Below are 922,746 nucleotides of genomic sequence, written 5' to 3'. Positions count from 1 at the left end.
TGCAGTTGGTGTAGTAGAGAATACCACAATTCTGGCATCAAGGATTTTCTCTCCGGTCACAATAGTAGGAGAAACCTGTATGCTAATACCCAGATCAATGCTTGCCCCCGTTACCAAAATATACAATGTTGCAGTAGCCGTAGCCTGAGGACTTCCATTGTCTCTCACTGTGTAAACATATTTTGCAGTACCGGTGAATCCGGCAGCAGGGGTATACGTAAAGCTACCATCGGTGCCCAGGTTTAATGTTCCGTAAGTATTTGTTACATTCTGAGATACTACTGTCTGGGCGTCACCTTCGGCATCGGTATCATTAGCTTTAACATTACCTGTAACTGCGGTGCCTGCTTTTGTTGTGACATAGTCATCGGCAGCAGTCGTGGTATTAGCTGATCCCGGAGCCTGTACCGTAATAATTTCATAGGCAAGTGCACATTTTCCGCTTGGCGTTTCGCACACTTTGTATACCAAAGTATCTGTGCCTACAAAACCGTTAGCAGGCGTATACACAATATCTCCCGTGCCGCCTACAGTTGCAGTACCATGCTTAGGTTGCGTTTCTATAGTTGGCGTACCCAAAGTTCCCCCTTCATTACCGGCCTGATCATTAACCTTCACCGGATAAGTTATCGGCGTATTGGCCATGGTGGAGGTGATATCTGTGTTTGCCACAGGAGGATTAACAGTAGAACCCGGCGCACCGTTTTCAAGCACCGTAATAGTCAACAATACGGGCGTACAGGTGCCACCGTTACAAGCATTTACCAGGTAATTATAAACACCAGGTTGAGTAGCTGTAAATGTGTAAGTACCATCACTATTCACATTAATAGTAGCGCCTGTAGGATTAGCCACACCAGATGCACCTACTGTTGGTACAGGATTTTGATACTGAGTGCCGGCAGCCACATTTTTATCGTTGGATTTTACATTTCCTTCAATACTTGTGTTTACATATCCCATATTGATATCGGGATTATACACGGGTGCAAGCTGACAATTGAACGGAACCGTATTACCATCCACATCTGTGCCCGTATGACCATTCCTTATATCAGCAAAAGCCCCATAAACACGTACATTCTGATCAGCTACCGATGCAAGATTTCCAACCGAAAGCTGAATTTCATCAAATGGCCTGACCGCAACAAATCCAATTGAGTATGGTGCTGTAGGCGTACCAACCCATTGAAAAAGAAAAGAGAAATCAAAAAGAGCTGAATTAGTTACAGTTTGCTGAAGCTTACCATTTAAGTAAGTTCTTACAGTAAGGTAAGGTAGTAAAGCACCACCTAACACAAAAGGATTTTTATCGATGATAAAACCGGCATAACTACCAGCAGGATAAATATACGAAGGCGTAGCCACCGATACAGAGCTTTGAGTAGCGCCACTGGCTATATTATGCAACACTGCATAATCATTTAATGAAGGAGATACCACATTCCATGGATCTTCAACCTTACAAGCGGCACAGGCACCGCCTATCACTCCGGTACGAGCCGAGTTAATAATGGCTCCGGTTGAAGAGTTACCTGCTGTACCAGAATTTAAAGTACCATTAAAACCACAAGGTACCAGGCATGCCGAACCAGATGCACTTAAATCGGCTTGTACATAGAATCCATAAATATTAATAACACCGAGATTGCCACCCCCTAGCTGGTTTACACTAAATTTAACCTCATCAAAAGCAACAGGACTTACAATTCCCACAACACCTCTTGATGCACCACCGGTAACCACATCAGACGAAACCTGGCCTAACAAACTGGTTCCCGTTCCTGAATGTACCAGAGCTCCGTTGTTATAAAGATCGATAGTAATAGAACCCACCAGACTTCCGCTTAACAAAGAAGCACTTTGAATATCAAAACCAGCAAACGACCCCGCAGGATAGGTATCAGAGGCATTAGCTACAGAGATATGAGCACTTGACGCCGCACCGGCTAACAAGTTAATAGTTGCAGGATTAGAGCTACCCATGTTATTAATAATATTCTCCGAATTATTGATAGAACATCCGGCACATCCTCCCGCATTAATACCGGTATTGGCCATATTCACATATACCGCATGAGATGGATTTTGAACCCTTGTAAGTTCTTTACAATTGTATGTGGCAGCACAAAATGTTTTAAATACCGGGCTGTACACTCTAGTTTCTCCAAAATTAATTCCGCCACCTTGCGTAAATACTATTTTAAGACCATCGAAAGGCACAGTTGGCACAAAACCTATTGTTTGTCTTCCTGAACCATTAGTAATAAAAGAGTTCATTCCCACCAGCCCCGCGCTGCCGGTTTTTGTTTGTACTACTACACCATTTAATGTAGCAGATACCTGTATCTGGCTTAGTGCATTTGCTGAAAAGAGGCCCGGGCTGGAAACATCAAAGCCGGCAAAAGTAGAATTAGCGGCATATACGCGCCCTCCATCTGTTATACCATAACTGGTAGCAGTCCCTATGCCGCCCAGCAGGTTCAACACGGTATAATTGGAAGTGCTTGCATCGATTGCATTCTGAGGATCTATGATTTCATTATTAATGGCACCTATTGCATTGGTAGCTGTATTTTTACCGTCTACAAAAACAGGGTACGTTGGATAAACCATTCTTGTATTTGTATTACAAACCAAAGCAGGACCCGCACATAATTTCATCAACTTCGCCTGGTACACTCTGAACGGGGTAGGCAATGAGATACCTGCAATTGTTGTATTGGTGACAGATACTTCATCAAAATTTTTCGTTGGTCTGAAACCTGTAATCATTCTACCTGTTGAAGTAAAGAATGAACCAGTACCTAAACCTAAACCATCAGAGAAACTTTCCTGTTCTGTACCATTTAAATAAGTAGTTACTACGTGTTGGGTACCAAAAGAAACTGAAGCGGACTTTTCATCTTCCACATCCCAACCAACAAAATATTGATTTCCTTCATATATAGTTTTTGCATCGCGAACAGCCAAAGAAGTACTTCCTAATGATGTTCCAAGGAATTGTATTCTTGAATAGTTGTTAGGATCGCTGTCAATAACATTAGGAATGTCTGTCAGGACACTATTTAATGCAGCCAGATTAGACACCACCGTATGAGGCATGCTATTATATACCGGGAATGTAGGGTTCACCCAGTTAGTAAGTACGTTTGGCTGGAAGGTGGCAGTGGCATTGGCAGCAGCACTCACCGGGCAAACCGGCTTAGCCACGTTACAGGGATTCATGATCGTGGCATGATACACCCTGATATTGGAAACTACAGACAACAGGTTAGACACATCAATCTGCACCCGGTTGAACGGCTGAGTGGTAACAAAGCCGACTCTCCAACGACCCAAATCGGTTAAAACAGAAGCAGTAGAGCTACCTACCTGCGCAGTAATATTCTCTTGCCCAACTCCAGGGTTGAGGGCGTCAGTTTGATTGAACGTGGTAATTTTAATACTTTTCAATAATGATGCGGAAAGCGGCACATCGACCTGAATGTCGAAACCAACATAATACCCCCCCGGAACAGTATATCCGGTAGTTTGTACCGTAAGCCTTTGCCCTCCTAAAAGAGAAGCCAGTGATGACATGGAGGCATAATCATTAGTAGCATTACCTACCGCATTATCCTGATTTGTTACTGCACCTAAATCAATACCATAAGGCCCTGTCCAGGGAGTCAATGGTGTAAAGGGATCGTAAATGGTAGCGGGGTAAGCTGCTGTACCTAAAGCTACCGGCGTATTACAGGCAGGTGCTGTAAATTGCGCCTTTGTGACAATGTTAAAGAAAATAAGAAATAGTAGTAAAGCCGACAGGCTCCTTGTGTTTTGTTTTCTCATAAATGGTACCTTTTTGAATTTTTATATGATTGGGGTTATGTAAACACAAAATCTGAACAGAATTCATTTTACTCAATGAAGCTCAATAGCTAGTTACTTAGCAAGACAATACATAACAGCCAGCTTTAGTCTTTAATTATTTTACATTTTAAATACACCAGGTAAAATCAGCCCCTTATGAAAACATCCAATATCTATGTTTGTCACTGTTTGTTATTGTTAAAACATAGGATAAGTCACACCAAAGGTATTTTAACAATAGGCCCTTAACATTTTGTTGTCATATAAATGGCTAATTAGTATCACCAGTAAAACATAAATAGTAACTAACTACTATACTTTCCTCTCGGAAATAGTATTTTTATGGATATGATAATAATTCATCTTTTAAGACCCAGGCGCAATACAGTTTATGTGAGATTGATAAGTATAGTAGTATCGGGAGTAGCTTACTTTATGCGACAGAAGTAGCTTCAGACATCATAGATCCTATCGCAATATGAAATTGAAGCAATAAAAAAGAGTGGAAAACCTTGATCTGGAAAGACCCGGAGTTCACACTCTACCTTCTAAACAAAAATCATTGAATCAGTAGCACTTCATTATGTGTTATAGCTACTTTTATTCAAAAATCAATATATTTATGTGATCAGTTTTTTCTAAAAAAAACTGATATTTATGTTCATTCCTTTCAAGAAAGAATACTACGATAATTGTGGAAATCTCAGTCGCTTATTTTGGCTTACAAATTCTCAATACTAAAAAACGAAAATAAGAATTCACTAAGAAAAGACATGCCATTTGTTCTTAGGATACAATAAGCAACTTTGTTACTTACGGATACAAATTTCGGGGTATTATTATTTTGTAAATTCCTTAGCTTCAACTTTTAGTAAATTATATCTATGTATTAAAATAGTTTAGTATTAAGTTATTGTTCATTCTATTGTGGTGTATACGAAGTTATAAATCCTGGTCCCCAATATATATGCGCATAGGAGAAATGGTTAAGTGTACCAACATTGGGAGACCAGGATTTATAACGCTATTCAAAAAAGACTATTCTATTCTGTAATTACCTTAATAATTCTTGAGTAGTATTTAGCACCGTCTATATCTACCTGGGCGATTCTTATAAACGCCTGCCTATTGCTGCCGTTAAGATTAATAGCGTCACTATCAATCTTACTACAAGAAACCCACAGAGCACTAACTCCAAGTAACACAAGAGAAATTACCCGCAATTTCCGGCGGGATTGCTTTACGGAGAACACACCCAGCAATAATGCAAAAGCTGCAGCTAAGGAACCTCTGGCAAGATCTGAACCAAATGTATAATCGAGTGTGCCTGTTGAACTGCCATTAATACCTTTCGACTTCACCTCTCCTATTTTAGTAAATGTTTTACCATCGGCAGATGCTTCAATTTCAAAATGACTGTTATTGGTTTCGGTTAATGTAGCCCAGTTTATAGTTAGCTGCCCGTTTTTAACAAATGCGCTGATGTTACCAAATACCACAGGCAGTGCTACAGTACAACTGGCATCAAGTGCATCATTGAGAATTGCCCACCCTTTGGTAGTGGTCAAAGTATTCCTTGCTGCTACGGCCGCAGCACCATATTTAAGCGGAAAAGTATTGTCCAGATTAATACCTGAGGGAGTAAGAGGATTATTGGCCCAGCCAAATAAAGTGCGACTGTAATTTTCGCAGCTCAAACCCGAGTTATACAACATAAACCTGGCACGGTTGCCGGATGACAAACCACTTAAATCCCAGTCGCCGAGGTTTTGGTTAAAAGCACGGGCAGTTCTAAACATATCAAACATATTGGCAACATTGCTTACATCCCAACTGCTAATATCTGAATTAAAAACAGTGGCTCCACTAAACATCGTATTCATATCAGTAACACTACCTACATCCCAGGTGCTTATATCTTGATTAAATGACGTTGCGTTGCTAAACATAGTACTCATATTAGTAACATTGCTTACATCCCAGTTACCAATTGGCTGGTTAAATGCACTGGCATAAGGTAGGGTGAAATCACAAAACATCCACGACATATTGGTAACATGGCTTACATCCCAACTATTTAGTGGCTGGTTAAAAGAGGGTGCATTCATAAACATGCCTTCCATGTTGGTAACATTTCTCACATCCCAGTTACCTATCGGTTGGTTAAAAGATGCAGCTCCGAAAAACATCCGGTACATGTCGGTAACATTACCAACATTCCAGTTGCCTATCGGCTGGTTAAAAACGGAGTTGCCAAATGTAAATTGCATACTAGTAACATGACTTACATCCCAGTTTCCAATACTAGCCCCTACTATACTACTGGTACCGGAGAATGTGGAGTTCATATTCGTAACATTGGTTAGGTTGGGTGTATCCGTAGCAGTAAGGGTAAGGTTGGCACAACCTGCGTATGCACCATCCATGCTACTCCACGCCACATCACCCCACTGCACTACATCTAAAATCTTTTGACGATCGTTTCCTGTTGGACTTATAGACCACCATATACGATTAAATGGAGTAAGGCCAGAAGGTGTTATAGTTAACTGGTAGGTACCTGCTGATGGAAAAGTAATATTGGTATATGTTTGTCCTCCGCCGCCCGGTGCGGCACTGGCACCGGAGCCGGTATTGGCGGGGTTACCCACTTCCACCCAAGTATAAGTATAAGTACCATAAGATGGTATGAGTACCTGGTTAGATGCAGTGCTACCAGGGTTATCGGTTTTCAACACAGTAACATAAGGATTTTGCGCATTCGCTGCCAATGACAAAAGCAAAAAGAAAAAAAATAGGGATTTTCTAATATTCATAAAAGGTAAAGTTTACATACGATTAAGTAATTGGATAACAACCTACATAGCCAATAGCTAACATTATAAAATGTCCAAAAGCTTATTAATACAAGGCTAATTATTCATATACCCTACTCTTTGGCAATTGCAGATGTATCAATTGTTTTTGTTCAAAAGCAGTTCCTAGCAAGAACGTGAAAGTGAAGGTCAGCCAAAAAAACTTCCAAAAGGACGTGGGAGTACTTTTAGATATTTTATTTCTACTAATAAAAATATAAATAGCAATAAGTTACTATTTTTTAGTTGCTTTAGAGAACTAATTTATTATACAGCTACCTTTGCCTTCAATATCTGAATCTTTAACTCCTAAACAAACTGCCTTGTTATTTAACAGCACCATCGCCGTTGTTTTTGACGACCATCGCCTTTTTGCGCATTCCTTTTCCGGATTTTTAGAAAGGCTAAAGGTGTTTTCACAAGTATTTACAGTAGAACAGGAACTGGATATAATGCCTGTTTTACTCAAATCGATTGCACATGGTAACGTTTATTTTTTTTTAGATTACCAGATTGGAGACCACAATTCTATTCATATACTACATGATGTAAAACGAATCAGTAAAAAGATTAAAACAATTATTATTACAAGTGCCATACAGCCTGCTGTTCTCTATACGATTATAGGACAAAATCCTTCTGCACTTATCAGCAAGTCGTCCGGAACTGATGTGATAATGGAGTGTTTATATGCTATTGAAAACGGACGGCAGTATATATGCCCCGAAATAACTGAAATCATAAACAGCAGCACGAGCTCTAATTCGGGCAAACATCCTTTTACTGTGCGTGAATTGGAAGTATTACAATATTTTTCCAAAGGTCTTAGTATTGCAGAAACTGCGGAACAGGTGCATTTAAGTCGTTTTACTATTGTAAATCACAGGAGCAATATGATGCGAAAGTCAAAGACTAAATCTATTGTAGACTTACTAGCTTATGCGCGGCGACTCGAGTTAATTTAACTTTTACTACATAAATGCTATGCACTTCAGAATTCTCTTCCCAGTCATACTGTTGATAGCTGGTTTATCCGCAACAGTTTTCGGCCAGGTGAACAAGGACAGTACCCACTATTACTTGTCTGAACTGAAAACAGAATATGAGCAAAAAAAGATCAACGATACAGCTTACCTGGAAAAGGTGAATATGCTGCTGAGAACCCAGATGGCACAGGGCGTTTCTTTTTCAAATAAGGAAATGCTATACAATCTTTCTCTGTTCAGGGAAATCACTTGGAGTCACAAACAACTCAACCAATATAAGCGCACTTATTATGGGCTGCTGGCTAACCAGGCACAAATGGCCAACCGGGGAGGTGAGATGTTTTATTATGCCGAAAAACTTGACAGTTGGGAAAAAGAAACTTTCAGACGACCATCCTTAGCTGCTCTTAGCCTGAAAACAGAATATTATAAAACCCAGAAGTCCTATAACCATGTAAAAGACCTGTACACCAAAAGCTACAAATACTTCAGGCAAATACCCGGGTTAATACAATCGGGAACTTTGTCTTCGGTAGAAACGGTCCAGGCTTTTATGCTTTTGGAAAAAATGAGTGAAGCGCTTTGCGAAAATCATGATACCCTCCTGGTAAATGACATTTACCAGCTTGTAATGAAAATGTTTCAAAAAGTAGAGACCCAGCCGAGGTTTAATACCGATGAATTAGGGTTTATCAAATTCAGTGCACTGCGCACTACTTATAATAAAGGAGCTGTAAACAATAATACCATTATTCAGCGCGGGGCCATTGCCGACATGACACTGTTTGCCCGGCAGCCTGAAACGCCTGAAGCACTTACATATTATTCTGAAAAATCTGCCCTGGAATGGAAGATAGATTACTATACAACCCATCATCAGCCAGATAGTGCCCTATACAGCCTTCAGCAGTATCAACAGCGGGATGGTTTTCCCGAAAGTTCTGATGCAAGGTATTTCGCACTTTATCATAAGGCGCTGAATGAAATTAATAGTGGTGATTATCAAAAAGGTGCCGAAACCATGAAAGAGGCCACTCTGTTGCAGGAGACCGCCAATATTAACGTATTAAAAGATGTAGACCAGGTTTTGTATGCTCAAACCGAAGCAGAAGAGAAAAAAATTGAACTAGCCCAGGCAGGTAAAATGGTAAAAAACCGAACCAGGCTTGCCTTGATTGTGTTCCTTATATCAGTACTGATCATTTCAGGCATACTTGCCTATTTTTACTGGGATAGAAAACGAACACAAAAACGTATCAACATTTTAAATGATTCTGTTTACAAACAGGTGAACATTCTTGAAAAGCTCCGGATGATCACAATAAAAAAAGAAAGAGAACGGATTAGCAGGGATATCCACGATAATCTTTCACCCAGCCTTGCATCCATCATGCACCAGATAGAACTTTTAGCAAATGATGCAACAGACCACCATATGCAGGCCTCGCTTCAGTCTTTAAAAGTACAGACTAAGGAATCTTACCATTCGTTGCGCGACCTCAGCCATTCGTTGTTTGCCGAAACAGAAGAGATGAACGACTTGCAATTTGAAACCAGGATCAAAACCCTGATTAACAACGCACTGCCAGATAGGTACTTCAAAAAAAACATACACATATCCGAAGGTGTTATGCAAGACCTTGGCATAGATACCCGCATAGAAATATTACTTATCACGCAGGAGGCCATTACTAATATTATCAAGCATGCATCTGCTAAAGCCATATCAATACTCTTATATGAAGAGAAGAATGAGGCGGTATTACACATTAGCGACGACGGCAAAGGCTTTGACATAACTAATATTTTATCCTCTAACGAAAAAATGGGGCTTACTTCAATTAGAAGAAGAGCCAAGGCGATTAACGGTATGATTACTATTAATTCTAGCAATGGAGGAACAAGCATTGACGTTCGATTCCCACTTAAAAAAGTTAAGATCTGAAAAACTAAAGAATAGCTGTAAAAATAGATTCCAAGTTTCAGGACGAGAAAGTATTTAGTTGTATCCAATTGAGATAAGAATGGACTGCTATATAAACGACTCGCATTAAAATCACGTACGTCCTAAGTTAGCTTTCTCCGTTTCAGCAAAGGCTTCCAATATACATTTACTTTGCTTTTCAATTCAAAATCATGCAAATAACAAGCACTCCATTGTCCCAACCCAAGGTTTTTAAACTTATTATTAACAGCAACAATTATATTTTGTGTCGATTTATGATTTCTCCGGGCAAGCCATTTTGTTTTTATAAACTAGGACCCCACCGCAAAGGGACGATTATTATAAAACAATGTGCTGTTGTGTTTTTAAAGAGGATGACTCAGCTTTTAGACTAATAGATTTCGATAGTTCATTAGTACGTAATAAAAAAGAAGCTATTCCCGCTTCCGCTTTTACGGTGGCGGGGCTAACGAGCGAAGCTTCTCCCTTTATGTGTAAGGTAATCTCATGATCAGCATTAGTAACAAGACGCCCGGCGGCGTCTGCTACTTTTGCGTATACAAAAACAAGATCTTCTGTTCCTTTCTTTAAGGGTCTTCCGTTTTCCGCTATTTGCAATTGAATTTGTGCCGGGTCCCCCGCCGTGCTCACACTATCGAGCGCAACTTTTTTACCTTTAATATAGCCAACAGCCTTTATGGTTCCGGGAGCAAAAGTTATATGCTTAAATGTGAACGGGGGATATTGTAAATGATTAGCATTTCCTCCATCAAAAGGTTTTCCTCCCTTATCGAGCTCGGTACCATAGTCTGTTTCGCTCCCTTTATCCGGCTTTTGCTTTGCAATGAGGTTGTTGTTAAGATATAAGGAGACTTCTTCACAGTTACTATATACAGATACTGTTTTCCATTGATTATCTTGCTGCCAATAATGAGCAATAGCGACAACAGGCCCTGTAAACCTACTTGTATGCGGCAAAACACGACTATCCCTCTGGCTTTGAAAAAGATAGTAAGAAAACTTAGGTATTCTGAATATGTCTGCCACTCCCCATCCTTCTATGCCCACCATTAATCCAGCCAGTCCATCGTAAAAAGCCCAGGTAAGATCTCCTATTGCACGCGGATAATTTTTTTGATTTTTGTTATGCTCCCATTGCAAATTCCAGGCCTGCTGCAACAACGCGTTCTGCCCTGCTCCTCTTACCTGGCGGGAAGTACTGGATCCTCCTCCAAATTCATAATCTCCATATTCGCGAATAAGAAAGGGATTTTCAACGTATGTAGTATTGTTCCTGGCTCCGGGATCACCATTCCAATCATCATAGGGAACGTCCCAGCAAGCTTTTACAAAATAAGAATCGCCGCTGATAAAAAAGTTCTTATTTCCTAACCATTCAGACTTTGCCACTTCGGCCTGTTTACACCTGAATGCTGCGGGAGGGTATGCTTCATTGAGACTTGTTTCCCACAACAGTACACTCGGGTGATTACGGTCACGTCGTATCATTTCCCGTATATCATTCATAACATGATCTGTAAACCCGCTGGCGCGGTTATAAAATTGCCAGCCGGGTGTGCAGGTGACAATTAGTAAACCTAATTCATCAGCGGCCTTCATAAAGGACGGATCGGGAGGATAATGCCCCGTTCGCACGCAATTCATTCCTGCGTTTTTTATAAGCCAGGCATCGCGATAATTAGCATTATCCGGAAGTGCATTACCTACATACGGATAATTCTGATGACGATTTGTACCGGCAATCTTAAATGGCGTACCATTTATCAGCAGCCCCTTATCTTTTGTTATTTCAAAGCTGCGAATGCCTATCGGCGTGATAGTTTTATGAGTAACCTTTCCATTTTGCGTTACTAATGTATGTAATTGATACAGATGAGGATGATCTGGATGCCACAATGCCGGCTGCTTTACCATCAGCTGTTGCTGGTAATGTTCATCAGACAGACCTTCCAGTTTTTTCTTATCTGTTACCAAACGGGATACCACATTTCCCTTTGCATCTACAAGCCGTTGCTCCACCTGGAATACCTGTGCCTGATCATACCCGTTGGCTATATGAGTTTGAACCGCCACAATCGCAAGATCTTTTTTTACTTCAGGGTAAGTAACAAAAATTCCTCCTCCTGCTTTTTTATCGGCTGCCACCGCATCAGTAACATGCAGCGGTCTTTTTATATCCAGCCATACGCTACGATATATACCTGAATAGTATATAAAGTCTAATTTCTGAACAGGTTTACCCGGCGGCACTAATGAATGCGCCCTGTTATCCAATCTTACGTAGATGTTGTTTTCGCCAGTAAACCGTGCTTTTTTACCAATATCCACCACAAAAGGTAAATAGCCTCCTGTATGCCTAGTGATGTATTCCCCATTCAGCCATACATCAGCCACCTGCATAGCGCCTTCAAAGTACAATGTAACAGACTGTCCCTTCGCGGATTTATCAAGCCGGAATGTTTTTTTATACCATGCAATACCTTCCCGGGCTTTTACAATCACCAACGGCTCCGGAAAAGCAGTATGTGGTAAGGTAACTTGTTGCCACTTCCCTTTTTCAATTTGTGCTAACTGGGTTTGCAGTTCTTTTATTGATGGCTTGAAAGCCGTATCATTGGTGTTCACCTGCTCTGTTAAAAACTGGTCATCCCATCTGTCCCCCAATTTACGGGTTGAGTCAACCTTTTCTTTTGATACAAATTCCTGACCTATAAACTCCCATCCATTATTAAAATTACTACGTTGCGCCGCCACGTCTTGTGCTATAAAAAACAATCCTAACCATAGAGCGTGTCGGAAATAAGCTTTTCTAAAAAAAGTTGGCAAATGGATAAAGTCGGGCTTCATGTTCAAGAGTAAATATTTAAAATGTTTCTAAAAATGCCAGGCGGTGTTTAGACCAGAAAATGATAATTAAAAGTGTTTAAAAAATCCAGCGTTAGGTAAATGCTATTACAATACTCCCCATCCTAGTTTACACCTAAAAATTCTGTTTCATAATTCTGCAGCCAATAGCTACCTTCTAATCCCCAGGAGTTAGGAACCCCAATACGTAACCAATAAAAAAGGCTTTTGGCGATACCTGAATTACCAAGCTGTAGATTTATATTATTACCCGAAGGTTGCGAAGGTGTTATATTACAAGGCAGAACACTTACCTCATTCCATTCAAAGCTATTGCGCAGCTTAAAGTTGAGGCCAGCCGCATTGGTTGCCTGGTTTTTTAATGATGCACCTATTCCATCATCGCATTTCCAATAACCGATAAGATGGCTGTATTGGGGGTGTTTGCTGATATCGTTCAGGCATGCACTACTTTTTACTTCGTCATCCGAAAGTGCCGCATTAAATATCCTGATATCAGCAGCATTGAATTTAACGCTTACCGGTTCTGTATTCAGGTATCCCAATGTTAATGGAGCGGGTGAGCTAATATTTCCTTTTGAGGTAATATCCCCTTCCTTATTAAAGTTTCCATCCGTATAGGTTCGTACTTTTCGGCTGCTGCCATCGTCTTTAATTACAAAGGATAATGTATGCCATTTCCCATCTCTTATTGATGAACCTGCAACCTGGTAGTTATTTTGCTCTGCCTGGCCAAAATTAACCTGCCAGTAATCGCCTTCCAGGAACAAAGTCCAACCTACCACCCCGGTAGAAAAACGCTCTCTCTTTGATAATAACGACGGATAATTGGTGCCACTGCCCGGAAAATAAGCTTTCATTTCTACGGTGTAACCGCCATCACCGGTATTACCAAAATTGTAAAGCCCATTATCATTAACTACCGTACCATACGCATCTGCCTGACCTGTACCAAAAAGCGGATTAGAAAAATCGGGGCGTTTAAACTCGATTGGGGCAAATTTTTCGTTATAGTAAATAGTAGGTATCTGGGTTTCTTCATCCGTAACGCCACCAAAATAATTATCCTTACCACCATGCGTTCCCGTAATCACCACTAACCAGTCTTCGGTAGTATTATATCCTGATCTCGACTTTAACATGGTCAATATTTCGCCAATATACCCATCAACAGTTTGTATTGCGGCCTTATAAACTGCATCCGCAGCTGAAAATTGTCCCGCTTTGCCTGCGGCAGCCGGGCTTCCAAAATGTGCAACAACGATGTCGTCACTCTTGTTCTTGAGAGCATCTAGTACCGAGTCCTTCGTGGCTTTGTCGTTTTTTGTCGCGATTTTATTACTAGCTTCCGGCACCAATAGCGTGAGCAGATCCGGCCAACTGGTTATAAAGCGACTTTGCAGATCCGGGCGCGCAGAACGAATAATAAAATAAAAAAGGCTGGGATAATTTTTGCCGGTCACTCCCTCTTCCGGTTGAATGGATGACTCAAAAGTACTATCGCCAACCTGGTGTGTTGAATAAGATACCCCCGACATTAATGTTTTCCAACCCGCTGCTGCTGTGGTTTTTTCATTATCAGCAATACCAGACAGTGTAAATTTTCCGTTTTGCTGCAAAGCCATCATATTGGCTGGCTTTAACTCTCTATATATTTTACCTGGCAGGCCATCAATACCAATCAGCAGTACCTTTCTTTTGCCTACAGGTGCCGCTGTAGAATCTTCCTCAAAATAAGGCGGTGGATCGGTGTACTTTTTACAAGAACTGATTGTAACAACAATGTTAATTGTTACAAGGGCAATGAGTACGATAGGAAATGTATGTTTCATTCAGAATCTTATATAATTTAATTAATACGCTACTTTAAAACAGCAAACTCACTGAAAGCCCAATAAATAGCCCCGCCATTTAGATCACCGGTAGATAATACTTTAAGCCGGATATATCTGGCAGTAACCGCAGCCGGTAAATTGAAGGTCTGAAATCCAGAAACATTTGCCAGCGTAAATGGACTTCCTGATAGCGTAGTCCAGGTCGCATTATCATTACTCACTTCAACATGTACCCTACTGGCTCTTGTTTGCAGGTTGTTTCTGTGCGCATATTTGAAGCCAGAAAAGCTAAGCGATTTTCCCAATGCAGCGCCCAGATCTATAACTATATGATGAGGAGGCACCGGAGAAGCATTGTTCCATTCGGTATGCCAGAAAGTATTTAAATTACCATCAATAACAGAGGCGGCTAATCCGTTGGGGAGACTTTCGCCAACAGATTCCTGTGAACTGTAACTGGCAATTGCCCATGACGTATTTGAATACGGATCGGCGGGACTCCAGATCCCATCACCTCCGGTTCGTGTGTAAGGATTATACTTCCATATTTCCTGGTTCATTTCAGGATACCCTTTGGCTTCGACCCTTGCCATAGCTGTTGAACTTAAAGTAATGCCCCACTTCTGAAAAAACATTTTCCAGTCTTTACGCGTATAGTCCGAAACCGTTTCATAAACAAAATCATGCTTTGATAATGTGGTAGGCGACTCGCGAATGGCCCGGCGGCTTCTTCTATACAACTCCGTCATGATACCCCAGCCGTCTCCTTGACCTGGATAGCCCCAGTTGGGAGGTATTTTATCAAACATCTGCAGGAAGGGCATTAATCTGGCAAACGGCGCCTTATCTTCCAATTCTGGATCGGTGAAGTTATCGAAGTCTTTTTCCGGGTTCTCTGCCGCAGCAAATGCTAGCATTTTAGTAGCAATCAGCTCTGGATTTCCCGGCTCACCATCAGGATCATGATTAGCAGGCCATTGACCAAGACCGGACCGGTTCATACGTTTAGCCAGGTGGTATATGAATAAATTATTAGTAGTTTCGCCCAGCGCGGACCAGCTCCAGTGCTTTCCCTGCTGAAAATTATGCCCTATTTCGTGGTATAATCCCCATACCGCTGACTTCCTTAACGCATTCAGGTTGGTTATTGTTGTTTGCCAGTAAGTATCATTTATAGCCATTATAGGAAATCCTGAATGCCCATATCCTACAGAAATATTCACATCTAATACAATGCGATAGGGTAACTGTGGAGAACGGTCATACACCTCGGCAGCATTTTCTTCCAGTCCGGTCCAACCATAGAAGTCCTTCTTGATACCCTCATCCCATTCCGTCATTAACTGTACCGGATCCGCAATAGGGTAGCGAACGGCATAGTCTTTTCTTATCGTAAATATCACATACTTACTTCTTAATTCGAGATAAGGCACGCAGGAAGTAGCTAGCTTTTGCTTCCAGGCCACCGGGTCTGTTTTACCTAAAACAAAATCAGGAGATTCCACCACATTTTGAAAAGTAAGGCTTATCGGAGCAGTTCTTGGGCTACTGGGTAGTATGTATATATGCCCTCCGTATAAATTACGTGTATAGTTTCTACCTGGTACCAGCTTCACCTGCGAATAAATAACAGGATCCCGCTGTGCGTTGGCTATATGTTCTACATTATCCGTCCATGCACCTATTTGCAGGGAAAGATCATATACCCCTTCAGGAACAGTGACGATTACCAATTCGCCGGGAGCTGCATAAAACCCGGTACTAAACTGTGGCCTGGGCAATACGCTGATACGCAAGTCCTCTGATTTCACATAAAATAAATCCAGATCGATGGTCTTGGTTACTCTTGGCTCCTGCACACATATCAGACCAGGGAATATGGAAGCCTGCAAATATTTTGATTTGTCAATATTATTCAGGCTCGTGTCTACTTTCAAAGAAGACGAATCCAGCCCCTTATCATTTTTAGAAGGGTCATTCAAAAACCCAAAATCGCTCTTTTTACCGCAGGATGCCAATAGTATTAGCCCTATCATAAGGCCGCAAACTTTGCTGGAACTATACATTAAATGTGTAGGCAAAGTTTTAACCCACCTTAAACCTGCAAGAAAAAACCTTATCATTTCTATTTATTTTATTTACTGAAAGCAATCATTATTGCTTTCTAATTTTTTGATCCATACTATTACCACCTACTAAAACCGTAAAACACTGTTGCACGTTAGTTACTGTACATCCTGATACTTTGGTACCCATATCTGTCCATCCAGCTTCCACTCCGGCGATACGGGATATCTTAACCATGAATATACCTGCGATGCAACATCCATGGAACTGGGTACCAGCTTATAGGCTTCATCGTCTACCGTTGAGCAAACCAGGAGAGATATATCGCTAAAGGAGGTTATATTAGATTGTTTCAAATACAGGTTGTTCATTCCTGTATTATCTGCGAAATAGGTATTACCAGCTGAGCCGCTAATGCTTCGGCAAGACCAATAGGTCAATAAATCAGCATCGGCCAAATCGGGCGTAGTAGCACAATAATTACTGCCGATGTATGCATTGCTTTGTGCTTTTTTATATACGGAAATATCAGTCACTAACAAATATGCCGGCGACCAATCCGAACCGTAGTTATTGCCGGGCCGGTATCCGATTCTGAAGGGTTCTGCTGTGGTGATGTTTCTCGCCCCAAGTGTGCCCGTGCTATTTAATACTCCATCAGTAAAGACGGCTACAGATCTGCCAGATCCTGCTCCTTTTATAACCATGCTGCAGGTGTGCCATTCTCCGTCAGAAACTTTGCCTCCCTTGGCCTGCATCCGGCCTCCGGTTCCACTTGTACCGGCGGCAGAAAATACCCAGAAATCATCCTGAAGAAAACAAATCCATCCGCTACTGCTTTCGTTAAACTGCTGCATCTTTCCGAAAAAAGAAGGCCATGCGTAATCATTGCCCGGAGCCGCTTTGATTTTAAACTGTATTGTATAATCGCCGCTGGTACTTAAATCTAAAAAGTTATTGGCATTCAACGCTGCATAACTGTTCGGCTTGCTATCGTCTCCTATCTGATAGGACATAGTAGCACCATAATGAGGAAACACCAATGGCTTTTCATGTAAACTGTAGGAAAAGCGAGGATTGAAGCAAACAAAAAAATTGTTGTACCTCTCGTCCTCATAAGCTGTCCAGGGTTTCGACGCATCATAACTATCACTTCCCTTGCTCGATGTTAAAATAATCATCCAGTCCTCCTGATTAAAACCCGGACGCGTTTGTATAGCCTGGATCATTTTGGCAATATATCCATCTATAGTCAGTATTGCGTCTTTGTAAGCAGGAGATGCGGCAGTATACGAAGAAGCCACTCCTGCATCTTCAGCACCTTTAAAACCAACTACTAATAAATCCGGGTTTTGGCTACCCAATTCTTCCAGCGCTGCGCCATTTACTGCTTCATCTGCACTAAAAGATTTTTTCTCAGTCGCATCCTTCGCATACACAGAGGAGATTTCGGCTGATGTGCTTAACGCAACTGTTCTTAGCTGCGGATTCAACTGCTTTAGCTTCGTAAATAAAGTTGGGTAATCACTAAAATGGTTATCAGCCGCAGACGAGGCAACATGATGTTTATCCTGCATTACGCCAGTGAGCAATGTTGCCCAGCCCATTTGTTTGGTAACCGGATTTGCCTGTTTATGACTTACAATTGCGTCCCAGGAAAAGATCGCATGCTCAGTTGCATCCATTATATTAGGCGGAGCAATTTTTTTTATTTCGGCACCTACTCCACCGTCAAGTACAACAAGAAGTACCTTGCGGGCTTTAGCTTCCGGATGTGATATATTCTCCGGGCTTTCCAGAACATTTTTTTCAGACTTATTGCACGCCGTATGTAGGGTGGCAAAACCTGTCATTACCAATAGCAACCTCAAAATAGTATTCAGTTTCATTGTACCGTTTTTCATTTTCTTATCAATAAATCTTCTATTGGGTATTGGTCAAAATAACCTTAACTATATTTCCCATTTCCTTATTATCAAATCGATCAAAATTTCCTACAAGAAGCAGTGCGACCCCATTAAATGTATTGAGCTCCGCATGTCCATTAATAAATCCCCTGAATAAGCCGGTATTGTTATACCCTGTAGCCAAAGACCCGTTACTATTAAGAATGGCAAAACCCGACCGAACTATATTATCATATTTAGAAAAAGAACCACTAATCATGTAGCGCCCGTCATTCAATTGCGCTGCATAGGTAACCACACCGCCTTCAATAGCTTTCAGTGCAACACCCGTATTTATAGATCCGTCCTCTTTTACTACCACCATACCATTTACCGGTATTCCATTATAATGTTTAAAGTTGCCAAGTAGTATTAAGCTGCCTGTAGTTTTATTATGTGTTATTCTAAATACAGGGCCGTCAGTACTGCCTGAAAAAACATTACTCTGCATCCCGCTTACCGGATCGATACATACCAGCCTTTGAGCATTGCTTCCGTGAAAAGTAGTAAATGTCCCTCCCAGCAACAAATGACCGCTATTCAATTGCACCGCACTTAATACAAAACCGTTAGCGCCCTGGTAACTTTGCCGGGTTTCGTATTTATAGTTGAAAGAGGAATCAAAAACCCCATAACTATCCATTTTAGTAAGGCCCAAAGAGGTGATCATATCTAATTGTAAGCTTTCTACAGTACTGTTGGGGTAGTATACCGACGAAAATGCACGATAGTTTCCTACAGTAATATAATTCCCGGCGTTATCTAAAAATGTGGAAAGAATGCTACCCAAAGTACCTCCGTTTATGGAAGATCCAGGGCGTGTATTATTTTCCGGATGTGTTTCCGGGTCTGAATTGGCTACTTCATACTCCGTAAGGTCAAATGTGCCATCATTAAAAAAGCGGGCTACCCCATTCACGTTTTCAATCGTATCATACTTTGAAAAACTCCCAGAAAGCAGAATACCTCCATCGCTTAAAATTTTAGCATCATTTATGGTTCCATTCAGGCCGCGCTTTCCCATTGCCAATTGCTTGCTCGTTTCCAGGGCTTTTCCGGTGGCATCGATCATTTGTATGCCGCTTGTAATATTACTTAAATCAATAGCATTACCATATTGATCGAAATCGCCGTAAACCAGATAATTTCCGTTGGGCATTAGTGTAATACCGGTTATTACGGCAGTTGCAGCTCTACCGGCCTTCAGCGCCTTATTGGTTCCTATATTGCTGATAAAGTCAGTGGCTATTTGTGTATTACCACGCACTGTTATACCGGGACCATAACAAATCTGGCCATTATTAAACACCAGTGATGCGCTGCCCGAGCTGGCATTTAATGGAATTCTTACCGAAATATAGGTATCAGCCACTTCCTGTATAGTCGCTTCCATTTCATTGATATAAAATTTATAGGTTCCGGCTGCTTTACTTCGCAGGCCTTTAATCCCATATTTCACAATAGTTCCCTCTGATACCGTTACCGGCTGTGGTGCATCGGCAGTAAAACTCACATCGGTGGTTGCATTGTTTTCGTAAACGTCCTTCGTGTTAAAGTCCTTCTTTTGGCATGCCACAATGAGCAACGCCGAGCAAAAAACCAAAAACAAAGCAAAACCTTTTTTATTCGCTATATATTTTGTATAAAAAACCATATCCTGATACTATTGTTAGGTTTAGTTATTGTATATCAAATCTTCCAACACTTCTAACTGGTTAAAGCCGAAATAATGAGTTCCAAAACGCAAGGCATGTACATAACCATTCTTCGGGTTGATATTGGCTGAGGCCACTATTGCCGAAAACCACGTGGTATAATCCCTCGGGGTGGCGCTGCTTACGTGCGATACCACCAATTGCCTGTAGCCGGCATATTTAACACCGTTGGCATCATTAAAAATAACTCCAATATTCATGGGGATTCCTTCGAATGAAGTATACATCTGACCAGCGAAAGCAGACAGATTGCTGACGTCCAGCTGAGGATACTCTTTTAAACTACGAGCTTCTCTAAAAATATATTTTGACAAGTATTTTTTCCAGATAACCGGCTTTATGTCTTCAATTCTGGTAATGGCTGGTTTACCATAAGCAGGTAATGAAATATTCACAAATTCCATAGTTCTCCTGATAGAGGAATCTGCGGGAGCGAAAAAGGTAATCTGCTCTGAAGAAAACACCTGTTCCATACCAGCATACTTTATAACTTTTACCAAGGAATCAAACAGGTCAGGCCGCGACTGCAGGTATTGAAGTACCGTACCGTTGTATACACCGTCATTCACACCCCCATCCTGATAGTAATCTTTTTTACAACTTACAAGCAGGGTCAAAACCAGAGTTACAACAAGAAATATTTTTATATAAAAAGATTTCATAAGCTTTATTATAACCAATAGTTGTTTAATGTTATTTCAGGATTATTAATTCTGTTTGCCGGATCTATAGGCCAGGTCCAGGCACCCGCATTGAATTGGGATACCGTACAGTGATAACCGAAACGGTATTGGGGATCTGTAATGCGTCTGGTTCTAACCACGTCATACCAGTATTGCCCTTCGCCCATCAGCTCCCTGCAACGCTCATAAAAAATATCATCTTTAAGATCATCACCTGAAGATGTTAAGTTAGGTGCGCCTGCCCGGGCTCTTACCAGATTGGCTTTAAGCCTTGCCTTTTGATAATTGCCTGTTTCAGCACAAGCTTCCGCATGTAACAGGTATGCGTCAGACAACCGAAAGACCATTTGATTATCATCTGGATTAACGTTCTCGGCCTGATCATTGGCATAAACATTGGCAAATTTTAACATCATAAATTTATCGCCGCCGGAATACATCTGATTTTCTACATACCATGCAGACTTTCTATTGTCTGCCACTTCAGCCGGAAATATTGTTTCCATAAAATCAGCTTCATAAGATAAATAACTATTTAAAATGTTATACTGCTTATAAGGAGCATATAATACATTATCAGAGAATGCAGACCAGCCAAAAGTTTCACCATAATTGACATTTTGTGGTATTTCGAAAAGTCCTTCCCTGGTTCTGCCTTTAAAAATTTCTTTTGTTCTGCTCAATGGTAATAACTGGTAAGCACCGTTATTTTGGTCCAACTCATCACCCAATTTATCTACGTTCTGATAATATAAGTCCTTATTAGCTACATCAAAACAGGCCAGCCACATGTTTACATGCATCATTAGCACAATAGCAGAACCCCTGGATGCATGTACTGCAACATGTGAAGGATTGCTGTTTGTCCAGGGAAGATATTCTTTAGAACGCTCCATGTCCTGTAGTATATTCTTTAATACAATTACTTTATTTTCTCTTTTTAATGTTCCGGTAAAATAGGGTTTGGTGTAGTAGGGTACATCCCCCCAAAGACGTACCATAAAAAAGTAGCATAGGTTACGCAAAAAAATAGCTTCCCCTACATATTTATTTTTATCTCCGGTTGAAAGCGCAGGATCTGCAACATCAGGAATAACGCTTACGGCAATATTGGCAGAAGCTATTGTTTTAAAGAACCTATCCCACTGCGTAAACCGGTTTACATTGAACAGGTCGTTATAAAGTCCGTCATATCCTGCACCTCCGTTTACCAGGGTTTTGATGTCGTTCCGGGGCAATATATTTATGTATTCCCTACCTGAGAAAGCACTTGGATTTCTGTGTATAGGAGCCCCTCTCATATCTCCACTCCATGCAAAAAACGGGAACTCATCTTCTCCTGTTGCCGCCGTCATATCTGAACGAAAAACTGATGAGCGAAACAACATGTAAAGTCCATTAACAAAACCGTCAACGTCATCTTTATTACGCCAAAAATTGTTTCCCGACAAGCTGCTTGGCGGATCCAGGCTCAGGAACTTTTTGCATCCTGTAGTCATTATCATTGTTAGTAGCAGCCCTACATATATAATACGCTTCATCGAAAAAGATTTAGAATTGAACATTAATACCAAATGAGAATTGTTTCGAATTAGGATACCCGTTAGAAATATCCCGTCCTAATGCGGAAACCTGCTCAGGGTTAGCTCCCGAATATTTTGTAAGAATAAGCAGGTTATAGGCACTCAGGCTTAACCTGCACGAACTCATACCATATCTTGCAACAAGATCTTTTGGGATATTATAAAGCAGGGTAACATCGCCCAGCTTCCAGTAAGAACCGTTTTCCATGAAAAGTGTCTGGTTAGATCTGAAGGACCCCAGGGAGTTCGCTCTTCTAAAATCAAAAGGATTGGGATACTCCGCATTCGTTATTCCTGTTGACAAATCGCCTGGTTGAAGCGGTTTCCAATAATCATAATCAGCAATGGAAAGCATGGCATTCATAGAAGTAGGATTCGTATATGCCCGAAAACGCTCTGCACTAGCCAAATTGATTACATCCCTATTGATAAAATATTGAATATTTACATTTAAAGTAAAATCATGAAAAATCAGGTTGGAGCTAATACCCCCATAGTATTTAGGTTCGGGATTTCCCAATGGCACAAGATCTTTTTCATCAATAATATAATCTCCATTCACATCGGTCCAAATGGGATCACCGGCTTTAAAGTAAAGTCCACTACTGTTGCCAAACTGCTTAGGCAGGCCGGTAGCGGGATTAATAGGCACATCGGCATCGCTGGCATAAACACCTTCGGTGCGATATACCAGATTGGAGAATTGATTGCGCCCGAGACGCATTACAATAGGTACCGTCTGGTTGGCATCATTAAAATCAGACTTCACGTATTCCCGCATTTCACCAGGTAGCTTTGCCATAATGGTTTTATTAAGGGAACCATTAGCGCTCACAGTCCACCTGATGCCTGGCCTGTCTATAGGGCGAACGGTAAGTGTAAGCAGGTGATTTCGCTTAGCCAGGCTGGCATCAACTGTTTTAAGCCTCGTAAATCCATTTGCGTAGCTCAGATCAACCGCCAGCGTTAGGTTATCAATAGTAGTATACATAAAAATATACTCTGCTGTAATACGATTTTTGAAAAAGCTAAGCTCGGTGCTAAAGCTGGTCGTGGTATTCTCCTCCGGTAAGAAGTTGACGTTAGGTATCGTTTCAAAATCGATCAGATAAGTTGGATCATTATTAAATCTCTGACCAAATATATATTTACCGAACACATCGAATATACTTCCATTAGGTTTGATGGTTTGCCCCCAACTTCCCTTCACAGAGGCGGTAGACAACCAGTCACTCCAGTTTTTCGCAAAATCCTCATAGTGCGCATTCCAGCGGGCGGCCAAAGAGGGACTCTTTTGTGCTCCCTGGTTAGGACCATTGATTGAGGTTCTGTCGATACGGTAACTGGCATCAAAAACATACCTTTTATCAAAATTATACGACGCGTATCCTCCATAACCATGTATACGTTCCTGCTTCAGCGAGTTTAAAGTTCCACCTCTTGTAAGATTGGAATTATACCCGTACCCACCCTCTATCTGATCGCTGGGGGTTTGAACAATCTCTATAGCTTCCGCTTTGGTACTGTAAGCATTTATTTCGTTAAATCCGTTAAGACTAAAGTTGTGCTGACCAAGTATAGCGTTGTATCCCAACTGCGTACGGTTAGACAAATTATTGTCCCTGTCATTATACAGATAACCAAAAGTGGAGCCCTGGTTTAAAAAAGCGGGGGTAAAAAAATCTTTAACGCCTGTAGCAAAACTATAGCTAAAAAGGTTAGATACCCGGAGGCCTTTTAGAAATTCATAGCTTATATCCAAACTGGACAAAAGGCTTTTGGATGTATTTTCACTCCTAATGAACCCGTTGGCAATAGCTGCCGATTGATCGGAATATTTAGACGGCTGAGGCAATAACGAGGAAAGATTCGCCAGATCTGCCAAGCTACCTAAAGTAGCTCCTGTACTGCTCCCGGTTTGAGTGCTACCAAATTGTCCATTAAGAAACATTGATATTTTAAATTGCTCCACCGGCATATAAGTTCCATTCATAGATAAGCCGTAACGTTTAAAACCTGTATTTTTTACTATATTTCTGTCGTCATAGTAGTTGAGATTGGTTTTATAATTAAAACTGCGTGAACCACCATACACCGTAATATTATGATTATGGCTCACTGTGGGTGCAACCACATAGTCCTGCCAATTTGTAGAATTACTGTAATATGCATTTAAGCTATCAGAAAGAAAGGAATTGCCATTGATTAACTCTTTTGATATCTCTCCGTATGCAGTATCATAATTCAAAATGGTGTATAATCTTTGCCGGCGCTCTTCTGCTCCACCAACAGTTGTTCTCATTTGAGGTGGAGTCTGGTACATAATATTACCAGAGTATTGTACTATGGGCACTTTAGACTGTCCACGTTTAGTAGTTACTATTATTACGCCATAGGCAGCCCTGGACCCATACAATGAAGTGGCAGCGGCATCCCTCAATACTTCCATCTGATCGATATCTTCAGGCGGAATCAGCGACAATGGATTGATCCCTGCACCACCTGACTGAAAACCATATTCATATTTTGAGTTAACATCTATCGGAACACCATCCACTATAAATAAGGGTGAAGTAGGAGACAAGAATCCATCACTTCCAATGCTAATAGATGAGCTACCGTTCAATGTTATAGTAGGACCAGCCCCCGGACCAGACAAATTATTTTGAATATTCAACCCAGCCACTTTACCCTGAAGCAGTGATGCAACGTTGTTTACCGGAACATTTTGAAGGGCCTCTCCTTTTACTACCGTACTTGATCCTGTTTGTACATCCTTGGCGCGCGATCTGAATCCCTGCACAACCACATCCTGTTCTGCTTTCCCTTTACTTTCTGCCAGTGCAACCACTAACAGCGTATCGGCTGCCGCAATTGCTCGGGTAAGGCTTTCGTATTGGATATGGGTGAACTCTAATATGGTTCCAGGTGACAGATACAGCTCAAATGCACCCGATGCATTCGTTATAGCCAAATGTTTTTTTGATGTTTTATTGGTAACCGAAACACCCTGCACTATACCTCCGCTGCTATTTACAACGGTCCCCTTTACAAGGATATTATTTTGTGCATGTGTAACTATGGCCGTTGTTAAAAACAGAAAAAGCCCTAGCAAAAATTTTGACACACTCCTCATAACATGAAATTTATTTATGTGCATATCAATGCTCATTGTTCAATATTAATCGTTTGTAAACCTGGGATTATCTGTTACAAATTGGAATATCACCTCCCAATTGCCTGGTTCATATATGGCAAATGAAAATTCGATAGTAGCTCTTTCAATCGCCCCACCAAAACCTATACGTTCATAGCTAAATACAGTTCTGGCCATACTACCGTCTCCAGTGGTATAGCCGGTCTTTTTCTTTACCAAAGGAATGGGATAAAGCACATCATAGGTAACTCCTGCAGCGGTCATGTTAGGATTGAAACCATGCACCAGACCTGTCCATTTGGTTTTTGCAAACAAAGCTGGATTGATCAGGCGCCCGTTCTTATCTAAAAAACGAAAAGTAATTTTATTTTCTGCCCCACCTTCTATTTTTTTCATAGAGACCAATAAATCGCTTGCAGACAGGTAGCGGTTAGTGCTATCACCCTTTACATTAAATAATGTGGCGTTGTATACACCCGGGGTTAGTTCATGTCCGCTAACTATATCCCTGTTAGACGGTTCGGTAGGGCGTTCCCTGTAGGGCATTAATTTCAGGTCTCTGAAAAAACGTCTTCCACCTGTGTTGCTTATTTCCACATCAAATAAATAGCCCGAGTCAGGTATTGCTCTGACAAAATTTGAACGGGCCGTATTCCACATTATAACGTCACCGGAGTATTTACCGATATCCAATATCGCCCTGTTTTGCACTTCCTGCTTTGCCTGTAGCTGTTCTATAGAAGTCTCAGTTCCGGTATACACCTGCTTCCATACTGTTACCGGCAATACTGATTCCAGTTCCGGTGCAGGTTCGCCATTTCTCCTCCTGATATTTCGGATGTAAAACTCAGTAGGGTACGTAGTTGTACCTTTGAAAAAAGGAGTATAGTAATTATCTCTACCTAGTATAGGCTCAAATAATACCTGCGAATACCGCGAATCTTTACCAATATTCTCTCTTTCATCCGGGAAATATTTCCCGCAGCCAAAGCTACCTATCAAAAACAACGCTATAACGGAAAAAGTATTCTTATTCATATACTCCATCATTTTTTGTTTCCTATCTCCTGTTTACTGATCTTATAAAAGTGTTTCCAAAACCAAAGTCATGACCCACGTCCAAAAGGTTAACCACTGCATTACTGGTTACGATGTCACTGGTTGATGTTTTAGTAGTTACCCAATAACGTGTGAATATGGAATTATTCCTGTCACTGAAATTGATCAGTGTAGGTCCGCCTGCTACATATCCGCTGGCATTGGTAAACAGCATTTTCATGTTCATTACATAGCTATACTTAATCGTTGCGACATCTCTGCCGTCAGAAAGTGTATTGAACAAATCGCTGCTTACAATTTTATCCCTCACTATGTATTTGCACAAAGTGCTGTCGAGCAGTTTTACATCTATAGTGTTAATATCAAGCGGTGGCATCTGAGGCACTGAATCCAGGCGCGCCTGGTTCGCATTAAACAACGCTATTTCGAAACTGCGGTTGGCCGGCGCAAAAAAAGTTACCTGCGAACTTCTCAGGGAATCTATCAAGCCCGGCACCCGTGCCAACGCTTTAAGCAATGAGTCAAAAACTCCCTTTTGGGATTCGAGATAAGCATAAGCGTCTCCATTAAAGCTAACAGAGGGTACGCTTGCGTTTTTGTAAGTAGAATCTGTCTTTGTACAACCAGGCGCCATCATCAGTACAATCATTAATAAGAAAGCCATTGTGCTTAACTGTATTACTCCTATCCTATTAATAGATGATTGAGATACAGATTTCGTGTTTAAACTGCCTGTGGCATTACTGCCATTAGTATGAAAAGATAACCTGACCATACGTCCATTCATTTGAGTACATTTTTTATACATTGTAAGAGCGCTTCCGCATCCTGTCCAGTGCGTATAATTAAACCGAGATCGTTTTAAAATATGGCGCTTAATGCAGCCAGTAAGTATTTTGAACCAGTTTGGGATTCCTGTCTAAAACAGCCTGTGCTATGGGCCAATAAATACCTCCCTCATCCAGTAGTTTATTAAATGCGGTATCATTTCTTAGTAATCTGTTTTGTCTTATCTGGTCGTACCAACGCCAGCCTTCGCCGGCAAACTCACGACGCCTTTCCGCGAAAATTTCTTTGATGATATCATTTCTGTTAGTTGAAGTCCCTAACAAATTGTCCAGCCCTCTTGAGTTGCGGACATTATTAAGCAGCGTTACAGCTTCCGTGTATCTTCCCAGTACAGCCAGGGCTTCAGCTCTTAACAACATAATCTCCTCCAATCTCGTAAATACAAGCGATGAGGTAAACTGTGCAAACATTCCCGATCCGGCCCCATCATCCACTATCCTTATTTTTTTAAATACAGGTATTTCTGCATTATAATCTTCGATATAATTAGTTAGTAAGGTGCCGGCCTCAATAGCGGTTGGATCCAAACCAAACCGTTGGTCTTTCCCACCGGTATTGGCGAATATGTCAGCCACTATATTTTTCGGTATATAAATATCTGGCTGCAGTTTTGACATTTTAAAAACAGAAGTGTTTGCTAATGTTAATTGCTCAAAATGTCCATTGGTAGAAGCCTCTCCATCCTGCTTAAGAAAGGAAAAGGAAAAAATTGGATAAATATTAGTTCCATCAGTGCCCCTGTTAAACAAACCTGCATTGGATGAAGACACCATCATATTGGTTGACACTGTTGACAGAAGACTTTTGGAATAGTTATTCATTATAAATTCCGTATAAATCGCCGTGTTGATATAGTCTTCTTTCCAGGCTGAAATATGCGCCAGTATAGCATAAGCAGCGGTTCTGCTAAATGGTCTGCCCGCCCATTCGGCCTGTGAGTAATCATAGTAGTTATTGGGATACTTAAAATCCTCTCCCGCCACCGAATATAAATAAGGCAATGCCGGAGCTACTGCTACTAACTCATTTTCTGCAAAAGTGAGCACAGCGTCTTTGCCCGTACGTGCGTACTGTTCAAAACTTTGTCCTTCCCCTGAAGTTGTGATTAATGGTACATCTCCCCATATACGTACTATATAGAAGTACGCAAAAGCTCTTAAAGCCCTGGCTTGTGCTACATCCAGGTTGTGATAGGACTCAGTATAACGGGCATCGGTCATACAGCGTGCTGATTTCTCAATAAATACGTTGCAGGCATTTATCAGTGCATAAAAATGTCTCCAGTTACTTGCCTCATCAATCAAATCATATGAAGCATTTAGCTTTCCTTCGATAATTGCTTTTAAATCCGGCCTTGCCACAGCCCTGAAATCGCCATTCCTTATTTCTCCAAATAACCAATGAGCATTGTTAGCGGCCGCTGCAACACGAAACAACCCATATAAAGAAATAAGGCCGCTACGTGCATCATCGTAAGAATCCCAGCTTGCAGACTCAGTAGCTATACGGGTAGATTCAAAATCAATTTGTTTGTTGCATGAAAGAGTGCCTGCCAATAATGCCCCCAACATCATCAGGTACATTATGCGCTGAATCTGTTTTTTAAGAAAAATCATTTTCATCATTTTACTATTGCTTAGAAATCGAGTTTAAAACCCACTACCACAGACCTCGACAAAGACAACCCCTCTCCTCGGTAATAGCCGTTATAATTTACCAGCTCCGGATCATCACCTTTGAATTTTGCCAGCGTTAAAAGGTTCGTTCCGGTTATGTATAAAAGGCTTCTTTTAAATGAGGCTTTTTTACCTGCTATTCGAGAAAAGTCATAACCTAAAGAAATGGATCTTAACTTCAGAAATGACAGATTCTCGAGAAACAGATCCTGGTCAACCCGATAAGGAGATGTATTGCTCCATGGATTGTAAACGGGATACATATCCAGGTCTTGCTTCTTTTCCCAATAAGTAATCTCCTTTACTGAATTGATCGTTTGAACAGCCTCGGTATTAATAAAATCCAACCGGTTAGATGCATAAGAGTTCAATGCCTGATGGCCCAGTGCATAATAAAATTGAAAATCGAATGTGAATGACCGAAAAAACAGAGAGCTTCCCAAACCACCTGTAACCTTCGGCATATAATTTCCTTCCAGCACTTTGTCTTTATTGTCGATAGTGTTATCGTTATTTACGTCCAGCCACCTGGCATCTCCTGCTACCACAGGAACACCTTTTACGGTGAGGCCAGATGGTATCTCACTTGAGCTGTTATAGATACCGGTATTCTGCAACACCCAAAACTGGTCTACCGGTGCGCCTACTTTTAATTTATAATTGCCCATGATTATCTCATCAAAACCGTCAGGCAATGTTTTTAGAATATTTTTATTATAGTTGGTGTTTAGATTAATATCCCAACGCAAAGACCTGCTATTATCTGTGAGCAGATTTGCATCTACCGATACATCGATTCCTTTATTGTTTACATGTAAACCGGATTTATAGGCATTTGCAAAGCCCCACTCTGACGCGACGGGTATAGGAAATAAACCATTTTTATCGTCCTTATTATAAACATCTACTCCTACCTTCAGCCTGTTTGCTGCAAATCCCATACGTACTCCCAACTGGAACTTATCTACATAGGTCCAGGGAATATCATACCCCACCCAACCAGTTGTGTAGGGCCTTGAAACACCAGGGATGCCGGCGTAAGAACCCAGGGTAGGCTCATTGCCCCAACCGAGATCGACCCTGTACTGCGGGCCAGCCTGGAACCTGTCATCGGAAAATGTTTTGCCCAATCTCGACCACCCACCGTTGAACCCTAATGTTGAAAATAGTTCCGAATCGTTCATCAGATGCCGCTTTACATTCCACTCAGCACCGGCGCCAAAACCAGTAAACCACTTGTTATTAACCGGCATTGTGGAAGACCCGTCTCTTCTGATCAGAGCATTAACTGTCAAAATATCACTAAGCTCATAAGCCATGTTACCGCCAAAGGATAGCAATGACGTCTTCATTTTGCTGGGAAAGTAGTGTACTACAACACCATTAGTGCTTAAATAATCACCCGCCCCCCGGGTACCATTTACAATAACTGATTTAATAAAATCGTTGGGTGTATTATAAGCGTACGCATAATTATAACGCAACATGTCGTTATTAAAACCCTGCGTAATACCTAACCTGAGCCGTTCGTTTTGATTGAATTTGAAAGTGTAATCTAATGAGTGATTCGTAATAAGCCGTTGATTGTAGCCAAAGTAGGAAGATGCGAAATTGTTGGTTTCCAAAAGGCTGCTTGGCCAAAAAACATCTCTCATTCCCTCATTGTAGTCAAAACCCAGTCTTCCTGTATAATGAAATCCTTTAACATCGGCCTCTACTGCAAGGTATCCCTGAAGCGCATTATTAATATTATCATCAATAGTTATCGTTTTATCGAATTGAGAGAGATAAGTACTATAGAGTCTTTTATTAGGCGTTAGCGGATTGGTAAGATCGGGGATATACCGTTGCTCAGCTAAACGATCCCTCACACTTCGGTTTCGTTGCCTATCGAGCCTGTTATAAGATATCATGCTTGAAATCATCAACCACTTCACAGGTGCCACATTCAGCATAAAGCTGGCGCCATATTTCGAAAGAGAGGTATTATCTGCGCTATTCGTGTTTTTCACTACATTTCCAAAAAATCTGAAATTCGCTCTTTTCGTTCCTGCACTAAGACCAAAATCCGCATTATACAAGGCAGCTGTTTTGTAATATTCATCCGTCCAGTTGGCAGCTCCGTAATAATCATTATTAGTTGAATCTCTCAGGTATTGCGGATAATTAAGCATATCTGTAACTGTCCCATACTTTTCATAAAACTTCTTTCTAAACTCATTTTCATAGCTGGCATTTAAAGAGGTCACCTTGTGTGCCGGAACGATACCATAATAAGAATTAACAGACAGGTCGAAGCGAGATGCCTGGCGGGTTTTTATCCAAATAGCTCCGTTAGAAGCTATTGGTCCCAGAGATGCCAGGGCCAAAGGATCTTTCAGTACTTCGATGGACTCAATATTATCCGGATTAATGATGGACATGAGGTTTGTGGCCGGGCCTATACGATTGAAGTCATACTTCTGAATATCATAAGCAAAAGGATTATCGACTAACAAGGGAAGTCCGTTTACATAAACCGCCGGTTGCTGATCATATAAATACTTTTTATTTAACAAGGGAGCCGATAACCCATGTATAAACATATTTTGAATGGTACCCGGCTCTCCCGTTGGCTCCTGTATATAAACACCAGCTGCATTTCCTTTAAGCATTTGCTGAAGGGAAATATAAGGTTGCTTGTTCACCAGCTCCAACCGGATTTTATTAATTGAAAAAGTATCTCTGTCAGACACTGGTCCGGTGATGTTGACTCCATTGGCAGGCCTTACCAGCATGCTGCTATCAGATGTCTGCTCAGAAGTATCTGATACATTTTGTGCATATGTCAACAAGCTATATGCGAAAAAAACCAACAATAATAAAAGCTTTCGAAACCCATTCAAGCCAAAAACTATTCTCATCGAGTTAAAGATTTTGTTTACTTATCCTAATTGCCATGACCTTTCCAATAAAAACAGCCATCGGCCATTGACCACAACAATTTCAGCAGTAGTAATTTGTTCAATGCTGAACCACTCTATTCTGTTAAGCATACAGGAAAATATCCCAAGCAGTTTTGTGTTATAATTGCACGATTTAACCTTTAAATAACACCGGTATAAAGAAATGTCAAATTCATTACAACGGATATCTCTTTTGATTCAGATCTTTGTCATTTTCTGTCACGAGTACGATCATTCATGAAATCACAAAATATTTTTTGTTTTTCAGCACGGTAGCGTTAACGAACTTTAAAACTGTGGCAGCCTGTCAAAATAGATTCGCGATCAATAGTGTAATATTAAACATGAGGAGAATAAAAGGTTGGTAGAGGACTGCTGAGAGGGAGAAACGGACCTGCCACGTAAAATGGCCCAACCAAAGCAGGCTAAAAACCCTAAAACGCGAACATTAGTTTTTCCCTATATTTTTTAATAATCTCAGGATTTAACGACTCTGACAGTTTACTTGATAACCTTATCTCATCCAGCGAACCGAGTATTAACGCCAGGGCACTTCTTGTAAAGGGAGTATATTTACGGGCAAGCTTGACTAACAGTTTCTTTTCTTCACCAGAAAGATTCGCGATCACTTCGCGGTACTTAGCTAGAGCTTCCTTCAGATTTTTTTTAGAAATTTTTCTAAAAAGAAGGGTAAGATCCAGCAATTGCAGGTAAGGTATAATATCTTTTGATATCGGATTCCTTTGCACAATAAAGATTACTGATCTATCTTTTAATACTATTGTAGGAATATTTGCGGTTCCAAAAACATAAATCACATCATGACCAGTTATACCTAACATATTTACTATGTCAGCGTTCATGATATACCAGTTTGTTTTACCGTTTTCTTTAATCACTTGCATAACTGCCTCTATTGCAGTTGACATTGAGACTATTTCGGGCTGTTTGAGCCTTTTAAATAATTTTTCTCGAAAAGGCACATCATCATTTTTACCCATATAGCCCTATTTGCAGACAGACAATGCAACTATTAGCATTTAAGTTTTTATAGATTGAGTATGTCCTGGTAACCAAGCTATCAGGACCGCTATTGTATAAATATAAGTGCTACCGCTTCGAAAGCACTTCTGACCTATCCAACAGTAATTTATAGGTATAGATTTCCGGGAAACCAACCTGTGCTTTACTAATAAAATGATTATACAGCCCGAAGCTGATTTGCTACATTTAACAGAAAACATCATCCAAACAAAGATTACATATACATTACTTTATCAATTTTGAAAGCTGTCCATCTTATTCACATAATCATGAAATTATGTTATGATTATAACAAGCAATATCCCTTTTGATTCAACTTTTTGTCATTTTGCGTCATTACTTCTGTCTTAAATTGCCGGGTTAGTTATATGTATGTAATATCTTCGCAGCATACTCAAAATTAACCGGCAATCATTATGCGTTTTTCTGTTTTTATAATTTGGGTGTTTTTTCTATTAATTACGCGTTCGGCAAATGCACAACAGGCCTTCACACATATCAATACCGAAGGAGGCTTAAGCAGCTACTGCACTTTTGCAACATTACAGGATAAAAATGGGTTTATCTGGATAGCGACATCGGATGGACTCAATCGTTTTGACGGCTATAACTATAAAATTTTCAGAAACTTCGACAAGGAATCTAAAGAGGATGATAATTATATAGTTTTCAAATTACTAGAAAGCAAAATTGGAGAATTGTGGATAGCTACTAATAAAGGAATATTTATTTTCAACTCTCATACCGAGAGCTTTCAACAAGTAAAAAATATTCCCGATGGCATCATTATGGGTATGATAGAAGACTTAAATGGAACCATCTGGGTTTCTGTTAATAACCGCATCTATATCTGCCCCTTCAAAACAAAAAAGGGACAACAGTTGGACAATCGTCAGAATTTGTTGTTTACAACTCTTGCCCTTACAAAAGAAGGGCTAGTATGGGTGGGAACCGAATCTGGTGAAATAGGTTATTGGCAATCCAAAGACAGTGTCTTTTCGTTTTACAAAATATTCTCGGAAACACACCCAGAAACGAACCGACGGGTTGAAAAGATATACGACAATGGGAATGGGGACCTGCTGGTAGGTTCGCGCCAGGGTGCCAAACAATTTACCCCTGAAACCATGATGATAAAAGGTCTCCCCGTTTATAATAATGAGCGCAAGGGAGTGCTTGTTCTGGATTTTATAAAGATGAAGCAAAACGAAATTTGGGTGGCCACAGATAATGGCATTTACATTGTAGATAATAATGGGATACTTTTATATCACCTGCGCAAAGATAATACCAATCCCTATTCTCTTTCGGACAATACCGTGCAGGCTTTTTTTAAAGATAAAGAAGGAGGATTATGGATCAACACTTATTTCGGAGGAGTGAATTATTATGCTCCAAACAATCAAGTTTTTGAGAACTATTTCCCAGGATCCGGAGCGCATTCTATGAAAGGCAATATTATCAGAAATATAACTGGAGATTATAAAGGGCATATTTGGCTTGCGATGGAAGACGGAGGCCTAAATAAATTTATTCCCGAAACGCGGCAGTTCGTTAACTTTTCCCCTTCTGGTCATAAAAGAAAAATTGCCAGCCAAACCATACATGGACTTCTGGCGGATGATAATCATCTCTGGATTGGTACATCAAGACTGGGAATTGACATACTGGATATCGAAACCGAAAAAGTTATAAGACATATTTCGGCTGGTTCCGGAGCATTTGATCTGAAAAGCAATATACCCCTCGATTTTTTTCAGGCATCCGACAACACAGTGTGGATAGGTACTGCAAATGGAATCTATAAATTTAGCAAGGATAATAATCGATTCGAAAGACCCGTATACTTTCCTCAGAATATTATATGCTACAACTTCCTGGAAACTCCAGACCATACTATATGGGCAGCAACATCTAAAGGAGTATATTTTTACAATCCTTTAAAAAATTTAAACGGGCGCTTAAAAGTAATGGAGGGGAAAAAAGACCTGCTTAGTAGCAATCCTTCTATTCTAATTTTTCAAAGCATAGATCTTTCATTATGGGTAAGCACACGTAACGGCCTATTTCAAATTAACCTATCAACCAACAAGGTCAAAAAATATACCACAGCAAGAGGACTTCCAGCTAATATCATTAATTCAATAACCGAAGACGAGCTGGGAAATATATGGATTACAACTCCCAAAGGATTAGCCCGCTTGGATAAACAATCGAAAAGCATCACTGTCTACAATGAGGCGAACAGAATACAGGGCGGCCATTTTGTATTTGGGTCTTCTTATAAGGCCAAAGACGGATATATATATCTGGGGACATTAAACGGTATGATCCGGTTTAATCCTGCAACCATATATAAGGATATTTACGCGCCTCCGGTTTATATCACTAATTTTTCAGTATTTAATATTCCTTTGTCAATCGGTAAGCAAAATGACGCATTAAAAAAATCCATTTTATTTACTGATACAATAACGCTAAGTCACGAACAATCGTCTTTTAATATAGACTTTGCCGCATTAAATTACAGAGCTCCAAACAATATCGAATACGCATATTTTATGGAAGGCCTTGATGATAATTGGAACGTAATTAAAAATAACCGCACTATATATTTTACCGGTTTGCCGCCCGGCAACTACTTATTTAAAGTTCGTTCCACCAACAGCAGTGGTATCTGGCAAAATAATGAAAAGGTATTAAAGATCAACATTCTGCCTCCCTTCTGGAAAACCACATACGCATATATTGTTTATACGCTGTTACTAGCCGGTGTGTTGTTGCTGGTCGTTTGGCAGTATAATAAAAGATTGATAACCAAACATAAAAGGGCTATACAGGTATATGAAATGCAGAAGGAAAAAGAAGTATATGCTTCAAAAACAATATTTTTCAACAACGTAGTACACGAGCTTCGCGCGCCGGTTGCGCTTTTAAAAGTTCCATTGGATATGGCGGTGACAGATAGCAAACAACTTCCTCGCACGCAAAAGTACCTTAATATAATGGGAAAAAATGTAAACAGACTGCTTGAACTCATTAATCAATTACTCGAGCTCCAAAAGGCACGGGCGGCACAATTTGAAATTCTGCCATCCTACTTTCCAATGCGGCCATTTCTCGATGACTTCTATTTTGTTTTTGAACCTTCCATCAAAGATAAAAAAATTGCTTTCGATATTCAAATAGACGACAACGTAACCCATATTTATGGCGACAGGGAAGCACTCACCAAAATCATTACTAATTTATGGGACAATGCTATAAAATACGCCCAGCAGCAGGTAAAAATACAGATCTCATATACTGATCACACTCAAAAGGAGTTAAAAATAGCTATTAGCAACGACGGCAACCTTATTCCATCAGAGAGCAGGGAAACCATATTTGAACCTTTTGCCCGACTGCCTAAAGATAAAAAAATAACAGGGTCGGGAATTGGTTTGGCGATGGTAAAAACCCTTGCCACCCTACACGAAGGCAGTATTTGTTTAGAAGTAACAGAGAAATTTAATATATTTATCCTCAAACTACCAGTGCCTGATTATAAACAAAACAAATTATTCTAACTAATACCCGACATGCTACAACCGACAGTTCTTTTGGTTGATGATGAAGAAGACTTTATCGAACTATTATCTGATACGCTTGAAGATAAATATAAAATACTGACGGCCAATGATGCGGAAACTGCACTTTCCATACTGGAGCAAAGCAATGTTTCGTTGGTCATCAGCGATGTAATGATGTCCGGTATAAATGGTTTTGAACTGTGCGATACTATAAAGTCTGATATTGGTCACAGCCATATTCCTGTCATTTTGCTTACAGCAAGAAATGCTATACAAGATAAAATTGAAGGACTGAATAATGGCGCCGACGTTTACATAGAAAAACCCTTTAACCCTGAATATTTAGGAGCGCAGGTGGATAGCCTCCTGAACAATCGAAAAAAAATAAAAGAGCACTTTTCAAAGCAGCCGGTTACTAAACTTATCAGTGTCGCACAATCAACAACCGATGAAAATTTCCTTAATCAACTCAACACTGTAATTGAATACCACATCAACAATCCTGTACTGGATGTTGAATTCCTTTCCAGTAAAATGGCTATGAGCAAGTCTTCTCTATACCGTAAGATACAATCGACATTAGATTTAACGCCCCATGAATTAATCAGTCTAACCCGGTTAAAAAAAGCAGCAGAACTTATTGCTAAGCGTAGCTACATGATGAATGAAATTGCAATGATGGTAGGATACAGTTCCGGAGCCCGGTTTAGTAAAAGCTTTAAACAGCAGTTCGGCATCAGTCCTTCTGAATATGCTCAGTTAGATAAACATCATCTTTAAAAGAGTTGCTTCCTAATTTACTACCCTTCTTTCGGATTGCTTAATTTAGAATTGTTTATTTCGATTCACATCCCCTCCACTAAACGATTAAGTACAGGTATTTCTAAATAGCCGTCAACTATCTTAAGCTCCTTGTCAAGAAAAGTTTCTTACTTCAAAGCTAAACCTGACAGTAGTAAATTCCTTACCCGCATTTCCGCCTACCAATCCGATAAAATTCATTTTTCAAGGATAGGGCTCATTATCCCGATAGAAGTATTTCTTCAGAGTTTAAAAATGAAAAACATCAGTTATGGGTTGCACTAGTTTTGTACCTATACCACGATACCCGCAATTCGCTAACTGATATCAGGGCGAAGAACAATAAATTTCATTCAGAAATGAACGATATAATATTTAGAGCTCCGGTAGCGGGTTCAACTTTGACACAATAGCTAAAAAGAAAAAAGGTCCTTCCGTGGAAACGAGCTGACCCCTAACGATTGCTTGCCATATAAAATCTTCGAAAATCCATTTAAATAGCTCTTCAACTTCTTCATTCTCTAAAAAATACTCTTTGGATTTTTTGAAATATGAAATTATTTTCCGCATTTAAAAGAGCGAGAAACCCGACCTGGAAAGGTCAGGAGTTCGCATCTACCTTCTAAACAAAATCTTTGAACGATTTATAAATTAAAAATGTTGTCCAAGCTTGAATTCAAAATCTGTTCAAGATATCTTCCTTATCTAACTCTTAAAATAAAGATGATCAAAAGAACATCATTCAAAAATAATAATACCTTTTTTGATATTAAATTCCCATATCTTATCGGTAAAATAGCAATAAATCATTATTGAAAATAAACTTTAAGCAACTGATAATTGGTTATTTAACCTGTTACACATTTTGTTTATACAGAAAGAGATAAAACAGAGGATATTTCAAATTTCAATCTCTTTTTTTTAATTTATTGACTGCCTCATCCTAAAATAAGTTAACACAAAGTATTGTACGGGTTTTGCTTTACAGTCACTCATACCGAACTCGGCTGTCATAGGATTTACTGATATGGAACATTTTGTCAGCATTGATTTTATTCTATTCAAATTGAGAAATAGATACTCCCAATAGCATTTAGTAGCGTCAAATTGTTCCGGGGTGGATGAGTTGGTCCGTCTATTTTGTCCGTCTGTTGATGCCGCCACGGTTGTACTTTAGGGTTATCACTAACGGCGCGGGATTTTGCATTTGCGTGAGAAATCGAAGTACAAAAGCTGGTCTTACTACTAGTGTGCAATAAAAAACACTCCAAAAGGAACTGTTTCAGTTATCAAAAGGCTATTCGAAAATCTCCATCAATTCTATTAGCAAGATTGTCTATACGCCTCAATACATCAAATTATCTTCTCTTGATAGTGAGTAACAAAAGAAGCTAAGGATGTTAATCACATCGAATTTCCTGCTTTTAAAACACATGAAAATTTGTTTGCAGAGCTTTTAAAGGAATCACACATTCTGCTTTAAATAGTATCATAGTAAGCAAGAATGAAGCATAGTGCTTTATCGAGACATAGCCAGGATTTTGATACACTTTCATATTTTGTATCTCATGCTCTGTTTGTAGCGATTTCGTCGGCCGTTTTGCCAGTAGGAAATACTAAAAATTCTCTCAAACGACGTACATTATAAACGGCCATATTAAGGTAAAATAATTTCCAGAAACATAACATGTATCTTGTTAATCAATTAGGATTATTCTGAATAAAAATTCATGTCCCCTTCAATTAGATTGAGAGTGTATCATAATTCTATTATTTCGAGACAGTTTTCACAACTCTGGAATGGGCGTTTACACCATCTTTATCTACCTGTCAATTCTCACATAACTATCAGTACGATTTTTATAACTCAGAGACTCCCTATTTTTTTGCGAGAAATGATCACTACGACTAAACTCAACTACATAGCTGGAAGAATAATCGCTTTTTTCATTGTAATCACTTGTCACATTCTCGCCGACATTATCCTGATTAACAGCGGTACCCAAATAAAGGCGATATGGTTCTGGCCGAGGACCTGCCAGCCTATACTATAGAATCATATATAATGGCTGGACTGGATAATGTGCCTAAATCCAATGGTGTGTTGTAATACAACCTATAAATTGAACTCTAACCGTCGTACTTAAGAAAACAAAAAAATAGCAACAGAGTCGACAGACTCTTGGTTTTTGAATCATCACAAACAGTACCTTAAATTTTTTTATATGATTGGAGTCATTTAAATACAAAACCTAAACAAAACTCGCTATTACTTTTTTTAAGCTTCTTAGCTCATCAATTACAAATACTATTTATTAAGTCTGCACTCGCTTCTACGACCAATCCCTTACTATCAACAAACTAAAGCATGACCAATCCAGTCTTACACCTTAGTCTTCAATTCAATTAAACATCTGCTATTAAATTCCCAATAAACATAGAATTAAGATACTTTAAATTTAACCAACGAACTCGCTTGAAGATCCTCTCGCAACATGAAATGAATAATTATTCTTATCAAGAGTTACTAAATAGTAATTTATTACTACTATATAGTGCTTATGAATTATTCCCAGAATGCCGCTGCCTAAAACTAATAAAATAACTAAGACGTCCCAGAATTATACACATTTAAAAAGTCTTTTGACTATGCTGACAGGCCGGTTGGTCCGGATACTAACTCCTCCCCTGGAGGTAACAAAAAAATAATATTAAATTAATTGAATATTCATTCAATTAATTGATTTATCAATATGCCACTACGTATCTTTGGTATCCTGAACTGCGAATTAGACCCCTTTTAATTTAATATTATCGTTCGATTATCAGGAGTTTAATTGGTCTATTTAAAGAACTATTAATCATTTTTTCCGATCATTTCAAAGCATAAAAACATTATGAGGAATCATTTTAAGTCCACACTAGCTATTGAAGTAAACCCGAAGAAAGCGATGCAAACGTTTGCGCAAAAAACAGTCTTAATTTAAATTGAATAAACATTCAATTTAAATTTGTATTAGCAAATAGCAGAATATCATTTTATCTCATACTGTATTCTCCTGTTGTGTCAGTGCATGCCGGTATATGTTTTGTAATTTTTGTTTGTGCTTCAAATAATCAAGGCTTTAAAAACAAATTATATCTCTCGCTATATCATTTATTAGTTAAAAAACAATTGCAATGAGTAAATTCAAACTACCTATTCTGCTGTTTTTCTTATTTGCGGTTACATCGGTTATTGCGCAAACCAGGCAAATAACCGGCAACGTAAAAGATGAAACAGGGGCTTCAATACCAGGGGCCACAATTTCTGTGAAAGGAACCAGCATTACTGTACAGGCCGATGCTTCAGGAGCTTTTACCGTGTCTGTAAATTCAAAAGACCTGTTAACCGTTTCAGCAATTGGTTATACAACCCAGGATGTTGAAACCGACATCTCCGGACCTATAAACATCGTACTTAAAAAAAATGAGCAGGGATTGGACGAAGTGGTGGTTGTAGGTTATGGTACCCGTAAACGGACAAACGTAGCGGGGGCTGTAGATCAGATTGCAGGCAAGAAAATTTCCGACCGCCCTGTTGCCAATGTTTTGCAAGGACTACAGGGACTAAGTGCAGGACTCAATATTTCTTATGCCGGCGGTTCGCCGGGAGCCACTCCTAATATTAATATCAGAGGAATGGGATCCATTAATGGAGGCGGCGGATCGCCATTGATACTGATCGACGGAATAGCATCACAGATAGATGATATGTTGAGATTAAATCCAACCGATATAGAATCAATTACGACGTTAAGAGATGGCGGAACAGCTGCTATTTATGGAGCCCGTGCGGCATTCGGAGTTTTAATGATAGAAACTAAAAAAGGTAAACTGGGAGGACGTCAAACTATATCATACAATAACTACTTTGCTTTGTCCAAAAGAACGGTGATGCCCGACCCGATTACCGACCCTTACATTTATAAAAAGCTAAGGCGTATAGCCCTCGAAAATTCTCCATGGAATGACAACTCCTATGGCACCTTCTTTCCCTGGGAGCAGGAATGGGCAAAGCAGCGTTCCGACGACCCATCGGTAGAAGATGTCAGGCCCAATCCCGACGATCCGACACAGTGGGCCTATATGGGGAGTAACAACTTTAACGATTACTTCTTTAGCAAAAGTAATTTCTCTCATTATCAAAATCTTGCTTTTAGCGGGTCGTCTTCTGGGAAAATGCCCATCACCTACCTGTTATCTGCCGATTATACGAAAGAAAATGGTCTTATTAAAATAACAAAGAATGACTGGACCAGGAGCGGCTTTAGAGGCAATATAGGCATCAATCCATTGTCGTGGTTGAAAATCGAAGACAACATGACCATTTACCAGTTGAAAAAAGATTTACCGACCTATAATGTAACAGATGTTTACTACACCCAGCCTGTTAACGTACCTAAAAATCCGGATGGCACCTGGGGTAATAACAGCGCCGGTATTTTAGCGGGAGGATTGGTTGATGGTGGCAGAAATCTTGAAACCCGCTTTGGATTTAATAATATCCTCAGAGGTGTTCTTAGCTTCTTTGATAAAGACCTTGTTATTACTGGATCTATGAGTAACAAAAGGGAACTATGGAAAGGCAACTACTCGAGCCTGCCCTTTGAAGTGGGGTACGGCCCTAATGATGTACGACAGGTCAATACTCCTGGTTATATTTCTACCGTAAACGGAACTGTTGTTCAGGATATTTACGATCTGTTTGCGAACTATCATAAAAAATGGGGAGAACATAGCTTTGCCCTAACTGCCGGTTACAACCAGGAGAACTATCAATGGGACCCTACCTCAGCCAGCAGAAACCAGCTTATATCAAGAGACCTGCCTTACATTTCACTAACGGTTGATAATACATCGGCCTCCATCTCTCAGTCTGGTTTCGGCAGCTCCTATTATGAATATGCTATTCGCAGCTATTTTGGCCGTTTAAACTATTCGTTCAAAGATCGCTACATACTCGATTTCATTGCGCGCCGGGATGGATCATCCAGGTTCCCCTCCAACAACCGGTGGGCGTTCACACCGGGAGTGTCCGGAGCATGGGTAGTAAACAAGGAAAAATTCTGGGATAACTTAAATAACATAATTCCTAATTTTAAATTGCGGGCTTCATATGCCAATCAGGGTAATCAGTCAGTAGCCTACTATGGTTATTTGCAGAATCTGCCAATCGGAACCTCCGGCTACCTTATTGGTGGCAACCGAACGCCTGTTACCTCAGCTCCTAACCTGTCAGTCGATCCTAATAATTATACATGGGAAAGTGTTATATCAAACAATTTCGGAACGGACATAGGACTTTTTAAAAACCATCTGAATATTACATTTGACTACTACGTAAGGAAGACCACCGGGATGCTTGGCCCCGCTAAGGTACTACCGGCCGTTCTGGGAAGCAGTGCGCCCCAGCAAAACGCTGCCGATATGTCTACAAATGGATGGGAGCTTACAGCGAGCTATAATAACAATTTTACAGTAGCTAACAAACCGTTTTCTTACACAATAAAAGGCCAGTTATGGGACAGCAAGAGTAAGATTACGAAATACGATAATCCACTTGGACTATTTTCAGCAGCCTGGAGACAAGGACAGACAGTTGGAGAAATATGGGGTCTTGAAAGTGATGGCTTTTTTAAAGACAAGGCAGATATAGCCACTCTGGATCAGTCGGCAATTATTCCTTGGGGAGCCCTTGAAATTGTACCAGGCTGGCCGAAGTATATTGACCAGGACGGAGATAAAAAAATCATCCAGGGGCTTAGCGATAAAGATCCGAAAGACTTAAAAATAATTGGGAATAGCCAGGCCCGGTATAGGTATTCATTTAATGTAGATATGTCATGGAACAATATTGATTTATCCGTCTTTTTACAAGGGGTGGGTAAAATGGATTATTATCCTCAACATTATTTGTTTTGGGGGCTTTACCAGCAGCCATACGCCAACATGTACCCCTGGTTACTTGACTTCTACAGGCCTGAAGCTGCTTCTGCCGAAGAAAGAGCGGGCTATCCCCAAGCTTATATTAACGCGGGACTTGCTGACGCAAATCTCAACTCCTATTATCCGGTATTACAATCGTGGCTGGCAGACAATAACTATCACGAGGGAGGCAAAGATTATGGTTTAGATCTGGCACAATCGAAATACTTACTTAATGCATCCTATTTACGGGTTAAAAACATAACAGTTGGGTATACACTTCCAAACCAGTTAACAAAGAAAATAGGAATAGACCGGTTGAGATTATTTTTTACTGGCGACAACATTACCGAATTTTCTAAAATCAAAAAGTATCTCGACCCTGAATCTATTGTTGATGGATACGGCTGGGCCTACCCTTACCAGAGAAAATATTCTTTAGGCTTAAATGTTACATTTTAGTAATCGATCGTAAAAATTTTAAAGCAAAAGAAATGAAAAATTATATATACTTATGTTTGTTGATCATAGCAACGGCTTCCTGTAAAAAGGACTTTTTAGACCGATACCCGCAAACGGTTATTTCGCCACAACTTTATTTTAAAACAGAAAGTGATTTAAGCCTATATGTGAATGGCATGTTGAGTAAGAGAGGAACAAGCATTTATGTAAACAGTGACGAGCAATCAACAGATGATTATTCAACAACAGGAAATGTGCGCATGAAAAATATGCTCGCTGGTAATATATCTGCCGACAATACGCCCAGCTTTTGGGGCTGGTCTACTCTAAGAAATATTAATTACTTCTTAGATAACTATTCCGGCGCTAATACCACCGCAGAAGTAAAAAATCATTATGCAGGTCTGGCCAGATATTACAGGGCTTTATTCTATATGGATAAAGTGAAAGTATACTCAAATGTTCCATGGTACAGCCACGTAATTGAAGCATCAGACTCTGCAAGTTTGTATAAGGCCAGTGATCCCAGAAGCCTCATTATAGACAGCATTTTTAAAGATCTGGACTATGCCGTAAATAATGTAAGAGAAAGCGTGCCGGCAGGAACACCGGGTCTTTGGGCAGTTAAAACAATGTATGCCCGTTTAGCATTACATGAGGGCACTTACAGGAAATACCATCCCGAATTAAATTTGCAGAATACTGCCAACCGTTTTCTGGAGCTGGCAAAAACTCAGGCTAACGATATTATTACTTCCGGAAAATTTTTGTTGACACCTAATTATGGCGACCTGTTTGTTAGCCAGGACCTGAGCGCGAACAAGGAAGTGATTTTAAATACAGTTTATGATGTAGCAAAACAAGCGGGCTCTGACATCAACAGTGTTGTTTCGGCCAACTTTGAGCAATCTCCTTCAAGAGACCTAGTACAAGAGTACTTAATGATAGACGGTTCACGGTTTACCAGTACTGACGACTACCAGAAAAAACAATACGTAGAAGAATTTAAAAATCGAGACCCACGGATCTATGCAACATTTATGACTCCTGGATTTGTAAGGCTGCCGGCCACAACTCCGCTGGTACCACTTTTAAGTACGGGTTTTACAGGATATTACCAGAAAAAAGGCTATCAAAACAGCATTGATCCAAACGTAAGGGGCGGCGCAGACGTTCCGGAATTACGATACGCTGAAGTGCTGCTTACCTATGCTGAGGCCAGTGCCGAACTCGGCAGCCTCACTCAGGCAGATATAGATAAGTCCATTAATCTATTAAGAACAAGAGCCGGTATACCCGGGCTCAACCTTGCAAATGCAAATGCCAACCCAGATCCGGTTTTAGCGAATAAATTCTCTGATGTAACAGGCGCCAATAAAGGAGCTATTTTGGAAATCAGAAGAGAGAGAAGAGTGGAGTTTGCATTTGAAGGCAAACGGTACGATGACTTAATGCGTTGGAATGGAGGTAAGGTATTTGAAAAGTATCCACAGGGAATGTATTTCCCAGGACTGGGCCAATATGATTTAACAGGAGACAATGTTGCAGATATAATTTTAGTAAGCAGAACTGCTACAATTCCTCCCGTTGATCAAAGAATAAAAAACTCGCTTGGTGTGACACTTGTTTATTATAAAGTAGGCACTTTTGGCCAATCAGGTAGCATTCCATTAGAGAACGGAGAAACCGGAGGACCTATTGTAACCGGATTAGCACCCAGAACATTTGTAGCTCCAAAATATTATTATTTCCCGATACCGATATCACAAACAACGCAAAACCCAAAATTGCAACAACCCCATGGTTGGGAATAAGGAAATCGTAAAAAGCTATTCAAATATTTAAACTCTCAAATTTTATAATTCTCAAAAAAAAATTACAATGAAAAAGAATGTTTTATTACTCTTATTGTTTGTTCTGTCTCTATCTTTTATTTCATACATTCCCGCTGAGGTATCAGATATGAGCGCCCCTGGTGTTAGTAGAATTAAAGTTACCAACTTAAAAGAAAGCAATTTTGCCGGCATTACTGTGCATGCAGCTCCTGCGCCTCCATCGCCTTATACAAAATCAGTTTACTTTAAGTATAACAACCTGAATGTTGGTAATAAATTTAAAGTAGTAAGTGAAGATGGATGCGCTTTTTATACTGTTGTTAATGGCAATCCTATTACTTACACACCAGTTACATCAGCAGAAAACATATTTGGTGTATTCTTTAAAGCAGAAGCGGGTTGCGGCCAGGACAGAACAATTACGGTATATTATGATGATAATGGCACCTGGATATCACAGGCTACTTTTGTAATTAATATTTGACACCTTAACTATAAACAGAAATGTTCATTGCCTGATTTAAAAATTACATTGTTCATTTATCCTTCGATAAGTAAAGGTCGTTCCAGTGAACGGCCTTTACCTGCAAAACAGCTTTATATTTAATTGGAACCCGAAATAACGTTAAATCATCATCATATAAGTATGAGTATTTCAAAAAGAGTAAACCATATTGTTATATGTCTACTCCATTGTATCCCCCTTGGAATATTTGCCCAAAATGCTGACAACAACCTTGCTTTGCATCTGGATGGAGAAGATAATCAGATACGTACAGGTATAGGGATTATGAAAGCGCCCTGGACTCTGGAAGCATGGATCAAAGGAAATGACACCTCTTGGAAAGAAGAAGAGGTGATTTTTGGCGGTGGTGAATACAGCGCTTTAAATACGGCTGAAAATCTGCCACTTGTTATCAAAAAAGGAAAATTACATAGCGCCGGCGCACAATTATTATCTCCTACCATTTTAAATGATCAGTGGCACCATGTAGCTATTAGCTGTAACGGAGTTTTCACTCATCTCTATTTGGATGGCGTAAAAATATGCAGTAAGAGAATTGCATTTCCAATCATACCAGGTGCCATTGGAGTATGCGAAAATAGAAAAACTGCTTTTGGGGGTTGGGTGGATGAAGTTCGCATTTGGCAGACTGAGGTAGCTGCACAGACAATACAAAAATGGGCACACCAATCTATTAATCCGTCACATCCTAATTTTAAGAAAATTGTGGCTTACTATAATTTTAATGACGGTATAGATAAATCTGCTATTAATTGGGTAGGAAAAGGTTCCCAAGCTTATCATTTACGAAACGGAAGAAATAATTATAAAGGACAAAAGCCGTTGGCATATACCGAAATAAATGATAATCCAAAATTTGTAAAACCCGCAAAAGAACAGAAATTATTTAACGCAATAACAATTCATAGCGAATGGGACATTGACCAAGGAGCTTCCGACAACGCCATATTAAAATTAAGAATTGCGGTTACCGGTTCACTAACACCATTAGCACTTACAGGCATAACTCTGGACCTATCGTCAGTATCAGCTCTATCAGACATTTCGCGAATACATATTTATCACACAGGCAAGACAGCTCATTCAACTATAAAATCAGAAATATTCGGAAAAGGAACAATCCCATCTAAAAAAATTGTTCTTTCAGAAAGAAATACGCCTATTCGTTTATCTGCGGGTATAAATTATTTCTTGATTACAGCTGACTTTTCTGCCAAGGCTGCCATAGGAAATAAGATAAAAATAGACATTCCTGTTTTTGAGTTAAATAATAGGCATTATACACCGGAGACTACAAATTCATCTATTGCTCCAACAATAACACCTAACAATTACACCGATGCCAATATTATAAAAGTCTTACAATGGAATATATGGCATGGAGGTATACACGTAGGAAATAACGGAATCAACAACATTATAAATCTAATAAAAGCAACACATGCAGATATTATTACTATGCAAGAAGCATATGGCTCACAATTGCGTATTGCCGAATCATTAAATTACTTTCTAAGTACAGCATCTTCTAATGACAATCTTGCCATATATAGCCGTTTTCCTATAGCTAAACATTTACCTCCCTATAGCACTTTCAATTCAAATCCAGTGATACTCACTTTACCCAATAGCAAAAAAATTCTGGTGAATGCTTGTTGGCTCAGGTATGCAACTAATCCCGAATACACTTCACTCTACCCTAACAAGGGTTCAAATACTAACTTATGGATAGCAAAGGACTCTATGTCAAACCTGTTAGACATACACGAAATTATTTCAAAAGACACAGAACCATATCTGAAAGACTCAAATATACCAGTGATCATTGGAGGCGACTTCAACTCATGTAGCCACCTTGACTGGACAAAAGCTGCCATTCCTTTACATTTTGGATATGGACCTGTTGCTTTCCCGACTTCACGTTATTTATTGGCCAAAGGATATAAAGATAGTTTCAGGGAAATAAACCCCAATGAAGTAGCGCAATCAGAAGGTACATGGTCACCTATTTACGGACAATTGCCTGCCTGCAGAATAGATTTCATTTATTATAAGGGGTGTGGAATAAAAGCAATTACTTCAAAGATAATAAGGACAGCTCCTGACATCGATGATGTTTGGCCATCTGATCATGCAGGGGTACTCACTACTTTTCAACTTACAAACGATTAAAAATATCACAAATTGCACAATTCACATCGTTGCTATAAAAAAACATTAGCATTAATCACAATACAGCACCAAATAAGCCTTTGACCAATTCAGTCCTAAGATGTGATATTTCAAGACATGTGAGACAAAATGCCTATCGATTTCTGTAGTACATTTTGCTGTTTCGTGGTATTATTTCGACTTCCTGTTCCCAATACTTTGTTGTTACATCTGGTTGAATAGGTATCAGGTTTTCCAATTCAAGAAGTTTTTCGTTTGGGGTCTTCCCATTCAATGATGCATGAGGGCGTTTGTAGTTATAGAAATTTTGCCATTCAAGTAATTTCGTAGCAAGATCGAGAGTTCTTTCTTTACGATTAATGATTGAATAAAACTCTGATTTATCTGTGAGTTGGGATCTTTCGACCTTTCCATTCAGATGTGGACTTCTAGGCTTAATGGGCCTAAATTTTATAAAATGAACCATTAGCTCTTCCTGGAATAAATCATTGAAAAGTTCGGTTCCCTAATCAGTTTGTATCCTATGTACAGGGAATTGAAAAGTATCAAGCACATAACCCAGACAATCTACAGTGGATTCTGCTTTTTATTGGGTACAGTTTAATTGCTCTCATCCGGGTACAATCATCAATGGCCGTGAATTGATAGCATTTGGCGCCTATTTTAGTAACATCCATTTGAACCCGATCTCCTGGAATGGGCCTGCTGTAGCGGGTTGTCTGCCCATGCTTCCTATATTTTTTTATGTTAGGCATTCCGCTCTCTTTAATTACCCGCCAAACCGTAGGTGCAGAAATATCCATATTATGGACTCGAAGAAGATGAAGGCTTATTCTTTGTGGGCCAAAATTATACTCAACTCGTATGGCTTTTATAAGTGTGACTAATTCATCACTGACCTTTTGTTTAGCTAAAACTTTTGGACGTGTGGAATGAACTTTTAAGGCATCCTTACCATTATCTTTAAATCGCTTTATCCATCTGTACAAGGTAGATCGGGGAATACCACACTTTCGAGCAGCTTTATTTATTGAACCCAGCTGTTCATAACACCTTATCCAGGTTTCTCTAGCTTTGATTTACCTTTGCTTAGTATCCATTGAAAAATGAATTAATAAATAACCTCCAACGGCAATCGTCTGCCACGAGCTTGCCCGTTTTAAACAGTTGTCTTTGATAGTTTTGACATGATAATGCCCGAATGAAGACAGGCAACTATTTTAAACAAGCCTTAACCAAATCTACGTAAATAATTATAGAGAAAATGTAGCGAAAGTCTTGAAACTTCACATATTAAGTTATTCCTCGTAAATACAATACAAATTCCTACCACTAATAAACGATTAGGTTTATTAGTGGTGTTTAAAGCATGAATAAGACAATTGGTATTGTTCTTTAACTACAATATGCAGCAAGTCTAAGCCTTTAATTTTGGGCCACCAGGCGGCGAAAAGACGCTTCCTTCCTATCGGACGGAAACGCCTTTTCGCTTATTAAAGCGGTGCAGCCCCCTTGATAAAATCTCCTGCTTCCCCAAAACCTCCCGCTGTATTTTCTCAAACAGGCTGCAAGCTTTTTCTTTGAACAATAAAAGACTTGTTCTTCCTGTTGGATTTTTTTCTTGGATATTCTTAAAAAAAAGCCATTCATTTTCTGTTAACTTTTCCCTATCCAGTATTTCTGGCTGGTTGGGGTCTAACATAACAGTTCCTCTGGTCATATTCATACGCTTTATCCACGACCAGTCTTTCACTTCATCCAGATCTTTGTTCCTATTCCTGACAACAATATTTTGTTCACTAAAAAGCACTTCCGCATCAAATGGGTTAGCCCTTACGATATTTCTTGCACTGAAATGATATACCGGGAGCAGGATAACAATTATAAAGGTGAAAAAAGTATATTATTCCCGATAGTAAAGTATTCAATTGTGGTAATGGCAGTCCATACCCCAATAGCAGCATTCCAATTATATACGGCCAGATACATTTCTAAGGAAGAAATTAGAATTTTGATCTCATTACATCTCTATAGTTGGTTTGAATTGACTTAACTACTACCATATCAGCTTATTTAAACTTTTTATTATATAACAAAGAACTGGCCAGAAATGAACGCAAATCAGGATCAATCCTGCAGCGCATTCGTGCCGGTCAAATGAAAGATTATCTTCCTTCATGGATAGAAATCGATTCCGATCACATTTTGAATTGCCCCGAAGATCTAAAGAACAAGAATAATATTCTACTTGAATATTAATAATATAAAAGCCCGGTCTTCGACCGGGCTAACCTTGTATATGATAGTAACATATGCCTCTTTATTCAGAAACCACTTTAATTACCTTGGAAAAGGTCCTTGTGCCATCCTTATCTGTTTGTGCTATTCTTATATAAAAAATCTTTTGCTTGTTATCTATTGCTTCACTTACAGATTTGCTACAGGAAATGACTACAACCAATACCATCCCTATCAGGGATAACATTAGACGGGATTTTCTTTTGCCTAAGACACCGAGGAACATAAAAGCGGTTAGACCCAATGCTGCCAATCCACTGTAAGCAGTAATAAATTCATAATGCAGCTCCTGGCTCGAATTCCCATTAATGGCTTTGCTCTTTATAGTACCTATTTTTGTGAAATTTGTTCCATCCGCAGAAACCTCAATATCAAAATGGCTATTACTGGTTTCTGTTAAACTTCTCCAGTTTACAATCAGTTGCCCATTCCTGTACCGCGCCTTCACGTCATTAAAAACCACAGGCAACGTCACTACACAGGACCCCTGTCCATCACCATTGATCGTCCAATTCAACGTATTAGTAAGCATATCACGATCAACTGCCGCCGCAACTCCATAAGTACGACCAACAGCACCCAATGGCACTCCCGAAGGAGTAAGTGGATTATTCGCCCAACCGTGCAATATGTGGCTGTAGTTCTCACAGTTGATTCCGCTGTTATCTAGCATCCTTGTTGCATTGGCTAGAACAGAAAGATCCCATATCCCGATATCTTGGTTAAAACTTCGAGCGCCAGAAAACATCCAATCCATTACAGTCACCTTACTAACATCCCAATTGGCAATTGGACGGTTAAAATTTCGTGCGTCTATAAACATTAATCTCATTGTTGTAACATTACCTACATCCCACCCCTCTATCGCCTGATTAAAGTCAGTAGCATAGGCAAACATACCTTCCATACTGGTAACCTTGCTTACATTCCAGTTTCCGATAGGTTGATTAAACCTTGGTGTGTTCCAAAACATACTTGCCATTGATGTAACGTTACTTACGTCCCAGTTTCCTATAGGCTGGTTAAAGCTGGTAGCAGAAAAAAATAACGCATCCATAATAACTACGTTGCTTACATTCCAATTCCCTATAGGATAATTAAAACTACCAGCCTCCTGGAACATTGCTGCCATGTTTGTTACATTACTTAAATCAGGAACATCGACAGGCCCTAGACCACCCAAACTACTACACCTGTAATATGCCCGTTGCATACTACTCCAGACCACATCGCCCCATTGTTCGATAGACAGCAACTTCCTGTTATCAACCAGCGGAGAAACGGGAAAGGCAATACGATGAAAAGGTATTGTACCAGTTGGTGTCATTGAAAGGCGGTAAGTACCGATAGAAGGGAACGTAATGGTTAATTCGTCCGCACCACTTCCATTGCCATTATTGCCTGGGTTTCCCACCTCCTCCCATACATATGTATAAGACCCCCTCAGCAGGTACCCTGATTTGATTAGTAGCGCTGACTCCGCTATTGTTTGTTTTCCAGACTGTAATGTATGGGCGTTGCCCTATAGCTTCAATGGCCAAAAATAAAAGTAAAAAAAAAGACATTTTTTCATGATAAGAATTTATAGAAATAATTAGAAAATAAGGAACGGCGTTGTGTCTGTATTTTAGCCCTATAGAATCGTTCGATTTTGAATTGACTATATTCAACCCAGAGCGAATCGTTATTTTGTTTTGTTGCTTAAAGAAGCTCCATTTTATTGTTAGTACATTGAAGAGTAGCAGCCACACTAGACGTACCTCTGGATTTTATAAAACTTAAACACAGTTAAATTTGAATATCGGAGTAAGATGCTTATTCACTATCAACTAAGTATCTTCAAAAGATCAAGCGAAAATTAGCAACTATCGAAAATTCAAATTTGACTCAATGATCTATTGATAGTTTTCTTTCTATAGCTATTCAGATATTAGCAATAATTAACTATATAGAAATTTTATTATCATTATTATTTAATATTAAAAGAAAAGTTTGCCGTCTGTTCATTACCAAAATTGTCCGCTATCCATATATCAATTCATGACCCTCTTCTCCTGAGTGTGCCGTAGAATAGAGTACAAACTTTTCAGTGTTTTGAAGTTGCAGGTCTGAAGCCCTCTTACGATCATCCCAGCAGATACTTACATTTTCCCTGCATCAACAAAAGAAGCCGGTTACCTAAATATGTTTCAATAGAAAGCCTGGCGCTACCACCATAGATAAATTTATCTTGACTTAGTATGACAGCGCTATTGGCAAATCTCTCTTCACCTCTGTTTATTGTCCCATAGCCACCTGTCACACTAAGACCCCAATTAACAGAAAAGTTCCTGGCCCAGTCTCCTAAATCGCCGAAGGAAAAATAAAATGGGTTGTCTTATTATAAGTCACATACACATCATAGGGAACGACAGCCCTATAAGATGTCTCCCTAATCGTATCGGCCTTAGAATTGTTGTCTTCATTTTGTGGCGCTAACGGTCGAGAACATAACCGTAAACAGGAGAACAAATCCTGTTATTGTCTCACACCTATTTTTTCATAGGTACTGTAATTAAGATTATTATTTTTTTCGTGAAGTAAAAACACCTGGTGGTCTGCCTTAACGGTAACTTTGATATGCCCGATCCTTTTTAGAGATATAGCCCGTAGTTCTCTGTATTACTTCTTTAGTCAGATCAGAGATCATATGCTGCCTCGCAGAACTACTCAGTGTTATATTGGTGCCGGCAGAACTGCTCAATCCCGGAAGCGATCTCCTTAAAGGCATTTACCTCCGGAGAATAGGGCAGGTTTAGACCCAGCTGACCATCCAGATCATAGGCCGAAATATCTATAGGAACTATATTACCTCTATATTTCTACGGACGTGATCTGTAGCACTAATCTTCCTTCCTGTATCTTTGCTGTCGCGGTCAACAGGGTTTCGAACGAGATTGTCATTTTAACGATCCTGGCAGGCTCAAGTGAACCATGAACAATAAGCGGATGCTCTTTAGATTTTGAAACCTTGGATATGGCATTACCCTTTTGAGAAATACGTCTCGATATCTGACAGGAAAAATCTTCCTACGGTAGCTCAGCCCCTTTAGCAATGCTATAATAGAACCATCTGTTAGTTTACTGTAATATTTTGCGTGTGTTCAAAATAAATATCTGGTTTAATGAAATTATTATATCCCGTAATGCGTGCAATTACAAACCCTAAAGTAATAACAGCCGCAACGGTATAATCCCTAAATTTCCTTTTCCTCTTTTTTGCCGAAAGCATTTATATTGTTGTGAATATTTTCAATAGATCGCATTCGCTCTTCTTGTGTGCTAAGCTCTTCATGCCCGTCGCTTCCGTTGAGAATATTTTCCCAAAGACAGTTATTCTTATGAAATTTTAACACTCACTAACGGACTTTAACTCTCTTTAAGAATTTTAACTGCGCTTTTTAAGAAAAAGTATTGCCTCGGAAATATGATATTTCACAGTACTCTTGGGAATATTAAACGAATAGCAATCTGCCCCTAGAATTTCCGGGTCTCACAATCAAGATAAGAAGTTCCCCAGCAAGCCTCTCCGCTGAATAAAGATATTTTCGGGTTAGATTACAGAATGTAACTAAGATCAACCACTCCAATAAAAAAGGCCAGTCATGAGGAGATTTCTCAAAGATTGTTGAATTCACTAATGACCCCAATAGTTTTCTTAATCGGTTGAACTGGAGCGATTCTGTAAAAACCCGGCTTGAAAAGCTATTTACAATAGTGGACTCTGTAGGTGAGGCTGGCTGTACTTTTCAACAACTGAAGCGAACTATTACTGGTTTTGAACAGGAAGTATTGGAAAGCACGCTCCCACAAATCGACAAAGAAGTGATTTTAAAAGCCAGCTCAACCGCAAGATTCTCTGGCTATCGGTGGAACTGTAAACCGAAGCTGTCAAAACCCTATGAGCCGACCCAACTCCTCACCTACTTGCAAATGCAAAACACCCCACTAACAATGGCAATGGTAAATAAAGACCGACCTGGCTTGTTTAAACGCGTGGGCAGGTGGATTGCAGTTACCAGCATAGACATTATGGGAGCTGTGCATTATTTAAGTGCCGCAGAAGGCGCTGTAGTCAGTGGTTACGCCGGCCTTACCATGGACTTGATGGATAAATTTCATTGATGAGATAGTGATATTGTGGATAAATTCTTTGAAAAGCGGAGTAATGAGTATTGATATTTTTAAAGGAATCGAAAAAGCCGAAGTGGAACAGTTTAGCAAAAGACTGGCGCAGGAAAGGCAAAGAGAGCAGCGGTTTGCTGCTATTCAGATTAAAGGTGAGACACTAGCGGAAAAAGACATCACATTTCACAAAACAGCCTTTGAAGCTTGCAAGTATATGTTAATGGCTCCTACTGATAAAGGGTATTACACCTTTCGATCTTTAAGTCTTTTAGAAGATGACGCAAAACGCATACTGAAGGAGAATATCGCGGAAAAAGAACAAGATTTAAAAAACGTATTTGCAATGGCCATCTCAAAGCAAATGGCAAAAGCTGATTGGTATTACGATTACTCTGATTGGGGATACAAATGGAATAAGGGTAAAAACGAGATAAAAAAGATAATCGCAGAGCTAAAACTCCTATCCCGGCTAGACGGAGGAATAGACAAGGCAAAGGAGCTATGGAAACTGCATGTCCCCCTCACTCCATAAACGAACCGTTTTTTTCTCAAAACCCAAGTTGCTGGATAACGCTATGAGCGGGATCATTATGAGACAGGACATCGCATCATTCCAAAAGGCACTTCTAGCCTTACAAAAGGAGGGATACTCCTTTGTTACTCTAAAGTCAGATATCTTAGAACTTCCCCAAGACAGGGTTAAAGGATTCACAAGTATTACGGATGCCAGAAACTATGTAGATTACAACAGCAGTCCGTCCAAAAGTTATTTGATCTATTCCATTGCCACTCTTAAGATCGAGCTTCAGCAAGCTTTAGCACCTAATAAAGATAACCTTTTACAAAACATTACGGAGCGTTTGAACGCGTATCAAAAAGAAGAGAATCGCTCGAGAGAAAATGAACCTCCTAGATGAGCATTTATGAAAAACTAAAATTGTGAAATATGTATTTTAAGCAAATGATTGGCTTTTTAGTAAAAGCTAGTTGCGATCACCGTGTAGGCCCCCATCATATTGCGCTTTACATTGCGATATTCCAGCAATGGTGTATGAACAATGGAGAAAATCCCGTTTCGATTACACAAGTCCGGCTACGGGATGTATCAAAGTTGGAAAGACAGCATATTACCGATGTATGAGGGAATTGGAAGAGTACGGTTATATAAAATATATCAGATCATATAGTCCGGTTTTAGGTAGCCTGGTTTATGTAGAGGATTTTACTTGAAAGTGATAATATCTCCTGATTCTTTATTGAAGGGTCAGGAGATTATCTTAATAATGTATTAAATGAAAGGAAGCAAAAAATGATTAGGAAACAAGATATAGTTGTCATGAAAGCTGTTGGCACTTTGCTTCAAGCCTTTTTTGAAGCCAGAAGAAGCGCTAATTTATTGTAACCTGGCCAGAACACAGTTTGCCAAAAAATGTGAAGAATTTGGGGTTTATAAGAAAATGGCGGTTACTTTAAGAAAGAAGACCTGGACAGGATGTTGAGCGGTGAGTATATTAATACGGGGCCGGGAAAGAAGATACGGGATCTTTAAGCTTTTTATCATCAACTTAATTTTTGTGGTATTGCGAACACAGTAGATATCAAAGATAATCCTCATTGGTGCGGCACGAAGCAAGGCCCAGTAACCGGTAAAAGGGAGTTGATGGAGCAAGTAGGTTATTATATTTGCTAATAACGGTAAGCAGGATTTCAACCGACTATTTACTCCGGTTTCTGGCGCTAACCTATGAGAGATGTGCTGTAAGGGATCCGATAAGGACGGTAAATAAAGGCTAACACTATGTATTCAACTAACATTTTTCGGAGAGAGAAATACCAATAGTTCACTCAAGGTATAGTGCTTGTGTTTAAAATATGTTATGGCGATAAATCCTGTTCCCACAACTGTAACATTCTAATCCTTCCTGCAAAATGTATATAGGAAGCTCAAAAAAGGAGCATCATTCTTTGAAAAGCACAAATAGAAACTCGGCTGTAGGTATTCACCATAAGAAAACTGCTATTCACCGGTGATTTCGACGTAGTTCGCCATTATGGTATTGACTCCAGGCAGCCCTTGAGCTTATGTTTGTGAAACAATTGATAATAACTACTACAAACAAATAAAATGAAAAATCTAATTCTGTCTGCCGCAACCTTATTAACGATCACTTTTAGTGCCGCTGCTTCGCCTGTAGAACCAGTTATAAGTGAAAAAGCGCAGGCAACTTTTACAGCTATCTTTAAAAGCGCCGTTGATGTAACCTGGAGTGAAACAGCCAATAGTGTAGAGACATATTTCACCGCTAATGACGTAAAGACCAGAGCTACATTTGATACCAAGGGCAACCTGATCCAAACTGTTCGCTATTATAAAGAAGATGCACTTTCCCCGGTTGTATTGGCTGGAGTAAAATCTTCTTTCCCGGGCAAAGAAATCCATGGCGTTACCGAAGTAAGCAACAAAATGGTGTTAATTACGAATCGTTTTAAAAGATAACAAACACTACACTCATATCAATGCCAACAGCACCGGTGATACTGAGGTAGTTTCAAAATATAAAAGAGGCGACAAATAACCTCGAACTTTTTCTCATGTAAAACAACGGAGGGGATTTCTATCTTCTCCTTTTTTGTTTTTCACAACATCGCGGGCCTCCGGCACTAACCTGATTTTAAGGCTAATTATTCCCTTTGGACAACTCATGAGAGTGTGTCTTATAATTTCTATACATTATTGTGTGGACTTCGTGTTTACATGTACTCAAATCATTTCAGGTTATGCAATTCAGATATATTCTTTCCATACTATTTTTGCTGACAACACATGTTTTATCAGCAAACGATGAGAAAGCCGGCTTGTCAGGTGTTGTAACAGATGTTACATCTCAGGCACCTTTGGCTGGCGCGACTATTTCAATACCAGATCTCAGGTTGACAACCACCACCGATGCTGACGGACGATATGAATTCAATGCTCTTACGGGTGGAAGATTAACGATTCAGATATCGTACGTAGGTTATAAATCCAAAGTTGAGATTGTAACGGTACAGGGGCAAACCATTCAAAACTTTTCTCTTTCCCGTTCGGTGGTTGAAAACGAAAATGTTACCGTTACCGGTGTTTCTTCTGCAACGCGTTTAAAGTATACGCCGGTACAGGTATCTATTATATCGAAAAAAGATATTCAACAGTCTGTAGGTAATAATCTTTTGGATGTAGTTGCAAAAGAGGCAGGTGTTTCTGTTGTTACTACAGGACCTGCAATAGCGAAGCCTTTTATCAGGGGGCTGGGTTACAACCGCGTTGTGACGATTAATGATGGTATCAGGCAGGAAGGACAACAATGGGGTGATGAACACGGGCTTGAAGTAGATGAATACAGCGTGCAAAAGATAGAAATTTTGCGTGGACCAGCCTCGCTCATGTATGGTAGTGATGCCATTGGTGGGGTGATTAATATACTAACCAATACACCCGTTGCCAACAACACAATACAAGCTAATGTACAGTCAACCGTAAATGCCAATAATCGCATGTTTGGTCAATATGCAAATGTAGCAGGCAATATCAATGGTTTGAACTGGAATGCTTATGGTAGTATTAAAACAGCCGGAGATTATCATAATAAATATGATGGCGACGTGTTAAACAGCCGGTTTAATGAAAAGAATTTTGGCGGTTATATAGGCGTCAATAAGCGTTGGGGATTTTCACACCTTATCTTTTCTCATTTTGATCAACACATGGGTATGGTAGAGGGAGAACGCAATGAATCTGGTCAGTTTGTTTATGATGATGCAGTACCCGGGAACAACATCATTAAAGGTAGAACTCCTTTAGAGCCCAATCAACGGGTACAGCACTTTAAAATAGCTTTAGATAACAGCTTTTCACTGTCAAACGGTGGGCGAATTACCGCGTTGGCCGGTTTTCAGCGCAATCAGCGAAGGGAATTCGGGCATGATCATGGTGAGGAAGAACATCATGATGAGGAAGGACACGAAGAAGAGCACGATCATGAACATCATCATGAGGAGTCTGAAGCGCCTTCTGCTTATTTCGATTTAAGAACGGTTAATTACAATATCGCGTATCATGTTCCCGAATGGAACAGCTGGAAGAGCAGTTTGGGTATTAATGGAATGGGCCAGAAAAATCAAAATAAGGCAGCTGAAGCAATCATACCAGATTATGGTTTGTTTGATTTCGGTATATATGGCGTTGCTTCTAAAACCTGGAATCAAACCACTCTTAGCGGAGGGCTGCGTTACGATACCAGAAGTATTAATAGTAAAGCTATGAACGATGAAGATGGGGCGGAGAAGTTCCAGGCATTTTCTAAAACCTTTTCCAATATTTCGGCCAGCCTGGGTGCCACACATGCTATCAGTGACCATGTTTCTGTGAAAGCCAATATAGCCAGGGGATTCAGGGCGCCTAATTTATCAGAACTGGCAGCTAACGGTGCCCATGAGGGAACAAATCGCTATGAAATAGGAGAGCGGGATCTTAAAAGTGAAATATCGACTGCTGTAGATGCGGGTATCGAGATTACTACCAACCACATCGACATAAGTGTATCGCCTTATTTTAATCATATTAGTAATTATATTTTTTATAACCGGCTACTGGCCGCTACCGGAGCAGATTCATTGACAAATGGAATCCCTACTTTTCGTTTCAGCCAGCAAAGTGCAAGGCTGATGGGCATTGAAGCGCGTTTTGATGTGCATCCACATCCGCTGGATTGGCTCCATTTTGAAAATACCTTCAGCTTTGTAAGAGGAAAATTTGTTGAACCGGTTGATGGGTCTGATAATTTGCCGCTTATCGCACCTGCAAGCGTGTTAACCGAGCTGAGAGGAGAGTTTACTGATGTTTTAAAGCTGTTCTCCAATTTATATGTAAAGGTTGAAATGAATGCTGTCGCGGCGCAGAACGATTTCTTTGCTGGCTATGAAACCGAGACCGCTACAAAAGGTTATGTTTTATTCAATGCCGGCCTGGGTGCCGATGTGAAAATTGCGAACAAAAAAAGATTTACTTTTAATGTAGGACTGCAGAATATAGGTGATGTAGGATATCAAAGTCACCTGAGCCGCTTAAAATATGCAGATGCCAACCCTGTTACGGGCAGGGTGGGTGTGTTCAATATGGGCCGTAATTTCACAGCCCGTTTGATTATACCATTTGAATGGAAATTATAATGTTGTTTCATTGAAGTAATAAACGTCACCAGCTACTGGTGGCGTTTATTATGTTTTATGTATTAACTTTATAGGAATCGATAAAGCTATGGAAACTGCAAACGGGTTTATTCAATTGGCTAATTCTCCTAAATTTAAATTTTTCCTGTTAAGGAAACTACCCTCGGCATATTTTAGCGGCGTGCGTCTGAGAGATTTAACGGAAAACACCTGCGAAGTCACGGTTCCTTTTAAATGGTTCAGTCAAAATCCATTTCGCTCTACTTATTTTGCATGTCTTGCTATGGCCGCAGAACTGAGCACCGGGGCATTAGCAATGGCGCATGTTTATAAAAGAAAACCTGCTGTTTCAATGCTCGTTGTAAAAATGGAAGCTGAATACTTTAAGAAAGCTACCGACGTGACAAGGTTTATTTGCACTAATGGTAAGGAATTCAGGGAAGCGATCATGGCAGCTTTGGATACCGGCCAGCCGCAGGTTTTAACCGCCCGTTCTGAGGGGAAAAATCCTGCAGGTGAACTTATAGCCCGATTTGCGATCACCTGGTCATTCAAGGCTAAAGCTGTTTAGGTATTGTTTCACCGAAGTTAAAGCAGTGTCTTTACCTGGTCTTTAAATGAGCTCAATTCTTCGTTTTGTTGTATAATAAAAGTATTGCTTTCAAACGATCCTAATACACTTTCCATCTCTTCCTTTGTATCATAAACCATATTCTTAAAGGCGTTTTTATAGTCTTTCTCTTTAGAGCTATAAACGCTTTGAGTAATCCATTCTTTGGTTTCTAAAGTTTGTTGAAAAAGACTTTTAAGATAGCTGATGTCTATTTTGTCGTAATCCCAATCGCCGGTTTTTATTAACAACGATAGGGCATGTAACATTTTCTGGGAACGATACTGTTGCCCTTGTTCATTATAAAACTGGTGTATTTGATCCCATCCTGCTACAGCTCCGTTCCTGATACTATCCAGGAGGCCGTCTAATTGATCTTTAGCAATAAGCTGTCCTCCTACATTAATCCACTCCTGTAAATCGCCGCTAAGCCTGCTGTTGCGTATTTGTTCAAAAAAACTATCGTAGTTGTTTTCACTAATGTACTTGATAATTTCGCTTCCGGCATAAAATAACAGCATGCGTTTATAAACGTTATAGGCTTGCTGAACTTTAATAATTTGTACTTCTCTTTTGGAGTTTTCAATGCCAGAGGCAAGCACATTTAGTTGGGTCACTATCGGGGAATTGTGCTCCAGTAAAGACTTCCCTTTGATGATAAATTCAGCATCGCTACCTATTATTTCGTTTTCCTTGTAAAAAGCTTTTCCCGTAAATAATTCTAATAGTTGAAGTGATTTATAGATCTCGTTCGCCGTATCGGGCGCGAGGCAGTTGAATTCCAGTTGTTGCTCTTTATTTATTCTTTTATCTCTTTCCGCAAATTTTCTCTCGTTTCTTTGAATAGCATACATATTATAAAGGAACCAATATGCAGGCATAATAACCAGCTTATTACTGCTTTCTTCGTTGCTGATAAGCGCAAAAGGAAAAGGAATATTTAGCTCAGCAGGGTAGTTACCTTTTGCTATCATAGTAAACGATGCAAACCTGGAGTTGTGTTTCAGACTTACACAAAGGCCCGGCCAAAACCCGCGTCCAGCCTGCAGTTCACCATCGGCACCTCTCGAATTGTGATTGGAACCAATGGTAGCGCCGGCAGCCATATTACTTTGTCCCATTACCAGCGCCGCGCATAAAAATGAATTGTTATGATGTTGCTCGTGGGCAGGGAATATCAATGAATTTAAAACCTCGCAGCAGGAAACGGTAGCATTTTCACCCAGGTAAGAATTGATAAGCCTGGCTCCATATTTTAACTGGGAGAACGGAGATAAGATAAAGCGCACTGCTTTTACTCCATAAAATGCCCGGCTGCCCAATCCCATAATACCATTCACCATCTCGCATCCTTCACCAATTTGTGATTTGGCTTTTTCGTTGGAGTTGATCGTAAGGTTTTTCAGTTTGTTGGCTCCCTTAACATAGGCATCCGTACCAATTTTAACGTCTTTAATAATATGGGTATTCTTGATCACTGTTCTTTTTCCAACGGTACCATAATATCCATGTATCGCATCAAATTTTCTTTCGGTAAACTGTTGAAACGCATGCATTAGCTTTTGATCGCCCCTGTATTTCGTCCATAGCCAGGCATCACCTGCTAACATGCCATCAAAGGGTAATACTTTCCTGCCACCGTTTTCGTTACACAATTCCATCCATATCCGAACACTTTCAGGCTCACCCTCTTTCAATATTCCATTTCCGAATTTAGCATGTGAGGTGCAGCTCATCTCATTCACATTTGCAATGATTACATCCTCTTCAATGATATAATGCCCGAGAAACTTTACATTACTGATAGATACGTTATCTCCTATATCACAGCTCACAATCTGGCTGTGATAAAGCCCTACAGGAAATTTTACTTCACTGAATTCAAGGAAATACTGCTCCAGTTTCCCAATGCGCACCAGTCCGTAAAAAGTACATTCTTCAATCAGGTGTATATCTATACCATCCCGCACTAATACATCATCCCAGTTCCCGGCCCTGTTGCGGTTTGATTGGAGTATGGTAATTTCCTGTTTGGTTAGCGGCCTGTAATCATTGGCCGGATTTTGCTGAAATCTTAAATAATACTCATCTTTTCCTTCCGGTAAAAATGTTGCAGGTATAAAGTTGTATCCCAGTTGGTCTGCTTTGTGTTTCTTTATTTGATTCATTTATATACGGCAGAAGGTTGTATTAGAGAATGAAAAGTTGTGTTTGAGAAAGTTTGTAAAAAGACTATTCTACGGTAACGCTTTTAGCCAGGTTACGCGGCATGTCTACATTACAATCCTTTGCCACGCCTATATAGTAGGAGAGCAGCTGAAGGGGAATGACATTAATAAGTGGCGCAATAACTTCATCCGTTTCAGGAACAATCATGACATCGTCGCAGATGCTTTTTGATATTTCATCGCCTTCCGTAATTACCGCCAAAAGTTTTCCTTTTCTCGCTTTTATTTCCTGCATATTGCTAACCACTTTTTCATGGTAAACATCTTTGGTTGCCACAAACACTACCGGCAAATTTTCATCAACCAATGCAATAGGGCCGTGTTTCATTTCTGCTGCCGGGTATCCTTCTGCATGTATATAAGAAATCTCTTTGAGTTTCAACGCACCTTCCAGAGCAATGGCAAAATTATACCCTCGTCCGAGGTATAAAAAGTCGCGGGCATCTTTGTATTTTTCGGCTATTGCTTTTATATGCTCGTGATGGTTTAATACCCAGGCTGCTTTTTCAGGAACAGCATCCAGTTCATTTAATAATCTTCTATATCGTTCATTCGATAAAGAGCCTTTCATATAGCCCACTTTTAAGGCAATCATCATGAGCACGGTTAATTGAGCGGTAAAGGCTTTGGTTGATGCTACGCCTATTTCAGGGCCGGCATGGGTATAAGCGCCCGCATGAGAAGCGCGGGCTATAGAGGAGCCTACAACATTTACTACGCCGAGAATAATAGCACCTTTTTCTTTGGCACTTTCTATAGCAACCAGCGTATCGGCTGTTTCCCCGCTTTGGCTGATCGCAATAATAACATCGCCTTTATTAATTACAGGATTCCGGTACCTGAATTCTGAAGCATACTCTACTTCAACATTAATCCTGCACAAATCTTCAATAATATATTCAGCCACTAGACCGGCATGCCAGCTGGTACCACAGGCAATAATTACAATGCGGTTGGCATTGATGATCTGCTCTGCGTACTGTTGTATACCGGCCATGGTAATGGTTTCTGCTGTTGCATCTAATCTTCCACGCAGGCAATCATAAATAGTAGTAGGTTGCTCAAAAATCTCTTTCAGCATGAAATGATCATAACCGCCTTTTTCTATTGCTGCCAGCTCCAGGTCTAACTTTTGTACATATGGGGTGATCTTTTCGTTGCCCAGGTTCTTTAAAATAAGTTCATCAGGTTTTACTATGGCCAACTCATAGTCGTTTACATACACCACCTCCTTGGTATATTCCAACATCGGGGAGGCATCAGAACCTAAGAAATGTTCTCCTTTTCCAACACCAATAACCAATGGGCTGCCCTTACGCGCTGCAATAATGGTATCCGGATTTTCATTGTCAATTAATAAGATAACATAGGCGCCGGTAACGCGTTTTAAGGCGATCCTGATCGCTTCTTCCAGGGTACATTCGTTATTGGTTTTTATTTCTTCAATAAAATTCAAAAGCACTTCCGTGTCGGTATCACTTTTAAATGTATATCCCTTTTTAGAAAGTTCAGATTTTAACTGAGCATAGTTCTCAATAATACCATTATGTATCATGGCAATTTTGCCGCTTGCCGAATAATGAGGGTGGGCATTTTTGTCATTAGGTTCACCGTGGGTAGCCCAGCGGGTATGACCTATGCCGGTAGTTCCGGCCACATTGCTGGTTCCAATGCTCTCTTCCAGGTCTGCAACCTTTCCCTTTTTCTTATAAATAGTAACGTCATCTTTTTGTTGAAGCGCTACTCCCGCGCTGTCGTATCCTCTATATTCTAACCTTTTTAATCCTTTGATGATAACGGGATAGGCCTGCCTGGTACCCGTATAGCCCACAATGCCACACATAGTATAAAGTTTTTAGGATAGCGAAAATAAGGTTTTTAGAATTCTGCGCAACCGTTTGCGCAGAATGCCTCAGTTCCATTAAGTTATAGAGTTAAAAAGTGCTGTTGTCTGTTAAAGCAGTGTGCCCTTTAACAACATGAAGGCCATAGAGAAGTAAATGATCAGCCCCGTTACATCTACCAGGGTAGCAACAAAAGGTGCTGAGCTCACGGCCGGGTCAGCGCCCATTTTTTTAAGTAGTATAGGGAGCATACTGCCTGATAAGGTACCCCAAAGTACAACCCCCAGCAGTGTTAATCCTAATGTAAAAGCCAGAGGCAGCCAATGTTCACCGTATAAGGATGGGGTTACAATATGAAAAACAAAAATGCGTAAAAAGCCAATAATACCCAGGACGGTACCTAATAAAATCCCGGAAATGATCTCGCGGCGCATGACCCGCCACCAATCGCTGATATACACTTCGCCAACAGCCATTGCCTGAATAATCAGGGTAGAGGCCTGCGAACCACTGTTTCCACCACTGCTTATAATTAGTGGGATAAACAATGCCAAAACAACTGCCCGGGCAATTTCATCTTCAAAAAAAGCCATAGCTGTAGCCGTCAGCATTTCTCCCAAAAATAAAACCACCAGCCAGGGAATACGTTTTCTGAAAAGCCTTAATAATGGAATATCCAGGTAGGGCTCCTCAAATGCCTGTGTTCCCCCCATTTTCTGCATATCCTCACTATATTCTTCAGTGGCTACCCAAAGTATATCATCTATGGTAACAATGCCCAGAAGTTTGTTGCTTTCGCTTACAACCGGCAAAGCTACCCTGTTGTTCATTTTAAAGATCTCACTGGCCGATTCCTGGTCATCATAAGCCTTTAACGATATAACTCTTTCATCCATTAGTTCTGATACCCTGGTATCAGGAGAACTTAAAATAAATTCACCTATCCTGATATCATCCAGCAATTCGCCCGTCTGGTTAATTACATAAATAACGTTGATGGCCTCACTGTTTTTCCCGTATTTCCTGATGATGCCAAAAACCTCCTCAACAGTATTATGGGAATAAACATACACATAGTCAGGGTTCATCAAACGCCCGATGCTGTTTTCGGGATAGCCCAGCAAAGACAGGGTAACCCGTCTTTCCTCAGGATCCAGCAATTTAATGAGCTCCCTCACTGCATTAGATGGGAGTTCTTCCAAAAAGTCAGTCCGGTCATCTGCAGGCAATTCATTTAAGAGGGCTGCGGTATAACTGGGTGGTAGTTCCTGTATAATGCTTTTCTGTTCCAGAACTTCCAGTAGCTTGAAGACGTTCACGGCACGGTGAACGGACATGTTGGCGATAATGAGCGCCTCATGCTCGGGAAATTCGTATACCAGGTCTACCACATCGCTGATATTCTGATCGTCAAGAAATTCTTTTATTTCAGATCTCTTGCCTGACTCTAATATCTTTTCGAATTGTGCCGGTATGGATATTTCGTCTTCTTCCAATTGCATTCGCCAAATTTACGAACTTCAATTATGCAGGAAACTCCTTATACGTATTTTTTGATAAATTAATATTGAAGAACTGTAAGGGCTATTAGGTAAGTTGCGAGTGTTCTCAAAAGACATTACTTTGTTTGTGATAAAGCAATCGAACAATTATTTTTGTTCGAAAATCAATTGACTTGATAGCGCATTGTTTATATATAGCAGAAACAGAAGAAATGGGAAAGGGTGTTTTCACCACCGAAGATATTTCAAAGGGATCTGTTGTGGAAATAGCACCGGTTTTAGTTATGTCTGCCGAAGAAAGGATACTGCTGGATCAAACCCTCTTACATGACTATATTTTTGAATGGGGTGATGGCACTGATCAATGTTGTATGGCACTTGGCTGGGTTCCTGTTTATAACCATTCTTATGAGAGTAACTGCGATTATGAAATGGACTATGATCAAAATACCATTACCATCAAAACGGTAAGGAAAATAAAAGCCGGAGAAGAATTGTTTATTAATTATAGCGGCTCCTGGGATGCAACAAAAGCGGTTTGGTTTGATGTAAGATAGCTTTAAAATAACCGGTTATCCAATCCATAGCGTTTGCTACTGTCTATAATAATCTTTTTGAAATCCTTATGGCTGGGATTCAACAAGTAGTTGTTTTCTTCGGGTATAACAGCCGAAGGTATTTTTAGTACCAGGTCGGATTTTGATTGCAGGAACTCATCTCCGATATACCTTGTATAGTCCATGTCCTCGCTCCATTTTTTTTTCAGAGCCGAATGGTCTATTTCAATAATTTCATCATCGGGCACTGAAAGTTCTACAAGGTGATAAGAGGGCAGGAGTGAAGTTGCTGTTCTATCATAGTTCACAATAATTTCCAGAACGGCAAGTGAGATGTGTTCTGCTCCGTAAAGCGCGTATTGTCCTTTATTATTCCAGCGTCCCCCATACAAAAACGCACCGTAACCCGATAGGTCATCATGGTATTCCGAGCGAACAAGTCTGTAAATAATCATTATGCTGATATACCGTGTTGAATTCTTCCCAGGGTATCAATTACTTCCTGGATACCATTATGAGTATTTAATTTGTTTTTAACCACTTCTCCGTTTAATGAGAAGGGTTTACTTGGCAACCAGTTTTTAAAACCTTCCTGGCCAAATAGCTCATTGCCCGTGTCAATCAAAACCTCCAGCAATAGTATGCGTTCTATTTGCAACCCGTTAAAACCGCCATCATCTTTTGCATAACGGTGCAGGGTACGTTCGCTCATGAAAAGCATATCAGACCATTCTCCTAGAGTAAAAGGGCCTTTACTAAGTATCTTTTTAAAATCTTTATAGGTGAAATCTTTAACCAGTGTTTCCACGCGGCTGGATTTGGGTGTAATATGATAAATAGCCGCAGGTTCTTCTACCTGGCTGGAAGATATATTAGGAATATATTTTTTAATATTCTTTTTCATATCATGTCATTTGTCACAAATATACATGTTTTTTGTCGTATTTTAATTCATTCTTTTATTTTTCCATCCTGCCGGTTTGAGCTTCTCTGCTTTATATTTGCCTTATTGGAACAGGAAATTATTATTTATACAGATGGAGCATCGAGAGGTAATCCGGGACCAGGTGGTTATGGTGTTATTCTGATGTACAAAGGACATGGCAAAGAGCTGTCGGGAGGGTTTAAGCGTACAACCAATAACCGCATGGAGTTGATGGCTGTTATAGAAGGTTTAAAAGCACTTAAAACCAGTCATATACCTGTTGCTATTTATTCTGACAGTCAATATGTAGTTAATTCCATTTCGAAGGGATGGTTGCGTAACTGGATCCGCACAGACTTTAAGGGAGGAAAAAAAAATAAGGATTTATGGTTACAGTATCACCAGCTGGCGAAGAATTTGGATATAAGGATGCATTGGGTACGTGGGCATGCTGACAATCCTTTTAACAACCGGTGTGATGCATTGGCAACTGCAGCAGCAGATGGCAAGAATCTGAAGATCGATATTGGTTTTGAACAGGAAAATGGTTAATAATCCTAACAAAAAATGTAGTACTGATGAGGAAGTATTGTCTTACTGTTGATCTGAAAAATGATGCAGAGCTAATAGCAGCTTATGAGCAGCAGCATCGGGAAATATGGCCCGAAATAACCCGGAGTATCAGGGCCGCCGGAATAGAAAGCATGGAAATATACAGGGTGGAAAATCGTTTGTTTATGATTATGGAGGTTAATGATGATTTTTCCTTTGAGAAAAAGCAGGCTTCAGATGAAGCAAATAGTAAAGTGCAGGAATGGGAAGCCCTGATGTGGAAATACCAGCAGGCCCTGCCTTTTGCCAGGCCTGGCGAAAAATGGGTGTTAATGAAAAAGATCTTTCAGCTATAAATTGGTTAAGAATAACCTAATGATATTTCGAAGACTCACATATATATTAATAGCTTCATGTATTTTGTCTTCCTGTTATGTGGTAAAAGCCTATCGTTTCAGAAAATTTGAGTTAAAAGATCTGGGGAAATTCAAAGCTGCAGCTTTACAGAAGAGCGATCAGGTATTTCGGTTTTATCATTCAGACCCAACTCGTTTTCCTTTAAAGTCTTACCTCGATTCTAATTTGAAGAATAGTTTGACCTATGGATTCCTGGTTATAAGAAATGACAGCATTTTGTATGAAAGATATTTTGGGAATGTTGACTCATCGAACATCTTTCCTTCTTTTTCAGTAGCAAAATCTTTTGTAGGCACTCTGGCGCAAATAGCTCACCAGGAAGGGAAAATCCAGTCTTTAAATGATCCGGTAACGCAATACCTGCCCTGGTTATTGAAAAGCGATAAGGCCTGGAAAAATGTTACAGTACAAAACGTGCTGGATATGCGCACGGGTGTGAAGAGTGATGAAACCTATAATAGTCCTTTTAGTGATGTAATTCAATTAGGTTTTACGCGGAATTTGATGGCCCGGTTAAAGAAAACAAAAGTAGCCTCCCCGTCAAAGGATTTTGTATACAAAAGTGTAAATACACAATTGCTGGGCGCGATCGTAGAAGCTGCTACAGGGGAAAAGCTGGCTAATTATTTACAGCAAAAATTATGGCTGCCTATGGGTATGGAAAGTGATGCCGCCTGGCAAACGGACGCCAAAGGAACTGCCCGGGCTTTTTGTTGTTTAAATGCTACGTTAAAAGACTTCGCAAAGCTGGGACGCCTTTATTTAAATAATGGAAACTGGAACGGCAAACAAATTTTGGCCAAAGAATGGGTGCGTACCATTTTGAATACAGATACGATGCGGGTTTACCAGGGCTATAAAAACCATTGGTGGAGCAGTAGAAATATAAGAAGGTTTGGCGATTCACTGCAGGCTGCCCGGTTTATGGCCGCGCAAAAAGGAAATTGGTATTTAGGTCAGGGTACTCGAAATGGTAAAACCTATTTTAGCGCTTATAATAATCTACCGGCAATATTTGCCCAGGGAATGTTGGGACAGTTTGTTTATGTTAATCCCGGGAAAAACCTGATTATTGTCAGGATGGGGCACAATTGGAAACATAAGGACTTTTATGCGCAAAGATTTATTGAAAATCTGGCGGATATGATACCCAAATAAAAAGCCACTAAAATAGTGGCTTATAAATGCTATTGTAAGTTTTTAGTATTCGTCCTCATTAAATAGGAAATCTTCCTGCGTAGGATAATCGGGCCAGATGTCTTCGATTGTTTCATAAACATCTCCTTCATCTTCCAATTCCTGCAGGTTTTCCACAACCTCCAGCGGAGCACCGCTACGGATTGCATAGTCAATCAACTCGTCTTTGGTAGCCGGCCAGGGCGCATCCTCAAGGTAAGAAGCTAATTCAAGTGTCCAAAACATAGTATAATCGGTTTTCTATAATTAACGTTAATAAGCAACAAAGGGTTGCAAACTGATTTAAAAAAATTTGTGCAAAAGTAACTGTATTACTGAATTTACCAAATTGCTTTTTTAAACATTTTTGACGTTATTTCAAATGCAAAACTTTTACATTTGAAACTATTATTTTATCAGCACAACTCTTTTTAATGATATACGGAAAAGATATTCATAAGGCTTACGGAACTATACAGGTATTAAAAGGAGTAAATGTGGAGATAAAAAAGGGAGAAGTGGTATCAATTGTGGGGCCATCAGGTAGCGGAAAAAGTACCTTACTCCATATTTTAGGTACGCTCGACAAGCCCGACCGGGGCGAAGTGACGATGAATGGTACACGGATCGAAAGCCTGACATCGAAGAAGTTAGCAGCCTTTAGAAATAGTAATATAGGCTTTGTTTTTCAATTTCATCATTTATTGCCCGAGTTTTCAGCTCTTGAAAATGTGTCAATTCCTGCCTGGATTGCAGGGCGAAAGAAAAAGGAGGTAGAAGAACAGGCTAAAGAACTATTACAAATACTGGGTGTTGCTCACCGTTTAAATAACAAGCCCGGCGAATTAAGCGGGGGAGAGCAGCAGCGCGTTGCTGTTGCTAGAGCATTGATTAATCAACCCTCTATTGTTTTCGCTGATGAGCCCACCGGCAATTTGGATACAGCTAACGCCCGGGAGTTACATGAGCTTATTTTTGATCTGCGCACCAAATTTTCACAAACATTTCTGATCGTAACACACAACGACGACCTTGCCCGCCTTAGTGATAGGGTATTACAAATGAAAGATGGCCTTATAGTGTAAAACTAAACAAACTTGCCCTATATTTATAGGCTTAAAGCATTCAACGCCATTTGGTACGCCATAAGAACCCAATGGAAAAGAGTTGTATGTAATTTTAAGCCCATAAAACCACAATAACGATTGTATGAGCAACAAAGGCGAAGGAAATGTTATAACGCGGGTAATTGCAGCGTCCTCTCTCGGCACCATGATTGAATGGTATGACTTTTACATTTTTGGTATGCTTGCCAAAACAATTTCGACTGAGTTTTTCCCTGAAGGCAATGCTACAGCAGCTTTATTGAGCACATTGGCCATATTCGCCGCCGGCTTTATAGTGCGCCCTTTTGGTGCATTGGTATTCGGGCGGCTGGGTGATATATTCGGTAGAAAATCTACATTCCTGTTAACATTAGTGTTAATGGGTGGTTCAACCTTTTTAATAGGATTGGTGCCCGGGTATAAGTCTATTGGTATAGCCGCACCTTTACTTGTTTTGCTGTTGAGATTAATACAAGGGCTGGCTTTGGGTGGCGAGTATGGCGGTGCTGCAACTTATGTGGCGGAGCATGCACCTGCGAATCGACGCGGGTATTTTACCAGCTGGATTCAAACAACCGCCACTTTAGGCCTGTTTCTGGCCTTAGGTGTTATCATGCTGGTTAAGATGAATATGAGTGATGCTGCCTTCAATTCTGAGTGGGGTGGTTGGCGTTATCCTTTTTGGTTTTCTATTTTATTGGTGGGCGTATCGGTGTATATAAGAATGAAAATGGAGGAGTCTCCGCTATTTTCTAAGTTAAAGTCAGAAGGGAAAACAGCCAAAAATCCGCTGAAAGAAAGTTTTAGTAATAAAGCCAATTTTAAAATGGTTTTGCTGGCGCTTTTCGGGGCAGTAATGGGGCAGGGGGTAGTGTGGTATACCGGGCAATTTTACGCGCAGAGTTTTTTAGAGACCAAAGCTATGTTGGATTTTGAACAGAGCCGTACCATCATGCTTTGGGCCATTCTTTTTGCAACGCCTTTTTTTATTTTCTTTGGATGGCTCAGCGATAAAATTGGTCGCAAGTGGATCATGCTTTTGGGTATGCTGATTGCAATTTTGACCTATCGCCCTATTTTTAGTTATCTCCTCGAGAAATCAGATACAAAAGCCTGGCAGGGCGGGACTATCACCTCCGGAGCAGTTGAAGCAACCAAGAGAATACCTTTAGGTAATACAGGCGATACTTTAATTACTACTGTCCAAACCATGCATTATGAATCAGGAGCCGGATATAAGCAGGAGCGGGTAGATACACTTATTGCTGCTACACATCAGGTTCAGATGGGTAAGGCAGTTATAAAAGACAAGGTTTTGCCGTCTAATCTGTATTGGAAGTTCATAGGGCTGGTATTTCTGCTTATTTTATATGTAACCATGGTTTACGGACCAATAGCGGCTTTTTTGGTAGAACTTTTCCCAATAAGAATACGCTATACATCTATGTCTTTGCCCTACCACATTGGTAATGGTGTGTTTGGGGGCCTGGTGCCTTTCATCGGTGTGTTACTGCAAACCACATTTACCGCCGATCCATTGGTAGGTTTATGGTACCCGATAGCAGTAGCTACTTTATGTTTCGTAATTGGAGCCATATATCTTAATAATAAAATTGATGAAGAGGTAAATGATTGACCGGACTATTATACAGACAATCATACCATACTTAAAATAAACACTATGAATGTTATTAAAAGAATTTTAGGCGTAATTTGGTTTTTATTAGGTCCCTCGGTTACCTTTTTTTTAATTGCAGGCGCTGTAAAAAATATTGACAGTTCAGGCAACAAAGACATCAATAATCCTGTTATATGGGTAATTATTATTGCAATATTTGTACCTATAGCAATAGGCTTGATGATCTTTGGTTGGTATGCTATTAAAAATGAGTATGAACATTTGCCTGAGGACTCTGATCATCTGAACTTTGAATAGTAATTAAAAGGATTTTAATCTCAATCTAATTTAAAATGAGAATTTCTTATATCTTCGCCAGTATATATGGGTAAGGTGTTAGGTTACATATCGGCAGCGGTTTTAGCGGGATTATTGCTCCTGCTAACTATTGGTTTGCCGGTAACCTATAGCTCTACAAAGGCGATTAAAAATAATGCAGCTCATGGTAATGCCTGTGATAAAAATCCTTATTCTAATTCTACCGAAGAAAAAACACCATCAGGTACTGTAAGCGTCAGTGAAGAATATGTTCACGAAACGCGCCACGACCTGCATCTTCCCCCTCACCAGATAAGCATCGCTTATATACACGCGCATGAAGCAACCTATGTAGCGTATCATGGAGAACAACACTGTCCTCCCCCCAATGCAGTAGCTTAACTTTCCGTTATTCTTCTTGTGTCTATATCGCTATGTCCGTTTACCTGGTAAATAGGATAGGCTTACAATATTTAATTTTTTTTATGACAAATAAACCCAGATCGACAGGTTATATAAAGTCGTTGGCAAATGATTTGCCGGCATCTATTGTTGTTTTTTTAGTTGCATTACCGTTATGTTTAGGTGTAGCCCTGGCATCTAATGCGCCCTTATTTAGCGGTATTATTGCAGGTGTATGTGGTGGTATTGTAGTAGGTATTTTTAGTGGTTCGCAGTTGAGCGTCAGCGGCCCGGCAGCAGGCTTAACAGCCATAGTAGCCGCAGCCATTACTTCATTAGCTTCTTTTGAGGCTTTCTTATTAGTTGTGGTTTTAGCTGGCGCCATGCAATTGGTTCTGGGCTTTTTAAAAGCCGGCGTTATTGGGGATTACATACCAAGTAGTGTTATTAAAGGTATGTTAGCCGCTATCGGTCTTATTCTTATTCTGAATCAGTTTCCCCATTTACTGGGAGATAGTTCTTCCGCGGAAATTGATGAAAATACACCTAACCCGGATAAGGGCAATATTTTCATTAACTTTTTTAAGGCATTCGGCAGCATCAATTCCGGAGCATTAATTATAGGACTGGTGTGTTTGGCCTTTTATTTTATTTGGGAAGCGATGGTGTCCAACAAAAAAGGTTTGCTTAAATTGATTCCGACGCCTTTGTTAATTGTATTTATTGGTGTTGGTTTAAATGCAATATTTGGTTCGGTTAATTTTGTTCAACCTCTTTCAGGCGATCATTTGGTAAATATGCCTGTAGCCAAATCTGCTGGCGATTTCTTTTCGTTCTTTTCAACCCCCGATTGGAGTATGATCGGGAATGTGCAGGTATGGACACTTGCTGTAACCATCGCTCTGGTTGCCAGTTTGGAAACTTTATTAAGCATAGAGGCAGTTGATGACCTGGATCCTTACCAGAGAGTAACGCCTACCAACAGGGAGTTGAAGGCACAGGGAGCCGGTAATTTGCTGTCGGGTCTTATTGGCGGTATACCTGTCACAAGTGTTATTGTTAGATCTTCGGCCAATGTTAACTCTGGAGCAAAAACAAAGATGTCGACCATTTACCACGGTATTTTTCTCTTATTATCTGTGGCATTTATACCTGCCATCTTAAACCTGATACCTAAAGCCGCCCTGGCTGCAATTCTTATATTTACAGGTTATAAATTGGCAAAGCCCTCGCTGTTTAAAGCATTTTACAAAAAGGGGTGGGATGTATTTTTACCTTTTGTAATTACTATTGCAGCAATTTTGGCAACAGATTTGTTGAAAGGGGTGATATTGGGGATAATCGTAGGGCTGTTTTTTTCTTTCAGATCAAATTTCAGAAAAGCGGTTTTTGTAGTAAATGATGATACCCGCTATTTATTCAGACTGCGTAAAGACGTTTCCTTTCTTAACAAAGCAATTATAAAACGGAAGCTGGAGGAAGTTCCCGAAAATGCTCATGTGATCATTGATACTAAACGGGCGGACTACATTGACAGGGATGTGGTGGAAACAATAGAAGATTTTACACTACATGCCCCTTTGAAAAATATAAAAGTAGATTTATACACAAGCGGATTTGTAGATCATGGATTTTCTTATAAAGTATTGGCCAATAATAATGATGATGCATCTCTTCAGCGTAATTACGAAGAAGTTATTGAGTCAGTAATTCATGGAAACGGAAATAATAATAATGCTAAGAATAAAAATTAATTAACCTTAAAGATTGAAAGCAAAATGAAATCGTACACTGAATTGTTAGAAGCAAATAAAGAGTGGGCATCGCAGATGTTATCCGTTAATCCTACTTTTTTTGACGACCTGGCGCAAACGCAAACTCCCGAATTTTTATGGATCGGTTGTAGTGATAGCCGCGTACCAGCCAACCAGATTACGGGTACCAACCCAGGAGAAATTTTCGTACATCGCAATATTGCTAACCTGGTAGTACATACAGATGTTAATATGCTGAGTGTATTGGAATACGCAGTAATGCATCTTAAAGTGAAACATGTAATAGTTTGCGGTCATTACGGTTGTGGTGGTGTTAAGGCCGCAATGGGAAATAACGACTTCAACCAGATATTAAATATGTGGTTGCGCGTGATCAAAGATGTTTACAAGGACAATCGTGGAGAACTGGACGCTATAGAGGATATCGATGAGCGGGCAGACCGCCTCGTAGAACTGAATGTGAGAGAGCAGGCAGAGAAACTTTGCAAAACCTCCATTATTCAAAAAGCATGGAAAGATCGCCAGGGACCTGAAATACACGGTTGGGTATATGGTTTGAAAGATGGTAAGCTGAAAGAGATCATCAATATTAAACCAGGTGAAACAGTAATTGATCCTATTTATGTTTATGATAACATCTAGTTGAAGCAAATGATTTTCGTGATAAGCATAGCTTCCGGGCTATGCTTTTTTTTATGGGTCTGTCAGCCCCTATAGAGTCAATCGTTCCGCGATGTTAAATAGATGATCACAAATGCCTGCGAAACGGGTTATTAGCTGCTCGCAAATTTTGCTGGCCGGTTAGTTTAATTGCCAGGTCAGTAATTGGCGTTTTCTTTAGGGTTTTCCACAGTTGTGATTTACTTTTTCCAATATTTGTGTATTAGATACGCAAAGTATTAATTAAATTGCGCCACAAATTGAATAAAATACATCTTAAACAGATAATTCATGAGTTACATTTCAGAAGTCTTCGCAAGACAAATATTAGACAGTCGTGGTAATCCAACCATTGAGGTGGATGTAATTACAGACGAAGGCGCTTTAGGGCGTGCTGCTGTGCCAAGTGGAGCCAGCACCGGTATACACGAAGCTGTTGAGTTGCGTGATGGCGATAAAAAGAAATACCTGGGTAAAGGAACTTTAAAAGCCGTTAAAAACGTAAATACTGTAATTGCTCCTGCTTTATTAGGATACGATGTAGCTGATCAAACAGGTATTGATCAGTTGATGATTCAATTAGATGGTACGCCTAACAAAGCTAAACTGGGCGCCAACTCATTGTTAGCGGTAAGTATGGCGGCTGCAAAAGCTGCGGCTGAAGAAGCTGGTTTGCCTTTATACCGTTACATAGGCGGTACCAATGCAAAAACACTACCTATCCCGATGATGAACATCCTGAATGGTGGTGCGCATGCCGACAATAAAATCGATTTCCAGGAGTTTATGATCATGCCGGTGGGTGCAACTACTTTTAGCGAAGGTCTTCGTTGGGGTGTTGAAATATTCCATGCCTTAAAATCTGTATTAAAGAAAAAAGGCTATAGCACTAACGTAGGTGATGAAGGTGGCTTTGCTCCCAATATCCAAAGCAATGAGGAAGCGATTGAAACTGTATTGGATGCAATTGGTGCTGCAGGTTATAAAGCCGGTTCGCAAATTGTGATTGCAATGGATGCTGCTAACAGCGAGCTTTGGGATGCAAAAAAGAAAAAATACGTTTTCCATAAAAGTTCTGGTAAAGAAATGACCAGCGAAGAGTTGGTTAAATATTGGGAAAGCTGGGTGAAGAAATACCCGATCGCAAGTATCGAAGACGGAATGGCTGAAGACGACTGGAAAGGTTGGAAATTGCTTACTGAAACCATTGGCAGCAAATGCCAGCTGGTAGGTGATGATCTTTTCGTAACCAACGTAGAACGTTTACAGCAAGGTATTGATAAGAACACTGCTAACGGTTTGTTAGTAAAAGTAAACCAGATCGGTACCATCACTGAAACGATTAACGCGGTAACCCTTGCACAGCATAATGGTTATAACACTATTATGAGCCATCGTAGCGGGGAAACAGAAGATACCACTATTGCTGATTTAGCGGTGGCATTGAACTGCGGACAAATTAAAACAGGTTCTGCAAGCCGTACCGACAGGATTGCGAAGTACAACCAGTTGATCAGAATTGAGGAATTATTAGGCGACAGCGCTATTTATCCAAAAGGGAAAATCAAATTTGGTAAGTAATAATGAGTTTAAAGTCCCAGGTTCAAAGTTTAATCTAATAACTTTGAACCTGGATTTTGTAACATTAAACATCTTACATGGAAGAGTTTGTTGATTTTGTAACAGAAAAGGAACCGGTTTTACCGAAGGCGCCACGAAAACGTAGGGCTTTGAGCCGGCTGTCCCGTTTTCTTACCAATAAGTATTTTATTGCCTCCGTTGGTTTTTTGGGTGTCATGTTGTTTTTAGATAAAAATGATTTGATTACTACCATGGACCGTAGAGAAGAGTTACAAAACCTCAATCAAAGTAAGGAGCATTATTTACAGGAACTCTCCGAGTTGCGAAAAGTAAAAACGGATCTTGAAAATGATCCTGTTACTATCGAAAAACTCGCCCGGGAAAAGTACCTGATGAAAAGAGAAAACGAAGATATTTTTGTTACTGAAGATAAAAATAAGTCGGTCGCTACTTCTCAGGAATAATAAGTTGATAACTAAACTAAACGATAAAGCCAGGCATTGCCTGGCTTTTATAATGTGTAGAAGTGTAGCACACTACTCCTTCATCATTTCTATTAAAGTTGCAGCAACCTCTTCAGCGTTAGGTTTGCTGAAGTAATCGCCGTCACTGCCGTAAGCCGGGCGATGTTCTTTTGCAGTGATCGTTCTTGGCGCTACATCAAGGTACCTGTATCCGCCCTGCTCTTCCATTACTTTATTAAACATAAATCCTGCGGCTCCTCCTGGTACGTCTTCGTCAACGAATAAAATACGATTTGTTTTCTTTAATGATTCAAGGATCAGGTGGTTCAGATCGAAGGGGAGAAGTGTTTGCACATCTATCAGCTCGCAGCTTACACCAAGTGGTTCTACCAGTTTCATAGCCTGCTGCACAATACGGATGGTAGATCCATAGCTCACTATGGTGATATCTGTTCCTTCTTTAAGGATCTCCGGAATACCTAATGGAACATTGATGTCGCTGAGGTTTTCGGGTAGCTTTTCCTTTAAGCGATAACCGTTCAGGCTTTCAATAACAATAGCGGGGCTATTACTTTTTAATAAGGTGTTGTACATACCTGCGGCCTGTACAAAGTTTCGGGGAACACAAACATACATGCCCCGCACGGCGTTAATGATCATTCCCATAGGAGAGCCACTATGCCAGATGCCTTCAAGCCTGTGCCCCCTCGTTCTTACAATGATAGGACAACTTTGTTTACCACCACTCCTGTAAAACAGGGACGCCACGTCATCAGTGAGGGGTTGGAGCCCGTATACCAGGTAATCTAAATACTGTATCTCTGCAATAGGTCTTAAGCCCCTTAAGGCAAGGCCCACACCTTTGCCCATGATCGTTAATTCCCTGATCCCGGTATCGAAGATCCTTTCACTGCCATACTTCTTTTGCAAACCGGCAAAACCCTGGTTTACATCGCCTATCTGGCCAAGGTCCTCTCCAAAAGCTATCACTTTGGGATTGCTTTGGAAAACACTGTCAAAATACCGGTTAATGATCTGGTACCCGTTAAGGCTGGGTGACGATTCATTATAAACCGGTGCCACAGGCGCTACTTTTAATGCGCTTTTGGGGCCATCGTCATATAGCAGGCTGTTATAAATAGCTGCACTATCTTTTTGAAGTTCTTTATAATAATCTAAAGCCTCGTTGGTAGCTTTATCTCCGCAAAGCAATAATGCTTTATATACGCTTTGCAGGTTGCTCTTGCGAAGCGGTTCACGTAACGATCTCAGATCTTTTGATATTTTCCTGAGCTCTTCCTCATGTTCCAGGTTATCGGGAATAAGCGCCTCTACTATTTCGCTGCTTTTTTGTGTGAGCTCTTTCAAAGGGGTCTGGTATTCTTTCCAGGCCTTATCTTTGGCTTCTTTTACATTGTTCCTGGCGTCGTTTTCAATTCTTCTCAAAGTCGGTTCATCTGCCAGCGCATTTTCCACTATCCAGGCTTTCATTTTTACCAGGCAGTCTCGTTCTTTTTCCCACTCCAGGCGATCACGGGTTTTATAACGCTCGTGGCTGCCGGAGGTACTGTGTCCCTGGGGTTGTGTGAGTTCTTCTATATGAAAGATAACCGGAGTATGGGTTTCCCTGGCCAGGCTGATGCCTTCGTTAAACACCTCAACCATGCTCATATAATCCCAGCCTTTTAGTGCAGCAATATAAAAGCCATTCGTACCTTCTTCTTTTTCAAAACCTTTTAACGCTTTGGATATAGATCCTTTGGTGGTTTGATACTCCCTTGGCACCGAAATGCCATAACCGTCGTCCCAAACGAAAATTACCAGTGGTACCTGAAGAACACCTGCTGCATTCACTGCCTCCCAAAAGTGTCCTTCGCTGGTAGATGCATCTCCTATGGTGCAAAAACAAACTTCATTACCATTATCCGATAAGTGTTTGAATTGTTTTAGCTCATCAATATCCCTGAATAATTTAGAAGCCAGGGCAAGACCAACAGCACGGGGCATCTGAGATGCAGTTGACGACATATCTGTACCGGTATTCTTGATCTCTACAAGGTTGGCCCATTCGCCATCGGGTAGCGTGTTACGGCTGGTATAGTGGCAGTTCATCTGGCGTCCGTGACTAAACGGCTCACGTTGAGGATCCGGATCGGCATATAGCTGCGCAAAATATTGGTTAGGGTTCGATTCTCCAATAGCAAACATCATCGTTTGATCACGATAATAACCACTTCTCCAGTCACCCGGTTGAAAAAACTTAGCGGCAGCTACCTGTGCTACCTCCTTGCCATCTCCAAAAATGCCAAATTTGGCTTTCCCTGTAAGTACTTCTTTTCGGGACAGTAAACTGGTCTCTCTGCTTAAACATGCGATATAATAATCGTGCAAAACTCCGTCTTTAAATTTCTCAAAAGACAGCATTTCGTTTTGCTCTGCAAATCCGGAGTTAAGTATATCCATTCGACAAAAATAGGTGAGAAGCTTTAATATGTGAATATAACGAATTAATAAGCATTTTAGTGTGACGGTTATGTGTACAAAATATGTACAATCCTATGCTTTTTGCTTATATAAGGGCCCCGAAGAGCAGTAAAATGTTTTAATGCAACTTTAGCACAGCTAATTCCATCTTTTTAAATACTTTTGTAATCCAATTTAGTAACAACGAAATTTTTTGTATGAAGAAAATCAGTTTGATCCTTTCCTTACTATTTGTAATGTCTATTAATTGGGCGGGTGCACAGTCTGCCAGCGTAAAAACTGCGGCAACAGGCGCTGATGCAGCTATTACCATGGTAAAGGAGAAATACGATATCGGTAAAGTTACACAGGGGAGTCCTGTTACTTTTTATATGGAGTTTGTAAATCAAACTAAAAAGCCGTTAGTAGTAAAAAATGTAATGGCCGGTTGTGGTTGCACAGTGCCTGAAAAGCCAACAGAGCCGATCATGCCTGGCAAAACAGGGAAAATAAAAGTTTCTTATAGTGCGCCTAGCGCTGGACCTGTAAATAAAGACGTAGAGATTTACCTGGCCGGTTACAACGAGCCTAAAATCGTATACTTTACTGGCGAAGTGGTTGCAAAAAAATAAAAAGTTTTCATCAAAATCTTTTTAAACCCCTTCAGAATTGAAGGGGTTTAATTTTAAATATAAACTAACAAATAGTAGTATGCTTACAGTATCGAGACGTGGTGTTGAAATGCCTGCTTCGCCTATCAGGAAGTTGGTTCCTTATGCGGATGCAGCAAAGAAAAGGGGGATTAAAGTCTATCATCTGAATATCGGCCAACCCGATGTGGAAACTCCTCCGGCCATTATGGATGCGGTAAGGAACGTTAAGATGCCGATTTTAGAATATAGCCATAGTGCGGGTAACGAAAGCTATAGGAGAAAACTAACCGAATATTACGCGAAAGCAGGTATACAGGTTAGTAAAGACGAAATACTGGTTACAGCTGGTGGCAGCGAAGCGATAATGTTTGCATTTTTTGCATGCCTCGATGCAGGCGATGAGGTCATTATTCCCGAACCGCTTTATGCGAATTACCTGGGTTTTGCCTGCCAGACAAGCGTGAAGGTAGTGCCTATAAGGTCGGCTATCGAAACCGGGTTTGAATTGCCGCCGCTGAGCGAATTCGAAAAAGCAATTACCCCCCGCACAAAAGCTATTTTAATATGTAACCCTAATAATCCAACCGGTTACTTATATAGCAGAGATGAAATGCTTGCAATTGGTGACATCTGCAAAAAAAATAATCTTTACCTGTTTAGTGACGAGGCTTACCGTGAATTTTGTTATAGTGAAGAACCACATACCAGTGTAATGCACCTGCCAGGTTTGGAAGATAATGCCATTTTAATCGACACCATCAGTAAAAGGTACAGTGCATGTGGCGCCCGCATTGGTGCATTGGTAACAAAAAATAAGAAAGTGTACGACCTGGCCATCAAACTGGCGCAAACCAGGTTAAGCCCACCCGGCCTGGAGCAGATTTTAGGAGAAGCAGCGGTTGATTTGCCGGATAACTTTTTTGATGAACCAAGGGCTGAATATTTGAGGCGCAGGGATTTACTGGTAAGCCGGCTTAACCAGATAGAAGGAGTGTACTGCCCTAACCCGGGCGGGGCATTTTACGCAATGGCGCAACTGCCCATTGACGATTGTAATAAGTTTTGCCAGTGGTTGCTGGAAGAGTTTTCTTATAATGGCCAGTCGGTAATGCTGGCGCCTGCAACAGGGTTTTATGTAACACCAGGCCTTGGTATCAACGAGGTGAGATTGGCTTATGTTATTAACCTGGAAGCAATTCAAAATGCGATGGAATGCCTCGAGGTGGCATTAAAAGTTTACCCGGGCAGAACTATTAAGTAGAGTATTTTTTTAATATATTGTCTACAGCTGAATTGTCAAGCTGTGGAAATGGTATAGGCGCTGACGGAATAGAGTTATCGGGTTCCGTCAGCGTTAATTGCCACCAACCTACATCGCACCATTTGCCGGCTTTATAACCAACATTTTCATAGGTGGCAAACCATGTAAAGCCCATTCTCTCGTGAAAGCCAACACTTTGCGGATTGGGAGCCGTAATTACTGCATAAACTTTATAGAGTCCCTGTAACCGAAGCAGGTCAAATAGTGCTTCATATAGTTTAGCGGCTATCCCTTTTTTTTGATGGTCGCCATGCACATAAACCGAGCATTCTACCACCCATTGATAGGCAACCCGCTCCCTGTAAGCCGATGCATAAGCATAACCTAGTACCACTCCGTCTTCCTCCATCACCAGCCAGGGATATCTTTCCGTATAATGTGCAATTCGTTTTTCAAAGTCCTCTACCTCAGGTACTTGGGTTTCAAAGGTTACAAATCCGTCCTGTATAAAAGGAGCATAAATATCTCTGATTGCGCCCGCATGGATGGACTCGGCTATTTTAATAATCATATTATAAATAATTATATTTGAAAATAATTGTCAATAATGCAATTTATTTTGATGTTAAATATATAATTTTGGAATTGTAGCAACTAATATTAACTGTTTATTTATTTATTATTATTTTTTATCACATTAAATTTTTTCATTATGCACATGACCAAAAAACTAGCTATTGTTCCTTTTCTTCTGCTCGTGTTAGTTACTGTTCTAAGTCTTTTCCTGGGGCATAATCCTGTGGAAAGTCCAACTGATCCTGCAATAGATACCGGGGACACAGCTTGGCTTCTCACTTCCGCAGCATTGGTATTGATAATGACACCGGGTCTGGCCTTTTTCTACGGGGGCATGGTGAGAAAAAAGAATGTGATCTCGACAATGTTACAAAGTTTTATTTGCATGGCAATAGTGTCAGTGATATGGGTGGTTTTTGGCTTTAGCCTTGCATTTGGTGAAGACATTGGCGGCGTTATCGGTAACCCATCCACCTTTATGTTTATGAACGGTGTACTAGATGGTAAACCATGGTCATTGGCGCCAACTGTTCCTTTGGCAGTTTTTGCCTTTTTTCAGTTGAAATTTGCCATTATTACTCCGGCTCTTGTAACGGGTGCTTTTTCTGAAAGGGTACGTTTTACCTCTTATATCTTATTTATTTGTTTGTTTTTCATTTTCATCTATGCACCGTTGGCACACATGACCTGGCATCCTGATGGACTTTTGTTCAACCTGGGTGTACTGGATTTTGCAGGAGGAACGGTGGTTCACATGAGTGCTGGCGTGGCTGCTTTGGCTAGTGCAATCTATTTACGTAAGAGAAGCGACCAGGAAATGAAGCCCGCCCGTATTACTTATGTATTATTAGGTACAGGTTTACTTTGGTTTGGCTGGTTCGGCTTTAATGGTGGATCTGCAATGGGAGCGAATAATTTGGCGGCTATTGCTTTGGCTACAACAGCCGTAGCTTCAGGCGCTGCTGCTTTTGCATGGATCATTTTCGATGCATTAAGAGGTAAAAAGCCTTCAGCAATGGGTACCAGCATTGGTGCGGTTGTTGGATTGGTTGCCATTACTCCGGCAGCTGGCTTTGTAAGCCTGCCTCATGCTTTGGTGATTGGTGTTGTTGCGTCTTTGATTAGCAACTTAATGGTAGAATGGAGAACCAGAACAAGTATTGATGATACATTGGATGTATTTCCCTGCCACGGTGTTGGTGGCCTGGTAGGTATGATCCTTACCGGCGTATTCGCAAGCCCTGGCATTAATTCGGCAGTGGCAGACAAAGGTTTATTCTTTGGCGAAACAAAACTGTTCACTACCCACGTGTTGGTAGCCCTGGCAGTTTTAGTTGGCGTATTCATTATGTCTATGATCATTTTAAAAATAACAGACCTGGTTACTCCATTACGTGTAAGTGAAGAAGAAGAAGCTGAAGGTTTAGATGTTAGCCAGCTGGGAGAAACTTTGTAAGTATTTTTTGAGGTTACATATAAAGAGTGCAAACGGGTCAAACTGTTTGCGCTTTTTTTGTGTAGCAACTGAAGCAGTTGTCCGTTATTTCTTTTTCAGCGACGGGTCTTTTGGTTTTATTTTATTATTTTTCATAAAAATTAATGCTAATGAAGAAATGGCTTTTAGGGGCCGGCCTCCTATTGGGTTTAGCAGAGCTTAGCGCACAGGTTACTTATCCTATAAACGGTATTGCAGATGAACGCAGCCGATCCTATGCCTTCACTAATGCTACTATTATTAAGAACAGCAGCACTTCATTGTCTAATGGTACGTTGATCATAAAGGATGGTAAAATAGTATCCGTAGGTACAGCTTCCATCCCGGAAGGAGCCGTTGTTATTGATTGTAAAGGACAGTTTATCTATCCTTCATTCGTGGATATTTATAGTGACTATGGTATCGCCATTCCACAAAGAGCCGGTGGAGAAGGATCTTTTTTTGGTCCTCAGCAGTTATCTACCAATACCAAAGGTCCGTTCAACTGGAACCAGGCCATCAAAAGTGAAGTAAATGGTTACGATCTTTTTACTACAGATGCCAAGAAGGGAGAGACCTTGCGGGAACAGGGTTTTGGCGCAGTAGTATCTCATCAAAAAGACGGTATTGCCAGGGGCACCGGTGTGGCAGCTGTATTATCTGATCGCAGAGAAAACCTGAATATCTTAAAAGATAGAACTGCAGCATTTTACTCCTTTAGCAAAGGAACCTCTACGCAATCTTATCCAACTTCGATGATGGGGAGTGTGGCATTACTCAGGCAAACCTTTATAGATGCCGACTGGTATGCAAAAAATAAACCTGCCAGGGAGGGGGTTAATAAATCATTGGAAGCCTGGAATGCCAATAAAGTATTACCACAGGTATTTGAAGCAGGTGATAAATGGGGTGATCTGCGCGCCGATAGAATTGGAGATGAGTTTGGAATACAGTTTATTATTAAAGCAGGTGATAATGAATATCAGCGCATCAAAGAAATAGCGGCTACTAAAGCTGCTTATATCCTGTCGCTGAATTATCCTGAAACACAGAATGTGGAAGACCCCATGGATGCCCGGTTTGTTTCGGTGAGTGATATGGCACATTGGGAGCTGGCACCGGGCAACGCCGCTGCTTTTGAAAAAGCGGGTATTCCATTTGTGATTACCGCATCCGATCTGAAAGATATAAAAAGCTTCTGGCCTTCTCTTAGGAAAGCCATTGCTTATGGGTTAACGCCTAAAGCTGCATTGGCTGCTTTAACAACAGTGCCGGCTTCACTTATGAAAATAGATGATCAGGTAGGCAGTATTGAAGCCGGAAAAGTGGCTAATTTTTTAATTACAACAGGGGATATTTTTTCTGAAAAGACAAGCATTGTAGAGAATTGGGTGAGCGGGGAACGTTATGATGTAAAAGCCAAAGCGAGCAAAGAGCAGGCAGGACAGTATAAATTGTCTATAACAGGTGCAACAGGCGTTACTGATTATATACTGGATGTTAAAAACAATAGCCAGGCCAACCTGATCGGAAAAGACACGCTTACCACCAGGTTTAAATCGGATGGCACTCTGGTCTCTGTTAATTTCTCTCTGAAGCCCTCGGGCAAGCCGTCAACGGCGGAGAAAAAGGATTCTACTTTTTCTGCTGCGCAGGCAGGATTCTTATATAGATTAAGCGGGGTAGATTATGGTAAAACCTGGCAGGGAGTAGGCTCTGATAATAACGGGCAACCAGTTACCTGGATTGCTACATGGACAAAAGAAAACTCCTTAAAAAAAGATACCGCAAAAGCGAAAACTGACAAAGGTTTGGCTAAAGTGAGCTTTCCCTTTTCACCTTATGGTAATGAGCAGGTTCCGGTTGCCGAAAATATACTGATCAAAAATGCAACGGTATGGACGAATGAAAAAGAAGGCAGGCTGGAAAATGCGGACGTATTATTGAAGGATGGAAAAATAGCCGCCGTTGGAAAAAATATTGCGGCAGCCGGCGCTAAAACTATCGACGGAACCGGTAAATTTTTAACGCCGGGTATTATTGATGAGCATTCACATATTGCTGCTTTTTCTATAAATGAAGGAGCACAATCAGTAACTTCTGAGGTGAGGGTGGGAGATAATCTAAACCCTGATGATGTGAATATATACAGGCAATTAGGCGGCGGCGTTACTACTTCCCATATATTACACGGCTCGGCAAACACCATTGGCGGTCAAACGCAATTGATCAAACTAAGGTGGGGTGCAGATGATGAAGGGCTGAAGTTTAAAGGGGCTGATCCTTTTATAAAGTTTGCTCTGGGTGAAAACGTGAAAAGGACGGCGCAATCACAGGGCAATATCCGTTTTCCTGATACCCGTATGGGTGTACAGTCTGTATTGGCAGATGCTTTTCAGCGGGCAAAAGATTATGAGGCCAAAATAAAAGCCGGTGATAAAACCGTTCGCAGGGACCTCGAACTGGATGCATTGGTAGAGATATTAAATAATAAACGATTCATTACCTGCCACAGCTATGTGCAAAGCGAAATACTGGCTTTATTATCCACGGCAGACGAATATGGTTTCAGGGTAAATACACTGACTCATATTCTCGAAGGATACAAGGTGGCCGATGCTATTAAAAAGCACGGCTCCCATGTTTCTACTTTCTCCGACTGGTGGGCTTATAAAACTGAAGTGCAGGATGCTATTCCGTTCAACGCAGCCATTATGCATAAAATGGGTTTAAATGTTTGTATCAATAGTGATGATGCCGAAATGGCCCGTCGTTTAAACCAGGAAGCAGCCAAAGTAGTAAAATATGGAGGGGTAAGTGAAGATGATGCGTTTAAGATGGTGACATTGAATCCCGCCAAAGCACTTCATATTGATAATCGTGTTGGAAGTATCAAAGTGGGCAAAGATGCGGATGTGGTATTATGGGATCAAAACCCGCTAAGTGTATATGCAAAAGCGCTGTATACAATTGTTGATGGTACAATCTATTTCGATCGTGAAAAAGACCTGGAACAAAGAAAGTATATAGGAGCTGAAAGAAACAGGCTGGTGCAGAAAATGTTAGCCGATGCCAGAGGAGGCTCGGCTACTGTTCCGGTAAAACCTACGGCCCAGGTTATTTTGCATTGCGAGGATAATGAACAGCACACGGGCATCCTGGAAATTGATTCTTACGAAGAAAAACTGTAAACTATGTTAAAGAAATTTATAATACTTGCTCTAATCATTGCTGCGGGTAATGGCTTGCAGGCACAGGATAATGTTTATCCGGCAGGACCGCAAAAGGGGACGATCATCATTAAAAATGGCAACATTTATACAACAAATGGTAATGTAATTAATAATGGTGTTATTGTAATTAAAGATGGAAAGATAGCCGAAGTGGGTTCAGCTGTACAGGAGGAAGCCGGCGCAACCCTCATAGATGCTAAAGGTAAAAACGTTTATCCCGGCCTGATATTGCCGAATACGGATCTGGGAATCAGTGAGATTGGAAGTGGTGTTCGGGGGAGTAATGATTATTTTGAACTGGGAGAATACAACCCATCTGTACGATCTGTGGTAGCTTATAATACCGATTCCAAGATCATCAATACTTTGAGGGCGAATGGTATTTTACTGGCATGTGTGGTACCCCAGGGCCGATTGGTAACAGGTACTTCTTCTATAGTGCAACTGGATGCCTGGACCTGGCAGGATGCGATTTATAAAGCAGATAATGGCCTACATATAAATATACCTCTGTTAATGCGTTCGCCGCGCAGATCTTTAAGAGGTGCAGATGCATCGGATCCTGTAAAGACCGGGATACAGACTGTCGAAGAAATTGAATCATTTTTCCTGCAGGCGCAGGCCTATTTGAAGCAAGCTAAAAAAGAAGATCATAATCTGAAATTTGAGGCTTTAAGACCTTTGTTCGAAAAAAAGCAAAAACTTTTTGTGCATGCAGATATTGCCCGCCAGATATTGGTAGCAGTAGACTTTGCAAAGAAGTTTAATATTGATGTGGTGTTAGTAGGGGGGGCGGACAGTTACCTTTTTGCAGATCTTTTAAAGCAGAATAATATGGCTGTTATTTTAAACTCAATGCACAGCCTGCCTACCATGCAGGATGATGATATTGATCAGCCATATAAAACACCAGGCATTTTACAAAAAGCGGGCGTATTGTTCGCTATTAATGATAATTCGGATAATGCACGTTATCGTAACCTGGACTTCAATGCGGGTACCGCTGCCGGTTTTGGCCTTACCAGAGAACAAGCGCTTGCAGCCATCACCATTAATCCCGCCAGGATACTGGGTATCGATCAACAAACAGGGTCAATTGAAAAGGGTAAAGATGCCAATATTATCATTTGCGAAGGCGATGTGCTCGACATGCGTACCAGCATTGTCACCGATGCATTTATACAGGGGCGTAAGATTAACCTTGACAATAAGCAGCAACAATTATACGAGCGATACAAGCATCGATACAGCATCAATTAATCGGAGAAAGAAATGTTGATTTCTGTCAACATTTCTTTTTTAATGAAATAAAAATTAAACAAATGTTTGATTAGTTTAAACGTTTGTTTAATTTTGTATTCGTAATGACAAAAAAAGAACATATACTGGAGAAGGCGGAAGCTCTTTTTTCGGAGAAAGGATTTGACGCCACGTCGGTGAGAGATATTGCAAAAGCAGCGGGGATTAATATAGCGATGATCTCCTATTATTTTGGTTCGAAGGAGAAATTAATGGAAGAGCTGTTTAAGATGCGTATGAGTGCTGGTTTGGCTTCTGTAAAAGAGATTTCAGAAAATACAGCTCTTACAACTGTTGAAAAATTAGAGAAGGCGCTTTCAGGCTATATGGACCGGGTAAAGCATAACAAATCCTTTTACAAAGTGATTTTAGCTGAACAGGCAACCAATAAAAACAAAAGTGTGATCAGGTTCATGAGCAAGTTGAAGGAGACTTATGCCAAATTCTTCGAATCGGTATTGAATGAGGGATATGCTTCTGGTGCCTTTAAAAATAGAGTGGATCCTGTTTTATTTATCACCACCATTACCGGAACTATTATGCAGTCGCTGTTGAACAAGCATTTATATGCCAGTCACTACGGCGTAAAGGTTACCGAAGAATGGATCAGGGATGTTTATTTCGAAAAAGTAAAAGAACATTTAAAAACAATTACAAGAAATATTTTAGGGTATGAATCGAACAGCTAAAGCGCTATTGCTTTTTTCAACAGCGCTATTGTCTTATGCAGATATAAACGCACAGGACAAAAGGAGCTTAACGCTCCAGGAGGCCCTCGAACTGGGCATCGCCAACAGCAAAAATCTGAAGATCGATGACGCGAAAATTATAGAAGCTACAGCGGCAATCGACGAAGCAAAGAACCGTCAATTGCCCGATCTGAAAGTTAGTGGCAGCTATTTGAGGTTAACCAATGCTAATATTAACCTTAAAACGGGTCAGCAATCATCCGGCGGAGAAGGCGAAGCGGGAGCTTCTGCGGCTCCCAAGGTAAATCAGGCCATGTATAGTATGGCGAATTTTTCGCTGCCTTTATTTGCCGGTGGCCGTATTAAATATGGTATACAATCGGCCAAATACTTATTGGAAGCTGCCAAATTGAATGCAGGAAGCGATAAAAATGAAATTGCTTACAATATCAGCCAGGCCTATGTAAATCTTTTCAAGGCTTCGCAGGTAGTACGTGTGCTGAACGAAAACCTGGTAACTTCTCAAAAGAGAGACGCAGATTTCTTGAATAAGGAAAATAACGGCATCATCGCCCGCAATGACCGTTTGAAAGCGCAACTGCAAACTTCCGATATTGAGCTGCAATTACTGGAGGCGGAGAATAATTACAATATAGCTAACATGAATATGAACTTGCTCCTGGGTTTACCTGAGCAAACGATTATTGAAGTTGATTCTTCATTTATAAATCAGCAGGTGGATGTAAAAACCTTTAGCGATTACCAGCAGCAAGCACTGCAGAACAGGAAGGATGTACAGGCTTTAGGCTTTCAGCAAAGGGCTGCGGAGCTGGCTACCAAATCTGCCAAAGCAGAAAATTTACCCACGCTGGCTCTTACCGGAGGTTATGTAGCAGCTGATATCCCTAATTTCTTAACGGTTACAAATGCGGTTAATGCGGGTGTAGGTATCCAATACAACCTGGCAAATTTATGGAAGAGCAATGCAGTTTTGAAGCAGTCCCGGGCAAGAGAAACACAGCTTACGGCTTCAAAGGAATTGTTGATGGATGGAGTAAAGCTGGAGATCAACAGGGATTATCAAAATGCATTTGTAGCTAAAAAGAAAATTGAAGTTTACGAGAAGTCTGAGCGTCAGGCAGAAGAAAATTACAGGATTACCAAGAATAAGTTTGATAATAGCCTTGTAACTATTACTGAATTGCTGGATGCAAATGTGGCTTTACTGTCTACTAAAATCAATGTTTTAAATGCCAAGGCAGATGCGGCGTTGGCCTATAGAAAATTATTAGAAACAACCGGAGTACTTTATCAATAAAATATTAATTCACTAAAGATGGCAAATAATACAGTTACAGAAGCAAACGAACAGGCACCGGCGGCGCCGGCTACAAAAAAAAGAAGCCCGATATTTTTTATTATTCTTGGTATCATGGTGGTCCTGGGAGCGTATTTTGGTATATCAGGCTATATTCATGGTCAGAGTCATGAAGAAACTGATGATGCGCAGGTAGAAGCTAATTTAAGTCCTGTTATTTCAAAAATTTCAGGCTACATAAGTGAGGTTCGCGTTCGGGATAATCAATTTGTCAATAAAGGCGATACTTTACTGATATTGGATAAAAGAGATTTAACGATGGCGCTTCAACAGGCGGAAGCAGCCCTTGGCACAGCCCGGAGTAATCTGTCTTCTGCCGAAGCCAGCACTTCAGCCACCCACCAAAATATTACTACAGCCAACGCTGCGGTTGCTACAGCTAACGCACAGATAGAAGCTGCGAAAGTAAATGTTTGGCGTACCGGGGAAGACCTTAAGAGGTATGAAAATCTGATTAAAGATCATTCTATCACACAACAACAATACGAGCAGGCATTGGCGGCTAAACAATCTGCCGATAAGCAATTGGAAATATTAGTAGCACAAAGAAACCAGGCTGCTGCGCAAACCAGTGTGGTAAAAAGCCAGGTTTCGGCCAGTTCAGAACAATCTGCTATCGCCAGGTCAAGTATCAGGCAGAAAGAGGTGGAAATAGAAAATGCAAAGCTGGATCTGAGCTACACCGTAATTGTGGCTGCTGAAAGTGGGGTGGTTTCTAAGGTGCCGGTACAGGTAGGGCAGTTTATCCAGGCGGGAGCGCAACTATTCAATGTGGTTTTAAATAACGATAAATGGGTAGTGGCTAATTTTAAAGAAACCCAGATAGCTAAAATGGTAGAAGGGCAGAAAGTATCCGTAAAGGTAGATGCATTTCCCCGGCATGAGTTTGATGCGAAGCTGACTTCCTTTTCTCCGGCAACAGGTGCGCGTTTTGCATTGCTGCCTCCGGATAATGCAAGTGGAAACTTTGTAAAAGTAGTTCAACGCCTGCCGGTAAAAATTGAGTTCACCAATAAGAACGACTCTTTGATTCAAAAATTACGTCCGGGATTGAACGTAGTAGTAGATGTACACTTGAATTAGTGAGTAGTCTGTAATGAGTGATGAACAGTCAATGGCAGATACTCATGAATGATAGATATAATATTTTATCCAGGTGAAGTTTTAGCAAGATATTAGCCCCGTACAGCTGATGCAAGTGGTAATGCTGGTGAATTGTAGGTGCGAAGTGATATTGGAAATCAGGCGACCTCGCTTAACGGATGGGGTGCGTATCGGAACCAGGTGGCAGCTGCTCAAATAATAATAAAAATGGAAGATCAAAATTCACTGGTGGAGTATGGTTTCCGCCGGTTTATAGTAACCCTCACAGCTATCGTTTGTGCGTTGCTGGAAATTGTGGATACAACAATTGTCAACGTGGCGTTGAATGATATGAAGGGAAATATGGGCGCCACCTTATCTGAAGTGGGATGGGTAATTACAGCTTATGCGATCGGTAATGTGATTATTGTTCCTATGACCAGTTGGTTATCGCAACAGTTTGGGCGAAGGAATTATTTCGCTTTTTCAATAGCATTGTTTACGGTTTGTTCCTTTCTTTGTGGTAATGCCACCAATATATGGGAACTGGTAGCATTCAGGTTTTTGCAAGGGGTAGGTGGGGGTGCCTTGCTGGTTACCTCACAAACCATTATCACCGAATCTTATCCGGCTGAAAAACGGGGTATGGCGCAGGCCATTTATGGATTAGGTGTAATTGTAGGACCCACTTTAGGTCCGCCCCTGGGTGGTTATATCGTAGACAATTTTAGCTGGCCTTATATTTTCTATATCAATATTCCTTTGGGTATTATAGCGGTGTTATTGACATTGCAATTTATTAAAAGCCCTAAATATGCAGCTAAAACCTCCACAAGGGCAATAGATTGGCTGGGTATCTTTTTACTAACCGTAACCGTGGGATCCTTACAATTCATATTGGAACGGGGGCATGAAGAAGATTGGTTTGCCAGCCCGGTTATCTCAATTTTCACCGCACTGGCGGTATTCGGTTTGTTCTTCTTTATATGGCGGGAGCTTACCTATAAAAATCCCATCGTAGAGCTAAGGGTGTTAAAAAACGGCAATCTCCGTATAGGAACAGGGATGTCGTTTATACTAGGTTTCGGTTTGTACGGATCTACCTTCATAATACCCTTGTATACGCAGAGCTTATTAGGCTGGACAGCCTTACAATCTGGTTTACTGATGATACCAGCTACCCTCGCTACGGCTTTTATGATGCCTGTTGTTGGCCGTTTAATATCAAAAGGAGTATCACAGCAATATATGGTGGCGGTAGGGCTATTCCTTTTCTTTGTATATAGCTTCTGGGGCTATAAGATCATCACTCCCGACACTGCAAAGGATAACTTTTTCTGGATGTTGATCGTTCGGGGAATAGGACTGAGTTTACTTTTTATACCTATCACAACGATGGCTTTATCAACCCTGAAGGGACAGCAGATCGGACAGGGTGCAGCCTTTACCGGTATGATGCGGCAATTAGGGGGCTCTTTTGGAGTAGCGGCTATCACTACGTTTATGAGTAATAAGAATATGTCTTATAGAAACGATCTTATTTCCAAACTTGACGTTAATAACCTCGATGTGCAGCAAAGGGTGGCGGCCTTAAAACAGGGCTTTATGGCGAAGGGGATGTCTCCGGATGTGGCTTTGAATTCTGCATATAAAGCGCTGGACTTTACCGTTACCAAGCAGGCTGCAGTGCTTTCTTATATGGACGTGTTTTTATACCTCGGTGTACTTTTTTTGATCTGTATACCTTTTATATTGATGGTTAGAAAGCGAAAAGATAAGGAAGCGATAGATATGAGTGCCGCGATGCACTAGTTGTATTAGAACTTTTCTAATTCGAACGATACATAGAAATGTGCTATTTTACATTTGTATGTATCGTTTTATATTTCTGATATTTCTTGTCGGGTTCTCTTTCTGGAGTTGTAAAACTTATGTTTATCGCGGGCGCCCGGCCAAACTTTACCGGGAAGTAGCCGATAGTAATAAGAGTTTTGACGTTGCCATTGTTCCGGGTGTTCCGTTTTATGATCGATGGGACTCCGTGATGAAAGGGCGGGTGCTCTGGGCTGATTTCCTGTATAAGAAAGGCATTATCCGCAATGTGATTTTTTCGGGAAGCGCGGTGTATTCTCCGTATTACGAAGCCCGCATTATGGGCTTATATGCCAGGGAACTGGGAATTCCCGCAGCCAATATTTTTTTTGAAACACAGGCTGAGCACAGTACCGAAAATATTTACTATTCTTATGAAATGGCCCGGAAACTGGGCTTTAAAAGCATCGCCCTGGTCACCGATCCTTTTCAATCTTTGATGATGAGCGGGTTCACAAGGCGCCGCTTTGCTACTTCCATCTGGCATGTGCCATTTATTGTGGACACGCTCAGGAAACTTAATGAGGTAGAGTTTGAAATTAACCCCTCGTCTGCCTATGAAGCTAAATTCAAATCTATAGTTGAACGGGAAAGCAAAGTGAAAAGATTTCGGGGCACCCTGGGCGCATTCATTCCCTGGGAAAACAGGAAAAGCCGAAAGGCTGATCCTTTATAAGTTTTTAAAAAGTATAAGTTGCGCTCAATCTCCAGCCGCTGCTTTTCTTAAATGCACCGTTCATTTGCGTTTCAGGGTTTGTGCCGTTTTTCAGGAACAGGCGATCGATTCCTTTTTCTGTTCTCCAATCGGAATAGGTCCAGGTTCCTTGAATAGCAATATGACTATTAAACAGGTAACCGAGTTGAGCTCTGTAGTTCCAGCCTCTGCTATTGGCCTGGTGAATGAAGCTAACCGGATGTTGAAAATCTTCCTGTATATTCCAATTGGCTACCGCATCATAGGTTCCCGGCTGAAAAGATACTTCCGGAGCAACATACAAATGAGGTGTCAGCTTTAAAATTCCATTTAGGAAGATCCGGGCGGATTGCCATTTAGTCTCGTAGGTTGTGTTTAAGTCCGGCATTGCATCGTCGCGCAAATAGAATAATTCTTTTGAATAATTAAAACCAGCCCCGGCGCTTACTTCAAAGATATTATTTTCTAATATGGAGTAGCTTAAGGCAATATCATACTGCCGCATACTGCCTTTGTGGCTGTTAAAAAGAGTGTCTCCTCTATATGGTGGTATATAGTCTGTACGATCATTACCATTATAATCTATATCTGTAGCGCTCCCCTTGAAAGTTTGCAGGCGGCTGAAGCTGGTGGTTAATAAAAACCTGCGATAGGGTTTATAAGCTGCAGCAATATGAAAACCGGCAGCATGTATAGGGTTGTAAATAAGTTCAGAGTAAATATTAGGCTCTCCATCGCTATCCGCAATACTCCATCTGAAATCGGTTTTCTGATACTCAGCACCCGCCGTTATACTTAAGTTTCCCTGAACAGGATTAGGAAAAGATTGAGCCAGCACATCATTAATAGAGCTTGCGGACAGTACTATGGTTAGGATAGCCGTAATTGTTTTTCTTAGTTTCACTTGAATAATTTACAGTAACAATATTAGTGATTTATTAGAATCCCAGCTTTTTTTAAATTTAAACAAAAATAATAGTCAACAGCTCCAGACAATAGCAGGTAAGCAACTATAATATACTTCAGATAAGCAGCTACTGAATTTAGTCCGAACCAGTCACCGGTACAAAAAATAATCAAAGAGCCACAAAACAGTTTGAACAGCCCCCAAACCCAGGCATTTGAATGATTATCCATTAATTCGGCAAAGGCATATACGTACAGGAAGATAAATAATCCGTAAATGAAAATGCCAGGCGCTCCTATGGCAGCTATGTTGCCAAATAAATAAGAAAGAAAAAGTAAAAGCATTATTAGTTGAACCCATAGCCATATCCTCATCATAGGAAACATACGGGTTTCATATTTGTTGAACCGGTACACATCAGCTATTTTATAAACAGGATATTTTTCAGCTACATCTGCAGGTCGCCAACCCGTTGGCATCAGCCATATCCTGCCTTTATCTTTCCAGTCTTGCGTATACCACGCGTCTTTTATCAATAACCACAAATGCTGGAAATTGATTTTAATCGGGTTCCAGGTTTGTACCGGCCGGGTGATACCATATACCGGTGGCTTATCGGGTAGTTCTTCCTGGAAGGTTCCAAACCACTTGTCCCAGAAGATAAAGATCTGTGAATAGTTTTTATCAAGGTACTCGGGGTTGATAGCATGATGAACACGATGGTGAGAGGGTGTTACAATAATTTTCTCCAGCAGCCCCATTTTATTAATATGAATGGTATGATACCAGAACTGGGCGAAAAGATGTAACGGAGCTACAACGGCAATTACCTTTTCGGGAACGCCCAGTAGTGCGGCCGGAAGCAGGAATACGGCAAATATTTTGATGATGCCGGAAATACTTTGTCTCAGTGCGCAGGCAAGGTTGAACTCCTCACTACTATGATGAACCAGGTGCCCATTCCAGAAAAAATTGTAGGTATGCTGTATCCGGTGTACAACATATCCCGAAAAATCCAGCGCCAGGAATGCAATAAGATAAGTGAGCCAGGTGGCTTTGACATGATAGATAGCGAGGTGTTCAACCATCCAGCCATAACCGTAAATGGCAATACTTAAACCCAGCACATCTTTGGTTACGTTGGTAACACCACTGAGCAAACTGCTGATCATATCTGCAGTTCTTACATTGTCGTTTCCTTTCCGCCAGGCATACCACTTTTCAAATAATACAAGAGCAAGAAAAGCAGGCATTGCAATCAATAATATTTTACCATAAGTTTCCATAACAAGCATAGTAAAATTATCAATCTTTTCTCAAATAAATATCATTTCATAAGAGCAAATACGCCTTTTTGCCTCCGAAATACAGCAGAAAAATCCCTGGTATTACTAGGAAAATCTTCCATCACATTAGTTAAACAACCCATTTTTTAACCTCGGGCCTTGATCTATTTTCGATCAACGATAAAAGGCTTGCAATATGAGCGTTAAAATATATTATGAGGAATTTGTGTTAGGAGATTCCAGATCCACTACAGGCAGAACCATTACCGATGCAGATATAGTACTGCATGCAGGCCAATCAGGAGATTTTTACCCCCATCATATGGATGAAGAATGGTGTAAAACACAACCGTTTAAAAAGCGCATCGCCCATGGAACTTTGATTTTCAGTGTAGGGGTTGGTTTATCTGCTGGCTTAATTAATGAAGTGGCTATGACTTATGGTTATGAAAAGCTTCGGTTTATTCGCCCTGTTTTTATTAATGATACCATTAGAGCAAAAGTGACCATAAAAGATAAAAGAGATCATAAGAAGCCTGGATATGGCATCGTGTCCGAGGCATTGGAGGTATTCAATCAAAACGATGAGTTAGTGATGGTTTGTGAGCATTTATTGTTGGTTGAAAAAAAGGGATCGAATGGCTGATATTGTTTTAAAAGGAATTACCTGGAATCATAGCAGGGGAATAACACCTTTGCAGGCGGCTTCTCAACGGTTCGCCGAGTTACATCCAAATATAGAGGTGCAATGGCATAAACGCAGCCTTCAGCAGTTCGCTGATTTTCCGATAGAAAAACTCACAGAAGAATATGATCTGTTGATCATTGACCACCCCTGGGTGGGAACAGCAGCAGCTACCGGATGCGTATTGGCATTAGATGAGCATTTACCTGAAGCCTATTTACAGGATCAGGCAGAGAACAGTGTAGGCGCATCTCATCCGAGTTATTTTTATAGTGGTCATCAATGGGCATTGGCAATTGATGCGGCAACGCCAGCTGCCAGTTATCGTAAAGATCTTTTGGACGCTGCTGGTATAACTGTACCGCAAACCTGGGCGGAGGTGATTGCGTTAGCAAAGCAGGGAAAGGTAGCCGTTCCGGCAATACCGATAGACCTCCTGATGAATTTCTATACCTTTTGCATCGCGCAGGGAACAACTCCTTTTAAAACAACAGAAGAAGTAATAGATATAACCACCGGAACAGCCGCATTAAATGCCATGTACGAATTGTACTCGTTGGTTGACCGGAGTATGTTTGACAAGAACCCGATTAAAGTAGCTGAAGCGATGTCCGCAAACGATGATTATTGGTATTGTCCTTTTGCTTATGGATATTCCAACTACTCGCGTGAAGGTTACGCAAAAAGTTTATTGTCTTATACAGATGTAGTTAGCTGCAATGGCGAAAAGTTAAGAACTACTATCGGAGGTACAGGACTGTCGGTTTCTAACTTTTCGAAACACAAGCAGGAAGCTATAGCTTTTGCTGAGATGGTTTGTTCCCCACAATTTCAAACCAACGGTTATACCTTGAATGAAGGGCAGCCCGGTTACCTGGCCGCCTGGACAAATGAACGGAATAACCAACTGACCCATAACTTTTTTAGCAACGTATTACCGGTAATGGAGAACGGATATGTACGCCCCCGTTATCATGGATATCTTCATTTCCAGGATGAAGCGGGCCAGTATGTACAGGAATTTATGTGGGGAAAACAAGAAAATGCCGAAGCCGTTCTTAAAAAGCTTAACGAAATATATACTCAGTCTTTAGAGAAAAATTTATCAAAAGTATTTGCCTGATGTTTCTGCCCTTAAAAGGTTTAATTGTTTTAGAATTCAGCCAGTACCTGTCCGGGCCGTCGGCTGGTTTGCGTTTGGCCGATCTGGGTGCACGGGTTATTAAAATAGAAAGACCGGTAGGTGGTGACCCATGTCGAAAATTATCGATAAAAAATCTTTGGGTAGGAGAGGATGCTTTAAACTTCCATGCCATCAATCGCAATAAAGAAAGTTTTACTGCAGATCTGAAAAATCCGGATGATCTTGAGTTGGTAAAAAAGCTGCTCCTTAAGGCAGATGTGGTCACACATAATTTCAGGCCTGGGGTAATGGAAAAAATAGGGCTTGCTTATAGCGACGTGCAGAAAATAAACAGGCGGATCGTATATGCTGAAATAACGGGCTACGGCAGAAAGGGACCCTGGAAAAACAAGCCAGGACAGGATTTGCTGCTGCAATCTCTTTCAGGCCTGGCTTATACAACAGGCGATGATGGTGATGGACCGATGCCCTTTGGCCTGTCTATTGTTGATAGTATATGCGGTATTCATACAGTGCAGGGGGTATTAGCCGCTTTGATCAGGAGGCAGAAAACCGGTGTGGGGGCCTATGTGGAATTGAGCTTACTTGAATCCGCGATTAGTCTTCAGTTTGAGCTTTTCACTACGCATTATCATAGCAAGGCTGGGATTAAAAGAAGCGCTGTTAGTAACGGAAATCCATTGCTGGGTGCACCTTACGGTATTTATAAAACAGCGGACGGGCATATTGCATTGGCAATGATGAGTATTCCCCAGCTGAGAGAAGTATTATCCATAGATGAGTTGGCGCAGTACACACAGGAGGATGTTTTTGCAAAGCGGGATGAAATAAAGGCCATCATATCTGCCCAACTACTTACTCAAAGTAATGCTTATTGGCTGGAGCGCTTGAAAGCTGCGGGGTTATGGGCATCAGAAATAAATGACTGGAATAGGTTGCGAAAAACCGACCTGTATAAAAGTGTACAAATAGAGAATAGTGTGGCAGTAAATGGTGAAGAAAGGTATCTGACTACACGTTGTCCTATCAGGATCAACGGCAAGCGTTTGTTTTCTGACAAACCAGCACCATTACTAGGACAGCATACCCAAAAAATAAAGGAAGAACTTTTGTAAATCATGAAACTGCTACAGGATATATTAGTTATTGACTTCAGCCAGTTTTTATCTGGTCCTTCGGCGTCCCTGTGCCTTGCAGATTTCGGCGCTGAAGTAATAAAGATTGAGAAGCCCGGTACAGGGGATATTTGCCGGGAGCTTTATGTTTCTGACGTGATGATTGACGGAGAGTCTTCTATATTTCATGCCATCAATCGTAATAAAAAAAGTTATACGGCCGACTTGAAAAGTGCTGATGATGTGTCCAGGATTATTGCGCTCATAAAAAAGGCTGATGTGGTGATGCATAATTTTCGACCGGGTGTAATGGAACGTCTGGGTTTTGATTATGAAAGCGTAAAGGAGATAAATCCCTCTGTGATTTACGCCAGCATAACCGGGTATGGAGACGAAGGAGAGTGGAGGAAATTACCTGGGCAGGACCTGTTGCTACAATCTATTTCTGGTCTCGCGTGGCTGAATAATAGCAGCAGCGCTAATCCCACACCTATGGGTGTGTCCGTAGTAGATATGTTAGCGGGTGCGCACCTGGCCCAGGGCATATTATCTCTTTTATATCAGAAAACCATTATAGGTGAGGGCGGGAGTATAGAAGTGAGCATGTTGGAAAGTGCATTGGACTTCCAGTTTGAAGTATTGACCTGCTATTACAACGATGGCGGGCAATTGCCACAACGGAGCGCCGTAAATAGTGGTCATGCTTATGTAGCTGCACCTTATGGTATTTATAAAACCAAGGATGATTATATTGCTCTGGCTATGGCAGACATTATTCAGCTGGGCACATTAACAGGCTGCAGTGAATTAGCCATATATACCGATAAAAATGAGTGGTTCGATAAAAGAGATGAAATAAAATCGGCATTAGCGCGCCATCTTCTCAACAATACAACGTCTTATTGGTTAGATATTCTCGAACCGGCAGGTATCTGGTGTTCCAGGGTGTTTGATTATGAGCAGTTGACAAAAGAAGAGGGCTACCAGGTGTTAAATATGGAAGTGGTGGTAAAAACAAGCAACGGAATTTCTATAAAAACGACACGGTCACCCATCACAATAGATGGCCAGCACCTTTCGGGCAATATAGGTGCGCCGGGTTTGGGAGAGCATAATAACGAAATTGATCTTAAATTTGATATCGGGGTGAAGCCTGAAATTATTGATGCCAAATAGGCTATAATCGTTTGGTATCGGTATGATTGAAAGTCCATTATGATAATCGATACGCATGTACATATCTGGAATCTGGAACGATCTGCCTATGATTGGTTGAAAGCTGCCCCGGATTTACTCAATAAAAATTATAATCTCGAAGATCTCGAAGAGCCGCGTTTAGCTGCTTCCGTATCAGGAGGAATAGTGGTTCAGGCAGACAATACCTTGGACGATACGGCATTGATGATAGAGGCCGCGGTGAAGTACGATTGGATTAAAGGAATTGTAGGTTGGTTGCCACTTTTAAATCCGGCAAAGACAGACCAGTTGCTGCAATCTGTATTATCAGGAGAAAAATATTTTAAAGGGGTAAGGCACTTAATACATGATGAGCCCGACGATCAATGGTTATTGCAGGATGCGGTTATTGAAAGCTTACAATTATTGTCTGCACGCCAGTTACCTTATGATGTAGTAGGAGTGAAAACAACTCACATTCAAACAGCTTTGGAAGTTGCCGGGAAAGTTCCCGGGCTTAGAATGGTATTTGATCATCTCAATCAGCCGCCTATCCAGGCAGGAGAAAGATTTGGAGAATGGGGAAGGTTGATGAAGGAGGCGGCGTTGCACCCACAGTTTTATTGTAAGATATCAGGTCTGGGAACTACAGCCGGAAAAGAAAATTTTACAGCAGAGCACATTAAACCCTATGTTGATTTTGTGTTAATCGAATTCGGTCCTGAACGTTGTTTCCTGGGAGGAGACTGGCCGGTTTCATTACTGGGAGGCTCCTATGTTCATACCTGGGCGGTTTACAAACAGGTAGTTGAAGAGTTGGTATCAGACGAACATACTCAAAACAGGATATTCAGCGAAAATGCGATAGCATTTTATAATCTTAACCTTTAAACGGGAACTTCGGTTCTACAAATTAACCTCAGATATGCAATTATTCGGCGGTATATTTTTTCATGGAGTTGGAGCTGCTTCTGCATCATTATGCTATACTCCTGAAAAAAAGGTTAAGGGCTGGAGCTGGCAAACCTATTGGCTGGCACAGGCATCGGTTTGCTGGTTATTGTTGCCGATCCTGGTAGCCTGGCTTACCATCCCTTCATTAGGCAAGGTATTATCAGAAGCACCCGGTGAGGCGATGCGTAATTCCTTCCTTTTGGGCATGGCTTATGGAGTGGGCGGAACGGCTTTTGGCATGGCTATTAAACATATCGGTTTCTCTTTAACTTATGCCATATCTGTAGGTATCTCCTGTGTTTTAGGAACCCTGGTTCCTCCAATGATGGCCGGCACATTGGGTGATGCTTTGAGTGGCACCGGCGGGCAATGGATTTTAACAGGTGTGATCTTAGGTGCTGCCGGAATTGCATTTTGCGGAGTGGCCGGCCGGTTGAAAGAAAAAGATGTTTCACAAAGTCAGGCTGGTTTTTCTTTTAAAAAAGGATTGCCCTTATGTTTGCTGGCGGGTGTGTTGTCGGCTTTTTATGGCTTCGCAATCAGTGCGGGTAAACCCATATCGGATATTGCAGCGAACTATGGTGCCGGAGATTTCCAGGTGAACGTTGTATACCTGTTCTCCAACACAGGTGCATTTGTAACCACGTTGATATATACACTGTGGCTTCATTTAAAAAATAAAACCTTGTCTGAATATGCATCAACCGGGCAAAGCGGGCTTGGCGTTAATTACCTGATGGCTTTGATTACAGGCATGCTCTGGTACGGGCAATTTTTCTTTTACGGATTAGGACATGTGCGGCTGGGAAAATATGAGTTTTCCAGCTGGGCGATACATATGATCATGCTGGTATTTTTTAGTTCATTGGTAGGGGTTATTTTGAAAGAGTGGAAAGCTACCAGGGCTATAACACGCCGCGCATTGGGATTTGCACTATTTATTCTTTTATTAGCCGTAGTGGTGCTCACTTACGGTAATTACCTGGGAGGAACCTGATATGACAAATAATAATGAGGCCGCGCCTCTTTGTATTATTGGAGCCGGTGGTATCGTAGCCGATGCTCATTTGCCTGCTTACCAGATTGCCGGGTATAAGGTTACAGGCATCGCAAATCGCAATAAACAAAAAGCAATATCCCTTGCCGAAAAATTTGGTATCGAAAAAGTGTATGATACCCTGGAAGAGATGGTGGCAGTACATGGTACCAATGCGATCTATGATTTTGCATTGCCTGCGTCAGAGATCATACCGGTATTAGAGCAACTGCCTGATGGTGCAACGGTATTAATTCAGAAACCCTATGGTGAAAGCCTCGAAGAAGCTAAAGCTATTCATGCTATTGCTAAAAAGAAGCAATTACTGGCAGGTGTTAATTTCCAGATGCGTTTTGCACCCTATATGCTGGAAGCAAAAAAAATGATTGCTGACGGAAAGATAGGAACAATAACAGACCTGGAAGTATATGTAAATGTGCATACACCCTGGAACCTGTGGGAGTTCTTATTTTCTAAAAAAAGAATGGAGATCAATTATCATAGTATTCATTACATAGATCTGATCCGCTCTTTTTTAGGTACCCCTTCTAAGATATATGCGCGCACTTTTAAGCATCCGGAAGCAACGCAACTGGCTTCGGTAAAATCTAATATTATAATGGATTATGGTGATATGGTACGTGCTGCCATCCACACCAATCATAACCACAATTACAGTTACCATAAGCAGGAGTCGTATGTGAAGATTGAAGGAACAAGAGGTGCGGTTAAAATAACCTTTGGAGCCCTGATCAATTACCCCCACGGAGTGCCTGATAGTTTTGAATACATCATTGCTGAAGAAGGGGAGGAGGCACAGTGGCAAACAAAAACAATAGATGGAACCTGGTTTCCGCACGCTTTTATCGGAACCATGCAGCAGATGCAGCTGGCAAAAGCTGGTGTTATTGATAAACCCGAAAATAGTATTGATGATGCCCTGGAAACTATGATTTGCGTTGAAGCAGCTTATACCAGCAATGAGAAAGGCGGAGTAATAACAGGTGATTTTTTTTGAACCTAATAACGGATTAGTCGAATGAACAGAATAATAGGAGTATTAGTATTTTTTATTTGGGCGAATGTTGCTTTAGCAGCGGCGGGCGAAAAAGTGATAATAGTGAATCCACTTCCAAAACAACAAAGGGTTGTGTACGGGGTGGAGTTGTTGAAAAACAAATTGCAGAAAATCGGGTACATGGTATATGTTGTACCAACCACGGGTAAAAACAACCAGGCTAACCAAAAGCTGATTGTCATTGAGGAGGATTTCAACAGCAATCTTAAAAAAGAAGGTTATTCCATTCAATCCTCTAAAAGTATAATTCGTATTTCAGGAGCCGATGCATCAGGTTTATTATACGGCTGCTTAGAGCTGGCAGACCAATCGGCTGAATTGAAAAAACTGCCTTTATCTATTAACCTGCAGGACGCGCCGGAAATGGTATTGCGCGGCGAATGTATCGGGCTACAAAAACCCTATTACTTACCGGGTCGTACGGTTTACGAGTATCCTTATACGCCGCAAACATTTCCCTGGCTGTACGATAAAAAACTATGGATACAGGTATTAGACTCAATGGTCAATAACAGGATGAATTCTCTCTATCTCTGGAACGGCCATCCGTTTGCGTCATTGGTTAAATTAAAAGATTATCCTTATGCTGTCGAAGTAGATGATGCTACTTTTAAAAAGAATGAAGACATTTTTCGTTTTCTTACTACAGAGGCTGATAAAAGGGGTATCTGGGTAATCCAGATGTTTTATAATATTATCGTATCTAAACCTTTCGCAGAGAAGCACGGTATTAAAACACAGGAACGTGAAAGACCCATTATACCTGTTATTGCAGATTATACACAGAAGTCCATAGCTGCTTTTGTAGAAAAATATCCAAATGTAGGATTGATGGTATGTTTAGGTGAAGCCATGGAAGGTGTTGGTCAGGATGATATCGACTGGTTTACAAAGACGATCATTCCGGGTGTAAAAGATGGCTTAAAAGCATTAGGCAAAACAGAAGAACCTCCGATCGTTTTGCGGGCACACGATACTGACGCGCCTGCAGTAATGGATGCCGCATTACCATTGTATAAAAATTTATATACTGAAGCTAAGTTTAACGGAGAAGCGCTTACTTACGACCGACCACGTGGTGCCTGGGCCGAGTTGCATCAAAAGCTAAGCAAACTGGGCTCCGTGCAGATAGAGAACGTACATATCCTGGCCAACCTGGAACCTTTACGTTATGGTTCGGCTGATTTTATTCAGCGTTCGGTAATTGGCATGCACGAAGTGATGGGCGGTAATGGTCTTCATTTATATCCGCAGGCTTCGTATTGGGACTGGCCTTATACCGCCGACAGTGTAAAAGGTGGGAAAAGACTATTGCAGATTGAGCGGGACTGGCTCTGGTACAAGGCCTGGAGTCGGTATGCCTGGAAAGCGAAGAGAGACCGTTCTGCAGAGATTATTTATTGGAATCGAAACCTGGCCGATCAGTTTGGTGTATCGGAAACTGATGGAGGTAATATTTTGAAATCTTACGAGGAAATGGGAGAGATATCGCCCAAGCTCTTAAGACGTTTTGGCATAACAGATGGCAACCGGCAGACGCTTAACCTGGGTATGTTGATGACGCAGCTCATCAATCCTTATCGTTTCGGTCTCTTTACTTTGTTGTATGAAGCGGAAAGTCCTGAAGGTGAATCGTTGGCCGAGTATGCTGATAAAGAGTGGAACGGCAAACCGCATATAGGCGAAACTCCAATTAAGGTTATCAACGATGTTAAAGCGCATGGAGATAAAGCAGTAGCTACCATCGACGCAGTAAAACTGGTGAAGAAAGACAAAGCAGAATTTGAACGTATAAAAAATGATGCGTACAGTTACAGGGCAATGGCTTATCATTTTGCGTTTAAAGCCGAAGCGGCATTGCAGGTATTGCGTTATAAATATTCTAACGACATTAAGGATCTGGATAAAGCTTTACCTCTATTAAAAGAAAGCGTAAAATGGTACAAAGCGCTTACTGAATTAACCAAGGGAACTTACCTGTATGCCAATAGTATGCAGACGGGTGCCAGGAAAATTCCGCTGACAGGGCAGGGGGGGAAGTATAAGAACTGGTACGATGTGTTACCCGTTTTTGAAAAAGAGGTAACTGTATTTCAACATAAAATCGACTCATTGAAACAGGTGAAGCCGGGAGCAGCACAGTACATTGCTCCATTAAGCAATGCTAAGGTTCAACTAGCCACAGAGGGTCAGTATTATACAATCGATAGCCTGGCTCAACCTTTTACTGATACCAGCTTTGCCATAAGGTCATTTGCTCATGAGCTCAAGGGGGTGAAAGGGTTAAAAACTTCTTTTCAACAACAAATAGCAAAGGGTACTCAAATAACTTTTACCAATGATCGTCCGGTAAAGGTATTGGTAGGTTTCTTAAAACCCCAGAAAGCTGCTTTCACAGTAGATACTACCTACCTGAAGCAGCCTGAGCTGGAAACCAATGCCACTGCCAACGATTACGGACAGGCTGATACTAAAATTGCAAATGCCATGATCATACCTGGCCTACCTCAGTTGCATGTACACAGCTATGAATTTAAAACGGGTACTAATACATTGAAGCTGGCAAAAGGTGTAGCATTGATACTGGGTTTTGTTGATGGGGAGTCGCTTTTACGTATCTATGACGCTGGTTTATATGAAAGTGGTAACAGGAAACAGGTTGATTGGTTGTTTGAGTAAAAGATGCCAGCACACTGATTTACGGCAATATGTCGTCCTTGCAGGATTCGTTATCGGACTATTAAAAGCCGCGTTACCAATATCTGGTCCCTCCGGGACTGAATGCTGTTGGAAACAAGTTTCTTATAATTTATATATATATCCTGAAGACGTTATTATCGAATGTGTATGACAGTTATGTCATTGGGGACATAGTCTCGTACGAACGGCAGCATTGGTAGAAAAAGAGGCTTGTATGAGGCTCCGTAGACGCGACACATAATCAACAGATATAGCAAGGAGCACCGTTACTTTGCAGGCCCATAATTGCTTTTAATTGGCTTATATTATGTGCAATTTTAAGTCCGCCAGGACTTAAATATTGGTAGAAGAATGTATCAATTAGGATATAAAGCTCTGTAGGAGCGATATATAAACAATTGATGTAAAAGTTCGCCGACCTTCAACCCCAAATAGTAAAAAAGTACAAGCTGAAAATAAATATCGCCATTAGTTTTAAAATAATGGCTGCTATCTTTATTGCGTTTCGCACAACGTTTTGAACCTAACATTATTACACGTTGTTGGCGTAAATAAATTAAAGAAATTTAGTTAAAACGATTCTACAATATGAAGAGGTCTTGCCCCGGTGTAATCCATTTTTTTTTGTTTTTAATGGTTTGTTGTGTTGGCTTTAGCGCAGCAGCGCAACAATATTATGATGTAACTAAATTTGGAGCAAAAAGAGATAGCAGTGCCAAAGCTACCCAGGCTATTAAAAAAGCGATTGATGCAGCTGCAAAAGCCGGAGGAGGTACAGTGTATTTCCCTGCCGGAAAATATCTCACAGGCCCCATACATTTTAAAAGCAATATCACCCTTTTCATAGATGCGGGAGCTGAACTTCATTTTAGTAATGATTTTGATGATTACCTGCCCATGGTAGAAAGCCGCTACGAAGGGGTGGATGTAACCAGCTTCTCCCCGTTGTTTTATGCCAATAATGTAGAAAATATAGCCATTACCGGGAGAGGCATTATTGACGGTCATGGAAAAAAATGGTGGGATTTTGTAGAAGGATATAAAGCGGATCAACCTCGCAGCAAGTGGCAATATGAGTTCGATCGTTTAAACAAGGATATCTTATTGCCCGATGACCCTAAACAAATGAAAAGAGGTTTTTTGCGTCCTCCGTTGGTTCAGTTTATGCATAGCAAAAATATTCTGATACAAGGTGTTACTTTTCGTAATTCTCCGTTCTGGACTATTAATCCCGAGTTTTGTGATAACGTAACGATTCATGCGGTAACGGTATTGAATCCACAGCGTTTGGCGCCTAATACAGACGGCATTAATCCTGAAAGTTGCAGCAATGTACGTATCAGCGATTGTTTTATTAGTGTGGGAGACGATTGTATCACTATCAAATCAGGTAAGGATCAGCCGGGGCGTGCCAAAGCTAAACCTGCAGAAAATTATTCTATTACCAATTGTACGATGTTAAGTGGTCATGGCGGTGTGGTAATCGGTAGCGAAATGAGTGGAGACGTAAAAAAAATCACCATCAGCAATTGTGTGTTTGATGGTACGGACAGGGGGATCCGCTTAAAAACAGTGAGAGGTCGTGGTGGTGTAGTTGAAGATATTCGCGTAGATAATATCATCATGAAAAATATCAAAGATCAGGCTATTGTATTGGATATGGAGTATGCGAAGTCTGCTCCCGAGCCCGTTACCGAACGCACGCCAACGTTCCGTAACATACGCTTCAGCAATATCACTGCTTATACCAATGAAGCCATGTATATCAATGGCATTGAAGAAATGCCGGTGAATGAAATTAGCTTGCACGATGTAGTATTTGAGGCACAGCGCGGTATTACTATCAGAAATGCAAAAGATATTCAATTGCAGAATGTAAGAGTAAATACTACTGTAGGTAGCTCTTTGAAAGCTGACAATGTGGAGCGCCTATTAGTAAACGGGTTTGAAACGGCTAAACCGATTGAAGACAAATTTGTGATCACGCTGAACAATACCAGGGGAGTGTCACTCCAAAATAACTGGCCATTTAGTGATACCAAAAAGTATCTTGAAATAACCGGCGCGGACAGCCGGGATATCAATTTAAGAAATAACCTTTTTACCAATGAGCTGATACTGGTAGGAAAAGAAGTAGACACAAAAGAAATTAAACGTAATTAATAGAACAGTATGCCCGCTAAAATATCTCTTTTGAAATTATCAGTTGGTCTGGCTCTTTCGATGGGATTTACAACCATTAATGCCCAGGATCAAGACCTTACATTATGGTATGATAAACCCGCCACCAAATGGTTTGAAGCATTACCAATAGGTAATGGAAGAATTGGAGCCATGGTATTTGGAGGCGTTAAAAATGATCGGGTACAGTTCAATGAAGAAACGCTTTGGACCGGTTACCCTCGTAATTATAATAAACAAGGCGCTTATAAATACCTGGATACCATACGGGGGTTGCTGTTTGCAGGAAAGCAGAAGCAGGCTGAAGAACTGGCGGGTCGGGAGTTTTTAGGCCTGAAATCTAATGAAGGAAACAGGGAGGCCTGGTTAAAAAAAGTGCAGGCTATTCTTCAGTTAAAAAATAATCCTTCACAGCCGGGCTACAACGATACGTCCTGGAAAACGATGGCGGTACCCCACTATGAAGGCTGGGAAACACAGGGCTTTGAGGGAATGGACGGAGCGGTATGGTTTCGCTATCAATTTGATTTACCTGCTAAATGGAACGGCGAAGATCTGAAGCTTGATATTAACAAAATAACAGACCAGGATTTTACTTATATCAATGGTGTACTGGTGGGATCTCAGGCGAATGCAGACGCGCGTAATTATGTAATACCAGCTTCGGCTTTAAAAGCCGGAAAAAATACCATCGCTATACTAGTGATCAATTTCGCCGGCAAAGGGGGCATAATGGGTTACAAGGATGTGTCCAATCACATTGGCGTATACCCGGTGAATGAAGCCGCATCACAGAAGTTGTCAATCAATGGTCAATGGAAATATTTTATCCAGGATACGGATGTGCCTGCTGTAGGTCAGTATCAGGCCGCTTACCAGCCCTTTGGTGATTTAAATTTTTTATTTGATGTAGAGGAGTCTACGGTTACCGATTACAAACGCACATTAGATATAGCTAAGGCCAAAGCAACAATGACTTATAGCTATAAAGGTACAACTTTTTCCAGGGAGTACCTGGTAAGCGCACCCGACCAGGCGATGTGTGTTCGTTTCACCGCCAGTAGGAATAAGAGCGTCAGCTTCACGGCTGAATTGAGCAGTCCTCACAAATCAAACAGCGTAAAGAGGATTGATGGCAATACGGTAAGCCTAGAAGTTAATGTGAGGGATGGCGCATTAAAAGGCGTTGGCTATTTGAATATACGTGCAATAGGCGGATCGGTATTGGTTAAGGAGAACAAATTAGTAGTAACCGGCGCCGATGAAGTGACCACCTGGCTTACAGCCAATACTAATTACAGAAATTATAAAGATGTAACTGCTAATCCGTCGCAGCTGGCATGGGCCAGTCTTAACAAACTAAAAAATAAAAGCTGGCAACAGGTTAACGACGCGCATATTAAAGAGTATCAAAGTTATTTCAATACATTTTCGATCAGCCTGGGTCATAACAACGCCGGTCGTTCAGCTCTTACGACTGACCGGCGTCTAAACGAATTTGCATTAAACAATAATGATCCGGATTTCGTAGCCTTGTACCTGCAATATGGTCGCTATCTGGTCATCAGCAGTTCGCGTCCCGGTACGCGTCCGGCCAACCTGCAGGGTATCTGGAACGATCTGCTTTCTCCGCCGTGGGGCAGTAAATACACCACCAATATCAATGCTGAAATGAATTACTGGCCTTCTGATCTTTTGAATTTATCAGCGACCCAGCAACCATTGTTTGAAATGATACGCGAGCTTTCCGTTTCAGGAAGGGAAACCGCTAAACAATACTACAATGCACCGGGATGGGTACTGCATCATAATACAGATCTATGGAGAGGTACGGCGGCTATCAACGCCTCTAATCATGGGATATGGGTCACCGGCGGTGCCTGGCTTTGCGACCATTTATGGCAGCACTATCTCTATACACAAAGCAACAAATTTTTAAAAGACACCGCTTACCCGCTGATGAGGAGTGCTGCAGAATTCTTTAGCGCCTTCCTGGTTAAAGATCCTGGAACAGGTTATTTGATCAGCACGCCTTCCAACTCGCCTGAGCATGGTGGCTTAGTCGCAGGACCAACAATGGATCACCAGATCATCCGGAATTTATTTAAATCTGTGATAGATGCCGGTGCTGTTTTAAAGGTTGATGAAGCATTCAGGAAAAAGCTGGAAACACAATATCGCCAGATTGCTCCAAATACTATTGGTCGCTATGGCCAGTTGCAGGAGTGGATGCAGGATGTGGATGATACAACCGATAAGCATCGCCATGTGTCTCATTTATGGGCGGTATATCCGGGTAGTGAAATCAACTGGGAGCAAACTCCTGATATGGTAAAAGCGGCACGACAATCTTTATTGTACAGGGGAGATGCAGCAACCGGTTGGAGCCTGGGTTGGAAAATTAATTTATGGGCGAGGTTTTTAGATGGCGATCACACTTATAAACTAATACAAATGTTGTTGAGCCCTGTAAAAGGTGGTGCCGGAAGTTATCCCAATTTATTTGATGCACATCCGCCCTTCCAGATTGATGGGAACTTTGGAGGCGCTGCAGGTATTGGAGAAATGTTATTACAAAGCCATACCAAATATGTAGATATATTACCTGCCTTGCCTTCGGCATTGCCCGAGGGAGAAGTGAAAGGACTAAAAGCCCGTGGCGGCTTTGAGCTTTCTATTCAATGGAGTAAAGGGGTGTTACAGGCCGTTACTGTAAAATCATTAGCAGGCCAGCCATTACATCTTCGTTATAAAGATCATGTCGTAAGTCTTTCAACTGAACAAAACAGAACGTATCAATTTAATGGATCACTGCAGCAACAATAAAAACGTATTAAAAGGATTTACTATCATTGGTGTAAGCCGTATTTTGGCTTGCAAGAACAAATTATTAGCCACAGCTATAACTGCGTTGGCGACCATTGCGAGTTTTTTATTGAGTAGCCTTGCCATCGGGCAGCCTTTGGCTAAACGGATCGCAATCGATTTGAACAGCAACTGGCGTACTATCGCTGGAAATGACGAAACCCCCATTGCGCCTGCTTTTCAAACTAAATTTGATGACAGTAAATGGAAGCAGGTAACTGTTCCGCACAATTGGGATGACTATCATGGTTATCGCCGTTTGCTGCATGGCAATAAACATGGTGATGCATGGTACCGCAGAACCGTTAAACTGAAACAGTCGAAAGCCGGCAAACGTTTCTTCCTGTTTTTTGAAGGAGTAGGATCTTATGCAACGGTTTACCTGAATGAGCAGGAGGTGGGAGAGCACGCAGGTGGCCGTACTACTTTTACCATTGACGTAACCAATTATATCAAAACAGACGGGACCGATAACTTACTGGCTGTCCGAGCATGGCATCCACCGTTTATTAAAGATCTTCCCTGGGTATGTGGCGGATGCAGCGATGAACGTGGGTTCAGCGAAGGTTCACAACCCATGGGTATCTTCAGGCCGGTGCAACTCATTGTAACTAACGACTTGCGGATTGAACCTTTTGGCGTACATGCCTGGGCAACGCTTAATGGTAATACTGCGGTGCTGAATATTAATACCACTATTAAGAACTATGGCACACAGCAAAAGTTGTTTACCGTTATTCATAATCTTGTTGATAAGAATGGTACCACTATAAGCACTGTAAAGGAAAAAGGAGCTCTTAAAGCAACCGGTAATCTGGAGTTTTCAACGAAGAATATCAATGTTGCCAAAGTAAATCTTTGGTCCGTAGAAGATCCTTATTTGTATAAGATTGTATCCATCATAAAAGTAGGAAGCTCGGAGATAGACCGGTTGGAAACAGATTTCGGCTTCAGAACCGTTAATTGGAAAACGGCAACCAACCAGTTTTATCTCAATGGTAAACCTGTGTTCATTAATGGCGTGGCTGAGTATGAACATCTAATCGGACAAAGCCATGCTTTTTCGAAAGAGCAGGTTGCTGCAAGAGTAAAGTGGATGGAAGCTGCAGGGTTTAATGCTTTTCGCGACGGTCATCAACCGCATAACCTGTTATATGGAAAGCTGTTTAACCAGAAAGGTATTCTATGGTGGACACAGTTATCGGCACATGTTTGGTACGATACACCGGAATTCAAGGCTAACTTTAAGCAGCTACTTAAAGAGTGGGTTATCGAAAGGAGAAACGATCCTTCAGTAGTATTGTGGGGTTTGCAAAATGAAAGTAAGATACCTGAAGCGTTTGCCAAAGAGTGTACTCAATTGATTCGCGAGCTGGATCCTACATCAGCTTCACAAAGATTGGTAACCACCTGCAATGGGGGAGAAGGCACCGACTGGGATGTGCCGCAAAACTGGACAGGTACTTACGGAGGTAATCCGGATACTTACGGTGAAGATTTAAAGAAACAGGTATTAGTAGGAGAGTATGGCGCCTGGCGTACGCTCGATCTTCATACAGAAGGAGGTTATCAGCAAAACGGTCCGGTTAGCGAAGATCGTTTTACACAATTAATGGAAAAGAAAGTACGTTTGGCGGAATCAGTGAAAGATAGTGTGGCCGGGCATTTCTTCTGGTTACTGACTTCACATGATAACCCGGGCAGGGTACAGGGTGGAGAAGGATTGAGAGAATTGGATCGTATCGGCCCTGTAAATTACAAGGGAATGCTAACGCCCTGGGAAGAACCTACCGATATTTTTTATATGTTCCGTAGTAACTATGTCTCTGCTCAAAAAGAACCAATAGTATATATCGCTTCGCATACCTGGCCCAATCGTTGGATGAAGCCCGGCTTAAAAGATTCGATCATGGTTTATTCAAATTGTGAAGCGGTGGAACTTTTTAACGACCTGGGACAAGTTTCTTTGGGTAAACAAAAGCACAACGGATTTGGAACGCATTTTATTTTTAATAAAGCCAATATTCAATATAATATTTTATATGCGGTAGGGTACGTAAATGGCAAACCCGTAGCAAGGGATACAATTTTCCTGGATCATTTACCCGAAGCACCGGGAGTCGCAGCATTAAGACCTTCAAAAACATCCTTGCTAAAACCTAAACCCGGATTGAATTATGTATACAGGGTTAATTGCGGCGGTGCTGATTACGTTGATGAATGGGGCAGTAAATGGAGCGCCGACAAGGCCTTGCCTCCAAATGCTGGGAGTAAGTATTGGGGTTCATCTTCATGGACCAATGCTTTTGATAATATGCCGGCTTTTTTTGCCAGCCAGCGGCGAACCAATGCTGCTATAAAAGGCACAAAAGACTGGGAGTTGTTTCAGTCATTCAGGTATGGACTTCATCAACTCTACTACCAGTTCCCTCTACCTAACGGTAATTACGAAATTGAATTATATTTTGTTGAACCCTGGCTGGGTGTGGACGGATCTATGGAAGCGGGGGCGATGCGTTTATTTGATGTGGCCGTTAACGGTCAAACTGTAATAGAAGATTTGGATATCTGGAAGGAAGCAGGGTTGAATAAGGCATTAAAAAAGACGGTGACGGCAAAAGTATCAAATGGCTTATTGAGAATATCCTTCCCGAATACTAAAGCCGGGCAGGCAATTATTGCTGCTATTGCTATCGCTTCTGTTAATAAAAAGGTAAGGCCAATACCTGCTTTTGAAATGATCGGGGATCTGAAATGTAATGGATGCGCTTTCAATGCCTGGCTGGATGAGGGTGATAAATTATTTACCAATCAGGCCAACCGTATATATAAGCTGGCTCCTGCATTATTTGGGGCCGACTGGATCAGCTTGTCTCAAACGGATCATACAAAGCTCCGGTTTGTAGCTAATGATACCCTCGACGTATATATGGCTATTGCGAAAGAAAAAGCATCAGTATTAAAAGATTTTGAGCGCCTGAGCGATTCGATTATAAGTGATGAGGCGGGTGGTAAAAAGTATGATATATACCGTAAACGTATTGAAGCGGGCAGGGAAATAGTGATAGACCAGAAAAATATTGCACTGATTGGTATTTTACCGGCCACTAACATGCAACCTGCATACGACCTTAAACCGACTACATCTTATAAGGCAGATGTAGCTGTCGTGAATCATAATGTAGGTAAAGAACTAATAGCCGGCGGCGAGCGTACGGTGGTGAAGAATAATGATCACGCAGAAATAACCTGGCCTATAATCACCGGTGTAGCTGATGTGTATTCGATAACCTTTAAGTATAATAGTCCGCTTGAGCAGGATGTAATGGGAACGCTACAATTATTCGATATAGGCAATAACAAAATGGCAGATGAGCCCGTAGTATTTAAAACAACCAGGCCGGGAAAATGGAATTATATTACTATAAATACTGGCAGTATGATCAACGCCGGGAACTACAAGGTGAAATTGATTACACGGAATGCAAATGGATTGATTGTGTCTAATATTGATATACAATAAGCAGTTAATAAAGCGTACATGAAGCAATTTGGTTTAGTTCTGTTTTTTGTTTGGAGCATGGGTCAGTTGAATGCCCAGCTAGCTTTTTTACGTGTGTTGAATCCCCGCTGCGAGTACACCGTGAACCCGATCGGGATTGAAACAGCTCAACCTCTTTTGACCTGGGAAATACAGGCTTTTGAGAAAAATACCATACAGGCTGCATACCGCATCCTGGTTTCAGATGATAGTGCGCTATTGGTAAACGACAAGGCTAATATCTGGGATTCAAAAAAAGTAACCGGCAACGATAATCAACAGGTATTACCTAAAAGTCTTTTCATAAAACCTGCTACAAAGTATTATTGGAAAGTAATGGTTTGGGATCAGAAGGGACAGGAATCATCCTTTAGCAAGCCCGCTTCCTGGAGAACAGGCCTTTGGAGTGCGGGTGATTGGAAAGGCGCTCGCTGGATTGCCTATAGTGAGTTACCGGATAGTAACCGGTATGTTCCATTAATGCATGGAAGCGGTAAAAAGGAATGGGGCAAACGACCTGATGTGCTGCCGCTATTCAGGAAAGATATTACCGTAACGAAGGATATCAAAGCTGCCACGGTATTCATTTCGGGTCTTGGTCATTTCGAAATGAGCATTAATGGCAGTAAAGTTGGTGACCATTTTTTAGATCCCGGATGGACGCAGTATGCAAAACAGGCCCAATATGTAACATTTGATATTACTGATCAATTACGTAACGGAACGAATGCGTTAGGCGTTATGCTGGGAAATGGGTTTTATTATATCCCCGGAGAGCGGTATCGTAAGATGACCGGAGCTTATGGCTATCCTAAAATGATCGCACGCGTATTAGTAGAATATGCAGACGGTACCACAGATAATATTGTTTCCGACGCCTCCTGGAAAGCAGCGCCATCACCAGTTTATTTCTCAAGTATCTATGGCGGGGAAGATTATGATGCCAACCTGGAGAAAAAAGGATGGGATAAAATGGGTTTTAATGATGCCGCCTGGCAGAACGCGGTAACCACTACCGGTCCGGAGTTGGTTGCGCAGCTGGGCATGCCGGTAAAGCTAATGCAACGTTTTACACCGGTTAGTCAAAAGAAGCTGAAGCCAGGTGTATGGGTTTACGATCTGGGTCAGAACTTTTCGGGCATTCCATATATAGAAGTGCATGGGAAAAAAGGAGACACCATACGTATTATGCTTGCTGAGCTTTTAACAGATAGTGGTACTGCCAACCAGAAGCATACCGGTTCACCACATGTATATACCTATGTGTTGAAAGGGGATGGCATCGAAAAGTGGAATCCCCGTTTTTCCTATTACGGATTCAGGTATTTACAGGTTGTAGGTGCAGAGCCTAAAGGATCTGCTTATAAGGAGTATCCTGCTATCCAGAAAATAGAAGGATGGCATTTACGCAACAGCGCTGCCGTTAACGGGAGTTTCCGTAGCTCCAGCGACTTGTTTAATAAAACGCACGAACTGATTCAATGGGCCTTGAATAGCAATTTCACCAGTGTGTTTACTGATTGCCCGCACCGCGAAAAGCTCGGATGGCAGGAGCAGGTGCATTTGATGGGTAATGCCATACAACACAATTACGATATTGTTTCTTTTGCGCATAAAATAATGCGGGATATACGTACGCAACAACTAGCCGATGGACTAGTGCCTTCCACTATACCCGAGTTCACCGAGATGCACTTTGCCGACGGCTATTTTAGAGATTCGCCTGAGTGGGGAAGTACTGCTATTATTTTTCCCTGGTATATGTACCAGTGGACAGGAGACAAGCGCTTGCTGACGGAGAATTACAATACTATGCAGCGCTACTTTAAGTACCTGCAGTCGAAAGACAGCAGCTTTATCCTGATGCATGGATTAAGCGATTGGTACGACCTGGGACCCAACAGGCCAGGGTTCTCACAATTAACGCCAATGGGGTTAACAGCTACAGCTTATTACTATTACGATGCGCATTTGTTAGAACAAGTAGCCAGGGTATTGGGGAGAACAGAAGATGCTGGCATGTATCAGAAAATAGCATCTGACATCAAGGTCGCATTTAACAAAAAATATTTTAATCCGGTAACTAAACAATACGGATCGGGTAGTCAGACTTCCAACGCGATCCCATTGTTTATGAAGCTGGTGGAGCCGCAGGATTATGATGCTGTACTGGCTCATTTGGTTGATGACATCCGAAGTAAAGATAACCGGTTGACGGCAGGCGATATTGGTTATCGATATGTATTAAAAGCACTGGAAGCTGCCGGGAGATCAGATGTGATTTGTGATATGAATAGTCGCAGCGATGTGCCGGGTTATGGTTACCAGTTGGCAAAGGGTGCTACGGCATTAACAGAATCCTGGCAGGCTTTGCCTAATGTTTCCAACAATCATTTTATGTTAGGGCACTTAATGGAGTGGTTTTACACAGGCTTATGCGGTATTGGTCAGGCGCCGGGTTCAGTTGGTTTTAAGGATATTGAGATAAAACCGCAGCCGGTTGGAGATATTAAAGACGCCAAGGCTACTTATCATTCAGTAAATGGTTTGATATCGGTAAACTGGAAAATAGAAGGAGACAGTTTTAATTTGAGTGTAGCGATTCCACCTAATAGCAAGGCCACTATTTATTTTCCGGCCGAATATAAAAAGCAGCCTGTAAAGATTGGCTCAGGTGCCTATGAATTTTCCATAAAAAAATAGAAATGAAGTACTGCATATTGATTTTGATTTGTTTGACTACTGCTGGTTTGATACAGGCGCAACAGCCTGTTGTTGTACCACAGGTAGCAATGCAAAAAGTATATGAGGAAGTTAAAACGCCGTATAAATATGGCCTGGTGTTACTGCCACCTGATACCGGTAAGAAAATTGATTGTCCTACCGTTTACAAATCAGGCAATAACTGGTATATGAGTTATATAGCTTTCGACGGTAAGGGATACGAAACATGGCTGGCCAGTAGCAGGGACCTTTTGCACTGGAAAAACCTGGGTCGCCAGATGTCTTTTACAAAAGAAGGATGGGATAAAAACCAGAAAGCGGGTTACAATGCATTAGTGGATACCAAATGGGGCGGAGATTATCAATTAGGTAAATACGATGGTAAGTATTGGATGTCATATTTTGGAGGTTCTTCATCCGGGTATGAGCCGGAGCCGCTATCAATTGGGATGGCCTACACTTCTAAAAAGCCTACACAGGCGTTTGAGTGGCAACGACTCGATCATCCGGTACTTGCGTCATCTGACACTGACGTGAGTTGGTGGGAGAACCGGAATAAGTTATTCAAGAGTTACGTAATAGAAGATAAAGTGGGGAAAACCGGGCATAAGTTTATCATGTACTATAACGCTGTAGGAGATTCCTTGCCCAATAATAAACCAACCCGTTGGTATGAACGCATTGGTATGGCGGTGTCCAACGACATGGTGAGCTGGAAGAGATTCCAGCGGGAGCCCGTGGTACATCATTCACGGGGTATTACCGGTGATCCGCAAATACAGAAAATTGGTGATGTATGGGTGATGTTTTATTTCGGCGCCTTTTGGAAGGGAAGAGAAACCGCTACCTTTAACCGGTTTGCGTGTTCCTATGATCTTATCAATTGGACGGATTGGAACGGAGCTGACCTGGTTAATTCGACAATAGACATTGACAAAAAGTATGCACATAAATCCTTTGTATTAAAGCATAAAGGTGTGGTGTATCATTTTTATTGTGCCGTAGATACAAAAGACAACCGGGGAATAGCCGTTGCTACCTCGATAGATAAAGGCAGCAGCAGTCTCAGGTTCTGATAAGATCAAATTGGATCAGGTGCCCCGGAAACTGAATAGGATTTTTAAATTATTATATATCTGATAATGATATAACAGACGCATCAAAAATTTCATTGGTAACTATGATTAAAGGTATAATGACCGTTCGACATTTTTTAATGCTGATAAGCATGCTTCCATTGGTTAGCATGGCACAGGCGCCCAGGCAAATAACCGACTTTAACAAAGGTTGGTCTTTTATTTTGGGTGATGATAGTAATTATGCTAAATCAGGCCTTGATTCAAAAAAATGGAGAAAGCTGGATCTTCCTCATGACTGGAGTATTGAAGGACAATTCGACTCTACGCATCCTGCCAGAAATGCCGGAGGCGCTTTACCTGGAGGTATTGGTTGGTACACGAAAACTTTCACGATAAACAGTACCGGTAAAAAAGTATATATCGAATTTGACGGCGTTCATAGAAATAGCGAAGTATGGATCAATGGACAATACCTGGGTAAATGGCCTTATGGATACACGGCCTTTCGTTATGAATTGAGCCGCTGGTTAAAACCGGCCGGCCAGATCAATACCGTTGCCGTACGCGTTGATAACTCACAACAACCTAACTCACGGTGGTATACCGGATCGGGTATCTACAGGGACGTACGGTTGGTAATTACCAATAAAACCGCTATCAAACATTGGGGATCTTTTATTACAACGCCTGCTGTGAATAACCAGGCTGCTACCGTATCTATTGAACATGATGTGCAACAGGAAGGTAAAGGCGCTCTGAAATTCATTTCAACCATTTACGATGCGCAGGGAAAGAAGGTAAGTGAAGTAAATGCTGCTACAGCAAAGAATGATAAGTACTATCAGACCCTGACAGTGAGTCAGCCTCATTTATGGTCAGTTAATCGCCCATATTTGTATAAGATGGTTACCAAAGTGTTCCAGGATAATAAATGGGTGGATGAATATACATCAGCATTTGGTATCCGCTATTTCAATTTTGATGTTGATAACGGGTTTTCCTTAAACGGTCAGTATCTTAAAATACTGGGCGTTTGCCAGCACCACGATCTCGGCGCATTAGGCGCTGCGTATAATGAGTCTGCAGCAAGAAGACAATTGAGGATATTAAAAGAAATGGGTGTTAACGCTATTCGTATGGCTCATAACCCGCCGGCATCCAGGTTACTGGATCTTTGTGATGAAATGGGTTTCCTGGTAATGGACGAGAGCTTTGATATGTGGGCCAAAAAGAAGAACAAGTTTGATTATTTCAGCGATTTTCCTGAATGGCATCAAAAGGATCTGGAGCATATGGTGAAACGTGACCGTAATCATCCGTCTGTTATTATATGGAGTATAGGAAATGAAATTCGTGAACAATTCGATTCCACTGGTATTAGCTTAACACGGGAGTTGGTAAAAATTGTTAAAGATCTGGACACGACAAGACCGGTTACCTGTGCATTAAGCGAAAGCGATCCTGCTAAAAACTACATCTACCAATCCGGGGCATTAGATCTGGTTGGCTTGAATTATAAGATAGATTCTTATAAAGACTTTCAGAAAAATTACCCTGGCGTAAAAGTAATAGCTTCTGAAAACGTTTCAGGACTCGCGAGCCGTGGACATTATGACATGCCTTCAGACTCCCTGCGTTTATGGCCGTCCTCTTCACAGTTTAAATATGTAGAAAATGGAAACCCTGATTACACCGTGTCAGCTTATGACAACGTAGCGGCTTATTGGGGCGTAACGCATGAAAACAACTGGTGGCAGGTGAAACGGTACAAATACATGTCTGGCCTTTTTGTCTGGAGTGGGTTTGATTTCCTGGGAGAACCGGTCCCTTATCCTTATCCTGCGCGCAGCTCTTATTATGGTATTATCGATATGGCAGGCTTCCCTAAAGATGTCTATTATATGTACCAAAGCGAGTGGACTACGAAACCGGTATTGCACCTGTATCCGTATTGGAACTGGAAACAGGGCCAGTTAGTAGATGTAAAAGCGTATTACAACAATGCTGATGAAGTAGAACTTTTTTTAAATGGCAAATCACTGGGCAGAAAAACAAAAATAGATACAGCCTTTCATGTAATGTGGCGCATACCTTACGAAGCAGGAGAGTTAAAAGCGGTATCCTACAAAAATAAAAAGCAGGTATTATCAAGAACGATCAAAACATCCGGAGCTGCTTACAGATTGGAGCTCTCTGTAGAAAACAAAATCATTGATAGCAAAAAAAATGAGTTAGCATTTATCAGCGCCCGGGTAGTAGATAAAGACGGTAACCTTGTTCCGGAGGCTGATCACCTGGTTAAGGTTACGATCACCGGGGCAGGTGTAGTAGAAGGGATGGATAATGGTAATCCTGCCGATACGCATTCCCTCAAAGATGCACAACATCATATCTATAAAGGACTATTACTTGTGATGGTTAAAGGATTAAAGCCGGGCCAGCTAAAGGTTACGTTAAATGCTGAAGGGCTGCTACCCATAACAACTTTGATAACTGTAAAATAACTTTGACGATTAGGCAAAATGTCATCCATGAAAAAAATTATAATAGGATTGTTTACAGGTGCTTTACTAACGGCCGGGTATAACGGTGTGGCAAATAGCCGCTGTACTATTAAAGACCCCGAGCCTTCTAAACACCGTGCAGGCATTGTGTTAGAAGAGTTTATTTATAAGAAAGCCGACTTTCCGTCTTGCCACTCAGCTACTATACTGGAGCTGTCCAATGGCGATCTGCTTTGCACTTTTTTCGGGGGGACTTACGAACGGCATCCGGATGTAGAGATCAGGTTATCGCGTAAAAAGCCCGGTGGAACCTGGTCGGCACCGGTTAGTGTGGCAAACGGTATTCAACCGTTAGGTGACCGTATGCCTACCTGGAACCCTGTTCTTTTTCAGCCTGAAGGTGGAGATATAATGATCTTCTATAAAGTTGGGCCCAATCCGCGCGATTGGTGGGGCGAAATGAAGACCTCAAAGGATAACGGATACACCTGGAGCGCGGCAAAAAAGCTGGAAGGTAAAATTGTAGGGCCTATAAAAAATAAGCCGGTACACTTAAATGACGGAACTATTTTGTCCGGATCAAGCACGGAAAAAGATGGCTGGATCCCGCATGTGGAGCGCAGTACAGACGGAGGTAAAAACTGGTCCTATATCGGACCTTTAACCGATCCAAAGAAAATAGGAGCTATACAGCCCACTATTCTTACTTATCCTGACGGGCGTTTACAAATGTTGGCACGAACCAGGTATGAAGATAAAGGATATATAGCTGAAGGATGGTCTAAGGACGGTGGGCTGACCTGGTCAGAAATGAAACCATTGGGTTTGCCCAATAATAATTCCGGATTGGATGCAGTGACATTAAAGGATGGCCGCCAACTACTGGTTTATAATCATGCAACCCGCAACGAACCTAAGATGGGACATAAGGGGAGGGGCGTGATCAATCTGGCAGTAAGTAAGGATGGGAAAAACTGGGATGCCGCCCTGGTACTGGATTATATTGATGGGAAAGAAAAACAATATTCTTACCCTTCTATTATTCAAACTTCCGATGGCCTGGTGCATATCGTTTATACCTGGCATCGCGAACGGATCAAGCATGTGGTTGTAGACCCTGATAAACTGGTAGCTTATCCCATTATAAACGGCAGGTGGCCTGCTGATAAAATACCGCTTGTTACAAGCACTGAAAAATAATACGACTCGATAAGGCTAAAATTCTTCCTGATTCTGAAACGGTAAATGTATCCGAGGCAGCCTACAATAGTGACTTCAACAATCCTGAATATTTCAGTACCTGTTTCAAAGAGCGCTTTGTTATATCTCCAACCAACTATTTAAAGATAAAAAGTAGCTTCATTTCAAAAGATCCCAGACGTCTTTATAGTTAGTAATAGGAATGCAGATATCATTGTTGAAACATATTTCTGAGGTTTCCTTTTTGCTTATAAATTTAATTTCATTTATATTGGCGATATAGGATTTGTGAACTCTTACAAAATGAGATAAACCATCGAGCTGTTCCTCAAAATGTATTAAAGGTCGACTCGCTGTAACGCTTGTTCCATCTTTTTTAACTATTTTAGTATAGCTGCCGTCTCCTTTGCAATATAATATGTCTTCAGCCGGTATTACCGCAGATCCGTTATAGCCCTTCACAATTACATTTCGGCGCGTTTTATTTTGAGCAGGTATCTTTAGCAGCTCTTCTTTCAATACCTGAAGTTGTTGTATACTAAATAGAGCCGCTCTGTGTCTGACCTTTTCAATGCTGCTGATCAGCCTCTTCAGGAATGATAGGCTTAAGCAGGTAGTCTGCTGCCGCATACCTAAAAGCCTTTACGGCATGCTCGCTGTAGGAAGTAACAAAAATGATGGAAAAGTTCGAGGTTCTGTCGCCCAATGTGTCCAACACGTCAAAACCCGAATGTCCACCGAGATCTATGTCAAGGAAAAGAATATGGGGAGAAGTTTTCTGAAGCACTTCCAGGGCTGTCTCATAACTTCCTGCTTCAGCTATTACCTCTATTTCTGGGGTATGCTCCTTTATTAAAAGATGCAATACATTTCTCGCCGGAAATTCATCATCAATAATGATTGCTTTCATCTTGTATTTTTAACTTGTGTAAGGTAATGGCAGGTAAAGATATAACGCACCTTACACCTGGCTGACCTGTTTTGTTTTGAAGAATTAAATTGCCCGTTCCATATTTTTTCCTGATGGTCAGTAATTGTTCCTGTATAATAGAAAGCGCATGATTATCCGGTAACGTGAGGTTCTCATCCATCGGTGGGCCATCATTTACAATATGTATCTCTATTACATTTTCCTGTTCCTCAGATGAGCAAAGACGCATGCGGAGGTCGATTGACCCTTTATATCCAATATGAGTAACACCATGCTCTATCGCATTTTCAATAATAGGTTGTAAGAGTAAGGCAGGGATCAGGTATTCAAGAGTATCCAGGGCAAGGTCTATATCTTCGCGGTACTCAAAAGAAAAATCGAAACGATGCTGTTGTACCGTTATATAGTGTCTAAGAAAAACAAGCACATCGTTTACAGTGGCGAATTGTATCTGGCTTAAATTAATAAAGCCACGCATTAAAAGTGCAACCCGGTTGAGATAGGCTAACGCTTCCTTATTCTGATTTTTGAGTAAAAAAACTGTCAGTGGATTGAGTGCATTGAATACGAAGTGAGGATTGAGCTTAGCAAATAATGCAACCATTTCCTGTTGTACTAAATCGTTGTAAAGCTTATCTTCTTTTTCCTGTGCTTCGCGAACTGCTAGTTCTCTTTCTTTTTTTAACTGCCTGCGTTTTTGCTTTTGAAACCATAAAAGGCATATAGAAACCAGCGTACCTGTTCCAAGTAGTAAACTTAGAATGAGTACCCTGTTTCTTTGCAAGGCTATACTTTTTTCTTTTTCTATCAGTTGTTTTTCCGCTTTGAGTCTGGTGATCTCCTGCTCGTGTTTTAGTAGTTGGTCGCTTTTTTCCCGCTTATTGATCAGGCTATCGATATGACTACTGCTTTTTATTGCCGATACAGCCTGAGCCCATTGTTTATAGTGCTCATGTAGCCTGCTCATAATGGAATAATACCGGTACTGCGTTTGCAAAGATGCTTCGCTGTTATATCGGTTGGAGTCAATAGTTATAAAATGCAAAGCGCTGTCATACTGGCCCCGGCTCATGTAAATTTCTGCAACATTGTACAAATGGTCTTTTTGAAAAAGTATATTACCATCTTTTGATGAAGCTGCTATTGCTTTTCGGTAAAAAAACAATGCGCTATCTGGTTGACCCAACTGTTCGTAGCAAGAACCCGCCGAGCCGTAAATGACAGCATTCAGGTATGTGGGCGAAGTTTGATTAAACATCCGGAGAAAGCTGCGAATGTACCGTCCTTGGTGTAAAGAGTCGTTCTTATTCTCCATGGGAGAGTAAGAAATGAGATTGATCAGTGTATAAAGTATTTTAACTGTATCCTTCAGTTGCTCAACACTATGAAGGCTTTCTGCGAGATAGTGGGCAGCCAGTCGTTTGTTGCCCTGAGCCCCCATCATAAATCCTAAACTATTGGTGAGTGCCGCAATATCTGTAATGCGTGTACTTCCATCAATTTTTTTATACGCCTGCAGGAAGTAGAAGGTGGCAGAGTCTATAACATCCATTTGGGCATATATCCCGCCCATGGTATAAAGAACCGGTAAATATTGATCTTTATTTCCGGATTGCTCAGTAAGTTGGATAGCTCTTCTCACTTCAGTGATCGCTTTTTTGAATTTTCCGGAGTTGGCTAACGCATGAGCCTTTACATAAGAAGCAGAAATAATGCTGTTGGTGTCTTTAATAGAGCCGGCAAGACGCTGGGACGAATCTGCAAAGTACAAAACGCTATCCACATTCTTCTCCTGATAAGAGTACGCCTCTTTTAGCAGGCTCTTGATAGTAGTTTTTATTGAATCCAGGGAAGCATTATGTTGAAAGGCCTCTCTTTTAGGATTACAGGAAGCGATCCAGAATAAGCAAAGAAATAGAAGGCCACAAAAAAGTTGGCAAAAAAAAACGGATGAAGATTCTTTGTGTAACATTTGAGCTGTCTTCAGTTTTGTTTTTTAATCGTGTACCGCACCAATTCCATTGACTATTAAAGTAAGGTTGTTTGCTAAAGAGCATGCACCATAGACCGCACTTGCTTGCCTGTCGGTTAGGTGGATGCTGTAACGAATGTTTGGTTTTTAAATTTTAGAAAGTAATCGTAAGAAGATAATGTAAAAGTAGCGGATTTGAGTTGTATTCAAATTGCTGGTTATATAAAAAATTATACCGCTATTAAAAGAAATGATAGGTTCCTAAACATGTAAATGCTGGTTCCAAACCTGTTATAATAATAAACGGATGATGGGTTTTGGAAAATTATCACCATGTTTCGTAAAATAGCTGCTTAGCCAGTTATTTCATTAGTGTTACTTTGTATCAATTCTGATAAGCAAATCACGATGGCCTTCCAACTTTGCCAAAATTACAATAGAGGCAACGCTTGCTTATTAAACAGGGAAGCTCAAGTTTAAACCGTCAACCAGCAAGCAAAATGCTGTTGCATAAAACCAAAATATGATCCTGCAGATATTACTATATACAATAGTGGCCTTCTACCTATTGTTTGGTATTTTTTTAATACTCAAACTTTTAAGATAACATTATAAATCTATTCTGAAACCGTGTAAACGGCATCATTCAACTTCAAAAGTATAGCCTTGTATGCGGTACAAAGAATACTTCGTGGGTTTTACAAAACAATTTGCCTCTTTCATAAAATGGTGGTGGATAAATTGGATGAAGTATATTTTTTTTGTACTGAAATTTTAAAACAATAGCGTACAATATCTATGTAGCTAATTTTTAAAGTTTTAAACTCTTCTTTCAGAAACCATAGCGTTTTAGCAATGGCTGCCCGCGGTTACACGTAGGAGCTAGTGATGAATATGTTTTAAAGCCCCTGGAAAAGGATGAAGGCGTTAGAGCCCGGTATCAGGATCAAAGTTTTAAAAATATATCTTATCACAATTGAAAATTCTATGGGAATGAAGAAAATGAATTTAACGAGGGAAAACCAGAGGCACACAAAAAAGGCTCGCTGGAGGATGCATAAAATTTTATCCGTCCTTTTGGCTGCATGCTTTTGGCAGGCCTCCTTTGCACAAACCTGCGCTACCTCAGAAAGAGTCCAAAATATTAATTTTGCTCAGGGAACTACCGGCGCAGTTAACGTAACCGGCTCGAATATAAATGGCTGGCTGGGATCCGGTGCCGGAACCGTACTCAGTGGGGGTAGCACCTATTTCAGTGATAATGCTAACGCTCAAACTTTCTCACAATCAGTTACGAAGGTAAATTTAAAAGGCAATGGTGCCATTTTTACGTTGGTTTTCACTGCTTTTAATGGTAGTAATAATAACATCGAGGACGGGGATCGTGCTAATTTCTTCATTAGCTACGGAGGAACAGTATATGCGACCCTTGCTACAACGGACGGAAGCGGACTTATTGGTACGATCACTTTTTCCAACGGGGCAACCGGATCTTTAAATGGAGGCGCAACCGGCAGTACACCTTTGAATTTTGTAGTTTCTGATCCAACTGCTGTCGGGAAAACGCTGGTACTGCATTTGCCCGTAACGATTCCCAATTCCGGAAACCTCCAGATGCAGTTTCAGCCCCTTTCAGCCGGCCCATCGCTGGCTACGGATGATTATACGATTTTTACTGCCAGTTTAAAAGCCTGCCCGATAATTTATTCCGGTACTGTTTTAGACGATGGTAACGGGTTGAAAGATGGCGCCGTAAATGGCACGGGCACTAATGTTGGCGGCTTGCAGGTAGCTTTATACGATGGGTCGGGCAATATAATTCCGGGAACCACTACTAATGTAAATGCTGATGGTACTTACACTATTGCCTATGCCGGTTCCGGAACATTCAGCGTAGGTATTGTTAACTTACCCACCAGCTATGTGTATATTGGTGAAAAGCGCAATACGGATCTTATTAGCGATGGTATAGTGGATGGGAAAGCCGGTCAGATAACGATTACCAATAGCTCAACTAATACAGATCATCCGAATAACCTTTTAGGTATTAATGCACGGCCTGAAACCTACGCTGTAACAAGCACCGTGACAGGAGTACCAACCTCGGTGAACTTTGGCACTTTAAATCCTTTGCAGGGAAGCGATGTGGAGCAGCAATCAACCCAGGGTAATTGGTCGGGTACGGGAGAATCCATACAAATCACCACATTGCCTACTAATTCCTTTCAACTGGTATATAATAGTATAGTAGTAACAACAGGCCAGGTTATCAGTAATTATGATCCTTCATTAATGGTAATACGCCCAACGGCAGGCACGCCTACCGGTACCTCTACAACCAGCTTTGGCTATGCAACGGTAGATGCCAACGGTACGCCCGACCTGACGCCGGCAACCTATACGATCAATTTCTCGCAATCACTACCTGTATTATTCAAAGATCTTACCGCCACCATAAGCAACGGTCGGCTGAACGTGCAGTGGTCTACTTTGTCAGAAAAGAATAATAGCTTGTTTGTAATTGAAGCATCAGCAGATGGGGCACATTTTACCAAAATAGGGGAGATGGGCTCCAGGGCGGTAAATGGAAATTCTGACAGCAGGTTGGAGTATGAGTGGACCCTACCTGTTTCCGGCATTAGCCTGGGTATGGGGATTGGCCTGTTGTTATTGGGAGGATCAGTTGCAGGCTTCCGTCGCAGGCTTCAGATATGGATAGTAGTTGTGCTCGCGGGTTGTGCCCTTGTAGTTAGTGGATGCCAAAAAAGTAAAGACCTGATGGCTGATGTCAACGGAAAGCATCTTTTTATAAGAATAGCACAGGTTGACCATGATGGAACTTCAAAATATTCTGAATCGGTAAAGGTCATTCAGAAATAGTATATAAACGATTTGTTTAGAAGTGAGAGTGTGGGTCCTGGTTTTTCCAAACCGCGTCACCACCTCTCTTTTAATGCTGTAAGCGACTTCACTGCAAACATCTTGATGAACATTCTTGGGTTGAGAATGCTATCGGCAAATGGCTAATATATAAAGCGCCATCTATGGCAGATGGTAAAAATAAAGGAGATAGCCTTAGGTCTGATTAAAATTTTGATGCACCCGTGACGGGTCATACATTTCAAACAAGTGAAATGGTCTATCCAATGAATAATATATCACCTGTTTTATCATTTACTAAAAAATAAAATATGCGTTACTTATTTAATGCTGCATTTTTTGTATGCCTGTTATTTCAAAGTTTTGCGTCAAATGCAACAACGTTTACTGTTACAAATACCGGTGACAATACGGGTGTTGATCCTGTAGTTGGTGCCGGCACTGGCACGCTGCGTCAAGCTATTGTTGATGCCAATGCTAACCCGGGAACAGATAATATAGTATTTAATATTCCCGGCGGCGGGGTGAAAACTATTAGTTTGTCTGCGCTTTTGCCTGTTGTAACGGGAAGCACGGTTATTGATGGCTACACGCAACCGACAGCCGTGCAGGGTGCAATTGGCGCACGGATCATCACTATAGCTATTGACGCAGGTTCTTTCACCGGTAGAGATGGGTTAATACGATTTGCGTCGGGGGCAAACGCTTCTTCTTTGAGCGGCTTTTCTATTTATAATACAGGAACATCAACAGAAGCTGTTCAGATAGAGCCCGGTTGCTCTGATGTTCATATATGGGGAAACTATATAGGTATATTGGCTAATGGTTCAAGTCCTGCAGCTACTACAGATTATAATGGCGATGATGGTGTTTTAATAGGAAGTAATACCGCAAATAGCGGTACATTCAGTAATATAACAATAGGAGCCAATGGTGATGGCATCAACGATTCAAATGAAGGTAATGTAATTGCCAATTCGGCTGACGGCACCAGCGGCGGGGATGGTATACAATTAGGAACAACCTCTGGAAATTACACGTGGACGAATATCAGAGTTTCCGGTAACTATATCGGTATTGCGGCCGATGGTATTACGGCTGCTCCGAATGGATTGCCTGTGGCAGGCACGACCCAGCCTAATGGACAGGACGGTATTTTTGCTATCAGGGTCACCAATCTTTTAGTAGGAAGCGATGGAAACGGAACTTCGGATGTTTTTGAAAGAAATATTATTTCGGGAAATTCGGGCAATGGCGTCGATATAAACAATTCAGGTAATGTCTCTATTGCAGGAAATTACATTGGCACCGACAAAACAGGTAGGATAGCTATACCCAATGGTATTAAGAGTACTACGGCTAATCCCTTTTGTGGCATACTTGTAGTGGGAACCGGCGTTAGCACATCGGGCATCGTAATTGGTTTTGATGACGCCAGGCACAACGCTTTAAATGCAGGATCAACAAAGAATATTGTGTCGGGAAACCAGGGAGTCGGTATTCAGTTTTATATGGTTTCAGGCACTTCCAATAAAATTTCGGGAAATTATATTGGTGTGGATGTTACAGGTAATACAGCATTGGGAAATGGAAGGGTGAATATCTCGCATCCGTCTACGGTCGTTCATTCCGCCGGCATAGATATGAATGCAACGGGTAATTTGTTGGTTGGAACCAATGCAAACGGAGATGAAGACATATACGAGGGTAATGTCATTTCAGGGAATATCGATTCGAGAGGTGTGTACATTAGAAACACTTCTCCTTCAAATGTAATAGCCGGTAATTATATTGGTGTTGGTGCAGATGGCATCACAGCTGTCGGAAATGATTTTGCCGGTATTCATATCGATGCGTCACAATCGAATCGTATCGGCTCCAACGATGATGGTGTAAACGATGCCACAGAAGCCAATATAATAGCCAATAATGCTAAAACCGTCAATACTTTCAGTCCATCCAGCGATGGAATAAGAATCACCGGTAATTCCATACAAAATCGAATATCAAGAAATGTTTTTTACAGTAATAAATCTACACCGATCGATTTGGCTAACGATGGAGTTTCTCTTAATGATGGAATAATAAATGGTGCACAGCCTAATTCGCTGTTGGATTATCCTGTGATTACCGGGTATTCACTTTCGGGGACCACTATGAATGTTCAGGGATATGTAAGTACATGTGGTGGTTCGGAGACTATGCCGGGTGCAACAATTAACGGAGTCAAGATCATACAATTTTATAAGGTAGCAGATGATGGGGATCAAAATGCAGCAGTCACCAATGGTGCTTGCAACCGGGTTACCGGTCATGGAGAAGGTATGGAATATTTGGGTAGTATTACAGGGGTTGTAAACAGTTTTAGTGCTTCATTTATTTTGGTACCGGGAGCATCTTTTTCAGGATCGGATAAAATAACGGCTATTGCAATCGATGCTAATGGAAATACTTCAGAATTTGGCGTTACTACTGTCAATAATGCATTGTCGGCAACATTCGGTGACGTTACAGTGCTGATGATCAACGGGCAATTACGTGTTAACTGGACAACCATCGATGAAAACAATAACAGTCATTTTGATATAGAAATATCAACAGATGGTAAAAGCTTTACAAAAGCAGGCCAGGTAAAAAGTTTATCCTTAAATGGGCATTCATCAACACCTTTAGAATATGAATTTACAACTTATTTATCGAGGACATCCTTGGGCTGGGGTGGTGGTTTGGTGCTATTGGCGGGTGTGAGCCTCGGTTTTATCCGCAGGAGAAAATATTTATTCACTGCATTAGTGGTAGCTTGCCTGGCTTTATCGAATACAGGCTGCTCCAAAGATAAAAACGTTGGTTTGAACAACGAGAATAGTTTTTTTGTGCGCATTGTTCAGGTCGATCATGATGGTACCAAAACCTACTCAAAGGTTGTAAGGGCCATCCTCCCATAACAGGATCGTTTTTTTGTTTAAAATGAAACGCCAGGGTTTTCCAGTCTTTCTGGCAGGGACCCTGGTTTTTTTGTGGCCTATCAAAAAAGGAATAAATCTGTTACACCAGATATTTAAGTCGAAGCTCACGGGCAGCATTATGGCGGTGAACTTCCTGAAGATCCAATATCGTGCCTTTATGTAAAAATAGTTCGGGGCACCGCGCACACTTCTGCTTAACAAAGCTCCTGCAACCGCCTTCAACTTTTGGCAGCTGTGTCGTATCCGGTGTTAATTTTTCTAACAGCTGTTGCAAATATTGTCTGCTAAACCATTAAAATCCTTCAAGAAAAAGTCAGACTTTTCGTACAAAAGCTGCCTCTTACAGGTGTTAATGTAAACGGTTACTTTTGATCATCAGTTATTTATAGCTGGTATCAAAAATTGAACCTCATTTTTTACACCGGAAATTAAGTCGGTACATGTGAACGGTTGCAATAGAGCGTAGACAAATAAACAGAGCATTATTTTCAGTCGATCGTTTACAAAGCGTCCCTTGTTTTACAAGGGATTTTTATTGAATTGATAGTTAAGAATGGGATGTTTCTGGAATCGGCACATGTTTTAAATGTGTAGCCAATATCAACAGCTTAATCAAAAAGCGCGGACAAATCGGGTAGTATTTGAAATCGTTTACATAAATAGTAAAATCTTCCATTTTCTTAGTGAAAGCTTACATTGTTAATGGATTCTTAACGATCTATTTTTGAAATGTAAACGATTGACTTCTGCTTTTTACTAAACTGCTTTTGTCAAATTAAAACTTTTACCAGCATAATTTTTATCACTGATTGATGATCTGAGAGGTCATATGTTCAGGTGGTTATATAAGTGATATACTGCACACGATGCTGGACGGTATTGGTTCAGTGGGGCAGGTATATCTTGGTGGAAATGTATTGCCCGGTAGAAACGATTACGCCCAATAATTAACGTATTAACTGTTTTATTTTTTAAACTAAAAGCCATATGTATTTCAAACACATTTTGAAATTTACGTGTCTGCTTGTGTTATTAGCGCTCTTCAGTGGTAATGTACATGCACAAACCAGATCGATTACCGGCAGCGTTTTGGATGACGCTTCCGATGAGCCAATAGCGGGAGTCACAATCCGGGTGAAGGGCGGCCCTCAAAGTGCGGTTACTGATGCAAAGGGAAGCTTTACGCTCAATGTGCCTACATCGGGCGGAACCCTGGAATATTCTCATGTAGGGTACGAGATAGGTACCACAGGCATACCAGCTGAAGGCCCTTTAATTATAAGGGCGAAGAAGCTTGATATAAGTATGGATGATGTGGTGGTGATAGGGTATGGAACGCAAAAGCGTTCACAACTCACCGGTGCAGTTGCCAGTATCAAAGGTCAGGAAATACAGGATGTACCATCTCCAAATATTGCTGGTGCTTTAAGGGGGAGAATTGCAGGCCTTAGTGTAAGTCAGGCTTCGGGCAGACCAGGGGCGGGAATAACGCTGAATATTCGCAATGCAGCAAATTCAGATCAGGCACAGCTATTGGGAGTTACTAACGAACCTTTGTATGTAATTGACGGTATTACTGTAACGAAAGATGCTTTTGACAATATTGACCCTGCAATGGTAGAAGATGTAGTAGTATTAAAAGATGCCGGGTCGGCAGCTATCTATGGAGCGTCAGGTGCCAATGGTGTTGTTTTGCTAACTACCAAAAGAGGCAGACCGGGCAAACCTCGCTTTTCTTATAACGGTTATTTAGGCGTATCTGATGCCACAAGGCTTCCAGAGATGATGACGGCTTACGAACATGCACTTTTACTGAATGACGGCTATAAAATTGGTAATGCTAATTCCAGTCAATTTTTCTCTGACACAGACCTGGCTTATCTTAAAACACTTAACAATCCTACATGGCTTGATCAGCTTTGGATACCTTCGTCAATGCATCGCCACAATTTAAGCATGTCCGGCGGAAGCGATAAGGTAACCTATTTTGTAGGAGGAAACTACCAGAATGAAAATGGCAACTACGCAGGTATCAAACAAGATAAATATGGTTTTAGAGCCGGAGTAGTTGCTACAATTGCAAAGGGTCTGAAAGCTGATGTCAATTTTAACGTGGATCATCGGATACGATATAGCGGTAATCCCACAGCCAATGAAGATCAGGCTTTCATAGAGGCCATGGTACAAGTACCACGCTGGATACCTGTAGATTTTAACGGAAATTATGTAAACATTGGCGGCTCGAATCCTAACCCTTTGGCGGCGATTGGTTCTGGCTATTACAGAGAAGATAAGACTGCTGGATATCGAATCAATACAGCAATCTCTTATGATTTCTCCGGCACCCTGAGTGGGCTTACAGCAAGATTTCAGATTTCTCAAGCATCAGATAATGCAGGTACTACCACTTATCGTCCGCCGTATACTTTGTACAATTTTGCTGGTTTTGGACCAGGCAATATTATACCTCGGGACAGTGTAATTAGTACTACTATAGTGAATGCGGCCGGTAACTCGTTATACGAACCTGGTTTAAGTAGGTCTAATAGTTACCAGGGTTTCTTTACCCTGCAATATAAAAAAACGATCGCAACTGACCACAACGTTACTGTTTTACTGGGTGCCGAGCAATCGGAGAACAATAGCGAATCAGTGGGTGTAAGATGGATTAATCAAATATTGCCCGGCTTGGATGACTATTGGGCCTTTGATCAATCAACGATAACGCCTTCTCGAGGAATTACAGTAGGTGTGAGGAGATCTTTTTTTGGTCGCTTGAATTACGACTATATGGGTAAATATTCCCTCGAAGCTGTTACGCGTTTAGATGCATCTTCCAATTTCGCTTTGGGTAAGGTTTGGGGAGCGTTTCCCAGCGTAGGCGCCGGATGGATTGTTAGTAAAGAAAACTTTTTCAAGGATAATATTGAATTTATAAATTACTTCAAATTAAGAGCCAGTTATGGTATCGTTGGTAATAGTTCTATAGATGCATGGCTGTGGAAGGAACGCTATAGGGTAGATGTGGCTGGGTACTTATACAATAATACTTTGCAAGGTGGTTTAAACCCCGATCGCATTCCTAACCCGGATATATCATGGGAAAGTAAAAGGACCTTTAATGTAGGTGTTGAAATGTCGATGTGGCGCGATAAATTAACATTCAATGTTGATGTGTTTCAAAACCGCGGTTACGATATGTTCGATAAGGGAGCAGATGCATCCTTCCCCGCTTTTGCCGGATTTGCAGCGCCGGTAGTAAACTACATGGAGCGTTACAACTGGGGTTCAGAATTTACCATTGGCTACAGGGCGAATCTCGCTAAGGACTTAAGGTTAAATGTTAGTACTAACTTCGGCTTTGGTAATTCTGTCATAACAAGAATGTTGTATAATCCCTTCCAGCTATTTGAGACATCTCCTCCTGACTGGCAGGTTGGTTTTGGAACAAGTCCCAGAAGATACACCAGCGGAAACTGGGGTTATAGATCGCTTGGTATTTTTAGAACACAAGGGCAGCTAGACGATTTCATGGCTAAAAATCCGAATTACCTTATCAACAACGTATCCCCTCAGTTAGGATGGTTGTATTTCGAAGACGTGAACGGTGACGGCGTGATTACTGAAAGAGATAAAGTGCCGATGTTTGACAGGATCGACCCTAAGTTCGCAATGGGTTTACAGCTTGGCTTCACTTATAAAGCTATCCAATTGCGGGCAAATATCGCCGGTCGCTTTGGTGGAAAAGTGTTCTATGATTCCAAAGCAAGGGAAGCAGCTTCTACTACTTCTAACTTACCAGCGTTTATGAACGACAGATGGACCCCGGAAAATCCTAATGGTAAATTCCCGCGGTTCGACTCGCAGTTCTTCAACCAGGACTCTGATTTTTGGGCGGTAGACGGTACAATGGTTAGAGTGAATGATATGACGCTAAGCTACTCGCTGCCACAATCTATCATGTCTCGTATTGGACTTAGCTCGGCCCGTCTGTTAATGACAGGAAATAATTTATGGGTACTTAAAAATCCTTTACCGTATAAAGATCCCTATCAGTCCTATGCATTCGATTATCCTACCATCAGAACGATCTCGGTAGGTTTAAGTCTGGGCCTTTAATAGTACACGAATAAATATTCAAGCAATGAACAAGAAATTATATACGAGATTATCAGCGGTTTTATTTGTTGGCGCATTACTATCAGGTTGCGGTAAAAAGGGCGACCAATTTTTTCAACTAAGAGATAGAGGGGGCATTGATGGCGCTATATGGAGTAACGAGGGCGCTATACAGTATCATTTAAATGAGGCATATGATGTGATCATGCCCCAGTTTGCCTACGAACTTTTTCCTGCAGGAACCAATAGAGAAATCCATTTCGCCAGTGATGAAAATTACTGGTCGGCAACTAATGCAAATGCCCGCAAAGCAATAGGAGTAAATGGTACTTTGACGGCTAATGACATCAGGTATGTTGGCTTTAAGTACCAAGGTGCTAATTACGGTGACAACGTTTACTTTGATATCGCACGTTGTAATAATGGAATCAAATACATTCCGGAGGGCACTATTCCATATGAAAGCAAGAGAAGATTTCTCGGACAATACTACGCACTTCGTGCAATGGCCTATTTAGATCTTACAAAAATTTATGGAGGAATGCCCCTTGTATTGGAGCCCCAAAATCCAGACAATCTGAATTTGTCTGGCAGAGCCAGTGCCAGAGAGATGTTTGTTCAAATCGTTAAAGATTGTGATTCGGCCATGGCAAATTTACAGGGTGTTACCTGGACAGATGGAACAGAGAGGGGTAAACTCACCAGAACTGCAGCAGCTGCACTTAAAGGAAAAGCGTTGCTACTGTGGGCAAGTCCACAGTTTAATCCCCGAGACAATTCTTCCCATCCTTACGATCCAAGTCGTTGGCAAGTTGCTTTTGACGCATGCAAAGCCGCTTACGAAATAGCCTTAGGTGATGGAAAAAGTTTAATGGCAAATTACGCAAGTATCTTCACTACGGAAGGAAACGCTAATACAGAAGCGATTATAGTGCGTTCTTATTCAGCATCTGTTGCTAAGCGCGGCCATAATGTGGAATCACGTTGCAGGCCACTTTCTGCCGGCGGATCACCAGCGGATAACTATTATGCAAGCACTTATTTGATGAATGCCTACACGATGAAAGATGGTACGCCCATTACTGAATCAAATAGCGGGTATGATCCAGTCCTTTTCTGGAAGGACAGGGACCCGCGGTTTGAAGCCAGCATCGCCTATAATGGCGCTACCTGGAACCTGGGAGGCAGCACGAACAGAAAGCAATGGACTTATAACAACGCGATAGGTGAAACCGGAACGAGAGGTGTGTACTGCAAAAAATTTACGACACCCGATTTGGCCAACTCCGCCGTACCTTATTCCAACGATTTTGGTGGTAGTGGTATGGATTGGATAGAGTTGCGCTTACCAGAGGTAATGTTAAATTATGCTGAGGCTGCTTTGGAAGTAGGTAATATGGGTATAGCTAAGGAAATGGTTACAAAGATCAGGCAAAGAGCCGGCATTATGGCTGGTGCAAACGAATATGGTTTAGCTCTAGCAACAACTGTTGAACAGATGAGAGATTTAATTCTAAATGAAAGAATGGTAGAGTTTGCCTTTGAAGGTAAACGTACAGAGGATTTAAGAAGGACCCGCCGCTACCATTTGTTGTCGGGATTGATGACGAGTCCTATTGTTGTGTTGAACGGAACCAACGATGCTCAACGGAATGCATTGAAAGCACAATTGGAAAGAGTTGTAAATCCTGCTACTGGTGCCATGTATCGCGATCAGCTGAACCTCAATAACAAAGATACCTTACAGAAATATTTTTCTTACGGAGTAGGGCAACCTGCAAGTACTGGTGGGTTTAATGTGCTTCCTGAGTATTACTTCTATGGCTTGTCCAATTTCTTTTTGTACTCCAGTCCTTTATTAGAGCAGACGATTGGTTGGGATGGCGGGAACTTTGATCCACTCCGGTAACAGCAAATAATTATCAAAAGAATTAATTTAAAGAAATGAACAATCAAAATAAACTTTGTATTTCATTGGTGTTACTTTTAGCAGTATCAGGAGTTTTTACCTCCTGCAAAAAAACAGCGCCTAACATTTTTAATATGTTTGATGTTACGCTTGACTTGCATCAAAGTAGTCCTTTCAGCGTAAAAGAAAACCAAACATTGAATGAGGGGGATAGTATTTATTTCGATTTTACAATCAACTCACCAACCCAGGAGATGTACCAGGTGGCATTATTTCAGGTAGGTTCCGCACTTCCAAACCTCCGCATCAATTTAGGCGATCAAAACAGGCATACCTACACAGGAGTTATCAAAGGTGTAGTGGGCTCTAATGGATTTGGAACTTTAAAAGACGGAGCGAATACCTTTAGAATTTGGGCTTATGACAAACAAGGAATCTACCTAGGTGATGGATACAAAACAATTACGATCAACGTAAATAACAGAATTATGCATATAGTGAATCGTAAGATCTATTTTCCCGACGTAGATAGTGCTAACGGATCAGCAAATGGCTATATTTCTTTAACAACAGGCGAGACCTTTAATTATCAAACAGGGGCGGCAAACGCTGCAAAAATCGATATGGGAATCTATAGAGTGGGCGGCACAGGCACCAATGCACTGAGGTTTTACTCTCTTAATGCCTCCCCATTACCCTTTACGGCATTTAATATTTCTTCCTGGACCAAAAGAGATACTAAATTAGCAAATCCCCAAAATGGACAGAACACTAATTTTTTACGTAGTTACACCACAGGCGCTGCTTTAAATAGTTACGTGCGCGGTAGAAATCCCAATTTGACTGCTACTACTACTAACGCTACAGTTAACCAGGTCATCCCCTTCACTACAGTGGAAGGCAAATACGGACTTGTTTTAATTAATCAGATCAGTCCTACCGGAGACAGGCCTTTCATAGATGTTAGCATCAAATACGAATTGTAACCGATAACATTTTTGAACAAATTGTTAAAGCTGTCCCAATTGGGGGCAGCTTTTTTTATTTAGTAAAATTTTCCATTTTGTTAGTGAAACCTTGCATTGTTGACCACTGTCCGGCGTTCTAATTTTATCGCCGAATAAAACGATTGCAATGGCTAAAGTTTCAAAAGTATCCGTTCTGTCCCTGTTGACACTGGTTTTAGCGTCGAATGCCCAGTCTCAAACCGGCGGTAATGATGATTATCTCCAGGTGGTGAAAGAAAGGGCTTATAAGATTGCAGCTCCCCTTGAAATCAGCGATTCAGTAAAATTTTACAGGGTGCGCGATCGGATTGCACAGGAGTATGCTGATATAAAAAAAATCGACGAAGATAAAACAGTAGCTACAGCTGCGATCAAATCTAAAAACTTTGAAAAAGCAGTTGCAGAAAGGGAATTAAAAAAGCTAAGCGATGCAACTGAAGAACAGCGAGCAGCATTGAATAAAAAATTTGTTCAATCGCTTTCCAAAGATCTGAATGCGCAGCAAATTGAGAAAGTGAAAGACGGGCTAACCTACAACGTATTGCCCATAACCTATAAGGCCCATCTGGATATGATTCCCTCTTTAAAAGAAGAAGAAAAAAAATATATATACGATGCTTTGTTTGAAGCCCGCGAACATGCGATGGCTGCAGGATCGAGCGATGCCAAGCACGGCTGGTTTGGAAAGTATAAAGGACGTATCAATAACTACCTTGCGGCAAGAGGCTACGATCTGAAAAAGGAACGGGAAGCCTGGTATGAAAGAACGAAGGCTCAAAAAAAATAATCTCTGTTATTCTATACATTTCTTATTAAACGAAAAATTGATATGAACGTGAAGCATGTTTTACGATTTGCTTTCCTTTTTGTGTTGCCGTTGTTTGTAACAATGACTGCCGCAGCACAAACCAGGACTGTCACAGGAACGGTGGTGGACGACTCCACCAAGGCTCCGATTCCGGGTGTTACCATTAAGGTAAAAGATGGGCCGCAAACTGCCATTACTAACGACCAGGGGGCTTTCACATTGAATGTACCGGCTACCGGTGCTGTATTGCAGTACTCTCATATAAACTATGAATTGGGAGAGATACCGGTGAAGTTGGAAGGACCAATGAATATTTCTCTAAAAAAGATGGTGAATAATTTGGATGAGGTAGTTGTTGTAGGGTATGGCACACAAAGCAAAAGAGACATAACTGGGTCGGTAGCTACTGTAGACCTGAAAAAATTGACGGAAATGCCCGTTGCTTCTATTACCGAAGCATTAAGAGGTCAAGTGCCTGGCCTGAATGTGTCGGGCGGAAGCCAGCGACCTGGGGCCATGGCTTCATTGACGGTTCGTCAGCAATTTAACTTCGCCAAGGATGGAGGCACCGATTTACCAATGGTTGTAATCGATGACGTTATTCAATTGGATCCCCAGACTGGAAAATCATCATTAGATCGTTTTAATCAGCTCGATTTATCAGAGGTAGAAAGTATTACTGTGTTGAGAGATGCTAGCGCAGCTATTTACGGATCGCGTGGGTCGCAGGGAGCTATTATCGTTAAAACAAAAAGAGGTAAAGCAGGTCCTCCCAGAGTGACCTATAATGGAAAATTTCAAACGAATGACGCTGTTAGCCATGGAAAGGTGATGAGTGCCCGTCAATACGGAGAATTCGCCAATCGTTTCGGCAGGGCTTTAGGAAACTGGACTGCGGATCATTACTTCTCCAATGCTGAATTGGCGTCCATGGACAGCCTTAATTATGATTGGCTTGGAAATGATTGGAGGTCGGCGGGCGCTATGCAGCATTCCGTAGATGTGAGTGGCGGCTCCGATCGTGCAACTTATTTTACGGGCGCTTCGTATTATAAGCAAGGTGCTAACTTAGGGAATCAGGACTTTGGCAGGTGGACGTACAGAGCAGGAGGAGATATCAAAGTTTTAAGCGGTTTACGTTTAGGAGCTACGATCGCCGCTTCAAGTACTGATGTAGAAAGTTCTTTTACCAAGATAAACTTCAGTGACGGGTTTGCTATTGGTGGTGAGCAGAATGATTACAGCGTTTTGTTACATATGCCCAAATATATTCCCTGGTCTTATAATGTAAATGGTGTAGAGCGATATGTTTCTCCCGCACTAGGACCTAATAAACTGGGAAATATATCGGGTGCCAATGCATTAAGTATGTGGAATTACTATGCGTTCCTGAACAATGGTTCTAAAACAACCAGCGAACAGTTTAACTATAATGCGAACTTTAATTTGCAATATGATGTTCCGTTTATAAAAGGCTTGTCATTTAAACTGAATTATGGTATCACCCAGGCATCTAATAAAACTGAACAGAATCAGTTTCCGATAACCATGGTGAGAAATGAATCCGGTAACCGGGCCAACCAGCATTTATACAATAGTTCAACTAATTGGAGCGCTCCAACAATTAATAGATCAGGGTCGCGTGTGTCTTATTTAGGCACAACTTCAAAAAACGAACAGTCTAACTTTTTTATAACTTATGACAAAAAAATAGGAGATCATAGTATATCTGCAATGGCTTCAGTAGAACGGGCAACCAATGAATTAGAAGATCGCCGTCAGTTTTACGAAAACCCCGACGCCGATATTTATAATGGAACTTCTGGCTCTGCCGGAACATTAAATACGGGTAATACGATTACTCAACGTTATGAAGGTGGCACGCTATCCTACCTGGGAAGGCTTTCGTACAACTACAGAAGTAAGTATCTGCTTCAGTTGGTTTACAGAACAGATGCCTCTACCAATTTTGCCCCGGAAAATTATTGGGGACGTTTCCCTGCAGTATCAGCCGGCTGGATAGTATCGGATGAGAACTTTTTCAAGAATAATGTCAATTGGATGAATTATTTAAAGATCCGCGCTTCAATCGGCCGCACCGGTAATGCTAATGTTAATCCGTGGAAGTGGTTACAGCTCTATAGCTGGGCGGCCGATAAGGGTTTTGGGTTTGGCAACAATGGTGGCTTATACCTTTCGGGTCTTACCCCTGGAGTTACACCTAACAGAAATCTGACATGGGATCAAACATTACAGAGAAACTTCGGACTCGATCTATCTTTTTTACAAAATAGATTATCAATTACTTTTGATCAGTATTTCAATTCTACTACGAATTTACTTACCGATATGTCCGGGGCGCTTCTATCTCCCATTTCTGTAGGTGGGGCATTTGCAGAGCAGAATTTTGCGGCCTTGAATTCATGGGGTACTGAAATAGCGGCAACCTGGAAAGATAATGTCGGAGATTTTTCCTATTCAGTTGGAATGAACTTCGGTACCGGCAATAATAAAATTACTAAGTATTTCGATGTGCCATTTACTTATCCGTCGGCAGCTGCGGCCAGGAAAGCAGAAGGGGTCTATGCAATCAACCCTGTTTATGGTTTCACTACGTGGAAACAAACATCTTCAGGTGATGGGATGTTGAGGACTGATGCCGATATTGATGCCTACTGGAACTATCTGAGCCAAAATGCTGCAAACTCAGGTATTGCAGGTGCAGCACCTAACTTCATGGGTATTACTTCAAAAACAGGTCTTAAAAAAGGTATGCTCGTTTTTGAAGATGTAGCGGGCGACTTAAATACAACCGATAAAACTATTGCGGGGCCAAACGGGAGAATCATGACATCTGAAGATTACGTGCAATTGAGAAAGTCTAATCGTACTTATGGAATTGTAACCAATCTTAGTTTCGGATGGAAAGGAATTTCTTTGTTAACGCAGATTTCCACTTCTTGGGGCGGTGCTAACTATCTTGACTATGTAAAACAAGGCGCATCAAGTTCTAATGCGTTATGGAGCCAACCTTTGCATTTAATTGATATGTATGATTCTACTGACAATCCAAATGGGAGGTATCCTAATATGGCTTACTATGACCAATTTGGCGGAACCAATTCAGATTTTTTCCTGATGCCTACATTTCGCATGTTTGTACGTAGCTTGAGTGTCGGTTATACATTACCAGTTGATTGGGTTAAAAAGGCAAGAATGCAGAGCGCCAGGCTTTACTTGTCCGGGATGAATCTATGGGACTTTTACAACCCTTATCCTTATAAATACCGGAACCGGTATGACGACCCTAAAATTTCCTACCCGACTTTAAGGACCTGGGCGTTGGGTTTAACAGTAGGCTTTTAATAATCAAATCCCGGAATTGTTGATTTTTAATTTTTTTATTATGAAAAATAAATTTTTATACCTGACTGTTTTCATACTGCTGACTATAGCTACTGGATGTACTCAGAAGTTTTTAGAAGATATGAAATCGTACAATCAGTATGGCGAAGAAAAAGTTTTTTCTAACGAAACTTTGGCAAGTTGGTACATAGATCGAATCTTTAATTACTATTTTGTAGCCTATAACAGCCCGTTAAAGCAGGTTGTAGGCCAGTATAATGATAGCCGGTCGAGGATGACTGAAGAATTAGGTGGTACGATCTCGAATTATATCAATCCGAACAGCAACTTACGTTTGGCTACTGACGGAGACGCTTATTATGGTGTAACCGCTGGTAGTGTTCAAAATTACCCATATACACGTATCCGTTTTTGTAACGATGTTATTGCAAAAATGGAAACATCGGAAACTGAAAACTTATCCGCTTTGTATAGAACCCGGGCTAAAGGTCAGATGTATTATTTAAGAGCATGGCAGTATTATGATTTGGTAAGGGTATATGGCGGTGTACCTATTGTGCTAACCGTTCAAAATGCAAGTACCACTGACGAATCGATTCAGATACCACGCGCCACCAGTTCCGAATGTTTTGCTCAAATTGTTAAAGATCTTGACTCAGCGGCTGCGTTGTTGCCCATGCAGTGGGAAACACCAGCAACAAATTACGGAAGACCAACAGCAGCAGCAGCTTTGGCCATGAAAAGCCGAGTATTATTAACAGCGGCAAGTCCTTTGTTTAATACCGATTGGGATAACCCTGGTAATGCGAAGTGGCAGGCCGCGTTGCAGGCTGGTTTGGAAGCAGAAGCTAAGCTGACTGCTGGAGGTTATGGTCTATACGGTTCATCTGCGGCCGACTGGGCAAAAATGACTTACGCGCAAAATAATGCAACTTTTAATAAAGAAGCGATTATTGTTTTTTTATTTAATACGACCCAGACATCGTCTGCTGGTTTTGGCAATTCATGGGAGAATGCTATCAGGCCTCAGGGACTTGGCGGGACCGGCGGGATAGCAGCTACCAAGCAAATGCTCGATCTGTTTCCTCTAGCAGACGGATCAAGACCTGTTAATGGAGTGAATTACGTAGATACTTTTTTCTTTGAGAACCGGGATCCACGTTTTTACAGAACATTTGCTTTTTCAGGATCTAAATGGGCCAATAGCGCTAATGCCAACAACTCCACCTGGTTTTATCGTTGGAGAGAGAATGAAAGTAAATCGGCGGTTTACTATGGCAACAACCAGACAAACAGCCCTGCCTTGGTTTTCAAAGGTTCTAATCCTGCCGGGATATCTGGTAACTATCAGTTTTCGAATACCAGTATTTTTGAGTATAGATATGCAGAGCTATTGCTCAACATAGCGGAATGTTATGCAGCTACAAATAGTATCGGTAATGCAGTAACTTATCTTGGAAAAATTCGTCAGCGTGTAGGCATACCAGCTGCCAATAACTATGGTATTGGTACACCTGGCAATAAGTATGCGGCTATAGAAGCTTGTTTGTATGAACGTCGTGTGGAGCTTGCGTATGAAGGCAAAAGGTTTTGGGATTTGCAACGTTGGGGTCTTTATGAGAACAACAATGCCTTTGGTAATTCAGTACAAAAACTGGGTGTAACGCCTTTAAATGGCACGGTTCGTACAGGATACTACTGGCAGCACAAGACTTTTAGTGCTACAGATCCGCTTACCGCCGCAGAAAGAAATATCTTAGTAGATCCGGATGCATCCAATTTTACTACCCAAATTGCCGCGTTAAAAACTTTATACCGAAACAAATTTGTGATGACACCCCTTGATTTGGCATGGGATAGAGTTAACAATAACGACTTATCAAGTTTAGGAGGTATAACCTTCCGTCCTAATTATTATTTGTCAGGGCTTGCCGCCAGCGCTTTAAGCAGCAATCCGTGGTTAAAGCAAAATATAGGATGGTTAGATTATTCAGGAGGCCAGGGAACCTTCGATTATCAACAATAAAAATCATTTCAATACTGTCAGAAGGTCATCACTAATTAGGCGATGACCTTTTTTATTACGAAAATGTGCAGTAATCTCATTACAGTTAGATGTAGCATAACTTTTCCCAAATCTTTCCGGTATCAGTAAAATATTACAGTTGCTTAGTGAATCATTGCATTGCGGGCAACGGGCATACATTCTAATTTTATTCAGTAAACGTTTGCTATGCAACAACCCCCGATTATTGATGCTTCGCCGCAATTACAAGTAATATTAGGTAATGGCGCAGGAATTGAATCAGGGAATCGTCATAGTTTAGGCGATCATTGAATTATAAAGTGATTTACTATTATGAATAAAAAAGTACTGTTAGGTATTTTAATGGCCGGTGCTACTTCTGCCGTCCTGGCTCAATATCCCAAAATACCCAAAGAAGACCAGGAACGTTCTGCTGCTATTATGAAAGCAGCCGATGCGCATTCTGATTCTATGTGGGCAATTGCCTACCCGATTATTAAGAAAGAGGCTACTGAAGGAAGACCTTATATTCCCTGGGCTTCGCGCTTTGATGAACTGCCTTATGCGGAGATCCCCGCATTCCCCGGTGCCGAAGGAGGTGGTAAATTTGTAAGAGGCGGTCGCGGTGGTAAAGTGATCGTTGTAACGAATCTAAACGATGATGGTCCGGGTAGTTTTCGCTGGGCCTGCGAACAGGGTGGTGCCAGAACCGTAGTATTCAATGTGGCGGGTATTATTAAATTGAAATCACCCCTTATTATAAGAGCACCTTATATTACCATAGCGGGGCAATCAGCTCCGGGCGATGGTGTTTGTATTGCCGGCGAGACCGTTTGGATCAATACCCATGATGTTATTGTTCGCTATATGCGTTTCCGTCGCGGTGATACCTGGGTAGGCAGAAGAGATGATGCCATTGGTGGTAACCCCGTGGGTAATATCATGATCGATCACGTGTCTGCTACCTGGGGACTGGATGAGAACATGAGTATGTACCGCCACATGTACAATGATAGTACGGGTAAGATCGAAGATAAATTTGGCACCGTAAATATCACTATTCAGAATTCCATTTTTGCAGAAGCATTGGATACCTGGAACCATGCATTTGGTAGCACGCTGGGCGGCGAAAATTGCAGCTTCATGCGTAACCTTTGGGCTAATAATGCCGGGCGTAATCCATCTGTGGGTTGGAATGGAGTTTTTAATTTTGTAAACAATGTAGTATATAACTGGGTACATCGCTCTATTGATGGCGGTGATTACAGAGCACAGTTTAATATCATCAACAACTACTTTAAGCCAGGTCCCGCCACCCCTAAAAATACGAACGTAGGGCATCGCATCCTTAAGCCGGAAAGTGGTCGTAGCAAATTAAGTTATAAAGTTTATGGTCGTGCTTACGTGAACGGGAATGTAATGGAAGGTTATCCAAAAATAACACAGGACAACTGGGCCGGCGGTGTACAGGTAGAAGAAGAAGATGGAGTAGGAGAACACCTGGGATATATGAAGCAAAACAAACCTTTGATTATGCCCAAGCTAACGGTTCTGAGTGCAGATGCTGCCAAAGCTTATGTGTTCGCCAATGCCGGTGCTACATTACCCAAACGTGATCCGGTGGATACAAGAATCGTGGAGCAGGCGCGTACCGGTGTGGTAAAACCTATTACCGGAGTAAAATTGCCGGAAACACAGTTCGAGCACAGGCGTTTACCTATCGATTCTTATAAGCAGGGTATTATTACAGACATTAACCAGGTAGGCGGTTATCCCGAATATAAAGGAACTCCTTATAAAGACAGTGATAACGACGGTATGCCGGATGATTATGAGAAAAGGAAGGGCTTAAATCCAAATGACGCAACGGATGCTTCTAAATTGTCGAAATCAGGATCTGGCTATACCAATATAGAAGAGTACCTCAATAGCCTGGTAAACGTAGCCAACGTAGTACCGGCTGTGGCTAAAAAGTAATACGGACAGGCGCGAAATACCAGGGTTTCGCGCCTGTTTTTATAGTAGTTCCATGTTCTATTTATAATCTACAAAAATAATTTTTGTGAAATGAGCGATAAGCATCTTTCCTGCTGAATTATCATTCAGGATGTGATATCCCTGACAATTTACCGATAATACTAATCCTAAACCTACTATAGCGAATTACATCTGACCATTATAAATAATAAACAAGTAAACAGATGAAACGATCCTTTTGCTTGCCGGTATTGCTGGCTTCATTTACTATATTTTCTAAATCATCTTTTGCACAGTATCCTGTTATTCCAAAGTCAGTGGAAGATTCTGCTGAAGCAGCTTCCGCTATAGATAGGAGGGCATCCAACGAACGCTGGTCATCAGCGCTGAAAATAGTAGAAACCGAAGCGAAAGCAGGAAAACCTTATATTCCATGGGCAGCCAAACCTTCTGATTTGCCGCAAGCTACAATTCCTGCTTTTCCGGGTGCGGAAGGCGGCGGTAAATTTAGCTTTGGTGGCCGCGGCGGTAAAGTATTAGTGGTAACCAATCTGAATGACAGCGGCCCGGGCAGCTTTCGCTGGGCCTGCGAACAAGGCGGAGCGAGAATTATTGTGTTTAATGTTTCGGGTATTATACAGTTAAAAAGCCCCGTGAGTATCAGAGCGCCTTATGTAACGATCGCCGGACAAAGCGCACCGGGTGACGGTGTTTGTATAGCCGGAGAATCGGTATTAATAGACACACATGATGTAATCATCCGTTTTATGCGGTTTCGCAGGGGCGCTACTGAAGTAACCCGCAGAGATGATGGATTGGGAGGTAATGGGGTTGGAAATATTATCATCGATCACGTTTCGGCAAGCTGGGGCCTGGATGAGAACATGAGCATGTACCGTCATGTTTATGACAGGGAAGGTAAGGCGGATAAGCTTCCTACGGTGAATGTTACTATACAAAATTCTATTTTCTCTGAAGCATTGGATACCTACAATCACGCTTTTGGAAGTACAATAGGAGGATTGAATAGTATGTTCGCCCGTAATTTATGGGCCAACAATATCAGCCGTAACCCTTCTGTGGGTATGTATGGCGACTTCAACTTTGTCAACAATGTAGTATTCAACTGGTGGAATAGAACAGCGGATGGCGGCGATCATCGCTCGTTCTACAACTTTATTAACAATTACTATAAGCCAGGCCCCATTACGCCGGTAGAACAGCCTATTAGCTATCGAATCTTAAAACCGGAGTCGGGGCGTGATACTGCCAATAGAAATGCTTTTGGTAAAGCCTATGTGGCAGGTAATTATATAGATGGCAATGCAAAAGTAACTGCCGATAACTGGGATGGAGGTGTACAACCCGAGTCAAAAAACTTGAAAGAATTATTGGCATCTATTCGCACAGACAAGCCTATCCAGTTGGCACCGGTAACTGTTATCTCAACAAAGGATGCTTACGAGTACGTGTTAAAAAATGTAGGCGCAACTTTACCGGTTCGGGACGCCGTAGACAAACGTATTGTTGAAACCGTTAAAACAGGTAAGATATATGTAGCGCCGGATGCCCAACCTTATCGCGGCAGATTTATTAAAAGAAGACTACCTGAAGATTCCTATAAACAAGGTATCATTACGCATCCTTCCCAGGTAGGTGGATACCCTGAGTATAAAGGCTCTCCCTATGTGGACAGCGATAACGACGGTATTCCTGATGATTATGAAAAGAAGCATAAATTAAATCCTAAAGATGCCGGTGATGCTGTAAAGATTGCTAAAAACGGATATAGTAATATTGAAAATTATTTAAATAGTTTAGTAGATATTGCAACTGTAAAACCGTCGAATGGAATCAGTAAATATTAATCATTGTAAACCACGTCGCAGTGTCCCAGTCTATTCTTAATCATCTTATTGAAAGGAAAGCAGCAGCAAAGCCAGCTCTTTGTACTACTCATTTTTTGAAAAGTATAGTGGCAGCAACCACGCTGCTATTGAGCAGTGCGGCACATGCGCAAAAGCCCAAACCGCCTAAACCTATCCTGCCTGTTGTGGTAGAGCAGGGAAAGGTTGTTTATAATGCAGATACAGTTACGGGCGATCGTGTACCCGACTTCTCCTATTGCGGTTATAAAGCTTCAGGAGAAGATATACCGATGGTGCCTGTAAAAGTGATAGTACCACTGGTGAAAGGCGATGCTACAGCTACTATTCAGAGTGCGATTGATAAGGTGGCGGCCATGCAGCCCGAACCTAATGGTTTCAGGGGAACAGTATTGCTTTCCAAAGGCAATTATGAGGTAGCCGGACAATTAAAAATTACCGTGTCTGGTGTTGTATTGCGTGGCTTTGGCGCACATGGACAAACCGTAGTTACAGGCAAAGGCGTTGACCGGGATGGGTTGGTTCGGTTTTTCGGAAAAGACGATAGACAAACCGAAGGAGAAAAAGCAATTACTCAGAAATATGTACCCGTTGGGGCTTTATCTTTCGAGATCGCTGATCCCGAAGATTTTCGTGCGGGCGATCGGGTGCAGATCAAAAGACCGTCCACACAGGAATGGATCGCAGCACTGGGTACCGATGACTTTGGCGGAGGTGTCTCAGCACTGGGTTGGAAACCCGGAGATGTGGACCTTTATTTCGATCGAACTATAGTAGCAATAGAGGGTAATAAAATTACTATCGATGCGCCCTTAACTACATCGCTCGATAAGAATTATGGCGGAGCTACCATAGTAAAGTATAGCTGGCCCGGGCGCATTAATAATGTTGGAGTTGAAAACCTGACCTTAATATCAGACTTTAATCGTGCTAATGCTAAAGATGAACAACACCGCTGGATGGCGGTTACTTTTACTAATGTAGAAGATGCCTGGGTACGACAATTATCCTTTAAACATTTTGCGGGCTCTGCAGTTTTTATTAATGAAACAGCAAGCCGTGTTACGGTTGAAGACTGTATTTCTACTGAGCCGGTATCTGAAATAGGCGGACAAAGACGGTATACTTTTTTTACACGTGGTCAGCAAACCCTTTTCCAGCGCTGTTTTGCAGCGAACGGGTATCATGACTACAGTGTGGGGCATGCAGCTACGGGCCCCAATGCTTTTGTACAATGCGTTTCTGAAAGACCGTATAGTTTTAGTGGTGCGATTGGACGTTGGGCTTCAGGTATTTTATTTGATATAATAGACGTGGATGGTAATGCCATCAGACTAGGCAATCGTGGTCAGGATGGACGTGGTGCAGGCTGGTCCGGGGCCAATAGCTTTTTATGGAATTGCACAGCTTCTTTGATCGAATGCGATAAACCGCCCACGGCACAAAACTGGTCTTATGGAGCCTGGAGCGAATTTGCAGGAAAAGGTTTTTGGGCAGAGTCTAATAATCATGTTAATCCAAGGAGTTTTTATTACCTGCAGTTGGCGCAGCGATTGGGTAAAGATGTAAGCCAGAGAGCGGCGATATTGGACATAGGAAGGGAAGCATCCAGTAGTCCTTCGGTTGCGGTTGCACAGGAACTTACGGCAGAAGCCTCAAAACCCAAAGTAACCATGTACGAATGGATTGGCCAGGCTGCAAAAAGAAATCCTATTAATACAAATGCCGAAGGCGTAAAAGTGGAATCGGCTAAAACTCAGGGCAGTTGGTCGATTTACCCCCCGCTTTCCGCTACGGGGCTAAAAGTAAATAACGGCTGGTTAATGCTGAGCCAGGAAGTAGCTGTGGGCAGAAGGCAAAGTGTTCCATGGTGGACAGGAGGGATAGAGGCAAAGGCATTGGAGCAGGCTAAGGATAAGTTATCAGTTACAAGGTTTGTTCCAGGCAGGGTAGGCGCAGGCCTTACGGACGAATTGGACGAAGTGATACAAACCATGAAAAGTAAAAACATAGTTGCGCTGGAGCATAATTATGCTCTTTGGTACGATAGAAGAAGGGATGATCACGAGCGTATACGACGTATGACGGGTGAAGTATGGCCGCCATTTTACGAATTACCGTTCGCCCGCAGTGGTAAAGATTCTGCCTGGGATGGACTGAGTAAATATGATCTCACCAAATACAATGACTGGTATTGGAGCAGGCTTCAGGGCTTTGCCTCGCTGGCCTCGTTGAATAAGTTAGTACTGATTCACCAAAATTACTTTCAGCATAACATTATAGAAGCCGGTGCTCATTATGCCGATTTCCCATGGCGCTCAGCTAATAATATCAACAATACTGGGTTTAATGAGCCTGTTAACTATGCAGGAGATAAAAGAATCTTTTACGCTGAGCAATTCTATGATTTGTCCAACCCGGTAAGAAAAAAACTGCACCAGTTATACATCCAAAAATGTCTGGATAATTTTAAGAATACGCCCAATGTTATTCAGCTAACCAGCGAAGAGTTTACAGGGCCTTTACATTTCGTAGAGTTTTGGTTGCAAACCATTGCTGGCTGGGAAAAGAAAAACCAGGCAAAACAAATTATCGGGTTGAGTACTACTAAAGATGTGCAGGATGCAATTTTAAAAAATCCTAAATACGCGCCGGTAGTGGATCTGATAGATATACGTTATTGGTATTACCAGGCAGATGGTACACCTTATGCGCCCGAAGGTGGCAAGAACCTGGCACCTCGTCAGTGGGCCCGCCAGATAAAGTCTAAAGGAACTTCCTTTGAACAGGTATACAGGTCCGTAAAGGAGTATCGTTTAAAATATCCTGGTAAAGCCGTGATATATTCTTCAGAGGGAGCAGATCGCTTTGGCTGGGCCATTTTTATGGCCGGAGGTTCCATGCCGGTATTGCCTGAAGGTACCGATCAGGAATTTTTGAGAGCTGCTGCCGCAATGAAGCCTTCAGATAAAACAGGTGATTATGTATTGGCTGGCAAAGACGGTGTAATCGCTTTGGCTAAAGATAAGCTGTCTATATCTATAGATCTCTCCGCCTACTCTGGTAGTTATAATGCTTACTTTGTTGATGCATCTTCGGGTGCTCTGCTTCCTGGTTCAAGGCCTCTAACAGCGGGTAAAAAGATCAGCATAGAATTACCAAATCCTGGTGCTATTATATGGATAAAAAAATAACAATACTGCTCTATTGGGTTTGTGAATAACGCATAACCAGTGGATACCAAGATTGCTCCATACTTAGAGATTGAATACTATGTTGGTATTAAGATTATAATAACGGCCTTGAACAAGACAAATTCGTGTAATCGTTTTCATATCTGTGATACTATGGCTATATTTGATGACAGATGTATAGTCAACGATTGCCATACCTGATCCATGCTATAGCCCATAACAGCGACGAACAGGCTTTTGAAGAGCTGTTCAGGATTTATTATCCGGCATTGCTTTCGTATACGGCTTCTCTGTTGAAAGACAACCCGGTGGCAGAAGAAATATGCGGGGATGTATTATTCAATCTTTGGCAGAACCGTAAGACATTGCCTGCTATTAAAAACCTTTCACATTACCTGTATATTTCGGCTAAACATGCGGCGATCAGTTATACAAGAAGCAGGGGGTATAAAGAGTCGCAAAAGAACATATCCCTGGGAGATGTAGGAGAAACTTTAACCTATGAACTAAGTAATCATGAGCTCAGGCTCATTAATAAAGAAACACTAAAAGAAATCAACCTTGCAATAAATGAATTGCCCGACAGATGCCGGCTTATATTTAAGCTGATCAAAGAAGATGGACTTAAATATGCTGAGGTAGCCCGGTTATTGGAGATCTCTGTAAAAACAGTAGAAAACCAGATGACCATTGCAGTTAAAAAGCTATCGGGTATTATCGACCGTGTTATAAACGGCTATAAAAGAAGCGCTTCCTGATCTGCTGATATTTTTCCAAAAAATATTGTTTTCCCTTGGGGGTATTTCATATCCGTTTGCGTCTATATAAATAATTCAAGGTTCTATACGTGTACAACGACAGGCTTATATATTTAATAATAAAAAAGCAATCCGGTGAAATTACGCTGGAAGAACAGCTTGAATTATCAGATCTTATAAAAAGTAAGGAGGATAGTGGGTTATTTATTGACAGCATGAATGAAGTGTTGAGTAGCTCGCTTGTCTACACATCAGAGGCGAAGAATAGTTCCGTTAATAGTGCCCTGGATAAAGTCCGGGCACGAATCAAAACGGCGGGGCCGGAGCCGGTGGTGAAAAGGTATAGACCTGCTAGGACTTATTTTGCTATTGCTGCTTCAGTTGTTTTGGTGTTGGGCTGCGCTTTTTTCTATTGGATGCATTCCGATGAGCAAGCCCAACATGCTCACAATATCGTAGTGACCAAGAAGGGCTCAAAAACCAACCTTATATTGCCGGATGGAACCAAAGTTTGGGTTAATGCTGACTCCAGGCTGTCTTATGACAAGGATTTTGGCAGTACGATAAGGGAAGTATATCTGACGGGCGAGGCTTATTTTGATGTGGTTAAGGATAAGAAAAAGCCCTTTATTGTACATACTGATAATATAGATATAAAGGTATTGGGAACCGCCTTCAATGTGCGGGCGTATATAGATGAAAAAAATACACAAACCACCCTGTTAAGAGGTGCAATAGAAGTGTTGCTTAAAAAGAATAATAATAAAACGCTTCTTTTAGCTCCAAACGAAAAGATGATTGTTCGGAATACAGAGGCTTCAAGCCATCCCGAACAGTTGTCTAAAGGTGGATTGCCGGAAATAGAATTGCTGAAGTTAGCTCCCCGTAAAATTGATTCTTTGTCAGTTGAAACAGAATGGACCCAAAACCGGCTTGTATTTGAACAGGAAACATTAGCCGATATTATTCCGGTTTTGGAAAGATGGTATAATATAACAATAGAATTAAAAAATACGCGAAACGCAGATGTGCTATACCGCGGCAAATTTGAAAACGATTCGCTGGAGGATGTATTGGAATCCTTAAAAATGATTGGAAACTTTAGTTACCGAATCCAGAAAGATAAAATAATTATCTACTAACGTATTGCTCACTTTCATTAAACGATGCCATTATGATTAAATAAAATCCGATAAAATATTATAAAAAGAGCGAAAAATGTTGGAACCATCTTTCGCCCTGAAAAAGACAAAAAGCTGTTAGAACCAGCTATTGATTTATCTTAAACCATTTGCAATATATGAAAAAATATGCTTGCAGGGGAGGGTTATGTACATCCCGATCGCTCATAAAATACTTGTTATTAATGAAGCTTGTTGTTTTTATTATTTTACTTTCATCATTCCAGGCTATTGCCTTTGATGCTGCTTCGCAACAAAGGATCAACCTGGATGTGAAGAGCCTTTCCATACCACAGATCATAGAGAAGATAGAGAAGGAATATAACTACCGTTTTGTTTACAATACCGATCTAAAAAGCAGCGAAGTAAAGCTGGACCTGTATGCCAGGAATGCCACATTGGATTATGTGATGCAAAACATGCTGAAGGCCACGACGTTTTCTTATAAAAAAATAAACAAGGGCTTGGTGGTTATCATTGGCAAACCCGGAGAAACGATGAGTATATCGGTTGAAGGGAAAATAACAGATCAGGCCGGAAACCCACTTGCGGGGGTAAGTGTAGCGGAGAAAGGCACTACCAACGGTGTACTAAGCGGTGAAGATGGGAGTTATAAAATAACGGTAAAAGATGAGAATGCTGTACTGACTTTCTCTATAGTTGGCTATAGCACCATAGATGTATCAGTAAAAGACAACAACTATTCGCAGGTAACGCTTTATGCCGCCGAAAATAAAATGGATGAAGTGGTAGTGATAGGTTACGGTACTACCAAAAGAAAGGATCTTACCGGGGCTGTATCAAGCGTAAAAGCAGATGACATTGTTCGTTCGCCGGCACATAATGCGATGGAAGCATTGCAGGGCCAGGTGCCTGGGTTGGATATTGTACGTAATTCGGGAAAAGCAACTTCTGGCGTAACCATGAACATTCGAGGTAAAAGATCTTTATCTACCGCCAAAGATGAATACGGCAATTTAATTGCAAATAACCCGTTAATCATTATAGATGGTGTGCAAGGAGGCAATATTACTGATATTCCGCCGCAGGAAATAGAATCCATTGATGTAATGAAAGATGCTTCATCAACTGCTATATATGGTTCGCAGGGAGCTAACGGGGTAATTATTGTGACCACCAAAAGGGCCAAATCAGGAAGAGCCAAGATTGCCTACAATGGCTATGTGGGTTTGAATGGCTGGGCTCAGTATCCTAAAATGAGAATGGGCGACGACTACATCAAGCTTCGTAGGGAGGCCTATAAAACTACCGGGCAGTGGAAGTCACCGGCTGATGACCAGATACTGTTTACTCCCCAGGAATGGTCAGCTATTCAAAACAATCAATGGATCAATTGGGTAGATGAAGTCATACATACCGGTATTGTTCAAAACCACCAGGTGAGTGTTTCCGGAGGCACTGAAAAAACAACCGGTCTGTTGTCTGCAGGCTATTACCGCGAAAAAGGATCTCTTAAGGATGATTTGCTGGATAAATACAATATCCGGACTGTAATCGATCATAATTTCAGCAATATTTTTAAAGCCGGTGCCTCTGTCAATCTTACCCACTACAATGGATATGAGCGGGCGGAAAATGTGTTATGGCGTGCTGCTACAAATGAGCCTTTGGGACGGGCATATAATGACAGTGGCAGGGTAATCCTTTATCCACTGGGAACAGCGGGTAAGGTAAGCCCGCTGGCTGATGAGGCGACTGAGTTTACGGCGAAATATCAACGTTTAACTACTAATGTTTTTGCCAATGGCTATGCCGAACTTCGACCCTTTAAAGGATTCTCATTGCGCTCTAACCTCGGAACTAATTTTTCATTCCGGAGAAATAACGATTTCCAGGGTGCCCAATCTATTGATAGAGCCGAACTAAACACCGGGTCCATTGCATCGGTGTTAGCTACAGAAAAGGGTTTTATAACCTGGGATAATATCCTCAACTACACCAAAAAAGCAGGGGACCATTCCTTTACATTAACCGGGTTGACTTCCTGGACACAATCTAAATTCAGAAGCTCTTACAGCGAAGGTGCCGGGCAGTTAATACCCAGCCAGCTTTGGCATAATCTCGCTGCCAACGCAAAAGAATCTTATGTAATCCGTTCAGGTTATGTACAGAGCCAGACCTTCTCCTATGCGGCACGATTGAATTATAACTACCTGGGTAAATACCTGCTTACGGTATCCAATAGGTGGGATGGCGCATCCAGGTTAGCGGAGGGCAATAAATGGGCTGCGTTTCCATCTGCAGCGCTGGCCTGGCGTGTGATCGATGAAGGATGGTTTGGAAATACGAAAAATTTAAATGAATTAAAATTACGGGCAAGCTGGGGTATGACGGGTAATTCAGGGATCAGTGAGTACGGTACCCAATCATATTTAAATGCGTTGACTAACTCAGCTTTCCAGGATAGAGGGTATACCTATTATGTATATAACCCGTTCCTTGGCAATGTGGACCTTGGATGGGAAAAATCTGCTTCAACTAATATAGGGGTTGATTTCGGTTTCTTCGATAACAGAATAATGGGTAGTATAGACTACTACAATACTAAAACTACCGACATTCTTTTACCCCGAACATTACCCACTTCAATGGGAAGTGGTAATAATACGCCTTTCCAAATATATCAGAACATAGGATCTACCAGCAATAAGGGTATCGAACTAAATCTGACCACTGTCAATATCAGGAAACAGGATTTTAACTGGCAGACTAACATCACTTTCGCACGTAATACAGAAAAAATTCTTGACCTGATAGACGGTCGTGATATTATAGGCGCAGTAACCCGCGAAACTGAAAGCCTTTTGATTGGACGCCCGCTAAAATCGTTTTATACCTTTAAAAGACTCGGCATCTGGCAAACAGACGAAGCAGCTGAAGCGGCCAGGTATTTTAAAGACGCTGCCAAAACACAGCCCTTCAAACCAGGCGATATAAAGCTGGCAGATCTGAATGGAGACTTTGTGATAGACGAGATCAATGATGTACAGTATATCGGTACAACATCACCGCGCTGGACAGCCGGGCTGAATAATACATTCCGTTATAAAAATATAGATCTTACGGTATATATTATAAGCAGGTGGGGGCATATGATGACTTATGATTTTACCGGCGCTTATGACCCGTCTGGTAAAGGCAATGCGCCCGCTTACCTGGATTACTGGACACCGGAAAATCCATCGAATGATTTTCCAAGACCAGATAATACCAACTTCTATAATTACAGGGGATACCTGGCTTTGAACTACGTAGATGCTTCTTACGTAAAGCTAAAAACGGTATCAGTGGGTTATACATTTCCTTCTTCGGTAGTAAAAAGGTGGGGGATGTCAGACCTGAGAATTTATGCCTCTGGTAACAATCTGTTTACGCATGCGCGAAGCCACTTCGTAAGAAATTATGATCCGGAAAGAGGCGGGTCTGCCAAATCGCCCCTTCAGCGACAGTTTGTATTGGGCCTGAATGTAAGTTTATAGCATTAGACTTTGCTATTAGGCGTAACGATATAAAAAAGTCTGAGCCTGCCGTTCAGACTGCATTAATAAGCTTTCAAAAATATTATATGAAAAATTGGATTCAATATTTTCCTCATAAAAAACTGATCCCCCTGTACTGCTCAGTAATATTATGCTCCTGCAGTTTAAAAGAGTTTAACCCGGGAGGCACCACAGCCGACGTGGTATTTGCGGCCCAGGAAGGAATGAATGCCCTGGTGAACTCCGCCTATGTGAATTATGGTGGTCAATTTTACGGCCGCGAAGACCTGGTGATGCTAACAGAGGGTGGCACCGATCTTTGGATCAATATAGCGAACAGCGGTTATGGCCGGCAAATGACCAAGTATGAAGAGCTGACTCCAGGTACCGGTCAGCTCAGAAATACCTGGAACCGTTTGTATGAGATTATCAACTATTGCAATGCAGGCATTGAGCGGATCGACGCCGTGCCTTATAATTCAGCCGATGAGAAGAAGGCTAGGAAAGGTGAACTGCATTTCCTTCGGGCTTATTCTTACTGGCATATAGTTGAGTTTTACGGCGGAGTAGATTTGCGTACACAGGAAACCAAAACAGCTGTACTTACTGCACAACGAAGCCCTGTTTCTGCCTTCTACGATTTAATGTTACAGGACCTGGATTTAGCTATCGCTAATCTACCGGTTGATCCGGTACCGGCAACGGATATAGGCAGGGCCACTTTAAAAGCGGCTTACGGATTGAAAGCGAGAGTAGCCATAACAAGGGTAGCATATGAGACATCGCAAGCTGAAAAGGATCGCTATTACCAAATAGCGAAGGATGCTGCTACTTATGTAATTAATAACCAGGCAGCCCTAAAAGTATCGCTGTATGCTACTGCCGCTGAGGTGTTTGCACCTACCAACAATAAAACCAACAGGGAGGCCATGTTTGTGGTAACACACTCTACGGTGCAGTCTTTAAACCCACAGCCCAATAATCCCAACCGCCTGCACATGTGGTTTAAGGCTAAGTATTCTGCGAAAGCAGGTGTTGCTCAGAGCCTTACCTATGGTAATGACAATAATGCAAGGTCAGGGTCTATGTGTATGATGCCTACCCGCAGGTTGCTTGAATTGTATAATGAGCAGGTAGATGGCAGGTATCGAGCCTGGTTCAGAGAAACCTACAACCAAAACAATAATAACTATGCCTGGACAGCTGATGATCTTGCCGCATTTGAAAAACCAGCCAGTATGGTGGGAACGCGTATTAATGCCGGCGAAACTGCACTAATGTATACCAAGCAAAAGGTAGCCGATAAGAGAACACGGCCTTATGCGGTGGTAGATATTGATGATATTTATACGGGTGACAGAGTGTCTACCAACGCAAGGTTCAATATTTGCTTTCCTGCGTTGACAAAATTTGATGATCCGAGTTTGCCGGCACCTAATTCGAATTTTGGTAGTAAGGATGTTATAATGATGAGGCTGCCCGAAATGTACTTTATAGTGGCTGAATGTGAAATAATGATGTCGGGAGGATCAAAAGCAAAAGCTGCAGAAATGATTAATGTAATTCGCAAAAGAGCCGCGGTAGCGGGGAGGGAGAGTGATATGGTGGTTACAGATGCACAGATGACGATTGATTTTGTACTGGATGAAAAGGCCAGGGAGTTTTGCGGTGAGCACATACGGTGGTTTGATTTGAAAAGAACAGGGAAGCTATATGATTATGTAAAAGCCTATAATAAGGATATTCCGCTGATTCAACCATTTCATACATTAAGGCCTATTCCACAAATGTTTTTGGATGCCATTACCAATGCGTCGGAATTTGGACAGAATGCGGGATACTAAGCCTGGTTGCAATTAGAAAAGAGCAGCTCCTGTATAACTGCAGGAGCCATTCTTTCCTGGTTTTCAGTGATTAAAAAATGTTGAACGAAAACCATACTTATTTGGAAGAAGTGCCCATATGAGTTATATTTGGTAACGTTTACATTTCTCAACGATTGTTTCTTATGCCAAAAACTATTTCGTCCAGTTTAAAGGAAGTAGCGCGTTATGCTGCTGTATCTATTGCCACAGTATCCAGGGTGATCAATGCTGATCCTAAAGTAAAAGCTGAGACAGCCTTAGCCGTACAAAAAGCGATCAAAGAGCTAGGATACCGGCCGAATAGGGTAGCACAACGCCTGCGTGCCACAACGGCAAGACGCCGGCTGGTGGGTTTACTTATTCCCGATATCCGGAATCCTTATTATGTGGACATTATAAGAGGGGTGGAGGAATATGCATATAGTCAGAATACAACCGTTATTATCGGCAATTTTTCACAGGATCCCTCTAAAGAAGAATTGTATATAGATATCCTGAGAAGTGAATCAGTGGACGGCCTTATAGTGGCAACTACTCCGTCAACTGAACAGAAAGTAGAGCAATTAATAGAAGACGGCATTCCGGTGGTTTGTATTGACAGAGGACTTAAAAGTTTGAAAGCCGATGTAGTAAAGACAGACAACGAACTAGGCGCTATTATGGCTACCACACATTTGATCAACCTCGGTCATAAGCGTATTGCCCATATTGCAGGCGACCTGGAAATACCTACTACCCATGAGCGGATAGCAGGTTATAAAGCAGCGCTGAAAAAAAACAAAATAAAGATAGATCCTACATTAATCTATAGTAAAAAATCGGATTATGAAAGTGGGGTGGAGCTTACTAAGAAGATATTATCTCTTAAAAACAGGCCCACAGCGGTTTTTACAGCAAACAACCTGCTTACATTGGGCGCCTTAGAAGTGTTGCATGGGCACAAAATAAAAATTCCCAAAGAGATGGCCATCGTAGGGTTCGATGATGTGTATTGGGCTACTTCTTTGAATCCTGCATTAACAGCTGTAAAGCAATTCGGTTACGAAATGGGACAGCAGGCGGCCGAGTTGTTGTATAAAAGACTGGCTAATCCCCAGGCGCCTCCTACCAGCTTTATTATAAAGCCAGAGCTGATGGTAAGAAAGTCCTGCGGTACCCGTTGATTTTTTTTGATGGATAATGTAAACGTTTACAAATTATCCGGTATTTGTCATTAATAATTGTAAAGCATATGAAACCTCTACATTTTTTTAGAAAGGGATTACTGTTGTTGCTGTGTTTTGGCAGCATTGTGGCCAGCGGACAACAACGATCTGTTACTGGTCAGGTACTTGATGAAGCGAGCAGTCAGCCTTTGGCTGGAGCCAACATCCTAATACAGGGAACTACCCAGAATGTCCCCGTTTCCCCGGAAGGAAAATTTACATTCAACGTATCCAATACCCATACGGTTCTGATAGTGAGCTATGCAGGATACGTTACTAAAGAGATCAATATTGGTACTCAAACCAATCTTATTATTTCATTAAGCAGCAGCGCAGGCAACCTCAACGAGGTCGTCGTTATAGGTTACGGCACCCAGCGGAAGAAGTCAATTACAGGTTCCGTCGCATCTGTTAACTATGACCAGTTTAAGGACCGTTCATTTAGTAATGTAGTTCAGTCGCTGACGGGCACGGTTCCCAGTGTCAATATTTCGCAATCACAGGGTGCACCCGGTGTAGCTCCCGTGATACAGATCAGGGGTATCAGTTCTATTACAGCAGGTACTAATCCCTTATTCGTAGTGGATGGCGTGCCGTTAGAAGATTTTAATATGAACATGATCAATCCCCAGGATATACAGTCGGTGGAAATATTAAAAGACGCTTCTTCTGCATCTATTTATGGATCAAGAGGTGCGAATGGTGTGGTAATGGTTACTACCAAACTAGGCAAACCGGGTAAAGCCATTGTTACAGCAGGGTTTGAATATGGTATTCAAAAGGTGACGCGTAAGATCGATATGATGGATGCACAGCAATGGATCCGTTATTTTGTAGCTGCAAAAAATAATGCCTGGGTTGATCTGAATCCGGCTGTGAATAAAGCTACGGATCCTAACAGTGCCCGGGGCAGCTCTACCTTATACAAGATACCCGAAGAATTTATTAATAGCCCGGAACAATTTGGAAAAGGTACCGATTGGCAGGATGTGATGTTCAGGACAGCACCCATGGCTAATGCCCAACTATCGGTATCGGGTGGTACTGATAAAACCCAATACCTGTTTTCTGCAGGCTTGCTCAACCAGGATGCTGTGTTAGATCAGAACTATTATCGTCGATTAGCTTTAAGATCCAATATCAGTCAAAAGATTTCAGATAAAGTAGCTGTTGGGTTGAACCTGAGTTTAACCGGTATTCACGACCGAACGGACGGTATTGATGGGAAAAGCGACGTAATCAGCCTGGCTTTACAAAGCAACGCCATTTTCCCGTTATACAATGAAAATGGCAACCTGGGATTTGTAGATCCCAACTCTGTATGGAACCGTTACCTGCAATACAATCCGGTAAATCTCTGGCATCCTTATGCTACTACCCGATTCACTGATAAAAAGAATAAAGCGTACAATACTTTTGCCTTAGGGTATGTCGAGTACAATATTATAGAGGGCCTCAAATTCAAGTCAAGCCTGAGTGCTAATGTTTCTAATAATTCCTACAACTTCTACCGGTTTAAAAACCAGGGATATGGTTATAATCAGGACCTGGCCACTTCAACCGCTACTGCGAGCGCCGGTAATAAACTCAACTGGCTCTGGGAAAATACAGGGACTTATGATTTTTCTTTATCTGAACATAACTTCAATGTTTTAGCGGGTTATACCTCTCAGAAAGAGCGTACTGAATTTCAATCGCTGACAGCAGCTAATTTCCCTAACGACCTGGTACAAACGATCAATGCAGGTACGGTTACCGGTGGTACTTCTACCGCAACAGAATGGGCCATACAAAGTTACCTGGCCAGGTTGAATTATAATTTCGCTAATAAATATTTTCTCTCCGCCAGTATTCGTCGGGATGGAAGTTCAAGATTCAGCCGGGATAATCAATGGGGGTATTTCCCTTCCGTATCCGCCGGCTGGGCTATTTCCGACGAGAATTTTTTAAAGGATGTTGAGGGACTGAATCTTTTAAAATTGAAAGCCAGCTACGGTAGTGTGGGTAATAATCAAATTCCTAACTATGGTGCTATTGGCTTATTGGGAGGCGTGAACTATGTGTCAAATGGCAATATCATCGCGGGTTTGAAACCCATCACGTTGGATAACGCTGCCTTACGCTGGGAGAAAACCAACCAACTGAACCTGGGTATTGATATCGCTGTTCTAAAGAACAGGCTGTCTGCTACCATTGAGGTATACCGTTCTATCACCCAGGACATGTTGCTCAACGTACCGATACCTGATCTCACAGGTTTTTCAAGCCAGTTAACCAATATCGGTAAAATGCGTAACATGGGTTTGGAGATCCTGGTATCATCAAAAAATATACAACGTGAGTTTACCTGGGCTACCGATATTAATTTTGGTTTGAACAGGAACAAAGTATTGCAACTGGGTCCTGGCAATGCGCCCATTTATTACACGGATTGGGAAACCACCGTACGTACAGCAGTAGGATCGCCCATCTCTGATTTCTATGGCTATGTTTTTAACGGTGTTTATAATAATACAACGGAAATACAGAATAGTCCTCATGAAGCGTCTACCAGACCCGGCGATCCTATCATTGTTGATATAAATGGAGATGGGAAAATTACCACTGATGATAGAACAGTTATTGGTAATAACCAGGCTAAATTTATTGGCGGCATTACCAATCGCTTTGGTTACAAAGGAGTAGAATTGTCGGTTTTACTACAGGGGCGTTATGGTGGTGAAATTGTAAATCAAAACTATCGCTTTCTCGGGTTCTGGAATAGTGGAAGGGGTATGTACGCGGGAGCTGCTAATTTTTGGGAGTCAGAGCAGAATCCGGGTGATGGCGTTAATCCAAGACCTTCTGCAAACAGGCGTCCGTTCCAACAGGGTTTTTCTACTTTATGGGTAGAAGATGCTTCTTTTTTAAGGGTAAAGAACATCACGCTTTCTTACAATATTCCCGAACTTGTTTTGCGTAAAACACCTTTCAATAATTTAAGGGTATATGTAAATGCTGATAACGTAAAGCTATTTAGTAAATACACCGGGTATGATCCTGAAAATACCACTTACAAAGCTACCAATTATAGTGCAGGTACTTCGTCAGCCAATACAGGTGTTTCCAGCTCGTCTTTACCAACGGGGTCTATGCTGGGCGTAGATTATGGCTCGTATCCTTTACCGCTCGTGGTGACTTTCGGTTTGAAAACTTCATTCTAGAAAATTCTCAGCAATCTCTAAAAAATCTATCATGAAAAGAATATCTTATTTCAATAAAATTGCATTTACGCTGTTGGTTGTTCTTTTGGTCAGTTGTGGGAAATCATTTACTGATCTGGCTCCCATCTCCAATGCCAATACCAATAATTTTTATAAGACGGAAGCCGATTTTGAGTCGGGCATAACCGCCGCTATGAATACCTTGTACGGAGTATATGCGCCAGAAGGTCCGGTTTCTTATACCGGAGAGCTAATGGGTGATAATGCCACTTTGTATATCATTGCAGGAGCCCAGGCGGACAAGCATGCTTTCAGGGATTATGCCATTCAAACACCCAACACGATGGTATATGCTTTCTGGAGACAATTTTATAGTGCTTTATTCGCGGTGAATACAGTGCTGGATAAACTTCCTGCCGCTACCCAGCTGGATGTAGAATACAAAAGAGTAGCCGAAGCAGAAATGCGTTTTTTAAGGGGGCTTTACTATTTTAATATGACCCGTTTATGGGGAGGAGTTCCGTTGGTAACCAAAGCTGTTGCTGCCCAGGAGGCTTATAGTATTTTAAGGTCTTCTGAGGCAGAAGTATACAACCTGGTAAAAGCTGATCTGCAATATGCAGTTGATAATCTACCCGTTTCGGCTAATGTAAAATTAGTGGGTCGCCCAACCAAAGGCGCTGCGCAAACTGTATTGGGAGAAGTTTTGCTGACGTTGGGGGACAAGCAGGCTGCGGCAAGTAATTTAATGGAAGTATATAACAGCGGGCAATACGCATTACAGCCAACCTTTGCAGGGGTTTGGGGACCAACCGTTAAGAATACTAAGGAGGCTGTTTTTGAGATCCAGTATGCCGCCAATGCTGCCACGGGTACGCACAGTCCTTATCAGCAATTCTTTTTCCCGAATGTAAACGCTCTTGGGTTTTCGGGCGTAGGTATGAACCAGGTGACCGATGATCTGTACAATGAATATGAGTCGGGCGACCCAAGAAGAGAAATTACTATATCATTGGGATACCAGAGCGGCAATACGTTTCTGCAGCAGAAGTATTTTCAGAAATGGGCGCATCCCAATGCGGCTATTAACGGAACTACCTTATTGGCCAATAACGACTTTATGGTATATCGCTTCGCAGATGTATTATTAATGTTAACCGAAGCCACCGGCGATGCGCAGTATATGAACCAGCTGAGAAGCAGGGTAGGATTACCATTATGGGGTACAGCCGCTTATCCGGTGACTAAATATGGTAATGTAGCATTGGCCCTGGAGCATGAAGCCCGTATGGAGCTGGCAGGAGAATTTAAAAGATGGTTCCAGCTAAAAAGATGGGGTCGTGCGATACCGGTGCTTACAGCTAAAGGAAAGCAGGTTACCCAGGACAAACTGGTACTGCCGGTTCCGGATATTGTGCGTTTGCAAAATAGCCAGATCACCCAGAATGCGGGTTACTGATTCCGGAAAGAAATGGGAATAATTCGTTGAGCAGCAAGGCGAGATGGAATAAATTTCCAAGATGATGGAAATAATTATTAGATATATAATTTCTCTCTCCATCTGCTTTACCTTAGAAACGCCGAATACCGGAATCAGGTATGGGTATGACCTTTAATTTACGAATTCATATTTGCTTGTATTATGAAACGATTCTTTGTGTTGCTTTTTTTAGTTGTTTATTTATGTAATAACGGGGTGGGGCAGTCCATGCAGCGATTACAAATTTCGCAGAATCAACGTTTTTTCCAGACAGCCGATGGTAAGCCATTCTTTTGGTTGGGAGATACCGGTTGGTTGCTGTTTATAAAATGCAGCCGGGAAGACGTATTGCAATACCTAAATGCACGTCAGCAACAGGGATTCAATGTGGTGCAGGTGATGGTGTTGCATACACTGGCAGCAAAGAACGTATATGGGGCCAAAGCGCTGAAAGACGGAGACATTAGTCAGCCTCTTACAACACCTGGAACTGCCATTGGCGATACAACGGCTTATGATTTCTGGGATCATGTAGACTTTGTTATAAGGGAGGCAGAAAAGCGCGGTATCTACATAGCCCTGGTACCGGTTTGGGGATCAGCAGCCAAAGAAAAAACAGTGAATGCAAAGAACGCCGCTGTTTATGCTAAGTTCCTTGCGGAACGTTATAAAAGTTATACTAATATTATCTGGTTGAATGGTGGTGACATAGAGGGTAATGCTAAAATGGATGTATGGGAAGCCATTGGTACTACTATTAAAAAGTACGATACTAATAATTTGATGACCTATCACCCCAGGGGGCGTTATTCTTCTACAGACTGGTTTCACAATAGAAAATGGCTCGATTTTAATATGTTCCAGAGCGGGCACCGTTCTTACGCGCAGGACACCTCCATGAAAGAGAAACATCGTCATGGTGAAGACAACTGGAAATTTGTGGTTACAGATTATAATATGAAGCCTGCCAAACCTGTATTGGATGGCGAGCCCTCTTATGAAAACATTCCCTACGGCTTGCATGATAGTTTGCAACCACGCTGGACTGCTGCAGAAGTACGCCGCTATGGTTACTGGAGCGTATTTGCCGGAAGTGCCGGGTTTACTTATGGCGAAAATGCCATCATGCAGTTCAACAAAATGGGCGATGCCGACGCCAACTTTGGGGTATTCAATAACTGGAAAGAAACGATCAATGCGCCGGGTGCCTTACAAATGAAATACCTGAAGGACCTGATATTATCTTACAGTTACTTTGATCGTAAACCTGCTCAGGAAATTATTGCCGACAATACACAAAAGAGATATAATTATATACTGGCTACAAAGGGGTCTTCCTATGTGCTGGCTTACACTTATACGGGCAGAACGTTTAAAATAAATACCGCAAAGCTGGGTTTTAAATTGTCTTCAGCACAATGGTATAGTCCTGTGGATGGCTCCACACAATCCATTAGTTTAAAAGCAAAAACAGGTGTGGTGAGTTTTGATCCGCCGGGCCAGCCAAAGAATGGTAATGATTGGGTGTTGGTCTTAAAAAAATAGCTTCGTGACCGGTAACATACAATTACTTGTTTGATGATTTTATTGAAATTAAAAACGGATGTCGTGGTGAGCCTGACGAACCACATTGGGGACTGAACAGATACTCTGTTTTATTGGCAAACAAAAAACAAACGATTTGAAAAGAAATATAGCCATATTGATCGCGATTGCTTTGGCAGCAGTTTCCTGCTCCAACAAAGCTTATTTATTTACTTCATTTCATGAGCCTGCCGATGCGGGCCTGCGCATGTTATACAGCTTTGACGGGTATCACTGGAAAGACCTGGATACTACTTTATTAAAACCGGCCATCGGCAATCAAAAAGTAATGAGAGATCCCTCGATGGTGCAGGGGCCTGATGGTACTTTTCATTTAGTCTGGACTACCAGTTGGCGTGGAGACAAGGGTTTTGGGTATGCCAGCTCTAAAGACCTGATTCATTGGAGTGAGCAGCAAATGATCAATACGATGACGCATGAGCCTTCTACAGTTAACGTGTGGGCGCCGGAGTTATTCTATGATGCTGCAGTAGGTGATTACAAAATGATCTGGGCCAGTACCATTCCCGGACGTTTTGAAAGAGGTGCAGAAGAGGATAGCAATAATCACCGGATGTATGTTACAACAACAAAGGATTTTAAAGAATTTACTCCAACGAAACTTTTTTTAGATCCAAAGTTTAGTGTAATTGATGCAGTAATTCTTAATCGGGCACCCAATGATTATGTATTGATATTGAAAGATAATACAAGGCCTGAACGCAATATCAAAGTGGCTTTTGGCAAAACGGCACTGGGGCCCTGGGAGAACGTTTCCAAACCTTTCACAGAGAACTTCACAGAAGGCCCTTCTGTTGTAAAAGTCAAAGACAAGTGGCTGATCTATTTTGATGCCTACCGGAAAAAGTCATACGATGCCGTAGCGACCAAAGATTTTATCCATTTTGAAGATGTGAATAGTAAGATCAGTATACCGGAAGGACACAAACATGGAACGATTGTGCCGGTGAAGAAGAAAGTAGTGAAGCAATTGGTAAAAGCAGTTCATGGGAAATAGGCTTAGATTATGGTACGTGTAGCATAGTTTGGGGCGTTGTGATCGTTTATAAACCGTGAATAATAAACAAAAACAAATGAAAACTCTTTTTACATATTTATTAGGTATTAGCGCATTGACAGGTTTCGCTCAACAGGATACCGCGCGATATATAGGCCCGACTTTATCTAACGTGGATTACCATCATGGACAGTTGACTCCCGTGGTAGGGGTGCATAATATCCAGGTATTCAGGGCCAACAGGGAGCATCCGGAATGGGCGGGAGGAATGAACTGGACCTACAATCACCAGCCCATGCTGGCTTATTGGAACAATACCTTTTACATGCATTTTTTGAGCAACCCGGTTGGTGAGCATATCGCTCCCGGCGCTACTTATTTATTCAGCTCCAAAGATGGTTATAACTGGTCAAAACCTATTGATCTTTTCCCGGTGTATCGCCTGCCTAACGGGTTTAAAAAGAAAGAAGATACAGCTGTAGCCAAAGATATTGATGCTGTAATGCACCAGCGCATGGGATTCTATACAGCAAAAAATAATAAGCTGCTGGCCCTGGGCTATTATGGTATTGCATTATATGCCAAAGATGATCCTAATGACGGTAATGGTGTAGGACGTGTGGTACGGGAGATTAATAAAGATGGCAGTTTAGGTCCGATTTATTTTATAAGATACAACCACGATTTTAATGAGAAGAATACCAGTTATCCTTTCTATAAAAAATCAAAGGATAAGGCTTTTATAGCCGCCTGTGATGAATTGTTAGCGCAACCATTGCAGATGCAACAATGGGTAGAAGAAGCGGATAGAAATGATCCGTTGATCCCGCTGCAGAAAGAAGTGAAGGCATTTAGCTATTATCATTTGCCCAACGGCCGCGTAATCGGTTTCTGGAAAAATGCTTTAACCAGTATGTCTGCTGACAACGGGAAAACCTGGTTATATAATCCGTTGAGAGCACCGGGTTTTGTTAACTCCAATGCCAAGATCTGGGGACAGAAAACGATCGATGGAAAATATATGACAGTATATAATCCCAGCGAATTCAGATGGCCGCTGGCATTATCAGTAAGTGATGATGGGCTGAATTATAAAAACCTGTTATTGGTAAATGGTGAGATCACCTCCATGCGCTATGGTGGTAACTACAAATCCTATGGACCCCAGTACGTACGCGGTATCCAGGAAATGAATGGAACACCTCCCAGTAACAATAACTGGGTTACTTACAGCGTGAATAAGGAAGATATGTGGGTGGCCAAAATACCTATGCCTGTTAAAAGCCAGGTAGAGGGAAATATAAATGACCAGTTTGCTTCGTTAAAAGATGGAGAAGAGTTAAATAACTGGAACCTGTACAGCCCGCTTTGGGCGCCGGTTTCCATTGTGAAAGAAGCCGGTAAAAAGGTTTTGTCGTTAAAAGATTTTGATCCCTTTGACCTGGGTAAGGCCGAGCGCGTAGTACCTGAAGCCAGCCAGGTGAGGATTGAGTTTAGTGTAACACCGCAGCAAACTGACAATGGGCGCCTGGATATTGAAGTGCAGGATGCCCGCAATACACCCTGCCTTCGTTTATCCTTCGATTCTACCGGTAATATTATCACCAAAGCCGGCTATCGTGATAAAGCATTGACAACATACGAAGCAGGTAAAACCTACAATTTTGTTATTGAACTGAATACGGCCACCAGGCTATATACCGTTTCTATCAACGGAGGCAAGCCGAATAACAATATCATATTTGCGCCCATACATAAGGTGCATCATGTGAGCTTCAGAACCGGGGGCGTACGACGTTTCCCTAATGCGGATACACCGACCGATCAGATGTACGATTTACCCAATGCAGGGGAAAAAGATAAAGAAGCGGTTTATAATATCAGCTATTTCAAATACTCGAAACTATAAAAAACTATGTCATCACAAAAAAATGCCACACTGGGCGTCATTATCGGTAACAGGGATTTTTTCCCTGATAAGCTGGTAGCAGAGGCGCGTATCGAAGTGCTCGACTTTTTAAAGGAGCTCAATATCACTCCCATCTTGCTTAGCGACGCCGACTCGAAGCTGGGCGGCGTTGAAACATTTGCTGAGGCACAAAAATGTGCGGCTTTGTTTAAAGAACACCGGGATGCAATAGATGGCGTGCTGGTAGTATTGCCCAATTTTGGTGATGAGAAAGGTGTGGCAGAAACTTTAAAGTTAGCGGAACTCAATGTGCCAGTGTTGATACAGGCATATTCTGATGACTTAAACAAACTCGACGTAGTAAACCGTAGAGATGCCTGGTGCGGTAAAATTTCGGTTTGTAATAATTTATACCAGTACGGTATTAAATATACATTGACTACAAAACATGTAAGCAGGCTGCAGGATGAAACCTTTAAGAAAGACCTGATGGAATTTGTGGGTGTATGCCGTGTAGTAAAAGGTTTGCGCAAGGTACGTATCGGCGCCGTAGGCGCAAGGCCAACAGCATTCAACACGGTTCGTTACAGCGAGAAAATATTGCAGCGCAACGGCATTTCGGTTATCACAGTAGATCTTTCCGAAATATTAGGTAATGCGAATAAATTGACTGCTAACGATCAGTCAGTAAAAGATAAGCTGGAGAAAATTCATGCCTATACTTCTGTAGGAAAGACGCCTAGTGATAAGCTGGTACAGATAGCCAAGCTGGATGTAGTACTGGCGGATTTTATGGAAGCTAATTCGTTAGATTGCACGGCTATCCAATGCTGGACATCTATTCAACAGAACTATGGTTGTAATGTGTGCACGAGTATGAGTATGATGAGTGAAAATATGTTGCCCAGTGCCTGTGAAGTAGATGTAACGGGCACTTTAAGCATGTATGCCATGCAATTGGCCAGTGGTTCACCCAGTGCTTTGGTAGATTGGAATAACAACTATGCCGATGATGACACCAAATGTGTATTGTTCCATTGTGGTAACTGGGCTAAATCCTTCCTGCCTGATATCAGCATCAGTACAGCGCCTATCTTAGGTACAACGGTGGGTACTGAAAATACATATGGTGCTCTGGATGGTCGTACTCCTGCGATGCCGCTGACTTATGGCCGCATCAGTACAGATGACTGTAAAGGTGTGATCAAAGCGTATGTAGGTGAGGGAGAATTAACTAACGATGAACTGAAAACATTTGGTAACCGCGCAGTAGCGCAGATAGGTGATTTGCAGGGCCTGATGAAATACGTATGCCGTAATGGTTTTGAACATCATGTAGTGATGAACGCCAGCAAAACAGCAGGGATTTTGAAAGAGGCCATGGAGAATTACCTGGGCTGGGAAACCTATTTACATAGTTAAGGATTTTAAAATTTGAACATCAAACTTTCAACTTTAAACAATAGTTTGGTATGACAACGAAAGAACTCCGGCAAAAGTCCATAGAGTATAGAAAGAAGATACTCCAATATATTGTAAAGGCCAAAGCAGGGCACACCGGCGGCAGCCTGTCCTGTACGGACATATTGAATGTACTGTACAATGAGGTCATGAACGTTTCCCCCGAAAATTTTGCATCTCCCGACCGGGATCGTTATATCCAGAGCAAGGGACATACCGTGGAAGCATTGTTCGTTGTGTTGGCAGACCAAGGTTTTTTCGCTGAAGAAGAGCTCAATACACTTTGCCAGTACCAATCTCATTATATAGGCCATCCTACGCGGAAGGTTAATGGGGTGGAGCAAAATACCGGAGCCCTGGGGCATGGCTTGCCCATTGCCGTGGGAACTGCTTTAGCAGGCAAATTGGATAAGAAAAATTATAAGGTTTATACGTTGATGGGTGATGGCGAAATGCCCGAGGGGAGTAATTGGGAAGCAGCTCTGACAGGGGCGCATTATAAGCTCGACAATCTTTGTGCGATTGTTGATAAAAACTCTTTACAGATCACCGCCCCAACAGCAGATGTATGTAATACGGATCCATTGGATGAAAAGTGGAAAGCTTTTGGTTGGGCGGTGAGAGAAATAGACGGTAATGATGTGGAAGCATTGAAGACAACTTTACAGCAATTACCCTTTGAAGAAGGAAAACCCAGCGTTGTTATTGCACATACTACCAAAGGTAAAGGAGTGAGCTACATGGAAAATGTGTTGAAATGGCACCATGGTGTTCCTTCTGCAGACGAGTATGAGCAGGCCATTAAGGAACTGGATGAAGCATTATTAGCAATTTAAGTTTTGACTTTCAATTTATACAACTGAACCATGGCAGAACAAATTAATACTTTACCTTATAAAGCCAACCTGGAAGTGTATTCGGAAACACTGCAAAGGTTGGCAGAGACAGATGCCAATATTATAGCTGTTACCAGCGATAGCCGCGGATCTGGCAAATTAGTACCCTTTGGTAAAAAGTATCCGGACCAGATTGTGGAAGTAGGTATAGCAGAACAAAACCTGGTGGGCGTAGCCGCCGGATTGGCTTCATGTGGGAAGAAGGTATTTGCCACTTCACCGGCCTGCTTTCTAACAGCACGCGCATTAGAACAGATCAAGAACGATGTGGCTTATAGCAATAACCCGGTTAAAGTGATTGGTATCAGTGCCGGCGTAAGTTACGGTGCTTTGGGTAGCACGCATCATAGCCTGCATGATTATGCAGCGCTGCGGGCGATCAATAATATTACGGTTGTCGCTCCTGCTGATAATTGGGAGACAGAGCAAGCTATTGAACTGGCTGCCCGCACAGATGAACCCGTATACCTGCGCTTTGGCAAAAAGCCCATGCCACCATTAAAAGAATCAATCGATGAAATTTTTGCTTTTGGCAAAGGGCGAGTAATCACTGAAGGTGATGATGTATTAATTATAGGATGCGGGGAAACGGTATATCCTGCGTTGGAAGCCGCGAGACTTTTAAAAGAAGAAGGCATTTCAGCAACAGTAGTGAGTATGCATACGATCAAGCCGTTGGATACAGATCTGTTGGCAGAGAGAGCGCGTGCCTGTAAGGTCATTCTTACAGTGGAAGAACATAGTGTTTACGGTGGATTGGGTGAAGCCTGTGCCGGTTACCTGTTGCAACAGAGAATCAGCAAGCCTTTTAAAATAATGGGAATTCCTGATGAATATACTGTTACCGGTTCGCAGAGCGAAATTTTGAATCATTATGGTATCAGTAAAAATGGAATAGCCGCGGTTGTAAGAGAATTGCTGCGGTCGAAATAAGACTGGTATTATACCTGCGTTTTTCACTGTAGGATAGCTCTAACGATAAATCAGGAGGATTTTTAAAAATGCCACAATATGAAAAAGTTTTTTTACAACGGATTGCTCTTGCTGATGATTGGCTTACTATTGGTTCAATGCAAAAGCAAAGAGCCTGGAAGCAAGCAGCAAAAGAAAATGGCGATAGTGATATCCACATTAAATAATCCCTGGTTTGTTTTTCTGGGAGAACAGGCTGCTGCTAAAGCTAAAGAACTGGGATACGAAACCAAACTGTTCGATTCGCAAAATAACTCTTCGCTGGAGAGCGATCATTTCGATAATATTATAGTGGAAGGGTTCAATGCAATTCTTTTTAATCCTACTGATGCTGACGGATCAGTAGCGAATGTAAAAAAGGCTAAAGCGGCGGATATACCTGTGTTTTGTATGGACCGGGAAATCAATTCTCTGGATGCGGCTACTTCACAAATCCTTTCAGATAGTTACTCCGGTTCTGTGGCCATTGGTAAATATTTTGTACAAGAGCTAAATAAGAAAGGCAGCTATGTTGAACTGTTAGGTTTGGTAGGAGATAACAATACCTGGGCCAGATCCAAAGGCTTTCATAGTGTTGCAGATAACTATAAAGACCTGAAAATGGTAGCACAGCAAAGTGCAGATTTTGATCGTAACAAAGCTATGGAAGTGATGGAATCTATTCTGCAGGCGCATCCCAATATTGATGGTGTTTTTTGTGGAAACGATGCCATGGCCATGGGTGCCTACCAGGCGCTGCTTTCGGCAGGAAAAGCAGATAAAGTAAAAGTGTTTGGCTTTGATGGTGCCGATGATGTGATTGCTGCCATTAATGATAATAAAGTATATGCTACCGGCATGCAGTTCCCGTTGGTGATGGCGCAAACCGCTGCTGTATTTGCCAATGAATATATAAAAGGGAAGAGAGACTTTCCTCAGAAGATACCGGTAGCGGTAGAGATGGTTACTAAGAAGAATGTACAGGACTATGTGGCTTATGGAAAGAAATAACTAATGGATTGCTGAACGTTTAAAAGAAAATGCCGATGAACAAGTTTTTAAAATACGGGATTATACTGGTAGTCGTTGCGCTATTGGGTTATAACTCAATCTATATAAAAAAGCTGAGTGACGTTAAGGCAACAGCCGGTGAGAAATTTAACGCGGCAATCTATACAGCTAACCTGTGGAAGGAAAAATTGCCTGCCCGCATGCTGGCGGCCGTCGATATCAATACGCTAAGAACAGCTATAGAAACCGATGGGGCGAGGGCATTTGATGAATATACGAACGCGCTGGCAATAGGAAATTACCGGTATGCATTGGTGAAGGGCACTGCAAAGGTGGATAAAGTTGGAGTGGACGATGTAACAATAACCATTAATAGTGATACACCCTGGAAAGCCAGTTTGCTTACCGAGTTCGTGTATGGAAACGCTTTGAGAGACGCTTCAGGTTTGGTTGCATTGAAGGAATTTCTTAATACCAGTGACCTGAACAGTATTTCTGAAGAATTAAATAAAACAGTCCGACAGCAAATAATTCCAGCATTCAAATCCTCTTTAAAGGCTGGTGATCAAATTGAGTTTATCGGGGCTATAGAACTAAATAAAGAGCATATCCACTTCGATGATCTTGAACTGACTCCTTTAAGTGTAAAAATTGTTCCCTGATGCTGATAGCGAAAAATATAACCAAAAAGTTCGCCGGCGTCACGGCCCTGAACAATGTAAACCTGGAGCTGTATCCTGGTAAAGTGAATGCTATTGTTGGCGAGAACGGCGCAGGCAAGTCAACCCTGATGAAGATACTGTCTGGCGTGCACACCCAATACACAGGCGATATTATCTTCCGGGGAAAGAAGGTACAGTTTAATTCAACCAAAGATGCAGAAGATGCCGGAATTGCTATTATTCACCAGGAATTGAACCTGGTGCCGCATCTCAGCATTGCAGAGAATATTTTTTTAGGCAGGGAGCTAACGAATGCTTTGGGAATACTGGATAAAGCGGCTATGCGTAAACACACTGCACAGTTGCTGAATAAAGTAAATCTGGACATCAGTCCCGATACACTGATAGCGAAATTAAAAGTGGGACAGCAGCAGCTGGTAGAAATTGCCAAGGCTTTGCATACGAATGCTGAAGTAATTATTATGGACGAACCTACCTCTGCCATTACAGATAAAGAGGTGGATAATCTTTTTGAGATAATTGATGAGTTAAAGACAGAAGGAAAGATCATTGTTTATATTTCACACAAGCTCAAAGAACTGTTCCAGAAGGCTGATACTTATACTGTGTTAAGGGATGGCGCTACGATCACATCCGGCAATATGGATAGGATTACACAGGATGAACTGGTGGAGAAAATGGCGGGACGCCGGATTGTAATTGAGAAAAATATTTCAGACGCCATTTTTAATGATCCTTTACTGGAAGTAAAAAATATTAATCTGAAAAATGCAGAAGATGTTAGCGGGTTGCTGGTTAAAGATGCTTCATTCACTTTGTATAAAGGTGAAATACTAGGACTTTATGGATTAATGGGTGCCGGACGGACTGAATTGATCGAAACTATTTTTGGTTTGCATCCAAAGCTGGGTTCCGGTGAAATGCAGGTTGAAGGAGCATTGAAGAAGATCAATTCGCCGGCGAGGGCCATTGCTTCAGGCATTATGCTGGTTCCGGAAGACAGGAAGCTCCAGGGACTTTGCCTGGGAATAGGGGTGAAGAAAAATATCAGCGTAACGGTGTTGAAACAGTTGGAAGAAAATGGTATCTTCTTAAATGCGCGCAAAGAATCAGCACTGGCCAAAGATTATATCGACCAGTTGAATATAAAAACCGCTTCACAAAATACTTTATCCAAAAACCTGAGTGGCGGTAATCAGCAGAAAATAGTGATCGCGAAGTGGCTGGCCAAAAATCCCAAGGTATTATTGCTGGATGAACCAACAAGAGGTATAGATGTAGGGGCGAAATCCGAGATCTATAAACTGATTAAAGACCTTGCTGCAAGTGGGGTAGGTGTTGTTGTGGTGTCTTCTGAAATACCGGAGATACTGGCCCTGGCTAACCGGGTATTAGTGATGTGCGAAGGAGAGATTACGGCAGATATCCCTATTGCTGATGCCAATGAAGCCAGTTTACTAACCAAAGCGATCCAAAAAAATTAAGCCAATGTCAACCATTAATTACAAGCAAAGAATTAAGAGCCTTCAATCCCTGATTGCATTAGTCTTGTTATGTATTATTCTCTCCATACTTACCGATAAATTCTTTACTGCTGATAACGGCCTAAATGTGTTAAGGCAAACAGCAGTAAATATTTGCATTGCTACCGGCATGACGCTGGTAGTACTAACCGCTGGTATTGATCTGTCGGTAGGTTCTATACTGGCACTTTGTGGCGCGGTCGCTGCCGGTTTACTGAAAAACGGAATTCCCATTGCTGCTACTGATACTTATATTGGTTTTACGGTTTTGGGTGTGATACTGGCTGCTGTTATTATTGGCGGACTTCTGGGGTGGTTCAATGGCTTTGTGATAACCAAGTTTAATGTGCCTCCTTTTGTTGCCACGCTTGCTATGTTAACCATTGCCCGCGGTTTCACCATGCTGTATACCAAAGGTCAACCGATCAGCAACCTGGGAACTGAATTCACTTTTATAGGTTCCGGCTCCTTCATAGGTATACCTGTTCCGGTTTGGATTGCTTTAGTAGTAGTCTTGTTTGCGGTTTTTATTACCCGTCAAACCAGGCTGGGGCGTTATATCTATGCAATTGGCGGCAACGAGACAGCCGCGAAATTTTCGGGTATTAAGATTTCTAATATTAAGATGATTGTGTACGCTTTGGCCGGGGCGATGGCAGCTATCGGTGGTATTATTGTAACATCCCGTTTGGATTCTGCGCAGCCAAATGCAGGTAATAGCTATGAGCTGGATGCTATAGCAGCGGTGGTAATTGGAGGCACTTCTTTAAGCGGGGGGCGTGGAGCGATATGGGGAACGGTAATGGGTGCAATTATTATTGGTGTTTTAAATAACGGATTGGTTTTGTTAAATGTGTCTCCCTTCTGGCAACAAGTGGTGAAAGGCGGCGTTATCCTTTTAGCAGTGGTAATCGATAAAATTGATAAGAAGGATTGATCAGGTGAGTAATGAGTAGTCAGTAATTAGGATGTAGTTCTTTGGACTTAAATCTGATTGTTAAACTTAAAGAATACCAATATGTTTTTAGAACTTTCACATACAAAAATGAATATATTCAGCGAAACGCAGAATTTAGCTGTGGAATGCTATCAGGTTACCAAGAGTTTCCCGGCGGATGAAAAATTCGCGCTGGTTCAGCAGCTAAGACGGGCAGCGGTATCAGTACACTTAAATGTAGGAGAAGGATGTTCCCGGAAATCTGAAATAGAAAGGAAACGATTCTTTGAGATTTCAAGAGGTTCTCTTATCGAAGTTGATGCTGCAATCGGGATTGCGTTTAAATTGTCTTACTGCAATATGGAAGAGATTTAAAGATTGAGACAGCTCATTGTAACTTGTTTCAAGCAATTATCCGGAATGATTAAACATATTTGATTTATTACTCATTACTAATTACTCCTCACTCATGAGTTACATTCTCTCCATAGATCAGGGCACCAGCGGCACCAAAGCATTGGTATTTGATGCGGACGGTCAGGCAATTGCCAGAGGTACAGTGCCTTTACAAACCAACTATTTTGGAGACGGGTTTGTAGAGCAGGATCCCGGGGCTATTTACAATAATGTTATTACGGCCGTAGAAAATTGTCTGAACGATCTGGAGATTAAAGGCCATTCAAAAGAGCAAATTGCCGCAATCGGCATATCCAATCAGAGAGAAACTTTTGTGCTTTGGGATGAGTTGGGCAAACCTTTACATCCCGCCATTGTATGGCAGTGCAAGCGATCTGTAAAAATATGTGAGGCGTTGACGCAGCGTGGGTTGGGCAATATAATAGCAAATAAGACAGGGTTGGTGATCGATCCTTATTTTTCTGCTACCAAATTAATATGGCTGGTCGAAAATAATCCTTCAGTAAAAGAGGTGGTAGCAGGTGGGAAAGCTTTTTTTGGAACCATTGATACCTGGTTATTGTATAAATTAACCGATGGTAAAAGCTATGCAACCGATCATACCAATGCATCCCGCACTTTGTTTTTCAATATTCACGATTTGCAATGGGATGCTGAACTGCTGGAAGCCTATGGCATAAAAAATCTGCAATTGCCGGAAGTGAAATCTTCTTCCGCTCATTTTGGAGCAACCACCATCAATGACTTACTACCTGTTCCTGTTCCTGTTACCGGTTTAATCGGAGACTCCCATGCGGCAGCGTTTGGCGAGGGATGTTTTGATGCAGGTACTGCCAAAGCCACATTGGGAACGGGTTCCAGCATCATCATGAATATTGGGAATAAGCCGGTTAGTTCTCAAAATGGTATGGTGACCACCATCTGCTGGAGCATTCCGGGCAGGGTGGATTATGCCCTGGAAGGAGTGATCGTTACCTGCGGCGGTACTATCGAGTGGTTGAAGAATGAATTAGGGCTTTTTGATGATTTGAAAGCAACGACAGGGATGGCTCAGTCCGTCTCTGATAACGGCGGTGTTTACCTGGTGCCGGCTTTCAGCGGATTAGGTTCGCCCCACTGGGAAATGAGCAGAAAAGCGTCTATAACAGGGATGACATTCGGGACTAATAAAAATCATATTGTCCGTGCAGCCTTAGAGTCTGTTCCCTACCAGATCAAAGACGTGATCGCAGCAATGGAAAAGGATACCGGTATACCATTAAAACAGCTAATGACGAATGGAGGGTTAACAGCTAATGAATTTGTGATGCAGTTATTGACGGACGTATTGGCTAAGCCGGTATCGAGAAGCTCTATGCCGGACGTCTCCGCGTTGGGCGCCGCCTACATGGCTGGATTGCAACAGGGTATATTTAGGAATATAGCCACCTTAAGAAATCTGGAAAGCAATAAGGTAGTACTGGAGCAATCTGGAGAGCCAGACAATGCAGTGGGATGGTACCAGGGGTGGTTAAAGGCTATCAATCATAAAAATTAAAGAATGAAGTTGATTAAAGACAGGATATTACTACTGGCAGGTGTTTTTGCAGTAACTGCAGGCTTTTCTCAACCTGCAGTATTGAAATTTGAAAATTTCAAACATTATGCAGATCGGTTTAATACGATGGAAGATGAACCGATTGTACAGGCCATTCCGAATAGTGAGTCCTGGCAGTGGATGCAGCACAATATTCCTCTTTTGGAAACGCCAGACAAAAAGCTTGAAGAAATATTCTATTTCCGTTGGTGGACGCTGAGAAAGCATATTCGGAAGACGGAGCAAGGCTATGCATTAACGGAATTCCTGGTACAACGTTCTTATTCCGATAAATACAACCTGATCAGTAGCGGTTTGGGGCATCATATTTATGAATCACGCTGGTTACACGATCAGCAGTATTTGAATGATAATCTTCGTATATGGTATCGGGGTAACGATGGTAAACCGCTTAAAAAACTAAGGGCTTATAGCAGCTGGAATATGGATGCGATTTATAACCGCTACCTGGTAAATGGCGACGCTAATTTCATAAAAGACTATTATCCGGATCTGGCTGCCGATTACGCGGGATGGGAGGTAGAGAAGCGCAATCCAGGAGGGGTTTTCTGGCAGTTTGACGTACGCGATGCGATGGAAGAAACAATTAGCGGCGGACGTAAAGAGAAAAATCCAAGACCTTCAATCAATGGGTATATGTATGGCAATGCGAGGGCGTTATCGGCTATCGCAAAATTGGCGGGTGATCCAACCGGTGCTGGTTTGTATTCAAGAAAAGCAGATAGTATTAAAGTAGGTGCACAGCAGAAACTTTGGAATGCAAAAAGTAACTTTTTTGAGGTTAGAAAAGAGCAGGGAGATACGTTGGCGCAGGTGATGGAAGAGATCGGTTTTATTCCCTGGTACTTTAATTTGCCGGATGCTAAGTATAGTGTTGCCTGGAAAAAGCTGATGGATCCTAAACATTTCAATGCCCCGGTGGGAATTACAACAGCAGATAGAAGTCATCCTGGCTTTAGAACGCATGGTTGTTGCAAATGCGAGTGGGACGGAGCTGTATGGCCCTTTGCCAGCGCGCAAACATTAACCGCTATGGCTAATTTATTAAATAATTATAAGCAGTCTTATCTTTCTAAAAATGACTACTATACCCATTTGCAAAAATATGCGCAGTCGCAGCACAAAGATGGTAAGCCTTATATAGGTGAGTATATGGATGAAAAAACCGGGCAGTGGTTAACAGATGATAAAAGAGGCCGGTATTATAATCATTCCACTTTTAACGATCTCGTGATTAGCGGCCTTATAGGCTTGCGTCCGCGGGCTGATAATATCATTGAAGTGAATCCATTGCTACCTCCAAGTAAGTGGGATTGGTTTGCATTGGACAATATTTTGTATCATGGAAAAATCGTTACTATTATCTGGGACAAGACTGGTAAGAAATACAGTAAGGGTAAAGGTTTGTCTGTTTGGGCAGATGGTAAGTTAATAGCCCAATCAAAAAAGCTGGCCAGGTTAACAGGTACTTTATAAGCAAATCTTAAATTACGCGGTTGAATCCGTTGATGTCTAAAATCAGTATGAAACTTTTTTTCTCCATATTTTTATTCTTTTTCCTTGCACAAAGCGGTTATGCAAAACTGGTGCTCCCCAAAATATTAGGGCACAATATGGTACTTCAGCAAGGCGCTCCCGTAGCCATCTGGGGTTGGGCTGATGCGGGACAGGAAGTGCTTGTTGAAGTTAAAGGTCAGCATAAAAAAACTACTGCTGACCAGAAAGGGGCCTGGAAGCTTTATTTAGATGCTATGGCTGCTTCTTTTGACGAGGTATCTATTCACATTAAAGCAGGTGCTGAACAAATACAGTTAGATCATATCCTGGTAGGTGAGGTATGGCTATGTTCCGGACAATCTAATATGGAGTTTGCCATGCGTAAGCTTGCCAAGCTAAAGCCGCCTGCTGGTGCTAACTGGCCGGTTAATGAAGTAGCCGAAGCCAATAATAACGCAATGCGTATTTTCCTGGTGGAAAGAAAAAAAATGAGTCCGGATTCTTTGCATCGTGGATGGTCATCGGCAACGGCACCCGAACTGGGGAGTTTTTCTGCGGTTGGGTATTTTTTTGCCAAAGAGCTGAATCAAAAATTGAAAGTTCCGGTAGGCATCATATCTGCTGCTATTCCAGGCAGCGGCATAGAGCCATGGATGCCAGCTGATGCCATGTTGAAGGAAAGTTTTTTTAACAATAGTGACTCTACACATAGAATCAAAGATGCGTCTGGTAAGTTTTATACGACGATGATAGAGCCGTTGATACCTTTTTCTCTTAAAGGCTTTTTATGGTACCAGGGTGAGAATAATTGCTTTTTGCAGGAACGATTGGAGTATACCTATAAAATGAAATCGCTGATCAACTATTGGAGAACTAAATGGGAAAATAACAGGCTGCCATTTTATTATGTGCAAATTGCGCCGTACTATTATTCCAAATCTAAAGACAGGCCTTATACGGTATATAGCGAACCCGAGTTTTGGGAAGCGCAGGCAGCTGCACTAAAGATTTCTAATACGATAATGATCGCCACTACCGATCTAATTGAAGATCCGGCTGATCTTCACCCGGTAAATAAATGGGATGTGGGGCAACGACTGGCAGCCTCTGCATTGAGTAATACCTATCAGGTGAACAGCCAACCCGCAATGGGGCCATTGTTTAAGTCAGTGACAAAAAACCGTCAGTCTTTTGTTATAGATTTTGACTATAAGGGAAAGGGACTTAAAAGTATAGATGGTGCTCCATTGAGTTATTTTGAAGTGGAAGATGAAAAAGGCCATTATCACTCAGCGTCGGCAATCATAAAAAATAACATGGTCTGGGTAAATGCTGCGGGTGTAAAAAGTCCGCGTTCAGTTCGCTTTGGCTGGAGGGAAGATGCCAAACCTAATTTATTTAATGATGAAGGATTACCTGCTTTTCCCTTTAGAACTAATAGTAAATTAAAGGATCAATTTGATCCTCAATAGTGCTTGTTGGTGAACATGAATTAATGACAAAATTTTGGAAGTTGATTTAATAAAAATGATGCGTAGTATTTTATATATTTTTCTTTTGGTGATTACAGCACAGGTTCAGGCACAGCAAACCGAAGTGCAGTACCTGAGTGGGAGAGGTAATGACGACATGGTTCAATGGGATTTTTATTGTACGGCGGGGATGAATTCGGGTAAATGGACAAAGATCGGAGTGCCGTCCTGTTGGGAGTTACAGGGCTTTGGTAAGTACGACTATGGTTTTGCAAAGGATAGTATCAGGGGAAAAGAATCGGGGATTTATAAAAAGAAATTTTTAGTGCCGGCTGACTGGAAAGGTAAGGTAATTAATATAGTGTTCGAGGGCGTGATGACTGATGCAGAAATAAAGATCAACGGCCGGTTAGCGGGTGCGAAACACCAGGGCGCTTTCTATTCCTTTAAATATGATATTTCAGAATTGCTGAAATACGGGAAAGAAAATGTACTGGAAGTAAAGGTAGATAAACATTCTTCTAATAGGAGTGTAAATGCTGCCGAGCGTGAGGCAGACTACTGGATATTTGGCGGCATTTTCCGGCCTGTTTGGTTAGAGGTATTACCTCAAAATTATATTGACGATATCAGTATCGATGCAAAAGCTGATGGTAGTTTCCGTACTAGAGCTACTACTCATGGTAAGCAAACCACACTTAGAATCAAAATTTTTGATAAACAAGGGAAGCTGGTAGTAGAAAAGGAAACGGCTACTGACAATACACAGGAATATACACTCAATGTGAAAGAGCCAGCCTTGTGGAGCAGTGAATTTCCCAATTTGTATAAGGCTGTCTATACATTGTCTAGGGCCGGAAAGGCCGTTCATACAGTTGAAAAGAAATTTGGCTTTAGAACCGTAGAAGTAAAGCAGCGGGATGGGATTTATGTGAATGGTGTGAAAATGAAATTCAAAGGGGTGAACAGGCATTCCTTCCGACCAGAAAGCGGTCGAACCACCAGTTACAAAAACAGCGTAGAAGATATATTGCTGATCAAGGAAATGAATATGAATGCGGTGCGTATGAGCCATTATCCGCCCGATGGTCATTTCCTCGATGTGTGTGATTCACTCGGTCTTTACGTGATTGACGAATTAGCTGGCTGGCATGGCCATTATGATACACCGACTGGCTCTCTTCGTGTTAAAGAAATGGTGGAGCACGATCGCAATCATCCGTCTATTGTAATCTGGGCCAATGGTAATGAGGGTGGAAGTAATCCGGAATTAGATAAGCTATTTGGTGAATATGATCTACAGAACCGGGTTGTGATTCATCCCTGGCAGTTGAATAATGGTATTGAGACCCAGCATTATCGTCAGTACAACTATGGGGTTGGCAATTTTGAGAATGGCCGTGAAATAGTGATGCCTACTGAGTTTTTGCATGGTTGGTTTGATGGCGGACATGGCGCAGGGTTGGAAGATTACTGGAATAAAATGTGGAGTAACCCTTTGAGTGCGGGAGGTTTCCTTTGGGATTTTGCTGATCAGGGCGTGGTGCGAAAGGATAAGAAGGATTCGCTGGACACTGATAAACACCGGGGCGCTGATGGAATTGTAGGGCCACATCATGAAAAAGAAGGCAGCTTCTTTACGATAAAAGAAGTGTGGAGCCCGATATTTATTGAGCGCAGAGAAATTGCAGCTGGTTTCGACGGAAGGTTTAATATAGAAAACCGCTACCAGTTTGCTAATGCGAACAGCTGTATTTATACCTGGAAGCTAAAACGAATTGGTCTGAAAGAAGAAAAAGTACTGGATGGCAAGATTTCGGCGCCTGATATAGCGCCCGGTGGCAAAGGGCAGCTCCAGGTAACATTACCTGCAGACTGGAATTCTTATGATGTGTTATACATCACAGTAAAGGATCCCTATCAGCAAGAATTATTTACCTGGAGTTATACGATCAGCCGGCCTGGGCAAAAGACAAGGGAATTGGTATCGTTGAGTAAGGAATTACAGGAGGTTCAGGTTAATGAAAAGGGCGGTAACTATGAAGTGAAGGTAAAAGATGTTGAATTATTATTTGACAAAACCAATGGCTTATTAAAACAGGTGCGTAACAGTAAAGGTATTGTTCCTTTATCAAATGGCCCCGTAGTACAGGAAGGTGTGAATAATTTTGCGGGCATTTCTTACCAGTACGATAAGGATAAGAATTTAGTGATCAGTTCTACTTTTGATAAAAAGAAAAGCTTTAACACGCTGCAATGGATTATTCATCGCAATGGCTGGATACAATTAAAAGTTAATTACTTCCCTGATTCGTTACATACCAAAATGCTGGGTATTAATTTTGATTTGCCAGAGGAGCAAATGCGCTCAGTAACTTATATGGGTAAAGGACCCTATCGTGTCTGGAAAAATAGATTAAAGGGAGGCGAGTTTGGTGTATGGAACAAAAAGTGCAATAATACAGAAACCGGTGAACAGTGGGACTATCCCGAGTTTAAAGGCTATCATGCCAATTTCTATGGTGGTTTTATTAATACGGAAGGGCAACGTTTTACCGTAGCAACCGAGACAGAAGATCTATTCCTGCGCTTATATAGCGCCAACTGGAAAACGGATCAGTGGCATAATTACGAACCCTGGTTTCCCAAGGGAGATATTTCTTTTATGAATGCGATTCCTTCTATTGGCTCCCGTACACAGACCAGCGAAACCACCGGTCCGGCGGGCCTGGATAATATTTATTACGACTACGAGAAAGACCCGACACGCGCACTGAGAATCGTTTTATGGTTTAAATTTGGAGATAAATAAAAACCTATGTTATCCCACTACAAACAAACCATTAAGGAATTAAAGTCCATGATCCTCACCAGCAGGTATCGGGCTGCAGCATTAGCGAATAAAGAGTTATTACTTTTGTATTTTTCTGTAGGTAAGCTGATTGTGGAGAAATCTAAAAGTGAAAAATGGGGATCGGGTACCCTGGATAAAATTGCTACCGATCTTCAAAAAGAGCTTCCCGGGTTAAGAGGTTTTTCAATTACCAGTTTGAAGAAGATGCGTGTATTCTACACTGAATGGGAATTCTTTTTTTCAATTGGTCCGTTACTAACGGACGAATTGAAAAAGACTGCGAGATCTGCAACAAAAAAGAATCCGGCGAAGGCCAATGAATTTGGTCCGTTGTCAACGGACGAATTCAGAAAGGACTTTCTTTCTATCGGCTTCACACATCACTATGAGATACTGATAAAGACGAGAACACTTGATGAACGTATGTTTTATATTATAAAGACAGCTAAAGAATTTTTATCTGTAGATACGTTAATTCACGCTATTAAAAGCCAGGCGCATAAAAAGCGTGGTAAACTTAAAAGCAACTTTGATACAACTATTAATGACGAAGCCCAGAGAGAACAGGCCCTCCAGATTTTTAAGGATGAGTATTTGCTGGACTTTATAAACATTGAAGATCCCGATCTTGTAGATGAACGCGAATTGGAAGATGCCATTGTTCGTAATATCAGAAAATTCATCTTATCAATAGGGAACGACTTTGCATTTATAGGCAATCAGAATAGGCTTGTAGTTGATGAGGAAGAGTTTTTTATTGACCTGCTATTTTTTAATAGGAAATTGCAATGTTTGGTTGCTTTCGAATTGAAAAAGGGTAAGTTCAAGCCGGAGTATCTCGGCAAAATGAACTTCTATTTATCTGCTTTAGATGAGCTGGTAAAACAGCCGCACGAAAACCCGTCAATAGGTATTGTGCTTTGCAAAAGCAAAACGGATAAAGTAGTGGAATTTTCCTTTCGTGATTTTAACAAATCTATGGGTGTCGCCACTTATAAAACCAGCAAAGAACTTCCTGCAAAGTACAAAGGTATTTTGCCTGATCCCAAAGCATTAAAAGAACTATTATAAATGAAATACAGTATTAAATATACCATTCTGTTTTTTGTAGCGTTTGTATTAATGCTACAAAATAAAGGTCGCGCGCAAGATCTGCAAGTAATAAATATACAGATAGAACAACAGTCTCATCCAATTGGTATTGCCACTGCCACACCGCGCTTTAGCTGGCAGATCAGCTCTGGAAAAAGATCCGTTAAGCAGGTATCGTATGAAATACTGGTAGCTACTTCCAAAGCCAACCTGGAAAAAAATATAGGAGATGCATGGTCTTCAGGAAAGATCAATAGTGATGAGGCGCTATTGATACCGTATAAAGGAACTACACTGAAGTCTAATAGATATTATTATACTAAAATAAGAGTAGTTTCCAACAAAGGAGAGGAGGCCTGGAGTAAGCCGATGTTTTTTACCCTGGGTTTTGTTAATAAAGCAGATTGGAAAGCTAAGTGGATCGGTTACGACAAGGCTTTTCCATGGGATAGCGTTTCTCAATGGTCCCGTTTATCTGCCCGCTATTATCGCAAAGAATTTTCGTCAGTAAAGAAACTTAAAAAGGCTTTTGTCAATATAGTGGGGCTGGGTATGTACGAATTGCTCATCAACGGTAAGAAAATGGGCGACCAGGTACTGGCGCCCGCACCTACGGATTACAGGAAATCTGTGTTGAGCAACACCTTCGATGTAACCGAGCATATTCAATCGGGTAAGAATGCTATTGGCGTTGTGTTGGGTAATGGCCGTTTCTTTACTATGAGGCAGGACTACAAACCTCAAAAGATCAACAATTTCGGCTTTCCAAAATTATTGTTCCAGATGGATCTTATTTATGATGATGGGACCACTCAAACCATCATTTCTGATGCAAGCTGGAAGTTTACTGCAGATGGCCCGATACGTACCAATAACGAATACGATGGAGAAGAGTATGATGCTTCGAAAGAGTTAAGCCGTTGGGCAGAAGTAGGATATAATGATGGTAAATGGTTAAAAGCTTTGTTGGTTACTGCGCCAACAGGCAAAGTAATACCCCAGCCAAACAAACCTATGAAAGTGATGCAAAAGCTGGCTCCTGTGTCAATTAAGAAATTAAAGGATGATGCATATATCCTGGACATGGGCCAGAATTTTTCAGGGTGGCTCCAAATAAAAGTGAAAGGTACAAGAGGCCAACAGGTAAAGATGAAGTTTGCAGAGAGTTTGCAGCCTGATGGAGAACTGTATATCGCCAACCTACGCGATGCCCGTGTTACTGATATATATACATTGAAGGGAGAGGGCGAAGAAACCTGGCATCCCACTTTTGTCTACCACGGCTTTCGCTATGTAGAAATTAGCGGTTGGCCCGGAACGCCCACGGTTGGTGATTTTGAAGGACATTTGGTGTACGACCAGATGACCACTGCCGGTACTTTAAAAACTTCCAATGAAGTGATCAACAACATCGTTAAAAATGCCTGGTGGGGAATTGCTTCCAACTATAAAGGCATGCCGGTTGACTGTCCGCAAAGAAATGAACGTCAACCCTGGTTAGGTGATCGCGCGCAGGGTGCTTATGGGGAAAGTTTTTTATTCAATAATGCATCGCTTTATGCCAAATGGCTCGATGATATTGAGGAGTCGCAAACAGCAGAAGGGGCTATTCCTGATGTAGCGCCTGCATATTGGAATTACTACAGCGATAATGTTACCTGGCCCGGCACTTATATCCTGGTAGCAGATATGCTGCATCAGCAATTCGGAGATCAGCAAAGCATTAAAAAGCATTATCCATCCATGAAAAAATGGTTGGCTTACATGAAGGGTAAATACATGAAAAACTTTATTGTAACCAAGGATAAATATGGAGACTGGTGTGTGCCTCCTGAAGATCTTAAAATGATCAGGTCGCAGGATAGTACCCGCACTACCAACGGCCAATTATTGGCAACGGCTTACTATTACCGGTTGTTGGGAATCATGGAACGCTTTGCGAAAATATCAGGCAATGATCGTGATATTGCTGAGTTCACTGTGTTAAGAGCTAATATCAAAACAGCCTTCAATAAAAAGTTTTTCAAAGATAAGTCGGGGGTATACGATAATGGCACTGTGACGGCTAATTTGTTGCCATTATATTTCGGTATGACGCCCGATGGTAAAAGCCAGCAAGTCTTCAATAGTATCGTTACAAAACTGCAGTCGGATAAAATTCATATCAGTACTGGCGTTATTGGTACGCAGTGGCTGATGCGTGGATTAACGCAATATGGAAAAGCTGACGCTGCTTTCACGCTGGCATCTAATAAAACTTATCCGAGCTGGGGATATATGATCGAAAACGGCGCTACCACTATTTGGGAATTATGGAACGGCAATACAGCCAACCCGCAAATGAACTCCCAAAATCATATTATGCTTTTGGGCGATTTACTGATCTGGATGTTTGAAGACCTGGGTGGTATAAAAGCCGCAGCACCGGGATTTAAGGAACTTGAAATGAAACCGTCTTTTGTGCAACAGCTCAATAATGTGGAGGCTGGTTATCAATCAGCGGCAGGTGATATTAAGAGCCAATGGAAAAGAGATGGGAGTGAGTTAACATGGCAGATAGAAGTGCCGGCTAACAGCACCGCAATTATTCATATGCCCGCTACCAGCGCCGCATCGGTAAAAGAAGGAGGAAAGGCGATAACAAACGCAGAGGGTATTTCTTTGTTGAAATGGGAAAACGGAATAGCAACGCTACGGATAGGCAGCGGCAATTATCATTTTACTAATTAATTTAAAATAAACAATAGCCCATATGATCAATCTTAAAAAAAATATCAGCTTAATAGCATTTTCCATAGCAATGGCATCAGGGCAGGTTTGTGCACAGGCATCCGGGCATAACCAGGAATTACAAAAGAAAGCTACAGAATGGGTAAATGAATTGAAGCTATCTGACGAGAGTAAAAAGCAGAAAGTTCAAACTGCCATCACACAACACCTTACCGAAGTGAGAGATTGGCACAATGCGCATCCGGTGAAAGATAATCCGGTAGGTATCAACCCTGGTACAGGTAATACGCTAAGTAATTGGGATTGGGAAGTGATCTATTGTTCGCAGAAACCTAAGACGGTTCATGAAAGCCTGATGAACACGTTAAATACTGAGTTAACGCCTGAACAGGTAGAAATTGTGTTAGATCAGTATACCATAGGTAAAGTAGCTTTTACTTTAAAAGGGTATGAGGCAATTGTACCAGATCTGACTGATAAGGAGCGTACAGAAATTCTAAAGAATCTGAAGCAGGCACGTGAACAGGCAATAGACTATAAAAGCATGAAAGAGATCTCGGCCATTTTTGAGATTTATAAAACCAAATGCGAACAATACCTGAATAATAATGGTCGTAACTGGAAGCAATTATTCAAAGATTATGTGAATAAAAGAAATGCTGAGAAAGCGGCCCAGAATAAAAAATAATATTTCAATGAAAACCAGTTTTTTTTCTATTTGTCTTTTGTTACTGACTATATCGTCCAATGCACAAAAGGACCGTTGGAGGCAGGGCATCACTACAGATGAGTTTATTTTCGATACAGCCAGTTTCCCATCCAGCCATTCGGCAACCATAGCAGAAACTCCCGAAGGTTTGATTGCTGCATGGTTTGGCGGAACAAGAGAGGGATATAAAGATGTGTGTATTTATACCAGTCATTTGAAAGATGGCAAATGGTCCAAACCCGCTATGGCCGCAGATGGCGTATTGAATGATACTTTGCGTTATGCTTGCTATAACCCGGTTTTATACCAGGTGCCGGGCGGCGAATTGATCCTCTTCTATAAAATTGGACCGAACGTTGCCGGCTGGACGGGCTGGTTAAAACGTTCTACAGATAATGGTTATACCTGGAGCCAGCGTGAAGCTTTGCCAGCAGGCTATCTGGGGCCGGTAAAAAATAAGCCTGAATTAATTAACGGCATATTGGTTTGTCCTTCAAGCACTGAGAAAGACGGCTGGAAAGTTCATTTTGAGTATACAAAGGACTGGGGTAAAACCTGGACAAAATCTGATCCTATTAATGATGGTAAAAAGATAATGGCTATTCAGCCTTCTATTCTGAAGTATAAAAATGGCGACCTGCAAACCTTAGGACGCACCAGGAATACGGTGCTTTACCAGAGCTGGAGCAGGGACGGTGGTAAAACCTGGTCGGAAATGACGACGCTGAATATGCCCAATAATAATTCAGGTACCGACGCGGTAACTTTAAAAGACGGGAGACATTTACTGGTATATAACCATGTGTTGCCCGATTCATCCTGGGTGAAAGGCAAAGGACCACGTACGCCTTTAAACATTGCCGTATCTAAAGATGGTAAGAAATGGTATGCGGCTTTAGTGCTGGAAGATTCACCGATCAGTCAGTATTCTTACCCTTCTATCATTCAAAGTAAAGATGGGATGGTGCATGTAGTATATACCTGGAGACGGCAACGGATCAAATATGTGAAGATTGATCCATCTAAATTAAAGCTTACAGAAATTAAGAACCAGAAATGGCCGGGAAAGATAAAAGTGAGTAAAGGTGTGGTAACAGATGATTAACTAATGCCAGATTGTTTGCCCAAGCTCAGTGATTCTGGCTTAATCCCGCCTGCGTCGGGAAGTATCTCTTTCTCGAAAGTAGGATTGTATGCCTTAGCGTCGTAGCGCCTTTGCGGTAGATTATTGCACTGCATAATAGAATTCGATTCTTGTCATATAAAACATAGATGTGAAAAATATACCGCTTATCGATGTTTGCATAATTATATTGTACCTGATAGGTATGATATGGATCGGCTTCTATTTCTCGCGAAAAAATAAAAATGCCGATCAGTTCACCAAAGCCTCAGGCCGCATTCCGGGTTGGGCTATCGGCTTGTCTATTTACGCTACGTTCCTAAGTAGCAATACCTTTTTGGGCGTGCCGGGCAAGGCCTTTGGCAGCAATTGGAATTCTTTTGTGTTCAGCATTTCGATGCCCTTTGCCGCTTTTTTTGCTGCTAAATATTTTGTTTCTTTTTATCGGAGTACCGGTGAGGTTTCAGCTTATACCCACCTGGAGCATCGTTTCGGACCCTGGGCGCGTACTTACGCGGTCGTATGTTTTGTACTGACGCAGTTTGCCCGCATGGGCTCTGTGTTTTTTGGTATGGCATTAAGTCTGCAAGCTTTATTAGGGTTTTCTATGGCATCTATTATGATTGTAATGGGTATCTGTATTATTATTTATACGGTTATGGGGGGTATGGAAGCGGTAATCTGGACCGAAGTGGTACAAGGTATTTTAAAAACCCTTGGAGCTTTATTGATTTTGTACCTGGTAATCAGGGAGATTCCGGGTGGCATAGAAAAAGCTTATGAAATAGGTAGGGTACAGGATAAATTCAGCCTGGGTACTATGCAAATGGATTTTACAACATCTGGATTTTGGGTGGTATTCCTGTATGGGTTCTTTATTAATCTTAATAATTTTGGGATGGATCAAAATTATGTACAACGTTATCATACGGCAACAGATACTTCCCAGGCTAAAAAATCAATCTGGCTTTGCGTCGCAATGTATGTACCCGCATCGTTGCTGTTTTTTATTATCGGCTCCGCGTTGTTTGCTTATTATCAACTCAACCCCGATTTAATTGATGGGTTAAAGCATACAGTGGCAATGGAGAAATTAGGCACCGGTGCAACCGAAGCGCAGGTGCGTTCATTGGCGGCAACCTTACAACCGGCCGATTATGGCGATAAAGTAATGCCCCATTTTATGGTACACAAAATACCGAAAGTGTTTTTGGGACTGATAATAGCCGCTATCCTGTCTGCAGGCATGAGTACCATCAGCTCCGGCATGAACGCTTGCGCTACTGTATTTACGAAAGATATCTATCAGCGTTATTTTAAACCCGATCTGGCCGGCAAGGCTGAATTAAAGCTATTATATATCAGCACCGTTATTTTTGGCTTAATAGGATTAGGAACCGGGCTGGCGATGTTGGGCATTAAAAGTGTGTTGGATATATGGTGGCAATTATCCGGAATTTTTGCCGGGGGCATGCTGGGGCTATTCTTGTTGGGTATTATGAGTAAAAAAACGAAAAGCGGACAAGCTATTGTTGCTGTAATAGTGGGAATATTGGTTATCCTATGGTTAACATTTTCTCCGAAATTGCCTCCGGCTTATGATCCATTTAAATCGGTGCTCCATATCAACATGGTTATCGTAGTGGGTACACTCGCAATTTTCTTTACAGGCGTACTATTAACGGCTTTTAAAAAGAACAAAGCCACTTCGTAAAATGAACTCATACATGTTTATGACCTCTCCAATGCGTTCTTATAATAAACCAGAAATATTGTTGTGTTGTGAAATATTCGATAACAATATATTCCATTACAATAATAGTTTCCTACAGGAGTTTATAGATAAAAATTTTCAACTTTAACCCAAAAAGCGATGCAAACGATTGCCGGAAAATTTGTGCCAGTAATGATCACGCCTTTCGACCTGAAGGCCAATATAGATTTCGATGCAGTAAATACACTTTTAGATTTTTATCTACAGGCCGGTGTAAAAGGAATTTTTGCCAATTGCCTGAGCAGCGAAATGTTCAGCATCAGCGAGGCAGAGCGATTACAGCTGACACAGCATATCGTAAAATATGTAAACGGTCGGGTTCCTATTGTGGCAACAGGATCATTTGGGCTAACCATTGAGGATAAAGCGGACTTCACAAAACGTATTTATGATACAGGTGTCGACGCCGTAATATTGATCACAGGACATTATGCTAAAGTGGAAGATAGTAATGAAGTACTATTGCGGAACTTTGAGAAAATGTTTGCACTTACAGGTGATATTCCCCTCGGTATGTATGAATGCCCCGCTCCATATAAACGAATTATTGAAGCCGATGTATTCAGGAAATTATTACAGGCAGATCGTTTGATCTACCATAAAGACACTTCCATTACCCATGAGAATGTAAAAGCGAAGCTGGATATACTAAAGCAGGTACCTAATAAGCTGGAGTTTTATGATGCTCATACGCCCAATGCTATGTTCAGCATGCAGAATGGTGCTATAGGTATGTCTTCTATTTCGGGCAACTTTTATCCGGAAGTATTGGTGTGGATGGTAGAGAATGCTAACAATCCTGATAAGCAGGCTGAAGTGCAATGGCTGCAGCAGGAGTTGACTGCCGTAGATCCCATGATTCATATTGCTTACCCAATGAGTGCTAAATATTTTCTGCAAAAAAGAGGCCTACCGGTAAGAACGATCAGCCGTGCTTATGCCTTGCATTTAACCCCAGATCAGAAAAGTGAAGTGGATGCTTTACATGATAAATTCCTGGGCTGGTGCGATCGATTGAATATAGAGCCGGTATCAGCAAAAAGCCTTGCATAAATTAAAAGATTAACAGAAAGAACAACTATACGAGTGGAACTGACGAACAACTTAAAGATATTTTTTCCGGGAAAGCTGGTCTTTGCCAACGGAAGTTTGGAACAATTAGCTGCAGAAGTACAGGCGCTTCAGCCATCTAAAGTATTTATAGCAACGATTGTCCCCCTGCATAATGCAATTAAGGGATTTGTAAAGCAATTAGAGGACAATGGCATTTCAGTGCAAACGGATACCAGCATTGTACAGGAACCCACCTTCAGCGACTTTGAGCAACTAATGCAACCGGTACAGGCATTTAACCCTGATGTTGTGATTGGCATTGGTGGCGGTAGCGTATTGGATATTGCCAAGCTCGTGGCGGCGCAGCTGGATAATGAACAACAATTAAGAGACTATGTGGGTATCGGCTTGCTCAAGGGCCGGACAAAGAAACTGATCTGCGTGCCGGCTACATCAGGTACGGGTAGTGAAGCTTCACCTAACGCCATCCTGGTAGACGATTCGGACAATCAAAAGAAAGGTATTATTAGTCCTTACCTGGTACCGGACATTGTTTATGTAGATCCCTTGTTGACAATCTCTGTGCCGCCGGCCATTACAGCTGCTACGGGTATTGATGCGCTCACTCATTGTATGGAAGCGTATACGAATAAATTTGCGCAACCGTTTATTGACATGATGGCTTATGAGGGCATGCGCTTAATTGCAGCACATATCGAAACTGCTGTGAAGCAAGGTGATAATGTGGAAGCAAGAGAGAAAGTAGCAATGGGTAGCTTGTTGGGTGGCTTTTGCCTGGGGCCGGTGAACACGGCTGGGGTACATGCGCTTTCTTATCCGTTAGGAAGTATGTTTCATTTGGCGCATGGTTTATCTAATGCCTTACTCTTACCTTATGTGATGGAGTATAATATACCCTCGGCTACCCAAAAATATGCGGAAGTATCTATAGCGCTGGGCTGTGAAAGACAGTCAGATGATGCAGCTACTGCAGCAGCCGGAGTCGATCGTATAAAGTCGATCATTAAAGCATGCGGTATTCCGCTTACATTAAAAGAAGTAAATGTGCCAGAGGATGCAATTCCTCAAATGGCGGCAGATGCAATGAAAGTACAGCGATTGCTGAAGAATAATCCAAGAGAGATCTCAGAGCAGGATGCAATTGCCATCTACAGAGCTGCCATGGGATAGCACTTGTCGGGTTTTTTGCAACATCTTAAGCCTTGTTTTCCCGAAGACAGGAAACAAGATAAAATATGATCAATGAGTATAGAAAAGAAGTTTAAAGGAGTGATTGTGCCGGCTGTAACGCCGCTTACATCAACGTTCGCTATCGATGAATCAGCTGTAGAAAAAATTTTTAATAATTTCTATGCTAACAATTCATCGCCTTTTATTTTGGGTACTACAGGGGAAGCGCCCTCTCTTTCTTTACAACAAAAGAAAGACTATGTGCAAGCTGCTGCTAAATTTAAAAAGCCGGGTACTATTCTCTATGCAGGGATCTCTTCAAACGTAATAAGTGAGTCTATTGATTTTGCGAATTACTGCGGCGATCATGGCGTGGATGCAGTAGCAGCTACATTACCGTCTTATTATGTATTGACTGAGGGGCAGATGAAGAAATATTTTGAAGACCTGGCCAACGCAATAGCTATACCGTTAATTATCTACAACATACCTGCTACTACCCACATGAGTATTCCCTTATCTATAATAGATGAGTTGAGTCATCATCCCAATATCGTTGCTACCAAAGATTCCGAACGTAGTGACGAGCGGTTGCAGCAATCATTGGAGTTGTGGAAAGATCGCACGGATTTCGGGCATTTCCTGGGATGGGCAGCAAGGTCTGCGGAAGCATTGCTGGGCGGCAGCGATGGCCTGATACCCAGTACAGGCAATGTGTTCCCGGGGATTTATAAAAAAATGCTGGAGGCTGTTGAGGCTGGAAATAAGGAGCTGGCTTACGAAATGCAACAGCATAGCGATACAGGAGGTAACCTGTATCAGTCTGGCAGAACCCTGGGTGAAAGCCTTTGGGCCTTAAAGGTATTAATGCAGGAACGGAGGCTCTGCCAGGCGGTAGTGATGCCTCCTTTACAATCGCAGGGTGAAGAACAGGCGGCGGAATTGGTACAACATTTACAGCAAATAAATTTCAACTAATAATAAATGAATAGTTTACCTATAATAGCTATTACAATGGGCGATCCGGCCAGTATTGGTCCTGAGATTGCAGTGAAAGCATTAAAAGATAAAAAGATTTACGAGATATGCAGGCCACTCATAGCAGGAGATGCTGGCGTGTTTGAAAAGATCATTGCAGCGTTAGGTTTAGACGTAAAAATAAATCGTATTGAAAAACCTGCAGAAGCGGGTTTTGTTTTCGGTACGATCGATGTGGTGGATCTGAAAAATGTAGATGTGGCGAAGCTGGAGTATGGCAAAATAGATGCCATGTGCGGCGAAGCTAGCTTCAGATCGGTGGAAAAAGTAATACAGCTGGCCTTGGCAGGCGAGGTAGATGCAACGGTTACGGGACCGATCAATAAGAAATCGATCAATGAAGCGGGGCACCATTTTGCGGGCCATACCGAAATTTATGCGCACTACACCAACACCAAAAAATACGCCATGTTGCTGGTGGAAGATCATATCAATGTGATTCACGTAAGCACCCACGTATCATTAAGACAGGCCTGTGACCTTGTAAAAAAAGACCGTATAGTTGAAGTAATAGAATTGTTGCGCAAAGGTCTGGTAAGCCTGGGTAAAACCAATTTGAAAATTGGGGTAGCCGGTTTAAATCCGCATGCAGGCGACAGTGGATTATTCGGTACGGAGGATGATCTGGAAATTCTTCCTGCTGTTGAGGAGGCTCGAAGCAGGGGGTACGATGTAGAAGGTCCTGTACCACCGGATACGATGTTTGCCAAAGCTGCCACGGGAGCTTATGGTGGTGTTGTGGCCATGTACCACGACCAGGGTCATATTCCTTTTAAATTAGCCGGCTTCCGCTGGAATGCAGAGAAGCAGCAGATGGACAGCGTAAAGGGTGTAAATATAACGCTCGGACTTCCGATTATACGGACCTCAGTTGATCATGGTACCGCATTCGAGATAGCTGGTAAAGGTATTGCGAGTCCTGATGCTATGGTGCTGGCCATTGAAAGCGCCGTGCAGCTGGCGGGCAATCAGAAATGAGTAATCAGTATTGAGTAATCAATAATCAGTAATGAGTAATCAGTATTGAGTAATCAATAATCAGTAATGAGTAATCAGTATTGAGTAATCAATAATCAGTAATGAGTAATTAGTGATACTTAGCACTCACTATTCATTACTCATCATTCACTTTATGATCGTAGTTATTGCAGATGATTTTACAGGGGCAGCCGAGCTTGCGGGTATCAGCCTGAACTATGGCTTAAAGGTATCCCTTTGCCTCGACGGATCGCTGCAAGGGGATGCGGATGTATATATTATTTCAACGGATACCCGGTCCATGAAAAAGAGCGAGGCTTTGAAGGCTGTGAAGCCTGCAACAGAGGCGGCCGCGGCGCAGAAACCGGATTTCATATTTAAGAAGACCGATTCCGTTCTGAGGGGCTATGTTGCTGAGGAGCTAAATATACAGATGGAAGTGCTGGGGATAGAAAAAGCTTTGATCATGCCGGCTAATCCTTCTTTAGGACGTACCATCAGGAACGGACGTTACTTTATTGATGGCATTGATATCAGTCAAACCAGCTTTGCCAGGGATCCTGAATTTGCTATTCTTTCTTCAGATATTTCAGAAATGTTGGGTCGGTCGGTTAAGATATTGAGCGAGGGAGATGCACCAGCTAAGGGCTTAAATATTGTATCGTCTGCAGCTGGCAGCAAAGAGGTCGATCAATGGGCCGCAATGATAGATGCTTCGTGTATAGCTGCGGGCTCCGGCGATTTTTTTGAGGCTTTGCTGAAACGTAGGCATGTAAAAAAGAATACTGTAGAAAAACCTTTCTTAAGTAAAGCGCATGTATATGTAAGTGGTACTTCTTTTAGTAAAAGCGTAGAGCTGATCAAATATTTCGGTAGCAGCTATACCGCTTATATTGATAGCAGTATGATGGACACTGATAGCAAGCCGGATACATGGGTGATGAAGGCCGCACAGATCCTAAGACAGCATCAGCAGTTAATTGTGGCATTTGATGAAACCATTCATCCATCGGCGTTTGAAGCAGCACATCTGCGGTTGAAAATGGCGGAGCATGTAAGGGCACTGGCTGATCAATTCACCATAGATGAACTGTTGATTGAGGGCGGGTCTACTGCTGCCGCTATTTTCGAGGCTTTTGGTATGAATTGTTTTGAACCGGTATATGAATGGGAGCGGGGTGTGGTGCAAATGAAGGCCGGCGATAGGCTGATTACCGTAAAACCGGGCAGCTATAACCTGCCAGAGCCCATCAGGCAGCTGTATAAATTGTATGAAGATGTGTAAGGTAAATCCCTGTACAGTACTTCAATGCAGAAGCCTGCAAAGGATTACAATCTGGAAATCGTTTTTTTCGATTTTGAAATTTAGCTGAACGATGTAATAAGTAACACGCCAAAAGTTGGTCACAGGCCAGCAAAAATATATAACGACATGAGCCGATTGCATTTTATTGATTTTGCCATTATCATCCTTGTTCTGGGAATTACAGTATTTCTCGGATTCAGATTTGCTAAAAAACAAACATCTACCCAAAACTTTTTTTTATCCAAAGGAAATATCCCTTCCTGGGCCTTAGGCTTATCATTGCTGGCAACTTTAATCAGCAGCGTTACTTTTCTCGGTTATCCCGCACAGGGATATACCAGTAACTGGATCCTGCTGGTGCAGGGATTGATGGTACCCATCGTCCTGTTAGGTTGTATATGGTTTATCGTGCCTTTATTCAGGAAATCAATCGGGTTAAGCACCTACGAATATTTTGAGAAAAGGTTTGGAAGTTTTGCCCGTTACTATAGTTCTCTTTCATTTATTATACGGCAGTTTGCAGGCATGGGAACAGTGCTGTTCCTTATTGCTGTAGCTATTAAGGAGATGATAGATGTGAATCCTTTTTTGGTATTGGCCGTAGTAGGTATTATCCTGATTATTGTGAATCTTAAAGGAGGCATACAGGCGGTGATCTGGCTGGACGTGTTCCAGGGATTTATGTTGTTTTTCAGCGGTATCGTTTGTTTAACGGTTTTGCTGAGTTCCATAAAAGGAGGGATACCGGAAGCCATAAGAATTGCTACCGAAAATAACCGTACCGGCTTTGGGCCCTACGATTTCGATTTTAAGCAACTCACACTGATCGTGATGATCATTAACGGCGCATTTTATGCCATTCAGAAGTACGCTACCGATCAAACGGTGGTGCAACGATATCTTACTGCAAAAACAGATAAAGATGCAATCAAAGCATCCTTCCTGGGTATCTCGTTAACGGTACCTATCTGGACCATGTTTATGCTCATTGGTACCGCATTGTTTGTGTATTATAAGCAGAATGGTGCTCCCGATGGGATGAAAGCAGAGGCTGCTTTCCCGCATTTTATCATGACGCAAATGCCCCCGGGCATTATCGGGTTTATCATTGCGGCGTTGTTATCGGCAGCCATCTGTAGCCTCAGTGCTGACCTGAACTCGCTGGCAGCAGTGGGTGTGGAGGATTATTATAAAAAATTAGCCCCCGGTAAAACCGATAAGCAATATTTGAAAGCCAGTAAGCTCTTTGTTGTGATCTCGGGCTTAATTACTGTTGGCATTGGAGCACTTTACATCTTGTCGGGAGACGAAGGGGTGTTGGGCATTATCTTCACCATCTATGCAATTTTTTCTGGTGGAATTGTAGGCATATTTCTTTTAGGTTTATTCAGTGCACGTGCCAACCGCCAGGGAGTTAATATCGGGATCATTACCTGCATCCTTTTTACCGCTTATGCGTTTCTTACTTCCACACCGATTGGTTTAAAAGATCCAAAGTTGTTGCTGGACCTCGGATCGTATAATTTTACGCATAATAAACTCATGTTAGGTGTATACAGTCACCTGGTATTGATCGGTGTTGGATATACTGCCAGCCTGTTTTATCCTAAACCGGATGTGGCGCCCAATCTGCTCTTTAGTAACTGGAAGAAGAATAGAAAGAATGAAGCAATTGAAAAATAAAATGAATATGAAGTCGTCATTTGAATATGTAGCAACGGTTTTACAAAGGTCAGCCAAAGCGGGTCGCATGCTGCTACCGGGACTAATCATCCTTGTCTGTTCCGTTACATCTTTCGCTCAATTCAATAATAGCGATGGTGCATACGAACTGCCTTTGAAAGAGGTTTTGAAAGATATTGAAAAACAGTATGGTGTTACTGTTCGGGCTGATGAGAAACTGGTAACAGGAAAAAATCTGAAGTATGCTAAGTGGCGTTATCGTACAGATGTAGACGAAACATTAAAAAATGTATTGGCACCTTTTGATTTGAAGGTAAAACCCGATGGCAATAAGAAGTACAAGGTAAGCGAGTTTGAGTATTATCGTTGGCCCGTGGCGGAGGGATGGGCCGAGCTCGATCGCATTGCTGCACAATACAAAAATATCAACGAATGGGAAGTGCGTAAGAAAGTGCTAAGACCTTGCATCATGGACGCATTGCAGCTAGCTAAGTTGCCTGCTTATCCTATCAGTCAACCTATTATAACACCCAAAAGAAAGCATGACGGCTACACCGTAGAGAATATTGCTATTGAAATATTAAAAGGCGTTTGGGTCAATGGCTCCATTTATCGACCGGCGAAAATAAAGGGAAAGGTTCCGGTTATTTTGAATCCTGACGGTCACTGGGCCGATCATCGTTTTCGTGCTGATTGCCAGTTGCGTTGTGCCGCTTTGGCAAAAATGGGTGCGATTACCATTAGCTACGATTTGTTTGGTTGGGGCGAATCAGGTTTACAGTTTGAGTATGCCGACCATCGTAAAAGTCTTTCACAAACCATACAAACATTAGGCGCTATCCGAATTCTGGATTACCTGTTAACGTTAAAAGAAGCAGACCCCAATCGTGTTAGTATTACAGGCGGATCGGGAGGTGGTAGTCATACCGTTTTGATGACAGCCATCGATGAACGTATTAAAGTATCAGCACCTGTAGTGTCGGTTTCTTCCTATATGTATGGCGGCTGCCCCTGCGAAAGCGGCATGCCGGTATTTATGTGTGGCGGTGGAACGGATAACCTGGAACTGGCGGCTATGGCGGCTCCGAATCCACAGCTTTTGGTATCTGATGGCGGCGACTGGACCGATAGAATGCCGGAACATGATTTTCCATACCTGCAGAAAATGTATAGCTGGTACGGTAAAAAAGAAAATGTGACGAACGTGCACCTACCCGATGAGAAGCATGATTTTGGCATCAATAAAAGAACAGCAGTATATCGCTTCATGGCGAAAAACCTGAACCTGGATCTATCAGCCATAGAAAAGAACGGGCAAATAGATGAGTCGGGTATTACGATCGAAAAAATGACTGATATGTATGTGTTTGGTGATAAGGGTGAAAAATTACCGGCACATGCTGTAAAAGGATTTGTCAACCTGGAGAAAGTGTTTGGAGATGCTATAAAATAGCAGGTGTACTCATGTTCATACCTGTTTATAATCATAAAAATTATTGATCACCGGTCCTGGTTTCGCGTCGCAATCAGGACCTCTTTTTATTTAAAAATGAAGCAACAAATTGGTAAGTTTTTTTTGCTAAGCGGGATTATCGCATTATTCGCGCTGCCGGCAATGGCTCAAAAAAGTCGCTACAAGATTGGTTTGATAGACCTGATGTTATTGAAACGACAGAAGCTCAGTGCGGTTGCCCTGGCAAAAGAATTAAAAGCAGATGGATTAGAGGTGGACATGGGAGGCTTAGGCAACCGGCCTACTTTCGATAATAAATTGCTGGCAGATTCAAGCCGTCAACAATACCTGAAGGCCGCAAAAGATAACGGTATAGAGCTCTTCTCATTGGCAATGACAGGTTATTATGCCCAGTCTTTTTGTGGTAGGGAAGCGTACCTGGAATCGATATCCGACTGTATTAAAACGATGCAATTGATGGGTATTAAAACAGCTTTTCTTCCAATGGGCGTTCAATGTGATATTGCTTCAAGCACCAGTATCAGGGATTCGGTGATCAGTCGTTTAAAAGTCGTAGGCAAGATGGCTGAAAAGGCCGGAGTGGTAATAGCTATTGAAACCGCCCTTTCGGCATCCGGGGAAAAGCAACTGTTGAAAGAGATCGGCTCACCGGCTATAAAGATCTATTTCAATTTTTCAAATCCGTTAAAGGGAGGACGGGATCTGTACAAAGAAATGAAGACCCTGGGTGCGAAAAATATTGCGATGATCCATGCCTCTAATAAAGACAGCGTGTGGCTGGAGAAAGACCCGCAGATCGATTTGTATAAAGTTAAGAAGGTACTCGATAAAATGAAATGGAAAGGCTGGTTGGTAGTGGAACGCAGCCGCGACGCCAGTCAACCTACCAATGTGAAGTATAATTATGGGGCCAACGTAGCTTATTTAAAGAAAGTATTTCAACCGGGGCAACAATAATATTGTTGTCTGAGAAAGAATATCGTCTACGATAGAACATTGTTTTCAAAGATGATAGAAACATGACTGATCAAAAAGTTTAATGTAATATTATTGCGGCACCGGACGGTACAGGACACAAAAAAATGATTAGTTTAGTAATCTTGTGGGTTTATAAAAGTTAAATTTGCCCGATCTATTATTATGAGTACAAATTTGTTACAATACAATACCAAATATCCGTCTGTAGCAGACCTGAAAATTAAAGCAAAAAAGAGGATCCCCAAGTTTGCATTCGACTACCTCGAAGGCGGGTGTAACGATGAGTTAAACGTGTGGAGAAACGAAGAAGATTTTAAGAACGTATTCCTGATGCCCCAGTACTTAAAAAAGCACAATGGCGTTGACATGCGAACTGAACTCTTTGGCCACACTTATGATGCCCCCTTTGGTATTGCGCCGGTAGGCTTACAGGGCCTGATGTGGCCCAACGCTCCTGAAATTTTGGCAAAAGCGGCATTGAAGCACAATGTACCTTATATATTAAGTACGGTATCTACCAGTAGTATTGAGCGTATTGCCGAGCTTACTGAAAGCAAATTCTGGTTTCAGCTATACCACCCAACAGATAATGGCTTGCGTGATGATTTGTTGCGCCGCCTGGAGGCTGTGAATTGTGATGTATTGGTAGTACTGATTGATGTGCCGTCTTTTGGATTGCGCTATCGCGAGATCAAAGCAGGTCTTTCCATGCCGCCCAAGCAAACGATCAATAATTTTATACAGGCCGCTATGTGTCCTACCTGGGGTATTGAAACATTAAGAGCGGGTATCCCATCCTTTGCTACATTGAAGCCTTATATGAAGAAAGGTATGGATATGAAACAGCTCGGTAAATTCATGAATGCTACTTTTACCGGAAGGGTAGATGCAGAAAAAGTACAGGCTATAAGAGACAAGTGGAAAGGTAAATTAGTGATCAAAGGAGTGGTAAGCGAAGAAGATGCTGCTATTTGCGCCAATATTGGTGTAGATGGTATCATCGTTTCCAACCATGGTGGTCGCCAGATAGAAGCGGGTGAATCAACCATCAAACCGTTAAAAGGCCTTGCAGATAAATTCAAATCCAAGTACAAAGTAATGATTGATAGCGGACTCCGTTCCGGGCCGGATATTGGCCGTGCTTTAGCTTGTGGCGCCGATTTTACCTTCATGGGGCGCCCGTTCATGTACGGCGTAGGCGCTTTAGGAAAAGAAGGTGGTGATCATACCATTGCGATGTTAAAAGTTCAGCTAAAGCAGGTAATGGAGCAGGTGTGTTGCGAAACCATTCGTGATTTTCCTGCTACGCTGATTAAATAATGCAGCGCATCCGGCTGCAAAAATTATAGTAATGAACCGTTCAGTTTATGTAATAACGCCCACTGCGCAGAGCGGGAAACTTTTGATCAGCCTGGGCCTGATGCAGATGTTGCAGCGTACTACTACTAAAGTAGCTTATTTTAAGCCACTGATCGACAGTCACGAACCAAAGGACAATCATATTGATACGATACTTACCCATTTTAAGATCAATATGGCGTATGAAGATGCGTATGCCTTTACACGGTCCGAGCTAAGTGAGATGGAGAACCAGGGCAAACTGAATGAGGTATATGAAACCATCATCAATAAGTATAAAAAGCTCGAAGAGCAATTTGATTTTGTTTTAGTAGAAGGCAGCGATTTTAAAGAAGAAGGGTCTGTTTTTGAAGCAGATTTTAATGCCTCTGTGGCGCAGAGTTTGGCTATGCCGGTGTTGCTGGTAACCAGGGATAGCTACGCAACAGTTGCTAACCTGGTGCATAACGTAATAGCAGAAGTGCATTCTTTCCTGGCAAAGGATCTAAATATTATTGGCCTGTTTGTAAGCCGGTGCACCAAAGATGTAAAAGAAGTAAAAGAAAAAATTGATAAGCACCTGCGCAATGAGATCGTGGTATCCGTTATTCCCAACGAAGAAGAGCTTACTAAGCCTTCGATGCAGGAAATAGCAGATCATTTGAAAGCTCATATTCTTTTCGGAGCCGATAAGCTGGAAAATGTAGCCAAGAATTCAATCATCGGTGGCATGCAGCTGGCGAACTACCTGCCGCGTATGCAGGAGGATTGTGTGTGTGTGATTCCCGGTGACCGGGGAGATTTGATCGTAGGTACGATGCTGGCCAATATATCTCCGCAGTATCCTAATGTGGCAGGTATTGTATTATCAGCCGGTATTTTACCGGAGCGTTCGATCGTTAACCTGATGGACGGTTCCCAGAAACCTTTGCCTGTATTGGCTGTGCCCACCGGTACTTTTGAAACCGCCAATAAGGTAGCCAATATCAAAACCCGCATTTACCCGGCCAACCAGTATAAGATCAAATTATGCCTCGATCTTTTTGAGGGCGCTGTTGATGCAGAAGCCTTAAGCGAAAAGATCAATTCGGTTAAAACGGAAAGCATTACACCACGTATGTTCCAGTATAATATGCTGGTTACAGCGAAGAAGCTACAGCGTCATATCGTATTGCCCGAAGGAACAGACGATCGCATATTAACCGCTGCCTCCAACCTGGCCAAGGATAAAATTGTTTACCTCACGATACTGGGTAACCCTGATACAATAAAAGCGAAGGTTACACAATTGGGTTTGCATTGGGATGACGAGAGGATCAAAATTACGGATCCTGAGAACAGCGAGAAGTACGGAGAATATAGTAATACTTTATATGAGCTACGCAAATCGAAAGGACTGGAGCTGGCCGCCGCAGAAGACCTGATGCTGGACGTTTCCTATTATGGGACCATGATGGTGTATAAGGGTGAAGCAGATGGGATGGTATCGGGTGCCGTGAATACAACAGCACACACGATCAAGCCTGCATTGCAATTTGTAAAAACACGTCCTGGGTTTAATACGGTTTCTTCTATCTTTTTCATGCTGTTGCACGATAGGGTACTGGTTTATGGAGACTGTGCCATTGTGCCAAATCCAACTGCGGAACAACTGGCGGAAATAGCCATGTCCTCAGCCGATTCGGCCAAGGCATTTGGTATTACAACTCCCAAAGTGGCGATGCTCTCTTACTCTTCGGGTGCATCGGGTAGCGGCGCAGAAGTAGAGAAGGTAAGGACAGCTACAGGAATCGTTAAAGAAAAAAGACCTGATATTTTAGTGGAAGGTCCCATACAATATGACGCCGCCGTAGATCCTGTAGTAGGGCGCAGCAAAATGCCTGACTCCCTGGTAGCCGGACAGGCGAATGTGTTAATATTCCCTGATCTCAATACAGGAAACAATACTTATAAGGCGGTGCAAAGAGAAACCGGTGCATTGGCCGTGGGGCCCATGTTACAGGGGCTGAATAAACCTATTAATGATCTGAGTCGTGGTGCTACTGTCGATGATATTTATAATACAGTAGTGATTACCGCCATTCAATCGGGGCAATAACTAAACAAAATACTCAAAGGGTTTAATGGAAATATTAGTAATTAATGCCGGGAGCTCATCTTTAAAGTATCAGCTCATTAATGTAGAGAACGGTAGGGTATTGGCTAAAGGACTCGCAGAGCGTATTGGCATCGAAGGCAGCAATATCAGTCATTCATGGACTAAGGACGGGCATGAATCAAAAAAGAATGTAACAGTTGAGCTGCCGGATCATACAGTGGCTTTCAATGTTATATCAGACCTGCTGGTTGATAAAGAAACAGGCGTAATACCGCAACGTGAAGATATAAAAGCGATAGGGCATAGGGTGGTGCATGGTGGTGAGCATTATACCCGAACACAAATTGTTACCAGCGAGGTGAAGAAGGCTATTGAGGAGCTCATTCCTTTAGCGCCACTGCATAATCCAGCAAATATTATAGGCATTAATGCGGCAGAAAAAGCTTTCCCGAATGCTACCCAGGTGGCCGTATTTGATACCGCTTTTCATCATACCATTCCGGACAAAGCGTTCCGTTATGCTATACCAGAAAAATTCTACCGGGAAGACAGGATTCGGGCTTATGGCTTCCATGGTACCAGTCATAAATACGTGTATGAGCAGGCATCAAAGTATTTAAATAAAACCGATCTGAAGGCCATTACCATACACCTGGGAAATGGAGCCAGCATGTGTGCGATTAATGAAAAGGGAGAAAGTGTGGAAACCAGCATGGGATTTGGTCCGTTGGCCGGACTCATCATGGGGACCCGCAGCGGAGATATCGATCCCTCGATTATTTTCCACATGGCTGAGGAAATGAACATGTCACTGGAAGAGATAAAAAACACCCTTAACAAACAAAGCGGCATGCTGGGTATTGCGGGTAGCAATGATGCAAGGGATGTAAGTAAGCTGTACCATGAAGGAGACAAACATGCTATTCTTTGTTATGAAATGTATACCCACCGGATCAAAAAATATATAGGAGCTTATACCGCTGTATTAAACGGGGTAGACACCATCATATTCACTGCAGGCATTGGAGAGAATGATGCATTAACAAGGCAACTGGCTTGCCGGGAACTTTCAGCGTTAGGTATTCTTTTGAGTGAAGAAGCTAATATTTCAAAAAATCATCCCAAACAACCGGTAGAAATTCAGGCGGGGAATAGCCGCGTAAAGATATTGGTAGTACCGACAAACGAAGAATTAGAGATTGCGTTACAAACCTATGAGGTGGTTAAGTAGCCCTACCCATTGATATTAATTTAGGTTTCCTGACTATATTATTTTTAGTGATTCACTGGAGCGCTTTTCGTGCCGGAACTCAACCGGTTTCGCGATTTTAAGAGCAATCATAGTTGTAGCAACAAGTTGTTTACCTGCAACGTTCTTTATGAGCCTGTTACTTTGTGCAGGCTTAAAAAAATTCCGTAATTCGTAATTTAATTTTCCCTTTTTCGATAACCATTCTTGCTGATCGCTGTTACATTTACCGATCAACTAATCAATGAGAATTAATTATAGCTGAATGGTAATAAGAAGTAAAATAAAGGGTTTGAACGAATGGTTATTTATTGAAAGTATACCCGATCGCTATCTGCCTCAAAATACAACAGTAACGGAGAAGCGGTTGACTATTAAACGAAACCCGCTCGAAATGAAAAATTTCCAGCTAAGCGCTGCCGGTATGTTTCTCTTATATACCGAAATGAAATGCGATGCGCCGGTGCAGATACATACGGAAGTATCCGGCGAAACCGTATTGAGCCAGTTTATCTTTTACAAACTACCTTCTTTCAAAAAGCTGAATATTTTTGGCAGAAGCCGCCACAACATACGCTATATCCCCTCAGCGGTTCACGAATATGAAATGAAGAAAGATGTGGAATATGGTTACTTCCTGATGGTACTTTCTAAAGACTATTATTTCCACCTGATCAACCGGCATTCTTCACTTCACGAAGACTTCGTTACATCCATCGATAAAAAGGAGTATACCAGCTTTACGCCCATGGACATGCAGGCTACGCCTGAAATGATCCGGATCATCAGCGACCTGAAAGAAGGGCAGAAGAAGGGCGAAGTGAGGAGATTACATGCAGAAGCCAAAGTAATGGAGCTGTTGATTTACCAGTTGGAACAGCTCAGTACGGCCAATGACGGATCTATTAAAACGATAGAGCCTTACAATGTAGCTAAACTGGAAGTGATCAGAACCCTGTTGGATAAGGATTTTATTAATCCGCCTTCTCAAAAGGAGCTGGCGCAGGAAGCGGGCATTAATGAGTCAAAACTAAGAAAAGACTTTAAGGAATATTACGGCATTACCATACATAATTATACCATTCGCCTGAGAATGGAGTATGCTAAAAAACTATTGCTGCAGGAACGTAAAACGATTTTTGAAACGGCTGAATTAACCGGCTTTAGTCACCAGAACAATTTCAGTATAGCTTTTAAAAAATACTTTGGTATTTCACCCAGTGATATCAAATACTAGAAGAATGATTACCGGGTCAGGACCTTTTGAAAGCTGTTGTTAAAACGGTCCGCGCTGAGCTGGATTTCTTTGGCAATTACATAGGGCGTGAGGGTGCGTGGGTTGATAACAATATCTACTTCCACCTCATATATCGCATAGATATTAATAGCCGTAAGCACTTCACAGGGTGTTCCATCGTTCCAGCGGCGACCATTTTTCATCATAAATATGCGGTCGGCATATTGGGCTGCCAGGTTGATTTCGTGCAGGGCTGCCAATACCATGTAGCCTTTGCTGGCTAATGCTTTGGCGATAGCCATGGTTTGCTGTTGGTACAACATATCTAACCCCGCCACCGGTTCGTCCAGCAGGATCAGCCCCTGTCCCTGATCCCATAACTGGGCCAATACGCGCGCCAGTTGTACTCTTTGTTGCTCACCGCCCGATAGTTGCATATAAGACCGGTCCTCCAATGCCGATACACCGCAGATATCCATCGTTTCATCTACAATCAATTCATCGGTTTTACCGGGCCTGCTTTTATGATAAGGATACCGGCCCATCATTACGATCTCCCGGCAGGTAAAGGCCATGGTTAGAGGATTATGCTGGCTTAGTATGGCTTTGAGCGGGGCTGCCTGGTCGGGCGTATATTGATGAAGGGGCTTTCCATAAAGTTCAATGCCTCCTTTGCTGGGTTGCTGTTCGCCTGATATCAGGCGCAGTAAGGTAGATTTACCTGCACCGTTGGCTCCCAGTAAAGCAACAAACTCTCCCGGCCTGATGGTAAGGGTTACATCTTTTACGATGGCTCTCTTCTTTATTTCATAACTAACGTTCTCAACCTTCAGCATACAAGTTATTTTAATGCACTAATTTCTTTTTATCCCTGATTAGTATCGATATAAAAACCGGCGCTCCTAAAAGAGCGGTTATGACACCTATAGGTAACTCCATGGGTGGCATCAGTATACGGCTCAGTGTATCTGCCAATGTCAACATCAACGCACCGGTTAATGCAGAAGCGGGCAACACATACCGGTGATCCACACCACCTATAAGTCTTACTATATGAGGAACCAGCAAACCTACAAAGCCAATAATACCCGATACCGACACCGCAGCGCCTACCGCCATGGTAGACAATATTATTACGCGTCGTTTAATCTGGTTGGGTTGCATACCCAGGGCCTGAGCCTGCGCTTCACCCAAAGCAAAAGCATTTAGTTTTTTGCCCATCATCGGCAACACGATTACCGGGATCAATATAAAAGGGCCTACCGTGATCAAGGTTTCAAAAGTGGCTCCGGCCAGGCTTCCCAGCATCCAGAAGGTAATGCTTCTGAGCTGTTGATCGTCTGCTAAAAAAGAGATTAAACCGGTTAAGGCCCCGGCCAGTGCATTAATGGCAATGCCTGCAAGCAACATGGTAGTGATATGCGGGGTTCCTCCGGTTTTAGAGATGCGATAAATCATTAGGGCCGCAGCCACAGCACCAGCAAAGGCACTGATCGTAAGCAGGTAATGCCCCAGGTAATTACTGAGTCCCGACAATAAAGTCAAAGATAAAGTCAGCACTATGGCGCTGGCCAGTGAGGCGCCTGCAGAAATACCCACCAACCCCGGCTCGGCCAGGGGATTCCGGAAGATACCCTGTATAGCAGCGCCTGAAATGCCGAGGGCAGCGCCTACCAGTACGCATAGCAGTACCCTCGGTATTCTTACCACCGTTAATACATTGATGTATTGCTCATCGAGTTGCGGACTTTTATAAATACCCAGTATATCTGGTAGGGATAAAGCCACTTGGCCCAGCGGGATCTTCATAGCGCCCAGAGACATAGAGATCAGCACAGAAAGCACAATGCCAATGATCAGTAACAGGTAAATAGTATTTCTTTTCAAAGTGGTGCTGTTTATTTACCGTAGAGTTTGTGGTGGAGTTCAGCTATTGCTTCGGGTAACCTCGAAGAGAAATTGACCATCAATGGTCCATCTACTTCAACGATCCTTTTAGCCTGGCCCGCATGGGTGAGCTTTACGCCGGGCATATTTAAAATAGAAGCTGGTCCTCCCAGGCTTTTAGCGCCAAAATCAAAAAGCAGCAACACGTCCGGGTTGGCAGCTATCAGTGCTTCGGTACTATAAGGCTTAAACTCGGTAAATTCCTTTACCGCATTTGCGCCTCCAGCCAGGTGTATAATCGCATCCATATTGCTGCCCTTGCCGGCGACTGTCATGTTTCCGGCTCCACGTGCATAAATGAAAAGCACTTTTAATGGCGTTTGCTTGTTGTTGGATACGGTTGTTGTGATAGCATTCAGTTTTATCTGCATTTGTCGTAACAATTCAATCCCTTCTTTTTTTGCATTCAGGGAAATGGCTACTGCCAGTATAAATCTCTCTGCTCCTTTAACAGAAAACTCCTGTCTTAAGCTGATCACATTTATTTTGGCCTTTTTCAATTGAGCCATCACGGCAGCCGGTATGTCTCCCTCAGGAGCGAGTATTAACGTTGGGTTGAATTGCATTAAGCCTTCTACCGATAGGTTACGGTTACGGCTTACTTTGGGTAATGATCTGGTAAATGCAGGATACTCACTGGTGACGTCTGTGGCAACGATATCAGCGCCAAACCCTAATGCAGCGGTGGTCTCTGTAATAGCGGCGCCCAGGGTTATAATCCGTTGAGGGCCGGAGCAGTTTCCCTGCTTCAGCCATCCGGCGGTTAATAATAATATCAGTAAACTGATCGGTAATAACCGTTTGAGCTCCATGTCAACCAGTACCGGTATATATTTTTTGTTCAACTGGATAGTTCGAGTATTTGAATACATCATTTCGCGAAAATGGAGTATGCTGTTGTTATTTGAATCTGCAAAGGAAAGACAAAATACCAGCGTGTTCAGTCCCCGGTTGCGCGGGCAGTCGATTATTTCCGTTTTTCGTAAACGCAATAATAGTTACTGCTGGTATGCAAAGTGAGCTCAATACAAGCGTTTACGGGCGTTTCAGGCGTAAATCCTTTACCGCATTACACTTCAGCCGATGCGTTTTGCATATAAAATTCACCGGCCGGCATATAAAAACAGCGGATTGCATATAACAAAGATCGTTTCGCATATAACGGATTCCCGATTTCGTAAATGATTTGAACCCTGCCTGTTTGACCTTTGCGGTGCTTTAAACAATTATTACAATTTCAGTTTAATACCCACCCATGTTGATCCGATTTTCCTGTTTATTCGCTTTATTGTTTTTATTATCCTGTCAGAAGGATAAACCCGTTACAGGCCTGCAGGATGGTAAAAGTACTATAGTACAAGACCTGGCCGGAGACACTGGCGCTTCCATGAACGACGGCGTAGATGGCAAGGAAAAAAGAGATTTTCGTTTATTCCTTTTCAGGCTCAGTGATCAAAAACAAACCTGGATCCGCACTGCTGCAGATTCGGCGCAATATCTTAAAACCACAGATTGGGACCTGGCTTTTGCAGGCATTTATAACAGCAGCGTCTATGTAAATAATAGTACCCATACTGGCACACCAGGTTTTGGCGGAACAGGTGTAAGCGCAGCGGTAGTGGTAGATCAGCCTTATAATAATGTAATCGAAGCCCCGGCTGACGCGGCTTTTACAGCATCTTCCATAAGGGTAATAGGACAGGAAACGGGTAGTAATACCGGCTGGTTTACCTATAGCTCTTCTACCCACCTGGTGCAACCGGTAAAGAGCCGCACTTATATATTGAAGTTAAACAGTGGTAAGTACGCCAAGCTTGAGATCATCAATGTATATAAAGGTAATCCACCGGTAGTGACCGATCTGTACTGGCCTGCACCTTATTTCACCTTCCGCTATTTTGTTCAGGCTGATGGAAGCCGCAATTTAAAAACCCAATAATTTATTTGAATGTTGAAAGGAGTGATACGCATTACTGCGGTAATAGTAATAGCTACCCTGGTATCCTGTGGTAAAGTATATGATCTGAATGGTTTCGACTGGGAGCCCGATCTGCCACTCAGCGATACTGTATTTAACCGGGAGATACAGATACTGGACCTGGGGGTGAATAATATTCCAGCAACGCATAAGCCCATGGATAATGAAGATCCTTTGTATTTCAGCCTCGAAAAGATCAACTCAGTACATATTGGCTATAAGGCCACCGAACGTTGGGATATAGCTTTCTTTGGCGGATCAAGGGTGAATATAACTGCCAATAATGGTAGCAGGCAGGGGATCGGCTATGGCAGTTCCGGAATAGGCGGGTTGCTGGTGCTCGATTCGGCCTACAGTACCGTAACAACAGTTCCGGACGATAGCCGTTTTCTGACGCCGGGCAATACAGGCCTTGCGGGATTTGGAGAGGAAATATCTCCCGGAGGCTATGCTTTTTATACCTTCTTCGATAATATTTTCAGGAGAGATAAGATCGCTAATATTGATAGCCCCGACCCCGCTGTAGCTGCAGATGCCAATTTGTATATGCACATGATCTATTGTATCTCCGAAGATTTTTCCAAAACCTTTACCGGTGAATATGGTACGGTTAAATATAAGCCAACGCCCAAAACCATCATCATTCGTACAGCCTCAGGCAATTATGCAAAGCTGGAAATGCAAAGCCTTTATAAAGGTACCATGAACCCGATGGAAATGAGACGCGGAACCGATAAGCCGCTTCCTTATGCCAGCTTCAGGTATATGGTGATCAAAAAAGATGAGAAGCGTTTTGGATTCGTAGCCCGCAAGAATAAGTTAACAATCAACCTTACTACTAAACAAAGATTGGTAGGGAATTAATATAAAACAGCAATGAAGAGAATGAAGGATTATATCAGGTATTATTGGCGTATCGGGGTTCTGTTGGCGTTTGCCACAGGTTATTTCTCCTGCACCAAAACAGAGTCGCTTGATTACGAAAAGCAAGCACTCAATAAGATTATAACTTACGAAGTAAAGAATTCACAGCAGCGGTTGCTGGGAGCAATAGACAATGCCAGCAATACCATTACCGTGTTGATACCTTATTATTTCCAGGGAGATTTTCTACTGGGAGAAGTGCAATTAGATAAGGATGCCAGGATGTTGGATGCTACAGGTAACGAAATACTTTATAACGAAGGATTGGAGCCTTTGGCAGTAGGCGATTCAGCCCGGTATATTATTGAAAGTGCCGATGGTGTTAAACGAACTTACACGCTTCTTCAAAAAATACTCCCTTATCCCGATACATTAAAAATCGCTATCAACGGGGTGGCTGCGAATACTACACTCATCCGCAAACCGGTTTTTGGACGCTTCACTATTACAGGCAATTTTGAATCGACCAGTAAACTCGCCCGGTTTACTTTAACCAATAAAACAACGGGTGAAGTGCATACCGATTATATGAGTGTTTTTTCAATGACACCTGCTGCCAATTATACCATGCTGGCCGATATCTCTCCTAATGCAAAAGCAGGTACTTACTCCGTTAATATGGAGCATCAGGGCAGGAAGGTAGCGCTACCGGATGTGGAATTGTTTTATCAGCGGCCGTGGGTACCTATGTTTTTATCAAGTTCCATTTATGCGCCTGGTGATACCATCATTTTTGCTGTAAACCGGCAGGTTCCTGCGAATGATGGATACGCAACGGTATTCGTAGGTCTGAAAAATTTGTATATGAAAATAGGAGCTACTACCGGCAATGCCAATCTGCCGGCAGGATTTCCGCAATCACTGGTGAATACAAAAATTCCTATGAGGCTATTGGATAGCAGTGGTAACCAGGTAAAAGCCATTTTTCCTGATATTCCGGCAGGCATTTACCTGGGTAGTTATACCAGTTATGGTAATACACCAGCTGGTGGCATGTACTATGCTGCTCCTGAATATGGTATTTGTTTTTATGGGGATTTTGATGAACAAACCAATTGGGGTAACGATGTTTTCATCGCCAGCCAGATCTACAGCGCCGGTGGATTTACCGTTCGGGCTAAACAATAATATACTACCAACATACATACAATGAAATTGATTGATAAATATCTTTTTGCAGCAATTGTATTGCTGGGAGGTCTGAGCGCCTGCACGAAGACAGAGTACGAACAACTCAAAAGACCTTATGCAGAGATAGAACGCTTTACTATTGGGGGTTACGGAGATTTAGATTCAATACCCGGCGTTATCCACGGCGATTCTATCCTTATTTACTGGAATGCGAAGAATACGCCACCGGCTACCGTTAAACCTAGCATTATCCTGTCGGGTGGGGCAACCATTGCACCGGCTTCAGGCGCCGAAGTGCCTTTTGGCGAAGCCACAACTTATACCGTAACTGCTGAAGACGGCTCTGTACGGAAATTTATATTAAAACCGGTATTCAATGGTGCTGTGCCAACCGTAATCACGATGACATCAGTGCGTACCTGGTCGGCTACCACACCCATCGCTATTACCGGGGAGTACTTTCTCACTACCGGAAATGCAAAAGATATAAAGTTGTATGCACAAAGGGTAAGAGATGGTTTTGAATTTGATATTCCGTTTGACACAGCCGCTGTAACTGCTACGAGGATCAATGCTTACCTGCCTCAGTTCACTTCAGAGCTGGATACAGGTGCCCATCGGATTTATGTTAAAGTTGGCGACTTTTCTTCTAATGTGGCGCCCATCTGGCTTTCGCAGCCAATTTTGTCTGAAATTATTAAAACGGTAGATATCAGCAACCGGGGAAGTATCAGCCTTGGAGACGAGGTGGAGTTTACATTTACACCTAAACCCGAATGGAAGCTGGCGTTTGAACGATACTACCGAAAAGAGAATTTCGGATCATTAAATATAGGGTTAATAAAAATTGTGCCAGGCCAGGTGATTAACGGGCAGAACTATGCGATGCCGGCGGGACTGGTTACACAACAGGAGCCAGGCGTTATAAAAGCTAAGATCGACCCGGTATTTTTTGATACCCATAGAAACAGCATTTTATTTGGCGGTGTTATCAGGTACAATAATGTTAGTTCAATCAATGGTACCGGAGGGTTTACGAATTATCAATTTACTATTTCAGAGTATACGGCTCTTTACCAGCCGGTTATTGAAGAAGTAAAATATGCGAACGTTAGCCTGCAGCAGGAAGGGCAATCCATTACACGAGGACAGCTCTTGTCGCTCAATTACGCATTCACTCAAAGTGAATATACAGCTCAGAACACAACCTTAGTAGCGGTTCGGCTAAAATTTAAAAATAAGACCACCGATACTTATACTGATATTACCGTGCCCGCAACCAGTGTTACTGATAATGGCGCTCAGTTGCAGTTCGCTATTCCGACTACCGCAAATGTCGTAGGTCAGTCCCTGGTAGCTATCGGCATGTATTTGCGTAGCAATGTCAACCTGCGGATCAATATCGAACCTCGTAAGATTATAACAGCCGAAACAATAGTTACACAGTAAAACAGCTATTAATACATTCTTAAATAATTAGTTAAGCTTAAAGCAAAATGATGAATTCAGCATTGAATAAATTTTATCTGTCATTGGTTATTATCATTTCTATTTTGTCCTCCTGTACCAAAACAGAAATAGTGCCTTATGAGAAGGAGCCCACCAATATCATTACTGAATATAAAGTGATCAACGGTACCGAACAGTTAAATGGTGTTATCGATAATGTAGATAATACGATTACCGTGTACATTCCGTATTACCTGAGCATCGATTATTTAGTACCCACTGTAAAATTAAATGAAGGCGCTACAATAATTGACAATGCAGGTAAGGACATTGATATACGCGAAGTGCTGGAGCCTGTACCCTTTGATACGGTAGGTTATAAGTACCGTGTAAAAGATGTGGCGAATTCAATAAGGGAATACCGGTTGGATATAGTGATTATGCCGCATAAAGAAGAGCTGAAGCTAGGGTATGTGGGTTACTATGATGCCAACAATATCTGGCGTGCCAATGATACGGCAACCAAGGTAAGCATTATTAACGCGAGGATCAGGATCATGGGTAATCTGCAATCCACCAGCCGTAATGCAAAGCTGACACTGATTGAAAAAGGAACTAATAAAGTCATTCCCAACGGCTTGAAGTTTTATGATATTACCAGCGGTGCACAATTCTATACGCTGTTTGCTGATATAGCGCCTGAGGTGAATCCCGGTACTTATTATATAACCATCGAACAGCAGGGACGAAAAGACACGCTGCCGCAGATCACGCTCGATCATAAGATCCCTTACTTCGGTCAGTTGCCCAAGCAAATGAAGCAGGGCGATATCGTTACGTTAACGGCTTACGGACCCAGCTCCAATGGCGAAGTATACAGTGGCAGTAATCCCGGCATTAAAAGAGCTTACCTGATTTTTACCAAACAGCATATGACCGCCTATCCGGCAGCATTCCCCGAGTCTTTGTTTGGAAAACCTATTGAGGTAGAAATTACCAGCCAGAACCGCACCCAGATTTCCTTTAAGTTTCCAGAAACTATTCCGGCGGGCATTTACAGTAGTTCATCCAGCACCAATTCAGGCATAACCAATGGTTATTCGATTAACTATGCGGGCATGGAAATGCGCTTTGATTTCGATTATGCTCCCTGGGCTCCCGATCGCGTACAGGCATTAGGCGCTTTTATCAGTTATGAAGTATTACCCAAATAGTTAGTTCAAAAAAATTACCATGTTTAAAGTTTTATATAGTTCAATAATAATGTTGATGGCAGTAGCTGTTCTTGCTTCCTGCACCAAAACCGAGTACGATCATCAGAAGCAACCTTATAATGATATTAAAGTATTTACTATTGCCGGTAGTTATGGCGCTCCGGTAAAAGGATTGGTGAAGGATGACACGATCACTGTTTACTGGAACCCCGATGTAGCCATGCCTGCTACGATTACGCCTGAGATCATTATATCTGATAAAGCAGTGATCAGCCCGGCATCAGGTACAGCAGTGTCTTTTAAAGATACCACCACTTATACGGTAACCGCGGAAGATGGATCTGTAAGAAAGTACCGGCTTCAAATTGCATTAAATGTCCCCACCCCTGTATTGAAATCTACCAATAATCCGGTGCCCTGGCTCAATACCACGCAGCTAACCATAGCCGGTGAATACTTCCTGGCCAATACCGATACCTCGCAGATCTCTGTATATATGCAAAGGATGTCAGATGGGATTGAGATTCCATTGACATTGATTAAAAATCGTATATCTAATTATACAATTGTGGCCAACCTGCCTACTTTTTCTGCTGAACAGGATACTGGTATACATCGCCTGTTTGTAAAAGCTGGATATCGCATAGCCCAAAGCATTGACGTTCGTTTTGTAATACCTGCTATTACCAATGCCACTTATACCTCCAGCTTTGTACAGGATGGCCAGGCATTACGCACAGGTGATAGTCTCCAGATTAATTATGCACTTACCGATAACCTGGGTGGCGCTGTTAGCCGCTACTATACCAGGAATACAAAAGAGATATTGTTGTACACCAATGCCTATGATATTATAACGGTTTCTGCTGCCAATATCAGGTTTGTAGAGGGTGCGGTAAGGTTTAAACTTCCTGATGCGGGTTTACATAAGGGCAAAGATCTTTTTCAATATCGCATGACTTTTAATTCGGTGCTTCCCGGCGGCGAAGAAAGCTCTTCCTATTCCTTGAGAGGATTTTTTGTGAATCCGACTAAGCTGGCGTTGTGATGAAGAACGATGAGTGATTAATAATTAGTAATCAGTTAGCTGCCAAAGCAAAAGTTAATAGTAGCAATCAAACATACCAATTCAATATGAGTAAATTATTTAAACATATCAACCTGCTTGCACTGGTGATACTGGTAGCAGGCGTACAGGCTTGTACCAAAACCGAGCAGGTCGATTACGAAAAACAGCCTGCCAATAAAATAGCCGCTTACAGGGTTACCAACGCACAACAGGAGTTATTGGGTGCTATTGATCATACCAATAACCTGATTACCCTATACATCCCTTACTACACAACGCTCGATTACCTGGTAGCTGCTTTTACCCTGGAAGATATGAGTTCGACCTTGTTGGATGCTACCGGCAATGAAATAGATATGGATGCAGGCCCGGCGCCGGTTGCCGTTGGCGCCGACCCGGTGAAATATATCGTCAGAAGCAAAGAAGGCGTGGAAAGAACTTATTCCCTGGTACAAAAGATCCTGCCCCATCCGGATGCACTGGTAATGTCCTATACCGGCGCTACTACAGGTGTTTTCTCAAGACCGGCAAATGGTGTGCTGAACCTGACAGGTAACCTGGAATCTATAAGCAGTAACGGAAAATTCTACCTGACTAATAAAGCAACGGGTGAAGTAAACAGCGACTGGATCACCATTACCTCTATCAAACAGGGCGCTCAATATGCAATGGCCACCAAAATATCGCAGAATGCGATAGCCGGCGAGTATGATGTAAAACTGGTGCACCAGGGGCGTAGCTCCAACCTGGCGCCGTTAAAACTAACCTACCAAAGACCCCTGCTCAATGCGCTGCTATCGTCTGCATCTTATGCACCCGGCGATACGATTGAGTTTGGGCCGAATATAGGAGGCGTCTTTTTGCCTGTTAAAAAAGCATACATTAAAGTAATCCGGGGCAAAATTACACCACCTGCCGGTTTCCCATCCGAATTGTATGATACGCCCATTGAAATGAAAATTGTAAGCCAGCGACGCAACGAGCTGAAGGTAATATTCCCCCAGATGCCGGCCGGGCAATATACCATGAACGTGAATACCAGTGCTCCCAACAGCGAAGGTTATACCCAGTACACGGCTGCGGGGTTCGGCTTCTATGCAGATTATGAAGACGCCACCGGGTGGGGTGATGGCAATATCTTCTGTACTGTATCATTAATACGTTTTACCGTTAAATAAATCAATCGATGACTAACTATAAAGATTTTATGCTCACCCGGTTCGTGATTGGATGCTTATTATCCTGCTTATTGCTGGCTTGTACTAAAACAGAACAAGAGACCATCAAACGTCCGTATAATACCATTGAACGCTTTAGCATGCCTGGCTATGGAGATCTCGACTCTATTTCAGCTGTAATAAAAGGAGATACCATTCTGGTATATTGGAACGCAGAGTCGACACCGCCTGAACGGATCAAACCGCTTATCGATATCGCACCGGCAGCTTCGATAACACCCGCTTCTGGAGCCGAAGTAGCATTTAAACCAAATACAACTTACACCGTTACGGCAGAAGATGGCACGGTTCGTCAATATATCTTAAAGCCTGTTTTCAACAAAGCTATTCCTCGTTTGCTGGAAATAACGGCTCCTTTTCAATGGACCTGGGAAGGCAATTTTGACCTTACGATTAATGGCTTGTACCTGTTTACCAATGGCGGGGTTTCGGGCATCAAAGTATATGCACAAAGACTTCGCGATGGCTATGAGTTTAACCTGCCGCTGAATAATAACTTAACGACCAGTACGCAGATCAATTTAAAACTGCCGAGGCTTACTGCCGACCTGGATTCGGGGCTTCATCGTATCTGGTTGCAGGTGGGCGATCTGCCTTCCAACTACCTGGATGTATGGATCAGCCAGCCATGGATCGACCGGATCGTTACCTCGGTAAGACTGAAAGAAGCCGGTGGGCCGGTATACCTGGGTGATACATTAACACTAGTGTACAATCATACGCTGGCTAATAACGAACTGTTCAATAAGTATTTTAAGAAAGAGAATATTCTGTTGAATAACCTGGGTTGCTATAAAACCTTTAACCAGTATATCGGCGATGCGCCCATTGTTTCATTTAATAATGCCGAATTGAAGTTTGTATTGAGTGCGGCTAAGTTCCAGGGCCAGTTGGGGGCATATATAGCCCAAAGCATTTTGTATTATAATTATCAAAGTGATGCTAAAGGCACTATCCAGTATAGCACTAATGCAACCGTGCCTATGCCTGCTGAAACTTTAGAAATAGCACGTAAAACGATCATATCCCAACGACCCTAATAACCCCATAAAGAAAATAACATAATGAGAATTTTGAGAACAGGAATTTGCTTTTTAGTGGTAGCAGTAACTTTATTGTTATCCTGTAAAAAAAACGAGTATACCGAATTTGATAAGGATGCTTTGAATAAGATATTGGAGTATAGTATTGAAAATGTACCACAATCCATTAAGGCGGCGATTAGTCAAACTGAAAATACTATTACGGTTTACATTCCTTATTATATCGGTGTTGACTTTTTGGTAGCTAAAATTAAGCTGGATGAAGGCGCTCAGCTGTTAGACTCGTTGGATAATCCGATAGATTTAAGAGAAGAAAGTGAACCTGTCCCTGTTGGTGCATCAGTAAAGTATAAGGTGAAAAGCAGCGATGGTGTAGAGCGGGTATATACTTTAGTACAGGAAGTGCTTCCATTTTCAGAGCCATTGACAGTAACTTATAAAGATAAATTAGGAACCGATAGTTTTTTAACCAAAACAGTACATACCCGTTTTGAAGTCTTAGGAAATTTTGAATCGGTAAGTAAGAGCGCCAAAGTAATATTAAAGAACCGCACTACCGGGGTGGAGTACGATAATTTTATGACCGTAAATAGTGTAGAGACCGGAAATGCCAGTTATACTATGACCTTAAATATTCTTCCTGATGCTTTAGCAGGAGAGTATGATGCGCGTTTGGTACACCAGGGGCGTACTGGCAAGCTGCCACCAATCAGGCTCTTTTATAACGTAGGTACGCCTGGCTTTTGGCTATCTACTACCAATTATGCCGCAGGCGATACAATGGTATTTAATGCAATTGGTTACACGCCGGCAGCTTACGATGGGGTATTTGTTGGCCTCGAAAGAATGTACCTGAAACTGGATACTGCGTATATATGGAATAAGCCTGCAGCGTTTACAGCAGACTATCACAATAAAAAAATAGAAATGAAAATTGTGTCCTGGAACAGAACACAGGTGAAAGCTATTTTCCCGGATATACCTGTAGGCCAGTATAGTACATCTTATCAATGGGGTTCGTTTTTCCCCAATATTAAGTACTGTGGTTTAGGTTTTTATTTCGACTTTAATTCAGAAACAAACTGGGGCAAAGATGTACTGTTATCCGCGGCATCCAGCACTTTTTTAGTGAACCCGAAGGTAAAATAAACCATACGTAAAGGCTATCAAAATATCAACGACAATAAAATTGAACAATGATTCTAAAGAATACATACAACTATTTTTTTTATCTGTTAATTGCCGTTTCTGTAATAGGGGCATCTTGTACTAAGACAGCATACGAAAAAATAAAACAGCCATACAATGATATACTGCATTTTGAGGTAGCAGGCTACGGCAATCTCGGTAAAGTAATAGGCGTAGTAGAAGACGGGAAAATAACAGTATACTGGAGCGGATCGGGTGAGCGCCCCGCTAGTATTAAGCCCGTTATTAATGTTTCCGATAAGGCCACTATATCTCCAGCCTCCGGTGAAACAGTTCCATTTACCAGCGAAACAAGTTTTACTGTAACGGCAGAAGATGGAACAGTAAAAGTGTATAAGCTGAATCCGGTTTTTAATACGGCTATTCCTGTACTGTTAGGTGTTACCGGCACCCGATTTGTTTGGGTAGAAACAAAGGAATTAAGCTTGTATGGACAATACTTTTTTGCTTCGGCTGACACCTCGGATATTAAGGTATACGCGCAACGTTTAACAGACGGCTATGAATTTGATATTCCCGTAAAAGGTACTACTGTTACTGCTACCGGTTTTAACGTAGTGTTGCCGGCTTTTACTGCCGTTCAGGATTCGGGCTGGCATAAGGTATGGGTGAAAGTAAAAGGCGAGGTATCCGGTTCAAAAGAAATTTATTTTGAACAACCATGGCCCAGAAATGCAAATGCCAACTTTTCATTGGTACAAAACGGTCAAAATATTTATCCCGGTCAGGAGCTGACACTCAATTATAATTTTACAGACAATTATGGAGGTGCGGTAAGCCGTTATTACAATGGGAGGCCAAAAGGATTATACTTCAATTTTGTAGATGCTGCAACTAACCAAAGATCCAGTTTGATCATAACCGATTTTACAGTTACCAATACGCAGATCAAATTTAAAGTTCCTGATGGTAATAATACATCCATTGGCCGCTACCTGGAGAGCATTTACGTTCAGGTACCTCAGCCTATGTATGACAGGCCCGATTATTTGGGTACGGCTATTTATCTAACCGGTAACAAAACTACTATTTTAAAAGCAGCGCAGTAGCCACAGTATCAATTAAAAGCCGGGAAGGATGACCTGTGCTTCCTTACCTCAATAATGGAGTATGAAGAAATTTGTTATAACAATGGTATCATTGGGTAGTGTGCTTTTAGTTTCCTGTTATAAACTACAGGACCTTACCCCCAATTTTGCTGACGGTATTAGTAAGGTAGTTTACGATCTGCCCGGCGATACCCTGGCTACAGATGGCTGGGACGATAACTACCAGGATCGGGATATCTATTTAAGACAGAGGTACTATAATTCGCGCTGGACGGACTCGATACGTTTTGTACCCAATTATCCCGGAGAGATCATTAATGCAGCAGTGGGGGTAAATGCTAGTTCTGATGCAGCTATTCGCTGGCTGTCCACCGCCACGGCTCATCCTGCCGGTGTGGTAGAAAACGATGCCTATAAGAATACTGCAGATGGTAACGATTATATCTATCGCAATGGCACCTGGTATCAAATGAACATAAAAGGTGAAAGAGGTACGGCGGCAAACGACAGTATTTTCGTCAACTGGCGGGGTTATGTGTCAGCGCCACCTGCCAGTCCGCAAACCGGCTGGGCTTATCGTGATAATGATAACCAGCGTGTATATATGTACAACGGTAAAGCCTGGGAGCTGATGGTAAACGACGCCAACTATAACCAGAACACCGACTTTATACAGGTAGAATATAGCAAAAGTGGCAAACAAGCAGGCTTGTATAGCATGTTCCTGTTTCGCTTTAGCGATGGTAAGCAAACCTTTATCAGGGATGCGGCAGATTCAACACGTTATTTAAAAACCGATCAGTGGGATATTGCCTTTACCGGCCAGTTCAACAGTACGATATGGCTGAATAATGGCCGCGCGCGGTTTAGCCCGGCTACGGGTAGCCCGCTTACCAAAACCTCTTTATGGGTATACGATTATGGCTACGATTTTATGAACGAGGCACCCGACGATGAGTTCTTCGATGCGCGCCCGGCAGATGAAATGCAGATCGGCTATGTATCAGAGTTTGGGCAAGGTATTAATTCCTGGTATGAGTATGGAACCACTTTTGTAGCCAAACCTTTTCCCTACAAAGCTTATTACCTGCGCTTAGAGCGTATCGATCCGCAAACCGGTAAAAGCAGTTATCGCTATGGCAAGCTGCAACTGATCAGTATGTACAAAGGTGCACCAGAGGTATTAACCGATCGCAACTGGCCTTCGCCTTATCTCACCTTCCGGTATTTTATACAGGAAGATGGCAGCAGGAATTTAAGAACTAAAAATTAAAGACAATCTAGTTAATGAATAAAGTATATGTTTTATTACTGTTGCTGGCAGCGGCTTTTAAAGTAAGCGGGCAAACTGCAGTATTAAGGGGAACCATATCGGGTAAAGACGGAGAGCCGGTAGCAGGCGCTACTATTACAGCAGGCGCTACCAAAGCCAGTAGTGGTAAAAATGGCGCCTATGAGTTAAAGGGCATTGTAGCAGGTACTATCATTTTGTTAGTAGAAAGTGTAGGTTATGAAACCTATACCGATACACTGGAACTTCCGGCCGGTGCTCATAAAAAGGATATCGTATTATCGAAGAAAGATCAAATGCTAGATCATGTAGTGATCAAAGGAGAGAAGGCAGGCAACCGTAATGCAGAAACCCTGATCAAAGTGGAGAACAGTATTATGCCGGTAACGATTATCGACCGGCGCACTATCGAGCTAATGGGCAGCCGGAGGCTGGATGAAGTGGTAAAAGAGCAAACCGGTATTGCCATTGTGAATGACGTGGGTGGTGGCTCCCGTTCGGTGGGTGTGCAAATGCAGGGCTTTGGCAGCGAATATGTAATGGTGTTGCTGGACGGACAACCGCTGGTGGGCCGCAATGGCGGTAACTTCGATCTGTCGCGTATCAGTGTAAGTAATATTGAAAGGATCGAGATCACCAAGGGCGCTGCCTCTTTATTATATGGGGGTGACGCCCTGGGTGGTACTATCAATGTTATTACCCGTCATAATATTACCCGGCCGCAGGCTTATGCGGCGTTGAATTATGGTACTAACGAAACGGTAGACGTATCGGTGGATGGAGAAACGCCGGTGCTAAATCAAAAAGGTAGTCTGACTTTAAACGGTAACTATTATCATACCGGTGGCTTTAATACCAGCCAGGGTACGATAAAAGGCACTACGGCTCCTCCTTATGATAACTATGGGGCACAGGGCCGTTTCCGCTATCGGTTTAATGACAATAATAGGTTGTCGGTAATGGCACGCGTAGGCTTACGTCGAAGCTTTATGACCAAAGACTTTGGTGTAAAATATACAACTGAAGATGTGCTCGATGAGCAGGATGTAAACCTATCTGCCAATTTCGATCATCGTTTTAGCGAACGTTGGCGAGCCATGACCCGTTATTACCTCACCCGTTACCAATCGGACATGAGCGTGCGTTTATCGCAGGGCGATAGTATCAACCAGTCTAAATTCGGCCAGCTATTGAATCGCCTCGAACAGCAAATTGCCTATACCATTCCCGATAAGCTGGATGTGATCACCGGTATTGGTGGTACTATTGAAACAGTGGATGAGAATATACTTAGTAATGAGAATAAAATAACCGCGCTATTTGGCTACACGCAGGCCAACTGGAATGCTTTGCCGAACCTGGAAATTACGGGTGGTTTCCGCTACGATCATATTGTAGATTACGGGTGGCGACTGGATCCCAGTATGGCCATCAAGTATCAGCTACTTCCGGTGCTTACTTTGAAAGCTGCTTATGGAACCGCTTTTAAAGCACCCGATATGCGCAAGCAATACCAGGTATTTTATAACCCGGCTTTCAACTATATGATGGTGGGCAGTGCAGTATTAAGAAATACCATCAACCAGTTGCGGGAAGCCGGTCAGGTGAGTCAGTATGAACTGGAGTCCGTATACGATGAGATCAAAGGCCTTTCTCTCAATGCAGAGATGAGTAAGTCTTACAACCTGAGTCTTATTTATGAAACCATTAATAAAAAAATAAGGGCAGAGGGAAGCGTTTTTTACCATGATATCCGCAACCAGATCAACCCGGTATTGATCGGCCGCGATATTGCCTCGAACCTTATTTACTCTTATCGTAATAATGCCAAAGCAGTATATAAGGGAGCGGAGATTTCTTTAGCTATCACACCCATCAACGGACTGCAAATCAGTGGCGGGTATCAATACCTGTTGGCGAAGGATCTGACCGTAGGCGATGAGATACGTGAAGGCGGTAAGTTCTATGACCCTTTGTTTGATCCGGTTACCGGTTACGTTAACTATACCCCTACATCGGATGATTATTGGGGCATCGAAAACCGTTCGAGGCACATGTTCAATGCCCGTGTGTTTTATACCTATACGCCCTGGCAGTTAAGTGGTAATATAAGAGTGAACTTCAGGGGTAAATATCCTTTCAGCGATCGCAATAATAACGGGTATATGGATCGCTACGACACATTTGTGCGCGATCATTACCTGCTCAATGCAGGCTTGGAAAAGAAGCTGTTCAATCGCAGGTTATCCCTTCGCGCTACTGCAGAAAACCTGTTGAATTTCGTAGATGTAAAAGTGCCTTTTCAGCCCGGCAGGATGTTTTTTGCCGGACTGGCTTATAATATTCAATAATCTTTATTTCACAATCATAAAAAGAAAACAATCATGCTAAGTAATCACATTAAAGAAGCAACCAAAGCACCCCATCAGCAGTTGGAGGTGGTAGTAGTAAAAAAGCTAAAGTCTATCAGAAGTCAGGCAGATTATGCCGATCTGCTGAAACATTTTTATGCCTACTTCAGTAAAGTAGAGCAGGCCGTTGCTCCCTATATCAATGAAACCGTTTTACCTGATTATGCTGAACGCAGGAACAGTTCTTATATCAAAGCCGATATAGAAGCCTTAGGTGAAAGCGTTGAAACGCTTCCGCATGCAGTCGCGCCGGGTATCGTGAATACTATCAGCGCATTAGGTGCCTTATATGTATTGGAAGGCTCTATTATGGGTGGCCGTATCATTGTGCAGATGCTGGAGAAAGCCGGTATTACCCAGGGCGTATCCTTCTTCTCTGGTTATGGCGAAGCCACCGGGCAAATGTGGCAGCGTTTTACAGAAGTGCTCAACCGTTATGCACCCACCGAAGATGACGAAGCACAGGCCATCGCTGCTGCAAATGCAACGTTCAAGCAGTTTGGTGATGTGTTTGTAGGGGCGGCTGTATCAGCGTGATGCAGCTCCTTCTAATAGAGCGTTCTGCTAATTGATCGTTTACCACTAAGATTCGGCACGGGGTGGGAGGAATTACTGCCACGGATACACGAATAGTTTATTCTTTTCTGTGCATCTGTGGCGAAAGAACCTGGTCCTAAGCGAAGAGAATTAGTGATGAACAATGATAGGTAAATGGCCTGTTGGCATCGTCATCCCTCCCGAAGGTTCGGGACGAAGCGCAGCGTAGTGGAGGGATCTTCTACTAAAAGGTAGAGTGGCACTTTCGGCCTGGGTTGTGCTTTATGTCCTCAATAGAGTCTCCAAAGAAGTTCCTGGACCTTCAATCGAAAAGACGGTATATATGAATTAGTTAAAACAACATTTGAATCAATAGTTTTTATAAACCATGCGTAACAAGCAGGTCTTCTCTATATTCTTAATAACCCTCTTCATAAGCCTCACCACCGTAGCGCAGCAATCCGCCTTTAAAGGGCGGGTAACGGATAGTGCCGGCCAGGCGCTGAAGGGCGCAACCATTACTCTGGAGCCCGACCGGCATATCACGCAAACCAATGAGCAGGGAGCGTTTGTCTTTCCGCAACTCTACGCGGGTAGCTATTCTATTGCAGTAAGTCTACAAGGCTATCAATTATACGAAGGAACGGTAGAGGTAGGTGAAGTAGAGACGCCATTGATGAAGATACAACTAGCCAAAGCCGCAAAGGAGCTAGATGCAGTGCAGGTAACAGCGCAGGCTTTAAATAGCAGTGCAGATAATTTGCTGGATGCCCAGCGTGGGGCTATGCCTGTAACGGTTATCACGAGGCAAATGATCGACAAAATGGGCAGTCGCCGGCTGGATGAAGTGCTCAAAGAGCAAACTGGTATAGCCGTGGTGAACGAGATCAGTGGGGGAGCCCGGGCAACGGGCATCCAGTTGCAGGGCTTTGGGTCAGACTATGTAATGATATTGATAGACGGTCAGCCCATGACCGGCCGTAACTCAGGTAACTTCGATCTGTCGAGGATCAGCGTTACCAATATCGAAAGGATTGAAATTATTAAAGGCGCTTCTTCCTGCCTGTTTGGTAGTGAGGCCCTGGGCGGGGCCATTAATATTGTTACCCGGCATGGAGCGGTACAGCCACAGGCCATGGCTTCCCTGATCTATGGTAGTTTGAATATTGTAGATGCTTCTTTAGAAGGGGAAACACCCTTTCATCACAAGCGCGGATCGCTCAACCTGGCGGCTAATTATTACCGTACTGATGGCTATAATACCGATCCGAATTATATTGCCCGTGGTACTACAGCGCCACCTTATAACGACTTTAGTGTGCAGACACGTGCCCGTTACCAGTTAACACCCCGCAGTACGGTGGGCATGAGCGGGCGGCTGGCCCTGCGCCAGTCTTTTATGGAAAAGGTTTTTGGCGCGGCATCCGGCCCTGCTACCGGTGACCGGCAGGATCTCACCGATGTGAATTTGTCGGCCTATCTCAACCACGATTATACCAGCGGCTTAAAGAGCATGACCCGGTATTATTTTACCCGTTATCAATCGGAAATGAGCGTAACTGGTTTGTCTGCAGCCAGCGCCAATGAAGGGTTTGAGCGATTTATACAAAGTATTCACCGGTTGGAGCAACAATGGGCTTACCAGCTGGGCAGCGCAAAACTCACCGGCGGACTCGGCGGCGCAAGCGAGCAAATGAACAGCACGGCTTTTAATAGTCCGGGTGCTATGTATAACTACTTTGTGTACCTGCAGGCAGATTGGAGACTGACGGACCGCACTGCCGTTGTAGGCGGCGTGCGTTATGATGGCAATAATAATTATGGCGGCGCCATAAACCCCAGCCTGGGTTTACAGCATCGGCTTAGTTCAAAGCTTGAGCTGAAACTCGCTACCGGTACAGGTTTTAAAGCACCTGATTTTAAAAACCGTTACCAGGTATTTGTCAATCCCGCCAGCAATTATATGGTGATCGGTACCGAAGTGCTCAAAGAAACATTAGATCAACTGCAGCAAAATAACGAGATCAGCGAAGTGCGGCAATGGTTGCTGCAACAGGTAGCCGGTAAGCTGGATGCCGAAAAATCTATCTCTTTGAATGCTTCGCTTACCTGGAAACCTACTAACCAGTTGAAATGGGAGATAGGCGGCTTTTATCATAGCCTCCGCAACCAGATCAATAGTATACAGATCGCCACCGGTACGGGCAACCGGCTGATCTTTACTTACCAGAACCTGCCCAGCTCTTTTAATACCGGCCTCGAAACTTCCTTCTCGTTTAATCCCATTTACGGCCTGGAGATCAATGGCGGTTATCAATGGTTGGTAGCTAAAGATCGTACGGTTAAAGACAGCATTGCTGCCGGTAACTATCCCTGGTATAAAGTGCGTAATAACCTCACCGGCGAAACCTTCGATTCGCAGCCATCCGATTATTGGGGTATTGAAAATCGGTCGCGCCACATGGCCAATCTCCGCCTGTTTTATAAATGGGATGTGCCCGATATCAGTTTTTCATTTCGCATGAATTACCGTGGTAAATATCCCTTTGCCGATGCCAATAACAATAATTTCATCGATCGTTACGACCAGTTTGTAGAGGGGTTTTTCCTGCTCAATGCGCATATTGAAAAACGGTTATTCAAAGATCATCTCCGCATCAAAGCCACCGTAGACAATATCCTCGACTACCGTAACCGCCTCATACCCGGCCAACCGGGACGCATTATTTTGTTGGGGCTGAGTTATCGGTTGTTTAGGGATTAGGATAAAGAAGCCGTCGTTTCGAGCGTAACGAAGTGGAGTCGAGAAACCTCTGCGAGAAGCCGATCCCGGTTCGTAATATTAGATTCTCCGGTACACACAACTTCAATACAACAACCTGTAAATCTCATTATAAACTTCTTCATTAAGAAATGCTCTATCAGGGTTTTTCGTAGTAATCAATGCTTCTTTTTTCTCTCTTCTCCAATTCTTGATTTGTTTTTCCCTGGCGATGGCTGTTGTAATATTGTCGAACCATTCATAGTAAATAAGGAAGCAAACATTATATTGATCTGTAAAACTACCTGGCATTTCATGATGTTCGTGTTCCCAAATTCGTCTTCTCAGGTTAGCCGTTACCCCGGTGTAAAGCACGGTTAGTCTTTTGTTGGTTAGGATATAGATAAAGCCGCCTTTGTCCATACTTCTAATTTACGGAATTATGATCATTTGGCACGCGATGCCGTCCCCCCAAATGTCCGTCTTTTCGACCGGAGCGACGTAGGAGCGTAGCGGAGAAACCTCTACGTAAAGCCGAATCTTGCTTCGTAATGCGAGATCCCTCCGCTCACTCCATCCCGGCTCAGCCGGGACTACGTTCGGTGGGGATGACGGTTCCGAGGGGCCACCCCTAAAGAAAAATCCTCCTTTTCAAGGATAGGCCACCATTGCCATACCACCCAAATTTGTACCCGAAACTTTCAACATCTGATCCATTGAACAAAAACCAAACATCATGAACACAAGATCCTTCTGTACCGCATATCTGTCACTGGCTTTGCTGCTTGTAGTGGCGGCGACGTCCTGCCAAAAAAACGACACGCCCGAGAACGAAACACCGTTAGACCTATCGCAGGTGACTATTGCTATTACACCCAAAGGAACCGCTAAAGGCAGCGTGTATACACAGCAGGTAGGGGCCGGTGGCGGTCGCATACAATCGCCGGACGGGCAGATCACCGTTGACATACCTGCGGGGGCATTGAGTGCTACCACAACCATCGGCATTCAACCTATTAGCAATGAAGCGCCGCTGGGTGCGGGCAATGGCTACCGGTTAACGCCGGAGGGAACTACCTTTGCCAAACCCGTTACGATTACTATGAAATACGGAGCGGGCTTACAACCCGGCCTTAGCTGGATCGCTACCCAGAAAGGCGATGGCAGCTGGCTGGGCTGCCGCAACACCGTAACCGATGAAGCTGCTCAAACACTATCAGTACAAACCACCCACTTCAGCGATTGGGTAACCGGTAAGCTGATCGATTTCCGGCTGGCGCCGGAAAAGGCCGTTGTTAAAACCAAAGGACAGGTACACCTCTACGTAAATGGCTTTGCCAAAAGCAAGGGCACGGCACAGGAAGAGGAGGAAGGCCTGGCACCATTAAAGCCGCTATACCGCAAAGATGCCGGCGATGAGGACCTGGCACCACTGCCCCAGATCACCGACCTCAGTACTTTGCTGGAGCAAACCAATCATTACCGCCTCAACTTTAAACAATGGCGACTCTCACCGGCATCGGGTAGTCTGCAGGCTTCGGGGTCCAAAGCGGTGTATACCGCGCCGGACAAAGTGCCGTCGCCCAACACCGTATCGGTATCGGTGGATATTGAAGCCATACATGCCGGTAAAACCACTAAGCTGATCCTGGTAAGTACCATCACCATTACCGATAAATATTTTGCCCGTTTTACGGTGGATGGCGTTACCACTGTTTTTACGGAAGGAGAGATCATCAAACCCAACGGACCGGTTCAATCAACGGGTAATGCAGCGGTATTGTTCGTAGATGATGCCGGCGAACTGGGTATCACTTTTACGCATGCCGGAGAGCAAAAAACGGTAACCATTAATACTGAGCGCCCGCAGGCAGGTACGCTGCCATTTGCTACTACCGCTACGCCGCAGGGCCATGTATTTGCCGTTTATTTAAAAACATCCCCACTGGTAAGTTATAACTGTGTAGATGATGAGCTGCTGAAAGATGGCAACAGTTGTAAAAAGGGCCGGTCGTCCACCGGGTCGTTGACTTTAACAGAATATAAAAATGAGAGCGGCGCGATGGTCTCCGGCAGCTTCAGCGGTACTATCTGGAATATGGGCGATCCCGTTGCCTGCAAAAATCAATCGGTAGATATATCGGGTGAGTTTTTAATGCCGGTGAACAGGTATAATTAATGTGATCAGTGGCGGGATGACGATTGTAATAGGCTGATGTCTCTGTCCATGACGAAGCCCACCCATACCGTCGTTCCGAGTGAGTGACGCAGGTTCTAAGAACTCCTTCGGAGAACGAGTCGAGGAACCTCTACGAAAAGCCGAACCTCGCTTCGTAAGCGAGATCCCTCCCCGTCCAAACTATGTTCGTCCGGGCAGGCGCTGCGTTTCGTTGCACTTCACTTAGTCGGGATGACGTAGCGGATCCGAATCCGTCTTCGTAATATGAGATCCCTCCGCTGTGTCCATTGCAGGGACTTCGGTCGGGATGACGAACCGCCCTACAAATAATCCCTCACAAAATCCCTGCAATACTCCCTGATCAAGTCGCGGGTGTGGTGAAATTGTTGTTGGATGGCTTCCGGGGTGCCCGTGGCTTTGGCCGGATCGGGAAAATTGTAATGGAATTGTTGGGCTTTGCCGGGAAGTACAGGGCAGCGTTCTTTAGCGTTATCACATACCGTAATTACAAAGTCGAAATCGATAGCGGCATACTCGGTTACGTTGTTGGAGGTATGACCGGATATATCAATGCCATCTTCCCGCATGGCTTCAATGGCTTTTGGATTCACTCCATGGGTTTCTACACCCGCACTGTAGACAAGGGCCTTCTCGCCAGCGAAATGTTTTAAATAGCCTTCCGCCATCTGACTACGACAGCTATTGCCGGTACAGAGTACTAATACTTTTTTTGCTTGCATGATTGTTATATGTAAATAATTTGAACGTTAATTTTATTCTGTTCGGGATGAGTACTACCCACGCCGTCCAGGCTGAGCCGGGACCGTAGCGACGCAGGTTCGAAGAACTCCCTTGGAGAGCGTAGCAGAGAAATCTCTGTGGAATGCCGAATCTCGTCTCGTAATGTGACATCCCTCCGCTGCGTCCCTTCCCGGGACTTTGGTCGGGATGATGAACAAAAGTGCCTTTCTCCTTTGTCGGATGAAAAACTTTTTAACAGCTTCCACCACCACAGCAGGATGAAGCAGGTTGCTCAGCCAGGTTGCCCTGCGCATTTTTTGCAGGCAAACCACAGGCGTCTTCAGCCAGGCAGGCAGTAGTTTTGCTTTCCAGCACAAAATGATCGTTGGCGAAGCCCAGTCCGTATTTACCAATGGTATCGCCCTGGTATTCCACTTCAATGTCCAGGTTGGGGATGCCCAGCTTTTCTTCTGAAAGGCGGATAATGTTCAGCAGCCTCTGCGGTTTTAACCGGTGCTCGTAATCGTTGGCATTCCAGAGCTGGAAATTAACCACCTGCTCATTCCTGATGGTGCCGCCACAATCAATAAAATGGCGGGTTACCAGGCCCACTTCTGTTACATGAAAATGTTCGGGTACCCATCCTCCGTTGGGGAGTTCAAAAGCTACGTTCTGTAGCTGCGGCAGCAATTCTTTTAATTCAGAAAGTTTCATAATGATCTTATTAATTGTTATAATGCAATATTGCGATGAATGAAGGCGTGAAAAAGATCAGCAGCATTTTTGAGCCGCCACGTCGTTGGTAAAAAAGGCATTCAGCTCTTTTTTGAATTGTTTCCATACCTTTTCGTCGATGCAGTAGCACACGCTGGTGCCCTCAATATTTCCTTTGATGATACCAGTATTTTTAAGCTCCTTCAGGTGCTGCGAAATGGTAGCCTGGGCCAGTCCCAGTTCTGCCACCAGGTCGTTGCAGATACAGGCATTTTGTTTAATGAGGTGCTGAAGAATGGCAATACGGGCGGGGTGGGCCAAGGCTTTAAACAGCACTGATAAATGATTTTGTTCCGCCGTAAAAATATCTGATTTAGTTAAACCCATTATTTGATCGTTTCATTGCAATATTACGATTGATTAGGGGAGTGACCAATTTTTTTTTGATCGGGTGATGGGAGGGAGCCGCCCCACCCATGCCGTCGTTCCGACCGTAGCGACGCAGGAGCGTAGCGCCCGCCCGTGCCGGTACGGACGAGGAGGAACCTCTACGTAGTTTCAATCTGGCTTCGTAATGTGAGATCCCTCCCCGTCCAAACTATGTTCGTCCGGGCAGGCGCTGCGTTTCGGTCGGGATGACGGTTGAAAGTGTCTACCGTTTTCATTTGTATAACGAGTGAACAGTCTCACTTCCCCAGCTTCTCCACCTGTATCGCAATAAATTCAGGCAGGTAGCTCGGTGTACAGTTTTTAGCCACTACCTCGTCCTTATACAAACCCGTACGCTCACCAATGGCGATGCATCGTGCGCGATGTTCGGGCTGGAACACACCAATTTGCCCGGCGGTGAAATTCATGGCCCATTGTACTTCGGGTGCTTCGTTTTGTATGCGTTCTTCAATGGCGGTTAACAGGGCTTCGGTATTCGGGGGTGACGGCTGTCCCATCCAGCGCAGGCGGGCCTGGTAATACCAAAAAATCCGTCTTTGAAGCGGAGAGGGGCTGTGCTCCCAGGATTCCATCAGCTGAATGGTTTTTTTATCTTTTGATAGCTGGTTGGCCATCAGCCAGTCGATGAGCTGGGTGCTTTCGTCCGGCGGATGTTGCTGTATATCCTGATCCAGCTGGTCGATCAGTTCGGGGGAAAGCAGCTTTTTGTCCATGATCAATATGGCCAGTTGGCGGGCCATATAATGGCCGGTGCTCCAAAGCTCCATCGCCAGGTCATGATCTTTTTTGATATCGGTAGCTATCTTCCGCAGGTCGCCCAGTTTGGTATCGGCCTTACTAATGCTTTGGTAAATGTTGCTTGCTTTTGTTGAAAGTTTCATAGTTATCTTTTTTAAAAGCTCATACTGTTACAGCGTTTTGCGGGATGCGATCTCTTTTTTCACCGCCTGGTAATTATTGTACAGCGATAAGGCGATAAATAAAAATACCAACGGTAAAACGCTAAAGGCACCAAAGCCATTTTTCATCGTTCTGTAAATGCCCACGCCGATCATTAAAGCCACCAGGATGGCATAAATAGTTACCGATGATTTGCGCTTTTTTTCTTCCAACACCAATTCTTCGTTGGTGAACTCACTTAATTGTTTTTGACTCATGGTTTGGTTTTGTTGTTCATTTACCCGAATGCGCTGCTAAAGTAAAATTTTAAAAGCAGGGAACAAGTTTTTGGTTGTGCTCAATGCTCGTCATTTCGAGCGTAACGAAGTGGAGCCCCGCCGGTGCCGGTTCGGACTGGGAGAAATCTCTACGTAAAGCCGAATCTTGCTTCGTAATGTGAAATTCCTTTCCGTCCGTAGTGATGCTACTGTCAGCCCAGCCAAATCTGTAAACAGGTGAGTTGTAAATTTTTCAAAAATTTACAAGCAGGGTGATTACAAAATGATGGAATATACCTTACCTCTAAACCCCGGCGGAGAGATTTTTTACCTTCGCCGTTGAAGCCTGTAGCTGCGCGCGCGAAGGTTCTCTCCCCTCAGCCGATGGTAAACCGCGCAACGCCGAAGCAAACTGCTGAGTGGCCAAAGGGAACTGGAGGGTTGGACTGATTTGGGCATTTACCAGCCGAATGTGACTTAAAATACGTTGACTAGGGGTGGTGGACGAGATAAGTTGGCCGGGAAAATGATCGATTTTTACCGATATTGAATGTTTCGACATTACGGATTGAACATATCGCATTTATATTTTGATAACTTGACTGAGAATGATCATACCCCGCGGGAGTTTTGAGTGCGGAGGTTACGGGAGAAAAAGCTACGGAAGGGAGAGTGATTGACGAGTTCTTGAAACTTCTTAATTCCAGTTGTCTCGTAAATTTAAAACGAGATCATTCCTTATTTCTAAAAGATTTAGACCGCGAATCCATATCGGTCCTTGTTGGCTTCTCTAAAAGCATGCTTTAACTCACTGAATATATGTTTCTGATACCCAAAAAGCATTTCTTCAGATACAATGGTCTTTATGATATTGACACTGCCTTGCTTTTCTCCAAAACAATAACCTTTTGATGTAGCGGCGACAAAGCTGATCTTTTCATCAGTATTGTTTTCTTCGAAGTTGTGATAGACTGACTCAAAATCTTTATTTACTACCGCCGCTATAAACCCCCAATCATTTTTAAAATAATCTTTAATGAGATTTTCGTTTGAAACGGTCATGTTCTTAGCGATTCGTTCTCTAAATCTCTGGAAAAAATGGGGTGGATATATTGTTATGAGATTAAAATCAAGGCTAACAGAAAACGCATATTTGCCTTCAGGGCGATCATACATGCCGAAAATACTTAGGATTGGACTTTTCCAGTGACTTCTTTTCTGAGCTGTGAAGTCTATAGAAAAAGAATTTTTCATCGCTTTTGTTTTACAAGCGTACGATTTTGTCAAAGGGTAACGGCTAGCTTTTAATACAGTTTTTCTAAAATCTTCACGGTACTCAGTTAATTTATTTCTAAGGTTTGGAATGTCCTCAAAGACTTCGTTGTGTATTTCTTGAACAGCCATTGATGGAACTATCATTGTGAATGTTTTTTAATGGAGGTATTTTAGACGTATTAAACTTGTCTTTTCACTAAAAAATATTTTGTCGACTAGGGTCGTAGGGCTTGAATTTCATCGTCTTGAAAAGTTGTTATCCCGTTAGCAATATTTTCATTGAAATAAGTCCAATGATTTTTATCGTTCATTTTGTTAGCTATTGCAGACGGTTGTAAAGCTTCATGTGGATCAGGAACAGTTGGAGTAGTTAATAGGAAATCAAAATTGTTCATTTGCTCCATCCAAGGTAGTTGTAAAAAGCCATCCTGGTCTATTATTGGCGCATCACCTGAATTAATGTTATAGATTGAGGGATTAAAGGAACTGTAGGTTTGATATAGTTTTCGCCATCTATTTCTGATTAGGTCAGCGTTTGCCTTATCCTTCATATCAATTTGAGGATTTATTAGCAAGCTTACTGTTCCCCAACGTTTATTAACTATAGGGGTTATCTCATCCTTCCAAATACCTTCTGCTTTAGCCATTGCAAAGGCATGTTTTTCTAACACTCTGAAGCTCCTTATTTCATCTTTTAGCTCTATTATGAAAGCTTGTCCTGGTTTAGTAGAGGGGTGATTAGAAAAGATCATCGTGTACGTGTCCATTCTGCTCGTAGATTTTCTCCCATATCTAATTGGAACTGGTACAGGTGTCTTTTGTTCCATCTGCAGATATAAAGTTCTCCATTTTTCTCTTTCGGGAGTCATTTCCCAAAGCAGGGAGCCAACGATTATAACGCCACCTCTAAACTGCATCTTCTTCTTTTTCTTCCGGTTTAGTAGCCAACGGATCATATTTCTCGCCTTTTTCCCAGGCTTCAGCAATCTTTGCATAGTTTGGAAAATCTTTTGGTAAATCCTTCGTCCAGTTTTCAATGAATTTCGGATTGTTACTATTCGGACGCGGATTAGCCGTATTCATTTTCGCTTGCACAGGTGTTCTGACCGCATCACCCATAATAACTACGTGTTGTTGCGGCAGGATGGGTAACTGTTGAAGAATATCTTCGTTGGCGGCAGATACCAGTTGACGAACATATTTTTGGTCTTCAGGGTTTTGGAGTCTGTGAATAATAAATGAATTGCATTGTGACAGTACAGTTTTGGACAATTCAGAAGGACGCTGGCTAGATACCAATAAGGATATTCCATATTTTCGTCCTTCTCTTGCAATACGCTCAAAAACTCTTTTTGCTATTGATTCTCTATCCCCACGATTCTTTTCAGGAATATAGTTTTGCGCTTCTTCAAGCGCAATAACCATTGGCAATTTGCCGCGGTCACTTTCGGGAAAACGTGATACAAACTCTAATATAAGCCTTCCTACTAAGCCGGTGATTGTTTCCAATACCTCATAAGGCAATAGAGACATATCGATAATCGTTATCTGGCTTGGTTTGTCCTGAGCTAACTTTTCTTGATCTGTTTTGACTAATTGCTTTTTGTAGAACTCGGTAAATAAATCTGTATCTGCGGATTGGTACACTTTACAGAAATCACCAAGTATGAAAGAAATGAATTTGGCTAATGCTTCTGTAATTTCTTCCGCTTGATTTAGTAGTAAGGGTTGAGCAATTCTTTCGTCACTTAAATACGATTGTAGTCTTAGTCGAAGAGTAGAAACAAACTCTCTTAATCTGTTTCCGGAACTTTCTTGTTCATTAATTGCTTCGTCAAAAAACCTGGAAATTAAATCTTGAAAATTAAACCAAATGGGGAGGTCAATATTTTTCTCAATTGCAATTTGCTCAACATTTTGGGAACTCGAATATTCCAAATATTTCGCTTCCAATGCTTGTAATGCTACCTTTTCGTCTGCTATTGTATTGTTTGCACCAAGTGTCGATAATGCTGTTTGAATATCACTCAATGTCGCATCACCATTAGGAATAATAGAATTCGCAAGTTGAAGGATTTCATTATTGGTTTTATAGTTCCAATTGCCGTAACTCTGGGTACATTTCTTTTTCTTAATGTCATCTGGATCTGCATTAAATAAACTTAGAATGCCCCTTTCCGTGAATTTATCAAGAATGGGTTTCTCCGCAACATCCTTTTGGTTCTTAGCCAGCCCCAAGGCTCTCTTAAATACCGGTGCTTGTGTGCCAGAGGTAGGCTCAAACAAATAATCGAAATCAGCAAAATTCATAAACCAAAACGGCACTTTCATTCCATTTTTGTCTATGTGAAAAGGATTAACTAATTCAAGGTTTTTATAAGGTTGTTCTTTCGTGCCTTGAAAGGCTTGTTTGTATTCTCCATTGGTGTCGAATATAATAATGTGAGCATTTTTGAGTTTTTTACCGTCAAACTCAAAATCAAACAGGCTTTGTATAATGGATGCAAAAGTGCAGGATTTACCAGAACCAGTATTGCCTAAAATTGCTGCATGTTTACCGAAGAATTTATCAGGGTTGATTTTGATTTTATAATCAGAAAATGAAGGTGAAGTGCCGATAGGTAGATAATAATCCTCTTCAAAATTAATTTTATCTCCTGGTGCTTTTTGCTTCTGATCAAAAATATTATCTAAATCTTGGCGCGTCACATACCACACAGGATTATCAAGGATAGGGTAGTTGTAAACACCCTGAATATATTTACCATTATTCTCTATGGTTCCTATCATTGTCGCTACCAGGTATCTGGCAGACTTTGTCAGGAATATGGCTTCCTTGTTTTTTCCCAATTCTGTTTCATCAATTGCCCTGACACTGGTAACCATAGCTACAATCTTATCCGCACCGATAGGGATAATAATGTAAGAATTAATTCTTGCTACTTCATATATATCCTCATAGCCGCTTTTATAAAGGCTTTTCAGATCATCATCTAATCTTATGAAAACCCTGAAGCTGTCTACGGAGATTACTTTGCCAATATTTCTTTCGCTCATACTCCAGAATTTTCAGGTGTTTCTGATGCAGTTGCGGAAGCGTCATTAGCTTTACTTAACAGCTTATTTAAAGTAGAAGCTACATCTTCGTAATTATCTATGTTATTAAAATTGGGCATTAAAGTATCCGCAAACGTCAGGAAATCTCCAAAGAATTCGCCTTCAAGAATAATGATCCGTGGGTCATTTAATTCCTGCATATTTTTGATATAAGGGCTTCTGGTGCCTGCAAAATCAACAATAATTAGGGTGAATGTTGGATTAGATAATGCTTGAAAAATAATATCATTAAAATGGTCATCACCGAATGAATAGCCAATAGTGATAAGAACGGATTGTGATTGGGTGATTGTTGATGCAAACTGCCTAAATAGTTCTGAATAAGGTAAATCTAATGTATAAGATTTTTTTACTGCAGAAGGATAGATTAGAATTTCTCCTTTTTTCTTGAGAGATTCGATAAGCTCAAGGGGCTTTTCTTCAATTCCATATAAATTGTTGGCATCCCTTGCTTCTGAATTAACCCACGAGAGGGAGCCATGCAATTTAAAGTATCGCACAACTTTCTCTATCCGTTGTACTTTACCAGATGTTGTAGAACCAGGATAGAAGATATCATAATCAAAGGTTTCAGGCTTAAAGAAACGTTTATGAAACCCCGCAAATCCATCTATATAATGAACACCAAGCCTATCAAAAGCATACTCAAACGCAAGATCATAATTTGCCGTAAAAATATTCGCGCGACGCAAATTCAGAGGCCTTTGTAATAAGGCTTTAATGAATTTCTCGTGAAAAATATACTTGCTGTGTTTTTCCAATAGAGTACCCTGTTCCTTGCTTGGCGTGTATGAGCTTTTCTTCTTTCGGTCAATGATATTTCGAGGTACCTTTCTTTTTTCGAGATCACAAACATTAAATAATCCTTCTTTAATTGTAGAAATTAGCTCGCCAATATTATCCGTCCTTTTAGAACTTTTGTCCTCGCTAAGTACAAAATCCTTAGCTATCAGATAGTTCAACACTTTTTCGTATTCAATAGCGATCTCCTTGGAATCATTATCTCTTACCAGTTTTCCATCTACAACAAATTTCCAGCCTTTTCCATCTTCAAAAACTTCTTTATTCTTTTTGCCGCCAAGTTGTTCCGTTTGCAATGCTTCAATAGTCGAAACAAACTCATCTTTAAATTTCCCTCCTTCAATGTTAATAACATGTTCTTCGACCTCTATAGGGAAATTCCTGATTGCCACAGCTCCCAAATGAATTGAAGTGCCAGAACCAAAAAGGAAACTTACATTATCTAATTCTAAATAATTTTTTAGCATTAGCCTTATTTTGCTAATAACTTTTCCTTGGTTGTCGTTACTTTCTTCTATCCAGTCTGCTAGTTTATCGGTATTGCCAAAAAATACTCTATTCTTAGCTGGGTCAAAATGGCTCATTGCAATCGTTTGGTGAGGTTGATAATGGAGTGTTAACGTATTGGGATTTTCATTTTATTTCTTTTCAATCAGCTTCTTCAACTCCGCCATCATCTCATCCTTCTCCTTCAGCATCCTTTCATACAAAGCCATCTTTTCTTCGTGTAATTTCTTCAACTCATCTATGGGATGAAAAATTGGGTTATGATTAATCGCATTCAACATTGCATTATCATTAAATGTATTCGCAATCACATTCACCGCCTGTTCCTCATCAAAATTCTGAATAGCTTCTACAGGCAGTTTTAATACATCGGCTATTTGTTGGAGCAGGGCGGCATCAATGGTTTCTTTTTGCTCCAGCAGCGATATTTTCTTTTGGTTCCAGGTTCCTTCGGCAAGCTCAGGACTGGCTCTCTCCAGTTCATAAGCCAGGGCTTCCTGCTTAATGCCCAGCATTTCTCTAAAGCGTTTCACATTGCGGCCTTCGTGTATTTTCTTGTCCATGTTATTCGGTATTTTCAAAGGTTCAAAAATAGGGTGTTTTATAGTATAAAACTACGTAGATAAAGTTAGGTAAAATATCCATTGTACCCCTGTAAATTATCCATTGTATAACTTGAATAGGCATGGCCGTTGTACTTTCTTTGTACCAACAAAAAACAATAACCTATGACCACGCAACAAAAACACCGGTCCATTACCATGCGTATGGGTATATGCAGCCCGTCTTATGTTCCTTTTAAATCGCGCCGCCTGCCGCATCCCGTTATAAGGCTGGCTGGAGAATGGCTGCAGGAGAGCGGTTTTAGTATTGGGCAGGTGGTGGAAATCGCTTGCGAGCCGGGCCGGATCACCATTAGTCTTGCCCGGGCGCAAAACTCGGCCGGAGTGCAGGCAGCGCTACAGCAGCATGACATACAGATAGTATAACTCATTATATCAAATAGCTACCTATGAATGCTACCCGTGAAAAACACCGGGCTTTATAGTTGAACCCACCGCTGGCCGGTGGGTTACTTTTTAGTATTGGATACACGCTTCGTAATGTGATCCCTCCACTTCGGTCTCCAAAAGAGTCCTTCGGACGGGATGACGGTAGTAAGAGGCCTGTCGTTTCGACCGGAACGGCGCCCACCTACGCCGTTATTCCGACCGTAACGAAACAAAGTGAAGTGAAGCCGAGGAATCTCTCTGAAAAGCTGAATCCTTCTCCGTAGCGTGAGATCCCTCCGCTGCGTCCCTTTTAGGGACTTCGGTCGGGATGACGATTGTGAGTTGGCAAATTACTCCGTAGCATGCGATCCCTCGGCTGCGTCCCGATTGTTATCGGGACTGCGCTCTCGAAAGGAGTCCTTCGGACGAAATGACGGTAGTAAGACTCCCACATAAAAACCAATAGGGTCGGAGCGTTTTGATAAAATAACCAGCCATTATGTAAAATAATTTTGATTTATTTAGTTTCCTTATTTTTAGGTAGTCCAAAATAACGCAATGGGAGTTAATGGTCCGCTTAATATTTGGGAGTTTGAGCACTACTTTGATCAGTGGAGTACTAAAGTGTATAACTATGCTTTCAGGAAAACCCAATCCTCGTATTTGGCGGAGGAAACAGTGCAGCGCACATTCATTAAACTATGGAAAAACATCACCGAAAAAACGGTGGAGGCCAGCATAGCATCACAGATATTCTGTATTGCCAGAACAACGATGCTCGACCTGGTAAAAGAAGAGTATAACCGTAAAAAATTGCTTCAGGCAGGAAAACACCTGGTGCAACCCTCTTCACCCTACGACGATTACCAGGCGAAACAACTGGAACTGAAACTACAGTGGATAATTGGCCAGCTACCCGAAAAGCGGAAACAGGTATTTATGTTGAGCCGCTATTCCAATTTATCACACAAACAAATTGCCGACCAGCTTTCCATTTCTTCCAAAACAGTGGAAAATCATATTGCCCTTGCCCTGAAGTACATTAAAAAGGCTTTATTGCTGATGATACTCATGCTGCAAGTTTTTTAATTTTCTTTTGGGGGATGAGCGCTTTTGAATCGTAATGGATATATATGAACATTACGAAAGAAGTTATGGAGCGCTACCTCTCGGGGAAAGCCAGTGCCGAAGAAGCCGAAGCTATACGGCATGCTTTGGACCATAACTTAATAGATTTAAACGATTGGCTACCTGAAACGGAGTGGCACCATACGGAAGAAAATATACCCTTTGAGCGCCGGAACAATATCAGGCAGCTGCTTTTAAGAAAAATTGAAAGGGCCAACCGGCGGCGACTGGTATATACTATATCTAAATATGCCGCTGTATTTATATTGACGGGCCTGGTAGGTTGGGGTCTTTTTGACTATTGGAAAAAGCCTGCGCCAACTGCGCCCATTACGGCACAGCACCAGGAACCAGTAGCGCTGCCGCAACCCCCATTAAAAGAAACGGCCCCGCACAAAAAAGCGGCGGCTCAGCCAGAGCCGAAGGGCAATTTGTATTATATCAATTCAGGTAACCTGCCCATGGCGGTAACGGTGCCTGACGGTTCGAAAATTGAACTCTACCCGGGTTCGGAAGTGAAATTTGCTGATGGCTTTGCTGCATTAACCAGGCGCGATATCTATTTAAAAGGAAAAGCAACTTTTACGGTTGCCAAAGACCGGTCGAAGCCATTCAGGGTGCATAGCACCGGATTAACGACTACCGCTTTAGGCACTGTATTTAGTGTGGACGAGCTGCAGTCGTCGGTTACAAAAGTAAAATTATATGAAGGCCGTATTCAGGTGCAGGGCGTTGGTGATAAGCCTGGCACCGCTTCCCTAAATATGCAATTTGTACCTAATGAAGAAGTGACCATCAACCACCAGGCGCTACAAATTATAGCCGAATCGAGAACCAACTCATCTGCATTCAACAGGAAAGGCTTTTATCAGGAAAAACAAAACAGGCTGATATTTAAAAATATGGCCTTGAAAGATGTGCTCAATATTATTAGCCACAATTACAAACTTCAACTGCAGTTTGATCCTGAAGCGATAGAAAATAAATATTACAGTGGTACTTACGAAAATGCTCCCTCGGTTTATTTAAAAATATTGACAGACCTGCAACAGCTTCACAATATTGTTATAACGGTACAAAATGAAAAATGATCTACTTATTTAATCCCTAATTTATGCACAATTATCAACTCTCCAAACATTACCTGCGTATGATGTTTATGCTAAAAAGCAGGATCGGTACGCCTGTAAACCGGTGCCTGCGTTTTGCATGGCTCGTATTTTTGGTAACCAGCTCCCAGGTAGCCTATGCGCAACAGTATGCAGCCATCAACGGGGTGGTGCGCGACGAAGGGGGTAAGCCTATTTCGTCGGCAACCGTAGCCATTAATAACCCCAACACCAATTTTAAGAAAACAACGATTACGGCTACAGATGGTACTTTTTCTTTTAACGAGGTTCCGGCAGGAGAGGGGTACCAGATCACCGTATCATCCATCGGTTTTAAAACGAAGGAGCTGGCAGATTATAATATCTCTGGCCGGGATAAGCTGGCCATCAATATCAGTATGGAAACCGCAGCAGAGAATTTGCAGGAGGTAGTGGTAACAGCCCTGGGTATTAAAAGGGAAAAAAAGGGATTGGGCTACACCGTTGCCGAGTTGAAAGGCAATGAGCTTACGCAGGGTAAAGAAGCCAACGTAGCTAATGCCCTTTCAGGAAAGGTGGCAGGAGTGCAGGTAAGCAGGGCGGCCTCGGGTGCAGGCGGATCGTCAAAAGTGGTGATCCGTGGTAACAACTCACTTATTGGCAATAGTCAGCCGCTTTACGTAGTAGATGGGGTACCCATTGATAACCAAAATATTTCGGCGCCTAACCAGGTGGGTGGTACCGATTATGGAGATGGTATTAGCAATATTAATTCGGAAGACATTGAGACGATGTCGATATTAAAGGGACCTAACGCAGCCGCTTTGTATGGCCAGAGAGGAAGCAACGGTGTTATACTCATCACCACCAAATCAGGAAAAGCGGGTAAAACCCGTATCAGCTATAGCACCGATTTTTCACTGGGCAATGGCCTGGTGTTACCCGATTTTCAAAACGAGTATGGCCAGGGATTAAATGGCAATTTTACCCATTTTCGAAAAAGCGATGGAACCATTGTTTCTATGAGCGATGCCATCAAAAACAATTTTACCGGCACGCCTAAAATGAGCGCCGGTAGAGACCGTACTACCCGTGCCAGCTGGGGACCCAAAATGGAGGGCCAAACCTACGAAGACGCGTACGGCAACATACTGCAGTTAACACCGAAACCAGATACGTATGAATCTTTCTTTCAAACCGAAAAACAATGGGTGAACAATTTAAGCGTGGATGGTGGTAATGAAAAAATAAACTATCGCTTTTCGTATGGTAACACCGATGTGAAGGGATACATTCCCACCAATACCTTGAAAAGAAATAATTTTAGTTTGCGTACACAGGCTAAAATCACCGATCAGCTTCACATGGACGCCAAAGTGAACTATATTGCTCAAAAGGGAAACAACAGGCCCACCTTGTCTGATGCTGCCGATAACCCCGCCTACTTGTTTATTAGCCAGCCCCGGAGCCTGGGTAACGACATCATGTCGCAATACAAATGGACGGCACAGGAAATAAGTAAACAACTGGGTTTTTCAGGCATCACTGAAGGGGTAGAAAAAACCTATGCCACCAATAGTTCTACGGCCAATCCATTCTGGACCGTTTATGAAAATCATAACGAGGATCGCCGGGACCGTGTTATAGGCTTGCTACGGTTAAGTTATGATTTTGCACCCTGGCTTAAAGTAGCCGCTACAGGCGGAACCGACTTTTTTACCGATCAACGCTTTCGCTACAGGCCCATCAACACGTATCAGAGCTTAAACAGGAAGGGAGATATTCGCGAAGAAGTGATTCGCTCACGCGAAGATAATTACGACATCCTTGCCAGTTCTAATTTTAACCTGTCAGACAAAATAAAGCTTAGCACCAACCTGGGAGCCAGCCATCAAAGCAGGTACCTGCGCATGACGGGCAATTCGGGTAACCAGTTTATTGTGCCCAACCTGTTTGTTATTAACAACACTACCACCAATACCTATATATTCGACCTGATAGAATCAGAAATCAATTCAGCATACCTTTCGGGGCAGTTTAGCTATAACGATTACTGGTTTGTAGATTTTTCGGCGCGTAACGACTGGTCTTCCACTTTATCAAAAGAGAACAATTCGTTCTTTTATCCTTCTGTTAGTTCCAGCCTGGTGTTAACCGACGCTTTCAACTTAAAGTCGGACGCCTTGTCCTTCGCAAAAGTACGCGCATCATGGGCCCAGGCTGGCAACTCAGGAAATCCTTACCAGCTGGTGGGAGCTTATAGTCTCAATCAATATACGCATGGGGGCATACCTATGGCATCGTATACCGAGATTATCCCCGATCCCAACTTAAAGAATGAATTGACCACTTCTATCGAAGCCGGGGCGGATCTGAGGTTTTTAAAAAACAGGCTCTCCTTCTCTTTCACTTATTACCAGGCAAGCACTAAAAACCAGATACTCGATGTCCCCATATCACCTTCGAGCCTCTATGTAAAAAATCGTATCAATGCCGGTGAGATCAGTAATAAAGGAATTGAATTTGTATTGGGAGCAACGCCGGTTAAAACAGCATCGGGCTTTGAATGGACTACTGTTTTTAACTTTAACAGGAACCGTAATAAAGTCGAATCTTTATACCCGGGGGTAGAAAGTTTCTTATTAGCAACCGACAGGGGAATTAATGTTGTGGCTGAGGTAGGAAAACCATTTGGCCAGCTTATTGGAACGCAGTTTGCCTGGATAAAAGATGCAGATGGAAACCGGTTGATTGACCCCGTTACAGGTTTGCCTTTGCGTACGGCGGGCCGTGTGGAAACGGATCTTGGCAATGCACAACCGGATTGGTTGGGAGGTTTTGGAAACACCTTAAAATACAAAGGTTTTAATTTATATGCATTGGTTGATATGCGCCAGGGTGGTGTGATCTTCTCCCAGTCGAGCCGCGAGCAAATTATTTATGGTACCAGTAAAAAAACCTTACCGGGACGTGACGGAACCTACGTTGCAGCCGGTATGGTAGCACAAAAAGATGGCTCGGGTAATTGGGTAAGTACCGGCGTTCAAAATAGCAAACAGGTAGCCGCCCAGGATTATTGGAACATGGTGGCGAGTGACAAAGAGGTAATGGTGTCGGAAGAAATGATCAACGATATGAGCTATGTTGCCATGCGTGAGATCAGTCTGTCTTACACGTTCCCACAAAACTTACTACCGCACCGGGTGATTAACTCATTAAAATTAGGTGTATACGGAAGAAACCTGTTTTATTTTCAGCGAAACACAGATGGCTTTTCTCCCGAAGCCTCTGCATTTAATGTAAATAACAGCTCTATAGGTATTGAGTCTACTTCTTTACCTATGATGAGAACAGTGGGCATTAATCTTACTGTTGGTCTCTAGTATCTTAATGATGAAAAGGAACGTAAAAACCCGTCCAGCCGCAACGCATTTGGCTGGTCAACAAAAAAGAAACAAATGACAAGAAATATACTCCAAAATATATGCGCTGCAGGCCTTATTTCAATGGCTACGTTTAGCGCCTGCACCAAAGACTTCGAAAAAATAAATACGCCACCCACCTCGGTAACCACGGTAGATCCAGGGTTGTTGATGGCCAGGATTCTCCGGGATGGTACCTTCCAGGAATCAGGGGAATTGCCTAACACCAAATTCGGGTCGTGGATCCAGCATTGGGCCGGTGGTCCGGTAGTACCGGTATCCCGTTATTTCGAGGGGCCGGACAACCAGGTATGGTCGCAGCATTTTACGCTGTTGCGTAATATTATCCAGATCAAGAAGGAGCTAAGCGGCAAAGAAACGGCACTGGAAGGGAGAAGCAAGTTAGCTATGACGGAGATCTACGAAGTGTATTTGTACCAGCGATTAACCGATCTGTATGGCGATATTCCCTATTCAGACGTTACTACTAGTGATAAAGAGATTAACCGCACCCCAAAATTTGACAGGCAGGAGGACATCTATCCTGCATTAGTGGCAAAGCTGGATGCTGCCCTGGCGCGGCTTACTGTCGGAGATCCGTCTTACGGCACTTCAGATTTTTTCTATAGCGGTAATATTGATAAATGGAAAAAATTCGGAAACTCGTTAAAGCTCAAACTGGGGATGAGGATGCGGTATGCGAATGCTTCTTTAGCTCAAAAAATAGTAACCGAATCTATGACTTCTCCTTTGGGGCTTATAGCTGCCAACAGTGATAATGCTGCTGTTCCTACCTTTAACAATGCGCAGGCCGAAAATCAAAATCCTGTGCTGCGCCAGGTAACCACCGGTAGTGCAGACCTGCGCTATTTAGCCAACACATTAATAGATGTATTAAAAAACTACAGCGACCCCCGCTTACCCTTGCTGGCCCAGCCAGTTACTGTAAGTGGTGTGGCCACCTACAGGGGCATTGGAGTGGCCTTAACAGATAATGAGCTGTCACAATTAATACGCACCAATTACTCCACGGCCAACACTTCTACCTGGTTTAGTCTTACGTTTGCGCCCATACCGGTTTATGCAATGACCTATTCAGATATCAGTTTTTACAAAGCTGAAGCGGCTTTACTGGGTTGGGGCGCTACCAGTGCCAATGCGCAAACTTATTTTACAGATGGCGTAAAAGCTGCTTTTGCACTTTCTCCTTACAACCTTACCGCTGTACCAGCATCGTATGAGCAAACTGTCATCAATTTAAACGGATTGACCGATGAGCAGAAGATGGAGAAAATAGCCACCCAAAAATGGATCAGTTTATTTGGCCGCAATATGGAAGCCTTTGCTGAATGGCGTCGTACAGGCTACCCCAAACTAACGCCCGGCCCTAATCCCGGCTCTACCAATGGCCAGATACCCAGGCGGGCCATTTACTCGAGTGAGGAGGCGGAGTTGAACAAGGCCAATCTGCAGGAAGCTGTAGGCAGAATGACGAATGGGGATTCTTTCTTGTCAAAAGTATGGTGGGATAAAAAACCGTAAAATCGATAAAGGAGTTTAGCAGGGGGTATCTTAAAAGGATACCCTCTTCGTTTCGACCGGAGCTCATGCAATGAGCGAAGCGCCCGCCCGTGCCGGTACGCCCGCCTGATCGGAACGGGCAGGGACGGGGAGAAATCTCTACGCATAGCCAAATCTCGCTCCGTAATGTGACCCTTCGACTTCGTTGCACTTCGCTCAGGGTGACGGTGGGAAGAGGCCCGTCGTTTCGTCCGAAGGACTCCTTTGGAGAGCGTAACGAAGTGAAGCCGAGAAACCTCTACGTATAGCTGAATCTCGCTTCGTAGCCCGAGATCCCTCCATGCGTTTTGCTAAGGCAAAACTTAGTCGGGATGACGATCACGAGAAGCTGCAGGCCTTATCTTTTTCTTCTTTCGCCCCCACCAGATGTAAAAGCCGGTGATGGGGAGACCGGCGGCAATAAAGCTGGCGCAAAAAGCGAGGATACGACCGGGCCAACCGAGGATGAGGCCGGTGTGTATATCGAAGTTCATATTACGGAGCTGGTCGCCGGGCAGCCGGTCTTTATACCGGTTGAGCCAGAGGTTTTTGCCGGTTTGCTGATCGTAATAAAAACCGGTCCACTTATAATTTTTGTTGAGGGACTGGGCATAACCATAAATACTTTCTGATGAAGTGGCCGGCACACTGATATAATAGGTTTTTTCATTGGGCGCCTGCTGCTTCATGTGGGCCAATATACTGTCATACACAGCTGCTTTGGGCGTGGCAGTACTGTCTGACTGAAAGCTGGGCCACTTGGGTGTATGTTTACCTCCATTTACCAGCCATTGCACGCTATTGTCGAACCAGGTAAATGCCCATACCAGCCCGGTAAGGGCCATCAACAGCGCCAACAGCATCGCATAAAAGCCGAGTATATTATGCAGGTCGTAGTTCTTACGTTTCCATTGCGTGGTGGCTTTCCACCTAAAGGCAAAACGTTGCCGGGCAGCGGCTTTGTTCTTTGGCCACCATAACACCAGCCCGGTAATGAGCAACCCAATAAAAATAACCGTGGCCCAGCCTACGATCTTTTCACCGGTGCGGGCGAGCATGAGATCATAATGCAGGGAGAATACGAGGTAAAAGAATTCGTACTTCGTATCTTCTACATACACTACCCGGGCGGTATAAGGGTTTACATAAACGGTTTTATAGGCTTTGATATGGCTGAACATATGCCAGCCCTCTTCATTGGTTTGGTATACGCCTACCTGTACGTTTCTGCCGGGTTCATAAAAGCGAATGGCATCGGGTTTAAAATCCTTTCCCAGGGCCTGCGCTGCCGAAGCCAGCAGCCGGCTAACAGGCGCCATGGGCTCGCCGGGCTTGTGTTCGGTAAAAATGCGGTCTTTATAAAAGAGGTCTTTGAGCTCGTATTCAAACGCCAGTATGCAACCGGTAAAGCCCAGTATAAAAACCACCAGCCCGGACGAAAGCCCGAGCCAGAGGTGTATTTTGCCAATGCCTTTCTTGAGTTTCAAACCCTAGAATTTGAAAGTGAAGTTGGCTACGAAATTTCGGGTGGGATTGGGCGCGCCCCAGAAGCCCCAGCTTTTCTGGTTGCCGATATTGTTGAGTTTGGCGCCTACTCTCCATTTATCATTTTCATAAAAGGCAGTAGCGCCAATAATATGATAAGCAGGCAGCAGGAACAAATTGGTATCGTCGAAATAAGCATCCGATACATAATTACCACCGGCGCCGATTCCGAAATTTTTTAAGCAACCTGTTTGAAACTGGTAGTTGATCCAGTAGTTACCGATATGGGTAGGGGCGTTGGATACCTTATTACCTTCGAGCCCTTCGGTATTGATGATGCGGTTATCGTTATAGCCATAACCAAGAACCATTGTAAGACCTGCAACAGGATTAGCAGTGAAGTCCCACTCAATACCCTTGCTTACCTGCTTTCCATCCTGGAAGGCATAGAAGTCGGCCGTATAACGAATGGCATTGTTGATGTCGATATAGTAGTAGCTTAAAGTGGTATTGATCTTTTTATCCAGCAGCTCGGCTTTTACACCGCCTTCATACTGCACGGCATAAATGGGCTTTACGGTAAACTGCGCGCCATCGGGCTGGCTAATGGGCGGATAGTTTTGAAAACCGTTCATATAACTGGCAAACAACGATACTTTGTCTTTGATAACCTGGTAAACCAGCCCGAGTTTGGGAGACAAAGAACCCTGTGTGTAGGGACTGGCCCAGGGGCCTTTAGAGCGGGCATCCATATAATCGTACCGCAGGCTTAACATAGCATAGAGGCGATCACTAAAATTGATGACATCCGATACATAGGCAGCATAAGTGATGTTTTTCAAAGTACCCCAATCCATCAGTTTGCCCGGCACCAGCGCGCTGTCCACCAGGGTGCGGTCTACTTTGCCGGTACTGTTTACCGATAGTCTGCGAATGACACCGGTACCACCGCTTTGTCCGTAGCCGGCTGCCTGGGTGAAATTGAGACCCGCCAGGAAGGTGTGTTTTAAAGAACCGGTTTTAAAGCTGCCGTTGAAGTTCTGCTGGAAGTTGGTGTAAGTATTGCTTACCGGCCCGTATTTGGATACATCGATAGCTACACTGTCACGGCTATACCAAACGGGATAGTCCTGGTAGCTGCGTTCTACATATTCGTTGGTAAAAGCCAGGGCTGTAGTGGAAGTCCAGCTATCATTGATCTGGTATTTAGCTTCTGCAAAAAACTTGCTGCCCGTGCTTTTGGCATCCAGGTCGTTGCTTAATAAAGATCTTTTATAGTCGAGCGGCAGATCGGCATAGGAGCGGATGCCCGCGCTTTCATCAATACGGGTATAGCTGGGGCGCACGGAGTTAACACTATAGATCTCTGCATCTACCAATATATTTAACCGGTCCGTTGCTTTATACAATAAGCTGGGCGCAAAGATGGCGCTGTTATAAAAGCCGCGCTCATTATAGCTGTCCTGTTTTTGTATAGCGCCATTGGCTCTGAAGAGTAAGCTCTTGTTGCTATTAAGCGGTGCATTGATATCGGTGCTGATACGGCCGAGGTTAAAGCTCCCGAGGGAAAGATCTACCTGGCCTTTAAAAGTTTCGAAAGGCTTTTTGGTAACCAGGTTCACCACACCACCAAAAGAAGAAATGCCGCCGCCAAATAAAGTTCCCGAAGGGCCTTTAATAAATTCGATACGCTCAACATTGGCAATATCGGCACTGGAGCGCCCGGCAGTAGATTGCAGTCCGTTACGTGCATTAACATCGGTTGAAAAACCCCTGGACAAAGCGCCGATACCACCGCTGGGGTATAAGATGGGCATAACGCCTGGGGCATTGCCAAAAGCGTCCGTTAAGACAATAATATTTTGTTGCTTAATCAACTCTTTACCTACGATATTATATACCTGCGGATTCTCCAGGTTGCGGATGGGCATACGGGCAATCATATCAGAAGCCTTACTGGTAACGCTATGCGAGGAAGATCGTACCACTACTTCCTGCAGCTCTTCATTGCTTTCGGTAAGCTGGAAGTCGGCCGTGGTGGTTTGTCCGGCTGTTACGGTTATTGCTGTTTGCTGGCTGATGAGCCCGCTAAAGCTGGCGATAATAGTATAGGTACCTGCGGATACTTTATTAATGGTATACCGGCCTCCGGCATTTACCGTAGCGCCACGGTTGGTTTTATCGAGGGTGATATTTACGAGTTCGGCAGGTTTACCATCGGAGGTGGTAACCTTGCCGGTAATGGTTCCTGTTTGTGCATGAATAAGGGTTGCAATACCTAGTACTGCCAGTAGTAAGAGGAGTTTACGCATTGATATTGGTTTATTGAGGCGCAAATGTAGGCGCAGGAGTAGCGCACCTGTTTACGAGATGCGGAGAGGGGTTTACGAGATTGGGAAAAAGTTATGAGAGGGTGATTTTTTCTTTGTTGGAGATGTCTATTGTATTGATAAGTGCGTTAGAAGTGTTGGCCTGCTTACTTTTTTGCCTTAACGCAAAAAAGTAACAAAAAAAGTCAAGGCTGTGAAAAAATTTGCTAAAGGCCATCTTGTAAACCTAAACCCGCCAAACTCGCTCCTTAGCTAAAGGTAGTTATATAGACTATGCAGGCTCAGACAATGGCGGCTTCTTAACGGTTTACTTCAATGGCCTTCTTAACGCAATTTTTTCAAGGCCGGATGGCATTTTGATTTTTTCGGTATAGAGATAAGTCTGATTAGTAGTATAGTTGATGTACTATATTACTGGCATTATGTTCATATAGTAGCGAAGTTGTTGATTTTTTGGCGATTACCTAAGCTTTTTCATGGTTTTAGTCAGTATCAGTATTTTCATTTGTGCGATAGCTACGTTGTAAGTTGGAGCAGTCTTTCGATCTGCGGCAATCCTTGTTTGATCAACAGGGCATTAACGCCTGTCTATCATCAAGTAGGTTTTCCATATTGCTTAAAACAAACAGTTGCTACAAAATTGCAGATTTCTCAGGTTCCGGGGGCCTGGCCGAAAAGTCTCCAGATTGGGATAACACTGTAGTTGTAGGTATTTTTACTCATATTGTTGCCGATGCTATTTGTAGCGTCCTCCCAACTAAATTCTCGAAAAGCCTCAGTAGGTATCTTTAAAGCTTTTGCAATTTCTTCTAACAAGCACTCATGTATAGTTTCTTTTTGCTCCAAAATAAACACCTTTATTGGACCCCAGTCATCACCCAGGTTAGAAGCTAAGTCTTTTTGCTTTATTCCCAACATTTCCCGAAAACCTTTTACATTTCGCCCATGATGTATTTTGTGATTTGGCATAGCAATATATGATATTGATAAAGTTAGCTGTTCAAAATAAATTAAAAGAGATAAAGATGATTTTTTTTCGTTGGCATATCGTAATACTTACAGTTGCTAATCCAATTATGATTTATTTAAGTAATAATGGTTGTTTGAAGTTACCTGAGCTTCTTCATGGTTTTATTCTGTATCAGTGATTTCATTTGTGCGATAGCTACCTGGTTGAGTTGAAGCAGCCTTTGACGCTGTGATAATCCTTGTTTGATCAACAAAGCATTAATGGCTTCCATATTGCTTAACACCACCAGTTGCTCTAAGTTAGCCTGATCTCTGAGATTACCTGTTCGGCCTGGGTTGGTGTCCCGCCATTGCTTGGCCGTAATACCGAAAAGGGCAACATTGAGCAGATCGGCTTCGCTGGCATATACATAACCGGCTTGCTGGGGAGTAATTGCCTGCGGTATAAGATTTTCTTTAATGGCGTCAGTTTGTATCTGGTAATTTATTTTAGAAATGGTCCTTTGTAAGTCCCAATCCAGTTTCAAGCGGTTGTTTTCTTCATCTTTCAGGCGTTGAAATTCTTTGATTATATATAACTTGAATTCTATAGAGATCCAGGATGCGAACTCCAGAGCTATATCTTTATGGGCAAAGGTTCCTCCATATCTTCCGGCTTTGGACACAATGCCAATAGCATTGGTACTTTCAATCCACCGCTTGGGAGTCATTACGAAACTGTTCAATCCTGCTTGCTTTTTAAACCTGTCGAATTCGACGGGTTTAAAATCTGGATTATAGATGGTTTCCCAGAATCCTAAAAGTTCAATGGTATTCCTGTTTCTCATCCAATTCTTGACGATGTCATCAGTACTTTTAGCGTCTTTATGACGGGCGATGTCAGTTAGTGAAATAAAGTCTTGTTGCTTGTCCTGGTAGAGGATAATCTCTACACCATTAACATTGATTTTCGTGTTTTTTATCATGGTAGCTGTTTTTATTTTAAAATTGATAGAAACTTCTTGTTCGTAGATACAGGGGGACGTCTTTTTTACAACAAATGGAATCGATCAGATAATTCCCTGTTTGAACTGGCGATAGCGAGATCATAGGTATGAGCTTTGTTTTAGGTGATGGATGTAGCAATCTAAAATTACATAAAATATATAAAATGTTTTCAATTCGAATAGTGTGAAGGCAGCGGGATGAATAGGCTGAATTCTTAGAAAGTAGTTTGTATCGGCGGGTCAGATATACAAAAAAGGATTAAGCGGTGCCAATGATATTCCTGAAGCAATTAAAGAATATACCAAAGCAGCAGAGCGGTTTAATGCGGCAGCCATGTATTACCTGGGAATGATCTATTTTGAAGGTATTGGTGTTACAGCCGATAAAACGAAAGGCCGTAACTGGCTGCAGCAGTCTGCCCACCTGGGCTTGAAAGAAGCTAAAGATTTTTTGGATAAGACGGCTAAAATGTAGGTACCTGTAGTGAATTCTAGCATATAGTCATTACGGTTTCCCCCGAGATAATGCTATATAATCGCTCTATGTTCGCTGCCTTTTAATCAAAAAATCAATAATGAAACAAAAACTGTTAATGGCTTCGGCCATCGTGTTCCTGTTATCCTGTAGCAAGAACGAAACGGCCAAGCCGGAAGCCAATGCAAAAGCGTATACTATTTCCTTAGGATTGAAAGGCGAGCTAAATGTAACCGATGAATCCCCATTAAGTAGTTTGGCTAATAAAACTTTACCAAGATCAGTGTCATCTACTGATTTATTAGGAGTACAAGTTTACTCAAGAGTGAAAGGCAGTCAGAGCGGAGATCTTCCGTATGCTTATGGCTTATTCGATAATAATGATAATACTACCATCAACCTGGTGTCGGGTAATGTCTATCGCTTCGAAGCAATGGTAATTAAAGAAGGAAAAACTAAGATACACTCAACTAGTGGTGGATATTGGGCGCCCTTTAATAACAGCGGTCCGGGGGCGTACAGCACAGCCATTACTCCTAATTTTATAGTATCCTCCATTACAAGTTTGAATAATATGAGTAACGGCTATACCTGGCTGGCAAACTATGGCCCGACCTATACATTCGGAAATCCTTCTGTTGACAGGTACTACGGTATCGCTGCAGACTACGAGCCGAGTCAGAATGGGGCATTAAATATTGCGATGAAAAGAGTAGTATTTGGGGCGAAATTTGTTGCACCCGGACTTACAAGCGGTCGCCTGAAAATTACAATGGGCGGTGCGCCTGATCAGTTTATAGAAACAACAACACCCAATAAAACGATCCAGGACATTTATTCGTTTAGCTGTGCCTCCTGTGCCAGTTTAAATGATGTATACACTAGTTTAAATGATGTATACACTGAAGTATTACCTGTTGCCGTTAAACTGATCCGTGCCGATGGAGTAGAAGTGCCGGTAGCTTCGGGCAATGTGACTTTTAAAAGAAAAACCATTACAACGGTTAACATTAATATTACTGATGCCAGTTCTTCTAACAAAATGAGCGTCTCTTTTGAGCAGGGAGACCTATCTTCAGGAAGCACCATTGACTTGTAAATGGAGGTCAATCGTATCGGGCTTCGGGTTACTCCGAAGCTTTTTTATTTACGCTATTTTATCCAGTACTTACTCCGATGAGGCGATTAATTGCCCTAATTGCCTCATAATTTGCCTTTATTTGAGGCGATTAATTTCGGTAATTGCCTCATTTTTTAGCTATATTTGAGGCAATTAATTTCAGTAATTGACTCATGAATTATAACTGGCAACATGCCGATTGGGCAAATTTTACTTTTGATGATTCTGTTATAGATTCACTGATAATCGATTTTGCGCTGGAAACAGGCGAACTGAAGGGCCTTTTAGATGCACAGCCAGAAGAAATACAACAAGATACGATTCTTCAGTTTATGATTGCAGAGGCACTTAAAACTTCTGAAATTGAGGGAGAATTTTTTAGCAGAGAGGATATGATGTCTTCGCTTAAAAAGCAATTGGGAATAGCAGACCACCTAACTCATATAAAAGATAAAAAGTCCCAGGGCATTGCCACCCTTCTGGTAAATGCAAGAAAATCTTTCCAGGATAAACTGACGGAATCGGCGCTAAAAAGTTGGCACTATGATCTGATGAAAGGGAATGCCTATATCAATGCCGGATCCTACAGAACCGGGAAGGAGCCTATGCAAATTATTTCGGGTGCTTTTGGCAAAGAAGTAGTTCATTTCGAAGCACCGCCATCCAGCCAGGTTCCTCATGAAATGAAGAAATTTGTGAAGTGGTATAATCGTTTTGAGGCTTCGGTAACTGATATTAAAAATATTTTCATTAAAACTTCGATATCCCACTTATATTTTGAAAGTATCCATCCTTTTGAAGATGGTAATGGGCGGATAGGCCGGGCGATTGCTGAAAAATGTCTCTCACAGTCGCTCGGAAGACCTGTTTTGATGAGTCTTTCCAGTACTATTGAAAAGAACCGGAAGCAATATTATACTGCTTTAAAGTCAGCTCAGCGAACACTGGATATAACTGATTGGATACATTATTTCTCCAACATTATCCTCGAATCTCAGCAAAATGCAAGACAGATGATCCTGTTTACTGTAAACAAAACTAAGTTTCTCAATAGACATAGGTCTCAACTGAATGAACGTCAATTAAAAATTATTATGAAGATGTTTGATTTAGGATTGGATCAATTTGAAGGGGGAATGACATCTTTGAAATATGTATCTATTACCAGGTCGTCAAGAGCTACCGCTACCAGGGATTTGCAGGACCTGGTGGATAAAAATATTGTTATTCAAACAGGAGAGGGCAGAAGTATAAAATATGAGTTGAATATTCAGTAGCGGCTTTCATTCATGCCAATCTATACTTTCCCATCTGTTTTATATATAATTTGATCAATGTCTTCCTGGTCTATAGCATCGTCACTAAGTAAGGGTTATTTAAATTCTGAATACAGCTCAATAATATTATCTTAGAGCCCAATTAAAATACCCTTATAACGAGCTTTGACATCAACAAATGAAAAATAGACGCGATTTTATAAAAAATGCTGCGGTAGTATCTACGGCATTTATGATTGTACCCCGCCATGTATTGGGTGGCAAAGGTTTTATAGCCCCCAGCGATAAACTTCAGGTAGCCAGTATTGGTGTTGGCGGAAGAGGCAGTGCCAATACCAATAAGATTGGTGAGCATGCAAAAGTAGATATGGCCTTTTTATGCGATGTGGACGATCAGCGTGCGGCTGGTAGTGTTACAAAGTTTCCTAAGGCAAAGTATTATAAAGATTACCGGGAGATGTTGGAGAAGGAGCACCGGAATATAGATGCTGTGGCTATTTCCTCACCCGACCATCAGCACACCATTCAATGCCTGGCCGCCATGCAGCTGGGTAAGCATGTATATGTTGAAAAACCGGTGGCACATGATATCTGGGAGGCCCGTGTACTAACTCATGCTGCTAAACGTTATAAAGTAGTTACGCAAATGGGCAACCAGGGTGCATCGGATGATGGCCCCAGACTAGCGAAAGAATGGTTTGAAGCGGGACTGGTGGGCGATATTCATACGGTGTATTGCTGGACGGATCGCCCCGTGTGGCCGCAGGGTATTGCCTGGCCCAAACAAGCGGCTACCGTACCCAAGCATCTGGACTGGGATCTTTGGTTGGGTACGGCTCCTCAAAAAGATTATATTGACAAACTGGTTCCCTTTAACTGGAGGGGCTGGTGGGATTATGGAACCGGTGCTTTGGGCGATATGGGCTGTCATATGCTGGAAGTGCCTTTTAGCGTGTTGGGTCTGCAATATGTACAGGATGTAGAAGCCAGCGTGGGTACGGTTTATGTAGATGAATTTAAACGAGGTTATTTCCCGGAGGCTTGTCCGCCCTCAAGCCATGCTACGCTTACCTTCCCTAAAACTTCAAAAACAAAGGGACCAATTAAGCTGCATTGGATGGACGGAGGAATTCAGCCTACCCGGCCGGTAGAACTGGGCGCCAATGACCTGTTTGGAGACGGAGGCAATGGAATATTGATGGAAGGAACGAAAGGCAAAATGCTGTTTGATACCTATGGGCAAAAGGCGCGGTTGTTGCCTTTGTCTTTAAACGAGCAGGCGAAAAAGGTACAACAACGCTATGCACGTGTGCCAAATGGGGCGGGCGGCCACCAGGCACAATGGGTGGATGCCTGTATTGCGGGCTATGGTAAAAAAGAAGTAAGCTCTCCTTTTGAAATGGCAGGTCCGTTAACAGAAGCCTTGCTAATGGCCAACCTGGCTATTCGTGGCGCCGATTTGCGAATCGACAATAAATACCCGGCACGCAACCTGAAATTATTATGGGATAAAAATGCCATGCGGGTGACTAACTTTGATGCCGTGAACCAGTTTGTAAAAAGAACTTACAGACCGGGTTGGGAAGTGAATTATCAATTATAAAAACTAAATAATGAAACTTAAGTTAGTACTCGGCAGCCTGTTGGCTTTATTGTTGGTGGGCATGAATGTAACCGCACAGAAAAAAGGAAAATGGGTGACACTGTTTGATGGAAAAACCATGAAAGGATGGAAGGGATATAATATGACGAATATACCCAATGCCTGGACCATTGAGGATGGCGCCTTAAAGATCAATGCAAAGTCTCCAACGACCAATGAGCGGGGTGACCTTTTGTTTGATAAAAAGTTTAAAAATTTTGAATTGCAGCTGATGTACAAGGTGGACAAAGGCGCTAATAGCGGTATACTATACCTGGGGCAGGAGCTACCGGGCAAAAAGATATATCAGTCTGCTCCTGAGTACCAGGTGCTGGATAATGAGAATCACCCCGACGCTAAGGCCGGTAAAAATGGTAACCGCAAATCGGCATCCTTATATGATATGATCCCGGCCACGCCCCAGGTGGACAAAGGTTTTGGCCAATGGAATGAGGCGCGGATCATCATTAAAGACGGCCATGTACAGCATTACCTGAACGGCAAAAAAGTGGTAGAATATACCCTTTGGAACGAGGACTGGAAGAATATGGTATTGAACAGTAAGTTTAAAGATTGGGCTGACTTTATGAATGCCGGTGGGGACTCTCGCTCAGGCTTTATTGCCCTGCAGGATCATGGCAATAATGTTTGGTTCAAAAATATTAAGCTGAGAGAGCTGTAATCTTGTTGGTGATGTTAATCACGAGATAATAAGAAAGAATTTCAAAGCTTTTTCGCCCGTTCGTCACTGAACGGGCGTTCTTTTATTTACATGCCGCCCCCGCGGGGCTCAAATCCGATATCGAAACGGCATCCCACCAATATACGGTCCCCGATGAGACCCGGCCATGTAAGAGCATTTAAAATTGTTCGCTGGCTTTATAATCAATTGATGTTTCATAACAGGAGCTGTGCGCCTTACCAGGATATGCTCAATCCTATTTCAATAGTCCAGCAAACTGCTTCATCCATCAACAGCTTTCCGATGCCCTTTTAGATAAACGTTGAATATGAGTATTCACTTTGTTGTTGAGGTTCCTTTGTTTTAATATGCCACACTAAGACTGGATAAAATGCCAGCAAACACCGGCCGGATCAATAATATTTACTTCTTTGCCGTAAGGCTGTTGTACCGGTTTCCCAATAGTAGGAATACCAAATTTTGCAGGAAGATCTCTGTTTGCAACCTGCTCATAAAAGGCGTTGATATCAGACACTTTTACAGATATCATCAGGTTTTCGGCAAAAGCCTTATTGTCGTATTGTTGCAGGATGAATTTACAATTACCTTGCTTAAAGCCAGCTAAGCCTTCCTGTTCCCATTCTGGTTCAAACCCCAGCTCCTGGAAAAACAGTTTGGCCTTATCAAAATTGTTGCCTGAAGGAATAAAAGGTTCAAGCGATACAAAATTCATATGGTTAAATTTGGAGTGATTTTAGATATAATGCCGCTTTCAAAACTAAATGAATTCCCGGTATTGTAATTAAACTTTAAAGCAGATGCTATGCAAACAATATTAGGAGGCAACGGATCTATTGGATCAAGCCGTTAAGGCTGTTAAATTTCAGCATAACCCCGTGCTCACTCTTAATGTCCCTTAATTCCTCAATGGTTAAAAAATCAGGGTGTTAAGATTGATCTTACTACCCAAAGTGCGCGCTTAATTGTTCTTAATTTCTCGATGATTTAGATTAAAACACAAGTAGTTAAGGGTAGTCAAGTCATTTGTAATTGTTAGCTATAACTCTTTATATTCCTTAACTCCTGAATGGTTAAAAACATCTTGTACCCAACTCTAAAATAACGCCAATTGCCCCAATGGCTGGGATATCACTGCAGGCAAAGCCTTACTACCACAAACTGTATATACCGGTGTTTCCTGGTAGCGGGAGGCCACTATAATATGGGTGCCGTTGGCCTGCCCGGTAAATAAATCACGAACCAGGTCTGGATGGTTATTATCAGCCGAAAGATGGGAGAGGAGCAGATGGCTCATGTAAGCTGGCTTACAGGAAATAAACAAATCCAGCGCTTCTTTATTCGATAAATGGCCGCGACCACCTCGGATCCTGTTTTTGAGATGATAGGGATAGCGTCCGTTCTGCAACATTACTTCGTCGTAATTGGCTTCCAGGAAAGCCGCATGGCATCGTTTAAAATGGGTACTCAGGTTCTCACAAACCTTTCCGATGTCGGTAAATATCCCGATGCAGGTTGCACTGTTTTCAACTGTAAAGCTATGCGGATCGGCCGCATCATGGTTTTTTAAAAACGCATTGATCAGCAAAGTTCCGACAAGAATGGTGGCTCCGGCCACTAACGGACGCACCAGGTTGGCATTCAGTTTTAGGCCGGAATGCTGAAGCGTGGCTGAGGAAATATAAACCGGTAACTGATATTTGCGCGACATTACCTCAAGGCCCCGGATATGGTCGCCGTGCTCATGAGAAATAAATATGGCTTTCACCTTTTTCATGCTAAGGCCCAGGCGATCCATTCTTTTTTCAGTTTCGCGGCAGGATAAGCCGGCATCTATCAATACAGCCTCCTCATCATTACCTATATAATAACAATTACCATTACTGCCGGAGTTAAGCGAAGTGAAATAAAGACTGGACACAACGCAAATTAGCTCTTTTATTGAAACATTACGAATTGCCGGCCAATAAAAATGAAGTGCTGCTAGCTGCTTTGATTTACGCAACTGATATCCAGTAGAAATTAACCATTTCAAATATAAAACCGCCCCTGTAAGAGGCGGTTCTACTGAGGAGAGCGGCTTATAACTCAGTACTTTTACCTTACATCTTAAATTGCTATCATTGGTAAAGGCAATGATTTTAACGGAGCTTTTTTTAAACCAGCGCATATTATGCTGCCGTATGCTCCTCTTGCTTAAGGTAATTTGCTTTCGTATTTAAAAAGTCCCGGTTCGTATATGCGTCTGGCACCGAAAAGGCACTATTCCATTGTGCATCAAGCATGGCTGTCGGGTTGTTTACTTTTAAACTGTCCTTGGGCATCTTCCTGTCTTTTTTGTGCCGTTTCTTGTCCCGTGGCATCCGGGTGGTGTCGTCTGGTATAGGCCGACCCACGGTATCTGGTACAGGTCTTTCGGTAGTATCGGTTTGAGCAGAGGCTGACCCTGCCAATAACATAGCACAGGCGATAAGTGCCAAATGAGTTGCCATCTTTTTCATTATATGAATATTTAAGAATTATTAATAGGACATGAATGTCCGGTTTAGATAAGGTATCGAAATTTTAATCCAAAGGCGTTTTTGTTGCAGATCCACCGTAAAAGATTTCCTCACTATTATTTCGTTCATCTGCTTACACCAGTTGCAATACCTGTGCCCCATTGCGGGCTTATTGTAAATAGCTGATATATAATACAGACAAATTTTCACATGTGGTGTAGTATTACCTTATGTGCATATAATACCCCCATGAAGGGGAATTATATATACAATCTTTAAAGATCTCCTTACCAGGCCGGCTTACTCCACTCTTTAGTGCGTTATTGTATATAGATAATGACTCATGTGGCCCTAAAAAGCGTGATACAAATGAACAATAAAAAGATACGATTGGTAAAGCTATTTTTTGTAAGCTGCTGTATTTTCGATGAGGTTTTTGAAGGCAATTATTGCAATACAGATGGATTAAAGGTGAGCGCAATAATAAGGTATAAAATAAAGGTTTTACAATTGGTCAAGCTATTTGGAATAAAGAAACTAGAGTTAAGGCTTACAGCAAGTGGAAATCCCGGTTTTTCCAAATCAGGTCTTTCCACTTTTTTAAAAGAAAAAATTGAAGAAATCTAGCGATCAATTGCCCGTATAATAAGGCTGAAAGTTTAAGAAGTTATTATAAGAATTTTGTTTAGAAGGTAGAAGGTGGTCTCCGGGTCTTTTCAGACCAGGGTTTCCACCTCTTTTTTTAGCAGATCGTCATGCCAATATATATGCTTAAATAACGCTTTCTTATTGTAAAACAGCGTACCCGCAAACTTCACCAAGCCCATTCTCCTGGAACCTTTTCCCTGTGGCCATTGCAGCAGAAGTAGGTCTATTAGAAGCTATTAACCCATTTGCGAATTCTCACATTTCTTGTTCAAAGGGAAAGTGTAATAATTTTTCGGGACTTATATCTAAGCCTTTAGCCAACTCAAATACAGTTGACAGCTTTATATTAAACCGGCCGTGTTCAATCTTAGATATCTTGCTTTCATCAATTGAGCAATTGTAAGATAATTGCAGCAATGAAATTTTTTTTGAATCTCGAATTTTTCGAAGATTTTCACCAAAAGCCAGGTTTAGTTTTTTAATTTCCTCCTTATCCATTTTGCCTTATAATTTTTGGCCAAACAAGGTGTCAATTATTTGAAAAAAAATCACGGTCATATATAGCCGTATTAAAATATTCTCTTTATCTTTAATTCGATTTCAAGGAGTATAATGATTAGATAAACATTAACTTTGTTATGAAATAATTTTAAGCATTTGCTTTGAGTCTCGCATTAGAAAACTGGTAATTTTTAAACACACGAGATGATAAGTGGAATGCCCACGTTACGGCGTGGGCTCTCTTATCTGTGTGTGGGTATACCAGTACCTCTAATGCGGTAAGTTGAGTTCCACGCCTTTCTATTACTGCTTGTGTAACTCACTTACCAAAGGCTCATCGGAAACCTATACATGATGAGTATTAAAACACCATATCAAAACGTTTTTTCACATGCCATAGCATTTAAGGTATTGTACGCCTGCAAGCCTAAAATGCCGGTATAAAGATAAAGTGGCCGGGCGGCGACCGCAACGTTCTCATGGTGCGGTATGCCTACCCCGGCTATTTTATTCTTATTGGGAGTTAATATCATTAACATAATCAGGGATAGTAGACAGTTAATAGTTTACCTGAATTAGCTGCGCCTATCCGACAAAGATGATTACAAAATAAACGACAAAACCTATTTTAATGTTTAATGCCGATATCAAAACCGAAATAAATATGATCAAAGCCTAACCTGATTTTTATTTTCTTAACTACTTAATTCAATATGAAAAAAATAACGCTATGCAGCGTAGTGGCCATACTTTGCCTATACGCAACTGCCCAATCCAATATAATTAAACCATTATACACAGGAGACCGCCTGCCTGATATCGTGTTTACGCAGGTGCTTAACTATACCGAATCTAAAGCCACCTTATCCGGTTTTCAACAAAACAATCAAAAGCTTTTATTACTCGACTTTTGGAACACGACTTGTATACCGTGTATCAAATCTTTTAAAAAATTAGATTCGTTGCAGCAGGTTTTTAAACAGGAGTTACAGATAGTATTAATTACTCCTGAGGATAGCAATATTGTTAAAGCTACAATTGAACGTTGGCAAAAAGCCAATAATCAAAAACTACGCATACCTGTTATTACCAACGATACGCTTTTGCAGCAGTATATACACAAACAGTATAATCCGCACTATGCCTGGATAGCACCCGACAATGTGTTGATTGCACAAACTTCATCCTCCTTCGTCACTCCCGAGATTCTCAAAACTTATCTGAGCCAGATGAAACATGATCTAGACCGTCGCGGCTATCTAAAAAGAAATAATCAATTACAACGCTAAATTCTAACCTTATGATAAAACATTTTTGTATTGGAGTTGTATTCCTGTTGCTAACAGGTACACTATCGGCACAAACCTCAATCAGCGGTTCTGTAGTACATGCAGAAACCAAGCGCCCTATAGCAGGCGCCAGTATCCAATCTAAAAACGCTGGCGTTATTACACAAACAAACACGGAAGGTCATTTCGCTATTCAGGTGTCTGCATTTCCGGATACCCTCTATGTCACTTACATCGGTTTTGTCAGCAACAGGATAGTCGTTAAATCAGGCCAGTATGTATACACTGCTACTCTTACACCTGTAGAAGGAGAAATGGAACAGGTTTGGGTAAATACCGGCTATCAAAAAGTTAAGCCTAATGAAATAAACGGATCAGTAACGGTTATAGATAATAAGATGCTTAATCAACAAACCGGAACGAACATCCTGCAACGGTTGAATGGTGTTACAAATGGCTTGTTGTTTAATGTTGGTAAATCTGGAAGCAGCGCCAGTGGCAGATCCCCAAATGATATTTCAATCAGGGGGCTGAGCACCATAGATGGGCCATTGAGCCCACTTATTATATTGGACGACTTTCCTTACGAAGGCGATATCAACAATATCAATCCAGATGAAGTAGAAAGTGTCAGTATTCTCAAAGACGCAGCTGCCGCCAGTATTTGGGGTGCGAGAGCAGGTAATGGAGTAATTGTTATCACTACTAAAAAAGGAAAGCTGAATCAGCCTTTAAAAGTTAGTTTCAACAGTAATGTAATTATCACGGAGAAGCCGGATCCCCATTCTCTGCTCCGAACCCAGATGGCAACTTCTGATTATATTGAAATTGAAAAATTTCTATTTGATAAAGGGTATTTTAATACAGTTATCGATAATGTTAACAGTTTTCCGGCATTAACACCCGTAGTTTCTATACTTCAGCAAATTAAATCGGGTAAGATACCTGAAGCAGAGGGCAACAAGCAGATAGAATTATTGAAAGAGCAAAGCGGTCTTCAACAATTCAGAGAGTTGTTTCAACAAACAGGTATTACCCAACAATATGCGCTGAGCCTCACTGGCGGGAGTAGCTATATGAGCTGGTTATTATCAGGCAATCATAACCGCGTCACCAACACCGATCTTTCTACAACGGGCAGAAGCAATGCGCGCTTTGAAAATACTTTAAAGATTCTTAAAAACCTTAGTTTAAGTCTGGGAGCATTTTATACGAATAGTACTGCAAAAGACGGCGCACCTGAGTATACTTCTCTTACTACGCAGGCCAGCAGGTATGTGCCTTATCAAATCTTTACCGATCGAGACGGCAGCCCGATTGGTATACCGCGATATCGGAAAGAATTCCTGGATACCATCGGAAATGGCAGATTGTTAGATTGGTTATATTACCCTGCTGCCAATTTTAAGCAGGATTTTACCAAACAGCATTTGCAGGAGCTTATCGGGCGGGCTAATATAAGCTGGTCGCCTTTTGAAGGATTCAATGCAACGGCTATGTATCAATATCAAAAACAATGGACGAGTAATGAACGGTGGTCAGGTGAGGAAAGCTATTACACCCGGGACCTTATTAATCGCTTTACTACCCTGGGCACAGGTACAACTCCTAATGTGTATAATATACCAAAAGGAGCTATCCGAACGCAAAGTATTTCTAATCTTATTTCTTATAATCTGCGCGGACAGGTAAACTATAGTAGGAGTTTTGGTAGTCATTATATAAATCTTATTTCCGGGGCAGAAATTAGAGAGGTTGAAACAATCAATGCAGGTAATTTTACTGTATATGGCTACATTGAAGAGCCCTTGTCTGTTGCTTCGGTAAATTATGCTACCAATTACCGGACACTTATAGGCGGTGCAGTGTCAAGAATACCTGGTACACCCGGTATTGGAAATCGCCTCACAAACCGGTTTGTGAGTTTGCTTTCGAACGCACAGTACAGCTATAAAAGTCGCTATCATATTAGTGGTAGCTGGCGCAGAGATGCTGCCAATATTTTTGGAGCAAATACCAATGATAAGTGGAACCCACTTTGGTCTGTGGGAGGCGGATGGGATATTTCTAAAGAAAAGTTCTATCGCTGGCAGGCCATTTCTTTTTTAAAACTTAGAGCTAGCCTGGGTTACAGCGGCAACATCGACTCGCGTAAAACACCGCTCGCTACCAGTGGGTCTTCGACCAACAGTATTACTAATTTCCCGACGCAAAGTATTAGCCAATTAAATAATCCCGATCTGCGATGGGAGAAATCGAGACAGTTCAATATTGGTGTCGATTTTTCAACCAGAGGAAAAGATATAAGTGGCAGCATCGAGTACTATGTTAAAAAAGGTACTGACCTCTATGGCAATACATTGTACGATTATACTACTTGGGGAGCCCAGGGTACAGTAGTAACCAATACTTCCAATATGCGGGGACAGGGTATTGATTTAAACCTCAGAAGCAATAATATAAGTCGCGCTGATTTTAACTGGCAAACAGCCTTGATTTACAATTATAATGCCAGTAAAACCACTCGTTACTTCTCCGACGATGCCAAAGAATTTAACATGCTGCTGGATGGAAACAGCATTACGCCTGTAGTGGGGGAGCCCTTATATAGTATTACTTCTTATAGATGGGGTGGCCTCAATAATCAGGGTGACCCGCAAGGATACCTGAACGGGCAATTAAGCACGGACTACAATGCTATAGATAACTCTATAACAGCTGATGGCGTTGGAGGTGGGAGCCTGGTTTTTATAGGTACTTCAGTACCAACGCATTTTGGTTCGATAATTAATGAGTTGAGGTGGAAGAGGTTGACGTTTTCTTTTAACCTGATGTATAAAATGGGGTACTATTTCAGAAAGACGGCTTTTACCCTGGGCGAACTACATGACTCTGGTATTGGGCACCCGGATTACTACAAGCGATGGCAAAAAGCCGGAGACGAGCTTCATACCGATGTGCCTGCCTATGTCTACTCCGACTATCCTCAATACGGCGGAAGGGATGCATTTTACCGCTACGCATCAGTACATGCCCTAAAGGGAGACCATATAAGATTTCATTATTTGAACATTGCATTTGATTTAGCTTCCGGAAAAACCAAAGGCTTTTTACAAAACGGACAAGTTTATGGAAACCTGGCTAACCTGGGCATTATCTGGCGTGCGAATAAGGATCACCTAGACCCCGATTACCCTAATACGTATGCGCCTCCAAAGCAGGCAACTATTGGATTCAGATGCAGTTTTTAACCTGACAATTTTAACCAACATATCAATATTATAATATGAAGAATACTTATAGACGGATATATCTTTTGATACTATGGCTGACTGGTAGCTGTCTGATTTTTGGCCTGAGTGGTTGTAAAAAATACCTCGACTACCCTTTTTTAAATAATGTACGAATACCCACTAATCTCAGCGATCTGCAGGGCTTGCTGGATAATGCATCTACTATGAATGAGAACCGGACACCCTCTTTTATGGAAGCCTCTTCAGACGACTATTTCTGTTTGCCGGATCGATATGCCGCTCTTGGTGATTGGCCTAAGCAGGCTTATATCTGGAAGCCCTATGATTATCGCTTTCCGAACGACTGGAGCATTTCTTATTCCCCGGTATATGTTTCCAATTTCTGCCTGGAAATGTCCAATAAAATTGTGAGAACTACAGCCAATGCGTCGAATTGGGACCATGTACATGGCGCTGCTCTTTTTTTCAGGGCTTACTATTTTCTCAAGTTAGCCTGGACCTATGCGCTGGCTTATGATGAGGCGAGTGCTTCTTCAGACAAAGGAATTGTCTTAAGACTAACTTCTAACTATAACGATCCTTCTGTAAGAAGCAGTGTAGCCGAAACCTATAAGCAAATTATTAAAGACGCGCATCTCGCAGCGTCTTTACTGCCAAATATACCTTTGCATAGCTTCAGGCCTTCCAAAACTGCAGCCTATGGTTTACTGGCACGCACTTATCTTTCCATGCGTAGGTATGACAGCGCCTATCATTATGCAGATCGGGCATTGTCCATTAAAAGCGACCTGATTGATTATAATGGCGATCCGGATTTAGGTGCATTAACCATCAACTACCCTTTCAAAAGATTCAACAAAGAAACTGTATTCTACTCAGAAGCGAATACTACCGGGACTTCATCTTTGGTATTGGCATCGCGGGCCAGAATCGATTCTGTATTGATGGATACCTACGAAACAAATGATTTAAGAAGAACGGCTTACTTTACAAAATCCGGGAACTACTATCAATTTAAAGGAAGCTACACGCAAACCAGCAGAAATTTTAGCGGTATCAGCACGCCGGAGCTCTTACTTATCAGGGCTGAGTGTCTGGCAAGAAATGCAGCTGGCATCTCGGACAATTTGCAAAAGGCTCTAACGGATTTAAATAATCTCTTGTCTAAACGGTATAAGGCAGCAAATTTTACACCTGTAACAACTGATTCCAGGGAGGCAGTAATTGACAGGATTTTGTTGGAGCGAAGGAAGGAATTGTTATTCAGGGGGCTCCGATGGATGGATATCAAACGCTTGAATAAAGAGGGGCGAAATATTGTACTGAAACGTTTATTGAATGGCAATACCTATACTTTGGAACCGAATGCATCTTACTACGCGTTACCAATTCCTATAGATATCATTGAAGTTACAGGAATACCGCAAAATTGATAAAAGGAAAGGCGATCCGGTAACGGATCACCTTTCAGTTGAAAATTAAGGCCTCTCAATATTTGCAATCTCAGGTTCGAGATCGTTGCTAGGGGTAACATCGTCCAATACATCAGCCACATGATAATTAGTGCCAGTTCCGTTGGCCTGAATTTTCACTCTTGAAGATGGGTTGGACCCTGTAAGATAGCTGGCTTCATCAGCTTCTTGAACTGTGATACTAAAAGAGCAAGCCACGTCATTCTCTTCCTGTTCGCAGGTTGCTGAAGGAGTTACTAACTCCCAGTTACTGTTGGAGGTTACAGAGGTTGAACTGAAGTTGGAAGTAGGTTGATACTTGAAGTATAAAGTAGTTTGGGCCAGCTTAGCAGGCGCTGGTTTAAATGCCAGAAAAGCTACACAAACTGCTACAAATGCGATAGGGAATGCCCATTTTAAATTATTAAGTCTCATGATATTATTGTTTTTTGTTATTAAGTATATGTTTTATGGTGCAAAAGCTGATAAGCTTTTGTTGGCTGTGAGGGTATACCCATTGCTTCACTGCAACGATATACCCGTTCGCGGTATAAATCCGGATAGCCCGGTATGGAAGGGGTCTTTCAAGGTGAGCCGCGGCCCGTAATGTTTATATAGTGTTATCTCACACATGTGGCTTCATTGTTAAAATGATAACTGGTGAGCGCTCCGGATATAATTAGTTCCACCGAAAAGCAGCCTCTAATTATTCTTTTATTTGGATAAAGACCACCAGCTCTTTCAGACACAAAGATGGGTGTCTAAAAAGCCGACATGTGTGACCAGAAATGTAGAATAAGGTTTTTTTAGTCAAATGAGAGGCGATCGCCTGATTGACCCGGGAGTGATACCATAATATCTTTTGAAAGCCCTGGCAAAGCCTTCTCTGGATGTGTATCCGGTTCTTAGCGCTACGTCAAGCACGGAGTACTTGCCGTCTAACAGCAATAACCGGGCCTTTTGGAGGCGTATTTCAAGCCTTAATTGGTTAATAGGTAGTCCAAATGTTCTTTGAAAACCGGTACGAAGTTGATAGATACTTAAACCCACTTTTTCTGCAAGCATAAGCTCTGAAGAGAAGAGGTTTTCATCGTCAAATGTCTTCGCTTCCCATTCTACAATTTCTTTTGCGTGTATCAGCGCATCTACATGACGATTATGATACCTGTACTGTGGGTATGTATTATTCTGAGATCTTAAAAGAAAAGAAGTGAGCAGTTCCATGGACCAAATAGTAAGCAGCGTTTTGCTCGGAAATGGATCGGATAGATAGTCCAGCAACTTTGTCACCATGTTTTCCATTTCGAAGTTTAGAAAGCTACGATGGCCCATTAACTGAAGTATGTTTTCTCTCTGTTGAATTTTTTTATTCAGAAAATGGTTTAGAAATGGAAAGTCTACAGAGAACTTTTCCAACAGTTTTTCGGACGGGTGGATATCGAAGGTTGTATAAGCGCCGCCTGCAGGAAATAATACTTTGTTTTCCATATAAGGTGCATAAGTGACATTGAACTCTCTGTCGTCGAAAATTGAATTTTTCCTTTTGCCAAGGGATTGAACCATGCGGTTATTGAGCGTGATATGAGCTTCCAGGATGGGGTGATCAACTTCTGCATGAAATACGGTTTCATAAGTCATTCTATACTCACTAATCCACAAGGTAATATCAGTTAAGGTTATTTTCTTAAAACGCATACTACCATAGTCGCCCAGGTTCCCAAATTGTTCAATAAAGGGTGATTGGTCTAAAGGATTTTCGATGATGGGGATGAGTTCGACAGCCTCATTGATACTGGTTATTATTTTAAACATGTCACTCATAAATGGACCTGTCTGGTGTTTTAATTATTGAAATCAGCTTGCTGGTTTAGGTAACAGGCTGATTGTGAAACAAAATTATAATAAAATATTAAATAATTTGATTATGCGCTCAATAGTCCCATTCGACGAGCTTAAACGAGCCACGATTCTACATGTGCAGCAGTTTTCGGGCTATGCGCTTGAGGTAAGACCGCTTAGTTTGACAAGAGATATTCCTATGCTACACAAATGGGTAAATATGGAATATGCCAAAACTTTCTGGCAAATGGATGGCTCTTACAAAAAGCTTTATAATCATTATGAACAATTTTTAGCGAGTGGTTTTGGAGGTTCCCTGATGTTTTTTTACCCCGGCAATCCACTGCCTGTTGCACAAATGGATTATTATAATCCAAAGTTAGATGAGGTGGGGAGTATGTATGAAGTGCAGGAAGACGATATCGGGATACATCTTTTAATGGGACCGCCAACAAACCCTGTGAGCGGGCTTACCACCAATGTAATGATTTGTGGTATTTCTTATCTGTTTGTATCCGGAGCCAAAAGAATTATTGGAGAGCCGGACGCAAACAATAAAAATGCAAATCAATTGGTTAAAAGAGTAGGCTTTCAATTTATGAAGCCGATCACACTCTCTTATAAAACTGCCAATCTGTACATTTTAGAAAAAACTGAATTCCTGAAAAGATTATGATGTATTAACTGATTCATAATTTAAAACAAGTAATATGCTTACACCAACACAAAGCAGGGGATTTTCCCTTGCCAGGGGATTTATTGTCTTTGTTATGCCAGCAGTACATAGTGTAATGTTGTATAGTTCAGAAGAGGTAAAGCAGGGATGGCTGGGAAGTATATTGGGCTTTTTAGCCGAAGGACCCGGGGCGCAACTTTTTATGTTCCTTATGGGTGTATTTATTGTTTTGGGACGACGTAAAACAATGAAGCAAATTTTGATTAGATGCCTGCTGATTGGAGGATTGGGTTACCTGCTCAACCTATTTCGTCTTGTAGTTCCGTATTATTTAAATCTTTTACCTGAGAACTACATTAGTTCACTTGTAATAAGCCCGGATTCATCTGTTGCATGGCAATTGTTTATGATCGGGGATATACTACAATTTGCGTCTCTTGCTTACTTCTTTGGTGCTTTGCTGCATAAATTTTTCCCTCGTTTTATTTTCCTCATTTTGATTACAAGTGTAGTGTGGTGGATATCTCCTTACACATGGGATTTTAATACAGTTTCAAATTTTTCAATTTTACATTTGTTCACAGGCGTGCCTCCTCAAGTATTTTTCCCGGTATTTCCCTGGTTGTTTTTTCCGATGCTGGGTTTGGTATTCGGGCGTTTGCTACAATTGTATACCCCCACCCGGTTTTTAAAAGCAATGATTTTAACCGGTATTTTGTTGTTTGTTTTAGGTAAGTTAATGACTATAACAGAACCTGTAGAATGGAATGCCAATTTTTACAGACAGGGCCGGGGAGGTACATTATTCCATGCTGGCGTCGCACTTTTATGGACAGCACTATTTATAGGAATTGCTCAACTTAAAACCTCAAACCTTTTTTTCCGGCTACTGGATTTTGTAAGCAGGCATATTACCATTATATACGTGTTGCAATGGATTATTATTATGTGGATGTTCCGACTATTTGGTTATAGTAGACTGACGTTAGCTCCATCTCTGTTTGCACTGCTGGTCACCAGTATATTAAGTTTCAGTCTTGCCTGGTTGTTTATAAAAAGACCTTCATCTAAAAAACACAGTTATGAAATCTGATAAAAATATATACGATGTCGCAGGGATCGGTATTGGCCCATTTAATCTCGGCCTTGCTGCCTTGGCGGAACCTATAAAAAATTTAAGCACGATCTTTTTAGAGCAAAAATCTGAATTCAACTGGCATGATGGCATGTTGATTCCCGGAAGCACTTTACAGGTATCTTACCTTGCAGACCTGGTTACATTGGCAGATCCGTCGAGTAAATTCTCTTACCTGAATTTTCTTCGATCGCATAATCGGCTCATTCAATTTGGTGTGCACGAGCAGGGATATATTACCCGAAGCGAGTACAACAGGTATTGCAGATGGGTGTGCGGGCAGCTAAACAATTTGATATTTGGCTACAAGGTTAATCATATTCATTACGATCCAAAACAGGATGTATTTATTGTATCCTGTTATGATAAAAAAGCTGATATGACACAAACTATCAAAGCCCGTAAGCTGGTAGTTGGCATAGGGTCGCAGCCCGGTTTACCTTGCAACTCGCATGAGTTTTTAGGTGACAAAGTATTACATGCGGCAGACTATATGTATCGAAGGCCCGAAATTCTAAAGTCAAAGAAAGTGGTCCTAATTGGCTCGGGTCAGAGTGCAGCGGAAATTTTTTACGACTTGTTATATCAGTTGGATACAATTAAGACTCCCTTACACTGGTATACAAGGTCGGATCGTTTCTATGCAATGGAACACAGCAAACTGAATTACGAAATGACCTCACCAGACTATATAGATTTCTTTTATGGATTAGAAAGAGATGAGAAAACCCGGTTGCTAAAAAACCAGGCGACATTATACAAGGGCATCAATCATCAATTGATCAATGCTATCTATGACAGGTTGTATAGCTTATTTACCGAGGGATACGATAAGCATATCAAGATACAAGCCCATGCCGAACTGAGATCAGTTAGCAGGGGAGAGGGAGACTTATATAATCTTGAGTTCTATCATAATGCCATGCATCAGAAATTTACAACCGATGCCGCGTCGATTATACTGGCTACCGGTTATGCCAGCCGGGTGCCCGACTTTTTGGGCTCGTTGGAAAATATAATTAAACGAAATGCCGATGGGTCACTACAAATAAAACGTAGCTACTCACTGGACGATGCCAACCGTATTTTTATCCAGAATGCAGAGCTGCACACACATGGATTTAATGCACCCGACCTGGGACTGGGGGCATACAGAAATGCGGTTATTATTAATACGATCCTCGGTGAAGATCATTACCCGGTTGATTTCGGCACCAGTTTTCAAAGTTTTGGCTGTGCGGTGTAATTCAGCATTCAGTTTGAAAATATAAGCAGGTAATAACAAAACTGTTTTTCATAGGTTAGCAAAGGCCGGCCCTTTCCAGGGCTGGCCTTCATTATTACACAGACAAACAATTTTGTTTGTTATACTGCTTCAATCGGAGCAATAAACACAATGAGCTGTGGATGGAATACGCATACCCTCAAAGCCGGCTATTGAACCGGGGCCGGGCGTAATCCGCGTGTGGCAACCGGCCATACACCTGGACCGGGTACCGATACCCCCTTGGTAGCGCCCATTACCATAGCATCTTCGCCAAAATAGTATAAGGGCCATCCTTTATAAGTGAGCTGTTTTTTACCAAACACATCAATAACGCCAAATAAAGATTTATCTAATGACGAGGGTACCACAATCTTATCCATTTCATAAATAGGCCATACGGCATTTTTACCGGCATCTGTTGCGCTGGTGTAGGTATTTTTATTTTGTTTATCTGGTTTGAAGATATATAGTGCAACACCTTTGGCATCGGTGAAATAAACTGACTTACCATTGCTCTCCGTGTAAGTGGGTGTTGGGGTACCGGTAGTATCAAAAGTATATTTTTTAGTGTCTTTGCCTACCAGCTGCGCCCGGGTTAGCATAATGGTATAGTCGGGTTTGGCTACAAACCACACGCCTCCAAATGCTTCTCCGCCGGTAAGCCCTGCAGCTTCTGGTGTGTTAACACCTGCTGAAGCCGGGGCGTAATAATAAAGTGGCCGGCCTTTGTAAGTAGTTTGTTGGCTGCCTGCGGCAGTAGTGATCTGTCCAAAATCGGAGAAGTTTAAACCGGCGCCCAGGTCTGTTGCCGAAATTCCGGGTGCATTAAAAATGGGCCAGAGCAGGGCGCAATTGCCTGCACAGGTATTAACAGTTGCCGAGTCGCTGGCAAAAAAGTATAAAGTTCTTCCATCCTTATCGGTTAGGTAGCTGCCCAGGGTAGCATTATTTTGTAATTGAACCATATAGGTTTTGGGTGGAGTATAATCATCTTTATGATGACAACTTAACAAAACAACCGCAAAAAACAACAGGGTTATTGGTTGTAGACAGCTTTTTATAGCTGCTCTTTTGATGTTGATAATTAGTGTATACATGATATTTTTTTTTAGATAAACTGGTTGTTATACTGCTAAGCATTTATAGCTGCGATTCTTTAGGCATTTTCTTTTTACCAATAGTAAATACCCGGGAAAGGTTAAAGCCAAACCTTATTTCACCCCGTCCCCAGCTATTGGTTGTATTGGTAATAAAAGCTTTTTCGTTCATGGCAGTGGCATTTGAAAAATGTAACTGGAATACATGCCCGCCGGTTTCTATATCAAAACCAATAGAAAGCGGGTTACTGTAAACATCTTTGTCAAGCCCGGAAATAACGTAATGGTAATCTGCTACAAAAGCTACACGCTTGGAAAGCTTTAATCGCGAGCCAATGCCCAACGCATAAGTGTCATTAAAATCCGTGGTAGCAGCAACTGCATTTCTGTGTACATAAGTAGGGGAGAGCTGCAGGCTAAAAAGTTCGCTAAATTTACGCCCTACAATTACCTGGCTGTAATAGGCCATGCGATGTTTGGTGTCCCGGAGTGTGGCATCTTCAGCCAGTTTTGCCGTAGTGATCGTACTTCCTGCTACCAATACAACAGACACCGGTATATTCCTCTTTCCATTTGATTGCTGTAGCACCCCGTATTTAATAAATCCGTCCAGCTCCTTAGCCAGGGTACTGCGCCCAACACCAATGGTTAAGTTTTTGGTGATGCCATAGTCAAACCCAAGCCTCATACTGGCCTGGTCCAATCCAAACAGCTCGCCAATACCATCTTTAATAATTCCAAACCTGTGCAGGATGCGTACGTCCAGTACGTTTTTGCCAATAAATTCTATGGAGTGACCATTGATGACACGGCTGGATTTGAAGGCGCCTGTAACGGGTTCAGATCTTTCATTGCTTGAGTCAACCAGCGATAAAAGATCATCCTGGGCAGATATTCTTTGCGCAGCGGATAGTATTAAAAACAGGATCAACAGATAGGCCGTTCGTTTCTTATTGATGGTTTCTTTATTTTTTTTCATAGCTATTTATTAAGGGGTGTATAATTACAATTCATTGATACATTAACTACCTGCGATATTTTGTCTTTAACCACGCCGGGAATAGATATGTTGAAATCGCTGGTATTAACGCTGAACCGGGACAGGACCTGTACCGATTGTGCGCTTACCTTAATAGTGCCTTTAGCCGTGGTTTCTTTCTTTACGCCATGCATCTCCAAAATGCCTTTAACAGTGGCCGTGTAAGTACCCGGCTTATTAAAACTAATGGGCTCAGCAAGGGCTCCTTTAAATACAGCCTTAGGATATTTGCTGCTTTCCATATAGTTTTCGTTAAAATGTTCCTGCATCAGGGCTCTCTTAAATTCAAATCCCCTGATCAGAACGGCAAACTCTATTTTGCCTGTAGCCGCATCAATCACACTGGTGGCAGATTTATTGACCGCGTCAATGTCTTCGAGCGAAGTACCGGCGCTAAAGCTGATGATACCCGTTTTGGTAAAATACTTTTGGGCAAAAGCCGGGTAGGCAGTGAATACGATCACTGTGAATAAGGTTAATATTTTTTTCATGTTGCTGTTTTAAATTATTCTACGATACTGCATTTGTTGAGCACCACATCTGTCAACATCCCTGTGCATACGCCTTTAATTTTTATGGTAGTGCCGGGTTTAAGATTTTTTAAAGCAGCGCTTTCTGTATTATAAAAGCTACAGTTGACGGCAGCCATAGGGTTACCTGTTTCAAGGAAAACAGCAGGGCTTTCGCCATTAAGTTCTACATTACTAATCGTTCCCTCAACAATAACTACCTGATCGAGATATTTGGCATTCGCAGTTGACTCATTCTTATTAAAATCAGCCAGCAAAGCCGGGGCTGTTGTCTCATAATGGGCTGCAGCCTTTCTGATATCGGGCGGCTTTTTGTAGTAATAGTAAAGAGCGAAAGCGGTTGCAGTAAGCACCACAAGCAACAACAACGCCCATGCGGGTTTCCGTTTCATAGTAAGGGTATTAATGATTAATTATCTTTCTTGCCGGCATCTATCCAGGCCTTGATGAGTGCTTTTTGGGTGGCTGACAAAGCGGGGCCGCCCTTGGGCATACGGTCTGCCTGTATAGCATTGTAGGCTGCGGTAGCATTAGCCGATATTTGTGCATACGTGGTTAGTGAAATGCCATTGGGCGGATTAGTGGCGCCATGACAGCCGGCACAACTTGCCGTAAAAATAGGCAGCACCTGAGTAGAAAATTTAACTTCAGCTGCCGGCGGATTAGGGGGCGGGGTAACCACATCTTCCTTATCGGCAGAACAGCTAAGGGCCATGGATAGGGATGACAATAATGCGATTTTTAAATGTACCGTTTTTGTTGTTTTCATCATTTATAGTTTTTAGTTTAAAAAATACCGGGCAATAGAGGGCCTGTTGATGCCGTAGCATCAATTTTTTAATTGAACCTGTGCTGTGATTAGTTTAAAAAGGTTTCTTTTCTATAAGTCTCTTTTAATAGATACCTGTGTGCCAATACCACCCAGGCTAAGATTTCCGTAGCCTATTTCGCCCATGGGTATTTTAAGGTAGGGCGCCACCTGCACCGAAGTCTTATTCCATTTTTGTTCATAGCCCACCGATACATTGGCTACGGCGTAAAAATTCTTTCCCTGTCCGGTAACATCACGGTCTATAAGCCGTGTACCATTTTCGTCGGTATAATCGTACACATAGCTTTGCTTTACCATTACCGTGGGCGAAACACCGGTGCTTACAAAAGCTTTCCTCTTTTTAGAATGCACCATATCATATCGCACATTAACCGGTACATCAATCATGGTACAAGCGCCTGAAATATTGGACACTTTCGATGAAACTGGCTTGCCACCAGGGTTAAAGTACTCGTTTTCTACAGCGTACGTCATATTTTCATAAATAACCCCCGACTCAACTGATACCCTTGTATCGTTAATGCGGTGCTGTACCAGGATGCCTGTGGTGAGGCCGGGAGTAGTAGAAACATCACCCTTTACCATAGCTACATTAGCGCCGCCCACCAGGCCGAGCTGCCACCTGCCGGAGCTGCCTCGTTTTGAAGGTTCTTTAGCAGTAGCAAAAAGTTGATTTGTTGGGTAGTTGTTCTTATTGGAGTATTCCTGCTGGCCGGTGGTCAGGTCTACTTTTTTAGTGTTAGCCTGCTGCATATTATTTGCAACAGTAGCTTTATCTTTTTGCTCAGGTAAAGCGGGTGATGCTGGTATGATGGGGTTGGCTACTGCATGGAGAGGAACCTCATTTTCATTCTTGAATGAAGGGTAAATAATGGGCTCCGGTTTATTCCCTGTTGTTATCGGTGATTTTTGGGGTGCAGAAAGTTGCTCGTTGTTATCGAAGGAAAGCGTACTGTTGCCCGCTGTATCTTTTTTAAAATCTGCAGCCACTGATATAACTGTATCAATAGATGAATGGGATCTGGTTTGTGTTGTTGTACGATCCTCATGCTTCCTTTGTTTTGATACTACTAACCAAACGATGGCGCAGGCCGCAAAAAGAATAAATAAAGCTGCCGCAATTTTGTAAGCTTTATCCGGTATAAAAAAGCGAGTAGGTTTTTTATCAAGATCCGGCGCTGGTCCTGTTTCCTTATTCTTTAATTGTTGCTCGTTTTTGGTATAAAATGCCTCCCATGCCCCCTCCGGAGGATTGCTGTTTCTGAAGTTTTCAGCAGCGTCCCTAAAAAGCCGGTCCAGCTCTTCGTCGGTCATATTTTTATACTTTTTCGGCATTGGCAATTTCTAGCATTTTGCGTAAATTTTTTCTTGCTTTTAGTAAGTTTGATTTTGAAGCGCCTACGGAAATACCCATCATACCTGCAATTTCTTCGTGTCTGTACCCGTCAATTACATAAAGACAGAAAGTGTTTCGATAGGCGGGGCTCAATTTCTGGATCAGTTTCACCAGGTCATCATAAGCCAGTTGATCAGAGTCGGTGTGCCTGGCATAGCCCTCTGTATCATCCAATGTCTCAGCTACACGAATAGCTGAAGCCTTGTTAAGCGCTTTAAAGTAGTTGATACCTGTATTGATCATTATTTTTTTAAACCAACTCATAAATAACCTGGATAATTCTTCCTGCGCTGCGGGTTCTATAAATCCCGGAATACTCCTGAAAATTCTCACGAATCCGTCATTGAGTATTTCCATAGCCTCATCATTACTTTTAGCGTACCGTAAGCATATAGATAACCCAAAACCGAAAAAGCGTTCATATAATAGCTTCTGCGCAGCAGGCATATCTTGCTTGCAGCCCAATATGAGGTCATAGAGGCTATGGTCAGTGCTCAGAGCTATTCTCAAAAGTGTTTACGTGATTTAATTAATGTTTCAACATTTGTATATACAGCAAGAATAAATAAATGGTTGCTTTATTCATCTTTTTTTATTGAAACAAGTTTATTTTCTCAAGTTGCACCATTATTATTTGGCATACCCTTTGCCTTTTAGTCTTGTCAGCCATTCAAGCTAATTTTAAAAGTGCACTCATGACTACACTTAATGATATTCTCAACAACGGTTTTATTGAGTTAAAAAATAACCCGGCTACTTTTGACGAGTATGCGCATGGGATGGTTAAGGTACATGTAAGTGCTGGGGTAGTTGTTAACGTGTTTGTTACCGATATTAAAGTAAAAGGGGTTGAAGATATTGATGAATTGATGTACATGTGCAGGCGTGTGAATCAGTATGCTTAGTGTTTTATGGTAGTGATGCCCGGTATCCCGTCTTCAATAACCGGTAGTTATTATTAAAAATCTGTTTCACCTTCCGGTGAAGCAATAATATTAACCTGAATCAGTAGATTTTTTACCAATTTTTGCCAATTAAAACTAATGATGCTAATGATAACCTTTCATCCAGCTTAATCAGGATTCAGAGTACCAAAAATTATTTGTAACAACCCATTTTTAAAAGAAAGGTGCGGTCGTATTCAAAACTACAGCTACAGCTTTTTTATATACATAGTTTAAAACATAAGAGTATTAGTAATACTGTTTTTCAAAGTAATATAGTTGACTAAAATTAATTTGATATTAGGTCGTATTACTTATATTCGTATTGTGTTAATAGAGGGTTAACACAAAAAACCCGGCGTGAGCCGGGTAAGGGCAGGCTCCCCTGTTTCTACAGGGGGGCTTTTTGGTGCTTAAAAATACTTAAATTACACATAATCACACAGTAATAATAAAAAAAAGTAGTACTGACATTTTTTATCCTTCGAAAAATAACAATTGACAGCTTTGGGACGGTAGCAGGAGTAAATTATATACGCAAACAAGCAGTATACGGTTTTTACGGTGGGGCAGTTTTCAAGCTATCTTGACGATTTTTTTGAGTGCCATGTATTCATCGGCAATTAATTGTTAACTTCACCTTTAATGAATGACGAGAATAAAAGTGTAGCCATCTTTGATGATGATGAGGATATTTTATCAATTTGCCATTACGTATTACAAGACCAGGGATGGGAAGTAAACACTTTTTCGAGCTGCGATGATGTGGTGAATAAGCTTAAAGCCTGCAAGCCGAAGGTTATATTCATGGACAACTGGATTCCACCGAAAGGTGGTATTATTGCCACGCAGGAAATTAAGAACGATATTGATTTAAAGGATATTCCTGTTATATATTTTTCTGCCAACAGCGAAATTTCCAAGTTAGCAAACACTGCAGGAGCCGAGCATTTCCTGGCCAAACCCTTTGACCTGGATCACCTCACAGAGGCTATCAAAACTGTTTTGAAATCTAAATAGAAATTATCAAGCTAGATTTAACCGTTGGGTTGTTGATACTACTTCCCCGTACCGCCTGATGAATAGATCGTTTGTATCTTGCTGATGAGATCATCTATTTCAAAAGGCTTGGCAATAAAACCATCTGCACCCGATTCTTCCGCAATAGCCCTTATATCGCTGTTAGCAGACATTAATATAACGGGGATGTGATGGGTATCTTGATCTGCTTTTAATTGTTTACAAATATGACGTCCGTCAGTACCGCCCATCCAGATGTCTAATAAAATAAGACCCGGCGGATCTTCTTTTACCTGCAAAACATGTTGCGGATCTGCAGTAGATTTAACCTCGTAACCTTCCGACTCCAGTATAATACTTACCACTTCGAGAATGCCGGGATTATCGTCGGCTATCAGGATGCTTTTTCTCATGTTCTTAGAGGCTCTTTTTAATTTAAATTGGTATTCGTCGGCTAAAAAAGCCCCGTTGATAATCTGCTCGCTTCAAATGCCATAGCTTCAAAATAATGTTGTTCCCTGGCAGCGCCGCCACAAGCAGCTCTTATTTTTGAATATACAGTTGAAGGCATGTTCAAATTTGCAGTAACTTAGAAGGTTCATGTTTATTGAAGATATATCTTTCTAAAAGAAAGCATCAGCAAAAATACAAAGTTATTTGTCACATTTGGCATAAGGAGGTACTTTGTAAATATTTCTATTGTTCGGTCCTCTTGCCTGGGTATATTCTTTATTAGTGCTTGTATTTTGATATAGTAAGGCGTGGCTATTTTTATAGCAGGATAGAGGCTGGGATTGCAACACAGGCAGATGCATATTTTAACTAGATTTGCGTTCTCTGGTCAATACACTGTGTTATTAAATGCATCCGCTCATACAACATATCAATAAAATCAATTCCCGCTCTGTAACGGATGTGCCAAAAATATTGTCATTTTTCGAGGCTTATTCATTTCGAAAAAAAGAAATGTTACTGGAAGAGGGTAAGCGATGTGCGGCCTACTTTTTTGTTATAAAAGGCTGTCTCCGTTTATTTTTTACCGATGAGAATGGTGTTGAGCAAACGTTACAGTTTGCTCTGGAAAACTGGTGGATGACTGATCTGGAAGCATTTCGATCAGGGAGGATCTCGGGCTATTCTATACAGGCCCTGGAGCCGACTGAAGTGCTAAGCATATCGCACCGGAATTACGAGCAACTGCTACGGGAAAATTCTTTGATGGAAGAATACTTCAGAAGGGTATATGAACGTGCTTATGCGGCTTCTTTGTTACGTATTCAATTGATTACACGTATGCCCAAGCAGGCGTTTTACGAAAATTTTGAGTCAAAGTATCCTGGCTTTCTGCAGCGTATTCCGCAAAAAGTACTGGCCTCTTTTCTCGGATTTACACCTGAATATTTAAGTGAGTTACGCAAAAAAAGAAAAGAGAAAAAGTAATGACAGACGTTTTAATAAAACATATGCAAAGCCTTTTGCCCAATGTTACTGTCAGTAAAGACAGTATATTGCCTTTTACGCGCGCACAGTTTGTAAAAAAAGATGAATTGATTTTAAAGGAGAACGAGCGTTGCGACGCTCTTTATTTTGTGACTAAAGGTTGTATCTACATGTATTATGAGCAAAATAATACACAACAGGTTATTCATTTTGCTTTGGAAAATTGGTGGATGACCGATTACAAGACCTTTGCTACGCAAAGTCCTGCAGTTTATAGTATACGAGCTATGGAAGATTCGGAGCTTATAGTCATGAACCGGCATCAATATGAAGCGCTGTTAAACCAGTACCCGGTTATAGCGGTTTACTTCAATAAAATTCATGAACGTGCTTATGGTGCAGCTTTATTGAAGCAGAAAACCTATGCAACTACCTCTAAAGAGGAATTTTACAGGTATTTTAAAAACACCTATCCAGATATCATCGCACGTATACCAGATCCTATTTTCGCATCTTATATGCAGGTTAGTTTGGAAGAGTTGATACATTTAAAGCAGTCAGGCATTTCTTAAACCAGCTTAAGTTTTTCAGGTTTGCCGCAGTTCATCTTTGTGTTTTACAAAACACCTCTAAAAAAACAAAGATGAAAATAGTTATTATCGGCGGTACCGGCCTTATTGGTAGTCAGTTAGTAAACCTGCTGCAACAAACCGAACACGAAATTATTGCAGCGTCTCCCAGCTCTGGTGTGAACACACTTACCGGTGAAGGCGTAAAAGAAGTTTTAGTGAATGCAGATGTGGTTATCGATGTTTCCAATTCACCATCATTTGAAGCAACAGCGGTAATGAATTTCTTCAAAACTTCTAACGAAAATTTATTGGCTGCTGAAAAGGAAGCAGGAGTGAGGCATCATATCGCGCTGTCGGTAGTGGGTACCAGTCAGCTTCAGGCAAGTGGTTATTTTCGTGCCAAGCAAGTACAGGAAGATATGATTAGGGCTTCCGGTATACCATACACGATTGTTCATGCTACTCAGTTTTTTGAGTTTGCCGGTAGCATAGTACAAATGAGTACTGTAGAAGGGAAAGTGATTGTTCCTGACGCAAATATTCAACCGATAGCAAGTAAAGACGTCGTAGGTTTTCTGGCTAAAACCGCCGTGGACGAACCTGCAAATTCGATACTTGAGATAGGCGGGCCTGAAAAATTTGATATGACTGTTTGGATCAGCCAGTATGCAAAAGCTACCGGTAAGAAGCTGGACGTAGTATCTGATGCGAAGGCCTTGTACTCTGGTGCTCCATTGGAAAAGGATACATTAACACCACAATCTCCGTTCTATTCAGGAGCCAGCTCTTATGCTGAATGGATTGCTGATCCGGCAAACCAGCGCTAGCTTAAAAGAGTTTTAATTGTAACATAAGTAAGCCCGGTTGTAAAACGCCGGGCTTATGCATTGTAACTATACCTTTAAAGAACCCCTGAATCCTCTTGCACCATAGTAAGATTCTGCACCATTATGATAGAGAAAAACAGTATCATATCTCCGGTCGCAGAAAAGAGCACCACCTAGTTTTCTTATTGGAGTAGGTGTTTGAACCCAACTGGAGGTTTTCAGGTCGAAGGCTCCCAATTGTTGGAGCTCCCTGTATTGTTTTTCTGTAAGTATATCAATACCCATGTCTGCTGCCATGCCCAATGCGCTGTCTTTGGGTTTATGTTCTTTTCTGGAGGCTAGCGCATCGCCATCGTAGCAAATACTTCTACGGCCTTTGGGGCTTTCTGCTGAGCAGTCATAAAAAATGTATTCGCCCGTTTTTTTGTCATAATCCACTACATCCGGTTCTCCTTCGGTTATTTCCATTTCATTTAAAGACCATAGTTTGGCCGGGTTAGCTTCAAGCCGGGCCAGCACTTCATCCCAGTTAATACCCTTATGACGGTTTTTGTTTTTTTCAAACCGTGTTTTCAATATCCCCAGCAGCTCATTTTTTACAGAAGTGGGTAGTTCTTTTTTATTTTTCATACTGCATCATTATTTAGTAAGTTTATCAAAAATAACCCATGTCTAACACTTACACCCGGATTTACATCCATGTAGTATTTGCGGTTCGTTACCGGAGGGCTTTGATTGAGCAGGCCTGGGAAGATCAGTTGCACAAATACATCACAGGCATTGTTCAAAAGGTAATGTCTCCGGCATTGTTTCGTGTTTATCTGCTGCGTTTTTGATGCGATCACAAGCTTAAAACTATTCGGGCCTTTTTTAAAAAGAACAATTTCCTGTGACAGGATTTTTAACAGGATGGTTTGGTTCTGTAGGAACAATCTATTTGTAGCCCATAATATTTATAAATGTTTTGCGTGCCGTAGGTACGCAATCATTAATCATCTAATCCTTTTCTTTCGAGAATTTTAGGTATATATTTTTCAACCCTTGCCACCCTTGTTGTTGATTGTTTTGCCTGGGCAAAATGGAACAGATAAGCCCTTTGACGGCCCGGTGTCAGGGCTTCGAATGCTTTTTGTAATGCCGGTTGCTTATCTAAGGCTGTTTTAAATTCTTCAGGAACTTCGAAAGCCGCGGTTTTTTTCAAGGGCACTTTCAATCCGGCTTTTTCCACTTCTATGGCTTCGTAAATGTAGGCCTTGATCGCTTTTGCTTTTTGTTTTACTTCTTTTAAGCTGGTAAAACGTAACTGCCGTGCAGACTGAACATTTTCCGTTTGCTGAATCAATATACCTTCCGGATCTTTCAATAGCGCACCTTTAAAAAATAGGAGTGCGCAATATTCTTTAAAACCATGTATCAGAACGATATTAGCTTTACCCAGGCAATAGCAGGGTTGGCCCCATTTTAATTCTTCAGTGAGCCCGCAATCAAGCGCGAGGGTTCTCATTTGTTCAAATGCTGCCAGCCATGGGCCATCCTTATCGAAAAAGAAATCAACTTTCGGATTCATATCTATTTATTGAGTTTGCAAAACAATCTTTCTGTTTACCGGCCTGAAATACCAGGATACAAATGTAAGTAGCAGCAATAATACGGGCCCAAAGAACTCTTTGGCACCATCACCTATTGCAAAATGTGATAGTATGGCTCCCGACATTACAAAGAAAAACCCGGCATAAGCCCACTCTTTTAACAAGGGAAATTTAGGCACCAGAACGGCCACTACACCCAGTATTTTCCATACTCCAATAATGCTAAGTAAATAGGAGGGATAGCCCAACCTGTTCATCATTTCCGTTTCTTCTTTTAATTGAATGAGCTGCACAATGCCTGTGGACAACATACCTAGTGCCAGCCAAATGGTGGCAATCCAGTAAATGATCTTATTTCTTTTTGACATAACTGATTATTTTCCGTTTTTTAACAATGCTTCCAGTCTATCATGGGCCATATTAATGCCGTATTCAAAAGGCATTTTTAATTGCTGATCGCGAAGCTCTACAGACCGGTATACTACCTGCATGGTTAATTTACTGGTACCATCTGTTAATGCCTCAAATTCCAGGTATTCCAGCTGAACATCAAAAGGAACGTTTTCCATTTCAAAAGTGCGTATCATCTTTCTATTGGGGATCAACGTATGTATGACTCCATTAGCTTTGAACAACACATTACCTTGCGGATCAGTTGTCTCAAACTGATAACCTCCATGTGGCTTCGCTTCAAATTTTAATACTTTATTACCCATCCACTGCTCTATAATTGAAGCATCTGTATGGGCCTCGAATAATAAGTCAACCGGCAGGTCGAACTCGCGGGTTATAGTTAGTTCCTGCTTACCATTTTCGGCATGTATTTTTGTTTTTCTTTCCATTGATAGTTTTATTTAGGATTATGGTTGTTTAATCGTGCTTTTTCTTCGCGCGCTGCTTCATAATAGCTTCCAGTTTATTAAAACGGTCGTCCCACATTTGCCGGAACGGCTCAATAAAATCATCAATTTCTTTCATTTTTTCCGGATTTAATTGATAATACATTTCTCGCCCGGTCTGTTGCGACTGCAGTAGCTCGCATTCGGTGAGTATTTGTAAATGTTTAGATACCGTAGGTCGGGCTGTATCGAAGTTAGCTGCGATAGCACCGGCTGTGAGCGATGGAGCAGCCGCTAATAATAATAATATGGCTCTTCGCGTAGGATCGGCAATGGCCTGAAATACATCTCTTCTTAAATTCATTGTGTAGCTATTTGACTACAAATATACGTGTAGCTATTTGACTACGCAAGTTTATTTTTGAAGCGGGTGACTGAATCTATAAAAAATTAAAATTCTTTTTCGCCCATTTCACTTTGGGGGAGTACTATTTTTCGGTTTTTGCGTGACAGATTAAATCCTACAGAAAGTTGTAGTTGGTCAGGCTCGTAGATATAATGTGTAGTAGTATAAAAGTCATTACCCCAGGTAGTGATGCGTTGCCGGTTGGAGATATTTAAACCTGCATCCATGTTCAGCCACTGAAACTGGAAGTACCATCGCTTATTCGCCGTTGTTTTTTTAACAGTGAAATGAGGAGTAAGAAAGGCACCGTCTTCACCCTGGGCGGTAGCCCGCAGGGAAATATAATTTATACTGAATTGCAGCAACCAGTTTTGAGGCAGGTTAAACGACTGGGTACTGTTGATGCTGTACACCAGGCTACGGTTTTGTACCGGTAATGCGCCGTTGAATATTTTTCCTTTAATCTGGTAATCGTACACATTTCCACCCAATACAAATTGCCATACTTTGCTTAGCGCAATGTTCAGGTTGGCTTCCAGGCCGGTTTGTAAAGCGCGGCCGGCATTGGTAAATACCCGGTTTAGTATTGTATCTGCAAAAACACTATTCACCCTCTGTATCGGGTTAGCAATTCTTTGATGGTAAAGGGTTGCAAACAATGTGTTCTTTCCAAAACTGTATTCAATACCCGCTTCATAAGTGCTGGTAAATTCCGGTAAAAGGTTAGGATCTCCCTGCTCCAATGTTTCAGAATGTTCCCTTTCTGGTACCGGGTTTAGTTCAAAATTATTAGTGCGTTTCACCCTTTTGCTATATCCTGCTTTCAATACAGTTTGTTCCGAAAGGGTATATCTTATCTGAAGAGACGGAAAAAGGTTGGTAAGCCGTAATTGATTTTGATGACCTGTATTGGATAATAACAAATCCCTTTCAGAATGTTCCAGTCTTAATCCTGCCACGTAGTTGAATGCTTTTGACGAACCATTGTATTGCACGTAGCCCGCATGAATGCGGTTATTTACCCGTACTGAACTACTGAAATCAGGATCTGTCTCAAACTGGCTACTGCCGTTGATCAGTGTACGATAAAAAAAATCTCCCTGCTGATGATCGTACCGGAACTGGTAACCTGTTTGAAGGCTGCCGTTTCCTATTTTTTTCTGATAGTCAAGTTTAGCCCGGTAGGCATTCAACGGATTAGTATTGGGATTAACGGTATATTGAATGGTGTCATTAATGTCTGGATATTGAACATTCAAATTATAAGTGGTTCCAGAAAGATCCGCCCGCTCAAATAATCCGGAGAAACTTAACTTCGATCCTTCATTAAAATCATGACTATAGTCCAGGTTTGCCAATGTAAAAATGCCTTCTTTGTTTTGTGTATTCTCATTATAATAGGTAAAAGATGATAGATTGCCTGTATTCAGGTCTTGCCTGGTATTATGGTACACCAGATCCGCCACCCGGCTTTGAAATTTTTTACCACTGTAAAAACCTGCTGTAAAATTATTACGGGTATCCGGTTTGAAATGTATAGAAAACCTTCCGCCGTAATTATAACGCCAAAAGCTACGCTCACCTGAAGATGGGAAACTCGTCCTGACGCCGTTGTTGATGGTATACACATCGCCCTCGCGGTAACCCGCTATATCGTTTCTCAGGTAGTTGAGACCCAGGTTCCAGTTCCATTTCTTTTTGTTATAGCTGGTGGACAGGTCTATCCCATGGCGTTGAGGATTATCGTATCGTTTGTTATCAAAATCATTTAATGGCGGGGTTCCGCCCATTATATTGGCCTGCACCATCCAGCCATCTTCTACGCCGGTTTTGGTAACGATATTGATAACACCGCTTTTACCGTCGGCATCATAAGCTGCGCCCGGACTGGTGATCACTTCAACACGCTCAATTGAGCCTGCTGGTAGCTGTCCCAGCACCAGGGCAGGGTCGGCCTGTGTTGGCTTTCCGTTTAATAAAAGTAAAAAGCTACCCGAGCCTCTGAATGCAATTTCTCCCTGGGCATTAACAGATAAAGAGGGTAAGTTGCGTAAAACATCTGTTCCCGTTCCGTTAGCGGCATTGCCAAACTGTGATGCCTGGTATACCTGCCGGTCGATCTTAAAAGATGACGGGGCTTTGCGGCCATCTACTACTATTGCAGCCAAAGACTGTATGCGTGGAACCAACCGTATCGTACCTATATTCCAGGTTGAGCCAGTGTGGAGCGACAACGTCATTTCAAGTTCCTCGTAGGATGTATGGCTTAGTGTCAGTTTTACGGGTAGCTTGTTCGTTAAAGTTATTGAAAAAGCACCGCGCTGATCGGTTAAGCTGCCGGACAGACGGGTTAGGTTATCTTCTGCAAGATGCACTGTAACGCCGCTCAACGGTTTTTGATCTGAGCTATCAACAACAGTTCCCTTTATGGTAATGGTTTGCGCTGTACAAAATAACTGTGCAAGGAGTGCTGATAAAAAAAGAATAACCCGTGTCATTATATTTTAAATTTCTCTGTACCCGCAAAATTTACGAATCAGAGTATCAAAAAATGGTCTATTTGAAAATACACTGGTATGCCCGAACGACATCACGGTTGCCTGAGCTGCGACGGCGTGGAACCCGTATTTTTCTTAAAGTATTTAGTAAAATGAGAGTTGTCTTTAAAGCCCAACTGGTAGGCAATTTCAGAAACAGACTGCTGCGTATACAGTAGGAGTCTTGAGGCTTCAGATACTATATATTCTGATAAAATGACTGAAGCAGGTTTCCCGGTTTCTTTTTTACAGGCTGCATTTAAGTTCTGAGGGGATGTATGGAGCAGCTTCGCGTAATAAGCAACATTATTGATCAATTCATTCGAAGCCGTAAGCTGTTCGTGGAATGACAGGTATAGGCTTCCCCGCGATTTTTGGCCTGGAAGCAGGGCCTGCTGCAATAGTTTTGTAAATAATGCTTTCATGAGATGTATCAAAACAGTATTTTGTTTTTCTGTTACGGCATTTTCCCTGGTTAATAGGTCAAACAAAGATTCAATAACAGGTGCATCTTCCGAATCTATATTCAGTGCACAATCGGCGCTTAGCCGGGATAGTAAATAGTTGAGCTCGTGATCAAAATATTGGTCAACAAATGTTTTTTTCAATATCAACACATAACCCGCAGGTTCCGAATTTATATTCCAGAAATGTAGCTGCTCCTGTTTAATGATATGTAAAACCGGTGGCTTGATAGTAACGGTGTACGTGTCTATCGTATGAGTGCCGGAGCCTGCTGATAAATAGACCAGTTCGATATAACTATGGTGTTTGTGCGGTACCGTTGTTCTTACGTTTTTTCTGAAGACTTCTACTTTAATACTCTTTGTATTTTTGGCTTTGTCCTTTATCTCAATCGGGTAACTCATTATTTATTTTTATGGCCAGAGTATAAGTAATCCTGGAGTATGAAAAGTACAAAAAAGTTTTCAGCATGATTAGATCTGATATGTACAAAATAGCGCAGGGTTATTTTCCATCCTGGTTGAATTGCTTTTCGCGGTAAATGTCCTTAGGTTTAGCAAAGTTTACTAAATTAATGGCTCCTTTTTCTATGTAAAATAGTCGGGACCGGTTTAGGTATCATCACAGATCCTTAGTCGTCATGATGGGGCATTTTTCTCCTGACAGTAAAAAAGGGTAGGGCTGTATGCTCTCTTTTTCCTGCCGTTCGAAAACACAGTATATCCGGTTAAACAACGTTTTTTAAGGCTTCTTCATATAAAAACATTTTTGATCTTACAAAGCTCATTGTCTCCGTATATACAAGAGCTGGTTGTATGCGACAATCATTGGTGTTGAATGCGACAGATCAATTGAAAGTTGTATTCTGGCCAAAAATATTTTTTAAAAGCATCAATTTCCTATTTTTGCTTTGTATTTCAAAGTACTTTATATTTATTGAGTAATTTTATTAAAAAGATAGTTATGAAAAAGCAGACAAAACTTTCCGGTTCTTTGATGACGGTAGCGTTGATCACTGTTATATTACTAATGATACCCTTTGTGGCAATGCAATTTACCAGCGAGGTAGATTGGAGCGTGGCAGATTTTTTAATTATGGGCGCCCTTGTATTTGGCACTGGTCTTACTTATGTATTAATAAACCAGTTCGCACCCAATTGGGTGTATCGCATAGCAATTATAGTTGCGTTGGGTGCTACATTTTTTATGATTTGGGCTAATATGGCTGTTGGCCTTATTGGCAGCGGACCTAATGCAGGCAATATCATGTATGCTGTTATAGCGCTGGCAGTAGTAATTGGTATACTGGTTTCACGTCTCAGGTCTTCGGCTATGGAGCGTACCATGTATGCAGTGGTGTCCGCTCTGATACTACTAACGGGGATCGCTTTAGTTTCCGGAATGAATCAATATCCCGGCAGTTCCTCTGCCGAAATAGTATCAGTGGGAGCTTTCTTTGCCGCACTTTTCTTTTTGGGCGGCCGGTTATTCCATGCTTCCAAAAGCCCCGGGCTTGCGCAATCAGCTTCATAAGAATAAATAGTAGCGTGGGAGTATGCTAATTAAATTGCTGCCTGAATTCTAATGGTGAAAGGCTGGTTTTACTTTTAAAAAGCTTGCTGAAAGATTGGGCATATTCGAACCCTAATGAATAGGCTACTTCACTTACCGACAAATTGGTTGTAGATAAGATCTGTTTTGCCCTATCAATTAAACGGGCATGTATGTGTTGCTGGGCATTTTGACCCGTATGTGCACGCAGCATGTCGCTCAGGTAACTGGGAGAAAGGTTTAGCTGCCCGGCCAGGTAGGCTACGGTTGGTACGCCCCGGCTTAAAGCTGTATCGCTGTTAAAGTAAGTTTCAAGTAGCATTTCCAGTTTTTCCAACAAGGTACTGTGTGCCGCTTTCCGGGTAATAAACTGCCGTTTATAGAAACGGTTGGCAAAATTGAGTAATAGCTCTACCTGAGCGATTACAATTTCCTGGCTGAAGTCATCAATACGCCCCTGCAGCTCTTTATCCATCATATCGAATAGCGAGAAAATGGTTGTTTGCTCCTCATCAGACAGATGCAGCGCTTCGTTAGCAGTATAAGAAAAAAAACCGTATTGTTTGATAGCGCGCGCCAGCGGGTGGCCGAGTAAAAAATCAGGATGGATTAAAAGGGTGAAATAGCAATCGCCCACGGGTTCAGTTGCCGCTGTATGTCCACCAATTACCTGGTGTGGCGCAGCAAACATTAAACCGCCGCCATTGAAATCATAGTAATCCTGCCCGTATCGAAGCTTACCGCTTACCGGGGGCTTAAATGATATTTTATAGAAGCTGAGCACATGTGAGCCGCCTAAAGCCTGCGAACAGATGGGCAAATGCTTCCCGTTGATCAAACTGATCAGTGGGTGCCGCGGCTGAGGTAATCCCATCAACCGGTGTGCCTCAGATATGGAATCAAACTGCTGGTGATTGAATTCTTCTTTTCTCATTGTTAAATTATGTAACAACAATAACCGGCAACAGGTTTAAATGCCGGTTATTGTTTTAGCTCAGTAATTATTTAGCGGCTCCTTGTGCGGCATTAGATACTTCGGACCAGGCTTCCCATTCTGCCAGGCGTTGCTCATAGGCACCACGTGTCCAGGCAAGACCCTGGTTGCCTAGTAGAAAACGCAAGGGTGGCTGATCGGCATATACGATTTTAAATATCGCTTCAGGTGTGGCGTCGGGATCTCCTTTTTCCATCTGCTGCAGGTTTTCTGCAAAGCTTGCCTTCAGGCTGGTATAAATATCCATACCCGCTGCGAACTTTAAAGACTGCTGGCTACCGAACTCGGTGGCATAAGCGCCTGGCTCTATAATGGTTACCTTAATTCCAAAAGGTTTTACCTCTTCAGCCAGGCTTTCATGAATGGCTTCGAAAGCCCATTTGGAAGAACAGTAGTAACCAATTACCGGCAGGGTTACATGACCCAGGTTACTGGATGTGCCCAGTATATGTCCGTATCCCTGCTCACGCAGTAGCGGGAGCGCGGCCTGGATTACGGCCACTGGTCCGAGCACATTCGTTTCGTACAGCGCACGTATCTCATCGGCATGGGCTTCTTCAATAGTGCCTACCAGCGAGTAGCCTGCGTTATTCAGTATAATGTCCAGTTTGCCGAAATGAGCATGGGCTTTTTGCACCACCGCTTTTACCTGTTCTGCATTAGTTACATCCAGCTCCAGCGTCAATACCTGGTTGCCATATTTTTTGTTCAGGTCGGCAATGCTGTTCACATTACGGGCTGTAGCCGCTACCTGGTCTCCGCGCTTTAAAGCTGCCTCGGTCCATACCCGGCCAAAACCGCGTGAGGCGCCGGTTATAAACCACACTTTACCTGTTGTTGTTGCTGTCATATTGATTATTATTTAGAGATCAAAGGTGGCTGTTGTTGTAAAATTGCACCTAGGCTAATTGCGGTACTTTGTGTTCAAATTGCGGATCGCTTTAAGAATGATGCGACGATGGTGGACAATTAACTATAAAATAATGCCTGGCCTGTTTTATATTTACCTGTCTGAAAAACCTTTTACACAATATTGCTCTCTAATGAAATGGAATAAAGTATTACCGCCTGCATCGATATCATTGTTTGTGAAAGGGATATTAACCTTTGAAGACAACGCGCCCATACCGGAAACCATATTGCCATTTTATGCAGATGGCTACCCTGGCCTGATGTACCATGAAACACCCGGTGGCATGAGCGTGCAGCCGCAGAACAAACAAATGCCATCTGCTTACCTCTACGGTCAAACAATCCATCCTGTTGATATTCATCTAAAGGGTACTTACCGCATTATTGTATTCCAGCTTTACCCCTTTGTACTCAACAGCCTTTTTGATGTAGATCCACAGTTGCTGAATAATGACTGTTATAACCTGGGGCAACATGATCATTGGCTCCAATTCGAACGGCGCTTATCCAATCAGGACATACCTGGGCAGATCAATATCATGCAGGAGTTTATTTCCGGATTGGTCAGTAATAAAAAGAAAGAGCCTGATGCTGAAGTAGGCAAAGCTATTGAATTGATATTGGATAGAAAGGCGCAGATAAGTGTAAAGGAAATCTGTGAAACGTTGTTTTTGACACCCCGCACCCTGGAGAGGCGATTTTTAAAAGCAGTAGGTTTGCCGGCTAAAGACTTTATTCAGATCACGCGGTTTCAACAATCGCTGGAACAATTAGCGGGGAAACAATTTACCAGGCTTACAGATATCGTGTATGCCAATGGCTTTGCCGATCAATCACATTTTATAAGAGTATTTAAAGCATTTACAGGTAAAACACCCAAAGGCTTCCTTTATTTTTAACAGCTCATTTTGTCGTATTTGTTCAATTTCCGGAGACGGCACCTGGATAGTTTTGTTGTATCAATTTAAAAACAAAAAATATGAGCAACAGAATTTTAGTAACCGGTTACACCGGCAAAACAGGCAGCCGGGTGTACACAGCTTTAATGAACAACCATGCTGATGTGAGAGGTGTTTCCCGCAACAGTGTTATTCCTTTTGATTGGTACCATGAAGATACCTGGGCACATGCCCTGGCAGGTATTGATAAAGTATACATCACTTTTCAACCCGATCTGGCAGTGCCGGGCGCAATGGATATTATTCAAGGCTTTGTACAGGCGTGCCGCATGGCCGGCATTCAATATCTCGTACTATTATCGGGTAGGGGAGAGCCGGAAGCCGAAGCTTGTGAACAGCTGATCATAAAGTCCGGCATGGATTGGACCATTGTTCGTTGCAACTTTTTTATGCAGAATTTCAGCGAAGGGTTTTGGGCTGATGGTATCATATCCGGCGAGCTGGTGCTGCCGGAAGTAGCTACCAGGGAGGCTTTTGTAGATGCTGATGATATAGCTGCTGTAGTGGTGGAGTCACTTACTGATGATCGGCACAAAGGGAAACTGTATGAATTAAGCGGACCTGAATTACTTACGTTTAACGAGGCTGTTGCTAAGATTGCCAACGCTTCGGGCAGGAACATACAATTGATACAGGTTCCGCTGGAAACCTATATTGCCGTCTTGAGGGAGCACCAGGTACCGGAGGAAATTATAGCATTGATTGGTTATTTGTTTACTACAACACTTGATGGCAGAAATGCATCAGTAAAAGAGGATATAAACCAGGTCCTGGATCGCCCGGCAGGTAATTTTGATAATTATGTACAAAACACGTTGATAGCTGGTTTATGGTTAAAAAATTAAATAATTTTGTATGAACTTTTATTCAATACTATATGGTATATGCCTGCTGTTGACAGGTCTTTCAGCAGGCTTGTTTTACAGCTATCAATGCTCGGTAACCGGTGGCTTAGGTGCCTTGCCCACACGCGAATACCTCATGGCTTTCCAGGGAATTAATAAAGCTATTCTTAATCCTGTGTTCTTTACCAGCTTTATAGGTAGCCTGCTGGTATTATCGCTGGCTGTGTTGCTCGCCTGGTACAATGGTATCAATGATTTGCTTCCCTACCTGGTTGCCGCACTTATCATTTATGCCCTTGGTGTTTTTGCAGTAACGGCTTCAGGCAATGTACCGTTGAATGAGGCTTTGGTCCGCCTCGATATTGCACATGCTAACGGAGCCGAACTCGGGCAGTTTCGCCGGCAATTTGAAACGCGCTGGAACAAGTTGAACCTGGTACGTACCTTAGCGGCTATACTTGCGTTCGGAGCACTGATCATACCCTGTATCAAAAAGCTGGCGGCAACTACTTAGTTACCGCCAGTTGTATTTAAAAAGATGATTGGATGGTTACTTATTCAAACGGAGCGCCTTCAGGATCTTATGAAATATAGCTGTGTTTTCATACACCCCTCTGAATAATTGAGATTGTGGTCCGTAGGCAAATACAGGAACCGGTATAGCAGTATGATCGCCTGTAGAAAATTGTCCGCTGATGAAGTTGCGGCTATAATCGCCGGCAGTTAATGTAAGACCACCGGTTTCATGATCGCCTGTTACAATCACAAGGGTTTCACCATTGCTGTCGGCAAAACGCATGGCGGCCCCCACTACCTGGTCAAAATCCTTCAACTCTGTAACCACATCCGGTAATACATTGGAATGTCCGCCATGGTCGATTTGTGCTCCTTCCAGCATCAATAAAAAGCCATTCTTATTTTTTGACAGGCGTTGCAGGCTTTTTTCAAAAACCTGTAGCGACCAGTTATTACGGCCTTTCGAGGTTCTTAGTGCAGCCAGGCTGTCAGCAAGGATCAACGGCTTTGCCTGCGACCAATCAGTGCCGGAAATAGAAGTAGATATGGCAAATTTTTTAGCCAAATCGGTATAAGCCGGATCTTTTTGAATGGCCCCGGCACCCGCCAGTATATCTATGGGTGCATTTACCAGGTCTTTCAACATGCCGGGAAAGTCGCTGCGCTCAGCACGATGACCATAAAAGGCTGCCGGTGTGGCATCGCGCATGTCTCCGCTGGTGATAATGCCCGTTTTCCAGCCTTGCCTGGCAACAAGCTCAGTCAGGGAGGGATGGGCTACGCCGGTATGATCTACACCAACAGAGCGGTTATTGCCTTTGTAACCCGAGGATATAGCCGTGGCGCCCGGAGCCGAATCTGTTATATAGTTGTCATAAGAGCTGGTTTTTGATAAACCTATCTGCATCATGTTAAATACGTTCAAAGATTGGTTGTTGGCGGTATAACCGGCATACCATTGTGCGAGCCCGGTACCATCACCGATCAGTATGATGAGATTTTTTACCGGTTTATCCAGGCCATCATTACGATAAGCAGGTTTGTAAGCTACATGTGTGGCATCAGCGACATAGTAACGGTTGGGCAGGGTTTCTATGAACCGGGAAAGCGTCTCTATATGATCGGTATTGATAAAGTCTATACCCATGTCCAGGTAGCTGTACCAGCTGTTCACCATATCGGGCGCATTCCAGAAACGGATCTTTTTTTGCAGGCCATGCGCCCGGGCAATTGCTGCATCCAGCTTTGACTTTTCAGCCGCGGGTAATCTGCCTTTGCCATTCCATTTGGAGTAGTTTGCAAAATTATCACTGAATAAAGCTACTTTCTTTAGCGCTTCCGGTTGATAGTTGATGGCCAGATCGCCATCAAACGATAACCAGGAAGGGTATTGGCCATAGCTTTCTACGGGCGGGCGGTTCCCGGTAATGACAATCCGAAGTGTTGTAGATCCGGTCAATGAAGGATACCGCGACAATTCATCCAGCAAAGCTTTTAGCGTGGGTATTGCTTCTGTTTTCAGATCGATCAACAATTGCAGGGTGCGTGAGCTGTCTGCATATACGCGGCCATTGTTTTTATCAATCACTTTTTGAAGTGGTTTTAAATAAAGCGCTTCCAGCGTGCGTTCTGTATCTATTTCTTTGACGGTATGGGCCACTATCAGTTTACCCTCTCTCAGAAAAATATCCGCTTCAATTGAGCCAAACCCTTCATTATAGGCCTGCCAGAGAGGGAATTGCTGCAGGTAGTCGTTATGTGAATGAGCCACTGCGGTTGTAGGAAAGAGTTGTTTTTTTTGTGCGATAGCCGGTGCTGTAATTAATAAAGATAGTACCAGGCATAGCCAGCATTGATTAACTGCTTTATAGTTTAGAAATGATCGTTTCATTAAGTTTCGACTTTGTAATGAATAAACTGTATAATGGCTTTTTCAGTAGTTGCGGGGAAAATGGCAAAAGCCTCGTTGTTAAAACAAACTTACCATATTTAGTGTAAAACCCGGCGTGCGTTTATTACGCAACGCCAGGTAGTTAAAATTTGTATATCGTATGAAGCGTAACAGGCGCCAGCATCTATTAATAGCCCGGGTTTTGTACAAGATAACCGGGTACATTGCTGGCACCGTCGATAGCGGTTTGCGGAATAGGGAAGACCCTTTTTTGCTTATCTGTACTGCTCTTTTCTGTCCAGCTATCCTCGTATTTGCCAAAACGGATCATGTCGGTGCGGCGCAGGCATTCCCAATATAATTCAAACCCTCTTTCCCTGAACAAAAGATCAAGGTTTATGGTAGTTAACGCGGGCGGCGCCGTACGGGCGGTACGCGCTGCTCTTACCGTGTTCACATCTGCCAGCGCAGCAGGAGCGTCGTTGTTGGCCCGTAGCTTTGCTTCTGCCCTCATCAGGTAGATATCTGCCAGTCTTAAAATAACAATATTAGCTTCTCCGAAATTACGGCCGCTTACCGATTTGCGGCTGAACTCGTACTTAGACACCCGATAGCCGGACGGGTAGTTACTGCCGGCTGTGCTAAAGTCTACCTGCTCTGTAAAATTTACAGGAAGGTCGGGCCGGTTACGGGTGTCATGCGCCAGTTTGCTAACCAGCATATCGCCGTTGGCACATTTGACAAAAGCACCACTTCTGCGGATCAGGCCATACTGCTGACCTCTTAGAATACCACGGTTAATATTAAACTGCGCGGCTGGAATACAGGTGTCTCCTGAACCTGGTTTGATTTTCAGGTTGTCTTTAAAGAATCTTGGGTCTACCGCTGGATCAGCGGGCATATATGCATTCACCCAGGTACGGTAAAAATCGGAAGTAATGGCCGGACCGTCGGTGCCATTGGCTGCCACGTATTCGGGAAGTGGAAACTGATCTCCTGAAAGAGAAAAATAAGCCATACGGTTATGCCCGTTCAAATCAGCACGCTGGTCCACCGCAAAAATGATTTCTTTGTTCGTGTTATTATTATCATCGAAGATGGCAAAGTACTCGGGCGATAAAGCATATTTGCCGGAGGCGATGATCTTGTCGGTATACTCAATTACTTTGTTCATGTCTTCTCTCTGAAATACAGGAGTACCATATACATCGCGGTAAATTGCCGCGTTGAGGTAGAGTCTTGCCAGGAGTCCCCAAACTGCTTCTTTCGACAAACGGCCATGCGTTACATCTGATGCCAGGTCGGGTTCTGCCGCCAGGAATTCGTTCCTGATATATTCGTATGCTTCGGTACCTCTGGCCACGCGCGAAAAATCATTGGGATTTTCTTTGATGAATACCACGCCAAACACATCCAGCATTACCATGGAGTAGTAAGCACGCATAGCTTTTGCTTCTGCCAGGAAAGTTTTAGCTGACGAAAAGTTGGAAGTGGGCAAAACGCTGATAGCACTTACGCAACGCGAGATGCCCTGGGTTAAAAAATTCCAGGTATTGCGTCCGGGTGCATCCGTAGTGCCAAAATTATGGGAGTGTAAGGCGATATAGATACCATTATCTCCCCAATCGGTGCCTCCGCGATATGGCAGTATAGCCTCATCGGTCGATATCTCCTGCACGGCCAGGTAGTTGGTATGTAAAAATAAATTGGGTAATGTAGCATATACCGGAGCAATAAATCCTTCAGCGGTTTCCTTCTCTGTCTGGCCACCGGCCGATGATTCATCCAGTATTTTTTCGTTCAGTTTGGTACACCCCGCCAGCAGCAATACTACTGTAAGACATACCGATATTTTAGAAATTATTGTTTTCATATATGAAGTGATTTATAAAGTAATATTTAAACCCACCTGAAATGTACGGGGCTTGGGATAGCTGAGATAGTCGATGCCATAAGACAGGAAGCCGTTCACAGAACGTTCGGTATTGACTTCCGGATCGAAGCCATTGTAGGGCGTTATCACAAAAAGGTTCTGACCTGTTAGCGATATGCGCATGGCTTTGATCCAGTTAGCAAAGCCCAGGGCCCTGGTGTCGAAGGTATAGCCCAGCGACAGGTTATTAAGGCGAAGAAAATCGCCGCTCTTCAGAAATCTTGAAGATACCGGCGCGGCATTATTTACATCTTCCTCCGGATATTGTATCGCCTCAGGCGTGGTATTGACCCCTTTGGACAATAGCAATTTGTAGAAGCTTGCATTGGCTGTATTATCGTAGATCTTGTTACCGGTAACACCATTGAAATTAAGGACCAGATCGATTCCCTTCCAGGTAAGATTACCATAGAAATTATACATATTCTTAGGAAGTGCCGTACCCAGTGCCTGGCGGTCTTTATCGTTTACTACATTGTCGCCATTTACGTCCTTATACCTGCTTTTGCCTTTCTCATCAAAACCTATAAATTCCAGCAGGTAAAAAGTACCTATTGGCTGATTATTTACATAACCGTTGATAGTAGCAGAGCTAAGACCAGAGCCGGATGCAGAACCCGTGGCGATTACCGTATAAGGCGAGTGGGTTACATTATTTTTAATGAAGGTGGTGTTTCCTCCAATTGTATAAGAGAAGCCACCGGCCGTAGTGTTTTTATAGTATAGGTCTACTTCAAAACCCTGGTTGGTGATTTTCATATCTTTCACATTGTTCCATACGCTGGGTGCCGGTTGAATAGGGTCGGCAGGTATTACTTCAAGCAAAATGTTATTGGTTACTTTTCTGAAATAATCCAGCGTACCACCGATTTTTCCATCCAGTAATTCGAAATCAATACCAATATCGGTTTGAGCAGAAACCTCCCATTGCAGATCGGGATTGAAGAGCCTCGCATAAGTAGTTCCACCCGGGTAAGCGCCCGTAGCATATAACGGGTAACTGGCTTCCAGTGTAGAAGTAAACAGGGCCTGCGTGATCTTGGGTGGAATTTCCTGGTTACCTGTTTGTCCCCAGCCAGCTCTTAACTTTAGGTTGGTCAAAACACTACTGTTATAAAAGTCTTCCTGCGACACTACCCATGCACCTGAAAGGGAAGGGAAGTAGCCATACTTATTATTGGCGCCGAATTTCGACGATCCGTCGGCACGGAAAGTGGCCGTAAATAAGTAACGGTTTTTAAATTGATAGTTCAACCTTGAAAAGAAAGATTGCAATTCGTTTTCAAAAGCATAGCCCGAAGGGCGGTTGCCTGCCAGTGTGAGTTCCTGGCCAATACCCGGGTTGTAGATGGGCTCTACACTGGATATTGGAAATTTATTGACACTGTTGCCGCGGCCCTGTATAAATATATTCTGGTAAGAATGACCTGCCAGCACGGTAAACTGGTGGTCTCCCAGCGAGCGATTAAAGGTAAGGTAGTTCTCTATCAGGTAATTTTTATTATGGGTGGTATAGGTTTCAAGGCGACCGTCTCTTAAAGGTACCGTATTAGGCAGCGATTGTATATCTCGTGTAGCAGTAGAATTGTCAATACCAAAATTGATCTTATACGTCAGTCCTTTTAAAAGGGTTAAGGTTCCTGCCAGGTTTCCTATAAGACGGTTGTTAATGGTTTTATCTTTTTCCAGCTCCAGCACTTTCAGGGGGTTAATGCCATTTTCAAACTGGAAAGGCTTGCCGTCACTGCCATAGGCTGGTATCGTAGGATTGGTAGACAGGGCGCCACCAATCAGTCCGCCGATATTGGGGCGCAGGTTGGCTGTATTATTGGCGTTGATGCTGGCATCTATTATAAGCCGGTCATTCAGTAACTTTTGCGAGATATTCAATCGGCCGGTATATCTTTTCAAATCGTTGCCTTTGAGAATACCTTCCTGCAATTGCATACCAAAAGAGCCATAGTAAGTGGTACCGTTATTACCGCCTGATAAAGCCAGGTTGTGGTTTTGTGTAAAAGCAGTACGTGTTATTTCTTCCTGCCAGTTGGTATTGCCACCAAAATCTTCAAGTTTGCCTCCCATCGCTACTACTTCTTTTTTGTATTGTTCTGCATTTAATACCGGTAGCTTGTTGGCTAGTTTGCTTACGCCAGCCACGAAAGAGTAGTTCAGCGAGCTAAAGCCAGACTTTCCTTTCCTGGTAGTAATGATCACCACACCATTAGCGCCCCTAGAGCCGTAAATGGCGGTGGCCGATGCATCTTTTAATACATCAATCGATTCAATGTCCTGCGGGTTTAAAAAACTTAAAGGGTTGATAGCGCCGCCAACGGAAGAGTTGTCCAGGGCTAATCCGTCTACCACATAAAGCGGTGTGTTGCCGGTCCTGATCCCTCCGGGGCCTCTTACAGTTATGTTTTGTATGGCACCTGGTTCGCCGCTTGCCGAAGTAATATTAACACCCGATACTTTTCCCTGCAGGAGCTGTTCGGGAGCGTTAATAATACCCTGGTTAAACTCCGCAGCTTTTATCGACTTTACAGATCCTGTAAGATCCTGCTTTTTTGACTTACCGTATCCCACAATCACAACTTCTTCTTCGGTAGCGTCCTGGCTGAGTTCCAATACTATATTGAGTGATAACGCAGTTCCGGAGAAATGTTGCTGACTCACCGTTCGGGTGGTGTAGCCTACATGAGATAATACCAGCTGGTACCGGTTATGAGGCAGGTTGTAAAATGAAAAATTTCCATTCAGATCGGTTTGCGTGGTTTTACTGTAGGTATTGGTACTGTCTGAAATAACAACAGTTACATTGGCCACAGGAACCGATTTCTCATTTTGTACGGTTCCTTTAACGGAGGGTTGACCATTTTGTGCGGCACTGGTTACCCACATGATGCTGCACCATACGAGTAAGATCCAGGAGGGCATCCGGCCTGTAAAAACATTAAACATCATCTTCTATTTTTTATGGCGCCAAAGTTTCATTATCTGCCGCTAAATGATGTTTAAACAACGTTATGGAACTGTTATGTAAAAAAGAATTAATTGTAAAGAATTGACAGCATCGTGGAAATGTGATTTTTTGGTTGTAAACCGCGCGTGCCCGTTAGAATTCCATCGCGTATTCGTATTATTATTTTATTAAGGTTGACTAAAAAGTTTACGACATAGGAGAGCATTGGTATATTTGAGCATGGAGCTTTCTACCTTCGAAACCCGGTTGAGTGATCTCACCCGTGAAGTATGGCTGATCAGCGAATCAGAATACCCTTTTAGTTACGTACAAACCGGCATCGATGAGCCGTCTCAAGTTGCTGATCTTCTGGCCCAAAAGCACCAGGCAGATGTAGGGCAGGTAAAGGTGGTGACGCCGGAGAGCTTCCTGTCGAAGATCGAAAAGAATACTTCTTCATCGGATAGTGTTATTGTAGCCAACACTCAGAAAATTAAAAGGCTTCTGGACTTCCTGCAGCAACATCTTGAGCATACCCATGTGTACCGTATTGAAACCGGTGTGTCTATTCCCGTTTATATACTCGGTTATCTGCCTGGCAATTCCTGTGTGGGAGTGAGCTCTACCAGCATAGAAACATAAATTAAATCCATACATCATGCGCCCCTACCTTTTAAAACTTACAACCCTCTTCGCCTCTTTTTTACTTTTATTAGCATCCTGTAAAAAGGATACTGATGTCGGCCTGCCCGAAAATCCTGAACTCCCTAAAGATAGCAGCTACCTGGTAGTTGAGAACTTTGAACAGGGGAAGAAAGCAGCTTATGCAATTGGCAGTGTAGACTTAAAAACAGGCAGCTGGTCTTTCGACGACGCGCTCATTGGCAATACGGCGGCTGATACAAAGGATAGCTTATGGTCAGTGCGTTTAAGAAACGGGAATATTACCACTAATTTTAAGATCACAGGTCTGAAGAAGATTTTTATTTCTACTGCAACCTACGGTAATGATGGCGGCTCTACCTGGCAATTACAAACCAGTGCGGACGGGCAAACATTTTCAATGGTGGGACAGCCTGTTACGGTAAACAGTAAAGCTTTCAGGCTCGATAGTTTTGATATACCGGGAAATACACCTATACAGATCAGGATCGTTAAAACCGGCAGCACCCGCATCAATATTGATAATATCATTTTCAAAGGAGCATCTAATAATTCGGGGATCACCGATACAACTGGTAATGGTGGCGATACCTCCATCGTTAACCCGCCCGCTGGTGGCCGCTATGTTACGGTGGGACCAGATGCTCCGCCGGCTACGGGCGACAATTCGAACCTGCTTTTGGGCAATCCTTCCAACGCTGATTCGGTGTTGACCATGGCCGAGAACTTCCTGATCAACCAGCATTATTATATACAGTCCTATTCTAAAACACGTGCTACGCCTAATTGGGTGGCCTGGCATATTGACGCCTCGAATATTACGGGTGCGGCCGACAGGCAGGATGATTTTGCCGCATGGGCCGGACTGCAAAACGGCTGGTTTGTGGCGCAATCCAGCAGCTATATGGGATCGGGCTACGATCGCGGTCATAATGTGCCCAGCGCCGACAGAACCTCCAGCGTTAACGCTAACTCATCTACTTTTTTAATGACCAATATGATTCCACAGGCACCCCAGAATAACCAGCAAACCTGGAACAATTTTGAACAGTATATCAGAACACAGGTAAGCAGCGGACAGGAAGCTTATGTGATAATGGGAAGCTACGGTAACGCAGGTACTATTGCTAACGGCAACATAGTAGTACCTTCCAATGTATGGAAAGTGGTAGTGCTGCTGAATAATGGCAATGATGATCTGGGCCGTGTTACTGAAAATACACGTGTTATTGCGATCAATACACCCAATACCAATACCGTAAATGCAGATTGGAAACAATACCGGGTATCGGTAGACCAGATTGAGCAGCTTACCGGCTATGACCTGTTGTCTAAATTACCGGTGAGTATTCAAAATGTTATTGAAGCAAAAGTCGATAATCAATAATGGATTTAGGATGGCAAAAAAATAGCCCAGGGTATTTAAACCGTGGGCTATTTTATTATGCATGCCTGTTCCTGCAACCCAGATTCGAAGTGGCATAAGGGTAGCATTAATATTGCGGTTCACGATGAGGTTGATCAAGGTATTAAAGCGATAAGCAGCAGAACATAAAAAAAGGAGAAGATAGAAATCCCCTCCGTTGTTTTACATGAGAAAAATATTAGCGGCTTATTTGTCGCCCCTTTTATGTCTTGCTACTAACTCAGTATCTCCGCTGTTATTAGCGTTGATATGCGTGTAATATTTATCGTCTTTTAACACAATACGGTAGTTTACACCGTTTTTATTAGTTACTTCTGTTACACCAAATACTGCTTTGTCCTTATAATCATTTTTTACATTGTACAGTACGTTAGCTGGTAAGTTGTTCTCGCCATAGTAACGAATAGTTTGCAACAGGTTCCCTTTCGCATCAATGGTAACGCGGGTTTTGATACCATCGCTATCGAAAAAAGCCTCGTAGCCAGTCCCGGCATCGCTCCATTTCACATTACTGGCATCTTTAAAAAGCAGGTTAAATGTTTTTTGAGCTTTATCATTAACCGGCTTAGCTGTAGCAGCAGCTGCATTAAAGGTTAACGTAAGGATTACTGCGGCAGAGAGGATCAGATTTTTCATTGTATTATTTTTTGATAGTTATTTATTATTTGTCTCACAAACATACGACTGGTTAAAGCCCGTGTACAAGAGCAAAAGGATGAACAGTATTAAGATTGCCGGTGAATGGCAGTTTTGCCAAGGTGAAGAGCAGTTCTCTGTTTTCGCTCATTTGATTCGGTTGATAAATTGAATTCATTTGCTAATGCTTATATCTATTATTCGCAGAAAACGTTGAGATGTTACACCTGATTGACGGTATTGAGCGGACTTAACAATTATTTAAGGAAAGTAGTTGTTTTAACAGATGGCTGTAACCGCGGCTGTAAAGGCTTCCAATTATGAAAGGATGAATCGTCCAATTAATTTGCAGAAATCACAAAGAAGCGAGAGATTTACCGGCATTATCTACCACGCGGATTATTCAAAATAGACGATGAGACAGATTGTACAATTATTATCATTTTTTGCAGCATTACTATTTATAACCTACAATAGTTCCGGGCAGCCGGTTCTATCTGTAAAACTTAATAAGGAAGTAAGAGATAACTATATTATTCGTACTGATTTTAACCGCTATTTTGATCAATGTGGAGTAAGAGGCTCAGTGGTGATCTATGATCATTCGAAACAACAATGGATTGTTTCGGATACTATTGCTCTTAATACCCGTAATTTACCTGCATCTACATTTAAAATTATTAACCTGCTTATTTTCCTGGAGACTAAAACCATTGCGGATGAAAATGCCATCGTTAAATGGCCCGGTGCTACAGATACAGTAAAATATGGTTACCGGCCCGATATCTATCATGATATCAGTATAAAAAGCGCGTTTGAGCTATCAGCCGGCTGGGCTTTTATCGAGCTGGCTAAAAAGATCAACCGGAATGTATATAGAGACTACCTCGTCCGGTGTGGGTATGGCAATGCTGATGTTTCTTTTAAAGAAGCTGACTTCTGGAATTTTGGTGGCCTGGGCATTTCCCCGGTGGAACAGGTAAAACTGCTTAAAAATCTTTACGATGAAAAGTTGCCTTTCTCGAAGCGTAATATGGACATCGTAAAAAAGGTGATGATCTCCGAGCAAAACGCGGATGGTATCATCCGCTCTAAGACAGGCTGGACTATGGCCGGTGGTATTAATACCGGCTGGTGGGTGGGATACGTCGAAACAAAAGGCGAGGCTTACTTCTTCGCTACCCAACTGTTGCAGGACCGGAAAAAAAATCGCCCTGATTTTTCCCGTTGCCGGAAAGATATCACCAGGGCTGTTCTAAAAGATTTGGAAATACTGCATTAAACAATTTTTAATATTTCATCTCACCGAAGTTTTGTTACCTTATTTCTAAGGTTGTTTGTTATTTTATAAGTACATCCTACTGCTATAAATGGCTATTTTTTAGCCTGTTTGCGGCTCTTTTAACGCCCGGTATAAGCCTGAAATAAGATGCTCCTTCCAATTTACATGTGCTAAAACAATTTATTAAGAGGACGAAATAATGATTTATTTGTATCATTGATGTTTTGTCCTTTATTTTGCAATTGTTTGTCAGAAGATGCTGTTGCCAACAATAGCTTTTTAAAACCAACGGATGCCAGGTGGGTACACGTTGTTCTGAGGGGCGTTCAGGCCGGGCTCTGGCAAATAAGATTACAAACCAAACGGAATAAGATGGCTATCAGCGTTCAGATCGTTGAAAAAAGTAAAGCGGCGTATGACTTGATAAAATACTGGATTGAAAACACCGGCTTTAAGAAATTCACCTTTTTACCTTATGCTGCTCCGGAGGACGCAGGTAGGATTTTTTTATCCGAAAAGCCAGATGTGCTGGTGATCGACCTTTCTATTTCAAAAATTTTTAATTATGCTACTGCCGGGAAGTTAAATAAGAATCCAACTAAAGTAATTGTGTTGGCTGCGAGGGAGGGAATGGAAGCGATACAGCAATTTATTGAAATAGGTATCAGCGCTTTGGTGATGAAGCCTGTTCAGCAGGACCCGTTTACAAGAGCAGTTGCAAAAGTAGTTGACCAGATTAATGCCGAGGAGGAAAAACCAACTCCAGGACAATTCGTGAGCTTTAGATCGAATCAGTCAATGCTTTACTTAAATGAGCTGGATATTATATTTGTTGAATCAGATCGCAACAGTTCAAAACTAACCCTCAAGAACGGCGAATGTCAGACTGTTCATGAAGGAATTTTAGGAATAGAGCAACATCTGAAATCAAGGGAGCTTTTGAAAGTTGATAAAAGCACCATTATCAATTTGTCGCGCATCACTTACCTGGTAGAAGATGTTAATGGAGGGGGGTGCCTGCTGCGACTTAACAATGGAAGTGAAATAAGAATGCCTTTGAGTAAAGTAGCATTAAGCAGCCTTTATAAGATTTTTCCGCAAAAAAATAGCTCGGTAAGTGTAAAAGGGCAGGACTGTAACGGGCACGATAGCAGGGCTGCCTGGTAATTATTTTTAATTATTCAGCGGGCGTTTTTACTTTCAACTTTAATATATCTCCGTAAGCTACTGCAGCTTTATGCACCTGCACCGTCCAATCTTCAGCGGCATCGCCGTCTGCACCATCCGAAATATATTTTAAACAGAGAAAAGGTATATTTTCTTTCATGGCGATCATGGCCAGTGCATGGGCTTCCATATCTACTACATTATAAGCTGTGGTGGCATGTCCCATTTCAAAATTGTCACCCGTTCCGCAAACGGCCTCAGGCAAGCCTTCCATTGCCAGGCCATATTCCAGAATAACCGGCATATCAGATAGTGGCGTTTCATATAACTCATAACCTAATCCTCTTACATCCATATCCCGTTGTATAAATTTAGTGCAACAAACCACGCTGCCTTTGGGGAAATGGCTACTTCCAGCAGATCCGAGGTTTACAATAAGATCAGGCTTACGGGTAAAAATAGATTTGGTTAATTCGTAAGCGGCATTCACTTTACCAATACCGGTAATTAATACCGGATGTCCTGTAAACACTTCAGCTGCTTCTGAAGCCAATGCGAAACAAAATACTGCATTTTCAGCAGGGTAGGACAAAGTAGCATTTATCTTAATCATTATCGTTCTGTTAGAGTGCCTGTTACTTTAAGGCCGGCGAAACTAACAAAAATTAAGATAAATATTGGTGCTAATCATACGCACCATTGTTATCATGCGCTGTGTTTTTGGGCTTGTGAAGCACGCAAACCCACAAATGCTATTTTATTAGCCTCCGTATCTTCGAAAATGATAAAGACACCCTCTTCCGGATAAACATTTGTTTTTATAGAGAGGATATGACCTCCCGACTCAGTAATTCTGCCGGCGACCTCATCTATATCGCCAAAAGCATAAATGTAAACGAGTGAAGGGCGCAGTTCCCAGCCTGCATCGTCTTTCTCCACCATGCTTCCGCAATAGCCGCCGTTAACGGTATCCGGCAAGTAAGATATATTGGTATTCCCGATCCGGAAATCGATAGCTGGCAGATTTAACACCCGGGTATAGAAATTGCCGGCTCTCTGCCTGTCTTCCACAGGTATAGTGATCCAATTCGTAATTTCTAAATACATATATGCTGATTTAATAGAGGGATTGGGCTAACAATCTTTTTAAATATTTAACAAATTTTGGGCCAAAATGCTGGTATTGATGCAAATATGTAGCTGAGGCTTATTAGGTAGGGAAGGCTTAGGTTTGTTAGATGTATTAAAAATAACTCATCCAATAATATGATGATGAAGGTGTCGCTGGAAACGATGTACCTGGTTTATTGAAATTAGTAAAACCCGCAGGGTGTTATCCTGTTAATGGCAAACCTGTTTTAAATTTATTTCAAACCTGCAACAGGCCATTAATTCGCCGGTCTTTACTTTATTGATATGATCGAATGTAATGGCAGGAATGTCTTTTACAAATTGCTCGGACTTTTTGATGCAATAGTCGATCTTGTAAGCCACAGCGATGCACACGGTTCTTCCGTTGAGCTTACCCATCCCCATATAGATATAGGTTCCGGGAGTAAAATCGGCGCTGTTGATCTTATTCAGTTCATTTTGTATGGCTGGGGAGAAGTTCATGATGTATTGTGTTATAATCATTGCAATCATGTTTACCTAGGGAGGTGTAAATTAAAAGAACACCGGTTATCAGGGTATGGTCTCCGTCATATGGTTTAATGGTTTCAGACAGGTTAGTGTGTCTGTTCTTCTACAATGTTGCTTTAATTTCCCATATCAGGAAGCCGGCAGGGAGATGAACAACGTATTTTATTAAAGGAATGATGTTATGAGCGTCGCGGTACGGAATTTGGGGCGGTACTAATTTTATTTCTAAACCATCAATTTATTTTATGAAGATTTTATTTCTCGCCATGAGCTTAGCATTTTTCGCCAGTTGTAATAACGGCGCCAACCAGGATGCGGAAACCTCAGACACAACAATGAGTCCCGGTACCGGTGACACGAACACAACAACACCAGGAGCCGGTGATATGACCACTACTCCCGGAACGGATACCACCCGAAGTTCCGGAGATACCAGTACTTTCGAGGGGGCTGCCAATGATTCAATTGGCAAATAGTCCGTAGCCAGGGTTGGGGTATAATAATGTTCTCACCACAGAAGGTGGGGACATTTTTTTTGTATGGCTGAGCCAATAACGGATCGATGCCCGGTGGACTATAGAACCGGCTCCTCGTTTTTAATAACCGGCTCCGATAGCAGGATAAAAAAACTCCCGGGTAATTAGTCCAGGAGCATTTTGTAAAAGCAGCATTTTATTTAAGTTCCACTTCAGCTAAAACAGGGAAATGATCCGATGGGAATTTACCAAAATAAGTATCGGTTAAGATGCCCCATCTGCTGGCATTGAATTGTTGGGTCATGAAAATGTGATCTATAACAGCATTACCCCGCGGTACCCTGAAACCATTTGCTGACGAGTTATTAGCATAAGGAAATTTCACATGGGTATAAATATCCGACAATAAATCAGAATTAACCAGGTACTGGTACCAATCGCTTTCGCGGTTTCCGTTGAAGTCGCCGGTTAACAATACAGGATGGCTACCCGCTATTTCAGTGATTTTTCTCAGCATCAGCTTGCTGCTTTCGCGGCGGGCGATTATACCTTGGTGATCATAATGCACATTAAAAGCATAGAACTTTTTCTGCGTCTTCAGATCTTCAAGATATACCCATGAGCAAATACGGTTACAGCAGGTGACGTCCCAGCCTTTACCCGGTTGGTCGGGGGATTCAGATAGCCAGAAGTCTCCGCTTTTTAGCAATTTGAAACGATCTTTTTTGTAAAAGATTGCTGAGTGTTCACCGCCCTCCTTACCATCGTCCCGCCCCTTACCATACCGGGCGTATTCGGGTAATGAAGTACTGATATCGTTCAGTTGATTGATCAGTCCTTCCTGTGTGCCTAATATATCAAAGCCGTGAAAACGGATCAGGTTAGAGACCACAGGCGCCCTGTCCTTCCAAAGATTACCCGAATCGCCCGGATTATCATAACGGATATTAAAACTGCCTACAGTAATCTTCTGTGCTTTAATGCCACAGGTAGTGGCCAGCATAAAAGCAGCAACGGTCCATGTTTTTAGATTCATATACTATATTTAAGAGCTGTCTTTATTCCCAGCCAGGGTTTTGTTTTAAATTAGGATTACGCTGCAGGTCGTTCAAAGGAATAGGGTAGTAGTAATTGCGCTCATTCCATTTCCTGGGAATTTCATTCATCCATATTAATTCACCTGATGCGCCGTTTTTGAGCAATTGCGAGTTTACCGCGTTGCCAACTCTCGGTGACACATCTACATAGGTAACGCCCGCCACTCCCGGATTAGGACGTGTGCCCTGGAAAAAAGCTACATCCAATATACCATCTTCATTTAAGTCCATTGGTGTGTTCAATGCCGGTACATAAAATCCATTCCATTCCTGTTGCATTAAGTCGCCCCTTCTCCATCTGAGCAGGTCTGCAAACCGCAATCCTTCGAGGCTGAGTTCAATACCTCTTTCTCTTCTTACTTCCAGTATAGACGGATCTGTAATGCCCGGAAAATAATTGGCTACCAGGTAAGGATCTGCCGTAGTTGGCTTAGCACTTAAGCCACCCGTAATACCTGCCCTGGATCTTAAAGCACCTACCGTTAATGCCCAATCGGCATCAGTTAAGGTTCCTAGCTCGGCTTTTGCTTCTGCATAATTGAGTAACACTTCGGCATAGCGGAACAAGGCAATGGCATTGGTATTTAAAGCTCCCGCATCAAAAGCCATATCGTCCAGGGTCCATTTAATAGGCTGGTAACCGGTAAAAGTATAAGAGAATACCGGTGGCGCAGGCACCTGCTGTCCGTTGCTGATCCTTTTGTAGTCGCCCAGGCGAATCGTTTGCTTTAAACGCAGGTCACGATTTTTTACCTCATCTTTAAATAACATAGTAGGGTAATTAGGATCGTTGGTGAAAGGCGTGCCATCCAGTTTCAGGTATGTGTTAATGAAGGTACGTATGAAACTGGCTTTGGCGCCGTAAGTACCACTGGTCCACCACCAGTTGGCCTCATTCAGTACGCCCAGGTTTACATCGGCTACAGCTGCCTGTAATACTTCATTAGCTACAGGTGCATTACTGGTAAACACCTGGCGGTAAGATACACCCGGGCCGCCTGCGGTATTCAGCGAAAAACCTCCGTTTTTAATGATCTGGTCGGCAGCAGCCGCTGCTTCATTCAGCCATTTGGCTGCTGTACCGGTAAGGTTTAAACCGGTATGGTATTTCCTGAAAGTGCCTTCAAACAAACATACCCTTGATTTAAACGCATAAGCTACCCATTTGGTAATAGTGGTGCGGCTGGCATCGTTCGTGGTAATGATATTATTACAGGCAAAGTCAAGGTCAGCGAGTACCGAGTCCATTACAAGTTCACGTTTATCTCTTCCTGCCATCAGTGAAGGGTCGTCAATATTCAGAGCCTTCCCGATCCAGGGCACATCACCAAAACGCTTTACTTTATCCCAGTAAAAGTACGCCCTAAAGTAACGGGCGATACCCAGGTAGTTGTTACGTGTTGCTTCCGGTACAGCGGGGTCGTTACAGTTTTCTATAAAATAATTGATATTTCTAAGGTTGGTCCATGTCCACCCCGAACTGTTATTAGCCGCAAAGCCTCCTTCACGAATAAAATTCTGAACATCTCTAACGGCCAGGTAGTCTGACATAGCATCCTGGCTGGTTGAGTTTTTAGGCAGGAAGTCCATTCCGTAAAAGGAATTGGTATATAATTTCAGCCCATTCTCTGTACCAAATACAGCCTGCCTGGTAGCGGTTGACTGGGGCACCTGGTCGAGCTTATTGCATGCAGCAAAACCCAGGCTGCCTAATAGAATTCCGATATATAATTTTTTCATTTGTTCTTATTTTAGTGCATTAAAACCCAACGTTTAATCCGAAAGAAAAGCTTTTCAACATAGGGTAATTGTAACCGTCGCCATTGGTACTGTTAGGGTTCAGATCCTGGTCTGACGCAACAGCATTTTCTACATCAATCGTATTCTTAACAATTTTGTACATGGGAGAATAAGTAAACAGGTTTTCTCCTGAGAAGAATACTCTCAGCGTACGGGCACCAATCCTGTTGATCCAATGAGAAGGGAGGTTGTAGCCAATTTGAATATTCTTCATTCTTATGTAGGCAACGTTTTGCAGGTAACGTGTCTGTGCCACGCCCAATGTTCGATTGGTATTGCTGGATGCTGCTCTCGACATAGTTCTTGGAAAATATGCATCTGTGTTTTCCGGGGTCCACATATTACCCAGATGAAAGGTGGGGATATTGTTATAAGGCCTGTTGTATTGTCCCCAGAACATCTCTGTCTCAGTACTCGGGTACCACTGTTGTTTACCTACACCCTGGAAGAAAACCGAGAAGAAAATATTATTCCAGTCAGCCCCCAGGTTGATGCCATACATATACCTTGGTGCCGAGTTACCAATAATACGACGGTCACCCGAATTACCCACTTTGTTTTCGCCAATATTAATCAGGCCATCGCCATTCAGGTCTCTTAATTTAATATCACCGGGAAACCAAAGACCAGTAGGCGAAGCCCGCATTTGCGGATTTTGTTTGGCATGCGATGCAATATCGGCTTCGTCAATAAAGAAGCCTTCTGTTTCATAGCCCCAGATTTCACCGAGTGTTTGTCCTTCGTAATAATCGCTCAATAATTTATCGGGGTTATTATACCGGTCTATTTTTGTTTTATTGTCAGATAGCATCAACCTTACATTATAACGGAAAGGTTTTTCTGAATTTCCAAACTGGTCGTTCCAGGTAAGCGATGCCTCCCAGCCGCGCGTGGTTAGATCAGCAAAGTTGCCCTTAGGAAGTTCATTCTGAGCAACACCAAATACCGCAGGTGGCGTCAACGCGGTTGTAAACATATCCGTAGTCTTACGAACATAGGCGTCGCCCATGAAAGTCAGTTTGCCAGACAAGGTAGTCAGGTCTAAACCGATATTGGAGGTAGTAGAGGTTTCCCAGGTAAGGCCATCTGGTATTACGTTAGGATTGCGGGTAGTTTGAGGTCTTGTTCCATTTAAGATAACGCCTGACTGGCTGATATTAAATACTTCCTGGAAGGCATAAGACGCAATATTACCGTTACCCAGTGCGCCATAAGAAGCTCTTATTTTCAGGTCGGAAATAGCTTTTTGTGACACATTCCAGAAAGACTCTTTATTAATTCTCCATCCTGCAGATACAGAGGGGAAGAAGCCGTAACGCTGGTTAGCCGGGAATTTGGAAGAGCCGTCATAACGGGCGTTTACTTCCACCAGGTAACGATCTTTGAAAGAATAGTTTAACCTGGAGAAACCGCCCAGGATGGCCCATTGCTCATAACCGCCACCGGTTGTAATAGCCTGACCCAGTGCCAGGTTTAAATCATTAGCGTCTTCAAAGATGATACCGTTTCGCTGCACCGATGTGCGATTGTAGGTAGATTGCTCGTAGTTATAGCCGGCCATAGCTTTCAGGTAGTGATTATCGCCGAAGTGGTTTTCATACTCTGCATAGATATTGGTAGCCCAATACCTGGTTTCGCGCAGGTCGGATAAAAGGTCATTGGTAGTAGTGCCTATGTAAGCTGTAACACCCTTGAAATTGCTGTAAGGTACCTGAACCCTTTTCTGCTCGCGGTTATTATCAGTATTGCGGAATGTGAAATCAGCATTTACCCTGAACTTGTTATTAAAGAACTGGCTTCTTAAGCCCGTAATATTGCGGAACACTTCGTTGCGTGTATCGATACCATTTTTGCCATAGATGAAGTCCCCCACGGTGTAAGCTGCTGCAAACGTCAGGCTGCCATCGGGATTGAATATAGGCATTGTTGGTTTGCCCTCGTCTGCAATATTTCGCCAGATACCGCCACCTTCACCTACGTTAATAGGGTTGTGGTAATTCATAATAGAATAGTCGGTATTGTTCTCGATACTTAACCAGGGAAATACCTGTATGGTTCCCCTTGCCCGTATATTCTTCATACCGTAATCGTCACTGTTGTACCTGAACAATCCATCCTGCTTTAAGAGGCGGCCCGATACAAGGAACGTAGCTTTATCGCTTCCGCCGCTTACGGAGATATTATTTTCAAACGCAGCTGTATTGTTTTTATACAGCTCGGCATAATAATCGGTACTACCATAGTAGGTGTATTCACCCGTGGTTGGATTTATTTCTATGGTGTTGTAGGGCTGCCCTGATTCTGCTCTTCTCTTAAACTCATCGAGGTAAGCCTGCGAAAATTTTTGTGTTTTGTTAGCGTTTTGCGGAAAGGCACCGTCACCATTTACAAAGGCTTCTGCAAACATTTTTGCCCAGGTATACCCATCGGTTACAAAATCGGGCCTTGTAACCGGCGACTTTAAGGCATAGTTGGTGTTGTAGGATACATTAGTGCGGCCTTTTACACCTTTTTTTGTTGTAATTAATACTACGCCAAATACACCTCTTGCACCATAAATAGCAGCTGATGCGGCGTCCTTCAGTATAGAAACTGTTTCAATATCATTTGGGTTTAAAAGGCTCGGATCACCTTCAAAGCCGTCGATCAATACCAGCGCGCTACCACCCTGGCCGATGGAAGTGGTACCCCTGATATTGTACCTGGGAGACTGCGTAGGTTTGCCATCCATCATTTTTAAATTCAGGTTGGGCAACATACCCTGCAGGCCCTGCGTAAGGTTGGTTATAGGCCTGTTCTCCAGGCTTTTGGAAGTGATTTGGTCAACAGCACCCGTTGCATTTACTCTTTTTTGTGTACCATACCCCACTACTATTACTTCGTCTAATGCCGCACCAGGTGTGGGGGACAGCTCAATAATGATAGGGCTGTTGTCGCTTGGCTTTACCTCGTAGTTATCAACCGGGCGGGACTGATAGCCTATGAACGAGGCTGTAAACCGGTAAAGAGTGCCAGGTATAAGCTGGTTAAATACAAACACGCCTTTCTCATTGGTGATGGTACTGTTTTGTAAAGTGCTGTCCGAAATATTGATGGCGGTAACAGTTACATGGGGCATTACGGCGCCGGCTTGGTCACGTATAGTACCGGTAACTGTTGTATTTGTTTGTGCCCAACCCTGCAACGAAAGGCCGAGAATGAGCAATAGGAGGACACCCCGATAGCGGCGCCGCTTCAGTCCAATTTTCATTTGTTTGATAGTTTAGTTAATTGTAATTTATCTGTATGCTTCGAATGATTTTAGTGGATTATATTTAGATGAAGGTTTGTTTAAGGGAATTAAACTCATGTTTATAAAAGGACCTGAACGCTTAATATTATTAAGTTTCGGGTTAAATATGCAAAGGCTTTGAATTGGAGTGCAAACGTATTAACATAAACGATTCAGTGGTGGAATTCTATTTTAAGAAATTATAAACAATTTGTTACCTATTTGATTTATTGAATGTTCATTTAATTTATGAACGGATCCAGAAATTTTTCTGTAATGGCATAGTTGCTTTTAATAAGTTTAATGAGGTTCGTTAATAAAAGGCGGGAAGGTGCCTAATCAATCCTGATTAAAATTGATCTTATCTTTAAGGAACGTCTTAATAGTATTTAACTTTTTGTCATGATCAGGGTATTTCAACAACAACTCGAACGCTGGTATAAGGCTTACCTGGAAGCCGTTATAATGGACCGTCCTTTTTCTGTCATTGTACTGAGAGGTGAAAAGAACAAGCCCCGTTCTACGGCTGATTTGCAGAAGGCTGTGTTCATGTTTCAGCAGCATGAAAAAAATGGACAAAGGAGGGGATGGAAGATAGAATGGATAGATTGGAGCAGCAGGATTGTTGGAAAACAGAAATGGATTTCCAGGGTAATCGTAGAAACGGAGGAAGATTTTTTATATCTTTTACAAAAGGAAAAAGAAAGCGCCGAGTTTAAAGATCAATTGCAGGTCTTATTGAAGTGGCAACCCGGTATTCGGAATTTTTTAGCTCAGAACCCCGGACGAATTCTAAACCTTAAAGGCGTTTGGAATGATCTGCAAAAAGTGGTGGATTACTTACTCGCTCATGATGTAACCGGTCGCTATATACGGAATATACCCGTGCCGGTTCATACCAAGTTTATTGAGGGATATAAACCGTTAATACTGTCCATGCTAAAAGCTATCGCTCCCCACAGGTTCAATTCGGCCGCCTCCAGCCTGGAGCAGGCTTTAGGCTTAAAATCCAAACCGCTGCTTTATATGGTTCGCTGGCTGGACAAAGATATGGCAGGGCAGTTGATGCATGGAATGGAGTTTACAGGTGTAACGGTAGATTGGCTGCAGCAAATCAGCTGGACGATCGATGAGGTGTGGCTGGTGGAGAACGAAACAAACTTATATTTAATTCCACCAAGGAAAAATGCGATAGCCTTGTTTAGTAGAGGTTATGCAATGAGTCAACTAAAAGATATCGCGTTTTTCAATAAGGCAAAAATATATTACTGGGGCGATCTGGATGAAGATGGATATAAAATGCTAAACGGAATAAGGGCATGGTATCCACATGTCATAAGCATATTTATGGATGAACATACCCTGGTCAGTCATGCAGTAGAGTTGGTAACGCAGGACGCCATATACAGAACGGGTTTATTGCCCTTTTTGACACATGAGGAGCAGGCAGCCCTTAATATATTAATGCATCGCAACGGAAGACTGGAGCAGGAAAGAATACGACAGGATTATATTATAAAAAAATTAACTATGATTGCAGGGTGATTTGTAGTTGGTACCCTCTTTTTATTGAGCAGGAGGAGCAACGTATATTTATAGTCATATTTTTACGGATCATCTGAATAAAATATAACATTTTATTCATCATTAATTAATTTTGCGGCTATTCGACGCTATGGATGATCATTCCAAAACGGACTCCTTTTCAGGCGACAGCGCATTATTGCGATCTGACGACGAGCGTAATTTTCGCTTGTTATACGATCGTTACTGGAAGGATCTATATCAAAAAGCTATGAGCCGGCTGGATAATTCCAGTGATGCCGAGGAGGTGGTCCAGGATATTTTTGTAAGTCTCTGGAACAACAGGTACACTGTGGTGGTGGAAGAGTCGCTACGCGCTTATCTGTTTACGGCGGTGAAATATGCTGTCATAAAAAAAGTGCAGCGGGAGCAGGCAAGAGGACGGATTTTTCCCCTGAATATCGAAGCTATCGAACAAATAACGCTTTCCAACGAGGAAATGCTTTATTATAAACAATTGGAAGCTCTTATTGACAGCGAGGTGCAGCTGCTCCCTGAAAGAATGCAGGAAGTATACCGGCTTAGTAGAAATGAGCATTTGCGTAATAATGAAATTGCGAAGCAACTCAATATTTCAGAGCAAACGGTAAAAAATATACTCTCAGAATCTTTAAAGCGTTTGAGAGACCGGCTTTCCGATTACAAGTTTGCAATTTTCCTGGTATAGTATATACTGCTATTCTTCATTGGCAAGCTTTCTTTTCTAACGATCATATGAATAGGATTGGTGACAAGAGGTATTCTCTTTAGGGGGTGCTTTATTATATTATAATTAAAAAAATGTTATCATTTTTTGAATTCGAATAGTACTATTCTTTCTATCCTGGTATTCTATAAAGTAGCAAAGATGTTTACATGACGAAAGAGTCCTTTAAAACCATACTGATTAAATATTTAGAGGGTAATGCGTCTCCATTGGAAACAGCTTATGTAGAAAAATGGTACGAGCAGGTAGAGGAGATGAAAGGTCTTGATGGCCAGGATGTTGACGCTATTGGCGATGATATATACCGTCGCATTCATGAGCAGATCAACCCTTCTAAAAACAAGCCTGTTATTTCTTTTAAATGGCTGTATAGGGTAGCGGCGGTCCTGGTTCTGGTATTGGCTGTGGCAATTACTTACCAGTATTTTTTCCGTTCAGACCCCGGTATTATTGCCGACACAATAGTGCCCGGTACAGAGAAGGCGCTGTTAAAACTGGATGACGGTACTGTAATTGAGTTAGATAGTACAGGAGCAGGGAATGTTGCAACTGACGGCGGTTCTGAAATAGTAAAATTGAAAGACGGTACTATTGCTTATAACAATGTTGCAACCAATCAGGACGTAAAATTTAACGAGGTAACTATACCGGCCGGGGGAAGTTATAAGCTTCGTTTATCGGATGGTACCAGGGTTTGGTTAAACGCCGTATCCTCCATCAGGTTCCCGACCCGGTTTGCCGGTTCTGAGCGAAAAGTTATTGTAAAGGGGGAAGTTTATTTTGAGGTAACTCATAATAAAAAACAGCCTTTCATTGTTGAAGTACCGGGCAGACAGCAAATATCAGTACTGGGTACACATTTTAATGTAAACGCTTATGAAGATGAGGCTGCTGTTAAGACTACATTACTACAGGGCAGTGTGAAAGTGCTGGCGACGGGCTCGGGCAGGAATGTTGTACTGCACCCCGGACAGCAAACAGTAGTGCGCGCGGGCAATGCAATTGAAACTATTACCGGAATAGATATAGAAAAAGTAATGGCCTGGAAGAATGGCTACTTTGATTTTGATCAGACCGAGATATCTGAAATCATGAGACAGGTATCCCGATGGTACAATGCAAGTATTGAAATGGATCCCAGGTTAAAGGGGCTCACTTTTAGCGGCAGAATACCTCGGACAGAGAATGTACAAAAACTGCTTAAGATGTTTGAAGCTACCAGCACCGTCAGGTATCGGGTAGCCGGAAACCAAATACAGATTTATCAAAAAAGATAGATGCGTTTTTTTTAAGACGTATTGGAGGATTACAATTTAAATGCTTATTTCATTATGAGATTAATGACGTTTCTATTATTCTTTGCCTGTTTCCAGGTGTTTGCTGGCGTGGGCTATGGTCAGTATGTAACCATCAGTTGCAAAAATGAGCGCATGGAGCTTGTATTGCAAAAAATAGAAAAACAGACGGGATATTCCTTTTTTTATAATGACCAGTTAATGCGTAATGCGGGCAGTGTTTCACTAACCGTAACCAGGACCCCCTTAAAAGAAGTATTAAACCGGATATTAGCGCCTGTTGGTTTGGGATATTCAATAGAAGATAAGGTGGTGATCATTTCGAAAGTAACCGAAAAGGTTGTGCTGGTTGATCAGGCGAAAACTGTACCACAAAGAAATCAGCTGGTTCCAGTTGTGACGCAAAATGTGTACCGTGCTTTTATACGCGGGGTGGTTCAGGATGAAAAAGGACTACCGATACCAGGGGCATCTATTATAGTAACAGGCACCAAAAGAGGTACCATTTCAAATAGTAGCGGCGAGTTTCTTATTGATGTACAGTCAGGTCAATCTTTAACCATTACGGCTGTAGGTTATGAGTCACAACAGGTGTCGATCGAAAAAGAAGGCCGGTTGCTGGTCAAACTCAAAATTCTGGAAGCGACAGAGGAAAATGTAGTGATCAACACAGGCCTTTTTTCGCGCAGAAAAGAAAGCTTTACCGGCGCCACTACAACATTTAGCGGCAATGAATTAAGAACCATAGGTAATTTAAACGTCGTTCAGAGTTTAAAAACACTAGACCCTTCGTTTATTGTGCTGGAGAATAACTTACAGGGATCCAACCCCAACGCTTTACCTACTATAGAATTACGTGGTAAAACCAGTTTGGCTGCAGCTACACTAAACGACGAATTTGCGGAAGATCCTAATCAGCCACTATTTATTCTGGATGGTTTTCCAACTACGCTTCAAAGAATTACCGACCTTGATATTAACCGTATTGAATCGGTAACCTTGTTAAAAGATGCAGCATCAACTGCTATATATGGCGCTAAGGCCGCAAATGGTGTAGTGGTGGTAGAAACTGTAAAGCCTAAACCGGGAGAACTAAGAGTAAGCTATAACGCTGATTTTATGGTTCAGATGCCGGATCTTAGTGATTACAACCTGATGAATGCGGCGGAGAAACTTGAATTTGAAAGATTAGCCGGTAGGTATACCCTTTATACAAACACACTACCTGAACAGCAAATTGCTTTGAACCAGTTGTACGATAACAAATTAAAGGAGGTGCAACGTGGTGTTAATACCTATTGGATGAACGAGCCTCTGAGGACTGCCGTGACCAACGGGCACTCTTTGCAGGTTAGCGGAGGAAGTAAGGAATTTATGTTCTCTATTGGAGGTAACTACAGGATGTTCCCCGGTATCATGAAAGGGTCAGGCAGAAATACTTACGGCGCCAATATCGATGTAACATACAGGATAGATAAATTTAGTTTTGTAAACAGGTTTAATTTAAGTGGGAGTAACGCGGATGAGTCGCCCTACGGCTCATTCTCTTTATACTCCCGGGCTAATCCTTACTACAGAAAATATAATGATGACGGTAGCATTTCCAAGTACCTTGAGCAATCGATCAATACCACATTAGGTAGCTACAATGTATACAACCCGTTGTATGATGCACAATTCAACAATATTAATAATTCTATCGGGAACCAGATCCAGAATCAATTAAGTTTGATCTATAGCCCCGTGAAGGAATGGCGTTTTTCAGCCAGTGCGAATGTTATCAAAAACAATGCATCAACTAAAACATTTGCACCTCCTGAATTAACCCGTTTTGATGAAGTGGATCTGTTTAAAAAAGGTCAGTACTCAAGGAGTAATACTACGTCCAACAATTTTCAGCTTAATGTGCAGGCAGCATATGCCAAAATCATTGAACGTAACCGGATCAATATTAATTTGCAGGGAGAACTGGAACACAGGGATAATAACAGGGAAAGCTATATAGCTGTTGGTTTTCCTGCCGGAAGCAATGGCAACCCGATATTTTCTTTTGGCTACCCCGAGAATTCCAGGCCAGGATATGCAAATTCGATAGCCAGGCGAAATAACCTTTTACTGTCCGTCAACTATTCTTTTGACGATACTTATTTTGCTGACCTGACCGGTCGTATGGACGGCTCCACGGCTTTTGGCTCTGCGCGTAAGTATACACCATTCTGGTCGGTTGGCCTGGGATGGAACCTTCATAAAAGGTTGTTATCGGAAGCGGCATGGATCAATTTACTGAGATTTAAAGGAAGTATTGGATATACTGGTAATCAGAATATTGGCTCTACTTCATCTACTTCTACTTATACGTTTGAGCAAGCAGTAAACTATTTCGGGCAGGGTATGAGCCTTACCACTTTGGGTAATAATGAGCTGAAATGGCAAAAAACACTTACTAAAAACCTCTCAATAGATTACACCTTATTCAATAACCGTCTTACAGGCTATGTAAACATCTACGATAAAAATACAGATCCCCTGATAGTAGTTTTAGACTTGCCTGCATCTACCGGCCTTTATGGATATGGTATGAATGCCGGAATGCTGAATACAAAAGGAATTGAGTTTAGTGCCCGTTATGCTGTTATATACAAACCCAAAGACAGGTTTATTTGGAATATAGGCATCAACGGGGCTGCCTTGAAATCGAGGTACGACAATTTTGGGGCAGCGCTTGCGGGAGTAAACAAAAATTTGCTCGATGATAAATCCCTGACCAGATATAAAGATGGCTATAGTCCCGACGATGTCTGGGCCGTGCGTTCCCTTGGTATTGATCCTGCTACCGGAAAAGAAATTTTCTTAAAGATAAATGGCCAGCAAACATTTGATTACAGTACGGATGATATTGTTAGGGTGGGCAATTCAAGGCCTGCAGTAGAAGGGGTGATCAATAACTCGGTAAGCTACAAGGGGCTCGTGGCAAGCATTGCATTACGCTACCGTTACGGGGGATACCTTTTTAATACTGTTTTATTCGAAAAGGTAGAGAACATATCCATAGAAGGTTTAAAAGACAACCAGGACAAGCGTGCATTATATGAGCGTTGGAAGAATCCGGGAGATATTTCCCAATTCAAGTCTATATCCTCTACATCCACTTCTCCCGCATCATCAAGATTTATGCAGGATGATGATGTTTTGATAGGGGAATCTATCAGCCTTGGCTGGCAGTTCATGCAGCAGTATAATCCATGGATCAAGAAATTGAGAGCGCAAAGCCTGGGTGTCACATTATATGCAAATGATATTTTCAGATGGGCTTCAACTTTAACCGAACGGGGTATTGATTATCCTTTCAGCAGAAATGTTTCATTAAAAATATCAGCGTCATTCTAATGGTCAAATCTCTCAAATCTACTACAATGAAAAAGAATCATAAGTATTTAAGTTTTTTTGCAGTTATCACTGTAACCATCACTTTGGGGTGTACGAAGTTTTTGGATGTAAAGCCGGAAGATAAATTTATTCAGGACCAGGTTTTTACCAACCGGTCTAGTATTAACCAGGTGCTGAACGGCGTTTATATGCAACTGGCCTCGACAACTTTATATGGACGAAATTTAACCTGGAGCACAACAGAGTTATTGGGTCAGCGTTATAATACTTCCACCAGCCAAAGCCCCTGGACTGTTTTTTCTAACTATAGTTACGGAGACCAGAATGTGATGGACGCTTTTGAAAGTATTTGGGAAAATGCCTATGTGGCTATCCTGGGGGCTAATAATTTTATTGAATCACTATCGAAAACATCGGGTATTCTTTCAGAAGCAGAAAAAGCCCAGCTATTGGGAGAAGCTTATGGGTTACGTGCTTTTCTGCATTTTGATTTACTCAGGCTATATGGTCCGATGCCTGCTAACGCAGACTCTGTCTTAACGTCGATTCCCTATTATACCCGGCCAGTTGCTGCCGCCGAAGAAATTATTCCGGCCAACCGTGTGATCGATAACATCATTGCTGACCTCAGGCAGGCCGAGGAATATTTGTCAAACGATCCTGTAAGAACAACAGGGGTTAATCCTGTGGTGTTGAATGATGGAAATGATTTTTATCGAACCTTCAGGAACCGGCGGATGAATTACTATGCTGTAAAAGCATTGCAGGCCCGGGTATACTTATACAGGAATGATAAGGCTTCAGCGCTGCTGGCTGCAAAAGCAGCGCTTACCGGGGAAATATATTTCCCGTGGACAACTTTTGCAAGCATTTACACCGAGAAGGTAAACCCCGACAGAATTTTTTCCAACGAAGTACTTTTCGGCATACAGAATCCAACTATGTACCTTATACATGATGCTACTTTTAACGGGGCCATTTCTGATGCTGCCGTTCTCGCATCCCAACCGGCCCGTTTGGCTGCAGTATTTGAAAACCTCGAGGGAGACTACCGGTATACTACTACTTGGTTGTATCCCGAATCAGGAAAGAACTACAGGACCTTTTTTAAGTATGCGGACATCGTTGATAAAACAATCTTGAGAAGAATGTTTCAGCCTCTTATAAGGAAAACTGAACTGTATTATATTATATCGGAGTGTGAACCGGACAAAACAGAACAATTGCGTGTTTTGAATCAGGTTCGATTTAACAGAGGGCTGGCTGATCTGGCATCAACTGTTACGGTTAACACCGAACTGCAAAAAGAGTATCAAAAGGAATTTTTTGGAGAGGGCCAGCTCTTTTTTTATTATAAAAGAAAGGGCATTACTGCAATTCCCAATGGCGGCGCTGCCTCGGGAAACATAACTATGAATGCAGCAAAATACGTGGTACCGCTTCCTTTATCTGAAACTATAACCCGATAATTAACTTTTATGAGAAAGAATATAGTAGGCATTCTGGCTTTTGCAGCACTAAGCATCATGTCTTGCAAGAAGCAGCTATTGATGACTTATGAAAGTGCGAATAGCATCTATTTCGCACCTGCGGTATTTAATATGCCATTAGGATCCAGCCCGCTGTTGGATTCCACTGCGGTCAGCTTTGCTTTGGGAGGAAGCAGTACTAAAGATTCAAGTATTAAGCTGTATGTAGTTGTAACAGGAGCTCCGGCAGATCAGGACAGGGCATATAACCTGGTAGTAGACAGCGATTCTAGTACCGCCACCCCGGGCGTTCATTTTGTAGAACCGGCGCCCATTCAATATATCAGGGCTGGCAAAGTACGCGACACCATTAACCTGAAACTACTTCGGACCGCCGATATGCAGGACTCTAACTATAAAATCATATTCAGGCTACCCCCTAATGAAAATTTTAATAATGCGATGGAATATAAAATGACATCGGCGACCCGGAGGTTGAATTACACCAAATACACCGTTTACGTAACCGACATTCTTAAGAAACCTGCCAGGTGGTTAGATGCCTACCTGGGATCTTTTACAAGAAAAAAGCTATTCCTCATCTGTGAGCAGCTGAATACTACACCATCCTACCTGGACGCACAAATCAGCGTAGCGGATGTTAATTTTTTTGGCAAGTATATGCAGCGATACCTGAACCAGATGGCGGTAGACGGCAACCCGGTATATGAGGATGACGGGTCAAGGATGACCATGGGGCCTTCGGTGCAATAAGTATATCAATTTCAGAAAAGATAAAATAAAGTCGATGAGAGCATATATATTATTCTTACTTTCTCTGGTTTTACTGGCGTCCTGTTATAAGGATAAGGGAAACTACAACTATACCGATATTAACGAAATAGAAATCGGAGGGTTCAAAGACACAACGGTGTTCTACGGTGAACCCTATAAACTTGTTCCGCAGATTACCGGTACCATTGATAAAAGCATAGATACTTCCAGGTATATATTTAAATGGACGGCTATCGGACCCGGGTCATTGCTTATAGGCGACAGGGTAAAGGAGTTGGGATCTTCATTTACACTGAACTTAACTACGGTTACTTTGCAGCCTTCAACCTGGACAGTGTATTTGTTTGTAAAGGACAGGGAAACGGGTATCACCTGGAATAAATCGTTTAAACTGAATGTATCTACATCCATTTTTGAAGGATACCTATTGCTGACAGATGTTAATGACAAGACCAGGCTGGACATGCTTTCCTATAGGGACGGCAATTTTGTGCTGATGAAAGACGTACTGTCGTCTGTTGGTTCTACCATACCTCAGCAAGGTAAGCCTCTTCAGATAGTTAGCTACAACTACGATCCAACCATGTGGGGTATTTACCTGCTGACAGAAACTCAAACTACCAAGATTCACCCTGAAACCTTTGCATGGCAGTTTACCTATGATATCAACTATGAAATGTCAGCAGGGGCAGTACCTGCCACCTTCAAAGGAAAATATCTGAAAGGTGGGCTTAATACGGCCTGGCTCGTGGGAGAGGATGATAACCTGTATTACTATTACAGGGTCTTTCAAATAAAGATGGGATTACCTGTAAATATAGAAGCAGGCCAGGTTGCTCCATTTAGAGTGGCTCCTTTTATTGCTTCCAATTCGGCTGGCGTGGCTATCATGTTTGATAAGGATGCCCGGCGCTTTATACGTCTCGCCAGTGGCGGCGCAGTAGCTACAAAAATGAATAACGGAACCTTATTTGATCACAATAATGTGAAAGGCGATCTGCGTTTTATGGAGAATTTATATGGAACAGATAATGTATATGCTGTACTTCATTATCCCGATTCCTCTAACAAAATTCATGTAGCCAGATTTGCGATGACTGGGGTACAAAGCTACTATGCCCCGGTTCTGGCGCCGAATGTTGACAAGGCAGATTTTTACACCTTTAGCCCTGACCTGGGATATATGTTCTATAACATCGGTAGTAAAGTTTACGAGTATGATCTCTCATTAAAGACGAGCAAAATGATGATCGATTTTGGCATTAAAAAAATTACCCAAATGAAGTTCCAGGAATTTTCCAGGAGGACCTCCAAACCCGATACGTATGGCCAGTGGTATAATAGGCTCATGGTAGCAGTAGAAGACCCTGCTAAGCCCGTTGGAGAAAACGGGGAATTACACCTGTACACAGTTCCACCTGTAAACGGCGATTTAACTTTATTTCAATCCTACACCGGCTTCGGAAAGGTGAAAGATTTCACTTACAGAGAACGCTAGACCCTGCTAATTATATTTAAATACAATAAAAAATGAAAAAAATAACGACTCTTTTGTCATTACTCAGTATCGGTTTTTCGGTATTGATGGCTCAGAAACCCGTTACGATCGAAGGATCTTTTGCCCGTGAAAAATTTGCAGAAGTAAAACTCTTTAAGGTGGTAGACGGCACCAGTAAACCTATTGCTACTGCGCAGCCTAATAACAAAGGGAAATTCGGGTTCCAGTTTTTCCCGGAATACGAAGGCTTGTATATGGTAGGAACAGGAACCAATGCCAATCCGCAGGGTAACTACAAGTTTTGGCTAAAAAGCGGGGATAGGCTGGGTATTGCTATCAATGATACGGCTTATAGCTTAACGGGTGTATCGAATTCGAAAGAAAACCAGGTATTAACGCAGTGGTATAAAATGGCCTGGCTGGTAGAATGGAAATCGGTTTACTTTAGCAGGAATCAAAGTACTTATGTTGATTTTTTTCCCGAACTCGACAAATTGTTGCCTAAAGCTAAAGCCTGGTTAGCTGCGCCAAAGGCAACGGGTAATAAAAAATTTGAAGCCGCTTTAAAAGATATTGTAAACCTGGACCTGGCTTTTTTTGCGGTTAATTTTTTAAATACACCACGTAGTGCTCATCCTGATAAAGAAGAGCTTCCTGACTATTATTCTTCAGTATCAGTTAATAGTGTTTTTCCTACGGCCCAAAAGGCTTACGACTATCCCTGGGGGATGCGCGCTTTTTCAACCATCCTGATGCGCGATCGTATAAAAAGCGGTGAAAAGCCAAAGACTGGGCTGGAAGGAACCAAAGAAGTGTTTGCCTTAATTAACAACGATACCTTGAAAGGTGATTTTGCATTAGATCAGGCTGCTGTTATAAAAGATTATGGTAAATACCTGGAGTTTAAAAACGGCATTGAAGAATATATCCTGACTGAAAATCAAAAGCAACGCGAGTTCCAGATTAATAGCGCGCTGGCTACTTTAAAACCTGGAGACAAAGGCTATGAGTTTAAGTTTGAAGATAAAAATGGCAAGACCGTTGCCTTCTCTGATTTGAAAGGAAAAGTGGTTCTGATTGATACCTGGGCTACCTGGTGCGGACCCTGTAAAGTGGAAATTCCACATCTTAAAAAACTGGAAGAAGCCATGCAGGGTAAAGATGTTGCCATTGTAAGTATTTCTGTTGACGAAGAAAAAGATAAAGACAAGTGGAAACAAATGATTGCGGATCAAAGTTTAGGGGGCATACAGCTTTTCGCAAGCGGGTGGAGCGATATAACCAAGTATTATAAGATTACAGGGATTCCGCGTTTTATGGTTTTCGACAAAGATGGTAAGATTGTAACAGTAGATGCACCACGACCTTCTTCACCTGACCTGAAGCCGTTACTGGAAAAGTATCTCTGATGATTCGATTGGCTTGATGATTTTATAGCGGCGGTTCAAACGCTTAACCGCCGCTCTTTTACATACGCAATTAAAAATATTAGCAATGAAAAAACGATTCATGTTTTTCATCATGCTTCTGCCATGCCTGTTCGCGGCGGCTCAGGAGCAGGAAGTATTACAACATTTTGCAAGCTGGAACGAAGTGCTTGCAAAAGCCAGGCAAAGCAACAAGCTTATTTTTATTGATGTATATTTTACCGGTTGTCATCCCTGTGCCGTTATGGATAAAGAAGTGTTCACCAATAAGCTCATAAAAGAAAAGCTGGAGGCACACTTTATTGGTGTGAAAACCGATATTCTGAAAGAACCGCTTGGCGATTCCATCCTGCGAAAATATCAAACAATGGGTTTCCCGACTTTCCTGGTGCTGTCGAAAGAAGGAGCGCTGATTGATGCTACTAATGGCTTTGCCGATGTTGGAGTATTGATGGCGTTTCTCAATAACGCCGATAGCTTAGATAAGCATAAAACATATCTAAATGGTTTTGCGCCTAACCTGGATGTACCCTATGCACCAGCCTATCTCGATTATTTTGGCAAAGAGCGTAAGCGTGTCGATGACACAATTGCCAACAGGTGGATAATTGAAAACAGGAAACTTTACAAAGAAGCAGCCGATATGCTTTTTATGATAACCCGGAACCCTGCTTCGGGCCTGAAGGAAGATTTTATCAATAACTATAATGCCTACCGTGCACTGTACGGGCAGGCACTGGTGCTGGGTAAAGCAACAGCAATACTTTCGGCCAACCTGAAAGAAAAAGTTACCGGCCGTAATGATCAATTGTTTTCCGGTTTTTTAAAAACTTATCAGAATAAGTTCCCGGCGGCCGATTGGAAAATTATCAGGTTTCTGCTGGCTGATCACTATTACAATACAATAGTCAAAGATGCAGATGCTTTTTTAAGTTTCGCCGCTGCGAACCCGGTACTGTATAAGAACTATTATGGCGCTATGGTGAGTAACCTTACCAATAAACAACAACTCAGTCCCGAAAAACTTTTGTTGCTGGGTAAGTGGGGAGCTGACGCGATAGATGAGCATACGGCTTTTGAAACTATCTTAACTATAGCCAGGGTGTATCAACAGCAAAATAAACCCGAAGTTTATAAGAACTATGTACAACTGGCTATTGATAAGGCACGGAAATACGAAGTAGATACAAAGGCTTATGAAGCCATGCTAACCAATTAAAAAAAGAAATGAGAAAGAAGATTTTTTTAGGTATCAATTTATTGTTATTGGGTGTGACTGTACACGCGCAGGAAGCTGAATTGAAAGCCAGGATAGAAAAAGTGAGCGCTGCATTTTTGACACATACAGATAGCCTGATGCGCCCTTTTCTGGCAAAAGATTTTTCGGTAGGGGCTTACATGGGCCGGTCAGCCTTGCAAAACCTGAAGGCTGTTTTGAACAATTATAAATTAGACGCCCTCGTGTATGACGGCCTGCAGCAAAAGGATTCTAACTGGCTGGTATCAGCAAAAGGGCACAATGCAGATAGTTTCGTTACTCATCTTTACTTTAATAAGAATCTTGAATTGAGACACTTCGATATTGCTGATAAACTGTATGGAATGAATCGCAATAGCGAAAGCCGAAAAGTAGCTACAATTCCTTTTGAAAGCCGCAATGGGTCTATCATTCTTACAGTTACGCTTAACAAAAGTCAAAGGCCTTTGAAATTGCTTTTTGATACAGGCGCAGATGGTATGATGATCAGTAAGGCACTAGCGGATACATTAGGGCTGGTTGCTTCGCATCAGCAACAGGCTTCAGTAGTAGGCGGCAATATTGATATTGGAATATCAAGAAACAACACGGTTCATTTCAATGATTTTGGGATTGACCAACAGAGCATTGCTATATTCGGTAACCGGGAGCCGGGAACAGACGGTATTATCGGAAACACCATTGCAAAACGTTACATTACTTATGTAGACTATGATAAGAAGGAACTGACGCTTTATACATTCGGGAAATGGAATGCTTTTACGGGTGGAGGGAGCCAGGTACCGGTAGATGTGTCCTCAGGTAATATACAAATGGATGCAGTATTAAGCGTACAGAAGGAAAAACCAATTAATGCGAAGTTTATTCTGGATACAGGCGCCGGGTATGAGCTGATTGTTTTTCGCCCGCTGGTTTTAAAGCACAGGTTATTGGTAGATGGATTTAAGGCCGACTCCTCGGGCGCTACCGTAAGTATGGGTATTTCAACACCTGTTTTTTATGGCAAAGCCAGCCAGTTAACATTAAGACCTGATTTTATTGTAAATAACCTGCCTGTTACCCTAATGGGAAGCGGCGCCAGCACTGCATCCTGGAGACCTGGAATGGATGGCTCGCTTGGTATTAAATTTATCTCCCGGTATAATTTTGTAATCAACCTGATGGAAAAGTATGTCGCTTTTATACCTGGTAAAAGAAATAACTTTTAAATAGGTACTGTGGGTTAAGCGATCCATTTCCCTATTGTCCCGGGATATAACACTAACAGAAGTTCCTTTCCTTTTATAAAGGGCCTGCGGTTGTTGAACGGAATTTTCGGGAGTTTGCATCGATTACCTCGTTAGGCGTAGTTCAGCCTGCGTTACAAAGCACGCGCAAATACCTGCGTCCAGTAAGCTCCTGATTTAGCTGCGCCCATTTCAGTAGCATTTCTGTTCATAATGTTTTTACAATGGCCCGTGCTGTTAAGCCAGCTATTCATTACTTCGTCTACGGATTGTTGTCCCATGGCAATATTTTCGGCGAAGAAATTCCACTTGTAGCCCGCTGCTGTAATCCGCGTACCGGGGTTAGAATTGCGGTTGCCGGTATGGCTAAGCTTTCTGCGGCTACTCATATAATTGCTATGCGATTGAGCGGCCGACTCCAGGCGGTCATTCCATTTTAAAGGCTTTACCGGCGGCATTGTAGTGCCTCCGCATTTACATCCCTTACTACGTACCCGGTTAACAGCCTGCAATAAATCGCGTGGGTCGACAGAATATGAATTTCGTCCGGTTGACTGTGCAGTTGAACAACCCAACCATGTAAACAAAATTGCAAAAAACAGGATAGAGGCGCTGAGTTTCATTATAAGGGTTTTATTATTTTTTATGTTCCTTTTTGTAAGCTGCGCTTATCGCTTCCAGTTTTTCAAGGAAGGGGCGGACAGTAGCTACGGCTTCGTTGGAGCTGCTGCCATAAGAAATTGAATGGATATCGTTTTTGTCTTTAACGGTTACCCGAACATCACAACCGTCGGCGCAAACATTGCACAGGTTGATATTAATTTTTTTGAATTCCTGCTGGTTAAGCAGCGATACCAATTCGTTCCATTGCTTTTTATCAGTGGAAATAGAAGTTTCTGTGCCTTGCGCCGGGTCGCAGGAGGGCGAGTACCGGTATACCGATTTACCGGCATTGATCACCAGTGAATCGCCGCCTGTACACCAGCCACAAACGGTACTGATACTTATAGCAAGATCACCGTTGGAAAGCGCAGTAGATTTTTGCTGACAGCCTGTGACTGTTAATATTAAAGAAATGATTAGTGCAGGTATCGAATAGCTCATTGATTGAAAATATTTTTAAGCAGGGATCACCCAATACCTCAAAAATGCTACCAATGTGCAAAATCCAGTTCGTAATTTCCTTTTATCCTTTCCATAGGAGGGTTAAAGTAACCATATTTCAGGTCGGGAAATTCATTACGTATTTCCTGTAATAATTGTTGCACGCCCATGCACTCACCGGTATCGGTAGCGCCAATTTTACCCAGGTACCAATCCGGATCGATATTGAAATTACGCCACTGGATCATTTTTAGATTGGTTTCTTTAATCAGTTTACGCAGTGCTTCATATTCGGCAATGCTATCCGTCATACCAGGGAATACAAAGTAATTGATCGAGGTCCAGCCGCCAAAACTATTTACTACTTTCAGGCTTTCAATAATATCTTCAAATTCGTAGTTGTTAGGGCGGTAGTAAGGCATGTACACTTCCCGGCGGGCGCTGTTAGTACTAACCCTGATCGAATTAAGTCCGGCCTCGCACAATCTTTTTACGGCGTCGGGTTTCGATCCGTTGGTATTGATATTAATGCTGCCTTTATCGGTATGCTTTCTTATTTCTATAATCGCTTTTTCGATGGTTTCCCACATTAAGAGTGGTTCACCTTCGCAGCCTTGTCCAAAGCTGATCAACGGGAAAGGAGCGGTCTGCAGGTGCGGTACGGTAAACTCTACAATTTCTTCTACTGAAGGTTTGAATTTCAACCGGTCCTGTGTAGAAACGATGGTTTCCTCATCGGGTTGCAGCGAGATACACCCTACGCAATTGGCATTACAAGCGGGAGATGCAGGTACCGGGCATTCCCATCTGCCCATAAAATAATTACGCGCAGCCGGACAATGATAAGTTAATGCGCAATTCTCTGCCAAATGCTTTACCAGCCGGTTATGCGGGTAGGCATTGATCAGCTGTTCTACACCAGATTCTACTTTATCGGTATTAAAACCACTGCATTCCTGTCTGATGTCCTGCTCAATACGCATCGCAGGTACATAAAACTTATCGTCTTGCCAGCCCACGGCGGTGTAGCAAAAAAGCGGGAGGGTAGGTGCGTCTGGTGCGGTTTCGTAAGCGGATAAATAAAAGCCTGTATGTGCCGGCGGAATAAAAGCCGCCACAGCCCAGCCTTTTTCGCAAAGCCTCATGTCGCCGGTTGCTACATCAATACCAATTCCCCTGCGGCCCGGCAGCTCATACAGGGAACCTCCATCGGGTAACTCAATCCACTCATGTTCAGGAACAGGCATGGCATCCCAGCCGGTGCGGCCGGTAACATATAAAGAAGTATCCTCGAAAATATTGCCCTTTCCGTCGGAGTAAAGGATATAGGGGGATGATGTGAGGCTGTTCTGTTTCAATTACTCTATTTTAATGATGACAGGTAGCAGATGACAGCAGTACTTTCAACTGCGAACTGTCATCTGTCAAACTAATTTCGTCCTGCAAAAGTCGTTAAATTCCGGCTCATTCGCCGCATTATCTGTATATTCTACCAGATGCTGGTAAATTTTGTTGTTTTTCAGGTCAATGGTGAGGATGTCGTCTTTAAGGATCAGGTTACTGATTTCAGACCACGGAATGATTTTAGCCGGAAATGTGGGATAACTAACTCCCTCTTCCGATACAATTATTTTTAATTTGCGGGTTGAGATGAAATATAAACCCGCCAGTAGCAGGTTAATCCAGATACCCATGTTGTATTCTGTGCGGCTCCAGAAAAGCGCAATGATTACCAGCAGCAGTACATTGGACATAAGGCCCTTTTGTTTTTTATAAGCTCTGTAGTCCCATATTCCCCGAAAAACTGCCAAAAAAAGCAGTAGCAGGTAAATTCCCTGGCCCCATGCTTCCTGTTGCGGACTAAGCAGGTATAAACCGGCTATATTCAACAAAATAATGGCATAGGAAAAGACCTGGTAGGTTACCAGTTTTTTATTGGGAATGATAAATTGATAGCTGGGCAATGAAAAGTATCCTGTTTTTATTACTAATTTAATTAAATATAAAATTCAATTAATTACTGGTTGTTAAAGCATTACAAAGCTTAAATAAAGCTCTGGCTCCGACATTTGCATTCCACTCTGTATCGCCAACGCCTACTTCAACCAAATCGAATCCTATTACTTTACGACCACTTTTAAGTATTTCGTGGAACAGGTAAAACATACGGTCCAATTCAAACCCGCCGGGAACGGGCGTACCGGTATTAGGGCAAAGTTTGGGATCCAGGCCATCGATATCAAAGCTGATATGTACTTTTTGTGGGAGGCTATCAATTATTTCAGCTGCAATTTCTCTAAAAGTATCGCCGCCAAATTGTCTTTCCTTGATGTCCTGGTCGAAATAAGGAATCACCCGTCCGTTGCTGTTCTGTATATATTCCCATTCGTCCTGGCTCATATCCCTTACGCCTACCTGGGTAATGGTTTTGATCTGGGGAATCTCGTTCAGCGCATTATACATGATGCTGGCGTGTGAGTATTTGAACCCTTCATAGGCCTTCTTCAGGTCGCAATGAGCGTCTATTTGCAGGATTCCATATTCATCATGTTGCTCCGCCAGGGCTTTATACAATCCGAAGGGAGTGCTATGATCGCCACCCAGAAGCCCTACGAGCTTTTTGTTCTTCAAATGCATTTTTGCCTGTTGATACACCCAGTTATTGAGATATTCCCCGCCTTCATTCACTTCGCGGATCGATTTACACATAAACTGGTTGGCCTTTAATTCTTCTCCACGGGATATATAATCAATATACAACTCGGCTTCTCTTCTCAGGTAAGCGCTTTTTAATTGTAATTGTTTATCAGTGGGAGTCAGGTAAAAACCTCTTTTCCAGGCATCGGGAAATTGGGGGTCGTACAGGTCAACCTGGAGACTGGCTCTGCAAATGGCTTCAGGAGCTTTTGCGGTACCCGATCCATAACTTACGGTTACCTCCCAGGGAACACTTATTACAATCAGGTCAGCGTTTTCTTCTGTACTGGGCAATCCAAAAACATTGTTTTCGGGATTACTAACTGCATTCTGATCGAAATTTTTTAAATCCAACATTGCTTAAAAAATTTGAAACGGGCCGCAAGATACGCCGATTATATGATAAGACAGATTAAAATATTCTAATTCATGACGGCCCGAACCTGGTTTAGAGCCGGCTCAATCATGATGGCACCTATAAACTAAAATATAAGTTACAATCCTTAATTATATGATAATAAATTAAAAACCTCACAAGTTGTTACCCTGTGAGGTTTTTATATTTGTCCTTCTTGCTCCGTGTTATTATTTCAACAAAAACCAAGCCTAACAGGTTATTTCTTCAATTTATCTTTAAAAGCTATTTTAAATTTATCTACTTTGGGGCGTATAACCACTTTACAATAGGGGTTTTTATTTTCATTACCGTTAAAATACCCCTGATGATAATCTTCTGCAGGATAAAAATTGCGGAACGACTTGATCTCTGTTACAATTGGATCGCTGAAAGCACCGCTTTTATCTAAAGCATTTTTGTAGTATTCTGCTTTTTCCCTCTGATTATCATTATGATAGTAAACGCCACTTCTGTATTGAGTGCCAACGTCATTTCCCTGGCGATTCAAGGTGGTCGGATCATGAGTCTTCCAAAAAATCTCTAGTAATTCATCAAAAGAAACCACCGCAGGATCATATACGATCTGAAGGGCTTCTGCAAATCCGGTAGTTCCGGTGCAAACTTCTTCGTAAGTCGGCTTTTTTGTGTCTCCATCCGTATAACCACTGGTTACTTTTTCCACACCATTTACATCCTGAAAAATGGCTTCCGTACACCAAAAACAGCCGTTCGCAAAAGTGGCTGTATCTTTCTTATTTTCCATTGTTGATTTTTTATTTTCCGGGCCCGTAAATTGAACAGATTCTAATTTACTGTTTTTCTTCTGCGCACAGGCGCTAAAGGCAGTTAAGATAGTCAAAAGAGCCGGCAAAAGAATTTTATGCATTGTTTTATTTTTAATCTAACAATACCTACGGTTAAAAGTTTATTATGGTTTGCTACTTACTGTTAAAGCATTTTTAAACCCTGCCTGATATGAAATTATCGTTGCCTACAGCTATCGAAAATAGGAATTGCAGCAATTAATGCCGTAATTTTGCTGGTTTTACTAGGAGAAGAATCACATGAAATTATACCCCGAATCGGCGGCGTTGCAGTTAGAGTTTGAGAAGGTTAAGGAACTTTTGGTGGCCCATTGCCAAAGCAATTTTGCGCAGGAAAAAGCCAGCCAGCTGCGCATCCATACCCATAAAAAATTTGTTGATGCAGAACTGAGACAGTCTCATGAATTTAAACAGCTCCTGATCAATGGCATTTATTTCCCCAACGACTATATTTTAAATCTTGCCAAAGAATTAAAGCTTTTATCGATTGCGGGTGCTGTTTTGCAGGGGGAAGACCTCATACAGATCCGTAAATTGGCGGAAAGTATGGAGAAAATTTTCCGCTGGTTTAACGATGAACGCAAGAGCGTCTACTCCGGTTTGTACGAAATAGCAAAGCATACTTATTACGAAAAAGCTATTATTGAACTTATTGATGAGATAATAGATGACCAGGGAAATGTAAAGGATTCGGCCTCCGAAGAGTTGAAGGAGATCCGGTTAAGCCTGTACCGTAAAAGAACGGAGCTGAGGAAGATTTTTGACCGTATCATTTCCAAGCTGAATAAGCAGGGGTACCTGGCCGAAATTGAAGAAAGCTTTATGAATGGCCGCAGGGTGCTGGCGGTTTTTGCCGAACATAAACGTACCGTGAAAGGTATTTTACATGGTGAAAGCGATAGCCGTAAAACGGCATTTATTGAGCCGGAAGATACGATGCACCTCAATAACGATATCAGCGACCTGGAAAACCAGGAGCGGAAGGAGGTATACCGTATACTGCGCCAGCTAACTTCCAGACTCTCCAAATATGCGGACCTGCTGAATGTCTATCATGTTATCGTGGGAGAGTATGACTTTGCACGAGCCAAGGCAAAGTTTGCTGTTGATGTGAATGGTGAGTACCCGATTGTACATGACAAGGCTTTTGTGCACCTGGTAAATGCCTATCACCCGCTTTTATATCTATATAATAAGAGAGCTGATAAACCAACGATCCCGGTTTCGATCAGTTTGGATGAAAACAAGCGGATACTGGTAATAAGCGGTCCCAATGCTGGTGGTAAAACCGTAACCATGAAAACGATTGGTTTGCTGCAAATGATGTTGCAGAGCGGTTTGCTGGTGCCCGTGCATCCATCAAGCGAATTTGGTATTTTTAAACAACTGATGATCCATATAGGCGATACCCAAAGCCTGGAATTTGAGCTGAGTACTTATAGTAGTCACCTGATACACATGAAGCATTTTATGGAAAATGCCAATGGAAAAACTTTGTTCTTTATTGATGAGCTGGGTAGTGGCAGTGATCCTAACCTGGGCGGCGCTTTTGCAGAAGTGATTTTGCTGGAGCTGCTACGCAAGCATTCATTTGGTGTGGTTACCACGCATTACCTGAACCTGAAAGTAATGGCGGGTAAAACGGCCGGTATTGTGAACGGAGCAATGGCGTTTGACGAAAAAAGATTACAGCCTCAATACCAGCTGATCGTGGGTAAGCCGGGAAGCTCTTATACTTTCTCCATCGCGGAACGGATCGGGCTGGAAAAAAGACTGATCGAAAAAGCCCGGGGGTTGGTGGAAGAAGATCAATACAGGCTGGATAAGCTATTGAACCGTACCGAGCAGGACTTAAGGGATATTGCTAAAAAAGATAAAGAGCTGGAGCGACTGATCAAAGAAAACGAACGCCTGCAAAAAGAAATGCAGCAGGTAATGGATAAGGAACGCCATAAGCAGCAGGTGGCAGTGCTGCGTGAGCAGAACAAGATAAGTGAAGACCGTATCACTTATTTGAAGGACATGGAGCGTAAACTGAAGCAAATAACCATAGAGTGGAAGAAAGAAGAAGATAAGCAGAAATTGATCAAACAAATGGCTGCCCTGTTGTTTAACCGGCCCGAAGGCAAAAAGGCCAGCAAAATGCAGAAGAAGCTGGAAAGTAAATATAGTGAAGTAGGTGGCGATATTAAAGTGGGTGATAAAGTGAAGATGAGACGTAATCACCAGGTAGGAAAGGTATTGGAAATAAAGGGTAAACGAGCGGTAGTAAAAATTGGTTTGCTGCCGATGCAGGTTGAACTAAGCGATTTAATTGTGGTGAAAGAAAATACACCGGCATAATGCGTCAACCATTTTCGCTATAAATTAATTTTAGGTATTAACCCGACACCGGTATTTTAGGCTTTGTAACAATATCACAACACGATAATATCAATTTCATGAAACAATCGCCCCGCCGGAAATTTATAAAGAATGCTGCAATTGTAGCCGTGGCGCCAACTATTTTAAGTATGGAACAGCAAAAAAAATCTACCATTATTCATCATGTTTTTTTCTGGCTGAAAGAGCCGGGTGATACCCAAAGGAAAGAGCTGATAAAAGGTTTGCAAACTTTAAAAGCCATACCGCAGGTAAAAAAAATGCTTGTAGGTGTTCCCGCATCTACCGAAAAACGCGATGTTGTAGATAACAGCTTCCATGTATCAGAGTTGATGTACTTTAATAGCGTGGAAGACCAGGATGCCTACCAGGTGCACCCGGTACATAAAGCTTTTGTGGACCAATACAGTCATCTCTGGGAAAGAGTAGTGGTATATGATATGCTTACGGAAGGTTAAAGGCTAAACAATTTTTTGGATGAACTAATCTTCTACCCGTATCATTTTTTCTCCATAAAAGGGTTGCCCATTTTCAGCAAAACCCTGTACGGTTATCAGGTATACTCCTTTCTGGTCGCTGGTATGAAAGACCAGTTGATTGTCTCCGTCTTTGCGAAGCTTTTTAAATGGCTGCCACAAAAGTGTGCTCAGGTATTCAGGAAACTCCTGTTTTAATAAGGTTGTATCCATACCTAAAAAAGTACGCGGCAAATAAACCAGGCTGGCGGAAGGCAGGTACATGTTGTTTTCGTAATCACAGCCCTGGTAGATTAATTCACCGCCAAATGTACGATACCGTTGACCCCTTACAGGCCATTTATATGGTATGATGTGATTGGGACAATTAAGGATATTGTACTGGCATACGTAATCGCCACAAGGGTTAGCTCTCCCCATGGCTCCATAATCCCGCTTCGACCGTACAATAACGGTTTCCATAGTGCTGGAGAACTTTTCTGTTTTGTCTGTTTTTAACAGTGCCAGCAAATCGGGCTGTTGCTCCCTGTAAAGAGGCTTGTAAACGGGTACTTCAAAATTGGAGTGAATCATCACCAGTGAATCCTCCGTTTGAACGTAGTAGTCACCATTTTTCTTACCCATTCCTTTTACAAAAATCTTTCTGCCGTCGTTCACGAGCAGCTCATCATTTGAAAGTGGTAATATGCCTTCTTCATTCGTTTTCAGGAATGAAAAATTAGATTCTCTAAACAGGACCAGCTCCATTGCTTTTTTTTCTCGTTTTCCAAACCTGGCCAGCTTTAATTGAACGCCTGGTTTTAAAAATTTTTCGGGCAAACTATTAGCTGTTGTAGAAATGGTATCATCATCTGCCATATTTTTCATCCTGATGACGTGTTCGAGCAGGAGGCTGCTGTCTAAAATATTTCGACGCTTTAAAAAAGAGGGTTCATTGTAAGCAACCACCCCCAGGTCATGGTCCGACTCAACATTTTTCATCATTGCAAAATCGATACGGCTTAGTAAAGCACAGCTTATGGTAGCAATGGAATTGAGCGGGTTTCCGCTTTTATCAGCGATGGTAACTTTCAGCGCAATGCTGTCTCTTGTTTTATATATGGCTCTGTCCGTTTCCACATGAAGCTGATTCCTGCTTTTATAATGGGCAAAAAAGTAGGATCTTGCTAAAACTTTATTTTGTTCGTCTGTTATAAAAACTTTGCACAGTCCCCGGGCGAAATCCTCGAGCAAAACCGTTAGCTTTTTATATGCATTAATATCAAGCTGATGAACCGAGGGAAGCCCGGTTACATCTACCATCGTTAATTTTACGGTTCTTTTTTCCTTTGACCAAAGTTCGATCGTGAGCGAGTCGTTTACCACAATATCCGGTATCTCAAACCGTAGCCCATCGGAAGCAACAGGTGGTAAGGGGAATTTGATGTGATTGCTGTCCGGCAGGTCCAAGGCAACAGCGTATTGCCGTCCGGCTTTGGCTGTCACATAAAAAGAGCTGGCGCTATTCGCAATAGTTTCTATTGTATCTATTACCTGGTCATTTTCCAGTAAGAGCGCGCGCGTGGAGGCCGCGGTACGCTTATCGGCCACTTCCCAGAATACCCTGTTCGGATATCCGGGCGCCAGAAATCCGCCTTCGGGATAAAATGAAGCAGATAAACTGGCTTTAGGCCTGATTTTTTCGGGTATCCTGATCCTGTTTCTCACTGTATCACCATTGTAAACGGTAATAACGGATAAGGATCGGTTTGCCGTTTTTATATCTTTCGAATTAATATAAATAACGCCTTTGCCATAATTATCCAGGTCGAGTGTGCGCCATTTTTCACCGGGTAGCTGGTACCTGGTGCGGGCATCTTTAAAAGTGAGCTGGTAAGATTCGGGAACGATTTCATGCCGGATGGCTATTTTGTCATCAGCAGAAATTGAATCTAAGATATGTAGCGATGTAGTAAAGGCCTTATCGCCCGTCCTTGCGTATATGGTCAGTGGCTTGAAGCCGGTGCCAACCGGAATATTGCGCGTGTCCAGAATATTGGTATACGCAACCAGGCTGTAGCTGCCGGCTATTAGCGAGTCTGGTAAAAGAATATTACCCGTGGCAATGCGGTTATAAATAGGAAATTTCTTTAACGTCATCATCTGGTCGGATACAGGATCATATAATCCTAATGTTAACACATCAGCTGTATCCCGAACCATTAAATGATGTTCGAACAGGTAAGCCGCAAACCAAAGCTGCTCATTGGGTGTATAAATAATTTTATCGGTAGTAAGATATATTTTCTGTAAAACAGATAGGGGGGCAGGTTGTAGCGTTTTGCCGGGCTGCTTTTGTGCATCTGCTATATACGCTACAAGTAGTAGTATAACAAGCAGCATATTTTTGACCATTTCGACAAAGGTTTATTTTAACGACAAGCCAATACCAGCCACTAATCTAAGAAACAAAATGCAATTGGCATAAGACTAGTGTAATATTACGGTGCCCAGCTGATCGGTGATCTCCCGCTCCATATCTTTTAGTGAGCGATGAATGAAATGCAGTTCCTTAAATTTTTCAAAGGCCTTATCCAGTTCCATATCCTGTTGGTTCTGCAATAGCATCCGTTTGATCTTTTTCAGCTTCAGGTATCTTATTGCCGAAATGACGATATCCTTGGTGCGATCCTCAGAGATCAATTTAAACCGGTTAAGTTCATCCTCGTTACCATCAGAAACAGTTCTTAAAAACGATTCGTACTCCTGTTTGAAAAGTGTACGCTGGTAGCCCATATTTTGTCCGGCTTTTTGAATCCACTTTTTACTTTCTTCGTAAGGATGGTTTAAAAGGGAAATGACAAAACTGCTGAGTTGCTTGTCTTCGTGGTAAATAAAATATTTATCATTAAATAGCTTGGGATTGCGTTGAACCAATTCTTTAATAGCATGTACAAGGTTATAAACATCTTTGTCTTCAATGTCTAATTCATCGATCTCGCCAAAAACATAATCAGCAATCAATATATTATCATCCCAGTACCGGTTACCATATTCCAGTAAGATCCTTGCCAGTTCTTTTTCCTGTAGCTGATCTTTAAAGAGCATATCAAACGTAGCGTCATCGAAGTTAGTAGCTTCAGCTTTAGCTATAGCCTGCTGATCAGCTCCCGGAAAAGCTGATTTTCTTTCCTGCGAAGTAATACGGTCTCTTATATATTTATTTACCAGAGCATGCAGCCCTGCTTCATCAATGCTTAGAATGGTAGAGGATTGCTTGATGTAATCCTGCTGCCGTGTAAAGTCTTCTGTTTTATTAACCCGTGATATAGACTCTGCAATTTTGTTTACCAATTCTGACTTTTTAGCCGGGTCATTTCCAATATCCTTCAGGGATAATTCCAGCTGAAAAAGAATAAAGTCTTTTTTATGCTGGTTAACAAACTGAACAAATGCAGCAGCACCCATTTTATTGACATAGCTGTCCGGGTCTTCACCATCGGGAATCAATACCAGCTTTACATTGAGACCTTCTTCGAGAGCAAGATCCAGGCCACGCAAAGCGGCTTTCACACCCGCACTGTCACCATCATAAATGATCGTAAGATTGTTGGTATACTTTCTTACCAGCCTTAATTGATCAATGGTAAGGGAAGTACCTCCGGAGGCAACCACATTTTCAATGCCAGCCTGATGAAGTGATACCACATCGGTATAACCTTCTACTAACAGGCATTCATCTGCTTTGTCTATTGCTGCGCGGGCAAAGTAGGACCCGTAAAGAATCTTGCTCTTTACATAAAGCTCGTTCTCCGGTGTATTGATATATTTGGGGGCCTTTTCATTGGTTTTTAGTATCCTGGCCCCAAAACCGATTACCTTACCACTATTATTATGTATGGGAAAGATAACCCGTCCACGGTAATTATCCTGCAGGTTACCATTGCGTTCGGCAATCAACCCGGTTTTAAGCAACAATTCTCTATTGTACTGCTGAGATAGTGCTTCATCTGTAAAGGCGGTTCTTGCCTCTGGCGAATACCCTAACCTGAATTTTTCTATGATACCTTCCCGGAAGCCCCTTTCCTTAAAATAGCTTAAACCAATATCCCGGCCTTCTTCGGTTTTGAAAAGCTGGTCGATAAAGAATTTCTCAGCAAAACTGTTAATAATAAAAAGACTATCGGCGGTTTGAAACTGCTCTTTTTGTTCCTGGCTTACAAATGTTTCTTCTACTTCAACACCATACTTATTGGCCAGCCATTTTAAAGCTTCTACATAGCTGTATTTTTCATGCTCCATAACGAAGCTGATGGTGTTGCCACTTTTGCCACAGCCAAAACATTTATAAATTTCCTTCGAAGGTGAAACGGTAAAGGAAGGAGTTTTCTCATTATGAAAAGGACAGTTGCCCAGGTAGTTAGCGCCTCTTTTTTTCAATTTTACAAACTCGCCCACGACATCAATAATATCAATGCGCGAAAGAATTTCCTGTATGCTCTGCTGCGAAATCACGCGGCGAAATTACGGAATAGAGATCGATTTTTTTCTTTAACCGCCATGCCGCAATGGCGCAAAGAGAAGATAGTGTCTGGTTATTCATTAGGAAACCTGGCGCCTTCGCGGCTTTGCGGTTGAAAGCCAGGGAAATAATATATTAATATCTATTACTTCTCCAGGTTCTTCAACTGTATATTTCTGAAGTCTATCGGCTGTCCCTCGCTTTGTAAAGCTATATACCCTGAAACCAGCGGTTTTCCTTCCACTTTTTGTTTCGGGTCGTAACGGTTGGCCACACCACCACCGATGCTTGGTTTAGAATATTGTAATACCGTATCTCCGTTGATCATGTGAGTAATAAGCGAGTCGCCTAATACAATCAATTCAGCGGTTACCCATTCGCCGGGCGGATAGGTTTTGGAAGTTGAATTCAGGCAGTGCCCGTTGTATTTAGTGCCCTGGTAAACAATTTCAGTTCCCGGCGAGCACATATTGCCGGTAGGCCTGGGTTGGCCATCGGGCAGGCCCGCCAAAAACTGCATTTCAACCGATATGGGCCAATCCTGCTCTTTGGGCATGGTACGTGGATCCTGCGAATGATACATGACACCACTGTTTAAAATAGTGTAGGAAGGAGCATCTTTCATCCAACCATCCACAAAGCGGTATTCCATTTTCAGATGATATTTAGAAAAAGGCGTCTTGTAGTAAAGGTGTCCGTACCTTTCATTAAAGCCATCGTATTTATCGTAACGCACTTTGATGATACCGTCTTCCACACGGAATGTTTGCCCGTAGTTGTCGCCTACCTCATGATGGTGTATTTTCACAAACCAGTCTTTCAGATCTTTGCCGTTAAAGAGGGTCGTCCAATCATTATCTGATGATTTTACTTTAGAAGTTTTGGGAGAGCAGGCCGTAATTATAGTAACTATAAACAGGATACCCGCTGATACATAGCGCATATGGAAAGTTTAGCAGCAAAATAAGTTTTAAATACCATTTCAGCAATAAATAACTCGCATCGAAATGATCAAACGTTTGCGCAATCAATAGATGCATCATTGTTTTAATTTTATAAGTATTGAACCGAAAGGTCGCTAAGACGCAAGGGTTACAAGCGCATTTCTTTCTTAAAGCATTGCGTCATCGCGCCCTGGCAGTAAAAAACTAATAAGCAACTTCTTCGGCTTCCAATATCTGACAATCATTATTATTTGCACTTAAAGCGCGCTATTATGAAAAGATTTTTATTTGCTATAACCCTCTGCGGTATTATGAGCGGTGCGGCAGCACAAAGTAATTATACCCCGTCTGCCCCTGTTATCGAAGCCCGCAAACAGTTCCAGGATATGAAGTTTGGACTTTTTATTCATTGGGGCGTTTTTAGTATACCCGGTGATGGCGAATGGGTAATGAATAACCGGAAGCTTCGGATTCACGAGTATGCACATCTTAAGGATTTTTATAATCCTACTGCTTACGATCCTAAACAATGGGTGGCAATGGCCAAGGCGGCCGGTATGAAATATATCACTTTTGTATCCCGGCATCACGATGGTTTTAGTAATTGGGATACCAAACAGTCTGATTGGAAAATTACCAATACACCCTACAAGAAAGATGTTTTAAAAATGCTGGCCGACGAATGTAAAGCGCAAGGCATCAAGCTTTGTTTGTACTATTCTCTGCTCGACTGGACAAGAGAAGACTATCCCTGGAGAACAGGGCGAACCGGCCAGCACAGTGGTCGTACAGGCAAAGGCGATTATGCCAGCTACCTGAATTTTATGAAAGCACAGTTAACTGAGCTGCTTACTAACTACGGAGAAATAGGTACCATCTGGTTCGACGGGCATTGGGATCAGACGAACCCCGAAGGACATACAGATCTTTCGTCGAGGTTAGACTGGAAGTATGATGAAATATACAGCCTGATTCATCGGTTACAGCCGCAGTGCATGATTGGTAATAATCACCATCAAACACCATTTGCCGGTGAAGACTTCCAGATGTTTGAAAGGGACCTGCCTGGTGAAAATACATCTGGCTTAAGTTATCAAAAAGCTTCTGATGCCCTGCCTTTGGAGACCTGTGAAACCATGAGTAATTCCTGGGGATTTAACCTGGGCGATAAAAATTATAAAAGTGCCGAAACAGTGATCCGCTACCTGGTAGGTGCTGCAGGACGTAATGCGAATTTACTATTAAACATAGGGCCGATGCCGAACGGCGATATTCAGCAGGAGTTTAAAGATACGTTACAGGCTGTAGGTAACTGGATGAGTAGATATGGGCACACTATTTACGGAACCAGGGGCAATATAATGCCTCCTCAAAAATGGGGTGTGGTTACGGCAAAAGAAAAGAAATATTATCTGCATCTTTTAAACACGGATAGCACCAGCGTTATTGAGTTGCCCTTTGTTGACAAAAAGCTGAGCGCGGTTTCTTTAAATGATGGTAAAAAGGTTGACTTGAAAAGAATACAAAATAAATGGCAGCTTACCATTCCGGAAGCTGCCAGGGTAGAAAAAGTTGATTATATTATTGAACTAAGTGTGTTATAATAAATCTACTTAGCTATAGTTTTTAGCTTGCCAAAGGAGTGGGCGTGTCAAAGCTCAAACACTCTTTTAATTCTTTCTCAGTATAAGAGAAGCCATATTGCTTTAATACTTCATCAGGTACTCCGTTCCACTGGTTGGGACGGTTACCTGCATAACCCAGGTCTTTTACCCCAATCTCTGAAGTGTAAAATCCGGTAACCGTAAGATCGCGCATAGTAGAAAAGAAGGCAACACCCGGCGCCAGCTCTTTTTTATCTTTTGCTTTTTCGGGGTAGGCGATCAGATCTACTATTTCGATGCGTTGTGGATCGGTAATATCTTTAAAGGTCTTTCCAAACTTCTTCAGGCAATGCACATCCAGCCATCTTAAACCGCCGCGCATGGGAACCTGCAAACGGGGTTGATCTTTAACCGTGAATTCAATAAAGTCGGTAACCTTCGCATCGCTGGCGCTGCCACTTACTTCATCTTTTGGAATAATAATATCACCCAAAATCGTTAATGTAGCCAATTCGTGCTCATTAAAGAACTTAGGCATCCGGTTTACGGCTTCTTCATTCAACTGCTCATCTTCGTACCTATGTATACCGGGCTTTGCAGCATCGGTAGCTTTGGCTTCTTCTTTTTGGGCGGCAGGAGTACAGCCTGTTGCAATAGCAGCTGAAGCCAGTGCGGAAGCGGCTATATATTTAAGGGAATCGCGACGTTTCATATCTTTATTTTAAGAATGACAGATGATAGTTGACCGATGACTGTAATCGAAACTGTCAACTGTCATCCAACAACTTTCAACTATAGGTTTTGCTTTTTCATCTCATCAATAATATACTCACTGGCTCTCATACTTAAAGCCAGTATAGTCCAGGTAATATTTTTATCGGCCTGCGAAGTAAACTGGCTGCCGTCCACACAAAACAGGTTATTACAATCGTGTGCCTGGCTCCATTTATTGAGCGCAGAAGTTTTTGCATTGTCGCCCATACGTGCTGTACCTGCTTCATGAATGATATAGCCTGGCTTGTCAAGTCCATAATTATTCTCAGGTCCGTCATCACCCCAGGTAATAACAGCGCCCATATTATGCATGATCTCTTTAAAGGTTTCCTTCATGTGCTTGGCCTGTTTTATCTCATAATCGCTTTGTTTTACATCAAAGCGCAAAACAGGGATACCATATTTATCTACTACGTTCGGATCAATTTCACACTTGTTATGTTCAAAGGCAACGGCTTCTCCGCGACCACCCATACCCACAGTTGCGCCGTAAAAATACCTGGCGTCTTCTTTTAATGAAGCACCATACCCACCAGCTTCTTTCTTTTTGCCATTTACTTCATGCTTGCCATTCATACCTTCCATGCCCATACCAAACCCGTAAGATGGCTGGCCAAAGCCTCCCCAATATTCAATATGATAGCCACGTGGGAAATCCAGTTTTTTATTATCGCCCCACCAGGGTGTATAAACGTGCATGCCACCCACACCATCTTCGTTGTAGCGCTTCCTTCCAAACAACTGTGGCAGGTAACCACCCATGGCTGCACCATTACTATCCTGCAGGTATTTGCCTACAACATTGCTGCTATTGGCCAACCCGTTGGGATGCCGCTGCGATTTAGAGTTCAGCAATAAACGGGCAGTTTCACAGGCGCTGGCGGCTAATATAACCACGCGCCCCTCTACCTGGTATTCCAGCATGTCTTCTTTGCTTACGTAGGATACGCCCGTAGCCTTACCCTCTGTATCGGTTAATACTTCCCTTGCCATGGCATTGGCAATTACATCCAGCTTGCCGGTTTTTAAGGCCGGGTATATTAACACATTGGATGAAGAGAAATCGGCTTTAGCCATGCTACAGTTTCTGCCGCATTGTGCACAGAAAAAGCAGGCGCCCCTGTCTTCATTAATCGTTTTGGTAAGGATGGAAAGCCTTGACGGTATTACCGGTACATTGGCTTTTTCTGCACCTTTTTTTATGAAAAGCTCATGCAGCCTTGGTTTGGGCGGTGGTAAGAAAATACCATCTGGTTCATTGGGAATATTTTCCACGCTTCCGAATATACCTATCAGTTTATCTACTTTATCGTAGTAAGGTTTTATATCATCGTAGGTTATAGGCCAATCGGCTCCTACACCATCATTGCTATAGCCTTTAAAATCTTTCGGACCAAACCGAAGAGATATACGGCCCCAGTGATTGGTTCGGCCACCCAGCATACGCGCTCTAAACCATTCCCATTCGGTACCATTGGCGCGTGTATAAGGTTCACCTTCTATTTCCCACCCGCCATAACAGGCATCAAGGTCGCCAAAAGGCCGGTATTTTGTAGCTCTGCCACGGCGTGGAGATTCCCAAGGGTTCTTGAGCTGGTAAATCTCTTTTTGGGGATTATACATAGGACCAGCTTCCAGCATACATACACTCAGGCCGGCATTAGCTAAAGTATAGGCGGCCATACCACCTCCGGCACCAGATCCTACTATAACAACGTCATATTTTTTAGGTTGTTTCTTAATTTGTAAATCGGACATATAGCAAATATGTTTAGCGAGAAAAAAAATACAATATACAAATATGGTCAAAAATCTGCAAAATCTATTTTGCAAAATTTGGCAAACTGATTTTATTCATTAAACTTTGGGCAACAATCTGGTTTCATGCGCAATCGGTTTTCGTCTTTTTTTATTTTTTTACTGATTATCATTATCGGCTTCCTGGCATTTTTTCTTGGAAGGAAGAGTGCGTCAAAAACCGTGGATAATGTGGTAATGAATGATGTCCTGATTAAACAGATTGCAGAACTTTCTGCACTCGAAGTTCAGGGCAATGCAAGCATTAAGAGTAGCAATATAGCAAATGATGGCAGTATTACCGATAATTTTAAAAAATTGTTTCTTGAGCGAACATTTAATATTTCCGTACCTTACGTAGCCAAATACGGAATCAACCTCGACAACCAGCGGATTAATATTGAGGAGAAGAATAAGCAGGTTTTTATTGTATTGCCGAATCCTAAACTTTTGAGCTATGAGTTGAGGCTGGACCGGACTGATGCTTCTACAAAAAAGGGTCTGTTTGAGGGGAACGATGAAGCCGCCTATAACAAGCTGATACAAAAGCTATATACACAATCAAAAGCACAGCTGGAGGGTAATGCCGGATACCAGGAGCAGTCGAAAGAGAAGATCCGGAAAATTATCAAAGATTATTATGCCCCTTTGAATTTTGAAGTAGAAGTGAGTTTTAGTAACGAATTGAGGAGTAAAGTAACAGAAGAAGTAAGGCAATAAGATGTAACATGTATCTCTAAATAAATAATTAATACTTATAAACATTACATGCAATATGAAAAAAAGTCTTTCCGGTTCTCGTAGAAGTTTTATCAGGAATGCGGCCATTGTTGGCGCGGGGGTAACTATTGTACCCCGAAATGTATTGGGGCGTGGTTTCGTGGCTCCCAGTGATAAATTAAATATTGCCGGTATCGGTGCGGGCGGTAAAGGAGAGAGCGATCTGTCCTCTTTTGCCAAAAGTCCCAACGTGAATATCGTTGCGCTTTGCGATGTTGATGATCGCCAGGCAGCTAAGTCAAGAGAGCGATTCCCCAAGGCCAATTATTACAAGGATTTCAGGGAAATGCTGGAGAAGGAAAAGAATAATATTGATGCCTGCAGCATTAGTACTCCCGATCATACCCACGCTGTGGCAACCCTGGCGGCTATGCAATTGGGGAAACATGTGTATACGCAGAAACCTTTGACGCACGACATTTACGAAGCTCGTATTTTAACGGAAGCTGCTAAAAAATATAAAGTGGTAACCCAAATGGGTAACCAGGGTGCATCGGGCGATGGTGTTCGTAAAGCCAAAGAAATATACCAGGCAGGTCTTATAGGAGATGTATACGAAGTACACTCCTGGACGAACAGGCCGGTATGGCCACATGGCTTGCCTAAGCCTAGCGGTAATCATCCTATTCCATCAGAACTGAACTGGGATCTGTGGGTAGGACCGTCAAAGAAAGAAGAATATAATCCTGCTTATGTGCCATTTAACTGGCGCGGTTGGTGGGCATACGGAACCGGTGCATTAGGTGATATGGCTTGCCACATTATGGATCCGATCTATCGTATTTTACCTATTAAGCATCCTGATTCGGCCGAATGTAGTATTGCTAATCAGTGGAGCGATATGTGGAAAGAGTCTAACTATATCGACAGCGCACCAATGGCGTCTATCATACACCTGAACTATCCCCGTACTGATAAAAAAGGTAACCTGAAAGTTTCCTGGTATGATGGTGGCTTGTTACCTCAACGTCCTGACGAATTAGGTCCGGAAGAAGCTTTCGGAAACTGGGATGGAGGTTGTTTATTTATTGGTACAAAAGGTAAACTGCTGATGGATTGCTATGGTGCTAATCCCAGGTTATTGCCTACCAAATTAATGAAGGAAAAAACAATGCCTAAGGAAACCATTAAGCGCGTACCCGAAGGTCATTATCTTCAGTGGGTTAATGCTTGTATTGCCGGTCATGGAAAAGGAGTAACCAGCTCACCATTCGAGTATGCAGGGCCTTTTACTGAAAGCATATTAATGGGTAACCTGGCCATTCGCAGTGCAATGATGGTAAATCCTAAGTTAAAAGGTTGGGAAGATAAATATTTAGGCAGAAAGAAATTATTATGGGATTCTGTAAACATGAAGGTTACTAATTTCGATGAAGCCAACCAGTTTGTAAAAAGAGAGTACAGAGACGGCTGGAAGCTTACTTTGTAAATCAATATTTCTACTTAATTAAAACTTCCGCAACTGCGGAAGTTTTTTTATGCGGTTATCTGATTGCAATAAATGAATTGTATCAGGCAGATATGCCTGAACAATAGGTATACCCCTAAAAAAGGTCACCGGTTTTAACTCCACTTTCCTGCCATTGGAGGCACTGACCAGGATTATATGCCGAGATTTTTGTCTCCACAAATCAGTTGGATGCTTTTCAATTAAAATTGATGTCGGCCTGGTATGATATTAAAAAAAAGGTCACCAACCGGCGACCTTTTTATTGGTAAATTTATTTTGCTACAATCGTATAGTATCCATCACTTCAAAAGTTACTTCTTTGGGACCATCTTTAGTATTCACTACTTCTGTCATTGTTTTAACTTTTTTAGGAATTAAAACCGGGTTGTGGTTGGTGGCTGCCGTAGCCGGGTTTTCCAGCTGTGCAAGGGTTGGCGCAATCACCAAAGAAACGATCGACATTAATTTAATCAGGATATTCATAGACGGACCTGATGTGTCTTTCAGCGGATCGCCCACGGTATCACCCGTTACAGATGCTTTATGTGGCTCTGATTTCTTATAGTACATTTCACCGTTGATCTCCACACCTTTTTCAAAAGACTTCTTAGCGTTATCCCATGCGCCGCCGGAATTATTCTGGAACATTCCCAATAATACCCCGCTAACTGTAGCGCCTGCTAAAAATCCGCCCAATGCTTCGGCGCCGAGGCCTGGCATAAAGCCTATCACCAAAGGCGATATAATGGCGATAGTTCCCGGAACGATCATTTTTTTGATCGATGCTTCGGTGGATATTTCAACACATTTATCGTATTCGGGCGTAGCGGTACCTTCCATGATGCCAGGAATAGTATGAAACTGCCTGCGTACCTCGGCTACCATTGCCATAGCTGCTTCACCCACTGCTCGTATAGCAAGCGATGAGAAGAGGAAGGGGATCATAGCGCCTACGAAAAGGCTGGCCAGTACATTAGCTTTATATATATCAATACCATCGATTTTAGCCACACCCACGAAGGCAGCAAACAAAGCGAGCGCCGTTAAAGCAGCCGATGCAATTGCAAAACCTTTACCGGTGGCAGCAGTTGTATTACCCACCGCATCCAGCACATCTGTTTTTTCTCTTACCTCTTTAGGTAACTCACTCATTTCAGCAATACCACCCGCGTTATCTGCAATAGGGCCAAAAGCATCAATAGCCAGCTGCATAGCAGTAGTGGCCATCATAGCAGCGGCCGCAATGGCTACTCCATAAAGACCGGCACATTCGTAAGATCCCCATATACCCGCAGCCAAAACTATGGTAGGTAAGAAGGTTGATTCCATACCAATAGCCAAGCCTCCGATTACATTGGTAGCATGCCCTGTTGATGATTTTTTGATAATCATATTCACCGGCCGTTTGCCCATTGCTGTATAGTATTCGGTAATAATACTCATTAGAGCGCCTACAAGCAGGCCTACACCAATGGCTCCCAGTACGCCATACTTGGTAAATGCGAAACCACGCAACTCCATGTGGTGAGGCAGCAGCCAAATCACCAGGCCGGCAGAAGCAATGGCTGTTAATATCATAGAACCCCAGTTGCCCATATTCAGTGCTCTTTGCACCGTTTCAGTGCTGATACTGGCGGTTTCACTGATCTTTACAAACAGGGTGCCTATAATAGAGAACAGAATTCCGATACCTGCGATTAACATAGGTAAGATAATGGGAGAGAAGCCTCCTAAAACATCGGTGCCGTCTACGATATTGATTTGCTGTCCCAGTACAATAGTTGCCAGAACGGTAGCTACATAAGAGCCAAAAAGATCGGCTCCCATGCCGGCCACATCGCCAACATTATCACCCACATTGTCTGCAATGGTTGCGGGGTTGCGGGGATCATCTTCCGGAATCCCTGCTTCCACTTTTCCGACAAGGTCGGCGCCTACATCAGCCGCTTTGGTATAGATACCGCCACCTACGCGGGCAAACAAAGCTATCGATTCGGCACCCAATGAAAAGCCCGTTAGTACCTCGATGGTCTGGATCATTTCATGAGAGTTGAGTGCTGCATCGGGAGCGAAATAAGCCTTTAACAAAATATATAATCCTCCTAACCCTAAAACGGCCATACCAGCCACACCTACGCCCATTACCGCACCACCGCCAAACGATACATTTAAAGCCTTTTTCAAGCTGCTTCTTGCCGCATGTGCTGTACGTACATTTGATAAGGTGGCCGAACGCATACCTATATAACCGGCAAGGGCACTTAAAACTGCTCCAAGAACAAAAGCTACAGATATCATCCAGTGCGAATGAGGATTGGTTTGAGCAAGCACTGCCAATAAAATACCTACTACTACTACAAAGTAGCCCAATATCTTCCATTCGGCTTTTAAAAAGGCCATGGCACCTACACTAATGTAGTTGCTGATTTCTTTCATTCGCGGAGTACCGGCGTCCTGCCTGGCTACCCATTTAAATTTGACATACGTGTACAATAAGCCAATGATGGCCATCACTGGTACGAGATAGATGATGTGTTGCATATAAATTATATATCCTTTCGATTTGGCAAGGCCTACAAATATAGGTGAAGCGATTAAATTGTTATGGTTTATTTCGTTGTAAGTAAATAAATGGTTTCGTTTTATTTACTTCGGTATTTAATGACTTAATTTACAAATCTTCAAACTTAATTTTCTTTTCTTTTAATTTAATTAAAACCGGTTCGTAAATCTCCCTGGTAACAGGAATTTTTAAGCCCGCAATGTTTATTTTTTTCTCAAGTATCAGTTCAGCGGCTATACCTAACGGGAGACCCACTGTTTTGGCCATCGCTGTGTTTAAAGCGTTATCGCCTTTTACAATCATACAACTTTTTGTTGAATATAAGCGATTGTTTTTTTCATAATCAACTTCGTGAAGCATGATGATCATATCTCTGTCATCCCGGGCCATTTTCAAATGAGTTTCCAATAAATAACGAAGTGCATCGGCTGAAGATCTGGCTTGTGGAGGGAGCGGGTGCCTGTTATTCAGCCCCAAATAAGTAAACTGTTTTCGTATCAATGCTCTGTCGGCTTCAGCAACTACGGTGTCGATATAACGATCAAAAGAGGCCAATGGATAGCGCTGCTGAATCGTTTGATTAAACCAGTCAGCAGTATCGCTGTATGGAACAGCTTCTTTAAAAGGAGCAGTATCGGTTAACCCTGCTTCGACTATATATTGCCAGGCTTTACAGAAGTGTGGATGGCGCAAGGTGGTTCGCATAAAAGTATCAGCTGTTTCCAGTCCATATAGAGTTGCATAGGAAAGAGAATCTCTGTTAGGATAATAAGCATAAGATCCGGCACCATTTATCTTAACTGTCGGGTTGTTTTTAAAGATCTCCTTATAACTTTTTTCTATGGTTTTCCCCCCATACTTGTATACTGCGCCTGTTTTGCCAGCGTTGACTACATTGGCGGGGTTCCATGTTATTTTATAATGCCATGGATTATCATCACTTTCGGGCGCTATCAGTCCTCCGCAATGTGATTTAAAACTTCTGATAACTGCTCCCTGGCTTTTGATTCCCTGTATCAGTTGCATAGCGCTCATATGGTCAATACCGGGGTCAAGACCCATTTCGCAAAGAAATAGTAAACCCTTTCGGCTGATTTCAGCTTCCAGCTTTTTTATGGACTCATCCAGGTAAGAAGCGGTCAGGAGATGTTTGCTATAAGCAACACAATCCTGCGCCACAAGATAATGTAATGCAGGAGGGAGCATAGATATAACAATATCCGCCTGGCTGATGGTATGGCGTCTTTCTTCCGCCTCACTGATATTAAAAGACAATGCAGAACCGTTGGGGTGCCCTTTTATCTTCGATTGCACTAAAAGAAGATCGGCATCCACTACAGTTAACTTCCATTTGCAGCGATCAGATTGATCGAGCAAATAGCCGATCAATACCGTCGCAGACTTACCTGCGCCAAACAGGAGTATTTGCTTTATTTCACTGGTCAATCATTAGTAGTTTTCAGTTTGAAGATTTTGACTGCAGGCCATATCAGCAAGAATAGCTTTTATCGCCTCCATTTTTAATAATTTGCCTGCTTTTAAGGTATAAAAAAAGCTACCATTAAGGTAGCCTTTAATTATCTTAAAAACAAGAATGGCTATTTCTTTTTCTTTGTTGCCGTAGGTTTCTTAGCCGAAGCGGCCTTTGTCAGCCTGCTTTCTTCATTGGCTAACTTAACAGCTTTATAGGCATTTACAATACCTCCATATACAGATAGCTCAGACAGGTTAACATCCGGGCCGCCGCCTGGGTTCTTCACTCTGTCGGAAGGTTTGCTTACGCTTTTTTCAATGATATTTTTCACCTGTACCGCAGAAAGATTAGGGTAATAGCTCATAATAAGCGCAGCTACTCCCGATACTACAGGTGCTGCCATACTGGTTCCCTGTAAATCTGCATAGGTATTGCCGCCCGGAACAGTTGAGTAGATCTTTACACCAGGCGAAAAAATATCCACCTCTTTTTTCCCGTAGTTGGAGAAGCTGGCTGTTAGTCCACCCGATTTTTTATCGCCGCTTGCACCAATGGTAATCCAGCTTTGAGGCCTTTTACCATCTGCGAATTTAGCCGATGGAAAATTATAGGCCGTATCCACATTAGCAGCATCATTGCCGGCTGCATGCACCAATAATACATTTTTACTTTCAGCATATCTAACGGCATCATCTACCCATTTTTTCTCAGGCGAGTAGCCTTTGCCAAAGCTCATATTAATAACACGGGCGCCATTATCAACTGCGTAACGTATACCTAACGCAATATCTTTATCATGTTCATCACCGTCAGGAACGGCTCTGATGCTCATTAACTTTACGTTATCGGCCACGCCATCCATGCCTAATCCATTGTTGCGTGCCGCGCCAATAATACCCGCAACATGGGTACCGTGCATGGCAGACTCATTATCTACCAAAACATTATTGTTGCCATAGTACTTATCGTTAAAGTCATTGTAATTGTCTTTTACGATATCAGCGCGGTAGTTAGTGGGCGGCTGTTCTAAAAGCGACGCTTTGTCAACATCCTTTTGTACATCGTCTATCAGCATTTTGCTGGTTATATCATAATTGTCATTTCCTTTGCAGGTGGCCATCATGATCTGCTTTACTTTGGTAGCAGCTGCGGCCAGCGGAGTATATGTATTTAGATCTTTACAGCTATATACTTCTTTGTTCAGATCTTTCCTGATGATGGCGTCGCCTTCCTTTAAAACCTGGGCCATCAGTTTCATAAACTCTACTTCTTCTTTATTGGTAGCATCTTTGGTAATTTCCTGTTTTGCTCTCAGCCACAGTTGGTAATCGGCTTTTTCACCGGCAGGTATCTGGCTTTCAGCCTTGCCTTCGAACTTTTGCTTATACTTCCAGTACACCCGAGCCCCTTCAAACGAATCTTTGGTAACATTTTCTTTTCCGTCTTTGCTGCCTAAAAAGTTCCACCCATATATATCATCAATATACCCGTTCCCGTCATCATCAATGCCGTTGCCGGGTATCTCTTTGGTATTTACCCATAAAACAGGCTTCAGATCTTCATGGGTAGTGTCAATCCCAGAGTCTACAATTCCTACTATTACCGGGGTACTTTTTAATCCTTTTGACTTTAAAAAGTCGTAGGCCTGGTCAAGGCTAATTCCATATAAACCATCTTTTTGTAGGTCTTTCAAGTGCCAGCCTTTCGGCACGCTTTCGTTTTTATCGGGAGCTGAATCCTGGGCAGCAACATCAAGAGAAAAACTACCGGCAATCAAAACAAGACCTAACGCACTTAATACTCTAATCATGCAAAACAATAATTTTAATAAAACAATCTGCAAAAATAATACACATAGCTTAAAGAATATCATAAAATGATAAACGGAAAGAAAGGTGTTTTAATGGTTGTTGAGTGGGCGATCATTCAAATAATCGCCTGCTACCATTGCTATCCTCCCTTTTTGAATAAATTAGCCCAGATCGAATTGAATGCCCTGTGCCAAAGGTAGTTGGGTACTATAATTGATGGTATTGGTTTGCCGGCGCATATAATTCTTCCAGGCATCGCTGCCACTTTCCCTGCCACCGCCTGTTTCCTTTTCGCCGCCGAATGCGCCTCCGATCTCGGCTCCGGACGTACCTATATTCACATTAGCAATGCCGCAATCGCTGCCGTTAGCAGCTAAAAACTGTTCAGCTTCTCTGAGGTTATTGGTCATAATAGCAGAGGATAGCCCCTGGGGTACACTGTTTTGAATATGAATGGCCTCGTCCAGGTTCTTATACCGTATCAGGTAAAGAATAGGTGCAAAAGTTTCTGTATGCACAATGGGTAGATTGTGGGCAACTTCCGCAATACAAGGCTGCACATAGCAACCACTGCCAAAGGCTTCGTCGTTCAACACGCCTCCTTTAACTACAAAATGCCCGCCCTGTTGCACACAGTCTGCGATCGCATTAGTGTAGGCGTTTACGGCAGCCTTGTCAATCAGCGGGCCAACATGGTTACCGGCGTCCAACGGGTCGCCGATCTTTAATTGCTGGTAAGCTTTGACCAGTTTTTCTTTAAAAGCTTCGTAAATATCTTCATGAATAATCAGTCTGCGGGTAGTGGTACACCTTTGGCCGGCTGTACCCACTGCACCGAAAACAGCGGCTGGTATTGCAATATTCAGATCAGCGTCTTTGGAAATGATAATGGCATTATTTCCACCCAGCTCTAGCAGGGAGCGGCCCAAGCGTTGCGCCACTTTTGCAGCTACGGCCTTTCCCATGCGGGTTGAACCCGTAGCAGATACCAGGGGAATGCGCTCGTCTGAAGCTATCCATTCACCTGTTTCGGCATTGCCATTAACCACGCAGGAAACGCCTTCTGGTACCTGGTGTTCTTCAAAAACCTTTGCTACTATGTTTTGACAGGCGATGCCGCAAAGCGGCGTTTTTTCTGAAGGTTTCCAGATACAAACATCGCCGCAAACCCAGGCCAGCATAGCATTCCAGCTCCATACGGCAACGGGGAAATTGAAGGCTGATATAATGCCCACAAGGCCTAACGGATGGTATTGCTCATACATCCTGTGTCCGGGGCGCTCGCTATGCATGGTTAAGCCGTGCAACTGGCGACTTAAACCTACAGCAAAATCGCAGATATCGATCATCTCCTGAACCTCACCCAGACCTTCCTGCAGGCTTTTCCCCATTTCATAGGAGACCAGTTTACCCAGGTTCTCTTTATTATTGCGCAGCGCGTCACCAATGCGGCGAACAATCTCTCCGCGCTTGGGCGCCGGCCACAGCCTCCATTCTTTAAAAGCCTGCTGCGCTTTTTCAATTACCAGTTCGTAATCGGCGCGGGTGGTAGTTTGCACTGCACCAATGAGCTTTCCATCAACAGGAGATAGGGATTGTATTTCGCTGTTACCTGATGAGAGCCAGTTACTTCCTGTACCTGTTCCGCTATTGATAGCCGACAGGCCCAGCTTTTGTAGAAATTCCATAGACAATCTTCTTGATTATTATAAAATTAAGGAAATGAACAGATGTTTGTAAAGGGTTGGTATAATATTCTGAGAACGCTGGTGTTATTCCGTTCATCTCGAGCAAAGCCGGCCTCGTAAGCTCACTTTGATTAGGCAGGCACTTACACGCCGAAATCAGAAAATGAACCAGTTTGAAGATAAAATCAGGCCACCTACAAGGTAACCCGGCGGGTAAGCTGGCATTAATTTATTTTGTTGTGGGACATTTAATTTTCATCCTTTATCTTTGATTTTTAATGAAGCTTTCAACGCAACACTTGCTCGGCATTAAAGACCTCACGAAGGAGGATATTTCTCTTTTTTTAGATACCGCCACTCAATTTAAAGAAGTTTTACAACGGCCGGTTAAAAAAGTGCCCTCTTTAAGAGATGTTACCATTGTAAATCTGTTCTACGAGAATTCAACACGCACCCGTATCTCTTTTGAGCTGGCAGAGAAAAGATTGTCAGCCGACACGATCAATTTTACCGCATCAGGGTCTTCCGTTTCCAAGGGCGAAACATTACTGGATACTGTGAACAATATTTTATCCATGAAGGTGGATATGGTGGTGATGCGGCATAGCGCCAGCGGTGCCCCGCATTTCTTATCGCAACATATCCCTGCAGCGATTGTAAACGCAGGCGATGGTGTTAACGAACATCCTACCCAGGGTTTACTGGATGCTTTTTCTATACGGGAAAAAGTGGGTAAGCTGGCAGGAACCAAAGTGGCTATCATCGGCGATATCACCCATAGCCGCGTGGCCATGAGTAATATGTATCTCTTAAAGAAAATGGGCGCTGAAGTAACACTGTGTGGTCCTCCTACATTAATTCCCAAATATGCGCGGGAGGCTTTTGGTGTGAATGTAAGTTATAACCTCGAAGAAACCCTGAACTGGTGCGATGTGGCTAACGTATTACGTATACAGCTGGAAAGGCAAAACCAGGTATTGTTTTCTTCATTGAGAGAGTACAACCTGAGCTATGGTATCAGCCGCAAATTGCTGGAGGGTTTAAAAAAGGACGTAGTGATCATGCATCCGGGCCCTATCAACCGGGGCGTAGAACTGGATAGCGATGTAGCCGACAGCGGACAGTCTATTATTTTACAACAGGTAGAAAATGGGGTAGCGGTGCGTATGGCCGTATTATATTTGCTCTCGAATAAGAATAATTAGTGGGTGGGAAGTAGTGAGTAGGGAATGGGAAGTAGTGAATAGGAGGTAATGAGTAGTAAATGATAAAAATGCTGATGGTGTGGATCTGATATCTAGTATCTAACATCTAAAATCTGGCATCAAGTATCTAACATCTAATGTCTGCATAAATGTCTGAAAGAATCTGTTTATTTCCCGGAACCTTTGATCCTATTACATTAGGTCATGAAGATATTATCAACAGGGCGCTGCCGTTGTTTGACAAAATTATCGTGGGCATAGGATTTAACACCTCCAAGAAGCCTATGTTTTCTACCTCTCAGCGTTTGCAGTGGATTAAAGATATTTACGGAAATGCCGACAGGGTACAGGGGGCCGTTTACGAGGGGTTGACCGTTAACTTTTGTAAAAAAATAGGAGCACGTTTTATACTAAGAGGCATACGCTATGTAAGCGATTTTGAATACGAAAAAACAATTGCAGATGCCAACCGTGCTTTAGATAAGGAAATCGAAACGGTGTTTCTTACCGGTGAGCCCAAATACACATCGGTGGCTTCTACAATTGTTCGTGATATTATTAAAAACGGCGGAGATGCCAGTCCTTTCCTGTCGCAGGTGGTTTGTGAATCATTAAGAACAATACCGTTGGCGGGTTAATCTTTCTTCAATTCATTTATAGGTTAAGGCAATTATGGTGATTGCGGGTTAATCTTTGGCATCTGGTCGGAAACTTCGAATTTTATAAGCTCTGTGCGATATGCCACTACTTCTCTGCCGTTTTGAATGGCAGGTTTCCACTTCCCCGATTTTTTAATTACCCGAACAGCCTCTTCATCCATGCCATATCCTGCTTTTTTACCAACGGTTTTCACATCCGTGACGTTACCTTCTTTTGATACAATGAACTGCACAGCTGTAGTGTAAGAGCCCTTGGGTGCATTATTATTTACGGCCACCTTTCTATCTAAATTTCTTGCAATGAAAGCATTCCAATTACCAGGATAAGCAGCATCTGTTTCTACCCTGGTAAAAACTTCAGGCTCTTTTCCGGAATTGCCGGGAGATGATGGGCGAGTAACAATACCTATATTCCGGGGGCTGCTTTCGTCAGCTTTTGCCGTTTTTCTCATTACATAGAAATTGATGGGCTGAATACGGTAAGATTTTACCGGCTTATTCTTCCCTTCTGCATTATTATTATTAATGGCAGGGTACCATTCCGGAGATTTTTTTAAAATCCGTACCACTTCTTCTTCCATGCCATACCCTTCGTTGGTAATGGGTTCTATGTTTGAAACGGTGCCATCTTCGTTTACAACAAATCGAACCAATACTTCGTAATTACCGGCAGGGGCGCCGTTTTGGGTAGGAATTTGGCCATCGAGATTTCTCTCCAGGAAATTATTCCAGTTACCCGAAAATTTAGCCTCAACATCTACTTTGATTTCTCCTTCTTTCAAAATCTTTTTAGGGCTTTCCTCTTCTGTCCAGCCTACCACAGTAATTGTGTTTAACTTGCGATATCGCCCGTTACCGGTTATATAGTCAGTGCTCACTTCATTAGGCTTTCTTCCCGTAATTTCTTTTGTAGCTTTAGCAGGAACGGTGTCCTTAGCAATGGTAGCAGTCGCTTCACTGTTTACAACCGTAGCAGGAACAGGTAATTTTGCAGATCTGTCGGTATTAACATTCAAATTGTCGGATACCATACTGCTTATTTCCTTTTCGTAGGTAAAAGCAAACAACGCAATGGCCGTTGTTGCAACGGGCAATACCAATAATTTTCTCAGCCATTGGTATTGTGGCTTTTTGGATGATGTTAGCATAGTAATTCTTCTTTTTAATTGATTGTGAAAAAATGGATTGATCAATTGCCGATGCCGGCTGCCTATCGCATGCATCAATAATAGCTCTGCGTACGAAGCATTATTACTGTTGCCTGCCGCATGCTGGTCGGCTAAAAACTCCTGTATGGTTTTTACTTCTTTCCGGTATAAATAAAAGAAGGGATTGAACCAGCAAATGCTTACAATAATTTCCATAAACAGCAGGTCCAGGCTATGTTTGCTGCGGATATGGTACATTTCATGTTTAAACATATAAATGCCTTCTGTCGACTCTAATTCGGTACGTTCATTCCAGAACAGCCATTTAAAGAAGGAGAATGGCGCATCAGGATGGACGGTTCTTATAAATTGGATTTCTTCAAAGGATTCTGTAATTGATGTTTTTTTAATCCGCGCAATTTGCAAAACGGCCCTCAGTAACTTCAGCGCCATCCACAAAACAATGCATCCGTAAACAATATATAATGCTTGCGCATAATCGAAGTCATTAGTAGTGGCCGTAACAACTACTGTTTCTCCGGTACTAACAAAGGCATACACCGGATTTGCAGTCGTGTCTTTCACTATCACAGGTATTTTAAGCAACGGCAGGAAAAGGCTGAGCGACATGGCAAACAATAAGTAAAACCGGTTATACTGGTGAAATTTTTCATTGCGCAGGAAGAAGTGATAATAGGCATATAATACGCCCGAGCAGGCAATCATTTGAATTAAATAGGTAAGCATGCGGCTATTGTTTTTTTTGCTGACTTTTAATTTGATGTAACAGGGACTCCAGTTCTTCAATACTTAAATTGTTTTCCTTTACCATAAAGGATACCACATTGCTAAAAGACCCTTCAAAATATCCTTTTACCATCTGCTTCATCGTTTTCTTAGAATAATCTTCCTTGCTAATGGCCGCAGTATACTGGTGTTGCCGGCCGAAAACATTTACCGTAACAAATTCCTTTTCGGTTAGTATTTTTAGTATAGTAGCCACCGTGTTCTGATGCGGCTTGGGAACAGGCATATTATCCAGCAGCTCCCGGAGAAACTGTGGCCCGTTGTTCCATAAAATATGCATGATCTGTTCTTCGGCTTTTGTAAGTTGTTTCATATTGATAATTTAATCTGACAGCAATTTAAAACTAATTTTTTAGTTTAACAACTATTTTTTTAGTTATAATTTTTTTTATAAAAATCTATCCTGAAAATGATTAAGAGAAAGTCATAACTAATTTATTTGGAATGAAGTAATAAAAAGGTTTTCTTTGGGTTACTTCTAAACCAATTACGATCATGAAATACACATTTCAACTGCTGTGTAGCATAGTATTAGTTATTACACAATACCAGCTTACAAATGCCCAGGGAACCGAAACTTTTGAGGGGGCTACCGTTGGTGCCACATCGTTTACCAATAATGGAAAAACCTTTAATCTCACCACTAATGCACCGGCCTTTTTTGTGGCCAATTTTAGTGGGCTGGGTTATGGTCTTTCCAATCGTTTTATACATCTGACGGATTCGTACGGATCCATATCTTCCATTTCTGTTCCATTGGGAAGTTTTAAGATCAATAATTTTTGGTTTTATGTAACCGGTAATGCTACGCAGTCTCCAGGCGCTCCCAATCCGGCAACAGGCCCCGGCTCGGTGACTTTTACCGGCAAGTTTAGAGGTGCAACCCAGTTTAGTTTTACTAAAACAACCGGCTTTGCCACCACAACCAACTTACCGGGAAACGGGTTTGCACTGATCGATTTTGCCACTGAGGGTGGCACTAATAATACCAATGTTTCAATAGATCAGCTGGAAATAACATTAAGTTCCAATTTTGATTACTTCGCTATTGATAATTTTAACTGGGCGCAGGGCGCCCTGCCTGTTACCTTCGGTTCGATAGCTGCAACGGTTTCCAAAGAAAATGCCCATGTTACATGGCAAACCCTCTCGGAAACCAATAATGACCATTTCGAGGTACAGGTGTCAATAGATGGAAAAAGCTTTACAACCGTAGCTTCTGTAGCCTCAAAAGCTGCAGGTGGCAGCTCGGATGCAACAATCAATTACGAAACCGGTTTTAGCTTTAAAGACACAACAGCTACAGCTGGTATTTACCTGGCGTCTTTGCTGTTCTTAGGAATGGCACCTGCTAAAAGGAAACGGTTTATTCTTGCACTGATGCTTGCTCTTGGTATTGCCGGCTGGCTGGGCTGTTCAAAAAATGATAACGGTGTACCAGCAGATGCGGAGAAGTATTACCTGCGTATAGCACAGGTAGATAAAGATGGTGGAAGGTCTTTTAGCAAGACAGTGGTAGCAGAAACTAATAACTGATGCTAATTATGCCGAGGTGTGGTAAAATTCCAGGTCAAAGTATTATTGATTCTTTTTGGAGTAGAAAAGAATGTAATATTAATGCTTGCTGCTCTCTGTCTATAATGTTCGCACGGTATTGCGCATTTTAGCTTATTTTGCACACTATCAATTTTTAAGGATATTATGCAGCAGCCGATCATAGAAATTAAGAACGCTAATATTTACCAGGGCGATAATTTAGTACTGAAAGATGTAAATCTTACTGTCAGGGAAGGGGAATTTGTGTACCTGGTGGGTAGAACCGGTACGGGTAAATCGAGCCTTTTAAAAACACTCTATGGAGACCTGCTGCTGACCGAAGGCGATGCCGTAGTGGCCGAATACCAGCTGAAAAATATGCACTGGAAGCAGGTTCCTTACCTGAGACGCAAGCTGGGCGTGGTTTTCCAGGATTTTAGACTGCTTACCGACAGGAATGTGGCCAATAACCTCCGCTTTGTTTTAAAAGCAACCGGCTGGACGGATAAGAAATTAATAGATAATAAAGTAACCGAAGTGCTAGAGCAGGTAGGCTTGCAACATAAGGCTAATAAAATGCCCTACGAAATGAGTGGTGGCGAACAACAGCGGGTAGACATTGCCCGGGCTTTGCTCAACAGCCCCAAACTGATATTAGCCGATGAGCCTACCGGTAACCTCGATCCCGTAACTACCGACGAGATCATGAACCTGTTATTATCAATTGCGAAGGAAAGTAATGCCGCTATTGTGATGGCTACACACGACTATGCAGTGGTAAAAAAATATCCGGCCAGGCTAATTAAGACAGAAGGTGGGAGGGTGGTAGATAATGCTACCATAGATAATCTATAAATCGCTGGATGTTTTTGTTATTATCATAACGATTGGCCAGTAATCTTTTCCTTAACTGTATTTCTTCTTCTTCAAAAGGTAGATAATATAACTGGGAAATGATAGATGCCAGGGCACTGGCCGTGGTGCCTATATGACAGGCTTCTTCCAGTCCGGTACCTTCAACCACAGCCGGCGTGGTAATACAATGTCTGCCTCTGTATAAAGCATGTACCAGTTTTAGGCGGCTACCGGTAATATTTTTATGAAAGCCGGGTAATATATTAATATGCGCCTTTTGCACCAGGTCTTCCATTTCCGATTCGCTGGGGTTACTGACCAGGCAGGTGTTCTGGCAAAGCCCTGCGGCCTTTTGAACACTTTTAGGCGGATTTTTACCGGCAATAATAAAAGGGATACGCACTTTATTAAAGACGTTACTCAGTAACCACAAAGCTGCTTTTTCGTTTTCGGGCACCGACAGGTTACCGTGAAAAAGACAAAGACTGCCCATCCCTGTAGGGCAATTAACTTCCTGCCAGCTGGGAAATGCAGGAACGAGCTGTACATCTTCGAATCCCTGTTCTTCAAAACTATACTGGTCTTCCTTGCATACACAGGCGTACATACAGTCTGACGGCAGGGTAGAAGTATACTTTTTAGTAAGCAGGCTTTCCGCCAGGTAAAAAGTTTTTTTGGCAGGATTAATCGTACTGCGCGCGAGTTCGCGATAATGAACGGATTCCTCGTTATGCATACGTACACAGATCTTCCGGCCTTCTTTTTTTATTTCGTTGATAATACCTGTGGTATGCAAGCCTTCCAGCAATACGGGGTGGTTGTCCTTATTCAGGTTTTCGATCAGCGACTGGTTACACCGGGCATTTACAAAAGCCGGGGTGCTGAGCGAGAGGCAGTCCAGCGTATCCTTTTTGGCGTAAGACTGCACCGTTTCACAATACCTGCTTAATTCGGCATTATGGCATTTTTCATCGAGCCGGAAATAATGCAGATGTATTTTAACGCCCTTTTGATGAAATGCTTTAATACGATTCATCATGTCAATGGACCCTCCGCAGTTAGCGGGACAGGGTACATCCAGGCATACAATATGTAGATATTTATCCAAGCTAAGTAATAATAAACGTAAAATCTCTAATCTCCGGCATCCGCTTCCCGGATTGCCGTATTACAAACAACCTTTATTGTAAAAATGTTTAAATAAAGGCGGTTTCAAAAGTATTATAAAATACCAAGACCTGAAAGAGTTGGATAGTATTATTGCAAATGAAGGAGTTATAATGAAAAAACGTGGCAGAAGGGGGCCTGCCACGTTTTTAGTTATGCTTAAAAAATTATATTATTGAGGCATACCCTGCATACCGCCCTGCATGCCTTCCTGCTCTGCTTTCAGGTTTTTACGTTTTAACAGCGAAGCATCAAACTTACCAAACCGGTAAGCGAAATTAATGCTGAAGAACTGCTGGTCCCGAACACGGTACTGGTGCTGGTTAAAGAAGCCTGCATTAGTGTAAATGTCACTTACTCTGGTTTTAAAGATATCGCTGCCGCTTAAAGTAACAGATGCTGTTTTGCCTTTAAGAAACTCAAATTTTACAGCAACATCAACACCATAGGTAGGCATACTATAACCCTGTGCATTGCCACTTACGGTACCACCAAAACCGCCACGACCACCGCCTCCGCCGCCGCTGCTATTACCAGATCCGCCGGGTGCTAAAACCGTCTTGGAATTATAATCTCCTGATACCTGCAAAGTGAAATTTTTGGGTAACTTAAAGCTATTGTTGATTTTAGCAAACCAGCTATAAATCTGGTCAGCCGTTGGTACCAAAGGATCATTGACATTGATTTTCGATGTATACACATTTAAGTTCGTTGTCAGGTCCCACCATTTAGCAGGTGCATTTTTAGATACAATTTCAAGACCGCCGACGAAACTCGAATTAGCATTCAAAAATGTATTCAGGATCACGCTGTCGCCAGTCAATGGGTGAATACCCCTGGTTTGATATCTTGTGATCAGGTCATCTGTATGTTTGTAATAAGTAGATACAATAAGATTGTTCGATTTGTCGAATGTTTTGGAGTAAGACAATTCAAAAGAATTGGTGAATTCGGGCCGCAGGTTAGCGTTACCCAGGCTTAAATTAAGTGTGTCTGAGTAGTCGGTAATGAATGGAAAAAGCTGGAAAAAGCCTGGCCGGTTAATACGGCGACTGTAATTGAGCTGTAGTTGTTCTGATTGGGATAATTGTTGTGATAGAAAAACACTCGGGAAAAGACTTGCAGGATAAGCTATCTTAAAGCGATCTGTTTTGCTATAACCTGCTCCGGAAAAGAATTGGCCATTATACTCAGAGCTTTCCAGTCTCAAACCCACCTGGTAGCCAAACTTCTCGCCAATTTTGCTCGAAAAATTAGCATAGGCCGCGTATACCTGATCAGTGAAGTTGAACTTGGCAGAAGCGTCATTGCTTCTTATAAAATCAGCGTTATCATACCGGTATAGAATGTTCTCACTGAATGTTTTAGTTTGATTGAAACGCACTCCGGCTTCCAATTTGGTTTTATCAGTTAATGGATTTGTATAATCGATTTGCGCATTAATTCGCTCATTATTACCAGCACCTTCCTGCAATTGTCTGAAAGTACCTGTCTGAGGTCCACCGTTTACTGCAAATATGTTATTGTTTAACAGGTTCCTGCTGTTGTTCTTACTTTTATTGTACTGACCATCAGCCGTTAACTGGTGCCCGTTGCGTGGAAAATTGTGAACGAAGCCTAATGCGCCGCCTTTCATATTAAAGCCAAAATTCGCATCAGAAGTTCTGGCAATTCTTGATTGGTCACTGCTGCCACCAAACCTGGTGGTTGTAAGTATGTCGCTGGTATTTACATTATCAAACTTACCGTCAACAGTCATTCCCGATAAGGTTAATGTATTCCGGTTGTCCAGGAAATAGTCGAAACCGGCACGTGCAAACAAAAAGCGGCCATCACCAATAGCCCGGTCGGTCTGGTATAAATTAACAGTAGTGTCGTTCAAAAGGGTATTTCTTTCTGTGGTACCGTCTGAAATTGTTTTACGTTGATTGTAACCGATATTGGCAAACACATTAAATTTTCCCTGGCGTACATTCAGGTTACCTCCAAAATTATACCGGCCCCGCTGATCAATACCGGCGCGCAGTGATCCGTTATAGCCTACCGTACGGGTTTTCTTTAATACGATATTTAAAATACCCGCTGTTCCGCCGGATGCATCGTACTTGGCAGAAGGATTGGTAATTACTTCCACGCTGGCTATCTGGTCCGCAGGTATCTGGTCTAAGGTAAGGGTAGTGGGTCTGCCGTCCACGAAGATCTGTGGACTGGCATTGCGCACACTGATATTACCATCTATGTCCACATTTACAGAAGGCACATTTTTTAATACATCAGTGGCGGTACCTCCGGCAGAAGTCAGGTTGTTCTCCACATTATAGATCTTTCGGTCGATGCCCAGTTGTACGGCTGGTTTGGACGCGGTAACGGTTACACCCGAGAGCACTTCCACATCCGTTGCCAGTTTAATATTGCCCAGGTCCTTATCCAGGGCGGCCATGATCGCCTGCATATCCGGCTTGCCGCCCGACATCATTTTGGGATCAATAAAGGAGAATTTACGGGTATATGTTTTATGTCCCACACCCGAAACCACCAGCTTGTACTGGCCCATAGCGGGGATGTTCTCCAGGCGGAAGTCGCCGTTGGATGCCGTAAGCATGCCGGTTACCAATATATCTTTAGGTGCTTTGGTCGCTGAATCGAGTTTTGTCTGGTAGATCTGTATGGAAGCGGCTTCCATGCCTTTGCCGGTTGCCGAATCGACTACTTTGCCATAAATGGAACCGCCAGGCATTTGTCCACCTCCCTGCGCTGTAACAGTAAATGTAAAAAACAGGCCCAGGGCCATCAAAAAGTATCGCATTGTCAAAAAATTTAGGGTTTGACGCGAAAAACCCTTGTAACTTGTACCAATCATAGTTTTAAATTATAAGCGTGCTCATTCGGGTATAAGTGGAAAGGCAACGCTATGAAGAGAACCTTAAGCGAGTATATAAAAAAGCAACAGGTTGAGTAAGCCTATCAGTAACCCCAGCAGCAACCCGGCCAGGGCAAATTTTTTCGATGTGCCCGACAGTTTTTCTTTGAGCAGGCCAGTTATGTCTATTTTGGCAAATTCATCGGTTACCGACTGCCTGATATTTAAGCTGGTTTTAAAGTCTTTAACAATAGTGCCCATTACTTTGGGAAACAGCGCCCGCAGCTGGGTTATAAAAACTTCTTTGATCTTGTCGGTGGTTTTATTACCCACAAACATGGCCAGCATTGGTATTTCCTGGGGTAGTTTTACAGTTAAAAACTCATCGATATGCGATTCGATCATGGGCATCGCTTTTTCTACCAGTGCCGGATCGCCTATCTTTTCCTCTATTTTCGAAAAGGGTAATAATTGCTCAGCCTTTTCACCCAGCAGGGCAGCTATAGCGTTTTTGCGGGCAGGTAAGTAGTTATTCAGAAATTGCTGATAAACTACCTGGTTGAAAATCCAGCCAATAAGCGCTGATACCAGGGGGATCGAATAAAGCCAGGGGTTCATAGTGAAATAGTTATAAAAAAACAAAACCCTGAACATACATTCAGGGTTTGTTGGGGTGGATGACCGGGTTCGAACCGGCGACCCTCAGAACCACAATCTGATGCTCTAACCAACTGAGCTACAACCACCGTTTAAGGGCTGCAAATGTAGGTAAAAAATTTATTGCTGTAAAATTTTTTGTTATCTTTTTAAAAAATTTTTCTTTTTACTTCATTGCTTGTGACGATCTTCAATGAGCCTGTCTGATATTTGGGTCAACATTTTTAAACCGTCAACTCTTGGCTTTAGATAAATTTAATTGTTAATATTAATGCAAAAGACTACTTCGATTTTTGGCTACTTTCGGTTTGTAGTAGCCTTATATAAGTCTGCGTTTATTCTTTTACTTAGGTAAGGTAGACCCTGTGAGATGATAAAATATTAATTATCAGTTTAATAACATTTTAATGCGTCAATCCGCCCCGGCTGAATTGTTCACCTCGGGTAATATTCGTTTTTTTCGAGTCAAAAGTTTTGTGACAAAAAAATTGTGACATTTTGAAAATGTCACAAAAAAATGTCACAAAAATGACCCGTCCTGAAATAAATTGACACTTTGTTACTGTTAATTCTGTTACAGATTGGCAGTAACCGATAAAACTACCAGTGAAGGATTAAGATGTAAAACAACAACTTTATTGGCACGAATTTTTTATACCAATATTTAAATGGTCAGGCAATTAATTTTTATCATTCATGCCCGGGTTGGTGTTTTTGCCCGCCAGGAACCGGAATAATTTGCCGGTGAAAAACACCGGCAAAGGCCTCAGAATTTTTTATACCGAGGTTGAAGAGGGGCATAACTTTTTTTCTACAGCTCTGCGTTCTTTGCGTAAAACTTCGCATCTCCGCGGTAAAAAATATTAAAAGCAAAAAAAGTTATGCACCCGGTTAAAGTAGTTGGGTGAGTCAAACCTTATCGTATCTTAAACTCGGGTTATGAATAGACTAAAGTGAAAACATACGCTGGTTTTTAGTTTCGACGTTATTTCCAAATCTTTTCTTAAATAGATAACTATGATGGCTTTTAAACGTTAATTTTGAGTGTGGTAAAATTTTTAAAATACATATTTAATATGAAGAGACTTCCGTTTTTGATATTGTTGGTGATAGTGGCAGGATCTTTTTTTGCTTTCAAAAACAAAATAATTCCCAATAAAGATGATGTTGGAAAATATGAATTGATTATGACCATGGTATCCAGGTTGCTCTCGCAGGGCCATTACGATCCCAAGGCTATTAATGATGAATTTTCGCAGAAGGTTTTTAACAAGTATCTCGAAGATCTGGACCCTAAAAAGAAGATCTTTTTGAAAAGAGATGTGGATTCCCTTGCCGGTTTGTATGCTACCAGGATAGATGATGAGATGAACGGGGCTCCGGTAGAGAGTTTTATAGGTATTTCAAAAGTATTTGACCAGCGGATTGCAGAGTCGGTACAATGGAAAAACCAGATCCTTTCACAACCTTTTGACTTTACAGTAAACGAAAATGCGGAGCTGGATGGCAAAAAATTACAGTACCCGGCAACTGTGGCCGAACGTAAAGACCGCTGGAGAAAAGAACTGAAGTATTATGCGTTAGAGCGCTTTGTTGATTTGCAGGACGGAAAAAGTTCTTCTAAATCATCTAAAACGGATGTGCAACTGGAGAAAGAGGCCCGGGAGAAGATCGATACCATGATGACCCGTATGTTCGATCGGTACAAAGTGAAATTTACTGAAGAAGATAAATTCAATCTATTTGTAGATAATATTACCACGGCAATGGACCCTCACACGGAGTTTTTCCCGCCTGCGGATAAAAATTATTTCGATGAGGAGTTGAGTGGTAGCTTTTTTGGTATTGGCGCCGGTTTACAATATTCTGAAGGCCTGATCAAGATCATAAGCATCAATGTCGGTAGTCCGGCAGCCAAATCGGGGCAGCTGGCTCCTGGCGATCTTATTACCAAGGTGGCACAGGGAGCAGATGGACAGCCGGTAGATATGTTAGGCTATGATGTGTCGGATGCGGTAAAGCTGATCAGGGGTAAAGAAGGTACTACCGTAAGACTGACCATTAAAAAGCCCGACGGAACCGTTAAAGAAGTGTCGCTGGTAAGAGAGAAGATTGAGAATGATATAGATACCTATGCCCGTAGCGCCATTTTAAGGGATAGTGTAAAGAATACCAAGGTCGGTATTATTTACCTGCCCGAGTTTTATGTTCCTTTTAACGATCCTAATGGCAGAAGAAGCTTTACCGATGTAGCGCGCGAAGTGCAGAAATTAAAAGATGAGAACGTGGATGGCATCATTATGGACCTGAGAAGAAACGGCGGTGGTTCATTATATGATGTAGTGCAAATGGTGGGTCTGTTTATTAAAGAAGGCCCGATAGTGCAGGTGAAGGACAGAACCAGCGGGGCACAGATATTGAAAGATGAAGACAAATCGGTTTTATATACCGGTCCGCTGGCGGTGATGGTAGACGAATTTAGTGCTTCCGCTTCAGAGATCTTTGCAGCCGCTATCCAGGATTATAAGAGGGGTGTAGTAATTGGCAGTACTTCTACTTATGGTAAAGGCACCGTTCAGCAGAATATCGGCCTCGATCATTCCGGCTTTAAAAGAGACGGCGGTGGCGACCTGGGCGCCGTAAAATTGACTTTGAGGAAGTTTTACCGGGTGAGCGGCGGATCTACCCAGTTAAAAGGGGTAGAATCTGATATTGTGTTGCCTACGCAAATGGCGGCATTGAAACTCAAGGAAAAAGATAATGAGTTTGCTTTGCAGTACGACGAGATCAATAAGGCCAATTACACCCCCTGGGCTTCTGAGTACGACATTAATACCCTGAAACAGTTGAGTGACAGCCGGTTAAAGAAAGATAGTTCCTTCCAGACTATTTTAAGGAATGCGGCCTGGTTGGCCGATGAAAATGAAAGAAGCTACTCTTTAAATATCGATCAGTATAAGGCAGAGAAAAAGCTGGTAAAAGCCAAGGCCGACCAGATCATTGCCGCGCAAAAGCTGAAGAAAAACCTGAATGTATCATTATTGCCCCTGGAGCTGGATAAATACAAGGAAGATAAGAATAAGCAGGAGCGTTTGAAACAGTGGATCAAGATCTTAAGCGAAGACATTTATTTAAATCAGGCCGGCCAGGTAATGGACGATATGATTGTGGAGGCCAAAAACTTCGCTATGAATAAATAAATCCATATATTTAGTTTTCATACGAAATCTGCTAGCCCCGGGCTGGCAGATTTTTTTATGTGTAAAAAAAAACAGGTCGATAAGGGTTCATAACACTAAATTTGCACGCAATTTGTGTATAACACAGCCGTCCTTAATCTTATGACAAATATGAAACGGAGCATGACATTTTTTTTCACACAGGGATATAAACATGCGGAGTTCCATCCGACCAAATCCAAATTAAAAAACTATACGGATGAAACGTAGCGGGAAATTTTTTCTCTCAAAAGGGAAGCATCATGTAGGAGTATTTCCTCGCCTTAGTTCGAACCAACAAAACTTCAGGATGAATATAAGTGTCTTTGCTGTATTGGTACTTCTGTTAGCCGGTTTTACAGGTATTGTACAGGTGAATGCCCAGGTTGACCCAAAGGGGCAAACACCCACTACTCCAACGTCGAAAGATGGAAAATCTTCATCTCAGGTACCCAGCGATTTAGGTAATATTAAAGTAGATAATATGTCTGATGCCCAGGTACAGCAAATGATGCAAAGAATGGGAGAATCAGGCATGACCGAAAGCCAACTGGAAGCAGCGGCCAAAGCCAGGGGTATGGATGCTTTAGAGATTCAAAAGCTAAAAGACAGGTCTAATAGGCTAAGAAATAAATCTTCTGAAGATCAGAATGTGGAAAGAACCGCTTCAGGTGAAGAAGAAATCAAAAAGTCGCAATCAAACCGGGGAGGAGATCTTCCTCCATCCAGGATATTTGGTGCCAACCTGTTTAGCTCAGGTGCATCTCCGTTTGAAACGAATTTACGTATGGCCACTCCGAAGAATTACGTGGTAGGGCCGGATGATGAACTTTTGGTAGACATTACAGGTGATAACGAAGCAAGTTACAAGCCCCGTGTGTCTCCCGAAGGTTTTATTTCATTGGAATATGTGGGAAAGATATATGTAGCGGGGCTTACTATTGAAGAAGCTACCAGCAAAATACGGTCGGCTTTATCCGGAACTTATCCAGCTATCAGAAGTGGCCGAACCAATATTGCGGTTAACCTGGGTAACATTCGCAGCATTAAAGTAATTATGACAGGCGAGGTTACCAAACCTGGGACTTATACGGTTTCCTCTTTGGCAAGTGTTTTTAATGCATTATACGCAGCCGGGGGGCCTAATAATCGCGGTTCATTCAGAAATATACAGGTAATAAGGGGTAGTCGTGTAATTGCCACGGTCGATCTGTATGACTTTTTAGTAAATGGTATGCCCGCCGACAATGTGCGCCTCGAAGACCAGGATATCATTCATGTACCGGTGTATCAAATAAGAGTGGATGTATTGGGAGAAGTGAAAAGATCGGCCATCTACGAGATAAAGCCCGAAGAATCGCTGGCTGATGTATTACGCTATGCCGGCGGCTTTTCGGATATGGCTTATAAGTCACGCGTAAAAATTATTCAGAATACCGATGAGGCGCAGAAAATAGTAGTAAAGCAGTTGATGGATTATCCTAATTTCTATCCTAAAAACGGCGATAAGGTTTTCGTGGATGCCATCTTCGAACGTTTTGAAAACAAGGTGGATATTGTTGGAGCCGTGGGCAGGCCCGGTATGTATGAGTTTACTCCGGGCCTTACCATTTCTCAACTGGTTACGCAGGCAAGCGGTTTGACACCCGATGTTTTTGGCAAAAGGGGATATGTCATCCGCATGAATGCGGATAATACTACCCGTGTGGTGCCTTTTGAGGTGTCCAAAGTAATGCAGGGGGGCGGTGCCGACCTGGCGCTGCAAAAAAGCGATATTGTTAATATCAATTCCATCTTTGACTTGAGGGACGGTTATACGGTTAGTATTAATGGAGAAGTGAGGAGGGGTGGCATTTTTGATTTTGCGGACCAGATGACGATAGAAGACCTGGTACAAATGGCCGGAGGCTTTAGCCAGGCCGGTAACCCTTTAAATATTGAAGTAGCCAGAAGGGTACAAAGCGCTGACCTGAGCCAGAAAGAGGCGCAGATAGCCCAGGTATTTCACACTACGGTAACTAAAGACCTAAGCCTGGCTGATACCGGTTTTGTGCTGCAGCCTTACGATGTTGTAACCGTTAGGCCGGTGGAAGGCTTTGGCAGCCTGAAGCAAGTACAGATACTGGGAGAGGTATTACGCCCGGGGATTTATACGATACGTTCCAAGAACGAGCGGATTTCCGATATTATCCAGAGAGCTGGTGGCCTTACGGCATTTGCTTATAGCGAAGGAGCTTCCTTAAAAAGACCGGCGACCGACAATCCTTTAAATGTCAATAACGAGCCAATTGAAGACAGCCTGCAGTTACTGAATCTCAGGCGGCTGAATCGTAGAGGGGGCAACCTGGACAGTTCTACTGTTAGTCTTAATTCAGATTTGGTTGGTATCAGGCTGGATCAGATACTCAGCAACCCGAAATCACGCTATGATCTGATACTGGAAGAGGGAGATGTGATTAAAATACCCACTATGTTGCAAACGGTAAAAGTTTCGGGTGAGGTCTTACGGCCAATTAATGTGGTATATGTACCGGGCCGTCCTTTTAAATACTATATCAATAGCGCAGGAGGTTTCACGAGCCAGGCGTTAAAGAGAGGTTCTTTTGTTAGCCACGCCAATGGATCAGTAGAAGGCACCCGTAAAGCAGTGTTCTTTAATAATTATCCAGGTGTTAAACCCGGATCAGAAATACTGGTACCGCAAAAACCCATTAGAGAAAGAATGTCTCCCCAGGCCTGGATCGGTATCGGTACAGGTGTTGCCTCATTAGCAGCATTGATTTTTGCAATTATAAGACCCTAATTTTTACAGTACAATAAGGTAATATGCAGGAGAAACTAGAACTTTCAGTCGAGAGAACAGATGAGGAGAAGACTTCTTTAAAAGAGTTGATTCTTACTATCAGGGATTGGGTCAAATACCTGTTATCTAAATGGTATATTATTTTACTATTTGGTTTAATAGGTGCGGCTTTGGGTTTTGGTTATGCCTTAACTAAAAAGCCTGTTTATACTGCAACCACCAGTTTTGTGTTAGAGACAGGCGGCCGTTCAGGTGGCTTGGGTGCTTATGCAGGCTTAGCAGCATCATTCGGTATTGATCTGGGAGGCAGCGGTGGGGGCTTATTTGAGGGGGAAAACATTCTTGAATTATACAGGTCGAGGAAGATGATTACCAAAACCTTATTATCTGAAGGTGAGTTTGATGGCAAAAGGCAGTTGTTAATTGATTGGTATGTTACAACCAACGGATTAAAAGAAGGCTGGGAAAAAAGTCCGCTCTTTAAGAACATTCAATTTCGTTCAGACAATATATACCCAAGTGCTCAACAACAACTGCTGCATGATAGTGTAATGGGCCAGATTGTTAAAATGATCAGTCAGGGAAACCTGAAAGTAGAAAAAAAGGATAAAAAACTAAACATCATCTATGTAGCTGTATCCGGCGGTGATGAATTATTTGTAAAGGCTTTTAACCAGCGGCTAGTGGAGAATGTAAATCGTTTTTACCTGGAAACCAAGTCTAAGAAGAATCTGGAAAATGTGAATATTCTTCAGGCTAAAGCAGATTCTGTGAGAAGGAGTATGACAGGGTCTATTAGCCAGGCAGCTGCTATAGCCGATGCTACGCCCAATCAAAATCCAACACGTATGGCTCAAAGGGTGGCGCCTATTCAAAATGCACGTGTCAATTCGGAGATTAACCAGGAAGTATTGGGCTCTTTGTTGCAGAACCTTGAAATGAGTAAGATCGCACTTTCCAAGGAAACACCATTAATTCAGATTGTAGACGAGCCTATATTACCACTGGATAAGACCGGGTTGGGAAAATTTAAGGGCTTGATTTTAGGTGCCATTCTCGGCGTTATTATAATAGTCTTAGTCTTGGTGGCAAGAAGGGTCATAAAAACCGCCATGAGTTAGAGGTATCTTAAGGGTTACAGTGATCAAAATGATAAATGAATTATAAAGTACTTTGCCGTTATGTTGTCATTAAAAAAGAATTTTTTTTATAATATCATATTGGCAGTAAGTCAGGTGTTATTTCCATTGATTTCATTCCCTTATGCATCCCGAATTTTAACACCGGTTGGTATTGGTCAGGTATCATTTGTTGACTCGTTTACTCAATATTTCATTGTTATTGCAGCTCTGGGTATTCCCTTTTATGGTATCCGTGAAATAGCGAAGGCCACGTACGATAAAGCAATTCTTAGGCAGACTTTTTCAGAGCTTTTGGTGATCCATTTTCTTTCTACTGCAGTAACATTTTTATGCTTTTTGATGATGATCTTTTTAATTGATGATCTTCGCTCAACTTTGATGCTTTCGATTTTGGGTGTAATTTATCTGTTCTTAAGCATTTTCACAATGGAATGGTTTTTTCAGGGTCTTGAGCAATTCCGAATGATCGCAATTAGAACAGTTGCTATTAGATTAATAACTTTGATCCTGTTATTTTTCTTTGTAAGAACACCAGAAGATATTTCAAAATATTACGCTTTGACGGTTATTTCTGTGGCTTTGACTGGTGCCATCAATATGTATTATTCCAGAAGATTTACTTCGTTGACATTCAGGAATTTAAACTTAAAAAAGCACCTCAAACCGTTATTTGTTATTTTGTCTATTGGTATTATCGCTAAAGTTTATTCACTTATAGATTCTGTTCTTTTGGGAGTTTTTTCAAGCCCTGAAAATGTAGGATACTATGCTGCCGCCAGCCGTGTTATAAGTGTTGTTCTGGTTTGTGTTAATGCTTTTGGCGTAGTGCTCATTCCACGAATGTCAGCCCTATTTTCAGCAGGCGATTCGGCTGAAATAGATTTACTTTTGGAAAAATCATTAAACTTTTCGCTTTTTATTAGTATACCAGTTGCCTGTATTCTTTTTTTTCTTTCAGATGAAATAATATCTCTTTTTGCGGGAAATATGTTTCAAAACTCAATCATTGTGTTGCAAATTTTAGCCATAATGGTAGTTTTTACTGGCGTTGCGCAGGTTGCAGTGCAACAGGTTTTAATACCCTCCGGAAAAGAAAAATATGTTTTCTACGCAAGTTTAGCTGGTGCTGTGGTAAGTGTGTCTTTAAATTTAATATTAATCCCGCGCTTAAAAGAGCTAGGCACAGCTTTAAGTTTTTTAACAACAGAAATAATAGTTACCTGTATTTGTTTTCGGTTTGCAAACATTATCTCAAGGCTTAAATTGAGCGGTAAGTTATTAATTACTTCCTTTATATCGTGTGTTCCGATTTATATAATAAAGACTTGCTGCATTAATGTTTTCGATAACAATAACCAGCTTCTTGTACTATTACTTTCATTTTTTGTGGGTGGGTCAATTTATTTAACAGCCCAGCTATTTGTTTGGAGAAATGAGGCAGCAGTACTGATTTACAATAATATTTTAAAAAAATATCGACATGTATAAAAATAGAAAACTTTTAATTACTGGAGGAACAGGATCTTTTGGAAACGAAGTTTTATCTCAATTTCTTGATACGGATATACAGGAAATCCGGATTTTTAGCAGGGATGAAAAAAAACAGGATGACATGCGGTTGCACTATAATAACAGTAAGTTGAAATTTTATCTTGGAGATATCAGGGATTATAATTCCATAAATCTCGCGATGAAAGGAGTCGACTTTGTCTTTCATGCTGCGGCTTTGAAACAAGTACCTTCTTGCGAATTTTTTCCTATTGAGGCAGTGAAAACGAATATACTCGGTGCCGAAAATGTGTTAACATCTGCAATGGAAAATAATATATCGAAAGTTGTGGTGCTTAGCACGGACAAAGCGGTCTATCCAATTAATGCCATGGGTATTTCAAAGGCAATGATGGAAAAGTTAATGGTTGCAAAATCAAGAAATTTACATGGTAGCGGCAATATGTTTTGCGCCACCCGTTATGGTAATGTAATGGGTTCAAGAGGCTCTGTAATTCCTCTTTTTATTAAACAGATAAAAGAAGGAAAAAATGTTACAGTAACCCATCCAGACATGACAAGGTTTATGATGTCATTAAATCAGTCTGTCGAGCTTGTAAAATTTGCATTTGAAAATGCAAAACCAGGAGATATTTTTGTGCAAAAATCACCCGCCTCAACGGTGTTAACAATTGCACAGGCGTTGATCAAGATTTTCGACAGTCCCAAAACCGCGATTGATGTAATTGGGATAAGACATGGCGAAAAAATGCATGAAACTCTCTGTAATGCTGAAGAAATGGCGAAGTCGGAAGACATGGGAAATTTCTATAGAATTGCGGCAGATAACCGGGATTTAAATTACTCTAATTACCTGGAAAAAGGCAAGGATACTAAAATATTCGACGATTACAATTCCTCGAATACAGAAAGATTGGATTTAGAAGGTACTATTGAACTTTTACTAAAATTAGACTTTGTCAAAAATCAATTGTAAATTCTTATTATGATGAAAAGGGTACTAATACTGGGTGCCGCCGGAATGGCAGGGCATGTAGTATATAATACGTTGAAGAATTCTGGGAAGTATGTGGTCACAGGTACATATAATAATACCAGGTTTACAGATGACTTGTTATTTCTGGATATAACTGTAAAAGACAATCTTATTAACCTCATTAATCAGGTTCAACCAGATATAGTTGTTAATTGTATAGGAGTTTTAATAAAGGGTTCAGTAAATGCTCCTGCCAATGCTATTTATGTTAACGCCTATTTTCCACATTTTTTGGAGGAGCTACTTAGCAAACGAACTATTAAGCTAATACATATTAGCACAGATTGTGTTTTCAGTGGTAAATTAGGGAACTATGTTGAAAATAGCCCCAAAGATGCAAAGGACCTATACGGGCAATCGAAAGCGTTGGGTGAGGTTACTTCAGGAAATCATCTGACTATTCGTACATCTATAGTTGGACCAGAACTTAAAAATAACGGTGAAGGACTTTTTGATTGGTTCATGGCGCAATCAGGGGGCGTTAACGGGTTTATTAATGCATTTTGGGGCGGTGTTACTACTATCGAACTAGCTAAAGGTATTGACCGAATGATAGAACAAAATCTCACGGGCATTTATAACTACACCAATTCAGAAAAAATTTCAAAGTACGATCTCCTAAACAATTTCAAGATAATTTTCGGAAAGGATGATGTGGTATTAAGAAAATTTGAAAATGACTTTCTTGATAAGAGTTTAATTGATACCAGAAAAGAATTGAAACATCCCGTACCTAGTTATGTCGAAATGGTGGAGGAAATGTATCAATACATCTTGGAAAATAAAAGTCTTTATCCAAATTATGTAAATAGATGAGAATCGCTGCAGTAACCGTTATCGCGAATGAATGGCATCAACTAGACGAATGGCAGAGCCATTACGACTTATACAAAAGTGCTATAGATGCACATATAATAGTGGATAATAATTCTGAAAATAAGTTTCATAATGAATTACAAAAAAGATTTGGTAACTCAATTATTTTAAAGCGAACCGTTAATGGAGGTATCACCGCAGCATTTAATGACGGTATCCGAAAAGCAATTGAGCTCCGCGTGGATGTAATTATTCTAATTTGCCCGGACATACAAATTAGCGGAGATGTTATCAGGACTATGGCCGATTATATAATGAGTCAAAGCGATGTTGGTGTTGTAGGCCCTATTCTTTTAAAAAGAGATTCTGAAATTATAGAGTGTGTAGGTGGAACAATATCTGCCGAGTTCAGACCAGTCTATAATCACCTTGATACTCCTTTAAACCAGTTCCAGGAAACAAATACAAAGAAATCGCTTCCGGTAGAATTTATTCCTGGAGGCATAAACATGAGCCGTCCAGATGTATATGGAAAAGTGGGCCTGCAAGATGAAGAACTGTTTATGTATGGTGATGAAATTGACTGGGATATCAGGGTGAAAAATAGTGGCCTTAAATTGGAGATACTTACGGGAATAACGGCAAGTCATCAACATATATTTACCTCTTCCAAAAATAGGTATAGGAGTGATTTAGCATATTTTTTAATGGCACGTAATACCATACTGCTAGCTCATAAATATTCTCTGCACAAAGGTGCTTTATTGAAAGTAGCAGCTAAGGAATTCGCAAATTCTTTAAAACCAATTGGAGGGATGATTTTAAGAAAGCGACCTAAAAAGGCGCTTGCAATAATGAGAGGAATATTCAAGGGACTAGTAAAGGATTACAAAATTCCGATATCTATTCTTCCTCCTACTAAGCGTTAAGTATTATGCTTTATTATTTCATTTTCTTTTCACTGTTTTTGCTTGGTTATTTGGATATTTTGCGAATAGAATCAAGTTTCCGAAAATTCATCTTTTGGATATTTATTCTTTTTTTTATTGTAATGGGTGGAATAAGATGGGAAACCGGAACAGATTGGTATGCCTATTTAAATTTTTTTGAGCGCAACGATTCGTGGAAAGAATTTAAGGAAAGCGATTTCGAGATCGGTTTTTCATTTATAAATTATATTATCAAATTTCTTTTCAACAGTTATACAGCTCTCCTGATACCTTTTTCATTCTTTACAATATCTCTTAAAGCAAATATTATTGTCCAAAAAGACTATTTCAAATACGGTATTGTTAGCCTTCTGATTTATTATTCGTATTATCTTGGAGATATGTTTTTTGTGCGGCAATCGCTGTCTTTGTCAATTACTTTTTTTTCGATTAGTTATATAATTAGTAGAGATTTAAAGCGTTTTATTCTCTGTATAGTAGTTGCATCTCTCATCCATGTATCGGCCCTATTATTCATTTTTGCATACCCCATTAGTAAAATAAATATTACGACTGGTTTTGCCGTTGTAATTCTAATTACTTCAGCAATTATTGGCTATTTTTTATCATCATCCAATGCTATAATGTGGATTAATAACATTCCTTTCTTAGGAAGCATTGATCAAATTAGCGATAAGGTAGATGTGTATACAGACTTGGCAAGTAGTGACATTGATGTTGTAGGTAGCAATATTGACCCCAGAATGACCGTAATTACGGGGGCAATAAGAAAAGTTATTGTTTTTGCACCTTTGTTTTTTTTTAGAAAAAGACTTGAACAATACGTGCCTAAATTCAATATGTATCTCAGTTTATTGGTGTTTGGCGCTGTGTTTTACTTTATTTTCGGTTCTATTATTCCTGTATTTAAAAGAGCTGCAGCATTCTATGACTGTTTTGAAATTCTAATAATTCCTTTCTTCTTAACAATTTTCCGTTCTGCCTGGAAAAGGAACCTGACTTATATTGTGATAGGGGCATATGCCTTTAGCAAATTCTATTTAGTAATTAATGCCTACTGGGAAGTTTTCGTTCCTTACTATTCAATTTTTAGCGAGAATATAATCAGACATTTAAAATAGTATCATGAAGAATCGAAAATGCCTTTTTATTAGCCGGGAACTATTAAAATTTACAGGGGGAGGAGTTATCACGAAAAGAAATTTGCAGGGGTGCAAAGATATTTTTTCAAATGATTGTGTAATCCATTATACGTTACAAGAGCAAACAAAATTTAAGACCCTTATGGCTAATTTGAATGGATATATGGGTGGTCTAAATCCTGTGGATTGCAAAAATATTTTTCATATCATTAAAAGCCAGGAAGTATCTCATGTATTTATTGATTCTTCAATACTAGGAAGGCTGGCGAATATGATAAGGCAGAAGTTCGAAGAGTTACGTATTATTACATTTTTTCATAATGTCGAATATCTATATTTCAAAGAACTTAGACGTGTTACAGGAAAAAAGCAGCATATACTTAGTATTCTTGCCGCTAAGTACAATGAGAAAGCTGCTGTAAAATATTCCGATGTTATAGCAACCTTAAATACTAGGGACTCGAATTTTTTGTTTCAGATATATGGCAGAAAAGCCGATGAGAATCTCCATACTTCTTTTGATGACAGGTTTCTAGAAACTAATGTCATTTCAACTCCTAAAAACGGACCACGAATAATACTATTTATCGGCGCTTATTTTTTTGCCAATATTGAAGGAGTTAGGTGGTTTTGTAAGGAGGTGATGCCGGAATTGAAAAATTATATGTTCTATATAGTTGGAAAAGATTTTGAAGTTTTGCAACAAGAGCTTAACTCGACCAATGTTAATGTTGTCGGCTCTGTTGACGATTTGGACGAGTATTACTATAATGCCGACATTATAGTTTCCCCCATTTTTTCTGGAGGAGGCATGAAAACTAAAATCGCAGAAGCGTTAATGTTTGGAAAAACCATCGTAGGAACAACAGAAGCCTTTGAGGGCTATGAGTTAGACTTTTCTAAAGTGGGAAAACTATGTAACACCAAAGCTGAATATGTAAGTTATTTTAAGGATTTGGTGTTGCCTCCCAATAAATTTAATCATTATTCTCGAACTGTATTTTTAAATAATTATCAGTATTCGTACTTTGTAAATAAATTAAAGAATTTGTTCGATCCGGTGAACACTGATATTAATCATATATCATGAAAAGACTCTTTTTTTGGATTTTAGTATTGATCGTATTTAACAAATCCAGCTTTGCACAGACGCAGGCATTGCAACTAGTTGAGAATGGATACAGTAGTTACAAAATTGTGATCTCTAATATAGCAACTACTGTTGAAAAAAAAGCAGCTAATGAACTGCAAGCTTACATAAAAAATATTTCCGGTTATCAAATTCCAATCGTTACTGATCAACAGAAGGAAATAGAGAATGAAATTATCGTTGGAAAGACAAAAAGAAAGCTTCTAGGCGTGTCTAATTCCTTATTCTCAAATGGAGATGCAATTAGTATAGTTACGAGTGGTTCTAAGTTGCTGATAAATGGAGGCAGCAGAAAAGGTTGTTTATATAGCGTGTATACATTTTTAGAAGACTACCTTGGGTGCAAAATGTATACAAAAGATGATACCTACATTCCTAAAACGAAAAATATTAGCATTCCATTTATAAAAAGAGTTGAACATCCTGCCTTTGACTTTCGAACAACTTTTTTTGTAGATGCATTAGATGAAAAATATTGTGATTGGCACAAGATCAATTATTTTTTTGAAGGCATGGGTACTTTTGCGCACACTTTTTCTCAACTTCTTCCGTCGGATCTATACTTCAAGGATCATCCTGAATATTTTGCATACATAAATGGTAAACGCACACCAACGCAGCTTTGTCTTAGCAATAATAAAGTATTGACTATAGTAAAGGATAATCTAAAAAAACAAATGGCCGCCAAACCAAATTTGAAATTCTGGTCAGTTAGTCCTAATGATGTATACGACTATTGTAATTGCTCACTCTGCGAGCCTAAACATAAGCGCAATAATGGTTATATGGGTACTTTGTTGCCATTTGTTAACCAAATCGCTTCTTTTTTTCCGAACAAGGTGATTACCACTCTAGCCTATAATCAATCTGCAAAGCCGCCCAGAGAGTTTATCAAACTCAGGGAAAATCTATTGGTCATCTACTGCCTATCCGATATAAACAATGGTAAGCCATTAGCTAATAGCAGCGATGCCAAGGCAGTTGTCATCAGGGATCAACTATCTGGCTGGAAAAAATTAACCAATAACATTTATATATGGGACTATATTGTATGCTTCTATAACTCGTTAAGTCCTTATCCTAATTTAAATACTCTTCAACCTAACTTGAAATATTATAAAGACAATAATATTCCCGGAGTATTTGAACAGGGCATTGGCAACATTAAGTCTGAATTTTCGGAGCTAAGAACTTATTTAGTGGCGAAGCTGATGTGGAACCCTAATCTCAACTTTAACGATTTGATCAATGAATTCCTTTCAGGCTTTTACGGTGACGCCTCAGGTGATGTACGGAAATATATCGATGTCATTCATGCAGAAAAAGATAAAACGAACGATATACTGAACCCCTGGGAAAATCCTGTTTTTCACAAAGATACCTACCTTTCAGAATCAAATATGGATAGATACAGGCTACTACTTGAAACAGCGGAGCTAAAAACCAAGAAAAAGCAACCGTATTACGACAGGGTTATCCGGGAGAGATTGGCATTAGATTTTGCTACGCTTGAAATTGCCAATATTGAAAAAGGTCGCTTGCAATCATTGTCAAAGAAAGTTAATCCTTCAACATACAAAAAGCAGTTCATACAAGATATGAAAAAAACTAAAATTCCATATGTTAATGAAAACTTCCGAACTGTTGAGAACTTTAATGAAAGTCTAAAGTTCTAACAAGGTATTATAGGGTAATTATTTTTTAATAGATATGAATAGCTACAAAGTTTCAGTCGTAATACCGTTATACAATTCTGAAAAAACTATCCTCAGAGCCCTGGATTCTGTTATTAATCAGACGTATAAATGTGATATTGAAATTATCATTGTAGATGATGGATCCTCAGATAATGGTCGTGCGATAGTTGAAAATTATATAGATAATAACGTAACAAATATTAAAATGCTTATAGTACAAAAAGCAAATGGAGGCGCATCTTCAGCTAGGAACGTTGGATTAAAAATGGCAAGTGGAGAATGGATCGCACTTCTTGACTCCGACGATGAATGGTTACCTAATAAATTGTATAGGCAGTTTGAGGAGATACAAAAATATCCAGATATGGATTTCATTGCTACTACACGAAATGGAGAGCGGATAAACTCAATTTTATGGAAGAGATTAACTAATTTGTCCAGAATTTCAGTTAAGAATCTCCTTATTCGCTTCGTGTTTGTTGTACCGACTGTATTATTTAAGAGAAGTATTTTGGAAGAGGTGGGGTACTTCGATGAAAGGTTAAAATATGCGGAAGAAGGTAACTACTTCATTCGAATAGCTTCTAAGTTCAACTGTTATTTATTAAATGAGTCGCTCGTAATTACGGGAGGGGGTAAAGCGCATTTCGGAGAAAGCGGTCTGTCCGGGAATATCAAAGAGATGGAAAAAGGCGAGTTAAGAAATATTCGGTATGCCTACGAGAGTAAGCTGATAAACTTAATTGAATACTTATTCGTAGTCACATTTTCTTTACTCAAATATTTCAGGCGTGTATTAATCGTCAAATTTTTAAGATGATAAAAAAATACGGTATCTGGGGAGCTTTTAGGTTATCAATAAATCTGGTATTAACCAAAATCTTTTTTCCGAACGCTCGGATAATAAGATTCCCGTTTGACATTAGGAATAAGAGGTTTATTCAGATTGCTTCTGGAATGACGACTGGTATAGGCTGTAGGATTGAGGCTTTTCCTCATGAGCTTAAGGAAGAAGGTATTTTTATTTCAATTGGGAAAAATTTCCAGATGAATGACTACGTACATATAGCGGCGGTAGAAAAAATAACAATCGGCGAAAATGTTTTGATCGCGAGTAAAGTTTTTATCACTGACTGTGCTCATGGTAATTATGGCGGCGGAGGGATTCACAGTCACCCAGATGAACCACCAGCGAATCGAAAATGGATATCAAAACCGGTTATTATTAGAGATAATGTATGGCTTGGAGAATTTGTTTCTGTTTTACCCGGTGTCACCATTGGAAAAGGTACAATAGTTGGCTCAAATTCGGTTGTATCAAAAAGTTTACCTGATCACGTTATAGCAGTTGGATCTCCGGCCCGTCCAATAAAGAAATTTAATTTCGAATCAAACACATGGGAAAAAATTGTTTGAAATGACTGAATTGACTGAATTGACAGCATCTATTGTTCTTTACAAAACTAATATAACGGAGATGAAAAAAGCAATTAGCAGCTTTTTAAATACCTCCATTAATGTCCATATTTTTTTGGTAGACAATTCTCCAAATGATCAGTTACGAGCCGCATTACCTGAAGATAGCCGGATTACGTATATACCTTCACATGATAATCCTGGTTTTGGTTCGGCTCACAATCTAGCCTTAAGGGAAGCTATCTCGCTCGAATCCAAGTATCACTTGATTTTAAATCCTGATATAGAATTTACTAATGGGGTACTAGAGGAGCTTTATACCTTTATGGATGAAAATGAGACGGTGGGAAATGTTATGCCCAAGGTATATTATGGGAACGGAGAACTACAGCGGTTATGCAAGTTATTGCCAACACCATTTGATTTATTGGGGAGAAGGTTTTTGAAAGGCTTTAACTTTTCGGAAAGGAGGAACTCCATGTATGAACTAAAGGCGTATCAATATGATAAGGTTGCCGATATTCCTAATCTTTCAGGATGTTTCATGTTTATAAGAACCAGTGTTCTAAAAAAGATTGGAGGATTTGACGAAAGATATTTCATGTATTTAGAGGACATTGATCTAAACAGAAGAATCCAGGCAGTTGCAAGAACCGTATGTAATCCTAAAGTATCTATTATTCACGGATACCACAAAGAGTCGTATTCCAACTCTAAGTTGTTAGTGCATCATATTAAATCCGCCATTAAGTATTTTAATAAATGGGGATGGTTTTTTGATAAAAAAAGACAGGAGATCAACAAGAAGGCTATTGAGAATCTTTACGAATAATCGAACATTCATGATCAAGCTTAGAGAGCAATTCAATCAGCCGCAGAAGTCGGATAGTGATATGATAGTTCTACTATGCCTTATATTTACAGTAATACCTGGCATTATATTTTATTAACTGATAGAAAAGCCCATTTTTATGTGGCTGAAAAAAAATACATAAATTGTACAGGAAAATGTATGGTCCCAATTTGATTGAAACGAAATCATTTGTAGATAATCGTGGCACTTTAATCTTTGCCAACGATTTTGATATGCTGCCTATTAAACGTTTCTACACATTAGTACATCCCGATACTTCGGTTATCAGAGCCTGGCAAGGCCACAAGGTAGAGCAAAAATGGTTTTTTGTTTTGCTAGGCTCTTTTAACATTAAGCTGGTACAGCCAGACGACTGGTTAAATCCTTCCTTTGATTTACCGATACACTCTTTTAACCTTTTTGAAAATCAGCCTGCCATTTTACATGTGCCGAATGGGTTTGCAACTGGTTTTAAAGCAACTACGCCCGGCTCAAAAATGATGGTATATTCAGATTTAACACTTGAAAAATCGAAAAACGACGATTATCGCTTTGATGTTTCTTATTGGGGAGACTGGCATTAACAGCAGACAAGAATTTTATAAAAACAATTTTAAATTGTCTTACTTAAATCAATAGCAGCACCAATAGCAGCATCCATATTGTAGTATTCCCAATCAGCAAAACGGCCAGTGATGTAAAATCGGGTATCCGCAAGAGATCTTTTTAATGCGGCTATCGTAGCGCGCGTGTCTACATCCTGGATTGGGTAGGAGTATTCGTTATAGCGATGGGTTATGTATTTTGGGTTGAGCGGCATTTTCGATAGCTGTTCTAAAATTAGTTTTTTTTCTATTCGATCCGTAAATTCGACCGTAGCGGTCATTTTACCCTCTTCGTTATTGCTTTTAGCAAAATTACCTGTACAGATTATGCGATGGGCCTGATACTCCTTGCTTGGCAAATAAATCCAACTATAAGGGTTTTCATCAATTTCACAAAAGACTGATGTGGTGCCATGATAATCCAAATTGTTTAAATTTTGAGTAAAGTTTGAAATGTCTATGCCTTTTAAAATAGATGGCAGGTCTTTTACGACACCACAGAAAATTATTTTGTCAAATTTTTCTGCTCCTATATACCAGGCATTACCCTTTTTCAGAATATCATTAACATTATGATTGCACTTTATATTTAGTCCTTCGGATATTCTATCAATAATGAATTGAGATCCGTTTTCTTTTTCATACCAAAACGAACTGTGTACAAATTCCTTTTCTTTGACCTGGGTAATATTATTGAACACAATATCCTCAACCGATGGCATGGGTAACTTCCCCTCAAGCCAGGACAGTGGGATTGTATTTAAAGGGCTTTGCCATATTTTTTCATTGTAGGGTTGAAAATAGTCTTCGTATAACGTCTTTCCAAATCGTCCTTTTAGAAAATCTTCAAAGTTCTCTGGTATGGGATTGGTTTTCCGAGATATCTCAAGCAGATCATTAAGAATAGATTTTATTTTTTCCTTTTCAAACAAATAAATATGGTTTTCAATGGGGTAGGGAATTCTTGTACCATTATCCATAAAAACTACCGCATTTCTTTCCGCTTTTATGAATTCTTTTTCTTGGTCGAAAAAACTCCAGAACCAATCTAAAACATCCTGCCGTTTTGAGTTGAATACATGACCTCCACAAATGTGATAAAGGCTTCCTTCAACACGTTCACATTTAATAAGTCCACCGGGTCGGGCATTGGCTTCAAACAATGTTATATCATATCGGCTCTTTAACAGTTGTGCAATTGAAAGTCCTGACAACCCTCCACCAACAATGGCAATCTTTTCCATAAAGAAATGAATTGTATTTTTTAAATCTCCTTTACCAAATCAGCTAATGCTTTAGCTCTTTCTGAGGTGTAATGCTTTTTAAGGTAGCTGGCATGAAGTGACATGTCAGCCTTATTATTTGTTTTAAAATTTAGCTCTTCTTCAAAATCTTCATAGGTGTCAATGCTTTTGCAAAAAAGATCAATTTCAAAATAACTCGTATCTAGGTTTTGAGGATATCTTCCGATAACATTGCATCCACTTGCAAGAATCTCAAAAAATCTCGGAGTAACAGGATTAAATCCTGAAGTTCGTATTTCACCTCCATCTATTCCAGGTGTGGCATATAAGCAACATCTGCTTTTTTTCATAAGATCGGTATATTTTTCCCGAGAGTCCATATTACCTAAGAGTTCACCGTCCGATGTAAAATATTGGAACTGGTTGTTTTGCTCTATTCTATAAACATACCGAAAGTTTGGGTTTCTTTCGATATAAAGCTTCAGGTATTTTTCCAAAACAGTATTCTGCCGTCCCATTACCACCAAATCGTATTCCTTTTTGAATTCTGTTGTATCATTAATCTTATAAATGTCAGGGATTGAGAGAGGAAGATGTTTGATATTCAGCTGGCAGTCATTGATCCTCAAAAAATCGACAGCTTCCTTGCTGGAAATGCATACTATTGGATTATTACGGTAGGCTTTTTCAAATAGTTTGATATTCGCTTTAGGTAAAAAAAAATCAATGATACAGGGTATTACATTTTGATGATTCATAAATCGCTTACCTAAAAATGGAGACATTTCAAAAGTAAAAACCCCACTTGGTGTCGTAAAGTTGTTTAAAAACGGTAACCTGTTTCCTACTTTGTAGAGATATTTATTTCCGTGAAAAAAATTTACTCCTAATGTCTGCCTGAAAACATCTTCCCATTCGAAAACTATGTCCCAGAATGCCCGTTTTTCATATTTCCTGGAAGTATGTATTAATTGCAAATTCATTTCACTCATAGATACAAAAATAGCTTACCGAATCACTAATTTATCAAAGGAGTTATAAATTTGTATATGAAGTACATAGAAACTAATTTAATACTCCTGTAAAATTGTGCAAATTTAAGCGTTGCACATTATATTTTCGGAATTCAAACAAATAGTTTGCAGTATTAATGGCTGTTTCGTAATTTGGATTAATTGTCAAGGTATTTGGAGTATAATTATCATACGCATTATTTTTGTGTTGTATTCAACTGTTAAACGAATCATTTGCAAGTTTCTATGAAGATTCCTTTCTTAATTTTTATGTTCGTATTCACCGGTTGTTTTTTGAACGCACAAGATTTTATTTATTCAATTGGACAATACGGCAACATCGGGAAATATCAAATAGATCCGCTTACAGGAGGTAGCGGCACTCCTGTGTTTTCCGGCGATGGTACGACAGATCAATCTAAGGCTATTGCAGTTAATAGTTCAGGCGTTATATATTATATTCCTTTTATTCCCATATCTTCCAGTAACCAGCAACCAGCAGAAAACAGGGGGAAAATCGATGTTTATGCTATTGCAGACGGGAGTAGCGTCCCTTTGAAAGTAGTTGATCAATTTGATGTGAATGATGTAAGACAAGGGTTTGAGGATAATACCAAAGTTAGCCCTGATGTATTTGGTATCGACAAAAATGGTGTTGCCTGGATCATATCTACGGGCGCACAGTGGATCTATATTACTAAATTCCAAACTTATGCAGATGGCAGTGTAAATAGCCCTCAAAGAGTTGGCTCAATATCGTTACCTATTTCTTCTGGAGGTAATGGTGTCACAGATATCGCATTTAACTTTAATGGAGATATGTATGCACTTTTAACAGGAGATGGCCCATTTTACTCCTATATTGGTATTGCGTACAAAAATAATTTGGTATCAACGAATGGTACTATTGACATTAAATCCAAATGGATCTTATTCAATCCTGTTACCCAGAGGCCCCTAACAGTTAAGGGAAACGGGCTTTGTTTTACAAGTACCGGAAATTTGTTAATGTCAGCTGATGACGGAATTTATTTTATAGACCAAACCACCGTAAATCAACCTTCTACTGGTTTTGTTCATGCTTCGAAAGTGTATCACACTGCGAATTCAGCAACTATCAGAGATCTTGCCAGTTTATATTATCCATCTCAAACAGCGTTGCCTGTTATGTTAGAAGAAATTAATGCCAGTGTAAGGAGTGGTCATCTGAATGTAAATTGGACGACATTGTCTGAAACGAACAATAGTCATTTTGATATAGAGCTTTCAAGAGATGGTGAAACTTTTTTTAAGATAGGTTCTATTGTAAGCAAAGCTATTGAAGGAAATTCTGATAAAAAACTAAACTATCTCTTCTCTGCCCCTTTTGAAAAACTTTCGGAAATATTATTACTATCGTTGTCATCATCTTTTTTTTTCAACAGGAAAAAAAGTAAATTACTATTAGGCTTGATTTTCATAGTAATTATATGTGCTATTGGATGTAAAAAGAGTCATCAAATTCATTTAAATGATGAACGTAATTGGTTTGTGAGAGTTGTCCAGGTTGACTTAAATGCAAAAAGACAGTATTCTAAAATTATTGCTATACAACAATGATCTTTTTTAAGCTATATTATAATTCAAACAAAATTTTTTAAATAATAGCTGTAAATTAGTTGCTTACCAGTTTTGTTCAATTGAACATGCTTCAATGGTGCAATTCATTTATTGAGAATAAATCAATAGAATTAGCATCAGTATTTTAATACTTCTATATTTGCATCCAATTATAAATTTTATGAAAACTGCATTAATAACCGGTATCACCGGGCAGGATGGCGCTTATTTAGCAGAATTCCTTTTAAAAAAAGGATATGACGTACACGGTGTGAAGCGCCGCACCTCAATGTTTAATACCGATCGTATCGATCATTTATATGAAGACCCGCATGAGGAGAATAAGAAGCTAACGCTTCACTATGGTGATCTCACCGATTCGATGAATCTTACCCGTATCATCCATGAGGTGCAACCGGATGAAATCTACAACCTGGCGGCTATGAGCCATGTAAAAGTAAGTTTTGATACACCGGAGTATACCGCTAACGCTGATGGTATAGGAACCTTGAGAATTTTAGAAGCAGTACGTTTACTGAACCTTACCGAAAAGACAAGGATCTACCAGGCCTCTACATCAGAGTTATATGGACTGGTACAGGAAGTTCCTCAAAAAGAAACCACACCTTTCTATCCAAGGTCTCCTTATGCAGTGGCGAAGCTTTATGCTTATTGGATTACGGTGAATTACAGGGAAGCCTATGGCATGCACGCCAGCAATGGTATTTTATTTAACCATGAGTCGCCTATAAGAGGGGAGACTTTTGTTACCCGTAAAATAACCCGTGCGATTAGTCGTATTGTGCTGAATGCGCAAAAGAAATTATACCTGGGTAACCTGGATGCGCAGCGCGATTGGGGACATGCCAAGGACTACGTAAAAGCCATGTACCTGATTCTCCAGCAAGATAAAGCTGATGATTACGTCATTGCAACAGGTATTACGACACCTGTAAGAGACTTTGTAAATAAGTCTTTTGAGTATGTTGGTGTTTCCCTAAGAAGTGAAGGTACAGGAGTGGACGAAAAGATTATCATTGATAGTATTAATGATACCCTGTTTGCAGAAAAAGCAGGAAACGAATACCTGGAGGCGTTCAAAAAACGGATCAATGAAGTGGTGGTAGAAGTGGATCCCAGGTATTTCAGACCTACGGAGGTGGAATTGTTGATTGGTGATCCTACCAAATCAAAAGAAGTATTGGGCTGGACTCCGGAGTACGACCTGGATGGATTGATCAAAGACATGATGCAGTCCGACGTGCATTTGATGAAGAAAAATGATTTATTGAAACGTAACAATTACGCGGCACTGAATTATTATGAATAAGACCAATAAAATATATGTAGCCGGGCACAGAGGATTAGTGGGCTCTGCCATCTGGAAAAACCTGCAGGAAAAAGGATATACCAACCTGGTAGGAAGAACCAGTAAAGAACTGGATTTAAAAAATGCTGAAGCTACTTCAGCATTTTTTAATGAAGAAAAACCTGATTATGTGATTCTTTCTGCTGCCCGCGTAGGCGGTATTGTAGCTAACAATGTATACAGGGCAGACTTTATACATGAAAACCTGGCCATACAGCAGAATGTAATTGATAACTGTTACAGGCATAATGTTAAGAAGCTTCTTTTTTTAGGCAGCACCTGTATTTATCCCAAAGATGCTCCTCAACCTATTAAGGAAGACAGTTTACTGACAGGGCCTTTGGAGATCACTAATGAGCCTTATGCCATTGCGAAAATAGCAGGTATTAAATCTACGGAGAGCTTTAACCTGCAATATGGCACCAACTATATTTCGGCGATGCCAACTAATTTGTATGGGCCTAATGATAACTTCAATCTCGAAAAGAGCCATGTGCTGCCGGCACTGATCCGGAAGTTTTTACTAGCCAATTGGCTACAACAGGAAAACTGGGATTTGATAAAGAATGATCTGGATAAAAGACCCATTGAGGGAATTAGCGGAACATCAGCTCAACAGGAAATGATAGCCATACTGGCTAAATATGGTGTAACGGCTCAATCGGTAGAGATATGGGGAACAGGCCAGCCGCTTCGGGAGTTTTTGTGGAGCGAGGACATGGCCGATGCCTGTGTATTTTTAATGGAGCGAGTTAATTTCTCTGACCTTCGGAAAGATGAATCGGAAAAAAGAAACTTTCATATCAACATCGGTACAGGACATGAAATTTCGATTAGGGGGTTAGCTGAAATGATAAAAGAGAAAATCGGTTACACCGGAGCTATCGTGTTTAACAGCGATAAACCCGATGGCACCATGCGCAAGCTTACTGATGTAAGCAAAATACATCAGTTGGGGTGGAAACATACGGTAACTATAGATGAAGGGATTTCCAGTATTATCGGGTGGTATAAGGAATCATAGAGAGTTTTGGACCTTCTTAATCCCCAATATTTCCCCTAAATAAAAAAAAGTTAAAAAAATATTTCAAAAGTTATTGGGAAGGTTGTACCTTCATACTGTTTTTCATAGGTTAGCAACGGCTAGGGTGTCTACCCTGGCTTTTTTTTGCTCAATAATGAGGCGTGAATAGTGAGTAGTGAATGGTCAATGTGCGTATAAGAACTTTCTTTTGTATTTGTATCTCCAGAATGTCCGGCAAATAAACTATCAGTTAATTCCTGTCAGCTGCCAGCTGTCAACTCCCATCTGTCTACTGTCATCTTCCCCGAACCGTGTCTAATATGTGCATAGCTTCTCCTTTCATAATCCCCATATTATCTTATTTTGCGTGCCCCGATAAAGTGAGGAACAGGGCATGACAAGCGAAAACATAAACTTTTTAATACAATCTTCCCCGGCTTTACAAATGCTGCGACTGCGCAATGCCAGCTGGGTATTACCATTTTTATACACGGTATTTAAAGAAAACCGCCGGATGGTGGTAAAGGAAGAGCAATTGGTGCCTTTATTGGCTGAAACCCTGGGCCAGCACGACGATGGCACCGAGGACCTGGAAGAAGCCCGTATAGAATTTGGTGAAGATGAGGAGAGCCGCAGCCGAAAATACCTGGTGAGCTGGGTACAAAAACGTATACTGCAGGATTACCCTGATATCGAGGGCAATACCAATTACCAGTTAAGCGCCTATACCGAAAAAGTGTTTCAGTGGATGCAGAACCTGCAGCTGGGGCAAAACCATGTGGGTACCGAAAGCCGTTTTAAAATGCTGTTTGGCTCTTTGCGCGATATGGTGGAAAATACCGAAGACGACAAAGAGAAGAAATTACAAATACTGAAAGACCGCAGGGCGGAAATTGAAAAAGAAATCAAAGCCCTGGAGCTGGGTGTGGCGCCACAGCGCTATAACAATGCGCAGGTACAGGAGCGGCTCGATCTGTTCATCAAGCTTTGTTATGAGCTCATTGGCGACTTCAGGGAAGTGGAAGATAATTTTAAGCAGATCCATCGCAATATCGTAGAACAGCATACCAAGGCGGAGCAACATAAGGGTACGATTGTGGGCTTTGCCTTCGAGTCTTACGATGCTTTACGCAGCAGCAACCAGGGTAAAAGCTTTTATGCTTTCTGGGATTTCCTGATCTCCCGTAACGGGCAGGAAGAATGGCGCAATTTAACGGAGCAGTTGCTGGTATTACTAGAGGATCGGGAACTGGAGGCAGATACGAATTTCCTCCAAAACATTAAGTCCTTCCTGTTGGAGCAGGGCAAATCGGTATACGACGCTAATGATAAAATGGCTGAGAAGCTGAGCCGTATTATTACTGAAAAAGAAATTGCCCGTCACCGCCGGTTAAGGCAGCAGATCAGCAGTATTAAAGAGCTGGTTTTCGACCTGATGGAAGAAGAGCAAATTGACGCCGGTTTGCAGATTGAGGAGCCTGCTGAAATAAAAATAATAATGGACCGGAAGCTGGCGTTGGAGGAAAAGAAATCGGCGGCTACTTTAAAACAACCGGTAGCTGCCGTAGAGAAGATAGCTGATATAGAAAGGTTCAACCGTTTATTAAATACAGCATTTATTGATAAAAAAATGCTGTGGAATAAGGTAGAGCAGGTGTTGAAAGATAAGCAAACCGCCACCTTAAAAGAAATTGTGGAAGCAACCTCGCTGGATAATGGACTGGCCGAAGTGATAGGATACTACAGTTTCCTGAAAGAAAAATCAAAAAGGGTACAGATCATTGGCACGGCGGTAGAACTCATACCCCTGAACAGGGAAGCCACCAAATTTGTGGAAGTACCGTATTTATTGTTTAGCAAATAAGATTAGAAGATGGCCGATAAAATACATGCATTCACCCCCGTATTTATAAAACTGCTAAAGGGCCCCTTAGAGTACCTGGAGAAAACTACCTGGGAAAAGCTGGTGCAATACAGGGCAGAGCTGACGGGCTTTTTACAGCAGCTGGGTTTAACCCTGGTGCTGGATGAGCAGGATGGGTATGCTTATATAAAACATAGTATTACGGAAGAAGATACCACCGGTGTAAGCTGGGCCCAGCGCCGCAGCCTTACCTATGATGAAAGCGTGATGCTGGTATTGCTGCGGGATATGATGGCTGAGTTTGAAGTGGGTGAAGCTACCCATAGAGAACTGATCAAAAAGCGGCGGGAGATAAAAGAATATGCCGAACTGTTTTTTAAAGAAAATGCCAGCCGGGTAAAGATGCTCAAGGATATCGACCGCCTGATCGACAGGGCAGAGGAGAATGGATTTTTGGAGCGATCGGAAAATCATGATGTGGCAGATGAACAAAAGTTCCGGATCAAGAAGATCATCAAAGCCCGGGTAGACAGTGAAATTTTAGAAGATTTTAAACAGCAACTGACAGCACATGCAGCTAAGCGTATTCAGCACGGATAATGAGAAGAGTGGGTTCCGGTTACAATACATGGAAGTATTTAACTGGGGCACTTTTGATGAGCAGATACATACCATTACGCCAAATGGTGAAACCAGCCTGTTGACAGGAGCTAACGGTAGCGGTAAAACTACTTTCGTGGATGCCCTGCTTACCCTGATCGTTCCTGAAAAAAGATACCGCTTTTATAACCAGAGTAGTGGTAGCGAGAAGAAAGGTGACCGTACCGAAGATACCTATGTAATGGGGGGCTACGGCACTATTAATTCTGATACGGGTGTTACCAAAACCCTGTATCTCCGCGAAAACCGGGACGAAGCCTATAGTATACTGCTGGCCAATTTTACCAATGAGGCGCAGCAGGAAGTAACCCTGTTCCAGGTACGTTATTTTACCAATGGTGATATGCAGAAGCGTTTTGGTATTGCCCATAAAAGCCTGCGTATTGAAACGGATTTTAAACCCTTTGACCTGGGCAATGCCTGGAAACGCAGGATAGACCAGCAATACAATAAGGGTAGTCGTAAGCAGGTAGAATGGTTTGATGCGGCCAGTAAATATGCCAACCGTATGGTGGACGTATTAGGTATGCAGAGCATCCAGGCCCTGACCTTATTTAACCAGACCGTAGGTATCAAAGTACTGGGCAACCTGGACGATTTTATTCGCACTCATATGCTGGAGCCAAGGGATATAGAATCCTCCTTCCAGGAGCTGAAAAAACACCTGGCTACTTTGCTGGATGCCCAACGTAATATTGAAAAAGCGGAAGAACAGATACGTTTGTTGCAGCCGGTGCATGAACATTATACCGGCTTTAAAAACCTGCAGGACCAGCAGAAGACCATACAGCAATCGGTGCAAACAGCCAGCATCTGGAAAAGCTATACCCAGGATGCTTTATTACAGGAAGCATTGGAAGAAGATGCTGCTAATATAAAAGCCCTGGAGCAACAGGCAGGTGATCTTAAAGAGGAGATAGACCGGTTGCACGAAGAAGAACGAACTACCCGCAACCAGATAGAGCAAAATAAAGCCGGCCAGCGTTTAAAACAACTGGAGCAGGAGTTAAAAGAGCAGCAACTAAAGAAGAAGGATGCGGAAACCAACCTCACCCTGTTTACCGAATGGTGCACTACCTTGCATTTGGAAGATAAAACCGCTTCGGATGAAGAAAGCTACAAGCGGATACAGAAAGAAACGGCCAGGGCAGCAATGCGGCTGGACCGGGAGAACCGCCTGAATGAAGATGATGATTTTGATGCGAAGAACCAGCACCGCAAAGCCAATGATGAACGCGAGCAGCTGGAAAGGGAGCTGAATATTTTATTGCACAGCAAAAGTAATATACCGGCGCACCTGGTAAATGTGCGGAAAGACCTATGCAATGCGCTTCGGTTGGAAACCTCCGACCTGCCTTTTGCAGGGGAACTGGTACAGGTAAAGTCGGAAGAGCTGCATTGGCAGCCGGCCCTGGAGAAATTATTGCATGGCTTTTCCTTACGTTTACTGGTACCCGATAAATACTATAAAAAAGTAACCCGCTATATCAATCAAACCAATATTGGCGCCCGGCTGGTGTATTACCATGTAAAGGACACGATACCTGTATTGGCCGAAGACCAGACCGTTTTCTATAAGCTGGATTTCCATCCTGATCATTCATTGTCGGAGTGGGTACAACAACAGGTAATACAACAATTTTCTTATGTATGCCTGAACGACGAAAAGACCCTGGAGCGATACGACAGGGCTATTACTATCAATGGGCTGGTTAAAAACCGTAACCGCCATGAAAAGGATGACCGCCCCGGAGTGAATGATGCCGGCCGTTATGTAATGGGCTGGAACAACGAACGTAAAAAAGAAGCACTGATCACGCGCCGTAACAAATTAACCGATGAGTTGGCCAATACGGCTGAAGTTATTGAGCGTTGCCGCAATCGGGCAGGCCGCTTACAAAAGCAGTTTTACGCCTTAAGCAGGCTACAGGAGCATGGTGGATTTGCCTTATTGGATGTGGCAGGCTTTCAACGCAGCTTGCATAAAACCGAAGAGCAGATCAAAGAGCTGAGCCAAAGCAACAACCAGCTGCAGGCATTAACGGCTCAGCTGGATGAGGTAATAGCACAACGCGCGGAGGCGGAGAAAAAATGGCTATCTGCCAACGGGGAAATAACCACACTGCAAAACCGGGTGAATGGCCGCATGCAGCTCCGGACTACTTTGCAGATCTTATTGCAACATATCACACCAGAGAATAAAGACGAGCTGTTGCAGTTTCAGCAGCAGCATGCTATTGCATTGGGTGGTGTTACATTGGACACTATTGAAGAAACCTATCGTTTATTTAAAGAAAAGCTGGATGCTGAAGCCACCGCCATACAGCAGCAGTTGCATAAAACAGAAACCCATTTAAATCGCAGTATCAGTCAGATCAAAAACCCGTCGCCGAATTTGCTGCAACGTTTTCCAGACTGGTATAGCGACGTTCAGTTCTTACCCGAGGAAGCTGCTTATGCGGAAGAATTTAAGGAGTGGCTGGATAAACTGGAGACAGAGAACCTGCCCAAATACCGGAGAGATTTTGAGAATTTCATCAATGATACGATTACCTATAAGATTGGCGGGCTGAATGAAGAGATGGAAAAATGGGAACGCGAGATCAATAACAGCGTTAATAAACTCAATCAATCTTTAGGCGTTATTAATTTTAACCGCCTGCCGGATACCTATATTCAGCTGGGTAAACGCTCGGTGCCAGATGCAACCATTAAGGCCTTCCGTAATGCTTTGCTCGATGCCTTACCACAGGCCGCCAACTGGCAGCAAAGTAAGTTTGAAGATAAGGCCCTTCATTTCCGCCAGAAAGTGCAGCCTTTGATCGATAGCCTCGATGAAAGTGAAAGCTATCGTACCCGTGTAATGGATGTGCGTAACTGGTTCGAGTTTTGGGCCGATGAAAAGTACAGGAATACCAATGAGCTGAAGAAAACCTATCGCCAGATGGGACAGTTATCGGGAGGGGAGAAGGCACAGTTAACCTACACGATCTTGTGTAGTGCTATTGCTTACCAGTTTGGCATTACCCGCGAAGGAAAGAACAGCCGTAGCCTGCGTTTTATAGCCGTAGATGAAAGCTTTAGTAATCAGGATGAGGATAAAGCTACTTACCTGATGGAGCTTTGTAAGCAATTACACCTGCAATTATTGGTGGTGACCCCGAGTGATAAAATACAAATCGTTCAGGATTATATTGCCCATGTGCACCTGGTACAAAGGGTAAATAACCGGCATAGCGTCATGTATAATATGACGATTAAAGAGCTGCAACAGAAAATAAAGAACAAGGAAATGGTGGAGGCATAAGAGGGGTGAGTTATGCATTAGTTGGATAATAACCGGAGAGACATTGCCTGAAAGGGACCGTCACTTTGAGCGAAGCGCAGCGGAGTCGAAAGGTCTCATGAACGGGAGGTGATCCCCCGTAAGCATGCAGCTACAAAAACCTGTAACAGCTAGTCAGCCGCTCCGGCCATTTCCTCTTTGCTTAAGCGCCAGGAATTATCGAAGAAGCCTGCCAGCTTAACTCCCGCAGCACCATCCTTCAGCATCTGATCAGAGAATATCATAAAATCGGGAAACCCGCTGCCACCGGCAAAATACTGGTTGGCATAAGCTGCTTTCATTCCTTTTACACCGGTGCCGGCAATAACGCCTACCAATAATGCAGTATCTTTTTGAGGCCATACAAAATAAGTGGCCAGGTTATCGCCCGTCCATTTTTTGTCCCCGGTGCTTAACTGGTTTCTTTTAACCTGTAGGGGGCTTTCGCTTAATAGTATTTTCCAGGCGCTGTTATTATCGGCATTGCCGTAAATAATAATATTTCTTCCCGCATAACGGGCGGGCTTGTATTCGGTATCGTTAACAATATCTACGGCACCATTGCCCCTGTAGTACCAGCTCTCTGCATCATAAATTGCTTTATCGCGGTTGGCCTGGGTTTCAGCAGCAGTGCCGCGGGTACCCACCACAAAAACCATCCGCTTGTTAAAAGCTTCTTTAAAAGTGCCATACCGAAGCGGGTTTTTACCGGCTGCTGCAGGTGGCTTAGTAAATGCCCATCCTGAATGGGTTTTACTGAGGTACAGGCGGTCGTCAAAAGATAAGGTGGTGTATGACAAGGTTGGTGTACTGTCTAGCCGGATGTTGATCGTAGTGCCGGGTTGGAAGTCATCCAGGGACAGTTTCAATAAAGCCACATTTTGGGTATTGCCTGAAATGATTGCTGCGGGCCGGTTGCGGCGCAATTGTATCCTGCTATACTGCAGGGGATGCAGTTGCTGGTAAATGGTAGCCCAGCGATAGCTGGCCGAAATGCCCGGGCTGCTGGTGGTAAAGTCTATCGTGTTGGTTAAAGAATCGGGCAGGCGCCGGTGCCATTTGAAATAGTCGAACATCGGCGGCCAGTCCACGCTCTGATCGCCAAACCAATGTTCTCCACCCGGGTATTCATAATAACTGAAGTCTTTATGAAACCCGGCTAACACTTCCCGCATTTGTCGCGCATAAGTTACCGGTACCACCCGGTCGCTGTCGCCATGTAATATATAAACACCCAGTGGCTGGTAGTTGGCGGCCAGTTTGGGCACATCGCTCTGGTTGCCCGAACGAAGTAATAGACGCTCCACTTCACTGCGCGCGCTGTCAGGTATACGGCCATCTGCCGAACCATAATCTTTTAAAGAAGCATAGCCTGCTGCCGGGCCTATCGCGGCCCATTTGTCAGGATAAGTAGCACCCAGAAACCAGGTACCATGGCCACCCATAGAGTGACCTGTAAGATAGATCCTCGACGGATCGGGTTTAAAATTATCTTTGGTAATTTGCAATACTTCCATGGCATCCAGGCGTCCCCAGTCTTCCCAGTTAAAGCCACGCGGGCGCCGGTTGGTAGCCGCCACCAGGTTGCCCCAGTCTTTAGGTTGATAAGCTCTTGCCTGGCCTATCGCTTCCACACCCGCGCCATGTACCGAAAGAAAAAGCGCCTGAGATTCTTTATTACCCTGAACCTGCGGGGTAACTGCATAATACTGCAGGCTGCCATCTATACCGCTTACAAATGTGGCGCTGTAATGCTCACCAGGTAATACAGCTTCTAATGTAATAGAAGCGCTATGCACCGTTTGGTTCCCCTGCTTCAATACCAGCTTACAATCATATTTTCCCTTCTGGTTGATAGCCGATCCATCTACTTCGAAAAATATCTTGCGGGTGGCAAGGCCTGGTATAGCCGCAACAGCGCTCGTTAAAGCCTTACCCTGTATCGTAGCTGTTACAGAAAGATCTGCAGCAGCGCCTGCGCTGGCATTGCTCACCACCAGTGCTACTTTCAACCGGCTGTTATTTTTATTAAGAACGATATGCGGTGCAGTAATATCATCGGTATGTAAATGGAAGGCTTGATGTACCGGTATCAGCTCGGGCAACACATTGGCTCCCCTGATATAGATTTCATTCAGCCCCTTTTTTAGTAGCACCGGGATATGCATATAACCGGCGCTGTACGGATCGCCCATATGTGGGGCTCCATTGATGTACAAACCGGCGCTGCCCTGTATGCGTAGCAGCACGGCCTGCTGCCGGGGAGCATCGTAGGTGATATATAAGTAATCAGCTCCACGGTCTACCGCACCCGGGTTTAGAAAAGGATTATTACTACGTTGAAAATTGCGGCGGCTGAACACGCGAAACCGGCCGCTTTCATCGGCTGTAACAGGTCGCCATATGATAGAATCGCCATTGCCAGTCTTATCAAACAGGTTACCGGCCCCGGGCTGTAATTGTCCATTGAATAATTGGTAGCTGAGCAGATCCGTATAAATAGCTTCCCTGCCATACCTGCTGCCCGACTGTACCGCCAACGCTTTGTCGAAACGTATGGTATCCTGCGCAGTCAGCGTTTGCGCCAGTAACAATAATGCCAGTATCCCTCTTGCTTTCATGAATTGTGTTTTGTTGATCAATGCTATAAAGTTAGGCCAATCAACATGCTAAAGACAAAGCCTGCCCAAACTTTAAAAAGTAAACGATGCCGGATCAGATACACATTGGTGTTGATGATGTACCAGCCTGCTGCCGATTGAATCTTTCAAGTGTAATGGAAGCCTGGTCGTCACATCACCCTATTCAAATGTTTATTCAAATACAGGGCTGTTGCTGAATGCGGCTGCTGCAATAAGTCCGCCACTGTACCGCTGAATACCAGCTCACCGCCTTGCCTGCCGGCGCCGGGACCTATATCAATGACCCAGTCAGCCTGCGCTATGATATCCAGGTTATGTTCAATCACCACCAGCGAGTTGCCCTGGTGTACCAGCCGGTTCAATAAGATCATTAATTTCTGTGTATCTGAGGGATGCAGTCCTGTGCTGGGCTCATCCAATACCAGCAGGCTACGGGCGTTTCCCAGTTCACTGCTCAATTTCAGGCGTTGTCGCTCGCCTCCAGAAAAATCGCTGAGTCGTTCTCCCAGGGTCATATAATCCATACCCAACTCTATCAGTATATCCAGCCCGGAAACAAAATTGGCTTCTGCAAAAAAAGTTCGCGCCCCGGCAACGGTTAACTGCAATACTTCCGCTATATTTTTACCGTCGTAAGTATAGGCCAGTACTTCCGGTTTAAAGCCGCTGCCTCCGCACACTTCACAGGGGGCTTCTATATCGTCCATAAAAGCAAGGTCAATTGTTGCAATGCCCTGTCCCTTGCAGTTAGGGCAGGCGCCTTCGCTGTTGCTGCTGAAGAGTGCTGCATTTACTTTATTAGCGCGTGCAAACAATTGCCTTACCTTATCGGCCAGGCCCAGGTAGGTAAGCAGGTTAGAGCGTATACTGCCACGAAGTGGCGACTGATCAATAATCTTTACCTGCGGATATTGTTGAGGTAGTACCTTGCTCATTAAGGTACTTTTACCAGAGCCGGCTACACCGGTTACTACTGTCAACACCTGCTGTGGAATGGCCACCGAAATATTTTTCAGGTTGTGGAGGTTCGCTTTTTTTAATTGATACCAGCCTGCCGGCCGCCGGGGTTGCCGGTTAATGCTACGTGGTGCCGCAAAATAAACACCTGTCTTGCCTTTAGAACTGGCCAGCTCTTTAAAGTTGCCCTGGTAAACAATATCACCACCCTGTGCTCCCGAGCCCGGCCCCATGTCTATAATATGGTCGGCTATTTTTACCAGGTCGGGATCATGCTCTACAATCAATACTGTATTTTCTTTAGCCTTAATGCCCTGGATAATAGTACCCAGATTATCCAGGTCTTGGGGATGCAGACCGATGCTCGGTTCATCGAAAATGTACAATAAGTTTTCAAGGCTATTGCCCAGGTGTTTCACCATTTTAATACGTTGCGATTCTCCACCTGATAGGCTGTTGGTAGCCCGGTTTAAAGTAAGATACTGTAGACCGATGGTAACCATATTCTGCAGTTTTTTTAAAAGCTCCTGCAGCACGGTGTCGTAGGCCGGTGCCTTTATGCGCTGTATAAAAGTATGCAGCTCGTCAATTGGCATTGCGGCACAATCGGCAATATTGCGGTCTTTGATCCGGCAGGATAAGATCGTTTCATTCAATCTTTGTCCCTTGCAGGACGGGCAGGTAGTGGTGGTAACGATGGATGCCAGCGCTTGCTGGCGCAGCTTCAGTTCTTTGGAATCTTTTTTCAGGAAGTCGCGTTGCAGGCGAGGGAGTAACCCCTGGTATTGCATCGTCTTTCCCCAGCCCGGAGCAGGGTGAAGTGGTTTATGTGTTTCGGCATGCAATAACAGGTCCCATTCTTCCGGTGTATAATCCCGGAGTTTTTTATCGTTGTCGAAATAACCCGATAAAGTATAGCGGAGCCAGCGATAACCACCGGGCTGAAAAGTAGGAAACTGAATAGCACCCTTATTGAGTGAACGGGTTGTATCAATGAGTGCTTCGGTATTGATAGCGCTTACAAAGCCTAAACCTTCGCAGGATGTACACATGCCCTGGGGATGATTAAATGAAAATACATTGGAATAGCCCACAAAGGGTTGCCCCAGGCGCGAAAAAAGCAGCCTCAAAGACGCATAAATATCAGTAGCAGTACCTACGGTAGAACGGGCATTGCCGCCCAGCCTTTTTTGATCGATGATCACCGGTACATTCAGGTGCGCTATATGGTCTACGTCGGCTACTCCCAGGTGCTGCAGGCGGTTGCGTACAAAACTGCTTTGGGTTTCATTGATCTGCCTTTGTGCTTCGGCGCCGATGGTTTCAAATACCAGCGATGACTTGCCCGAGCCTGAGACGCCTGTAAATACGGTAACCTGGTTTTTAGGAATTTGTAATGATAAGTTTCTCAGATTGTTTTGACGGGCTCCTTTAATTTTTATATACTTCATGGGGTTAGAGGTTATGGTCAATCGAGGTTAACAGGCAAATATCGCACCAGTGGTACTGCTATTCATGCCCGGTCTTTGCAGGCTACTCCAAATCATCTTATATTTACATACTGCAATTGGCATCGGGATAAAAGAAAAGCTAACCCTGTACAACTGCAAATTCGGCAACCCAATCAAACTATTTCATAATGATGACAGAATCGATTCCACCTTACACAGAAGAGCGGGTGCTCGGAATATTAACCAAAGATCAATTTCTTTCCCTGGCCCGGGAGGCAGCCAACCGTTCGGGATTAACAATAGGTTATACAGATGCTAACGGTTTTACAAGCTATACCAATAATGGCGCTTTTTCGTGGAATGGCGAGTTAAGCGTAAAAGTATCAGGCGAAGTGGCGCAGGTTAGTAGCAGCTCCACTGCTTACGAAGCCGCCCATCCGGGTAAAAATAAGGAGCTGGTTCTGGCATTCCTGGCGCAACTGGATGCGCAGCCCCACAGCGATACGGGTGAGGTGCAGCGCCCGGGCGCACAGGTAACGGGAGAGGAGGATGAAGTGGCTTCGCATGAAGCTCCGGCAAAATCGCAGTCCCTGAAAAATTTGCTGTCCCTATTTGTGCCGGTGCCCGGTTTCTTTGTCACGCCTATACTTATCAACCTGAATATACTGGTGTTTATAGCCATGGTGGCTACTGGCGTACATGTGCTGACGCCTGACGGTGAAAGCCTGGTGCGTTGGGGTGCCAATTTTAAACCTGTTACGCTGGAAGGCCAATGGTGGCGTTTATTGACCAACTGCTTTCTTCATATAGGTATACTACACCTGCTGCTGAATATGTATGCGTTGGTTTACATAGGGCAGTTGCTGGAGCCCTACCTGGGCAAGGCCCGGTTTTTAACTGCCTATCTGCTGGCAGGTATTGCTGCCAGTGTTACCAGCCTTTGGTGGCATGATCTTACCATTAGCGCGGGCGCCTCGGGTGCTATATTTGGTATGTACGGTGTGTTTTTGGCCATGCTTACCAGCGACCTTATAGAGCGGGAAGCCCGAAAATCTTTATTAGCCAGTATCAGCATTTTTGTAGGTTACAATCTCCTGTATGGTTTAAAAGGTGGCATCGATAACGCCGCCCATATTGGTGGATTGGTAAGCGGGTTTATTATTGGATACGGATTCTTACCCGGTTTGCGGGATCCGGAAGAGTCGCCATCGCCATGGAAGGCAATTGCATTGACGAGCCTGGTCGTTTTAGGTGTTTCTTTTGGCGTGTATAAAAATTTGCCTAACGACCTGGTTATTTATGAAAAAGGCATCAAAGAATTTACCGATACGGAAGCCTTCGCCCTGTCTGTTTTCAAACTGCCGGAGGATACGCCCAAGAAAGAAAAGCTTTTTTCGCTCCGGGATGAGGGGCTTAACTACTGGAACCAGAATCTGGCGCTTGTAAAAAGCTTTGAGCAGTTAAAATTGCCCGAACACCTGGTTAAAAGAAATGGTTTATTAAAAGAGTACTGCGAGTTAAGAATAAAGAGCTTTGAGTTGATGTACCGGGCTGTAGCCGAAGAGTCTCCGCGCTTTGATGAAGAAATAGCATCCGTTAATCAAAAGATTGAAGCAGTTATTGAGAAGCTGGGGGATGAAGGGTAGGAGATGGATGCCTGATATAAGATACCTGATACTGGATGCCGGATGAAACCTTTTGCAGTAAAGATGAGTTTTTGAAATGATCCACTATTCATATTTATCAGTTGACAGATGACTGTTGACAGATGATAGTCGTATTTCGTACCGCGTACATCGTAGATCCAGCATCGTACATCCAGTATCATACATCATCCTTCCTCTATTCACCTATAATCCTTATTTTGCAGCTGGCCGATAGCCTCACACTACGGCTGTAAAAATGCAATATGAAGAAAGTTTGGATGATGGCTTGCCTGATAATGATTGCCCGCTTGTTAAGTGCACAAGCAAATGTACAAACCCTTACTATATGGGATAATCGCCCTGCTACCGACTGGATGACACAGGCCTATCCCATTGGCAATGGAAGCCTCGGTGCGATGGTGTTTGGTGGCGTAGGCCGTGAGCGCCTGCAGTTCAATGAAAGCAGTTTATGGACAGGAGATGAACAGGAAACCGGTGCCTACCAGGCTTTTGGTGACGTATGGATCAGCTTCGATGATTCAGCAACGGCTTTTACCCATTATAAACGGGAACTGGATCTGAATACGGCGCTTGCCAAAGTAAGCTATGAAAAAAGCGGAACCCGTTTTACGCGTACCTATTGGGCTAGTCACCCGCAACAGGTAATAGCAGTGAATTTTACGGCGGGTAAAAAAGGAGCTTATTCCGGCGAGATCCGCCTTACCAATATGCACCAGGCTGCGGTTTCTGCTTCAGGCAAAGGCTTGCAGGTTGCCGGGGTATTAAATAACGGTCTGAAATATGCAGCAGGCTTGCAGATAAAGCATACCGGAGGGACTGTTCAAATCCTGCAAAAAGATGGTGTTCCAGTGATTCGTATCAATAAAGCCGATGGATTTACTTTAGTGCTGGCTGCAGCTACCAATTATAGTAACCAGCGTAGTTTGGGATGGAGAGGCGCTGATCCTTTACCGGTTATTCAAAAAAGGCTGTATCAGGCTGCTTCCGAAACGGTGAGCCGTTTGCAACAGGCACATATAAAGGACTATCAAAGCTGGTTTAACAGGGCTTCTTTACAATTGGGCACGGCTACAAAAGCTGGCGATGGCCAGCCCACCCGGGAAAGGCTATTGCAATATAAAGCAGGGGTAGATGCCGGGTTGGAAACCCTCCTGTTTCAATACGGCCGCTACCTGCTCATCAGCTCTTCACGTTTAGGCGGTTTACCTGCCAACCTGCAGGGTATCTGGAATGATAGTAATAATCCACCCTGGCGTTCAGACTATCATTCCAATATTAATGTACAAATGAATTACTGGCTGGCTTTGCCTGCCAACCTCCCCGAGATGCACCAGCCTTACCTGGATTATATCAACAGCATGAGAGCGGTTAAAAAAGACAATACGCAAAAACAATATCCGGGTGTAAGGGGTTGGACGGTGAAAACGGAGAACAATATTTTTGGCGGAGAGAGCTTTTTGTGGAATACGCCCGGCAGCGCCTGGTATGCACAGGCTTTGTGGGAGCATTATGCATTTTTACAGGATACTAATTATCTGCGTCAGTTTGCTTACCCCGTTTTAAAGGAGATCACCGAGTTCTGGGATGATCATTTGAAACGCAGGCCCGATGGTACTGTTGTGGCGCCTAAGGCTGGTCGCCCGAACATGGTCCACACGAAGATGGTGTAAGCCATGATCAGCAAATCGTTTATGACCTGTTTACTAATTATACGGAAGCAACAGCTGTGTTGAAAATCGATACAGCATACGCACGTCATATCAGCGAATTGAGAAGCCGCTTGCTGGCACCTAAAATAGGAAAGTGGGGACAGCTGCAGGAATGGGAAACAGACAGGGATGATCCGAAGGACCAGCACCGGCATGTATCGCAATTATTTGGTTTGCACCCGGGTCGGCAGTTTACTGTTACCCATACGCCCGGTTTGATAGCCGCTGCTAAAAAAAGTTTAACAGCCCGTGGTGATGCCTCTACCGGCTGGTCAATGGCCTGGAAAATGAACTTCTGGGCCCGCCTGCAGGATGGGGATCATGCTTATAAGATCCTCAATAATTTTATACGCCTGGCAGGTTCGGGAAATGTAAACTATGATAATGGAGGCGGTGTATATGAGAACCTGCTTTGTGCGCATCCGCCGTTCCAGATTGATGGTAACCTGGGTTATACCGCTGGTGTTGCGGAAATGCTGCTGCAAAGCCATGCCGGCGAATTACAGGTATTGCCCGCACTGCCTGCCGCGTGGCGCGATGGTACCGTAAAAGGATTAAGAGCCCGTGGTGGATTTGAGATAGTAGAGCTAAGCTGGAAACAGGGGCATATCACTAAACTCGTGTTGCGTTCCGAATCGGGAAAGCCATTGAACCTGTTGTTGCCTGATCAGCTGAAAGGAGATTTACCTTTGCGCCGCGAAGCCAATGGTTACCGCGCTACTGCAGCTACCCGGGCGGGACAGGTGTTTAGATGGGGAAATAGTTGAGCAGTGACTAGTGAATAGTGACTAGTGTGGAAATGGCAATTGAATGTAAGCAATAAGATTTGTGATTTACGAACTATCATCTATCTAGCATCTTGTATCTAGCATCTATCATCTAATATCCGTCAACAGTCCTCTGTCCTCTGTCAACTAAACTCTCTCTCAACGAATTGAAACAGGTCTTTAGCGAATCATAAATCACGCGATTGGCATTTGATGGCTAAGCTTATATTTGAAGGTTTAAACAGAACCTTATGCGTTTTACGGTAACCGTGCAGGATCCTTTTGAACAACAGGAGCGAACCACAACTTGTCTTGGTGATGAAGCCTGGCAGCTATTTAAACAGGTAGATTGGGAGCAATTGGAGAAAGCAGTATATGAGCGGCTGGATGATGTAGTACATCATTTCTACTTCTACGAGATAAGTCAGGACTCCTATGATGATAAACGAACCTTAACGATTAGTCCGGGTTTTGAGCGGCAGGGCGATATGCCTTCAGCCAAACGTATTTACATGGTTCGATACGAATACCCGCACCCTGCAAAACCGGGAGAGTACCTTGACTATAAATACCAGCAAAGTGATTACGCCTTTGCACAGGAAGCTGTAAAAGCTTTTGTGCAGGGGGACCGGAAGTTTTTTACAGATCAGTTTGAAACACCGCGTAACAAAAGCCTTAGCAGGGGAAAGCTATTCAAAAAACTATTTCGCGCGTTTCTGGTATTACTGGTAGCCCTATTATTGTTTATCCAGTTTGTTATTGGCTGGAGACATGTACCTGAGCACCTGGCCTCCCTGAGGATGTGGTTATTTCCCAATTCATTTGAGAATGCGGAAGCAGATGGGGCAAATATTGAAGCTACCGTTGCTACAGCGGCTGAAGCGGCAGCAGGCATAACCGATATGGCAGAGGCTGCGCCCCGGGTGTTATTGGATACCGTCATGTGGAAGGCAGCCATAGAACGTGGAGATTTTATACCCGATAATGTAAAAGAAGATTATGAACGTGCCCGCCGTTTTAATTACGGCAAATTACAACCGGCCAACCAACAGCCTTCCAGCGAAGAAGCACAGGATGCTATTTTACATTATTATAAAGAAAAAGTGGGAAAACTGCTGAAAGAGCATCATGCTTACATCCGCATTGGTAAAGCTTATGACGCCCCTTTACAGCCGGATGGAACTAATGGTGGTGAAATAGCACGTGTAACGGCTATGGTATGTGCCTTTAATAAACAGGGCGATAACCTTGGCAATATTCAAATGCCATTAGATATTGCTTACGACTTTGTACAGTATGCCGGTGATCCTGGCGTTTGGTACCTGGCCGACCTGAGCCAGACGATTCCTTATGATTATGTATTGATGAAGGGGAGGTAGGTGAGTTGACGGATGATAGTTGATAGTTGATAGATCATGGTTCATAGATGATAAGTATCGCCACTATACCTATGCCTTCGATATGATGCTCTTTCCAAACTACTATATTACCCTTCTGGCATTTTCTATGGGGAACTGCTTGTTAATAGTTAAAAAGAAGCGCAACAGGAAGAATGCTATTAGTGGTGGCAAAGTCCAGTAGTTTTTTTCCATCTTTATCAAAAATGTAAACCTGGCCTGCACTATTACCGTCTTTCATATCTATTATATAAACATCTCCCGTCTTTTCGTTGGTATAGAGGTATCTGGGGTAGGTTAGTTTGGTACCATCAGTTATAAAATTATCTTTTACCAATGCCAGTGTTGTTCGATCGTAAACAGGTATTTTACCATCGTGAAAAGGATCGGAGTTTTGACCCGAGATAGCCAGGATATTGTTGGTGCCATAAAGAACCATCGTCCTGATTCTCGTATTAGTCCGTTTAACAACGGTTAAAGTGGTTGCATCAATTTTATGTAAAAAAGGTCCATCGTAGGGATTAATACCTCCTCCTGTGTATAAATAAACAAAGCCCTCGTTGTCCTTCAGCATGAACTGCGGAGCAACCCCAAAATTGATATTTTTTTCGATGGTTCCTGTATTCATATCCATTACGAGCAGAGATGTATCGGGACTGAGAAGACCAGATGGTCTTTTGTTAGACACAAAAAGCTTGTTGTTTTGTACTATGATATCGCTGGCCCATTGGGGAATAGCAAATGATTTAACAAGTTTTAAAGTACTGGTATCCACAACATGTACAAAATACCCGTCGCCCGCTACATACAACAGATTCTTATCAGCTACAGCTTTTTTGGGCCATACATGAGATGATTGATAAGGTACCCCGGACGCTATTTCCGCCAGCATTTTACCGCTGCCTTTATCAAGGGCCATAATTTTAGATGCATCATAACTTAGAAATACATAGCATTTTTCACCATATTGAAGACCGCCGTAACAAGTGCCCGAAAGTTTTGCATCAGGGTTTTTATCCTTAAAGTAATCTTCCGTATATTGATTTTTACGAAAGTCGTAGTAACCCACTTTAGAAACACCCAGATAAAATGCCCCGGTAGATAACACATAAACACCGCTATCTTTTTCCACCGCAACAGGACCAGGCGGTGGGGGTGGAGGAGGTCCAACTGGTTTTTCAGGCGTCTTTTTGTCTTTCGAACAACTGGTAACCAGTGTAATCGACACAACTAAAAATAGATTTAATAATAATTTTGCCATAGGTTAACTTAATTATATTTTTAGACAAGCAAGTTCAAAAGTAATAAATTTTCCCATTACAATAGTAGGCACTTAAAGCCATTTTGGGTACTTGCGTCATCTACTTGCCCGCATACCCCGGAATATTCAAACCCGGTACTATATTATTGTTACCTGCAAATTTGCCTGCAACGTAACACGTATCATTACTTGAGTCATATAAGCTCGATAATTCAAAAAATCAATTGTTCTATTCCTGCAATTATTTCTTTTTTAGCGAAATAGACGTGCCTAATTCAATATAGGCTATATTATCCAATGTTCCCATAGGATAATACTGAATGGGATGCAAGGGAAGATAGACCCGTGCGTAAGGCTTAAATCTTTTTTTACCAAGAGCAACCTCGTACAGTAAGCCATACTCAGGCAGGGTGTTCCGGGTAACGGTAGTTATTTCATCCAGCTGCGGGTTCTTCAGCGTTTCGCTAAAAGCAATACGTTTGATACCTCCCAGTAGGCTCAGGGTATGCCGGCTATTCTTGTTTTTACTATATAAAGAGTAGCCTATTCCAAAATTTTGTACTAAAGAATAATTGTAGTTGGTTTGCACATATCGTTGTTTTCTGTGATTAGCCGGCAAAAAACTAAGCATGGAGTACGAAGCCACCGACCACCGGTTGGCAACCGGGTAATTGATCACTACAGAAACAGTAGGCTTCACATTGAGTATTGCCATTCCCACTGCGGGTTTTATTTCAAAAGGGTTACTTTTTTGGGAATAGGTATCGGTTGCTGATAACAGCAGCATGAGCAGCGGTAAAACGGATCGCATAAAATTTATAGTTGTTGAAAGTAAAATGTAAGAGCTTTAGGAATGGTACTATTTTTTGAACCCATATGGTCAAGCCCACGGGCTATATAGAACTGGTGCTTGTAGTGTGGATAATAATCACCGAGCGTTTTTTGAAACAATGCAATCGGAGGTTGCATTACTTCCTGTTCCAGTTCTCCAACAGCCAGGAAAAAGCTTCCGCTGCCGGCTGTATTTTCACTACGCTGTTCTTTTTCATTGATTAATACTACCTGGTCGCCAACCCAAAGCGATGGGCTTAGCGCCATATAATGCCCGAACAGTTCGTTATGGTTAACAAAACAGTGAGCTGCGAACAAGCCGCCCGCCGAGTGACCAATGATCCCGCGATGAGCACGGTCTACAGCCACGGGGTAATCTTTTTCTATTTTCGAAACCAGCTCTTCTTCAATAAACCTGGCAAATGCATCCGCACCACCTTTACCACCCCGTAAGGGTACCGGCGCATAATCGTGTACACGGTCATGTCCCCATCCGATACCAATTAACAGTACACCCTCCTTCTGCTGCACCACTGCCTGTTTATCGCATTCCGATGCTACAAAATCCAGGTCCCATTCAGGATCGAGTACATACAGGGTTGCATATTTTTTTTGTGACGAATAGTTTTTGGGCAGCACCACCTTTATCTCATAGGTCCCGTTGTTGATAGAGGAGCTGATGGTGAAAGTTTGCACCCGTTCAGTTTCAATGCTGTTCTTTTTACAGGCAGCAAAGAGCAACCAACTACAAATAAAAAGCGATAAAGATTTCATATTGATTATTTAGATGATATTATACTGTGACCGGGGAATTACAACAAGGATCGCAATAGCATCATTGCGTAACGCAAAAATGGGTAGTGCATGGCAATCCAGCGCCCCACAGGGCCTTGTGGCACCTTTTTTATGGGCATTTTATCACTGCGGCAACAAAATGGGGTGATGTTGGACCAATTGTTACAGTTGAACGGGGACGCAACCGGTATAGCAGGCGACGGAGGTATTAACTTTATTTAATTTGAAAAGAATCAACCGGCCCCATGAAGACTTAATGATACTTCGGGAAGCTATCAGGTATTTGTTTTCAGATAACCGGATGGCGATTTTCCGGTAAACTTTCGAAAGTTGCGGTTAAAAGAGGATTTGGAATTAAAGCCGCAATCAAAAGCAATGGATAATAAAGTGTACCCCTTATTTCCAGGATCTGCAGCTTGCTTTATAAATGCAGCTACCCTCAGCGAGTTAATATAATCGTAAAAGCTCTGGTTAAACCGGGAGTTAATTACTTGTGACAAAGCAGCTTCCGATACCTGTAAAGCGCCTGCTAAATCATCAAGGGTAAGTTCCGGATTTTTATAGAGCTGATCCCGCTCCATTATTTCCTGCAGCTGTATATGAATACGTTCGGCTTCCGCTTCAGAAAGACTAGACCAATCATATTTTGCTTTGGCGGGTGCAGGAATTATTTCTTCTGTTTCAACACCGGGCTCTGAAATGGCCGGCATTGTTGTTATATCAGCAGTAGCGACATTTTCGTTATAAGAAACCGGTGCCGCCGGCGTTCTGAAAATTTGCTTCTGCCGTACCCCGAAGTAGCCAATAAAACAGATATACAGGGAAGCGCTGAGATAAATGGTTTGCGGCGTTTGATAAAAGATAACAAACAGCCATATTATACCAATACCCGCAATAAGATAACGCAGCCAGTTAAGGCTTATATGGTCAGTAGTAGAGAATACCTGCCCTATTTTATGTTTGTATCTATATAATAATAGGCAAGAGGCTAATACATAACTGATACCCGAAATAGCAATAGCAATATTAAAACCCAGGGCTAACCAACGGTAGGGTAACATACCTGCCTCAAATAATTGCAGCTTTTGCACAGGGGTTTGCACTGAAAAAGGTAACCATACGGCTATTGCCAATACCACCGGTATAAAATGTAAAAGGCTTTTGAAATTAAATTGCAGGGGTCGGGTAAGATAAAGAATGTACAGGTACAAAAAAGGTCCGTGAACAAGGGGCAATGGCGCACCCCATCCTAAAAACAAAGGATAAGAACGGTAATTACCCGAAATCAGCCAATAAAGATCTGCCAGGTGAAGTGTGGCAAGAAACTGCCATACCATCAGTAGTTTATCAGCGATAGATTTATGCGGTTTACCAATAAAAAGCAGCAAGAGGTATATAGATATGGAGATACTGGCGAAATACAACATAAGATCAATGCATGGCGCTAAAGGTAGTTAAAATCAACAATCTTCCATGCCAACCTCACCCTATATGTCTACTTATCGGGGTACCCCGGGATATTTAAACCGAGCACTATATTATGTTCCGCCACCTGCATGCTGTTCTGTAACGATACCTGTACCACGCCGCTACCGCCCCTGTTCTCCGGCGGATATCTTTTGAAATAGGGTATCAGTAAAGGATCATCCTCAAAATTGATCTCGTCGGTGTAGTATTCATTGGGCAGGTCAGGCTCTTTAATAGATAAATGAATATGCGCTGGCAACGAATCGTCAGGGTAGGGTGCCGGCCTTATCGTATACAAGGTGTACCGCCCGTCAGCAGCGGTTTTGAGCCATCCCCTGATATAGCCATGCCGCTTTGCCTTTTCGTTCAGGTAAGGCCTATTGGCATAATAGCCCTCTTTATCCGTTTGCCAGTAATAAATGATCACGCCGGGTGCGGGTGTTGTACCATCTGCCTTTAATACTTTGCCCGAAATTTTTAGCGGTTGTCCTCCGCTGTTCCACCCTGCACTCGTATCCACTGAAACTATTTGTTTGGGTAAGTTAATGTACATCAGCTCACAGCCATCGCAGCCGCCGCCAATAACCTTTCCCGGTTGTGTGTTGGAAGGACTGACTGGTGCACTACAACTTATGGCCAGTGTGTATAACACTATGGTTGTACTCAAAACTTTTTTATTCATTGTTCCCGTTTTGAGAACAAATATGAGCAGTAAAACAGGTAGAAAGCAAATGCAATGGGGTAAGATGAGTCTATTTTAATCCAAGCTGAGGCTTTGCCAGCCATTGTTGCTTAAAATGTGAGGCATAGTTACGGCTTACCCTTAATACGGTTTGATTGGTGAGGGTTACATCATAGTCGCCGTTTTTGCGCGATTGTACCGACACAACGGTATTTATGTTAAGCAGGTAAGATTTATGGATCCTGACAAATACACCGCCATCCAGCTCACCTTCCAATCCTTTTAAAGTAGCCGAATGAAGGATTTTTTTATCAGAAAGATGGATAGTCACATAAGGTGGACTGGCAGAGAAGTAATGAATATCATTTACAGCTAAAAGTGTTTGCGCATTAGGGCCATCGGCAACGAGCAGGGTTTGCAGGAAAGCTGCCGGTAGTGCTGGTGCATTTGTAGCAATGGTTTCGATAAAAGCCTGTTGGGGTTCGGCCTGCTTTGGTAAAGCAGTTGCTGCAAAGCCATAACCATAAATAATCAGCGACTGCACCAGGTAGGTGGATAGTCCGTATTGAAAGCTCTGCCAATAGGCAAAAGTATGGCTATAAAAAACGGCAGACAGTAAACCTACCAGCGCCGGGTAGATAGCCAGGTGCAGGGCTGTAGCGAACAATGTTATGGATAATTGCTGATACCGTTTTGCAACTGTATTCATCCAACTCCGCTGCAATAATACCAATGGTACAAACAAGATCCAGTAACTGCTGAAAAGCGCCGACTCCGGCAGATAAAAAGCCGTTTGCTGGAAGAGGGTATATAAGTAATCTGCGGCAATATTGGCGGCGATAAGCAATAATACTACAGGAGTGAAAAAACGGTAGGCCGTTTGCTTTTGTTCAATAATGGGTATGATGGCAGGTTGAGTCAATGGCGATCCGATTATGATGGCATTATAAATGTACAGATTAATCGGGCTATTTTATCGTCATTTTGCAAACTTCTCTTTGTAAATCTTTGGATCGGGGCGTTGCCAGTCCGAAGTCGCCGGTTGAATCTATCCACCGAAAAATAGATTCAGGCTCAAATAAAAAAGAGGAGACAATGATCTCCTCTTCGTATATATAAAAACCGATGGTTGCTTACCGGTCGCCTCTCGTGTATTTGATAACTAACTCCGTATCACCGGTCTGGTTGGCATTGATATGGGTATAGTGAGTATTATCTTTCAAAATTATGCGATAGTAAACACCATTTATATTGCTTATTTCAGTTACGCCATGTATTTCGCTATTCTTATAATCATTTTTAACCTTGTAAAGAACATTCGAGGGAAGCTCATTCTCTTGATAATAACGAATTGTTTGCAACAACCTGCCTTTGCCGTCAATCGTTACACGCGTTTTAATACCATCTTTGTCAAAAAAAGCTTCGTAGTTATTGCCGGCGTTGCTCCAGCTTACCTCATCCACATTTTTAAAGGTAGCTGCAAAAGTTTGTTGCGCTTTTTCGGTTACAACAGGTACGATAGTCGAAGCAACGGCACTAAAGCTTACAGTTAAAAAAGCAGCTGCAGATAAGATTAAAATTTTCATTGTATTTGTTTTGTTGCCGGCCCGGATGCAGGCGGGTATTTATTATTAATTGTTTCACAAACATACAATGGGCGGGTACCTCTTGTCAATAGCAAAAGGATGAACAGCATAGGTATTACCGGTGAATAGCAGTTTTGCTGAGGCGAAAAGCATGGAACAGGATTCATCCCGGCAGATCTGAAATGCCTTGCCCGCTGTAGCCTTACATTTTTTTGGAACTGACTGAAATATGGCTTTTCTTTGCTACCCTCTAAACGACCCAACCGATGATACCTTTGTTAGCTCTAAACTGGTATGCCTGAGCAGGCTTATTATGTTTTATTCAAAACACAAACAGAATCCTCTAAAAACCTCAACCAAAATTTAAATGATGCACAAAACATTTTTCGTTGCCTGTTTCCTGACGTTGTGCGTAGGCGTACAGGCCCAATTTACCCTCAAAACATCCCTTTCGGCCAACGATAAAAGAGCTGATGCCTTCCTGGGCAGCGCAGTTAGTGTAAGCGGCAACCTGGCAGTAGCCGGCGCCAATGGCGATAATAGCTGGAGAGGCGCTGTATATGTTTATGAAAAAACAGGCGGATCCTGGGGCTTTAAGCAAAAACTACTCTCCACCGATATTGCCACGGATGATTATCTCGGTGCAAGCGTAGTTACCAACGGTACTTATATTGTTGCAGGTGCTTATGGGAAAAACGGCAATACAGGTGCCGTGTATGTATTTGGGCTTTCGGGCGGTAACTGGGTGCAACTTCAAAAGTTAACACCTGCCACCGCAGGAGAAGGCTTCGGCTTTTCCCTTGCCTTAGATGGTAGCAGGCTGATCGTTGGTGCTATTTACAATAACTCAGCTCGCGGCGCGGCCTATGTTTATAACCTGACTGGTGGCACCTGGGTGCAGCAACAGAAGATTGTACCGGCCGACGTTGCTGCAGACGACCTGTTCGGATCATCTATTGCGACGAATGGTACACAGATCGTAGTTTCTTCGGTGGGTGACGATGCAAGGCGGGGCTCCGCGTATGTGTATAGTTTTTCTGGAGGCAGCTGGATTCAGCAGCAAAAGTTGCTGGCCGGTGATGGTGTTGCAGATGACAACTTTGGCCAGTCGGTAGCGATGTCGGGCAATACTATGATCGTTGGGGCATATGGCGACGATAGTTACAGGGGCTCGGCATATGTATTCACCACAACCGGCACCACCTGGACTCAACAACAAAAAATTACTGCCACCAACCGCATTCAGAATGAAGGTTTAGGCTATAGCATGTCTATAAGTGGTAATAACTTGGCCATCAGCGGAGCGGGTGGCGATATTAATGGGGTAACAAGCCCGGGGGCGGCATATATTTTCAGTACCACAGGTTCGGCCTACACCCAGCAACAGCGTTTTTCGGGTGCAGTGAATGAATGGTTTGGAAACTCGGTAGCGCTTAGCGGAGGCAACTTATTAGTGGGTGTTTCGCTGGGTTCTGTAGGCGGTACCCCATCATCTGGTTCAATACAGGTCTACGAGTCCGCACAAGCCATGCCGGTACTATGGGGTACTGTCAACGCTGCTACTCATAACCGGCAACTGGCTGTTTCCTGGACTACGCTTTCTGAAACCAACAATGATCACTTCGAAATAGAAGCATCAATTAATGGTAAAGACTTTACCAAAATTGCAAATATCGAATCGAAGGCATCAAATGGAAACTCTTCTACCACCATTAATTATACTATTACGCAGGATATTAACGGGATAGCAGCTATTGCCGGTTGGGGTGTCCTTTCTTGCCTGGCCCTGGCAATCCCCATCCGTAATAAAAAGGTAAAAGGGCTGCTCTTGCTAATTATGTGCTCTGCAATATTATACAGCTGTTCTAAAACCAGTAACGAGCAATTGGGTGCAAGCGAGACTAAAGTTTATATCCGTATTGCACAGGTGGATAAGGATGGTACAATAACTTACAGTAAAACGGTGCTGGTAAACCGGCAACAATAAGTATTCAGCAAATGATTGAAAGCGTTACCGAATTGGTAGCGCTTTTTTATGTGCTGCAGCTGCATTAAAAAAGCCTCGCGTTGAAACGTGAGGCTTTAAACCAAAACTAACTGCTTATGAGAAAATCTTTATATAAATTTTGTTGTTGTAAGTATGTAATGAATAACGCTGGCTAAATGGAAATGTTTTTCGACAGATTTGCTTTAACGGACTTTTAACCTTTAATCCGTTAGACAAGGAATTGCTGATTATTAAATGTAAGAATTCAGTGGTAATCCAAATATACCCGGGCTAGACCAATTCCCGCTGCGGTGTTTTTTTTATGATCGTTAGCTTTGCTACGGTCTTTTTCTTCTTCTTTTTCTTTTTACCCCACCAGATGTAAAATCCTGTAACAGGAAGTGAGGCGGCTATTAAACCGGCAAAGAATACCAGGGTACGACCTGGAAATCCACCGATACCACCTGTATGAATATCATAAGTCATCCGGTTTGCTTTTTCCCCCGCGTTGGCATCTTTGTACAATCCCCAGTTTTGAGCGGTAAAACGTTCAGCGGTGTATTGGTTAAAATACAGGTTATCTGCAGGTGCATATTTACCTTCTTCAAGATACATAACAATATTAACCGAAGCACTGTCGGAATCGGGCAACCTAACCTGGTAATGTTCGATACCCGGGTAACTTTGAGTAGCCGTAAACAATATTTTGTCTAATGCAGGTTGTGTAGTGCTATGACCTGGGTTGGGGGAGACAAATTTAGGTGGAGCGGGCCTTTCCTTACCACCGCTAAATAACCAGTATTCGGCCTTCATAACACTTTCAAAACTCCAGGCCAACCCCGTTGCTATAATAAATACCAGCACCCAACTGGCATAAAAACCAAGTACCCGGTGCAGATCGTAATTCAGGCGCTTCGGAGACGCGTTTAGCTTCAAGGTGTAGCTGCTTTTACGGGAGTTTTTGTTACGCGGCCACCAAAGAATAAGCCCGGAGACAACAATGACGGTGAATATAACCATACAGGCGGCCACCACTACTTTACCTATTGGTTGCGGCAGCCATAAATACATATGCCCGCGTAGAATAAAACGGAAAAATTCAGTCTCTGTATTGCTGGTTTTTAAGACCTCGCCACTGTACGGATTCAGGTATACTGCCCAATAATAGGGCTCACTGCCTCTTTTAATAAAATGTACGGTTACTGCGCGATCTTTTGCATAATAAATAATTCTTGTGGGTTTTTTACCCGGTAATTGCTTTGCAGCGATCTCACTTAATTGAGAGACGGGCAGGTAAGGACCTCGCTCTTCTTTTACGGTAAGGTAAGGTTGTGTTAGCCTGGATAACTCTGGTTGATAGGCATAAATTGCGCCGGTTAAACCCATGATAAAAAATACCAGCCCGGATACTAAACCGAGCCAGAGGTGAAACCATCGGACAACCTTCCTGAACCTGCCTTTAGAGTTTGAACGAGACACTGGCTATAAAGTTTGATGGTTTTTGTGGGGTTCCATTATTATTCCAGTAACGCTCATTGGATAGGTTATTACCTTTCAAGGCAAAACGGTACCGCTGTGCGTCATAAAATACCGATCCGCTCAATAAAGTGTAGCCCGGAACTTTAAAGCTGTTGGCTGCATCATACCAGGAGTCTCCCACATAATTAACACCGGCACCAAAGCCCAATCCTCTTAGTTTGCTTTCAGGTATTGAATAACTCACCCAGAGATTACCAATATTTTTAGGACTAAAAACTACATTTTTACCCTGCAGCGCAGGCGAGGCATTTCGATACCTGTTCTCATTAAACCCATAACCGGCAACAATGTTCATACCCGTGATAGGATTGGCAATTACCTCCGCTTCTATACCGCGGCTGCGCTGGGTTCCGTCCTGGAAGGTAAAGCTCCTGCCGTCTATCAACTCAGTACGGGTAGAATTGGTAACGCTGATATCATACACGCTTACACTTCCGGCCAGTTTTGTGTTGAACAAATCGAATTTTACACCACCTTCTAATTGGTTACCGTATTGTGGTTTTAATACCAGGATGGTATTATCCGGCTGCGTTACCGGTGCCAGGTTTACAAACCCGTTCATATAGTTACCAAATACGGACAACTTGTTAGCAATAACCTGGTACACCAATCCAAACTTGGGTGATAAAGATGTTTGTTCATAAGCGCCCGTATACAAACCGGTTAATACATTAAATGTGCCTTTGGTGGAATAACGGTCTACTCTCAGGCTCAGCATAGCTAATAAACGATCTGTAATATTTACTACGTCCGAGGCATATATACTGGCATTTTTAGCAACCGTTGACGTGGTAGCAAAACCCTGTCTGGCTGACATCGAATCAATGGCAGGACGGCTTATACCGCGTAGTGGCCGGTTTAGATTAATCACGTCATAATTCACTGTGGCACGATATAGGTCATTGTAGTTATAGTTATAATCAATACCCGCAACCAGGCGGTTACGTACAGACCCGATCTTAAAATCGCCAATAAAATTTTGCTGAACCTCTATATTTCCAAAAGTTTCAGGCGTTTGGTTTCTTACCACACGACTAAAAGTTGAGTCAGTAGTCATATTTAAAGCAGTCCAGTAAAGACTTTTGTAATGTCCCACCGAGTACAGGTAATTGGTTTGTGATTTCCATTTATCTGAAATTTTGTATTCTACCTGCGCCTGTATATTGTTAATGCCGTTATTTACATCGATACTGTTATTAATATATGATTTTTTATAATCCAGGGGCAAGTCTTTAAAATTGCGGGCGGTGATATTAGCCAGGTTACCCAGTGCAAATGAAACAACAGTGTAGTTGCCGCGCGTTAATTCCATGTCGAGGATCAACTTCAGCCGGTCATTTACCTGGTAAGAAAAAGTAGGGGCAATGGTATAGTTTTTATTAAAGCCCTGGTCCTGGAAGCTTCCTTCCGATTGTGCCGCGGCATTGATACGGAACAAGGCTGTTTTTTCTTTATTGATTGGGGTATTGAGGTCTGCTGTTACACGTCCAAATTCAAAACTACCGGCGGCAACGCTTATCTCTCCGCCAAATTCTTCATAAGGGCGCTTGGTTACATAATTATAAACACCACCAAAAGTTACGTTCCGGTTGCTTCCAAATAAAGTCCCCGATGGGCCTTTAATAGACTCAATACGTTCGAGGATAGCAGGATTAAGCGGCACAATGGCGCTGGTGGCCATACCATTTCGCATTCCAATGGTAGTTGAAAAACCTCTCATACTCAAACCCATTGATCCACCTGCGGAGAAATTAGGTACAGATCCGGGTATATTACGATAAAGATCAGTGCGTTCAATAATCACCTGTTCCTGTATCAAAGCACGGCCCACAACATTGTAAACCTGTGGATTTTCAAGGTTCTTTAACGGCATACGTGCTACATATTCACTGGATTTATAAACAAATTTATTTTTAGAGTTGGTTACAATTACTTCCTGCAACTGGCTATTGGAAATGGAGATCCGGAAATCGGCTACTGTGGTTTGGTTAGCGGCAACCGTAACCGACTGCTTAAGGGTTTCGTAACCAACAAAAGAGGCTTCCAGTTCGTGAGCTCCCGCAGGTACTTTAGTAAGATTATAGTAACCCGCTTCGTCACTAATCACATTTCTATTGGTACCAACAAGGGTAATGGTCACATAAGGTGCCGGTTGGTTATCGCTTGTAATTACTTTTCCTTTTATAGTTCCCGATTGCGCTAAAACCGAATTACCCGTTAATAACAAAATAAAAAACACAAGTCCCTGGTTCCTAAACCCCGATAGTTTCATTAAAGTCATTTGAAGATTCCCGAAAAAAATTTTTCGAAGGTATCAAACCGCTGAAATAAGCATTTACGAAATGCGGAAATTTTAAAACTGCATTTTAGATCAGCATCAAAGGCGGATTACCGAAATGAAAAAAGCATCGCCTTTGCGGGCAATGCTTTTAATTTTTTTGAGGTACTTCCAGTTATTCCCTGGTTGCGGTAATGATTTTGCTGTAACTTTTTGAGCCATCTTTATCCACCTGGGCAATACGTATATAGATTTTGTCTTTAGTATTAACCAGGTCTTTGTTTTGCTTATTACAGCCGGTAAATGCAAATGCAATCAGTATAATTAATGATATAGAAGATGGTAATCTTTTACGCCTGGACTTCAGTTGAAGTGTACTTAGTAATAAAATCATAAAGCTGATATTCAATAAGCTGCCGGGTATATCTTTAATAAAACTATAACTAATGGCAATGGAAGAATTACCTTTTTCAGCTTTGCTGTTTATCGTTCCAATTACAGCAAACGACTCACCGTCGGTTGATGCTTCTATGTCAAAATGATCGTTGGATGACTCGGCTAAAGTAGTAAAGTCGATACTCAATACGCCGTTGTGAATGACTGCGGCTAAGTTTCCAAATGTAACCGGAAGCGCAGCTGAGGTGGTGAAGCTTAGAAAATCAGGACTGGATGCAGGCATACGTGCATTAACATCCAGGCTTCCGGGGATGATACCGAGAGCATCTGCAAGGGCTGTACGGGTAAACGTCAAATAATAAGGTGTGGTACTGGATAATGTTGCTTGCGGGTCAATGACAATAGTTGTGGTGCCTGAACCTGTAACCTGCGATCCGGTTGCAGCAATAGTTTCCAATATAGAATTATCTGAAACACGTCGGATGTGAAAAGAGCCGCTACCAGTAAAAACGGGTTTAGAGAAAACCATTGTGATATTGGTAGATCTAACAACATTAATAGCATTACGGGCAGGTGTAGAAGATATAAGGCCGGGAGGTGTACTCGTATTGATTGCATAAAAATCAGCAGCTGTGCTGGCATTCCGCCCCCATATATCCAGGTCGCCGTCTCCATCAAAATCTGCTACAGTCATGTTATTACCTGCAATGGTACCCGTAGGTGTGCCCGTTGAATAACCAGCGAAAGGATTTGGGTTGGGAGTTGAAAATGATCCCAGGTTGTTTTGCCAATAGTTGATAGCGCCTCCCGTTGCAGTCATGAAAAGAATATCCACCAGCCCGTCGCCGTTAAAGTCTGCAACCTCCACTGCACCCAAGCCTGCTGCTGTAAAGTCCATGCCGGGAGGTACAGTCCCGCTTACATAAATACCGGCATCATTACGCAGGTACACATCTGCACTTGCTGCTACACGCACCCATACGTCCGGGTCTCCGTCTCCGTCATAGTCGGCAATATCACAACTTGAATTAAAAACCGTATTGGCCGGTGAGCTGGCCGTAAAATTAACAAAAGGATTGCCAGCGGGTGTGCTAAATGACAACCCGGCATTATTCTGCAAATAGGTGATGCCGCTGCCGGCGCCTGAATTGTAAATAATATCGGGGTAACCATCTTTATTGATATCGGCCACTTTCACAGCACCTGCGCCTGCGCCGGTAAATTCCATACCTGGTATGGTTACGGATGTAAAAACACTTCCATCGTTGCGCAGGTATAAATCATTTAGAGGGCCGTTTGCTACAGGCGCCCAGAAGTCAAGGTCTCCATCTCCGTCGAAATCGGCCAGGTTGGCTGTAGTTAATATAACTCCTGCGGGTGTAGCGCTGGCGAAGTTGGCAAATGGATTTACGGCCGGCGTACTAAATGAATTACCTGCATTATTTTGCAGATAAGTAATGCCGCCGCCTGGTGCTGAATTGTAAATTATATCAGCATACCCATCACCGTTAAGATCGCCTACCTGTACCGAAGCAACTCCGCTTCCCGTAAACTCCATATTGGTTGGCAGGCCAGGGCTCGAAAAGGTTATTTGGGCTTTGGATAAAACGGGGAAGACCGCTATGATCAGGCACAGTGAAAAAAATGATTTTAAGTTGTTGGGTACCTGTTTGGCGGTTCTAAAATGAATAGGTAAAACAACCCGTTTTGTTGTTTGCATATGTTTAGGTTTGAGGGTGACTACAAGGAGCCATTGAGGTGCTTCCCGAAAGTCGGTTTAAAATTATGGGCCTAATTGTTAGCTAAATGGTTTAGTACAATTTTCGGTTCCGAAGATAATTATTGTTCACCGAAATTCACCGGCTGGTGGCTTAAAAAAATAAAAGGAGGAGCTGCAAAGCTCCTCCGGGTATATATAAAAACCATGATGGTTGCCTGTTAGTCGGCCCTGGTATATCTGGCAACCAGTTCAGTGTCCCCTGCCTGGTTGGCATTGATATGGGTGTAGTACCTGATATCTTTTAAAACGATCCGGTAGTTGGTTCCGTTTTTATTGGTTACTTCGGTTATGCCATGAACTTGTTTGCCTTTATAATCATTTTTAATAGCAGCAAGAACAGTAGCTGGTAAATGGCTTTCATTGTAATAACGGATCGTCTGCAATAGCTTGCCCTTGCTGTCAATGGTAGCGCGTGTTTTGATACCATCATTTTCGAAATAAGCTACATAATTATTGCCGCTATTGCTCCAGGTTACATTGTCCGCATCTTTGAAAACAGTCACAAAAGTTCTTTGGGCTTTTTCGTTTACAACAGGTTCAACAGTTGAAGCAGTTGCGGCAAAGCTTACAGTTAAAAAAACAGCGGCAGAAAGTATTAAATTTTTCATTTTTATTTTTTGGTCGTTATTAATTGTTTCACAAACATACACCCGGGCATAGCCACCAGCCAATAGGAAACGGATGAATGACATCTATATGGCCGGTGAATTGCAGTATTTAGGAGGTGAAAACAGGTTACGTTATTCAAACAGCCGACAATCTTTGTAAAAAGTTATCTTCGTTTGAACGGGTAGCAATTGCGATAGCGCTATAAGATATTTTAAGCCCGGACCAAATAAAGGTTTCTCAACTTTTACTTTATTACCAAATGAATCCATTAAAAAACATTTTCAGGTTGATCATCATACTGCTCTTTACAGCAGGTATAAGCAACGATACTGCGGCTCAAAAAGATTCCATTACCAAAGTATTTATTATACGTCATGCAGAAAAAGCTGATGACGGGTCAAAAGATCCGCCTTTGTCGGGGCCGGGAAAAATCAGGGCTGCTGCGCTGGCAAAGACTTTATCAAAAACTCCGGTACATGGTATTTATAGCACGGCCTATAAAAGAACAAGAGAAACCGTAGAGGTAATAAGTGCTCAGAGCGGTATAGCTATTGAAAGTTATAACCCTATGGATGTAGAGGCGATCCAGTCGCTGGTGTTTAGCCAAAAAGGGAAAACCCTGGTATTGGTAGGGCATTCTAATACAGTGCCGTTGATTTTAAATAAACTCACCCAAAGTACTGTATATAAAAACCTGCCGGAAACCGAATTTGACAATATCTGGCTCCTTTTGTTAAAAGGTACCAAGCTGGTTGACCTAATTCATTTGACATATTAACAGGCCTCCCTTTAGACGGTATTTATTGGTAAGATACAGGAATAAGCCCCCCCAATATAAGCAGGCTTCTGGTTAGCAGCCCGGCGGTGATTTTAAAAAATCCTGCGCAAAAGAAGTTTTTTCCTTATTAAAGTGCTCAGGCTTCACTGTTCCATTCCTTGTAAAAACGTTCTAAAAATGACTCCAGGTATACGTGTCGTTCCAACGCAATTTGTTGAGCCGCGGCGGTATTCATCAGATCTTTTAGCTTCAACAGTTTGTCATAAAAATGCTGAATGGTAGTTTGGTCCGGATTTTTAGGATTGTATATCTCCCGTTGTTTGCTGCCTCCAAATGCAAAGACCCTTGCCAGTCCAATAGCCCCGATGGCATCCAGCCTGTCCGCGTCCTGTACAATCTTAGCTTCTAAACTTTCTGCTTTTTTCCCCTTACTAAAAGAAACCTGGGAAACAATTTCGATTACCTCCCGGATCATTTCATCCGGAGTTTTCAGTTTGCTTAAAATTGCTGTGATCTGTTCTTCCGACCGATCCACACCGTTGTTGAGCTTATGGTCTCCTACATCATGTAGCCAGGCGGCCAGCTCCGTCATAAAAAGGTCTGCGTCCTCCTGGCGGGCCAGCCTTAGGGCCGTTTTTACCACTCTTTCCAGGTGAAAAAAATCATGTCCTGTTCCCTCACCTGAGAACTCCTGGTACACATAAGTTCTTACTGCTTCTAAAATTGCCTGCTGATCCATAGCCGGTAAAGATAGGGTTATGCCTGATAGCTTGTGTAATACCTGCCTGTTTTAAGGGTTTAGCGATCTCTCATATATCCTTTTTCTTTTTCCTTTAAAAGGAGGGCTTTTAATGCGGCTACTTTTTCCGGCTTGTCATTGGCAAGGTTCCGGGTTTCTGCCAGATCCGTTTTCAGGTGATATAGCTGATCAACAGGAGCATTGCCCGATCGGGTTTGGGTTAATTCATAAAAGGCCGGAGATGTGTTAGGGACAATATATTTCCATTCGCCATCAGAAACAGACAGTGATGTGGATGATTCTATAATGTATTGCCTGCCTGTATTACCAGTACCTAACAAGGCTTTAAGCTGGTCCTGGCTGTCTGTAACCTGTGCTGGTATTGATTGCTGGCCCACCAGTACCGCAAAAGATGCCAAAAGGTCAACCTGGGAAATCAGGGCTGCAGATGTTCCGTTTTTTACACGTGCAGGCCAACTCACAATAAAAGGCACCCGGGTGCCGGCTTCAAAATTGCTATACTTTCCGCTTCGCGTATGCAATGGTCCCCATGGCTTATGATTGCCCAATAATGCTTCAGCTTCATCCTGGTAGCCGTCGTCTATTACCGGCCCGTTATCACTGCTGATAACAATGAGCGTGTTGTCAAACAACCCGTTCTCTTTCAAAGCCTTTACAATTTCTCCTACGGTCCAGTCAAACTGGAGGATTGCATCGCCACGAAAACCCATGCCGCTTTTACCGGCAAAACGGGGATGTGGATACCTGGGCACATGAATATCATTGGTGCCTACATACAGGAAAAATTGTTCTTTTTTATGTTGTTTAATAAAGGAGGTCGCTCTTGAGGCAATAGTATCAGCAATATATTCATCCTGCCACAAGGCTTTACCACCACCTTTCATGTAACCAATGCGGGATATGCCGTTAACAATTGCCTGGTTATGCCCGTGATTCGGAGAGGGTTTTAGTTTAGTAAGCAGTTCGGGATGGTCTTTGCCCAGTGGTTCACCGGGAAAGGGATTTTTATAACTTACAGAAATAGGTGCAGCGGCATCATAATTAACCACTCTCTGGTTTTCCACCCAAACACAGGGCACCCGGTCGCCGGTAGCAGCCATAAGAAAAGAATAGTCAAATCCAATATCGACAGGCCCGGGGGTAATCAACCCGTTCCAATCCTGGTCGCCTTGTTTATCACCCAGGCCCAGGTGCCATTTGCCAATAGCTCCGGTGGTATAACCAGCCTGCTGGAACATATCAGCCATAGTGAATTGCTCTGGCCGTATCACCATTCCTGCATCTCCTGTCGCAATTCCCGTTCCTTTTTTGCGCCAGTTGTATTCACCGGTAAAAATTGAATAACGGGAGGGGGTGCAGGTAGATGCCGTTGTATGGGCATCTGAAAAAACCAGTCCTCTTTTCGCTACCTGGTCGATATGGGGCGTGCGAACAGCCCTGGCGCCATAACAACTTAAATCACCATAACCAATATCATCGGCGATGATCAGGATAACATTCTGCGGTTTTGCATGATGTTGGCTATAGGAAAAAAAGCAGGATAACAGTAGGACTGCTATTAACAGGATCTGTTTGTTTACTGTAGACATAAGGCCATAATTCGAATGAACAAAACTGATTGACTCCATACCTGACGGCATACAAGGCAAGCGCTCAAACAAATGTAATTCGAATCTGTTGTTTTATTTGCCTGATAAAGGTGCAAACGTTTGCGCTTTTTATTTGTAACATTTTACCTGGCTCAAACGAATACACATAAGTGCAGTCATTTATAGTGTTCAAAACAATAGTGAATGGTTGTGCACAGGGGATGGAAATTTCACCAAAAAGTGAAATACGGCCCTATATTTTTTAATTTTGCAGTCCAAAAAGTTAACTGACTTATTGGAAACTGCTATATAATCGACATGCTATATAAATACATTCTCCTGAGTTTGACGCTGTTTTTAAGCGCTGGCCTATCTGTTTTTGCCCAAAAGGCCACTATTACCGGTACTGTTAAAGACACCAGCTCAGGTATTAACCTGCTCAATGCCAGTGTGGTATTGCTCAACGGAAAGGACTCTTTTATCCTGAAAGATACCCGCGTTGATAAGGATGGTAAGTTCTCCTTTCAAAACCTGGCGGATACAGGTCAATATGTGTTGTTTTTCACTTATCCCCGTTATGTAGATTATTCTCACAGCGTAGATATGAAAAATAGCGTCAAAGGAATATTGAATATGAACAATGTGAGCCTGATACCCAAAGAAAAGCTATTGGAAAGGGTGATCGTTTCTTCTAAAGCGGCCGCTATCAAAATAAAGGGAGATACAACCGAATATATAGCTGATAGCTTCAGGGTTCAGCCCAATGCCTCCGTAGAAGACCTGTTGAGAGAGCTGCCGGGATTGCAGATAGACCAGTTTGGTAATATTACCGCCCAGGGACAAAAGGTAAAAAAGGTTTTGGTGGACGGCGAAGAGTTTTTTAGTGATGATCCGACCCTGGTTACCCGGAACCTGAGAGCCGATATGATCGATAAAGTGCAGGTGTTCGATAAAAAATCGGATGCTGCTGCTTTTACAGGAATAGAAGACGGAGTGAGGGATAAAACGATTAACCTTAAAATAAAGGAGGATAAAAATCATGGTATTTTCGGCAAAGCAGAGGCCGGTGCAGGAACTAACGGCCGCTATAATGCCCAGGGTGTTGCTAATCTTTTTAAAGGCAAAAGGCGAATGTCGGCCTATGGAACCGTTAGTAATATTGGCAGAACGGGATTGGGCTCTGCCGATAAAGAAAAAATAGGTGACGATGACCAGGCAGGTGAAAATTATTCAGGAAAGGGTTTGCCGAGGGCTGTGTCAGGTGGTGTGCATTACGATAAAAAATGGAACACAGATAAAGAATCCATCAATGGTAATTATAAGCTAAACCTGTTGGATGTGGAGGGAGAAGAAGTTACTAATTCGCAAAACAATCTTCCTACGGGACTTATACTGAGCAGTGCCAACAGCAGCTTTAATAACTCAAGCGCCACCCATAAAGCAAATACCAAATACATTCTCAAATCAGATACTACATCTACTTTTACGGTTTTTGCCGATGGCAATATCAGTAACAGTAAAAATTCCAATAATAGCCGTACCAATAATCTCAGGGGAGATAGCACACGTTTATATGACAATGTGAGCTCGGGTTTTAACGACTATGATTTTAATACGTTCAATGTAAACCTGTCCTGGGAAAAAAAGCTGAAGAAATACGGAAGAACCATTTCCTTTTATTCCAGGAACAATTTTTCCGGTGATGCTTCGAAAGGAGAGAGCCGCTCCAACAGCAACTTTTTTGATAACAATAATAATCCTGACAGTTCGGCCCTGCTGCATTTAAGAAGAAGTATGAATGATGACTGGCGTACATTAAGCTTGAATGTAAACTATACCGAACCCCTTACCTCTAAATTGTCACTGATACTCAACTATACATTAAACAATGAAGATAACCGGGACGATAAACGTTCTTTTAACCTGGCGAACAATCCTTCCGGCAATGTGATTGATACAGCTTTTAGTACCAAAATGAATGCACAGGTTTGGGGTAACCAGGCCGGTGCAGCATTGAATTACGCGCTAAAAAAGATGACGGTTAAGATCGGCAATAATGTAAAACGGATAACCATGGATATCGAAGATGATTATACCTTGCTGCAACTGAACCGGTCCTTCACTAATTGGTATCCCAGCGCGAGCTTTAATTATAAATTCAGTAATTACAAGGCCATCAACATCAGTTATAATGGCTCGTCGGTGAATCCTACACGCAACCAACTGATGCCTTTCAGGTATAACAATTCACAGCTAACAACTTTTGTAGCAAATACCAGCCTGGAGAACAGCTTTAATAATAGTTTGAATGGTTATTTCTATGCGAGCAAAATTGTAACCAATGTATATTATGGAGCTAATTTCAATTATACACTCACTTCAAATCCTATTACGCAGTCTATTTTGGTAAATCCTTCAGGTGCTTATACCTACAGTTTTGTAAATATGGATGGCTATACCAACAATAACTACTATTTAAATACCTATTATTCTAAAAAAATCAAGGGAGTAGATATACAAACGGGAGTGGGGTTGAATTTCAGTGGCGGAACTTCTTACAGCCCTATTAACAATGAGGTCAATAAACTGAACTACAATACATCAGCTTTTGCAGTTGAACTGCATAAGACAAAGTTTAAAAGCTATACCGTTTACCTGTTGGGACAGGTAGGTTATACTATTAATAAGTCATCCTTACAACCTGACACCAAAAATAATTATTTGTTTACTACGTTTAATCCGTCGGTTGACGTGTACTTCCTGAAGAAATTTCAATTGCATACGGATGCCGTTTACCTGTGGCAGGAAAAAACGCAGGCATTCGCAAATAATTTTAACCGCACTATTTGGAATGCGTGGATCGGCAGAAACTTTCTCAAAAATGACCAGCTTACCGTCAAACTGTCCTGCAACGATATTTTGAACCAGAACAATGGTTACGAAAGAACAGCCACCAACACTTTTTTCTCTGAAAACCGGTACACAACTATCCGCCGCTTTTTTATGATCGGCGCTACCTGGAGCTTTACAAAATTTAATAACCTCAAACAATAGCCGTTATTAACTTTTATCATCCGTTCGTTTATAAAATAGATTTCATGAAAAAAATTGCATTATATATTCTTCTTTCCTTTTCATCCTTCCTGGTACAGGCGCAGTATGCAGCTTTCGTCAACAGTGGCAAAATCCGCTATGAACGTAATGTAAATACTTTCGCCGCTATGAATATTTTCCTCAGAGAAACTAAACAGGTGCCCGAAGACCAGATACCTACTTTTATGCAGAAATACCGTAGTACATCACCCCAGTTCTGGAAAGATAGTTTTGATCTTTTTTTTAATAACAGTTATAGCCTTTATCAGCCTGTAAATCCTGATATCGACTTTTCGAAAACCTTTGCTATTCCTGTTGCTTATAAAAACCAGGTATACAGCAATTTTGAACAGGCAGAAGTTACAACGGTAAAGCAGGCTTTTGAGAAATCTTTTTTTGTAAAAGATTCTTTGAAAAAGATTAAGTGGAAATTGACGGATGAGACAAGGGAGATAGCAGGTTACCAATGTCACCGCGCCAATGCTTTATTTTTTGATTCGATTTATGTAGTGGCTTTTTATACAGATGAAATATTGGCCAGGGGCGGTCCTGAGTCCTTTAATGGGCTGCCTGGTATGATATTGGGTCTGGCCATACCGCATCAGCACATCACTATTTTTGCTACCAGCGTTACCGGTTTTGATACGGCACCCGATAAATGGAAATTGCCGGTTCAGGGTAAGAATATTGTAACCAACAATAAAGATTTTAATGCGGTTACCTCCAAAATGCTAAAGGACTTTAATCTCACTTCAGCCTGGGTCCAATTCTTTATGGACCTATAGCCTTGTAGCTGGGCATGCTGTATCGATTTTTCATTTTTTTAAAAAATATTCAAAAAAGGTAATGTTTTTAATGCTCTTGCGCTTGTTTTGTGCGTAGGTTGTGATTTTGTTGAACAATTTCTAATAAGATGTTTTCTTCTTTTAATACTCTTTAAGCCAGCCGTTAACTCCATCTCCGGCAAGCATATACATTTGTAGCTTTCATAAAATTCATTTTAAAAGCTATATGAAGCATATTAATACGCCGATAAACCTAACTAACGCTGAACTGAAAAAATGGGTGAGCAAAATGGCCGAACTCTGCAAACCATCGCAGATTTACTGGTGCAATGGTTCTGATGAGGAATATAGCCGCTTATGCAACGAAATGGTAGAAAGCGGCACTTTTATCCGCCTAAATACCGAAAAAAGACCTAATTCATTCCTGGCCCGCTCTCACCCGTCGGATGTAGCCAGGGTAGAAGACCGTACCTATATTTGTTCATTAGCGCCGGGTGATGCGGGTCCTACCAACAACTGGATGGCGCCACGCGAAATGAAAGAGCTGCTGGAGCCTAAACTCGATGGTTGTATGCGTGGCCGTACTATGTACATTATTCCTTTTTGTATGGGGCCCATTGGTTCGCCTATTTCTCAATTCGGTGTACAAATCACCGACTCTCCCTATGTAGTGGTGAATATGAACCTGATGACCAGGATGGGAAACGGCGCATTGGAGGCAATGGGTAATCGTGAATTTGTTCATTGCCTGCATTCGGTTGGTATGCCATTGGCCGATGGTCAGCAGGATGTTCCCTGGCCATGCTCTCCTGATCCGAAAGATAAATATATTGTTCATTTTCCTGAAGAGCGGTTGATCTGGAGTTATGGCTCGGGTTATGGAGGTAATGCTTTACTAGGCAAAAAATGCCTGGCCTTGCGTATTGCGTCTACATTGGCACGTGAGCAGAACTGGCTGGCAGAACATATGCTGATTGTGGGTGTGGAATCTCCTGATGGAAAGAAAGATTATGTATGTGCAGCATTCCCTTCCGCCTGTGGTAAAACCAATTTTGCGATGATGATCCCGCCCAAAGCCTTTACGGATGAGGGTTGGAAGGTAACTACGGTTGGTGATGATATTGCCTGGATAAAGCCCGACGAGCAGGGGAGGTTACATGCAATCAATCCGGAAGCCGGCTTCTTTGGTGTAGCTCCGGGTACCAATTTCAAAACCAACCCCAACGCCATGGAAACGATCAGTGCCAATACCATTTTTACGAATGTGGCGTTAACAGATGACGGGGATGTTTGGTGGGAAGGAATGGATGGCGAACCGCCGGCGCATGCCATCGACTGGCAGGGTAAGGACTGGACACCGGCGAGTGAAACCAAAGCCGCACATCCTAATGCGCGTTTTACGGCGCCTGCAGCGCAGTGTCCTTCCATCGATGATCAATTTGACGATCCTAAAGGCGTACCTGTTTCAGCATTTATATTTGGCGGCCGCCGCAACTCGGTGGTACCACTGATCATGCAGTCTTTTAACTGGTCATTTGGTGTTTATATGGCGGCTACCATGGGCTCCGAAATGACGGCGGCCGCTTTTGGCAATATTGGTGAAGTGCGCAGGGATCCTTTTGCAATGCTGCCATTTTCGGGCTATCATATGGGCGATTATTTCGGGCACTGGTTAAATTTTGGAAGGCAAATACCGGAGCCTCCCCGTATTTTTTCGGTGAACTGGTTTAGAAAAGGAGAAGATGGCTCCTTTATATGGCCGGGCTTTGGCGAAAATATGCGTGTGTTGAAATGGGTGGTAGAAAGAGCGCGTGGTAAATCAAAAGGAGTGGAGATGCCTTTGGGCTGGATGCCCAAATATGAACATATCGACTGGCGGGGTATGGAAGACTTTACAGAAGCCGATTTCGAAAATGTGATGAGCATCAACAGGGATCTCTGGATCAAGGAAATTGCCTCCCAGGATGAGTTGTTCTTTAAATTATACGACCGCTTACCCAAAGAAATGACTTTTATAAGGGAACTACTGCTATCTAATCTCTGGAGATCAAACAAAAAACAAAAGAAAATAGCTCAAGCGTAATAAACATCATTGAAATAAAATAGCCCACGATTTAAACCGTGGGCTATTTTATTATGTAGTGATCCGATTATACTCTTTCAAAATGATTGAAGAAGAAATCGCCTTCGATCTTTGCATTTTCATCGCTGTCACTTCCATGAATAGCGTTTGCCTCGATAGATTCAGCAAATACTTTACGGATCGTTCCTTCTGCAGCATTCGCCGGGTTAGTAGCTCCGATAAGGTCACGGAAAGAAGCTACAGCGTTTTCCTTTTCTAAGATTGCAGCAATAATGGGCCCGCGGCTCATAAATGCTACTAATTCACCGAAGAATGGTCTTTCTTTATGTATTGCGTAAAACTCACCCGCTTTTTCGGCAGACAGTTGAGTTAATTTCAGCGCTACCAGTTTAAATCCTTCTTTAGTGATGCGATCTAAAATAGCCCCTGCGTGGCCATTTTCCATAGCGTCAGGCTTAATCATCGTAAATGTACGGTTACTCATATATTCATTTTTGGGTCGCAAAGGTAAAGAAACTTAATATTTCTTCATGAGCTTAATTTGCCTATTTTTGCGGCACTTTTGTAATGAAGCCTATACACGACATATTCCCGTTGATAACGCAGCCGGCCCGGGTTGTTATTACAATGCATCAGAAACCCGACGGTGATGCCATGGGCTCGGCCCTGGGTTTATGTGGCTTTTTGAAAAAACTCGGGCATGAAGTTGCCGTTATTTCTCCCACTAACTGGGCAAGCTGGTTGAACTGGATGCCTGGTTGCGACGGTGTATTGAATTATGAAAAACACCACGATCGTTCTGCTGAACTTTTAAATAAGGCCGACTATCTTTTCTGCCTCGATTTCAATGTTTTTCATCGCACCAAGAATCTGGCCCCTTTGTTAGCGGATGCTACTTGTGTTAAGGTATTGATCGACCACCACGAACAGCCAGATACAGCGAGCTTCAACTATGGCATCAGCGATATTACCAAAAGCTCTACCTGCGAAATGGTCTACGATTTTATAGTGGCCAGTGGGCATGACAAGTTGATTGACGCAGGTATTGCCAAATGTTTATATTCGGGCGTTGTTACCGATACCGGCTCCTTCAGATTTTCTTCTACACATGCTTCGGTACACCGGATGGTAGCCAGGTTAATGGAAACCGAATTTGATCACTCCCTTGTTCACAGCAATCTTTATGATAATTTTCTGGAAAACCGGCTACGCTTTATTGGTCATGTGCTGAGTAACAGAATGGAGTTTATATACGAATACAATACTGCTTTGATTGCTATCAGCAAACAGGATCTCTTAAAATATGAAATCAAAACGGGAGATACTGAAGGATTGGTCAATTACCCTCTTTCGGTAAAAGGAATTGAATTAGTAGGGTTTGTAATTGACAGGGATGAAGAGCGCAAATGGAGTTTTAGAAGCAAACGCCATTTTGATTGCAATACATTTGCGCGCAAATATTTTAATGGTGGCGGTCATTACAATGCTTCGGGAGGAAACAGTAAAGATCATTTAGCCCAAACAGTCGAACATTTCAGGCAGGCCGTAATAGAAAATGAATACCTGCTGGTCGACAAAAAAAAATCGTAAATTATAATTAACAATAACAAAATGAAACGTTCACAAATTTTAGGAGCATTGGCTTTTGCTACAATAGCGTTTGCTGCTTGCAACAATGCAGACTATCAAACCAGCGCTGGCGGTTTAAAGTATAAAATAATTGATGGGGGAAGTAAAGACAGCTCAAAAGTAGGAGATGTTTTAAAAATGAACGTACTCCAAAAAATTGAAGGAGCTAAAGATACTGTATTAACAGATACATACGGAAGACTACCTGCATTTGTAAAAATACAGGATATACCAACAGGCCCTACCAGTTATGGTCCTGACGAGTTCTTCAAAAAGTTAAAAAAAGGTGATAGCCTTATTACCATTATGTATGTTGATTCTTTAATTAAAAAAGGAATCGTTCAGGAAGCTCAAATGCCTCCTTTCATGAAAAAAGGTGATAAAATTGTTTTAACCTTTAAAGTATTAGAGGTATTCAAAAATGATAGCACAGCTCAGGCAGACTACCAGAAGGAATTGGAAAAAGATGCTCCCCGCCAGAAAAAAGAGCAGGAAGAGATGATGAAAAAAATGATGAAAGACCAGGAAGCAGCGCAAAAAGCTGATGAAGCGGCTCTTGAAAAATCAGGTGAAAAAGCAAAACAAGTAAAAGCAGTACAGGACTTTTTGACCGCTAAAAAATGGACAGCTACACCAACTGCTGTGGGCACATTTGTAAAAATTGACCAACCAGGTACGGGCGCACAGGTTGCTGACGGTAAATTTGTTACTGTTAAATATGATGGTAAAAAAGTAAGCAACGACAGTACGTTTGATGCGAACCAATTTACTGTACAATTAGGTGTTCAGCCTTTCATTAAAGGTTTTGAAGATGGCTTAAGACAGTTTAAGCAAGGTGGTAAAGGAACTATCATTATACCTGGTTACCTGGCTTATGGTAAAGAAGGTAATGGTGGTGTTTTCAAACCATACGAACCATTATACTTCAACGTTGAAATTGTTAGCGTAAGCGACAAAGAGCCAGCGCCTCAACCAATGCCTGCTCCACAGGCACATGGTCCTAACGACGGCCATAATCATTAATTCTTTTAAAAGAAATAAACCTAAAGCCATCGCGTAAGCGGTGGCTTTTTTATGTGCAGGATGCAGCATGACAGTTTCGACGGGTGCATCCGGTATTTTTAAATGTTGATGCCGATTGCATGCCGGAACTCAAAAGCAACCAATCGTTCCGGCTCATTTATAAAATTATTCTGGTGAAACGTATAATCTTACTAATTGTATTGTGGGTTTTGACTATAACTGCGATGTCGCAGCGGTTGATGGAAAACCTGAATCGTGGTCTTGTTGCAATACCTGATGGCAATGGAAAGGTATTCGTTTCCTGGCGTTTGCTGGTATCAGACCCGGATGCTATCAGCTTTAATATTTACAGGAAAACCAATGGTCAGCTGGTCAGGCTCAATCAGCAGCCTATTTCCAGGGTTACATCCTTCCTCGACGACTGGAAGGATACGGTTTCAGAACGCACTTACATTCTAAAAACGGTTCAGCATAATACCGAGTCGAAATCTGAAGCTCATTTTGTCTTAAAAAATCCAACCCAACCTTACCTCTCTGTTCCGCTTCAGATCCCGCCGGGATATGCCGCAAACGATGGCTCTGTAGGGGACGTTGACGGGGATGGTGAATACGAGCTAATTGTACATATAGCAGGTAAGGGCCATGACAATAGCCATGCGGGGTTTACCGATGAGCCTTTGATACAGGCATATAAGTTAAACGGCCGGTTATTATGGACTATCAACCTGGGTAAGAATATCAGGGAGGGAGCACATTATACGCAGTTTATGGTGTACGACCTGGATGGGGATGGGAAAGCAGAAGTAGCTATGAAAACAGCCGATGGTTCTAAAGATGCCAGCGGGCACGTTATAGGTGACGGTGCCAAAGACTGGAGAAATGATAAAGGATATATACTGGCCGGCCCGGAATACCTCTCGGTGTTTAATGGTTTAACAGGAGAATTGATACATACCACCGATTTTATACCGCCGCGTGCATCAACTCTCAACCCAAACACAGCTGAGTTAAAAGCTATTTGGGGAGATGGGTACGGTAACCGCATGGATCGCTTCCTGGCAGCTATTGCCTACCTGGACGGAAAGCATCCCAGCCTGATCATGTCGAGAGGATATTATACCCGTACAGTTATTACTGCCTGGGATCTTAAAAACGGCAAACTGGAAAAGCGATGGACCTTTGACAGTGATACGCCCGGTAATAAAAAATATGCGGGGCAGGGCAATCATAACCTTACCGTTGCTGATGTAGACGGAGATGGAAAGGATGAGATCGTTTTTGGTGCCATGTGTATTGATGACAATGGCAAAGGATTGTATTCAACCGGACTGGGACATGGAGATGCGCTACATGTATCTGACCTCGATCCAACGATACCGGGTCTTGAAGTATTCGGAATACAGGAGCGTTTTGATGACGCGGGCGCTAGTTTCAGGTCGGCTGCAACCGGGGAAATCTATTGGAAGAAGGCATCTGTTAAAGCAGGGGAAGATGGTGAAGGTCCGGGACGAGGATTGGCATTAGACATAGATCCCAGGTACCCGGGCTTTGAATGCTGGGTAGCCGGAGCCGGCATAAGAGGTATGTTCGACAGCAAAGGCAATGTGATCGCCGACCGTACCCCTTCCTGTAACATGGGTATTTACTGGGATGGCGATGTATTAAGCGAGTTATTGAATGGAACGGTTATCGATAAATGGGATTACCAAAACACGAAACCTGTACGAATACTTAACACAGCCAACTTTCAATGCAGCAGTAACAATGGAACGAAGTCTAACCCGGTTTTATCGGCAGATATCTTGGGTGACTGGCGGGAAGAAGTGATCTACCGGACGGCAGATAATAAGGAGCTTCGTATCTTTTCAACTGCTATACCAACCGAACATAAGTTTTATACGCTCATGCACGATCCTCAATATCGCCTGAGTATAGCCTGGCAGAACGTCGGCTACAACCAGCCTCCCCATCTGGGCTTTTTTATGGGAGCGGGAATGAGCCAGCCGCCTAAACCCAATATTGTCTTTCCGAAAAAATAAAATAATCAATGGTTGTTTTCCATACCTGTTTGACAGGCATAACGGTCTGGGAAAAACAGTAGCAGGTATTTAGGTCATGCTTTTTAAGTGCCACGAATTCCAGCGTTCCTTTCAGGATTGATTTTCAGACACAACCATATATTACTAACCCCGCCTGCTGCAGTCGGGCAGGCGCGAAGAAAGGAGGACGCAAAGATTGCGCAGAGGATGTGTCCAGTTTTGATGAAGTAAAAACCTGGAGTATATAATTCAAAGCACTCCGCGTTAACTCTGTTTCTCTTTTTCTTCCCGGTGAATCCCTTAACCGCGCGTGCGAAAACGCAAGGAAATTGCCGCTTGGATAAATTTGTTGTACAGAATACCCGCCTGAACGGACGGGCAGGCACGAATAGCGCTTTGGGATAAGCTTTCGCAAGACGGATGTAGAAAAAATGGCTCAATGTCTGTAAACTTACGTGGGGCTTATCTTCAAAGCCATTGCAGCAATCATTTTGCTAATATTCATCCAGGACAAAAAAGCTATTGCCTTATAAACAGATTTTTAAAATACATTGTCTACATCCGGGCGGCTATACTGTTCCTGTGCATCGCTTATCTTAGGTAAGCCAAAATAGAAATATAAACGACGCTTAACCGGCTTGTCAAAAACCGTGTTCTCACTTTGAGGACCCAGTGCTTTTGTATTGGGACTGATGTTTAATGCCAGTTTGGTACCCATTGCGGGAATAGCATCTAAAAAAGACAGGTCTCCTTCCGGAAGTTCGGGGAAAGGCTTCGATCCGCTTAAGCCATAAAAGTTAAATAGGCGTACAGATAAATTATCGTCTTCGCTGGCTACATAAAACCTGCCTTCTACCGTATTAAACTCCATCCAGGTAATATCGCTGTAATAGCCTTTGAACTCGGGGTATACTACAGGCGAATACCCTGTATGTGTATTATTAAAAAAGTTCTGCCATACATTAACAGGAGTACCATGCGTGCGGTTTTTCCATTGGCGGTAAGGGCCTTTGCCCAGCCATTTTGCTGCCAGCACAAAATTTTCAGGATAGCTAAAGCTGACGCCGGCAAAAGGATAAGCACCTTCAATATGATACTCATAATCGAGTGCCACCCAGCCATTGGCCTGCATGGTCCATTTTATCGAACGCATATTTCCCTCACAGGTAAAAGTTACCGACGATTCCTTGTCCGTGTTTTTAATAACTGCATTGGTAACCCTGCTATTGCCGTTTAACAAAACCGGGCCTTTCTTAAATGATAACTGTTCCATTCCTGCTTTCGGGTTTTTTATTCCCTCGAGGAGTCCGGTATTTTTATTGATAGTAATCTCAAGCCCGTTGTTGGATATACTGATCAGGGAATCCGTTGCTACCGCATGTGATGGCTGTGATGCAAAATTCCAGACACTCCTAAGCAGGTCCCGGTTTGTTTTCAGCTTCCAGCTCCATTGATACAGTTCCTTACCAAAGGGGTCCTTTGCCTTCAATAACAAGGCATCGTAGTTGCGAAAGTCAACGGGTAAATTCAACTGAATCTGTCCCTTAGCCAGCGGCAGTATAGACGGCGCTTTTGCCAGGCCCGTTTTTTCAACAGTATACCCGGTGAATACCATATCGAATGTGCCTCTGAAATTTACCAATGCCCATTCATAAGTACATTCATCAAGATTGGTAAAGTGATACCGGTTCTCCAGCTCAATTGAGCCATCGAAGTTTGCAGGTATCTCCTTTAGGGATACTCTTACCGGACTGAATATCTCACGTAACGCATAAAAGCTGCCTTCTTTTTCGCGGTGGGGTCCCAGTATACCATCATTAGCATTTAAACCATTTGGGTCGATAATATTCCGCATATCTGTACGAACAATACCTTCATCTACAAAAGCCCACAAAAAACCGCCGCCGCTTCTTTTAGCTTTCCAATGTAGTTCCCAGAAATCATACATCGCAGAACCGGCGCCGCCATCGTCCTGTGCGTGAAGGAACTCGGTGGGCATATAAATGAGACTATCGTTTAAAATATTTTGGGTGCTGTAATAATCTTCATAATGATTACAATCGATGCCATTAAAATCATTCCCGGGGCGATGATGCGGATGTATCACCGGGCGGGCAGAAAAATCCCACTTGCTGAAAACCGCATCCAATGCTTTATTAGTGCCGCCTTCGTTACCATTAGCCCAGAAAATAATAGAGGGATGATTCAGGTCTCTTATGATCATTTCTTTTACAAGCGGAGTTCCGGCTTCTGTATTGTAAGCCTTTTGCCATCCGGCTAATTCATTGATCACATAAAGACCCAGCGAGTCGCAAAGTTCCAGGAATCGTTTATCAGGAGGATAATGCGAACACCTTACCGCATTCATGTTCATTTCTTTGATCAGCTGAACATCTAATAACTGAAGACTGTCATTCAGCGTGCGTCCCGTTTCCGGCCAGAAACAATGACGGTTAACCCCTTTCATCTTCACCTGTACGTTGTTTACATAAATGCCGTCACCCTGTCTTACTTCAATCGTTCTGAATCCGAATTTCTCCTTCAGCTTATAGATGATTTTGTTATTCTGTTTGAGGTATATATGTGCCGTGTAAAGATCAGGAGTTTCACCGGACCATAATTTCGGATTTTTTAAAACAACCTGCGAAAGAACGGCAGAGTCTCCTTTATCAACCCGGGTAGTGAAGCTTGAAACGGTGATACCTGTGGCATCTTTGATTTCTGTAAAAATAGTTGCGGGCTGTAGCAGGTTTTTCAGATAAGTCATCATTCTGAAACTGCCATCTGCTTTGGCGTCAATGCCTACGTAGTCAATATGTGTTTTATTAACGGCTTCCAGGTACACAGGCCTGAAAATACCACCGAACACCCAATAGTCAGCCAGCCGCTCTGCATTGTTAACAGAAACTGTTGATGACATCTTGCTCACCTCTGCTTCGAGTAAATTAACCTCACCATACTTAAGCTGATCAGTAATATTATAGCGGAAGCGGTAAAAAGCACCCTGGTGTTTTGCTCCGGCCAGCTTGCCGTTTATCTTCACCTCAGTATCTGTCATGCTTCCTTCAAAAACAATAAATACTTCTTTGCCTTTCCACGAAACAGGAATTTTAAAGGAATGCCGGTATTTCCCTTTTTCATCAGCAAAGCGGAAGTTTTTTCCGTAGGTTTTATAATCACGCCCGTAATTATAAGTGCCAAATCCCTGCTGCTCCCAGCAGGAAGGTACCTGTATGGTCGTCCAATAGCCGCTGTTCCGGCCACCAGTACAGTAAAAGTCCCAGGCAACAGTATGGTCGCTTCCTGTACCGGATAAATACTGAACCTGTTTTTCCTGGGCATAACCTGCCTGGTATCCAACCAGTATTATGCTAAATATAAAAACCCAACGGATGCTACAATTCATTACAATAATATGATAGTGATCGTATAGCTTTGGCAAAGCAATTTTCACCTTAAATTAAAAATATTACCAGCTCCTCGTCCCACTGTAAAATACAGGTTGGCGCTGCTTTCAGCGAACAATAGGTAAATAGTATTTTGTCGCTGCAGGCTAAAGTAGATAAGGTGAGCAACTCTACCATCCTGATGTATCCTGAACCTTCCTGTTGTAATATGAAATCTACACACTAGTTTTATGGGTAAAAAAAATCATATAATAAATTTTGATTAAGAGGTGTTTTTTCTCATCAGCATGCAAAATTTGATAATTATTAACTTTTTATTAAATCAATTTGTAATTTAGACGGGTGGGCTACAATCTCAAAAAAGACTATCTATTACAAAATCAGGTTTCGCAAGGCAATCAGCAGGCCTTCACTACTTTGTTCGATCGTTATCATCCACGCCTGTTTCATTTTATTGTAAATCTTGTAAAGTCCAGGGAAGTTGCCGAAGAACTGGTTATGGACGTTTTCCTGAAACTCTGGTTATCCAGGGATATGATCAGCACTATAGATAACTTTGATGGCTTTCTTTTTAAAATTGCCTACAATAAAAGTATCGACTTTTTTAGGGCGGCTGCAAAAGACAAAACGGTAGCAGATATCATTTGGGAGCGGATGGAAATTCCTGCGCAATCTTATGCAGATGCGCCCTTATTGATGCAGGAGTACGAGAACAAGCTCCGGGAGGCTATCGATTTGCTTCCACCCAAGCGGAGGAAAGTGTTTGATATGAGCAGGGAGGAAGGTCTTTCACACAGCGAGATCGCAGAAACCCTGGGCATTTCAAAAAACACAGTGGCTAATACGATAGTAGAGGCCAAACAATTTATAAGATCCTACCTCGAAAAACACTATGGCCTTGCAGGCCTTGTAGTGTTACTGGCTTATCTGCTTGAAGAAAAATAATTTTTTTTCGATCGGGTAGTAGTAGCAGGTTATTTTTTCGTTATTTATAACAGGCAGCATCTGTTGCTTTAAAAATGGAGCATAATAAGGACACATATTTCATCGGACTGATAGAACGGTATATGAATAATGCCTGTTCCCGGGACGAGATGGATGAAGTGTTGATGCTCGCTGAAAAAGACCCTCAGAAACTATACCATGCGCTAAAAGAGCACTGGCGCGGACTTCAATTGGTGGAGAACGATAATACATTATCAATTGCTCCTGTTTTTGACCAGGCGACAGAGATAGAAGAACGGTATGGTGGGCAAGCGGGGGATGATACAGAAAGAAAGCCCAGGCTGTTACGTAAAAGAACCAGAAGCAGGTTCCGGGTGGGTATAGCTGCAGTTGTAGTGGTTACAATAGGTATAGCAGTTTATTTTTTAAATCAGCGATACAATAATACCCCGGGAACTGCACCTCAAGTCATTACAGACGTGACTGCACCGGTTAAAACAAAAGCTACTGTACGATTGGCTAATGGGCAGACCATTGCGTTAGACAGCCTGCTGTCGGGAACATTGGCAGTACAGGAAGATGGAAAGCTGATAAAGAATGCCAACGGCCAACTGGTTTATGAGGCGCAAACAACTGCAGTAAATCATACGCCGGTTTACAACACGCTGGATAACCCGAAAGGAAGCAGGGTGGTAGATATAAGACTGGCAGACGGCACACAGGTATGGTTAAATGCGGGATCCTCTATCACGTACCCCGTAGCGTTTACCGGCATTGAAAGAAGGATACAATTGAAAGGTGAGGCATATTTAGATGTAAGTCATAATGCAGCCAGGCCATTTATTGTTCAAACGGGGGACCTGACGATACAGGTATTGGGAACCGGTTTTAATGTGGACGCCTACGCGACCGGAGATCCGGTTAAAGTTACTTTGTTTAAAGGTTCGGTAAAACTTTCCAATAAAAGCGCGAGCAGTTTGCTGAAACCCGGCCAACAGGCAAGTGTAAAGGAGGAGATAAGAATCAGTAACAATATTGATTTAGACGATGTACTGGCATGGAAGAACAACAAGTTTATATTTGATAACAGTAGTATACAACAAATAATGCGACAACTGGAGCAGTGGTATGATATTGAGGTAGTATACCACGGAGTGCCAACTACTGAAGCCTTTATAGGCTCTATCTCAAGAGATGTAAAGCTGTCGCAGATACTCTCACTGTTATCCGAAACAAACGCAGTACATTTTGAACAACAAGGAAAAAAAGTTATTGTGAAAAGGTAAATATCACGATGGTAAATTTTTGGGAAGCAGCAGTAAAAATAAACCACTATCTAAACATGAGAAGTATTCGCCGGCCCAACTTTAAGCGTTTTACAATCGGCTGTAATGTAGTGTTAGCAGGCATTAGAGAAAATTCAAGTGTTTTCTTATGTACGCAAAATAAGAAAAATAAAATGTCTACTAATTTGGTAGACTAAGAGAATGACAATATATTTGCATCGTCAAATTATAAACGACACAACTAAACTTAAGCAGGGTAGCTCCTCAAAAGCTTATATATAAATTTTGATAACCTGCCTTATTTCATAGGGAAGGATTCACAAAGAAAATTGACCCGGATAGCAAACATCTGTTCATACGGATGTATCCAATTAGATAAAATATACAGCACGACCTTTATTAACCATACATCTTTTTGGTGTGTGGTACAGGGAGTGCATTGCACAAATAATACAATTAAAAAATATAGCCGGCATGTTGCGAGCACGCCGGCCTGGGATTAGTTTCTAAAAAATTAAATAACAGCTATTACTTATTTATTAAAAACCAACTGTAAAAGTATGATTTTTCTAACACGCGGTAATGGGCAGAATACTGCCGGGGCCCCGGTATGTCGAAGAGGTCACATTACGCTCAAAGTTCTGCGAAGAATGAAATTGACAATTCTGCTGTTGACAGCTTTTTTACTGCAAGTGTCTGCTAATGGCATTTCTCAAAACATTAACCTGAGGGTCAAAGACGCCTCACTCGAACAGGTCTTTAAATCTATTGAACAGCAAACGGGCTATGGCTTTTTATATACAAGAAAAACAATGCGCGGAACTGAAAAGGTAAGTCTGGATTGGAAAAATGTTCCGCTAAAGCAGGCATTACAGCAGCTATTGCGCAGCCAGGGCATGAGTTTTAGTATACCGGCCGGGAGCAACACCATTGTTATCAGAAGACAGGGACAAGTTGCTGAACCTGTACCGGTACCGGCTGTTCAGCCTGTCATGATAGCGCCTCCGGTGCAACAGTTTGTTGAAATAAAAGGTATTGTAAAAAGCGAAGATTCGGGCGAGCCGTTAATAGGTGCTACTGTAACCGTTAAGGGCACTAAGACGGCAACGCTTACTGATACCAAAGGCGAATTTTTGATTAATGCAACCCCTGGCACTGTGCTGGTTATTACCTACGTAGGATTTGTTGAGAAAGAAATCACTGTTAGAAGGTCGGATTTTTATGAGGTTAAACTGGCTACCAGCCCCAGCTCGGTAAATGAAACAGTGGTTACCGGTGTTTACGTGAGGCCAAAATCTAATTTTACCGGGGCTTCCAGCTCTTTTACTGCCGAGGATATTGCGCGTGTAAGTAATTCGAATATCCTTAACGCACTTCAGTCACTTGATCCTTCCTTCCAGTTGATGGAAAATCTAAACCTGGGTTCCAATCCCAATGTTTTACCGGATGTAGTATTACGCAGCGGTAATAGCCTGGTTGATCTCGGGGGCAGCTCAACAGTGCCATTCGATTATGCTAACGGCGCCAATACACCGCTCTTTATATTAGACGGTTTTGAAGTGCCGCTACAGCGTATTAACGATCTGGATATGAACCGCATTGCAAAAGTAGATATCCTGAAAGATGCCGCTGCTACTTCTATTTACGGTTCAAGGGCTGCCAATGGTGTTATAGTAATTGAAACGGTACGGCCCAAAGAAGGAAAGTTAAGGGTATCTTATATAGGTAACATCTCTGCGGAAATTCCTGATCTTTCCAGCTACAACCTGCTTAACGCCAGGGAAAAGTTTGACCTGGAGAATAAGGTGAACGCCTACTCCTTTTACGGCTGGAATTTTAGGGATGAACAGTTGGGATTCTTTTATAATCAAAGACTGGCAGCCATTGAAAGAGGTGTAAATACAGACTGGATCTCGCAGCCGGTGCAAACAGGTATCGGAACCAAACATGCAATTTATGTAGAAGGTGGGGCCAACGATGCCCTATACGGTGTCAACCTCACTTATAACCGTATTACCGGCGCTATGAAAGGTTCGGACAGGCAACTTATTTCGGGTAACACCTTCCTTTCTTACCGGGTTAAAAAATTTCAGTTCAGGAACGACCTTACCATTAATGCTAATACGGCGAATAATTCACCCTATGGCTCATTTACTCAATACACCCGGTTAAATCCTTACTGGACGCCTTACGACAGCGTAGGAAACCTGAAAGTGTATCTTGAAGATATAAGGGACAATGCCGGCAACCGGCTTACCAATTTTGATCAATACGACAATCTGGATGGCTGGCCCGTGGGCAGACCCACCAATCCTCTATACAATGCTTCATTGAATATAGTAGATAAGAAGACCTATCAAAACCTGGTTAATAATTTCTCTACACAATGGCAGGCTGCACAGTGGCTTCGCTTCACCGGCAGATTTGCTTATCAGTACCAGGCTGATGAAAGTGATATCTTTCTTCCTGCCCAACATACTTCGTTTGTGTCGCGACCTACGTTTGAAAAAGGCTCCTATACAAAGGGATACGGTAAAAAGCAAAGTATGGAAGGTATGATTACTGCGGATATGAATAAGCTGATCGGTCAGCACCAGTTTTTCGCTACACTGGGTACCAACATTCAGCAAACCAAATACAATACAGAAACGTTCAGGGTGGAAGGATTTCCTAATCCCCGGTTAGATCAATTAGTACTGGGCAATCGCTTCCCGCAGGATAGTAAACCTACCGGTACCGAAAGTCTGACAAGATTATTCGGACTCCTTAGCAATGTGAGTTATTCTTATGATAACAGATACTTACTTGACTTTTCATTCAGAACCGACGGCTCTTCGCAGTTTGGCACACTGAGACGTTTTGCTCCATTCTGGTCAACCGGTGCCGGCTGGAATATTCATAATGAAGCATTCGTTAAAGAACTGGAGTTTGTTGATCGCCTGAAACTGCGTTATTCTTTTGGTTACACCGGTTCGCAAAACTTCGAAAGCTATAAGGCTATTTCAACCAGCCAGTATTATACTTCAAGTGACTACAGGGGGGTGATTGGTACTTATCTCCTGGGCTTTGGTAACGATGCACTGGCATGGCAGAAAACGGCCAAAAGTAACTTCGGTGCGGATATTACCTTATTCAAAAAACTGGATATTACCGGTAACTATTTCGTAGAAAAAACCCAGGGTAGTATTGCTACCATATCAACAGCTCCATCTACCGGGTTCACCTCTTATGCAGAAAATATGGGAGATGTAATTGGTCGTGGCTGGGAGTTGTATCTGCGATACAATATCCTTAATGATAACGCGAAGCGTAATAACCTGTCTGTATTCGCTAACCTGTTCTCCGTAAAAAATAAAATTGAAAAAGTGTCCAGCACTATTGCGGCAATGAATGCAAGGGCCGATACTGCAAAATCGAGCAGGCCTATTACCCGGTATGCTGAAGGGCAAAGTACATCGGCCATCTGGGCAGTACCGTCATTAGGTATTGATCCTGCTACAGGTTACGAGATCTTTGTTAAGAGAGACGGTAGTTTGAGCAATATTTATGATCCGCGCGACCAGGTGATTATAGGAGACAGCAGGCCTAAATTAGAAGGAACCTTTGGTACTAATCTGGAGTTAAACGGAATCGGCTTCAACGTGTTTTTCAGGTTCCGTTATGGCGGACAGGCGTATAATCAAACATTAGTAGAACGTGTAGAAAATGTTGCCGTTGCTTATTACAATGTTGACAGAAGAGTATATGAAGATCGCTGGCGGCAGCCGGGTGATGTCACTTTCTTTAAAGGGCTGATAGATTATGCCGGCTTTGCCATCACCGAGCCTACTTATACCACCTCGCGTTTCGTACAAAATGATAACCTGGTGGCATTGGAAAACCTGACTATGTATTACCGTTTTTCCAACGCATTGAATAAAAAACTTGGCCTGGAAAATACAAGGATCAGCTTTTTTACTTCTGATGTATTCCGCGTGTCAACCATCAAAAGGGAACGTGGGTTAGATTATCCTTTTGCCAAAACATTCAGCCTGCAGATTCAAACCTCATTCTAACACTCAAATAAGTTATTACAATGTCTTTTAAATATATTTCAAAAAAACTGTTTGGATTACTGTTTGCGGCAACGCTGTTACAGGGACTAACAGGATGCAAAAAATGGTTGGAGGTAAACCCGGCCACCAGGGTATCGGAGGGCGAACAGTTTTCTTCTCAACAAGGTTATTTTGATGCGCTCTTCGGCACTTACCAGAAGATGGCAGAGTTGAACGCATATGGTGGTTTGGGTACCTATCGCTTTATAGATGTGCTGGCACAATACTATGAGAATAAATCAGGTCAAACCAATACTTTTTATGGGCAGACTACCCGGTATGCATACACTTCTGACGTTAATACGCAGCAAAATGTACGAGCCTCCATCAGTGCTATATGGTCGGGCTATTATGGAACTATTGCGCAGGCTAATTATATTCTGAAGAATGTAGCGCAAAGAAATGTGCTGGCGGGTACAGCGCTTAATATTGTGAAAGGAGAAGCTTTGGCAATTAGGGGAGCTGTCCATTTTGATTTATTGCGCATGTTTGCACCGGCTTATCTCAACGGAGCTAACGACACGGCCATGGCTATTCCTTATATGGAGCAGTTTACGATTTTGCCGCAGGCAAGATTGTCGATAGGCGAGGTTTTGACTAAATGTGAAAATGATCTAAAAGAAGCCGAACAATTGCTGTCTGTATATCCGGCGATCGATCAGATTGCAGCCAATCAGGGCGCTACCTCTGCCGAGCTTTTACTGGCGTATCGTCAAAACCACATCAACTATTGGGCTGCAAAAGCTATATTGGCCCGTTTGTATTTATTTAAGGGAGATAAAATAAATGCGCTGAAATATGCGACGGAAGTGATCAATAGCGGCAACTTTAGTTTTATCAATCCCGGAACGTTATCTGTGGATGCAACCACCGATGCTTCTGATCTCACATTTACTCCCGAACATATTTTTTCGTTAAGCGTATCTAATCTCAAACCGGCAGCTGACCAGTATTTTAAAAGTTCACAAACGGCAGCCGCGGATGCCGATGATCTGTTTTCAACAAAAGCTAAGCTGGCTACTATGTACGAAGGAACCCTGCCCAATTATGGTACCGATATCCGCAGCCCGGACGCTGCCAGAAGTATATGGAACCAGCTTACTACGACTATTGTATATTCTAAAAAATATTATTCGGACAGAACTAATAATGTGAAACAACGGTTGGTGCCTGTAGTGCGCCTGCCGGAGATGTACTACATAGCAGCAGAAGCAGCCCCCACGGTGTCAACCGGCGTAGGTTATCTTAATGTGGTAAGGCTGGCAAGACTGATCCCTGCTTTAAGCATTGATGTGGTTAACACCCCTGCATTGCTCGACGCTGAATTGCAAAAAGAATACCGTAAAGAATTATACGGGGAAGGACAGCTATGGTTTTGGTATAAAAGAAAAAATGTTACCACTATCCCCGATGGGGTAGGCAACCCTATGACACAGGCCAAGTACACGTTCCCACTGCCGCTGGGCGAAATTGAATTTGGCGTTAATTAATCTTGTTCATTTACAAATATCATTTAATGAAAAAAACATACCTGAGAAGAATTATTTATATGGTTTTACTGGCGTTATCATTAACGTCCTGTAAAGAAGATCAATCGTTGATATACGAGCAGGACGCCCGTATTTATTTTAGGGAGGGAGTTGCCGTAGAATACTCCTTTACTGCAGAGCCGGCCAGCGTTACAACAGACACGCTTTTCATCCCAATACGTATTATGGGATCGGCAGCCGATCGCGACAGAACCTTTAATATTATAATCGATGACAGCTCAACAGCCAAACGAGGTTATCATTTCCAGTTCGGCCCCCTGGTAATACCCGCCAATGCCTATGAGCTTTCTTTACCGGTATATATTTATCGCAGGGCCGGACTAAAGGATAGTGTGGTGAATGCATACTTAACCATAGGAGAATCTTCCGACTTTAAACCGGGTTATATAGATAAGTCGAACTCTGTAAACCCATACAATAAACAGCACTACCGTATATCCTTACACGATCAGCTGTTGAAGCCTTCCACCTGGGACACACGCTGGGCCACCTATTTCGGTACTTATTCTAAAACCAAGCATCAGTTTATCAACCAGATTTATGGCAGCGCCAGCTGGCCGGCTGTGAACTTTCCGCAGGATATCAACTTTGTAGTGCAAACCATGAAACTGGCTCTTTATAACTATGAACAGGCTAATGGTCCGCTTATTGACGAAAATGGTGAACGTGTTGTTTTCCTTTAACCCAAAAACTATTAAAAATGAAAGCTGATTTTATCAAATATATCCAGGCATCATTACTGCTGATAACGCTGGCTCTTACGGGCTGCTACAAAGACAAAGGTAATTACGACTACAACGAAATCAATCAAATCAGGGTGGTTGATGCAAAAGCGCTTCAACGAATTTACGTAAATCAAGGCGATACACTTCGTCTGACGCCTGAGCTGGTTCAAACCATTCCTTCAAATGATCTTTCTTATGCCTGGTTTATGTACAACAATTCACCGAATAGCTCTTACGTAATGCCAAGGGATACTATAGCACATACGCGGGAGCTGGTGTACCGTGTGACGAGATTTGTTTGTACTGGGTGAGAATTACAGGGTAACATTAAAAGTAACCGATAATAAAACCGGTGTTTCTGCAGTACGGCAATACGATATAACAGTTGCTAACAAGTATGCACAGGGCTGGATGTTTTTAGAGGAAAAAGGAACGGGGGCTGATATATCCATGATATTGCCCGATAACAGTGTAGAACATAACCTGTATTCATTGCTGAACCCCGGGGCAGCGTTAGGAAAACCAGTATCCATTACGGCTACCAATTTTGATGTAACTGATGACCTCTCTACTCCTAATAAACGCATCTATATTCAAACAGAAAATGATGCCATAGAGCTGAGCAGCCTGACGCTTACGAAAAAATTCGACATCGGTTATCTTTTTTTCGCTAAACCAAAGATTATAAAACCGGCCTATATAGGCTGGGCCTCTTATTTAGACAGAGGTAATCCATGGCAGCGTATGGGAGTAGCTATCAACGACGGGCAGTTGCACACCAATATGGTGGGAGGTTTTCCTGGGATCAAAAAATGGGGTGAAGCCATTGTGAATCCCGCGGGTGTTTACGACTACGATATAGCGCCTTACCTCGCTGGCGGCAGCACTTATGCGGCTACCTACCAGGTTGTAGTGTATGATAAAAAATATAAGCGGTTTTACTCAGTAGGGATGAACGCACTTGCCGCTTTTCCGGCACCAGCCAGTACCGTTTTTAATATGAATAATGTCGGCATGGATCTGCTATTACTCGATTCTGCTAACGTTTTAGACCGCTATAATGCAGTAATGAAAGACGGTGGAACTCCCTATCTGTTGCAATTCAGAACCATAGCATCAGCAGACGACCCGGTGGTGACAATCGCTAAAATAGCAATGAATGCTCCGGGTATTGTAAATGCCACGGCGCTGGCTTCATCTACACTTACGCCTCATATTTTTTACGCAATAGGAAACAAATTATTTAAGTATGAGACTACCTCCAATGTAACTACCGAAACATTTAATCTTCCGGCAGGCGAAACGGTTACCAAGATGGACTATGTAAAAGCTGCGCCTGGTACAGGCTTGCAACGGTTGGTTATAGCTACCTGGAACGGCACGGAAGGTAAGGTCTATTACTTTGATATATCATCTGTGGGCGATTTGGGCAGCAACTACACTCATGTATTTAATGGGTTCAAAAAGATAATCGATTTTGTTTATAAATATTAAAACACTGAAATGAAAAAAAATGCCATTCTAGCACTCGCATTATTGATTGCAGGCGGAATTAGCGCCCAGGACGGAGCTAATTCAAAGGGTAAGGTCTTCGGGGAAATCTTTGAAAAAGGAACCGAAGCGCAGAAGGATTCCCTGGTAAAAGCAATTGTGGCTGATGCCAAAATCACCGAAAAGGAAGAAGACCTGCAACTCTACTATAATTTTCTAAACTATCGCAAACAAAACGCTGACGCCGATGCTGTAGAAAAACGTGCACTAAAATTACATCCGAAAGGTAAGATGGCGAGAAGCAGGGAAATATCCAAATACTATGACCTGAAAGATCTGAAGGATAAAGAAAAGCAGTATAATGCCATTCTGAAAAAATTTCCCATAAGTAAGTTTCCCGAGGATGGTATTGTGTACGATTATGTTACAGCTGCCTTTGCCAGGGATTTGATGAAAGAAGGTAAAAAGGAACAAAGCCTGAAATTACTTGATAACATGCAGGAGAAATTCTGGCGGGCCCAGGGGTATATTCCTATTGCAGAAGAATTACTGAAACAGGGCGATACTACTACAGCATTACCTTTGATTCAGAAAAGTATTGATGATGCGCTGGGTTTCATCAATAGCAATGACCAGAGCAATAAAGCTAAATTTGCCGGCGTTGGCTATCCGGGTTATGTACAAACCTATGCTGCCGTATTATTGGCAAAAGGAAAATACAAGGAGGCGCTAACCTACCTGGAAGATGCACGCAAAATAGTTCCGGAACGTGCTGTAGAGTTTGCGCCCGGCTATGCCAAAGCTTTGCAAATGACAGGCAGGGAACTGGAAGCATTTAACCAATACACTTCATTATATAAAACAGGACAGTTCGGATTTCACGATGTATTGAAAAAACTTTACCAAAGCCTGAATAAAGGAAGCCTTACCGGTTTTGAGGGCTTCATTGATCAGCAAAAGGCTGAGCTGAATGAAAACATTAAAAATCACCTGGCTCAAATTATTATAGATAAAGAAACGCCATCTTTCAAACTGCGTAACTTAAAAGGAGAGGTTGTTGATTCCAAATCTTTGTTAGGTAAGGTAGTGGTGCTCGATTTCTGGGCAACCTGGTGCGGACCTTGTATCCGTTCGTTCCCGGGCATGCAAAAAGCGGTGACCAAATTTGAGAAAGATCCGGATGTAGTATTCTTATTTATTGATACCTGGGAGCGTGATGAAGACTACGAGAAAAAAGTGAACGAGTTTATCGATAAAAATAAATATACATTCAATGTATTGTTTGATGATAAAAAAAATGATGAAGAAGTCGCACCTAAGTTCGGCATCAAGGGCATTCCTGCAAAATTTGTGATCGATAAAAAAGGTAAAACCCGTTTTTTCTTAACAGGTTCTTCCCCTTATCCTGATTATATCCTGATGGAATTAACGCAGATGATCGAAAGAGCTAAAAAGGGATAAAACAGTATTAAATACCTGGTGCTTTTTTCATGGGTCGGTTTTTACTGGCCCATGAATATTTATACACTCCAATAATTATGAACTATATAAAGAATATCATTCTACTGTTGTTGGTTCCACTGATTGGCTCTGCTCAGCATTACAGCCTCTCAGTTGAGACACAGTTAAAAGAAGTTTATCGCAAAGTTTACCCCGCATGTGTAAGAGCCTACGGTATAGACTCATCTACCCTTACACAAAACAGTGCACAGTTTAGTGCCGTTGTTGTTAGTTCCGATGGCATCATCTTAACAGTGGCGCATGCTGTGAAGCCCGGACAATTGTATAAAATCAGTTTCCCCGATGGAAGAAGCGGAGCCGCCAGGGCACTGGGACGTATAGCAACGGATCAACAAACGCTTCGTCCCGATGTGGCGATGATGCAAATGATTGAAAAAGGTCCCTGGCCCTTTGCTGAAATGGGATGCAGTGCTTTACTGAGTACGGGACAAGCTTGCTTTGGTATATCGTATCCCGAAAGCCAGAATCTGTTGTTACCTATGTTGAGGCATGGAAATATTATCAACAAATTAAACAGTTGGGGCTTTGTTGAGAGCACCTGCATTATGGAAACCGGTGATTCGGGCGGCCCCTTGTTTGATGAGCAGGGAAAATTGATAGGACTGCATTCTCGTATTGATAAACCTGAAGGAGCTAATTATGAAGTACCCATTGATATATACAGGAAATATTTCACAGCATTGAAGGTTATTAAAAACTATGATAGTCTCCCGTCAAATGCCGACCAGCTCCCGGTTGATAATGTGAAGGTTTTACCTGCTCGGAAAGCAGAGATTCAGGAGAAAGCAATCAATGTATCTGCTAAAACAAATAGTGGGGCTGTAGTTAAGATTTACAGTCGCGGAGATACGATCCTGGGAACTGTCTTTCAATTAAAGAACGGAAAACAAATCATCATCACTAAAAATAGCGAGGTGGGTGATTCGTCTTTTACTATTTTGAAGGGCCGGAATATGCCGTTAAAGCTGCTGAAGCGTGACAGAGCTACAGATCTAGCTGCTCTCGACATCACCCACCGGGTATCACAACCGGTTATGGTTAATAGCTTAAAGGTATTGCCTGCAGGAGATAGCAGTTTGAACGCCCGTTTTTTATACAGTATAATGACTGATGGAATAGTAAAAAACAGTATTGCCGGCTTGTTGGTAAAAGAACTACCCAACAGATTCAGCTCTGGTGGCTTTAATGCTTACCTGCAGGAGCAGAATGGTTGTCCTACCATAACTAAAATAGATTCAGGCGGTGTAGCTCACAAGGCTGGCTTAAAAGAGGGCGACTGCGTTATGCGCATCAACAATGTGCAGATCAGTGCTGCAAAGGATTTCAATAGCGAAATGATAAAATATTATCCCGGGGATAGCGTGTATTTTTCTGTAAGAAGGCAACCAGATACATTGGTTGTTGCATTTGTTCTTGTACCACGTATATTAAGAGAACAACCACACCCTATGAATCATTTTGAGGGTGGCAAATCTTTGCGCCGGGATGGTTTCAAAAATGTGATCCTGCATGATGCAAGAATCCGTTCTTACGAATGTGGCACTCCGCTATATGACTTAAAAGGAACCCTGGTGGGATTGAACATCGCAAGATTTAGTCATACAACCACTATCGCCCTGGGCGTTTCAGAGCTTATGGCTTTTATTGATACCATTCCTTGATGGCCCATTTATCAAATGGGATAAGCTGTGATACTCTTGGTTTCCGATAAGGCAAAGTAGCTGTTCACCGTAGTGATATTAGGCAACTTGGCGAGCTTATAGCGATAAAATTCGTGATATTCTTCCATATCCCTCGTTGATATACGCAGGAGGAAATCAAAGGAGCCGGTCATCTGGAAGCATTCCAATACTTCAGGAAACTTCTTCACTGCTTTTTCAAATTGCTCCAGCACTTCAATGGTATGTTGATTGAGTAATACATGGCTGAATGTAAGAAGTCCTTTACCGATCTTTTTACGATCAAGAACAGCAACGGATCGAATAATGATGCCTTCCTGCTTCAGCCTCGATATACGGTCATGAATGGTGGTGATCGAACGTCTCAATGTCTGAGCAATCTGGCGATGCGTAACAGATGCATCCACCTGTAAAAGCCTTAGTATTTGTTTATCCAGTTCATCTATTTCAAACATATTTTTTCATTTCAAGGGTAAATTAAAAACCGGAAAAATTGCGGATAATTTAAAAATGCAAAAGCAAAATTGGTTGATTTTACGGATTGTATTACAAATAACATATAAAATTCCGGTATTTCCTGAAAATATCAATACAAAAAATAAGTAAATGATCTTTGAATGGCGTTTTTGTGTATCCATGCAAATGCACCCGATCGTCAAAACATGAAATAAAAATAAAAATTATGAGACAATTCTTATTGACAGTAGCAGCGGTAATGAGTACTGTATTATGCTTTTCCCAGGTAAAACAGCCTGCTAAATGGAACTTTACAACTAAGAAGATCAACGCAACGACTTACGAAATTCATTTGACAGCCAACCTGGAAGGAGGGTGGCATATATATTCGCAAACAACACCCGATGGCGGACCAGTTGCAACAAAAATTAAGTTTACTGCGAATCCTTTAATTACCGTTGAGGGAACTGCAACAGAAGTAGGAAAACTGGAAAAAAAGCATGAAGCCATATTTGGAGTAGATGTGAAACAGTTTTCAAATAAGGTAGACTTTGTGCAGGTAGTGAAGCTAAAAGGAAAAGTAAAAACCAATATAACCGGCAGTATCGATTATATGACCTGCAACGACAGGGAATGCCTGCCACCCACTAACCAAAAATTTTCTATAGCCATACAATAAGTGCCGTTTATGAAGAAAAGATTATTTGCATGTTTTGTTGTATGGTTACAATGCATTGTTTTTACAGTAGCTGCAGCAGACACCACCGATATACGTTTTGAATATAAAGCTGAACGCATCAATGATAAAGAAGCGGTGCTTTCAGTTGTTGCCCGTTTGTCTCCCGGTATTAAAATTTATGCAATGCAGCAGAGCGATACGGATGTCTTGTATTCAACTATTCTTTTTGATACTATGGCAGCCAGGCTGTACTCCGGGCGGGTAACAGAAAAAGGCGCAAAGCAATCGGAGCAGGACACGTCTGTTGGTGCTGTGGTGCATTTTTATACCGATTCTGTCATTTGGCAGCAAAAAATCAGCCTGGCAGATAACGATAGCTTGTTAAGCAGGGTACAGGTAAATTATTTATATAAGAAAGCAGAAGCTTATTTACCAGGCGAGGAAACCGGCAAGTTTTATATTAAGCCCGTCTCCGTTGTATCGGCCAATGCCGACATTGCTGACCGCTCATTATTATGGATCTTTTTAACGGCCTTTGGTGGTGGGTTGCTGGCCTTATTAACGCCCTGTGTTTATTCGATGATTCCTGTAACGGTGTCCTTCTTTACCAAGCGTAGTAAAACAAAGCTGGAAGGCAGAAAGAATGCGGTTATTTATTCCTTATCCATCATATTCATCTTTACATTTATAGGGTTTCTGATTACGTTGATATGGGGACCAACTGCTTTAAATGATATTTCTACGAATTGGATCTTCAACCTCTTTATTTTCCTGGTGTTCATTGTATTTGGTATTTCTTTTTTAGGTGCTTTCGAAATAACCCTGCCTTCTTCCTGGTCTAATAAGGCCGACTCCAAAGCTAATGCTTCCAGTTTTCTTGGTATATTCTTTATGGCGCTGGTACTGGTTGTAGTATCATTCAGCTGCACCGGCCCGATACTAGGTCTTCTGTTGCCCGTAATTTTTAAAGGAGGGTACGCAGGTCCATTGGTAGGGTTCTTTGGTTTTTCGCTGGCACTTTCTATTCCCTTTGCCTTATTTGCTTTTTTTCCATCCTGGTTAAATAGCTTAAGTAAACCGGGAGGGTGGATGAATACTATTAAAGTCACACTTGGATTTATTGAGCTGGCATTGGCGCTGAAATTCCTGTCTAATGCAGACCTCGCGAGGGGTTGGAGATTATTAGACCGGGAGATATTTATCGCTGCATGGATCGTCATCTTTATTTTACTGGGTATTTACCTGTTGGGCAAGCTGAAGTTTCATCACGATGATGAATTACCAAAGAATGATTTTGGTATACCTTACCTTTCTGTAACCAGGCTGCTTTTTGCGGCCAGTTCCCTGATCTTCGCTGTATACATGATCCCCGGGTTATGGGGCGCTCCTTTAAAAGGTATTTCAGCTTTTGTTCCGCCAATGGGCACACAGGATTTCAATGCTGACGACCTGCCTTCCGGGTTTAATTTCCCATCGGCAGGATCCTCTGCCGGTAATATGAATAGTCACTTCGCCGATGGTTTGCCTAAGCCTGAAAAGTACTACGGGGAAATGAGGAAGAATGAGCCGGATGTGGTAGTCAATAACGGTATGGTTACCTACTTCGATTACCAGGAGGCGCTTGCGGTTTCGCGTAAATTAAAAAAGCCATTAATGCTGGATTTTACGGGGATCAATTGCGTGAATTGCCGCAAAATGGAAGGCCAGGTATGGAGCGACCCTAAAGTAATGGAGCGTTTGAAGAACGATTTCGTAATCGTATCCCTTTATGTTGATGTACATAATGTTTACATACCTCAACAGGAACAATACTTCTCCAAAACATTAGACAGGCAGGTGGAAACATTGGGAGATCTGAATGCAGACATGCAGGTTACAAAATTTGGCGCCAATACACAACCGTATTATTTCTTCCTGGATGACAATGAGCAACGGCTGGTGCCCGATGGTTACGGGTATGACCCGGATATCAATAAGTTTATCCGTTTGCTCGACGAGGTAAAGGCCAATTATCAGAAAGGTACTCCACAATAATATTTTCATCCTTAGTACAAACAATAATATGAAAACGGCAATAGCTGAAACATCAAAAGGTATTGAAGACTGCGGTTGTTACAACGGATCAGCCGCCAATGCAGAAGAGCAACTTAAAAATAAGTTAGCCCACCTTTGGCATATGGTAGGTAATACTCCTTTACTCGAGATCTCTTACCGTTACAGGGGCAAATGCAGGAAAGTGTATGTGAAATGCGAGCATTATAATCTTACCGGTAGTATCAAAGATCGTATGGCGCTCTATATCCTGCAAAAAGCCTATGAGGAGAAATTGATACAACCCGGCGACACCATAGTTGAGGCCACCAGTGGCAATACTGGTATTGCTTTTAGTGCAATAGGCAGGGCACTGGGCCATAATGTAAAGATCATCATGCCTAATTGGCTAAGTAAAGAGCGGATTGACATTATACGCAGCCTGGGGGCCGAGGTAGTATTGATCAGTAAAGAGCAGGGCGGTTTCCTGGGAAGTATAAAATTGTCTAAAGAAATGGCGCAAACGGATACTTCTGTTTTCTTACCCCGCCAGTTTGAGAATCTATATAATTGTGAAGCACACGAGAAAACAACCGGCAAGGAAATATGGATGCAGCTCCAGGCTATAGATAAAACACCCGACGCCTTTGTGGCTGGCGTAGGTACAGGCGGCACTATCATGGGAGTGGGTAACTACTTAAAGAGCCGAAACCCTGGGATCCATATCCACCCGCTGGAGCCTGCTGAATCACCCACCTTATCTACCGGCTATAAAGTAGGTTCTCATCGCATCCAGGGTATATCCGACGAATTTATACCAGCTATTGTAAAACTGGATCAGCTGGACAAAGTAATTAAAGCTTCAGATGGAGATTCTATTATTATGGCGCAACAATTATCCCGGAAGCTGGGCCTGGCCGTAGGTATATCTTCAGGTGCTAATATGATTGGAGCTATCCAGCTGCAGGAAGAGTTGGGTGATCAGTCGGTGGTGGTAACTGTATTTAGTGACAGCAATAAAAAATACCTGAGTACCGACCTGATGAAAGACGAACCGGTTAAGGATGGTTATTATTCAACCGACGTGGAATTGCTGGATTACCGGGGCATTGGCAGGTATTATTAAAGTTGAATATTGTAATCATATAATACAGCTACGAGGTGCCTTATAAGTTCCTGGGTTTATTCAAAATGCATATCGGTTGATTCGTTAGATTCCGGATCGGCATTATGCCATAACAGGAATATGCAAAATAACGGTTGTGCCATTTTCACTAATGGTGGTGGAAATGCCGGCATTTTTCCCCAACAAACTCATGCGTTCGCGGCTGATAGTGCCTGATAAGGAGCGATGAGCGGCCTCACTAACCTCAGCCGGTTTTTTACCACTGTCCGTTATAGATACTTCCACTGTTTCATTTTTAACGGAAAAATCAACACTAACCCTTCCTTCGCCTGAATTCAGGTCAATTCCATGCAGGATGGCATTTTCTACAAAGGGTTGTATTAACATAGGTGGTATCATTATTGCATCCCAGTCCGATCCCTGGTCCCGGTTGATATCATATTCAAATGCGTTTTCAAACCGCATTTGTTGAAGATTGAGATAATTTTCCAAAGTCTCTATTTCTTCGCATAGGGGCACCAATCGCTCACGGCTTAATTCTAAACTGCTACGGAGCAGCCGGCTGAAGCGGTTCAAATATTTAATAGCAGCTTCTTTTTTATCCAGCCGCACAAAGCTTTGTACAGCAGCCAGGGTATTAAAAATAAAATGAGGCTCCATTTGAGTACGCAACAATTGCTGCTGTAATAATACCTTTTCCTTTTCCTGAACGGCGCGGCGTTGGCGATAATTGTAGTAGAAAAAAAGGAGACCCGATGCCAGCAGAACAGATACTAATATTACAATAACCAGCCAAAGCCTGTTTTGCTGCAGTTGTAGCTGGTTGATCTTCATATTTTCGTTAAGTGCCACAATAGACCGGTCTTTGGCCTGCAACTGGTACAACGCATTCATTTCAGTTACAGCCTGGGTGTTTTCAGTTTCATAATTGCTTTTTTGCAGGTCTACAACTTCATTTAACAAATTCAAAGCTTCTTTAGTATTTCCCTGCAACTCATTTAATGAAGCCAGGTTGCTTTTATAAATGATCTGGTAACCCAGCGCTATATCTTCGGGATGCGCCTTCATTAATGCTGCTGCTTTCTTCAGGTGAAGGGAGGCCCCGGTGCTATTTTTCAGCGCGACATAAGCGCCTCCAATATTCATATAGTCAACAAAAAGATTGGTAATAGCTGTATTAGACGCTGGCATAGCCTGATACGTTTTCTCATCAATGATGCTCTTTAATAATTGATAATGCAAAATCGAATCAGTTTGATGCCTGGCTTCAAAATATTTTACCTTACATTCATAAAGATAGCCATCGTCGTAAGCGTCAGGGTATTGATGGTGTAATGTTTCCAGCTTTTTTAAATAAATAGCAATGCTGTCTGCCGGCTTATGTTGCGCATTAAGCGTTTGTATAATTTGCACTAACACCCTTTGCTGGTTGATGTGGCCAGGCGGTAGCTGTGGTGATAATGCCAGTACAGCCGTATTCATTTGCCGGGCCAATTCGTATTGATACAAGAAGGTATTACTTTGTGATGCCGATAAAAGCATAATGCTGCGACTGAGCGGAGAGAGCTTGAGCGTAGTATCAGCCAGGATGATGGTGGCGGCTTTATTATAATAAAAATTAGCCTGGTGCTCTGTAGTATCATTGCTCCTGATATTGCCCATGCCGTTATAAATACGTGCCTTTAACTCCAGGTTGCCGTTGGCGGGTTCTATTAGTTCCAGCGCCTTCACTATATAAGCTTCTCCCGAATCGCTACCCGCCATCGCGTATAACCGGGCAATATTGTAATTAGTTGTTGCAAAAAGTGTAGTGTCTTTTTGAATATCGGTTGTATTATAGAGTAGTAGCCATACCTTTAATAGCGAATCGCTATTGGCTGGCGAGGATTGAACATTTTCCAGCTCATTGATCTGCTTACCTAAAACCTGGATCAGAGGCGCCTGGTTGGCTGCATTTTTACAGGCCACCCATAGCATGGCCATCAGGATAAAAAGAGCATAGTAGGGTCTAAATTTCATTCAGCAGGAAAGAGTTGGTTAAGAATAAAGTTTTTTCTACGAAGAGAAATGGGGATTTCTTCTTTATTTTTCAGTACAATATACTCTGACCGGTTAACACCCGAAATGTAATTTTTGTTAACCAGGTAAGACTGATGAGACCTTAAAAAATGAGGCGCTTTCAGCAATTCTTCATAATATTTAAGTGGCTTGGAAACCAATTCTTTTTCGCCACTATTTAAATAGAAGAAAGTATAAGGTCCATCTCCCTTGCAGTATACAATATCCTGTACATTAATAATACGAACATGATTAATGGAATGCAGGGCAATACTTTCCGGTAATACCACTTCCTCCTTTAGCAGCTGCTGTGTTAATGAAAGTTGCTGCATCCATTGCGAATTATTATCGCGGCGGCGGCGGTATCTTTCCAATGCCTCTTTTAATTCAACCTGGTCTATGGGTTTTAGAAGATAATCTAATGCCCCGTATTTAATGGCACGTATGGCAAACTGGTTATAAGCAGTAATAAAGATAATATTCTCGGGAATGGGAGTCAGCTGTTTTAAGATGTCAAAAGCTGTTCCGTCACGAAGCTGTATATCCATTAATATAACATCGGGCTTCTTTTCTTTAATAAGGGTAAGCGCTGTTTTCACGCTATCGCTCCAGCCTGCTATTTCGGTACCTTCTTCCTGTAGCACCAGGTAAGAGATTTCTTTACGCACCGCGGGCTCATCTTCAATTATAGCTATAGTTATCATTCTTGTCAGTAGGTTGTAAAGATATTAACGGAGGAGGGAGTGTGTATTTTTATTTTTCACCATTAAGTGATGTATTTCCGCAGAAATATTTCTAAGGCTAGTTTTCCGGTGGTTCAGCCTTTGAGCTCACCCATTCCAGTTTGCTATTTTTAAAGCGCCATACGTCATGCCACCAGCGCGCGCCGCCCCTGCAGGAGGTTCTTAGCTCTTTCTTTTTCTCGTCTACTGTTACATCACAAAGACAGCTGCATTTGATTTTTTCGTTATATTCCGGCTCCTGCAACTTATAAAATTGCTGGTATTTGGGATTGTACAGGTAAATAGTGTATTGCTGATAAACGCCCATTCCTGCGTCAGTAACCGAAAATCCTACATCATCATAACCGTCAAAATTATAGTCGGCGATATGGCTTTGCCTGGCGCCGCCTGGTTGTATAATTTCCGGTAATATAAGCACGCTTACCGTTTTGTTGGGGTACCTGAAGATAAGGGTGTCATTGTAGAAATGATTAAATTCAATAAGGGTACCATGAAGCAGGTATTTGCCAACACCATCGTATTCTTCTTTTTCCTTTGGCTCCTCCAAATCAAATTTGCGGTTGTCCCTTCCGCGCAGGTACCATGCATCTGTAATATATCTTAGCCCTTCTCTCAGGCTGTAGGTACCTGACATTTTTCCGTCAACAATCTCATCCCAAAAATATACCTGCTCATCAGGTTGGCCGTACTCCCGGTCTGTACTATCACGCTTATAGCTTTTAAGCCGAAGCGGGATAATGCCTTTCTGGCCTGTATACTGAACAAACGCTCCTTTGCCTTTTGAGCCGTAGTATATTTTAAAGCTAAAAGAAGGTTTTGTTTGGGATTTCAGCAAAAACGGCTGGGCCTTAGATTGTGTCAGGCTACTATATATAATCAGTAACAACAGAATAACAGTTTTATTCATAGCTTCCGGTTTAAACCTTTTTTTACTTTGTTCTTATAGGATATAATATACATTATTATAATGATGGTAAGCACTACCAGTGCTGTTAAACCAATCATCTGGAAGAAAACCCATGAAAACTCCGCTGTATCGCCAATACAATCCAGCGAATACCCCCAGAATGTTATTACGATTGCCCCTTCGGCCGCAGTGCTGCAGGCGCAATACTCAGGTAATACCAGCAATAGGTCGAATGCCACCAGTAACAGGAATAAGACAATTAAAGCTATATGTACGGCCTTGATAAATCTCATAAGCAAAGATCAGCGATATTGTTTTTGAATCCTGGCTTCCGGGTGAGCGCAAAAAAGATATAATACCAGTAGAAAAACCCACTCCAACGGCTTCATAATAGCATAAGTAATATTAGAAGCTTTTACCGAATTTATCTTTCGGGATAGGTTATAGCCATATTTGTCATATAACTGCCTGATGAACTGGTGGAGGGCCGGCATTATATCCTGTATCCATTCTTCAAACGCATTCGCAATCATTAATTGACGATTGACAATTGCTGGCTGGCCGTGGCGAACGCCTACTCTTAAAGGCTTTACCAGCTTCGGATTACCTCTGGCTGCTACTGTACACAAATAATGTCCACGGTGATCGAGTGGCGGCGGATGCATTTTTTGTGAAAAGGTCCATGTGGTGGTGTCTGTGAAAACTTTTACCAGCGAATTGAAATCCTGGCCCAGTAAAATAAGGATCAGGGTGATTATAAGCCATACCGGCAGCAGCAATAGTAATGCCCCAATTGCCTTATGGTGCCCCCGGGCCAGCAGTGAATTGCAATAGCGAAGAAAGGAGTTCTTAAAAGTTCGCTGCCTGGCCAGCATGCGTTCTTCCTTTACAACCTTAATAATTAATAGCAGGCTGATCAATAGATTGAGCAGGGGAGCGGGCAATAGCAGTATAGTACCATCATTGCATTTATATGCATCTATACTTTCAGTATGATGTGAGACAAGCTGAAGTATTACTACAACATTAACGATACATCCTATAAATAAAACAGACAGCATTAGTACAAGTGTCAGCGGTGGCAGATTCCGGCCTTTAATCCATACACAGAACAGGGCTATATGATATAATAAGAAAAAAGTCAGCAAACTTAAAGCGTGTTGACCTGCAAATGGTGCGTAACAGTTATCGACCGGATCTATGGCCTCCGAATATGATTTGTCATGTATTATCATGCCCAGGGCAAATAGAGCGGAGAAAGCTATATATAGTACCACAATAACTATGGCTCTCCAGGTGAAATTGGGGGATCGTTTCTTTAAAAGCACCCATCCGATAAGGATGCCTGTTATTAGTATAATTATGCCAAACATCAATGTATCAACTATATTAATTCCCTTTTCCTGTTTTAACCAGGTGAATATATTTAAGATCGCACTCTCAGAATTTCACATAATAATTCATGGCATTGCCGGTATTTTGAATCGTAATTTCTTTTTCATACAATACACCCTGAACTTCCCGGGGTAATACAATATCTTCCTGTTACTGTATTGCATCCTCATCGAAATTTACGGCTCCTTCATATTCGCTCCACTCAATATTCTTTAAAGTGATATAATAGCCGTCCCGCTTTTCATTGGGCGTTATCATAACATCGCCATGTAATTGTCTCGTATTGGTTTTAGCTGGTAAGTAAATTCATTATTATTTGATTTTATATTTAATTCTATTTTACAGCTGGTATCATCAGATTGCAGCAGATAGTCGCCCGCAATATCAAATAAGTATTTGACACTGTCTTGCGTAGCTACCTTAGAGTAGGGAGCCTCAATCGCGGTATTTATTGTATCAGGGGGGGGTAACAATACTATTGACAGGGTCATTGATTTGCTTTTCATCTGCCGGCGTACAGCCGACGAAAAACAGTAACACAAGGTATGCGTATAGCATCTTTTTAAGGACCATACCCAAAGTTATAAGGATATTTTAATCGTGCAGAGGCGTATGCTATCTATAATAATTTATCAATCTGTTGTCTCCACTTAGCGTTGATGATCTCTAGTTCTGTAGTGAATTTTCCTTTCTCATCATCGGGTAGGTTTTCTTTCGTTTCAATTACTTGTACGAGCCAGTCAGCATAGGCTGTGGTCAACTCCGGGCGTGCATCCTTATCACCCTTTTCTACCGCAGCAGAAAGCTCATTGTACAATTCCGGAAATCCGGCCATTATTTGGTTAACCGCATCATTGGAAGAAGAAGGCAGTTGAATACCCGTTTCGGCAAAATAGTTTTTTGTATTAGTTTTCGAATCGCAGCCCAACAAGATGATACCCGTTAGCAGTAATGAAAGAACCAGGCTTCCTAATAATTTCATGTTGTTTTATTTATTTGCAATTAATGAACTGGCACAGGTGAAACAACCCTGTTGCTATAAAGAAGGGTATCGATCTTATTTCCCATTATTTTGCGGGACCCCCGAATGGCATGAAAGCCGGTTGCATTAACGATATTGTTTATAATAGGTTGTAATATTTGTGGTTGGTTATTGGGTTGCAGGTATACTAACAGGTTATTTTGCTTATCATAAATATCAAGCCGGTTAACATTTTTTACATTGAGTTCCAGCCGATCAATAGCATTAAAATGAATCATCAGATCTTGTTTTCCTTTTTGCCTGATTGTCATTTTGCGATCATCGATATCAACAGCCACTGTCGGATTCAAAAATCGGAGTAAAATAAACAAAGGCGCTATTACCACAATGCCAACAACAAAACCAGCGCCCTTTGCACTGCCCATTCCGTTTACTTTATCTGCCATGCCGTTGATGCCTCCCAACGAAAAATAGGCAATAAAGAATACAATTACTAAATAGAGTACGGCTATTATGATAGCCTTTTGCGTATGATGTTGTTTAAATTGAAATGTTGTCATAAAAATATGTATTGCCAGGGAAACTAATGCATTAAAACAGTGTTGAAGTAAAGAAGTTTCAGGCGTTTCTCGCCGGAGTTTTTACAAAGCGTTGCCTGTGTTTTACAATTCGTTTTAAACCCCTGTCATAGTTTAAATTCTTAATGCTCTCGCATTCTGGAATAGGTAGATGTAAATACATCATCCTGTACCTGTTTCGCATATTGCTGAACCCACTCTTTATAATAATAGTCAGCATGAAGCATATTATCCTGTAAAGTAAATTTTGCAAAAGGTTTTCCTTTTTCCGGGATTCTTTTCAGTCCGAATGCCTGGTTGGTACCATTGTTAAATTTACAGTCCATATCCCGGTCCCATATCATTTCTACAGTTTGTGTATCTATTTTACGAATAGGGTAGAAGTAAACGCATTGACCATGATACCATAGTGTTAAGGTCTCATTTCCTATATCAATGCGAACCAGGTCATTTTCCCAGCTATCTTCAATCTGGTTAGTGTAGACAAAGGACCGGATATAGGCATTATAATCAAAGCCCTCCATATAATCGACCTTCCAAATGCTGTTTTCCTTTAATGCTTTAATGTGATACACCAATCCATCGCCCCAACTCCAGTTGTACGATGCGGTATCTTTATTAAACGATACCTGCATAATCCATATTTTATCAGCATAGTTATCCGGAACATCCTGGCAATCGCACCAGGGCGAAGCTCCATTGCCAAATGGTGGTAGTTCGCCAACGTTCCAAATAAGAGCCCGATTTTTTATTTGTTTGTCAATTGCCAAAGCAATTTTATTGTAATTATTGATGAATGATTGCGTGAAGAGCCCTGTTTGCCTGATTTCCTTTAGTCTTTGCTGATGAAGATCAGTATTCATCCCCGCATATACAGTATCATTAAGTTCAGTTAAATAGGGTTCAAAGTCTTCCAGCTTACTTTCGTCTTCAACCCAGTGGTAGAGTTTCCGAGTTAATTGTAATAACGCCAGGCTATCCGTGTCCTGGTAATTGTTTTCATTCAATTTTAATGGGCTTGTATCTGCAATGGTGATGGTAGCAACAGGCTGACTGTTGTCTGTTTTCACATCCTTACAGGCCACCAATAGCCAACTGCTGAGTATAATAAACGTTATCCGTTTCATTAGTTTCAGGAAAATGGGATCAATTGATCGTTGGCCAGGTCATACTCGTAAAGAGCATGCGTTTCAGAATCAACATATAGCCATTGTATAATATTAGAGTGGGTGCCCTGGTCGTTAGATAGTCCCAGCACGATGTAATGGCGGCCCTTTTCATCTCTTTCTTCGATGGAATAAACGAACTCGGTTTCCGGCATGTCAAGGTGCATTAGTACCAGTGGTCGTTGGGAATATGCGATATAGTATTCAACCAATAAATAAAGATAACTTTTAAATTCATCAGTATAGCTGGCGTCCTTCTCATGCCAATACTTGATCGGTTGGGTGTAATTTTTTCTAAAAGTGGCTACTTTGCTGTCTTTTATTTTCTTTACACCAACCAGCCGCTCTTTAAAATCCAGTCTGTCTCCATCACCCGCTATCCATATACTGTCCATTTTCCATTGTATTGCCAGGGTGTCTCCACGCAGGAAATCCAGTTTTCGTTCAGCCAGGTCGTCATATACCAGGGATACCAACCGTTTTTTCTTTCTTACGTAAAAAAGAAAATAATCGCCGTTGTCATCCCGCTCAGCAAATGTTACTGTGTCGGTAAACACTTTGCCAATAGGCACTTTATTACCCGGGCTCAGTTCGCTTTTGTATAGCACTTCTGGTATTGTATCCCAGATCTGAAGAGGAGCCACCGAGCTACTATCCACAGACGGTTTGCTAGTATCCTTATGCCGAACATCCTTACAGGAACAGAAGATTAAGACCCCAAAAAATAGTAGCCATTGTTTCATAAACAAAGTTTTCATCTGCATAGCTTTCTTTTGCTTTCCATACTTTCCCAGAAATCCATCATGCCTTCCTTGTTTTTGGGTTTTTCAAAACGGATGGTAATAAAACTTCCTTGCTCCTTATTTCCTGATATAAACAAATGAGTCTTCCATCCGTCAGGAAAAGACAGATGAAGGGCCGTGCCTTCATTCTTGTCTTTTTTTATACGACTTGTTTCCAGCTGGTTTACCTGAACAACGGCATTATTAATAACCGTTTTAAAAAGCGTATTGTCTCTTAAAAATTGCAGGTTATAAAGTAATGCTTCTTTCATTGCAGATGGATCGGTTTCCAGTGCAATTTTATATTTAATGGTTCTGCTAAAGTAGAGGTCGGGTTCTTCACATCCGCTCAATGAGGCCACAAACTTAGATCCATCCTTCATATGTACAATTTCTGTATAGTCTTCATTAAACTGGTCATCTATCTCCAGCGTACTGTCTATTTTTAAGTTGTTATCCTTTTTGAAGATCTGCTTTTTCATAGACGCCAGCGGGCAAGCGGCATAACAATCTTCTACGATTTTGTTATCTCTGAAAGAAAAACTAACTGCTACCTGTTTCAGATTGTCTTCTCCTTCACCGTAAGATCGGGACATAGGATTTTCATTATAGGTAGCATATAGTTTCCCGTCTTTTACCCGGTCTATATCCAGGTGGCCGTAAGAAAACTTTCCACCACCAAATAAAGTATACTGATTGATGATCGAACGCTTGCCATCGAGCAGCACTACACGGTAATCGAAACCGTAGGCATTGCCGCCGCCTCCCAAACCTTCATCTGTAAAAAGAAATACTGCATCAGGCCAGCCGTCTTTATTAAAATCAGTAACCCACTTTTGAGAAGATTCGGCCGACAAGCAAGATAAAAAATGTCCGTCTTTATCACGAAGACAATTGTCGCCGGGCTTGGCAATCCCCTCTCTGCCTTTCATTTCCATTTTTACTAATTGATCGCCAATTTTCTGTAAAGTGACAGAATCCAGTACTTGCGCATGAGCCAAACTAACAGCTGTTTGCAGTAAAATTGTGATGGATATTTTTAGTTGTATGTTCATGAAATATTACAATTTTAAATTGTAACCTGCCCACTTGCAGCACTATTAATGGTTTTGTAACCGTTTAACAATCGATTCAGCTTCTTCAGCTGATTGGTTCCCGCTGATATCTATACGACCGTTTGTTATGGGTTCGGCAATAAATGGCATCATGATTACTTTATGATCTGCTACCAGAGCAACCTGTTTTCCAACCTGGCCCTTGCTGAATTTTTCAAATTTGATTGCGCCTGCCTTATTAAACCGTATTTCAATAATTGATTCATCATGTGCCCCGGTTTTATAGATAACTGTATCAAAATCTTTTGGCGTTAGCGATGGATCAGCCGCCAGTACAGTTTGCGTATAGTCGGCATGCTTCTTTTCAATGGAATAAAATCCGTCCCGCCTGTTCACAGTAAAAGGTTTTAAAAGGGTAACTGTTTCATCCGCATTACTGTCTTTTTCAGAACCCGGCAACGGATCCTGGTCAGCAATTTTATTGGGGCTGATTTCCAAAGGTGGGGCCGGCGCCGTTATTATAAGAGGTGTTCTTTCTTCTTCTTCTCTTTCGTATGTTATAAATCCGTTGTAATGATAGGAAGGACGAGTATCTTCTCCGCAAACCGTGTAAAAGATACTATTATTGGCTCCGTTGTCTTCTGTAAAATTTGCAGTGTCCTTATTTTCGGCTACCAGTTTCACATACTTGCGCAATAGGCGATCGTCCTGGTACTGGTTGCTCCGGAAATATTCTTCATTATCATCGGCCTGCCGGCTAATGTATCCATTGGTGGCTTCGCTCCATATATAGTTTAAGGAATCCGGTGTTGGAAAAAGGCGGTAATGTTTGTTGGCAAAAATAGCATCCACTGCTGTGCGTTTCGACTCATCGTACGCTCTCTTCCATTCCAGTACTTCCTGCCATTGTTTTTGCTCTTCTTTGTCCTGCGTTTGTTTAACAAACCCCTCCTCGCCGCCATAATTAGATAGCTGTAGTATAGTTTTTCCTTCAACCTTTGTAAATCTGGCAGCAAAATCTTCATACTCCCGTTTGGGTTCGTTAAAGATCAGGATAAAATCATTGTATTTTTTTGCTGGCTCATATTGCCAGGATGGATTAGATTTACGCAGATCCCACCATAGATTTTCTCTGATAAAGGAAAGTGTGAAACGGGCTAACTGTTGATCGGTCTGATACACAAAAGGCGCGTCAAAGCAATTAGCATCTTCATTAAAAACTCTTCGCTGTTTTTCCTCATTGAACTGTACAAATGTTTTACCCTCTTCAAAACCTGCAAAATTCATCCTGGTACTGTCACCCAGCGTATTATTGTAATGAGCATACACTTGAAATAATTCCGGTTTATCAGGTATAAATTGTAAATACTCCTCTTTAAAGCTGTAAGAGCCGAACACGGCAGTTGCATATCCATACAACATAAAACTTCCGTCATCAAACAGGCATATGCCTGAGTTACCGCCGTATCGGCCGGCATGTTTACGGTACCGTTCACGTGTAGTATTCTGGGCGAAGGTTGCTGAGGTCATTATAAAAAGGCCGATCAATAATAGAACTTGTTTCATACTGTTACGGAGTAGCATTATATTATTTCCGGTATCAAAATACAGGAAATAATGCTATTAATAAGCCTCATTTACAATCCGCTGAAAGTCGTTTATGAATCGTACGGATCAGAGATATCGATCCTGTTACCCACCGGGTATCAACATATATGCGGCCTGATAAGCGGAAATTCCTGATTTTCTGACACATATATGGCTACAATACAATATTTTTATCGCGGCTTACTGCACAATGAAAGAAGTACAAATAACAGGATCGATCGTTTTATATAAGAATGACTACACAATAGTTGAAGCAGCTGTTAACAGTTTTCTTTCGACAAATTTAAATGTATTCCTCTTTTTGATAGATAATTCACCTGGACGTGAACTGGAAACACTTGCTGAAATTGATCCTGCAAGGATTCGTTACGTTTTCAATAACAGTAATCCAGGTTTCGGTGCAGCCCATAATATTGCATTTGAATACAGTAAGCAATTTAATGCTGCTTATCACCTGGTGTTTAATCCGGATGTTTATTTTGGGGCGGATGTATTGGAGCAGCTTTATTATTATATGGAAGCGCACAGGAACACCGGCCAGATAATGCCGCGGGTGTTGTACCCCGACGGAAGCCTGCAATATCTCTGCAGAAAGAATCCAACTTTCTCTAATTTATTCTCCCGTAGATTTTTTCCCCGGCAAGTACGCGATCTTTTAGCAAAAAGGATGGGGAAGTATGAGTATAAAGATCATGACTATCTTCAACCCATTTATAACGTACCGTTCCTTTCTGGGTGCTTTATGTTTTTGAGAACGGATGTTTTAAAAGAAGCGGGAGGCTTTGACGAGCATTTTTTCCTTTACATGGAGGATGCTGATTTAACCAGGCGTATATTACAGCGATCGCAAACCGTCTATTATCCTCATACGTTTATATATCATCATTACACCAAGGGATCTTACACCAACTTGAAACTAACCTGGCATCATATGCGGAGTGCCATCACTTATTTTAATAAATGGGGCTGGCTTAATAATAAAGGGTAGGGTGGTAATTTAAATCAGTAAGGCCAACTCGCGCACTCCTTCTTCCAGTTGTTCTGCAGATAGGGCTCCGTAACTTAACCGTATGCCGTTTGCGGCTTTTCGAAAACTATATTGGTTGGGAGTGATGATCTTTATACCTTTTTTTTGTAATTGTGCTGCTATATGATTCCAATTGCATTTTTTGAAAGGAACAATCCAAAAAGCCAGTCCACCCTCAGGAACAGTATAGCCAGCTTTTTCACCCATGTATTTTATAAGCAAGGATGCTGTCAGATCGCGTTTTGCCCGGTAATATTGGGTCGCTTTCTTCAAATGCTTTTTTATAGTGCCATCGTGAATAAGCTGCAACACTGCCTGTTCCATGATAGCGTCCCCCTGTACGTCTATAATCTTTCTCAAAGCTGCTATTTTTTCAATCAGACCCGGAATGGTTGTAGCAAGATATCCGATTCGCAGGGCCGGAGCCACTACTTTGCTCATGGTACCTACATATACGTATTTTTTCAGCTCATCAAAACTGGATATGGGTAGCACAGGGCGATAACCAAAATGAAACTCGTTATCATAGTCATCTTCAATAATGGTAAAGCCGTATTTGTTGGAAAGTTGAATTAATTCAAGCCTTCTTTGAAGACTCATTGTTACCGTGGTTGGATATTGGTGATGGGGGGTAGTATATACAGCTTTGATCTTTCTGCCCGATTGCAGGATACTTTTTACATCGTCTGTCACTAACCCTTCCTCATCTACATTTACGGGAAGCAACCGGGCTCCAGCCTGCTCAAAGGTTTTCCAGGCAGGTTGATATCCCGGATTTTCTACTATGAGCCAATCGTCTTTTTTCAGTATACATTGGGCTGTCAGGTACATAGCCATCTGGCTGCCTCTTGTAACACAAACCTGTTGAGCTGCCACCTGCAAACCACGGTTATGATTTAACATCCGGCTCAATTCCTGCCTAAACTTCCAATCTCCTAATTCGCTGCCATAGCCCATCAATTGCCAGCGGGCTTTCCGGTTGAATATCTGCCGGTAGGCCCTGGCCAATTCAGCTATCGGCGCAATTTTGCTGTCCGGATAGCCATCGTCAAAATGAATACGTGTCGGTAGCGGTACCGCTGCATTGTCATCTACGGCAACAGGTACTTTTTGATAAACTGAAAGCAGGGGAAGTTGATCCGCTACAAAAGTTCCTTTTCTTTCTTTCGACACCAGCCATTCTTCATTTAGCAACACCTGTAAAGCATCTACTACCGTATTCCGGTTAAGCTTCAGCTGCTCAGATAATTTCCTGCTGCCCGGTAGCGCGGTACCTTGTTTCAGCCGGCCCGATTGAATGTCGGCAATAATAGCATCGGCAATTTGCAGATAAATGGGTTTATCACAATCATAATTAATCTGTAGGGATAATTGCCACGGTCTTAACATCTGGACTACCTGTTTTTATAAATTCTGTATCAGACTGGTAGTCCAAAGATAATTTAGTTTTGTATGGCAATAATGCAAGAGACAATTTTATTACGATTATTATGACACAATCTACTTTTTACCATGCCGGCTGCCCGGTATGTGTTAGCGCCGAAGAAGCTATTCTCGACCTCATTCCTGCAGGCAAGGTAACCGTTGTACACCTGGGTAATGCAAAAGAAAAAGTAGCGGAAGCTGAACACGCAGGAGTGAAGTCTGTTCCCGCGTTGGTACTTCCCAATGGAAATGTGCTGCACATCAATTTTGGAGCTTCTATTGAAGACCTGAAGTAATTTTATACTCCCGTTCTGCCATCGGCTACGGGAGTATTTTTTGCTATTCCTGACAACAATTTTCTTAATGAATATATTCGATCTCCTTATTTCTGATAAAGAACAGGTTCGGTTCGATGAGGTTTTTATGAGCGCTTCTAACCGGCAACAGCTGCTTCAGCTGATTAAAGAGCATTTTTATACGGCTGCTTTAAAAGAGTACGGCTTGACTGTTAATAATAAGTTGTTGCTATATGGCGACTCTGGTTGCGGTAAAACTCTTACTGCAAAAGCAATTGCCAATGCATTAGGCAAACGCCTGTTCGTATTAAACTTAAGCAATATTATATGCGCACGAATTGGTGAAACCTCGCAGCATTTAAAACAGGTTTTTGATAAGTCTGCCCGGGAACAGGCGGTTCTCTTTTTAGACGAATTTGACCAGGTGGGAAAAACAAGGAACAGCGATGACCGGGAAGTTGGCGAAATACGCCGGCTCGTCAACACCCTTATCCAGCTGATCGATTATTACCCGGACCATTCCTTATTGATAGCAGCCACTAATCATAGAGAGATGATCGATCAGGCCTTATTGAGAAGATTTCAAATAACCATACCCTACGAGCAACCATCCCACGCAGAGCTGGATCACTATTACGACCAGGTTATAGCGGGTTTCCCCGCCACCTTACAGTCCGTTGAACGCATATACGGAATATCCTATGCAGAAGCAAGAGACCGTACCCTCACCCAGGTAAAAGAAAACCTTATTTGCCAACTGGAAAAAGAAAAGACGAAAACCCTATGGTAACAGAGAATTTACAGGCCATTAAACAGAGAATAGAGAACGCATGCAAAAAGGCAGGGCGCGATCCGCGTGAGGTAAAGGTGCTACTAGCCACCAAAACAGTACCTGCCGATCGCATTCAATTAGCGTTACAAGCCGGGTACACGTTAATAGGTGAAAATAAAGTACAGGAATTATCACAAAAATATGAAAGCCTGCAACCGCTACAACCTACACATCACTTTATAGGCCATTTACAAACTAATAAAATAAAAGATCTTCTAAAATATAATATAACTTGTATTCAATCGGTCGATCGTTTCGACCTTGCCTGCAAGCTACACCACAGGCTGCAGGCTCAGGGCAGGACCATGGATATAATGATACAAGTGAATACATCTGCGGAGGACAGCAAATTTGGTGTGGCGCCGGAAAGTACTATCGATCTGGTACAGCGAATCGCCGGTTTGCACACTTTGAAAATTAGGGGACTGATGACTATCGGGTTATTATCTGCCGATATAGAGCAGGCAAGGCCTTGTTTCCGGCTGCTGAAACAAATTCAACAACAGATCAAAGCATTTAACATACCGAACGTATCTGTGAGTGAGCTCTCCATGGGCATGAGTGGTGACCTGGAGATAGCTATTGAAGAAGGAGCCACTATCATCAGGATCGGGACGGCCGTATTCGGAAAAAGAAGGTATCCCGATAGTTACTACTGGAACGAATCGGCCTATGTACAATAAAATTTTACCAGGCAGTGCGCCTATGCATGTTCATTTTATACAACACGAAGTTTTTGAAGCACCCGGTGCCTATTTGCATTGGGCATTAAGCCGTGGTTACACCACCAGCTTTTCGAGGGTTTATCAATATGAATCTTTACCCGAATCGCTCACTTCAATCGACCTGCTCGTCATATTAGGCGGACCTCAAAGCCCTGACACCTCAATAAGGGACTGCCCATATTTTGATGCTGCTGCGGAAAAGAAATTGATTCTGGAAGCCATAAATGCAGGAAAAGCTGTGGTAGGTGTTTGCCTGGGTGCACAGTTGATCAGCGCAGCTTTAGGCGCTCCGCATGGTCCAAGCCCCGAAAAGGAGATAGGTGTGTTTCCCATTCAACTTACTGAAGCAGGCCTCCGGGATGAAAAGACACAACAGTTGGGTGCTTGCCTCGCGGTGGGACACTGGCATAATGATATGCCCGGTTTACCAGCGAATAGCCAGGTACTAGCAACTAGCAAAGGTTGTCCGACACAAATTATCGCATACACCAATCTCGTTTACGGGTTACAATGCCATATGGAATTTACTCCTGAATTGGTAACAATGCTGATTAAAGCAGACGCGGCATTGTTAAGTAATTATTATGCTTATCGCTTCGTGCAACCTGCCCACACGATACTTCAATATAATTTTGCATATATGAACGAAAAATTGTCGGGCTTTCTCGATCAGTTAATACGCTCATACACTTCTTTCAAAAATTAATAGAGTATTATCCTATTAATACCTTTACTTCGCGTGGCAATTAGCCTTATCAGTGTAGCAAAATGTTGGTCTTGATTCTAAAGGTTAATTTTTCGGTCAACGAAACCCAATGCCATTCAAGCTTTCGGCTTGCTTTGATTTTGTATTAACAATTTTTAAGAACTGTGGCACGGTATTTTATATATTAGTATATCAACATAAGAAATTAACGCAAGTAGTCTAATGTATCGCATCTTTCAACCAGGTTTGCCTGATACTTTCAGTAACTGCAATAATCTGATTATTAAAAATGAATTAGAGATATTTAAGAGCGTGTTAGTAGGGCTAATACGAAAACCCCAGCTATAAAGCTGGGGGAGGGCTTATACCTCCTGTTTCTACAGGAGGTCTTCTAAAAAACCTTTACTGGTGAAAGGGTTCTAAATTCTTCATTAATAATTTTTTGAAACAATTTCCATGCCTTTTAACCCAAATGGCATTTATTCAATTTTTAATTTTATAATTAAATAAAGAATAAACTGTATCTCATTAAAATACAATTAAAAATACATTATTTTATTACAACTATTATAGGTTGTAAAAAGTTAATGAAGGCTGAAGCGTTCCACAGGATTTATAAGTTAACACCTGCCATCAAAATAACATCGCGTTATATTATGGATTATGGAAAAGGCTGATTTTTTGAGAAGTTCTACTGTAAAATTTTAATGCATCCGGCCGACAAAATGGTCTGCGCGCTGTAAAGATGTCATATTTCAAATACCACGGTAAATGCGGCACATGCTACTAAGTCAGTTCTTTGTTGTATTGATTCGAATGTACTCCTAAACATAAATCGTTACAGGTTATGCGAAAGACATCTGAAATAATAAAGGATTATAATTCACTATTGAGCTCACATAGCTACTAACAATTAACCGAAGCCAATCAACATCATCAGGCGATACTAGATACCTGTAAACATAGCATTAATAACCTTATGATAACGCTGGTCTGTATGCTGATATAACAATTGCAAAAAATTTATGGATGTTGCCCTTTGAGGGTAACGATATTTTTGAACAAACAGTCGAAGTATTGCATTCAGTTTATTTTCGCCAATCAGGTCATGCAATTTAACCATTACGATGGCGCCTTTTGAATAAGAAATATGTGAACTGGATCCATCTACTTTATACAATGGCATTTCCTGGCTCAACCCTTTTTCCGATTCATAAATCTGCTGATGCATTTTTAATTTTTCTCTCATTTTTTTGTCTCCATAAAATTGTTTATAGAGCATCATCTCTGTATACATGGCCAGCGTTTCGGTAAGCATAGCTGCTCCTTCTCTTTCATCAGGCGCTATTTGGTTATTACCCCACCAAAGATGCGACACTTCATGCCCCGCAAGTTCAATAATTACATCCTGCTGTTGGTCGGCCTTCAAGTTGGCATGGAAAGCCATGTGTTCCGTCATAAAAACCACCGAAGGATAAGCTGTAGCGTTAAACCCATTTGTAAAAGAAGATATTTCAGCAAAAACCAGTGAAGGGAAAGGGTATGCTCCAAAATTCTGTGTGCAATATTCCAGGGTTTGCCGGGCGTTTTTCATTAGCTGAGCAACATTTTCACTGTGCCCCGGGTGATAATAAATATAAATGGGAATGTTTTTGTAGGCAGATTTTTGAACTGCATACCTGGCTGATGACAGGGCAAAGCGGAAAGGTACAAGCTGACCTGATTGATACCTGTAAAAGTTTCTGCCCCCGTTTTTCCAGTGTTTTACCAATGAACCGGTACCAATCGCAGTTTGATCTGGCTCTGTTGAAATCGTCATGTCCAACCGGATAAAATTCCGGGGGTTGACAACCGGTGCATCCGGGCCCGGTAAGGATGTAGCCAGGCCGATGCCATTGGCTTTTCTTAAAGAAGTATCGGTTATTTCGCTCGATGATTGATAACCTATAACCGGATAATAGCGGCTGATTCTCATAAAAGATCCGTTACCAACAATAGCGTTAAACGATCGGTGCCCGTTCACCGGGTACCATTTATAAGACATTCGAAATTCCAGTTTCGCGGTATCCCCGGGCAACATGGGTTGAGGAAATAATATTTCTGTAATCTTAGGTGAAAGTGTGATATGTTGATTATTGATGTGCAGCACTGCGTATGCTGTGTGTAACTCTTCATTAAACTGGATCAGCATACTTAGAACAGGCTGCTCCCGGAGATTGCGGATTATATAGGTTCCTGAAATAGTGTAAGCGGCATTGGCCGGATAGAGATCAATTTGGGTGTGCACATCTGTAATGGTGGGCTGAGGCATGAACTGGTATTTACGGTAGGATTTTTCATAGCTGACAGCATTTTCTATTTGTTCCTGATCTGTTTCATGCCTGTATCCCTTAATAAGCTTTTGCCCCCAAAAAAAGCTTATTGCTGCCAGTATTACAATGGCCGAACCGGTTGTTACCCGGTAGGAAGGCTTTTTGAACAACCGAAAAAGTAGTACTAAAGTAAGGATGACACTGCATCCCAATAACCATCTTGAAAAGAACCAGTAAATATATGTACCGTACCCGGCTAAATCGCTGTAGACACCATTGAACCCGGATAAAAATCTAAAAGCAGGTAGTGTTATAAATTTTGCAGAAAGGGGAGTGCCTGTTACCACCGTCAACACTACAGTAATACCTAAAGCGATGTACCGGTTACCGGCTACCGCATTGACGCTAACGACGCCGGCGCTGAGTAGAATAAGGGGCAATGTGCTAAATATAAAGACTCCACCATAAGCGTTATAATCAAAAAAAGGGTATTGGTAAATGTATTGAAAAAGGATTCCTTCAGCAATGAAGAAAAATGTAAAAACAATAATAAGAATACCCATACTGATAAAATGAGCCAGGTGCCTGGCAAACCGGTAGTAAGTTGTATGCTCTATTAAATGAAAGCGCGATGTATGACTACGCCAGCAAATATCATTAGCAAAGTACAGGATGATAAAAGCGCCGGGAACGTAAAAGTTTTGGTTAATGGTTTGAGCCATTAGTCCGGAAGAAGCGTAGAGTTGGGGAAGCCGGATACCTTTTTCAATTTCAGCATATAGCTCCATTCCCAGGTTAAACAGTACTAAAAGTAAGGCTGCAGCGGCGGCTACGTTCTTAAAGAGATAAATCAGGTCAATTTTTATAAATGATTGAAGGGCTTTAAATGATGCTCTCAGATTAAATCGGGAAACTGTGGGTTGAGGGACAGTAATCGTATGATCAAAATCCGAATTAGTAGCAACCGGCTTCATTTGATTTCCTGAAAAGAGGCGACGAGGCCGCCTGGATGAAAAATAATTTGCAGCGCAAAAAACGAGACATATAGATATACCAGTTATAATCAACCTATTCAATAAAAAATAACCGGAAAGGGGTACGAGTGATGTATTACGCTGACTAACGGAAAAATACCTGCTATTCGTAAAGTAACCAGATAAACCAAACGGATCAGCCAGGGCAGAAATATGCTGCGCCATTTCGGATTGTGGCAGGGCGTTAGCCATAAAAGGAGAGCCCGAATATATAAGGGAAACCATGTACAGTATATACAGAAGTATTCCGGCCAATACCATCAGCAGCCTGTTATTACACAGCAATGCAATTGCCGTTAGCACGCTGCATATCATAACCGTATTAATAAGGCCAAACACTAGCACGGGGTATAAATAATAAATAGCCTTTATAGTGGCTCCCATTTCAGCCCCGGTCCGGTAGTGCTGTCCTATTACAAATCCCAGAGACATCCATATAAAATACCAGAAGGTTAATGTGGCAAACGAAATAAATCTGCCGCCAACATATTGCTTTTCCGTAAGGCTGGTTGAAAATAGTAAAGGCTCAAAACGATTGTCACGCTCTTTAAATAACAGCTTACTTCCCAGAACTGTAGCCATAAACACGATGGTGAGACTCATGAATCCAAGCATAAACCCAATAGTGTAAGATCCATTCAGGTATATGCCTTCCCCAAGAGATAAATTGAAGCTGCTTCCGCAAAATACACCTGTTGCCAATAACATGGTGATAGCGAGGTAGTGAATGATGCTCTTCAATGAATGCCTTATATCGAAAAGAAATATATGCTTCATTACTGTTTGATGTTTTTAAGTTGGTGGAAATAGAAATGCTCAAGGGTAGGAGGCAGCGATACAAAGCCCTCAGGTTGGCTGGTTGCATATACAACGATAAAAAGGTTTCCTTCAGTAAAACGGTAGCTGATTAAATCAAAGCGGGACTGATAGATCTCGAGGTCCTGCACATTTATAAACCGGGTCCAAACCTTACCCGTAAGCTTCCTAACCAGCTGAGCAGGCGCTCCGGAAGCTACCAGTTTTCCTTTGTTGATAATAGCCATCTGCGGGCACAACTGATGTACATCATCCACCAGATGTGTTGAAAGGAATACGATGATATCCTTACTCAGAGCGCTCAATAGCAGGTTAAATCTATTTCTTTCTTCCGGGTCAAGGCCGGCAGTTGGTTCATCTACCAATATAACCTGCGGGTTACCTAACAGGGCCTGCGCTATACCAAACCGTTGTCTCATACCGCCCGAAAACGTATGCACTTCTTTATTGCGATCGGCGTATAAGTTTACATGCTCCAGTAAAGACATTACCTGGTGTTTTCTTTTTGCTGTATCAGAAACACCCTTTAATAAGGCTATATGGTTTAGTAAATCATAAGCTGAAACCTTAGGGTACACCCCAAAATCCTGTGGCAGAAATCCCAGTTGTTTCTGTATAAACCGCTTATCTGTTAAAATATCTACACCGTTGAAACGAACCTCTCCCGAATCTGCAGCTTGCAGACCCGCTATAGTTTTCATTAAGGAGGATTTGCCGGCGCCATTGGGTCCGAGCAGGCCAAACATACCGTTTTCAACGGAAAGGGAAATATGGTCAATAGCCTTAGTGCCATTGGAGTAAGTTTTGTTTAAACCTGTTATGGTAAGTGTGTTCATCATCGTTTACATATTTTCAGGCAATACATTGCCCTGTGCCTGCTAAGGCACTTTTTAGATTGATCCGCCTTTATTTGGAATAAGTTATTTTTCTACATATTCCAGGATATCTCCTGGTTGACAATCCAGTATTTTACAAATAGCTTCCAGTGTATCAAAGCGAACACCTTTTGCTTTACCGGTTTTTAAAATTGATAAATTAACGGGGGTAATGCCCAGCTTTTCAGCCAGCTCCTTACTTTGCATTTTACGTCTGGCAAGCATCACATCAAGGTTTACAACAATGGGCATAATCAAATAAATAGTTCTTGTTCGTTTTGTAATTTCACTCCCTGCATAAAAATAACAGCCATAAAGTAGGCAAATATCCCCAATATACTATGTACAACCACCAGGGCAAAAGCGATGCTATCCGTTTCTGCAAAAACACTGCTCAATAACAATGCGGGCAGCGGAATTGCAAGATTGGCAAGATAAAAATTGCGTAACTGTTTTACTCCGAAATTGGTAAACAACCTGGGTTGGTAAAAGGCCTTAAACACATTCCCCGTCAGCCAAAAGAAAAAACCATAGAGGCCTAATGGCAGGAGAAATTCGAAAATGATATAAGGAATGTTGTTGTCAATGTTTAAAAAGGGAACCTGTGTAAAAGGATAATGTATATGCATGTAAGCACCATTGCCATAGGGCTCAGTTGACCACCCCGTAGCAAGGCAAACCAGCGAATATAATGGCATTGAAAAATACAGGACTCCCAACAGCCTGGTAATGTAAAATAATGTTTTTGATATAAGCTGAACTTTTTTCACGTTTAAGTAATTATTAATGTAAATATATTAATTAAAATAAAACGATAATTAATTAATGTTATATTTATTTTTGCTAGCTATCAATTTATATTTCTTCAAATGGGGAATATCAATCGAAGTAATCCTTTTTAATACAAATTAGGGGCCTATTACCAGGTATTCATTTATGGCAGCAACGGGTCAAGGCCACGAATAATATGGTGCAATTCTATCAGCGTTAATATGCTATGTTTTCTGTGGTTATTTCTTTTAAGACCGGTAGTTTGGTGGCTTTGTCTTGCTCTCTTTCGATTGGGTATAATGATAAACCGGCATCAATTCTATCGAAAGGCATCCAACTGGTTGGTGGAGATACAACCCTTAGCATTCCTGGTCAGTGTTTCCACCGGCGGGAAAGAGGAGGTTAAACCATATGTGTTAATAATTTTGATACCTGTTCATTTTAATAAGATAATCTCACCTTGCCACGCTTTATTATTTCATTCTTAAAAAAGTATTTAAATCAAAACTTTGCCGATTTTAGCAGCATGAGTGAAGAGAAACGCAAAGGGCCCAGGTCGGTTAAGGAGATTCCTGCAGCTATACTCAGTCAGCTTAATAGCGGAGTTATTGAAACTGCAAACCTGGTGGAATGGCTGGCAGTAGATCAGCGCAGGTTACTGAGTCATCTTTTAAAAGAAAGCAAGAGGTTATCTTACTTGCCACCCATTGAGCAAGCAATTGATCAATTAAAAAAACAGACCGTTAACACGATTAATGAAGTTATTGGAAATGGCATTCTGGAGCAGTCCCAAAAAAACGGGGATCAGGACTTTCTGCTGATGATAGCTTCTCATAAAGCCGACGTCGTGCGTTGCTGGGCGACCTATACCATTGGCCATAATACTGACTTAACTATTGACGAAGCCTTGAAAATAATACAGCCATTTGCCGCAGATAAACATTTCGGTGTACGAGAAATAAGCTGGATGGCGATGCGACATAAAATTACCGGTAACTTAAAGAAAAGCCTGCTTATTCTATCCCAATGGGCCACACATGAAGATGAAAACATCAGGCGGTTTGCTACAGAATCTACCAGGCCGCGCGGCGTCTGGTGCGAACACATCAGTACGCTTAAAGAAAAGCCCGAACTGGCTTTAAGTATACTGGATCAACTCAAAGCCGATCCTTCCAGGTATGTACAGGATAGTGTGGGCAACTGGCTAAACGATGCCAGTAAATCAAAACCTGATTTTGTTAAGCAGGTTTGCCAGCGCTGGGAAAAAGAAAGTACCGGTAAGGCAACGGCCTACATTATTAAGAAAGCCCTGAGGACCATTAATAAATAAGGCAGTCTTTTTAATGTTCTTAATGTCAGAGATCTTAGGCGAAATAATTTTTTAAAGAAGATTATTATGTAGAACATAAATACGTATTTTTATCCTCTTTAAATATGCTTGTTATGGAAAGAAAGCCTTTTTCCGCCTTATGTTTTTGGGTATTGACCATTGGCTGTATCTTTTGTCTTTGCCCCTTAAACAGCGGAGGACAACAGGTTATCCGGCTGTATAATACCGTTCCTAATGCCATTGAATCAACAGGATTCATAGAAAAGTGGGACACCACTTCTAATGGCAGGATACTGGTGAGGAGTGTAACTCATCCTACATTGACTGCTTATTTACCTGCAAGAGATAAGGCCAATGGTACAGCAGTAATTATCTGCCCCGGCGGTGGTTACTCCTACCTGGTTATAAACCGGGAAGGCAGTGATGTTGCTGAAGCATTTGCCCGTAATGGGGTAACTGCTTTTGTATTAAAATACCGGCTGCCTAACAACCAGATCATGCCCGACAAAACCATCGGTCCGCTACAGGATGCGCAACAGGCCATGAAGCTGGTGAGAGAACGGGCGTCTGAATGGAATATAAATGTTAACAGGATTGGTATTATCGGTTTTTCGGCCGGTGGGCACCTGGCTTCAACGGCCTCTACACATTTTACAACCGGGGTTATTGCCAACGAAAAAGGAACCAGTTTACGACCCGACTTTTCCATACTGGTATACCCCGTTATCAGTTTTGGCGATAGCCTGAGCCATAAAGGTTCAAGAAGAGCCTTGCTTGGTAAAGATACCAGCAGTCTACCGGCAACCAGGCTCTATTCCAACGAGCAACAGGTCACCGGGTATACTCCTCCAACCTTCCTGTTGCATAGTTCAGACGATAAAATAGTGCCTGTGGGTAACAGCATTACTTATTACCAGGCTTTAATCAGGGCAGGGGTAAAAGCCGAAATGCATATTTACAGTACCGGAGGCCATGGATATGGATTGCACAATAAAACCAATGAAGACGATTGGTTTCAAAGATGCATCAACTGGATGAAAGCCAACCAATGGCTGCAGCCTGAAAAATAAGTAAGGGGTATAAATATATTGTCATGAATCGATTCGTGTTTTCTCTTATAATAGCCACTACAATGATTATTGCATCCTGCGAAACAGCAGAGAAGATCATTCCTTCTTTCGAATGGTCACAGTTAAGTGCCGTACCTGATAAAGTTGGTTTTGCAGGCTCTTTCGCCGGCATCAGCAATGATCATCTTATTGTAGCCGGGGGCTCACAGTTTCCTGAAGGGACACGGCCATGGTCGGGCGGAGTTAAGACCTGGAACGATAAAGTACTTGCATTAAACAGCGATGGGAAAGGCTGGAAGGAGATAGGCCGGCTTCCCCGGGCTGTGGGTTATGGTATTTCTCTTAACTGGAAAGATGGGTTTCTGTTAATAGGCGGAGCCAATCAAACAGAACATTTCCGGGAAGTATATTTTATAAGATATCAAAATGACCAGTTATTCATTGATACATTAATATCCTTACCACATCCACTAGCCAACTCCTGTGGGGCTATTATTAATAATATAGTGTATGTAGCCGGGGGGCTTTCGTCCCCCGTTGCATTATCCGCTGAACATGTTTTTTGGGCGCTCGACCTTAATCGGCCCAGGGAACAACAACAATGGAAGACGCTTCCTTCCTGGCCTGGCGAAGCAAGAATGCTGGGTGTAGCAGGACAAATCAATGGCGAGTTTTACCTGTTAAGTGGAACCAGTTTATATATACCGGAGGGAGATTCGCTGGTGCACAGACGATACCTGCAGGACGGTTTTGTTTTTAACCCCGATAAGGGATGGCGGAAAATCAAAGAATTGCCCCACCCGGTGGTAGCAGCACCAAGTCCGGCGTATACCAACGCCAATCAGCAGTTGTTTATTTTTGGCGGCGACGATGGCAGTCGTGCAGAACAAAATGCAGTTCTTAAAGATCAACATCCAGGTTTTCGTACAGAAATAATGATGTATGATGCACCAAAAGATAAGTGGACTATACAGGGCAAGGTTTTTACAGATCAACAACCCGATCCGGAAAACGATCCCGGTGCCAGTACCTGGGCGCCTGTAACAACCCCTCTGGTTGTTTGGAACCAGCAGATCATTATTCCCCAGGGAGAAGCAAGGCCGGGTGTTCGCACCAACAGGGTTTTAGCAGCCCATCCGGAATAAGGTAATTTTTAGTTTACAGGTCAAAACAATAATTATGGAACCATTAACCAAAGATACCTGCCGGGGTAACTGGGGTACTCTTTTACTACCCATCAATCCCGATGATACCATTGACTTTTCGAGGCTTTCTCATGAGATAGATATATTGATTGCTGCTCATGTTGACGGCATCTATTCTAACGGAACGGCCGGGGAATTTCACACCCAAACCGAAACCGAATTTGATCAGATTAGTCAGTTACTGGCCGAAAAATGTAATGCGGCCAGGATGCCTTTCCAGATAGGTGTTTCACATTCCGTTCCGGCTATTGTACTGGATCGAATCCGGCGAACGCAGGCATTAAAGCCTTCCGCCTACCAGGTTATACTGCCCGATTGGGTGGCGGTAACCAACCAGGAAGCCCGGATATTTTTCAACAGGATATCAGAAGCAGCCCATCCCGTTCCACTGGTATTATATAATCCACCGCATGCTAAAAGAGTGTTGCCACCGGCCGGTTATCAGGAATTGCTGGAGACTATTCCCGCATTGATCAGCGTAAAATTATTAGATGGTGATGAGCAGTGGTACGAACAAATGAAGCTTGTTGCTGACCGGATTGCGGTATTTGTACCCGGGCATCACCTGGCTACGGGGATTGAAAAAGGTGTGGCTTCGGGTGCTTATTCAAATGTTGCTTGTATTAATCCTAAGGCCGCTCAGCAATGGTGGAAGATGATGCAGACAGATATAAATGAAGCTTTGCAGGTGCAAAATGCAATCCAGTCGTTCTTTGATGCCTATATAGTGCCTTTTGCAAAAAAGGGCTTCAGTAACCCTGCATTGGATAAACTGCTGGCAGCAGTTGCAGGCTGGGCGCCTGTAGGTACGCGACTGAGATGGCCTTATCAATGGATCCCCGAAACAGACGTTCCGGATGTGCGTAAAGGTGCCCACCGGCATTTGCCTGGCTGGTTCTTCGAAGCCATTTAAATTTCCCGGTTCTATTTTTTTTAATGAAAAATTGTGTGATTTCGAATTAATTCTTACATTTGTTATGTAGAACATAAGAACTAAACGAAGCTTACAGATCAACAATCCACAGACCGGCCAATAGACACGAAAGATAGTCACAGTAGAAGGATCTGCTTCCATCATTGAAGTCTTGAAAAAAACTTAAACATTATATCACGACACTGCTCAACATCAGGCAGGTTGATAATTATTGATAGGCCGCAATGCCTTAATATATATGATTTGTTTATGAGCCTTACACATATCAGTAAATTATTATTAGTAGTCATTTCAATTATCGTTGCCCCGAAATCTTTCGGACAGGATATGCGTTTGAACCATAGAAATTTTACGATACCGGTTATTAAAGAGCGGGGTGTAATTATTGTATCCCGAAGCGAAATTGTAACAGATCATAAGTCCCGTCCCCGTTATCTTAAACAATTGTCGTTAAACTTAAACGGCACAACCGATCTGAAAGATATCGTCAATATTAAAGTTTATTGCAACTCCGATAGCACTTATCTGACGGAAGAAGCCGCATTAAAAGCCCCGCTTTTTAGCAGCAGTTCAACCATTGCCGGTAACACCCTGCTATTGAATGGAAACCTGAGGTTATCTTCCAAAACGAAGTATATATGGATCGGTCTTGACATAAAGGAATCAGCAATAGTGGGTAACAAAATAAAAGTTGGTATATCGGGTTTAGTACTTGATGGTATAGCCACTACAAAAGGTTTATCTCAGCCCTTCACCTATCGCGTGGCAAGTGCGGTTCGCCAGCCCATGCAGGATCATGTACATACATCACGTATCCCGGGCCTGGCCACTGCAGTTAACGGAGATCTGTTGGCTGTATATGATGCCCGGTATGAATCCCGAAGGGATTTGCAGGGAGACATTGATATTGCTTTAAGCCGCAGTACCGACAAGGGCAATACCTGGTTATCGATACAAAAGATCATTGATATGGGAACTTTTAATGGATTGCCCGAGAAATTCAACGGCGTATCAGACCCGGCAATATTGGTGGATCAAAAAACGGGAAACATTTTTGTAGCAGGGCTGTGGATGCATGGCGTATTGGATGATAAAGGTAAGTGGATTGAGGGTCTTACGGATACCAGTACCGACTGGAATCATCAATGGCGCAGCAAAGGCTCACAACCGGGTTTTGACATCAAGCAAACATCGCAGTTCCTGATAGTAAAAAGTACTGATAATGGTAAAACCTGGTCGAAGCCGGTAAACCTTACCCGGATGTGTAAAAAAGAAGAGTGGTGGCTTTGGGCGCCTGCTCCCGGAAGCGGCTTTACCATGGATGACGGAACCCTGGTGTTCCCAACGCAGGGGAGAGATAAAACCAGCAAGGCTTTTTCTACCATAACTTATAGCAAAGACGGTGGTAAAACCTGGGTAACCGGTACGCCTGCCTACGATTTATCAACTACAGAATGTATGGCTGCCCAGCTGTCGGATGGTTCTATTATGCTCAACATGCGCACCAATGCCAATAAGGATCTTACAGGGCCTGGCAACGGGCGCGCAGTAGCGGTAACAACGGATATGGGACAAAACTGGACGGTGCATAAAACTTCGCGTAGTGCACTTCCGGAGCCGGTTTGTATGGCTAGTTTGTATAAACATGTATACAAGGAGAAAGATGGCAGTAGGAAAAATGTGCTGCTGTTTTTTAACCCCAATTCAACTACCAAACGAAGCCATTTAACATTAAAAGTGAGCCTGGACGATGGCAATACCTGGCCGGTTGACAAATTTGTTTTACTGGATGAATTCAGTGGCAGCGGGTATTCCTGTATCACATCGGTTGACAATGATACTATAGGTATTATCTACGAAGGCAGTCAGGCTAATCTCACTTTTGAAAAAATAAGCATAAAAGAAATCATTCAATAAGACATCAGACGTATGTGCTTTCTGCAACTTTCCGAAATCATGTATGCTATTTTGTCTACCTATAAAATATAAAAAAATAAGATGAATATAAACAAACTCGAAGGACTGCTTGCGGCAACGTTTAGTACATTTGATGAAAACAAAGAATTGAAACTGGACCTTGTTCCGCAGGTGGTAGAGAAGCTGATCGCTGACGGTGTAAAAGGCATTTTTGTGGGCGGTACGAACGGAGAGGGTTTAAGTCTTTCCACCGAAGAGCGCATGGCTATTACGGAAGCCTATGTACAGGCCGCGAAAAAAAGAATATTGATATTTACTCACGTGGGACATAGCTCAATAAAAGAAGCCCGTAAGCTGGCAGCACATGCGCAGGAGGCCGGGGCAGATGCTATTTCCGCGGTATCTGCTTTTTATTTTAAACCGCAGTCTGCCGAAAACCTGGCCAATTGTATGGCTCAGATCGCAGCCGCAGCACCTGGTCTTCCTTTTTACTATTATCATATTCCTTCCGTAACAGGATTAACAATAGGGGTGATCGATTTCCTGAAGCATGCTGAAACAAAGATTCCCAACCTCGCAGGTATCAAATACACCGCCAATACACTACACGAATACCAGGATTGCCTGAATTATAAAAATGGCAAATACGATATTTTATTTGGATACGACGAATTACTATTACCGGCCCTGGCCATTGGCGCAAAAGCTGCAATAGGGAGCACCTACAGTTTTGCAGCTCCTATGTACCAGAGAGTAATTGAGCTGTTTAAACAAAAAAAGATAGAGGAAGCGGCAGCGGCCCAATTTGAGTGCATCAGGATGATCAGGGCGCTGGGAAAATATGCTCCTATTCCTACTCAGAAGCAAATTTTAAAATTAAGCGGTTTAGACCTGGGTGGCTGCAGACTGCCGTTGGTGGCTTTGGATGAAGCTCAGTGTAGCGACCTGAAGTCGTACCTGGATGAGATATCTTTTTTTGAAACCCTGGACCAGGCCCGAAAATTAAAGGTCGAGTCGGCTCTTGTTGCATAGAGTAATAGCAAACAACCCGACCTAAAAACGATATTGCATATGAAAATAGAGAATCCCAAATACAAATGGATGGTAGTAGGCCTGCTCTGGTTCGTTGGGCTGCTCAACTACCTCGACCGCCAGATGCTTTCGACCATGCGGCCAGCCATGCAGATAGATATTGCTGAACTGCAAAGCGCCGAAACCTTTGGTATATTAATGTCGATCTTTTTATGGATCTATGGTTTTATGAGCCCTGTCTCAGGAGTAATAGCAGACCGTGTTAACCGTAAATGGCTGATCGTTTTCAGTCTCTTCGTTTGGTCTGCCGTTACCTGCCTTATGGGCTTCGCCGATTCGTTTACCGAGCTAAAGTGGTTGCGCGGGATTATGGGCTTAAGTGAGGCGGTTTATATACCGGCAGCCTTGTCCCTGATAGCCGATTATCATACTTCCAAAACCAGGTCGCTGGCGATCGGCATTCACATGACAGGCTTATATTTTGGGCAGGCATTGGGCGGATTCGGCGCCACTTTCGCCAAAGAATATTCCTGGCATCAAACTTTTTATCTTTTCGGCCTGGTAGGTATTATTTATGCTATTGTACTGGCCGTTCTCTTAAGAGAAAAACGGGTAAAAGCCGCTGTAAGCACGAGAGCAACAGAATCGCCTAACACTAATCTGTTAAAAGGCGTGGGATGGCTTTTGAGCAACCTGTCTTTTTGGGTCATACTATTTTATTTTGCCATGCCCAGCTTGCCCGGATGGGCTACCAAGAACTGGCTCCCCACCTTATTTTCCGAAAGCCTGGGAATAGACATGGCTGTTGCAGGTCCTATTGCTACTATTACCATTGCGGCCTCCTCATTCCTGGGTGTAATTATGGGAGGTATTATTTCAGATAAATGGGTTCAAAAAAATATAAAAGCAAGGGTATACACGAGCGCAATAGGCGTCTTTTTAACCATCCCGGCTATACTCATACTGGGCTTTGGGAATACCACTTTTGTATTGATACTTGCCGCCGTACTTTTCGGTGTTGGTTTTGGGATGTTCGATGCCAACAACATGCCCATCCTATGCCAGTTTGTACCGGCCAGATACAGGGCCACAGCCTACGGATTGATGAATATGACAGGCGTCTTTTTCGGAGCCTTCATCACCAGCATGCTGGGTAAGTCGTCAGACGAAGGTCACCTGGGAAGAGACTTTGCATTAATGTCCGGAGTAGTATTCTTAGTATTGATCATACAACTGGCTGTTTTAAAACCGAAAGTTCAGGAACTCGAAGATTGATGCCTGTTTTAATGATTAGACAAAAACGATTGTTGCAGCTGCCACTGCATAAAGTTTACAATATGATAATTCGATAAGGTGGCCGGTTTTTAGGAAGGATGCATCCGGGTAATTAATTTTGTAGAACATTAATACAAAATTTCGCTGCTCCCGGATACCGGCAACTGACTGTAGTATTTTGTAGTCGCCCGAATTTTTATAACGCATAATATTTTATATATGAAATGAACCATAGCACTTTGCACCACACAGGTAATAAGTATTTGGCGAATTTCCTGCCCGTCGGGTCACGCGGGCATCTGACCATTAAAGAAATCAAAAAAATAAACAGATGAAAATGGTTCGAAAACTGCATGTCATTTTATATGCGTGCCTCTCTTGTAGTATTTTACTGGGTTCCTGTGCCAAGGAGCTCAATCAATATTACAACCCTAAAGGTTCTCTGGATAAGAATATTGTTGAAGTGCTGGAAGCAGACGGGCGTTTCTCTTTGTTTGTTAAAATGATCGATAAAACGGGCCTGAGAAAAACGCTGGGAGCCTCTGCCATGTACACTTGCCTGGCGCCTAAGGATGAACAGGTTACCACCTATCTTTCAAAACTGGGCTATAGCGGTGTTGAATCGGTTCCGGATGCCGTTTTGAGAAGATATATCAATTATCATTTTATCAATGGTATGTACTATGAGTATGATATCAATAAATTATACAACAGTGCCACATCCCTGATAAATAAATCAAGAGCAACCAATTTTACGACCCGCACAGAAGGAACCATACCGGGTAAACGTATCCGGCTCTTCTCCGGGTCGTTTTTACAAGCCCAACAGGATGATTATATGACGCTTTACGGTACACCGGACGGTGACAAAAAGTTCCTGATTGAAGGTGTTGTGATTGCAGAGCCCGATAAAGATGCCAGCAATGGTGTGATACATGTGTTAGGTGAACCTTTAGAGATAGCACCGCGTACGGATGAAGCATTGGCGTCGGATCCTCAAACCTCCATCTTCAGCTCATGGATAGAAAAGCATGTTCAATTTGAACTGGGAGAAAAAGACGAATTCGGATGGGTGGATACTACGTTGTACAAATCTTTTTCATTTGGCCGGAACCTCGCCAATGAATCCGTATTATCAACCGTATTAGCACCCACCGATGATGCGATCCGGGCTTATTTTCAACCTTACCTTCAGTATATCGACAATACGATTGATTCGGTACCAAGAAGAGTGATGTATACCCTCATCCGGTCAGCACTTATAGAAAACCTCTGGTATAAAAGCGATCTGAAAAGGTTAAACCCCGACTGGAAATCGATTTCCGGCTATTCGCGTATGATCGTTGATGTTCCTTCTATCATATCCGGCTCACTTCGCGCCAGCAATAGCTTTATATATAAAGTAAACAAACTGATTGAGTCACCCGAGATGAGCAGCGTAGCCGGTGGCGTTTACCTGAGATACAAAAAATATAGCCAATGGTACTGGATGTTCTTATCTGCCGGCCTGAGCGAAGGGCTTTTCGATTGGCAGTATTACCAGCATAGTCCCAAAACCGTACTGATTCAATCGGATGAAGTATGGGGATTTCCCCTGGCCGAAGATATGCTGGAGGCGGACCGGTTGTATCGCGTGCAACAATGTAAGGCAGGCATCTTTAATATTGATGTCAGGGCTGATGGTGGATTCAGGAAAAAATTCTATCCTACCAATTTTGGATATATTCTTTATGATAACGGTAAATTTTTCGATTATACCGGGAACAGCGTTAACCTGGTTGCTCCTATACCTGAGTGGGAAGCTTCCAATGGTGCTATATATGGCATCGACGGCTTCCTGAAGCCGCTCGATAAACTAAAGGACACTATAACAGTATACAACCTGATGAAAAGAGATCCTGAACTTTCTCTTTACATCTCAGCACTCGACCGTTCTGGTATTGCTTCACAATTGCAGCTCACCGGGTTCTTTACTTATTCAGTGATCGCGCCAAGAAATGCAGCTATTACTGCAGCAGGTATTAATGTAGCTACGCTCAATGCAACCGAGCTAAGAAACTTTGTTCAGGCTTATATTATTCCTAACCGTTACATTTTTACCGACGGTGACTTTAACGGGCAAATTGCCAACAAGAACGGAGAACTACTGACGGTAGGGGGCCAATGGGAAACCTTCGGAATTACCAATACAGCTGGAAAAACAGTAAGACCCGTTGCAGCCAATACGCAGGGAAGTAATGGAGTCATCCACAAAATCAATAGTGTATTCTAAAAACTAAATGCTTTTCAAAATCATGAACGAAAACTTTTTCTATAAAGGTATATTGGTTTTGACTCTTCTGATAGCAGGTATGAGTGCCCAGGCGCAGGATGCTGCCGTTTTGAGAGGAGTAGTTTACGATAAGAAGGGAGGTAAACCGTTGACAGACGTATCTGTAATGATCGTAAACGCCAATAACCTTGCACTAAATGGTCATAAAACGAATGAGGAAGGAAAATTTGAAGTGGTCAATTCGAAGGGAGGCAGTAAGATCGTATTCTCGAATATGGGATACCAGACCCAGGAAAAGGAGATAGGTGATAAAACTTTTTTTACTATCTATCTTTCTGAAGACAGCAGCTCTATGGAGATCGTGAAAGTGGTTTCTACGGTGCAGAGGAAAGCTGACCTTGGTTTTTTAAGTATTGATAAAAGGGAGTTGTCCAGTGCCGTAGCTTCGGTTGACCTTGAAAATACCGAAAAAATGCCGGTTGTAAATGTAGAGCAGCTCTTACAAGGTATGGCGCCTGGTTTGCAGGTAGTATCGGCCAGCGGTGATCCTGGCGCCGCAGCCAGTATACGGATCAGGGGTATCTCGAGTATCTCGGGAATGAATGATCCCTTATGGATCGTTGACGGCGCAGAGATCATTGGTAACAATTACCAGGTAGCCAGTATCACCGATTTTGGATTCAGTCCCATCGGCGACCTGGATCCATCCGATATTGCTTCTATCGACATTTTAAAAGATGCATCGGCAACCGCCTTATACGGATCAAGAGGTGCTAATGGTGTAATTGTTATTCAAACCAAAAGAGGTAAAAAGGGTAAGGCCCAGTTACAGGTAAATACCAAATTCACTTTAACGGAAGTGCCGCGTACGATACCGATGCTGTCGGGCGATGAGCAACGTATTTATTATATTGAAAAAACTACGGGCGGACTGGATAATGGAACTTCCTTTCCTGAGCTGAGAGGTGACCTGACCCGATCTGATGCCTGGATATTTAATAACAATACCGACTGGACGGATGTTATAACGCGGAAAGGTATATTTCAGCAATATAATACTGCCTTAAGCGGAGGTGGCGACCGGATCAATTACTACTGGGGTTTAGGTTATGCCAACCAGTATGGAACGACCAAGGGAACGGGGTACGACCGGTTCAATACCAGATTCAACTTAAATTACAAGGTATCCGATAGATTCAAAGTAACAGCCGACCTGAATTATACTAATTCGCTAACGGATAAAAGAGGACAGGAACATCCTATCACCAATGGTAGCCAGGAGCTCAATCCATTATTATTGGCCCGGCAGATCCCTGCTTATTTCCCGGTATATTCACGCAACGGCTTAAATTATTTCCTGGACCGGAACATTACCATCTCTTCCCACTCCAGGTACAACCCACTTGCCCTCATAGACTATTCTACTTACTTTACAAGAGCCAATCGTTTCATGGCTTCTACTTCTGTAGATTTTAAAATACGAAGTAATATGGATTTCCGTGCGCAGGTATCAACTGATTTCCGGGAGTCGGCTGATGAATACTTCCTGCCGGGTTATGCAACCGACGCCCTGCCCGGTGAAATACTATATAATGCCGGCCTGCAAACAGAAGGATACCAGCTAATGATCAACAGCAATAATCGCTTAACCTGGTCGGCTATTAAAAAGAAAGACCATCGGCTTACTTTTACCGGTGTACTCACTTACAATATAGACCGCAATAATTCTACTGAGATGCAATACTATAATAGTGCCTCGCCTCAACTGAAATCAGCAGACGCTGCCGCCATTATATCAGCGGCCACGGGTAATTATGGAACTTCAAAATACCTGGGGATGTTTGTGCAGGGGCATTATGCCATGAAGGATCGTTACTTCATAACAGTTACCGGAAAAACAGAAGGAGACTCCAGGTATGGCGCTGATAATCCTTATTCCATTTTCCCTGCTATTGGCGGAGCCTGGGAAATAAGCAAAGAATCTTTTTTAGCAGATGCCGGGTGGATCACTTTTATCAAACCCAGATTTGCCTATGGCGTTACGGGAAATTTACCCCGGTTGAATAACCTGTATGATATCGCCTATGGCACCGGAACCGGTTACCTGGGTCAAACCTATACTTATCCTTCTAAATTCGCTAACGATAATATCAGGGAAGAGCGTACAACCGAATATAATATGGGTATGGACTGGAGCTTTTTCAAAGACAGGCTTACCGGGCAACTGGATTTTTACTCCAGAACAACCAACAACCTGCTGTTACAGGAGCGACTGTCTTCTACCTTAGGCTATGCATCTCAATATATCAATTTTGGTACCGTACGCAACTCCGGTTGGGAGCTGGGCATCACCGGCATCATTCTGAAAGGCAGCGATACTAAATTACGTTGGAAATCGTTCTTCAATATTGCCACTAACCGTAACAGAATTATAAAATTGCCTGAGCTTTTTGATGCCAATGCATTTACCGTAAGTCAGTCTGGTTTTACCTCCAAGTTACAGGAAGGCGATGTAGTGGGCGCCTTCTATGGGTACCAGGCGTTGGGCGTATACTCACGCGATGATGATGCTATTTTGAGAGATGCTGAAGGCAATACTATTTATGAAGCCGATGGTATTACACCCAAATATATGCGTTATGGTTCTTCTACCGGTCGCCAGTTTAAAGGAGGAGATATGATCTATGCCGATATCAACGGCGACGGGGTGATTAATGAACTGGACCGCGTACAGATAGGTGATGCCAGCCCGCAGTTCTTTGGTGGCTGGAACAATACTTTTAATTACAGGAACTGGATAGTGACCTTAAACCTGCAATACCAAACCGGTAATGATATCATCAATGCTACCCGCCAATATATGGAGCGAATGACTGTTTCTCATAACCAGTCCCAATCTGTATTAGCAAGGTGGCGCCGCCAGGGGGATATTACCGATATGCCAAGAGCTCAGCCGGATAATTCCTGGAACTCTGCTGCATCAACACGCTGGGTAGAAGACGGATCTTACCTGCGTTTAAAGACAGTGTCTTTAACCTATACAGCCGGTAAAGAGCTGGTAAGAAAAATCGGGTTAGGTGTGCGTCAACTCAGTTTTTTTGTTACGGGATACAACCTGTATACCTGGACGCGCTACCTGGGGCTGGATCCGGAAGTACCTATAACCGGCAGTGTGTATTTGTTTGGTATTGATAATGCCACCACCGCGCCGCCAAGGCAGTACACACTGGGACTAAACATCGGGTTTTAAATAAACAAAAATGATTGAATCGCTGGCAAAACAAAAAAAATAAACAGATGACAGCTAGAATAAAATACTGCCTACTGGTTGTAACAATTACCCTTTCTTTCTCCTGTAATAAACTACTGGAGGTAGATGTGCCGGACAACCTGGTTCATAACGAATTCTGGCAAAACCGGGACCAGGTGTTTGCCTCATTAATAGGATTGTACACTTCTGTACAGAGTAATTTGAATTCATACCAGGTTTGGGGCGATTCGCGCTCCAGTCTTTATGAACCCGGGCCGGGAGATGCCTTTACCACTAACCATGCTCAGTTTCTGTCGCATGATATTTACCCCGAGAACGGTTTACTTTCCTGGAGTAATGTTTACAAATCGATCGGCTGGATTAATTCATTTATTAAAAATGCGCCGCAGGGTTTAATCAATGACCCCACTTTTAAAGAAGAAGAGCTAAAAGCTATGCTGGGAGAAGCTTATGGGCTAAGAGCACTAAATTACTTTTACCTGGTAAGAGCATTTAAAGAAGTTCCTATCATTACAGAACCTTATGAGTCAGATAACCAGCAGGTGAATACGGTGGCTGCTGCCGAGTCCGCTGTACTGGAATTGATAGAAGCCGATTTAACCCAAGCATTGGCACAGGCCCCTGAAACATTTGAAGAAGTAACCTACCGTTACGGCAGGATCACTAAAAATGCAGTAAGAGCTTTATGGGCCGATGTTAAACTCTGGAAGAATGATTACCAGGGCGTATTAACCCTATGCGCGCCTCTGGATCAGCAATATCAATCAAGGCTGTTAGCGCCATTAGAATGGTATAGTATTTTCAATCCGGGCAACTCTCAGGAGGCCATATTTGAATTGCAACATGTACAAACAGGCCCTGGTTCACCGGTATATAATTGGTTTGCCAATTTTTCTACAACCGCAACAGGAGGTGCTACCTGGCTGGGTAATCCCGTTAACCTGATGCTGGCCAACTCAGAGATATTATATCCGACGGCTTTGCCTGGCTATATTAGTTCCGATACCATCAGGTTTAAAGACCTTGCCAGTTATCGGTTAGGGCAGGGCATTGCGAACGGGTATGGCAATGGGGTAGAAGTATACAAGTTCCTGGGTCAACAGGCTTACCAGTTGTCTTACCGGCCGAATAATGATCGCAGAACGGTAAATTATATTTTATACCGTTACCGTGAGATATTGCTGATGAAAGCTGAAGCCCTGGCCATGTTAAACCGGTACGCAGAGGCCGAAGAGATGATCAACCTGATCCGGGAGCACTGCAATATTCCTAAGCTGAACCCGGGCGAAGGGGGAGAAGGAGAAGAATTTTTTAGCAGATTATTAATGGAGCGGGAAGCAGAACTCGGGTTCGAAGGTAAAGAATGGTTTGCCGCTGTAAGAGTAGCCAGGAGAGCGGGTTTGCAGAATGTGCTGCTTAATAAATCAGCAACTAATAATTCAATGGGGTACTCTTACCAGGTTACCAGGGCCAGATTGCTGAATCCCGAGAGCTGGTTTCTGCCCTATCATCGCACAGAGATTGAAAACAATCCCAAGCTTCAGCAAAAAGACTACTATAAGAATAAATAAACTGATCATGGTTAAAATTAATAGTATGAAACGTCTTTCTGTTATACTTATTGTATCCGTTATATTACTTGCAGGCAACTCCTGTAAAAGAGAGATGTCGGGCGCCCGCTACGACTCAAATGATGAAATGCAGATCATGGATTATATCGACACAAGGCAGGATCTGAGTATTTTCAGGGAATTGACAGATTATGTCAAACAACGTAATCTTTTAAAAACTGCGGGGTCTTATACCGTCTTTATTCCGAATAATGCAGCCTTTGAGCAGCTATTCAGAACCCTGTCTGAAACCGGTCAAACGGTAACGTCTATAAAGGACAGGAGTCCTGAGTTCTGGATTAATTATTTCAGGTATCACTTACTGAATGAGAAAATCAATGCCAACGAATTCGAGTTTGGCCCTTTACCGGCTCCAACGGTGTTTAATAACAAATACCTGATTGCCGATATCAGTGAATCTTATAATGCTATTAATTTAAATAATGCAGCCACTATCACAGAAAGTAATATCGAATTTACGAATGGTTATGTGAACGTCATTAATAATGTTTTAAATCCTCCGGTAACATCTGTGTATGAAACATTGAAACAAAGCGGTAAGTACACGACTATGCTGAATATATTTGAAGAGACCGGTTATGCAAGGTATTTGAAGGACAGTACCATCACCTTATTTGTTGAAAGTGATGAAGCTTTGGCAAGAGCCCGGTTTAATAAGGCTGACGTTCCCAATATCGAAGACTGGGTGAAGTATCATATCCTGCCCGATTCCAGTTACTTCCTGAATATTCTTAGTGGCAAAAGGTTTTATTCGTTGTATACCAGGGAGGCTCAGAGCTTCCAGGTAAATGCTTTTGGAAAATACTTTATCAACGAAACTTTTCCCTTTGACCAATCCAGGGCTTTGGGAATTGACAGGGTGTGCAGCAATGGTATCTATCACACAGTAGATACTGTGCTGCAAATCGTAGCCGCTAAACCGGCAACCATCCGTTTTAATTTATACCCGCCCGGAAGTCCTTACGGCGCTCAAAATGTGTTCACAGAGGCGCCGGCATCCATTGTATTGAATACAGGTACACAAAGTTACCACCAAAATAAGGAGCCGAAAATCGTTGCATTCAATGCGATGCAGGTAGGCGACTACTTTTGGTTTACCGTTCCTGATGTACCAATAGGTAAGTACAGGATCAGGATGATACACCGGGGCGCTGCTACGCGCGGAAAGTTCCTGGTCATTTACAAGGATGTTCTGGTTGCTGAAAATATTAATATGGCTGTCAGCAACGGAACATTTGAAGAATGGAATTACCTGGTATATAACAATTGCGGAGAAATTAATGTAACAGAGCGTTCGGATGTTACCCTCTATTTCGCATTTGCCGGGTTTGGCAGCAATAATAGTCCTTCCTATTGCTGCGATATGCTGATGGATATGGTAGACCTGATACCTGTAAACTAACATTTAAATAGCAGAAATGAAATACAGCTCGAAATATTTTAGAATGCTTACCTGGGGCGGCGTAGCGATATTGAGCAACTGGTTGGGCGATATCAATGCCCAGACTGCGGATGACTCGTTGCATATTGTACAAATGGACAAGCTGGGCATACTGGCGCCGGCCCCATCCATAAAATTCCCGCGGCAAAACGATGCCGTTTCATTTGCCGAATTATTACCCGGAACACCGGGTGTTCAGGTTACTGAAACGGGTGTTATTGGTGCGGCTCCGCTGCTCATGATCAGGGGTATCAATACAATTAACCTGAAAACAGGCCCGACCATTTACATAGATGGTGTCCCTGTAAAATATGCAAGAGAGCTGTCTTCCTTTCTTTCCAGCTACGAACCCAGCCGGTTCGGTTTCTTAAATATAAATGATATCAGATCAGTTAATGTTTTAAAAGATGCTAAAGATCTGTCGGCATTGGGCGGACGCGGTGCTAACGGGGCTATTTATCTTACTACCGATAGAGGTGAGTTTGGTGGCACCAAAATTGAATTTACAGCCAATACCGGGTTTTTACACGCCGGTTACAAAACAGGCAGGATGGGGGCAGACCAGTTTAAAACCTACCTTGCATCCTATCTGAAAGAGAATGGTGCTTCGGATGGCGATATTGCTGCTAACCCTGTTTTCAATCCTTCATCAGCTCAATACAACAACAATACCGATTGGGTAAATATGGTTACACGCCCCGGACGTTATAACGACTACCACGTCAAACTAAAGGGTGGTTCGGGCGATGCCAACTATATGTTTAGTGTAGGCCATATGGGCCGCACCGGCACTATCGAAGCATCAAAGTTCAACCGTACTACCATGCGGTTTAATCTCGATTACAAATTGTCTTCCCTGTTTGAGATATCCAATAACCTGAGTTACTCCAACACAGGATCCAGGTATTCGGAAGAGGGATACAACTGGGGTATACACCCGTTTTTTACCGCTGTTACCAAAGCTCCTTTTTTGAATAGCTATTCGTATAACGATGAAGGCGTTCAAACCAGGCTGCTGGCCAATGTTGATGTATTGGGTAAAAGCAATCCATTGGCATTAGTGCAAAATATGAGAAACAGCAATGAAGAGAACAGGGTAGACGGTATTATATCGGGTCTGTGGCATATTGAAAAAGGATTGTCGCTGAATACTTCCTTATCCGTTAGTTATTATAATATGCGGGAAAGCCAGTACAGGCCGGCACTGGGCATTGTGGCCGACAGGAACAGGATCAGGCAGAATGCCAACCGCAATTCCAGTGAGTTTACGTTTATCTGGAATAGCTATTTGCTTAAAACCGGTAGCTGGTCGGGCAATATAAACTACAAGGGACAGTTAGGCGCATGGTTTGAAACCTATGAAGATAAAGCGCTGTATGCCCGTAAGATCAATGCAGGTACCGATGACTATGAAACATTGAAGCAGGGTATTGTGGACAGTGCCTCCAATATCCGGTTCCGGTCGAATTTAAACCGGCTTTATTTCGATGGTAACCTCGATTTCTTTAACCGGTTATCCCTGTCTGCAAATGTAAATACCGAGGGCTCATCTAATTTCGGACCTAAAGGGCGATGGGCTTTATACGGAGGAGCAGATCTGTTGTTTGACCTGCTGGACCGTTCAAAACCCCATCAGCTGGCATTACGTGCGGGAGCTGGCCGAACCGGCAATCATGATGTAAGAGGCTATTACCAGGATAACCTGTATTATGCGATCAGCTATTTTGGTTATGGAGGTGTATACCTGGGCAATGTAGCTAACGAATGGATCAAACCTGAATTTACCAATGCTATTGATGCAGGTATCAGGTTGAGCTTATTCAAGAGAAGGCTGGATATTGATGCCGGGTACTATCACCGTACTACAAAGAACCTGATCACCTTCCGTAATTATCCTATCGAGCTGGGCATCGATCCGCAATTTGAAAATAGCGGCACTATTTCCGCCAGGGGTCTCGAATTATCGGTTACAGGGCGCATTATCGACAACAGTAAAATAACCTGGAGTTTGTATGGTAGTCTTTCTACATTGAAAAATACCGTCGATCAACTGGAGAATGGCGATATCATCAGGAGCATAGCCAATGTAAGTGGCATAGCGCGGCAAGCAGAGCCGATCGGCTCCTTTTATGGATACCGTATAAAAGGGGTGTTTCAATCGGCAGCTGATGTTAATTTGAAAAAGGCGGATGGTACCGCATATAAACCGGGCGATTACATCGTAGAAGATCTGAATGGTGATGGTAAGATCAATGAACTCGACAGGCAAATCATTGGCAACTCACTACCCAACCTTTATGGCGGCTTTGGTACAGGGTTCCGTTATAAACAGGTGTCTTTAGATGCAGGGTTCTCATTTGCTTATGGGCAGGACATTTATAATAGCTTCAAACAACAAATGAACCGGATGGGTGATTACTCCAACCAATCGCCTGATGTGGCCGGCAGGTGGAAATCTGCCAGTGACCCCGGAAATGGTTTAAGCCGGGCGGCCTATGGCGATCCGTCTTCTAATGGAATGGCAGCCAACCTCTGGGTAGAAGATGGTGGTTATACCCGCCTGAAATACCTGACCCTGGGTTATGATCTGCCGCTTAAAACAAAGTGGACCTTTATCAAAGGCATAAAGGTGAACATCACCGGTGAAAACCTGTTCACGTTAACCTCTTATAGTGGCCTGGATCCGGAAGTGATATCCTCTTCAGATCCATTGCTAAGAGGGGTTGATTTTGGCGCCTCGCCTTTACCCAAATCCATCATACTCGGTGTAAAAGTTTCTTTATAAGAATAAAAAATATTGCTATGAACCAGGAACATTTTTTTCTCAAAAAAATCAGCATTTTATGGCTTGGAGCCGCGCTGGGTATCCTATGCATTTGCATTACGGGCTGCTCGGGGTTTTATGATGTAAATCCCTATTCGGTTGTAAAGGATGAAGACTTTAATAAAAACCGGGATGATCTGAATGCCGCGGCTATGGGTATGTATCAGCCGCTAACACAGGAAGTACATAAATTTTTACTATGGGGAGATGCGCGCGCAGACATGGTTACAACAGGACAAAAAGAACCCGATCCCTATATTAACGAGTTTGTGCTGAATGCCGTAAGCGTACAAAATCCTTATACCAATTATGCAGGCATTTACAAAACAATTGCACGTTGCAACCGGCAAATGGAGAAGGTATATGGTGTGGCCAAGCTGGATGACCGGATCCTGGACCGGGACGCCGGTGCCTTTTATGCGGAAGCGCTGTTGTTGAGATCTTATGCTTATTTCATACTGGCGAAGAACTTTAAGCAATTCCCTATTATTCTTTCAGATGTAGCAGAGAATTTTAAGTATGTAAATGAATCGGGAGATACAGTAATAAGAAAGGCCCAGTCGATGACTAATGCAGAGATCCGGAACGGGTTTTATTACATGAATAACAGGGATGATGTTTTACGAATGATCTACAAAGACGCCCTGACAGTACTAGGCATTTTGCCCATCAACTACCAGTGGAACCGTAACACACTTCCGGCACAGGAAAGATATGGGCGTGTATCGCAGGCGATGGCAGCAACCTTTGCTTCGGAGCTGGCGTTGTGGCTGGGCGATTACCAGGCTGCTTCAGCTTTTGCCAACTCCCCGGTGCGCAACAATAATCACACACTGGGCACTTCCGGAACCTGGATCAACCAGTTTACCGGTTCGTACGCCTCGCTACATTCTATGTTTTTACTGGGATATATGTACAACAATTCCTTTGAAGTAAACCGGCTGCAGGAATTTACTTCTTCGGTATCAAAAGATGGCGGCAAATATTACCTGAAACCTGCCTCGCAAGTAATCAAAAACATTTTTTCGTACGAGGGAGGCGACATCAGAACTTCATTTAGCTACAAAGTAGTGAATGGTGATACTGTAATATGGAAGTTTATAGGTTCTGACAATGTAGCGTCTATGCGACCTGCCTTCCAAAGCGATGCCAGCTGGAACTTTTACAGGAGTGCCGATGCTTATCTGATTAAAGCGATGGCCGACCTAATGCTCAATGATTACGCTACGGCTTTCAACTTTGTGAATATGCTCAGGGTAGCAAGGGGATTAAAGGAGCTGGATCCACTGCAAACGAATTACCGTGATAAGGAATTTATGCTAGGCCTGATTTTCAAAGAAAAAGCAAGGGAGAACGCTTTTGAAGGTAAACGATGGTATGACCTGATGTTATGGTCGAGGCTTTCGGGTAAAAATCAACTGGCCGACGCAGTGGCGGCCAAATACAGTGCACCGCAAAACGAAACCATCAAAGCACAATTACAAAACCAGGATAATTGGTACATACCTATCGATCCTTTGTTATGGTAAATAAAGGTTTAATCATTTTAATCACTAAGCACAACGGTTCAAATATATAGTATGAAAAAGCTTATCATATTTATCATCCCCATCTGTTCACTTTTTTTGATGATATCAACCAGCGGATGTTATAAGGAGCAACACTTCGATTTTCCCGGACCCTTCGTGGATTCAAGCCGGGCTAATATAACCGATTCGCTTCCCTTTCCGTTCGATAAAAACCGCCAGGCAGGTGTTTGGCTGATGAAGGATGGCCTGCCTGATCATGACAAAATACTCTTTAAAGGTTTTACCGATTACAAGGCGATGAATGATACGGTATCATGGGTAAAAGAGAATTCAGGCATGCGGCTGATTCCGCACCGAAACTATTACCCGCTCAGCAATGCAGACCATTTGGGTGGCGACCCCAATAGCTATACTTACAACTGGGCTATGTCTAAATACTTTGTGCCCGTAGGAGAGGGGAAGAGCTTTTATATGTATGCAAAAGTTACGGTAGGTACATTTAGCGGCACGGCGGCGGGTCTTGAACTCGGCCGTAGCTGGGAAACCGGGGGTAGCTTCGTATTTGGATTTGACGGTAATAGCAATGTAGCGCCTACCTTCTTCGTAGACCTGTATGGAAAGCTTGGTGCATCGGTAAACCCCGACCTGGGTTGGCCAACAGCTAACGAGGTAATTGTACCGGGGGTACCTGCAGAAATGGAAGTAGTGATCCATGACAACCTGTTTTATATGAAGATCAATGGCATATTATGTTTCCTTTTTAAATTGTCAAGAGAAAATCTCTACTACTTTACTCCTATGCTCAGACCCTGGAGAAATTTCATCACGGTGCATGATTTTTACCTGGAGAGCAACGATATGTACACCGTTAATTATGCTATGCATGAAGGTGAAAACGGGTATGCACGTATACAGGCGCCGGCGCTGGCAAAGGCTGGCAATGGCAACCTGCTGCTTTTTGCAGAGGGTAGAGCCAGGCCGCAAACGGCGTTTGAACGTGTGGCGCAAAATACCATGCCGGTCGGCAACACGGATATTATATTGCGTAGGTCTGCCAATAATGGTGAAACATGGGAGGATAATATTACAGTGATTGCGGGAGAAGGCTCAAATGATACTTATGGTTTTCCGCAAGTAGTTTCAACTGCTGACGGCAAAATTATTTTACATTATAACAAGCTAACAACCACCGTAGCAGCCAACGGCACTTTTAGTTATCCTGCAGAACAAACGATATACCAGGTAATATCGGCAGACAACGGTGCTACCTGGTCACAACCGGTTGATATTACAGCTCCCCTGAGAGATATCAGCCGCGGATTTGTAAAGAGCAGCGCGGGCCATGGTATTCAACTGCAATCTGCAGCCTACAATAACCGGTTGGTAATGCCCTTGATCTACGGTGGTACTTCCATTAAGATGGCGATATCAGACGATAATGGCACCACCTGGCGAAAGAGCCAGAATATTGGCGGTACCAATATTGTATCGGGTTCGGTAATTGAACTGGCAGACAATCGGCTGATGCTAACCCTGTCACACAGCAATACCGCACCACAGAGCAAACTGGTATGTTATAGCAGTGACGGCGGTGATACCTGGACAACGCCTGTGGCGATGGGATCAGGTGTTGCAACGTCAACCTTTGGTCATATGTATGGCGGTGTTATCTTAAAAGATAATGCCGGCAAACTATACCTGGTTAACCCGGTAGGCAGGGAAAAAGATCCGCAGGTATACAACGGCCCTAACTATGGGGTTACACCAACTGTATTTGAAAGCAGTAACAATGGTAGTTCATTTATGCAGTCGGGAGTTTTGTTTAGTAAAACAGCCTACAGGGGCTATGCATCACCAATCGGCAATATGGACGCAGTTTTTGCCAATGACGGGAAAATGGTGGTTGCAGGAGAGGGCGGGGTAGAAAGCCCGCAGGAAGGTATTATTATTTACAGGAGATAAATACAGTTAAATGCAGCTATTCAGATTACGTCCCTATTTATTCACTATTCTTTTTCTGATCGGTGGCCTTGGCTCATATAGTCAGGCGGTCAACAGGAAAATGAATGTGCTCTTTATTGTAGCCGATGACCTGAGACCGGATTTAAGATGTTACGGTAATAAACAAGTGATCACTCCTAACATAGACAGGCTGGCAGCCCGCAGCATCGTATTCAACAACGCATATTGCCAGCAGGCTGTTTGTAATCCGTCACGAGCATCTGTATTAACAGGGCTTCGCCCCGATCAGACAGGTGTTACGGACCTGGTAACTCATTTCAGGGATAAGGTTCCTGATGCAGTTACTTTGCCACAGGCTTTTAAAAATGCGGGCTACACCACGATCGGGGTAGGAAAGGTCTTTCATAATACAAAAAAGACGGTGGATACTGTTTCCTGGTCATTACCAAAAGCCGGAAATGTTGTTGTAAGTAATAAAGAGTACTTCCTTGAAAGAAATAAAAGGGGAGGAAAAGCCGATGCGTTTGAATTTACCGAAGGGGATGATGAAAAATATCCGGATGGCCAGATCGCCGGAGAAACCATCAAATTATTAAAGCGTTTTAAAGAATCGGGAGAACCGTTTTTTCTGGCTACAGGATTAAAAAAACCGCATTTACCTTTTTGTGCTCCTCAAAAATATTGGGACTTGTACCGGCACATGAGCTTTGCTACCATCGCTGCTAAAGAAAGACCTGTAGCAGCACCTGGCATTGCTTTTCATCAATGGCAGGAACTCAGGGGGTATACGGATATTCCCGATCAGGGTCCGCTGAGTGTACAACAAGAACAAGACCTGATGCGTGCCTATTATGCCTGCATTAGTTATGTGGATGAGCAGATAGGTAAAATCATGCAGGAACTGGATCGTTTAGGATTGAGAGAAAATACCGTTGTCGTATTATGGGGCGATCACGGTTACCATTTGGGAGAGCAGGATCTTTGGTGTAAGTCCACGAACTTTGAGCTGGACACACGTATCCCTTTAATAGTGTCGGCTCCGGCAATTGATCAAAAGACAGGTAATACAAATGCCATAGTAGAAGCAGTGGATATTTACCCCACGCTGATCGATTTATGCGGTATAGCACCCGCTTCTAAATTAAGTGGCAAAAGCTTAGCACCACTATTGCTGAATCCGGGTATGAAATGGGATCATGTAGCATACAGCCAGTTTTGCCGGCCGTATAAAGCCATTACCACACAGCATCCCACTCATATGGGATACACCGTTAGGGATAAAGATTTCAGGTATACACTCTGGTACAACTTAAGTACCAATAGTATAGAAGCACGTGAACTGTATGACATGAGACAATCGCATGTTGAAACTGTAAACATTGCGGGGCAGCAAAAATATCAGCAGGCAGAAAAAAAGCTGGCAAAAATGCTGCAAGCATATAAACAAAATCAATAGAACTATTTTAAAGGTCCACTAAATATTTCAAAAAATGATGAGATCAGGTATTATAACGATGATTGCTCTAGTATTAATGATGCCTTTAGCAGGCTATACACAATTGAAAGGAGGCAACGCCTATATTCATAAGTCTGTACTTTGGGAAAAGGGTAAAGGCAAGTATAAAAATTACCGGATACCTGCCGTAATCGTTACTAAAAAAGGAACCGTGCTCGCGTTTTGTGAAGCCAGGGAGGCCGGTGACACCGGCGACATTGACCTATTAGTAAAGCGTTCCAGGGATAATGGTAAAACATGGAGCGAAGAATCAGTAGTATGGAATGATGAGCAAAATACATGTGGTAATCCCTGCCCGGTTGTAGATATGGAAACAGGCCGCATCTGGCTGGTAACTTCCTGGAATGATGGTAAGGATCATGAAACAGCCATTGTTAATAAAACATCCAGATCGCCCCGTTTACCTTTTATATGCTATTCTGATGATGATGGCTTGAGCTGGTCAAAACCTGTTAGCATGGGAGCGGCAACAAGAGATACTTCCTGGGGATGGTATGCAACCGGGCCTGGTATTGGTATACAGGTTAAAAACGGTGCCTACAAAGGACGATTGGTGATACCTGCTAATCATAGCTACGACGACCCGGCGGGTAAAATAAGGAAAGGACCTTATGGATATGGTGCTCATGTTTTGTATTCGGATGATCGTGGTAATACCTGGAAGAAAAGCGAATCTATAAAACCGGGATGTAACGAAAGCCAGGTAACCGAACTTGCGGACGGGACGCTGATGATGAATATGCGTTCTTATAATGAAAAATTTTCAAGGGCGATCAGTACCAGTAAGGACGGCGGCGCTACCTGGAGTCCGATAAGTCACGATTATCAACTTACCGAATCCATCTGCCAGGCAAGTATTCTTAACTTCGGGCCAGTACAGGGGAAACCGGCATATCTGTTTCTTAATCCAGCAGTGTCGATTGGCAGAACGCATATGACTTTAAAAACCAGTTTCGATAATTGCCAGAGCTGGTCCAACAGCAAATTGGTATATGCCGGCCCTTGCGGCTATTCCAGCTTAACCAGGCTACCCAATGGCAGGGTGGGCATTTTTATTGAAGCCGGCAAGAAGAAATCTTACGAGAAAATGATCTTTGTATCCTTCCCGGCTGAGACCCTGTTTACAGCAGGCGCTATGCTGCAGGAAAAAGATATTTAAACCAAGCCATCTACAATTCAACATACGCATGCTCCGTCTACTTGTTGTAGTTCTAATATTAGTGGTAAAAGCCTCATTGGCGCAACAACCTGTTGAGTCAGTTGTTTGGCCAAAGGCAGCACCGGGCAACGAAATTAAAGAGCATTTTGTGTATGGATTAACAGTAGCAGCGGATGGTACAGTGTTGGCCTTCTCAGAAGGCAGGTTAAGCCCGGGCGATGCAAGTCCCCATCATATCGTATTAAAACGAAGCACCGACAATGGCAAAAGCTGGCAGGCTTCAGCAATAGTAGTAAAAAGCAATGGAAGCAGTTGTTATGCCAATCCCACGCCGGTTGTAGATCAAAAGGGAACAATCCATTTGTTATATGCAGAGAATTTCCATAACGATTCTTCGGTATTATATCATATAACCAGCAGGGATAATGGAACAACATGGTCAAAACCATCTGCTTTAACCGGTTTATTTGAGAGCGATCTCCACAAAAGAGCTTTTCATCTTCCCGGGCCTGGTCATGGAATCCGGTTAAAAAATGGCCGCCTGTTGGTTCAGGTGTGGCACAGGCACAGCATCAGCTATCCACAGCTTCAGAGAAAATATGGAGTATCAACTTTGTATAGTGATGATGATGGCCGAAGCTGGCAGAATAGTGGTTATATCCCCTTATCGGATAGTTTACAGGGAAATGAAAGTCGCCTGGTTACTTTAAGCAACGGTGATGTTTTGATGGACGCGAGACCCAGTGGTGTTGCCAGGCAACAAAAAAGATTGATATCCCTTAGCAGGAACGGTGGTACAACCTGGAGTCCTTTTTCCGAAAGTTCTAAAGCTGCTTTCACAGCAGTTGATATGGGACTTAATATAATCCGATACGGGAATCGCAGTTACCTGCTTTCCAGCTATCCCTTAGGCCCGGGCAGGCAAAACCTGGTGTTACAGGCCAGTGTTGACGATGGCAGTAGCTGGTATCAGCCAACGCTAATTGCGAAAGGTAAAGTAAATTACTCAGATATAGCTGTTTTAAAAGATGGATCAATATTGGTTTTATATGGCAGGGGAAACCCTAAGGAAGTGGTGGCCTGCCGGTTATCTAAAGATTGGATAAGAACACATTTGTTAGGGGAGGAAGAGTAGAGAATGGTAGCAACAAGTTAAGTGCCATATCATCTATTTCTTTTTGTCCTACATATTCATAAATAATTTTACTTTCGTTTTATTAAAAATTTTCAATATTTCGTATGGCTAATGGAAACCTCAGTAACGACATTCAAAGAATAGAGTCGGCAACAATGGCCGATATGGTAGAACTACGACTAAGAGAATTTTTAAAGAAAAAAGCTTTCAAGCCGGGAGACGCACTTCCTAAAGAGCTGGAATTGGCCGAGGCGCTGGATGTAAGCCGCAATGTAGTCAGAGAAGCCTTAAGTCGCCTGCGGATGTTAGGCATGATCGAGTCGAAGAAAAAAAGAGGAACCATTTTGGCCGAGCCCGATATTATGAACGGGTTTGAACGGGTTATGGATCCCTTGTTACTGGATCAAAAAACTTTACAGGATCTGTTTGAATTAAGACTGGTATTAGAGATGGGCCTGGCCGACCTGTTATTTGCACGGATCACCACCAAAGGCATCGAAGAATTGGAAAAAATAGTAGAAAAAGAAGTAAACAAAATTCAGCAACCTTTCCGGTTAAAATTTGAAATTGATTTCCATAGCAAGCTATACCAGATGACGGGAAATGAAACTTTTTTCCGTTTTCAAAATATACTGTTACCAGTATTTGAATATGTGGTTAAGGAAGAACAGAAATTAACCGGTAAAGCCAAAGTAGGCAAAGTAACGCATCGCGATCTTTTGGAGTTGATCAAAAAAGGCAAACCGGAAGATTTCAGAAAAGGCATGAAAGAACACCTGGCTCCTCATTACGAAAGGGTTAATAAAAGAATAATGCTATAAAACTTTAATTTGGTTAAAAACCATGCGCATGATAGTCATGTTCTACTGATCCATTAGCATAAAGTTTTAATATCGTATAACCTGGCGGTGTCTGTTTAAACCAACCTGGTCCTGCAGATTCATCGCTTCCCGGTTCCCACCAATGACCGCTTACAGCGCCGGAGCTGCAGTAGGTTACTTTATTATAAATGGTTTCGTCAAGCAAGTGGTTGTGCCCGCTAAGAAACAGTCTTACCTTATCTTTATATTGATAAAACAAGTCTTTTAACTTACGGAAATCACTATGTCCGCCACCTTGTAACTGAACAGTGGCGCTCAGCACCGGGTAATGTGACATCAGGGCCACATAATCATCGGCAGGTATCAGTGCCAGTTCTTTTTCCAGCCACTGCATCTGTTCTTCATCCAGCATAATGCCCTTATTATTACCATCGAGCATTATAAAATGCCAATTGCCTTTTTGAACCCTGAAGTATCGGTGAGGCATATTTAATCTTTTACCTACATAAGGCTTGCCATACATTTCGTCTTCCTGGTTGGGTGCCTTCCACCAGGGATCATGATTGCCTATACAAGAGTAGATTTCATATTTTTTGCCGAGACTATTCCAGCAATCATCCCAGATATTCCATAACTGGCGCACTCTGTCGCGCACTACGCTATTGTAGGAAGCGTCATATATAGAATCTCCACCATTCAGAAAAAAATCAGGTTGATGTTTTTTTACGATCTGTCTCAGGCTGTTTTTAAAACGGTTGGGTGCATCGTAATCGGGCCGGATGTGTACATCCGTTATATGGACAACAGTCCATACTTTTTTTGAGCTGCCGGCCCCCTCAAGCGCATGTAAAGTGCTGTTGCCGAGCGTAAGTCCACCGGCAACCATGGCCAGCGATTTTAGTGCATCCCGTCTTTCCATTATCAATACATTTGGATACACGAATATACTTGTTTCCATACACAGAGATGGAATGGCCTGATCAAAGAACAAAACAGGTAACTAAAAATTAATGATGATGTGTTCCCGAATATTTTTTGAGGATAAAATATAACTTCTTCAGGCAAGCCGGTAATATACATTAAAAGCGCACACTATACAGGCACTTATCATTGTTCACCGGCCTTAATCACAGGTATTACTTTTAGTATTATGCTCGTCAGCGTCTTCCTTATATGGTATTTAATAAAGCGTGTTTAATAGTGCCTCCTGCAAAGGCGTTTTAGGATAAGGCATGAAACTGTATCGGTTTGTTGAGATAAAGAAAACAGCTTTTATTTTACCTTACTTTCAAAATGAATAAAAGGCCATTTTATTGGCATAAAATATAAAGATATATGAGTGTAAGTAGCTTTTTATCAACTATTTAGAATTGCAGAATTATTTTTTACCTGACTCTTAATTTAGTTTTAAATTACCATTTATAGTTTGTTTTTAAGGCTTTATACTGAATTATTTAGCTTATTTTTGCAAGCTCTAAAATGGAACATTATTTTGAATTGCCCCTGAGATACAGGGAAGAAGACCGGATATTGAAGGGAAGATTGGTAACTTTTGCTTATTCCTATAAGTTCTTCATTGTAATAGATGGGAAAGAACTGGTTTTTGAAAGAGATGATGAGCATAATTTCAGGGTGGTGGCAACAGAATCTCATCATGAAAACACTATAGACCAGGAATTACTGGCGCATATTATTGAAGCGCTCGAACGCAGGGCAGCCTGATTTTTCTGCAGCATTCGCAATAATTTGTCCATTGGCGTTATTGACACCCAACGAAAGCTTTACCTGAATGGATGCTGCAAAATCCCATCGAAAAATTATTCATATCGACATGGATGCATTTTATGCGTCTGTGGAACAAAGAGATTTTCCTGAATACAGGGGTAAACCCCTGGTGGTGGGCGGCCTGCCTGAAGGAAGAGGCGGCGTAGTAGCAACAGCCAGTTATGAGGCCAGGAAGTTTGGAATACGCTCAGCTATGCCGTCTAAAACGGCCCAACGCCTTTGCCCCCAGGCTATTTTTGTATTTCCCCGATTCGATGCTTACAAGGCCGTTTCAATCCATATCAGGGAAATTTTTCATCGTTATACCGATATTATTGAACCTCTATCTTTAGATGAAGCTTACCTTGATGTTACCAGCGACAAACAAAATATTGGCTCAGCCCTCGACATTGCCAAACTAATTAAACAAGCCATCAAAAACGAGTTGGAACTGACTGCTTCGGCAGGGGTTTCCATTAATAAGTTTGTGGCGAAAATTGCATCCGACATCAATAAGCCGGATGGCTTAACCTTTATCGGTCCTTCACGCATTGAGCAATTTATGGAAGGCCTGGCAGTTGAAAAGTTTTATGGTGTGGGAAAAGTAACAGCCACCCGTATGAAGGCCATGGGATTGCATACCGGCGCAGACCTGAAAAAGCTGTCAGAAACGGAGATGATACAATACTTTGGAAAACCGGGTAAATTTTATTACCAGATTGTTCGCGGTATCGATAACCGGGAGGTACAGCCGCATCGTGAAACAAAATCTGTAAGCGTAGAAGATACTTACCAGGAAGACCTGGTTGACAGGGAAACTATGGTTCCGGAATTAAGCATATTAACCGAAAGGCTGGCCAAACGGCTACAGCGCTCTGGTTTGAGAGGTAAAACTGTAACGGTCAAATTTAAATTCCACGACTTTACATTGATCACCCGGAGTCTTTCGGTACCTGGTTTTATTAACGAAACTGAAGAGATACAACAGGCCGTTGTTATTATTTTGAACAATGCACCTGTTGATGGTAAAAGAATACGACTATTAGGGGTAGGTCTCTCCAATTTTGAAAAAGATAAAGACGGTGAAGATGAGATGCAGCTCAAATTGTTTTAGGCAATCGTAATGCGTGCTGAACGGGGTTCGGGCTCCTCGTAAGGTCTGAAGTAAACAACAAACTCACTTCCTTTTCCAACCTGGCTTTTTACCACGATACGCCCTCCGTTTTCATCAATAAATTGTTTGATCAGGAGTAACCCTAAACCCGTTCCCACTTCTTCATTCGTCCCGGTTTGTGATATCACTCTGCCCGAAGTCTGAAACAATTTCTCCAGCTTTTTTTCTGTCATACCCGTACCTGTATCACAAATGTGAATGGCGGTATAATCCGGCCCAAAACTATACTTCACTTCAATCAAACCGTTATCCGGAGTAAACTTGATGGCATTGCTGATGATATTTTGCAAAATGATCTGTACATGAGTGGAAGCCGCTGAAATAAAAACTTCCTTCCCGAATTGATGTTTTAGAACTTGTTTCTTTTGCCGGGCAGCTGAGTCATACAACGTGAAAATTTTTTCTATGGTAGCAGTAAGATCCGTTTTTTCCGGTTGGGTATTAGCTCCGGCCTGTAAACTTACTGCCCAAACCAGCAGATTATTGATCAATTCAGAAACACTGATGACCTGTCGATGAAAGTTCTCGAAAATAAAATCTCTGTCGGCTTCTTCTAATACGCCCGATTTCACCAGCTCCATCGCCTGTACTACAGAGGTAAAAGGACTGCGCAAATCGTGCCCGATCACAGAAAGAATGCGGTCTTTGACCTTGTTAATAGACAGGAGCTTTTCTTTTTGTTGTATCATTTCTTCGTTACGTTCCTCCAACACTCGGTTAAGCACTTTTTTATGGGTTACATTTTGTTTTAACAGTAGCAACACTGCAACTAATACCATCAAAAAAAGTGAACCCAATACTATGACGATCCGGTTTCTTTTTATGACCTGCTTATTGACCTCGATTTCTGTTTCGAGCTCCGCATTTTCACTTTTTTTCTCCTGTAAGTGCAGGTAGTTAATATTATTATCTTTCTTTTCATTTAGCAGGCTGTCACGATACGAGCGGGCAATATCCTTATAATGATAACCTTCTTTATAATTACCTAAAGCTGCGTAGCACTTTGATAGGATATGCGCCGCCCGTTCAATGTCCCACTTAACATTTAATTTTTGGGCTAAATAAAAGCTTTGTTGGGCATTATTTAATGCAGCTTCATACTGCTTTAACTTATAGAGTGTTTGCGCTTTGCCGGAATAGGCAAAACTTTTTTCCCAGTCATCCTGGTAGTTTTTAAAATATAGTGCTGAATCATAGAATACTAAAGCCTGTGCGTAATTTTCTGCATTATAGTTTAATTCTCCAATCCTGTTCAGTGACATTTGGGTAAGATGACCGTTTTTGTTTTTACGGGCCAGCCAAAGTGCCATACCCAGGTTTTGGAAGGCGCTATCAAATTTTTGAAGGTCGCCCTGGCACAGCCCGATATTAAAATAATTGGCAGCCATGCGTAAGCTGTCCTTCAACCGCATATTAATGATCAACGCTTTCTTAAACTCCTCAATAGCGTCGTCAAACCGGTCCTGACCCAGGTAAACCAGTCCCCGCATGTTTACAGCATTAGCCAGGCCGGTAGGGTAGTTGATGTTCTTAATAATAGCTAACGACGAATCGGTATGAAGCAATGATTCGAAAAAAGAGCCCTTAATGTAATAAGCCTTCGCCAGGTTATTATGCGCTTTTGCAGTTTCTGTAGCTATGCCTGATTGTTTTGCTATCGATAAAGCCTGGTAGCATAAAAGTATGGCGCTGTCGGGATTTTTATAGAAGTATCCTTCAGCAAGTTTATTGACCGCGACTACTTTACCCGAATCAGCAGGTTCACTTAACAGTTCTCCCCAGGCTGGTAGTGCGATAATGAATGTAAGCAGTACGAAAATTATAGAAAGATGATATTTGGACATGTAGAGAAGCAGTTGTTGAGAAGGGGAAGAGGAGTTATAGTAATTACAGCTTCCGGTCATTCTATTTGATCAACGACAAAAAGTACTATCGTAAAAAAGGATGTCATAGCCTGTTATTGAAATTGATGGCACCGGGTTTGGTAATCACCGGTTCTCATTATAAGTTTAGTCTTGAATCTTTGTATACAAAAATAGGTATATATAAGCTAATATATAAAGAGTCATTTGCAGCATACAAAAACAACTTAAACAATATGGAAAAACCTGCGCAGGCAGGCCGCTATCACATTTGCGGGGCTTCATTGATACGATTGGGCTCAACATGCACCAACACATTACCTAAATTGGGAATCTTATTTTTAAGGTAGTCTTTTAAGTGGTGCGCAATATCGTGTCCTTCCCGTACCGATATGGCTCCGTTCACGATAGCATGAAGATCCACATGATACCTCATTCCCGACTTACGAACAAAACATTTCTCCGTAGCCATAACGCCATCCACCTGCAGCGATTTTGCTCTTATTTCTTCCACCAGGTCGTCGTAAACATGTTCATCCATAATTTCTCCCAGCGCCGGCCTGAATATATGATAGCAGTTATATAAAATAAATGCTGATGCCGCTAGTGCCGCCCAGTCATCAGCGGTTTCATAACCTTTGCCCATTACCAGCGAAATAGATATACCTATGAATGCGGTAATGGAAGTAATCGCATCGCTGCGATGATGCCAGGCATCTGCTTTCAGCGATGAGCTATTGGTTTGCCTGCTTTTGCGGATAACGATCTGGTAAGAAATTTCTTTCCAGAGAATGATGCCTCCCAGAACGAACAGGGTCCAGGGTTTGGGTAGCTCATGAGGTGTATTAATATTCTGGATACTTTCATAAGCTATTATGGTAGCAGAAACTACGAGGAAAGCCACCACCAGGAAAGTGATCAGCGGCTCTATACGTCCATGCCCGTAAGGATGGTTTTCGTCCGCAGGCCTTTTGGCGTATTTGAGTCCGAGCAATACCAATACCGATGAAAATATATCAGTTGTAGACTCAATTGCATCAGCAATCAGCGCATATGAGTTACCAAAAAAACCAGCAATGCCTTTTATCAATGCCAGGAGGGTATTTCCTACAATGCTAAAATAGCTAGTTCGTATAGCTGCCTGCTCATTGCTCATATAGACAAATATTTTACAAAGATGGAAAGGTTCGGATAAACCGGCGTGCAAGATAGGGCTTTGAAAAGTTAAAACCTTCAATAACTGAACAACAGTTCTCCCCATTAATTCCTTTTCGTTTTATGAAAAAGGAATTGTTTTTTTGCAAAAACAATACAAAGTGAAACTGGAATATTATCCCCATCATTTAAAGTTCAGGCATCCGTTTACCATTTCAAAAGGTACCAAAACACACCAACCCACATTAATAGTAATGTTGGAGCATTTTGGTATCAGGGGGTACGGGGAAGCGCCGGCCATCACTTATTACGATATCACGGTTGAAAAAATGATGGAGGACTTGCAAGCCAAACATACCCAGATCGAAAGGTTTGCTTTTACAGAGCCCGACCGGTACTGGCATTTCCTGCATCATCTGTTGCCTAAAAACCCATTTTTAGTGTGCGCATTGGATATGGCTGCCTGGGATATTTTTGGAAAGATGTCGCGTAAACCTTTGTACCGGCTTTGGAAAGGAGATATTACCAAAAGCCCGTTAACCGACTACACTATTGGTATAGATACCATAGAGAAAATGACAGACAAACTGAAAGAGCGTCCCTGGCCCATATATAAAATAAAAGTGGGCACTGCCGATGATATCGGTATTGTAAAGGCGTTGCGCAGCCAAACGGATGCTGTGTTAAGAGTAGACGCAAATGCCGGCTGGGACCTGGAGACGGCGCTGCAGCTGATACCTCAATTAAAAGAGCTGGGGGTGGAACTGGTGGAACAACCCCTGGCAAAGAATAACTGGGAGGGTATGAAAGTATTGTTTGAGCAATCCACGCTGCCATTGATCGCCGACGAAAGCTGTGTGGCTGAGGCAGATGTAGCAAAATGTGAAGGACATTTTCACGGCGTCAATATTAAACTCACCAAATGCAGTGGTATTACGCCCGCGCTGCGAATGATACCCGATGCCCGTAAACGCAATTTAAAGGTAATGCTGGGGTGCATGAATGAAAGTTCTGTTGGCTCGGCTGCCATGGCGCATCTGGCGCCGTTGGTAGATTACCTGGATATGGACGGCCCCTTACTGCTGGAAGAAGATGTAGCTACGGGCGTTGACTATGATAACGGAAAGATTATATACAACGGATTACCGGGTTTGGGTGTAGATTATAAAGGATCTTTCATTAAATAAACAGGGGGTTTCTATTTCTTGTTTTTGCAGCCGTTTGAACATTTGCAGGGGGTTACTTTTTCTTTGAAGCTTTGGCCCTGGGGTTATACTCCAGGCAAAGCCTGATCCAGTAGGTAAGCGCTTTTGTGGTTTGCAATACTTCCGGTTCCACATAGCAATAGCCCGAAAGCTCTTTGCCTCTCATGATCATGGGCTGATAACCCGGCGCTTCGGCCAGTAGTGTATCAAGCGCAGGATCATAACGGCACATAAGCCGGTTGCCGGCAACATTCACACACATTTTACCATTTATCATAAAAGCCAGTCCGCTGAACATGGTCTTTTCTTCAATCTCAATACCAGGTTTTTGTTGCAGGTATTGCCGCACACGGTCGGCCAGCCGGGTATCATATGCCATAAGTGATGATTGAGATAGCTAAAATATACAATTTATGATGAAGGACGATTTATTAACCGCCAAGAAAGGAGGACGCAAAGGATGCTCAGAGGAATATTCTGATTCTGAAGAAGTAAAACCTGGAGTAGGATTCTGATAAAATGTATCTTGAGGTTAAACACCTTAAATACGCTGCGTTATCTCTGCTTCTCTTATTCTCAGCGGTAAATTGTCAATCACCCGTTCAGGACTATATCCGTTTATCTAACCTGTTAAGCCTGCTGAAGATGATACCTATTATGACGGCGAAGTCATGACCGCAGATGCTTATATAAAAAATAGGTTTAGTAGGTTGGAGGACAGCCTCAGGATCAGGATAGATGCGGGCTGGGAAGGTACAGCCCATTACAGGGACAGTTTGTGAGACGGTAATACTTCAGATAGTACCCGTTGATGTATAACTTCGACGATCAATATTTCGCAGCATTCGGCATCCCGCGGCTAAACCATTATATTCGTGCTACCATGACCAACAAGGAATTTATCCATTATTTTGTTACTGCTCATTTGAACGTAAAAGCAGGCAAGCCACGTCCGCAGGCTATACCCAACTACGAAAAAATAGAAAACCGCTGGCTGGCCCTGTACGGACTGGGCAAACTGGAAACTTTCCGTTACCTGTATAGCGAATGCCAGTCAGAAGCCGGCTTTGTCCAATGGCTGCGAGATACCCGAGGTGCTGACGCGGTAACAGAGGCTGGCCGTCTTTTTGATGGCCTGTCAACCGCTGAAACAGAATCAACCCAACGGATACTTACAGCAGAACAATGGCAGCACTGGCAGGAGCAGGGGTATCTGCGTATTGGCGGATTGGTGCCTCCTGATTATTGTGAACGTGTGAAACAGTTTATATGCGACTACCAGGGCATCGACCTCAATGATGCGGCTAGCTGGTATCCTCATCATCAAGACTGGCATGGCCTGATGCTGCAGGTATACCAGCAACCCGATATGGAAACCATTCGCCGGCACCCGGCAGTAAAGCAGCTGTTTGCCGAACTTTATCAAACGCCCAACATTGTGGCCAATACCGATAAGGTAAGTTATAATCCACCTGAGACAGAGCAGTGGAAATTCCGTCACCATGCCCTGCATTGGGATATCGACCACCGGCGGCCTCCGGAATATTATATACAGGGACTTATTTACCTGGATGATACGCCCGAAGATCGCGGTCCGCTAAAGCTGATCCCCGGTTTTCACCACCGCTACGAAGCCTACCAGCAACAGTTCAGCAACCCGGTGGCCGCGCAACATGCTATTGAGGTGGAAGCCGGAGCCATACCCGTACCCGGCAGGCAAGGCGATATTGTAGTATGGCTGCAAACCTTACCCCATGCTGCCAGCATCAACCGGTCGGACCAGCCGCGGTTTGTGCAGTATTTGAGTTTTACGAAACTGGATTGAGTACCTCCAGCCATTTTGCATTGAATGATTTTGTTAACACCAGGTCTGTTAACACTTTGTACTGTTTACAATTTGCTTGTTAACAAATTGACACGCCTTGAAAAAGTGGACATCCTCTTGTTGTTGGTAATGCTGCAGAACAAGACATGCTAAAGCAGTGGGTGGGGGTGCCGTTTTTCATTATCCCTTATCATCAAACAAATCTAATTGCCGGCCATGCGGCCCCTTTGCCTTCCCAAAAACCGTCCTCCCGCCATATTTCCAGGACTCAGCTCTTTCCCGGGCGATCACCTCGTCAATACTGCCATCCGGAATAAAATCCTCGGCCAGCCGCTCCGTTATTTTCGACAGCGATTGTATCGCCTGCATTTTATCCTTCCGGCCCAGCTTCGCCCTTTGAATGGCCTGCTGTAAAGTGTCGATCGTTTCATCATACACTTTAGTAGGCACCGGGAAGGGGTGACCATCCTTACCGCCATGGGCAAACGAAAAACGCGCCGGATCCTTAAACTGCGTGGGCTGCCCGTAGATCACCTCGCTCACCAGCGCCAGCGACTGCAATGTTCTCGGGCCCAGGCCTTCCAGCAACAGTAGCTCTTCGAAGTTTTGCACCTGCTTTTCCTGCGCCAGCCATAGCACCGCGCCCAGGCGCTTCAGGTCCACATCCTTGGCCCTCACATCGTGGTGACCCGGCATTACCAGGTGCCTCATCTTCGCGATCTCCGGCAGCATCCGGTCCGGGTTTTCGGTGGCCACTTCCATCATAGCGGTTTTTAAGGGTTGCGCCAGCTTGTCCGTCAGGTTGAGGATGGTACCCTGGTTGGCCCCGTAAATGCTGGTATGCGGCGTTTCGGTAAACGATTGTACCGATGGGGAGTGCCAATGATACCGCCGGGCCGTAGCGCTGCTGTCGCGCATGCCTTGCTGTATCACCGTCCACTGGCCCTCGTCGCTCACAATGAAATGATGCTGGTACAGCTGAAAGCCATCCTGCACGGCCGTATTATCCACCTTGGCGCTTAGCTTGCTGCTGCGCACCAGGCCGGGCGCGTTCAGGCCCGTGGTTTCGGCAAAGCGCAGGATATCCTGTGGCGTATTCCGCGAGTGGCGGCCCTTACCGCCGCAGATGCAGATGCCCAGCTCCCTGGCCAGCGGGTTGATGCTGCTTTTTAAAGCCCCCATTACCGAAGTAGTAATGCCCGACGAATGCCAGTCCATACCCATCACCGCGCCCAGGCTCTGGAACCAGAAGGGGTCGCTGAGCTTAGACAGCAGGGCGCTTTTACCCTGGCCGGCAATAATTTCTTCCACAATCGCCTTGCCCAATGCCGCCATGCGCGCTGCCAGCCAGGGCGGCACCTGGCCGTTATGAAGGGGTAAGTCTGCACTGCCGGATCGCTGCATCATATACTAACAAAATTAGCATTTAAATTTGATTGGCCTCATGGATGCGATAGTATATACCCGGCGTGGGCTAAGGGTGGCCTGTATGGATTGGTTTTTAATTTTTTCTTTTAGGGCGTGCCCCCGGTATGGGGCCAATGGGGCAACAGTGTAGCAAGGTACACCTTATAGCCTTCGCGAATGTAATAAAGCGCTGCTCCCCAAGCCCCATACCGGGGCCGGGCAGCAATGCTGGTAACCTTCGCATCAAAGCAACATTTAGTTGCTTCGCCGCTCGGTTATGCTTGTAGTCCTCGCCCCGGCTAGGGCCGCGGCTGTGGGCTACCGCTGCTATCCCTCACGCGGGGGAGAGACTAGAATTGTAAGTAAACTAATTGAGTAATTTAATTTTTAATTAGAGCGTTAAAAATCTCTTCTATGTGAAAATCAGGGGATCCTTGTCTTGAGTAGTAATAAGAGAATCTTGCAATAATATCTTTTGTAAAACTACTATTAATAGATGCAATTCTTTCATAGCTTTTATCAAAATCATTCGCACGAATAGACTTTAATTTTTGAAAGTTGATAAGTCCGGCCCCTATGTGATTGTAAGCAGGTAAAAAATGATACTTATTAGAATAGCTATTACTTATTAAAGCTTTTAAGTCCTTTTCAGCTTGTCCCAGCACATCCTGTGTTGCTTTATTCTTTTTTAGAATACCCACTTTTTCTTTAAATAACCCATCCTGATCAGATTCGATTTCGGCCAGCAAAATATCTTTAGCTTTTGACTGCGCTAAATCACATGATGGAGTTAACACTACAAAACGTTTATTTGTATCAGCTTCTTTTATTAAGTCGCCTGTAAATACTCTGTTTTTTATAGGCGGAGCTATATAAACTTCAGCTGGATGATAGTCTTCAAAATCTGATTCTTCAGTTAATTCTAAGTATTCCTGAATATGAAGCAAAGTATATCTTAGCAAAGATTTTTGCTTTTTTTCAGGAGTTCGGCTTAAATCACTTGTCCACATATCCATAGTTCCAGATAAATGCTTCCAGAAAATTTTACTCAAATATTCGTCGATTGTACCCCTCCTGGCCAATATATGCGTTATACCTGTGTCAAATATTGAGACAAACTCAGCTAGGTAATCAAATGACGCATCCCTTTCCCTTACTTTAAAGAATACAGTTTCTTCTTTTAAATCTTTATCTAAATTGTGTGTAGTACCTGAAATTACAAAAACCGGAAAACGAAGATTATTCTTTATTTCACGAATTACATCATTACCAGAACTATCCACACCACCAGACTGTTTTAAATCTAAATCGACAATAGCACCGTCAAAAATGCCATCGTTCCCTTTTAAGGCTATAAGGGCTTTGTCTTTATCTTTTTCTATTGTGTAGTTAATTCTAATTCGCCCATTTGTTTTATTAAAAGAATCAATATTGCTTTTATAGCCATTGAGCACATTGTCATCGTCTTCTGCGATAAATAATTTAAGTTCTGTCATTGGGTGTAATCTGGTATTTTATTTATTAAATTCAATTTGAAAGTATGCTCCATCACTATATTTCCGGGCGATAAGTTTTCCGTTTAATCTGCTTGCTGCCTCTCCAGCTATAGCGAGCCCAAGGCCCGTTCCATAAAGTTTTTTTGAATACCCAGGCTCGAAAATTACCTCTGACTCTATTTCAAGGTTTGATAAGCCCGGACCATTATCTTTGTAATCAATGACTACTGTTTCTGAATTTTCAGAAACTAATATTTGAACTTGTTTCTGCATTTTATTGGAGATACTTAACCAGTAAACGCTGTTTTCTAGCAAATTAGTTAGTAGCGTATATAAGTCTTCTGACCATCCATAAAGATTAATTCCTTTTTCGCATTCTATAATCACATCTGCTCCCATATCATTAAGACTGCTGGTAAATATTCTGACGCTATCGTTTAGTATCGGTAATATAGAGAAGTTTTCTCTGTTACCTCTTTTCTGACTTGCAAGGGGGTTGATTCTTCTAAATAATCCGGATATGATTTTACTGTTAGTGCGAAAGCCTTCAATGCTTTTATTTAGCTCTGGTAGTATCTCTTCGTCTTTTGTAGCTTTATAATGTTTGATATATCTTTCGATAACACCAGTTTCTGAATTGAAAAACTGAATAGGCTTTCTTCCTTCGTGTAAGATGAGATTAACGATTTTGCCAAGTGTAGCCTGACCTTGATATATTGCAATAGTTTTTTCTATTTCATCTTTTAAGGTTGCTTTTTTTACCTCTTCTTTATCAAGTATCTCATTTATTTCTTTTATTGCATCCTTTGTCACATTTAGTTGGTTCAATTTACTGTCGATAGTATTCTTTACATCTTGTAAACTAAAAAGATCATTAATTGTAGTTTGAAAGCTTGTGGCATTATTTCTGCTTTTTTCACTTTTAACCCGATATGCCAGTCGTCTTGTTTCCAATTCTGCTAAAGCTTTCTTAGCCAACTCTTTCAATCCAAAATAATATTCATTTTCTTTCAATCCATCTCTTGCACTTTTTTCTTCTAAATGAGAAAGTTCTTCAGATTCGATGAATATGAACCCCACTATCTGATTATTGCTAATCCTTAGTGTAAAATTTTGAATTCTGTCTTTATCTAAATCCAGCCAGTCAACACCACCATTTCCATATGGCCGTATTCTAAACGCATTTTTATATATATTAACGCCATATACTTCATCTAATAGCCTCTTTGCTTCACGTTTACCCATAAATTTTTCATTTACAGGATTAATAAGTCCTTTATTTATAAGGTTATCTATCGCTTCTGGCTCTCTATCATAGACACGGTAATCTATTTTTATAGGGCCACAATATCTTCCATTTCTTTCTAATTGATATTTAGCATGTATGCGCTCCGACTGTTTTGCTTCTGGGTTAATGTTATTTTCAAATAAAAGATTTGCCTCTCCACTTTCGCTTATAGTTCCACTTATTCTATAATCATAAAATTTAATTATAGGATATGTTTCAATTTTAAATTCCTGATTATTGAATTGCTCAAAAGGACAATTAATAAATGAAAGATTTATATCAAATTTATCTTTATCAAACTCTTCGAATGGCGATATCAGCTTTCTTAATTCCTGAAAAAGATTATTTATTGAAACTACATCCCAAGTGCTAATTTTATTATTTTCACCTTCATTTTTGGCGATAATTTGTAACGTAGTACCAGGAGCTTCGTTAGTATTTTCCTTTTCTACCAATAATTCAACATTATCAAGAAATGTATTGCTATCAAATACTCTCCAGTCAATTACTGCAATTGATTTTTCACCTGTACTGTCAACAGATGACAACGTCATTTCCTGTCCTAACACCGATGCAGCGAATCTACCTATTCCTTTTCTTCCCTGAAAAGCCCTTTTTCTGCCAGGGCTCTTTTTTCGTTCTAATTTGTCATTTGTAGCGGGGACAAGCCATTTATTAATTAAGGTATCAAAACTCATCCCATGTCCATCATCTTTTATTGTAATAACTAAAGCATTTTCAGTATCAATTTTTTTGTACTCAAAAACAATATCGACTTTAGTGGAATCTGCATCATAAGAGTTTTTAACCAATTCTATTAACGCCGCATAAGCATCTCCTATCAGATCGCTTCCGATAGTGTGAATAATCCGGGCAGCGGGTCTTATCTTATATAGGCCATTGCTTAATATTTCTTTGCTCATAAAAATACTTTTAATATTTTCGCAATCTCATACGCCATTAATGGTGGTACTGCATTGCCTATTTGTTTAAACGCAGGAGTTCGATTAATACCATCTTTTACACCTTCAAAAAAATAATCATCCGGGAAAGATTGTAACCGGGCAGCCTCCCTTATACTTAACGAACGATTCTGTTCAATATCCGGATGAATGTAATAGTGTCCATCCTTTGCAATATGAGCAACAACCGTTTGAGAAAAAGGCTCGTCCTGCGCTACCACTTTAAAACGGTCCATAAAGGATTCTCTGTTTTGATGGGTTTTTAATCTTTCCGGCAGGTCATTATAGTTTAGTCTTGTCCCTTCATTATTCCACTTTTTAACTGCAATCCGGTAGATTTCTTTATCCTGGTCTGAATGTGGCCGGGCTATGTGCTGTGTTAAAATCTCTATACCGTTACGTATTGCCTTCCCAGAAAGGTACTCGTTGGTTTTTGAACTGTACTTAAGATATCTGCTGCCTTCTCCGGCCTGTATTTTAGGAAGATCGCTGAACAGAGATTGTACAGTATGAGCTGTTAACATTTTAATTGCTTCAAGATCTGGCACTTCTATATTCAGCTCATTTTTCCAGCCAATTATTATGATACGTTTTCTGTTTTGTAAAACGCCAAAATCATTGGCCTCTAACCGGAATACTTTCATAGCATAGCCTTTTTTCAGGAAAAGCTTTCTCATATTTTCGAGGTAAACACCTTTTCCGGCAGATAGCAGACCGAGGACATTTTCAAAGACAAACATTTTGGGTTTATATTTTTCCAGATATTTCCCGTATTGTACATACAGGTAATTTCTTTTGTCTCCTTTCATCCCGTTCTTTGAACGCGCACGACCTGCTAAAGAATAAGCCTGGCAGGGTGGGCCACCAATAATTAAATCTACTTGGTCCCCTTTTAACTGTTTTTCTATGGCTTTATGAATAATAGGATTACTTTCCGCACCAACAGGATGGTTTATAACAGAGCTAAGGAGTTCTGTAGGTATCCTGCTGTAAAGATCTGCCCTGGATATCTCCCCTTTCAGATAAGAAACATATTCGTGAAAGCGATTTTGTGATTTCAGATGATGATATGCCACCCGGGTTTGCAACGTATAGCACGCTGCTTTGTCCATTTCCACATGCGCTACAGGGTCAAAGCCCGCACGGATAAATCCCTCGGACAAACCACCGGCACCGGCAAACAGATCAATATATTTAAGACTCATCGTTTTGTTTAAATGTTTTCATTAGACTTTGTAATGTGTCATCCACCTTACCAGGCTTAAGCGCACATTCCCACACTACTATTACTTTCCAGCCCAGTTGCTGTAGCCTGGCAATACTATCTGTATCCTTTTTTACATTGCCATTAATTTTATTTAACCACCATTCTGTTTTTGTTTTGGGCACCACATAATATTTGCAGCCTTCATGCCCGTGCCAGAAGCAGCCATGTATAAACAGCACTGTTTTGTATTTGGGAAAAACCATGTCTGGCTTGCCCGGCAGTGTTTTATCATGCAGCTTATAGCGCAATCCTTTTGAGAACAGAAATTTTCGAACCAGCATTTCGGGTTTTGTGTCCTTACCCTTGATGCGGCTCATGTTATAACTCCTTATCTCTTTAGAATGTACATCGGCCATTAATATACAAAAATAACTCAGTTAGCAGAAAGAAAAAAGAACAGTATTTGAGCTATGCACAGCAATCTTTTGATTCATTTCTCTTTATCCCTCTAGATTCTGCCTTAAAAGTAACAATTAAGCATTACGCCTAGTCGGGGTTTTCCTCATTTTATATTCCTATTTTTCACTTATGAGTTACTCGGGCAGCATCTTCTAATCTTTAGCTACAAAGCTAATTAACAAGATTAAATCATACAATACTGGAAAACCCTACTTTTTAGGGGGCAATGTACAAAAGTGTTAAATAGAAAAAACGGGGAAAACCCCGTTTTTAATTGCTGAATATTTTGTAGTTAAGCTGGATAATGTTGTAAAGCCTGTATGCGTGAGGGATACGGCGGGCGGCGACTGCAAGGAGCCGGTGCAAAGCACGGAAGCGCAGCGCACCCCATAGTAGCCCGACCCTGTCCTTGCCATGAAGTATAGCCATTCGCGCACAGGCGGCAGGGCAGGGGCACGCCCTAATAAAAAAACTACCTATTATTCATCAATTGCTCATACTTCGCCATCATATCGTCTTTCTCCTTTAGCATTCTTTCATACAAAGCAATTTTGTCTTCATTCAATCTTTTAATCTCCTCTAACGCTTCCATCCATTTTTCAGAAGTATTAATTGTAGGGTTGATTTGAAACACTTGGCCTGTGGCATTATCATTAACAGTATTTACTGTGTTAGCAATAATATTAATCGCCTGTTCCTCATCAAAATTCTGGATCGCCTCCACCGGTATTTTTAATAGGGCAGATATTTTTTGAAGTAGGGGAGTATCGATAGTTTCCTTCTGCTCCAGCAAGGATACGGCTTGCTGGCTCATGTTAAGGTCAAAAGCCAGGGCATCTTGCTTTATACCCAGCATTTCGCGGAAACGTTTAATGTTGCGGCCTTCGTGTACTTTATGGTTCGGCATAGCGGTATGTGTTGTCATAGGAGCAAATTTAGTTTTTTCAAATTAGATTATGCAAGCCTAAAGATACATAAAATACAAGCTTTTTGGTGTAAAACACAACGGATTTATGTAGGAAACAAAACCCGGCGGCCAGCTATTTAATGATTGCGCATTAAGTAGTTCTTCTGCTACTTTTTGATTGTCCAAAAAGTAGCGCAAAAAGGACCCCGAAAATCAATCGCGAGCATGATTTTCGATTTGAGTCCGCTACTGAGCACCTCTACTGAGCCCATCAACATTATTGCAACACCCGCCACACTTTCAAAAATATAGTTGTTTGAGACTGGTTTTGAGAAGACACAGAGGTTGAATTGTAAACATTTGCCATGCATTTACAATTCGCTTATATATACGTTGTATCCCCGCGTGAGGGATAGCAGCGGATACCCCGCTGAAGCCTTTGCAGCTTGGATTTTGTGGCGGAGTAGCAGCGAATAGCCCGACCCCTGCCTGCTAATACAACAATAAACAAGCAGGGCAGGGGGCACGCCCTATAAAATACCATTATAGCTATCAGCGAAGATATGCGCGTCATACTGGTAGGCGATGATGATCAAAACATCTACGGGTTTCGTGGCGCCAATGCGGCTTATATGCAGCAGCTCATTAGCCAGAAGGGTGCCGTTAAATACGAGCTCACGGAGAACTACCGCAGCAAAGACAATATCGTATCGCTGGCCAACCAGTGGGCCGGCACCATCGGCCATCGGCTGAAAACGCAGCCCTGCTTTGCCAGCCAGCAGCAAAACGGGCACATTCAAATTACAGAATACACTTATCCAAACATCATTGTACCCTTAACAGCCATCATCGGCAAAGCCGCCCTCTCAGGCTCTACCTGCGTGCTTACCAAAACCAACGAAGAGGCCCAGCTGCTCTGCAGCCTGCTGTTACAGCAACGCTTGCCCGCAAAGCTCATCCAGACCAACGACGGCTTTAGCCTCGGCAACCTGTACGAGCTGCGCTATTTTTCAGATAGCCTCAATAGCGATGCCGACAATCCTTTGATCACCGATGAGGACTGGGCCGATGCCAAACGCCGCTTGCAGGCGCATATCCCTACCAGCAAGCAGCAAGACCTGGCCCTGGCCGCCATCCGGGCCTTTGAAGCTGTGAACACCGCCAGGAAATACAAAAGCGACTGGAAGGCCTTCCTCTTCGAATCCAGGGCAGAAGACTTCCTGGACCTGGATACCGAAGTGATCTATGCCTCCACCATTCATAAGGCCAAGGGCAAGGAGTTTGACAATGTGTACCTGCTGTTGCAACAATTTACACCCCATACCGATGAAGAAAAGCGGCAATTTTATGTAGCCATCACCCGGGCCAAAACCAGGCTGGATATACATTACCAGGGTGCTTATCTGCAGCCCTTCTCCGCAGCCGGGCTTGTTTACCACCAGGATGCTCAGCCATACCCCGAGCCACAGCAAATTACGCTACACCTCGGCCATCGCGATGTGCAGCTCGGCTATTTCGAATATGTGCAGCATAGGCTCCACTCCCTGTTCAGCGGCGCTGCCTTGCATCCCCTGGAAGATGGCCTGGCCAATGCGCAGGGGGAGCAGCTCTTAAAGTATGCCCAAAAATTCAGAACAGCTTTGCAGGCGCACTACCAGCGGGGCTTCAGGGTTACTGCTGCCAAAATAAACTTTGTGGTGTACTGGAAAGACGAGGTGAAGCAAAAAGAAGTGAAGATACTGTTGCCCTCTTTACTGCTACAAAAAGCATAGGTGTTTTTTGTTTTTTTTGGCGTGCCCCCGGTATGGGGTTGATGGATGAAATGCAGCATTGGTGCAGCTTGCAGCTTTAGGGTTATTAATAATTGATCTACTTCCGAAACCCCATACCGGGGCCGGGCTATCCGCTATATCTTTTGCGGTGATCTGCCAGCAGTACAAAGCCCACCCAAAGAGCACCGCAAAAGGATGCCGCTGCTATCCCTGCCCGACTAGACTACGATGGCGGGCCTGCCCGAAGTTACCATAGGCGGTCTCAGTAGGGGAGAGAACACATTTTCCTTCTCCATATTTCAATGACAAATAGGGCAGGGGGCACGCACTCATAAACGACAATAACAATCCGAAATACGCTTGGGTGTGCATAGGTGCTAGCGGCAAAGTCGCGTATTTATCATTTAAATAAATAGTCTATAATCATAAGTTTTACCTTCAAATCTTGACAGCAACTTGCCTATTCTTGCAATTTGGTTTGATGAATCGATTGTAGATGGCAGCTTAGAATACAAATCCAGTGAATTCCAATTCATTTTTGTTAGTCCTAAAATTTCTGTTGCAATAACATCTATGTTGGCATCTCCATAATGTTTTGTAATCTTAATTGGTGCGGGAATGCTTCTCCCTCCTAGATAAAATTTGTAAGTAGGCTGCCTAACAGAAGGGACTATTCCATGTGTCCATAAAAGTGCATTATATTTATCAGTGACAATACAAGTTCCTCTCGAAATCGGGAACCGATCTGTCTGTAAATTACCTTGATAAATGCTCATTGCAACAAAACGAGCATCAACCTCATAGTTAATTTCAATTAAGTCTATCTTTTTAATTCCAGCTTTCGTTAAGCTTGCCTTTATTCCGTTGATTTCATCCTCGGTAAATTTTGTTCGTTTATGAATTACAACTCTTTCTGGCAATTTATCTAACGATTGATAAAAAAGATCTCTAATTGATACGCCAAATTGAAACGCATCTTTATATGATAAGTAAGGATTATTTTGTTTATCTAATACATAATTATCAACCTTAGATAATCTATACTTCAATCCTTGTCCATTTGAATCGTATATGTGACTACATCCTATAACGATTTCCGATCTTTCTTGTATTTGTGAAACACTATAACCAATACCAGCATAAGCTGTATTTCTTTCTTGATTATTCAAGATCCACGGTGTCCTTAATGATTTAACATAGAATGAAAGTGAAAGCCACCAATAAATCTGACATTTAAGATTGTCTAATAATGTACTTTCTCTTATTAATTGAGTGGCAACCCCTTTGGAGGCAGCAAACGCTTTTATATAATCGTGTAGATCAAAAGTTTCTCCTTGATTTATATAATCTTCAAACGGTTGCCATTCATTAGGAATAAAAACTATAATTGTACTTTGAGTTTGCGTGTTAGCAATTTGCTCAATTTTAGCAGTAATTAATCTCGCAACCGCAATAGCATTTGTATGGTTCTCTGATTCATTATTACCTTTGAAATCTATATCAATCCATTTTTCGCTATTTTCAGGATGCGGAATATTGATGGGGAGATTAAATACAGACGTGAACCCCGGATAGTCTATTAAATAGTCTGGATTGATATTTTCCGTGGCATGTTTGACTTGTAGCTTAGAAAGGAAATCATAGAGTTTTGCTGAATAAGTTTTACCGCAAATTACAGTGAGGTTAATTTCATTAGATAGAACTATTCCATTTAAATTAACATCATAAGGCCTATTATTTACTAATCCCCTCATTGGGTGATAATCTTTAAAGTCTTGATTGCTGGAAATGTTCTTGAAAATAAGCTGAGGTTCTAAAAATTGAACACCCTTAAATTGCGTTTTTCTTTTATCATAAGTCGACGGATGATAAGCCCTAAAATTCGAATCTAATACATTAATTTCTCCAAAAGCAGTGTTTGACGAAATTTGAAAATCGAAACCCGTGCCAGAATTAAGAGGATAGTCAAATTTCAAATTTATATCATTGAATAACACCTTTGTCCAGAATGCTAAAAGTTCGTCGTATTTATTGTTAAATAATTTTTCTAAGTAGCTTTTACTTATAGATTGTTTTTGAGCTTTAGATATTTCTTGTGATGATGAGAGATAAACTGTTGGAGTAAAAGATAGATATGCAAAACCTTTATTCTTATCAAAATATAGTGATAAGAATATTGATTTATGCACCGAAATATCACCTATAATTTTTTCCGAAGATTTTAGCCAAATCTTATCTTTTAAATTTGTTTCAATTTGTGAATTGTGGCTAAGGTGTTTCAAAATGGCCTGTAGCATTAATGCCTTGAAGGCTGATACGTTTTGTATGTCATGTTTTGAGATTGGTTCTCTTTTTACTTCTGATTTTAAATGCTCTTTAAATGTGCTACTGATATCGGACAATGTTCCTAATGCAAATACTTTACGTTTGAATGGAACAGCACATATTTTCGTTTCTTTAGTAGCGGTCTTCAGAAAGTTCCAAGGCTTATCACCTTTATAATCGATTTCAAATTGAAAAATTTCTTTAGGAAAAACTACCGCATGCAGATTACTCTTTATATACTTATCTGTTCTACTAAAATTTAAACTGAATTCGGTTTTAATATAATCTTCATCTTTCGATATTTCCAAAACCTGCTGTAGGTATGGCGCAACAGCTACGTTATCCTCAAAAGCCGATTTTGACAGATGAATTAGAGTGTTATCGAATCCATCTGTTGCTACATAATATGCTTCCCTGCCAGACGATCGTATCTGATTTATTAGCTCTAATACTTCACTAATAATATTATCACCATAGCCACACCAATACAATCTTCCAGCACCTCGTTTGGTAAAAGCCTCCTTCAACGCATTCATCAGAGATTTATCTCTACCACTATATCCAATAACAATAAGATTTTTATCAGTGTGATAATTAGCCAAATGTTCCTTGAATATGTCATTTTGGTTATCTAATTCCTTTTCCGTGTTTTTAAGAGTTGTAAACTTATAATCTCCATGTAAGGCAATTGCCAATAACTCTTTAGAGCTCTGATTCCTAAACACACCTTCTGCATTATCTAACGTCACCTCAATAGGAGTTAGTGAATTTTGATAAGCAGACCGTATAGTCAAGCTATCAAAATTTGTTGTCCAAACTGACTTCACAATTCCATGTTTAGCCATTAAACAAATAAGATGATAGCCCACGTATGGCTCTTTATTTTCTATTAAACTTAAAAAGTATTTACGCCTGTCTTCGGCTATCGGATAAGCTTTCTCTGCATAAAATGAATACTCTTCAGGTGTGTCAAGAGCGGGGTATACGCCTTGATTATCCAACCAGATCTGAATACTTTTTCTGACAGCTTCGTCCTTGTGGTTTTTATAAAATTCCGCAGAATTCATGTTCTTGGACAGATATATATCTTTTTTCCATTCCCATATACAATCATAAGCAGATTGTATTCCTGAACTTACCGACGCACCTGCTCCTAATAAAAAGGAATGAGGAACGTCAATATTTCTTTTGAAAGACCTTAAAAAAGCATCGTACTCCAATTGTATATTTTCTGCCATTCTTATTTGGGTGATTGGTTAAGTATCTTTGGTATCAAATACTCAAGTAGGTTTTTAGGTAGACAATTGTGTTTTTAAGAATTTCTTGTACCCTTGGATTATCGATAGACTTATTATCATTACGAAAAGCTGCTATAATTCCTTGTTCTACATTATTAAATGATTCTTTATCTAGATCTCCTTTGATTAGATTCAAGGTATACTCTTCCGCATTTCCGTATATTTCTGGATTTTTATAGGGGGCAGTGTATAACTTAGCAAAAGGTGATAGAAAACTAGGAATATCTACCTTGTCTTTAATTTGTTCAATTACAGTTTCATCAACTACAGAACCAGCCCAGCTTAAATTATCTGCTTTTAAATGTGCTTGAACAAGCCCTTTGCCATAAATAAGGTTTGGGCTATAAATGGCACCAGCCATATTTTTTTGTTGACTAGAAATCATCTCCATTTCATCGTAACATATTATTCCTCGAACAGGAAAGCTATACAATATTTCTCTCCAATTAAATTCATATGCAACTAGGAGAAGTTCTTCAAGGCTTTCGATGCTGTCATCATTTGTCCAGAAGATGACTGTATCAGATATATTAAGACAATTAATACGTGTTGAACTTAAATCTGCTACGATTGCTCCATGTTGTAATGGGAGATATTTACCCTGTCCTAAAGATATTTCAATATCTCTTAAGATATGGCCTGCTCTAGTTTTTAAATGGTCGCTACTGTTGTTAAGAATAAACTCTTTATATCCCAAGTAATCAAAATAGGCAATAAATTTTTTAGCCATAATAGTTTGTTTTATTTCCGACTCTTAGTCTTATCCTCTTTTACAATGGTATATCTACACCATTTTATCAAGCAAATGAAAGCGCAATTTGTACCTGTCTGTGGTTATATCGTATTTTTATCAGTATACAAGAAAACTATATTGAGATCACAGAATTAGCAACTCTTTTTTCTCCACCAATTGGTGTAGTATAAAATCTTTGTTCTATTCCCCATAGAACAAACTTTAAGTCTTCGTCAGTTTCAATATTAAATTTGCCGTTAGCATAAGTAACTTGGCCATACTGATTTGTATAATCGTATATTGCCTGCTTCTCATCATCAGTGAATCGATTTAAAACATCCGAAACTAATGCTATTTTCTTTCGATTAGGTATGGATACATTACTTTTTACAAAACTACTGTTCACATCCAAGAATTCACTCTCTAAAAATTGCTGTGTCTCGTTATCTGTTGCCTCCCGATATAGCTGATCCATTCCTTTAAATATACGATTTGCTATAGACAACTTTTTAAAGTAGAGGATATCATTATTTTTATCGTAAATGGCATCAGCGAAAGAGTTAATTGCGATGATTGGTTTATCTACCTCTAATGTTAGCTCCTCAATAGAAAACCATTTTTTACTAATATATAAACTTGAGTTGATAACTTGAAAAAAATAATATCCTTCCTGAACGGTACATATATAAGACAGCTTCTTTAAATCTGCTTTATTAATTTGATCGTAATTTACAGAATCAAGATCATCAGAAATGAAATTGGTTGCAAAATTAGTTGTTGAAAAATTCGATAACTTATATAATTCCTCGTCTTCAATTAGTGTTGACGGACTATATTCAATGCCTACTAAATTTGGTAATTCATAAATAGTCTCGTCAGAAGAAACTACTCTAAACAAATTCTGCTTACGTTTAACTTTTGCATATATGTAATTTGAAGCCATAGTGATTTTCATTTTAGATCAATGAATGTATAATTATTAATTCTTTTAAGATTAGAAAAACCTTCATTACCCGGAGTTTTCAGCAACTTTTTAGTTATTAAAAATATTTTTACGTTTTTACTTGTCTTAATAAAGTAAAAATGATAACCGAATAATAAAAATATCGGATTGAAATATAGAGTTTGGGATAAAAAGGTAAATACATAAATAATAGCGAACACTACTATTAGCGTTGGAATATTGCTTACCCCCAAGGAGACAAAAAAGTATCCCAAATAAGTTGGAAGAAAATTGTTGTTCGCTAATTCAATTTCGCATACTGAAGCACTATTTAAAGAATCTTTTGGCAACTTCTTAGCAATGAGAAAACTTATTGCTGTAAGAACAATTGGGATCATGATAAAAAGAATCCAAGAGTAATAACTAGAATATCTATCCAAAAAATTGAAACGGTAGTTTTCTCTATATAGAAAGCTCATATGCTACAAATTGAAAATCAACTTCCAACCTCTTTACTTTCAAATATTTTATAGATGAGATTAGTTGACTTTTTTGTGTATATTGATATTTTGTTATAAATGTGTACTATATTACCATATGGGAAAAACTGATTTCGGTTATCTGTTGTATAAACCAAGTTTCGTCCAACAATAACCACAAAGCTAAATCACTCTCACCAACAAATCAATACTGGAAAACCCTACTTTTTTTAAGGGAACAAAGTACAAAAATGGTTAAATAAAAAAACGGGGAAAACCCCGTTTTTAATTGCTGAATATTTTGTATGTAGCTGGAAAGTATTGTGAAACCTGTATGCCTTAGGCCCGCCTGCCCGCCCGTTCCGGATCGGACGGGAATGACGTAGTCGGGCAGGGATACGGCGGGCGGCGACTGCAAAAGGAGCCGGTGCAACGCACGGAAGCGCAGCGCACCCCACAGTAGCCCGACCCTATCCTTGCCATGAAGTATGGCCATTGGCGCAAAGAGCGGCAGGGCAGGGGCACGCCCAAAATAAAAAACTATCTGTAATTAATTAGTTGCTCATACTTCGCCCTTTGCACTATTTCAACCTTTTGATGGCTTTGTTTTGGATGAGCGATTTCATTTGTGTGATAGCCACCTGGTTAAGCTGCAGCAGCCTTTCGCCTTGTAGCAATCCTTGTTTTATCAACAAAGCATTAATACTTTCCATATTGCTTAAAACCACCAATTGCTCTAAAGTAGCATGATCTCTTATGTTTCCGGCAGCGTCAGGGTTAGCATCGCGCCATTCTTTGGCAGTGATACCAAAAAGGGCAACATTTAGCAGATCAGCCTCATTGGCATATACATAACCGGCTTGCTGGCTGGTAATGGCCTTGGGCACCAGGTTTTCTTTAATAGCATCGGTGTGTATGTGGTAATTGATCTTTGAAATGGTTCTTTGCAGGTCCCAATCGAGCTGCAGGCGATTGTTTTCATCATCCTTGAGGCGTTGAAACTCTTTGATCAGGTAGAATTTAAACTCGGCACTCAGCCAGGTGGCAAACTCAAATGCTATGTCCTTATGAGCGAAAGTACCACCATATCTACCTGTCTTTGAAACAATGCCTATAGCATTCGTGCTCTCGATCCAGCGCTTGGGCGTTAATGAAAAACTGTTGGAACCAGACATATTTTTAATTCCATCGAATTCGATGGAATTAAAATCGGGGTTGTAAAATGTTTCCCATAAACCGATAAATTCAATGGTACTACGGTTTCGCAGCCAGTTTTGAAGAATGTAATCACTCCTTTCGGAATCGCGGTAGCGTGCTATATCCGTCAGGGAAATAAAGTCCTGCTGATTGTCTTCATACAGAACAATCTCAAGCCCCTCTACCTGTATCTTTTTGTTTTTAGCCATAGGTTTTGGTGTAAGGTTAGTATTACGGCATTCTACTTCCCCTCAATCAACCTTTCCAACCTTGCCATCATATCATCCTTCTCCTTCAACATTCTTTCATATAAGGCTATCTTTTCATCATGAATTTTTCTTAACTCATCAATCGGATTAAATGTACAATTGATATAACCGGAGTTATTTGCCACAGCACCTTCATGAAAAGTATTCGATATAATATTCACCGCCTGCTCTTCATCAAAATTCTGGATCGCCTCCACCGGTATTTTTAATAGGGCGGATATTTTTTGAAGTAGGGGAGTATCAATCGTTTCTTTCTGCTCCAGCAAGGATACGGCTTGCTGGCTCATGTTAAGGTCAAAAGCCAGGGCATCTTGTTTTATACCCAGCATCTCGCGAAAACGTTTAATGTTGCGGCCTTCATGTACTTTGTGGTTCGGCATAGCAGTATGTGTTGTCATAGGAGCAAATTTAGTTTTTTCAAATTAGATTATGCAAGCCTAAAGATACATAAAATACAAGCTTTTCTGTTGTAACACACAATCAATTTTTGTAGGAAACAAAACCCGGCGGCCGTTGCTTTGTACCAACAAAAAGCTAAGCTATGCAAACAGTAAAAACACCCCGCATTACCAAACCCATCCGCCGCATGACAGTATGCCGATATGCATTCAGGGGCATCAACAGCAGAACGACCACATCATTCCCGGCATTGCGGTTGGCCGGTAAATGGCTACAGGACAGCGGTTTTAAACCCGGCCATGTAGTAGAAATAGCCTGCGAAAAAGGCCGGCTCACCATCACCATTGCCAAAGAACAAAAGTATGAAGCCTTGCAAGAGCGGTTTCAAAAGGAAAAGATCGAAATTGTGTAGCGGCCTACATTATGTTAAGTAGAGATTGTTGAAATGCACAAAAAAGTGGAACTTTAGCATAATGACAGGGGAAGAACACATACAAACGGAAGCCAAAGCTGCATTAACCGGTAAATTAAACCAGTTGGGCTATAAACCGCTACCAGAGCGAGTTTCAAAAGATCGTATCAAATTTGTAGCTGACAATGGCGATACGCGCGAAGTGATTTTATGCTTCCTGAATTTAGATAAATCCCGTAGCGTTCACATCAATCAGCGTGATTTTGATTACACACTGCGCCCGGATCTTTTGGTATTGCTCACCGTGTATATGAATGATATAAACCCCGTGCTCTACCTGGTACCCAGCATGGTTTTTACCACGCCCGACAATATATTTCTGGTCAACGAACAACCCGGAGCTTTGCGTCATTTTTCCACCTGGCAGATCAAAGTTTTTACTAACGCCATCGAAACGCTTAGCCATTACACGCTGGATGCTGTAAATGAGCTGTAGAGCCGCCTGCGTCCGCCAGGCAATTATATTCCACAGTTGATGGCCCAAGTACACCGCCGAATACCTGCCCGAATGAAGTTCCCTCAGGCGGTGATATTCCCCGGGAAACTGCAGTTTGCCGGTGGGTTAATTTTATTTGCGCCCAGGAACTACAATTATTTAACCGCGATGACGCAGGACGCGAGGGAATCTACCTGAGAAAATCTAAATTTTTCATTTGTGCATTCGTGGCCTTTAATCGGCAATTCATATTTACGGCCAATTCAGATTCCAGAGGCGATTAGAACAGTCCCGACCATACCAGCCGTTTAATATGCGCATCCTGAAACTGTAATCAAGCACATTGTAATGAGTTGGTTTGATTACAACCCGGTTGATTACAAAATTTATATTAGCATAAACTGATTACTGGTTTAACGGGCGCTGTAACTGCCCAAAGTTTTAAACTGACTGTCAACCTAAAGATTCCCGGTCAGTTTCTTTTTGGCGAAGATGTTGTCGTAAATAGTACAATCAACAGCACCAGGCTTTGCAGCGGATGCATCAATACAAACAGTAAGGCTGCTATCATTATAAACCGGGCAATCGCGTTTAACATAATAATCGGGTTTGAATCATGTGTTCAGCATATATGCAATGATGAAATTAATCATTTGTCCTATAATTTATATTATGTTAAATATGAATTCAGGATGCTCCCAGGCCTGGCATTATTGGAATAGTTCTTGCCTATTATAGATAGAACCTTTTTGTAAACCCTTAAATCCTACGATTATGCTTAGATGGTCTATTATCTTTTTAATTGTGGCAATTGTTGCCGCTGTGTTTGGTTTTGGAGGTATCGCTTCCACTGCCGCCGGTATTGCTAAAGTTTTATTCTTTGTGTTTTTGGTGCTGTTTGTATTGTCTTTAATTTTCGGCAGACGGGGCGCCTGATTCCTGAATCGGCATTTATATTGGGGTGCGTGCACCCGTTGATGTAATCAGTAAATGAGGCGGCATTTCGTTGCCTCATTTTTATTTAGACAAATAATCAAATACATAGATAGAGACATAGACTTTAGTTGTAAGTGTAGAGATTACAATAGTGGCACCTAGCTTTGCCAGTTTACAAAAGCAAGGTTCAAATGAACCAACCGTTTGATCAATCCATCTGGTGAACTTTTTCTCTAAAAGATCCCGTTGATCGGTAAACAATTTCATAGCCAGCTTGTCTTACTTAAGTCTGGCCTTATTGTTCATCTTATTCGTTCAATTCAAATAATCCCTGATACAAATGATCAAGTCTTATTCCATCCATTTATCATTGTTATTGTTGACTGCTGCGTTATGCTCCTGCGGCACTAACCGCGACCAATCTGCTACCAATCAGTCGTCGATCCTGCTGGAGCACGTGAGGTTGATCGATGGAAACGGTGGTACTCCGGTTGAAAATACCCGGCTGCTGATTAAAGAAGGTAAAATAGCGGCGATCGGCGCGGATATTACTGATGAAGATGCCACGGTGATTAACCTGGAAGGCAAAACGATTATGCCTGCGCTAATATCGGCACATTCACATATCGGCACTTTAAAAGGTACTGGCACAAAGCCCGAGAACTACACCGAAGAAAATATTCTGGCCCAATTAAAAAGATATGAAAGTTATGGCGTGTTGCAGATTATGGCTATGGGTACAGACCGCCCGCTGTTATTTGAAAGCGGTTTGCGCGACCGATCACTAAAAGGTGAAATTTCCGGAGCCCGGATCCATTCAGCCGGTTACGGCTTTGGTGCACCCAATGGCGCACCGCCACTTGATTTCGCGATGGATAAAGTTTTTCGCCCGGCAACAGTCACCCAGGTGACTTTGCAAATGGATAGCCTGGCGCAATTGAAACCGGATATGGTAAAAATTTGGGTGGATGATTTTAACGGGAAATACCCGGCTAAAATGCAGCCGGAAATTTATCAAGCGATCATACAGGCAGCCCATCAACACAACTTGCGGGTGGCCGCCCATTTATATTATTTGAGCGACCTGCAACAACTCGTGGCGAATGGTGTGGATATTATTGCCCATAGTGTACGTAGCGACCTGATTGATGACACCACCATCGCCCGAATGAAGGCAAAACAGGTGATTTATATTCCAACGCTTTCGCTGGACGAGTATGCCTATATCTATGGGCAAAAACCAGAATGGATCAACAATGATTTTTTCAGGAAATCTTTGGAGCCGGGCGTTTATGAAATGATCGCATCGGAGCAATATCAAAATGATCTGAAGAATGCGCCGAACTATGCTTTAAATATAAAAGCCTTTGAAACGGCTAAACAAAACCTGTTGCGCTTGTTTAAAGCCGGTGTTCTAATAGCAATGGGCACCGACAGTGGCGCTACACCTATTCGTGCACAAGGTTTCTCAGAACACCTGGAACTACAATTAATGACCGAAGCTGGTTTAACACCCTTAGAAGCGATTACTGTAGCTACTAAAAACGCTGCGACTGCATTAAAAGTACAGCAGCAATACGGTACATTGGAGCCAGGTAAGGTTGCTGACTTTATAATACTAAATGGAGACCCATCGAAGAATATAAAAAATACGAGGGAGATTTTTTCAATTTATAAAAATGGGAAAGAAGTGAGTAAAGGACCACTCTCCTAATCAGACAGCTGTTTTAATGCCCCTTAATGCAATACCGATATGAATCATTTTAAAACTACTTTTTTCTTTCTGCGATTACCCGTGGCTGTTTCATTACTAGGTCATGGCCTGGTGCGATTGCCAAAGCTGGCTGGCTTTAGCAATTGGATGGTAGGCACTATGGAAAAGTCGGTGATCCCTCCTGCCCTGATTGTACCGTTTAGTTACTTTCTTCCTATTGCAGAAGCCTTGCTGGGACTGGCTTTGCTGGTGGGATTTAAAGTTCGCTATACCTTATTTGCCTCCATTACATTGATGAGCCTCTTGATATTCGGAAGCTGCTCTATTGAAAACTGGAGCGCTATTGAAGCTCAATTGTTACATGCATTTTACCTGATGGCTATTTATTGGTTCTGGGAAAAAAATCAATCCCTACAAACCCCGTGATTACTAGTTATGAAAAATTGCGATATTGGTAGAGTAAACGAATGAATCACCCCCCGGCGAATGAATATTTTAGGCTGCTGGATGATTGAAAGGAATACAGGGTTAAACCATTAAGAGACTGAGTAATATTAAAAAATAGCATTGTTAGCCATCAAACTTAACTATCCTTAACTCCTTAATGTTTTTTCATAATTTATACTTTGCCCTTCTTTTTCTTTTGTGATGACTCCCGAACGATCAGGTCTGAATTGATGATGAGCGTATTAATTTGTTGTAAATTACTTATGCCTTTGATATGATTGATTAAAGTACGGGCAGCTATCTCTCCCATTTCGACACCGGGATAATTGATGGTAGTTAAAGATGGTTCAATTAAATGTGCAATAGCATCATTATTAAAACCAACTACCGCTACGTCTTCCGGCACTTTGATGCCGTTTTCCTTCAGTGTTTTAATGAAAGCTGCCGCCACAAAATCATTAGTAATAAAAGCACCATCAAAACGGCGTTTTTGTTTGAGTAGCTTATGAGCCGAATCGATACCGGCTTTTTCGCTGAGGTTATCTACCAATACAAGATTTTCGTCCAGGTTAAGGCCATTGTCAGCCAGTGCATCTTTATAACCCCGGTAACGCTCTGCATATACATTACGATTAAGGTTCGATGTAATGTGCGCCACTCTCCTGCACCCCTGCTCTATCAAATGTTTGGTAGCATCATACCCCGCCTTATAATTATCGATCACCACCACGGTGTTGTCATTGCCTTTTTCAACCCGGTCGAAAAATATAACCGGAACACCTTTATCCTTAAACTGCTTGAAATGGTCGTACTGTTTGGTATCGAATGATAAAGAGGCGATCAGGCCGTCCACGCGTTTATTAAACAGGTTGCGTGCATTGGCCACTTCTTTATCATAGCTTTCAGATGAGTGGGCTATAATGAGGTCGTAACCCGCCTCGGTAGTCACTTTTTCCACGCCTAATAATACCGAATTTGCGAAATTACTGTTGAGCTCATGAATCATAAAGCCAATAGTATTGGTTTCCTGGGTACGAAGGCTGCGGGCAAAATGATTCGTACGATACCCCATTTTTTCAGCCAGCTCGAAGATCTTCTTCTTGGTTTTCTTGCTTACCACCGGGTCGTCTTTTAACGCGCGGCTTACCGTGGCTACCGAAATTTTTAACTCGTTGGCAATATCATATATCGTTACTTCTTTTCCCTTCTTCATACGGAAATAAAATTAGGTGCGTAAAAGTAGGTAAAAAGAGATGCCGGTAAACAAACTATATCAAAATCTTTTGACTCTTATCGATTCCGGTAATGTGTGTTTGCTCCCGCAATTGATAGAGATTAGATCGTCAGATCATATATATTATGTATGGTTAAGCTTCCTGTAAAATCAGAGGAGCTAAATTTAATTTCTGCTCTAATTCTACTTTCCAGGCTCCATACAATTCATCATACAAAGCAGCTTGTGTTGGTTGTACTACGCTTAAGGGCTGACGTTTTTGAAAAGCCTCTGCCGGCTGCCGGTAATATCCTGCCCCTATACCTGCTCCCAAAGCCGCACCCACACTACCGTCGCAGTCGTACAACTCAACCGGTACATGGGTAGCGTTTACAAAGGCCTCAGTAAACACAGGGCTCAAAAACATATTGGTCTTTCCTGCTTTTATAACAGCAGGCTGCATACCATTGTTACGCATAATATCGAGCCCGTAACGGAACGCGAAAGCGATGCCTTCCTGTGCGGCTCGCACCAGGTGGGCTATGGTATGTTTGTTAAGGTCGATATTTTGCAGATGAGCATCTACTATTTTATTATTGAGCATGCGCTCGGCGCCGTTACCAAAAGGCAGCATTACGAGCCCATCACTACCTGGCCTTACTGTAGCTGCCATTTCATTTAACTGCGCATAGGAAACATTTCCTGAAAGGTTCCGGATCCAGCGGTTCAGAATGCCGGTGCCATTTATGCAAAGCAAAATACCAACCCGGGTTAAATCAGGCTGGTGGTTAACATGAGCAAAACCATTAACCCTGCTTTGCAGATCGTAAGTAAGCTCATCACTTACGCCGTATATTACACCAGATGTACCTGCAGTAGCAGCAACATCTCCAGGTTCGAATACGTTTAAGGAAAGCGCATTGTTGGGCTGATCACCTGCTTTATAGGTAACGGGTATACCTTCTTTTAATGAAAGTTCATCAGCTATTTCTTTTGTCAAATGGCCATGATCGGAGAATACCGGTTGTATATCGGGAATGGTATCATTGCTAAAACTAAATTGTTGCATCAGTTTTTGCGATACCTGGTTTTCGGAAAAATCCCAGAAAATGCCTTCAGAAAGTGCTGATGGTGTAGTAGTGATCTGGCCGGTAAAACGTTGCGCAATAAAATCACCCGGCAGCATCATCTTGTCGATCTTTTCAAACAGCTCTGGTTCCTGTTCTTTTACCCAGGCCAACTTAGCCGCAGTAAAGTTACCGGGAGAATTTAAAAGTCTGCCGAGGCAATACTCCTCTCCCATTTCCCGGAATGCCTTTTCACCATACGGCACGGCACGGCTGTCGCACCAGATAATGCTATTACGTAGCACATTGCCGGCCTTATCTAATAGCACCAACCCGTGCATCTGGTAGGAAATGCCAATAGCTCCAATATCCTTTGTGTAATATTTCCCCGATTGATTGACTTTTTTGATAGCTTCCTTTACATCGCCCCACCACTGTTCGGGAGACTGTTCCGCCCAGCCTGATTGAAGGGAAATAATATCCCGCTCGGCATCCGGGTATTGAGCCGCAGCAATAGTTTGTTGTGTTGCGCCGTCTACCACCGATACTTTAATGGATGAAGTACCTACATCAATTCCTAATAGTAGCATTATTCTGATTTTATGTAAATAGTCCATAGCTCATAAACTATAAACCATCGGCTATAACCTATTAACTATGACCTGTAAAACTATATAAACCTGTTGATGATATTTTCCAGGTATTCCTGCCTGCCACTTGTTACACCAGGCTCTCCGGCTTCAATCGCATAAGCACGCAGGTCTTCCAGTGTTAATTGCCCCTGCTCAAAAGCCTTTCCTTTACCTGCATCAAAGGAAGCATAACGCGTCTGCTTTAACTTCCGGTAATCAGAGTTAGACAGGATCTTGTCTGCCGTGATCAAGGCCCTGGCAAATGTATCCATACCGCCGATATGTGCATAGAAAAGATCTGCTGGATCGGTTGAAGCCCTGCGGATCTTGGCATCAAAATTAATACCTCCGCCCTGCAGTCCGCCTGTTTCCAGGAAGATCAACATCGCTTCTGTTAATTCGTTTAAATTATTAGGAAACTGATCGGTATCCCAGCCGTTTTGATAGTCGCCGCGGTTGGCATCCAAAGAACCCAACACACCCGCATCAGCTGAAACCTGCAGCTCATGCTGGAACGTATGTCCCGCAAGGGTGGCGTGGTTTACCTCTATATTGATCTTGAAATCACCTAATAAATCCCACTGGCGCAGGAAGCCTATCACTGTCTCGCAGTCGTAATCGTACTGGTGCTTGGTGGGCTCCATCGGTTTGGGCTCAATCAGGAAAGTGCCTTTAAACCCATTCTTACGCGCATAGTCTTTAGCAGTATGCAGGAATCGCGCAAAATGCTCCTTCTCTCTTTTCATATCCGTGTTGAGCAGGGTCATATAGCCTTCTCTTCCACCCCAGAACACATAACCATCTCCACCGAGTTCTATAGTAGCGTCAATGGCGGCTTTTACCTGGGCTGCTGCATGAGACAATACATGAAAGTCAGGATTAGTGGAAGCCCCGTTCATATAACGCGGATTGGAGAATACGTTGGCAGTACCCCATAATAATTTCACACCGCTATCAGCCTGCTTTTGTCTGGCGTAATCTACTACAGCCTGCAATCTTTTGTCATTCTCGTTTACGTCCGTTCCATAATCCACCAGATCTACATCATGAAAGCAATAAAACGGCAGGTTCATTTTGGTGATAAACTCAAAAGCCGCATCCATCTTATCTTTGGCTCTGCCTACAGCATCAGCTTTGCTGTTCCAGCCAAAAACATGGGTACCCGGACCAAAAGGATCGTTACCATCATTGCAGAACGAATGCCAGTAAGCACAGGCAAAACGAAAATGCTCTTTCAGCGTTTTTCCTGCCACTACCCTGTTTGCATCATACCAGCGAAAAGCTAATGGATTATCGCTTTCCGGACCTTCATATTTTATCTGTGGAATACCTTTAAAGTATTCCTGATCGCCTAATAATACGCTCATGGTGACTATTGTTTTGTTGTTGTCTTTTTAATTAATTATTCAAGCTTTAATCGTTGGTGTAAAAGAAACACAATATTAGGAAATAAATTGTAATCGGTTTCATAAAATATTTTCTTTTATATTTTATGAATTATGAGAAGTAAATGAAGCCATCGCATGCAATCGGACTACATAGGTGTTTCAATATAATTCATCCGCTTACCTGTATAAAAAAACCGCCCCAATTGGAGCGGTTGATATTTCTAAATCTACGATCTTATCTTAGTTTGCTAAAGATATCATCCCACTTCTTTTCTAATGCTATAAACTTGTCCCTGTCTGCTCCTTTAGAGTCCTCAATTTTGTAAGAGTAGTATTCAGCCAGGTTACCTGCAATGGCACGATAGCTACGTTTCTGACCTGCATCCAGGTTAGACATTTTTGCAAATAGCTCAGCTGCTTTTTCGTAGTTGTTTTTTGCCAATTCGTAATTAGCGCCATACGTTTTTTTAGCTTCCGCTAATTGTGCCTTATCATCTGCTGTTGCTTTTGCTCCTTTTTTGGTTACATTAGTTTCAGCAGTAACCATCGCATCCCTGTACTTTTCAGATTTCAATAAATAGTGGTCACCCAGTAAAAGATAAGGCTGCATTTCTCCCGGTTTCAGGCTGGATGCTTTGTTTAAAGCCGCTAACATTTTAGCTTCCAGCTCTTCAGCATTACCCGGAGGTACTGCATTAGCCTTTCTCGAATCTAAGGTATCATAAATGATTTCAGCCAGAGTAATATTGGATTTGTAATCTTCCGGATTTGCGGCAAGAAGTTTTTCAAGACTTGCCACGCGCTCATTAAAATCAGAACTTCCACCTACAGCGAAGTCAAGCATTGAATAAGTGAAGAATTCACTTTGAGGATATAGTTCTTTACCTATGGCTTTGTATTTTTCGAAATTTGCATTATCGTTTTTACCTGCATAATAACGAACTAAGCCCTGGTATACGCTCTCATACGAAGCATCGTTAAATTCCTTTATTTTAGCATCAGCAATACGGGCATAATACTTTTGAGCTTCATCAGCGTGTTTGGTATTTTCTGCCAGTAAGCCTGCATAATAAATAGCCGCTGTATCCATTTGCTTATTCATGATCTTTTTAGCAATCAAAAGTTCAGAATAATCAACCGTTTTTTTAAACTTATCGTAAGCTGGTTCGTAAGCTTTATTATTGATATCAGCGATACCGGCATTAAAGTAAGCTGCATACAAATTATATGGTGTGTTTTTGTATGTAGGCTCCTCCATCAGTTTTAGATCCGGTTCCATCTCCTTGTATTTAGCCAAAGCTGCATCTGCCTCTGTTCTGTTTTTGTCAGCCTCTGCAGCCTTGCTGCTGTCCAGCGCCAGACTAGAATACAGGGCTGCCTTCAATATATAGCCTTCCGGTTTTGTGAAAAACTTTTCATTAGTTGAGTTTTTGTCGTAAGACTCTTTTGCTTTGGCAATCTGCCCTAACGCCAAAAGCCCTTTAATATCGTCATACTTCTGCGCAAAAGCTCCTGTTGTTGAACAAGCAACAATCGTTGCCAGGAAAATAACTTTTTTCATTCGTATATTTTTTTACTATTTTATAAACACTAATTTTCTTCGGTTGATTCTGTATTCTCACCGCTATCCTTACCAGATTGCTGATCGTCGGAAGAAGTTGCATCATCCTGAGGCGCTGCTTCATTTGGATTCGCAATCTCCACTCCTTCGTCTGCAATTTCCACTTCATCATCAATTTCCTGTTCATCTACTTTGGTAATAGCAGCTATTTCGTCTCCTTCGTCAATGCGGATCAATTTCACGCCCTGTGCGGCCCTGCCCAATTCACTAATACCACTTACCGGCATCCTTATAGTGATACCACTTTTACAGGTAATTAACAAATCCTGGTTTTCAAACACATCCAAAAGTCCGACTAAATTACCGGTTTTCTCTGTTATGTTAATGGTTTTTACGCCTTTACCACCGCGATTCGTAAATCTGTATTCGTCAACAGCTGTTCTTTTTCCGAAACCTTTCTCACTTACCACCAATACTCCTGGTACAATTTCAGCGTTTGTGGGTACACAAATCATGCCTATTACCTCATCCTTTTCATCATCTACCTCAATACCACCAACGCCAATTGCACCACGGCCGGTTGCTCTCACTTTCTCTTCAGAGAATCGGATAGCCCGGCCACTTTTAACCGCCAGCATTATTTCTGAAGTTCCGTCCGTCAGTTTAGCTTCCAAAAGCTGGTCGCCTTCAACAATAGTAATAGCGTTTACGCCCGTTTGCCTTGGACGGCTGAAATCGCTTAAACTTGTTTTTTTGATGATACCTTTTTTAGTACAAAGCAAGATATTATGTCCTTTTACGAATTCTTCGTCTTTCAGGTCTTTGATGTCAATAATCGCACGGATCTTATCATCCGGAGGTAATTGCATCAGGTTTTGTATCGCACGTCCTTTACCTGTTTTTTCTCCTTCGGGAATCTCATACACGTTCAGCCAGTAACATCTTCCCTTTTCGGTGAAGAACAACAGGGTGTGATGTGTAGATGCTACAAACAGGTGCTCAATATAATCTTCGTCCCTGGTTTTGCCACCACGCACACCGCGGCCACCACGCTTTTGTGCCCTGAATTCATCAGCCGATGTACGTTTGATATAACCTAAGTGAGAAATAGTAATGACTACATCTTCTTCCTTGATCAGGTCTTTAATGCTTACTTCATCATTCAGGTAAGTGATCTCGGTATTACGCTCGTCACCGAATTTTTGCTTGATCTCCAGCAACTCGGTTTTGATAATGTCAAAACGCAGGGTTTCATTAGAAAGAATATCTTTTAAATGAGCGATCAGTTTCATCAGCTCTTCATATTCTTCTTTGATCTTCTCCCGCTCCATTCCGGTTAAACGCTGCAAACGCAGTTCCAGTATAGCTTTGGCTTGTATCTCATCTAATCCCCAGCCGGCATTGATCAGGTTTTCTTTTGCAATATCAGGTGTCGCAGAGCTCCTGATCAGTCGGATTACTTCATCCAGATGATCCAGCGCAATTAGATATCCCTGTAAGATATGGGCTCTCTTTTCAGCCTCTTTTAATTCGAATTTCGTACGACGCACCACCACCTCATGTCTGAACTCTACAAATTCAGAAATCATATCCTTTAGACTCAACACTCTGGGGCGACCCTTAACAATCGCTACGTTGTTGATACCAAAGGAAGTTTGAAGATCGGTGTTTTTATACAGCTGATTGATCACCACATTAGCAATGGCATCACGTTTCAGGTCGAGCACCACACGGGTACCGTCTTTATTTGATTCGTTATTAACGTGTACAATACCTTCAATAATTTTATTGTTTACCAGCTCGCCAATACGGTTAGTTAAAGCATCGCGGTTAACCTGGTAAGGCACTTCAGTGATTACAATCTGTTCGCGTCCGCTGGGTTTGGTATCAACCTGTACTCTACCGCGCACTACTACCCTGCCTCTACCCGTGTGCATGCCGGCTTTAATGCCTTCCATGCCATAGATAATGCCACCCGTTGGGAAATCGGGCGCTTTTACATGCAGCATCAATTCATCAATGGTAATATCATTGTTATCGATATAGGCAATACAACCGTCAATTACCTCACTCAAGTTGTGTGGCATAATGCTGGTGGCCATACCTACGGCAATACCGCTGGAACCGTTGATCAGCAATTGAGGTATACGGGTAGGCAGTATGGTAGGCTCTTTCTCCGAATCGTCAAAGTTTAATTGAAAGTCTACGGTATCTTTTTCAATATCATCCAACATATGTTCTGCCAGCTTCTGTAGTCTTACCTCCGTATAACGCATCGCTGCCGGACCGTCACCATCCTGGTTACCAAAGTTACCCTGGCCATCAACCATTCTATACCGCATGCTCCATTCCTGGGCCATACGAACCATGGCGTCGTATACCGAGCTGTCACCATGCGGGTGATATTTACCTAATACTTCCCCTACCACACGGGCAGATTTCTTGTAAGGTTTGTTAGCGTTCAGGCCTAATTCATTCATCGCATATAATATCCGGCGATGTACGGGCTTTAATCCATCTCTAACGTCAGGGAGTGCACGACCTACGATTACGCTCATTGAGTAATCGATGTAGGCCGTCTTCATCTGCTCTTCTATATTTACGGGAATAATTCGGTTATTATCCTGTGTTCCTTGTGGCTCCAGATTTTCTTCCATCTAATTATTTCTGTTCTTAAAAATTTAAAGTAAAATGGCATTTACAATGCTGGCAAATTTAATCTTTTTATAGCTCAAATATGCTTAATACATCATGATTTTTCACCAGTTTATGCACTATTTGACAGGCGATTTTAGCGGGATAGCTTAATTCCTTTTTGCCCTGGTAACAGAATAAAACCAGGCAAGATTTAAGGTCCCTCCAAACAGGTAACGATTTAACCGTTACCCGCGTAAAAAAGCCGCTTCTACTGGAAGCGGCTTGCTGTAAAATTATCGGTATTATTTAAGCTTAAACGCTTTTTTAACTTTCGCTACGTGGTCTAATTTTTCCCAGGTAAACAGTTCTACTTTTTTAGACACTTTTTTACCATCAGGAGAAACAAACACTTTTTCTACTGTTTTCGCTTCACGTCCCATGTGACCATAAGCAGCAGTTTCACTGTAAATTGGGTTACGCAGTTTCAATCTTTGCTCAATAAAGTAAGGGCGCATATCGAAAATGCCCTCTACTATCTTGCTGATCTCGCCATCAGTTAAGTCTACTTTCGCTGTTCCGTAAGTATTCACATTAATGCTGGTTGGCTGGGCTACACCAATCGCATAAGACACCTGCACTAATACTTCATCCGCAAGACCTGCAGCTACCAGGTTTTTAGCAATATGCCTGGTTGCGTAGGCAGCGCTTCTATCTACCTTGCTGGGATCTTTACCACTAAAGGCACCACCACCGTGAGCACCTTTACCACCATAAGTGTCTACGATGATCTTACGGCCTGTCAAACCGGTATCGCCGTGTGGGCCCCCTATAACAAACTTGCCCGTTGGGTTGATATGGTACTTGATCTTATTGTTGAAAAGATGTTTATACTGGGGATACTTTTTGATCACGCGCGGGATCAGGATCTTTTTAATATCGTCACCGATTGCTGCCAGCATTTTTTCTTCTTTATCAAAGTCGTCATGCTGTGTAGAGATAACAATAGCATCAATTCTCACTGGTTTGTTATTGTCATCATATTCCAAAGTAACCTGGCTTTTAGAATCCGGGCGCAGGTATTTGATTTGTTTGTTCTCTCTTCTTAATTCTGCTAACTCGATCAATAAGGTATGAGCCAGGTCTAAAGCGAGAGGCATGTAGTTAGCCGTTTCGTTGGTAGCATAGCCAAACATCATCCCCTGGTCACCGGCACCCTGCTCTTCTTTCTTCTTTCGATCTACACCCTGGTTGATATCAGAAGACTGTTCGTGAATAGCAGACAGCACACCACATGAATTCGCTTCAAACATGTATTCACTCTTGGTATAACCTATTTTGCTGATTACTTTACGGGCAATGTCCTGCACATCCAAATAAGCTTTGGACTTTACTTCCCCGGCTAATACCACCTGACCAGTAGTTACCAGGGTTTCGCAGGCCACTTTAGACTGCGGATCAAAAGCAAGAAAATTATCAATCAGCGCATCAGAAATCTGGTCCGCCACTTTATCTGGGTGTCCTTCGGAAACACTCTCGGAAGTAAATAAGTAAGGCATGTGAAATAAAGAGTTTATAGTCTATAAAATAAATAGGGTGCAAATATAGTATCTGCACCCGTGTAAATAAAATTTATAATGTGGGCATTAAATTTTTGAGTAAACAATTCTCAGCTTCATTTTTTGTGTAGGATGATTACCGCCGCCAAGTCGTACGCGGCCGGCAGCCGGCCCAGAACCTATTTGAACGATGACTCTGGTGCTATTGCTATTAACATTACCATTATTGATGACCGTATAATAATTCGCATGCAGGCGTAAATCAGCTAAAGGTGTCATTCCTTTCACCACATATTGTGCGTAACGGGTTAGATTAAATTTCCATTCCTTTATGGTATTATTTGAAAGATCCTTCTTAAAAGTATACCCGGAGCCGAATGATATATAGCCCGCAGGCGTGATGCTAAGAACAGTGCCCAGGTCATTAGCCGCCTGAAACGAGCCATTCTCAATAGCATAGGGAATCGTTTTATACTTATTGTTGGTTGCGTCCAGCATATCCATAAACATGAGCCTCGGCGCGTTGAAAAGAGTATCCGCCGGATCATAGACCTGTTCCATTTGTAACTGAGCCAAGTGGATGACACGATTAGTCATTCCTGCAAGACCCGGTATTTTCACTTTCGTGTAAGCTCCAGGGCTATTTTGAATGTAAGCAATTGGATCCTTTGTATTGTCATTCGATGTGGATTGCACCAGGGTACCGTTATGATCTCTGCCGATATAATTGGCAGTTCCTACCCGTCCAACTATATTGTAGTAAGCCACAGCCGTGTCGATATCACCAGCCGTAGTGGTATTGTCGTGACGATAGTAAACTATAAGCCGGGTATTTACATTATCGGCGATATTAAAGCCCATAATAGAATTGCCGCCGCTGGTTGACTTTAATGCAAAACCGCCCATTTTGGTTAAAAATATAGAATCGGTGGAGTATCCGTCGTTTACACCTGTAGTATCATAGTCAAGTAACCGTTGTCCAAAAGAGTTACTCAGTCTTATGCGAAGCGCATTACCGATGCGCGCTGTATCTTTTGCCCGGATATCTATACTGGAATCCTTTAAGGAACGTGGTATGATTTGCCTGGATCCCAGTATATTGGTAGTGATGAAATTATCTTCCCTTATCGAATAAGCAGAATCGCGATTAGTGCCGCTAACTTTGAAATTGTTAGCTGTAGAAAGCTCCGATACAGTGATTATCTGAGGTGTTGTTGTATCTCCATAGGTACTCAAATAAGCAACCTGCAATACTACTGAGTCAATATATCTTTTTCCCGGAACGTTGAGCAAATTTGTTTTCCCATTAGCCGGCGTCAACTGAAAAAACATGCGGGCATCTGTTTTCCCAAAAATCGGGTCTGTCATTACGCCCAAATATTGATCATCCGAATAAATACTCCTGGCCGAATCATCAGCAAAAGCAGATAGCATGTTGTACGTCTCCACCTCCAACGTAGTATCAAAAGTATGGATATTATCAACCGGAGGGATCAGATCCTGTCCCATATCGGTTGCTTGATTGATTTTGTTACAGGAAACCAGTAAAACGATAGCTAACGTGCATATTCCCAGCGCTGATGCAATATATTTCTTCACACAGATATTTTTGAAAATTGATACGGTAAGTTTGAGAAAATTATTCCGCAAGATCGTTATACAGTTGTAAATAGTCTGTTAAATCAGAATCTTCTTTAAACTGGAGGGTTTTTTTACCGCGTACTTTAGTAAACTCAGCCAGTAATTTCTTATCGACGTTGGGTGCACCAAAAGTGATGGCATCTGCATAAGTAGCGCCTCCTCTCATCAATGCTACATTAGTTCCTTCTTTATAAGGCTCCAGATCTTTTTCTTTCAGGGAAGGATGAATAAGCGCTTTGGGTATAAATCCTTTACCCAGCTTCTCTTTAAAAGTGCTTTCACCAATGGTGTATACAATTTTGCTATGCGCAAAAACGGGCTCCTTTTTGTAGATCGTTTTGAGATAAGCAGGAATTAACCCTGTCATCCACCCGCTGCAATGTATTACATCAGGGCTCCAGCCAAACTTTTTTACTGTTTCCAGGGCACCTTTGCAATAAAAAACAGTTCTCAGGTCATTATCGGCAAACCATTTTTCTTCGTCATCATGGAACAGGGTTTTTCTTTTAAACAGCTCCTCATTTTCTAAAAAATACACCTGAAGACGTGCGCTGGGCAAAGATGCCACCTTGATTTGCAATGGCATGTCGTCGTTATCAACGGTTACATTGATACCGGAAAGCCGAACCACCTCATGAAGTCTGTGTCTGCGCTCGTTAATAACCCCGAAACGAGGCATAATGCAACGTACCTCAAAACCATTATCATTGGCTTTTATCGCGAGTTTATTAACAATTTCAGAAAATTCAGTCAACTCTAAATAAGGGGACATTTCATTGGCTATAAATAAAATTCTTTTCTTTGTTGACATGCTTTTGCAATTTTTAAAGTTTGCAAAGTTAAACATTTATGGGCAAACTGCCTTGTATTAGAAATTACGATAATGAAAGTATTTAAAAAGATCAGAGACATACAGGATTATTTACAGCGTCAGGAAGAGAAAAAACTGAACATAGGGTTTGTGCCTACAATGGGTGCTTTACACCAGGGACACCTGAGTTTACTGGAAGCTTGTAAGGCAAGCTGCGATATCGCAGTAGTAAGCATTTTTGTAAATCCAACACAGTTTAACGACAAGAATGACCTTGAAAAATATCCGCGCACTATTGAGAAAGACATGACACTGCTAATTGGCGCAGACTGCGATGTTTTGTTTTACCCCGAAGCAGAAGAGATTTACCCTCCCGGAGAAATAACAAGAATTTATGATTTGCAAAGTCTTGAAAATCTGTTTGAAGGAGCTTACCGACCCGGACATTTCCAGGGGGTTTGCCAGGTAGTGGACAGGTTGTTTTCAATTGTACAGCCCCATACTGTATTCTTTGGCCAAAAAGATTACCAGCAATGTATGGTGATCAAAAGATTGATAGCAACAACCCCATCCTTTCATTCCATTGAGATGACTATTGTACCTACGATGCGGGAACCGGATGGTTTGGCAATGAGCAGCCGGAATATGCGGCTATCTGAGGAGGAAAAGCAGGTAGCTCCAACAATTTACCAGACATTGTTGTTTTTAAAAGATGCAATTGAAGCGGGAGCCTTGACACATATTAAGAAGACTGCTACTTTGAGATTAAGCGAAAAAGGATTTACAGTAGATTATGTGGGAATAGCTGACGCTTATACATTGGAACCCGTAGATGAATGGGATGGGCAAAAGCCCCTGGTAGCCTTAATTGCAGCATTTTTAGGGCAAGTAAGGCTAATAGATAATTTGGTTATAGCTTAGTTGGAAAGCTGATTCAATTAAAATACTTTTGCACGCGCAATTGAGACCAGTGCAACAATCTTATCAGAACCTTTAAATAAATATATACCGATGAATACAGTAAAATTAAAAAGGGTGAATGGCGAATATGGTTTTGACACCATTAATGAGAATGGAACAGTGGTGAAAACAGATACCAACCCCAATATGGGTGGCCTTGAATATGGTGCACGCCCTATGCAGCTTTTACTGAATGCATTGGCCGCATGTTCAAGTATAGATGTGATCAGCATTTTGAAAAAACAGCGCCAGGAAGTTACAGACTACGAAGTAACCGTTAACGGAGAACGGGAACCAAATGTAGAGCCTTCTTTATGGAAAAATATTGAGATGATTTTTGAGATTACAGGTAATGTAGATGAAGATAAAGCAAAACGTGCCGTTGAGATCTCGATTACCAAATACTGCTCGGTAGCTATTACCCTTGCTAAAGCGGGTGCGGAAATTAAAACACAGGTGATCATCAAACAGCCGAGCTGATAGATACCCGTTTCGAATAACAAAACAGTTAAAGACCCCGAATAAAATAATAAACGTTGAGTAACAAACGACAACTTCACCCATCGACCATCGCAGTAAGAACCCAAACAGAGCGCACCCAACAAATGGAACACTCCACGCCCCTGTTTTTGACCAGTAGCTTTACTTTTGAAAACGCAGAGTCGATGCGTGCTGCATTTGCAGATGAGTCTGACGATAATATTTATAGCCGTTACAGCAATCCTACAGTGGATGAATTTGCGCATAAAATTGCGTTGTTAGAAAAGTGTGAAGCGGGTTTTGCAGTTGCCAGCGGCATGGCTGCTGTATTCAATTCTTTTATGGCGCTTTTGAAAACGGGTGATCACCTCCTTTGCTGTCGCTCTATGTTTGGCGGCACCAACACCGTTGTTACCAAATTCTTAGGGAAGTTTGGCATAGAATTTACGTTGGTTGATGCGGCTGATATTGATAACTGGGAAGCTTTCGTAAAGCCCAATACTAAAATGCTTTACCTGGAAACGCCCACTAATCCTCAATTAGAGCTGATTGACCTGGAAAAAGCCGGCCGGCTGGCTAAGAAACATAACCTGATATATAATGTAGATAATTGTTTTGCTACTCCTTTTCTACAGACTCCGGCTGATTTCGGAGCCGACCTGGTAATCCATTCTGCTACAAAGTGGATTGATGGGCAAGGACGTGTTTTGGGTGGTGTTATTGCCGGTAAGAAAGAACTGATCAACGAAGTGTACCTGTTTTGCCGTAATTCGGGTCCTACCCTTTCAGCCTTTAATGCATGGGTATTAACCAAAAGCCTTGAGACATTAGATGTTCGTATTACCCGTCATTCGGCTAATGCATTGAAAGTGGCGGAAACGCTGGAAAAGAATGCTCAGCTGGAATGGGTCAAGTATCCTTTTCTCCCTTCTCATCCTCAATATGAAATAGCCAGAAAACAAATGAGTGCAGGCGGTGGTATTGTTTGTTTTGAGATAAAAGGCGGCGTTGAAGGAGGCCGTAAATTTATGGACGCGCTTCAATTATTATCGCTGACCCCTAACCTGGGCGATTCGCGTAGTATCGCTTCTCATCCGGCGAGCACTACACATTCTAAACTAAGCGAAGAAGAGCGTTTAAAAGTGGGCATTACACCCGGTCTTATTCGCATTTCAGTGGGTTTAGAACACCCTGACGACGTGATTTATGACATCGAGCAAGCGTTAAACAGCATTCATTAAAACCCAACTAACGATATAGATGATGACTAAGAAAGTAAGCAATGTTGTGACTGACTTAACCACAGAAGAGCTTCTTAAGCAAAAGAAAACACTTACGGGGGTAGCTTTTGGACTAGGCATCGTTATGTTGGTAGCCTGCCTGATCCTGTTCTATCTTGTATTGAAGAGCAAGAACTATATGATTATCTTTGTAATTCCGGTTGCCATGCTATCCCTGCTACCCAGTTTTATGAGATTAGGTCAAATAAACGCAGAATTAAAATCGCGTAAGAATAAAAAGTAAAAGCCTACCAGCCGCTGGCTAATACATCAGCCAGGTGCATAGGTTTGATACGGTACCCCTTGCCATTGATATAGCCCTGCAGGTGCATCAGGCAGGAAAGATCGGTGCTGATGATATAATCCGCGTCTGTGGCAATCGCATTTTCTACCTTTTGTTCTCCCATACCTACTGATATGCCCGGAAACTTTACAGCAAAAGTACCACCAAAGCCACAACAGGTTTCTACATCATTCATTTCTGTAAGATACAGGCCTTTTACATTTTGCAGTAATTGCCTGGGGCCTTCCTTTATTTTGCATTCCCTTAAAGCGGCACAGCTATCATGGTAAGTGGCTAGCCCGTTTAGTTCGGCGCCACAATTGTTTACCTTTAATATATTCAGAAGAAATTCTGAAAATTCGAATGTACGCGAAGCCATCGCCTTCACCTCGTTGTGCAAAGATGAGTTATCGAACAATTTCTGATAATAATTACGAATAAAACCCACGCAGCTGGCGCTGGGGGCCACTATATATTCAGCATCTTTAAAGTCGCTGATAAATTTGCTGCATACGGCCTTGGATTGGTCCCAAAAACCGGCATTAAAAGCGGGCTGACCACAACAGGTTTGATTGCTGTTATAATGAACGGTACAACCAAACTTCTCCAGCACTTTTACCATACTAAAACCCGTCTCGGGATATAACTGGTCTACAAAGCACGGAATGAATATATGAACATTGTACATGATTGGTTAATAGATAATTTCAGAATAGAATGCTACGAAGTCAGTTGCAGGATGCGCACGTAATCATACATCTAATATTGTAGATCGTACATTATTCCAACATTTTTAGCGCTGTTATAGCAGCTTCCTCCCCTTTATGTCCATGTTTGCCGCCTATTCTTTCAATAGCCTGCTCTTCGGTATTTACCGTTAAAACGCCAAATATAGTAGGCACAGGTAACATCAGGTTTAGCTGCAGGATACCATCAGCCACCATTTTGCATACATAGTCAAAGTGCGGTGTATCGCCTTTGATAACTGTTCCAAGTGCAATGTAAGCATGTGGTTCATCAAATTGCTGCTTGGCTTTGTTCCAATGCCGGTTGATGGCGAAAGGTATTTCTACACATCCGGGCACAATCAATACTTCTACCCTTGCGTTATACTGCTGCAATACGCGTAAACAGCCGGCTTCCAGCTCGTCTACAATATGCGCGTTCCATTCTGTTTTTACTAAAACAATAAAGGCATCCTGTTTAAAGATGCCAGTATCGGTATTTAATAAATTACTGTTGCCAGTTGATGCCATATTAATTAACGTTATATACCCCTAACTGCGCCAGGTACTTATCAGCTTCAAAACCTTGCTGGGTACGGGGATACTTTTCTTTTAATTCCTTAAAAAGCGCAATTGCTTCATCTTTATTATTCAAAACATGCTGTGCTAAAAACGCACCTCTAAAAAGCGCATCAGAGCTTTGTTGAGGATCTGCTTCGAAATGATGAGCTGCTTTCTTATAATAATCCAATGCTTCAGCTCCTTTACCCAGGTCGCCATACGCATCACCGAGCAATAGATAAGCACGCTGCTGAATTTGCTTGGAATCTGTGTTGAATTCCTTTAAATACTGAACCGCTTTATCGTTCTGATTCAATTTAATATAACAGCTACCTGCATAAAAATTAGCAAGATTCCCTTTTACTGTTCCGCTGTAATTATCAGCCACTTTGATAAAGCCAGGATTCACTCCATCGCCGTTTAAAGCGAGGTTGATAGAATCCATTTCATAATATTGCTCTGCTTTATAAATCTTATCAGCTGCCTCAGCTTCCTTAGGCCCCTTTACAAAGTGTTTGTAAGCGAAAAAACCGCCTACAGCCACCACTACTACACCCAGGAAAAGAGAAATGTTCTTACCGCTTTTGTTCCAAACCTGTTTTGCTTTCTCTACGGCTTCGTTTTGCTCAAGCGTTTCATTACCAGCTTGTTGGTTTATGTTATCTGCCATTTTATTCTTGATAGAAATTTAAATATTAATCAACGATGAAAGGATAATTCTGATCCATGTAAACATCCTTTAATACTTCGTCGTCATTAGGAATCGGACTTTCTTCCGCAAATTTTACAGAGTTGGCCACTACTTCTTCGCAACGCGCGTCAATTTCACCCAATATCTCTTCCGTTGCATAATTATTGTCCAGGATATTTTTTTTCAGAATGGAAATAGGATCCTTGGATTTGTACTCATCTACCTCGTCCTTTGTCCTGTATTTTTGAGGATCACTAATAGAGTGACCTTTATAGCGGTAGGTTTTTATCTCCAGTAACGTAGGGCCGCCTTTTTCACGTGCACGTTTTACTGCTTCTGCAATAGCATCATGTACAGACTCAGGATTCATGCCATCAACAACAGCCGATGGCATATCGAAACCAGCACCCAATTTGTAGATATCTGTTACATTGGACGTACGCTCTACAGAGGTACCCATTGCATAGTTATTATTCTCGCAAATGTAAATTACAGGCAATTTCCAAAGCATAGCCAGGTTAAAGCTTTCATGCAAAATACCCTGCCTTGCAGCACCGTCTCCAAAAAAGCAAAGTACCACGTTATCTGTGTCCTTATAATGCTCAGCAAAAGCTAATCCTGTGCCGGTACCAATCTGTGCACCCACAATACCATGACCACCGTAGAAGTTTTCTTTTTTACCAAAAAAGTGCATACTTCCTCCTTTACCTTTTGCACAACCTGTAGCTTTTCCGTAAAGCTCGGCCATGCAACTATCAACAGATACACCTTTGGCAATCGCTAATCCGTGGTCACGATAGGCTGTAATGAACATATCATCAGGTCTTGTTGCTGTCATACAACCTGCTGCAATAGCTTCCTGACCCACATACGCGTGAAAAAAGCCGCGTATTTTGCCTTCCATTTTATACTTTTCTTCCGCTGTAAGTTCAAACTGGCGAATCAATTGCATTAATTCGTACCAGTATAAATATGTTTCTTTAGAAAATTTTGTTGCCACTCGCTAATTTTTTGTCCGAAGAACCCCTTCGTGGAGTGCAAAGTAAGGGAAAAAAGCGTTTAAAACCAATAGCTATTCGTGAAGGTTTCGCGTTAGATAGCAGGTTTTTTCTTTGTTAAATCGGCATGGTTACACCCTGCTTCTCTTATATAAAAAAATAATAAATACTTAAAGTAGGATTTTAATCCGCTAAAAGCAGGTGCCCTATATTTATCGGATATTTTTTATATATTGAAAACTTAAATTACAATGTTGAAACTTATTCCAAGAGATATCAGCTGGCTATCATTTAATGAAAGGGTATTGCAGGAGGCATCGGATCATACAGTTCCTTTAAGAGAGCGGGTTAAGTTTCTGGGCATTTTTTCCAATAACCGGGATGAATTCTTTCGCGTTCGTGTGGCGTCTCTTAAAAGGATGCTGCAAATAGAAACCAAAATGAAAATGCATTCTGAGAAAAATCCTCAGAAAATATTGAATGAAGTGCAGCGGGTGAATACAGAACATCAGTTGGCATTTGAAAGAGTATGGGCCGAGGTGCTAACCGAAATGAATAATCAGAATATTTTTCTTAAGAATGATAAGCAACTGAATTCTGAACAGAAAAAATTCATTTTAGATTTTTTTGATAACGAAGTGAGCGCTAATATAATACCGCTCATGGTTGAGAATATTAAAAAATTTCCTAACCTGAGAGATAAGTCGATCTTTTTAGGGGTGGTAATGTCTAAGAGTTCTGATAAGGCCGCCCGGAAATATGCGATTATAGAAGTACCGGTAACTGCAGTTGGCAGTCGTTTTATTGTGTTGCCCTCAAAGGAGGGTACGCATGATATTATGTTGCTCGAAGATGCTATTAAGTTTAACCTGCCCGATATCTTTAGTTTTATGGGGTACGATGAATTTAAGGCTCATATTTTTAAATTTACCAGAGACGCCGAGCTTGATATTGATAATTCAGATACCACAACGATTATACAAAAGCTGGAAAAGGGGCTTAAAAATCGTAAAAAAGGCAAACCGATCCGCCTTGCTTACGACGAAAATATGGATCCGGGATTTTTAGAGCACTTGCTGGCCCGCCTGGGACTAACGAAAAAGGATAACCTGATGCCCGGAGGAAGTATTCATAATTTCAGACATTTTATGGATTTTCCGTCACAGGTTTTTTCCTACAAGGCGAAGCGTAAGCAACCTTTTATGCACCCCTTATTACAGGATGAACGTGTAGGAGATGTACTGATGAACCGGGACGTATTGTTGAACTTCCCCTATCATAGCTTCACGCCTGTTGTGGATATGATCAGGGAAGCCGCTTTTGATCCGGATGTAGTATCCATTAAAATAGCTTGTTACAGGCTGGCCTCTCAGTCAAAAATCGTTAATGCGTTGGTAAATGCAGTGCGTAACGGCAAAGAAGTGACGGTTATGATGGAGCTAAAAGCGCGTTTTGATGAGGAAGCCAACCTGCAATGGCAGCAGGTGCTGACTGATGTGGGCGCTAAGGTACTAACCGGCATACAGGATATGAAAGTGCATGCAAAGATTTGCGTGATCAAAAAACGGATCAAAACAAAAACGCATCATTATGGTTTTGTGAGCACGGGTAACGTAAATGAAAAAACAGCCAGGCTATACGGCGATCACTGCCTGTTAACTTCAAACCGGTTTATTATGGCTGATGTGAACCGCATTTTTAATTTCCTTGAAAAACCAGATACAGGATTTCATTTCCTTGAAAAATGCAGAACTCTAATTCCCAGTCCCGGATTCATACGAACCGAGTTAAACAAGTTGATTGACGCAGAGATTGCCGCGGCGAAAAAAGGCCATAAGGCTGAAATCATTCTCAAAATGAACTCGATGGCAGATGTTAAGTTGATTGAGAAATTAACTGATGCGGCCAAAGCAGGTGTGGTTATAAAACTGATCGTGAGAGGCATTTTTTGTATGCAATCGGAAAGTAAGAAATTTAAAGAGCCTATAAAGGCCATTAGTATTATTGACGAATACCTCGAACATGCCCGGGTTTGGATATTTCACAACCGCGGAGATCAGAAAGTGTATATTTCATCTGCAGATTGGATGATCCGCAACATTGAACATCGCATTGAAGCCACCTGCCCTATCAAAAACGAAGATTTAAAACAGGAATTGATCGACATTTTAAATATCCAGCTTAAGGATAATACTAAGGCAAGAATTTTGAATAATGAACTTAGTAATGAGTATGTAAAAAGGAAGAATAAAGAAGAAGTAAGATCTCAGGAAGAAATTTATAATTACCTCGCTAATAAATCTTACTGATATTTGCAGCGTCATTAAACTGAAATGTCAATATTTTTGGATGGTAGCCCGGATGCCCTTATAACCCCAGGCTAGTCATCAGGCTATAATTAATAAAAGACGAACAGATGAAACTGGCAGCCATCGATATAGGAAGTAACGCAGCAAGATTATTAATCACAGACGTATTTCATAGTAAAAGAAAGCAACCGGAATTCATTAAATCGAATCTGATACGTGTACCATTACGTTTAGGATTTGATGTGTTTGAAACGGGTGAAATATCTGAAGAGAGAGCCGGACGACTGATTTCCACCATGAAGGCTTACAGGAATTTACTGGATGCCTACGACATCAAACACCTGAAAGCTTGTGCCACTTCAGCCATGCGGGACGCCAGGAACTCTAAAGAAATTATAAAGAAGGTTAAAAAGGAAACGGGGATTGATATCGAGATTATCTCAGGCGATGTGGAGGCGGCTCTTATTTACGAAACACATATTGCAGAGGGATTGGAGAAAGATGTGCTTTATTTGTATATTGATGTAGGCGGTGGTAGTACGGAAATTACTTTTTTTCTCAATGAAAAAGTAGTCTTCAAACAATCTTTTAATATAGGAACCATTCGTCTTCTAAAACAGCAGGTAAAAGAAGAACAGTGGGAGGAAATGAAGGAAACGATCAAAGTACAGGTAAAGGATGCCAAAAAGGTTATGGGCATTGGTAGCGGGGGTAATATTAATAAAGTATTCTCGCTCTCTAAAAGAAAAGAAGGCCGCCCCTTGCCGGTGATGCTGTTACGTGACTTTTATAAGGAAATGAGTAGTTTGAGTTTACAGGAACGCATGAGCGCTTACAAGCTTCGGGAAGATCGTGCTGATGTAATTATTCCTGCCCTGCTCATTTATATCAATGTACTAAAATGGGGCGGCGCGGAAGAAATACTCGTTCCAAAAATTGGATTAGCAGATGGCCTGACCCATGCCTTATATGATGAGGTAATTAAAAGTTTGGAATAAGCAGTTCCTAACGTAATAAACGCTAATTTCACTCTTCAATTTTATAATCGTGTCCATAAATAAAGAAGTAAAACGTATTACCACCAATACCCTGATGATGATGAAACAGGCAGGTGAAAAGATCTCTATGCTCACCGCATATGATTATTCATTTGCCCGCATTATTGACAGTGCTGGTATTGATGTGATATTGGTAGGAGATTCGGCATCGAATGTAATGGCAGGTCATGAAACTACTTTGCCCATTACTTTGGATCAGATGATCTATCACGCTTCCTCCGTTATACGGGGTGTGCAACGCTGCCTCGTAGTAGTAGATCTTCCCTTTGGCACTTACCAATCTAATTCGGAAATAGCACTAGCTTCGGCAGTGCGTATTATGAAAGAAACAGGTGCGCATGCCATTAAGCTTGAAGGAGGCGAAGAGGCGATCGAATCGATTAAGAAGATCGTATCCGCTGGTATTCCGGTGATGGGTCACCTGGGCCTTACCCCCCAGTCTATTTATAAATTCGGTACTTATGCAGTAAGAGCTAAGGAAGAGGCTGAAGCTGAAAAATTGAAGGCCGATGCTAAATTGCTGGAAGAAGCTGGCTGTTTCGCTACGGTATTGGAAAAGATCCCGGCTCAGTTAGCAAAGGAAGTTACGGAGAGTTTGCATATGCCTGTGATTGGCATTGGTGCAGGTAAGTATTGCGACGGACAGGTTTTGGTAATGCACGATATGCTCGGTATTAATACGGAGTTTAAGCCTAAGTTCCTGCGCCAGTACCTGAATATTTTTGACCAGGCTACGGAGGCCGTAAAGTCGTATGTGAATGATGTAAAAACCAATGACTTCCCGAATGAGAAGGAGCAATATTAGTGCATAGACTATGTTCCACTGTAAACCTAAATTCTGCTGACAATGAAAAACACGATCTCATTTGCGCTATTGTTTGTGGCTTTATGTACCGCTTGCAATAGTGCAAAGAAAAATATTGAAGAACCATACACAGTGCAAGAGGTAACTATTCAGGAAGTTACCAGAGAAGATTCAATAGAGGAACCTCCGCCACCACCACCTCCCCGCCATACGTCAAAATTTGCAACGTTTAGCGAATGGTTAAAGAATCTTTGCAACATAGAAAATCCCGATAGTCGCGTTCAGCACTACGAGTTTTTTTTATCAAAGAAGGAAAACCCGGAAGCTGCTGATAAAGTTCAATATTTTATGGGCATTACCAGTTCCGAAAAAAATGGAATTGAGGATACAGTTTATAGTAAAAACCGGGGCCATTTCTATCCCAGGGAAGTTTATCTTTCGCCGCCAACCAGCATTTATAGCAAATTAAGTGAAGAACAGGCTATACAAAAGATAAATGAAGAAATAAAAACATTCATTCAATCTCCTTTATTTAAAGATTGCTTTGTAGGAAAAGCAAAATCAATTCGTTTTAGAAACAAGGTTATTTTATAAGGACTTTCAATTAAATCTGCCCGGCTTAAAAGCGTTCACATTAATGCTGGTTTTTTTATGCTGAATGATCTCATTAAGTAATATACCCGTTCCGGTAGCGCAGCTTACTCCCATCATCGCATGCCCCCCTGCGTAAGTTAAGTTAGTGTACTGGTTATCTCTGCCAATATACGGCAGTCCGTCTGGCGTCACGGGCCTGTAACCAAACCAGGCTTTGCTGGTATCTGGCTGAGCCAGGTTCATTTTGGGATAATATTTTTTAAATGCATCATAAATGGATTGAACTCTTTTAGGAAGTATATTGTCACTATGGCCACTCATTTCCATGGTGCCACCAATGCGCAGCCACCGATCAATGGGAGCCGTAGCAACGCGATCATCGACGAGTATGGATGGATATTGCAGGTTCTGCGCAAGTTGATCATAAACCATACTATAACCCTTGCCTGGTTGTAATAATATCCGGATGCCTAAGAGCTTTGAAAGTTCGCCCATCCAGGAACCATTGGCAATAATGACCTCATCGGCTGAAATAGGCTGTGTATGGGTAACAACCGATGTGATTTTATTGCCGGTTTTCTCGAAATCGGTAACCTCCGCATTTAAATAAAAATGAACACCCATTTCCCGTAAACGTTTGTATAACGCCTGCATCAGTTTAGCGGGGTTTACATGGCAATCGTCGAGATACAACACACCACCAGCCACATCTACTTCTGTTTCACTTTCATAATCCTGCACCTGTTGTTTATTGCAAATAACAGTTTTGAGTCCAAATTGCTTTGCCTGTTCAGCCATCTCCTTCTCATGATGGCCGGTGACCTCAGATTTGTAAAGCATAAAAACGCCTTTTTCCAACAAATCAAAATCATCCAGGTCATTTTTCAAATCTGTCATTTGCTGACGTGAAAGCTGCAGTAAGTTATTGAGATGTGGTGCATTTCTTTCCACCAGCGACTTATTCGCCGATTTACGGAAAGTCAGTCCCCATCTTACTAAGTCGGCATTTAAACGGGGTTTTATATAAAAGGGAGAAGAGGAACTCATCATCCATTTCATACCCTGCTTTATAATGCCAGGCGTTGCCAAGGGAATAAAATGAGATGGCGATATATAACCAATATTACCAAACGAACAACCGTCGGTAAGGTCATTCTTATCAACCACAGATACTTCCAGGCCGGCTTTTCTTAAATAATAAGCCCCGGCCAAACCGATTATACCGCCCCCAATAATTACAACATTCATCTTATAACAGTTTTACACCTTATAACTCATTACCCATCACTGCTTGTGTCTCAGATCACCTGGAATCCATGCGCATAGGGATCATCTTCTTTATCAATCCAGATTGTATTATAGCCGTACAGCCTGGCCCATCCTTCAACGGAAGGTCTTATAGCCGCCTTGCCGGCAACAGTAGTCTCCTCTTCAATCCTGCCAATAAACTTACTGCCAATAATGCTTTCGTGTACAAATTCATCTCCCTTTTTCAATTTGCCTTTTGCATACCACTGTGCCATACGCGCCGAAGTGCCTGTTCCGCAAGGACTCCGGTCTATAGCTTTATCACCATAAAATACCGCATTACGTGCCGTAGAAGTTTTATCTATCGGATCGCCGGTCCATAAGATATGAGAACAGCCATTGATGGTTGGATCATCGGGATGTATAAACTTGTATTGATCATTGATATTTTTGCGCAGTTCCCTGGCCCAGGCAATCAATTTACCGGCACTGTAATGATCGATTCCTTTATAGTTTTTTTGAGCATCCACGATCGCATAAAAATTACCGCCATAAGCAACGTCTACTGTCAGCTCGCCTAATTCAGGGCAATCGACAACTAACTCCGTTGAGTGCAAAAAGGCTGGCACATTGGTCAGCTTCACCGTTTTCACCTTTCCATCGATCTCTTTGTACTCGATCATTACCAGGCCGGCCGGAGCTTCCATCCTTACTATACCGGGAGTCTTAGGTTGGATCAATCCTTCTTCGATAGCTATTGTAATAGTACCAATGGTACCATGACCACACATGGGCAAACAGCCACTGGTTTCGATAAACAATACGGCTACATCGTTGGCGGGATCGTGGGGTGGGTATAAAATACTACCGCTCATCATATCGTGACCACGCGGCTCAAACATCAGACCGGTTCTGATCCAATCATAATCACGCAAAAAATGTTGTCTTTTTTCGCTCATATTATGACCTTCCAGCTCAGGACCACCTTTCTTTACCAGCCGCACCGGATTGCCACAGGTATGGGCATCTACACAATCAAAAATATGCTTCATCACTTAATTGAAATATTAGTTTAGCAGGAATGCTTTTCTTATCACTTTACATTCCCTTAATTAAGGGGCTCTTTGGTAAGCGTATCATTTATCGTTCGCCAAATATTTAAAGGATTCTCATTTTTTAGTTCGTCAGGCAACAATTCGTTCGTCCAGTTTTGAAAAGCCACGGGCCTTGCAAAACGTTTGATGCCATCTGCTCCTACCGAAGAAAATCTGGAATCTGTAGTCGCCGGGAATGGCCCGCCATGCTGCATACTTAAACAAACTTCTACGCCAGTCGGAACACCATTCAAAATAAAACGGCCGCAAAGATTTTGAACTGTATCAACCAGCTCCGGATTGTTGATAATATCTTCATCGGTAGCCATCAATGTAGCTGTTAACTGCCCCTCGATATGCCTGGCCACTTCCTGCATTTGCTGCAAATCTCTACACCGGATAATTAATGAGTACGGTCCGAATACTTCCTGGTGCAATACCGGGTTACTGATAAAAGTTTCAGCACTTACAGATGCGATAGTAGGCGAACCCTGATTGTCTGCAGCTTCAATTTTGGAAACAGATATAGTATCAACACCGGTTTGAGCCAAGGCCTGTTCTCTTTTTTGAATGTAGTTCTTACTGATACCTTCGTGCAACATGGTTGCCGGAGCAATGGCTTCTATTTCAGCAGCCAATGTGGTAGTGAAATGGTTAAGCGCATCTCCTTCCACTCCTATCAACAAACCAGGATTGGTACAAAACTGACCTACACCTAATGTGACAGAGCCGGCATACTGTTTGGCAATTTCTAATGCGGAAATTTCCATTTTTCCCGGCAGCAGAAATACAGGATTAATGCTGCTCATTTCTGCAAATACAGGAATAGGCTCTTTTCTTGCATTAGCCCAATCGAACAGCTGTTTTCCGCCAGAGAAGGAGCCCGTAAAACCAACCGCTTTTGTAAAAGGGTGCTCTATAAGGGCCTGTCCAACTTCAAAACTTTTTCCATGCACATGCGTAAAAACCCCGGCAGGCAAGCCACTTTTTTCTACAGCTTTTGTTATCGCTTTAGCCACCAACTCGCTTGTTTCGGCGTGTGCCGGATGCGCTTTCACAATTACCGGGCAACCCGCAGCAAATGCAGTTGCTGTATCACCACCCGCTGTTGAATATGCGAACGGGAAATTAGAAGCACCAAAAACTACTACAGGTCCCAATGGCACCAACATTTTCCGGATATCTGGTTTGGGAGGATTTTTGTCCGGCACAGCCGTATCAATCCTTGCTTCCAGCCATTCTCCTTTTTCACAGGCTGCCGCATAAGAGTTTAACTGAAAAATGGTTCGGGCCCGTTCACCTTTTAAACGGGCTTCAGGTAAGTTGGTTTCTTTTCCGGCAACAATGATCAACTCATCACCCAGTGCTTCAATTTCCTTAGCTATTGCACGCATAAAATCAGCTCTTTCCCTGATTGAACGTTTTCTATAAACATGAAAAGCGCTCCATGCGCTTTCCATAACCTGGTTAATTTCTTCTTTATTTATATCCTGAAACATTCGTATAATTTATAATATCGTAAAATTGGCTAAACCAATTCATCTGTTTATCGCAATATTAGTACCATTAAAATGATGCTGACTCGAGAGCCGTTTCTTTCTCGTTAATGATATGCGTAACATCAGGACGATTCGAGATGCCCTCGTTAATGACATGCAGGATTCTTTCTCTCTCTTCCCCTATTAACGTTAAGCGGGGAGCGCGCACGTATTCACTACCGATGCCTGTTTGTTGCTCGGCTAATTTAATGTATTGTACCAGTTTTACATGAATATCCAATTCCAGCAAAGGAAGGAACCATCTATAAATTTCTATGGCTTCTGCAAGACGGCCGGCTTTGATCAATTTATATAAGGCTACGGTTTCTGCGGGAAATGCGCAAACCAATCCTGCCACTAATCCATCTGCACCAGCTACTAACTCCTCTAACGTTAAGGTGTCAACACCACAAAGAACAGCATAACGGTCGCCAAATTTGGTCTTCATGCGCGTTATATTTGATACATCCCTCGTACTTTCTTTCACCGCAGTAATATTAGCACATACGGTCAATTCCTCAAACGCATCAAGGGTAACGAAGGTCTTATAATCAACCGGGTTATTATAAATCATAATAGGCAGATCAGTGCTGTCTGCCACCGTTTTAAAATAGGTAACCAACTCTCTGTGATCGGGAACATAACGCATCGGCGGCAGCATCATCAAACCGTCTACACCCCATTGTTTTCCCAATGCAGCCTGTTCTAAAGCCAGTTTGGTACTACCTTCTGCGATGTTTAAAATCACAGGAACGCGGCCCTGTATTTTTTCTATGGCGAATTTGATCAGTCGCTCCTTTTCGTCGGTTGTTAAAACACTGGCTTCGCCTAAAGTGCCACCTAAAATAACACCCTCAATCCCCGCGGCTAGCTGCGCGTCCAGATTTTTTTCAAACAATGCAAAATCTAACTCATCATTTTCTGTAAACTTGGTAGTTAAGGCAGGCATCACCCCTTTCCATTGAAATGTCATAGCGTTTAAATTTGTTTCAACAAAAATAGAATGGTGTCATTGCAGCCGCTAAACAGAATTTATCCTTTTTAAACCATATTTTATCAGAAACTGAAAATTGAATAGTCATCTAATTACCGGAGGCAGCCCGGTATTCTTTCAGGTATTCAAGAGGTGATTTTCCCGTTACAGTTTTAAAAACACGATTGAAATTAGTGATGCTGTTAAACCCAGATGTATAGGCAACAGTTGAAACGCTTTCAAAATCCGGAGCGGTTAATTTCTTACAGGCTTCATTAATTCTTACCTCATTCAAGAATCCAACAAAAGTATGTCCCGTTTGCTTTTTAAAGTAACGGCAAAAAGCCTGCGGTGTCATATACGAAACAGCCGCCACATTTTCTAGTGGGATATCGCTGTGGTAATGCTGCATAATATAATCATAAACCTGTCCTATCCGAATGCCCTCGGTATCGCTCACTTTGTCAGGAACCCGGGTTGAAAGAGGCTCCAACTCTTTATTAATGGCGTTCAGGTATTGAAGCAATTCAAAAAAGTAAATGAGCCGGTCTGCGTTGCGGGCACTGTTAAGGGCCAGCATTTTGTCAGCAACATGATCTTTATGTGCATCAGGAATTTTGAAACCATTATTATGCCGATCCAGGAAATTTTTCAGCACTTTCATTTCGGGGGCACTGAAAAGAAACTTCAATTTTTCAGTGGGGTCAAAAAAAATAGTAAGAGAACGGATATGTTTGGCAGGATCTGCTGTAAAATATTCTGGCCCGCTTTTAAAAAGATGTGGCTGGTTCGCACCTATAAAAAAGATATCACCCGGATTAAAAGAATATACATTGGTCCCGGCCACAAAGCTGCCAACACCCTCAATTATCCAGGTCAGTTGAATTTCAAGATGCCGATGCAGGTAAGGATAAAAATAAGGGAGTTGCTCTTCCTGGCTGATTACAGATTTATCATGGGAAACGGGTATTGTAAACTGTAATACATTCATGCAGTGAATATACGAAGCTTATATAATAAAATAATAAGACCTGATGTTTCGACGAAATATCAGTTATAAACTATACTGTTGCGAATATTTATTAGCAACTGGCGAATATAAACCAGTTGATCAGCCAGTATATTATATTTTTATATTTGAGAATTTACAATTTTCAAATTGAACTTATCTGATTACAAAATGTTGAATACAAAACGGATATCCCTGCTTCTTGTTTTACTGACGGCAATTATATCCTGCAGGTATAACAGCAGGCACGAAAGACGGCTTTCAGTTTCAAATGAAAGGCGATACATCGACGTCGCCCTAAGTGTAGATACTCTGAATACATCCCAGCGGCGGGCATTAGTAGATTCAGTTCTTAAAGATAGGAGAATAGCGGATGTAGAAAATGATTTATACTTCAACTACTTCAACGGATATAGCTATTCCCTGAAAAACAAACCTGATAGTGCTATTTTATACTACGACAAGATGGGCGTTTCATTAAAATCAGGTGAGTGGGCTATACTTAAACAATACCAGGAACTAAGCATTCTCATCAATCAACAAGGTATCGTAGGCTCGGATTTAGTCATCAGAATACTGAATGTTATAAAACAGGCCGAATTCTCTAATAGTTTATTCACTTACAGGCTGTATGATTTACTTGCGAAAGCTTATTACAATAATCATAACACTGAAAAAGCAAAAGAATATACGGATCTCTATTACAAACACCATCCCTTTAAATGGCACCCGGTCATAGCGCAGCGCTATCACGATATTTCTTTCATGCTGGCCGAATCCAGAAAAGATACTTTAGCCATGCGTCAATCGCTGGATAGCAGTCGCAGCCTGGCAATCCATATTAAAGACAGCGTTGCATTAATGCGCACCTATGATTACGAGTCTCAATTATATGCCCTCAAGGGGCAAACAAAAGAGGCGCTTAGCAAGAGCCGGATGTTTTTTGGATATTTCTCGCGCCATAATTTGCTTTCAACTTATTGGTTCAATAACCTGGCTACCAGTTTTAACAGAGATGGTCAAATCGACTCTGCTATTTACTATTATAATAAGGGCATTCAATGGTCGGCTCAATTTGACCCCAATGTTAGTTTACTTCCATTTTATAACGGACTTAGAGAAACGTATAAGGTCAAAGGAGACTATAAAAACGCCATGATAGCTTCTGATTCGGCATTACAGATATATATCAGGAATACTGCAAGGATACAAAATGAAAAAATTGAAGCAATAAACGCCCAATACCAAACCGAAAAGAAAGACCAGCTCATTGCGGCGTTGAACACGACTAATTCCCTGAACCGGAAGATTATTTTTCAGCAAAGATGGATATTTATCTCTATAGCCATATTGCTTGCCATTATGGGGCTGTTTCTCTATAATAATTCTAAAAGAAAAATTTTAAAGGAAAAAAATGATAAGCTGCAAATTGAAAATAAAAGGCTGATCCTGGAACAAAAAACCAGCCAGATGCAGCTCAATCCCCATTTTATTTATAATGCCATTGCCAACTTACAGGGATTGATCAGCAGTGATAATAAGGTAAAAGCAAATAACTACCTGGTATCTTTTTCAAAGTTAATGCGTAATTTTTTAGAACTAAACCGTAATGAATATATTACACTGTCAGAAGAAATCGGGTCTTTAAAAAACTATATACATCTGCAGCAAATGCGGTTTGAAGATAAATTTGCATATGATATAAATACCGGAGATTTGGATGTAGAAGAGATTATGATTCCCCCGTTGTTATTACAACCATTTGTTGAAAATAGTATCGAACATGGCTTTAAGAATATCAGTCATTACGGGAAGCTTAGTATTCATTTCGATACCAACGCTGACCAATTGTTTATAAAAATAATTGACAATGGAGCCGGTTTACAACCCAAACAAACGCATTTGATCACACCCAAAAAATCTCTGTCAAAAGTGATTGTACAGGAACGACTGGATGTGCTGTTTAACCAAACGGAAAAAAAAGCATGGTTTGATACAAGTACCAGGGAGGATCTTTCCGGGTGGATCGCTCAAATAACTATCCCTTTAATTATCAATTAAACCTGATCTATGAAAGTATATATAATGGAAGATGAAATAAATATCTTAAAATACATCCTTTCTTTACTAGATAAAATACCTTATCTACAGGTGGTAGGCTACGCTGCCGATGTCGGCAAAGCCCAAATTGAAATTTCCAGATATCAGCCGGAGTTGATTCTGGCGGATATTCAGCTAAAAGACGGTAATAGTTTTTCTCTGCTAAGTACACTGGAGACAAATGCTTATGTTATTTTCATAACGGCCTATAATCAATATGCTATTGATGCTTTGAACATAGGCGCGTTTGCATACCTGTTAAAACCAATAGACCCTTCTGCCCTTGAGGAGACAATTGACCGATGTTACCGGAAAGATCAGGCATATAAATTTAATCAACAGCAGGCGGAGATTGCGGCCACTCGTTACAAGGGTGCCACCCAAACAGATCGGGTTGCGTTGAAAAGCCTTGACTTTACACAGATCGTACCTATAAATGATATTATTTATTGTCAAAGTGATAAAGGGTATACTACTTTTTTTTTAAACGATGGCAGTAAAGTAATGGTAAGTAAAATATTAAAAGAGTACGAAAGTATTTTACCCGAAACCATTTTTATCCGTTGTCATCAGTCCTATCTTGCCAATACTGTGTATATCAGGAAATACTTTAAGGACGGGTACCTTGAAATGACCAATGGAGATCAAATACCGGTATCTGACCGGAAACGCCAGGTTATTATAGATTATATTGAAAGTATGGGTTAGCGTTGCCGGGTGAATATTTTTTTGGGGATAGCAAATATTAACCAGCCAGCTGCGAATATCAATTGGCCGTTAACTACGTTTTTCATCTATCTACTTTTGAGGAAATTCTTAAACGGTATGAAAAAAATAGTCTTACCAATAGCTGCTTTCATGATTTCGTTAACCTCATGCGAGAGCGGCAACAGTAAAACTGATAAAAATACTGATTCTGTTCCCGTCACTAAAACATCCAATACTGCTCCATTGATCCCAAATGAATCAGCAAACAAAGCGGATAGTAATATACCCAAGCTTTCGTCACCAGAAGTGCAGCAATTAGCTGATGATAATACAACTTATATGAAAGAAACTGTAGCCGCGGCTAAGGCTGGCACTCAATAATGCTCACGAACCGGTTATTTGAAAAAAAATTAATCATTAAAGAAACAGCTAAACCCAATCATATATGTACATAAAAAAAGCAATAATTATAATAAGTACCGCGGGCCTGTTATCGTTTGACATGGCAGCACAGGTTAAAAAAACTGCCTCAAAATCTGCTGCTAAACCGGCGGCATCGGCATCTAAATCCACCAGCGGTAACGGCGGTGTTAATGCCGGTAATTACGGCAAGGTGGTGTCTTACCTCAATTCAACTATAGACTGTATGAATGAGCAAAGCACGGCAATTGCTGACAGGAGGAACCCAATAAACCAGATGTACGATTTTTATGTGAAAGATGACTATAGGGATGGCTTAGGTAAGAAGCTGGATTACTATGTTCCCGGCCGGCTATCTTTCAATTATGCTGATGAAAAAGCAGGACAAACATGCCTGGATGTAAAGCCGCCTGCATTTATGTCTGCCGACGATATCCGGTTTTATGCTACGAATTACCAGGCTCTAAAGGATGCTTTCATCGTTTTGACCAAACACTGGAATGATGTAGCGTCTGCCGTAGAAAAAAATGGAGTGTCCAACTACAGCAAAGAAGCGGGTAAAAAGAAAGCTGAAACGATAGAGGCAGATATGGAGAAATATTATGAAATAAGAAAGGCTATCGGAACCCGCACTAAAACCATTCAAAAGGCAATTTTCCCATTTTCTGTTGATAAATCACCCGATAAAAAGCAATATATCAATATGCATGATGACTTAATTGCGATAGAAGATTTCTCCTATAATATCAGCAGCTTTGAAGAGATTGAAAAAAACAAGGAAACCATTGCAAGAGAATTAGGAGTTATTGAAGATGCCGTTATTAAACACGGTACGGAAATGCCGCCCGCTAACGGCAGTATAGGAAGTTTCAATTATAAATCTTTTTACTCCAACGTAAATGATTATATCAAACACACTAAGGAAATTTTAAATGGTACCATTCGAGAAAAAGACCAGGCAAAAATGCTGGAACGCAATAATTATTTTTATAAAAGTATCATACGATCATATAATAGTATTATGAGTCGTTAAGTATATACTTAAACTTAAGAACTAACATATAGAAATTACCCTTCTCCTTTGGGATATCTGTTAAACCGGGTATCCCTTTTTAATGAGGAATAAATTTACTTTGATGCTCCTGCGAAAAAATACAGCCCGGCAAAATACCGGGGCTGTATTGGTGGTTTTCATAGGTTAGCTCATTTTACCAACGTTTTTACCAGCTAAACATATCCGTTGCAATTCAAAACCTTAATAGTCGGATCTGATACTCCCTAACTAGTCTGCAGCCTTGCTTCCAAGCATTAATAGTTCGTTGGCATGTACTTCCGTAATGTATTTTTTTACTCCTGCCTTATCTGTATAATTTCGACTGATCAGTTTTCCTTCAATAGCTACTTCTTTTCCTTTCGTCAGATATTTATTGGCAATTTCGGCTACCTGGCCCCACGCTACTACATTGTGCCATTGGGTTTCTTTTACACGTTCACCTTTACTGTTTTTATAGGTTTCGCTGGTGGCAACGCTAAAACGAACCATTTTTTTACCGCTCTCCATAGTTTTAACTTCAGGGGCTGCTCCTAAATTTCCAATTAACTGAACTTTGTTTTTTAATGCGTACATAACTTTAAGTTTTGTATCCGCTAAAAACGGACGGTTATAAAATTTTTTATTTCAATCTCTCAGTGGCGCCGCTGATTGACAACACAAAGATGCGATCACTTAAAGCCCTTAGTCGTATTTTAAACGTTTACTTACGACAATAAATGCTTACAAACGTTTAAAACGGCTATCAAATTTCAATCACCTGAAAATCAATCGTTATTTTTTTTTAGTACATAATCATTTTCGTAATTTTCAAATAGATTTTCAGGGATCAGCATTCAATTATATAATAGTTTGAATCGGATTCCGTCAATAACCTAAGAATTTCTTTCAAAAAATGGCTGATTATGGAAATACAACCTAAGAACTGTCTAGCTTGCGGTAAACCTGTGAAGGGACGCAGTGACAAAAAATTTTGCGATGACTACTGCCGGAATTCATTTAATAACCATGCGCATGGCGTTAACAGTGGAATCATCCGAAATATAAACAACGATTTAAAAAAGAACAGAAAGATTTTGGCATCGCTCCTCCCCAAGGAACAGGAAACGATTAAAACCCTCAGATCAAATCTTATTGACCTGGGTTTTAAATTCAGGTGGATGACTCATCAGTATACTACTTCAAAAGGGCATGTTTACTACTTTTGCTATGATTATGGCTATCTTACTATAGAGAATGATCTGTTGCTCGTAGTTAGAGGCAAAGAACATATATTATAGTGTCTTTTGTTCACGTGTCATTGTGAATAGCCATTAGCCATACCTGCCTTTAATAGTTCGTTACAGTTTTAGGGTATTTGCCGTGGAAATAATTTCCCGTTTATCAGCGGTATGTCTCTGCTGTTCCATTGTCCTTACTTTTTCGATAGCCGTAGCGGTACCCGGCAGGAATTTTGAATCCGATATGGTAGTATCATGAATAAAGGACAATACTATATTGGAACTTCAGGATGGAAATGCAACACTGGAAAAGAACTTTTTACCCGGAAGGTTTGAAGGATAAAGATGAGCTTAATTACTATGCTCAACATTTTAACACCGTCGAAATCAATAGCTCCTATTATCATTTACCTGCTGCTACATTTGAAGGCTGGAATTTAAAATCTCCTGCATCTTTCACCTTCGTTGTAAAAATAAGACGGAACACTACCCATTTGAAAAAACTTGAAATCGAACAAGACAGTATTGATCTTTTTCTATTAAGAGTAGCCCATCTGAAAAATAAAGAAGGCCGCTATACGGAAGGAATGAACCCTGATAAAACCGGCTCAATCACGTTTGCAGATTTCAAACTGGAAGATACCTGGCTGGCGGCGGTGGATAGTGCTCACCAGCATGATTTTGAATTCAATGAATCCGTTTCATTGATGATAAACTGTGAAGATCAGGCAGAGATCGACTATTACTGGAGCCAATTATCTGCCATTCCGGAGTCGGAACAATGTGGCTGGTTGAAAGACAAATTCGGTCTTAGCTGGCAGGTAACCTCGGCTGAAATGGAGGCCCTGATGAAAGCAGGCAGCTCTGAGCAGGTAGACCGCATTACCAGGGCATTTTTGAAAATGAAAAAAATAGATATTGCCGCTATAAAAGTGGCGGCGGCCGGTTGAACCAGCGCAACCTGCTCTATTTCTTTTTCAAAGGAATTTTAATAGCCTGCGCTACTTCAACCGGCAAATCCGACTCCAGTATATCTGCTCCCGATCTGAATATATCGCGATAAGCTTCGGCCCTTTCCTCAATCGTAATCAATTTATCGTAAACCGGTGCTGCAGATATCATACATTTTACCTTTCGTTGATGTAGAAGATCCAACATGATTTTGTTCTCAGGTTTATTCTCTGAGCCAATATAAGCAATCATATTTTTCCAGGGAATACCAGCCGCTTCATATTCTTGTAGTGCTTTTTCTGTTTTAACGAAAGCTGACATCATGCGGTTCGGATCTCTATTAAAGTAAAATCTTGCCTGTTCTGCATTATGTACTGTCACCATTACAAAGGATCCGGCTTTATGCTCTTTAATGATTCTATCGGTTATTTCCGGCGGTACATCTTTTCTATCCAGGTTCAAAATAGTCTTACCCCTGCCCCACTCTATTACCTGTGCTAAAGTTGGAACACGGTAAGGAGTTAATTTACCGAAACGGTCTTTTAGTTGCAGCTGCTGTACTTCAGCCCAGGTATAATCAGATAGTTTACCGGTGCCATTGGTAGTTCTGTCCAATGTAGCATCGTGCATTAAAACAACCACACTATCCTTTGTCATGCGCGGGTCAATTTCGAAGAAGGCCGGTGTATGCCGGAGCACATACTCAAAAGCTTCGATGGAATTCTCCGGATAACCTGCCATATCACAGCCCCGGTGCCCGCTGATAACCGGTGCATTGTTTTGACTATGTTTAAAAAAGGCCTGCAGCTGCTGCGGACTTTTCATATTCAATTGATGCAATTGCTGTTGCGAAAAGCCGTATACGGTCATGAGCTGTAAACCTGCCAATAGTATTATACTTTTAAAACGGAGCATTTTATTTCAGTTTTGTATTTAAGTATTCCAAGGTAAAAAGGCCATTGCTATCCAGGGTAAAAAAAGTAATAGCAGAATTATGTTGTACAATCTGGCGGTAATTGCGCAGGGGCATACCTAGTTTATAGGCCATATACAGGCGGTTGACTCCGTTATGGGCTGCAACCAATATAGTTTGACCCGCATGGCGTTGGTATAATTCCTTAAAAAAATCGTCCACCCTGGTTACTATTTGCCTTGCTGTTTCACCGATTACCCCAGCCCTTACGTCAGTGGGGTCGGCGTCCCAGTTTTGCCAGGATAAGGGATTTTCTGCTACAAACTCCTCCCTGGTTTTATATTCCCATTGTCCGAAATCCACTTCAATTAACCGTTCATCAGCAACGGGCTCTAAACCCGACGCAATTTGAGCCGTTGTCCTCGCCCGTTGTAAAGGAGAGGTATAAACACCATCCAGCCGAATACCTTCAAGCTGCTGGCGTACTGCATTAGCCTGGGCCAGGCCTTTTTCCGTAAGTGGAATATCTGTTCTGCCACAATAACGGTTATTATCCGCATTCCATACGGTTTGTCCATGTCTCAACAAATACACTTTAAGTAAAGCGCTTTCACTCATTGATATATTTTTTTTCTTTTAAAAGTTCAATAAAAGCCTCATAACGGGTATCATAAGCAGTTACCAGCGAGGGTTCTGGCAACATTATTTTTTCTGGGTGAACCATCTGCGCCGCTGCCTCTCTGATATCTGAATACCATGTTTTTGAAGCGGCGATTATCGCCGCACCCGCAGCACCGGTAACATTTTTCATTTTTCGCACCGGGGTGTTCAATACATTGCTCCGTATTTTCAGCCAGGTTTCGCTATTACTTGCGCCGCCGGCCGAAAAAACCTGGGTAACAGGTTCACCCGACAGTTTCCTGATCCTGTCAAAAGCGTAACGTTCTATATAGGCCACACCTTCCATGTAAGCGGTAAACAATACTTCGTCGGAAAGACCTTCGGGCGCAAACCCTACCGCATATGGAGCAATAAATGGAAAACGCTCTCCTTTCTGCATGAGCGGCCAAGCCAGTTGCTGACCGGGAACTAAAGCAGCTGCTGCTTCAGACAAAGCAGCCAGATCAGCTCCGCCAAACCTGCTGCTCACCCAATCTGCGCCTGTATTGCTGGCACCACCGGGCATCCAGAAACCCTCCGGATGCCGGTGGCAATAAATAACGCCGCCGGGGTCCTGTATTTCTTCCTGGGTAACACCTTTTACAACTAATGTAGTGCCAATGGTGGTATTCCAGTCGCCCGGCTTTACAGCGCCCGAGGCGATTTGCGAAGCACAGCCATCAGTAATACCAGCAGTAATGACAACAGATTCGGGTAACCCAAAATCTTTTGCCCACTCTTTTTTTAAAGTGCCAATCGGGGTGCCAGAAGGAACCACATCCTGCAGCCACACCCTGCGAATACCTGATGAAGCCGTGATATAATCCGGCCAGCGATAATTATGCAGGTCATAGCCCGACTTCAAAACATTGGTATAATCGGTCACTCCAAAATTACCACTAAGCGTACCCGTAATGAAATCAGATGCATGAACAAAACGTTTTAGCCTTACAATTTTATCTGGATGATTACGTAAAAACCAAAGCATTTTAGGCAAACCGCTTGATGTATTAAAAGCAATATAGCCCTCTGCGCCTGCATTTATCGCTGCTTCCTTACAGGCTAAAGCTTCTTCCACCGACCGGCCATCGCTATACATAATAGCGGGATATAGTGGCTGATCGTCTTGCCCCATGGGAATAATGGTGCCCGATGTGGATGTAACGCCTATCGATTTAATCAGGGAAAGGTCAATTATAGCTGACAGCTCTTTACAAACCTGTTGAAGAGAACGATAACAGGAGTTCCACCACAAACGGGCATCCTGCTCCTGCCTTGACATTGCAGACAGCGCGAACACTTCGCCATGAGCAGCTAGCTGAGCGCCGCGGGCGTCAAAAACCGCCACTCTTGCTCCCTGTGTGCCCACATCAATTCCTATAAAGTATGCGTCGGTCATTTTCCTGCAGCTGTCAATGTTTTAAAATAGTCGCGCGTTTGCTTCCACTGATCTCTGTACTGAACGAGAGCATCATACCGGTGCTCCTGTGGTATCACAGACTCAATTTCGATATTCATATCTCCAATGTCAACCCCTAAAGCCTGATTACAGATCAAGGCCCCGCCGATGGCAGAAGCCTGCTCAAAACCTCTGCGAACCTGTACTTTTTTCCCCAATATATTGGCAATAAGCTGTCTCAACGTTTTGCTCTGTAGTCCACCCCCACATGCCCATACATAATCTTTGTCATGTCCTGACACTTCCTTCAATACCTCGTAATTGCCTGCAATAGAAAAAGCAATATCCATCAAAGTAGCCCATACAAAAGAGCTCCGGGAAAGCTCATGTGATACCGGAACAGGGAAAACAAACCCGCCGGTTAGTACGGGTGTGTGCTCCGAAGCTACCAATGATCCTAAAGAAGCTACACAATGCCTGTGCGCGTTAGATGCCAATTCGTTTTCAATTACGTCATAATCTTCGTTGGGATAAAATACCTCTTTCAAACGCTGATAGTTTAACCCGGTTACGCCTGCGTTAGCTTCAAAAACGAAACGCCCGGGTTCTATATCACGGCTGGTCCAGGTTCGCTCCTGCTGGTCAACGATATAATGGTCGGTTATTTTTACAATAGGTGTGGTTGTACCCGATACAATTACGATATCATCCACCAATGGCTGTGTACTCTTTATAGCCAGTTGCGTATCGCCCCCCCCGGTTATTATTACTGCATCCTTATTTAAACGCCATGTATTGGCTATATCAGGAAGTATAGTACCCAGCTTTTCAGCTGAGTTGGTTGTTGCGGGACAATAAGACGCTCCTATATCAAATATACCAGCCAGTTCTTTACTCCAGGTGCCGGCAGCGACGTCATATAATAAGGTTTCTGAGGCCTGTGAATGCTCGTAAGCCGCAATGCCAGACAATTGGTAGGCGGCCCAATCGCTGATACTTAGAAAATACCGGCACTGTTGCCAGATATCCTGCCGTCTTTGACGGATACCTTCCAGCTTGTAGGCCGAAAATAATGAGGTAGGAAAACGACCTGATAATTGGTATACCCGGCTTTTATCAGTCACCTGGTCTTCCCATTCCCTGCCGCGGTGATCAATATTGGGAAGACCTGTTAAAGCCTGGCCGTCTGAATTCATCAGTACAATTCCTTCCCGCTGGCTGGTAGTGGTCAGGGCTTTGATGTTTACTTCGCCTGCCTGTTGTAGAGCGTCAGTACCCAATTGGACAATCTGTTGCCATAGCTGCTCAGGTTCAAAATAAATGGATTCTGGGTACAGTTCATCTCTTTTATACAAAATGTCGCCTCTGCCAACGCCCAGCACATTCCCCGCAGGCGTTACAACAGCAACCCTTACATTTCCCGTACCAATATCTATAATGATGTATGCATCTTTCTTCATGTACAATTGATTTAGATAACAGAAGCTAATACCTCTTTATTATAAATTTTATCAGCGGTTTGATTACCGTGTATATACCAATCGATCAGTACTTTGTTCATAATGCGTACATGATGATCCTCTACCTCAAAAGTGGCGCCTGCAATATGCGGTGTTGCCATCACATTAGGCAGGTCGATTATTTTATAATCCAGTTCATCCGGCGGCTCATTATCGAATACATCTAAAATAGCGCCTTTTATGCTGCCGGAAGCCAATACTTCATACAGATCATTGCGGTTCACCACAGAAGCCCGGGCAGTATTTACAAATAAAGCATCCCGATGCATTAGTTGTAGCAAGGAGTGATTAATTAATTGTTGTGTTTCGCAGGTTACCGGCAGATGAACGGATACAATGTCGCTGGTACGGAACAGATCTTCCAGGCTTGTCTTTTTATAATCTGGAAAAGCAGACTCGTTTACATAAGGATCATAATACTGAATGGCACAGGGATAGTTTACAATCATGCCGGCAATCAGCTGTCCTATGGCGCCAAAACCAACCAGGCCAATTGTTTTACCTGCCAACTCTGCTCCTTTAAACTGCAGGTAAGAAGTGTGGGCCCCGGCCTCCCATTTCCGTTCTTTTAACCACTGCATACCTGGCAATACCTGCCGCATAAAGCAGATGGTATTGGCGATAAATAATTCAGCTACGGCCTGTGCATTACGGGCCGGTGTATAGAAAACAGGAATCTTTAGCTCTGTGGCTACAGTTAATGCAACATTGGAAGGGGTGCCACGGCAAACACCAATAAATTGGAGATGCCTGTTGCTTCTTAATACTTTTTCAGTTACGTGGTCGTGTTCGGTAATCAGAGCTTCTGCGCCGTTTTCCTTAAGCAGCTCAGTTAACTCATCTTCATTAAATGCCCGGTCATTTTCTTTCCAGGGCTTGTAAATCACTTCCCTAAAGTTCGACTTTAATTCCAACAAACCTTGTTCATGATAAGGTGCGGTTACTAGTATTCTCATTTTGTATTCTTTTATATTTAAACCGATGATAACTGTCCATTATCATGCATCATTCATATTGTTTCTATCGCTTTCACCCCGGTCCCGAAAACAGCAGCCCGTGGTTTTATAAAACAGGTGAGTATAGCGCTGATAAAGTACAGCGCCGCCAGGATCCATATTACTCCCTCGTTACCCAGGGGCGCTATCAATAAACCCACTATAGCAGGACCTGCAAAAACAGCCAGCCCGGCACCCAGGTTTAAAATAGCCATGGCCGCTCCTTTATCTTTGCTTACTAAAGACGGCGTCAGGGCCGAAAGTGGAACATAACCCGCAAGGCAGGCACCCCATAAAATTCCGGCCAGCATTACGAGCCAGTAGGTACCAGGACTATACTGTGGTATATAGTAAAGTAATAAAGTAGTGATACCGCAGCCCACGCCACCGAACCAGATGATGGTTTGACGCCAGCCAAAGCGATCGCCCACAAATCCAAATATCAGGTTGAACGCTATGTTACTGGTAAAGATGGTGCCCCAGATATACAACCACTCTGTAGTATCAAAACCATGTGCCGCCATGTAGGTGGGCAGAAAAACCGGGAAGGCAAACTGTGCCGTGGTGTTGATTACCCTTACGATACCCGCCAGCAGCACTTTAGGTTCTTCTTTAACAATAGTTAAGCCCTTCCCAAGCTCAGCCAATTTGCTATTGGTAGTTTTACCTGAGGGAAAGGGTGCTTTATTCCAGACAAGGGCAAACAGCGCTCCCAGTAATACCCAGAATACGGCACTCCAAAGCGCATTGATATGCCCCAGTTCCCGGATAGCCCAACTGGAATAAAAAGCACCCAACACATTCAACCCACCGGTAAATACAAACCAAAACCATCCTACCGCCCGTCCCAGCATTTTTTGAGGTGTTACATAAGATATCCATACCAGGAAGGAGTAGGCAAATAAGGGATAACCGAATCCACGTAAACCGTATGTAACCAGCATTGTTGGGAAGTTCAGCGATTCCATACCCATGCCAATAAACCCTACCGTACCCAGCAGGTAAATAATCAACCCGATCAACATTGTTTTTTTAGGCGTCAGGGTTTCTGCCAGCACGCCCGAAAACCAGGATGCTATAGCGATAGTGACACCATAAGCGGTGAACAGGGAAGCTGTTTGCTGTATGCTCATTCCTTTTTCAATAAGATAAGGACTTAGCCAGCCCTGCTCCATTCCATCCCCCATCATAAAAAGCATAATGCCCAGGTAGCCCGACAGCAGGGGTCGTGGTATACCCAATTGACTCATAATTGTTGTTTCTTTTTTCATTGTGGCTTAATCGTTATACCTGTGGCAACAGGTTGTTATAGGTATCGTTGTTCAACTTTATACATTCCTAATCGAACTTCATTTGGTATTCATTGCGGGCATCTTTTTTCCATGCCAGGTGCCTGGTGGAAGGAGAAGCACCGAAAAAGGGAGAAAAGGTTTTTACTTTAACGGTTTTCCCATCGGGTAAAAATTCAAGTATGCGTAGCCAGCCATCGCCGCCATTTCCATCGCGATGCCCCCCGCCCATTGACTGGGCATCAAATAACATCTGGTGCACTGTCTTACCGGATGTGTTTTTATCAGTACGGTACCCTTCTCCGGATATATGACCGCATAACACCAATTCAATATTAGATGCAGGCTGAACCAGCTTTTGCCAGATCTGTACACCATTATTGGCAAAGGGCATTTTTATATGTGGCGCTTTCTGTATCATATTATCGATATTATAGGGTTCCCAGAATAACCATTTGATCTCGCCCGATGTATGCTGATCTTTTTGAGACAAGTAATTATGTGTGGCCAAAACGATGCGATGATTTTTGTACTGTTGCAAAGCGGCCACTTTTTTAGCCCAGGTAAGCACGGAGTCACGGGGACCATACTCCACGGTCATAAACAAATAGTCCTTTCCGTTCAGATTCTTCAACTCGTAGGCCGAATTCTCCAGGGTAGGCTGCCCATCTTCGTTACGACTGTTTTGCACTAGAAATTTCTGGTTTAAGAAATTCTTTTCGGGATGAAAGAATTCGTGATAACGCGAACTGCGGCTACCCTGCCGGTCAATGCTGTAATCATGGTTACCTGTAGCTGCTATATAGGGCACTTTACCATCAAGCTTACCAAATGCACGCGCAGCCGACTCCCACTGCTGCTGCGTGGTTTGATTGCCATCATAATCAGTAGTGATCTTTTCATTGTTTTCCACCAGGTCACCCACCCCTATCACCATCTTAATATTAAGGCTGTCAATATTATCTTCGACCCATGCCATCATCAGATCGAGAATGGGTTGGTTCCGGCTCCATTTTACATAGTTCTGGATATCCGGTACCATGATCACTGACCATGATCCTTTTTGCTCTAAAACCGGTTTTCGGTATGCATCCTGTGCGGAAACCAGCTGGGCAACCAGTACCAGGAGCAAAGTCCAAACTATTCCTAATTGTTTCATATTACTTTTTTACTATTTGAGCGATACTATTCAATTGTGAGCGATCTATTATCTATCATCTACATACTATACTTCAAAATCGGAAAGCATAAAAAAATGATCGCTGGGAAATTTTCCTTTTAAAGCATCTTTTATTATTTTACTTTCCACAGGTTTGATATTACCTCTATACCATATATAATCGATGCGTCCCTTTGATGCTGCTTTTGTATAAGCAGTTCCTTCAAATTCATGACCTGTATGCCCCGCTTCTTTTTGTCCGTGTAATGTTTCATAGCTTTCCTTCCAGTCACTGGTTCTTAATGATGCGAGCACGGGGCTGTCAAAACGACTATTAAAGTCGCCGGTTAACAGCTGGGCAAAAGCGGTTGAATATTGCGCGCTTTCTTCGGCAACGATCCGGGCTTGTTGCTTTTTTGCTTCATCTGATATATGGTCGAGATGCAGATTAACGATCCGTAGCTCTTTGCCCGTTTTGCGCTCTTTTAGCCGCACCCAGTTGGCATGCCGCGCCCTCGCCGTGTTCCATGATTTGCTGCCAGCGACCAAAGGTGTTTCGGATAACCAATAGTTGCCACCGGTTAATAATTCATATCGTTCCTTGTTAAACAATATGGGATTTTTTGCAATGCCATGATAACCTGTTGGATGGGCATCCATTTCCGGGCCTTCAAAACCAAACAGGCAGAACCGGGGAAAGGCTTCCCTGATATCTTCCGCCTGCACTTTTAATACTTCCTGGAACCCCACAATATCCGGTTGCTGATTTTGGATCACCTGGATGCAGATATCTTTTCGCTGTGGCCAGCCTACTCCTTTCGTCTCATCTTCAGGCAGCGCAACACGTACATTACAGGATAAGACCCGGTGAAAACCGCGAGGAGCCTTTGTTTCAGTAGCGCTGCCCCCAAAAGGCAACAGGGTAGCAGAAGCTGCGCCGAGGCCTAACTGGTGTATAAATTTTCTTCTTGTTGCAGACATATCCTTTAATATTAAATAGTACTTTCCTGTGGAATACGCAGGTGAGCTCCTTTTTCAAGCAGTTCCTGCTGCAATGCTTTTACATCAATCGCATCCGGCTGAATGCCTTGTTTAACCGCCATTTTAGCCGCACGACCCGCTGCTTCTCCCATGGCCATACAGGGCGCCATTACTCTTATGGCAGACATGGCTTCATGTGTGGTAGAAATAGCCCTGCCTGCTACCAGTAAATTTTTAACGTCTTGCGGCACCAAAGAGCGATATGGGATATCATAGCAATCGCCACACCATTCGAGCGTACATCCCCCGCCCACCGGGTGATGAATGTCTAATGGATAGCTGGCAACCGCAATCGCGTCCTCAAAATGGCGGCAACTCATAATATCATCGCGATCCATGGTGTATTGCCCTTTGATGCGACGCGTTTCGCGAATACCGAGGAATGGCGCCGTTTTTAAAAAGTAAGCGTTTTCAAAGCCGGGTACATAATTTACCAGGTACCGTTGAATATCTTCGATCTGCCTGCGTCCCTCTATTTCTCCCCAGGTAAGGCTGGCGGGATCGGTGCCGTTTACACCGTTCACGCGGGTCATGTTCACCCATATTTCGCCCTTACGCAAGCCGGTTATCAGAATGGTTCTTTCTGTAGGCAATAATAAGCCCTGTTCTTTAGCCTGGTTGATCAGGTTGCGCATGCCTACCAATACAAACTGGTTGTTTTGACCGAAGTATTCGGCCGGAATAAAATCGGTGAGATAGGTGCGGGGTTCTTCTGCAATACTCAGGCGTAATTTTTCTGTGTCAACACCACCCAGGCAAAACATTAATGTGGGAGGTTGAACGCCGCCTTGTTCGTTGCCAAATTCGCAGGGTACGCCGGCCTTAAAAGCCACGTCCGCATCACCACTGCAATCAATAATTACCTTTGATAGCACTACTTCCCTTCCGGCCTTGCTTTCTATGATGACACCTTTTAATTCGTCACCTTCTTTTACAACTCCTGCACAAAAGGCGTAAAACAATATGTTCACACCGGCTTCAACCAGCATTTGCAAGGCTACCGTTTTTACTGCTTCCGGTTCAACCAAAGTAAGGCTCATATGTAGTGGGCAGGGCCGGTGCTCACTGGATGCCTCTATAGCTTTTAACCGGTCGATATATTTTTGAGGAAGTCCCTTAATGATCTGGTTACCTTTCTGCCCCAGGAATCCGAGGACTGGTAATCCGATAGTCATATTGCCACCTACAAAGCTGCGGCTTTCTATAAGCATTACATTAGCGCCGTCTTCGGCAGCAGCCAGTGCTGCCATAATGCCTGATGGACCGCCACCAATAACCAGCACATCCACTGATGCTCTAACCGGAAGTTCCTTTGCGGGTTCTATTATATTATTTGTCATTATAATTGATTTGTTTTTGAAATAATTGATTTGTTTTTGGGCTGTTCTTTTCTGATCATCGTCCATAATATGAAAATGGCAATAGGGTGTAATACAGCCATTGCTAAGAATACTTTATCAGCGCCAACCGTTCCCATTAGTGACCCTACAAAACTGTTGAAGAGTACTGCACCCAGTGCGCCAAAGCCTCCTGCGATTCCTAACACACTGGCCACATTTTTTACAGGAAAGGCTTCCGCGACTACCACACTGATTGTAAACAACCAGCTCAAACATGCTACGGCTACAATACTGAATACGGCAAGCGTACTAGCTGCATTGGGCAGGTAAGGCGCCAATGCGCAAAGCGGGGCAAAACAAGCAGTCACGGTCAACATTAATTTACGGGCCCGTAACGGGGCATACCCTTTTTTTACCAGCCGGTCTGACCAGGCGGATGTGCCAATGGCTCCCAGGTCTGCCACCAGGAAGGGTATCCAGCCAAACATACCTACCTGTGCCAATGATAGGCCAGACTGTTCCTGCAAATACCCAGGTAGCCAAAACAAACAGAAGTACCATACAGGGTCGCTCACAAACCTGATCAACAACACGCCCCACAAGCTTTTGGTGGTCCAGAGCTGTTTCCAGGAAAAAGCTGCAACCGGTACGGGTTGATCAACAGGCCCCGTTTCATCCTGCACGGCTTCCTGCATAATATGTGCGGGAGGGTCTTGATATACCAGTTTCCATAGCACTGCAATGACCAGCCCAACAGCTCCTAATACAATAAAGGCCGTTTGCCAACTGTATTGAATGGCCAGCCAGGCCACCAGCGGTGGTGCTATAATAGCCCCGATAGAACTACCCGCCACGCATAAACTGTTAGCGGTAGCCCTTAATTTTCCCGGGAACCAAATAGCTACCACTTTCAGTTGGGAAGGAAAATTAGTAGGCTCGGCAGCTCCGAGCAATCCCCTGAAAAAAGCCAGTTGCCCTAAACTGCGGGCAAAACCGCCACCAATACAGGCAATGGACCAGGTTAATACACCATAGAACATCACCACTTTCGCCCCGAAGCGATCCACCATCCACCCGGTAACCGGGTACATCAACGCGTAGCAGATCGTAAATACATTAATGATCACCGCATAACCATTATCATCCAGCTGAAACTCGTTTTTCAAAACGGGTTTCAGTATAGATACTACCTGCCGGTCTACATAATTAAAGACGATCGCAATAAAGATCACCGCGATGATCCACCATCTCCTGTTTTCGGGGCGAAACAATTTCGTCATTTATTTTTATTTAATATACTATCAACTATTGATCGTGAAGTATCAACCGCTTAATACCCCGGGTTCTGCGTCAGCTTATTGCTGGCATCTATCTCCGATTTGGGCACCGGCCATAACTCATCTTTATTTACCCGGTACACTACCTCCTGCGTGGTAAAATATTTAGCCGCTTCAGAGTGATTATAAATAGGCGTATAATTATCATCGAAACCTGTTAATACGGCACTGGTCCATGCTTTGGCATCACGGTTCAGGTATATTACGCCATTCATTACTGTCTTTGCAATATCCCAGCGGCGCAGGTCGTACCAACGCAGACCATCATTGGCCAGTTCTATTTTGCGCTCATATCTCAGGGCTTTACGTAATTGTGCCTGGGAAAGGCCGGTGGGTAATGAGGGCATTTTCGCACGCGTACGTATGCGATTGATGGCAGTATACACCGTAGCATCAATTTCATTGGCTTCAATCTTGGCTTCTGCATAAATCAATAACAGTTCTGACAGCCTGAAGATACCTACATCCAGGTCGCAAACACCACTAACGGATGTAGAATTAAAGTCGGCCAGGTCTGTATGTTTGCGCCACAGATAGCCGCTGAAAGACCTGAACGCATTGGTAGCATCTGTATTAGTAACAGAAGAAGGAGTTGTAGCCTGTCCGTTAATTACAGGCCAATAATTAGCCACCGTTTTAGAGGTTGTATTAGGCTCAAACTGGTAACCCATATACCGCGATCCCGGACGAACACAATACATGTCCAGTCTTGGGTCCCGGTTCTCATAAGGCTTTGTGGGGTTATACAAAGGAGATTCAGTTATAGGCAAACCATCTGTTGCCTGGAAGGTGTTGATAAAATCCTGTGTAGGCCCCCAGTAACAAACCCCTTTACCTAATCGGGATGCAATATAATATTGCTGATTATGGGTATTGCCTACGATGGCTTTATTGTATTCTGCCACCCATATCCATTCTTTGCTGCTCAGGTACCCTTCATGACCGAATATATTGGCTGTGCTGGGTTCGCCGGTAGTATGATCTTTTCCTACAGTATTTATGGTAGTATTAAACGGTGTCAGGTCATTGACTCCTGCAGAAAGATCCAAGGCTTTTTTACTGGCTTCTATAGCCTGGGGGTATTTTTTTGCATACAATGCAATGCGGGCTTTTAGCATATAAGCCGATATACGCGATGCACGAACATTACCATAAACCGATTGAGATACGGGTAGTCGTTCAGCAATTTCTGTGAGCTCGTCTAATAAAAATTGCTCAATGGTAGCTTTAGGTGTTCGCTCCACATTCGAATTGCCGAGGCCCACGGCTTGTTTGATCAGCGGAACGGCGCCATATAATTCTATTAGCTGCGAATAAGCGTAGGCGCGAACAAAACGAAGCTCAGCGTCTAACTGGTTGTAGGCCGCTTCGGCCATGGACGCTTTTAAATCAGACAACTTATCCAACACTGCGTGGCAACGGGCAATAGTACGATAATGAACCTGCCAGGGTTTTACAGCCAGCGCATTGTCGGTAGTTAATGCACTGGTTATAGGTGAAGTATAGTTGTTGCCGGGACGGGCATAGCCGATATCGGTAATATTATCCATTACATGCCAGATCGGTGTGCTGGATGCATCCAGTTGACTGATGGACTGATAAGCCGCCAGTAATCCCATCTGTGCTTCTTTTTCTGATGCGGGAAAGGTTTCGGTTGAGGGGCCATTGAGTGGGAAACGGTCGAGGTTGCACGAGGCAAACACCAGGCTGCAGACCAGCGCAGTTCCCAGGAATTTTTTTATTATATTAAGATGTTGCATGATTTAAAATTTAATGTCGATACCAAATGTGAATGTTTTAACCTGGGGATAGTAATTGCCCTCTCCCAGCGATACGCCGTCGGAAACAGCTGCATTGTAATTGATCTCCGGATCGTAACCCTGGTAAAATTTAGTTTTGGTCAGGAGGTTCTGCCCATTCACATAGATGAACATATTCTTAAGCTTCATATTTTTTACCAAGTGGTTTGGCAATTGATAGCCCAGCTGTATATTTTTTAAACGCAGGTAGGATGCGCTTCTCATCCATAAGGTGGAATTTTGTGTATTGTTGGTAGAAGTGATGGATACTCTCGGTAATGCAGCATCGGTATTATCAGGCCTCCAGTAATCCAGCTGCCAGGGTTTGATCGCACTCGAATTGGCGGCAGGTATTACATAGTGTGCGTTCAGGTAGCCATCGGCCTTACCCACACCCTGTATAAAGGCACTGAAGGTGATACCTTTCCAGCCCAGGTCGAGATTGCCACCGTAGGTATAGCGTGGAATCGTACTGCCAATGATCACTTTATCCAGGTCGGTGATCTTACCGTCCGGGATCGCATTGCCGCTTTCATCAAAGGCGCCGGCTATATCTTTATAACGTACATCACCGGGCTTTAAAGTACCAAATTGTACCGGGGCCTTTGCGACCTCTTCCTGCGACTGGTAAAACCCTTCTGCTATATAGCCATAAATCGAATTAATGGCATAACCCTCCTGCTGGCGTAACAAGGCTCCCGAGGTTTGTCCCTTCATATCCGTGATCTTATTTTTTACATCAGAAATATTGAAGCCGACCCCTAATTTAAAATCGCCAAACTGGTCGTCGTATCGGGTAGAGAACTCCCAACCTTTATTGGAGACCACTGCGGCATTCTGGTAAGGGGCCGACAAACCTGTCAACTGCGAAGTGTTCAGTTTAAGCAAAATGCCATCCGTAACCTTATCATACCACTCGTAGGTAAAAGACCATTTGTTGAACAGGGTTGCATCGAGCGCAATACCTTTCATCGTGGTTTCTTCCCAGCGTAAGTTAGGGTTCGACATATTCGTTTGAGAGATCATCTGGTAAATCTGGTTACCCATTGATATACTACCCAGGTTTAATGTTTCTGAGAATGGATAATAAGAACTACCGATGTTCTGGTTACCCAGTTTACCCCACGAACCTCTTAGTTTCAACAGGCTTATTACCGGGCGTAAATCCTGCATAAAAGACTCTTTACTCAATACCCATCCTGCAGAGAAAGAAGGAAAAGCTGCCCAGCGATTAGCCTTGATGAAACGGGATGTACCGTCGTAGCGCATGTTGGCTTCAAAAAGATATTTGCCTTTAAAATCGTAATTAAAGCGACCAAAACCCGATACCAGCAACCATTGATCGCGCGAACCATTGTTGTCTTTTGTTGCATTATCTGCACCGGCGCCAATCACTTCATAATCATCATAAGTAAAATCCCGCCGGTATGCCATCAGGTACTTTTCATCATAGGTTTCTCTTGATGCACCTGCCATCAGGTTCAGGTTATGGTTTTTTATGCTTTTTTGCGCATTGGCAAAAAACTGGTAGGTACCATACAGGTAACGATAAGACGTTTCGGTGAGATCGGTAAAAGTATTGGCGGCACCTGCCTGAGATCCGTCTTCAATATAGGTCATTACGCTCTTGGTAAAGTTGTGCACATTGGTTGTTACATAACGTGGTGCAACCATACCGGTGAAAGAAAGCCATGGTGCCGGTTTGTAGTTCAGGCTTAAGTTGCCATACAGATCCAGGTTATTGGTACCACGGTTGCCGCCTTCATCGATATAAGCTACCGGGTTGATCTTTACCCATCCATCAGACCAGCGGTCTCCATAACGGATGGGAATATTAGTGGGCATGCGTCCCAGGTAGTTCCAGATAGTACCCTCGCTGGCCACCTGCCTCCGGTTCTTGTTGGTGACAGCAATATCAAACTTGATATTGAATTTATCATTAGGTGTGATATCCATATTATTGCGGAATACATATCTTTTAAAGTCTGTATTCTTAATAATACCATTTTGATCAGCATAGCTTAAAGACGGATTCACTCTTACGATTCCGCTATTAGCCATTAAGGAGATAAAATGGTTATGCGTAAAACCGTTGCCCTGTAAGATAGCATCCTGCCAGTCGTAGTTGGAAGGATTTTCAGCATATTTTTTCTTAAACTCTTCGATATCTTCATCACTATAGACCTTGATGCCATTGTCATTCATGCTGGCATCGTTAAACACCTGCATATAAGTAAGACCGTCTGTTACTTCGGGAATGGCCGTGGGTCTTTGCTGACCAATATACCCCCGGTATAGTACCGACATTTTATCTTTGGCCCTTTTGGTGGTAATTAAGATAACCCCATTGGCAGCCCTCGATCCGTAGATAGCGGAAGAGGCTGCATCCTTTAAAACCGATATAGATTCTATAAGATTAGCGTCTATATCATCTATAGAACCTGCTACTCCGTCAATAATTACCAGCGGAGCGCTGTTAGAGCCTCCGAAGGAATTGATACCCCTGATGCGTATCTGTCCTGCATCACCACCGGGCGAACCGGTTTGCTGGGTAACTGTAACACCGGGAGCCAACCCCTGGAGGGCTGCTGAAGTTGAAAGGTTAGGTCTTCTTTCTAATTGGTCACTGCCGATCTGCGATACAGACCCGGTTACATTTGTTTTCTTTTGAGTACCATAGGCTACTACCACCACTTCGCCCAGGTTGGAAATATCAGGCTCCAGGCTGAGGTCGATTACCGTACGGTCGCCTACAGGCACGTGACGGGGCAAATACCCGATTCCGGTAAAGCCAAGTGTAGCGCCGGAACGGTCAAAGCTGATAGCATAACGTCCATCTGTGTTGGTGGTGGCGCCGATACCGGTGCTGTCAACTGATACAGAGATACCCGTTAACGGCTGTCCTTTATCATCCGTTACTTTACCGGTAATCATGCGCGTTTGAGCAAAACTTGTTGCCGGCATTAACAGCAATAGGAACAGTCCCATAAAAACACTGATAACCCGGATTGAAAAATTTGTCATAAAAAAGCGGTTGGAAATGATGGTTGAGCCGGACCTTAGCCCGGTTTTTACAGAAGTATCGTCAGTTGGTGGAGGCAGGCTCCTTTTCAAAAGCATGATCTTTTTTTGTGGCATTACTTGTTTTATTAAATTTTATTTCAAATACTGTTTCAAAAGTTTTAAAAAACAAAACAATGAAACATATTTAAACAAATTGTTACCGCTTTGTAAACAAATTATTAGGGCTCAAACCGGTGAAAACAGCGCAATCGTTCTAAAAACAAGGACACCCTGTTGCCAGGCACCTTTTATTTCACACGCACAATCAATATCAAATGTAATAAAATTTAACTTAATTAAACAAATTAAAAGATAAAAAAACTTTTTGAAACTGTTTTTTACCAATTATTAAGCGTTTATATTAATTTTAAGGAAAGTTTTTTGAAGCGTTTGAAATTCTAATTATTTCCATTCAAATTTGCACATAAATCAAAATGCCGGGTAGAGCCGCCATCTGTCAACCTTTGATTAAGATCAAACCAAACCGATAAAATGAAATCAATAACAGAACGTCACCAACTTATATTGCAGAAGCTGCAGGAAAATGGCAAACTGAGTATTCCCCAGTTGATAGAGGAAATGAATGTAAGTGGGGTAACAGTGCGTAAAGACCTTAAATTACTGGAAGATAAAAAGCTCTTATTCCGCACCCGTGGTGGCGCATCCATGCAAAACCCCTATGCGATTGAGCGACCGATCAACGAAAAAGAATTCATCAAATCGGATGAAAAAAAGCGTATTGCTAAAACCGCATTGAGTCTTATAGGTCCTAATGACTCTATTATGATTGGCTCCGGCACCACCGTATATGAGCTGGCGCGTGCTTTACATCCCGAAAAAAAGATCATTGTGATCACACCCGCCCTGAAAGTTGCATTGGAACTTTGCAATCGCCCTAATATAGAAGTGTTGCAATTAGGCGGGCTGGTGCACCAAAGCTCCTCCTCTACTGCCGGCTCCTTTGCCGAAAAAATACTGGAAGAGCTATCCTGTGGCGTTTTGTTCCTGGGTGTGGATGGTATTGACCTTGATCATGGCCTTACTATCACCAATATAATGGAAGCCAGCCTCAATCAAAAAATGATCGCGCTTGCGCAAACTGTAGTGGTATTAGCCGACAGCAGCAAGTTTGACCGGCGCGGACTGGGCAAGATCTGCAACCTGGAACAGATCGATTATATTATTACCGATAAACAGGTCAACCGGTCTACAGTATCTCAGATCGAAAAGATGGGTGTGAAAGTAATTGTAGCGGAATGATAAGCTAAAGATTATGATGGTTGCTGCATTTACTTTATAAACGCATGATTTAATATTTCCGGAACGAAATAGCTATCCAATATATTAGCTTACTACTACCTACATTGTTGTAGTGAACGTAATTCGGGTTCTTCATTGTATGGTTTTCGCTATGTGCATTCGCCGTTAACCAAAGCATCAAGCCTACCCATACCTATTGCGGGTTGTTATTGTCGTGTGTCCGTTAGGCACATTGTTGTTGATGAGGGCGTGCCCTCTGGCCTGCTTGTTTATTATTGTATTAGCGGGCAGGGGTCGGGTTATCCGCTATATCTTTTGGTGCTGGCTAACGAGCATCTTTCTAAAAAATAAGATAAGAAGAAAATAAAAAATAGTTTTCTTTTTAATAGCTAAAACCCCAGCGCCCAAAGGATGCCGCTTCTATCCCATCACACAATTAGCCCACGCACAGAGGCAAAATTTTAAAGGATCGATTATTGTAACATAACGCGAAATTATAGGACAAAATCACAACATTATTTATTAGATTTACCACGACAAACGTAACTAATTCATTACATAACCCTCTTATATACCGGCCATAAAAAACGACTGCGAAAGCCCTCAGGAAAAGTTTGCATCAGGACTTATCGTTTTAACCAGCCAGAGAAAATAAAAACCCGATTGAATAAAATATTATGGATACTAAGAATCAACCCAACCCAATGAAACGCCGCGACTTTTTGCAAAAAACTGCGGTGTTTGCAGCTTCTGCAATTTTTTTACCGGCTTTGGGTAATCATGTATATGGTGCTGTAAAGACTATAAAAAATAAAAGCTCCATTCCCACCGTTAAACTCAATAACGGTTTATTGATGCCCATGTTGGGTTTTGGCACTTATTCACTAAAAGGTGATATATGCCAGCGTTCTGTGGCTGAAGCTATTTCCCTGGGGTATCGTCTTTTCGATACAGCCACCCGATACGGAAACGAAACCTTTGTTGGGGCCGGAATCAAACAAAGCGGCATCAAAAGAGAAAACCTTTTTATCACCTCAAAAGTTTGGGTAGATGATTCCGGGTATGAAAAGACGAAAATGGCTTTTGAAACCTCTTTGAAAAAACTGGGCACCGATTACTTGGATTTATATCTTATTCACCGGCCAAGAGGAGATTTTAAAGGTTCCTGGAAAATGATGGAAGAGCTTAACAAAGCCGGTAAAATAAAAGCGATCGGCATCAGTAATTTTACCCCGGCTCACTATAAAGACCTGATGTCAGTGGCGACCATTAAACCCGCAGTCAACCAAATTGAAACGCATGCCTTCTTTCACGAGATGGACTCCTATAATGATTTAAAGAAAAACGATGTACAAATGGAAGCCTGGGCGCCATTTGCTGAGGGTAGAAACGGACTTTTTACCAATCCAACTTTGGCTGCTATCGGCAAGAAGCACAATAAAACCAACGCCCAGGTAAGCTTGAGGTGGCATTATCAACGTGGTGTAGTGGCTATACCCCGAACAGTGCAAAAAGCACATATGATGGAGAATTTAAACATTTTCGACTTTAAGCTCAGTCCTTCTGAAATGAAAGCCATTGCAGCTCTGGATCTGAATACCTCTCAATTTCCTGAGTGGACCTAAACATACCGGCGCTGGTCGGTGACTGTACTGCTAACCTTCGTGCTCAAGCAACATTTAGCTGCTTCGCTACTCCATTATAGTAAATCTTCTGGTGACGGATAACAGGCATCTTTCTAAAAATCAGGATCAAAGCAGACAAACAATACTTTTCCTATTAACGGCTACAACACAATCTATAAAGGATGACGCTGTTATCTTTTAGCCACGCTCCCACCCGTCGAAATGGCTGGAAGAAGGGATCATCCCTGGGTTAAAAAAATATTTATATCACTATTTAGTGATATAAATATTTTTATTCTAACTTCGCACAGCTGTTTACGAGAAAGACTGGCCTTCCTTTCCTATTGCAGCAAATCACCCTCTAAATCATCAACATGAAAAAGTATTTACTTCTAGCTATCAGCGGCTTGCTGGCTGCTACGTTTTCTTCTGCACAAACCAGCACAGTTCATTTTGTGGGCGAAGCTGATGGAAATAGCAGCTTCACCAACAATGGTGTTGGTTTCAATATTATTTCTCACCGGGGCGGCTTTAGTATACAGGCAAGCTATCCGGGAACAGGTTGGACAGGGATTGCCAACGACGATACGTATATAGATAATTCAGGAAAAACTAATGGAGCCGACAATGCTTTGTTAAACTCTTCTTTCAGCATCAAAACCACTTCTAATCTTTTTAAGGTTAACCGCTTCTGGGTATATCTGGGTGATCTATTTGCCGCGCTGGGGACAGTGACGGGAACCCTTAATGTTACCGGAAAACTAAGTGGGATAACTAAATTCACCCAAACCAAAACTACCGGATTTGCAACCTCTTTAGGTACTACTAATGGTTACACACTTATTGACATGACCAATTTGAATGGGCAGAATTACAGCAATATTGTAATTGACGAACTCCAGCTAACTCTTGGAGGAAATTATCAATACATGGGTGTTGATGCATTTACCTGGGTAAAGGACGCTGGCCTGGTATTGCCTGTAACATTTGGAGCAGTAACCGCGTCAACTAAAAACAATCAGCTGAATGTAAGCTGGACTACAGAAAAAGAGACAGCTAACGATCATTTTGAGATAGAAGCATCTGCCGATGGTCAACAATTTAAAAAAATTGCAACAGTTACATCTAAGGCTACCAACGGAAACAGCGATACAGCATTGAACTATAATTGGACTTCCAATGGTAGTTTACCTATTGCGGCCTTTTCATTAGTTGGATTAGCATTGATTCCTTTCTCCAATTCAGGTCGTAGAAAAGCGTGGATAATTGCTTTGACAATACTAAGCGTTGGAGCATTTACGATAGCGGGTTGCAGCAAATCCGGTGATGCCATCAGCAATAATTCGTCTTACTATATACGTATTACGCAGGTTGACCAGGATGGTACCAAAACCTACTCAAAAGTAGTACGGGTGGAGCAGTATCAATAGGGAGTGCCTGAATTCTTATAAGGCTGCCTTACGGGGCGGCCTTTTTAGTTTTGGTCATTCGTATTTGTTGGGTACATGGCATTTAATGCAGAAATTTTTGTTAATCACAGATGCACAAATAATAATGAGTGTTTATATTATTCTACAATTATCTGTGTTATTCTGTACAATAAATTTATCGAAGCGGCAACTTCCTTGCGTCTTCGACCTTGCAGTTAAGAGGTTTACCGGGGAGAAAAAGAGAAACAGAGTTAACGCGGAGGAGTTTGAATTATGTACTACAGGTTTTACTTCACCAGAACCGGACACATTCTCTGCGCATCCTTTGTGTACTCCTTTCTTCGCGGTTAAGAGATTCCAAATGTGCGGATATATTTTATTCATTTGTGTATTGTGCCTGAAAATCAATTCTGAAAGGAACGCTGGAATTCGTGGCGTTAATAATCCCTGCCGAGCCATGAAGCATGCAGATTAAGGCCCCCTCCTGTAGTTGGGGGCGCAAAGACGCCAGGAAGCCAGACAACTGCACAAATCTGTTGCATAGCGTAGTACCCGAATAGAGGTTTACCTATACCCTGTTCGTTACAATCCTGTATCCAGTTCCTTTATATAAGCTGCAAGATCTCTTTCTACACCGTAATCACTTTGCTGCAGCTGCTCCACAATTCTCCGTCTTTCATCCGCTGTTTTATTCTGACTCAGCTTTTTCTGTCCCTGCAACTCCGCTACTTCAATCTCAAAAGCTACTATGCCTTTCAGCATACCATGCTTAAATTTATCCGGCAGTTTACTCCATTGTTGGTGGTACTCCGGTTCATAAAAACCGATCATCTGCTCCAGCAGCTTCATCTTTTGTTCCGCTTCGCTCACAATCTTTGCAATTCCGTATGCGTGTACAGCCACATAATCCCAGGTAGGAACGCTTTCTTTTTTATCATAGTGAGCTGGAGAAATATATGCATGAGGTTCTGAAAAAATGATCAGCGAATTCTGCTGTTCTATATGTCCGGATTGTTCATTAGCTAACGCAAAGTGTGAGCTCAACAACAGCCGCTCGCCGGTAACCTCCACAACAAAAGGCAGCTGCGTGGCCACAGGTTTCCCATCAATATTGGTAACCATGGTTGCAAAGCTGTAGCGTTTCATAAACGATACCATCTCTCCCCGATCGTTAAATTTGCAGTTATTAGGCGTGTACATATTGAGCGCTCTTAGTTGGCTGATTGATCAGCCTGTAACGTTTTTTTCATCATAATGTCTGTTTGCTCATCATCGCCCAGTTTAAAAATATGCCGGTCAAATGGCACGAAGCCGTTTTTGGTATAAAAGCCGATAGCTTTTTTATTTTCTTCCCAAACACCCAGCCATATATAATCAACTTTGTAATGAACGGCCAATGCTATCGCCTTTTCGTATAGTACCTGTCCTACCTTTTTGCCCTGGAATTCCTGTAACACATAGATCCTTTCAATTTCAAGGCTATCACCATCCTGCAGTTCTGTTTGAGACATGCCCAGGTTAACTTTCAGGTACCCTATTATACGGCCCTCCAGCAGCGCGAAATAGAACAGCGAATGCTCATTATTGAGTTCAACTGCCAATTTATACTCTGAAAATCCCTCTTCCAGATATTGCTCCATATTCGCGGCCGTATTGTTTGCCGCAAAAGTCTCGTAAAAAGTTTTCCGGCCTATCTCCTGTAAAGCTGCGAGGTCACTTATTGTTACCTTCCTGGTTGCTATCTCCTGCATTATTTAATATTTTGAAAGCGCCGTTGCAGATCTAATAAACCCATACTTACTTCGCTCATGAGGGTTGAATAGTATACTCTTTCTTCCAGTAAGTGATCTCTTTATTATATAAAGCCTGGTTGGCAAGGTGAACACATATCGCAGTTTTCGCTCCTGTATAAACATTGGAGTCTGGTAGCTGCCCTGCTTTAACAGCCTTATAAAAATCTATTAGTGCATACCAGGTACCATCTTTGGTAGGCTCGGGCAAAATAGGAGTACCCCCTTCTTTATTCCAGGATATTTTGGACGCGCCGGTTACACCATCTACGACCTGGTTTTTAGGTACCGAGCTTTTTTCAGGATAAAAAACACCCTTGTCTGTCAATAAAGAAATAGTACCTTTTGATCCTTTTATTTTGAATAAATAGCCATCATAAGCATTTCCACAGGTAGAGCCGAAGTTGCCAATAATACCAGCTTCAGCATACCTGAACATTACCTGCACATTATCGTATGTTTCCCGTCCGTCTTTAAAAATGTCGATTCCCCCGGTTGATTGAAATTCGGTGGGATGCGTATCAAAAGCCCAGTTAATAAAATCAATCTGGTGCGATAACAGCTCTGCAACCAGTCCGCCTGAATACTCTTTATACATTCTCCAGTTGATCTGGCGCTCCAGGGAAGGATCTGGTACCGGCCTGCGCCAGGTGCCGTTTCTATCCCAGCGGCAGTCAATCTGGTTTACCTTACCCAAAACACCATTCTTTATGATGTCTTTTACTTTATAATAAAGTGGCGAATAGCGGTACTGGTGCCCGATTTGTATCACCTGTTTAGGCCGATGCTTCGAAAGCTCCACTAACTTCAAAGCCTGAGGTATATCAAAGGTCATTGTTTTCTCCAGGTACAGGTGTTTACCTGCCTGTAACGTGGCTTCGGCAACCGGAAAATGCATATTTAACGGAACGGCTACCACTACAGCATCCACGTTTTTATCATCCATCAGCCTGCGGTAATCTTTGTAAGCAGCTACTTTGGCTTCCTTCGTAATCTTACGCGCCTCGTCGAGCCTGAAGTCAAGCACATCGCATATAGCCGTAATCTGGAATTTGTCTTTCAGGTTCTGTATCACATGCATCATGCCTTTACCTCTGTCTCCGCAACCAACAACGCCTATTTTTATAACCCCCTGCTGGTTCAAAGCAAAGGATTCTGAATGATTGATCAGGGCGCCTCCGGCTAGTAACCCCGCATTTTTAATAAAGGATCTTCTTTCCATATTCATTTCTTAGTCTTCTCATCTGGTCTGCCTCTATTTAGTACTACTACAAAGCTGACTGATGCCTGTCAAAAAATAATGCTTTCGTTTTTCAAATTCCACTTTAAAAATACCATTGTCTTCTCCATCGCGAACAATGGTAAATGTATTACAATCCGTCCAATACTTTAGTCAAAACCAAATCTTTTCCTTAAGACGGGCAGTATAATTGTATGGGGATTTATGCTCCAATTATATAAACGCTATACCCGGAACATCATCTTTTGCCAAGTGATGTTCCGGGTAAATAATATTAAGTAAGCTATTGCCCTGCTGTTCTTTGGAAGACAGGCCTGCTACCATTCAATAGCCTGATCTTCGTCTGGTATCAGGGTGTTGGTTAAGCGCGCCATAGTCATCGATCCGTCAGCGCGGTATCTTACCTTTTTGCCTGGTACGGTACTGATGTCATCATATTTATATTTCAGGTTTACTGTGCAATAACGTGTTACCAGGTATTTTTTGGTGGGGTCTGCTACTTCACGGATCTGGTAAGTAGCCGGAGCAGTCAGTTCAAAATTAATAGCACTGCTGGGCGCATAAACATTGAGGGTGCCGGTTTTCGTGCCATCTGCTTGCGTAACCGGATCAGAGAAATCCATCACTACTTTATATTCACCGCGTGCTTCAGACTTCTCTTCAAACACCCCTGCGTAAAAGAATACAGACCTTTCATCTACTACCCATGCCGTTCTGGTACTCGACACCAGCGGAAAAGTTGTCTGTCCGTCCAGGTACACGTTCATCGAAGTAGCCGAGTAGTTACCCGAAAAATCATTAAATGGTCTTACATATAATAGTGCTTTTCTCCATCCTTTACGAGTATTGGAAATGTAGGAAGGATCATCTTTTATAGTAAGAGGTAATACATATCTTTCCACGAGGTCGAGGTTATCGAATTTGAACTTAACAGGATAATTCTCGGTATGTGATCCTTTCGGGATAAAGCAGGTAGACGATGGCAATTGGTAAAATTGCTCCGGCAATTGTTTGAAATAAAGATCGGTGCGATGCTGATATTTCTCCTTATTGAAGATATTGAGCGTATCAGGATCCACTTCAATTTTAACGTAGAGGTCCTGGTGGTTGCTTGTTGAACCACTTACAATTACCGGAAGATTATAAATTCCCTCCCCGTTTTTATTATATCTAAGGTATACTTCAGAAACACCCTCACTGCCCAGTCTTGCTTTAAAAGATACCATTTGTGTATACAGTTCCTCCTTCCACTCGTCATTACAAGCGCCTAAGGCAAAGGCTAGTCCTACGATTGCTAAGTATATGCGTAACTTTTTCATATTATACGTTTTTAGTTTTTCAGTATCACTGCTATGTTTACCACTTTTATGTAAGTATGCAGTTTTTTAATTAATCGAATGAAGGCCAGCCCGGAGCCTGTGTCATTCGCTTGTTTTTTTGCAACTCATTCCAATCAATAGGCCAGAAATACATTTTCTTTGAAAAAGTCGTTTGTAAAAGTGGTACGCGTATTGGAGTGTAAAAATCGGCAGCTCTGTCCTTAGTCATCATTACATTGTAACCATATATCTGTTCAGCCTCATCAACCGGGGCATCCTTCCACCGACGCAGGTCGTAGTAGCGCTGATTTTCGGCTAATAGTTCTATCTGGCGTTCCCGTTTTATCTTTTTCCGCAACTCCTCCTTACTACCATATACTGACATATCATGGTCAGGCACGCCTGCACGAATACGTATTTGTCCAACCGCTTTTTTCATTTCTACTATATTTCTGGATATAGCGTGAGAGCCTCCTCCGTCCCATGTCGGAATATTGTAGTTTCCGCCCAATTCGTTCAGGGCTTCGGCATACATCAGCAAAATATCGGCATAACGGATTGTAATTTCTACTTTCGGGAAAATTTTACCACCATTACTGGTAGCATTATCTTTAGGATTTACATACTTCATTATACCAATTCCGGTAGGCAGCCAGCGATCTCCGTTAATCATGCCTTCATTTTCACCCCTATAATAAAATATTTGTTTATTGGTTACATCTGCAGCATTATTAATGGCACTTGACATGGTCCAAAATGCACCACTGTAAGCCACCGATGCATAAAAACGGGGCTCACGATTAGCAAACTCTTTCCAAACATTGGCCATCAAGGGCTTAAAATCATTGACTTCGTTTGCCTGCACAAACATGTTAGCACCATACTTTTGAAGAATCGCCTGACGGTTAAAGGATGTGCCATCATTCATAGCATATGCATCACACTGTTTTAAGGTAATACCATGACAGTTGTAGCCACCGCCCACCTGTGGCATCTGGTGCCTGGCCAGCGATATAATGCCGTGTGCTTCATCCGTTTGATTCTCTCCCCTGGTAAAGATCATCTCTGGGTTTTCACCGGCATAAAGGTCGCCATTAAACAGCGCACGATAAGATTCAAAAGGATCCACATTCGCCCATCCCTCGGGAAAGTCTCTGTGTGAGTATTCCGGATGCTCCGGAGGGAAAATAGTGGCCGGGTAATCTGCTGTACCTTTAAATTTAGGAGCTGCAATGTAAAGCTTGTATTGATTAAGGTCTATTACATCTTTAGCCGCTGCTGCCGCTTTAGCCCATTTCTCTTCATTGTACTGCTGGCTAATTAATATCCGGCCTGCATCATCCGTAAAGTCAGCCATCTCTGCGTTCCCATTAGCCAATGGGCTTGCAGCAAATAGCAGTGCCTTCGCTCGGGTGGCCAGGGCCGCACCACGGCTTGGCCGTGCAACATTGCGATTATCTCTTTTTAATGGCAGATCTTTAGCAGCCAGGGCCATTTCATCAGAGATAAAGGTGGCTACCTCGTCATAACTATTGCGAGGATAAGACATGTTGGCATAGGCATCGTCATAATTTACTCCTTTGTCAGGCATGATAGGTACGGGTCCATATTTACGCAATAACAACCAGTAAAGGTAGGCCCTGATGAACCTTGCCTGGGCTTTGTAATCAGCTACCTCTTTATCTGTAAAGGTGCTTCCTTCCTTTAAGCTGTGTATCATGATAGAGGCCTGTCGAATACCATCATAGGACTGTGTCCAGGAATCTCTTAGCCAGGTGTAATCATATTCTCCAAATTTAAACTGCCGGTACTGCAAGCCATTAGCACCGCCCGATTCATTGAAGAACATATCATCGGAGTAATTGGAAAGATTATAGGTTCTATGCCCTATTTCAAGATTGTAATTCAACAAGGAACTGTAACAGTAGCCAAGCCATTGCTCGGTATAATCCCTTGTTTTAAAAATACGCTCCTCGCTTTGGCGATCATCAAAGTAATGTTCGACGCTCAGGTATTTTTTGCAGGAACCAAAAAATGAGATTACTGCTATGAGCAATACACCTAAAGTTATTTGTTTTTTCGTCATGACTTTTATATTACAGGTTTATGGTTAAACCCATGGTGATTGTTTTAGCCAGCGGATATTGCTGACCGTTAGTGCTGTTCATTTCGGGATCCCACAGCTTGAATTTAGAGAACGTCAGCAGGTTGGTCCCTAGAAAGTATAGCCGCATGGTTTTGATGCCCATTCGATTGGTGAACACTTTAGGGAATGTATAGCCTGCATCCACTGTTTTCAGACGCATGTAAGAGCTTTCACGTAACCAGTAGCTGGAAGCCCGGTAGTTATTAGCACTTCCGTTGTAACTTAACCTTGGATAGGTGGCATTTATATCCTCATTTTCACCCAATATCCAGCGATTGGATTCTACTACATCAGTGAGTATATTACCCCAGTCTCCTGCACTAAATGGATAAACAGTAAATCCGTTAATAAAGAAAGACGACTTACCTGCTCCCTGGAACAGTACGCTAGCATCAAAGCCCTTCCAACTCGCAGATAATCCAAAGCCATAGGTAAGATTAGGATAGCGGGTAGCACCCACAGGAACAATATCGTTATCATCAATAGTACCGTCCCCGTTAATATCCTTGTACTTTATATCGCCGGGGGCTACCCTGCCAAAATTTTGAGTTGGACTATTACGAATGTCCTCATAATCTTTAAAAAGTCCCAAAGCTACCAACCCTTTGTTTTGATTTACACGGTACCCCGCACGTCTTCTATAGGGATAGTTACTGAACTCTTCATCCGCTTCCAGTATTTCGTTGCGGCTATATACCATGGTGCTACGCACAGTAAAATTTACTTTATTAATTTGCTGTGTAAATTTCAATTGCCCGTCAAAACCTTTGTTCAAAGTAGAACCTACATTAGCGCGAGGTGAGGCTCCGGAAAGAATACCAACACTAGGCGGTAAAAATTCCCTGATTACATAGATACCATCGCGTTGATCGTGAAAATAATCAAGAGCACCACCGAATTTATCACCAAAGAAAGAAAAATCAAGACCCAGATCATGCTTAGTAGATACCTCCCAGGTAATAGAGTTGGACGCGATTCTGCTGTACGAAAGACCCGGAAAGGTATTATTGCTTTCAATATCGCCCCAATTATACCCTCTGTCAGCATTGGTACTAAATTCAGCCAGGTAAGGAAAGCGAACCTGTTGGTTGTTGTAAGAAATGTAATCATTTCCCACTTTACCGTAAGAATAACGGATTTTGAACATATCCATCCATCCCATATTATCCTTTATAAATTTTTCTTCGGCTACGTTCCAAGCTCCTGAAACTGCCGGGAAAAAACCGAACTGCTCTCCGGTAGCAAAATTTTCTGAACCGTTATATCCAAAGTTGATATCAAACATGTAACGGGAAGCATAACCGTAAGTGAAACGGCCTGCCAAACGTTGGTTACGACGCTCTATTCCCTGCATGATATCTTCGCCATAAGTACCGGTATTTACTTTTTTTTCCTGAGTGTACTGTAGCACTCCGCCTAAATTGTGTCTTTTGATATTTTTGTTATAATGCAGTTCTCCCTGCAAGGTTTCCAAACGGTCGCTGGAGGCGCTGGATTGTTGCGTGAGTAACTGTTCATTTATAGTTCGCGTAAGTTTTAACTCACCTGTAGATTCACGTTGTCTTTGCGCTATCCATCCCTCGGGCCATTTCATACGACGGATATAATTGTTATTATTATTATCATAACCAAAGCGTCCCACAAAACGCAATCCCGGAGTTATAAATTTCAGGTTTTGCTCCAGGGTAACATTGGTCTGTATTTTGTTCTTCCAGTTTTCAATATATCCCTGCTGTGTTATCAGTACCCAGGGATTCTGCCTCTCGCCACCACCTCTTGATGCTACCTGACCTGTAGAGTATTTAATAGGAATGGAGATGGGATTTGACCCAAGAAGAGTAGCCCATATTTCGTTGTAGGTTCCGCCAGGCAGATTTTGTTTTTCCAAAGAACCACTTACCCCCATACGAACCAGGGTTGTTTTAGTAAGATTCATATCAATATTTGCCCTGTAGTTCCATCTTTTATAATTAGCGTTGGTATTATAGCTTTTCAGGTTCTCATCGGTTTCGTACATACCGCCTTCATTAAAATAACTTCCGGATACAAAATAACGAGCTAAAGAACCGCCACCGTCAAAGTTCAGTGAGGCGCGTTGTGTAAAAGCTCCTGGTTTTAGAAACATATCCATCCAGTTAATATCAGGGAACATGTCGGGATCCAATTGATTTTGGATCAAGGTTAAATCATCAGGGCTATAAAAAATTTCCTCGTTCCGGGTACTACGAGCCTCATTCATGAGGCTGGCGTAAGTATGTCCATCCACGAATTTTGGCGTAAATGTTCGTGTATTGTAAGATCCTTCGTATTTGCCGTTAATGGAAACTTTATCCAGTTTACCTTTTTTAGTAGTGATAAGCACAACCCCATTAGCACCCCGCGAACCATAAATTGCTGTAGTGGATGCGTCTTTTAAAATAGAAAAGGTTTCAATGTCTTCTATATTGATTTCTGTAAGTGACCTTTCAAAACCATCTACCATTACGAGGGCTCCTGTTCCGGCGCCAAAAGTAGAAATACCCCTGATCCAGAACTCTGAGGCATTACTACCCGGTTGGCCGCTTCCCTGCATCGCTAATACACCGGCTACATTACCTGCCAATGCATTGGTAATACTAGATGAAGAGGTTTTTATAGTGGATAGGTCCACCGTGGTGATAGCTCCTGTTACCGTAGCTTTTTTCTGGCTTCCCAATGCGGTGACAATAATTTCCTCCATCGCATTTTGTTCAGCGACTTTTAGGGTTACGTTCAGGTTTACCGAATCTTTTATCAGCACTTCCAGTTGCTGGTAACCAATAGAGGAGTAAACCAACCATTGGTATTTATTAGCCTTAATGGAATACTCTCCTTTATTGTTGGTAGCAATTCCCAAACCAGGTTGATCTTTTACTGCTACGGTAACTCCCCCGATGGGCTCTTTTTGTTCGTTGGTAACAACACCTGTAACAGTTACGGCTACCTGCGCCGTATCCTGGGCATAGGTGCAGGCAAGGGCTCCCAAGATTGCTACTAGTATAAAAATAATTTTTTTCATGAATTGGTATTCAGTAACTGCCTAATGGCTTGCCGGTAGGGCATGAACTGCCCCTCGACACAAAAGCAATTGGTTAAAAAATGGTAATAAGTGGGTGATTATTCAACGGTTATGGTACGTATCCGTTTGTTAAAACGTTCTGCAATGTAGAAAATCTTATGTTCCACGTCATAATCGATGCCAGAGGGTTCGCCAAAACGGGCTTCCAGCCTGGGGTGGCCATCTATATAACCGCGCTTGCTTCCGTCAGGCGTTGGACTTCCTTTCCCGGCAAAAGTAGTAACCATGCCATTAGGAGCCAATATGCGGATACTATGATTATGCTGGTCGCAGAAGTAGAAGTCGTATTCATCTGCCTGCCCGGCATAATCCGGATTTTTCACAAACACACCTTGATAGGCTCTTTCTATTCTGGCTGAAGTGCCTATTGCATCTACATCGCCGGCAACTCCACCGGCGAAAATAATAGCTGGTTCAAGTTCCTGTTTTTGCCAGTTATACATGCTTTTATAAATGCGGCTTTGCACCTGGATATAGGCATAATTGCCAGAGGGGTGAAAAAATAGTAATGTACCGCTAATATTGCCGCCTATCCTATATAGTTCTTTCGGAACTAACTCACCGGTTACCGGATCAGGCACTCCTTTTTTAACGGGTGTTCCATTAGTCACTGTGTAAAATAAACCGCGATCGACAGGGTGCTGCGCGAAACCGAATGCTCCAACATCATAAAGAACGGGATGCACTCGTCTATAGTTTTCTGAGCGAAGCGTATAAGCTATGGCCACTTTGTTAGGGGTGCTTCGATTTCCGTTATCGTCCACCAAATATAAAGTGTCTCTGTCAGTACTCAACGTAGTATTTTGCAATTTATTGAAGCTGGCCTGACCATTGGTAATCAGAGTTGATACCATTCTGTTAGCAAGGTCTATCCGCCTTACAGCGCGATCAAGCTCACTCACCAGCACCACGTTGGTAGTTGGTTCATAGGTAATCCAGCCTGCATAGTTAAAGCCGGCCTCCTCAAAGGTTCCGTCAATAATCCCCGAGTTACCATTCTCATCCACCTTGCCCACAAGGGTACCAACACTTGTACTTTTAACGTAGCTGAATGAGTCTGCAAAGGTATGATCCACTGTTTTTCCAGAGCCTTCATCTATAACTACCCTTACTTTACCTGTAGAGGTTTGACCCGGAACCCAGCAGTAGATCTGTTTGCCGTTAACACCTACTACTTTCAGCTCGCGTTCACCGATGTATACATGTATTTTTGAAACATCATCGCCAAAGTTGTCACCACTAATGTATAAGCGGGTTCGTATAGCCCCTTCCTTAGGCGAAAAATCGGAAAAAACTGTGGGCTTACCTGGATCGCGCTTCCCTGCAATAATGTCTTTGTTGTTACAGGAAGAAAAAAAACCTATTCCTAATATGAACAGGGCGATAAAGCAAGCATTTTTTTGTACAAATTTCATACTGGCGTTGTCTTGTGTTTATAAATAACTAAATCGTTTTAGCAAAAATGGCATAGAGATCCACCACTCGTCGTAACCAACCCTATCATTATCACATGATACCTGGTAACGCTCATTTAATTGACTGATATAATTTGTAACTTACAGATGCAGTTTTGAATATATTTCCTATTCATCGGGGCAATTCGTCATCTTCTCTAAGCTGTAGTACAATATTTCATTCAGCAAACAATATTTTAATCCTTCAAAAGCAATAATTTATTGTTAAAACGAAGAAACTAAATACCTGGGAACTATATTGTTCATTGTTTTGTCTAATTGTACCAAGGGCTACGGATCATTAGTTTCATCAGGGTAATGAACCGCTTTCGAAGTTCGTGTGTGAACAAGAACATTGTAAGCACAACTCCTTACTGTAGAAATGCTGCTTACCATTTGCAAACCGGTAGCAGGACTAGAATACTGTTAGCTTTTTTCAGGATGAGGCCATGTCAAAAAAATGGGTCATGAAAATCTGACACAAAATCAATTGATAGAACCATATTATTAAAGCTTGCATAGCCTGTATAGCCAGTAAGTCCTCTGTCTGCAAAGAGGTATAAAGTTTACTTTAATTACCATCGGCAGATCAAAGGCAATAGAGCTACGCTGTATATAAAAGATATTTAGCATGCCGCATTTGCCACACAGCTTTTACAGGCCAGGTAAATGCGCCGGGAGCGTTGGTTTTTGATATACTATGATCATGGATGCATCGGAAAATACGACCCATAAACAGGAATCGTATTTTCCGGAGTGTATTATTTTGATGTATGTTGTTGCAGAGGCTAAAGTGCTTCTACTGCACCGCCTCTACATTTTTGGCGGTGATATAAGTGTTGCCGGCATCGTCTTTCCAAAAGGTTCCTTTTGCTTTTATTTTTTGGCCTGTTTCGAACCGTTTAAATGTGCTTCCTGATTTTTGCATGTTTGCCAAACTGATAGTTACGATGTAGCTTTTATTATTTTTATCGTTTACAGTTGCCATATACCCGTCCTTACCATTTTCGATCTTTACAATTGCTCCGGTAATTTCGATTTCTTTTTGCTCCGCTGTTTGAGTGGAGGTCGCCGCTACTTTTTTCTGATTATTACATGAAATAACTGCTCCTGCTGCTATCAACAATCCTATCGATATAAAAAGATGTTTCATTATTATTTTTTTCAAAGATATTGGTTCAGGCAAATTCGTTGCATACAATTCTGTTAAGTAACAATTCCACGCGGCGCCATACCTCTTTTTGCAGATGAACAGGTGGTTATTTAGGGAAATATTGCGGTGTACATAGTTATCACTCCTACAAAACTTCTGCCTTTTTAACAGCGCGGAAAGAGCAAATATGATTAATAGTACACAAAGGAAACTAACGTCTGGCTGATCATATCGATATGATTTCCCAGGTTACGATAATTGATTTTTTTATGAATTTGTTCCGTTAAGGTATTTTTGTATATGGGTGATCCAAGTCATCGCCCATATCGTCATCCTACCATTTTTGAGGTGTATACATGGACTTTTGAACGAATTACAGAATGCAGGCTTTATTATTAAACTTAAATTTTAAATAAAAAATATATTTATTTAAAAACCAAGTATTTATATAAAATAATATTGTTTTAATATTGAGATATTTTTACGATTTATCGATCATTATATATCAAGTGTCAGCCAAAAATAAAGTAGCATCCAAACAGTGATAAATTTTAAAAGAATTAAATCAATATTAATTTAACTTAAACATTTTAAGTTACTGTATTTAATTATCTTAAAGACATTCATCTGCCAGATTAAATATAGATTGATAGTTCTTATCCGTGTTATCAGACATGGCTATTTCACATGTTTTTGACGAGGAATAGCAACCGTCCAGTTTTTTATCTACTACATCCGCAGCCTCCAATGCAGTGGCCGATTTTGTTAGTTCGGGAAATAGAAAGCCCCTGTCTCCCGCCATTCCGCAACATCCGGCGAAGATTGGAATCGTTACTTTATGAGAAAAGAACTCAGCCACTTTTCTAAACTTATCATCCAAACCCGGTATTTTATAAGAAGAGCAAACCGGGTGGAGTGCGATATGATTCTTTCGTTTTACGCTTCCGGCCCGGGGCAGAATGTACTCGTACAGGTAGTCGATGCTGTCGATGATCCGCATTTTATCGAACCTGTTCCTGTTTTCCTCGGACAAGGCAGGCCTGCAATTTAACAAGGTATAAGTGCAGGAAGTGATATCTAAAACAATGGGATATACACCCTCGTTGGTATGTTTCCATAATTCAGCCATAGTAGCATTGACCATATGCGTATATGCATCGCTGAAGCCTTTTGAAGAATAGATCTGTCCACAACAGTTTTTCCCGCTGTTACCAGCCAATACTACCCCAACCCCCACTTTATGCGACACACTGATAAACCGCTCCATCATACCAGCTTTAGGATTCAGCTTATCGCCCATCACCCTCGAAATGCAACTGGCAAAATATACTACTTTGGTGGTGGCATCTATACCTGATATATCTGCCGCCCTGGCTGACCGTGCACCCGTAAGCTGGGGAGACCATAAAGGAAATGAGGGAGCTACTTTCTTCATCAGCCTGGTGGCTTTAGTCATGGTATTAGCACCGAAGGTATGGTTGACAGCTGTTCCAAAACGAACGGCTGTTTGTACCGTTTTCAATACAACGCCAAAATTCTTACTGGTCATCAACGCTAACTTATTGTTCCAGGAAGAATGATTCTCTCGCCGAAGCCGCTTCACCAGGTCGCCCGTATTGATATCTACCGGACAAACGGTAGCGCATAAACCATCGACCGCACAGGTATCCAGTCCCTGGTATTGATACTGGTCTAACAGCTTTTTGTAATCGTTGTCTCCTTCCTGCTTTAACTTAACCAGCTCACGTCTCACCACTATACGTCGCCTGGGTGTTAACGTGAGGTCCCTGCTGGGACATTTGTGTTCACAAAAACCACATTCAATGCATTTATCCACTTCACTTTCTACCGAAGGCAACTCTTTGAGATTGGTGATATGCGCCTGCGGATCGGGGTTGATGATCACCCCGGGGTTCAAAATATTACAAGGATCAACGAGATTTTTTACTGTCTTCATGATCTCATAGATCTCACCACCCCATTCGGTTTCCACAAAAGGGGCCATATTTCTGCCGGTACCATGTTCAGCTTTTAAAGCTCCGTCGTATTTATTCACCACCAGGTGTACCAGTTCCGCCATAAACTGTTCATAGCGTAATACTTCGGCCTCAGTGTTAAAGGATTGCGTAACTACGAAGTGAATATTGCCATCCTTCGCATGTCCGAATATAATGGCCTGGTGGTAATCAAACTTTTGAAATAATTGCTGCAGATCAACAATAGCATCTCCCAGCATCGCAACAGGGAAGGCCACATCTTCCAGTATGACTGTAGTACCACTTTTCCTTACGGCTCCCACCGACGGGAACATACCTTTTCTCACTTTCCATAAAAGCGCCTGTTGTTGCGGAATACTGGTAAAAGCCGGTTGTTCCAATAGCGAAAACCCATCTGCCTGTTCTTGAAAACGGGCTAGGCTGTCGTTTAGATGCTCTTTGGAAGGAGCCCCGTATTCAACTAAAAGCGCTGCAGCAGTATCGGGTAAATCTTTAATAATAGTGGGCAGGCCCGGCACATGCTCTACCGACCTGAGAGAAGCCCGGTCCATTAACTCTATGGCAACGGCACCTGTCTCACTTATAGGAACAATGGCCTGGCAGGCTGTATATATATCGGGGAAGTATAATAAACCGGTTGCTTTTTCGGGATAATCCGGCACGGTTTGCATCACCGCTTCTGATATAAAACCCAGGGTACCTTCGGCCCCTACCAGCAAATGTGCTAATATGTCTAAGGGTTCAGCATAATCAATAAAAGCATTAACAGAATAACCAACTGTATTTTTAGTGCGGTATTTTTTCCTGATCTTATTATAGATCTGCTCATCGCCTAAAACCTGCTGCCGTATAGTAGCCAACCGGGCAAACAACCCAGGACATTCTTTCGAAAAACGTGCATAGTCTTCCTTTACTTCAGTACTGTAAGTTTTTCCATCGGGAAGTGTGAAGCGCAGGTATTTAACGGTATGATAGGAATTATTGGATACCCCGCAACACATACCGCTTGCATTGTTGGAGATGATACCGCCCACCATAGCAGCATTGATACTGGCCGGATCCGGACCGATCTTCCGGCCATATTTTTTTAAATACACGTTCGCTACAGCGCCAATTACGCCAGGCTGCACCCTGATAGAAGCACCTTCATTTTCTACCACAGCTTTTCTCCAATACTGACTTAAGTCTACCAGTATACCATCGGTTACCGATTGCCCGGAAAGACTGGTACCGCCGGTTCTGAACACGACCGGTATATTTTGCTCATGGGCGAGTTTAAATAAACGAATCACTTCCTCCTCCGAAACCGGCAACACTACAGCTCTCGGGCGCAGGTTGTAAAAGCCCGCGTCTGAGGCGTAAGCCACCAGGTCAATCAGGGTCATTTTTATCCGGTCTGAAGGAAATATATCTGCCAGCATTAGATCCAGGCTCATAGTTATAATAGTAAAAGATATCAATATTAAGAAGGTAAGGGCGATGAAAGCCGCTACCGATGCAAAATGCCATCAAATTTCCGACATTTCGGATAAATGTATGAAAATTTGAAAAACAACAGGCTTGTATTTGGTAAAGGTGCCGTTAAGAGACTTTTATGGTACAAATATCATTTGAGGGCGCATCAGCATAGAGCGGCATGATTTCCTCAAGGGTGGCATAGGCAGTAAAATGACGCGTAAAACTGAGCGGATTGATCCTTGCCTCAACATAAAAATCATCGACCTTAAACAAGCGGTAAGTGATATCCTGTTGATGACGCTCGGCAATAAGCTTGCCTCTCCAAATGGCTTTGATCCTGGCTATTTCAGGGGCTTCTATAAATTTCTTGATTGTCATGGCTGCTTGGTCCTGAAAGCAATGTACGAAGCAAGGCTATTATCCTGGTTTGTAATTATTAAGAACTTATACACTTCAATAAAAATTGAAGTGTTTGATATTCGCCCGGTGAGATCTAAAACAGTGAATAATTAAGAGATGCCGGCTCGGGCAGATAAGGACGCATTGCGTTATGCTCATCTTCGATCGGCCGGAAATCCCTGGCAAACCCCAGCAGCGGGTTTATTTTGGCTTCTACAAAAAACTCATCAATCTTAAAAAGACGATACGTGATCTGCTCTTCTTTACGCTCAGCAATCAATTTGCCGCGCCAGATCGCCTTGATCTTACTCATCTCAGTTGCGTTAGTAAATTGCTCGAGGGTCATCTTCCGTTTAAATTGGAGAGCAAAATACAAATCAAAAGAATTAGTCAATTCCCCTGTTACTCAGAACTTATTAACGATTTAGATTAAATTAATAATACAATTGATGTGTGTCGAAAACGGCCATGTAACAATTGCTAATATAAAAAGCCAGACCATGTGACTGATCCGGCTTTGGTCTCTTCTTCTGTGATTGAACTAGTTCAACAGATGTTTATACTTTTCTACCATTTGCTGTGCAGACTGCTGTGATAATTTCTCTATAGTAAAAGTTTGCAATGCAGCTTCCAGTTCTTTTAATTTTATGGTTTCATTTTTCTCCCCGTATAATTTTCGTAGTGCATTTATTTTTTCAAAATCCTGGATACCTTCGATCAGTTTTTCAAAGCGAACCGAGGACAAAGGTCCCGGGTAAACCTGGTAAGTGTCGCCGGCAGGCCATGTAATAAACCGGCTGTCGGTTAAAGGAGAGCGTGTCCAGCTGTTATAGGCCCAGCGAAGATAGCCGTCCATGCGGGACGCGGCTGTATACCAGCCTGCCCAAACGGATTCGTCAGGCGGCGAAAAGGTAAACATATTGGGGTACTTCTCAGTGCAGCAGGTGTACCAGGTGCTGGTTTTGCCTGCCTGTTTACGTTCTTTCAAAATGGCATCAGGAAAGGTGCATTTAGATGCTACACAATAGTCATAAATATCCTTTTCAATTTCAGCATGCCACTCTCCTGCCAGCGATATCTTCCATTCCGGATCAATAGTTTTCAGCAAACTAATAACAGATTGCATGGCCTTCATGGGGCGTTCATCCATTGCAATAGTAGTAATGCCGAACCAGCCTTTTTTCTTTAAGTGACGGGTAAAATCAATCAACATCGTTCTCCAGAAATCGTTGTACTCCGGACTTCCTATGGCCCCGGTGAAGAAGGCATCTTTTTGCAAAGACGCATCATAGTATTTAAAAGCTATTTTCCAGGGCACCATACTGTAACAATTAATTCTGTTTTTAATCCCGCAGCTCATTACAAAGTCGATGTATTGATCAAATAAACTATAATCATAGCTCCATGTTCCGTCTTTTTTCTTTGTCCACTGTATCAAACCCGGATAATCGTCATAGGTTTGATGTCCCCAGGGTTCATCTACAATACTGGCGGTAATAACCTTTTGGCCTGCATTGGCCAGCATTGTATAGTATTTGCGCATCCGTTCAAAATGTGCATTGCTCCAAAGCTTATCATCATGCACTCTGGCTATGGCCGCCGGATGTTGCCAGTAGTCTAATTGAAACCTCCAGTCTTTAGGAGCAGGCAGGGTCCGGTCAACTACTGTCAATATTACCTGCAACGGATAGGCAATGCCGGCATTAACAGTTATTGTACCATAGTATTTACCGGCCGGAAGTGTTTCAGGTATATGTATGGTGAGCCAAACCGGCTGGGTTGTATTTTTTTGAATATCGACTACTTTAAGATCAGTATTGATAATATCTGCTACCATTGAAGAATCAAAATCAACCGGTTTGCGATGACCACAACCATCCCGGAATTCATCCGTCATTACATATTGTACGAAGCCAACCGAAATGTGTTCTTTTTTAAGTACATCGCCCCGGCTGCTTTTTAAATTGCCGGCAACAACATTTATGGCTTTTAAGTCTTTTTTGGAATAGGCTATTATCTGTGTATGTACTTTTTCATTTTTCCATCCCGATACCTCCCAGGTATCCGTTTTTGTTTCCCGGGGAGGAAGCTCCCTCGCATAGCGTGTTCCTGAAGAAGCAAATTGAACGTTCACGTCTTTTGGAACGTTCTTCCACATTTGAGCGCGCTGAGCTTCACTCAGTTTGGGCGCTTTTTGCAGTTCAAGACTTACATCCTGCGAAAAGCCTTTTAAGAAAAGCAGCCCAAAAAATAATAACATCTTTGTTTTTAGCATAGCAATCTATAGTATTTGATTAGTCAGAAATCATCTGGGTTTTTATTCTGTGAACCCAATCCAGGCGCATATAACCAGCCCCTCCCTTTAATGCTTGCTTTGGCTAAGCATTGGTTTTAAGGAATTTAGTTTAGGGCCTCATTCCCATTTACCTCCAACATCCCTAAATTAGGGCAAAACCTGTAGACCTTATTGTGCTATCGATTGCACATTTTAGGCGTCACCACGAATCGTTAAAAACCTGTTAATCTGTTTAAACGTTTAAACATTGTTGCTATATTTGTGTCATAAAGACACGACATTTAAATTTTTCTCATAAGCAGTTAGTTTTGGTTTAAAATCCTGTGTTTCCACACGGGATTTTCTTTTTTCAGTATATGAGAGGTGTACACAAAGAAAAACCGGTACATGCCCGGCAATCTTTTGTCTTTTGGTGTGGCTGCAAGTTTGATAAAGCTAACTAGTACTTTTACAGTAAGCAATTACATTATTTAATTGACAGCTTATAAGCAATAACACTGTTTTGATTAAAAGTTGGAATATAGATAATACCCGCTTTAGCATTATAGCCCAGATCAGCCGTATTCATTTGCCCCTGTACATCCTGTAGCTTATGTAGTTCACCGCTGGCTTTTATATGGTAAATGATACCTGGCCAGCAAGTGGCGATGAAATCTCCATTGGCCAGCTGCTCCAGCCCGTCCCCCGACTTTTCCAAACCTTTGGCCAAAACGGTTATACGTTTTTTTTCATCAACCTTTATGAGCTCGGTGCTGGCTAATACGTAGAGATTTTTATTGATCCATTTTAACCCGTTAGGTCCCTTTACATCCCGCAGATACACTTCCTGTTTGCCATCTTTAATACGGTGAATCTTATTGGTACGGGTATCTGAAATAAATACCACCCCTTTCGCATCTACAGTTACATCATTTAAAAAAACGGCGCTGTCAATTTCCAGTTTATTAAGAATTTTCCCGCTCGGGATATCGATACTTACCAATGCCGTAAGATCGGCTACAAAAAGTACATTTTTATAACGGGCAAGTCCTTTGGGCGCATGTAATCCTTCCACCCAGGTTTTATTTTTGATGCTTCCGTCTGTACCCAGTATCGCGATGCCACCTTTACCATCTTTCTTATTTCCCTCACCGTCTATAAGGCTTACGAAAAGCTGGTCTTCTTTTTCGCTGTAAAGTACAGACTCAGGCACCGGTAATTGCGGGGTTTCCCATATTTTGTTTAAAGAAGATTGTGCATTTACAAAAGTGATGCTTAAAGCAAAAGTGGTCAATAGGGTAATTGATTTTTGGACAAACATTGTTTAATATTTAAAATTGCTGCTGCAAGGGCAACAACAGGCTTACACAAAGCAGGTAAGTGCCGAAGTTATCGATACTTGCCCATACGTTCAAATACCGTCGGTAATTTTTTAGCTGAGTCCGCAGCGCTTTAAATGATCAGCGAACCAGCGGTTAATCCTCAGCCTCGATCCATTTAATAATCTCCGGATCTTCCGGATCTGTTTTGGGAGAAAAATGTTGTACCAGCTTACCAGTTTCATCTATCAGGTATTTCTGAAAATTCCAGGTAATGGCAGAGCTTTCTACACCATTCAGATTTTTGTTCGTCAACCATTGGTAAACCGGGGCCTGGTTCTTCCCTTTTACTTCCACTTTTGCAGCCATTGGAAACGATACACCGTAATTGCGCTGGCAAAACTCCGCAATATCTGCATTGGTGCCCGGCTCCTGAAACAGGAAATCGTTGGAGGGAAAGCCGACGATGATCAACCGGTCACCGTATTTTTTATACAGGCTTTCCAGCCCTTCATATTGCGGTGTCAGGCCACATTTGGAAGCGGTGTTCACTACCATGATCTTTTTACCTTTAAAATCTGCAAAATCTATGGTAGAGCCGTTTAAAGCCGCAACTTTAAAACGATGAATGGAGCCTGATTTTAAACCGGCATTTTCTTTCACATTACCATTGGATCTCAGGTAATAGGCAAAACCGCCGGCAATGGCCAGTAGCAGAATGATGATGGTGAGGATCATTTTTGTACGCATTAATTATGGGGATAACAAAACCAAAAGGGTCAAACAAAATTAGTCAAATTGCCGGCAATACTTGCCAAATGATCTTATAGGGAGTAATTCAAATTTTCGCTAAGGTCATGACCTCCCGTGCCGGTACGCCCGCCTGACCGGAACGGGCAGGGACGGGGAGGCATCTGCTAAATAGCAGCGGTTTGCCCGTGGCGGCGGACGCATCAGTCATTAATAATAAACAGGTATCAAAATTATTATTACGTGTAGTTTACCCTCCCCTTCCAGCCAGTGAGGACACTGGCCAGGGCTATGTCGAGGTTTTTGTCTCACAAACCAGTCGGACGCATTTCAGTAAAATTGATGCCGGTTTGTTATAATATATCACCGCCATGCAGCGATACCTCCTTTATAACTATTCTTTTACTAATATATCGCAGCTACGGTGCTTTGATTATTGTGATCATTGCCGCATAGCGGCATCGTATTACTAGAGGTCATAATAATTCATTAGTTACCGGAGCTGCGTAGCAGTGATATATTCTGTTTCAAACAAATAGGAATTGATGCGATCGCTCTGTAGACTGCCCCACAGGCGCGAAAGGACCAACAAAAGGAGCTATAGCATAGGCAAAAATTTGAATTGCATCATCTTATATGGCATCAACCGGGCAGAATACTTTATTCAATGTTTTGTCTTTTTGTGCCAAATTTAAAAATCGGTACCCGCAGCGCCGCTGTTGTAGGCATAACAATATGAAATTTAATGCAGACCAGCTTTAGGCCTGACAGACAGTCCCTTTTTTATAAAGGCCATTTGATATATTTGGATCAACGAATTATGCGCCGTTTCTATTATTTTTTTGTTGGCTTCTTCTTACTAAAGCTTATCGCTTCATCCTGTTACGGGCAGTATTATTTTAAACATTACCAGGTTGATGATGGGCTGGTACATAATGCGGTCATTACTATCCTGCAGGATCGGAAAGGTCTGATCTGGATGGGAACACGAGGCGGCGGCTTAAACCGTTTTGACGGGTACACTTTTAAATCCTTCAATAATAAGAACAGTAAGCTGGGTAATATTGGCAATAATATTATAACCACTATTGTTGAAGATAGCAAGGGTATGCTATGGATAGGTACCGGTAAAGGCATTTTTAAATACGATCCCTACCAGGAGGTTTTTACAGAGCTTGAGATGGCATCGCAAAGCTATATCAGCCACCTGGTGATAGATCATAAAGATAAGTTATGGTTTTTGTCGGGGTACCGGCTTCATCAGTATGATCCGGTGCAAAAGAAAGTGACAGACTTAAAGGTACAGGCATCCTGTATTGCGCTCGACCAGCAAATGAACCTTTGGGTGGGCAGCGATGATGGTACTATTGGCATATACCGGCAGCCTGAAAAAACAATCGGTTATGTAAGAATAGTGGGCCAGGAAGTGGCGCCGGATCTGCGTTCCATAAGTAAGATATATGCGATGAACGCGAACGAGTTGATGATCGGTTGTTTTAAGCAGGGCTTAAAGACTTACAATATCAAAACCGGACAGGTAAAATCTTTACCCCTTACTCCCAATAAATATGCATCCATTTATGTAAGAGATATTATAAAGGGATCGGAGCAGCAATACTGGGTGGCGACCGAGTCGGGTATCTATATCTATGACATGGCTTCCGGTAAAACGGAACATCTTCGCAAAAGAGCGGGCGACTCCTACTCTATTGCAGACAATGCGGTGTATACCTTTTGCAAGGATAACCAGGACGGCATGTGGGTGGGCACTTATTTTGGAGGGTTAAACTATTATTCCAAAGAGAACTCGAAGTTTAAGAAATATTACCCCCTGCCTGGTGTTAACTCTATTTCGGGCGATGCGGTAAGGGAGATCGTGCCGGATGCCAAAGGCCATCTCTGGATAGGTACAGAAGATGCCGGTATCAATCAATTCGATCCGGCTACCGGCCGGTTCATTAATTATACAGCTACCGGTAAACCAGGGGATATATCTTACCCCAATATTCATGGCTTGCTGGCATGGGGCAACCAGTTGTTTGCGGGTCCGTTTTTTCACGGCCTGGAAATAATGGATATCCGAACCGGTAGGGTTACTGAAAGGTTTCCCCAGGTAAAAGACAGTGGCAATGCCACCAGTGATTTCGTCTCCAGCATTTATCTCACCAAAGACAGCACTTTGCTGATCGGTACCGCGTACCATGGTTCAAGTCTCTTTACTTATGACCGGAAACTCAAAACTTTTAAAAGCGTACCGCAAATACCTTTTAATGTGTACACTTTTGACATAAAAGAAGACAGCCAGGGAAATATATGGACGGGCAGCGTATCGCAAGGGGCCTTCTTTTATAATCCCAAAACCGGGAAGCAAGGCAATATCCGTTTTGGCAATAAAGTAAAAAATAAAATGGTTGATGAGTTTGCGGTATACAATATTATGGAAGACAGTGATCACACCCTTTGGTTTGCCACCAATGGAGGCGGTTTGATCAGGTTGAGCAAAGACCATCAATCTTTTAAAAGGTTTACTGTAAAAGAAGGCTTACTCAGTAATGTAGTATTTAGCATATTGGAAGATGATGCAAAACGTTTATGGGTGAGCTCACTAAAAGGATTGATATGCCTGGACAAACGGACAGAGCAGGTATGCATGTATACGCGCTCCAATGGGTTGATCACTGATCAGTTTAATTATAATTCGGCCTACAGGCATGTGGATGGCACTATGTATTTCGGATCAGTAAAAGGTATGATCTCTTTTAATCCGGCACAGCTTGGTCAAAAACATGCTAGTCCTCCTACTTATATAACAGGCTTTCGGGTTAACAGCAAAGAACTGGTGCCTAATGAGTCCAATAGTCCATTAACACGCTCCATCTTATATACTGATACTGTTGTACTTGCATACGATCAGAATAATTTCAGTATCGAGTTCGCCGCACTCAACTATGCATCGCCCGATGTTACCCGTTATAAATTCAGGATGGAGGGGCTGGATAACGCCTGGACCTACCTGAACACTAACCGGGATGCTTATTTTACTGACCTGGCACCGGGTAATTACACTTTCGTTGTTCAGGCCGAAAGCAATACCGGCAATTGGGTGGGCCAGGAAAATGAAATTTTTATTAAGATCCTTCCACCTTTCTGGAAAACCAATATGGCCTACGTTTTCTACGCTTTACTGTTAACAGCCATCTTATATTTCTCTATTCGATACTACCAGAACTACCTCGATCGAAAAAATCATAATAAGCTGATGCTGTTTGAGCATGAAAAAGAAAAAGAAATTTACCAGGCAAAGATTGAGTTCTTTACCAATATTGCGCATGAAATACAAACGCCACTTACATTAATCATGGGGCCTATTAAGTGGGTGGTAAAAAAAGTAGATGATCAGCCGGAAATCAAGAAGAGCCTTGTTTTGGCAGAACGCAATGCACACAGGTTAGCCGAATTAACCAACCAGTTGCTCGATTTCAGGAAAACAGAGGCCGACCAGTTTGGATTGAGTTTTGTGAAAACTGATATTTCGGCTTTGTTAACGGAACAAATAAATAACTTTAAGGCCGAAGCAATAAAGAACGGGGTTCAATTAGAGGCGAACTTTCCGCCCGAGCCTGTTGTTGCTTTTGTAGATATCGAAGCCCTGGTTAAAATTTTATCCAACCTGCTATCGAACGCATTGAAGTATGGCAGTAGCCAGGCTAAAGTGATGATGCATCCTGTAGGTGAAGCGGACGACTATTTTGTTATTCAATTTATGAATGACGGGAAAGGCATACCCGAAGAGTTCAGGGATCGCATCTTCGAACCTTTTTTCCGGGTGCGTGGTAATGAAAAGCCGGGTACAGGTATTGGTTTGTCATTAGCTAAATCGCTGGCAGACCTGCATTACGGTAGTATTCGTTTGCGATCGGGTGAAACCAATTTAATTATTTTCGAACTGAAGTTGCCGCTGCGACAAAAAATTGAGTTTAAATTAAGCAGCTGGAAAAAGAAGTAGTTACATGACAGAAAGTATACTTATTGTAGATGACAACGAAGACATATTGGAATTCCTTTCCCAGGTATTAGGCGATACCTATATCCTGCACCTGGCGACCAATGGAGAAGTTGCACAAAATATTCTTGACAATGAAACGGTGCATTTAATTATATCTGATATAATGATGCCTGGTATCGATGGTTTTGATCTCTGCAGATTGATCAAATCAAAAGTTGAATACTGCCATATCCCGATCATTTTATTGACTGCCAAAAATACCCATAAGGCGCATATCGAGGGTTTGGAAGTGGGCGCTGATGCCTATATACAAAAGCCTTTCTCACCCGAGCTTTTACAGGTGCAGATTGCTAATCTTTTAAAAAACCGTTTAAAGATCAAGGAACATTTTGCCAGCTCTCCCTTTGAAGATGTGCGTGTAATGGCACATTCCAAAACTGATGAAGCCTTTTTAAAAAAGCTGGATGATTATATCAGAACCAATATCAAGGATCCTAATATAGATATTGATGACCTGGCGGAACATATGTTCATGAGTCGCACTACTTTTTACCGGAAGATAAAGTCATTGTCTTCTCTTTCTCCCAAAGAGCTGATCGATATTACCCGGCTGAAAACGGCAGCCGGCCTGATTGCGCAAAATGAATTTTCGCTGTTCCAGATATCAAAGATGGTCGGTTATAGTTCGCAAAGTCTTTTCAGCAGAAATTTCCAGAAGTATTTCAAAGTGTCTCCTATAGAATACCTCAATTCATTACCCCGGGAATAGCAAGGGCTTATGAAGATTGCCGGTTTAATGGTAACGTAAGCTATCAGAGCAATAGGTAATACAAATACCATGTTCAATCATTTGCGTATTTGTTCCAAAAAGGGGTATTGTTTTAGTTTTAAAATGTTGTTTTTCAGATGTATATAGTTATGATAGCCAAAATATCATTGATCATTTATCGGTTTCCTGCCCCGTTTTTACTAATTTCATCCCAAATTGTTTGCATGCCATGAATGTAAATGCAGAGCAATTGCCATCTTATTGACCACTCAAACTAGTATCAATTCAATGAAAAATTCGCGTCGCAATTTTATCAGGCAGGCTTCCATAGCAGGCGCCGGGGTGTTAGTGTCCAACAGTGTATTCAGCGCAAAAAGTTACAACCGTATTATCGGTGCTAACGACAGGGTGCGTGTTGGTGTGGTTGGTTTTTCTGACCGCCATCGCTCTTCGCACATGCCCTGCTTTATGAACCATTATAAAGAGCTCAATTTTGAAGTAGTGGGTGTTTCCGATATATGGAAACTGAGACGTGAGCAGGGTGCTGCCATGTGGAAGGAAAAAATGGGCAACGATGTGAAGGCCTATCGCAATAATGAAGAGTTATATGCAAGTAAAACTGTAGATGCGGTATTTATAGGCACTGCAGATTTTCAGCATGCGCTTCACACTATTGAAGCGGTAAAAGCAGGTTGCGATGCTTACGTGGAGAAGCCCTTTGCTGAAACCATGGAAGACAACAGGGCTGCTTTGAAAGCCGTTAAGGAAACCGGCAAAATTGTGCAGATCGGTTCCCAGCGCCGTAGTGGTACCAATTACCATGCTGCTAACGATTTCATCCAATCGGGCCAGTTTGGGCCTATTACCATGGTTGAGTTAACCTGGAATGTGAACCAGCCCGGGCGCTGGCGTCGTCCTGATGTAGTAAAGCAGTTAAAAGAAGCCGATACCGATTGGAAGCGTTTTATCATGAACCGCCCTTATGAAAAATTTGATCCGCGTATCTACCTTGAGTATCGTTTGTTCTGGCCTTACTCCTCCGGTCTTCCTGGTCAGTGGATGAGTCACCAGATTGATACCGTGCATTGGTTTACCGGCTTAAAACATCCGCGCAGCGTAGTAGCCAACGGCGGTATTTACCAGTGGAAGGATGGTCGCAGAAACTGGGACACCCTACTGGCTGCTTTTGATTACGGCCCGCTGGATGATCTTTCGAAAGGCTTCCAGGTTACTTTCGGATCCAGGATGCATAACGGCGATGAGCGTCCGGCGGAGATCTATTATTCTAATGGCGGTGAGTTAAACCTGATCACTAATAAAATATCGCCCCAGGGTGGTCTTACCGAAAAGATGGCTGCAGCCATGGGTATGAAGGCTAACCTCCTGCCCAAAATCAGCCTGCCTAATAATGAGCAGGTAGTAGCTTCGGCCAATACCGGCGGAGATGTGCTTACCTCTAACCACGTTCGTAACTGGATGGAGTGCATACGCAGCAGGAAGCAGCCTAATGCCCCGGTGGAAGCGGGTTACAGCCATAGCATTGCCAATATCATGACCACCGCTGCGGCACATACGGGTTCCAAAGCCACTTTTGACGAGAAAGCGCAGGAAGTAATGGTGAACGGTAAAGTTTTTAAATACTAATTGCGATCACAGACAATGACACATTTATTTTACAACACGAAAAAATATACATATAACAGGATCAAATATTATGAAAATCAGGAAATTTTGTACAACATCAGCTCTGGCTCTTTTATTACTAGGTTCAGGTAATTTTCTAAATGCACAGGTAAATACCTTAACATCTAAAGAAAAGAAAGAGGGGTGGAAATTATTATTCGATGGTAAAACCAACAAAGGCTGGAGAAGCGCAAAAGCCAGCACCTTCCCTACTTCCCCTAAAGGCTGGGTTATTAAAAATGGTATCTTAACCATACAATCATCTGACGGAGCCGAATCGCAAAATGCCGGTGATATTGTAACCACGAATCAGTATGGTGCTTTTGAATTAAGCTTCGACTTTAAACTCACCCGCGGCGCCAATAGTGGCGTAAAGTATTTTGTTACTTTGAAAGAACAAACAGGTTTGTCGGCTATCGGCTTAGAATACCAGATACTCGATGATGCGGTGCATCCGGACGCCAAGCTGGGGCGTGACGGTAACCGTACACTGGCTTCTCTTTATGATCTGAAAACCTCGTCGAAGGCAGGCGCAACGCATGCTATAGGCGAATGGAATACAGGTAAAGTAATTGTTTACCCTAACAACCATGTAGAACATTGGTTAAACGGGGTAAAAGTATTGGAGTACGAACGCAAGTCGCCTGAATTCAGGGAACTGGTTAAAATCAGTAAGTATAAAAACTGGAAAAATTTTGGTGAGGCCGACAAGGGCCACATCTTATTACAAGATCATGGTAACGAAGTCAGCTATCGCAACATCAAGATCAGGGAACTGAAATAAATACTACAAGAGCAACTACGGTTGCTCTTTTTTATGGAGCATGTTAATGAATGAAGCCATCTGCGCCGGTTTCAACACAGCATCAGCATCCAGGTTGAGAAGTGTTTGCCTGGGCATATAACCAAACTCGGCTGATGCAGGGTCTTGTACCAATACCGTGCCCCCGTAATGTGCAATGGTTAGTAGCCCTTCCATTCCATCGGCATTGGCGCCCGATAATAATAAAGCCGCTGTATGCTGTTTAAATAAAACTGCTGCCGACCGGAAGCTTACATCAATCGATGGACGGGAGTAGTTTACTTTTTCTGAGCTATCCAATGCTGCCAGCGACTTGGTTTCCAGTAAAAGATGATAATCAGCCGGTGCCAGGTAGAGACATCCTGCACGCAATGAGGTTTTGTCCTCCACCTCTGCTACCGGTAAGCTGCTGTGAAATTTCAGCAGGTCGCTCAGGTTACTTTCGGGGTGAGCTTTCCTGTGCAGTATAATAATTATGGGGAATGAAAGTTCCTTATCCAGCTGGGGAACAATTTCCAGCAGTACGCTGATACTGCCTGCGGAGCCACCGATCAATAATATTTCTGTTGATGCTTTGTTCACAGTGCATTACAACATTAACTTGTTTTTCTCCATATTTTTTCTCCCTGCCACTGCTTATACCGGGGTTCTATAGCAGAATGCCTCAGGGTTTCCTTCGATCCCAGCGCCAGCCAACCCAAAGATTGCAGGCTGTCGTCAAAAAGCTTCAGTACTTTACCCTGCAGGTTTTTATCAAAATAGATCATTACATTCCTGCATAGAATCAGTTGAAATTCGTTGAAAGAAGAATCAGACACCAGGTTATGCGTTGAAAAGATCATCTTTTCGCTTAATGCTTCATCAAACTTTACCACATCGTAACGCGACATATAATAGGAAGAAAAATCCTGCTTACCGCCAGATAACATATAATTCTCAGAGTACTGCTTGATGGGCCCGGCCTGGAAAATACCCCTGGACGCCTTTTCTATAACGCCCGGATTGATATCAGTAGCATAAATTAAAGACTTATGATACAATCCTGCTTCTTTTAACAAGATGGCTACGGAGTAAGCTTCTTCGCCAGTAGAGCAACCTGCTATCCATACCCTTATAAACGGGTGGGTTCCCAGGGTGGGCAGTATATCGTCTCGCAGCGTTTTATAAAACCCCGGATCCCGAAACATTTCGGTGACATTAACAGTAACCTCTTCAATAAAACGTGTCAGGTAGGCGGCATCCCTGGTAATCCTGTACCTCAGTTCTGCAAAGCTCGTAAACTTGTCCAGCATACAAATGCGGTTCAGCCGCCTTCTTAAAGAAGACCGGGTATATTGCGTAAAATCGTAATCATAGAGTTCTGCAATATCCCGCAGCAGCAGTTCCATTTCCTCGTCCTTAATGATGTCCGGTTCTATCATCTATAACCATTTTTCAATCATATCCAATAATTGGTCCACATTAATAGGTTTGGAGATATAACCGTTAGCTCCCGCTTCCAGGCATTTTTCCCTGTCACCGCTCATGGCATTGGCGGTTACCGCAATAACCGGAACATCAGGGTATTCGGTAGAGGCACGTATAATACGGATGGTTTCATAACCGTCCAATTCGGCCATCATCATATCCATCAGTACCAGGCCAATAGTTTTGTTGGTGCGTAATATCTGAAGTCCTTCGGCAGCGGTGGTGCAGGATACATAACGGTATTTTCTTGCCTTCAGCGTTAACTCCAGGGCAAAAATATTACGGTTATCATCATCAACTATGAGAATGGTTTTTTCTTTCTTGTCCATGCCTGATCTTAGTTTTCGTAAAGCCAAACCCTTAATAATGACAATAGCTGGTCTTTATCTACCGGTTTCGAAATATAGTCCGAAGCCCCTGCTCTTATACAGCGTTCCCGGTCGCCCGTCATGGCCTTAGCGGTTACTGCAATAATCGGCAGCTTTGCATACCCGGGCTTGCTTCTGATACGCTGTATCGTTTCATAACCGTCCATTTCAGGCATCATCATATCCATGAGTATGATCGATGTTTCCGGATGTGCTTCCAATTGCATCAATGCTTCTTTACCATCAATAGTTGATACCACTTTCATCTGGTATTGCTCCAGGGTTTTGGTTAGTGAAAAGATATTTCGCACATCATCGTCGGCTACCAGTACGGTTTTATCTTTTAAAACTTCGTTTAATGAGCCCAGCTTATTGATCTTGCGTTTTTCTGTTGCCGGATGATGTTCCTCCACCAAATGCAGGAACAACCCTACTTCATCCAATATACGCTGGAAAGAATGCGCGGTTTTAATAACGATGGAATCTGCGTATTGCTTTATTTTCAGCTCCTCTGCATGCGACAGGTTTTTACCGGTAAAAATAATAATGGGCAGATCTTCCAGTCCCTGCTTTTGTTTGATCGCCTCCAGGGTTTCGTATCCTGTTTTGTCGGGTATCCCCATATCCAGTATGACGCAGTTCACTTTATCCGACATCAGGGCTGCTATACTGTCATCTACGTTATCTTTTATTTCAGATACAATATTAAAATTGCTGAGGAAATAAGACAATGCAGTGGCGTGCTTGGGATTCTCTTCAACGATCAGCACTTTTTTAGGATGGCCGGTTAAAGCATCTTCTATCTTCCGGAAGATCTTGCTGATCTGCTCCAGTGCTACAGGTTTATTGATAAAGTCAATAGCTCCCTTCAGCAGGCTTTCTTTTTTAACCTCCAGCGATGACATAATATGTACCGGTATATGACGCGTTCTGGGATTGCTCTTGATCTCATCCATCACCTGCCAGCCGTCTTTTATCGGTAACTGTATATCCAGCAAAATGGCCGCGGGCTTATATTGCAGGGCAGCCGGTGCTGCCAGGTCGCCTCTTACAATAATAATTCCTTTATAGCCGCGCTGATGCGTATACTTTAGTAATGCCTTTGCAAAGTTGGTATCGTCTTCCACAATCAGTATTACCTTGTCTGTAGGCCCTATTGCGGCCCGGTCATCTGCTACTTCTTCTGGTATTTCGGCCACTACCAGGTTACTATTGTTTACCAGCACCGGTTCTTCTTCCACGGCGTTAACAGTAATTTCAACAGTTTTTTCGGGTGCCGGTTTTATAGGCGCCGCATGCTTGGATCGGGGAATAATAAAGCTAAACTCGCTGCCCGCACCTAATGTGCTGCTTACTGTAATTTCGCCGCCCAGTAAGCGTGCCAGCTCGCGGCTGATCGAAAGCCCGAGGCCCGTACCACCAAACTTCCGGCGGGTAGAGCCATCAGCCTGTTGAAAGGCTTCAAATATAATTTTCTGGTTTTCCGGGCTAATACCAATACCGGTATCCTTAACCAGGAACTGTAGATGGTCGCTGTTATCCGCTGCCGGTTGTATCGTTAAACTTACCGAACCCTGGGTGGTAAACTTAAGGGCGTTAGACAGCAGGTTGCGGATCACCTGCTCCAGGCGCAGCTTATCGGTGATGATATCTTTGCCGGATTCGTCTGCATGCAGGTTTACAGAAAAATTTAATCCTTTTTCTTTTGCCACAGGCGCAAACATGTTCTGCAGATCATTTTTCAGGACGCTTAAATGAACAGCGCTTAATTCAAGCTCCATTTTGCCGGCTTCTATTTTGGAGAGGTCCAGTATCTCATCTATTAAACTCAAAAGGCTGGTGCCGGAACTTTGTATCACCCTGGCCGATTCAACCTGGTCTTCGTTCAGGTTATCTTCCCCGTTTTCCACCATCAGCCTCGACAGCAAAAGAATAGAGTTAAGCGGCGTACGCAGTTCGTGCGACATATTAGCCAGGAACTCCGATTTATACCGGGTGCTTAAAGCCAGCTCCTCTGCTTTTTTCTGCACCTCCAGGTTCCTGCTGGCAATCAGCTCGTTCTTTTCTTCCAGTAATCTTGAGCGTTCTTCCAGCTCCTGGTTCGACTGTAACAGTTCTTCCTGCTGTACACGCAGTTCTTCTTCTGATGCCTGCAGTTTTTGCGTTTGGGCTTCCAGCTCGGTATTCAGGTTTTCCAGTTCTGAGTGCTGGGTTTGCAGCTCTTCTGACTGGGCCTGTGTTTCTTCCAGCAGGGTTTGTACCTGTTTACGGGCTTTGGCCGCCAGTATTTCCAGGGTAATAATGCGGGCCGCCTCCTGGTAAAAATCAAGGTCCGCTTCTCCAAATGAATGACTGGCTCCCAATTCAATCACGCCAAAACACTGGCCTTTGGCCAAAAGCGGCAACCACAACAGGTTTTGTACTTTTATAGCACCGGCCGAAGCAGTAACTGTAAAATCTGTTTCAGACAGGTTGTTTAACTGGCGTACTGCCCTGTCATTAAACACCTGTCCCACTATACCCTCACCCGGTGCATATTGCTGCTTCATATAGTCTTCGAGGCCGTAGGCACTTTGCAGGTGAAGGCTGCCTGTATCCAGGAGATAGATAGCCCCATTTAAACAATCGCCGTATTGAACCAGGTGAGTAAGCGCATCCTTTGCAATAACCTGTTCCGATTTATTTCCTGTTGTTATCTCGTTCAGGTTTACCAGGCCGGCCTGTTTCCATTCGTTAGTATTGATCTCGTTAAATGATTTTTCAAGCGATGCTGCCATTGCATTCAGCGAGGCGCCAATACTGCCCAGGTCATCCTGTTCGGCGTCGCTTGCTCTTACCGAGTAATCCCCGGCTGATATTTTCTGAGCAATATGCTGAATGATCGCCAGGCGTTTTGATATGTCCTCATCTTTTTGTTTAAGGGCTTGCTGCATTTGTTCGCGCTTCTTAAACTCTTCACGTATCTGCAAATAAAAGTATAGCGTAATAAAAATGGATATTAACGCGGCAGCAACAATAAATATAGAGGTAGTATTGGAGCTGTTATGCATTTTCTCACTTCTAACCTGCAGCAGCGCCGTTTCTACATCAGTAAACCGGCCTATCAGAGCCCTGCAGGCATCCATAATGTTTTTTCCCTGCACTAACTGATCAACTCTTATGACGGTGCCGGCATTTTTAAGCCCCATCAAACCTTCCATTAAATGGAGGCTGCTATCTACCAGTACCTTTACACTATCCATGCGCCTCGTCTGCAATTCATTATCGGTAACCAGGCTGCGCGCATATTCAATTGATTGGGGAAGCAACTTTACGCTCTGATAGTAAGGATCGAGAAAACTATAAGTACCTGTAAGTAAAAAGCCTCTAAGGCCGGTCTCAGCATTCTGCATATCCATCAAAACCTGGTTGGCCGACCTGATGGTGCGCTGGGTATGAATGACCTGGGTACGGTTATTAATCTGCTCCCTGATACTGATATACGAAGCCGAAGAGCTTAGTAATAAAATGAGCATAGAAATTCCAAATCCGACCTGAAGTTTACGAATGAGTTTTTTGGACATATTTTTTAACTGGTTGGCAGTGTAAAATAAAAGGTGGTTCCTTCACCTAAGGTTGACTCAACGCCATAAGTACCCTGGTGCTGTTTAATAATTTCGGCACATATATATAAACCAATGCCCAGTCCCTGAAACTGAACGGATGATTCCTCTACGCGGTAAAACTTGGTGAACACATTTTTCTTTTTATGATCGGGTATGCCAATACCAAAATCCTGTACACCTATATATATATGATCGTTGTCTTTTGCGGTATGTAAAACAATTTTCTCTGCCCCCGGCGAGTATTTAATAGCGTTGGTAAAGAAGTTGATCAATATTTGTTCAATGCGAAAAGCATCGCCATATATTTCACCGGTGATCAGGGGGCCCTGCCTTTCAATTCTTAAAGCCGGCTGTGCGCTGGTATACTGAATGGTTTCCACAACGCCCGCAATCAACTTTTCCATGTCGAATGGTTTCTTATTGATCTTAAGTTTACCGTTTTCTATTTTGGAAACATCCAGCAGATCATTAATCAAACCATCCAGTTTAGAAACCTGGTCGTGGGCACGGTGTATATAAGTAGCCACTTTACTTTCGGGCTGCTTATCTTCCAAACGTTCTATTAGCTGTATATAGGCTTTAATGCTGGTAAGCGGCGTTTTCAGTTCGTGGCTGGCTATGCTCAAAAACTCGTCCTTTTTTCTTTCTTCCTGCTTTTGATCATCAATGTCGGTGAAAGTTCCCACCCAGCTTTTAATCCCTGTTTCGCTTTTTACAGGAATAATCCTCAACAAATGAAAACGGTACGCGCCAGACCTCAGTTCGCGAATGCGCAGTTCTACCTCCTTTGGTTGCAGGTGTTGCATACAATCGCTCCAGATCGCTTCCATGGTAGTATCATCCGGGTGCACTTCAGGATAGGTTAAAGGATTGGTTGAATAGTCAAACCAGTTCTTATTAACGAAGAACACATTGCCAAAAGCATCTGCCCTGAAAGCGATCTGTGGCAAACTCTCCAGGGTGGTATGCAGGTGCTCCACCTTATCATTTAAATCCTGTTGTGCTTTTTTGCGGGCTTCAATTTCCTGTTTCAGAATTTCTTTCGAATCGTTTAGCGCTACCGTTTGTTCGTATAGGCGATAAAAGGTTCTTACCTTTAAGATCAGTATATCCGGGTCAACCGGTTTGGTGATATAATCAATACCGCCTGAAGCATATCCTTTAGTGATGAATTTTTTATCGGTATTGACAGCAGTTAAAAAAATAATAGGAATTTCCTTGGTTTTGCTGTAACCAGACAGGGTTTCAGCTACCTCAAAACCATCAATGCCCGGCATCTGTACATCCAGTATAATAAGGGCATAATCGTTCTTTAAAACTTTTTTAAGCGCTTCTTCGCCCGATTGGGCTGTATCTACTTCAAAATCCCAGGACTTTAATAGTTTATTTAAGGAGTAAATATTTTCAACCTGGTCGTCAACAATTAAAATCATGGGACACTACAACTTTGATTTGTTTAGAAAAGCAAAACGCTATTCTCCCATTAAATGGGCTGAATTATTAGCCCCCGAAAATAGTAAAAAACCATGTCTTGCAACGAAATATAATCACACTAATTCACAAAAGCAGCCGGTTACTTGTTGACCTTGTTTAAACTTTCCAATATCCCGTCCCTACAGGACTCTATTGAACTTGTTCACCAGTATCGTTACCAATATAAAGTCCCGAAGGGACAAGATGTGGGTAGAGGAAAAATTACATTTATCAATATTGAGCTTTGCAGGGGCGACCTATTGTCGTTCGTTCTAAAAGTTTAAACAAGTTCTTTATTTCTTGAGGTATATTGTGAATATAAGGGCTGGACAACACTGTTTCTTTTTCGCCGGCGCCATCTATTAGCTTTTTTGTCCGGCTTCTGCCTTGTCGCGCAGGGTCCTGATGGTATTGTGCGATTCCTGTAGTATCGATTGTTGCTCTTCAATTAATAATCTTACGCCTTCGGGCAGTTCTTTATGGTCCAGTGCCTGCTCATATACCTTCTTCACTGCATCTTCCCCGGTGTCGCAACTGCTTAAAATGGTACGCCTGCCACCTGCGGTTAAAATAGACTTCACGCCCATCCAGGCCCTGTATAATTTGCCGGTAACCAAAGCACCCTTTGCAATTTCGCCGTCGTTAATCAATACAATAGCTTCCAGTTCTGTTTTAAACTGTTTGCTCTCGGCAATCATACCGGCAAACAGGGGTTTTAAATCTTCCCCATCGGCATCATTTATTTCAGTTACTGCTTTTTCGTAGCCCTCAATACGATCGTTATTGATCTTCACCAGGTCATTGATCACATCGGCAATAGCTTCTTTTTTTTCATATTCTTCCATATTCCCCATAGTCAAAAACTTGAACCATTTATTAAATTATAAGTTACCAGAGCAGCTCAACAACTATACCAAAGCGTCTTCATTAAAGCGCTAATCATTTACTATTATTTATATTATCCCGAACCTGTTTATATTTACTAATCAGTAACAGCCCTGTTAATGCTCAACAATGATCATTTTGCAAATAAACCAATTGTATTATATGACTATTAAAAGGATTTTTATAAGAACTACCCCAGCCAACCCATTTAAAAGCATACAATATGGGGTATTTTTTCTACACCTCCTGGTGTTTTCGTTGGGCGTTGCAGCACAACAAAATGGCAAGGGGCAGGCTTTTGATTATGCTGCAATAGCACCGCATCCCAGGCTCTTATTAAATAAGGGAGAAGAGCGCCAGGTTAAAGCTTCCCTGGTACGTAGTGCGGAGTTAAGAAAAGTGGACGGTTATATACAAGCGGTTTCTACGGGTTTATTAACGCAGCCGCCATTGGTATTTAAAAAAGAAGGAAAGCGATTACTGGCCGTTTCAAGGGAAGCACTCACCCGTTTGTTTTACCTGTCCTACAGTTTTCGCCAAACCGGTAATATAAAATATGTACAACGTGCGGAGCAGGAGCTGAACGCCCTTTGTGATTTTGAAAGCTGGAACCCGTCTCATTTCCTCGATGTAGGAGAAATGTGCATGGCCGTTGCCATTGGTTACGATTGGTTGTATGATCAGCTAAGCGAACGCACCAAACAAAAGGTACGCAAAGCCATTGTCGAAAAGGCCTTCCAGCCATCGTATAATAAAAAAGAAGCCTGGTTTTTAGATGCACATAGCAACTGGAACTCGGTATGTAATGCCGGCTTGGTTTTTGGCGCCCTGGCTATAATGGATGAGGAACCGGAGGCTTCCATTGCTGTTATTGAACGTGCTGTTCAATCGAACCTGCTGCCTTTAAAAACATTTGCACCTGATGGTAATTATCCCGAAGGACCGGGTTACTGGAACTATGGCACCAGTTTCCAGGTATTGCTATCGGCGGCGCTGCAGAGCGCCCTGGGCTCTGATAAAGACCTGTCCAAAGCACCGGGCTTTATGCAGTCTGCCTACTATATGCTTTTTGCACAGGGCCCTTCGGGCATTTATTATAATTACTACGATTGCGGTAATGCGGTAGCGCCCTCTCCTGTTATGTTTTGGTTTGCCCATCAGCTAAAAGATCCTTCTCTTATCTATAACGAAATGGCGCTGATTCGAAACGGCCGTTATACGAAGAAAGGTGCTGATGAAGATCGTATACTACCTGTAGCCCTGATATTTGCCCGTAATATGGATGTATCAAAAACGCCGGTGCCAGTAAAAAAAGTATACGCCGGTCATGGTATTACACCGGTTGCTATAGTACGCACCAACTGGCAGAACAACCAGGGCAAATACCTGGGTATAAAAGGCGGCAGCGCAGCAGATGGACATGCGCATATGGACCAGGGTAGTTTTGTGTATGATGAAGGAGGCCTCAGATGGGCGATGGATTTTGGCATGCAAAGCTATATCACTCTTGAGTCGAAAGGGGTTGATCTCTGGAATATGAAACAAAACTCACAACGGTGGGATATATTCCGGTACAATAATTTGAACCATAATACTATTAGCATCAATAACCAACGGCATAATGTAAAAGGCAAGGCTACCCTGGTTCAAACTTTAGAAAGCGGAAAGGAACTGGGGGCTATTATTGACCTGGCTCCTGCATTAAACCTGAATGATGAACTACGCTCAGCTACGCGTAAAGCCGTTATTGTAAATGATGCTTATTTACAGGTGGAGGATGCTATAGCAGCCGGACCGGGGCCCGTTGATATACGATGGAATATGGTAACCCCGGCAACGGCTGCCATAGTAAATGATCATACCATCCGTCTTACCCAAAAAGGTAAAGCCATGCTGGTAACTTTTAAAAGCGATGTGCCTTTTAAGGTAGTCATCAGGCCTTCAGAAAATCCCGAAGCTTATAAATGTGAATATGGAGATTACAATTATGCCAGCTATAATCAACCCAATAAAGGCACGGTGATGATTGGCTTTGATGCAAAGCTGCCCGCCACTCAAGAGGGTAAATTTACGGCGCTACTTAAAATGGAGGAGAAATAAGGCGGTCTCCCTCTCCCTATACATCAGGCTTTAAAATAGCCTGGGTACACCCCACCATAGTTGTCCGTGGTTATCTACAACAAATTTGCCCGGGTCTTAATATACTGGCGTCTTTGCGCAATGGCGGTAGCGCACTGTCTGGTTACATCAGCAAAAATCCAGGAAGGATCGATAGCGTCCCTCGCTAATTTAAAATACCCTATTAAAACTTAGAAGGAAGATGACTAAAGTGCAAAGCCGCTGTGGCGGACTATGCCTTTTTAAAAGTCCGTTTTTTAGGTGCTGTTTTTGCCGCGGCTTTTGGTGCTGCCGATTTCTTAGCTGCCTTTTTCACGGCTGGTTTTGCTGCGCTTTTGGGTGCCGCAGTTTTTTTAGGAGTTTCCACTGCGGGTTTGGTTTCGGCGGCCAGGTCTTCTTTGGTAGCTTCTTCAAATTGCAAACCCTGTGTAATTAGTTTAGCCGACTTTTTTAGTCTTTTCGCAAATTCTTTCTTACCTACTAATGTTTCCAACTGCTGAAACTCCTGTAATAAATGCGTAATAATTTTGTCTTGTATTAATTTCTTAGGTGCTTTTGCCTGTTCTTTTGATTTTTTCGCCATAACTATTGATAACAATTTAATAATATAAAATTAATGTAGAATCATCAAACCCAATGTTAAGTTTTAGAAGGGAAGATTGTACCTGAAGCTAAGATGAGGTAAGCAGATATGTTTTTATAAAGAACATAGCCGTAATCATAAAGTTAAATGCAATGATGATGTTTCTTAAGAGTACGGCGTTAATGCGCTTACTGTAATAGCCACCGGCATACCCACCCAATACCGTTGCTACTATCAGTACGGCTGTTTCATACCAGGCAATTTTACCCGCTATAATAAACAGCAGGGCGGTAACCGCATTTGCTGCTGCCACCAGTACATTCTTATTGGCATTGATCTGCTTAATGTCCGTCATCCCAAATATATTCCATACGGCCATCATCATAATACCTACGGCCCCTCCAAAATAACCACCATAAATGCCCAACAAAAACTGCCCGGTGATTACCGTAGCCCTGCTGATCTGCCTGGTTTTGCGATATGGTTGCCTAGCCGTTTGCCAAAGGCAAAGGTTAAAGAGCTTATTAAAAGCAGCCAGGGAATGAAGATGGTAAACTTCGATGGAGGTGTATACAACAACAATAAGGCTCCCACTCCTCCCCCGATGGTAGTTAGTAGGATCATTTTGATTAACGAAATTCCCTGTAAGTTACCGGCATATTCGCGGTACTGCCATGCCCCTGCCAAACTGCCCGGCAACAGCGCCACGGTATTAGAAGCATTGGCCGTAACGGGAGCTATACCGGTTGACAATAATACCGGGAAACTCACAAAAGAGCCGCCACCTGCAATAGCGTTCATAGCGCCAGCCAGTATGCCCGAAGCAAACAATAGTATACTTACTTCCATAGTTTTTGCAGCGGCTCATACCTCGCGCATAGGCCGATCCCTTCAAACATACTATGCAGTTTGTAAGGGAACAAATAAAGTTGTTTGCAGCAATGACCTTCTTACATGTTTCCAGTTCGTCGTCTCCTTTCTTGTCATCGTCCCGACCAAGCGGAGTGATCTCCTCATACGGAGTTTGATGCAACCATCCATTGCATGATTTCTTGCTCCGAACTATTCGCGCCGGGCCTCTTCAGGAGTTGGACCTGTTTGTTGTGTTTAGGGTTAACCTGGCAGAGGTTGTTATTTGAAGAGCCTTTCATTTTTTATAACGCTAATTCTTTGCCTTACTTTTTTGTCTTAACACAAAAAAGTAACAAAAAAAGTCAAGGCTCTGAAAAAATTTGCTAAAAACAATTTTGTAAGCCTAAACCCGCCAAACTCGCCCCGTGGAAGCAAAAAAGTTAATAAAATACCACGGGCTCGGACAGTGGCGGCTTTTTAACGGCTTACTTCATTTGTTTTCTTAACGCAATTTTTTCAAGGCCGCTTGGCATCCGTTCGCATTGTCATCATCAGGTATTCAGAACCTTACAATGAATAAGCGCTTTAGATAATTAAGCATAGATATTCACAGATCAGCGTCCGCCCTAACACGGTAGGTAATGTGGGGCGGACACACCACTATATTCATAGTTGATAGTAGCACCCTTCCCGGCGGCAGGCCGGTAAGTGCCGCCGGGGGTCTTTTTTGGGAACCTTTTTGGACAAGCAAAAAGGTTCGAAAGAAACTAAAATACTTACCGATATTTCTCGAACCCTTTTATCAATATGCTCTAACAAATATCAAAAACAAGACGTCCTTCTTATCGTTATCACGCACTATGCAAAGCCACTTCCACAGCTGGCTTTGCAACAGCCTTCCCCCTCTCCTGCACCACCCAAACCGCCTCCATAAGGCATGTAACATGCCAATACACCGGCAGCAGGTTCATGGTGTCATCTACAGCCGCACGGCTCAGCGCATAGCCCAGGGCCCGGTTCAGGTCCTGCTTCCAGAGAATCGGGGATTGATGCTTAAAAAACCGGCGGAACACGCGGTAAGGGTCGGCCCTGTCCTTACGGCTCAGCAGGCGCAGCTTTGATGGGAGCGGATCATTGAGGTTGGGCAGCGGCTCCCCTCCCGCTTCGTTTTGTTCTAATAAGGCTGCTGCCGCCAGCATTACGGAATTGATTACCTGGAAACCTGCCATCAGCAGGCCTGGCTCCTCTTTGGTGCAGATGCGCAGCTCGGCTGCTGCCTGCAGCGCCCATCGTATATATTTACGAAAGCGGCCCAGGGTAGCATAGTCAAAGCCTTCTGCGAGCAGCTCCTGCGGGTGGCTGATGATGCGGTAGGCCCAGCATTGGGTTTCAAAAACATCGGGGTTGGGTGTTTGCATAATAGTTGTTTTTCATGAACCCGAAGTTGCGATAGTATTGGCTGGTAAACTACTTATATCCAAGGTATTTTACGCAACCTATTGCGTATTTTACTTATATTTATACCAGCACTTTTGCGAGTAAATAACCTGTTCGGAAAGCAACAATCCATAATGGACAGAACAAGTTGAGGCCAAAAACTGTGACGGAAAGCAGCTTTTCGATACAAACACTAAACTATACCTATGGCAAAAGCAACATTACAAGCACTGGTAGCAGAACAAAAGATATTGAACCGCATTTACGTTATTCGCGGACAAAAAGTAATGCCTGCCCCTGCCGGTCAGGCGGGCTCGATCGTGACCTGGCTGAGATGTACGGCGTGGAAACAAGACGTTTAAATGAACAGGTTAAACGCAATAGTAAACGCTTTCCTAACGATTTTATGTTGACTCTAACTCAGAAAGAGCTTGACAACTTGATGTCGCAATTTGCGACATCAAGTTTACCTGGTTGGGGTGGAATACGTAAGCTGCCTAATGCCTTTACCGAGCAAGGTGTAACAATGCCTGCCCGTTCGATCAGGCGGGTTATCCAGTATTCTCAATAGCGATACAGCTATTGAAGTTAATATTCGCATCATCCGCGTATTTACCAGGCTTAGAGAATATGCCCTTACCCATAAAGACATTTTGCTGCAATTAAGCCAATTGGAAAAAGAGGTAAAAAACAATACCCGCGATATTGATAATATTTTTGCCGTATTGAAAGAGCTGATAGAAAAACAAAGCAAGCCCGGCCGGAGAAACATTATTGGGTTTAAAAATTATAATAAGGAACAATGATAGCTCCAACTGTTATTATGAAAATAAAAGAACTGATCCAATCCATTACTGAAAAGCACCGTAGTTATGGCATTGATATAAATCCGCCTGCCACTGCGGAAATGCTCAAATTATTTGAGCAGCAAATGGGATTCCCCTTACCGGCAGATTTTGTTGCCTTCTATACCACCTGCAACGGTTTTGGCTGCACCCAAGATATCTTTGACATGACACCGCTCCACGAAATCAGAACTTATAGCTCAGATTACGGCTCTAACTGGTTTGATTTTGCCGAGTATATGATAAGCAGTGATAGCTGGGGACTTCGATACACTAATAACGGCCGGTATGAAATATTTAATAGCATTTACCCTGGTAAACCGATGACCCATTCGTTAGAGGAGTTCCTGGAACATTTTTTAGCGGGCAATGTGTTTGATAAAGGTGGTTTGTATGATTGGCAGGAAGAATTAGGGATTGGCCCTGAGCACCTTTGATCAACGGCGCATAAACATTTATAATAGCATGAAATCACCGTTATTAATTCTCGTATGCATCACATTAGCTATGTCCTGCGGTCGCGCTAAGCCCGCAGGTTTTTGGACCAATTTCCACAAGGATCTACTGATAAAGAACACTAGCGATCATGGACCCTGGGGCGGGCATAGTACCTGGGTTTGGGAGAGCAATACAACTACTTTCACCGATGCGGCTGTAATTAACTTTGCTACAAAGAACGGCTGGACGATTACTGATAGCCTCACGCTTTCGGCAGACACAATCAGTAGTACAGATTTACCGGTGCTAAAAGGCGACGCTTACTGCGTGGATCTATTAAAAAGCACCGTTATTCCCACGCTCGAACCGGGCGATTGTACAATTATTATTTTCAAAACCGGCTGGCTGGCGGTAGAGCCGGGCAATGCCCGTGAAACCCTTGCTAACGGCTTTGCGGTTTTAAACGCGGCCGGCACCCGCCTTAAAATTTACCACCAGTGGGGAGAGTAAATGACAAGTGCACTAAAAGAGTGAATGCGACAATACCCCGGGTATTTTATCCGCCCTATGGCATATTTTACTTACATTTATACTACTATGATTGCTAATAAATAACCTATTTTTGAAAAGCATAAAACCCATGAGCGATGGAAAAGAAAATACACGAAGGCCGTAACGTAAAAAGGTTCCGCGAAATGTTAGGTATGAAACAGGATGCCCTGGCTTCTGAACTCGGAGAAGATTGGAACCAGAAAAAGATTTCCCTTTTAGAGCAGAAGGAAACCCTGGATGCCGCTATACTCAAAGATGTAGCCACTGCACTTAAAATACCGGTGGAAGCCATACAAAATTTTGACGAAGAGCAGGCGATTAATATTATATCAAATACATTCCAGGAAGGATCATTTGTGAACACCGGCCACTCACCCACCTTTAATATTAATCCCATGGAAAAATGGCTGGAATCCATTGAGGAGATTAAGCAGTTATATGAACGTTGGTTAAAGGAAAAGGAGGATACGATTAGAACGCTGGAGGCGATATTGGAGAATACGAGGAGGTGAAGTTGAAAGCTGAAATTATTAACAAATCTAGTTTCAGGATAACTTTAAAATCAGTCCTCTTACACTTATTAAAAAAATATGAGTTTAAAAAAAGTGCTTATTGAGAAAGTAGATTATGCCATCCAACTAGCTGACGATTCAATGAAAACTCATTATAGCACAGGTGGAGATTTCATAAGCCAGGATTGGGTTAGCAATGAATCATTTCAAAAATTCAAATCGTTTTCATTATCATTTATCAGTTCAACTTTTGCCGAAAGTCACCCATATTATGAACAATTTAAGAAGACCGTGACAAATCATTCTTTACACGCTGTAGAAGCAGGAAGAGGTATTTTAACATCGGTAAAAATTGAAATTGAAAAAGACTGGGTAGCGGACATAAGAAGCCTTATAAGTTCTGAAATATTTTCAGATTTTCTTGAGATGGCCGAACACTTAATCGATGAGAAATATGAACACGCTGCAGCAGTGATGATAGGAAGTGTTCTTGAAGAACATCTAAGAAATTTATGTCAAAAGTATGGTATAGATACTACAGAAGAGAGGCATGGTAAGGTCCTCCCTAAAAAAGCTGATTTGTTAAACTCAGATCTGGCTAAATCTAAAGTTTACAATATACTCACTCAAAAGAACATAACCGCTTGGCTCGATTTGCGGAACAAAGCAGCTCATGGGAAATATAACGAATATAATTTCTCGCAGGTGGACTTGATGTTAAGAGGCGTTTCGGAATTTGCAGCAAGAGTTAATTAATATTATTTTGGCTACCACATATCACCGAAAACTTATAGGAGTCTATTTGTAATTTTAGATTTCCTTTCCCCACAAAATCTGAATTTGTTCTAACTCCTCCTCCTCAAAATCATTATTCCAATTATCAGTTATGGAAAATTCATGATTTTCAAGGCTATACCAAATAATAAAAATTTCCGGCTGTGTTAAAAAACTAATTTCATAAAAACGCTTTGCGTTTTCTTTAAAAATTCTTCTAATTTTTTTTTCATTACTGGCAATAAAAGAATCTATATTTTTTATTATATCATTTAATTCAGCTTGTTCAAAATAATTGACTAATTTATTCAAAACATGAAGAGAGAGCTCTCTATCAAAATCAACCTTAGCATATTTGTAAATTTTGCCTTCGGTTTTTCTTAAGAGGGCGTACATTATGTTGTCTTTATTTTCGCATAATTTAGAATTAACCGTTGAAAACTCATCGTCTGCAATTTCATAAAGAGACAATAGACGAAAAATTTTTCTTTTGTAAGAGTTGGAAAGGTTAGCTTCTTGTTTGTATGATAAAGCATGAGCGGTATTTGACCAAGTATGTTGATTCAATGTCTTCACCTGTACTTCAAAAATAAGATCACCAAATTCCAATAATTTTTTGTATTGTTTATTTGATGGATCAATGGAAAGATCATAGTGATTGGATATGTAATCCAATTTATCGGGATCAAGTAGCTCTTTTTTCTTGTCTGATTTTTTGACTATAAAATTTTGGATAATATAGTTGTCGATCACATCCATATCATCTATAAAGGAACAGATAATCCTAATCCCCAGTTTATCGTTTAAACTTTCATAATTATACACTTTCGTTAGTCTTTTCTTCTTTATCTTTCGTATAATCGATAACAAGTCTTTTACTCGAGAAGAAATTTCCGGAAAAAGCTCCAAATCATTAACTGCATTTTTTAGAATTGGTATCAGCCCCTTGCCCAGCTTTCTAAAACGAGGTTCATCCGTTTTCCAAACATTTACTATTTCTTCTATATCAAGTTCCATGTTACTTGATTTTACGAAGCTTTGAGGTTATTGTAGCCTTAGTCTGTCCTTCTGATGTTTTCTCAAGTTTAACTTTATCATTTATGTTTCCACTATCGCTACTTATTGTAATTCCATTGGCAAACTCCATCGTCATTTTTCTTATTTTTTTATCGATCTGAGTGATATCCTTTTGAAATCTGCTAAAGTCAAACTCTTTGTTTTTTAAATAGTTTTTATAACTGTTTTTTTCGGCCGTAGTAGACAGATAATCATTGGCAAAATCTTCTGGATTTAGATAGTCAATATTCTTTCCGATATAAGAATTTAAGTCTTGATGATACTTAGCTTTCTTTAAATCGTCATCGATAGTTTCAATAAAGGCTTTCGTGTAATTATAAAAATTTTGGGTAAGCACTTTTGGATCCTTGAATGGTTTACAGCCTAGGAAGTCGTTAATAAACCAACTCTTAATCTCTACTTTAGCCTTCATGTCAATCTGATTGTCTGTGACAAGAGCGTCATACTTGACACCTTGTAAACTTTTTTTAAGTAACAAAGCAACCTTATAAACTCTAGTCTTTTTTGTCATCATCAAGTCCTCAATCGAATTTATATCAAACGATTTTGTTTTCTCATTCAGAACAAGCTGAGCACCCGAGTCCATCTCTAGCTTTATTAATAAAAGAGCACTGCTTTGATTGACTTTAGTGGGGATTATAATTAAAATACCCTCGTTGTTATTTCCCTTTTGAATATCAAAAAGATTCTTAGCAATTTTCTTTGAATTTGCTACAAAGTGCTCAGATTTTCCAATAGCTAATTCTTCAATTACCTCTTTGGCAATAGTCGATATCGTTGAAGAGCTTTCAGGATTATAAAGAAGCTTTAATGATTTATCACTTCTTAGAGCTTGTACTATTTTATCTTTAAAAATACTCTTAAGGGAAAGTGTAAGAGGGCTCATCCTCTCGCTGAAACGCGGTTCTACATCATCTTCGTTCTTTTTATGTTTCGGCAAAGTGTGTACTATTACTTCATTGAATGAAATTGATGAAATATCAATATATTTTCGAGTCATGATCACTTGGTTTAGTTAGTTTTTATAATTCCTCCAACAATATTTTTTCCTTTTAATTCCAAATCGTCAATAAATTCGCTTGAAGAATACCCCACAAAGAAGCCAATTAATATAATTAAATAAGGAAATTTTTCATTTAAAGTTCCACCAGTAGATATAAATTCAGCTCCTGACCTAAGTGCTACGCAAACTATTATACTTAAGCATGCTGCGTATATGGGGCGAGATACGTAATATACTGTAACTCCTAATTGTCTTATCCGGTCGGTCTCAGTCAAAGGAATCAACATATCCTGATTGATGCAAGCTTTGTATAATTTTCGTGAATAATAAATACCTGCACCGACCAATGCAGAAAAAATTGCCAACAAAATTGAAGTGGAAAAAATGGAAAGCTTTTTTAAGAAATTTATTTCTTCAATCAATACAACTGCAAGCATAGAGGCACTTATACCTGTTATAAATAATAGATAGAACAGGAGAAAATTGGCTCGCCCCTTGGTCAAACGAAACCATTGATGTTTTTTATTAGTAGTTGGGTTTTCGGTTATAAGGTTGTCTGGCTTTTCTGTTGACATAAATTAAGTTAGTTTTTATTTTCTAATGTTTCTATTTAACCGGAATGACTAAAAGTAAATGAATTTACAACAACTTGTTTTAAAACAAGTTAAATTAGTAGCATCATGTATAATTATGTACTTATAACACTTGTTGGGAGAATGCTTTGATCTGCCATGCGTACAAAATCAGAATTAATGTAATAAAAGCCAGGTCTGCATTTCTTCCTCCTGTCCCTTAAGGCGGCTATACCGGCGTTTAGGCCTTTCTGTCGGGAAATTCTATACACATATTGACTGCAGGTCTCTTTAAACAAGCACCGTCGCCTGCTTTTCTTTGGTATTAGCCAATATAATCGTATGATAAATAGTAGAAAATATCGCATCTAATCTTCTTTGGAAAACACGACTAATTGAAAGAAGCTGGTTGACGTTTTAGCGTTAATACCAAAACATCCGGGGTCATCGACTATGGTTTCAAATTTCTCTACTGATTCGAATGTCCAACCTTGTGAAGCAAAATCGTTGATAAGTACTTCCAGCTTTTGTGCTACACTTCCGGTGGTTTCTTTCACCGTTATATTTGCCACATAAGGCACTACTTTGTATGTTCTCATTGTCTGAATTTTCAAACAAATCTAATAGCACCAAACAGCAAAAAATTACGGGATACCGTAAGCAAGGAGCATATTTTATAGCTTTCTTTGGAGTATATTCATTTAAATTAAAACAATACCATGGCTAAACATAATATATACGTTGATCTTCCCAAATGGGAACTAGGAAAAAATGATGCTAACTTTCATGTTTTTAAAGACGAGGCGAAACTGGGGCAGATCACCATTTCTAAAGGTGGTGTAGAATATTATCCCGCCAATGCTAAAAAACCCATTATCATTTCCTGGTCAGATTTTGATAAAATGGTAAAGGACTGGAACGAGGGATAAAAACCAGGACAAACTAAATGGGTTGAAATCCGCTTGAGGAAGTTCCATATACACACCTATCTTTATCGACTGTAAACCCTTAGCGCCAGTGCATATAACACCGGTATGCCTATTACCCATAGTGTGGTTTTGAGCCATTTTTTCATAATTATTGTAGCATATTGAGGTTACGCTTACATCCTTGGAATTATTATCATTTAATAAACAGGGACACACATTCCCCGTCGCCCGGCAATGCTATTTCTGCGCTATTTTTCCAGTATTTAGGTTTGTGTATAAAATTGCCGTATTTATCAACTCTGAAACTAAATCCATACGTATAAACATCTGAGCCATGAACCAAAATACCATGTGTGAAATACTCGGCATCGGTCACATTCAGTCGAACCAGTTTTCCATTTTTCCAATATACGGGCTTTATCACCCTGGTTTCTCCTACATATTCGCCTATAGTGCCCGATACATATACATTGCCACCATTTACCGATATGCCTGAAGTTTGATAGAAAAAATCTCCATTGGGTAGTTCCAGTTCCTGCACAATGCCATTTCTCCAATAAACCGGCATGAAATTAATGGCTCCTGATATATATACAGTACCGTTTTGTACTTTGATGTCTGTAGTGTATGCGGGGTTGCCCGGCAATATTACTTCTTTGCCGTTTTTCCAGTATTTGGGTATATGCGTGCCAGGATTTTCTAAATATACCTGCTCATAACCTGATACATAAACATCGCCATTATATACCGCAATGCCGCTGGTAGATGCGCGCGTCACTGAATCGGTGGTTAAAGGAACCCGGATGTTATTACTCCAATATAGCGGCGTTTTTAAATGATCTAACGCATTAGGTTCCCTATAACCTGATATAAAAAAGCTGCCACCGCTTATGCATAAACCTGTCGACCCTATACGGTTGATGGAATTATCTACAAAAACTTCAACATCGTTTTTCCAACACTTGAGTACGCCATATACAGTACCCGCTACATAAACATCCATACCATCTACATATATATCAGATGCACTTCCTGCGTCAGTATCTTCCAATATATGCAAAACTCCATTTTTATAGTATTTGATATTACGGTCGATACCCTTTATCAGGGCGTAAACATTAGTACTAGTAGTACTATCTAATTTTCTATTGCAGTTGTAAAAGAAGAGTGCCAGAACACAAACAGCAATTAAACAAAATTTCCCATTCATCATAGCGTTAGCATTTTACAACAAAATAAATTAAAATAATGCATTTAACTCGCAAATATAGTTGCCACCAAATGGAGTTGTATTACGTTACGACATTGTAAGATTAAAAACTAACAGTTGACAGATACCGGAGATTTTATAACACATCATTGATATTAACCAAGGAAAGCCAACTGCCCACCATTTTCCCAGCTCTCCCAGTTCTTCGCCCAGTTCGCGAAGGTTGGAGCTTCGCCGGCGAGGCAAAAGAATTCCCCTGCGGGGTTTACAGGTGGGTACCCACCCATAATGCTTCGTCGACGGGGTTCATCCTTTGCTGGTAACACCGGCAAAAGCCCCCAAGCCGGCCCCACCTTACTCATCAGTAAGCTGGTACCAGCCCTCCCGTATTTTACGGTTTTTACCGGGATGTTGGGCCACCCGTTGGTCCATCTGGCTTATTTCGGTTACATCTTCAGAATACACAAAAGACCGCGAACCTCCTTCAGGCATTCCCCTGAATGTCCAGAATGCCACCGTTAGTGCATTATTATTCTTGTTGCGGTAAATTTCGATTTCGTTGCCCCCGTCAGACACAGGCGGTAAAGCAAAAGAAAGTTTACAAAGACTGCTGCTCCACTCCCGGTTGGGTTTTAATTGTCCTTTTTTCACCTGTTGTATGATCTCACTTCTTTTGTTGTATAACATCACCCAATCGAGCCGCTCTATTACACTTTGTACGATCCAGGGAGCAGTGGTTAGAAAAAGCAGCAGGATAAAACTGAGCAGCTTCCCTATCCTGAGCCCGGTTACAGCAGGTATTTCCTTTATTAGTTTAACCAGCTGTATGATCACAAGAACGAAGAACAACGGTGTCAATATTGCCAAACCCATCATATCCGTCAACAAATCACCAAAAAAATACAGCACCAGCTGCAAGAGGCACCAACCTACCCAAATTGCGATTAAACCTTTCTTTTTCATAGATCACTTAATTTACTATTGGCAATAACCACTGCAAGATACATAAAGCCTGTAAGCTGCAGTAACCAGCCCTATACCAAAAGTTCGTTGGTGATAACGCCAAAGAAGGACGGAAGCCTCTTCCCAATCGTCATCCCGACTAAGTGAAGTACAACGAAACGCATGGAGGGATCTGCTGCTACGAAGAGAGACTCATGCTGATGTTTTTTCTCACATCGTATTAAAGCAGTGAAAACATATCGCCCCAATAGCCTCAACATCACCCACATTTATCAAAACTTTATTAATCATTGCGCAAAAACACATTAATTTATTGTCGTATATTTATGATGCGCTAAATAGTAACTTATGAACCCGCAGTTAACCCGTGAGCTTGTATCAATTTTTGCACGGTCCCCGAGCATGTAATCAGTGCTGTTGTAATCACCCGAACTGATTACAACACCGGCGATTACAAGTGTTACAAAAGCCGCATCGTCTTCGTCTTAAAAAGTATCACCAGGCAACAGGTCAGCAATTATAGCCTGGGATTACATTTAAAATAATAAACTATGAAATCAGTAAGAAAACTACTGCACCTAAGCCAGCGCCAATACGCCATCTTAATCGGCGTATCGCAATCTACCATAGCCTTATATGAAAAAAGAGAACGTAAACTGCCCGGCGAAGCCTTTGATAAGGTATTAGCACTGCAATCGCAAATAGAACAATTAGATCTGTCGCCGTCTATCACCCCCCAACCTCTTACACATCAACAACAAGAACAGTTTTTAAAAGTAGAAGACCTGTTAGATACACAGATGCGTAGGGCTGCAGCCAAAGCTTTAAAATTGCAGCGCCGGTTGATGAAGATTAAGCAACAACAACAGCATTTTCTACAGCTGCAAAAATTGGCACGCCAGCTGAAAAAACAGTATGTAGCCGGCAGCTTGCACCGTAATTTGTTCGATAAAATAGATCGAAAGGCAACAATGGCGCTTGAATTTTACGGAGGGCCGATACAAATGATCCTCGCCTACAAAATAGGCATGCTCCTGGCCCGGGAGCAAATCGCCAAAAGCCTGTTATCGGGCAATAGCCTTCCTCTTAAGGATATGAGCGATAGCCTGGAAGAATATATTCAAAGTGATTTAAATCCTGTAAAACTCAACCAATGACACACTATTCATTACAACTATTGGTCGATACAACTTCCTGTGACGAGCTATTGGAAAAAACAGTTGACCAGCAACAATTACTGAGAGCGCAGCAAATTGAACTGGAAGCCGATATAAAGACATTTCGAACAAGTTTAAGAGATGTCGGGCAGCAACTGGATCGGGCTCTTAACCGACTCAAAATTTCAGAAGAGGTCATAAAAAAACTGGAGGAGGGGCCGGTAAAAGATGAATATATTTTGAACAGAACACACCAGGAACATACAGTCCTGCTATTAAAAGAACGTCAGGAAAAAAAGACGCCTCAACAACTATTATTAAAGGAATTACTATTGGAAAAAGTGATGCAGGAACTTGCTATACAGAAAGATTTCATTGCTGTTATCAGCGCCCATCGTATTGCTCTTCAAAATTTATTGCCACCGGACTCAAGCGGCAAAGATCCAGATACTGAAACAAGGGATGACTTTTGAACTCTATTCCTGTTTTTCACCAATAGGCCAAGCTGCAAGGAGCATGACTTCGCTTGTTGTATGCGTTTACCGGTAAACAGCAACGCTGTGTAAGAAGGCTCGTTGGCTAAAAACACCGCCGAAGGTATAGGGTTAATAGACAGTATTCGTGCCTGCCGGCTGGTCAGGTATTAGCTGCCAACTAAATAATGCCACGGATACACTAATAAAAAAATCGATAAAACACCAACGAAGGTAGAAGCCTCTTCCAACCGTCATCCCGACTAAGTGAAGTGCAACGAAACGCATGGAGGGATCTCCTGCTACGAAGGAAGGCCCCCGTTAGTGTTCCTCCCTACAGGCCAAGCCCATCATTTGTGTATTTGCAGCTAATAAATAATGTCACGAATACGCTATAAAAGAATCAATAAGCTATTACTTGTTATCGACCTTGTCGTGGTTAGCACAGGCCAAGGACAAAAAAGCGTCATTTGAAAGTTTGTTGGGGAGAAACATCAACGAAGGCGGAAGCCTCCTTCCAATCGTCATCCCGACTAAGTGAAGTGCAACGAAACGCATGGAGGGATCTCCTGCTACGAAGAGAGGCTCCCGTTAGTGTTCCTCACTACAGGCCAAGCCCATCATTTGTGCCTGCCGGCCGGTCATTCGTGTATTAGCGGCTAACTAAATAATGCCACAGATACACGAATAAAGAAATTAATAAGCTGCTATTTGTTTCTGATCTTTTTGGTCTTTTAAAAATGACTAAGCCCCAATGAGCATTACTTAAAAAGTTCGTTGATGAGAAACACCAACGAAGAGTGAAATTTTAAATAGGGATTGCCCGTAATGGTGCAGAACCTGCTTATGGTATGGCCCGGGCTTTACGGATGAGGGTATTGATATCACGCATCTGTGCATCTGTTAAAGGTAAATCCGGGTGCAGGTTATTATCAGGAGTTTTGCCTGCCGGTCTTATATGCTCTTTTACCCCAAAACGCACAAAGAGCTGCGTATGGGGAAGGTTGGTATAAAACATTTCTCCAAAACTGGTGGGATGGCCGTTAACAGGTGTTTGGCCCATCAGCGGAGCTATATTATTGTCTTTGACCAGCGTGGCGAAATTCATGGCGCTGGAGAATGTGGCGGCACCGATAACCACAACGGTTTTCCCTTTAAAAGGGTTGGGAACGCTTTCAGGAGTAATCCTGTCTGACGCAAAATGCAACACCTTACCTACCGGCTCCGCGGCATATGGTGCATTATCAAAACCCCAGGAACGAAGCAGCTTTAAATATTCATCGCTCCTTTTCCAGTTAGTTTGATAACTAAGATAGGGCTGGCGGTAAATATAACTAATGAGGTAATCACCTACAGCAGTGCTGCCGCCTTCATTACGACTAACATCAATGATCAGCCGATTAACACCATCCAGTTTTATTTGTTCAAAAATACCGTCAACGGTTGCCCTGATGGAGTCAACGGAATACTTGCCCTTTGGCTGTACGTCAAAGGAGCATGCATTGATATAGCCGGTAGTACCATGGCGGGTATAGGATACCCGCTCGGGGCATGCCGATACCTGCTGTGCGGCAAGAAAAGTCTCCCACTCTTTTAAACCAATACCCGGTACAGTGATTGCCTGGCCCGTTGCACCAGTGATGGTAAACTCGGTGGCCTGCGCATCGGCAGCCCAGGGATACAGGTAGCCAAACCGGTGTAAGGCAGTCGCCATTCGCTGGTCGGGATAGCCGGTGGTGGCAAGCGCACATTGGCGCAGCAGCTTTTCCAAAGGCATACCGTTTATACTAACCGGTTGCAACTCTTTATAGCTGGGAGGTGCATTGCCGAGCCAATAGCCGATACGATAGGTGTTGCCTTCCTTCTTTAATGTAAAAGGTGGGTATACCGGTTTGCTGCGGTAAATGGGATCCAGCAGTTCTGTTTTAAGATTCAGTTGCGCATGCTCATCAGAAAGCCGGGCCAATACGGGCCGTATTTTTTTAAAAAGATCTGTTGCGGTAGCCGAATCTTTCAATGAGGCGGAAATATGATTAAACAGGGAGTCGTATTGAACGGGCGTTAATTCGCTGTAGGGGTTTACATGCACGGTAGTGATAAGGTGCCGGAGATGGTTAAGATCTTCCTGCAGTTCAGCCGGGGAAAAAAGTGCGGGACTGGTTTGCGCATGGAGGGATAGGCCGGTAAAATGGATAACCGCCGTAAACATCAAACAAGTGATCGATCTCATATACCAGCAAACGCAGCATTATTAAAAATGTTACAGTTGCGTACTATCTTTAGTTGATACGCCGGTAAGCGGTGGTAGTATCAGCCAGGCTTAAACAAGGCACTTATTGGGTAAGGTTCTATGGATGTTATCCATACCGGCAGATACAGCAGGTATTTGCGGCTAATAAATAATGCCACGAATACACTAATAAAGAAATCAATAAGCTACTCTATTTCTTATCGGCCTACCTGTTGCACAGGCTAAGGACAAAAAGCGTCATTTGATAAGGTCGTTGGTGAAAAACACCAACGAAGGTGGAAGCCTCTTCCCTATCGTCATCCCGACTAAAGTGAAGTGCAACGAAACGCATGGAGGGATCTCCTGCTACGCAGGAGGCTCCCGTTAGTGTTCCTCCCTACAGGCCAAGCCCATCATTTGTGCCTGCCGGCCGGTCAGGCAGGTGTTTGTGGCTAATTAATAATGCCACGAATACACTAATAAAGAGATCGATAAAACACCAACGAAGGGTAAAAAATTTGCCTTTGTTTAGTTTTAGATCAATTCTTCTTCAAAATTTTAAATAAGATAAATGGCACCAGCACCATTAAGCCCAAACACCAATAAGTGAGCGGTTGGTTTTTGCCATTGCCTGCAAAAAAGTAAATCATCAATCCCAAAATAACAACGGGCAAAAACAGGAGGAGTTTGCGCAGGTAAAACCTGTTTTCTGATTCTAAATTTTCATGGTACGCTTCCTCATTTTCCAGAAGATGCGGAAAGTGAGCAGATAGAAACGCCCTGATTTCTTTCAAATCATTTTGATTCAACTCCCTCGGACGAATGATATCATTCCCGATACTGATAAGTAAATGATTCCCTTTGAAAATGATTGATTGTATAAATACTGCATCGTAGGCTTTAAGGAAATTTTTAGGATCGAGCGCATACCCTTTGTAGTCAGCGTCGTTGGTGGAAAGACATTTTAATTTCTTACTATCCAGGTAAAACAATTCAACTGATTCCCGGGCTTTTATTTCTTTAAAAGAAGATGTCAAAAATAAACCCAATGATAAACCAACCGCCGTTAACAACACTTCGATAAAAGAAAAATCAAAAATATAGCTCAGTGAAATAATGCCCAACAAACCAATTATTGCAAGAACTCCCCATTTAACCTTCAATACTCTATTAAATAAATAAATTACAATGATAATCCCAACCGCCCCAATGCCCTGCCGCCAATTTAAAATGGCTCCCATTACTCCCAATAAAAAAAGCATGATCAACATTATGAATGAAAATACATTGCTTTTTGTCCCGAAATTTTTCCTGGTAATTGAAACTGAAATTTTATTTGCCAAAATAAAGTTGCTCTAAGTTAGGTTCGAAATCATGCTGCATCATAAGTTCATATCGTATTCCCGGTTCTACAGACAAATTTGTATAAAAATTAAAGTACCTTTTCACATAAAAATTTTTCACCGTTAACGATTAATTCTTGGCATAAAAGTAGTTAAACCAATTTAAATCCTTTTGACCCTGTTGGTGTTTTCAGGAAAAGACAATAGGCGTCACCCCAAAAGGTTCGTTGGTGAAAACACCAACGAAGGAGAAGGGTCGCACATTACGAAGCGAGAGTCGGCTTGCATTGGAGATTTCTCCGTGCGCTTCACTTTGTTTCGCTTAGTCGAAATGACGGCTTGCGTGGAGGTCAAACTAAGCATTGTCTCAGAATGTTCGTTAACGATGGCGAACAAAGTACTGGGGCTACATGGCCACAGCGGGCTTCTTTAAAACCATGCGCAAAGCATGCTGCTCTTCAACGGAAAGTTTTATGGTTTGTGCCAGCAGATGGGCAATCTGCTGCCGTTTATTGCTTTTCAGCAAAAGGTGAATAAAACCGATGCTCATTTTTTGCTGCTCCCTGCCCAGGGCCATAAACAGCCGGGGCTCAATGGTGTAAATAGCTTTGAGCACATTTATAAGGTCAGCCTTTGCCTCCTGTTCTTCTTCTGTAAAGGTTGGCAGGAGACCTGTTTTTTCAAAGCCGGCTATAAGTCCGTCTGCTGCCTGTAGTTTTACAAAGTCCTTTTGCTTCCCGCCTACCAGATCATGCAGGCGGTGCTGCAGCATTTTAAATACAGGTGAGTGCCTGGAATGTATATCAAAAAGATTCAGGCTTTGCTCTTTATCGTTTCCGTTGAAACTATCAAAGAAGGCAGACTCCACGTAAACACTATGATAAAAACCAATGGCATTATTGTTAAACGAAGTCAGCTCTTTCACTACTTCCCTCTGTCTGCTGTCTAAGAAATAAAAATAGAACTTGTCACCAATTTTTTGTACCCATCTTATAAAGGTGGCTTTAAAAATGGTTTCGGTGTCATCTTCCACTATGGGTACCAGAAACACTTCCTGCTGTGCCATTAAATGATCGTAGCTAACAGGCTGGCCATTGATATAAATAGTGACCCCCTTATCCTTATTCAAAAAAAGAAACCAGCCAAACTCCTGGCCCAGGAAATTGATAAATGCGGGAGACGAGAAGGAATAAGCCGTCACATCAAACAAATCATGAAAACTCACCCTGGTACCTGTAGCAGATGCCCCGGATATAACGGGCTCTCCAAATTCAAACCGGTCTTTAGAGCTGCTTTTTACCGTAATGGTGTATTGCAGTATATGACCTGATTGAGGATCGCGGTAACGGGTTTCCCAGCTGGTACGGCCACTGAATGCTGCAAAGGAAAACCGGCCTTTTCCCTTATTACCTTTTAAACGGGATGAAGTTTTTTGAAAACCGGCTCTCTTCATAGAGTCCATAAAACTGCCAAAGCTCTCGTCAATGGTAGCCCTGTTAATGCCTTCGCCATTATCAGTAACCGATAAGGAGCTGATATAATCGAGCTCGTTACTCTCAAAATCAATATGAATGGAAGTGGCGCCGGCGTCAAAGCCATTCCATATAAATTCGGCAATGGCCTGCATATAATCGGCGGTTAAACCGGCCGAATCGATGCCTGTATTATTTACACTAACCTTCTTTTCCATTAATATCTTTTTTATTGAACTATATCAAAAAAAGCAACGCTCAGGATATGCGCTTACTTGTCCATTACTTTTCTAAAAGTCATATTAATACGGGCCCTCATCGGGAAAGTAGATTTGGCAATACGGTGTTCCCATTTTTTTTGAAGATCGGGCTGCATGAGCAGCAAAGAACCATGCTGCAACAATATAGCATGCTTTTTAGTATGATCCTGCTGATGCCGGAAGTCGAACATGCGCTCCTGCCCTACGCTGAGCGAAGCAATAGCTGTTTTAACACCGGGAATAGTATCCCTGTCGGCATGCCAGGCAACAGAATCGTTACCATCCCTGTAATAATTCAGCAAAACACCCTGAAACTGTTCCCCGCTGAAACGTTCTATGCGCTCTTTTAAGTTGTACAGCTCAGGCAGCCATGGCAGAGGCTGTGTTTTACCTCCATCGTTTCTTGCATCTCCATACCAGGCCGAAAGACGCGGCGTTACCACCTCGCGGTCGTACATCACCTCTCTGTGCTGTTGCCAGGGAACTGTTTGTAATAATAAGCGGAGCAGATCATTGCCTTCTTCGGGGCTGATAAAACCCGGTATATAAGACAATAAATCCAGGGGTAAATCAAACTGATCCGTATCGTCAAATAATTTTTGCTGCATGAAAGGCCTGTTAAATATGAAACGCATTAGGTATATGTAAAAACTACACCCAATAAACACATTATCACGCAAGGTATTTCTAAAACCCGACAATCACAAATAATTTAGTAATTATTTGCTAAATAAATTAGTTTACCAGGCTGCTTCATTGAGATTCAATAGTTCATTAAAAAACACGAACGAAGGCTTGAAATTGCGATTAAATAAATATCTTTGTTGCTAAGATAATTAATTAATAAGATAAATGAGTGATTCTTTAATTGCAGCGCTACATCGGCTCAGCCAGCTGTATGCCTATACTTCTTTACAGATGCATGAAATGATGGCGGCGCAGGCGGGTCTTTCGGGCACTGACCAAAAGTACCTGGGATTTTTTATTACCAAAGGCACCATGACGGCCGGTGAACTGGCCAGCCTGACCGGCCTTACTACCGGTGCTGTTACGGGGCTGATAGACCGGTTTGAAAAGAAGAAGCTGGTTAGCCGGCAATTTGATACCACCGACAGGCGAAAAGTGCTGATTGTACCAGACAAACCTAAAATAACAGCCTTGCTGAAACCCTTATATCAATCGTTCAGCAACGAGTCGCAACAGCTGATTGCCTCTTTTTCTGATAAAGAAAAAAAGATCATTGCTGGTTATTTTGAAAAAGCCATTGCGCTTATGACTGCCACTACTGAAGGCATGAGCGGCAGCCCGATCAAAAAAATAAAATCATCAACCCCATCTAAATAATCAACAATGGAATTCAGTCCTAACAATCCCGTTATTCAACGCTGCATGCAGGCCATGGCTGCCCAGGCAAAAGGCCAGCCCGAAGAAGCAGCTGCACTGTTTGTGCAGGCATGGCATGAAGCTGCCTACGATTTTGAAAAGTTTATAGTGGCTCATTTGAAAGGCCGCCAGGAGCAGGAAACCCGAGAACAATTAAAATGGTTTGATAAAGCTTTGGAAGCTGCAGAGAAAACCGGTAGCATTTCCGTACAAACTGCATTGCCGTCTTTATACCGGGACATGGCGCGGTGTTATGAAGCCCTGGGAGATAAAGACAAAGCGAAGGTTAACGAAGAACTGGCCGACACCCTCAAAAGCCAGCTAAAAGATGAGGGCCCCTTTTATCATGGTACCAAAGCTGACTTACAAACCGGCGATTCGCTGGTAGCCGGTGGCCGGTCGAATTACCAGGCGGAAATAGTTATGAACCATATTTATTTTACCGCATTGATGGATGGTGCCGGGCTGGCTGCTGCCCTGGCCCAGGGCGATGGCGCCGAACGCGTATACATAGTTGAGCCTACGGGCAGTTTTGAGGATGATCCGAATGTTACGGACAAAAAATTTCCGGGTAACCCTACCCGGTCCTATCGCAGCACTGCTCCCTTAAAAATAATTGGAGAGGTTATCAATTGGGAAAAACTAACCAACGCTGAAAAAGAAGAATGGAACGAAAAACTGGCTAAAAATAAAGGGGAAATTATTAACTAAAAAGCGCAATAGTGCAGAGTTAAATAACTCCATACTATTGCGCCCTTATTTTATCCACCATTACCCACATTTATAAAATAAGCATCCGGTGCATACCATCAGTTATTGACCACTGCATGTACCACTTTTGAAAAAGAGCTGGTACCATCTTTATCTACCTGTGCAATACGTATAAATATTTTTTGATCTGCGGTACTATCCGGCGCCTTAATGCTTTTAGTGCAGGATGTGATGGTAAGTGCAGGTAGAAATATACAGGCACTTACCAGGAAAAGTATTGACTTTCTTTTTTGCAGGCGCAGCAGTAAAACACCTCCCAGCAGGGTTAAAATGCCAAAACCTGATAGTAGCAAAGAGCCATTGGCATCCGCTATAAATTGATAGCTGAGCGGCTCTGAGGAGTTTCCATTGTTGCCCTTTGAAGAAACAGTGCCCAATTTGATAAAGTCCACCCCGTTTGATGAACCCTGCACTTCAAAATAAGCATTGTTATTTTCGGATACGGTGCTCCAGTCTACTATCAACTTACTATTTTTCAGCTCTGCTTTCAGTCCGTTAAATACTACCGGTAGCACTACATTGCCGGTGAAATTGGCCAGCGTAATGGTTGTAGTGGGAGTGGTTACCGCATCCCAGTTGGAAGGATTATTCATCCTCGCTATGATCTCTGCGCGCGATCCGCTTAAGGCCCCTGTATACTTTGCATAGTTTTCGTTAGTGCCTGCAGCACCTAAAGAAATACAGTTGGCGCCATTGGTCAATCCCGGTGGAACGGTAGACTCCTGAACCGAAGTAATCCCATCTACTCTTCCGTCCTGTGTCCCTGATGTCCATTTTGTAACCGAATTAATGGTGGCACTATTATAATCTGTAGTAATACCGGTAATAAAGTTGATATCGGTTAACGGTAAATTAGCGTCGTTTATCTGCGTAAAAGTTTTGGAGGGTGATTTTGTCTGAAAGATTAGTAACGGGTCGCCACCTGAGCTCATATTGAACGTAGCAGATGGAGCAACAGAACCTGCAAATTCTGATGTTATCGTAACTGTAGCACCGGCCGCAGTACGCATATTGGCAACCAAACCGCCTGTAGTTTGCGGTGAAACAACGCTTACGATTGCACCCGGTAAAAGATCTTGCCCGGTGCTGTTGCCCACGGTCCATTTAATATAACCTTCCGGAGCTAAACCCCAACCTGTGGTACCGTCTACTCCCATTTCTGTGATGTAAATCACCGTTCCTCTTGATATACGATTTAGCGTAACAAAAGAAAAGCCGGCATTGGATGCACTTACCCTGTAATAACCCACAAAACAAATGTCGCCGGGGTTAAGCGCTGTTTGTGCCTTTACATCGTTCAACCACAACAAAGAAAAAACGGCAAAGGTTAGTAAATACGACTTAGCTCGCCTGGCCTTTAAGGCGGCTTTAAAATTAGTTTTAATCATTAGAAGGATTGGGCTAGCTTTGGCTCGGTTCAGAGGGTTAACCCGGTGCAATATACTTAATTTAACCTGATAAAAATGAATCAGTTAGCGTAAATAATGGATGATAAATCTGTTTTCCTTTTGTTAAGTGCCCGGCTGCCCTTATTTTGTTACGTTTTAGAGATATTTATTCCTGACCTGCAGCAGCATTTTGATTTTAATAACCCTCACTTCCACCCGGAATTTTAGCAGCTTTTAATATATTATCAGGGTTTAATATTTATATTGTAATATGGTGTATCGAACTATGGGGCCGGCGCCCCTTTGATAGTGATGTAATTAAAAAGGTAAAATATGTTCCCTGAAAGAAAACTTCCTGCTATTACAAGCTTTATTAATAACCCAGCATTAAAAACAGTAATGGATAATTGGAGCGGCACTCCTGTAGATCAATCGGGCCGGTTTATTAACCTGGACGGACCTACCGTTTTAAGTATGGGGATGATCCTGAAGCATTTTGTTGAAAGGAACCCGCAACGGGACATGAAAAAAAAGGACACCTGGCGGATTCCCGTTTTAACTGATGATAACTGGTTGAACGATGAAGCGGATAAAATTGTATGGCTGGGCCACGCGAGCTTTTTTATACAGATGGCGGGCCTGCGTATGATCACCGATCCGGTTTTTGGCCGGCTACCTATGGTTGAACGTCACTCTCCCCTGCCGGTTGATCCGGGTAAATTGGTAAACATAGATTATATCCTGGTTACTCATGCTCATTATGATCACTGTGATAAGAAAAGCCTGCAATTGTTGTCGGCCAATAATCCACAGGCCCATATACTATGCGGATTGAACCTGGATCGGTTGATCGGCAAATGGATTAACAACCCGGTTCATACAGCAGGCTGGTACCAGCAGTATGATAATACCGGCGGGGTGAAAATTACTTTCGTACCGTCGAGGCATTGGGCCAACCGCGGTTTATCGGATGCCAATACCACTCTGTGGGGCGGCTTTGTTATGGAGAAAGCGGATGGCTGCATTTACTTTAGCGGCGACTCGGGTTATGGCTCGCATTACAAAGCTATCGGACATTTGTTTCCCCGTATCGATGTAGCGCTATTAGGAGCAGGAGCTTATGCACCTGCCTGGTTTATGGGAAAAAACCACCAGGATCCGTACCAGGCCCTGCAAGCTTTCAGGGATACCGGGGCACAACTTTTTATTCCTTTCCATTATGGCACATTCGATATGGCCGATGAGCCCATGGGTGAAACAGAACAAATACTGAACCGTCTGAAAGCGGAGGGAAAAATTAATAATGAACTTAAAATTTTAAAGCTCGGCGAAGCATTACCGGTATAAAGCTATCGCCTGTTAGAATACTTCTCGTGTGTAAATCAAATTTTCGCTTATGCTATACTTTCTTTGTAGATTTTTTCGAGTCTGTTGGAAAATCTCCGGGGCGATCGCATCAAATCTGCTTTGTTTGAAATAAAATATATCACTGCTATGCAGCTCCGGTAGCTAACGAATTATTGTGGCCTCTATTAATACGATGCCGCTACGCGGCAATGAGCACGATAATAACAGCAGCGTAGCTGCAATATATTAGTAAAACAATACTCATAAAGACAGTAGAGCTGCATCGCAGCGATATATTAATGATTGATGCCTCTGTACCAGGAGAATCTCTACTATTTAGAAGATAGTTCCACTTCGGACCGCATAACTTTAGCGAAAATTTGAATTGCACCTACTTCCCTGCACTGCATTAAAACGGTGCAGATACTGTTTCTATTAAGCGAATGCAGTAGCTTAGCGGGGGTATACTTTTGTATAACATGTTATTAATACAATGCCTGGAATATTATGGACGCTGAATCAATCATCAGATATGGAGGACTGGTAGTGGTATGCCTTTTGGTATTTTGTTCCATAGGTTTATTTTTCTGTTTCTTTTTGCCTGTTGGCGCGGTATTATTTACAGTTGGATTACTTTCTGCAAAAGAAGACCTGTTGCCATCCCTGCCGGTTGTTTGCCTGTTGCTGATTGCATCGGCTGTAGCGGGCAGCATTACCGGTTATGGTATCGGGCGCAGCACCGGCAAGTTCTTTTATTCAAGAAAGGAATCCCGTTTCTTTCGCCGCAGTTACCTAAGCTCTACAGAAGCTTTTTATAAAAAGCACGGATCGATGGCCATAGCAGGCAGTTATTTTTTACCCATCGTTCGCACTTTTGCCCCTGTTTTGGCAGGCATCATCAAAGTAAAGATTCAACGGTTCATTATATTGAGCACCATGGGATCAGCCGGTTTTACATTGACATTTGTTTTAACCGGATACTTAATGGGCAGTGTTCCTTTTTTACAACCCTGGCTGAAGTATATTATTGGAGTATTTGTTCTTGTAGTAACGATACCACTTATCATAAAAGTGATCAAAACCATGAGAAAGCCCGCTGACTCTTAAGTCAATCCCATTCAGCGGTGACCGGCTTGCCTGTGATGGGTACCACTTTACGCGGATATTTACATACGTAGGAAATGATCAGCTGCATAATATAGTGATCGCCTGTATAACGGGTAAGACTGTCCCTTACATCATACAAAGAATAAATGTCTGCGTTATTGTCAATATATCCCATTCCATAAAACTGCCCGTTCTCTACCCAAACACAACTTTTTTCACCGGCGTTTCTGCCCTTATCGATAATATAAAATCCCTGCTCATCTTCCTTTAGAAAAGAGAGCGCCCGTTCAACTTTTTGATTGTAAATATCCGGCGATTGATTGGCCGTACATAACAGATCTTTTTTCTTATCTACCAGGTCGCACAATTCGCAGCTGTTTAAGCGGCATAGCGAAGCACATAAGCCAAAACGCCTGGATAGCTCACGCAATTTGTTCATGCCTCCCTGCCGCGTAGTGAATACCTGGACAGGCAGCCACCCTTTTTTTGATTTGGCGATGGTCATCCTTTGATAGCCATTCTCATCTTCATAAACAAAAAGCCCAGCCTTTGCTTCATACTTTTTCAGGGCGGTATTATACTTTGGATAAATTCTTTTGATCTCCAGCACTTCGAGTATCAGAGCCATTAGTTCGGTTCCGCAGGCTTCATAACTGATGCGTGCTACTTTTTTGGCAAATCTGGAGCCCTTGCGGTTAGGACTATGGATGGCAAAATGCTGTGCCACCCTCTTTTTCAGATCCCTGGCCTTGCCGATGTAAATGACGTCTCCGCTGTCATTATAAAAATAATAAACGCCGGGCGTGTTAGGCAACTGGTCAAAATCGTTTCGGAGCGCTGCGGGTAGTTCCCTTTCTTCAGCCACTTCATTTAACATAGCCGGAATAACCCCGTCAAGGTCCCATGCCAGCAGTTTTGAAAACAGCAGGGTTGTGGCATCTGCATCGCCGCCCGCCCTGTGCCGGCTTGCCATGCTGATATCCAACGAATCGCATAAATTGCCCAGGCTGTACGAAGGCAGGCCGGGCCTGATCTTCCGGCTCATTCTGATCGTGCACAATTTGGGAGCCGTATACTGGTACCCCGCGCTACCCAGGTGATGTTTCAGAAAGGAATAATCGAAGTTGACATTATGCGCCACAAAGGTTCTGCCTTCCAGCATAGCAAACACTTCCCTGGCAACGCCGCCAAAAGGAAGGCAATTTTCAACCATGGCATCGTCAATACCGGTGAGCGATGCAACATAGGGAGGTATGGCATGATGAGGCTTTACCAGCGTTTCATAACTGTCAATAATACGGTTGCCATCAAAAATACGTATTGCAATTTCGGTAATGCTGCCCGAACTTGCATTGCCCCCTGTAGTTTCAATATCTACAATTGCATACTCCATAATTATCGCTCAAAAATTTAGCAAATTTATACTAAATTAATTTGCAGATAAAATGATTTATCAGGCAGCAACCTGGGAGCCCGGCTTTATCGGGCAGCCTGATTCAATGGATAGCAGGTAAAGCACCAGTCATTCATTGAGTAGTCCGGTGGTTGATAACAATTTCTTACTATTCTTTTAAGTTACTCCAACCAAAACTCCCTCTGTGTAAATTTGTTAGCTCACTTGTTCACTGGCGAAATCGAAACCGGCAACGCCGTTACCATTGATTTGAATGGTTGTGATTTCCGGAGCAACCCATTGCTTTTTTACTGCCGGCACATTATTGTTTAGAGGTTTCATGTGTAAGGGGCTTTAATGAGGAACAAACTTATCATTTTCAGCCAGCACTTCCAATTGTAACAATGATTTTTTATAGGATGCTTATTGTGATGGCATCCCAAGCATTAAGAAAATATTGGCTAACTATCAATGCCAGGCTTTTAGATATATCAATATCTTTATTATTGTAAATACATAAGCTGCACAAGTAGATGGATAGGTGAACAGCACTTGTTTTACAAGCTAGCCTGACGGTAATGAACTGTATTGACTAACCAACTTACATACTATGAGATCATTTTTATTTATCCTGTTGTTTGCCTGCACTCTTTTTTCATGTAAATCGCCCCGGCAATCAGGCGGCTATAACCTAGGCTTTGAAGATATTTACAAAGATTCCGCTATCGGCTGGAAGGGGAATAGTATCAATGATAGTACTATCTATACTGCGAAACTGGATTCTAAAATATTTCGATCGGGGGCCTACTCTGCTTCCATTGCATTCGACGGCGGAAAGCCGCATTTCAGTACCTGGGTACGCTCTATAACAAAAAAGTACGCAGGCGATAGTATTACTTTTTCAGGATTTATAAAAACCGAAAATGTAACGGATGGCTATGCCGGCTTATGGATGCGCATTGATCCGCAAATAGCTTTTGACTATATGGACCAGCGAGGCGTAAAAGGCACCACCGATTGGACCGAGTACAGGATAACACTTCCTTTGGATCCGGAAAAAACGGATAAGATTTTTTTTGGCGGCATGTTGGTCGGCAAAGGAAAAATGTGGCTGGATGATCTTAAAATATCTATTGATGGAAAAGATATTTCAGAATTGCAACCTATGATAACTGCTCCTGCCGAAGAAGATCGTGAATTTGACAGCGGGTCGTTGGTAAAGATAAATGATAACGATAGCAATACCATTCACACTTTATATCAAATGGGTCTGGTATGGGGCTATTTAAAATATCATCATCCGAATGTAATTAAAGGCGATTATAACTGGGACTATGAATTGTTTAGAGTATTGCCTGAATTGTTAAAGGCTCCGGCCGGTAATAAAGATGATGTTTTCCTGAATTGGATTGATACACTGGGTAAGGTGCCCAAAGCCACCCCAAAAACGGCCACCGATAGTATGAAAGTAAAACCTGATTTAAGCTGGATTAAGCAGTCTGGCTTTTCGGAGAATCTCCAACGGGTATTGCTAAATCTGAGTAAAGTAGAAAGCCCGGGTGCCGGCCAGTACTATGTAAGTAAAGCTCGTGCTTCTAATGTTCAGATAGAGCACGAACGCCCCTATATACAGATGCTTTATACAGACGATGGATACCGGATTTTAGCTTTATACCGCTACTGGAATATTATCCAGTATTTTTTCCCTTATAAAGGTGATATCGGAACCGATTGGAAAATAACCTTAAAGAAATTCATTCCAAAATTTCTGAGCGCAAAAAATGAATTGGCCTATAAGCTTGCCTTACTGGAGTTGGCTGGCCAAATACACGATTCACATGCTTTTTTTGACTATGATTACGCCATACATAACTTTTTGGGTGCCAGGCAATTGCCCGTCAGGCTTAAATTTATCAGTAACCAACCAGTTGTTACCGGCTTTTCAGACGAAACCCTTGCTCAAAAAAACGATCTTCAAATAGGCGATATACTGGTTAAAATAAACGGACAGCCGGTTGAAACTATTGTTAATAAGCTAAGACCCTATACACCCGCCTCAAACAATTGGACACAGTTAAGAGATATTGCAGGAAGTCTTACAAGAACCAATGATTCTATAATGAGTCTCGACATTATAAGAATGGGAAAACAACAGCACAAAACGGTATCAAGCTACAACCCGGGAATGTTTCAACCCAGGAAAGAATTCAGTATGCTAAATCTACCCTACAAATGGGTGGAAAATAATATTGGCTATATTGATCACGGAAAACTTAAAACCAGGGACCTCACAACAATTTTTGAAAAGTTTAAAGAAGCGAAGGGTATTATTATTGACTTAAGAAATTATCCATCAGATTACCTGGTATATACACTTCCGGAATTCCTGTTGCCCGAACTAAAACCATTTGTGAAAATCCTGGCGCCCGATATCCAAAGTCCCGGCTCGTTCTCCTATGCCGCTCCACTTAAAACAGGAAATGTCAGATCCGATTACTACCGGGGAAAAGTAGTGCTGTTAATTGATGAAACCACACAAAGTTCTTCGGAATATCATGCCATGGCTTACAGAACCACTCCTAACTGTGTGGTTATTGGAACACCTTCAGCCGGTGCAGACGGAAATGTTTCTGAGATTATGCTTCCCGGCTATGTAAAAACCAGGTTTAGCGGCACAGGGATATTTTATCCTGACGGAAGACCGACTCAACGAACTGGAATTATACCAGACATTACGGTAAAGCCCACTGTAGCAGGAATAATGGAGGGCCGGGATGAAGTACTGGAAAAAGCGAAAGAAGTGATACTGCAATAAAAGCAGCTGCAATCATTTACAGTCCATAAAAAATGCCCTGTTCAAGGCTTTACGATATAAGGCAATTAGCAGGTATCCAGAATAAAGAACGAACCTGGCCTTAAAAAAAATGGGATGCCAATTCAGACATCCCATTTCTTAAAAGCCTTTTGAATAAATATGATGGCTATTGCCGGATAAACACAAATTTGGAGGCGGTAATACCACCGGTGCCCAGGTTGGTACCGCCTGTACGGATTACCAGGTATACTTTACCCGTGGTAGGTGCTGTAAAGATGGGGCCCGATCCAACACATCCTACTTTGGATAACAGGTCATCAAATGCTGTTTTACCACAACCGGTCCAGGTATTTAAACCCATACGTACGCCCCCTTCGTTATAGTCTGCTCCTGTAACGGGCGCACCATAGCCAATATATACTTCAAACCAGGTATCGGTTGCGCCGGTTCCCTTTACATTAAAAGTGAACGAATATTTTCTGCCGGCCTGAACGTCTACAGCCTGGTAAATGCCAATGTGACCACCGCTGCCACCAGCAAAAACAAATGACCCGTTGGCTGCAGGTGTGGCGGTTACATTATCATTATTAGCAATCTTCAGTACCTGCCATGCATCGTTTAGAATCTGGTTTTTCGGAGGAATGATGGCATCCATTAAAGAATCTACATTAGCATAAACCACAATTTTGCTGCGGGCATCATTGATACTAAATTTCTCTGCCGATGCAATGGAGAGGCCGAGGGCGATATACTTACCCTGGTTGGCGCTCAAGGCCGACATTTTTATTTTGGGTAATACCATTCCCTTCATCACACCATCCTTATACTCAATTGTTGCCAATTCATCTAATGTATAATCAGCTGCAGCCAGCTTCACGGTATTTGCAGGTAATTTGCCCGCACCAATCAACTTATCCACCGCACTGTTATCTGCCTGTATTTTTACTGTAAAAGGGGCTAAATCTGTAAAGCCTCCGCGGTAGATGGCGGCGGCAATCATCACTGTTTTAGCCACCGTATCCTGTGCCCAGGTGCTTACACCATTAATACCTTTTGTACCAGAACTGTCTGCCAGCCCGAAATATACTTTCCCTGTTTCAGGCACTTTTTCGCCAATAATTGCATCCTGCTTACAACCGGTAAACAGCGCTGTTAGGGAGCATGCTATTCCTAAAAATGCTACTGAAAGCTTATTGTTCATAATAGTATCTTTTAAAAAATTTATACTTAACGGTTACCATCCTGGATTTTGTGTCCAACCGGTTTTAACAATTTCATCCTGTGGAATAGGATACCAATCCATTTTAGGATCGAATTTGCGGTCTTCTAATTTGTTGACCTGGTAGGTAAATGTGGTACCCGTTTTAGTTATTTTGATCCGGTTTACAGGCTGGTTAAAATAGGTGCTTCCCTTTTTCCAGCGTCGTACATCCCAAAGGCGCTGGTCTTCGTAAGCCATTTCTACATTACGCTCATGTTCGATACTGGCCTGGTTTAACTGGCTTGAAGTAAGTGCGGGCATGGCCGACCTTGCACGTACCAGGTTGAGGGCCTGCAAGGCTGTTAACGAAGCACCTGAGGGCTTACCATCGGCTCCATACGCGTTAAAAGCAGCTTCAGCATAATCCAATAATAGTTGCCCATACCGGAAATAGGCCCAGGTGTGAACCGCGCTGGTATTGGTTACAAGATTGATAGAAGGATTTACCCATTTCTTTAAATAATAACCCGTTTTAGTAGCATTCAATTTGGGAAATCCGGCCGCTCCCCCATCAAAGGTTTCAATGACAGCGCCCGAGAAACTGGTATTATTTAAGATAACCGTATTATTTAAACGCGGGTCCCTGTTGGCATAGGGATTGGCAGCATCATCTGCATTCAACCAGCTAAACGGCCGGGAGCCGGTTACCGCTCCCGAACCATCTTTGATCAGTACTTCAAACTGGTCGACCAGGTTTTGTGTGGGAGTTACGCTGTTTCCGTTAGCTCCCTGGAAGCTGATCGGGAAGTTGGCATACTCTACCGAGTTGGTATTACCATATTGCCTGAAGAAGATCATTTCTTTTGAGGTGAGTGCATTGGCGCCAAATACACTGTTATAATTGGCGTCGAGCGTGTAGGCATTTAGTGCAATAACATCGTTGAAAGCTTTTGCAGCGTCTTCCCAGGTAGCCGTAGTGCCGGCACCTTTAAACAGCGGGCTTGCGGCGTACAGTAATGCCTTTGCTTTCAGGGTTTTGATAGCGCCGTAAGTTACACGACCTACATCGTACCAGGAGTAACTACTTAAGTTTTGCGGGATAATAGCTGAAGCAGCATCACACAGCTCTACAATGTATTTCACACATTCATCCAGCGTATTCCTGGGTACATTCTTCCAATCCTCCGATTTATATTCGAAGGCATCCCTTAAAACAGGAACGCCCCCATACCGTTTAATGAGCTCCAGGTAAAAGTAAGCCTTCAGGAAGAGCACTTCCCCTTCCATAAACTTCACATTATTGCGTGCATTGAAATAGGGAGTGGAATCGCTGGTCACAATCCGGTTTTTGATATATTCAATATCTGCCTTATCCTTATTTTTCAGGTAAAGATTGGCCGCACGAATCGCATTAAAATTTTTACTCCACACATCATCCGGATTAACGTATTGGTTCCATACCCCCTGGTTAAATACATTCGACAGGTCCGTTACGTTAGTGGCTTCGGCATTGTCGGTAATGGCTTCATAGCTAAGCGAGGCCAAACCATTGGGAAGATAGCTATAAACGTTCCATACGGCCTGTTGTGCATAGTTATAATTGGTATAAAACTGGTCGGAGGGAATAAAGGCATCTACCCTGTTTACTGTCATGAAATCTTTTTCACAGGAAGAAAGAAGCAGTACAGTGGCTAAAAGCTGAACGATTAATTTATTTCTTTTCATGGCTGATAATTCAACGTTGTTCTAAAATTTTACATTAAATCCAAAATCTACCACACTGGTCACGGGATAACCCATTGACAGGTTTTCAGGCTCCAGTCCGTCGATCTTATTGGACACAAACAAATTGGTTCCATTGGCAAATACGCGTATGGCGCCCACCTTCTTTAATACACCCGTCTGCGGAATGGTATATCCCAATTCGATACTGCGCAGCTTAAAGAAATTGCCATTGCGGAACCAGAAATCGGCACCCATATTATTGTTTAGATTGGCCAGAGTGGACAGCCTGGGAGAAGTAGCTGTAGCAGCTGTTTCGGGAGTCCAGGCATTGTTGGAGAATGCAGAAATATTATTATTGTTGACGAACGGATGTGTGTAGTTATAGGCAGCTCCCAGCATGCTGATGGTACGGTTCATTACCCCCTGTACAAAAGCGCTGAAATCAAATCCTTTGTAATTGAAGCCCAGGTTGAATCCCAATGTAATTTCAGGTACGCTATTATATCCCCAGGGCGCACGATCGTATTCATTGATCACACCATTACCATCGAGGTCTTTAAATTTCAGATCACCGGGCCTTACCTGTGTATAAGAAGAATTGGTGATACCCTGTTTGAGGTTGCCGTTTGCTTCAAAGTCTGATGCCTGGTAAAAGCCGTCAAATACCAACCCCTTAACCTGTCCAATAGCAAATCCTCTTTCGTAAAGGCGATCGGAAGGTTGTGCGGTTTCTGATTTCTCCATGATCTTATTTCTGGCAAAAGTGGCAGTGCCCGTAATAAAGTATTTGAATTCGTTAACCTGGTTATTGTAGGTAAGCGCTGCTTCAAAACCTTTATTATCTACTTTACCCGTATTCAGGTAAGGCAGGTTGAAGCCTGTATAGGCTGCTACATTGGCATAAGGGATCTCATAAATACCGCTGCGTGTTTCGCTAAAAACATCAATGGTTGCAGACAACTTGTTCCATAGGGTGGCCTCAACTCCTAAGTTTAAGGTTTTCTTTAACTCCCATGTAGCATCTGGGTTTGCAAAAGCACCGATGGCCATACCTCCGCGCCCGGTATTGCTGGTGCCGGTAATCCAGCCCGATGCTCCGCCGGCCCGTTCCTGGTACAGGAAGCGGTAGGCATCATTAATACTACCGGCGCTACCATAAGAGGCCCGCAATTTCAGGAAGTTGATCACTTCGTTATTCTTTAGAAAATTTTCATTAGATAATATCCATCCTGCACTTAATGCAGGGAAGAAACCGTACTTATTTCCGGGAGCGAAATCGGCAGACCCCATATAAGACGAGCTAAAGTCAAGGATGTACCTTTTATCATAGTCGTAGGTAAAGTTGCCTGCTATCCCCTGTACCCTTACCGCGTAGGTCTGGCCGATACGGGTATAGTTTACCCGCCTGCCCAGCACTACCCCGCTCAATGTGTTTTTGCCAAAGCTGCGGTTATAATCTAATCCGGCCTGAAAAGTGTTGCGGTTCCAATGCCCGTTTCCGCTCTCGTTAGTAGTTTGAGGTGTGTTAGTGCCAATAGTACGATAGGTTGGATTACCGGTTCCGTCTAAGATGGGCTGATCATTATTATCTTTCAGCAATTCGTAAGACATAACAGAATATAATGTTTGCCGTGTACCGGTGTATTGGTTATTAAATGATACGCCACCAATTGCTGCCAGGCCCGGAGTGATCAGGTCCAGTTTTTCACGTAGTTTAAAATTGGTTTGGATGGTACGGGTGTGTGCGCTGTATATACCATTTTGTTGCAACAGCTGTATTGGATTGAAATTGTATACTGAGCTGTTGCCCCAGGTACCGTTAGGATTTTTTACCGGAAAGGCAGCAGCCGGAATACGCATGAGGTTATCGAATACCTGCGAAGCCGTAAAGCCTGAGGGAGTATTGCGATCTTCGATAATACCTGACACATTCGCCGCTACATACAAACTTTTTGTTAAATCTAATTCTACGTTTGCTCTTAAATTGATCTTACTGTATTTGGCATTGGTTCCAAAATCTTTATTGATAGCAGTGGCATTTTTATATAAGCCGTCGTAGTTCATATAATCCATTAAAACGAAGTACCGGGCTGTTCGGTTACCGCCTCTGAAAGACAGGTTATAATTCTGAATGGTTGAATTTTTCTTCAGCAGTTCGTCGTACCAGTTTACATTGGGATGAAACGGATCATTGGACGCTTTATACAAATCAGGATTAGGATATTTTTGAGGAAGTCCGTCATTCGCCAATGCCTGGTTATACAACCTCGTATAATCATAGGCATTCATTACTTCGGGCAGGTTTACCGGCGTTTGTATACCATAACGGGCATTGATGGTTAACTCATTTTTGGATGATACCCTTCCTTTTTTCGTAGCTACATTAATAACACCGGAAGCGCCTTGTAAACCGTACATGGCGGTTGCTGCTGCATCTTTTAAAAGCGTAATCGACTCTATTTCGTAAGGCGAAAACGCGCTGAGAGCACTCAGGTCTACCTGGAAGCCGTCCAACAAAATCAACTGTTGAGCGGCACCACTATTCCAGGTGGTTCTACCCCGCATAAACAGGTTAGGATTATCATATCCCGGCTCGCCCGAACCTGTGTTGACAGTAAGTCCCGGAATGCGGCCCTGTAGCGTATTTAATAAGTTGCCTGAGAACATTTTTTCAAGCTCCTTGCCTGAAAGTGTAAAAGTAGCCGCGGTGTTTCTCCAGTTCTTTTCTTTACGTAAACCAAGGTCCACCAGGCGGTTTAATTCCGTGCTGTCTTTAAATTGCTCCTGGCTGGTTCCGTCTGCAGTAGCTGTTTGTGCCTTGGCAACACCCACACTGCATAACCAACCCAATAAAGCAAGCAGAGGTCTATATTTTTGTATCATTTGATATTAAATTAGAATTGTGTAAATGTTTACCGATTACCAACCGGGGTTTTGTCCCAACCAGGATGCACCGTCTCCTAAATAGTTGTTGCTTACCTGTGCATTAGGAAAAGGGAGGTAATAGTATTTTTTGGGCCAAACCCTGTTCATAAATGAAACAATCTTCCAGTTGCGTTGAAGCGTACCGGAGCTGTTGTTGGCCCTGGTTTGAAAACCGTGTAAGGCTACGTTGAGGGTAGCATAAGCTTTTAACCAGCGCTGCAAATCATTCAACCGGTGTCCCTCGTAAGACAATTCAACAGACCTCTCGTTTTGTATGGCTTCCCTGAAAGCTTCTACAGATGCGGGATTTTTGTCGGGCATACCGGCCCTTTTACGGATCATATTCAGATAGGTAGTCGGTAGTCCGGCGGGTCCGGCATACTCATTCATGGCTTCGGCGTAGTTCAGGTAAAATTCTGCCAGGCGAAAAATGGTCCAGGCAAAATTGCGATCATCGCGGTTGTTGATACGGGCTACATACTTATAAGTTTCCAATGCATAACCATCTTCACCGGCATCGCTACGCCCATAATCTGTAGTAGGAGACTTACCTCCATCCCCTATATAATAGGGAATGGTACCGATCTGGCTGTTATACCACATGCCGTCATAAGCAAATGTTTGATAAAACCTTGGATCTAAATTCTGTTCCTGGATCCAGGTGGTAAAGTCATTTCCGGTTGCGGTCAATGGTACCGTCCATTTGGTGCCATCTCTTTTTTCATATAGTTGGGCAAATTCAATGGGTACATTATTTTTAACCGCCCAGGCTCCCATTCTTACTTTTGACATCAGGTATTTACCGAACAACCACCCGTTGTTGGCTACCCACATGTGAGCGGTGTTTACCAGGATCAGCTCGCTGTTCGCATATACATTAAACACAGCTTCATAATCACCCAACCCTTCGAAATTATCAGTTCTGGGCGTAGTTTCAGCCTTTCCGGTCTGGTACAGTGCGCCACCGGCAGCAAGAGCAGCATCAATAACATCTTTTGATGCATCAGCTGCAAGCTTCCAACGTTCTTTATCATAATTAGGATAAGCCAGCACTGAATCCCGGCCATCGCCATAACGGGCTTCTGCAATTTCAGCCGCCATATTTGAAGGCGTATTGTATAACGGACTGGCCACATATAATAACATACGGGCTTTGAGCGCTTTGGCAGCAACGCTGGTAACGCGGCCAAAATCAGCAGGTCCCCATGTAGCCGGCAGTAAAGCGGCAGCCTTATCGCACCAGCTAACAATACTATCCGTTACCGTTTTTACGGCACTGCGACGTACATCGAGTTGCTTGGTGCCATCTAATGGTTCTACAACAATAGGGATACCACCGTATTGGCGAAACAGCTCAAAGTGCTGGAAGGCGCGACAAAATAAAGCCTGGCCCTTTACCTGGTCCTTCCATAACTGGGAAGCATCGCTTACTTCGTCGATCTTTTTTAAAATAATATTGGCCTGGCGAATACCCGAGTAGTGGCTGCCAAACCCGCCCCGGTCTACGTTTCCATCGGCGGTTTGGTTACCGGTAGTATAAGCTGCTGCATTATTCGTTAAACCTACCCAGCTATAGGTTGGATATATATAATAAACGGCATCGGTCAACATATCCGGGCGTGGCATTTCGTTACCATTGTCGCGGGGAAACCAGGAAGGAATACAAAGATTATACATCCTTGCTACGGCCATATCGGCATTAATTTGTGTGCTGAATACGGTGTCTACTGTAAAAGTGCCGCCATTAGGTTTCTCCAGGAAATCCTTATTACAGCTCATACTTATTAAGGAAGCTCCTATGATAACAACTGCTGTCCAAAGCAGGTGTTTCGCTTTCATTTTTGCCGGCAAATCATCCGATCCGGAACTAATACCCAAGCTGCCTTTGTTTATAAAATTGTTATGCGGATTATATATGTTTCGTTTCATTTGCTAAGTTTAAAAATCAGACAATCGTTTTTTGACAGGACTTTTACCCTTTTAAAAATTCAGGTTGATACCCATGTTGTAAGTCTTGTACAGGGGGTATCCCTGGTTCCCGAGATTCTCCGGATCCCCCCAGATCTTCGCCTTTGACCAGGTGTACAGATTGTCGCCATTCACATAAATACGGGCCGATTTCACTCCTAAACGTGTCATAAAAGCTTTTGTAAGCGTGTAACCGATAGTCATATTTTGTAGCCGTGTATAGGAAGTGTTGACCAGGAAATAAGTGTTACCGGCGTTTTCTGCACCAAACCCGGAAGCGCCTTTATCGTAACTGGGTGAAGGAAAAAGTATTTTTTCACCGCTGTTGTAACGATCCAGGCTAAAGCGATACATATCTACTTCAAACAGCGCCTGCTGTTTGTCGAAGTGATAGGTGTTCATAGCGCCCCTGGCTACGCCTGCCATGCCTGCAAAAAGAGCTGACACATCGAATCCTTTTACGCGGAATCCTACCGTTACTCCATAGCTGTAAATGGGAGCAGTTGAATACCCCTGCCTTACGCGGTCTTTTTCATTGATCAGTCCATCTCCATTCACATCTATAAGGCGAATATCGCCAGGCTGTAAAGCACGTCCACCAAAGCCAAGGTCTTTTACATACACGGGATTGCCATTGATATCGGTATAAGGGCTGCCGTCTTTTAAAGCCCGTACAGGTTGAGAAAGAATAGGATTACCATTACCATCCATAGCATACAACTGCGACCAGGAAGTGTACAGCCCATCAGCCGTTAGCAACAGTTGCTGGCCATTAGGTCTGCCCGTGGAAGCCTGGTACTCTAAACCCGGGAATACTGCTTCATCGCGGTAGATAATTTCATTTCTTTGAATAGCGCCATTGGCATTTACAAAGAGGTTGAATGCGCCGATGTTTTCATTGTACCGCACTTCGAAATTATGCCCCCAGCTTTTTACTTTACCCAGGTTATAAGGAGGCAGGTTTGCAGCAACAATAGCCGGAACGGTTCCCCGGTAAGAAAGAATATTGGAACGGTTCCTGATAAAATATTCATAGGTTACCGAGAGCTTGCTCCTGAAAAAACGCGTATCCAGCGCCAGGTTTATTTCCTTCGATACTTCCCAGGTTACATTCGGATTTCCTAATGCGGCTTCATCTACCCCATTGATGTAACGGGCTGTATTGCGATCGCCGAAAGTATATCCTGTATTATTTTTCCAGGTATCCGGTAAATACAGGTACCGGGCTCCGCCAATTCGGTCATTACCTACTTCTCCATAAGATCCACGCAGTTTCAGGAAATTGAGTATATCATTTTTCTGGTAAAATTTTTCATTGCTTATGATCCAGGATCCGGAATAAGACGGAAATAATCCATAACGTTTACCTTCAGGAAAATTTTCTGACCCGTTATAAGTAACGGCATATTCAAAAAGATATTTGCCATTATAGTTATAGCCCAATCGCCCTGTTGTACCCTGGTAGCCTGCGGGTAATTGAAATTGCAGGTTGGGATCGAAGCGCTTCTCCCTGTTTGCCAGTAACATACCGGCGATAGCATGTTTGCCAAAGCTGCGGTTATAATTAATAGTGCCCTCTAAATACATTTTACGCCATTTACCCAGGAAAAAATCGGCATTGATGCTGGGCGGCTGTAGTTCGTTACGCTGGGATAAAATAGGATCGAGCGGATCGCCATTCGGATTGGGACGCATATCATATAATAGAGGCAGGTAACGCCCATAACTTCTGCTGGCAAAATAACTGTCGTACGATCCGATTACACGCACCTGTAAACCAGGGGTAATTTTATCGAGTTTATAAGTTGCATTGATGGCCGAGTTTAAAATGCTGTTATTGGTTTTATTCCAGTAGTTCGAATTCTCTGTTGCATACATAGGGTTATATCGGTCATCGCCATTGGCGCTCAGCGGAACCACATATTTACCATTTACCAGGCCCGGCGAACTCATAGGAAAAGCCCATAAAATTCTTTTCTCCCAGATATAAGCGTCATTATCCATTCCGCCGATGGTTACGAACTGTGTACCCAGGTTCAGTTCGATTTTAAAATCTTCAGTTACATCAAAGTCCAGGTTGCCACGCAGGTTATATCGCTTCTTGTTAAACTGCATATCTTTATCATAGGCCATATAGTCGGTACGGAATAAGCCATCCTGGCTTAAGTAGCCTAACGATACAAAATACCGCATGGCCTTGCTGCCTCCCCGCATGTTTACATTAGCCTGGGAGGTGCTGGTAGCATCTCTGAACAGCATTTTTTTCCAGTCCGTATCCGGGTGAAAGTAAGGATCATACCAGGGATTACGTTCTCCGTTTGCTAAAGTAGGTGTATGGGCGTTTTGAAAATAACGAAGGTCATTGTCACTAAAATTGATAGCCCCATCAGTGCGCCAGTTGGCGTCACGTTTCCTTACAAAGTCCTCCCAGGTTTTTATATCCGGATCCTTTGCATGTTTTACCCAGTAATCGCCCAAAGCCTGTTCATTCAACAAGGTGGCATATTCATAAGAATTAACAAAGCGGGGTAAATTAGTAAAAGAAGATCGCGCGGTTTGACCGGTAAAGTTAATCGAAGGCGCTGTGCTGTTCTGGCCACGTTTAGTAGTAATTAAAATAACACCGTTTGCACCTCTTACACCAAAAACCGAAGTAGCGGCTGCATCTTTTAAAATGCTGATGTTCTCTACTTCATTAGGGTCGATATCATCGTAGGTATCCCGGGCAATTCCATCTACCATTATGAGTGGGGCTGTTTGACCTGTATAGGTACCCGTACCGCGAATGTTTAAAGAAGCTCCATCCGAACCCGGCTTACCCGAGCTCTGGATGGCTACCAGGCCGGCCAGCTGGCCCTTTAATGCAGTACTGATATTGGGTACCGGTGCTTTTACCAGCTCAGCGCCGGACACCGTACTTACAGAAGAGGTTAAAAATTCTCTGCGCTGGCGGCCATAACCTACGTTAATGATTACCGCATTTAAACTATCCTCCACCGTTCGCATTACTACATCAATACGGCTTCTCCCCTGAACGGGTATTTCCTGGCTGGTATAGCCAACATAAGAAAATACCAGGGTGGCGGTTTCATTTACACTAGATAATGAATACTGCCCTGAAGAATTGGTGGCTGTTCCTATGCGGGTATCTTTTATAGTTACCGTAACGTCGCTCAATGCAATACCCGAGGTATCGGTAACACGGCCTACTATATCCAGCAACCGAAAGGGGGTTTTAAGTTTGATTTTGGATATTGAAGGCGGAATGGGTCCGCCATTTATTTTGATCACCTCATTTTTAGCATGAACCTCCTGAATGCCGGAGACAGCAGTCAATAATGCCAGCGATGAAAGAAAAATCAGGAAGAACCCATGGGGCTCCCTTTTTGTTTTTCGCTTTTTTAAATCAGCATACACCTTATAAAACATAATTTCCTTTGTTTGTAGTTGTAAAGTGATTCTTTACATTTTTTGTTAAAAGTTTAGCTTAAGCAATGCAAATGTTCTGCGCCAAGCAGAACCGTGGTTAATCTGAATGCAATTCATTTTTGGTTTTTTCTCATTTTCTCAATTTTGATTTATTAATGGCAGTTCTTATCGTGCACCTAAAACTGACAGCCTGACCCTTGACTCCGATCAACAGCCGGCTAACCCGATCAGGTTCAGGCTACTTATTTCCTGGTTGTAGACTCGAAATTTTAAACAAGCAATTAATACCGGGCTTTAATTTGTTTTAAGAGGATATTTTTCCCCGGCACCTCCTTTTCCACAATTCAGTTTAATCAGTTAATTTTTGTTTGCGGGATTATATCGGTATCATCTTTTTCATACAAAAAATATGGTGCAAGCGTTGTTGTACCCGGTAATCATTTCCATTCTTACCATTAATTAATCCATCGGGAAAAAGCATTGGTATTACCAGTTTATGACAAAGCACCATCGTTAAAAATCAGATACAAATTTGGTTTTCCAGAGGCCCGTTTCCAAAAAAAGCACTACGTTAAAAATACGTTAATGGAAAATTTAATTATTGATTATCAATTTTTTATGTCAATGAGTGCGCTTTTCTGACTACGTTTTGGTATTTTCTGCTCGTCTTCGTTTTCCATAACTAATTTCCTGCCTTGTATGTAGGAGGATCGTGCTCGTGTAGATTGAAAGCTATCGTTTTTAATACATTTCGCTTTCAGACATCATATGTTAATTATAACGAGCAATTGACAAGAGTCAGAATGCAGCAATAAGATATTACCGGTCACATCGATAAAAACAATGGTTTAAAAAGTAGTCATCGATACCCGGCGTTCCTATAATCTTTAAAGACGGTAATACTTCTCTAAACTATCCATGTCACTTTAGCAGGCAAGCTTCGGCAATTTGAAACTATCGGAACCTGCTTCGTAGAAAACGATGGCTTAATAACTCCTTTAAATAGTAAAACCCTAGCGGGTACTCAGATCCGTCAGGGCTTTACCAGGTTTGCTGTTAAACACAAAGCTGCTATATCATAACTTCAGCTTAATATAAATTTTTGATAATACATGTGCCAGCAATACCATCAAAACGGTCCAGCAAATGGAACCTCCGATAGCCAATGTCATATTTTCGCTTTGTTTATAAAAAAACAGGGGAATGCCCCAACCCCAACAGGCAAAATATATAAGATCCGGGGCTAAATACGTGGTCAACGAATTACGGCCGGCTATATTAAAAAGAGCAGCCCACTTGGTTTTATTTAATATATCGGTACAATAATATACAAGAGCAAATAGCAGTATGCTGATACCATTGCAAAGCATGGCCCAGCTGGGCGTACCCTGAATCTTGGAAATAATAAACCAATTGCGGAGTATAAAACCGCCGACAAGTGACAGGGCTCCCATTACTATGAGCCATTTTAATAACTGGTTCTTTTGTTCCTGTAGCTTTTTGACTAATATACCAATGGTTAAACCAGCCAGCACAATAGAAGGCACATTACCATTAAGCACTACTCCGAATATCCTGTTCGCGGAGCCTCCTATATGTACTATGCCTGATTGGGACAATATGTTCAGAACAACAAACACAGCCCATGATATAACCGCCAAACCCAATCGATCCCCTATCAGCAAATAAACTAAGGCTGCGGTAAGATATCCCCAACCGATGAGCCCCAATATGCCCCACCAGCCCGTTTCCAGCCATTTTACATCCTCAGCGGATCCGGCTTTGAAAATAGTAACCAGGTATATTAGTCCCGCAAGTCCAATGAATTGCAGTGCTACAAATAATGGTTTTAATTCCTTTTTACGGGGATATGTATTCCATACGAGGAATACACTTATATACATCAGTACTTTCCATAATAGCCCGGGCATACCTGTTAAAGCTTCATTGACCCTGCTGCCATTCAGCATCAAAATGCCAATGCTCAATAAACTGGCGGAGCGAAATAAAACATGCAATAACAATTTAAATCGTGTATCGCCTTTTTTCTTCCGGGCTGCCATAGCATAGGGAATAGAAAGGCCTGCCATAAACAGGAAGCCGGGAAATACCCAATCCGCTAATCCCATACCATCTGTTTCTGCTTTGGTATGAACCATCCACGATGGAACACCCGGTTCAAAAAGGTCGTTAACAAATAACATCAGGCAGAGGGTTATACCCCGCATAATATCGATTGAGAAGACCCTGCCGGAAGATAGAGTGGTTTGAGTCATGGTTTTACTTTTTAAATGGATCTCCTTTTTTATCACTGGCTGCTACCCATCGAAAAGCATCTATAATTAATTTGTTTTGCGTAGCATCGGAGAAAATATTGTCACCATGCCCCATGTTGAGGTAGATCATACGGTAGTCTGTATTGGTCCAAACCACCGGGGTGTCTCCATCGGGCAAAATATCTTTAAGTCCTAATGGATAGTTATCAACTGATAAGCTGGCCAGTACTTTTACTTTTTTATTTTCACGCGGGCTGGGTTTCCACTGGTACCATTCATTTAACGGAGCAATGAAAGTAGCAGGCAACGCTTTTGTTACCGGATGTTTATTGTCTTCAATCACCAGTTTGGCTGGTAAGGGAGGCCAGCTGTTACGGTTAAATACACTTCCTCCCAGGAAGTTTACAAACCAGGGCCAGTTGGTGCTGCGGTCATTGTAGGCAGCTACATGAAAACCAAACCATCCGCCACCATTTTCCATGTATTGTTCAAAAGCTTTTCGTTGTTCGGCACTGTGAGGAAAATCATTGATCATCATTAGCAGCTGGTAATCTTTTATCTTTTCATGGGTAAGATCGGACATACTGCTGGTGGTATCAAATACAAAACCATTCCCGATAGTCAATCCTTTAAAAAATTTTATTGCATCATCGGCAAACTCCACATGAGCACGTTCTACATGTTTATTATAAAAAGCAAGTACTTTAAAACGTGGATAACGCTGTGCCTCTGCAATAATGGAGACGCTTAGCAAAGCAATGGTTACAATCCATGAAATTCTTGTTTTCATTTTGATGTCTGTATTTAAATTGAATGGATAATTAGTTTTGGTTTCCAAAAAGGACCTGACTTATTTCTTTAATCCCCATGCGATAGCATTGGCAAACATTTTAGTAAAAGCAGGTGTGGTTACCAGCGAAGCGCTATGCCCGATCAGGAAATATACATTTTTCGCTTTCTTTTTGCCATTACTCCAGATAACAGGGTGATCGCCCATTTTGATATCGGATGCGGGTTGATAACTGGTCTCATCTACGGTTGCCAGTACTTTTACATTATTGCGTGGATTTTTATCGAAGGTATACCACTCATCATCTGGAATGGAAAATATACGCGGCAATCCTTTCATCACCGGATGGGTGGAAGCTTCTACCCACACATTTCCTGTAGCTTTTTTAGCTATATAAGATTTGAACCGGATACCGCCCATGAAATCAGAGAACCAGTTCCACATAGGATAGCCATCAAATTCTCCCAGCAAGGTGGCATGATGAAAACCGATCCAGGAACCCTGGCCCTGGTCAATATACCTTTCAAAAGCAGCCATTGTTTGGGGTGTCCAGTTATAGGGAGGATAATTGAGTTGTATAAAAAGCCGGTAAGCGCTTAAAGAGTCATTTTCTATTTCGCGCGGGTGGTTAATTACTTTTAGCTCGAATTGGTGCTTCTCAGAAAAGTCCTTTAGCCAATCTAATGCCGCAGCAACAAAACCTTCATGCCCTCCTCCCCGCTCGGTTAATACCAGAACTTTGGCTTTGACCGGTGGCTCCGGGCGAGCCGCTTTTATTTCAGTAAGCAACAGGCCCCAGAAAAGAAGGGTAAGCAATGTTTTCATTTATTTAAGTTTTGTTGAAAAGAAATGCGCACTATTTTTTACGCGGCGCCAAAGCTGTAACAGCCTGCAAAAACCAGCCGGTATGCGGGATCCATTGCTCGCTCCATCGCCATTCGTTTCCGTTATCCTCTATTTTAAAATCGATGCCTGTTCCATCTGCAATGCCATCCTTACCTGTGATTCCATTGGATATGCCACCTTCGCCAGACCCGTGGCCATACATCGAAGCCATATAAGGCACGTTTTTGTGACCATAGCCATACATCATACACATGCCATAAGGATTTTTCCCCAGTATCCACGAAACCTGGTTGAATGCATACTTTATAATCCCAGGTTGAACGCCCCATTCATTGTTAGCCGGGTACACCAGGCGACCGCCTGATACCATCGCCGCTGTTAAAGATGCCAGCCGGGCATCCTCGCCCTGCCACCACCAGCCGCTTTCATTGTCGTGCGGGATAAAAAAGCCTGATCGGACAAAACCACCTAAACTGAAATGCTGACGGGCATAACCGAAGGGATTGATCACACCTGCCGTTACACTCAGGTTATAGTCTATTGCCGTTTTAATGGTTGCCAATGCGCGCTTCCGCAGGTTCACAACATTTTCAATATCCAGGTAACGTACCAATGCCACAACCGGTAAACCCGCATCAGCAGCATGCCAGAAAGGTCTGTTTTTATCATCGGCTATAAAATAGCCTGTCGAGGATAAGCGCTTGCTCAGGTTAATAGCCCTTTGCCTTGCTTCTGCCTGATAAATTGGTTTGCCGGTAGCTATCCATAGCTCGCTGGCAGCCATGAGTGCACAGTAGTCGTCGATGATATTATCTTTGCCGTCATCGGCATACTTTAAGCTGTTAATAGCTACATGTGCAAATGCCCGTTCGGCTCCTGCAAGATATTGAGCTGAAGTATAATCCCTGTTCTTTTTCCATTTGGATATTCTTGCCAGAGCCGCAATAGCCATTCCTGCACCCTCCCGCCATGCGCATTGATAATCAGAGGTTGTTTTGCTATCGGCCAAAAGGCCCACTACCCGTCTTTCTTCCGGATCTTTTTTGAAATAAGAAAACAGCGTCATATAAAAATAGCCTTCTTCAGCAAGCGATCGTAGCAAATAATCAGCTCCATATAAAGCTTCGTCTTTAAATGCGTCTTCAATGCCGGCCGTCTGCAGGAAACCCGTCAGCTGTTCGGCTGTATTAATAAAGGACCAGGTAACCATCGGTATTTGCTGGGGTAGCATAAAATTGGTGTAGGCCAGGTGGGAGAAGTACTTGCTTACATCGCCCGAAGCATCACACCAGCCGCCCCTGAGATCCACCCTTTTATCCGATCCGTACAATAATACATGCTGATCAGCGTCGAGCTCTTCGGGGGAATTTGCTCTCTGGTGCTGAAAGAATTTCAGGATAGCCGGGATGGTTATATCCGGCAATGCACGAGGTTGAATGGAGAAATGATATGAGCTGTCCACATTTCCATCGAATCTTACAACCAGGTAGTAAGTTCCCGGCGTTTTGAAAGCAGAAAAATCGGCAACAGTATACCAATCATTGGCGGACCAGTCTTTTACCTGTTGTGAAGCTTGCAATAAACCACTAAACACTGTTTTCCGGCTGTTCTTTTCTAGCAGCTCAAAACGGGCATGACGGTTAACCGGGCTACCTGTTTTGAGAATGCCGGTTTTATAACCGTTTTGTTCATAAGCCACCTGGTTAACAAAGATCTCAACGGGACCAGCACTCGCATAGACAAGACAGGAGCTCAAAACATAAAAAATAAATGCGGCTACAGTATTTTTCATGTTAAAGGGTGATCGTTTGAATAGAATGTGCCGGAGACTGAATTTCGACAGCTTTATTCGCTATCCATAAATTATAGGCCATTGCCTCATTGCCTTTATTCATTACAATAACGGCAATGGTTCCGTCGGGGTTTTTAAAAGCTGTCGTTAGCAAATTGGTGCGGTTTACCGAGGCAATAATGCGTTCGGCGCCGGGTCTTATAAATTTCGAAAAATGGCCGATATAGTAATAAGCATTCGTATAAATCAGTTCGTTGGTTTTTGTATTGGCATGCACCGGTGCAAAACAAAAATTGCCCACATGATTAGGACCCCCGTTTTCATCCAATAATATGTTCCAGTCCGTCCATGCAACCGTTCCTGCATTAAAATCATTGATCATGGAAATCCCGTATCGCTCTCCCAGGCTCCAGTTATTGATGCTATCCATAGAAAATTTCTCTTTGCAACCTTCAGTAAAGATCAGGTTCTTGGAAGGAAATGCCTCGGCTGTTCTTTTCAGGTTGTCAAACATCATATCGCTTCCTGTCCAGGTTTCGTACCAGTGAAAGCCGATACCCCAGACATATTTGGCAACGGCCGGGTCTTTTAAAGTAACGCTGGCCCGTTGATATATAAGATCGCGGTTATGGTCCCATATAATTAGTTTTTTATCGCCCATGCCTGCCTTTTGCAAAGCGGGTCCCAGGGCTGTTTTGATAAAAGCGGCTTCATCTTCGGCCGTGTAAATACAGCTTTCCCAACGTTGTGTAGCCATGGGTTCGTTTTGTACGGAAAGGCCCCAAACAGGAACGCCTTCCTTCTTTAGTGCGTTGATGTATTTAATATAATAATTAGCCCAGGGTTGATAATATTGTTTTAATAATTTACCTCCTGTAAGCATATTATTATTGTTCTTCATCCAGGCGGGTGGGCTCCAGGGACTGACATATAAATTCAGCCTGCCACCGGTAGCAGCCATAGCTTGTTTGATCATCGGGATCTTAAACTGCTTATCGTGCGCTATATCAAAACTCTTCAATGTGATGTCGTTATCTTTTACATAGGTATACATGTCGCTCGAAAAATCACAGCTGTTGATATTGGTTCTTGCCAGCGAATAACCAATACCATTGCTTAAATCATAATAGGCTGTCAACAATTCCTGCTGCTTATCTTTTGAGAGTTTGGCAAAGGTCTCCGCCGAAGCGTCGGTAATAGCACCTCCGATACCTACAAATTTTTGAAAGGTTTTAAAAGGGTCTACAAAAACGCAAACTTCAGTTTCTTTGGGTTGTTCCATTGGTGAAAACCCCTTACCAGACACGGTTTGAGCAATCCTTTCTTTTGCATTTTCTGCAGTGGTAAAAACATTAATCGTTCTTTCAGACAGCGGCGCCTTTTGTGCATTTGCAGCCAGGCATACAAAGGCTGTACATAGTGAGATCCATTTGCTCATAAAAATATTTATTGCTGATGTAATAAAAGTTGAGTTTTGATGTGCTACCAAACTATTGTGGCAACCGTGTTGGCTGTAATGGTATAGGAGGCCTGTTGACCATTAAAATTGATGCTAAAAGCTTTATCCATGTTCTGCTCATTGAGTACCACTAGTACTTTCTTTCCCTGCGGAGTTACAAATGCAACATTGGATAAGCCGTCCAGCTCAGTGCTCGAAACGCGCCTGGATCCATCCGGTACAAACTTCGATGCATGTGCAATAATGTAATAGCCTACATTCCGGTTTACCTGGTCGCCGTTAATGGTTAAGGCGCCTTTGCACTGTGTACAGCCGCCTGGCGTATGAGGCTTATAGGCCGGGTCGCTGGCCAGGTTCCACTCCAGGGCCACGCGGCTCCAGTTTTTCATGGTTCCTATAACTACATTTTTGATATGCCATTTCAGATCCCCATTGAAATGGCTCGTAGAGCCGGTCCATTGTTCCGTAAAGTAGAGGTTTTTATCGGGATGTGCGTTATACACCTGGCTCATCGCATTTACATTTCCTGCATACAGGTGAAAGGCCGAGCCATCTATATATTTTTTGGCTTCCGGATCATTGAGTATACTGATGGGATAATCTGGTCTGTCGAGGTTATGATCGTATAAAATAATTTTTGTTTTGATATCAGCAGCTTTAAAAGCGGGTCCCAATGCTTCTTTGATAAAATCTCTTTGCTGGTCGGCAAGCATCAATAAGCTTGGATTATTACCCGGGTGCAACGGCTCGTTCTGAATGGTGAGGGCGTCAATAGTAATCCCTTCCGCTTTCATAGCCTGTATATATTTTACAAAGTACCGGGCGTACGATTCATGATATTCTCTCTTCAAACTTCCGCCCTTGGTAGCACCGTTATCCTTCATCCAGGCCGGCGGGCTCCAGGGCGATGCCAGTATTTTGATTTTAGGATTAATGGCCAGGATGCTTTTTAATACCGGTATCAGATCTTTTTTATCTGGGGCGATGCTGAATTGATCCTGTTGCACATCGGTTTGTCCTGCAGGCAGATCATTGTAACTAAAAGCTGCCGGGTCAAGATCGGATGCCCCAACACTCACACGCAGGTAGCTAATACTGATGCTATTTTCGTCATTGCCGAAAAGCTCCCGCAGCAAAGCAGCCTTTACAGAAGAATTAAGCTGGTTGATCAGGCTGGCGCTGCCTCCGGTGAGTGTATATCCAAAACCGTCTATTCCCTGAAATGCCTGGGCACTATCTACCTGTATGGCAGCGCTGGTGGCTGTGCCGGGTACAAAACGAAGCGTATTGGCTTTTTTTAGCAGGACTGAGGAGTCTGATTTGGTTATCCAAACAGCTAAACTACCGTCACCCGCAAACGATGGTGGTGACGCGCTGCCTCCCGGATGAGCTGATTTATTGCATTGCGCATAAATAGAGACCAATGCTATCAAACTAAAAGCCGTTATATTCCGTTTATAATTCATACAGTTTATTTAAATTATTGTTGTTATCGAATGCCGGCATAACAGTACTGGCTTTGTAAACAACCATGGTGTAAATAGGGTGGTTTTACCTGGATGCGCCAGACACCGTGAAATCAATCCATTCAAAACCTCCCTTTTCTACATATATCTTTAACCGGTGTATTCCTTTTGTTAATCGCACTGATGGGATTTTGGTGCTACTCCATTTTTTCGCTGATGTAACCGGCAGATCAATCCTTGCCAGTTTTTTTTCATCACCCAAAATGGTTACAGCACCACGGGCACTGTCTGACCGGGTACGAAAAACAAACTGGTAATTACCCGTGTTTTTAACCGACACAGTGTATTGAAGCCACTCACCCTCTTCGATATGAAAAATATAAGTGTCATCGTTTTCCCGTTTAATATCAACGCCATCATTCCGGTAGGTCCAACCCCGGTTACCTGCAGTGTTAATACCCGGAGTATAATGATAGCTGGCTGTATCCGTATCGAAATAAGCCACCCCTTGTGCCCCCATATCAAAATCTATAGCTTTAATAGTTGTAGCGCCCCTACTTAGTTCGTGCTTTTTAAAAGGTACAGCTATATTGGATTGCACCTGCCTGAACATCGCATCGGCAACATCTGCATGAAATATATTATTCTCCAGTGCTGTATTGTGTAGCCATTCATCCAGGATATCCCAGGCTTCTTCCTCAGACAGCTTAGGCCCTTTACCCGACCAATCAGCCAATAAGCGGTTATAGCCTTCGGGCTTTTTTATTTCAAAAGGATTATTAATATTCATTTTCTTATGTTGCCACCAGGCCCATCCAATACCATTTTCTTCTGATAGTTTTATAGCCTCTCTAAACCAGGTATTCGAATTCTCTCCCGATTCGCCCAGCCATATAGGAATATTATATTCATCCCGAAGATCGAGGAAATGCTGAATGGCTTTCGGGGTATTAAAATTTCCATACTTGTGAAAACTTAGGGCCATATTGTTATCCCATGGAGGAAGCATACCCCTGTAATTATTGCCGAAACCATTGCCTTCAATAATAATCAGGTGTTTTTGATCAACGGCTCTTATAGCCCGGGTAATATCTTGTGACAATATTTTCAAAGGACCATTTTGCTGCTCACTGGTGCCACGTGTATCTTTTTCATCCTGGAATCCCCAGTTGGTTTCGTTCAGGATATCGTATCCACCGATCCAGGGTTCTGATGCATAACGTTCAGCCAGCTTTTTCCACAAGGCAATGGTCTTTTTCCGGTTGGCTTCACTTTGCCACAACGAGGGCTTAGATGGATCCCGGTCGGCAATAGCCAGGTCATTGCCCTGGCCGCCAGGCGCTGCATGCAGGTCGAGGATCAGGTATATTTTATTGACGGCACACCATTTTAATAAACTATCTGTGAGTGCAAAACCTTTTTCCAACCAGGTATCGCTTCCGGCAATTGGTTCCTTTTCTACCGGTAGCGTGTATAACGCATAATGCATGGGAAGCCTGATGGAGTTAAAGCCTAAAACGGCCAATGCGTCGATATCCTTCTTAGTGGTATGCGTTGCCAGCCAGCGCTCATAAAACTCCGCAGCTTTCTCCGCACCAACAGAGGCTTCAATTTTTTCCCGGATGCGGTATTGTTGGCCTAAAGAGCTTAAGCCATACATATAGCCTTCCTGCAACATCCAGCCACCAAGGCCCATTCCCCTTAGAATAACTTCCTTACCAGTTTCGTCTACTATTTTTTTATCATTCGCTTTTAAAAAGCCCTGGCCTGAAGAAGACAAAACTGACCAACTCATAGCCAACAGCATTAGTCCCCTGGCAAACTTTCTCATCATATCGTTAGATTTTATTACGGCTGTTTCTCTGAGACAACCACTTTTTACACTGTCTTTAATTTTTGGGATTACAATGGCACTACAATCAAAAAGAATAAAGACTATTTAGAGACTGCAAATTTGCCGGCCATTTCATGCTTTTCCAAAAAATCAGCTACGTCAAAAATGCTTCAGGAAAGAAAAAGCATATTGAAAACCAATATATTGCGTCATTATTTTTTATTTACGGGCCCGCCATTGATTCTGTTGATCATAAAGCCGGATCAAAACTATTTTTAGAATATCTACAAGCCGGGGTCTGTGGGCAGCTATTTAAAGCCGAAAAGGAATTCCGGATTTTGAGTCTCAATACAAGATTCGGATTAGTAGTTATTTCTATCCTTCTCCTTCAAAACGAATAAGGAAATCTGCCAGGTGTACGTCACCCGGCAGAAGAAATTTTTTACGTAATCGGAACCGGGCAGTTTCTACGCCGCGGACAGAAATATTCATCAATTGTGCTATTTCCTTGGTAGATATATTTAATTTCAGGTAAGCACAAAGCTTGAGATCATTGGCCGATAAGGATGGGTAACTGTCTTTTAAATGCTGCAGATAATTGTTATGCACCTTATCGAAATGAAAAGCAAACTGTTCCCACTCCTGTTGCTGATCCAGTTCTTTATCAATTGTTTTAATAATCTTTTGAAATTCCTTCCCTGATTTTTCGGTATCAGGCATGCTTTTATAAGATTGCAGGCTTTCTTTTAAAGTGGACATTACCTCAATTTTCCTTACGAGATTCATTGCAGAGGAGGCAAGCTCTTTATTGCGGTGGTCCAACTCTGATTGTAGCTTATCAGCCGTAAGCTGTATGATCTTCTTCTCATTTTCCTGCACTTCCAGTTCATGTCTCAACTCCAGGGTGCGCTGCTTTTCTTCATGCTCCCGCTTTTGTTGCAGTAATTTTTTCTGCTGATCTTTAAAATCACGTTGACGCTGGTATTTTAGGAGTAGCCAAAACAAGCTGATGCCTGCAAAAATGTATAAGATAATGGCCCACCAGGTTTGATACCAGGGCGGTAATACCACAAAACTGTAAGACACCGGGTCGGATTCTGTCTCACCTATCCTGCATTTTACCCTGAAGGTATATTTGCCCGCGGGAAGATTACTGAATTCCTTTTCCGTTTTTTCTCCCCAGGCGGACCATTGCTGATCGAATCCATCCAGCTTATAGCTGTATTCTACATCATCGGGGTGACTATATTCGAGAGCACTAAAGCTTAAAGTAATACCTGATTTGCTGTATTGAATCAAAGGGCTTGCGGTGCTGTCTATATATCCCCCATACAGTAAACTGTCGCTTTCATTGATCTGGGTTCTTACGCCCCTGATGAGCACCACCGGCTTCTTTCTCTTATTGTTATAGGACCTGAGGTTTAGATGAAAAAAACCTTTTTCGGCGGCTATAAAAACATTACTACTATCTATAACATTGATATGTTCAAAATTAACGGTGAATTTGTCCTCAAGTTCTGTAAAATAAGTTTTGCGGGAGAAACCGGAAGATTTATCGGCTACACCAATCCTCTTCCCCTGCGTAAACCATATATTTCCATACCGGTCTTCCTGCAGGTAATTGACCAGCGTTTTACCAAATATTTTCTCAAGGTATACCGAACGTATAAATTTATCTTTATTGCTATTGTATTCAAAAATGCCGTTATCATCTGCCAGGATCAGTTTACCTGCTATTTTGAATATGCGGTTATTATTGCTGCTGATGACTCTTTCTTTATCTGTATAGGTTTGTGCTACCAATTTTCCCTGTGCATCCGGTACTACCCGGTACACCCCTCTATATGGATGCCCTATCCAGATTACGCCATTATGCTGTACCACAAACCTGGCAGATTCGCTGGAGATGCCGCCAGGAATGCGTTTTATAGTTCCATCCGCTTCATCCAGAAAGCTGATATTGTTATAGGTGCCTGCCAATATTTGTTTTTTGTCTCCTTTACCATATGGCTGAAATCCCCAATAGCCAATACTGTTATCAATCAAAACTGCCTCGTCGTTGTTAACATAATAAGCGCCGGAAGCATGTGCGATAAACAATTTATTGTGAACAACTGAAAGTCCCCATACTTCACCTTTCGAATTTTTAACGAGCTCAAACTGACCATGGGTTCTGCTAATGTCGGGCTCCGTTGATAAAGGTGTTCGATATACACCTGCAGAAGTGCCCAGGTATAAATATTGATTATACACTGCAGAAGCAAAACCGGTGTTATGATTTTCTTTTTCAGGAAAAATATGTTTAATGGCATCGGTATAATTCACCACGTCTATGCCATTATCCAATCCCAGCCAGATATTACCTTCCCTGTCAGCTTTTATCGAAAGGGTGTTCTGGCTTTGCAGGCCTTCATTTATGGTAATTCTTTCGAGTAATTTCCCTTTTCCGTCCAACACATAACAACCACCCAGGCGGGTAGCAACCAGGAGATTTTTATCAGGCAATTGAAGTGCCTGGTATATACTTTTGGCCGCTATTTCTTTAATAGAAGGCGTTTCGAAAGCGGTGAGTCCTTTAGGATCAAGGATAAAAAAACCAAACTGTTGGGTGGCAATCAGCAGGGAGTCTGTACCAAATGGTATGATAGAACGAACGGCTGCGCCCGCAGGCAGTTGGTTTCCGAAAGGTACCGGTTTCCAATCCTTCCCATTCTCAAATAGCAAAAGTCCCTGGTTAGCATCGTGAGCTATAATATGTCTTCCGGCTTCACCCAGGAAAGACCAGTAATTACCGGCATATACCTTTATCTTGCCCTTATTAAGTAAAAACACTTTTGAGTTGATCCTGAAAAAAACGGAGTTGTCTTTCTCACAAATGTTCCAGACATCCGTAAATGTATTATCCTCCGGCGAAAGCAACGGATTTAATGAGTGATAAACCAGCCTCCCTTGCATATCAGCTTTGAAGTAGCCGATCTGCCCCTGGCCTCCAACATAAATATTGCCGTCCTTTGAAACCATAACCGAACGTAATGCAATGCCATTGGGTAAGCGGTAGGTTTGCCAATATACCCCGTCAAAAGTGAGCAGTCCATTATTATTGGCAAAGTACATTATACCTCTTTCATCCTGGTCAATGCCCCAGTTCTGGTTACCTCCCTTATATGATTTTTTTGAATAGTTTATGATGGATGGATTGCCTATTACATTTTGCCCGGTGCAAGGCAATGCCCCTATTAAAATGCAAAGCAGCAAGAAACCGTAATATTTGTAGTCAACCATTGGCTTAATTCTCAAACGATGGTAAATATATTCAATTCAGAAATCCGCTCCATATCCATTTATAATATACTCCATTTTATAATGAACAGATTTCATCACAATACCCGTTGAATTATTATTGCTCTAAAGAAAATGATCCTTTTAGCCCGGAGTCGCTGCTGCCTCCCACCCATACATTAAACATGCCGTTCTCAGCCTTTTTAACGAGATCTAAACCATAGAAAGCTAAATCATCGCTGCTTAATTCAAATGTCACCAGTTTTGTTTCACCGGGTTTTAAACTGATCTTTTGATATCCTTTTAGTTCTTTAACCGGCCGTGCTATCGATCCAACCATATCCCGGACATACAATTGCGCTATTTCTGTCCCTTCATATTTGCCGGTATTGGTTAATGTTGCAGACACTTTCATTTTCTCCCCGGGTTTTATTTTGGTAGCTGAAAGCTTCAGATCTTTATACTCAAAGCTGGAATAAGAAAGCCCGTAACCAAAAGGGAAAAGCGGATCTCTTCCTGAGTCCAGGTAAAAGGAACTGTTACCCAAAGAGCTCTGTTTGGCCTCCAAAGGAATATCATCCAGTTTCATGGGATTCTTGGGTCCGGGTCTGCCGGTATTGTTATGGTTATAGTACATAGGGATCTGTCCTACTTCACGTACAAAAGTAACCGGGAGTTTACCGCTCGGGTTGGCCTTTCCGAAGAGCAGGTCCCAAATGGCTGGCCCGCCCATAGTACCAGGATGGAAATTGTATAGCACGGCATCGGCATTGGGTAAATCGCGTTCAATCGTTAAGGGACGACCCGCCATAGTTACCAGTACAACCGGCTTATTTGTTGCCTTCAGCGCAGCCAGCAAATCTGATTGCACACCTATCAGGTTGATATTGGATAGCGAATGCGCTTCGCCCGAAAGAATGGATTCTTCTCCAAGGAATACAACGACAACATCAGCCTGTTTGGCGGTATTCACTGCTTTTTCAAAATTGGCTTTGTTTTTATCCCTGCTAAATGCCAGGGCCTGTTCGTAAACATAATTAATATGCTTGTATTCGGTTTGTAATGCTTTGAGAGGTGTTACCGTATATTCTTTCTGGCCATCAAAAACCCAGGTCCCCATCTGGTCATGTGGCGCATCGGCCATGGGGCCAATAACAGCAATCTTTTTACGGACATCAAGTGGTAATAACTGGTTATTATTTTTTAGTAAAACTGCTGATTTAACGGCTGCCTCTCTTGCAGCATTTAAATGCGCCTGGGAGTAGGTTTTGCCCGGCCCGGTTGGCGCAAAAGGATTTTCAAATAAGCCCATACGGATTTTAATACGCAGGATATTTTTAACCAGTTCATCAATGACTTGAACAGGCACTTTCCCTTCTTTTACCAGCTGCTCCAAATTTTGAATATAGGTTTGGCTTACCATCTCCATATCCAGCCCGGCATTGGCTGATAGCGATGCTACTTCCTTTCTATCCGCAGCAAATCCATGTGAAATCATCTCCGACATGGATGCCCAGTCTGAAACCACAAAGCCGTCAAAATTCCATTCTTTCCTCAATACCTGTTTCAGTAGAAAACCATTTCCCGACGCCGGTATGCCATCATTATCGTTAAAAGAGGTCATTACTGTAGCAGCGCCCGCTTCCACTGATTTTCTGAAAGGCTCCAGGTATACATTACGCAGCAAGTGAATGGGTATATTGGTGCTGTTATAATCCCGGCCACCTTCTGCAGCGCCATAGCCGGCAAAATGCTTCAAACAGGCTGCGATAGAAGTAGCGTCTGATAACTTATTACCCTGGAATCCTCTGACCATAGCCGCGCCCAAGCGGCCGGCCAGGTAGGGATCTTCTCCCAGGCTTTCTGCGATCCGGCCCCATCTTGCATCACGGCTGATGTCCAGCATGGGAGCGAAAGTCCAGTTAATACCCTTTTCCCGGGATTCCACGGCTGCTATATGGGCTGCATTTTTTACCAGCTCATCATCAAAGGAAGCGGCCTGGCCAAGCGGAATGGGAAAGATAGTATGTAATCCATGAATCACATCGCGACCTATAATTAAAGGAATACCGAGGCGACTTTGTTGTAACGCCACCTGCTGTAGTTGATTTACTTCTTCGGCGTTGGTAACGTTTAGTAACGAACCGATCTCTCCTTTTTTAATCTTTTCTTCAAGATCTTTATTGATCTGATCAAAATTGAGTTGGTTCATTTGCCCGATCTTCTCAGCCAGCGTCATCTTACTGATTAAATCACCGACCCGTTCGGATTCGGATCGGGTCTTGTCTTTATAAATACTTTTATTTTGACTATACAACGACATGTTAATTGAGAAGGCTAAAAAAGCAACTGAAAAAATCCTGCTACTCCACTTATTCATTGAATATACTAATTGATTTATTAATAAAGGCAATACCTGCCCGGTAAGTAGTAACCGGCATCCTTCGTATCAGGGTATTGTGATTAATGATTGATGATTTGTTGCGCTATTACCTGTTCCGAGGCGCTTTTGTAATTACTTCTTCAAAAACGGTCCTGCTTAAAAGGCCATCATCCGTATCGCCGGCATATTCCCAGTACATAGCGCCCCGTAAATTATTAGCATTAATAAACGCAGCTTTTATTTTAATGGACTCGGGCGATTCGTAGGTACATACCATTTCTCCGGCGGCATTGACCAGGTAAGGCACTTGGGCAACAGCATCCCATTTGGTTTCGAAGTCGGTTAGTTTAATAAGGTCCCTGTAATGCACAAATCCCTTTATATCTTTATTATTGCCTCTTCCATAAAAAGGAATGCCCAGTACGAGTTTATCCATAGGCATGCCAGCTGCATGATGCGCTTTAACCCCTTCTTCTCCTGACCCGGAGCCAGTCATTTCTGACCGGTGTAAGGCAGCATGGTGTTTAGGCGGGTTTCCTGAATCATACGCCATAATATTTACAAAGTCGACCAGATCCTTAATGGCAGCAAAATCTATGTACTTTCCACTCATCACCGTTGCCAGTGTCAGTAATTTTTTATTCCCAATAGCTTTTCGTATATCCTCCATCAGTAAAGTGAAATTTTTGGTATCATCTTCAGAAGCGGAAATACCTCCGGCTTTGCTGGTTGGATATTCCCAGTCTATGTCGATTCCATCCAAGTCGTATTCTTTTACCACGCGGGCGCAATCGCCTGCAAATTTTTTACGGTTCTGATCATCAGCAGCCATCTCGCTAAACCTGCCGCTACCCCAGCCGCCGATGGAAAGCAACACTTTAAGGTCTTTATTATCGGCTTTTAAAGCGGCTACGGTTTTTAAACGCTGCGGGTTGTCAATCCTGACCCCGTCAAAAGTTTCAGTAACATGTCCAAAAGCATAATTAATATGCGTTACATAGCGGGTGTCTGGCAGGGCCTGTGTCCAGGAGGTAACATAAGCTACAATAACCTTTTGCGGCTTTTCTTTATTTGTATTACGAGCCCAAAGCGAAGCTCCCGATAATAACATTACTAAAAACAAGCTGCTGATTCTTATCATCGTTAGTTTTTTTATAAACAGTTAACAGATATTCATACACCAGGAACGATTTGTATATTATCGCAGGTTGTCATCGTTATAGATTAAATCTGTGACAGGCAAGCCAATTACTTTGCAATACGCTCAACGCTTAGCGAGTATATGGTAAGCTTGAATCTTTCGCCAACATCTACTATAAATTTTGTCTCAACACATGACAGGCGTACTCATCGTTCACGGTGCACAAATATCCATCAACACAAGGATGTTTTCCAAAAAACCGGCTACGTCAAAAATGCATCACAAAAAATAAAATTTATTGAAAATCAAATACTTAATAAAGTCAGACGTATTTTACAATACGCTTATTTCAAAAATGCCGCTATGGTCAATTTCTTGCTTATCGTGGTCGAGATGAGGGAAAAGTTTATTGTTAATGCAGCTTCATGATAACATAACGCTATAAAGAATAGCTGCATTCTTTTATGCCTGAATGCTAACTGCAACCTTTTACAGAACGGCTACTTCTTTTACATAAATGCAGCTTACTTATGCAAAAAGTCCTGAGTATTTTATTGTTTCATTTCGGCGTGGCCATAACCATTAGTGCTCAATCGGTAGTAATAAATGCAGACGGCACCCATTCCACGGTCGTTCAAACGGGTAACACGGTTATAGCTGTTAATACCGATGGCACACACTCGGTAGGTATAGTTACAGGTAATATGATTACAGTTGTCGATCCGCAGGGCAGGCATTCTGTCGGCTTTATTCCCCATAATATAAATTCAAATACGGTCAGTAATAATACCTCTTCATATTGGGACAAAAATGTACTGAGCTCATGCCTTAACTTTCGAAGCCGACATGCAGAAGCCGCGCCCAACCGTTTCTACCCATTAACGGGCAAAAGAATAACCCCAGAACCGGGGGGACGAAAGTTCCGGTATTCATTCGTATCTCAAACTGCCCTCGGGCAAATTATGTCGGCCGGCAAAAATACTTTAGACGGCCTAAAAACGGATCAACATAAAAAGCCATTTTAATAATTACAGGTAATAATCAGGAGCCTGTTAAATATATTACGACTGAGCATCTAAAAGCTGCGGCCCGGTTCTAAAATTTGGTAAAATCCCATTTCCCCCGGTAGGGCCTCGATCTCATCATATTAGCACTGGCATCATTGAAGATCTCTTTCTTGGGATCCCATTTTAAACTGCGTTGTAGCTCGTAAGCAATATTTACTGCATTGCAAATGCTGGCTGTACGATGACCTATTTCTACATCGCAGATCGGTTTGGATCTTTTCTTAATAGCATTAATCCAGTCCTGGTAATGATTATCGCTAAAATACAGGCGTTTGTCTTTAGAGCTGATTTTAGTATTTACAATATCAGCAGGGTTGCTTCGTAAGAATGAGCGACTTACTTCAATGGTACCCTTCTCCCCTATAAACTGTATTGCATTGCCTTCTCCCCATTGCTTGTGGTGCACTTTAATGCCGTTAGCATATACATAATACAAACCTGTTTTTGCTGCCGGTTCATTAGGGGGTACAAATTCCACCGGGCCCGACCTATCCATTCCCAGGGCCCACTGCACAATATCAAACATATGGGCACCCCAATCAGTGATGTATCCACCTCCAAAACCCTGGTAACCCCGCCACCAGGCCCATTTGGAATCTTCTATGGGTGGCGACAAAACAGGGTTATAACTCCTGTACATAGAAGGACCTATCCAAAGATCCCAATCCAGGTATTCCGGAGTTGGCAGAGAAGGCAGGTCGCATTGCATTACCGGCTCTCCTACCGACACATTAATTTCTTTGATCTTTCCTATATAGTTGTTGGCAACCAGCTCTGCCGCTTGCCTGAAATTATAGGAAGAACGTTGCATACTACCTGTTTGAAAAACGCGTTTATGCTTACGGGTAGCGTCTACCATGGCTCTTCCTTCGGCAATCGTGAGCGCCAGAGGTTTCTCGCAATAAATATCTTTACCCGCGGCAGCCGCGTCTACAGCCATTTGTGCATGCCAATGATCAGGCGTTGCTATAACTACAGCATCGAGATCTTTCATTGCAAGCAGCTCGCGATAATGTTTAAACCGTTCAATACCGGCAATACCTTTATTCTCGTTGACCTTTAAAGCACGCTGATAAAAATGTTCCAGCTTCTTTTTATCAACATCGCAAACAGCGCTTACATAGGCTTCTTTACAACCGCTTATTCCCCTGAGCAAAGTATCTGATTGTTTTCCCAATCCTATATATCCAATATTGATCCGGTCGCTGGGCGCAACATGAGATTTACCTCCCATTACATACGAGGGCAAAATAGTGAGGGCAGCGGCAGCTTTCGCGGTTTGGCCGATAAATTTTCTTCTTTTCATCAGTTGGTTTTAATGATATAAGCAATCAAAAATAAAATCGTTAAGAGACGGGGTCGTTATTTCGCTCATTAGGTAAGCTCACAGGTGTAACCGCGAACTTATTCCCGATATTTCCAAACAAAGAAATGCGATCCGGTCACCTGTAATTATGAGGAAAGCTACGCTACACAAGCCAATATTCCCCTGTGAAAATGATAAAGTGCAGGACCCTCAATATTCTTATTTCAATTTGCAACCCATTCATCGCCGGCAAGCGCAATCTTCGTCAAACTTAATAAAAAATACCGCCTCAATTTTCCTGAGACGGTATTTTTTATTGCTGAGGTCTCGAGCGGATTCGAACCGCTGTACGAGCTTTTGCAGAGCTCTGCCTAGCCACTCGGCCACGAGACCTTTTTTCTACCTATCCGCCAGTTGACGGACAGATACCTTTTCTTTGAAGGCTTGCAAAAATAGGGTATTTTTGATAAATTTTCATCATTAATACACTAAAATATTATGAGCAGGATAGCTGAAAGTGAATTGATATTAAATAGCCGTGGTGCGATATACCATTTAGACCTGAGACCGGAAGAATTGGCAGGTACTGTTATCACGGTTGGCGACCCTGACCGCGTAAAGGAATTCAGCAAATATTTTGATCATATAGAAGTGCAGCAACAGCACCGGGAATTTGTGACCCATACCGGAACCATTGGAGGAAAGAGATTGACTGTACTTTCTTCCGGTATTGGGCCAGACAATATAGACATTGTGATGAACGAGCTGGATGCACTGGTAAACATTGACTTTGAAACCCGCCAGGTGAAGGAGAACCTTACTGCACTGAATATAATCCGGGTGGGCACTTCAGGCTCTTTGCAGGGTGATATTGGTGTTGATGAGTTTGTGGCCTCAACACATGGCCTGGGTATAGACAACCTGCTTAATTTTTACCTGCACGAAAGAAATGACGAAGAAGCACAATTGCTGCAATCGTTTATAACACATACCCAGGTTAAGGTAGATCCATACATTACCGGTGCAGCCCCCTCCCTGCTTAAGCATTTTGCCCAGGGCTTTCACCAGGGTATTACCGTAACCTGCCCGGGGTTTTATGGCCCGCAGGGACGTGTATTGCGATTAGGTATCAGCAATCCTAATTTAATAGACCGCCTTACCGATTTCAGTTTCGGACAACATCGTATTACCAATTTCGAAATGGAAACATCGGCTATCTATGGCCTGGGTAAATTACTGGGGCATCATTGCCTGGCTTTGAACGCCATTGTTGCCAACAGAGTGAAAAAAGAATTTAGTAAAGATGGTAAAGCAGCTGTAGAAAACCTGATCAAAACATTCCTTTCTACATTTGTACAACATTTTTAGGAAAAGAACTGTTAAAGTAAACAACAAAAGACTCACTCGTTTATTTCTCTTAAACACATAGAATATAGCTTTCCACTGTTTTAGGGTAGATAGGGGATATTGCGAGGACCATAATTTCCATCAGAGAAGAACGGTTATGATATGCGATTATATGCTCAAATTATGATCACCTCTCTGTAGTTCTAATTTAAGAAGGTTGAGTAAGTTTGACATTAAAGAAAGAAACAAATAAATAAAAATGCGCTTTTATAAATACCAGGGAACCGGGAATGATTTTGTAATAGTAGATAACAGGGAAGTAAACCATAGCGCTCTTTCGCAGGAGCGCATTCACCAGATCTGCGATCGCCGTTTTGGTATTGGAGCGGACGGATTTATGCTGCTCAATAATAAACCCGGATACGATTTTGAAATGGTGTATTATAATGCAGACGGACGGGAAGGCAGTATGTGTGGAAACGGGGGGCGCTGCATTGTTCAGTTTGCACATGACATTGGAATTGATAGAAATAGTTTTAAATTCCTGGCAGTTGACGGCGATCACCTTGCCGATATTACTGATGGATTGGTTTCATTAAAAATGATGGATGTAACCGGTATCAGTCAATTTGATACACATTCTGTTTTGAATACCGGATCGCCTCATTATGTTAAAAAAGTAACAGGCCTTGCAGAGATGGACGTTTATACCGAGGGCAGGAATATCAGGTATAACGATGAGTTTAAAGAAAAAGGCATTAACGTAAATTTTGTTGAGGTACTGGACATAGGGTCTCTGAAAGTAAGAACCTATGAACGCGGTGTGGAAGACGAAACTTTTTCCTGCGGAACAGGCGTTACTGCCGCTGCGTTGGTCTTTTATCAAAATGAAACAGGGCGCAACTCAATAGATATTGAAGTGCTGGGCGGGAAACTGAATGTAAGTTATAACAGAAATGCTGATGGATCTTATGACGACATTTGGTTAAAAGGCCCTGCAGTAAAAGTATTTGAAGGAAATGTTGGTTTTTAAACGGATAAAGAAAGTACGATGATCACTACAATCAACCTGCGGGTATATGGCGTGTTGCTAAATGATAAAAAGCAGGTTCTGGTAAGCGACGAGCGGATTTACTATAACAACCAGGAAGTAACCAAGTTTCCAGGCGGCGGATTGGAACTGGGAGAAGGCACCCGCGACTGCATTATCAGGGAATGTAAAGAAGAAATAGGGATCGATGTTGAAGTGGTAGACCATATATACACTACCGACTTTTTCCAGCAATCGGCCTTTAACCCCGAACACCAGATCGTATCCGTTTACTATCTCATCAAACCATTAGAACCGCTGGACATACCCGTTAATAACGGAGTGGCGGTTTATCCTGACCGGGTATCGGAAATTTTCAGGTTTGTAGACTGGGAGTACTTTAATGAAACAGTGATGACGCTTCCGATTGATAAAGTAGTAGCGAAACTGATGCGTGAAAAATATTAGCCTGGCTGATCGGGTCAGGCTTTTTGGGGATTATCTTCTACCAGTTGGGGAGATAAAGGTTCCGGTTTGGGCTCTTCATCATCGTCAGGATGATTATGTACAAATTCGTTCATATAAATATCATACATCACAATCACATAACTGATCAGTAAAGGCCCGAATACTAAACCAACGAAGCCAAACAAACTTAAACCCACCAACACCCCCATTATGGTAATGACAGGATGAGTATCCCCTATTCTTTTCAGTAAGGTAATACGTGCAATATAGTCCACATTACCGGTTACGATAGCATGATATAATAACAGCAAGGTAGCATTCAGCGTGTCACCTGTTGCAAACATATATATAACCACAGGAACCCATACGATCATGGTACCTACCACGGGAAAAAAGGCGCACACACCTGTTAAGAAACCATATAACCCCCAGTCTTGTACGCCAAACAATGCATAACCAATGGTTGCAATAATACCCTGTATAATAGATATCATTGGAATACCCAAGGCATTAGCTATTACTACTTTCTTGGTTTCATCTGAAAGTATTTTAATGTTCCTTCTTTTAAGCGGTACGGCCTTGTTCAGGTATTTCTCAATGGCTGCACCATTATACAACATATAATATAAAATAAACAACATAATAGCCAGATTAGACACCAGGTTCAATGTGCTGTTTAATAATTTGGGAACAAAGGCAGTTATTTTATTTACAGCATTGGATATGGAATTATCCGATATCAGGTCAAAACCTACCTTTTTTTGTACTACGTCAATTGTTTGCTTCGCAGAATTCAGGATCTGTGTCGGATTTTCCAACACGCTGTTAATCTTAGGACTGATCAGTGTAACTGCCAGGCTTATAGGTATACCAACCACTATCAGGTAAAAGAGGATGAAGCCCATGGCAGTCCACCCTTTTTTCCATTTCTTATCATAAATAAGCTGAAAGTATTTTTTACGGCTTACTATATACAAAGTAACAGCACCAAGGAGGCCCGGTAAAAATCCAACCAATTCTTTTATTACCGTAATGATTAGCAGCAGTATAATCGCCAGTATTAAAACCTGTTTGATTCGCTCGTTAAATGTTTTCTGAGGCATATAGATTTGGATAAGATTTATAAGTTATTTAAGATAAAGATATATATTAAAAATCGTACCAATCCAAATAGACAAACATCAATTGGCTTGAAAATACAGAAATAAGTAAGCGCCACCGGCTTTACTTAACAGGCAAACTAAAACCCATATATCGATGCTAAATGCAAGGGTTATTGTATAGCAAAAACAGCTACAACCGGCAAATGGTCTGATGCATAAGTTTCATTGACTACCTGGTGACTTTTAACTTTCAGCAATTCTTCCGGCTTGTATGCGATGAAATCAATGGCTTTTTTAGGATTAATTACAGGGATGGTTGGCGCACAACTACTGCAGGTTCTCGTAAAACCCCTATCCAATGTTTTTATCACTTCCGAACTTTCTTCTGCATTAAAATCGCCGGCAATAATGAATGGCAATGACTCTGATGCGGCGATACTGTCAATGGCTTTTATTTGTAACAGCCTGTTTACAGGCTCTTTTTGCGCATCGAGATGCGTACTGGCTATCCTTATTTTTTTGCCTCCGGGAAGTGTTGCAATGGCAACTGCTAAAACCCGCGGCTCAGCTTTTGTCGCAGAGTCCATCGGCAATCTGTACGTGTTGATATCATCGAGTGGATATTTTGAAAGAATGGCTACACCATAATCTCCCCCTTCATGATCAATGGCTTTGGCAAAATAGAAGGACTTCAGCCCCGTTTTAAGAGCCAGCTGTGCAGCCTGGTTCACCTTTCCACTTCTGGCCGTATTAATATCAACCTCCTGTAAAGCTACTATGTCGGGATCTTGTTTTTTGATCGTATTAGCTATTGCTTCCAGATCAATAATACCTGGCCTGGATGGAGGATTACAATGGTGTATATTGTAGCTCATTACTTTTATAGTTGGCTGGGCATACAATGAAAGACACGCTAATAAACCAATAGCCACTAAATAAACAGGGTAAAAATTCCTTCTCATAATGAACGTTATTTAAACTATGTTAAAAGTATAAAGAAGATTCAAAACACAGAATTGTATTTTCGTTAATTTTGGCAATATCACATTCAACGTAACGTACTTATGAGCAATTTACTCGAGCGCCATCAACATATTATTGAGCTGATCAAAAAAGAAGGAAGTATTAAAGTTACCGACCTCTGTACTGACTTGAATGTATCTTCCGTAACCATCAGGAAAGATCTGCAGTTCCTGGAAGATCGAAAATTGTTATTTCGAACTCATGGTGGCGCTACACTCACTAATCCCTATATAGCAGACAGGCACGTAGATGAAAAAGTTACTTTACAGGCCAACGAAAAACAAAGAGTTGGCGCTTATGCGGCTTCATTGGTTGAGCCCAACGACTGTATCCTTATTGCATCGGGCACCACCGTTCAATTTTTTGCCCGTAACCTTTTGGCAAAGGAAGGCTTAACTGTGGTCACTTCCGCTTTAAATGTAGCATTGGAGCTTATGAACCGGGATAACGTGGAAGTAATACAGCTCGGAGGCTTAATGCGTAAAACTTCGGCTTCCGTTACAGGCATGTATGCTGAATCGATTTTACAGGACTTTTCCTGCAGCAAATTATTCCTGGGTGTAGATGGAATTGATACAGACTTCGGACTGACTACCTCGAATATGATGGAAGCTCTTTTGAACAAGAAAATGATCGGCGCTTCGCAAAAGACCATTGTGCTGGCCGATTCAAGCAAATTTGGGAAACGCGGATTCGGGAAGATTTGTGGTGTCGATGATATCGAGCAAATTATTACAGACAGCAATATATCTGCCCACACCGTAAAAACGCTGGAGGAAATGGGCGTTGAAGTGACTATTGTTTGATGATAATGATGGTGAATTGTGAATACTTATCTCCAGCTGCCATCTATCAACTTTCCCCGGTCACCTTCTTCAGTCTTTATTCACCGATCTGTACTTTATAGGCGGCATGCCCGTTACCTGTTTAAACCTTTTGGAAAAGTAATAGGGATCATCAAAACCCAGGGTTAAAGCAATTTCCTTAATGGATTTATCAGTAAAATCCAGTTGCTGGCAGGCTTGCTGTATTTTCATTTGCATAAAGTAATCCATGGGGGCATAGCCTGTTTTTTGCTTGAATAAATTTGAAAAGCGAGATACGGAATAATTGGAATAACTACTGATATCTTTCAGCGTCAGCATATCGGTAATATGTTCCTGCATATATAAAATAGCATTGTCAACGCTGTCGGTTTTTGTAGCTATTGAAGCAGGATGATGGCGGGAGTTATAAATAAACAAAGACAAAAACTGCGAAAGGCATAGATTTGCAAACAACAAATTATCCAGGCTATAGCCCAACTCCAAAGCCTTGTACATTTTATTGAATACTGTTACTGCTTCCCCATTGTCTTTTATATGCCGCGGCTTAAAATGCTCTTTTACCGTGTGCAGGTTATTTAAATCGGGTAAAGTGATGCCACCAAAATGCACCCAGTAAATACTCCAGGGATCATGCGTAGCGCTTGCGTAAGCATGTTCTACATTTTGGGGAAGAATAAAAAACTCATTGGGGCCAACCTCATACTTTTCACCGTTTATTTCGTACCAGCCGTAACCATCCACACAATAAAAAAGAAAATTTTCATGTAGCCCATGCCTTCTTTTGGTAAAATGTCCTTTAGCCTTGGGATAAAATCCGAGACTTGCTATATATAAAGCATTGAGCAAAGGGTTATTAACCACATTAGATTTAATAACCGGACGTGGAATTTCGATCCGCTGCCTCCCCACTCCATACCAGATATTTTTATGAGAGCCTTGTTTTATTTCATCCATACTTGGCAATATATGTCAAACAAAAGTTTTCCTTTAAACGCTTCCTGCAAAACTAAATTAAAGTTTTTTGCAAAACCACGATAAATTAACTTTAAATATTTAGGTATCAGGTTGTAGTTGTCTATTTGCCAACCAAAAATAAATGCTATTAACACAAAACAGACACCGGTTAATAAATGTTAACTACACTTTTAATTTTCTTATTTTCGGGCCTCTTTTTAAAAAACGATTATGAAATTTCTTACAGCACTCTGCCTTTTACTTACCGCGCCTTTTATATCGCAGGCCAAACTAAAATTACCCTGGTTTTTTAGCGACAATATGGTACTTCAGCAACAGTCATCTCCGTCTATCTGGGGGTGGACCGATAAAAAAAATACCGTCACCATTACCACTTCCTGGAATAATAAAAAATATACCGCTCAGCCGGACAATAAGGGAAAATGGAAAGTAGCTGTAGCGACACCCAAAGCCGGCGGTCCTTATGAAATTACCATCACTGACGGACAAATAGTGAAAATCAAAAATGTTCTTATTGGAGAAGTATGGATCTGTAGCGGACAGTCTAATATGGAAATGCCCTTGAAAGGCTTTTCCAATCAACCTATCAATCATTCCAACGACATCGTCTTGAACTCTACTAATGACCAGATCCGGTTATATAACATCCCAAGGTCTACCCAACCGGCTCCCCGCGATACCAGCAAAAATTTCAGCTGGAAGATCTCTAACCCGGAAGATGTTGCCAATTTCAGCGCTACCAGTTATACCTTCGGAAAATTTTTATACGATCAGTTGAAAGTCCCAATCGGCCTGATCAACGTAAGCTATGGCGGCACCCCAGTGGAGTCTTTCATGGATGCAGCATCCCTTAAAGAGTATGATTTTCCTTTGCCCGACCCGAATGATCAATCTCGATTAAACAACAAAATTGCCACTGTGGTGTATAATGGCATGATACACCCGCTAATAGGCTATGGTGCTAAAGGATTTATATGGTACCAGGGTGAGTCGAATGCAGATCGGCCGAAACAATACGAAACCTTATTTCCCGATTTTGTACAAATGTTGAGAACGCAGTTTAACCAGGGTGATCTGCCTTTTTATTTTGTACAGATCGCACCATTTGACTATAACACGAACAAGAAAAAAGGTGATACTTTGCTGAACTCAGCTTTCCTGAGAGATGCGCAGCGAAAAGCTTTGGATAAAATTCCGAATAGTGGCATGGCTGTAACCATGGACATTGGAGATGCGGACTTTATACATCCACGCGAAAAGCAGGAAATCGGCAAAAGACTTGCCCTCCAGGCCCTTGCTAAAACGTATAACTATAAGGGATTTGCCAGTGAAGGTCCTTTGTATCAATCTTTGACCATTAAAGATGGCAAAGCTACCGTAAAGTTTAAAAACGCGCCGGTTGGACTTACTTCTTACGGAAAACCTATTACACAATTTGAAATAGCGGGTCAGGATCAAAAGTTTTATCCGGCTACGGCACAATTGGTCAATGGCGGTGTAGAAGTAACGTCTAAAGAGGTTAAAAATCCCGTTGCTGTTCGCTATGCTTTTAAAGATGATTCAACCGGGGAATTATTTAATACGGCCGGATTTCCCGCGTCTTCTTTTAGAACGGATGATTGGGAAATACAGGTAGAAGTTAAATAAATAGCTGATGAGGAAAGGACACAGGTACTGCTTATTGCTGATGTTATGTTGCTGCACAGCCGGGCTATGGGCCCAGGATGCGTTAACGAAAGCATACAATATTACCTGGTTAAGCCAAAGCATAAATGCCGGGGAATCTATGCCGGTAGGCGGTGGCGACATTGGATGTAATGTGTGGGTAGAAAATAATGAGCTGCTATTATACTTTTCCCAAAGCGGCAGTTTCGATGAAAATAATGCCTTTTTAAAAAGCGGCAGGCTAAGATTGAAGCTTTCACCCAACCCATTTAATAAAGATGTATTCAGGCAGGAACTGGTTTTAAAAAATGGCTATATCGATATACAATCCGGTCATGGAGGTGTACAGGCATCACTCCGTATATGGGTGGATGTATTTAGTCCTGTTGTACATATAGACATTTCGGCCAATAAAGCTATCAAAGCGGAAGCTGTTTATGAAAACTGGCGGTTCGCCGACCGGGTGCAAAAAGGGAAAGAAAATAATGCTAATTCCTGGAAATGGGCCTCTCATGTGCCTGTTATAACGAGGCCTGATCAAATAGGCTTCAACCAGGATGAAGTTCGGTTCTCTCATCAAAATATAGCTCCTACCGTATTTGATGCTACAGTAAAGCAACAAGGATTAGATTCGTTAAAAAGCCGGTTATTCAATCCTCTCGAAGGCTTAACAAGCGGAGGTTTATTGAAAGGGAACAATTTCGTCAAAGGACAAGAAGGTGAAGGGCAGTATCTTAATACAAAATTTAGAAGCTGGAGTCTTGTCAGCAGGCGGCCTACAAAAAAACAATCGTTGCAGATCTTTTTGCACCATAGCCAGGTGAGTAACATTGAAGACTGGAATAAGCAGCTCAAAGGAATTGTCAACAACTATAAAGCAAACCCCAATAAAACAATTGCATGGTGGAACGACTACTGGAAAAGAAGTTTTATTATTATCGATCCGGCGAAAGCAGCAACCGAATCCTGGCAGCTGGGACGTAACTATCAGCTGTTCCGATATATGCTGGGCTGTAACGCCTATGGAAAATATCCTACAAAGTTCAATGGGGGCTTATTTACTGTAGATCCCGTATTAACCGATTCGTCTATAAAAGGAACACCGGATCATCGTAATTGGGGCGGGGGAACATTTACTGCTCAAAACCAAAGACTGGTTTACTGGCCAATGCTCAAAAGTGGCGACATCGATATGATGACGCCGCAGTTTGATTTTTATAATCGTTTACTTCCTACTGCAGAGCTGCGTACCAAAACATATTGGGGGCATGCCGGAGCTAACTTTAATGAGCAGATAGAAAACTTTGGTTTCCCCAATCCTACTGAATATGGCTGGAAGCGTTCCGCCGGCTTCGACCCGGGTGTTGAATATAACGCATGGCTGGAATACGAGTGGGATACTGTACTGGAGTTTTGTATGATGATCCTGCAATCTCAATCTTATGCAGGAAAAGACATTGCAGCTTATCTGTCGCTCATAAAGAAAGCACTGGTCTTTTTTGACGAGCATTATCAATACCAGGCCAAAAAACTAAGTAATAAAGCTTTGGACGGAAACGGTCACCTGATACTTTATCCGGGTTCCGGCGCCGAAACCTTTAAAATGGCTTACAATGCCAGCTCTACTATTGCAGCCTTAAAAGCAGTAGCCACTGCATTATTAAAACTGCCGGCCTCTTATTTGAATGAAACGGATCGAAAATATTTTGAAGGGTTGGTCAACCGTATTCCCCCTATTCCATTCACAACTTTTAACGGTAAAACCACCATTGCTCCTGCAACGGTTTGGAGCCGTGTAAATAATGTAGAGTCTTCACAACTATATCCCGTTTATCCCTGGGGCCTGTACGGAGTTGGAAGATCTGGGATTGATACTGCAAGAAATACTTATTGGAATGATAGCTTCGCACTTAAGTTTCGTAGTCATATAGGCTGGAAGCAAGATAATATATTTGCTGCCAGGCTGGGTTTAACGCAGGAAGCAAAACGTTTAAACACCCTTAAACTTAAAAATAGCGACCGTAGATTTCCAACATTTTGGGGACCGGGCTTTGACTGGGTACCCGATCATAACTGGGGAGGTAGCGGCATGATAGGTTTACAGGAGATGTTAATGCAAACCGTAGATAACAGGATCTACTTATTTCCCGCCTGGCCCAAAGAATGGGATGTGCATTTTAAACTGCATGCACCTCAACAAACAACAGTAGAAGCTATACTGAAGGACGGAAAAATAGTTTCGCTGGAGGTGTTGCCTCTAGAAAGAAAGAAAGATATTATAGTACAACTTCAATAGATACCAACCAAGCGCCTTTAACCAAAACAAAAGAAATGAAACTGCAGCAATATTTTCAAAAGCCGGGTATGGTCATCGCCCTGATCTGGATTTTTCTTACTGCTATTAACATTGGTAAAGCCTTTCAAATGGATGACGGGTTTCATTTGGAAGCTGCGCGGCATATAGCTAACGATCCGCTTCATCCAATGTCCGGAATGATCCGGTGGGATTACGATGAGCCTGAACCTATGTACAAAGCCAATCAACCTCCCTTATTATTTTACATGATTGCGGGCTTGTCTACCCTGTTCGGTTTTAACGAGATCGCTATGCATTTATTGATTGCTGTTTTTTCTTTACTGGCTCTATATTGGTTTTACAAGGCATGCGGTCTTTTGAATGTGAAACGCCCCCTGTTGTTGACGGCATTGTTCGGCTTATGTCCCGCATTCGTTGTTAGCCAGAATGTGATGACAGATGTGCCCATAATGTCTTTAATGATAGGAGCTTTTTACTATCTTTTACAATCATTGACCCGGTATGAAAACCGTAATACGATGATCGCTATGGTACTGTTAACGATCGGTATGTTTATTAAATACACGGTATTACCTGTACTTGCGGCGGTGGCATTACTGTTTGTATTACGAAAGGAATATAAAAAGCTGTTATGGTTACTTATACCTATATTATTGATTGCCTTGTGGACGCTATGGAACTATTGGGAGTTTGGTGGTAGTCATTTGTTTGAACGCAAACCAGGATTAAGAAGCACGGTGCAAGACAGGGCCTGGACGTATTTCTCGGCCTTGGGTTGTATAGCTACATTTGGAGCTTTGTTTCTATCCTATATTTTTAAAGGTAAAAGGGGCAATTATATAGTGTATAGTATTACAGGTTTGTTTTTAGTAGTGGCTTTGCTACATTACGGGAGTAATGGGGACAATGAAGGCCTTTTAACGGCAACCCTCGATATTTCCTTTTTTATCCATGGCTTAATGATTATACTGGTCATGCTTATGTTCCTGTATAAAAGCCACCAGAAGCCAGCTGCCATTAAAACTTTGATTCAAACGCCCCAGGCCATGCTAATATTATTTATAGCAGCATTATCTTCCTTTTTAATATTATTTGCTCCTTTTATGGGTATCCGGCACTTACTATTGATCATACCCTTTCTTTTATTACTTGCAGCACCTATCATCGAAAATACTAATCGGGATTTGATCCGGTTTTCATTAGCAGCTTCAATTATACTGAGTCTTCTGCTTGGGATATCTGATTGGAAGTATGCTTTCTATTATAAAAATACGGCGCAAGGTATTATGAAAGGAATGCCTCCCGGAAGTACCGTATGGGCTACGGGGACCGGTGCATGGCAATGGTACGCACAACAAAACGGCATGATCATGCATACGATACTAACCGAACGGGGAAAGCCGGGAGATTACCTGGTTATAGCAAGAGGATTACCTGCATATAGAGTAAGCCCTGAAAAGAAGTTCAGCCTGCTGGCCAAAATATGGGGTGAGCCTTCGTTGCTAAGCTATTTTTGCGTAAGCGACGGAGCCAGCATTTACAGCAGCCAGTTTGGAAAACCTGCCTGGAAATTATCCAAAAGAGCCATCGATACGGTTTATGTATGCCAGTATATAGCTGACACGCCATAACGGATAAACATGGTAGGTTAGGGAAAACTACTTCTCAAATGAGGAAAGTTGAATCCAAAAATGAAGCATGTCTTAAGACTTAACAAAAGATCCTTTTGATCTTGTTTTGATCCGTTTATAAAAAAAATGCTCGCAATAAACCTGGTATGATTGGATACTATATTTGTGGCGTACCTATGGCACGCAATGGCCGGTAGTTACCGAATCGGATATAAATAGATTGTTTCTACGAGACAGGAAGCTCTTGCTGACTCACGCTATTTCTGCAGCTGCTGCGCGTGTCCTCACGCGCAATTCTTAAACACTATTGCCAAATCTTTACTTCGCCCTCTAATCCGGCTTTTAATAAAGGCTTGCCCTGCAATAAATTTAAAGGCGCTGTTGTCCAGGTAACTCTTTTATTTTCCGGTAAGCTCATATCACCCATCAGGCGATTAGCCCATGTATTAGCTACTTTAATTTCTATCGTATTATTTCCCGGCTTAATTGCTTTTGAAATATCCAGTTGATAGGGCGGCGTCCAGAGCGTACCACAGTCAACACCATTGATTATAACGGTAGCTATATTAAACATGCTATCAATGGAAAGATGTACAGGCCGGCCTTTTATTACATTTTGCAATTCAAAACGATTGGTATAAGTAGCTATTCCGGAATAGTATTGTATTGCAGGGTTCTCATGAACATTCCATACAATAAGTTTAGGAAAGCTAACCGGTTCTGCCGGGCCGCCAAAGTTGGTATCAAATTGAACCAACCAGTTGGTATTGATATCAGCCAGTGACTTAGCCTCTACTGTATTTGAAGGCCCCGGAACTTTTTCAGCTGTTTGTTTAAATACGACAAACATAGATTCATTGGCATCCAAAGAAAGCGTCAAATATGTTCTTTCGCCGCGAACTTCCCATTCCGTTCTTTTTATTTTACCCGATACGGGATCCCACAACTCAGGCGTTAAATCTGATACTCTGAAAGAAACCGGGACGGATACGCGTTTGTTCTGCTGGTTTGATATAAAGTATACATCACTATTGTCGAGTTTCCGATGTGCCCAGGCTATAGGGGTTGTTCCGGCAGTGATGTCAATATCTCTGGCAACTCCTAAACTTTCAAAAGTCTCCTCCATGTATGGCGTTTCTATCACACGCCCCTTACCCGACTTTATGAAGAGCTGTGCCCATGCTTTCTGAAGCGCTGCATCCTTTTCTTTTAAGCCAATAGTGTTAACGGCTCTCTTCTCTATGATAATGGTAGCTCCGGCCTCTTTTAACTCCAAAATCTTTCTGGCAACAGCTGCAGACACCAGGTTGCTATTCGGATTCATGAGCATTTTACCCGGAAACACTACTATCTTATAGGTCGCTCCTGAAGGGAACACCACTTGTCCATCAACTACTTTTGCTTTTAACAATACGTCCGGGTTAAAGCAATCGTATTTATAACCCCGTAATGCATCTGTCCAGTCTTCAGGATCGGCCATATTAGCCGAATGCCCCACACCAACAGGCATAACTCTCTGAGGCTGCCCTTTATTTTCCAGCCTGAGCTTTTCAGAGGCCACTCTTTCCTTGCCAAAAATGCCTGGCAGACTACTTACCAGCCTGTCGGGTAATATCGATCGCCGGGGTACTTCCTCCCCGATAAATACTCCAACATCGGCTACAGGCTTACCCTGTTGCAACAAAGCAGATACCCTAGCCATATAATCTACCCATGCCTTGCTTTGATTAAACCAGGTTTGATCTCTTTGAAAAAATAAGCCAATACTGCCCAGTGTCATGCCTGGTTTGCGATCAATCCAGGGATTATGTGTCATTACATGCACAATCGGTTTGTTCATGCCCAGGGCAAAGTTGCGGTCGCCAACCACTTTGATATTACCCGGATGCTCATTCCATTCCATCCGCAGGTTCGTAAAAGCCTCAGCCTGCACAATATTTTTTCCGTAAATATGCCCTGCGCTAATCGCATCAAACATATCATTGGGTTTATCATGAGTTGGACTTTTTAGCCAAAATTCGCCGGTTGGAAAATCTACGGTTTTAAAATGCAGTAATCCGTCGCTTACCATTGTTGGTGCTACATTTTCAGCGGTAAAGCCGAGGTTTTTTTGATCGGCTAATTTTCGCAGCGTTACATAAAAAATATCATTCACCAACTCAGCCAGCGTTTCCCGTACATCATGCAATACCTTTTCTGAAGTAGCCGCATCATTAACAGGCGTACCGGTCATTACCAGCAGGTAAGGCATCAGGTCGTAGCCTCTTCGTTTTTTAAATTCAGCGGCAAATGTCTTACTCCAATTCTGGCTGCCTGCCTCCCAGCTATCGATATAAAAGATCTTCAGCACTTCTTTGGCCAGTCCCGGGTCCGTTTTCTCGAATGCCTTTGCATACCAGTTATCAAACTGTAATTTGATAGCAGCGGGATCAAACTTATCGCATTCCAGACCTTTGGCAGCACCGCCGGTGGCATTAGTATGACCGGTTGAAGTATGGCCAATACGAACGATTACCCATTCACCTGAAGATGGCTTCCATTTAAGATTGCCCTCTTTATCCATTTTATGGGTGAGGTTAATAACACTTTTGAGCGGAACAGCATCACCCGCTGGCACCATATGTTCACTGGTATTTTCCGCTACTCGCCAAACACTGCCATTTTTTGCCTGGTACTGGTTAACAACCGGCTCATCGCTGAGGTAAATACCCATTACTTTCAAAGTAGGTTTCCATTTGGCGGCATCCAGGTCTTCCGATCCCGCTTCTGTTCCTTCTTTGTCAAATACAAAACGGAAATACTTTGCAGTCGTTGGAGGGATAGAAAATGTATTGTCTTCATCATCATTTTGCCAGCCATGCCGGGGTGGCGTTAATTTAATCACTGTATTGAAAACAATGCCGTCATTACTGGACTGTACAATAAATCTCTGGGCCTGGTATTGCCTGGACCCGGTATGTGTTGTTAAGGAACGAAGTGTGAATGGCTTGGGATATTTATATTGTATCCAGCAGGAACTGTCGCTTCTGAATGTTTTGCTATCATCGCCTGGAAACGCCAGGTAAGGCGCCTTCTCTCCTGTACTGGTGGTTACTGAAGGAATGGTTACTGTTTCACTAAAAGCATTAGACGAATTAGCCGGGTAAGCATATACTGCTACATCTTTGTAAAAGCCTTCTTTAGTTTCGGGCTGCTCCAGTTGTATGGTAGCTTCGGCGCCCGCCTTTATATAGGTTTTGGTCCATACCAGCTTTTGCATAGATTGTTCCGGCTTGATCCATGGGCCGCCGGCCAAAGCAAATCCATCGCTTACATGAAAAGCCATTTTTAATCCCAGCCGTTTACATTCTTTCATCGCATGGTTGACCATTCCCCACCATTCGGGACTTAATTGCCGTGCCGGCTTATCAAAGGGAATGCGTGCTACGGTATCATAAATGCAAGCCAGGTAAACACCCCCTATTCCAATCTTCTGTATTCCCTCCAGGTCTGCCGTAATTCCCTCTTTCGAAACGGCACCGTGCATCCAATACCAAAGCACCCAGGGTCGCGCCGATTCGGGCGGATTCCTGAAAACATCCTGCAAAGAAGCGTTTGTTTTTACCTGCGTTAATCCACTAAAACCAACAAGCATCAAAACAATCGCTAATCCTATAACCTTTGTAATTCTAACCATTCACTGTTTATTTGACAAGCATGGCGCATCTATCGTTTAGCCACATTATAAAATCTGAAGGCAAAAATAGCCTTATTTTAAAGCGGGCGAATATAAAAACTATATTTGTAATGCCCTGCCTTAAGCTGGTATTGTTCCAATGGCGCAGCTACTTCGCTCCAGCTATCGTTTCCGCCAACACCCATTTGTACCAGGTCTATATTTAAAGTTATATAGTTTGCCGGGTATAATTTGTAGGTATGCTTTGCTTCAATGATATTTCTTTCCGAATAGGGCCACGCACTCATGCTTAATAAACTGTCTGCAACAATGCTTATTCCTTCTTTTGTTCCTTTCCTGTATAAATTCAACCAGCGAACCTCAGTGCGGTTCCCGTTTTCCTGGGGTACCACATAAGGTTCCATGAAATCATAAATATCCGCATCGTAAATGCCAGCATTGAATCCATAATTCCGGTCGATATAATTCTCCAGCGGTCCCCGGCCAAAATATTTAATTTGAGTAAAAGTCTTGTTCACTCCCGTTTGCATACCTACCTTAGGTATATTCGGTAACCCGGGTTTTGCATTTAATTCATAGTTCACTTTTACAATGCCTTCTTTACTTACGGTATAAAACACTTTTACTTCCACACTATCATTAACCATCGTGTAAACACTTTGAATGCCTTTCAAGCCGCCTGTTTCTGCAACTGTTACAGATTTTAATTGAGGCTGATTATCGTACCACTGCTTTAATACACGGTGTGTTTTCCAGCCTTTACGATCATTATCTGTTTGCGGCCTGGTAAAGTGAGGAAGCAAAGCCTGCCCGATCAACTCGGTATTTCCTTTTTTATAAGACACCAACGCTCCATTCGATTTATCGATGCTTACAGTTAAGCTTCCTGCCTGAGCCGTAAACTGATGCTCTTTCTCAACAAAAGCTACAGAAGAGTTAGGCCCGTTTGATTTTGACAAAGGAGTTAATGCGAACTGATTACTGGCGATCACGAAACCTTTAACCGCCCAGGGTTTATCCTCTTTCGTGGTGAATTCAATATCGGCATGGTATTCAGCTCCTCTTTTAAACTTGGGAAGATATTTGCCGAGATCGAGCTCTTTTGAATTGCCAGCTTCTATTACCCCAATCTCCAAAGGTTTACGCGAGATCAATTTACCATTTTCCCTGATTGATATCCAGCCGTTATAATGTGCGGTGGATAACACAGGACTACGGTTAATGACTTTAAGGATGCCTTTACTGCTATCTGCCCACTCGCATTGTATAGGTTGAAAAACACGCTTGCACTCATACATAGCCGCTTTAGGCCTACCATCTGCAGCCACCACACCTTTTATCGTAAAATTGTCATAGTATCTTTCTCCAAAATCACCGCCATAAGCATAATAAGGTTTTCCTGTAGCAGAATCGTATTTCATTAGTCCCTGGTCTTTAAACTCCCATATGGCGCCGCCTATAACGCGTGGCAGGCTGCGCCATTGGTCCCAGAAATCTTTGATATTGCCTGCACTATTACCCATCGCATGCGCGTATTCGCAAAAGAAGATGGGACGATGATCCCCATTTTTTTGGTGAACCAGTAAGGGTGCCGTATACAAAGCCGGGTACATGCGGCTGATCACATCAATATAATACTGGTCTTTGGGATTCTGTATCCGATGTGAATGATCGTTAGATTTTAAGTAGCGGGGATCAGAAGGATCGATATATCCCTCTTCTTTCGGACTTCCCATAGCCGGCTCATAATGCAGCGGGCGTGTCATATCAAAGTCTTTGATCCACCCAGCCATGGCGGCATGATTGGGACCACTACCCGCTTCATTGCCCAGGCTCCACATAATAATGGAAGGGTGATTTTTATCGCGCAAAGCCATACGCGCTACGCGTTCTACATAGGCGGCAGTCCAGCGGGAATCATGATCCAGCTTGCCTCCTAATCCATGTGTTTCGTGATTGGCTTCATCAATAACCATAATACCATATTCATCGCAAAGATCCAGCAGGTAGGGATCAGAGGGGTAATGACTTAACCTAACCGTATTAAAATTAAATTGTTTGATCGTTTTAATATCCTGTAAAATATCTTCCCTGGTTAATGCTTTACCCCGTGTAGGATGGTGATCGGGACGGTTCACACCATAGAGATAAGTTTCTTTTCCGTTCATCAGCAATTTGCTGTCAGATTGCCTGAACTCAATACTGCGAAAGCCCAGCTTGCAGCTCTTGGCTTCCCATACTTTCCCCGTACTATCTTCGAGGCTTAGCACCAGGGTATACAAATTAGGGGCCTCTGTACTCCATTTTAAGGGATTAGTTACTTTAGTTTCCAGCAAACCAAATTTCACACGATCCAGGCGGGGATGAATTTCATTAATAATAGCATCAGCGCTGATATTAAGGTCTTCTTTTAAAACTGCTTTATTGGCGGCATCGTACAACTGGGCCTTCACTCTATAACCCGGCACTTCCTTACCGGTTAAATTCTCCAACCGCGGACGAATACTTAAAACAGCATCTTTATACTCTTTATCGAGTTTCGCCTGATAAAAGAAATCGGCAATACGTAATTTAGGTTCTGCCATTAAATAAACCTCGCGGTGAATACCGCTCAAACGCCATTGATCCTGGTCCTCAAGGAAACTACCGTCACTCCAGCGGATTACCCAAACAGAAACAATATTCTCTCCATCTTTCAAATAAGGCGTGATATTAAATTCAGAAGGCAGGAAACTATCTTCAGCATAGCCAAGGAATTTTCCATTCACCCATACCTTATACGCCGAGCTCACGCCTCCAAAATGCAGCGTAATATTTTTATCCTTCCAGTGTGCCGGCACCATAAAAGAACGCTGGTAACATCCTACACCGTTATAATCTTTCGGAACCAGGGGCGGATTTACCGGGCGAAAAGGATATACTGCACTTTTATAGATCGGCTTATCATATCCCTGCATCTCCCAGCTCGACGGTACCGGTATTTGTTTCCAGCCCGATACTTTTTGTTTGTAAAAATCTTTGGGTTCATCTCCGGGTTTTAATGAAAAGCTAAAATTCCAGTCACCATTTAGTGATATATACCGGCCGCTTTGCTCACGATCACCATTTATTGCATCACCGACACTTTTAAATGAATAAGCGGTAGCTCTGGATAGATCGCGGTTGATGCCGCTTACCAATGGATCCTCATAAGGCTCCGTTTGATAGATGGCCGGCGCGCTGGGAACAGCAGCCGGCGTCTTATCAACCAATTGCGCTTCAGCATTCGAAACAGCCAAAGCGCCCATCATACTTATAAAAAAACTACGGTATACCTTAATCGAAATCTTTTGAATCATGCTTGTTTTACTTCTATAATGTTCTTATTTAATTCCACTCACATCGAACCGGGTATTCAAACTCGGCGCATTATCCCGCGGCTGAATTATTCACCGCTGAGTAAAAGAGAAGCAGAGATAACGCGGAGGGATATAAATTAATTTTCACATAATTATTCGCCACCATTGAACCTGCCATTAACCTCTGCGTCGTACTCAGCGCACTCACTTCTCTGCGGTTAACTTTTCCTTTGCAGACTCCACAGGCCTCTTTCTCCAGTAATTAGCCAGTATGCTGCCGCTGATATTCATCCAGGGACTGAACACCGCTGCCGCAAGTCCGACAGTGCCTAACTTTCCCATCGAACCCGCCAGGCCGCTTGCCATACCGCCGTTTTGCAATCCCACTTCAAAGGCCACGGTGCGACTGGAATTTTTATCCAACCCAAAGAACCGGCTAAACCAATAGCCGAAGAAATAACCAGCCGCATTATGAATGACTGAGGCAATGAATAATAAAAATCCTACTTTCATAAGGTTATCCCTGCCTGCTGCTGTTGTAACAGTAGTGAAGTAGATAATACCAAACATCGAGATGAAGGGCATCAGGCGATCTATTTTAGGATAAGCCTTATATAGCTGATGATATAATGTACCTGCCACCACTGCAGCCGCCAGGAAACCCGATAATTCAAGAGATTGCAAAGCTGCATGCGATGCGCCGCCTTCTGCCGCACCCGGATACAACCACAATAAAACTGCCAGCGCATACACGGCGCAAATAACTGCAGCTATAGCAATACCCCTTGCTCTTGCTTTATTAGCGCCTTTCAGATAATCGTGCAATAAAGCTGCACCAATGGGTACAATAACGATCTTGATGATCTCGATCATCATGTCCACAAACTTTACCTCTATTAATGTGCCTGCAAAGGTCTTCATTAATAAAGGCGTTAAAAAGGGGGCCGCCAGGGTTGCCATTGCTGTTACAATAACCGATAACACCAGGTTAGCCCTTGCCAGGTATACCATCACATTGGAAGCCAGGCCACTACTGCAACTGCCAATCAGTATGATACCTGCCGCAATCTCCGGCTCAAAATCAAAGACCTTAGTGAGCAATACTCCCATTAAAGGCATTACAGAAAAATGACACAGCAGGCCAACAATAACACCTTTGCCCGTACTCGCCAATCCCTTAAAATCTCTCAGGCTCATATGCGTACCCATACCAAACATCACCAACTGTATAATGACCAGTATCAAAGTCTTATCTCGCAGGTTCACAGGGCCCCAGTTCATAAAAGCCTGCGGGTACACCATTCCGGCCACCACTGCAGCAATAATCCATGCTGTATATTGATAACCTTTAAGCGCAGGTACCGAGCCCAGGCCCAAAGCCAGTGAAACGGCAGTAAGAACCGCAAGTATTTTGCTCAGATCTGTTTGTTGCAGTAACAGGGCGATAACCAATCCTACAGCAGCAGCAATACAAATCCATAAACTAATCCGATATAATTGGGTCATAGCAGCAATCGTTTCGATTATTTTAATACTTCAGACAGATATTCCATTGCTAAAGGAGGGCTCGCTAATATCGGCACTTTTTTGTCGGCTTCAGATAAAGTACCTACCACGCGGGCCATAGAAGCCTGAGCTAAGAGGACCACATCCACTTCCTGCGATAGTTGTTTTAATGCAGCGCCAACAATATCGTCATGCTTTTGCGCATCACCACCCATGAGGGCCTCAAAAGCGCCTTCGCAAAGCCGGGGAATCAGCTCAATGTTTTTACCGGCAACTATAGCGCGTCTTCTTACCAGGTCACTTGTTGGTTCTAATGTAGTAGACAAAGTAGCTACTACGCCTATTTTCGTACCTGAAGCAACTGCCTTATCTGCCATGGGCTGATCTACACGCAGTACAGGTACACCTGCCAATGTAGCCGCCGTTTCAACAGCAGGGCCAATAGACGAACAAGTGAACATGATATAATTGGCGCCTGCTTCTTCGGCTGAATGGGCATAGTTTACCACACGTTTTGACGTTTGTGGGGTTAGTTCCCCGCAGGCGATTGTGTTCTTAATCAAACTATCGTCTACGATATTAAATACTTTTACACCCGGTAAATACTTTTTACAAAGTTCATCAAACACCGGTACCAGTGTAGCCGATGTATGAATCAATCCTAACGTTTTGCCTCCAACCCCTGCAGAGGTGTTCTTATTCTTTTCCATATTTTTATGTTTGGGTGATAGCCAGTGGGATTTGTCATTCACTACTCACTATTTCACCACTGATTATTTACTATTTATTATTCATCATCCGTCCTTCGAGCAGCACGCCAAAATAATCTGGGGCGCCTACCTGTCCACCTTTAAAATTCACTTCCAGACCATCAATAGCATTGTTGGCTGAGTAAGCTTTACATAAAGGGGCTCCTGTAACTAAAGGGGCGATCATTTCTACTGCTTCAATCTGCATAGCCCTTGCAGCATAGCTGCTGGTGTCTCCACCAGCAATGACTACTCTTTTGATGCCACAGTTTTCTACCGCTTGCTTTGCAATTTCTCCTAAGGCGGTTCCTAACTTTTGTGCCGATAGATGGCCCCCATCTTTGGTTCCTGTATGCACCAGCACATTTTTCTGATTATTCAACAAGTTGTTGACGTCTTGCTTAACTAAATCGGGAAGACCCTGATCACAGATGGTGGCGGCATCTAATACTATTTCTTTAAATCCGTTTTCTTTGGCCCATTGTATCTGGCCGGCTGTAACAGGAGAACAGCTTCCTGAAACTACCAACAAAGGTTCCGCTTTACCCGGGTCAGGCCAATTAACAGCGGCTTGCCTTTTTTCGGTTTTATTCCATACAGTGCCCAATGCTACTTCCACGGCCGAAGAACCTATAGAAAACAATGGCCTTTGATCGTCAGCCAGTGTATCCAACCATTCGCCAATTTTATTCAATTGCGTTTCTTCTGCCGCATCTAATAAAACGGCCTCCTCATCCCCTATCGCTTTGCTCCAGGCACCTATCGGTTGCTGCATTTGCACCATGTCGATCAATGCAAGTCGCTTACAGGTTTGCTTTTGAATATGCAGACGAAGGTCACTTTCATATGCCGGCGTAACGGGGTGTTGGGTCATAGACGGATGACGGTCTAACCGATAGATGGCACCATTACTTCCGATCCCCATTCTGGCAAACAGGTTTCCAAATACACAGTATCTACCTAAAGACGGCGTTCCACCTAAAATGGGTATCACCTTACCTTTGAAAACAGCGGTTCCTATATCCAGCACACGCCCTATGCTTCCTGTTGAAGGTGAAGAGTCAAACGTAGAACATACTTTATAATGTATATGTTTCGGACTAAACTGCTTTAATTGATTAAACGCTTGGGTTAATACCTGCTCCATTTCGTCCGGCCCCAGCGACCTTGTTTTTCCAGCTATACCAATAACGTTAATGCCCGGAAACCGGGTTAATACAGATGCATCCGGGGTGTCGATAAATAACACAGCTTTAGCTCCTGCCCTGCAGGTAAATTCAAGCGCATCAGTAGACCCGGTGAAGTCATCCCCGTAAAAAGCCAATTGTATTTGAGATGGAACCGACATATTATTTTTTACCAAATTTCTCTACACTCTTTGCAAATTCAGGATAAGCAGCGGCTGCTTCTTCCAATGTCAGGCTATCAACAGCAGCTGTCCATGCCTGTTGTAATGCAGTCACACCGGCAGCGGCTCCCATGGGATGCGCCATAATACCTCCGCCGGCCATATATAAAAGATCCTGTGTTTGTGTGCGTCTCCAGGTTTCAAAAGCCTGCCCACCCCATTGGCCCGAAGAGACAACGGGAATAACGTTTTTTTGATCGAATAATGGGGTCAGACAGGCCTCAATAGAATTGACTACGCTATCATCCGTCTCCCAGAACTTGTTCTTTATACCGTTTACATGCAATTGATCTACCCCTGCCAGTCGCCATATTTTTTGATAAGCCCTGAAATCAATTCCTAATAAAGGGTGCCTTGTAAGCATGCCCCATCCGTTCCGATGCGCATGTATTGCCAGCTGACGTTGATCGCATATCTTTTTAACTGCACTTAAGCCCACACTATTAATGCTGATCATGGCACAGGTGCCTCCATGTTTAAAGATCGTTTCATAGCGGGATAGCATTTCATCGATCTCACCACTCAGGTTAAAAGCATACATTACTTTTTTACCGGTTTTATCCGCGTGCCTGTTGATCACGTCCATTATCCCTGCCACCCGGTCTTCAAATCTTGAATTAGCCGAAGATGATAACAGCTCATCATCTTTTATAAAATCTATTCCCGCTTCTGCCAATGTTTTGACCATAGCGGCAGTATCTTCGATAGTAAGGCCGATGGAAGGCTTAATAATGGTACCAATCAATGGTCTTTCCGCTACGCCGGTTAATTGCCTGCAGCCGGATATTCCAAATTCAGGTCCCCTGAACTGCTCTCCAAAAGATTCAGGAAGTTCTATATCCATCAGTTTTAAGCCGGTGAACTGTGTGATCTCATAGAGGTTTCCCTGCAAAGTCGATATCATTACAGGCAGGTTATATCCGAAATTTTCAATACTCCAGGATACTTTAACCTTTGCCCGATGATATTTTCCGGTGCTGCTAACCGCACCAGGAATAGCTGAGAGATCAACAGTCTCCAATAATGCTATGTCTTCGACCCTTGCTGCAAATCGCTGCTTGAGTTCTTCTGTCTCGCCGGGCACAGCCACAAAAGTCCCCGAGGATTGCTCGCCAGCTAATACAGCCGCCGCTTTTTCAGGATCGTAGGGCGTTTCTATATAATAAGTTCCAAATATCCGCTCCATTATTTTCGTTTATACTGATAAGAGTAAGCTACTTAACTAATTAAAATATTTATCGAACTAACGGCATCCATACGCTCATATCCGTTTCACCACGGTTGGCCCAGGCGTAGTATGGAATGAGTTTCACCGTAACCGGCGTTTGTTTTTTGTTTACCTGCTTATAAAGTGTATTGGTCCAATCGCCGGTATTCAAAACCCGAGCCTCACCGGTAAGCGCCATCATCGTACCATTGGCAATAGTAGTTGGAACCGGCTTCAGCTGAATATTGGATGGGATAGCAATATTGAAAACTTTTTGCGCAGGGATATCCGGTGATTCAATACAATAAACCACGGGGCCTCTTTTCACCGCTACCTGGTTACGGGTTTCTTCTACCATAGGATTAGACTCGATCAGGGTAGCCGGCATATCCAGCACCAGTTCGATTCTATCTCCCTTTTTCCATGCATGGTTTAAGGTAAAGTATTGTCCACCTGTAAGATTCGCATTAATAGTCTTGCCGTTTACTTTAACCGAAGCTTTGTTGCACCAACCCGGAATACGCAAATGAACCGGCAATGTTTTGGCAGGAGCTTCAGTGATAGCCAATGATACAGCCCCATCCCAGGGATAATTGCTGGTTTGTTGCAATGCTATTTTACTGCCATCATTTAATATGGTTTGCAAGGTATTACCGCCATACATGTTAATATACAGGCCGTCTTTACCTACACTGTACATATAATTGCTGATCTGGGCAATGGTACGCACTACGTTGGGAGGACAACAATTGGACTTGCTGATATAAGGTACACGACCACCTTCCCAGCGAAGATGATAGGGATAACTTACTGTATGCGCTAAAGGGTTTGTGTAGAAGAACTTAGTACCGTCCATGCTGATACCACTTAACACGCTGTTGTATAAAGCCAGCTCTACAATATCAAAATACTTTTCTTCCCCGGTTAATAGAAACATGCGGTAATTCCACAGTACATTACCGATATTAGCACAGGTTTCGTTATGAGCGCTGAAATTAGGCAACTGGTAATCGCGGCCATAAGACTGGTGTACTTTCTGAACGGTATCAGGGATATAAGAAGTACCATCTACGGATACTCCATCATATAAAGCACCACAGGCACCGGTTACATACATTTTGGTATGGATCACATTATTCCATAAGGTATCGAGAGTGGTCAGTAAAGTTTTATCGCCTTCTTCAGCATACAAATCTGCTACTCCCGCCATCAGGTAGTTGGCTCTCACCGCATGTCCCACAATTCTTTTCATATCCCTGAAAGGTGCACGATCACTGTTATCATCGGTTCCTTCAACCGTACCCCTGATGTCGATCAGCTTATTCAGCAGATCCAGGTATTTCTTTTCTTTGGTAGTCCTATACATTTCTGCCAGTCCCATGTAATGAGAAGGACAGATGGCATTACGGGCCTGTTCGGGAGTTGCTCTATTATAGAAAACAATCAGGAAATCAGAAGCCTTTTTTGCAATATCTAGCAGGTTGGTTTTACCGGTAGCCCGGTAATGCACACAACCGGCGGTCATCAAGTGACCAAAATTGTAGGCCTCAAAGCTCAGTTTGTCGTCGAACATTTTTTGTTCGCCGCTTTTCTTTTGTTCAATGATATTCTTGGTATAAATATATCCGTCAGCACGCTGGGCTTTTCCAATAACCCCGATAGCTTCTTCCATCCAGGCATTCAACTTCGGATCTTTGTCAGCAGCATACAATGATGCTACTGCTTCGAGGGTTTTATAAAAATCTCCATCGTGAAAGGATGGTCCCCTGAAACGACCTTCCTGCATACCAGCAGCTACCTTGAAATTCTGGAAAGAATAGCAAATCGTATCACTGGTATAAGTACGCCATAAGGTAGGCACCATAGAATTTTTCAATACATCAAAACGTTCTGCCCAAAATCCTTTGGTCCATTGCACATCGCCTAAGCCCACACCCGACAATTTCGCATACTTACTTTTTGCCGTGTTGACTAACGCAGTCTGCGCATTTAAAGCAACACTACAAACTGCACCGGCAACTACTAATTTCAATCCTTTTTTCATCCGTATATTTTTTTCAAATCCATTCACCATTGATTACTCGCCATTAGCTCCTACAATGACTGATACTTTATATCATACTTCTTATCCTTCTCCAAAGTCAGCTCGTACACGTTATTACCTTTATTGACGAAGTTGCCTTCTTTCGAAGACGGAGCTTTTTTACTTTTCAGCACCAGCTTACCCGTACCAACCGGTGAACTAACTTTTATATTGGTTGTACTGCAATACAGATCAATATTACCAGCAGGTGTTGGCACTTTACCTTCCATCCATTTTAAACCGCCTAATGCCGGTTCTATAGTGTAAGTGCTATAACCAGCGCCTGTTGGCTTCACACCCAAATAGTATTTACCCAGCAGGTACAGCGGACTGGCGCCCCAGGCGTGGCAAAGGCTTTTACCATATTTACGGCCATACATTGCATAATGTTCGGCACCTGATTTTTTAGGATTGTACTCTTCCCAGAAAGAAGTAGCTCCCAGCTTTAACATACCACCCCAGTAAGATTTCATTTCTTTGGTTACATAATCCTGTTCGCCTAAAGCACACAGGGCCTCCATTTCATAAAACCGCATGTAGGGTGTTGTAATGGGGGGTACATTATTATTTAATAGAACGGTATTCTTAATATTTTTCTTCTGCGCATCGCTTAAGTAATCAAAAAAAATAGCAAACATATTAGCGTATCGCGTTACATGATCTGTCGGTTTGCCATTTACATAACTGTGTACAATAGCTTGCTTCTGTTCGTTCCAATATATGTCAAATAATTTCTTCTTAACATCTTTAGCCAGACCGGCATACATCCCGGCATCTTCTTTTTCCTGTACCAGGTCGGCTACTAATGCCATTGTTTCGAGGCTGCGTGCGAATAACAATTGTTCGAAACTTACCGCCCCTTTTTTGCTTAATCCTTCGGCCCAGTCTATAAATACCCAATCGCCCGGCAAGCCTTCCAGTAAGCCGTCTTTATTCCGGCGATCTAATACATAAGCCATCAGCGACTTCATGCGATCGTAATTATCCTTCACAAAAGCAGCGTCACCGCTGTAGAGATAATAGTCATAAACACCCAGGAACCAGTATAAGGTGTAATCCATAATCGTATTGATATGGCTGGTTACGGGGTCTTTTCCCCTCAGTGATAAAGTTGTTCTTTTTACAGTACCATTGTCATTAGTCAGGTAATAGTTCATCAGGTAACTTTGATAGGCATCACCGCTCCAAACCCAACGATCTCTCTTAATACCATCTATAAAAAACTCTTTAGTACTTAAATGGAACGTGTATTTGGCAACATCGTAAATCTTATTGATCTCCTCATCATTACATTTAAAACCTCCCTTATCCTGCAGGTCGGCATACTCATATAACATCGACGCTTTATCAAAGCTAATACCTGCATCTGCAATAATATTTACAAACCGAAAGGCTTTGGACAGATCTACCGTATAGTCGCCTCCAGCCTGATCGATAACCAGTTTATCGTAAGTCTCTGTATATGCCGTATCCAGCGCTTCCTCGCGACTTTCTCCGTAATAAATTGATAATTTCCCCTTTCCTTTTAAATTATGAAGCTTAATGTAACCGAATGTTTCCTTTCCAAAATCAATCAGTGTACCGCCTGCTTCTTTAGTGGTTGCTACTGCTTCCGCCGGTTTTACAGGGAGCTTAAATTCAGAAGGTAATTGTTTAGGATCCGTAAAACTCCAAACACCTGCATTCATCCATTTGGTAGTAGAAACATCGGAGGTTTTCCCGGTTTCGTCAATCCATTCTTTATCTTCAAATGTCACCAGCCAGGTATTGTCACTTACAACTTTCTTCCCTCTTACAAATATCGCCGGGACCTGTGCCTGGTTAAACACTTTGATATTGATCTTGTGTTTTCCAGCCGGAACGGTTATCTTTTTAGGATAGCCTTCAAAAGCCTTTCCATCCAGCTTCACATTATACTGTCCCTGCACATAAATTTCCACTTCTTCAGGTTCAGTCAGCTCAAATATTTTATGAAAATCGATCAACGGATAATGGTTATCGATCTTCCAGAATACAGGGAAAAACACGCCTCTTTCCGTGCGACGGTTCTGCATCTGGTTAGACAACCAGATTTCATAGTCACCCGGATACCAAACCCATTCAGCTTTTTGAGCAAACGAAAACTGGTATAAAGACACAAAAGCTATAAGAATAAGAAGTTTGAGGTTTAACGTTTGAGGTTTAGCCACAACTGTACATATAACATTATTATTGTTGTTAAGGAGCCTATCGACATCTACAGAGATTTCTCCACGCGCTGCACTTTGTTTCGCTTGGTCGAAATGACAACTAAAATTTTGATGTTCTGAAACTTTATTCATAAAAAGTAACCGTTATATTTTTAGAATATGATATAAATAATAAGAATAACCACTCCCAATAAACCCAACAGCCACTTCACTTTGTTACTGGTAGGCGGAATCGCCTCTGCATCTATCGTTTTAAGCTCTGGCGTTTTGCCCAGTAATGATATGATAATAGCCAGCACAAACAGGATAGCGAAAATGTAGAAGGAAATCATAAAAGGATGCGGCCAGGTAAAATAAGGATTACCATCTTTAGGTAAGATCCATAAATAAATAAGGCCTACTGTAAGGCTAAAAACTGAGCCCCAGCTCAATGTGAAATTTACGGCTAGTCTTGTTAACCGCTTCCAAAAAACAGCCAGTAAAAATACTACCGATAAAGAAGGTGCTAAAAATCCCAAAATCGACTGGAAAATATAGAACAGGCTTTGTCCTTTAACATTGTCGAGCGCTATTGCCATGAGTACAGCAATGACACAACCCGCTACTACAACCATCCGTCCTACCTGTATTTGCTTTTTTACAGATGCTTGCGGATTCATCTTCTTTACATAAATATCATTAGTAAACACAGTGCTTAACGCATTTAAAGAAGAGCCGATGGTAGCTACCAGTACTGCGATTAATACACATATCACCAGCCCGATAACACCGGTAGGTAATAACTGGGTTACCATGGTCATGTATGCTTCATCCGGTTGAGCCGCAGGAAACAAAACAAAGCACAATATGCCCGGCAATATAAATAAAGGCAAAGCCAATACCTTCAGCCAACCAATAAGGTTAACACCCAACTGGCCCTGTTGCAGGTTTTTTGCACCCAATACGCTTTGCACCATCGCCTGATCGGTACAAAAGAAAGCTACTGCAGCTACAGGGTATCCTAATAGTACAGCAGGCCAGGGGAAGTCGGGATCTGAAGCGGGTTTAATTAATTCCCAATAGCCCGCCGGAGTTTTAGCCATCAGTTCTGAAAATCCACCCACATGCTGCAATCCGACTACTGATATAATGATAGACACGGTGATCAATAATAACATCTGGAAGACATTTACCCGGGCTATTGCTTTTAAACCGCCTGCAAAAGTAAATAAGCCCGAAAACGCAACTAATACAATTGCCGATTGCCACATGGGAATTCCTAAGATCTGTCGTACTAAAACACCGCCGCTAAATAATCCTAATGATAACCAGCTTACCAGTATTTTAACCAGCGCATACCAGGCAAGTATATTCTGCGTGCTATCGCCGAAGAGTTTACCCATATATTCCGGCATAGTTGCTACCTTGCTGGCTATATAACGGGGAGCAAATACCATTGTTAATAATAACAGGAACAAGAAAGCGTATAGCTCTACATTCGCCCCCGTAATACCGGTAGTAAAACCGATCATGGCGAACGTGAGCAGGGAGGAAGGCCCTACATTGGTACCCCACATATTAAAACCGATATTATACCAGTTCAGGGATTTATTCGCCAGAAATAATGTTTCGTTTTTCTTGCGACTGCTAAAGCTGGCCAGGTAGCCTATCACCAGCAAGGCAATTAAGTAAAATGCCACGATGGCCAGATCAATCCCTGTTATTTTATCGTATATTTTGTTCACTTTCTTTTAAGTATGAGTGATGTGTTATTATTGATGATTAGGGAACGTCCTGCTAATTTTAACCTGCACCTATAGCGCCAGGTCATAGCGATTCAATAATTCTTTTACCGACACCGGTTTGCCGGTTTTCAAACTTTCATCCATCGCTTGTAATAATGCCACTGTTCCAATACCTTCCGCCATATCAGGATAAGCTGTAAAACCCTGTTCAATAGAATCAACAAAATACTCCAGGTAATTCTGGTATTCCCCCGCATGATGGCTTTGTCCCTCAAAACGGAAATAATGTTTTAAAGTACTATCGCCCCAGGTAATCGTTTTCTCCTCTCCTGTTCTATCGGTGATGGCATAGCGCAGTTCATGGTAATCGGCCTGGCTGGCGCCTTCCGTTCCGCGCAGCACAGTAGTCATGCCACTTTCACGATAGGCCGGCTGAATGGGTGATGTATATACGCCACTCACCCGGGCAATTCTTCCGTCGGTTGCCTTAAAAATAAAGTGCATGGTATCCTCATTCTTCAGACCGGCTTTTTTACCATTGGCACTGATCATCCCATATCCCATTACCTCTTCCACATCAGGCAGGTACCATCTTATAAAATCAACCGGGTGACTTAACCCGCCATATAACCATTTAAAAGCGTCTTCCAATGCCCATTTCTTTTCTAAAAACCAGCGATGGTCGGCATGATAACTACTTTCAATCGTGATCAGCTCTCCTATCTCCCCTGCTTCAAAATCCTTGCGCTGTCGCTTTGCGGGTTCAAAAAAGCGGGAACTTTGTCCCACAAATACTTTTTTACCGGTTTGAGCCTGTAAGTCCAGCAGCGCTTTTGCATCTTTCAGATCATCAATAAACGGCTTGGTGCATACCACATGCTTGCCATGTTGTAAAGCCTGTGTTACGTGCCTTGCATGCAAGTGATCAGGTGTATAAATTGCAATAATATGAATATCCGGATCGGTCAGCATATCTTCATACCGGGTGGTGTAATGATCAAAATCGAACTCCTTGCTACGTTGTTTGCAGGCTTCTTCGCTGATATCACAAAGTGTTTTCAATGCCAGCTTCTTACTCGCGAGAGCCGCACTGATCAGGCTACGTCCTTCGCCAAGGCCCAGTATGCCCAACACCTGGGTATTTTCTTTTTTGTCTATATCGTTAAATCTCATTGTTATATTCTAAATTTTTTCTACCGTCTGTCCTCCTTAAAAAGATTTCTCACTTCGCTTTGCTACGTTCGAAATGACGGAACCAATAAAATACTCGTTTCAGATTTCAATCCCTACCTATTTACCATTCACTATTAACTATTCACCAATCCCTACTTGCCAATCACCTTCTTCAAAAACACCCAAACCTCTCCTTTTTTTGTACCTTCAATTCCTTCCTGGTATTGGGCCATCAGCTTGTTCCACTCGGCTACCCTTGGGTTATTTTCTGTAGTTTTCGGATTCAATTCATCTAAAGTCTTTCCTTTGGGGATACTGATCACCAGCATCAGCTGTCGTCCGTTACGAAACATTACCAGTCGCTGGAAGTCTGCATTACAGAAGCCTTTGGCTATCTCAGGCCATTGCTCGAACTGTGTGGCGTGGTAATTTAAATATTCCTTCTGCTTTTTGTTGTCTGCAACCAGGTTGGCTGTCAGCAGTATATGTTCCCAGTCTTTAGCGGTTTGCTTGTTGTCGCAGCGACTTCTATCGAACTGGTAATACATATCATAATAAGGTCGTACCGTTACATCAGGGAAGGCCTTTTTCAGTTTTCCCTGGAATACAGACAGGTCTTGTACTTTATCAAAGATCACATACCGGTTATTCCATTTATAGACGCTATTAGGATCCACTTTATTTTCCTTGAGGAAATTACGCAGCTGCACCAGGTTCAGCTTTCCTTTGGTTACCACCAATTCCACCAGCTCTTCATGCTCTGAGTTTACAGGAAGCGTAATATTCTTATAAGTACTTTCTTTTAGCAGGTGTTTATAACTATCCTGCAAACCAGCCTTTAAACGGATCGCTTCATTTACTTCAGGGCCATTATTGATCCACTGATTACCTGGTCCATTATTGTTCTGTAAATATTTTTGAGTTCTCGTCCAATTGTCTTTAATAGTAATATGCGAAGAACCTTCATCGGTGTAGAGGTAGAACCAATGAGAAGGCAGGTGCGCATAAGGTGCTTTATAAATACTATCGATATAATTTCCGCTGATCAGCGATCCCGGTTGTGCGCTTAAAGTATAAATACCGGCGCAGTCATAGTTCTGTTTGCCAAAATGATGAATTTTATTAGCCAACACTTTGTTGTTACGCATCACATTGGGTTTCGGGCTCCAGCCCCATCCCATACTAATGCCTGAGTAATTTACGTTCTCTATATCATTATTCGCAACCGTTGAATTGCGGGTGTAGCCTAAGCCGATACCTACACTACCCCAGTCTTCGTTGGTGGCGTCGGTAACCAGGTTATTTGTTAAAGTAATCGAATCCGTTACTACTCTTTCATCCTTTGGATTATACGGCAAGTGTATCTCCATTCCTTCGTCGGCAAAGGAACCTGCCAGTATTGCTGTACCACCAATATCTTTAAAAAGACTACCATTTACCTTACTGCTCTTTATCCCCATGTGGTAGTCCAAACCAGTGGAAGCTATATGTTCAAAACGACAACCGTTAAAAGATATATCACGTGCGAAAGACGCCGTAACCGCCGCCCCGGGCCTTGTGATCCATGCCTGGTTGTCTAAAGAAGCTTTTTCGGCAGTACCTGAAGGGCGCAGTTTATAGGCTTCTGTCATGGGCATACCGGCCTGGTGCGGTACATGCCCCTGTAACGAAGGCCGGTTCCAGCCAACATGTTCAAAGCCTATATTTTTAAAATGTATATGGCTTACCGGTTCATCAATCGTTCCCTGTATGGCAACCAGGTTTTCCAATAAAGGAGCTGTTACACGGGCAGTAGCCAGCTCTTCACCAGTACGCGGCCAGTAATAAATTTTCCTGTTCATCCTGTCTATATACCACTCGCCCGGCTCATCTAAGAATTCTATGGCATTAGAGAGATAGAAGGCCGAATTACCGGTTTCTTTGGATATCCATGGAGCCGGCCAGGGGTGTTCAGACTGTATCCGGCTTTCGGGTTGTTTAAATAATAGTTTCGCACTATCGCCGGCTGTGGTCATTTGCTTTATCCGGAGATTAGCGATCTCCCACCATTGATGGATGAACATTTCCAAACCATTAATATCTTTTATAGCTACAGGGAGCTTGGGGATCTGGCAGGATTCATCCTTTTTATTCCAGCTGATGATACGCTCCATCTCTCCGCCATTAGGCCATTTGGCCCGGGTGGCTTTTGTATTATTTACCCAAAGCTGTCTAAAACCGGGTAACCCATCGAAAGCGTCGGGCAATGGTGCTTCCCATACTTGTGCCTGCGCAATAGAAGGCAAATTTGTTATTGTCCCGCCGGGCTTTTTCCAACCGGTGATCACTACGCCACCGCTCAATACTACACTTGCACCTGGCGCAGCCTCAATAAATGTTGGACTTTGAGCAGTGCCCGCGTCTTCCGCCCTGATCACGACCGGTTCCTGCAGCGCATAAATGCCATTCTGTATAATAATGTGTATGGGCGATTTTGTTGCGGCATCATTTAAGCGTCTTAATTCCCTTACCTGGCGCAGAGCTGATTGCAGGCTGGCCTTGGGCTGTTCTTTAGAACCTGTGCTGGCATCATTTCCTTCCGGTGAAACATATACCTGTGCTCCTGCTACAGCAGTTGCCGTTATTAATATTAAAAGAAAAGCGAATTTATACAATCGTTTCACTGGCAAATGCATATCAATTATTAGAAAAGGTAAATTTACCAAAGGGCTTTTTCAACATCATGGTGGTTTTGGTTGATATGATGGATTTTTTTCCTATTAAAGTGCCTTATTCTATTGGGATATCCTCTTCGTTTAGAAGAAGTCAGGATTACCTGATGTTTTAATTGCCTGCGTAGATACTCCAGGGCCATAACTGAATACTGTTTTTATTATTTTTATACTTCTAAAAATCCATTCAAAAATGGTTGGAATCATCATCGTACTGCTTATTTCCTGGGGCCTTCTTTGGCTTATCGAAAAGAAACATATCACTGCCCTCGGCATTGCACCAACTGCCAGGCGAATAAAACAGCTTGGCTGGGCCATTTTATTGTCAATCATTTGTTGTAGCACCTACCATATATTAAGAACGCTTTTTATTGACAATAGCTGGTACTATAACCGAGGCTATACCTTCGGTGGCTTCCTGGTTAGTTGCTGGTGGGTACTGAAGTCGGTATTATTTGAAGAACTAATTTTCCGGGGGGCTTTGCTTTTTATAGCTATTCAAAAACTAGGTTTCAAAAAGGCATGCCTGTTTTCGGCTATTGCATTTGGTATTTATCATTGGTTTTCGTACAATGCTTTTGGCAATGCGGGTCAAATGGCCGTCATTTTCCTGATAACCGGTATTTTGGGCTATGTACTGGCCCTGGCTTTCGCCAAAACAGGTTCCATCTATCTTCCGGTTGGACTGCACCTGGGATGGAACCTGGTTAATATTATCTTGTTTTCTAACGGGCCATTAGGACATCAGATGTTGGTAAGAGTTAATGAGCTTCAGCTTCACGGGCTTCCCTCTCTGGCCGTTTTCTTATTCCAGGCCCTGGCCCTGCCCGCTTTTACACTTGTCTATTTACAGTTTTTTGTCAAAAGCACGGGCAGGATAAGAATCAAAAATAATTCAACTGATTAGCCATAATTTTCATAATCACCCCTCCTATGATTAAGCGGTATGCGAAACTGATTGCAATGATCAGCGTCTTATTGATAGGTTGCAATAGTGATATAAACTCATTCTGCGAGTCTGAGCAGCAAAAGTTTAGTATCAGAAATAAAAGGGAATTTATAATAGATAGCCAGCTGATGGCCGATTTGAAAGCAAGGCGATTCATTACATCTTCTCATCAATTATTCGACACTACGATCGGAGCTCCTGTTTATTTGTATTCCTGGCAGGAAAGAAATGACTCCACCAGGGAGTTTACAGTGATCAGAGATGAGAGAAAACCGGAACATGGCTTAGTACTTTATTATTATATCCTGGATGCAAATGACGGTTTATTATCCTGGAAGCGAATTGCGGAAACGGGGACAGAAAGTATTTTCCGATTTGAAATTCAGAGCAGGTTTTTGAACATAGATACTTTGGTAACAATAAGTTCTATAACTCAATGGTACGATCTGAAGCATAACAGGAAAATGATACCGACCAGAGGCGACACCACTTTTAAATATCTTATTATAAGCAAAGATGGTTGGATCACCGACACCCTTTTCCGGGAAGTAAAAGCTTTGAATTTCCCAAACAGTTACCTTAACTCCTGAATGTTTTTTTGTATTTAAAACATTCAGGATTAAGATACACGAAGAGCTTGATTTCTTTCTTATCATCTAACTTAACTATTCTTAATTCCTTAATGGTTTCTATTTTTCAAACCATTGAGATATTGAGGAACATTAAGAATAACATTATGAATGGCAACATATAGCCCTTATATTCCATCTCCTCTAATAGTCTCATCTCAAAACGCCGAAAGCTCAACACTACTATAAATGTAGTAGCAAACTAACCAAACCGATCAAAAAAATACATTATCCGGCTGATTGCTACACCGGGATTATTGGTGGACCTTTGTGGCTCCTTTTAGACCTTAAAGAATGTAAAACAAGGTAAACAAAAGCATACATGCAACAACTAAAAGGCAACTACCGGGCAACCGGCATATATCTTCTGATCAAACAATATTATCCCGGCATTAAAAACTGCCATACCCCCGCTTCTAACAATCATCCTGTACGCATATCTATTTTTTAAAAAATGAAAACTAAAATCTTACTATCAGCTTTTTTATTTGCATTAGCAAATACCGGCCATGCTCAATCTACTATTGAGCTTTTGGGAAATCCGGGCGCCGGCGGGCCGGTCGGCAATGGGCCGTCAACGGCTAACCGAACTGTAACACTGTATGTAAACAATACTACGGTGCATAATCCGCTTATTACAGCTACTTATGTTTTGTCGAACCAGCAATTCAGTTCTATAGAGGGTAACCCAACGGTTCCGGGTGTGGTATTCGGGAGTAACCTGCCTTCCGCCACCAACCCCAATCTTGCACCCGCCCCTGGTGCCGGAGCGCCTTTATATAACTTTATGAGTTATGCAGGAAACCCGCAGGCAGCACATTATACAGCCTGCAACTCCTGTGCGCCGGGAACCGGTATAGTGCCTGGCAGCAACCGCGGTATCGAAATGCAAAGTTTTGCTGATGCGCTTATAGACGCAGCTAACAATAATTTGTACCCGGTAAATGCCCGGGTTCAATTTGCTGATCTTACCATTAACTTTAACAGGCCGGTAACCAACCCGGTTTTGCAAATTGCCGGTATGGGAGGTGATTTCTTTTATCCAGGGCCTACCGGCAACAACTATACTCATGGTTATGCAACCGAACTAGACCTGCTTACCCCCGGCCTCACCTTAAAAAGATTATCCGGGAGCAGTAAGTTTGATGTAATAGGTAATACTATTAAAGATACAGCAGCCTACCTGGGAGCCAATTCAATGGGAGCCACCAGTTCAACGATGCCATCAATACTGTATGGTGTAACAAGGTATGGTGCCGGGGGTAGTGTTGCAGTACTCGGTAATAATATTACTACCGTTTCATTCAGGATATATATTCAGGGCGACGCCGGTATGGTTACCACTTCTGCCGGCGTACCTACAACCCCCGACGCAGGCTATACTATTAAATGGGCGGCTGCATTAGGTGGTGTTGAGCCTGAAGGAAGTCTGCGTGGCGATGCTATGACTATTGGCCTGTCAATGATGGATCCGGTTGATATCAGCGGTAATGTATTTAATGATCCTAACGGCGGAAATGTAGACAACAGCTCCGGTGTAACCAATGCCGTTCCAGCCGGCATGTACATTAACCTGGTAGATGCCAATAATGTAGTGGTTGCTTCTGCACCCGTAGCTACAGATGGTACTTATACTTTACCGGCTATTTTTGAAGGTACCTATACCGCTGTATTGTCTACAACCAACCTGCCTTTGGGCAGTACGCCTGTAAGCAGTACTTTGCCGGATGGCTGGACGAGTACGGGCGAATATACAGGACTACCCAATACGGGTAACGACGGCAATATAAACGGTACCAGCATTCAGCTCAATGTGGATGCAACCAGCACCAATATTACCAATGTTAATTTTGCTATTAAAACTACTACTTTACCGGTACTCTGGGGTCCTATAACAGCGACATTAAAAAATAACGACTTACAAGTCTCCTGGTCTACGCTTAAGGAAATCAGTAACAGCCGGTTTGAAATAGAGGCTTCTACTGATGGTAAAAACTTTGTAAAGATGGGTACAGTCGATACCAAAGCTAAAAACGGTGATTCGGATATCGAGATTAGCTACCAGTTCCAGGCCGCGGCTTCCGCATTGAAAGCTTTTGCTGCTATTGGGTTACTGGCTTTATTGCCGGCATTTAAAAGGAAAAAATGGCTGGCTACAGGCATTGCTGCAATCATTTTCACCTTACTGAACATGTCATGCAATAAGAGCAATGCAGACGCCATTGGCAATACAAACGATAAAATATTTATAAGAATTGTTCAGATAGACAAAGATGGTACCAGGAGCTATTCGAAAACCATTGGTGTTACGAAGAACTGATAAACATTGCAAACAATACTTAAACATCTTGTTTAGAAGCAGAGCGGGAGCCACCGGCTTTTCCAGGCTGGTATAACCCGCTCTTTTTGCTCGAATCAAAACTTATAATCGTCTCAGCATGAGGATGCCCTGTACAATCCAATGCCCGCGTATTGGCCCTGGATCTATATAAGGAAATGCTCATGCAAAATCTCCCGGCAAGTATCTACCTGCTTAGGATTTTTTAACCAAAACATATCTAAGGGCAAAAAATGCCCTGCTCCTAATAATTAAAAACTCAGCTCATGTTGATAGAAATTCTATTGCTGTTATACCTGTTTTTTTATATACTGGTAGTCGTTTATGTTGGTATAAAATTAATGATAAGATAGAGGCCTGGACGCAGCTATTGTCATCCTACAATACCCAAAGGGCAATTACGTCTCTCATTATAGGAGCCGGAATACCCCCTATTAGTTCACATTTTTGAGATTTTGAAACAGGTTTATGTCTGTTGTCTGCCCGGAGGCCAAGGCACCAACTAATGTACCGCAGCCTGTATATCAGAACCACTACTTATACTGTTGGTAAAGTTATCTAACATGGGTCGCGTAGACACCTCAAATAAGTATAAAAAAAATAGCTTATCTACCGGATTGACGGGCTTTAAAAATCAAAGAATTTTGCATTTCCTTTTCATCATCGTATAGCCGAGGGAGCTTATCCAAAACCTGCTTATGTGTTTACAACTAATTATGTGGTGCTACATTTGTTTTTACCTGTTATTGGCTATATATATATGCATAAAATTATTGCAGAAGTAACCGGACGGGTATATAAATATAAATTCCGTCAATAACAAGTCTGACAGGGACATCACGTATAAGGCTCGTATTATTGCTGATGCAAGGGTAAAGCTACTACCAGTTCCGTTCCTTTTGTATCAGGAGTGATTTCCATCTGTCCATTCAACTCCGCTACCCCCTTCCATGATGGACTGCATACCCAGCCCATAGCCTATTGGTAGCTTAGCATCAAAGTATCTGTCATTATCGCTGAATGATCCGTAACAAATGATTTGAGTCGATCGAAGTATTTGCTTTTAGTCTCGTCTCATCAATCTCAGCATTCTTATCAAACAAGATTTGGGGAAGCTAACAAGGCCGTTGGAAACTTCTCATTTTTTAGTGTTGAGCGTCCCGATTGGCACCAATGTAAATGATGTATTTCTTTTGCTGGCAGCAACAACGTATAGCGGCAAAGCCGCAACAGGTTTGCGATTTACCTTAAATAAGGTAGTTTTCTAAGTATTAATGTAAAAAAAACACTTCAACAACGGGATTGTGTACTGACCTTAACTAGGTGACATTTGCATTCCCTTTACACCGGTAATTAAATCTATATAAACTAATTAAAAGGGGCAATAGTGAAGCTACTAAATAAACAAGGAACAATAACTGATTACCGATCGGATTCGACTACTACTAAAGTGATAGTTCAATATGCAGACAGAGGATTTTATTATTGAACATCTGCCGAAGTCAGTTGAAAAGTGCGGTTGAGAATGAGAATAGGCAGATATCTGACGCTCCATCTTTACCTTATCCTGACCACAGTTATCCGCCAAGGATAGGATCAAATCCTATTAAGAGAAATTATGAGTGACACATTCATTATTACGTGTTCATAGGTCAGTTTTTTGTTTAGAACATAAAACGCGGATCATCGGCCTGTACAGGTTAGTGTTCCTTCTTAGTTCAAACTATTATTCTAACAGGACCTCTGCATTGTTGCAGATGTTCGTTTAACTAAAATGCTGTAAGGCAATAATTTAAAATTTCATGAAATTAAAACATGCGGTTTCGCAAAAAAAATTACCACTTTTTTTAGTATTCTTTCTTATTATTTCAACCAACCGCCTGACAGCACAACCCCAGATGGCGCCGGCGTGCGACGTACCTACAGTTAGTGCGGGTCAGTTTTCAAATGGAATCGGGATCTCCTTAGGCTCTGCAGTTCAGGACCCCAACCTTGCTATTGACGGAAACGTTGCAGACAATTCTGCCGCGGTATTTTATAAAGGGATTGGAGGTGGAATTGGTATGAGCTGGAAGCTAAATATTACAGAACCAACGACCCATACAGGAGATGTTTATGCTGTGATGCGGCTGTCATCCAGTGCGATAGATGCAAATATTCTTGGTAATGTTACCATAACCGCTTTCAACGGTACAACCCAGGTCTGGAGCATCAATATAGGCAGCAGCCTCGGCAGCTGGTTTTTAAATATAGGGGGTACGCAATCAGGATATTTTACACCACCTAATAATCTGCCATATAATAACCTGGAACTAAAATATACGTCCGTTGCTTCACTTGGCTTTTCGGGAGAAATGATGCGTGTAATGGAATTAAGACGCGTTCCTTTTAAGCCTGTAACAAATATAAGTACAACATCTGTTACATGTGGCACTGCAAAAACGCTCACAGCCGGCATCACTAATCTCGTGTCAGGTAATCTTGCCTACCAATGGTACCTGAACGGCATTGCAATTCCGGGCGCTACGGCAAATACTTATATGGCCCCTGCTACTGTAAATACCACTGATTACAGTGTAGTAACCACCATTGATGGTCAATGCCAGTTTGTACCTACCATACGTAAAGATACTGCCGAAATCCGCTTTAATGCTTGTGCGCTTCCTGTAGCTTTTGAAACAGTTGAGGCTAGTGTATCAGGCAATCAATTATATGTTCAATGGTCTACGCTTTCGGAGGTTAATAATGATCATTTCGATGTAGAAGTTTCTTCTAACGGAAATAATTTTTATAAGATCGGAGAATCTGTTTCTTCAAAGGCCGCAAACGGAAATTCTGATTCAATCCTGGGATATAGTTTCACACACACTATTACTGCCTCCACTTTTGCAGCCGGAGTATTTGCAGCTTTGTTTCTTACAATACCAATGTTATCCCAAAGAAGAAAGTCTCGTAAATGGATGACAGTAACCCTGGCACTACTGCTAACTGTTGCTACCTACTCCTGCTCAAAGCAAGATGTAATAAGCACACCTGGCGGAGATAAGCCGTTAGTAAGAATAGTACAGGTGAATAAAGATGGTACCAAGAGCTATTCTAAAACTATCCGGGCCTTTTAAAGATCAGGTGCTTATCAACAATGATACTGAAATATCCCGGGGCGCAGACAAAAACACGCTTCAATCTTTTACTGCAAATACCGGTGATTTTACTTATGTGCAATGGATCGACAATCAATATTTCATTACTTATAAAAGGAAATAATGATAGTGCTTAACACGTTGCAGAAAGAATAATTTCAAAGATGTTTTTACCTGGTTAATGTTTTCTTTTGGTAAAGAACAGGGGAAGTCCGGCCTTTCCAGGCTGGTATAACCCGCTCTTTTATTTAATCTGCCAGACCCAATAAAAATCAACAAAATTTCTTAATCCTTATCCTTCCTATATCCGGCGTCATCTATGAGGGATGCCGGATATTCTTTAATCTACTAAAAGCATGTTTAAAAATGTTTTATTAAAATCCTTATAGCAGATAATTTGACCATTTCTGCAGAAGATCCCACTAGTATTTTGAACGGGCAAAATCATCTCGGCATACGGGCTCCATTAGTCTGTAGCATTTCCTTTTGTAGCAGGCTGAAAATGCTACAAGGAAGTTTGCTATTTTGTAGCATTCATTCGGAAAAAATAAAAAAATGCTACAGCTCACACCATGCATGCTTTCAGCAGCGCAGGTCAACACCTGGCTCATAAAACATTTTTGCTTCTGGAATCGATAAATACCGGCAGGAAAGCCCTTATAGACCCGAATGGTCTTTCCGTTTCCGAAAGTTGTTTATGTCTTTAACATTAAGTAATTCAAAGAAAATATGTTACCGACTTTTTAACAAAACCCGTATTCCTTTTTACATTTTATTTTTAAACAGGCTCTTAAAGTAATAAACAACTGCTTTTTTTACTTGTTACCAGCTATATACATATGCGTAAAATTATCAGAGGATTAAGTTTGTTGCGCACAGAAATATGAGCATATTTGATAAGCAGGCCGGCGTCATCGTTCATAGAATTGATGTTATTCCTGATTCAGTGGTAAAGTCACTACCAGCTCTGTGCCTTTTTTTCCAGTCATGATATCTATTTGTCCATTTAATTGCGCTACACGTTCCCTGATAGACTGTATACCTAGTCCCAGGCCCTCAACCCTTGATTGTTTAAGATCAAAACCCTTACCATTATCGCTGATCTCCAATATCACAGAGCCTTCATCTTCATACAGGGATATCTTTACCTGGTTAGCCTGCGCATGCTTTAATATATTGGCAATAGATGCCTGGATGATCCTCAATAAGTGAATTTTAACGGGGTGACCCACCTGCTTAAATATAGTTTCATCAATTTCTACCGTGGTACTAAAGGATGTTTCAGGGAGAGCTTGATCAACTATTTTATGAATGCTTTGCGAAAACGCCAGCTGCTCATCAGTAGCCCCCTGCAAATACCATAAATGGCTTTTGTGACGCGTATTTTGATACACCATCCTGGCCTGAGATGCTATGACTTGTAACCGCTCCCGGTTTTCAGTATTGTCGGTTTCTATAGCATTTTTATCTATAAAATGGCATAAATAAGCCAGCTCGCTCGTTACATCGTCATGCAACTCCATTCCCAGTTTGCGCTGTATCAAATTTGCTTTGGCCTCCAGTTCTGCAATTTCTATTTGCGTAAGTTTATTCAGGTCTTCAATTTTTTTTGAAGCTATTCTTTCTTTGTGTCGCATTCTTATAACCAGAAATAGGATAGTCACTACTGCTATAAGCGTCATTATAAAAACCGTAACATTTCTTTTCTGCCGCTGTTCCTGCAGTCTTACCACCTCCTCTGCCCTTTGTTCGGCCATCAGTTGCGCATACAGGTTATTGTCGATATCCGCCGTTTTTACCCCAATGATAGAGTCATTCTTTTCATAAGCTTCCCGCAAAGCCTGATAAGCCATATGATAGTCTCCTTCCAGCGCATACAATTTAGCATCATATTCGAACCGTATTGTTGCATAGTCCCGGTCAGTTTCATCAATTTTTTGAACAATCAGGTTCAAATAATGCCGGCTGCTATCGGGTTGTTTTTGCTGAATAAAAAAATCGATATACTTCTTTAATAATACCCGCTCGGTCGACCTGACCCATAGCTGATTAACTGTTGCCTGCTGTTTTAAAAGCGTATAACTACTATCCAGGAGCTTTTTAGCAACGCCCATATTTTGTTGGAGCAGGGCATTCGTATACAAAATCTGTTGGTATAAATAAAAGCATTGTATCTGTCTTCCTTTTTCTAACTCACCTCTTTCCTTAAGCTTTGTCCAGATATTGCCGGACATGTTAACTATAAGCTTTACCATTCCCGAATCCCCAACAGCAGCATAAAGGCGGGATGCATGATTCAAAATGGTCATAGCATTTATACAAGTAACATCCGGTATTTTCTGTACATCTATAAGCTGTGGCAATTGTTCCAAAAAAGGAAGTACTCCTTTAAAAACCTGTTGCCTTCTCTCGTAATTGAACCGATCGCCTCTTCCATATACACCGAGTAGCATTCTGGGTTGGTTGAGGGAGTTGACATAAGGTGTTCTCTTCCTGAGTTCTTCTTCGTGCATTTCCAGGTAATAAATTGCGGCACCTGCCTGGTATGCAAAGACTGCATTGTTGGCCAGCAACAAAAAATATTTTAAACGAAAGTCATGATACGCTGTTTTACTCCAGGCTAGCTGCCGATACAGGGTGAGCTTTGTTTTTAAGGCAGTATCTTTAAAAGAGCGCTCAGCCAGCTTTTGAGCGGCACCAAAGAAACCAGTATCGTTTAACAAACCCGCCTTATAGCTACTGATCAAATCCTCCCATTTTTTTTCTTCAACCTGTGCCAGCAATCTATTACGGGAAAACAAGAAAATAGCTGACATAAACAACAAACAGGTAAACCACTGCCGACCTATTATTTGCCATCGGGCGTCAGGCTTATACATATTGGCTTGTTTTTAAAGATCATATTTAGGCTACTCATCTGTAAAACGCCCCCGATAAACCTAAATTAAATGATTATCGTATGCGTATTTTACCAGCTCCACCGCAGAATGTACATTAAGCTTCTGCATCAGGTTGCGCTTATGGGTCATTACCGTAACTGAGCTTATATGAAGCATTTCTGCCACCAGTTTTGTTTTATGGCCGGCCGCCAGCAGGCGTAATACTTCCAGTTCTTTTTTAGTAAGCGCTGTACTATCTGTAGCCAGAACACCGCTGGCAAACTTGCCGGTAAGATCGCTGCTTATATATAGCCGCCCTTTATATACATTTTCAAAAGCCAGTTTTATCTCGTGGGGTTCTACTCCCTTGCTTAAAAAACCATGGGCGCCCAGCGATAAACATTCTTTTACAGTATTGATATCAGTAACACTGCTTACTATCATAATGATAATACCCGGGTAATGGGAATGTATATAGCTAATAAATGGCGGGATTTTTTGCCCGGGCATCATCAGGTCGGTTAATACATATTGATAGCTCTGTATTTCCAGGTCCTTTTTGGCCTTATCAACAGTGTCTGCGGTATTGATAATACTGGTTTCCGGCAGCATTGTAACCAATAAAGACTTTAGTCCTTCTGATACCAAAGGGTGATCATCGACTATTAGGATATTTACGGCTGGTATATTAATGATGGTTCCCATATCGATTACAAAGCTACAGCAGTTTTGTCATTTATGATCTACTATTAAATAGGTAGTATTCTATACGAAATACATCATAAAAAAACAACGTATTATAGTATTGCTTATTGACTTTTTCTCCAGGATATTTGCGTATCCCTTTTAAACCTCATAAACAATATTTCTTATTACTAAAAAAAGAAAAATGAGGTTATTCATCAAATCCGGGAATCAAAATACAACCGGAACCCAACTAAAGATTACAAGGAAAATATGTTTTTTTATTGTGGCTTTGGCCATCACACCATTTGTAAATGCACAGGAATTTATAACAGTTTGGAAAACAGATAACCCGGGAGCATCCGCCACTAACCAGGTTACTGTACCCGGGCCAGCCGGAGCCTATACCATTTATTGGGAGCACACTACAAACCCCTCCATAAACGGTACCACAACCGGCAGTGGTAATATAACCCTTACTTTTCCGGCCGCTGGGCTTTACCGGATTAAAATGATGCCTGTTGCGCCTAACATACTAATGGATTTCAATACTATTACCAATCCATCAACAACAGATGCTGAAAAGCTGATAACAGTAGAGCAATGGGGAACCAGTAAATGGAATGCGGATATGCGGACTGCATTTTTTAACTGTGTCAATATGGATATTACGGCCACTGATATCCCTGATTTTAGTGGTGTTACCAATATGAGCGGCATGTTTACCGGTTGTAAATCTTTGATTGGAAATCCAACTATTAATAACTGGAATACCGCTTTGGTTAATGATATGGCCCAGATGTTTATGGGCGCTAATCAGTTTAATCAGCCTTTGGGAAGCTGGAACACATCAAACGTAAAAAATTTTGGATTTATGTTCGCTTCTGCCAGTCAGTTTAACCAGCCCCTGGCCAACTGGAACACGGGCAGTGCAACCAGTATGGCCGCCATGTTTTCCCATACCCCCTTTAATCAACCTATTGCCAGCTGGAACACATCAAACGTACAGTATTTCTCTACAATGTTTAATTACGCAGTTAATTTTAACCAGCCGTTGGATGCCTGGGATATGGGCAAAGCAATAGATATATCAGGAATGTTCCAGGGAGCCCATTCATTTAACCAGCCTTTAAATAGCTGGAATACGGTTAACGTTACTAATATGAATAGCGTATTCCACGATGCTCCTGTGTTTAACCAGCCATTGGATCAGTGGAATACAGCCAAAGTTACCAGTATGGTATTTATGTTTCGAAGGGCTACCGTATTCAACTTTCCCTTAAATTCATGGAATACTGCCAACGTTGTTTATATGAAAGAAATGTTTGAAGAAGCTTCAACGTTTAACCAGCCTCTTGATCAATGGAATACCGGGAATGTAATTGATATGAATGCCATGTTTTACCAGGCAACAAGCTTTAACCAGCCGCTTAATACCTGGAACACCGGGAAAGTTACCAATATGGGTTATATGTTCGCCATGGCATCAAGCTTTAACCAATCCCTGGCCAGTTGGGACCTTAGCAGTATTAATCTCTCCGGGGGGAGTTACGGTTATTCTCTTTATGAAATGCTAACACGCTCAGGTCTTGATTGTATCAATTATGATGCAACACTCACCGGATGGGCCAGCTCAGGTTCAACTCCCAATAATATGGTTCTCGGAGCTATCGGGCGTATTTATTCCGCAACTACTGCAGTTAGTGCGCGTAATAGCCTTATTAGTACAAAGGGATGGACTATTACCGGCGATACCTATAATGCAACCTGTAATACATCTTCTTTACCGGTAGTGTTCGGACCTATTACCGCCACTTTGAAAGGAGGCCACTTGAATATCTTATGGTCTACACTTAAAGAAACTAATAACAGCCGCTTCGAGATAGAGGCATCTGGTGACGGGGTTCATTTTGTAGCACTGGGTTCCGTAAATACTACTGCTGTTAGCGGCAATTCGGATGTTGAAATCAACTACCGCTTTCAAACCACCACACCGGCAATTGCAGTCATTGCTATTGCAGGTTTATTATTATTTACACCGGTAAGGGGTAAACGCAAATGGATTGGCCTCGCCATTTTAATGGGTATATTGATTTCGCTAAATATCGGGTGCCAAAAAAGCGGGAAAGATGTACTAAACAGCGAAGGCGATAAACTATTTCTCCGTATTGCTCAAATAGATATTGACGGTACAAAATCGTTTTCAAAAGCTATTAGCGTTACTAAAACGAATTAACAACTCTATGTTTGCCTAGCAGTAGTGATATAGCTGCTTTTATTTTTAATAGCTGGTATTCTTGAAAGAATATACCAGCTATTTTTTTCTATCCTTATCAAAACATCCATAACAGGGATTTCCGGGTGCCGCGAAATCGGTATAAAATATTATTCTGCATACGAGCCTTGCTATAACACTTTATAATTTTCTATCTACCGCAGGCTTACCAATAATGATGGCATCAACATGCAATGCAAATACCACAGAATCTACCAAGTCAATCTACTATAAAACCATTAGTATTCTAAGCAAAATCATCAAAAAAAGCGTCTTATTGCAGTATTGCCGGCAGGCCTTTACTATAGGATATTTGCATATCCCTTTTAACCATTTATTAAATAGATGTATTCTTTAAAAAAGGGGATGAAAGTGATTTTACGCACGAGACTCAATAATATATGTAATCGTCCAATCGGAGTCGCAAAAACCAATGGCACCCGTATTAATTCAGTTTCCCTGAATTGCGGATGCAATGCTGCTGTACAAAATTCACGACAAATGCCAGCTTACATTCATCCTGCTTACGGGTACAAAACCTTATTGCCACCGGTAATGGGTATAGATAAGGCCGTTGCAGCAAATCATCAAAGACAAATAAAATATTCAGGAAATTATATTTATATGGGTTACACCGGCGGATGCCGATGCAATCGATCCCGCTTAGGTGCTTAAGGATCATCTAAAATTAGTTACAAGATACTTCAGGCATGAATGTTTATCCTAAAGTTTGTTTAGAAGGCAGAGAAGGGGCCACCGGTCTTTCCAGGCTGGTATACCCTCTCTTTTTAAAAGCTGATGGCATTTAAACATACTATTTAACAGCTATTAATAACAGGTTAATGTTTAGTACCGGGCAAGATAAACAAGCAGGAAAGCCGAAAACTGCGATTAACAGAGTAGGCAATAAAAAATGTAATTACAACATGAAAAATTGGATGACCTTATTATTTTTTGCAGCAGTCTTGTTATTTTCCTGTGATAAGGATGATAACGTAAATAACGTAAGCCAGACAAAAAGAGATTATTTAATGGCCAAAACCTGGACCTACGACACATTAAATACCTATCCGCTTTCGGTGTACGAAAACCTGGAGCTGAACGAGTATTATGCGTATGTAGAAACAGACAGATCTTTAGTGGGAGCCCAGATTCATTTTAAAACAAGCGGACAAGTAACAGTTACATTACCATCGTTACCAACCGAAACTTTTGACTGGCGGCTTGTTAATAATGACAATGATATTGAGATATCCCAGGGGACAGATAAAGATACTTTAAGGTCTTTTGACGCAAACGCTTCTAGATTTTCTTATTTGCAGTGGACGAACGGAAAGTATTTCGCTACTTACAAATGGAAGTAATTAATATGCCCGACGCATATCAAAAAGACTACTGCCTGATTTTTTTGTTTTGATAAAGAGTACGGTTCCACCGGTCTTTCCAGGCTGGCATACCGCTCTTTTATTTTTTAAATTAGTTTTTTAATAAGTGAAATAGAAGCAGGCGAAAATATTCAATTACGTACATATTTTCTCATGTAAAACATCCGGTGTTGTTTCTACAACTGCCGGTTTTTTTAATTATGTATTCTTCACTGTTCTAAAGTGAAGAACGACTACGATTCCCTTTAAGAGTTTGCCAGATTACCCGGATGTAATGGTAGGGAGGATTTATTCAGCGGCAGGGTAATCACCAGTTCTGTACCTTTCTTACCGGATATTATTTCAAAAGTTCCATTTATTTCAGTTACCCGATCCTTTATAGAGCGAATGCCAATACCGGCCTTAGGTCCCGGCTGGCTGCTATCGAACCCTATGCCATCGTCTTTTATCTGTAAAATAACTTCCCTGTTGTCTTCATAAATAAATATGGAAACCTGGCTGGCATGGGCATGTTTTACAATATTGGTAATGGCCCCCTGTATAATACGCAATAAATGCACCCTGGTGGCGGGAGCTATATACTGCAGTACCGCATCATCAAGCTCTATCACTTTTTTAAAGTTAGTATCCGGAAGAGCATAATTGGCTAAGCGGTGAACACTTTGTGTAAAGGCAACATGCTCATCGGTAACCCCCTGCTGGTACCACTGATGGCTTTTATCACGCGCTTTGTTATATACTTCCCGGGTTTGCTCTGCAATTACCTGTAACTGGTTACTCTTTTCAAGATCTTTTTCTTCTATCACTTTCTTGTCAATCAAATGGCATATATAAGCTAATTCACTGCTTACTTCATCATGTAATTCCATGCCCAGTCTGCGCTGAATGATATTCACTTTGGCTTCCAGCTCTGCAATTTCTATTTGCGCCAGCCTGTTTAGTTCAGTGTTTTGCCTGGCCAGTCTTTTATTATGTCTCGCTCTTACCAGTAATAAGCCAATACATATAATGCCTGCAATCGCTGCCAGTAAAATAATGATGTTTCTTTTTTGGCGCTGGTCTTTTAGTGCCTGTACTTCCTCCGCTCTTTGCTCCGCCATCATTTGCGCATACAGGTTATTATTAATATCGGCAGTTTTTATGCTTATAATTGAATCGTTAGTTTCGTAAGCCTGTGACATATATTGATAGGCTTCCTCAAAATGATCCTCCAACGCCGATGCTTTGGCATTATAAGCCAGGTATGCATTCCCGCTATCCGTCGCGTCTTCGGCGCGACTTTGATTCAATAAATGCATATAATGCCTGGCGCTGTCGGGCTGTTGCTGTGTTATAAAAAAATCCACATATTTTTTTAACAGGGCTACACGGGCCGACCTGGCCCAGGCCGGCCTGATGCCTGTTTCGGTTGTAAGCAGGGTATTACTATCGTCCAGTAGTAGCCGGGCTTCTGCTTTGTTATTCAGTAACAGCGCCCTTGTAAGCAGCACCTGTTTATACAGGTAGTTGCATTGCATGAGTTCGCCTCTTGGCAGGAAGCTTTTTTCCTGAAGGGCTGACCATAACTGACCTGAAATACCAACAACCTTTTCTACCATGGTCGTATCGCCGACACCGGCATAAAGCCGGGAAGCCATATTTAAAATGGTCATGGCGTTGATACAGGTTGGTGCCGGTATTTTTTGCTTAATAATGAGTTGAGGAAGTTTTTGTAAAAATGGCAGGACATTGAGAAATATCTCTTGCCTTTTTTTACGGTTGGCTTTTTCATTGCGGCTATAAACCGCCATTAAAAACCTGGGCTCATTTAGAGAATTAATATAAGCCGGCTCTTTTTGCAGCTCTTCTTCTATTTTTTGCAGGTAATACATAGAGGCCCCCTCCCGGTGTGTATAAGTTGCATTCGTACTCAGTAAGGAAAAGTACTTTACCCGGAAAGGCTGGTACTCTTTGTTACGCCAGGCAATTGTTTTATAAAGGGTCATCCGGGTTTTCAGCGCCGTGTCCTTAAACGACTGCTCAGCTAATTCCAACACTTTTTTCAGATAGCTGGTATCGTTGAGTTCTCCTGATTGATACCTGTTATCCAGTTGCTGCCAGTCATTATTGCCGGGTTGGCCTACCACCCTGGCGACCCACAGCAAAAACAGTATAGCCATCCATATATACTTAAAAGGAAACCCTTTCCGGGTACCCGAAATGGTATTTGTTATCAGCATGTTGCTTTGAGTATCTGTAATTTTATCTTCTAAGTAAGGCTTTCAGCACTATTTCAAATACACAGTTCACTATTCTGCCCCGGTCTCGCCCTATGTTTAGCCTACTGCTTCGTTACTTTTAAGTAAGGTGATTATCATACGCATACTTCACCAATGCCACTACCGAGTGCAGGTTTAATTTCTGCATTAGTTTTCGCTTATGCGTCATCACTGTTATTGGACTTATATATAACATTTCGGCAACGGTCCTCGTTGGGTGCCCTGCAGCCAAAAGGCGCAATACTTCTAATTCCTTTTTGGTTAAAGTGGTATTTTCCAAAGAAAAAAGACTGCTTGCAAAACGGCCCGTCAGGTCACTGCTTATATATACTCTCCCTTTATAGGTATTTTCAAAAGCAAGCTTTATTTCATCGGGCCCTACCCCCTTGCTTAAATACCCATGAACACCCAAAGCCAGGCATTCACGCACGGTATTGGTATCTAGCACGCTACTCACTATTATAATAATAATTTCGGGATAAGTTATGCGTATATAAGTAATAAATTCCGGAACCTGCTGCCCGGGCATCATCAGGTCAGTAAGCACAAATTGCCAGGGACGCTCTCGCAGCGTTTTTTTGGCTTTCTCAATCGTATCAATCGTCTCAACAGTGCTACCTTCCGGAATCATGTTCATTAACAAGGCCTTAAGTCCCTCCGATACAAGAGAATGATCATCAAGCAATAAAATATTCACGGCCGGTATATCAATAGCATGATCCATATTGATGACAAAACTACGCCATATTGATGATTTATAAGTTAATACATTTATAGTAGCTTATAAATTATTCAAATATGCGGCAAATAAAACTTTTAGGTTAGTTCAACAAATCATGTCGCCATTCAAAAAAAGCCTAAAAGCTTCTGTTTACTTTAGTTGCAACAAAAATAAAATATCTTATAAAGGCATTGAAACAACCAGCTTTGTACCAACTGAAGTGGAAAATACCTCAAGGGTACCATTCATTTCGGCAACCCGGCTTTGCATAGACTGCATACCCACGCCTCTTTTTAAAGTTTTGGTATTAAAACCCTTGCCATTATCTTTTAGTTCCATAATCAGGTTGTTCTCATCTTCATAAATAAATAACTGAACGAGGCTGGCCCTGGCGTGTTTAAGAATATTGGCAACCGCTTCCTGTATAATATACAGTAGCTGTATCCTGGCATTGTAGGAAACTCTTTCCAACGAAGCATCATCAATACTTATTTCTTTTTCATAGGCTTTATCCGGCAAAGCATACGCTGTTATTTGACGGACACTTTCAACAAAAGAAGCCTCCTCTTCTTTAAACCCTTCTGAATACCAGTCATGGCTTTTATGCCGTACATGCTGGTATACCTGATTCGTCATATTCCAGATTTCCCTTAGCCGTTTTTGATTTACCGGATCAGTTTCATCCATACTATGTGTTTGTATATAATTACAAACATTAACCAGGCTTCCTGCAATATCATCGTGAAGGTCCATACCGAATTTTCGTTGTATCATTATGGCTTTTGCTTCAAGTCCATTTATTTGTACCAGGGTAATTTTGTTTAGCTCCTCAATTTTTTTTGCAGCAGTGGCTTCTTTCCGCTTTATGTAAATAAGCAATCCGGCTATAAAGATGAGAAGGATCACAGCAATAGTAACTCCAGCCATTGTCTGGTTCCTCTTCTGCGCTTCAGCCACCGCAAGAGCTTCACTTTTTTGTTCTGCCACGAGCTGGGCATACATATTATTATTAATATCAACCGTTTTTTCTCCAATAATAGAGTCATTGTCTTCATATGCCTGCATTGCAATCTCATAAGCTGTCTTATAGTTGCCCTCCAGCGCCTTTAGTTTTCCATATTGCAGGTTAAAAGAACTTCCATCTCCCGGAACCGAATGATTTTTCTTTTTTTCCTTAAGTAGAGTCAAATAATATTGAGCGCTATCTGCTTGCTTGTGGAAGGTAAAAAAAGAGAGATAGCTTTCCAGTACTTCCATCTCCGCCATGCTTCTCCAAACAGGATTCATTTTATTGTCAGTCACATTCAGCATCAGGTAAGTGCTATCGAGCATTTTCTTAGTAATATCTGCAGGGTTTAAGAGGTTGCTTGCCACATATTTTACCTGGTACAGCAAATATTGGCACTGCTGTATTTTACCTTTATCCGGTACATTTTTTTTTCGCAAACTACTTACCAGGTCTTCGGCAACACTGAGTATAGCGACAACTTTTCCCCCGTCTTTTTTAAAAGCATATAACCTGGCGCCATTTACCAGTATGGTCATAGCATTGGTATAAGTAAGGGCGGGTATATTGTCTTTAAGTATCCGCTTCGGCAGTGTTTTTATAAAAGGGAATACCTGCTCAAAAATGGCGGCTCTTCTTTGGTTTCCACTCTTATGTCGTCCATAAATAGCCATCGATAACCGTGCTTCATTCAACGAGTTGATATAGGAGTTTTCTTCTTTTGCTTGTTCTTCTAGTTTTTGCAGGTAATAGATAGCGGCGCCCTCTTTATGGGTAAAAGTGGCGTTATTAGCCAGGAAGGCATAATATTTAATACGATAAGATCGGTACATAGCCTTACTCCAGGCTATGGATTTATAGTTGCTCAATTTTCCCCTTAGGGCAGAATCCTTAAAGGAGCGTTCTACCAGCAACTGGGCCCTGTTAAGATAAACAGTATCATTAATTTCTTTTTTTTCATGTTTCGTTAATAGGTCCTCCCATTCTTTAGCTGCCGGTAATTGACTAGAAACGGGGGACAAAAAAGAAAAGAAAAGAAATATAGAAATCAAATGCCTTCCTGCCATTTGCATTACCCGTAGTTGTTGGCCGGCTTTTACCAGGTGGTTCTTATAGCGCATCGGCTCAACGTTTTAAGGTGATCATTACTACACCAGCGAATTATCATAAGCGTATTTCACCAACTCGGTTGCCGAGTGTAAATTCAGTTTCTGCAGCAGGTTTCTTTTGTGCGTCATGATAGTAAGGGGGCTTACATGAAGCATCTCTGCCATTACAGATGTTTTATGTCCTTTGGCAATTAAACATAATATTTCCAGCTCTTTGGGAGTGAGTCGGGAAGTGTTTTCCGCTAAAAGGCTGGTTGCCAGGTTACTACTTAAGTCGCTGCTCACAAACCTGTTACCCTTATAAGTATTTTCAAGGGCAAACTTTATTTCATGATGAGTTACAGCCTTACTTATATACCCATTGGCGCCTAAAGCCAAACAATTTTTTATATTATGAACATCAATAACCGTTGAAAGTACCAGTATGATAAGATGGGGATATTTGCCCCGGCAATAGCTAATAAAATTTTTTGCATTTTGTCCCGGCATGAGCAGGTCAACCATTAAAAAATGATACTTCTGCTGCTCCAGGCTGAGCATAGCTTTTTCTATAGAAACGAAAATCTGAATAGTAGAATGCTTTGGCAAGATCTTTACAAGCAACTCTTTAAAGCCTTCAGCTACCATCGCATGATCGTCCAGCAGCAAAATATCAGACCGGGGTATATCTACCATACGATCCATTTTATTTAGTACAAAAATAACGATTAAACAATATATGCATATCTCATTTTTATAGTATGGAAATAAATCATTGGCAATATAAGCCCACCTTGATTTAAAAAGAAACAAACGGGCTGGGAATGAAAAAATTTACCTTTTTTAAGGTATAAGTGCACTTATATGGTAGTATAAAAAACACATTTTTAAGGCGATTGTTAAAAATACCCAATAGCCGGAACTTTGCGAAGTTTACAAGTAATGACAATAACAAAACTACTGATAACCAGATAAAGTTCAGAATATGCAACTGCTGTTATTGAGTATTGGAGGCATTGTTAGTTATATAACTGCATCACATCAAACAGGACAATTCCTGTAAACCCGGAAAACTGTTTTCAGCAAAAGAAAAAACAGCTAACCATCCACAATCAATCATTAAAAATGAATCAAAAACAATTACAAAGGTTATGATTATGAACAAAAGTCACATCAGGAAAAGAGCGGCCCTGCTATTATGTTTTGGCACTGTTGCCGGTTTTGTACATGCCCAGTACGGTTCTCCCTTTTCCAACCTGGCTACAACCGGAAGTGGTAGTAGTCCAATGGGTCTGACTATAGATGCGGCAAACAATCTCTACGTGTCAAACTATAATACCGGCTCTATCAGCAAAATAACACAAGCCGGTGTTGTAAGTACATTTGCTACCTCAGTTGGAGCCCGTCTTGACCAAATGACTATAGATAACGCAGGCAATATTTATGCGGTATCATCAACAGGATCATGGAGCTCCTCCGTTAAAAAGGTAACGCCGACAGGTAGTGTGAGTACATTGGCCAACGTGCCGGGAGGCGGCCTGGGACCAACCGGCACCATAGGTATTGCGGTCGACAAGACATCGGGTAATATATATACTACGGATAATACCGGCAATACGGTTAGCCGGATTACGCCGGCAGGTGTCTTAACCTCCTTCACAGTCGGTTCTAAGCCTATAGGCATTGCATTAGACGGAGCGGGAAATATTTATACGGCCAACTGGGGTAGCAATACCGTTAGTAAACTATCGCCGGCAGGCACCCTTTTGGCCACCTACCCGGTAGGACCCAATCCATGGGGAGTTACAATTGAACCGGTATCGGGCAATATCTACGTATCAAACGCCGGTCCATACGACGGCGGAGGAAGCCCCTCTCCCAATGGCACGGTTAGTAAAATAACACCGGCAGGCGTTGTTACCACTACCTGGGCAACAGTTGGAAATGCGGCTGACGCCATTACAACCGACGCTGCCGGCAATGTGTATGTGGTGAATAGTTATGGCGGAACGGTTAGCGAAATAACACCGGCAGGCGTTGTTACCACACTTAACTTGCCAACCGCATCAGGAACACCGCAGACCCAATTATACCCCTGGAGTATTCTAATCTCGTCAGGTCGTGCTTATGTAGCCGTTTCCGGCACCGACATGGTTGCTGCTACCCCTCTTGTTGCATCATTACCGGTAACCTTTGGCTCCATCAACGCAACACAGGAGGGCGATATGCTTTCTGTGAACTGGCAAACTGTATCTGAAACCAACAATGATCATTTTGATATAGAAGTATCCCAGGATGGTGTTCATTTTGTCAAGGCCGGTACTGTTACCAGCAATGCTGTAAATGGTAACTCCCATAAAGCATTAAGGTATGTATTCACTACCCCGCTACATACTGCACTGTCATTAGCAGGTCTTTCAGTTCTGGCCCTGGGTATTGGCCTGCTGGCTTTTAACAGGAAGAACAAGCTGCTGATGCTTTGTCTTATAGCAGCAGGCACCGGCTTATTTACCGTTTCCTGCAGCCGTAACAGTGACCTGGTAGACACAAATAAAGAGGCTAATTTATCGGTACGTATTGCACAGGTAGATAAAGACGGTAAAAAAAGCTACTCCCCTGTTGTAAAGGTTATAAGAAAATAAAACGCAAAAATTTTTGTTTAGAAGGTAGAGTGCGGTTCCACCGGCTTTTCCAGGCTGGTATACCCACTCTTTTTTTCAATTCCTGAAGGCTATAACTATATAGGTCTTTTTGATGATGCTTGTTATTGACATAAAATCAGTTCTTAATAAATAATTCAGATTTTCTCATGTAACTCGGCGTTGTTTTTATTTCTGCCGGCTTTTAATGAGGCCCTGGTTATCCTCCTGCATTTGACATATAAAACTTTACCGGTTATCAATAAGCAGCATGCTAATACTTGAGGCTTAGGGATTTGTATGAATCATTTTATAAAATAAGCCTGATACCTTTTCCAGCATATAATTCGGCTCTACTTTCCAGTGCCTTTCCAAGGCCCATCCGTATTTATTTATTATTATGGCTGTAGCTACTAAAGCTGTTCAACAGTTATCCTATATACTTACTCTTCTATTTTTTTACAAACGATAGCAGACTTATTGCAAAAACTACTATAAATATAGTAGACTGTTCACATTTATGGCGTAAAAAAACAGATCATTTATATGATTGCTCTTACCTTTTTCGCATTATAGCTTTGCAGTTCCCTTCAAACCTTGTATTTAAACTTATATCAATCAAAAACAAGGAAACAAATGATACTACAAAGAAGCACAAAAAGGTAAACACCCGGCAAAATATTAAAACGGAGCAACAGCTTTCCTTCGAATTCCTGCATTAAGGGCAATCTAACCAGGCGGATCATTGGTTGCAGAAAATGCAAATGTCACCGGATTTGTCTGGCAAGTCTCCCTAGTAAAAATAGATAAACAGTACTATATAAATGAAAAAATCAGTTCAGTTAAAAATAAGTCTTTCTCTAAGCCTGTTATTCACGTTTTTTGCGTATAATCATATAGCCGCCCAATGCGTAGCGCCATCTGTGGGTTGCAGCGGGGCAGACCGCAGCAATGCGTTTCTCAATGCTACCAACCCCAACACTATCGAGTACGATAATATCGTATCAACCTTCCATGGCACCCTGGCCCGCCAGGCAGATGGCAGCGTATGGGTTTGGGGGGAAAGAATGCATAATAACGGGAACGCCCATATTTTATCGCCACAGGCGCTAAATGCAACCAATTACCCCGGCTTAACCGGTGAGATACTAAAATTTACCGGAGGCTCCAATGAACTAAATGGGGGGCAGTATGCTGTTTTAACCACTACCGGCCTCTTTATCTGGGGTTCAATTGGAGATGCCCCTTTTGGAGGAGCGTTGAGAGGATTAGTGTCTCCACTCGTTAAAAGTACTACTGCGTTTGGCCCTGTATCGGTAGCGGGCAAGGCAGACGGGTTGCCTGCGGGCGTATCTCCGGCCGATGTAAAAATGCTGTTCGGTTCCAGTCACACGCTGGCTATTATTACTTGCGGTGGAGATGCCTATGTTCTATCTTTTTCTGGTAGCAAAAACGGGGACGGCACACCAAACGATGACGCTAATAGCCAGATATGGCACCATGTGCGTACTAACGAAGCCGGTAATCCATTTCTTACGGATGTGGTAGCACTAAGGGGCGTTTCAGGTGCGTTGGTTGCTTTAAAGCGCGACGGCTCCCTTTGGACATGGGGCGCAGCAACCTATTTGGGTGACGGCAGTGGATGGGCAGCAAGACCCTATGCTACAAAAATGACCTTACCCTCGCTGTTAGCAGGCGAAATGCCTAAAATGATAGGGATTACAACAGCGGGTGGCTCGCAAACTTATTATTTACTTACTACCGCAGGCAATTTGTTTGCCTTAGGATACAATGCCAATTATCAATTAGGAAACTTTAGTACTGCATTTTTTTCCAATTCGTGGGTACAATGTAAAAAATCAGCCGCTGCCGGCGATTATTTAACCAATGTAACCTGGATCAGCCCGCAGGAACATGATGCCAATATAGCTGCCATGAATGCGTTGACAGCGGACGGCACACTGTATGCATGGGGAAATAGTCCTTTTCAAATGCTGGGCACCACAACTACCAAAATGAACCCCACCGCAATGCCGGGCGGGTTGACCGCTGCTGATAAAATACTGGCTATAGAAACCGGGGGTCATACCAGCATTGTAGTAAAACAGTGTACCGGCCAATATGGATATATAGGACATAGAGTAAATGGCAGTATGGGCGATGGAACTGACGTGAACGAAGAAGAAAACACCTACAACTTTACCGAAACATCAGTACTTAATTTATGTGGCGCCATTTCAGGAGCCGCTGTACTATACCCGGTTACCGGTGATCTTACTATAGGGCAACCAACGCAACTCAGGTTTGCGCCAACCGGTGGCAGCTTTACTGTTACCGGGCCGGCTACAATAAGCAGCACAGGAGAGCTAATTGCAACCGGCACAGGAACTGTAAGTGTTACCTATAGCGTATACGGTGGTTGCGGTACCACCACCTCCTCTATTACTGTAAATGTTACCGCCAGCCTGGGTGTAGACTTTAGCGATATACAGGCCCGCCTCGCGGGTAACAGGCTTTATGTGGACTGGTCTACGATGAAGGAAGAAAATAATAGCCACTTTGAAATAGAAACTTCTGCAGACGGAAAAAATTTCACCAAAATAGGCGAAGTAAAAACCCAGGCAAACAATGGCAGTTCTTCCGTAACCCTACATTACAATTTCAACCAGGCCATAAGCAGTACGGCTATGAAACTCGGTGGCGGCCTCATTATCCTCGCTGCCTTGGCAATGGGCTTTAGAAGAAAGTTATGGGCTGCTATAGTGCTGGTGGTGGGCTCCGGCCTGTTCGTGGCCGGATGCGCCAAGAGTGATGGTGTAGAAAAAAATGATACTGAAGTGTTTGTACGTATTGCACAGGTAGATAAAGATGGTACAAGGTCTTACTCGAAAATTATAAGGGCCACTGAATAAGGTGCAAACTTTTTGTTTAGAAGGTAGAGTGCGGTTCCACCGGCCTTTCCAGGCTGGTATACCCACTCTTTTTAAGTTTTTCTTTTTTAACGGAGATGTTACCAGTTCAGGTTCGATCAAATGACATTAGATATAGCCGGTTGCCTATGAAAAAAGATACTAACCATTATCAAATAGAGATCAAACAAAAATTTTTTACAGGTTAATGTTTTGTTTTGATCAAAGTGGGTACTGCCGGCTGTTACAGGCCGGTATACCTGCTTTTTTATTGCGGCCGTTGCCCGCCTTAGTTAAACACTTAACAAGTAGAGATATAAAGTTGAAGAAGACACCAAAAAATATAAAAATCTCTCATGCAAAGCTCCCGGTGTTGTTTTTACATCTGCCGGGTTTGTTTTCAACACGCTAAATACTTGCCGTAGTAGTTTCATCCATTTATCGAGGCAGATCCATTCTTCAAAAGCCAACCCGCTTGCCAGACTTTTTACTTAATATCAATCCCTCAAACGTCTCTAATAACAAAAACAGGGTTTAACAAAAAGTTTATTAGCACCATCCTCTTGCCTACATAGCCAGTCAGTTGTGCCATTATTTCGTTGCTTCAGCAACACCCAATATCAAATAGACTTGAGATTGAGAATATTGTCAAAAACTAACTTTTAAAAAAGGGTGTTTTTCCCCTTGTATAACTCTTTTCAAATTCGGAAATTCAAACAAAAAAATATGGCAAAAAAGCAGAAGTACATTAGAATGAGGGCTCATTCTTTTTACCGCCTCATGCGGGCAATTAAAAATCATGAACTGGAAAATGAAGCAATATGGGTGGGCAAAAGAGCTGTAAGCGATTTTTTAACATTAAAATCCAACTACAAAATTTCTAGCGAGTCGGTTAAAGATGAAGTAAAAATAATGGTTCTGGAAACGGCGGGCGAAGCTGATCCCGATCCGGATCAGCTTGCTGATGATACCAAAATGTCGGATTTTGGATTTACCAATATACAACATATTGCTTTAACAGGAAAGCTAAATATCGTTATAGAGGATAATAATCCCTCTGCCACTCCTATTTCGGTAAATGAGGTTAAACAATTTGAAACTGTGCAAGATTGTGTTGATGCCGTATTAAATGCTATTAAAGAAATAAGATAATTAGTATGAAAGAATTTATACTGGCCCTCGCGCCTGGCTGTATAGCCAATAATATTCTTGCGCAAGCCGTAGAAAAAAAGAAAACTCCTACTCTCTGGGAGAGACTGGAGGTTGCTGAGTCGATGTCTACCGCCGAGCAAAAAGATGCACCGGCACAGTTTCAAATAACCCTTCCAAAGAAAGATACTGCCTCCTGGTTATTAAATCTGGGTGTATCGTATTTAATAAATCTCAAATCCCAAACAAGTATTTCAACGATTGAAGCAGAATACCACAGAAATACGTTAACCGATGAAGAACAAAATAACTTCCAGATCGGTTATGGATTAACACAAAAATTAGAAACATGGCTTTATTTAGACGCTGATGCAAAGTATGTTTATGATGGTGTAAAAATCAAAAACTCCCTTGCTTCCAACCTACTCTTTTCCCTTTATAACGATGGTGGACAAAATAGTTTGAATTTAAATGTGCCTAATTATTACAATGAGAAAAAACAAACACTTTGTATTACGCAATATTTCGGAGCACAGATTCAAAGTATATTTAAGGCGAAAAACGTAGCCAACGAGGGATTTATTTTGCGGCCATTATTTAATATTGGCGTTCAATATGACTTTAACAAGAAAAAAGATTCAACTGAAGGTAAATACACCAAGCCAAAACCACTAGTGGGTTTGTTTACCGACTACACCGGTAGAGTTGATGCCGTAAACTCTACTGACACCAGAGAGCATTACACCCAGCTATTTAAAGCTGGTATTGAGTATTTTCTTGCCTACCAACCTTTAAAAGTTTCAATAGGCGGTAGCTTTAATTACGGATCCGATCCCCGTGCCGGCTTAGAAAAGCAACAGTTTTGGCTAATTAGTTTAAACATAAGTAAAAGAACCCAATAGCAGGCAATCTTAAATAACTACTAAGGTGAGCAAAATTTAAGGAAGTTAAAACAAGATAGCAAGAATAAAGGCCCGTCCTGAAAAGAACCGGCCTTTGCTAACCTATGAAAAACACTATCTTTTATTTATTATAGTTCTCGTCTGTTTATGCTACTTACATTGTGACTATTCAGCCAGCTACCAAAGTCGTCAGCAGATTCTGGAGTGTAGTGAACAATTTTGCCACATTTTAATAATATGCTAAAGAGCCTAGAAGCTTGAATATATTTTTCTAATTCACAGGCCTCATACTCAAAATCCGGATAGGTAGCGCTGGGTATCATTCTAATGGTTACTTGCCAATACAAATATAATGAAAAAAATATATAATTAAATAGATCGTTATCTTTTTTTCAATCTTACATTAGGTATCGGGCCTTGCGAAAATAACTGATATAGAGAAGGTATACTAAAGGATAAAGCAATTTCGAATGATACTACAATTAGACAATATTTTAAGAACAGCTAGGGTTTTATGGGCGCTGTTATCAATGAAAATTTTGAGTCGGTATACCATTGCTTCGAGAATGGTGTAGGTGATAAAGTCGATTTTGTTGCCGCTACATCACAGGGATATTCTTTTGGAGAAAAGCACGCAAATATTAGTATTGTAAAAAAAATTATATGGGAGGAGATGCTGTTTGAAAACCACAAACCTATTTTTTATGATTTAAGAGAGGCTTTCGACACAGCAAATAAAGACGGTATAGAAGTAGGTCTAATATACACCTACCTGATAACCTGATCGCTAAAAATTCTTAGGTCTACTCCACTTTTCAATGCTGCAAAATTTTGTAGTTCTTGTTGGTGCCGACATGCCCCAATCTTTACATATCAGTTAGCCTCACTAACGCAGCAAGAATATAGTCAAGAATTTACAGTGCTCCAGGCGGGACTTGAACGCCTTTAATAATCAATTATTTACACGACCAATGTGTCAAATGTGTGTCGTAATTCCTAAAAGAACCAAGTACTGTGCTCCTTTCGCACGCTTTTCAACGCTTTTACCCGTTGTCGTTGTAAAGATAGAAAACCAATTCTTGTCTTCAAAAAATTTAGGTCGAAAGTACAAGAAACACGTGGTGTTCACCTAATCAGGCTTACTAAAAATAATCGTTTACCCTACGACGGTTACACTAATGAGATAAACCTCGATTATATATTTAGTAAATTAATCCTCCCATATTATACTTAAAGCTTTGTCTTGATATGGGATGCAGTGTTCATAAAACGATCTATTGATTGCATCGTCTTTTACATAATTGAACCAATCGATGGCCCATACTTTTTCAGTGGTGTAAATGTCTTTGGTATTGGCCTTATAAAAGTACTCGCCCATAACTGTGTTTACGGGTACTTCCCACCCATTAATCAACCATTTATATGGGAAATCGTCACTTTCGAGTTTCCATTTAATCTGTCCCTTTTCTGAGTAAACGATCATAATAGGATGGTTTCCTATTTGGGCAAACCTAAAAGCACACGCTGTTCTACTAACTTTATATCGCTTGCAAAGACAATCAAGTAAATCGAAACTAAATTTTTGTCGAAAAATGTCTTCTTTAAACCTGGACTCAGGCATTAAAAGGCATGATGCAAAATAATCTGCTTCTCTTTCAATAGTGTTAAATTGCTTAATTCCAATTTTTGAGGGATGAGGTTCGAGGAGCCCTTGTTTTAAACCTACGCGATGAGCATCGATGAAGTAATGCCCTAGCTCATGTGCTAATGTAAATCGCCCCCTTTCGGAATCAATTCGATTGCCATTATCCGTATTGAGATGTACGTAAAAACAGCCGTCATCATACACCGTCATGCCATCAAACGTGCCCTTTTCATAGCTGTCATAGAACAGTTTCAAACCTTCTCTTTCGGCTATAAAGTTAATAGGGGTTACTTTATCAACATGTTGTAGTGCAATGAACTCCGCTAACTCTTTGATATGCTTTAAGGGAGTGTTATCAATCATTCTTTTTATGGTTGGCCTTCATCTTGTTAATGATATGTTGAGGCAAGTTACTTCCTTTCCTCGCTACCATTTTCAATTCCTGTATTTCTGAGGCAAGCTGTTCACTGTTTCCAGTTTTCAGTTTTTGTATTTTCTGAAGGCCTCTTCTTATTATTGCTTCGGGATTTTCCCAATCATTTGGGGTTTCATTAAGATCAATAATATTGAACTTTTCAAATTCCTCAACTTCCTTAGCCGTTGTGGGGAAAATCAAACCTTTAGCCTTGAATAAATCGACCAACCGTTTTTTATCTGACATCTTTTAAAGGTTTTAATTGGGAATGTTTTGCAAAATATTCTATGATTTTCTTTTCACTTCGCTTTTTTATTTGCCTAATGTTCTCTCTGGTTGTATCATGGATTTTGCACAAGCGATCCAAAACGCCGGATGGTGTATTTTTACCTTCTTCGTAGTACAAATACAGGGTCCATAATATTTCTCGATCTCTTTCTGATAACGTATTTAATGCATCGTTCATTGTCTTAAGATTCACGCTTGCGAAAAAAGTCTCGTCGATTTCTTCACTCTCCAGTGATGAGTCGGCGGTAACCATCGTCAATGGAGTAGACTTTCCGAAGTATTCGTCTAGTAACCTGGTCAGCTCATTGCGTGCCACGGTTGATAACCACCCCTTGAACGGCCTATCGTCAGTCGCGGTATTAGGAAAAGTAAACCTGCGCGGATTTTCGTATAAAGTATAAAATGTGTTGTTCAAAACAGTATTTAATACTTGCTCATCATAAATCCCCATCCTTTGTAAACCGGCCGCTACAACTGACGCGAGAAATCGACTATACTCTCTATACAGCGTTGTGAAGGCCGTAAGAGCGTTACCTTCTGAATCTGTCTTCTCAGAAAGAGCTTGCAACATGTTTTCTATCTCAATTACAGTCATTCCGGTGAATACGTAATAAAATTCCGTGACAAATTACATTTTTTTGATCAATGTCACGCTTTTTACTTTAGTTTTTATATGCACGTGCATATGTTGGCAGAGACTCTACGCCAGTAAGTTAGAGAATTTTAAAACCTTAAAATTAAATCAACATGGCAACTAACCCGCCCAAAGACAATTCACGAAAAGGCGCTGTCCGGGAGCGCTCCCAAACCTATAACCCTAAAACGGATACTTGGGTAAAAAGGGATACGAATACCGGCCGGTTTATGGATCAAAAGACATCCGACAACAAGCCATTCAAAGGCGTTCGGAAGGAGAATTAGTATTTGACTTGTAAGCGAGAGGGGCGAAAAAAGCCCCTCTCTTTAAAAACAATTATTTATGGCGGGAGGCTTAACGACAATAGCAGCGCTTTTCAAACCACTCCTCAGCAAAGGGGCATCTGTAGCCTGGGAGAATCGTAAACATTTGAGTTTGTTCTTTAAAACGAAGCTGGGTAAATACAAAAAAAAAGACATCCGCTTCTCGATGAGCGGTTTGTATAAAATACAAATCCCTGACACTAATAAGTACTTGCTTGTTATGAATCGAAGAATAGAGAATCAGCTTCAGCCAGTCGGTGGATCTTATAAGCGTTATGGAGATGACAGCCTATTCAATAAATGGGGGTACCGGCCGGACAACAGGAAGAATGGTTTGGACGTAGACGAACAAAGTGCGTCAGATCTTAGATTTATGATAAATGGTAAACATGTAGTAGACGTATTGAACTGGTTCGAAACAAGTAGAGAAAGGGAGACCGAGCCGCGTAGAGAATTTAAGGAAGAATTACTCGACACAGGGATACTTGATCCAGCAGTTTTCCAACATATCAACCAAAAGCATATTAGGAGATATTCAAAGACTCTTTCGTGGAGCGAGTATTTCAGTTGCTTCGAAATACTAATATACGACGTTTTTGAGCTACTCCCGAATGACGACCAAAAGAAGGCGCTTATCAAACTATCCGAACAAAAAAATGACTTATCGAAGGGCTTCGCAATAGTCAGCTGCGACGATATTGAACAATTAAGACTTATAGAGGGTAGTAAGCAAATTGCTCGAATAGGGCACCATACAAAGTTATTAATCAATAAAAATTTTTAGGATGATTGACATATTCAATAACTATCCGCTACAGCGTGAAGAACTATTGGCGAGGATCGCACAGGAATTGCAATTGGACAAAACAAGATTGGATCGGATGGAGTCCGCCTACCATGCCATCGCCGAACTGCTACGAAACGACGAGGATTTTTTTGACGGCTTAGTCATTGAGGTCTATGCACAGGGATCAAAACGAATAGGAACAACAGTGAAGCCAATAAATAATGAAGATTTTGACCTCGACACGGTGTTGCATATTTATGATCCTTACTATAACCACTCTTCAGAGCAAATATATAATGCGCTCGTAAGAGCATTGGAAAAGGACGCTTATTACAAATCAATTATGCAGAAGAAAAAAAGGTGTGTACGGCTTAATTATAAAGGCGATTTTCATATAGATATCCTACCGGCGTGCATGCCTAATGTAAACGAGAAAGAAGTGATTATGATTCCAGAGAAGGCGCTTAAAAGCTGGTCGTCCGGCAATCCGAAAGGTTTCGCGAATTGGTTTATAACTATTGCGAATTCGGTATCGCAATCTATGCTCAGAAAATTCTCGACGGTATTACTTGAAGCCCAAATCGAAACTGAACCACTACCAGAGGAGCTATACTTGAAAACTCCCCTTCAACGAGCAGTTCAGCTGCTCAAGCGTTATAGAGACATTTATTTTCAGAATAAAGACTACAGAGTTTCGAGCGTCGTTATTACAACTTTGGCTGCTCAATTTTATCAAGGAGAAAACTCGATTTTCGAAGCGATTGACAATATAGTATTGCGAATAAAAGCTGAATATTCAGAATCTTTAAACAAGGGATACAGGTTTAAGGTATTAAACCCTGTTAATAAGGAAGAAGATTTTACCGATTCTTGGACCAGCGTTCACTACCAGTGCTTCTACGACTTTGTAATTGATTTTCATAAAAAATGGCAGAAACTGAAAACCTCTTTTGAAACAAGCAAAGATGATTACATCCAATTATTCGGCGAAGGAATTTATAAAAAATCGCTCAATGAACAATTTAGGGCTTTTTCAAAGTCGACCGGTAATTCCTTCGTAACATCAAGCAGTTTGATTACAAGTGGAGTCGCTTACACAAATTCGCAAGGAAATATAAATGCCAGCCAAGGAATTAAAAATGGATCACATCACAATTTTGGAGGACAGTATTAGAAAAGACCATCGGAAAAATTGGTACATTTTCCTAAATGTTCAGAAGCTTTTAGTTGAACGACATTTTAGCTGGTTGAAGCTTGAAATTAATACTAAAGAGAGAAGTTTGGAAGGTAAAGGCATTCTCTGTATCGGAAAAAATAGATATCAGATCAGGCTTAGCTATTCACCATATCACGTTTATAGGTATGATCGGATATACCTTGTCGATTCTTCCTTGATTTATAATGACGATATACATTTGTACGCCGATCTTTCGCTTTGTTTATATCATCCGAAAATTGATCAATCGCCATTGTGTAAAATTTCTCTTTACACTATGATACCCTGGATTAGTGAATGGATCATCTTCTACGAGCAATGGCGTAAGTATGGCGTTTGGTTCGGGAAAGAGATAAAACACACTTAGATACTGACAACTGTTCATCCGCTTGAGGAGCTGACAGTAGGACGGGCGTGAACCATATTGTTGCATTATTGATTCCATGTAAAATCAAAGTAACAGTCAGATTGGATCAGCTTAGAAACGATGTCAAATATCATTGATTTTTTTGTTCAAATCCAACTCCAGCTCTTCTACGGTTGGTAAGCTACTTTTAAAGTTATCTGGAAGATTTTCGAGCAGCTGAAATTCGCTTACTCCCATTGGTTTGTTAACGTCGCGCAGAGCAAATTCTGCTTCAATATTATTCTTATCGCGACATAGTAAAATGCCGATAGTTGGATTATCATTATGCTCTTTTACTTGGTGATTAATCTAACCACTTATCTTTACTGAAAACATAAAGCCTTAAAAACTAATTAATGACAAGATTTTATTAATTTTATATTACACCAAACTATATACCCAAACATGACTATACCATTCCTTATGATTATTGACTACGTGTTCAGCCTTCAAAGGTTATTGGAGAGATTCTCCAAATAGCTCTCATTTCGTGTACTGTTATTCTTCACTAATTAAAAGGGGAAGTACAAAGTAGACCGCTAGAACGAGCCTAATAAATATAAAATCATGAGATGTATTTACATACCCTGACATACGGGATCGTACAATTGCGGCATCTATTGTCCAGGTTGGGTAAGGTGCTCTTCAAAATATTAAACTTGTTGACGTTTGTACAGAAAGTAGGATTATGCAAATCACTCTTGCACATGGTGTACTGGCTGACGGAGAGTCATTGAATCAAAAGAAGAATAAAATGAACGTTTATATCAAAATATACCCAGCCAAAAACGGCGATTGCTTCTTGATAAGTTTTGGAGAAACCACAGCGGAGAAAAAGCATTTACTTATTGACTGTGCCTACGTTGATACTTTCCAAAACTATCTAAAGGATGATTTAATACAAATTGGTAAAAGCGGAGGAACCCTTGAAAAGCTAATTCTGACACATATTGACGCGGACCATATTCAGGGAGCAATAAGACTTTTCAAAGACAATAATGCTGAAAAGTTTATAGTAATAAAAGAAGTTTGGCATAACACATATCGCCATCTCTGTGTGCAAAAGGAAGGTGAAATAGATATAAAGCAAGAGCGAATTTTACAACAGATAATTCGAAGAGGATATCCCCAAAGCGAAAGCAAACAGGGAGATAAAGGAATCAGTGCAGAGCAAGGAACAACAGTGGGCGCATTACTGCTGCAAGGAAAATATTCATGGAATAGCGACTTTAATAATCAGGCCGTTTGTATTGAACAAAGGCCCGAAATTAAACTAGATGCCGATACTAATATCTATCTTCTCTCCCCTGACAAGCAAAAGTTAGAAAAGTTGAAGGATCTATGGACTGATGAATTAAAAAGGTATGGTGCTAATTTCAATTCGGGCAATTCGCAACTATATGATGATGCATTTGAAATGCTTGTGTCATGGGAGCAAAAGAAGGCTAAAGTAGCCCCAAAGCCAATTTCCGGCGCAAAAGAAACACTCGAAGAATTATTAAAAACACCTTTTGATGAAGACAATACGGCTACAAATGGCAGTTCTATTGCCTTTATTTTACAGGTTCAAAACAAAAGAATACTTTTTCTTGCCGATGCTCACCCTGGCTTGATAGTTCAGTCCCTTAATGAATACCAAAACGAAGGCACAATAATCTTTGATTTAATAAAAGTTTCCCATCATGGCAGCTTTGGTAATATCAGCCGTGAGTTGTTAAATAAAATTGATTCGGAAAGGTACCTTATCTCCACTAATGGCCAAAAGCATAGTCATCCGGACAAGGAAACGATAGCACACATCATTACCAGGAAAGCGGATTTTCATAGGAAATTATACTTTAACTATATCACTGCTAATTCAACATATTTTGATAGGGAAGATTGGAAGGAGAAATGTAATTACTCAATCCACTACTTAGATCAGCAGCCTTACACTCTTACAATATGAATCAAAAAATATTAAACCCAAAGCAAATAGAAGTAGCAACCGTGCAGCTCTGCGGAGGCAAGTCAGGCACGGCCTTTTTTGTTGCTGCTGAAGGAGATAAACAAATCTTACTTACATCTGAGCATAATCTGTCGGAAGGACAACCAGTAAAGCTATATCTAAATGGTAAGGAAGTAGAGGCGGAAATCTTGGAAAGAATATCAGATCGTGATGTTGCGATACTGGAACTTAAAAATAAACCTGAAACTATTATTCCTGGCCTTCCTTTAAAAAAAATAGAAATTTCCTACGATGAAAATTGGGAAACTTATGGATTCCCAACACAAAGGATAGACTCTGGTGGAAGATATACAGGTAATGTCTCTCGGACTAATAATAATGGTACAAAATGGAATGTGGAATTAGAATGTGAGCAATACAACAATCTCGATCAATTTGATGGATTGTCAGGCTCGCCATTGGTAATGAATGGGCATGTAGTAGGTGTTATTGGCTATGATACCGTAGGGACACTTGGCGCAACAAGTATCGGTAGTATTGCTGAGATATTGAACAAGCACCATATCATAGTTACTGTCGATAAAGGGCACGCTATACCAGATTCGATTGAAAGCGATATATCAGACACCACGCCCAATGAGGAAGTGTTGCAAAATATAAATGATGTAGTTGCGGCGCAAATTGATGGGAGTTATTTTTTGGTAAGTGGTAGCCCGGGTTCAGGCAAAACTACAATAGCTGCCCAATTGGAATTTGAGGTTGGCAATCATGTAATAAGTGACCGATTTTTTGTAAAGGTTCCGGAGAGCGAAGAAATTCCAACACAAATCAGGGCAACACCGGATTTCTTTATGAAATGGGTAGAGGAAGTTTGTCATCGTACTCTATATAACAGTCCGCCACCCAAGCCCAAGGCTGAAAAAACATTAAATGACAGGATAATAGAAATTCACCAGGCGATACAGCAGTTATCCTTGCATTATCAACAACAAGGGAAAATAGCTTTTTTGATCGTAGACGGTTTGGATGATGTTAGCGAATCCAAAATAGAGAACTTTCTCTCCGTGTTGCCTGTTAAGTTACCTCCACGCATCAAGGTGATTTTCTCATGTACATCAAAAGAGTTATTACCTAATGCATTCCAGACCGCAATTGATGCATCAAAAGAAATTAAGGTTACGCCACTGTCAATTCAGAATGCGGAGAAATATCTTTCCGAACATGTAGCAGAAAGAGGACTCAATGCAAATCAAATAGCTGCACTGGCACAAAAATCAGAAGGGCATCCTCTTTATCTAAGGTATTTGACAAAGTATATTTTGGGGATGGAAGAAATACCTTCCATTGATGATTGGATCAGTTCGATTCCTGTAATTGGCGGAGAAATAGAAAACTATTATAACAAAATCTGGCTGCAAATAGACGATCACCCGGAAGAAATCTGGCTTGCGGCGACTTTATCAAGGTTAAGAGTACCGGTAGATAAGAAAACCTTATCAGAAATACAGCCGGACGCTACGAAACACAGTTTCCTGTCGAGTTTTAAGAAGATCGAACACTTGTTAAGAGACAATGAAGCTATAAGTATCTATCACACCTCTTTTTCTGATTTTGTAAATAAAAAGACAGATGAATCAGACGAACAGGTACATAAAAACATAAGTAATTATATTCAAAAACACCCTCAGACAAATTTTAGTCTGTCCGAGAAAGTGTATCACTTGGCACATGGAGATGAGCAAAGCAAAAGAAAAGCATTAGACGAGTGCAACCAGGCATGGATTGATGACTGTGCACTGAACAGTATTAACCCTGATATTGTTTTGGTAGACGTTAAAAATGTAATTGGTCTTGCTGCTGAATTGGGGATAGCTCACAAAGTCATTTCTTTATTGCTTCTTTCGCAGCGGGTGAATTTTAGGTACAATACACTTTTTCAGGAAAACGCCATTTTCCTTGTAAATGCTTTATTGGCTTTGGGCAGACCGGAAGAAGCGATAAGGTATGTTGTACGCAATAAAACACTAATCACTGCTGATGGAGATGCATTATACCTTCTACAAAAATTTTACGAGTATGAGGCAGATGAAGAAGCTGAGATCTTACTGAATGCGATTAACCAAACCTGCAGAAATATACTTGACTCAGGTCTGGAATCTGATTCATTCAATCGATTTATTCATTTAAAATGTAGTGCTGTTACCCTATCTTCAAATGCAGACTTTAAAGAGGCGTACCGCGAATTTGGCCATATTAAAAATATTGCCATTAAAATGATTCAAACAAGCGGGAATCCACCTGAAGCGGTTCACAAATTTAAAGACGATGTTGGCTCGTATAACAGCGGCTATTTCATTTGGCGATTTGATATACCTCCATTCACTAAACTCACAGAAGACAAATTTAAATTTGATGAAAAGTCAAGCGGCTTTATCGCACTGAGTATCTATCATGCATTAGAATTTCAGGAAAAAAGCCCCATAGTTAAAACAGAAGATAATATTCCTGCCTGGATAGAAGATTTAGAGTACGTGATTGACAAGTATGGTACTCATCCTGACTATCATTTCTTTTTGCTTTATCTTCTATTGGGAAGATCAAAGAGGTTTGATCTCATCGAGAATGTTTACAAGAACGTCTTTCCAGGTGCCGAAGAATTCGATTTGCGAAAAGAAAATGGCGTTGACTTAAATCATCAATCCATACATCGGTTTACGCTCAATGCAGAATGTCTTGGGTATTTTGATACTATAAACCAATATCCGGCACTTCCACAATATGGATACTCATCCAATTGGGAAGAAAATATAAAATCTGTTTTTAAATATCTATGCTTCCTGGCAGGAAAAGTAAAGCGTTATAAAATTGATGGCAGGAATGAAGAAATTAAACAGCTTCAGAGCAAACTAACTGCTTTAATTGAAAAGCTAATTCCGGACTTAAGGGATAGGATAAATTGGAAAAGAAGCTATGCCCTTCCTGAATTGATTTACCCGGTCATCTACAAAAGCCTGATTCATTTACTGATTGATGCTTTCCCCGATTATATTCCTGTTTTTGTTGAGCAGATAGTCAACAAGAAGTCATATCAGCTTGGGGTATACACCGAAGGTTATACCGATATCTTGTTTGTTATTGCCAGGGCATTAGCTAAGCAACCTGAACATGAGGTTCCGGCCTTTAAAGTGGCAAAAGTGTTAGAAGAGCATATTGTAAACACTGTAGAAAATAGATGGGAAAGAAATGAATACCTGTTGAGATTAGTTGAATTGTATGCGTTCCTGAAGAATGATGATAAGGCTAAACAAGTTTTTAAGGAAATGATTGACACCTCAATGGGGCCATCATGGTACAAAGAAGCTCAATTGGGAATTATTAATACTGCTGTTTCAAATATTGTCCCTAAGGATGGCAACCTTTCCTATCTTCAGAAATTCGCAGCGCATCTTCATAATGCATCCGGCGAGATGACATTTCAACGATATGTGAAACAGCAACAGGAGGAGTTTGTCGGTGACTTGGCTAAGGTCGGGTTTTTAAATAAGTCAATAGAATACTTTAAACACTTGTTGCTTCCGGATCACCAAACTATTATAACCAATGCTGAGTCGGGGGAAGTCGATATGCCTTACACAGGCGAGGGATACGTATTAGGAGCCAGGGCAATCGAGGAGCAGAGTGCTATAATGGACATGCTGCGGAATATTAAAGATTCAGGTTCTCTTATCGTTTGGGGACTAAGTGAATTGTTTATGCTTGGGGATGATAGATATATCAGAGGTTATGCAAAGATTCAGGCAGGTATTCTGAACCATTTAGAAAACAGTGAACCAGGAAAGTCAGACATAGTATTTAAGCGCCTAGCTCGGTTTGTGGTTGCCGAAATAAGCGATGAATTTCGATATGAATACCTGCGGGAATTGTTTAGCGAATTGAGTACTTCAAATTTTGAGAAGGTGAAACCGTATTTAGAAGCGGTTGGAATGCAACCAAATCAACCCCAAAAAGAAGAAGCTGAAGAAGAAAGAAAACCTTCAACTCGTACAAAAGAAAAAGAAAACCCTCTGGATGGATTAATTATAGCAAAAGAAGAAGCGCAGAGGAAGATTAACACAGAAAATAAAAGTGGTGCAAGAAAAGTTATAGTAGACGCATTGCAAAAAGTTCAGGATGAAAAATATGGAATATGGTCGTTTAACTACTCAAATAAAATCAATGACATAAGAAATCTTTTTTCCGAAACTTACAATAACTCTGCAGAATTTATCAAAGACATAAAACAACTGATTATTAATGAGCCCTATTTTGAAGAATGGGTAATCGCCAATCAAATCATTGCTTTGCTTCGGAACATAAATGATGAACACGAAAAGCAGTTAATCTTAGAAGCTGTTCTTGAGCATATTAATTTGATGGTGAGAACGGGCCAGCATTTTTATGACAGGTACCAATGGATGAATAAAGGAGCCGATAAAGTAAACACCCATGAACAAGATGAGCATTTACTGAAGTTCCTTATTTGGTTTTTAAATCATCCGTCATTAATTGTAAAAAATAGAGTTATTGAAACTTTGGTTTGGCTCGGCTCCGTTAACCCAGGCATTCTTGTTCAAGCTCTAATGAAAGAAATACTTAGTGACGGCTATAGCATTTCAAAAGAACTTTCAGCTTCTGTTATTCATCAGCTCTCAAATTTAAATCCTGATGGTTTTGCCGAAAATCTGAAAGCTGCTTTGGAAGAAAGGGAACAAGAGCTATTGAAACTTAATCACTTTATGATAATAGAGGCCATTCTTGCATCTCTTACCGAGCTTAAAAATAAGGGCATTACTTATCTTGATGAGTTGATTGCAAAGTTTAAACAAACTTTTGCTGCATCTAATAAGAGCAAAGGGGAAATAGTGTTTGAAGAAGAGTATTTGGAACCTATAAGTGACCCAATATATGAGCTTAATGAGCTAAATATTTTAACCAAACAGTTTGCTGAAACATTGGTGGGACAGGTAAAAAGATTAGCCCCAATATCTATTGAGGATAGTCTGAAAGCAAGTGAGTATATTGATCGAAGTTTTAACGATCATAACGACATCTCCCTTGTTTCGGATTTTGATACACTTTTGAGATATGCTTTGAATGTTGCTGTGTATACTTGCACTACACTTAGTGACACAGAGAAAGTTGCTAATATATTGCGGTTTTATCAGCCAACCTTTCCCGAAAACAACTTAATACCCCAGTTTAATAGTAGTAATGAAAGTTTTGAAAATGCCGTAAAGGATTTTTTTGAAACTGGAAATATTGCTTTTGACAAACTATTAGTTAACAATGAGCTTCCATTAAACTATTATGCTGAAGAACACTCGGAATCTCGCCGCAGCGCTAAAGAGAAAATAGAGCTCACGGCATACTTGATCCCAGTAGCAAAATTCTCTGAAAAACGCCACTCTTATCCTTGGCCAACTTTCCCTGCGAATGGTTACCCAAGTAGCGTCTTGCATGAGGAGGAAAATGTAATTCCGTTATTCATCAAAAGTGAATATGCAGGTAATGTTACCGGAAGTGAGTTAGTACCAGCTGTAATGAGTGAAATTTTAGGTACTCTAATCCCCAATCTCAAAGACAATACTAAATCGGGATACTGGCGAAAAGGAAGAAATTGGGACAACAGGGAACAGGGCGTTGCTGAAAAAACAGGTTATTGTACAACCGTGACCAAAGACAAAATGGAAGCACTACAATCTGGGTATAAATTGATTTGGCAAATATATTATAGAAACAATTCCAGATACATTGATGTGTTTGAACAAAAGGAAATAAAATGATGATTACTCCAAACAACAGAAAAGAATTTGAAAGGAATATTTTTCTATTAACAGAAAGAATTCGTATCGGCAAACTGCATTTACCGCCGGATAAAAGTTTAATGCGAAGCTTAGTTAATATGAAACGGATTCCCAACAAGCGAGTTGCTTTTCATTCAATTAATGAATCAGCAAGATTAATGGCAAACTCTACAGCAAACTTCGATAGACCAGAATTTAAAAACAGAAAAAATGCCGAACAGTAGAAAAGAATTTGAACGTAATATGCATTTTTTGTCCGAAGGTTTTGAAAGAGATCAGGTAATGATCAACAGCTCGAACATCAAATCAATAAAAGGAATAGAAAATGCAAGATTAGCGCCTAACAGGAGAGGCAATCTTCATACAGTTGATGAAATGGCCAGGTTGATGGCAAACACAGTTGCCAATATGGTGCAACAAAAGGAATTAAAATCAAAAGAAAATGGAGAAGAGTAAATATGGAATGCCTCCACCAAAAACCAGAAGGGAATTTGAGCACAATCTTTTCCTATTGGCAGAGGATACCCATCGAATTGTTGAAAGCGGTGACGATGATTTATTCAGAAATTTTTTGTGGTCTACATAGCCGCATATAAAAAACATAAAAAACCATCCGAATGGCCGGCCGAACTTTTTGACGATAGATGAGCAAGCACTGTTACAAGCAAACATGAAAAAATGGATGACTGAAATATAACGACAACCATACCTTCCATTTCCTTGCAAAAATTGCAAAGAAACAGACCTATCGCCTGCTTTTTCCCGATGCAAAAGCAGGCATGGCGATAATATGGTTGTATGAAAAGCTAGAGCATGGGGCTTTCCCCGACAAGTTCTTTAAAGAGTCCGACATACACGATGCATTGCTAAAAGTATCTTCCATTAATCTAAATAATCGGCAATACCATTTAAAAGAGCAGTACAACAGTATTATCAGCGATTTGCAGGAATATTTCTGCGTTATGATCGCTAGTCGCCTTTACGGGTAGCTACAATATTTTTCAGCTATACTTTCTTTTAAATTATTTAAGCTAAGTGTGTCTTCCAATAGATTTTCGTTTATCTCCTGAGGTGTTAAAACCGCGATAACGAATATGAAAAATCCAAAATCTAAGCAAGCCAATAGCCCTCGATGGGTTTCATGATGATTTTCCCCGTAAAGACTTGCGAGACTAATTGCACAATGTTCAGGGTAGGTATCCGAGTCTATTGTCACATGCCCAAATACACTTCTAATATTTGGATGTGCGCCGAAATCGATAGCACTATCGTATAGTTCACCAATCAAGGAATCAAAACTGGGCATTTTTCGTTTAATTAGATCTCTCGCGTTCTTTACAGTGAATTTTCGTCCACAAGCCTTACGCTCTGCATCTCCTTTATGCCTATCTATCCACACCTGCGCAAGCTCGGGATCACTTTCAACAATTACAGCATAACAGGCAGATTCTAATGCTGTTCGTAACAAAGGAAAAACGGACGCAGTGTGACCACTAAGTGCCATTCGAACGGCCGATAAAAAGCAAGTATACGCATTGTGAAACAGGAACATGCCTATCGGTCCCATTTGGGAATTATTGGATACAAGTTTATTCCGGTAAAATTCGTCAAAGTGGCGAATGCCTGCGACTAGATCGCTATCGCTAGCTAATAAAGCGTTTGCAGTCTGGTTGGCAGCTGACATATAAGCGTCAAATCCAGGTACAATAACTTGATATTTCTCCATTGCTAAGGTTGTTAACTTTATAATTTTCCAGCAAAATAATTATCCTGCTGCGCAATACATCTGCGCGGTACAATTATAATAGGGAAAGTTTGTTTATTAAAGAAACATATACAGTCCTGGTATGGAGATCAATCACGTTTGGAACATTCAGCCAACATCGTATATCATACCGTTTTCCGAAAGTAAGTAGCTTTTTTTATCAAAAATTTCTTTCATGATCATCCACACCTGATCAGTGAGCCGAAACGATCTGTTTACACTTGCGTCTATTTCAATTAAAAACCCGGCAAAACTGATCTTTTCGATAATTATATCGTTATTATTCCCTCGCTCAATTTTCCCAATAACTGGCTGATACTCTCTGGAAGTTGTCTGCAAAAGGGGTTGTCGATGTAACTCCTCACTGAAGGACATCATATAATTCTTAAATGGTACTTTCTTACCTTCCGATATAAGTACTGTAGAATAATGCATGGCCATGATTTCATGCTCGTCAATAATCTGCTCGCTCCCCAAATCGATTCTTGTGATTATTGGACGCCGAATAATTGCTTTAGTACGGATTGCCAGAACACCTACATTCATTGTTTTTTCAACGTTCATATCCTTGACGGCGGCTTCCCTAAATTCCACCAACTTTATACCTACATGTTCTGCATATGCTAATGTGTCCTTTGTAAAACCGGACTTACAAACAATAATGCCACTTTCGATTTCTGCATCCTGCATTTCGGAATGCAGCTTCATTACAGTTTCCTTGGTAACCTTTTGATTTAAAAACTTGCACTCTATCGCCGTAAGGTGTAAACCTCGACTGTCCGATTGCTCTGTCAGCACGTCTATCTGGTGTTCGACTCCAGACTTTCCCCTCACCTTACAGTCCTTACCATACCCTCTTATCTTGATCCCATACCTTTGCCCCAGGATTCCGTAGATATATTTGGTAATCTGTTCATATTTCTTCCAATCAAGCTCACCCATGTTTGTCACTTTTGTAAAATTCAGCTTCAATATTTTTGTATTGAAAATGGGGTTTGGTAATCAAAAAAAAGTCTCTTTAGCTTTAAGATACGCAAATAAAACTGTAAAAAGGTAAAATAGGGCCTGTACCCTGGTAGACAAAGCAAAAGGCCAACCTAATAAGATCGCCTACATCATGTGCCGTAGGCCGGACGTGAACTCTATTACGCACGACCGTTTCAAGTGTCAAATATGTGTCGCGATTCCCCAATGGCAATCAACAATAGCAATACTTTAGTAATTTTAAATTAGAAACATCTAGAAAATAATTTATAATGACTGGACGCCCGCATTCGAATACTGTAAATTACCGTTTTAATTGTTAATAATGAATCACATCCTAACCGAAACCGAAGAACTACTCAAATACAAACTGCTGCAAAAAAGCAGGTCTGTTGCCATTATCATCTTTTTCTTGCTTGGCCTACTGCTCGGCGCTGCTACTATATACAGCCTTATTTATTTTGGCAAAATAACATTACCTAGTCAGGCGATAGAAAACCAGTTGAACGAAAGTCAGAAAAGTACCGATGAAAGCAAAAGTGAGTTTCAGTAGAGAAAATTTATTTTTTAGTTGATATTGACTTGTACAAAACATCTATTCGTTTCCTAAGTTGTACGTAATAATCACTTTTTTCCTTTGTAAGTTTATTGTCTAGGGTGAAGCAATCATCTACTAAACTGAGAAGATCTGCTTTTGTCTTTAGGATAAAAAGTGAAGTAAAATCGAGCTTTAAATATTGAGACATAAGTAATACCTTATCCCAAGCAGAATAGTGCTCTGCTCTTTCAATTCGTCCAACCGCTGTATTGTTGGTATCGATAGAATTGGCAAATTCTAGCTGCGATAGTTTAAGTGTCAATCTACCTAGTCTTATTGATAAGCCAATATGAATGTTTACTATTTGAAGCTCTTCTTCGCTGAAAATTTTCATTTAGTAAATATTCCATTTGCACAAAAAATTATTCGATACAAATTTGTATTGAATGTGAATTTTGCATATATTTGTTTATATGTAATAGTTAAACTGTATTTTGCGATACTTCTTTAAAACGCATTAAAGTTGTTCGCTTTGAGTCTCGCTCTGAAAACTGGTAATTTTTATGTACACGAGGCGATAAGATGAATAGCTCACGTTACGGCGTGGGCTCTCTTATCCGTGTACAAGGTATACCAGTACCTCAGAGCGGTAAGCTGAGCTCCACGCTTTTTTATTGCCATAAGTGCAGCTTAATTACCGCCAGAGACTCATCCAAACCCAGAACAGATGAGCAAACCTATACCATATTACCGATTGTTTTTACCCATTAAAAGCTTTAGTGCTAAAGCCGCATTTATGCATGCCTGCAAACCACGACAGCCGCAGTAATGCAGGAAGCGGGTATTAGTAATTGGTGATAGGGAGCGCGCTTCCTATATTACTGCTATTTACCTGCTAAAGATGTGGAGTGTGCCGGGTGCGGGGCCAAAAAGCCCTGCCAGGCCGCCGTGCTTTATCCTCATTTACGCGGTGGCCAGCCCGGCCTTTTTAAGTAACCTATTGCCTAAATATTAAAAGATCAAAAATGAAAAAATTAACGCTCTTAAGCGTAATGGCCAGCCTATGCCTAGTTACCAACTCCCAGACCAGTCATATTCAACCGCTACTAACCGGCGAGCGATTGCCTGACATACGTTTTAACTCAATAATTAATTACGGAGGCCACACGGCTAGCCTGGCGGGTTTTCAAAAAAACTACACCAGGTTGGTTTTGCTCGATTTTTGGCACACCACCTGCATACCCTGTATTAAATCTTTTACCAAACTTGATTCGCTTCAGCTTGAATTTGGAGAAAAAATGCAAATATTACTGGTAACAACTGAAGACAGTAATACAGTAAAACATACGCTCGCCCGTTGGGAAATTGCCAACAAACGTAAGCTATCCATTCCTATAATAACTAACGACAGCCTCCTGAGTAGCTATATAAGACGGGGCTACAATCCGCACTATGCCTGGGTGGCTCCTGACGGAGTACTGCTGGCACAAACTAATATCACTTTCATCAATCGGGAAATGATCTCTCAATACCTAAAAACTACAATTAACGCTGTGGAACAAAGAGGGTTTAAAGAACGAGATATAAAACGCAACTTAAAAACTAATTGACATGAAAAATAAAATTGCACTACTAGCCACTTTTAGCTTTTTATCAGTTATCCACTTACAAGCACAAAGCATTACAGGAAAAATTACAGATAATAATAAACATCCGCTTGAAGCTGTAGCTGTAAGATCGCTTCACAAGGGAGCTGTTGTACAAACCAATGCCAATGGCTTGTTTACCATTAGGCTCAGTTATTTGCCAGACACCCTGTATATTTCGCATATAGGATTTACCACTAAAAAGATAGCGGTTAGCGCTTACGGCTTTGCCGGGGAAATATCTTTATTACCAGACGAAAACACGATGGAAGGTGTAACGGTAAATACCGGGTATCAGCAATTAAAACCTAATGAAATAAACGGCTCAGTAACCATTGTAGACAGTAAAATGCTTAACGAACAAACCGGCGCCAACATTTTACAAAGATTAAATGGCGTAACTAATGGAATGATTTTTAACAGTGGCAAAGTTGGCACTGAAGCCCAGAGCAACGATATTTCCATACGGGGGTTGAGCACTATTAACGGGCCTTTGGCCCCTCTTATAGTTGTAGACAACTTTCCTTATCCCGGAGACATTAATAATATTAATCCGAACGATGTTGAAAATGTAACAATTTTGAAAGACGCCGCTGCCGCCAGTATTTGGGGTGCCAGGGCAGGTAACGGGGTAATTGTTATCACTACAAAAAAGGGAAAGTTTAACGAGCGGTTTCAGATAAGAACAAACTCCAACGTATTATTAACACAACCCATCAACCTTTATTATAAGAAAGAAATTCCCGTTGGCGATTATTTACAGGTGGAGCAATACCTCTTTACCAAGGGATATTTTAATGATGTTATTAATGACCTATCAAGACCACCACTGTCAGCAGCAGTTGAAATTTTTTTAAAACGTCGCAACAGCCTCATTAGCCAGCAAGACTCGGCAGAAGCTTTACATATACTGGCAAATATTGATGGAAGGCAGCAATACAGGCGGCTATTTCAACATACCGGAGTTCTTCAGCAGCACTCATTAACCATGAGTGGCGGTACTGAAAAATACACCTGGTTATTAGCCGGCAATTATAATAGAACCAATGCCAACGATCGGTCTCAATCACAAAAGGTAAACGTACACATCAGCAACCGTATAAGGCCGATTAAAAAAATTGAGGTTACGCTGGATGCCTACTATACCAATAGCAATAACCTCTCTGGCATGCCTGGTTTTAGTTCGTTATCACAAATAAATAGCCGTTATGTACCCTATCAACAATATGTAAATGAAAACGGCCCCATACCCTTGCCCCGGTACAACAAACTATATACAGATACAGCCGGTGGCGGGCGTTTACTAAGCTGGAACTACTACCCGATGGAAGATTATAAACATGATAAAACGATGACCAATTTACAGGATATAGTACTTCGTGCGGGTATAGATTATTCCGTTTTTAAAGGCCTATCCGTTCATATAGAATATCAATATCAAAAACAGTGGACCACGGGCACGCGATTAAGCAATACCAATAGCTTTTATAACAGGAACCTTATTAATAAATTTACTGTTTTGCCTGCCAATACTAATCAACCGCCAATTTATGCAGTACCTGTTGGCGACATTATCAGGAAGTCTCATGGAAGCCGGGAGAGCAACAATGCAAGAGGGCAGCTTAATTACTCCCGCACATGGATGCGCCACCAGGTAAATATTATTGTGGGAGGAGAATTAAATGAAGCCATCAATAATGCATCAGATGGGTTTACCGGGTATGGTTATCAGGAAAATCCATTATCGCAGGGGTCGGTAAATTTCAATACCCCCTATCCTACCTACATTACGGGTACTTATGAATATATACCCGGCGCACCAGGCCTAAGCTCATGGACTTTAAACCGATTTGTTAGCGCCTATTCCAATGCCTTTTATACTTATCTAAAAAGATATACCGTCAGCGGTAGCTTTCGAAAAGACGCCTCTAATGTATTTGGCCTAAAAACAAACGATAAATGGAACCCACTTTGGTCCACAGGCCTTGGTTGGGTAGTTTCGCAGGAGCCATTTTATAAATTGGGCAAAATCCCCTACTTAAAAATGCGTCTTTCTTATGGTTATAGTGGTAACCTGGATACCCGAAAAACACCCTTACCAATAAGTGCAGCCTTAACAAATGGTTTTACAGGTTTGCCTGTTCAACGAATCAACGATCTTAATAATCCCTCTCTGCGTTGGGAAAAATCTCGACAAATAAATGTTGGATTAGATTTTGAAATTAAGTCGAAGGCTATTGCCGCTACCATTGAGTACTATCTGAAAAAAGGTACTGACCTGTATGGAGTAACCCCCTATGATTACACTACTTACGGTGCTACTCAATTTATCACCAAAAACGTAGCGGATATGAAAGGCCATGGCCTGGATGTTTCGATTACTACAATCAATGTTAATCGTGCTATGCAATGGAAAACCTATTTCATCTATAACTATAATACCAGTAAAACAACACGGTATTTTTCAAAAACCTCACAGGATTTTTACAATGTAGCAACCGATGGAAGCATGATTACTCCTATTGTGGGCAAGCCTCTTTACGCTATTGCTGCTTACCGCTGGGGAGGGCTGGATGATAAAGGAGACCCCCAGGGATATCTCGACGGCAATTTGAGCACCGATTATATGGCTATAAACAATGCAATTACCGAAAAAGGAATGACCAGCGGAAGTATACGTTATTATGGCCCATCGGCTCCCGTTCATTTTGGCTCGGTTATTAATTACCTGAGTTGGAAAGCTTTTAGCTTTTCGGTCAATTTCATGTATAAAGCAGGCTATTATTTTAAAAAGAACTCTTTTACTTCATTAGAGCTAATAAAAGGTGGAGTTGGATACGGTGATTATATTGCAAGATGGCAGCAGCCGGGGGACGAACAGAGAACTACAGTTCCCGCTTTTGTATATACGGATTATCCGCAATTTTCAAACAGAGATATATTTTACATGAATGCAGAGCCCAATGTGGTTAAAGGTGATCATATAAGATTGCATTATGCTAACCTAGCCTATGAATTGAAGCTGAAACGTAATAAAGCACAGAATATTCAGCTATATCTGAATGCTGCAAACCTTGGCATTTTATGGCGGGCTAACAAATTCAGGCTCGACCCCGATGCGTTAAACGGATACCCCTTGCAAAAGCAATATACAGTAGGAGTCAGAGCCAATTTTTAATCTTAAAAAACAGCAATATGCAAAATACATACAAACTTTACCTGTTTATATTTTTCCTGGCTACAGCAATTCCATTTTCATCCTGTAAAAAATATCTCGACAAAAAACCAAGCAACGGAATAGCCACTCCCGAATCGATAGATGACCTACAGGCGTTGCTTGATGACGCCACGCTCGTAATGAACCAAAATGCCACCCCTAGTTTTGGCGAAACTTCGGCGGATGACTATTTTGTTTTGCCTGCCTATTATAAAACTACTGCAGTAAATAACCAGCATTTTTATATATGGCAACCTTATGAGTATAATTACCCCAACGACTGGTCCAGATCATACACAGTTATATACAATGCTAATTATTGCCTTGACATGCTTGGCAAGCAAGAGGTAAGTGATAAAAATAAAGCTCGCTGGAATAATGTATATGGTAGCGCCAAATTTTACAGAGCTTATTATTACCTGCAACTGGCCTTTGTTTATACCAAAGCCTATGACGCAGCAACTTCTAAAACTGATGAAGGCATTGTGTTACGGGAGTCGTCCGACTTCAACATTCCCTCCAAAAGAGCAAATGTAGAAGACACCTATAAGCAAATTGTTGAAGATACGCGTGAGGCAATCAATTATTTGCCCGATTTGCCGGTACACGTGTTCAGACCTTCAAAAGCTGCCGCCTATGGTTTGTTGGCCAGAACCTTTTTATCAATGCGCATTTATGACAGTGCTTACAGATATGCTAATCTTTGCCTGCAATTAAAAAATGACCTCATGGATTTTAACGCAGATGCAGATGTGCTTGCATTTACTACAACTTACCCAATAAAAAAATTCAATAAAGAAACTATTTTTTATACAGAAATGTATACAGGCTTCAACTCCTACCCTATGGTGTTAACAACCCGCTCTAAAATTGACTCGCTTCTATACCAAAGTTTTGACGCTAATGACCTTCGCAAAAAAGCATGGTTTCTATTATCAGATGGCTATTATAGATTTAGAGGCACTTATTCCCAAACAAGCATCCCATTTACCGGTTTGGCTACCGACGAAATGTATCTCATTCGTGCCGAGTGTATGGCAAGAAAAGGGGATGATGCATTATCCGGAGCAATCAATGACCTAAATATACTATTACAGAAACGTTTTGTGAAGGCAGCATTTGTGCCTTATGCATCTACCAGTAAAACTGATGTGTTGAACAAAATATTGGACGAACGACGTAAAGAACTGTTATTTAGGGCTATCAGGTGGAGTGATATTAAACGGTTAAATAAGGAGGGCAGAAACATTATGTTGCAACGGGAAGTTGGCGGAAAAATATACTCGTTACAGGCAAATAGCAATTATTATGCCTTGCCTTTACCCTACGACATTGTTACTCTTACCGGGATAAAACAAAATACTTATTGAAAAAACCGGTAAAAATTTACCGGCTTTTAGAAAGAGTAGATTTGGAAAATCTATTCGCTTATGTTTTCAATGGATTTAGCGATCGTTGGAGGTGTAGTCCCAACATTATCCCTTACATTACTCACATAATTACTGGAACCACTTGACGCCGCGTCAATCAGCACTCTTGAGGAAGGCTGTGTGCCATTAAGATAAAGCGGTTCATCAGTGTCAGGAACCTCTATAGAAAAAGTGCAGGCCTTTTGATTACTTTCCTGTTCGCAGGCTTCGGAAGGTTCAATTTGCTTCCAGTTCGCTTGCGATGACACTTGTGCTGCCGTATAAGTATTTAGCTGATACTTGAAATATAAAGTACTCATTGTAGCTGTTTTTTGCTGGGGCTTAAAAGCTACAAAAGCAATGGATGCTATTATAATAGCCGAAAGTGATAATAATAACTTCTTCATTTTTTTAAATTTAATGTTGAAAAAATTAATACGATAATAATACCCGGTGTTTGCGATACCGCGCCAAACTGTGTCTGGCTTTTTAAACAGGCCAATGGTTCTAAAAAAAATGCCTGCTTTTATAAGTATAGGAGCACCGTACTGTTGCAACAGTTGCTATGCACGGCGCTGAAACCGGGACACAATGCCTTGTATATGCTGTATAAAGTTGAATACAAACAATAAAAAAGACCTTGTCATTGCAGGAGTGCCCACTTAACAAAACTCAAACCTTTTTTATTTTTGTTATTCATTTCTTGTAAGTACTTAAACTATACTATTATACAACAATTGTGTCTATAAGGGTATGTCGTGCTAGTTCGACATACCCTTTCTTCGCAAGAAGCCCGGCATACCAACGTGCTCTTTAGTGGTAACGGTACGGGCAACTGGTTTATATATAGAGTAATACATCATTTACTTTTTTATAGCTATTTACATAGCTAAAAGTAGATGCAAGAGCAGTACTTAAAAAGACGTTGATCAAAGAAAATAATACCCCTAAGGAATAAACAAGGCGCTTCGGCGTCAACGCTATTATTGTGCTACCAGCTTAGTAGCCGCAGATGGATTTATACCGTATTGCTTTATAAATTGTGCGCTGAAATGGGTGGTATGTACAAACCCCAGGTTATGGGCTGTATAAGTAACACTGAGTTTTTCTACAACCAAAAGGTATAATGCCATATAAAGACGCATTTGCCTGAAGCTGTTTTTAGGAGAGCTGCCACTATACCGCAGCCAGTGCTGCCTTAATGTGGCGGGCTGAAGGTAAAAGGCTGCGCAAAGCCTGTGGATTAATTGCGGCACAGGCAGTCGAAGATGGGTGGCTGCTAAAACAGCAAGCGCAGCCCTTAGCTCATCACTTTGCACCGGCAGGTCACTACTTATAGTTTGCTTATGGAACTGGTATATTAAATCATTAACCATTGAGCGTAGCCGGTGGGCCACTGTTGCACTATTACCGTTGGGATGCAGCAAATTCAATAAAACACCCTTAACGGCAACTGACACCGGCAAATGCGCAGCCAGAAAAGAGTCGGTGTGAAAATTACTAAAACGCTCCAGCATTTGATTAGTGGTACCATTGTTTTGGGAGAAAAAAGGCAATAGAGCACCAGGTATTACATACAGGTAATGATGAGTGCCGGGAGCAAGTAGCAATTGATGAGTGCCGTTAGCAAGGTACAGCAAGCTGTAGGTGTTGTAAAATAGCGGCAACATGCCATAACCTGATAAACGGGCAAAGGATTGACCTGCTAATGTATACTGTAATAAACAACAGGACGTAGCACTACTTATAGTAACTACAGAAAACTCATGTACCTGTATGCTCACAACACTTGCAGTAATACCCTGTACCTGCTGTACCTGATGTACCAGGTAATTGTTACTGCCAGCCCCCCATCGCTTACCCTGTACTACGGCATCAGGCAGGCAATACACCTGCTCATTGGGCAATGTATGAAAGTGCTCAATAGAATCTTTCCATTTTTGGGGTGGGTTAAAATAGAATTGTGGTGTCATTCAATTGCAGATTAAAGGCATATCGTTTGGTAGCCAGTATTATTTTACATTTCCTCGTAACAAATTTTTACGCTTAATGTCTTCCGGTTTTAAAATGCCGTATTCCATAGCAAAAGTTAACAATCCGGCAAACCGGTCTGTACCAATTTTAAATTTCAAATTAGCCCGGTATTTATTCACCGTATTGGGTGACAACGACAGCATTCTGGCAATTTCGCTTGTTGCATACTCCTGGCAAATAAGTACCAGTACTTCTCGCTCGCGGGCTGCAAAAAAATCAGGCGGAAGGGGTTTTACCGGGTTCTCGAAAGCACCCTGTACTACCATTTGCGCAATCATGTTATTTGTGTGCTCACAGTAATAATTATACCCACGCAATACGGTATTAATAGCCATGCTAATTTCTTCCAGCCTCGCACTTTTATATAAGTAACCCCTTGCACCCGCTTTCACTGCCTTTTGAAACAGCTCATTATCCATATATTGCGTCCAGGCTAATACTTTAACATCAGGGTGCACAGTTTGCAAAATAGAAATAGCTTCCAGCCCCGGCATTCCCGGCATTTTAAGATCCGTGATAACAACATCAGGGGCCAGCCGGGTGCACATTTCTATCAGTTCAATGCCATCTCCGGCTTCTCCACAAATAACAATTCCCGGCATATAGGTTAACGAGAGCCTAAGAGCTTCCAAACTATGGGGGTGATCATCCGCTAATAAAATGCGTTTGTCAGGTAGAGTCCTCATTTTTTAAAAGTTGTGGTGGAGTGAAAAATCAGAACAGTGGAATACTAATGAGAAAAGAAGCTCCCTCTCCCACCTGCACTTCAAGCCGACCTCCCATTTGCGATACCCGGTGCTGCAGGTTGCTAATACCGCTACCCTCTGCCTCTTGCATTTGCTGCAAATTAAACCCGTTGCCATTGTCAGCGTAAAAAAAGTATAGGGTTTTATGCTGCTGCCTCAACGTAATAAAAGCAATGGTAGCCTGGGCGTGTTTAATAGTATTATTAACCAGCTCGAGCAAAATACAATACAATGTAACTGCTACAAGAGGCGCAGGCTCGCGGGCCAGCTGGTAGCGGAACTGAAAATATAGTTGCACGGCCATACTATGCTGAGAAATAAATTGCTGAATGCTTTGTTGAAGGCCAGCTTTCAGAATGCGATGATCTTCGAGATTTTTAGAAATCTCGCCTATCCTCCGAATGCTAATTTCGAGCATATCCCTGGCTGAAAGCGCAACTTGCTGAAAATCGCTTTTATTAAATGCAATTACATTCAACTGACGGTATACCAACTGTAGTGTTGGTGCCAGCTCATCATGTAAGTCCCTGGCCATACGTAATCGCTCCAACTTTAATGTTTCCAGCTCTCTGCTGCACACCTGTTGCCGTTTGAGAAAATACCTTCGTTGAGCCCTAAACACAATGAGGCCCAGGCTAACCAGAATAACACCAATACTAACAGCGGTTAGTACCGCGGTAAAAAAAAGCGGATTTTTAAGGGTATACATAGCACGGCGATTAGAAAAAATATATTTGCTATTAAATTGACAACAGAAAAAACAATGGGAACATAATACCCCCATTCCATAGCTGAGCGAGTTGCAAACATTATAAAACACTCTGAAATGATGGTGTAAGTATAAATTAATGTAATGCCAATACAAATTAGCGACTGCGTATCCCGGTATAAATAATCAACCGTATCGCTAAGCCGATATGATAAGTAAAAAATGGCTATTACTGCAATTATCGTGGAGTTTACAATTATAAGATTAGAGAAAAACTGCGATAAGCTTTCTTTAAAAAACCATTCAACAATAAAGAGCAACACAGAAAAAATCACAAAACCGCAGCATAGCAACATCATGGCTAATGAACGGCGCCATCGGTAGATTTGAAATGTCAACAATACTGGTGCTATGGTTTGAAACAAGTTATAGTTAACAGCATTGGTATGATACCTATTAATACACCAAATACTTACCAGCTCATTAATTGTACCTAAGGTAAGCCATATGAGAAAAGGATAGTATGCGGGTTGAATACGTTTGCATCGCATCCAACCCACAATAGTTGGTACACCAATGCATAAGCTTACCAGTTCGTTAATGACAAACAAATTGAGAATGTTTTAAGGTTCATTCAACTCACTCGCCGGTGGACATAATGGAGGACATCTGTTGGCATTTTCGAGTATTATACCCTCTTGTTCTCCATCGTCTGATTTAGAGACATGTATAATGTCGGCATTGTTAGCATCTGTAGCTACCAATATGGCATGCATTTTTAAAGATTCATCCATACCATAATAAATGCGTAAGCCTTTACAGCCCGGTTGGGCCAACAATGCATCTACAGCCTCCAAATCAAATGTTTCATTCAAAGCTAAAAGATTCTGATTTTGATGCTGAGGTAAAAGAACCCCTTCGCGGTGACTTCGGTAGCGTGCGGTCATTGCAGCAGCTTCCTGTAAACTGATAAAATGTGACATAATATAGGTTTTATTGTGCGTGCAATTAAGATTATAAAAACAGTAAATCCTATACCACTTCTGATATAGGAAATTAATAATTTTCACTATATATTCGATCTTCATTTATAAACTACTGTTTGTATGATGTGAAATCGGCCCCTAAGTCTAAACTGTCGTCTATGAAAAAGTATCAAAATGCTCAGCCCTTTGCCACTAAGAAGATCGTAACACTAATATCTGTGAGTAAATCATTGACAAACTTTATAAGGCGAAATGCGGAATACACCACAGCTGCGCTTGTCAAAATATCGTTGATACAGCTTAAATAATTAATATGAAGCTTTAAAATTTGCTGCCATAAACCAGCATGAAGTACCTGTACAAAAATAGTAATCAGTGTTTTGTAATCAAATAAAATGGATTACAAAAACACAATTACAAAAAGCCCCTCCACCTCAAAAAAAATGCGGCCATGGAAAAATTTTTCAGACAGACGGTCCATCTAAACCAGCAAGAACTGGCAGATCTGATAGGTGTTTCAAAAAGTGCCATTGGCTTATATGAATGCGGACTTAGGCAACTATCTGCAGAAGCCTATACCCGGCTGCAACTACTGAATAATGCCTGGCTACTTTTTGTTAAAGAGGGACTACCGCCAGGCGCTTTAATTACTACAGCGCCGGAAGACTTAAGCCGGTACCAAAAAATGGTAGAAACCGCTCTACAAAAGGCTTCTACCAATGCTATAAGGTTTAGTCAGCTACTCGAAAAGATGACGAAGTATAGTAATTTGCTGGAACAGAAAAAGCTTTTTTTATACTATTTGCGACTGAAGGCCGACAGCGATTTGTTTCCTGAGGCTGTACTGAATAAAATACAGCGCGACATAAAAAAACAATTAAAACGTTGCGATGCGAACCAGCTGCAGATGATGGCTTTTCGCCTTAAATGTTGTACCGCTTTGCAACAGCTGGCCGTGGAAACCCGGCGCAGCATTCGCTAAAGCAAGGGGTGTTAAAGCTATTTAAAAATGGGCAGCATCCAAGCGTAACACATAGAGCCGGCTGTAGGTTTGGCTTATTATTCACCCGAAGCCCCGAAAGCCGTAGCGGTAGCGCCGGTAGTAACCGCGGACTAGTGGTTGTACTGTAACGGTTAGGGGGCTTCACAAAAACAAAAACTATGGTAGAAACTGTTCAAAAATTTGCAACGATAGCCGAATGCGACGCAGCTATACAAACCTTTATTAAAAGGCAGAAGGACCTGGTAAGACGCCAGATGAACCTGGCAGGGCAAAAGGAAACCTATGGAGAAACCTCTGAAGTGATAGCAGCCCAGATCGAAAATCTTAAAAAAGATATCGCAAGCTTTACAGAAAGGCTGGCATCTGGCCCCGGTATAAAGGAAACGGAAGAGCTGGAAGACAAACTGGCTACTGCGGAGTATCAATTACACCGGGCCCTGCGCCGCGAGCGAAATTATGGCCGTCCTGGTTATGCTGGTAAAGAGTTTGACCTAGACCTTTTAGATTACAGCGTGGAAAAAGCAGCCGAATTTATACAGGCAGTAGAAGCACGCAAAGCCCAGCTCTAAGCCCATCAAAAAAGCAACAAACCGCCTCAGCGGTTTGTTTGCTTTCTTTTCCCCAGCGATGCTCTTTAATCAACATTTACACCACTCGTTAATAACTAAAACATCATCTCATGAATCACTTCATACATTATTGGCCATCCGTTCACCTCCTCATCTGGCTGCTGATCTTATACACACTCGATTTTGTTTTCGGCGTATCAAAAGCCATATTAAAAGGCACGCCCCGTACTTCGCAGGGCTTCAGGCAATCGATCATAAAGCTATTGCAATATGGTGGCTGTATAATAATAGCCATGGTAATACTCAATATCGTATACGCCTCTCACGAACCATTTGGACGACAGTTTGCCTGGATATTTGGCGATATTATGCTGTACCTTATGATCTACATCGAAGTGGTATCAGTATTAGAGAATATGGAGGCTATGGCCCCTTCAAGCATTTTCATAAAGATTTTTGTAAGGCCGGTTAAACGTATGATTACTTTTCAGCTAAAAAATCTCCTTCAGGATAACAATACCCATGAAGTAAATTCAAAAAAAAATACTTAGCAGCTATGGTTTAGGTGGACCTAGACGCGTTCAATTGATATCAGATCATCTGAGTCAGTACACCATTAATAAACATCCTTCATCGTATGGCCCATTTGTAATTGCAGCACCCCTCCCTTTTTCATCTCGGCCCAGGGAATAAATGGCTGACGAACCGGTTGGCCATTTAAACTGATGGCCTGTATATACTGATCTCCTCCCTCTATATTTTTAGCGATGATAGTAAAATCTTTTCCGGGATAATACTGGCTGTTAAGCCGGATCCTGATTTGGTTGAACAATGGCCCTGATAGCCCCAGGGAGGTTTCAGGCGCTGTAAATCCCTTTACATCAAACAGGCCCATTGCCGCCATAACAAACCAGGCGCCCAGCTGCCCCTGATCTTCGTCCTGTCCAAAGCCATAGCCATGTATTCCCTCCGTTCCATAAAACTGATCGCAAATGGCCCGCACCCATTTTTAGGTAAGCGACGGTCTGCCTGAATAATTGAATAACCAGGAGACATGTAAGTTTGGCTGATTACCATGGTGGTTCTTGCAGCGCTGGAGATAAAATAAAATCGTTTTATAAGTATCCGCTAAAGCATGCTGGTCATTATTATTTTAGTTGCTCCAACTCGCTGAAAAGCGATTGTACATAATCGATACGCGGTTGAATTTGAGGCAATGCATGAGTACCTGACCGGCCGCCAGTTACAGAAAGGGCTATCCCCACTATTAGCGAATTGGCCCTGTAAGCTATAGACTGGTATTGTGATTCGCGCGTCCAGTCCCTCCTGTTGCTCCCAGGTTCATTACGAAGCTGATTTAAAGTATCTGAAAAAGAAGCTAAAGCGGTATGTGCTTTTTTGCGGGCCAGGCGAATATCCTGGTTATTAACAGATTCATTATTGAGACAGCTGACAATAACAGTCAAATAATCCTGGTTCGTCTGTATGATATCATGTTTCAGCTTGCTGAGCTGCCGACTTTGTTTCACAGGAAGCAGGAACCAACCGAGTATGGCCAGCGCCGCACCCAACAATGTAAACCCCGCCCGGCTTCCCAGCAATTCCGGGAAAGCCCCCTGGTGCATATTTAGCAATACCATTGCTGTAATGGTAATAAAGAGGACACTTATAGTATAATTAGGTTGATTGAAAAGGAAGAAACCATACAAAGAAAATGTTGCGATAATTAGCAGAAGCCATGTATTATGCAGCAAGTAAATAAGAGGGAGGCAAATCAGCAGCCCCAGCACGGTTCCTTTCATGCGTTGGAAGTTTCTACGCTGCGTAACGGCAAATGTAGGCCTGGCCACAATTGCAATAGTTAACAATACCCAGTAAGTATACCTGAAATCGGGAAGCAGGAAACCGACCAGTCCTCCCGCTCCAAATAACAATGCCCACCTTATCGCAAAACGAAGAACATCCGATTTCCAGCTAAAATGACCGGCAATAACCTTCCAGTTAAGAGAACTGGCCGGGATAAAGTGCTTATAATCTATAGCTTCTGACTGACCGGCACTTTTTGCATCAACATCTATAGAGTATCCCATGCTATCCACCTGATCCAATATCTCCCGGAGATTAGCAATAGTGGCCGATAATACTGCACCAGATGCATCCGGTGCAGTATCGCTCAATTCGTTTAATTCTGCTGCAAGTCTCTGTATCTCCAGCTTATTGGCCTTTGCTGATCCTGTATCATCCCTTTCGAAAATCATTTGTACCCGATCTGCTAATAATAAAACAATTTTTTGAACCAGCTCCAATGCTCCGGTTTTTATCAACGCTTCTCTTATGGTATCATAGTCATGATCAATAGCAGTTAATACTTCATGCAAATCGATCATTGCATACAGCTGGTTCAACCATTGCTGTCCTTTTTCATTCTCCCTTTTTAACAAATCCCTTTCTCTCAATAGTAGCAGTCTTACCTGGTCTTGTTGCTCACTTACTATTACATGAAGTGCACTCAACTCTTCGTAGGCTTTTTCCACTGTTGTATTAGCGTCATAGAATAGTGCTTTGGCTTTTAATAAAGCAGCTATACCGCTAACGCTTCTTTTCAAGGCATGCTTCAAAGACCGGTAGGGCGCATAATAGGCTAAAAGCATGCTGATAAAAAAATACCACCCGGCGCCTGAAATAAACCAGCAACTGTAGAAAAGCGGATCAACCGGCCACAAACCAATCGTAAAGCAGGCCACAATCAAACTGAGTATGCCCACTATCGCTACCCTGGGCCCAAGCGCAAATAACATACCACCCGCAAAAGCAGCTACCATTAACCAGGGTACCAAAATCCACGCATAATGCAGACTGGCAGCCGTTGTAAGAGCAACTATAAAGAAAGCGGGTATGCACCATTTCGCGGACAGCCATTTATCAGCCCGGCTACCGGGCATGTCGGTTAGCGAAGCCAACAATGCACCAATGCTTACCACAACGGCTACATCCAGCTTAACCAAACAGGCTACTACTATACCCGGTATGATCGTTGCCAGTGTATTCCGCAATGCATCGCCACCATGTTCACCCGTGAGGAGTTTTTTTGTTCCGCTTCCCATTACCCGACAAATTTAAATATTAGGTGAACACGCTATAAGCAATATACTTTTAACCCAAATGCAGCTACTCTTCCGATCTCATATTTAGTCCGTCTTTCGGATGCAGTCTTCTGAATACAAGTCCTGATAAAATAGTTAAAGCCCCTACTGTTACAAAAGTGTAGCGGAAGGCGTTATGGATCTCATTTTTTATCAAACTGGTATCGCCCTGGAATATCTTCAATACAATTAAACCAAAAGCCACACCAAAACCAATCGCCAGCTGCTGATTAACCGAGATGAGTGAATTACCGCTGCTGGTATGATAACCCCGCAGGTCGGCAATGGAGATGGTGTTCATAGACGTAAATTGTACAGAGTTAAAAAATCCTAAAACGGCGATGATGGGTATATACCAATAGATAGAATTATGCACATCGGGAATGGCCAGGCAGCAGATCAGTATACCGATTACAAATGTATTGGTCATTAATGTAGTACGGTACCCAAACCGGTTCAGTATACGGATCACAGTTGACTTACCAAACATCGCTGTAAGTGCCATGGGTGCTATGATCCAGCCTGATGTTACTGCCGATCGCCCGTAAGCGATCTGTATCATCATGGGTAGCAGCAACGGAATAGAGCTGATACCGAGACGTGTAGCCAGGTTGCCCAGTATCCCTACTCTAAAGGTTCTAACCTTAAATAAGTTTAAAGGAAAAATGGGATTGTTATCTTTTTTGGCATGCCGGTAATAAAAATAAACCATCAGAAATCCCAGTACTGTAATTAGTAATACCGGCGTATTGGTTACCGTGTTGCCAAATAATTCGAGGGCAATAGAAAGTAATAAAGACGCTGCCCCGAATATGAGAAACCCTTTCAGGTCAAAGTCGATAATAGGTGATTTATAAACGGGCATAAACTTAAGGCTAAGCAGAATGCCGATAAGACCAATAGGTATATTGATTAAAAAGATCCAGTGCCAGGATAAATAATCTACCATATATCCGCCCACCAAAGGCCCCAATACAGGGCCAATTAATGCCGGGATGATGGCATAGTTCATTGCTTTCAGCAGTTCCTTTTTCGGAAAGGTTTTGATCAGCGCCAGTTTGCCTACCGGTGTCATTAAACTTCCACCAACGCCCTGTACTACTCTTGAGATCACCAACTGCGTAAGATTTTGCGAGAGCGAACAAAACAAAGACCCTATACCGAACATAGCCAAAGAAAAAATGAACACTTTCTTAGTGCCGAATTTATCGGCCAAAAAACCACTTACCGGCATCAGCAATGCCAGGGTTAATACATAACCTATAATGGCATTCTGCATATCCAGTGGAGACTCATTTAAGTCCTTCGCTATAGATGGCAGCGATGTATTTAATATAGTAGAATCCAGCATCTGCATAAAAATAGCCGTTGCCAGAATTGCTGGTAGTATCTTCTTTGTATTGTTTGTAACGGTAACTGTTGTTTCCAATATCCTGTTTTATTTAAATCTCGACAGCGGTAATCTCCAGCAACTCCCGGGCCAACCGTACCATGCCAGCATTGCCGGTTTGCTTGCCCGGCTCGTCAGACAACTTTACGGTAGGTGTCCAATGCATATCCGGTGCTGCAATTTCCACCAGCTTCATAACTATATTCATGGGTTGCAGCCCTACATCATTGGTGAGATTGGTGCCAATTCCAAATGAAATACCTATTCTGTCTTTGCAGGCACGGGTAATTGTAGCTACTTTTTCGGGGTTTAAACCGTCGGAAAATATAATACTTTTATGAAGCGGGTTGATACCCAAACGTTGGTAATGCGCGATTGTCTTTTCGGCAAACAACAGCGGATCACCGCTGTCATGACGTACCCCATCGAATAATTTGGCAAATTGTTTACTAAACTGGGTAAAAAAGACTTCAGTAGTATAGGTATCGGTTAGGGCTATACCCAGGTCGCCTTTAAATACCTTTACCCAGCTTTTTAAGGCAAAAGCATTGGCAATTTTGTAGCCGTAGCGTGCTCCGTGAAACATAAACCATTCATGAGCATGGGTGCCAATGATCTTTACATCAAATAGCATCGCCAGGTGTACATTGCTGGTACCTACAAATTCACCGGCCGAATACTCCATCATAGTGTTCAGTACCTCCTTTTGCACTTCATAAGAATGGCGTCGGCGCGTACCAAACTCTGCCACCGTAACTCCCAACTCTTTAAAAACATTCATTTTACCTCTTGTACGCAATGCCAGAGCCTCATTGCTGATGCGGTTCATACCCTCCATTTTATAGAAAAGCTCGCTGATCAAAGCCAGCAACGGTACTTCCCATAAAATAGTACGATACCAGTATCCTTCAACACTTACTTCCAACTCTGTTCCGTTTTGGGCGATAGTCACTTCTGCAGGGTCGTATCTGTAACCCTGTAAAAAGTCGAGGTAAGCGGGGTTCAGGTAGGGACATCGCACACTCAGAAAATCTTTCTCCTGCTTTGACAGGGTCAGGTTAGCCATAGCATTTACATGACGCCTCAATTCATCACCAAACCCTTCAGGAAACGGGTGCTTTCCCCGGTTTATAAAGCGGTACCTTCCTTTAATATCCGGAAACAAGCGGATTACCGCGCACTGCATGGTGATTTTATAAAAATCATTATCAAGGATCGACCCCAGTATAAGAGGAAATTGTTGCTCCATATAAGCAATGTACAAATTTTAGGTAACAATAACATTCTTTGGCAATTAGAGAATACTACCTGGAATAGCTGGCATAAGCTAACAATTGCTTAAAACTGAGTTCACAATTTCTTTACATTGCGCTGATACTTTCGCGCTTCATACTAAAACCAGATAATGAAGCATAATACAAAGCTGCTTATTGCCGCCCTTATAGCTATAGCGTCCTGCAAAAAAAATGACAACAATGGGGTAACTCCCGAGCCGGAGTTCTTTGTGAATGAAGACCCGGCAACATTCGCTGAGATTGGAAAAATAAAAATCGGGGGAACTGCAGCAGCCGAAATTTCTGCTTACGATAGTATTACCCAAAGGCTTTTTGTAGTTAATAATGAAGGCACCGATGGAGCAGTGAACCGTATTGATGTAGTGGATATTAAAAATCCGGCAAACCCGGTGTTTATACGATCCATCAGTATGGCACCTTATGGTGGCGCTGTAAATAGTGTTAGTGTTTATAACGGCAGATTGGCAGCTGCAATACAATCTATCAACAAAACGGATGATGGAAAAGTTGCCGTATTAAAAACAACCGACTATAGCGAAATCAAATCGGTGACTGTGGGCGCCCTGCCTGATATGGTTACCTTTTCCCCTGACGGGAAATTTATTATGACTGCTAATGAAGGTGAGCCTAATGCTGATTACTCAACAGACCCTAAAGGAAGTATCTCCATCATAGATACGGATAACAATTATGCTGTTACAACCTTATATTTTGACGGGTTTGCCGGCCAGGCAACCGCTCTGAAAGCAAAAGGTTTCAGGATTTTTGGACCGCAGGCTAATCCTGATTTTGCATCGAATATAGAACCTGAATATATTACGATATCTGCCGATTCGAAAACCGCCTGGGTTACTTTACAGGAAAACAATGCGATAGCTAAAGTAAATATCGCCGGTAAAGTTATTACAGACATTTTCCCCCTAGGTTTCAAAGATTACTCTTTGGCCGGTAACGAGATCGACGTTACTGATGACGATAAAAGGTACCTGGCCGCCAAATGGTCTCATGTAAAAGGGATTTATATGCCGGATGCTATCGCTGTTTTAGAACGTAGTAGTATACCCTACCTGTTTACTGCCAACGAAGGCGATGCACGTGAATATAAAGATGCAAATGATAAAGACATATACGTGGAGGCAAAAAGAATTGGCAATAAAAGTATTATTCTCGATCCCGTAGTTTTTCCCAATGCAACCGATCTTAGGCAGAATGGCATATTGGGACGTTTAAATATCACAACAACTTTAGGTGATAAAGATGGTGACGGCGATTTTGATGAATTATACTCTTTCGGTGCACGTTCATTCAGCGTGTGGAATGGCCTGACCGGTGCACAGGTTTTCGACAGCAAAAATGAGCTGGATATTAAAACATACGATATACTTGGCCTGGGCAACAATGATAATAAAATACCAGGCTACGATGACGGCAGAAGCGACGATAAATCTGTAGAACCTGAGGGCATTGCTGTTGGTAAAGTAGGAAAAACCGATGTAGCTTTTGTGGGTATGGAAAGGGCGGATGCTGTAGCCATGTATGATATTAGTAATCCACAAAATCCTAAGTTCCTACAACTGGTCAAAACCGGAGACGCTCCTGAGGGTGTATTGTTCGTCCCTGCAAGAATGAGTCCTACTAAAAAGTCCTTACTGATTGTGAGCAGTGAAGGTGATGGTATGGTAACTATATACACACCCAAAACCATTTAACAGCATAACATCTACCCAGCTATAACAACCGCGGTGCCCCTGGTGCTGCGGTTTTATTAATGACTGACGGGCAACCTTATTACATAATCGAAGACGTAAGCTTAAATTACTAACATATCCCTTTTATGCTTATTGTTTTATTACATATTGCAGCTAAAGCGCTTTTATTATGGTGATTATAGCGGCGTAGCTGCGATATATTCTATTGCCAACAAAGAGTTCTGGATGCGTTCAGCCTGATTATGTAGCCTGTATTTATAAATATTTGAAATCCTCAATTTAGCTTTCTAAATTGCAGCACAATTCAAACAGATGGCTGCAATAGATGATGAAATACACGATGATAGTCCGAAGAAATTTGACCGTGTAGTGGCTATCTTAACCCAGTTACAGTCCAAACGCATCGTAAAAGCGCAGGAGCTGGCTGACCGTTTTGGGGTTAGTCTGCGCACTATTTACAGGGATATCAAAACACTGGAGAACTCCGGCGTTCCCATTAGCTCTGAAGCGGGTGTTGGTTACTCTATAGTTGAAGGTTATAAATTGCCCCCTGTTATGTTTACCCGGGAGGAGGCTGTAAGTTTTGTGGCAGCCGAAAAACTGATGGAGCATTTCACCGATCGTTCCCTCGGCAATGCTTTTCAATCGGCTATGTTTAAGGTAAAATCTGTTTTACGCTGGACAGATAAAGACCGAATTGACGAGCTTAATGCGAATATTCATGTATCTCCTAAAAAGAACCTGTTTAATAAAGAAGTACCGAATGCATTGGAGATCCTTATGAATGGCATCGTTAATAAGAAACAGGTATTTATACGGTACCAGTCCTTTGATGCGAGCCAGCCGTCAGAAAGGAATATTGAGCCCATTGGTTTATATCATGATAAAGAGTATTGGTACCTGGTAGCTTATTGTCATTTAAGAAAAGAGCATCGTAACTTCAGATCAGATCGCATTATAAGGATAACCAGCCTGGAAGCCGGCTTTACCTTTCGGCACAAAGAGCTGTCAGCCTACCTGCAGAAACCACAATTCGATACTTACGAAATTGTTAGAATTACGATGGATACTGCATATGTAAAGTACGTTCAGCATAGCCGTCAGCAATACGGCTTTATCTCTGAAAAAAAATTAGGCAACAAAACGGAAATGACCTTTCACTATCCTCATGAGCCGGAATATTTTCTCCGCTGGTTTATTGTATTGGCTGACAAATCGGACCTCATTGAACCCGAAAGTCTTAAACAACGGCTGAAAGCACTTACGCAGGATATTGGTAAGCGGATCAAGGGCGGTTAGCTGTTTGATAACGGATATTAGATATTGGATGCTGGTATTGTCTGTAAGTCGACAACAGTACCGTGCGTTACGGGAGTGTATAAAAGCGGAGACACCGGCTTCAATCCGGCGGTCTCCGCTATATATTGTCTCTCCTATTTTTTATGTTCGGGGTTTGGGCAAGTTATTACAATTAATACCTATCCCAGAAAAAAGGTGGTTCGATACCCAATGCACGCAGATATACATAAGCCTGGGCCCGGTGGTGAATTTCGTTATCAATAAAATACTGGATATTTTCAATAGCAGGGAATTTATACTCACCAAAGAGGTTAATATCCTCATGAAACTTTTCGGCACTGATCTGCGGAAAGTAAACATTGATCTGTTCGCTCGCTTCATCCCAGGCCTGTAACAAATCAGCCTTTTCTTTGATCTGTGGCATAGCATCTTCAAAAGGGGTGATGACGCCTGTTACAATTTGTTTCAATCCTACAGCAGATACAGTAATAATCTCTTTGATCAGCTCTGCAAATGGGCGCATGCCGCCAACAGAAAAGGTAAACATATCTTTCTCTGGAAATGCTTCAATAACCTTACGGGTAAGATTGCGATGCCCCTGCCAGGCAGTTAATAACTCTTCAGCGCTAATGATGGGACGTTCAATTGTAGTTGTAGTGCTCATATTTTTTGTTTTTTAATGATTGATAACACAAAGCTCAACCCCGGTTGTGACAACAGTGTGTCAACAGCAAAAAACAATCTCATATTTATCGGGAGAATATATAGGGTTAACCTGACTCGGGGTTATAAGAGCTTTTAATGAACAGCATTAGCTATTTCATAAAGGGAGAAAGCAGGATCCCCAAATATTGACCTAAAAAGATCTCACCGTCATTTCCCCCATATTAAAAACTATAGTTAATTTAGTGGGGCGATAAAAGCTATGCATATGAATATTTTCGAAACATTGTATAATGAATTCATCGGTTTTTTTGGTATTGGTGGAATTATAGAAATGGTGAAGAAAAACGATTACAGTTCGCTCACCACCTGGGCTGGAATTCAAAACCTGGTATATCCCATCATACCCTTTCTGCTTCTGATAGAAATCATCCGGGCCATCGTGTACAAACGTTTTAAGATAGAAGATTACAAATTATCATTTATGGTATTTGTGCTTAACCGGTTTATCTCGAGGTTTATTTCGATAGCTGCGGTGGGCTTTTGTATCGGTCTTTTTGAGCAATGGGCCATTTTCAAAACTGATATCACCTGGTATTGGCTCTTGTACGGTTATTTGGTATGGGAGTTAGCACATTTTGTCTACCATTTTTTAGCGCATAAGATCAGGATACTATGGTGCCTCCACTCAACCCACCACGCGCCTCAACAAATGAACCTGTTCGTAAATTTTGCACACTTCTTTCTGGAAGCTCCTTATGCCGATGTTATACGCACCTCCATTTGTATTATACTGGGGGTAAGCCCTCCATTGCTATTTCTGATTATGTTTATTGATGGATTGTGGGGATCGTTTATACATGTAGGTGAAAATATTATTAAAAACGGGCGCCTGGGTTTTTTAGGAAAAATTTTGCTAACACCATCCCACCACCGTGTTCATCACGCCCGTAACCCGTTATATATGGATACCAACTTCTGCAACCTCTTAAATATATGGGATAAGGTATTTAAAACCTACCAGGAAGAGCAGAACGAGGTCAAAATTGAATATGGCATTACCCGGAAGATCAATCAAAACAATGTACTGGACGCCTACTTCGGAGAAATTGTGTGCTTGTGGAAAGATGTAGTAAAAGCACCCGGACTGAAAAACAAACTATTATACATCATAATGCCGCCAGGCTGGAGTCATACCGGCAATCATCAAACAGCCAGGATCGCCCGCAACGGATTTCTTGCAGATCAAGATAAAGCTCCCGAAAATGATAAAAGCAATGAAGCAACTGTTTGAGTTACATTTTGACCCCTGCAATTAGAAAGTGTTTACATCCACTCTTCAATTTCTATCGTTGATGATGCCTGATATTTTACTTACGGAAAAAGGTTTAACCAACAGTTCTTTTACAGCCGGGTAAATGCGGGTCCGTTCGCGGTCCAGATCATCGATCGACGAACTGGCAACATATATTTCAATACCTTTAATGGCTGTTCCGGGCAAAGACGAAAAATTTCTCAGAAACTCCCATCCATTCATCTCCGGCATTTCAATGTCCAGCAGGATAATATCCGGCAATCTCATAGACCGATCCCGAATAGCGCTCTGAAGTAAATCGATGGCTTCGCGGCCATTTTCAGCGAAGATAATTTCTGCATTGCTACAGCAGATACTAATCATCCTTCGAGTGACTAGTTTGTAAACGTTATCATCGTCTACAATAAGAATAAGCTTATTGACGTTCATTTGTATTTAGAAGGTTGCCAAATACCGGGCTTGTATATCTGGCGGGTCAAAGGTAACTTTATCTTTCTCAAGAGCATCGAATTTTTATTTTTATAATACTTTTACTCCGATTGCTATCCATGTATACTGCAACGAATCGTATTTTCTGTTAATTCAGTTCAGCAGCGGGTAAGAGGAAACTAAATTTAATAAGATCTCCTGCAATTTCCCTATGGAGTGAGCTGCCATTCCTGTGTAAATAATCTTCGCACAAATTGATACCTAATCCGGTAGTTTTTACCTTAACCCGGAGGCCGGCGCTCGCTGCGAAACTATTTTGTATACTAAAACGAACCGAGCCGGAGATCTTGTCAATTTCGATCAAAATATCCCCGGAATGATCTGTATATTTCACTGCATTATCCAACAAATTCCTTAAAACTAAACGGATATGATTTTTATCTGCTATGCAAAACTGGGGCTCGGCCGGGCTTTTGAGATGTATCCTCACTTTTTTGTGTTCCGCTATTGGTTTATAGACTGTCGTCAAAAAACTGGTTGTTTTGATAATATCAAAATGTTCCCTGCTGATCTGCACTTCCTGCATCTGAGACCGCGCCCAATGAAGAATATTGTCCAGCATTATCTTTAGCTGCTGAAATTGATTGCTATTGGAACGAAGCATCATCTTTAATTCATTTTCATTCAGGGAATCAATAACATCAGTTGACAATATAGATAGCAGGCTATTAAAGGGTGTTCGCAGATCGTGAGCTATAATTGAAAAAAGTTTGTTCTTAACTTCATCGGAGGCTTTAAGTTGATCAATAAGTTCTTTTAAGTTCTCAGTGCGTTTCGATACCTGTTGCTCCAACTCTGTATTGTGTACCTGTATCAATTTGAAATGCGCTGCTTCTACTTGTCTCTGCTGTTCAAGAATAGTTTGATATCGACGCCCCAGGGCCATTGCAAGTAGCATAAACTCAAGCAGCACCCCACTTTGAAGAAGCAAAGGACTATAAGATTGAAAAGTGAATATTCCCTGCAGGCAAAGTACATAATAGATGACAGCCACCACGAAGGCAAGCCAGGCAGCTCCCAGGTAAACAATAACCGTTCGTTGAAGCCGGTAAGCGCATATGCTGGTAATAATTAAAGTTATCGGAACCAACAAGCCAAAAGCCTGTGCCCCCATTGCTGCCTGGGCTTTAAAACCAAAAGCACTTAAGAACAGCAAAGCAGAAAGACCGCCGAGTAATATCTTAGTCCACCTGAAAAGAAAAAGCGATATAGACCGGATATTACTGAAACGGTTAGTGATTAAAATAGAGCAGGCGAAACCGACGCAAAAGAAAATATGTGGATAATTGTAAACAAAGGTTTTAATTGAATCTCCTAATAGGTAAATATGACCGCAGAGGTAACCGATGGTATAAATACCAAGAGACAGTATGAACAAACAGTAGTAGAGATAGGCAACATCCTTTACAGTAAAGTAAAGAAAAAGGTGAAAGATAAGCAGTGCGAAAAGGAAGCCAACAAAGCAAAGCTCGACTATTCTGTTTTTGGAGTTTTCTATATGGTATAAATTGTCAGCGCGGGCCAGCTGCAAAGGCAGCAGCATAATATTCCTGCTTTGAACACGAAGCCATACTTCTGCACTTTCTTGTCCTTCGGGTATATTGATCGGGAAAATATACTGATTGGTACTTCTGACACCGTCAGAGGGATCGGTTAATGATCCCGCCTTATAATGATTCCACTGCTTACCCCAGCTAATATAACAATCCACGCGCTCAATATTGGCATGGTCTACAACCAGGTAATCGGCACTATTTTCTGCTTTATTTACTGATAGTCTAACCCAAATGGCGGCAGACGTATTACCGAAATTAAGTATACTGGTGCGCCCTTTGGCAAACTCTCCATTTCGATAGGCTTGTTGCACCCGGGGTAATGCTAACCGGGTGGAAGTGTCTCTGAAATAGTCAGTTAAATTACCGACATACCGGATTGGGTTTCCCTGATCGGGGTTCGTAGACCGGGACCATGAAAAAGTGACGCAAAACAGCAGTATCAGCAAAAAAACAAAACGCTTCCACTTCATAAACATCTGATAAAGTTAAGCATTACAGCCTACCATATATTCTCAGCCAGGCTGCACAGTCAAAAAATTCCGCTGGTGACGATATTTCTGACGGGCGTCAATAAATGGTCAATAGCATTATAACAATTATTAATATATCAACACGACACTATGGCGACAATCCCAGATTGTATAATTTTTTCTACATGTTTTACAGGAAGTTGTTTACTTTTCAAATTCAACCTACTCTGGTATAAATATTGAAAAAATATTAAAAATCTGCTTTTTACAATCCGACTTGTAAAGTTATTCAAAATTGCAGAGCTTGATATCGGTGGATATATTAATAAAAATCAATCTAAAGCACATTTATGGAGGAAGTTTGCGTTGATATAATGATTCCGGCAAATCGTAGTATACCGGGTCTCGCGTTTAAAAGAAAGGTTATTCAGTGGCATGGGCAATTATACCCACAAGACCTTGTTCAGGCACAATATGAGTATTTTAAACTTACGATGGGACCGTTACCCTTCTTTGTACCTTCCACTCTGCCCGGTGATCTTCAGGAACAGCAATGGCAATGCATTTCTATTGAATATGACGACGACAAATTGCCTGATCATTTAGCCTCCCCGGCCGACATTTTTGGAGAACGAAGCATTTTCTTTGAACTAGTGACGAAGCTAATAAAAGAGGTAGATAAATGGGTGATTGTCTTCACACCTGATTGCAACGACCCGGAAGAAAAAGGTGGAGGCAATCTGGAGGCTGCTCTCAAAAAAATAAAGGAAAGCTTTAATAAAAGAAAAGGTTTTATTATGTATCATGATAAAACGTCTGTGTTGTAAGGGGAATACATTCCATCTTTGGGGAGAAATTTATAGAAAGCTGCAAAACAAGCGCGCTGCTGACTTATCTTGCAGCCATGACATTTACAGATATACAGCTTTTTGAAATTGAGAAGTTTTTCAATGAAATTACAATTCCCGAAGTCGTAAAGATTGATGCGGCCACTACTTATACCAATGCGCCATTGTTTGTACAGGAAAACATTACCTTACTTAAGACGAAACAGTTAATACCGGTTATTGCCACGCAAAGATGGAATATGTTATGTGAAGTAAAAAAGGCTATCCTCGATCCGGTAAAATAAACAACATGTCTTCCCTTCAGCTACACAAGAGTCCAATGCAAAGCTGAAGCAAAAAATTACTGGTTATTGATCAGGAGATTTCATTCTCAAATCATTTAAGTACCGTCGTATGTCATTATCCAATTTTACCGGATACTTATAGCCTAATACCTCCGCTATTTCCATACCCATCTCCGTCACCAGGTCGGCCATTGAAAATAAAGCATTCCAATTGTCGGCCAGGTCCTTTCCGGAAAATGTCAGTAACGTTTTTTCCCACATATCAGGACTAAGATATTTTTTAAACAGTCTTCCATACTTATTTGTTGTCATACTCCAATTGTGCTGACCTGCTATATACCATTCGATTAAAGGAATTAAGTACTGCGTGCGGATATTGGTTTCCGACATAAATTTTGCATAAAATATTTCGTCTCTTTTGAGACATTTAGCCACATACGTCGTATCCCACCAAAAGTCGTTGACTATTCGTCGAAATTCATTTTCGCTCGGCTTTTTAATGATGCTGACCTGATAGGTCGGAGCCTGCATAGCCCTGGTTAAGTTCTCTTTGTCGATCAAAACTTTATACCCGATATCCCAGTCTTCCGGTAATTCATTCTGGCCGATATCTTCTAAAAACTTTGATTTACTATATAATTTAAAGTCGACCTTAACTCCGTCCTCATACAAAACCATTTTCATGGCGTGTTTATAATCAAAACAGCTCTCATCTTCTTCAATCATGGCAATAGGATTGCCAAATTCCCCTACCCAATTCTTATTAATGATATAACTGAGGTTATCTTCAAAAATAATTTCTATATCCAGGTCACTGAATTCATCAACCGGTGCATGTGGGTTTACAAGCGAACTTGTGAGTAAAACTACAAGTACATCGCTATTGTGCTCAGCCCATTTCAGGATGAGTTGTAACTTATCATCTCTCTGTTTCATTTTATCATTTTAATATAAACATTAACCAGATTACCCATGCAAAAATAAAAGGCAAGGATATAACTATGCGGGGTTATTTGACGGCTCCTACCGCCTGGAATTCTTGTAAAAACACCCTTAAACTATGATTTCCTAACAATCAAATGCTTCCCCTCATTTTTAAGTACCAATATATCTAAAGATACTACAGCCTAGTAAACACTTTTGTTTACTCGTTAACTTTTAGTAACTTTGTATTTATGCTGCCAGCAATATCAAAAATAAAAGGCATTCATCCGGGAGCAATCTTAAAACGGGAGCTGCAAATCAGAAACATGCCCGCAGTTGAATTGGCTCAACACATAGACGAACACAAACAAACGATCAGCGCCATTTTAAATGAGCGCCGTGGAATTACTCCAACGCTGTCCATTAAGCTTTCGCGCGAGTTTAATGTAGATAAGGATTATTTTATGCTTTTACAGGCAAGCTACGAGGTTGAGCGAGCGGAGGCAATAAGTGCAAATCCAAAACCAGATCTTGCATCATTTAGAAAAGTACTTTTTTGGGATACCCACATCCACAAGATTAATTGGCATAAAAGTAAAAGGTCTATCATTAAGCGCATATTGGAAAGAGGAAATGAAAAAGAAATATGGGCCATGATAAATTTTTATGGTAAAGAGATTGTTAAAAAGGAAGTTCTTTCAATGAAAGAATCCTTTTTACCTAGTTATAAAGATAATGTATCTAAATATCTCAATTAATGCTTACTGACTATGAAATTGCATGATAGTACGGTTTCACGTACACTGTTAAAGCAATTGCGGCAATTGATGTCCCTCGATACTTTGCGCTCATTTAGACTGGTTGGAGGTACCGCACTTTCCCTTCAGCTTGGACATAGAGAGTCTGTAGATATCGATCTGTTTACCGATGCGACTTATGGAAATGTTGACTTTGAGTTGATTGAGGATACTTTAAAACTTAATTTTCCATTTGTGAGTGGGGCTTTTAGTGGGCAGCAAGGAATGGGACTATCTTGTTTGATTGGTAGGAATGATAGTGAAGCCATTAAACTTGATTTATTTTACACAGATCATTTTGTTTTCCCGGAACTAATCGTGGACGGCATCAGGATGGCAGATATAAAAGAGGTTGCTGCGATGAAATTGGAGGTGATTGGCCACGATGGACGAAAAAAGGACTTTTGGGATCTGCATGAATTGTTAGATCATTACAGTCTTGAGCAAATGCTTAATTTCTACGAAAAAAGATACCCGTATAGCTACTCCAGGGCAGATCTGCTCGAGAAGCTTATCGATTTCCACACAGCAGACGATGACTTTGAACCGCGATGCCTGAAGGCCAAATACTGGCAACTGATCAAGCTGGATCTGGAGGAAGTATTAAAGACATATAAGCCAACAAGGTAGTACCAATATTAATTATAGCATGCTGGATTGTCATCTCAATGTTCAAGAGTACACCTTTTACCGCTCACTACAAACCTGTACTGAACGGGGTAACCGGTAAGTGATCCCCGCTAACCAGGTTGGGCATCGCAGTTTCGTGCCAGCCTAAGCGAACTCTTGATGGATTTTTGATATTGGGATGAAAGACAACGACTTCATTTTTCCCTCTTATTTCTGCTAAAGCAGGATGAAATTGATGATCAGGTCCGGCTATTTCAAACCAACTTAAGCGCTTTTGATCTATCGTCTTTAAACCATCTCCGAAGTGATCAAAAGTTACTACGATTGAATCCCCTGTAATATGTGTACTTTTCATTCGGGGACCAGAGCAGGGTATGTTTAATATACCATAAGTCTTCGCAAGTGCAAGACCCGCCAGCCGCCTGCCTACTTCCCACTTATAGGAGGGATGAATATCTTTAAGGTCATCTACCAGGTCACTGATCACGATATAATCTGTATTACTGGTAATGGTTGCGCCTTTCAGCTGCTGTTCCCTGAACAACGGGAGATCTTCGGCTGTTACTGCGTTCCGGTTTTTATTGTGTAATCTGTCAGAATAAATATGAGGGGCTAATAATACATAATAAAATGGAGCTGCTTTGAGATCAAATTTTTCCCTCCAGCCTTCCACCAATATTTTATATTTTTCAGTATACATGGTGTCGCGCTTGGCACAATTATTCTCACCCTGGTACCATAAAAATCCTTTAACCGCATAAGGTATCAATGGTGCGATCATCGCATTATACCAGGTTTCGGGTATCTGTTCACCAACCTGTCCGCCACCTGCTTCCAGCAACGGAGCAAATAAGGAAGATCGCCTGTAATCCTCAGTAGCTGTCCATGCTTCAATATGTGTGCCCCCTACTGCAGCAGTAATAATACCAACAGGCACATTGAGTTTTTCCTGGACGTTCCTGGCAAAAAAATAACCGGCTGCAGACGAAGCCTTCAGGCTTTCTCCATTAGCAGGGCTCCAAGATGTTTTACTTCCATTGCGCGAACAGTTATAGATCCTTATCAGCGAATTCTCCGGTTTACCGAGTTCTACAGCAGCCAGGTTGTCTCCTTTTAAAGGTTGTGCGTAACCAGGGTAAAGCTGCATCGAATATTCCATATTAGATTGGCCTGAGCAAATCCACACTTCTCCTACCACAACATTATGATAGGTTATACTGCTTTTCTTTCCGGTAACCCTCATCTCACGCTGTTCAAATGTTGCCTTCATAGGTTTGAGTTCCACCTTCCAGCAACTATCTTTTCCGGTACGGGTGCTTACCCGCTGTTCTCCGAAAGCAACCTGGATGTTTTCATTAGGTAGTGCCTTGCCCCAAACGGGAACTTTTACACCCTGTTGAAAAATCATGTCGGAGGAAAATACCGGGGGCATCCTTAATTGTCCGTATCCGGCCAATGAAAGCACCGATAAAATAAATATCATGATTGGCCGGATTCTTCCTGCAGGTACTTTATTTTTCATAGTTTTTAAAATATTTTGGTTGGCGGCCATTAGTGATATCATTTATTGATGCCTGTAAAAGTAAGCCTGCTAAGATATTATTCGAGATAAAAAGATGGGCTTGTTGGCTTTCAATTTACCAGGCGTTCATGCACGCCCTCAGCACTATGAACAAATCAACGCCCGAACCATTAAGCTATACCGGTAATGCAAAAGAATTTTTTACTTCGGATATTACAAAAACGGTATTAATAAGAGAAACTGCGGATAATATGGAGAGCTTCTTTTGATGGAAGGTATGATAGCTTTCCATATCCGGTACTACTACTTTAAGCATATAGTCATAATTTCCCGATATCAGGTTGCATTCCAATACCTCCGGCAGATTCCTGATTGCTGCATTAAAAGCTTCAGAAATATCAAAAGTCTGCTTCGCAAGACTTACCTGGCAATACACCATTAGCTGCTTACCCAGTTTATCTTTATTTAAAACAGTTACATATTTCTGGATTACGCCTTCCCGTTCGAGTTTCTTGATGCGATCGTGAACCGGCGTTAAAGAAAGATTGATCTTTTTTGCAATGTCTTTGTAAGTAAGATGTGCATCTTCCTGTAAAAGACGCAGGATCTTTTTATCTGTTTCGTCGAGCATCATACACTAAACATATTTTGGTTTTAAAAGAATAGAAGCAACATTTTTTCTTTTTAAGATCTTATTCTACTATAAATTTAGAAATTTTTTCTTTATAGATACTAGCAATCAGAAATAAATATTTATTTTTTTAAATAAATACAGAAACTTTTTTCCTGTAAATAATTTTGTATCAAATTAATTCAAAATATGATTATAGGCGTCCCCAAAGAAATAAAGAATAATGAAAACCGTGTAGCTCTTACGCCCGCAGGTGTGGCTGAAATGACAGGTCGCGGTCACAATGTATATGTACAGCACAATGCGGGTGCAGGCAGTGGTTTCAGCGATGAAGATTATTTGGCTGCCGGGGCAACGGTTCTGAATTCTATAGAAGAGGTTTATGCTGTTGCTGAAATGATCATGAAAGTAAAAGAGCCCATTGAGCAAGAGTATAGCCTGATCAAAAAAGATCAATTGGTGTTCACCTATTTCCATTTTGCTTCTTCGGAACCATTAACGATGGCTATGATTGAAAGTGGCGCTGTTTGCCTGGCTTATGAAACAGTTGAAAAAAGAGATGGGAGCCTGCCTTTACTAATACCGATGTCTGAAGTGGCGGGCCGTATGTCTGTTCAGGAAGGTGCAAAATGCCTTGAGAAGCCACTAAAAGGTCGTGGCGTTCTGCTCGGTGGCGTGCCAGGCGTTCCTCCCGGTAAGGTTTTGATTTTAGGCGGCGGCGTAGTAGGTACGCAAGCTGCAAAGATGGCTGCCGGACTGGGTGCACAGGTTACGATCATGGATATAAGTTTGCCCAGGCTGCGTCAGCTTTCTGATATCCTGCCTGCCAATGTAACCACGATGATGTCTAATACCTATAATATCCGGGATATGATAAAGGACGCTGACCTGATCATCGGCGCTGTATTAATTCCGGGGGCCAAAGCACCATTACTTATTACACGCGATATGTTAAAAGAAATGCGCCCTGGAACTGTGCTGGTAGATGTTGCGGTTGACCAGGGCGGTTGTATTGAAACCTGCACTCCTACCACGCACGAAAACCCGACATTTATTATCGACGACATCGTTCATTATTGCGTAGCCAATATGCCTGGCGCTGTACCTTATACCTCTACCCTTGCATTAACCAACGCTACTTTACCTTACGCATTGCAACTGGCAGACAAAGGATGGCAAACTGCATGCAAAGAAAATAAAGAGCTGGAAAAGGGACTGAATATAGCCAATGGAAAGGTATTGTATAAGGGTGTTGCGGAAGCCTGGGATTTACCGCTTAGTGAAGTACTAGAAAATGAGCTAGTAGCGCTCTAATTATATTATCTCATCCGTACCCGGTGACGATAAATATGAAGCTGCTGTTATTGATCATGTAACGATGACAATGGACAGTAGCTTTTTTATTTGCAGCCGGATCAACATGCCAGCCATTGGTTTTAATCCTCGTGTCAGAAGCAGGTAGTAGCTTTATATAAAAGTTGCTTAGCTAAAAACCAGTTTGTGTTTAAAAGGTGTTGTACCCGTAATATACACATGATCGCCACTGGTACGCAGTGTTCCGAAATGGGTGCTATAACGTTCTCCTTCAAGATTAGTCACCTGTTTATGACTAACTGCGCCCGGCCCAAATTTAATAAAGTCATTGCCATTACGGTACTCACCCGTACCCTGTTCCAAAAAAGAGTTACCATTGGCATCAGCAGCAGTTACACCGCTAAGCTTACCTCCTTCTTTAAAACACAGTTCTATTGTCAGCGGTATATCCTTCATGCCCTTTACATCAAATTCCAGCTGTACCCTTCCTTTGTTTTCGGTGAAACGGATAATGGTTTCCAATGTTTTTACATTACTTACAGGCCTGTCACTAAAATCCATTTTATTCCAGAACCTGCCATCTATGCTGGGCGACAAAGCGTAGTCACCATCCGCCTTCCGCTTTGCTTCAGGCAACGGTTGATAATAGGGCACTTCGAGCTTTTTCTTAAGTATGTAGCTATTTCCCTCTTTCTCAACTCCATCACTATAAAAATATCCCATGCTGAAAAAACCGGACGACAGTCGCATGTACTTAAGAATAGCCTTACCCTTCCTGTAGGCGAAAAAATCAGGAGAATTCGATCTGCCGGAGGCTATAATCAACGGCCAGTCAACACCCCCGAATAGTGTAACAGAAGTATCGTTATCTTTTATTCTTAGCAGATGGGAAGTTGAAAATAATCTCTCATATCTATCGGGTAAAGGTGATGCGGCAGGCAACTGCTGCTGTAATATCACTTCGTCCATAAAGTTAAAAAGCGAACGACTGAGGATATCCTTATCAAAAGATTCAGTGGCTTCTATCATTTGGGCAATAGCGGAAAAGTTCTTATCCCCGTCGTGAATAGCCATATAGCGGTAGGACAAATAAAGAAGGGTCGCGGGCCTGGCAGCAAACTCGTATTGATCCTGCCTTCTTGAATCATTGCGAACCAGGTCTCCATTGGCTTCAATGTAATAGTAATACATGGCCAGGTTTTTTCTCACCGGCTTATATAACCAGGGTTGATCAGTTAACCGGGCTATTGTTATTAGTGCTGCATTTTCAACCCCCGAATAAATACCGCTTCTTTCCGGGTAATGACCGTCCGCATCTGAAAAAACGCCTTCGCCTAACCAGTCATTAATACGGTCGAGGTATTTCCTGTTCGGGTATAAATGATTGATCTGGGCCAACGCTGCAGAAATTACCCAACGATGGTTAGGCGTATGAACTCCTCCTGTTACTAAACCTTCTCCTGCCTTTAGCATTACCTGCTTCAACTCATGCTGCACCTGTTGCAGGTCATTACTATTATCATTTCGCATAATAGCAGCGGCAGGTCCCAATATCTCTATTAAGAAAGCGGTATCCGGTGGCGACTCCAGGTTACCTGCATTAACCGTTCCGTCTTCCGACTGCGCGGCTGCAAGAAATTTGACCAGGATATCCAGTTTTTCAACAACAGCTTTCTGATGGTAATACGTAGAGCCCTTTGCACAATATGCCGCTGCCAACGTAGCTATATTGTAAGCGATCATCCGACTAAACTGAAGTTTGTTTTTTTTTAATGATTGCAGCAATAGTGTAGCCTGATCATCATTGGCCTGAATTAACCGGCTCATCAACACTTTATCTATCGATATTGCCCTATTGCCGTTTACCGCCTTTACAGCTAATGGACTCAGTGCTGCCATGGCGCCTATTTTTAAGAAATCACTTCTTTTCATAGTTAATTTTAAAGAAGACCTGCTACCAGAAAACTGTGTATAAGGCTATTAAAATGCCACCAATAAATATAGAACCTATCACAAATTCTGTTGACACTTTAAACCAGTTTTTATCAACCCTGATAGCATTATCCGCCTGGCTTGCAGGCTTTAGTAAACTAATCACGATCATCAGTATCGTTATTATAAAAAAGGTAATGGTCATTCGATCGAGAAAAGGATAGTCGGGAAAGCTTCCTTTGGTCCATACAGGCATAAACTTTAATACAGCGGATATCGGTATGGTAAGCAAGGCTCCGGCTAACGCAGCAGCTGCTGTGGTACGCTTCCAGAACATGCCTAATAAAAATATGGCTAATACCCCCGGAGAAAAAAAACCCACATACTCCTGGATGAACTGGTAAGCCTGGTCGAGCGATTTTAAAGCAGGTGTTACCAAAGCGGCCATCAACATAGAAATAATTACAGCGTAACGGCCTACGCGCACTACCTTTTTATCAGAGGCTGTTTTATCAAAATACTTCCTGTAAATATCTAACGAAAAGATGGTGGAAATACTATTGGCTTTGCCGGCAAGTGATGCCACTATAGCCGCAGTAAGTGCGGCAAAAGCTACCCCTTTTAAACCGGCGGGCAAGAGATTCATCAATGTTGGGTAGGCGTGATCGGGTTTGATGGCTCCCGTTACAGCATCTTTCATCTCTTGTTGAAACATACCATTCTGATGCATCACATACATGGTAATACCCGGCAGCACAGCTATAACCGGCACCAAAAGTTTTAGAAAAGCAGCAAACAAAATTCCATTGCGGGCTGTCTTCAAATCAGCACCCAGGGCACGCTGAACGATATATTGATTGCATCCCCAGTAGGCCAGGTTATTGATAAGCATGCCGCCAATTAAGACAGACATGCCCGGCAGCTCTTTATAATGCGGACTCGTTTTATCAAATATCATGTGAAAATGATCAGGCGCTTCTTTTCGCAGTATGCCCAGGGCTTCGAGTATATTGCCTTCCAATCCAAATTTATCTGCCAGTAAAGAAAGCGCAAGATAGGTAGTTACCAAACCGCCTGTCAGCAACACCAGTACCTGTATCACGTCGGTATATCCAATTACTTTCATGCCTCCTAAAGTGACAATTACAGAAAATACACTTAATCCAACAATGCTCCATTCGAAACTTACGGGAGAAATGGAAGATATAGCCAATGCGCCCAGGTAGATGATAGAAGTAAGGTTTACAAATACATATACGAGCAACCAAAAAACAGCCATTATGGTACTTACCTGGTCGTTATACCGTTTGGCTAAAAATTGCGGCATCGTGAATATCTTATTCTTCAGGTATAAAGGAATAATGAAGACGGCAACAATAATAAGTGTGGCCGCAGACATCCATTCATAAGTAGATATGGCAAGCCCTAAAGCGAAGCCGGAGCCGCTCATTCCTATAAAATGTTCGGCAGATATATTTGATGCTATCAACGATGCACCGATAGCCCACCAGGTAAGCGATCCTTCTGCCAGGAAAAAGTCATTAGAACTCATCGTTCCGGACTTTTTCTTACGATATATATAATAGCCGTAAGCAGCTACAACTATAAAGTATACAAAGAATACCACATAATCAGCAGGCAATAATGTATGCATGGGCGAAGGTTGTCGTCGTTACAATTTTAAAAATATCTTTTTCTTGTATAAGCCATAAAGTACGGCAAACTGGATGAGTGCAACACCAGTCCAAAGTATGGCCTCGTGCCACCTCACATCCACCCGGTGCGTTATACCACCCAATATAAATTCAGAGGTTGACATGAAATTAACCAGGCCATGAGCTGCGAGATAGATGAGTATTGAATTACAACCCAGCCATACAAAAGGCAGGCTCCATTTTATAATACCTCGTACATCTATTATAAAATAAAAAAATGCAAATAATAGCAGGCTACAGCCGCCGGCATATAGAACAAATGAGCTGGACCAGATGTTTTTATTGATCGGAAATACAATACCCCATGCCAGTCCTGCGAGAAGAAAAAAAACGCCGGCAACAGATAAACCTAACACTTTCTTTATTGCTGTATACCGGGCATTACGTAGTATCTCGCCCGTAAAAATGCCCAGCAAAGCAGTGGCCACAGCAGGAATGGTTGAGAGCCAGCCTTCCGGGTCATAAACGCCCCGGTGTAACTTTCCGGGTAACCATAGCCTGTCTATGTAGGCCGACAGATTACCTTCGGGAGTTAATATACCAGGACCAAATCCCGGAACGGGAATGAGTTCCATTGCCATCCAATAGCCTGCAAGAATCAATACAAACCAGGTGATACGCCAGCGAAATGATGCATTCAAATAAATGATGGCGGCAAAAAAACAGCTCAAAGCTATACGCCCCAGTACACTGGCAAAACGGGTTTCTTCAATGGGCTTCCATTGCAACAACCCATTTACGACCATGCCCAGCAACAACAGCAACACAGTACGCTTTAACAACGCCCGGTAGATCTTTTTCTTAGCTCCCGGTCCGGCCGACAATTGTTTGCCATACGAAAAAGGCATACTAATGCCTGCGATGAAAATAAACAATGGAAAAATAAGATCATAAAATGTAAATCCGTTCCATACAGTATGATGTAACTGGTTACTGATGCCTACCCCAATTTTCTCTATCCAAGTAAGCTCATTGGTAACTTCGATTTGCCATGTGTGTTGATCCTGTATCAATCCATACTTTTGCTGTATAGCTTTGGCAATTCCATGGAATATACCTTCCCCGCTAACAATCCAAAACATATCAAACCCTCTTAAGGCATCAAGAGACAAGAGCCTTTTGCCCGGAATGATGGATTGGTCATTATCGATATTTTTCAATAATTATTTTTTATTGCTTACTTATAATAACTTTCCTGTCATTTGCCGCCTTAATGCCTGTTATGGGGAAAGCGCAAAAACCGTTTTCAAAAACAAATGCGTCTAATAAATATACTAAATAAGAAGATTCCCGGCCCGTCGCTCCGGGAACTTCCTTTAGTTCGTTTATGATCAATAGCCCGGGTTTTGAACCAGTTTCGGATTAGTATTCATGGCCTGCGTAGGAATCGGGAAAATACGGCGATAAGTATCGGCATTGCTCTTAAAACCGTATGCATTTTCATACCTCCCAAACCTGATCATATCATTACGGCGCCAACATTCCCAGGTAAACTCACGTGCTCTTTCCGCATACAGATCGTCCAACGTTACAGAAGTCCAGGCGGGTGAAGTAGTACGGTTACTACGTACCATATTCACCAAAGAAAGAGGCGTATGCCCGGAAGTAGCAGCACCGCCGCGGAGAATAGCTTCAGCTTTCATCAGCAAAATATCTGAATAGCGAAATATAGGAGCATCATTGCTTTGATTGCGGCTGGAGGAATTAACATCGGGAAGAAACTTGATATTACGTATGCCCATGTTCCACGCAATTTCGTCATTACCCAAATCTATCGACGCCAATGTTTGTCTCGCCGAGATGATCGAATCTATATAGAGTTGGTAGGTATAAGCATCCCCTCCATCGGCACCGGTGTAAAACTGATCATATCCTTTTTTTGTAGTTCGCACCATCATCGGACTGCCATCTGACCAAAATTGGTTGCCCACTAACCATTGGTCCCTGCGGATATCGCCTGCATCTGTTTTAAAATAACTGTTGTAAAAGCTGGAGAGCGTAGCGCGTGGCCCACTGGGCCTTGCATTGATCAATCCATTGCCTGTTGTTAGGTTTAATATAATCTGGTTGAAAGAATAACTACCGGGTGTACTTCCTGAATACCGGTATTTAATGCCCAGGTTCCGGTTAAGATCGTAGCGTGCATGGTACAAATATCCATTGCTGGTAGACGGATCGTAAGGTATCGCAAAAATAAACTCCTTGAAAGAAGGCCCATTGGTGGGGTAAAACTGGCTTAAGTAAGATGTTCTTGGTTCAACTGCAAAATTTCCTGAGCTGATAATGGCATCACAGGCGGCTATACATTCATTGTATTTAGCAGCACCCGAATATACTTCTGCGTTTAGATAAGTCTTAGCCAATAGTGCGTTAGCCATCCATGCGGTTACCTTACCATATGTTGCACTCCCGGTAGTAGTTTTTAAAAATGGCAGCGCTGATTTTAATTCAGATACTACGAAGTTGTATACTTCAGCCCTTGTAGCTTTAGCCTGTACCCCGGGGCTCGGGTAAATGGTATCCAGTGGCACATTGCCAAACATATCCAGCAACTCCCAGTAGGCGTATGCCCTCAGCGTTTTTAACTCCGCCATTGCTGTATTTTTACTTTCACCTTCCGGGGCATTTTTAAAGATATACATAGTCTGGTTACAAAGGCCGGCAATGGAATTGGCATCGTTCCATACGGTGGTGATCCATCCATGATCTTTATTCCAATCGTGCCGGTGCAGTTGTATATAACCCTGGCCATCGAACCAGTTACCTCCGTATACGGGCAATATGGCTTCGTCGGAACTGAGCTCCTGCGCAAACCAGTATGCCAGGGAATAATGTCCCCGAAGGCTGGTATAAATAGTACCCATTACTGACTGAAATTCAGCGTCGGTTTTAGGAAATACATCTTCCGTATAAAGAGAATTGGGAGTTACCTCGATTTTGTGACAGGAGCTCATTATCAGAACTGCTGCCATCATTATTAATAAATGCTTTATATTATTATTCATAAAATGCTTTTTAATCTTTAAAAACCAATTGACACTCCAAAAAGAATGGTACGTGTTTTAGGATAAAAACTATTGTAGTCCACGCCCAGCGATGCACCGCCCTGGTTAATCTCCGGATCAATACCTTTATATTTTGTGATAACGAAAAGATTATTTACGGTGCCGTAGAATCTTACATTACTGATATACTCACTTTTAAGATTTAAGCGGTAACCTAAAGTAGCGTTATCAAATCGCAGGTAAGATCCGTCCTCTACATATCTTGATGAATAATTATTGTTTCGTGTATCTGTTCTGGCGTCCTCAGCCGCATGTGGACTGATATTGGTTTGCCCCGCCGTTACTACGTACGAGAGATCGGCGCGGGTAGCATTAAAGATCTTATTACCCATCACACCCCTTAAGAAGAAATTAAGATCGAAATTTTTGTATCGGAAGCTATTGTTAAATCCATACATCAATTTAGGATGCGGGCTTCCGAGATAATGATAATCTGAAACCTGGGATGGATTGGTCGTTTCCGTTCCGTCACCTTTTAAAAACAAGGAGTTACCTGAAGCATCTTTACCCATGTACTGGAATGAATAGAATTGGCCTAACGGGCCACCCACTGCAAAAATTTGTAGCCTGCTGCCGGTAACACCAGGACCGTCAATCTGTGTATAATAAGTAGAGTCTGCATTGACACCAAACTGCTCAGGACCTTTTAAATCGAGAATAACGTTCTTATTGCTGGCCAGGTTTAAACCGGTAGTCCAGGTAAAATTCTTCTTATTAACCGCAGCAACATTTACATTAAATTCAATACCCCGGTTGCGTATTTTACCAACATTCAACCACAGAAATCCACTGGGATCGATGGATTGCGCCACGCTGTAGGGAAATATCATATCTGTAGTGATTTTTTCATAAATATCAATAGCTCCTGATATTCTCCCTTTGAGGAAACCATAATCTAACCCTAAATTTTTAGTAGCGGTCACCTCCCATTGCAGGTCGGGATTAGCTCCCTGGCTGGTCCTGAAGGATGCGGCAAAAACGCCATTGTTATAATAGGTTCCCGATTTATTATAAAGACGCTGTGCATTATAAGCGCCCAGGCCAAATGCATTACCGGTTGCACCATAGCTTAAACGAAGTTTTAAATCGCTGATAAAGCCCGCATTTTTAATAAACTCCGATTCTGATATACGCCAGGCAATACTTGCAGCGGGGAAATAGCCCCATTCTTTGTTTTTACCAAACACCGAGCTTCCATCTCTTCTTACAGACGCCTGCAGTAAAATCCGTTCGTTAAAATCATAATTCAAACGGAAGAAATCAGAAATAAAATTAGTCTCTTCATAAACAGATCCTCCATAGTCTACTGCAAACCCATTGACTGTTTGATAATTACCCAGGCCAAGGTTATAATAGGTAGTGTAGTCATTTACAAAGTTGGTCTGACTGGTTTGTAAACCATCGTTATTCGTATTCTTCTGCCAGCTATAGCCTACAACCGCTTTTAAATTGTGCAATCCTAACTTTTTACCCCAGGTAAGAAATGTTTCAAAAGTTTTGGAAGTGTTTTGATAATAATTGCGGTAAGCCAGGCCATTTGAATAAAAATTCCGAAGACTTCTGGTACCACCCGGATCACCATTCGTATAAAAACTGCCTGTGCTGTAATTTTGTGAATAATAACTATTATAATACTCACCATGCAGCCAGGTACCACGCTGGTACGACAGGTTGGCATTGTAAGTAAGGTTGAAGGGAAGCTTTGCTTCTAAAGTAAAGTTACCTTGTAAAGAACCGTACTTGGTATCGTCAACCGCATTCTTAATAATGGAAACCGGATTAAAATACTGTGTATTATTGAAGTTCTCAAAAAATGTTCCGTTCTCATTATATACGGGGGACATCGGGTTATACTTTACTGCCTGCTGAAACACCATATTTTGCAAAGGCACATTGGAAGCCTTGCTATTACTGCTCATGATGTTTAAGCCTAAGGTAAGCTTATCATTAAGCGCGTGGTGCTCTGCACTGATTCTGCCAATAACCCGCTCCAGGTCACTTTGAAGTATAATACCTTCTTTTTTAAGATAGTTAAGACTGGCACTATACATGCTTTTCTCAGTTCCACCACTAAACGAGATATTGTGATTATGCGATAAGGCAGACTTTTTCTGAATGGCTTCCATCCAATTCGTATTAGCCCCTTTGTCATCATTGGTACTGGGTGTATAATTATTTTTTTGAGAATAGGCTCTTAACTGATCGGCATCCATCAGGTCAAGCGTACTGCTTACATTCTCGAATCCGATATATCCATTATAAGCTGCCTGCAATTTGCCGGCTCTACCCTTCTTGGTCGTTACCATAATAACACCGTTAGAGGCCCGGTTACCATAAATTGCGGTAGCAGATGCATCTTTTAAAATATCCATAGAAGCAATATCATCCGGTGCCACTCCGTTAATGTCTGCACCGGGTATCCCGTCTATTACATAGAAAGGTCCACCGGGGCTATTAATGGTAGAGTGGCCCCTCAGCACCATTACAGCCGGGCGATTGGGATCACCACTGGCTGTAACATTTAACCCGGGCACCTTGCCCTGCAGCAACTGGCCCACATCCCCGATAGCGCCCCGGTTCAGGTCTTCGGGTTTAATGGACGTGATGGCGCTGGACAGGGTGCGTTTAGAGCCTTTTCCGTAACCCACTACTACTACATCCGTCATGGCAACCGCATTGGTGGCCAATACTATTTCATAATTTGTTACGTTAGTAACAGTTACTTCCTGTGTAATATAGGACACAGCTGAAAACGCCAGCACATCATTGTTACGGGCAGCTATGGTGAAATGCCCGTCTTCATTGGTTTTAGTTGAAATACCTTTTCCCTTAACGGACACAGTTACCGAGGGAATTGCAATACCCTTATCATCGGTGACGCTACCTGAAACCTGCGACTGTTGTGCTATTGCCGACAGCTCCGAAAGAACCAGGATTATTACCAATAGGGCACTGAAAAGGTAGCCGGTGCACTGGCACCGCCTGTAGGTTTGTATCATATGCAGTTTTTAAAACTTGAAAAAAATTAATTAAGGTTTAAAACAGTATTAGTAAGGTTGCTACTAGAATTTTAAAGTTGATGGCAGATATTTCGATACCAGGTCTTCATAATAAAGCCTGAGCTTCGTCCAGTCCGGCGGTTCGGGATTTTTGGAATAAAGATCATAAGGATTAAAGAGCTGCACCCATTTCAGCATTTTTCGATCATGATCGTCGAGCAGGTGATCGTATCCTCCCTCTCGGTGCCATGCATAAAATGAGTGGTAACGCAGCATGTACAGCCCCTCTTCCGGCAGATAGTCTTTTAGCATCTGGTAAACATACTCATCGTGACCCCAGGACATATTAATATTTTTGAGACCGCAATTGGGCTCATATACTCCAAACTTGCTGTTATACGCTGTGTTGGTATTATCGGGGTTTTGAGAAAAGAATTCGGGGAAAATCACTTTATCGGAGAAGGCACATCCTACCGGGAACGTATCTCCTACCACCGCCCACTGCGGCTCACCGAAAAGACAAAGTACTTTACCCATATCGTGCATTAACCCAACCAATACCATCCAGTCCGGATGCCCATCGCGGCGAATTGCTTCTGAAGTCTGCAGGAGGTGCTGCATCTGGTCCAGGTCGGTATCCGGATCAGAGTCATCAACCAGCTGATTCAGGAAATCAAAAGCCTCCCATACGGTCATTTCACGCTTATTGAATTGAAGAAATTCATTTCGTTTTTCCTGAACAAAATCGAAGGTCTGGTATTTATGATTGAGCCGGTAAAACTCTTTTACTGTATCACGTGCAGGCGTATCATAATTGCGGTATTCATCAGTTGCTTTTGCGGTGGCTATAGCATCAGGATCTGGATAACGTCTTAACAGATCGTCTTCCCATTCATCGAGATTACCAAGAGGTACGGCCTCAAATTTGTCTTTATTCATAACTGGCAATTTGTTGTTTTATTAATGGCAGAAGGAAAATTTTTACTAATCGTTTTCCTGCTGGTTGTACAGCGCTAACGGAACCTGATTATTGTTTACGCAAATCGTTTTCGAAGTTCAAGTCAAAAGTCAATGTTTTAACTGTAATTTTTATTATTTCGAAAATCTTTATTTACGAAACCGTTTTCGTAAAATTGTAATCGATTTAAGAAAATGCATAAAAAGACCGTAGCCCATGGGTAATATTACAATAAGAGAATTAGCGCAGCAACTCGGGCTTTCTATTGCAACCGTCTCAAAAGCACTTAAGGATAGTTATGAAATTAGTGATGCCACCAAAAAGAAAATTGTTAGCCTGGCTAATGAGTTGAATTATAGTCCCAATCCGTATGCCAGCAGCCTGCGTAAACAGCAGAGTAAAACGATAGCCGTAGTTTTGCCGGAAGTAGCAGACAGTTTTTTTTCTCTTGCCATTAATGGTATACAGGAGGTAGCATTGGCAAAAGGTTATCATGTGCTGTTCTATCTTTCTCATGAAAGTTTCGAGCTGGAAAAAAAAGCCATCAACCATTGCAATAATGGCCGCGTAGATGGAGTACTTATTTCTGTGTCGAGCGAAACAAGAGACACCGCCCATATTTCAGGCTTAAGAAATAAAAATATACCGGTCGTATTTTTTGACCGGGAGCTGGAGGGTTATTCGGCCCCTAAAGTAGTTACTAACGATTATGAATGTGGTGAGCTGGCAGCAAAGCACCTGTTAGACAAAGGCTGTCGTTTCCCGGTTTTTCTATCTACTTCCGATGCGCTGGCTATCTGCCAAAACCGGTTCTCGGGCTTTGCAAATGAAATCAGCAGCATTCAAAATGAAATCGCCACTTATCCCTTTATCATTAATTGCAGCAGCGACAGAAATATCTACGACCAGATCGCTTCGATCATTGAAAAGTTCCCGGCCATTGATGGCATCGTAGCATCTGTTGAAAAACTGGCTATACAAACACTCCTTGTATGTGCCGACCAAAATATTTCCATTCCCGATCGCATTAAAGTACTGGCTTTTTCTACGCTGGAAACAGCGCCCCTGCTTAATCCATCGCTTACTACTATATCACAACCTGCATTCGACATCGGAAAACATAGTGCGGAAACCCTGATCACTATGATCGAAAAGAAAAGGCACAGCATCACAGATGATTATAAGGCTGTTCTTCCCTCTTCCCTGAATATCCGTAAATCTACTCAATAACTGCAGACATCTTTTTGATACTTTGCATTCGCAATGGATAATCTTAGCCTGCCATGTATTGAACACATACAACGGATCAGCATTTAATAAAGACTTCCCGGAAATGGATCTTTAAACCGGAATCGCATATCAAATAAATATTGTTCTTCGTCCTGTAAAAGACACCGTTCCAAATCCAGGATCATGCGCTCTTTGTCCAGGTTCTGTCCTATAAATACCAATTCATTCATCCGGTCTCCCCACTGCCGGCTCCAGCGTGCTTCAATTATATCTTTGTTATCGACATACGCCACATAACGTATTCTTTCTTTAAAAGACATACTGCACCACCAGGCACCGGCGCTTTCCACACCTGACACTGCACCTGCCTGTGAGAAACTCAGGGCATCGTCGGGTCGGGATGCCAGCCAAAACAGCCCTTTGGCCCTGATCACTCCTTGTGGATACCGATCATTTAAATAAGCCCACAACCGCTCAGGATGAAAGGGGCGCTGTTCTCTGAACACAAAGGAACTGATGCCATATTCCTCGGTTTCGGGTGTGTGATTTTCACCCTCTAACTCTCTTTGCCAGCCGGCAGATCTTTCCGCATCTTCAAATTTAAAAAGACCTGTGTTCAGAATTTGGGCGGGATCTGTTTTACAAAATGAGGTTGGAATAATGGTAGCACCAGGATTGAGCTTGGTTATGGCAGCACTTAATACACCTACCGACTGTTCATTGACTAAATCAATCTTATTTAGAATAATGACATTGGCAAATTCGATCTGATCGATTAACAGGTTGACGATGGATCTTTCGTCATCAGCCATATCTGTAAGGTGTCTGTCTTTTAAGGATTCTGTACTACCAAAGTCTCTCAAAAAGTTAAAACAATCAACCACTGTTACCATGGTATCAATATAGCTGAAACGGGATAAATCGATGCCATTGCTTTCATCGGTATAAGAAAAAGTCTGTGCCACCGGTACAGGCTCACTGATGCCGCTGCTTTCGATCAGCAGGTAATCAAATCTTCCTTCTTTTGCCAGGCTTTCTACTTCCACCATGAGGTCTTCCCTAAGCGTACAACAGATACAGCCATTGCTCATTTCAACCAGTTTTTCTTCCGTCCGCGATAAAGTATTTTCGTTCTCTACCAAGCGGGCATCGATATTTACCTCGCTCATATCATTTACAATCACCGCTACCTTTAGCCCTTGTTTATTGTGCAGGATATGATTGAGAAGAGAAGTTTTACCTGCACCCAGGAAACCGCTTAATACCGTTACAGGAAGTTTTTTTAAGGCAGATTTATTGAGCTGCGGAGAAACGAAACTGTGGTTTTGTGTCATAAAGTATGTAGATATTTTAGTAGTAGTAGTAGTAGGCGATGGTGATCAATGCAACCCTATTAGGTGTGGTTAATAAATTATCAACGATGAGTTTGTATACTGCATGTTTTCGCTCAATAAACCTTGGAGACTCATTAGAATACTGCAATTATATAGCCTATATAAGTTCGAGCCTGTTTTCGCTATCGATGATATAAGATCCGTTACCCTGGCTCCTGTTCAGGATGGGGTGGAACGACCGTGTTTATGATTTTTGAAATTGATGAGGTGCGCAGTTATCAACACTGCCGCCCCTACATAAATAAGAGGATTATGAACATGAAAAAGCAGATGCAGCAGAACGGAAATTGCAATTAACCCGATAGCTGACCAGAAGGCAATTTTCAAGCTTTTAGATGCTATTCCACGGGTAACATTATAGACAACTGCGGCACCAATTAATAAAAACCCCAGATCGATATAAGCGTCATGAGCAAATCCAAAAGGAATGATCATTAATACAGGAAACAATAAACAGTGTATCAAACATAATACAGCAGCAGAGATACCTAAAAGGTCAAACATTTTCGATTTCATAATACAAATATTATTTTATGCAACAATGTTGCAAATATATGGAGTTTTAAATAATTGCAACATTGTTGCAATTATTATTTTCGTTTCCCTTTCCATGCATGCCATGCACGCTCCTTCTAGCATGGTGTTCATTTCTCACGGACACGTCAGAGGGTATTATTTCTTAACCTCCTCTGTACTTTTAAACAGGTATATAAAATCATTTACATTGTCATCGTTAAGCATTAAAACACCTTTCATTACGCAATACTCATCCGTTTTGTAACGCCTGGGTTTCGTCTTAAATTTTAAAGACACAACAGACTCCACTCCTGCCGCGCCACAAAAGAAACATGCGGCATAGGGATTCCTTGACACTGCATATAGTCCGCTTTTTATATCCAGCGGGATCATATATCCTTCTATTATCCACTCTTTACCAGCTAGCTTTTTTACAGCTGCACCAAATACAGGGTACATAATATCCCCATCAAACTGCTTGTTATATTTTAATACATAAGTCACATCAGCAAGTTGTTTCCAGCTTATTTCACCGGCTGTATTTTGTGACTGACCGTTACCGGTCGCAGGATTACCCCAACCGCTCTGCACGAAACCGGTATTATAATGAAAGGCATTTGCGCCTTTCAATCCGTGCCTGCACGTGGAAGAAAAATCGGTAGTCATCAATAAGAGGATCACTGCCGTCCATATTATTGGTTTGCTAAGTTTATCCATGAGCCAAAGCTTTTGACAGATTAATAAATCCAGCTTTCAGTGCCGGTATTAGTGCTGCAAAGAGGGTAATGAGCATGGCTCCGGCTATCAGATACAACTCCCTGTTAAGCAGCCATCCGGTAACTGAAATATGCATATGATAGCCGGAAGAAAAATAGCCTGTTATAAAGAACAAAAGGCACCTGCTAAGGAGTATACCGGTAATAACCCCTCCTATGCCCAGCAGCAAGCCCTCACTTATAAACAATAAAATAATTTCCCATCTGGAAGTACCGGTTGCACGAAGCAGTGCAGTCTCGTACTTTCTTGCTGTTAAAGAATTATAGAGCGCCACGAAGATGCTGAAAGCGGACAACAACATAATACCTGCTCCGACATAAGTCAATACATCAATTCCAATACCCAGGATGGAAAACATGCGGTTTAATTCTATGGCCGGGATAGCTGGCATCAGGTTGGTTTGCTTGTTAATGATCCTGGGTAGTTGTACTATTCCCATTGGGTTTGTAAAGCTGATTAAAACTGCGGTTAATTCCTTTTTAGCACTCTCTGATCTTTCCACTTCGTCGTGTTGGTGCCCACCCGGGCCGGAGCCCGGTACCTGGTGTTCAGGAATAACCTGTACCTGTTGGTTATGGTCATGGGGTTCATGCATTTTCCATACACTTTCAATATTGCTCACTATTATATCATCTAAAACAGTTGCGGTTGGGGCCAGTACGCCTGTAACAGTGTACGGATGATCCCGGTGCTCCTCACCATGCTCATCGTGGCCATGTGCACTATAAAATTGTTGCCCCTGTTTTAACATTAGCTTTTGCGCTACGTTACTCCCGATCACTACTTCAAAATCGCGGTTAAATATGCGTCCCCTCGTAACCCTGCCACCATAGTGTTGCAGCAGCGAATGATTGGATCCGACGATGGGCGTACCCTTATATGAATCGCCATAAGCTAACGGAATGGCTTGCTTTACATATGGATGGTTCATCCATTTTTGAGCATCCTCAAAAGAAATGTTTCCGGTTGGAGCATCTATATGAAAAACCGAAGACAGTATTAGTTGCAGTGGGCTGCCCTTAGCGCCCAGCACCATATCAATACCCTCTATATTCTTTAGAAATTGCCTTTCATAACTATTTTGTAATACCATTAGTATCGATATGATACAAATGCTTAGCGATAAAGAGACCCAGCTTAATACAGAGCTAAGTCCGTTATGTGTCAGATTTTTAAAAGCCAGCCTGATCATTAAAGCATTATTTTTTGATTAAACAATGATTGCAGGCGTTGGTCATGCGAAACCACTACCAAAGAGGCATTGGTACGCCCTGATTCCATTAGCAATAGCTCGGTTACTTTCCGGCAATTATCATCATCCAGGCTCGAAGTAGGCTCATCTGCCAAAAGCAGGGTTGGGTAATTCATTAAAGCCCTTGCAATGGATAGCCTTTGTTGCTGGCCCAGGCTAAGCACTCCGGGCTTTTTCTTTGCCTTCTCTGCAATCCCCAATAAGCTGAGCAGCTCCATAGCGCGTTCTCTTTGCAGCTTTTTATCAGTATGTTTTGAGGCCAGCAGCAAATTATCAACAACTGATACAGAAGCTATATAATGTGCCTCCTGGAAAATAATGCCTATATTATTCCTCCTGAATTGATCAAGAAGTTTACCATTTAAGGTTGTTATATCAGTTCCACGGATACCTACCAGCCCGGATGCTGCTTTCAATAACCCGCCCAACAGGTGCAACAAGGTTGTTTTGCCTTTGCCCGAAGGCCCGGTAATCAATAAAGCGCTCCCCCGGGAAACATGGATATCCGGGAAATCAAATTTTATATCACTATAAGAGAAACGCAGATTTTTTGTAAATATCATTTCAATCAGATTGAAGGATGGCGGTACAATTATTTTTAGCTATTGGTGCTTAGTGGCTGTTGCTTCAAGCATCAGCTGATGTAACTCATAATTTTTAATAAAAGGCTTCAAAAGCTCGCTGCCAGGACCATACAGGGCCAGTTCTACATAATCTCCCGAGTGATCCATGGAACCCCATCCTACAGATGTATGCTTTTCCTGGATCTGTGCGAAACGTTTAAACGGGAGATGTCGTGGATTGTATAAGCCCTCATCTGAAAGACGGGCATAGTATGTCAACAGTTCCCGGGCTTCTTCATCTTTCAGAGCCCATCCCTGCGCTTCCATTACCCGGTCTCTTAATACACTGGCAGAGGTTTGATGATTAATTCCATTCAAGATCCATTCATTGGTGAACCTGTATTTAATAATCGTATCAAAATTGCTGTTTGCTTTACTGCCATAGAAGAGCCCAGGATTGGCATTACCATGGTCGGTGGTAATGATCACCAGGGTTTCTTTGTCTTTTTGAGCAAAATCTAATGCCACTTTTAATTCTTCATCAAAAGCAATCTGATCATACAGTAGCGCACCACAGTCGTTGGCATGTGCGGCCCAATCTACCTTACCGCCTTCAACCTGCATCACAAAACCCTTCTTATTACCGCTTAAAACTGAAATAGCTTTCCGGGTCATTTCAGCAAGGCTTGGTACATTGGCTTTATCCGGCTGGTGAGCGGCATCCAAAGCAAAAGGAAGTCCCCCTTCATGAAAAACGCCTAATATAGGTTTGTTACCGGCTGTCTCTTGCATTGCCTTTTTATCAAGCACCACATCAAAACCTTTTTCCTTAAAAAGCTTTAATACATCCTGCTTATCGGTTCTTTTTGCTTTAACGAAATATTCCATTCCACCGCCCATCATAACATCGAAACGAAGCGACAAATATTTTAGCGCAATTTCAGCCTGGTCATCTCTTTTCTTACTGGTAACGCAAAAACCGGCAGGTGTGGCGTGGGTAACAGGTACCGTTGTAACGCAGCCAACGGCCTTACCGGCATCTTTAATTTTTTGCAGAATGGGTTTATTCTCCGAGCCATCTAGGTTTACATTCAAATTTGCAGAAGCGGTATCCATTAATGCACGGGATACCATTTGTTCGTCATATAAGGTCAACCAGGTACTTCTTTTACCCAATTTGCGTTGCATCAGTAAATCGGCCATGGAAAGCGTACCATTACTCATGCCATCACTTACTAAGAATATGATGTTCTTGGCTGTGCGGGCCGGCTTTTGACCTACCCGGGAATACGCAGGCATCTGTGATATTAAAGACGTCCCTAAAAATGCGAGAGATGAAGTTTTAAAAAAATCTTTTCTTTTCATTTTGCTTTTTTAATAATTAAAGTTGTACCGAATTGGCTATAGAGGATTAACCGCACCATCAATAAAAGTTTCCTGGTACCCGAATTGTAAGTGGTATTGAGATAAACCACACCCTATATAACTGATAAACTTATCGCCAGCCGAAGCATTTGTTTAATGAAACCTTACACCCGCTAAACACCCTGAACTTCGTCCACAGGTAGCTTCGGGTTCTATAGCAGTAATATGCTTTAGCCCGGGTGAATCATTGTTCGAATAAAGGCTGTACAACAGTCATCAGCTGTTACATTATCAGGTGTATGTAGTAGGAATGGAAGTTACCTTATAATATTATGGGGAATTCTGAGATCACATTTTACGACAACCGTCATATAATAATACCCACCTCCCGGCGCGTCTGCAAAAGTGATTTGATACCTCAACTGTGGATAGCTTTCATCAGTAAAGCTTTGCTAAAGTACAGCAGGGATGTTGTAGTATACCATCCTTATGCAACCGGGGTAAAGGGAGGCCCTTTATTGCTGAATCCCTGTAAGGTAAATTTATAAAAGCCGATATAATAGCGCCCACCGTGAGCGGGAATGCCCGGGATCCGGGAAGATATTTCCGGTATACTAACTGCAAGGTCAAAAGAGGACTGGTGCAGGATTTGATCACAAAGATCACAATGCAGATTACTATTTCCTTTGACGAACGTGATTTGACGATCCGAAGTATGATTTTGAGGGGCTTCATAATGATGATGCAATGCCTGTGCCCCGTATGAAAAAAGCATGACGAACAGGAACAATATCCCTATCGCTTTTTTTACCGCTATGCTATTATGTAAAACAGGCTTTATCAAAATTTGCCACGAAGTTGCATTTTTTTATTTCATGAACCAAATAAGTTTGGCTGCATGCGCTCCCGGAAACAATTATTTAATTCGGCTATTGCAATATTATTCCCTGGCACGAACAGTTTTATGGTTGCCACCTCACGAACGGTATAAAGCTCATTTCCGTATAACAATGAAGGTGTCGTAAATTAAAAAGTGCAGTAGCCCGATTTTATGAAGTATAAGGCCGCGGTTAGGGTCTATTAAGAGGGCTGATCAGCTCCCTTTATTTAAAATATAATTCAGCTTACCTGCTGAAAGGGGCTTGATCAGCAAGTCTTTTACGGCTGTATAAATCCTGGTTTTTTCCTGATCAACCTCATCGATAGACGAACTAACTATGTATATATCGGTGTTCCTGGTAGCCTCTGGTGGCAGGGATGAAAATGCGTTTAAAAATCCCCACCCGTTCATCACAGGCATTTCAATATCCAGCAAAATAATGTCTGGCATCCGAAGGGGAACACCCGGCAAGGCAGGCTGAAGTAGATTCATCGCTTCCAGTCCGTTTGCTGCCACTATAATTTCAGCGCTGCTGCAGCAAAGATGAATCATCCTTCGCATAACCAGTTTATAAACATGGTCATCGTCTACAATAAGAATAAGTTTGTGGGTGCTCATTAATCAGATGGTTGAAGCTGTTCTCAGTAAGCTGAAATGATATATCTCATTTTTTTCACTGTAATTGATCATCCCAACTTCAGTAAATTGCTCATTGCTTTGCCTGGCAAACACTTTCTATTATTTAAATAAGATGCCCATGTTACGAAACAAACAAAAATATATGTGTTTTCCACTTGTACACTTTACAGGCAATAACGTTGACACACGACCCCAAAAAAGCCGTTTCAATTACTCGAAACGGCTTTAGGGTTGGCAAACGGCCGGTTACTTTACAACGGCGCGGATCACCTTACTATAAGTATATTTACCATCTTTGTCAACCTGCTTGATGCGTACAAATAAAGATTTGTCTCCTGTAACTGTTGTAGTATCTTGCTTTGAGCAGGATACAGACCCTATCAGTACTACGGCTGTCAGAGCAGACAAAACCCAGGTCCTTTTCCGGCTTTTACCTGTTGCCAATGCAATCAGTGCCAGGGAAAGAGATACACCCAACAATGCAGATGTTTGGCTGGCATCCAACGTAAACTGGTAATTTAAGGCAGTATCGGAGTTGCCATTTAAAGCCTGGCTTTTTAAAGTACCCACTGATTTAAAATGATCCCCGTCTGCAGATACTTCTATATCAAAATGGCTGTTTTCATTTTCTGATATGGTGGTCCAGTCAACCTTTAAATTTCCCTGGGTTAAGATGGCTGATAACGCATCAAAGCGAACGGGTAATACCGTCCCATCGGCAACGAAGGTTCTTACTGAGGCCCGGTTGGATACATTACCATTGGTGTCCCGTACAGTGTACCAAATAACAGCTTCACCGGTAAATCCTGCCACAGGTGTAAAGGTTATGATACCGGTTGATGGATTGAGGGTAAAACTGCCTTTGCCGGTAAGCGTAATGGTATTTGATCCTGCGGCGGCTCCGTTATCTGAAGGGTAAAGAACAACTGAAGTAATATCCAGCGGGTAGGTGCCCTGCCCGTCTTTACCCATACCGGGAGTGTTGCTGTTGATAACGTCCAGTGCTACGGGAGCGAATTCGGTCAATTCTCTTTCATCATTGTTCGCGGCCGGAGGTACTACACTGGCGCAACGGGCGCCGTCGAAAGGTTGACCATCAAGGCTGGCAAGCGCGGTTGAGAAAGAAGTAGACGTCCAGGAGCTGCCGGCAGCAGGGTTACCAATACGATACAATGTTCCATTGCTGTTTTGGCCCACATACATATTTCCGGCTGCATCCATAAAAGCGGTGCCTTTGGTTCCGGTTGCAGCCAGTGCGCCACTTACGTTGCCTTTGATGCTAAGCACATTGGTAGTAACATTAAAAGTAAACAACTGGCGGGTGCTGGTAACCCCGTAAATATTGCCATCTGATGGATGAAAAACAAAGTCGTCAATGGTTCCGGTTAAGGTTTGCCCGGCAGCGATCGTGTAATTGATGAGGCTGGCAACCGGAGTTCCTGAACTCAGATCGATGGATACAAATCGCTGGGCAGCATTATTATAAATGTAGTATATGCCGGTTGCTGAAATATCGCCAGCTGTATAACCCGGACCCAGGAGACTATTAGGATCTGATACAGATACAGCGGATCGGGCACTATTAGCGCCGATGCGGTATATTTCTCCAGCCTGGTTAATGGCATACATAAAATTATCAGACGCATTATAACCAATGGCATTGAAGGCTGTAGTACCCAGCGATCCAACCAAAGTAGGAGATGTTGCCGAAAGAGTCATAGAATATAAACTGGGACCTCCCTCCCCATTGGTTAATATGTAAGCAAGGCCATCGACACAGTTTACAGGTGTGGGGGTTTGAGCATTGGACTGGTAGCCGCATAGTAATGTTACCAGAGCCAGAATTTTAATACGCATTTGAAAGGTATTTATGTTTAGAATTTGTTTAAGTGCCTGTTTTATTCGCAGATTTTACCGGTATTCATGTACGACAGGGAAGTGTACCGTTACATCAGATATATGAGCATTTGAGTTGGCGGAGCGAAAGTATAAATCGATGGTATTTGAAAAAAGCAGTTGTATGGCCGTATTCGGGAAAACAGATAGTATAAATCTTAATTTAAAAAAATGGAATGCAGCAATTAAAGTATTAGTAACCTTGTTTTGTAAGGAGTAGGCGTTTTTCTACCCATACCAGTTTGTCAAATTCCGGAAAATGGACAGACAACTAATTGGACTTTAATGATTTGATTAGAGTTCACCCCGACAAAGTTCATACATTTACGATCTAAACATGTTCACTGACAACGATCGCGTTGTTATTCTACCTCGTCTTATGAAAAAAATTTCATACTTTATAATTATCACTGTTTACAGTATTTTTTCAATTCAAGCTGCCGCTCAGGACCCTGAGGCTTATAATAAATTATACACAAAAGTGTACCTGGAGATCTCTCCCAAAGACATGCCACTCGCCTTGCAAATAGCCGATTCACTTTTTTCCATTTCGAAAACACCCCTGTTTCAAACTAAAAGCCTGATGCTTTCTGCATCGTTGTACCAGCAACAGCAAAGCCTTACAAAGGCTGCTGAACTCGCAGAAGAGGCTTATAAGATCATCAGTAAGACATCCGACTATAACTGGATGGTAAGGGTCAGTGGATTTTTGGCTACCCAATACAGGATGCTGCAACTCTATGGTAAATCCAAAATGTATTGCGACCGCGCACTTGCCCTCGTGTCCAAAATCAACAATCCCGAAATGGTGAAGAGTACCATGGGCCTCATTCACCAGGAGCTGGCCTACAATGATATCGCTGCGAAGGACTATCACTCTTCCATTCAACATATCAGGGAGTCGCAAAAGAACTTTGACCGTATTTCCCAGAATAAGGATTACCTGACCGCTGATAATGAACAGCTGTTAGGTCTTAGTTATTTTCATCTGGCAGATTATAAGCGCGCACTGTATCATTACCAAAATAGTCTGAATTTAATGAGCAAGATGCCGGATAATATCGTCAAAGGCCTTTGCTATAACGGCATAGCGGCGGTACATATTCAAAGGGAAGAGCTTTCCCAGGCAAAGCATTACCTGGACAGTGCCGTAAAAATTGCAGGTGACTCCCGGCACCTGCCTTTAAAAAGTGAAATTTATAAAACCTCACAGCAATATTATTTAAAAGTGAAGGATCTTGCCGGCTTCGAAAAAGTCAGGCAAAAGCAGGATTCAGTAAGAGATGAAATGAGCTCGAGTCGTGCTCAATTCCTGGACAGCGCACTTATACGAATGGAAAACAAGAACCAGGAGGCGCAGCGTATTATTAAAGCCAGGAACATTCCCATAGCAATAGCAACGATATTTATTATAGTAAGCATAAGTTGTTTTTTCTTTTACCGGCGACGTCAAAAACGAAGATTTGCGCAGTTCATGGCTGATTTTGAAATAAGAAGGAAAATACCCAGTTCCGGTTCACTAATAACAGGCTCGACGAACACTACGCCTGAGCCGGCTACAGAAGTTCTTATTTCTGACGATTCCCAAAATCATAAAGCAGAGCAGGAGCAGTCGGCTACAAAGAAGCAGGGAAACCAGCAGGTCATACCCGAAGAAACCTTACAAAGAATACTGGCAAGTCTGGATTTGTTCGAGGAAGAACACCTTTTTACATCTGCCAATGTTTCGTTGTCCTTCCTTTCAACACATCTGAATACCAATTCAAAATATCTATCCTATATTCTCAAACAGTATAAGCAAAAAGATTTTACCCGATACATCAACGATTTACGCATTAACTATATACTTAAAAATCTAAAGGAAGATCCCGAATGGAGAAAGTATAAGATCAGTATTCTGGCTGAAAAAGCTGGGTTTTCTTCTCACAGTAAGTTTACTAATATCTTCAAAGCTTACACGGGTTTGTCTCCGTCTACATTTATACAATACCTTTCGGGTGAAGAAACTGCAGGCATTACAGCTGGTAACTTATTATAGAATATTTCGAATCCAGCCGTATCTTATTTACGCTGAATAATTTTTTCTTGTCTGTTGGGGAAGTGCAATTCCAGCATTTTTGAGTTCGCTGAGATTCCCTATCCATCAATTACCCGGAACAGATGAATATTTATATCTAAAAAATAAGTTTATATAAAAAATTATATAATATTGGTTATTAAAGATATAATATAATTTACATTAAATTTTAAGTGACTAATTTTTAACTCTTGCTATCCTTTTATGCTCATTGAAGACTTCCCATAATATTTTCTTTAAATATTCCGGGTCGGTAAACATCAGTGCGTGACCTTTGTTCTCCATGACATATAATTTTGAGTTGGATATTTTTTCTTTTAAAAATTCAGCGTTAGAAAAATATACGAGGCGATCCTGATCTCCATGTACAATTGAGGTAGGTGATATAATGGAATCCCAATTTTTGAGCAGGGCGAGTTCTCTGGCATGTGAAAATTTTTCTTCAGAAGACATTCTGAAAATGGCAGGGAACAGGTACTTTATAACGGGTGCTACCATTAGGTGACTAATACCATAGGTTTTTTCGGCCGTCGGCTTTACTGATGCTGAGAGTAGTATCAGATGTGCTACTCTTTCGGGGCGCTGCATGGCAACTTGTGCTGCTACCGGGCCACCGTAAGAAGTGCCTAAGAGCGTTGTAGCCGATAGCTCCAGTGAGTCCATGACCGCCTCCACTATTTCGGCTTGCTTTGCAATACTGGTTTCAACCTTTCCAAAGTTTGAATAACCATATCCTGGTCTGTCCACTGCGATCATTCTAAAAGTTTCCATAAAAGCAGTGTCAGAGTACAGCGGCATCCAGGAAGACAGAGAAGAAGGAGAGCCATGAATCAACAAAAGATTATCCCCGTTGGGATTACCGGTAATCAAACACCGGATCTTTTGTTTTCCTACCTGGAAATATTTCACTTCCGTTGGATAGCCCAGCTTCAGATTGGTGGAAATATGGAATTCGTCGCTCTTGCGTAGTTTTAATGATTTGCAGGAGGAAAATATTATTGACAAAAAACATGCAGTTAAAACCAGTTTCGTAAGCGGGAGATCAATTGAAAAGGAATGAACCATTATTTTCCGTTGCATATTTACCGGTTGTCATTAAAGTTTGTACAAAACACTCACTTTTTTTCCAAAAAATGATAATTGTTGCTACATACTTTGTTGTATTGACTTAAAGATACTGGTTCCAGAGGTTTAAGATTAATACCTATATTTTTAAAGAGCATGTGCAAACCCGAACTACCAACTATAGTAATCCTGTAATAGCATGAATTAGTTCCGCTCCCATGGCTCGAACACACGAATTGGGTTTGAAGATTATGATAGACTTTACTTTTCTGTGTTTTTTGACGTATTCATCATTACATTCAGCTTTTTAATACATCTTTGATTGCTTCGGTTCGTTTAAACATGGCTGCTGCAAAAGGGCATAGGGGGATTATCTTAATATTTTTATCCCTGGCCATATCAACAATCTTATACAGCATTTGCTGACCAACTCCTTTACCATTGAAACCGGGCTCCACTTCGGTATGATCGATAATGATCAACTCCTCCCCGGCAATGGAATAAGTCATCGTTCCTGCTCTCTTCCCATTCTCTCTTGCCATTGCATAGCCTTTACCTTCCAGCTCTTTTACAATTATTTCCATAATGATAATCTACATTTTTTTTGAGTCAGCCTATTTATATAAAAAATGATACACATTCATATTTCAAGACATTTCCTGCCTGATATATTAATTATTACAAAGCCTGTTTAATGAATGGGATAACCCTGGCTCCAATAAGTTCGATGGACTGCAGCAGTTGCTGATGCGAGAGCCCGGCATTGTCCATCTGGAAGGCAAACCGTTCGATGCCACCAAGTGCTTTGCTATGCCTTAATATCTTTTCGGCCACCTCTTCAGGCCCGCCCACCACAAGGGAGCCCTTCGGAGCAGTTAAATAATTGAATTGCGCCCGTGTAACAGGCGGCCAGCCCCGCTCCTTGCCTAATTTAGTCCATAGTTCTGCATAGCCCGGAAAATAATCGGCTATGGCCTGCTCGCCTGAAACGGCCACATAACCAGGCGAATGCAAACCCACTTTTAGCTGCTCAGGCGTAAAACCGGCTTTATAGCCCGCCTCCCGGTACAGGTCGACAAGGGGACGAAACCGTTCCGTTTCTCCTCCGATAACGGCTACCATCAACGGCAAGCCTAAAGATCCCGCTCTTATAAATGACTCCGGTGTACCGCCCACACCCAGCCATACGGGCAATTTTTCCTGTAAGGCTCTTGGGTAAACAGGCTGGTTGGATATCGGAGGGCGGAACCTGCCTGCCCATGTCGTGAATTCATTATCTCGCACCTGGAGTAATAAATGTAGTTTTTCTGTAAAAAGGGCATCATAGTCTTTAAGATCAAAGCCAAAAAGCGGGTAGGCTTCTACCGATGAGCCCCTGCCTACTACCAGTTCGGCTCTTCCCCTTGAAATCAGATCAAGCGTAGCAAAACTCTGGTATACCCTTACCGGATCGTCTGTACTTAAAACTTTTACAGCGCTGCTAAGTCGAATCTGCCGGGTACGGGCGGCGGCGGCTGCAAGGATAACATCCGGCGCAGAATCGAGAAATTCCTTTTTATGGTGCTCGCCAATGCCGAAAAAGCCAAGTCCCGATTCGTCTGCCGCAACGATCCTGTGCAGCAATTGCTCCATAGCATCTGCAGCATTCAGCATATCGTTGCCATACATTGCCGAGGCAAAACTGTCTATTCCTATTTCCATTACTATTGCTGGTTTAATGATTAGATTATGAAAGCGTATTCGGCGGCGGCTCACCTCCATGCTTGTATTTATCTTCGGGCAGCGGGATAAACTCATGATTATCGTTAGGAGGAAGTATAATGCGTCCTTGCTTCCAGTCTTCCTTTGCCTGCTCAATACGCTCTTTACGGCTCGACACAAAATTCCACCAGATATGCCGTTTGCCCAGGTGCTCCCCGCCCAACATCATCAGGGTCGAATCCTCTTTGGCAAAGAGTACCGGATCAACGCCTGTTGAAAAAACAAGTAATTGCCCCCTGGTATAAGTAACTCCGTTTACTTCAACAGTTCCTCTCACCACATACACCCCTCTTTCGGAGTGCCCGGTGGGAAGTCCGAAACGTGTGTTTTTATCTAGTTCCACATGAACATAAAATAACGGGGAGGAGGTTTGTACTTTACTATTCAACCCGTAGGCATTCCCTGCAATAAGGCGCATCCATATACCCTTATCAGTAAATACAGGTAATTCCTCAGCCTTATAATTCATAAAGGAAGGATTGGCTTCCTCATCTTTTTCCGGAAGCGCCACCCATGTCTGCATCAGTTCAAGCGATCCGCCAGCCAGCATGGCCGGATCTTCAAAGCGTTCGCTATGGGATATACCTTTGCCGGCAGTCATCCAGTTCACTTCGCCAGGCTTTATAACCTGTTCAATACCGAGACCATCCCGATGGGTAACATTGCCGCTCAACAGATAGCTTACCGTTGAAAGGCCAATATGCGGATGCGGCAGAACGTCCAGGTCGGGCATATCCGCTCCCCCAATATTTACCGGTCCGGCATGATCCATAAAAATAAAAGGACCCACCATTCTCCGTAGCTGGTACGGCAATATGCGCCTTACGGCAAATCCCGGAACCAGATGAGCCTCGCGGGCCTGTATAACAATATCAAGCATGAGTAAAATCTATTTAGTTTCTTTTAATATTGTTTAGGTATGTCCATCCTGATCAGGGCCTGGGATCCACTACGCCTGCCTTCGTTCCTTGCGCATTTACGTTTCCAGGTAAACCAGGATCATACATTTGAATGTCAAAATTTGAAAATTAACAACAAAATTCTATAGCCAAAAGAGGCATAAGCATATCCAATTTACGCTTTCCTTTTCATTTTTGCTCATCATTGCATAACGCTTTTGTCATCACTGCTAATAGCCAGGCATATACAGTAAATCCAGGTGTGCATTCAATTCAGAAATAAACACGAGGCATCTCTTTCTAAAGGGCTCAAATTATGGTAAGGCAAAGCATCTTGCAAAGACCTTTTGTGGCCTTGTTACGCAATGTACACACCTGCCAGGCTTATTTAGGGTTTAGCTTAACAATTTGTCGTTATGCCCGCTACTTTATTGTTGACCGGAACTGTGATGGGGACATCCCGGTTTGCTTTTTAAAGAACTTTGAAAAAATAAACTGATTGCTGAAATTCAGTTGATCAGCTATGTTTGCAACAGTTAAAGCGGGAAAAACCGAGAAGTATTTTAGCATCGGGGTACAGCATGTATCGGGAATGGCAGTTCATCGGTTCTGGTTACATGAAATTGATTATCCAACCTTCCCCTGCCCGGGTATGTATCGATTAAACGGATGTATAGTACAGGCAAGGTCATACACGGGATTTAATCCCAAAATGGGAAAATAGTATTAAACCCCTGCCTGCTGAAAATGAAAAGGCGCATGCTCAGCCTGTGTTGCTAAATCATCGGGCCTCACATGCGCCAACAAACCATGTTGTAAATGATATACGTAATTAATTTAAAAATGGTTGTGGTTTTTACTGATTTATCAGCATTCCTGCCAACATTGACTACAGCATTCCTGCTACCTGAATATGATTACCGCAGGTGTCGTTAAAAACTGCAATCAACCAATTTAGCCGTATTGGGACAACAATTCTTATTATCCTGTTATTTCACTTAAATAATAGGTCATATATTACGGTCATCGATTAAACTATCACTGTTATAGAAGATACATCACCAACCAAACACAAAGGAAATAGTATAATTTAAAGTCTATAAACTTCACCATTACCGGGTATAGTATTCTACAGCCGGCAAATTTTACCACATCCTGTTGTAAGAGCGGCTCTGCTTATCATTGCAGGTTTAGGACTATACAATACCATCCCATTGACTCTTAAATTTTTGAGAACACTGATCTATTTCCGACTGCCGGTGGCATGTTTTTAAGACTACTCAGACAACAAGAGAGACCCGCCCTCAGGAATCGTTATAAAAACACGATCTTATGAAAAATGAGCATTTCCAAAAGTCAAACCGGCATAGCCGGGGTGTTATATAAATAGCAACAGACGGGTTCCGCATTTTTAAAAGCTCATCGAACCTGCCGGTAACATTTTCATGCGTATTATTGCTAAATATATATCAGTACGATGAAAAGAAAAGTAGGGATCATAGGATGTGGTTGGTTAGGTTATAGAATTGCGAAATATTTGAATAATAGCTTTGAGATACATACAACGGTAACTACAGAAAGTAAAATACAGCTTTTAAGCGATGAAGGCTTACATCCCGAAATCATCAACTTTGACAAGCCACCTGAGGAAGCTGATAGAAGCCCCTGGCAAAAGCTATCGTCCATTGATCATATTATTATTACAGTACCTCTTTTTTCAAAAAGAGTAAGTCAGGATGTGTTAGACATAAGAATACGGAACTTATCTGCCTTCCTGGCGCGGTATCAGGGAGCGCTTACTCTAATGAGCTCAATCGGGGTTTACAAAGAAGCGGCAGGTAAAGTTACCGAAGAGCTGTTACCTTCCGAAAGCTGTAGTGGTGAAAAAGAAATCAGGCAGTTATTTAAACAGGTCAATATCCTCAGGCTTGGAGGTTTGATGGGCGATGACAGGTTGTTATCAAAATATAAAGTTTCGGACATGGATGCTGCGGTAAACCATATACATTTTTATGATATATGCCGGATCGTTCACTCACTTATTACACAATCGGTAACGGCTACGGTTTACAATGTAGTAGCACCATTACACCCATCAAAAAGACAAGTCATTGAATCGCAAACGGGGGTTAGTTCCGGCCCATCGTCAGCAGCCGCAACCGGTAGAGTAATTGTATCTCAAAAAATGGTGAAGGAGCTGGGCTATCAATTTATGTATCCCGATCCCAGGCAATTTCATATACCCAACCATCCTGACACAAGATGAATAAAAGGTTTTGACATGTACGACTTCTCTGAACTTCGTTTGGGGATATTTTTATAGAATCAGGTATTACCCTATCGATTAATTCACCACATAGTGACAAATGTAAAAACTACAATAATTTAATTGAGCGTATTTTTCCACATCGGTGATTTGTATATTAGCAATCTGTATATTTGGGCCTTAGTCTAAGGAATCTCTTACTACGTGAAAAGCCCTCATGAACTGAGAAAAACCCGCGACTATGAACAAGATAGCCCTTAAACAAGCTGTAGCCCGATCAACCAACAGCAAAGTTTGAGCTCTTTCATAAACTATCAGAATTCTTAAACGAAAAGCCCTTAAATCAATTATGAATTTTAAAAGCCAAACAGTAACATAGCGGAAAGTGATTACCTGGTAATTGCATATTGAGCTTAGTAATTATAGCCAGAGTAAATTATCCGGTCAGGTTGATGTTGCCTGCATAATAAAGCATAAGTCGCTAAGCCCGATTTATAAGTCCTTTATTACCTTATGCGTTTGCAGGCGTAAACGTAAACCAGTTTTCATATCAAGCCTGATCTGTAGTAGTGACTACAGCTATTCATGGTATGCCCTGGCAAGATGTCAATGCATGTATGAACTGGGTATTGCAGCTGTTTTCAAGCCCCGGCAGCTGTAACCAGGAGCTGTATTGCTCTGCCCTACAGGACGACGGAGATCGTGTTTGTTAAAAGCAAGGTCTCTGTTCATTACATCAGACAGGCCTGATATGAATTTTATTGGAGGCGCAGTGTGTATATCTACTCCCTATTCACCTGTCGCATTAAGTTCACCATTTTCTCCTTTTGTAAATGCGATGATATGCCTGTTAGCGTTAGCATATGATAATAGTCTTATCAGGATGAGATATGTGGATAGACAGCGCCATGTTCTATCCAAAGCAGGTCCAATACTCAGGCGATGAGATTACCTTGTATAAACCTTCCATCCAAAGAGTCTAAAAGAGTCTAAAATAGTTTAGTTAGGTTTAGTTTTGCCTGGCGTTTTTACGTCAGGCTTTTTTTGATCGGGCATCCTTGAATGAGAACACAACAGGACAAAAATCGCAGCAGGGAACAGCGCAAGCTCCGAATAAGATTGTAATTGATCATAGCCGGCAGACCAAGCCATACATTACCATCAATTCATCCCAGGCTAGTCTTCGCTGCTTATCTCGCTTTTAAGAAGCCGGAAATCATGCATTACACCACCTTTTCCCCAACGTTCCAATAAGGGTTGTTCTAACCTTTGCTCACGGTATTCATCAGGACTCATAATGGGTATTCCGGAAACAATAGGATAAACTCTCCTGCAGTTATTACAGCATAATATGCCTTCAACAACATTGTCCGCTATGTCCCTTGTAATGATTGTTAACTCCAGTTCAGCTTTATCAAATGAGCAACAAAGTTTTTCAATAGTACTTATTTTCATTTTTTTATTTCTTCTATACGTTTTTGATATCTTTTTAGCTCAGCCAGGGGATTTGCAGCACTCATTATTCCTGATACTACTGCAATACCCGAGTAATTGAGCGCACTTAGGGAAGGCAGGTTTTCGGGATTGATTCCACCGGCTAAAAATATAGGTATATCCGTTATTTCTATTGCCTTCCTGACGGTGTCAAAACTCACCAGCTCACAACTATTTGCAGTTGATGAGGGGAACATGGAACAAAAGGAAATGTAGTCTAACCTGTTTTCATCAGCCCATTTAACGGCAGACAGATCATTATTACAGGTAATACCAGCAATCACTTCGCGACCTATTTGTTGTTTCAATTGAACGATGTCGCCAGGAGCCTTATCAAAATGAACGCCATCTAAGTTCATTGTTTTTAATAGTTCCCATTGGTTGTTTATCAGCACCGGAATGTTTTGAAGATGGCATAAACGCAGTACCTGTTCAATAAGTGCTGGCTGGTTGGTGTCAGGCGAAAAATTATCCCATATCTGAACCGCTGCAATCTTTTCTCTTACGATCTCTTTCAGGGTGCTTAATAGCACATCCTGGTCCATGGAAGGATCTATAATAAGATAAACGCCACCCTGTATTTTCCTTTTCATTTCCAGCCTTTTTTTAATGCCTTATAAAACGCAGTCCAATAAGGATCTGTTTTCATGTAATCCAGTTCCTTTCTTTTATCACCGTCAACCAGGATCATACCGCTTCGTTTTTCACACAATTCACCAACGGCGACACAGGGAATATGTTGGCCGGCCAACCTTGTAATAATATCAGCCGAGGCTTCTTTTTTACAGCTGATGATCATGGCGCCGGCGCCTATGCAATATCGTGGGTCCAGATCGAAAACGTTACAGATCTGTGCAGGAGCTTCAGCTACAGGTAACCTGTCATTATATACAACCGCACCATTTCCGGATGCAGCGCATAGTTCGTAGATAGCACCCAGCACGCCACCTTCCGTTACATCATGCATGGCAGTAACACCAGCCTTATCACCGTTTAGCTGCACCGCCGTTAAAGCATCGGGTAGCGATGATGTAAGGTAGAATGATTCGCATGCCTGTTGATATACTTCCACCCCCACCCTGTTCTTAACTGTTTCGGGGTAGCTCATTGCCAGTATAGCCGCAGACGACAGCGCACAGGTTTTGGTAACCAACAGGATGTTCCCTGGTTCCGCCAGTCGCGATACCAGTAACCTATCTTTAGGCAGCACCGCTGCCAAAGTTCCACCTCCGGCAATGGAAGAATGCTGCCCTTCAATAAAACCTGTATGTCCGCCGGTAATAGCAACCCCTATTTCCTTGCAAAACTGATGAATATAATCCCAATAGGTTTTAAAGTCCTTCTTTGACAAAGAAGGAGGAAGATTTAACACAAACTGACCGTACATGGGCGCATACCCTGTTGTAGCCATATCATTAGCCATTAAATGAACAGACATCCAGGCAGACTCCTGCAAACCAAGTGAAGGTATTAATGATAACGGATCGCTGGTAAGCGCCAAAGCCATCCCCCCGGGCAAATCAATAACAGAAACGTCCACACCGAATCGCGGGCCGGTGAGCACTTCATCACGCTGCCGGCCACATTTGTTATGAATAAATTCTTCGAATAAATGATGGTCTATCTTACCCGGCGGCTCACTCATTAGTTAACATCTTTAAACTGCACATACAATCCAAAAAAATCGCCCAACGGAAGTCCCCATTGTTGTACAGGAAACCAGGCGGGAAGCCCCGTACAGGTCCATCGTATGGTATATTCCCGCCCTTCCAGGGCTTTATGAATAATACTGGTTAATTGTTTTGGCGTATAAAAAGTAGCAGTTATATAGAACGGATTTTTGCCAAACAACTGTTGCACCCTTCGTCTTGCCACTTTGGGGGAGTTACGATTCATCATGCCCATTGCTATGCCATACCGGCCCACTCTTGCCGCTTCTCTGATAACTTTTACAGGATCTTTATAATATTCAAATGTGGTAATAAATGCCAGTGCATCAAAACTATGATCCTTAAACGGCATGTAATGAGAGTCGGCCATCACCAGGTCGCCCTGAAAAAGATGTTTTGCCTGTGAGAGCATAAGCGGTGAGATATCTCCTCCGGTAGCTTCGATCCCTATTTGTTGCCACCACCTGGTAAAACGCGCTGTTCCGCATCCAAATTCCAGTAATGATTTTACACGCCGGTCAGCGCCCACCAACTGTTCCATCACTTTTTTCTGCCACACTTCAGCAAGTTTATATCGTCCTTCATACCATTGCTCATAAGTATCTGTATGTTCACGATTGAAAAACCACTCGGGTCTCCCCTGCCAGTTTTGTTGCTCCTGTGGTATTAAGTCTGTGGAAAATTTTTCTATATCCATTTCTTTTATTTTAGACCATCACCTGATAGAAATCAAACGATGGAGCTTGAAACAGATATTTCAACTTGCATCCCTACGTTGGCATTATCCAAATCAGGTAACGGGTATGATCTCAGCCATTCAAAGGCACCCCGTGCTATGTCTTGGCAAACGTACATAAAATTGTATAAAGAGCCAATGAAAATTTGCGCTGCCGGTTATGCACCCGTAAACGAATACTAGGGTTCAAAAATAAAAGGGAGTTATCGAGGATCATAAAATCACCGGCAGCCCAACCGGGTGGTTGAGTGGGCTTATCGTTCATATTCGCAAATAGAATTGATCTTACTTCCAGCATTGATATTTAGCCCGCCGACTAATTCAGTTACAGTTCAGCTTTATCTGGTGCAATTCATAGCCGCATAATGTTACTCACCGATTTTATGTCTTTAGAGTAAATAGCCATTTTAATTTTGCCAAAAAGTTTTTTTCATGAAATTTAAGAAAGACGCAGACCTCTTATGTTTGCTGTTCAGCAGGGAAGTGCTGATTGTAACAACCTGCAGTAGTACGGTACCAGCCACAGATGAATAGGATGCGAAGATCGTAATCACAACAGGTGAAACCCTGTACAAGGGTTACACCATAAGTTCTTTGATCAGCGGCTGATAATTACGGCCCACGTTGAGTTCGACACCATTTTCCATCACAACAAAGATCTTTCCCACATCGCGGTAAACTTCTTTTACATGATTCATGTTTACCAGTGTTGAACGGTGAAGCCTTACATATAGCCTGGGATTAAGTCTTTCCGCCAGGGAGCTGATGCCCACCGAGCTCAGGTAGGTTGCATTTTTAGTATATATTTCGGCGTGATCGCCACGTGCTTTCAGGTATAAAATTTCATCAACAGCAATATTTTTATATCGCTTCTGATGTTCAACGAGGATGCGGTCTGCAAAGCCTTCCTGTTGTACCGGGTTGGTGAAAGCTTCCAATGCAGGGAATATATGCTGCTGCTCCAATCTTGTCATCGTTCTGTCGAAACGTTCTTTCGTATAGGGCTTCAGCAGATAATCAACAGCACTTGCCTCAAAGGCATCCATAGCATACCTGTCGTAAGCCGTCGTAAATATTACATGGGGAACATGTTCAATGCGCTTCAATACTTCAAAGCCGCTGGCGCCGGGCATCTGCACATCAAGAAATACAAGATCCGGTTCCATTAAATTAATATTCCGGATGGCTTCCAGGCCGTTTGAACATTCGCCTGCAACCCGGAAGTTGGTATAGGGCTCAAGGTATTGTTTCACCAATCTTCTTCCGGGCTCTTCATCGTCGATGATTAATACGGATTTTTTTGACATCAATCATGGCTTTAGCTACTGATATAAGATATATAGATTTGCAAAGATAGTTTTATTGTTAAATGTACAATTGGAGTACTCTAATTAAATATTGTTGAAAATGAGCCTGAGTCTATCAAAAGAAAAAGTTGCCGGCAGGGAGATTGGTCTCTTCATATTCATCCTCCTGTTGATGAGTATACTCTATGGAACGCCCCGTTTGTTTTCCCAGGGCTTCACCATTTCCTTCATAAAAGAAACTATCGTTGACTGTGTTATCATGGCTATCGCCTGTCTTCCGGTATGGTGGCTTCATTTTAGAAAGTGGACCGGCCTGCCTATGCAAACCAGGTTTGCATTGCATTTTTTAACAGCACCCCTGTACTACCTGATCTGGATATTATTGTACGTTGCTTACAACCATCTATCAGGACTTCCGCGCATGACGGGCAGGCAGGTACTTCAAAACAGCGGGCCCAACCTGCTATTCTACATACAGGTATTTAGTTCACTTCATATCGATCTTTTTTTCAGGGAAAGAGAAGCCCAGTTCCGAAAACAGCAGGAACTGCAGGATTTAGCGCATGGAGCAGAGATCAATGCATTAAAAGCACAAATTCAACCTCACTTTTTGTTTAATACCCTTAATAGTATCAGCGCCTCGGTTCCATCTTCGGAGGAACATACCCGGGTTTTAATAGCAAGGCTGGCCGGCATTTTCCGTTATGGGCTCGACTCTATTAAACAGGAACTGGTTAGCCTGGAAAAGGAGCTGGAATTTATTGCCAATTATCTCAGTCTCGAAAAAGAGCGCTTTGGAGACAGGCTTCATTACAAGATAGATACGAAACGGGAAATTGCGCACTCACTCATCCCGCCTATGTTATTACAGCCCTTGGTTGAAAATGCTATCAGGCATGGCATTGAACCTTCCATAACAGGAGGCTATGTTTCTATTAGCGGCTCACTGCAGAACAAAAAGGTTGTCATTGAGATACAAAGCTGCGGGGCACCTTGCGCAAAAACTGTCCAACAAATGTTTACAGGCACCGGCCTCGGTTTAATCAATACAGCAAAGCGCCTGAAAACTCAGTTTGATGAAAATTTATTAATAACTATTGAAGGCAATGAGGTAAAGGTTCAGTTTGCGCTACCCTATTCTCCCAATAGTTAGAGATCCTTACCCGGGCTTAATGCAATTCAACGGCTTTAAAAGCTGTTGGCAGCTCTATCCTGTCGTTTACCGGAATATTAATAAAGCAGTATAACCCGATGGTAATTTCGGGTATGAATCAAACATCACTGATTATTGCAAGTTGGTTAATTATTGCTGTGCTATCGGGATGCAGCAAAAAAGATACTACAGCTGAAGGCCAAAAGTTGTCTTTCGATCGGATTGAGAGTGTCAAACATCTGCCCGGGTTTGGAGACAGCGACGGATTACCCGAGGGCACGCCCTTTAAATTACCTGATGGCTTAAAGCTTGTATCAAGAAAAGCCCTGCCTTTTGACCCTGCTCCCTCCAAGGTACATGGTATTGCCAATACATTTTATGTTGATATTAATATTGTAAGTGACAGTACATGGGGCGGCGGAGAAGTAACTTTTCCCAAGGGTCTAGTAATGTTAAATATTGCACCTAGCAGAATCCAAAACGGTATGTTGATGGGAAGAGTAAGAATAAACGTTCCTCCTTACCGTTCGAATGGCGGAAGAGATACCACCACTCTTTACCTTGGTGTTGCTTGTATGAACTCGTCAAAAGGTATGCCCTGGGCGGATAACTTTGGACCAGACGATAGAGAATTTCCTATCGCAAAAGGTTTACACAAACCTTATATAGTCATTACAAACGACGAAGTACTTAAATTCCTATCTATTTTGGAGAACAAGCCACATCTCGCACTTACCCGCCACTATAATCCGTGGGAAAGGATGAGGGAGGACTACAAAGAACCTGAATGGCTAAAACCTTACAGCGAAATACAGGACAAATTCTGGAAACTTACGGATGGCGACGGCCTGAACAAAGAAGATTTACAGGAACTGCTTAAAGCCATTCAACCCAGATGAAATTACAAATAAAACCTTTGTCAAGAAGTGCCGAAATGCTGCTCGGTTTGACATTTTTATTTGGAGCTTTTAACGGCCTGATCTACTTTATGGGTTTTGAAGCTCCCATTCCGGTGAACCCCGATTCTGATTTAGCCGTAGCGTTGGCCAAAACCAGGTATATCTTCCTGCTTCAAAAAATAGTTGAATTGGTAGCGGCTATACTATTGTTGTTTGGAAAAATGCGATTTGCAGCCCTAATAGCACTCGCTCCCATTGTTGCCTGCATTGTATTGTATCATCTATTCGATGATCTCAACTGGGTAATTTTCATTACCCTAACCGTGCTTTATATATTGGCCCTATCAGGTCATCAGCGCAGTCTGCTCCTGTTCTTTAGAACCGGTTAATATATTCTTACATTTTCAATTATAACAAACATCTTAAACCAATTAAATGAAACCTCTTTACCGTCACATGATCCCTGTTATCATGTCCTTGCTGTTAATTGCCTGCTCTAAATCTGACACTTCCCCGGAAGATGGAGACGAAAATCCCGGCAATGGTTCGGGTAATGAAACAAGAACCCCCATTCCCTACGATAAGCTGCCAGCTTCCGGCAGGGAGTTTACCATTCTGGGTCCACAGTTTTATGTAGATCTTATGGGCAGGCAGCGCCCGGTACTCCCTGCATTTAAAGCTACCAACGTAAAGCCAGGCACCTTGAAAGGTTACGTAAAAGACATATATGGCAGGCCCCTCCCGGGTGCGCAAATAGGCGTCAGATCTTCAATAATCGGCGGCGGCTATAGTTCGGCCAGCGCAACCAGCGATGCTAACGGTTTCTATGAAATTCTTCTCCCGGTTGGCAATGTAGAAATATGGGGCGCTAAATACTTAATGGACTATGAATCGGCGAAAGCTCCTGTATCGCTGTTTCCGGCAGACAGTAATCTTAATAGTTTTAATTCAACCGATGGAGCCGTCAAAAATTTTGTTCTGTTGCCTTATGGGCAAGGAAGACCCGACCAGATCAGCAAAGGTCCCTATTGGCCAAGCAGCTATCTTGGAGCAGCCATTCACTTGTCATATACCCTACGTACTCAATCTTTGCCGTTACCCGGCAGCTTTCCCGTGGGAACCATTATTGTTATTAAACTCACTCCGCTCGACCTAGTGCATGCAGACGAAAAAGTTAGCTTCACCATACGTAAAGTTATAGAAAGCAATGAGCTTTACATTAACAACATCCCAATTGGAAAGTACAAAATCGAAGTAAAACTGGAAAGCGGGGCCAACATACTGATGAGAGAAAACATCAATCTCAAACCTTTGTATGGTATGAAACCTAAGCAGGCCACGGGTGTGGCTGAAGTCACTTTCATTCCCGGCGAACCGGAAATACTTGCCTGGTATGGTAACTGGTGGATCGTTCCTATTATTATTGAGCACCCATAAGGGTTGCCACGATAAAAATTATCTAAACTTATAAGGAGACTTATATCAGCTCACATTATTGAATACTTTCTCATGTTTAGTTTGCGGAGGAGATTTCTATCTTCTCCTTTTATCATACATTAATTTAAACAAAGGGCATTTACTGCAATTCATTCGTTATTGGCATATTAGTTATTTTAACTCAATGAAAAATTGATAAACATGGGATCCTCCTGGTAATTATTCCGCCGGGATATTTTCAAAATCAAACGGGTTTGAGATGGACAGATAATCATAACCTGTACCTCCGGATAAACAAATATCGGTATCCGTAAGGTGTCCAAATACATTTTGTATAAAAGCCAAAGCATCTGCTTTTGTTGGAAAAAATTCTGAACACGCAAAACGCTTGTTGAGCAGGTAATACCCGGCTACCGGAAGGGATGCGGGAAATGCTATTAAATAGCTATTTTGACCTGTTTGCCGCTCTATGCCTTTTGCCGATACCAGGTACAGCGTCGGGCCTCCATCAAAACAAACAGCCATTATCCTGAGATCAGATAAAGATAATTGCCTCAGGATGCTATAACAAGTGGATACAAATACATCAGCAGAAACATGCGCTCCAACAAAATTTGCTGCACCCAGCTTTAAGTTGAACTGTTGTATCTCGCGATATTTACCGGTTAAGCTTACATAAAAGATCTGCGGCTCTAAATTGTAAACGAATATACCTGTAACACAGGCATGCGCGCTTCCTTCATTTTCATCGTTTAATTTTGGAATGTTTGATGCAATAATGACTTCATCATTAAAGATCAAACCCAGTATTGTACTCATGTATCTGTATTTACATAATTTTCATTAGTTATAATTTAGTCCATTTCTTTTCCGGCATCAATCCTGGCTATAGCAATGAACTCCGGTCTTATCTGCTACATTTCCCGCCAGTCTACATATATAATCCATCAAGCTGTTGGCGATTTACTTTTCCATATTGATTCTAACTATAAAAAAATAAGTATTTTTATAGCTAAGTTTTATGCAAGAAAAAGAAATAACTATATATGATATTGCCAGAGAATTGGATCTGGCTTCATCAACAATAAGCCGTGCCTTAAAAAACGACCCAAAAGTCAAGCTGAAAACACGTAATAAAGTGCATCAGATGGCACAAAAAATGGGATACCAGACTAACCCGTTTGCGCGTAGCCTGAGAAATAAGAGAAGTTTCCTGATTGGAATAATTATACCCAGGCTTACCAACCATTTTGTCTCCTCTGCAATATCAGGTATAGAAGACATGCTGAGTGTTAAAGGTTATAATATCATCATCGGTCAAACTTATGGTCAGTCCGACAAAGAAATATCGGCCTTAAAAATGTTGATGGACAACCGGGTAGATGGGCTGCTGGTATCATTAGCTGACCAGGCTAATAGTCCGGATCATATCGATCAGTCTATAAAAAAGAAAATACCATTAATATTTTTTGATCATGTGCCAGATATAACGGACAATTCTGTAATCATAATAGATCATGTGCAGGCAGCTTATATGGCCACAAAGCATTTGATTGAAACAGGCTGTAAAAAAATAGCGCATGTAACAACCGGCGTGAACCAGGGTATTTATGCAGAGAAATATACCGGGTATAAAAGAGCATTAGCAGAGAGTGATAAAAGGCTGAAAGAAGAGCTGTTGATTTTTGATGATTTGAGCAGTATTGAATCCGGCAGACAAGTAGCAGATCACCTGCTAAAGATGGGTAAGCGTCCTGATGGTCTGTTTTTTGAGAATGATCTTTGCGCGGCTGGTTGCATAGCGGGTTTGAAAAAAGCTGGCCTAAATATTCCCCGGGATATAGCGATTGTAGGTTTTAACGACGAACCCGTTGCAACGCTTATTGAGCCTAATCTCTCCAGCATTGCTTACTCAGGATATGAGATCGGGCGAGTAGCTGCTCAAAATATATTGCTGCAGATTGAAAATCCAGAAATGCCAAAGATCTCTAAAACTGTTTTACCGGCCCGCTTGATTGTGAGAGAATCCTCTATGCGATAACTATTCTTTTCAGCCGTCGAGTGAGGTACAAACAGTTTTGCTTTTGAAGAGGTAAATATTATACTTACCTATTTTTTAAGCCCTGGTTACCAATACAGGTTCAATTACCGTCAATTCGCCCGTTACTACAAGATGCCCGTCACCTATTTGGTCCAATAACGTATGTAGCGCTGTTGATCCAGCCAGCTCTTTACGAAAATCTATAGAACATAAAGCAGGCTCGATCATTTCGCATAATGATTCGTTGCCAAAACCCACTACAGTAGTTTTTGTGGTGAGACTTTTCTCCATTTTTTTTAAATACTTCATAAAGCCAGCGGCTACCCAGTCGTTAGTGATGAATACACCATCAGGTAATACTCCCTTTTGAAACATCTGAGCGGCTATCTCCATTCCCGATTCTATACCCGGCTCCGTAAATGTTAACGGCTCCTGCCAATCTTTGCCTGATTTTTTCAATGTATCTCTATAACCCAGGTATTTATCCAGGTTGGCAGATGTATTTTCTGAAGTAATCATCAAGACTTTTTGACAGCCCTGATCGATTAAGTGATTGACGGCTAGTTGAGCTCCTGTTTGATAGTCGGTTTTTATACAATGATGCTCGCCGGCATTTTTCACATTGCCCACAACAACAACCGGTTTACCCAGCTTGTCGAAAAAGCCCTGATCTAATACAGCCTCATCGGAGCAGCAAGCAATAAATCCCTCAAAACTATCCAGGCCTGTCAGGGGCCGCTGCTTACCCAATATATTTAGAATGGCAATTTCATACCCGGTTTTTTCCGCCGCTGCTTCGATGCCCGAAATAATTTTATTGGTAGCATGATCTGAAAGGCCCTCAACCAATACCGCAATACGGGCCGATCGCGAAAATAGCGGGATGTTATCAGCAATACGGGTGGCCGATTGGGTATTATCTGAAAAAGTGGTTCTGCGACTTCTTTTACGCCGTCCAGGTTGAAGCGAATGAAATGCATTATCGGGCTCCCCGATACCGTTACTACTTACTAGTCTGAAAAGATCGAAAACTGCAACTTTAGGCTGTTGAATAGAATGACTTTTGTTTGGCACGTGTAATCGTTTGTTGACAACAAAAGTGCAGGTCTGCGCCAAAAAGTTGAAAAACCCATGTTGAAAAGATTGTAACGCATGTTGATTTCACGCATAAACAGCTTAAAAATCAGCCTATTGACGATATTGACTGGGCGAAACACCGAATTTTTCCTGGAAGCTTTTGGAGAAATAAGAAACACTGCTGAACCCCACGTCTTCAGCCACCTGGCTTACTATCGCATTCGGATCCCGTAATAATTCGGAAGCTTTGTTAAGGCGGATGGTTCTTATAAAGTCTCTTGGAGACTGACCGGTTAAAGCCATCAGCTTTCTGTAGAGACCGGTACGATCCATATGCATATCGGCACTGAATTTTTCAACAGTGTATTCTGTATTAGCCAGGTTCTGGTTTACACAATTTACAGCGCGCTCCAGCAGGTCTTTATCCAATGGATTAGTGCTGAGAGGGGTATCCGCTTGTATATCTTTTCCTGTACTGAACAGTTTTTGCCTGTCTAAGAACATCTGCATCAACTTACGGATACGTAATTTGAGCATGTCCATATCAAAAGGTTTTACCAAATAGGCATCGGCACCAGCTTCATATCCTTCGTATTGAGCTTCATCTGAACTGCGTGCAGTGAGCATGATGATGGGCGTATGCGATATATTAATATTTCTCCTTATAGATAAACATAGGTCAATACCGTTCATTTCAGGCATCATCATGTCGGTAATGATAAGGTCCGGTTGCTTTTCTATTGCAAGATCTAATCCTTTTTTTCCGTTGCTGGCTGTAAAAACAGTATAGTAAGCCTGTAGTTCTGCCTCTAAAAACTCCAGAAATGAAGTATTATCTTCTACAATAAGAATAGATTTTTTAGTATCCAAACCCGGTTCTTCCGTTTTTTGCCCCAGCCGTGCTACATTTAAAACCACCTTGAATATAGTTGCATACACGTCATCGTCAGACACTGTGACATATCCGTCATGTAATTCCGCGTATTTTTTTACCAGGTAAAGTCCAATACCACTTCCTGTATTAGCGTCGTCCTGGTTATGAGCTTTGTAAAACCTGCCAAAGATCAGTTCCTTTTCGGCCGAAGGAATGCCGATGCCCGTGTCAGCTACGGTTATGATTAATTCATCTCCTCCCTCAACTAACGCCTTGAAAACAATGCTTCCCCCATCCGGCGTAAATTTAAAGGCATTGGAAAGCAGGTTCATTACCATACGAATCACCTTCTTCTTATCAAGCCAGACACCCGATGTTTCAGCTATATCTACCTGAAAATCGATTTGCTTCTCTGCAGCCAATTGACTGTAATTTAATGCGATCCCTGATAAGAATGACAGATCGTCGACATAGCCCACATGGAGCAGCTCGCCCGATTCATCAATTTTTTTGAATTCCAGTAATTGATTAACGGTATCCAGCAACAGGTCGGCATTACTTTCAATACGTCGCAAATTATTTCTTAGCTCATTGTCTGATATTTTTTGGATCAAAGACCGTAGCGGAGTTATAATTAATGTTAACGGTGTTCTAAGATCATGGCTGATATTGGTCAAAAACCTGGATTTTTCCCGTTCAATAGCTTCTGCTTGTTGTTGAGATCTGATTTTTTTCTGCCTTGCATTGTAGCTTTTAGCCAACCCATACAATATAGCGGCGAGTAGCAGCGTATAAAATATTTTTGCATAAACGGTTGCCCAGATGGGCGGCTGAATGGAAATGATCAGTTCTTTAGCTGCAACCGGCCAATGATGTCCGTCGAAACTTGCCATTACACTAAACTTGTATTCGCCCGGTGGCAGATTAGTATAAATTGCCTCACCTAAATGCTGTCCGGGTATTTCCTCTCTCCACTGCTTATCTACCCCCGATAACTGGTATCTGAAATATGTTTTTTCAGGATTTATGTAATTTAATCCTGAAAACTGGATACTTATAAAATTCTGACGATGATTTAAAGTGATTTGACCGGTTTGTGATAAGGGAGCTTTTAAAACAACCTTTCCATCATATACCAGGTTTTCCTCAACAGGCCGGCCAAAAAGCTTCAAATTAAAGATCACAACGGGTATTTTCGGCGTGCCTGGTTGAACGGAATGTTTTAAGTAATTCAATCCGTCCAAATTGCCAAAATACAATTGATCGTCTTTAGACAAATAACTGGCCCTCCCTACAAAAGCATGTCTGCTGACTCCATCATTTTCATTGTAATTATGAATGGCAAATTTATAGTCGATGCCCGACCTTTTCTTCTCAATGCGACTGATACCTTTTGATGTAGTGACCCAAATCGAACGATCTGCATCTTCGATAACGGACTTCACACTGTTATTAACAAGCCCCTCTGCAGTACTCAATCTGTACAAGCGCTTTATTGCCGGGTCCCAAACATATAACCCTCCATAGGTACCCAACCATAATAAGCCTTCTTTATCCGCAAACAGGCAAACCAAAACACGCACATCAGGCGGCAGGTCTGCAGCCATATCGCCGCGTTTTTCGTACGCATATTTTATTGTTTTTGTTGAGGGATCGATAAAAAACAAACCATTGCTACAAAACCCAACCCAATGCCGGTTCCAGCTTACCACCTGTCTTATATCAGGTAAAACACCAGGAGCAAACAAGGTGGTTACCTGTTTTGAAGCTTCTTCAAATTGTAATAATCCATGATTAGAAGTACCAATAACCAATGTTCCAGCCACCGGCTCTATGATCGAATAAACAAATTCATCCAGCACCCTGGATACAGAACCATTAGAATGCATCGAATACAAACCGTCTTCCGCGCCAATCCAAACAGTTCCGGATTTACTTCTGAACATGGTATGGCATCTTAAACCCGGTACCAGCAATCTGAGCCTTGACCGGTTCTCCTGATCAACCTCTTCAGTGTACACCCCGTTTAGTGTGCCAATCAGCAGCCTGTCTGCCAGTTCTTCAAAACAAAAAACTTTCAGATCATCCGTTCCTTTAAACTGAAAAAAGGAGGTACTGAAACCTGAGAAGCTAAACCTATACGGATTGTAATAATATAACCCTTTGTTGGTGCTCATCCATATTCCCTCCTGGCTATCGCAAAAAACATTTGAGATAGCACTATGCACCTGCTGCCCGTCATTAAGCAAAATCCCTGAAAAGAAACGCCCTGCAACAGCATTGGCTTCAAAATACCAATACCCATCTGTGCCTGCAACCCATAGCCCCGCGTGTTTGTCAAATACCAGGTAGTTCAGCCTTTGCCTATAGTTTGTGATTAAGGCGGTCTGCTGCCGGGTTTGGGTATCGAATTTTATAAGGCTGCAACCACCTCCATAGTCATCTATAGCTATATATAAAAATTGCCCGGATGTAGTTACAAAATTGACTGCCGATGGAATGGGCTTTTGCTGATTAATATTGATGGCATATAGTTCCCTGAACGTAGCCCGTTCAAAGCACCTTACCAGGCCCGACCGGTAAATAAGAAAAACCTGTTCGCCCCAACTGGCAACTTCGATCACAACATCTTTAGAATGTCGAGCTGTAACATCCGACAGGGCCAACCTTACTTTGTTACTGTTGCGATCATAGCAATACAGTTGGTCTTTAACCGATATCAGCCAGATATTCTTCTGTCCATCCAGGAAAATGTTCTTCGGTTTTTCTGAAAAGCCTAAACCCTGTAATAATCTACCCGGGCTGTTTTCATATTTTTCTGATGCAATATTTATTACACTTAAAGTTCTTTGATTTTTTATCCAAACCCATTTATCATCAACATAGCAAAAGTGATTGTTGGTATAATCATTAATCGGTAGAAAATTGACCGTATCGAGAGGAATATTCTTTATTGCTCCTACATTGTATAAGTTGGTAGAGCTTTCGGTTAATATAACCAACCGATTGTCTGGTAGCTGATTTACAAACCGGATCTGATCTTCGTTTAAATCGGCCCGGCGCTCAAAAGGAGAAAAAACAAATTGCTGAGTAAAACCAGGACGGTACAATACCAGGCTTAATACAATAATCAGAAAAGATTTAATAAGCAGTATTGATTTCATATTTTCTATATCCCGAAACGTAAACGATTGAGTGGGCCATTATCTTAATACCCGGTTCAACACAAAAGTAACTGATATGATCGCAGCTACACATTATTACAATCGAAATCATTTAAAGATTGCTTTCAATTGAATTTGAGTAGCTGGTTATAAAAAAGGCGGATGATTAGACAATCTCCGCCCGTTTGCTTTGCTATCCGAAAATATTTTTAAAATCCCGTTGCTCGCCGATGATAGCTATTAGCTATCCAGATGTTGGGAATGCCTTAAAGCCTTATCCTTCTGAAGTCAACAGCACATGATAAGTCTTCACGACACCTTTATAGTCAAATTTCACGGTCGCTTTTCCTGAGGTCGATGTCGCCTGCGTAACTGTAACCTTCACACCTGGATTATTGGACGAAGCTGTTACCTTAGGCAGCGCTTTTATACCAGAAGGAATTTTATAAGTTGCTTCATAAATATCGTAACCTGTAATGCCATTCGCATTGGTAGACCGTACAGGCGTTAAAGGCAGGCTGATGTCTTTTCCATTAACTGCTACCTTAACTACCGGTACAACAGGACGGTTTATTTTCTTTTTATTGGAGCTGAATCCAAGACCCGTTAAATCAAAAAGCTCATCCGTTCCCTCCCCTTCTGCTACCAGGTAAATGGCATGTTTTTTATCAAGATGGTCCACATGTTTGGCAACATCTATCTTAAATTGTGTTACTTCCTGCCTGGCATTGGCCGGGACAATTATTTCACCGATTTTTTTTCCTTTCCATGTAGCGTTACCCCATGGACCATCCAGCCAAACATTTACCTTAAAGCTCTTGGCTGTTTTAGGTGTCAGAAACAGGTTGAACGCTGTTTGATTACCTGCTTTGGTTCCCTCGAATGCCTTTAACCCGTTTTTATCTTGTTGTAATCCGCCAAAACCAAAATACTTATACCCGATAATATTACCATTCTTCACCTTCTCAATAGGCATATGATTGTCCCAGATGTCCCACGAATCCTGTTGAAGACCCACATTAGAAAGATAGCAGGCATAACCGGCAGAGTAGTATTGATAAGGGTTAAGCCCGTAAAAATGGAATCCTTCAGAAGTCACTTCTGCCCCTTTGTATTCCCGTCCGGACTTGTCTTTTGCGGTCCAGATATTATCTTTTGCATAAGGATCATAAGCTCTGATGGTAACAGCGCCACCATCGGCCACTTTTTTTTCATCCCAGGCAACAGTTACCGGAGCTACCATGGCCTGACGGGCAAAACCAAATCCTCTGGGAGGCCGGTGATAAAATGCATACCACTGACCATTGATGTCCTGTATGCTTCCATGGGTATTATGACCTGCATTGGTTCCCTGTATGGCAGTGCCATCCTCATTTAGCACAGGCGCCCTTGAATCAACCAACACGCCCCCGCTCTTCCACGGACCTAATGGTGAATCGGCATAAGCATAACGCAGGGTTGAATTGGAACTCCCCATACCATAGTCCGGCCCGGAGTACCCACTATAAACAGTAACAAATTTATTACCCACTTTACGTATCGAGGAAGCTTCAAAAAAATTGAAGGTTCCCAGGTCTTCCCCTGGAAAAATATGAGGATACTGGGTACCGGCAGGCTCACGCAGCGGCCCTCCATACCTGACACTGGCAGGTAAAAATGGCCTTGAAATAGTGGTGCCTGGCCTTAGCGAATACATAGTGTTCTGGTCTAATTGGGCAGCCGACGATCCCTGGAAACCCCAGTAGCCATAGGCCCTGAAACCAATTTCATAATCCGGGTCCTCCGGATCGGTGATATATTCCACATATATAGCCGGGTCAAATCCTAAAATACTTCCGGGAACAGTACTCTTCCCATCGGGTGTCAGGTTAACGGGTGTAAACGGCCCATCGGGACGGCTTGCTTTTGCTACCATTGCTTCCCTGTTGCGGCCACGGCTATGCGGGTACAAATAATATTCCCTGGTACCATTTTTTCGTTTTACTTCAACCAGGTCCGGCGCATACATCACATCCCATTGCCCGTCGATAGGATAGATAAAAACAGGTCCCTCATCCCTCCAACTGGTCAGGTCTTCTGCAGGAGCCGACCACATCCTGATATCAGGACCACAATAACTGTTTACCCGCAGGTCATGCGATCCTATAATATAAGCCCGGTACTTCCCCGGATTATCGGGATCTTCAAACACACGCGGTTCGCCATCGGGTAAATGCTCCCACAAGGGCAGGTAAGGATTGCCCGCTGCTGTATGCACGAATTTCGCCGGCGTATTTTTAGAAACCGGCGCCTTTTGACCATGGGCCTGGAACATAGAAAATAATGCAGCTGTTGCAACAACCAAACCTGCAGCTGGCTTTCCTAACAGAAATTTGAATCTTTTCATAAATATGTTATATCATGTTATCCTAATAATCGTAACCAGCTTCTGTAAGCATTCCGGACCAAGGCCACTTTGAATTCAACCCGGTAAAATATGACAGACAAGCGGTGTACCTATTTTCTGATGCAAGCTCCGCCCTGTTATTTATCTATCAAGCAATGCTACTCTTACCACGATCTGGCCATACTTTAATTGTACTAAAGACAAATAAAGATAAAACAATATTGCAATCGATTGCATTAATTGAGATATTTTTTTCTCCTTGCTATCTCCTTGTATAATGAGCGTAGTTATATGTGCAAAAAAATTGGGCCGCTGATTAGACAACCGCCGGCCCTTTGCTTTGCTATATGAAGAAATCTTTCCTTATTTAAAATGATGGAGGTCCACCCTGTGGCCGTCCCTGAAATGGTCCGCCTCCACCGCGCCAATCACCACCCGGCATGGAAGTATTAGCCTTACCGAAGTTGCGCAAGCTATAGGTAAATGTGAGCATAAAATACTGTTGTAAAACGCGGGTGGTTGTTGTTTGAATCAGATTAGAACGATTAAGAGTTTGACTAAAGCTATTATTTTGCTTTAAAATATCAAAAACAGATAGCTTTAACTCAGCCTGTTTTTTTGGCATAAATTTTTTGCCCAATGCAGCATTCCATAACGCAAACCTTTCATCGCGCCCATTTTCAAGCTTATAGTTTTGATAGTTAATGTTCGTATTAAAAAACCATCCCGATTTGGCTAGTAAGTTAAGCGTTCCTCCGGGGCTTTGTTGCAGGTAGTTTTGACCAGCACTTGCATTGTCCAATGTGCTACTTGTCTTTGTATAATTGATGTCATAATTCAACGTAAAATCAATGAACTCACTAATATTACTGCTTAATACGATGCCGCCGCCAAACGTATTTCTGGTTACAAAACCCGAATTGCCATTGTACTTACCCGGAGTCTTATCATAACTATAATTAGTAGTAATATTAAAGTTGGATTTAATGAATTTTACAGGAAATGCATATACCAGCAGGCCTGAAAAATTACGATACCCGTCAAGATTAATATAGGTTGTATTGGTAATTCCCTTGTTGTTCACCACGTCGGTAGAAATATAATTATCTATCAGGTTGAAGTTTATGTTAGCGGTTATGCTGTTGCTATTTTTGGTATTAGCATATATATACCTGATCGCTCCTCTATGGTTGTATGCCTGTTGCAGATTAGGATTACCCACAATAATACTGGTTTGGTTAGAGCTGTCTATCACGTCCTGTAATTGATCGATGGAGGGGAAATCAGTACCCGAGCGATAGAAAATGCGTGCATTACCGTAACGTCCTACTTTTTTATTCCACATCAGGTTAGGAAGAAATGCAAAAAAGTTCTGATCTACCTTGCCTATAGTAGGCTTTGTTCTTTCGCTGTAAAGATTTGAATATTGAAGATCAAACCCGGCGGAGAGCTGGTTATCCCTTCCCCTGCCCAGTCGGTAATTGAAGCCGCCATTATGGGTCACTACCGTATTTTCGAACTGGTTTGACTGCGCAATATTGGGTATTGTATAGGCTACACCATCATAGTCAAAAGTTTCCTGGTTGCGTTTATTGATACGTTTGGCTGGTGTATAACTCAGCTCCAGGATACCATTTTTACCTAATGGCTCCGTAAAATTCATCCTGGCAGAATAGTTAGCGCTGTTGGTTGGATTAGTCCGGTATTGATTGCGCACATCGGGCAGGTTAATTTCTTCGTACTTATCAATAGTAGTGAGATTGAAATTCTCACCATCGTTTTTACTAAAGTTAGCTTGTAATGAAAGCGATAAACTCCGGCCCGCTTTTTTGAAAGCACGGCGGTACATTAAACTGTTGCCTATATTAAAGCCATCGCGGTTGGAGCTGCCCGAAGCATCGCTGATATAAGAACTGTCTCCATCGGCGTAAATAGCCGATGTATAGTTGGTAGACCTGCTACTGTTATTTTGAAAGTTCCAGCTTGGTATATAAGTAATCGTATTGTTTGAATCCAGCTTATATTCAAACCGCATATTAAACCGATGATTGTTGTTGTTGGAAACAGATGTATTTCTGGTTGTAAGATTCAATACCCTACTTTCATCGTTAGTCACAGAAGGTGAAAATGTTTCCGTTTCATTTACGTTTTTGCCATTCGAGAAAAAATAAGATCCGCTTACATTAATTTTCTTGCCCCATTTATCAGAATAATTAATACCAAACGCATTGGTGGTATTGATTCCGCCGGCCTGGCCAAAAGATATACCGCCTCCACCGAAACCACCCCCAAAGCCCCCTCCGCCAAAACCTCCACCTCCACGACCGCCACCGCCGCGTCCACCACTCATCATACCCAATAAGTCTTGCTGGGCAAAGTTTTGAACATTTATGTTATTGAAATTACCGATAAGTGTTACTCTACGATCTCCTTTAAAGAAACTGGTATTGCCTCCCGCCGAATAAGTGTTGTCGGATCCGTAACCGGCGAAAATGCGACCAAACTGACCGTTGCGCATACCCCCGCGTGTTACTATATTTATAGCTTTCATAGAATTCCCGTCATCAAACCCGGTAAGCTGGGCCTGGTCACTTAAACGATCAAAAAGTTGTATTTTATCCACTACCTCAGCAGGTAAATTTCTTAAGGCCATATTGGCATCATCGCCAAAAAAATCCTTTCCGTCTACGGTCACTTTTCTAACCTGTTCGCCCTGGCCCGTTACTGTACCATCCCTGGCAACAGTTATGCCCGGCATTTTTTTAATAAGATCTTCGGCCGTTGCATCGGGATTCACTTTATACTGCGAAGCGCTAAACTGCGTGGTGTCGCCCTTTTGGCTCACTGCCGGCGCGTTCGCCACAATTATCACACCTTCCAGTGTTGTTGTTTTTTTGGGAATATAAACATCATCCATATCAACCGACGGCTCAGAAGCAGTTAATGAAAAGGGCCTGGAAAAATTTTCAAAGCCTATCGCTGTTGCCTTCAACACATAATTCCCGATAGATAGGTTAGAAAACAAAAAGGTACCGGAGGAGTCTGAGGTTGTAGTCTTCAATATGGTACTGTCTGAAGCATTCAATAATTGAACAGTTACTCCTTTTACCACAATACCTTCAACAGGATCCATCAAGGTACCTTTTACAGTTTGGGCATATCCGCTAATGCTGAGCATTATAAAAAAGAAAAATCCAGCTAGTCTCATAAAATTTGTATTGCCGGTTTGACGTTTAAAAGAACCGGACCTTTCGCTAATTTTTACAAAATTTTTAAATCGATTGCAATTTTTGAAAACGTCTAATAATTGAAGACCTTTGGCGATAGTAGCAACAACCTATTATCAATAAAATGATATCGGTTTCAAAATTATCGAATACTCCAACCGTTGATCAGGTGCCTGCTTTTTTTACTGCAATCATTAGTTTATAAACCTCCAGTAGTCGAAGTATAAGATATTTGAAGGCGCTTTTCCTTTAAAAACAAAGAACAGATCATGTATACCCCTAATTTTATTGTCCAGTTTGAGATCTGTTATTGCCCAACGATCGCTGCCTCCGGTCATGGGTATTTTTAAGATTCCGGCGAGGGGACCATCTGGTTTGTCCAACCGGATTTCCATGGTAACGCCACCATTATGCGTAGTGCCTGCCCTTGCTGAAAACGACGCTGCGCCCCGGGTGCCGAAGTCAACATTTTTAACGCTGGTATAAGCCCCGTCTTTGGTTGCTGTAATAAAAACGCCGACTTTAGGGTTTTGGCTGGCTTTGACTCCCTGCGACCAGGATATGGTTTCGGCCTGCACCATCTGGTAAGGGTTTAAGGGCGCTATGCTTTTGGTAATGCCTTCGCTCATTTTAAAAGGTGTAATAGAACCATCTTTATTAAATTTGAGTTCATCCACGCAAACCGAGCGGGTAAATCCACTTCCTCCGGGCAAGGCCCCGTTATGATAAAAGAAATAAGTTTTACCTCTGAAATCAATAACACCAGGATGATTAGTGAAAGATTTGCCCTCTGCGGGCATTATGATGCCACCATATTTCCAGGGTCCTTCAGGGCTTTTGCTGGTGGAATAACCAATGAACTCGGGCAACGGGCCTCCGGGCCAAAACAGGTAGTAGAGATTATTGCGTTTATAGAGCCAGGGACCTTCTTCGTACTTTGTAGGCCGCTTCGGATCGCCGTCCCGCTTCCCGAAAGAGGCTTCAGTCATAGGTACTTCTACAATATCACCCGAATAGGATATCATATCTTCATTTAACTTCACATATTTGAGTTTAGGATTACCCCAATACATATGCGCCTGCCCGTCATAGTCAATAAAAACAGTGGGATCAATATCGCCCCACTCGCTTTGCACCAAAGGTTTGCCTAACGGATCATGAAACGGTCCCATCGGGCTGTCACCCACTGCAACACCGATAGCGCCCCTGTTATTTGTTTTCGAAATCATGGGAACGTATAAGTAAAACTTCCCGTTTTTCTCAACGCACTGTGCTGCCCATGCGTCACCCTTTCCCCATTCAAAATCGGAGTAAGAAAGTATAACACCATGGTCGGTCCAGTTGACCATATCGTTTGTTGAATAAACTTTCCAGTCGTTCATAGTAAACCAGGTAGAAGCATCCTCATCATGTGTCGTATAAACATACAACCTGTTGTTATATACCATTGGTGCAGGATCAGCGGTATACATGGTTTGTATGATCGGGTTTTGAGCCCTTAGGCCAGTCAGGCTACCACACATTATTGCTGCACCCATTATCGTCTTACTCAAAAAACTCATCTTCAAATATTTATTTTTTTTAAAGTATCGTTACGCGCAGCCTTGAGCTTAAAGCTTTACCTGCGGCTAAATTGATGGCGGAAACATTCAATTCCTGTTCATAAGCAGTTAACATATATAACTTCAGGGCATTGAACTTTAGTAAGAGCCTGTTCATAGAAGATGAATCAAAGCATCCAAAACTATTTATTAAACATCCAGTAATCAAAATTAAAAAGCTCGCGGCCGGCAGTAATATTCTCCCCCTTAAAAACCAGGTAAACATCCCGTACTCCCGTTACCGGGGTTACTACTGTTTCTGTCAGCGTTTTCCATGTTTTCCAGCCGCCGGTACGCGGTACTTTAACGGCGGCCAGTTTTGTTCCGCCAACACTGTCTATATGTACTTCCAGCACACCACCGTCAAGCCCGGCAGCAACAGCAGCTGAAAAACTTTTCGGAGCCGTATTTCCAAAATCAACTGAACGTACTTTCACATAGCCGCCATTACGAATACCGGAAACATATACACCAATTTTTTCCATTTCGCTTGTGGTACATTTTTCTGACCAGGCAATAGTTTCGGCTTCAACCCGGTTATATGGATTAAGCGTGCCAACGGGTTGAACTCCTTCTTTAGTTATTGTAACCTGTGGTATGGTACCATCACTGTTATACTTAAAGGTTTCTATTGCGGAGGAGCGGCCATAGCTTCCGCCGCCCTTTAACAACCCGGTATGATAAAATAGATAAGAATTTCCTTTGAAATCAATAATACCTCCATGATTGGTAAAGCTGTTAGTGGGCTGATCCACCATAATACGTCCCTGATATTTCCAGGGGCCGGTAGCGCTATTGCTAATGGAATAAGACAGGGTTTCCTTTCCCTTATCCATGCCAGCGAATATCTGGTAATAGATGCCGTTACGTTTATAAAACCAGGGACCTTCTACGTACATATCCTTGTTGGGTACCGCAGGCGTCGCCTGCGCATTTTGATTATGCTGCGCTCCTCTGGGTCTTCTTACGCCGCCAAATGTTTCAAGCGTTTGCGGAACTTCAACAATATCGCCTGAATAAGATATCATGTCTTTATTCAGTTTTACATAGTATAAGCTGCCATTACCCCAATACATATATGCCTGCCCGTCGTTATCGATAAAGGCTGTGGGATCTATATTCGACCAGCTTCCGGTAGTAACCAGGGGCTTGCCTAATGCATCCTTAAAAGGCCCTGTGGGACTATCTGCCACTGCAACCCCGATAGCCATATTATTATCGATTGTCTGAGCACACATGTACCAGTAAAATTTACCGTTGCGCTCTACACACTGTGCAGCCCAGGCCCTGTCTCTTGCCCATGAAAACGACTCCAGGGCAATGGGTACGCCGTGATCTGTCCAGTTCACCATATCGGCAGAAGAATATACTCTCCACTTTGTCATATAATAAAAATCAAAACCTGGTATATCATCCCCGGTATACATATATACGCGCCCCTTATATACCATTGGCGCAGGATCAGGCGTATAGTTTGTTTGTACAACGGGGTTCTGAGCCGTTAAAGCCCCGGTGGTCAATAACAACGCCAGCGTACTAAAGAAAAATCTGTTTTTTTTCATACCTATATGTATTGTGTGCAATAAAAATTTTATAATAAACACTATTATCCTTGTAGTGCTCACTCTTTGTTATCTGTTTTCAGATTCTAAGCCCCCTCGTCGAGGGCTAACAGGTGAAACTTTATCCCTTTACTTTTTTACCGGTGTAAGGCGATACAGACCTGCACCATGCAATGGTAAATCCCGTCCAAATTTTTTCTCAAAAACACCGAGATCTTTATGGCTCCACAGATCCTTCACCTTGATTTTACCTTTCATACCAATAGCGTTGAAATCGACAGATACGGAGGCTTTCCCGGGCAGATCAATGCTACCCTTATCTACCCATACGCCAAATACAACCGACCCTTCATCTTTGGTAACTACTCCGGTAGCCGAAAAAGTATCATAACCCTCAGGCAACTCATAGATAATAACCGATTCCGCATGGGTGCCTATACCATTCGCAGGCTGGTTATTGACGCGAAGCGGCTGACCGTCGCAAGTACGATTTACACGTGCCTCACCCCAGCCGGCGGAGGCACTGGTCCATTTTATATCCGTAAGTTTCAGTGTTCCTTTAGGGCCTGTTAATACGGGATCTATCCATGCCACATGATCCCAGTCAAATCCATTACCGCCATCTTTAACAAATAGCACCAGCTTTTTGCCATTCTTTACCGACACTTCTACTTTTTGTGAACTGCCATTTCCCGCGATGACCGGGCTTGCATAATCTGCATTATCAAAATTGATGTTATCGCCCTTGCTTTGCGCATTGAATAATGCCACGTATTTGTCCTTACTTCCCGGAATGTCTGCGGTCCAAACCACTAAATTCTTATCCCGCGAAACCTGACGATTATTGACACTTTCCTGGTTCACCTTAAGCATTTCGGGGTTCGTGAGCATTTCTTTTGTAAAAGCATCCAGTTTTGTCATATCTCCGCCAAAAATGAGCGGCGATTTTCCAATGGCCCACAGGCTCATGAGGGTATATTGCTCATCCGGTGTGAAATTAGTTTTGCGGTTAAAATCAATGATGCCGATGGGTAACATGTCTGCATCAGGAAAATGCCCTGGTCCGCGAAAAGGTGTCCAGGCGTCCAATCTTTCAAACATAGCAAGCAGCAATCCCCATCTATCCCAAAAATCATCTGTGATCCGCCACAGGTTCGCATGTGTCTTTACATGGTCACCAGCTCTAACCGGCGTAGCACCCGGGGAGAGGCTTAATAAAATGGGCCGCCCTGTTTCATCGATCGCTTTTCGTATCGCCTCAATTTCTGCCTGCTGCACTTTATCATAAGGCCGGGAAATATCATCCACTTTAATATAATCCACGCCCCAATCGGCATACATCCTGATGATTGAATTATAATAAGCCTTTCCTTCCGGCTTAGTGGCATCTACCCCATACATGTCGGGATTCCAGGGACAAATTGAATTTTTCAAAGCTATGTCCTGCGCCTTTACAGTAGTGCCTAAAACGGGCGTATTCTTCTCAACAGCCTGACGTGGAATACCTCTCATAATATGGATACCAAACTTCAATCCTTTTGAATGAACGTAATCGGCAAGTGGTTTGAACCCTTTTCCGTCAGCTGCCGAAGGAAACTTTTTTAAGCCGGGAGTCAGCCGGCCATATTCATCCATGGTAAGGATCGCCTTGGGATTATAATAGTGCCCTTTTGCTTCGGGTTCGTACCACTGTATATCTACCGTCAGGTATTTATAGCCGCTGGGAAGCAGGTGTACCGCCATCGCATCAGCCTGCTCTTTTATTTGCTGCTCTGTTACCGTGGTACCAAAAATATCCCAGCTGTTCCAGCCTAAAGGAGGATGCGTGGCAAATTTCCAGAAACCGGTATTGTTCTGGGCCTTTAAACCAGTTGCTGTCATTAATATACCTAGTACAAACACCGATATCAATCTTCTTTTCATGTAATGGTCAATTTTGTAGCATGTTTAAAATGGTATCGTTACTCTTACTATTGGGGCAACATAACAACACCTTGGCTTCTATTTACCTGCAGTGCGAAACTTGTAATACAATACGCCATGCACCGGAACTTCCAGCGACAGGGCATCCTTACCAGCATTTAACCGGGTTATATCTTTTTGTCTCCACAGATCACGTACAGTTTGTTTTCCTTTGATGCCCAGTTTGTCAAAATCCTTGTATGAAATGTTCACCTTATCTCTTCCAAAGTTTGCGAAGGCTACCGCCCTGCTCCCGTCCTCCAGCTGCTTTACATAAATGCGAAGGTCACCGATGGTCTGAAGGCAGGTGCCCTGCAGCCCTAACGCATCCTGGTTTACAGCAATCACTTCATCGTTTGTTAATAGATTTAAAGTGAAGGCATCCAGCTTTTCAAGGTCGCAGCCAATGAGCAAAGGTGCTGAGAAAATACTCCATAAACTGATATGCAGGTATTGCTCATCGGGCTTCAGGCGGCTGGGGTGTGCATTCCCCCAACCTACAACGCCTACCACCAACATATCAGGATCGTTCCAGTTACCTGGCTTCGCCCATACCGCTGCTTTATCCTGGGCAAGCGCAATGCTTCTCACGCTTGACCAGCTGTCGGTAATATCGTTAGTGGTACGCCAGGATTGCGCGCCGGCTTCATTTCCCCATTTCCAAACATCGCCCATCCCATATTGACAAAGATTATACACAATATCTCTCGGTTGTTTTTTTAATAAATCGCCCATTAACTTAAATGGTTTCACGCCCTTATCCAAATCTCCTCCACCCTGAAAATTGAGTGAAGAAACTTTGTTCGGGTCATTATCGGGCAAACCATTCAACACGCCTCCGTAACTGCACCAATCGTATTTCAGATAATCGAATCCCCATTTTGCATAGCTTTCGGCATCCTGTTTTTCATAACCGTAACTTCCTGCGCAACCACCGCAGGTCCAGGGTCCGGGTGATGAATATATGCCGGCTTTTAATCCGAGACTATGAAAGTAATCCGTTAGCCCTTTCATATCCGGAAATTTGGAATTGGTAAGAATATAGCCGTTTTCGTCACGCATTTTTCCTTTGAAAGACGGGTCTTTTCCGTCTCTGTTAAATTGCCAGGAATCATCGATGTTGATGTAATTCCAGCCGTGATTTATCAATCCTGATTTAACCAAAGCATCGGCTGCCCGTTTTACTTTATCAGCAGAAACCTCGTGTCCGAAACAATTCCAGCTATTCCAACCCATTGTTGGTGTTAATGCTATTTGATCTCCGCACTCAATACGAAGCTTCTTAGTGATCTTACCTTTTGCATTTTTTGCACGCAGTACTACGTTGTATGTTCCCTTTTGGGAAATGTGGCCCGTGATGATGCCGGTTTTAGTATCCAATTGCAGTCCCTGCGGAAGATTGGTCGCCGAAAAAACCATCGGCCTTTCACCGGTAGCCGGAATTCTAAACAAAAACGGGGAGCCGGGGCGCACCCCGAATACAGTAGCAGCATTAATGCGCGGTGCGGCGGGCGGCGCTGGAGTAAGAATGTAAGGCTCCGATGCTACGGGATTAAAAGTTGCCAATGTTTTCAGGCCATCGGTTTCAAATACAGCATCCACCCAGTTCGCATGATCATAATAAGGACCATTCCCTCCATCAGTCACCACCAATTCCAGTTTACTGATGCCCGCTAACGATACCGACACGGGTTTAGCAGCATCACCTAACCGCATAACACCGCTTGACCATATTTTTTTATCGTCAGCATAAATCTCAAATTCGACAGCCGGCCTTTGTCCTTTCATTTCATCATCTAAACCTACCAGTGCCGAAAACCTGGATACTTTTTTGTCCAGCCTGATGAATAAGGAGCTTTCAGCATGGGTTCCAAATCCTCTTTCAAATACTTTACCTGCGATGGTAAGCGGCCTCCCGTCTACTGACTTGTTAACACCCGGTTTTCCGTGGCCCTGTGTAGCTACGCTTAAATCCAATTGGTCTAGCCATACCCGGGCCTGGGCCTGCAACTTACTGCCTCCCAGCATTAAAAACACTGCTAACAGTGATATTTGAAATCTGTTTCTCAACTCCATATAATTATCTTTTGTACAGAACATTGCGTTTACTAACGTCACCATTCGAAACACACGATTCTCTTTACTTTAAAACAATATGCTGTTAGTATATCTTTCGTACCTATGGTATCCGTAGGATTTACCTGTATCGAAGGATAAACACTATTGCCCTCTGCTGCTTGCTATTACACGGTACATGCCCGGTATAGCCGCCTGATGTCCTATAAAAAATAAAAGTAAAAATGACTTTTATTAAAACATTCCACAATATTCCCAACACAAAATACCCAGGCGATATACAGCGCCCCCATTAAAATGAATGAATATCCCGAAATCCTTCTGTGAAAGATTCCGGGACATAACAAGGTTACTTTTTTGTGTAAATAGCTTTTACAGTGCTCTCTCCTCTTGGTGAGTTAGACTGGGTAACTACTGAAAGCTGGCCGTCTTTAGTAATGCTCCAGCTTTCGGTGGATTTGAACTCAGATGTTTGTCCGTCGCGCTCAAAGCTCATGGTGCTGCTCACTACCAGTGTTTTGGCATCCTCAGACCACTTTGCGGTTGATTTTCTTTTAGATCCGCGAAAGCCTTCCGATTCTACTACTTTGCCATCAAAAGTTAAGGTTACGGTATTTGTCATGGGATCGCCACCATTAAAGCCGGGTGTTACCCTGGTAATAGTAATTGCATCGTCTTTCTGCTCCGTTTTAATGGAAGTTGCAGCCCTGGCAAACTCGCCTAATTCACTTTTTTTCTCATCCAGTTTCCACTCGCCCGAAAGTGCAGCGCGTTGTGCAAATAAAGTGGAGGTAGCTAAAGTAACCATGGCTACAAAAAAGATACGTGTAAATGTTTGTTTCATACTTTTAGATTTATTGTTTTTAATAATGACAAGTTCCAGAGATATTATTTTATTTTCGAAAAGGCTGGTATCAGGCGATATGCTCCGTCCGGATTTCTTTCTACTCTCCAACTTTCTTACTTAAATTTTATCCAATCCACTTCAACGTCTTTCCCTGTTGTTAGCGTAATCACCAAATCATTTACGTCCTTCGGCGCTTTCTTCACCGGAATTTCCACATCATGCCATCCCGACCTTTTAATCAGTTTGGCTTCAGCAATTATTCCATTTTGCTTAGTACCTATTTGTAATACTGCATTTGCATCAGCTTTCACGCGAATGGTGACTGTTCTTGCCTTAAAGCTACCAAAATCAACACTATTATATTGTACCCAATCTCCCCCTTTTGCAAAGACGGTTTTCCATCCTCCAAACGTATTCACCGTATCTATAAAATCAACGGTTGCGCCGCTGATATGACTGTAACGGTCTATTTGTATTTCTTTTAAAGCATTAGTTAACCCTACACCTCTCAACGTTGGTATTACTTTTTTGATCGTTCCGTCGGGGTTGAAAAACAAACTATCCACTCTTACAGAACGTTTTTTATCAAACCGGGGTGACAGATCGTTATGGTGATAAAACAGGTACCATTGGTTTTTGAACTGAATAATTGATTGATGGTTCGTCCAGCACCCGGTGGGCGATTCATCCATAATAACTCCCGCGAATTTGAACGGCCCGAGGGGATTATCGCTGGTGGCATATTCTAATCTTTCAATGTTGTTTTCTACATGTGGGTAGGTCATGTAGTAAATACCGTTTCGCTCAAAAACATAAGGTCCTTCTTTCAAACCCTTTGTTGGAAACTCTTTTAACGTAAACACTTCGGAGTCCAACTCCAGCATATTAGCTTTCAGTTTGGCGCCATATAGGTTCCCCTGCGACCAGTACAGGTAGGCCTGCCCATCTTTCTTATCAATAAAAACGCCCGGGTCGATGCCGCGAACGCCTTTAATGGGCCTGTCTTCTGGTATATAGGGCCCTTCGGGTTTATCTGCTATGGCTACGCCAATAGTAAAGCCACGACCGATCGTTGAATCTTTAGGAGTAGCGGGAAAGTAGAAATAATACTTGCCATTACGTTCAATGGCGTCGGGCGCCCACATCGCATAACTATCGCGCTTTACCCACGATACTTTGTTTTGTGTAACAATCACCCCGTGATCGGTCCAATCGACCAGGTTTTCCGAAGAAAATACGTGATAATCCTCCATGCAAAACCAGTCCTTGCGTAGGTTTTTACCATCGGGCGCCTGAATATCGTGCGAGGGAAATACATATACCCTGTTACCAAAAACCCTTGCCGATGGATCGGCGGTGAATTGGTTGGTGATGAAAGGATTTTGTGCCGAAGCTGTAATTGTAACCGCCAGCGATACGATTACTGCAACTGCCTCTTTAGTATGCTTTCTCATCATGGAAATAATCAACTTAGTTATTTATTGTCAATCCTGAAATAATCAAAATCGGCATACCCACCTGTCTCTTTAGTGGCATAATTAAACAGGCCATAACGGTAACCCATAAAGTGAGGTATTGTATAAGCCATTTTCAACTGTGTGCCAATGGGAATCCATGTTTTACCGTCCAGGCTATAGAAGAAATCAGCTACGTCCTTTTTATTAGTGAAATCGCAGGCTACTTTCAGGTGAACAACGTTTTGATTGAGCGGAACGGTAGCGGCTACGACCGGATTGTTATTGCTGGCGTTGATCATTACAAATGTTTTTTTATAGCCCTCTATTTTTACGCCTACTATTCCATAGTTTCTTTGCAATAATGTTATGCCTGCAAAATCGCCGTCTTTCATATTCGATACATCTATCGAAGTGGTGCCCGAAGAAACGGGACCTATGGTACGTTGTGTAAGTGTATTGCGGGCCTGGAGGAAGGTAGTATCGATGCGACCGGTAGTTAGCCTTAAATAACCTTTACGGGCGGTTACTGACCACAGTTCATTTACCGGATTATGATTCCACTGCCATACCAACGGCAGGGCCGCATCATTCTTTTTACGTGTAAATTCATCAGAAGCTACAATGCCCGGAATTAGTCCTTTACTGGCAGGCAGATCGAGTGTCATAGGTACTTTACCATTTTCATCGCCTATCACCGGCCATCCATCCACCCATTTCACCGGAACCAGGTAGGGAATGCGGCCCACAGCACCATTGTCCCGGAAGAGATAGGCAAACCAGCGGCCGTCTGGTGTATCAATTAAACCGCCCTGCGCCACGCCTTTGTCCTGCAAGCCTATTTTACCCTGCCACGGACCGCCAATTTTATCGGCCCGGTGAATAATTACAGAACGTTGTCCACCGGGAGGCCATGAAATATTGAACAGGTAAAATTTGCCATTTACTTTAAACACCTGCGAACCTTCTGCAGGTAAACCTCCACGACTACCTTCAGGAGTTGTGGGCAATGTAGCATTCTCAATTACTACATGGTCGGTACCTTCCTTTACACCACTCAAATCCTCTTTTAGTTCAACCAGCCTTAATTTACCACCGCCATATAACATATATATTTTTCCATCATCATCAAAAACCAATGAATGATCGTGCATCATCGGTTTAAATTCTATCGCCTTCCAGGGGCCTTTTTCAATATCTTTTGTAGTATAGATATAGGTTTTACCGGTAGTTTGCGCAAAGGTGGAAACATAGTAAGTTCCTTTATTGTAACGAATGCTGCTGGCCCAGGAGCCACGCCCGTAAGTACTTTTGCCATTGTCTAAATTCATAGCGTCTACCCCCACCTTGTTCAACGTATCGTAGCAATAACCAATGAGTTTCCAGTTCACCAGATCGGTAGATTTCATAATAGGCACACCCGGACTCATGTGCATGGTAGTACTGCTCATGTAGTAATTCTTTCCTACACGAATAATAGAGATATCAGGCACATCAGCAAAGATGATAGGGTTCTGCGCTTTTTGAGTTTGCTGCGCATGAAGGCTGGTCGTTAAGGATATTGAAACCAGCAAATAAAAAAAGAAGGTTTTTTTCATCCGTGTGTATTAAAAATCTGAGGATTTATTTTTTTAAACAAATATTGCAAGGGTGTCATATTGCAGCTTGTTAGTGCTACTTTGAAGCTTGCCCTGGCGCTATAGTTGCTGTTGATTACTATTTAGATTTCACCAACCTGACATAGTAAACAGGTCCGGCTGTATTTGATTCTGTTGCCTGAAACTTAACCCGCACATATTCTTTCCCGCTTAACATGGAAACCGGTATAGCGTATTCTACATCGATCATATCGGGTCGGTTCCATTTTTCTTTAAGATTTTCTGTTACCAGTTTTTGGTCATCTATATAAATGTCAAAACTCCGGTTCCCGTTTTCGGCTCCCCAATATCTCACCATCAAAGCCAGGTTAGTTGCTTTATTGGTAGCCAGGCTGTAGCTGAAATAGCCACCAGCAGCAGATTCTCTAAAAGCCTGATTATGCGCATTCCCTTTGCGGGACCGCTCAGTTTGCATCTGGTGATCTACTTCTGGTTGCTGCTCACCGGGTGCCACAAAATCCACTGTTCGTTTTTCTAACTCCAGCTTTTCTTTTTCAGCGTGAGCAATCGAATCCATATAGTTGTTATACTGTACAGGAGTTAAGGCCATCCAGTACATCATGTAACGCGAATCGTGTATACGGAAGAATGGCTCTAATACTAATTCAGCATTGTTAACCACGTTTAAGTTGCGCGCAAATGTAAATTGCAAAGGTTTTCCTTTTACCGGAACCAGTTTTTGAGAAACATCTCCGATCTGTTCTGAAACAATTACAGGCGCCTGGTTCACGGGCAATTTTTCGCCATGGGCAATATGGCTCCAGCGGCCGTCGTCGGCGATCAATCCCCTGATATTTTTAGTTTCGGTTTTGGCACCCAACAGAAGCGGACCGTGCATAATAGCTACGTATTCTGATACATTCGGCATTGGTTCTATAGTAGTGCGCATTGGTAAATCTATCCGCACCACATCCCCTTTTTTCCACTGGCGGTTGATAGCTATATAAGACGAGGGTTTTTGCTGATAGGCAAACGGTTTTCCGTTAACCCAGAGTTTTAAAGCCCCATCCTTTACCCATGCCGGATAGCGAACCATCAATGTAAATTTTCCGGCGCCGCTCGTTATTGAAAGCTTTGTGGCAGCTTCATCAGGAAAAGATGTTTCCTGCTTTAGCTTCATTGCTTTTTGCTTCCAGTTCAACTCCGATGCTATAAACAGGTTGAGAAATAAAGAGTCTTTTACATGTGTATATATCTGCTCACCATACTTACCATGATTCTCCATACCACTGCCCACACAACACCACATAGCTTCGTTAGGTGCTGAGTAAACCCTGTAGTGACGCGGACGTGCCGGCGTAAAATACACATACCCTCCGTGCTGCGGATGTTGGGTAGACAGGATATGATTGTATAAAGCCCGCTCGTAAAAGTCCATATACTTTGCATCAGGACTTAACCTGAAAAGCCCTTGTGACAGCTTGAGCATGTTATAGGTATTGCAACTCTCTGGTCCCTCCACATCACTTATATACTCCCGATAAAAAGGAACACTCGGGAAAAATTCCCTTCGACTGTTACCACCAAAAGCCAGCGAGCGATTACCGGTTACAGTCTCCCAGAAAAAACTACCAGCCCGTAAGTATTGTGCATCGTTGGTCAATTCGCCCACACGCTCAAACCCAACTGCTTTAGGCACCTGCGTATTGGCATGTTTGTTATCCAGGTTATCTATACCTTTTGATAAGGGTTCTAAAAACTCCCTATGTGAAAATCGCTTAGCGGCTGTAAGATACCTGGCATCTTTTGTCATTTCATATGCATCAGCCAGCACTTCATTCATACCGCCATGCTCATTACCCAGCATACTTTCCATTTGTGCGTCTGACAAGCCATTTGTAACGTCAACAGCCCAATCGCAAAAAACCAGAAATAGTTTTCTTGCTTCTGCGCTTCCGGCATACATCCAGGCATCCCTTAACCCAGCATACATTTTATGCACGTTATACCAGGGTACCCAATATTTCCAGATAGGAGCGATATCACCAGCCTTAATTTTAGGCCATAATGCTTTCCCGTCGGGAACGGCACCAATATAGCCTACCGCCCAGTCAGGATATAATTTACTATTAGCCTCCATACAGGCTTTTAGTTCAGCGATCATGTAATCCATCCGTCTCTTACACTCCGGATTACCGGTAGATGCATAATTCATGGCCAATGCTGTTAAATAATGACCACACACATGGCCATCCAACCCTTCCCAGTTGGGATATATCTTGGCTTTGGCCGGAAGTCCCGCTTCCTTTCTATATCCTGCCAGCAAACGGTCCATATCATATTTTAACAACACCTCTACGTTCAGGTCTTGTGCATGCTTAAAAATGCCACTGGTTAGTTTAACATCGTTTAATGAAAAAGCATTTCCATAAAGCTTATCCTGTGCTGCGCCGCAGTAAGACATTATAGCGCATATGCTGGTAAGTACCCCAACCTTAACAGTTATCTTACCCGCTCTTTTTCTTATAACTACCGATAATCTTAATTGCTTCATACTATTTTTTTTAATGACACGCCCACCTCTTGGTAATACGCTTCAACTAATTCACTTTACTAACGCCCTTCTCTGTTTCTACAATTTTCCTGATGGTCCCATCACTATTATAATGCAGGTAATCTACTTTAATAGAACGCCTGTAGCTATTGCCTGAGGGCATTGATCCGTCATGATAAAAGAAATACGACTTCCCTTTAAAATCAATCACCCCGGGATGGGTAGTAGTGCTGTTGGTAACCGGATCCTGTATACGCCCGCGATAGGTCCATGGGCCTTTTATATCCGTGGCTATAGCATAATCAATACTTTCAGGAAAATTAGCTGCATAAAGCAAATAATACAGGCCGTTCCGTTTGTATACCCAGGGCGCTTCTGTAAAATGATCGGGTTTGAATGTATGAATGGGCCCATCCAGTTCAATCATATTGTCTTTCAGTTTAGCCCATTTGCAACTTCCATTACCCCAGAACAGATAAGCCTGTCCATCATCATCAATGAAAGCAGCCGGATCCAGGTCATCCCAGGAGTGCTTCATATCTGTGGTCATTTCATTAGTTATCAGGGCCTTGCCAATAGCATCTTTAAACGGTCCCGTTGGACTTTCAGACACTGCTACCCCAATTGCAACACCGCCTTTACTAACTTCATTATTCTTATGCATCACTGAAATATACCAGTAAAATTTACCGTTTCTCTCAATGCAATGTGCGGCATTAGCAGCACGCGCAGCCCAGGAAAAATCCGTAGGTTTTAAAACCGGGCCGTGATCTTTCCAGTCAACCATATTTTTTGAGGAGAATACATGCCAGCTGGGCATCTGGTAGGTTTTAGCATCAACCGTTGCTGTATCACGCCCGGCATATAAGTATACCGTATTCCTGTACACGAGTGGTGCAGGATCAGCCGTAAATATATGCCGGATGATAGGATTTTGTGCTGTTACAAATGCTATTTGCAACAACGCCATTAATAGCAGCAACACATTTTTTTGCATTTCTTATTCGTTTATACCGATCTTCTGCAACTCATTATATGCCTCGTTAAGGTCATCCGTTAGACATAAAATATTTATCTGGTAATGCTCTTTCAAAAATCGATTACATTAAGTTCGGCAATATTCTTACAAAGATGATCCTGCATAATTGGAAAAGTAACTAACAGCAAGCGCAACTGACAAATACTCCGGAAATAATAGTTGTCATTTTTACAATTATTAAGCTAAGATAAGAAATAAATACAATCGGTTGCAAGCATTTTTAAACTTTTATTTTGATAGAAGTATTGTTATCAAAACGGGAAAAACATAGCTGCTTTTTTACAGGTTAGCAGCGGGAAGTATCCTGTTTTCGGCATGAAAACGATATTACTTACCTGGGTTTACCATTTACGATTTCACCCAATGGATAGCCTGACACCGGCATAGCTTTCATGTATTGCTGCAACCATACCAGCGACGGATTAGGTGTTCCTTCTTTGCTTAGGATGCCTGTGCCGGACATCCAGGTAGTGCCGGCTATGTAACCCCATAAGGTAATGCCGGCCACGGCAGGATGTTCCCAAAAAACCGGTACCACTTTTTTAAAGCTGATGAGCTGCAGGGAATCATTGGCCTGCCTGCCCCTGATACCTCCGTTCATATCCAGCTCGGTTACATAAATGGGCAGGCCTGCGGTAGCCATCATATCCAGTGAAGCTTTGATCGTGTCGGCCGCCGGTTTGTCTACATTAAATGCATGCGCCTGTGTGCCAAAGCCATCTACCAGTCCCCTGTCCCGCAAAGCCTTAAACAGCTCCAACTGCGCTTTAATCGCTTTAAAATCGCCTTCCAGCCCGTAATCGTTGAGCACCAGCTTGGTATTTTTGAAAATTTTTCGTCCCTCTTCAAATAACCATATCTGCCAACCAAAATCTGTCTCGGTGGTACCTGGTCCACCCAGCAACTCTCTGAATTTCTGGTTATCCTTCTGATGCTTGAATAGCTGTTCATTCAGCAAATCAATCTGATCGGCCAAAGGAAATCTTGCTGCAATGGTTTTTAGGTACTTAATTATTTCGGCACGGGCTTCTTCTTTAGAAAGGGTAAGCAGCCACTGCGGATACTGACTGGCCCAAACGCCGGCATGATATCGAAATACGAGGTTACGCGATACTGCGTAATGGTAAGCCTTGTCTGCAACCTCCCAATTATATTCGCCACGAACAGGTTCAATGGTGCCCCATTTACAGGCATTTTCAGCAGTAACACCGTTCCAGTACTTTTCATACCCCGGCTCATCCTTATTTTGATAAATATTAGCAAGGTATTTGCCCTTGCCGGCACTTAACCCCGCTGGTATGACTTTGTTAGCCCCTACCGCAATTACCACTCCTGCTGATGTAAAAGATACGCCGGCACTATTGGTAGCCTTTGCTTTTATTGTATAATTACCTGCCGATACTTTCGACCATATAAATGTATAGGTATAATCTTTGTGCTGATCGGCCTTGCCTAATAATTGCTCACCGTTATAAAATTCTACGGAATGCACAGTTCCGTTGTGAGCTGTTTTACCAAAATCTGTTGCGTACACTTTTATCAGCACATCGGTACCAGACTGAAAATAGGCATTGTTATAGGGCATCGTTATTACACAAGATGGCGGGTAATTTTGAGCCATCAATTGATTGGTGAGTAATAACAAAATTGTGGCAATACATAGGTTTGTCAACCGGCGGCTTAAACCGGTTGACTGAGGAGAAACACTTTTATTCATTGTTATTTTTTTGAAATGATTTTACCAGGTTTTCAGTAACTATTTAGATTTAAAAAAGAGATAAAAACAAAGCAAGCCCTTGCCTTCCAGGCCTTACCTCGCTATTTACTGAATATTATGTACCTGCCCCCGGCCCTGGTGGTCAGATCGTACTCATATACCTTTTTCAAACAGGTACCTTTAAAAGATGCTTTATCGGAAATCAACGGATCTGCTATCTTCGGTTTTGTAAATAATGTATTCGGATTAGATCCCTTTGCAGGTTGCAGATGGGCAGCTTTGAGCTCGTTGTAAGCACGCAGGCGCAGGTTACCTCCCAATTTCGATAATACGGAAACCTCTATCACTTCCCCGTTTTTCCATTTGATTGCAAATTCGTATCCACCGCGGGCTACAATACCGGATACCGAACCATCTTTCCAAATGTCGGGTATCGCCGGTAAAAGATGTACTGCTCCATCATGACTTTGCAGGATCATCTCTGCAACACCTGCCGTTAACCCAAAATTGCCATCAATCTGAAAAGGGGGATGCGCTGTAAACATATTGGGGTAAGTTCTTCCGTCCCGGTTATCGCCGCCTGCCAGTGTAAGCATATTATTAACGATTGTATAAGCATGATTCCCGTCGAGTAAACGTGCCCATAAATTCACCTTCCAACCTATAGACCAGCCGGTAGCTTTATCACCCCTGTAAATAAGCGAATTGCGTGCAGCTTCGAATAACTTCGGATGCGTGTAGGGAGACACCTGGTCTCCGGGGTATAATCCGTACAAATGAGATACATGGCGGTGTTCGTTCTTTGGATCATCTATATCTTCCAGCCACTCCTGCAGCTGCGTGTACTTACCAATTTGCATCGGCGCCAGTTTTTTTACCATAGCTAATAATTTCGCACGATAGGCGGCATCGCCCCCCAGGATCCTGTTGGCTTCTGCGGTTCTTGTAAGTATATCGAAAACGAGCTGATTATCCATAGTAGTTCCGGCTGAAAGCGGTCCCTGTTCGGGAGAAATCGAGGGAGACACCACCATCCAACCATTCGAAGGATGTTTGATTAAAGAGCTAAGGAAAAAGTCAGCTGAGCCTTTCATAGCCGGGTACACATCGGCAAGGTATTTCTTATCGCCGGTGTATAAATAATGCTCCCACAAATGCTGACTCACCCAGGCACCGCCCGTTGGCCACATGCCTGCTGCCGCAAAATCGATGGGGCCAGTCACCCGCCAGATATCAGTGTTGTGGTGTGCGGTCCAGCCATCAGCGCCATACATTACCTTCGCTGTTTCGCGACCAGACTGGCTGAGCTCTTTCACCATCTGTATAAATGGCTTGTGGTTATCTGACAGGTTAGTAATCTCAGCAGGCCAGTAATTCATTTCTGCATTAATATTGATCGTGTATTTGCTGTCCCAGGGCGGATACATAGCATTACACCAGATGCCTTGCAGATTGGCTGCCTGTCCACCGGGCTGCGAAGAGGATATCAACAGGTAACGGCCGAATTGTGCCAGCAGTGTTACCAATGACGGATCCTGTGTAGTATGATAATTAATGATCCGTTGCGTGGTAGGTAATTTTGATGCCTCCGCATTTTTACCCAGGTCTAACTTAAAACGGTTAAACTGTTTCGCATAAAACGACGAGTGATTTTTGATAGCGATATTATAATCCTTCGTTATAGCTGCTGCGAGGTAAGCATCAGCTTTTTTTTCATAATCGGCTCCCACTGTTTTATAATCGATAAAATTGGTGCCAATAGAAATATATAAAGTGGCAACAGTAGCGCCGGCAACCGATATTGTACTATCGTTTAACGAAACTTTACCATCAGTGGTTTTTACAGCCGAATGCGTTTGATATATTATTTTGGCCTCAACACCTTCGTGGCTTGCGCCCTTACCTTCCATTATCAAAACACTGTTTTTAGCAAACACTTTAAACGGCGCCGGTTTGGTATAGCTAAGATCGAAATTTACTGATCCTTTCTTGCTGGCTGTAATACGCATAATGATTACATTATCAACAAAAGAAGAAAAAGTTTCGCGCGTATAAGTTACACCGTCTACATTATAGCGGGTTAATGCCACCGCACGGTTGATGTCCAGTTCGCGGTAGTAAGACGCATTCTTTTCATGCCCGGGGAATTTAAGTATGACGCTCCCGGCTGTTTGATAAGGCATACCATGTATTTTGGTGAAGAAGTTCTCATTCACCAACTTGTCTGCTTCTTTCGTTTTGCCCTCAAAAACCAGTTTTTGTGCCTCTGGCAAAGTCTGCAATGCGCGGGGATTATCATTGCGATGCGGACCTCCGCCCCAAATCGTTTCTTCGTTTAATTGCAACTCTTCACGTTTGGGTATACCATACACCATTGCTCCTAAACGTGAATTACCTAAAGGCAGTGCCTCCACCCATGCCTTGGCTGGTTCATTGTACCAAAGCTTCATATCCTGTCCTTTAGCGTTATTAATCACAAAGAAACAAGTCAACAGCAACACCACACCAAAGCGACTTCTTTTATAGTTGATGCACCTTTCAAATGATGAAATTATTGTAGCCTGAATCATAATAATCTATTTAAGTAATTAAAGGTCTTTCTTTAATGTTGCTTTATCACAAAGCCTCCGCCAGACTGCATCTCAACTTCCAATTCACCATTTTTCTTTATGGTTACTTCTTTTAAGAAGGTCACTTTTTCTTTATCATCATTATACATGCTTACTTTTTTACCCGCAAACATGGGTAATTGAATTTTTATTTTAACCGGCTCTTTTTGCCCGTTTACACCTGCAACATACCACTGGCTATTGTGCCTCCTTGCAATAACCGCGTACTTACCCGGATATCCATCTATATAGAGGGTTTCGTTCCATGTGGTGGGAACCGTTTTCATAAAGTCAATTTCAAATGCCGGTACATCGGTGAGATTATTGGGTGTCAAACCAAACATCTGAACAGGGTTTTGGAACAACACTGCTGTAGCTAACTGGAAGGCATCCGTGGTTAAACGTTTATTACGTCCTTCATTGCTTTTCACCAGGTATTTGTTCAACAAGCTACCGCCAAATTCCATGCTGGCAACCGTGTTGCGTATAAATGGATGCAGGGAAGCATTGTAAGCTTCTGCTTCGCGTACACCCTGTGAAAAAATGAGCATTTCAGACGCGACCACTGCCTCTGCACCAACAAAATTGGGATACATTCTTTCCCACCCACGAGGCAAGGTAGAGCCATGAAAGATAATCATCAGCCCATAATCGTTGGCATCAGATAATATATCTTCATAAAGGCGCATAGTTTCCTGCTTATCGCCGCCTAGGAAGTCCACTTTCAAACCTTTTACTCCGGCTTCTTTCAACCATTTCATTTCATGCTTGCGGGCAACCGATGTATTCATTTTGTTTTTAGGACCCTGGGGAGCGTCATTGAAAGATCCGTTAGAGTTGTACCATAGAAAAACATCTACCTTTTTAGAGTTGGCATATTTTATCAGTTCCTTCATACGTTCTTTACCTATATTGCTATCCCAGAAAGCATCCATTAAAATATACTCGTACCCTAAAGCAGCCGCCAGATCAATGTATTTTACCTGGTCGTTATAATTCATACTGGCATCCTGCCAAACAATCCAGCTCCAGGTTGATTTGCCCATTTTATATGGCTGCGAAGCTTCATAGAGCGGATCAACCACATCATAAGGTATCGTGGTTTCTACAATAGGTTTAAGGTTGCTGCCTACAGTAATGGTTCTCCAGGGCGTTACGCCCGGTAAGCCTATTGCCGCACCCGTGCTGCCAAAACCGTTATTTTGTTTGACATTAGGATAAAGAATGGTGTATAAACCCTCTTTCGTTCCATCGCTTAAATGTGAAGCGCAATACAAGCTACTTACACCGGTTTCTGACAGCAACACCCAGCCATCTGCTCCGATGCGAAACAAGCCCGGGAACACATATCCATCGTTATTGCGTGTAGGTTTACCCAGAGAGCCATCTGCCTCATAAGCACTCTCATAGCTTGGTGCGGTACGCGCGAACCCGGTCATAGCCCCCATCATAGCAGAAAGGAAAGTGGTTGTTTGCGCAGGAAACTTGTAGCCTGTAGTTTCTGACTCTATTACACAGCTCTGGCGATCTTTCCAAACTGGCAGCTCATACCTGAAGGCAATATCATTATTACTTACCTGGAAAACAATATTTACTTTCTGCTGTTTGGCGTTTTCTACTGAATAAGTAAGTTTGTTAGCATGATATTGAATTTCCGATTTCTTAATACGATCCTGCGTATAGCTCTTATTTACGGTCGCCTCTTCTTTACTTAAATACTTTATACCTGTTGAAAAATCACCTTCGTTGGTTTTAAATCCCAGCGGAGAGTTCTCCAGCATCACTTTACCTTTGTAGCTCACCGCATACTCAGCCCTGCCATTATTTACGGATACACTTACGCTTAACTGTTTATCAGGACTCATTACTATTGCATCCTGAGCCCTGCTACTTGCTGCTAAAAGCACTACCAATGCAGCTGATAAGATTGAAAATTTCATTTATTGAACGTTATGTTTAGAATTCGAATCCTGCGCGACCGGCAGGCAAAAACATTTTTATCAAAACTTTAATATGCCATTTAAAAAGTGAAAGCCCACCGTATTTTCATTCACATCTATATACTATTTACTAACACTTGAGCGCTTTAGATAAATCATTATGTGCAAAATGTATGTTCAGCCCAACATGATCTTTTTTCATGCTGCTGTTACTTATGGCTGTATATCATTACCCGATGTGGCATATAAACCTATTAAAGCACCGGTAAATCCTCCCGCCACATTGGTGGAGAGTATATCGCCCGATACGGCGCCGCCAACACTCAGGAAATTAACTCCGTCTGTTGAGTAGCTAAAAGTATATTCATCCTGCTGAGATGCCGATACCTTCAATTGCACGGGCTTTCTTACGTCAATTTTAGTACTGGCTATGATCGTTGAGGGCACAACGCTACCCTGGCGGGGAGGACCTGCCTGTCTTTCCCTTGCATTTTTTGCGAGTACCAGGTAGTAGTCATTATCTTTTTTAGTAACACCGAATACATAGTTGAATGCCTCGCCCTGGTAGCAAACAATACCGGCCATGTCTGTGCCGGATTTAGGTACATAGTTCATCGTCACTGCCGTTTCAAAGCTGGCATGCTGCTGCCTGTGGAATAAAGCTGATACCGGAGCTACCGCTTTAATATTGGCTTCAAACGGTTTGATGCTTACGCCACCCTTTGGGGAGGTAGTAATAAATTCTTCACGCGGACCTCTCATTGCGATCCATCGGTAATCCAGGTTGGCCGCCGTGAAGTTATCCGTGAATGTAAAATTACCCGAAGGGAAAAAGCCGTTTTTACCGGTTTGGTTAGTTACCCCCTGAGGCAGTTTCAATTTCGGCTTCAAGGGAACCAAGCCGTTTTGATAAACGGGAAATGTACCTGACCAATCCACGGGAATCAGGAATGTTTCCCTGCCCGTATTTACACGATCTTTGGCATTGGGACGGATACCTAAAAATACCGCATAATACTTACCATCTTTTCCTTCAACCAGATCAGCGTGACCGGCCCAGTCAATTTTATCTTTTCGGTCGGCCGGGAAATATCTTTGTGTAAGAATGGGGTTATTGAGTGCTGGCTTAAAAGGCCCTTTTGGACTATCGCTTATAAAAATAACCTCGCTGTGGTTGTCACCAGTTCCACCCTCTGCGCACATCAGGTAATACTTACCGTTCTTTTTGTACATGTGGGGAGCTTCTATCCAAATAGGCTTTTGAGATATATCAACACCACCATCTACTAATACTACATCAGTACCCGGGATCACTTCATCCTTTTCTAAATCATACTCCCACTGCCTGATAATACGGTGTCCGTTATACAAGATCTTAGACCGGTCAGCATGCTCATCATTATGAACCACATAAGCCTTACCATCCTCATCAAAGAACAGAGAAGGATCTATTCCGGGAAAGTTTAACTTCTTTACCTCACCCCATCCTTTAAAAGGATCTTTGGTTTTAACTACCATATTGCCAATACCGCCTGCAATCTGTGTAGTGATCATGTAAAAGGTTTCGTTCTTCTTATTATATTTTATAGAAGGTGCATAGATACCTGCAGAGATACCCGACTTTTCGACCTTCAATTGAGAAGGGCGGTCCAGCACATGCCCAATCTGCTTCCAGTTCACTAAATCAGTGGAATGAAAAATAGGCACACCGGGAAACATGGAAAAAGAAGAAGCTACAAGGAAGTAATCGTCTCCCCTTCTAACTATGCTGGGATCAGGATAACATCCTTGCAGGATAGGGTTATAAAATTCGTCTTCCTTTAAAGGATTGTTGGTATATACAGCGTCATTTCCTGTATAAGAGAACCGGGTAAAAACAGGAACGTTTGTACCCGACGCAGCCTGCTCATTTTTTTTCTTTTGTGCAGTTGCATCCAAACCAAGCAACAGCAAAGCGGCCATGGCCAGCAATTGTAATTGAGAGAAACCAAACTTAATCATTATACTCTATTTAATACTTTATAAAAATGTGACGGATATTATTTTGCATGAATAATCTGGTATTTACCACTTAAATGCATCAGGCAGAACAAATACAGTAAACCGTCATAGTAGGCGTCGTAATAACCATCCTCAAAAGGCTCCAGCTTCGCATTCCATAACTTATGAACGAAATCGAGACTGTTCTTGTCCGGGTTCATCAATGATGCAGATGCTGCTGTAGCTATCAATCCGATGGAGTGCCTTAATTTCTTAACCGGGCCTGCCTGCAAAATGAATTCGGGCCGGCTACCGTCTAACTCAAACTGGTCTTCGAAACGATCTATGCCCTTCGATCTTAGAAAATTCTGAAATCGCTGCGCGTAATCACGCTGCCAAACCCTGTCTTTGCCGTACCAAACATAATCCATTGCAATATTCATAGGTACCCGCCAGGAATCATATCGAAATGCCGCAGGCATCCATCTGGTGGAATGAGGCGCTCCGCTGAATTCGGCATAATCAGGATTAAGAGCTGTTACAGGATGAGTGGTTCTTTTAAAGAAAGCTCTTGATGTATCGGCGCAGGCTTTATAGAAATCTTCATGTCCGTCCTTTGCATACTGCGCCCATACTTCGTAGAAGGCTGGCAGGTGATACGAGGGATCTGTCCAATTATAGTTATTACCCTCGGGAACAAAACTAATCTGCTTATGCTCCGTATTGATCAGATTATATATGTTATCCGTTCCGTCTTTTTTCCACATTTCATCTAATATAAAGCGGGCTTCTTTATAGTAGTTGATGCCTGTGTTATTTCCCCACTTATTGGATGCAAACAATAAAGCGGTAATAAAATAAAATTCGCCATCCGAAGCGGAGCCAGGAGAGTTGGGTTTGTTAGTCTTAGGATTAATGCTCCAGGCAAAATATCCTTTGCGGGGTCCTTCATGGTGCTGGGAATACTTTTTTGACCACCGCCAGATCTTGTCAAATATTTCCTTTTTATTGAGTTGAACAGCAACCATCATTCCGTAAGACAAACCTTCGGTTCTGGCATCCCGGTTCTTTACATCCGATACATAAGCCAAAGAGTCTTCCACTTCAAAGTAAATACCGTTCGGGCTTTCGAAAAGATCGCTATAGGCTTTAGCTACTTTGGCGTCAATGTCTTTTTGCCGGTAGCCTGCTTCTTTGAAAAGATTACGGTACTTTCCGGTTACAATAGCAGCGTCTTTGGCGGCCTTGTTACCTGTTTGTGCCTGCAGCATGACCGGTGATCCGAGGACTGACCATAGTAAAAGAGTAAAAACTTTTTTCATATCCAAAAACAATGCGTTGGTTATCTATTTAGTAAATAAGTTCAGATCAATGGACTCTCCCATTTTTTTATACCCGGCCTGGTTGGGATGTAACCAATCTCCGTCGTGCCAATCGGGACTTATTTTTTTAATATCACCCGGGTTGCATATGATCTTATCAAAATCGATCACGGCATCAAATTTATCCGTAGTACGAATCCATTCATTGACAGTATCCCTCGCCTGCTGACGGAAGGGCGTATCATAGAAAGATTTTTCAAATGGCAGAATAGTACAGCCATATACTTTTATTCCCCTGGCATGGGCTTTGTCGGCCATAAGGCTATAGGCCTCAATCAGCTCCCGCGCCACTTTAGGAGCGCTCTCCGCATTCCTGATGCCGCCAATATCATTAATACCTTCTAATATCAGCAACCACTTTACGCTGCTTTGCGATAGAATATCCCTATCGAACCGGCTCAAGGCCGTAGGCCCCAATCCCCCACGCAGCACACAGTTGCCGCCAATACCCAGGTTCAACACACCGATATTTTTCGTATCCCTATTAGTTAACAGCCGCTGCGACAAGATATCAGTCCACCTGTTCTGTTTGTTAGTTCCGGAGCCCCGACCATCCGTTATAGAATTTCCCAAAGCCGCTATCGCAAATGCCCCTGCGTCAGCTATAACCTCGATACTATTAATCACATACCAGTGATCGGTTGCAACCGCCCCTGCGAAATCGACTGAGCCTATTTGGTTACCGGCAAGTATATAAGAAGTGGTTCTTGAACCGGGGTGCCCCGTAGTACTGGGCGAGGTATTGCCACAATAGATGGTAATAGCCAGCGTTGATCCGGGAGTAAGCGTAAAATTCAACGGATCTGAATATACTTCGCCGGAGGGTGACATCGTTACTGTTTCTCTTCCATTAAACTTAAGGATCTGCTGCGTGGATGGATCAATCACACTTCCTTCTCTTGCCACAGCAACAGCAACGGCCTTCATAGTTACCGGTTCTTTGCTAAAGGCATTGGAAAAACGAAGACGCAATCTTTCTCCGCCAATTGAAACCCTTACCACCTGTCTTATCGTATTATTGGTAAGTCCTGGCGCAGGTGGCATATTATTAGGCTCTACCAGCTGTGGGGCGGTTGCCCAGGTACCTACCCATTTCCCTGTATGTACTGTTTTTGTTGTACTTTGTTGACGACTACCGCTGCAAGAACCAAGCAGGGTCCACACCAGTAGTACTGCGACAGCATTTAATATTTTTCGTGCGTGTTTAATCATTTAATAACCCGGCAATTTATTCAACGGTAATTTTTTTGCCCATCAATGCCAGCATGGTGGCAGCATAGCGTCTGCCCAATTTCCTGTACCCGGCGGCGCTGAAATGCAACCTGTCTTTAACACCCTCACAACCAACAGAAGAAATAACATGAGCGTTAGGAATCACCTGCGGCAAAGTAGAGATGATCTTATTCATACTGGCGCAGGCTCCATTCTGATCTTCGGAAACCAGGTGACCGGCCAGCAAGGGCACTGAATTAGGTTTCAGATTCAGGTCCTTTAATAAATTATCATAAACACCCTTTACCTTTTTGGTCCACAAGCTGTCGCCGGTATTCGACTCTCCCTGGTGTAATAAGATTCCTTTTATCACACCTGATTTCTGAGCAATACGCGCCATATCTACCAGACGTTGATAAGGATTACCGTCGTAAGCTTTTACGGTATTCTTTAGCCAATCCGGTGAGCCATCTACGTAAGACTGAAAATTATCTTTATCGAACAACTCTATCTTACAGCCCCCAACAGAAACGTTAATAACACCTACGGTAATATTTTTGGATAAATGTTCCAGCATCGTTCTTCCGAAGTAATCAGCTGGTGTGAGCCCGGTATTGCAGCGTGCCAGTGGCGGTAAAGCTGTATACAAATTGCCCTGCAGTCTGCCGCGATTATCGCAATTTACAGCAGCTAACACTTTGAACCTTTCGCTAACGCCTGCACTATCCTCGGCTTGTGGCCGGGCATGCCCTTCCATATTAGACTGTCCGAGGCATAAATAGATATGAAAGTTTTTATCCTGGGCTGTTAAGAAATTTACTGCCAGGAGTAATGTCAACAGGAATACGCCTCTTTTACTGTTTTTAAAAAATGTCTTCATTGTTTTTATTTGAATAATAACTGAGAAAATTGATACAGATTGTTACGCCACACGGGCCATGTATGACCACCCGGATACTCACTATAAGTATACTTAATGCCTAACTCATCAAACCGCGCTAACATAGCTTTACAATTGTTAAAAGCAATGTCTTCTTTTCCACCCATTGCGATCCAGAAACTCTTAATATTCGAGTTGATGGCAGCTACATGGGCTTTCATAAAATCATACTGGGGAGCGGATAATTCCGGTTGATTCGCCCACCATCCTGAGCTGAATACACCGATATACCCGAATTGATCATGATTTTTAATTCCCGTATGCAGGGTTTGTAAACCACCCATCGACAATCCCGCCAATGCGCGGTTTGATGCGCCTTCCGCAACGCGATAATTTTTTTCTATAAAAGGTATGACGGCGCGCATCAATTCATTTTCGAATGTTCGTAATGAACGTTCGTTGAATGCACCGCCGGTACTGAAGTTGCCATCAGCCATTACAATTATCATAGGAAGCGCTTTCTTTTCAGCAATCAGGTTGTCGAGTATCAAATCTGCCTTGCCCTGTGCAGCCCATCCCCGCTCATCTTCGCCGCCGCCATGCTGCAGATAAAGAACGGGGTATTTTTCGTCTATATTTTGATCATACCCTGGCGGAGTGTAGATGTATAACTGCTTCCAGCTGTTGCTCACAAATGAATAATATTTTTTGATCCTGATATCACCATGCGTCACTTCTTTTAATGCATAAATGCTATCCCCCGCAAAAGGAATCTCTATACCGGAAGCCATGCGCCCCATACCGTAAAAAGTTTCGCTCGCCGGATCGGCTACCGGTAGATCATCTATCAATAACGAATAATAATTAAATCCCGGGTTTACCGGCTCTGTTGTAACGGACCACACACCATCTGCCCCCTTTACCATGTCATATTTTTTGCCGAGATCTACCTGTACTTTTTGGACTCCCGGGGCCCTGGTACGAAATACCACACGACGGTCTGCCATTACCTGTGGATAGGATGCAGATCGTATGTTGGTCGCAGCCCTCTCACCCAGCACCGTGTATTGGGGGAACGCCGATGGATCCACCGGTTTGAACAGAAACTGGGAGAACATATACAGGTCATTCTTCCATACTTTAAAATCGTGCCCACCGGGTTCTAAATAGTAAATATGAGGTACACCATTTGCCTTCATATAATCTGCAGTTCGTTTGGAATTGCGTATTAAACCATCCTGATCGCCGCAGGATATCCACAACAACTTCAGCAAGCGCTTTGCTTTATCTGTATCAGGCAACAGTTCCTTAGGCTGTTTGGTATTAGGTGCTGAAGAGAAGCCGCCTATCCAGGCAAATTGATCGAGGTTGCCTAAGCCAAAATTCAGCGACTGTCCGCCGCCCATGGATAAGCCGGCCACCGCCCTGTTCCCGCGGTCCTTTAGTACCGGATATTTCTTTTCAACTAAAGGAATCAAATCATTCAACAGATCCTTTTCGAAAATGGCGAATGAAGCGGATTTTTCCTGTTGGGAGGTTTCTTTACTATTCCAGCGATCGTCCTTCAGGGCACGTCCATTTGGAAATACCACCATCATAGGCTGTATCCTGCCTGCGGCAAAAAGATTGTCCAGTATTACATGAGGGGAGCCCTGGTTCAACCATTCTTTTTCATCCCCTCCTATACCGTGTAGCAGGTACAGCACCGGCAGCTTTTGTTTTTTTGAGGCACCCGGAGTGGTATATACCAATGCCCGCCGCTTACTACCTACTGTTTTGGATGGATAAATGATGGTATCTATTTTCCCTTTGGGTTGATCAACCTTTAGCTGGTCAAATCCGGCAGGCGCCATCAACTCAAGATCCTGCGCCTGTATAACCGAATATGTTATCAGAACGAAAGTTGATAACAAATATTTTTTTGCAATGTTGCCTACTATTTTACTATACCTCATAGTGTTGAGTTATCATTCTATTTCTATCGCGTTGTTGTTAGCCGCGACCGGAAAAAATCGGTCATCATTTTGAAATACTGATCAGTAAACATCCCCGGGCCATGCTGGCCTCCATTTACCAAAACATACTGTGATGGCACTTTGGCCTTTTGCAATGCACTATACAGCAATTCGCTCTGGCAGGCGGGTACCACCACATCCCTGTCCCCATGCAGGATTAAGAAAGGCGGTGTTTTTTTATCAATGTAAATAGCGGGATCCAGCAATGCACATTTATCATAGTTATCATCTACTTTCCCGCCAATAAGCACTTCCTCCGGCGTATTGGGTTGGCGGGCATCTTTACCCCTGCATGAATCTATCACCCACAAATTTGTAGGACCAAACCAGTCTACTACTGCATGCACCTTACTGCTGTACCCGTTATAATTACCCAGGCTACCTTCTATGTCCTGTGTCACTTTTCCAACGGTAAAATTTTTAACGGTACCGGAAGTACCGGCCAGTGCCGCCAAATGTCCACCAGACGAATATCCTGTGATGCCAACAAAAGAAGTATCCAGGTTATACTTTTTTGCCTGGCCACGTATAAACCTTATCGCTGCTTTTATATCATTAATCTGCGCGGGAAACTTTGCCTCGTTACTCGATCGATGATTAGGGGCCACCACTGCAAAACCAGCGTCCAGCAAATGCTTTGCCATCGTTTGGATAGCCGCATCTTTTAAATTATTGGCAAACCAGGCACTCCCGTAAACTACCACAATAACCGGGTAATCTATTTTCTTTGCCTGGGGTATATAAATATCCATATTATGATAGGACATACCATCATCTGCATAATTTACATCTTTATACACCGATGAATAAGTAACCTGCGCCAATGCCCCGGAGGCAATGAATGATAATAAAAAAATGATATTGATCTTCATTAAAATGGGTTACTTTTTAAATAACAAAGGAGCGAATTCGTATAAACTTCTTCTCCAGGAATGCCACTCATGACCGGTTTCGGGCGATACATAAGATACGCCTTTGATGCCTATTTTATTCCACTCTTCAGCCGCTGCCGGAATACGGGCCGCACCGCCCTCTTTGCCGCCGAAGCTCATGAATACGAGCTTCCCATTCTTCTTAAATGCATTGATATTGGCAATTTCAGAAGGCACGAAAGTGCCGCTACTAAACATGCCTACGTAAGCAAACTTATCAGGGTTGGCCATCACCAACGAACGCGTTTGCATACCACCCATCGAAAGGCCGGCCATCGCGCGGTTCTCTGTATTGGCGATAACACGGTAATTGGCTTCAATGTAAGGTATCAGGTCGTTGAACAATATCTTCTCAAATTCAGCGGCAAAGTTCATACCTCCACCCGGGCCACCTCCGGGTCTGGGTGCGTTACCTGGTGCGCCCTGGGCTGGTGGCGTCTGTCCCTGAGGAGGATCAGCGGGGCGACGCATGCCACCAAGATTTACACTACTGTTTTCCATTACAATAATAAATGGTTTAGCCTTGCCCTCAGCTATCAGGTTATCCATAATTAATCCCGCATAGCCCTGGCTACCCCACCCGGTTTCATTTTCTCCCATGCCATGTTGCAGGTATAATACCGGGTACTTTTTAGCAGTCTCCTTTTCATATCCCGGCGGTGTATAAATGTAAACCGGGCGCATGCGGTTGGAAGCTTTTGAAAAGTAATAGCTTTTGCGGAGATCGCCGTGCGGCACATTCTTTAGCGCAAAGAAAGCAGAATCGGCAGCCGGTATTTCAATGCCACTACCCCAACGGCTGGCTCCATAGTAATAAAAGCTTCCGGGATCGGGAACCGAAGCTCCATCCACATTCAACTGGTAGTAGTGAAACCCTACGTCCTGGGGAGCCGATTCACCTGTCCAGATTCCCGCCGTGTCTTTTTTGAGGTCATATTTCTTACCGCCAATATCCAGTTGCACAAGGTTGGCCTGTGGTGCCGCAATGCTGACTCTAACAGCGCCCCGGCTGTTTACCTGGGGAAACTGCTTGCCCTGTTGTGTAGTAGATGACACTTTAAAATCACCGGTAATGGATTGTGCAGTTGTAACAGTGCCGGCCAATGCCGCAACCATTAAAAGGGGAAAATATTTTTTAATCACGTTGAGTTTTTATATTTTTAAAAAACACTGGATGTTTGTATATGCTATTTTTTAAACAACAGGGGCGCCAGTTCCTTTAAGCTTCGACGCCAGGTTTGAAATTCGTGCGCGGTATTAGGAGATACATAGGAAACGCTATTGAAACCAGCCGCTTTTAATTCATCTGCTGCTTTCTTTACGCCATCTGGGTTCTCTTTACTGCCACAACTTAAAAAGACCAATTTTACTTTTGATTTATCTTTTATATCAGCAGGCGCATAGGTTCCACCACTTAATAAAGCATAGTGTGAAAACACATCCGGGTTAGCCAGTGTAACCATTTTCGTTTCCATGCCACCCATTGATAAACCAGCCATAGCTCTGTTGGGCTGGTCGGCCTTTGTACGGAAGTTGGCATCTACGTAAGGAATCAATTCCTTTACCAATACCGTTTCAAATGAATCTATTTTAAAATCCCTGATCCGGCCCCATTTAATTTCATTGGTCATACCATAAGTCATTACAATAATAAATGGTTTGATTTTTCCTTCAGCAATCAGGTTATCCATAATCAGATGAGCCAGACCCTGATTCGTCCAGGCAGTTTCATCTTCTCCCCAACCGTGCTGCAAATACAATACAGGATAACGGCTGCTCAAATCCTTGTTGTAACCCGGCGGTGTGTAAACAAAAGCACGCCGCGAGGACTGAGTGCTTTTGGAGGGAAAAAGAATTTGAGAAACATGCCCATGCGGCACATCTTTCAAAGCATAAAAATCCTGGTCCTGAGCAGGTATTTCAATACCGCTTTCCCAACGTGAAGACCCGAAAAAGTTCAGCGCTCCAGGGTCATTAAACTTGCCTCCATCCACGGTAAGATTATAATAATGGAATCCTTCATCCATGGGACCTTCGGTAGTTCCGCTAAAAAATCCGTCAGTGCCTTTAGTTAAAACCGTGCCCCCTCTTCCACCTAATCCCAAACTCACTTTAACACTGTCGGCTGCAGGAGCGTGTACCCTGAAACGTGCATAGCCCTGGGAGTTTACCTGGGGATAGGCCTGCCCCGGTTGATTAAAACGGGACGGTTTAAAATCTTCTTTTATAGCCTGAGCCATTAACAAGCTACCGGAAAAAGTAGCTATTAACAACAGAGATGTCATTTTCTTATTCATAATGGCGTGTTTATTCTATTTGAAAAGTAGTGATGCAAATTGATTCAGACACCTGCGCCAGGTCAACCATTCATGCGCGGTTCCTTCTGATGTATAATATTGATATTTCACACCGGCCTGATCCAGCATGGATTTGAAAGCTGCGATCGAAGCCGGAAAAGGAACCGGTTCTTTGGCACCGGCACCCAGCCAAAGCAACTTCAATTGCCGGTTAAGCGAATGAGCATCTTTAAAAGCACCATTCATGAAGGTAGATACATCAATCGGATCAGATTTCGGATAATTAGCAGTGCCGCTGAAAGCACCTAAATAGCTAAACTGATCCAGGTTTTTTATAACGATTTGCATCGTTTGATTAGCTCCCATGGATAACCCAGCCATTGCGCGGTTGTCTTTATTAGCTATTGTCTTATAGCTTTTATCGATCATTGGGATCACTTCCTTAATCAATACCTGCTCAAAAGGAAAAGGTCCTGTGGGGGTCGGGTTAAAGGGCTTATTGTCGCCCGACAATGTAGCGTAACCGTTATCCATTACAATGATCATCGGTACGGCTTTCTTTTCTGCTATTAAATTATCGAGGATAAGGTTGGCTTTTCCCTGAACCGGCCAACCTGTCTCATTCTCTCCGCTACCATGCTGGAGGTATAATACCGGATACCGTTTCGTTGTATTATTGTCGTATCTGGCAGGTGTATAGATAAAGCAACGGCGCCAGGTGTTGGTCAAATTTGAAAAATAAAGCTGTTCCCGAACTTGCCCGTGCGGTACCTGTTTAAGCTCATAAAAAGCCCTGTCATGTGCAGGAATTTCTATGGCACTGCCCCAGCGACCGGCTCCATAAAAATACAGGCTGCCCGGGTCCGGCACAGACGCTCCATCGATGTTTAGCTGGTAATAGTGAAACCCTTCATCCTGGGGCTCTGAATCGCCGGTCCAAAAACCGTCTGCGTTCCTTTTTAAATCATATTTCTTACCTCCTATGTCAAGCTTTACTGACTGCGCTTCAGGGGCCAGGATACCGGCGCGTACTTGTCCTTCACTGTTTACCTGAGGAAACTTTCGGCCGCTCTGGGTAGTTTCGGAAGATTTGAAATCGTCCTTCACCATCTGGGAAAAGCAAGCCTGCCCATAAGTCATAGCCAGGTACCCTAATACAATCAGCCTGATATTATTCATCGTGGTTCTATTATACAAAAACAGCTTATAACAATTGTTTGTGCACCCTACTGCTGTGGTCTTCCTCCGCCAGGCCTGCCCCCAAAACCATTAGGGTTTGCCGCCGGCTCTACCGACATTTTTCGGTATTCCGCAAAACTTGCCTGGTTAACCGGTTTAAATAGCAATTGTGAGTACATATAGAGACCATTTTTCCAATGTTTAAAATCGTGGTTGCCAGGTTCAATAAAGTAGATATGAGGCACGCCCTTTTCTTCGAAATAATCATGCGTACGTTTGCTGAAGCCAAGCAAACCATCACTGGCGCCACAGGAAATAAATAAGAGTTTCAACTGCTTTTTTGCCTTGTCAGGATCTGGTAATAATTCTGCAGCAGGCTTCGTATTAGGCGCCGATGAAAAGCCTCCTACCCATGCAAATTGATCCAGGTTGCCTAATCCGAAGTTCAACGACTGGCCACCGCCCATTGATAAACCAGCAATAGCACGGCTCTCCCTGTCGGCTATAGCCGGATAGTTTTTTTCTATAAAGGGGATCAGATCGTCAATCAGATCTCTTTCGAAAGTAGCAAATGCCTGCACTTTTGCCGGCTCCATAATATTTCCGCCTGCCCGGTCATCCTTCATAGCTCTGCCGTTGGGCATTACTACGATCATAGGTACTGTTTTTCCGTCGGCAATTAAATTATCCAATATCACCTGGGGTGTGCCGCCGTTCAACCACTCGAATTCATCGCCTCCTATGCCATGCAGCAGATACAATACCGGGTACTTTTTTTCTTTTGAAAAACCGGGAGGTGTATACATAGTCACTTTTCTATCTACCCCCACCGTTTTTGAGGGGTAAGATATTGTTTCAACTTTGCCCTTGGCAACAGACGGGCGTACCACGTCGAAGCCTGCAGCAGCGGGCTGCACCGCATTTTGGGCCAATGAATAGCTTGCCACGGCAGCTAAACATAAAGAAGTAAATATTTTTTTCATTATACTGTTTTTAAAGATGTCAACTTACTAAAGCGATAATTTGAATGATGTGATACTTTCGGGAGAGATACGCACCCGTACAGATTTTTTGTCACGGCTTAGGCTATTATCCAGCGAAATCATATTCTTTGACGATGTTGTTTCAATAGCTGTAACCGAATTAATAGCAGCCGGAACCACAATATCAAGAATTTTTGCAGATGTGGCTCTATTGATCAGCACCAGGGTTATGTCATTATTTCCCTCGTATGCAGTAACCAAAAAACTGGGCTGGCCTGTCGTATATTGAGCCGATGCTATATTGCTGCCAAGGCTTGCTTCTATCCTTGTGCGACCCGTTGCATATTTGGCATAGTGAGATATAATATACCCGCGTTTAGTTATTTCACCATTGGGATATATATACCAGCCAGCAGGGTTAGCAGCGTCCTTATCTTCACCCATAAATCCGTAATATCTTTTCAGATACCAGTAGACGTAGGCATTGAAGTTATTATTCATGCAATCATGCAGCTCTTCTGCTAAAGTAGTTTTTAGAGACGGCAACCACTCCCAATCATACTTCCAGGTAAAAGGCCAGTTTCTGGATTCACTATTGGCTGCCAGTTTATCAAACTCTTCATTAAATAGATGTTCGGTAACCCACATTTCTTTATTATGCTGTTTGGCCAGGAGATAGTTGGAAACCATTGTTCTGAAGTTAAAACCATACAAATGGGTGGCTACAATATCAAAGCTATTTACCGCCTGCGGATCGTTCAATAAGATATCGGTATAATCCTTTCTGAATTGAACTGTTTCACTGGCCATTAATTTTGTACCTACCGAACGACCATGGCCTTTCACAAAGTCCCGCATTTGTTCAGGGCTGTAAGAACATCCGTCGTACCCCACTTTATAATCCGGCTCATTCTGAACAGAGACTGCCTCAATCGCTATTCCCTCAGCTTTATAAAAATCTACATAAGATTTTATGTGTGTGGCAAAAGCAGCATAGTTCCCGGGCAGTAAATACTCTCCATTCTGGTTGCCGTTTGTATTGGCGGACTTGAGATGGGTTGGAGGTGTCCAGGGAGAAGCAAAAAGAATAGCCCCATATTGTTTTGCCCTTTTAGCAACCGCCACTTCCCTGCTCCAATTGGCAGTGTTTGGATAAAGCATCAGCCGCCCTATATTCAAACCTATTCCGTCCGGTCCATACAGCTTATCAATGTCCTGAACGGATAATTGAGTGCTTCCTGTCCATGTAGGATTGATCATTCCGCCAAACCCCGTAACCTTTTGGTATTTCACCGATGGATTAATGGTTATTTTATCATTACCGGAAAGCGGGGTTTGGGTCAATACCATTTTCTCTTCCTTACCGGTTGCGATATCCTTAATAACTATATCCTGCTGGCGTGGCTCTTCACCTAAATGGGGCTTTAAACGCACATACAGGCTACCAGCTATTGACTGATCGGATGAGGCACCTCCGCTATTGCGAGAAAAACCTGTAATGAAGCCATCGGCCTGCGTTGTAACAGTCCAGTTGGTGGCCGACCAACGAATGCCAACGCTAATGCTGTCCTGATCTGCTTTTGCGGTAACTGTATTCGTAATAAATGATGCATAAGACTTACCACCTGTGCCTGTTCCGGCTGACGACTTCTCCTTAGTGCAGGATATCAGCACTAAGATCTGGGAGAAAGCCAGCAATATACCTGGGAAAAGTAGACGAATAAAACCTTCTTCCGGATTTTTACTTTTTTGATACCCCTTCATAAAGATATTTTAAGGTGGTTCTCATCACTAATGGATTAAACAACCGTCAACGGTGGCAGAAACAACAATCGAACTTATAATTATCAAAATGACAATTATAACGCTAAAATAAACAAATAGATTGATAAAAATGATATCGATTGCATTATTTTTTACAGCTTATATTTAATCGGAAAATACAATCAAAGAGATCAACGATTCTTAGAGTTTATTGGTTTAATAAAAATAAAAGGTTGCCGAGCTACTTAGACATCGAATAAAAAATACAATCGTTTTCAACTTCTCATTTATAACGAAAAAACCTCCACCGCTTTTGCATTACCGGTGGAGGTTTTAAAGAATAAGTTTAAAAAATATCCTTTGATTGTATCAAAAAAGCCTGAGACTATTTCCCCTTCGCTTCCAGCGCTTCAACTACGGCCTTATACCCAACTTTTCTAACCCACTGCCCGTTCCAGATACCTACAGGCTGGTTAGCTAACCATGTAGCACCTGAAGGCCTGTCCTGAGGGCTCCAGAACGTGATGCCATATCGCTGTGCCGGTGGTATTAGTTCAAAGTATTTTTCGATAACATACTTGTACATATCTGCCTGGGCCTGTAACTGCGTAGCAGTAGCTGACGAAGTGGTAGTACCGTTGAGGCTGACGTCTAATTCAGAAATTCTAATCAGCTTCTGAGTTGCTGCTAAAAGACTAAGGTGTTGGGCAATATTGCTTTTATCAGTAGAAATGCTGATATGCATTTGGGTGGAAATACCATCAATAATAGCACCCTGGCTTTCTGTATTCTGAATATAGCTAATAAGACCATTGCATTTGGCCAGGTTACTTTCGAGACCATTATCACTTATAAATAGTTTATCTCCGCTGTTAACATGCTGCCTCGCATATTGAAAAGCTTTTGCAGCGTAGCTTGTACCCATATAATCCTGCCAATAAAACTCGTTAGCACCCTGTGATTTTCCAATTCCGGTTTTCAACTGAGTAGGATTACTATCATCCATCGGATCTTTTACCACATCCCATGCTTTCACTACTGATTTAGTAGAGTCTACAATACCTGAGATGAAGCGGTTCAATTCTGCGGAAACAATGGTATTTTTTTCAGCGGCTGTTTTTTCAGCATTCCAGGAAATAACAACATTATCAATATAATAATTGCCCGAGCCGGTACCTGAGCCCAGAACCAGTGTAAAGCTGGTTAGTTCCTTTTCGGCCGGTGTTAGATTCATGTTAGAAAAGGGCAGTATTATTCTACCACCTGTGAACCAGCTATTATCGGTAGCACCGAAGCTGGACGGACTTCCATAGACAGTCAGGGCCCGGTCATTAACTCCCAATCTCATACCGCTGCCAAACAAACCTCCCGAACCTGGTGCCAAGATATCTAATACCACCTGTGAGCAATTACCCAGCTTGATACCCGCAGGCAGTGTTATAGGGAATTTCGGAAAAGACTGGTTCGCCGGTGTGGTTGAATTACCAATATGTAAAACCTTGCTAGCTCCACCTTTAGGATCATTTTCAACAACAGAAGTACTGTTGCCGGTCATTACATAAGTTTTCCCCAGCGCGTCTGACTCAAAATTGATTACCGTAGTTCCGCTGGCGCCTTTTAGTAAGCCGTTCAGATAGGCAGCATTTTGATTAAGGTGATGCGTAAGCACCTGGCCATAAACACCTACATTTTTTTGCGCTGCAAAATCAACAAATTGTTTTACACCCGATATATTTAAAGAGCCATCAGTTTGCACAATGGAACCATGTTTCATCTCTGTTTCCAAAACTACTTCATCAAAATTCCTATCTGCTATTTTAAAGATAGCGCTTCCCCCCGTTTGATAAGTATTTGCGGGAACCACTGTACCCAGCCTGAAATTAGGACTTGCGGTTCTATTGATTAAAGATTTTAAGCTAGGCAAGGCATTAATTGCTTCCTGATTAAGTATACTCTCTGGTTTATCCACTGAAAATTCCCGGTCAGAAAATTTTGCGCACCCTGTTACAATGAAAAGCATCATTGCCGAAAGAGCTGCTCCGGAATAACTGGTAATTGTTTTTCTCATTTCAATACTTTTTTATTTTGTAACTGCAGGTTGAAATTCAGCTGATACAGCGCGATCCCGAATAATAAGCGTATCAAGTGTTGTAACACTATTGATGCCAGGCGCTGAAACCTGATAACTAAGATATAGTCCATCTTTTTGTTTCCCATCCATCGTTTCACCGTTTTCTTTAAAAGAGCCGGATCCGCTGGCTGTAACGCCCGTTGTTGCCGAAGTAATAGTGCAATTACCAGAACCATCGAAGGTAAGGCGTAAGGTACATGGCACATTCGTTCCCGTTTTGTCTTTATACGTTATGGGAAAATCAATGGCCTGTAGCGAAACTGTTGACAGTTTTCTCAACTCATCGTCTTTACGATACTGTGCATGTCGTACTACGCTAGCAGTACTGGCATCAGCATAGGTAACATTATCTTTTCCGCGGCGTAAATAATTTCCGTGCCATTTGTTCACAAACTTAACGCCGTACAGTACATAGTTTTTATTCGCCAAAATTGAGTCGGCATTCTGAACAGAAGCCATTTTCAATGGTATAACATAGTGACTTTTTATTGCATTAGGGTCGGCAAAAAAAGCATCGGTAAACTGTACCTGTACCCCATTTAGAATACTTCCCGCAGGTATCTTCATTTGATCGGAAAGAAAACTGTAATGTGTTGAAGGCAGCAATACCATTTTCCCGCCACCGTAAGCATCGTCGAAGTATTTGTTTTGCAAAAGCGATTCATCTACCACATAACCTATCGATACATTTGCTTTGTTATCGCGGGTACCACCCAGGGCAGCTTTGATCTCCACCTTGCGTTCGTTATCTAAAGTATTGTCGATAAGCTCCTCTTTGCCAAAGGTAACTGTGCGCCCAACCGCCTGATAAGAAAAATACACAGATGTATAATCAAAATCCTGCCAGTTGGTGTCAGCATTCTTGTTACATGAAAGTACCAATGTAGTTATGGCCACCATCATGTACAGATATATTGTATTTGTTTTCATCTTCCGTTTTTTTAAGTTTTAGGTAACACTACCAGCCTGCATTTTGTTTAAGATTATTATATTTTAATACTTCTGAAAGAGGCACCGGTCCATAATACATATAATCCTGATAGGCCCTGCGCTCAACATCAATAGGGGTAAATGAAGATCCGTCTACATCTAGTCCGCGAGCCGTTTCGTTAAGATTTAATTTCCAGCGACGCAAATCCCAAAAACGAAAGCTTTCAAAGCTCAGCTCAATCCGGCGCTCATTTCGAATAAGTTCCCGCATCTTATTTTTGTCTGAGGAACATTCCTCCAGGTAGGGATCCCCGTTTTGAAGACCTATGCCCCCTCTTCTGCGGATGGCTTTAATAACGTCGTAAGCCGAGTAAGCATTACTGCCTGTCCCAGTTGGTCCCCAGGCCTCGTTTGCAGCTTCAGCATAATTAAGATACATCTCAGTATAACGGATGCGTGGTTCTAAATGATTTTTACCTACAGTAGCTGCGGGATTTGGATTTACATCCATGCGTAATCTCTTCTTCATATAGTAACCTGTGCGTGTAGATGTTTCCCTGCGCAGTAAACCATCGTCAGTGCCTGCGCCACTACCCGTGCGTACCACTGTGTTATTTATCCCTACTGCGCTTCCATCATAAACAATATATTTTGCTAAACGAGGATCTCTGTTAGCATAGGGGCTACTTGCATTGTAACCGCTATTGGTATTGTTAATAGGATACCCGTTGAGCATTGGAAACGCATCTACCAGGTTCTGGGTTGGGTTCATTCTGCCCGATCCAAAAAGAGAAGGTGGAAAATAAGCAGCTTCCTGATCAGAAGTGTTCGTTTGAAGATTTTTACTCCAGATATACTCTGGGGGAAGCACCCCGTTCGAGACACTACTTAATTCTGCATCATTGGCGTAATACGTACCCCCGGTAGCAGGTAAAGCACTAACGCCGCCCTTACGATCTATAATTGCAGCAGCCGCATCGGCAGCTATATTCCAGCTATTATTTGCGCCGTTTAAAAACGCTGGGCTAGCTGCCAAAAGCGCTACTCTGGCCCTGAATGATTTGGCAATTAATCCATTAAATAATGATCTTTGTCTATCACCCATCACATAATTATATATCTCTCTACGTTTACCCTCGGGCGCCTTGTCGAGTATCGCATTAAAACGAGCGGGAATTACACCTCCTGCAGCTATTGCTCCATACTCAACAGGCAAATAAGCTTCAGCACTGTCCAGGTCCTTGTAAATTTGTGCTAAACAATCTTCAAAGCTTGCACGCGGCGTGTTAAAGTTGGAACTGGCATCTACAAACTCTGTCAGTATAGGCACTCCCGCCAGCTGTCCATCAGTGGTATACCCGCCATGATTTCTTAACAAATAATACATATACATGGCACGCAGGCCATAAGCTTCACCCCTGAATTTCATATTATAAAACTCAGATAGAACAGGATCTAATATAGACCAGGTAACCTTCTGCGAATTTTGCAAAAATAGATTCAGATACTCAATAGAACTATATGCACTGTTCCAAACGTTGAAAGGATTGTTAGCAGAAGTCCATGAGCCGGTTGCCAACTGTAAAAAACCATTGCTTCGATCGTTGGTAACGGCGTCATCCGTAGCATATTCACTATTATCATAGTAGCCGGGAACAGCCACATAAGCGCTCAAAATCAGCCCTCTTGCATACTCAGTATCCTGATACATAGCCTCAATTCCGGGAAGGTTTTCAGTATCAGCATCCAGCAATTTTTCGCAACCTGTTAATGCCGAGAAAGCAAAAAAACCTGCTATTAATATTTTAAATTTCATCTGTTAAATTTTTATTGTTTTAAAATTCGCGCGATTCATTTCACCAGGAAAAGAAAAGGCTCATTTTACAGTATCTCCATTTAATTCACATATTAAAACGTAGCCTTAACTCCCAGGTTATAGAACCTATATTGTGGCGCACTGCCAAAATTGGTTTCCATTAAGGCACGCTCCCTGGCCAAAACCAAGAGGTTATCACCCTGAACGTATATTTTCAAAGCATGCAGAAAGGACGAGTTTTTAAACAATCTTTCATCAAAATCGTAAGTGAGCTGAACACGGGATAGATTGAAGCGATCTGTCTTGTACATCCAATAAGTTGAATTTCTAAAATTATTGCTGTTCCCCGTTGTAGTAAGCGCAGGATATGAGCCTTGCTTTACGACTTCCCAACTACCATTTGCGTTTTTGTCAATAACTGTTCTGCCTAATACAACATCTGAATATTTGGTCGCACCGTTTACCCAAAAATAACTGCCGCTTTTATAAGCAATGGCACCTGTATTACCTGATCCCAAGGCAAACAATGTAAATCTCTTCCAGTTGACCGTAAAGTTTACGCCAAAAGTAAAAGGAGTTGCACCCCAACCAGCTTTACCTAATTGTACCTGGTCGTTGTTGTCTACTATGCCATCACCATTTACATCTTTATACTTGATATCTCCTGGCTTGTAGGCGCTGAAAGTTTGTCTTGCATGATTGTCTATCTCTTCCTGATTCTGGAAAATCCCTTCCGCAATCAGGGCAAAAGAGGCATCCAGTGGTCTCCCTGCGCGATACAAATAATCGTTATTATATACCTCGTCTCTTTTCAATACTTCTGAACTAAAAAACATACCAGCCAACCCTAAAGAAGTGCTCACCTCTCCGAACTTTTTATTCATGTTCACCGAAAAATCAAGCCCTTTACGCTGTTCATTATTGTAATTTACCCAGGGAAGTAGGGAGAAACTGTTACCACCGGAAAAGTAGGAAGGGTATAAAGAAGAGGTTTGACTCAGCAGACCGTTGGTATTTTGCCGGAAATAGTTGGCTTCCAAATTTACGACGTTATCAAAAAGTGAAGCTTCAAAACCAGCCCTGAACTCATTTCTTTCAACATAGGTAAGATCGAAATTACTACCCCGGCTTATAATGGTACGCCAGGTTCCTGCACCCACCGGCCAATCCCCATACCAACCTTTTGGATTAAAATAGCCCTGATACAAATAATAATCGCTAATATCGATATCTTGTTTCAAAGAACCGTAGGATGCAAAAAGCTTCAGATTCGTCACCACATCATTTTTAAAGAATTTTTCATCACTCACGCGCCACCCTAACGTAACTGTTGGAGAAATAGCGTCTCTTTTACCAGGAGGAAGCTTGGCAGAATGAACTGCTGCGGCGGAAAAGTCGAAATAGTATTTCTGCCTGAAATTATAGGCTGCCTGAAACCCTAAGTTTGTATTCCTGGTCGGATGATACACACTGCCCTCATGCCCTTCGTCTCTGGCCACACGTGCCTGATACCCCCAGGCAAGTAACTTACCGGTAACGTTGTGTCCACCGGTGAAGGAACGTTGATAGTCAAACTGGCCTCTCGCAGACATAGTTGATGTGTACGTATTTTCGCCGATATACTCGTTTGTCTGATTTCCGTCCAATCCAAATTGGCTGAGTCCGGTAATCATCGCAGGTTGACCGTCAATATCAGACCATGTGGGTGCAAAGGTGGCGTAATCGATCCGGTAAGCTTCGTTATACATATAAGTATAATCCATATTATAACTAGCCTGAAAGCTCAACCCCTGAAGTAACGAGCCCAGATCGGCTTTTGTACCCACATCAAACATAAACGTTCTATTTCTGTACTTAATATAACCTGCTCGAAGCATATCAGAAAAAGCATTGGTCGTATTGGTAGAAATACCTCCCAAAAGGTACTTTCCGTCAATAATATGTTTACTGTTTTGTACTGCCGTCTGAAGATCAGGATTAGTTGGATCTAACTGATCTATGGGAATGAGAGGTGACATTCGGTTGGGCCACATTGATGCTGCTGCACCCCAAAAATCGCCTCGTGCAGTATAGTTGTTGCTTAGGCCTGCTATAGCATTTGTATATGCGGAAAGCCATTTGGTCAATTTCATATCTACATTACCCCTTATATTCAACACCACATCATTATTGTTCTTGGCATCGCCGTATTTCAAAATGCTGCTGTTATGAGAAAGACCAATGTTACTATAATAGCGGGTGCGCTCATTACCTCCATGAATTTCGGTGGTAATATCCGATCTTGAAAATGCCTTTTTCAGGTAATCAGAAGTGAAAAACTTCAAATCGGGATACCTATACGGATTAGATCCTGACGCCGTATTATAGATCTGTTCGGGAGAATATATTTGTGTAACACCATCATTTTTTGAAGCTTCATTATACAAAGTCATATACTCGCCTGCATTCAGATACTCAGCATATCTTTTAGGTACGTTAATACCGGTATTGGCCCGTACATCAATTGTTAAAGGCCTTTGCTCGCCGCGCTTGGTGGTAATCAATATTACGCCTTTAGCAGCGTTACTTCCGTATAATGCCACCGCACTTGCTCCTTTAAGCACAGATACAGACTCTACTTCTACCATCCTCACATCCTGCGCCCGGCGAGGCACACCGTCTATAATTACCAAGGCATTTTGGCCCCAAACGCTGCCTGTATAACCGCCAACGAAACTTTGCAGGTTATCCAAACTATAGGTTCCATAGTTTTTTTCCAACAACTTAGAAATACTTACGGAAGTTACACCACCCAACAAATCTCTTTGAGCTACTTTTCCAAAGGCTACATTAACAAGACTGTCTTCCTGCAGCAATTTTGTACTGTCGAGTATTTCAAAATCTTGTGCGTTTGCATTTGATGCCCCCGTCAGCCAAGCCGTGAAAAAAAGACAATACACTTTTATGTTATTTTTCATCATTTCTTTTTTTAATTCCAACCTGGATTTTGTTTAAAATCTTCATACTGATTCACATCATCTCTCGTAAACGGAAACCAGTAGTGTCTGTCCTGTAATTGTCTTTCAATAATTACCGTCTCCCGGTAATTCCTCACCTCCGCATTTTTAGGATCGGCATAAATCTGGTTCTCAGATGTTACCCGGTCAAATTCAACACCCTTTTTATATGTATAAGGGCGTTGGGTAAGTAACAACCATCTCCTGAGATCTACAAACCGGTGTCCTTCAAAAGCCAATTCCACGGCTCGTTCACGCCTCAGCTCGCTCATGAACTCAGCAGTAGAACCTAAAAATCTGGCATTTACTTCTCCCACTCCAGCTCTTAGACGTATTTTATTTACTGCGTCTACTGCAGATAGATTGTAACCTGTAGCACTGCTTTGAGGACTACCATACCCGTTGGCTGTAGCTTCAGCATACATCAAATACACATCAGCCAGGCGCATAAAACTCAAGACTAACGAATTATCATCTTTATAACCATCATAATCATTCATGTACTGATCGGTAAATTTTTTGTTCAAAAAGCCGGTTATTGCTTCCTTGGGTTTGCTATCTGTTCTGTAATAACCACCGGTGTATAGGCTGGCGTACTGGCGTTTCAAATTGTTATTCACAGCAGAAGCATTTTTAACACACTGTACTCCATCATAAATAATATCGTTGTAAAACCGGGGATCTCTATTTCTCCAGGGATGTGTAGGGTCATAACCAGACTCAGGGTCGGCTGCTGCGGGATCTTTGATTGGCATTCCGTTAGCCATACCATAATAGCTGACGTAATTTGCGGTAGGATATACTTTTACACCTGAATTATTGATAGCATTGGGTCTGTAGTCGTTTACCTGATTCCAGCGGAAAGAGCCTACGTTGTTAGCAGTAAGGTTCTCATAAAAGATGGCCTCCTGCAAACCCGGCACTTTGCTGCTTTGCCTCCAGGTGTAAAATAATTCCCTGTATTGAGAAAATTCTGCCAGTTTGTAGCGTCCAGTAGATTCAACAATCTGCAAAGCCTGAGCAAAAGCGTCTGAGGCTCGTTTGCAGTAGTCTGCATTATAGGTAGCAGCACCACCAGATTCCCTATTCATTAAAGGGCTACCGGCCCAAAGCAGGTTTTTACCCAGATAGGCTAGCGCCATTACTTTGTTAATACGGATGTTATTGTTGCCTAATGTTTGCTTACCTACTGTAGTTTCGTCCCAGTTTACCGGTAGTAGAGCAGCTGCTCTTTCAAAGTCCTTGGCTACGCTATCTGCTGTAGCCTGGTAGCTCAGACGTGGCAATCTTGGAGGTTCATTGATGGGTAACTCGGTAGAAATATATGGCAACCCTCCCCAGTACTGCATTAACATGAAATGAAACCATCCCCTGAAAAAGTAGAGCTGTCCGGCTAATAAATTTTTCTCTTCGGCCGTAGCCCCCATCAGTTTGTCGAGGTTAACTAACCCTGAATTAATTTTACGGATTCCATACCAGGAGTGGCCCCATAATTTTTTCTTATCGTTACGGTTTTGGCTTCCTGCACCGCTTCTATCTGGTAAAAACCATCCCGTACCTTCGTAAGTCCATGCCCAATAATCGCCCTGGTCGATTTTAAAAGCAAAAGGGTAAGTTATTCCATACTCCCAGTATTCATCTTCTCCGTAGTTCCAGCTATTGTGGTAGTCATGGCTCGACATGTTAGGGATACAGTTGTAGAGTTCCTCAACAAAGCCCTGAAAATTCCGGAAATTTTTAAACATTTCCTCTTCGGGTATCACTGCCGGTCCCGGACGGTCGAGGTACTTTTCGCAAGAGGTTAGTCCCCAAACGAGCCCCGTAAATATCAAAAATGGTACTATTATTTTTCTGAATTCTTTTTTCATATTCCAGTACTTTTAAAAATTTATATCAATACCAAGGTTAAAACGCCTCATAGTAGGATAAGCTCCGTCGCTTGAGTTGCCACCGGTGGCAAAGTTTGATTCCCTATCGTCTGGCATTTTCGTCCATAAGAGTAAATTGTTTCCGTTTAAGAATAGCTTGCAAGATTTCATCCCCATTTTATTTACAACGCTTCCGCTAAAGGTATATCCCAGCTCAGCATTCTTCAAGCGTATGTAAGAACCGTCGTACTGGTAACGTGTACCATTTCCCCCTGTCGAGCCCAGAACTGACCAGCGAGGCAGTGGTGTACCCGTTCCCGTATTCTTACTCCAGTAGTCTCCTTCTACATAAACTATATTAGAGGCGTTATGTAAGGAAGGGAACTCCACATATCGGGTAACGTTGTTAACACCATAAAACTGTACAAAGAAGCTAAGCCCTTTCCATTCGGCACCTACCGTTGCGTTATAAGTGTTTTGAGGAGTACCTGTATAACCATAAGGAACAACATCGTTATCATCAATAATACCATCAGCATTATAATCTATAATATTAAAGTCTCCGGGCAATTTGTTCTGCGTAGAAGGGCTGAGTTTCGCAGTGCTTCCATAGATATCATCCCAGCTTCTTAAATAACCGTAATCTAAATGCGACCTTACCTGACCAATCGGATAGCCGGCATCCTTTTGATACGTTGGTTCTAACTCCGTATCATTACGAACAATAACTTTGTTCATTGCATGAGTATAGTTGGTATTGGCCCATATCTTAATTCCGTTTACAAAGCTGTGATTAAACCTCAGTTCAACTTCATACCCGCTGGATTTTACCCTACCCCAATTGAGCGGAGGCAGAGAAGCTCCGAAATACGAAGGCACAAGTGGTGTAGTGTTAATGATGTCAGTTCTGTCTTCGTTGAAAAAATCCACGCTACCGGATATTTTTCTGTTCCAAAGACTATATTCCAGTCCGATGTTTCTTTTTTCAGCATTTTCCCACGCGATATCCGGATTACCAAACCTGCCATACGAGAAGAAAGAATAGGGCGTATTAGCGGGAGGAGTACCCATTAATGCATTACCTCCTGAGTTAATTATACTTTGATAAAGCCATCTGTCTCCGGCCCTGTCGTCACCAATCAAACCCCATGAAGCTCGAAGCTTCAGGAAGTTGATAAACGTGGCGCTCTTCATAAATTTTTCGTTGCTAATATTCCAGCCGAGCGCAACCGAAGGAAAAAAGTCGAAACGGTAACCAGGCCCGAACTTTTCTGAACCATTGTAAGCACCGTTAGCATCTAACAGATATCGGTTATCGTACCCGTAGGTGGCACGGAAAACCCAGTCTTCCCTAAACGTATTCCACGCGCTACCGGTAACAAACCTTTCCCTCATGAAAACACCGGTACCGGTTACATCATGTTTGCCAAACTTGCGCGCATAGTTAAGTTGAGCCGCATAGTTCAAACGCCTGTAAGTAGCACCCGAGTTAACACTTCCTTCATTAAGTGCCCAGGTCACTTTATTCAAAGGTAGTTCCCACCCGTCTATAGGCTTAGTTTGGAGTATAACTTCAAAAGTGTCAGTATCTGGATTATACCAAATACGCTGAGCAGAGTTGTTCGCATCATCTACCCCTCTGTTGGTTTCCTGGAAAGTATTATCTACGGAATAGTTAAGCCTCAAAGAAAGACCGTTTGTAAGCATTTTCAAATCCTGCTGCAGCACAAAATCGGTAGTGAGCTGGTTGGAAGTTGTTTTACTGGTACCCGAAGTAGACAATTCATATACGGTATTGGGAACGTCGAAATTGCGCGGATCATAGTAGCCCCAAATCCCGTTAGAGTATATAGGTCGCATAGCATCTGGTGATGTGCGATAAGCTGACCGCCACGGATCGGAAGCTGTTCTAGGAAACTTACGTGCTCCATTAGAGCCGAACAAACGAGTAGTAAATTTGGTAGTTTTTGTCAGATTGAAATCCAGGTTACTGCGCGCATTGATACGATTATAGCCATAACCTGCCTGATATCCCCTGTTATTAGCGACTACCTTAAACAAATCACCTTCTGTTACAAAATCAACACCGGCGAAGTAGGTGACAAAATTGGTGCCCCCTGAAACATTTGCACTGGTATTGTAGGCCATTGCGTGACTCTTAAATAGTTCTTTTACCCAGTCTACATTCGGATATTTATCCCATTCTTCTGTAGATAGAGGGTTTCTATATTTATCAATTATTTCCAAAGGTTTGTATCCACCCCATGCGTTGGGGTTATAGAGTAGCTCATTTGTTATAACCTGATTTCTTATAAGCAAAGCATCATAAGAATCATATTTCTCAGGCAATTTAGAGGCAACCTTCATGGTCATGTTCGACCGGATACGAATATTCGCTTTTCCCGCCTTGCCCTGTTTGGTAGTAATTAATATAACTCCATTTGCGCCTTTTACGCCAAATACAGCTGTAGCGGAAGCGTCTTTTAAAACACTGATACTTTCAACTGAAGCAATATCAATGGCATTCATATCGCGCTCTATCCCGTCTATTAATACTAAAGGAGCGCTGCTATTCCAGGAGGTCTGCCCACGTATTACTATTTGGGGAGATTCTTGACCAGGCATACCTGAAGACGCCGTGGTTACCAGCCCAGGCAATGTACCGGTAAGCGCCATGCCTAAATTGGTAACACCTCCGGCACGTTCCAAAACTTCGCTCGTAATTTGAGAAACGGCACCCAAAACGCTTTCCTTTTTTTGCTTACCATATCCAACAACCACAATATCCTCCAAGGCCTGAGGGTCATTTAATTCCAGCCTGACCTGAATATTTGTTTGAGTATTTTTAATAGAGATTTTTTTTGTTGTATAACCCACGGAAGTGACAATTAAGTCAGACTCGGTATTTTTGACATTAAGTGTAAAAAAACCATTCTTGTCGCTCGAAGTGGATATGCTGCCTCCCTCTTGTGTAATACTTGCCCCAATCATAGGTTCTCCTTTCTGATCAAGAACTCTACCGGTAACTTTTATGCCGGTTTGTGCAATCGCAAACACAGCATTTAATAACATCACAAAAGCAGTTATAAGAATTTTTTTCTGGAAATAAACAGAGGCTAAATCATCTTTGATTTTAGACCAGCTAGAACTGTATTTTTTCATATCATATTTATGTTTGAAACATTCGTTTTATCAATGGCAATACTTTGATAACACAATTAGACCGGAGAAAAAACTTCCCACAGCACCGCAGCATTTAAAGTTTTGTAAGCAAGCATGGTTTAAATATTAAGAATTATAAATGAGGCCGAAGCCGAAACCTAACTTAATAACCTCCTTATTGAAGCGACACAATTATTTTTTAGTAAACGATAGTAATAAATGGCAATAATATGCCCCATTAACAAGCAGCCATATCTAGCTAAAACAACCGTTACCTATAAATGTCATTAAAACAATTATACAGCTAAGATAGAGTATTTTAACAATAAATACAATCGATTGTATTTATTTTTTTAAAAAAATACATTTCAAAAACAAAAACGATCATACAAAAAACTTTAGTTATTGATTTACAGCTATTTAAATAATATCTACTCTCATATTTTTTAAATAATTCATAAAAACGATTGTATTGAAAGCAATTAAACTGCCTTGTTCTAATTAATATTGTTCGACCTTGAGCAGTTTTTTGTTAGTAAGCATGGGATCAATCATAAACTAACGAAATAAAAGTAAAATCGATTGTGCTATATTAGCTATAAATGATCGAAAGATCACTACCAAACCATTATTCCATCACGAATAATAGTCCTAAAACAGATCATGTGTTTAATTATACAATTAATAAAAGAGCCGCTCAAATACATAAAAAATACAGGTTTAATAATGGTTTGAAAGAAAAGAAGGCACAAGTTGCGAACATGCAATACATTCGTCAGGCACTATTACACATCTAAAGTAGGATATAAAAATAATTAAGGCAACCGATTGCAATTATTTTTTCAATATCTTTACCAAAATCACATATTTATTGCCATATGCATAAGGGTAAAGACATTACCATGTATGACCTTGCCAAAGAACTGAATGTTTCTGTAGCAACCGTTAGCCGTGCATTAAAAGACGATCCGGCTGTACATAAAAAGACAAGAAAAAGAATTGTTGAACTGGCCAATGAGCTGGGCTATCAAACCAATCTTTTCGCCCGGAGCCTCCGTACCAAAGAAACCAAAACAATCGGTTTCATGATTCATGAGCTTAACAGCAACTTTATAAATGCGGTGCTGGCCGGGGTGGAAAGAGTTACAGCGAGGGAAGGATACGACCTTATCATTGCCCATTCTTCAGAGCGTTTAGATAAGGAAGTTGCCAACGCCAGAAATCTTTTCCATAAACGGGTAGATGGCCTTATAGCATCCCTTGCATTTGAAACACGAAATCTTGATCATTTCAGGCAGTTTAGCGACAGGGGCATACCGATCATCTTCTTTGACAGGGTTGAAAGAAATAACGATTATACTGTGGTGGTCATTGATAATTATAAATGTGGCTACGAGGCCACCAAACATCTTATCGACCAGGGTTGTAAAAGAATTGCCCACGTAACGTCCAGTCTTACCAGGAATGTATATGCAGACAGGTATCGTGGCTATAAAGATGCACTATTCGACCATAACCTTGAATTGGATGAAAGACTTGTGATCATCAACGACCTGAGCGAAAATGCGGGTATTCTCTCTGCAAAGCAACTCATTAAAACAAAACCGCTGCCAGACGGAGCTTTCATCACCAATGATTTTGTTGCTGCTGCTTTTATGAAAACGCTTACAGAACACAAGATCCGGGTACCTAAAGACATTGCCGTGGTAGGATTTAACAATGACGCTATCGCTCATTTAATTGCCCCCACCCTCACCACCATTAATTACCCGGGTATTGAAATGGGCGAAGTTGCTGCCAGGGCTATCATTAATCATTTAAAAGGTATCAGCAATATCAACCAGATTAACACCGTTATCATCAGTTCCAAACTGGTGGTACGCCAGTCCTCGCAAAAGACAGAACAAAAAGCCAAATCTTCCATAGCTGTATAAATATTTATGAGAAAAAGCATCTTTACTTTTCTTATTCTTTTTTCATGTATCCTGGTAAAAGGCGATGATGGCTATAAGCTATGGCTGGGGTATCAAAAATTGAACGAGCCTGTACTGCTAAAGCAATATAACGAGGCTATTTCCGGCATCGTAGCTAAAGGTCAATCGGCGACGTTAAAAATAGCTGAAGATGAGCTCCGGCTGGCGCTGGAGATCATGCTGCAAAAGAAAATTCCAGGCTTAAATATTCCTGCAAATAATGCCATATTGCTCGGAACGCCTGAGAATTCCAATGAAATAAGGAAACTTCTCCTATCAGGTGATTTGAAGCTGGGAAACGAAGGCTTTATCATAAAGAGCCACAAGATTAATAATATTAATACCATCATCATTGCGGCTAACAAAGATATAGGAGTGTTATACGGGGTGTTTGCTTTCATTCAACTCATTCAAACACATCAGCCAATCGGTAAATTATCTATTATCAACGTTCCAAAAATTAAAAACCGGGTTCTCAATCATTGGGACAACCTCAACCGGAGCGTAGAGAGAGGTTATGCAGGTATCTCGATATGGAACTGGCATACTTTACCCGGCTATATCGACCAGCGCTATATTGACTATGCCCGGGCCAATGCGTCTATTGGTATTAATGGCACTGTGCTGACCAACGTCAACGCTAATTCACAAGTACTGACCCCAGCGTATCTTGTAAAAGTAAAAGCCCTTGCAGATGTATTCAGACCGTATGGGATTAAGGTGTACCTGACCGCTAAATTCAGCGCTCCTATTGAAATAGGGGGCTTAAAAACCGCCGATCCTTTGAACGATGATGTAATCAGGTGGTGGAAGAATAAATGCAGGGAAATTTACAGTATAATCCCCGACTTCGGTGGCTTCCTGGTGAAAGCCAATTCTGAGGGCCAGCCCGGGCCACAGGGTTATGGCAAAACCCATGCTGATGGCGCCAATATGTTTGCAGACGCACTTCAACCATACGGAGGAATTGTAATGTGGCGCGCCTTCGTATATGATGTTCGCGTGCAAAAAGAAGAGGAGCATTTTACAGAAGGATCTGTTGGCGCTCATACACAAACAATAGCATCGAACGACCGGTTTAAACAGGCCTATAATGAATTTAAACCGCTTGACGGCCAATTTAAAAAGAATGTGCTGGTACAGGTAAAAAACGGGCCAATCGACTTTCAGCCAAGAGAACCTTTTTCACCTTTATTTGGGGCGATGCCCAAAACGCCCCTGATGATGGAATTTCAAATTACGCAGGAGTATTTAGGCCAGTCCACTACCCTTGCCTACCTGGCTCCCATGTTTAAAGAATGCCTTGATTCGGATACGTATTCAAATGGTAAGGGATCGACAGTTGCAAAAGTTATCGACGGAACTCTTGACGAACATGCCATCAGCGGCATTGCAGGTGTGGCCAATATCGGCAATGACAGGAACTGGACAGGACATCTTTTCGGACAAGCGAATTGGTATGCTTTCGGAAGGTTGGCCTGGAACTATGATTTACCTGCTGAAGCAATTGCAGACGAATGGATCAGGCGCACATTTAATAACAACAACCACTTTATCAAACCGGTTAAGAAGATCATGTTGGCCTCAAGAGCAGCTGTCGTCAATTATATGACGCCGCTTGGCCTTAACCATATTATGGCAACCAGCCATCATTACGGACCGGGACCCTGGGTGAGCAATGCGGGCAGGGCAGACTGGAACCCCGTTTACTATCATAAAGCTGATTCAGTAGGCATTGGCTTTAACCGAACGGAAAGCGGAAGTAATGCGCTGGCACAATACGCGCCGGAAGTACAACAACAGTGGGGCAATATAAATGCCTGTGATTACAAGTATCTGTTATGGTTCCACCACGTTCCCTGGAACCAAAAAATCAATACTGGAAGAACACTATGGGATGAGCTATGTTACCGCTATAATTCGGGCGTAGACACGGTTAGATGGATGCAGCATACATGGAACGCATTGGACAAGCAGGTAGACCGGGAACGACATCAGCATGTAAAGATGTTATTGGGAATACAGGAACAAGAGGCTATCTGGTGGCGCAATTCGTGCCTGCTCTACTTCCAGACTTTTTCTCAAATGCCTTTCCCTCCGGGTTTTGAAAAGCCTGATAAGGATCTTAGTTATTACCAATCACTAAAATTTCCTTTTGCCCCGGGCATAGGAGGAAATCTGTAATCAAAAAAAAATAACAGCTAAACTGCATTAAATCATTCAAAAACTACAAACTTATACGGCCTGTACATTTCACTCCCGGAAAAAGTAAAAGATGAAAAGAAGTTTTTTAACACTTGTAGCTATTATTCTATGCTTTCTGATAAAGGCACAGCATTTTATCGCCGAAAAAAATAGCGGCGCCAATTTTCCAATTGCCACCGTGTCAAAAGCCACATCCATATATGTAGATCCGGCTGATGACCAGTTGGTACATAAAGCAGCAGCATTACTGCAAAAAGATATTGAAGCAGTTACAGGTAAAAAGCCTGCTGTCATCGGCTCATTATCCAAATCAGAAAAACAGGTTATCATCATAGGTTCACTGCCTGGTTCAGCTATCATAAAAAGCCTGGTCGCCAAAAAGAAAATTGATGTCAACAACATACAGGATCAATGGGAAGCCTTCAGATTACAAACAGTAAATACCCCGGTTGCCGGGTTGCAAAATGCACTGGTTATAGTGGGAAGTGACAGACGTGGAACCTCGTATGGAGTATTTGAGCTCTCTGAACAATTGGGTGTATCGCCCTGGCATTGGTGGGCTGATGTGCCCGTAAAGAAGAGGCCAGCCGCATATTTTAAAAATGGTTCTTACGGCTACTCATCACCTTCTGTTAAATACAGAGGCATTTTTATCAATGATGAAGAGCCAGCCTTTGGAGGATGGGCCCGCGAGAAATTTGGCGGCATTAACAGCAAAATGTATGAGCACATGTTTGAGCTGATACTGCGCCTGAAAGGGAATTATCTGTGGCCTGCTATGTGGGGTAAAGCTTTTAACGAAGATGATGAGGTAAATCCGCGATTGGCTGACGAATATGGTATTGTAATGGGTACTTCTCATCACGAACCTATGATGAGGGCACAAAAGGAATGGACAGTACATAAAAAAGAATATGGAAATGCTGCGTGGAACTATCACACCAACAAAGAAGGCTTGCAGAAGTTCTGGGAAGATGGATTCAGACGTAACAGGAGCTTTGACAATATGGTAACGATTGGCATGAGGGGCGACGGAGACGAGGCCATGCACGATATGGGCAGCATGAAAGCCAATTATGAACAATTGGAAGGTATCATAAAAGATCAAAGAGGCATTATTGAAAAGATAACTGGAAAGCCGGCGAAGGAAACGCCCCAGGTGTGGGCGTTGTATAAAGAAGTACAGGAATACTACGATATGGGTATGAAAGTACCAGATGATGTAACGTTGTTATTGTGTGATGACAATTGGGGAAATATCCGGCGGTTGCCTGCAGTTAATGCCCCGAAAAGAAAGGGAGGATATGGTATATATTATCACTTTGATTACGTTGGTGGCCCCAGAAGCTATCGCTGGCTGAACACCAATAATATTGCCAGGGTGTGGGAGCAAATGAACCTGGCTTATGATCACGGTGTAGACAAAATATGGATCGTAAACGTTGGAGACCTGAAGCCAATGGAATTACCCACCTCTTTCTTCTTAGACCTGGCCTGGAATGTAAAAAAATGGAATGCCGGCAACCTGGACAGCTATTACACACAATGGGCCGCCCGGCAATTCGGCAATACCTGGGCTAAAGAAATTGGCCAGATCATGAAGAAGTATGCATTGTATGCTTCAAGAAGAAAACCGGAACTTTTAGAAGCGCGAACCTACAGTATAGAAAACTATAATGAAGCAAACCGAATATCAAACGACTGGAATAATCTGCTGAGAGAAGCTGATCAGCTGAACGAAAAGATACCTGAAGCATATAAAAATGCTTTCTATCAATTGGTATTACACCCGGTGAAAGCATATGGTAATCTGCAAAACATGTATATAGCCCTGGCATGGAATCAATATTATGCAAAACAAAATAATGCGCTGGCAAACGGGTATGCAGACCAAGTAAAACAGTTATACATTAAAGATTCCATAATTAATGTAGAATATCACCAGTTAAATGGCGGTAAATGGAACCATATGATGGACCAGAAGCGCATTGGATACACATCCTGGTCTGAACCACGTGTACAAAGAATGCCAAAGGTTAGTTATGTAGAAAGTCCCGGATCCAGTCAGTCCGCATCTTTTACACAGGCGTCTACAACTTCAGCTTCACTCATTCCGGCAACAGCCAAAGGGAATTTATTCTACGAGAAGGACGGCTATGTTGCCATCAATGCAGTTAATTATACCCGTAAAAAAGATATAAAAAATTCAAGATGGAAGTCTATTACTGGTCTTGCAAGAGAAGGTGATGCCCTGGCATTATTTCCCGATCTGTCAAAAAATGCTTTGGCCGATATTATCCAGGCTCCCTACGTAGAGTATGAAGTGTATACTGCCGGCAAAGGCGATGTTGAGATACAGGTATTACTTTCACCTACACTTAATTTCCAAAACACCAAAACGGGGTTGCAGTATGCAATAACAGTAAACGACGATAAACCACAAAATGTCTCTATCAATCCTGAGAGCGTTGATTCAAGAACCTGGTCGCAATGGGTTACCAACAATGTGAACATAAAAACCACAAAGCACCGTTTAGCTGCTGCAGGTAAGCAGATCATCCGGATTTATACGCAGGATCCGGGCGTGGTAATTCATAAGATAATTATTAACCTGGGAGGCCTCAAACCAAGCTATTTGGGTCCTGAGGAGACACTCCTTAAAAAGTAACTTTAATAATCAAAAAAATGAGCATGTATTTTAAAAAATCAGCCGCATATGTAGTCGCAGGTGCGTGCGCTGTTTTAATGTTAGGCAGTTGCAGCTCTTCAAGAAATGCAACAGGCAATAGTACCCCCTCTTTAAAAAAGATTTTTAAGGATGATTTTTTAATAGGTACTGCTTTGAGCTGGCCACAGGTGCAGGGCCGTGATCCCATCGCAGCAACGCTGGTTCCTCAACAATTTAATGCAGCTACGCCCGAAAATTTAATGAAGGCTGAAGAAATGCGACCATCATGGGGTGAATATAATTTTGCCCAGGCTGATGCACTGATCGAATATGGCAAAAAAAATAATATTGCTATTAATGCACATACACTGATCTGGCATAGCCAGATGCCGGCATTCACCCGCCGCATACAGAGCGCCGATTCTTTAAGGACTTTTTTTAATGAGCATATTAAAACGGTAGCCGGCCGGTATGCGGGCAAGGTGCAGTCCTGGGATGTGGTGAACGAAGCGCTGAATGAAGACGGAACCCTGAGAAAATCAGCATATCTCAACAAGCTTGGAGATAACTATATCGTTGATGCATTTCGCCTTACTGCTGCGGCCGACCCCCATAGCGATCTCTATTATAACGATTACAATAATGAACAACCCAGAAAACGCGCAGGCTGTATAGAAATCATCAAGAAAGTTCAGGCCGCAGGTGTAAAAATTGATGGTGTAGGTATACAAGGTCACTGGCATGTAGGAAAGGTTCCTTTCAGGGAAATAGAGGAAAGCATACAACAATACGCCGCGCTGGGTGTAAAAGTGGCATTTACCGAACTGGATATAGAGGTACTGCCCAGGGACTTTACCGGCGCTGAAGTGAGCCAGCGTATGCAGGCCAACGAAAAATCGAATCCCTACGTAAATGGCTTACCTGATTCTATACAAAAGCAATTGGCCAACGACTATGAGAACCTGTTTAAGCTGTTTTTAAAATATCGTAATCAGATTTCCCGTGTTACGATGTGGGGAGTGCATGACGGGCAAAGCTGGTTGAACGGGTGGCCCATCAGGGGACGTACCAACTACCCATTATTATTTGATCGCCAGGGAAAGCCCAAACCGGCATTTTATCGTGTCATAGCACTTAAGGGCAAAAAATAGTTCATTAAAGAAAAGATTTATTTCATCTGGTTTTCATTATCAACATTCAAATTTAATCTTATGAGATCGGGCACTGCAAAGCTGTCAGTAGTAGAGAAGATAGGTTATAGTTTGGGAGATCTGGCGGCAAATCTTGTCTTCCAGACCCTGGTTACATACCTGGCTTTCTTTTACACAGATATATACGGACTTAAACCGGAAGATGCATCCGTTATTACGCTGATAGTAGGTTTAATAGCCGGCTTTGGCTTCAATCCTTTGATAGGAGCCATGGCGGACAGAACACGTTCCAAATGGGGAAAATTCCGGCCCTGGATTTTATTTACGGCCATACCGCTGGGTATTTGTGCACTACTGGCTTTTAGCACTCCGGATTTCGCATATAAAGGAAAGATGATTTATGCGGCTGTAACCTATTCTCTGCTCTTACTTTTATACGCCGCTAATAACCTGCCCTATGCAGCCCTTAGTGGTGTGATTACAGGAGATATGGGAGAAAGAAATAGCCTGTCCTCCTATCGCTTTGTTGCCGTAATGTTTGCCCAGTTCTTTGTGCAGGTATTTATGCTTCCGATCATTTTATCGGTTGGGCAAGGTGATAAAGCGGCAGGAATTGAAGCGGTAATGACCTGGTTGGCGATTATTGGAACAATAATGTTGCTGATCACTTTTTTTACCACCAGGGAAAGAGTGATACCAACTGCAGAGCAGGAATCTACACTTAGAAATGATTTGAATGACCTCACAGGAAACCGTCCCTGGGTGATCATGCTGCTGGTTACCACCCTTATTTTTATTACCCTCGCCATGAAAGGAGGCTCCTATGTATATTACTTTAATAATTATGTTGATGAAAATAGCCTGAAGCATTTTATAGCGCCTGTTACCGGCTTCTTTAACTCGGTCGGCATGAATTTCTTTGGAGAAGATCCGAAGTCTGCCGGTTTTGGGCTTTTCAATGCCGGGGGTATCATTATGATGATCGTTGGTATTACCTTTTCAAAAAAGTTTGCAGATAAATATGGCAAGAGAGATGTATTTCTTATCTCCCTGTTCATTTCCACACTGTTTGTATTGTTCTTTGTGTTTTACCCGCCACAATCAGTCGGTATCATGTTCTTATCACAGATACTTCATGGCTTATTTTATGGCATCAGCACGCCTATCCTATGGGCCATGATTGCTGACGTTGCAGACTACTCTGAATGGAAAAATAACCGAAGGGCAACAGCCATTATTTTCTCTGCCATGATGGTGGGCTTAAAAGTAGGCTTAAGTGTAGGTAGTGCCTTGGTAGCCTCAATAATTGGCCGTTATGGGTATATCTCCAGCGATGCAACTCAAGTGATCATGCAGCCTGAGACCGTTGCCACCGGTGCTAAAATGCTGGTAAGCGTATTTCCTGCTATTCCGTTTTTACTGGCATGTGGATTGTTGCTGTTTTACTCCATCAATAAAAAAATGGAGGTTCAGATAGAAACCGACCTGAAAGCAAAAAGAAATATTTCCTGATATCTTTTATAATCTAATAACCCACTCCGCTCTCACTATTCACCATTCACCACTCATTACCATGCCTGAAGAAAGTATACAACATATCAACTTCGACGAACTCGACAGGAAAGCCATTTCTAGTCCTTTGGTTTCGCATATTTATACTGCAGATCCATCGGCCCATGTATTTAATGGAAAGATCTACATCTACCCTTCACATGACGTAGATGCGGGCGATGCGTTTGACGACCTGGGAAGCCACTTTGCCATGGAAGATTACCATGTGATATCGATGGATCATCCGGAAGCCAACGCTGTTGACAATGGGCTGGCCTTACATGTTAATGACGTTCCCTGGGCCGAAAAACAAATGTGGGCTCCTGACGCTCATGAAAAGGATGGCAGCTATTATTTATTTTTTCCCGCAAAAGGATACGATGGCGTTTTTAAAATAGGAGTAGCCATATCCGATAGTCCAACAGGCCCTTTTACACCACAGCCCGAGGCTATTAAAGATAGCTTTTCGATTGATCCTGCGGTATACAAGGATGATGATGGAAGCTATTATATGTATTTCGGCGGCATCTGGGGCGGACAGCTACAGCGCTGGCGTACCGGCAGCTTCAACGCCGCAGAACCCGAAAGTCCGTTTGCACATTTACCCGGTAATAATGAGCCTGCATTATGTGCTAAAGTAACCCGTCTTACTGATGATTTACTGGAATTTGCAGAGCCGGCAAAAGACGTTTTAATAGTGGATGAAGCTGGCCATCCCCTATTGCAGGGGGATAATGACCGTCGTTTTTTCGAAGCGTCCTGGCTGCACAAATACAATGGAAAATACTACTTCTCCTACTCTACCGGAGACACTCATTATATCTGTTACGCAATCGGCGACAACCCCTATGGACCTTTCACTTATGCGGGACGTATTTTAAACCCGGTAGTGGGATGGACCTCCCATCATTCAATTGCCGAATATAAAGGAGACTGGTATTTATTTTATCACGACAGCAGTTTAAGTAAAGGGGTTACTCATCTGCGCAGTATTAAAGTTGCTAAAATTGAACATGATGAAAATGGATATATTAAAACTTTAGATCCCTACCAGGATTTAAAAGTTTTGGTATAAAAGCAGGCACTTAAAATTTTTTGATGGCATTATTTACATGGCCAGGATGCCCCGGGTTTAAACAACTTATTCAAATAACAGTCAATGTTTAAAGTCTTTTTAAGTAGTTTCTTTTTATTGATATCCACCGTGATCTTTGCCCAGGTAAAACTTCCCCGTATTATCAGGGACAGTATGGTTTTACAGCACGATTCAAAAATAAACATTTGGGGATGGGCCTCTGCCGGAGAAAAAGTAACCGTTCGGTTTAACCATAAAACCTACAAAACAACAACGGATACTAAAGGTAAGTGGACATTGCAATTGGCTCCTGCCAAGGCTGGCGGCCCTTACAGCATGGAAATATCCGGTAAAAATAAAATTATACTGGATCATATCTTAGTAGGTGAAGTATGGCTATTTTCAGGGCAGTCGAATATGGAGCATATGATGCGCCAACACGATGTTATTTATGCTACTGAAATTTTGAATGCCAGCAACCCCAACATCAGGCAATTTAAAATACCTAATGTAACCAGTATGGCGCAGCCCCAGGCTGATTTACCAGGCGGATCATGGAAGGATGTTAACCCGGCAGATGTTATGGATTTTTCAGCAGTAGCTTATTTCTTTGCGGAGAAAATTGCTGCGGCTCACAACGTGCCTGTTGGAATTATTAATGCCACCTGGGGCGGCACTCCCATTGAAGCATGGACCAGCGAAGAAGGCTTTGCAGAGTTTCCCGGCCAGCTTGTTACAATTGCAAAAAACAGGGACACTGCCTACTTAAATAATTTACGAAGAAGACCTGGTAGCAATAATGGAGGCCTGACTGCTAAGCGGCCGATAGATAAGGGCCAGGAAGAAAAATGGTATGATGTTTCCTATCAGCCTAAAGGCTGGCGCAACATGGCTATTCCGGGCTATTGGGAAGACCAGGGTGTGAAAAACCTGGATGGTGTAGTATGGTTTCGTAAAGAAATAGAGGTACCGTCATCCATGACCGGTAAGCCCGCAAAAGTTTTTCTAGGCAGAATTATTGACGCTGACGAATGCTACCTGAATGGGATCAGGATAGGCACAACATCCTATATGTACCCGCAGCGCCGTTATCCCGTTCCTGATGGCTTATTAAAGCCGGGAAAGAATATTTTAGTAGTCCGGATAACCAATAATGCAGGTAAAGGAGGTTTTGTTCCGGATAAGCCTTACCAGTTAATCGCGGGTAAAGATACCCTTGCACTTACGGGTTACTGGCAGTATAAAGTAGGCCAGGTTATTGCACCGCTGCGTGGTATGGCCGGCGGTGGGAACATTGCAGCCCATAGCCAGCCTGCTGCTATTTTTAACGCGATGTTAGCACCGGTGATGCCCTTCTCCGTTAAAGGATTTGCCTGGTACCAGGGCGAAAGTAATACAGGTAAGCCGCAAGAGTATGCGCGGATACAACCTGCCATGATCAAAGACTGGCGTACGCAATGGCAAATGCCTGATGCTCCTTTTCTATTTGTGCAGTTGCCGGGTTTTATGGACTACAACTACCTGCCCGGGGAATCGGGTTGGGCGATGTTTCGCGAAGCTCAGGCCCGGTCATTAACCTTGCCCCATACTGCCATGGCAGTGGCGATTGATTTGGGAGAGTGGAACGATATTCACCCGGATCGTAAAAAAGAAGTGGGAGAAAGACTGGCGTTGGCAGCAGAAAAAATAGCGTATAAAAAAGATATTGTTTACACCGGTCCTACCCTGCAATCATCGGTAAAGGATGGTAATAAAATGATACTCACTTTTTCTAACACCGGCAGTGGCCTTACCACCAACGATGGTGAACCTGTTTCAGAATTCGCCATTGCAGGAGCCGATAAGAAATTTGTTTGGGCCAAGGCGGTTATAGATGGAAATCGTATTATTGTTGCTGCAGAAGAAATTACCGACCCAAAATATGTTCGTTATGCCTGGGCCGATAATCCCGTAAATCCTAATCTATTTAATAAGGAGGGACTACCTGCAGCTCCGTTTAGAACGGATGAAAATTAAACGAGCTTTAACCTGTTTAAAAATACTAGCATGCTATGTTTTTACTAAAAAGCCAATGGTCCATAGCCTATAGACCATGGACCATCGACTATGGACTCAAAAACTATATAAACCTGTTGATGATATTTTCCAGGTATTCCTGCCTGCCACTTGTTACAGCAGGCTCTCCGGCTTCAATCGCATAAGCACGGAGGTCTTCCAGTGTTAATTGCCCCTGCTCAAAAGCCTTTCCTTTACCTGCATCAAAGGAAGCATAACGCGTCTGCTTTAGCTTCCGGTAATCAGAGTTAGACAGGATCTTGTCTGCGGTGATCAAGGCCCTGGCAAATGTATCCATACCGCCGATATGTGCATAGAACAGATCTGCAGGATCGGTTGAAGCCCTGCGGATCTTGGCATCAAAATTAATACCTCCGCCCTGCAGTCCGCCTGTTTCCAGGAAGATCAACATCGCTTCTGTTAATTCATTTAAATTGTTGGGGAACTGATCGGTATCCCAGCCGTTTTGATAGTCGCCACGATTGGCATCCAAAGAACCTAACACACCCGCATCAGCTGAAACCTGCAGCTCATGCTGGAACGTATGTCCCGCAAGGGTGGCGTGGTTTACCTCTATATTGATCTTGAAATCACCTAATAAATCCCACTGGCGCAGGAAGCCTATTACTGTTTCGCAGTCGTAATCGTACTGGTGCTTGGTGGGCTCCATCGGTTTGGGCTCAATCAGGAAAGTGCCTTTAAACCCATTCTTACGCGCATAGTCTTTAGCAGTATGCAGGAAACGGGCAAAATGCTCCTTCTCTCTTTTCATATCCGTGTTGAGCAGGGTCATATAGCCTTCTCTTCCACCCCAGAACACATAACCATCGCCACCGAGTTCTATAGTAGCGTCAATGGCGGCTTTTACCTGGGCTGCGGCATGAGACAATACATGAAAATCAGGATTGGTGGAAGCCCCGTTCATATAACGCGGATTGGAAAACACGTTGGCAGTACCCCATAATAATTTCACACCGCTATCAGCCTGCTTTTGTCTGGCGTAATCTACTACAGCCTGCAATCTTTTGTCATTCTCGTTTACGTCCGTTCCATAATCCACCAGGTCTACATCATGAAAGCAATAAAACGGCAGGTTCATTTTGGTGATAAACTCAAAAGCTGCATCCATCTTATCTTTGGCTCTGCCTACAGCATCAGCTTTGCTGTTCCAGCCAAAAACATGGGTACCCGGACCAAAAGGATCGTTACCATCATTGCAGAACGAATGCCAGTAAGCACAGGCAAAACGAAAATGCTCTTTCAGCGTTTTTCCTGCCACTACCCTGTTTGCATCATACCAGCGAAAAGCTAATGGGTTATCGCTTTCCGGACCTTCATATTTTATCTGTGGAATATCTTTAAAGTATTCCTGATCGCCTAATAATACACTCATAATTGAATTTATATTTTTTAATTTCTAAATATTGATAGCAAAATCGTTTTATCAAAAAAACAGCCTGATCCCCCCTGATAGGTTCAGGCATATATCCCGGTTATACAGCACTGCCACTAACTGCAGTAAAAATATATAGACTGCGAACTTTCAAAAATCGATTAAGGACTTCACACCTTAATCGATTTAGTTTATACAATTTGTCAGGTGCTATTTACGCTGCATCGCTTTTTGAGCGGCCCTTACAATACTGGCAGCATTGAGACCATATTTCTCCATTAGTTCCGCCGGTTTACCACTCTCTCCAAAAGTATCGTCAGTAGCTACAAATTCCTGCGGAACAGGATCATGTTTGATCAGTAGCTGAGCAATGCTGTCTCCCAAACCGCCAATTCTGTTGTGCTCTTCGGCACTAACGGCACACCTGGTTTTAGCAACCGATTTAAGAACAGCCTCTTCGTCCAAAGGCTTGATGGTGTGAATATTTACTATTTCAGCTTTAATTCCCATCTCCTCTAATTGTTCAGCAGCTTGTATGGCCTCCCAAACCAAATGCCCGGTAGCAAATATGCTTACATCAGACCCTTCATTCACCATCCATGCTTTGCCTATTTCAAAAACCTGGTCTTCCCTGGTGAAGATGGGCACTACAGGACGGCCAAACCTAAGGTAAACCGGGCCTTCAAAGTCAGCAATAGCTATTGTTGCAGCTTTGGTTTGATTATAATCACAGGGGTTAATCACCGTCATTCCGGGTAACATCTTCATCATGCCTATATCTTCGAGAATCTGGTGCGTAGCACCGTCTTCTCCCAATGTCAATCCTGCGTGTGAAGCACATATTTTTACATTCTTCCCGCTATAGGCAATGCTTTGCCTGATCTGATCATACACCCTGCCGGTTGAAAAATTAGCAAAGGTTCCGGTAAAAGGTATTTCACCTCCTATAGACATACCGGCAGCAATACCCATCATATTGGCTTCCGCGATTCCCACCTGTGTAAATCTTTCGGGAAACTCTTTAATAAAGGCCTCCATTTTCAGAGAGCCGATCAGGTCAGCACAAAGTGCTACTACTTTATTATTTCTCCTCGCAGCTTCCACTAAACCGGCGCCAAATCCTGACCGGGTATCTTTTTTTTCTGTAAATGTATATTTAGTCATTACTGAGTTTATTTTAAATGATAGGGATGGCGCAATCTTAGTAATCGGCCAATGTTGAAGGAAGTTCGGAAAGTGCTATGCTAAGCTGCTCATCATTGGGTGCAATACCGTGCCATTTATGCGAGCCCATCATAAAGCTTACACCCTGCCCCATATTGGTATGCATTAAAATAACAACCGGCTTACCTCTGAAAGCCCTGCTCTTTGCAAATACTAATCCTTTCACTACTTCCTCCATGTTATTTCCCTCGAGTTCAATCACTTCCCATCCAAATGCCATCCATTTAGCTCTTAAATCGCCCAAAGACAATACATCGTTAGTGGAACCATCTATTTGCTGTCCGTTCACATCAATGGTAACAATCAGGTTATCTATCTTTTTGGCAGGGGCAAAAAGCGCGGCTTCCCAAATCTGGCCTTCCTGCAGTTCACCATCGCCATGCAATGAAAAAACCAGGCTGGTTTCATTTCTCCTTTTTTTTGTGATAGCCGCACCTATAGCTACCGAAAGGCCCTGACCTAATGAACCAGACGACATCCGTATACCCGGCAATCCTTCATGCGTGGTAGGGTGCCCCTGTAATCTTGAATTAATCTTCCTGAATGTGCTGAGTTCCGCAGGATCAAAATAACCGCTACGGGCCAGCACCGCGTATAATAGTGGCGATATATGCCCGTTGGATAGAAAAAATAAATCTTCATTCACTCCTTCCATGCTGAAAGAGGTATCATGATTCATTATTTTAAAATAAAGCGCCACTAAAAAATCTGTACAACCCAACGATCCGCCCGGATGGCCGGATTGACAACCATGGACCATGCGTACAATATCGCGCCTTACCTGAGTTGCCAGATCTTCTAAACCGGCAATTGAAAGTTCTTTACTCATTTGAAAATTGGTTAAAAAATTTAATTGATTCCGACCAGGATATGACTAAGCAGTATTGCCATGGGCAAAAATATGTATAATTAATCAAAAATGCAATCGGTTGCATTTGTTTTAATAATATTTCTTTTTAATTGAAAATTGCCAACCAGTATGTCGGCCTTTATTCAAGTCAGCAGAGCATCTTATTCAACAGCCATGCCTATTTCTGATGCCGTATGATTGGGCTAAAAATAAGCTATCCTTATTTTTTAAATTTTACTACTTGAGATTTAAATCGATTGCATTTTTAATGTACTTTTGATTTTCAATCGTTGATTGCATATGTTTCAATCGTTTTTACGCAATCGTAATGGGCCAGGGAATTTTCACTCTCTGGCCCGTATTTTTATAACGGATAAATTAACCGTTGGTGTATAAGACAACGTCGCCTCTGTTTTAAGAAGATAATAGACCTTATACTGCTTCCCGGGTTAAAATAAAAACAGCCCGTTACGGAACTAAGCTCTTGCTCCTGCCTTTAAATACATCCATTTAGAAAGGGTTTGAGTATTTTTACGGCTGAACTTTAAACAAATTAGAGATATTTAATGCTTACAGAAAAGAAAGCCCCGATAGACAAACTCGTACGTCCGATACAGCGATTTATTCAGCTGGAAAAATCAGGCGGTATTGTCCTGGGCATTAGTGTTGTGGTGGCACTTGTTTTAGCAAATTCGGGTTGGTCAGATGGCTATCATCATTTCCTTGAACATAAACTTGGTTTTAAATGGGATGGCCAGACTTTTTTTGAATATAACCTGCATCACTGGATTAATGACGGCCTGATGTCGGTTTTCTTCTTCGTGGTAGGCCTGGAGCTCAAACGGGAAATTATAGCAGGGCAATTATCAAATGTACGCAATGCCTTATTGCCCATTGGTGCTGCTTTGGGAGGTATGCTGGTGCCTGCGCTTATTTACCTGGCCTTTAACTACTCTGGTGATGCACACAGCGGTTGGGGAATTCCCATGGCAACAGATATTGCCTTTGCATTGGGTGTATTATTTCTGCTGGGCAAAAAAATTCCACTATCGCTTAAAATATTTTTAACTGCGTTAGCTATTGTAGATGATCTCGGCGCTGTTTTGGTTATTGCTCTTTTTTATACCTCGGATATTTCCCTGATGCATTTGGTTATTGGTGGCGGTGTATTACTGGCAATGTACCTCGGCAACAGGCTGGGGATACGCAGCATCCTGTTTTATGCGGTTCTTGGAATTGGTGGTGTATGGACAGAATTTCTACTCTCGGGAGTTCACGCTACAATAGCAGCAGTATTGGCTGCGTTTACAATACCTGCCGATGTAAAGATCAAAGAACAGCTCTTTACCGGGAAGATTCAAAAGTATCTTGAGGTATTTAAAGGGATAGATCCCAGCGATGACCAACCAACGCTTACCAACGAACAGCTTCATGTGGTAGAGCAGATTCAGAAAGCAACAGAGGCAGCCACGCCTCCCCTGCAACGTCTCGAACATGTAATGCACCGTTTAGTCACTTTTATCATCATACCCATATTTGCCCTGGCTAACGCGGGCGTTTCTTTGCAAATTGATATGGAAAGCCTTTTCAGCAATAATATCTTTTGGGGCGTATCGTTAGGATTATTAGTGGGGAAATTTGTCGGTGTAGTTGGTTTCACACTACTGATGATCCAGCTTAAAATAGCATCATTTCCCGAGGGCATGAACTTTAAAAACCTGCTGGGAGTAGGGCTTTTAGCGGCTATCGGGTTTACCATGTCGCTATTTATTACCTCACTCGCATTTAGCAACGAAGTATATATCACCCAGGCCAAGATGGGCATTTTTGCGGCATCTATTATGGGAGGTGTAGCCGGATACCTACTGCTGAAAGGAGGAAAGAATAAATAAGACCGATAGCAAGCACTGATGATAGTACCCAAAAATGAGGCTGCCTTTTATTACCTGTGCGCCTATTTTTAGTTTATAAATATAATATATCTATATAAACTACTTAATATCAATACAATAAAAAGGATTTTTAGATATTTGTTTTTTCTTATAAAAATTTTCCTATTTTTACCACTGGTGTTTTTCATAGGTTAGCAACGGCCTGTTCTGTCTAGAACCGGGCCTTTTTTTTAAGACCTGTTAAACAAGAGTAAAGCAGGCTATTGCTTATGTCCATTGCGGGCAAATCAACTGACGCCCCATTTTGAAAATTGATTGGCATTTGCAAAGCTGTTAAGCTGTGTATTATTATCTTTTTGTCCTTCGATCCAATACGCAGGTTGTATCGATATACATCATTTTTATTATAGCTTGTTTAGCCTGTAGGAAAGTTATCGCCGGCTATGATGTGCAAAATTCAATTGATGTTGATGCGTCCTTAACGCGAGATAAAAAGTAGTGCCTTTTCCATCCTGGCTTTCAGCCCATAGTTCTCCACCGTTCTGCCTTGCATACTCCCTGCCCAACATTAATCCTATACCATTTCCCTTTTCTTTGGCAGTCCCTTCTGTACTGGCACCGAAAGGGAAAAAAACCTGTTGCAGCTTTTCTAATGACATGCCAACCCCGCTATCCGTTACTTCCATTACCACAAAACCCTCCTGGCTTTCGCCGGAGGTGTTAATGGTAATCGTTCCGTCTGTACGGGAAAATTTTACTGCATTTGAGATCAGGTTTCGTACGATAAACTTAAAATGATCGAGGTCTGCATATACAGGCAGATTAACTGGAAGTGAGTTTACAACTTTAATACCTTTACCTCTTGTGGTGGCCCCGGCTAAACCAAGTTCTGCATTGATCAACTCAGTGCTGTTGAAGGTATTTGGGTTGATTGCAATCCCTTTAAAAAGTGATTTTCCCCAGTTCAAAAGACTCTGCAGCGTTACTGATGATGTATAGAACTTTTCTTCGATCCCATCCAGGATCAACTGCTGATCTTCGACCGATAAATTTCCCGACCTGTAAAGCTGTAATCCTGCATGTCCCATGTTAACGAAGTTGTTGAGATCGTGACCAATTACCGTAAACAGTTTGTCTTTTTCTATATCCAATGCCTCGAGAAGGCGGATACGACTGCGTGCCACCTGTAGTTGCCTGTACCTGTATATAATACATGCTATCAGCACAATAATCAGCACCAGCAAGGTTAGCCAAAGTAGTACCATAAATATTTCAATAATCAGATTTAAAGTTGGTGTATACATTACTCTCCTTTGACCGGTCGCTTCAACCCATAAATTTAGGTAATGTGTACTATTACATGCAGCCATAATGTGTAAAGTTCTCCCCAAGCTGCTGACAATCATAATGATCATTGTTAAAATATAGTACATATTTTTTATTCCCGATACACAGTTTTGGGCATCGATTGCCTGGACCAGCATCAAGATGAACAGTATTAGTCATTTCCAGGAAGCATTTCGTATTTAAGGCACGGTAATTGTTGCATCATGCTGAAGTTGAATGATTTATAATACTTCAAACCCTTCTTAAAATGACCTCCTGTTGAAACAGGAGGTATAAGCCCTCCCCCAGCAATCTTGCTGGGGGTTCGTATTAGCCCTACT

Annotated in this window: 684 protein-coding genes, 2 tRNA genes, 2 pseudogenes and 1 riboswitch (1 of these 689 running past the window's edge); of the genes and pseudogenes, 342 read left to right on the top strand and 346 right to left on the bottom strand. The window is 42.1% G+C overall.

Annotation, left to right across the window (positions count from 1 at the left end; all coding sequences use genetic code 11):
* Both ACLOAU_RS19155 and ACLOAU_RS19150 read right to left on the bottom strand, forming a co-directional pair.
* Window positions 1-3,834: the 5' portion of an Ig-like domain-containing protein gene (locus tag ACLOAU_RS19155; protein ID WP_427863516.1), read on the bottom strand. It extends 351 nt beyond the left edge of the window; the window shows 3,834 of its 4,185 coding nt (coding positions 1-3,834); it begins with the start codon at window positions 3,832-3,834; the stop codon falls past the left edge of the window.
* 1,064 nt (window positions 3,835-4,898) lie between these two features.
* The gene (locus ACLOAU_RS19150) at window positions 4,899-6,671 is read right to left on the bottom strand and encodes a BspA family leucine-rich repeat surface protein (RefSeq protein ID WP_427863515.1); all 1,773 of its coding nucleotides are present in this window, start codon (window positions 6,669-6,671) and stop codon (window positions 4,899-4,901) included.
* 320 nt (window positions 6,672-6,991) lie between these two features.
* Here ACLOAU_RS19150 and ACLOAU_RS19145 point away from each other — a divergent pair, with 320 nt between their 5' ends.
* Window positions 6,992-7,675 (top strand): response regulator transcription factor, encoded by a 684-nt coding sequence (locus tag ACLOAU_RS19145; RefSeq protein ID WP_427863514.1) that lies wholly within the window; start codon window positions 6,992-6,994, stop codon window positions 7,673-7,675.
* A gap of 19 nt (window positions 7,676-7,694) precedes the next feature.
* Window positions 7,695-9,641: a sensor histidine kinase gene (locus tag ACLOAU_RS19140; protein ID WP_427863513.1), complete on the top strand. Its 1,947-nt coding sequence runs from the start codon at window positions 7,695-7,697 to the stop codon at window positions 9,639-9,641.
* 339 nt (window positions 9,642-9,980) lie between these two features.
* Here ACLOAU_RS19140 and ACLOAU_RS19135 read toward each other — a convergent pair whose 3' ends face one another.
* The 13 genes from ACLOAU_RS19135 to ACLOAU_RS19075 all read right to left on the bottom strand — a co-directional run bounded on the left by ACLOAU_RS19135 (window position 9,981) and on the right by ACLOAU_RS19075 (window position 33,043).
* Window positions 9,981-12,509, bottom strand: coding sequence for a glycoside hydrolase family 2 TIM barrel-domain containing protein (locus ACLOAU_RS19135; protein ID WP_427864304.1), 2,529 nt, complete (start codon window positions 12,507-12,509; stop codon window positions 9,981-9,983).
* Between the two features lie 122 nt (window positions 12,510-12,631).
* Window positions 12,632-14,359: a LamG-like jellyroll fold domain-containing protein gene (locus tag ACLOAU_RS19130; protein ID WP_427863512.1), complete on the bottom strand. Its 1,728-nt coding sequence runs from the start codon at window positions 14,357-14,359 to the stop codon at window positions 12,632-12,634.
* A gap of 29 nt (window positions 14,360-14,388) precedes the next feature.
* Window positions 14,389-16,398, bottom strand: a complete 2,010-nt coding sequence (locus ACLOAU_RS19125; protein WP_427863511.1) for a M60 family metallopeptidase — start codon at window positions 16,396-16,398, stop codon at window positions 14,389-14,391.
* Window positions 16,399-16,587: 189 nt separating this feature from the next.
* Window positions 16,588-18,318 (bottom strand): hypothetical protein, encoded by a 1,731-nt coding sequence (locus ACLOAU_RS19120; protein WP_427863510.1) that lies wholly within the window; start codon window positions 18,316-18,318, stop codon window positions 16,588-16,590.
* A 34-nt stretch (window positions 18,319-18,352) separates the two neighbouring features.
* Window positions 18,353-20,029, bottom strand: a complete 1,677-nt coding sequence (locus tag ACLOAU_RS19115) for a DUF5008 domain-containing protein (protein ID WP_427863509.1) — start codon at window positions 20,027-20,029, stop codon at window positions 18,353-18,355.
* Between the two features lie 21 nt (window positions 20,030-20,050).
* Window positions 20,051-20,752: a hypothetical protein gene (locus ACLOAU_RS19110; RefSeq protein WP_427863508.1), complete on the bottom strand. Its 702-nt coding sequence runs from the start codon at window positions 20,750-20,752 to the stop codon at window positions 20,051-20,053.
* Window positions 20,753-20,760: 8 nt separating this feature from the next.
* Window positions 20,761-22,314 carry a RagB/SusD family nutrient uptake outer membrane protein gene (locus ACLOAU_RS19105; RefSeq protein WP_427863507.1) on the bottom strand — a complete coding sequence of 518 codons (1,554 nt, stop codon included), beginning with the start codon at window positions 22,312-22,314 and terminating at the stop codon, window positions 20,761-20,763.
* Window positions 22,315-22,324: 10 nt separating this feature from the next.
* Window positions 22,325-25,492 (bottom strand): SusC/RagA family TonB-linked outer membrane protein, encoded by a 3,168-nt coding sequence (locus ACLOAU_RS19100; protein ID WP_427863506.1) that lies wholly within the window; start codon window positions 25,490-25,492, stop codon window positions 22,325-22,327.
* Between the two features lie 45 nt (window positions 25,493-25,537).
* Window positions 25,538-26,551 carry a DUF5007 domain-containing protein gene (locus ACLOAU_RS19095; protein ID WP_427863505.1) on the bottom strand — a complete coding sequence of 338 codons (1,014 nt, stop codon included), beginning with the start codon at window positions 26,549-26,551 and terminating at the stop codon, window positions 25,538-25,540.
* Window positions 26,552-26,573: 22 nt separating this feature from the next.
* Window positions 26,574-27,359, bottom strand: a complete 786-nt coding sequence (locus ACLOAU_RS19090) for a fasciclin domain-containing protein (protein WP_427863504.1) — start codon at window positions 27,357-27,359, stop codon at window positions 26,574-26,576.
* Window positions 27,360-27,447: 88 nt separating this feature from the next.
* Window positions 27,448-29,037, bottom strand: coding sequence for a RagB/SusD family nutrient uptake outer membrane protein (locus tag ACLOAU_RS19085; RefSeq protein ID WP_427863503.1), 1,590 nt, complete (start codon window positions 29,035-29,037; stop codon window positions 27,448-27,450).
* Between the two features lie 20 nt (window positions 29,038-29,057).
* The gene (locus tag ACLOAU_RS19080; RefSeq protein ID WP_427863502.1) at window positions 29,058-32,000 is read right to left on the bottom strand and encodes a TonB-dependent receptor plug domain-containing protein; all 2,943 of its coding nucleotides are present in this window, start codon (window positions 31,998-32,000) and stop codon (window positions 29,058-29,060) included.
* A 476-nt stretch (window positions 32,001-32,476) separates the two neighbouring features.
* Window positions 32,477-33,043, bottom strand: coding sequence for a hypothetical protein (locus ACLOAU_RS19075; protein WP_427863501.1), 567 nt, complete (start codon window positions 33,041-33,043; stop codon window positions 32,477-32,479).
* A gap of 459 nt (window positions 33,044-33,502) precedes the next feature.
* Here ACLOAU_RS19075 and ACLOAU_RS19070 point away from each other — a divergent pair, with 459 nt between their 5' ends.
* The 6 genes from ACLOAU_RS19070 to ACLOAU_RS19045 all read left to right on the top strand — a co-directional run bounded on the left by ACLOAU_RS19070 (window position 33,503) and on the right by ACLOAU_RS19045 (window position 48,421).
* On the top strand, window positions 33,503-36,655 hold the full coding sequence (locus ACLOAU_RS19070; RefSeq protein ID WP_427863500.1) for a ligand-binding sensor domain-containing protein: 3,153 nt from the start codon (window positions 33,503-33,505) through the stop codon (window positions 36,653-36,655).
* 12 nt (window positions 36,656-36,667) lie between these two features.
* The gene (locus ACLOAU_RS19065; RefSeq protein ID WP_427863499.1) at window positions 36,668-37,438 is read left to right on the top strand and encodes a response regulator transcription factor; all 771 of its coding nucleotides are present in this window, start codon (window positions 36,668-36,670) and stop codon (window positions 37,436-37,438) included.
* Window positions 37,439-40,639: 3,201 nt separating this feature from the next.
* Window positions 40,640-43,888, top strand: coding sequence for a SusC/RagA family TonB-linked outer membrane protein (locus ACLOAU_RS19060; protein WP_427863498.1), 3,249 nt, complete (start codon window positions 40,640-40,642; stop codon window positions 43,886-43,888).
* Between the two features lie 32 nt (window positions 43,889-43,920).
* The gene (locus ACLOAU_RS19055; RefSeq protein WP_427860337.1) at window positions 43,921-45,702 is read left to right on the top strand and encodes a RagB/SusD family nutrient uptake outer membrane protein; all 1,782 of its coding nucleotides are present in this window, start codon (window positions 43,921-43,923) and stop codon (window positions 45,700-45,702) included.
* Between the two features lie 67 nt (window positions 45,703-45,769).
* A complete protein-coding gene (locus tag ACLOAU_RS19050; RefSeq protein ID WP_427860336.1) occupies window positions 45,770-46,207 on the top strand; it encodes a hypothetical protein in 438 nt (145 codons plus the stop codon).
* A gap of 162 nt (window positions 46,208-46,369) precedes the next feature.
* Window positions 46,370-48,421: an endonuclease/exonuclease/phosphatase family protein gene (locus ACLOAU_RS19045; protein WP_427863497.1), complete on the top strand. Its 2,052-nt coding sequence runs from the start codon at window positions 46,370-46,372 to the stop codon at window positions 48,419-48,421.
* A 133-nt stretch (window positions 48,422-48,554) separates the two neighbouring features.
* Here the strand turns inward: ACLOAU_RS19045 and ACLOAU_RS19040 are convergent, their stop codons facing one another.
* The 6 genes and pseudogenes from ACLOAU_RS19040 to ACLOAU_RS19015 all read right to left on the bottom strand — a co-directional run bounded on the left by ACLOAU_RS19040 (window position 48,555) and on the right by ACLOAU_RS19015 (window position 53,565).
* Window positions 48,555-48,887, bottom strand: coding sequence for an integrase core domain-containing protein (locus tag ACLOAU_RS19040; protein ID WP_427860334.1), 333 nt, complete (start codon window positions 48,885-48,887; stop codon window positions 48,555-48,557).
* Between the two features lie 79 nt (window positions 48,888-48,966).
* Window positions 48,967-49,479, bottom strand: a complete 513-nt coding sequence (locus tag ACLOAU_RS19035) for a helix-turn-helix domain-containing protein (protein WP_427862674.1) — start codon at window positions 49,477-49,479, stop codon at window positions 48,967-48,969.
* Between the two features lie 407 nt (window positions 49,480-49,886).
* On the bottom strand, window positions 49,887-50,231 hold the full coding sequence (locus tag ACLOAU_RS19030) for a hypothetical protein (protein WP_427860333.1): 345 nt from the start codon (window positions 50,229-50,231) through the stop codon (window positions 49,887-49,889).
* Window positions 50,232-50,741: 510 nt separating this feature from the next.
* Window positions 50,742-52,133, bottom strand: coding sequence for a BspA family leucine-rich repeat surface protein (locus tag ACLOAU_RS19025; RefSeq protein WP_427863496.1), 1,392 nt, complete (start codon window positions 52,131-52,133; stop codon window positions 50,742-50,744).
* A 711-nt stretch (window positions 52,134-52,844) separates the two neighbouring features.
* Window positions 52,845-53,063, bottom strand: a pseudogene (locus ACLOAU_RS19020) (conjugal transfer protein TraO); the annotation flags it as partial.
* A 361-nt stretch (window positions 53,064-53,424) separates the two neighbouring features.
* Window positions 53,425-53,565 (bottom strand): hypothetical protein, encoded by a 141-nt coding sequence (locus tag ACLOAU_RS19015; RefSeq protein WP_427864303.1) that lies wholly within the window; start codon window positions 53,563-53,565, stop codon window positions 53,425-53,427.
* 859 nt (window positions 53,566-54,424) lie between these two features.
* Between ACLOAU_RS19015 and ACLOAU_RS19010 the strand changes: the two genes are divergently transcribed.
* From ACLOAU_RS19010 to ACLOAU_RS18980, 7 genes are all read left to right on the top strand, one after another.
* Window positions 54,425-54,883 carry a hypothetical protein gene (locus tag ACLOAU_RS19010; protein WP_427860330.1) on the top strand — a complete coding sequence of 153 codons (459 nt, stop codon included), beginning with the start codon at window positions 54,425-54,427 and terminating at the stop codon, window positions 54,881-54,883.
* 43 nt (window positions 54,884-54,926) lie between these two features.
* Window positions 54,927-55,418 (top strand): hypothetical protein, encoded by a 492-nt coding sequence (locus tag ACLOAU_RS19005; protein WP_427863495.1) that lies wholly within the window; start codon window positions 54,927-54,929, stop codon window positions 55,416-55,418.
* A complete protein-coding gene (locus ACLOAU_RS19000) occupies window positions 55,399-55,803 on the top strand; it encodes a hypothetical protein (protein ID WP_427863494.1) in 405 nt (134 codons plus the stop codon). The genes ACLOAU_RS19005 and ACLOAU_RS19000 overlap by 20 nt, the downstream gene beginning before the upstream one ends.
* Window positions 55,804-55,832: 29 nt before the next feature.
* Window positions 55,833-56,027, top strand: a complete 195-nt coding sequence (locus ACLOAU_RS18995) for a hypothetical protein (protein ID WP_427863493.1) — start codon at window positions 55,833-55,835, stop codon at window positions 56,025-56,027.
* A 984-nt stretch (window positions 56,028-57,011) separates the two neighbouring features.
* Window positions 57,012-57,383 carry a hypothetical protein gene (locus ACLOAU_RS18990; RefSeq protein ID WP_427863492.1) on the top strand — a complete coding sequence of 124 codons (372 nt, stop codon included), beginning with the start codon at window positions 57,012-57,014 and terminating at the stop codon, window positions 57,381-57,383.
* A gap of 281 nt (window positions 57,384-57,664) precedes the next feature.
* Entirely contained in the window at window positions 57,665-60,094 is a 2,430-nt protein-coding gene (locus ACLOAU_RS18985) for a TonB-dependent receptor (protein ID WP_427863491.1), read from the top strand.
* Window positions 60,095-60,182: 88 nt separating this feature from the next.
* Entirely contained in the window at window positions 60,183-60,665 is a 483-nt protein-coding gene (locus ACLOAU_RS18980; RefSeq protein ID WP_427863490.1) for a DUF4442 domain-containing protein, read from the top strand.
* 17 nt (window positions 60,666-60,682) lie between these two features.
* Here ACLOAU_RS18980 and ACLOAU_RS18975 read toward each other — a convergent pair whose 3' ends face one another.
* The 3 genes from ACLOAU_RS18975 to mgtE form a co-directional block, all read right to left on the bottom strand.
* Window positions 60,683-62,872 carry a DUF4954 family protein gene (locus tag ACLOAU_RS18975; protein ID WP_427863489.1) on the bottom strand — a complete coding sequence of 730 codons (2,190 nt, stop codon included), beginning with the start codon at window positions 62,870-62,872 and terminating at the stop codon, window positions 60,683-60,685.
* Window positions 62,873-62,936: 64 nt separating this feature from the next.
* Window positions 62,937-64,775 carry a glutamine--fructose-6-phosphate transaminase (isomerizing) gene (glmS, locus tag ACLOAU_RS18970; RefSeq protein ID WP_427863488.1) on the bottom strand — a complete coding sequence of 613 codons (1,839 nt, stop codon included), beginning with the start codon at window positions 64,773-64,775 and terminating at the stop codon, window positions 62,937-62,939.
* 111 nt (window positions 64,776-64,886) lie between these two features.
* The gene (mgtE, locus tag ACLOAU_RS18965; RefSeq protein ID WP_427863487.1) at window positions 64,887-66,278 is read right to left on the bottom strand and encodes a magnesium transporter; all 1,392 of its coding nucleotides are present in this window, start codon (window positions 66,276-66,278) and stop codon (window positions 64,887-64,889) included.
* Between the two features lie 173 nt (window positions 66,279-66,451).
* On the opposite strand from mgtE, the gene ACLOAU_RS18960 reads away from it, so the two are divergent.
* Window positions 66,452-66,835 carry an SET domain-containing protein gene (locus ACLOAU_RS18960; protein ID WP_427863486.1) on the top strand — a complete coding sequence of 128 codons (384 nt, stop codon included), beginning with the start codon at window positions 66,452-66,454 and terminating at the stop codon, window positions 66,833-66,835.
* A 2-nt stretch (window positions 66,836-66,837) separates the two neighbouring features.
* On the opposite strand, the gene ACLOAU_RS18955 is transcribed toward ACLOAU_RS18960, so the two are convergent.
* Together ACLOAU_RS18955 and ACLOAU_RS18950 are read right to left on the bottom strand one after the other, a co-directional pair.
* The gene (locus ACLOAU_RS18955) at window positions 66,838-67,290 is read right to left on the bottom strand and encodes an RES family NAD+ phosphorylase (protein ID WP_427863485.1); all 453 of its coding nucleotides are present in this window, start codon (window positions 67,288-67,290) and stop codon (window positions 66,838-66,840) included.
* A complete protein-coding gene (locus ACLOAU_RS18950; protein ID WP_427863484.1) occupies window positions 67,290-67,739 on the bottom strand; it encodes an Xre family toxin-antitoxin system antitoxin in 450 nt (149 codons plus the stop codon). Before ACLOAU_RS18950 ends, ACLOAU_RS18955 begins: the two co-directional genes overlap by 1 nt.
* A 105-nt stretch (window positions 67,740-67,844) precedes the next feature.
* Here ACLOAU_RS18950 and rnhA point away from each other — a divergent pair, with 105 nt between their 5' ends.
* Genes rnhA through ACLOAU_RS18935 form a run of 3 tightly spaced genes read left to right on the top strand, consistent with a single transcriptional unit; the run spans window position 67,845 to window position 69,887 of the window.
* Window positions 67,845-68,312: a ribonuclease HI gene (gene rnhA / locus ACLOAU_RS18945; RefSeq protein WP_427863483.1), complete on the top strand. Its 468-nt coding sequence runs from the start codon at window positions 67,845-67,847 to the stop codon at window positions 68,310-68,312.
* A gap of 26 nt (window positions 68,313-68,338) precedes the next feature.
* On the top strand, window positions 68,339-68,668 hold the full coding sequence (locus ACLOAU_RS18940) for an L-rhamnose mutarotase (protein WP_427863482.1): 330 nt from the start codon (window positions 68,339-68,341) through the stop codon (window positions 68,666-68,668).
* Window positions 68,669-68,687: 19 nt separating this feature from the next.
* Window positions 68,688-69,887, top strand: a complete 1,200-nt coding sequence (locus tag ACLOAU_RS18935) for a serine hydrolase domain-containing protein (RefSeq protein WP_427863481.1) — start codon at window positions 68,688-68,690, stop codon at window positions 69,885-69,887.
* 42 nt (window positions 69,888-69,929) lie between these two features.
* Here the strand turns inward: ACLOAU_RS18935 and ACLOAU_RS18930 are convergent, their stop codons facing one another.
* On the bottom strand, window positions 69,930-70,151 hold the full coding sequence (locus ACLOAU_RS18930; protein ID WP_114792839.1) for a DUF2795 domain-containing protein: 222 nt from the start codon (window positions 70,149-70,151) through the stop codon (window positions 69,930-69,932).
* 188 nt (window positions 70,152-70,339) lie between these two features.
* On the opposite strand from ACLOAU_RS18930, the gene ACLOAU_RS18925 reads away from it, so the two are divergent.
* The 8 genes from ACLOAU_RS18925 to ACLOAU_RS18890 all read left to right on the top strand — a co-directional run bounded on the left by ACLOAU_RS18925 (window position 70,340) and on the right by ACLOAU_RS18890 (window position 77,829).
* Window positions 70,340-70,990, top strand: coding sequence for an ABC transporter ATP-binding protein (locus ACLOAU_RS18925; protein WP_427863480.1), 651 nt, complete (start codon window positions 70,340-70,342; stop codon window positions 70,988-70,990).
* 124 nt (window positions 70,991-71,114) lie between these two features.
* On the top strand, window positions 71,115-72,647 hold the full coding sequence (locus ACLOAU_RS18920) for an MFS transporter (protein WP_427863479.1): 1,533 nt from the start codon (window positions 71,115-71,117) through the stop codon (window positions 72,645-72,647).
* A 45-nt stretch (window positions 72,648-72,692) separates the two neighbouring features.
* Window positions 72,693-72,947: a DUF6814 family protein gene (locus ACLOAU_RS18915; RefSeq protein WP_427863478.1), complete on the top strand. Its 255-nt coding sequence runs from the start codon at window positions 72,693-72,695 to the stop codon at window positions 72,945-72,947.
* Window positions 72,948-73,013: 66 nt separating this feature from the next.
* Entirely contained in the window at window positions 73,014-73,349 is a 336-nt protein-coding gene (locus ACLOAU_RS18910; RefSeq protein WP_427863477.1) for a hypothetical protein, read from the top strand.
* 83 nt (window positions 73,350-73,432) lie between these two features.
* On the top strand, window positions 73,433-75,103 hold the full coding sequence (locus ACLOAU_RS18905) for a SulP family inorganic anion transporter (protein WP_427863476.1): 1,671 nt from the start codon (window positions 73,433-73,435) through the stop codon (window positions 75,101-75,103).
* 24 nt (window positions 75,104-75,127) lie between these two features.
* Window positions 75,128-75,766 (top strand): carbonic anhydrase, encoded by a 639-nt coding sequence (locus tag ACLOAU_RS18900; protein ID WP_427863475.1) that lies wholly within the window; start codon window positions 75,128-75,130, stop codon window positions 75,764-75,766.
* A 309-nt stretch (window positions 75,767-76,075) separates the two neighbouring features.
* On the top strand, window positions 76,076-77,365 hold the full coding sequence (eno, locus tag ACLOAU_RS18895; protein ID WP_427863474.1) for a phosphopyruvate hydratase: 1,290 nt from the start codon (window positions 76,076-76,078) through the stop codon (window positions 77,363-77,365).
* 77 nt (window positions 77,366-77,442) lie between these two features.
* The gene (locus ACLOAU_RS18890) at window positions 77,443-77,829 is read left to right on the top strand and encodes an FtsB family cell division protein (RefSeq protein ID WP_427863473.1); all 387 of its coding nucleotides are present in this window, start codon (window positions 77,443-77,445) and stop codon (window positions 77,827-77,829) included.
* Between the two features lie 72 nt (window positions 77,830-77,901).
* On the opposite strand, the gene ACLOAU_RS18885 is transcribed toward ACLOAU_RS18890, so the two are convergent.
* Window positions 77,902-80,292, bottom strand: coding sequence for an alpha-ketoacid dehydrogenase subunit alpha/beta (locus tag ACLOAU_RS18885; RefSeq protein WP_427863472.1), 2,391 nt, complete (start codon window positions 80,290-80,292; stop codon window positions 77,902-77,904).
* A gap of 218 nt (window positions 80,293-80,510) precedes the next feature.
* Between ACLOAU_RS18885 and ACLOAU_RS18880 the strand changes: the two genes are divergently transcribed.
* Window positions 80,511-80,924, top strand: a complete 414-nt coding sequence (locus tag ACLOAU_RS18880; protein ID WP_427863471.1) for a DUF1573 domain-containing protein — start codon at window positions 80,511-80,513, stop codon at window positions 80,922-80,924.
* 79 nt (window positions 80,925-81,003) lie between these two features.
* Window positions 81,004-82,206: a pyridoxal phosphate-dependent aminotransferase gene (locus ACLOAU_RS18875; protein ID WP_427863470.1), complete on the top strand. Its 1,203-nt coding sequence runs from the start codon at window positions 81,004-81,006 to the stop codon at window positions 82,204-82,206.
* Here ACLOAU_RS18875 and ACLOAU_RS18870 read toward each other — a convergent pair.
* A complete protein-coding gene (locus tag ACLOAU_RS18870; RefSeq protein WP_427863469.1) occupies window positions 82,199-82,777 on the bottom strand; it encodes a GNAT family N-acetyltransferase in 579 nt (192 codons plus the stop codon). The genes ACLOAU_RS18875 and ACLOAU_RS18870 overlap by 8 nt on opposite strands.
* Window positions 82,778-82,924: 147 nt before the next feature.
* Here ACLOAU_RS18870 and ACLOAU_RS18865 point away from each other — a divergent pair, with 147 nt between their 5' ends.
* From ACLOAU_RS18865 to ACLOAU_RS18830, 8 genes are all read left to right on the top strand, one after another.
* Window positions 82,925-84,238, top strand: coding sequence for an ammonium transporter (locus ACLOAU_RS18865; protein WP_427863468.1), 1,314 nt, complete (start codon window positions 82,925-82,927; stop codon window positions 84,236-84,238).
* A 149-nt stretch (window positions 84,239-84,387) separates the two neighbouring features.
* Window positions 84,388-87,447, top strand: coding sequence for an amidohydrolase family protein (locus ACLOAU_RS18860; RefSeq protein ID WP_427863467.1), 3,060 nt, complete (start codon window positions 84,388-84,390; stop codon window positions 87,445-87,447).
* Window positions 87,448-87,450: 3 nt separating this feature from the next.
* Window positions 87,451-88,749 (top strand): amidohydrolase family protein, encoded by a 1,299-nt coding sequence (locus tag ACLOAU_RS18855; RefSeq protein WP_427863466.1) that lies wholly within the window; start codon window positions 87,451-87,453, stop codon window positions 88,747-88,749.
* Window positions 88,750-88,853: 104 nt separating this feature from the next.
* Window positions 88,854-89,477, top strand: a complete 624-nt coding sequence (locus tag ACLOAU_RS18850; RefSeq protein ID WP_427863465.1) for a TetR/AcrR family transcriptional regulator — start codon at window positions 88,854-88,856, stop codon at window positions 89,475-89,477.
* A complete protein-coding gene (locus tag ACLOAU_RS18845) occupies window positions 89,461-90,795 on the top strand; it encodes a TolC family protein (RefSeq protein WP_427863464.1) in 1,335 nt (444 codons plus the stop codon). Before ACLOAU_RS18850 ends, ACLOAU_RS18845 begins: the two co-directional genes overlap by 17 nt.
* Window positions 90,796-90,813: 18 nt before the next feature.
* The gene (locus ACLOAU_RS18840; protein ID WP_427863463.1) at window positions 90,814-91,938 is read left to right on the top strand and encodes an HlyD family secretion protein; all 1,125 of its coding nucleotides are present in this window, start codon (window positions 90,814-90,816) and stop codon (window positions 91,936-91,938) included.
* Window positions 91,939-92,166: 228 nt separating this feature from the next.
* A complete protein-coding gene (locus tag ACLOAU_RS18835; RefSeq protein WP_427863462.1) occupies window positions 92,167-93,750 on the top strand; it encodes a DHA2 family efflux MFS transporter permease subunit in 1,584 nt (527 codons plus the stop codon).
* A 58-nt stretch (window positions 93,751-93,808) separates the two neighbouring features.
* Window positions 93,809-94,486, top strand: coding sequence for a YdcF family protein (locus tag ACLOAU_RS18830; protein WP_427863461.1), 678 nt, complete (start codon window positions 93,809-93,811; stop codon window positions 94,484-94,486).
* 4 nt (window positions 94,487-94,490) lie between these two features.
* On the opposite strand, the gene ACLOAU_RS18825 is transcribed toward ACLOAU_RS18830, so the two are convergent.
* The gene (locus tag ACLOAU_RS18825) at window positions 94,491-95,408 is read right to left on the bottom strand and encodes a porin family protein (RefSeq protein WP_427863460.1); all 918 of its coding nucleotides are present in this window, start codon (window positions 95,406-95,408) and stop codon (window positions 94,491-94,493) included.
* A gap of 23 nt (window positions 95,409-95,431) precedes the next feature.
* On the bottom strand, window positions 95,432-96,706 hold the full coding sequence (locus ACLOAU_RS18820) for a sterol desaturase family protein (RefSeq protein ID WP_427863459.1): 1,275 nt from the start codon (window positions 96,704-96,706) through the stop codon (window positions 95,432-95,434).
* 187 nt (window positions 96,707-96,893) lie between these two features.
* Here ACLOAU_RS18820 and ACLOAU_RS18815 point away from each other — a divergent pair, with 187 nt between their 5' ends.
* The 15 genes from ACLOAU_RS18815 to ACLOAU_RS18745 all read left to right on the top strand — a co-directional run bounded on the left by ACLOAU_RS18815 (window position 96,894) and on the right by ACLOAU_RS18745 (window position 122,679).
* Window positions 96,894-97,343, top strand: coding sequence for a MaoC family dehydratase (locus ACLOAU_RS18815; protein WP_427863458.1), 450 nt, complete (start codon window positions 96,894-96,896; stop codon window positions 97,341-97,343).
* A complete protein-coding gene (locus ACLOAU_RS18810; RefSeq protein WP_427863457.1) occupies window positions 97,336-98,505 on the top strand; it encodes an ABC transporter substrate-binding protein in 1,170 nt (389 codons plus the stop codon). The genes ACLOAU_RS18815 and ACLOAU_RS18810 overlap by 8 nt, the downstream gene beginning before the upstream one ends.
* Window positions 98,505-99,641, top strand: a complete 1,137-nt coding sequence (locus ACLOAU_RS18805) for a CaiB/BaiF CoA transferase family protein (RefSeq protein WP_427863456.1) — start codon at window positions 98,505-98,507, stop codon at window positions 99,639-99,641. Before ACLOAU_RS18810 ends, ACLOAU_RS18805 begins: the two co-directional genes overlap by 1 nt.
* A gap of 3 nt (window positions 99,642-99,644) precedes the next feature.
* On the top strand, window positions 99,645-100,817 hold the full coding sequence (locus tag ACLOAU_RS18800; protein ID WP_427863455.1) for a CaiB/BaiF CoA transferase family protein: 1,173 nt from the start codon (window positions 99,645-99,647) through the stop codon (window positions 100,815-100,817).
* A 39-nt stretch (window positions 100,818-100,856) separates the two neighbouring features.
* Window positions 100,857-101,708, top strand: coding sequence for an amidohydrolase family protein (locus ACLOAU_RS18795; protein WP_427863454.1), 852 nt, complete (start codon window positions 100,857-100,859; stop codon window positions 101,706-101,708).
* A gap of 34 nt (window positions 101,709-101,742) precedes the next feature.
* Entirely contained in the window at window positions 101,743-102,768 is a 1,026-nt protein-coding gene (locus tag ACLOAU_RS18790) for an L-rhamnose/proton symporter RhaT (RefSeq protein ID WP_427863453.1), read from the top strand.
* Window position 102,769: 1 nt separating this feature from the next.
* Window positions 102,770-103,825 (top strand): Gfo/Idh/MocA family protein, encoded by a 1,056-nt coding sequence (locus ACLOAU_RS18785; RefSeq protein ID WP_427863452.1) that lies wholly within the window; start codon window positions 102,770-102,772, stop codon window positions 103,823-103,825.
* Window positions 103,826-103,846: 21 nt separating this feature from the next.
* Window positions 103,847-106,564, top strand: coding sequence for an alpha-d-galacturonidase (locus ACLOAU_RS18780; RefSeq protein ID WP_427863451.1), 2,718 nt, complete (start codon window positions 103,847-103,849; stop codon window positions 106,562-106,564).
* Between the two features lie 609 nt (window positions 106,565-107,173).
* Complete coding sequence (locus ACLOAU_RS18775) at window positions 107,174-108,748, top strand: glycoside hydrolase family 28 protein (RefSeq protein ID WP_427863450.1); 1,575 nt, start codon at window positions 107,174-107,176, stop codon at window positions 108,746-108,748.
* Between the two features lie 30 nt (window positions 108,749-108,778).
* Window positions 108,779-111,592 carry a glycoside hydrolase family 95 protein gene (locus tag ACLOAU_RS18770; RefSeq protein WP_427863449.1) on the top strand — a complete coding sequence of 938 codons (2,814 nt, stop codon included), beginning with the start codon at window positions 108,779-108,781 and terminating at the stop codon, window positions 111,590-111,592.
* Window positions 111,570-115,154, top strand: coding sequence for a malectin domain-containing carbohydrate-binding protein (locus tag ACLOAU_RS18765; RefSeq protein WP_427863448.1), 3,585 nt, complete (start codon window positions 111,570-111,572; stop codon window positions 115,152-115,154). Before ACLOAU_RS18770 ends, ACLOAU_RS18765 begins: the two co-directional genes overlap by 23 nt.
* An 18-nt stretch (window positions 115,155-115,172) precedes the next feature.
* The gene (locus tag ACLOAU_RS18760; RefSeq protein WP_427863447.1) at window positions 115,173-117,875 is read left to right on the top strand and encodes a family 78 glycoside hydrolase catalytic domain; all 2,703 of its coding nucleotides are present in this window, start codon (window positions 115,173-115,175) and stop codon (window positions 117,873-117,875) included.
* A 2-nt stretch (window positions 117,876-117,877) separates the two neighbouring features.
* Window positions 117,878-118,972, top strand: coding sequence for a glycoside hydrolase family protein (locus ACLOAU_RS18755; protein ID WP_427863446.1), 1,095 nt, complete (start codon window positions 117,878-117,880; stop codon window positions 118,970-118,972).
* Window positions 118,973-119,076: 104 nt separating this feature from the next.
* Window positions 119,077-121,479 (top strand): glycoside hydrolase family 2 TIM barrel-domain containing protein, encoded by a 2,403-nt coding sequence (locus ACLOAU_RS18750; RefSeq protein ID WP_427863445.1) that lies wholly within the window; start codon window positions 119,077-119,079, stop codon window positions 121,477-121,479.
* A 27-nt stretch (window positions 121,480-121,506) separates the two neighbouring features.
* Entirely contained in the window at window positions 121,507-122,679 is a 1,173-nt protein-coding gene (locus tag ACLOAU_RS18745) for a sialidase family protein (RefSeq protein ID WP_427863444.1), read from the top strand.
* 159 nt (window positions 122,680-122,838) lie between these two features.
* On the opposite strand, the gene ACLOAU_RS18740 is transcribed toward ACLOAU_RS18745, so the two are convergent.
* Genes ACLOAU_RS18740 through ACLOAU_RS18730 form a run of 3 tightly spaced genes read right to left on the bottom strand, consistent with a single transcriptional unit; the run spans window position 122,839 to window position 125,582 of the window.
* Window positions 122,839-123,198 carry a LytR/AlgR family response regulator transcription factor gene (locus ACLOAU_RS18740; RefSeq protein WP_427863443.1) on the bottom strand — a complete coding sequence of 120 codons (360 nt, stop codon included), beginning with the start codon at window positions 123,196-123,198 and terminating at the stop codon, window positions 122,839-122,841.
* A 49-nt stretch (window positions 123,199-123,247) separates the two neighbouring features.
* On the bottom strand, window positions 123,248-123,589 hold the full coding sequence (locus tag ACLOAU_RS18735) for a LytR/AlgR family response regulator transcription factor (RefSeq protein WP_427863442.1): 342 nt from the start codon (window positions 123,587-123,589) through the stop codon (window positions 123,248-123,250).
* Window positions 123,570-125,582, bottom strand: coding sequence for a tetratricopeptide repeat-containing sensor histidine kinase (locus ACLOAU_RS18730; protein WP_427863441.1), 2,013 nt, complete (start codon window positions 125,580-125,582; stop codon window positions 123,570-123,572). Before ACLOAU_RS18730 ends, ACLOAU_RS18735 begins: the two co-directional genes overlap by 20 nt.
* Window positions 125,583-126,635: 1,053 nt before the next feature.
* Between ACLOAU_RS18730 and ACLOAU_RS18725 the strand changes: the two genes are divergently transcribed.
* The 50 genes from ACLOAU_RS18725 (at window position 126,636) to ACLOAU_RS18480 (ending at window position 207,773) form a co-directional block, all read left to right on the top strand.
* On the top strand, window positions 126,636-128,462 hold the full coding sequence (locus ACLOAU_RS18725) for an autotransporter outer membrane beta-barrel domain-containing protein (protein ID WP_427863440.1): 1,827 nt from the start codon (window positions 126,636-126,638) through the stop codon (window positions 128,460-128,462).
* Between the two features lie 311 nt (window positions 128,463-128,773).
* Window positions 128,774-131,407: a beta strand repeat-containing protein gene (locus tag ACLOAU_RS18720; RefSeq protein WP_427863439.1), complete on the top strand. Its 2,634-nt coding sequence runs from the start codon at window positions 128,774-128,776 to the stop codon at window positions 131,405-131,407.
* Between the two features lie 1,008 nt (window positions 131,408-132,415).
* Entirely contained in the window at window positions 132,416-135,547 is a 3,132-nt protein-coding gene (locus ACLOAU_RS18715) for a SusC/RagA family TonB-linked outer membrane protein (protein ID WP_427863438.1), read from the top strand.
* A gap of 25 nt (window positions 135,548-135,572) precedes the next feature.
* Complete coding sequence (locus ACLOAU_RS18710; RefSeq protein WP_427863437.1) at window positions 135,573-137,456, top strand: RagB/SusD family nutrient uptake outer membrane protein; 1,884 nt, start codon at window positions 135,573-135,575, stop codon at window positions 137,454-137,456.
* Window positions 137,457-137,491: 35 nt separating this feature from the next.
* Window positions 137,492-138,442, top strand: a complete 951-nt coding sequence (locus ACLOAU_RS18705) for a hypothetical protein (RefSeq protein ID WP_427863436.1) — start codon at window positions 137,492-137,494, stop codon at window positions 138,440-138,442.
* Window positions 138,443-138,590: 148 nt separating this feature from the next.
* Window positions 138,591-139,250, top strand: coding sequence for a DUF3826 domain-containing protein (locus ACLOAU_RS18700; RefSeq protein ID WP_427863435.1), 660 nt, complete (start codon window positions 138,591-138,593; stop codon window positions 139,248-139,250).
* 42 nt (window positions 139,251-139,292) lie between these two features.
* A complete protein-coding gene (locus ACLOAU_RS18695; RefSeq protein WP_427863434.1) occupies window positions 139,293-142,637 on the top strand; it encodes a SusC/RagA family TonB-linked outer membrane protein in 3,345 nt (1,114 codons plus the stop codon).
* A 40-nt stretch (window positions 142,638-142,677) separates the two neighbouring features.
* Window positions 142,678-144,663 (top strand): RagB/SusD family nutrient uptake outer membrane protein, encoded by a 1,986-nt coding sequence (locus ACLOAU_RS18690; protein ID WP_427863433.1) that lies wholly within the window; start codon window positions 142,678-142,680, stop codon window positions 144,661-144,663.
* A 333-nt stretch (window positions 144,664-144,996) separates the two neighbouring features.
* Window positions 144,997-146,640 (top strand): polysaccharide lyase, encoded by a 1,644-nt coding sequence (locus ACLOAU_RS18685; RefSeq protein ID WP_427863432.1) that lies wholly within the window; start codon window positions 144,997-144,999, stop codon window positions 146,638-146,640.
* Window positions 146,641-146,864: 224 nt separating this feature from the next.
* Window positions 146,865-148,508: a pectate lyase family protein gene (locus ACLOAU_RS18680; protein ID WP_427863431.1), complete on the top strand. Its 1,644-nt coding sequence runs from the start codon at window positions 146,865-146,867 to the stop codon at window positions 148,506-148,508.
* A gap of 20 nt (window positions 148,509-148,528) precedes the next feature.
* Window positions 148,529-151,720, top strand: a complete 3,192-nt coding sequence (locus tag ACLOAU_RS18675) for a DUF6298 domain-containing protein (protein ID WP_427863430.1) — start codon at window positions 148,529-148,531, stop codon at window positions 151,718-151,720.
* A gap of 173 nt (window positions 151,721-151,893) precedes the next feature.
* Complete coding sequence (locus ACLOAU_RS18670) at window positions 151,894-152,478, top strand: RNA polymerase sigma-70 factor (RefSeq protein WP_427863429.1); 585 nt, start codon at window positions 151,894-151,896, stop codon at window positions 152,476-152,478.
* Between the two features lie 89 nt (window positions 152,479-152,567).
* Window positions 152,568-153,620, top strand: a complete 1,053-nt coding sequence (locus ACLOAU_RS18665) for a FecR family protein (protein WP_427863428.1) — start codon at window positions 152,568-152,570, stop codon at window positions 153,618-153,620.
* A 224-nt stretch (window positions 153,621-153,844) separates the two neighbouring features.
* Complete coding sequence (locus ACLOAU_RS18660; protein WP_427863427.1) at window positions 153,845-157,159, top strand: SusC/RagA family TonB-linked outer membrane protein; 3,315 nt, start codon at window positions 153,845-153,847, stop codon at window positions 157,157-157,159.
* An 86-nt stretch (window positions 157,160-157,245) separates the two neighbouring features.
* Window positions 157,246-159,003: a RagB/SusD family nutrient uptake outer membrane protein gene (locus tag ACLOAU_RS18655; protein ID WP_427863426.1), complete on the top strand. Its 1,758-nt coding sequence runs from the start codon at window positions 157,246-157,248 to the stop codon at window positions 159,001-159,003.
* Between the two features lie 164 nt (window positions 159,004-159,167).
* Window positions 159,168-160,187, top strand: a complete 1,020-nt coding sequence (locus tag ACLOAU_RS18650; RefSeq protein ID WP_427863425.1) for a LacI family DNA-binding transcriptional regulator — start codon at window positions 159,168-159,170, stop codon at window positions 160,185-160,187.
* A 68-nt stretch (window positions 160,188-160,255) separates the two neighbouring features.
* Entirely contained in the window at window positions 160,256-163,432 is a 3,177-nt protein-coding gene (locus tag ACLOAU_RS18645; RefSeq protein ID WP_427863424.1) for a SusC/RagA family TonB-linked outer membrane protein, read from the top strand.
* Between the two features lie 31 nt (window positions 163,433-163,463).
* Complete coding sequence (locus tag ACLOAU_RS18640) at window positions 163,464-164,891, top strand: RagB/SusD family nutrient uptake outer membrane protein (RefSeq protein WP_427863423.1); 1,428 nt, start codon at window positions 163,464-163,466, stop codon at window positions 164,889-164,891.
* Between the two features lie 183 nt (window positions 164,892-165,074).
* Window positions 165,075-166,457, top strand: coding sequence for a glycoside hydrolase family 140 protein (locus ACLOAU_RS18635; RefSeq protein ID WP_427863422.1), 1,383 nt, complete (start codon window positions 165,075-165,077; stop codon window positions 166,455-166,457).
* Window positions 166,458-166,593: 136 nt separating this feature from the next.
* On the top strand, window positions 166,594-167,514 hold the full coding sequence (locus ACLOAU_RS18630) for a glycoside hydrolase family 43 protein (RefSeq protein WP_427863421.1): 921 nt from the start codon (window positions 166,594-166,596) through the stop codon (window positions 167,512-167,514).
* A gap of 76 nt (window positions 167,515-167,590) precedes the next feature.
* Window positions 167,591-169,423, top strand: coding sequence for a sialidase family protein (locus ACLOAU_RS18625; protein ID WP_427863420.1), 1,833 nt, complete (start codon window positions 167,591-167,593; stop codon window positions 169,421-169,423).
* Between the two features lie 6 nt (window positions 169,424-169,429).
* Window positions 169,430-170,845 (top strand): L-fucose/L-arabinose isomerase family protein, encoded by a 1,416-nt coding sequence (locus tag ACLOAU_RS18620; protein WP_427863419.1) that lies wholly within the window; start codon window positions 169,430-169,432, stop codon window positions 170,843-170,845.
* Window positions 170,846-170,895: 50 nt separating this feature from the next.
* Window positions 170,896-171,720, top strand: a complete 825-nt coding sequence (locus tag ACLOAU_RS18615; RefSeq protein ID WP_427863418.1) for a transketolase — start codon at window positions 170,896-170,898, stop codon at window positions 171,718-171,720.
* Between the two features lie 30 nt (window positions 171,721-171,750).
* On the top strand, window positions 171,751-172,713 hold the full coding sequence (locus tag ACLOAU_RS18610; RefSeq protein ID WP_427863417.1) for a transketolase family protein: 963 nt from the start codon (window positions 171,751-171,753) through the stop codon (window positions 172,711-172,713).
* Between the two features lie 78 nt (window positions 172,714-172,791).
* Window positions 172,792-173,742 carry a D-ribose ABC transporter substrate-binding protein gene (locus tag ACLOAU_RS18605; protein ID WP_427863416.1) on the top strand — a complete coding sequence of 317 codons (951 nt, stop codon included), beginning with the start codon at window positions 172,792-172,794 and terminating at the stop codon, window positions 173,740-173,742.
* A 35-nt stretch (window positions 173,743-173,777) separates the two neighbouring features.
* Window positions 173,778-174,404, top strand: a complete 627-nt coding sequence (locus tag ACLOAU_RS18600; RefSeq protein WP_427863415.1) for a DUF2291 domain-containing protein — start codon at window positions 173,778-173,780, stop codon at window positions 174,402-174,404.
* Window positions 174,404-175,909, top strand: a complete 1,506-nt coding sequence (locus ACLOAU_RS18595; protein ID WP_427863414.1) for a sugar ABC transporter ATP-binding protein — start codon at window positions 174,404-174,406, stop codon at window positions 175,907-175,909. Before ACLOAU_RS18600 ends, ACLOAU_RS18595 begins: the two co-directional genes overlap by 1 nt.
* Before the next feature lie 4 nt (window positions 175,910-175,913).
* Window positions 175,914-176,885, top strand: a complete 972-nt coding sequence (locus tag ACLOAU_RS18590; RefSeq protein ID WP_427863413.1) for an ABC transporter permease — start codon at window positions 175,914-175,916, stop codon at window positions 176,883-176,885.
* A gap of 81 nt (window positions 176,886-176,966) precedes the next feature.
* Entirely contained in the window at window positions 176,967-177,260 is a 294-nt protein-coding gene (locus tag ACLOAU_RS18585) for a four helix bundle protein (RefSeq protein WP_427863412.1), read from the top strand.
* A 94-nt stretch (window positions 177,261-177,354) separates the two neighbouring features.
* Window positions 177,355-178,839 carry an FGGY family carbohydrate kinase gene (locus ACLOAU_RS18580; RefSeq protein WP_427863411.1) on the top strand — a complete coding sequence of 495 codons (1,485 nt, stop codon included), beginning with the start codon at window positions 177,355-177,357 and terminating at the stop codon, window positions 178,837-178,839.
* 3 nt (window positions 178,840-178,842) lie between these two features.
* Window positions 178,843-180,375 carry an MGH1-like glycoside hydrolase domain-containing protein gene (locus ACLOAU_RS18575; RefSeq protein WP_427863410.1) on the top strand — a complete coding sequence of 511 codons (1,533 nt, stop codon included), beginning with the start codon at window positions 178,843-178,845 and terminating at the stop codon, window positions 180,373-180,375.
* Between the two features lie 47 nt (window positions 180,376-180,422).
* Entirely contained in the window at window positions 180,423-181,868 is a 1,446-nt protein-coding gene (locus tag ACLOAU_RS18570; protein WP_427863409.1) for a sialate O-acetylesterase, read from the top strand.
* A gap of 55 nt (window positions 181,869-181,923) precedes the next feature.
* Window positions 181,924-184,680: a glycoside hydrolase family 2 protein gene (locus tag ACLOAU_RS18565; RefSeq protein ID WP_427863408.1), complete on the top strand. Its 2,757-nt coding sequence runs from the start codon at window positions 181,924-181,926 to the stop codon at window positions 184,678-184,680.
* Between the two features lie 6 nt (window positions 184,681-184,686).
* Complete coding sequence (locus ACLOAU_RS18560; protein WP_427863407.1) at window positions 184,687-185,793, top strand: PDDEXK nuclease domain-containing protein; 1,107 nt, start codon at window positions 184,687-184,689, stop codon at window positions 185,791-185,793.
* Window positions 185,794-188,544 (top strand): alpha-L-rhamnosidase, encoded by a 2,751-nt coding sequence (locus ACLOAU_RS18555; RefSeq protein ID WP_427863406.1) that lies wholly within the window; start codon window positions 185,794-185,796, stop codon window positions 188,542-188,544.
* Between the two features lie 22 nt (window positions 188,545-188,566).
* Window positions 188,567-189,232 (top strand): DUF3826 domain-containing protein, encoded by a 666-nt coding sequence (locus ACLOAU_RS18550; RefSeq protein ID WP_427863405.1) that lies wholly within the window; start codon window positions 188,567-188,569, stop codon window positions 189,230-189,232.
* 7 nt (window positions 189,233-189,239) lie between these two features.
* Window positions 189,240-190,358 carry a sialidase family protein gene (locus ACLOAU_RS18545; RefSeq protein WP_427863404.1) on the top strand — a complete coding sequence of 373 codons (1,119 nt, stop codon included), beginning with the start codon at window positions 189,240-189,242 and terminating at the stop codon, window positions 190,356-190,358.
* A gap of 169 nt (window positions 190,359-190,527) precedes the next feature.
* The gene (locus tag ACLOAU_RS18540) at window positions 190,528-192,090 is read left to right on the top strand and encodes a sodium:solute symporter family protein (RefSeq protein WP_427863403.1); all 1,563 of its coding nucleotides are present in this window, start codon (window positions 190,528-190,530) and stop codon (window positions 192,088-192,090) included.
* A gap of 159 nt (window positions 192,091-192,249) precedes the next feature.
* A complete protein-coding gene (locus tag ACLOAU_RS18535; RefSeq protein ID WP_427863402.1) occupies window positions 192,250-193,203 on the top strand; it encodes a dihydrodipicolinate synthase family protein in 954 nt (317 codons plus the stop codon).
* A gap of 33 nt (window positions 193,204-193,236) precedes the next feature.
* On the top strand, window positions 193,237-194,394 hold the full coding sequence (locus ACLOAU_RS18530) for an iron-containing alcohol dehydrogenase (RefSeq protein WP_427863401.1): 1,158 nt from the start codon (window positions 193,237-193,239) through the stop codon (window positions 194,392-194,394).
* A 72-nt stretch (window positions 194,395-194,466) separates the two neighbouring features.
* Complete coding sequence (locus ACLOAU_RS18525) at window positions 194,467-195,372, top strand: dihydrodipicolinate synthase family protein (RefSeq protein WP_427863400.1); 906 nt, start codon at window positions 194,467-194,469, stop codon at window positions 195,370-195,372.
* 6 nt (window positions 195,373-195,378) lie between these two features.
* On the top strand, window positions 195,379-196,410 hold the full coding sequence (gene pdxA / locus ACLOAU_RS18520; RefSeq protein ID WP_427863399.1) for a 4-hydroxythreonine-4-phosphate dehydrogenase PdxA: 1,032 nt from the start codon (window positions 195,379-195,381) through the stop codon (window positions 196,408-196,410).
* Window positions 196,411-196,564: 154 nt separating this feature from the next.
* Window positions 196,565-197,695, top strand: coding sequence for a four-carbon acid sugar kinase family protein (locus tag ACLOAU_RS18515; protein ID WP_427863398.1), 1,131 nt, complete (start codon window positions 196,565-196,567; stop codon window positions 197,693-197,695).
* A 147-nt stretch (window positions 197,696-197,842) separates the two neighbouring features.
* Window positions 197,843-199,399 (top strand): sodium:solute symporter family protein, encoded by a 1,557-nt coding sequence (locus tag ACLOAU_RS18510; protein WP_427863397.1) that lies wholly within the window; start codon window positions 197,843-197,845, stop codon window positions 199,397-199,399.
* 7 nt (window positions 199,400-199,406) lie between these two features.
* On the top strand, window positions 199,407-200,852 hold the full coding sequence (locus ACLOAU_RS18505; RefSeq protein ID WP_427863396.1) for an alpha/beta hydrolase family protein: 1,446 nt from the start codon (window positions 199,407-199,409) through the stop codon (window positions 200,850-200,852).
* 96 nt (window positions 200,853-200,948) lie between these two features.
* Window positions 200,949-201,830: a sugar phosphate isomerase/epimerase family protein gene (locus ACLOAU_RS18500; RefSeq protein ID WP_427863395.1), complete on the top strand. Its 882-nt coding sequence runs from the start codon at window positions 200,949-200,951 to the stop codon at window positions 201,828-201,830.
* A gap of 183 nt (window positions 201,831-202,013) precedes the next feature.
* On the top strand, window positions 202,014-203,171 hold the full coding sequence (locus tag ACLOAU_RS18495) for an alpha-hydroxy acid oxidase (protein ID WP_427863394.1): 1,158 nt from the start codon (window positions 202,014-202,016) through the stop codon (window positions 203,169-203,171).
* A gap of 31 nt (window positions 203,172-203,202) precedes the next feature.
* The gene (gene pta / locus ACLOAU_RS18490) at window positions 203,203-205,287 is read left to right on the top strand and encodes a phosphate acetyltransferase (protein WP_427863393.1); all 2,085 of its coding nucleotides are present in this window, start codon (window positions 203,203-203,205) and stop codon (window positions 205,285-205,287) included.
* A 25-nt stretch (window positions 205,288-205,312) separates the two neighbouring features.
* Window positions 205,313-206,518: an acetate/propionate family kinase gene (locus ACLOAU_RS18485; RefSeq protein ID WP_427863392.1), complete on the top strand. Its 1,206-nt coding sequence runs from the start codon at window positions 205,313-205,315 to the stop codon at window positions 206,516-206,518.
* Between the two features lie 283 nt (window positions 206,519-206,801).
* Entirely contained in the window at window positions 206,802-207,773 is a 972-nt protein-coding gene (locus tag ACLOAU_RS18480) for a helix-turn-helix transcriptional regulator (RefSeq protein ID WP_427863391.1), read from the top strand.
* Between the two features lie 8 nt (window positions 207,774-207,781).
* Here the strand turns inward: ACLOAU_RS18480 and ACLOAU_RS18475 are convergent, their stop codons facing one another.
* From ACLOAU_RS18475 to ACLOAU_RS18465, 3 genes are read right to left on the bottom strand one after another with little or no spacing between them, the layout of a single operon-like run.
* Window positions 207,782-208,609 (bottom strand): heme ABC transporter ATP-binding protein, encoded by an 828-nt coding sequence (locus ACLOAU_RS18475; protein ID WP_427863390.1) that lies wholly within the window; start codon window positions 208,607-208,609, stop codon window positions 207,782-207,784.
* Window positions 208,610-208,619: 10 nt separating this feature from the next.
* Window positions 208,620-209,660 (bottom strand): FecCD family ABC transporter permease, encoded by a 1,041-nt coding sequence (locus ACLOAU_RS18470; protein ID WP_427863389.1) that lies wholly within the window; start codon window positions 209,658-209,660, stop codon window positions 208,620-208,622.
* Between the two features lie 11 nt (window positions 209,661-209,671).
* Window positions 209,672-210,595, bottom strand: coding sequence for a heme/hemin ABC transporter substrate-binding protein (locus tag ACLOAU_RS18465; RefSeq protein WP_427863388.1), 924 nt, complete (start codon window positions 210,593-210,595; stop codon window positions 209,672-209,674).
* Between the two features lie 380 nt (window positions 210,596-210,975).
* Between ACLOAU_RS18465 and ACLOAU_RS18460 the strand changes: the two genes are divergently transcribed.
* The 14 genes from ACLOAU_RS18460 (at window position 210,976) to ACLOAU_RS18395 (ending at window position 229,027) form a co-directional block, all read left to right on the top strand.
* Complete coding sequence (locus ACLOAU_RS18460) at window positions 210,976-211,659, top strand: HmuY family protein (protein ID WP_427863387.1); 684 nt, start codon at window positions 210,976-210,978, stop codon at window positions 211,657-211,659.
* A 9-nt stretch (window positions 211,660-211,668) separates the two neighbouring features.
* The gene (locus tag ACLOAU_RS18455; RefSeq protein ID WP_427863386.1) at window positions 211,669-212,562 is read left to right on the top strand and encodes an HmuY family protein; all 894 of its coding nucleotides are present in this window, start codon (window positions 211,669-211,671) and stop codon (window positions 212,560-212,562) included.
* 12 nt (window positions 212,563-212,574) lie between these two features.
* Window positions 212,575-213,750: a hypothetical protein gene (locus ACLOAU_RS18450; RefSeq protein ID WP_427863385.1), complete on the top strand. Its 1,176-nt coding sequence runs from the start codon at window positions 212,575-212,577 to the stop codon at window positions 213,748-213,750.
* A 21-nt stretch (window positions 213,751-213,771) separates the two neighbouring features.
* A complete protein-coding gene (locus tag ACLOAU_RS18445; RefSeq protein WP_427863384.1) occupies window positions 213,772-215,202 on the top strand; it encodes an SGBP N-terminal domain-containing protein in 1,431 nt (476 codons plus the stop codon).
* Between the two features lie 47 nt (window positions 215,203-215,249).
* Entirely contained in the window at window positions 215,250-216,416 is a 1,167-nt protein-coding gene (locus tag ACLOAU_RS18440) for an SGBP N-terminal domain-containing protein (RefSeq protein ID WP_427863383.1), read from the top strand.
* A 19-nt stretch (window positions 216,417-216,435) separates the two neighbouring features.
* Window positions 216,436-217,464 (top strand): SGBP N-terminal domain-containing protein, encoded by a 1,029-nt coding sequence (locus ACLOAU_RS18435; protein ID WP_427863382.1) that lies wholly within the window; start codon window positions 216,436-216,438, stop codon window positions 217,462-217,464.
* A gap of 86 nt (window positions 217,465-217,550) precedes the next feature.
* Window positions 217,551-218,663, top strand: a complete 1,113-nt coding sequence (locus ACLOAU_RS18430; protein ID WP_427863381.1) for a hypothetical protein — start codon at window positions 217,551-217,553, stop codon at window positions 218,661-218,663.
* Between the two features lie 8 nt (window positions 218,664-218,671).
* On the top strand, window positions 218,672-219,763 hold the full coding sequence (locus tag ACLOAU_RS18425) for an SGBP N-terminal domain-containing protein (protein WP_427863380.1): 1,092 nt from the start codon (window positions 218,672-218,674) through the stop codon (window positions 219,761-219,763).
* A 24-nt stretch (window positions 219,764-219,787) separates the two neighbouring features.
* Window positions 219,788-220,915, top strand: a complete 1,128-nt coding sequence (locus tag ACLOAU_RS18420) for a hypothetical protein (RefSeq protein ID WP_427863379.1) — start codon at window positions 219,788-219,790, stop codon at window positions 220,913-220,915.
* Window positions 220,916-220,962: 47 nt separating this feature from the next.
* Entirely contained in the window at window positions 220,963-222,024 is a 1,062-nt protein-coding gene (locus tag ACLOAU_RS18415) for an SGBP N-terminal domain-containing protein (RefSeq protein WP_427863378.1), read from the top strand.
* Window positions 222,025-222,085: 61 nt separating this feature from the next.
* Window positions 222,086-223,297 carry a hypothetical protein gene (locus ACLOAU_RS18410; RefSeq protein ID WP_427863377.1) on the top strand — a complete coding sequence of 404 codons (1,212 nt, stop codon included), beginning with the start codon at window positions 222,086-222,088 and terminating at the stop codon, window positions 223,295-223,297.
* A 14-nt stretch (window positions 223,298-223,311) separates the two neighbouring features.
* Window positions 223,312-225,666: a TonB-dependent receptor gene (locus tag ACLOAU_RS18405; RefSeq protein ID WP_427863376.1), complete on the top strand. Its 2,355-nt coding sequence runs from the start codon at window positions 223,312-223,314 to the stop codon at window positions 225,664-225,666.
* Window positions 225,667-225,699: 33 nt separating this feature from the next.
* Window positions 225,700-226,263 (top strand): biliverdin-producing heme oxygenase, encoded by a 564-nt coding sequence (locus ACLOAU_RS18400; RefSeq protein ID WP_427863375.1) that lies wholly within the window; start codon window positions 225,700-225,702, stop codon window positions 226,261-226,263.
* Window positions 226,264-226,651: 388 nt separating this feature from the next.
* On the top strand, window positions 226,652-229,027 hold the full coding sequence (locus ACLOAU_RS18395) for a TonB-dependent receptor (RefSeq protein WP_427863374.1): 2,376 nt from the start codon (window positions 226,652-226,654) through the stop codon (window positions 229,025-229,027).
* A 102-nt stretch (window positions 229,028-229,129) separates the two neighbouring features.
* On the opposite strand, the gene ACLOAU_RS18390 is transcribed toward ACLOAU_RS18395, so the two are convergent.
* Window positions 229,130-229,447 (bottom strand): GIY-YIG nuclease family protein, encoded by a 318-nt coding sequence (locus ACLOAU_RS18390; protein WP_427863373.1) that lies wholly within the window; start codon window positions 229,445-229,447, stop codon window positions 229,130-229,132.
* Between the two features lie 313 nt (window positions 229,448-229,760).
* On the opposite strand from ACLOAU_RS18390, the gene ACLOAU_RS18385 reads away from it, so the two are divergent.
* The gene (locus ACLOAU_RS18385) at window positions 229,761-231,203 is read left to right on the top strand and encodes a hypothetical protein (protein ID WP_427863372.1); all 1,443 of its coding nucleotides are present in this window, start codon (window positions 229,761-229,763) and stop codon (window positions 231,201-231,203) included.
* A 320-nt stretch (window positions 231,204-231,523) separates the two neighbouring features.
* Here ACLOAU_RS18385 and ACLOAU_RS18380 read toward each other — a convergent pair whose 3' ends face one another.
* From ACLOAU_RS18380 to ACLOAU_RS18335, 10 genes are all read right to left on the bottom strand, one after another.
* Complete coding sequence (locus ACLOAU_RS18380; protein ID WP_427863371.1) at window positions 231,524-231,943, bottom strand: arsenate reductase ArsC; 420 nt, start codon at window positions 231,941-231,943, stop codon at window positions 231,524-231,526.
* Between the two features lie 253 nt (window positions 231,944-232,196).
* Window positions 232,197-232,658, bottom strand: a complete 462-nt coding sequence (locus ACLOAU_RS18375) for a DUF6428 family protein (protein ID WP_427863370.1) — start codon at window positions 232,656-232,658, stop codon at window positions 232,197-232,199.
* Window positions 232,659-232,715: 57 nt separating this feature from the next.
* On the bottom strand, window positions 232,716-233,045 hold the full coding sequence (locus tag ACLOAU_RS18370; protein ID WP_427863369.1) for an ArsR/SmtB family transcription factor: 330 nt from the start codon (window positions 233,043-233,045) through the stop codon (window positions 232,716-232,718).
* Between the two features lie 299 nt (window positions 233,046-233,344).
* The gene (locus ACLOAU_RS18365) at window positions 233,345-233,989 is read right to left on the bottom strand and encodes a DNA alkylation repair protein (RefSeq protein WP_427863368.1); all 645 of its coding nucleotides are present in this window, start codon (window positions 233,987-233,989) and stop codon (window positions 233,345-233,347) included.
* A gap of 27 nt (window positions 233,990-234,016) precedes the next feature.
* Entirely contained in the window at window positions 234,017-234,265 is a 249-nt protein-coding gene (locus ACLOAU_RS18360; protein ID WP_427863367.1) for a hypothetical protein, read from the bottom strand.
* Between the two features lie 753 nt (window positions 234,266-235,018).
* Window positions 235,019-235,684 carry a hypothetical protein gene (locus ACLOAU_RS18355; protein ID WP_427863366.1) on the bottom strand — a complete coding sequence of 222 codons (666 nt, stop codon included), beginning with the start codon at window positions 235,682-235,684 and terminating at the stop codon, window positions 235,019-235,021.
* 71 nt (window positions 235,685-235,755) lie between these two features.
* A complete protein-coding gene (locus tag ACLOAU_RS18350; RefSeq protein WP_427863365.1) occupies window positions 235,756-236,496 on the bottom strand; it encodes a hypothetical protein in 741 nt (246 codons plus the stop codon).
* Window positions 236,447-238,597 carry an ATP-binding protein gene (locus tag ACLOAU_RS18345; protein ID WP_427863364.1) on the bottom strand — a complete coding sequence of 717 codons (2,151 nt, stop codon included), beginning with the start codon at window positions 238,595-238,597 and terminating at the stop codon, window positions 236,447-236,449. Before ACLOAU_RS18345 ends, ACLOAU_RS18350 begins: the two co-directional genes overlap by 50 nt.
* On the bottom strand, window positions 238,594-240,042 hold the full coding sequence (locus tag ACLOAU_RS18340; RefSeq protein WP_427863363.1) for an SIR2 family protein: 1,449 nt from the start codon (window positions 240,040-240,042) through the stop codon (window positions 238,594-238,596). Before ACLOAU_RS18340 ends, ACLOAU_RS18345 begins: the two co-directional genes overlap by 4 nt.
* 54 nt (window positions 240,043-240,096) lie before the next feature.
* Complete coding sequence (locus ACLOAU_RS18335) at window positions 240,097-240,528, bottom strand: XRE family transcriptional regulator (protein WP_427863362.1); 432 nt, start codon at window positions 240,526-240,528, stop codon at window positions 240,097-240,099.
* 165 nt (window positions 240,529-240,693) lie between these two features.
* Between ACLOAU_RS18335 and ACLOAU_RS18330 the strand changes: the two genes are divergently transcribed.
* The 5 genes from ACLOAU_RS18330 to ACLOAU_RS18310 all read left to right on the top strand — a co-directional run bounded on the left by ACLOAU_RS18330 (window position 240,694) and on the right by ACLOAU_RS18310 (window position 248,137).
* Complete coding sequence (locus ACLOAU_RS18330; protein ID WP_427863361.1) at window positions 240,694-240,954, top strand: SymE family type I addiction module toxin; 261 nt, start codon at window positions 240,694-240,696, stop codon at window positions 240,952-240,954.
* 561 nt (window positions 240,955-241,515) lie between these two features.
* Window positions 241,516-242,046 (top strand): sigma-70 family RNA polymerase sigma factor, encoded by a 531-nt coding sequence (locus tag ACLOAU_RS18325; protein ID WP_427863360.1) that lies wholly within the window; start codon window positions 241,516-241,518, stop codon window positions 242,044-242,046.
* Window positions 242,047-242,090: 44 nt separating this feature from the next.
* Window positions 242,091-243,176, top strand: coding sequence for a FecR family protein (locus tag ACLOAU_RS18320; RefSeq protein ID WP_427863359.1), 1,086 nt, complete (start codon window positions 242,091-242,093; stop codon window positions 243,174-243,176).
* Window positions 243,177-243,199: 23 nt separating this feature from the next.
* On the top strand, window positions 243,200-246,556 hold the full coding sequence (locus ACLOAU_RS18315) for a SusC/RagA family TonB-linked outer membrane protein (RefSeq protein ID WP_427863358.1): 3,357 nt from the start codon (window positions 243,200-243,202) through the stop codon (window positions 246,554-246,556).
* A gap of 75 nt (window positions 246,557-246,631) precedes the next feature.
* Window positions 246,632-248,137, top strand: coding sequence for a SusD/RagB family nutrient-binding outer membrane lipoprotein (locus tag ACLOAU_RS18310; protein WP_427863357.1), 1,506 nt, complete (start codon window positions 246,632-246,634; stop codon window positions 248,135-248,137).
* A gap of 341 nt (window positions 248,138-248,478) precedes the next feature.
* On the opposite strand, the gene ACLOAU_RS18305 is transcribed toward ACLOAU_RS18310, so the two are convergent.
* The 4 genes from ACLOAU_RS18305 to ACLOAU_RS18290 form a co-directional block, all read right to left on the bottom strand.
* Window positions 248,479-249,642, bottom strand: coding sequence for a PepSY-associated TM helix domain-containing protein (locus ACLOAU_RS18305; protein ID WP_427863356.1), 1,164 nt, complete (start codon window positions 249,640-249,642; stop codon window positions 248,479-248,481).
* A gap of 3 nt (window positions 249,643-249,645) precedes the next feature.
* Window positions 249,646-251,952, bottom strand: coding sequence for a TonB-dependent siderophore receptor (locus tag ACLOAU_RS18300; protein ID WP_427863355.1), 2,307 nt, complete (start codon window positions 251,950-251,952; stop codon window positions 249,646-249,648).
* A gap of 669 nt (window positions 251,953-252,621) precedes the next feature.
* Window positions 252,622-252,939 carry an XRE family transcriptional regulator gene (locus ACLOAU_RS18295; protein ID WP_427863354.1) on the bottom strand — a complete coding sequence of 106 codons (318 nt, stop codon included), beginning with the start codon at window positions 252,937-252,939 and terminating at the stop codon, window positions 252,622-252,624.
* A 140-nt stretch (window positions 252,940-253,079) separates the two neighbouring features.
* The gene (locus tag ACLOAU_RS18290) at window positions 253,080-253,904 is read right to left on the bottom strand and encodes a KilA-N domain-containing protein (protein ID WP_427863353.1); all 825 of its coding nucleotides are present in this window, start codon (window positions 253,902-253,904) and stop codon (window positions 253,080-253,082) included.
* 355 nt (window positions 253,905-254,259) lie between these two features.
* Between ACLOAU_RS18290 and ACLOAU_RS18285 the strand changes: the two genes are divergently transcribed.
* From ACLOAU_RS18285 to ACLOAU_RS18265, 5 genes are all read left to right on the top strand, one after another.
* Complete coding sequence (locus tag ACLOAU_RS18285; protein ID WP_427863352.1) at window positions 254,260-254,400, top strand: hypothetical protein; 141 nt, start codon at window positions 254,260-254,262, stop codon at window positions 254,398-254,400.
* A gap of 100 nt (window positions 254,401-254,500) precedes the next feature.
* Window positions 254,501-255,499, top strand: coding sequence for a hypothetical protein (locus ACLOAU_RS18280; RefSeq protein WP_427863351.1), 999 nt, complete (start codon window positions 254,501-254,503; stop codon window positions 255,497-255,499).
* Window positions 255,500-255,693: 194 nt separating this feature from the next.
* Window positions 255,694-256,797 carry a Fic family protein gene (locus tag ACLOAU_RS18275; protein ID WP_427863350.1) on the top strand — a complete coding sequence of 368 codons (1,104 nt, stop codon included), beginning with the start codon at window positions 255,694-255,696 and terminating at the stop codon, window positions 256,795-256,797.
* Between the two features lie 178 nt (window positions 256,798-256,975).
* Complete coding sequence (locus tag ACLOAU_RS18270) at window positions 256,976-258,400, top strand: Gfo/Idh/MocA family protein (RefSeq protein WP_427863349.1); 1,425 nt, start codon at window positions 256,976-256,978, stop codon at window positions 258,398-258,400.
* A gap of 10 nt (window positions 258,401-258,410) precedes the next feature.
* Window positions 258,411-259,121: a 3-keto-disaccharide hydrolase gene (locus tag ACLOAU_RS18265; protein WP_427863348.1), complete on the top strand. Its 711-nt coding sequence runs from the start codon at window positions 258,411-258,413 to the stop codon at window positions 259,119-259,121.
* Window positions 259,122-259,497: 376 nt separating this feature from the next.
* Here ACLOAU_RS18265 and ACLOAU_RS18260 read toward each other — a convergent pair whose 3' ends face one another.
* From ACLOAU_RS18260 to ACLOAU_RS18250, 3 genes are all read right to left on the bottom strand, one after another.
* Window positions 259,498-259,854: a VOC family protein gene (locus ACLOAU_RS18260; RefSeq protein WP_427863347.1), complete on the bottom strand. Its 357-nt coding sequence runs from the start codon at window positions 259,852-259,854 to the stop codon at window positions 259,498-259,500.
* A 381-nt stretch (window positions 259,855-260,235) separates the two neighbouring features.
* Window positions 260,236-261,060, bottom strand: a complete 825-nt coding sequence (locus ACLOAU_RS18255) for an MBL fold metallo-hydrolase (RefSeq protein ID WP_427863346.1) — start codon at window positions 261,058-261,060, stop codon at window positions 260,236-260,238.
* A 250-nt stretch (window positions 261,061-261,310) separates the two neighbouring features.
* Window positions 261,311-261,640 carry a hypothetical protein gene (locus tag ACLOAU_RS18250; RefSeq protein ID WP_427863345.1) on the bottom strand — a complete coding sequence of 110 codons (330 nt, stop codon included), beginning with the start codon at window positions 261,638-261,640 and terminating at the stop codon, window positions 261,311-261,313.
* 369 nt (window positions 261,641-262,009) lie between these two features.
* On the opposite strand from ACLOAU_RS18250, the gene ACLOAU_RS18245 reads away from it, so the two are divergent.
* Complete coding sequence (locus tag ACLOAU_RS18245) at window positions 262,010-262,267, top strand: hypothetical protein (RefSeq protein ID WP_427863344.1); 258 nt, start codon at window positions 262,010-262,012, stop codon at window positions 262,265-262,267.
* A gap of 276 nt (window positions 262,268-262,543) precedes the next feature.
* On the opposite strand, the gene ACLOAU_RS18240 is transcribed toward ACLOAU_RS18245, so the two are convergent.
* On the bottom strand, window positions 262,544-262,786 hold the full coding sequence (locus ACLOAU_RS18240; protein WP_427863343.1) for a helix-turn-helix domain-containing protein: 243 nt from the start codon (window positions 262,784-262,786) through the stop codon (window positions 262,544-262,546).
* 716 nt (window positions 262,787-263,502) lie between these two features.
* On the opposite strand from ACLOAU_RS18240, the gene ACLOAU_RS18235 reads away from it, so the two are divergent.
* Genes ACLOAU_RS18235 through ACLOAU_RS18225 form a run of 3 tightly spaced genes read left to right on the top strand, consistent with a single transcriptional unit; the run spans window position 263,503 to window position 268,765 of the window.
* A complete protein-coding gene (locus tag ACLOAU_RS18235) occupies window positions 263,503-264,078 on the top strand; it encodes a TlpA family protein disulfide reductase (RefSeq protein WP_427863342.1) in 576 nt (191 codons plus the stop codon).
* Between the two features lie 11 nt (window positions 264,079-264,089).
* On the top strand, window positions 264,090-267,329 hold the full coding sequence (locus tag ACLOAU_RS18230; RefSeq protein WP_427863341.1) for a SusC/RagA family TonB-linked outer membrane protein: 3,240 nt from the start codon (window positions 264,090-264,092) through the stop codon (window positions 267,327-267,329).
* A 35-nt stretch (window positions 267,330-267,364) separates the two neighbouring features.
* Entirely contained in the window at window positions 267,365-268,765 is a 1,401-nt protein-coding gene (locus tag ACLOAU_RS18225; RefSeq protein ID WP_427863340.1) for a RagB/SusD family nutrient uptake outer membrane protein, read from the top strand.
* A gap of 45 nt (window positions 268,766-268,810) precedes the next feature.
* On the opposite strand, the gene ACLOAU_RS18220 is transcribed toward ACLOAU_RS18225, so the two are convergent.
* Both ACLOAU_RS18220 and ACLOAU_RS18215 read right to left on the bottom strand, forming a co-directional pair.
* Window positions 268,811-269,218, bottom strand: coding sequence for a hypothetical protein (locus ACLOAU_RS18220; protein WP_427863339.1), 408 nt, complete (start codon window positions 269,216-269,218; stop codon window positions 268,811-268,813).
* Window positions 269,219-269,593: 375 nt separating this feature from the next.
* Window positions 269,594-270,595 carry a helix-turn-helix transcriptional regulator gene (locus ACLOAU_RS18215; protein WP_427863338.1) on the bottom strand — a complete coding sequence of 334 codons (1,002 nt, stop codon included), beginning with the start codon at window positions 270,593-270,595 and terminating at the stop codon, window positions 269,594-269,596.
* Window positions 270,596-270,707: 112 nt separating this feature from the next.
* On the opposite strand from ACLOAU_RS18215, the gene ACLOAU_RS18210 reads away from it, so the two are divergent.
* From ACLOAU_RS18210 to ACLOAU_RS18200, 3 genes are read left to right on the top strand one after another with little or no spacing between them, the layout of a single operon-like run.
* Window positions 270,708-271,298, top strand: coding sequence for a GNAT family N-acetyltransferase (locus ACLOAU_RS18210; protein ID WP_427863337.1), 591 nt, complete (start codon window positions 270,708-270,710; stop codon window positions 271,296-271,298).
* A 34-nt stretch (window positions 271,299-271,332) separates the two neighbouring features.
* Window positions 271,333-272,391, top strand: a complete 1,059-nt coding sequence (locus ACLOAU_RS18205; RefSeq protein ID WP_427863336.1) for a heparan-alpha-glucosaminide N-acetyltransferase domain-containing protein — start codon at window positions 271,333-271,335, stop codon at window positions 272,389-272,391.
* Window positions 272,381-273,679: a lysine N(6)-hydroxylase/L-ornithine N(5)-oxygenase family protein gene (locus ACLOAU_RS18200; protein ID WP_427863335.1), complete on the top strand. Its 1,299-nt coding sequence runs from the start codon at window positions 272,381-272,383 to the stop codon at window positions 273,677-273,679. The genes ACLOAU_RS18205 and ACLOAU_RS18200 overlap by 11 nt, the downstream gene beginning before the upstream one ends.
* Before the next feature lie 188 nt (window positions 273,680-273,867).
* On the opposite strand, the gene ACLOAU_RS18195 is transcribed toward ACLOAU_RS18200, so the two are convergent.
* The 7 genes from ACLOAU_RS18195 to ACLOAU_RS18165 all read right to left on the bottom strand — a co-directional run bounded on the left by ACLOAU_RS18195 (window position 273,868) and on the right by ACLOAU_RS18165 (window position 279,041).
* Entirely contained in the window at window positions 273,868-274,797 is a 930-nt protein-coding gene (locus ACLOAU_RS18195) for a COG4315 family predicted lipoprotein (protein WP_427863334.1), read from the bottom strand.
* Between the two features lie 43 nt (window positions 274,798-274,840).
* On the bottom strand, window positions 274,841-275,776 hold the full coding sequence (locus tag ACLOAU_RS18190) for a DUF5777 family beta-barrel protein (RefSeq protein ID WP_427863333.1): 936 nt from the start codon (window positions 275,774-275,776) through the stop codon (window positions 274,841-274,843).
* Between the two features lie 2 nt (window positions 275,777-275,778).
* Window positions 275,779-276,327: a YceI family protein gene (locus tag ACLOAU_RS18185; RefSeq protein WP_427863332.1), complete on the bottom strand. Its 549-nt coding sequence runs from the start codon at window positions 276,325-276,327 to the stop codon at window positions 275,779-275,781.
* A 14-nt stretch (window positions 276,328-276,341) separates the two neighbouring features.
* Window positions 276,342-276,758, bottom strand: coding sequence for an OB-fold protein (locus tag ACLOAU_RS18180; RefSeq protein WP_427863331.1), 417 nt, complete (start codon window positions 276,756-276,758; stop codon window positions 276,342-276,344).
* 17 nt (window positions 276,759-276,775) lie between these two features.
* Entirely contained in the window at window positions 276,776-277,138 is a 363-nt protein-coding gene (locus ACLOAU_RS18175; RefSeq protein ID WP_427863330.1) for a c-type cytochrome, read from the bottom strand.
* Between the two features lie 108 nt (window positions 277,139-277,246).
* Window positions 277,247-278,533, bottom strand: coding sequence for an outer membrane beta-barrel protein (locus tag ACLOAU_RS18170; RefSeq protein ID WP_427863329.1), 1,287 nt, complete (start codon window positions 278,531-278,533; stop codon window positions 277,247-277,249).
* The gene (locus tag ACLOAU_RS18165) at window positions 278,517-279,041 is read right to left on the bottom strand and encodes an RNA polymerase sigma factor (RefSeq protein ID WP_427864302.1); all 525 of its coding nucleotides are present in this window, start codon (window positions 279,039-279,041) and stop codon (window positions 278,517-278,519) included. Before ACLOAU_RS18165 ends, ACLOAU_RS18170 begins: the two co-directional genes overlap by 17 nt.
* A gap of 248 nt (window positions 279,042-279,289) precedes the next feature.
* Between ACLOAU_RS18165 and ACLOAU_RS18160 the strand changes: the two genes are divergently transcribed.
* On the top strand, window positions 279,290-279,499 hold the full coding sequence (locus ACLOAU_RS18160; RefSeq protein ID WP_427863328.1) for a hypothetical protein: 210 nt from the start codon (window positions 279,290-279,292) through the stop codon (window positions 279,497-279,499).
* Between the two features lie 684 nt (window positions 279,500-280,183).
* Window positions 280,184-280,558, top strand: coding sequence for a response regulator (locus ACLOAU_RS18155; protein ID WP_427863327.1), 375 nt, complete (start codon window positions 280,184-280,186; stop codon window positions 280,556-280,558).
* Between the two features lie 38 nt (window positions 280,559-280,596).
* Here the strand turns inward: ACLOAU_RS18155 and ACLOAU_RS18150 are convergent, their stop codons facing one another.
* Complete coding sequence (locus tag ACLOAU_RS18150) at window positions 280,597-280,971, bottom strand: response regulator (RefSeq protein WP_427863326.1); 375 nt, start codon at window positions 280,969-280,971, stop codon at window positions 280,597-280,599.
* Between the two features lie 448 nt (window positions 280,972-281,419).
* On the opposite strand from ACLOAU_RS18150, the gene ACLOAU_RS18145 reads away from it, so the two are divergent.
* The 3 genes from ACLOAU_RS18145 (at window position 281,420) to ACLOAU_RS18135 (ending at window position 283,397) form a co-directional block, all read left to right on the top strand.
* Window positions 281,420-281,998 (top strand): Crp/Fnr family transcriptional regulator, encoded by a 579-nt coding sequence (locus ACLOAU_RS18145; RefSeq protein ID WP_427863325.1) that lies wholly within the window; start codon window positions 281,420-281,422, stop codon window positions 281,996-281,998.
* A complete protein-coding gene (locus ACLOAU_RS18140; RefSeq protein WP_427863324.1) occupies window positions 281,998-282,570 on the top strand; it encodes a Crp/Fnr family transcriptional regulator in 573 nt (190 codons plus the stop codon). Before ACLOAU_RS18145 ends, ACLOAU_RS18140 begins: the two co-directional genes overlap by 1 nt.
* A 71-nt stretch (window positions 282,571-282,641) precedes the next feature.
* Window positions 282,642-283,397, top strand: a complete 756-nt coding sequence (locus ACLOAU_RS18135; RefSeq protein WP_427863323.1) for an SDR family oxidoreductase — start codon at window positions 282,642-282,644, stop codon at window positions 283,395-283,397.
* A gap of 66 nt (window positions 283,398-283,463) precedes the next feature.
* Here ACLOAU_RS18135 and ACLOAU_RS18130 read toward each other — a convergent pair whose 3' ends face one another.
* Window positions 283,464-284,027 carry a DUF4256 domain-containing protein gene (locus ACLOAU_RS18130; RefSeq protein WP_427863322.1) on the bottom strand — a complete coding sequence of 188 codons (564 nt, stop codon included), beginning with the start codon at window positions 284,025-284,027 and terminating at the stop codon, window positions 283,464-283,466.
* Between the two features lie 38 nt (window positions 284,028-284,065).
* Here ACLOAU_RS18130 and ACLOAU_RS18125 point away from each other — a divergent pair, with 38 nt between their 5' ends.
* Window positions 284,066-284,233 (top strand): transposase, encoded by a 168-nt coding sequence (locus ACLOAU_RS18125; RefSeq protein WP_427863321.1) that lies wholly within the window; start codon window positions 284,066-284,068, stop codon window positions 284,231-284,233.
* 152 nt (window positions 284,234-284,385) lie between these two features.
* Here ACLOAU_RS18125 and ACLOAU_RS18120 read toward each other — a convergent pair whose 3' ends face one another.
* The 6 genes from ACLOAU_RS18120 to ACLOAU_RS18095 all read right to left on the bottom strand — a co-directional run bounded on the left by ACLOAU_RS18120 (window position 284,386) and on the right by ACLOAU_RS18095 (window position 289,637).
* The gene (locus ACLOAU_RS18120) at window positions 284,386-284,964 is read right to left on the bottom strand and encodes a YdeI/OmpD-associated family protein (RefSeq protein ID WP_427863320.1); all 579 of its coding nucleotides are present in this window, start codon (window positions 284,962-284,964) and stop codon (window positions 284,386-284,388) included.
* A 6-nt stretch (window positions 284,965-284,970) separates the two neighbouring features.
* Window positions 284,971-285,354 (bottom strand): DoxX family protein, encoded by a 384-nt coding sequence (locus ACLOAU_RS18115; RefSeq protein WP_427863319.1) that lies wholly within the window; start codon window positions 285,352-285,354, stop codon window positions 284,971-284,973.
* A gap of 6 nt (window positions 285,355-285,360) precedes the next feature.
* The gene (locus ACLOAU_RS18110) at window positions 285,361-285,828 is read right to left on the bottom strand and encodes an SRPBCC domain-containing protein (RefSeq protein ID WP_427863318.1); all 468 of its coding nucleotides are present in this window, start codon (window positions 285,826-285,828) and stop codon (window positions 285,361-285,363) included.
* Window positions 285,829-285,856: 28 nt separating this feature from the next.
* Window positions 285,857-286,189 (bottom strand): ArsR/SmtB family transcription factor, encoded by a 333-nt coding sequence (locus tag ACLOAU_RS18105; protein ID WP_427863317.1) that lies wholly within the window; start codon window positions 286,187-286,189, stop codon window positions 285,857-285,859.
* 86 nt (window positions 286,190-286,275) lie between these two features.
* Window positions 286,276-288,729, bottom strand: a complete 2,454-nt coding sequence (locus ACLOAU_RS18100; RefSeq protein WP_427863316.1) for a TonB-dependent receptor — start codon at window positions 288,727-288,729, stop codon at window positions 286,276-286,278.
* A 92-nt stretch (window positions 288,730-288,821) separates the two neighbouring features.
* Window positions 288,822-289,637, bottom strand: a complete 816-nt coding sequence (locus ACLOAU_RS18095; RefSeq protein ID WP_427863315.1) for a helix-turn-helix domain-containing protein — start codon at window positions 289,635-289,637, stop codon at window positions 288,822-288,824.
* A gap of 559 nt (window positions 289,638-290,196) precedes the next feature.
* Here ACLOAU_RS18095 and ACLOAU_RS18090 point away from each other — a divergent pair.
* Complete coding sequence (locus ACLOAU_RS18090) at window positions 290,197-290,766, top strand: hypothetical protein (protein WP_427863314.1); 570 nt, start codon at window positions 290,197-290,199, stop codon at window positions 290,764-290,766.
* Between the two features lie 25 nt (window positions 290,767-290,791).
* On the opposite strand, the gene ACLOAU_RS18085 is transcribed toward ACLOAU_RS18090, so the two are convergent.
* Together ACLOAU_RS18085 and ACLOAU_RS18080 are read right to left on the bottom strand one after the other, a co-directional pair.
* Window positions 290,792-291,718 carry a helix-turn-helix domain-containing protein gene (locus ACLOAU_RS18085; RefSeq protein WP_427863313.1) on the bottom strand — a complete coding sequence of 309 codons (927 nt, stop codon included), beginning with the start codon at window positions 291,716-291,718 and terminating at the stop codon, window positions 290,792-290,794.
* A gap of 67 nt (window positions 291,719-291,785) precedes the next feature.
* Window positions 291,786-292,628: an SDR family NAD(P)-dependent oxidoreductase gene (locus tag ACLOAU_RS18080; protein WP_427863312.1), complete on the bottom strand. Its 843-nt coding sequence runs from the start codon at window positions 292,626-292,628 to the stop codon at window positions 291,786-291,788.
* Window positions 292,629-292,821: 193 nt separating this feature from the next.
* Between ACLOAU_RS18080 and ACLOAU_RS18075 the strand changes: the two genes are divergently transcribed.
* The 3 genes from ACLOAU_RS18075 to ACLOAU_RS18065 all read left to right on the top strand — a co-directional run bounded on the left by ACLOAU_RS18075 (window position 292,822) and on the right by ACLOAU_RS18065 (window position 295,008).
* Window positions 292,822-293,589, top strand: coding sequence for a helix-turn-helix domain-containing protein (locus tag ACLOAU_RS18075; protein WP_427863311.1), 768 nt, complete (start codon window positions 292,822-292,824; stop codon window positions 293,587-293,589).
* An 80-nt stretch (window positions 293,590-293,669) separates the two neighbouring features.
* Window positions 293,670-294,494: an NmrA family NAD(P)-binding protein gene (locus ACLOAU_RS18070; RefSeq protein WP_427863310.1), complete on the top strand. Its 825-nt coding sequence runs from the start codon at window positions 293,670-293,672 to the stop codon at window positions 294,492-294,494.
* A 10-nt stretch (window positions 294,495-294,504) separates the two neighbouring features.
* Window positions 294,505-295,008, top strand: a complete 504-nt coding sequence (locus ACLOAU_RS18065; protein ID WP_427863309.1) for an anthrone oxygenase family protein — start codon at window positions 294,505-294,507, stop codon at window positions 295,006-295,008.
* A 36-nt stretch (window positions 295,009-295,044) separates the two neighbouring features.
* Here ACLOAU_RS18065 and ACLOAU_RS18060 read toward each other — a convergent pair whose 3' ends face one another.
* From ACLOAU_RS18060 to ACLOAU_RS18050, 3 genes are all read right to left on the bottom strand, one after another.
* Window positions 295,045-296,901, bottom strand: a complete 1,857-nt coding sequence (locus ACLOAU_RS18060) for an alkaline phosphatase (RefSeq protein WP_427863308.1) — start codon at window positions 296,899-296,901, stop codon at window positions 295,045-295,047.
* 187 nt (window positions 296,902-297,088) lie between these two features.
* On the bottom strand, window positions 297,089-298,774 hold the full coding sequence (locus ACLOAU_RS18055) for a RagB/SusD family nutrient uptake outer membrane protein (protein ID WP_427863307.1): 1,686 nt from the start codon (window positions 298,772-298,774) through the stop codon (window positions 297,089-297,091).
* A 12-nt stretch (window positions 298,775-298,786) separates the two neighbouring features.
* Complete coding sequence (locus ACLOAU_RS18050) at window positions 298,787-301,795, bottom strand: SusC/RagA family TonB-linked outer membrane protein (RefSeq protein WP_427863306.1); 3,009 nt, start codon at window positions 301,793-301,795, stop codon at window positions 298,787-298,789.
* A 238-nt stretch (window positions 301,796-302,033) separates the two neighbouring features.
* Here ACLOAU_RS18050 and ACLOAU_RS18045 point away from each other — a divergent pair, with 238 nt between their 5' ends.
* Window positions 302,034-302,435: a nuclease A inhibitor family protein gene (locus tag ACLOAU_RS18045; protein ID WP_427863305.1), complete on the top strand. Its 402-nt coding sequence runs from the start codon at window positions 302,034-302,036 to the stop codon at window positions 302,433-302,435.
* Window positions 302,436-302,451: 16 nt separating this feature from the next.
* Window positions 302,452-303,843 (top strand): DNA/RNA non-specific endonuclease, encoded by a 1,392-nt coding sequence (locus ACLOAU_RS18040; RefSeq protein ID WP_427863304.1) that lies wholly within the window; start codon window positions 302,452-302,454, stop codon window positions 303,841-303,843.
* Window positions 303,844-304,068: 225 nt separating this feature from the next.
* On the opposite strand, the gene ACLOAU_RS18035 is transcribed toward ACLOAU_RS18040, so the two are convergent.
* Window positions 304,069-304,518, bottom strand: a complete 450-nt coding sequence (locus tag ACLOAU_RS18035; protein ID WP_427863303.1) for a hypothetical protein — start codon at window positions 304,516-304,518, stop codon at window positions 304,069-304,071.
* Between the two features lie 415 nt (window positions 304,519-304,933).
* Here ACLOAU_RS18035 and ACLOAU_RS18030 point away from each other — a divergent pair, with 415 nt between their 5' ends.
* Window positions 304,934-305,800 (top strand): penicillin-binding transpeptidase domain-containing protein, encoded by an 867-nt coding sequence (locus tag ACLOAU_RS18030; protein ID WP_427863302.1) that lies wholly within the window; start codon window positions 304,934-304,936, stop codon window positions 305,798-305,800.
* Window positions 305,801-306,046: 246 nt separating this feature from the next.
* Window positions 306,047-306,967: a LytR/AlgR family response regulator transcription factor gene (locus tag ACLOAU_RS18025; protein ID WP_427863301.1), complete on the top strand. Its 921-nt coding sequence runs from the start codon at window positions 306,047-306,049 to the stop codon at window positions 306,965-306,967.
* 10 nt (window positions 306,968-306,977) lie between these two features.
* Here the strand turns inward: ACLOAU_RS18025 and ACLOAU_RS18020 are convergent, their stop codons facing one another.
* From ACLOAU_RS18020 to ACLOAU_RS18010, 3 genes are all read right to left on the bottom strand, one after another.
* On the bottom strand, window positions 306,978-307,580 hold the full coding sequence (locus ACLOAU_RS18020; RefSeq protein WP_427863300.1) for a 5'-methylthioadenosine/S-adenosylhomocysteine nucleosidase family protein: 603 nt from the start codon (window positions 307,578-307,580) through the stop codon (window positions 306,978-306,980).
* 92 nt (window positions 307,581-307,672) lie between these two features.
* Window positions 307,673-308,074 (bottom strand): VOC family protein, encoded by a 402-nt coding sequence (locus tag ACLOAU_RS18015; RefSeq protein WP_427863299.1) that lies wholly within the window; start codon window positions 308,072-308,074, stop codon window positions 307,673-307,675.
* A 234-nt stretch (window positions 308,075-308,308) separates the two neighbouring features.
* On the bottom strand, window positions 308,309-308,602 hold the full coding sequence (locus tag ACLOAU_RS18010; RefSeq protein ID WP_427863298.1) for a hypothetical protein: 294 nt from the start codon (window positions 308,600-308,602) through the stop codon (window positions 308,309-308,311).
* A gap of 251 nt (window positions 308,603-308,853) precedes the next feature.
* Here ACLOAU_RS18010 and ACLOAU_RS18005 point away from each other — a divergent pair, with 251 nt between their 5' ends.
* A complete protein-coding gene (locus ACLOAU_RS18005) occupies window positions 308,854-309,084 on the top strand; it encodes a hypothetical protein (protein WP_427863297.1) in 231 nt (76 codons plus the stop codon).
* 196 nt (window positions 309,085-309,280) lie between these two features.
* Here the strand turns inward: ACLOAU_RS18005 and ACLOAU_RS18000 are convergent, their stop codons facing one another.
* The 3 genes from ACLOAU_RS18000 to ACLOAU_RS17990 are packed head-to-tail and all read right to left on the bottom strand — an operon-like array spanning window position 309,281 to window position 315,231.
* Window positions 309,281-310,120, bottom strand: coding sequence for an endonuclease/exonuclease/phosphatase family protein (locus ACLOAU_RS18000; protein WP_427863296.1), 840 nt, complete (start codon window positions 310,118-310,120; stop codon window positions 309,281-309,283).
* Window positions 310,121-310,142: 22 nt separating this feature from the next.
* Entirely contained in the window at window positions 310,143-311,921 is a 1,779-nt protein-coding gene (locus tag ACLOAU_RS17995; RefSeq protein ID WP_427863295.1) for a RagB/SusD family nutrient uptake outer membrane protein, read from the bottom strand.
* A 19-nt stretch (window positions 311,922-311,940) separates the two neighbouring features.
* Complete coding sequence (locus ACLOAU_RS17990) at window positions 311,941-315,231, bottom strand: SusC/RagA family TonB-linked outer membrane protein (RefSeq protein ID WP_427863294.1); 3,291 nt, start codon at window positions 315,229-315,231, stop codon at window positions 311,941-311,943.
* Between the two features lie 423 nt (window positions 315,232-315,654).
* Between ACLOAU_RS17990 and ACLOAU_RS17985 the strand changes: the two genes are divergently transcribed.
* From ACLOAU_RS17985 to ACLOAU_RS17940, 10 genes are all read left to right on the top strand, one after another.
* Window positions 315,655-316,797 (top strand): Wadjet anti-phage system protein JetD domain-containing protein, encoded by a 1,143-nt coding sequence (locus ACLOAU_RS17985; protein ID WP_427863293.1) that lies wholly within the window; start codon window positions 315,655-315,657, stop codon window positions 316,795-316,797.
* 130 nt (window positions 316,798-316,927) lie between these two features.
* On the top strand, window positions 316,928-317,503 hold the full coding sequence (locus ACLOAU_RS17980; RefSeq protein WP_427863292.1) for an RNA polymerase sigma factor: 576 nt from the start codon (window positions 316,928-316,930) through the stop codon (window positions 317,501-317,503).
* 188 nt (window positions 317,504-317,691) lie between these two features.
* Window positions 317,692-318,819, top strand: coding sequence for a FecR family protein (locus ACLOAU_RS17975; RefSeq protein ID WP_427863291.1), 1,128 nt, complete (start codon window positions 317,692-317,694; stop codon window positions 318,817-318,819).
* A gap of 63 nt (window positions 318,820-318,882) precedes the next feature.
* A complete protein-coding gene (locus tag ACLOAU_RS17970; RefSeq protein WP_427863290.1) occupies window positions 318,883-322,224 on the top strand; it encodes a SusC/RagA family TonB-linked outer membrane protein in 3,342 nt (1,113 codons plus the stop codon).
* Between the two features lie 26 nt (window positions 322,225-322,250).
* Entirely contained in the window at window positions 322,251-323,693 is a 1,443-nt protein-coding gene (locus tag ACLOAU_RS17965; RefSeq protein WP_427863289.1) for a RagB/SusD family nutrient uptake outer membrane protein, read from the top strand.
* A 9-nt stretch (window positions 323,694-323,702) separates the two neighbouring features.
* Window positions 323,703-324,467 carry a DUF4843 domain-containing protein gene (locus ACLOAU_RS17960; protein ID WP_427863288.1) on the top strand — a complete coding sequence of 255 codons (765 nt, stop codon included), beginning with the start codon at window positions 323,703-323,705 and terminating at the stop codon, window positions 324,465-324,467.
* Window positions 324,468-324,501: 34 nt separating this feature from the next.
* Window positions 324,502-325,986, top strand: a complete 1,485-nt coding sequence (locus ACLOAU_RS17955; protein WP_427863287.1) for a PKD-like family lipoprotein — start codon at window positions 324,502-324,504, stop codon at window positions 325,984-325,986.
* 32 nt (window positions 325,987-326,018) lie between these two features.
* Window positions 326,019-327,395, top strand: a complete 1,377-nt coding sequence (locus ACLOAU_RS17950; RefSeq protein ID WP_427863286.1) for a TlpA family protein disulfide reductase — start codon at window positions 326,019-326,021, stop codon at window positions 327,393-327,395.
* Window positions 327,396-327,480: 85 nt separating this feature from the next.
* Complete coding sequence (locus ACLOAU_RS17945; RefSeq protein WP_427863285.1) at window positions 327,481-328,632, top strand: thioredoxin family protein; 1,152 nt, start codon at window positions 327,481-327,483, stop codon at window positions 328,630-328,632.
* A gap of 8 nt (window positions 328,633-328,640) precedes the next feature.
* Window positions 328,641-329,879: a retropepsin-like aspartic protease gene (locus tag ACLOAU_RS17940; RefSeq protein ID WP_427863284.1), complete on the top strand. Its 1,239-nt coding sequence runs from the start codon at window positions 328,641-328,643 to the stop codon at window positions 329,877-329,879.
* A gap of 152 nt (window positions 329,880-330,031) precedes the next feature.
* On the opposite strand, the gene ACLOAU_RS17935 is transcribed toward ACLOAU_RS17940, so the two are convergent.
* The 6 genes from ACLOAU_RS17935 to msrA form a co-directional block, all read right to left on the bottom strand.
* Window positions 330,032-330,520 (bottom strand): CAP domain-containing protein, encoded by a 489-nt coding sequence (locus tag ACLOAU_RS17935; RefSeq protein ID WP_427863283.1) that lies wholly within the window; start codon window positions 330,518-330,520, stop codon window positions 330,032-330,034.
* A 13-nt stretch (window positions 330,521-330,533) separates the two neighbouring features.
* Entirely contained in the window at window positions 330,534-331,001 is a 468-nt protein-coding gene (locus ACLOAU_RS17930; protein ID WP_427863282.1) for a hypothetical protein, read from the bottom strand.
* 47 nt (window positions 331,002-331,048) lie between these two features.
* Complete coding sequence (locus ACLOAU_RS17925) at window positions 331,049-332,359, bottom strand: radical SAM family protein (RefSeq protein ID WP_427863281.1); 1,311 nt, start codon at window positions 332,357-332,359, stop codon at window positions 331,049-331,051.
* Between the two features lie 66 nt (window positions 332,360-332,425).
* On the bottom strand, window positions 332,426-332,965 hold the full coding sequence (locus tag ACLOAU_RS17920; protein WP_427863280.1) for a hypothetical protein: 540 nt from the start codon (window positions 332,963-332,965) through the stop codon (window positions 332,426-332,428).
* Between the two features lie 49 nt (window positions 332,966-333,014).
* The gene (locus tag ACLOAU_RS17915) at window positions 333,015-334,055 is read right to left on the bottom strand and encodes an agmatinase family protein (RefSeq protein WP_427863279.1); all 1,041 of its coding nucleotides are present in this window, start codon (window positions 334,053-334,055) and stop codon (window positions 333,015-333,017) included.
* Window positions 334,056-334,312: 257 nt separating this feature from the next.
* The gene (gene msrA, locus ACLOAU_RS17910) at window positions 334,313-334,858 is read right to left on the bottom strand and encodes a peptide-methionine (S)-S-oxide reductase MsrA (RefSeq protein ID WP_427863278.1); all 546 of its coding nucleotides are present in this window, start codon (window positions 334,856-334,858) and stop codon (window positions 334,313-334,315) included.
* A 301-nt stretch (window positions 334,859-335,159) separates the two neighbouring features.
* Here msrA and ACLOAU_RS17905 point away from each other — a divergent pair, with 301 nt between their 5' ends.
* Together ACLOAU_RS17905 and ACLOAU_RS17900 are read left to right on the top strand one after the other, a co-directional pair.
* Window positions 335,160-337,262 carry an endonuclease MutS2 gene (locus ACLOAU_RS17905; protein WP_427863277.1) on the top strand — a complete coding sequence of 701 codons (2,103 nt, stop codon included), beginning with the start codon at window positions 335,160-335,162 and terminating at the stop codon, window positions 337,260-337,262.
* 98 nt (window positions 337,263-337,360) lie between these two features.
* Complete coding sequence (locus ACLOAU_RS17900) at window positions 337,361-337,759, top strand: Dabb family protein (protein WP_427863276.1); 399 nt, start codon at window positions 337,361-337,363, stop codon at window positions 337,757-337,759.
* 24 nt (window positions 337,760-337,783) lie between these two features.
* Here ACLOAU_RS17900 and ACLOAU_RS17895 read toward each other — a convergent pair whose 3' ends face one another.
* From ACLOAU_RS17895 to ACLOAU_RS17885, 3 genes are all read right to left on the bottom strand, one after another.
* Complete coding sequence (locus tag ACLOAU_RS17895; protein WP_427863275.1) at window positions 337,784-340,171, bottom strand: hypothetical protein; 2,388 nt, start codon at window positions 340,169-340,171, stop codon at window positions 337,784-337,786.
* Between the two features lie 75 nt (window positions 340,172-340,246).
* Window positions 340,247-342,271 carry a DNA primase gene (dnaG, locus tag ACLOAU_RS17890; protein WP_427863274.1) on the bottom strand — a complete coding sequence of 675 codons (2,025 nt, stop codon included), beginning with the start codon at window positions 342,269-342,271 and terminating at the stop codon, window positions 340,247-340,249.
* A gap of 152 nt (window positions 342,272-342,423) precedes the next feature.
* Window positions 342,424-343,221, bottom strand: a complete 798-nt coding sequence (locus tag ACLOAU_RS17885; protein ID WP_427863273.1) for a 3-keto-disaccharide hydrolase — start codon at window positions 343,219-343,221, stop codon at window positions 342,424-342,426.
* 273 nt (window positions 343,222-343,494) lie between these two features.
* Here ACLOAU_RS17885 and ACLOAU_RS17880 point away from each other — a divergent pair, with 273 nt between their 5' ends.
* On the top strand, window positions 343,495-344,826 hold the full coding sequence (locus tag ACLOAU_RS17880) for an alpha-L-fucosidase (RefSeq protein WP_427863272.1): 1,332 nt from the start codon (window positions 343,495-343,497) through the stop codon (window positions 344,824-344,826).
* A gap of 22 nt (window positions 344,827-344,848) precedes the next feature.
* Here ACLOAU_RS17880 and ACLOAU_RS17875 read toward each other — a convergent pair whose 3' ends face one another.
* Window positions 344,849-345,538, bottom strand: a complete 690-nt coding sequence (locus ACLOAU_RS17875; RefSeq protein WP_427863271.1) for a gluconate 2-dehydrogenase subunit 3 family protein — start codon at window positions 345,536-345,538, stop codon at window positions 344,849-344,851.
* A gap of 80 nt (window positions 345,539-345,618) precedes the next feature.
* Entirely contained in the window at window positions 345,619-347,358 is a 1,740-nt protein-coding gene (locus tag ACLOAU_RS17870) for a GMC oxidoreductase (RefSeq protein ID WP_427863270.1), read from the bottom strand.
* 126 nt (window positions 347,359-347,484) lie between these two features.
* Between ACLOAU_RS17870 and ACLOAU_RS17865 the strand changes: the two genes are divergently transcribed.
* Complete coding sequence (locus ACLOAU_RS17865) at window positions 347,485-348,117, top strand: DUF4230 domain-containing protein (protein ID WP_427863269.1); 633 nt, start codon at window positions 347,485-347,487, stop codon at window positions 348,115-348,117.
* Window positions 348,118-348,172: 55 nt separating this feature from the next.
* Window positions 348,173-349,606: a Gfo/Idh/MocA family protein gene (locus tag ACLOAU_RS17860; protein WP_427863268.1), complete on the top strand. Its 1,434-nt coding sequence runs from the start codon at window positions 348,173-348,175 to the stop codon at window positions 349,604-349,606.
* Between the two features lie 300 nt (window positions 349,607-349,906).
* On the opposite strand, the gene ACLOAU_RS17855 is transcribed toward ACLOAU_RS17860, so the two are convergent.
* The 4 genes from ACLOAU_RS17855 to amaB all read right to left on the bottom strand — a co-directional run bounded on the left by ACLOAU_RS17855 (window position 349,907) and on the right by amaB (window position 357,163).
* Window positions 349,907-352,168, bottom strand: coding sequence for a sodium-translocating pyrophosphatase (locus tag ACLOAU_RS17855; protein ID WP_427863267.1), 2,262 nt, complete (start codon window positions 352,166-352,168; stop codon window positions 349,907-349,909).
* A gap of 130 nt (window positions 352,169-352,298) precedes the next feature.
* Entirely contained in the window at window positions 352,299-353,636 is a 1,338-nt protein-coding gene (locus ACLOAU_RS17850; RefSeq protein ID WP_427863266.1) for a saccharopine dehydrogenase C-terminal domain-containing protein, read from the bottom strand.
* A 152-nt stretch (window positions 353,637-353,788) separates the two neighbouring features.
* Window positions 353,789-355,474 (bottom strand): S8 family peptidase, encoded by a 1,686-nt coding sequence (locus ACLOAU_RS17845; protein ID WP_427863265.1) that lies wholly within the window; start codon window positions 355,472-355,474, stop codon window positions 353,789-353,791.
* A 162-nt stretch (window positions 355,475-355,636) separates the two neighbouring features.
* The gene (gene amaB / locus ACLOAU_RS17840; RefSeq protein WP_427863264.1) at window positions 355,637-357,163 is read right to left on the bottom strand and encodes an L-piperidine-6-carboxylate dehydrogenase; all 1,527 of its coding nucleotides are present in this window, start codon (window positions 357,161-357,163) and stop codon (window positions 355,637-355,639) included.
* Window positions 357,164-357,441: 278 nt separating this feature from the next.
* Between amaB and ACLOAU_RS17835 the strand changes: the two genes are divergently transcribed.
* Both ACLOAU_RS17835 and coaD read left to right on the top strand, forming a co-directional pair.
* A complete protein-coding gene (locus tag ACLOAU_RS17835; RefSeq protein WP_427863263.1) occupies window positions 357,442-358,368 on the top strand; it encodes an aspartate carbamoyltransferase catalytic subunit in 927 nt (308 codons plus the stop codon).
* Window positions 358,369-358,517: 149 nt separating this feature from the next.
* A complete protein-coding gene (gene coaD / locus ACLOAU_RS17830) occupies window positions 358,518-359,006 on the top strand; it encodes a pantetheine-phosphate adenylyltransferase (RefSeq protein WP_427863262.1) in 489 nt (162 codons plus the stop codon).
* Window positions 359,007-359,038: 32 nt separating this feature from the next.
* Here coaD and ACLOAU_RS17825 read toward each other — a convergent pair whose 3' ends face one another.
* Complete coding sequence (locus ACLOAU_RS17825) at window positions 359,039-360,922, bottom strand: energy transducer TonB (RefSeq protein WP_427863261.1); 1,884 nt, start codon at window positions 360,920-360,922, stop codon at window positions 359,039-359,041.
* Window positions 360,923-360,926: 4 nt separating this feature from the next.
* Entirely contained in the window at window positions 360,927-361,295 is a 369-nt protein-coding gene (locus tag ACLOAU_RS17820; RefSeq protein ID WP_427863260.1) for a BlaI/MecI/CopY family transcriptional regulator, read from the bottom strand.
* Window positions 361,296-361,477: 182 nt separating this feature from the next.
* On the opposite strand from ACLOAU_RS17820, the gene ACLOAU_RS17815 reads away from it, so the two are divergent.
* Window positions 361,478-362,518, top strand: a complete 1,041-nt coding sequence (locus tag ACLOAU_RS17815; RefSeq protein WP_427863259.1) for a hypothetical protein — start codon at window positions 361,478-361,480, stop codon at window positions 362,516-362,518.
* Between the two features lie 165 nt (window positions 362,519-362,683).
* Window positions 362,684-363,373 (top strand): cell division ATP-binding protein FtsE, encoded by a 690-nt coding sequence (locus ACLOAU_RS17810; protein WP_427863258.1) that lies wholly within the window; start codon window positions 362,684-362,686, stop codon window positions 363,371-363,373.
* Here ACLOAU_RS17810 and ACLOAU_RS17805 read toward each other — a convergent pair.
* The 4 genes from ACLOAU_RS17805 to ACLOAU_RS17790 form a co-directional block, all read right to left on the bottom strand.
* A complete protein-coding gene (locus ACLOAU_RS17805) occupies window positions 363,354-364,481 on the bottom strand; it encodes a glycosyltransferase family 4 protein (RefSeq protein ID WP_427863257.1) in 1,128 nt (375 codons plus the stop codon). The two genes, ACLOAU_RS17810 and ACLOAU_RS17805, sit on opposite strands and share 20 nt — an antisense overlap.
* A 231-nt stretch (window positions 364,482-364,712) precedes the next feature.
* Window positions 364,713-367,346 carry a TonB-dependent receptor gene (locus ACLOAU_RS17800; RefSeq protein WP_427863256.1) on the bottom strand — a complete coding sequence of 878 codons (2,634 nt, stop codon included), beginning with the start codon at window positions 367,344-367,346 and terminating at the stop codon, window positions 364,713-364,715.
* Between the two features lie 117 nt (window positions 367,347-367,463).
* The gene (locus ACLOAU_RS17795; RefSeq protein ID WP_427863255.1) at window positions 367,464-368,018 is read right to left on the bottom strand and encodes a DUF445 domain-containing protein; all 555 of its coding nucleotides are present in this window, start codon (window positions 368,016-368,018) and stop codon (window positions 367,464-367,466) included.
* A gap of 51 nt (window positions 368,019-368,069) precedes the next feature.
* Window positions 368,070-368,146 (bottom strand) — tRNA-His (locus tag ACLOAU_RS17790).
* Between the two features lie 987 nt (window positions 368,147-369,133).
* Between ACLOAU_RS17790 and ACLOAU_RS17785 the strand changes: the two genes are divergently transcribed.
* The 14 genes from ACLOAU_RS17785 (at window position 369,134) to ACLOAU_RS17720 (ending at window position 386,373) form a co-directional block, all read left to right on the top strand.
* A complete protein-coding gene (locus tag ACLOAU_RS17785; RefSeq protein ID WP_427863254.1) occupies window positions 369,134-371,257 on the top strand; it encodes a carboxy terminal-processing peptidase in 2,124 nt (707 codons plus the stop codon).
* A gap of 238 nt (window positions 371,258-371,495) precedes the next feature.
* The gene (locus ACLOAU_RS17780) at window positions 371,496-374,078 is read left to right on the top strand and encodes an SLBB domain-containing protein (protein WP_427863253.1); all 2,583 of its coding nucleotides are present in this window, start codon (window positions 371,496-371,498) and stop codon (window positions 374,076-374,078) included.
* Window positions 374,079-374,101: 23 nt separating this feature from the next.
* Complete coding sequence (locus tag ACLOAU_RS17775; protein ID WP_427863252.1) at window positions 374,102-375,199, top strand: lipopolysaccharide biosynthesis protein; 1,098 nt, start codon at window positions 374,102-374,104, stop codon at window positions 375,197-375,199.
* 60 nt (window positions 375,200-375,259) lie between these two features.
* Window positions 375,260-376,708, top strand: coding sequence for a flippase (locus ACLOAU_RS17770; protein ID WP_427863251.1), 1,449 nt, complete (start codon window positions 375,260-375,262; stop codon window positions 376,706-376,708).
* Window positions 376,701-377,705: a polysaccharide biosynthesis protein gene (locus ACLOAU_RS17765; protein ID WP_427863250.1), complete on the top strand. Its 1,005-nt coding sequence runs from the start codon at window positions 376,701-376,703 to the stop codon at window positions 377,703-377,705. Before ACLOAU_RS17770 ends, ACLOAU_RS17765 begins: the two co-directional genes overlap by 8 nt.
* 9 nt (window positions 377,706-377,714) lie before the next feature.
* A complete protein-coding gene (locus tag ACLOAU_RS17760; protein ID WP_427863249.1) occupies window positions 377,715-378,581 on the top strand; it encodes a dTDP-4-dehydrorhamnose reductase family protein in 867 nt (288 codons plus the stop codon).
* Window positions 378,578-379,510: a glycosyltransferase family 2 protein gene (locus tag ACLOAU_RS17755; protein WP_427863248.1), complete on the top strand. Its 933-nt coding sequence runs from the start codon at window positions 378,578-378,580 to the stop codon at window positions 379,508-379,510. Before ACLOAU_RS17760 ends, ACLOAU_RS17755 begins: the two co-directional genes overlap by 4 nt.
* Window positions 379,511-379,515: 5 nt before the next feature.
* Window positions 379,516-380,652 (top strand): EpsG family protein, encoded by a 1,137-nt coding sequence (locus tag ACLOAU_RS17750; protein ID WP_427863247.1) that lies wholly within the window; start codon window positions 379,516-379,518, stop codon window positions 380,650-380,652.
* 4 nt (window positions 380,653-380,656) lie between these two features.
* Complete coding sequence (locus ACLOAU_RS17745) at window positions 380,657-381,763, top strand: glycosyltransferase (protein WP_427863246.1); 1,107 nt, start codon at window positions 380,657-380,659, stop codon at window positions 381,761-381,763.
* Window positions 381,760-383,499 (top strand): glycoside hydrolase family 20 protein, encoded by a 1,740-nt coding sequence (locus tag ACLOAU_RS17740; RefSeq protein ID WP_427863245.1) that lies wholly within the window; start codon window positions 381,760-381,762, stop codon window positions 383,497-383,499. Before ACLOAU_RS17745 ends, ACLOAU_RS17740 begins: the two co-directional genes overlap by 4 nt.
* 34 nt (window positions 383,500-383,533) lie before the next feature.
* Window positions 383,534-384,340 (top strand): glycosyltransferase family 2 protein, encoded by an 807-nt coding sequence (locus ACLOAU_RS17735; RefSeq protein ID WP_427863244.1) that lies wholly within the window; start codon window positions 383,534-383,536, stop codon window positions 384,338-384,340.
* Entirely contained in the window at window positions 384,337-384,936 is a 600-nt protein-coding gene (locus ACLOAU_RS17730) for an LbetaH domain-containing protein (protein ID WP_427863243.1), read from the top strand. The genes ACLOAU_RS17735 and ACLOAU_RS17730 overlap by 4 nt, the downstream gene beginning before the upstream one ends.
* A 1-nt stretch (window position 384,937) precedes the next feature.
* Window positions 384,938-385,768: a glycosyltransferase family 2 protein gene (locus tag ACLOAU_RS17725; protein WP_427863242.1), complete on the top strand. Its 831-nt coding sequence runs from the start codon at window positions 384,938-384,940 to the stop codon at window positions 385,766-385,768.
* 164 nt (window positions 385,769-385,932) lie between these two features.
* The gene (locus ACLOAU_RS17720) at window positions 385,933-386,373 is read left to right on the top strand and encodes a cupin domain-containing protein (RefSeq protein WP_427863241.1); all 441 of its coding nucleotides are present in this window, start codon (window positions 385,933-385,935) and stop codon (window positions 386,371-386,373) included.
* A 29-nt stretch (window positions 386,374-386,402) separates the two neighbouring features.
* Here the strand turns inward: ACLOAU_RS17720 and ACLOAU_RS17715 are convergent, their stop codons facing one another.
* Window positions 386,403-387,638 carry a protoporphyrinogen/coproporphyrinogen oxidase gene (locus tag ACLOAU_RS17715; RefSeq protein WP_427863240.1) on the bottom strand — a complete coding sequence of 412 codons (1,236 nt, stop codon included), beginning with the start codon at window positions 387,636-387,638 and terminating at the stop codon, window positions 386,403-386,405.
* A 20-nt stretch (window positions 387,639-387,658) separates the two neighbouring features.
* On the bottom strand, window positions 387,659-388,630 hold the full coding sequence (locus ACLOAU_RS17710) for a glycosyltransferase (protein ID WP_427863239.1): 972 nt from the start codon (window positions 388,628-388,630) through the stop codon (window positions 387,659-387,661).
* A 267-nt stretch (window positions 388,631-388,897) separates the two neighbouring features.
* Between ACLOAU_RS17710 and ACLOAU_RS17705 the strand changes: the two genes are divergently transcribed.
* The 6 genes from ACLOAU_RS17705 (at window position 388,898) to ACLOAU_RS17680 (ending at window position 398,474) form a co-directional block, all read left to right on the top strand.
* Window positions 388,898-390,250 (top strand): hypothetical protein, encoded by a 1,353-nt coding sequence (locus ACLOAU_RS17705; protein ID WP_427863238.1) that lies wholly within the window; start codon window positions 388,898-388,900, stop codon window positions 390,248-390,250.
* A 181-nt stretch (window positions 390,251-390,431) separates the two neighbouring features.
* Window positions 390,432-391,580, top strand: a complete 1,149-nt coding sequence (gene gmd, locus ACLOAU_RS17700; protein ID WP_427863237.1) for a GDP-mannose 4,6-dehydratase — start codon at window positions 390,432-390,434, stop codon at window positions 391,578-391,580.
* Window positions 391,573-392,643 carry a GDP-L-fucose synthase family protein gene (locus ACLOAU_RS17695; protein WP_427863236.1) on the top strand — a complete coding sequence of 357 codons (1,071 nt, stop codon included), beginning with the start codon at window positions 391,573-391,575 and terminating at the stop codon, window positions 392,641-392,643. Before gmd ends, ACLOAU_RS17695 begins: the two co-directional genes overlap by 8 nt.
* 394 nt (window positions 392,644-393,037) lie before the next feature.
* Window positions 393,038-394,507: a DUF3375 domain-containing protein gene (locus tag ACLOAU_RS17690; protein WP_427863235.1), complete on the top strand. Its 1,470-nt coding sequence runs from the start codon at window positions 393,038-393,040 to the stop codon at window positions 394,505-394,507.
* 9 nt (window positions 394,508-394,516) lie between these two features.
* The gene (locus ACLOAU_RS17685) at window positions 394,517-395,107 is read left to right on the top strand and encodes a DUF4194 domain-containing protein (RefSeq protein WP_427863234.1); all 591 of its coding nucleotides are present in this window, start codon (window positions 394,517-394,519) and stop codon (window positions 395,105-395,107) included.
* Window positions 395,079-398,474 carry an ATP-binding protein gene (locus tag ACLOAU_RS17680; RefSeq protein ID WP_427863233.1) on the top strand — a complete coding sequence of 1,132 codons (3,396 nt, stop codon included), beginning with the start codon at window positions 395,079-395,081 and terminating at the stop codon, window positions 398,472-398,474. The genes ACLOAU_RS17685 and ACLOAU_RS17680 overlap by 29 nt, the downstream gene beginning before the upstream one ends.
* 149 nt (window positions 398,475-398,623) lie before the next feature.
* Here the strand turns inward: ACLOAU_RS17680 and ACLOAU_RS17675 are convergent, their stop codons facing one another.
* Together ACLOAU_RS17675 and ACLOAU_RS17670 are read right to left on the bottom strand one after the other, a co-directional pair.
* A complete protein-coding gene (locus ACLOAU_RS17675; RefSeq protein WP_427863232.1) occupies window positions 398,624-401,113 on the bottom strand; it encodes a carboxylesterase family protein in 2,490 nt (829 codons plus the stop codon).
* A gap of 170 nt (window positions 401,114-401,283) precedes the next feature.
* On the bottom strand, window positions 401,284-403,542 hold the full coding sequence (locus ACLOAU_RS17670) for an ATP-binding cassette domain-containing protein (RefSeq protein ID WP_427863231.1): 2,259 nt from the start codon (window positions 403,540-403,542) through the stop codon (window positions 401,284-401,286).
* A gap of 188 nt (window positions 403,543-403,730) precedes the next feature.
* Between ACLOAU_RS17670 and ACLOAU_RS17665 the strand changes: the two genes are divergently transcribed.
* The 4 genes from ACLOAU_RS17665 (at window position 403,731) to ACLOAU_RS17650 (ending at window position 409,064) form a co-directional block, all read left to right on the top strand.
* Window positions 403,731-405,188: a rhomboid family intramembrane serine protease gene (locus tag ACLOAU_RS17665; RefSeq protein ID WP_427863230.1), complete on the top strand. Its 1,458-nt coding sequence runs from the start codon at window positions 403,731-403,733 to the stop codon at window positions 405,186-405,188.
* Between the two features lie 263 nt (window positions 405,189-405,451).
* The gene (locus ACLOAU_RS17660; RefSeq protein ID WP_427863229.1) at window positions 405,452-406,879 is read left to right on the top strand and encodes a glycoside hydrolase family 95 protein; all 1,428 of its coding nucleotides are present in this window, start codon (window positions 405,452-405,454) and stop codon (window positions 406,877-406,879) included.
* Between the two features lie 14 nt (window positions 406,880-406,893).
* Complete coding sequence (locus tag ACLOAU_RS17655) at window positions 406,894-407,685, top strand: glycosyl hydrolase family 95 catalytic domain-containing protein (RefSeq protein ID WP_427864301.1); 792 nt, start codon at window positions 406,894-406,896, stop codon at window positions 407,683-407,685.
* 251 nt (window positions 407,686-407,936) lie between these two features.
* On the top strand, window positions 407,937-409,064 hold the full coding sequence (locus ACLOAU_RS17650; RefSeq protein ID WP_427863228.1) for a hypothetical protein: 1,128 nt from the start codon (window positions 407,937-407,939) through the stop codon (window positions 409,062-409,064).
* A gap of 142 nt (window positions 409,065-409,206) precedes the next feature.
* Here the strand turns inward: ACLOAU_RS17650 and ACLOAU_RS17645 are convergent, their stop codons facing one another.
* The 3 genes from ACLOAU_RS17645 to ACLOAU_RS17635 all read right to left on the bottom strand — a co-directional run bounded on the left by ACLOAU_RS17645 (window position 409,207) and on the right by ACLOAU_RS17635 (window position 411,948).
* A complete protein-coding gene (locus tag ACLOAU_RS17645; protein ID WP_427863227.1) occupies window positions 409,207-410,343 on the bottom strand; it encodes a YncE family protein in 1,137 nt (378 codons plus the stop codon).
* A 241-nt stretch (window positions 410,344-410,584) separates the two neighbouring features.
* A complete protein-coding gene (locus ACLOAU_RS17640; protein WP_427863226.1) occupies window positions 410,585-411,154 on the bottom strand; it encodes a hypothetical protein in 570 nt (189 codons plus the stop codon).
* 5 nt (window positions 411,155-411,159) lie between these two features.
* Window positions 411,160-411,948 carry an alpha/beta hydrolase gene (locus ACLOAU_RS17635; RefSeq protein WP_427863225.1) on the bottom strand — a complete coding sequence of 263 codons (789 nt, stop codon included), beginning with the start codon at window positions 411,946-411,948 and terminating at the stop codon, window positions 411,160-411,162.
* Window positions 411,949-412,038: 90 nt separating this feature from the next.
* On the opposite strand from ACLOAU_RS17635, the gene ACLOAU_RS17630 reads away from it, so the two are divergent.
* Window positions 412,039-412,191: a hypothetical protein gene (locus ACLOAU_RS17630; protein WP_427863224.1), complete on the top strand. Its 153-nt coding sequence runs from the start codon at window positions 412,039-412,041 to the stop codon at window positions 412,189-412,191.
* A 53-nt stretch (window positions 412,192-412,244) separates the two neighbouring features.
* On the opposite strand, the gene ACLOAU_RS17625 is transcribed toward ACLOAU_RS17630, so the two are convergent.
* The 4 genes from ACLOAU_RS17625 to ACLOAU_RS17610 form a co-directional block, all read right to left on the bottom strand.
* Window positions 412,245-413,396 (bottom strand): helix-turn-helix domain-containing protein, encoded by a 1,152-nt coding sequence (locus ACLOAU_RS17625; protein ID WP_427863223.1) that lies wholly within the window; start codon window positions 413,394-413,396, stop codon window positions 412,245-412,247.
* A gap of 68 nt (window positions 413,397-413,464) precedes the next feature.
* A complete protein-coding gene (locus ACLOAU_RS17620; protein WP_427863222.1) occupies window positions 413,465-414,118 on the bottom strand; it encodes a dioxygenase family protein in 654 nt (217 codons plus the stop codon).
* A 70-nt stretch (window positions 414,119-414,188) separates the two neighbouring features.
* The gene (locus ACLOAU_RS17615) at window positions 414,189-415,040 is read right to left on the bottom strand and encodes a LytTR family DNA-binding domain-containing protein (protein ID WP_427863221.1); all 852 of its coding nucleotides are present in this window, start codon (window positions 415,038-415,040) and stop codon (window positions 414,189-414,191) included.
* A gap of 211 nt (window positions 415,041-415,251) precedes the next feature.
* On the bottom strand, window positions 415,252-415,704 hold the full coding sequence (locus ACLOAU_RS17610) for a hypothetical protein (RefSeq protein WP_427863220.1): 453 nt from the start codon (window positions 415,702-415,704) through the stop codon (window positions 415,252-415,254).
* 367 nt (window positions 415,705-416,071) lie between these two features.
* Here ACLOAU_RS17610 and ACLOAU_RS17605 point away from each other — a divergent pair, with 367 nt between their 5' ends.
* A complete protein-coding gene (locus tag ACLOAU_RS17605; protein WP_427863219.1) occupies window positions 416,072-417,691 on the top strand; it encodes an FG-GAP repeat protein in 1,620 nt (539 codons plus the stop codon).
* A gap of 291 nt (window positions 417,692-417,982) precedes the next feature.
* On the opposite strand, the gene ACLOAU_RS17600 is transcribed toward ACLOAU_RS17605, so the two are convergent.
* The 4 genes from ACLOAU_RS17600 to ACLOAU_RS17585 form a co-directional block, all read right to left on the bottom strand.
* Window positions 417,983-419,170 (bottom strand): PepSY-associated TM helix domain-containing protein, encoded by a 1,188-nt coding sequence (locus ACLOAU_RS17600; RefSeq protein WP_427863218.1) that lies wholly within the window; start codon window positions 419,168-419,170, stop codon window positions 417,983-417,985.
* The gene (locus tag ACLOAU_RS17595; protein WP_427863217.1) at window positions 419,151-421,502 is read right to left on the bottom strand and encodes a TonB-dependent siderophore receptor; all 2,352 of its coding nucleotides are present in this window, start codon (window positions 421,500-421,502) and stop codon (window positions 419,151-419,153) included. Before ACLOAU_RS17595 ends, ACLOAU_RS17600 begins: the two co-directional genes overlap by 20 nt.
* Before the next feature lie 181 nt (window positions 421,503-421,683).
* Window positions 421,684-423,624, bottom strand: a complete 1,941-nt coding sequence (locus ACLOAU_RS17590; protein WP_427863216.1) for an FG-GAP-like repeat-containing protein — start codon at window positions 423,622-423,624, stop codon at window positions 421,684-421,686.
* Between the two features lie 218 nt (window positions 423,625-423,842).
* Window positions 423,843-424,292, bottom strand: a complete 450-nt coding sequence (locus ACLOAU_RS17585) for a hypothetical protein (RefSeq protein ID WP_427863215.1) — start codon at window positions 424,290-424,292, stop codon at window positions 423,843-423,845.
* Between the two features lie 260 nt (window positions 424,293-424,552).
* Here ACLOAU_RS17585 and ACLOAU_RS17580 point away from each other — a divergent pair, with 260 nt between their 5' ends.
* Window positions 424,553-425,071 (top strand): SixA phosphatase family protein, encoded by a 519-nt coding sequence (locus tag ACLOAU_RS17580; RefSeq protein WP_427863214.1) that lies wholly within the window; start codon window positions 424,553-424,555, stop codon window positions 425,069-425,071.
* Between the two features lie 136 nt (window positions 425,072-425,207).
* Here the strand turns inward: ACLOAU_RS17580 and ACLOAU_RS17575 are convergent, their stop codons facing one another.
* Both ACLOAU_RS17575 and ACLOAU_RS17570 read right to left on the bottom strand, forming a co-directional pair.
* Window positions 425,208-425,810, bottom strand: a complete 603-nt coding sequence (locus ACLOAU_RS17575; protein ID WP_427863213.1) for an HD domain-containing protein — start codon at window positions 425,808-425,810, stop codon at window positions 425,208-425,210.
* Window positions 425,811-425,869: 59 nt separating this feature from the next.
* Window positions 425,870-427,420: a sulfatase family protein gene (locus tag ACLOAU_RS17570; protein ID WP_427863212.1), complete on the bottom strand. Its 1,551-nt coding sequence runs from the start codon at window positions 427,418-427,420 to the stop codon at window positions 425,870-425,872.
* A gap of 318 nt (window positions 427,421-427,738) precedes the next feature.
* Here ACLOAU_RS17570 and ACLOAU_RS17565 point away from each other — a divergent pair, with 318 nt between their 5' ends.
* The 3 genes from ACLOAU_RS17565 (at window position 427,739) to ACLOAU_RS17555 (ending at window position 433,381) form a co-directional block, all read left to right on the top strand.
* Window positions 427,739-430,474: an outer membrane beta-barrel protein gene (locus ACLOAU_RS17565; RefSeq protein ID WP_427863211.1), complete on the top strand. Its 2,736-nt coding sequence runs from the start codon at window positions 427,739-427,741 to the stop codon at window positions 430,472-430,474.
* Between the two features lie 44 nt (window positions 430,475-430,518).
* Entirely contained in the window at window positions 430,519-431,298 is a 780-nt protein-coding gene (locus tag ACLOAU_RS17560; protein WP_427863210.1) for a GLPGLI family protein, read from the top strand.
* A gap of 226 nt (window positions 431,299-431,524) precedes the next feature.
* Window positions 431,525-433,381: a phosphoenolpyruvate carboxykinase (GTP) gene (locus ACLOAU_RS17555; protein ID WP_427863209.1), complete on the top strand. Its 1,857-nt coding sequence runs from the start codon at window positions 431,525-431,527 to the stop codon at window positions 433,379-433,381.
* A gap of 67 nt (window positions 433,382-433,448) precedes the next feature.
* On the opposite strand, the gene ACLOAU_RS17550 is transcribed toward ACLOAU_RS17555, so the two are convergent.
* The gene (locus ACLOAU_RS17550; RefSeq protein WP_114792537.1) at window positions 433,449-433,865 is read right to left on the bottom strand and encodes a nucleoside-diphosphate kinase; all 417 of its coding nucleotides are present in this window, start codon (window positions 433,863-433,865) and stop codon (window positions 433,449-433,451) included.
* Between the two features lie 83 nt (window positions 433,866-433,948).
* On the opposite strand from ACLOAU_RS17550, the gene ACLOAU_RS17545 reads away from it, so the two are divergent.
* The 3 genes from ACLOAU_RS17545 (at window position 433,949) to ACLOAU_RS17535 (ending at window position 438,072) form a co-directional block, all read left to right on the top strand.
* Window positions 433,949-434,971, top strand: a complete 1,023-nt coding sequence (locus ACLOAU_RS17545) for a DHH family phosphoesterase (protein ID WP_427863208.1) — start codon at window positions 433,949-433,951, stop codon at window positions 434,969-434,971.
* Window positions 434,972-434,992: 21 nt separating this feature from the next.
* Window positions 434,993-436,033 (top strand): FKBP-type peptidyl-prolyl cis-trans isomerase, encoded by a 1,041-nt coding sequence (locus ACLOAU_RS17540; protein WP_427863207.1) that lies wholly within the window; start codon window positions 434,993-434,995, stop codon window positions 436,031-436,033.
* Window positions 436,034-436,206: 173 nt separating this feature from the next.
* Window positions 436,207-438,072, top strand: coding sequence for a rhamnogalacturonan lyase (locus ACLOAU_RS17535; protein ID WP_427863206.1), 1,866 nt, complete (start codon window positions 436,207-436,209; stop codon window positions 438,070-438,072).
* 541 nt (window positions 438,073-438,613) lie between these two features.
* Here ACLOAU_RS17535 and ACLOAU_RS17530 read toward each other — a convergent pair.
* Complete coding sequence (locus ACLOAU_RS17530) at window positions 438,614-441,478, bottom strand: glycoside hydrolase family 2 protein (protein ID WP_427863205.1); 2,865 nt, start codon at window positions 441,476-441,478, stop codon at window positions 438,614-438,616.
* A 343-nt stretch (window positions 441,479-441,821) separates the two neighbouring features.
* On the opposite strand from ACLOAU_RS17530, the gene ACLOAU_RS17525 reads away from it, so the two are divergent.
* The 9 genes from ACLOAU_RS17525 to ACLOAU_RS17485 all read left to right on the top strand — a co-directional run bounded on the left by ACLOAU_RS17525 (window position 441,822) and on the right by ACLOAU_RS17485 (window position 454,752).
* A complete protein-coding gene (locus ACLOAU_RS17525; protein ID WP_427863204.1) occupies window positions 441,822-442,424 on the top strand; it encodes an RNA polymerase sigma factor in 603 nt (200 codons plus the stop codon).
* Window positions 442,425-442,498: 74 nt separating this feature from the next.
* Window positions 442,499-443,710, top strand: a complete 1,212-nt coding sequence (locus ACLOAU_RS17520) for a FecR family protein (RefSeq protein ID WP_427863203.1) — start codon at window positions 442,499-442,501, stop codon at window positions 443,708-443,710.
* Between the two features lie 650 nt (window positions 443,711-444,360).
* Complete coding sequence (locus tag ACLOAU_RS17515; RefSeq protein WP_427863202.1) at window positions 444,361-447,765, top strand: SusC/RagA family TonB-linked outer membrane protein; 3,405 nt, start codon at window positions 444,361-444,363, stop codon at window positions 447,763-447,765.
* A gap of 20 nt (window positions 447,766-447,785) precedes the next feature.
* Window positions 447,786-449,294: a RagB/SusD family nutrient uptake outer membrane protein gene (locus ACLOAU_RS17510; RefSeq protein ID WP_427863201.1), complete on the top strand. Its 1,509-nt coding sequence runs from the start codon at window positions 447,786-447,788 to the stop codon at window positions 449,292-449,294.
* 26 nt (window positions 449,295-449,320) lie between these two features.
* Window positions 449,321-450,037 carry a DUF4843 domain-containing protein gene (locus tag ACLOAU_RS17505; protein ID WP_427863200.1) on the top strand — a complete coding sequence of 239 codons (717 nt, stop codon included), beginning with the start codon at window positions 449,321-449,323 and terminating at the stop codon, window positions 450,035-450,037.
* A 17-nt stretch (window positions 450,038-450,054) separates the two neighbouring features.
* The gene (locus ACLOAU_RS17500; protein ID WP_427863199.1) at window positions 450,055-450,390 is read left to right on the top strand and encodes a PKD-like family lipoprotein; all 336 of its coding nucleotides are present in this window, start codon (window positions 450,055-450,057) and stop codon (window positions 450,388-450,390) included.
* Window positions 450,374-451,573, top strand: a complete 1,200-nt coding sequence (locus ACLOAU_RS17495; protein ID WP_427863198.1) for a PKD-like family lipoprotein — start codon at window positions 450,374-450,376, stop codon at window positions 451,571-451,573. The genes ACLOAU_RS17500 and ACLOAU_RS17495 overlap by 17 nt, the downstream gene beginning before the upstream one ends.
* Before the next feature lie 9 nt (window positions 451,574-451,582).
* Window positions 451,583-453,031 carry a redoxin domain-containing protein gene (locus ACLOAU_RS17490; RefSeq protein WP_427863197.1) on the top strand — a complete coding sequence of 483 codons (1,449 nt, stop codon included), beginning with the start codon at window positions 451,583-451,585 and terminating at the stop codon, window positions 453,029-453,031.
* Window positions 453,032-453,108: 77 nt separating this feature from the next.
* Window positions 453,109-454,752 carry a trypsin-like peptidase domain-containing protein gene (locus ACLOAU_RS17485; protein ID WP_427863196.1) on the top strand — a complete coding sequence of 548 codons (1,644 nt, stop codon included), beginning with the start codon at window positions 453,109-453,111 and terminating at the stop codon, window positions 454,750-454,752.
* Window positions 454,753-454,763: 11 nt separating this feature from the next.
* On the opposite strand, the gene ACLOAU_RS17480 is transcribed toward ACLOAU_RS17485, so the two are convergent.
* Window positions 454,764-455,225, bottom strand: coding sequence for an Lrp/AsnC family transcriptional regulator (locus ACLOAU_RS17480; RefSeq protein WP_427863195.1), 462 nt, complete (start codon window positions 455,223-455,225; stop codon window positions 454,764-454,766).
* A gap of 227 nt (window positions 455,226-455,452) precedes the next feature.
* Here ACLOAU_RS17480 and ACLOAU_RS17475 point away from each other — a divergent pair, with 227 nt between their 5' ends.
* Genes ACLOAU_RS17475 through ACLOAU_RS17465 form a run of 3 tightly spaced genes read left to right on the top strand, consistent with a single transcriptional unit; the run spans window position 455,453 to window position 459,062 of the window.
* Window positions 455,453-455,905: a protein-disulfide reductase DsbD domain-containing protein gene (locus ACLOAU_RS17475; RefSeq protein ID WP_427863194.1), complete on the top strand. Its 453-nt coding sequence runs from the start codon at window positions 455,453-455,455 to the stop codon at window positions 455,903-455,905.
* 9 nt (window positions 455,906-455,914) lie between these two features.
* On the top strand, window positions 455,915-457,939 hold the full coding sequence (locus ACLOAU_RS17470) for a protein-disulfide reductase DsbD family protein (protein WP_427863193.1): 2,025 nt from the start codon (window positions 455,915-455,917) through the stop codon (window positions 457,937-457,939).
* Between the two features lie 28 nt (window positions 457,940-457,967).
* Window positions 457,968-459,062: a PLP-dependent cysteine synthase family protein gene (locus tag ACLOAU_RS17465; protein WP_427863192.1), complete on the top strand. Its 1,095-nt coding sequence runs from the start codon at window positions 457,968-457,970 to the stop codon at window positions 459,060-459,062.
* A gap of 102 nt (window positions 459,063-459,164) precedes the next feature.
* Here the strand turns inward: ACLOAU_RS17465 and ACLOAU_RS17460 are convergent, their stop codons facing one another.
* The 11 genes from ACLOAU_RS17460 to ACLOAU_RS17410 all read right to left on the bottom strand — a co-directional run bounded on the left by ACLOAU_RS17460 (window position 459,165) and on the right by ACLOAU_RS17410 (window position 470,294).
* Window positions 459,165-461,081, bottom strand: a complete 1,917-nt coding sequence (locus ACLOAU_RS17460) for a sensor histidine kinase (protein WP_427863191.1) — start codon at window positions 461,079-461,081, stop codon at window positions 459,165-459,167.
* Complete coding sequence (locus ACLOAU_RS17455) at window positions 461,078-461,824, bottom strand: LytR/AlgR family response regulator transcription factor (protein WP_427863190.1); 747 nt, start codon at window positions 461,822-461,824, stop codon at window positions 461,078-461,080. Before ACLOAU_RS17455 ends, ACLOAU_RS17460 begins: the two co-directional genes overlap by 4 nt.
* A 97-nt stretch (window positions 461,825-461,921) precedes the next feature.
* Window positions 461,922-462,770: an XAC2610-related protein gene (locus ACLOAU_RS17450; protein ID WP_427863189.1), complete on the bottom strand. Its 849-nt coding sequence runs from the start codon at window positions 462,768-462,770 to the stop codon at window positions 461,922-461,924.
* The gene (locus ACLOAU_RS17445; protein ID WP_427863188.1) at window positions 462,767-463,063 is read right to left on the bottom strand and encodes a hypothetical protein; all 297 of its coding nucleotides are present in this window, start codon (window positions 463,061-463,063) and stop codon (window positions 462,767-462,769) included. The genes ACLOAU_RS17450 and ACLOAU_RS17445 overlap by 4 nt, the downstream gene beginning before the upstream one ends.
* Window positions 463,064-463,072: 9 nt before the next feature.
* A complete protein-coding gene (locus tag ACLOAU_RS17440) occupies window positions 463,073-464,143 on the bottom strand; it encodes a DUF6688 domain-containing protein (protein WP_427863187.1) in 1,071 nt (356 codons plus the stop codon).
* Window positions 464,144-464,784: 641 nt separating this feature from the next.
* On the bottom strand, window positions 464,785-465,147 hold the full coding sequence (locus ACLOAU_RS17435; RefSeq protein ID WP_427863186.1) for a hypothetical protein: 363 nt from the start codon (window positions 465,145-465,147) through the stop codon (window positions 464,785-464,787).
* Between the two features lie 20 nt (window positions 465,148-465,167).
* On the bottom strand, window positions 465,168-465,707 hold the full coding sequence (locus tag ACLOAU_RS17430) for a hypothetical protein (protein ID WP_427863185.1): 540 nt from the start codon (window positions 465,705-465,707) through the stop codon (window positions 465,168-465,170).
* 140 nt (window positions 465,708-465,847) lie between these two features.
* The gene (locus ACLOAU_RS17425) at window positions 465,848-466,852 is read right to left on the bottom strand and encodes a hypothetical protein (protein WP_427863184.1); all 1,005 of its coding nucleotides are present in this window, start codon (window positions 466,850-466,852) and stop codon (window positions 465,848-465,850) included.
* A gap of 5 nt (window positions 466,853-466,857) precedes the next feature.
* On the bottom strand, window positions 466,858-467,634 hold the full coding sequence (locus ACLOAU_RS17420) for a hypothetical protein (protein ID WP_427863183.1): 777 nt from the start codon (window positions 467,632-467,634) through the stop codon (window positions 466,858-466,860).
* A gap of 11 nt (window positions 467,635-467,645) precedes the next feature.
* Window positions 467,646-468,728 carry a hypothetical protein gene (locus tag ACLOAU_RS17415; RefSeq protein ID WP_427863182.1) on the bottom strand — a complete coding sequence of 361 codons (1,083 nt, stop codon included), beginning with the start codon at window positions 468,726-468,728 and terminating at the stop codon, window positions 467,646-467,648.
* Between the two features lie 45 nt (window positions 468,729-468,773).
* Window positions 468,774-470,294: a SecDF P1 head subdomain-containing protein gene (locus tag ACLOAU_RS17410; protein ID WP_427863181.1), complete on the bottom strand. Its 1,521-nt coding sequence runs from the start codon at window positions 470,292-470,294 to the stop codon at window positions 468,774-468,776.
* A gap of 232 nt (window positions 470,295-470,526) precedes the next feature.
* Between ACLOAU_RS17410 and ACLOAU_RS17405 the strand changes: the two genes are divergently transcribed.
* Entirely contained in the window at window positions 470,527-471,324 is a 798-nt protein-coding gene (locus ACLOAU_RS17405) for a glycosyltransferase (protein ID WP_427863180.1), read from the top strand.
* Window positions 471,325-471,333: 9 nt separating this feature from the next.
* Here the strand turns inward: ACLOAU_RS17405 and pdxR are convergent, their stop codons facing one another.
* The gene (gene pdxR / locus ACLOAU_RS17400; RefSeq protein ID WP_427863179.1) at window positions 471,334-472,752 is read right to left on the bottom strand and encodes a MocR-like pyridoxine biosynthesis transcription factor PdxR; all 1,419 of its coding nucleotides are present in this window, start codon (window positions 472,750-472,752) and stop codon (window positions 471,334-471,336) included.
* A gap of 101 nt (window positions 472,753-472,853) precedes the next feature.
* Between pdxR and ACLOAU_RS17395 the strand changes: the two genes are divergently transcribed.
* The 4 genes from ACLOAU_RS17395 to ACLOAU_RS17380 all read left to right on the top strand — a co-directional run bounded on the left by ACLOAU_RS17395 (window position 472,854) and on the right by ACLOAU_RS17380 (window position 475,347).
* Window positions 472,854-473,084 carry a thioredoxin domain-containing protein gene (locus tag ACLOAU_RS17395; RefSeq protein WP_427863178.1) on the top strand — a complete coding sequence of 77 codons (231 nt, stop codon included), beginning with the start codon at window positions 472,854-472,856 and terminating at the stop codon, window positions 473,082-473,084.
* A gap of 67 nt (window positions 473,085-473,151) precedes the next feature.
* Window positions 473,152-473,874, top strand: a complete 723-nt coding sequence (locus ACLOAU_RS17390) for an AAA family ATPase (RefSeq protein ID WP_427863177.1) — start codon at window positions 473,152-473,154, stop codon at window positions 473,872-473,874.
* Window positions 473,868-474,599, top strand: a complete 732-nt coding sequence (locus tag ACLOAU_RS17385; RefSeq protein ID WP_427863176.1) for a YggS family pyridoxal phosphate-dependent enzyme — start codon at window positions 473,868-473,870, stop codon at window positions 474,597-474,599. The genes ACLOAU_RS17390 and ACLOAU_RS17385 overlap by 7 nt, the downstream gene beginning before the upstream one ends.
* Complete coding sequence (locus ACLOAU_RS17380; protein WP_427863175.1) at window positions 474,589-475,347, top strand: glutamine amidotransferase-related protein; 759 nt, start codon at window positions 474,589-474,591, stop codon at window positions 475,345-475,347. Before ACLOAU_RS17385 ends, ACLOAU_RS17380 begins: the two co-directional genes overlap by 11 nt.
* Before the next feature lie 946 nt (window positions 475,348-476,293).
* Here the strand turns inward: ACLOAU_RS17380 and ACLOAU_RS17375 are convergent.
* The 4 genes from ACLOAU_RS17375 to ACLOAU_RS17360 all read right to left on the bottom strand — a co-directional run bounded on the left by ACLOAU_RS17375 (window position 476,294) and on the right by ACLOAU_RS17360 (window position 481,154).
* Window positions 476,294-479,470: an ABC transporter permease/M1 family aminopeptidase gene (locus tag ACLOAU_RS17375; RefSeq protein ID WP_427863174.1), complete on the bottom strand. Its 3,177-nt coding sequence runs from the start codon at window positions 479,468-479,470 to the stop codon at window positions 476,294-476,296.
* Window positions 479,470-480,348, bottom strand: a complete 879-nt coding sequence (locus ACLOAU_RS17370; RefSeq protein WP_427863173.1) for an ABC transporter ATP-binding protein — start codon at window positions 480,346-480,348, stop codon at window positions 479,470-479,472. The genes ACLOAU_RS17375 and ACLOAU_RS17370 overlap by 1 nt, the downstream gene beginning before the upstream one ends.
* A gap of 81 nt (window positions 480,349-480,429) precedes the next feature.
* Window positions 480,430-480,636 carry a helix-turn-helix domain-containing protein gene (locus tag ACLOAU_RS17365; protein ID WP_427863172.1) on the bottom strand — a complete coding sequence of 69 codons (207 nt, stop codon included), beginning with the start codon at window positions 480,634-480,636 and terminating at the stop codon, window positions 480,430-480,432.
* Between the two features lie 2 nt (window positions 480,637-480,638).
* Window positions 480,639-481,154, bottom strand: coding sequence for a hypothetical protein (locus ACLOAU_RS17360; RefSeq protein ID WP_427863171.1), 516 nt, complete (start codon window positions 481,152-481,154; stop codon window positions 480,639-480,641).
* 527 nt (window positions 481,155-481,681) lie between these two features.
* Between ACLOAU_RS17360 and ACLOAU_RS17355 the strand changes: the two genes are divergently transcribed.
* The 18 genes from ACLOAU_RS17355 (at window position 481,682) to ACLOAU_RS17270 (ending at window position 509,479) form a co-directional block, all read left to right on the top strand.
* A complete protein-coding gene (locus ACLOAU_RS17355) occupies window positions 481,682-482,485 on the top strand; it encodes a DNA alkylation repair protein (RefSeq protein WP_427863170.1) in 804 nt (267 codons plus the stop codon).
* 113 nt (window positions 482,486-482,598) lie between these two features.
* The gene (locus ACLOAU_RS17350) at window positions 482,599-483,555 is read left to right on the top strand and encodes an alpha/beta hydrolase (RefSeq protein ID WP_427863169.1); all 957 of its coding nucleotides are present in this window, start codon (window positions 482,599-482,601) and stop codon (window positions 483,553-483,555) included.
* 23 nt (window positions 483,556-483,578) lie between these two features.
* Entirely contained in the window at window positions 483,579-484,700 is a 1,122-nt protein-coding gene (locus ACLOAU_RS17345) for a galactose oxidase (protein WP_427863168.1), read from the top strand.
* A gap of 34 nt (window positions 484,701-484,734) precedes the next feature.
* Window positions 484,735-485,673 carry a dihydrodipicolinate synthase family protein gene (locus ACLOAU_RS17340; RefSeq protein ID WP_427863167.1) on the top strand — a complete coding sequence of 313 codons (939 nt, stop codon included), beginning with the start codon at window positions 484,735-484,737 and terminating at the stop codon, window positions 485,671-485,673.
* 270 nt (window positions 485,674-485,943) lie between these two features.
* Window positions 485,944-487,611, top strand: a complete 1,668-nt coding sequence (locus ACLOAU_RS17335; protein WP_427863166.1) for an exo-alpha-sialidase — start codon at window positions 485,944-485,946, stop codon at window positions 487,609-487,611.
* Window positions 487,612-487,692: 81 nt separating this feature from the next.
* On the top strand, window positions 487,693-488,643 hold the full coding sequence (locus ACLOAU_RS17330; protein ID WP_427863165.1) for a dihydrodipicolinate synthase family protein: 951 nt from the start codon (window positions 487,693-487,695) through the stop codon (window positions 488,641-488,643).
* A gap of 39 nt (window positions 488,644-488,682) precedes the next feature.
* Window positions 488,683-489,918 carry an MFS transporter gene (locus tag ACLOAU_RS17325; RefSeq protein WP_427863164.1) on the top strand — a complete coding sequence of 412 codons (1,236 nt, stop codon included), beginning with the start codon at window positions 488,683-488,685 and terminating at the stop codon, window positions 489,916-489,918.
* Window positions 489,919-490,255: 337 nt separating this feature from the next.
* Window positions 490,256-492,190 (top strand): fasciclin domain-containing protein, encoded by a 1,935-nt coding sequence (locus ACLOAU_RS17320; protein WP_427863163.1) that lies wholly within the window; start codon window positions 490,256-490,258, stop codon window positions 492,188-492,190.
* Between the two features lie 22 nt (window positions 492,191-492,212).
* Window positions 492,213-495,440, top strand: a complete 3,228-nt coding sequence (locus tag ACLOAU_RS17315; protein ID WP_427863162.1) for a SusC/RagA family TonB-linked outer membrane protein — start codon at window positions 492,213-492,215, stop codon at window positions 495,438-495,440.
* A 47-nt stretch (window positions 495,441-495,487) separates the two neighbouring features.
* Window positions 495,488-497,032 carry a RagB/SusD family nutrient uptake outer membrane protein gene (locus ACLOAU_RS17310; RefSeq protein WP_427863161.1) on the top strand — a complete coding sequence of 515 codons (1,545 nt, stop codon included), beginning with the start codon at window positions 495,488-495,490 and terminating at the stop codon, window positions 497,030-497,032.
* 25 nt (window positions 497,033-497,057) lie between these two features.
* On the top strand, window positions 497,058-498,494 hold the full coding sequence (locus ACLOAU_RS17305; protein WP_427863160.1) for a fasciclin domain-containing protein: 1,437 nt from the start codon (window positions 497,058-497,060) through the stop codon (window positions 498,492-498,494).
* A gap of 16 nt (window positions 498,495-498,510) precedes the next feature.
* Window positions 498,511-501,318 (top strand): SusC/RagA family TonB-linked outer membrane protein, encoded by a 2,808-nt coding sequence (locus tag ACLOAU_RS17300; RefSeq protein WP_427863159.1) that lies wholly within the window; start codon window positions 498,511-498,513, stop codon window positions 501,316-501,318.
* 17 nt (window positions 501,319-501,335) lie between these two features.
* Window positions 501,336-502,886 carry a RagB/SusD family nutrient uptake outer membrane protein gene (locus tag ACLOAU_RS17295; protein ID WP_427863158.1) on the top strand — a complete coding sequence of 517 codons (1,551 nt, stop codon included), beginning with the start codon at window positions 501,336-501,338 and terminating at the stop codon, window positions 502,884-502,886.
* 51 nt (window positions 502,887-502,937) lie between these two features.
* On the top strand, window positions 502,938-504,848 hold the full coding sequence (locus tag ACLOAU_RS17290; RefSeq protein ID WP_427863157.1) for an exo-alpha-sialidase: 1,911 nt from the start codon (window positions 502,938-502,940) through the stop codon (window positions 504,846-504,848).
* Window positions 504,849-504,858: 10 nt separating this feature from the next.
* Window positions 504,859-506,304: a sulfatase gene (locus ACLOAU_RS17285; RefSeq protein ID WP_427863156.1), complete on the top strand. Its 1,446-nt coding sequence runs from the start codon at window positions 504,859-504,861 to the stop codon at window positions 506,302-506,304.
* A gap of 34 nt (window positions 506,305-506,338) precedes the next feature.
* On the top strand, window positions 506,339-507,523 hold the full coding sequence (locus ACLOAU_RS17280; RefSeq protein ID WP_427863155.1) for a sialidase family protein: 1,185 nt from the start codon (window positions 506,339-506,341) through the stop codon (window positions 507,521-507,523).
* A gap of 28 nt (window positions 507,524-507,551) precedes the next feature.
* On the top strand, window positions 507,552-508,658 hold the full coding sequence (locus ACLOAU_RS17275) for a sialidase family protein (protein WP_427863154.1): 1,107 nt from the start codon (window positions 507,552-507,554) through the stop codon (window positions 508,656-508,658).
* 104 nt (window positions 508,659-508,762) lie between these two features.
* Complete coding sequence (locus ACLOAU_RS17270; protein WP_427863153.1) at window positions 508,763-509,479, top strand: FadR/GntR family transcriptional regulator; 717 nt, start codon at window positions 508,763-508,765, stop codon at window positions 509,477-509,479.
* 13 nt (window positions 509,480-509,492) lie between these two features.
* Here ACLOAU_RS17270 and ACLOAU_RS17265 read toward each other — a convergent pair whose 3' ends face one another.
* Window positions 509,493-510,437, bottom strand: a complete 945-nt coding sequence (locus tag ACLOAU_RS17265; RefSeq protein ID WP_427863152.1) for a metallophosphoesterase family protein — start codon at window positions 510,435-510,437, stop codon at window positions 509,493-509,495.
* A 521-nt stretch (window positions 510,438-510,958) separates the two neighbouring features.
* On the opposite strand from ACLOAU_RS17265, the gene ACLOAU_RS17260 reads away from it, so the two are divergent.
* Both ACLOAU_RS17260 and dinB read left to right on the top strand, forming a co-directional pair.
* Window positions 510,959-511,201, top strand: a complete 243-nt coding sequence (locus ACLOAU_RS17260; RefSeq protein WP_427863151.1) for a hypothetical protein — start codon at window positions 510,959-510,961, stop codon at window positions 511,199-511,201.
* Between the two features lie 67 nt (window positions 511,202-511,268).
* Window positions 511,269-512,357 (top strand): DNA polymerase IV, encoded by a 1,089-nt coding sequence (gene dinB, locus ACLOAU_RS17255; protein ID WP_427863150.1) that lies wholly within the window; start codon window positions 511,269-511,271, stop codon window positions 512,355-512,357.
* Here the strand turns inward: dinB and ACLOAU_RS17250 are convergent.
* Window positions 512,354-514,261, bottom strand: coding sequence for a tetratricopeptide repeat-containing sensor histidine kinase (locus tag ACLOAU_RS17250; RefSeq protein ID WP_427863149.1), 1,908 nt, complete (start codon window positions 514,259-514,261; stop codon window positions 512,354-512,356). The two genes, dinB and ACLOAU_RS17250, sit on opposite strands and share 4 nt — an antisense overlap.
* A 283-nt stretch (window positions 514,262-514,544) precedes the next feature.
* Window positions 514,545-515,435: a cation diffusion facilitator family transporter gene (locus ACLOAU_RS17245; RefSeq protein WP_427863148.1), complete on the bottom strand. Its 891-nt coding sequence runs from the start codon at window positions 515,433-515,435 to the stop codon at window positions 514,545-514,547.
* A 160-nt stretch (window positions 515,436-515,595) separates the two neighbouring features.
* On the opposite strand from ACLOAU_RS17245, the gene ACLOAU_RS17240 reads away from it, so the two are divergent.
* On the top strand, window positions 515,596-516,621 hold the full coding sequence (locus ACLOAU_RS17240; RefSeq protein ID WP_427863147.1) for a dipeptide epimerase: 1,026 nt from the start codon (window positions 515,596-515,598) through the stop codon (window positions 516,619-516,621).
* A 52-nt stretch (window positions 516,622-516,673) separates the two neighbouring features.
* Here the strand turns inward: ACLOAU_RS17240 and ACLOAU_RS17235 are convergent, their stop codons facing one another.
* Entirely contained in the window at window positions 516,674-517,018 is a 345-nt protein-coding gene (locus tag ACLOAU_RS17235; protein WP_427863146.1) for a TfoX/Sxy family protein, read from the bottom strand.
* A 432-nt stretch (window positions 517,019-517,450) separates the two neighbouring features.
* Between ACLOAU_RS17235 and ACLOAU_RS17230 the strand changes: the two genes are divergently transcribed.
* Entirely contained in the window at window positions 517,451-518,464 is a 1,014-nt protein-coding gene (locus ACLOAU_RS17230; RefSeq protein WP_427863145.1) for a phytanoyl-CoA dioxygenase family protein, read from the top strand.
* 180 nt (window positions 518,465-518,644) lie between these two features.
* On the opposite strand, the gene ACLOAU_RS17225 is transcribed toward ACLOAU_RS17230, so the two are convergent.
* The 6 genes from ACLOAU_RS17225 to ACLOAU_RS17200 all read right to left on the bottom strand — a co-directional run bounded on the left by ACLOAU_RS17225 (window position 518,645) and on the right by ACLOAU_RS17200 (window position 526,208).
* Window positions 518,645-519,868 carry a DUF763 domain-containing protein gene (locus ACLOAU_RS17225; protein WP_427864300.1) on the bottom strand — a complete coding sequence of 408 codons (1,224 nt, stop codon included), beginning with the start codon at window positions 519,866-519,868 and terminating at the stop codon, window positions 518,645-518,647.
* A 383-nt stretch (window positions 519,869-520,251) separates the two neighbouring features.
* The gene (locus ACLOAU_RS17220) at window positions 520,252-521,367 is read right to left on the bottom strand and encodes a hypothetical protein (protein ID WP_427863144.1); all 1,116 of its coding nucleotides are present in this window, start codon (window positions 521,365-521,367) and stop codon (window positions 520,252-520,254) included.
* An 18-nt stretch (window positions 521,368-521,385) separates the two neighbouring features.
* Window positions 521,386-523,578, bottom strand: coding sequence for an ATP-binding protein (locus ACLOAU_RS17215; protein ID WP_427863143.1), 2,193 nt, complete (start codon window positions 523,576-523,578; stop codon window positions 521,386-521,388).
* Window positions 523,575-524,822 carry a DNA cytosine methyltransferase gene (locus ACLOAU_RS17210; protein WP_427863142.1) on the bottom strand — a complete coding sequence of 416 codons (1,248 nt, stop codon included), beginning with the start codon at window positions 524,820-524,822 and terminating at the stop codon, window positions 523,575-523,577. Before ACLOAU_RS17210 ends, ACLOAU_RS17215 begins: the two co-directional genes overlap by 4 nt.
* Window positions 524,812-525,240: a very short patch repair endonuclease gene (locus tag ACLOAU_RS17205; protein WP_427863141.1), complete on the bottom strand. Its 429-nt coding sequence runs from the start codon at window positions 525,238-525,240 to the stop codon at window positions 524,812-524,814. Before ACLOAU_RS17205 ends, ACLOAU_RS17210 begins: the two co-directional genes overlap by 11 nt.
* Window positions 525,241-525,755: 515 nt before the next feature.
* Window positions 525,756-526,208 carry a helix-turn-helix transcriptional regulator gene (locus ACLOAU_RS17200; RefSeq protein ID WP_427863140.1) on the bottom strand — a complete coding sequence of 151 codons (453 nt, stop codon included), beginning with the start codon at window positions 526,206-526,208 and terminating at the stop codon, window positions 525,756-525,758.
* Window positions 526,209-526,753: 545 nt separating this feature from the next.
* On the opposite strand from ACLOAU_RS17200, the gene ACLOAU_RS17195 reads away from it, so the two are divergent.
* Complete coding sequence (locus ACLOAU_RS17195) at window positions 526,754-527,962, top strand: 3'-5' exonuclease (RefSeq protein WP_427863139.1); 1,209 nt, start codon at window positions 526,754-526,756, stop codon at window positions 527,960-527,962.
* Between the two features lie 404 nt (window positions 527,963-528,366).
* On the opposite strand, the gene ACLOAU_RS17190 is transcribed toward ACLOAU_RS17195, so the two are convergent.
* The 6 genes from ACLOAU_RS17190 to ACLOAU_RS17170 form a co-directional block, all read right to left on the bottom strand.
* On the bottom strand, window positions 528,367-531,525 hold the full coding sequence (locus ACLOAU_RS17190; protein ID WP_427863138.1) for an SIR2 family protein: 3,159 nt from the start codon (window positions 531,523-531,525) through the stop codon (window positions 528,367-528,369).
* Window positions 531,526-531,559: 34 nt separating this feature from the next.
* On the bottom strand, window positions 531,560-532,315 hold the full coding sequence (locus ACLOAU_RS17185; protein ID WP_427863137.1) for a hypothetical protein: 756 nt from the start codon (window positions 532,313-532,315) through the stop codon (window positions 531,560-531,562).
* A gap of 136 nt (window positions 532,316-532,451) precedes the next feature.
* Complete coding sequence (locus ACLOAU_RS17180) at window positions 532,452-533,261, bottom strand: hypothetical protein (protein ID WP_427863136.1); 810 nt, start codon at window positions 533,259-533,261, stop codon at window positions 532,452-532,454.
* Window positions 533,262-533,269: 8 nt separating this feature from the next.
* Complete coding sequence (locus tag ACLOAU_RS26310; protein WP_490390944.1) at window positions 533,270-533,740, bottom strand: KwaA family protein; 471 nt, start codon at window positions 533,738-533,740, stop codon at window positions 533,270-533,272.
* A 581-nt stretch (window positions 533,741-534,321) separates the two neighbouring features.
* Entirely contained in the window at window positions 534,322-535,146 is an 825-nt protein-coding gene (locus ACLOAU_RS17175; RefSeq protein ID WP_427863135.1) for a KilA-N domain-containing protein, read from the bottom strand.
* Window positions 535,147-535,178: 32 nt separating this feature from the next.
* Window positions 535,179-535,604 carry a helix-turn-helix transcriptional regulator gene (locus ACLOAU_RS17170; protein WP_427863134.1) on the bottom strand — a complete coding sequence of 142 codons (426 nt, stop codon included), beginning with the start codon at window positions 535,602-535,604 and terminating at the stop codon, window positions 535,179-535,181.
* A 143-nt stretch (window positions 535,605-535,747) separates the two neighbouring features.
* Here ACLOAU_RS17170 and ACLOAU_RS17165 point away from each other — a divergent pair, with 143 nt between their 5' ends.
* From ACLOAU_RS17165 to ACLOAU_RS17145, 5 genes are all read left to right on the top strand, one after another.
* Window positions 535,748-536,017, top strand: coding sequence for a SymE family type I addiction module toxin (locus tag ACLOAU_RS17165; RefSeq protein ID WP_427863133.1), 270 nt, complete (start codon window positions 535,748-535,750; stop codon window positions 536,015-536,017).
* Between the two features lie 61 nt (window positions 536,018-536,078).
* Entirely contained in the window at window positions 536,079-536,513 is a 435-nt protein-coding gene (locus ACLOAU_RS17160) for a hypothetical protein (RefSeq protein ID WP_427863132.1), read from the top strand.
* A gap of 774 nt (window positions 536,514-537,287) precedes the next feature.
* On the top strand, window positions 537,288-537,449 hold the full coding sequence (locus tag ACLOAU_RS17155; RefSeq protein WP_240851241.1) for a DUF1328 domain-containing protein: 162 nt from the start codon (window positions 537,288-537,290) through the stop codon (window positions 537,447-537,449).
* A 340-nt stretch (window positions 537,450-537,789) separates the two neighbouring features.
* On the top strand, window positions 537,790-539,163 hold the full coding sequence (locus tag ACLOAU_RS17150) for an amidohydrolase family protein (RefSeq protein ID WP_427863131.1): 1,374 nt from the start codon (window positions 537,790-537,792) through the stop codon (window positions 539,161-539,163).
* Between the two features lie 39 nt (window positions 539,164-539,202).
* The gene (locus tag ACLOAU_RS17145; RefSeq protein ID WP_427863130.1) at window positions 539,203-539,589 is read left to right on the top strand and encodes a DoxX family membrane protein; all 387 of its coding nucleotides are present in this window, start codon (window positions 539,203-539,205) and stop codon (window positions 539,587-539,589) included.
* 193 nt (window positions 539,590-539,782) lie between these two features.
* On the opposite strand, the gene ACLOAU_RS17140 is transcribed toward ACLOAU_RS17145, so the two are convergent.
* The 8 genes from ACLOAU_RS17140 to ACLOAU_RS17105 form a co-directional block, all read right to left on the bottom strand.
* Entirely contained in the window at window positions 539,783-540,823 is a 1,041-nt protein-coding gene (locus ACLOAU_RS17140) for a LacI family DNA-binding transcriptional regulator (protein WP_427863129.1), read from the bottom strand.
* A gap of 154 nt (window positions 540,824-540,977) precedes the next feature.
* Window positions 540,978-542,480 carry a xylulokinase gene (locus ACLOAU_RS17135; protein WP_427863128.1) on the bottom strand — a complete coding sequence of 501 codons (1,503 nt, stop codon included), beginning with the start codon at window positions 542,478-542,480 and terminating at the stop codon, window positions 540,978-540,980.
* An 80-nt stretch (window positions 542,481-542,560) separates the two neighbouring features.
* Window positions 542,561-543,889, bottom strand: a complete 1,329-nt coding sequence (gene xylA, locus ACLOAU_RS17130; RefSeq protein WP_427863127.1) for a xylose isomerase — start codon at window positions 543,887-543,889, stop codon at window positions 542,561-542,563.
* Window positions 543,890-544,145: 256 nt separating this feature from the next.
* The gene (locus ACLOAU_RS17125; RefSeq protein WP_427863126.1) at window positions 544,146-545,471 is read right to left on the bottom strand and encodes a hypothetical protein; all 1,326 of its coding nucleotides are present in this window, start codon (window positions 545,469-545,471) and stop codon (window positions 544,146-544,148) included.
* Between the two features lie 29 nt (window positions 545,472-545,500).
* The gene (gyrA, locus tag ACLOAU_RS17120) at window positions 545,501-548,128 is read right to left on the bottom strand and encodes a DNA gyrase subunit A (RefSeq protein ID WP_427863125.1); all 2,628 of its coding nucleotides are present in this window, start codon (window positions 548,126-548,128) and stop codon (window positions 545,501-545,503) included.
* 282 nt (window positions 548,129-548,410) lie between these two features.
* Entirely contained in the window at window positions 548,411-549,664 is a 1,254-nt protein-coding gene (metK, locus tag ACLOAU_RS17115; protein ID WP_427863124.1) for a methionine adenosyltransferase, read from the bottom strand.
* Window positions 549,665-549,751: 87 nt separating this feature from the next.
* Window positions 549,752-551,263 carry a DUF4270 family protein gene (locus ACLOAU_RS17110; RefSeq protein WP_427863123.1) on the bottom strand — a complete coding sequence of 504 codons (1,512 nt, stop codon included), beginning with the start codon at window positions 551,261-551,263 and terminating at the stop codon, window positions 549,752-549,754.
* A 40-nt stretch (window positions 551,264-551,303) separates the two neighbouring features.
* Window positions 551,304-552,116 (bottom strand): glycogen/starch synthase, encoded by an 813-nt coding sequence (locus ACLOAU_RS17105; protein ID WP_427863122.1) that lies wholly within the window; start codon window positions 552,114-552,116, stop codon window positions 551,304-551,306.
* 72 nt (window positions 552,117-552,188) lie between these two features.
* Between ACLOAU_RS17105 and panC the strand changes: the two genes are divergently transcribed.
* The 4 genes from panC (at window position 552,189) to ACLOAU_RS17085 (ending at window position 555,080) form a co-directional block, all read left to right on the top strand.
* Complete coding sequence (gene panC, locus ACLOAU_RS17100; protein ID WP_427863121.1) at window positions 552,189-553,037, top strand: pantoate--beta-alanine ligase; 849 nt, start codon at window positions 552,189-552,191, stop codon at window positions 553,035-553,037.
* Between the two features lie 90 nt (window positions 553,038-553,127).
* Window positions 553,128-553,556, top strand: a complete 429-nt coding sequence (locus tag ACLOAU_RS17095) for an OsmC family protein (RefSeq protein ID WP_427863120.1) — start codon at window positions 553,128-553,130, stop codon at window positions 553,554-553,556.
* A 56-nt stretch (window positions 553,557-553,612) separates the two neighbouring features.
* Window positions 553,613-554,797 (top strand): trans-sulfuration enzyme family protein, encoded by a 1,185-nt coding sequence (locus tag ACLOAU_RS17090; protein ID WP_427863119.1) that lies wholly within the window; start codon window positions 553,613-553,615, stop codon window positions 554,795-554,797.
* A 19-nt stretch (window positions 554,798-554,816) separates the two neighbouring features.
* On the top strand, window positions 554,817-555,080 hold the full coding sequence (locus ACLOAU_RS17085) for a hypothetical protein (protein ID WP_427863118.1): 264 nt from the start codon (window positions 554,817-554,819) through the stop codon (window positions 555,078-555,080).
* A gap of 4 nt (window positions 555,081-555,084) precedes the next feature.
* On the opposite strand, the gene ACLOAU_RS17080 is transcribed toward ACLOAU_RS17085, so the two are convergent.
* From ACLOAU_RS17080 to pdhA, 4 genes are all read right to left on the bottom strand, one after another.
* A complete protein-coding gene (locus ACLOAU_RS17080) occupies window positions 555,085-555,807 on the bottom strand; it encodes a (Fe-S)-binding protein (protein ID WP_427863117.1) in 723 nt (240 codons plus the stop codon).
* 91 nt (window positions 555,808-555,898) lie between these two features.
* The gene (gene ribH / locus ACLOAU_RS17075) at window positions 555,899-556,375 is read right to left on the bottom strand and encodes a 6,7-dimethyl-8-ribityllumazine synthase (protein ID WP_427863116.1); all 477 of its coding nucleotides are present in this window, start codon (window positions 556,373-556,375) and stop codon (window positions 555,899-555,901) included.
* 1 nt (window position 556,376) lies between these two features.
* Window positions 556,377-557,075, bottom strand: a complete 699-nt coding sequence (locus ACLOAU_RS17070) for a tetratricopeptide repeat protein (RefSeq protein WP_427863115.1) — start codon at window positions 557,073-557,075, stop codon at window positions 556,377-556,379.
* 25 nt (window positions 557,076-557,100) lie between these two features.
* Window positions 557,101-558,096, bottom strand: coding sequence for a pyruvate dehydrogenase (acetyl-transferring) E1 component subunit alpha (pdhA, locus tag ACLOAU_RS17065; protein WP_427863114.1), 996 nt, complete (start codon window positions 558,094-558,096; stop codon window positions 557,101-557,103).
* A gap of 249 nt (window positions 558,097-558,345) precedes the next feature.
* Here pdhA and ppk1 point away from each other — a divergent pair, with 249 nt between their 5' ends.
* The 4 genes from ppk1 to ACLOAU_RS17045 all read left to right on the top strand — a co-directional run bounded on the left by ppk1 (window position 558,346) and on the right by ACLOAU_RS17045 (window position 562,860).
* Entirely contained in the window at window positions 558,346-560,403 is a 2,058-nt protein-coding gene (gene ppk1 / locus ACLOAU_RS17060) for a polyphosphate kinase 1 (protein WP_427863113.1), read from the top strand.
* A gap of 107 nt (window positions 560,404-560,510) precedes the next feature.
* Complete coding sequence (locus ACLOAU_RS17055; RefSeq protein WP_427863112.1) at window positions 560,511-561,401, top strand: Ppx/GppA phosphatase family protein; 891 nt, start codon at window positions 560,511-560,513, stop codon at window positions 561,399-561,401.
* 49 nt (window positions 561,402-561,450) lie between these two features.
* Window positions 561,451-562,266 (top strand): 3-methyl-2-oxobutanoate hydroxymethyltransferase, encoded by an 816-nt coding sequence (panB, locus tag ACLOAU_RS17050; protein WP_427863111.1) that lies wholly within the window; start codon window positions 561,451-561,453, stop codon window positions 562,264-562,266.
* A gap of 42 nt (window positions 562,267-562,308) precedes the next feature.
* The gene (locus ACLOAU_RS17045; RefSeq protein ID WP_427863110.1) at window positions 562,309-562,860 is read left to right on the top strand and encodes a hypothetical protein; all 552 of its coding nucleotides are present in this window, start codon (window positions 562,309-562,311) and stop codon (window positions 562,858-562,860) included.
* Window positions 562,861-562,866: 6 nt separating this feature from the next.
* Here the strand turns inward: ACLOAU_RS17045 and ACLOAU_RS17040 are convergent, their stop codons facing one another.
* The 5 genes from ACLOAU_RS17040 to ACLOAU_RS17020 all read right to left on the bottom strand — a co-directional run bounded on the left by ACLOAU_RS17040 (window position 562,867) and on the right by ACLOAU_RS17020 (window position 568,704).
* Window positions 562,867-564,108, bottom strand: coding sequence for an NAD(P)/FAD-dependent oxidoreductase (locus ACLOAU_RS17040; RefSeq protein WP_427863109.1), 1,242 nt, complete (start codon window positions 564,106-564,108; stop codon window positions 562,867-562,869).
* 50 nt (window positions 564,109-564,158) lie between these two features.
* Window positions 564,159-565,160, bottom strand: a complete 1,002-nt coding sequence (locus ACLOAU_RS17035) for a 4-hydroxyproline epimerase (protein WP_427863108.1) — start codon at window positions 565,158-565,160, stop codon at window positions 564,159-564,161.
* 56 nt (window positions 565,161-565,216) lie between these two features.
* Window positions 565,217-566,701, bottom strand: coding sequence for an aldehyde dehydrogenase (NADP(+)) (locus ACLOAU_RS17030; RefSeq protein ID WP_427863107.1), 1,485 nt, complete (start codon window positions 566,699-566,701; stop codon window positions 565,217-565,219).
* Window positions 566,702-566,768: 67 nt separating this feature from the next.
* The gene (locus ACLOAU_RS17025) at window positions 566,769-567,713 is read right to left on the bottom strand and encodes a dihydrodipicolinate synthase family protein (RefSeq protein WP_427863106.1); all 945 of its coding nucleotides are present in this window, start codon (window positions 567,711-567,713) and stop codon (window positions 566,769-566,771) included.
* Between the two features lie 109 nt (window positions 567,714-567,822).
* Window positions 567,823-568,704 (bottom strand): AraC family transcriptional regulator, encoded by an 882-nt coding sequence (locus ACLOAU_RS17020; RefSeq protein WP_427863105.1) that lies wholly within the window; start codon window positions 568,702-568,704, stop codon window positions 567,823-567,825.
* A 189-nt stretch (window positions 568,705-568,893) separates the two neighbouring features.
* On the opposite strand from ACLOAU_RS17020, the gene ACLOAU_RS17015 reads away from it, so the two are divergent.
* The 4 genes from ACLOAU_RS17015 to ACLOAU_RS17000 all read left to right on the top strand — a co-directional run bounded on the left by ACLOAU_RS17015 (window position 568,894) and on the right by ACLOAU_RS17000 (window position 572,983).
* Window positions 568,894-570,783 carry a sensor histidine kinase gene (locus tag ACLOAU_RS17015; protein ID WP_427863104.1) on the top strand — a complete coding sequence of 630 codons (1,890 nt, stop codon included), beginning with the start codon at window positions 568,894-568,896 and terminating at the stop codon, window positions 570,781-570,783.
* A 9-nt stretch (window positions 570,784-570,792) separates the two neighbouring features.
* Window positions 570,793-571,530: a LytR/AlgR family response regulator transcription factor gene (locus ACLOAU_RS17010; RefSeq protein WP_427863103.1), complete on the top strand. Its 738-nt coding sequence runs from the start codon at window positions 570,793-570,795 to the stop codon at window positions 571,528-571,530.
* Between the two features lie 117 nt (window positions 571,531-571,647).
* Window positions 571,648-571,911, top strand: a complete 264-nt coding sequence (locus ACLOAU_RS17005) for a hypothetical protein (RefSeq protein WP_427863102.1) — start codon at window positions 571,648-571,650, stop codon at window positions 571,909-571,911.
* Window positions 571,912-571,975: 64 nt separating this feature from the next.
* Entirely contained in the window at window positions 571,976-572,983 is a 1,008-nt protein-coding gene (locus tag ACLOAU_RS17000; RefSeq protein WP_427863101.1) for a hypothetical protein, read from the top strand.
* 249 nt (window positions 572,984-573,232) lie between these two features.
* Here the strand turns inward: ACLOAU_RS17000 and ACLOAU_RS16995 are convergent, their stop codons facing one another.
* On the bottom strand, window positions 573,233-573,577 hold the full coding sequence (locus ACLOAU_RS16995) for a single-stranded DNA-binding protein (RefSeq protein ID WP_427863100.1): 345 nt from the start codon (window positions 573,575-573,577) through the stop codon (window positions 573,233-573,235).
* Window positions 573,578-573,906: 329 nt separating this feature from the next.
* On the opposite strand from ACLOAU_RS16995, the gene ACLOAU_RS16990 reads away from it, so the two are divergent.
* Window positions 573,907-574,281, top strand: coding sequence for a hypothetical protein (locus ACLOAU_RS16990; protein ID WP_427863099.1), 375 nt, complete (start codon window positions 573,907-573,909; stop codon window positions 574,279-574,281).
* A gap of 230 nt (window positions 574,282-574,511) precedes the next feature.
* Window positions 574,512-575,171, top strand: coding sequence for a VOC family protein (locus tag ACLOAU_RS16985; RefSeq protein WP_427863098.1), 660 nt, complete (start codon window positions 574,512-574,514; stop codon window positions 575,169-575,171).
* Window positions 575,172-575,187: 16 nt separating this feature from the next.
* On the opposite strand, the gene ACLOAU_RS16980 is transcribed toward ACLOAU_RS16985, so the two are convergent.
* The 12 genes from ACLOAU_RS16980 to ACLOAU_RS16925 all read right to left on the bottom strand — a co-directional run bounded on the left by ACLOAU_RS16980 (window position 575,188) and on the right by ACLOAU_RS16925 (window position 591,744).
* The gene (locus ACLOAU_RS16980) at window positions 575,188-576,087 is read right to left on the bottom strand and encodes a glycerophosphodiester phosphodiesterase family protein (protein ID WP_427863097.1); all 900 of its coding nucleotides are present in this window, start codon (window positions 576,085-576,087) and stop codon (window positions 575,188-575,190) included.
* 1 nt (window position 576,088) lies between these two features.
* Window positions 576,089-576,703, bottom strand: coding sequence for a histidine phosphatase family protein (locus ACLOAU_RS16975; protein WP_427863096.1), 615 nt, complete (start codon window positions 576,701-576,703; stop codon window positions 576,089-576,091).
* Entirely contained in the window at window positions 576,696-578,144 is a 1,449-nt protein-coding gene (locus tag ACLOAU_RS16970) for an FGGY-family carbohydrate kinase (RefSeq protein WP_427863095.1), read from the bottom strand. Before ACLOAU_RS16970 ends, ACLOAU_RS16975 begins: the two co-directional genes overlap by 8 nt.
* Window positions 578,141-579,604: an FGGY-family carbohydrate kinase gene (locus ACLOAU_RS16965; RefSeq protein WP_427863094.1), complete on the bottom strand. Its 1,464-nt coding sequence runs from the start codon at window positions 579,602-579,604 to the stop codon at window positions 578,141-578,143. Before ACLOAU_RS16965 ends, ACLOAU_RS16970 begins: the two co-directional genes overlap by 4 nt.
* Window positions 579,605-579,615: 11 nt before the next feature.
* Window positions 579,616-580,620 (bottom strand): NAD(P)-dependent oxidoreductase, encoded by a 1,005-nt coding sequence (locus ACLOAU_RS16960; protein WP_427863093.1) that lies wholly within the window; start codon window positions 580,618-580,620, stop codon window positions 579,616-579,618.
* Window positions 580,621-580,673: 53 nt separating this feature from the next.
* Window positions 580,674-581,930 (bottom strand): MFS transporter, encoded by a 1,257-nt coding sequence (locus ACLOAU_RS16955; RefSeq protein WP_427863092.1) that lies wholly within the window; start codon window positions 581,928-581,930, stop codon window positions 580,674-580,676.
* A gap of 67 nt (window positions 581,931-581,997) precedes the next feature.
* Entirely contained in the window at window positions 581,998-583,107 is a 1,110-nt protein-coding gene (locus ACLOAU_RS16950) for a metallophosphoesterase (protein WP_427863091.1), read from the bottom strand.
* A 66-nt stretch (window positions 583,108-583,173) separates the two neighbouring features.
* Window positions 583,174-584,088, bottom strand: coding sequence for an endonuclease/exonuclease/phosphatase family protein (locus tag ACLOAU_RS16945; protein ID WP_427863090.1), 915 nt, complete (start codon window positions 584,086-584,088; stop codon window positions 583,174-583,176).
* Window positions 584,089-584,099: 11 nt separating this feature from the next.
* A complete protein-coding gene (locus ACLOAU_RS16940) occupies window positions 584,100-585,488 on the bottom strand; it encodes an FAD-dependent oxidoreductase (protein ID WP_427863089.1) in 1,389 nt (462 codons plus the stop codon).
* The gene (locus ACLOAU_RS16935) at window positions 585,488-586,768 is read right to left on the bottom strand and encodes an MFS transporter (RefSeq protein WP_427863088.1); all 1,281 of its coding nucleotides are present in this window, start codon (window positions 586,766-586,768) and stop codon (window positions 585,488-585,490) included. The genes ACLOAU_RS16940 and ACLOAU_RS16935 overlap by 1 nt, the downstream gene beginning before the upstream one ends.
* Window positions 586,769-586,818: 50 nt before the next feature.
* Window positions 586,819-588,585 (bottom strand): RagB/SusD family nutrient uptake outer membrane protein, encoded by a 1,767-nt coding sequence (locus tag ACLOAU_RS16930; RefSeq protein ID WP_427863087.1) that lies wholly within the window; start codon window positions 588,583-588,585, stop codon window positions 586,819-586,821.
* Window positions 588,586-588,588: 3 nt separating this feature from the next.
* Window positions 588,589-591,744, bottom strand: a complete 3,156-nt coding sequence (locus ACLOAU_RS16925) for a SusC/RagA family TonB-linked outer membrane protein (RefSeq protein ID WP_427863086.1) — start codon at window positions 591,742-591,744, stop codon at window positions 588,589-588,591.
* Window positions 591,745-592,179: 435 nt separating this feature from the next.
* Here ACLOAU_RS16925 and ACLOAU_RS16920 point away from each other — a divergent pair, with 435 nt between their 5' ends.
* The 3 genes from ACLOAU_RS16920 (at window position 592,180) to ACLOAU_RS16910 (ending at window position 596,002) form a co-directional block, all read left to right on the top strand.
* Entirely contained in the window at window positions 592,180-592,947 is a 768-nt protein-coding gene (locus ACLOAU_RS16920; RefSeq protein ID WP_427863085.1) for a DeoR/GlpR family DNA-binding transcription regulator, read from the top strand.
* 677 nt (window positions 592,948-593,624) lie between these two features.
* A complete protein-coding gene (locus tag ACLOAU_RS16915) occupies window positions 593,625-594,572 on the top strand; it encodes an aldo/keto reductase (RefSeq protein ID WP_427863084.1) in 948 nt (315 codons plus the stop codon).
* Window positions 594,573-594,946: 374 nt separating this feature from the next.
* Window positions 594,947-596,002: a hypothetical protein gene (locus ACLOAU_RS16910; RefSeq protein ID WP_427863082.1), complete on the top strand. Its 1,056-nt coding sequence runs from the start codon at window positions 594,947-594,949 to the stop codon at window positions 596,000-596,002.
* 582 nt (window positions 596,003-596,584) lie between these two features.
* On the opposite strand, the gene ACLOAU_RS16905 is transcribed toward ACLOAU_RS16910, so the two are convergent.
* From ACLOAU_RS16905 to ACLOAU_RS16840, 14 genes are all read right to left on the bottom strand, one after another.
* Window positions 596,585-597,202 (bottom strand): FMN-binding negative transcriptional regulator, encoded by a 618-nt coding sequence (locus ACLOAU_RS16905; RefSeq protein ID WP_427863081.1) that lies wholly within the window; start codon window positions 597,200-597,202, stop codon window positions 596,585-596,587.
* 11 nt (window positions 597,203-597,213) lie between these two features.
* Window positions 597,214-597,753 (bottom strand): GNAT family N-acetyltransferase, encoded by a 540-nt coding sequence (locus tag ACLOAU_RS16900; RefSeq protein WP_427863080.1) that lies wholly within the window; start codon window positions 597,751-597,753, stop codon window positions 597,214-597,216.
* 55 nt (window positions 597,754-597,808) lie between these two features.
* A complete protein-coding gene (locus tag ACLOAU_RS16895; RefSeq protein WP_427863079.1) occupies window positions 597,809-599,014 on the bottom strand; it encodes a Gfo/Idh/MocA family protein in 1,206 nt (401 codons plus the stop codon).
* 335 nt (window positions 599,015-599,349) lie between these two features.
* Window positions 599,350-600,351: a DUF4973 domain-containing protein gene (locus tag ACLOAU_RS16890; protein WP_427863078.1), complete on the bottom strand. Its 1,002-nt coding sequence runs from the start codon at window positions 600,349-600,351 to the stop codon at window positions 599,350-599,352.
* A 70-nt stretch (window positions 600,352-600,421) separates the two neighbouring features.
* Window positions 600,422-602,437, bottom strand: a complete 2,016-nt coding sequence (locus tag ACLOAU_RS16885; protein WP_427863077.1) for a RagB/SusD family nutrient uptake outer membrane protein — start codon at window positions 602,435-602,437, stop codon at window positions 600,422-600,424.
* Between the two features lie 10 nt (window positions 602,438-602,447).
* Entirely contained in the window at window positions 602,448-605,534 is a 3,087-nt protein-coding gene (locus tag ACLOAU_RS16880) for a SusC/RagA family TonB-linked outer membrane protein (RefSeq protein ID WP_427863076.1), read from the bottom strand.
* A gap of 98 nt (window positions 605,535-605,632) precedes the next feature.
* A complete protein-coding gene (locus ACLOAU_RS16875; RefSeq protein WP_427863075.1) occupies window positions 605,633-607,009 on the bottom strand; it encodes an IPT/TIG domain-containing protein in 1,377 nt (458 codons plus the stop codon).
* An 838-nt stretch (window positions 607,010-607,847) separates the two neighbouring features.
* Window positions 607,848-608,201 carry a hypothetical protein gene (locus tag ACLOAU_RS16870; protein ID WP_427863074.1) on the bottom strand — a complete coding sequence of 118 codons (354 nt, stop codon included), beginning with the start codon at window positions 608,199-608,201 and terminating at the stop codon, window positions 607,848-607,850.
* A 613-nt stretch (window positions 608,202-608,814) separates the two neighbouring features.
* Entirely contained in the window at window positions 608,815-611,634 is a 2,820-nt protein-coding gene (locus ACLOAU_RS16865) for an FAD-binding and (Fe-S)-binding domain-containing protein (protein WP_427863073.1), read from the bottom strand.
* A 145-nt stretch (window positions 611,635-611,779) separates the two neighbouring features.
* On the bottom strand, window positions 611,780-612,034 hold the full coding sequence (locus ACLOAU_RS16860; RefSeq protein ID WP_427863072.1) for a hypothetical protein: 255 nt from the start codon (window positions 612,032-612,034) through the stop codon (window positions 611,780-611,782).
* A 115-nt stretch (window positions 612,035-612,149) separates the two neighbouring features.
* On the bottom strand, window positions 612,150-612,401 hold the full coding sequence (locus ACLOAU_RS16855) for a hypothetical protein (RefSeq protein WP_427863071.1): 252 nt from the start codon (window positions 612,399-612,401) through the stop codon (window positions 612,150-612,152).
* 195 nt (window positions 612,402-612,596) lie between these two features.
* Window positions 612,597-614,315 (bottom strand): DUF4091 domain-containing protein, encoded by a 1,719-nt coding sequence (locus ACLOAU_RS16850; protein ID WP_427863070.1) that lies wholly within the window; start codon window positions 614,313-614,315, stop codon window positions 612,597-612,599.
* Window positions 614,316-614,817: 502 nt separating this feature from the next.
* Window positions 614,818-615,651 carry an SMP-30/gluconolactonase/LRE family protein gene (locus ACLOAU_RS16845; RefSeq protein ID WP_427863069.1) on the bottom strand — a complete coding sequence of 278 codons (834 nt, stop codon included), beginning with the start codon at window positions 615,649-615,651 and terminating at the stop codon, window positions 614,818-614,820.
* 154 nt (window positions 615,652-615,805) lie between these two features.
* A complete protein-coding gene (locus ACLOAU_RS16840; protein ID WP_427863068.1) occupies window positions 615,806-616,399 on the bottom strand; it encodes a glutathione peroxidase in 594 nt (197 codons plus the stop codon).
* Window positions 616,400-617,219: 820 nt separating this feature from the next.
* Here ACLOAU_RS16840 and ACLOAU_RS16835 point away from each other — a divergent pair.
* The 4 genes from ACLOAU_RS16835 to ACLOAU_RS16820 all read left to right on the top strand — a co-directional run bounded on the left by ACLOAU_RS16835 (window position 617,220) and on the right by ACLOAU_RS16820 (window position 623,641).
* The gene (locus ACLOAU_RS16835; protein WP_427863067.1) at window positions 617,220-620,405 is read left to right on the top strand and encodes a ligand-binding sensor domain-containing protein; all 3,186 of its coding nucleotides are present in this window, start codon (window positions 617,220-617,222) and stop codon (window positions 620,403-620,405) included.
* Between the two features lie 4 nt (window positions 620,406-620,409).
* On the top strand, window positions 620,410-621,174 hold the full coding sequence (locus ACLOAU_RS16830) for a response regulator transcription factor (RefSeq protein WP_427863066.1): 765 nt from the start codon (window positions 620,410-620,412) through the stop codon (window positions 621,172-621,174).
* A gap of 288 nt (window positions 621,175-621,462) precedes the next feature.
* The gene (locus ACLOAU_RS16825; protein ID WP_427863065.1) at window positions 621,463-622,818 is read left to right on the top strand and encodes a Gfo/Idh/MocA family protein; all 1,356 of its coding nucleotides are present in this window, start codon (window positions 621,463-621,465) and stop codon (window positions 622,816-622,818) included.
* A gap of 70 nt (window positions 622,819-622,888) precedes the next feature.
* On the top strand, window positions 622,889-623,641 hold the full coding sequence (locus ACLOAU_RS16820; protein ID WP_427863064.1) for a 3-keto-disaccharide hydrolase: 753 nt from the start codon (window positions 622,889-622,891) through the stop codon (window positions 623,639-623,641).
* A 15-nt stretch (window positions 623,642-623,656) separates the two neighbouring features.
* Here the strand turns inward: ACLOAU_RS16820 and ACLOAU_RS16815 are convergent, their stop codons facing one another.
* The 6 genes from ACLOAU_RS16815 to ACLOAU_RS16790 all read right to left on the bottom strand — a co-directional run bounded on the left by ACLOAU_RS16815 (window position 623,657) and on the right by ACLOAU_RS16790 (window position 631,426).
* Entirely contained in the window at window positions 623,657-624,241 is a 585-nt protein-coding gene (locus ACLOAU_RS16815; protein ID WP_427863063.1) for a chemotaxis protein CheB, read from the bottom strand.
* A 14-nt stretch (window positions 624,242-624,255) separates the two neighbouring features.
* Window positions 624,256-625,080 carry a CheR family methyltransferase gene (locus ACLOAU_RS16810; protein ID WP_427863062.1) on the bottom strand — a complete coding sequence of 275 codons (825 nt, stop codon included), beginning with the start codon at window positions 625,078-625,080 and terminating at the stop codon, window positions 624,256-624,258.
* Window positions 625,081-625,455 (bottom strand): response regulator, encoded by a 375-nt coding sequence (locus ACLOAU_RS16805; protein WP_427863061.1) that lies wholly within the window; start codon window positions 625,453-625,455, stop codon window positions 625,081-625,083.
* A gap of 8 nt (window positions 625,456-625,463) precedes the next feature.
* Window positions 625,464-629,057: a response regulator gene (locus ACLOAU_RS16800; RefSeq protein WP_427863060.1), complete on the bottom strand. Its 3,594-nt coding sequence runs from the start codon at window positions 629,055-629,057 to the stop codon at window positions 625,464-625,466.
* Window positions 629,058-629,062: 5 nt separating this feature from the next.
* Window positions 629,063-630,532, bottom strand: coding sequence for a hybrid sensor histidine kinase/response regulator (locus ACLOAU_RS16795; protein WP_427863059.1), 1,470 nt, complete (start codon window positions 630,530-630,532; stop codon window positions 629,063-629,065).
* Window positions 630,533-630,934: 402 nt separating this feature from the next.
* Window positions 630,935-631,426, bottom strand: a complete 492-nt coding sequence (locus ACLOAU_RS16790; RefSeq protein WP_427863058.1) for a PA2169 family four-helix-bundle protein — start codon at window positions 631,424-631,426, stop codon at window positions 630,935-630,937.
* A 193-nt stretch (window positions 631,427-631,619) separates the two neighbouring features.
* On the opposite strand from ACLOAU_RS16790, the gene ACLOAU_RS16785 reads away from it, so the two are divergent.
* Entirely contained in the window at window positions 631,620-633,557 is a 1,938-nt protein-coding gene (locus ACLOAU_RS16785; RefSeq protein WP_427863057.1) for a heparinase II/III domain-containing protein, read from the top strand.
* Window positions 633,558-633,807: 250 nt separating this feature from the next.
* Here ACLOAU_RS16785 and ACLOAU_RS16780 read toward each other — a convergent pair whose 3' ends face one another.
* The 3 genes and pseudogenes from ACLOAU_RS16780 to ACLOAU_RS16770 all read right to left on the bottom strand — a co-directional run bounded on the left by ACLOAU_RS16780 (window position 633,808) and on the right by ACLOAU_RS16770 (window position 636,428).
* Entirely contained in the window at window positions 633,808-634,158 is a 351-nt protein-coding gene (locus ACLOAU_RS16780; protein WP_427863056.1) for a hypothetical protein, read from the bottom strand.
* 88 nt (window positions 634,159-634,246) lie between these two features.
* Window positions 634,247-634,959: pseudogene (locus ACLOAU_RS16775) on the bottom strand (sulfite exporter TauE/SafE family protein).
* A 902-nt stretch (window positions 634,960-635,861) separates the two neighbouring features.
* Window positions 635,862-636,428, bottom strand: coding sequence for a hypothetical protein (locus tag ACLOAU_RS16770; RefSeq protein WP_427863055.1), 567 nt, complete (start codon window positions 636,426-636,428; stop codon window positions 635,862-635,864).
* A 182-nt stretch (window positions 636,429-636,610) separates the two neighbouring features.
* Between ACLOAU_RS16770 and ACLOAU_RS16765 the strand changes: the two genes are divergently transcribed.
* The 6 genes from ACLOAU_RS16765 to ACLOAU_RS16740 all read left to right on the top strand — a co-directional run bounded on the left by ACLOAU_RS16765 (window position 636,611) and on the right by ACLOAU_RS16740 (window position 639,550).
* A complete protein-coding gene (locus ACLOAU_RS16765; protein WP_427863054.1) occupies window positions 636,611-637,018 on the top strand; it encodes an ORF6N domain-containing protein in 408 nt (135 codons plus the stop codon).
* Window positions 637,019-637,118: 100 nt separating this feature from the next.
* Complete coding sequence (locus ACLOAU_RS16760; protein WP_427863053.1) at window positions 637,119-637,253, top strand: hypothetical protein; 135 nt, start codon at window positions 637,119-637,121, stop codon at window positions 637,251-637,253.
* Entirely contained in the window at window positions 637,250-637,729 is a 480-nt protein-coding gene (locus ACLOAU_RS16755; RefSeq protein WP_427863052.1) for an SMI1/KNR4 family protein, read from the top strand. Before ACLOAU_RS16760 ends, ACLOAU_RS16755 begins: the two co-directional genes overlap by 4 nt.
* 28 nt (window positions 637,730-637,757) lie before the next feature.
* The gene (locus tag ACLOAU_RS16750) at window positions 637,758-638,240 is read left to right on the top strand and encodes a hypothetical protein (RefSeq protein ID WP_427863051.1); all 483 of its coding nucleotides are present in this window, start codon (window positions 637,758-637,760) and stop codon (window positions 638,238-638,240) included.
* 137 nt (window positions 638,241-638,377) lie between these two features.
* Entirely contained in the window at window positions 638,378-638,794 is a 417-nt protein-coding gene (locus ACLOAU_RS16745) for an XRE family transcriptional regulator (protein ID WP_427863050.1), read from the top strand.
* Between the two features lie 78 nt (window positions 638,795-638,872).
* A complete protein-coding gene (locus ACLOAU_RS16740) occupies window positions 638,873-639,550 on the top strand; it encodes a hypothetical protein (RefSeq protein ID WP_427863049.1) in 678 nt (225 codons plus the stop codon).
* A 54-nt stretch (window positions 639,551-639,604) separates the two neighbouring features.
* On the opposite strand, the gene ACLOAU_RS16735 is transcribed toward ACLOAU_RS16740, so the two are convergent.
* The 5 genes from ACLOAU_RS16735 to ACLOAU_RS16715 all read right to left on the bottom strand — a co-directional run bounded on the left by ACLOAU_RS16735 (window position 639,605) and on the right by ACLOAU_RS16715 (window position 642,819).
* Entirely contained in the window at window positions 639,605-640,585 is a 981-nt protein-coding gene (locus ACLOAU_RS16735) for a RelA/SpoT-related domain-containing protein (RefSeq protein WP_427863048.1), read from the bottom strand.
* Window position 640,586: 1 nt separating this feature from the next.
* Entirely contained in the window at window positions 640,587-641,645 is a 1,059-nt protein-coding gene (locus ACLOAU_RS16730; protein ID WP_427863047.1) for a nucleoid-associated protein, read from the bottom strand.
* A gap of 11 nt (window positions 641,646-641,656) precedes the next feature.
* Window positions 641,657-642,223, bottom strand: coding sequence for a hypothetical protein (locus ACLOAU_RS16725; RefSeq protein WP_427863046.1), 567 nt, complete (start codon window positions 642,221-642,223; stop codon window positions 641,657-641,659).
* A gap of 113 nt (window positions 642,224-642,336) precedes the next feature.
* Complete coding sequence (yidD, locus tag ACLOAU_RS16720; RefSeq protein ID WP_427863045.1) at window positions 642,337-642,588, bottom strand: membrane protein insertion efficiency factor YidD; 252 nt, start codon at window positions 642,586-642,588, stop codon at window positions 642,337-642,339.
* On the bottom strand, window positions 642,589-642,819 hold the full coding sequence (locus ACLOAU_RS16715; protein ID WP_427863044.1) for a hypothetical protein: 231 nt from the start codon (window positions 642,817-642,819) through the stop codon (window positions 642,589-642,591). It abuts the gene before it with no gap.
* A gap of 120 nt (window positions 642,820-642,939) precedes the next feature.
* Between ACLOAU_RS16715 and ACLOAU_RS16710 the strand changes: the two genes are divergently transcribed.
* Window positions 642,940-643,149 (top strand): hypothetical protein, encoded by a 210-nt coding sequence (locus ACLOAU_RS16710; RefSeq protein WP_427863043.1) that lies wholly within the window; start codon window positions 642,940-642,942, stop codon window positions 643,147-643,149.
* A gap of 193 nt (window positions 643,150-643,342) precedes the next feature.
* Here the strand turns inward: ACLOAU_RS16710 and ACLOAU_RS16705 are convergent, their stop codons facing one another.
* Complete coding sequence (locus ACLOAU_RS16705; RefSeq protein WP_427863042.1) at window positions 643,343-644,362, bottom strand: hypothetical protein; 1,020 nt, start codon at window positions 644,360-644,362, stop codon at window positions 643,343-643,345.
* A 351-nt stretch (window positions 644,363-644,713) separates the two neighbouring features.
* Complete coding sequence (locus ACLOAU_RS16700) at window positions 644,714-645,322, bottom strand: hypothetical protein (protein ID WP_427863041.1); 609 nt, start codon at window positions 645,320-645,322, stop codon at window positions 644,714-644,716.
* A gap of 551 nt (window positions 645,323-645,873) precedes the next feature.
* Between ACLOAU_RS16700 and ACLOAU_RS16695 the strand changes: the two genes are divergently transcribed.
* Together ACLOAU_RS16695 and ACLOAU_RS16690 are read left to right on the top strand one after the other, a co-directional pair.
* On the top strand, window positions 645,874-646,479 hold the full coding sequence (locus ACLOAU_RS16695; protein WP_427863040.1) for a helix-turn-helix domain-containing protein: 606 nt from the start codon (window positions 645,874-645,876) through the stop codon (window positions 646,477-646,479).
* Window positions 646,476-646,952 carry a hypothetical protein gene (locus ACLOAU_RS16690; RefSeq protein WP_427863039.1) on the top strand — a complete coding sequence of 159 codons (477 nt, stop codon included), beginning with the start codon at window positions 646,476-646,478 and terminating at the stop codon, window positions 646,950-646,952. The genes ACLOAU_RS16695 and ACLOAU_RS16690 overlap by 4 nt, the downstream gene beginning before the upstream one ends.
* An 844-nt stretch (window positions 646,953-647,796) precedes the next feature.
* Here ACLOAU_RS16690 and ACLOAU_RS16685 read toward each other — a convergent pair.
* From ACLOAU_RS16685 to ACLOAU_RS16670, 4 genes are all read right to left on the bottom strand, one after another.
* Window positions 647,797-649,182, bottom strand: coding sequence for a S41 family peptidase (locus tag ACLOAU_RS16685; protein WP_427863038.1), 1,386 nt, complete (start codon window positions 649,180-649,182; stop codon window positions 647,797-647,799).
* A gap of 539 nt (window positions 649,183-649,721) precedes the next feature.
* Window positions 649,722-650,444: a hypothetical protein gene (locus ACLOAU_RS16680; RefSeq protein ID WP_427863037.1), complete on the bottom strand. Its 723-nt coding sequence runs from the start codon at window positions 650,442-650,444 to the stop codon at window positions 649,722-649,724.
* Between the two features lie 487 nt (window positions 650,445-650,931).
* A complete protein-coding gene (locus ACLOAU_RS16675; protein WP_427863036.1) occupies window positions 650,932-652,215 on the bottom strand; it encodes an ATP-binding protein in 1,284 nt (427 codons plus the stop codon).
* A 53-nt stretch (window positions 652,216-652,268) separates the two neighbouring features.
* The gene (locus ACLOAU_RS16670; protein WP_427863035.1) at window positions 652,269-652,865 is read right to left on the bottom strand and encodes an alpha-ketoglutarate-dependent dioxygenase AlkB family protein; all 597 of its coding nucleotides are present in this window, start codon (window positions 652,863-652,865) and stop codon (window positions 652,269-652,271) included.
* 244 nt (window positions 652,866-653,109) lie between these two features.
* Here ACLOAU_RS16670 and ACLOAU_RS16665 point away from each other — a divergent pair, with 244 nt between their 5' ends.
* The gene (locus tag ACLOAU_RS16665; protein ID WP_427863034.1) at window positions 653,110-653,601 is read left to right on the top strand and encodes a MarR family winged helix-turn-helix transcriptional regulator; all 492 of its coding nucleotides are present in this window, start codon (window positions 653,110-653,112) and stop codon (window positions 653,599-653,601) included.
* Window positions 653,602-653,937: 336 nt separating this feature from the next.
* Window positions 653,938-654,351, top strand: a complete 414-nt coding sequence (arr, locus tag ACLOAU_RS16660; protein ID WP_427864299.1) for an NAD(+)--rifampin ADP-ribosyltransferase — start codon at window positions 653,938-653,940, stop codon at window positions 654,349-654,351.
* Window positions 654,352-654,449: 98 nt separating this feature from the next.
* On the opposite strand, the gene ACLOAU_RS16655 is transcribed toward arr, so the two are convergent.
* Window positions 654,450-655,799, bottom strand: coding sequence for a hypothetical protein (locus ACLOAU_RS16655; RefSeq protein WP_427863033.1), 1,350 nt, complete (start codon window positions 655,797-655,799; stop codon window positions 654,450-654,452).
* Between the two features lie 333 nt (window positions 655,800-656,132).
* Here ACLOAU_RS16655 and ACLOAU_RS16650 point away from each other — a divergent pair, with 333 nt between their 5' ends.
* Together ACLOAU_RS16650 and ACLOAU_RS16645 are read left to right on the top strand one after the other, a co-directional pair.
* On the top strand, window positions 656,133-657,146 hold the full coding sequence (locus ACLOAU_RS16650; protein ID WP_427863032.1) for an MBL fold metallo-hydrolase: 1,014 nt from the start codon (window positions 656,133-656,135) through the stop codon (window positions 657,144-657,146).
* Window positions 657,147-657,653: 507 nt separating this feature from the next.
* On the top strand, window positions 657,654-658,253 hold the full coding sequence (locus tag ACLOAU_RS16645) for a DedA family protein (protein ID WP_427863031.1): 600 nt from the start codon (window positions 657,654-657,656) through the stop codon (window positions 658,251-658,253).
* Window position 658,254: 1 nt separating this feature from the next.
* Here the strand turns inward: ACLOAU_RS16645 and ACLOAU_RS16640 are convergent, their stop codons facing one another.
* Window positions 658,255-659,646: an exonuclease domain-containing protein gene (locus tag ACLOAU_RS16640; protein WP_427863030.1), complete on the bottom strand. Its 1,392-nt coding sequence runs from the start codon at window positions 659,644-659,646 to the stop codon at window positions 658,255-658,257.
* A 216-nt stretch (window positions 659,647-659,862) separates the two neighbouring features.
* Window positions 659,863-659,988: a hypothetical protein gene (locus ACLOAU_RS16635; RefSeq protein ID WP_427863029.1), complete on the bottom strand. Its 126-nt coding sequence runs from the start codon at window positions 659,986-659,988 to the stop codon at window positions 659,863-659,865.
* A 268-nt stretch (window positions 659,989-660,256) separates the two neighbouring features.
* Here ACLOAU_RS16635 and ACLOAU_RS16630 point away from each other — a divergent pair, with 268 nt between their 5' ends.
* Window positions 660,257-662,461, top strand: coding sequence for a S41 family peptidase (locus ACLOAU_RS16630; protein WP_427863028.1), 2,205 nt, complete (start codon window positions 660,257-660,259; stop codon window positions 662,459-662,461).
* A gap of 166 nt (window positions 662,462-662,627) precedes the next feature.
* Here ACLOAU_RS16630 and ACLOAU_RS16625 read toward each other — a convergent pair whose 3' ends face one another.
* The 15 genes from ACLOAU_RS16625 to ACLOAU_RS16555 form a co-directional block, all read right to left on the bottom strand.
* Window positions 662,628-663,662, bottom strand: a complete 1,035-nt coding sequence (locus ACLOAU_RS16625) for a DUF1735 domain-containing protein (protein ID WP_427863027.1) — start codon at window positions 663,660-663,662, stop codon at window positions 662,628-662,630.
* 33 nt (window positions 663,663-663,695) lie between these two features.
* Window positions 663,696-665,387 carry a RagB/SusD family nutrient uptake outer membrane protein gene (locus ACLOAU_RS16620; RefSeq protein WP_427863026.1) on the bottom strand — a complete coding sequence of 564 codons (1,692 nt, stop codon included), beginning with the start codon at window positions 665,385-665,387 and terminating at the stop codon, window positions 663,696-663,698.
* A gap of 21 nt (window positions 665,388-665,408) precedes the next feature.
* Complete coding sequence (locus tag ACLOAU_RS16615; RefSeq protein ID WP_427863025.1) at window positions 665,409-668,270, bottom strand: SusC/RagA family TonB-linked outer membrane protein; 2,862 nt, start codon at window positions 668,268-668,270, stop codon at window positions 665,409-665,411.
* Between the two features lie 36 nt (window positions 668,271-668,306).
* Window positions 668,307-670,241: a RagB/SusD family nutrient uptake outer membrane protein gene (locus tag ACLOAU_RS16610; RefSeq protein ID WP_427863024.1), complete on the bottom strand. Its 1,935-nt coding sequence runs from the start codon at window positions 670,239-670,241 to the stop codon at window positions 668,307-668,309.
* A gap of 51 nt (window positions 670,242-670,292) precedes the next feature.
* The gene (locus tag ACLOAU_RS16605) at window positions 670,293-673,709 is read right to left on the bottom strand and encodes a SusC/RagA family TonB-linked outer membrane protein (RefSeq protein ID WP_427863023.1); all 3,417 of its coding nucleotides are present in this window, start codon (window positions 673,707-673,709) and stop codon (window positions 670,293-670,295) included.
* A 1,076-nt stretch (window positions 673,710-674,785) separates the two neighbouring features.
* Window positions 674,786-675,985, bottom strand: a complete 1,200-nt coding sequence (locus ACLOAU_RS16600; protein ID WP_427863022.1) for an acyltransferase family protein — start codon at window positions 675,983-675,985, stop codon at window positions 674,786-674,788.
* Between the two features lie 4 nt (window positions 675,986-675,989).
* Window positions 675,990-676,775 carry a ThuA domain-containing protein gene (locus ACLOAU_RS16595; protein ID WP_427863021.1) on the bottom strand — a complete coding sequence of 262 codons (786 nt, stop codon included), beginning with the start codon at window positions 676,773-676,775 and terminating at the stop codon, window positions 675,990-675,992.
* A gap of 60 nt (window positions 676,776-676,835) precedes the next feature.
* On the bottom strand, window positions 676,836-677,600 hold the full coding sequence (locus tag ACLOAU_RS16590; RefSeq protein ID WP_427863020.1) for a ThuA domain-containing protein: 765 nt from the start codon (window positions 677,598-677,600) through the stop codon (window positions 676,836-676,838).
* A gap of 31 nt (window positions 677,601-677,631) precedes the next feature.
* Window positions 677,632-679,413 (bottom strand): glycoside hydrolase family 9 protein, encoded by a 1,782-nt coding sequence (locus ACLOAU_RS16585; protein ID WP_427863019.1) that lies wholly within the window; start codon window positions 679,411-679,413, stop codon window positions 677,632-677,634.
* Window position 679,414: 1 nt separating this feature from the next.
* Complete coding sequence (locus ACLOAU_RS16580) at window positions 679,415-680,851, bottom strand: glycoside hydrolase family 30 protein (protein WP_427863018.1); 1,437 nt, start codon at window positions 680,849-680,851, stop codon at window positions 679,415-679,417.
* 44 nt (window positions 680,852-680,895) lie between these two features.
* A complete protein-coding gene (locus tag ACLOAU_RS16575) occupies window positions 680,896-682,338 on the bottom strand; it encodes a glycoside hydrolase family 30 protein (RefSeq protein ID WP_427863017.1) in 1,443 nt (480 codons plus the stop codon).
* 85 nt (window positions 682,339-682,423) lie between these two features.
* Window positions 682,424-684,172 carry a cellulase family glycosylhydrolase gene (locus ACLOAU_RS16570; protein ID WP_427863016.1) on the bottom strand — a complete coding sequence of 583 codons (1,749 nt, stop codon included), beginning with the start codon at window positions 684,170-684,172 and terminating at the stop codon, window positions 682,424-682,426.
* Window positions 684,173-684,547: 375 nt separating this feature from the next.
* Window positions 684,548-687,454: a triple tyrosine motif-containing protein gene (locus tag ACLOAU_RS16565; RefSeq protein WP_427863015.1), complete on the bottom strand. Its 2,907-nt coding sequence runs from the start codon at window positions 687,452-687,454 to the stop codon at window positions 684,548-684,550.
* 115 nt (window positions 687,455-687,569) lie between these two features.
* On the bottom strand, window positions 687,570-689,690 hold the full coding sequence (locus ACLOAU_RS16560) for a glycoside hydrolase family 3 N-terminal domain-containing protein (RefSeq protein ID WP_427863014.1): 2,121 nt from the start codon (window positions 689,688-689,690) through the stop codon (window positions 687,570-687,572).
* Between the two features lie 250 nt (window positions 689,691-689,940).
* The gene (locus ACLOAU_RS16555) at window positions 689,941-690,975 is read right to left on the bottom strand and encodes a glycoside hydrolase family 18 protein (RefSeq protein WP_427863013.1); all 1,035 of its coding nucleotides are present in this window, start codon (window positions 690,973-690,975) and stop codon (window positions 689,941-689,943) included.
* A gap of 530 nt (window positions 690,976-691,505) precedes the next feature.
* On the opposite strand from ACLOAU_RS16555, the gene ACLOAU_RS16550 reads away from it, so the two are divergent.
* The gene (locus tag ACLOAU_RS16550) at window positions 691,506-692,000 is read left to right on the top strand and encodes a hypothetical protein (RefSeq protein WP_427863012.1); all 495 of its coding nucleotides are present in this window, start codon (window positions 691,506-691,508) and stop codon (window positions 691,998-692,000) included.
* Window positions 692,001-692,070: 70 nt separating this feature from the next.
* Here the strand turns inward: ACLOAU_RS16550 and ACLOAU_RS16545 are convergent, their stop codons facing one another.
* Together ACLOAU_RS16545 and ACLOAU_RS16540 are read right to left on the bottom strand one after the other, a co-directional pair.
* The gene (locus ACLOAU_RS16545; RefSeq protein WP_427863011.1) at window positions 692,071-693,348 is read right to left on the bottom strand and encodes a Gfo/Idh/MocA family protein; all 1,278 of its coding nucleotides are present in this window, start codon (window positions 693,346-693,348) and stop codon (window positions 692,071-692,073) included.
* A 322-nt stretch (window positions 693,349-693,670) separates the two neighbouring features.
* Window positions 693,671-693,741 (bottom strand) — tRNA-Cys (locus tag ACLOAU_RS16540).
* Window positions 693,742-693,846: 105 nt separating this feature from the next.
* Here ACLOAU_RS16540 and ACLOAU_RS16535 point away from each other — a divergent pair.
* The 3 genes from ACLOAU_RS16535 (at window position 693,847) to ACLOAU_RS16525 (ending at window position 696,193) form a co-directional block, all read left to right on the top strand.
* Window positions 693,847-694,716: a nucleoside phosphorylase gene (locus tag ACLOAU_RS16535; RefSeq protein WP_427863010.1), complete on the top strand. Its 870-nt coding sequence runs from the start codon at window positions 693,847-693,849 to the stop codon at window positions 694,714-694,716.
* Window positions 694,717-694,954: 238 nt separating this feature from the next.
* Window positions 694,955-695,728 carry a diaminopimelate epimerase gene (gene dapF, locus ACLOAU_RS16530; protein ID WP_427863009.1) on the top strand — a complete coding sequence of 258 codons (774 nt, stop codon included), beginning with the start codon at window positions 694,955-694,957 and terminating at the stop codon, window positions 695,726-695,728.
* A gap of 18 nt (window positions 695,729-695,746) precedes the next feature.
* A complete protein-coding gene (locus tag ACLOAU_RS16525; protein WP_427863008.1) occupies window positions 695,747-696,193 on the top strand; it encodes an NUDIX domain-containing protein in 447 nt (148 codons plus the stop codon).
* A 14-nt stretch (window positions 696,194-696,207) separates the two neighbouring features.
* On the opposite strand, the gene ACLOAU_RS16520 is transcribed toward ACLOAU_RS16525, so the two are convergent.
* The gene (locus tag ACLOAU_RS16520; RefSeq protein WP_427863007.1) at window positions 696,208-697,296 is read right to left on the bottom strand and encodes an AI-2E family transporter; all 1,089 of its coding nucleotides are present in this window, start codon (window positions 697,294-697,296) and stop codon (window positions 696,208-696,210) included.
* Window positions 697,297-697,466: 170 nt separating this feature from the next.
* A complete protein-coding gene (locus ACLOAU_RS16515) occupies window positions 697,467-698,258 on the bottom strand; it encodes an endonuclease/exonuclease/phosphatase family protein (protein WP_427863006.1) in 792 nt (263 codons plus the stop codon).
* A 102-nt stretch (window positions 698,259-698,360) separates the two neighbouring features.
* Here ACLOAU_RS16515 and ACLOAU_RS16510 point away from each other — a divergent pair, with 102 nt between their 5' ends.
* The gene (locus tag ACLOAU_RS16510) at window positions 698,361-699,125 is read left to right on the top strand and encodes a DeoR/GlpR family DNA-binding transcription regulator (protein ID WP_427863005.1); all 765 of its coding nucleotides are present in this window, start codon (window positions 698,361-698,363) and stop codon (window positions 699,123-699,125) included.
* Window positions 699,126-699,194: 69 nt separating this feature from the next.
* On the opposite strand, the gene ACLOAU_RS16505 is transcribed toward ACLOAU_RS16510, so the two are convergent.
* On the bottom strand, window positions 699,195-700,100 hold the full coding sequence (locus ACLOAU_RS16505; RefSeq protein ID WP_427863004.1) for a helix-turn-helix domain-containing protein: 906 nt from the start codon (window positions 700,098-700,100) through the stop codon (window positions 699,195-699,197).
* A 231-nt stretch (window positions 700,101-700,331) separates the two neighbouring features.
* On the opposite strand from ACLOAU_RS16505, the gene ACLOAU_RS16500 reads away from it, so the two are divergent.
* From ACLOAU_RS16500 to ACLOAU_RS16490, 3 genes are read left to right on the top strand one after another with little or no spacing between them, the layout of a single operon-like run.
* Window positions 700,332-701,768 (top strand): sialate O-acetylesterase, encoded by a 1,437-nt coding sequence (locus ACLOAU_RS16500; protein ID WP_427863003.1) that lies wholly within the window; start codon window positions 700,332-700,334, stop codon window positions 701,766-701,768.
* A 7-nt stretch (window positions 701,769-701,775) separates the two neighbouring features.
* On the top strand, window positions 701,776-704,082 hold the full coding sequence (locus ACLOAU_RS16495; RefSeq protein WP_427863002.1) for a DUF5703 domain-containing protein: 2,307 nt from the start codon (window positions 701,776-701,778) through the stop codon (window positions 704,080-704,082).
* Window positions 704,083-704,117: 35 nt separating this feature from the next.
* The gene (locus ACLOAU_RS16490; protein ID WP_427863001.1) at window positions 704,118-705,734 is read left to right on the top strand and encodes an ArnT family glycosyltransferase; all 1,617 of its coding nucleotides are present in this window, start codon (window positions 704,118-704,120) and stop codon (window positions 705,732-705,734) included.
* Window positions 705,735-706,038: 304 nt separating this feature from the next.
* On the opposite strand, the gene ACLOAU_RS16485 is transcribed toward ACLOAU_RS16490, so the two are convergent.
* The 11 genes from ACLOAU_RS16485 to ACLOAU_RS16435 all read right to left on the bottom strand — a co-directional run bounded on the left by ACLOAU_RS16485 (window position 706,039) and on the right by ACLOAU_RS16435 (window position 727,450).
* Window positions 706,039-709,410, bottom strand: a complete 3,372-nt coding sequence (locus ACLOAU_RS16485; RefSeq protein WP_427863000.1) for a glycosyl hydrolase — start codon at window positions 709,408-709,410, stop codon at window positions 706,039-706,041.
* A gap of 77 nt (window positions 709,411-709,487) precedes the next feature.
* Window positions 709,488-712,748, bottom strand: a complete 3,261-nt coding sequence (locus ACLOAU_RS16480; RefSeq protein ID WP_427862999.1) for a glycoside hydrolase family 2 TIM barrel-domain containing protein — start codon at window positions 712,746-712,748, stop codon at window positions 709,488-709,490.
* 204 nt (window positions 712,749-712,952) lie between these two features.
* Window positions 712,953-714,254, bottom strand: a complete 1,302-nt coding sequence (locus tag ACLOAU_RS16475) for a bile acid:sodium symporter family protein (RefSeq protein WP_427862998.1) — start codon at window positions 714,252-714,254, stop codon at window positions 712,953-712,955.
* A 17-nt stretch (window positions 714,255-714,271) separates the two neighbouring features.
* Window positions 714,272-714,964, bottom strand: a complete 693-nt coding sequence (locus tag ACLOAU_RS16470) for an aspartate/glutamate racemase family protein (RefSeq protein WP_427862997.1) — start codon at window positions 714,962-714,964, stop codon at window positions 714,272-714,274.
* Window positions 714,965-715,034: 70 nt separating this feature from the next.
* On the bottom strand, window positions 715,035-716,351 hold the full coding sequence (locus ACLOAU_RS16465) for a four-carbon acid sugar kinase family protein (protein ID WP_427862996.1): 1,317 nt from the start codon (window positions 716,349-716,351) through the stop codon (window positions 715,035-715,037).
* Between the two features lies 1 nt (window position 716,352).
* Window positions 716,353-717,597, bottom strand: a complete 1,245-nt coding sequence (locus tag ACLOAU_RS16460) for a ribulose-bisphosphate carboxylase large subunit family protein (RefSeq protein ID WP_427862995.1) — start codon at window positions 717,595-717,597, stop codon at window positions 716,353-716,355.
* A 49-nt stretch (window positions 717,598-717,646) separates the two neighbouring features.
* On the bottom strand, window positions 717,647-719,662 hold the full coding sequence (locus tag ACLOAU_RS16455) for an aceric acid hydrolase (protein WP_427862994.1): 2,016 nt from the start codon (window positions 719,660-719,662) through the stop codon (window positions 717,647-717,649).
* Window positions 719,663-719,712: 50 nt separating this feature from the next.
* Complete coding sequence (locus ACLOAU_RS16450) at window positions 719,713-722,022, bottom strand: alpha-L-rhamnosidase-related protein (protein WP_427862993.1); 2,310 nt, start codon at window positions 722,020-722,022, stop codon at window positions 719,713-719,715.
* A 20-nt stretch (window positions 722,023-722,042) separates the two neighbouring features.
* Window positions 722,043-723,614: a sodium:solute symporter family transporter gene (locus tag ACLOAU_RS16445; protein ID WP_427862992.1), complete on the bottom strand. Its 1,572-nt coding sequence runs from the start codon at window positions 723,612-723,614 to the stop codon at window positions 722,043-722,045.
* A gap of 69 nt (window positions 723,615-723,683) precedes the next feature.
* Window positions 723,684-724,787 (bottom strand): Gfo/Idh/MocA family protein, encoded by a 1,104-nt coding sequence (locus ACLOAU_RS16440; RefSeq protein WP_427862991.1) that lies wholly within the window; start codon window positions 724,785-724,787, stop codon window positions 723,684-723,686.
* A 152-nt stretch (window positions 724,788-724,939) separates the two neighbouring features.
* Window positions 724,940-727,450: an L-rhamnose mutarotase gene (locus ACLOAU_RS16435; protein ID WP_427862990.1), complete on the bottom strand. Its 2,511-nt coding sequence runs from the start codon at window positions 727,448-727,450 to the stop codon at window positions 724,940-724,942.
* Window positions 727,451-727,691: 241 nt separating this feature from the next.
* Between ACLOAU_RS16435 and ACLOAU_RS16430 the strand changes: the two genes are divergently transcribed.
* From ACLOAU_RS16430 to ACLOAU_RS16415, 4 genes are all read left to right on the top strand, one after another.
* Window positions 727,692-728,405, top strand: a complete 714-nt coding sequence (locus tag ACLOAU_RS16430; RefSeq protein ID WP_427862989.1) for a CPBP family intramembrane glutamic endopeptidase — start codon at window positions 727,692-727,694, stop codon at window positions 728,403-728,405.
* 26 nt (window positions 728,406-728,431) lie between these two features.
* Entirely contained in the window at window positions 728,432-729,037 is a 606-nt protein-coding gene (locus ACLOAU_RS16425) for a hypothetical protein (protein WP_427862988.1), read from the top strand.
* Between the two features lie 493 nt (window positions 729,038-729,530).
* Complete coding sequence (locus ACLOAU_RS16420) at window positions 729,531-731,396, top strand: hypothetical protein (protein ID WP_427862987.1); 1,866 nt, start codon at window positions 729,531-729,533, stop codon at window positions 731,394-731,396.
* A 1,820-nt stretch (window positions 731,397-733,216) separates the two neighbouring features.
* Window positions 733,217-734,533 carry a hypothetical protein gene (locus ACLOAU_RS16415; protein ID WP_427862986.1) on the top strand — a complete coding sequence of 439 codons (1,317 nt, stop codon included), beginning with the start codon at window positions 733,217-733,219 and terminating at the stop codon, window positions 734,531-734,533.
* A 953-nt stretch (window positions 734,534-735,486) separates the two neighbouring features.
* Here the strand turns inward: ACLOAU_RS16415 and ACLOAU_RS16410 are convergent.
* Window positions 735,487-737,433 (bottom strand): sensor histidine kinase, encoded by a 1,947-nt coding sequence (locus tag ACLOAU_RS16410; protein WP_427862985.1) that lies wholly within the window; start codon window positions 737,431-737,433, stop codon window positions 735,487-735,489.
* 60 nt (window positions 737,434-737,493) lie between these two features.
* Window positions 737,494-738,138 carry a LuxR C-terminal-related transcriptional regulator gene (locus tag ACLOAU_RS16405; RefSeq protein ID WP_427862984.1) on the bottom strand — a complete coding sequence of 215 codons (645 nt, stop codon included), beginning with the start codon at window positions 738,136-738,138 and terminating at the stop codon, window positions 737,494-737,496.
* 184 nt (window positions 738,139-738,322) lie between these two features.
* Between ACLOAU_RS16405 and ACLOAU_RS16400 the strand changes: the two genes are divergently transcribed.
* Window positions 738,323-740,353, top strand: coding sequence for a BspA family leucine-rich repeat surface protein (locus ACLOAU_RS16400; protein WP_427862983.1), 2,031 nt, complete (start codon window positions 738,323-738,325; stop codon window positions 740,351-740,353).
* Window positions 740,354-741,318: 965 nt separating this feature from the next.
* Window positions 741,319-741,756 carry a hypothetical protein gene (locus ACLOAU_RS16395; protein ID WP_427862982.1) on the top strand — a complete coding sequence of 146 codons (438 nt, stop codon included), beginning with the start codon at window positions 741,319-741,321 and terminating at the stop codon, window positions 741,754-741,756.
* A gap of 266 nt (window positions 741,757-742,022) precedes the next feature.
* Here the strand turns inward: ACLOAU_RS16395 and ACLOAU_RS16390 are convergent, their stop codons facing one another.
* The 4 genes from ACLOAU_RS16390 to ACLOAU_RS16375 form a co-directional block, all read right to left on the bottom strand.
* Complete coding sequence (locus tag ACLOAU_RS16390) at window positions 742,023-743,996, bottom strand: sensor histidine kinase (protein WP_427862981.1); 1,974 nt, start codon at window positions 743,994-743,996, stop codon at window positions 742,023-742,025.
* Window positions 743,997-744,114: 118 nt separating this feature from the next.
* The gene (locus ACLOAU_RS16385; protein WP_427862980.1) at window positions 744,115-744,759 is read right to left on the bottom strand and encodes a LuxR C-terminal-related transcriptional regulator; all 645 of its coding nucleotides are present in this window, start codon (window positions 744,757-744,759) and stop codon (window positions 744,115-744,117) included.
* A gap of 177 nt (window positions 744,760-744,936) precedes the next feature.
* Window positions 744,937-746,883 (bottom strand): sensor histidine kinase, encoded by a 1,947-nt coding sequence (locus ACLOAU_RS16380; protein WP_427862979.1) that lies wholly within the window; start codon window positions 746,881-746,883, stop codon window positions 744,937-744,939.
* A 27-nt stretch (window positions 746,884-746,910) separates the two neighbouring features.
* Entirely contained in the window at window positions 746,911-747,546 is a 636-nt protein-coding gene (locus ACLOAU_RS16375; RefSeq protein WP_427862978.1) for a LuxR C-terminal-related transcriptional regulator, read from the bottom strand.
* A gap of 461 nt (window positions 747,547-748,007) precedes the next feature.
* Here ACLOAU_RS16375 and ACLOAU_RS16370 point away from each other — a divergent pair, with 461 nt between their 5' ends.
* From ACLOAU_RS16370 to ACLOAU_RS16350, 5 genes are all read left to right on the top strand, one after another.
* The gene (locus ACLOAU_RS16370; RefSeq protein ID WP_427862977.1) at window positions 748,008-749,492 is read left to right on the top strand and encodes a virginiamycin B lyase family protein; all 1,485 of its coding nucleotides are present in this window, start codon (window positions 748,008-748,010) and stop codon (window positions 749,490-749,492) included.
* A gap of 821 nt (window positions 749,493-750,313) precedes the next feature.
* Window positions 750,314-752,401 carry a hypothetical protein gene (locus ACLOAU_RS16365; protein ID WP_427862976.1) on the top strand — a complete coding sequence of 696 codons (2,088 nt, stop codon included), beginning with the start codon at window positions 750,314-750,316 and terminating at the stop codon, window positions 752,399-752,401.
* A gap of 723 nt (window positions 752,402-753,124) precedes the next feature.
* Window positions 753,125-753,550 (top strand): hypothetical protein, encoded by a 426-nt coding sequence (locus ACLOAU_RS16360; protein ID WP_427862975.1) that lies wholly within the window; start codon window positions 753,125-753,127, stop codon window positions 753,548-753,550.
* 5 nt (window positions 753,551-753,555) lie between these two features.
* Entirely contained in the window at window positions 753,556-754,449 is an 894-nt protein-coding gene (locus tag ACLOAU_RS16355; protein WP_427862974.1) for a hypothetical protein, read from the top strand.
* A 514-nt stretch (window positions 754,450-754,963) separates the two neighbouring features.
* Complete coding sequence (locus ACLOAU_RS16350) at window positions 754,964-755,233, top strand: hypothetical protein (RefSeq protein WP_427862973.1); 270 nt, start codon at window positions 754,964-754,966, stop codon at window positions 755,231-755,233.
* A gap of 426 nt (window positions 755,234-755,659) precedes the next feature.
* Here ACLOAU_RS16350 and ACLOAU_RS16345 read toward each other — a convergent pair whose 3' ends face one another.
* From ACLOAU_RS16345 to ACLOAU_RS16335, 3 genes are read right to left on the bottom strand one after another with little or no spacing between them, the layout of a single operon-like run.
* On the bottom strand, window positions 755,660-756,457 hold the full coding sequence (locus tag ACLOAU_RS16345) for an ImmA/IrrE family metallo-endopeptidase (protein WP_427862972.1): 798 nt from the start codon (window positions 756,455-756,457) through the stop codon (window positions 755,660-755,662).
* Window positions 756,450-756,755: a hypothetical protein gene (locus tag ACLOAU_RS16340; protein WP_427862971.1), complete on the bottom strand. Its 306-nt coding sequence runs from the start codon at window positions 756,753-756,755 to the stop codon at window positions 756,450-756,452. The genes ACLOAU_RS16345 and ACLOAU_RS16340 overlap by 8 nt, the downstream gene beginning before the upstream one ends.
* Complete coding sequence (locus ACLOAU_RS16335) at window positions 756,745-757,392, bottom strand: sigma-70 family RNA polymerase sigma factor (protein ID WP_427862970.1); 648 nt, start codon at window positions 757,390-757,392, stop codon at window positions 756,745-756,747. Before ACLOAU_RS16335 ends, ACLOAU_RS16340 begins: the two co-directional genes overlap by 11 nt.
* A gap of 152 nt (window positions 757,393-757,544) precedes the next feature.
* On the opposite strand from ACLOAU_RS16335, the gene ACLOAU_RS16330 reads away from it, so the two are divergent.
* Genes ACLOAU_RS16330 through ACLOAU_RS26305 form a run of 4 tightly spaced genes read left to right on the top strand, consistent with a single transcriptional unit; the run spans window position 757,545 to window position 760,127 of the window.
* Window positions 757,545-757,718, top strand: coding sequence for a hypothetical protein (locus ACLOAU_RS16330; protein ID WP_427862969.1), 174 nt, complete (start codon window positions 757,545-757,547; stop codon window positions 757,716-757,718).
* Between the two features lie 58 nt (window positions 757,719-757,776).
* The gene (locus tag ACLOAU_RS16325; protein ID WP_427862968.1) at window positions 757,777-758,541 is read left to right on the top strand and encodes an SMODS-associated NUDIX domain-containing protein; all 765 of its coding nucleotides are present in this window, start codon (window positions 757,777-757,779) and stop codon (window positions 758,539-758,541) included.
* A 1-nt stretch (window position 758,542) separates the two neighbouring features.
* A complete protein-coding gene (locus ACLOAU_RS16320) occupies window positions 758,543-759,718 on the top strand; it encodes a nucleotidyltransferase domain-containing protein (RefSeq protein WP_427862967.1) in 1,176 nt (391 codons plus the stop codon).
* The gene (locus ACLOAU_RS26305; RefSeq protein ID WP_490390943.1) at window positions 759,663-760,127 is read left to right on the top strand and encodes a type II CBASS E2 protein; all 465 of its coding nucleotides are present in this window, start codon (window positions 759,663-759,665) and stop codon (window positions 760,125-760,127) included. Before ACLOAU_RS16320 ends, ACLOAU_RS26305 begins: the two co-directional genes overlap by 56 nt.
* Window positions 760,128-760,250: 123 nt before the next feature.
* Here the strand turns inward: ACLOAU_RS26305 and ACLOAU_RS16315 are convergent, their stop codons facing one another.
* Window positions 760,251-760,475, bottom strand: a complete 225-nt coding sequence (locus ACLOAU_RS16315) for a PDDEXK nuclease domain-containing protein (RefSeq protein ID WP_427864298.1) — start codon at window positions 760,473-760,475, stop codon at window positions 760,251-760,253.
* A gap of 379 nt (window positions 760,476-760,854) precedes the next feature.
* On the opposite strand from ACLOAU_RS16315, the gene avs1a reads away from it, so the two are divergent.
* The 5 genes from avs1a (at window position 760,855) to ACLOAU_RS16290 (ending at window position 768,946) form a co-directional block, all read left to right on the top strand.
* The gene (avs1a, locus tag ACLOAU_RS16310) at window positions 760,855-762,114 is read left to right on the top strand and encodes an AVAST type 1 anti-phage system MBL fold metallo-hydrolase Avs1a (protein WP_427862966.1); all 1,260 of its coding nucleotides are present in this window, start codon (window positions 760,855-760,857) and stop codon (window positions 762,112-762,114) included.
* Complete coding sequence (locus ACLOAU_RS16305; RefSeq protein ID WP_427862965.1) at window positions 762,111-767,936, top strand: S1 family peptidase; 5,826 nt, start codon at window positions 762,111-762,113, stop codon at window positions 767,934-767,936. Before avs1a ends, ACLOAU_RS16305 begins: the two co-directional genes overlap by 4 nt.
* Window positions 767,933-768,181, top strand: coding sequence for an AVAST type 1 anti-phage system protein Avs1c (gene avs1c / locus ACLOAU_RS16300; protein WP_427862964.1), 249 nt, complete (start codon window positions 767,933-767,935; stop codon window positions 768,179-768,181). Before ACLOAU_RS16305 ends, avs1c (ACLOAU_RS16300) begins: the two co-directional genes overlap by 4 nt.
* Complete coding sequence (avs1c, locus tag ACLOAU_RS16295; protein ID WP_427862963.1) at window positions 768,168-768,413, top strand: AVAST type 1 anti-phage system protein Avs1c; 246 nt, start codon at window positions 768,168-768,170, stop codon at window positions 768,411-768,413. The genes avs1c (ACLOAU_RS16300) and avs1c (ACLOAU_RS16295) overlap by 14 nt, the downstream gene beginning before the upstream one ends.
* Before the next feature lie 323 nt (window positions 768,414-768,736).
* Window positions 768,737-768,946: a hypothetical protein gene (locus tag ACLOAU_RS16290; RefSeq protein ID WP_427862962.1), complete on the top strand. Its 210-nt coding sequence runs from the start codon at window positions 768,737-768,739 to the stop codon at window positions 768,944-768,946.
* Here the strand turns inward: ACLOAU_RS16290 and ACLOAU_RS16285 are convergent.
* Window positions 768,937-769,683, bottom strand: coding sequence for a hypothetical protein (locus ACLOAU_RS16285; protein ID WP_427862961.1), 747 nt, complete (start codon window positions 769,681-769,683; stop codon window positions 768,937-768,939). The two genes, ACLOAU_RS16290 and ACLOAU_RS16285, sit on opposite strands and share 10 nt — an antisense overlap.
* Window positions 769,684-769,830: 147 nt before the next feature.
* Complete coding sequence (locus ACLOAU_RS16280) at window positions 769,831-770,664, bottom strand: restriction endonuclease (protein ID WP_427862960.1); 834 nt, start codon at window positions 770,662-770,664, stop codon at window positions 769,831-769,833.
* Between the two features lie 367 nt (window positions 770,665-771,031).
* Here ACLOAU_RS16280 and ACLOAU_RS16275 point away from each other — a divergent pair, with 367 nt between their 5' ends.
* Window positions 771,032-771,259, top strand: coding sequence for a hypothetical protein (locus ACLOAU_RS16275; RefSeq protein WP_427862959.1), 228 nt, complete (start codon window positions 771,032-771,034; stop codon window positions 771,257-771,259).
* Between the two features lie 7 nt (window positions 771,260-771,266).
* On the opposite strand, the gene ACLOAU_RS16270 is transcribed toward ACLOAU_RS16275, so the two are convergent.
* The gene (locus ACLOAU_RS16270) at window positions 771,267-771,638 is read right to left on the bottom strand and encodes a hypothetical protein (RefSeq protein WP_427862958.1); all 372 of its coding nucleotides are present in this window, start codon (window positions 771,636-771,638) and stop codon (window positions 771,267-771,269) included.
* 631 nt (window positions 771,639-772,269) lie between these two features.
* On the opposite strand from ACLOAU_RS16270, the gene ACLOAU_RS16265 reads away from it, so the two are divergent.
* The 3 genes from ACLOAU_RS16265 to ACLOAU_RS16255 are packed head-to-tail and all read left to right on the top strand — an operon-like array spanning window position 772,270 to window position 777,477.
* A complete protein-coding gene (locus ACLOAU_RS16265) occupies window positions 772,270-772,854 on the top strand; it encodes a TlpA family protein disulfide reductase (protein ID WP_427862957.1) in 585 nt (194 codons plus the stop codon).
* A 1-nt stretch (window position 772,855) separates the two neighbouring features.
* Window positions 772,856-776,068 (top strand): SusC/RagA family TonB-linked outer membrane protein, encoded by a 3,213-nt coding sequence (locus ACLOAU_RS16260; protein WP_427862956.1) that lies wholly within the window; start codon window positions 772,856-772,858, stop codon window positions 776,066-776,068.
* Between the two features lie 17 nt (window positions 776,069-776,085).
* Complete coding sequence (locus ACLOAU_RS16255; protein ID WP_427862955.1) at window positions 776,086-777,477, top strand: RagB/SusD family nutrient uptake outer membrane protein; 1,392 nt, start codon at window positions 776,086-776,088, stop codon at window positions 777,475-777,477.
* 50 nt (window positions 777,478-777,527) lie between these two features.
* Here the strand turns inward: ACLOAU_RS16255 and ACLOAU_RS16250 are convergent, their stop codons facing one another.
* The 5 genes from ACLOAU_RS16250 to ACLOAU_RS16230 all read right to left on the bottom strand — a co-directional run bounded on the left by ACLOAU_RS16250 (window position 777,528) and on the right by ACLOAU_RS16230 (window position 781,988).
* Complete coding sequence (locus ACLOAU_RS16250; protein ID WP_427862954.1) at window positions 777,528-777,923, bottom strand: hypothetical protein; 396 nt, start codon at window positions 777,921-777,923, stop codon at window positions 777,528-777,530.
* Window positions 777,924-778,499: 576 nt separating this feature from the next.
* A complete protein-coding gene (locus tag ACLOAU_RS16245) occupies window positions 778,500-779,489 on the bottom strand; it encodes a helix-turn-helix domain-containing protein (protein ID WP_427862953.1) in 990 nt (329 codons plus the stop codon).
* A 39-nt stretch (window positions 779,490-779,528) separates the two neighbouring features.
* Complete coding sequence (locus tag ACLOAU_RS16240) at window positions 779,529-780,236, bottom strand: response regulator (protein ID WP_427862952.1); 708 nt, start codon at window positions 780,234-780,236, stop codon at window positions 779,529-779,531.
* A 28-nt stretch (window positions 780,237-780,264) separates the two neighbouring features.
* Window positions 780,265-781,005, bottom strand: coding sequence for a sensor histidine kinase (locus tag ACLOAU_RS16235; RefSeq protein WP_427862951.1), 741 nt, complete (start codon window positions 781,003-781,005; stop codon window positions 780,265-780,267).
* Window positions 781,006-781,628: 623 nt separating this feature from the next.
* A complete protein-coding gene (locus ACLOAU_RS16230) occupies window positions 781,629-781,988 on the bottom strand; it encodes a hypothetical protein (RefSeq protein ID WP_427862950.1) in 360 nt (119 codons plus the stop codon).
* Between the two features lie 161 nt (window positions 781,989-782,149).
* On the opposite strand from ACLOAU_RS16230, the gene ACLOAU_RS16225 reads away from it, so the two are divergent.
* The 4 genes from ACLOAU_RS16225 to ACLOAU_RS16210 all read left to right on the top strand — a co-directional run bounded on the left by ACLOAU_RS16225 (window position 782,150) and on the right by ACLOAU_RS16210 (window position 784,114).
* Entirely contained in the window at window positions 782,150-782,299 is a 150-nt protein-coding gene (locus ACLOAU_RS16225; RefSeq protein ID WP_427862949.1) for a hypothetical protein, read from the top strand.
* A gap of 143 nt (window positions 782,300-782,442) precedes the next feature.
* Window positions 782,443-782,973, top strand: coding sequence for a helix-turn-helix domain-containing protein (locus tag ACLOAU_RS16220; RefSeq protein ID WP_427862948.1), 531 nt, complete (start codon window positions 782,443-782,445; stop codon window positions 782,971-782,973).
* Window positions 782,974-783,152: 179 nt separating this feature from the next.
* On the top strand, window positions 783,153-783,563 hold the full coding sequence (locus tag ACLOAU_RS16215; protein WP_427862947.1) for a hypothetical protein: 411 nt from the start codon (window positions 783,153-783,155) through the stop codon (window positions 783,561-783,563).
* Window positions 783,564-783,673: 110 nt separating this feature from the next.
* Window positions 783,674-784,114, top strand: coding sequence for a phage holin family protein (locus ACLOAU_RS16210; RefSeq protein WP_427862946.1), 441 nt, complete (start codon window positions 783,674-783,676; stop codon window positions 784,112-784,114).
* A gap of 65 nt (window positions 784,115-784,179) precedes the next feature.
* On the opposite strand, the gene ACLOAU_RS16205 is transcribed toward ACLOAU_RS16210, so the two are convergent.
* The 4 genes from ACLOAU_RS16205 to pncB all read right to left on the bottom strand — a co-directional run bounded on the left by ACLOAU_RS16205 (window position 784,180) and on the right by pncB (window position 789,345).
* Complete coding sequence (locus ACLOAU_RS16205; protein ID WP_427862945.1) at window positions 784,180-784,566, bottom strand: glycoside hydrolase domain-containing protein; 387 nt, start codon at window positions 784,564-784,566, stop codon at window positions 784,180-784,182.
* Between the two features lie 145 nt (window positions 784,567-784,711).
* The gene (locus ACLOAU_RS16200; protein WP_427862944.1) at window positions 784,712-786,667 is read right to left on the bottom strand and encodes an FUSC family protein; all 1,956 of its coding nucleotides are present in this window, start codon (window positions 786,665-786,667) and stop codon (window positions 784,712-784,714) included.
* Between the two features lie 64 nt (window positions 786,668-786,731).
* The gene (locus tag ACLOAU_RS16195) at window positions 786,732-788,135 is read right to left on the bottom strand and encodes an MFS transporter (RefSeq protein WP_427862943.1); all 1,404 of its coding nucleotides are present in this window, start codon (window positions 788,133-788,135) and stop codon (window positions 786,732-786,734) included.
* A 13-nt stretch (window positions 788,136-788,148) separates the two neighbouring features.
* Complete coding sequence (pncB, locus tag ACLOAU_RS16190; RefSeq protein ID WP_427862942.1) at window positions 788,149-789,345, bottom strand: nicotinate phosphoribosyltransferase; 1,197 nt, start codon at window positions 789,343-789,345, stop codon at window positions 788,149-788,151.
* A 156-nt stretch (window positions 789,346-789,501) separates the two neighbouring features.
* On the opposite strand from pncB, the gene ACLOAU_RS16185 reads away from it, so the two are divergent.
* Together ACLOAU_RS16185 and ACLOAU_RS16180 are read left to right on the top strand one after the other, a co-directional pair.
* A complete protein-coding gene (locus tag ACLOAU_RS16185) occupies window positions 789,502-791,100 on the top strand; it encodes a choice-of-anchor I family protein (protein ID WP_427862941.1) in 1,599 nt (532 codons plus the stop codon).
* A 312-nt stretch (window positions 791,101-791,412) separates the two neighbouring features.
* The gene (locus ACLOAU_RS16180) at window positions 791,413-792,399 is read left to right on the top strand and encodes a helix-turn-helix transcriptional regulator (protein ID WP_427862940.1); all 987 of its coding nucleotides are present in this window, start codon (window positions 791,413-791,415) and stop codon (window positions 792,397-792,399) included.
* A gap of 172 nt (window positions 792,400-792,571) precedes the next feature.
* Here the strand turns inward: ACLOAU_RS16180 and ACLOAU_RS16175 are convergent, their stop codons facing one another.
* A complete protein-coding gene (locus ACLOAU_RS16175; RefSeq protein ID WP_427862939.1) occupies window positions 792,572-793,063 on the bottom strand; it encodes a DinB family protein in 492 nt (163 codons plus the stop codon).
* A 267-nt stretch (window positions 793,064-793,330) separates the two neighbouring features.
* Here ACLOAU_RS16175 and ACLOAU_RS16170 point away from each other — a divergent pair, with 267 nt between their 5' ends.
* A complete protein-coding gene (locus tag ACLOAU_RS16170; protein WP_427862938.1) occupies window positions 793,331-794,356 on the top strand; it encodes a sterol desaturase family protein in 1,026 nt (341 codons plus the stop codon).
* Between the two features lie 45 nt (window positions 794,357-794,401).
* Here the strand turns inward: ACLOAU_RS16170 and ACLOAU_RS16165 are convergent, their stop codons facing one another.
* Together ACLOAU_RS16165 and ACLOAU_RS16160 are read right to left on the bottom strand one after the other, a co-directional pair.
* A complete protein-coding gene (locus ACLOAU_RS16165) occupies window positions 794,402-794,806 on the bottom strand; it encodes a response regulator (RefSeq protein WP_427862937.1) in 405 nt (134 codons plus the stop codon).
* Between the two features lie 148 nt (window positions 794,807-794,954).
* Window positions 794,955-796,892 (bottom strand): sensor histidine kinase, encoded by a 1,938-nt coding sequence (locus tag ACLOAU_RS16160; RefSeq protein ID WP_427862936.1) that lies wholly within the window; start codon window positions 796,890-796,892, stop codon window positions 794,955-794,957.
* 350 nt (window positions 796,893-797,242) lie between these two features.
* On the opposite strand from ACLOAU_RS16160, the gene ACLOAU_RS16155 reads away from it, so the two are divergent.
* On the top strand, window positions 797,243-797,719 hold the full coding sequence (locus ACLOAU_RS16155) for a hypothetical protein (RefSeq protein ID WP_427862935.1): 477 nt from the start codon (window positions 797,243-797,245) through the stop codon (window positions 797,717-797,719).
* Between the two features lie 77 nt (window positions 797,720-797,796).
* On the top strand, window positions 797,797-798,024 hold the full coding sequence (locus ACLOAU_RS16150) for a DUF6965 family protein (protein WP_427862934.1): 228 nt from the start codon (window positions 797,797-797,799) through the stop codon (window positions 798,022-798,024).
* Window positions 798,025-798,087: 63 nt separating this feature from the next.
* On the opposite strand, the gene ACLOAU_RS16145 is transcribed toward ACLOAU_RS16150, so the two are convergent.
* Window positions 798,088-798,960: an AadS family aminoglycoside 6-adenylyltransferase gene (locus tag ACLOAU_RS16145; protein ID WP_427862933.1), complete on the bottom strand. Its 873-nt coding sequence runs from the start codon at window positions 798,958-798,960 to the stop codon at window positions 798,088-798,090.
* Between the two features lie 239 nt (window positions 798,961-799,199).
* On the opposite strand from ACLOAU_RS16145, the gene ACLOAU_RS16140 reads away from it, so the two are divergent.
* Window positions 799,200-799,706, top strand: coding sequence for a HigA family addiction module antitoxin (locus ACLOAU_RS16140; RefSeq protein WP_427862932.1), 507 nt, complete (start codon window positions 799,200-799,202; stop codon window positions 799,704-799,706).
* Window positions 799,707-799,775: 69 nt separating this feature from the next.
* Complete coding sequence (locus tag ACLOAU_RS16135; protein WP_427862931.1) at window positions 799,776-800,375, top strand: nucleotidyl transferase AbiEii/AbiGii toxin family protein; 600 nt, start codon at window positions 799,776-799,778, stop codon at window positions 800,373-800,375.
* A gap of 67 nt (window positions 800,376-800,442) precedes the next feature.
* Here ACLOAU_RS16135 and ACLOAU_RS16130 read toward each other — a convergent pair whose 3' ends face one another.
* Both ACLOAU_RS16130 and ACLOAU_RS16125 read right to left on the bottom strand, forming a co-directional pair.
* Window positions 800,443-801,897 (bottom strand): sialate O-acetylesterase, encoded by a 1,455-nt coding sequence (locus ACLOAU_RS16130; RefSeq protein WP_427862930.1) that lies wholly within the window; start codon window positions 801,895-801,897, stop codon window positions 800,443-800,445.
* Window positions 801,898-802,072: 175 nt separating this feature from the next.
* On the bottom strand, window positions 802,073-802,531 hold the full coding sequence (locus tag ACLOAU_RS16125; protein WP_427862929.1) for an Lrp/AsnC family transcriptional regulator: 459 nt from the start codon (window positions 802,529-802,531) through the stop codon (window positions 802,073-802,075).
* A 186-nt stretch (window positions 802,532-802,717) separates the two neighbouring features.
* On the opposite strand from ACLOAU_RS16125, the gene ald reads away from it, so the two are divergent.
* Window positions 802,718-803,842 (top strand): alanine dehydrogenase, encoded by a 1,125-nt coding sequence (gene ald / locus ACLOAU_RS16120; RefSeq protein ID WP_427862928.1) that lies wholly within the window; start codon window positions 802,718-802,720, stop codon window positions 803,840-803,842.
* Window positions 803,843-804,010: 168 nt separating this feature from the next.
* Here the strand turns inward: ald and ACLOAU_RS16115 are convergent, their stop codons facing one another.
* From ACLOAU_RS16115 to ACLOAU_RS16090, 6 genes are all read right to left on the bottom strand, one after another.
* On the bottom strand, window positions 804,011-805,774 hold the full coding sequence (locus ACLOAU_RS16115; RefSeq protein WP_427862927.1) for a hypothetical protein: 1,764 nt from the start codon (window positions 805,772-805,774) through the stop codon (window positions 804,011-804,013).
* 22 nt (window positions 805,775-805,796) lie between these two features.
* Entirely contained in the window at window positions 805,797-807,428 is a 1,632-nt protein-coding gene (locus ACLOAU_RS16110; protein WP_427862926.1) for a sodium:solute symporter family transporter, read from the bottom strand.
* 18 nt (window positions 807,429-807,446) lie between these two features.
* Window positions 807,447-808,649 (bottom strand): acyltransferase family protein, encoded by a 1,203-nt coding sequence (locus tag ACLOAU_RS16105; RefSeq protein ID WP_427862925.1) that lies wholly within the window; start codon window positions 808,647-808,649, stop codon window positions 807,447-807,449.
* Between the two features lie 171 nt (window positions 808,650-808,820).
* Window positions 808,821-810,494: a RagB/SusD family nutrient uptake outer membrane protein gene (locus tag ACLOAU_RS16100; RefSeq protein ID WP_427862924.1), complete on the bottom strand. Its 1,674-nt coding sequence runs from the start codon at window positions 810,492-810,494 to the stop codon at window positions 808,821-808,823.
* 17 nt (window positions 810,495-810,511) lie between these two features.
* Window positions 810,512-813,553 (bottom strand): SusC/RagA family TonB-linked outer membrane protein, encoded by a 3,042-nt coding sequence (locus tag ACLOAU_RS16095; protein WP_427862923.1) that lies wholly within the window; start codon window positions 813,551-813,553, stop codon window positions 810,512-810,514.
* A 63-nt stretch (window positions 813,554-813,616) separates the two neighbouring features.
* The gene (locus tag ACLOAU_RS16090) at window positions 813,617-814,492 is read right to left on the bottom strand and encodes an inositol oxygenase family protein (protein ID WP_427862922.1); all 876 of its coding nucleotides are present in this window, start codon (window positions 814,490-814,492) and stop codon (window positions 813,617-813,619) included.
* A 235-nt stretch (window positions 814,493-814,727) separates the two neighbouring features.
* Between ACLOAU_RS16090 and ACLOAU_RS16085 the strand changes: the two genes are divergently transcribed.
* Window positions 814,728-815,741 carry a LacI family DNA-binding transcriptional regulator gene (locus tag ACLOAU_RS16085; RefSeq protein WP_427862921.1) on the top strand — a complete coding sequence of 338 codons (1,014 nt, stop codon included), beginning with the start codon at window positions 814,728-814,730 and terminating at the stop codon, window positions 815,739-815,741.
* 83 nt (window positions 815,742-815,824) lie between these two features.
* Here the strand turns inward: ACLOAU_RS16085 and ACLOAU_RS16080 are convergent, their stop codons facing one another.
* The 8 genes from ACLOAU_RS16080 to ACLOAU_RS16045 all read right to left on the bottom strand — a co-directional run bounded on the left by ACLOAU_RS16080 (window position 815,825) and on the right by ACLOAU_RS16045 (window position 824,984).
* The gene (locus ACLOAU_RS16080; RefSeq protein ID WP_427862920.1) at window positions 815,825-817,075 is read right to left on the bottom strand and encodes a GTP-binding protein; all 1,251 of its coding nucleotides are present in this window, start codon (window positions 817,073-817,075) and stop codon (window positions 815,825-815,827) included.
* A 219-nt stretch (window positions 817,076-817,294) separates the two neighbouring features.
* Window positions 817,295-817,651, bottom strand: coding sequence for a MerC domain-containing protein (locus ACLOAU_RS16075; RefSeq protein ID WP_427862919.1), 357 nt, complete (start codon window positions 817,649-817,651; stop codon window positions 817,295-817,297).
* A gap of 156 nt (window positions 817,652-817,807) precedes the next feature.
* Window positions 817,808-818,368: a hypothetical protein gene (locus tag ACLOAU_RS16070; protein WP_427862918.1), complete on the bottom strand. Its 561-nt coding sequence runs from the start codon at window positions 818,366-818,368 to the stop codon at window positions 817,808-817,810.
* Window positions 818,361-819,620, bottom strand: coding sequence for an ABC transporter permease (locus tag ACLOAU_RS16065; RefSeq protein WP_427862917.1), 1,260 nt, complete (start codon window positions 819,618-819,620; stop codon window positions 818,361-818,363). The genes ACLOAU_RS16070 and ACLOAU_RS16065 overlap by 8 nt, the downstream gene beginning before the upstream one ends.
* The gene (locus tag ACLOAU_RS16060) at window positions 819,620-820,243 is read right to left on the bottom strand and encodes an ABC transporter ATP-binding protein (RefSeq protein WP_427862916.1); all 624 of its coding nucleotides are present in this window, start codon (window positions 820,241-820,243) and stop codon (window positions 819,620-819,622) included. The genes ACLOAU_RS16065 and ACLOAU_RS16060 overlap by 1 nt, the downstream gene beginning before the upstream one ends.
* A gap of 39 nt (window positions 820,244-820,282) precedes the next feature.
* A complete protein-coding gene (locus tag ACLOAU_RS16055; RefSeq protein WP_427862915.1) occupies window positions 820,283-821,608 on the bottom strand; it encodes an alkaline phosphatase in 1,326 nt (441 codons plus the stop codon).
* Window positions 821,609-822,701: 1,093 nt separating this feature from the next.
* On the bottom strand, window positions 822,702-823,106 hold the full coding sequence (locus ACLOAU_RS16050; RefSeq protein WP_427862914.1) for a response regulator: 405 nt from the start codon (window positions 823,104-823,106) through the stop codon (window positions 822,702-822,704).
* A gap of 267 nt (window positions 823,107-823,373) precedes the next feature.
* The gene (locus ACLOAU_RS16045; RefSeq protein WP_427862913.1) at window positions 823,374-824,984 is read right to left on the bottom strand and encodes a DUF6923 family protein; all 1,611 of its coding nucleotides are present in this window, start codon (window positions 824,982-824,984) and stop codon (window positions 823,374-823,376) included.
* A 418-nt stretch (window positions 824,985-825,402) separates the two neighbouring features.
* On the opposite strand from ACLOAU_RS16045, the gene ACLOAU_RS16040 reads away from it, so the two are divergent.
* Window positions 825,403-827,061 carry a helix-turn-helix domain-containing protein gene (locus tag ACLOAU_RS16040; RefSeq protein WP_427862912.1) on the top strand — a complete coding sequence of 553 codons (1,659 nt, stop codon included), beginning with the start codon at window positions 825,403-825,405 and terminating at the stop codon, window positions 827,059-827,061.
* Between the two features lie 216 nt (window positions 827,062-827,277).
* Here ACLOAU_RS16040 and ACLOAU_RS16035 read toward each other — a convergent pair whose 3' ends face one another.
* The 5 genes from ACLOAU_RS16035 to ACLOAU_RS16015 all read right to left on the bottom strand — a co-directional run bounded on the left by ACLOAU_RS16035 (window position 827,278) and on the right by ACLOAU_RS16015 (window position 831,395).
* Window positions 827,278-828,105, bottom strand: a complete 828-nt coding sequence (locus ACLOAU_RS16035; RefSeq protein WP_427862911.1) for an alpha/beta fold hydrolase — start codon at window positions 828,103-828,105, stop codon at window positions 827,278-827,280.
* A 359-nt stretch (window positions 828,106-828,464) separates the two neighbouring features.
* Window positions 828,465-828,749: a GNAT family N-acetyltransferase gene (locus tag ACLOAU_RS16030; RefSeq protein ID WP_427862910.1), complete on the bottom strand. Its 285-nt coding sequence runs from the start codon at window positions 828,747-828,749 to the stop codon at window positions 828,465-828,467.
* Window positions 828,750-828,843: 94 nt separating this feature from the next.
* Window positions 828,844-829,866, bottom strand: a complete 1,023-nt coding sequence (locus ACLOAU_RS16025; RefSeq protein ID WP_427862909.1) for an LLM class flavin-dependent oxidoreductase — start codon at window positions 829,864-829,866, stop codon at window positions 828,844-828,846.
* A gap of 25 nt (window positions 829,867-829,891) precedes the next feature.
* Window positions 829,892-830,806, bottom strand: coding sequence for a pirin family protein (locus ACLOAU_RS16020; protein WP_427862908.1), 915 nt, complete (start codon window positions 830,804-830,806; stop codon window positions 829,892-829,894).
* Between the two features lie 442 nt (window positions 830,807-831,248).
* Window positions 831,249-831,395, bottom strand: coding sequence for a helix-turn-helix domain-containing protein (locus ACLOAU_RS16015; RefSeq protein ID WP_427862907.1), 147 nt, complete (start codon window positions 831,393-831,395; stop codon window positions 831,249-831,251).
* A gap of 907 nt (window positions 831,396-832,302) precedes the next feature.
* Here ACLOAU_RS16015 and ACLOAU_RS16010 point away from each other — a divergent pair.
* Window positions 832,303-833,091, top strand: a complete 789-nt coding sequence (locus ACLOAU_RS16010) for a Rossmann-fold NAD(P)-binding domain-containing protein (RefSeq protein WP_427862906.1) — start codon at window positions 832,303-832,305, stop codon at window positions 833,089-833,091.
* Between the two features lie 1,176 nt (window positions 833,092-834,267).
* Here the strand turns inward: ACLOAU_RS16010 and ACLOAU_RS16005 are convergent.
* From ACLOAU_RS16005 to ACLOAU_RS15985, 5 genes are all read right to left on the bottom strand, one after another.
* Window positions 834,268-834,546, bottom strand: coding sequence for a Trm112 family protein (locus tag ACLOAU_RS16005; protein WP_427862905.1), 279 nt, complete (start codon window positions 834,544-834,546; stop codon window positions 834,268-834,270).
* The gene (locus ACLOAU_RS16000) at window positions 834,543-835,178 is read right to left on the bottom strand and encodes a thiamine phosphate synthase (protein WP_427862904.1); all 636 of its coding nucleotides are present in this window, start codon (window positions 835,176-835,178) and stop codon (window positions 834,543-834,545) included. The genes ACLOAU_RS16005 and ACLOAU_RS16000 overlap by 4 nt, the downstream gene beginning before the upstream one ends.
* The gene (locus ACLOAU_RS15995; RefSeq protein ID WP_427862903.1) at window positions 835,175-836,230 is read right to left on the bottom strand and encodes an AIR synthase family protein; all 1,056 of its coding nucleotides are present in this window, start codon (window positions 836,228-836,230) and stop codon (window positions 835,175-835,177) included. Before ACLOAU_RS15995 ends, ACLOAU_RS16000 begins: the two co-directional genes overlap by 4 nt.
* On the bottom strand, window positions 836,230-836,952 hold the full coding sequence (locus tag ACLOAU_RS15990; protein ID WP_427862902.1) for a class I SAM-dependent methyltransferase: 723 nt from the start codon (window positions 836,950-836,952) through the stop codon (window positions 836,230-836,232). Before ACLOAU_RS15990 ends, ACLOAU_RS15995 begins: the two co-directional genes overlap by 1 nt.
* Before the next feature lie 53 nt (window positions 836,953-837,005).
* Window positions 837,006-837,096, bottom strand: a riboswitch (TPP riboswitch).
* A gap of 473 nt (window positions 837,097-837,569) precedes the next feature.
* Window positions 837,570-838,298, bottom strand: a complete 729-nt coding sequence (locus ACLOAU_RS15985; RefSeq protein WP_427862901.1) for a LytR/AlgR family response regulator transcription factor — start codon at window positions 838,296-838,298, stop codon at window positions 837,570-837,572.
* 100 nt (window positions 838,299-838,398) lie between these two features.
* Here ACLOAU_RS15985 and ACLOAU_RS15980 point away from each other — a divergent pair, with 100 nt between their 5' ends.
* From ACLOAU_RS15980 to ACLOAU_RS15965, 4 genes are all read left to right on the top strand, one after another.
* Entirely contained in the window at window positions 838,399-839,451 is a 1,053-nt protein-coding gene (locus tag ACLOAU_RS15980) for a sensor histidine kinase (RefSeq protein WP_427862900.1), read from the top strand.
* A 113-nt stretch (window positions 839,452-839,564) separates the two neighbouring features.
* Complete coding sequence (locus ACLOAU_RS15975) at window positions 839,565-840,350, top strand: hypothetical protein (RefSeq protein ID WP_427862899.1); 786 nt, start codon at window positions 839,565-839,567, stop codon at window positions 840,348-840,350.
* On the top strand, window positions 840,347-840,739 hold the full coding sequence (locus ACLOAU_RS15970) for a hypothetical protein (RefSeq protein ID WP_427862898.1): 393 nt from the start codon (window positions 840,347-840,349) through the stop codon (window positions 840,737-840,739). The genes ACLOAU_RS15975 and ACLOAU_RS15970 overlap by 4 nt, the downstream gene beginning before the upstream one ends.
* A 46-nt stretch (window positions 840,740-840,785) precedes the next feature.
* Window positions 840,786-841,787, top strand: coding sequence for a carboxypeptidase-like regulatory domain-containing protein (locus tag ACLOAU_RS15965; protein ID WP_427862897.1), 1,002 nt, complete (start codon window positions 840,786-840,788; stop codon window positions 841,785-841,787).
* 219 nt (window positions 841,788-842,006) lie between these two features.
* Here the strand turns inward: ACLOAU_RS15965 and ACLOAU_RS15960 are convergent, their stop codons facing one another.
* Complete coding sequence (locus ACLOAU_RS15960; RefSeq protein WP_427862896.1) at window positions 842,007-842,606, bottom strand: hypothetical protein; 600 nt, start codon at window positions 842,604-842,606, stop codon at window positions 842,007-842,009.
* A 202-nt stretch (window positions 842,607-842,808) separates the two neighbouring features.
* Here ACLOAU_RS15960 and ACLOAU_RS15955 point away from each other — a divergent pair, with 202 nt between their 5' ends.
* Entirely contained in the window at window positions 842,809-843,828 is a 1,020-nt protein-coding gene (locus ACLOAU_RS15955) for a LacI family DNA-binding transcriptional regulator (RefSeq protein ID WP_427862895.1), read from the top strand.
* Between the two features lie 75 nt (window positions 843,829-843,903).
* Here the strand turns inward: ACLOAU_RS15955 and ACLOAU_RS15950 are convergent, their stop codons facing one another.
* The 33 genes from ACLOAU_RS15950 to ACLOAU_RS15790 all read right to left on the bottom strand — a co-directional run bounded on the left by ACLOAU_RS15950 (window position 843,904) and on the right by ACLOAU_RS15790 (window position 903,042).
* The gene (locus ACLOAU_RS15950; protein ID WP_427862894.1) at window positions 843,904-844,902 is read right to left on the bottom strand and encodes a LacI family DNA-binding transcriptional regulator; all 999 of its coding nucleotides are present in this window, start codon (window positions 844,900-844,902) and stop codon (window positions 843,904-843,906) included.
* 114 nt (window positions 844,903-845,016) lie between these two features.
* Window positions 845,017-848,943: a hybrid sensor histidine kinase/response regulator transcription factor gene (locus ACLOAU_RS15945; protein ID WP_427862893.1), complete on the bottom strand. Its 3,927-nt coding sequence runs from the start codon at window positions 848,941-848,943 to the stop codon at window positions 845,017-845,019.
* A 274-nt stretch (window positions 848,944-849,217) separates the two neighbouring features.
* A complete protein-coding gene (locus ACLOAU_RS15940; RefSeq protein WP_427862892.1) occupies window positions 849,218-851,329 on the bottom strand; it encodes a hypothetical protein in 2,112 nt (703 codons plus the stop codon).
* A 367-nt stretch (window positions 851,330-851,696) separates the two neighbouring features.
* On the bottom strand, window positions 851,697-854,537 hold the full coding sequence (locus ACLOAU_RS15935) for an outer membrane beta-barrel protein (protein WP_427862891.1): 2,841 nt from the start codon (window positions 854,535-854,537) through the stop codon (window positions 851,697-851,699).
* A gap of 213 nt (window positions 854,538-854,750) precedes the next feature.
* Complete coding sequence (locus ACLOAU_RS15930) at window positions 854,751-856,118, bottom strand: glycoside hydrolase family 43 protein (protein WP_427862890.1); 1,368 nt, start codon at window positions 856,116-856,118, stop codon at window positions 854,751-854,753.
* A 182-nt stretch (window positions 856,119-856,300) separates the two neighbouring features.
* Entirely contained in the window at window positions 856,301-857,719 is a 1,419-nt protein-coding gene (locus ACLOAU_RS15925; protein WP_427862889.1) for a glycoside hydrolase family 43 protein, read from the bottom strand.
* Between the two features lie 129 nt (window positions 857,720-857,848).
* Entirely contained in the window at window positions 857,849-859,642 is a 1,794-nt protein-coding gene (locus ACLOAU_RS15920; protein WP_427862888.1) for an NPCBM/NEW2 domain-containing protein, read from the bottom strand.
* A gap of 78 nt (window positions 859,643-859,720) precedes the next feature.
* Window positions 859,721-861,757: an NPCBM/NEW2 domain-containing protein gene (locus ACLOAU_RS15915; protein WP_427862887.1), complete on the bottom strand. Its 2,037-nt coding sequence runs from the start codon at window positions 861,755-861,757 to the stop codon at window positions 859,721-859,723.
* A 349-nt stretch (window positions 861,758-862,106) separates the two neighbouring features.
* Window positions 862,107-862,601 carry a hypothetical protein gene (locus ACLOAU_RS15910; RefSeq protein ID WP_427862886.1) on the bottom strand — a complete coding sequence of 165 codons (495 nt, stop codon included), beginning with the start codon at window positions 862,599-862,601 and terminating at the stop codon, window positions 862,107-862,109.
* A gap of 116 nt (window positions 862,602-862,717) precedes the next feature.
* On the bottom strand, window positions 862,718-864,061 hold the full coding sequence (locus ACLOAU_RS15905) for a family 43 glycosylhydrolase (protein ID WP_427862885.1): 1,344 nt from the start codon (window positions 864,059-864,061) through the stop codon (window positions 862,718-862,720).
* Between the two features lie 17 nt (window positions 864,062-864,078).
* The gene (locus ACLOAU_RS15900; protein ID WP_427862884.1) at window positions 864,079-865,656 is read right to left on the bottom strand and encodes a glycoside hydrolase family 43 protein; all 1,578 of its coding nucleotides are present in this window, start codon (window positions 865,654-865,656) and stop codon (window positions 864,079-864,081) included.
* A gap of 118 nt (window positions 865,657-865,774) precedes the next feature.
* Entirely contained in the window at window positions 865,775-868,210 is a 2,436-nt protein-coding gene (locus ACLOAU_RS15895; RefSeq protein WP_427862883.1) for a glycoside hydrolase family 127 protein, read from the bottom strand.
* A gap of 46 nt (window positions 868,211-868,256) precedes the next feature.
* Entirely contained in the window at window positions 868,257-869,207 is a 951-nt protein-coding gene (locus ACLOAU_RS15890) for a glycoside hydrolase family 43 protein (RefSeq protein WP_427862882.1), read from the bottom strand.
* 373 nt (window positions 869,208-869,580) lie between these two features.
* The gene (locus tag ACLOAU_RS15885) at window positions 869,581-870,966 is read right to left on the bottom strand and encodes an endo-1,4-beta-xylanase (RefSeq protein WP_427862881.1); all 1,386 of its coding nucleotides are present in this window, start codon (window positions 870,964-870,966) and stop codon (window positions 869,581-869,583) included.
* A gap of 101 nt (window positions 870,967-871,067) precedes the next feature.
* Entirely contained in the window at window positions 871,068-873,536 is a 2,469-nt protein-coding gene (locus ACLOAU_RS15880; RefSeq protein WP_427862880.1) for a glycoside hydrolase family 95 protein, read from the bottom strand.
* Window positions 873,537-873,568: 32 nt separating this feature from the next.
* On the bottom strand, window positions 873,569-875,515 hold the full coding sequence (locus tag ACLOAU_RS15875; RefSeq protein WP_427862879.1) for a glycoside hydrolase family 97 protein: 1,947 nt from the start codon (window positions 875,513-875,515) through the stop codon (window positions 873,569-873,571).
* Window positions 875,516-875,728: 213 nt separating this feature from the next.
* On the bottom strand, window positions 875,729-877,516 hold the full coding sequence (locus tag ACLOAU_RS15870; protein ID WP_427862878.1) for a glycoside hydrolase family 43 protein: 1,788 nt from the start codon (window positions 877,514-877,516) through the stop codon (window positions 875,729-875,731).
* Window positions 877,517-877,554: 38 nt separating this feature from the next.
* Complete coding sequence (locus ACLOAU_RS15865) at window positions 877,555-878,817, bottom strand: family 8 glycosyl hydrolase (RefSeq protein WP_427862877.1); 1,263 nt, start codon at window positions 878,815-878,817, stop codon at window positions 877,555-877,557.
* A 24-nt stretch (window positions 878,818-878,841) separates the two neighbouring features.
* On the bottom strand, window positions 878,842-880,089 hold the full coding sequence (locus ACLOAU_RS15860) for an SGNH/GDSL hydrolase family protein (RefSeq protein ID WP_427862876.1): 1,248 nt from the start codon (window positions 880,087-880,089) through the stop codon (window positions 878,842-878,844).
* Between the two features lie 16 nt (window positions 880,090-880,105).
* Window positions 880,106-880,969 carry a sialate O-acetylesterase gene (locus ACLOAU_RS15855; RefSeq protein WP_427862875.1) on the bottom strand — a complete coding sequence of 288 codons (864 nt, stop codon included), beginning with the start codon at window positions 880,967-880,969 and terminating at the stop codon, window positions 880,106-880,108.
* Between the two features lie 5 nt (window positions 880,970-880,974).
* Window positions 880,975-882,924: an alpha/beta hydrolase gene (locus ACLOAU_RS15850; RefSeq protein ID WP_427862874.1), complete on the bottom strand. Its 1,950-nt coding sequence runs from the start codon at window positions 882,922-882,924 to the stop codon at window positions 880,975-880,977.
* 23 nt (window positions 882,925-882,947) lie between these two features.
* Entirely contained in the window at window positions 882,948-883,856 is a 909-nt protein-coding gene (locus tag ACLOAU_RS15845; RefSeq protein WP_427862873.1) for an alpha/beta hydrolase fold domain-containing protein, read from the bottom strand.
* A gap of 9 nt (window positions 883,857-883,865) precedes the next feature.
* Window positions 883,866-885,059, bottom strand: a complete 1,194-nt coding sequence (locus ACLOAU_RS15840; protein WP_427862872.1) for an alpha/beta hydrolase — start codon at window positions 885,057-885,059, stop codon at window positions 883,866-883,868.
* Window positions 885,060-885,103: 44 nt separating this feature from the next.
* Complete coding sequence (locus ACLOAU_RS15835) at window positions 885,104-886,213, bottom strand: alpha/beta hydrolase-fold protein (RefSeq protein ID WP_427862871.1); 1,110 nt, start codon at window positions 886,211-886,213, stop codon at window positions 885,104-885,106.
* A gap of 15 nt (window positions 886,214-886,228) precedes the next feature.
* The gene (locus ACLOAU_RS15830) at window positions 886,229-887,392 is read right to left on the bottom strand and encodes an alpha/beta hydrolase (RefSeq protein WP_427862870.1); all 1,164 of its coding nucleotides are present in this window, start codon (window positions 887,390-887,392) and stop codon (window positions 886,229-886,231) included.
* Between the two features lie 47 nt (window positions 887,393-887,439).
* Entirely contained in the window at window positions 887,440-888,375 is a 936-nt protein-coding gene (locus tag ACLOAU_RS15825) for an alpha/beta hydrolase (RefSeq protein ID WP_427862869.1), read from the bottom strand.
* Between the two features lie 27 nt (window positions 888,376-888,402).
* Entirely contained in the window at window positions 888,403-890,139 is a 1,737-nt protein-coding gene (locus tag ACLOAU_RS15820) for a glycoside hydrolase (RefSeq protein ID WP_427862868.1), read from the bottom strand.
* Window positions 890,140-890,524: 385 nt separating this feature from the next.
* The gene (locus tag ACLOAU_RS15815) at window positions 890,525-892,207 is read right to left on the bottom strand and encodes an endo-1,4-beta-xylanase (RefSeq protein ID WP_427862867.1); all 1,683 of its coding nucleotides are present in this window, start codon (window positions 892,205-892,207) and stop codon (window positions 890,525-890,527) included.
* 12 nt (window positions 892,208-892,219) lie between these two features.
* Window positions 892,220-893,200, bottom strand: a complete 981-nt coding sequence (locus ACLOAU_RS15810; protein ID WP_427862866.1) for a DUF5627 domain-containing protein — start codon at window positions 893,198-893,200, stop codon at window positions 892,220-892,222.
* A gap of 28 nt (window positions 893,201-893,228) precedes the next feature.
* Entirely contained in the window at window positions 893,229-895,016 is a 1,788-nt protein-coding gene (locus ACLOAU_RS15805) for a RagB/SusD family nutrient uptake outer membrane protein (RefSeq protein ID WP_427862865.1), read from the bottom strand.
* 92 nt (window positions 895,017-895,108) lie between these two features.
* Window positions 895,109-897,976 carry a SusC/RagA family TonB-linked outer membrane protein gene (locus ACLOAU_RS15800; protein ID WP_427862864.1) on the bottom strand — a complete coding sequence of 956 codons (2,868 nt, stop codon included), beginning with the start codon at window positions 897,974-897,976 and terminating at the stop codon, window positions 895,109-895,111.
* Between the two features lie 8 nt (window positions 897,977-897,984).
* Window positions 897,985-899,880, bottom strand: a complete 1,896-nt coding sequence (locus ACLOAU_RS15795; protein WP_427862863.1) for a RagB/SusD family nutrient uptake outer membrane protein — start codon at window positions 899,878-899,880, stop codon at window positions 897,985-897,987.
* 12 nt (window positions 899,881-899,892) lie between these two features.
* Window positions 899,893-903,042, bottom strand: coding sequence for a SusC/RagA family TonB-linked outer membrane protein (locus ACLOAU_RS15790; protein ID WP_427862862.1), 3,150 nt, complete (start codon window positions 903,040-903,042; stop codon window positions 899,893-899,895).
* Window positions 903,043-903,920: 878 nt separating this feature from the next.
* On the opposite strand from ACLOAU_RS15790, the gene ACLOAU_RS15785 reads away from it, so the two are divergent.
* The 7 genes from ACLOAU_RS15785 to ACLOAU_RS15755 all read left to right on the top strand — a co-directional run bounded on the left by ACLOAU_RS15785 (window position 903,921) and on the right by ACLOAU_RS15755 (window position 915,681).
* A complete protein-coding gene (locus ACLOAU_RS15785; protein ID WP_427862861.1) occupies window positions 903,921-904,976 on the top strand; it encodes a LacI family DNA-binding transcriptional regulator in 1,056 nt (351 codons plus the stop codon).
* A gap of 6 nt (window positions 904,977-904,982) precedes the next feature.
* Window positions 904,983-907,199 (top strand): alpha-glucuronidase family glycosyl hydrolase, encoded by a 2,217-nt coding sequence (locus tag ACLOAU_RS15780; RefSeq protein ID WP_427862860.1) that lies wholly within the window; start codon window positions 904,983-904,985, stop codon window positions 907,197-907,199.
* Between the two features lie 91 nt (window positions 907,200-907,290).
* Entirely contained in the window at window positions 907,291-909,888 is a 2,598-nt protein-coding gene (locus tag ACLOAU_RS15775; protein ID WP_427862859.1) for a glycosyl hydrolase 115 family protein, read from the top strand.
* Between the two features lie 23 nt (window positions 909,889-909,911).
* The gene (locus ACLOAU_RS15770) at window positions 909,912-911,039 is read left to right on the top strand and encodes an endo-1,4-beta-xylanase (RefSeq protein WP_427862858.1); all 1,128 of its coding nucleotides are present in this window, start codon (window positions 909,912-909,914) and stop codon (window positions 911,037-911,039) included.
* Window positions 911,040-911,099: 60 nt separating this feature from the next.
* Window positions 911,100-912,551 carry an MFS transporter gene (locus ACLOAU_RS15765; RefSeq protein ID WP_427862857.1) on the top strand — a complete coding sequence of 484 codons (1,452 nt, stop codon included), beginning with the start codon at window positions 911,100-911,102 and terminating at the stop codon, window positions 912,549-912,551.
* A 61-nt stretch (window positions 912,552-912,612) separates the two neighbouring features.
* A complete protein-coding gene (locus ACLOAU_RS15760) occupies window positions 912,613-913,665 on the top strand; it encodes a glycoside hydrolase family 43 protein (protein WP_427862856.1) in 1,053 nt (350 codons plus the stop codon).
* 84 nt (window positions 913,666-913,749) lie between these two features.
* Window positions 913,750-915,681 (top strand): sialate O-acetylesterase, encoded by a 1,932-nt coding sequence (locus tag ACLOAU_RS15755; RefSeq protein WP_427862855.1) that lies wholly within the window; start codon window positions 913,750-913,752, stop codon window positions 915,679-915,681.
* 103 nt (window positions 915,682-915,784) lie between these two features.
* Here ACLOAU_RS15755 and xylA (ACLOAU_RS15750) read toward each other — a convergent pair whose 3' ends face one another.
* The 3 genes from xylA (ACLOAU_RS15750) to ACLOAU_RS15740 form a co-directional block, all read right to left on the bottom strand.
* On the bottom strand, window positions 915,785-917,113 hold the full coding sequence (xylA, locus tag ACLOAU_RS15750; RefSeq protein WP_427862854.1) for a xylose isomerase: 1,329 nt from the start codon (window positions 917,111-917,113) through the stop codon (window positions 915,785-915,787).
* Between the two features lie 210 nt (window positions 917,114-917,323).
* Window positions 917,324-918,277, bottom strand: a complete 954-nt coding sequence (locus ACLOAU_RS15745) for a transketolase family protein (protein ID WP_427862853.1) — start codon at window positions 918,275-918,277, stop codon at window positions 917,324-917,326.
* Between the two features lie 37 nt (window positions 918,278-918,314).
* Window positions 918,315-919,166: a transketolase gene (locus ACLOAU_RS15740; protein WP_427862852.1), complete on the bottom strand. Its 852-nt coding sequence runs from the start codon at window positions 919,164-919,166 to the stop codon at window positions 918,315-918,317.
* A 587-nt stretch (window positions 919,167-919,753) separates the two neighbouring features.
* Here ACLOAU_RS15740 and nhaA point away from each other — a divergent pair.
* A complete protein-coding gene (gene nhaA, locus ACLOAU_RS15735; protein WP_427862851.1) occupies window positions 919,754-921,079 on the top strand; it encodes a Na+/H+ antiporter NhaA in 1,326 nt (441 codons plus the stop codon).
* Between the two features lie 431 nt (window positions 921,080-921,510).
* On the opposite strand, the gene ACLOAU_RS15730 is transcribed toward nhaA, so the two are convergent.
* Complete coding sequence (locus tag ACLOAU_RS15730) at window positions 921,511-922,383, bottom strand: sensor histidine kinase (RefSeq protein WP_427862850.1); 873 nt, start codon at window positions 922,381-922,383, stop codon at window positions 921,511-921,513.
* Window positions 922,384-922,746 lie beyond the last annotated feature (363 nt).

The sequence above is a fragment of the Paraniabella aurantiaca genome (genome assembly GCF_050309965.1).
Taxonomy (GTDB): domain Bacteria; phylum Bacteroidota; class Bacteroidia; order Chitinophagales; family Chitinophagaceae; genus Niabella.
This window is presented reverse-complemented; position numbering and strand designations above follow the sequence as displayed.

What these genes read in the sequence shown, in the direction of transcription:
- ACLOAU_RS17635 (WP_427863225.1), bottom strand. Translation starts at nt 411,948, where the DNA reads ATGAAATCTTTATCGCTTTTTATTTGTAGTTGGTTGCTCTTTGCTGCC.
- ACLOAU_RS17670 (WP_427863231.1), bottom strand. Translation starts at nt 403,542, where the DNA reads ATGAAGTATATAAAAATTAAAGGAGCCCGTCAAAACAATCTGAGAAAC.
- ACLOAU_RS18700 (WP_427863435.1), top strand. Translation starts at nt 138,591, where the DNA reads ATGGCTAAAGTTTCAAAAGTATCCGTTCTGTCCCTGTTGACACTGGTT.
- ACLOAU_RS18135 (WP_427863323.1), top strand. Translation starts at nt 282,642, where the DNA reads ATGAAAATAGTTATTATCGGCGGTACCGGCCTTATTGGTAGTCAGTTA.
- ACLOAU_RS18710 (WP_427863437.1), top strand. Translation starts at nt 135,573, where the DNA reads ATGAACAAGAAATTATATACGAGATTATCAGCGGTTTTATTTGTTGGC.
- ACLOAU_RS18660 (WP_427863427.1), top strand. Translation starts at nt 153,845, where the DNA reads ATGAAGCTTGTTGTTTTTATTATTTTACTTTCATCATTCCAGGCTATT.
- ACLOAU_RS16025 (WP_427862909.1), bottom strand. Translation starts at nt 829,866, where the DNA reads ATGGAAATAGGAATAGACAGTTTTGCCTCGGCAATGTATGGCAACGAT.
- ACLOAU_RS15995 (WP_427862903.1), bottom strand. Translation starts at nt 836,230, where the DNA reads ATGAGTGAGCCGCCGGGTAAGATAGACCATCATTTATTCGAAGAATTT.
- ACLOAU_RS15775 (WP_427862859.1), top strand. Translation starts at nt 907,291, where the DNA reads ATGAAAAGAAGTTTTTTAACACTTGTAGCTATTATTCTATGCTTTCTG.
- ACLOAU_RS18475 (WP_427863390.1), bottom strand. Translation starts at nt 208,609, where the DNA reads ATGCTGAAGGTTGAGAACGTTAGTTATGAAATAAAGAAGAGAGCCATC.
- ACLOAU_RS18865 (WP_427863468.1), top strand. Translation starts at nt 82,925, where the DNA reads ATGACCAAAAAACTAGCTATTGTTCCTTTTCTTCTGCTCGTGTTAGTT.
- ACLOAU_RS17750 (WP_427863247.1), top strand. Translation starts at nt 379,516, where the DNA reads ATGCTTTATTATTTCATTTTCTTTTCACTGTTTTTGCTTGGTTATTTG.
- ACLOAU_RS18335 (WP_427863362.1), bottom strand. Translation starts at nt 240,528, where the DNA reads ATGGACAAGAAAATACACGAAGGCCGCAATGTGAAACGCTTTAGAGAA.
- ACLOAU_RS16490 (WP_427863001.1), top strand. Translation starts at nt 704,118, where the DNA reads ATGAAACTGCAGCAATATTTTCAAAAGCCGGGTATGGTCATCGCCCTG.
- ACLOAU_RS19100 (WP_427863506.1), bottom strand. Translation starts at nt 25,492, where the DNA reads ATGAGGAGTGTGTCAAAATTTTTGCTAGGGCTTTTTCTGTTTTTAACA.
- ACLOAU_RS16320 (WP_427862967.1), top strand. Translation starts at nt 758,543, where the DNA reads ATGATTGACATATTCAATAACTATCCGCTACAGCGTGAAGAACTATTG.
- ACLOAU_RS16495 (WP_427863002.1), top strand. Translation starts at nt 701,776, where the DNA reads ATGAGGAAAGGACACAGGTACTGCTTATTGCTGATGTTATGTTGCTGC.
- ACLOAU_RS15920 (WP_427862888.1), bottom strand. Translation starts at nt 859,642, where the DNA reads ATGAAAAGAAGATTGATATCGGTGTTTGTACTAGGTATATTAATGACA.
- ACLOAU_RS18940 (WP_427863482.1), top strand. Translation starts at nt 68,339, where the DNA reads ATGAGGAAGTATTGTCTTACTGTTGATCTGAAAAATGATGCAGAGCTA.
- ACLOAU_RS19040 (WP_427860334.1), bottom strand. Translation starts at nt 48,887, where the DNA reads ATGGTTCATTTTATAAAATTTAGGCCCATTAAGCCTAGAAGTCCACAT.
- ACLOAU_RS17560 (WP_427863210.1), top strand. Translation starts at nt 430,519, where the DNA reads ATGAAAAAAATTGCATTATATATTCTTCTTTCCTTTTCATCCTTCCTG.
- ACLOAU_RS18045 (WP_427863305.1), top strand. Translation starts at nt 302,034, where the DNA reads ATGGAGCTTTCTACCTTCGAAACCCGGTTGAGTGATCTCACCCGTGAA.
- ACLOAU_RS16390 (WP_427862981.1), bottom strand. Translation starts at nt 743,996, where the DNA reads ATGCTGATAACAAATACCATTTCGGGTACCCGGAAAGGGTTTCCTTTT.
- ACLOAU_RS18280 (WP_427863351.1), top strand. Translation starts at nt 254,501, where the DNA reads ATGAAACAAAAACTGTTAATGGCTTCGGCCATCGTGTTCCTGTTATCC.
- ACLOAU_RS17755 (WP_427863248.1), top strand. Translation starts at nt 378,578, where the DNA reads ATGAGAATCGCTGCAGTAACCGTTATCGCGAATGAATGGCATCAACTA.
- ACLOAU_RS18935 (WP_427863481.1), top strand. Translation starts at nt 68,688, where the DNA reads ATGATATTTCGAAGACTCACATATATATTAATAGCTTCATGTATTTTG.
- ACLOAU_RS16840 (WP_427863068.1), bottom strand. Translation starts at nt 616,399, where the DNA reads ATGCGTACAAAAATGATCCTCACCATCATCATTCTGCTACTGGCCATT.
- ACLOAU_RS17680 (WP_427863233.1), top strand. Translation starts at nt 395,079, where the DNA reads ATGCAGCTAAGCGTATTCAGCACGGATAATGAGAAGAGTGGGTTCCGG.
- ACLOAU_RS18565 (WP_427863408.1), top strand. Translation starts at nt 181,924, where the DNA reads ATGATGCGTAGTATTTTATATATTTTTCTTTTGGTGATTACAGCACAG.
- ACLOAU_RS17140 (WP_427863129.1), bottom strand. Translation starts at nt 540,823, where the DNA reads ATGAAGAAGGGAAAAGAAGTAACGATATATGATATTGCCAACGAGTTA.
- ACLOAU_RS16970 (WP_427863095.1), bottom strand. Translation starts at nt 578,144, where the DNA reads ATGACCGACGCATACTTTATAGGAATTGATGTGGGCACACAGGGAGCA.
- ACLOAU_RS15900 (WP_427862884.1), bottom strand. Translation starts at nt 865,656, where the DNA reads ATGAAAAAAACCTTCTTTTTTTATTTGCTGGTTTCAATATCCTTAACG.
- ACLOAU_RS17820 (WP_427863260.1), bottom strand. Translation starts at nt 361,295, where the DNA reads ATGAAACAACTTACAAAAGCCGAAGAACAGATCATGCATATTTTATGG.
- ACLOAU_RS17025 (WP_427863106.1), bottom strand. Translation starts at nt 567,713, where the DNA reads ATGACATTTCAATGGAAAGGGGTGATGCCTGCCTTAACTACCAAGTTT.
- ACLOAU_RS16130 (WP_427862930.1), bottom strand. Translation starts at nt 801,897, where the DNA reads ATGAAAAATAAAGTACCTGCAGGAAGAATCCGGCCAATCATGATATTT.
- ACLOAU_RS17415 (WP_427863182.1), bottom strand. Translation starts at nt 468,728, where the DNA reads ATGAACATACAACTAAAAATATCCATCACAATTTTACTGCAAACAGCT.
- ACLOAU_RS17555 (WP_427863209.1), top strand. Translation starts at nt 431,525, where the DNA reads ATGAAGCATATTAATACGCCGATAAACCTAACTAACGCTGAACTGAAA.
- ACLOAU_RS19140 (WP_427863513.1), top strand. Translation starts at nt 7,695, where the DNA reads ATGCACTTCAGAATTCTCTTCCCAGTCATACTGTTGATAGCTGGTTTA.
- ACLOAU_RS18445 (WP_427863384.1), top strand. Translation starts at nt 213,772, where the DNA reads ATGAAATTGATTGATAAATATCTTTTTGCAGCAATTGTATTGCTGGGA.
- ACLOAU_RS18780 (WP_427863451.1), top strand. Translation starts at nt 103,847, where the DNA reads ATGAACAGAATAATAGGAGTATTAGTATTTTTTATTTGGGCGAATGTT.
- ACLOAU_RS16430 (WP_427862989.1), top strand. Translation starts at nt 727,692, where the DNA reads ATGGTTGGAATCATCATCGTACTGCTTATTTCCTGGGGCCTTCTTTGG.
- ACLOAU_RS17660 (WP_427863229.1), top strand. Translation starts at nt 405,452, where the DNA reads ATGAAGAAAGTTTGGATGATGGCTTGCCTGATAATGATTGCCCGCTTG.
- ACLOAU_RS18680 (WP_427863431.1), top strand. Translation starts at nt 146,865, where the DNA reads ATGAAACGATCCTTTTGCTTGCCGGTATTGCTGGCTTCATTTACTATA.
- ACLOAU_RS18060 (WP_427863308.1), bottom strand. Translation starts at nt 296,901, where the DNA reads ATGAAACGATCATTTCTAAACTATAAAGCAGTTAATCAATGCTGGCTA.
- ACLOAU_RS16655 (WP_427863033.1), bottom strand. Translation starts at nt 655,799, where the DNA reads ATGATTAAAACTAATTTTAAAGCCGCCTTAAAGGCCAGGCGAGCTAAG.
- ACLOAU_RS18265 (WP_427863348.1), top strand. Translation starts at nt 258,411, where the DNA reads ATGAAACTTAAGTTAGTACTCGGCAGCCTGTTGGCTTTATTGTTGGTG.
- ACLOAU_RS15895 (WP_427862883.1), bottom strand. Translation starts at nt 868,210, where the DNA reads ATGAAGCAATTAAGATTATCGGTAGTTATAAGAAAAAGAGCGGGTAAG.
- ACLOAU_RS18035 (WP_427863303.1), bottom strand. Translation starts at nt 304,518, where the DNA reads ATGAAAAATCTGATCCTCTCTGCCGCAGTAATCCTTACGTTAACCTTT.
- ACLOAU_RS16770 (WP_427863055.1), bottom strand. Translation starts at nt 636,428, where the DNA reads ATGCAAACACCCAACCCCGATGTTTTTGAAACCCAATGCTGGGCCTAC.
- ACLOAU_RS16565 (WP_427863015.1), bottom strand. Translation starts at nt 687,454, where the DNA reads ATGGTTGACTACAAATATTACGGTTTCTTGCTGCTTTGCATTTTAATA.
- ACLOAU_RS16745 (WP_427863050.1), top strand. Translation starts at nt 638,378, where the DNA reads ATGGAAAAGAAAATACACGAAGGCCGTAACGTAAAAAGGTTCCGCGAA.
- ACLOAU_RS16610 (WP_427863024.1), bottom strand. Translation starts at nt 670,241, where the DNA reads ATGAAACGAAACATATATAATCCGCATAACAATTTTATAAACAAAGGC.
- ACLOAU_RS16845 (WP_427863069.1), bottom strand. Translation starts at nt 615,651, where the DNA reads ATGTTTGTCCAAAAATCAATTACCCTATTGACCACTTTTGCTTTAAGC.
- ACLOAU_RS16015 (WP_427862907.1), bottom strand. Translation starts at nt 831,395, where the DNA reads ATGCTAAAATACTTCTCGGTTTTTCCCGCTTTAACTGTTGCAAACATA.
- ACLOAU_RS15790 (WP_427862862.1), bottom strand. Translation starts at nt 903,042, where the DNA reads ATGAAAAAATACAGTTCTAGCTGGTCTAAAATCAAAGATGATTTAGCC.
- ACLOAU_RS18240 (WP_427863343.1), bottom strand. Translation starts at nt 262,786, where the DNA reads ATGGATAAGGAGGAAATTAAAAAACTAAACCTGGCTTTTGGTGAAAAT.
- ACLOAU_RS16245 (WP_427862953.1), bottom strand. Translation starts at nt 779,489, where the DNA reads ATGACACCACAATTCTATTTTAACCCACCCCAAAAATGGAAAGATTCT.
- ACLOAU_RS18690 (WP_427863433.1), top strand. Translation starts at nt 142,678, where the DNA reads ATGAAAAATAAATTTTTATACCTGACTGTTTTCATACTGCTGACTATA.
- ACLOAU_RS16535 (WP_427863010.1), top strand. Translation starts at nt 693,847, where the DNA reads ATGAGCAGGATAGCTGAAAGTGAATTGATATTAAATAGCCGTGGTGCG.
- ACLOAU_RS18210 (WP_427863337.1), top strand. Translation starts at nt 270,708, where the DNA reads ATGCGCTCAATAGTCCCATTCGACGAGCTTAAACGAGCCACGATTCTA.
- ACLOAU_RS18955 (WP_427863485.1), bottom strand. Translation starts at nt 67,290, where the DNA reads ATGATTATTTACAGACTTGTTCGCTCGGAATACCATGATGACCTATCG.
- ACLOAU_RS18395 (WP_427863374.1), top strand. Translation starts at nt 226,652, where the DNA reads ATGCGTAACAAGCAGGTCTTCTCTATATTCTTAATAACCCTCTTCATA.
- ACLOAU_RS17815 (WP_427863259.1), top strand. Translation starts at nt 361,478, where the DNA reads ATGAAATACACATTTCAACTGCTGTGTAGCATAGTATTAGTTATTACA.
- ACLOAU_RS18355 (WP_427863366.1), bottom strand. Translation starts at nt 235,684, where the DNA reads ATGATAGTTCCATCAATGGCTGTTCAAGAAATACACAACGAAGTCTTT.
- ACLOAU_RS18275 (WP_427863350.1), top strand. Translation starts at nt 255,694, where the DNA reads ATGAATTATAACTGGCAACATGCCGATTGGGCAAATTTTACTTTTGAT.
- ACLOAU_RS16110 (WP_427862926.1), bottom strand. Translation starts at nt 807,428, where the DNA reads ATGCATACATTATTGCCTGCTGATTATGTGGTATTCTTTGTATACTTT.
- ACLOAU_RS18090 (WP_427863314.1), top strand. Translation starts at nt 290,197, where the DNA reads ATGAAAAAGCAGACAAAACTTTCCGGTTCTTTGATGACGGTAGCGTTG.
- ACLOAU_RS17385 (WP_427863176.1), top strand. Translation starts at nt 473,868, where the DNA reads ATGGTAACAGAGAATTTACAGGCCATTAAACAGAGAATAGAGAACGCA.
- ACLOAU_RS17210 (WP_427863142.1), bottom strand. Translation starts at nt 524,822, where the DNA reads ATGAGTCTTAAATATATTGATCTGTTTGCCGGTGCCGGTGGTTTGTCC.
- ACLOAU_RS16270 (WP_427862958.1), bottom strand. Translation starts at nt 771,638, where the DNA reads ATGAAAATTTTCAGCGAAGAAGAGCTTCAAATAGTAAACATTCATATT.
- ACLOAU_RS19130 (WP_427863512.1), bottom strand. Translation starts at nt 14,359, where the DNA reads ATGAAACATACATTTCCTATCGTACTCATTGCCCTTGTAACAATTAAC.
- ACLOAU_RS16230 (WP_427862950.1), bottom strand. Translation starts at nt 781,988, where the DNA reads ATGTCACATTTTATCAGTTTACAGGAAGCTGCTGCAATGACCGCACGC.
- ACLOAU_RS19135 (WP_427864304.1), bottom strand. Translation starts at nt 12,509, where the DNA reads ATGAAGCCCGACTTTATCCATTTGCCAACTTTTTTTAGAAAAGCTTAT.
- ACLOAU_RS17460 (WP_427863191.1), bottom strand. Translation starts at nt 461,081, where the DNA reads ATGAAATTTAGACCCTACTATGCTCTTTTTATCCTGATGGCCATGCTA.
- ACLOAU_RS18590 (WP_427863413.1), top strand. Translation starts at nt 175,914, where the DNA reads ATGTCAACCATTAATTACAAGCAAAGAATTAAGAGCCTTCAATCCCTG.
- ACLOAU_RS18465 (WP_427863388.1), bottom strand. Translation starts at nt 210,595, where the DNA reads ATGATGTATTCAAATACTCGAACTATCCAGTTGAACAAAAAATATATA.
- ACLOAU_RS17105 (WP_427863122.1), bottom strand. Translation starts at nt 552,116, where the DNA reads ATGTCAACAAAGAAAAGAATTTTATTTATAGCCAATGAAATGTCCCCT.
- ACLOAU_RS18655 (WP_427863426.1), top strand. Translation starts at nt 157,246, where the DNA reads ATGAAAAATTGGATTCAATATTTTCCTCATAAAAAACTGATCCCCCTG.
- ACLOAU_RS18375 (WP_427863370.1), bottom strand. Translation starts at nt 232,658, where the DNA reads ATGAAACTTTCTGAATTAAAAGAATTGCTGCCGCAGCTACAGAACGTA.
- ACLOAU_RS16020 (WP_427862908.1), bottom strand. Translation starts at nt 830,806, where the DNA reads ATGCTTGATATTGTTATACAGGCCCGCGAGGCTCATCTGGTTCCGGGA.
- ACLOAU_RS17895 (WP_427863275.1), bottom strand. Translation starts at nt 340,171, where the DNA reads ATGGTCAAAAATATGCTGCTTGTTATACTACTACTTGTAGCGTATATA.
- ACLOAU_RS16170 (WP_427862938.1), top strand. Translation starts at nt 793,331, where the DNA reads ATGAATATTTTCGAAACATTGTATAATGAATTCATCGGTTTTTTTGGT.
- ACLOAU_RS15915 (WP_427862887.1), bottom strand. Translation starts at nt 861,757, where the DNA reads ATGGAGTTGAGAAACAGATTTCAAATATCACTGTTAGCAGTGTTTTTA.
- ACLOAU_RS18605 (WP_427863416.1), top strand. Translation starts at nt 172,792, where the DNA reads ATGAAAAAGTTTTTTTACAACGGATTGCTCTTGCTGATGATTGGCTTA.
- ACLOAU_RS17485 (WP_427863196.1), top strand. Translation starts at nt 453,109, where the DNA reads ATGAACTATATAAAGAATATCATTCTACTGTTGTTGGTTCCACTGATT.
- ppk1 (WP_427863113.1), top strand. Translation starts at nt 558,346, where the DNA reads ATGTTGAAACTTATTCCAAGAGATATCAGCTGGCTATCATTTAATGAA.
- ACLOAU_RS16550 (WP_427863012.1), top strand. Translation starts at nt 691,506, where the DNA reads ATGCAAAAAGTCCTGAGTATTTTATTGTTTCATTTCGGCGTGGCCATA.
- pdxR (WP_427863179.1), bottom strand. Translation starts at nt 472,752, where the DNA reads ATGTTAAGACCGTGGCAATTATCCCTACAGATTAATTATGATTGTGAT.
- ACLOAU_RS18845 (WP_427863464.1), top strand. Translation starts at nt 89,461, where the DNA reads ATGAATCGAACAGCTAAAGCGCTATTGCTTTTTTCAACAGCGCTATTG.
- ACLOAU_RS16855 (WP_427863071.1), bottom strand. Translation starts at nt 612,401, where the DNA reads ATGACCCTCGAGCAATTTACTAACGCAACTGAGATGAGTAAGATCAAG.
- ACLOAU_RS17570 (WP_427863212.1), bottom strand. Translation starts at nt 427,420, where the DNA reads ATGTCTACAGTAAACAAACAGATCCTGTTAATAGCAGTCCTACTGTTA.
- ACLOAU_RS16585 (WP_427863019.1), bottom strand. Translation starts at nt 679,413, where the DNA reads ATGAAAAATACTGTAGCCGCATTTATTTTTTATGTTTTGAGCTCCTGT.
- ACLOAU_RS15860 (WP_427862876.1), bottom strand. Translation starts at nt 880,089, where the DNA reads ATGATTAAACACGCACGAAAAATATTAAATGCTGTCGCAGTACTACTG.
- ACLOAU_RS18995 (WP_427863493.1), top strand. Translation starts at nt 55,833, where the DNA reads ATGTATTTTAAGCAAATGATTGGCTTTTTAGTAAAAGCTAGTTGCGAT.
- ACLOAU_RS18220 (WP_427863339.1), bottom strand. Translation starts at nt 269,218, where the DNA reads ATGAGACTTAATAATTTAAAATGGGCATTCCCTATCGCATTTGTAGCA.
- ACLOAU_RS15910 (WP_427862886.1), bottom strand. Translation starts at nt 862,601, where the DNA reads ATGAAACAAACATTTACACGTATCTTTTTTGTAGCCATGGTTACTTTA.
- ACLOAU_RS16850 (WP_427863070.1), bottom strand. Translation starts at nt 614,315, where the DNA reads ATGTTATTATTTTTTGGGCTGCTTTTCTTAAAAGGCTTTTCGCAGGAT.
- ACLOAU_RS16455 (WP_427862994.1), bottom strand. Translation starts at nt 719,662, where the DNA reads ATGAAAAAAGGATTGAAATTAGTAGTTGCCGGTGCAGTTTGTAGTGTT.
- ACLOAU_RS18230 (WP_427863341.1), top strand. Translation starts at nt 264,090, where the DNA reads ATGATAAAACATTTTTGTATTGGAGTTGTATTCCTGTTGCTAACAGGT.
- ACLOAU_RS17690 (WP_427863235.1), top strand. Translation starts at nt 393,038, where the DNA reads ATGACAAGCGAAAACATAAACTTTTTAATACAATCTTCCCCGGCTTTA.
- ACLOAU_RS17035 (WP_427863108.1), bottom strand. Translation starts at nt 565,160, where the DNA reads ATGAAGCATATTTTTGATTGTGTAGATGCCCATACCTGTGGCAATCCG.
- avs1c (WP_427862964.1), top strand. Translation starts at nt 767,933, where the DNA reads ATGATGATTACTCCAAACAACAGAAAAGAATTTGAAAGGAATATTTTT.
- ACLOAU_RS16860 (WP_427863072.1), bottom strand. Translation starts at nt 612,034, where the DNA reads ATGACAATCAAGAAATTTATAGAAGCCCCTGAAATAGCCAGGATCAAA.
- ACLOAU_RS18100 (WP_427863316.1), bottom strand. Translation starts at nt 288,729, where the DNA reads ATGACACGGGTTATTCTTTTTTTATCAGCACTCCTTGCACAGTTATTT.
- ACLOAU_RS18765 (WP_427863448.1), top strand. Translation starts at nt 111,570, where the DNA reads ATGGATCACTGCAGCAACAATAAAAACGTATTAAAAGGATTTACTATC.
- ACLOAU_RS17735 (WP_427863244.1), top strand. Translation starts at nt 383,534, where the DNA reads ATGAATAGCTACAAAGTTTCAGTCGTAATACCGTTATACAATTCTGAA.
- ACLOAU_RS15830 (WP_427862870.1), bottom strand. Translation starts at nt 887,392, where the DNA reads ATGAATAATATCAGGCTGATTGTATTAGGGTACCTGGCTATGACTTAT.
- ACLOAU_RS18105 (WP_427863317.1), bottom strand. Translation starts at nt 286,189, where the DNA reads ATGAATTTAAGAAGAGATGTATTTCAGGCCATTGCCGATCCTACGCGA.
- ACLOAU_RS15940 (WP_427862892.1), bottom strand. Translation starts at nt 851,329, where the DNA reads ATGAAAAGATTCAAATTTCTGTTAGGAAAGCCAGCTGCAGGTTTGGTT.
- ACLOAU_RS18805 (WP_427863456.1), top strand. Translation starts at nt 98,505, where the DNA reads ATGTTTCTGCCCTTAAAAGGTTTAATTGTTTTAGAATTCAGCCAGTAC.
- ACLOAU_RS16200 (WP_427862944.1), bottom strand. Translation starts at nt 786,667, where the DNA reads ATGGGAAGCGGAACAAAAAAACTCCTCACGGGTGAACATGGTGGCGAT.
- ACLOAU_RS17625 (WP_427863223.1), bottom strand. Translation starts at nt 413,396, where the DNA reads ATGTTGTATTTCGCCAGTATCTCCATATCTATATACCTCTTGCTGCTT.
- ACLOAU_RS16235 (WP_427862951.1), bottom strand. Translation starts at nt 781,005, where the DNA reads ATGTATACCCTTAAAAATCCGCTTTTTTTTACCGCGGTACTAACCGCT.
- ACLOAU_RS18810 (WP_427863457.1), top strand. Translation starts at nt 97,336, where the DNA reads ATGGCTGATATTGTTTTAAAAGGAATTACCTGGAATCATAGCAGGGGA.
- ACLOAU_RS18545 (WP_427863404.1), top strand. Translation starts at nt 189,240, where the DNA reads ATGAAAACCAGTTTTTTTTCTATTTGTCTTTTGTTACTGACTATATCG.
- ACLOAU_RS18600 (WP_427863415.1), top strand. Translation starts at nt 173,778, where the DNA reads ATGAACAAGTTTTTAAAATACGGGATTATACTGGTAGTCGTTGCGCTA.
- ACLOAU_RS17520 (WP_427863203.1), top strand. Translation starts at nt 442,499, where the DNA reads ATGGAGCATAATAAGGACACATATTTCATCGGACTGATAGAACGGTAT.
- ACLOAU_RS17605 (WP_427863219.1), top strand. Translation starts at nt 416,072, where the DNA reads ATGATGCACAAAACATTTTTCGTTGCCTGTTTCCTGACGTTGTGCGTA.
- ACLOAU_RS15800 (WP_427862864.1), bottom strand. Translation starts at nt 897,976, where the DNA reads ATGATGAAAAATAACATAAAAGTGTATTGTCTTTTTTTCACGGCTTGG.
- ACLOAU_RS15855 (WP_427862875.1), bottom strand. Translation starts at nt 880,969, where the DNA reads ATGAAGACATTTTTTAAAAACAGTAAAAGAGGCGTATTCCTGTTGACA.
- ACLOAU_RS17285 (WP_427863156.1), top strand. Translation starts at nt 504,859, where the DNA reads ATGCAGCTATTCAGATTACGTCCCTATTTATTCACTATTCTTTTTCTG.
- ACLOAU_RS17040 (WP_427863109.1), bottom strand. Translation starts at nt 564,108, where the DNA reads ATGAATGTTGTAATTATTGGGGGCGGTATAATCGGTTTGGCCGGGGCT.
- ACLOAU_RS18075 (WP_427863311.1), top strand. Translation starts at nt 292,822, where the DNA reads ATGAAATGGAATAAAGTATTACCGCCTGCATCGATATCATTGTTTGTG.
- ACLOAU_RS17630 (WP_427863224.1), top strand. Translation starts at nt 412,039, where the DNA reads ATGGCAATCCAGCGCCCCACAGGGCCTTGTGGCACCTTTTTTATGGGC.
- ACLOAU_RS15770 (WP_427862858.1), top strand. Translation starts at nt 909,912, where the DNA reads ATGTATTTTAAAAAATCAGCCGCATATGTAGTCGCAGGTGCGTGCGCT.
- ACLOAU_RS17000 (WP_427863101.1), top strand. Translation starts at nt 571,976, where the DNA reads ATGTACATAAAAAAAGCAATAATTATAATAAGTACCGCGGGCCTGTTA.
- ACLOAU_RS17315 (WP_427863162.1), top strand. Translation starts at nt 492,213, where the DNA reads ATGAACGAAAACTTTTTCTATAAAGGTATATTGGTTTTGACTCTTCTG.
- ACLOAU_RS18885 (WP_427863472.1), bottom strand. Translation starts at nt 80,292, where the DNA reads ATGGATATACTTAACTCCGGATTTGCAGAGCAAAACGAAATGCTGTCT.
- ACLOAU_RS17975 (WP_427863291.1), top strand. Translation starts at nt 317,692, where the DNA reads ATGACGAAAGAGTCCTTTAAAACCATACTGATTAAATATTTAGAGGGT.
- ACLOAU_RS19125 (WP_427863511.1), bottom strand. Translation starts at nt 16,398, where the DNA reads ATGATAGGGCTAATACTATTGGCATCCTGCGGTAAAAAGAGCGATTTT.
- ACLOAU_RS16630 (WP_427863028.1), top strand. Translation starts at nt 660,257, where the DNA reads ATGAGATCATTTTTATTTATCCTGTTGTTTGCCTGCACTCTTTTTTCA.
- ACLOAU_RS17155 (WP_240851241.1), top strand. Translation starts at nt 537,288, where the DNA reads ATGCTTAGATGGTCTATTATCTTTTTAATTGTGGCAATTGTTGCCGCT.
- ACLOAU_RS18380 (WP_427863371.1), bottom strand. Translation starts at nt 231,943, where the DNA reads ATGCAAGCAAAAAAAGTATTAGTACTCTGTACCGGCAATAGCTGTCGT.
- ACLOAU_RS18245 (WP_427863344.1), top strand. Translation starts at nt 262,010, where the DNA reads ATGAACAATAAAAAGATACGATTGGTAAAGCTATTTTTTGTAAGCTGC.
- ACLOAU_RS18650 (WP_427863425.1), top strand. Translation starts at nt 159,168, where the DNA reads ATGCCAAAAACTATTTCGTCCAGTTTAAAGGAAGTAGCGCGTTATGCT.
- ACLOAU_RS16325 (WP_427862968.1), top strand. Translation starts at nt 757,777, where the DNA reads ATGGCGGGAGGCTTAACGACAATAGCAGCGCTTTTCAAACCACTCCTC.
- ACLOAU_RS17705 (WP_427863238.1), top strand. Translation starts at nt 388,898, where the DNA reads ATGAAGATTCCTTTCTTAATTTTTATGTTCGTATTCACCGGTTGTTTT.
- ACLOAU_RS18510 (WP_427863397.1), top strand. Translation starts at nt 197,843, where the DNA reads ATGAGCCGATTGCATTTTATTGATTTTGCCATTATCATCCTTGTTCTG.
- ACLOAU_RS17740 (WP_427863245.1), top strand. Translation starts at nt 381,760, where the DNA reads ATGAAAAGACTCTTTTTTTGGATTTTAGTATTGATCGTATTTAACAAA.
- ACLOAU_RS18990 (WP_427863492.1), top strand. Translation starts at nt 57,012, where the DNA reads ATGAAAAATCTAATTCTGTCTGCCGCAACCTTATTAACGATCACTTTT.
- ACLOAU_RS18080 (WP_427863312.1), bottom strand. Translation starts at nt 292,628, where the DNA reads ATGACAGCAACAACAACAGGTAAAGTGTGGTTTATAACCGGCGCCTCA.
- ACLOAU_RS16510 (WP_427863005.1), top strand. Translation starts at nt 698,361, where the DNA reads ATGAGCAATTTACTCGAGCGCCATCAACATATTATTGAGCTGATCAAA.
- ACLOAU_RS17640 (WP_427863226.1), bottom strand. Translation starts at nt 411,154, where the DNA reads ATGCGATCCGTTTTACCGCTGCTCATGCTGCTGTTATCAGCAACCGAT.
- ACLOAU_RS17405 (WP_427863180.1), top strand. Translation starts at nt 470,527, where the DNA reads ATGAAAGAAGTACAAATAACAGGATCGATCGTTTTATATAAGAATGAC.
- ACLOAU_RS17995 (WP_427863295.1), bottom strand. Translation starts at nt 311,921, where the DNA reads ATGAAAAAATTATATATCGGAATTCTATTAGGCAGCCTGGGTTTTGCT.
- ACLOAU_RS17430 (WP_427863185.1), bottom strand. Translation starts at nt 465,707, where the DNA reads ATGACAACATTTCAATTTAAACAACATCATACGCAAAAGGCTATCATA.
- ACLOAU_RS17380 (WP_427863175.1), top strand. Translation starts at nt 474,589, where the DNA reads ATGTACAATAAAATTTTACCAGGCAGTGCGCCTATGCATGTTCATTTT.
- ACLOAU_RS18750 (WP_427863445.1), top strand. Translation starts at nt 119,077, where the DNA reads ATGATTAAAGGTATAATGACCGTTCGACATTTTTTAATGCTGATAAGC.
- ACLOAU_RS16825 (WP_427863065.1), top strand. Translation starts at nt 621,463, where the DNA reads ATGAAAAATTCGCGTCGCAATTTTATCAGGCAGGCTTCCATAGCAGGC.
- ACLOAU_RS18580 (WP_427863411.1), top strand. Translation starts at nt 177,355, where the DNA reads ATGAGTTACATTCTCTCCATAGATCAGGGCACCAGCGGCACCAAAGCA.
- ACLOAU_RS18850 (WP_427863465.1), top strand. Translation starts at nt 88,854, where the DNA reads ATGACAAAAAAAGAACATATACTGGAGAAGGCGGAAGCTCTTTTTTCG.
- ACLOAU_RS17810 (WP_427863258.1), top strand. Translation starts at nt 362,684, where the DNA reads ATGCAGCAGCCGATCATAGAAATTAAGAACGCTAATATTTACCAGGGC.
- ACLOAU_RS16000 (WP_427862904.1), bottom strand. Translation starts at nt 835,178, where the DNA reads ATGAAAAGGAAAATACAGGGTGGCGTTTATCTTATTATAGATCCTTCC.
- ACLOAU_RS17395 (WP_427863178.1), top strand. Translation starts at nt 472,854, where the DNA reads ATGACACAATCTACTTTTTACCATGCCGGCTGCCCGGTATGTGTTAGC.
- ACLOAU_RS16440 (WP_427862991.1), bottom strand. Translation starts at nt 724,787, where the DNA reads ATGAGATTTAACGATATAGACAAAAAAGAAAATACCCAGGTGTTGGGC.
- ACLOAU_RS18875 (WP_427863470.1), top strand. Translation starts at nt 81,004, where the DNA reads ATGCTTACAGTATCGAGACGTGGTGTTGAAATGCCTGCTTCGCCTATC.
- ACLOAU_RS16635 (WP_427863029.1), bottom strand. Translation starts at nt 659,988, where the DNA reads ATGAAACCTCTAAACAATAATGTGCCGGCAGTAAAAAAGCAATGGGTT.
- ACLOAU_RS17165 (WP_427863133.1), top strand. Translation starts at nt 535,748, where the DNA reads ATGCAAACAGTAAAAACACCCCGCATTACCAAACCCATCCGCCGCATG.
- ACLOAU_RS17450 (WP_427863189.1), bottom strand. Translation starts at nt 462,770, where the DNA reads ATGAATAAAACTGTTATTCTGTTGTTACTGATTATATATAGTAGCCTG.
- ACLOAU_RS17305 (WP_427863160.1), top strand. Translation starts at nt 497,058, where the DNA reads ATGAAACGTCTTTCTGTTATACTTATTGTATCCGTTATATTACTTGCA.
- ACLOAU_RS17990 (WP_427863294.1), bottom strand. Translation starts at nt 315,231, where the DNA reads ATGAAAATTGGACTGAAGCGGCGCCGCTATCGGGGTGTCCTCCTATTG.
- ACLOAU_RS16480 (WP_427862999.1), bottom strand. Translation starts at nt 712,748, where the DNA reads ATGATTCAAAAGATTTCGATTAAGGTATACCGTAGTTTTTTTATAAGT.
- ACLOAU_RS17580 (WP_427863214.1), top strand. Translation starts at nt 424,553, where the DNA reads ATGAATCCATTAAAAAACATTTTCAGGTTGATCATCATACTGCTCTTT.
- ACLOAU_RS17905 (WP_427863277.1), top strand. Translation starts at nt 335,160, where the DNA reads ATGAAATTATACCCCGAATCGGCGGCGTTGCAGTTAGAGTTTGAGAAG.
- ACLOAU_RS15780 (WP_427862860.1), top strand. Translation starts at nt 904,983, where the DNA reads ATGAGAAAAAGCATCTTTACTTTTCTTATTCTTTTTTCATGTATCCTG.
- ACLOAU_RS17675 (WP_427863232.1), bottom strand. Translation starts at nt 401,113, where the DNA reads ATGAAAGCAAGAGGGATACTGGCATTATTGTTACTGGCGCAAACGCTG.
- ACLOAU_RS18800 (WP_427863455.1), top strand. Translation starts at nt 99,645, where the DNA reads ATGAAACTGCTACAGGATATATTAGTTATTGACTTCAGCCAGTTTTTA.
- ACLOAU_RS17595 (WP_427863217.1), bottom strand. Translation starts at nt 421,502, where the DNA reads ATGAAACTATCGGGGTTTAGGAACCAGGGACTTGTGTTTTTTATTTTG.
- ACLOAU_RS17590 (WP_427863216.1), bottom strand. Translation starts at nt 423,624, where the DNA reads ATGCAAACAACAAAACGGGTTGTTTTACCTATTCATTTTAGAACCGCC.
- ACLOAU_RS19150 (WP_427863515.1), bottom strand. Translation starts at nt 6,671, where the DNA reads ATGAATATTAGAAAATCCCTATTTTTTTTCTTTTTGCTTTTGTCATTG.
- ACLOAU_RS17870 (WP_427863270.1), bottom strand. Translation starts at nt 347,358, where the DNA reads ATGTCCGATTTACAAATTAAGAAACAACCTAAAAAATATGACGTTGTT.
- ACLOAU_RS18760 (WP_427863447.1), top strand. Translation starts at nt 115,173, where the DNA reads ATGAAGCAATTTGGTTTAGTTCTGTTTTTTGTTTGGAGCATGGGTCAG.
- ACLOAU_RS15945 (WP_427862893.1), bottom strand. Translation starts at nt 848,943, where the DNA reads ATGAAATCAATACTGCTTATTAAATCTTTTCTGATTATTGTATTAAGC.
- ACLOAU_RS16545 (WP_427863011.1), bottom strand. Translation starts at nt 693,348, where the DNA reads ATGAAAAGAAGAAAATTTATCGGCCAAACCGCGAAAGCTGCCGCTGCC.
- ACLOAU_RS17865 (WP_427863269.1), top strand. Translation starts at nt 347,485, where the DNA reads ATGCGCAATCGGTTTTCGTCTTTTTTTATTTTTTTACTGATTATCATT.
- ACLOAU_RS17880 (WP_427863272.1), top strand. Translation starts at nt 343,495, where the DNA reads ATGAAAAGATTTTTATTTGCTATAACCCTCTGCGGTATTATGAGCGGT.
- ACLOAU_RS18905 (WP_427863476.1), top strand. Translation starts at nt 73,433, where the DNA reads ATGACAAATAAACCCAGATCGACAGGTTATATAAAGTCGTTGGCAAAT.
- ACLOAU_RS15810 (WP_427862866.1), bottom strand. Translation starts at nt 893,200, where the DNA reads ATGAAAACAAATACAATATATCTGTACATGATGGTGGCCATAACTACA.
- ACLOAU_RS16940 (WP_427863089.1), bottom strand. Translation starts at nt 585,488, where the DNA reads ATGACAAATAATATAATAGAACCCGCAAAGGAACTTCCGGTTAGAGCA.
- ACLOAU_RS16925 (WP_427863086.1), bottom strand. Translation starts at nt 591,744, where the DNA reads ATGCTTTTGAAAAGGAGCCTGCCTCCACCAACTGACGATACTTCTGTA.
- ACLOAU_RS16290 (WP_427862962.1), top strand. Translation starts at nt 768,737, where the DNA reads ATGGCGATAATATGGTTGTATGAAAAGCTAGAGCATGGGGCTTTCCCC.
- ACLOAU_RS15785 (WP_427862861.1), top strand. Translation starts at nt 903,921, where the DNA reads ATGCATAAGGGTAAAGACATTACCATGTATGACCTTGCCAAAGAACTG.
- ACLOAU_RS17860 (WP_427863268.1), top strand. Translation starts at nt 348,173, where the DNA reads ATGAAAAAAAGTCTTTCCGGTTCTCGTAGAAGTTTTATCAGGAATGCG.
- gmd (WP_427863237.1), top strand. Translation starts at nt 390,432, where the DNA reads ATGAAAACTGCATTAATAACCGGTATCACCGGGCAGGATGGCGCTTAT.
- ACLOAU_RS17775 (WP_427863252.1), top strand. Translation starts at nt 374,102, where the DNA reads ATGCAGGAGAAACTAGAACTTTCAGTCGAGAGAACAGATGAGGAGAAG.
- ACLOAU_RS16375 (WP_427862978.1), bottom strand. Translation starts at nt 747,546, where the DNA reads ATGGTAGATATACCCCGGTCTGATATTTTGCTGCTGGACGATCATGCG.
- ACLOAU_RS16080 (WP_427862920.1), bottom strand. Translation starts at nt 817,075, where the DNA reads ATGACACAAAACCACAGTTTCGTTTCTCCGCAGCTCAATAAATCTGCC.
- ACLOAU_RS18320 (WP_427863359.1), top strand. Translation starts at nt 242,091, where the DNA reads ATGAACATTACGAAAGAAGTTATGGAGCGCTACCTCTCGGGGAAAGCC.
- ACLOAU_RS18705 (WP_427863436.1), top strand. Translation starts at nt 137,492, where the DNA reads ATGAACAATCAAAATAAACTTTGTATTTCATTGGTGTTACTTTTAGCA.
- ACLOAU_RS17800 (WP_427863256.1), bottom strand. Translation starts at nt 367,346, where the DNA reads ATGCGATACTTTTTGATGGCCCTGGGCCTGTTTTTTACATTTACTGTT.
- ACLOAU_RS16410 (WP_427862985.1), bottom strand. Translation starts at nt 737,433, where the DNA reads ATGTATAAGCCTGACGCCCGATGGCAAATAATAGGTCGGCAGTGGTTT.
- ACLOAU_RS18730 (WP_427863441.1), bottom strand. Translation starts at nt 125,582, where the DNA reads ATGTTACACAAAGAATCTTCATCCGTTTTTTTTTGCCAACTTTTTTGT.
- ACLOAU_RS16645 (WP_427863031.1), top strand. Translation starts at nt 657,654, where the DNA reads ATGGACGCTGAATCAATCATCAGATATGGAGGACTGGTAGTGGTATGC.
- ACLOAU_RS18920 (WP_427863479.1), top strand. Translation starts at nt 71,115, where the DNA reads ATGAGCAACAAAGGCGAAGGAAATGTTATAACGCGGGTAATTGCAGCG.
- ACLOAU_RS16725 (WP_427863046.1), bottom strand. Translation starts at nt 642,223, where the DNA reads ATGTCAACAGAAAAGCCAGACAACCTTATAACCGAAAACCCAACTACT.
- ACLOAU_RS17845 (WP_427863265.1), bottom strand. Translation starts at nt 355,474, where the DNA reads ATGATTAGAGTATTAAGTGCGTTAGGTCTTGTTTTGATTGCCGGTAGT.
- ACLOAU_RS18500 (WP_427863395.1), top strand. Translation starts at nt 200,949, where the DNA reads ATGAAGCAACAAATTGGTAAGTTTTTTTTGCTAAGCGGGATTATCGCA.
- ACLOAU_RS17185 (WP_427863137.1), bottom strand. Translation starts at nt 532,315, where the DNA reads ATGGCTAAAAAATTTATTGCCTATTTTGATTACTTGGGATATAAAGAG.
- ACLOAU_RS17085 (WP_427863118.1), top strand. Translation starts at nt 554,817, where the DNA reads ATGATGACTAAGAAAGTAAGCAATGTTGTGACTGACTTAACCACAGAA.
- ACLOAU_RS18815 (WP_427863458.1), top strand. Translation starts at nt 96,894, where the DNA reads ATGAGCGTTAAAATATATTATGAGGAATTTGTGTTAGGAGATTCCAGA.
- ACLOAU_RS16985 (WP_427863098.1), top strand. Translation starts at nt 574,512, where the DNA reads ATGGAAATGCAACACTGGAAAAGAACTTTTTACCCGGAAGGTTTGAAG.
- ACLOAU_RS18000 (WP_427863296.1), bottom strand. Translation starts at nt 310,120, where the DNA reads ATGAATCTAAAAACATGGACCGTTGCTGCTTTTATGCTGGCCACTACC.
- ACLOAU_RS17260 (WP_427863151.1), top strand. Translation starts at nt 510,959, where the DNA reads ATGGAACATTATTTTGAATTGCCCCTGAGATACAGGGAAGAAGACCGG.
- ACLOAU_RS18180 (WP_427863331.1), bottom strand. Translation starts at nt 276,758, where the DNA reads ATGAAACGGAAACCCGCATGGGCGTTGTTGTTGCTTGTGGTGCTTACT.
- ACLOAU_RS18205 (WP_427863336.1), top strand. Translation starts at nt 271,333, where the DNA reads ATGCTTACACCAACACAAAGCAGGGGATTTTCCCTTGCCAGGGGATTT.
- ACLOAU_RS17045 (WP_427863110.1), top strand. Translation starts at nt 562,309, where the DNA reads ATGAAAAACACGATCTCATTTGCGCTATTGTTTGTGGCTTTATGTACC.
- ACLOAU_RS17225 (WP_427864300.1), bottom strand. Translation starts at nt 519,868, where the DNA reads ATGCAGCGATCCGGCAGTGCAGACTTACCCCTTCATAACGGCCAGGTG.
- ACLOAU_RS15885 (WP_427862881.1), bottom strand. Translation starts at nt 870,966, where the DNA reads ATGAATAAAAGTGTTTCTCCTCAGTCAACCGGTTTAAGCCGCCGGTTG.
- ACLOAU_RS18670 (WP_427863429.1), top strand. Translation starts at nt 151,894, where the DNA reads ATGTATAGTCAACGATTGCCATACCTGATCCATGCTATAGCCCATAAC.
- ACLOAU_RS17575 (WP_427863213.1), bottom strand. Translation starts at nt 425,810, where the DNA reads ATGGATCAGCAGGCAATTTTAGAAGCAGTAAGAACTTATGTGTACCAG.
- ACLOAU_RS18855 (WP_427863466.1), top strand. Translation starts at nt 87,451, where the DNA reads ATGTTAAAGAAATTTATAATACTTGCTCTAATCATTGCTGCGGGTAAT.
- ACLOAU_RS16225 (WP_427862949.1), top strand. Translation starts at nt 782,150, where the DNA reads ATGAAAAAGTATCAAAATGCTCAGCCCTTTGCCACTAAGAAGATCGTA.
- ACLOAU_RS16990 (WP_427863099.1), top strand. Translation starts at nt 573,907, where the DNA reads ATGGAAATACAACCTAAGAACTGTCTAGCTTGCGGTAAACCTGTGAAG.
- ACLOAU_RS16870 (WP_427863074.1), bottom strand. Translation starts at nt 608,201, where the DNA reads ATGAAACATCTTTTTATATCGATAGGATTGTTGATAGCAGCAGGAGCA.
- ACLOAU_RS18055 (WP_427863307.1), bottom strand. Translation starts at nt 298,774, where the DNA reads ATGAAAACAATAATTTCTAAAATATCGGTATGTCTTACAGTAGTATTG.
- ACLOAU_RS18085 (WP_427863313.1), bottom strand. Translation starts at nt 291,718, where the DNA reads ATGAGAAAAGAAGAATTCAATCACCAGCAGTTTGATTCCATATCTGAG.
- ACLOAU_RS15960 (WP_427862896.1), bottom strand. Translation starts at nt 842,606, where the DNA reads ATGAGTACAATACTGGGTTTGATCTTTAATGATGAAGTCATTATTGCA.
- ACLOAU_RS15850 (WP_427862874.1), bottom strand. Translation starts at nt 882,924, where the DNA reads ATGAGGTATAGTAAAATAGTAGGCAACATTGCAAAAAAATATTTGTTA.
- metK (WP_427863124.1), bottom strand. Translation starts at nt 549,664, where the DNA reads ATGCCTTACTTATTTACTTCCGAGAGTGTTTCCGAAGGACACCCAGAT.
- ACLOAU_RS15745 (WP_427862853.1), bottom strand. Translation starts at nt 918,277, where the DNA reads ATGACTAAATATACATTTACAGAAAAAAAAGATACCCGGTCAGGATTT.
- ACLOAU_RS16805 (WP_427863061.1), bottom strand. Translation starts at nt 625,455, where the DNA reads ATGGACAAGAAAGAAAAAACCATTCTCATAGTTGATGATGATAACCGT.
- ACLOAU_RS19090 (WP_427863504.1), bottom strand. Translation starts at nt 27,359, where the DNA reads ATGAATGGACGTATGGTCAGGTTATCTTTTCATACTAATGGCAGTAAT.
- ACLOAU_RS17710 (WP_427863239.1), bottom strand. Translation starts at nt 388,630, where the DNA reads ATGAGTGAAATGAATTTGCAATTAATACATACTTCCAGGAAATATGAA.
- ACLOAU_RS16380 (WP_427862979.1), bottom strand. Translation starts at nt 746,883, where the DNA reads ATGCGCTATAAGAACCACCTGGTAAAAGCCGGCCAACAACTACGGGTA.
- ACLOAU_RS16795 (WP_427863059.1), bottom strand. Translation starts at nt 630,532, where the DNA reads ATGATTTTAATTGTTGACGACCAGGTTGAAAATATTTACTCCTTAAAT.
- ACLOAU_RS15975 (WP_427862899.1), top strand. Translation starts at nt 839,565, where the DNA reads ATGAATCAAACATCACTGATTATTGCAAGTTGGTTAATTATTGCTGTG.
- ACLOAU_RS18910 (WP_427863477.1), top strand. Translation starts at nt 73,014, where the DNA reads ATGGGTAAGGTGTTAGGTTACATATCGGCAGCGGTTTTAGCGGGATTA.
- ACLOAU_RS17825 (WP_427863261.1), bottom strand. Translation starts at nt 360,922, where the DNA reads ATGCTTACCTATTTAATTCAAATGATTGCCTGCTCGGGCGTATTATAT.
- ACLOAU_RS16675 (WP_427863036.1), bottom strand. Translation starts at nt 652,215, where the DNA reads ATGGAAAAGAAGGTTAGTGTAAATAATACAGGCATCGATTCGGCCGGT.
- ACLOAU_RS16240 (WP_427862952.1), bottom strand. Translation starts at nt 780,236, where the DNA reads ATGAGGACTCTACCTGACAAACGCATTTTATTAGCGGATGATCACCCC.
- ACLOAU_RS18900 (WP_427863475.1), top strand. Translation starts at nt 75,128, where the DNA reads ATGAAATCGTACACTGAATTGTTAGAAGCAAATAAAGAGTGGGCATCG.
- ACLOAU_RS16160 (WP_427862936.1), bottom strand. Translation starts at nt 796,892, where the DNA reads ATGAAGTGGAAGCGTTTTGTTTTTTTGCTGATACTGCTGTTTTGCGTC.
- ACLOAU_RS15845 (WP_427862873.1), bottom strand. Translation starts at nt 883,856, where the DNA reads ATGAAGATCAATATCATTTTTTTATTATCATTCATTGCCTCCGGGGCA.
- ACLOAU_RS17970 (WP_427863290.1), top strand. Translation starts at nt 318,883, where the DNA reads ATGACGTTTCTATTATTCTTTGCCTGTTTCCAGGTGTTTGCTGGCGTG.
- ACLOAU_RS17950 (WP_427863286.1), top strand. Translation starts at nt 326,019, where the DNA reads ATGAAAAAAATAACGACTCTTTTGTCATTACTCAGTATCGGTTTTTCG.
- ACLOAU_RS18065 (WP_427863309.1), top strand. Translation starts at nt 294,505, where the DNA reads ATGAACTTTTATTCAATACTATATGGTATATGCCTGCTGTTGACAGGT.
- ACLOAU_RS16835 (WP_427863067.1), top strand. Translation starts at nt 617,220, where the DNA reads ATGCGCCGTTTCTATTATTTTTTTGTTGGCTTCTTCTTACTAAAGCTT.
- ACLOAU_RS17855 (WP_427863267.1), bottom strand. Translation starts at nt 352,168, where the DNA reads ATGCAACACATCATCTATCTCGTACCAGTGATGGCCATCATTGGCTTA.
- ACLOAU_RS17985 (WP_427863293.1), top strand. Translation starts at nt 315,655, where the DNA reads ATGATCAGGGTATTTCAACAACAACTCGAACGCTGGTATAAGGCTTAC.
- ACLOAU_RS16065 (WP_427862917.1), bottom strand. Translation starts at nt 819,620, where the DNA reads ATGATCAGGCTGGCTTTTAAAAATCTGACACATAACGGACTTAGCTCT.
- ACLOAU_RS16515 (WP_427863006.1), bottom strand. Translation starts at nt 698,258, where the DNA reads ATGAGAAGGAATTTTTACCCTGTTTATTTAGTGGCTATTGGTTTATTA.
- ACLOAU_RS17265 (WP_427863152.1), bottom strand. Translation starts at nt 510,437, where the DNA reads ATGGAAACAAGTATATTCGTGTATCCAAATGTATTGATAATGGAAAGA.
- ACLOAU_RS18160 (WP_427863328.1), top strand. Translation starts at nt 279,290, where the DNA reads ATGACTACACTTAATGATATTCTCAACAACGGTTTTATTGAGTTAAAA.
- ACLOAU_RS16955 (WP_427863092.1), bottom strand. Translation starts at nt 581,930, where the DNA reads ATGAAAAAAGAAACAACAATTATGAGTCAATTGGGTATACCACGACCC.
- ACLOAU_RS18120 (WP_427863320.1), bottom strand. Translation starts at nt 284,964, where the DNA reads ATGAATCCGAAAGTTGATTTCTTTTTCGATAAGGATGGCCCATGGCTG.
- ACLOAU_RS16140 (WP_427862932.1), top strand. Translation starts at nt 799,200, where the DNA reads ATGCTGCCAGCAATATCAAAAATAAAAGGCATTCATCCGGGAGCAATC.
- ACLOAU_RS17275 (WP_427863154.1), top strand. Translation starts at nt 507,552, where the DNA reads ATGCTCCGTCTACTTGTTGTAGTTCTAATATTAGTGGTAAAAGCCTCA.
- ACLOAU_RS18480 (WP_427863391.1), top strand. Translation starts at nt 206,802, where the DNA reads ATGGTAATAAGAAGTAAAATAAAGGGTTTGAACGAATGGTTATTTATT.
- ACLOAU_RS18930 (WP_114792839.1), bottom strand. Translation starts at nt 70,151, where the DNA reads ATGTTTTGGACACTTGAATTAGCTTCTTACCTTGAGGATGCGCCCTGG.
- ACLOAU_RS18570 (WP_427863409.1), top strand. Translation starts at nt 180,423, where the DNA reads ATGAAACTTTTTTTCTCCATATTTTTATTCTTTTTCCTTGCACAAAGC.
- ACLOAU_RS17055 (WP_427863112.1), top strand. Translation starts at nt 560,511, where the DNA reads ATGAAACTGGCAGCCATCGATATAGGAAGTAACGCAGCAAGATTATTA.
- ACLOAU_RS18450 (WP_427863385.1), top strand. Translation starts at nt 212,575, where the DNA reads ATGAAGAGAATGAAGGATTATATCAGGTATTATTGGCGTATCGGGGTT.
- ACLOAU_RS16365 (WP_427862976.1), top strand. Translation starts at nt 750,314, where the DNA reads ATGAAAAAATCAGTTCAGTTAAAAATAAGTCTTTCTCTAAGCCTGTTA.
- ACLOAU_RS17135 (WP_427863128.1), bottom strand. Translation starts at nt 542,480, where the DNA reads ATGCTACTATTAGGAATTGATGTAGGTACTTCATCCATTAAAGTATCG.
- ACLOAU_RS17480 (WP_427863195.1), bottom strand. Translation starts at nt 455,225, where the DNA reads ATGTTTGAAATAGATGAACTGGATAAACAAATACTAAGGCTTTTACAG.
- ACLOAU_RS16305 (WP_427862965.1), top strand. Translation starts at nt 762,111, where the DNA reads ATGAATCAAAAAATATTAAACCCAAAGCAAATAGAAGTAGCAACCGTG.
- ACLOAU_RS18440 (WP_427863383.1), top strand. Translation starts at nt 215,250, where the DNA reads ATGATGAATTCAGCATTGAATAAATTTTATCTGTCATTGGTTATTATC.
- ACLOAU_RS18130 (WP_427863322.1), bottom strand. Translation starts at nt 284,027, where the DNA reads ATGAAAAATAAAAAAGAACTACCCACTTCTGTAAAAAATGAGCTGCTG.
- ACLOAU_RS17440 (WP_427863187.1), bottom strand. Translation starts at nt 464,143, where the DNA reads ATGTTTGGCATAATTATACTAATAACAGGCATCCTTATCGGATGGGTG.
- ACLOAU_RS16085 (WP_427862921.1), top strand. Translation starts at nt 814,728, where the DNA reads ATGGGTAATATTACAATAAGAGAATTAGCGCAGCAACTCGGGCTTTCT.
- ACLOAU_RS17610 (WP_427863220.1), bottom strand. Translation starts at nt 415,704, where the DNA reads ATGAAAATTTTAATCTTATCTGCAGCTGCTTTTTTAACTGTAAGCTTT.
- ACLOAU_RS16670 (WP_427863035.1), bottom strand. Translation starts at nt 652,865, where the DNA reads ATGCAGCAAAAATTATTTGACGATACGGATCAGTTTGATTTACCCCTG.
- ACLOAU_RS16370 (WP_427862977.1), top strand. Translation starts at nt 748,008, where the DNA reads ATGAACAAAAGTCACATCAGGAAAAGAGCGGCCCTGCTATTATGTTTT.
- ACLOAU_RS17245 (WP_427863148.1), bottom strand. Translation starts at nt 515,435, where the DNA reads ATGAGCAATGAGCAGGCAGCTATACGAACTAGCTATTTTAGCATTGTA.
- ACLOAU_RS18115 (WP_427863319.1), bottom strand. Translation starts at nt 285,354, where the DNA reads ATGTCAAAAAGAAATAAGATCATTTACTGGATTGCCACCATTTGGCTG.
- ACLOAU_RS16385 (WP_427862980.1), bottom strand. Translation starts at nt 744,759, where the DNA reads ATGGATCATGCTATTGATATACCGGCCGTGAATATTTTATTGCTTGAT.
- ACLOAU_RS26305 (WP_490390943.1), top strand. Translation starts at nt 759,663, where the DNA reads ATGCCAGCCAAGGAATTAAAAATGGATCACATCACAATTTTGGAGGAC.
- ACLOAU_RS18435 (WP_427863382.1), top strand. Translation starts at nt 216,436, where the DNA reads ATGTTTAAAGTTTTATATAGTTCAATAATAATGTTGATGGCAGTAGCT.
- ACLOAU_RS18270 (WP_427863349.1), top strand. Translation starts at nt 256,976, where the DNA reads ATGAAAAATAGACGCGATTTTATAAAAAATGCTGCGGTAGTATCTACG.
- ACLOAU_RS16640 (WP_427863030.1), bottom strand. Translation starts at nt 659,646, where the DNA reads ATGGAGTATGCAATTGTAGATATTGAAACTACAGGGGGCAATGCAAGT.
- ACLOAU_RS18360 (WP_427863367.1), bottom strand. Translation starts at nt 234,265, where the DNA reads ATGAGTCAAAAACAATTAAGTGAGTTCACCAACGAAGAATTGGTGTTG.
- ACLOAU_RS17980 (WP_427863292.1), top strand. Translation starts at nt 316,928, where the DNA reads ATGGATGATCATTCCAAAACGGACTCCTTTTCAGGCGACAGCGCATTA.
- ACLOAU_RS15890 (WP_427862882.1), bottom strand. Translation starts at nt 869,207, where the DNA reads ATGCAAAAAAATGTGTTGCTGCTATTAATGGCGTTGTTGCAAATAGCA.
- ACLOAU_RS17445 (WP_427863188.1), bottom strand. Translation starts at nt 463,063, where the DNA reads ATGAGATTTATCAAGGCCGTACATATAGCTTTAATTGTCTTATTCCTG.
- ACLOAU_RS17545 (WP_427863208.1), top strand. Translation starts at nt 433,949, where the DNA reads ATGAAGCCTATACACGACATATTCCCGTTGATAACGCAGCCGGCCCGG.
- ACLOAU_RS18725 (WP_427863440.1), top strand. Translation starts at nt 126,636, where the DNA reads ATGCATAAAATTTTATCCGTCCTTTTGGCTGCATGCTTTTGGCAGGCC.
- ACLOAU_RS18195 (WP_427863334.1), bottom strand. Translation starts at nt 274,797, where the DNA reads ATGTATACACTAATTATCAACATCAAAAGAGCAGCTATAAAAAGCTGT.
- ACLOAU_RS17310 (WP_427863161.1), top strand. Translation starts at nt 495,488, where the DNA reads ATGACAGCTAGAATAAAATACTGCCTACTGGTTGTAACAATTACCCTT.
- ACLOAU_RS18595 (WP_427863414.1), top strand. Translation starts at nt 174,404, where the DNA reads ATGCTGATAGCGAAAAATATAACCAAAAAGTTCGCCGGCGTCACGGCC.
- ACLOAU_RS16820 (WP_427863064.1), top strand. Translation starts at nt 622,889, where the DNA reads ATGAAAATCAGGAAATTTTGTACAACATCAGCTCTGGCTCTTTTATTA.
- ACLOAU_RS16155 (WP_427862935.1), top strand. Translation starts at nt 797,243, where the DNA reads ATGGAGGAAGTTTGCGTTGATATAATGATTCCGGCAAATCGTAGTATA.
- ACLOAU_RS17220 (WP_427863144.1), bottom strand. Translation starts at nt 521,367, where the DNA reads ATGACAGAACTTAAATTATTTATCGCAGAAGACGATGACAATGTGCTC.
- ACLOAU_RS17070 (WP_427863115.1), bottom strand. Translation starts at nt 557,075, where the DNA reads ATGGCAGATAACATAAACCAACAAGCTGGTAATGAAACGCTTGAGCAA.
- ACLOAU_RS16285 (WP_427862961.1), bottom strand. Translation starts at nt 769,683, where the DNA reads ATGGAGAAATATCAAGTTATTGTACCTGGATTTGACGCTTATATGTCA.
- ACLOAU_RS18340 (WP_427863363.1), bottom strand. Translation starts at nt 240,042, where the DNA reads ATGAGCCATTTTGACCCAGCTAAGAATAGAGTATTTTTTGGCAATACC.
- ACLOAU_RS16520 (WP_427863007.1), bottom strand. Translation starts at nt 697,296, where the DNA reads ATGCCTCAGAAAACATTTAACGAGCGAATCAAACAGGTTTTAATACTG.
- ACLOAU_RS18795 (WP_427863454.1), top strand. Translation starts at nt 100,857, where the DNA reads ATGATAATCGATACGCATGTACATATCTGGAATCTGGAACGATCTGCC.
- ACLOAU_RS17455 (WP_427863190.1), bottom strand. Translation starts at nt 461,824, where the DNA reads ATGATAACTATAGCTATAATTGAAGATGAGCCCGCGGTGCGTAAAGAA.
- ACLOAU_RS16415 (WP_427862986.1), top strand. Translation starts at nt 733,217, where the DNA reads ATGAAATTAAAACATGCGGTTTCGCAAAAAAAATTACCACTTTTTTTA.
- ACLOAU_RS16055 (WP_427862915.1), bottom strand. Translation starts at nt 821,608, where the DNA reads ATGAAAAGAAAAGATTTTTTTAAAACTTCATCTCTCGCATTTTTAGGG.
- pdxA (WP_427863399.1), top strand. Translation starts at nt 195,379, where the DNA reads ATGAATAGTTTACCTATAATAGCTATTACAATGGGCGATCCGGCCAGT.
- ACLOAU_RS16450 (WP_427862993.1), bottom strand. Translation starts at nt 722,022, where the DNA reads ATGAATAAAGTTTCAGAACATCAAAATTTTAGTTGTCATTTCGACCAA.
- ACLOAU_RS18295 (WP_427863354.1), bottom strand. Translation starts at nt 252,939, where the DNA reads ATGCCAAATCACAAAATACATCATGGGCGAAATGTAAAAGGTTTTCGG.
- ACLOAU_RS17960 (WP_427863288.1), top strand. Translation starts at nt 323,703, where the DNA reads ATGAGAAAGAATATAGTAGGCATTCTGGCTTTTGCAGCACTAAGCATC.
- ACLOAU_RS17585 (WP_427863215.1), bottom strand. Translation starts at nt 424,292, where the DNA reads ATGAAAAATTTAATACTTTCTGCCGCTGTTTTTTTAACTGTAAGCTTT.
- ACLOAU_RS17620 (WP_427863222.1), bottom strand. Translation starts at nt 414,118, where the DNA reads ATGAATAAAAAAGTTTTGAGTACAACCATAGTGTTATACACACTGGCC.
- ACLOAU_RS17435 (WP_427863186.1), bottom strand. Translation starts at nt 465,147, where the DNA reads ATGAAATTATTAGGAAGCCTGGTTCTTTCATTACTGCTAACGGGTATC.
- ACLOAU_RS17125 (WP_427863126.1), bottom strand. Translation starts at nt 545,471, where the DNA reads ATGAAAAAAGTTATTTTCCTGGCAACGATTGTTGCTTGTTCAACAACA.
- ACLOAU_RS17780 (WP_427863253.1), top strand. Translation starts at nt 371,496, where the DNA reads ATGAAACGTAGCGGGAAATTTTTTCTCTCAAAAGGGAAGCATCATGTA.
- ACLOAU_RS17875 (WP_427863271.1), bottom strand. Translation starts at nt 345,538, where the DNA reads ATGAAACGTCGCGATTCCCTTAAATATATAGCCGCTTCCGCACTGGCT.
- pta (WP_427863393.1), top strand. Translation starts at nt 203,203, where the DNA reads ATGAACCGTTCAGTTTATGTAATAACGCCCACTGCGCAGAGCGGGAAA.
- ACLOAU_RS18225 (WP_427863340.1), top strand. Translation starts at nt 267,365, where the DNA reads ATGAAGAATACTTATAGACGGATATATCTTTTGATACTATGGCTGACT.
- ACLOAU_RS18365 (WP_427863368.1), bottom strand. Translation starts at nt 233,989, where the DNA reads ATGAAACTTTCAACAAAAGCAAGCAACATTTACCAAAGCATTAGTAAG.
- ACLOAU_RS16260 (WP_427862956.1), top strand. Translation starts at nt 772,856, where the DNA reads ATGAAAAATAAAATTGCACTACTAGCCACTTTTAGCTTTTTATCAGTT.
- ACLOAU_RS16685 (WP_427863038.1), bottom strand. Translation starts at nt 649,182, where the DNA reads ATGAGATCGATCACTTGTTTGATGTTTACGGCGGTTATCCATTTTACC.
- ACLOAU_RS16895 (WP_427863079.1), bottom strand. Translation starts at nt 599,014, where the DNA reads ATGGAAAGAAGATCCTTTATTAAAAATGCGGGGTTACTAGCCGGAGGC.
- ACLOAU_RS17375 (WP_427863174.1), bottom strand. Translation starts at nt 479,470, where the DNA reads ATGAAGCATATATTTCTTTTCGATATAAGGCATTCATTGAAGAGCATC.
- ACLOAU_RS18460 (WP_427863387.1), top strand. Translation starts at nt 210,976, where the DNA reads ATGTTGATCCGATTTTCCTGTTTATTCGCTTTATTGTTTTTATTATCC.
- ACLOAU_RS16145 (WP_427862933.1), bottom strand. Translation starts at nt 798,960, where the DNA reads ATGAAACAGAGAGATGATAAGTTACAACTCATCCTGAAATGGGCTGAG.
- ACLOAU_RS16590 (WP_427863020.1), bottom strand. Translation starts at nt 677,600, where the DNA reads ATGAAAACATTGCTTACCCTTCTTTTCTGGGGCCTGTTGCTTACTGAA.
- ACLOAU_RS15815 (WP_427862867.1), bottom strand. Translation starts at nt 892,207, where the DNA reads ATGAGAAAAACAATTACCAGTTATTCCGGAGCAGCTCTTTCGGCAATG.
- ACLOAU_RS16885 (WP_427863077.1), bottom strand. Translation starts at nt 602,437, where the DNA reads ATGACGAAAAAACAAATAACTTTAGGTGTATTGCTCATAGCAGTAATC.
- ACLOAU_RS18315 (WP_427863358.1), top strand. Translation starts at nt 243,200, where the DNA reads ATGCACAATTATCAACTCTCCAAACATTACCTGCGTATGATGTTTATG.
- ACLOAU_RS18420 (WP_427863379.1), top strand. Translation starts at nt 219,788, where the DNA reads ATGAGAATTTTGAGAACAGGAATTTGCTTTTTAGTGGTAGCAGTAACT.
- ACLOAU_RS18560 (WP_427863407.1), top strand. Translation starts at nt 184,687, where the DNA reads ATGTTATCCCACTACAAACAAACCATTAAGGAATTAAAGTCCATGATC.
- ACLOAU_RS18720 (WP_427863439.1), top strand. Translation starts at nt 128,774, where the DNA reads ATGCGTTACTTATTTAATGCTGCATTTTTTGTATGCCTGTTATTTCAA.
- ACLOAU_RS18525 (WP_427863400.1), top strand. Translation starts at nt 194,467, where the DNA reads ATGAGTATAGAAAAGAAGTTTAAAGGAGTGATTGTGCCGGCTGTAACG.
- ACLOAU_RS15820 (WP_427862868.1), bottom strand. Translation starts at nt 890,139, where the DNA reads ATGAAGGGGTATCAAAAAAGTAAAAATCCGGAAGAAGGTTTTATTCGT.
- ACLOAU_RS18235 (WP_427863342.1), top strand. Translation starts at nt 263,503, where the DNA reads ATGAAAAAAATAACGCTATGCAGCGTAGTGGCCATACTTTGCCTATAC.
- ACLOAU_RS17760 (WP_427863249.1), top strand. Translation starts at nt 377,715, where the DNA reads ATGATGAAAAGGGTACTAATACTGGGTGCCGCCGGAATGGCAGGGCAT.
- ACLOAU_RS18140 (WP_427863324.1), top strand. Translation starts at nt 281,998, where the DNA reads ATGACAGACGTTTTAATAAAACATATGCAAAGCCTTTTGCCCAATGTT.
- ACLOAU_RS19005 (WP_427863495.1), top strand. Translation starts at nt 54,927, where the DNA reads ATGAGTATTGATATTTTTAAAGGAATCGAAAAAGCCGAAGTGGAACAG.
- ACLOAU_RS17420 (WP_427863183.1), bottom strand. Translation starts at nt 467,634, where the DNA reads ATGAAACAATGGCTACTATTTTTTGGGGTCTTAATCTTCTGTTCCTGT.
- ACLOAU_RS17685 (WP_427863234.1), top strand. Translation starts at nt 394,517, where the DNA reads ATGGCCGATAAAATACATGCATTCACCCCCGTATTTATAAAACTGCTA.
- ACLOAU_RS16060 (WP_427862916.1), bottom strand. Translation starts at nt 820,243, where the DNA reads ATGATATTTACAAAAAATCTGCGTTTCTCTTATAGTGATATAAAATTT.
- msrA (WP_427863278.1), bottom strand. Translation starts at nt 334,858, where the DNA reads ATGGAAAATAAGAAAGATACAGCCACTTTTGCGAACGGCTGTTTTTGG.
- ACLOAU_RS17565 (WP_427863211.1), top strand. Translation starts at nt 427,739, where the DNA reads ATGCTATATAAATACATTCTCCTGAGTTTGACGCTGTTTTTAAGCGCT.
- ACLOAU_RS17470 (WP_427863193.1), top strand. Translation starts at nt 455,915, where the DNA reads ATGAAGAAAAGATTATTTGCATGTTTTGTTGTATGGTTACAATGCATT.
- ACLOAU_RS18015 (WP_427863299.1), bottom strand. Translation starts at nt 308,074, where the DNA reads ATGTATTTAGAAATTACGAATTGGATCACTATACCTGTGGAAGACAGG.
- ACLOAU_RS18495 (WP_427863394.1), top strand. Translation starts at nt 202,014, where the DNA reads ATGAGTACAAATTTGTTACAATACAATACCAAATATCCGTCTGTAGCA.
- ACLOAU_RS18505 (WP_427863396.1), top strand. Translation starts at nt 199,407, where the DNA reads ATGAAGTCGTCATTTGAATATGTAGCAACGGTTTTACAAAGGTCAGCC.
- ACLOAU_RS18860 (WP_427863467.1), top strand. Translation starts at nt 84,388, where the DNA reads ATGAAGAAATGGCTTTTAGGGGCCGGCCTCCTATTGGGTTTAGCAGAG.
- ACLOAU_RS16555 (WP_427863013.1), bottom strand. Translation starts at nt 690,975, where the DNA reads ATGATAAGAATCAGCAGCTTGTTTTTAGTAATGTTATTATCGGGAGCT.
- ACLOAU_RS19105 (WP_427863507.1), bottom strand. Translation starts at nt 22,314, where the DNA reads ATGAAGCGTATTATATATGTAGGGCTGCTACTAACAATGATAATGACT.
- ACLOAU_RS18925 (WP_427863480.1), top strand. Translation starts at nt 70,340, where the DNA reads ATGATATACGGAAAAGATATTCATAAGGCTTACGGAACTATACAGGTA.
- ACLOAU_RS17955 (WP_427863287.1), top strand. Translation starts at nt 324,502, where the DNA reads ATGAGAGCATATATATTATTCTTACTTTCTCTGGTTTTACTGGCGTCC.
- ACLOAU_RS18640 (WP_427863423.1), top strand. Translation starts at nt 163,464, where the DNA reads ATGAAAAGAATATCTTATTTCAATAAAATTGCATTTACGCTGTTGGTT.
- ACLOAU_RS16945 (WP_427863090.1), bottom strand. Translation starts at nt 584,088, where the DNA reads ATGTCTGCAACAAGAAGAAAATTTATACACCAGTTAGGCCTCGGCGCA.
- ACLOAU_RS18915 (WP_427863478.1), top strand. Translation starts at nt 72,693, where the DNA reads ATGAATGTTATTAAAAGAATTTTAGGCGTAATTTGGTTTTTATTAGGT.
- coaD (WP_427863262.1), top strand. Translation starts at nt 358,518, where the DNA reads ATGTCTGAAAGAATCTGTTTATTTCCCGGAACCTTTGATCCTATTACA.
- ACLOAU_RS18755 (WP_427863446.1), top strand. Translation starts at nt 117,878, where the DNA reads ATGAAGTACTGCATATTGATTTTGATTTGTTTGACTACTGCTGGTTTG.
- ACLOAU_RS15880 (WP_427862880.1), bottom strand. Translation starts at nt 873,536, where the DNA reads ATGATTCAGGCTACAATAATTTCATCATTTGAAAGGTGCATCAACTAT.
- pncB (WP_427862942.1), bottom strand. Translation starts at nt 789,345, where the DNA reads ATGGAGCAACAATTTCCTCTTATACTGGGGTCGATCCTTGATAATGAT.
- ACLOAU_RS17665 (WP_427863230.1), top strand. Translation starts at nt 403,731, where the DNA reads ATGATGACAGAATCGATTCCACCTTACACAGAAGAGCGGGTGCTCGGA.
- ACLOAU_RS16485 (WP_427863000.1), bottom strand. Translation starts at nt 709,410, where the DNA reads ATGGTTAGAATTACAAAGGTTATAGGATTAGCGATTGTTTTGATGCTT.
- ACLOAU_RS16625 (WP_427863027.1), bottom strand. Translation starts at nt 663,662, where the DNA reads ATGAACAATAAGCTTTCAGTAGCATTTTTAGGAATAGCATGCTCCCTA.
- ACLOAU_RS16330 (WP_427862969.1), top strand. Translation starts at nt 757,545, where the DNA reads ATGGCAACTAACCCGCCCAAAGACAATTCACGAAAAGGCGCTGTCCGG.
- ACLOAU_RS16595 (WP_427863021.1), bottom strand. Translation starts at nt 676,775, where the DNA reads ATGAAAACAAGAATTTCATGGATTGTAACCATTGCTTTGCTAAGCGTC.
- ACLOAU_RS16255 (WP_427862955.1), top strand. Translation starts at nt 776,086, where the DNA reads ATGCAAAATACATACAAACTTTACCTGTTTATATTTTTCCTGGCTACA.
- ACLOAU_RS18325 (WP_427863360.1), top strand. Translation starts at nt 241,516, where the DNA reads ATGGGAGTTAATGGTCCGCTTAATATTTGGGAGTTTGAGCACTACTTT.
- ACLOAU_RS17290 (WP_427863157.1), top strand. Translation starts at nt 502,938, where the DNA reads ATGAAAAAGCTTATCATATTTATCATCCCCATCTGTTCACTTTTTTTG.
- ACLOAU_RS18410 (WP_427863377.1), top strand. Translation starts at nt 222,086, where the DNA reads ATGAAGAAATTTGTTATAACAATGGTATCATTGGGTAGTGTGCTTTTA.
- ACLOAU_RS17770 (WP_427863251.1), top strand. Translation starts at nt 375,260, where the DNA reads ATGTTGTCATTAAAAAAGAATTTTTTTTATAATATCATATTGGCAGTA.
- ACLOAU_RS17945 (WP_427863285.1), top strand. Translation starts at nt 327,481, where the DNA reads ATGAAAAAACGATTCATGTTTTTCATCATGCTTCTGCCATGCCTGTTC.
- ACLOAU_RS16500 (WP_427863003.1), top strand. Translation starts at nt 700,332, where the DNA reads ATGAAATTTCTTACAGCACTCTGCCTTTTACTTACCGCGCCTTTTATA.
- ACLOAU_RS18300 (WP_427863355.1), bottom strand. Translation starts at nt 251,952, where the DNA reads ATGCGTAAACTCCTCTTACTACTGGCAGTACTAGGTATTGCAACCCTT.
- ACLOAU_RS16525 (WP_427863008.1), top strand. Translation starts at nt 695,747, where the DNA reads ATGATCACTACAATCAACCTGCGGGTATATGGCGTGTTGCTAAATGAT.
- ACLOAU_RS17145 (WP_427863130.1), top strand. Translation starts at nt 539,203, where the DNA reads ATGAATCATTTTAAAACTACTTTTTTCTTTCTGCGATTACCCGTGGCT.
- ACLOAU_RS18020 (WP_427863300.1), bottom strand. Translation starts at nt 307,580, where the DNA reads ATGATTAAGATAAATGCTACTTTGTCCTACCCTGCTGAAAATGCAGTA.
- ACLOAU_RS18585 (WP_427863412.1), top strand. Translation starts at nt 176,967, where the DNA reads ATGTTTTTAGAACTTTCACATACAAAAATGAATATATTCAGCGAAACG.
- ACLOAU_RS17490 (WP_427863197.1), top strand. Translation starts at nt 451,583, where the DNA reads ATGAAAAAAAATGCCATTCTAGCACTCGCATTATTGATTGCAGGCGGA.
- ACLOAU_RS16265 (WP_427862957.1), top strand. Translation starts at nt 772,270, where the DNA reads ATGAAAAAATTAACGCTCTTAAGCGTAATGGCCAGCCTATGCCTAGTT.
- ACLOAU_RS15935 (WP_427862891.1), bottom strand. Translation starts at nt 854,537, where the DNA reads ATGAGACTAGCTGGATTTTTCTTTTTTATAATGCTCAGCATTAGCGGA.
- ACLOAU_RS16360 (WP_427862975.1), top strand. Translation starts at nt 753,125, where the DNA reads ATGGCAAAAAAGCAGAAGTACATTAGAATGAGGGCTCATTCTTTTTAC.
- ACLOAU_RS16905 (WP_427863081.1), bottom strand. Translation starts at nt 597,202, where the DNA reads ATGTACACGCCTAATAACTGCAAATTTAACGATCGGGGAGAGATGGTA.
- ACLOAU_RS16920 (WP_427863085.1), top strand. Translation starts at nt 592,180, where the DNA reads ATGAAATCAATAACAGAACGTCACCAACTTATATTGCAGAAGCTGCAG.
- ACLOAU_RS17550 (WP_114792537.1), bottom strand. Translation starts at nt 433,865, where the DNA reads ATGAGTAACCGTACATTTACGATGATTAAGCCTGACGCTATGGAAAAT.
- panC (WP_427863121.1), top strand. Translation starts at nt 552,189, where the DNA reads ATGAAAGTATTTAAAAAGATCAGAGACATACAGGATTATTTACAGCGT.
- ACLOAU_RS16935 (WP_427863088.1), bottom strand. Translation starts at nt 586,768, where the DNA reads ATGACGAAATTGTTTCGCCCCGAAAACAGGAGATGGTGGATCATCGCG.
- ACLOAU_RS18610 (WP_427863417.1), top strand. Translation starts at nt 171,751, where the DNA reads ATGGCAGAACAAATTAATACTTTACCTTATAAAGCCAACCTGGAAGTG.
- ACLOAU_RS16695 (WP_427863040.1), top strand. Translation starts at nt 645,874, where the DNA reads ATGAAATCAGTAAGAAAACTACTGCACCTAAGCCAGCGCCAATACGCC.
- ACLOAU_RS16790 (WP_427863058.1), bottom strand. Translation starts at nt 631,426, where the DNA reads ATGGGGAATATGGAAGAATATGAAAAAAAAGAAGCTATTGCCGATGTG.
- ACLOAU_RS19080 (WP_427863502.1), bottom strand. Translation starts at nt 32,000, where the DNA reads ATGAGAATAGTTTTTGGCTTGAATGGGTTTCGAAAGCTTTTATTATTG.
- ACLOAU_RS18555 (WP_427863406.1), top strand. Translation starts at nt 185,794, where the DNA reads ATGAAATACAGTATTAAATATACCATTCTGTTTTTTGTAGCGTTTGTA.
- ACLOAU_RS17745 (WP_427863246.1), top strand. Translation starts at nt 380,657, where the DNA reads ATGAAGAATCGAAAATGCCTTTTTATTAGCCGGGAACTATTAAAATTT.
- ACLOAU_RS16010 (WP_427862906.1), top strand. Translation starts at nt 832,303, where the DNA reads ATGAAAAGAAAAGTAGGGATCATAGGATGTGGTTGGTTAGGTTATAGA.
- ACLOAU_RS16005 (WP_427862905.1), bottom strand. Translation starts at nt 834,546, where the DNA reads ATGAAAATAAGTACTATTGAAAAACTTTGTTGCTCATTTGATAAAGCT.
- ACLOAU_RS16505 (WP_427863004.1), bottom strand. Translation starts at nt 700,100, where the DNA reads ATGGATGAAATAAAACAAGGCTCTCATAAAAATATCTGGTATGGAGTG.
- ACLOAU_RS18620 (WP_427863419.1), top strand. Translation starts at nt 169,430, where the DNA reads ATGTCATCACAAAAAAATGCCACACTGGGCGTCATTATCGGTAACAGG.
- ACLOAU_RS17715 (WP_427863240.1), bottom strand. Translation starts at nt 387,638, where the DNA reads ATGGAAAAGATTGCCATTGTTGGTGGAGGGTTGTCAGGACTTTCAATT.
- ACLOAU_RS18835 (WP_427863462.1), top strand. Translation starts at nt 92,167, where the DNA reads ATGGAAGATCAAAATTCACTGGTGGAGTATGGTTTCCGCCGGTTTATA.
- ACLOAU_RS17010 (WP_427863103.1), top strand. Translation starts at nt 570,793, where the DNA reads ATGAAAGTATATATAATGGAAGATGAAATAAATATCTTAAAATACATC.
- ACLOAU_RS17365 (WP_427863172.1), bottom strand. Translation starts at nt 480,636, where the DNA reads ATGCCCATTGTTGTAAACCTTGATGTGATGCTTGCCAGACGTAAAATG.
- ACLOAU_RS17195 (WP_427863139.1), top strand. Translation starts at nt 526,754, where the DNA reads ATGCGCGTCATACTGGTAGGCGATGATGATCAAAACATCTACGGGTTT.
- ACLOAU_RS17345 (WP_427863168.1), top strand. Translation starts at nt 483,579, where the DNA reads ATGAATCGATTCGTGTTTTCTCTTATAATAGCCACTACAATGATTATT.
- ACLOAU_RS16345 (WP_427862972.1), bottom strand. Translation starts at nt 756,457, where the DNA reads ATGATTGATAACACTCCCTTAAAGCATATCAAAGAGTTAGCGGAGTTC.
- ACLOAU_RS18345 (WP_427863364.1), bottom strand. Translation starts at nt 238,597, where the DNA reads ATGAGCGAAAGAAATATTGGCAAAGTAATCTCCGTAGACAGCTTCAGG.
- ACLOAU_RS16175 (WP_427862939.1), bottom strand. Translation starts at nt 793,063, where the DNA reads ATGAGCACTACAACTACAATTGAACGTCCCATCATTAGCGCTGAAGAG.
- ACLOAU_RS16800 (WP_427863060.1), bottom strand. Translation starts at nt 629,057, where the DNA reads ATGTCCAAAAAACTCATTCGTAAACTTCAGGTCGGATTTGGAATTTCT.
- ACLOAU_RS18030 (WP_427863302.1), top strand. Translation starts at nt 304,934, where the DNA reads ATGAGACAGATTGTACAATTATTATCATTTTTTGCAGCATTACTATTT.
- ACLOAU_RS15930 (WP_427862890.1), bottom strand. Translation starts at nt 856,118, where the DNA reads ATGAGTTTTTTGAGTAAGACGATAATGGGTGCAGCAATAATGTGTGGT.
- ACLOAU_RS18330 (WP_427863361.1), top strand. Translation starts at nt 240,694, where the DNA reads ATGACCACGCAACAAAAACACCGGTCCATTACCATGCGTATGGGTATA.
- ACLOAU_RS15870 (WP_427862878.1), bottom strand. Translation starts at nt 877,516, where the DNA reads ATGATTAAGTTTGGTTTCTCTCAATTACAATTGCTGGCCATGGCCGCT.
- ACLOAU_RS17695 (WP_427863236.1), top strand. Translation starts at nt 391,573, where the DNA reads ATGAATAAGACCAATAAAATATATGTAGCCGGGCACAGAGGATTAGTG.
- ACLOAU_RS18635 (WP_427863422.1), top strand. Translation starts at nt 165,075, where the DNA reads ATGAAACGATTCTTTGTGTTGCTTTTTTTAGTTGTTTATTTATGTAAT.
- ACLOAU_RS18695 (WP_427863434.1), top strand. Translation starts at nt 139,293, where the DNA reads ATGAACGTGAAGCATGTTTTACGATTTGCTTTCCTTTTTGTGTTGCCG.
- xylA (WP_427862854.1), bottom strand. Translation starts at nt 917,113, where the DNA reads ATGAGTGTATTATTAGGCGATCAGGAATACTTTAAAGATATTCCACAG.
- ACLOAU_RS17230 (WP_427863145.1), top strand. Translation starts at nt 517,451, where the DNA reads ATGTATAACTTCGACGATCAATATTTCGCAGCATTCGGCATCCCGCGG.
- ACLOAU_RS19060 (WP_427863498.1), top strand. Translation starts at nt 40,640, where the DNA reads ATGAGTAAATTCAAACTACCTATTCTGCTGTTTTTCTTATTTGCGGTT.
- ACLOAU_RS16570 (WP_427863016.1), bottom strand. Translation starts at nt 684,172, where the DNA reads ATGATGAGAAAGTTTGCCAGGGGACTAATGCTGTTGGCTATGAGTTGG.
- ACLOAU_RS17350 (WP_427863169.1), top strand. Translation starts at nt 482,599, where the DNA reads ATGGAAAGAAAGCCTTTTTCCGCCTTATGTTTTTGGGTATTGACCATT.
- ACLOAU_RS18050 (WP_427863306.1), bottom strand. Translation starts at nt 301,795, where the DNA reads ATGATGTTTAATGTTTTTACAGGCCGGATGCCCTCCTGGATCTTACTC.
- ACLOAU_RS17320 (WP_427863163.1), top strand. Translation starts at nt 490,256, where the DNA reads ATGGTTCGAAAACTGCATGTCATTTTATATGCGTGCCTCTCTTGTAGT.
- ACLOAU_RS16830 (WP_427863066.1), top strand. Translation starts at nt 620,410, where the DNA reads ATGACAGAAAGTATACTTATTGTAGATGACAACGAAGACATATTGGAA.
- ACLOAU_RS16950 (WP_427863091.1), bottom strand. Translation starts at nt 583,107, where the DNA reads ATGAAACAATTAGGAATAGTTTGGACTTTGCTCCTGGTACTGGTTGCC.
- ACLOAU_RS15835 (WP_427862871.1), bottom strand. Translation starts at nt 886,213, where the DNA reads ATGAATAAGAAAATGACATCTCTGTTGTTAATAGCTACTTTTTCCGGT.
- dinB (WP_427863150.1), top strand. Translation starts at nt 511,269, where the DNA reads ATGGATGCTGCAAAATCCCATCGAAAAATTATTCATATCGACATGGAT.
- ACLOAU_RS16215 (WP_427862947.1), top strand. Translation starts at nt 783,153, where the DNA reads ATGGTAGAAACTGTTCAAAAATTTGCAACGATAGCCGAATGCGACGCA.
- ACLOAU_RS18110 (WP_427863318.1), bottom strand. Translation starts at nt 285,828, where the DNA reads ATGGAAAGAAAAACAAAAATACATGCCGAAAATGGTAAGCAGGAACTA.
- ACLOAU_RS18190 (WP_427863333.1), bottom strand. Translation starts at nt 275,776, where the DNA reads ATGAAAAAAAATAAAGAAACCATCAATAAGAAACGAACGGCCTATCTG.
- dapF (WP_427863009.1), top strand. Translation starts at nt 694,955, where the DNA reads ATGCGCTTTTATAAATACCAGGGAACCGGGAATGATTTTGTAATAGTA.
- ACLOAU_RS17465 (WP_427863192.1), top strand. Translation starts at nt 457,968, where the DNA reads ATGAAAACGGCAATAGCTGAAACATCAAAAGGTATTGAAGACTGCGGT.
- ACLOAU_RS17340 (WP_427863167.1), top strand. Translation starts at nt 484,735, where the DNA reads ATGGAACCATTAACCAAAGATACCTGCCGGGGTAACTGGGGTACTCTT.
- ACLOAU_RS19070 (WP_427863500.1), top strand. Translation starts at nt 33,503, where the DNA reads ATGCGTTTTTCTGTTTTTATAATTTGGGTGTTTTTTCTATTAATTACG.
- ACLOAU_RS16115 (WP_427862927.1), bottom strand. Translation starts at nt 805,774, where the DNA reads ATGAAAAGAAGTGATTTCTTAAAAATAGGCGCCATGGCAGCACTGAGT.
- ACLOAU_RS16615 (WP_427863025.1), bottom strand. Translation starts at nt 668,270, where the DNA reads ATGATACAAAAATATAGACCTCTGCTTGCTTTATTGGGTTGGTTATGC.
- ACLOAU_RS16475 (WP_427862998.1), bottom strand. Translation starts at nt 714,254, where the DNA reads ATGACCCAATTATATCGGATTAGTTTATGGATTTGTATTGCTGCTGCT.
- ACLOAU_RS17370 (WP_427863173.1), bottom strand. Translation starts at nt 480,348, where the DNA reads ATGATGAACACACTTACCATAACAGGTTTAAACAAAACTTACTCCAAT.
- ACLOAU_RS16705 (WP_427863042.1), bottom strand. Translation starts at nt 644,362, where the DNA reads ATGATGAATGGGAAATTTTGTTTAATTGCTGTTTGTGTTCTGGCACTC.
- ACLOAU_RS17005 (WP_427863102.1), top strand. Translation starts at nt 571,648, where the DNA reads ATGAAAAAAATAGTCTTACCAATAGCTGCTTTCATGATTTCGTTAACC.
- ACLOAU_RS18575 (WP_427863410.1), top strand. Translation starts at nt 178,843, where the DNA reads ATGAAGTTGATTAAAGACAGGATATTACTACTGGCAGGTGTTTTTGCA.
- ACLOAU_RS18985 (WP_427863491.1), top strand. Translation starts at nt 57,665, where the DNA reads ATGCAATTCAGATATATTCTTTCCATACTATTTTTGCTGACAACACAT.
- ACLOAU_RS15755 (WP_427862855.1), top strand. Translation starts at nt 913,750, where the DNA reads ATGTTTAAAGTCTTTTTAAGTAGTTTCTTTTTATTGATATCCACCGTG.
- ACLOAU_RS16070 (WP_427862918.1), bottom strand. Translation starts at nt 818,368, where the DNA reads ATGGATAAACTTAGCAAACCAATAATATGGACGGCAGTGATCCTCTTA.
- ACLOAU_RS18735 (WP_427863442.1), bottom strand. Translation starts at nt 123,589, where the DNA reads ATGAAAGCAATCATTATTGATGATGAATTTCCGGCGAGAAATGTATTG.
- ACLOAU_RS18535 (WP_427863402.1), top strand. Translation starts at nt 192,250, where the DNA reads ATGCAAACGATTGCCGGAAAATTTGTGCCAGTAATGATCACGCCTTTC.
- ACLOAU_RS16340 (WP_427862971.1), bottom strand. Translation starts at nt 756,755, where the DNA reads ATGTCAGATAAAAAACGGTTGGTCGATTTATTCAAGGCTAAAGGTTTG.
- ACLOAU_RS18175 (WP_427863330.1), bottom strand. Translation starts at nt 277,138, where the DNA reads ATGATGAAAACAACAAAAACGGTACATTTAAAAATCGCATTATTGTCA.
- ACLOAU_RS16750 (WP_427863051.1), top strand. Translation starts at nt 637,758, where the DNA reads ATGAAATCACCGTTATTAATTCTCGTATGCATCACATTAGCTATGTCC.
- ACLOAU_RS17475 (WP_427863194.1), top strand. Translation starts at nt 455,453, where the DNA reads ATGAGACAATTCTTATTGACAGTAGCAGCGGTAATGAGTACTGTATTA.
- ACLOAU_RS18785 (WP_427863452.1), top strand. Translation starts at nt 102,770, where the DNA reads ATGACAAATAATAATGAGGCCGCGCCTCTTTGTATTATTGGAGCCGGT.
- ACLOAU_RS15905 (WP_427862885.1), bottom strand. Translation starts at nt 864,061, where the DNA reads ATGATGAGAAAGCATACTAAAGAGGCAGTTGCAGTAATCGTATCGCTG.
- ACLOAU_RS16100 (WP_427862924.1), bottom strand. Translation starts at nt 810,494, where the DNA reads ATGAATAATAATATAAAGCATTTATTAATAATGATGGCAGCAGTTCTG.
- ACLOAU_RS17280 (WP_427863155.1), top strand. Translation starts at nt 506,339, where the DNA reads ATGATGAGATCAGGTATTATAACGATGATTGCTCTAGTATTAATGATG.
- ACLOAU_RS18975 (WP_427863489.1), bottom strand. Translation starts at nt 62,872, where the DNA reads ATGAATCAAATAAAGAAACACAAAGCAGACCAACTGGGATACAACTTT.
- ACLOAU_RS18645 (WP_427863424.1), top strand. Translation starts at nt 160,256, where the DNA reads ATGAAACCTCTACATTTTTTTAGAAAGGGATTACTGTTGTTGCTGTGT.
- ACLOAU_RS18170 (WP_427863329.1), bottom strand. Translation starts at nt 278,533, where the DNA reads ATGCCGAAAAAGTATAAAAATATGACCGACGAAGAGCTGGACCGGCTT.
- ACLOAU_RS19110 (WP_427863508.1), bottom strand. Translation starts at nt 20,752, where the DNA reads ATGAAATCTTTTTATATAAAAATATTTCTTGTTGTAACTCTGGTTTTG.
- ACLOAU_RS16420 (WP_427862987.1), top strand. Translation starts at nt 729,531, where the DNA reads ATGAAAACTAAAATCTTACTATCAGCTTTTTTATTTGCATTAGCAAAT.
- ACLOAU_RS18880 (WP_427863471.1), top strand. Translation starts at nt 80,511, where the DNA reads ATGAAGAAAATCAGTTTGATCCTTTCCTTACTATTTGTAATGTCTATT.
- ald (WP_427862928.1), top strand. Translation starts at nt 802,718, where the DNA reads ATGATTATAGGCGTCCCCAAAGAAATAAAGAATAATGAAAACCGTGTA.
- ACLOAU_RS17785 (WP_427863254.1), top strand. Translation starts at nt 369,134, where the DNA reads ATGAAGAGACTTCCGTTTTTGATATTGTTGGTGATAGTGGCAGGATCT.
- ACLOAU_RS17150 (WP_427863131.1), top strand. Translation starts at nt 537,790, where the DNA reads ATGATCAAGTCTTATTCCATCCATTTATCATTGTTATTGTTGACTGCT.
- ACLOAU_RS16210 (WP_427862946.1), top strand. Translation starts at nt 783,674, where the DNA reads ATGAATCACTTCATACATTATTGGCCATCCGTTCACCTCCTCATCTGG.
- ACLOAU_RS17030 (WP_427863107.1), bottom strand. Translation starts at nt 566,701, where the DNA reads ATGTTTCAGGATATAAATAAAGAAGAAATTAACCAGGTTATGGAAAGC.
- ACLOAU_RS19075 (WP_427863501.1), bottom strand. Translation starts at nt 33,043, where the DNA reads ATGGGTAAAAATGATGATGTGCCTTTTCGAGAAAAATTATTTAAAAGG.
- ACLOAU_RS18290 (WP_427863353.1), bottom strand. Translation starts at nt 253,904, where the DNA reads ATGATAAAAAACACGAAAATCAATGTTAATGGTGTAGAGATTATCCTC.
- ACLOAU_RS16980 (WP_427863097.1), bottom strand. Translation starts at nt 576,087, where the DNA reads ATGCTCCGTTTTAAAAGTATAATACTATTGGCAGGTTTACAGCTCATG.
- ACLOAU_RS19095 (WP_427863505.1), bottom strand. Translation starts at nt 26,551, where the DNA reads ATGAATAAGAATACTTTTTCCGTTATAGCGTTGTTTTTGATAGGTAGC.
- ACLOAU_RS18870 (WP_427863469.1), bottom strand. Translation starts at nt 82,777, where the DNA reads ATGATTATTAAAATAGCCGAGTCCATCCATGCGGGCGCAATCAGAGAT.
- ACLOAU_RS15965 (WP_427862897.1), top strand. Translation starts at nt 840,786, where the DNA reads ATGAAACCTCTTTACCGTCACATGATCCCTGTTATCATGTCCTTGCTG.
- ACLOAU_RS17250 (WP_427863149.1), bottom strand. Translation starts at nt 514,261, where the DNA reads ATGTCCAAATATCATCTTTCTATAATTTTCGTACTGCTTACATTCATT.
- ACLOAU_RS18950 (WP_427863484.1), bottom strand. Translation starts at nt 67,739, where the DNA reads ATGAAAAAGAATATTAAAAAATATATTCCTAATATATCTTCCAGCCAG.
- ACLOAU_RS16915 (WP_427863084.1), top strand. Translation starts at nt 593,625, where the DNA reads ATGGATACTAAGAATCAACCCAACCCAATGAAACGCCGCGACTTTTTG.
- ACLOAU_RS18890 (WP_427863473.1), top strand. Translation starts at nt 77,443, where the DNA reads ATGGAAGAGTTTGTTGATTTTGTAACAGAAAAGGAACCGGTTTTACCG.
- ACLOAU_RS18165 (WP_427864302.1), bottom strand. Translation starts at nt 279,041, where the DNA reads ATGCCTGCTGCGCAGAAGCTATTATATGAACGCTTTTTCGGTTTTGGG.
- ACLOAU_RS16965 (WP_427863094.1), bottom strand. Translation starts at nt 579,604, where the DNA reads ATGAAGAAAGATGCATACATCATTATAGATATTGGTACGGGAAATGTA.
- ACLOAU_RS17650 (WP_427863228.1), top strand. Translation starts at nt 407,937, where the DNA reads ATGCGTTTTACGGTAACCGTGCAGGATCCTTTTGAACAACAGGAGCGA.
- ACLOAU_RS18455 (WP_427863386.1), top strand. Translation starts at nt 211,669, where the DNA reads ATGTTGAAAGGAGTGATACGCATTACTGCGGTAATAGTAATAGCTACC.
- ACLOAU_RS16355 (WP_427862974.1), top strand. Translation starts at nt 753,556, where the DNA reads ATGAAAGAATTTATACTGGCCCTCGCGCCTGGCTGTATAGCCAATAAT.
- ACLOAU_RS19045 (WP_427863497.1), top strand. Translation starts at nt 46,370, where the DNA reads ATGAGTATTTCAAAAAGAGTAAACCATATTGTTATATGTCTACTCCAT.
- ACLOAU_RS18215 (WP_427863338.1), bottom strand. Translation starts at nt 270,595, where the DNA reads ATGTTTAAAATAATAACCAGTATCAATGAGGCTGTCGAACTCATCCCC.
- ACLOAU_RS16680 (WP_427863037.1), bottom strand. Translation starts at nt 650,444, where the DNA reads ATGCTTTTTTTATTGGGAGTAATGGGAGCCATTTTAAATTGGCGGCAG.
- ACLOAU_RS18685 (WP_427863432.1), top strand. Translation starts at nt 144,997, where the DNA reads ATGAATAAAAAAGTACTGTTAGGTATTTTAATGGCCGGTGCTACTTCT.
- ACLOAU_RS18425 (WP_427863380.1), top strand. Translation starts at nt 218,672, where the DNA reads ATGACTAACTATAAAGATTTTATGCTCACCCGGTTCGTGATTGGATGC.
- ACLOAU_RS16095 (WP_427862923.1), bottom strand. Translation starts at nt 813,553, where the DNA reads ATGATACAAACCTACAGGCGGTGCCAGTGCACCGGCTACCTTTTCAGT.
- ACLOAU_RS16180 (WP_427862940.1), top strand. Translation starts at nt 791,413, where the DNA reads ATGGCTGCAATAGATGATGAAATACACGATGATAGTCCGAAGAAATTT.
- ACLOAU_RS15805 (WP_427862865.1), bottom strand. Translation starts at nt 895,016, where the DNA reads ATGAAATTTAAAATATTAATAGCAGGTTTTTTTGCTTTCTCGGCATTA.
- ACLOAU_RS18010 (WP_427863298.1), bottom strand. Translation starts at nt 308,602, where the DNA reads ATGATTATAACACAATACATCATGAACTTCTCCCCAGCCATACAAAAT.
- ACLOAU_RS19115 (WP_427863509.1), bottom strand. Translation starts at nt 20,029, where the DNA reads ATGGTTTTTTATACAAAATATATAGCGAATAAAAAAGGTTTTGCTTTG.
- ACLOAU_RS19000 (WP_427863494.1), top strand. Translation starts at nt 55,399, where the DNA reads ATGTCCCCCTCACTCCATAAACGAACCGTTTTTTTCTCAAAACCCAAG.
- avs1c (WP_427862963.1), top strand. Translation starts at nt 768,168, where the DNA reads ATGCCGAACAGTAGAAAAGAATTTGAACGTAATATGCATTTTTTGTCC.
- ACLOAU_RS16280 (WP_427862960.1), bottom strand. Translation starts at nt 770,664, where the DNA reads ATGGGTGAGCTTGATTGGAAGAAATATGAACAGATTACCAAATATATC.
- yidD (WP_427863045.1), bottom strand. Translation starts at nt 642,588, where the DNA reads ATGCGATATTTTCTACTATTTATCATACGATTATATTGGCTAATACCA.
- ACLOAU_RS18515 (WP_427863398.1), top strand. Translation starts at nt 196,565, where the DNA reads ATGATCGTAGTTATTGCAGATGATTTTACAGGGGCAGCCGAGCTTGCG.
- ACLOAU_RS18095 (WP_427863315.1), bottom strand. Translation starts at nt 289,637, where the DNA reads ATGAGTTACCCGATTGAGATAAAGGACAAAGCCAAAAATACAAAGAGT.
- ACLOAU_RS18040 (WP_427863304.1), top strand. Translation starts at nt 302,452, where the DNA reads ATGCGCCCCTACCTTTTAAAACTTACAACCCTCTTCGCCTCTTTTTTA.
- ACLOAU_RS17915 (WP_427863279.1), bottom strand. Translation starts at nt 334,055, where the DNA reads ATGTTGGATTTAAAAAATTTCGATCAGAATGCAGTTAGTAATCCCGAA.
- ACLOAU_RS18250 (WP_427863345.1), bottom strand. Translation starts at nt 261,640, where the DNA reads ATGAAAAAGATGGCAACTCATTTGGCACTTATCGCCTGTGCTATGTTA.
- ACLOAU_RS16185 (WP_427862941.1), top strand. Translation starts at nt 789,502, where the DNA reads ATGAAGCATAATACAAAGCTGCTTATTGCCGCCCTTATAGCTATAGCG.
- ACLOAU_RS18145 (WP_427863325.1), top strand. Translation starts at nt 281,420, where the DNA reads ATGCATCCGCTCATACAACATATCAATAAAATCAATTCCCGCTCTGTA.
- ACLOAU_RS16350 (WP_427862973.1), top strand. Translation starts at nt 754,964, where the DNA reads ATGGGCGCTGTTATCAATGAAAATTTTGAGTCGGTATACCATTGCTTC.
- ACLOAU_RS16335 (WP_427862970.1), bottom strand. Translation starts at nt 757,392, where the DNA reads ATGACTGTAATTGAGATAGAAAACATGTTGCAAGCTCTTTCTGAGAAG.
- ACLOAU_RS16220 (WP_427862948.1), top strand. Translation starts at nt 782,443, where the DNA reads ATGGAAAAATTTTTCAGACAGACGGTCCATCTAAACCAGCAAGAACTG.
- xylA (WP_427863127.1), bottom strand. Translation starts at nt 543,889, where the DNA reads ATGAGCGTATTATTAGGCGATCAGGAATACTTTAAAGGTATTCCACAG.
- ACLOAU_RS16400 (WP_427862983.1), top strand. Translation starts at nt 738,323, where the DNA reads ATGAGGTTATTCATCAAATCCGGGAATCAAAATACAACCGGAACCCAA.
- ACLOAU_RS18370 (WP_427863369.1), bottom strand. Translation starts at nt 233,045, where the DNA reads ATGGGTTTAACTAAATCAGATATTTTTACGGCGGAACAAAATCATTTA.
- ACLOAU_RS15985 (WP_427862901.1), bottom strand. Translation starts at nt 838,298, where the DNA reads ATGTCAAAAAAATCCGTATTAATCATCGACGATGAAGAGCCCGGAAGA.
- ACLOAU_RS17935 (WP_427863283.1), bottom strand. Translation starts at nt 330,520, where the DNA reads ATGAAACTCAGCGCCTCTATCCTGTTTTTTGCAATTTTGTTTACATGG.
- ACLOAU_RS16150 (WP_427862934.1), top strand. Translation starts at nt 797,797, where the DNA reads ATGACATTTACAGATATACAGCTTTTTGAAATTGAGAAGTTTTTCAAT.
- ACLOAU_RS17930 (WP_427863282.1), bottom strand. Translation starts at nt 331,001, where the DNA reads ATGAGCTATTCGATACCTGCACTAATCATTTCTTTAATATTAACAGTC.
- ACLOAU_RS16730 (WP_427863047.1), bottom strand. Translation starts at nt 641,645, where the DNA reads ATGACTCGAAAATATATTGATATTTCATCAATTTCATTCAATGAAGTA.
- gyrA (WP_427863125.1), bottom strand. Translation starts at nt 548,128, where the DNA reads ATGGAAGAAAATCTGGAGCCACAAGGAACACAGGATAATAACCGAATT.
- ACLOAU_RS18840 (WP_427863463.1), top strand. Translation starts at nt 90,814, where the DNA reads ATGGCAAATAATACAGTTACAGAAGCAAACGAACAGGCACCGGCGGCG.
- ACLOAU_RS15825 (WP_427862869.1), bottom strand. Translation starts at nt 888,375, where the DNA reads ATGAAAAAAATATTTACTTCTTTATGTTTAGCTGCCGTGGCAAGCTAT.
- ACLOAU_RS16890 (WP_427863078.1), bottom strand. Translation starts at nt 600,351, where the DNA reads ATGAAAAAGTTACGCATATACTTAGCAATCGTAGGACTAGCCTTTGCC.
- avs1a (WP_427862966.1), top strand. Translation starts at nt 760,855, where the DNA reads ATGCAAATCACTCTTGCACATGGTGTACTGGCTGACGGAGAGTCATTG.
- ACLOAU_RS18485 (WP_427863392.1), top strand. Translation starts at nt 205,313, where the DNA reads ATGGAAATATTAGTAATTAATGCCGGGAGCTCATCTTTAAAGTATCAG.
- ACLOAU_RS18830 (WP_427863461.1), top strand. Translation starts at nt 93,809, where the DNA reads ATGTATCGTTTTATATTTCTGATATTTCTTGTCGGGTTCTCTTTCTGG.
- ACLOAU_RS18625 (WP_427863420.1), top strand. Translation starts at nt 167,591, where the DNA reads ATGAAAACTCTTTTTACATATTTATTAGGTATTAGCGCATTGACAGGT.
- ACLOAU_RS18550 (WP_427863405.1), top strand. Translation starts at nt 188,567, where the DNA reads ATGATCAATCTTAAAAAAAATATCAGCTTAATAGCATTTTCCATAGCA.
- ACLOAU_RS16135 (WP_427862931.1), top strand. Translation starts at nt 799,776, where the DNA reads ATGTCCCTCGATACTTTGCGCTCATTTAGACTGGTTGGAGGTACCGCA.
- ACLOAU_RS17080 (WP_427863117.1), bottom strand. Translation starts at nt 555,807, where the DNA reads ATGTACAATGTTCATATATTCATTCCGTGCTTTGTAGACCAGTTATAT.
- ACLOAU_RS18405 (WP_427863376.1), top strand. Translation starts at nt 223,312, where the DNA reads ATGAATAAAGTATATGTTTTATTACTGTTGCTGGCAGCGGCTTTTAAA.
- ACLOAU_RS17205 (WP_427863141.1), bottom strand. Translation starts at nt 525,240, where the DNA reads ATGGCCGATGTACATTCTAAAGAGATAAGGAGTTATAACATGAGCCGC.
- ACLOAU_RS16690 (WP_427863039.1), top strand. Translation starts at nt 646,476, where the DNA reads ATGACACACTATTCATTACAACTATTGGTCGATACAACTTCCTGTGAC.
- ACLOAU_RS18285 (WP_427863352.1), top strand. Translation starts at nt 254,260, where the DNA reads ATGTATTACCTGGGAATGATCTATTTTGAAGGTATTGGTGTTACAGCC.
- ACLOAU_RS19085 (WP_427863503.1), bottom strand. Translation starts at nt 29,037, where the DNA reads ATGATTTTTCTTAAAAAACAGATTCAGCGCATAATGTACCTGATGATG.
- ACLOAU_RS16075 (WP_427862919.1), bottom strand. Translation starts at nt 817,651, where the DNA reads ATGAAATCGAAAATGTTTGACCTTTTAGGTATCTCTGCTGCTGTATTA.
- ACLOAU_RS16090 (WP_427862922.1), bottom strand. Translation starts at nt 814,492, where the DNA reads ATGAATAAAGACAAATTTGAGGCCGTACCTCTTGGTAATCTCGATGAA.
- ACLOAU_RS17530 (WP_427863205.1), bottom strand. Translation starts at nt 441,478, where the DNA reads ATGAATTGTAGCATCCGTTGGGTTTTTATATTTAGCATAATACTGGTT.
- ACLOAU_RS17190 (WP_427863138.1), bottom strand. Translation starts at nt 531,525, where the DNA reads ATGGCAGAAAATATACAATTGGAGTACGATGCTTTTTTAAGGTCTTTC.
- ACLOAU_RS18155 (WP_427863327.1), top strand. Translation starts at nt 280,184, where the DNA reads ATGAATGACGAGAATAAAAGTGTAGCCATCTTTGATGATGATGAGGAT.
- ACLOAU_RS16900 (WP_427863080.1), bottom strand. Translation starts at nt 597,753, where the DNA reads ATGCAGGAGATAGCAACCAGGAAGGTAACAATAAGTGACCTCGCAGCT.
- ACLOAU_RS16865 (WP_427863073.1), bottom strand. Translation starts at nt 611,634, where the DNA reads ATGAGCCTGGATCTAATGCTGGCAGATATATTTCCTTCAGACCGGATA.
- ACLOAU_RS17160 (WP_427863132.1), top strand. Translation starts at nt 536,079, where the DNA reads ATGACAGGGGAAGAACACATACAAACGGAAGCCAAAGCTGCATTAACC.
- ACLOAU_RS17325 (WP_427863164.1), top strand. Translation starts at nt 488,683, where the DNA reads ATGAAAATAGAGAATCCCAAATACAAATGGATGGTAGTAGGCCTGCTC.
- mgtE (WP_427863487.1), bottom strand. Translation starts at nt 66,278, where the DNA reads ATGCAATTGGAAGAAGACGAAATATCCATACCGGCACAATTCGAAAAG.
- glmS (WP_427863488.1), bottom strand. Translation starts at nt 64,775, where the DNA reads ATGTGTGGCATTGTGGGCTATACGGGTACCAGGCAGGCCTATCCCGTT.
- ACLOAU_RS16960 (WP_427863093.1), bottom strand. Translation starts at nt 580,620, where the DNA reads ATGAGAATACTAGTAACCGCACCTTATCATGAACAAGGTTTGTTGGAA.
- ACLOAU_RS19055 (WP_427860337.1), top strand. Translation starts at nt 43,921, where the DNA reads ATGAAAAATTATATATACTTATGTTTGTTGATCATAGCAACGGCTTCC.
- ACLOAU_RS16785 (WP_427863057.1), top strand. Translation starts at nt 631,620, where the DNA reads ATGACTATTAAAAGGATTTTTATAAGAACTACCCCAGCCAACCCATTT.
- ACLOAU_RS16580 (WP_427863018.1), bottom strand. Translation starts at nt 680,851, where the DNA reads ATGAGCAAATGGATCTCACTATGTACAGCCTTTGTATGCCTGGCTGCA.
- ACLOAU_RS16460 (WP_427862995.1), bottom strand. Translation starts at nt 717,597, where the DNA reads ATGGAGCGGATATTTGGAACTTATTATATAGAAACGCCCTACGATCCT.
- ACLOAU_RS17725 (WP_427863242.1), top strand. Translation starts at nt 384,938, where the DNA reads ATGACTGAATTGACTGAATTGACAGCATCTATTGTTCTTTACAAAACT.
- ACLOAU_RS18005 (WP_427863297.1), top strand. Translation starts at nt 308,854, where the DNA reads ATGAAGATTTTATTTCTCGCCATGAGCTTAGCATTTTTCGCCAGTTGT.
- ACLOAU_RS15990 (WP_427862902.1), bottom strand. Translation starts at nt 836,952, where the DNA reads ATGGATATAGAAAAATTTTCCACAGACTTAATACCACAGGAGCAACAA.
- ACLOAU_RS15875 (WP_427862879.1), bottom strand. Translation starts at nt 875,515, where the DNA reads ATGAAATTTTCAATCTTATCAGCTGCATTGGTAGTGCTTTTAGCAGCA.
- ACLOAU_RS17235 (WP_427863146.1), bottom strand. Translation starts at nt 517,018, where the DNA reads ATGGCATATGATACCCGGCTGGCCGACCGTGTGCGGCAATACCTGCAA.
- ACLOAU_RS16780 (WP_427863056.1), bottom strand. Translation starts at nt 634,158, where the DNA reads ATGGCGAAAAAATCAAAAGAACAGGCAAAAGCACCTAAGAAATTAATA.
- ACLOAU_RS18745 (WP_427863444.1), top strand. Translation starts at nt 121,507, where the DNA reads ATGAAAAAAATTATAATAGGATTGTTTACAGGTGCTTTACTAACGGCC.
- ACLOAU_RS18185 (WP_427863332.1), bottom strand. Translation starts at nt 276,327, where the DNA reads ATGAAAAAAATATTAACCTTATTCACAGTGATCGTATTCACTGCCTAC.
- ACLOAU_RS16715 (WP_427863044.1), bottom strand. Translation starts at nt 642,819, where the DNA reads ATGAGAACATACAAAGTAGTGCCTTATGTGGCAAATATAACGGTGAAA.
- ACLOAU_RS17390 (WP_427863177.1), top strand. Translation starts at nt 473,152, where the DNA reads ATGAATATATTCGATCTCCTTATTTCTGATAAAGAACAGGTTCGGTTC.
- ACLOAU_RS18715 (WP_427863438.1), top strand. Translation starts at nt 132,416, where the DNA reads ATGTATTTCAAACACATTTTGAAATTTACGTGTCTGCTTGTGTTATTA.
- ACLOAU_RS15970 (WP_427862898.1), top strand. Translation starts at nt 840,347, where the DNA reads ATGAAATTACAAATAAAACCTTTGTCAAGAAGTGCCGAAATGCTGCTC.
- ACLOAU_RS16710 (WP_427863043.1), top strand. Translation starts at nt 642,940, where the DNA reads ATGGCTAAACATAATATATACGTTGATCTTCCCAAATGGGAACTAGGA.
- ACLOAU_RS18790 (WP_427863453.1), top strand. Translation starts at nt 101,743, where the DNA reads ATGCAATTATTCGGCGGTATATTTTTTCATGGAGTTGGAGCTGCTTCT.
- ACLOAU_RS15925 (WP_427862889.1), bottom strand. Translation starts at nt 857,719, where the DNA reads ATGAAAAAAAACAGATTTTTCTTTAGTACGCTGGCGTTGTTATTGACC.
- ACLOAU_RS16250 (WP_427862954.1), bottom strand. Translation starts at nt 777,923, where the DNA reads ATGAAGAAGTTATTATTATCACTTTCGGCTATTATAATAGCATCCATT.
- ACLOAU_RS16665 (WP_427863034.1), top strand. Translation starts at nt 653,110, where the DNA reads ATGAGTGATTCTTTAATTGCAGCGCTACATCGGCTCAGCCAGCTGTAT.
- ACLOAU_RS16575 (WP_427863017.1), bottom strand. Translation starts at nt 682,338, where the DNA reads ATGAATTATAAACGGAATATAACGGCTTTTAGTTTGATAGCATTGGTC.
- ACLOAU_RS16910 (WP_427863082.1), top strand. Translation starts at nt 594,947, where the DNA reads ATGAAAAAGTATTTACTTCTAGCTATCAGCGGCTTGCTGGCTGCTACG.
- ACLOAU_RS16600 (WP_427863022.1), bottom strand. Translation starts at nt 675,985, where the DNA reads ATGACTCAAACCACTCTATCTTCCGGCAGGGTCTTCTCAATCGATATT.
- ACLOAU_RS15955 (WP_427862895.1), top strand. Translation starts at nt 842,809, where the DNA reads ATGCAAGAAAAAGAAATAACTATATATGATATTGCCAGAGAATTGGAT.
- ACLOAU_RS17835 (WP_427863263.1), top strand. Translation starts at nt 357,442, where the DNA reads ATGAAGCTTTCAACGCAACACTTGCTCGGCATTAAAGACCTCACGAAG.
- ACLOAU_RS16050 (WP_427862914.1), bottom strand. Translation starts at nt 823,106, where the DNA reads ATGAGCACCCACAAACTTATTCTTATTGTAGACGATGACCATGTTTAT.
- ACLOAU_RS17335 (WP_427863166.1), top strand. Translation starts at nt 485,944, where the DNA reads ATGAGCCTTACACATATCAGTAAATTATTATTAGTAGTCATTTCAATT.
- ACLOAU_RS16030 (WP_427862910.1), bottom strand. Translation starts at nt 828,749, where the DNA reads ATGGAAATAATTGTAAAAGAGCTGGAAGGTAAAGGCTATGCAATGGCA.
- ACLOAU_RS18415 (WP_427863378.1), top strand. Translation starts at nt 220,963, where the DNA reads ATGATTCTAAAGAATACATACAACTATTTTTTTTATCTGTTAATTGCC.
- ACLOAU_RS17515 (WP_427863202.1), top strand. Translation starts at nt 444,361, where the DNA reads ATGAAATTGACAATTCTGCTGTTGACAGCTTTTTTACTGCAAGTGTCT.
- ACLOAU_RS16735 (WP_427863048.1), bottom strand. Translation starts at nt 640,585, where the DNA reads ATGGAACTTGATATAGAAGAAATAGTAAATGTTTGGAAAACGGATGAA.
- ACLOAU_RS16560 (WP_427863014.1), bottom strand. Translation starts at nt 689,690, where the DNA reads ATGACGCTGGCTGAGAAGATCGGGCAAATGAACCAACTCAATTTTGAT.
- ACLOAU_RS18385 (WP_427863372.1), top strand. Translation starts at nt 229,761, where the DNA reads ATGAACACAAGATCCTTCTGTACCGCATATCTGTCACTGGCTTTGCTG.
- ACLOAU_RS18390 (WP_427863373.1), bottom strand. Translation starts at nt 229,447, where the DNA reads ATGGACAAAGGCGGCTTTATCTATATCCTAACCAACAAAAGACTAACC.
- ACLOAU_RS17170 (WP_427863134.1), bottom strand. Translation starts at nt 535,604, where the DNA reads ATGACAACACATACTGCTATGCCGAACCACAAAGTACATGAAGGCCGC.
- amaB (WP_427863264.1), bottom strand. Translation starts at nt 357,163, where the DNA reads ATGGAATTTCTACAAAAGCTGGGCCTGTCGGCTATCAATAGCGGAACA.
- ACLOAU_RS15740 (WP_427862852.1), bottom strand. Translation starts at nt 919,166, where the DNA reads ATGAGTAAAGAACTTTCAATTGCCGGTTTAGAAGATCTGGCAACTCAG.
- ACLOAU_RS18820 (WP_427863459.1), bottom strand. Translation starts at nt 96,706, where the DNA reads ATGCTTGTTATGGAAACTTATGGTAAAATATTATTGATTGCAATGCCT.
- ACLOAU_RS16470 (WP_427862997.1), bottom strand. Translation starts at nt 714,964, where the DNA reads ATGGAAAAGAATAAGAACACCTCTGCAGGGGTTGGAGGCAAAACGTTA.
- ACLOAU_RS17540 (WP_427863207.1), top strand. Translation starts at nt 434,993, where the DNA reads ATGAAACGTTCACAAATTTTAGGAGCATTGGCTTTTGCTACAATAGCG.
- ACLOAU_RS19050 (WP_427860336.1), top strand. Translation starts at nt 45,770, where the DNA reads ATGAAAAAGAATGTTTTATTACTCTTATTGTTTGTTCTGTCTCTATCT.
- ACLOAU_RS19120 (WP_427863510.1), bottom strand. Translation starts at nt 18,318, where the DNA reads ATGAAACTGAATACTATTTTGAGGTTGCTATTGGTAATGACAGGTTTT.
- ACLOAU_RS15980 (WP_427862900.1), top strand. Translation starts at nt 838,399, where the DNA reads ATGAGCCTGAGTCTATCAAAAGAAAAAGTTGCCGGCAGGGAGATTGGT.
- ACLOAU_RS16040 (WP_427862912.1), top strand. Translation starts at nt 825,403, where the DNA reads ATGAAAAAAATTTCATACTTTATAATTATCACTGTTTACAGTATTTTT.
- ACLOAU_RS16650 (WP_427863032.1), top strand. Translation starts at nt 656,133, where the DNA reads ATGTTCCCTGAAAGAAAACTTCCTGCTATTACAAGCTTTATTAATAAC.
- ACLOAU_RS17270 (WP_427863153.1), top strand. Translation starts at nt 508,763, where the DNA reads ATGGCTAATGGAAACCTCAGTAACGACATTCAAAGAATAGAGTCGGCA.
- ACLOAU_RS18430 (WP_427863381.1), top strand. Translation starts at nt 217,551, where the DNA reads ATGAGTAAATTATTTAAACATATCAACCTGCTTGCACTGGTGATACTG.
- ACLOAU_RS16620 (WP_427863026.1), bottom strand. Translation starts at nt 665,387, where the DNA reads ATGAAAAGAAATAAATTAATCGTTCAGCTTTTAGCCACTGTACTGCTT.
- ACLOAU_RS16930 (WP_427863087.1), bottom strand. Translation starts at nt 588,585, where the DNA reads ATGCAACATCTTAATATAATAAAAAAATTCCTGGGAACTGCGCTGGTC.
- ACLOAU_RS18400 (WP_427863375.1), top strand. Translation starts at nt 225,700, where the DNA reads ATGCTAAGTAATCACATTAAAGAAGCAACCAAAGCACCCCATCAGCAG.
- ACLOAU_RS17295 (WP_427863158.1), top strand. Translation starts at nt 501,336, where the DNA reads ATGAACCAGGAACATTTTTTTCTCAAAAAAATCAGCATTTTATGGCTT.
- ACLOAU_RS17645 (WP_427863227.1), bottom strand. Translation starts at nt 410,343, where the DNA reads ATGGCAAAATTATTATTAAATCTATTTTTAGTTGTGTCGATTACACTG.
- ACLOAU_RS16425 (WP_427862988.1), top strand. Translation starts at nt 728,432, where the DNA reads ATGATTAAGCGGTATGCGAAACTGATTGCAATGATCAGCGTCTTATTG.
- ACLOAU_RS15730 (WP_427862850.1), bottom strand. Translation starts at nt 922,383, where the DNA reads ATGTATACACCAACTTTAAATCTGATTATTGAAATATTTATGGTACTA.
- ACLOAU_RS26310 (WP_490390944.1), bottom strand. Translation starts at nt 533,740, where the DNA reads ATGAGCTTTCTATATAGAGAAAACTACCGTTTCAATTTTTTGGATAGA.
- ACLOAU_RS15795 (WP_427862863.1), bottom strand. Translation starts at nt 899,880, where the DNA reads ATGAAAAAAGAATTCAGAAAAATAATAGTACCATTTTTGATATTTACG.
- ribH (WP_427863116.1), bottom strand. Translation starts at nt 556,375, where the DNA reads ATGGCATCAACTGGCAACAGTAATTTATTAAATACCGATACTGGCATC.
- ACLOAU_RS16755 (WP_427863052.1), top strand. Translation starts at nt 637,250, where the DNA reads ATGATAGCTCCAACTGTTATTATGAAAATAAAAGAACTGATCCAATCC.
- ACLOAU_RS17965 (WP_427863289.1), top strand. Translation starts at nt 322,251, where the DNA reads ATGAAAAAGAATCATAAGTATTTAAGTTTTTTTGCAGTTATCACTGTA.
- ACLOAU_RS17940 (WP_427863284.1), top strand. Translation starts at nt 328,641, where the DNA reads ATGAGAAAGAAGATTTTTTTAGGTATCAATTTATTGTTATTGGGTGTG.
- ACLOAU_RS18125 (WP_427863321.1), top strand. Translation starts at nt 284,066, where the DNA reads ATGTCTAACACTTACACCCGGATTTACATCCATGTAGTATTTGCGGTT.
- ACLOAU_RS17175 (WP_427863135.1), bottom strand. Translation starts at nt 535,146, where the DNA reads ATGGCTAAAAACAAAAAGATACAGGTAGAGGGGCTTGAGATTGTTCTG.
- ACLOAU_RS18070 (WP_427863310.1), top strand. Translation starts at nt 293,670, where the DNA reads ATGAGCAACAGAATTTTAGTAACCGGTTACACCGGCAAAACAGGCAGC.
- ACLOAU_RS16275 (WP_427862959.1), top strand. Translation starts at nt 771,032, where the DNA reads ATGAATCACATCCTAACCGAAACCGAAGAACTACTCAAATACAAACTG.
- ACLOAU_RS16875 (WP_427863075.1), bottom strand. Translation starts at nt 607,009, where the DNA reads ATGAAATTTGTACAAAAAAATGCTTGCTTTATCGCCCTGTTCATATTA.
- ACLOAU_RS18200 (WP_427863335.1), top strand. Translation starts at nt 272,381, where the DNA reads ATGAAATCTGATAAAAATATATACGATGTCGCAGGGATCGGTATTGGC.
- ACLOAU_RS15865 (WP_427862877.1), bottom strand. Translation starts at nt 878,817, where the DNA reads ATGAAAAAAGTTTTTACTCTTTTACTATGGTCAGTCCTCGGATCACCG.
- ACLOAU_RS16405 (WP_427862984.1), bottom strand. Translation starts at nt 738,138, where the DNA reads ATGGGAACCATCATTAATATACCAGCCGTAAATATCCTAATAGTCGAT.
- ACLOAU_RS18615 (WP_427863418.1), top strand. Translation starts at nt 170,896, where the DNA reads ATGACAACGAAAGAACTCCGGCAAAAGTCCATAGAGTATAGAAAGAAG.
- ACLOAU_RS17020 (WP_427863105.1), bottom strand. Translation starts at nt 568,704, where the DNA reads ATGAATGTATTACAGTTTACAATACCCGTTTCCCATGATAAATCTGTA.
- ACLOAU_RS16165 (WP_427862937.1), bottom strand. Translation starts at nt 794,806, where the DNA reads ATGAACGTCAATAAGCTTATTCTTATTGTAGACGATGATAACGTTTAC.
- ACLOAU_RS17510 (WP_427863201.1), top strand. Translation starts at nt 447,786, where the DNA reads ATGTCTTTTAAATATATTTCAAAAAAACTGTTTGGATTACTGTTTGCG.
- ACLOAU_RS17505 (WP_427863200.1), top strand. Translation starts at nt 449,321, where the DNA reads ATGAAAAAAACATACCTGAGAAGAATTATTTATATGGTTTTACTGGCG.
- ACLOAU_RS16740 (WP_427863049.1), top strand. Translation starts at nt 638,873, where the DNA reads ATGAGTTTAAAAAAAGTGCTTATTGAGAAAGTAGATTATGCCATCCAA.
- ACLOAU_RS15765 (WP_427862857.1), top strand. Translation starts at nt 911,100, where the DNA reads ATGAGATCGGGCACTGCAAAGCTGTCAGTAGTAGAGAAGATAGGTTAT.
- ACLOAU_RS17765 (WP_427863250.1), top strand. Translation starts at nt 376,701, where the DNA reads ATGTATAAAAATAGAAAACTTTTAATTACTGGAGGAACAGGATCTTTT.
- ACLOAU_RS18310 (WP_427863357.1), top strand. Translation starts at nt 246,632, where the DNA reads ATGACAAGAAATATACTCCAAAATATATGCGCTGCAGGCCTTATTTCA.
- ACLOAU_RS16995 (WP_427863100.1), bottom strand. Translation starts at nt 573,577, where the DNA reads ATGTACGCATTAAAAAACAAAGTTCAGTTAATTGGAAATTTAGGAGCA.
- ACLOAU_RS18775 (WP_427863450.1), top strand. Translation starts at nt 107,174, where the DNA reads ATGAAGAGGTCTTGCCCCGGTGTAATCCATTTTTTTTTGTTTTTAATG.
- ACLOAU_RS17300 (WP_427863159.1), top strand. Translation starts at nt 498,511, where the DNA reads ATGAAATACAGCTCGAAATATTTTAGAATGCTTACCTGGGGCGGCGTA.
- ACLOAU_RS16810 (WP_427863062.1), bottom strand. Translation starts at nt 625,080, where the DNA reads ATGATAGAACCGGACATCATTAAGGACGAGGAAATGGAACTGCTGCTG.
- ACLOAU_RS16465 (WP_427862996.1), bottom strand. Translation starts at nt 716,351, where the DNA reads ATGTCGGTTCCATCTCAAATACAATTGGCTTTTTACGGGGATGACTTC.
- eno (WP_427863474.1), top strand. Translation starts at nt 76,076, where the DNA reads ATGAGTTACATTTCAGAAGTCTTCGCAAGACAAATATTAGACAGTCGT.
- ACLOAU_RS17215 (WP_427863143.1), bottom strand. Translation starts at nt 523,578, where the DNA reads ATGAGCAAAGAAATATTAAGCAATGGCCTATATAAGATAAGACCCGCT.
- ACLOAU_RS17355 (WP_427863170.1), top strand. Translation starts at nt 481,682, where the DNA reads ATGAGTGAAGAGAAACGCAAAGGGCCCAGGTCGGTTAAGGAGATTCCT.
- ACLOAU_RS18980 (WP_427863490.1), top strand. Translation starts at nt 60,183, where the DNA reads ATGGAAACTGCAAACGGGTTTATTCAATTGGCTAATTCTCCTAAATTT.
- ACLOAU_RS15760 (WP_427862856.1), top strand. Translation starts at nt 912,613, where the DNA reads ATGCCTGAAGAAAGTATACAACATATCAACTTCGACGAACTCGACAGG.
- ACLOAU_RS16700 (WP_427863041.1), bottom strand. Translation starts at nt 645,322, where the DNA reads ATGAAAAAGAAAGGTTTAATCGCAATTTGGGTAGGTTGGTGCCTCTTG.
- ACLOAU_RS17180 (WP_427863136.1), bottom strand. Translation starts at nt 533,261, where the DNA reads ATGGCTTCAAATTACATATATGCAAAAGTTAAACGTAAGCAGAATTTG.
- ACLOAU_RS17900 (WP_427863276.1), top strand. Translation starts at nt 337,361, where the DNA reads ATGAAACAATCGCCCCGCCGGAAATTTATAAAGAATGCTGCAATTGTA.
- ACLOAU_RS18350 (WP_427863365.1), bottom strand. Translation starts at nt 236,496, where the DNA reads ATGATCCGTTGGCTACTAAACCGGAAGAAAAAGAAGAAGATGCAGTTT.
- ACLOAU_RS17885 (WP_427863273.1), bottom strand. Translation starts at nt 343,221, where the DNA reads ATGCGCTATGTATCAGCGGGTATCCTGTTTATAGTTACTATAATTACG.
- ACLOAU_RS16975 (WP_427863096.1), bottom strand. Translation starts at nt 576,703, where the DNA reads ATGAGTGAAAGCGCTTTACTTAAAGTGTATTTGTTGAGACATGGACAA.
- ACLOAU_RS17015 (WP_427863104.1), top strand. Translation starts at nt 568,894, where the DNA reads ATGTTGAATACAAAACGGATATCCCTGCTTCTTGTTTTACTGACGGCA.
- ACLOAU_RS17330 (WP_427863165.1), top strand. Translation starts at nt 487,693, where the DNA reads ATGAATATAAACAAACTCGAAGGACTGCTTGCGGCAACGTTTAGTACA.
- nhaA (WP_427862851.1), top strand. Translation starts at nt 919,754, where the DNA reads ATGCTTACAGAAAAGAAAGCCCCGATAGACAAACTCGTACGTCCGATA.
- ACLOAU_RS17730 (WP_427863243.1), top strand. Translation starts at nt 384,337, where the DNA reads ATGATAAAAAAATACGGTATCTGGGGAGCTTTTAGGTTATCAATAAAT.
- ACLOAU_RS16045 (WP_427862913.1), bottom strand. Translation starts at nt 824,984, where the DNA reads ATGCGTATTAAAATTCTGGCTCTGGTAACATTACTATGCGGCTACCAG.
- ACLOAU_RS16605 (WP_427863023.1), bottom strand. Translation starts at nt 673,709, where the DNA reads ATGTTTTATAAGGTGTATGCTGATTTAAAAAAGCGAAAAACAAAAAGG.
- ACLOAU_RS17410 (WP_427863181.1), bottom strand. Translation starts at nt 470,294, where the DNA reads ATGAAACAAGTTCTATTATTGATCGGCCTTTTTATAATGACCTCAGCA.
- ACLOAU_RS16880 (WP_427863076.1), bottom strand. Translation starts at nt 605,534, where the DNA reads ATGAAAAAAATTATTTTTATACTAGTAGCAATCTTGGGAGCCCTTGCC.
- ACLOAU_RS17795 (WP_427863255.1), bottom strand. Translation starts at nt 368,018, where the DNA reads ATGAACCCCTGGCTTTATTCGATCCCCCTGGTATCAGCGCTTATTGGC.
- ACLOAU_RS19065 (WP_427863499.1), top strand. Translation starts at nt 36,668, where the DNA reads ATGCTACAACCGACAGTTCTTTTGGTTGATGATGAAGAAGACTTTATC.
- ACLOAU_RS17500 (WP_427863199.1), top strand. Translation starts at nt 450,055, where the DNA reads ATGAAAGCTGATTTTATCAAATATATCCAGGCATCATTACTGCTGATA.
- ACLOAU_RS17095 (WP_427863120.1), top strand. Translation starts at nt 553,128, where the DNA reads ATGAATACAGTAAAATTAAAAAGGGTGAATGGCGAATATGGTTTTGAC.
- ACLOAU_RS17425 (WP_427863184.1), bottom strand. Translation starts at nt 466,852, where the DNA reads ATGAAACGGATAACGTTTATTATACTCAGCAGTTGGCTATTGGTGGCC.
- ACLOAU_RS18260 (WP_427863347.1), bottom strand. Translation starts at nt 259,854, where the DNA reads ATGAATTTTGTATCGCTTGAACCTTTTATTCCTTCAGGCAACAATTTT.
- ACLOAU_RS16125 (WP_427862929.1), bottom strand. Translation starts at nt 802,531, where the DNA reads ATGATGCTCGACGAAACAGATAAAAAGATCCTGCGTCTTTTACAGGAA.
- ACLOAU_RS17200 (WP_427863140.1), bottom strand. Translation starts at nt 526,208, where the DNA reads ATGACAACACATACCGCTATGCCGAACCATAAAGTACACGAAGGCCGC.
- ACLOAU_RS16395 (WP_427862982.1), top strand. Translation starts at nt 741,319, where the DNA reads ATGAAAAATTGGATGACCTTATTATTTTTTGCAGCAGTCTTGTTATTT.
- ACLOAU_RS18150 (WP_427863326.1), bottom strand. Translation starts at nt 280,971, where the DNA reads ATGAGAAAAAGCATCCTGATAGCCGACGATAATCCCGGCATTCTCGAA.